This is a genomic window from Streptomyces sp. NBC_01497, assembly GCF_036250695.1.
Taxonomy (GTDB): domain Bacteria; phylum Actinomycetota; class Actinomycetes; order Streptomycetales; family Streptomycetaceae; genus Streptomyces.
Map to the genome: position 1 here is coordinate 1839136 of NZ_CP109427.1, position 922746 is coordinate 2761881.

Here is a 922746-nt window from a genome sequence, read left to right on the forward strand (position 1 = left end):
GGTCTCCCTCGGCGCGCTCTTCCTCGCCAACCCGGACCTGCCGGCCCGCATCCAGGCCGGGGGCCCGTACACCGCGGCCGACGAGGACACGTTCTACGGCGGCGACCACCGCGGCTACACGGACTACCCGCACCTGACGAACTGAGCCGCACCTCCGCACCGGTCGTGACCGCCCGGTCGTCCCCGCCGGTCGTCACCGACTGGTCGTCCCCGCCGGTCCCGTCCGGCCGGCGGGGACGCGGCGCTCACCCGCGGTGACGGCCACTGCTACGCTTCCGCAGCAGGTCGGCGCCCGTCGGCACGATACGTAACACCCCTAAAAACAGGGGCAGTTGAAGCGGTGGGAGCACACATGCTGGTCGCTGGGCTCATCCTTGCCATGGTCGCAGGAGTGATCCACGTCTACATATTCGTCCTGGAATCCCTGCGGTGGACGGACCCGCGCACCCGCGCGGTCTTCGGCACCACCGAGGAACAAGCCGACATGAACCGGCAACTGGCCTTCAACCAGGGCTTCTACAACCTGTTCCTGGCCGTCGGCGCCGTCCTCGGTGCGATCCTGGTGTTCGCCGGCCGGGGCACCGCGGGAGAGACACTGACGACGACCGCCACGGCCAGCATGGTCCTCGCGGGCCTGGTCCTGCTGCTGAGTGACCGCACGAAACTCCGCGCGGCCCTGGTCCAGGTTCTCGCGCCGGCCCTGTCCCTCGTCGCGCTCCTGCTGGCCGCAGTGGTGTGAGCCGCGACGGGCGCCTGGAGAGTCGGGAGGCCAGGCTTCGTCAGGCGGTGGAGCTGCGCGATCGGGGGGAACTCGACCGTTCGTGCGCCCTGACGCGTGAGATCGCGCAGCGGATCATCGACTGCCGGTTTCCGATCCGCGCATCCGCCGCGGAGTTCGTCGCCGACTGATCTCCACACGAAGCGCTGTGACCGCGGGGGCTCTCGGCCTCCGTGTGTCAGGCGCGTTCCCGCGTGGGCCGATCGCGCCTCATCGCATCCGAGGGCGAGCCGAGTGGGCTCCGGAGCAGGTCCGACGATCCACTGCTCAGCTCTCCAGGACCCCACACCGTGGAGCCGGCGGCCATGCCGCCACGGCTCCCCCGTGGTCGTGCCGGCATGGCCCGGGCGACCGTGTCGCGGCCGCGCCAGGAGGACAGTAGAGGAGGGCCGCAGGGCTGTGCGAGGTGCACCTCGCACAGCGGAGGGGCCCGCCGGTTTCGTCCCGCACAGCGGCGGCCGCCGAGGCGCCGGATCGGACGGGTTCCACCGTGCTGATGCGGTGCCGGCCCGGCCTCTGACCGGCCTCGGACCGTGCTCGGTCCGGCGGCGGGCCGGTTTCAGACCTCGCCGAGCGCCTTCAGCGCGAGCCACAGCTCGTACGTGTCACTCGGAGCGTGCAGCAGCGACCGCCCCATCAGCTCCTCCGCGCGCACGAGGCGCTTGCGCAGACCGGGAGGCGAGATGCCGAGCGCGGCCGCCGCCTCGGACAGCCGGGTGTCCGCCCGCAGCCAGGCGCACACCGTGTCCACCCCGGCCGGGCCGAGCGGAGCGAGGCGGGCCCGCGCCCAGGTCTGGGCCGCGGGGGTGGCGAGCAGTGCGGGCAGGTCGGTGGGGCATCCCGCGGTCGGCGGTGTGTGCGGGGAACGCAGCCGCAGGGCCAGCCACACCGCCGACTGCTGGGCGACGCAGGTCAGGAGGTCGAAGCCCAGGAGGTGTTCGACGAGCCGCAGCCGGGCCGTCAGTGTGTTGCGGTGGATCTTCAGGTGCCGGCCGGCGCCGGTACCGAAGGTCAGCCAGGACGCCAGTGTGCCGAGCAGTTCGTCGGCGCCGGGATCGGAGCGGCGGGCCGGTTCGTAGGCCAGACAGGGCCCGAGCAGGTCCGTGGCCCAGCGCGCCCCTTCCGAGCCCAGCAGCGGTGCGAGACCGTCCTGCCGGTTGAAGCGCGACCATCGCCCCGGCGCTCCCCTGGCCACGGCCAGCGCGTGGAACGCCTGCTCGTAACCCGACGCCGTGTCCCGCAGGGCCACGTCGGCACTGGCCCCGATGCGGCACTCCGGCATCTCCTCCAGCACGTCCTGTTCCCACCGGTGGGCCTCCGCCGGTATCAGCGCGATGAGGTGCCGGGAACGCACCGGGCACGGCACTATCCACGCCGCGCCCTCCGCGACCCGCTCCAGCCGCGCCGCCGCCGCGGACCGGTCCCGTACGGACGATTCGACCACGCACACCCTGAGGAGACCCGGCAGCCGGTCCCCCATCGCCCCGGCGACCCGGTGTGCCAGGGTCACACTGCCGCCGACCAGCAGGTGCAGCACCGCTTCCCGCCCCTGGGCCCGCGCCTGGTCCATCCGGTACCGGGCCCGGGTGTACTCCTCGGAGCGCAGCGACAGCTCCAGCAGCCGCGCGGCGTCCGTGAGGAGTGTGCCGTAGCGGTCGTCGCCGCCGCCTTCCAGCGTCAAGTACGGATCGCGTCCCAGGGCGGCCATGTGCACGGTCCGGCCGTGCTCACCGCCGGTCACACCGGACGGCGCCCCGCGCCGGTGCAGTTCCGCCACCGCGAGGACCACGGCGCGCGCGGGACGGCTGGGAGCCGCCGCGAGAACCGATCCGGCGCCCGAGATCAGCGCGGCCGCACCGCCGGTCCGCCGGGCCAGCCACTCCAGCACGGCCCCCACCGCGCCCGGTCCGTTGACCAGGCGTACCAACGCGAGCGCGTCCTCGGCCCGCGCCGCCCCCGATCGGGGCTCCTCAGCCATGTCCCGGCCTCGCCGCGCGTCGTTCATGCACGACACCGTAGTCAGTCCCGCACAGGGACCGGGGTCGCCGAGGCCGGCCCCGGGACGGTTCCGCAGGCGCGTATCCGGTACTTCGGGGATACGCTGACACCGGACGGAACGTGCGGTATGCGTGGTTCGTCGCGCCGGAACGGGCGGAGGCGGCCCTGGAGGGTGTGTCAGCCGGGCGGCTGCTGTCCTTTCGGCCGGTGCGCGCCGTCCGTCGTCGAGCCGTGCCGCGCGGCACGGCGATTCGTCAGCTCAGGACCAGCCGGCCGCCTTAGGTACGTCCCGCCTCATGCTCCCGGGAGCGGGACGCGACGTACGCGGACACACCTCCGCATGCGACGCGCCCTCACCCCTCGTTCCCGCGCCGCCCCTTGCCGCGCCGCCGCACTCGCCCCCGGTACCCGTCCCCCGTGATCCTCGAAGGAGAAACGCCATGAGCGCAGCGACCACCCCGTCCGGCGGACCGACCGTCGTCCTCGTCCACGGCGCGTTCGCCGATGCCGGAAGCTGGGCGCCCGTCGTGGAACGCCTGCTGACGGCGGGAGTGTCCGTACGCGCCGTCGTCAATCCACTGCGCGGCCTCGCCGCCGACGCCGCCTACGTGGCCGGCGTGATCGACCAGACGCCCGGTCCCGTACTGGCCGTAGGACACTCGTACGGCGGCGCGGTCATCACCAACGCCGTCCCCATGACCAAGAACGTGGTCGGCCTCGTCTACGTCGCCGCCTTCGCCCCGGACGAGGGCGAGACCCTCGGCGACATCGTGGGCGGTTCGAAGATCAGCGAACTGACACCCGCACTCCAGGAACTGAAGTACCCGACGGGGCAGGGCACGGAGACCGCCACCGAACTCCTCATCGACCCCGCCAAGTTCCTTCAGGTCTTCACCGCGGATCTGCCCCAGCTCCAGTCGGACGTCCTGGCACGATCCCAACGGCCCATCGCCGCAGCCGCGTTCGGCGAGAAGAGCGGCCCCGCCGCGTGGAAGTCCCTGCCCGCGTGGGCCGCCGTCGGCACCGGTGACAAGGCCATCGGCAGCGACGCCGTCCACGCCATGGCCCAGCGCGCCGGCGCCGACATCAGCGAGATCGACGGCTCGCACGTCATCATGCTGTCCCAGCCGGACGCCGTCACCGAGGTGATCCAGCGGGCCCTGAGCAGCGTGGGCTGACACCGGGACCGTATCCAGGCCGAGGACGGCGGCGGCCCGCGCGGACCAGGACGGCTCCGCGCGGGTCTCCGGGCGGACGCGGCGCCTCAGCGGCGCGGTCCGCCGCCCTTCACCGCGTCGACGAACGACGACCACCGGCCCACGGCAAACACGAGAACGGGACCCCGCGGGTCCTTGCTGTCCCGCACGGGGACAACGGCGGCGAAGTCGTCGCGGACCTCGACGCAGGCTCCCCCGTCCTGGTTGCTGTAACTGCTCTTGCGCCAAGTCGCGACGCTCAGACCGACGGATCGCACGGCGCTTCCTCCAACATGCGCAGGATGAACTTCCGCGACTCGGCCGGGGGCAGCGCCATGTCGCGCACTGCATCGTACGTGAGCTGCAAGCGCTCAACCGGTCCGGTTTCTTCGCTGAGTTCACCTCGGTAGCCGTTTTCGACGTACGCCACCGTGCGGGCATCGGCAGGCGGAGATACCACATGTCGGCGCTCGCCAGGCCATGCAACCCCGCGCTGAACGGCAGGACATGCACGGTGACTCCGTCCCGCTCCGCCGCCTCCCCCAGGTACTCCAACTGCCGCCGCCACTCCCCCGCGTCCCGCAGCGGCGTCCGCAGCACGGCCTCCGACAGGATCGTGCGGAACGGTGGCGCGTCCTCCCCCGCCAGCAGTTCACGGCGTCCCATCCGCGCCTCGACCTGCTGTTCCAGTTCCGCGCCCCCGAGCCCGCCTGCCGTCAGGATCTCCCGCACGTACCCGGGTGTCTGCAGGAGGCCGGGCAGGACACTCACCGCGAAGTGCCACAGGCTCGTCGCCTCGGCTCCAGCGTCATGTACCGCCGGTACCGCTCGCGGAACTGGGTCTTGTCACTGACCGCCAGCTCCCACAGGGCCAGCAGCAGCCCCGGGGGGCCGTAGTGGTGGTCGAGGGCCTCGACCACCTCGGGGCCGCCCAGCGTCTCGCCCTTCTCCAGCTTGCCGAACAGCGACCAGTCCCAGCCGAGCCGCTCGCCGAGCTGGCGCAGGCTCTCGCCGCGTCCCGCTCGCAGCGAGCGCAGTTCCTCGGCGAACCGTGCGCGCGGTTCCCTGCTACGGCCGGTGACCATGCGTCTCGTCGGCATCGTGCGGTCCTCCGTGGAAGGTGTGGATCGTTCCGTGCCCGCCGGGAGCACCGCGCGCCGTCAGTGGCCTCCGCTCCCCCGCGCGTTCACGCCCGTAACGAAGTCCTTACGCACGGTAGTTCAGAACAAGCCGATCCGTGGGCGAATCGGGGCACGTCATACCGAAGGCGGGTTATTCGTCCCCTGCGGCGCGGGCCCTGCCCCGGACGGAGCCCCGAGGACCCCGGCGGGCAGCCGCCCGGTGCGGGCCCTCGATAGCCTGGTCGGGTTCTTCTCCGTCGCTGTCCGGCAGTCGGTGCTCCGGCGGTCCGTGCTCCGGCGGCACAGGCTTCACGCAAGGAGCACCGCATTGGACGTCCACGCATCGCTGACCGACGCGGTCGGCAACACTCCGCTGGTGCGGCTCAACCGCGTCACCGGCGGCGCGCTCGCGCCCGTCTACGTGAAGTTGGAGTACGTCAACCCCGGCGGGAGCGTGAAGGACCGCATCGCGCTGTCGATGGTCGAAGCCGCCGAGAAGGCGGGACTGCTGCTGCCCGGCGGGACCATCGTCGAAGGCACCTCGGGCAACACGGGTGTCGGCCTCGCCATGGTCGCGGCGCAGCGCGGCTACGGGTGCGTGTTCACGATCCCGGAGAAGAGCAGCGCGGAGAAGGTGGCGGTACTGCGCGCGTACGGGGCCGAAGTCATCGTCTGCCCCAGCGACGTGCCGCGCGAGGATCCCCGCCACGTCCGTTCCGTGGCCGCCCGCGTCGCCGCCGAGACTCCGGGCGGCTGGCTGGCCAACCAGTACGACAACCCGGACAATCCGCGGGCGCACTACCGCACGACCGGACCCGAGATCTGGCGGCAGACCGACGGGCGGATCAGCCACCTGGTGTCGGGCATCGGCACCGGCGGCACCATCACCGGGACCGGTGAATACCTCAAGGAAGTCAGTGGCGGCCGGGTGACGGTCGTCGGCGCCGATCCTGAGGCCTCCGTGTACTCGGGCGGCGACGGAGGCCCGTACGCGGTGGAGAGCATCGGCCACGCCCGTCACCCGCTGACGCTGCAGGACACCTGGCCGACGTCGTACCACCCCGAGGTCGTCGACCGGTTCGAGCGGAACAGTGACCGCGACTCCCTGCTGACCGCCCGGCGCCTGGCCCGCGAGGAGGGGCTGCTGGTCGGCGGCTCGGCCGGCACCGCGGTGGCCGCCGCGGTGCGGGTGGCGGCCGGACTCGGGCCGGACGACCTCGTCGTCGTCCTGCTCCCCGATTCCGGCCGCAACTATCTCTCCAAGGTCTTCGACGACGACTGGATGCGCCAACTCGGCCTGCCGGTCGACGAGGACTCCCCGCGAAGCGGCCACGCCGAGGGCCTCCCGGCCAAGGTCCCCGACGAACCGTCCCGGGAGGCGGGAGGCCGGGCGTGAGCCGTGAGGCGCGGCGTGTGCTGTGAAGCCGGGCGTGCGCCGTGAAGCGCTCCGGCGCACACCGCCGGGAGCCTGCGAACCGCGTGCGGCCGGTGTATCGGCGTCCAGGCGTATCGACGCCCCGGCTACGGGGATCCCGGCCAGGCTGCCATCAGCTGCCCCTTTCCGCTTCCGTGTGCGGCTCAGGGTCCGGCGGGGACGGTGTGCACTCCTGGGTTCGTGACGTGCCGCGTGTCATCGGTGCTCGTTCAGGCGCGCGCGCAGCAGGTTGGGGTCGGTGGCCGTGGTGTAGGCGGCGCTGAACACGTACATGTCGTCGCCGTGCAGAGCGATGGAGGTGGGGTTCTGGAGTCCGTCGGCGGCGTCCAGCAGGGTGGTGCTGGTGCCGTCGGGGTCGATGCGCACCACCTGGTTGGGGCCGTTGAGCGCGGCCAGGACCTGGTCGCCGCGGCCGGTGAAGGTGAAGTCGTCGATGCCGACCAGGCCTGATGCCTTGACCTGCGGGGCTCCCGCACGGTTGCCGGAGCGGATCGGGATCCGCAGGAGTGTGCCCCGGTCCAGATTGGTCACCCACAGCGCACCGTCGTGCACTTTCGCGCCGTTGACTCCGAGGGAGCCGGTCGAGGCGAGTTCGCCGGCGGTGGACCACGCGGTGGGTGTGCCGCCGGTGGTGGGGACGGTCCACACCGTGCCGAGTACCGAGTCGGTGATGTAGAGCTGTCCGCTGTGCTCGTCGAGGGCCAGGCCGTTGGGCAGGCCCTCGGCCGGCAGCGCGGCGATACGTCGCGGGGCCTGCCCGGGGCTCAGCCGCCACAGCCCGGTCAGGTCGGCCGTGCCGGTCGCGTACAGCACGTAGACCGTGCCGTCCGGGGCGCGGACGATGCCGGTCGTCAGGGCGAACCCGAGGACGGGCGTGTGGACTCCGGCGTCGGCGGGTGCGGGCAGGGTCGCCAGGACGCGGGTCGCGCCCCGGGGGGTGATCCGGGCGATCTGGTGGGCGGCGGCGAAGGTGACGTCTGCCGCGCCGTCGGGCAGCAGGGCGACGTTCTCCGGCATCTGCCCGGCGTACAGGTCGAAGTGGTCGACGATCCGCACATCGGACGGCGCTCCGCCGGACACCGGTGTCGCACCGGCCGGTGCGACACCGGTGAGAAGGGCCGCGGCCACGAGGACGGCCGACGCGGTGGTCATGATGCTTCGCTTGGACATGGTTCCTTCTCTGGTTTCGGGCATGGGGCAGCCGCGACGCGGTGCCGTGGTCGAGGGGGCTGCTTCCGGGGGCGGTCGGTACTGCCGGCCGGAGCGCGGGAGAGACAGGGCGCTGCACGGGACGGGGGCGCCGCCGCCGACAGGCACGCGGCGGGGACGCCGTCGGTCGAAGGAGGGCTCGGGTCAGTGGGTGGTACGGGGACGGGCGGGGGCGGGCGGCCGGGTCACTTCGCGCGGCGTGACGGCGTGGGCGAGCAGGGTCAGGGCCGCCGCGGAGGGGGAACCGGGGGAGGCCGTGGCCACCACCAGGGCCGGACTGTCGCCCCCCGGGCTCTGCAGCGTCTGCTGGGTGAGTGTCAGTGTCCCCACGAGGGGGTGACGCATCTCGTAGTCGGCGGTGTCGCAGGCCATGATCCGGTGGTCGGCCCACATCGTCGCGAACTCCGGGCTGCGCATGGTCAGTTCACCGATCAGCCCGGCCAGCCGAGGATCGTCGGGGTACCGGCCGGCGGTCAGCCGCAGGTTGCCCACCACGGCCCTGGCCTTCGCGGGCCAGTCGGCGTAGAGGTCGCGGGTGTGGGCGTCGAGGAACACCAGTCTGGCCATGTTGGGCCGGCTGCCCGGGTCGTCGGGATCACGGGGATCGAGGTGTCCCGCGAACAGGGCGTGCCCCTGACGGTTCCAGGCCAGGACATCGCTGCGGCGGCCCATGACGATGACGGGGGTGCCGTCCATCGCCGCCAGCAGGGCGCTGATCGCCGGGGTGACGCGTTCGGTCCGCGTCCGGCCCGCGGGCGTCCTCCGTCGCGGTGCACGCGCCAGGGCGTGCAGATGGGCACGCTCGGACTCGTCCAGTCGCAGGGCGCCGGCTATGGCGTCGAGTACCTCGGGGGAGGCGTTGTGCGCCTGGCCCTGCTCCAGGCGGGTGTAGTAGGGCGCGCTGATGCCCGCGAGTATCGCGAGCTCCTCGCGCCGCAGCCCCGGCACGCGGCGCCGCTCACCGTACGTCCGCAACCCGACGTCCTCGGGCAGCAGCCGACTGCGGCGTGCCTGGAGGAAGTCGGCGAGTTGCCCCTGCTTGTTCATGCAACCGAGTATGCGCATCCTGGGCGGTCCGTACCTCACCCTGCTGGGGTACGGCTCCGCGGGACCGGCCCACCCGGCCCCGGCCCCCTTCTCCCTCCCCGGCCCGGGCCCCGGGAACGAGCCGGTGGCCCCTTCCTCTTCCTCTTCCCCTTCGCGCCATCGCCCCTCTCACGTCCGCCGGAGGATGCCGCAGGCGAGCGCGACGAGTGCCGCGCCCCGGTGATGGCGATCAGGCGCTCGAACAGGCCACCCGAAACGACCTGTTGGGCCAGCCCGCCCCGCCACGGTGAGGCCGAGATTCAGCATCGCCCTCCAGCGCGCCGGCCATGCCGATGTCTGCCGGCCGGGCGTTCGCCGGCAAACGGCCGCCAGGACAAGTCTCCGACAGTCGCGAAATTGGTGCGGCCGACGCGCTCAACGCCGATACCCTCACGGGTCGTTGTCCGCCGCGACCCCGAAGTGCCGCCCCGTTCACGCTCATCGGCGCTCGTAGCGCTCGATGTCCTCCCTGAACTCGGTCAGGGCCTGATCGGTGAGCGTGGGCCGGGTGTCGGCGACGGCGACGAGGTAGTCCTCCGTGGTCGCCGGGGCGCCCTGCCGGTCGACGACCTCGCGTTCGAACGCGGCGTGGGAGCCCTTGCGGGCGGCGGACTCGATGTCGGCCGGTGTGAACATCTCGCTCGCCTCCACGAGCCGGCCCAGCGCGACGCCGTCGGCGGTGGGTCCGAGGTAGCGCCGCCAGATCGCCGCACGCGCGGCCGGGTCGGGCGGTCCGACCGGGATGACGTAGTCGAACCGACCGGGACGCAGGAACGCCGGGTCGAGGGAGCGTACGGAGTTGGTGGCGCAGATCAGCAGGCGCCCGTCGTGGTCGCGGAAGCCGGGGATCAGCTTCAGCAGTTCGTTGGTGACCCCGTGCCCGGGGTCGACGGCCCTGCCGGAGCGTTTGCCCGCGATCTCCTCGACCTCGTCGATGAACAGCAGGATGGTCTGCAGCTCGGCCAGGTCGACGAAGGTGTCGCGGAGCGACGTGGCCAGGCCGCCCGGGGCGTCGGCGGCCAGCCGCGACGGGAAGAGTTCCACGAAGGGCCATTCCAGCCGGGAGGCGACGGCCTTGGCGAAGCTGGTCTTGCCGGTGCCCGGAGGGCCGAAGAGGATGACCGACTTCGGCGGCCTGACACCGTACCGGTCGGCCAGTTCGGGTTCGGCCAGGGGCAGCACGACCCGCCGCTCGATGGCCTGCTTCTCGCGTGTCATGCCGGCGAGCGCCTCCCACAGTCCCTGCGGAAGCACCCGGCCGCCGAGCTCGGCGAGCAGACCCGCGTCGCTCGCGCCGAGATGCTCGACCTTCTCGTGGAGGATCAGCCCGGAGCGTGCGCTGTAGCCGGAGTTCTCCAGCGCCGCGGCGCCGGTCGCTCCCGGAGCCAGCAGCGCGCTGATCCGGCGCACCCCGCGCACGCGCAGACGGCGCTCCAGTTCGGCGATCAGCGCACTGCCGATGCCGCGCTGCCGCCAGGCCCCGTCGAGCGCCACCAGCGTGACCCAGGCCCGGTCGCCCTGCTCCTGGGCCACGGCCATACCGACGACGGCGTCGCCCACCACCGCGACCACGGCCGGAGCCCCGGCCCGCGCCGCGGCCATCACCTCGGACACGGGGAACACGGGGAGCGAGTCGTCCGCCCGCCGGTCCTTGTCCCATATCTGGATGGCGCCGTCGAGGTCGTCGTCACGGAAGTCCCGCAGTCTCCAGGTCGGCATCGCAGCCCCCTCGCGCGCAGGTCACACCTGACCCGGACCATTCTCCGCGCGGATCGGACACCCGTCGAACGCGCCACGGACCGCCGCCGCGCCGGTGCGGCGCCGCGCTCGGGCCCTCACCCCGTGCGCTCACCGGCGGGGCGGCGACGCAGGCCCGCGTCCTGGAGCGCCGGGGGCACGTAGGCCTGGTCGAGCACCCCGACGTCGGTACCGGGCGGGACGATCTCGTCGATCCGGTCGAGGATCTCGTCGGTGAGGGTGATGTCGACACCCGCGAGCAGGTCGTCGAGGTGGCTCATCGTGCGGGGCCCCACGATCGCGCTGGTCACGCCGGGGTGGGCGGTCGCGAAGGCCATCGCGAGGTGGGTCATCGGCAGGCCTGCCTCCTCGGCGAGCGGAACGAGCCGTTCGACGGTGTCGAGCCGGTGCTCGTCGCTCAGGTGCCGGATGAGGCCGGCGCGGCGCAGGTCGCTCTCCTGCCCTCTGCGGACCCGGCCGGTGAGGAGCCCCTGGCCGAGGGGGCCCCAGACCAGGGTGCCCATCCCGTAGCGTTGCGCGACCGGCAGCACCTCGCGTTCGATGCCTCGGTTGAGCAGCGAGTAGGGCGGCTGCTCGGTGCGGAAGCGTTCAAGACCGCGCCGTTCCGCGACCCACTGGGCTTCGACGATGTCGGAGGCGGGCAGCGCGGAGGTACCGATCGCGCGGGCCTTGCCGCCGCGGATCAGGTCCGAGAGCGCGGAGAGCGTCTCCTCGATGTCCGTGGTGGGATCCGGCCGGTGGATCTGGAGGAGGTCGACGTGGTCGGTCCCCAGGCGGCGCAACGAGTTCTCGACCGCGGTCATGATCCAGCGCCGCGAGGCGCCCTGCTGGTTGGGATCCTCGCCCGTCGGCCGGCCCACCTTGGTCGCGAGGACCACACCGTCACGACGCCCCTTGAGCGCCTTGCCCACGATTTCCTCGGAGTCGCCGTAGGCGTCGGCGGTGTCGATGAGGTTGATCCCCGCGTCCAGCGCCTTGTGGATGATGCGGACCGAGTCCTCGTGGTCGGGGTTTCCGATGGATGTGGCGAACATCAATGCGCCGAGGGCGTACGGGCTGACCTTGATGCCGGTCCGGCCGAGGGTGCGGTACCGCATGGCGTTCCTGCCTTTCTTCGTGGGTCGAAGCGGGTCGTGCGCAGGGCTCGGGACGTTCAGGCTTCCCGGGCGCGGCTGTCGGGCCGTCGCGGCACGCGTGGCATACGGGATGTCTCCCGCTCGCCGTCCGCTCCGGGCGCGGTCACGGTCCGGGCGCACGGTCCGGCCGCCCGGTCCGGGTCAGCGGTCCGGCCGTACGGTCCGGCCGTACGGTCCGGGTCAGCGGTCCAGCGGTCCCGTCGCGCCTGGTGGTGCAGGCCCGTCGGTGCTGCCGACCCGGCGGTCGGCCCGACGGATCCAGCGTGCCGCGGGCCGGGCCCGGGCGGGAGAGACGTCGTTATCCGGGGACCGGCGCTCCCTGGCTGCGGCGGGCGTCGCACGGCATGGTGGAGGGGTGGACAGATCCGAGCTGGCCGACTTCCTGCGCCGCTGCCGCACCCGCCTCGCCCCCGCCACCGTGGGGCTGCCGCGCGGCGCGCGGCGCCGTACTCCGGGGCTGCGGCGCGAAGAGGTGGCGCAGCTGGCGGGCATGTCCACCGACCACTACACGCGGCTGGAGCAGGCCAGGGGCTCGCACCCGTCCCGGCAGATGCTCGCCGCCATGGCGCGGGCGCTGCGGCTGAGCGGCGACGAGCGGGACCACCTCTTCCATCTGGCGGGCGAGGCGCCGCCGCAGGACCGGCCTTCCACGGAGCACGTACGGCCCGGCCTCCTGCTCGTACTGGACCGGCTGACCGACACGCCCGCCCAGGTCGTGAGCGTGCGGGGCGACATCCTCGCGCAGAATGCGATGGCCAGGGCACTGTCCGGCGACGCGTCGGCCCGGCCCGAGGCCGACCGCAACATCATCTGGCGTTACTTCACCGACCCGGCCGCCCGGGAGCTCTTTCCCGCCGAGGACCGCGACCACGGCGCCCGCGCCGCCGTCGCGCATCTGCGCGCCGTGCTCGCGAGCCGCCCGGACGACGTACGGCTGGCCCGGCTCGTCCGCGGGCTCCGCGCCGGGAGCGGTGAGTTCGCGGCACTGTGGGAGGCGCACCACGTCGCGGTGCGCCGCGCCGACGTCAAGCGCTTCCAGCACCCGGTCGTGGGTCTCCTGGAGCTGGACTGCGAGGCGCTGCTGAGCCCCGAGCACGATCAGCGCCTGATCGTGTACACCGCCCGGCCCGGAAGCGAGTCCCACGAACGGCTGGCGCTGCTGCGCGTGGTGGGCCTGCAGGACCTGACCCTCGGCTGACCGGGTACGCGGGGTGCGCCGGGAACGCCGGGTACGCCGGGTGCGCCGCCGTTCGTGGCACCGTCCCTTCGGTGACCGCGGTCGGCCGTGGAGCCGGTCGGTCACCGCACGGCGCGCCCGGTGGCCGCCCGACGCCGGGCGGTCCGGGTCCGGGGACGCGGCAGCCACGAACAGGCCGCGGCGGGGCCACGGCCCCCGGGCGGTCCGCTCCCCTGCTCGCGGGGGGAGTCCTTACGTGGGAAAACCGGGTGACCGGGGTAAACGGTGTCAGAGCACCACGGTGAAGGGTGCCGGAACACCACGCCGGACGACCGGGCCGGCCCGGCTCCGCCGGCCGCCGCGGCACCCTGCGACACCGGACGACGAGAAGGGATCCCTCATGCCCCGCGCCGCACTGTTCGACGTCGATGGGACGTTGATCGACAGCAACCACCTGCACGTCGTCACCTGGTGGGAAGCGCTCCGCCAGGGCGGCCACTCGGTGCGGATGGCCGACATCCACCGGGCCATCGGGCTCGGCTCCGAGGATCTGCTGGCGCACCTGCTGGGCGACGACCGGGACAGCGCCCAGGACACCACCGTCAGCGCGGCGCACAAGACGCTGTACGCGACCTACTTCGAGCGCCTCCACGCTTTCGACGGCGCCGCCGACCTGCTGCGGACGCTGGCGGAACGGGAGTGGCGGGTGGTGCTCGCCACCTCGGCGGGCGGCGAGGAACTGTCGGCGATGCGCCGGGCCCTCGACGCCGACGACGCCCTCACGGCCGAGGCGCGCGCGGACCAGGTGGACGCGGGCAAACCGGCGCCGGACCCGGTCGAGGAGGCCCTCCGGCAGGCGGGCGCCGACGCGAAGGACGCGGTCTTCGTCGGTGACTCCGTGTGGGACATGGAGGCAGCGTCGAGGGCGGGCGTACGAGCCGTCGCGGTCCTGTCCGGCGGAGTCCCCCGCGCCGCGCTGGAGGCGGCGGGGGCGGGAGCGGTGTACAGCAGCGTGGCGGAACTTCTCTCCGACCTGGACACCGGCCCTTTCAGCGCGGTGTGAGGCCCGGCCCTTTCAGCGCGGCGTGAGGCCCGGCTCCTTCGGCGCGGTGTGAGGCCCGGCTCCTTCGAACGCAGCGAACCGAGGGCACCGGCGGAGGGGGGCCCCGGGCCGTTTTGACGCGGTCACGTGCCTACGCGGTGGCGTATCGGCGGGGCGCGTACGGGCAGACAGTCACCTACCGGCGCGGCGGCACACCGGGCCGCGCGTACGCGCGTCCGCGCCCCCGGGTGGCGAACGGGACACGCCGAGGCCGCGGTTCAGGGCGGAACCGCCGGTGAACGCGACACCGCCTCGCCCCGCCCGCCCCTGACGGGCGTCCGGGGGAAGCGGGCCGCCACGAGGACGAGGGCAGGACCGGGGGGCGCCTCAGCCGTCAGCGGCCCGTGCCACGTCGGACCGTACGCTCAGCACCTGGTCGGCGCCGGTGATCCGGAGCAGACGGAGCAAGGACGCGGAGGGGGCGGCGATCCGCAGATCCGTCCCCTGGGCGGTGTTCAGCAGCAGGTTGAGGGCGCTGGAGTCAGCGAACGTGATGCCGCTCGCGTCCAGGATCGTCACGGGATGCTCCGCGACCGCCGCCTCCAGCGCGTCTCTCAAGGGCGCGAGGGTGTCGAGATCGAGGTCACCGCGGACTCCGATCACCCAAGCCCCCGGCACGGCGTACTGCTCGCCCAGCACCTGCGTGACCGCGGCCGGGCGTTCGTCTTTGTCAGGGGTGATGGACACAGTGGAGAGCCTATCTCCGTGGGGGTCGTGACGTCAGCCGCCGGTGGCCATCGGCGACCGGAACGGCGAAGACGGCACTGTGCGGGCAGGAAAGGGCGGGCACCCGGGGGAAGTTCAGGTGCCCATGGGCGTTTCAGGTGTCGACGAGGAAGCCGGTACCCCGGAGTCCGACGAACCGACAGGCCCGGCGTTCCGGGCTCGGCGCGACAGGAAGCCCGGTGTTCCGGGTCCGACGAAGCGGGAGGGGCGAGGGCGGTGAAGCGGACCGGGACCCCCGGCGCACCACGAAGACCCGGCACCCCGGATGGAGAGGGCGGATCTCCGCGAGAACGGCAGCGGGCCCGGTCCCGCTTCCCGCCCTCCTCCGCGGCTCCGCGGCACTCCTCCGCCGCCGCGACGACCCACGCCGACGGGGCCGGGGGCGACATCGTCGCACTCCGGCCCGTCGGGGGTCGTCCTGCCTACCAGCGGTACCAACGGCCCCGCTTTCCACCGGAAGCGGCGGGCCGGATCACGAAGCCGAGCACCCACACCACCAAAACGATGATCGCGATCCACCACAACGCCTGAACAGCGAAACCGGCACCGCCAAGTATGAGCACGAGCAGAAGAACGAGAAGCAGGGGAACCATAGTTATCAACCTCCGACGAGCCGTGTGCCCCCACCCCGGCCCCCCACACTCCGCGTGACCACCTTGATGAACACGTATCTCACACGGGATACGGGAGATGGCCACGCCCACAGCCGGGTGAACATATCGGGGATGGCGAGTGACGAAGGGCCGTCCTCCCCGCGGGGCCGCCCGCGCACCGGCCACCGACACGGACGCCGCGACCCGTAGGCGGAGCACCGCGCGTTCGTGGACGGCATGGCGGGCGGGGAGGGCCTGCACGGAGGGAGCGGAGCGCGTGGTTCGGGAGTGCGGTGCCGAACCCGCACACGGCTCCGGCCCAGGGCGCGCCCGCGTAGGGTGCGAGCCGCCCGGCGTCCTGGCCTCCGGCCCCGGAGTCACTGAACGTACCGGCCGACGACGGGCCCTCGGCTCGGCCTCGTGCCTGCGCCTGCGCGTTATGGCACCTGACGTCGGGTTCGGACTCGGAGGCCGCTCAGCCCTGGCGCCCCTCCCGTTCGCGCGCGACCCGCAAGGCGTCGACCATGTCGCGCAGGTCCCCCGTCACGGCGTCGGTGTACGCCTCCGGTGTAGCCGCCGCGCCCGAGGGCAGGGGGCGCACGTAGTCGCGGACGACCATGAGCATCGCCGCCATGTGGTCGGTGTCGTTCCTCGCCAGGCGGCCCGCGCGCGCGTTCCCGTCCAGGTAGGCCGCGAGGTTGATGATCGCGTCGAGCGCGTCCTGCTCGGCGACCACATGGCGCGGGCCGCCCGCGGCGGGCACTCTCTGGTGCCCGTATTCGGCGAGCAACCCCTGCATCACCTGGTACAGACGGCTACCTGCCGTCGACTCCTCATTCTGCATGAACCAACCCTAAAGGGACGGGCACCGGGAGTGGTGCCGCCACACGGCGGCCCGGCCTCCCCGGGCCGCGCCCAGCACACCGACCGACCGCGCGGGAGATCGCCCGGCCCCGGGAAGGCGGACTCCCGCCGATGGCGGTACGACGCCTCGCGAGCGCAGCGGCGGAGCCGCCGAACGGGCCCCGGCCACCCACCGGCCCCTCGACGAGAACGGGAGCCCACGCCTGCGCGACCGCCGTCGCACCACCACGCCCGGCACCACGTCGCGGCGGCCACCCCATCGCCCCGGATTCACGGCACCGGCACCGGCACCGGCACCGGCACCGGGATGATGACTCCCGCCTCCGTCGATACCTGACGTTGTGTCACTTCTGCGGCGGCCCCGAGTGCCCCGCACGCCCCGCCACCACCACACCGGCGCCCTGCCATCCCCCCTCCGCTTACGCGAGCGGGGACGAAACGAGCGCGTAACACAAGGGGTGTTGACAGGCCGTCCGCGCCATCGGCTAATTGATCAGCCGCACCGGATGGTGCGGATCCGTTTGGTACCGGCCCTGCCAAGGGCCGCCCGGTCATGATGGGTGAATCGTGCCGCTCTCCAGACATATACGAAGAATCTCCCGGCCGTTGCGCGGACTCGCGTACGGCGCGACAGCAATCGGCGTCCTGTCCCTCGGCGTTGTCGGCGCCCAGAGCCCGGCGCAGGCCGCGCCGGTCCCGGCGATCTCCGCCACAACACCGGCCGCCACGACGGCAGCCGCCTCGACACCGGCCGGCGCGGGGTCCGAACTGGTCCCCCTGTGCGGTTCGCCTGCCAAGGGCCACGCCACCTGTTACGCCATGCGCACACCGGGCGAACCGGCGGCCATGAGGCTGAGCGCGGCGCAGGTTCCGGCCGGCCTCGGCCCGACGGACATCCAGAGCGCCTACCAACTGCCCCCGAACGGCGGGGCGGGAACCACCATCGCGATCGTGGACGCCTACGACGACCCCGACGTGGAAGCCGACCTGGCCGTCTACCGCGATCAGTACGGACTGCCGGCGTGCACCACCGCGAACGGCTGCTTCACCAAGGTCGACCAGCGCGGCGGGACGGGTTATCCGCAGGCGAGCGACTCCTGGGCCGGGGAGATCGCCCTCGACCTCGACATGGTCTCCGCGGCCGCGCCCGCGGCCCACATCCTGCTGGTGGAAGCGGACAACGACGACCTGGGCAACCTGGCCGCCTCGGTCGACGAGGCCGTCGCGCTCGGCGCGAAGTACGTGTCGAACTCCTACGGCAGGCCGGGCGACCTGCCGACGGACCTGGCCACGTACGGCTCGTCCTACGACCACCCCGGTGTCGCCGTGGTCGCGGCCAGCGGCGACGACAACTACGGGGTGTCCTTCCCCTCGACGCTCCCGACGGTGACGGCCGTCGGCGGCACCAACCTGGTGGCCGACCCGGGCAGCGCCCGGGGCTGGTCGGAGACCGTCTGGTCGAGGGCTCCCTACGGTCCGGGTTCGGGTTGCGCCGAGAACCAGGCCAAGCCGGCCTTCCAGAAGGACACCGGATGCGCGGGGCGCAGCGTGGCGGACGTCGCCGCGGTCGCTGACAACGTTGCCATCTATCTGAGCTACGGCTCGCAGGGCAAGGGCTGGCAGACGTACGGCGGAACGAGCGTGGCCACGCCCCTGATCGCCTCGGTCTACGCGCTGGCCGGACCGCCCCGCCCCGGCACCGACCCCAACGCCTACCCGTACGCCACGGGCGGCGCGGGCCTCAACGACATCACCTCCGGGTCCAACGGCACGTGCTCCGTGGCCTACCTGTGCACCGCAGGACCCGGCTACGACGGCCCGACCGGCCTCGGCACCCCCGCAGGGCTCGCCGCGTTCAGGAGCGGACCGCACGGCACGCTGTCCGGCACCGTGAAGGACGCGTCCACCGGCAAGCCGGTCGCCCACGCGGTCGTCGGCTCGGGGCTCAACGTCGCCACGACCGGCCCCGACGGCTCCTACACCCTGGATCTGCCCGCCGGTACCGTCACGGACCTGACCGTGCGGGCCTTCGGCTACACCACCACATCGCCTCTGACCGTCACTCTCGCGGACGGCCAGTCCCTCAGCCAGGACTTCCGTCCCTCCCCCGTCCCCCGTGAACGCGTCAGCGGCACCGTCCGCGACGGATCAGGGCACGGCTGGCCCCTGTACGCCAAGATCTCCGTCGCCGGATCGCCCGAAGCCCCGGTCTGGACGGACCCGGTGACCGGCGCGTACACCCTCTCCCTGCCCGAGAACGCCACGTACTCCCTGTCGGTCGCCGCCTCCCTGCCCGGCTACGACACCCTGCTCCGCGACGTCGACGTGGCCAAGAAGCCCGTGACCGCGAAGCTGGCACTGACCGCCGACCCCGACGCGGCGAGCGCCGTCGGCTACCGGCTGAACCTGGCCGACCGCGCCGAGACGTTCGACTCCACCACGAGCGCCCCCTCGGGGTGGAGCGTGGTGAGCGCCCCCGGCACCAGCAACGGCTGGGAGTTCGACGACCCGATCGGGCGCGGCAACGTTACCGGCGGGCAGGGCTCGTTCGCCGTCGTGGAGAGCGACCAGGGGCCCTTCGGACCGCACCAGGACAGTCAACTGGTCAGCCCCGCCTACGACCTGTCGACCCAGCAGTCCGCCGAGCTCACCTTCGAGACGGCCTACACCGAGAACCCGAACCAGCAGCACATGACCGTGGACGCGACCACGGACGGGGGCTCCACCTGGCAGACGGTCTGGAACGGCCCGAGGACCAGCGACAGTGTGCAGAACCTGACAGTGCACGTCCCGTTGCGGCAGTACGCCGGGCAGAAGGCCGTCCAGCTGCGCTTCCACTTCGTCGCGGACTGGGGTTACTACTGGTCGCTCGACGACGTGCACGTCCAGTCCCGCACCCTCACGCCCCTCCCCGGCGGCCTGGCCGTCGGCGTCGCCCGGAACCTGAAGAACCTCTCCGGCGTGGCCGGTGCGTCCATCGCCGACACGAAGAACCCGGCCACCACCGCCACCACGGTCGCCACCCCTGACGACCCCGCGCTTCCGGACGGCTTCTACACCCTCTTCCTGGCCAAACCGGGCATTCACACACTGAGCGCCACCCTGCCCGGATACACCGCCCTGAAGAACCTCACGGTGGTACTCCCCGACCAGGTCCGACGAGTGGACTTCCTCCTCATCCCCCACTGATCACCCTCCTGGCCCTTCCTCCGCGCAAGCCGTCCGGCCCTCATCCACCCGCGCCTGCGGGGAGCCTGAGCGGTCATCCGGTCGTCGAGCGGAACGCGAAGGCGGCTGTGCCCGTGGCCCCGTCCACGGGCACAGCCCCCGGGGGCCGCGCCCCCACGGGCCGCCGCTCAGGCAGTCCCCCTCCCACCATCCCCCGCACGGCGCGGATACCGGCTGCCGTCGTGGGGCGACCCCCTCCCGGCGGGCGCGATCCGTGACCGCCAAGCCTCCGATGAATGACCGGGGATCGGCCAGGCCTCCGATGATTGTCCGGCCATCGCCAAGGGCCTGACCACGTGAGACCGGAGGCATCCATCAGCGGGCTCCTGCTTCTTCCGTGAGACCCCTTGACCGCCGCCTCATCCACTGCCAGTCTGTGCGCGATTCATCGGAGGTCTTGAGTCTCCCTGGGCGGTAGACATGGGCCGACAGTTCCGGGAGCGGTCATGAAGTTGATGGCATCAACGTGCAGAGTGTTCGTAACCCTTCTCGTGCTCGCCCTGGCCGGCGCGGGCTCGTTGCTCTGGGGGGCGCCTTCCGCGCAGGCGGCGGCGCCATCGGTGCTGTGGTCGGCGCCCGACGGCCACGGCTCGGCGTGCACGTCGAGGGTTCCGTGCTCACTGACCTCGGCACAGGCCGCGGTGCGAAAGCTGGAGAGCCGGGACCGCCCGACGGACATCACCGTCGAACTCCGGGACGGCGCCTATCGGTTGAGCAGGACGTGGACGTTCGGAGCGGCCGACTCCGGCCGTTCCGGTCACCCCGTGGTGTGGCAGGCGGCGCCCGGCGCGCACCCGGTGATCTCCGGTGGCACCCGGGTGACCGGCTGGTCCCGTGGCAGCGACGGGGTGTGGTCGGCGAGCGTCCCGCGTGGCAGCGCCAGCCGGCAGCTCTACGTCGACGGCGCGGAGGCCCCCGTCGCGCAGGCCTCTCCGGCGGACCTGCACTTCGCGGGCGGCTGGACGGGTACGGCCACCGGCTACGACCTGGCGAAGGACGCCACGGCGCGCGCCTGGTTCGCCCGTCTCACGCCCGCGCAGCTCGCCGGGGTCGAGTTCGACTACCTCGCGGGCAACGGGGCGTGGACCGACTCCAAGTGCCGGGTCGCGAGCATGTCCGGCAGCCGGCTGATCATGGCTCAGCCCTGCTGGACCGATGTCACCGACGCCGCGCCCTTCAATGACGGCACGGGTGGGTTGCCGTCCATGTCCACCTCGCAGATGCCCTCGACGATCCAGTACGCCCGCAGTCTCCTCTCGCCGGGACAGTGGTTCCTGGACAGCGCGAAGAACACGCTGTACTACGCGCCCGTCAGCGGGCAGCGGATCACGGACCTGGACGTCGAACTGCCCCGGCTGGAAACGCTGGTGCAGGGCGCCGGGAGTCTGACCAGGCCGCTGCACGACCTCACGTTCGCCGGGCTCCGGTTCTCGTACGCCACCTGGAACGGCCCCTCCTCCGCAGCGGGGTTCGCCGACGTGCAGAGCAACCTGCACCGCACCGGCGCGAACAACCAGGGCCTGTGCACCTTCTCCACGCCGGCCGGCAGCTGCCCGTGGGGCGCACTCACCGAGCCGCTCGCCAACGTCGCGTTCACGGCGTCCGACCACGTCACGCTGACCGGCAACCGGTTCGTCGACCTCGGCGGTGCGGGGCTGAGCTTCGCCTACGGCGGCTCGTACAACCGCGTCGAGGGCAACGAGTTCACGCAGATCGCGTCGACCGCGATCTTCCTGGGCTGCACCTACGACCCGACACCCACCACCACGTCCGCGTCGGTGATCAAGGCGGGCTGCACCCCCGATCCGAAGGCGGTCGCCTCGGACCGGGTCGGGAACAACGAGATCCTCGACCACACCACGGTGGCGGACAACGTGATCCACACGGTGGGCACGGACTACCGCTCGGCCTGTGGCATCACACTGCTGTTCTCCCAGCACACGACGATCACGCACAACAACCTCTACGACCTGCCGTACACCGGTATCACGGCGGGAGTCATCGAGGGGCACGTCGACGACGCCGACCATCCGCAGAACTCGACCAACATCAACGCCGCCAACACGATCAGCGACAACCTGATCCACGACGTCATGCAGGTGCTCGACGACGGCGGCGCCATCTACATGGAGGGCCACCAGGCCCCGTACGTCCACCAGGCTGACGGAAGCATCGACGCGGCGGCGACCCTCGCGGGCGGCCTGCGGGTCACGGGCAACGTCGTGTACAACGACGGCTCCCGGTTCAACGCCTTCTATGACGACGCCGGTTCGGAATGGATCAAGATCAGCGGCAACGCCGAGTTCCACCCGCTCGACTCGCTCGGTGCGCAGGGCGGCTGCTCGGCCACCGGCCACTTCTGGGTGAGTGGCAACTACTTCTCCGACGACGCCGGCAGCTACATCTGCAACGCGCCCGTCGACTCGAACGTCAGCGACAACACGAAGGTCCCCGCCTCCCCCGGCCCCGGGGACATCCCCGACGCGGTGCTGGCCCGGGCCGGCGTCAGGGCCGCCCACCGGTTGCCGGCCAACGGAGCGCTTCCCGAGGCGAGTTACATCTCCGCGCCCACACCGCTCGCCACCGGATCCACGATCGACCAGGTACTGGTCGCCGGGGCGAACCTCTCGGCAAGCACCCCGGTGTACTTCGGCGACCGGCGCGCGACCCGGCTGCGGCTGCTCTCCTCCGGTTTCCTGACCGCACAGGTCCCGGCCGGCGCCGATGGGACCGATGTCACCGTCGGCACCTACGTGCCCCGGCCCCTCGTCACCGCTCCCGGCAACGGCGCCACCGGCCTGCCGGACACCTACCCGGTGCGCGGAACCGGGGTGGCCGGTGACACCGTCACGGTCACCGACGGCACGGGCGGTGCCGGCTGCACGGCGGCCACCGGCAGCGACGGCACCTGGACCTGCACGCTGTCCAGTTCATCCGCCGGCCAGCACACACTGACAGCCACGCAGTCCGACAGGAGCGGCGCCACCTCGAAGCCGTCGGCAGGCGTCACGGTCTACGTCGGAACACCGCCGGCCACGGCACGCCTCGACGACACCGACGCGTCAATCACGTACAGCGGCTGGGACTCCTCGGGAGGCCGTGGTTACGGCGACTACAACGACGACATCCACTACACGCAGAACGACGGCAGCAGCCTGTCCTGCACCTTCATCGGCACCGGCGTCACGGTGTTCGGCGAGCAGTACACCGACCAGGGCGACATCAGTGTGTCCCTCGACGGCGGAGCTCCCACGGTGGTCAGCACCGTGCCCGCCGACGGCACCCGGCACACCGACGCCCCCGTCTTCACCGCCCCGCCGCTCACACCGGGAGTCCACACGATCGTGGTGACCAAGGTGTCGGGCCAGTACGCCACGTTCGACGGCCTCGGGATCGACAACACGGCTCCCCAGCGCTCGTAGGGCCACGCCCCGTCCCGGCAGGCGGGGCCCGGACCAGCACAGCGGTCCGGGCCCCCGCCTGTTCTGCGGACCGGTCCCGGGAGGCCCGCGAAGGGGACATTTTTCTGGACTTGCAGGTCCAAAAACTCCGCCGCATGCTGGGCCGCACGTCCAGCTCGGAAGGGTTTCCCATGGCACTCGACCACTACTACCTGCTCGGCCGGTCCGGTCTGCGCGTCAGCCGCCTGGCCCTGGGCACGATGAACTTCGGCACCGGAGGATTCCACGCCGGATACGGCAAGACGCAGGACGAGGCCCGCCCCATCTTCCGCCGCTACCTCGACGAGGGCGGCAACTTCATCGACACCGCCGACTTCTACACCGCGGGCGAGAGCGAGACCATCCTCGGCCGCCTCATCGCCGAGGCGAAGGTGCGGGAGCGGGTGGTGCTCACCACGAAATTCACCAACAGTGTCGACCCCGGCGACCCGAACGCGGGGGGCAACGGCCGCAAGCACATGATCAGAGCCCTCGACGCGTCCCTGCGGCGGCTGGGCACCGACTACGTCGACCTCTTCCTGCTGCACACGTGGGACCGGCTCACCCCGGTGGAGGAGGTCATGCGAACCTTCGACGACCTCGTCAAGGCGGGCAAGATCCGTTACGCGGGCCTCTCCGACGTGCCCAGCTGGTACGCCGCGCAGGCCCAGACCTTCGCGGCGGCCCACGCCCTCGCGCCGGTGATCAACCTGCAGTTGCCGTACTCCCTCACCGAGCGGGCGATCGAGACCGAGCACGTCCCGATGGCCCAGAACCTGGGCCCCGGCATCACCGCGTGGAGCCCCCTGAACAGCGGGTTCCTCACCGGGAAGTACCGCCACGACGGGCGGGGCCTGACCGGTACGGGCCGGCTCACCGGCGCGGGGGCGCCCCCGCTGTCCTGGACGGACCGGCAGTGGCAGGTACTGGGGCCCCTCGAAAAGGCGGCGGGCGAACTGGGCGTGACGATGGCCCAGGTCGCGATCAACTGGGTCGCCACCCGGCCCGGCATCGCCTCGGCGATCCTCGGCGCGAGCAGTGCCGACCAGCTCGGGGCCGGTATGGCCGCGCTCGATTTCGAACTGCCCCCGGAAGTACGGGCTTCCCTCGACGCGGCGAGCGAGCTGCCTCCCGAGTCGGTGTACCGGATGTTCACCCCCGCGTACCAGAGCTGGCTCGTCAACACCGGTGCCAAGGTCGGCGACAAACCGGCCGGCTACCACCCCGGCGTGCGCAACTGGGTCCCGGAGCCCGCCGAGTAGCACGGGAACCCGACAGCAGGGCGGCGCGTGGGGTCACCACCGCTTCGGTGAGCGCCACTTGGCGCCGTCACGGCCCACCCGAGGGGTGGTACGGCGTTCCCCGCCCGCTCGGGGCGGGGCGAACGGGAGCGGGGCCGGCGGGCCGAGCGGCCCGGTCGAACAGGAGCCGGGCCGACGGGGCGAGCCCAAAAAAATCCCGGTCCTCGCGACCGTCCCCGGGGTACCCTCCGCCGGTGACCGACGACGACGGGTACTTCGGAGAACGGGTGGCGGGGCGGTACGACGAGTCCTCGGGTGCGGAGTTCCAGCCGGAGGTCATCGAGCGGACGGTGGACGTCCTGGCGGAGTTCGCCGGCGGCGGGCGGGCGCTGGAGCTGGGGATCGGTACGGGACGCATCGCGCTGCCCCTCGCACGCCGGGGCGTGCCGGTCCACGGCATCGACCTGTCCCGCGCGATGGTCGCCCGTATGCGCGCGCACGAGGGGAGTGCGGGGATCGGTGTGTCGATCGGCGACTTCGCGACCACGACGGTGGACACGGAGCGGGAGGGGCCCTTCTCCGTCGCCTATCTGGTCTTCAACACCATCATGAACCTGACCCGTCAGGAAGCGCAGGTCGCCTGCTTCCGCAACGTCGCCCGGCACCTGGCTCCCGGCGGCGTCTTCGTCATCGAGGTGATGGTTCCGGAGCTGCGCAGGATTCCGGCCGGGCAGAACATCGTCCCGTTCCTGACGGGTCCGAACGGGTGGGCCTACACCGTCTACGACACGGTCACCCAGGACGCGACCTGCCACTACATCGACATCGCACCGGACGGCCGCGGTACGGCGCACGCGACCCCGTTCCGCTACGTCTGGCCGTCCGAACTCGACCTGATGGCGCAGCTCGCGGGCCTGCGCCTGCGCCATCGCTGGGGCGGCTGGGCGCGCGAGCCGTTCACCCAGGACAGCGTGCGGCACGTCTCCGTCTGGGAGAAGCCGACCGGCTGACGGCACACGGAACGCGGACCGGAGCACCGCAGGGCGGCGGCCCGGCGGCCGGAGCCGACTCCCGTACGACGCGGCCCAGCGGCCCAAGCCGACTCCCGTACGACGCGGCCCGGCGGCCCAAGCCGTTCTCCCGTACCGCGAACGGCCTCTTCAGCGGGCTGCGGCGCGGACCTCGGCGAGACGCAGGCCGGCGGCCGAGGAGGGGAAGCGGTCCAGCATCGCGCGAATCCCGGTGGCGTCGGTGTTGGCGCCGAACAGTTCGGCGCCGGGCTGCATACGGACGCCCTCGGCGAGCGGTCCTGCGACGACCGGGTCGAAGCCGAGGGCGTCGACGAGGGCCGCGACCGACGCGATGTCGGCCTCGCCGTCCCCCGCGAGCGCGATCGCCTTGCGCCCGGGGGTGCCTGCCGGGCGGGCCCCCTCCTCCAGGTCGTGGTAACCCATGTGGTTGAACGCCTTGACGACGCGCGAGCGCGGCAGGGAGGCCCGCACGATCTCGCTGGAGGACGTACGCGGATCGGTGAGGTCGTCCCGGATCCCGTCGACCTCCCACCAGTAGTTCATGGCGTCGATCACCAGCTTGCCGCCCAGGGCCGCCACGGGCAGGGACCGGTACCTGCCGAGCGGCAGGGCCAGCACGACGACGTCGGCCCGTTCCGCCGCCTCGGCCGCGGTGACCGCGACGGCCCCGGGCGTCACGACCTCCACGATGAGTTCGATCTTCGAGGGGCTGCCGGAACCGGCGATCAGGACGTCATGGCCCGCCGCGACGGCGAGCCGGGCGAGTACGGTGCCGACCTTGCCCGCGCCGAGGATGCCGAGGGTGGCCATGGCTCAGCCCGCCAGGATGTCGCGGACCATCGGCGCCACCTTCGCGCCGAACAGCTCGACGGCCCGCATCCGGGCCGACCGCGGCTGGGCTCCGGCGCTGTAGATCATGTCGAAGCGACCGACACCGAGCGTCCTGACCGCATCGGCGATCTTGCGGGCGACGGTCTCCGGTGCCCCGATGTACATGGAGCCGCCCTCCACCTCGGTGTCGAACTCCTCGCGGCGCAGGGGCGGCCAGCCGCGCAGCGCGCCGATCCGGTCCCGCATGACCTTGTAGGGCGCGTAGAACAGTTCCTTGGCCTCCTCGTCGGTGTCCGCGACGAACCCGGGCGAGTGCATCCCGACGGGGTGCGCGAGCGTGCCGAACTGCTCGGAGGCCCGTCGGTAGAGGTCGATGTACGGCAGGAAGCGCGCGGGAGAGCCGCCGATGATCGCGAGCATGAGGGGCAGCCCGTGACGTGCGGTGCGCACGACCGACTGCGGGGAGCCGCCGACGCCGACCCAGGTGTCCAGGCGGCCGGACTCGGTCTTCGGGAACACGTCGGCGTCCTCCAGCGCGGCGCGGGTGGTGCCGCTCCAGGTGACCGGCTTCTCGTCGAGCAGCCGCACGAAGAGGTCGAGCTTCTCCTCGAACAGGACGTCGTAGTCGCTCATGTCATAGCCGAACAGCGGGAAGGACTCGGTGAACGAGCCCCGGCCGAGGATCGTCTGGGCGCGGCCGCCGGAGAGCGCGTCCACGGTCGCGAACCGCTGGAAGACGCGGACGGGGTCGTCGGAGCTGAGTACGGTGACACCGGATGCGAGCTTGATGCGCGAGGTTTTGGCGGCTATCGCGGCCAGGACCGTCTCCGGCGCGGAGATCGAGTACTCGGGGCGGTGGTGCTCACCGAGTGCGATGACATCGACACCGAGCTCGTCGGCGAGCACCGCCTCGTCGACGACCTGCCGGATCGCAGCGGCGTGGGATACGGGGCGCCCGGATTCCTCCGGGACGTCGCCGAAGGTGTCGAGGCCGAGTACGAGGTCGGTCATGGGTACTGCCCTCCTCCAGTGATTGACGTGTCAAGTATTACTCCATATAATTGAGACGTCAACCATGGGAGGCGCAGGTCATGACCGGGTCACGGAAACTGCCCACGCGCGAGGAACTGCGCATCTGGCGGGACTTCATCGAAACCACCGACGCACTGCGCACCACGCTCACATCCCGGCTGAACGGCGACACCGGCCTCTCCCAGGGGGACTACGCCGTGCTCCTCGCGCTGAGTGAGGCGCAGGACACGAGGCTCCGCTCCTCCGAGCTGGCGACGGCGATCCGCTGGGAGCGCAGCCGCCTCTCCCACCACCTCGGCCGCATGGAACGCCGGGGCCTGATCCGCCGCGAGGAATGCGTCACCGACAACAGGGGCGCGCACATCGTCCTGGAGCCCAGCGGCGCGGAGGCCTTCCGGGCGGCCACCTACCCGCATCTCCGCGCCATCCGCGAGCTCTTCATCGACGCCCTCACCCCGGACCAGCTGACCGCCGCCGGCGACATCGCCGCCGCCCTGCGCGACCACCTCGGCCTGCCCCGTCCCGCGGGCCCCGCGAGCGGGTCCGGCGAGGACCGCGACTGAGGAAGGCCGCGGCCGGACGGACGTCCCGGGGCGTAGCTCGGTGTCGTTCCGTGCAGCTCGGTGTCGTTCGGTGTCGTTCGGCACAGCTCCGCGTGGTCCGGTGTCGTTCGGCGTAGGAGGCATGCGTCGCGGCGTACACGGCGGGCAGCACCCCGCCGGCGCCTCCCCCGGCCCGGTGGCCCGTGACCCGTGGGGCGTACCCGTTCCTGGTACCGGTGGTCCCAGGACGACGGGGCCACTGGTTGACACCGCAGCTCCCGGCCACCATGGAGGAAACGGCGTGGCGCGACACCCGACGCGCACGAGCGGAACACACACGGTCCGCGTCGTCGGCGTTCCCGCGGCTCCGCGGCTCCGCACCCGTCGCGCGGCTCGCGAGAGCCCCGCGGCCGGCTGCCCCGGGCGCGCTCGGCTCTGCGAACCGGGCCGGGAAGCGACGGAGCGCGGAACACGCGGACACGCCGCGTGCCGGATGGACCAGCGCCGAGCCGTCGTCGCCCCGCTCCCTGGCGGAGCCGGACGACCGGCCGGCTGTCGAAAGGAACACACCCCATGAGCAAGCTCGCACTCGTCACCGGCGCCACCTCGGGAATCGGCAGGGCGTTCGCCGAGCGCCTCGCGGCCGACGGCTACGACCTGGTGCTCGTCGGCCGCCGGGAGGAGCGGCTGACGGAGTTCGCCGCCGCCCACCCCGGTGTCACAGTCCGCGGCGTCACGGCCGACCTCGCCACCGACGAGGGCATCGACGCCGTCGCCGGCATCTGCGCGAGTGAGCCGCTGGACCTCCTGGTGAACAACGCCGGTGTCGCCCACTACATGCCGCTCGACGAACTCCCGGCCGCCAAGGCCCGCGAGCTGGTCACGGTGAAAGTCCTCGCTCCCACCCTGATCACGCGGGCCGCGGTCGCGGGGATGCGGCAGCGCGAGCGGGGCGCCATCATCAACGTGGCCGGCATGATCGCGTTCAGCGGACCCGCTCCGCACTCCCAGCTGCCCCGCCGCGCCGTCTACGCGGGCAGCCTGGCCCATCTCGTCGCCATGTCGCAGACCCTCAGCGCCGAACTCGAAGGCACCGGCGTCCAGGTCGAGGTCCTGTGCCCCGGGGTGGTCGCCACCGAGTTCCACGAGCGCCAGGGCCTCGACATGAGCGTCGTGCCCCGTATGACCGCCGAGGACGTGGTCACCGCCGGTCTGCGGGGACTGGAGCTCGGCGAGGTCGTCTGCGCCCCGGGGGTGGAGGACGCCGCCCTCCTCGACGCGGTCTTCCGGGCGGACCTCGCGGCGTTCGGCGGCCAGAGCACCGAACTCGCCACCCGCTACCAGGCCGGCTGACCCCGCTCACCGGGGTCGCGAGGTCCGGGGCTGCGAGGTCCCGGGGTCGCGAGGTCCCGGGGTCGCGAGGTCCCGGAGCTGCGAGGTCCCGGGGTCGCGAGGTCCCGGGAGCTGCGGAGGCTCGGGGGCTCCGAGGTCCCGGTGATGCGGAGGCTCGGCCCGCACGGAGGGTCGGGGGCCCGGAGAGTCGGGGGCCCGGAGGGTCGGGTTACCGGGTGGCCCGGAGAGCGCTCCCCTCCCCCGCGCTTGGTGACGGACCATCAAACGCGTTCAGAAGTCGGACAGTTGGCCCGTCCGGTACGGACATCCCTCGCCATGCCCTCCTCGTTCCGCCCCCCGGCCCGGCCGCTCCCCTGATCGGGCCGCCCGCGTCGGTCGTCAGGCGCCCATGCCGCGCAGGGTCTGCTGAAGGCCGGAGCCGATACGGTCCATCGTCGCCGTGTAGGCCTCCGGCATGTCGACGTCGAGCCGGTCCGCGAGGACGAAGACCCACCACAGACATTCGGCCAGTTTGTGTCGCAGCTCGGCGGCCACGTCACCGTCGATGCCCCAGGTGCGCTCGGCGGCGAGCACCAGGCGCCCGACGTAGGCGGCATCGTTGGTGAAGCCGAGCGCGAGCTCCGGCAGGGTCCATGTCCTGCCGAGGACGCGCTGTTCGATCTGCTCGTACTGGGCTCGGACCTTCAACGCCCTGTCGTCGGCCTCGGCAAGTCCGGCCTTGTCATCGCGGTCCGGTGTCTCGTTCATCTACGTCCTCTCATACGGTCGCGCCGCTCTCCAAGACACTGGAGGCGTCTGCGGGCTGTCTCGGTCCTGGCCCGGCTCGTGGTGTCGGGAGCGTCGGCCGGCGGCTGATGTTCATCGGGCAGTGTCTTCACCGACCGGGAACGGGGGCTCGGCGGTGTGGTGGAGCGCCACGCTTCCCGTGCTCCGCGTCAGGGTGTGTCCGGGGCGGCCAGGTCGAAGTCCGCCCGGTCCGATTCCCTCCCGTTGATCTGCAGGGAGATCGCATGCCGACCGGGGTGGTAGCGGCGTGTCGTGAGCAACCGGAACGAGTGCTCACGCGTCACCTGGATCACTTCGTCCGGCCCCAGGGTGCGGGTGGTGAGTTTGAAGGTCTTGCCGGTCCGGCCGCCGTTGGCCTTGCGGTGGTGCACGATGTAGTCGATCGCGAGCCGCGCCGGCTGATCACCCGTGTTGCGGATCGAGGCGCTGAAGCGGACGCTGCCGCCGATCACGACGGTGTCCCTCTCCAGCCGGGGCCCGTCGACCTCCAGCGCGGCGGGGGCGAATCCGAGCAGTTCCAGGGCACCGGGGTGGCCGCGCTTGACGAGCGTGCGCAGCCCCTGCCGTACCAGGCGCTCGGTGGTGGCGTCGGGAGTCCCCAGCCAGCGGCGGGCCGTGCCGATCACGAGGTCCGGTTGGTCGCGGCTGAGGTCGTTGAGGTGGTTGGCGACGGAGCGCCGTACGTACTCGCTCTCGTCCCGGTAGAGGGCGTCCAGGATGGGGACGGTCCCTTCGGGACGAGCCAGGATGTCCGGCACCCGGACCGCCCACGGAAGGTAGGGGCGGGTGCCTTCGGAGGCGAGTCTGCGCACATGGGCGTCGGCTGATCCGGTCCAGTCGCCGGCGATGACACCGAGGGCCCGGTCGAGATCGTGCCGCAGCAGCGTCCTGATGGCGAACTCCGAGGACAGCCGGCCGGTGAGGCTCGCGAGCAGCTTCATCGCGTCGTCGAATGAGGCACCGTCGGCCTCCTGGACGGCCCGGGTGGCCAGGGCGCTGGTCACCGGCCAGATGAGCCATCCGGTGAAATCCGGGGCGCCGTCGCGGGCGATGCGTACGGTCCGTGCCAGGGCCGCGTAGTCGCCCGGAAGATCGGCCAGCAGCGCGTCGCGCAACAGGTCGGCGCGCTCCCGCAGCGACAACGCGTCGAGATGTCCGGGCGCCGCGCGCAGCGCGGTGAGGTCGGCGTCCGGAGCGGCGGACCGAATGGCGCGCGTGAGGCTCTGGACGGTGTGCTGACCGATGAGTTCGTCGGCGAACGGCATGTTGGGTCCTCCGTCACACGAGGTGCTGCAGGGCGGTGGTGAGCTGCCAGTCCACGCTGTCGTGGTCGATCGTGGCGTGGACGGGCGAGTCCGCCATTTCGCCGGTGATGCCCGCCGCGCCGGCGCGGGCGTGCTGCGGGCTGTCGTAGGCGACGATGTCCACGACGCGGCCGTCGTCGGTCTCGACGATGCGCCGCCACAGGAACCCTGGCTGCCGCTTGAGGTAGGCGTTGATATCGGTGTTCGCCTCGACGAAGTCCTGGGCCGTGCGGCCCGGGGCGGGGCGGAGGGTGGTGATTTCCAGTGTCTCGGCCATGGTGTGTTCCGTTCCTTGAGGCGTGGTGTGCGTTCACGTCGCCCTGCGCGGGTCCAGCCCCATGCGGGGCCCGGGTGCGAAGGGGCGGGTGCCGGTGGCTTACGGGAGGTGGGACTCCGGGAGGGGCCGCCGTCCGACGGGCAGGTCCCGGCGGGTACGAGCGACGGTGTGTCCCGCGCTCGTGTCTGCGCGTACGTCCTGCGCGTACGAGCTGCCCCGCCGGTCGGGAGCGAGGGGGTTCGGTGTGACTCAGCGGACGAAGGCGCTGGCGGCGAGGCCGTTGATGCTGGTGTCACCCTGCTGGAAGCCGATCATGGACTCGATCATGCTGTGGGGATCGCGCCGAAGGCCAGGAGGCTCAGACGCAGACCGGAACGGCCGAGGGTGCGGTACGAGGTGAGAGACATGAGGTTCCTTCTCGAAGATGCGCGGGGGTGTGAACACCAGACTCGCTGACGGGGTGCCGAAGAGGGAGGCCGTGTCAGGGGTGTGGCGCACCCAGGCAGGCTCCCTCGTACCCGGCCCGGTGTGCCGCACCCAGGCAGGCGGCCTCGCACCCGGCCCGGTGTGCCGCACCCAGGCAGGCGGCCTCGCACCCGGCCCGGTGTGCCGCACCCAGGCAGGCGGCCTCGCACCCGGCCCGGTGTGCCGCACCCGGCCGGAGGTCCCCACCCCGGCGAGCCCGCCGGCTTTCGGCCGGAACCGCTTCACCTCACCGGAGCCTTCGCAGCGTGCGAACCGCGGACGGACCCGGACGAACGTCCGGCCTACGGCATCCGGCTGTCCGCCTACAGGTCCTTGATCCGCGAGTCGCCGACGGCGAGGGCCGGTTCGGGTCCGTAGCCGGAGGAGGGCGACTGGAATCCCGCGCTGAAGGAGCCGGCCAGTACGCGGCGCGCGATCTCCACGGACGACAGCTGCGTGAACCGGTAGCCGGTCGGTGTGTCGATCAGGGCGCGGGCCACACTGCCGTTCCGGCCGGTGACCTCGGCGACCACCTTGCTGCGTCCCACCTCCCGCTCCCGGGCGGTGGGCTCGTCCGGCAGCGTGGAGAGGTCCAGTCCCCGTAGACCAGTAGACGGGGGGTTGCGGCCATGATGCGCTCCCATGAGAAGGCGAGAATCGAGGGGGAAGGGCCCGTCCGGAGCGGCGAAACGCCCGGTGGTTCGTGCCTCGTACTGATGCTAGGAGCAGATCCGGACAGCTACGGTCCTGGTCTCTCACCGCCCGGCGCTGTCACCCGTTCGGACGTGACCGCTGCTCGTCGGGGCCCGGTCGAGGTGCCTGGTTGTCGCGGTACAGGGCATCCATACGGGCCAGCAGCGCCTCGCGGACCGAGTCGGGCGTGAGGACCTCCAGCGGGGTGCGCAGGGTGAGGAGGTAACCGGCGAGCTGGTCGGGGTCGGAGCCACCGATGGTGATGATCGTCGCGCTCGGTCCGTCGGATTCGTGTGTGGCGACGATGGGCGCCACCAGCCGCCGGGCGTCGTCGTAGGACAGCGGAAGCCGGACGCGGGCGAAGAACGGGTACCCGGCACGGGTGATGGTGTCGGACACCATCCGCGCGGCATCCGGGGCATCGGACAGGTCGGCGACTTCCCCGGTCGAGCGGACGTCGAGCACCCTGTCAGCACGAAACGTCCGCCAGGCCCGGCGCTCGACGTCACGGGCCACGAAGTACCAGTGGACGCCGGTGTGAACCAGCCGGTGCGGATCGACACACCGAACGGTCGTGACACCGTGCATGTCGCGGTAGGTCAGTGTGGTGCGTTCGGAGGCCCGGCAGACGGAGGCGAGCAGCAACAGCACATCGGCGGACACCTGAGGGGTCTCGCAGCGCGGAGTGTGTTCGACGGTGTCGTCCAGGCCCGCCAGGGTCCTCGCCATCCGGGCCGGCAGGATCTGCCGCAGTTTCAACAGGGCCGACAGCGCCGCCGGGTCCGCGCCGAGCGCCGCGCCGTGTGCGGCCTCCCGCAGCGCCACCGCCACGGCGAACACCTCGTCGTCGTCCAGGTTCAGCGGCGGCATGCGGTTGCCCGCGCCGAAACGGTAACCGCCGCCCGGTCCCGGTATCGACTCCACGCCGTAACCCAGCTCACGCAGCCGGTCGATGTCCCGGCGCACCGTGCGCTCGGTGACCTCCAGGTGCCGTGCCAGCTCCGCGTTGGACCAGGTGGGCCGCGACGACAGCAGGGACACCAGCCGCAGGAGCCGGGCGGATGTGGCGATCACGAAGCGGACCCGGCCGGGCGGCACCGGCGGCGGCGTCCCGCCGGGATCCCGGCCGCCGCACCACCGTGGCATCTCGCCGTCACCGCTTCCGTGGACGTCGAGACATGAGCGCGCTCCGCTCGGCCTTCCATGTCCGCTTGCCTCCCCTTCCCCTGCCCCCGCGCGTCCTGCGAAGGCCGGGAGCTCTCGCACGAGGCCGTTGATTCCCGGGAAGCCGGGAGGCCGGCCCGCCGTGTGTTCGCGGCGCGGACGCCGAGGCGCGCACCGTTGCCGATCAGCCGTCTCCCGAGGCCGTGGAGGACGGTGGGATCTCCCTTGGTCCGGGCGTCGTCCACCGTAACCCACTGCATGAGCCGAGTGTTGCCCTGCCGCACGAGGCAGACCGTGTACCGGTTCGTCATGACGACATGGCGCGCGTGGTCGTGCCGGCCCGCGGCGATCGCTTCCAGGTGCGCCTCGTCACCGTCGAGGCGCAGGCGCGGGTGGCTCACGGAAGGGGCCGTGTCCCGTCGGCTGAGTGAGTCCGACAAGGCCCCGACGATCGTCATCCGGTCCGAGCAGCCCGCCGTACGCCCGGGGCCACGAACCCGCAACGTTGCGCGATGATGCGCAACTTGGCCTGTTATCAAGCAACTCCGCGCTCTTGACATGGCCGTACGTGCTCGATTTACTCCAGTCACGTCGCCGAACACCGGACGACGCAGAGGTACGCCTAGCCGGTACAAGGCCCTGTGCCTGAGCCCGGACTGAGTCGCCAGGATCACTGTCGGTGTCCGAGGCGGGGCCGTACCCCCCACCATGTGGAGCTCGTTGATGAGACTGAACTCCGTTCGTCACCGTGCAACTCTGGGCCTTGCCGCGGTCGGCGCGGCCGCCCTCGCGGCTTCCCTCCTCACACCGGGTGTCGCCCTGGCAGCATCGAGCGGCGTTACCCTTCCCCCCGTCCACGCCGGGTTCGACTACCAGATCGGCGGGGCGTACACACCGCCGGCCGGGGTCGACGTGGTCAGCCGTGACCACACCGACGCGCCGGCGGCCGGCAAGTACACCATCTGTTACGTGAACGCCTTCCAGGCCCAGCCGGGATCCGAGGACGACTGGGGCTCGGACCTGCTGCTGCACGACGCGCAGGGCGATGTCGTCTACGACGACAGCTGGGGCGAGGCACTCCTCGACGTGAGCACCGCCGCCAAGCAGAAGGCCGTGGCGGCGAAGGTCGACGCCTGGATCGACGACTGCGCGAGCAAAGGTTTCAACGCCGTCGAGCCCGACAACTTCGACAGCTACACCCGCTCGGGCAAGCTGCTGACGAAGGGCGAGGCGCAGGCCTACATCAAGCTGCTCTCGGCGCACGCCCACGAGAAGGGCCTGGCCATCGCGCAGAAGAACACCTCGGCGCTCTCCGTCAACCGAGCGGCCAACGGCCTCGACTTCGCCATCGCCGAGGAATGCGGGACCTACGACGAGTGCAACGACTACACCGACTACTTCGGTGACAACGTCATCGTGATCGAGTACACCGCCAAGGGTCTGAAGAAGGCCTGTTCCGGCTGGGGCGACGAGCTGAGCGTCGTACGCCGCGACCTGGACGTCTCTCCCATCGGCAGCAAGGGCTACGTCCGCCAGACCTGCTGAGCGGGTACCGGGTCCGGGCGCCCGCGCGGCCCCGGACCCGGTGAGGCGCCGTTGCCGCGGCGCGCAGGGCCTCCGTCGCTGTCACCGGTACGGCGACGAAGGCCGCGGCCTGGCCCAGTGCCGGAGCCCGGACCATCCACGGAGCCCGGACCATCGACGGAGCCACGCGTCCTGGTGGTCGCGTGAGGATTCGCCGAGCCGGTCGTCACCCGCGCGCTCACGCGGGGAGGCCGGCCCTGTCGCGTCCCTCCCGGCAATCGTCGCCAACGGCAGGACGAGGCAGGAGCGGTGGAGGCCTCGCCGTGGACCGTGTGTGCCGCGTACCTCGCCGCGCGCCTCGCCGGCCCGCGCACCTGCCGATGTACGCCCCGCGAGCCGCCCGCGGGATCGCCGGGGGACGAAGACGTTCGGTCCGGTGATCAGTCACCGTCGGCCCGGACCCACGTGCCCCAGGGACCACAGCACACATTCCGCCGCGGCGACCACCGTCCGCACGCACTCGCCGCCCTCCCCCGGCCGCGTCGCAGCGGCCGTCCTCACCCGGAACGCCTCGTCGCCCGGAGGCGCCATGAGCGCGACGATGCAGGTCTATCGCGGCGAAGGACTCACACCGCCCCATACACGCAGAAGTTGACGAAGACGCCGTCGATCCGGCTGATCACCGCTCGACCGGTGTTCACGCGCCGTTGGTGTCCACTCGCTTCGATGAGCGGGCTGCACCACCCGTCCCCGCCTGCGTATGTCCCTGTGAGGAGCTTCCATGGCCCCCGATCCGATCACCCCGGCGCCCGAGTCCGAGCCCGGCGACAGACCCGAGACGACGAGCGGCACCACCCGCCGCCGGTTCATCCAGGGCACGGGGGCCGCCGCCGGAACGCTGGCGCTCGGCGCGACCGCCGCCACAACCGCAGGTGCGGGCAGCGCGTACGCCGCTTCGAGGCCGCGCTACGCCCTGCCGAAGGGCTTCAAGGGCAACATCTCCGACCTGAAGCACGTCGTGATCCTCATGCAGGAGAACCGTTCCCTCGACCACTACTTCGGTACGTTCCCCGGTGTGCGCGGCTTCGATGACAAGCAGGCGCTGCGGTTCCAGGACGGCACCACCGTCTTCCAGCAGAAGGACAGCGACGGGAACCTCGTCACCCCGCAGGTCGATGACGGCGCCTGGGGCAACGACCACGGGGCCTGGGGCGACGTCGAGCACCGCACGTGGGACCAGTGGGTCCAGCACAACGGCGCCAGCTGCATGAACCACCACAGCGACGCCTACATGGGCTTCTACCACTCGGTCGCCGCGCAGTACACCGTCGCCGACCAGAACTTCTGCTCGGAGTTCGGGCCGACGGACCCGAACCGCAAGTACCTGTGGAGCGGTACGGCCAACACCGAGACGGGCAACACGGACGAGTCCAACTACTCCCGTCCCTGGATCACGGTGGCCGAGCAGCTCCAGCAGGCCGGCATCGACTGGCGGCTCTACTCCGACAACAGCGGCAACGGGCGCCAGGGGTACGTCAGCAGCTGGATCGGCGACTACGGCGACAACGAACTCAAGTACTTCAAGGGCTTCGAGCCCGAGGGGCTGGGCGCCGACGACCCGAAGCTGCGGCCCGGCACCGGGCTGATCTGGCGTGGCAACGCCGCGTACTACTCCGGCACGACCACGCCCAACAACGACTCCGACGCGAACCTCGACGCGGTCCTCAAGAACTTCCACGACTCCTGCCAGCCCGGCGCGGAGCACCCGCTGCCGCCGGTCTCCTGGATCGTCGCGCCGTACGGCTGGTCCGAACACCCCAGCGCGGACACCCTGCACGGCGAGCGCTACGTCAAGAAGGTGCTCGACAGCCTGCAGAGCAACCCCGACATCTGGAACCACACCCTGTTCATCCTCAACTACGACGAGAACGACGGAAAGTTCGACCACGTGCTGCCGCCGTGGCCCGAGCAGGGCACCGCGCGCGAGTACCTCGGCGACTACCCGCTCGGCTTCGGCCCGCGGGTACCGATGCTGCTGGTCTCGCCGTGGACCCGCGGTGGCTACGTCGCCTCGGAGGTCTTCGACCACACCTCGACGATCACGTTCCTCGAGAACTGGGCGGCCCACCTCGGCAAGCCGTTCCACTGCCCCAACATCAGCGAGTGGCGGCGCTCGATCGCCGGCGACCTGACCAGCGCGCTCGACTTCAGCCGCCCGCAGACGGGGCCGGCCACCTTCCCGGACCCGGCCGCCGAGCAGCCGGTGTCGATCTCCGCCGGCCACATGAAGCCGCGTCCGCTGAGCTTCCACCCGCACGCGACGATCTCGGAGGACCGCGCGTCAGGGAAGGTCACCGCCCGGATGACCCTGGCCGGCGGCCCGAAGGACAAGGCCCTGTGCTTCCAGGTCTTCCCCGACGCGCACCAGCCGTTCTCCAGCACGCCGTTCACCGTCACCGCCCACAAGGCGCGCGAGTACACCTGGGACACCAGGACCACTGACGGCGCGTACGCGTTCTCGATCTACTCCAACGACGGCTTCGTCCGCTCCTTCGCGGGCCGGATCACGCCCTCCGGGAAGAAGGATGGCGGCCTCCCGCGCGTGACGGTCGACCTGCTCAAGGACAAGGGCAGCCGGCACGAGGCCGAGGTGAAGCTCACCCTGCACAACAACGGCACGAAGCCGGTGCACTACACGCTCACCGCCCACGACTACCTCGGCCGCACCCAGAAGGTCACGGTCGCCCACGGCAAGTCGAAGGTCGTCACCTGGCCGACCCAGGACGGCTACTACGACATCGTCGTCACCGCCGACACCGACACCACCTGGACGCAGCGCTACGCAGGCCGGATCGCCGGCACCGAGAAGGACTGACCGGCCGGGACATCCCTGACGGTGGCGGCCGGCGGGCCGCCACCGGCAGGGGGTCCGCTACCTCGACACCGAGAGCCCCTGGATCACCTCGCCGATCCGGGGGCTGCCGTCGCTCTCAACGCCGTAGGTGCGAGGCGCACGATCCAAGACGAGTACCGTCGGCGACCGATCGGGCACCGTCGCCGGTGGGCGCGCGAGGCCCCCGACCGACCTGCTGCCATCCGTCGACAACCCGCCGGAACTCCACCAAATCCTGACGCGCACGCTCCAGGACGCATCCACCCTGGACCGTCGCCAGGATCAGCGACGCCATGAGCCCGGAATCCGTCGCGGGCCGCAGCTCGCGCGCGCACGCCCAGAGCCGGTTCCGCGGCCAAGCACTCACGGAGCCAGTGAAGTGGTCCGACATGGACCCACACAGGGCGCCGCCGGCGACGACCTCGTAATCCTGCGATCTCCCCCCGGCGGCAGCCCGCAGCCGCGAGCGAGCGCGCTCCCGTTCGGGACCGGCGCAGACGCGCGCGAGTGGAGCCATCCCCCGCCAGGACCTCCTCCGCCAGGACCTCCTCCGTCCGGGCATGCTCCACCGGGCATGCTCCGTCCGGGCGCGGAGCTGGTCACCCAGGTACGTCATGCCCGCGACGGCCGGCTCCGCCGTGCCGGAGAAGTACGGCGGCCCCGGCAGCCCGGGCCGTGGCCGGCGCTGTCCGAAGCGACGGACCAGCGCCCTCTGCCCGACGGCACCCGGGGACCGGCTCGACAGGACGTGACAGGTGTCACGCCACACCGCGGGCGCGACACGCCACCCGAATGGCCGAGGAAGTGTGCGCCGGGAAGTTAGTGTGGCGCAGCCATACGCGGGCGAGCGGACCACCGCCGCCCCGGACGGTGTGCTCCGTTGCCGCAGGCCGGGGTGCGTCCGTTCGTCCCGCGAATCCGGTCCTTCCGGACGCGCGCGCACCGGCACCGATCCCGGCCGCACGGAAGGTCCTTCCTGGCGGCCCCCTGACGGCACGAGGCTTCACGTGAAGATAGGCAACTGGCGGGCGGCAGCGTCCGCCGCGGCGGCGATGACAGCCATGCTCATGGCCGCGGGCTGCGGCGCCGAGAGCGGCTCCTCCGGCACGGGCGATCACACGATCGTCATCGGCATGTCGGACGACGTTCTCGCGACCGACCCCGCCTCCGGGTACGACCCCGGCTCCTGGATGCTGTTCAACAACGTCTTCCAGTCGCTCATGAGCTTCCCCAAGGGCGGCGCGACCCCCACCCCCGAGGCCGCGAAGACCTGCGGGTTCCAGGGCGGGAGCACCACGTACAAGTGCACACTGCGCGACGGGCTGAAATTCAGCAACGGGGACGCGCTGACCTCGGCGGACGTGAAGTTCTCCTTCGACCGTGCGATCCGCATCGACGATGCGGCAGGGCCCAGCCCCCTGCTGTCCACCATCGAGAACATCGACACGCCGGACGCGCGGACCGTGGTCTTCCACCTCAAGGTGTCGGATGCCACGTTCCCCAGCAAGATCGCCTCCGGCGCGGGCTCGATCGTGGATCACCGGGTCTATCCGGCCGACAAGCTGCTCACCACGGGCAAGGCAGTGGGCTCGGGGCCGTACGCGCTCTCCTCATTCGACGCGAAGACGCAGGCCGTCTTCGCGGTCAACAAGGCGTACCGCGGCACGGCCCAGGTGAAGAACGCGGGCGTCACCCTCCGCTTCTTCAAGGGGGATCAGAAGGCACTCGGCTCGGCACTGCAGAAAGGTTCCGTCGACGTGGCGTACCGGGGTCTGACGGCCGGCGCCATCGCCGGACTGCAGAACTCGGACATGGCCGACGACGAAGGCGTCAACGTGGTCGAGGGCACCAGCGCCGAGGTGCAGCACCTCGTCTTCAACATGGACGACCCGGTGGTGGGCAAGCTCGCCGTCCGCCAGGCCATCGCCTACCTGGTGGACCGCGACGCCCTGGTCAGCAAGGTCTACCAGTCCACCGCGACACCGCTGTACTCGATCATCCCGGCGGGCATCACCGGCCACAACACCGCCTTCTTCGACATGTACGGCGGCAGGCCCTCGCTGGACAAGGCCCGCCACGCCCTGCGCTCCGCGGGCATCACCGGCAAGGTGCCCCTGACCCTGTGGTCCACACCGGTGCGCTACGGTCCGGCCACCGACGCGGAGTTCAACGCCATCGCCCAACAGCTCAACGCCGGCGGACTGTTCGACGCGACCGTCAAATCCGCGCCGTTCGACCAGTACGAGAAGGGCATCGCGGCGGGGAAGTACCCCGTCTACGTCAAGGGCTGGGTGCCGGACTACCCGGACCCCGACAACTTCACCCAGCCCTTCTTCGGCAAAGGCAACGTCCTGGGCAACGGTTACCGGAACAACGACATCACCGGCCGCATCCTCCCCGCCACCGAGGCGCAGACGAACCGCGAGCTGACCGACAAGGACTTCGGCGAGCTCCAGGACGAAGTGGCCCAGCAACTGCCGATCCTGCCCCTGTGGCAGGGCAAGCAGTACGCGATCGCCTACCAGAACGTGCGGGGCCTGGAGTGGACGCTCGACCCGTCGACCGTCTTCCGGTTCTGGGAGATCAGCAAGGGCGCCTGACACCGCGTTCCCGTCGCCGCCCCGCCAGGCCCCCGCAGTAACCCGTCGGCGCAAGCGCCCCGGGCCCGGAAGGATCACGCGTCCTGGCCGGATGACACTGCCCGGGGCGGCCTGGTGAAGACACACTTCCGTATCGAGGTGAACGGGGATCGGCCACCCGCCTCGGCGAGAGAGCAGAGCTCTCCCACCGAGGCGACAGCACACCGTTCGGGTCGACGGCACTCCCCTGTTCCTCCGTGGCGTGTGTTCTTCCGTGGCGTGGAGCGGGGAGATCCCACGTGATGAGGATCGGCACGGGATCCCCCCGTGATGAGGGTCGGTGTGGTGACCGGTGCAGGGCGCCCGCGGCGGACGCCCGCGGTGGGCGCGTCACGAGGAGGGGCGCTCCACCCGTGTCGATGTCGCGGCTTGCTTCCCCGTCTCCGGCCACGACGACGGCCGGACCCGCGCCGGTCGGCCGGCAACCGGCGTCCTGACGCAGAGGTCAGGCCTGGATGCTCTCCAGGTCCTCAAGGAGACTCGGGTGCTTCGGCTCCCATCCGAGCGCCTGCCGGGTGTGCACGCTGGACGAGGGCTGGTCGGTCTCGAAGATCGGGCCGAGAGGGCCGTAGGTCTCCGACGGCACCGGCTGGACGGGCACGCCCAACCGCCGGCCGATGACCTCGGCGATGGCACGCACCGTGTCCCCCTCGTCGGCCACGGCGTGCCAGGAACTGCCGGCCGGGGCCTGCTCCAGGGCGAGCCGGATGAGGACGGCCGCGTCGCGTGCGTGGACGGCCGGCCACCGCTGGGTGCCATCGCCCGGGTAGCCGGACACTCCGCTCCGGCGTGCGATGTCGGTCAGCAGGCCGGCGAATCCGCCCGTGCCCTCGTTGTGGACCGTACGCGGCAGGCGTACGGCCGTGCTGCGGACCCCGCGCGAGGCCAGCTCCAGGACCGCGGTGACGGCGCGGCCTCGGCCCCCCACCGGCCCCTCGGTCCACACCGGATCGGCCTCGGTGGAGGCGCGGCCCGGCGCGTTCGGCGTACCCGAGACGGTGACGAAGGGGCGGTCACTGCCGACGAGTTCCTCACCGAGGGCGGCGAGGGCGGCGGTCTCCTCGGCGACCGCCCGCGCGAGGGCTTCGGGGCTGCTGAAGTCGTTGGCGAAGGCCAGGTGGATCACACCGTCGCTCTGAGCGGCGCCTGCGCGAAGGACATCCAGGTCGGCGAGGCCTCCCCGGAGCGGCTCGGCGCCGGCCGCCTCAGCGACCCGTGCGGACGCCTCGGAGCGGGCGAGCGCGAGGACGGTGTGGCCGCTGCCGAGCAGTTCGGCGACGACGGCGGACCCGATCAGACCGGTCCCGCCGGTGACGAAAACGCGCATGGAACTCTCCTGTAAGTGATGAGACTCTTGTCCCATCACTCTAGCAGGCGACGGGACAAGAGTCCCATCACGTAGGATGAGCCCATGAGCCGGTGGGAACCAGGGGCGCGCGAACGCCTTGTCGTGGCTGCCGTCGACCTGTTCACCGAGCAGGGGTACGACGCCACCACGGTCACGCAGATCGCCGAACGCGCCGGCGTCACCAAAAGCACGTTCTTCCGGCACTTCCCCGACAAGCGCGAACTGCTCGTCGCCGGACAGGAGACGCTGAGCCGGCTGCTGGCCGAGGGGATCGCCGAGGCGCCCGACGACGTCAGCCCGCTCGAAGCGGTCGCCGCCGGACTTGAGCGCGCCGCGAGCGCGATGGGCACCATGAACCGCGACCTCGCCCCTCGCCTGAAGGCGGCCGTCGCCGCCAGTGGCGAACTGCAAGCGCGCGACGCGCTCAAGACCGTCAGCCTCGCGGCGGCGATGACCACCGCACTCGTCGCCCGTGGCATCCCCGATCCGACCGCGGCCCTCGCCGGCGAACTGGGCGTCCTCGCCTTCAAACGGGGCTTCGCCCAATGGTCCGAGGCGGACGAGGACGCCAGGAACGAGCCCGCCCGGTATTTCCTGACGGCTCTGGACGAGTTGCGTACGGCGAGCGCGACGCTGGGCTGACCGGACACGCCCCACGCGCTCATCGGCTGCCTGCCGCCAGGCCGGCTCCCATCCGGGCTGCCGATCCCTGGATGCCCGGACTCGGTCTCACGTAGGGCGCCGGAGGCACACCACTGCGCCCCGGTCCCGCGCTCCTCGCTCATCGGGTGCGGCGGGAGGGACCCGTCCTATCGTCGGGCGCGCGTAAAGCGGGCCTTCGTCTTTGATCGAGCGTCGCGGATCGAGCGTCTTTGATCGAGCCCCCTGCCGACAGCGCTCCTGATCGCTACGCCCGGGAGGCGGCCGAGGGCGTGCCGTCGCCGACGGCGAGTCCGTCGAGGAGCAGGGTGATCAGACGCGAAGCGAGGTCACGGTCATGCTCGTGGCCGCTGATCAGAGTGATCCCGCCGAGCGCCATGAGGACGTCGTTCACCGACGCGTCCTTGCGCAGCCGCCCGGCGGCGATACCCGCCTGGAGCAGGGTCGTGACCGCCTGGGCCAGGGCGTCACGGCTGTGCAGGCGAAGCCCTTCGCGGGTGGCCAGGATGGCGGGCAGCGCGTCCGCCATGCCCTGCTTGGTGAGCATGTAGTCGACGAACGCCTCCATCCACTCGCGCAGCGCGGCCGTCGGGGCCAGGTCCTGGAGCAGCCGCCGCGCCGACGCGCACAGACGGTCGGTCTCGTTGCGGTAGGTGGCCTCGATGAGGTCCTCGCGGGTCGGAAAGCGGCGGTAGAGGGTGGCGATGCCCACCCCCGCCTCGGCGGCGATCGCCTTCAGCGTGGTGTCGGCTCCTTCCGTCGCGAAGACACGCGCGGCGACTTCGAGCAGCCGTTCATGGTTCGCCTTCGCGTCGGCACGCAGCGAGCGCGGCATCGCCCCTCCTTGCAAACGGATTCGGCTCCGTTTATAGTCCGAGGTAAGCGGACCCGACTCCGCTTACCGTATGCAGTGTAGTCGAACGCTTCGTGAAGTCCCCTCCGGGCAGCGGAGCCGGCAGCGAGGAGAAGATCATGGGCGAGCGTGTCACCACACCGTTCGGGGCCGAGTCGACCGCCACGGAGGTCGCGGCGGGCATCGACCTCACCGGCCGTCGCGCGATCGTGACCGGCGGCGCGGGAGGACTCGGGCGGGAGACCGCGCGGGTACTCGCCTCGGCGGGAGCCGAGGTGACCATCGCGGCCCGCACACCGGCGGCGGGAAACGCGGCGGCCCGGGAGATCGCCGAGGAAACCGGCCGTACCCGTGTCTACGCCGGACAGCTGGACCTCGCGGACCCGTCGTCCGTCGCCTCGTTCGTGGCGGGGTGGTCGGGGCCGCTGGACATCCTCGTCGACAACGCGGGGATCATGGCCACGCCCGAACGGCACACTCCGTCAGGCCGGGAGCTGCAGTTCGCGACGAACCACCTCGGCCACTTCGCGCTCACCGCGGGCCTCCACGGCGCGCTGACCGCCGCCGGAAGCGCCCGGGTGGTGGTCGTCAGCTCGGTCGGGCACGTCAACGGCCCGGTCCGCTTCGAGGATCCCGACTTCGCCAAGGACCCCTACGACCCGTGGCTGGCATACGCACAGTCCAAGACGGCCAACATCCTGTTCGCCGTGGAGGCGGCCAAGCGGTGGGCAGCCGACGGCATCGCCGTGAACGCGCTGAACCCCGGCCGCATCTGGGGAACCGGCCTCGGCCGCCACATGGACGCGCCGCCCGCCTCGTTCGACCCGTCGGGCACGTCCGGTGTGTCGGAGAAGACCGTCGCCCAGGGCGCGGCGACCTCCGTCCTCCTCGCGGCGTCGCCGCTGGTCGAGGGCGTCACCGGCACCTACTTCGAGGACTGCCAGGAAGCGGCCGCCTTCACGCCGGGAGTGCGCCGCGGGGTCGCCGACTACGCCGTCGACCCCGACAACGCCCGCCGGCTGTGGGATCTGTCGGTCGAGCTGACCGGTGTGGGCCGCTGACCGCGCGCGTCGCCGCACACGCCCCGTACAGACGAGGTACGGATCCCTGCAGGGAGAGAGGACATGACCAGGGACAGCGCCCCGGAATTCGCGGGCGCTGCGATCCTTCGTCCCCGACCGCCCGCAAGGCCGAGCACCCCCTCGGCCGCATCGCACAGGCGATGTCGGATCCGGGTCGGATCCGACATCGCCAGTGAGATTCGCGGCTCGCCATGGGGCTCCTTGTGTGTTGCACACCTGCCGGGCGGCCCCGGCAAAGTCGCTGCAAGTAATTCGACTTGCCGGGCCGTGTGACTGGTCCGGAAGCGGCTTTAGATGACCAGAACTCGGCGCCCGCGCGTGTGACCGGTGCGGCTGTCGATGTGGGCCGCCGCGGCTTCGGCGAGCGTGTACGACTTCTCGATCGGGATGTGGAACTTGCCCTGCGAGATGAGGTCGGCGGCTTCAGCGAGCGCGGCCGGCATGCTCCCGGCCGCACCGGAGAATCGGACACCGAGCTCCTGCGCAGCGAGATCGGCGATGGAGATCACCTTCTGTGGGTCCCCGGTCAGCTCGATGAGCTCGCGGATTACGCCCGAGCCGGCCAGGTCGAGGGCCGCGTCGACACGGCCGAGCTGCCGCACCCGCTCGACCCAGCCCTTGTCGTACGTCGTGGCGAGGGCCCCCAGGCTGCGCAGGTAGTCCTGGTTCGCGGCCCCGGCCGTACCGATGACCGTGATGCCGCGGTCGCGGGCGATCTGCAGCACCGCCGATCCGACTCCGCCGGCCGCGCCGCTTACCAGGAGCGTCTGCCCAGGCCGCACCCCGACCTCGCGGAGGATGCGCAGCGCGGTCTCGACCACGGAGGGGTAGCCGGCTGCCTCTTCAAACGAAAGCCCCTCGGGCATGTGGGCCCAGGCCGACAGCACGGCGAACTCGGCATATGTACTTGCCCCTTCGCCGAAGACGTGGTCGCCGACCGCGATCCCTTCGACGTCCTCGCCGACCTCGTCCACCACCCCGGCGGCGTCCAGTCCGACCCCGGAGGGCAGCTCGATCGGATGAGCCCCCAGGACCTGGCCTTCGCGGACCCTCCAGTCAACGGGGTTCACGCCCGCCGCCCGCACGGCGATCCGTATCTGGCCGAGGCCCGCGTGGGGCTCCTCGGCATCGATGAGTTGCAGAACGTCCGGACCGCCGAACTCGGCGAAGCTCACTTTCTTCATGCGGCCGACCATAACACTAACAGTTAGCGTTTAGTAACGGTTCCTATTTTAGATCTGGTAGTGTAACGGTATGACCGTGCCGACGACCGGACGCCGTGAGCGCAAGAAGGCCGCGACCCGCCAGAAAATCGCTGACACCGCCCTGCGGCTCTTCCTGGAACGTGGGTACGACGCGGTGGGTATCCGGGACGTGGCCTCCGAGGCCGACGTGGCCGTCACCACGCTCTTCTCCCACTTCGCCTCGAAAGAGGCCCTGGTGTTCGAGCGGGACGACGATTTCGAGCAGCGCGTCACGCAGGCAGTCACCGATCGGGCACAGCACGAGTCGCTCATCCCTGCATTGCGCCGCGAGATCCATGCCCTGGTGCGCCATTGCACGGCCAACGGCGCCGCCCCGATCTGGCGCCTGATCGACGAGTCGCCCGCCCTGCGGGAGTACGAGGAATCGATGCGGCTGCGCCACGCGGAGTCGTTGGCAACGGCGCTCGTCGCCGCCCCCGGCGTGCAGCAGAGCACGACGGCCTGCCGCACGATCGCGAGGTTCGTGATCGATGCCTATTCAGTGGCGCGTGAAGCGGTCGACCCACAGGCCGCGGTGGACGAGATCTTCCACATGATCGAGGCAGCCTGGAAGGTCACCTGCCCGTCCGCGAGCGGTCGCCAGGGACCCGACGGGTCGCGGCTGCGGGCCTGAGAAGGCGTCGCTTACCGCGGCGACGCACGAGGTTGGCGTCGCCACGGTAAGCGACGATGATCTGCTCGAACTCGTTGTTGGCCTATGGCGCTGTGGTGACTGCAAGGACCGCCGAAGAAACGACACGAAGTTGAGACTCCGACGTCCGACACCACGTGAGATCACGGAAGAAGCTGCAGGCTACGAGGGCGCTCTCCGGCACCGGTCGCGGAACCCTACAATCTCGTCGACCTGGGGGCAACGCACTTAGCTCACTTCAGGGAGTCGAGGATCTCCGCGTCGCTGTCCAAAAGCTCGGCCAGGACGTCATCGACCTTCAGCTCGGCACGGTTCTGGGCGTCGCGGATTGCCTCGATGGCGAGCTCCTGCTTGCTGCGGTGCTCGCGACGAGCACGCTCGGTGAGCTTGGCGTCAAGGTCGTCAGGGAGTCGGAGTGTCATCGCCATGCATTGACGATACCGAACTGGTATCCAGGTCGCGTGGTGATACCCACGACCCAGGGCCCGGCTACGATTCCGCCCCCGCCTCGTCGTCTCCGTGGCAGAACCACACCACTCGGCGCCGTTCATCGACTGGGAGACGCCAAGCTGAGGCCCAAGGCCTTCGGCCGCCGGAACCCCATGCCCTGCGGCAATGTCCCGCACGATCAAGCCCGAGCGGTTCTTCGCAGCGAGGCCCAGCCGAAGAGAGGTGCCTCGGGACCGTCCGGGCTCCCAAGCCCCGAAGTGCGTCACGCGACTCGGCCTGGGACGCTCGCGTGCCGCGCGTCCACACCACGCGTGACGGCCCGCGGTTGCCGGACCGACGTCCGCACCGCCGCCAGACCACCGCAGCTGCCGCTCCGACAGCGACGGTGCCGGCGACTCGGCTCGCCCCGTCGGCCGGCTCATCGCCGCGCCGCCAGGACGTCTCCCTCCTCCACCTGAACCCGCCGACCACCTGCGGGAGGGTCTGCGTCACCCCTCGCCTTTCTTCACTTTGTACAGTTCGAGATCATTGTTCACGAACAGCTGCACATAGCCGCAGTTCCAACAGATCAGCCCGGTCGCGGACTCGTTCGCCCAGCTGAAGTTCATGAGCTCCATGCCGCTGCTGTTGAGTTTCACCTCACGGTCCCGGAACAGATCGCCCTGACAGAAAGTGCACTTGACCCATATTTTCCCCACAGCCGCACGTACAGGCTTCGCCACGCCCTCACCCTTCCCAGCAGCAACCGGAGTTGCGCAACCGACTCGCACACACCGCGCTGTATCAGCCTAGTCAGGCCCCTGAACCGGGCACGGGAGGGGCCACGGACCGCCCCTACTACCGCGTCATCCCACCGACCACCGGGCGGTCGGCGTCGCCGAGGACACCCACCCAGCACGCAGCGCGTCGGTCACCGGGGCAACGATACGAACCCCTCCACGACTTGCCCGCTGGAGAGGCCCGCCCACTCTCGCTCCCCCTGTACTCGATGGCGCCCGGTGGACGCCCTCCTCGGGGCGGCGCCCACACCGGTTCCCGTGCGGGGCTTCGGCGTTCAGGGGTCCGGCCCGGCTTGAGGTGGCCCGTGCGGTGGGGAGGCGGAGGTCAGGAGCTCTTCGCATCGCTGCGGCACAACTCCTGGTCCACAAGCCGGATCATGGCCTGTTGAGTGTCCCCGTCACCGTCACCGGTGACGAGCAGCACGACGGACCGGCTCGCGTCCGGGGTGACACCGACCCACGTTTGATAGCCGGACAGTCCACCCGGATGAGTGAAGTAGCTGCCGCCGCAGGACAGCGGGAACTTACCCAGCCCGAGTCCGTAGTCCGCGCCCAGCTCCGGCGCGGGCACCGTGGTCGTCATCTCGTCGAATTGCGCCGGAGCCAGCAGACGGCCGCCGATCAGTGCGGTGTAGAACCGGTTCATGTCGTGTGCGGTGCTGATGATCGATCCTGAGGCGTCGGCCGCACTCGGGTTGAACTCCGTGACGTCGATGGTGGCGTCCGTGTCGAACGCGGTGTAGCCGTGGGCGTGCGGACCCGGGATGAACGGGAAACTGCTGGGCGTCATGGTGTCCGCGAGATCCAGCGGGCGAATGATCCGGGTCCTCACCTCCTGTGCCCAACTCCGGCCGGTCGCCTTCTTGATGAGCATCCCGAGGAGGATGTAGTTCGTGTCGGAGTACGAGAAGGTACCTGGGGCGGCGGGGGCGGGGTGCCGCATCGCCAGCCCCACCAATTCCTCCGGCGTGTAGGTGCGCAACCGCTCGGCGCGGTAGCCGGCGGCAGTGTGCAACGCGGGGATGTCACCCTCGACCTCAGGGATACCGCCGGTGTGCTGCAGCAACTGACGGACGGTGATCGCCCTGCCGTCGTGGCCGTCACCCCGCACCACTCCGGGCAGCCAGTGCTCCACGGTGTCGTCGAGGGATATCCGTCCCTCACCCACGAGTTGCAGCACGACCGTGGCGGTGAAGGTCTTGGTGGCGCTGCCGATCCGGAACCTGCCGTCCCACGGTACGGGCTTCCCGGTGCCCAGTTCGGCCGTCCCTGCGCGCGCGTCGTGACGTGCGTGCGGTGTCCCCACTTCAGCGAGCACCCCGACCGTCCCGGTGTCATGAATCGCGTTCACTTCCCGCTGGAGAGGGTCGACCAGTCGCGGTCCCGCCGTCGCGGACCTTCCTGAAGCCTCGGTGTCGGGCGTTGCTGTCGCCGTCCCAGCCAGTGCGGCTGTGACAAGCGCGGCCAACACGGTGGGAGCGAACAGACCACGTCGAAGCCTTCCAGACATGTCCACGAATATTCCCCGATCCATGTGCCTCGGTTGAGCGTTCAGGACCATGGCGGGGCGGCGGACGAGGGGCTTTCGGCAGCCAGGAGCGATGGTCGGCGTCCATCACATCACCGGAAGAGAGGGCAGCCCATCCGGCTTTCCCCCCGGACGAACCGATGGCCACCCTCACGGCGGCACCTGTGGCCAACACCCCCACGTGCACTCGGGTTTTATCGGCTGGCCCAGGGCCCGAAGCAAGCGTCTTCCGAGCGTCAAGAACTCCGGACGAGTCCTGGGAAGCATTACCGGTGTGAGCGCCTCCCTCACGATGTCCTGGGCCTGGCAGCCTTCACGAGCCGATCCGGGGCTCGACCCGCTCCACGGAACGAGACAGGTCGACAAACCCACTCGGAACCAAGAATTCGCAGGTCACGCACCCTTCTCAGTAGGCACCAGAATCGCCACGCATTCCACGTGCGAAGTCATCAGGAAGGGGTCGAGAAACCCGCAGCATCACAACACCCGCTTGGTCTCACGCTCCGTTCCGGGCCCCCAGCGGCAGAAGGAACCGGCTGGGCTCCCCGTTCCACAAGATGGTGAGCGCGTCCCTTGCCCTCGTCGCAGCGACGAACAGCAGTGAGCGCGCCCGTTGCAGTTCACGCCTGTGGCGCAGTTTGTCGGTGCGTTCCCAGGTATCCACGGCCGAGCGGGGAACCAGGCCCTCGGAGACGCTCGCGATGATCATGCGGTGATACTCCAGGCCCTTGAAGCGGTACATGGTGCCGATTGCGACGAACGACCCGTACACCGCCTTGAGGCTGTCCACTTCGAGCAGGAAGCGGGCCCTGCTGTCCTCGTCCAGCACCGACGGCTTGATCACCTTCACCGCGACGAGCTGCCCTGCCGGTGACTCTCCGAGGTAGACCTGCCCCATGCCCCCCGCACCGAGTCGGCACACGAGCGTGTAGACGCCGATGCTGACCGGATCGTCGTCCCTCAATGGCTCCACGGCTTGCGGGCCCCCTGTGCGGCAATGATCTCTCGGTAACTCGCGCCTCGGCCCCCACCGGGGGCCTTCCCGCCCGGCACACGCACCGCGAGTGTACCGAGGCCGAGAACCACGGGCGCTCCGGTCAGACCGTCTCCCTCGCATCCCAGCGAGCCTTGAACCACTGCAGTGTCTCCAGCAGGGCCACCCGGTTCTGTTCGTCCTCCAGCACGGAGAGCCGGAATCCGGGCCGCAGTTCGAGTTTCCCCTGCGGCAGGGACACTCCTTCCAACTCGTTCATTCTGTCAAGTAGTTCAGCCCGCAAGCGACGCTCCACGAAGGGCTCACGCTTCGCGAGGTGCTGGAAGACGACCTCCCCCGTGCCACCGCGTCCGCTGCCCGGGTAGAGCACGATGGGCCAGATACCGGACCCCGGGCCGCCCGTGTTCCCGAGCATCAGGAAGACGCTGGTCATGACGCTGCCTGCGCCATGGCCGACCCAGCCCCCGAGTTCCTCCCAGCCGGAGAGCGTCTCACGGACGGCCTTCACGGTCGCAGGTGTGTCGTCCGCCGCGAGCTGACGGAGGAACCTCTCGGCGCGCGTCTCCAGGTCCGGTCGTTCCGTGTTCTCCCAAGCGGACTGCTCCGTGGCGCGCTCACCGTCCTGCTGATCCTCGGCATCCGCCATGAGCAGCGCCAGGTCGCCGCTGGTGAGTCGCTGGTCCGGGTCCGCCGCGCCGGTGGCGATGAAGCGGATACCATCGGCGGCCAGCCGGGCGCGTACCTCACCGCGATCCTCGCCGGTCCATCGGAATCCGTCGGCCACCCTCCCATCGGCGTTCAGAACCCTGTAGGCATTGGCCACTCCGTCGGTCTTCGCCAGGTGTGTGCCCACGGCCTGAGGTCCGGAACCGACGAAGGACGCCATTTCTCCGTACGACGTCCAGGTGCCGTGGGGCAGTGCGGCGAGCACCTGATGGGCTCGACTCCAGTCGCGGCTGCGCTCGGCACGTCCCGCACCACCGACGGGGGCCGGCCAGAGCCGGATGGCGCGATCCGCGAGATCGTCGGCCCGAGCGAGGATCTCCGGGCGCCCCCAGCGTTCCGTCTGGGCGATGCGTCGGTTCATCTCCAGGTGGCTGCCCTGGAGCAGCCCCTGCTTCCGCTCGAAGGGATGGTTGGACAACTCAGCGTTCACGCTCGTCAGGGTCAGGTTGCCGAGTGTGTGCTTAAGGCCGGAGTGCAGGTCCTCCGCAGTTTCCCCCGCAGCCACGTCACCTTCCAGCATCGCCCTCCACTCGTCACCGGGCGACTGCGGCATCACATGCTCGATCGTCAACTGCGCCGTGCCGAAGTCCACCGGCTCCGGATGCTCATAACTCTCCTCCAGACGCTGAAGAATGAGTCTGCGCTGGTTCGGCCGACCGCACTGGTAGAACGGCGCGGCGCGGACCTGCTCACGCAGCTCCTCGTCACCAGGCCAGTGCCGGTTGTCGGCGGACAACAGTTGTCGCAGACCGTCAGCAGCCGGCACATCGTGTGGAAGCTGGGCCGGCACGGCTTGGAAGATCCGGTTGAGGTTGTTCGTCGCCACCCGGCAGAGCATCCTGCGCACCAGGAAGCTCTCGATGTACGACAAGGCGCACGCGGTCTCCTCATCGTCCAGTTCGCCCCTCGCCCGCCGGTCGAGCAACAGCATCACCGCCGGATACGTCACCACGGCCTGCCAGTCGTGCAGCCGGCGCAGATGGCCACGTACGGCGGGAACGCTCTCCTCGTCAGGGTGGATCACCTTGCGGAAGTACGTGCTGCGCCGGTGCAGTTCCTTGACGTAGTCCTCGATGTCCGCCTCGGTCGGCGCCCCGCCGGATGCACCGCCCTCGAAATGTCTCTGCTGGGCGGTGTACAAGTCCTGCCTGCGGACCCGATCGTCTCCGTCGAGCACCAACTGCAGCCACATCAGTTGTTCGAGCTCGTCGTTGGCCAGGCTGTCCTGCAAGGGGAGCCAGTACGTCTCGTAGACCCGCTCACCGCGCGTCGGCAGGCGCATGAACAGGTAATTGCGCAGTAGATCCGCCTGGCTGAGTTTGAGCCCGGTGTTGTTGAGGGATTCGAAGATGCGATGCACGTTGTCACCGCGCTCGGCGGTCACCACGACCAAGGTGAGCCGCGAGGTGATCGCCTGCTCGATGCGCAGAACGTCCGGCGCGCTCGCCGATCCTCCCGCCTCGACCAGTTTGCGATTGAAGAAACTGTATGCCGAGGCGACCCTGTCCCCCGCCGCTTGGTCGGGTACGACGCAGCGGATTCGGGCGGCGAACTGTCCCCTGTCAGCCTGGGTCGGCAGCAGCCGGAGGTAATCTCCGCCGTTCTTGCGCTTGTTGATGAGGTACTCCTCACCGATACGCTCGGCCTCGTCCGGCATGTCTTCAGCGATGTGGTCTCGAATGGCCGCCAGCGCGAGAGACAGGGTGGTCAGCCGCTGCTGCCCGTCGACCACGAGCCAGCGGGGAAACGTCGCCTCGTTCTGCGGCGAAGGTGCGAGCACGACCGAACCCAGGAAGTGCGTGCTCGCCGACGCATCGGAATCCAGCAGATCAGCCTGTTCCAGGATATCGTCCCACAGTTGGGCCAACTGCCGGTCCGTCCAGGAGTACGTCCGCTGATAGAGCGGGATCTGGAACTGCTGGGTCCGGCCCTGCATCAGATCGGCGAACACGGTCTCTTTGGCCTGCACTAATACTCCCCCCGCGGAAGCCCTCCGGGCCCGGAACGGCCCTTGCGCGACTGATCACGATAGGGCCTCCCCCAGGCTGCCGCCCACCCTTCAGTCGCACCCGAAGTGCCAGAAGAAAATAAGCCGTCCTCGCACGCCTTCCGACACCGGATCTTTCGGTAGCTACCTGATCCTCATTCGAATACCCATGCAAGAGGCGTTACTTGCCATCGACGGCCACGCTGCCGACCGAGTCGGTCCACTCAGCAGGATCCGTCCCAGTTTTCTACGCCCAGAAGGCGTACAGGATGCCCCCATGTTGAACCCGGCCGCAGCCGGACTCGGCAACACCCCCCACCCACGCCGAACGGGAGGTCTCGCGGGGCGGTATCGAAGCGCCCATGCGCACTTGCATGCGCCCGCACCCGCGTTCGTACCGTACCGAGCTATGTCAGCATCTGCGGAAGAGGTACTCGACCGGCTCAGCAGCAAGGTCCCCGTCCACGTCAACTCCACCGCCACCCTGGTCTCGGACATGGCCAAGGCGGCCACGGCCAGCGATCGACGGCGCGCTCGGAAACAGACCGACAGAGAGCCGAGTCCCCGCAAGCGCGGACTCGGCCCCTTCGAGAGCGACGACCGGCGGGACCTCGTCGCCGCCCCCTGGGATCTGCTGGGCGTCTTCGCTCGGGCGACCACCCTCGCCCGTCAGGGACGCGGCCGAGGATTGGCGGAACACTGGCAGGGACTGAAGTACTGCCAGGCCCTGGGCACCAGTGCGAGCGGCCACCTGGCCCTCACCGACGAAGGCCAGAGTCCGGAACTCTCCTACCGAGCCATGCAGGCACGGGAATTGGGACGGGCATTCGGACTCGCCGTCGCGGAACGTACCGTGCGCAACCGCTACCCCACTCACATGGTCTCCGTCCTGGACGCGGAGGCGTTACTCCTGGCCGGCTTCGCCCGCTCCGGCCCACGGCCGTCCCTGGGCGCTCGACCACGACCCGACTTCTTCATCGAGGCCTGGCGGCCGGGTGAGCCGTCCCACGTCTTCGTGGTGACCGTCAACGGCAACCACCAGATCGCCAAGCAGCGCACCGCAAAGGCCGACCGCTCGTCGTTCAAACAGCTCGCCAGAGGCAGCGAACGTGCCGAGGCCTTCCACCTCGTGGACTGGAACACCACGCCCAGCCTCCTGATGGCGACCGAGCTGCTCGCGGGGGACGGCATCACCGTCCACGCCCTGCAGGGGCCGGGTGACGGGCTGATACCCACACGCTCGGCCGAAGGCCGCGGCAGCGCCGACGCCGTACTGTCCGAGCGGAACCTCACGTACGCCGGGGCGGTGGCGGTACCCGCCTCCGAAGGCCGGAGGGAACGGATCCAGGACGGGTTCCTCATCCCACGCAAAGACCTGGGCTGGTACGGCCGGCTCCTCGTCCGCACGGGAGCAGCTGGCCAGCTCGCGTTCGCCGGAGCGGGCACCGAGATCGCCCAGTACCTGACCGACAAACAGGGCCACAAGCATTACCAGCAGCAGATGTTCGCCGGCTCCTCCACGGTCCGGGACGCCTCACACAAGATCGGTTCGACGACGTACGTCGGCACCGATCAGGTGTTCCGCCTCAACCGGACGCGTGTCGAGGCGTTCTCCGGAATCACCGAGGACCTGTACGAACTCCTGGTCAGGGGGCGGGTCGAGGAGTGCCGCGTCCGGATGTACGACCAGCGCGACAGCTACTCGTCCAGCACCACCGCTCCCCGGTGGGGCCCGGTGTCCTTCCGCGACGACGGCTCCGTGATGGCACTGCGCGTCCTGTAGGAGAAGGACTCACAGATGCCTCCCGCCGGGGAGGCTCGACGAGCAGTCACCTCGAAACGGGTGCGCCTTGCCCTCAAGCTCACCTGGCACCCCAGCAGAACGAACGCCAAGCGAGCGTCAAGACCCCTCAGACAGCGTCATTTCGACATTGAGATGCCGCCGCGCCGTCTGCAACGTGCGGTCTGCACACCGGAAAACATCAGGTCAGCGACCCTTTGCGGCAGGCTCAAGGATCGCCACGCACTCCACGTGGTGCGTCATCGGAAAGATGTCAGCCTGGACGAGTCACGAAAAAGAACAGGTCAGAGGCGGTTTATCCGCCCGTTGTCGCGAGTGCGGGAGCTCCGAGCGTCAAACGAGTGTCACGACCAACAATCCATCCTTGCGCTTCGCGGCAGATGAGGCCCGGCCGCCGCGTCCAACCCGTCTGCACGAGCTCGCTGCCGAGCATTCCGGACGCAGCCTCATGCCCCGCGCCACTGCTGCGATGGACACAATAGGGCATGCCAGCCAGCCCATGGCACCCTCCACGCAGAGCTGACTGTCGGGCGAGGTCGCTGTCGACCTCGCGCTGTACCGGAAGAAGTTCCGGCGTCTGCTGGAATCGCTGAAGCGGGCACCGGGGCCACCCACGGCGGTCCGTCCTCGCGGACGGCCGGCGAGGACGTCGCTCGTGGGCGTGCGCGGCGGAGGCGCGGGCGTGCCGGAAGGCGAGGACGGTCCGGATCGCGGTCACGGAGAACGGGGCCCGGCGAGGCGGGGCCCGTCCCGCGACCGCGTCACGGACCGGCCTGTGCGGCGGATCGCGTCGAGACGGGTACGCCGCGGGGTTCCTACGAGAAGCTGACGTGGTCGAGGTCGACGGAGACGAGAAGCGGTTCCTCGTTGACACTGCCATCGGGGTTGGCGGAGTGGACCCGGCGCCGCGTCGGAACCATGATGCCGTCGAACTCCCGGTACTCGGAGGGGTAGTGGGCGGCTGGCCCGCCCTTGATGATCTCGGCTTCGTAGTCGTGCCGGCGCAGCAGCCCGTCGTCCCCGATGTAGAGGACCTGCTCGGCGTTGTGCGTGTGGATCGACTCGGGGAAGGTCACCTTGAGCCGCTCCCAGGTCTCGCCGTTCTCCTTCCAGGGACCCAGCTCCTCGGTGGTGAAGCCCTCGGTGGTGAAGGAGAAGGGTGCGGTGAGGTACGTCCACATGGCGTAGCCGGCGAAATACGCCAGCTGAAGACGGTCCCAGTGGGTTTCCAGTGTGTGTGCGGAGAACGAGTCACGCGGGTGGTGCCGTTCCTCGATGACGTTGCCCTCCGCGTCGGTGATGGCGATGTGGTCGCCGCTGAAGTCTGAACGGGTACCCGGTGTGCCGACCGGGGAGTGGCTCGTGTGCTGCCGATGCAGGTCGACGGTCACGGTCACGTCGCTGAGGGTGTCGGGCTGACCCTTGAGGGCCCAGGTGATTCCCCCGTTGAGCAGGTGCGCTCGCACGGTGGAGAGTTCGTTCCACCGCGCCAGTCCGCCGTGTGCCGCGACCGTCCGGTCGATAAGGGACGTCATGATGTGTTTCCTCGGTTCTTGTGATGTCGCACGTGTGCGGAGGTGGAGGGCGCCCGGCCGGGCGCCGTTGCGAAGCGGGGCGCGGCGTGAGCATCGGCAAACCAGGGGCGTCCTGTTCCTGCCGATCCGCTACCGGGGCCACCGTCCGCCGGAGAGCAAACCGGACGCCGACTGCCGGATGCCGATCGGCGACCGCCTGACGATGAACGCCGGCCCCGGGCAGCGGTGGAGATGACCGGCCGGTCCGCCGCGTACACCGGGCGGCCGGGGCGGCCCCGCATGTCAGCCGCGGAGGAAGTCGAGTGCTTGCTGAACGAAGAGGCCGTGGTACTGGAAGATGCCGCCGTGGCCGGAGTTCGGGTAGACGGAAAGCCGGGCGTTGGGCAGCAGCCGAGCGAGGTGCAGGGTGCCGGTGGTCGGCCACATCGTGTCGTGGTCACCGTTGACCACGAGGACGGGCTGTTCCACGGTCGCCAGCGCGGACGGCGACGTTCCCTGTTCCCACGTGGTGAGCGCGGTCAGCTGGGCACCGACGGCCTCGTCGGAGATCGGCGCGTCGCGGTCCTCCGTGCGCGCCTCCAGGCGCGCGAGGAAGGCGTCCGCGGCTTCCTGGCCGGCGGGGGTCGGTTCGAAGAACAGGAAATGCTTGGGGTGCATGCCCTCGGCCGTCGCCTTCTGTATCGCGGCCTGGAGCACCGCGCCGGTGGCGGCGGGCCCCTGGTCGCCGGCGGGTGTGGTCGCGGCCAGGATCATGCGCCGGACCAGGCCCGGATGCTGCTGGGCGATCACCTGGGCCACGATTCCTCCCAGGGAGTAACCGAGCAGGTCGACGGTGTCGAGGCGCAGGGCTGCGAGAAACGCCACGGCATCCTCGGCCATGGCTTCGAAGTTGTCGGGCGCGGTGCCGCCGGAACCCCCGATGCCGCGCAGATCGACCAGGATGACGCGCCGCTCGGCCGCCAGCCCGTCGACGACGGCGGGGTCCCAGTCGTCCAGGACCGCGGTGACGTGGTGCAGGAGTACCAGGGGGACACCCCCGGGCGTGCCCACTTCCCGGTAGGCGAACGGCACCCCTGAGACGTCCACGGTCTTGGTGACGGCGCTTGTTGCAGACATGGTTTGACTCTTCTCTCGCGCTTCTCGCCTGTGGCGATGTCCGACGCTCATAGAATAACAGTCGTTATGTAACGAGCGCTACTCTATAAGGTGGGGAAGGAACGGGAAGCGCCGACGAAGGGATCTGGGATGCGGTACTCCAAGGGGCACAAGGAGAAGGCCAAGGCCGCGATCCTGACGGAGGCCTCTCGCTCACTGAAGGAGAACGGCTTCCACGGCGTCGGGGTCGACGCGCTGGCCTCCGCCGCCAAGGTCACCTCGGGGGCCCTCTACTCGAACTTCGCCAACAAGGAGGCACTGTTCGAAGAGGTCGTCTCCACGCAGCTCGGTCTCGAGTTCGCCGGTCTCGCTGACACCGAGCCGACGGAGCGCCGGCGCCTGCTCGGCGAGATACTCCGTCTTTACCTCAGCGACCTGCACCGCAAGGACCCTGCCAACGGATGCGTGATGCCCTCGCTCAGCTCCGACGTGGCGCGGTCGGGCGACTCGGTCCGTGACGCGTACCGGCGCCAGGTGTCGGATCTGGTCGCGGTCCTGGCCCCGGCGTTGCCGGGCGCGCCGCACGAGCAGGAGGCCGCGGCCTGGTCCCTGGTCGCCTCGATCGTGGGTGCGATCACCGTCGCGCGCGCACTGCCGGCGGGCGCTCCCGCACAGGCGGTTCTCGACGCCACGCTGGAGACGGCCATGCGGACGATCGCGGAGGAGCGCTGATACCTCCCTCGAACCGGCGTCGGTGCCGGGGTCCGGCGCAGGCTGGGAGCGGCGCCGCGGCGGCCCCCCGGACGCGGAAGGGTGCTCCCCCGCCTGTCGGATGCGTCCGATTCCGCCGTCCTCGTGAGTCCGCGGTCCGCGGCCCTGCGGAAGGGCCCCTGGCCGGCCCGGCGGGAATCACCTCGGCGCGTGAACGCCCGCCACGGGTACGGCCCGTCGGCCGCCGACGCCGCTCTGCCGTAGGTCGATCCGTCTGTTGACATGCCGCCGTTTCCGCCGTCCCACGAGAATCGAGGCCCGACCGCGCCGTCGCCGGAAGAGTCCGCAGAGCGGGACGCTGTGCGCTGACTCTGTTTCCTGCGGTGGCGTGCGCGGTATCGATTGACTTTTCTAAGTCGACCGGTCATATTGAACCGGGAAAAGACGCGGTACGCAAGCGAGTTGACCAGCGGAGCGCCTGTCACGCTCCTGTGCTGGGGTCCGGCCCTGCGAACCCGCCCCGGGCGGGCCGCCGATCGGTTCGCCGGCGCGGCCGTGTCGTCCGGACGAGAGCAATGGATGGAAATGACAAGGATCTTGATCGCGGCCACCCCGCTACGGGGACACGCCATGCCGCTGCTGCGGATAGCGGCGGATCTCGGCAGCAGGGGTCACGACGTCGTCGTGGTCACCGGGTCGCTGTTCCGCGAGAGCGTTGAGAACTCGGGACTCCGGTTCGTCGGCCTCCCCGGCATCGCGAACTACGACGTGGAGCGGCAGCAGCAGGTCATGGAGGGGCGAGCCCACATCGCGCCGGGGCCCGCACAGCTCGACTACGACTTCACGCACGCCTTCTACGAGCCGATTCCCGAACAGCACGCGACACTGCAGAGCGTCCTGGCGGAAGCGCCCGACGAACCGACGACGGTGATCACCGATCAGTCGTTCATGGGGCAGTGGCCCGTGCTGCTCGGCGCCGCGGGAATCGTGCCCGCGGCGACCATCGTGATCGGTGTGGTGCCGCTGCCGATGAACAGCGTCGACACGGCCCCCTTCGGTCTGGGGCTGCCGCCCGACGCGACAGAGGAGGGCCGCGCACGCAACAAGGCGCAGAACGCCATGGTCGAGGAGATGTTCTCCGGCTCGACGGGCTTCCTGCGCGCGACGCTGGAGGGCCTGGGGGCCACGGAGTCCATCGGGTTCCCGATGGACGGGATCGTGAAGCTGCCCGATCGCTACCTGCAGTTGTCGGTCGGCGGCGTCGAATACCCCAGGAGTGACGCTCCCGGGGGGCTCAGGTTCGTCGGCTCGCTGCCCGCGGAGACGGCGGGGAGCCGCTCCCTGCCGGACTGGTGGGACGAGGTACTGACCGCTGACCGGGTCGTCGTCGTCACCCAGGGGACCCTCGCCAACCGGGACCTGAGCCTCCTGATCGAACCCGCGCTGCGCGCCCTGGCGGACCTCGACGCCCTCGTCGTCGTCACGACCGGGCGCGACGACGACGAGGGCGTACCGAGGGATGTTCCCGCGAACGCCCGCATCGCGTCGTTCATCCCCTACGACGCCTTGCTCCCGCACGCGGACGTGCTGGTCACCAACGGCGGGTACGGCGGCTCGCTCCAGGCCCTCGGCCACGGTGTGCCGCTGGTCATCGCCGGGGCCACCGAGGACAAGGTCGAGGTGGCGGCGCGTCTGGCCTGGACGGGCGCCGCCGTCAACCTCGCCACCGAAACCCCGGGGCAGGGGGAGATCGCGGCGGCTGTGCTGAAGGTGCTGGACGACGTGGCCTTCCGCGAGCACGCGGGCAGGTTGCGGGAGGAGAGCCTGCGCCACGACGCGTTCGAGGAAGTGGCACGAACGGTCGAGGAACTCAACGCGTCCCGTCGGGGCGACCGCGCCCGGTAGTCCGGGACGCCTCACGTGGGGGGCGAAGGGGCGCCGCGGTCGACTTCTCGACGAAGCGGCGCTGGTTGCCCGAGTCGTCCCGGGCGAGTTGTGGCCGGCGGGTACGGGACACGCGGCACCGGCCTGCCAGCCTGCCCGGCCTGCGCCGGACAGCCGTGCCGCACGAGGGCACCGGGCGGCCCGCCGCACCGGCGGGAGCAGGCCCCGTTCCTGCCCGCGCCTTGCCGCCCACGGCCCTCGCGCGGGGCCGGAGCGCCGGTGGGCACCGGCCGGATGCTGCTCCACGGCTTCTCCGGCGGCGGCCAGTTCGTACACCGCTTCGCCTACCTCCACCCGGACCGCCTCGCCGCCGTCTCCATAGGCGCCCCCGGCCGGGTCACCCGGATCAGCGACGACATCCCCTGGTGGCTCGGCACCGCCGACCTCGTCGAGCGCTTCGGCACCCCGCTCGACCTGCCCGAACTCCGGGACACCCAGGTACTGATGGTGGTCGGCGCCAACGATGTGGAGACCTGGGAGATCGCCGAGCCCGGCCTCGACGCCGGCGGCGAGACCCGGGTGGACCGCCTCACCGCGCTGCACGACAACTTCACCCGGCACGGTATCGGCGCCCGCCTGGAAATCGTGCCCGGCGTCGCCCACAACGGGATCGCTGTGATGCCCGTCGTCCAGCGATTCTTCTCCGACGTCCTGCACGGCACCCGCACCTGACGGCGACCCCCGCACCCCGGTCCGGGCGCGCCTCGGCCGCCGACGGCGCCCGGTCCGGTCGCACCCGGGGTGCGCGGTGTCCAGTCAGGGCGTCGCGGCGCCTGACGTACCGGATGACGCCGACTTCCGCGGGCCCCGGGCCCGCGGTTGTCCGCTGCACGAACTTCCCGGATCGGGCGGGCCCGTGCGAGAGCGAGGCATCACGTGCACGAACTGCTCCCGACCTGCGCCTCGGCCTCTTTCAGCCTCCGCCGGACAGCGGGGTGAGAGGTGATTGTGTCGGAGGCCGGCCACTGATGGCGAGCCCGAGGCCGGCCTTCAGCAAGCCGAGACCCTCGGCAACCTACAGGTCACGAAGAGTGCGCCCCGCCGACGGGGCGCGCCCGAAACACACGTGTCACCAGCAGAGAAGAACCTGCTTGCACCCCGCTCGTGCGCCTCAGCAAGGCGGCCTGGTGAGGCAGAATTTCAAGCGATCTTGCGCCGCAGACCATGACGTCACATATCTCGACCAGCACTCCAATGTTGCCTGACGCCCCATCAGAACGAGCGTCAAATGAAGGTCACGATGCCTCGGAGAGCGTCATTCCAGCGTCAAGATATCGCCTGTAACGCGCATGGCGCACACCACGCGCACCCGCTAAAGCCACAGGTCAGCGGCCCTTTGCGACAGGTTCAAGGATCGCGACGCACTCCACATGGTGCGTCATCGGGAACAGGTCGAAGACCCGGAGCATGCGGGGCTTGTAGCCGCCCTCCTTGAAGTACGCCAGGTCGCGGGCGAGGGCCGCCGGGTCGCAGGCGACGTACGCGATGCGGCGTGCGCCGAGTGTGACGAGGTGGGCCACCGTCTTGCGGCCGGCGCCCGCGCGGGGCGGGTCGAGGACGATCAGGTTCGTCTCCGTGATGCGCGTGCGCGGGAGGACCTGGTCGACCTTGCCGTGTTCGATGCGCACGCGCGGCATCTCGCGCAGGTTGTGCACCGCGTCCTCGGCCGCGCGCTTGCCCGACTCGATGCCGAGGACGGCGCCGGTGTCGCCGACTCGTTCGGCGATGGCGCCCGCGAAGAGGCCGACACCGCAGTAGAGGTCGAGCGCCGTGTCGCCCTTGCGGGGCAGCAGGCCCTGCATCACCGCGTCCACCAGCATCTGCGGGGCCTCCGGGTGGACCTGCCAGAAGCCGCCCGCGCCGACCCGGTAGGTACGGCCGTCGGCCCGCTCGCGGACGAAGTCGCGGCCGTGCACCCGGTGCACTCCCCCGTCGTGCTCCTCGACGCGCAGCACCGAGACGGGCTTGTCCAGTTCGACGAGCGGGAGCCTCCCGCCGGGGCGGGGGGTCAGGACGACCTGGCGGTCGGCGGAGCCCGTCGCGGCGATCGCCTCGACGGTCGCGATACCGGGCCATTCACGGCGTTCCACGCCGAGTTCGTCGACGCCCGGCGCGGCGATCATGCAGTGGTCCACGGGTTCGACGTCGTGGGACCTGTGCTTGCGCAGGCCCGCGCGGCCGTCGTCGTCGATCGCGTACTGCAGGCGGGTGCGCCAGGCGGGCACCTCGCCCTGGGGCAGTTTGTCGCCGGGGGCGGGCATGACGGTGCCGTCCCAGCCCGCCTGTTCCGGTGTGAGACCGGCGAGGCGCTGCAGCTGCTCCGTGACGACCTCGCCCTTGAAGCGGCGCTGGGCGCCGGGCTTCGCGTGCTGCCAGTCGCAGCCGCCGCACCGGCCGGGCCCCGCGTAGGGGCACGGCGCCTCGACGCGGTCCTTGGACGCCTGAAGGATCTTCACGGCGTCGGCACGCAGGAAGCGTGCGTCCGCGTCGCCCTCGGTGATCCGCGCGACGATCCGCTCGCCGGGCAGCGCGTGCCGTACGAACAGCACCCTGCCTTCCTCGGTCCTGGCGACGCAGTGGCCGCCGTGTGCCACCGGGCCCACCTCGACCTCGTACTCGTCCCCGACGGGTGAGGAGGCGTTCGTCTCGGTTGGCATGAGGGGGTGACTCCAGGGGGTCGGGGAGGGGTGCGGGGCCGGGAGACATACGCGGCAGCGGTCCAGCTTACGTCCCACCGCACCCGGTCCTGTCCCACCCTTCACGCCCACCGCCCGCTGGTCGGATCCCAGCGCCCCCTGGCCGGTCGGATCCCACCGCTCATGTCCCCGCGCCCTTGAGGTCGGGTGCTACCCGCCGTCCTCCGATCGGTCCCGACGTTCGGTCGCGACGTTCGGTCCCGACGTTCGGTCCCGACGTTCGGTCCCGACGTTCGGTCCCGACGTTCGGTCCCGACGTTCGGTCGCGACGATTCAGGGGTCCGGGACGGGGTCACGCGACCGGGACGGGGCCACGCGGCTGTGGGGACACACGACTGTGGAACACGGGGTCCGGGGAGGCGGGGTTATGCGTTCCGTCGGCATTTCTGATTCCCATGTGGTGCGTTTTCGCGATTCTCGCGATTCCGGCGATGCCGTTTCGAGGAGCCCGGGGTTTCCCGTCCGCCCAGGGGGTTTCCGCATTCCGGATTCGGCATTCCCGGCGGCTCGGGGAGCCGTGGCGGCATTGCGGGGCAGAGGTTACGCCGGGCGCTTACGGCCGCTCGCGCACGTGTAGCCTGGGTCCCGGCCCGGCCTGGGGCCAGACCGCCGATGACGTGCATCAGCCGTCCGACCAGGCACGATCTCCGAGGCTTCGGTCCTGCCACCCCGGCGATCGGGGCCCCCTGCCTCTGGTAAGGTAGACTACCTTGGCAAAACTTTTGGTGCCTGGCTCGTAATCGGCTGTTCGCACCCCCTACCAACACGTGGAGAAAATTCCCATGTCTCAGCGTTGCGACTTTTGCGACAAGGCGCCCATCTTCGGCAGGGCCGTTTCGCGTCTCGGTCGCCAGGCCATCAAGCGCCGCGTGAAGGGCCGCAGCCCCCGTCGCTTCAACCCGAACATCCAGTCGGTGCGCACGGTGATCAACGGCACCCCGAAGAAGCTCAACGTCTGCACCTCCTGCCTGAAGGCCGGCAAGGCCACGCGCGCCGTGAGTGCCTGACGACTTGACGCGCCGGATGGTCCGCGAGGTCGGTTCGAGCGTTCACCGCAGATTTTCACCCGGCACCACCGCGCTTGCTCCCCCTGGGAATTGACCGAGGGGGAGTTTCGCTTTTCCGGCACCGGTGTTCGCAGTGTTCGCGTCTGCTCTGTTCGCGTTCTGGCGCACGCGGTGTTCGCGTCCGCGCCGTTCGCGTCCCGGCCCACGCTTTTCGGCACCTGCTCCGGTGAGTTGCCCGCGTTCGCGGCGCCGCTCGATGACGGTCCGGGCACCGCTGCCGGGGCATCCCCCGGGGCAACGGGATGAGGGGCGGTGGTGGGGAACGGGACGATTCCCGTTCCCCACCACCGCCCCTCTCGCGTGCACGGCTCCACGGCGTCCGTCCCCGGAACCGGAACCCGAACCGGAACCTCGATCCGGGACGGCCGGGGCGGCCGGGGCGCTCAGCCCTTGGTGCTGGTGGTGTTCGTGCTGTTCGAGTTGCCGCTGCCGGTCGTGTCCTTGCGGCGTACGTCGACGGGCCCCCGGCGCACCGAGCCTGGCGCACTCCACTCCGCGCGCTTGCGCGCCCGGCGCTTGGCCAGCTCGGACGATTCCAGCTGGTAGGGCACGGACGTGACCATCACGCCCGGCATGTACAGCAGCCGGCCCTTGAGGCGCAGCGCGCTCTGGTTGTGCAGCAGGTGCTCGTACCAGTGGCCCACGACGTACTCGGGGATGAAGATGCTGATCACGTCGCGCGGGCTCTCCGTGCGCAGCGACCGCACGTACTCGATGATCGGCCGGGTGATCTCGCGGTACGGGGAGTCGAGGATCTTCAGCGGCACGTTGATGTTGCGCCGCTCCCACTCCTCGCGGAGTGCCTTCGTCTCGGCCGCGTCGACGCTGATGCTGAGCGCCTCCAGCGTGCCGGTGCGCATCAGCTTCGCGTAGCCGAGGGCCCGCAGGGTGGGCCGGTGCACCTTGGAGACGAGCACGATGGAGTGCACGCGCGACGGCTTCACCGTGTCGTCGGACGGGCCGTCCGGCGCGGACAGCTCCTCGGCGATGCGGTCGTAGTGCTTCCTGATCGCCGTCATCGTGCCGTAGAAGATGACCATGCCGAGGACCGCGACCCAGGCACCGTGGGTGAACTTGGTGGCGAGGACGACGATCAGGACGACGCCCGTCAGGAACGCGCCGAAGGCGTTGATGGCGCGTGAGCGCATCATGCGGCGCCGCTTGGCGAGGTCGCGCTCCGTGCGCAGGTGGCGGTTCCAGTGCCGGACCATGCCGGTCTGGCTGAGCGTGAAGGACACGAACACACCGACGATGTACAGCTGGATCAGGCGCGTCGAGTCCGCTCCGTAGATCACCACGAGCAGGGCGGCGGCCCCGGCCAGCAGGACGATGCCGTTGGAGAAGGCGAGACGGTCACCGCGGGTGTGCAGCTGGCGGGGCAGGTAGCGGTCCTGCGCCAGGATCGAGCCGAGCAGCGGGAAGCCGTTGTACGCGGTGTTCGCCGCGAGGAACAGCACCAGCGCGGTCGCCGCGGCCAGCACCACGAAGAGGAAGGTGCCCTCGCCGAAGACGGCCGAGGCGACCTGTGTGATGACGGGGTCGACGACGAAGCTGCCGCCGACCGGATGGCCGTTGGGGCGCAGCAGGTCGACCGCCGGGTTGTCCGCCATGCGCACCTTGGTGGTCACGGCGAGGGCCATGATCCCGCAGAACATGACGACGGCCAGGCCGCCCATGAGGGCCAGCGTGCTGGCGGCGTTCTTGCTCTTGGGCTTGCGGAACGCGGGGACGCCGTTGCTGATCGCCTCGACGCCGGTGAGCGCGGCGCAGCCGGAGGAGAACGCCCGCAGCAGCAGGAACAGCAGCGCGAACCCGGCGAGCCCCGCGTGCTCCGGCTTGATGTGCAGGTCGGAGGTCGGCGCGTGCATGGTGTCGCCGAGGGCGAGTCCCTTGAAGGCGCCCCAGGCGATCATGATGAAGACGCCGCCGACGAAGACATACGTGGGGATCGCGAAGAGTTTTCCGGACTCACGTACTCCGCGCAGGTTCATCAGGGTCAGGACGACTATGACGGCGACCGCGCAGATCACCTTGTGCTGCACGACGAACGGGATCGCGGATCCCAGGTTCTCGACGCCGGAGGAGATGGAGACCGCGACGGTCATCACGTAGTCGACCAGCAGGGCGCTGGCGACGGTGAGACCGGCCTTCGGGCCCAGGTTGGTGGTGGCGACCTCGTAGTCGCCGCCGCCGCTCGGGTACGCGTGCACGTTCTGCCGGTACGAGGCGACGACGGTGAACATGAGGACCGCGACGGCGATCGTGATCCAGATGGAGAAGTGGTACGCCGACACACCCGCCACCGAGAGCACGATCAGTACCTCGCCAGGCGCGTACGCCACGGAGGACAGCGGGTCGGAGGCGAACACGGGCAGCGCGATGCGCTTGGGGAGCAGGGTCTCCCCGAGCTTGTCGCTGCGGAGCGCCTGCCCGATCAAGATCCGTTTGGGCACGTCGGTCAGTTTGGACACGGGGAGGATGGTATGCGTTCGAACAGCTGAGTGTGCAGCCAGCACCCAAAATCTTCAGTTTCCCTGCTCACACCGCCTGCGAGGGGGACTCCTCACGGTCCCTGTACGCCCTCTTGTCGCACTTTTGTCGCGTCCTCGACGCCGCGTTCGCCGCAGCCGCCCTCGTCCCGGTGTCCCGGGGGCCCAGTCGCACCACCACCACCCCGCAGGGGGACCGCGAACGCTTCCGCCCGATCGAAGGGGCGGCCCTCGCGCGGCAGGCGGACGAACGTCCCACGGTACGGGGATGGCGGCAGCGCGGGGGATGCCGCATAAGCTCGTGCCGCTGGGTCGCCACGCACGGCGGCCCCTAGGTGCCCGGCACGTCGACAAGGATGAGTGAACAGGTGTTTTCGCGGATCGATGCGATCGGTGCGGCAACCAGGAGCGCGGGGTACCTCACGTGCACATCGTGATCATGGGATGCGGGCGGGTGGGCGCCGCGCTCGCGCAGACCCTGGAGGAGCAGGGCCACTCGGTCGCCGTCGTCGACCAGGACCCGACCGCGTTCCGCAGGCTCGGTGCCGGGTTCGGGGGACGCCGGGTCAACGGCGTCGGCTTCGACCAGGACACGCTGCGCGAGGCGGGTATCGAGGAGGCCGGGGCGTTCGCCGCGGTCAGCAGTGGGGACAACTCCAACATCATCGCGGCCCGGGTGGCGCGTGAGAACTTCGGCATCGAGAACGTCGCGGCCCGCATCTACGACCCGCGCCGCGCCGAGGTCTACCAGCGCCTCGGCATCCCCACGGTGGCGACGGTCCGCTGGACGGCGGACCAGATGCTCCGGCGGCTGCTGCCCTCGGGCGCGGAACCGCTGTGGCGGGACCCGAGCGGCGGCGTGCAGCTCGCCGAGGTGCATACGCCGGAGACCTGGATCGGTCAGCGGGTCAGCAGGATGCAGGAGGAGACCGGTGTACGGGTCGCCTTCCTGACGCGCCTCGGTGAGGCGATGCTGCCCTCGGCGGACACGGTCCTGCAGGAGGGCGACCTCGTCCACGTGATGATGCGTACGGACGAGGTGGAGCAGGTCGAGACGGCGTTCGCCGCGGGCCCGGACGGAGGGCATAACTGATGCGCGTCGCGATTGCCGGAGCGGGCGCGGTGGGGCGGTCCATCGCGGGCGAGCTGCTGGAGAACGGCCACGAGGTCCTCCTCGTCGACAAGGCGCCGACCGCGATCTCGGTCGAGCGGGTGCCGATGGCGGAGTGGCTCCTCGCCGACGCGTGCGAGATCACGTCGCTGGACGAGGCCGCGTTGCAGCGGTGCAACGTGGTCATCGCCGCGACGGGTGACGACAAGGTCAACCTCGTGGTGTCGCTGCTCGCGAAGACGGAGTACGGCGTGCCGCGCGTGGTGGCCCGGGTGAACAACCCGAAGAACGAGTGGCTGTTCAGCGAGGCGTGGGGGGTGGATGTGGCGGTCTCCACGCCGCGTCTGATGTCCGCGCTGGTGGAGGAGGCGGTGAGCGTGGGCGACCTGGTGCGCCTGCTGCGCTTCAGCCACGGCGATGCCAACCTGGTGGAGCTGACGCTCCCGCCCGAGTCGGCCATCTCGGGAACGCAGGTGGGCGATGTGACCTGGCCCGAGGACACGTCGCTGGTCACGATCATCCGGGGGACGCGTGTGCTCACGCCGAGCCCGGAGGAGACGCTGGAGGCCGGGGACGAGCTGCTGTTCGTCGCGGCACAGGCGCGTGAGGAACAGCTGGAGGAGCTGCTCTCGGTCGAACGGCCGTCCTGAGCGGTCCCATCCGGTCCGAGGCGCCACCGCTCGGCCTCGGCCCGCCGCCGGTCGGGCCCGCGTCACCACCGCTCGGCCTCGGCCGTCACCGGTCGGCGTGAGCCGTCACCGGCCCCGTGTCGGCACCGGTCCCGCAACGTCACGGGACCGCGTCGTCACGGGACCGCGTCGTCACGGGACCGTGGGTGCGGGCTCACCGGGCGGCGTGAGCGATCACCGCGCGCGGGGGGGACTCCCGACACCGGCAGCACCTTCCGGCCCCGGCCGGCCCGCACCGCGCGGGCCGGCCGGGGCCGGCCCGTTTCATCCGCCCCGGTCCCGGGCGGGGCCGTCGCACCCTCCCACGTCCGGGAACGGACCCGCGGGCACCCGTGCGAGGTCGGTGCGCGCAGCGGGCGGCATCGGGGGCGCCACGGCCGGTCATACCGGGGGCGCGCGACCGGACCCGCCGTTCCGGAGCCCGTGACGCCCCTCACGACCCCTGCCGGCCGCGGAACGCCCCGGCCCGGACGTACACACCCACCGGGGGTGCCACAAGGCTGCCTGGCCGACCCGATCCGTCGCCCTCGGGGCGCCCGTCGGTCTTCCGCGTAGATCGCCCGCCCCGCCCCGGGGGGCCTGGTGCGGAGCACCCGGAAACGGCGGAACGCCCCCGCCGTTACGGGCGGGGGCGTTCCTGAGCTCTCCTGGCCGCCGGCTGCTCCCTGGGGCCCGTCGGGCCGTACGGGGCGGGGCCGTGGAGGCGGCGGGGCCTACGCGCCTCTGCGGTGGCGCGCTGAGCCGCCCTTGGGGGCCGCCGCGGACCCGGTGGCCTCCGCTGTCCTCGCCGCGTCGGGCGACCGGTCCGCCGGCGACGTGGCCGCCACCGGTGTCGCGGAGCCGGACGTCCCCTCCTGGCGTGCCTTCTCGGCGGCCTCGGCCGCCTCCATCTCGGCGACCACGTCGATCGGCGCGGGCGCCTTCGCGAGGAAGACCCACGTCAGCCAGACCGCGAGCAGGAACGGCGGGATCTTCAGCGCCACCAGGACCCAGCCGAGCTGCGTCGCGTCCCCCCACACGTAGAGCGGGAAGAGGATCGCGCACTTGGCGAGGAGGATGAGGCCCCAGGCCCAGCTGGACTTGGTGTAGGCCTTCTTGCGGCCCGGGTTCCTCGTCCGCCAGGAGAGGTTCTCCTTGAAGATCGGCCCGAGGATGACGCCGATCAGCGGGACGCGTGCGAGCGTCGTGATGATGTAGGCGAGTGCGAGGCCGAGCGTGTAGAGCAGGCCCGGCAGGTAGAAGCCCTTGGCGTTGCCGGTGAACATCGCGAAGGCCACACCGAAGGCCACGCCGAAGACCCCGCTGAAGGCGTGCTTCATCGTGTCGCGGCGCACCAGGCGCACGGCGAGGAGCAGCAGCGACACCGCGAGCGCGGCGATCGCGGACGTCTTCAGGCTCTGGTTGATGGTGTAGATCGTGACGAACAGCAGGCCCGGCAGGACGGTCTCGACCATCCCCCGTACCCCGCCGAACGCCTCGAAGAGCGCGGCTTCGGTGACCGCCCTCGCGTCGTCGGAGGAACCACTCGCAGAGGGCTCTGCCGACTCCGCGGGCTTGTCCAGTGACGTCACGGACTACTCCTGTCCGAGCGGTCGCAGCTCGTATCGGGGATTGAACAGGACCCGGCGGCCGTGGCTCATCGAGATCCGGCCGTACGCGGTCATCCTGCGTCCGGGCTCGATGCCCACGATGGAGCGCCGGCCGAGCCACACCACGTCCAGCAGGGCGGTGCCGTCGAACAGCTCCGCCTCCAGGGCGGGTACGCCGGCCCGGGGCCGCAGGGTGACCGTCCGCAAGGTACCAGTGACGCGCGCCATCTGGCGGTCGTCACATTCGGCGATGCGGGTGCAGCCGGACGCCTGTGCGTCCTCCCGCAGCTCCTCGGACTCCAGATCCTCCTGGGAGCTGGAGAGCCGGTCGAGCATCCGGCGGAAACGGCCGGTGGCCTTCTCAGCACTCATACGTAGAGCGTACCGGGGCCCACCCGCCGCCGTTTCCGTCCGGATCCCGGCCGGCTCCCTTCCGGATCACCGTTCGAAGCGGTAGCCCATGCCGGGTTCGGTGACGAAGTGCCGGGGGTGCGAGGGGTTCTGCTCCAGCTTGCGCCGCAGCTGTGCCATGTAGACGCGGAGGTAGTTCGTCTCCGTGCCGTACGACGGGCCCCAGACCTCCTGGAGCAGCTGCTTCTGGCTGACCAGGCGGCCCGTGTTGCGGACGAGGACCTCCAGCAGGTGCCACTCGGTCGGCGTGAGCCGCACGTCGCGCCCGTCCCGGTTGACCTTCTTCGCCGCCAGGTCGACGGTGAAGCCCTCGGTCTCGACGACCGCGACCCCGTCGTCGCCCTCCGCGCCGACCGGTTCTGCGCGCCGCACCGCGGCGCGCAGCCTGGCCAGCAGCTCGTCCATGCCGAACGGCTTGGTGACGTAGTCGTCGGCGCCCGCGTCCAGCGCCTCGACCTTCTCGTCGGAGGTGTGGCGGGCGGACAGCACCAGGATCGGTACGCGGGTCCAGCCGCGCAGCCCCTTGATCACCTCGACGCCGTCCATGTCCGGCAGGCCGAGGTCGAGGACCACCACGTCGGGGTGGCGGGCCGCGGCCAGCTCCAGCGCGGACGCGCCGTCGGCCGCCGCCTCCACCTCGTACTTGCGGGCTCTCAGATTGATCACCAGGGCCCGGACGATCTGCGGCTCGTCGTCCACCACGAGCACCCTCACGGGGGTGCGGGGGTCCCCCCCGGTCGGATGCTGCATGCCTGCCTGCCTTTCCTGTTGCCGGATCACGAGATGATCTCGGCGGGAAGTTCGGGGCGCACCGGCGTGACGCCGGCCGCCGCCTTGAGGGTGAGCACCATGGTCATGCCACCGCCGGGGGTGTCCTCGGCGGCGAGCGTGCCGCCCATGGCCTCGACGAAGCCGCGGGCCACGGCGAGGCCGAGGCCGACGCCCGCGCCGCGCGGGGCGTCGCCGTGGCGCTGGAAGGGCTCGAAGATCCGCTCCTTGGCGTCGTCGGGCACGCCGGGGCCGCGGTCCGCGACCCGTACCTCCACGCGGTCGCCGATGGCGCTCGCGTGGACGGCGACGGGCCGGTCGTCGGGGCTGTACTTGACGGCGTTCTCGACGATGTTGGCGACGGCGCGTTCCAGCAGGCCCGCGTCGACGGCGACCATCGGCAGCGTCTCGGGGATGTCGAGGTCGACGCTCTCCTCGGGCACCCCGACGAGCGAGATGGGGACGACCTCGTCGAGGTCGATCACCCGGATCATCGGGGTGACCGTGCCGGTCTGGAGGCGGGTGATGTCGAGCAGGTTGCCCACGAGGTGGTCGAGCCGGTCGGCTCCGTCCTCGATGCCTTCCAGCAGCGCGGCCTCGTCCTCCTCGGACCACTCGACGTCCTGCGAGCGCAGCGAGGTGACGGCGGCCTTGATGCCGGCGAGCGGGGTGCGCAGGTCATGGCTGACGGCCGCGAGCAGCGCGGTGCGGATCCGGTTGCCCTCGGCCAGCTCCCGGGCCTGGGAGGCCTCGCCGATCAGGCGCTGCCGGTCCAGGACGACGGCGGCCTGGGCGGCGAACGCGGCGAGGACACGGCGGTCCTCGGCGGGCAGGACCCGGCCGGAGAGGGCGAGCGCCATGTGGTCGCCGACGGGCATGTCGACGTCGGCGTCCTCGGGGCGCAGACACGGCTCGGGGCCCACGCTGCCGGCACAGGTCCACGGGTCGACGTCGCTCTTGCGTTCCAGCAGGGCGACCGACTCCATCGCGAACGTCTCGCGTACGCGTTCCAGCAGGGCGTCCAGGGTCGTCTCGCCGCGCAGGACGCTGCCCGCGAGGAACGAGAGGATCTCGGACTCGGCCCGGAGTCTCGCGGCCTGGTGAGTGCGGCGCGCGGCCTGGTCGACCACCGATGCGACGCTCACCGCGACCGCGAAGAAGACCACGAGCGCGACGACGTTCTTCGGCTCGGCGATGTCGAGCGTGTGCGTCGGGGGCGTGTAGTAGAAGTTCAGCAGCAGAGAGCTGAGGGCCGCCGAGGCGAGCGCGGGCAGCAGGCCGCCGAACAGCGCCGCGAGCACCGTCAGGAAGAGGAACAGCAGGACGTCGTTGGACAGGCCCAGCGGGTCGGACAGCGACGACAGCAGCAGCGTCAGCAGGACCGGCGCGACGACGGCGAGCAGCCAGCCCCAGATGATCCGCGAGCGGCCGAGCCGGGCACCGCGCGCCACGGGCAGCCCGCGGCCCTTGGCGACGCGGTCGTGGGTGACGATGTGCACGTCGAGGTCGGGCCCCGACTCGCGGGCGACGGTCGCGCCGACGCCCGGGCCGAAGACGTACTGCCAGGTCTTGCGGCGGCTGGAGCCGAGCACCACCTGGGTGGCGTTGACGCCGCGGGCGAATTCCAGCAGTGCCGAGGGGATGTCGTCGCCTATGACGTGGTGGAACGTGCCGCCGAGGTCTTCCAGCAGGGTCCGCTGGACCGCGAGTTCCTTGGGTGAGGGGGCGGTGAGGCCGTCGCTGCGCGCGATGTAGACGCCGAGGATCTCGCTGCCCGAGCCCTTGGCCGCCATCCGGGCCGCGCGGCGGATGAGCGTACGTCCCTCGGGGCCGCCGGTCAGGCCGACGACGATGCGCTCCCTGGCCTGCCAGGTGGAGCGGATGTTGTGCTCGCCGCGGTACTGCTGGAGGTACTCGTCGACCCGGTCGGCCACCCACAGCAGCGCGAGTTCGCGCAGCGCGGTCAGGTTGCCGGGCCGGAAGTAGTTCGAGAGCGCGGCATCCATCTTGTCGGGCTTGTAGATATTGCCGTGCGCCATGCGGCGCCGCAGCGCCTGGGGCGACATGTCGACGAGCTCGATCTGGTCGGCCCGTCTGACGACCTCGTCGGGCACGGTCTCGCGCTGGCGCACGCCGGTGATGGTCTCCACGACGTCGCCGAGGGACTCCAGGTGCTGGATGTTGACCGTGGAGACGACGTTGATGCCGGCCTGGAGCAGTTCCTCGACGTCCTGCCAGCGCTTGGTGTTGCGCGAGCCCGGCACATTGGTGTGCGGCAGTTCGTCCACCAGGGCGACGGTGGGGTTGCGCTGCAGTACGGCGTCGACGTCCATCTCGGTGAAGACGGTCCCGCGGTACTCGATCTCTTTGCGGCGGACCTCCTCCAGGCCGCGCAGCATGACCTCCGTACGGGGCCTGTCGTGGTGTTCCACGAAGGCCACCACGACGTCGGTGCCACGCTCCACCCGACGGTGGGCCTCGGAGAGCATGGCGTACGTCTTGCCGACGCCCGGAGCCGATCCGAGGTAGATCCGAAGCTTTCCGCGTCCCATGGCTCCATTGTCTTCCCGCGAATGTGCCGCTGCGTCCGACACGTCGGCTGTGTCGACGCTACAGCGCCTGACCATGACAAAAGGGGCCCGAAGGGGAGGCGCGCAGGCGTCTTGACGCGATTCTGACGGCGGGGCCACACGGTCAGCGCACCGCCGTGACCTGCCCGTCGTCGAGTTCGAGCACGCGGTCGGCCAGGCCGAGGAGCTGAGCGTCATGGGTGGCGACGAGCGCGGTGACGCCTTCGGCCACGACCACGGCACGCAGTAGCTCCATGACGGCGAGACCGGTCTCCGCGTCGAGCTGGCCCGTGGGCTCGTCGGCAATCAGCAGGGCCGGCCGGTTGGCCAGGGCGCGGGCGATGGAGACCCGCTGCTGCTGGCCGCCGGAGAGCTCGCCGGGACGCTGCGCCGCGTGCTCGGCGAGGCCCACCAGGTCCAGCAGGAGCCGTACCCGCTCCTCACGCTCGCGGGAGTCGGTCCTGCGCAGCCGCATCGGGACGCCCACGTTCTCGGCGGCGCTGAGGATGGGGATCAGGCCGAAGGCCTGGAAGACGAAGCCGATCCGGTCCCGGCGCAGCGCGAGCAGACCGTCGTCACCGAGCGTGGACAGGTCGGTGCCGTCGACGGTGACGGTGCCCCGGTCGGGGGTGTCGAGGCCGGCGACGAGGTTGAGCAGGGTGGTCTTGCCGGAGCCCGAGCGGCCCTTGAGTGCGACGAGCTCGCCGCGCGGGACGCTCAGGGAGACGCCGCGCAGGGCGTGCACGGCCGCGGCGCCGGTCCCGTAGGAGCGGTGCAGGCCCTCGACCCGCACCATGGGCTCGCCCGCCGGGCGACGCGCGGTGGTGGTGGCCGGCGCGGTGCCGGTGGTCTCGTTCTCGTCCATGGGTCCCCCGTGTCCGGTCCGCGGGGCCGGCGGTGCCGTACCCCGACCGCCTGCCGCGCCACGCCGTGCGGTGCCGTTCACCGTCCGTGAGCGGGCGGGCCGGGTGCGATACGCCCGTACCCCCGTCGTGCCGTATGGATGACGGCGAGCGGTACGTACCGCGCGGTCCGTTACCTGCGGCGCGCGGCTCTCCCGTACCGTGTCCCGGCCTCCCCCGCACGCCACCGCGGTGGCGGCGAAGGCGTCAGCATGGCGGACGACCGGCCGCACGGACACAGCCGCGGTGGCCCCGTTCCCTGTGCGGGACGGGACCACCGCGGCGCGTGGTGCTTTCGGGACCTCAGCCCTTGTGCGTGGCGACGAGGTCCTTCACGGCGATGTTGAGCTGCAGGACGTTGACCCTCGGGTCGCCCACGAAGCCGAGGATGCGGCCCTTGGAGTGGTCGTCCACGATCTTCTGGACCTGCGCGACCGTCAGGTTGTTGATCTTCGCGACCCGGTGGACCTGGAGGTTCGCGTAGGCCGGCGAGATGTCCGGGTCGAGGCCCGAGCCCGAGGACGTGACCGCGTCGGCGGGCACCTGGGAGGGCCTGACGGTGTACCCGGGCACGGTGTTGTCCTTGACCACGGCGGCCTTGCGGTCCTTCACCGCCGAGATCAGGTCCTTGTTGTTGCCCGCCAGGTTGGAGGCGCCGGAGACCAGCAGGTTGTACTGCGGGTTGAACCCGTTGGCCCGGTTGGAGCCGAGTCCCGCGGAGGGACGCGGCTGGAAGAAGTGCAGGTCCGGATCCGGGGTCTCCTGCCCCTTCTTCAGAGGCAGGTTGTAGCTCTGCCCGATGGAGGTGGAGCCCACGACCTTGCCGTGATCCTTGATCTCGGAGCCGTTGGCCTTGCCCGGGAACGCGGCCTGCGCGACCCCGGTGACGACCAGTGGGTAGATCACTCCGGTGACGATGCTCAGGACGAGCAGGGCGCGGAGCCCTGCCCAGAGCAACCGGAGGGTGGTGCCTGCGGAGGTATTGGTGTGAGGCATGGGGATCACCGGACGCCGGGGATAGTGGAGAGGATCAGGTCGATGATCTTGATGCCGATGAACGGCGAGATCAGTCCGCCGAGACCGTAGATCAGCAGGTTCCTGCGGAGCATCTTGTCGGCGCTCTGCGGCCGGTAGCGCACACCCTTCAGGGAGAGCGGCACCAGCGCGATGATGATCAGCGCGTTGAAGATGACGGCGGACATGATCGCGGACTGCGGCGAGTCGAGCCGCATGATGTTGAGCTTGTCGAGGCCCGGGTAGGCCACGGCGAACATCGCGGGCAGGATCGCGAAGTACTTCGCGACGTCGTTGGCGATCGAGAAGGTCGTCAGGGCGCCGCGGGTGATGAGCAGCTGCTTGCCGATCTCGACGATCTCGATGAGCTTCGTCGGGTTGGAGTCCAGGTCCACCATGTTCCCGGCCTCTTTGGCGGCCGAGGTACCGGTGTTCATGGCCACGCCGACGTCCGCCTGGGCGAGGGCCGGCGCGTCGTTCGTGCCGTCGCCCGTCATGGCGACGAGCTTTCCGCCGCTCTGCTCGCGCCTGATCAGCGCCATCTTGTCCTCAGGCGTCGCCTCGGCGAGGAAGTCGTCCACGCCGGACTCGTCCGCGATCGCCTTGGCGGTCAGCGGGTTGTCGCCCGTGATCATGACGGTCTTGATGCCCATGCGCCGCAGTTCGTCGAACCGCTCGCGCATGCCCTCCTTCACCACGTCCTTGAGGTGGATGACGCCGAGCACCCGTGCTCCGTGCGCGTCCGCCTCGGCGACCAGCAGCGGAGTGCCGCCGGCCTCGGAGATACGGTCCGTGACGACCTGGGCGTCCTCGGCGACGGAGCCGCCGTTGTCGCGGACCCACGCGAGGACCGAACCCGTGGCGCCCTTGCGGACCTTGCGGACGGCGCCGTCCTCCGTGATGTCGACACCGGACATACGGGTCTGCGCGGTGAACTCGATCCACTCCGCGCCCGTCAGCTCGCCCTGGGTGCGCTCGCGCAGCCCGTACCGCTCCTTGGCGAGGACGACGACGGAGCGCCCCTCGGGGGTCTCGTCGGCGAGCGAGGACAGCTGCGCCGCGTTGGCCAGCGCTTCCTCGCCCACGCCCTGTACGGGCACCAGCTCGGACGCCTGGCGGTTGCCGAGCGTGATGGTGCCGGTCTTGTCGAGCAGCAGGGTCGAGACGTCGCCGGCGGCCTCGACGGCACGTCCGGACATCGCGAGGACGTTGCGCTGCACGAGCCGGTCCATGCCGGCGATGCCGATCGCGGAGAGCAGCGCACCGATGGTGGTCGGGATCAGACAGACCAGGAGCGCGATCAGCACGATGCTGGTCTGCGAGTCGCCCGCGAAGGACGCGAACGGCTGGAGGGTGACGACCGCGATCAGGAAGACGATCGTGAGGGACGCGAGAAGGATGTTCAGCGCGATCTCGTTGGGTGTCTTCTGGCGTGCGGCACCCTCGACCAGCTTGATCATCCGATCGATGAAGGTCTCGCCCGGCATCGTGGTGATCTTGATGACGACACGGTCGGAGAGGACCTTCGTACCGCCGGTGACCGCGCTGCGGTCGCCGCCGGACTCGCGGATCACGGGGGCGGACTCGCCGGTGATGGCCGACTCGTCGACGGACGCCACACCCTCGACGACGTCGCCGTCGCCGGGGATGACATCTCCCGCTTCGCAGACCACCAGGTCCCCGATGCGCAGGTCGGTGCCGGGGACGTGTTCCTCCGTGGTGCCGGTCAGCCGGCGCGCGACGGTGTCGGTCTTGGCCTTGCGCAGGGTGTCGGCCTGCGCCTTGCCGCGCCCCTCGGCGACGGCCTCGGCCAGGTTGGCGAAGATCGTCGTCAGCCACAGCCAGGCCGCGACCGCCCAGCCGAACCAGTCGCCGGGCGTCTTGAAGGCGTAGATCGTGGTCAGCAGGGACCCGATCTCCACCACGAACATGACGGGCGACTTGATCATCAGCCGCGGGTCGAGCTTCCTGCACGCCTCGGGGAATGACTTCAGGAGTGCGGAGGGGTCGAAGAGCCCCGTTCCCACCCGCCCGCTGTCCGGGCCGTGCCCCGAGGGCACGTCCGAGTGCGGGGCACGGGTCGGAGTCGATGTGGACATGGAGTCCTCTTGCTTCATACGTGAAGGGGTCATGACGAGAGCCCCTCGGCGATGGGACCGAGCGCCAGCGCCGGGAAGTACGTCAGACCGGTGACGAGTATGGTCGTGCCGACCAGGAGGGTCGCGAACAGCGGCTTGTGGGTACGCAGGGTCCCCACCGTCTCCGGGACGGGTTTCTGCTCGGCGAGCGATCCGGCGAGCGCGAGGACGAACACCATGGGCACGAAGCGCCCGAGGATCACCGCGAGGCCGATCGTCGTGTTGTACCAGTCGGTGTTCGCGTTGAGGCCCGCGAAGGCGGAGCCGTTGTTGTTGGCGCCCGAGGTGAAGGCGTACAGGATCTCCGAGAACCCGTGTGCGTGGGAGCCCGAGACCGCCGTGGACGCCGTGTTGAGGATCGAGTTCGGTGGGGTCGCGAGCGCCACGGACAGGGCCGTGAAGATCAGCACCAGCGTCGGCGTGATCAGGATGTAGATCGCCGCGAACTTCATCTCGCGGGAACCGATCTTCTTGCCCAGGTACTCGGGCGTGCGTCCGACCATCAGTCCGGCCACGAAGACGGCGATGATCGCGAGGACCAGCATGCCGTAGAGGCCGGATCCGACGCCGCCCGGCGCGACTTCGCCGAGCATCATCCCCAGCATGGTCAGGCCGCCGCCGAAGCCGGTGAGCGACGAGTGGAACGCGTCGACCGCACCGGTCGAGGTGAGCGTCGTGGTCGTCGCGAACAGCGAGGACCCGCCGACGCCGAACCGCGTCTCCTTGCCCTCCAGCGCGCCGCCTGCGATGTTGAACGCCGGGCCGCCGTGGTGGAACTCCGTCCACATCATCAGGGCGGTGAAGCCGATCCAGATGGTGGCCATCGCGGCGAGGATCGCGTACCCCTGCTTGACCGATCCGACCATCGTTCCGAAGGTGCGGGTCAGGGCGAAGGGGATGATCAGAATCAGGAAGATCTCCAGCAGGTTCGAGAGCCCGTTGGGGTTCTCGAAGGGGTGCGCGGAGTTGGCGTTGAAGTAGCCGCCGCCATTGGTGCCGAGTTCCTTGATGGCCTCCTGGGAGGCGACGGCGCCGCCGTTCCACTGCTGCGATCCGCCCATGAGCTGGCCGACCTCGTGGATGCCGGCGAAGTTCTGGATGACGCCCAGGGCGACCAGCAGGATCGCGCCGATGACGGCGATGGGCAGCAGGATGCGGATCGTGCCGCGCACCAGGTCGGACCAGAAGTTGCCCAATTCACCGCTGCGCGAGCGGGCGAAGCCCCGGACCAGCGCGATGGCCACGGCCATGCCGACCGCGGCCGAGACGAAGTTCTGGACCGCGAGGCCGCCCGTCTGGACGACGTGACCCATGGTCTGCTCGCCGGAGTAGGACTGCCAGTTGGTGTTGGTGACGAACGACGCGGCGGTGTTGAAGGACTGGGCGGGGCTGACGGCCGCGAAGTTCAGGGAGCCCGGAAGGACTCCCTGCATGCGCTGCATCAGGTACAGGAACAACACGCTGACCAGTGAGAAGGCCAGCACTGCGCGCAGGTACGCGGGCCAGCGCATCTCGGTGTCGGGATTGGCGCCGACACACTTGTAGAGCCACTTCTCGACTCTCAGGTGCTTCTTCGACGTGTAGACGCGTGCCATGTAGTCGCCGAGCGGCCGGTAGACCAGCGCGAGCACCACGATCATGGCGAGCAGCTGGAGCACGGCGGAGGGTACGGGGCCCATGCTCAGAACCTCTCCGGGAAGACGAGCGCTGCTACCAGGTAGACCAGCAGGACGACGGCTACGACGAGCCCGATGATGTTCTCGACGCTCACAGCTTCGTCACCGCCTTCGCGATGAGGGCCACCAGCGCGAAGGTCGCGAGCGTGGTGAGAACGAAGGCCACGTCGGCCATCGTGTGCTCCTAGATGAGAGGTGGGGGTGGAAAATTCTGACTTACTGAGGAAACCCCCTGATTTGGCAACCTCGACGCACGTTGACGGGTCCCTTACGGCCGGTGCGGCGCCCTTTACGGAGTCCATATGCCCACAGCCGTGACCAGCGCAAATAGCGGCGGGCCGCACTCCTTCCAATGGAGTACGGCCCGCCGCCAGACGATGCTTCAATATGTGATTGTCATTCCGCGCTCAGCGCGCGAACGATGCTGTATCAGGGCGTGTTCAGCGCACCTCGGTGATCTCGGGACCACGCTGGAGCTGTCCCATGCCGCCGGAGAAACGAGAGCCTTCCTGCTCCTCCTGCTGCACACCCTCGGGAACCATCTGCGCGTCGTTCGGCAGCTTCAGCACGATCGGGTCGCGCGGTGCCATCGGCCCCTCGCCCCGCACGATCACGGTGTCCCTGAAGACCTGCTCCAAGAGGCCCGCCGTCTCCGGCTGGACCGCGCCCTGCCCGGAGATCACACCGCGCAGGAACCAGCGCGGCCCGTCGACACCCACGAAGCGCACCAGCTGGACCCCGCCCGTACCGTCCGGGAGCTGTACCGGCACCTGGGCCCGCAGCTCCCAGCCCAGGGGACCCTCGACCTCGTCGATGATGCCGCCCTGCTGGGTGATCCCGGTGGCGATCTCCTCGCGGACCTCGCCCCAGATGCCCTCCTTCTTCGGAGCGGCGAACGCCTGGAGCTGTACGGCGCTGTCGCGCAGCACGACGGTCGCGGCGACGATCGCGTCCCCCGCCACCTCGACCCGCAGCTCCATGCCCTCCACGCCGGGGACGAACATCCCGCCGAGATCGACCCTGCCGTCGTCCGGCTTGGAGAGCTCGGTACTGTCCCAGGGTCCGTCCGGCCGGGGCGCCGGAGGAAGATTCACCCTGCGGGCACCGCCCGCCGCGTCCGCCTCGTCCGCCGTCCCGTCTTCGTCGGCGTCAGTGCCGTCGAGGAGCGTCTCGTCCTCGCCCGCTGCGTCCGTCGCGTCCTCTGCGGAACCATTCTTCTTGCGACGTCCGAACACGTCACTGTCCTTCCCGGTCGGATACGACCGAAGCGTATCGATTCCCACCCTGTGCACCGTCCGTGGCGGCATGACCACCGGTGGACCCGAAGCCCCCCTCGGCCCGCGCTGATCCGGGAAGCTCCGCCACCTCGTGGAAGCGGACCTTCTCGACCTGCTGGACAACCAGTTGGGCAATCCGGTCGAACCGCTCGAACCGCACGCTCTCGCGCGGGTCCAGATTGACCACGATCACCTTGATCTCTCCACGGTACCCGGCATCCACCGTGCCGGGGGCATTCACGAGAGCCACTCCGCACCGCGCTGCCAGGCCGGAACGGGGGTGCACGAAGGCCGCGTACCCGTCCGGCAGGGCGATCGACACCCCGCTCGGCAGCACCGCGCGCTCACCGGGCGCCAGCTCGGCGGCCACGGTGGTCACCAGGTCCGCGCCCGCGTCGCCGGGGTGCCCGTACGCCGGGATCGGCACCTCGGGATCGACACGGCGGATGAGGACGTCGACGGGGGGTCTCAGTGGGGTGTGGCTCACATGCGCAGACCTTACCCGCGCGGCAGCGCCCATAGGTCCCCATGTCAAGCTAGCCCCCATGGAGCCCTCCGCCCTGCGCTACGAAGAACGTCTCACCGCCCCCAAGTCGTGGTGGCTCATCGCCGCCATGTTCGGTGTCTGCGGGGCACTGATCCTGCTGCCGCTCGGCCCGATCCCCATGCTCGTGGGCCTCGTGGGCGCCGGAGCGATCGCGATGGGCGTCGTCAGTTCGTACGGCTCCGTGCGCATCCGCGTCGTGGGCGACTCGCTGGTGGCGGGCGACGCCAAGATCCCGCTGGCGGCCCTCGGGCAGCCCGAGGTGCTCGACCCGGAGGAGACCCGGGCCTGGCGGCTGCACAAGGCGGACCCGCGGGCGTTCATGCTGCTGCGCAGCTACGTGCTCACGGCGGTACGGGTGGAGATCACCGATCCCACCGACCCGACGCCCTACGCCTATCTCTCCACGCGCGACCCGCACGCCCTGGCCGAGGCACTGCAGGGCGCCCGCGCTCTCTGAGCCGGGCGGCCGCGGTCCGGCGGAAGCCGACTGACCGCACCGTGCCCGGGGCACGACGGGCAGCGACGCGCGCGGACCGTCAGTGACCCAGTTCCTTGGGCAGCTCGGGCGGCAGCTCCCCGGGGCGCTCGATCGGCGGGAGCGCCGGCAGGTCCTCCCAGGCGACCTGCATCCTGCGCAGGTCCTTGCGGACGTGCGCCGCGACGTGCTTGGTGTCCCGGCGGTTCATCATGGCGCCGACGGCGGCGCCGATCATGAACGGGACGAGGTTCGGCAGGCTCCGCACCGTGCGCTTCATGATCTGCTGGCGCAGTTCGCGCTTCATGGTGCTGCTGAGGGCGCCGTTGAACGACGCCGGCTTCGTGACGTCCACCCCGCGCTCCTCGGTCCAGGAGCCCACGTAGGCGAGTCCGCGCTCCCGCAGACCGCCGGGCGGGCGGCATCCGTAGACCTCGTGCAGCTCGGCGATGAGCTTGATCTCGATGGCGGCCACGGCGGTGATCTCGGCGGCCAGCTCGGCCGGGAGGGCCGGCGGGACCGGCAGCATCGCGGCGGCCCCCACGCCGGCGCCGACGGTCGCACTGGTCGCAGCGGCCCCCGCCACCAGCTTGTCGGCGAGTTCCTCGGGACCGAGCCCGGGGAACTGCGCGCGCAGCGTCGCGAGGTCCCGGACGGGGATACGCGGCGCGATGTCGATGATGCGGTCGGCGACGAAGCCGAGGCCGGCCTTCGCGCCCGCCCCGCCCTTGCGTACCCCTCTCTTGACGGCGTCGAAGCGGCCCCTGGTCGGGGGAGGCTGCTCCGCTGCGTCCGGCGCGGCCGGGAGCGAGGCCGTGAGGCCTCGCCCGTCCTCGTGTGCGCCGCCCGGGGTCAAGGAGGCGGCGGGACCCTCACCGGAGCCCCTCGGGGCGTCCTGAGCCGGATCTGTGCCGCCCTGGCGGGCCGCCGGTGAAGCCGTGTCGGGCCTCGGCCGGAAGCGCCGTTTCCAGGAGGGAGAGTCGCCTGCCACAGCTGGACCTCAGTCGCAGTCGCGGCAGATCGGCTGACCGTTCTTCTCCCTGGCCAGCTGTGAGCGGTGGTGCACGAGGAAGCAGCTCATGCAGGTGAACTCGTCGGCCTGACGAGGCAGGACGCGGACCGAGAGCTCCTCGTTGGAGAGGTCGGCTCCGGGCAGCTCCAGCCCTTCCGCCTGCTCGAACTCGTCCACGTCGACCGCGGAGGTCGACTTGTCGTTACGACGCGCCTTGAGTTCTTCCAGGCTGTCCTGGTCGACGTCGTCGTCTGTCTTGCGTGGGGTGTCGTAGTCGGTAGCCATCTCGTTGCTCTCCCCCTGTGGGTGTCTGTGGTGTCTTCAGCGCACGTAACGCATGAGAGGCCGGTCTTGTGCCCGACCTGAGGCGGAGATTTTGCCTCACATCAAGGTCTGTTACTCAATCGACACCCAACTGCACTGCTCACGAATGATCGGCTTCGGGTGGCGAGGGGGACCGTACACGGTCCTGAGGTAGTGCGACGCAGGCACCACCCCGTGTACTTCCCGTGATCACACCCCCCGGAAACCCGGACGTTACCGGCCTTCTGGCAGGCGTTCGCTCACAGAACGTAGGTGAACGCGAAAACATTCCTGTGATCGGTCGCACATACGACCGATCATGCGTCATGCCCAAAATTCCGCGCAAAGCGAACAAACTCGGGACCCCTGCGACGACAGGGACACGGGCTCACATGGGGAACGTGACACGCATCACGAGACCGCCCCCCTCGCGCGGTTCGGCCGCGATACGCCCGCCGTGCGCCCTTGCGACCGAGCGCGCGATGGAAAGTCCCAGCCCCACGCCCTTGTCGCTGCCCGTGCGCTCGGTCCGCAACCGACGGAATGGTTCGAACAAATTATCGATTTCGTACGCGGGCACGACCGGCCCGGTGTTGGCGACCTCAAGGACCGCCTGATCCTGCTGGACATCCGTACGAACCTCGACCCAGCCGTCGTGCGCGACGTTGTAGCGGACGGCGTTCTGTACGAGGTTCAGCGCGATCCGCTCCAGCAGCACACCATTGCCCTGAACGACGGCGGAAACACCCTGTGTGCGCACCTCCACGCCCTTCTGCTCCGCCTCGGCGGCCGACTGGTCGACGGCGCGCGCGGCGACCTCGGCCAGATCGACCGGTTTTCGCTCCACGAGCTGGTTCTCACTGCGGGCGAGCAACAGCAGGCCCTCCACCAGCTGCTCGCTGCGCTCGTTGGTGGACAGCAGCGTCCTGCCGAGCTGCTGCAGCTCCATCGGCGCCCCCGGGTCGGAGAGGTGCACCTCCAGCAGCGTCCTGTTGATCGCCAGCGGCGTGCGCAGTTCGTGCGACGCGTTGGCCACGAACCGCTGCTGCGAGGAGAACGCGCGCTCCAGGCGCTCCAGCATCTCGTCGAAGGTGTCGGCCAGCTCCTTGAACTCGTCGTCCGGGCCGTCCAGCTCGATCCGGCGCGAGAGGTCCGTACCGACGACCCGGCGCGCGGTCCTCGTGATGCGGCCGAGCGGCGACAGCACCCGGCCGGCCATCGCGTAACCGAAGGCGAACGCGATGATCGTCAGACCGACCAGCGCGAACAGCGAGCGGGTCAGCAGGTCGTCGAGCGCCTGGGCGCGCTCGTGGTTCACGCACTGGTTCATCGCGCTGTTGAACTGGTCCGCGGTCGTCTTCCCGCTGAAGTCGCACACGGTGCTGGAGATCGAGCCATAGACGATCTTGAACGGCAGCTCGCTGCCCACGTGCAGGGCCTGCGCCGCGAGCAGATAGATGATCGACAGCAGCAGGATGCCCGCGATCAGGAACATCCCGCCGTACAGCAGCGTCAGACGTATCCGGATCGTGGGGCGCAGCCAGGGCACGACCTGTTCCGCGGGCCACCGCGGGTCCCAGGTGGGCTTCGGCGGCGCCTCGGGGGGCGTCGGGTGGGAGGCCACGGCGTCAGATCCGGTAGCCGGAGCCGGGCACGGTGACGATCACCGGGGGCTCACCGAGCTTGCGGCGCAGTGTCATCACCGTGACCCTCACCACGTTGGTGAACGGATCGGTGTTCTCGTCCCACGCCTTCTCCAGGAGCTGCTCGGCGGAGACCACGGCGCCCTCGCTGCGCATCAGCACTTCGAGGACGGCGAACTCCTTCGGCGCGAGCTGGATCTCGTTGCCGTCGCGGAAGACCTCGCGCCGGTTGGGGTCGAGCTTGATCCCCGAGCGCTCCAGGACCGGCGGCAGCGGCACCGTCGTACGGCGGCCGAGCGCGCGGACCCTGGCGGTCAGCTCAGTGAAGGCGAACGGCTTCGGCAGGTAGTCGTCGGCGCCCAGTTCGAGCCCCTCGACGCGGTCGCTGACGTCACCGGCCGCCGTGAGCATCAGCACCCTGGTCGGCATGCCGAGCTCCACGATCCTGCGGCAGACGTCGTCACCGTGCACCAGGGGCAGGTCGCGGTCGAGAACGACCACGTCGTAGTCGTTCACGCCGATGCGTTCGAGGGCCGCGGCCCCGTCGTACACGACGTCGACCGCCATGGCCTCCCGGCGAAGTCCGGTCGCCACCGCATCGGCGAGCAGCTGCTCGTCCTCGACGACGAGTACGCGCACGTCTGTGGTCCTTCCCTAGAGACCCGCGCCCGTGCCGGGGCAGGTGTCACCGCGCTTCTTGCGCCCCCATCCTGCCCTTTTCCCGCGTAAACCGGCGGTAAGACGCAGGGGCGCGACCAGCGGCGGGGGCGGAGCGGGAGGACGGCGGGCCGCCCCGGGGGCGGAAGGCGGCGGCTGCGGCTCGCCCCCGCCGGGTCGGGCCCCGCCGGGACCGGAGCCGCCGCCCGGACGATGGCAGCCGGCGGGAAGATGAAGCGGAGGCGTCGAAGAGCCGACCGGAAGACGGACTCCAGGACGGTGCGCAAGGGGCGGAAGATCCGCGGGAATACGCGCGATAGAGAGAGAAGTTGAGGTTTCCTGCGCGCTCGGCTTGGGGAAGAGCCCTTCACACCCGAGATCACACCCGAGCGCGGCTGTTCCTTCCGCGTTCTGTTTTCCAGTAGGCAGAGGGTTCGTGATCACTTGCCGTCGGCACTCCCGTGCCACCCGACGACCACGTCGGCACACCCCCGTGCCACTGACCCACGACGAGGGGGCGTAATGGACGCATTCACCGCAGGGCTGCTCCAGCGCATAAGGACCACGGAAACCGAGATGACCAAGGCCCGCCAAGAGGGCGACGACTTCCTCGCCGATGTCGAGCAGGAGGAGCTGGATGATCTGCGCCGGCTCGCCGCGGAACACGGTGTGGAGGTGAGCACGGCGGGCGTGTGAGCGCGTGCCGTGAACCGGCGCCGTCCGCGGACGGCAGTGCCGGCGAAGCAGTGATCGCGAAGGGCCCCGCTGCCGGGTAGGCGGTGGGGCCCTTCGCCGTGCGAGCGGCGGGTGCGCGCGGCGGTGCGGACCGTGGCCGGCGTCCCGCCGTCAGTCGTGCCAGGCGCCGTACTCCTCCAGCAGGCTCTGCAGCGGTCCGAAGACGCCGGGCGAGGCGGCCACGGTCAGACCGTCGTGCGGCGGCTGTCCCGGCCTGCCACCGGTCAGCGCGCCCGCCTCACGGGCGATCAGCTCGCCCGCCGCGTAGTCCCAGGGATGCAGACCCCGCTCGTAGTAGCCGTCCAGCCGGCCGGCCGCGACGTCGCACAGGTCGATGGCGGCCGAGCCGCCGCGCCGGATGTCGCGCAGTTGCGGGATAAGCCGCTGCGCGACGCCGGCCTGGTGCGTGCGCACGGACGAGACGTAGTTGAAGCCGGTCGACACCAGCGCCTGGTCCAGGGGCGGTGAGGGGCGCACGGCCAGGCGCCGCTCCCCCAGCCACGCGCCGTCACCGCGTACCGCCCGGTAGGTCTCCGCGCGCATCGGCGCCTCGACGACGCCGACGAGCGTCTCGCCGTCCCGCTGGACCGCGACGGACACGGCCCAGGTGGGCAGGCCGTACAGGTAGTTGACGGTCCCGTCGAGCGGATCGATCACCCAGCGGATGCCGGAGCTCCCCTCGCTGCTGGCCCCCTCCTCGCCAAGAAGCCCGTCGTCCGGGCGGTGGCGCGCGAGGAAGTCGGTGATCAGTTTCTCCGCGGCGATGTCCATCTCCGTCACCACGTCGATGGGACTCGACTTGGTGGCGGCGACAGCGAGGTCGTCCGGCCTGCCGTCGCGCAGCAGTGCCCCCGCCCGGCCCGCCGCCTCCAGGGCGAGTTCGAGCAGGCGCGCGGTCAGCTCGGGGTCGGGGTCGGCGGTCAGGCGGGATGCGTCACTCACTGGGGGCTCCTTCGGACGTCAGGCGTAGGGGCTGTCGGCGCCGGCCGCCGCGGGTCGCGGCGCACGGGCCGGGCAGCAGCCGACCGGGCACAGGTCGTGGCTCGCGCCGAGCGCGCCGAGGGCGCAGCGCTCGCGCGGCTCGCCGCGTTCGGTCGCCGCCCGCTCCAGGACGAGCTCCCTTACGGCGGCGGCGAAGCGCGGGTCCGCTCCGACGGTGGGCGAGCGGCGCACCGGCAGACCGAGTTCCGCCGCCTTGGCGGTGGCCTCGGTGTCGAGGTCGTAGAGGACTTCCATGTGGTCGGAGACGAACCCGATGGGCACCATCACGACGGCGGGCACCTTCTCGCCGTGCAGGGTCTCCAGGTGGTCGCAGATGTCGGGTTCGAGCCAGGGGGTGCCCGGGGCGCCGCTGCGCGACTGGTAGACGAGCTGCCAGGGGTGCTCGGTGCCGGTCTCCTCGCGCACGGCGTCGGCGACCAGGCGGGCCACGTCGAGGTGCTGGGCGACGTACGCGCCCCCGTAACCGTGGCCCGACTCGGGTCCCGAGGTGTCGGCCGCGCCGGTCGGGATGGAGTGCGTGGTGAAGGCGAGATGCGCCCCCGCCCGTACCTCCTGCGGCAGGTCGGCGAGCGAGGCGAGGACGCCGTCGACCATCGGCCTTACGAAGCCGGGGTGGTTGAAGTAGTGCCGCAGCTTGTCGACGCGCGGCACCGGAAGGCCTTCCGCCGCCAGGGCGGCGAGCGCCTCGGCGAGGTTCTCCCGGTACTGGCGGCAGCCGGAGTACGAGGCGTACGCGCTGGTCGCGAGGACGGCGATACGGCGGTGGCCGTCGGCGACCATGGCGCGCAGCGTGTCGGTCAGGTACGGCTCCCAGTTCCGGTTGCCCCAGTGGACCGGCAGGTCGACGCCGTGTTCGGCGAAATCCGCGCGCAGGGCGGCGAGCAGGTCGCGGTTCTGCTCGTTGATCGGGCTGACCCCGCCGAAGAGGTAGTAGTGCTGCCCCACCTCCTTGAGGCGCTCGCGCGGGATGCCGCGTCCGCGCGTCACGTTCTCCAGGAACGGAAGGACATCGTCCGGCCCTTCGGGGCCACCGAAGGACAGCAGGAGAAGGGCGTCGTAGGGAGATGTGGCTGGCTGATCGGGCATGGTCCGATCCTCCCATCGCACACATATTCCGTGACAACCGGCACCGCGGAACTCGTAACCTGTACGGGCGCATTTGATTCCTTACCACCGCGCCGTGGATTCCCCACCCGAGCAGCGCCGGAGCGTGCCTTGGCCAGTCCCTATCGTGAGATCTTCACCGCTTCCGGTGCCTGGAAGTTCAGCGCGGCCGGACTGCTCGGCAGGATGCCGCTGTCGATGACGGGGATCGGTGTCGTGACCATGGTCTCGCAGCTGACGGGGCGCTACCGGCTCGCGGGCGCGCTGTCCGCGACGATGGCCGTCTCCGTGGCCGTGCTCGGCCCCCAGGTCTCCCGTCTCGTCGACCGCCACGGGCAGCGGCGGACGATGGGACCCGCCACCCTGATCTCGGCAGCCGCCCTCGCCGGGCTGCTGGTCTGCGTCCAGCAGGGCGCCCCCGACTGGACGCTGTTCGTCTTCGCGGCGGGCGTGGGCACCGTGCCGAGCGTCGGCGCGATGGTCCGCTCCCGCTGGGCGGCGCTGCTGCGGGACGGGACGAGCCGGCTGCACGCGGCGTACGCGTGGGAGTCCGTCGTCGACGAGGTCTGCTTCATCATCGGGCCGATCGTCTCCATCGGCCTGTCGACGGCCTGGTTCCCCGAGGCCGGTCCCCTGGTCGCCGGGGTCCTCCTGATCGCCGGGGTCGCCTGGCTGAGCGCGCAGCGCTCGACGGAACCCGTTCCGCATCCGCCCGAGGAGCACACCGGGCGCTCGGCGCTGCGCTCGAGGGGGCTCCAGGTGCTGGTGGCGACGTTCACCGCGACGGGCGCCATCTTCGGCGCCGTCGACGTGGTCACGGTGGCTTTCGCGGACGAACTCGGCCACAAGGCCGGGGCGAGCCTGGTCCTCGCGGTGTACGCGCTCGGCTCGTGCCTCGCGGGCGCGGCGTTCGGCCTGCTGAGGCCCTCGGGGCCGGTGGCGCGGCGCTGGGTCGTGGGTGTCGTCGCGATGGCCGTGAGTATGATCCCCCTCCAACTGGCCGGGAGCCTGCCGTTCCTGGCCGTGGCGCTGTTCGTCGCGGGGCTCACGGTGGCACCCACCATGGTGTCGACGATGGGACTCGTCGAGGCGCACGTACCACGCAGCGCGCTGACCGAGGGCATGACCTGGACCAGTACCGGGCTCGCCGTCGGCGTCGCACTCGGCTCGTCGGCCGCGGGATGGGTGGTCGACGCGGCGGGGGCTCGGGCGGGGTACGCGGTGGCCGGTGTGGCGGGGGCGGTCGCGGCCGTGGTGGCGTTGCTCGGCCACCGCCGGCTGAGCAGGCCGGCCACCGTGTCCTGGCGGAAAGGGCGTGCCGATGGAGTCCCGCGAAGTCCCCACGAACAGCACGAGCAGCACGAACAGGCCGGCGGCGGGGAGCAGCCCGGCGGCGAGGGCCAGGAAGGGCAGGAGGCCGCGCGCCCCGTGGCGTGAGTCCGGCGGGCCGGCACCCTGGCGCAACTGGGCCGGCAACGTCACGGCGCGCCCCGCCCGCAGCGTCGCCCCCGGCGGGGCCAAGGAACTGGCGGATGTCGTGCGCCGGGCCGCCGAGGACGGGCTGCGGGTGAAGGCCGTCGGTACGGGCCACTCCTTCACGGCCGCCGCGGCCACCGACGGGGTGCTGATACGTCCGGACCGGATGACGGGCGTCCTGGCGCTGGACCGTGCCGCCGGTACGGTCACGGTCGCGGCGGGCACTCCGCTGCGGGAGCTGAACGCGGCGCTCACCCGCGCGGGGCTCTCGCTCACGAACATGGGCGACATCATGGCCCAGACGGCCGCGGGCGCGGTCTCCACGGGCACGCACGGCACGGGCCGTTCGTCGGCGTCGGTCGCCGCGCAGATCACGGCGCTCGAACTGGTCACGGCGGACGGCTCGGCGCTGCGCTGTTCCGCGCGGGAGAACGCGGACGTCTTCGCTGCGGCCCGGGTGGGGCTCGGCGCCCTCGGCGTGCTGACGTCGATCACGTTCGCCGTGGAGCCGGTCTTCCTGCTGACGGCCCGTGAGGAGCCGATGCCGCTCGCGCGGGTGCTCGCCGAGTTCGAGGAGCACGTCACGGCGAACGAGCACTTCGAGTTCTACTGGTTCCCCCACACCGGCAACTGCAACACCAAGCGCAACAACCGCACCGCGGGCCCCGCCGCCCCGCCCGGCGTGCTGCGCGGCTGGCTGGACGACGAACTGCTGTCCAACGGCGCCTTCAAGGTCGCGTGTTCCGTGGGCCGCGCCGCCCCGATGGCCATCCCCGCGATCGCCCGGGTGTCGAGCCGCGCGCTGACCGCCCGTACGTACACGGACATCCCCTACAAGGTGTTCACCTCACCGCGCCGCGTGCGCTTCGTGGAGATGGAGTACGCGCTGCCGAGGCCGGCCGCGCCGGACGCGCTGCGCGAGGTGAAGGCCATGGTGGACCGCTCACCGCTGCGGGTGAGCTTCCCCGTGGAGGTACGCACGGCACCGGCGGACGACATCGCCCTGTCCACCGCGTCGGGCCGGGACAGCGCGTACATCGCGGTGCACCTGTACCGGGGCACGCCGCACCAGGCGTACTTCGGCGCCGTGGAACGGATCATGGTGGCGCACGGCGGGCGGCCGCACTGGGGGAAGATCCACTCCCGGGACGCCGAGTACCTGGCGGGGGTGTACCCGCGCTTCGGGGAGTTCACGGCGCTGCGCGACCGGCTGGACCCGGAGCGGGTGTTCGCCAACGACTACCTGCGGCGCGTGCTCGGCGACTGAGGGGCCCCTGAGACGCGGCTGAGGGAGGGGCGGGAGGACACGGCACAGTCGGCCGCTCTCGTCGCCAGGTGACCGCATTCGCCTGATGTGCGCCCGGCGCCGTCAGCGGGGCGGGGCGCGTAGCCCGACGCACCGCGTCCCGCCCCCGGCGCCCCGGAAACGAGGCAGGGAGCGGGAGGCGCGGGAGCGCGCGGCTCAGTCGACGGGGCACGGGAGCGCGCGGGGTCCCCGGCCCGGCTGCTCAGCCGGCGGCCGGAGCGTTCGCGCCGCCGGTCGCGGCGTCCGGGTCCGACTGCCCGTCCCCGCTCACGCCGGAACCGGCGGACGTGGACGGCGTGGGGGTCGGCGCCGAGGGGGTCTGGCCGCTGTCCGGGGGCGAGGAGCTGGAGGGCGTCGGGTCGCCCGAGGGGGTGTGCCCGCCGTTTCCCGGGCTCTGCCCGTCCCCTTGTCCGCTCCCCTGCCCCCGGCCGTCGCCCGCGCCGGGCGAGGTGCTCGGGCCGGCCCCGCCACTCGTACCGGTCGAACCGTCCTGGCGCCCGCCACCGCTGTTCCCCGTGGAGGGTTGCGCCGGGGACGGTGAGTGCCGCGTACCCGAGCCGCCACCCACGACGGAACCGATGGTCGTGCGGGCGTTGCCGGTGAGGTCGTGGCCCGCGGCCAGCTCGAACCCGGTGATGCAGATCATCGCCACGAGGAAGACGACCACCGCGCCGAGCACCGGGCGCTTCCAGCCCCGCCGCTTGGTGCGGTGCGTGGTGGCCTCGCCGTAGTCGCCGTCGAGCACGTCCAGGGTGTCGGGCAGGCCCCGGCCGGCTGCCGGAGCCGGGCGTCCGTCCGCTGCCAGGACCTGACGGCCCCTCGGACGTGCCTGGTCGGCCGCGTCCCGCAGGTGCTCCCCGGTGCGCCGGAAGAGGTAGTGGAAGACCGATCCGCCGCAGGTCGCGATCACGCTGACCACACCCGCGCCGATGATCGTGCCGTACACGTCGAGCTGGGAGGCCCCGACGGCCGCGGCGATCGCCGCGACGGCGCTGCCGGCGACCTGGGGGACGCTCAGGTCGAGCCGTCTCCCCTTCTGTTCGGTGCCCTCATTCGTACCGCTGTCATAGCGTTTCGCACCGCTGTCCAGCTTCTGATCCATCTCCAGCCCCTGCTTGACGACTGCCCCAGCTTGCACCAGATAGGGACAGATGAGCGAAGCGAGAAGTTCCGATACGGCGGATTGTGTGAAGGGCAACACCGGGGCAGGAGGACACGGCAGGCTTGACCCCACGCGCCCCAGGCAACTCCGGCGGCGCGTCACTCCACCCCGGTGGCCCCGAATGGAGTACTGTTGCGAGCCCTGGAACCGGACTTCCTCACGGGCGCCCGGGACCTTCGGAAGGGGGCCGCACGTGGCACTCGATCCGGCGGGGCCGGTGCACCGCACGGACGCCTGCTGCACAGAGTGACCGGGTACGTCACTCTGCGTCGCAAATAGGTAACCGTGCCATAACGGCGATCCAGGGCCCCTGCCCGACACGCCGGGCAACACGGCAAGGTTGTGGCAGGCTGCACCCGGGCAGGCCACACTCGACTAGCGGAAGCAGCGACGCACGTGACGTCGGCAGGCACCACCCGGGAGGTTCCCATGCCCGAACTGCGTGTCGTGGCCGTCTCCAACGACGGCACACGACTGGTGCTCAAGGCTGCCGACAGCACGGAATACACGCTTCCCATCGACGAGCGGCTGCGTGCCGCCGTCCGCAACGACCGTGCGCGTCTCGGCCAGATCGAGATCGAGGTGGAGAGCCACCTCCGCCCCCGTGATATCCAGGCCCGCATAAGAGCGGGTGCCTCGGCCGAAGAGGTCGCCCAGCTCGGGGGCATCCCCGTCGACCGGGTGCGCCGCTTCGAGGGACCCGTGCTCGCGGAGCGCGCCTTCATGGCGGAGCGGGCGCGGAAGACCCCCGTACGGCGCCCCGGCGAGAACGCCGGCCCGCCGCTCGGTGAGGCGGTGCAGGAGCGGCTGCTGCTGCGCGGCGCCGAGAAGGACACCGTGCAGTGGGACTCGTGGCGGCGTGACGACGGCACCTGGGAGGTGCTGCTCGTCTACCGGGTCGCGGGCGAGGCGCACTCCGCGAGCTGGACGTACGACCCGCCGCGGCGGCTCGTGCAGGCCGTCGACGAAGAGGCGCGCGCGCTGATCGGCGACACCGACGACACGGTGATGGCCCAGGAGCCGAGCTTCCCCTTCGTGCCGCGCATCGCACGGCTGCCCAGGGAGCGGCAGGAGCGGACGATGGACCGCGCCTTCGACCGGCTTCCCGAACGCCCCGCGCTGAGCGACGAGCCGGACGAGGAGGCGCAGGAGCGTGACCGCGAGCGCGACCGCGACTCGCTGACGAGCCTGCTGGAGGCGGTACCGAGCTTCCGCGGCGACCTGGTCGTCCCCGACAGGACCGGCCCCTCCGAACCCGATCCCACCGAGGCGGTCGAGGACGCGTCGGAGGCCGAGGAGCCCGTCGCGCCCGCGGCCTCGGCTGGTTCCGCGTACGCGGACGTGCTGATGCCCCGGGCCGTGGCCGGTCACCGGGAGCGCCTGACCGGGACGACGGACCGTCAGGCCGAGGCGGACGGTGTACGGCCCGGTCGCCGGGCCGCGGTGCCGAGCTGGGACGAGATCGTCTTCGGCACGCGCCGCAAGAAGAAGGAATAGGGCGGGCCGTCCCGGGAGGACGGTGACAGTGAGGGGTCCGTCGGCGCGTCCGTGCCGACGGACCCCTCACTGCTGTCCTGTCACTGCTGTCCTGGAAGCCGCATTCCGAGAATCCCGGGTCCCGGATCCCCGGTCCCGGGTGTCGATGCCGATCCCGGGTCCCCGATCGCTGATCGGGGATCGGGGAGCGGCGGGTGCCCGCGGCGCAGGCGTGTGACGGGTGCCGAGTGCCGGCTGCCGGGCTCGGGGTTACGGGTGGGGCCGCGCGCCCGTCGCCACCGGGCGGGACTCGTCCTGCGTCCACTCCGACCAGGAACCCGCGTAGAGGGCCGCCGGCACGCCCGCGAGTTCCAGCGCGAGCACCTGGTGTGCCGCCGAGACGCCCGAGCCGCAGTACACGCCCACCTCCGCGGCGTCCGCGGTGCCCAGTGAGGCGAAGCGCGCGGCCAGTTCGGCGGCCGGACGGAACGTGCCGTCCGCGCTCACGTTCTGCGCCGTGGGCGCCGAGACGGCGCCCGGGATGTGTCCGCCGACCCGGTCGACGGGCTCCACCTCGCCCCGGTAGCGCTCCGCGGCGCGTGCGTCCAGCAGCAGGCCCTCGCGGGCGAGCGCGGCGGCGCCGTCCGCGTCCAGCAGCGCCAGCGCGCCGGGTTCGGGCTGGAAGTCGCCCTCGGCGGGGGTGGCCGCGGCGGTGCTGAGCGGACGCTCCCCCCATGCCGCGAGGCCGCCGTCCAGTACGCGCACGTCCGGGTGGCCGGTCCAGCGCAGCAGCCACCACGCCCGGGCCGCCGCCCAGCCCTGGCCGCCGTCGTAGATGACGACGGGCGTGTCCGCGCGCACTCCGGCGCGGCGCATGACGGCGCCGAACTCACCGACGTCCGGGAGGGGATGGCGGCCGCGCTCCCCGGGCGCTCCCGCGAGTTCGCGGTCGAGGTCCACGAAGACCGCACCGGGCAGGTGGCCTGCCGCGTGGGCCGCGCGTCCGTCGAAGGGGGGTGCGCCCACCGCCGTGCTCAACTGCCAGCGGACGTCGAGCAGGACGGGCGGGCGCTCCCCCGCCAGTTCGTCACTCAGGTCGGACGCGGTGATGATGGCTGTCATAGGGCCATCATCACGTACGCGCCCTCGCCGGGCCGAGAGCTCAGGCCGTCCTGAGCGGACGCAGCGCCGCCTCGTGGCGCACCAGCTCGTCGAACATCGCCTTCGCGGCGCCCTCGATGTGCTCGTTGGGCGTGAAGACGGACTCGTCGTCCAGGAACTGCTGGACGAAGGCGATCGCGAGGCCTTCGAGGAGCGGCGTCATCTTGAGCGTGGTGAGGACCTGCTTGATCATCTGCGCGGCGCGGACGCCGCCCGCGGCGCCGCCGTAGCTGGCGAGGCCGACGGGCTTGTGGAGCCATTCGCGGTGCAGGAAGTCGAGCGCGTTCTTCAGCTCGGCGTTGAAGCCGTAGTTGTACTCGGGCATGACGAACACGAAGGCGTCGCAGGCATCGACGCGCGCGCTCCAGTCACGGGTGTGCTGGTGGGTGTACTGCCCGAGCCGCGGGTGGCTGGGCTCGTCCATGAACGGCAGTGCGACCTCGGCGAGGTCGATCAGGTCGACCTCGTCGAAGCCCGCGTGCTTGCGGGCTTCCTTGTCCACCCACTGGGCCACGGGCAGGCCGACCCTTCCCGGACGGGTGCTCGCGATGATGATTCCCAGCTTCGGCATGCGTGCTCCTCGGATGCGTGCGCGGTGGATGGCACGGCCACCCGCCACACGTCGCGGACGGTTGTTTCGACTCTACTTGTTGCGAGTTCAACTAGAGTACGCATCCGCGATCATCACCGGAAGCCCGCTCGCCGGAAAGCCCGCTCAGCCGGACGTGACGGGCAACACGTCGGGCGACAGCGCCCCCGCGTTCGCGGTCGCGGCCGTCATGCGGCGGCTGTGGTGGCGCCTGCACAGCACCTCGTAGCCGACGTCGCCGCCCGGGCGGTCCACGTCGCCCACGACGACCTGCGCGCCCTCGACCACCATCACGCCGTCCACCGTGCGCGCGTTGTGCGTGGCGCGGGCGCCGCACCAGCAGAGCGCCTCCACTTGGAGCGCCTCCACCCGGTCCGCGAGCTCGATCAGCCGCTGGGAGCCGGGGAACAGCTTGGTACGGAAGTCCGTGGTGATGCCGAACGCGTAGACGTCCAGCTCCAGATCGTCCACGATCCGGGCCAACTGGTCGATCTGCTCGGGCAGCAGGAACTGCGCCTCGTCCACGATGACGTAGTCGACCCGGCCGCCCTTCGTGATCACGTCGACGACGTGCGCGTACACGTCCATGCCACCGACGGCCTCCACCGCGTCCGTCACCAGGCCGAGCCGGGAGGAGAGTTTCCCCTCCCCCGCCCGGTCGTCACGCGTGAAGATCACGCCCTGCAGCCCGCGCGCGGAGCGGTTGTGGCCGATCTGGAGAGCCAGCGTGCTCTTTCCGCAGTCCATCGTTCCGGAGAAGAACACCAACTCGGGCATGGGAGGACAGAAGCCTTTCGGGATCGGGCAACGGGCGTACGGGTGCCGGACGGACGCGCCGGGGGCCCGGCGCGCGGACCTACGAGCGTACTTCGAGGAGGGGGACCAGCTGTTCGACAGGGGTCATCGAGCCGTGCATGCCGACCATGGCCGACTCGCGCGGCTCGCGCTCGGAGGCCGTCACCACGACGTCATCGCGCGCCGCGGCGACGACGTCACCGATCCGCCCGTACGTCCGCTCCTCGACGGCGCCGGCCGGGCCGAACCAGCCGGCGGCGATCGCCTCGTCCCTGCTCGCGACCCAGAACTGCTCGCCCAGCACGTCACGCCAGACGGCGAGCACGTCGGCGGCCGCGCCCGGCACCGCGTAGACGTGGCGTGCCCGGCCCTCGCCGCCGAGCAGCGCGACACCCGCGCGCAGCGCCCAGTCCTCGTCGAAGTCGATACGCGACTCCTCGTCGAACGGGATGTCGATCATGCCGTGGTCGGCGGTGACATACAGCGCGGAGCGCGGCGGCAGGTTCTCGGCGAGGCGGCGCGCGAGCTGGTCGACGTACATCACCTGGCCGCGCCAGGCGTCGGAGTCGATGCCGAACCGGTGGCCCTTGCTGTCGACCTCGCTGTAGTACGTGTAGACGAGCGACCGGTCGCCTGCCGCGAGTTGCTCCGCGGCGAGGTCCACCCGGTCCTCGCCCGCGAGCTTCCCGCGGAACGTGCCGCCGCTCAGCGCGACCTGGGTGAGCGGTGTGGACTCGAACGCCGGGGACGACACCTGGGCGGTGTGCACCCCCGCCGCGTGCGCCGCCTCGAAGACGGTGGGGTGGGGCTGCCACACGCGCGGCTGCGTCCACGGCTTCCAGCGCAGCTGGTTCATCAGCGCACCCGTCGCCGGATCGCGCACCGTGTAGCCGAGCAGGCCGTGCGCGCCGGGGACCGTGCCCGTACCGACGGAGGCGAGGGAGGTCGCCGTGGTGGACGGGAAACCCGCGGTGAGGGGGCGGCCCGTGCCGCCGAGCGAGGTGCCGAGCAGCGAGGCGAGGAACGGTGCCTCGTCGGGGTGGGCCTTGATCTGCTCCCAGCCGAGGCCGTCGATCAGGAAGACGCAGTTGCGGTCGGCGGGGGTCAGTTCCCCGATGGCCGCGGTGAAACCGGGGACGCCCTGGCCCGCGACGAGGGTGGGCAGCAGGTCGGCCAGCGAGGCCGACCCGTAGGCGGGCAGCGGGGCGGTGGCGGGGTCCAGCGGCGCGGGCTCACCGAGACCGGTGGCCCCGGGCCATTCGATGCCGTCGGTCATGCGCGGCCGGTCGCCGGGTTCGCCGTGGCCTCGGACAGCGCCTGCGCGAAGGCCAGGGTCTCCTTGACGGCGTCGATGCCGTCACCCGCCTCGCTGACCCGCAGGCTCAGGTCGTCGGCCGTGGAGTTGCCCGTGTAGCCGTGGTCGGCCTCGCAGTTGGGGTCGCCGCAGGCCGCGGGCTCCAGGTCGATCCGGGAGACGGCGCCCCAGCCGATGGTGAGGACGACCTCGCGGGGCGTGGTGCCGGGTTTGTACGACTCCGGGTTGGCGACGACCCGGCTGACGACGACCGACGAGATCCGGTCGCGCTTCACGGACTCGGTCGACGTCGTGGCGTACGGCGTCGGGGAATCCGAGTCGGCGGCCTGCTCGTCGGTGTGGCTGACGATGAAGCGGTGCTCGGTCAGCACGAGGACGGTGACATGGCGGCGCACCTCGTTGGAGTCGAACGTGGTCTCCTGGTGCACCAGGTACGACGCGATCCGCTCGCCGCCGACGGCGGCCTCCACCGCCTCGGCCACGAGGGCGGGGTAGTAGCCGCTGCGCTCGATCGCCGTGCGCAGCCCCTGGGTCGTCGTGCCGGTCTTCGCCATGGGCCCCATCCTACGGGGGCTGCAGTGGCACCGGAGCACCCAGCGCAGGGGGCCGGAGATCAGCCGGAGCCGTGCCCGGGGCGGTCCCCGCCCGGTCCACCGGGTCCGGGCCGCCTCAGTACTCCGGCAGCCGCCGGGGGCCCAGGTCGCCCAGCGCGGGCGGCGGCGCGAGGCGCACGTGCGCGTCCAGGACGGTCAGCCCGCGGGTCCCCACGACGACGGGATCGAGGGTGAGCGCGACGATCTCCGGGTGGTCGTCCACGAGACGGGAGACCCGCAGCAGGAGTTCCGCGAGCGCGTCCGTGTCGACCGGGTCGGCGCCGCGCCAGCCGAACAGCAGCGGGGCGGTCCTGATGGACCGGATCAGCTCCGCCACGTCCCGGTCGCTCGCCGGGACGAGCCGGTGCCCGAGATCGCCGAGGAGTTCGGACGGCACGCCCGCGAGACCGAACGACAGGACGGCCCCGGCGGCCGGGTCGAGAGTGGCGCGTACGACGGTGTCGACACCGCGCGGCGCCATCGCCTGGACGACCGGGCGCAGTTCCGCAGGACCGCCGAGCGAGGCGGTCAGCTCCCGGTACGCGGTGCGCAGCTGCGCCTCGTCGCCGAGGCCGAGCCGCACGCCGCCGAGGTCGGCGCGGTGCCGCAGATGGGGCGCCGTCGTCTTGAGGACGACGGGGTAGCCGACGTCGCGGGCCGCCCGCACCGCCTCGTCGGGGCCGGGCGCGGCCCGGGTGCCGAGGACATGGATGCCGTAGTGGCCGAGCAGGGCCCTGGCGTCGCGGTCGGGCAGCGCGGTGGCGCCCGGCTCGTCCGCCGCGCCGAGAACGCGCCGGACGAGGGTGCCGGCCGCGGCCTGGTCGATGTCGTCGTACTCGGGCACCCGCCCGGGCTCGGCGGACTCCCGGCGCCAGCGTGCGTACTCGACGGCGACGGCGAGCGCGCGCACGGCCCGCTCGGCGGCGGGATAGGCGGGGATACGGCCGGCGGGGGGCCGCGGCCCGCCCGGTTCGGCGTCGGCGTCGGTCGTGCCGGAGGTGTCGGTCGTGCCGGACGGGCCGGACGTGGCGGACGTGCCGGAGGTGGCGGGCGGGCCGGCGTCGGAGCCGGCGGTGCCCGCAGCAGGGCTGGTCGTGGCCGCGTCGGGACCGGTCGTGCCGGGGCCGGGACCCACCGCTGGCGCGGGGTCCTGGGGGAACGAGGGCGCGGACGCCGCGGGCAGCGGGAGCTGGACCTGTGGGGCCGTGCTCGTCGCCGCCGAGAGGGCCTCCGCCAGGCCGCCGATCTCCACGTACACCACCGCGACGGGCTTCGCCGGGGAGGTGGCCGCCGCCTCCCGCAGCGCGGCGGCCAGCGCCCCGGCCGCCGTCGGGACGTCCGTGCCGACGCGCGGGATCGCCGTGACGACGACCGCGTCGCACGCCGGATCGTGCAGCGCTCTCGCGAGCGCGCCGCGGAAGTCCCCCGCAGTCGCCGATGTCGTGAGGTCCTGCGGGGCCAGCGGACGCAGCCCCTCCGTCAGGCAGGCGTCGTACGTGAGCAGGCCCAGCGACTCGGAGTTGCCGACGATCGCGACGCGCGGGCCCGCGGGCAGGGGCTGGTCCGCGAGGAGGAGGCCCGCGTCCACGAGTTCCGTCACGGTGTCCGCGCGCAGCACCCCGGCCTGGCGCAGGAGGGCCGAGACCGTGGCGTCCGGGATGCGGGTCTCCGGGACCGCGTGGCCCTGCGGCATCGCGCCGCTGTGCCTCGCGCCCTTGACGACGACGACGGGTTTGGCGGCGGCCGTACGGCGTGCGAGACGGGTGAACTTGCGCGGATTGCCGATGGATTCGAGGTACATGAGGACCACGTCCGTGTCCGGGTCCTCGTAGCCGAACTGGAGGAAGTCGTTGCCCGAGACGTCCGCGCGGTTGCCCGCCGAGATGAACGACGACAGGCCCGCGCCCCGCCGGTGCAGACCGGAGAGCAGCGCGATCCCGATCGCACCGGACTGGGTGAACAGCCCGATGCGCCCCCGCGCGGGCGGCGTCGGCGCGAGGGAGGCGTTCAGCCGTACCGCGTCGGCCGTGTTGACGATGCCGAACGCGTTCGGGCCGATGATCCGCATGCCGTACGTGCGGGCCCGGCGGACGAGTTCCCGCTGCCGCGCCCTGCCCTCGGCCCCGCTCTCCGCGTAGCCGGCCGACAGGACGACCAGGCCCTGCACGCCGTGCTCGCCGCAGTCGTCGACGACCTCGGGGACCCGCTCGGCGGGTACGGCGACGACCGCGAGGTCGACGGGCTCCGCGAGTTCGGTGACCGACCGCGCGGCCGGTACCCCGTCGATCTCGCTGAGGCCGGGCGGGAAGGCCTCGTTCACCGCGTACGTACGTCCCCGGTAGCCGCCGGAGAGCAGGTTGCGCAGGACGCTCCGGCCGACGCCGCCCGGCTCGCGCCCGGCCCCGACGACGGCGACCGAGCCCGGGGCGAGCAGCCGCTGCACCGAGCGCGCCTCCGCGCGCTGTTCGCGGCCCCGCTGGACCGCCAGGGACCGCTCGGTGGGCTCCAGGTCCAGGGTCAGGCGCACCGCGCCGTCCTCGAAGCTGCGGCGCTGGGTGAACCCGGCATCCATGAAGACCTTGATCATCTTGCCGTTCTGCGGCAGCACCTCCGCGGCGAAGCGCCTGATCCCCCGCTCGCGCGCGACGGCCGCGATGTGTTCGAGGAGCGCGGACGCCACGCCCCGCCCCTGGTGCGTGTCCTGCACCAGGAACGCCACCTCCGCCTCCTCGGCCCCGGGACCGGCCGCCACGCGGCCGTCGGGGCCTATGCGGTCGTAGCGCACGGTCGCGATGATCTCGCCGCCCACGGTCATGGCGAGGCCGACCCGGTCGACGTAGTCATGGTGGGTGAAGCGGTGGACGTCCTTGTCGGAGAGCCGGGGGTACGGCGCGAAGAAGCGGTAGTACTTCGACTGGTCCGAGACGTGCTCGTAGAAACTGACGAGCCGGTCCGCGTCATCCGGTGTCATGGGCCTGACCCTGGCGGTGCCACCGTCACGCAGCACGACGTCTGCTTCCCAGTGGTCCGGGTAGGCGTGGGCGGACGGCGTCTCCATGACGAAAGCCTACGGCGGGGCACGCCGGTCGGGCCCGTCGGCAGGTGCGATACTGGTCTAGACAACCTCTGTCAGATCCGAAGGGCAACACCATGGCTGAGCGCCGTGTCAACGTCGGTTGGGCCGAGGGCTTGCACGCCCGCCCCGCCTCCATCTTCGTCCGCGCCGCGACCGCCTCCGGCGTACCGGTGACCATCGCGAAGGCCGACGGCTCGCCCGTCAACGCCGCGTCGATGCTCGCGGTGCTGGGCCTGGGCGCCCAGGGCGGCGAGGAGATCGTGCTCACGTCGGACGCCGAGGGCGCCGACGTCGCGCTCGACCGCCTCGCGAAGCTGGTCGCCGAGGGGCTCGACGAGCTGCCCGAGACCGTCTGAAGAACGCGCTGCCCCTGCGGGCGGCGATCCGGGCCCGGCGCGTGTGCGCCGGGCCCGGATTTTTTTCCGCCTCCTACCGAGCAGGCCGAGGGCCTGCCGAAGAGGCCGGGTCCTGCCGAGGACGCCAGTACGCGGGCCCTCTCAGCCCTCCAGCCCTCTCAGCCCTTGACGACCGAGACCGGGCCGATGCCGAGCGCCTCCACCTGCTCCCTGATCAGCGCGCCGTCGCCGACGAGCACCGTGACCAGGCGGTCCACCGGGAACGCCGCCAGAACCGCCGCCGTCGCCTCGACGGTGCCGGTCTCGGCCAGCCGCGCGTACATCTGCGCCTGGAAGTCGTCCGGCAGGTGCTGCTCGACCTGGTCGGCGAGGGTGCCCGCGACGGACGCGGCGGTCTCGTACTTGAGCGGTGCGACACCGACGAGGTTCTGCACGGCGACATCGCGCTCCGCGTCCGTCAGGCCGTCGGCCGCGAGCGTACGGAGCACCTTCCACAGGTCGTCCAGCGCGGGGCCGGTCGACTCGGTGTCGACGGAACCGCTGATGGCGAGCAGCGAAGCGCCCGAGCCGTCAGCGGCGGAGCGCAGCACCTGGCCGAAGGCGCGCACGCCGTAGGTGTAGCCCTTCTCCTCGCGCAGTACCCGGTCGAGCCGGGAGGTGAGCGTGCCGCCGAGGCAGTACGTGCCGAGGACCTGCGCGGGCCACACCCGGTCGTGCCGGTCGGGGCCGACCCGGCCGATCAGCAGCTGGGTCTGCACGGCGCCGGGGCGGTCCACGATCACCACACGGCCCGTGTCGTCCGCCGTGACCGCGGGGACGGGACGCGGGGTGCCCTCGTTACCCGTCCAGGCGCCCAGCGTCTCCGCGAGTACCTGGTCCACGTCGACGCCGGTGAGGTCGCCGACGATGACGGCGGTGGCCGTCGCGGGCCGCACGTGCGCGGCGTAGAAGGCGCGGACGCCCGCCGCGTCGATGCGGGCGACCGTCTCCTCGGTGCCCTGCCGCGGGCGGGACATGCGCAGCGACGCAGGGAAGAGCTCCTTGGAAAGCTGCTTGGCCGCGCGCCGGCCCGGGTTCGCGGTCTCGTGCGGGATCTCGTCGAGCCGGTTGCGGACGAGCCGCTCGACCTCGCTCTCGGCGAAGGCGGGCGCCCGCAGCGCGTCGGCCACCAGGCCGAGGGCCTTCGGCAGGCGCCGTACGGGCACCTCAAGGGAGACCCGTACGCCCGGGTGGTCGGCGTGCGCGTCGAGGGTGGCGCCGCAGCGTTCCAGCTCGGCCGCGAAGTCCTCGGCACTGAGCTTGTCGGTGCCTTCGGACAGGGCGCGCGCCATGATCGTGGCGACGCCGTCCAGGCCCTCGGGCTCCGCGTCGAGCGGCGCGTCGAGGCACACCTCGACGGCGACGACCTGCTGGCCCGGGCGGTGGCAGCGCAGCACGGTCAGGCCGTTGGGCAGCGCGCCGCGCCCGGGCGCCGGGAAGGCCCAGGGCCTGGCCTCGCCCGCCGCCGGACGCGGGTGGAGGTCCATGGTCACGGTGGTATCGGTCACTTGGCCGCCCCTTCCTGCTCGTCGTTGTGCGCGGCGTCCTCGCCGCCGCCGTCCGCGGCGTCCTCGGCCGGCAGCGGCTCGTACACCAGGACGGCCCGGTTGTCGGGCCGCAGGCGGGCCGCGGCCACGGCCTTGACCTCCTCGGCGGTGATGTCCAGGACGCGCTGCACGGCGGTGAGCGCGAGCTGCGGGTCACCGAACAGGACCGCGTACCGGCACAGTTCGTCCGCCCGGTCGGCGACGGTGCCGAGCCGGTCCAGCCATTCGCGCTCCAGCTGGGCCTGCGCGCGCTCCATCTCCTCGTCCGTCGGGCCCTCTTCGGCCAGGCGGGCGAGCTCCTCGTCGACGGCGGCCTCGATCTGCGGGATCTCCACCCCGGCGGACGTCTTGACGTCGAGCCAGCCGAGTGAGGGCGCACCGGCGAGGCGCAGCAGGCCGAAGCCCGCGGCGACGGCCGTGCGGTCCCGGCGCACCAGGCGGTTGTGGAGGCGGGACGACTCGCCGCTGCCGAGCACCGTCAGCGCCAGGTCGGCCGCGTCGGCCTCCCGGGTGCCGTCCTCGGGCAGCCGGTAGGCGGCCATCAACGCGCGCGCGGGGACCTCTTCCTTGATCTCCTCGCGCAGTTCCTTGCCGATGACGTCCGGCAGCGAGCCGTCACGCGGCGGCTGCTTGCCCTCGTGGGACGGGATCGAGCCGAAGTACTTCTCGATCCAGGCGAGTGTCTGCTCCGGGTCGATGTCGCCGACGACGGACAGGACCGCGTTGTTGGGCGCGTAGTTGGTACGGAAGAACGCGCGCGCGTCCTCCAGCGTCGCCGCGTCCAGGTCGGCCATGGAGCCGATGGGCGTGTGGTGGTACGGGTGGCCCTCCGGGTACATGAGCGCCGTGAGGCGCTCGAACGCGGTGCCGTAGGGCACGTTGTCGTACCGCTGGCGGCGCTCGTTCTTGACGACGTCGCGCTGGTTCTCCATCGACTCCTCGTCGAGCGCGGCCAGCAGCGAACCCATGCGGTCGGCCTCCAGCCAGAGCGCGAGCTCCAGCTGGTGCGTGGGCATCGTCTCGAAGTAGTTGGTGCGCTCGAAGCTGGTCGTGCCGTTGAGGGAGCCGCCGGCGCCCTGCACCAGTTCGAAGTGGCCGTTGCCCTTCACCTGCGCCGAGCCCTGGAACATCAGGTGCTCGAAGAGGTGGGCGAGTCCCGTACGGCCCTTGACTTCGTGGCGGGAGCCGACGTCGTACCACAGGCAGACCGCGGCGACCGGCGTCAGGTGGTCCTCGGAGAGCACGACGCGCAGACCGTTGTCCAGGCGGTGCTCCGTCGCTGTCAGGCCGCCTGAACCGGCCTGCTCGGTGGCCGTGTGACCCTTGGGCATGTACGTCCCTTCGCTCGCGATGACGGGTGTTGCTGCCAGCCTGCCACTGTATGCAAGCGCGCATGCGGCCGCCCGGGGTCCCCGGGACTCGCGACGCGCGCCGTACGGGCCGGCGACGTCGTCGCCACCACGGTCCGCGGCGGCGCATACCGGGCAGCACAGGGGTCGCCGGGGGCCCTGCGGAGGCCTCCGCGAGGACGCCCGGTGGGGCCCGCGCGACCCTCGACTCACGGGTCGATTCCGGTGTTGTCGGTGGCGCGGTCCACAATGGTCGCTGTCAGCCCCAGAAGTTGTCGTCGTACCCGGCGCGCGCGTCGTCGTACGCGCCGCACTTTCTCTGTGAAGGAGCCGCAGCAGCGATGGCCCGCCGCAGCACGAAGACCCCGCCGCCCGATGACTTCGAGGAGCGCATCCTCGATATCGACGTGGTCGATGAAATGCAGGCCTCCTACCTCGAATACGCGTATTCGGTGATCTACTCGCGCGCCCTGCCGGACGCGCGGGACGGCATGAAGCCGGTGCACCGCCGCATCGTGTACCAGATGAACGAGATGAACCTGCGCCCCGACCGCGGCTACGTGAAGTGCGCCCGCGTCGTCGGCGAGGTCATGGGCAAGCTGCACCCGCACGGCGACTCGTCGATCTACGACGCCCTGGTGCGCATGGCCCAGCCCTTCTCGATGCGGCTCCCCCTCGTCGACGGGCACGGCAACTTCGGCTCGCTGGGCAACGACGACCCGCCCGCCGCGATGCGGTACACCGAGTGCCGGATGGCCGACGCCACGTCGCTGATGACGGAGTCGATCGACGAGGACACCGTCGACTTCGAACCCAACTACGACGGCCAGGAGCGCGAGCCCGTCACCCTGCCGGCCGCCTACCCGAACCTGCTGGTCAACGGCGCGTCCGGGATCGCGGTCGGCATGGCGACGAACATGCCGCCGCACAACCTGGGCGAAGTCGTGGCGGCCGCGCGCCACCTCATCAAGCACCCGGCCGCCGACCTGGAAACGCTGATGCGCTTCGTGCCGGGCCCCGACCTGCCGACGGGCGGGCGGATCGTGGGCCTGTCCGGCGTGCACGACGCGTACGCGACGGGCCGGGGTACGTTCAAGATCAGGGCCACCGTCACCGTGGAGGACGTGACCCCCCGCCGCAAGGGCCTGATCGTCACGGAACTGCCGTTCGCCGTCGGCCCCGAGAAGGTCATCGCCAAGATCAAGGACCTGGTCTCCGCGAAGAAGCTCCAGGGCATCGCGGACGTCAAGGACCTCACGGACCGCGCGCACGGGCTGCGGCTCGTCATCGAGGTCAAGAACGGCTTCGTGCCGGAGGCCCTGCTCGAACAGCTCTACAAGCTGACGCCGATGGAGGAGTCCTTCGGCATCAACAACGTCGCCCTGGTCGACGGGCAGCCGCTGACGCTGGGTCTGAAGGAACTGCTGGAGGTCTACCTCGACCACCGCTTCTCGGTGGTACGCAGGCGCAGCGAGTTCCGTCGCACGAAGCGGCGCGACCGGCTGCACCTGGTCGAGGGCCTGCTGGTGGCGCTGCTCGACATCGACGAGGTCATCCGGCTGATCCGCCTCAGCGACAACTCCGCCCAGGCGAAGCAGCGCCTGATGGAGCACTTCTCGCTGTCCGAGATCCAGACGCAGTACATCCTCGACACCCCGCTGCGCCGCCTCACCCGCTTCGACCGGATCGAGCTGGAGAGCGAGCGGGACCGGCTCACCACGGAGATCGACGAGCTGAGCGTCATCCTGGATTCCGACACGGAACTGCGGAAGGTCGTCGGGGCGGAGCTGGCCGCGGTGGCGAAGAAGTTCGGCACCCCGCGCCGCACGGTCCTGATCGAGGGCGGCGCGTCGGTCGCGGCGGTGCCGGTGCCCCTCCAGGTCGCCGACGACCCCTGCCGGGTGCTGCTCTCGTCCACGGCTCTGCTCGCCCGCACGGCGAGCGATGAACCGCTGCCCGCCGGGGGCGGCAAGCGCGTCAAGCACGACGTGATCGTGTCGGCGGTGCCCGCGACGGCGCGTGGCGAGATCGGCGCGGTGACCTCGACGGGCCGGCTGCTGCGGGTCGCGGTGGTCGACCTGCCGCAGCTGCCCCGGACGCCGGCGGCGCCGAACCTGTCGGGAGGGGCGCCGATCGCCGAGTTCCTGGCGCTGGAGGGCGACGAGACGGTCGTCTGCCTGACGACGCTGGACGAGTCCTCCCCGGGGCTCGCCCTCGGCACGCTGCAGGGCGTGGTGAAACGCGTGGTGCCCGACTACCCCTCCAACAAGGGCGAGTTGGAGGTGATCACGCTGAAGGAGGGCGATCGCGTCGTGGGCGCCGCCGAACTGCGCACGGGCGAGGAGGATCTCGTCTTCATCACCTCGGACGCCCAGTTGCTGCGCTATCCGGCCGCGCAGGTACGGCCGCAGGGCCGGGCGGCGGGCGGCGTGGCCGGCGTCAAGCTGACCGAGGGCGCGGAGGTCCTGTCGTTCTCGGCGGTGGATCCTTCCGTGGACGGTGTGGTGTTCACGGTCGCGGGCTCGCACGGCACCCTGGACGACTCCGCGCGCACGGCGAAGCTGACCCCGTTCGACCAGTACCCGCGCAAGGGCCGGGCGACCGGCGGGGTGCGCTGCCAGCGGTTCCTGAAGGGTGAGGACACCCTCGTGCTGGCCTGGGCGGGCGCGGCCCCGGTACGTGCGGCGAAGGCCGACGGATCCGCGGCGGCGCTGCCGGCCCCCGACCCCCGTCGCGACGGTTCGGGCACGCCGCTGACCCACGAGATCACCGTGCTGGCGGGCCCGGCGCACTGATCAGGACGGGCAGTGCCTCACCCCGCGGGAGCGGGACGAGGCACTGCCCGGGACCGTGCGAAGGGCCCGGCACGGGGCGGGCAGCGGCCGGGCCCTTCGAGCGCGTCCCCATGAGGCCGCGCGGTGTGGTGCCGGTGCCGCGTCGGACCCACGTGGCCGCGGGTCCAACGGTGAGTCGATGGCTCCGCCCACCTGTTCAGGGACCAGCCGGACATCGACGAGATCATCGACTTCATTGCCGCCTCGGGCGTTGATGACGGCTGTGACCATGGCTCCCTCTTCCCCGGCAAGCCTCGTCGCCTGGCCGACGCGGAGTTCCCGCCATCGCGACGACCACATTGATGCAATGCACAATTCCATGCACACATGCATGTATCTGCAGCCTGCAGATACACGCGCTAGGCTGGAACGGTGACCACCACCGACGCCTCCACGCCGCAGGGCCGGGCCCTGCTGGACGCCGTCGGCGCGGCCTTCGCCCGGCTGAGGCGGCGCACCATGCAGGCTCCGGTCGACCCCCCGGTGGGACCCAAGGACCTCAAGCGCAACCTGGTCCTCAACATCGTCGACGAGGCGGCCGAGGCGGGCAGGGAGATGACGGTCGGCGGCCTCGCCGAACACCTCCTGGTGGACCCGTCGGTGGCCAGCCGCATGGTGAGCGACTGCATCTCCCACGGCTATCTCGTCCGTGCGGCCTCGCAGCAGGACGGCCGCCGCACCGTGCTCCGGCTCACCGAGGACGGCACCTCCCTCCTCACCACCTTCCGCCACCAGCAGCGGCAGGCCTTCGAGTACATCACCCGCGACTGGCCCGAGGCCGAGCGACTCGAATTCGCCCGCCTTCTCCTCAAGTACGCGGACTCCACCGCCCAGTTGCCTGCGCCGGGCGAGGCCAACAGCCCGCTCACGCCGGCCACCTGAGGCGCCGCGCGAGCCCGCCTGCCCTGCGCACACCGGGGAGGCCGGCTCCCCGTGAGCCCGGCGCCGCAGGGCCGGCGCACCCTACGTCCTCACGCATGGGACCTCTCGCACGCGACCAGCCAATCGGCCGGCGGCCGGCAGGCCGGGACGGGAATCCCGGCGATGATCGCCTGCAGGGGGGTAACCCCACCGAGCGCACTCGCCTCAGCCGCACCCAGGACACGCGTGCCAGCCGGATTCTGTGATCACCCCAGGAACCGAAGGATGGACATCACCGTCTCCACCGCACTCGTAGTCCAAAGGATCAGCCATGTCCCGCACCACTCCCAACCGCCGGTCCGTGAACCGGGTCCTGTCGGCCCTCGCCCTGCTGGCCGTGACCGCCGGCGCCGTCACGGCCTGCGGCGACCACGACTCCGCCTCCACGCACACGAGCGCGTCGTCGGTCACCTCGTCCGCGTCGCCGGGGGCCGACAAGGCGGGCGCAACGAGCCTGCACATGATCGACAACGGCGGTCACCGGCTGGCCTTCCACGTCACGCAGGGCCACGGATCCACGATCGTCCTGGACTCGGGCGGCGGCAACGACTCCTCCTACTGGAAGGACCTCGTCCCCAAGCTCCACGCGGCCACCGGTGCCACCGTCATCACCTACGACCGGGCCGGACTCGGCAAGAGCGACGTGGTGCCCGGTCCGTGGAAGGTCGAGAGCGCCGTCAGTGACCTCAAGGCGGGGCTCCAGCAGTTGGGCGCCACCAGGAACGTGACCCTGGTGTCCCACTCGCAGGCGGGCGAGATCGCGACCTACTTCGCCGAGCAGAACCCGAAGACGCTCTCCGGCGCGGTCCTCGTCGACGCCAACCTGCCCCCGCTCTTCACGGACGAGGAGACCGCCCGCCTCCTGGCTTTCGACCAGCCCGAGGTCGACGCGGCGAAGAAGGACCCGGACACGCCGCAGAACCGTCAGCTCATCTCCACCGCTGAGAGCTTCGCCGCGACGAGCAAGGCCTACTACAAGGCCACGTGGCCCGACTCGGTCCCGGCGACGGTCATCGTCTCGGAGAAGACCCCGTTCGACGGCTCCCCCGCCGACGCCCAGCACTGGCGGGACGCCGCCTCCTCGTTCGTCAAGGACGGGCCGCACCGAACGCTCGTCACCGCCGAGGGCAGCTCCCACGAGGTCCCGAAGGACCGCCCCGCCCTCGTGCTCAGGGAGATCGAAAGCATGGTCGCCGCGCACCACTGACCCCACCCCTCAGACGAGGTCCTCCGCGGCCGCCGGGAGCGCGGGGGTTTCGTACGCGGCCCGGCGCCGCCGCGCGGCAGCGCCGGGCCGCGTTCGGCCCGCGGTCCCCCGGGCCGTCACACCGCCGGGACCGGCTGGGGCGGGGCCTCGCCCACATAGCGCGCCCCGGGCCGGATGATCTTCGGGTCGGCCGCCTGCTCCAGGATGTTGGCGCTCCAGCCGACCACCCTGGCGACGGCGAACGTCGGCGTGAACATGGTCCGGGGCAGGCCGCACCGCTCCATCACGACGCCCGCGTAGAACTCGACGTTCGTATGCAGTTCGCGGCCGGGCTTGAGTTCCGCGAGAATCGCCTCGACCCGCTCCTCGACCCGTACGGCGAAGTCGACGAGCGGGCCGCCGAACTTCTGCGCGATCTCGCGCAGCATGCGCGAACGCGGGTCCTCGGTGCGGTAGACGGCATGCCCGAAGCCCATGATCCGACCGCCCGCCAGGACCTGTTCCCTGATCCAGGGGTCGATCCGGTCGGCGGTGCCGATGGCATCGAGGGTGTCGAGCGCCCGGGCCGGGGCGCCGCCGTGCAGCGGACCCGAGAACGCTCCGACGCCGCCGACCAGGCAGGCCGCCAGGTCGGCCCCGGTCGACGCGATCACCCGGGCGGTGAAGGTCGAGGGGTTGAAGCCGTGGTCGACCGTGGCCACCAGGTACTGCTCGATCGCCCGTGCGTGCTCCGGCTCGGGCTGCGAACCGGTCAGCATCCAGAGGTAGTTGGCAGCGTGCCCGAGATCGTCACGCGGTGCGAGGGGCTCCTGGCCCCGCCCGATGCGGTGCAGGGCCGTCAGGATGGTCGGGACGACCGCGCAGGCGGCGAGCGCGTCCTCGGTGCGGCGCGCGGGATCGGTGTCGTACAGCGGGCGCAGGCCGGTGGCGGAGCCGTACAGCGACAGGGCGGTACGCAGCCCGGCCAGTGGTCCGACGGCGGCGGACGCCCGCGCGATCGCCGGCAGTGCGTCGGCGACCTCGTCCGGCAGGTGTCGCAGCACCGCGACGCGCGCGGCGAAGGCGGCGGACTGCTCCGCGTCGGGCAGCGCCCCGTGGAACATCAGGTGCCAGACGTCCTCGAAGCTCCGGGTGTGCGCGAGCTCGATGGCGGAGTACTGGCGGTAGTGGTAGAAACCCTCGGTCCCGCGCACGTCTCCGAGCGCGGTCTCGGTGACGACGACGCCGGCCAGTCCTCTCGGCACCTCGACGGCCCCCTGCTGCGGCCTGGTGTTCGACATGTTCTCTCCTCCTCGACTTGATACGACTGTCCATGGTTGAGAAATCGCTGTCAATATTGATTGAATCAATGTGAATGGCCCTGTGTACGGTGCTCCCATGACGGACTCGACGGGCGACGGCCAGGCAGCCGGGGAGGCGCGGCTGACCACGCGCGAAGCCGCACGGCGGCTCGGAGTGAAACCGGAGACCGTGTACGCGTACGTCAGCCGCGGCCAGCTCGGCAGCAGGCGCGACCCGGCGGGCCGCGGCAGCACGTTCGACCCCAAGGAGGTCGACGCGCTGGTGCGCAGAGCGCGCAGGGAACCCCCCGCCGGCAGCGACGCGACGCAGCGCATCAGCACGGGCATCACGCTGATCGAGGCGGACCGCTACTGGTTCCGGGGCGTGGACGCGGTAGAGCTGGCGCGGAGTTACCCGTACGAGGAGGTCGCGGACTGGCTCTGGACGGGCACACGCCGCCCGGGGCTGCGGTTCACGGCGCCGGCCGAGTCGCTGGCGGCCGCGCGCCGCGCGGTCGGCGCGCTTCCCGGGCACAGTGGCAGCACGGACCGGCTGCGGGTCGCGGCGATCGCCGCCGCGGTGGCCGATCCGCTCCGCTTCGACCTGTCGCGCGAGGCCGTGCTCGGGACGGCGCGCGCGCTGATCCCGACGCTGGTGGACGCGCTGCCCGTGGCAGTCGGACCGGGGGCCGGCCGCACAGCCGGCTGTCACGATGCGGGCGCCGACGGCGTGGCCGCCGGTAGCGGAAGCCGCGGCGAGGACGGCTCCGGCGCGGACACCGGTTCGCGCGCGGACGACGGCATCGCCGCGCGGCTGTGGGCCCGGCTGACGCCCCGGCCGCCGGGCGCTGCCGCGCTGCGCGCCCTCGACCTGGCGCTGTCGCTGCTGATCGACCACGACCTGGCCGCCTCGACCCTGGCGGTCCGGGTCGCCGCCTCGGCGCGCGCGCATCCCTACGCGGTGGTCTCGGCGGGGCTCGGCGCGATGGACGGCCCCCTGCACGGGGCGGCGAGCGGCCTCGCTCACCGCATGCTCACGGACGTGCTGGAGCGGGGCAGCGCGGCGGCGGTCGTCTCGGACCACCTGCGCGCGGGGCGGGGGGTTCCGGGGCTCGGCCATCGCCTGTACCCGCGTCAGGACCCGCGGGCCGCAGCGCTGTTCGCCGCGCTCGACGAGGTGCCCGACGCGGCGCCGGCCCTGGCCGCGGCGCGCGGAGTGACGGCGACCACGGCCCGCCATGCCGCGTCGCACGCCAATGTGGACCTGGCGCTCGCCGCGCTGACGGTGGCGAGCGGGATGCGACCGGACGCGGGCGAGACGGTGTTCGCGGTGGCCCGCACGGCGGGGTGGATCGCGCACGCGCTGGAGGAGTACGAGGAACCGCCGCTCCGGATGCGGCCGAGCGGCCGCTACGACGGGCCGCGCCCGCCGAGGCCGTTGCCGTAGGACGTCCCTTTCGGGGGCGGGGCCGTGTCACCTGGCGGTCGGCGTCCGGCCCGCCGCCCCGGCCGGTGTCGCCTTGTCAGGAGGCGCGACCAGGGGCGGGACGACGGGAGTTCGTGGGGACGGAGGAGCTGGGGGGCCTCGGGCCCCGGGTGGCGCGAGTGCCCGGAGGCGCGGTGCCGTCCTGTGCGGGGCCGGCCGGCCCCGACCGTTGCGCTAGCCGCGCCGGAGCCGGGCCCGGACCCGGTCCGCCACGCGGCCGGCGCCGACCCGGTCCGCCGCGCGGCCGGGGCTGAGGGGTGGGTCAGACGCTCAGCCACACCGCCGTGTCGCCCGGCAGCAGCCCGTCGTCCGTGAGCGGCCCGCTGGCGAGCAGCAGCGCGGTGTGCGCGGGCAGCGCGGCGGGCGCCCCGGACAGGTTGACCACGCAGCGCAGCCCCTCAGGGCGTTCGAAGGCCAGCACCCCGGAGGCCGCGTCGAGCCAGGTCAGCCCGGCCGCGCGGAAACCTCCTCCGGCGCGCCGCAGCGCGAGCCCCGCCCGGTAGAGGGAGAGCATCGAGTCCGGATCGGCGGCCTGGGTGTCCGCGGCGTACGCGCTCCACGAGGCGGGCTGCGCCAGCCACGGTTCGACCGTCGAACCGAACCCCGCGTACGGCGCGTCGGCCACCCAGGGCAGCGGTACGCGGCAGCCGTCACGCCCCGGGTCGATGCCGCCGGAGCGGCTGTGCATCGGGTCCTGGATGCGGTCGCGCGGGATCTCCACCTCGGGCAGGCCGAGTTCCTCGCCCTGGTAGATGTAGACGGATCCGGGCAGGGCCAGCGTGAGCAGCGCGGCGGCCCGGGCCCTGCGGGTACCGAGCGCCACGTCGGTCGGGGTGCCGAAGCGTTTGCGCTCGAAGGCGAAGCCGGTGTCGTCTGCCCGCCCGTACCGGGTGACCGTACGGGTCACGTCGTGGTTGCACAGCACCCAGGTCGCGGGCGCGCCGACCGGCGCGTGCTCGGCGAGGGTCTCGTCGATCGAGGTGCGCAGCTTCCCCGCGTCCCAGGGGCAGGCGAGGAAACTGAGGTTGAAGGCGGTGTGCAGTTCGTCGGGGCGCAGGTAGCGCACGAACCGTTCGGTGTCGGGCAGCCAGACCTCGCCGACGAAGATGCCGTCGTACTCGTCGGCGATCGCCCGCCAGGAGCGGTAGATGTCGTGCAGGTCGTCACGGTCGACGTACGGGTGCGGGCCAGAGCCTGGCGTGAAGTCCGGCAGGGCCGGGTCCTTGGCGGGCAGCACCGCGGAGTCGATCCGCACCCCCGCGACGCCCCGGTCGAACCAGAAGCGCAGCACGTCCTCGTGTTCCGTGCGCACGGCGGGGTGGTCCCAGTTCAGGTCGGGCTGCTCGGGCGCGAACAGGTGGAGGTACCACTCGCCGTCGTCGAGCCGGGTCCAGGGCGTGCCGCCGAACTCGCCGATCCAGTCGTTGGGCGGGATCTCCCCGCTCTCGCCGCGGCCCTTCCTGAAGTGGAACAGCTCGCGCTCGGGGCTGCCGGGCCCGGCGGCGACGGCCGCCCGGAACCAGGCGTGCTGGTCCGAGACATGGTTGGGCACGATGTCGACGATCGTACGGATGCCCAGGTCACGGGCCTCCCCGATCAGCTTCTCGGCCTCGGCGAGGGTGCCGAACTGCGGGTCGATCGTGCGGTAGTCCGCGACGTCGTAGCCACCGTCGGCGAGAGGCGACAGGTACCAGGGGGTGAACCAGAGCGCGTCGATGCCCAGTTCGACCAGGTACGGCAGCCTGGCGCGGACGCCGGCGAGGTCGCCGGTCCCGTCGCCGTCGCCGTCGGCGAAGCTGCGCACGTAGACCTGGTAGATCGCGGCGTCGCGCCACCAGTTCCGATCGGCGGGCTCCTGAGGGCTGCCTTTCATGGGGTGTTCCTTTCGGGCGTGTGCGGGGCCCTCACGGCGGTGCCGTCCGTGACGAGGCGGGGGTGGTTCGGTGGCTGCGCACCGCCGCCCCACAGCGGGGACGTCGTCAGGCGGCGGCGGTGCGCAGGTCGTACGGCCGGACCGGCGCGCCGGCCCGGCCCGTCGGGTGGCGGGGCGGCGCCGCTGCCTGCGGTGACGGGGCTCCCCTCACAACGGTCGGTGGCGCTCGGGGTCTTCGAGGCAGGGCGGAGCTGTCTCACGGTGCGCGGCCTTCGGCTCGGAAGGTGAGGGAGGTGGGGGTGGCGGAGCCCCCGGTGCCGTGGTGTCCCCTGCCCCGGGCCGGTCCCCGGGGGGCGGGTCCGGCCCGGTGGTCCGGGGGGCGGGCGGTCCGGTGGCGGGGGCCGCCCCGTGGTGCTGGGTTGGTCCTTCGGGGCGGGTGTCCGTGGTGCGCGGGCGTCGTACGCGGTGCTCCCGGTGCAGGGCCGCCCCTGGCCCGGTGCGGAGCCGTTCCCCGCCTGCGCGCTACCCCTTCGTACTGCCTGCGCTGATCCCGGAGATGATGTGGCGTTGGAAGACCAGGAACATGACGACCATCGGCACACTCGCCATGACCATCGCACCGATGAGGTCCGACTGCGGCACGTCCTGCGAGAGCTGGACGAGCGCCACGCTGATGGGCTGGTTGTCGGGCGCGGCGGAGAACACCATCAGCGGCCACAGGAAGTCCTGCCAGACGGCGACGAGCGCGAAGATCGACACGACGCCGAGCACGGGCCGGGACATCGGCAGCAGGATCGACCAGAGCTGGCGCAGCTTGCCGGCGCCGTCGATCTCGGCGGCCTCCAGCACGTCGCGCGGTATCTGGTCGAAGAACCGCTTCAGCAGGTACAGGTTGAACGCGTTCGCCACGGCCGGCAGCCAGATGCCGGCCGGGGTGTTGAGCAGACTGGTGTGGATGAACGGCAGGTCGGCGGCCGTCAGGTACTTCGGGATGACGAGCGCCTGGGCCGGCACCATGAGCGTGGCGAGGATGGCGCCCAGGATGACCTTGCCGAACACCGGCTTCAGCTTGGACAGGGCGTACGCCGCGGCCGTGCAGAAGACGAGCTGGAGGATCCAGGCGCCGGCCGCCTGCACCACCGTGTTCCACAGGTGGTCGGGCAGCTGCATCAGGTTCCACGCGTCGCCGTAGTTGGAGAAGTGCCATGTCTCCGGCGCGAGCGTGGGCGGGTTGCGGTTGAGTTCGTCCGGCGACTTCAGCGCGCCGGTGATCATCCAGTACACCGGGAACAGGAACGCGAGCGCGAACAGGAAGAGGACGACGCCGAAGACGACCCAGTAGGTGGTCTTGCCCTTCCGGCTCGCGAGCGCGAGCGGGGAGACCAGCGTACGGACTCCCTGTCCCTCGTCCTTGCGCTTGCCGGGCCTGCGCGGCGACGCCGGCGGTGTCTGCCGCGGGGGCGGCGCGATCGTGGTGGTCATGGCGGCGGCTCCTCTCAGTCGTCGGTGCGGGTCAGGCGCAGGTAGAGGGCGGAGAAGAGGCCGAGCAGCACCAGCAGCATCACGCTGAGGGCGCACGCCCCGCCGAAGTTGTTGTACGAGAAGGCGTACTTGTAGATCAGGTACAGCACGGTGACCGTGGAGTCCTGCGGCCCGCCGCCGGTGATCACGTACGGCTCGGTGAAGACCTGCATCGTCGCGATGATCTGCAGCAGCATGAGCATCAGCATGATGAAGCGGGTCTGCGGGATCGTGACGTGCCGGATGCGCTGGAGGATGTTCGCGCCGTCCAGTTCCGCCGCCTCGTACAGCTCGCCGGGGATGCCCTGGAGGGCGGCGAGGTAGATGAGGACGGTGCCGCCCATGTTCGCCCAGGTCGAGACCAGGACGATGGAGACCAGCGCGGTGGAGGTGCCGTTCGTCCAGTTCGAGGTCGGCAGGTGCAGGAAGCGCAGCGCCTCGTTGGCGAGGCCGGCGCCCGGATCGTAGAACCACTTCCACAGCAGGGCGCTGACCACCGGCGGAATCATCACCGGCAGGTACACCACGATCCGGAAGAACGACTTGGCGTGCCGCATCTCGTTCAGTACGAGCGCGGTGACGAACGGCACGAGGAAGCCGATCAGCAGGGCGATCAGCGTGAAGTAGAACGTGTTGCGCCACGCCGCCGCGAACTCCGGGTCCTGGAAGACCTGGGTGAAGTTCCTGGTGCCGACCCACTGGGGCGAGGACCCGGGAATGTACTTCTGGAACGAGATGATCACCGCGCGGATCGCCGGGTACCACGAGAACAGCGCGAAGCAGATCAGGCCGCCGATCAGGAACGCGTAGGCGCGCACCTGGTCAGTCAGCTTGCGGCGGAAGGGCCTGTGGGGGGTCCCGGGACGGCCCGCAGGGCGCGCCCCCTCGACGAGGGGACGCGCCGCGGCGGACCGGGCGGGAGCCTGGACGGTCTTCATGGGACGTCAGCCCTGCTGCGCCAGCACGGAGTCGATCTTCGTCTGCGCGTCCTTCAGGAGCGAGTCGATGTCCGCGTTCTTGTTGGTGAGGACCGCGGAGACCGTCGAGTCCAGGACCGAGTAGATCTGCTGCGCGTTGGGCGGCTCGATCATCGGCGTCAGCTTCGGGTTGCCGTCGGCGAAGGCCTGGTAGTTGGCGACCGGGATGTTCGCGTACTGCTTCTTCAGCGCCAGGTTCTTCTGGTCGTAGCTGCCGCCCTGCGTCCACAGCCGCGGCTCCGGCAGGCCGACCGGGGACTTCTGCTCGCTCAGGTACTGCCAGTTGCTCAGGCCCTTGCCCGGGGTGTTGGTCTCCAGGCCGAGGAACTTCAGGCCCGCCTTGATCTGCGCGGGGGTGTCGTTCTTGTTGAACATGTAGCCGTCGCCGCCGGCCAGCGTGGCCTTGCCGCCGGGCATCGGGGCGAGCGCCATGTTCTTGTAGTCGCCGCCGTACTGCTTCGCGATGGTCGGGACGTTGTCCGGCGCGGAGACGTACATGCCGAGCTTGCCGGCGCCCATCATCTGCTGCACGTCGTTGAGGATGAGCAGCTGCTTCGAGCCCATCGAGTTGTCGGTCCAGCGCATGTCGTGCAGGTTCTGCAGCACGGCCTTGCCCTCGGGGGTGTCCACGGTCGCCTTCTTGCCGGACGCGTCGACGGCCTGTCCGCCCTGCGAGTACAGCTCGGCGACGAAGTGCCAGCCGCCCTGGTTCTGCGCGCTGTAGTCGGCGTATCCCACGGTGCCGTTGCCGAGTGCCGCGATCTTCTTCGCGTCCGCGCGGACCTCGTCCCAGGTGGTCGGCGGTGTGTTCGGGTCGAGGCCGGCCTTCTTGAACAGCGTCGGGTTGTAGAGCAGGCCCATCGTGTAGTTGGTCCTCGGCACGCCGTAGACCTTGCCGTCCACCGTGTACATCGCCCGCAGCTTCGGGTCGATGTCGTTCCAGCCCGGCATGTCCTTCACGTAACTCGAGATGTCCGCGGCCTGGTTGATGCCGACCACGTGCTTGACGTCGGTGAAGTACGTGTAGAAGACGTTCTCCATCTGGCCGCCGGCGAGCTTGGCGTCGAAGGTCTTCGGGTCCTCGCACGGGAAGGTGTCGTGCGCCGTGAGGTTGATCTTCGGGTTCTGCTTCCCGAACGTCGTGATGTCGTTCTGGAAGCTCGTGCGGTCGACCTTGTTGGACTTGGGCGGCATGCAGTTGATGGTGATGGCCGTCTTGCCGTCCGCGGTGGTCGCGCCATCGCCCTTGCTGCTGGAGCAGGCGGCCACGGCGGTGAGGGCCATCGCGGCGGCTATGGCGGAGGTGCACGTACGGCGGAACCCGGGACTTCTCATCGGTGGGACCCCTCTAGGGCAGGAGCGTGGGAACCCGCACAGCTGCTCGCTGTGTGGCGGCGCTCACTCAACCACTAACTACGGATGTCCGCAATATGTCGCCCCTATTTCGCAAATATCTGACAGCACGCTGCATCGCAAGGGTGCGCCGGTGCCAAGGGCTGTCGTCCGCCGGGAGGTTGGGGGCGGTGCGGGGGCAGCACCCGTTCCGCTTGTCGTGCAAGCGGTTGCGGTCCTTGCGGTGTACGCCGGATGCCTCAGGGACGTACGGCGGACCGCACGGCGGCACCTACGGTCGCGGTACGCGCGGCGGGAGCGGCCGGCGCGGGACCGGCGGCCGGGCCGTACGACCGGCGCGCCCTCCCGCGCCGACACCGCGCGTACCGGCATGAGGCGCGTACGGGTACGCCGATCCGCCGCGCGCACCGTACGTCGGGCGGGCGGCCGCCCAACTGCCGTGCGGTCAGGCGCGGGAGGGGCCGACGGCCGTGGCGGGCCGGTGGACCGGCGCGTACGGGGCCCGGGGGGCGACAGAGTACGCGTGCGCGCACATGCCGGACCGGCCCCGGGCGGGCAACGCGCACCGTCGACGAGGCCGCGTCCGGCGGGGAGTTCGCGGCGCGCGTGCGGGAGCCGCCGCCGGGCCCGGCAACACGCGGCCGGGCCCGGTGGGTTCGGCGCCCGGGGGGGGGAGTTCGCGGCGCGCGTGCGGGAGCCGCCGCCGGGCCCGGCAACACGCGGCCGGGCCCGGTGGGTTCGGCGCCCGGGGGGCGGGGCCGGTGGGCCCGGCGGTCCGGGCAGGGCGTCCGGGGGCGTCGGAAGCCGCGGTTCCCCGCGGCCGGGCTCAGCCCCTGGGCGCCTGCGCCGTGGAGCTGCGGACGACCAGCTCCGGCTCGAACAGCAGCTCCCCCGGCGGCACGGAGCCGCCCTGGATCTGCGCCGAGAGCATCTCCACGGCGGCCCGGCCCATCGCCTCGATGGGCTGGCGCACGGTCGTCAGCGGCGGCTCCATGCAGTTCATGAACGCGCTGTCGTCGAAGCCGACGACGGACACCTCGCCCGGCACCGCCAGGCCGCGCCTGCGAGCCGCCCGCACGGCGCCCAGCGCCATCGGGTCGCTCGCGCAGATGTACGCCGTCACCCCGCGGTCCAGCAGCCGCGACGTGGCCGCCTGGCCGCCCTCCAGCGAGAACATCGTGCGCTCCACGTACTCCTCGGGCAGTTCGGCGCCCGTGGCCTTGGCGGTGGCCCTCGCGGCCTGGAGTTTGCGGCGCGAGGGGACGTGGTCCTCGGGACCGAGCACGAGGCCGATGCGCTCGTGGCCGAGCGAGGCGAGGTGGCGCCAGGCCTGCTCGACGGCGACCGCGTCGTCGCAGGAGATGCACGGGAAGTCGAGGTTCTCTATGGGGGCGTTGATCAGCACGACCGGGATCTTGCGCTCGGCCAGCAGCCGGTAGTGGTCGTGCGGTGCGTCGGCCTGCGCGAACAGCCCACCGGCGAAGACCACTCCGGAGACCTGCTGCTGGAGCAGCAGTTCCACGTAGTCCGCCTCGGAGACGCCGCCCTTGGTCTGGGTGCACAGCACCGGGGTGAGGCCCTGCTGGGCGAGCGCGCCGCCGATCACCTCGGCGAAGGCCGGGAAGATGGGGTTCTGCAGCTCGGGCAGGACCAGACCGACGAGCCTCGCCCGCTCTCCGCGCAGCTGCGTGGGGCGCTCGTAGCCCAGGACGTCCAGCGCGGTCAGCACGGACTGCCGGGTGGCCTCGGAGACTCCCGGCTTGCCGTTGAGGACCCGGCTGACCGTGGCCTCGCTGACTCCAACCTTCTTGGCCACCTGAGCAAGTCGTCGCGTCATGCCTGCAAGACTATCGCAAGGCATGCAAGCTTCTTTCTCGCAGGTGTAAAAGCTGCGACAAGCAGATGCCGGCCGGATGATCCGGCCGGCATCGCTGACAGCACATCCCCTCTCGCGCCCCCGCAACCCCGCCGGAGCCCTGTTCCGGGTCCTGCCGGGGGACGGCCGGTGCGCCGTCGGGAGGCTGCGGTCGGGGTGGTGCCGGCGCGCCCGTGGGAGCGCCGGCACCGTTCCTCGTCGCGCCGTTCTCAGGGGTTGATGGTGATCTTCATGGTGCTGGTGGTGTTCCGTACGTCCTGGAAGTTGTTGCTCAGTTTCAGACCGTTGAACGTGACCTCGCCGACCGCGGGACCCTGCCCCGCCTCCGGCAGTTCGTTGGCCCACAGCGCCCAGCCGGACTTGGCGTCGAACGCGTCGCCGCTCTTCTGCGCCCCGCTGATCGACACGTCGGTGAAGACCGTGTCCTTGATCGGGTTGAGCGCCTGGCCGCCCACGTAGTCGGTCTGGAACATGATCCCGCCGTAGGTGGGATCGGTGATGTCCAGATCGCTCACGCGGATGCCCTGGAACGGGTCGGTCGCGGAGTACACCCACACCGCGCCGAACACCTGCGCTCCCCAGAAGTGCCCGCCGTCACGGGCCAGCGAGATCCCCTTGACCACCGTCTGCGGGCTGGCCCCGAACCCCGGGAAGGGGTAGCCGAAGTCGAGCGAGCTGAGGGTGAGGCCCGAGTAGGTGAGCGTGTCCGCGACGGTGATGTTCTGCAGGGTGTTGCCCTGCCCGCCGTAGACGGCCAGGCCCGCCGCACGCCACGGCAGCTTCGCCGTGAGGTTCTGGAACGTGTTGCCGGTCAGAGCTGAGGAGTTGTGGTCCTCGGCGGCGAACAGCGCGAAGCTGTCGTCGCCCGTGGTGCGCGCCTCGTCATTGCTGACCAGGTTGTTCTGGCTGCCGTTGGTGAGGTTGATGCCGTCGGCGAAGGTGTCCCGGATCCGCATGTCCGTGGCCTTCAGGCCCGTGACGTGCGTGCCCCAGATCGCGCACACCATGTGCTCGATCCAGACGTCGTCGATGGTGACGTCGGAGACGTCCGTGAGGTCGAACTCCTTGCCCGGTCCGTCGATGCGGGAGGTGTAGTTGCCGAAGGCCGCGAAGCCGGAGAACGTGGAGCCGTTCGCCGTCGACTGCACACTGAAGCCGATGTCGGTGTTCTCCTGCGTCGAGGGCGCGAGGAACCGGGTGAACCAGGGGCCCGCGCCGACGACCTTGATCGCCTTGCCCGAGACCTGGAACTTGCCCGTGGTCTGGTAGTCGCCGGCCGGCAGGTAGACGCCGACGAGCTTGCCCGTGCTGTCGTTGCGGACCTTGTCGAGCGCGTCCTGGACGTTCTGCTGCGTGAATCCCACGGGAGTCACGTAGGAGGCCGGGTCGGGGTTCGCGACCTGCGCGACCTGCTCCAGGTCGACGAAGTCGATCGCGTACTGCGACGTGTTGGCCGCGTCCTTCTGCAGGCGGATCGTGCTGCCCGCCGGTACGGTCGTGCCGAGCTGGACGTTCGCCTCGTCGTAGAGGTGGCGGGGGGCACCGGAGCCCGGCGAGTTGCCCGGGCCGGTCTCCGCGCCGTACAGCCACGCGTACTTGGAGTTGAGGTCGATGGGCTTGAGGAGCTTGCCGTCGACATAGATGTCCAGGGAGGCGTCGGTGCCGCCGCCGCCCGCGGAGTCCGGGATCGAGAACCGTGTCACCAGCGAGTCGGTGGCCGCGCGGGTGGTGAACTCGACGTAGTTGCCGGTGCTGTTGAGGGTGACGGCCTTGCGGCCCGATGCCTCGCCCGCGAGGTCGCCGATGGTCCGGTTCGGGCCGACGACCTTCGCACCCCCGCCGAGGACGCCGTCCTCCGCCTCGTAGGTGTCGTACGGCATGTTGGCGCCGCGGCCCACGAAGAACGACTGCGTGGAGGTGTTGTTGCCCTGCTTGACCGGCAGTTCGTTGGTGTCGTTCGCGAGGACGACCTTCTCGGTGTACGAGCCGTCCACCGCGGTCCACGTGCCGAGGCTGACCGGCGACGAGGTGGCGCCCGGCGCGAGCGCGCCGCTGAAGGAGCCGGTGAGCGTCTTGACCGTGGCACCCGAGTCGTTCAGGAGCGTCAGGGTCACCGCGTGCGAGCCGGCGGCCGCGGCGACCGTGCCCTGGTTCTTCACCGCCACCGAGAAGGAGACGGTGTCACCGGCCGACGGAGCGGACGGTGAGGTGGCGACACTCGCGGCGACCAGGTCCGAGCTGGCGACCGGCTTGACCACGAGGGACGACGACGCCGTGAAGGTGTTGTTGGTCTCGTTGGACTCGACGACCTTGTTGTCGGGGTCGGCGACGGCGCTGAGCTGGTACGTACCGGCGTTCTGGGCGCCGATGGACGCGGTGACCGTGGCCTGCGCGCCCGCGGCGAGCGCGCCGACGTTGGCCGTGCCGGCCTTGGAGCCGCCCAGGTTGAACTGGACGGTGCTCGCGGGCGCGGCGAGCGCTCCCGCGTTCTTCACGGTCGCCGAGAGGGTGACCGGGTCGGACTCGACCGGTGCGGCGGGCGACGCCGAGACGGCCGTGACCTGGAGGTCCGGGTTGGGCGCCGGGGTGCCGAGGACCTGGAACTCCGCGACCTGGCCGCCGGGGGCGCCGGTGTTGGAGGTGAACTTCAGCTGGATGTCCGCGACGCGCGCGGAGACCGGGATGGTCACCGTGTTGCCGCTCGACGGGTTGAAGGCGTAGTCCTTGGCGGCCACCAGGCTGGTGAAGCCCGTCGCGTTCTGCTCACGCCCGAGCACCTGGATGTTCTGCGTGCGCGCACCCCACGAGGAGTCGGGGTTGAGCTTGACGACGACGTTCTGGGTGTCGGCGTTGGCGCCCAGCTGCACGGTGAGGGTGCTCGGGTAACTGCCGCCCGCGCTCTCCCAGTAGGTGCTGGTGCTGTCGTCGTTGGCGTTCGTCGCCACGAAGGTGAACGTGGACGACGAGCCCGTGATCGGCTTGCCGACGGCGAGGTTCGCGGCCGAGGTGGACGAGCCGTTGCGGGTGACGCTGTTGCTGTTGCCCGAGACGTTGCCCGCCGCGTCCTTCGCCCGCACGTAGTACGTGACGGTGCCGCTGCCCGCGCTCGTGTCGGTGTACGTGGTGACGGTGCCCGCCACGCTCCCGAGCAGCGCGCCGCCGCGGTAGATGTCGTAGCCCGTCACGGCCGTGTTGTCCGTGGACGCGGTCCACGTGAGCTTGACCTGCCCGCTCGCGGGCTCGGTGTAGGCGAGGCCGCCGGGCGCCGTGGGCGCCTGGGTGTCTCCTGTGTCGCCGGTACGCGTCACGGAGTTGCTGTTGCCGGAGACGTTGCCCGCCGCGTCCTTCGCCCGCACGTAGTAGGTGAGCGTGGCACTGGTGGGCTGGCTCTCGGTGAACGAGGTCACATTGCCCGCGACGCTGCTGACCAGCTGGTTGTTGCGGTAGATGTCGTAGCCGGTGACAGCCGTGTCGTCGGTGGACGCCTTCCAGGCCAGCTGGATCTGCCCGGTGGAGGGCTGGCTGAGCGTGAGGCCCGAGGGCGCGGTGGGTGCCTGGGTGTCACCGGTGGCGGGGCCGTAGATCTCGAACTCGGAGACCTGCCCCGCGGGCCAGGCCGTGTTGGCCGTGAAGGCGGCCCGGACGTAGCGGGTGGTCGTGGAGTTGAACGTGATCGTCACGGTGTTGCCGGACGAGGGGCTGAACGCGTACGACTTCGACGCCGCGATGTCCGAGAAGCTCGACCCGTTGGCCGACCCCTGGATCTGCAGGGTCTGGTTGCGGGCGGGCCAGTCTGCCGGCAGCTTCAGCACGACGCTGTTGACGGCGACGGAGGAGCCGAGGTCGGCCTGGATCCACTGCGGGAAGGCGTTGTTCGTGCTCTCCCAGTAGCTTGCCTGGTTGCCGTCGTTCGCGTTGCCGGCCGGGTAGACGTCGTTGAAACCGCTCGCCGTCATCGTTTTGCCGAGGGCGAGGTTCTGAGTGGCGGCCGCCGCTGCCGCGTGCACCTGCAGCTCCGACAACTGGGCCTTCTTGCCTGCCGAGTTGGCGGTGATGTCGGCGCGTATCCAGCGCTCCTTCGTGGCGGGGAAGGAGATGGTCACCGTGTTGTCCGCGCCGGGGCTGAAGGTGTACGTGGCCGACGTCTTGAGGGTCTCGAAGCCGCTGCCGTTCTCGCTGCCCTGGATCGACAGTGTCTGCTTGCGCGCCTTCCAGTCCGCGGGCAGTTTCAGGGTGACCTTGTCGACGCGCTTGAGCGACCCGAGGTCCTTCTGCACCGACTGGTCGCCCGTGCCGGAGCCCTGCCAGTAGGTGGACTGGTCGCCATCGGTGGCCTTGGCCGCGGCCCGGCTCGCGGCGACCGCCGCGGCTGTCTTGGCGGCGCCGGCCGAGGGCCCGTCGGCCGCCGCGGCGAGCGACGGCCAGCCGATCATCAGGAGGCTGGTGGTGGTGACGACGGCGAGTGTCCGCCGTCTCCGACGTTGCGATCTCATGGATCTCCGATCCTCGGCCTCGCGCGGGGCGGCGAGGCGCGGCTCTGGGCGCATACCGGACTGCGGCATGCTTTTCTGCACTGCCGAACGGAGTCTTTTGCGTAGTGCGGTCAGAGAGTTGCAGAGAAATGCCATGTCGTCTACGTCTTGGACAGAACCAACTTGTCATGCACCCCGCGCGGTCCGGAGGCCATATGCGCACAGCAACGGGTCTCCGATCCTCCGTCAGTGACGATTTACCGAACGCAAGCGCCCAGAAAACCACGCAAGTTTTTTGCGCTGCCCGGCAGACAATCTGGAGATCTCCGATCGCCCCAGGAGCCCCCACAACAACGCCGGCCCGTTACCGCGCAGCATGGCGACGGTGAACGGGCCGGCGTAAGTCGTTGACGGACACGACGCAACAGGCGTCAGACGGCTCCCGCCCCCGTGAGGGAACGGACCTCGGTCTCCGCGTACGCGGCCGGGTCCGCGGGCTCCGAGGAGAACAGCGTTCCCAGCCAGCCCGCGAGGAACCCGCACGGAATCGACACAAGGCCCGGGTTCTGCAGCGGGAAGACATGGAAGTCGACACCGGGGAACATCGCGTCGGAGCTGCCGGAGACGACAGGTGAGAAGACCACGAGCAGGACGGCGGGGACCAGCCCCCCGTACACCGACCAGACCGCGCCCCGCGTCGTGAAGGACCGCCAGAACAGGGAGTACAGCAGGACGGGCAGGTTCGCCGACGCGGACACCGCGAACGCGAGCCCCACCAGGAACGCCACGTTGAGATCCTGCGCCAGCAGGCTCAGGCCGATGGCGACGGCCCCGATCCCGGCGGCGGAGAACCGCGCCACCGTCACCTCGCTCCAGGGTGTGGCGCCCCGCCCCGTGCTGTCCTGTGCGGTGCCGTCCTGATCTGGCGCACTCCGGTCCGGCGCGTCTCGATCCAGCGCACTCCGGTCCGGCGCGTCTCGATCCAGCGCACTCCGGTCCGGCGCGTCGCCGTCCGATGTCTCCCGATCCGACGTGTCCGGAACCGACGCCTCCTGGCCGGATCCGTCCGGTGCGCTCGCGCGCCGGCCGGGCCGCCGCTGCTCCGGGACCCGTCTCTTCGGGAGCCCTCGCTTGCGCACGCGCGGCCTGCGCGACGCGTACAGGTCGTGTGCGACCGAGGCCGACGACGCCAGCGTGACACCGGCCACCACGGCCAGGATCGTCGCGAAGGCCACGGCGGCCACCACCGCGAACAGCACCGTGCCGCCCGTGGACCCCGCTCCCCCGCCGAGGTTCAGCGCCAGCAGCGGTACGGCCGTGTTGCCCGCGGCGTTGGACGTGCGCACCGCGTCCGAGCCGACCAGCGCGGCCGCCCCGAACCCCAGCACGATCGTCATCAGGTAGAAACTGCCGATCAGGCCGATGGACCAGACGACGGACCGCCGTGCGGCGCGAGCCGTCGGCACCGTGTAGAACCGCGACAGGATGTGCGGCAGTCCGGCCGTGCCGAGGACCAGCGCGAGTCCGAGGCTGATGAAGTCGAACCGGGCCGCCCAGTCACCGCCGTACGCCCGTCCCGGGCCGAGGAACTCCTTGCCGTAGTCGCTGTGCGCGGCGGCCTGGACCAGCAGGGTGTTCACGTTCCCGTGGAAACGCAGCAGGACCAGCACCGTCAGCGCGACCGCCCCCGCCATCAGGAGCACGGCCTTGACGATCTGGATCCAGGTGGTCGCCCGCATCCCGCCGAGCGTCACGTAAACGACCATCAGGGCGCCCACGCCGATCACCGTCCAGGCCCGCGCCGCCGTTCCCGAGCCGCCGAGCAGCAGCGAGACCAGGCTGCCCGCCCCGACCATCTGCGCCACCAGGTAGAGCACCGACACCGTCACCGACGCCGTACCGGACGCGACCCTGACCGGCCGCTCGCGCATCCGCGCGGCGACGACGTCCGCCAGGGTGAACCGCCCGACGTTGCGCACCAGTTCGGCGACCAGGAGCAGCACGACCAGCCAGGCGACCAGGAAGCCGACGGAGTACAGCATCCCGTCGTAGCCGAACAGCGCGATCACGCCGGAGATGCCCAGGAAGGACGCGGCGGACATGTAGTCGCCGGCGATCGCGAACCCGTTCTCCATCGGGGAGAACAGCCGCCCGCCCGCGTAGAACTCCTCCGCCGAACCGTGCCTGTTGCGGCTCACCCAGGTCGTGATGGCGAGCGTGACCACGATGAAGGCGCTGAACAGCACGAGCGCCAGGGTCTGGTGGTCACTCCTCACGACGCTCTCCCTCTGCTCGCGGCCTGGCCGACGCCCCGGTCGAGCACGGTCCAGCGCAGTTCGAGCGCGGCCCGGTCCCGGTTCAGCCGGGCATGCCGTACGTACGCCCAGGTCAGCACGAACGTGGTCAGGAACTGGGCGAGCCCCGCGATCATCGCGACGTTCACGGCCCCCGCCACCGGGTGCGCCATGACCCCCGGCGCGAGCGTCGCCGCCAGCACGTAGGCCAGGTACCAGGAGAGGAAGGCGACGGTGGCGGGCACGACGAAGCCGCGGTAACGGCCCCTCACCTCCAGGAAGGCGGCGCTGCGCTGCACCTCCTGGTAGATGTCCGCGGCGGTGTACGCGTGCGGCGCGTCCCGAGCTTCCTGCTCCCGCGCGGCACGCGGCGCCGCCGCCCGCGGGGTTCCGCTCTCGCCCCAGGCCCCGCCCCACGCACCGGCCGCACCGGCCGTGTAGTCCGCTTGATCCGCGTGATCCGCTTCGTACGGCGGGGTATCGAGCCGCATCACGGCGGCCTCGAGCCCTTGCTGCTTGTCCACCCGTCGAATCTCCTTGTCAGACGGCCGATCCGGCCGTCCGGCAAGCATGTCGGGAACCCGGGACCGACATGCCCGGTCCGGGGCGGCTTCACCCCATCAGGTGACGGATGTCCCGGGAGGCTCGATCAGTCCCCGTTGATACGCGTAACGGACGGCCTGCGCGCGGTCGCGCACGCCCGTCTTCGCGAAGAGGTTGTTGATGTGCGTCTTCACCGTGGCGGCACCGATGTGCAGCCGGCCGGAGATCTCCTTGTTGGACAGTCCCTCGGCGACCAGGGCGAGCACCTCGGCCTCCCGCGCGGTCAGCCCGTCCGGCAGTTGCACGGGCGGCGAGGCCACGGGCGGCGCCGTGAAACGCTCCAGCAGCCTGCGCTGCACGGCCGGAGCGAGCCCCGCCTGCCCCGCGAGCACGTCCTCCACCGCCCGGACGATCTCCTCGCCCTGCGCGTCCTTGGTCAGATAACCGCGCGCGCCCGCCTGGAGCGCGGCGAACAGCGACTCGTCGTCCGCGTACGTGGTGAGCACGACCACCTGGGTCCCCGGGTGGTCCCTGCGGATCCGCCGGGTCGCCTCGACGCCGTCGCAGCGGGGCATCCTGAGGTCCATCAGGACCACGTCCGGGGCGAGTTCGCCGACGAGGGCGACGGCCTCCTCGCCGTCCCTGGCCGCCCCGACCACCTCGATACCCGACAGCAGGCCGAGCAGCATCACGATGCCCTCGCGCACCACCGCCTGGTCGTCCGCGACGACCACCCGCGCGGGCCCGCCGCCCGCCCGCGCCCCCGTCACGCCGGCACCCGCAGCCGCACGCTGTACCCCTTCCCCTCGGCCCCGTCCGGGCCCGCGTCCAGCGTGCCGCCGAGCAACTCGGCGCGTTCACGCATGCCGAGAAGACCGTAGCCGGATCCCGAGGAGGCGAGTTCCGCGGGCACGGCTCCGTCGCCGCCGGAATCCCGGACGCACAGGATCAGTTCGCCGGGGCCGTACGTGAGGTCGATGCGCACCCGGGCCCCGGGCGCGTGCTTGCGCACGTTCGTCAGGGCCTCCTGGGCGACCCTGCGCACGGTCTGCGAAGCCTGCGCGGGGACCGCGCGCGGCGTGCCCGCCACGTCGATCTCCGCCCCGTCGCACGCCGCGACCTCCCGGAGGTAGTCCCCCAGCGGCGCCATGTCGCCGCGCAGCGCCGACAGCGCCTGCCGGGTCTCCGAGAGGCCGTCGCGCGCCATGGACCGCGCGGCCACGACCCGCTCCAGGATCTGGTCCCGGAAGGGCCCCGGCTCCTCCTGCTCGATGCGCAGCCGCGCCGCTTCCAGGTGGACCAGCTGGGCGGAGAGGCTGTGCGCGAGGACGTCGTGGATGTCGCGCGCGATCCTGGCCCGCTCGCCGAGCGCCGCCGACTCGGCCTCGGCCGCGCGGGCCGCCCGCTCCTGCACCTTGAGCCGGTGGCGGGACTCCGCGTCGAGCCGGAGCACGAATCCGGCGAGCCCCGTGCCGAGGAGGGTGATGGCCGTCGCCAGCCAGGTCTCGTGGGTGACCACGGTGTAGCCGCCGAGCGCGACGACCGCGACCGGCACCCCCGCCGCCAGCGGCAGCCGCTGCACGCTGACGATCGCGCAGCCGAAGGAGAGCGACGCCACCGCCACGGAGAAACCCTGCCACTGCGCGAGGGCCGCGCCGACGAGCAGCAGGGTCGCGCACGCCAGCGAGACGACGAGCGCGTGCAGCCGGGTGGCGCGGTTGAAGGCCCAGATCAGCAGGGCGCACACCACGACGGCGCCCGCCGCCCCGAGGGCCTCGGCCCAGCCGTCGGTGTGGTGGTCGGCGAACACGGAGTAGATCAGGGCGGCCGGTACCACCGATCGCAGGAGCAGGCGCAGGGCCCGTCCCTGTCCGCCCCGACCGCCGGCGCCGCCCAGCACCCGCAGGGAGGGCCCGCCGAGGCGGACCTCGGTCGGCTCCCCCGCGGGCCAGGTCGTCCACGATCCCGGGATCACCCGCGGTCCTTCCCCGCTCGGCCGGCCACAGCGACACCGTACGGCGCGGCCGTGCCCGGCGACAGCACGCCCGCGCGGTGCGCCAGCAGAACGGCGCGCAGCGCGAACGAGACACCGAGTGCGATCAGCAGCGCCCCGTACGACTGGTGGACGCCCGCCAGCGCGCCGGCTCCCATGATGCCGAGCCGGGCGGCAAGTCCGGCCAGCCAGACCCCCGCGGTGCCCTTCGTGCCGCGGGACCAGGCGCTGCCGTCGGAGTCGGTCCACACCCGGCTGGTCAGGGCCCAGCCGACGCCCATGAGCACGCCCACCACCAGTTCGGCGACCAGCAGTGCGGTGGAGACGCCCGCGTGGTGCGCGTCGATGACGTGCCCCTGCCCCAGGCCCAGGCTCACCATGACCACCGGCATGACCAGTTGGCGGCGGTTGCCGCCCCCGATCCGCTGGGGTCTGGTCTGCCGCGCGACCATCAGCGCGATCACGGCGACGACTACCAGGGCGTACAGCAGCTCACTCATGGCGGGACCTCCGGCGACGACACACGGTTCGATGTCCCCAAGGTACGGAGAAGCCCCAGGTCAGCGGATCAGCGCCAGGGTGGAACACAGGTGGAGGCCGGGTCTCCACCCAGGGGTGGAGACCCGGCCTCCCGCAGCGCGCGCCGAACGCCGGGAACCGGCCGCCGGGCGGGCTCAGGTGTCGATGCGGGAGCGGTCCAGCGTGGCCGCCGAGCTGCTGATGAACTCCTTGCGCGGCGCGACCTCGTTGCCCATCAGCAGGTCGAAGACCTGCTCCGACGCCTCCAGGTCGCTGATGTTGATGCGCCGCAGCGTGCGGTGGCGCGGGTCCATCGTCGTCTCCGCCAGCTGGTCCGCGTCCATCTCGCCGAGACCCTTGTAGCGCTGGATCGAGTCCTTGTAGCGGACACCCTGTCGCTGGAACTCCAGCAGCGTCTGGCGCAGCTCCCCGTCCGAGTACGTGTACACGTAGCGGTCCTGGCCCTTCTTGGGCTGGACCAGCTCGACCCGGTGCAGCGGCGGCACGGCCGCGAAGACCCGGCCGGCCTCCACCATCGGGCGCATGTACCGCTGGAACAGCGTCAGCAGCAGGCACCGGATGTGCGCGCCGTCGACATCGGCGTCCACCAACAGGACGATCTTGCCGTAACGCGCCGCGTCGATGTCGAAGGTCCGGCCGGACCCCGCCCCTATGACCTGGATGATCGCGCCGCACTCGACGTTCTTCAGCATGTCGGAGACGGACGACTTCTGGACGTTGAGGATCTTGCCCCGGATCGGCAGCAGCGCCTGGAACTCACTGTTGCGGGCGAGCTTCGCCGTACCGAGGGCCGAGTCCCCCTCGACGATGAACAGCTCGCTGCGCTCGACGGCGTCGCTGCGGCAGTCGGCCAGCTTGGCGGGCAGCGAGGACGACTCCAGCGCCGTCTTCCTGCGCTGGGCCTCCTTGTGCTGGCGGGCCGCGATGCGGGTGCGGGCCGCCGCCACCACCTTGTCCAGGACGGCGCGGGCCTGCGCCTTGGCGTCGCGCTTGGTGGAGGTCAGGAACTCCTTGAGCTCCTTCGCGACGACGCCCGCGACGATCCTGTTGGCCGCCGAGGTGCCGAGCACCTCCTTGGTCTGGCCCTCGAACTGCGGCTCCGCGAGGCGGACCGTGACGACCGCGGTCATGCCCTCCAGGGCGTCGTCCTTGACGACGTCGTCCTCGGCCACACGCAGCAGCTTGCTGGAGCGCAGCACCTCGTTGACCGTCTTGGCGATGGAGCGTTCGAACCCGCTGACGTGGGTGCCGCCCTTCGGGGTGGCGATGATGTTGACGAAGGACTTGAGGTTCGTCTCGTAGCCCGTGCCCCAGCGCAGGGCGATGTCGACGCCCAGCTCCCTGGTGACTTCCGTCGGCGTCATGTGGCCGCGGTCGTCGAGGACGGGGACGGTCTCCTTGAAGGTGCCCTGACCGGTGAGCCGGAGGACGTCGCACACGGCCTTGTCCTGCGCCAGGTACTCGCAGAACTCGCTGATCCCGCCGTCGTAGCGGAACGTCTCGACGCTCGGGCGGCCGGCCTGCGCGTCGCCTGCGCTGCCGTCCGGGAAACGCTGGTCCTTGACCACGATCGTCAGGCCGGGCACCAGGAAGGCGGTCTGCCGGGCTCGCTGGTACAGGGTCTCCAGGGAGAGCTTGGCGTCCTTGAGGAAGATCTGCCGGTCCGCCCAGTAGCGCACCCGGGTGCCCGTACGGGTCTTCGGCACGCGCTTGCCCTTGAGCAGCCCGCTCGCGGGATCGAACGGCGCGTCGGGCCCCTGCTCGGTGAAGATGCCGGGGACGCCGCGGCGGAAGCTGACGGCGTGCGTGGCACCGTTGCGGTCGACCTCGACGTCCAGCCGCGCGGAGAGCGCGTTCACGACGGAGGCGCCGACACCGTGCAGGCCGCCGGAGGCCGCGTACGAGCCACCGCCGAACTTTCCGCCCGCGTGCAGCTTGGTCATGACGACCTCGATGCCCGACAGGCCCGTCTTCGGCTCGACGTCGACCGGGATGCCCCGGCCGTTGTCCTTGACCTCGACCGAGGAGTCCTCGTGGAGGATGACCTCGATGTGGTCGCAGTACCCGCCCAGGGCCTCATCGACGGAGTTGTCGATGATCTCCCAGAGGCAGTGCATGAGGCCTCTGCTGTCGGTGGACCCGATGTACATACCGGGTCGCTTCCGCACCGCCTCCAGACCTTCGAGAACGAGCAAATGCCGCGCGGTGTAGTTGGAACCGTCACGGTCCGCTGTCAGCAGCGCGGTGGACGGCACGGACGTATCGGCGGTCACTCGGTTCGCTCCTCGCTGAATTTGAGATATGGCCCCGTGGGGTAAAGGCCCGGCCCCTGTCATCGGTCAGAGGGTACAGAGGCCTGGTAGAGCCGTTGTCACGCCACCCTCGTCCCGCGCCATGCTAGTGCACGTTCGTATACATGTTCGAAGGTTCGCCGCGGTGCCTCTCAGCTCACGTTCCCTTCCAGGCATGAACCATTTAGGCTCCGGGCACGTCCTCATCAACAACCGGCAAGCCGGCCGGGAGGACGAAGACCAGCACCACCCACCGACATCGATGCGAAATCCGTAAAGCTCAGCAATACGGCTCATTCGCCGCCAACCGTCAGCACTCCAGCACTTCGGAAGAATTTTTTCGAGGAATGGCCGCGAGCGGGAACGTTTTCGGACTGGTTGGATGTTGACCCTGGTACGACAGCTCGTCGAGCTAGAGAAGAGGCGACGTGACTACTGTTCTGACCCCCGCGAGCCCCCTGACGGCGGGCGACCGCTGTGACCGATGCGGCGCCCAGGCCTACCTGCGCGTCCTGCTGAGCAGTGGCGGTGAGCTGCTCTTCTGTGCCCACCACGGGCGCAAGTTCGAGCCGGAACTCAAGAAGATCGCCGCGGAAATACAGGATGAGACCGACCGACTCACGGCGGTTCCTGCCGTGGCCGGTGACGAGGAGCACTGACGCCTCGCATCACACGACGAGCCGAGGGCCGCGCAAGCGGTCGACGGGCGGCCGCCACCGCTTCACGCGATGGCGGCCGCCCGTTCTCATCAGAGCCCGGCTCCCGGGGCCGCAGCGGGCCGCCCAGACCCCCTGAGGGGCCCCGAGGGAGTCCCGCCGGGACTCCGGGAAGTCAGCGGCCGATCGCCCCGGCCACCGGCGGCAGGTCCGACGTGACCCGGGCGTAGACGCCTGGCGCGTCGGCAAGCCCGCAGCCGCTTCCCCACGAGACCAGGCCGATCAGCAGCCCCTGCGCGACCAGTGGGCCGCCGCTGTCGCCCTGGCAGGCGTCATGGCCGCCCTGCGCGTCACCCGCGCAGAGCATCGAGGACGACGCGTAGCGGGCGCCCGAGCCACCCGGGTAGGCCTTCTCGCACTGCGCGTCCGACAGGACCGTCACGGGCGACGAGCGCAGCGACGAGGCGTAGTCGCCCTGACCCGTGGTGTCACCCCACCCCAGCACCTGTGCCTCGCTGCCCGGCGCGGCCGCCGCGTCGCCCGGTGACGCGGGCCTGATGGCCGAGGCAGCCGGCAGCGGCGTCCGCAGCGTGAGAACCGCGATGTCGTTCTCGTTGCTGCTCGCGTGGTACGCCGGGTCCACCGCGTACGACGCCACAGCGACCGACCGACCGCCGGTCCCGGTGAGCCGGTCCCGCCCGGCGATCACCGTCAGGTCCCCGACGTTGTCCGGTCCCTGGCCGAGCACGTCGGCGCTCATGCAGTGGGCGGCCGTGAGCACCCTCGTGGGGCCGACCAGCACACCCCCGCAGAACTGCCCCGCGCGGCCACCGCCGAAGCGGTCGGGGCTCGCCACCGCCACCACCCACGGGTGGTCCGCCGTGGAGGCGGGACGGCCGCCCACGACGACGCTGTCGGCCCCCGCCGGCGAGGCGGAGGCGAGTGGCAGCAGCGCTGTCGCGGTCAGGGCCGCGAGCCCCGCGTACACCGCCCGGGAAGCCCTCCGGGCCCCGGCGCGGCGCGCGGCGTGGTCGGCTCTGACAAGGGGGCGACGCATAGGTTCTCCTGACTCTCCGTGGAAAAGTGATCCACCCGGAGTCATCCAACCTGTCCGCGGGCCCCCATGCGAAACGCAGCGGGCCCGGAACCCCTCGAAAGGGGAACCGGGCCCTGCCTGGTACGCCGTGCGGCCCTACGGCCGCCGCCGCCTAGTCCAGGTAGTCGCGGAGCACCTGGGAACGCGACGGATGCCGCAGCTTCGACATCGTCTTCGACTCGATCTGGCGGATGCGCTCACGGGTCACCCCGTACACCTTGCCGATCTCGTCCAGCGTCTTCGGCTGACCGTCGGTGAGACCGAAACGCATGGAGACCACGCCGGCCTCACGCTCGGAGAGCGTATCGAGCACCGAGTGCAACTGCTCCTGCAGGAGCGTGAAGCTCACCGCGTCGGCCGGTACGACCGCCTCGGAGTCCTCGATCAGGTCGCCGAACTCGCTGTCGCCGTCCTCACCGAGCGGAGTGTGCAGCGAAATGGGCTCGCGGCCGTACTTCTGGACCTCGATGACCTTCTCAGGGGTCATGTCGAGTTCCTTGGCCAGCTCCTCCGGGGTGGGCTCACGGCCCAGGTCCTGGAGCATCTGGCGCTGCACACGCGCGAGCTTGTTGATGACCTCGACCATGTGCACCGGGATGCGGATGGTGCGGGCCTGGTCGGCCATCGCGCGGGTGATGGCCTGCCTGATCCACCAGGTGGCATACGTGGAGAACTTGTAGCCCTTGGTGTAGTCGAACTTCTCGACCGCGCGGATCAGACCCAGGTTGCCTTCCTGGATCAGGTCGAGGAAGAGCATGCCGCGGCCGGTGTAGCGCTTGGCCAGCGAGACCACCAGGCGGAGGTTGGCCTCCAGCAGGTGGTTCTTGGCGCGGCGCCCGTCCTCGGCGATGATCTCCAGCTCGCGCTTGAGCTTCGGCGCGAGCTTGTCGGCACTGGCGAGCTTGTCCTCGGCGAAGAGACCCGCCTCGATGCGCTTGGCGAGCTCGACCTCCTGCTCGGCGTTGAGGAGGGGGACCTTGCCGATCTGCTTGAGGTAGTCCTTGACCGGGTCGGCGGTGGCACCCGCGACCGCGACCTGCTGCGCCGGCGCGTCGTCCTCGTCGTCGTCCGAGAGTACGAAGCCCTTGGCCTCGCCCTCGGTCTCCTCCTCCTCGGCCTTGCCCGCGGGAGCGTCCTCGGCCGAGTCCTCGGTCTCGCCGAGTTCGTCCGCGTCCTTCTTGGAGGCGGACTTCTTGGCCACCGTCTTCTTGGCGGTGGCCTTCTTCGCCGTGGCCTTCTTGGCGGTGGCCTTCTTCGGGGCTGCCGCCTTCTTCGCGGGGGCGGCGGCCTCGTCGGCCGATGCCTCCACGACCTCGGCGGCGGACGGCGCGGCCGAGGCCGCGATCGTCTTGACCGGCGCGGGCTTGGCCGCGACGGGCTTCGGGGCGACGGTTCGCTTGACCGGACTCTTCGCAGCGACGCTCTTACGGGTGCGCTTCGGCGACTCCGCGGCACTGACCATCAGCGTCACACCCTCTTCCTCGAGGATCTGATTGAGGCTGCGCAGAACATTCTTCCACTGGGTTGGCGGAATCTGGTCGGCGTCGAAGGCCCGACGCACGTCATCGCCGGCGATCTGTCCATCAGCCTTACCCCGCTCGATGAGCGCCATCACAGACTCGGACTCGGCGATCTCCGGCGGGAGCGTACGGGATGTGCTGGCCGACACGAACAACCTCTCGGAACGATGGGAAGGGCTTCCGGCCCCGCCCGACAACGGACCGGAGCCGACGACCGACGGCTGGGGATGTCACCGACGGCGCGGGCTTGAGCCAGGAGAGAAGTACAGCGCCACCGTCGGTGGACGTATTCCTCTCTCGGCTGTCACCTCTTAGGTCATCGCACTGCCTCGGGGAGTGTTACGCCCAATCCGCGTGGCCCGAGTCACACCGCATATGCGACATATACGCCAGAGTGCTCCATAGCGCCCTACTTCTGCGCCGCCGGACCTCGCCCCGGCCCGGCGACACGCCACACACGGATGCTCCCCGACCAGGGCGTACCCCCCGGAATCAGTGCTCGCGCGGGGCGGGCACGACGCGCTCCACGTCCGGGTGGACCGTGAGCAGTTGGCGCATCGCGGACTCGGCCATCGCGGCGTCGCCCGCGCCGAGCGCCTCGGCGATCCGGGCGTGGTGCACGAGGGCACCCTCGGTGGGGCGCTCACAGCCGGTGACCGGACCGCCGGACACCTGGAGCGCGGCCCCGACGATGCCGGACAGGTGCTCCAGCATGCGGTTGCCCGCGAGCTGGATCAGCAGCGAGTGGAACTCGGCGTCGGCGCGCGCGAAGGTGATCGCGTCACTCTGCGCCAGAGCGTGGCCCATGATCTCGACCATGTCCACGAGGCGGGCCTGGGCGTCCTCACGGCCGTGTCCCGCGGCGAGGCGCGCGGCCAGCGGCTCGATCGTCCAGCGCAGCTCGGTCAGCTCGCGGCGCTGGTCGTCGCGCTGCGGACCGAAGGCACGCCATTCGATGATGTCGGGGTCCAGCAGGTTCCAGTCGCTCACGGGACGGACCCGGGTGCCGACGTTGGGCCGGGCGCTGACCAGGCCCTTGGCCTCCAGCACGCGCAGGGACTCGCGCACGACGGTGCGGGAGACCTCGAAGCGCTGGCCGATTTCCTCGGGGACGAGCGGCCGGTCCGCGCCCAGGTCGCCGGAGACGATCATCTGCCCGAGCTGCTGGACGAGTTGACCGTGCAGCCCGCGGCCGCGACTGCCCGCGGGGCGCCGGCCCGCACGGGCGAGATCCACATCGGGGCCCTCCCAGACGGGGGCGGCCGACCGGTCGGCGCCGGCCGCCTGGGAGAACGGGTAGCGGTCGAGGTCACCCGGTCCCGTCAGGCCGGAATCGGCGGAACGGGCGGAGGTCATCATGGTGTGCGCAAGGGTACTCACGCATCCTTTGTCGGCGTTGCTCCGACCGCCCTTGAGGGCTTTGGTGAAAAGCACACGAAAGGGTGATCAGCGCTCACGCCTCCATTGACGGACCGTGACTCTTACGCCCGAAAAGGTCGTTTAGTCGGCCGAGTTATGGCCACGGCGATCAAAGAGTCACCACTACCGATCACCAACGCGTCTTGCGACGAAGCCCTGTGAACACGAACGCGCAGAACAAGGCCGTCAGGGAGAGCGCGAGAGCGGTCGCCTCGGGCCGGGCGACGAGCCGGAGGAGCGCGAGGAGCCAGCTGTCCGTCTCGTGCGGCCTCCCCAGCCAGGACAGTTGGCGCAGCCGGTCCGCAAGTCCCCCGAACGGCAGGCCCGACGGCCCGGCCAGGGCCTTCCTGACCAGGGGCACGACCAGCACCGGCACGGCGACCACCGACGTGACACCGGCGGCGGTGACCCGGAAGACGCCGGCGCCGAGCAGCCCCGCCCACGCGCAGCCGACGGCAAGGCCCGACCAGCCCGCGCACAGCGCCGGCCAGTTGTGCGGGACGGGCACGAAGGCCGCCCCGTAGGCCAGCCGCAGCGCGCCGGCGTCGGCAGCCGCGGCGAGCAGGGCGAGCAGGACGGCCACCGCCCCGGTCACCATGAGCTTGGCGAACAGCAGCCCGAGGCGGCGCGGCACGGTGCCGCGCGCGGCGGCCAGAGCGGGATGACGGAACTCGTCCCCGTACGAGAGCGCGCCGATGAGTCCCGCCCCCATCGCGGCGGGCGGCAGCGGGAGCAGCGCGGGCCACGCGGCGAGCAGACCGGACAGCGCGGTGGTGCCGGTACGGGCCAGCGGCAGCGCCACGGCGAGCGAGACGAGCAGCGCGGCCGCGGCGATCAGCGGCGCGGTCCTGACACCGAACATCCGCCGCAGCTCGTAGCGGAGAGGGCGCAGCGGGCCCCGGACCGGGCGCACCTCAAGCGCGGGCGGCAGCGCGCTGGTGCGGCGCGCCGCCTGTGCCGGCAGCGGCACCAGGACGGACTCGCCGCTCTCGCCCGGCGGGTGGCCCTCGTCGCTCTGCCGGGCGGCGGGCACCGGCCCGCTGTCGCCGATCTCGTCCGCGAGCTGGTGCACGAGCACCCCGTGCCGGAAGGCGGTCTCGCCGATCTCCGGGCAGCTGCTGCCGTAGACGGTGAGCCTGCTGCCTTCAGCCACCACCTCCACGGAGCGCTGCCCGGCGCGCGCCTCCTTGCTCAGCGCGTCGGCGAGGCGTGCGGCGTGCGGAGTCCTGATCGCGACGCGCGGGCGCAGCCGGGTGCCGGAGAAGGAGGCCGCGTCCTGGTCCGCGACGAGGCGGCCCGCGTCGATGGTGACGATCCGGTCGGCGGCGCGGGCCGCCTCCTTGGGGTCGTCGGTGGTGTACAGGACCGTGCCCCCCTGGTGGGCGTGGGCGTGCAGCAGGCCGTGCAGCCAGCTCGTCTCGCGCGGGGACAGGCCCGCCGACGGCGCGTCGAGCAGCAGGGTGTGCGGGTCGCCCAGCAGGGCGGCGGCGATACCCAGCCGGCGGTCCATGCCGAGGGAGAGGTTGCCGAGGTGCTCGTCGCGCAGGGCCCCGAGCCCGACGACGTCGAGGAGTTCGTCGGCGCGCGAGGCGGGCACGCCGGCTGCGGCGCACAGCATGCGCAGCTGCCCCTTGGCGGTACGGCCGGGATGGCCCGGCACGTCACCGAGGAGGACGCCCACCTCACGCGCGGGGTGGGCGATCCGGTGCAGCGGCCTGCCTCTGAAGTAGGCGACGCCACGGCCGTGTTCGAGGCCGAGGATGAGGCGCAGGGTCGTGGTCTTGCCCGCGCCGGCGGCGCCGAGCAGCGCCGTGACCGAGCCGGGTCTCGCCTCGAAGGTGAGATCGTCCACGGCGGCCGGCTGGTCGCGACGGGGGGTGCTGGTCAGTCCGATGGCCTGGAGCATCGTTCATCTCTCGCAGGGGGTGAGACCGCTCCGCGGCAGAGCGAGTACCCCAGCAAGATAACGCTATATGTCCAATTTGCAACGGAAGGTGAAGTGTGCTGTGTCCGGCGGGATCCCTCGGCCCGACGCCACGTCAGATCTCCGGACGCAGCATGGGCGGGTTGAGCACGGTCGCGCCCCCGGCCCTGAACAGCTGCGCGGGCCGTCCCCCCTGACGGGTCGTCGTACCGCCGGACGGGACCAGGAACCCGGGCGTGCCGGTGACCTTGCGGTGGAAGTTGCGCGGGTCGAGCGCCACCCCCCAGACCGCCTCGTAGACCCGTCGCAGCTCGCCGACGGTGAACTCCGGCGGGCAGAACGCGGTGGCGAGCGACGAGTACTCGATCTTCGAGCGGGCGCGCTCCACCCCGTCGGCGAGGATACGCGCGTGGTCGAAGGCGAGCGGTACGGGCGCCTCACGGTCCCGTCCCGAGCCGCCCTCACCGCCGAACAGGTCCTCGCCCAGCAGGTCGCCCACCGGCGCCCAGCGCGCGCCGTTGGCGTCGCCGCCCGCGCGAGGAGCCGGCAGGTCGGGCGCGAGCGCCAGGTGCGCGACGCTGACGACCCGCATCCGGGGATCGCGGCCCGGGTCGCCGTACGTCGCGAGCTGTTCCAGGTGCGCCGCGCGCGCCGGCCCCGGCGAGCGCGCGTCCTGCACGCACAGGCCGGTCTCCTCGGCCAGCTCGCGCGCGGCGGCCTCGGCCAGGTTCTCGTCACCCTTCACGAAGCCACCGGGCAGTGCCCAGCGACCCTGGAAGGGCGGCTCGCCGCGACGGACGGCCAGCGCGCACAGCGCGTGCCCGCGCACGGTGAGCACGACCAGGTCGACGGTGACAGCGAACGGGAGAAAAGCCGACGGGTCGTAGGGCGACATGCCGGTGATCATAGTCGTCTGCCTGACGATAAACACTCCTCGCGCGGACATGATCCCGCCGGTCCCGCCGGACCCGGACGTCGGTGCCGCTGACGGTCCGATCGGCCTTCCGCCCCTGTCACGAGCCGAGTTGGAGACCGCTCGCGGCCTCCTCCACCACGCCGAGCCCGAGACGGCCGACACGCACCGAGAACGGCTCACCCGCCACCCGCAGACCCGAGAGGCGGACCGCGCCCAGGGGCGCGTCGTGCAACGGGTGCAGCGCGACCAGTCCGCCGGGCACGTCCGGGCCGATCCCCGCCAGCGCCGCGACCACGTGGACACCGGCCGCCGCCGCCACCGCCGCGGGCCGGCACGCGGCCGGGTGCGGCACCGGCGCCCCGCCCGCCGAGCGCTGCCGTCCCGCATACATCTCCGGCAGCCGGTAACCGAACGATTCGGCGGCGTCCAGCAGCCCCCGCAGCAGCATCGCTGCCTCCTTCTCGTGTCCCGCGGCGGCAAGACCCGAGATCGCCACCGCCGTCTCGTGCACCCGGACGGCTCCGGCGCGGTGACCGAACGGGTTGTGGCCCGGCTCCCTGCCGCCGAGGCCGCGCAGCCCCCATCCGGAGTCGAGAGCCGGACTCGTCAGCACCTTCGCCACCCGTGCGGACCGGCCCGGGTCCAGCAGACCGGGTGCCTGCCCGCCGCGGGCCGCGAGTCCCGTGTCCAGGAGGTGCGCCAGGTCGGCGCTCGGCCAGGGCAGCGGGCGTCCGTCGGCGGTCCGCGCCGCGGCGGGCCGTCCGCCGGACGGGTCGTCGATCCAGAACGTCCGCAGGAACCTCCGGCGCAGGCCGTCGGCCGCCTGCCGCAGCTCGTCCGCCCCCGGTCTGCCGCACGCCGCCAGCAGGTCCGCTCCCAGCAGCGCGGCCCGATGGGCGTGGGCCTGGGTGGACGCGCGGCGTGGTCCGTCTGGCCCCGGCTCGCCGAGCGGTTCGCCGTCGCCGAGGGCGCTCCGCAGCCAGCGCAGACACCGCTCGGCGGCCGGCAGGAGCTCGTCGAGATCCCGCTCGGGCAGTCCCCACAGCCGGGCCTCGGCGAGGACCACGGGAAAGGCGAGCGTCGCCTCGATGCCGGTGCAGCTCGGCGGCAGGTGGGGTCCCGCGTCCCGCAGCGGTCCCGGGATCCGGCCCAGGTCCTCTCCCTCCTCACGGATCTGGCCCCTGGCGAGGGCCCGCAGCGTCGCCGCGGCGAGTTCCGTGCCGAGCGGCAGCGCCATCCGTACCGCCCACAGGGCCTCGGCGGCCGGAGGGCCGCAGCGCCAGGGGACGCCCGCCGCCGGATAGACGTCACCCGGCCCGCCGGGGCCGCGCTGGAGCAGTGCCCTGAGATCGGCGAGACTCGCGGCGAACAGGCGCCCCACCCGGGGGTCGTCGCCCTCCGCCACGGCCGGCGCGAGCATGCCGCCCACGGCCCGGCCGGTGGCCCGCACCGGCCGGCCCGACCGGATCCGCAGCTCGATCGTCCGGGACCCGCCGGACGGGACCTCCAGCGACCAGCGCAACAGGCCGGGCGCCGCCAGTGCCTCCTGGGGCGGGGGCTCGGCGGTCACCACGGCACTGCTGCCGTCGGCGGCGGCCCACCGCAGGCCCCCGCCGTGCACCGTCGCCGGCAGTTCGGGTCCGGCGCGGCCCGCGGCGATCGCCGCGAGGTCGCACAGGTCCGATCCGAAGGCGATCTCCACGGGGAAGCGCCGCGGCCCCGGCGCCGCGCTGTGCACGGTGATCCGCTCGGTGCCGTCGGCGTCCCGCAGCCGTTCGACGCTGAGTTCGGGGTCGGGTCCGGTGTCCGCCGCCGTGCGGACCACGGACAGGAAGTGCGCCAGGCCGGCGTTGACCAGGCGGCCCTGGAGCGCGACCGGCTCACGGTCCGCGACGCGCAGCCGGCAGCGCGAGAGCACCCGGCGTCCGGCCTGGTAGTACCCCTCGATACCGGATCCGGTGAGTTGGCCGTGGTCGGCGCTGATGGCGAGGTGGGGCAGCGCGACACAGAGCAGCAGCCCGTGCAGCGGGGGCGGGCCGCCCGTGAGCGCGCCGCGCGGAGGGCTGGTGGGTGCGGGAGGTGCGGTGAGGGCCATGGGTGGTCTGGTGCGCCTTCTGTGCACCGGGCCGCGTGGAGGCGGCGCGGTTCGTACGACTCCGACGTCTCTGTGAACGCCCGCGGCGCCGCGGTGGTCACGGCCCTCACCCCTCGCTCGTACGGTCGCGCCGGACCCCGCGCGGGCGGGCACGCCGCTTCGCCGCGCCGCCGCCCGGCCGCTCGACCGTCCCGGGCCGGACGTCCTTCCTGCCCGGCGGCCGCGGCAGGCGGGCCCGCGTGCCGCGCGGTGAGGCGCTTGGGACCGTGCCTGTCTCGGGGGCGCTCGCCCCACCGGGCACAGGCGTCTCCCGGGTCCCGCCGGCCGGGTCCCCCGCGTGCGGGTCCATGTCATCGAAGCAGGAGCGCACGGCGCTCGTGTCGAGGCCACGGTTGTACGCCTCGTGCAGGAGCCTGGCGAGCCGGCAGTGCGGATCGACGGTCAGCGCGCGCGAGACGGCCACCCGCGCCCCCGGCTCGTCACCCATCGCCCAGGCGAACCAGGCCGCGAGGACCAGCGGTGCCGCCGCGTACTCGACGTGGATGCCGGCGCACCGGCGGGCCAGTGCGCGCCACAGCCGCAGCGCCGCGCCCGACTCCCGCTCGTCCGTCCAGGCCGCGGCCCGGTCCCGGGTCTCCCGGTCCTGGAGGCCGAGGACCAGCGCGGCGACCTCCTCGTCGAGCAGGAGCGTGTCGTCCAGGGCGTCGGCCGCGGCCTCCGTCGCGGCGGTCATGGGAGCCGGCCCCTGCGCCGCGTCGAGGCGGCGCATCAGATCCCGGGCGAGGCTCAGCGTCCGTCCGGCGACAGCCGCCCTGCCGCCGCCGAGGATCTCCGGCACGATCGTGCCGCCCGCCGCGTCGAAGGCCCGCGCCTGGCCGGCGGGGCCGGTGCCGTCCCCCGGCTGGATACGGCTCTCCATCTCCCTGAGCGAACCGCGCACCCGCAGGCCCGCGTACGCGGCGGCGGCCGCCATCACCGAGGTGCCCGGCAGTACCGTCTCCCTGCCCTGGGCCGGGCAGCAGCGCTCGTCGGGGCAGCAGTAGGACCAGAAGCGGCCTCCGGAGACGCAGAGCGCTTCGAGAACCGGCAGGTCGTGCGCGCCGCAGGCGGTGCGGAGCAGTTGGGCGAAGGGGCGCAGCCGCTCCATGACCTCGCGTCCGCTCTCGCCGTCCTTCTCGTCGGGGTCCTGCCAGAGGAACACGAGGATCCCGTCGGGCCTGGTGCCGCGCCGCTCCGCGGCCTCCAGCGCGTACTCGGCGAGGAGGTCGGCGACCGGTCCCCACTCCTCGGTGGCGGGCGGGATGCCGAGCCTGAGCCGGCCGCCGAAGCGGGCGCGCTCGCCGTGCAGCGTGACGAGGACGACGGAGTCGGTGGGCGTGAAGCCCAGCAGGTACGGGAGCGCGTCGACGAGCTCCGCGGGGCCGCGGAGCGTGATCGGCTGCTCGTCGCAGGGGCCTGTCGTGTCGTGGTGGTTGCTCATGGCACGACCGTCCCGCGGCGGCGCCTCCCGGCGCGACCCCTGTGGATAACTTTGTCCACAGCTCTGATCAGGTCATATGAAGGAATGCGCGGTTCATCCACAGCTCCGGGCGACCCGGTCGCCCCTCGTGGGCCGGATGCTGTTGCATGGGCGTATGACGAACGCAGACCGAGCGGGCCTGAGGGCCGAAGCCGATGCCGTACTCGCCCGGCTGGTCGGCGACCCGACGGGCGCCGCCCGGCTGCGCGAGGACCAGTGGACCGCGATCGAGGCCCTCGTCGAGGACAAGCGCCGGGCCCTGGTCGTGCAGCGCACGGGATGGGGCAAGTCCGCGGTGTACTTCGTGGCGACCTCCCTGCTGCGCGCACGCGGCGCGGGCCCCACGGTGATCGTCTCGCCGCTGCTCGCGCTGATGCGCAACCAGGTCGAGGCCGCGGCGCGGGCGGGGATCTCCGCGCGGACGATCAATTCGTCCAACCCCGAGGAGTGGGCCGAGGTCAGGCGGGAGGTCGCGGAGGGCGCGGTCGACGTCCTGCTCGTGAGCCCCGAGCGGCTGAACAACCCCGACTTCCGCGATCAGGTGCTGCCCGCGCTCTCGGCGGCGACCGGGCTGCTCGTGGTCGACGAGGCGCACTGCATCTCCGACTGGGGCCACGACTTCCGCCCCGACTACCGCAGGCTGCGCACGATGCTGGCCGAGCTGCCGGCCGGGGTGCCGGTCCTGGCGACGACCGCGACGGCCAACGCCCGGGTGACGGCGGACGTCGCCGAGCAACTGGGTACGGGCGGCGGGACCGGCACCCTGGTGCTGCGCGGACCGCTCGACCGGGAGAGCCTCAGCCTGCATGTGCTGCGGCTGCCCGACGCGGCGCACCGGCTCGCCTGGCTCGCCGACCACCTCGACGCGCTGCCGGGCTCCGGCATCATCTACACGCTCACGGTGGCGGCGGCCGAGGAGGTCGCCGCCTATCTGCGCCAGTGCGGTCACCCGGTCGCCTCGTACACCGGCCGCACGGAGAACGCGGAGCGCCAGCAGGCGGAGGACGACCTGCTCGCGAACCGCGTGAAGGCGCTGGTCGCCACGTCCGCGCTCGGCATGGGTTTCGACAAGCCCGACCTCGGGTTCGTGGTGCACCTGGGATCGCCTTCCTCCCCCATCGCCTACTACCAGCAGGTGGGCCGCGCCGGACGCGGTGTCGACCACGCCGAGGTGCTGCTGCTCCCGGGCAAGGAGGACGAAGCGATCTGGCAGTACTTCGCCTCCGTCGCCTTCCCGCCCGAGGAACTCGTGCGCCGCACGCTCGGCGTGCTGGCGGAGGCCGGCCGGCCGCTGTCGCTGCCCGCGCTCGAACCGTTGGTGGAACTGCGCAGGACCCGCCTGGAGACCATGCTCAAGGTCCTCGACGTGGACGGCGCGGTGCACCGGGTCAAGGGCGGCTGGACGGCGACGGGCCGGCCCTGGGAGTACGACACGGAGCGGTACGCGTGGGTGGCCCGCCAGCGCGCCGCCGAACAGCAGGCCATGCGGGACTACGCGACGACGGACGGCTGCCGGATGGAGTTCCTGCGCCGCCAGCTCGACGACGAGGAGGCGGCGCGTTGCGGCCGGTGCGACAACTGCGCGGGGGCCCGCTTCGACGACAAGGTCGCGCCCGCGGCGCTGGACGCGGCGCGCGGCGAACTGGGCAGGCCCGGCGTCGAGGTGGAGCCCCGCCGCATGTGGCCGACGGGGCTCGCGACCGTGGGCGTACAGCTCAAAGGCCGTATCGCGCAGGACGAACAACCGTTCACCGGCCGTGCGCTGGGGCGCCTCTCGGACATCGGCTGGGGCAACCGGCTGCGCCCGCTGCTCGCGCCCGGCGCACCGGACGGTGAGGTCCCGCGCGATGTGCTGGACGCGGTGGTGACCGTCCTCGCCGACTGGGCGAAGGGGCCGGGCGGCTGGGCCTCGGGCGCGCAGGACGCGCCCCGGCGGCCCGCCGGTGTGGTGGCGATGGCCTCACGCGGGCGTCCGCTCCTGGTCGGCTCGCTCGCCGCCGGGATCGCCGGGATCGGCCGGATGCCGCTGCTCGGCTCGGTGGCGTACGCGCGGGACGGCGAGGAAGGCCCCGACGGCCCGCCCGGGCCGCTCTCCCGGACCAACGGCGCGCAGCGCGTGCGGGGGCTGCACGGGGCGCTGGTTGTCCCTCAGGAGCTCTCGGCCGCCCTCGCGGGGGCCGAGGGGCCCGTCCTGCTGGTGGACGACATGGCGGAGAGCGGCTGGACGCTCACGGTGGCCTCCCGGCTGCTGCGGTCGGCGGGCGCGCGCGGGGTGTTCCCTCTGGTGCTGGCCGTCCAGGCGTGACGTCGCCCGTGCTCTGCGCCGCCGCCTATCACCCGGGGCGACGAATATGGCACCCATAGAGGAACATTCCGGTCAGCGAACCCAATTGCTCGTTGCCGCATCACGGCGGGGAAGCGAGAATCGGTAGTGCCTCCGCGTCTTCCCACTCGTGTCCCGAGTGGCTCTTTGCGGTGCGCCTCCTACTGGACCATGCCCGCCGCGTGGGCGCGTTTGCGAAGGGAGAATCGTGACCTTCGGATTCGCTTCGTCCGCAGCCGCTCCGATCACCACGGGCGCGGGAGGGTCCAGCAGCCTGGGCCGGATCCTCGAACCCTCCGAGTGGGCCGCTGCCGGCATTCCGTTGCTGCGCAGTCCCCGCGAGATCGTCGGCGGACTGCACAGCAGGCACGGCCCGGTACCGGGCACGGCCGTGGTGGCGGTGCTGGATCCGGAGGAACGCCTCGTGGCCAGCGCCTCGTTCGCGCGCCGCGCCACGCACGCGGACGGCTGGGAGTTCCGCAACGCCCTCCTCGCGCACCTGCGCCGCGTCATCCCGCACGACCTGCGGAGGCGTACGCCCGTACGTACCGCCGTCCTGCTCTACTGCCGCGACGGCGACGATCGGTGGACGGAGGAGGACGGGGCGTGGATGTGGGGCCTGCGGGACGCCTGCACGCTGCACGGCCTGCGCTGCGGCGCGTACATCACGCTGACGGGCTCCGGCTGGCAGGTACTCGGCGAGGGCCGGGGCGGCCGCCGGCCCGACTCCCGGTCGGCCCCCATGGATCTGGCGTCCTCGGCGGAGCAGGACACCGCGCCGACACGCTCCGGCGGCGGCGCGGTCGCCGCGCTCAGCCGTACGGCGGCGCGCTGAGCGCCGCCCGCTGAACACCCGGCATCCGCCGGCCGTGGTGACGCGGGCGCGGCGGCGCGGTCCGTGTGCCGCCGTCGTACGGACGACCCGGCCGCCGGCCCTGTCCGGGGCCGGCCGACCGGGTCACCCGCGGCTCAGACGCCCGCGCCGAGGACCGCGTTGATCCGCTGCGGGTCACCGCACACGATGAGCAGCGCCGAGGCGCGCTCGCGTGCCACGGGGAGCACCCGCGCGGTGTCTTCTTCCGCTCCGTTGGCGGCGACGACGACCACGGGACGGGACTTCGCCCGCTCCACGGCGGCGCCGTCGGCGAAGAACACGTCCTCCCCGGCGTCCTGCTGCGCCCAGTACGACGCTTCGCCGAAGGACAGTTCGTGCGTCGCCCACGGGTGCTGCTCACCGGTGGTGAGCAGCAGGACGTCACCGGGCGCGCGGCCCGAGTCGAGCAGCGCGTCGACCGCCTCTTCGGCGGCGGCGAGTGCTCCGTCCCGCGCGGCGGGGACGACCTGGATCTTGGGTGCTGTGGCGGCCGCGTTCCGCGCGGGCGCCTTCGGCTGACCTGCGGGCCCGTGCGAGCGCTGCGCCGGCGGCGCGGCAGGCCTCGCGGGACCCGGGCCCGGACGTCCGGGCCTCGGAGTGGCCGCCGTTCGCGGCCCGGGGACGGGACGCGGACCGGGTACGGGACGAGGGTTCGGCGCGGTGTGGCCTGCGGCCGGGGTCGCGCTGGGACCCTGGGCTCTCTCGTGAATCTGAGGCTCCTCGGGGGTGAGAGGCATGACTGGATGTCTATCAAACGCCGACCTGGAGAGCGTCGGCGGGTGGGCACATTTGTGCCTATGTCTCCGGCTGTACCCATGTCTGTGGCCGTAAGGCACACGAAAACGGGAGGCTTTGTCGGAAGTTTCAGAAATCGAGACCGAGTTGGACCCCGTCCTCGCTTGCGGCCGTATCCGCCCGGATGCGGGTCTTCTTCAGATGGCGCCACCGGGGCAGCGCGTCGAGGTAGGACCAGGACACCCTGTGGTGGGGTGTCGGCCCCCATTCCTCCAGCGCGGCCCTGTGCACCGGCGAGGGGTAACCGGCGTTGGCGTCGAAGGCGAACGGCGTGTACTCGGCGGCCGTGGCCCCGAGTTCGGCCATCATCGCGTCCCTGCGGACCTTGGCGAGCACGGACGCGGCCGCCACGGACACACAGGACTGGTCGCCCTTGATGACCGTGCGGACGCGCCAGGGCCCACCCAAGTAGTTGTGGTTGCCGTCGAGTATCACCGCGTCCGGGACGAGCGGCAGCCCCTCCAGGGCGCGTACGGCCGCGAGCCGGAGGGCCTCCGTCATCCCGAGGTCGTCGATCTCCTCGGGCGACGCGTGTCCGAGCGCGTGGCAGGTGACCCACTCGTCGAGTACGACGGCGAGTTCACCGCGGCGCTTGGGCGTCAGGAGCTTGGAGTCGGTGAGTCCGAGCGGCGGCCTGCGGAGCCCGGTGACGGCGGCACACACCGTGACGGGCCCCGCCCACGCGCCACGGCCGACCTCGTCGATACCCGCTACGGTCTTCGCGCCCGTGGTGGCGCGGAGCGAGCGCTCGACGGTGTGCGTGGGTGCTTCGTACGGCATGGCGCCAGCAAGCGTACGCCGCGCGGTCCGACCACGACAGCCGGGGTCCCGATACCCGTCTCGTCGCGGCGCCCGAGGGGCGGGCCGACGGGTGGCGCCGGCGCCCCGAAGTGGCCTACGCGCGGCGCCGGTCGGGCACGTGGGCCGCTCGGAGGGGACCGCCCGGAGGGCGTCACGGGCGGACCGCCCGGACAGCAGCGCGGGCAGGCGCGGGCACGCGGCCGCGGACGGCACGCGGGCGGGCGCGTACGAGTCGCGTTCGGCACCGCGGGAGGGCGCCGACAGCGCGGGGCGGCAGGGCACCGGCGCGGAGGCCGGCTCCCGCGGAGGACGGGGCCTCAGTCCGCCGTCAGCCACTCCGGCAGCGGTTCCGTCCGAGCGGTCCACTCCTTCGGCGGGGCGCCGGAGCGCGAGGACGCGACGACTCCGCCGAAGATCGCGCAGGTCGTGTCGACGTCTCCGCCCGCCCGCGCGGTCGTCCAGAACCCGCCCTCGAAGTCGCCGAGGGCGCGCGCCGCCGACCACAGCGCGAACGGCACGGTGTCGTGGGCGCTGGTGCGCCGGCCGCAGCCGAGTACGGCGGCGACCGTGCCGGGGTCGTCGTAGTCGAGCATGTCGCGCGCCCTGCGCAGCCCCGCGCCGACCGCGCTGCGTGGAACCAGCGCGATGACAGCGTCGAGGAGTTCCGCCGGGGCGGGCGGCCTCGCCGGATCGGCTGCCAGCGCGGCGGCCGCGGCCACCGCCATCGCTCCGGCGACGGCCTCCCGGTGCTGGTGGGTGGTGTACGCGGAGATCTCCGCCTGGTGGGTGGCCTGCTCGGGGTCGTCCGCGTACCAGGCGCCGAGCGGGGCGATCCGCATGGCGGCGCCGTTGCCCCAGGAGCCCTGCCCGTCGAACAGTCCGGCCGCCAGCTCCCGCCAGTCACCGCCCTCCCGGATCAGGCGCAGCATGCGGTTCACGGCGGGGCCGTAACCCCGGTCGAAATCGTGGTGCTCGGCGAAGGAGTGCGCGAGGGCGTCCTGGTCGATGCGGCCGTGTGCGGCGAGCACGGCCAGGACGGAGGCTGCCATCTCGGTGTCGTCCGTCCACTGCCAGGTCCCGGGCGGGGTGTCGCCCGTCCTCAGCAGCGGATAGTTCTCGGGCACGAAGAACTGGGAACCGAGGGCGTCTCCCACGGACAGGCCCCGAAGGGACCTCAGCGCGCGGGCGTGGCGGATCCCGGGGGCGGTGGGTGCGCCGGGCCGGGTCGTCGGCGGTGGTGTAGGACGGGGGCGGGGGTCAGTGGAATCAGCGGTCATCGCCCTGCCAATCTAACGGGCCGCACCGACAGTCGCCGGTCCGCGGCGCCCCGCGCTCCCCGCTCCCGGCGCCTGGGCGGGACCGGCACCGCGGCACGGGCCCACGCGGCGCGGCAGATACATCCGGCACACACGGCACCACCGGCGCACGCGTCATGGCTGATACACGCTTCACAGTCCGACACACGCGCCATGGCCTGCACACGCTCCTCAGCCCGGCACACCCGTACCAGCTGGCACACGCTCCTCAGCCCGGCACACCCGTACCAGCTGACACACGCTCCTCACCCGGCACGCGCGGCATGCCCGGCACGCGCGCGGCATGCCCGGTACGCACGGCACGCCCGGTACACGCCCCTCACCCGGCGGGCGCGGCACACGCGGTACGCCCGGTACACGCTCCTCACCCGGCACACGCGGTGCACGCGGTGCACGCGGCTCCGGGCAGAGCGCGGCGGCGCGCTCGCGCGGCAGGCGTGGGGCAGGTCGCCTACATGGGGCAGGTCGCCTGCGGGGCCGCGCCGGGAGCCACTTCGCGGGGAGGGTCAGGCGACGTCGTACCGTTCCGGTTCGCGCCACTTGGCGAACGGCTGGTCCAGCGCGTACTTGCCGTCCTCCCCGAGCACCAGGGTCCTGGTCTCGGCGTTGTCCGGGTTCGCCAGCGCCTCGAACTCCGCGACCGACCAGTGGAACCAGCGCATGCAGAACAGCCGCATCGTCAGGCCGTGCGTGACGATCAGCACGTTCGGCGGGGAGTCGGGTTCCTCGAACCCCCGGTGCAGGCTTTCGAGGAACGCTCCGACCCGGTCGTACACATCGGCGCCCGACTCTCCCTGCGCGAAGCGGTAGAAGAAGTGCCCGTAGGTGTCCCGGAACGTCTTCTGGCGCCGCACGTCCTCCCGCTTCTGCCAGTTCCCCCAGTCCTGCTCGCGCAGTCTGGGCTCCTCCCTGACCCGGACCAGGTCCGAGTCGAGCCCGAAGGCCCGCAGGGTCTGATGGGTGCGCCGGTAGGGGGACACGTAGACGCTGACGCGCTCACGCCCGAACTCGGCACGCAGCCGTTTGCCCGTCTCCTCGGCCTGGGACTCTCCGCGCTCGGTCAGCCCCAGGGCGTGGTCGGGGACGCGCTCGTACACCGAGTCGTCGGCGTTGCCGTCCGACTCGCCGTGCCGGACGAGGACGATACGTCTGGGTTTTGCCATGTCATCGACCCTAAGGGCGCCGAATGGCTCTTGCCGCGCCGCCCCTGCCGCGTGCCCCGGGGCCTGCCCCTGCCTCTGCACCCGCACCCGCACCCGCACTGTCCCCGCATGCGCCCGTCCCGCTCCGCTCCCGCGGCGCGTCACCCGGCCCTTCGGACCCGGGGCTCACACCGTCCAGGACGGTTCGAGATCGACGATGTCCCCCGCCAGCGCCGCGACGTCGGTGGCCGTCTGTGCGCGCAGGGTCAGCCGCTCCACCCGTTCGACGCGGTACTTGCCGTGCTCGGCGGCCGACTGCCACATCGACAGCACCAGGAACTCGTTGCCGGGGGCGTCACCGAACAGGCCGCGGATCATTCCCGGGGAGCCCGCCATGGCGGGGTTCCACACCTTCTCCTGCATGAGCGCGAAGTGCTCGACGCGCTCCTCGTGCACCCTGCTGTGCGCGATGCGCACGACGTCCGCGTCGGTGAAGCGCGGCTCGAAGCCGGTCTTCACGTCGAAGCGGTGATCGAACAGTTTGACCTGACCGTCCTTGAACGTGCCCGACTGTGTGGAGGCGAGCCGGTCGTGGGAGCGTGCCATGAACGAGTCGTAGAACGCGCGGCTCTCCCAGAACGCGAACACGTGGGCCACACCGGGACGTATCCTGCTCCATCCCCCGCCCTGCCCCCGGAACCCCGGCTCACCGAGCAACCCCGCCCACTTCCGCTGCCCGCGTTCGAATCCTCGACGGTCGACCACAGTGCAGTGAGTCCACTTGACCAGCACCGCGCCATCGTACGGCCCAGGACGTGGCGCCGGTCACGATCCGGGCCTCATGGCCCGTTGTCGGTGGTGCGGTCTAGCCTTGTCGCCGAGGGTCGGACATCGGCAGAGCCGACCCCTTCACGGGGAGGGGACACCGGTGCCAAGCGCCAACAAGGGGCTGTCGAAAGTCGAGGTCATGCTGAAGTGGGACCCCAGCCCGATGGGGGCGCCCGACCACGATCTCGACCTGATCGCCGGCACGTTCACCGCGGACGCCCCCCACGGCCCGCCCGCGTATCTGGTCCACTTCGACAGCCGCTCGCCCGATGGCACGATCACGCTGAACCGCGACAGCAGGACGGGCCAGGGACTGGGCACCGACGAGGAGATGACCCTCGAACTGGACCGGCTCGGCGACGCGTACACCCGCGTCCTCGTCGGCGTCGCGATCCAGCAGGGTGAAGGCGAACTGACGTTCGGCGCCATAGCGCAACCGCACGCGCGGGTCGTCGAGGACCGGGACGAGCTGGGGCAATACGACTTCTCCGAGGTGTCCGGGGCGACGGCGACGACGCTCGCCGAGTTCTTCAGGGAACCGCGCGGGGTGTGGCAGTTCCGGCGCTACGTGCACGGTTTCGAGCAGGTCGACGCGCAGACCTTCGGGCAGCGGATGGGCGAGGCCTGACCGCACCTGCCGCATCCCGACCGGCCCGACAGCCCTGGCGTGCACGGCGGGTGGCGCTCCGCGCCACCGCTGCCGCCCGCGTCCCCGCGCGGCAGCGGTGGGTCGAAGGGCCGGCCGGCGCCGCCTGCGGGCCACCACGCGACGCACGGCCGAGGGCGGCCCTCGCGTCAGTTGCCTCCGGACGACGCACCGGATCCGGCCGTCGGCGCCTCGCGCCCGGCCGCTCCGGGCGTTTTCCGCCGTTCCCTCACGAGGAGTTCGACGCCGTCGAGGATGCGGGCGAGCCCGAAGTCGAGCGCCTGACTCTGTGAGCCGTGCCGGGCCGCCGACGCAAACGCCTCGGTGAGCGCGGGGAATTGCTCCTGGCGGTCGGCCAGCAGCGGAGCGATCCCGGCAGCCATGGCTTCCTCGGTGCCGGCGTCGGGCGTGGCGGCGCCCTGCTGCGCGATGGCCCGTACGTGCCCGACGAGTGTCACCGCCACGTCCAGCTTCTCGCCGCCGTCGAGCCCGCAGTCCGCGAGCGCCGCCACGGCCCACTCCATCCAGCCGAGTTCGTGCGGGCCCACCGGCCGGGCGCCGACCGCCGCGTCCACCGCCCAGGGATGCCGGGCGAACCGCTCGTACAACCGGCGTGCCCACGCGTCGAGCCGGGGCCGCCATGCGCCGTCCGCCGGGTCCGGCTCCGGCGGCGCCCCGATGGCCGCCTCGATCATGAGCGCGACAAGTTCCTCCTTGCCGGGCACATACCGGTAGAGGGCCATCTTCGTGACGCCGAGGTCGGCGGCGGCCCGCTGCATCGTCAGGGAGGTGAGCCCGTCGGCGTCGGCGATTCCCACGCCCGAGCGCGCGATGGCGTCGAGTGTCAGCGTCGGGCGCGGCCCGCGCCGGCCGGTGGCCCCGGCCGTCCCCCAGAGCAGTGCGAGGGCCGCGGACCGGTGCTCACCGTCCGTACCGCCGGTCTTCGCCATGTCCGCTTCCGTCCGCTCGTCCAGGGCACTTGCCCCCCCCATAAAACTGCGTCTACCGTACACCGTGTCCAACGGACACAGTTTTGGTGCGCGGCTCGCACCTCCGACAGGAGGCTCCCCATGACCGGACCATCCACCCGCGGGACATCCACCCGCACGCCCCCGCTGCGCGGCCGGCACGTCCTGATCTCCGGCGCGGGCATCGCCGGGCCGGCCCTCGCCCACTGGCTCCTGCACCATGGTGCGGACGTCACCGTGGTCGAGACGGCCACCGCCCTGCGCGGCGGCGGCTTCGCCGTCGACTTCCGCGGGCCCGCGCACCTCGGTGTGCTGGAGCGGATGGGCGTCCTGGACGAACTGCGCGCCCTGCAGACGCACGGCGGCGCGATGCGCTGCGTGGACGCCCGGGGCCGTGAGATCTTCACCCTCCCCGCCGAGTTCGCGGGCGGCGAGATCGAGGTGCTCCGCCGCGACCTGTCCCGCGTCCTGTACGAACGCGGCGCGGAGCGCGCCTCGTACATCTTCGGGGACACCGTCACCGATCTGAACGAGACGGCGGACGGGGTGCGCGCCGACTTCGCCCGGTCCCCGTCGCGCACGTTCGACCTGGTGGTCGGCGCCGACGGACTGCACTCACGGGTACGGAGCATCGTCTTCGGCGAGGAAGGCCGGTTCGTACGCCATCTCGGTCACTTCCTCGCGGGCTGGGACCTCCCCAACGACGCGGGATGGACCAGCACGGCCGAGCAGTTCAACGTTCCCGGCCGAATGGCCTCCGGCGCGGCAGACGCGCGCGATCAGGGCCGGGCCGGCGCGTTCCTCGTCTTCACGGGCCCGCCCTCCCTCCACGACTGGCACGACACGGAGGCCCACAAAGCGCTGGTCAAGCAGGCGTTCGACGGCCTGCCGTGGCGCGTCCCGCAGCTGTTGTCGACGCTGGACGGCGCACCGGAGCTGTACTTCGACTCGATCAGCCGCGTCACGGTGCCCCACTGGACCTCGGGCCGCGTCGCCCTCCTCGGCGACGCGGCATGGGGCGTCACGCTCGGCGGCATGGGGGTCGGTACGGGCCTCGTCGGCGCGTACGTACTGGCCGGAGAGCTGGCGGCCGCACGCGGCGACCACCGCGTCGCGCTGCCGGCGTACGAGGAGCGCCTGCGGCGCTACGCGGCGCGCTGGCAACGGGGCGCCAACCCCGGGGAGTTCCTCGCCCCGTCCACCGCGACCCGCCTGCGCGTGCGGAACGCGATGTTCCGCACGTCCGTGGTCAGACGGCTGCTGCTGGCCGGCACGTCGTCCCTGGCCGCGAACATCGACCTGCCGTCCTACGGCAGCTGAAGGCGGCGCCCCCCGCGTCCCCACGAGCGTCGGGGCGGCCCCCGCCGAGCGCGCCCGCGACGTCACCGCGAACGGCACCCCCGTCAGTCAAGACGGCCGCTCGCCAGCCACAGGCTCACCTCGTGCGGGCGGCCGCGCTGGAACATCAGCGGGATCCGGCGTCCCCGTGCGGAGATCTCGCGGGCGAGGGTCGTGACCTCGGAACGCCAGCCACGCTCCGCCAGCCACGCGGCGGGCGGCCGTCCGGGACCCGCCTGGAAGAAGCTCAGCACGTAGTCGGCGACCGCCTCCTCCACCGCACCCCGCGCACCCGTGTCCTGAAGGCGCGGGGCGCTCTCGTAGTACTCGAGCGCGATGCGGCTGCCGGGACCGCTCAGGCGCGTCAGCCGGTCGAGCAGCGCGTCGCAGGCGTCCGGTGCGACGTACATGAACAGGCCCTCCACCAGCCACATGGTGGGCAGCCCCGGGACGAACCCGGCCCGTGTCAGGGCCTGATGCCAGGGCCCGCGCAGATCCGCGGGGACGGCTTCGCGCCGGACCGTCGAGGTGAGGTCCGTACCGGCCAGCACGCGCTCCTTGAAGCGGAGCACCGGCTCGGTGTCGACCTCGAACAGCGTGGTGTCGTCGGGCAGCCCGAGACGGTAGGCCCGGGCGTCGAACCCCGCGGCCAGGATCACCACCTGGCGGACCCCCGCGTCCGCCGCCGCGGTGACCACCTCGTCGTAGTACCGCGTGCGCACGCCGAGGAAGGTGGACAGCATGTACCACATCTCGGACAGTTCACCCGCGCCCTCGTCGGGGCCGGTGGGCAGTGCCGCCCCACCGTCCGCGTGGTTCGCGTGACCGACCGCCTTCACCAGGGCGGTGGCGAGCGGATCGTCGAACAGCGCGTCCGCACGGCCTGATTCGACGGCCCGCATGTGGGCCGTCATCAGGCCGGTCCAACTCACGCCCGCCGGCAGCTCCGCGGCGCCGCCGTCCTCGGGCCCGTCCGCGCGCACGGGTTCCTGCCGCATGACCGTCTCCTGTCCCTCTGTGGCGCTCCGTGGTCCCGCCACCTGTTGAAGACACGGAAGGCCCTGGGCAAACGTTCGACGTCGCGCGCGGCGACGTGGGTCTCCGGGGGACGCCGAACGCCGAAGAGGGTGCCGGCCTGTGGCCGGCACCCTCTCCCCTCAACGGATCAGTGTCCTTTGCACCCGGTGCTCACGGGGTGCGGGGGACGCGTCCTCGCCCAGGTCAGCTGCAACCGCTCGTCGAACCGCAGCCCTCGCAGATGTAGCACGAGCCCGCCCGCTGCATCTTCGTGCCGCAGGAGAAGCAGAGCGGCGCGTCCGCGCTGATGCCCAGCTGCATCTCGACCAGTTCCGCGGAGGTGTGGGCCTCCTGCGGCGCCGGGGCGGCGGCAGCCGCCGGAGCCGGAGCCGGGGTGGCGACGGCCTTGAGGGCCGTCTCCGTCCGCGGCGGCGCCGACTGGGCCAGCAGCTCCACGTCGAGCTCGTCCTCGTCGGAAGGCTCGTACGAGCCGGTGTCGAGGTGGCGCTGACGCTCCTCGGCCGAGTGGATGCCGAGCGCCGAACGGGTCTCGAAGGGCAGGAAGTCCAGCGCCAGACGGCGGAAGATGTAGTCAACGATGGACTGCGCCATCCGCACGTCGGGGTCGTCCGTCATGCCGGCCGGCTCGAAGCGCATGTTGGTGAACTTCGAGACGTACGTCTCCAGCGGCACGCCGTACTGGAGGCCGACGGAGACCGCGATCGAGAAGGCGTCCATCATGCCGGCCAGGGTCGAGCCCTGCTTCGACATCTTGAGGAAGACCTCGCCGAGGCCGTCGTCCGGGTACGAGTTCGCCGTCATGTAGCCCTCGGCGCCGCCGACGGTGAAGGACGTCGTCAGTCCGGGACGTCCCTTCGGCAGGCGCTTGCGGACCGGGCGGTACTCGATGACCTTCTCGACCGCTCCGCGGAGGGTCTCCTCGGTCTTCGCCGTGACGGCCTTCTTCTCGTCGTCCTTCTTCTTGGCGGAGAGAGGCTGGCCGACCTTGCAGTTGTCGCGGTAGATCGCGAGGGCCTTGATGCCCATCTTCCACGCCTCGAAGTAGATCTCCTCGACCTCTTCGACGGTGGCGGACTCGGGCATGTTGACCGTCTTCGACAGCGCGCCGGAGATCCACGGCTGGATGGCCGCCATCATGCGGACGTGGCCCATCGCGGAGATGGAGCGCTCGCCCATGGCGCAGTCGAAGACCTCGTAGTGCTCGGGGCGCAGGCCCGGGGCGTCGATCACATTGCCGTGCTCGGCGATGTAGGCGACGACCGCCTCGATCTGCTCCTCCTGGTAGCCGAGGCGGCGCAGCGCCTGCGGCACCGTGCCGTTGACGATCTGCATCGAGCCGCCGCCGACGAGCTTCTTGAACTTGACCAGCGCGAGGTCCGGTTCGAGGCCCGTGGTGTCGCAGGACATCGCGAGACCGATGGTGCCGGTGGGGGCGATGACGGAGGCCTGCGCGTTGCGGAAGCCGTTCTTCTCGCCGAGGCGCTGCACGTCCTGCCAGGCTTCCGTCGCGGCGGCCCAGATCGGCGTGTCGAGGTCGTCGACGCGGACGGCCTTGGCGTTCTCGTCGGCGTGCTGCTTCATGACCCGCTGGTGCGCGGAGGCGTTGCGGGCGTAGCCGTCGTACTGGCCGACGATGGCGGCCAGTTCGGCGGAGCGCCGGTAGGCGGTGCCCGTCATGAGCGAGCTCACGGCGCCGGCGAGGGCGCGGCCGCCGTCGGAGTCGTACGCGTGGCCCGTCGCCATCAGCATGGCGCCGAGGTTGGCGTAGCCGATGCCCAGCTGGCGGAAGGCGCGGGTGTTCTCGCCGATCTTCTGCGTGGGGAAGTCCGCGAAGCAGATCGAGATGTCCATCGCGGTGATGACCAGCTCGACGACCTTGGCGAAGCGCTCGACCTCGAAGGACTGGTTGCCCTTGCCGTCGTCCTTGAGGAACTTCATGAGGTTCAGCGAGGCGAGGTTGCAGGACGTGTTGTCCAGGTGCATGTACTCGCTGCACGGGTTCGAGCCGTTGATCCGGCCGGACTCGGGGCAGGTGTGCCAGTGGTTGATCGTGTCGTCGTACTGGATGCCGGGGTCGGCGCAGGCCCAGGCGGCCTCCGCCATCTTCCGGAACAGCGACTTCGCGTCGACCTCTTCGATGACCTCGCCGGTCATGCGCGCCTTGAGGCCGAACTTCCCGCCGGCCTCCACCGCCTTCATGAACTCGTCGTTGACCCGGACGGAGTTGTTCGCGTTCTGGTACTGGACGGACGCGATGTCGTCGCCGCCCAGGTCCATGTCGAAGCCCGCGTCACGCAGGGCGCGGATCTTCTCCTCCTCGGTGACCTTGGTCTTGATGAAGTCCTCGATGTCGGGGTGGTCGACGTCCAGGATGACCATCTTCGCCGCGCGCCGGGTGGCGCCGCCGGACTTGATGGTGCCCGCGGAGGCGTCGGCACCGCGCATGAAGGAGACCGGACCCGAGGCGTTGCCGCCCGAGGACAGGAGTTCCTTGGAGGAGCGGATGCGGGAGAGGTTCAGGCCGGCGCCCGAGCCGCCCTTGAAGATCATCCCCTCTTCCTTGTACCAGTCGAGGATCGAGTCCATGGAGTCGTCCACGGACAGGATGAAGCAGGCGGAGACCTGCTGCGGCTGAGGCGTGCCGACGTTGAACCAGACCGGCGAGTTGAAGCTGAAGATCTGGTGCAGCAGCGCGTACGCGAGCTCGTGCTCGAAGATCTCCGCGTCCGCCGGGGAGGCGAAGTAGTGGAAGTCCTCGCCGGCCTTGCGGTACGTCTTCACGATCCGGTCGATGAGCTGCTTGAGACCGGTCTCACGCTGCGGGGTGCCGAGGGCGCCGCGGAAGTACTTGCTGGTGACGATGTTGACCGCGTTCAGCGACCAGAAGTCGGGGTACTCGACGCCGCGCTGCTCGAAGTTCACCGACCCGTCGCGCCAGTTGGTCATGACGACGTCGCGCCGCTCCCAGGCCACCTCGTCGTACGGGTGCACGCCGGGCGTGGTGTGGACGCGCTCGACCCGGAGTCCCTTGCCGGCCTTGGGCCCCTTTGACCGGGAACTCCGCGCCTGGCCACTCGTCGTCTCTGTCATGCCGCCTCCCATATACGTACAAAAACACTCGCAAGCGCCGTGCTGTTCCACGGTCGCAGGCATATGCGTGACACCTCGGGCGCGATGCTCCGCGCCCGGGGCGAGTCTGGTGACCGCCGGGGTCCGCCGGGCCGTGGCCCTGCCGGATCAGCCGACGGTGGTGGCGGGCTCGGGGGTACCGGATCCCCCGCCGCCCGCGCCGTCCTCCTGGTCGGCGGGCGGCCGTTCCCGGAGTTCCCCGATGGCCGCCTCGAAGTCCTCAAGCGAGTCGAACGCCCGGTACACGGACGCGAACCGCAGGTAGGCGACGAGGTCGAGCTCCCGCAGCGGTCCGAGTATGGCGAGACCCACGTCGTGAGTGGTCAGCTCGGCACTCCCGGTGGCCCGCAACTGCTCCTCGACCCGCTGGCCGAGCTGAGCGAGCGCGTCCTCGGTGACCGGACGCCCCTGGCATGCCTTGCGCACGCCGGTGATGACCTTGGTGCGGCTGAAAGGTTCCGTCACGCCGCTCCGCTTGATCACCATCAGTGACGCGGTCTCCACCGTCGTGAACCTGCGGGAACACTCGGGGCACTGCCGTCGGCGCCGGATGGCCGTTCCGTCGTCGGTCGTACGGCTGTCGACGACACGACTGTCGGCGTGCCTGCAGAAGGGACAGTGCATGGCTTTCGACTCCTCCCTCACTGCACGGCTGAATAGCTTCACAACGGCCGGTGAGCGACCCCCGAGAAGCTGCTCCCAGCATAGCCGCACCACAATCCCTGGGCGACAGCGACTACCCAACCACTACATGTAGGGCTTGGGGCGGACTTTACGTTCTCGCGCGTGTCGCGCCTCGCGGGCGCCGGCGGCCGCGCGGCGGTCACAGGTCGGCCCCGAGATTACGTGACGGGTGCGGCGGGCGGGACGCCGGGTGGCCCCGCCCGGATGCACATCCGCACACATCCCGCACGCCGTGGCGGAAGCCGTCACGAAACGCGGGAGATCACCGCCCGTCGGAGAGCGCCTCGGGCAGGGACGGTACGGTGAGTCACGCGGAGCGACCCCGCCCGCCCGCGCCCCAACGCAGCGCGCGCCCCGTCGGCGCACCGGCCGCGCTCCACCGGCGCACCGTCCACGCCGCGCCGGGACAAGCCGGTCCGCTCAGGCGCGCGCACTGCGCGCCCGGTCGCTCACGGAGCGTGCGCATACACCCAAGCGCGGGGTCCGCGACTCGAACTTGGGACTTTTTCACTCGAACGTGTGTTTGGCGCAACCTTTCGAAAGCCATTACCGTTGTGCAGCAGGGAGAACACACCTGAGAGGGGCCGATGTGACCACGACCGCCGACAGCGCCGCCATCACCGCGCAGGACCATTCCGCGCGCCGATTCGAGCCCGTGCACACCGTGACGGAACCCGTCACCACGGACCAGGAGGGCCTCGCCAAGCCCGCCCGGTCCCTGCCCGGCCGACCTCCCGGAATCCGGGCCGACAGCACAGGACTCACGGACCGTCAGCGCCGGGTCATCGAAGTCATCCGCGACTCCGTGCAGCGCAGGGGATACCCGCCCTCGATGCGCGAGATCGGTCAGGCGGTCGGCCTGTCGAGCACCTCGTCCGTCGCGCACCAGCTGATGGCGTTGGAGCGCAAGGGATTCCTCCGTCGCGACCCGCACCGGCCTCGCGCCTACGAGGTCCGCGGCTCCGACCAGCCCACCACCCAGCAGACGGACACCACGGGCAAGCCCGCCGCGTCCTACGTCCCCCTCGTCGGCCGGATCGCGGCCGGCGGCCCGATCCTGGCGGAGGAATCCGTCGAGGACGTGTTCCCCCTCCCCCGCCAGCTGGTGGGTGACGGCGAGCTGTTCGTACTCAAGGTCGTGGGCGACTCGATGATCGAGGCCGCGATCTGTGACGGCGACTGGGTGACGGTGCGACGCCAGCCGGTCGCGGAGAACGGCGACATCGTGGCCGCGATGCTGGACGGCGAGGCCACCGTGAAGCGCTTCCGCCGCGAGGACGGCCATGTGTGGCTGCTGCCGCACAATGCCGCCTACCAGCCGATCCCCGGTGACGAAGCGACCATCCTCGGCAAGGTCGTGGCGGTCCTGCGCCGCGTCTGACGGCGGGCCGCCCACGACCGGCACTCACCGATCACTGGTCCTGCCTCGTCTGCCTCCCTGCTCCTGGCGAGGCGAGTCGGCTTGCTGCGGCCGCATCCGGCCCGGCACAGGCCGGGCCCGGACCCCCGGTCCCTCTCCCTGGCGTGACCGCCCTCGTGCGGCCGCGTGGCGTCACTGCGTACGGCCCCGAGTCGCCTCCGCGCCCCGAGCACGGCGGCGGCTCGGGGCCGTACGGCGTCCGCCCGCCCATCGGCCGCCCCGGGGCCGGACCAGACCGGCCCGTGCGGGCCGGCCCGCGCTCTCCCCCGCTCTACTTCCCCTCCGCCTTCGCCGCCGCGTCGATCGCGGAGAGCGACTTGCGCACCTGATGACGGTCGGTCGTGTACCAGAAGTCGGGGAGCGAGGACCGGAGGTAGCTGCCGTAGCGGGCCGTGGCCAGCCTCGGGTCCAGGACCGCCACCACGCCCTTGTCCCCCGTCGCCCGGACCAGACGTCCGGCGCCCTGCGCCATCAGCAGCGCCGCATGGGTGGCCGCCACCGCCATGAAGCCGTTCCCGCCGCCCTCCTCGACCGCCTTCTGTCGGGCGCTCATCAGCGGATCGTCGGGGCGAGGGAACGGAATCCTGTCCATCACCACCAGTTGCGAACTCGGCCCCGGCACGTCCACGCCCTGCCACAGCGACAGCGTGCCGAACAGGCACGTGCGGGGGTCGGCCGCGAAGCCCTTGATCAGTTCGCCGAGCGTCTCCTCGCCCTGGAGCAGGATCGGCACGTCCAGCCGGCCGCGCAGTTCCTCGGCCGCGCCCTGGGCCGCCCGCATCGACGAGAACAGCCCCAGGGTGCGCCCGCCGGCCGCCTCCACCAGTTCGGCCAGCTCGTCCAGCATGTCGGTGCGTGACCCCTCGCGGCCCGGCGTGTTCAGGTGCCGCGCCACGTAGAGAATGCCCTGCTTGGGGTAGTCGAACGGCGAGCCGACGTCGACGCCCTTCCACTGCGGCACCTCGTCGCCGCCCGTGCCCTCGGGCGAAAGCCCCAGCGACGCGCCCACGCCGTTGAAGTCGCCGCCCAGCTTCAGCGTGGCCGAGGTCAGCGTCACCGAGCGGTCCCCGAACAGCTTCTCCCGCAGCAGGCCCGACACCGACAGCGGCGCCACGCGCAGCGACGCGCCGAAGCGGTCGTGCCGCTCGTACCAGACGACGTCCCATTCCGAGCCGTTCGCGATGCGCTCCGCGACACCGTGCACGGACTCGACGGACGCCATGGCCTGCTTGCGGACGACGTCCTCGTCCTGGACGGACTTGTCGCGGGTGTTGCCGAGCGCCGTGATCACCGTGCGGGCCGCGTCCCGCAGCGCCATCAGCGCGTAGGCCAGGTCCTCCGGGACCTCCTCCAGGCGGCCGGGCAGTACCAGCTCCATCAGCCGCTCGAAGGTCTCCGCCGCCGTCTGCAGGGAGTCCGCCGCCTTCTCGTCCACCAGCTTGGCGGCGCGCCGCACCGCGCGGTTGACCTGGCCCGGGGTGAGCTCGCCCGTCGCCACCCCGGTCACCCGCGAGACCAGCTCGTGCGCCTCGTCGACGATCAGCACCTCGTGCTGCGGCAGGACGGGCGCGCCCTCGATTGCGTCGATGGCGAGCAGGGCGTGATTGGTCACCACCACATCGGCCAGTTTGGCCCGCTCGCGGGCCAGTTCGGCGAAGCACTCCTGGCCGTACGCGCACTTCGACGCGCCCAGGCACTCCCGCGACGACACCGACACCTGCGCCCACGCGCGGTCCGAGACGCCCGGGGTCAGACCGTCGCGGTCCCCGGTCTCCGTATCGTCCGCCCAGTCGCGCAGGCGCAGCAGGTCCTGCCCGAGCTTGCTGGTGGGGGCCGCCGCCTCGAACTGGTCGAACAGCCCGTCCTCCTCGTCCTGCGGCATGCCCTCGTGGAGCCGGTGCAGGCAGAGGTAGTTGCTGCGGCCCTTGAGCATGGCGAACTCCGGCCGGCGGCGCAGCAGCGGATGCAGCGCGTCGACCGTGCGCGGCAGGTCGCGCTCCACGAGCTGCCGCTGGAGGGCGAGCGTCGCCGTCGCCACCACCACCCGCTCACCGTGAGCCAGCGCGGGCACGAGATAGCCGAGCGACTTCCCGGTGCCGGTGCCGGCCTGGACCAGCAGATGGGACGGGGTGTCGATGGCTTCTGCCACGGCCGCGGCCATGGTGGCCTGGCCTGGCCTCTCCACACCGCCGACGGCGGCGACGGCGGCATTGAGGAGATCGGGGAGTGATGGCTTCGTCATAGCGCGACCACCCTACGACCCGCCACTGACAGCGACCGCCACTCCCGGTCGCCTCACCCGATCCGGGGGCCGGGGCCCCGGGCCGGGGGCGGCGCCCCGGGCCCGGGCGGGACGCTCCCCGCAGCGGTCGGTCCCGGGCCCCCGGCGGTCGGTGGACGCCACATCCGGGTCCTCATGGCCGAGGGGAGACGCGGGACCCGAGCGGGTTGGGTACCGTGCCGTGCACGGCGGCGTGCGGCCGCTCCGCCCGGTCGCGGTACCCGTCGAGGTGGAGGCGGTTGCGGTTGAGGCAGAGCCGCTGGATGCGCGGGGTCAGCAGGTCGAAGACCTCGAAGCGGTCCTTGAGTTCGGGGAAGCGCGCGTGGTGGTGCAGGATCTCCGCCCGGACGAGGGACCAGAACTCCGTCTCGGGAATGCCGAGTTGCTCTTCGCACAGGGGCGCGAGGTAGCGGAACACGCCCACGAACAGCCCAGAGTGGATGAACTGCGTGAGGAAGCCCGGGTCCTCGGTCAGCAGGATGTCCCGGACGTCCGGCGGCATCGACGCCTGCTCGGGCAGCGGGACGGAGCTGACGTTCACGTCGTCCACGAAGTCCTTGATCGCGAGACGTGTCGGCACGTCCCGCCCGTCGAAGACGACGATCGCGTTCTCGCCGTGCGGTGAGAACACCGTCCCGTAGCGGTAGAGGAAGTGCAGCAGCGGCGGCAGCAGCGCGTGGAACAGGTGGCGCAGCCACTCCTCGGGCGCGAGTCCCGAACGTTCGGCGAGCTCCGCCGTCAGGGCCCGGCCCTCGGGGTCGGTGTGCAGCAGCGCGGCGAGCGTGCGGGCACGCTCGCCGGGGGCGAGGCTCGTCAGCAGCGGCTGCCGCCAGATCGCGCCGAGCAACTCCTTGTACTGGTAGGGCGCCTCGGGGAGCCGGTCGTACAGCGGGTGCTCGACGGTCACCGAGGCGACCTCGCCCTGAAGGATCACGCGTGTCTCGTCGCGCAGGAACGGGTCGTTGTCGCGCAGGGACAGGACCCAGGCCGTCACGGCGGGCGCGGCGAGTGTGCGCCGGGTCGGCAGGCCCCGCCACACCAGGGTGTTGAGGATCGACAGCGGCAGTTTCACGGTGTGCCGCTCGGGCCGGTCGATGTTGAGGAACGTGCGGATCGACTGCTGCGGCAGGCGCAGGTCACCGTCCGTGGGCAAGGGCACGATGGCCCCCTCGGCGATCGCCGGCGCGTACAACTGAACCAGGACCTCGTCCCACTGCCAGGGGTGCACCGGCAGGTAGAGGTATCCGGCGGGGTCGAGACCGCGCTCTCTGAGCACCGCGTCGAACGCCGCGCGGACGGGTCCGTCCAGTTCGACGCCGTACAGCTGGTCGGGGCGGCTGAGGCCGCCCGTCCCGCGGTAGGCGGCGAGCCGGGTCGAGACGGCTATCCACGGCAGCGCGGCGGGGGTCCTGGCCTCGGGGGCCCAGCGGGCGGTGTCCGTCGCGGAGAAGCCGACGCGCCCCTTGTTGAGGACGATCCAGGGGTGGCCGGTCTGATGCCCCTCCAGTTCCGCGTACCCGAGATCGGCGAGGTGCGCGGCGGAGGCGGCGGTGTGGTCGAGTGCGGCGTCCGCGGCGACGGTGGTGGTCAGTTCGCGTATGAGGTGGCCGAGGGTGTCGCCGTCGATGCCGATGAGGCGGTGCGAGAGCATCAGGAACCGCAGCGGGTCGGTGAACGGCCGCTCGCCGTCGTCCTCGCGTCTGCTGAGGGACTCCGGGTCCACCCGCCAGCTGCCGTACGCGCCGCGGCGGGCGCGGAAGGTGAGAGGCCGGCCGTCGTCCAGGGTGAGCGTGTAGCGCCCGGGCTCGCGGTCGTCGGCCAGCGGTTCGACGATCTCCTCGTAGGCGAACTCGCCGAGGAGTTTGGCGAGGAGCCGGCGGCACGCCGCCGACCAGCGCTCCGGAGTGAGTTCGGGTGGCGCGTACAGCGCGGATGGCGGGTGGCGCGGTGCGGCCGGCGCCGCGGCGTCGCTGCGGTCATGCACGGGGAACGTCGACACGGGGACTCCTCGGAGCGGAAGCGGTGGGACCGGGCGGTGGTTCACCTACGACTGTTCGGATGCGGCGGGTCACTCACGGTAGTTCACAGGGTGCGGGAGGTGCCCTCGTGGCGGGACGGCGGCGGTTCGGTCAGAGACGGCCGCGCAACGCGCGGTCGCGGATCATGAGGGCGGCTCGTTTGTCGGGCAGGTCGACCTCCGCGGCGAAACGGAAACCTCCGCTCAGAAATGCTGACACGGACGGGGTGTTCCGCAGGTCGGGTTCGGCAAGTACGCGCGTACACCGGGGCCGATGGTCGAGAATGTGGTCCGAGACTGCCCTCAGGAGGGCCGAGCCCACGCCTCTGCCCCGGTCGCCCGCGCCGCCCACCAGAAGATGGACGCCCGTGTCGTGGGGGCGTGCGGGATAGTGGCGGGCGAGCGGGTCGAGGTCGGCCCGATAGATCTCGAAGTAGCTCATCGGGGTGCCGTCGAGGACGCCCAGAGCGGGCATGCTCCGCCCGTCGCCGCCGAGTTGGTGCTCCAGGTGGGCGGCGGTGAGCGATTCGGGGCCAGCGAGTTCCCAGAAGGCCGCCACTGCCGGATCGTTCATCCACCGGGCGATCAGTGCGAGATCGCGGTCCGGACGTACGGGCACGAGCTGGAAGACGCCGATGGCCGAGGAGACCGGTCCCCAGCCGGCGAGGTCGTCGAGGAGCGCCGCGTCGAAACGGGGGCCGGTGGAGCGGCGGCCGCGGGAGGGGCCGGGCCCGCCGGAGAGGGCCGGCCGGCCGGGGTCGCGCGGGCCCGGCGGTGCGGGGACGGACGGGGCGGCCCGCCCGGCCGCCGGGTCGGCGAGCCGGTCGGAGCCGCACGCGGTGGCCTGGTCGGCGGCCGGCACCGCGGGCTCCTCCCCGCCGATCAGCGCCATGAGTTCGGCGGGCAGTCGCAGGTCGACGGTGTCGGCGGCCGCTCGCGCGTCGGCGGCCCGCGCGTCTACGGCCCGCCGTTCGGCGGCCGTCGCCCCCTCGGCCGTCCCCTCCGCTGTCCGTGACCGGCCGACGCGTGGCCCGTCGGCCGCTTGCACGCCGCCGTCCGCCCGCGTCTCGGCGTCCGCGCTCCCCTCGGGGCTCATGGCAGCGCTCTCCTCTCGACGGGTGCCGGGCGGCCGGATGCCGCCCGACGGTGTGTCGCGGTGCCGCCCGGTCGGGGTCAGCTCCGCAGCGGGTTCGCGATGGTGACGTACACGGACTGCGTGTCGACCGGACCGACGAGTTCGTCCAGCCCGTGCAGCCGGGTGAGCAGGTTGGCCTTGCAGCGCAGGGTCGGGGCCGCCAGCAGCTGCCCGGGCAGTGGTGAGCCGAGGGCGGCCGCCCCCGTGAGGAAACGGCGGAACGCGGCCAGCAGGACGCTCTCGTCCGCCAGCCTTTGGGAGCCGAACGCGCCGATCAGGCCGAGGACGTTGTTGATGCCGAGGTAGTACGCGAACCGCTCGTCGGTGACGTCGTCCGAGACGAAGGTGTCAGACTCCTCGCCGATGCCGGGCAGGCGGCGTTCGAGCGCGTCTCGGTGGGACGCACGGAAGTAGTAGCCCTGGTTGTCGCGGTAGCGCCCGCCGATGGGCCAGCCGTCGGCGTCCAGGTGGACCAGCGTGTTCTGCTGGTGCGCCTCCAGCGCGATGCCGGCCTGCCCGTCGAGCCACAGCACCGGGCGGACCACCTGCTCCAGGTAGCGCAGGAACCACTCGGCGCAGACCGCGAGGCGCGGCCGGCCGGTCCTGGCGACGAGGCGCGCGACGATCTCCGCGAGCCGCGAGGACGTTCCCGCGCGGCCCGGGTAGGGGCGCGGCGCGGTCAGCCCGGCCACACACGCGGCGTCGTCGGCCGGCCCGAACGGGTTGTGCCGCATGATCACGTCCAGGCCGGGCACCGGGTCGCCGTCCTCGGTGTCGACTGCGAGCCAGGCCGGGTCGCGGACGATGTCGAAGCCGGGGTGCGCGGCCCGCCACTGGCGGCCGAGGCCGGTGCGCAGCAGCCGGTGCACCTCGACGCCCCGGCGCAGTTCCTTGCGGAGGTTCTCCCGGCGGGAGTTGGTGATGCGCACGCCGAGCGAGAGCTTCAGCATGGCGGGGGCGCCCGGCCGGTGCACCGTGCGGATGGAGGACGTGGGATGCCAGGGCCCACCATGGGCGCCGAGGTCGTGCACGAGGCCGGCGTCGAGGAGGCGCAGGTAGGCCGGGCGGTGCGTCATGTCCCGTGCCTGCCAGGGGTGCAGTGGCAGCGGAACCGTACCCTCCGGCAGGGGTACGTCACCGAGCAGCCGCGTGGCGAGCTGTTCGGCGGACACCGGACGGCCCTGTTCGGTCCAGGCGGACTCGCCGGCGAGCACGGAACGGTCGACGGCGATCCAGTGCAGCGGAAAGGCTCCGTGCACCTCGGGCGAGTACAGCAGCGCTTCGGCCTCGGAGAGTCCCTGCCTGCTCTTGGGTGTCGGGTGCAGGGGGTGGCCGAGCACCAGGGACTGCTCGGCCACGAGGAACAGGTCCGCGCCCTGCGGCGGCTCGGGGCGCTCTCGCCGGTGGGCGAGGAAGACGGCCGTGTGGTGGGCGGAGTCGGCGACCCGGGCGACGAGGTCGCCGCCCTGGTGGCGGCCGGACTCCCGGCCGAGGAGCGCGGCCATCGTGACGGCGTCGACCGGGGGCGCCTCGTGCGGGGCGCCGTCGAGGAAGGCGGGCCCGAAGCGGTGCCAGCCGGTCGGGGACCAGTACCGGACGGGCACGGAGAGAGCGGCACCGCTCATCGGCAGCCGCAGCCGCAGGACGTCGCCGTCCGGGGCGGCGAGATCGTTCTCCCTGGCCCAGCACCGCAGCAGGTTCTCCACGGTGGCCGCGTCGGCGGCGCGGTGGGGGTCGGGGTGGTCCAGGTGGTCGGGGTGGGCGCCGGGGGCGGTCCTGGCGGGGTGACCGCCGCGGTCCCCGTCCGGCTCCCGGCCGCCGGGGCGGACCGCGTCCCCCGTGCGGCCGGCGGAGTCGGTGGTGTCGGTGGTGTCGGTGGTGTCGGTGGTGTCGGTGGTGTCGGTGGTGTCGGTGCGGGAGGCGTTCCCGTTCCGCACGGTGCGGTCGGCGTGCACCGTGTGGCCGGCGCCCGTGGCGTGACCGCCGGGGTCGGGGATCGTCGCGAGCGAGGGGTGGTCCAGGCGCGGGCCGGGCCCCCCGGGGACGGGGTGGCCGGTGCGGTGCGTGGTCGCGGTGCCCGGCAGGGCGCCCCGCGCGGGCCGCTCGGCACCGGACTGCTGGCGGGGCACCGTGGGGGGCTCGGCGGTGCCGGGTGGGGGGGCCGGCAGGTCGGGTGCGGGAGTGGGGTTCACGGCTCTTCCTTTGCGGATCCGGGGTCCGGGGTCACTGCGACCGTCCTGCGGACGTGCGCGCGAGGGCGGCCCGCTCGGCGGACGCCAAGGCGTCGGCAAACCGGTCGAGTACGGCCTCGGCCTGTTCGTCGGTGAGGGTGAGCGGTGGCAGCAGGCGGACGACCGCGCCGTCGCGGCCACCGAGCTCGACGATGAGCCCGCGGTCGAGGCAGGCCTGCCGCACGGCCCGGGCGAGCTCCGGGTCGGCGAGGGCCGGTCCGCCGCCGGTTTCCGCCTCGGGATCGACGATCTCCAAGCCGATCATCAGACCGCGGCCGCGTACGTCCCCGATGCAGGGATGTTCCGCCGCCAGGCCCTGGAGGCGGCCGATGATCCGCGCGCCGAGGACCGCGGACCGCTCCGCGAGACCGTTCTCCCGGACGTACGCGAGTGTCGCCGCGCCCGCGGCCATCGCGAGCTGATTGCCGCGGAACGTGCCGGCATGGGCGCCCGGGCGCCACAGGTCGAGGTCCTCGTGATACACGATCACGGCGAGCGGGAGCGAGCCTCCGATGGCCTTGGAGAGCACCATCACGTCGGGGACGATGCCACTGTGCTGCACGGCCCAGAACGTACCCGTCCTGCCGACGCCTGTCTGCACCTCGTCGGCGATCAGCGGGATGGAGCGCTCCGCGGTGATCTCCCGCATCCGGCGCAGCCACGTGTCCGGGGCGGGCAGCACACCGCCCTCGCCCTGGACCGGCTCCACGATCATCCCGGCGGGCTGCGGCACCCCGCTCTTGGGGTCGTCCAGCAGACTCTGCGTCAGGCGGGCGGACAGCTCCGCCCCGTGCTCACCGCCGATGCCGAACGGGCAGCGGTAGTCCTGCGGGTAGGGCAGGCGGGTCACCCGGACGTCCCGCGCCCCGCCGGACACGGCAACCGCGCCCTCGGTCATGCCGTGGTAGGCGCCGGTGAAGGCGAGCATGCCCTGCCGTCCCGTCGCCGTCCGTACGAGTTTCAGCGCGGCCTCGACGGCGTCGGTGCCCGCCGGTCCGCAGAACTGGATCCGGGCGTGCTCCGCCAGCCCGGCCGGCAGCGTGGAGAACAGCTCGGTGACGAAGGCGTCCTTGACGGGGGTGGCGATGTCCAGGATGTGCAGCGGGGCCTCCGAGTCGAGGACCTTCCTGATCGCCGCCAGCACGACGGGGTGGTTGTGCCCCAGGGCGAGCGTGCCCGCGCCGGAGAGGCAGTCCAGGTAGCGGCGCCCGTCGGCGCCCTCGATGGTCAGGCCGCGGGCCCGCACGGGCACGATCGGCAGCGACCTGGCGTAGGTACGGGCCGCCGATTCGCGCTGCGACTGACGGCGGAGGATGTCTTCATGGGCAACGGTCTCCGCCACCGGCGGGATGTTGGTCGGCTCGGTCACGGCCATGTCCTTCGGTCCTCCGGCTGTCACAGTTGCGTCGCACGTCCGTACGCGGCTCGACCGCCGGGCCCCCGGCAGTGAACGCTGGCCGTGTCCCCTTCTGGTACCAACGACGCCGGGAGCGGGGGATCACGGGTGCCGCGAAGATCCTTGGCCGCCGTGCCCGGACCGAACCATGGACCTGCCGTGCGCCGTGTGTCATGGCAACGGCATAGTGGGGCCGTTCCGCCGTCATGTTCCGCATGCCGGCGGGCAGTTCCACGTACCCGTGCACGTCACCGCGTGTCCACGCGTACCTCTCGTCCCGCCCGACCGTTCCAGGGGGAACCCACATGCGACCGATCGCTCCGATGTCCGTCCCACGCCCGGCGGGCGTCAGGCGCGGGGTGCGCGTGCTGGCGGCCACGGCCGCCGCCGCGACCCTCGCGCTGACCGCGACGGCCTGCGGGCCGAGCGACGACGGCGCCTCCGCGGCCGCGTCCTCGGCGTCCGCTTCCCCGGCCGCGGCCGACCCGAAGATCACCATCCCGGACGACCTCAAGGACAAGCTCAAGCAGCACGGCATCGACCTGGACAAGTGGAAGCACGGCGAGTGGAAGAACTGGGACCGGGACCAGTGGCTGCGCCAGGCGCAGGACTTCGTCAACCCGATCATCCAGGGGCTGTGGAACCCGGACCGGATGCGCAAGGCCGAGCAGCCCGCGGAAGCACCGGTCCAGGCGCACGACATCTCGGGTGACCAGGGCGTCACCGACCCCGAACCCGCGCCGGTGCAGGCGCGGGAGGCGGCGACCCCGTACGCGAGCAGCGTGCCGGTCGAGGGCAAGTTGTTCTTCGACGGGCCGCAGGGCTCGATGGTCTGCTCGGCCACGGTGGTGACGGACCCGGCGCACCCCGGTAAGTCCGACATGGTCTGGACGGCGGGCCACTGCGTGCACGCGGGCAAGAGCGGCGGCTGGTACCGCAACATCGCCTTCGTCCCGTCGTACAACGACAAGGGCCTGCCGACGGCCCAGTTGAAGGGGGCGGGCGAGAAGGACCTGGCCCCGTACGGCGTCTGGTGGGCCGACTGGGCCGAGACGTCCTCGCAGTGGATCGCCGAGGGCTCGGAGACCGGCGGACACGGCTCGCCCTACGACTTCGCGGTGCTGCACGTGACACCGGAGAAGGGCGGGAGCGGCAAGTCGCTGCAGGAGACGGTGGGTGCGGCCATGCCCGTGGACTTCAACGCGCCCGCCGTCCCGGACATCACGACGATCACGGCCAACGGCTACCCGGCGGCGCCGCCGTACGACGGCCAGAAGCTGTACCAGTGCGCGGGCAGGCCGGGACGGCTCTCGCTGACCGCGTCGGAGCCGACGGAGTACCGCGTCGGCTGCAGCATGACCGGCGGCGCCTCGGGCGGCGGCTGGTTCGCGACGGGTGACGACGGGAAGCCCGCGCTGGTGTCGAACACGTCGATCGGCCCGGTGACGGCGGGCTGGCTGGCGGGGCCGCACCTCGGCAAGGACGCCCAGGGCATCTACGACGGCGTCAGCAAGAAGTTCGCCTCGCAGTAGCACGGCGGTCCGTGGGTGGCGGTCCCGCCGGCGGTCCGCGCGGGCCCCCCGGCCCGCCGCCCAACGGGCCGCGCGGCGATCCGGGCGCGCGGGAAGCGGGCGCCACCACGAGAAGCAGGGCCCGTGCTCCCGGGATTCCGGGGGCACGGGCCCTGCCCGTGTCTCACGCGCCTCGTGTCAGTGCGCCGCTGCCGGCGTGTACGGCGCGAGCGCCGCCGCCAGTTCCTCGTGCACCCGTGCCTTGAGCTGCGTGCCCTCCGGGGTGTGCTCCTCGGACAGCACCTCGCCCTCCGCGTGCACCCGGGAGACCAGCGCGCCCAGCGTGTAGGGGACGAGCACCTCGACCTCGGCCTCGGGCCGCGGCAGCTCGGCGTCGATCAGGGCCAGCAGCTCCGCGATGCCCTCGCCGGTACGCGCCGACACGACGATCGCGTTGCGCTCGGCGCCCAGCAGCCGCTGGAGCACCAACGGGTCCGCCGCGTCGGCCTTGTTGACGACGACGATCTCGCGTACGTCCTTCGCGCCGACGTCGTGCACGACCTCGCGCACGGCGGCGAGCTGCTCCTCGGGCACCGGGTGCGAACCGTCCACCACGTGCAGGATCAGGTCGGCCTCGCCGACCTCCTCCATCGTGGAGCGGAACGCCTCCACCAGGTGGTGCGGCAGGTGCCGGACGAAGCCCACGGTGTCCGCGAGGGTGTACAGGCGCCCGCCGGGCGTCTCGGCCCGCCGCACCGTCGGGTCCAGCGTGGCGAACAGCGCGTTCTCCACCAGGACACCGGCGCCCGTGAGGCGGTTGAGCAGGGACGACTTGCCCGCGTTGGTGTAACCGGCGATGGCGACGGACGGCACCCGGTGGCGCTTGCGCTCCTGGCGCTTGATCTCGCGGCCGGTCTTCATCTCCGCGATCTCCCGGCGCATCTTCGCCATCTTCTCGCGGATCCTGCGCCGGTCCGTCTCGATCTTGGTCTCACCGGGACCGCGGGTGGCCATGCCGCCACTGCCGCCGCCACCCATCTGCCGGGACAGCGACTGGCCCCAGCCGCGCAGCCTCGGCAGCATGTACTGCATCTGCGCGAGTGCGACCTGTGCCTTGCCCTCACGGGACTTGGCGTGCTGGGCGAAGATGTCGAGAATCAGTGCCGTGCGGTCGACGACCTTCACCTTGACGACGTCCTCAAGGTGGATCAGCTGGCCGGGGCTCAGCTCACCGTCGCACACCACCGTGTCGGCGCCGCTGTCGAGGACGATGTCCCGCAGCTCCCTGGCCTTGCCGGAGCCGATGTACGTGGCGGGGTCGGGCTTGTCGCGCCGCTGCACCACGCCGTCCAGGACGAGCGCGCCCGCGGTCTCCGCGAGGGCGGCGAGCTCCGCGAGGGAGTTCTCCGCGTCGGCCAGCGTGCCGGACGTCCAGACGCCGACCAGCACCACACGCTCCAGGCGAAGCTGCCGGTACTCGACCTCGGTGACGTCCTCCAGCTCGGTGGACAGGCCCACCACGCGCCGGAGCGCGGCCCGGTCCGACCGGTCGAACTGGTCGCCGTCGCGGTCCTGGTCGATCTCGCGGCTCCGGGCGACGTCCTCCTCCATCAGGGCATCGGCCCGGAGGCTGTCGGTACGGGGATCCGCCGGACGGCCCGCCGCGGAGTTGTTCGCGTCCCAGGAGGAGGAGGAAGAGGAGGTCATTGGGTCCTTACGTCGTCGGGATGCCGAAAATCACGGCGTCGAACAGGTCAACGCCGGGCCTGAGGGATTGATTCCCCCCCGACCGGCGATGTCGACACGTCGATGGTGACATGGCGCACGTCCGCCGTCACGCGGGTTTCACACACCGCCACCGGCCGTCATCGCGCCGTACCCGTCCGGTGCGGCCGGACCGGCGAACGCGCCCGGCAGCAGCCTCTTCACCCCCTGCTGCCCGGGCCGGGCCGTGTGCGCCTGCGGCGCGGCCCCGTGCTGCTCGGGCTTCGCGCCGGTGTGCGCGGGGGCCGCGGGCCGCCAGTCGGGGTGCCCGGGCATGGGGGGCGTCTTCGCCCCGTACAGCCAGCCCTCGAAGAAGCCGGTCAGGTCGCGGCCGGCGTCGTGCGAGGCCAGCGCGACGAAGTCGGCGGTGGAGGCCGACGCGTCGCGGTGGTCGCTGACCCAGTCGCGTTCGATGCGGGAGAACGTGTCGGCACCCACCTCCTGGCGCAGCGCGTACAGCACCAGCGCGCTCCCGTCGTAGACGACCGGCCGGAAGATGCTGATGGGCTGACCCGCGACGGGCGCCTTGGGCCTGGCGGGCGGGCCGCCGGCGGCGCGCCAGTCGTCCGACTCGGCGTACGCCTCGCGCATGCGGCTCTCGAAGGTGGGCCCGCCGTGCTCCTCCGCGTACGTGCCCTCGTACCAGGTGGCGTGCCCCTCGTTGAGCCAGACGTCGGACCAGCGGTGCGGGGAGACGCTGTCGCCGAACCACTGGTGCGACAGCTCGTGCACGAGCACCGAGTCGACGTACCACTCCGGGTAGCCGCCGCCGATGAACATGTTCCGCTCAAACAGCGACAGTGTCTGCGTCTCCAGTTCGAAGCCGGTGTCGGCGCCCGCGATGAGCACGCCGTAGTCCTCGAAGGGGTAGCGCCCGACGCGCTGCTCCATCCACTGGATCATGCCGGGCGTCTTGGCGAGCCACGGTTCGAGCCGTGCCTTGTCGGCAGCCGGCACGACGTCCCGCACGGGCAGGCCGTGCGGGCCCGTGCGGTGGATGACCGCGGAGGTGCCGATGGAGACCTGCGCGAGTTCGGTGGCCATGGGGTGGCTGGTGCGGTACGTCCAGGTGGTGTCCGCGCCGTCGGCCGTCCTCGCGACCTCGTCACCGTTCGCGACGACCGTGAGCTTCTTGGGCGCCGAGACGTGGAACGTGAAGAACGCCTTGTCGTCGGGGTGATCGTCACAGGGGAAGACGCGGTGCGCGGCGTTGGCCTGATTGGCCATCACCAGGCCGTCCGTGGTCCTGACCCAGCCGCCCGCGCCGGCGGCCCCGCCGGTCTCGCTGGTGTGACGGACGGTGACCCGCAGCGGATCGCCGGGCGCCACGGGCTCGGACGGGGTGACGACGAGGTCCTCACCGGCGGTGGCGAAAGCGGCAGGCCTGCCGTTGACGCGCACCGAGCGGACGGTCCCGTGGGTGAAGTCGAGATTGAAGCGGTCGAGGCGGTCCGTCGCCGTGGCGTCGATGGTGGTGACCGCGTCCAGTGACCTGGCGCTGTCGCCGGTGTAGGTGAGGCCGATGTCGTACGCGCGGACGTCGTACCCCGGGTTGCCGAGGTACGGGAAGAGACGGTCGCCGATGCCGAGCGGCCCGGGCGCGGGCAGCACCGCGGCGACGAGGGAGGCCGACGCGGCGGCGAGCAGCACGGCGCGCAGCCGGCGGGAGGTGAGGAGCATCCCTCACCGCTACCAGGGCGCACGCGGCCCGTGGGGGCGGCGCGCGACCCTCTCAGCCGAAAGGGGTCAGTCGCGGGCCGTACGTGGACGCCAGGCGGCCGGCCGGGCGCCGGGCCTCACGCTTCGGCGGGCTGCGTGGCGCGGCTCACGTCGTAGACACCGGGCACGTCCCGCATGGCGCGCATCAGGCCCGGCAGCAGCGCCGCGTCGGCGAGTTGGACGGTGTACGTGTGCCGGACGCGCTGCCTGCTGGGCGGCTCGACGGTGGCCGAGATGATGGCGGCGCCCGCGGTGGACATCGCGTCGGTCAGATCGGCCATCAGCCGGGGGCGGCCGAACGATTCGGCGCGCAGCGTCACTTGGCACTCGGCGGTGTCACCGGCGGCCCAGCTGACGGCCACCGGTGAGCGGGTGGTCATCCTCGCGACGGCGGGACACCCGGTGCGGTGGACGGTGACGGTACCGCCCCGCACCTGGAAGGCGGTGATCTCGTCGGGCGGTACGGGCGTACAGCAGCCCGCGAGCCGTACGGGCGCGTCCGGCAGTTCGCTGACGACGCCGACGGCGCCGCGCGGGCCCGCGGAGAGGACGGCGGGCGGCCGGGGCGAGGCATCGGGCAGGGCCGCCTCGTCGGGGTGGGCCGCGAGCCAGCCGGTGATCGCGATGCGCGCGGCGGGCGTGCGGGCGTGCTCCAGCCACTCGGGCGACGGGCCCGACGCCGCGTCGTGGGCGAGCAGGATCTGTACGGTGTCGCCGTCCTTGAGGACCGTGCCCAGCGCGACGAGGCGGCCGCCGACGCGGGCGCCGAGACATCGGTGCGCCGCCTCGCCGTACTGCGCGTACGCGGCGTCGACGCAGGTCGCCCCCGCCGGCAGGCCGAGCATGCCGCCCTCGGCGCGGAAGACGGTGATCTCGCGGTCCTGCGCGAGGTCGGCGCGGAGCGTCTTCCAGAACGTGTCGGAGTCCGGCGCGGACTGCTGCCACTCCAGCAGCCGGGAGAGCCAGCCGGGCCGCGTGGGGTCGATACGCTCGCCGTCCGGGCCCTCCGCCGCCGTGTCGCCCGCGGCCGGCCCCGGTGCGTACGGGTTGCCCAGCGCGACGACGCCCGCCTCCGCGACCTTGTGCATCTGGTGCGTACGGATCAGCACCTCGGCGACGGCGCCGTCGGGGCCGACGACGGCGGTGTGCAGTGACTGGTACAGGTTGAACTTGGGCGCGGCGACGAAGTCCTTGAACTCGGAGATCACCGGCGTGAAGCACGTATGGAGCTCGCCGAGGACCGCGTAGCAGTCGGCGTCCTCGGAGACGAGGACGAGCAGCCGGCCGAAGTCCGTACCGCGCAGCTCACCGCGTTTGAGGCGCGATCGGTACACCGAGACCAGGTGGCGCGGCCTGACCAGCACCTCGCCGGAGATGCCGGCCTCGCGCAGCACCCGGCGCATGTCCTGGGCGGTCGCGGCGAGCGCGTCGCCGGCGGAGGCGTTCTCGGAGATCAGGGTGCGGGTGCGGGCCGCGTCCTCCCGGTCGAGGATGGCGAAGACCAGGTCCTCCAGCTCGGACTTGATGGCCTGCACGCCGAGGCGTTCAGCGAGGGGGACGAGGACGTCCCGGGTGACCTTGGCGATCCGCTCCTGCTTCTCGGGGCGCATCACGCCGAGCGTGCGCATGTTGTGGAGCCGGTCGGCGAGTTTGATCGACATGACCCGGACGTCGTTACCGGTGGCGACGAGCATCTTCCGGAACGTCTCGGGCTCGGCTGCGGCGCCGTAGTCGACCTTCTCCAGCTTGGTCACGCCGTCGACGAGATAGCGGACCTCCTCGCCGAACTCGCTGCCGACCTGGTCGAGCGTGACATCCGTGTCCTCGACCGTGTCGTGCAGGACGGCGGCGGTCAGGGTGGTGGTCTCCGCGCCCAGCTCCGCGAGGATCAGCGTGACGGCGAGCGGATGGGTGATGTACGGCTCACCGCTCTTGCGGTACTGGCCGCGGTGCGACGCCTCGGCGAGCACGTACGCGCGGTGCAGGACCGACAGGTCGGCGTCCGGGAAATGCGCCCGGTGCGCCTCCGCGACATGTCCTATGGCATCGGGCAGCCGATCGCGCGACGCGGGGCCGAGCAGAGCGGCCCTGCCCAGCCTGCGGAGGTCGATACGGGGCAGGCCGCGCCTGCGGCCATGGACACCAGGGCTGGTGGCCTCTGCACTCATGGGCACCTCCGGGCAGGATCGACCGGCGGTTCGAGGGACAGGGTCACGCCCTCCGGGCCGGTGCTTGATGCTATCGAGCCCACCACGTGGACCAGACCTGCACTCGTTCAGCGTGAAACGGATCACCCGTTCAAGCGAACGTCTGCATGTCTCAACCGAAGGCCGATTCGAGCCATTCCGGGGCGATGTGCCCTTCGGCGACGATGACGGCGGGGCCCGTCATCTCGATCTCGCCGTCGGGGTGCTCCGTGATCACGAGCCGGCCGCCGGGCAGGTCCACCGTGTACGTGACGGGCCTGCCGGTCACGGCCGGGTCCACGCCGTCCCTGCGCGCCGTCGCGACGGCCACGGCGCACGCGCCGGTACCGCACGACCGGGTCTCGCCCGAACCGCGCTCGTGGACCCGCATCGCGACATGGCCCGGGGCCCTGTCGACGACGAACTCGACGTTGACCCCGTCGGGGTAGACGCCCGCCGGGGTGTACTCGGGTGTGGTGAGCAGGTCTCCCGCGTGCGTCAGCTCCTCGACGAAGGCGATCGCGTGCGGGTTACCCATGTTGACGTTGTACGCGGGCCAGCTGCGGGCGCCCACGGCGACCTCCACGCGGTCGTCCGGGAGGGCGGCGCGCCCCATGCGGACCGTGACGTCTCCGTCCTTGGCGAGGTGGACCTGCTTGACCCCGCCACGGGTGGCGACCGCGAGATCGCCCGCCCCGACGTGCCCGGCGCGCTGGAGGCAGCGGGCGAAGACGCGCACGCCGTTGCCGCACATCTCCGCGACGGAACCGTCGGCGTTGCGGTAGTCCATGAACCATTCGGCCTCGCCGGCCATCGCGCGCGCCTCGGGGTGGGCCGCGGAGCGCACCATGTGCAGCACGCCGTCCGCCCCGACACCCGCCCTGCGGTCGCAGAGCGCGGCCACGAGCCCCGGAGGCAGGTCGAGCGCGTTGTCCGGGTCCGGCAGGATCACGAAGTCGTTCTCCGTGCCGTGTCCCTTGAGGAACGCCAGGGGCGTGGTCGCTGTGGTGGTCACGCGTCCCATCGTAGAAGCCACCGGCGACATGCGGCGACGGCGCCCACGGAGCGGACGCTCCGAGAGGAGCCGTAGCTCAGGGAGGAGCCGTAGCTCAGCGCAACCGCGCCACGCGCCACACGGCGAGTGCCACGACGATCGCGGCGACCGCCACGTAGAGCGCCACGAAGCGCCGGTCGGCGCGTTCGCCGGACGCCTTGGACGGCAGGCCCGGCCAGGTGTAGCCGACCTTGCGGGCGGCCGTCATGCCCCAGCCCGCGGCGCAGCAGCCCAGGAGGAGGCCCAGCATGGCCGTCACGGAACCGCCGTCGCCCGTACCGAAGGCGAGCGGGAACGCGAACATCAGGGACCCGACACCGGCCAGTATCACGATGGGCGCGATCTGCCAGATGCGGAACTTGCCCTGCGGTCTGAGCTCCACCTCGACCTCGGTGACCTGCTCGGCCGCCGGGTCCTGCTCGTCCGGGCCGTCGGAGGTGAGGCCGTCGGAGGTGAGAGCGCCCGGGACCGCCGCGCCGTCCGACGGGCCGGGGCCCGCGAGGCCGCCGGGCACGGGACCGTCCTGGACCAGACCGTCCGCGTCGACCGCGACGTGCGGCGACACGCCGGCCGGCGGCGGTGTGCGCGGCGGAGCCGGGAGGACCGCAGGCGGTGGCCCGTCGTCGTCGGAGACTTCGGGCACGTCCCGCGTCGCCGACTGGGGATCGCGAGGGCCGGCTTCCATCGCCACGCGCCCTCCCAACTCGGACTCCACGGGTGGATCGATGCTCGATGATGGCACGCCGTCAGTCGCCGAAATGACGGCCGGGGCGTCCCGATGCCATCACGTGATCAGGCTGTTATAGCCCCGCTTTAGGGTTATGCAGGTCAGACGCCTGTTGCCGGTCGGCCAGTCAGCGAGAGGTCAGCAATAGCCGCAGGTCAGCGCCGGATTGACCGGCCGCGACCAGCCCGAAGGAGAAGCCCTGTCGAACAAGCTTGCGCGGGGTATGGGGAGCTTCTTCAAGACCTGCGAGTGTCGCCGGCCGTCGAGGTGCCCGCACCTCCATACGATCCGCTTCCGCAACAGCCGGGGGAAGCAGGCCGAGGAGTTCGGCTACTCCAACCAGTACAGTGCGATCGACCGTTTGATCGAGCTATATACGGCTCGCAAGACCACCCCGAAGACCATCGCCGAGCAGCAGGAGACCCTCGGCGAGATGATCTTCGAGGAGTACGCGAAGGCGTGGTTCGCCCGCAAGCGCGGCCTCACCGGCAGCACGAAAGCCGCGACCGAGTCCCGGCTGCGCACCCACTCCTACCCGGAGATCGGGTCGCGGAAGATGCACACCTTCGACAGCTTCGTGGTTGAACGTTTCATCACCGCCAAGCCCGCCCGAGTACCGCCCAGGCCCCACCGTGATCCGCACCAAGGAACAGGTCGGCCTCCTGCGCACGGCCCGCTCGACCTCGCAGGCGCAGTCCTCGACTCCGCCCATGTACGCGGAGGTACGCGCCGACAAGGCTTCCACCAGTAGAAGCCCTGGGACTTTCCTGGGACTTTGCTCCGCATCAGTCAGCGAGACGTTGAAAGACAGGAAAAGGACTTTGCACTGGTCAGCGCCTCACAGGGCTGCAACGACGCAGGTCAGCCGGGCGGGTGGCCACTTCTTCTACTGTGCGAGGTGATCGAAGGATCCGGACTATCCCGCGCCGGCCTACTGTGGGGGAAGTTCGAAGCGCAGCAGGGCCCCGGCCTGGTGCGTGCGAAGTTCTGTCTCCGGCTCGATGTGCCGTACCTCGGCGCCGTCGTCGATGACGGTCTCGGTCAGTTCGTTGATGATGTCGGGGACCTCGCGCAGCGGCTCCCCGCAGAGCGGGCAGGTCTTTCCCGAGCGCGCAAGCAGCCCGTCCCGGTCGCAGACGACGCCTGGGGCAACCGCCTCCTCGTCCACCGCCAGCGTCCGGATCGCGGCCAGCGAGGCCGCCCACAGCGTCTCGTCGAGCGCGACGGCGGAGGGCTGCCGGGCCGCCCTGGCTTCGAGGATCTCGCCGACGAGCTGTCGCTGCTCCTGGTGTGCGTGGTCGGAGACGAGCTCCTGCACCTTCTGCTTGATGTCCGCAGGCGTGGCGGTCTCACGGTCGACGGTGAAGCTGCCGATGAGCCGGTCCCGCAGTTCACGCGGGAGGAATTCGATGAAGACCGGTACCTCATAAGAGTGGCCGCCGACGACGAGCAGGTCGAAGCGCCCGGTCCCGAACAGCTGCTTCAGCTCGCCGATGAGCCGCCGGTAGTGCCGTTTGCTGAGCTCGTCGGCCTTGTTGCGGACCCGGTCCTCGGCGAGCCCCGCGGCGTAGTTGGGCTTGCGCAGCGTACGGTCGCGGATCTTCTCCAGCTCCCGGGCCTCGTCGAGGTAGTGCTCCCAGACCTGACCGGTCCCCTTGTCCACGATGACCGCGCAGGTGCGGTAGTACTCGTCGAGCACGCCCAGCATCGGACGGACGTACGGATCTGCGTCCACCACGATGCGTTCACGGACGCTTCGCGGCAGCCACACCTGCTCGTAGACGCCGTTGCCGCTACAGGAGAAGACGGCGACAGCGCCCGGTCGGTGGGGCTCCTCTTCGAGCGATTTCCCGATCTTCGCGATGTCGTCGCGGAGCGAGAGCCGCGCGGCGTGCTCAAGTGAGCGATCCTCCGCGAGGGGCCGGATGCGGTCCAGCAGGCTCGCCACCCGGGTCAGGAACGCGCGGCGCCCCGTCCTGTCCGGTTCCGCGGGGATGTAGAGCGAGACCAACGGAAGTCCGTTCCCGTCCAGCCGGAGAATTCGATCGACCTGGTCTTGCGTGATCATCACTGCTCCTCGCGCTCCGTGAGCCTCGCTCCGCCCCGTTCCAGGTAACGCGGTGGACGCAGGAGCAGCAACCGCAGCGTGACCCAGTTCAGCCACTCCGGGCTGCCCGCAGGTGGACCCACCGCGTTCCCGTCCGGAACTTGAAGGCGATCGCATCACCTCACGGTGATCCCGCCAGGGCCACCTCTCTTCGGCGTCCGGTCCGGAAGTAACGGCTCGATCCGCGCCCACTGGGCGTCAGTCAGCGACATGCCCAGATCAACGTCCCACTGATCCAAACGAAACCGCCCAGCCAGCCAGGACCTCGATGGTGCGGTCGACCAGTCCACGCCCGGGCGTGGACTGGTCGACGAAGGCGCCCCGCTCTCACCCGAGTTGGGCGGCTTCATCGCGAGCGCCGGCCGGTCCATGTCTCCTGGCCGACCAGGTCGAGGTCCATTGCAGCTTGGTATCGCTGAGAGATGCCGACCGGGCCGCAGCCCCATAGCCCACTCCGGTGACGGGGGCCCGGCATGGCCAAGGCCTACCCGCTTCACGGCATCGCCCAAGAGCTTCCCGTAGCACCAGCAAAACGGCCCGGCAACGTAGCGCGGGGATTGCCGGTTAGCCACACCGGCAATCCCAGGGACCGTTGATAGTCCACCGCCACCATCCACCCGCACGTCGGACGGCCACCATCGACACGACCACTGAACGAGTGCCAGGCACCCGCTGACGGCTGGCTACGGTGCCTCAAACGATCAGGCTGCCACGTAGCTCGCCCGGAAGAGACTCTGCGCACGATCCACGTCTCCCGGCGTGCGGATCTGCACCTCCAAATCACCCGTCCCGCGATGGCCGAGACCGGACACGTCCCGGGTGAACCCAGGAACGAGGTCTACAAGCCGCGGGTCGACCTTCAGGTAGACCAGGAGCTTGGAGCTTGCTCCGCTGGGGCGGACAGACGGCAGGCGAAGTTCCGCAGCCCCCGGTACGCGCGGCACTGCTTACGCTCGACGCGGTTCACGCCGTTCCCGAGCCCCAGCAGTGCCTCGTCGACCGCGCCCGCCAGCAGCGCCATCGACGCACCCTGAACGTCGCTCGCCGCTCGGGCAACCGCCTGGCGCCGCGCCCGGCGGACCACCTGTATGCCGCCGCTCACGGACGCCACGGTCTCGAGCCCGAGCAGGTCGCGGCCGAAGAGTCGGTGGCGGACAAGGTCGATCGACCGCCGGTGCTCGCGCACGGCATGCACGTCGTAGCGCGTGAAGCCGCCGGCGATACAGATCACGCGCGGGCTGCTCCACAGCACCTGGGACGCCGCCGTCGCGTCACGTGATCAGGCTGTGACCGCCCGTTCGATCAATGCCAGGGCGTGGTCCCGGAGCTTGCCTGTCGACCCCTCGGTCCCATCGAGCCAGTGCACGCGCGAATCCCTGCGGAACCAGGAGTCCTGGCGGCGCGCGAAACGCTTCGTGGCCCGTACGGTCTCCCCGCGCGCATCGTCCTCGGTGCACGCGCCGGCGAGTGCGGACAGCACCTGCTGGTAGCCCAGGGCACGGGAGGCCGTACGGCCGTCCCGCAGACCGCGCTCCTCAAGTGCCCGCACCTCGTCAACGAGCCCCGCTTCCCACATCCGGTCGACGCGGAGCGCGATGCGCGCGTCGAGTTCGGGACGGGGCACGTCGACCCCGATCTGCACGGTGTCGTACACGGCGTCGTGGCCCGGGAGGTTCGCGGTGAAGGGCTGCCCGGTGATCTTGATCACCTCCAGCGCCCGCACGATGCGGCGGCCGTTGCTCGGCAGGATCGCCTCGGCGGCGCGGGGGTCGGCGGCGGCGAGACGAGCGTGCAGCACGCCGGAGCCGCGCAGCGTCAGTTCGGCCTCCAGTCGCGCGCGGACCTCCGGGTCCGTGCCCGGGAAGTCGAGGGCGTCGATCACGCCGCGTACGTACAGGCCTGAGCCGCCCACCAGGACGGGGACGCGGCCCGCGGCCAGCAGGCGGTCGATCTCGGCGCGTGCGAGCCGCTGGTACTCGGCGACGCTCGCGGCCTCGGTGATGTCCCAGATGTCCAGGAGGTGGTGGGGGACGCCCGCGCGCTCCTCCTCGGCCAGTTTGGCGGTACCGATGTCCATGCCCCGATAGAGCTGCATGGAGTCGGCGTTCACGACCTCACCGCCGAGCTGGCGGGCGAGATGAACGCCGAGATCCGACTTGCCCGCCGCGGTGGGACCGACGACGGCGATGACCCGGGGGGCGGGAGCTGCGCTTGTCACGGCTCCAGTCTCCCAAACGCGCCGGGCGGGTCCCGACCGGATGGGCCTTGTGCGCGACGCACGCCCGCGCCGTACCCTTTGCTCAGGTATGGATCGATTCTTCGATTCTTCGATTCCTCGGGACGGAAGGTGCCGTATGGGCTTCAAGGATTCGCTGAAGGCCAGGCTGTCGCCGGCGCGGGACAAGGTGTCCGATCTGGCGGCGCAGCACGGCGACCGGATCGGTCAGGGCCTGGACAAGGCCGCGCGCACCGTCGACCAGCGGACCGGCGGCAAGTACAGCGATCGCATCGACGCGGGCACGGACAAGGCGAAGGGCGCCATCGACCGCATGTCCCAGCGGGGCGACAGCGACGGCGACGGGCCGGACGGCGTGCCGCACCCGGACGAGACGCGCTAGATCCGCGCTTCACGCACCCGCTTCACGCACCCGCTCCGTCGGCTTCGGGCACCGGCGCGGGACGCGCCCAGAGAGGCGCTCTACGACCAGGCCGCCACGAAGTAGCCGACGCCGTAGGGCGCCTCTTCGTACAGCAGCCGTCCCGTGAGTGAGGCGCCCCCGGCGGCGCCCGCGAGGACCTGCCAGGGCGCGCGTCCGGCGACGAGCAACTCGCGGGCGAGAGCGGCGTCGAGGGCGGCCAGCGCGGCGGTGTCGGCCGCGCCGAGCGCCGTCGCGACGGACGCGTCGAAGCCCTCCGCCCGCTCGTCCAGGTAGCCGGGCGCCTTGAGCGTGCGGCAGGAGCTGCCGTCCCCCATCACCAGGAGCGCCACGCGCGGTGCGGCGGCCGCGATCTCGTGCCCGGCGGCGAGGCAGGCGTCCGGGTCCTCGCCGTCGGCGACGGCGAGCGCCGTGGGGGCGGACTGCGCCCAGCCGACCCGATCCAGCAGCCAGGCCGCGACGGCCAGGGATTCCGGCAGCGCGCCGCGGGACGCCCCACGCGGGTCGTCCGCGCGGTCCGTGCCACGGCCCGGCGTGGGCAGCGCCACGTCGAGGGGCACACCGAAACCACGGAAACCGCCCCTGGCGCCCGCGGGGTAGCCGCCCGCCTGGACGGTACCCGCGGGGCCGACCACGACGAGCCGGTCCGCCCGCGCCGCGGCCAGCACGGCGAGCGCGTCCCAGGCGGCCGTGCGGGCGGCGTCCAGCTCGGGGGCGGCCCCCGCGGCGACCTCGGGCACGAGCAGCGGCGGGCAGGGGCATACGGCAGCGGCGACCAGCATGCTGCGACCCTAACCCCCGGCGATCACGCCGGGGGTGAGACCGCCACCGGCCGCCCCGTCGCGGGCGGCACGCCGCGGCCGTACGCGGCGCACGTGCACCGGGCCGGCGTCCGGTCCCGGGATCGCGGTGGTCCCGGGAGCAGGGCGACCCCGGGATCGCGGTGGTCCCGGGGGCCGGAGCGGTTCTGAGGTCAGACCGCGGCGCAGCCGTCCGCCACCGGGAGCGGAGCCGGGACCCCGATGGTCGGCAGCCCGAGCATGACGCCCGTGGGCTCCGTCTCCCGCGTCGTGCGGCGCTGCCAGGCGTCCCCTGACGCCGTCCGCCGTACCGCGCTCGTCGGCCCCTCGGCGAGCAGGTGGTGCGGGGCCGCGTAGGTGATGTCCACGGTGACCATGTCACCCGGACGCACGTCCTGACCGGGCTTGGTGAAGTGGACGAGGCGGTTGTCGGCGGCGCGGCCGGAGAGCCGGTGGGTGGCGTCGTCCTTGCGGCCCTCGCCCTCGGCGACCATGACCTCAAGGGTGCGGCCGACCTGCTTCTTGTTCTCCTGCCAGGAGATCTCCTCCTGGAGAGCGACAAGACGCTCGTAGCGCTCCTGGACGGTCCGCTTGGGGATCTGCCCGTCCATGTCCGCCGCAGGGGTGCCAGGGCGCTTGGAGTACTGGAAGGTGAACGCCTGCGCGAACCGGGCCTCGCGCACCACGTGCATCGTCTGCTCGAAGTCCTCCTCGGTCTCGCCGGGGAAACCCACGATGATGTCGGTGGAGATGGCGGCGTGCGGGATGGCTGCCCGCACCTTCTCGATGATGCCGAGGTAGCGGTCCTGCCGGTACGAGCGGCGCATCGCGCGCAGGACGGTGTCCGAACCCGACTGCAGCGGCATGTGCAGCTGCGGCATCACGTTCGGCGTCTCGGCCATCGCGGCGATCACGTCGTCGGTGAAGTCCCGCGGGTGGGGCGAGGTGAACCGGACGCGCTCCAGGCCCTCGATCGTGCCGCAGGCGCGCAGCAGCTTGGAGAAGGCCTGCCGGTCGCCGATGTCGGAACCGTACGCGTTGACGTTCTGCCCGAGCAGGGTGATCTCCGAGACGCCCTCGCCGACCAGCGCCTCGATCTCCGCGAGGATGTCACCGGGCCTGCGGTCCTTCTCCTTGCCGCGCAGCGCGGGCACGATGCAGAAGGTGCAGGTGTTGTTGCAGCCGACCGAGATCGACACCCACGCGGCATACGCCGACTCGCGGCGGGTGGGCAGCGTGGAGGGAAAGGCCTCCAGCGACTCGGCGATCTCGATCTGCGCCTCCTCCTGGACGCGGGCGCGTTCCAGCAGGACCGGCAGTTTGCCGATGTTGTGCGTGCCGAAGACGACGTCCACCCAGGGCGCCCGCTTCACGATGGTGTCGCGGTCCTTCTGCGCGAGACACCCGCCCACCGCGATCTGCATGCCGGGCCGCCGGGTCTTGGCGGGGGCGAGACGACCGAGGTTGCCGTACAGCTTGTTGTCGGCGTTCTCCCGTACGGCGCAGGTGTTGAAGACGACGACGTCCGCCTCCTCCTCGCCCTCGGGAGCGCGGACATAGCCGGCGTCCTCCAGCAGTCCCGAGAGCCGTTCCGAGTCGTGGACGTTCATCTGGCACCCGTAGGTGCGGATCGCATAGCTTCGGTTGGCGCCCACGGTCTGGACCGGCTCACTGCTGCTCATGCGAACAAGGGTAGGCCGTGCGGGTGGCTGCCCAAGCCGGGGCAGCCACCGGCGGCCGGCGAGGCCCGGCCGCGAAGCCGGCTGCCGACCGCGGGCGGCGGGGCCGTCACGGCGGGGCTGGGGGGACGCAGACCGGTCGGGCGATGAGCCACAGGCGGCCGATCCGGCCTAGCATGACCGATATGCGGGTTATGTTCAGCGGGGTCTCCCTGTACGGCCACACGCTGCCACTCCTTCCGCTGGCGCGCGCCTTCCACCGCCGAGGGGACGACGTCGTACTGGCGCTTCCTGCTTCGTTCATGCCGGTCTTCTCGGCGGAGCCGTTCCGGATGTTCGCGGCGGGCGCGGACACGGCCACGGTGGTCGCGGAGGTGCATCGCCTCTGCGGTGTCGACCTGCTCACCGCGCCGACGCCCGAGGCCGAGATCGAGGCGCTGGCCGGCACCAGGGTCGACATGTCGGTGACCGACCTGCTGGCCGCGGCCACGCAGTGGTGGCCCGAGCTGATCGTGCACGACCCGTACGACTACGCGGCGCCGCTGATCGCCGCCGAACTCGGCGTACCCACCGTGGTCGTCACCCTCGGTCCCGGCGTCTCCCCCACCTTCGAGCGGGCAGCCGCCCGGAAGGTGGCCCCCCGCTACCGTGCGCGCGGGCTGACGCCCGGGCCGCCGGCCCACGTGCTCGACGTGTGCCCCCCCGGCCTGTCCGGCGGCGAGGGCGCCGCACCGTCCGCCGGGCGCCTGCCGATGCGGCCCGAGCCGCATCACGCGCCCGACGGCGCCGCGACCCGGGCCCTGAGCTGGCCGTCGGGCTCCCCCCGGGTGCTGGTGACCTTCGGCACGGCCTACTCCGGCGTCCCCGTGGTCGGTCCCGTGGTCCGTGCGCTCGCCGGTACGGGCGCGGCCGTGCGCGTCACGGTCGGCCAGGACGGTCCCAGCGACGGCTTCGCGACCGCCCCTGGTCCCGTGGCGTACGAGCCGTTCGCGCCGCTCGTGGACCTGCTGGACGGCGCCGACCTGGTCGTGGCGCACGGCGGGGCGGGCACCGTGCTGGGCACCCTGTCCGAGGCGCTCCCGATGGTGCTCCTGCCGCAGGGCGCCGACCAGTTCACGCACACGGAACGCGCGGCCGGTGCGGGTGCCGCGATCGGACTCACAGGCGGGGCCGCCACGGCCGAGGCCACGGTGGCTGCCGTGGCGGAACTCGTGGCGGAGCCCTCCTACCGCCGTGCGGCGCGGACGGTCGCCGCCGAGATCGCCGCGATGCCGTCACCGGACGAGGTGGCCGCGACGCTGGCCGGCCCGTCCTGACGGCGAACCACCAGGCTGCCGCACCCATGCGAGGACGGCCCCGGTGCACGGCCGGGCCCGGGGCGGCCCGACCGCGTGAACCGCAGGGCTCTTCCCGGACACGACGGCCCCAGCGACGACGGCGTGCAACGGCCCGTTCGCGCCCTGGTCCGAGGTGGGCCGCTGCTGGAAGGATCAGCGCATGCCCTGCGCCGAATCCCGCCGAAGCCGACGCCGCGCCGCGTCAGCAGTGGCCGTGTTCACCGTGGTGGCGGCGCTGCTGGTGTGCCGGGTGGCACCGCGGAGCGACCCGTCGCCGCACGGCTCCGCCGTCTTCAGTACCGGCGTCCCCTCGGGCGTTTACCACAAGTACGGCGACCTGCTGGAGGAGTACCTGCGCCGGGACCTGCCGGACGTGCGGGTGGAACTGGTCCCTAGCGAGGGTTCGGGGCAGAACCTGGAGCGGGTGGCGTCCGGCACGGCGCAGTTCACCTTCGCGACGGCGGACGTGGTCGCCGCGTACCAGCGTGAGCACCCCGCCGGCCGGCAGCGGCTGCGGGCCTGCGCCCGGCTCTACGACGACTACGTGCAACTGGTCGTCCCCCGCGGCTCACCGGTGCGCTCCGCGGCCGGACTGCGAGGGCTGCGGGTGGGCGTCGGGCAGCGGGGTTCCGGCGTACGGCTCGTCGCCGACCGGCTGCTGCGCGCGGCGGGGCTCGACCCGGCAGGGGACCTCACCGAAGTCCTCCACGGCATCGACCGGATGCCGGGCGAGCTGGAGTCGGGCCGCCTCGACGCGTTCTTCTGGACGGGCGGCCTGCCCACCGCGGCCGTGCGGGCGCTCGCGGAGCGCTTCCCGGTACGCCTGGTGCCGCTGCAGCCGGAACTCGTCGGACGGCTGCACGCGGCGACGGGTACCGACGGGAGCCACTACCGCTCGGCGGGCATACCCGCCGACGCGTACGGGAGCCCCGGGGGCCCGGATGTGGTGCCGACCGTGGCGGTGGCGAACCTGCTGGTCACGACGGACCGTGTCGACGCGGCCCTGACGAAGGGGTTCACCAGGGCCGTGATCGACAGCAGGGACAGGATCGGCCGCGAGGTCCACCCGGCGCAGCTGGTCGACCTGCGGACCGCGATCTACACCGACCCGCTGCCGCTGCACGAGGGGGCACTCCGCTACTACCGCTCCGCGAAGCCATGACGCGGCGAGGCGGTGACGCCGTGACGCCGTGAGGCCAGAGATCCGGAATGGCTCGTGCGCTCGCGCCGGGCGGAACCGGGAGGCGGCGCCGGGCGGAAAGCCCCCGACCGTTCGGCCCGGTCCTGGCGGGCTCAGCGGGGCGGTGCGGACCGGGGCAGGGTGAGGGTGGCCCGCAGCCCCCTGCGTTCCCCGCGCGCATGGGTGAGGGTGCCGCCCCATCCGGCGACCAGGGCGCGCGCGATCGACAGGCCGAGACCGGAGCCCGCGACGTTCTGGTGGTGGCCGCTGCGCCAGAACCGGTCCCCGATCCTGGTCAGCTCCTCGTCGGTGAGCCCGGGGCCGCCGTCCTCCACCACGATGGTCGACGTGTCGCCCGACGACCCGGCGCTGACCACCACCGATTCCCCCGACGGAGTGAACTTCAGCGCATTGTCGATGACGGCGTCCAGGGCGCTGGACAGTGCGACCGGATCCACCCACGCGGTGACCGCCGCGCCCCGCCAGTCCAGCCGTACCCCCCGCTCGGCGGCGAGCGCCGTCCACGCGCCGACGCGCTCCCCGGCGAGGGCGCCGACATCGGTCAGGATCGCCTCGGCCCGCGCGTGTTCGGCGAGCGCCAGGTCGAGCAGGCCGTCCAGTACGGTGCCGAGCCGCATGCCCTCGGTCCGTACGGACGCGATCTCCTCGTTCTCGCGCGGGAGTTCCAGCGCGAGGAGTTCGATCCGCAGCAGCAGCGCGGACAGCGGGTTGCGCAACTGGTGCGAGGCATCGGCGACGAAGGCCCGCTGCTGCTCCAGCACCTGCTCGACGTTGTCGGCCATCTCGTTGAACGAGCGGGCCAGGCGGCGCAGTTCGGGCGGCCCGCCGGCCGCGGCCACCCGTGCCTTCATCCGCCCGGTGGCAATGGCGTGCGTGGCCGCGTCCAGGACCCGTACGGGCAGCAGTACCCAGCCGGCGAGACGGGCCGCGGCACCTATCGCGACCAGCATCGCCACGGACTCGCCCGCCGCGATCAGCAGCCAGCCGCGCAGCACTCGGGAACGCAGCCGGCCGGTGGGCGAGTCGGTGACGACGACGGCGACGACGTCACCGTCCCGGACGACCGGCGAGGCGACGAAGAGCCTGCGGTCCTGCCAGGGCCAGACCTGCTCGGGGTCCTCGCTGCGACGGCCGAGCAGCGCCTCGCGGAAAGCGGCGCGCCCTTCCCCCGCCGCGGGCAGCCCCCATGCGGCCGGTGCCTTCGCCACGGCGGCGCCGTCGCGCAGGAAGACGCCGGCCCTGATCTCGTAGACCTCGTAGGAGCGGGCGAGTTCGGCGGCCAGGGTGGCGCGGCGCTCCCCGCGGCCGGTGGCGGAGCCCGTGTCGTCCGTGACGAACTGGGCCAGCGCCGCCATCCGTGCGGTGTCGTCGATGCGGTCGACGACCAGGCGCTGTTGCTGGGCGGCGGCCCGGCTCAGGGCCAGCGGGAAACCCAGAGCGAGCAGCACGGCCGCCATCAGGACCATCAGCAGCGGCAGCAACCGGGAGCGCACGCGAGGTCCCGTACCCGAGGTCTCAGGCGGTCTGCGGGGCGGCGGGCACGGCGAGCCGGTAGCCCACCCCGCGTACGGTCTCGATCAGCTCCGGCATGCCGAGTTTCTGCCGCAGCGACGCGACATGCACTTCGAGCGTGCGGCCCGTGCCCTCCCAACTGGTCCGCCACACCTCGCTGATGATCTGCTCGCGACGGAAGACGACACCCGGCCGCCGGCCGAGCAGCGCCAGCAGGTCGAACTCCTTGCGGGTGAGCGGGACCGGGGTGCCGTCGACGGTGACGCGGCGGGCCGGCGGTTCCAGGGTGACGCGGCCGAGCGTCTGGGTCCGGGCGGTGGCGGGAGCGTCCGCCGCGGGCGTCTCTCCCGCGCGCCGGAGCGGTACGCGACGGCTGACGGCGTGGATGCGGGCCAGCAGTTCACCGATGTCGTAGGGCTTGACGACGTAGTCGTCGGCACCCAGGTTCAGGCCGTGGATGCGCGAGCGCACGTCGGCCCGCGCGGTCACGATGATCACCGGGGTGGTGGTGACCTTCCTGATCCGGTCGCAGACCCGGAAGCCGTCCTGGTCGGGCAGGCCCAGATCGAGCAGCACCACCCCGAACGCGGCCCGGCCGCCGCCGGGAGCGGGCAGCAGGGCCCGCAGCGCCTCTTCGCCCGAGCGCGCGTGCACGCTCTCGAAGCCGTGCCTGGCGAGCACCGCGCGCAGTGCCGCGGCCACGTGGTCGTCGTCCTCCACGAGCAGCAGTTTCACCGGCCCCCCTCTCCCCGTCGGGCCCCTGGCATCGAGTCGATGATGTCCCCGCCGTCACCCAGGATGCCGGTCCCGTGCCTTTCCGTTACCCACCCGGTACGCCGTCCACCGCTGTCACCGGAAGTGGTGAGCGGCATCGGTTCGGTGCCGCCGGACCGTGATGCTCAAGCTTCGCTCAGATGTACTGACGCCGGTGGGAGCGGCTGCCTATGTTCCCTGACAAGCCCACGAGGACGGAGCGCCATCGATGGACGACATGTCCGTGACCGAAGGGCCGGGGGACGCGGTGCGTGGCGGCGACGACCTGGTCGTACTGAGCCGTGTCGACAAGCACTTCGGCGCGCTGCACGTGCTCCGCGACATCGACCTGACCGTCGCGCGCGGCGAGGTCGTCGTCGTGATCGGACCCTCGGGTTCGGGGAAGTCCACACTGTGCCGGACGATCAACCGGCTGGAGACGGTCGACTCGGGCACCATCACCGTCGACGGCCGCCCCCTCCCCCAGGAGGGCAGGGAACTGGCGCGGCTCCGCGCCGACGTGGGCATGGTGTTCCAGTCGTTCAACCTCTTCTCGCACAGGACCGTGCTGGAGAACGTGACCCTGGGGCTGACGAAGGTCCGCAAGCTCGCCAGGTCCACCGCCGAGGAGAAGGCGCGCGTCCTGCTCGACCGGGTCGGCGTCGGCTCGCAGGCCGGCAAGTACCCGGCACAGCTCTCCGGCGGCCAGCAGCAGCGCGTCGCGATCGCCCGCGCCCTCGCGATGGACCCGAAAGTCATGCTCTTCGACGAGCCGACCTCGGCACTCGACCCCGAGATGATCAACGAAGTACTCGAAGTCATGCGGCAGTTGGCGAGGGACGGCATGACCATGATCGTCGTCACCCACGAGATGGGCTTCGCCCGCTCCGCGGCGAACAGGGTCGTCTTCATGGCGGACGGCCGGATCGTCGAAGAGGCCTCCCCCGAGGCGTTCTTCAGCGCTCCGCGCAGCGACCGGGCCAAGGACTTCCTGTCGAAGATCCTGCACCACTGACCGACCCCCGCCCCGCCGGCCCCGGCGTCCGACCGGCCCCGACGCCGGGCGGCGCGCGAAGCCCGAGGCACATCCGGCGAACCGTTCGACGCACCCGAGGGAAGTCCAGGCATGAAGCTCCACAAGGCAAGCGCGGCCACGGCCGCGGCTCTCGTCCTGACTCTGGCCGCCACCGCGTGCGGCAACGGCGACGACGACGCGGACGCGAGCGGCGACGGCGGCAGGATCACCGTCGGCATCAAGTTCGACCAGCCGGGGCTCGGCCTCAAGAGGCCGGACGGCAGCTTCACCGGCTTCGACGTCGACGTCGCCAGGTACGTCGCCGGACAACTCGGTTACGACGCCGGGGACATCGAATGGAAGCAGACCCCGAGCGCCGAGCGCGAGACGATGATCTCAAGCGGCGACGTGACGTTCGTCGTGGCCAGTTACTCGATCACCGGCGAGCGCGAGCGGAAGGTCGACTTCGCCGGTCCCTACCTCCTCGCCCACCAGGACCTGCTGGTGCGCTCCGACGACAGCTCCATCTCCAGCGCCGGGGACCTCGACTCCAAGAAGCTCTGCTCCGTGACGGGTTCCACCTCGGCGCAGAACATCAAGGCCAAGCTGGCGCCGAAGGCCGACCTGCAGGTCTTCGGCGGGTACTCGGAGTGCCTGACCGGCCTGGAGAACAAGGCCGTCGACGCCCTCACCACGGACGACTCCATCCTCGCCGGATACGCCGCCCAGAAGGAGCACCGGGGCAAGTTCAAGCTCGCGGGCCTGCGACTCAGCGACGAGAACTACGGCATCGGCCTCAAGAAGGGCGACACCGGACTCAAGGACAAGATCAATGCGGCGTTGAGGAAGATGGTGTCCGACGGCTCCTGGCAGAAGGCCGTCACCGCCAACTTCGGCCCCGCCCGGTACAAGAACGAGCCCGCTCCGGCCATCGCGGGCTGAAGCGGGGGCCGGTGGCGGGGCACCTGACGCGCCGCGCCGCCGACCGGCGGCCACCGCCCCGGCCCCCGGCCCCCGCTTCACGGAGCGCCGCACCTCGTCCGTACTTCTCCCCCCACCGTCCCCTTTTCGCATTCGGCTTTCGGCTTTCGGCTTTCGGCTTTCGGCTTTCGGCTTTCGGCTTTCGGCTTTCGGCTTTCGGCTTTCGGCTTTCGGCTTTTGGCTTTGGCTTTGGCTTTGGCTTTGGCTTTGGCTTCTGGCTTCACTTCTGCGACAACGGCCCACCCTTCACGGGAGAGCACGGGGGCATCGTGTTCGACTTCCTCCATTCCGACTACGACCTGCTCGGCGCCTTCCAGGTGACCGTGCGGCTCACCCTCTGCTCGGCGGCGGGCTCCCTGCTCTGGGGCACCCTGCTGGCCGGGATGCGGGTCGGCCCGGTGCCGCTGATGCGGGGCTTCGCCACCGCGTACGTGAACATCGTGCGCAACACTCCGCTGACCCTGCTCGTCGTGGCCTGCTCGCTCGGGCTCAACCAGACGCTCCAGATCACCTTGGGCGGCCGGGACTTCGCCCAGATCGGGTTCCGCCTCGCCGTCCTCGGACTCGTCGCGTACACGGGTACGTTCGTGTGCGAGGCGGTGCGCTCCGGCATCAACACGGTGCCCGTCGGACAGGCGGAGGCAGCGCGGGCGCTCGGCTTCGGCTTCTTCCAGGTGCTCGTCCTGGTCGTGCTGCCGCAGGCGTTCCGCTCCGTCGTCGCGCCCCTCGCGAGCGTGCTCATCGCGCTGACCAAGAACACCACGGTGGCGGCGGCGATCAGCGTCGCGGAGGCGGCGGCCCTGATGAAGGAGATGGTCGAGAACGAGAGCGACGCGCTGTTCGCCGTGTTCGCCGTGTTCGCGTTCGGGTTCGTGGTGCTGACGCTGCCGGTCGGGCTGCTGCTCGGCTGGGTCGGCCGACGGGTGGCGGTGAAGCGATGAGCGGCGGCTCGGTCCTCTACGACACGCCGGGCGTTCGCGCGAGGCGGCGCAACCTGCTGTACACGGTGGTGTTCCTGGCCGCCCTCGCGCTCACCGCCTGGTGGGTGCTCGCGGCGATGGCCGACAAGCGGCAGCTGACCGCGGCGAAGTGGAGCCCCTTCGTCACGGACTCCCAGGTCTGGACGACGTACCTGCTGCCGGGGCTCGGCGGGACGCTGCTCGCGGCGGCGCTCGCGATCGTCGTGGCGCTGCCGGTCGGCGCGCTCCTCGGCCTCGGCCGGCTGTCCGACCACGCCTGGGTGCGGGTGCCCGCCGGGGTGGTGGTGGAGTTCTTCCGCGCCATCCCGGTGCTGCTGCTGATGGTCTTCGCCGCGCAGTTGTACGTCGAGTTCAGCGATGTCCCGTCCGACGCCAGGCCGCTGTACGCGGTGGTGACCGGTCTCGTCCTCTACAACGCGTCCGTGATGGCCGAGATCGTGCGGGCCGGCATCCTGTCGCTGCCGCGCGGGCAGACCGACGCGGCGAAGGCCGTCGGGATGCGCAAGGGCCGGATCATGACGGCCGTACTGCTGCCGCAGGCGGTGACGGCGATGCTGCCCGTGCTCGTCAGCCAGCTCGTGGTCATCGTCAAGGACACCGCGCTGGGCGGCGCGGTCCTCGCCCTGTCCGAGCTGCTCGCGCAGAGCAGGACGATCACGGCCAACTACGGGGCGAACACCATCGCCACGTTCACGGTCATCGCCGTTCTGTACATCATCATCAATTCCTGCCTGGCGGGCTTCGCCGGATGGCTGGAACGCCGCTCCCGCGGAACGCGGCGCTCCGGCGCCGTCGTCCCCGGCGCCCGGTCCGCCCCGGACCTCGGGGCGGTGCGCGCGGCCCGCACCGCGAAGGACGAGCGCCGGGACGCCTGAGAGAGAAGTGACGGGGAATCACTTCAGGGTCTGGCCGAGGGTGTACGCGCCGCCCCGGCCGTCGCTTGACGCGGGAACCCCCAGTCGGTTGCATACGTTCTGTGATCACGCACCGGGCGCCAGCCGCCACCGACCGCACGTCCGTACCGGACCGAAGGGCGGCTCCGTGGACCCGGTGATCGTCGTCGGAGCGGGCCCCGTGGGGCTCACGCTCGCGCTGGCTCTCGCGGCCGCGGAGGTCCCCTCCGTCGTGCTCGACGAGAGCGACGGCGAGGACCCCCGGCGCGCGGCGCGGACGGTGGTGCTCCGCCCGGACACCGCGGCGCTGACGGCACGCCTCGGCTGTACCACCCTCGGTGACGAGGGGGCCCGGTGGGACGGCTGGCGACTGATGCGGCGCAAGCAGCCGGTGCGAGCCCTGCCGCTCGGCGTCGAGGGCTTCCCCTCCCCCGTGCACATCGCGCAGCACGCGCTCACCCGGGGGCTGCGCGAAGCGATCGCCAAGACCTCCCTCGTAAAGATCGTCACGAAGAGCCGCCTCGACTCGCTGGAGCAGGACCGTACGGGTGTCACGGCCCACACCCGAGGCCCCGGCACCTCCTACTGGCGGGGCAGCTACCTGGTGGGCTGCGACGGGGCACGGTCGACGGTCCGCAAACTGCTCGCCGTACGCTTCCCCGGGCGCACGGCGGTCGAGCGGTACGCGGTCGCCGCGCTGCGCGCGGAGCTGCCGTGGCCCCGCGAGGCCGTGCTGCACCGGCAGCCGCCCTGGCGCACCGGCGGCGACGAGATCTCGGCCCGTCCGCTGCCCGAGGGGGCCTGGCGACTCGACTGGCTGCTGCCCGCGCGGGGGGACCTCGTCACGCCCGACGCCCTGCTGGCCCGGGTACGGGAGGCCCTCGCGGGCTGGTGCGGCGAGACCCCGCCGTACGAGCTGCTCGACACCGGCGTGTACACGCTCCACCACCGGCTTGCGCAGCGGTGGCGGGTGGACCGCGCCTTCCTGGCCGGCGAGGCGGCACACCTGATGGGCGCCGTCGGCACGCAGGGCCTCGACGAGGGCGTCAGGGACGCCGACAACCTGGCCTGGAAGCTGGCGCTCGCCTGGCACCACGGCGCGACGAAGACCCTTCTCGACAGCTATCAGGCGGAGCGGCGCACGGCGGTCGCGGCCCGGCTGCGCGCGGCGGACCAGTCGCTGCCGATACTGCGCGGCGGAGGAGGTCTGCGCGGGTTGCTGCCCGGCTCGGGCAGCGGACGCGACACCCTGCTCGCGGACGGGCACCTGGGCCAGGGCCCGCTGGGTGCGCCCCCCTCCTACCCGAACTCGCCGCTCGGGGCGCCGCTCGGCGAAGGGTGGGCGGCGGTCGGCACCGCGGTGGGCGCTCCCGTCACGGATGTGCGGGTGACGACCCCGGACGGCACCGCGAGCAGACTGCGCGACCGGCTGGGCCGGGGGCGGCTGCTCGTCCTGCTGGTGGCGCCCGGCACGGCGGTGTGGGACCGGCGGCACTGGATGAAGGCGGGCGTGATGCCGCGCCTCGTCTCGGCCGTCGACGGCCTGCCGGCGGACGCCGAGCTGCTGGTGACGGAGGCGTACCCCGGCGCCTCGGCCCACAACGTCCTGCTCGTACGGCCCGACGGGCACCTCGCGGCGGCGTTCGGCGGCGTCCGGCCGGCGGAGCTGCGCGCCGCGGCGGACGCGCTGCGCGGCGGGGTGCCCTCGGACACACGCGCGAGCGCGGAGGGCCGCACCGCTCCCATCAATTGACCGGAAGGGACGCTCGTGGTCTACTCCGGAACGTGACTGACACCTGTGTGCGCCTGTGGCGGAGGGTCCATATGGACCTGCTCCGCTATGCGGGCTGCGTGTGTCGCCCGTCCTGCTGATTCGCCTTTCTTCCTCTCGCGCGCACCGAGCCGCGGACCCCTGCCCCGATGTGCGGCCCCGGGTCACGGCCCTCGCGCGTATCCGCGAACATCACCAGGACGGCGCCATGTCTGTTTCCGCTTCCCCTGCCTCACCTGCTTCCTCCCTCTCCGATTCCGTCCCCGCCTCCGCCTCCGCCTCCCCGGACGCGGCAGCTGCCGCGCCCTCGGCGGGCCCGTCGCCCGCGGAGCTCCTCGCCTTCGTCCGCACGACGGCGGCGGACCACGAACTCGTCGCCTCCCTGCCGCTCGACCCGGAGGGACGCACCTGGATCCGCCTCGACGGCCCCGCGGGCAGCGAGGCGTGGCTCATCGGCTGGCCGCCCGGTACGGGCACCGGCTGGCACGACCACGGCGGCTCCCACGGTGCGCTCGCCACCGCGGCGGGCGCGCTGACGGAGGACTCGCTCGCCGCGCGGCTGCCCACCGAGGGCTGGAAGACGCTGGAACTGGCCGAGGGCGTGGACCGGCACCGGGTGCTGGACACGGGTGACGCCCGCGCGTTCGGCGAACACCATGTGCACGAGGTACGCAACGAGTCGGACGGGGCGCACGCCGTGTCGGTGCACGCGTACTACCCGCCGCTTCCCCTGATGCGCCGTTACAGCAGGACGGGCTCCGTACTGCGGCTCGAAGAGGTCGAACGTCCCGAGGAGTGGCAGTGAGCGAATCCGGCACATCCCCCGCGCCTCGGTACACCGAAGCCCCCGGGCCGCCCGGGGCCGGGCACCCGGCGTCCGTCGAGGACGTCCTGGAGCGGGCCCGGTCCGGTCTCGACCGGATCGGCCCCGACGAAGCACGTCGCGCGGTACGGGAGGACGCCGCACTGCTGGTCGACATCCGCTACGAGCGGCAGCGCGAACGCGACGGGCTGATCCCGGGCGCCCTGCAGATCGAACGCAACGAGCTGGAGTGGCGCCTCGACCCCCAGGGCAGCCACAGGATCCCGGAGGCGACGGACCACGACCGCCTGATCGTGGTGTTCTGCAACGAGGGGTACGCGTCGTCCCTGGCCGCCGCCTCGCTCCAGCAGTTGGGCCTGCACCGCGCGACGGACCTGGAGGGCGGCTTCCAGGCCTGGCGCGAGGCGGGCTTTCCCGTCACACCCTGACTCATGGCTCATGGCCTGCGACCCGGGCAGGCGCGGGCCGTCGTGGGGCCGCCGTCCCCTCACCGTGACCCGAGACCAATGACCGCGGCGACAGCGACCCGGCCGACGCTGCCTGACTGACGCCGCGCGCGGCCGGGGCGCTGCGGCAGCCGGACAGGCGGGGCCGGTACGCGGTACGCGGGGCGGGTACGCGGTAGAGGCTCCGGGACTCCGCGAAGAGGCCCTCAGGCGGTTGACGTCGGAGGCCGCCGCGCTTCGCGTCGTACAGGTTCGTGCGCAGGCAGGGGCCGGAGCGGCATCGCGGCAGGGTGCCACGCAGATCGGCCCGCCGGGCGGGACCACCGCGTGGACCGGCCCCGCTATTTCCCGGGCAGCGGGCATATCGCGGTTGCCCGCACCACGTTCTCGTTCGTCATCGTCCGCGCGGCCCACGCGCGGGCATGGCTCCCCGCGATCGCCTCACCCGCACGGCCACACGGTCCGGCGTCAGGTGTCCGGTGTCCGGCACGCGGACGCGTCGGCCTCCTCCGGAACGGCCCTGGCCCGTCCTCAATCCGGGCTCCGGCCGACCGCCTCATACCCCCTGGCCGCCCGGCTCGCGGCTTTCCGCGCCGGCCACCGCTCCACGCCGGCCCGCGCCCCCGGCCCTGGGCGGACGTTCCGGCCCCGGGCGGCGCACAACGGCCCCGGCTGCTCGTGGCGATCTCTGGCCGGTCCCCCACCGGCCCCGGGCGATCCGTCGCGGTCCCGTGCCGTGCCATGCCATGCATAACAGTCCCGATCGGTCAGTCCGGGAACGTCTCGTCGAGACCCTCGGTGTCCTCCCCCTCCTCCTCCAGCGCCTGGCGCACCACTCGCAGCGCCAGTCCCTGGCCGTACCCCTTGCGCGCCAGCATGCCGACCAGGCGGCGCAGCCGGCGGTCGCGGTCCAGGCCGCGCGTCGAGCGGAGTTTCGAGGTGACCAGCCTGCGCGCCGTGGCCTCCTCGCGCTCCTCATCGACCTGCCCGACCGCCTCGTCGATGACCGTGGACTCGACACCCTTCGTCCGCAGTTCGCGGGCGAGAGCGCGGCGCGCCAGACCACGGCCGTGGTGGCGGGACTCCACCCAGGCACCCGCGAACGCCGCGTCGTCGATCAGTCCCACGTCCTCGAAGCGGGAGAGCACCTCTTCCGCGACCTCGTCGGGGATCTCCCGTTTCCGCAGGGCATCCGCCAACTGCTTGCGGGTCCGCGGCATGCCGGTGAGCTGGCGCAGGCAGATCGCCCGTGCCCGCTCGGCCGGGTCCTGGGGTGGCAGCTCCTGCCCGGCCCTCGACGGGTCGGAGCCGCCACCCGGCCGTGCTGTCCGTCCCCGCCTCCCGGCCCGGCGCCCGGCGCCGGCACGGGAAGGCTCCTCCTCGGGCACGGGCGGGTCAGCTCTTGGCCGCCGCGGCCTTGGCCGTCTTGGCCTTGCCCGCGGACACCGCCGACGCCGTGGACGCCGTCGCGGTGGCGGGCACCGCCTTGGCCGCGTCCGCCGCCGGGGCCGCGCCGTCCGCCGGGGTCTCGGCGGCGGGCTTCTCCTCGGGCCGGACACCGACGCCCAGCTTTTCGAGGATCTTCTTCTCGATCTCGTTCGCCAGGTCGGGGTTGTCCTTCAGGAAGTTGCGCGCGTTCTCCTTGCCCTGGCCGAGCTGGTCGCCCTCGTACGTGTACCAGGCGCCCGCCTTGCGCACGAAGCCGTTCTCCACGCCCATGTCGATCAGACCGCCCTCGCGGCTGATGCCGTGCCCGTAGAGGATGTCGAACTCGGCCTGCTTGAACGGAGGCGCGACCTTGTTCTTGACGACCTTGACGCGTGTCCGGTTGCCGACGGCGTCCGTGCCGTCCTTCAGCGTCTCGATGCGCCGGATGTCGAGGCGGACCGACGCGTAGAACTTGAGCGCGCGGCCACCCGTCGTGGTCTCCGGCGAGCCGAACATCACGCCGATCTTCTCGCGGAGCTGGTTGATGAAGATCGCCGTCGTCTTGGACTGGTTGAGCGCGCTGGTGATCTTCCGCAGCGCCTGGCTCATCAACCGGGCCTGGAGGCCGACGTGCGAGTCACCCATCTCGCCCTCGATCTCCGCGCGCGGCACGAGCGCGGCGACGGAGTCGATGACGATCAGGTCGAGCGCGCCGGAGCGGACCAGCATGTCCACGATTTCCAGCGCCTGCTCACCGTTGTCCGGCTGCGAGAGGAGCAAATTGTCGATGTCGACGCCGAGTTTCTTGGCGTACTCGGGATCGAGGGCGTGCTCCGCATCCACGAAGGCCACCGCTCCGCCCGCCCGCTGTGCGTTCGCCACGGCATGCAGCGTGAGGGTCGTCTTTCCGGAGGACTCCGGGCCGTACACCTCGACCACACGGCCACGGGGCAGCCCGCCGACGCCCAGCGCGACGTCGAGCGCGGTCGAGCCGGTGGGGATGACCTCGATCGGTTCGTTGGGCCGCTCGCCCAGGCGCATCACCGCACCCTTGCCGAACTGCCGCTCAATTTGTGCGAGTGCGGCGTCCAGCGCCTTCTCGCGGTCCGTACCTGCCATGGGTTCCACCCGATTTGCTTGAGTCGATCGCTTCACGTCAACGACGCTATCCCCTGCCACTGACAATGGGTCCCGACGACCGGTAGTGCCTGTGGCGCCCGCACTCCCATAAGAATGGATGTTCGATTTTGATGTCAAGCGCACCACGCGGCACCTCCGGCACCTGGACCCTCGGCGGCAGCCTGCCCGTTCCACGCCTCGGCTTCGGCGCGATGCAACTGCCGGGGCGATGGGGCGGCACCGCCCGCGATCCTGAGGAGTCGGCGGTCGTGGCCCGCCGCGCCGTCGAACTCGGCGCCCTCCACATCGACACCGCGGCCTTCTACTTCACGGGTGGTGTCCGCGCGAACGACATCCTGCGCCGCGCCCTGCACCCGTACGCGGACGGGGTCTGCCTCGCCACCAAGGTCGGTCCGATCCGCAACGCGGACGGCGAGATGACCGGCGAGGCGGAACCGGGCCAGTTGCGCGCCGCCGTGCGGCAGAACCTCAAGGACCTCGGTCTCGACGTCCTGGACCTCGTGTACCTGCGGGTGGGCCGGCTCAGCGGCTCCACCGGCGTCCCACTCGGCGACCGTTTCGCCGCGCTCGCCGAACTGCGCGAGGAGGGCCTGATCCGGCACCTCGGCGTCAGCAACGTGACGGAAGCCCAACTGGCGGAGGCACGCGCCATCGCACCGGTGGCCGCCGTGCAGAACCGTTACGGGGTGCTCGACCGGCACGACGACGCGCTGGTCGACACCTGCGCGGCGGCGGGGATCGCGTTCATGCCGTTCTTCGCGCTCGGCGGGGCGGGCGGTTCCCTCGCCAGTGACGCCCTCCGCAAGGTCGCCGAACGCCACGGCGCGAGTGCGCACCAGGTGGCACTCGCCTGGGGCCTGGCACGCTCGCCCTCGATCGTGCAGATCCCGGGCACCGCCTCGCTCGCGCACCTGGAGGAGAACATGGCCGCCGCCGAACTCGTCCTGAGCGACGAGGACATGGCGATGCTGGCCGCCTGAGCGCCCGAAGCAGGTGGTGGTGCCGGGTCTCCGGCCGGACCCGGCACCACCACCTGCCGCGGCGCCGCCCGGAGGTGGCGCACCGCGACGGACCCGGACCTCGATCTGCCCCGGCCGGACCGGGGCCGGACCGGGGCAAGGCCGATCAGCCCCGGCCCCGCCCGTTGTGCCCAGGTCAGCCCGGCCGGCCAGGTCAGGTCCGGCCCGGTCGACCAGGTCAGATCCCACCCGGCCGGCCAGGTCAGGTCCGACCCGGTCGGCCCGCTCCGCTCAGAAGACGCGGATCGCGGTCTCCGCCGGGTCCTGGAGCAGGCCCTCGATCTCGTCGTCCAGCCGTACCAGCGTGATCGAGCAACCCGCCATGTCGAGCGAGGTGCAGTACTCGCCGACGTACGAACGGCCGACCTCGATGCCCCGGTCCGCGAGCTGCCGGTGGGCCAGCCCGTAGACCAGATACAACTCGCCGATCGGTGTACCGCCGAGGCCGTTGACCATCAGCGCGACCCGGTCGCCCGACGCGAACGGCAGATCGTCGGCGACCGCCGTCACGAGTTCCGTGACCATCTCGTTCGCGGACCGCAGCTTCTCTCGCCGCCTGCCCGGCTCGCCGTGGATGCCGACGCCCATCTCGATCTCGTCGTCGGGCAGTTCGAACAGGGGCGCCCCCTTCGCCGGCGGGGTGCAGGCGGTCAGCGCCATGCCCATGGTGCGGGTGACGGAGTTGACCTTCTCGCCGATCCGGTACGCCTCGTCCAGGTCCGCGCCGCGCTCGGCCGCCGCACCGCACGCCTTCATCACGAAGAAGTTGCCCGCGACACCCCGGCGGCCGACCGTGTAGGTCGAGTCCTGGACGGACACGTCGTCGTCGATGAACAGGGTGCGCACGGCGACGCCGTCGGCCTCGGACAGCTCCTGCGCCATCTCGAAGGCCATCCGGTCACCCGTGTAGTTGTTGACCAGCAGCAGCACACCCTTCGGTGAAGCCACCAGCTTGACCGTCTCGTACACGTAGTCGGTGGGCGGCGCGGAGAACACGTCACCGGGACACGCGGCGTCCAGCATGCCCTTGCCCACGGACATCACATGGGCGGGCTCGTGGCCGGACCCGGAGCCCTGGACCAGGGCCACCTTGTCGATGTCCGGCGCGTCCGACCGCATGATGAGGTTGAACTCGGGGACGTACCTGAGGCTGTCGGGGTTGGCGAGCGCCAGGCCCTCCAGCATCTCGGACACGTAGTCCTTGGGGTCGTTGACGAACTTCTTCATGCCGTCGCTCCTGGGTCTCGTCATCGAGGTGGGAGGTGAGTTCGTGGGGATGAGTGCGGGCGGCGCGGGTTCCTGGAAGGCGGAAGCCCGGGTGCCGCGGCCGGGGTCGGGGGAGGCGGGTTCACAGGCGTCCCGGCCATTCGTCGGCGACGCGCTCCGCCATGACGGCGACCGCCACCGCGCCCGCGTCCGGAGAGCCGATGCTGCGCTCCCCCGTGTAACTGGGCCTGCCCCGCATCGCCTGCATCGGGGTGGTGGCGTCGGCCGCGGTACGGGCGGCGAAAGCCGCGACCCGCGCCAGCTCGGCGGGGGTACGCGCGGGGTCGGCCACGCCGCTGTCCACCTGCTTCTCCAGTGCGTCGGTCATCGGGATCAACGCGTCGAGCAGCGTCTTGTCCCCGAGGTCGGACTTTCCGCGCGCCTTGATGCCCTCGATCGAGGCCCGGAGCATCGCCACCGCGTCGTGGTCGGTGAGGCATCCCATGCTGCCGCGCTCGATCACGGCAGAGGCGGCCCGTAGGAACGCTGTTCCCCACAGGGGCCCCGAAGTGCCGCCGACCCGCTTGGAGATGGTGAGCGCGACCTGCTTGAGGAACTGGGCGGGGGTGGAGCGGTCGAGCGTGTCCCAGTCGGCGAGGACGATCTCGAAGCCGCGCGCGAGCGAGTAGCCGAAGTCGCCGTCCCCGACGACCGCGTCGAGGTCACAGAAGTACCGCTCGTTGTCGACAGCGGTACGGGCGACGGTCTGGACGACATATTCGAGATCACTGACAGTGGGCGACATGTCTCTTTGTCTCCTGAAGTCGGTCCCCGGCCTCGGCGCGCTGCGCGCGGCCGGCTCGTGAACGGTCCGCGGGCCGCGGGCCGCTGACGTGGGCCGGCGGGTGTGCGCCGGCCCACGCCGTCAGCTCCGGCCGCGTACGGCCCCCTTCCCCAGCAGCCCCGCCAGGTCCGCGAGCCGCACGTACGGCTCGGGGCGCAGGCCGAGCGGGTCGGCCACCACCTCCGTCAGCGTCTCGTCGGGCGGCGGGTCGCCCAGCGAGGAGACGACGAGCGAGGCGCCCGTGAAATCCTCCTCGGCCGTATAGGCACTGGTCGTGACGGCACAGCCGAGTCCTGCCGCGAGCGCGGCCAGCATGCCGTTCCTGCTGTCCTCGACCACCACGGCGTCGGCACCATCGAGGCCGAGGCGCGCCACGGTCAGCTCGTAGATGTCGGGCGCGGGCTTCTTGTGCGCGACGACGTCCCCGGCGAAGACCGCGAAGCGCGGCGCGAGCGCGTGGCCGACCGCGACATCCAGCACGCTGCGCACGGACCGCTCGGCCGAGGTGGAGGCGACAGCGAGGGCCCACCCGGCGTCGGCGGCCTCCTCAGCGATCCGCCGGACCCCGGGCCGCGGCGGGACCGCGCCGCTCGCGATGATGCCCGTGTAGATCTCGGTCTTGCGCCGGTGCCACTTCGCGACCTCGGCGTCGAGCGCGGCAGGGTCGTCCGGCAGTCCCGTCCCGGCCAGGAACTCGGGGGTCAGCAACGTCTTCATGCGCTCCTTGCCGCCGCCGACCTTCACCAGCTGCGCGTACTCGGCGTCGCTCCAGCGCACCGGCAGTCCGAACTCCGCGAACGTCTCGTTGAAGGCGGGCAGATGGCCGTCACGCTCCGTGTCGGCCAGGACGCCGTCGCAGTCGAAGATGAGGGCGGGCACGGCACTCACCCGGCCTTCCCGGCGGCGACAGGGGCCCGCCCCTCGCTGCCGAACAGCGTCATCAGCGATCCGGCCAGGTCGACGACGTCGCCGCGTACGGCGCGGAACAGCGACGGCGGGTCCCACTTCCCGCGTTCGGCCGCCTCTTTGAGGAAGGCGAGGTTCGCCTGCATGTACGTCTCCTTGAGCGCGGTGGAGATGTTGACCTTGGCGCATCCCCGGGAGATCAGCTCGCGGAACTGCTCGTCCGACATACCGCTGCCACCGTGCAGGGCGATGGGCAGCGGATAGGCCGCGACGATGTCGGAGACCCGGTCGAAGTCGAGCACGGGTGCCCGCTTGTAGTGGCCGTGGGCGTTGCCGATCGCGGGCGCGAAGACATCGACGCCGGTGGTGCGCAGGAAGTCCAGGGCGACGGCCAGGTCCTGCCGCGCGGCCTCGGTGTCGCTGCCGACACCGTCCTCGACCCCGGTGATGGACTCGATCTCCCCCTCCACGCCCGCGCCGTGGCGCCGGGCCTCCGCGACCACCTCGACGGTCTGTCGCTTGTTCTCCTCGACGGGCAGGTGGGACGCGTCGAACAGGACGGAGTTCCAGCCGACGCGCAGGCACTCCGAGATCACCTCGCGCTCGGGGCAGTGGTCGAGGTGGAGGGTGACGGGCACCTCGATGCCCGCGGTCATCGCCGTCCACATCGCGTACAGCACGTCGCTTCCGATGGATTTCACGGTCTTCACGGACGTCTGCACGATGAGGGGCGACGCCTTGTCCACGGCGGCCCCGAGCACGGCCTCCAGGGTCAGGTCGTTGACGATGTTGATCGCCGGGACGCCGTAACGCTTGTCGAAGGCGTCGGACAGGATGTCGGTCAGCGGTACGACGGGCACGGCACACTCCAGGGTTCTTCCCCCGCGTCACACGGAGGAGCGAGATCACCTGACCCTTCGACCGTAGGCGCGTCCGCCGCGCGGGGCGGGCGGGAATCTCCCCATCTGTGAGTAGGGAAACCCCGCACACGGCGCCCTCGTACGCACCGGCCGCCCGCACGGAAGCGGCCTCGCGCGGGACTCCCCCGGACGCACGGACCGCCCGCCACGGGCCGTGCGCGGACCGTTTCACCCCCGCCCGGGGACCCGGCCAAGCCGTCGCAGGCGCAGGGTCCCGGGCGACCGGCGGCGGTCGGCTGCCCGTCGGCCCTCCTCGTCAGCGCCTGGCCGCCCGCGGGCTCAGCGCTGGGCGGCCCGGTGCGCGAGGGCCGTGCGATTGGGGGCGCCGGTCTTGCGCAGCACAGCGCCGACATGCTTCTCGACGGTCTTCACGGCGATCCCGAGCACCGACGCGATCTTCTTGTCCGGCAGGCCCTGTTCCACCAGCGCGCGGACCTCGCGCTCGCGGTCGGTGAGCGCCTCGGGTCTCGGCCTGTCCCGGTCGGCGAACCCGCGCAGCACCCGCTCGCTCAGCAGGGCGTCCCCGCGGGTCGCCGCGAGGACCGCGCGCACCACGGCGGGCCCGTCCAGATCGGAACCCACACAGCCGCTCGCGCCCGCGTACACGGCCTCCTGGAGCAGTTCGTCGCCGAGGTCGTCCGTCATCACGAGCACGGCCGTCGCGGGACTCGCGGCGCGTACGTACGAGGTGAGGCGGGCACCGTCGAGGCCCGGCATCCTGAGTTCGAGGACCACCACGTCGGGCTCCAGGACCCGCACCGCGTCCACGACCTCACGGGCGTCCCCGACCTCGCCGACCACCTGGACCTCGGGCTCCGCGCCGCCCAGCAGCCGCACGAGGCCGGCCCGGACGACGGGCCGCCGGTCCACGACCAGGACCCGGCACGCCGTCACGGCGCTGCCGCCGGATCCCGCGCCCTCGCGGACGTACGGAATCCGCAGTCGGATGCGGGTGCCCCAGCCGGGCGTGGACTCGATCTGCAGCTCGGCGCCGAGCCGGCGCGCGCGGGTGACGATCCCCGTCAGCCCGAGGCCCGCCCGCCGTACGGAGCTGTCGTGCGGGTCGAAGCCGCGCCCGTCGTCCTCCACGACGACGGACAGTTCGTCGTCCCCGTACATCACGCCGACCCGGACATGAGAGGCGGCCGCGTGCGCGACGACGTTGGTCAGAGCCTCCTGCACCAGGCGCAGCGCGGCGGCACCTAGGTCGGCGTCGAGCGCCCTGCGCTCCCCGGTGACGACGAGGTCCGTCCGTACGGCGGCCGTGGAGCGGACCCAGTCGAGTTCCACGGCGAGCGCGTCGTCCAGGGAGGGCAGCTCCAGCAGCGAGGGCCCCAGTCCGAGGACCGTGCGCCGCGTCTCGACCAGCGCGGTACGGGCCGCGGCCCGGGCGGCCTCCAGCCGGCCGGCGGGATCCTGGATCTCCGCCGCGTCCATATGGGTGATGATCGAACCGAGAGCGCGGGCGACGGTGTCGTGCACGTCCCGGACCACCCGCTCCCGTTCCGCCCCGACGGCGAGCCGCCTGGCGCGCTCCTCGGCTTCCCGGTGCAGGCGCGCGTTGGTGATGGCGATGGCGGCGTGCCGGGCGAACAGGCCGAGGAGTTCGACGTCCTCACCGGTGAAACGTGTCGTCGGATCCGTACTGAAGACGACGCACACACCGATGATGTCGCCGCGCCACTCGATGGGCACGGCGAGCGTCGCGTGCAGCCGCTCCCGGTCGGCCGGGTCGACGTGGCCGCCGCGGACCTCGCTGTAACTGTCGAAGAGGCACGGTCCCCGACGGGTGACGACCGCGCCCGTGGCGCCTTCCGCGAGCGGGAACACGCGGCCTTCCTGGCAGCCGACGCCGAGGTCCGCCTCCTTGCGGTACGTACCCGCGCGCTCGTCGACGGTACTGATGGAACCGGCGCCCGCCCCCAGCAGCGCGACGGCCCGGCGCAGGATCCGGTGCAGCAGCGGCTGCAGCGCGAACTGCCCCGCGAGGTCCTCGACGGCGCCGCTCAACGCGTCGAGCTGCGCGTCCGTACTGATACGCCCGACGCGGGCGCTCCGGACGGGCTCGCCCGTGAGCCCGTCGACAGATCCCATGGGATCAGCGTAATCGCGGGTGGCGTGGGGCGCCCCGGCTGCGATGAGACCAGCGGTGTGGATGCGGCGCCCCGCACCCGGGGGGAGACTGCCAGCACGGAAGGCTCTACGGGCACCCTGCCCGGAGGAGGCAGCCATGGCGAGGCCAGGAAGCCTCATACCGGCCCTGATACCGGCACTCGCGCTGGGAGGTGCCTGGTGGTGGGCGGTGGCGCGGCTGCTGTTCGCGCCGGAGCACACGGGAACCGTGGAGAAGGTGGTCGTGGCGGGCGGCTGGGGGCTGAGCCTGCTACCCGTGCATGTGGCGTCCAGGGCGGCGCTCGCGGCGGAGGCAGCGGAGCGCGCGGCGCGCAGGAGGAAGAAGGCGCACGGCTCGGGGCCGGTGCCGGGCGACGAGGAGACGGGCCCCTTCTGACCAAGGCCCCCGCGGCACGCCACGCCCTCACCCGAACGGCCGAAGGCCGTACCGGAACGTGCCGGTACGGCCTTGATGAGGACAGCCTCGGCGGGTCGGTCCGCCCCTTCTCTGTACGGCCTGGTCCCGTCCCGGCCTCGATCCGCCCCGCCTCGTACAGTGCGGCCTCGTACTGCGCGGCCTCGATCCGTCCGTCCCGGCCTCGACAGGACACGATCGACCACTTCGGCCCCGGCCCGTCGGGCCCCGGTCCGTACGACACCGGTCCGTACGGCACCGATCCCCGCGCCACCGTCCGGGCGCTCACGACCCCGGGCGGTCGTGGTGCGCGACCTCGCAAGGGGCGTTGCCCGGGAAGCGGCGCTCCTCAGCCCGCGTCGGGCGCCGCGAGCACGGCTTTGCGGTGGCTGAACGTCTCCATCGAGTAGGGGCCGTGATAGCTGCCCATGCCGCTCTCACCGACGCCGCCGAACGGCAGGTCGGGCACGGTCAGATGGGAGACGGGGATCCCGAACGTGACAGCGCCCGAGGACGTTTCGGCCAGCAGCCGCTCCCGCGTCGTCGCGGACCCGGTGAAGGCGTACAGCGCGAGCGGCTTGTCACGGCCGACGATGAACTCGATGGCCGCGTCGAGGTCTTCGACCTCCAGGATCGGCAGGATCGGCCCGAAGATCTCCTCGCGCATGACCGGGGAGTTGGGGGACACCCCGCTCAGCACGGTCGGTGCGATGTAGCGCGCGGCGCGGTCGCGTCCGCCGCCGGTGACGACCGTTCCGGAATCCAGCAGGCCACTGAGCCGGTCGAAGTGCCGCTCGTTGACGATCCGTCCGTACCGCGGCGATGCCGCCGGGTCCTGTCCGAAGACGGCGGTGATCTTCTCGGCGAGCGCCTTCGCCAGGCCGCTCGCGGTGGACGGGTCGGTGAGGACGTAGTCCGGGGCGACGCACGTCTGCCCCGCGTTCAGGAACTTCGTGCCGACGAGGCGGGCCGCCACCTCGGCGACGTCGGCGTCCCGGTCCACGAACACCGGTGACTTGCCGCCGAGTTCGAGCGTGACCGGGGTCAGGTGCTCGGCCGCGGCGCGCATGACGATCCGGCCGACGCCGCCGTTGCCGGTGTAGAAGATGTGGTCGAAACGCTGCTCCAGCAGTGCCGTGGTCTCCGGTATCCCGCCCTCCACGACGGCGACCGCTTCGGGGTCGAGGTGCAGCGGCAGGAGCCGGGCCAGCAGCGCGGAGGTGGCCGGAGCCAGTTCGCTGGGCTTGGCGACGACGCAGTTGCCGGACGCCAGCGCGCCGACCATCGGTGCGAGCAGCAGCTGCGCCGGGTAGTTCCACGGACCGATGACGAGGACCACGCCCAGCGGTTCGAGCACACTCCACGCCCGCGCCCCGGCGAGGTGTTCCGGGACGGGTGCGGCCGTGGGCCGTATCCAGCCGTCCAGGTGGTCGAGGGTGTGGTCGATCTCACGGACGGTGAAGAGGACCTCGGTGCGCACGGCCTCGGTCTCGTTCTTGCCGAGGTCCGCGTTGAGCGCGGCCGCGAACTCGCTCTCGTGCTCGGTGAGCAGGGTGCGCAGAGCGGTCAACTGCCGGACCCGCCAGTCCTTGTCCTTCGTGCGGCCGGTACGGAACGTCGCGCGCAGCCGTGCGACGGTGTCGGTGGCGAGGTCGGGCACGATGTCGCACATCCTTCGGGTGGTTTGAGCACTTCTGACACGATGGGCAACGGATTCGGTGGGGTCGCCTCATCCTGCCGAGGCGGGCGAGCCATGTCACACGCGCGGCAGCGTGTCACCCGTCGGGCGCGGTCCTCCCGGCCCGCCAGGGCGTCGCCCGACCCTCTCATCCGGTGCCCGCCCACCACCAGGTCCAGCCCGCCCGTGACGAAGGACACCCCGCCGGCCCGATGTCCTCGCGCGCCCGCCGCACCGGCGGCGGCTCGGGCCGCGGAGTCGCTCAGACGCTGCCGCCGCCCGCTGCCCGGTCCCGGACGCTGTCCGCGCCGGTGCTCCCGCCCTGGCCCCGGCCCGGCGTCGAAGCCCGGTCCCGGCCGCCCGCGGCCTGCTCGGGGACGGGGGCGGCCCTCGCCTGACGCCGGTTCCGGCCCCTGGCCGGGTCCTGGTCGCGGCGTGGAGAGCGCATCCGGCCCACCACCCGGCGCAGCAGTGGACGACTCCGGGCCGCACCGCCGCGACCGTCTCCTCCCTCGACGTCACCGGAGTCCACGGCGTCAGCCGCGTCCCCGGCGTCACGAGGGTCACCGCCGTCACCGCCGTCACCGCCCCGGGACCGGGCGGCGGGGGCCAGCGGATCGTCGAGGACGTCGTAGCGCCGCACGTAGGCGCCCAGGAAGGCCTGCAGCGTGGCGACGGCCGGGATCGCGATGATCGCTCCCACGGCCCCCAGCAGCGCCGATCCGGCGATCACGGAGCCGAACGCCAGCGCCGGATGGATGTCCACGGTCTTCGAGGTGAGCTTCGGCTGGAGCACGTAGTTCTCGAACTGCTGGTAGACGACCACGAACGCGAGCACCCACATCGCGTACCAGGGGTTCACGGTGAAGGCCACCAGCATCGGCAGCGCGCCCGCCAGGTACGTGCCGATCGTCGGTACGAACTGCGAGATCAGCCCCACCCACACACCCAGCACCGGCGCGTAGGGGATGCCGAGGATCTGGAGCAGGACGTAGTGCGCCACGCCGGAGACCAGCGCCATCAGACCGCGCGAGTAGAGGTAGCCGCCGGTCTTGCCGACCGCGATCTCCCAGGCCCGCAGCACCTCGGCCTGCCGGGCGGGCGGCAGTACGGAGCACAGGGCGCGGCGCAGCCGGGGGCCGTCGGCGGCGAAGTAGAACGAGAAGAGCAGGATCGTCAGCAGCCGGAACAGCCCGCCCAGCACGGTGGTGGAGACGTCGAGCACGCCGCTCGCGCTGTTCTGCACGTACCGCTGGAGCCAGTCCGAGTGCAGCAGGCTGTCCTGGATCTGGAGCCGGGACAAGCTGGTGTGGAAATGGCCGTTGGCCCAGCTGATGACGGAGTCGAGGTACTGCGGGAAGTCGTCGATCATCTGCGTGATCTGGCCCGCGAGCATCGATCCCAGCATCACCACGAAGCCGACGCTGAAGGCGACCACCCCCAGGAAGACCAGGAACGTCGCGAGTCCGCGCCGCATCCCGCGTGCCGCCATCCTGCTCACGGCGGGCTCCACGGCGAGGGCCAGGAAGAAGGCGATCAGGACGTTGATCAGCAGCCCCACCAGCTGGTGGAAGGCCCAGCTGCCGAGCTGGAAGCAGGCGTAGATCCCGAGCACCAGCACGACCGCCCGCGGCAGCCAGCCCGGCATGCGGACACGGCCCGACGGCGGTGCCGTGGGCGGCGGGGCGGGCGGAGGCGGTGGGGTGGCCGCGGTGTCCGCGGTGTCGTCTGTCGGTGCCACGGAGCCAGTCTCACCTACCGGCGGAGTGAATCCCGCACGCGCTGATCATGCGACGCCCTCCCGGCGTCCCTCCGCACCCCGCCCTCATCGGCCACCGGCCCGCGCCACGGCGCCCGGCGCCCCCCGGCATGGTGCGGGCGAGGGCCCTTCACCGGTTCTCGGCCGGAACCCCCATCGCGTCGCACACCGCGCGCCAGACGTCCTTGGCGTCCCAGCCCGCGGCCAGGGCCTCGTGCACCGTACGGCCGCCGAGCTGTGTCATCACGTGGTCGTGCGCGAAGGAATCGGCGTACGCCGGCCCGAAGTGCTCGGCCATACGCTCCCAGAAAATCGTCAACCGCATGCGGCCCAGTATCCCGCCGGCGGGCGGGGCGCCGTCCGTGCGGGGCGATCAGCCGCCGAGCGCCCTTACCCCCGCCGTGACCACCACCGCCGCCGCGACCACCAGCAGGAACGGTGCGCGGAACACGAGTGCCAGCGCCGCGGCGGCGATCCCGGCGGCCCGCGCGTCGAGCACGAGCCCCCCGTTCGTGCTGAACGTCTGCTGGGCGGTGAGCGCGGCCAGCAGCGCCACGGGCACCAGTGCGGCGAACCGCCGCACCAGCGGGCGTTCCAGCATCCCCGCGGGCACCAGCAGCCCCAGCAGTTTGACGAGGTAGCAGCCGACGGCCGTCACCGCGATGGCGATCCAGACGGTCACGCGTCGTCTCCTTCACGGCCGCCGGACGGGCCCGCGCCCGGATCGGACGGCGCGGCTTCCTCACCGGCGCCCGCCTCTGACCGCGCGCTTTCCCCGCCCGCGCCCGCGCCCGCGTCGGGCCGGGCGGCTTCCTCATCCGCGCCCGCGCCGGACGGTGCCCCCTCCCCCGCCGCGCGCGCGTCCCGGCGACGCCTCTCGACCCACAGGGCGGCGGGCGCGGCGAGCGCCGCCGCGAGCACCGGTACGCCCGCCGGGAGGACGGGCAGCAGCCCGAGCCCCAGCAGCACCGCGCCTCCCGCCACGGCCTGTTCCGTACGGCTGCGCAGCATCGGCGCGAGCAGCGCGAGGAAGACGGCGGGCCCGGCCGCGTCCAGCCCCCACGCGTCCGTGTCGCCCAGAGCCCGCGCGCCGAGCGCGCCGACCAGCGTGGTGAGGTTCCACAGCACGTACAGGCTCACGCCCGTGACCGTGAACCCGAGCCGGGCGCCCCGCCGGTCCTTCTGGGCCAGCGAGACGGCGGTCGTCTCGTCGATGACCCAGTGCGCCGCGAACGGCCGCACCGCGTGCGGCAGCCGCAGCAACTGCGAGAGGCGCAGCCCGTAGAACGTGTTCCGCGTGCCGAGGAAGAACGCCCCGGCGGCCGCCGTGAACGGCCCGCCGCCCGCCGCCAGCGCCCCGACCAGCGCGAACTGTGAGGCGCCTGTGAAGACCAGCAGGCTCAGCGTGCAGGTCTGCCACAGGGACAGACCCGCGCCGGCCGAGGTGACGCCGAAGGCGAAGCCGGACAGGCCCACCGCCACGCCGACGGCGAGCGAGTCCCGTACGACGGCCGCGTCCGGCCGGCCGCCGGCATCCGCGCGGGCGGCGCCGGCCGCGCCCCGGTCGGGCGGGGGGCCCGGGAAGGAATCCGTTGACCGCTCCCGGTCGGGCTCCGGCGAGGTCGTACGCGCTGCTCGGTCCACAGCCGCACGCTAAGGGGGCGGCCCGCCCGGAGTCTTGTACGTTCTTGCGGATGTCATCCGTTCGCTCCTGTACGCGCCGGGCGGCACCCCCACGATGCGGCTGAAGTGGCGGTTCAGGTGGGGCTGGTCCGAGAAGCCCACCTCGGCGGCGGCCCGCGCGGGCGTGTGTCCCGCCGCGAGGAGCTCCTTCGCTACGTGTACGCGCCTGTCGGTGAGCCAGGCGTGCGGCGGAAGTCCGTACGCCTCCTTGAAGGCGCGCAGCAGCGCGAACGGGCCGGTACCGACCTCCTCGGCGAGCAAGCGCAGTGAGGGCGGGTCCGCCATCCGCTCCAGCAGTACGGCCCGCGCGCGTGCGGCGGCCGACGCGCCCGCCCCGCGCACGGTCCGCTGGGGCAGCGGCCCCCCGTTCAGCCGCATCAGCCGGGTCACGAGGGTCCGCAGCAGGGTGTCGGCGGCGAGCGCGTTGTCCTCGTCCGCGGCGCGCAGCACCTCGTGCACCAGACGTGCGGTGTACGCGTCGTCGAGGACGGGCGAGACGAACCCGGGTGTGCCGCGCAGGCGCGTGGTCTCGGCCGCGATCGAGGCGACGATGTCCGCCGCCGGGTACAGCGCCCCGTACCGCCAGCCCTGCGGCTCCTTCGCGAAACCGGTGTGCGGGGTGTCCGGATTGATCAGCGCGAGGCCGCCGGGGCCCGCGTACCGGTCGCTGCCGCCGTGGCGGAAACCCTCGATGCCGTGCGAGATCGCCGCGATGACATAGCCCTCGTGGGTGTGCCGGAGGAAGGTCTTGCGCACGTAGCGGGCCCGCAGCAGGTCGACGCCCGGCAGGCCCGGGTACAGCCAGTGCCGCGCCTGCTCCGCGGCCCCTGTCCGCCCGGCTGTCTCGCCCGCTGCCGAGGCCCCACGGGCGCCTGTGCCGAGTCCGCCGGCCCGCCCCTCACCACCGTCAGCCGCGCTCCCCATCCCGCCATTCTGCGACGTTGTCAGTGCCCGGGTGCAGGATGGGTGACATGGCAGGCAGCTCACTCGACTCGTTCTCACCCGCGACCCGCAGCTGGTTCTCGGGTGCCTTTCCCGCGCCCACACCGGCGCAGGAGGGCGCGTGGCGTGCGATCGGCGAGGGGGCGGATGTGCTGGTCGTCGCGCCGACGGGCTCGGGCAAGACGCTGGCGGCGTTCCTCGCCGCCCTGGACCGGCTGGCGTCCGTGCCGCCGCCCGCCGAGGCGAAGAAGCGCTGCCGCGTGCTGTACGTGTCGCCGCTGAAGGCGCTGGCGGTGGATGTGGAACGCAACCTGCGCAGCCCCCTCACGGGCATCCGGCAGGAGTCGGTGCGCCTCGGGCTGCCCGAGCCGGAGGTGCGGGTCGGCATCCGCTCGGGCGACACACCGGCGGCCGACCGGCGGTCGTTCGCGATCCGGCCGCCGGACATCATGATCACCACCCCGGAGTCGCTGTTCCTGATGCTGACGTCGTCCGCGCGGGACGCGCTCGCGGGGGTCGAGACGGTGATCCTGGACGAGGTGCACGCGGTGGCGGGCACCAAGCGGGGCGCGCACCTCGCGCTGTCCCTGGAGCGGCTCGACGAGCTGCTGCCGCGGCCCGCCCGCCGGATCGGCCTGTCGGCGACGGTCCGCCCGGTGGAGGAGGTGGCGCGCTTCCTCTCGCCGCAGCGCCGGGTGGAGATCGTCCAGCCGCCGTCGGGCAAGCAGTTCGACCTGTCGGTGGTCGTGCCGGTGGAGGACCTCGCCGAGCTCGGCGGCTCCCCGGCGAGCGACAGCGGGGGCTCGGGTGGCGGAGCGGCCGGCGGCGAGAAGCCGTCGATCTGGCCGCATGTCGAGGAACGCATCGCCGACCTCGTGCAGGCCCACAGATCGACGATCGTCTTCGCGAACTCGCGCCGCCTAGCGGAGCGCCTGTGCAACCGGCTGAACGAGATCGCCTACGAGCGCGCCACGGGCGAGGCGCTGCCCGCCGACCACTCCCCCGCCGAGGTGATGGCGCAGGCCGGGGCCGCGCAGGGAGCCCCGCCGCTGCTGGCGCGGGCCCACCACGGCTCGGTCTCCAAGGAGCAGCGCGCCCAGGTCGAGGAGGATCTCAAGGCGGGCCGCCTGCCGGCCGTCGTCGCGACCTCCAGCCTGGAGCTGGGCATCGACATGGGCTCGGTCGACCTGGTCATCCAGGTGGAGTCCCCGCCGTCGGTCGCTTCCGGCCTGCAGCGGGTGGGGCGCGCGGGCCACCAGGTCGGCGCGATCTCGACGGGCATCGTCTTCCCGAAGTACCGGGGCGACCTGGTGCAGGCCGCCGTCGTGACGGAGCGGATGCGGGACGGTTCGATCGAGGCGCTGCGCGTGCCCGCGAACCCGCTGGACGTGCTGGCACAGCAACTCGTCGCGATGGTCGCGCTGGACACCCGGCAGGCCGACGACCTGCTGGAGACGGTGCGCAGGGCCGCGCCGTTCGCGGCGCTGCCCGAATCGGCGTTCACGGGCGTGCTCGACATGCTGGCGGGACGCTATCCGTCGGACGCCTTCGCGGAGCTGCGGCCCCGCGTGGTGTGGGACCGCGTCGCGGGCACGGTGACGGGACGTCCGGGCGCGCAGCGCCTCGCCGTCACCTCGGGCGGCACGATCCCCGACCGGGGCCTTTTCGGCGTCTTCCTCGCTGGTGCCGACCCCAAGAAGGGCGGCGGCCGGGTCGGCGAGCTGGACGAGGAGATGGTCTACGAGTCGCGCGTGGGCGATGTCTTCACGCTCGGTACGACGTCCTGGCGGATCGAGGACATCACTCGCGACCGGGTCCTGGTCACGCCCGCGCCCGGCACGCCGGGGCGGCTGCCGTTCTGGAAGGGCGACCAGTTGGGCCGGCCACTGGAACTGGGGCGCGCGGTCGGCGCGTTCCTGCGCGAGGTGGGCGCCCTGTCCGAGGAGGACGCCCGGCTGCGGCTGATGGCGGCGGGCCTCGACACCTGGGCCGCCGACAACATCCTGTCGTACCTGGACGAGCAGCGCAGGGCCTGCGGCCACGTCCCGGACGACCGGACGATCGTGGTGGAACGCTTCCGCGACGAGCTGGGGGACTGGCGCGTGGTGGTCCACTCGCCGTTCGGCGCGCAGGTGCACGCGCCGTGGGCGCTGGCCCTGGGCGCCCGGCTCGCCGAGCGGTACGGCATGGACGCCCAGGTGATGCACGCGGACGACGGGATCGTGCTGCGCCTGCCCGACGCGGACCTCATGGGCTTCGACCTGCTGGACGAGGACGCCTCGACCTCGGAGGCCACCTATGACGGCGAGCAGGCCCCGGTCGGCGCGGGCGATGTCGCCTTCGACGCGGCCGAGGTGAGCGGCGTCGTCACGGAGCAGGTCGGCGGTTCCGCCCTGTTCGCCGCCCGCTTCCGTGAGTGCGCGGCGCGCGCGCTGCTGCTGCCGCGCCGTAGCCCCGGCCGGCGCACGCCGCTGTGGCAGCAGCGGCAGCGGGCCGCCCAACTGCTCCAGGTGGCCAGCGAGTTCGGGTCCTTCCCGATCGTCCTGGAGGCCGTCAGGGAATGCCTCCAGGACGTGTTCGACGTGCCGGGCCTCAGGGAGCTGATGGGTGACATCGAGTCACGCAGGGTCCGGCTCGTCGAGGTGACGACGACGGAGCCGTCGCCGTTCGCGCGTTCCCTGCTGTTCGGCTATGTCGCGCAGTTCCTGTACGAGGGCGATTCGCCGCTGGCGGAGCGCCGGGCCGCCGCCCTGTCCCTGGATTCCCGGCTGCTCGCCGAACTCCTCGGCCAGGCGGAGCTGCGCGAACTGCTCGATCCCGAGGTACTGGCAGAGCTGGAGCGGGAGCTGCAGTGGCTGACCGAAGACCGGCGTATCAAGGACGTCGAGGGCGTGGCGGACCTGCTGCGGGTGCTCGGGCCGCTGACGGACGCGGAGCTCGCGGAGCGCGGCGCCGAGCCCGGCTGGGCCGGGGAACTGGCCGCGGCCCGGCGCGCGATCAGGGTGCGGATCGGCGGCGGGGACCACTGGGCGGCGATCGAGGACGCGGGGCGGCTGCGGGACGCCCTGGGCACGGCGCTGCCTGTCGGGGTGCCCGAGGCGTTCATGGAGCCCGTGAAGGACCCGCTCGGCGACCTCCTCGCGCGCTATGCCCGTACGCACGGCCCGTTCACGTCGGCATCGGCTGCCGCGCGCTTCGGCCTCGGCAGCGCCGTGACCGACGGCACCCTGCACCGGCTCGCGGCCGCGGGCCGCGTGGTGGAGGGCGAGTTCCACCCCGAGGGCATCGGCCAGGAGTGGTGCGACGCGACGGTGCTGCGCAGGCTGCGGCGGCGCTCGCTGGCGGCGCTGCGCGAGGAGCTGGAACCGGTCGCGCCGACGGCGCTGGCGTCGTTCCTGCCGCAGTGGCAGCACCTGGGCGCACACCGGCTGCGTGGCATCGACGGCCTCGCGCGGGCGGTGGAGCAGCTCCAGGGCGCGGCCGTGCCGGCGTCCGCGCTGGAGCGCCTCGTCCTGCCCTCCCGGGTCGCCGGCTACACACCGGCCCTGCTGGATGAGCTGACGACCACGGGCGAGGTGGTGTGGGCCGGTGCGGGCGCCCTGCCCGGCAAGGACGGCTGGGTCTCCCTCTACCTCGCGGACCACGCGCCGGTGCTGCTGCCGCCACCGCACCCGCTGGAGCTGACCGCGCTGCACGAGTCGGTGCTGACCGCGCTGAGCGGCGGCTACGGCCTGTTCTTCCGGCAGATCGCCGAGCAGGTGCGCGCCACCACCCATCCCGACGCCACCGACCCCCAACTCGCCGACTCGGTATGGGATCTCGCGTGGTCGGGACGGCTGACCAACGACACGGCGGCGCCGCTGCGGTCCTTCCTCGGCTCGGGTCGTACGGCGGGCTCCACGGCCCACCGCGCCCGCAGGTCCGTCCCGCGCGGCCGCTACGGGACCCTCACGGCCGCCGGGCGGCCCGCCTCGCGCACAGGGCCACCGACGGTCAGCGGCCGCTGGTCGGTCCTGCCGGAGCGGGAAGCCGACGCCACGCACCGGGCCCACGCGCTGGCCCGCGCGCTGCTCGACCGGCACGGCGTGGTGACGCGCGGCGCCGTCGCGGCCGAGGGAGTGCAGGGCGGCTTCTCCGCCGTGTACCGGGTGCTGTCGGCGTTCGAGGACAGCGGACAGGCGCGCCGCGGCTACGTCGTCGAGGGCCTGGGCGCCGCGCAGTTCGCCATGGACGGCGCCGTGGACCGGCTGCGCGCGGCGGCCACGGCCCGGGAGCGCGCCGAGTCCTCGCCGGATCCGCACGCGGTGCTGCTGGCCGCGGCCGACCCGGCCAACGCCTACGGTGCCGCTCTGCCCTGGCCCGAGCCGCCGGAGGGCGCGAGCCACAAGCCGGGCCGCAAGGCGGGCTCCCTCGTCGTGCTGGTCGACGGGGAACTGACGCTCTACATGGAGCGCGGGGGCAAGACGCTGCTGTCCTGGGCGACGGACCCGGACGATCCTTCTCTGCGCGCGGCGGCGGGGGCGCTCGCGTCCGCCGCCGCCGCGGGTTCGCTCGGCACGCTCACCGTGGAGCGTGCGAACGGCGTCGCCGCGCTCACGTCCCCTCTCGGCCGGGCGCTGGAGGCTGCCGGTTTCCACGCGACGCCGCGCGGCCTGCGGCTGAGGTCGTGAGGCCGTGCCCGAGGGAGACACGGTGTGGCGTGCGGCCCGGGCCCTGCACACGGCGCTGGCGGGCGGTGTGCTGGTCCGCTGCGACCTGCGGGTGCCCCGCTTCGCCACGTCGGACCTGAGTGGCCGCGCGGTGCTCGACGTCACACCGCACGGCAAGCACCTCCTGACGCGCGTCGAGGGCGGCCTCACCCTCCACTCCCACCTGGGGATGGAGGGCGCCTGGAAGGTGTACGGGACGGACCGGCGCTGGGGCGGCGGTCCGCCGCACGAGATCCGCGCGGTCCTCGGCACGGGCTCCGCCACGGCGGTCGGCTACCGGCTGAAGGTGCTGGAGCTGATCCGTACGGCCCAGGAGGAGCGGGTCGTCGGCCATCTGGGACCTGACCTGCTCGGCCCCGACTGGGACGCGGCGACCGCGTTGAGCAATCTCCTGGCCGATCCGGCCCGCCCGGTCGGCGAGGCCCTGCTCGACCAGCGCAATCTCGCGGGGGTCGGCAACATCTTCAAGTCCGAGGCGTGCTTCGTGGCGCGGGCGAACCCGTGGACCCCCGTCGGGGAGGTGCGCGAGCCGGAGCGCCTGGTGGACGCGGCGAAGCGCCTTCTGGAGCTGAACAAGAGGCTGTCGAGCGGCAGCCGGCGCCTGCACGTCTCGGGCCGGCGGAACCTCCCGTGCCCCCGCTGCCGGACCCTGATCCGCAAGGCCCCCCAGCAGGACCGCCCCACGTACTGGTGCCCTCGCTGCCAGCCGTCCCCCACGCCCTGACCGGCGGATATCGCGCCAGGGACGGGCCCAGGGACCGGCGGAGGCGGGCCCCCGCGGGTCCGCGCCCGCAGGGCCGGAAAGCCCGGGACCGAACGGACCCCCGGCCGGCACCGCTGTGGGGTGCCGGCCGGGGGTCCGTTTCGAACCAGCGAACTCGCTCAGGCGGCGACTACGTCGACCGCCTCGCTCGGTGCCTTGATGGTCACCCGTTCCGTCGGCACCTTCGGCACCGACTTCACGGCGATGGAACCCAGCATCGGACGTACTGGTGCGGGCACAGGCCCATCGGCAGCAGCCGACGCAGCCAGCTCCGCCAACGACAGTTCGTCGCTCACTTCCCGCATGAGCTCGGACATCCGTACGTCAAGCGCGTCGCAGATGGCGGAGAGCAGTTCGGAGGATGCCTCCTTCTGCCCCCGCTCCACCTCGGAGAGATAGCCGAGTGAGACTCGGGCGGACGAGGAGACTTCGCGCAGAGTACGGCCCTGGCGTTGGCGCTGCCGACGCAGCACGTCACCCAGCAGGCGACGGAGCAGAATCATCGGTGGCTCCCTCCTCGGACCGCGTAGCCGCATCCTTCACGCCCCACCGTACCGCCTCGTGACGCGGCCGTGCGGGGAGCGATGTCGTGTTCACTCAGGGCTGCAAACATCAAGTCCCCCCGTTCTGTTCCGTATCCTGTGCCCGCTCATTTCCCGGGAGTTCGCCCAGCAGCAGTGCGAGCGCGGACAGAACGCTCTCCATACGGATGTCCGCGCGGCCGCCGTTCAATCGCAGCGGGCGCACTTCGTCCTCACCATCCGGTCCGGAAACCGCCACATAGACCGTCCCCACGGGGTGACCGTCCTGTGGATCGGGCCCCGCGACCCCGGTGGTCGCGACGCCCCAGTCGGCGCCGAGCACCCGGCGCGCACCGGCGGCCATGGACCGCGCCACATCCGGATCGACGGCGCCGCGTTCCGCCAGCAGTGCCGCCTCGACGCCGAGGACGTCCCGCTTCAGCTCGGTGGCGTACGCCGTCACGGACCCGCGGAAGACCCGCGAGGCGCCGGGCACCGAGGTCACGGCCGCGGCCACCAGACCGCCCGTGAGGGACTCGGCGACGGCCAGCGTCGCGCCGAGCCCGGTCAGCCGCTCCACGACGGCCCGGGCGGCCGTCTCCGGTCCCGGTGCGGCCCCGGGCACCACGCTCACCGCCCCGTCTCCGGCGAACCCTGCGCGGACGCCGCCGCGGCGCGCTCCGCCGCCAGCCCCTGGCGCCGCAGCACCAGGGCCTGGCGCACGTAGTCGAGCCCCGTCAGCACGGTCAGGACGACGGCGACCGCCATCACCCAGAACCGGAAGGTGGCCCACCAGCCCACCAGCGCCAGCACGTACATGCCGACCGCCGTGCCCTGCGCGAGCGTCTTCAGCTTCCCACCGCGGCTCGCCGCGATCACGCCGTGCCGGATCACCCAGAACCGCATCAGGGTGATCCCGAGTTCCCGCACCAGGATCACCGCCGTCACCCACCACGGCAGGTCCCCCAGCGCCGACAGGCACAGCAGCGCGGCCCCCATGATCGCCTTGTCGGCGATCGGGTCCGCGATCTTCCCGAAGTCGGTGACGAGGTTGTACGTACGGGCCAGATGCCCGTCGAAGATGTCCGTGATCATGGCGACGGCGAAGGCGGCCCACGCCCAGGCGCGCCACACGGGGTCGTACCCGCCGTTCTGCAGCATCAGGGCGACGAAGGCGGGGACGAGCAGCAGGCGGGCCATGGTCAGCAGGTTCGCCACGTTCCACAGACTCGCCTGGCCGACGGCCCTGGCCCCCAGCTTCCCGGCGGGCGCCGGCTTCGCGCCTGCACCGCCCGTCGTGGACGCGGGGACTCCCGTCATCTGGCGGCCTCCTCGGCGACGGTCCGAAGAAGGTCCTCCGGACTGGTGCTCAGGTGCTCCGCGATCAGGTCGACGCCCTCGCTGCCGGTCACCTTCGCCTCGACCATACGACCGGGGCGCAGATCCGCGCCCGAGGTGAGGACCACCTGGCCGTCGGTCTCGGGCGCCTGGTGCGCGGCACGGCCCACGGCGACGGCGCCGTCGACGCCCGTGTCGGACACGTCGGTCGACTCCACGAGGACCTCCAGCGTCTCGCCGTGCCGGTCCTGCGCCCGCTGGGACGTCAGTTCCTCGGCGAGCCGGGAGAGATGGGCCAGACGCTCCGCCACGACGTCCTCGTCCAGCTTGTTGTCGTACCCGGCGGCCTCCGTACCGTCCTCGTCGGAGTAGCCGAACACGCCGATGGCGTCGAGCCGCGCCTCGGTGAGGAAGCGCTCCAGCTCGGCGAAGTCGGCCTCGCTCTCGCCGGGGAAACCGACGATGAAGTTCGACCGGACGCCGGCCTGGGGCGCCTTGCCGCGGATGGTCTCCAGCAGGCCGAGGAAGCGCTCGGTGTCGCCGAAGCGCCGCATCGCGCGCAGCACGCCGGGGGCGGAGTGCTGGAACGAGAGGTCGAAGTACGGCGCGATCTTCGGTGTGGAGGCGAGGACGTCGATGAGTCCAGGCCGCATCTCGGCGGGCTGCAGGTAGCTGACCCGGATGCGCTCGATGCCGTCGACAGCGGCCAGTTCGGGCAGCAGCGTCTCCAGCAGCCGGATGTCCCCGAGGTCCTTGCCGTAGGAGGTGTTGTTCTCGGAGACCAGCATCACTTCCTTGACGCCCTGCTCGGCCAGCCAGCGCGTCTCGCCGAGCACGTCGCTCGGACGGCGGGAGATGAAGGAGCCGCGGAAGGACGGGATGGCGCAGAACGAGCAGCGCCGGTCGCAGCCCGAGGCGAGCTTCACCGACGCCACAGGGCTGGTGTCGAGCCGGCGGCGCAGCGGCGCGCGCGGACCCGACGCGGGGGCGATCCCCTCGGGCAGGTCGGCGGGCGCCGGCACGGCGTCGCCGTGGCCCGGCAGCGCGACATCGGCCGCGGCCTGCCGCTCCACGGGGCTCAGCGGCAGCAGCTTGCGCCGGTCGCGGGGGGTGTGCGAGGCGTGGACGCCCCCGGAGAGGATCGTCTGGAGGCGGTCGGAGATGTCGGCGTAGTCGTCGAAGCCGAGCACTCCGTCGGCTTCGGGAAGGGCCTCGGCGAGTTCCTTGCCGTAGCGCTCGGCCATGCAGCCGACGGCGACCACGGCCTGGGTTCTTCCCTGATCCTTCAGATCGTTTGCTTCGAGGAGGGCGTCGACGGAGTCCTTCTTGGCGGCTTCGACGAAGCCACAGGTGTTGACGACGGCCACATCGGCCTCGGAGGCGTCCTGGACGAGCTCCCAGCCGTCCGCCGCCAGGCGGCCTGCGAGCTCCTCCGAGTCCACCTCGTTACGGGCGCAGCCAAGCGTGACGAGAGCGACGGTACGGCGTTCAGGCATGGGCTCAAGACTACTTTGTCCCGGCGCGGCCCAGCTCGCGCAGGGTCCAGACGGTCCCAGGACCCTGCGCGGAGTTCCTGGTCAGCCGATGGAGGGGTCACCCTGCGTGTACGACAGGCGCTCCACCTGACCTGGCTTGAATTCGTCGTCGACCTTCTTGCCGTTGACGTAGAGCTCTATGGCTCCGGCGTTGCCGAGGATGAGGTCGACCCGCTTGTCGTCCTGGAACGTCTTCGACTGGCCCTTGGTGAGGACCCCGTCGAACAGCAGCTTCCCGTTGTGCGCCTTGGCCGAGATCCAGCTCTTGTCGTCGACCGCGGAGAGCTTCACCGTCACCTTGTCGTGCGGTGCCGCGGCGATGGCGCTGTCCGAGGGGCCGGGCCTCGGCTGGGTGCCCTTGGTCGCGGGGGCGTGCGTGCCGGAGGAGGAGGCGGACGGCGTGGAGCCCTCGCTCTCCTTGACCGCGGTGCCCTTGGCCGTGTCGCCGGAGTCGCCACCGCTGTGGACCACGGTGAAGGCGACGAAGCCCGCGACCGCGACGATCGCGGCGACCATCGCGCCCGTCCAGTTCGGCCGGCGCCGCTCCGGCCGGATGCGCTCCGCCTCGAACAGGGGTGTGGCGGGGCTCGCCGTGGGCTCGGGCCGCCCGCCGTGTTCCGCGTCGAACCGGTCCACGAGCGGCTCGGGATCGAGCCCGACCTCCCGCGCGATCATGCGCAGGTGCCCGCGGGCGTACACGTCGCCGCCGGAGCGGCTGAAGTCGTCGTCCTCGATCGAGCGGACGATGGGCACGCGCACGCGGGTGGCGTCGCTGACCTCGTCGACCGTCAGACCGGCCGCGATCCGTGCCTGCCTCAGGGCTCGGCCGATCGACATACGGTCCTCAGGTGCGGGATTCGAAGAATTCGGGTCTTCTTCTGGTGAATTGCCGTCAGATGAGTTGCCGATGGACACGGGTGGGCCTTTCGAGCGTGTAGCCACCTGCTGGACGTTCAGTCTAGAGGCGGTACGAAAGGGTGGGGCAAGCGGAAGGACTCACTTTGTACGCCATCGGTACGGGCCGCCGGCGTGCGCGGGAGCGCTGTGCTGTGCCTCTCTGCCCACCTTGACGTACAGGTGTCCAAAAGGGTTGCCCCGCCACTGGTCTCTACGAAGACTCCCCCCGGATGACCGACAGCACACCGTCGAGTTCGTCGGCCTTCACCAGGACGTCCCGGGCCTTGGAGCCCTCGCTCGGCCCCACGATGGCGCGCGACTCCATCAGGTCCATCAGCCGGCCGGCCTTCGCGAAGCCGACGCGCAGCTTGCGCTGGAGCATGGACGTCGAGCCGAACTGCGTCGAGACGACCAGCTCGGCCGCCTGGCACAGCAGATCGAGGTCGTCGCCGATGTCCTCGTCGACCTCCTTCTTGCGCTGGGTGCCGACGACGACGTCCTCCCGGAAGACGGGCGCCATCTGGTCCTTGCAGTGCTGGACGACGGCGGAGATCTCCTCCTCGGTGACGAAGGCGCCCTGGAGCCGGGTCGGCTTGTTCGCGCCCATGGGCAGGAACAGGCCGTCTCCCTTGCCGATCAGCTTCTCGGCGCCCGGCTGGTCGAGGATGACCCGGCTGTCGGCGAGCGAGGAGGTGGCGAACGCGAGCCGCGAGGGCACGTTCGCCTTGATCAGGCCGGTGACGACGTCCACGGACGGCCGCTGGGTGGCGAGCACCAGGTGGATGCCGGCCGCGCGCGCCAGCTGGGTGATGCGGACGATGGAGTCCTCGACGTCCCGGGGCGCGACCATCATCAGGTCCGCCAGCTCGTCCACGATCACCAGCAGGTACGGGTAGGGCTGGAGTTCCCGCTCGCTGCCCTCGGGCAGCTTGACCTTGCCCTCGCGTACCGCGTGGTTGAAGTCGTCGATGTGCCGGAACCCGAACGCGGCGAGATCGTCGTAGCGCAGGTCCATCTCGCGGACCACCCACTGGAGCGCCTCCGCGGCCCGCTTGGGGTTCGTGATGATCGGGGTGATCAGGTGCGGGATGCCCTCGTACGCGGTGAGCTCGACGCGCTTGGGGTCGACGAGGACCAGCCGGACCTCCTCCGGCGTGGCCCGCATCATCACCGAGGTGATCAGGCAGTTGATGCAGGAGGACTTGCCGGAACCGGTGGCGCCCGCGACCAGCACGTGCGGCATCTTCGCCAGGCTGTGCATGACGTAGCCGCCCTCGACGTCCTTGCCGAAGGCCACCAGCATCGGGTCGTTGTCGTCGTCCCCGGCGAGCCGGAGCACGTCACCGAGGTTGACCATCTCCCGGTCCGTGTTGGGGATCTCGATGCCGACAGCGGACTTGCCGGGGATCGGCGAGATGATCCGCACGTCCGGGCTGGCCACGGCGTACGCGATGTTCTTGGCGAGCGCGGTGATGCGTTCGACCTTGACGGCGGTGCCGAGCGCGACCTCGTAGCGGGTCACCGTCGGGCCGCGGGTGAAGCCGGTGACGGCGGCGTCCACCTTGAACTCGGTGAAGACGGTGGTCAGCGAGTGGGCGATGGCGTCGTTGGCGGCGGTACGCGACTTGCCGGGGCCGCCGCGCGCCAGCAGGTCTATCGACGGCAGCGAGTAGGTGATGTCACCGGCGAGCTGGAGTTGTTCCGCACGCGCGGGCAGCCCTTTGGCGCGTTCCGGCGCGGGCTTGGTGAGGTCGGCGAACGTGCCGGGCGCTCGCGTCGCCGCCTCGTCCTGAGGCGTGTTGCGGCTCCCCGCCGTGCCTCGCGCGGTCGGTACGGGCGCGGACCGGTCGGCGGCCGGGGCCCCGGTGGCGCCGGACCCGTCCTCGTCCGCCGCGCCGTCCTCGCCGGGCCCGGGGCGGCGCACGCCGCCTGTGACCCCCTGGGTGAGGTCGGCGACGACCGGGGAGGGCGGCATGCCGTTCAGGACGGCCCCGTCGAGAGCCGCCGCGGCGGCGGCCGCCACGTCCACCGGGTCCATGTGACGGCCGAACCGCGGTTCCGAGGACGGCCTGCGGGCCCTCCTGTCGCGCCGTGCGAGCGCGTCCGCCTCGGCCTTGTCGTGGTCGAACACCGCATCGGAGCCGTGCCGGGAGGAACGGCCCGGGCGGACCGTCCCCGCGGCGGGCGCGTCGCGCCACCGCTCGTCGTAGCGTCCGCCGTCCTCGGCCTCGGCCGCGAACTCGGCTTCCTCCTCCTCGGTGGGTGCGATGATGCGCAACCGGATCCCGAGGAGCCGCAGGCGCTGCGGGATCGCGTTGACCGGGGTCGCCGTGACGACGAGCAGGCCGAAGATCGTCAGCAGCAGGAGCACGGGGACGGCGAGCGCCTCGCCCATCGCGAAGATCAGCGGCTCCGAGACCGACCAGCCGATCAGCCCGCCCGCGTCCCGCATGGCCTGCGTGCCCGCGTCCCGGCCCGGGGCGCCGCACGCGATGTGGACGAGCCCGAGCACCCCGAGCACGAGCGCCGACAGTCCGATGACGATGCGTCCGTTGGCGTCCGGCCTCTGCGGATACAGGATGAGCCGTACGGCGATCGCGCCGAGCAGTATCGGTACGAGCAGATCGAGCCGGCCGAAGGCGCCCGTGATGAGCATGGTGACCAGGTCACCGACCGGACCCTGGAGGTTCGACCAGGTGCCGGCGGCGATGATGAGGGCCAGCGCGAGCAGGAGCAGCCCGACGCCGTCCTTGCGGTGGGCCGGGTCGAGGCCCTTGGCGCCCCGCCCTATGCCGCGCATCGCGCCCCCGACGCTGTGCGCCGCGCCGAGCCACACGGCCCGCGTCATGCGGTAGACGCCGCCGGTGGGCGAGGGCGCGGGCCTGGGTACCGGCCTGACGGCCTTCTTCGCGGTCGCCTTCTTGGCAGGGGCACTCCTCGCGGGCGTCTTCCTCGCGGGAGCGGACTTCTGCACAGGCTTCTTGGCCGGCGGGGCCGCTGCCTTCTTCGCCGCTGGGGTCGTACGGCCGGCGCGCGGCTTCGCGGTGCCCGTCGCTCCTTGAGAACCCTTGCCGGACGTACGTGAGGCCATGGTGGTGAGGTTACCGGTGCGCGGCGCCGGGGACACGTGTGACCGCTGCTTCACCCGTTCGTGTCGGCGCCGGGCACGGCAGGGGCTGAACGCCCGTCAAGGCCGCCCGGCGCCCGGTCCGTCGGGGCGCGATGACACGGCGGCACGGCCGGACCGGGGCTCGAAGCCGCGGCGGCCGGGTCAGAGTTGCGGAGGGAAGACCGGGCCCACGCCCGCGGTGCCGGGACCCAGCGCGTCCAGCGCCCGCCGCAGCGCCGTGAGTTTGCGCTCCAGGTGGGCGGCCGTGGCGACGGCCGACGCGTCCGCCGCGTCGTCGTCGAGCTGCTTGGACAGCGCCTCCGCCTGCTCCTCGACTGCCGCGAGCCGCGCGGACAGTTCCGCCAGCAGACCGGCCGGCTCCTTGGCCTCCCCGGCGCCCGCGAGCTGCAGCCGCAGGAGCTCCGCCTGCTCCTTGAGCTGACAGTTCTTCATGTACAGCTCGACGAAGACCGACACCTTCGCCCGCAGTACCCAGGGGTCGAACGGCTTGGAGATGTAGTCGACGGCACCCGCCGCGTACCCGCGGAACGTGTGGTGGGGGCCGTGGTTGATGGCCGTGAGGAAGATGATCGGGATGTCCCGGGTGCGCTCGCGGCGCTTGATGTGCGCCGCCGTCTCGAACCCGTCCATCCCCGGCATCTGGACATCCAGCAGAATGACCGCGAAATCATCCGTCAGAAGCGCCTTGAGTGCTTCCTCCCCTGACGATGCCCGCACCAGCGTCTGATCGAGCGCGGAGAGGATCGCCTCCAGCGCGAGCAGATTCTCCGGCCGGTCATCGACCAGGAGGATCTTGGCCTTCTGCACCATGGCCGCCCGCCCTCCTCGCCCCGGCGCCGGCTGCCCCCCTGCCGCGGCGCCCGGTCCGCGACCGTGCTCCCCGCCAGGCGGCGTCAGCCGCGCGCCGTCCGTCCTTGTGCCGGTCATGGTAGCCGCACCCCGCCCATCGCCACACCCTGTCACCGCGATGTCACGGCGCACGAACGGATAACGCGGCCGGGGCTCGGAACGTTCCCGGCACCTTTGTCACACACACGGTCCCACACCTCCCGTACCACGGCCGGGGGCGCCCCCCGCGGGGCCCTCTCGGCCGTGCGGGGCGCTCAGCCCTTCCGCATGTAGTCCGCCATCATCAGCAGCAGCTGGTCGGAGTCGACGGGCTTGGTGACGTAGTCGGACGCACCCGACTCGATGGCCTTCTCCCGGTCCCCCTTCATCGCCTTCGCGGTCAGGGCGATGATGGGCAGACCGGCGAACTGCGGCATCCTGCGGATCGCCGTCGTCGTCTCGTAACCGTCCATCTCCGGCATCATGATGTCCATCAGGACCACGGTGACGTCGTCGTGCTGCTCCAGGACCTCGATGCCCTCCCGGCCGTTCTCCGCGTACAGCACGGTGAGGCCGTGCGCCTCCAGAACGCTGGTCAGCGCGAAGACGTTGCGCACGTCGTCGTCGACGATCAGCACCTTCTCGGCGCTGAAGGAGACCGTACGGCGCGGTGCGGCGCTCTCCCCCGCCTCGGCGTCGGCGGCCGGCTCCTCCAGCGAGACCACGGCGGGCACATGCCCCGGCCGCCGCGGCGCCCGCTCGGCCCGCGCCGCACCCGTGGCGACCGCCTGGGCCTCCTGGTGCTGCGTCCCGCCCGCGGGCAGCTCGGGCAGCCGCTCGGACGACTCGATCCCGGCAGGCGCCTCCACGGCGCCCGTACGGCCCTCGGAGGCGAGGCGCGGCGCCGCGTCGCGATTCGTGCGCGCCGCCTGCGAGTAGCCCTGCGGGGGCAGTTCGCCCGCGTTGAGCGGCAGGTACAGGGTGAACGTGGAACCCCGGCCCGGCTCGCTCGCCGCGTGGATCTCACCGCCGAGCAGACGGGCGATCTCCCGGCTGATCGACAGGCCCAGTCCCGTTCCGCCGTACTTGCGGCTGGTGGTGCCGTCGGCCTGCTTGAACGCCTCGAAGATCACCCGCATCTTGCTCGCGGCGATCCCGATACCGGTGTCCGTGACGGAGAAGGCGATCAGATCGCCGTCGGCCTCGCGCAGCGAGCCCGCCTCCAGCAACTGCTCCCTGATCGCGATCGGAACGTCCGCGCGGGCCGGACGGATCACCAGCTCGACGGCTCCCGTGTCGGTGAACTTCACCGCGTTCGACAGGAGGTTGCGCAGCACCTGCAGCAGCCGCTGCTCGTCCGTGTGCAGCGTCGCGGGCAGCTCCGGCGACACCCGTACGGAGAAGTCGAGTCCCTTCTCCGCCGTCAGCGGCCGGAAGGTGGCCTCCACGTAGTCGACGAGCTGCACCAGCGCGATCCGGGTCGGGCTGACGTCCATCTTGCCCGCCTCGACCTTCGACAGGTCGAGGATGTCGTTGATGAGCTGGAGCAGGTCGGACCCCGCGCCGTGGATGGTCTCCGCGAACTCGACCTGCTTGGGCGACAGGTTCGACTCGGCGTTGTCCGCGAGCAGCTTCGCCAGGATCAGCAGCGAGTTGAGCGGGGTGCGCAGCTCGTGCGACATGTTCGCGAGGAACTCCGACTTGTAGCGCATCGAGACCGCGAGCTGCTCCGCCCGCTCCTCCAGCACCTGCCGCGCGTCCTCGATCGCGGTGTTCTTGAACTCGATGTCGCGGTTCTGCCGGGCCAGCAGCTCGGCCTTCTCCTCCAGCTCGGCGTTGGACGCCTGGAGCGCCTTCTGCCGGTTCTCCAGCTCCGCGGAACGCTCCCGCAGCTGCTCCGTCAGCTCCTGCGACTGCTTCAGCAGCACCTCCGTCTTGGAGTTGACGCTGATGGTGTTGACGCTCGTCGCGATCATCTCGGCGATCTGCTTGAGGAAGTCCCGCTGGATCTGCGTGAACGGCTGGAACGAGGCCAGCTCGATGACGCCCAGCACCTTCCCGTCGAACAGCACCGGCAGCACGATCACATGCGCCGGCGACGCCTCACCGAGTCCCGAGGAGATCTTCAGGTAGCCCGGCGGGACATTGACCTGGATGGTGCGCTTCTCCTCGGCCGCCGTACCGATCAGTCCCTGCCCCGGCCGGAACGACGTCGGCATCGAACCCGCCGAGTAGCCGTAACTCCCGCGCAGGCACAGCTCGAAGCTGCTGTCGCCGCCGAGGTCCGCCCCCGCGCCCGTCTGCATGGCGAGGAAGAACGCGCCGTGCTGGGCGGAGACCACGGGCGTCAGCTCGCTCATGATCAGCGAGGCCACGTCGGCCAGGTCGCGGCGGCCCTGCATGAGGCCCGAGATGCGCGCGAGGTTGCCCTTGAGCCAGTCCTGCTCCTCGTTGGCGATCGTGGTGTCCCGCAGGTTGGCGATCATCGTGTTGATGTAGTCCTGGAGATCCTTGATCTCGCCCGCCGCGTCCACGTCGATCTTCACACCGAGGTCGCCTCGGGTCACCGCGGTGGCCACGTTGGAGATCGCGCGCACCTGGCCGGTGAGGTTCCCGGCCATCTCGTTCACGGACTCGGTCAGATCGCGCCAGGTGCCGTCCACGGCCCGTACCCGGGCCTGGCCGCCGAGGATGCCCTCCGTACCCACCTCACGGGCCACGCGCGTGACCTCGTCCGCGAAGTTCGACAGCTGGTCGACCATCGTGTTGACGGTGTTCTTCAGCTCCTGGATCTCACCGCGCGCGTCGATGTCGATCTTCCGCGTCAGGTCGCCCTTCGCGATGGCCGTGGTGACCGTCGCGATCTGACGCACCTGACCGGTCAGGTTCGACGCCATCAGGTTCACCGAGTCGGTGAGGTCCTTCCACGTGCCGGAGACGCCCGGCACGCGCGCCTGGCCGCCCAGTTCGCCCTCCGTACCGACCTGCCGGGCGACCCGTGTCACCTCGTCGGCGAACGACGACAGGGTCGTCACCATCGTGTTGACGGTGTCGGCGAGCTCGGCCACCTCGCCACGCGCCTCGACCGTCACCTTCTTCGTCAGGTCGCCGTGCGCGACCGCGGACGACACCCGCGAGATGTTGCGGACCTGACTGGTCAGGTTGTTCGCCATCGTGTTGACGTTGTCGCTGAGGTCCTTCCAGATGCCGACGACGCCGCGCACCCGCGCCTGGCCGCCGAGAATGCCCTCCGTACCCACCTCACGCGCCACGCGCGTGACCTCGTCGGCGAAGTTCGACAGCTGGTCGACCATCGTGTTGACGGTGGTGACCAGGTCGAGGATCTCGCCCTTCGCGTCCACCGTGATCTTCTTCGACAGGTCGCCCATGGCGACCGCGGTGGTGACCTCCGCGATGTTGCGGACCTGCGACGTCAGGTTGTTCGCCATGAAGTTGACGGACTGCGTCAGGTCCTTCCACGTGCCGGCGACGCCCTTGACCTCGGCCTGTCCGCCCAGCATGCCCTCGGTGCCCACCTCGCGGGCCACGCGGGTGACCTCGTCGGCGAAGCTGGAGAGCTGGTCGACCATCGTGTTCAGCGTCGACTTCAGTTCCAGGATCTCGCCCTTGGCGTCCACGCTGATCTTCTGCGACAGGTCACCGCGCGCGACGGCCGTGGCGACCTGGGCGATCGAACGGACCTGGTCCGTCAGATTGCCCGCCATGCCGTTGACGGAATCCGTCAGGTCCCGCCAGACACCGGCGACGCCCGGTACCTGCGCCTGGCCGCCCAGCCTGCCGTCCGTGCCCACCTCGCGGGCCACACGGGTCACCTGGTCGGCGAAGGCGGAGAGCTGGTCGACCATCGTGTTGATGGTGTTCTTCAGTTCGAGGATCTCGCCCTTGGCGTCGACGTCGACCTTCTTGGAGAGGTCGCCGCGCGCCACCGCTGTCGTCACCTGGGCGATCTGCCGGACCTGGTTCGTCAGGTTCCCGGCCATGAAGTTGACGGAGTCCGTCAGCTCCTTCCACGTACCCGACACACCCGGCACGCGCGCCTGACCGCCGAGGCGGCCCTCCGAACCGACGTCCCGCGACATCCGCGTCACCTGGTCCGCGAAGCTGGACAGCTGCGCCACCATCGTGTTGACGGTGTTCTTCAGCTCCAGCATCTCGCCGGCGACCTCGACCTGGACCTTCTGCGACAGGTCGCCGTTGGCCACCGCCGTGGTCACCTGCGCGATGTCGCGCACCTGGCCGGTGAGGTTGCGGAAGGCGTTGTTCACCGAATCGGTGAGGTCCTTCCACGTGCCGGCCGCACCGGGCACATGCGCCTGGCCGCCCAGCCGTCCCTCCACGCCGACCTCGCGGGCGACACGGGTCACCTCCGAGCCGAACGACTGGAGCTGCTCCACCATCGTGTTGACGGTGTTCTTCAGCTCCAGCATCTCGCCGGCGACTTCCACTTCGACCTTCTGCGACAGGTCGCCGTTGGCCACCGCGGTCGTCACCTGCGCGATGTCGCGCACCTGCGTGGTCAGGTTCCTGAAGACCGTGTTGACGGAGTCCGTCAGGTCCTTCCACGTACCGGCCGCGCCCGGCACCTGCGCCTGGCCGCCCAGCAGCCCCTCGGCGCCGACCTCGCTCGCCACGCGTGTGACCTCGTCCGCGAACGTCCGCAGCGTCTCGGTCATCTGGTTGATCGTGTCCGCGAGCCGCGCGACCTCGCCGCGCGCGCTGACCGTCACCTTCCGCGACAGGTCGCCGTTGGCGACCGCCGTCGTGACCGAGGCGATCCCCCGCACCTGGCTCGTCAGGTTCGTCGCCATCGTGTTGACGGAATCGGTGAGGTCCTTCCAGACGCCCGCGACCCCGGCGACCTCGGCCTGTCCGCCCAGCTCGCCCTCCGTACCGACCTCACGCGCCACGCGCGTCACCTCGGAGGAGAACGACGACAGCTGGTCCACCATCGTGTTCACGGTGTTCTTCAGCTGCAGCATCTCGCCGGCCACGTGCACCGTGACCTTGCGCGACAGGTCGCCCTTCGCGACGGCCGTCGTCACCAGCGCGATGTCGCGCACCTGCGCCGTCAGCCGGTACGCCATGGTGTTGACGGAGTCGGTCAGGTCCTTCCAGGACCCGGCCATGCCCCGTACCTTCGCCTGGCCGCCGAGCTTGCCCTCGGTACCGACCTCCAGCGCCACGCGCGTCACCTCGTCGGTGAACGCGGACAACTGGTCGACGAGGTTGTTGACCGTACGGGCGACCTTCAGGAACTCGCCCCGCAGCGGCCTCTCGGCAACGGCGCCCTGGGCGCCGCCCTCCCCGGGCGACCGCAGATCCATCCGCTGCGCCAGGTCGCCCTCGGCGACGGCGGAGAGCACGCGGCCCACCTCGGAGACCGGCCGCGCCAGATCGTCCACGAGGGCGTTCGCCGCGTCGATCGCGCTGGCCCAGGAACCCTCGCAGGTGCCCGTCTCCAGGCGTTCCGTGAGCTTCCCCTCCCGGCCCACGACCCTGCGTACCCGCGCGACCTCACCCGTCAGGTGCAGGTGCCGGTCGGCGACCTCGTTGAAGACGGCGGCGATCTCCGCCATCGTGTCGTCGCCGGCCACGGTCAGGCGTTTGCGGAAATTGCCGTCCCGCATCGCGACGAGGCCCGTGAGCAGTCTGTTCAGGGCCGCCGAGTCCACCTCGGTCGTCCCGCCGCTCCGGGACCGTCCGCCTTTCGCGCGCGATCGATCGCCGCGCGCTGCCACGCCAGACTCCACCGCGTGTCCTTCCCAGGGGGGTCGACCGTACTGTCCGGTCTTTCACCGGAAGCCTGCCCAGTGTTTCACCATGCTCGAACCAGGCGATAACAGTTCGGCAGCTTCCTACAGCCTCGCATCCCCTCCCCGAAGGACGGAATCAGAGGCGACCGGCATCCACCGGGACAGCGAAGGTAAGTAACCTGGCACACGGCTGTCCACCCGTCCCGGTCGCCCGGCAAGGGGCGGTGTGACTGACGTACTACACCGGGCACCGGGAGGGGCGGGGCCGTTTCATGGCGGAGCCGGGCGTGGAAACGCTTACGAGGAGTTCTGTGATCACCGCGCGGGCGGCTGCCACCTTCGACCCCGAGGGGCGGTCCGTCGCTGCGGCCCGGGCCTTCGTCCGCGACACCCTCCAGGGCTGGGGCTGCGCCGAAATCGTCGACGACGCGGTCGTCCTGACCAGCGAACTCGTGACCAACGCCGTCGTCCACGCGGGCACCGCCGCCGACGTGCGCTGCCTGCGCGGCGAGGACGGCGTACGGGTCGAGGTCGCGGACCGCTACCCCGAACGCGAGGTGCCCCTCCAGGCCACCGGCCCCTCGTTCGGCAACCTCGACAGCGAACACGGCAGAGGGCTGCTGCTGTGCGCCGCCCTCGCCTCCCGCTGGGGCGTCGAATACACCCCCTCCTACAAGCAGGTCTGGTTCCAGCTCGACATGCCCGAGCGGCCCATCGGCACCCGGTCCGCGGGACCGGCCCTGCCGACGGCTCTGCTGCCGGTCGCCGAGGACGCCCGGGTACGGGTCGCGGTGATCCAGGTCGACCAGGCCGCCTCCGTGGCCGCCTGGAACGAGGACGCCACCGCCCTCTTCGGCTACCCGGCGGAACAGACCGTGGGCAAGCCCATCACCGACTTCGCCGCCTGGCCGCACACGCCCGGTATCAGCATGGGGGTCGTCGAGGCCCTGCAGCTCTCCCGCTGGGAGGGCAGCTACGGCATCCGCGACGCCGACGGCAGAGTCGTCCCCGTGTACGCCTCCCACCTGCGCGTACGGGACACGCACGGGGAACCGTCCACGGTGTGCCTGCTCGTGCGGGACACCGAGCGCGCGGTGATCCAGACCCCGGCGCGCCCCTCCAACAAGGACAACGGCGAGAACCGGAGCGCCGACCCCTTCGAGGTCTTCATCGGCTCCCCCGCCCCCGACGACCTCGACGGCCTCCTCCAGCGCACCGTCGAACGCTCGCGCGACATGCTCGACGCGGACGCCGCCTTCCTCCTCCTCGCGACCGACGACGAGACGGAACTGGAGGTGCGGGCCACCACCGGCCTGCCGTCCGCCCGCCAGCGCTTCGCCCGGGTCCCCGTCGAGGCCGGCACCGGCCGCTACGGGTCCGCCCGGCTGCCCGCCGTCCACGACGACCTCGGCGCGGTGCCCGGCGCCGTACCGCTCCTCGCGGGCACCGGAATGCGCTCCGTCGTCACCGTTCCCCTCAAGGTGGAGGGCCGCCTCACGGGCTCCCTCGGGGTCGCCGCCGAGGCCCCCGGCCGCTACTCCAACGAGCAGGCGCTGCGTCTGCAGTTCGCGGCGGACCGGATCGCGCTCGCCGTGGAGTCCGCCCGCCTCGGCGAACTGGAACGGCTGCGGCGCGGCTCCCTGTCCTTCCTGGTGGAGGCCTCCGACCTGCTCGCGGGGACACTGGACCGCGACCAGACCCTCGCACTGATGGCGCAGATGACCGTCCCCACCCTCGCCACCTGGTGCGCGGTCTACACCATCGCCGACCAGTCCTCCGAGCCCGAACTGTCCTTCGTCCTGCACGAGGACGAGGAGCGTATCGACGGGCTCAAGGCGCTGCTCTCCAAGATCGACCCGCCGGAACCGGTACCCACCCCGGGCGCCAGGATCTGGACCGCCCCCGCCGACGCCGCGCACCAGTCCGCGCTGCGGTCCTCGATGCGGGAGCGGACCAGCGGCTCCACCACGCCCGGCTCCGGGGTGGGCCCTTCACTGGCGACGGCGGCGGCTGTCGGCGGCGAGACCGTCGTCCTGCCGCTGGTGGCGCGCAACCGGGTCATCGGCATGCTCACCCTCGGCAAGCCGTCGGACGACCACTTCCGCCAGGAGATCCTCGAACTCGCGGAGGACCTGTCCCGCAGGGCGGCCCTCGCCCTCGACAACGCACGCCTGTACTCGGAGCGCACGGCGATCAGTCAGTCGCTCCAGCGCAGCCTCCTGCCGCCGGAACTGCCCGTGATCCCCGGCGTCGAGGTGGAGGTCATCTACCGTGCGGCCGGCGAGGGAAACGAGGTGGGCGGCGACTTCTACGACCTCTTCCCCATCAGCGACGGCACCTACGGTTTCGCCATCGGCGACGTGTGCGGTACGGGCCCGGAGGCAGCGGCCGTCACGGGCCTCGCCCGGCACGCGCTGCGCCTCCTCGCCCGCGAGGGCCTCGGTGGCCCCGCGGTGCTGGAGCGGCTCAACGCGGCCATCCTCGACGAAGGCCCCCGCAGCCGTTTCCTCACCCTCCTGTACGGCGAACTGCGTCCCCAGGACGACGGCAGCGCCCGGCTGACGATGGTGTGCGCCGGGCACCCGCTGCCGCTGCGCCTGCGCCAGGACGGGTCCGTCGAGGCGGCGGCCGAACCTCAGACGCTGCTGGGCGTGATGGACGACCTCGACCTGTACGAGCAGACCGTCACCCTCGACCCCGGCGACGTCCTGCTCTGCGTCACCGACGGCGTCACGGAGCGCCGCGAGGGCACCCGCATGCTGGGCGACGACGGCCTGGCCGAAGTGCTCGCCACCTGCACGGGGCTGACGGCCGGGGCGGTCGCCGCGCGCATCCTGCGCGCGGTGGAGCGCTTCGCGGCGGCGCCCGCGTCGGACGACATGGCGATCGTCGCCCTGCGCGTCCCCGAGCCGCACGCCTGATCCCACGAAGCAGCCCCCGCGCACCGCTCACGCGCCGCCGGACGGGTCAGGCGCTCCGGGCACCGTCGTACGCCTCGCGGGCGTCGAGGACGGCCGGAACGCTGCTCTCGGCCCACCGGGCCAGCGCCCACACCTGCTCGGCCGCGTGCCGCCCCAGGTCGGTCAGCGAGTAGTCGACGCGCGGCGGGATGACGGGCTTGGCGTCCCGGTGGACGAAACCGTCCCGCTCCAGGGTCTGCAACGTCTGCGCGAGCATCTTCTCGCTGACGCCGCCGACCTCCCGCCGCAGCTCGCTGAACCGGTACGAGCGCTCCAGCAGCGCCGACAGCGCCAGCACGCCCCAGCGGCTCGTCACATGCTCCAGCACGAGACGCGAAGGGCAGCCCGCCTGGTTCACGTTCGGCTGCGAACCCCCCGACTCCGGTGTCATGCCCGCGATGAAACGGACGAACTCGGACTGCTCACTTACGCTCATGTCTGTACCTTACTCCAAAGTGGGTACTTACCCGAGAGCATGTACCCCTCCTACGGTGGGACACATGGCGGTGCCTCGCGGGGCCGCCGGACATGGCCAGCGTTCCCGAACGGAGAGAAGTACTCGATGAGCATCGTGATCACCGGAGCAACAGGACAGCTCGGGCGTCTGGTCGTCGCCGACCTGCTGGCCGCCGGGGTGCCGGCGGACGGCATCACGGCGGTGTCCCGTACGAAGGAGAAGGCCGAGGACCTCGCGGCGGCGGGCGTGCGGGTGCACCTCGCCGACTATGACGACCCGGCCTCCTTCGCGGACGCCTTCCGCGCCGGCGACCGGGTCCTGCTGATCTCCGGTACGGACATGGGCCGGCGCACGGCACAGCACGCGGTTGTGATCGACGCGGCGAAGGCCGCGGGCGTCGCCCAGCTCGCCTACGTGGGGGCCTTCGGCGGGCCCGGGGCCGACTTCCTGCTGGCGGCGGAGCACCGGGAGACGGAGCAGCTCATCCTGGACTCGAAGCTGCCGTACACGTTCCTGCGCAACAACTGGTACACCGACGCTCCGGCGTACACCGCGGACCTCCAGGGGATCCTGGAGCGGGGCGAGTTCGTCAGCAGCACGACACCCGGCGCGCGGATCGCCACGGCGCCGCGCACGGACTACGCGCAGGCAGCGGCGCGCGTCCTGCGCGAGGACGGCCACCTGGGGAAGGCGTACGAGCTGAGCGGCGACACGGCCTGGACGTTCGACGCGTTCGCCGACGAGGTGTCACGGCAGTCCGGACGCCGGGTCGTTCACCGCCCGGTCGCCCCCGACGAGCACCAGGCCGTCCTCACGGGAGCGGGACTCCCCGAGGGCTTGGCAACCCTCCTGGTGGACGTGGACGCGGCGATCAGCCGTGGCCTGCTCGCCGGTACACCCGGCGACCTCTCGCGACTGCTCGGCCGGCCGACTAAGCCGCTCGCGGACTCGATCCGCGAGACGCTCGCCGCGCTGAACGCGAAGTGACCAGCTAGGAGACGCGGCACAAACAATGAAGGCCCCCGCCAGTGGCGGGGGCCTTCATTCATCCGGAGCCCCAATACGGAATCGAACCGTAGACCTTCTCCTTACCATGGAGACGCTCTACCGACTGAGCTATTGGGGCGCAGCGACAAGCAGAAGCATACCCGAACGCGGGCGGCGACAGAACCATCGAGTGGGCTCCTCAGGGCCTGCCCGGAGGAGCCGGCACCCGGCCGGCGACGGGACGCGGACGGGACGTGGACGCGAAAGAAGCTCCCGGAGCTGCTCCCGAAACAGGTTCGGGAAAGGCATGCGGGAAAAGGGTTCGGGAACGCGAAAAGGGCCCGCACCATGTGCGGGCCCTTCCCTAACTAAAAATTGTTCGGCAGCGACCTACTCTCCCACAGGGTCCCCCCTGCAGTACCATCGGCGCGGTAAGGCTTAGCTTCCGGGTTCGGAATGTAACCGGGCGTTTCCCCTACGCTATAACCACCGAAACACTATGAAACAATCAACACAACCGGAATAAACACAGCTGTTCGTGGTTTCAGAACCAACACAGTGGACGCGAGCATCTATGGACAAGCCCTCGGCCTATTAGTACCGGTCAACTCCACCAGTCACCTGGCTTCCATCTCCGGCCTATCAACCCAGTCGTCTACTGGGAGCCTTACCCCATCAAGTGGGTGGGAGTCCTCATCTCGAAGCAGGCTTCCCGCTTAGATGCTTTCAGCGGTTATCCCTCCCGAACGTAGCCAACCAGCCATGCCCTTGGCAGGACAACTGGCACACCAGAGGTTCGTCCGTCCCGGTCCTCTCGTACTAGGGACAGCCCTTCTCAAGACTCCTGCGCGCGCAGCGGATAGGGACCGAACTGTCTCACGACGTTCTAAACCCAGCTCGCGTACCGCTTTAATGGGCGAACAGCCCAACCCTTGGGACCGACTCCAGCCCCAGGATGCGACGAGCCGACATCGAGGTGCCAAACCATCCCGTCGATATGGACTCTTGGGGAAGATCAGCCTGTTATCCCCGGGGTACCTTTTATCCGTTGAGCGACGGCGCTTCCACAAGCCACCGCCGGATCACTAGTCCCGACTTTCGTCCCTGCTCGACCCGTCAGTCTCACAGTCAAGCTCCCTTGTGCACTTACACTCACCACCTGATTACCAACCAGGCTGAGGGAACCTTTGGGCGCCTCCGTTACCCTTTGGGAGGCAACCGCCCCAGTTAAACTACCCATCAGACACTGTCCCTGATCCGGATCACGGACCCAGGTTAGACATCCAGCACGACCAGAGTGGTATTTCAACAATGACTCCACCTGAACTGGCGTCCAAGCTTCACAGTCTCCCACCTATCCTACACAAGCCGAACCGAACACCAATATCAAACTATAGTAAAGGTCCCGGGGTCTTTCCGTCCTGCTGCGCGAAACGAGCATCTTTACTCGTACTGCAATTTCACCGGGCCTATGGTCGAGACAGTCGAGAAGTCGTTACGCCATTCGTGCAGGTCGGAACTTACCCGACAAGGAATTTCGCTACCTTAGGATGGTTATAGTTACCACCGCCGTTTACTGGCGCTTAAGTTCTCAGCTTCGCCACACCGAAATGTGACTAACCGGTCCCCTTAACGTTCCAGCACCGGGCAGGCGTCAGTCCGTATACATCGCCTTACGGCTTCGCACGGACCTGTGTTTTTAGTAAACAGTCGCTTCTCGCTGGTCTCTGCGGCCACCCCCAGCTCACTGTGCAAGACAGATCACCAAGAATGGCCCCCCTTCTCCCGAAGTTACGGGGGCATTTTGCCGAGTTCCTTAACCATAGTTCACCCGAACGCCTCGGTATTCTCTACCAGACCACCTGAGTCGGTTTAGGGTACGGGCCGCCATAAAACTCGCTAGAGGCTTTTCTCGACAGCATAGGATCATCCACTTCACCACAATCGGCTCGGCATCAGGTCTCAGACACATGCATGGCGGATTTACCTACCACACGTCCTACACCCTTACCCCGGGACAACCACCGCCCGGGATGGACTACCTTCCTGCGTCACCCCATCACTTACCTACTACCACCTTGGACCGGCGGCTCCACCACTCCCCTCAACTCCGAAGAGATCAGGGCGGCTTCACGGCCTTAGCATCAGAGGATTCGATACTGGACGCTCTACAGCGGGTACCGGAATATCAACCGGTTATCCATCGACTACGCCTGTCGGCCTCGCCTTAGGTCCCGACTTACCCTGGGCAGATCAGCTTGACCCAGGAACCCTTAGTCAATCGGCGCACACGTTTCTCACGTGTGAATCGCTACTCATGCCTGCATTCTCACTCGTGAACCGTCCACCACTGCCTTCCGGCGCGGCTTCACCCGGCACACGACGCTCCCCTACCCAACCCAGCACCCGTTGGGGCTATACGCTGGATTGACACGACTTCGGCGGTACGCTTGAGCCCCGCTACATTGTCGGCGCGGAATCACTAGACCAGTGAGCTATTACGCACTCTTTCAAGGGTGGCTGCTTCTAAGCCAACCTCCTGGTTGTCTCTGCGACTCCACATCCTTTCCCACTTAGCGCACGCTTAGGGGCCTTAGTCGATGCTCTGGGCTGTTTCCCTCTCGACCATGGAGCTTATCCCCCACAGTCTCACTGCCGTGCTCTCACTTACCGGCATTCGGAGTTTGGCTAAGGTCAGTAACCCGGTAAGGCCCATCGCCTATCCAGTGCTCTACCTCCGGTAAGAAACACACGACGCTGCACCTAAATGCATTTCGGGGAGAACCAGCTATCACGGAGTTTGATTGGCCTTTCACCCCTAACCACAGGTCATCCCCCAGGTTTTCAACCCTGGTGGGTTCGGTCCTCCACGACCTCTTACAGCCGCTTCAACCTGCCCATGGCTAGATCACTCCGCTTCGGGTCTTGAGCGCGCTACTAAATCGCCCTATTCGGACTCGCTTTCGCTACGGCTCCCCCACACGGGTTAACCTCGCAACACACCGCAAACTCGCAGGCTCATTCTTCAAAAGGCACGCAGTCACGACATGCAAGCAAGCTTGCATGCGACGCTCCCACGGCTTGTAGGCACACGGTTTCAGGTACTATTTCACTCCGCTCCCGCGGTACTTTTCACCATTCCCTCACGGTACTATCCGCTATCGGTCACCAGGGAATATTTAGGCTTAGCGGGTGGTCCCGCCAGATTCACACAGGATTTCTCGAGGCCCGTGCTACTTGGGAAATAAACAAACGAGCCGTACAGATTTCAGCTACGGGGGTCTTACCCTCTACGCCGGGCCTTTCGCATGCCCTTCGCCTATCCATACGGTTTCTGACTCGCCTCACTGCCGGCAGACAATGAAAGTCCACTCCCACGACCCCGCCCACGCAACCCCTGCCGGGTATCACACGTGAACGGTTTAGCCTGATCCAGTTTCGCTCGCCGCTACTCCCGGAATCACTATTGTTTTCTCTTCCTGAGGGTACTGAGATGTTTCACTTCCCCTCGTTCCCTCCACACACCCTATGAGTTCAGGTGCGGGTGACAGCCCATGACGACTGCCGGGTTTCCCCATTCGGACACCCCCGGATCAAAGCTCGGTTGACAGCTCCCCGGGGCCTATCGCGGCCTCCCACGTCCTTCATCGGTTCCTGGTACCAAGGCATCCACCGTGCGCCCTTAAAAACTTGGCCACAGATGCTCGCGTCCACTGTGCAGTTCTCAAACAACGACCAGCCACCCATCACCCCACCCAAACAGGCGAGTTCACTGGGGCCGGCAACCCGAAGACACCAAGCTTTCGCCCATGCCCTCAGACACCCAACAGCGTGCCCGACACATCCCGTCCACCCCTGCATTCCACGCCCCGAAGGACAGTACTAGCAGCAATGATCCGTGATCTGCCGAATAGTCAACGTTCCACCCTTGAGCAACCGGCACCAGACATTCGCTGATGAACCGGCCTCTGACCGGACCCCGAAGGACCCGGTAAGAAATGCTCCTTAGAAAGGAGGTGATCCAGCCGCACCTTCCGGTACGGCTACCTTGTTACGACTTCGTCCCAATCGCCAGTCCCACCTTCGACAGCTCCCTCCACAAGGGTTAGGCCACCGGCTTCGGGTGTTACCGACTTTCGTGACGTGACGGGCGGTGTGTACAAGGCCCGGGAACGTATTCACCGCAGCAATGCTGATCTGCGATTACTAGCGACTCCGACTTCATGGGGTCGAGTTGCAGACCCCAATCCGAACTGAGACCGGCTTTTTGAGATTCGCTCCACCTCGCGGTATCGCAGCTCATTGTACCGGCCATTGTAGCACGTGTGCAGCCCAAGACATAAGGGGCATGATGACTTGACGTCGTCCCCACCTTCCTCCGAGTTGACCCCGGCGGTCTCCCGTGAGTCCCCAGCACCACAAGGGCCTGCTGGCAACACGGGACAAGGGTTGCGCTCGTTGCGGGACTTAACCCAACATCTCACGACACGAGCTGACGACAGCCATGCACCACCTGTACACCGACCACAAGGGGGGCACCATCTCTGATGCTTTCCGGTGTATGTCAAGCCTTGGTAAGGTTCTTCGCGTTGCGTCGAATTAAGCCACATGCTCCGCCGCTTGTGCGGGCCCCCGTCAATTCCTTTGAGTTTTAGCCTTGCGGCCGTACTCCCCAGGCGGGGAACTTAATGCGTTAGCTGCGGCGCGGACCACGTGGAATGTGACCCACACCTAGTTCCCAACGTTTACGGCGTGGACTACCAGGGTATCTAATCCTGTTCGCTCCCCACGCTTTCGCTCCTCAGCGTCAGTAATGGCCCAGAGATCCGCCTTCGCCACCGGTGTTCCTCCTGATATCTGCGCATTTCACCGCTACACCAGGAATTCCGATCTCCCCTACCACACTCTAGTCTGCCCGTATCGAATGCAGACCCGGGGTTAAGCCCCGGGCTTTCACATCCGACGTGACAAACCGCCTACGAGCTCTTTACGCCCAATAATTCCGGACAACGCTTGCGCCCTACGTATTACCGCGGCTGCTGGCACGTAGTTAGCCGGCGCTTCTTCTGCAGGTACCGTCACTTTCGCTTCTTCCCTGCTGAAAGAGGTTTACAACCCGAAGGCCGTCATCCCTCACGCGGCGTCGCTGCATCAGGCTTTCGCCCATTGTGCAATATTCCCCACTGCTGCCTCCCGTAGGAGTCTGGGCCGTGTCTCAGTCCCAGTGTGGCCGGTCGCCCTCTCAGGCCGGCTACCCGTCGTCGCCTTGGTAGGCCATTACCCCACCAACTAGCTGATAGGCCGCGGGCTCATCCTGCACCGCCGGAGCTTTCCACGCACATCCCATGCAGGAGTGCGTCAATATCCGGTATTAGACCCCGTTTCCAGGGCTTGTCCCAGAGTGCAGGGCAGATTGCCCACGTGTTACTCACCCGTTCGCCACTAATCCACCCCGAAAGGCTTCATCGTTCGACTTGCATGTGTTAAGCACGCCGCCAGCGTTCGTCCTGAGCCAGGATCAAACTCTCCGTGAATGCTTTCCCCGTAAACGGGGTGACACCACTCGGAGCGGAACCACAGGAAGGAATAATCCCTGCGGTTCACAGCGTCCTCGCTGTGTTGTGTTACTTCAAAGGAACCTCGTCCACCGGAACCATCCGAAGATTCGGATCGCCCGGCATAATGGACGGGGTATCAACATATCTGGCGTTGACTTTTAGCACGCTGTTGAGTTCTCAAGGAACGGACGCTTCCTTTGGATTCCCTTCCGGGGCTCCTCCGGGCTTTCCCTCCGGTGTTTCTTGCCTTTCGGCTTGCCCCGACTTTATCAGAAGATTTCGGGGCCGTTTCCCACCTTCCCGCAGCGTCCGCAAGTACGTTTGTACTCGCTGCTGCGTTCCGGTGGAGACTGAAACGTACTGGAGCGGGGGGCCTCGATGCAAATCGAGGCCCCCCGCTCCAGGAAACTGCCGACGGGTCGTCAGACCTCAACCACCACGGGCAGGATCATCGGGCGCCTGCGGTAGGTGTCCGAGACCCACTTGCCCACCGTGCGGCGGATGAGCTGCTGGATCTGGTGCGGGTCGGAGACGCCGTCCTGGGCGGATCTGGCGATCGCCTCGTCCACCTTCGGCAGGACGGCCGCGAAAGCGGCGTCGTCGATGCCGGAGCCGCGCGCCTGGAAGTGCGGGCCCCCGACGACCTTGCCGGTCGTGGAGTCGACCACCACGAACACCGACACGATGCCCTCGTCGCCGAGGATGCGCCGGTCCTTGAGGGACGACTCGTCCACGTCACCGACCGAGAGGCCGTCCACGTAGACGTAGCCGGCCTGCACCTTGCCGGTGATCTTCGCCTTGCCGCCGATCAGGTCGACCACCACACCGTCCTCCGCGATGACGATGCGGTCCTTGGGGACCCCCGTCAGCGCGCCCAGTTCGGCGTTGGCACGCAGATGCCGCCACTCGCCGTGGACCGGCATGAGGTTCTTCGGCCGGCAGATGTTGTAGAAGTACAGCAGCTCGCCGGCCGAGGCGTGGCCCGATACGTGGACCTTCGCGTTGCCCTTGTGGATGACGTTCGCGCCCCACCGGGTCAGGCCGTTGATGACGCGGTAGACCGCGTTCTCGTTGCCCGGGATGAGGGACGACGCGAGGATCACGGTGTCGCCCTGGACGATCCGGATCTGGTGGTCGCGGTTGGCCATCCGGGACAGGGCCGCCATGGGCTCGCCCTGAGAACCCGTACAGACGAGCACGACCTCGTGGTCCGGCAGGTCGTCCAGCGTCTTCACGTCCACCACGAGCCCCGGAGGCACCCGCAGGTAGCCGAGGTCCCGGGCGATTCCCATGTTGCGGACCATGGAGCGGCCGACGAAGGCGACCCGGCGGCCGTACTCGTGCGCCGTGTCCAGGATCTGCTGGATCCGGTGGACGTGGCTGGCGAAACTCGCCACGATGATGCGCTTGTTGGCGTTGGCGAAGACCTGCCGCAGCACCCCGGAGATGTCCCGCTCGGGCGGGACGAAGCCGGGGACCTCCGCGTTGGTGGAGTCCGCCAGCAGCAGGTCGATGCCCTCCTCGCCGAGCTTGGCGAAGGTGCGCAGGTCGGTGAGCCGGCCGTCCAGCGGCAGCTGGTCCATCTTGAAGTCACCGGTGTGCACGACCATGCCCGCGGGCGTGCGGATGGCGACGGCGAGCGCGTCGGGGATGGAGTGGTTCACCGCGATGAACTGGCAGTCGAACGGGCCGATGCGCTCGCGGTGCCCTTCCGCCACCTCCAGGGTGTACGGACGGATCCGGTGCTCCTGCAGCTTGGCCTCGATGAGGGCCAGGGTCAGCTTGGAGCCGATGAGCGGGATGTCGGGCTTCAGCCGCAGCAGGTACGGCACACCGCCGATGTGGTCCTCGTGGCCGTGCGTGAGAACGACACCCTCGATGTCGTTCAGCCGCTCCTTCAGGATCGTGAAGTCGGGCAGGATCAGGTCGACGCCGGGCTGCTCCTCCTCGGGGAAGAGCACGCCGCAGTCGACGATGAGCAGGCGGCCGCCGTACTCGAAGACCGTCATGTTGCGGCCGATCTCGCCGAGGCCACCGAGCGGGGTGACGCGGAGGCCGCCCTTGGGCAGCTTCGGCGGGGCGGCGAGTTCGGGATGCGGATGACTCAAAAGACTCTCCTCACCACACGCGCCACGTGCCGCTGAGGCACGTGGCGCGCATGACATTCGTGCACTTGCAGTTGTCGTGTTCCGGGAATCGGTTCCCGGTCATCTGTCGTCGTCTCGTCTTCAGCTATTCAATTGTGAAGTCTGTTGTCAGAGCTGTACCCCGCCGGCGGTGAGGTCGTGCTTGAGCTGGGCGGTCTCCTGCTCGGTGAGTCCGACCAGCGGAAGACGCAGCGGACCGCCCGGGAGGTTGCGCAGGGTCAGCGCGGCCTTGGTGGTGATGACGCCCTGCGTGCGGAACATGCCGATGAAGACCGGCAGCAGTTTCTGGTGGATCTCGGCCGCCTTCTGCACGTCGCCGTGGCTGAACGCCTCGACGAGCTCCCGCAGCTCGGGGGTGGCGACGTGTCCGACGACGGACACGAAACCGACGGCGCCGACGGACAGGAGCGGCAGGTTGAGCATGTCGTCGCCGGAGTACCAGGCGAGGCCCGATTCCGCGATGGCGAGACTGGCGCGGCCCAGGTCGCCCTTGGCGTCCTTGTTGGCGACGATCCGCGGGTGGCGGCCGAGCCGGATCATGGTCTCGGTGTCGATCGGGACGCCGCTGCGGCCCGGGATGTCGTAGAGCATCACCGGGAGGTCGGTGGCGTCCGCGATCGCCGTGAAGTGCTGGAGGAGACCCTCCTGGGGCGGCTTGCTGTAGTACGGCGTCACGGCGAGCAGCCCGTGGGCGCCGGCCCGCTCCGCGGTGCGCGCCAGTTCCAGGCTGTGCCGCGTGTCGTTGGTGCCGACGCCGGCCACGACGTGGGCGCGGTCCCCGACCGCTTCCACCACGGCCCGTACCAGCTGCTCTTTCTCCGCGTCCGTGGTGGTCGGGGACTCACCGGTGGTGCCGTTGAGTACCAGGCCGTCGTTCCCCGCGTCCACCAGGTGGGTGGCGAGCCGCTGGGCACCGTCGACGTCGAGCGTGCCGTCCGCCATGAAGGGCGTGACCATGGCGGTGAGGACCCTGCCGAAGGGGGTCTCGGGAGTAGAGGTCGGAGCCATGGGTAACACGCTACTCGCTGCTCAGCCCGCGGTGTGGCCTCGGGGCACCGGACAAGAGGAGCCCGGCACTGCCTGCTCGGGGGTTCAAGCAGTGCCGGGTCCGTTTGATCAGCCTAGATGAACTTCTCGAAATGCCGCAATACGGACACCTCGGTCGGTGGACCGTACATCTGTGCCCCGGAGGTGCTTTCGGGCCCTTCGGTGGACCCCCGCGCGACGACTGCGTCGCAGGTCAGGGAGCTACCCGGCCGTTGCCGTTGAAGGCCGCGTGCGTGAGGGGCATAAGCCCTCGCCAGTGCTCCTCCATCCGCTCACCGACCATCTCGATCTCCCGCTGGGGGAAGGAGGGGACCGTGGCGCTCTCGTGCTGCGTGCGCAGTCCGAGGAAGTGCATCAGCGAGCGGGCGTTGCACGTCGCGTACATCGACGAGAACAGGCCCACGGGCAGGGTCGCCCGCGCCACCTCGCGCGCGACGCCGGCCGCCAGCATCTCCTGGTACGCGGCGTAGGAGTGCCGGTAGGACTCCTCCATGGCCGCGGTGACCGTCGCGTGCTGTTCGGGGGTGCCGTGCACGAACTCGTACTTCCCCGGCCGGCCCTGCTGGACGAGCTTGCGGTCCTCGCCGGGGACGTAGAAGACGGGCAGCAGCTCGCGATACCTGCCGGACTCCTCGTTGTACGACCATCCGACCCTGTGACGCATGAACTCGCGGAAGACGAAGATCGGGGCGCTGACGAAGAAGGTCATCGAGTTGTGTTCGAACGGGCTGCCGTGGCGGTCCCGCATCAAGTAGTTGATCAGGCCCTTCGAGCGCTCCGGGTCCTTGGACAGCTCCTCCAGGGACTGCTCGCCTGCCGTGGAGACGCGGGCGGCCCACAGGACGTCGGAGTCGGACGCGCTGTGCTTCACCAACTCGACGGCGACATCGCTGCGAAATCTTGGCTCCGGCCCGGCCTTGTCGGTGCTCACCTGCGGGTCCTTCCGGTTCTCTTCGTGTGCCGGGCCCACTGTAGAGGCCCACAGGAGCGGCTTCGTCACCTGGTCGTTCCGCGGTCTTTTCGGGAAGTCCCGGGAATCCGGGCACCCGATCGGTTTGTTTCGCGTCTCAGTGAACAGCAGGGCTGCTGACCGAAGGCAGCCCAGCAACAGGAGGAGACCGCCCCATGTTCCGCCGACGCGAAGGCGTACCTTTCACCTTCCTCGCAGAGGCCGACCGTTTCCGCGACAACGTCGAGCGTCCGCCGAAGCGACGGCCGGCGCGGGGCGAGGTCGCGGGCCGGGCGCTGATCGGGCTGGTCATCGCGGCGGCGTTCGCGGGATCGCTGCTGTTCGGGATGCCCGCGCTCCAGTCCAACCCGACACTGCACCAGGTGCAGCAGTCGGAGGCGTCGCAGCACCACTGAGCCGTGGCCGCGTCCGTCCGGCCCCCTCGGGTGGTCCGGGCGGCCGCGGGATCGGTAGCCTCACCGGGCACAGCAATCGAGCGTGCTTGTGAGTGAGGATCAGTCGTGCCCTTGTCCTTCCTGACGGCCGATCGTGCGTTCGACGCGGACGCCACCGCGTTGCCGTACGACGACCACGATCATTGGCGGCGCCCCTACCGGCCGGGCCCCTGGCGGGTCGGCCTTGCCGCGGTTCTTCTGCTGCTTTCCTCGTTCATCCTGTTCGCAACCGTGATCACCGCGCTCGCCGCGGGCGGTTCGGGCGCCGTGGCGTGTGCCGTGGTCTCCCTCGTGGTGATAGCGGTGGCCCTGCGGATGCTGCGGATGGGGACCTGGGTGAGCAGGCACGGCGTGCGTCGCGTCAGCCTGGTGCGCACCTCCACGGTGGCCTGGGAGCAGGCCTCGGCCGTGCGTACGGTGCAGCAGCCGGTGCGCTGGCTCGGTCTGCCGCGCACGGTGCAGGGCCAGGCCCTGGTGGTCGTACGGCACCGGGGTGAGCAGGTGCCGCTGATGACGACGCACAGCGCGGACTTCCTGTCGAGCGGTGACGCGTTCGACCGGGCCTCCGACGCCGTGGAGGCGTGGGGCGCGGAGTACCGGCGCGCCCGCTGAGGAGACACACCGACCACCGAGGGCCCGTGAGGGGTGCCGGGTGTCAGGCGCGGACGGGTCTGCCGTCGCGGAGCGCTATGGCACGCTGCATCGCCTTGCGGGCCCTTGGTGTGTCCCGGGCGTCGCGGTAGGCGACCGCGAGCCGGAACCAGCAGCGCCAGTCGTCGGGGGTCTCCTCCGTCTCGACGCGGCGGCGTTCGAAGACCGCGTCCGCGGACGCGCGGTCGATGCGTCCGCCCGCGCCGCGGACGAGCTCGTCGACGGGCAGGCCGCCCTCGGCGTCCAGTTCGGCGGCGAGCCGGTTGGCGCGGGTGACGAAGCGGGTGTTCTGCCAGAGGAACCAGGCCCCGATGAACGGCAGGATCAGGACGGCGACGCCGAAGACGACGGTGACCGGGGTGCCGGCCTGGATGAGCCAGACGCCCCGGGTGCCGGCGAGGAAGAAGTAGAAGACGAGGACGACGGCGCCGACGACGTAGGTGATCTTTGCGCTCATGGCTCTGTTGGTCCGGTCCGCTCAGGCGAGGTCGAGGAAGTGTTCCAGGCCGACGGTGAGCCCCGGGGCCCCGACGACGCGCCGGACACCGAGCAGGATGCCGGGCATGAAGCTGCTGTGATGCAGCGAGTCGTGCCGGATGGTGAGGGTCTCGCCCTCGGCGCCGAGGATGACCTCCTGGTGCGCCAGGAGGCCGCGCAGGCGTACGGAGTGGACGCGTACGCCGTCGACGTCGGCGCCGCGTGCTCCTTCCAGGGCGGTCCTGGTGGCGTCCGGCTGGTCGCCGAGGCCCGCGGCGGCGCGGGCCCCGGCGACGAGCTGGGCGGTCCTGGTGGCTGTGCCGGAGGGGGCGTCTGCCTTGTTCGGGTGGTGCAGTTCCACGATCTCGACGGACTCGAACATCCGGGCCGCCAGCTCGGAGAACTTCATGGTGAGCACGGCGCCGATGGAGAAGTTCGGTGCGATGAGCACACCGGTCGTGGGCGAGGCGGCAAGCGACGTGCCGAGTTCGGCGAGGCGCTCCTCGGTCCAGCCCGTGGTCCCGACGACGGCGTGGATGCCATGCCGTACGCAGAAGTCGAGGTTGCCCATCACCGAGGCGGGTGTGGTCAGTTCGACCGCGACCTGGGCGCCGGACTCGACGAGCGTCTCCAGCTTGTCGCCCCGGCCGACGGTCGCGACCAGTTCCATGTCGTCGGCGGCCTCGACGGCCCGTACCGCCTCGGAACCGATACGGCCCTTGGCGCCGAGTACGGCCACACGCAGCTTGCTCATCGCTGAAGTTCTTCCTTCTCGGATCGTGGTGGTGCGGGTCAGGAGACCGCTTCGTCCAGGCGGGCCGCGTCCTTGTCGCCGAGCGGTCCGATGACCGCGAGCGAGGGGCGCCGGCCCAGTAGATCGCGGGCCACTTCGCGGACGTCGTCCGGGGTGACCGCGGCGATCCTGGCGAGGAGGTCGTCCGTGGAGAGGTGGTCGCCCCAGCACAGTTCGCTCTTGCCGACCCGGTTCATGAGGGCGCCGGTGTCCTCCAGGCCCAGCACGGTGGCGCCCGAGAGCTGCCCGATGGCGCGGGCGAGCTCGTCGTCGTCGAGTCCGCCGGCGGCGGCCCGGTCGAGCTCGTCGCGGCAGATCTTCAGCACGTCCCCGACCTGGCCGGGGCGGCAGCCCGCGTAGACGCCGAAGAGGCCGCAGTCCGCGAAGCCCGAGGTGTACGAGTAGACGCTGTACGCCAGGCCGCGCTTCTCCCGTACCTCCTGGAACAGGCGTGAGCTCATGCCACCGCCCAGGGCCGTGTTGAGGACACCGAGCGCCCAGCGGCGCTCGTCGGTACGGGCGAGACCCGGCATCCCGAGGACGACATGGGCCTGCTCGGTGGAGCGGTCGAGGACCTCGACCTTCCCGGCGGTGCGCAGGGCGCGCACGCCCGCGCGCGGGGCGACGGGGACCGCGTCGGTGCGGGTGAGCGCGCCGGCTTTCTCGAAGGCCGCCCGCACCTGCCGTACGAGAGCGGCGTGGTCGACATTGCCCGCGGCGGCGACGATCAGGTGCCGGGGGTCGTAGTGCTTCTTGTAGTAGCGCGTGATGCGCTCGCGGTCGAGGGCCTCGACGGTCTCGACCGTGCCGAGGACGGGCCGGCCCAGCGGCGAGTCGCCGAACATGGTCTGCGCGAACAGGTCGTGCACGATGTCGCCGGGGTCGTCGTCGGTCATCGCGATCTCTTCGAGGATGACCCCGCGCTCCGCCTCGACGTCCGCCTCCTCGATGAGGGAGCCGGTCAGCATGTCGCAGACGATGTCGACGGCGAGCGGCAGATCGGTGTCGAGGACGCGCGCGTAGTAGCAGGTGTACTCCTTCGCCGTGAAGGCGTTCATCTCGCCGCCGACCGCGTCGATGGCGGAGGAGATGTCGAGGGCACTACGTCGCCCGGTGCCCTTGAAGAGGAGGTGTTCCAGGTAGTGGGTGGCGCCGCCGAGCGCCGGGGTCTCGTCACGGGAGCCGGCCTGGACCCAGATGCCGAAGGTCGCGGAGCGGACCGAGGGAAGGGTCTCGGTGACGACGCGGAGGCCGCCGGGCAGGGTGGTGCGGCGGACGGTGCCGACGCCGTTCACGCCCTTGACGAGGGTGCGGGTACGGGCGACGGCCCGCGCCTCCGAAGAGGTGCGGGCCGTCGCCTTGAAGCCGGGGGACGTCACTTGGCGTCTGCGTCCTTCGCGTCGCTCTCGTCAGCGCCCTTGCTGTCGCTCTCCCCGTCGATGACGGGGATGAGGGACAGCTTGCCGCGCTGGTCGATCTCGGCGATCTCGACCTGGACCTTGTGGCCCACGCCGAGGACGTCCTCGACGTTCTCCACGCGCTTGCCGCCGGCGAGCTTGCGGATCTGCGAGATGTGCAGCAGGCCGTCCTTGCCGGGCATCAGGGAGACGAACGCGCCGAACGTGGTCGTCTTGACGACCGTGCCCAGGTAGCGCTCGCCGACCTCCGGCATGGTCGGGTTGGCGATGCCGTTGATCGTGGTGCGGGCGGCCTCGGCGGAGGGCCCGTCGACGGCACCGATGTAGATGGTGCCGTCGTCCTCGATCGTGATGTCGGCGCCGGTGTCCTCCTGGATCTGGTTGATCATCTTGCCCTTGGGGCCGATGACCTCACCGATCTTGTCCACCGGGATCTTGACGGTGATGATGCGCGGCGCGTTCGGGGACATCTCGTCGGGGACGTCGATGGCCTCGTTCATCACGTCGAGGATGTGCAGACGGGCGTCACGGGCCTGCTTCAGCGCCGCGCCGAGCACCGAGGCGGGGATGCCGTTGAGCTTGGTGTCGAGCTGGAGCGCCGTGACGAACGTCTTGGTGCCGGCGACCTTGAAGTCCATGTCGCCGAACGCGTCCTCCGCACCGAGGATGTCGGTGAGGGTGACGTAGTGGGTCTCGCCCTCGATCTCCTGCGAGATCAGGCCCATGGCGATACCGGCGACGGGGGCCTTGAGGGGCACACCGGCGTTCAGCAGCGACATGGTTGAGGCGCAGACCGAGCCCATCGACGTGGAGCCGTTGGAGCCGAGCGCCTCGGAGACCTGGCGGATCGCGTAGGGGAACTCCTCGCGCGACGGCAGGACCGGCAGCAGGGCGCGCTCGGCGAGCGCGCCGTGGCCGATCTCGCGGCGCTTCGGGGAGCCGACGCGGCCCGTCTCGCCGGTGGAGTACGGCGGGAAGTTGTAGTTGTGCATGTAGCGCCTGCGCGTCACCGGGGAGAGGGTGTCGAGCTGCTGCTCCATGCGCAGCATGTTCAGCGTGGTGACACCCAGGATCTGGGTCTCGCCGCGCTCGAACAGGGCGGAGCCGTGCACGCGCGGGATGGCCTCGACCTCGGCGGCCAGGGTGCGGATGTCGGTGACACCGCGGCCGTCGATGCGGACCTTGTCCTTGATGACGCGCTGGCGGACCAGCGTCTTCGTCAGGGAGCGGTACGCGGCGGAGATCTCCTTCTCGCGGCCTTCGAACTGCGGGAGCAGCTTCTCGGCGGCGAGACCCTTGACGCGGTCGAGCTCGGCCTCGCGGTCCTGCTTGCCCGCGATGGTGAGCGCCTGGGAGAGCTCGTCCTGGACAGCGGCGGTGAGCGCCTCCAGGACGTCGTCCTGGTAGTCGAGGAAGATCGGGAACTCACCGGTCGGCTTGGCGGCCTTGGCGGCGAGGTCGGCCTGGGCGCGGCAGAGGACCTTGATGAACGGCTTCGCCGCTTCGAGACCGGCGGCGACGACCTCCTCCGTGGGGGCCTCCGCGCCGTCCTTCACCAGCTGGATCGTCTTGTCGGTGGCCTCGGCCTCGACCATCATGATCGCGACGTCGCCGTCCTCCAGGACACGGCCGGCGACGACCATGTCGAAGACGGCGTCCTCCAGCTCCGTGTGCGTGGGGAAGGCGACCCACTGGCCCTTGATCAGGGCGACACGGGTGCCGCCGATCGGACCGGAGAAGGGCAGGCCCGCCAGCTGCGTGGAGCAGGAGGCGGCGTTGATCGCGACCACGTCGTAGAGGTGGTCGGGGTTGAGCGCCATGATCGTCTCGACGACCTGGATCTCGTTGCGCAGGCCCTTCTTGAAGGACGGGCGCAGCGGCCGGTCGATCAGGCGGCAGGTGAGGATGGCGTCCTCGGAGGGGCGGCCCTCCCTGCGGAAGAAGGAGCCGGGGATCTTGCCGGCCGCGTACATGCGCTCCTCGACGTCCACCGTGAGGGGGAAGAAGTCGAGTTGGTCCTTGGGCTTCTTCGAAGCGGTGGTCGCCGACAGCACCATGGTGTCGTCGTCCAGGTACGCCACGGCGGAACCGGCGGCCTGCCTGGCCAGCCGGCCCGTCTCGAAGCGGATGGTGCGGGTGCCGAAGGTGCCATTGTCGATGACGGCCTCGGCGTAGTGGGTCTCGTTCTCCACCAGCGTCTTCTCCTCGTCTTCGTCCGCCGCCCGTGTGGCGGTGGACGCTGCGGAGGGGCGCCCTTTGGTGCTTGCCGGTCTTCGATCGAAGCACCCGGTGCGCACGCGCCGCCGGGTTTCGCCCCTGAGGGCTCGGCCGTGGCGCGGGTGCGTCTTCCGGATGCCACTACCGAGGACCGGCGGCGGCGGAGGGCGCTCCTCCTCGCTTACTTCTTCTGTGCTTGCTTCTTCTGTGCTTACTTCTTCTGTGCTCTTCGGTACCGCTTGTGCGTGGTACTCGTCAGCCAGAGTACTGAGCCCCGGCACGTGATGGCATTCCGGCCGGGCCGTGCATACGGCGAAGGGAGCGGTTCCCGGTGTGGGAACCGCTCCCTTCGCACCGTGTTACTTGGCGCCCGCGGCGCCGCGGCGGATGCCGAGACGGTCGACCAGCGTACGGAAACGCTGGATGTCCTTCTTGGCGAGGTACTGCAGCAGGCGGCGGCGCTGGCCCACCAGGATCAGCAGACCACGACGGGAGTGGTGGTCGTGCTTGTGGGTCTTGAGGTGCTCGGTCAGGTCCGAGATGCGGCGGGACAGGAGGGCGACCTGGACCTCGGGGGATCCGGTGTCACCTTCCTTGGTGCCGAACTCGTCCATGATCTGCTTCTTGGTGGTGGTGTCGAGCGACACTCGTACTCCTCGTGGTCTTCATGGGCCGCCGAGCGCCCCGGGTCGTATTCTCCGGGGGACTTCCATGACTCGGGTGGCTGCCCGCTCGTCCTGTGTCCCTCGCGTACGGGTCTGCGGCGGTGCCGCACCGTGGCGGTGGGTGGACGGACGGGTACCGGTCAGACTACCAGCCGGTTCGGGCCGCCCCGACCAGGGCCCGGAACGCTCCGGGCGGGCCGGGCCCAGCGGTCAGCTGGTGAGGGCGCGGGCCCTGGCGAAGACGTCGAGGACGGCCAGGCACAGCGGTACGAGCGACAGCAGGACGGCACCCTCGGCGAGGTCGAGGAGGCGGCCCCAGAACGGTGAGAGCCCCTTGCGCGGGATGATCAGCCCGATTGCGGTGAGCAGGGCGGCACCGACGGCGACGCTCGCGGCGAGCCAGACGGTGCGCAGGTCGAGCGGGCCGTGGTCGCCGTGGCGCAGGAGTTCGCCGACGGGGCCGGCGGGCGGGTTGAGGCAGAGGCCGAGGACGAGCAGGGCCACGGCCGCGAGGCCGGCGACGAGCGCGCAGGTGACCTGTGAGGTGTAGCGGAAGAGGCGGGCGCGCAGCAGCATCGCGAGGCCGGAGGTGAGGGCCAGCAGCTGGCCGTACAGGTTGTCGGAGAAGCCGAGGACCGCCGCGGCGGCGACGACGACGGCGGCGCACCCGCCGACCAGGCCGAGCAGCATCTCGTGGCCGCGGCGGGCCTGGGCCGCGATGCGTTCGGTGTCGACGGGCTCCGCGACGGTCGCCGGATCGGGCTCGACCGTGTCGAAGCCGCCGTTGGCGCCGCGGGGCGTCGCGTAGCCGATGGGCAGCCGGGCGAAGCGGGCGGAGAGGCCGGGCAGGAAGGCGACGAGTCCGACGGCGACCGGCGCGCAGACCGCGGCGGTCTCGCGGGCGGACGCCCCGGTGAGGATCTCGCCGAACGTGGCGAGGGTGCCGACCGCCGCGAGGAAGGTGGCGGCGACGAAGGGCGCGTCCCCGCTCGGGGTGAGCGCGACGAGCGTGACGGACGCGACGAGCACGGTGACGCAGCCCAGCAGGAACTGCAGGCGTCCCGGTCCCTGGCCCGCGTCGGGGGCGAGGATGCCGGAGCCCCCGATGAGCAGCAGCGGGAGGGCGCCGAGGCCCAGGGCGACGGCCGCGGCGCGGTCCGCGTAGACCCTGGCCCGTACGCCGGACAGCGCGGTCAGCAGGACGCCGGCGCCGCCCGCGATGATGCCGGGCAGGCTGTGCATGTCGTGGCGGACGGGGTCGGCGAACCAGAGGACGAACCCGAGGAGTACGAGCAGCAGGCCGCCGCCGACGAGGCCCGCGCCGCGCATCAGGTCGTCGCTCCACAGGTGCCGGTCGCGGCGCACGGCCGCGGCGACGGCGTCGGACACGTCGTCGAAGACCGCCGGCGGCAGTGACTGTGCGAACGGCCGCAGGGCCAGCACCTCGCCGTCGAGGACCTGTTGGCCCGCGAGGGTGCGCGCGCCGTCGAGGACGGTGCCGTCGCGCCGTACGAGGTGGTAGCCGGTCGGTGCACCCACGGGCTGGGTCTGGCCCGTCAGCCGCAGGATCTCCGGATAGATGTCGGCGACCGCGATGTCCTCGGGGAGTGCCACGTCGATCCGGCTGTCCGGTGCCACCACCGTGACGCGACAGAACCCCGTCGCCGCGCTCGTACTCACGTGTTCCGACCCCCTGAATCCGCCCGTTCCCGTGCCGGTCGCCGCGCCGGTCCCGCGGGTGTCGTCCCGTTCGCCGGTTCGCGGTTGCGCACGGTGCGCGCGCCACCCTACCGGGCGTCGCAACCACCGGCTGCCAGTAGGATCGCGCTGCTGCAAGTGAGCCGCCGCCACGGGGGCGCCGGTACGGAACCATCCGCCCGTATTGAGGAATTGGTGCGCCGGTGAGCCAGATCGTCGTCAAACGACCACCGCGGTCCCTTCCGCCGGAAGTGCCCACGGAACCACTGACCCTTGAGGCACCTCCGGAGCTTCCGCGGGGGCAGCAGGAGGGCATGCTGATGCAGGTCCTGCCGGTCCTCGGCATGGGCTCGTCGGTGGTGTTCTTCTTCTCCCCGCAGGCCGCTCCGTTCATGCGCATCATGGGTGTGCTGATGCTGGTGTCGACGGTCGGCATGGTGATCGCGCAGATCTTCCGCTTCCGCCGCGGCACGCAGGGGCAGATGTCCGATGTGCGGCGGGACTACCTCAAGTACCTCTCCCAGTCCCGGCGTACGGTCCGCAGGACCGCGCGCTCCCAGCGCGACGCGCAGTTGTTCCTGCACCCGGCGCCCGAACAGCTGTGGACCGTGGTCGCGGAGGGCTCCCGGCTGTGGGAACGGCGCGTGGGAGACGCGGACTTCGGCCAGGCGCGGATCGGGCTGGGAGCGCAGCAGCTCGCCACACCGCTGGTCGCGCCGGACACCGCGCCGGTGGACGAGCTGGAGCCGCTGACGGCCGGTGCGATGCAGCGTTTCCTCGCGGTGCACGGTTCGCTGGACGCACTGCCGATGGCGGTGTCGATGCGGGCGTTCTACCACGTGACGGTGTCGGGTGATCCGGAGTCCGCGCAGTCGGCGGCGCGTGCGCTGGTGGCACAGCTGGTGACACTGCACTCGCCGGAGGACCTGATGGTCGCGGTGGTGGCGGCGCCGCAGGCGGTGCCGCGGTGGGACTGGACCAAGTGGCTGCCGCACACGCAGGTGCCGGGGCAGCTCGACGGTGCCGGTACGAAGCGGTTGTTCGGTGACGACCTGGGCGAGATCGAGCAGTTGCTGCGCTCGCGCCTCGACGGGCGGCCCCGGTTCGGCCGGGACACCCAGCCGGTGCTGGACCAGCCGCATGTGGTGGTCGTCCTCGACGGTGGGATGGTGCCGCCCGACTCGCTGTTCGCGGCGGCCGAGGGTGTGCAGGGCGTGACCATCGTCGAGGTGGTGCACGGCGACCTGGACGAGATGCGCGGCGGTCTGTCCGTCGTCGTCCAACCGGGGCGGCTGCGGCTGGAGTCGGGTGGCGGCATGGCGTACGAGGGGCTGCCTGACGGCATCTCGCTGCCGGCGGCCGAGGCGCTGGCACGGCAGCTGGCGCCGATGCGCACGGGCGGCGGCGACGAGGACGAACCGCTGCTGGCGAACCTCGACTTCACGGACCTGCTGAAACTGGGCGACGCGGGCGCCGTCGACGTCGCCCGCACCTGGCGTCCCCGCTCGATCGCGGAGCGGCTGCGCGTGCCGATCGGAGTGGGCGAGGACGGCCAGCCGGTGATGCTCGACCTCAAGGAGGCCGCGCAGGAGGGCATGGGCCCGCACGGGCTGTGCGTGGGCGCGACGGGCTCGGGCAAGTCGGAGCTGCTGCGCACCCTGGTGCTCGGGCTCGCGGTGACGCACTCGTCGGAGACCCTCAACTTCGTGCTCGCCGACTTCAAGGGCGGTGCGACGTTCGCGGGCATGTCGCAGATGCCGCACGTGGCGGCCGTCATCACCAACCTGGCGGACGACCTGACCCTCGTGGACCGCATGGGTGACGCGATCCGCGGCGAGTTGCAGCGGCGGCAGGAGCTGCTGCGCTCGGCGGGCAACTACGCGAACATGCACGACTACGAGAAGGCGCGGGCGGCGGGCGCCGCGCTGGAACCCCTGGCGTCCCTGGTGCTCGTCATCGACGAGTTCTCCGAACTCCTCACGGCGAAGCCCGACTTCATCGACATGTTCATCCAGATCGGCCGGATCGGCCGTTCCCTGGGCGTGCACCTGCTGCTCGCGTCGCAGCGTCTGGAGGAGGGCAAGCTGCGCGGACTCGACACGTACCTCTCCTACCGGGTGGGCCTGCGGACGTTCTCCGCGGCCGAGTCGCGCACGGCGCTCGGTGTGCCGGACGCGTACCACCTGCCGGCGGTGCCGGGCTCCGGGTATCTGAAGTTCGGTACGGACGTCATGACGCGCTTCAAGGCCGCCTACGTCTCGGGCACCTACCGCACGGCCGGGCCGGACGTGGCCGTGGGGCAGCTGCCGCTCGACCGGCGGCCCACGCTGTTCACGGCGGTACCGGTCCCCGTGGTGTACGCGGGCCCGGCGCGGGCGCCCGAGCGTTCCGAGCGGGACGACGCGCTCGCGGACACCGTCCTCGACGTGATCGTGCGCCGCCTCGACGGGCAGGGCGTACCGGCGCACCAGGTGTGGCTGCCGCCGCTCGACCAGGCGCCGACCCTCGACTACCTGCTGCCGGGCATCGCGCCCACCGAGCAGCGCGGCCTGACGGCGGTCGACTACACGCGTCCCGGCGGGCTCACCGTGCCGCTCGGCCTGATCGACAAGCCCTTCGAGCAGCGGCGGGAGGTGCTGTACCGGGACTTCTCCGGCGCGGCCGGCCACATGCTGGTGGTGGGCGGCCCGCAGTCCGGCAAGTCCACCCTGATGCGGACGCTGGTGGCGTCCTTCGCGCTCACCCACACACCGGAGGAAGTGCAGTTCTACGGGCTCGACTTCGGTGGTGGCGGCCTCTCGTCGCTGGCCGACCTGCCGCATGTCGGCGGGATCGCCTCACGGCTCGACCCCGAACGGGTGCGGCGCACCGTGGCCGAGGTGCTCGGTGTGCTCAACCGGCGCGAGGAGATGTTCCGTTCGCAGGGCGTCGACTCGATCGGCACCTACCGGCGCAGGCGGGCGGCGGGCGACTTCCGGAGCGAGAGCTGGGGCGACGTCTTCCTCGTCATCGACGGGTGGGGCGGCTTCAAGAACGAGTACGACATGCTGGAGCCGGTGATCGCGGACATCGCGGCACGCGGGCTCGGGTACGGCGTGCACATCGTGATCACGGCGGCCCGGTACATGGAGGTCCGCTCGGCGCTGAAGGACCAGATGCTGGGCCGTCTCGAACTGCGCCTCGGTGACGTGATGGACTCGGAGTTCGACCGCAAGGTCGCGGCGAACGTGCCGCCGGGCGTACCGGGCCGTGGCCAGGTCCCGCAGAAGCTGCACTTCATGAGCGCACTGCCGCGGATGGACGGGGTGAGCAGTGCCGCGGACCTCTCGGAGGGCACGGAGGCGTTCGTCGCGTCCGTACGCGGCCACTGGAGCGGCCCGAAGGCACCGCCGGTGCGACTGCTGCCGCGCAAGCTGCCGGCCGAACAGCTCCCGAAGGGCTTCGAGTTCCCGCAGCAGGGCATCGCGATCGGCATCGACGAGACCAATCTGGAGCCGGTGTTCGTCGACTTCGAGACCGACCCGTTCTTCGTCGTCTTCGGTGAGAGCGAGTCGGGCAAGACGGCGCTGCTGCGGCTCATGGCGAAGCAGATCGCGGAGCGCTACACACCGGAGCAGGCACGGATCGTGGTGGGCGACTACCGGCGCTCCCTGCTGGAGGCGGTGCCGGAGAGCCACCTGCTGGAGTACGCGCCGATGGCGTCCGCGATGGACGTGCACATGGACGCGATCGCCACGGTGATGGGCAAGCGCGCGCCGAAGCCCGACATCACACCGCAGCAACTGCGGGACCGCAGCTGGTGGTCGGGCCCGCAGCTGTTCGTGATCGTCGACGACTACGAGCTGGTGGCGGCGGGTTCCAGCAACCCGATGACCCGCCTCGTCGACAACCTTCCCTTCGCGCGGGACGTCGGTGTGCGGTTCATCATCGCGCGCAACGCGGCGGGCGCGTCCCGCTCCAGCTTCGAGCCGTTCATGCAGCGGGTGAAGGAACTCGGCGCGCAGGGGCTGGTGTTGTCGGGCGACCCGGGCGAGGGCGACATCCTCGGCCATGTCAGGGCGCGCCGGATGCCGCCGGGGCGGGGCACGTTCGTCTCCCGCAGGCGGGGCACGCCCCTGGTGCAGGCAGGCTGGCTGCCGGACCGGTGAGCGCGTCCGGGACCGGTGGGGCCGGCGCCCGCTGCCGGCCGCCGGCCCGGACCGTCGCGGCCTGCGGCATTCGGCCGCGGGACCGTTCACCCCGCCAGTAGGCTGGTTCCCGCACCGCAGTGAAGACACCGCCGGGAGGAACGACGCCGATGGCCGACGCAGTGGACAAGCAACGCGTCAAGGAGGAGCTCTACGCCCTGGACATCTCCGGGGCCGAGTGGCTCGGAGCACCCGGCACGGAGGGCGACGAGGAGCGCGTCGAGATCGCGTACCTGCCCGAGGGCGCGGTGGCGATGCGGTCGTCGAAGGACCACACGACCGTGCTCAGGTACACCAAGGCGGAGTGGGACGCGTTCGTACTCGGCGCGCGCGACGGGGAGTTCGACCTCGACGCGCAGCAGCCGCCGGCCGCCGGGGCCGAGGCCTAGCCCGCCGGCACACGGCCCGCGGCACACGGCGCGCGCCGGCCGCGACGTCGCAGCGGAAGGGGGGTGCCCACCACCTGGTGGGCACCCCCCTTCCGGATGCTGTGGCGAGGGTCCCGGCCGGTCCCCGCGGGGCCCGGCGGGACCTGCCGGTCAGCCCATGGACATGCGGAACCGGGCCGCGTTGCCGCGGTCCGTGTCCTGGTAGCCCACGACGGCCGCGTCGAGCAGGGAGGCGATCCGGGCCAGGTCCTGGTTCATGCCGTCCATCTGCGCGGTCAGGTCGGCCTGCCGGTCGTGGTAGGCGTCCTTCGCCTGGCCGTCCCAGTTCTCGGCGACGCGCTTCACGCGGCCCATCAGGTCGGTGAGTTCGCTCGTGAGCTCACTGGCCGTGCGACGGACGTCGCTCGCGGCCGTGGTGACGGTGTCGTAGTTGACTGCTGTGGTCATGTCTCGCTCCTCGATGCCGGGTACCGCGGCAAAGTGATGGTCCGGACGGTGCGCGGTGGGGATTGCGACGGGCCGGGCAGGCTCAGGCCATGCCCAGGATCGCGCTCTGCCCCGACACCGTGTCGTCCATCTGCCGGAACGTCTTGATGCGCTCCTGCTCTTCGTTGGTGAAGCCGTGAGCGCTCATCCGCATGATCTGCTCAAGCTCGATGAGGTCGACGCGCATCGCGCGCAGCCGCGCGTTGAGGTCCTTCTGCGCGGTGTCGTACGCCTGGCTCGCCGCGCCCTTCCAGCCGCCCTGGATCCGGTCGATGACCGCGTTCAGCGAGGTGATGCGACGCTGGAGCTCATCGTGGAAGTTCTGGATGCGACCGGCCAGATCGGTCTGGTCGTCCGCGGTTACGTTCAGGTCCTGCGACATCCTGCCCTCTTCTCCCTGGTCCGACTGCGTGCCACTACGGGCGGGAAAGTGCTCGGTGCCGCCCCCGTTGCCGGGGCCGCGCACGCACGGCCCCACAGCAACTCTAGCCATTCGCCACGGGTGTTCCAACCGGAAAGCGCACGACCGGTACACGCTCGCTACACGCGGCCCCGGCCCCCGCCCGCACGGCCCGCGGCCTTCTTGCGGCTGTCGCGCAGGATGACGGCGGTGCCGCCGACGACGGCGACGAGCACCACCCCGATACCCAGGGTGTACGTCGCGTAGCGGCGGCCGCGCTCCTCGGGCGTCTCCGACAGCGTGAGCCGCGCGGGCTGCGGCGCCGGGGGCTTCGGGGGCCCGGGGTCGGGGCGCGGCGACTCGACCGGCGCGCCGTCGCCGCTGACCGCGGCGACCGGATCGACGACACCCCAACCGACGAAGTCGTCGTGGCCGTTGACGCTGCGTTCCGCGGTCTGCTCGATCTGGGCGACGACCTCCTGGGCCGTCCATTTCGGATGCTCGCCGCGCAGCAGCGCCGCCACACCGGCGACGTACGGGGCGGAGAAGCTGGTCCCGTTGTCGAGGCACTGGCCGTTGCCCGGCACGGTGGAGACGATGTCCACACCGGGCGCGGCGACCCCGACGAACCCACCGGGCTGCGAGAAGGCGGCACGCTCGTTGTCCCGGTCGGACGCGGCGACCGCGAGCACCCCGGGGAACGCCGCCGGGTAGGTGTCGCGTGCCTGTCCGTCCGTGCCGTCGTTGCCCGCCGAGGCGACCACCACGACCTGGTGGTCGAGGGCGAACCGGACGGCCTGGGCGAGCTTGGAGTCCGGGCCGAGGGGTTCCGCCGTGTCCTGCGAGATGTTGATGACGCCCGCGTGCTGCCCGACGGCGTACCGGATGGCCTGGGCCATGGTGTCCGACTTGCCGCTGTTCTTCTCGTCGTTCTGCCGGATCGGGATGATCGTCGCCTCGGGCGCGAGGCCCACGAAGCCGGTGCCGGAGCGCGGCCGGGCCGCGATGATCCCGGCCACCTTGGTGCCGTGGCCGACGGTGTCCGTGGTGCCGCGGGTCTTGCCGAGGTAGTCCTTCCCCGCCTTGGCGTCCACCGCGCTCTTGAGCTGCGGGTTCGCGGTGTCGACGCCAGTGTCTATGACAGCGACGCGCACCCCCTTGCCCCGGGTGGTCTTCCACAGCTCGTCGAGCAGGAGCCGCTGCAGCGGCCAGGGCGTGCCCGCGATCTGCTTCTTCATCGGGAAGGTGCACTCGCCGCTGCCGTCCAGCGCGGTGGCCGCCGCGGGAGCCGCCGGGCGCGGCGCGGCCGACGCGGCGGGCGGCAGCGCGGCGAGCGCCGCGAGGGCGGCGGCCGAGGCCAGGAGCGCCGCTCTGGTCAGCCGCAGGGGGTGCGGGTGCGTCGTCGGCCGGTGCGTCATCGGCTGTCCCCTCACGAACCCTGCGGCTGGCGCGCGCTGTTGGTGTCGAGTCGGGGACCCTTCGACAGGAACCCCGACCAGGCCAGCGGCACCGGGACCGGGGTCACCTTCTCGTAGCCCAGCCGTATCTGCGCCTGACTCGGCTGCGGACGGCCGTCCTGGGTCTTCTGGTCGTCGCCCGCGCCGATGTCGGAACGCTGGGAGTCGCTGTCACCGTTGCTCTGCACCGCGTACCTGAGGCCGGTGTCGGTGACGAGGAACATCGAGCCGCCCGCCTTCGACTGGCTGCCCTGCGTCTCGTTGTAGAGCAGGCCGCTGCCCGGTGTCACATAGGTGCTGGTGCCGCCGTCGTCGGTGATCTGCGCGGGGTACGAGGTGCCCGCCCACGTCGACAGGGTGGTGCTGCCCGAGCTGCCGGTCGCGCGCAGGACACTGCACACGGTGTCGCGGGCGCCGGTGCCCCGCACCGCGTTGACCTGCCGTGCCCGCTCCTTGGGCCAGTGGTTCTCCTCGCCGAAGAACGTGGACTCGGGGCTGATGGATCCGAGGTCCACGCTCGTCGTCTCGCCGTGCATGGCGAGGGGGTGGCTGCCCGGGGAGTTGACGAGGAGCCAGGCGGTGAAGTCGCTGACAGGTGCGACCTTGCCGGGCAGGACGACGTACTGCTGCGGTCCCGCGCCGGTCTGAGCGCTGAGTACCATGCCGACCCGGTCCTGCTGGGGTGTCAGGCCACCGCCCAGGTGCGCGTCGGAGCCGACCGTGCCCGGGAGCACCGGGAAGTCGACGGGCGTCCCGGTGTGCAGGGTGGCGAGCCAGTCGTCCGTGACGGGCTCCGGATCGCGGTTCGCGCCGATGAGCGCCCGGGTGAGGTCGTCGTCCTGCTGCCCCTTCAGCGGGTACTTGGTGCCGTCGGCGGCGACGAGGTAACGGGAGCCGTCCTGCCCCTTCACGTAGAGGGCCTGCCCGCCGGTCAGCCGGTCCGGGCCCTCGGTGCGGTGGAAGTCGCGCTGCGCGAGGACGAAGGCGGCCTTCTGCACGCTGCCGCTGCTGCCGGGCTGCTCGCACACGGCCCACCGCTTGGGCGCGCCCGCCTCGCTGTCGCTGGGCAGCCGGTCCGGGGCGTACGGGATGCCGAGCATCGCGCCCCGCGGCGGCTTGCCCGCGTCGAGGATCTTGTCGTCGACCTGGATGACGGAGAACTGGTCGGGAGCCAGCAGCAGCCGGGCCGAGGCCAGGTTGAGCACGGGGTGGAGCAGCGTCTGCTTGCTCTTGCCCGTGCCGGTGCTCAGCACCACGTACCGGGTCGTCGACTGCTTGCCGACGATGACGCTGGCGTCCGCCTTGTCCCAGCCCTTGGGCGCGGTCGGCTTGAACATGCCGAGCGCGCCGAACCCGGCGAGGACGAGCGCCCCCATGACCAGGCTCGGCAGCACCGCGCGCATGGGCCGGGGCGCGCCCTCCTCGGTCCCCGTGGGCGAGGGTTGCAGGAATGAGGCCACTGTGCGCTTCTTCGCGAAGGTGTACGCGTTGAGCTCGTCCCGCCGTGATGCCATGAGTCCCCATCGGTGAAAGAAGTCACGGTACGGCCCCCGTGGCGGAGCGGCCGGCGCGTGTCCCCCGTGCCCCGCCCGGTGTCGGACCGGCCCCCGATAGTACCCAGTTGCGGCAACCCGTCCGTAGGGGGCGGCGTCGGTGGGGACGCCTCGTGTGCGCCCGGGCCCGTCGCGTCGGTCCGTAACGGCCCGCGCGCGGGGGGACGGTCCGCGCCAGGGCCCCTACGATGCCTGTTGGCCGGTGACGGCGCCGGGCCCGATAGGGTGATCCGGCCGTCAAGGCCCGGCCGCAGCAGGCCGATCGGGACGATTCGGGGGATTCACCATCATGGCTTCCGCAACACAGTTGCCGCCTGCCACGGCGGCGCTGCCCGCTCCGCCCGCTCCCGCGCCCACGCGGCCCGCCGCGCGGCCCGGACACTTCGGCCCGCTGCGGATGCAGCAGATCGTCCTGTTCGAACTGGCCGCCGCCGTCATGCTGGTGGGCTGGGTCATCAGCACTCTGATGCTGCTGCCTGCCGGTGTGGTCGCGGCGCTCCTGGTGCTGCTCGCGGTGGTGCGCAGGCACCGCCGGTCACTGCCCGAGTGGCTGAGCACGGCCATGGCCCTGCGTGCCCGTACCCGCAGGGCGGCGTCGCTGACCATCCCGCAGGACACGGAGCCGGGCCTCGCGCCCGCCGTGGAGTGCGATCCGGCCCTGCGCACCTGCTCGTTCAGCGACCGGGACCGGCGACCCGTCGGGATGATCGGCGACGGGACGTTCCTGACGGCCGTGGTGCAGATCGAGTCGGACGGTACGGCGCTGCGCGCGGGCCGCGGGGTGCGCCCGCTGCCGATCACGCTGCTGCGTGACGTACTGGACTTCGACGGGATCCGGCTGGAGTCGGCGCAGGTCGTGCAGCACACGCAGCCGGCGCCCGCGCCGCACCTGCCGCAGCAGTCGATGGCCGCCCGCAACTACGGGCCGCTCCAGGCGCAGACGGGCTCGCCGGCCCTGCGGATCACCTGGATCGCGCTGAAGCTCGACCCGGAACTGTGCCCGGAGGCGGTGGCCGCGCGCGGCGGCGGCCTGGTGGGCGCCCAGAAGTGCGTGGTGCGCGCGGCGGACCAACTGGCGAGCCGACTGGCGGGCGCCGGGTTCCTGGCGACGGTGCTGACGGAGGAGGAACTGACGGCCGCCGTCGCCACCTCGACCTGTGCGAGCCCGCTGGCCATCGCCCAGGCGGGCAGGTCCGGTGCCCAGAGCAGGCGCACCGAGGAGACATCCCGTACCTGGCGCTGCGACGACCGCAGGCACACGACGTACTGGGTCGGCCGCTGGCCCGAGATCGGCGAGGGCGGTGCGTCCATGCCGCATCTGGTGGCGCTGCTGACCTCCGTGCCCGCGCTCGCCACGACGTTCAGTCTCTGCCTGGGCCGCGGCGAACGCCAGGGCGTCACGCTCACGGGCCATGTTCGCATCACCGGTCGCAGCGACGAGGAACTGGTGGCCGCGCGGCACGAACTGGAACGCACGGCACGCGGCGTGCGCACCTCACTGGTGCGACTCGACCGGGAACAGGTCCCCGGCATGCTCGCCACGCTTCCGCTGGGAGGTACGCGCTGATGTCCGTACCCACTCCGCCCGCGAACCCGGGGCAGCCGGGGCCGTACGCCGGGCAGCCGGGAGCGACCGGCCCGTACAAGTCCGTGGCCGGGTCGGCCCAGGCACCGGCCGACCCGCCGCGGCAGCCGGAGGTGCTGGGGCGCCCGGTCCCGCCCGCCGGCGCCCAGGGAACGCAGCCGGTGCCGCAGGCCGGGGTGCCGGGCCAGTACGCGTCGGCCGCCCGGGGCCGGCCGGCCCGGACGGGTGCCGGCCGCTCCCGCGCCGGCGCGCGGGCCGCGACAGGCGGCAGGCCGCGGACCGGCTTCGGGCTGATCGGACCGCGCAGGGAGCGCCACGCGCTCTCACTCGACCAGCTTCAGTCGCTCGCGCTGCCCGTCGGTGACGACGGCGTGGTCATCGGCATCGACGCGAACGGCTCACCGGCGGTCCTCGGCATCAACCGGGCGACGCCGTACGACGTGACACTCATCGGCGGCCTGTGGACGGCTCAGGTACTGGCCCTGCGGGCCGCCGCCACCGGTGCCCGGGTCGCCGTGGAGACGGGCCGCACCCAGGTGTGGACCGCGCTCGCGCAGGCGGCGGGCGGCGGCCAGCCGTGCATCACGCTGCACGACGTGGGGCGGATCCCGCCACAGGGCGCCTCGGCGGGCAGCCCCGTCGTCGTCGTGCGGGACTGCGGTATGCGGCCCCCGCGCGGCCGTGTCGTCTCGGGGCCCTGGCAGTCGGTCATCACCCTGCTGCCGTACCTGAGTCCGGTCGCGCCGCGCCTGATGCGAAGGTCGGGGCTCGTCGGGGTGCAGCGGGTGTCGCCGGACGAGGGCGCCCGGATCAGCCGGATCATGGGGCTGCCGCAGGCGGAGACGACGGCGCTGACGACACTGGCCGACGGGGTCACGCTCTGGTGCACCGAGCGGGACCGGCAGTTCGTGATGACGCAGGCGACGGACGCGGAGACCGGACTGCTGGGCACGGCCCGCCGGATGGACTGACGGCCGGGGCCGGGCCGCTGACGGCCGGGGGCCGGGCCACCGCCGCGTGGACTGACGGCTCAAGGACGCGGCCGTTCTGTGTCCGGATCGCTGGGCCGCTGTGGCGGTCTGCCGTTGTCGCGCTGTCGCGCGAGCTCGCCGGAACACCCCTCCATCGAGGGACCGGCCCAGCCGGCTACCTCCCTGTCCCGGAGCCCGGCTCGGTCCGTGTGCCTTTTCTGTGGAGCCTTTTCTGTGGAACTCTCCCGCGCGAAATGTCCCGTGCGGGGCTTCTGTCTGCCCGTCCGGGCCCTGATCGAAGCGACCGATATACGGATTTGACCCCCTCCCGTTCTCACCCGCCGCAGCAGGGTGTCCACTTGGGCGCACACCGTGACGTAACGGGTCGGGGGTCGGGCGGAGGACTGCCCTGCCACATGTGGGCCCACGAAGATTAGGGTGGGTGGGGGCGCGACGGGATCCTGCGGGCAGGCCGGTCGCGCCACCGGGGGGGGAGAGCCGGGCGAACCGGACACAGGCCAGGACATCCGTCGCCCCGACCCATGACGGCACAAGGGTGCTCGACCACACCAGGAGGCAAAGTGAACGGCGATCGGGACGAGTTCCGCGGCGGCTGGAGCGTGCCGCCCGCGGACGATCAGTCCGACGCGGAGCCCGAGCTGACGGGTGAGTTCACCATCGACTACACCCCGCCGGCCTGGTACACGCAGAGTGCGTCGGGGGACGCGCCGGGCGGTGGCGCGCCCGCGCCCGTCGCCGGGCCGGGTACCGCCCCGGGTGCCGACCCCACTCCCCCGCCGCCGTCCGGCACGCCGGTCGCCGTGCCGGGGCTGCCGGCGGGAAGCGGCTTCGAGCCGGGCGGCGCAGCGCCGCTGCCCGCCGACTGGTCGGCCGCGCCCGGTCCTGAGCACCCCGGTGCCGCCCCCGCGCCGGCGGCGCCCCCTGCCGCACCGCCCGCCGCACCTCCCGGTACGCCTGCCCAGGGCGTGCCGGCACCGTTCGGCGGCGGAGAGGTGGAGAGCGGCGCCACCATGCGCTTCTCCCCTGCCGCGTTGAAGCGGGAACTGGCCGAGCAGCAGGCCGCGACGGACGGTTCACCGGCCGACGGCGACGCGGCCGGCCCCGCCGCGCCGGCGAACGGAACCGGCGAGCAGGCCGTCCCCCACAGCCCCGGCGGCTCCGACCACCCCGAGGGCCCCGCTCCTGACGCGGCGGCGGACGGCCCGGCGGCGACGGCCGGCTCCGGCGGCGACTCCGGCCCGGGAACGGGCTCCGGTGAGCCCTTCGCGCCCGCCACACCCGTCACGGGCGTGGGCACGGACGCCGGCTCCGGACAGATCCCGACGGCTCCGGACGCGGGCGCCGCGCCCGGCGTACCCGCCGAACCGTACGCCCAGGGACCGGGAACCCAGGCCGCGCCCGCCGACGAGCCTCGTGACACCCCACCCGCCGCGTACCCGGTCGCGCCGCCCGCCGATCCGTGGGCCCCTCGGCCCGCCGCACCCCCGGCCACGCAGGGCGGCGCCCTGCCGCCGCTGCCGCCCGCCTTCCAGCCCGCCGCACCGGCCGCCGCTCCCGCGTGGCCCGCGGGCCCGTCGGCACCGGAGGGTCCCGGTCAGCCGCCCGTACCGGCCGCCCCGCAGGCACCCGCCCCGCAGGCGCCGTGGCAGCCACCGCAGGGCGGCGGGTACGGGTACCCCGTGCCGGGCGCTCCCGCGAACGTGCCCCAGCAGCCGGGCGGTTACGGCTTCCCGCAGCCGACCGGACCCGGGGGTCCCCCGGCGCCCGGCGGGTACGGCTTCCCCCAGCCAGGACAGCCCGGCGCACCGGGCATGCCGGGGGCGCCCGTACCGCCGCCACCGGCCGTCCAGCAGGCCGGGCCCCAGCAGCCGGCCGCCCAGCCGATGCCGCCCCAGCAGCAGCCGGGGTACCCGCAGGGCGCCGGCGCGCAGGGGCCGCCGCCGGCCGACCCGCGCGCCGGGGCCGGCTGGCCGTCGCCCGTGGCACACGACCACCGGGAGCGTTCGGTGCCGGGCGCGCCGCTCGGGTACACGGCTGCCGTCGAGTTGTCGTCCGACCGGCTGCTGCGCAACAGCAAGCAGAAGCCCAAGAGCAACCGCAACCCGGCGGCGTCCCGGTTCAAGCTCGGCGGCAAGGCCTCCGAGGCCGACCGGATGCGCAAGCTCGAACTGATCAGGACGCCCGTCCTGTCCTGCTACCGGATCGCCGTCATCAGCCTCAAGGGCGGTGTGGGCAAGACGACGACCACCACCGCGCTCGGCTCCACCCTGGCCACCGAGCGGCAGGACAAGATCCTGGCGATCGACGCCAACCCCGACGCCGGCACCCTCGGCCGCCGGGTGCGGCGTGAGACGGGGGCCACGATCCGCGACCTGGTCCAGGCGATCCCGTACCTGAACAGCTACATGGACATCCGGCGGTTCACCTCGCAGGCCCCCTCCGGCCTGGAGATCATCGCCAACGACGTGGACCCGGCCGTCTCCACCACCTTCAACGACGAGGACTACCGGCGGGCGATCGACGTCCTGGGCAAGCAGTACCCGATCATCCTCACGGACTCGGGCACGGGCCTGCTGTACAGCGCGATGCGCGGGGTGCTCGACCTCGCCGACCAGTTGATCATCGTCTCCACGCCGTCCGTCGACGGCGCCAGCAGCGCGTCCACGACGCTCGACTGGCTGTCCGCGCACGGGTACGCGGATCTGGTGCAGCGCTCTCTCACGGTGATCTCCGGAGTGCGCGAGACCGGCAAGATGATCAAGGTCGAGGACATCGTGCAGCACTTCGAGACGCGCTGCCGGGGCGTCGTCGTCGTCCCGTTCGACGAACACCTCGCGGCGGGCGCCGAAGTGGACCTCGACATGATGCGCCCGAAGACACGCGAGGCGTACTTCAACCTCTCGGCTCTCGTCGCGGAGGACTTCCTGCGCGCCCAGCAGCAGCAGGGGCTCTGGATGGCGGAGGGCAACAACCCGCCGCCGCAACTGGCGCCGCCGCTGCCTGGCCAGGTCGCGCCCGGCCAGCCGATGCCCGGTCAGCAGCAGGCACCGGGCGGGACGTACGCCCCGGGAGCCGGCGCTCCGCCGCAGTACGGCGGGCCGCAGCAGGCACCGGGGCAGTTCCCGCCGGGCGGCCACGCGCCGGGCCAGGTCTCGGCGTACGGCGCCCCGTACGGGCAGGTGCCCTACGGCTATCCCCCGCAGCCCCAGCCCCAGCCCCAGCAGGGCGCTCCGGTCCAGCAGCCCGGCTGGGGACCGCCGCCGGGGTTCCCGGCGCAGCAGGGCGCACCGGCCGGGCCCCCGCCGGCGGGGCAGGAGGGCGGGCCCGCGCAGCCGGGCGGGCCCGACCAGGACGGCACCGTACCGCCGCCCGGATGGCCCGCTCAGCAGCCCCCGCAGCCGCCCGCCCGCTAGCCGCCCGACCCGCCGGAGCCGTCAGGAACCAAGGGCCCGCACCGTCTTCACGGTGCGGGCCCTCGGCGTGTTCCCACCGACCCACCGGCCGCACCGCGTCACCGGTCGTTGACGTTGCGTCATCACGCTGATACACCTCCCCTCACCGACCGACGGGGCCGAGCGCCCCGCCGCACTCCTGCTGCCCCCACACCGAGCGAGTGATGACGCGAGGTCACCGGCCATGGCTCGACCTGTTCTCCCGCACCGCGCGCGGCCGGCCCTGCCGCGCCCGCGGACCCGTGTGCCGACGGCCGCCCTGCTCGCCGCCACACTCGTGACGGCCGCGGGGGTCCTCGCGTACGGCCCGCTCCCCTCGAGGCCGCAGCGTGCCCACGCGGCCGAGATCGCGGGGCACCGGGGCGCCGCGTCCGGTGGGCAGGCGCCGCGGGGCGGCAAGAAGGTCCTGACCGTCGCGGTCCGGCAGAGCGTCGACTCGCTGAGCCCGTTCCTCGCGCAGTCGCTCGTGTCGAGCACCATCCACCGGCTGGCGTACGAGTACCTGACGAACTACGACCCGAAGGACGGGCACGCCGTTCCGGGCTTCGCCACCGCCTGGAAGTCGTCCCCTGACAAGCTCACCTGGACGTACACAATCCGGCGGAACTCGATGTGGTCGGACGGTGTCCGGGCCACGGCCGAGGACGCGGCGTGGACCTTCCGCAAGATGATGACCGACCCCGACGCGGCGACGGCCAACGGCAGCTTCACCGCCGGGTTCGCGAAGGTCACCGCGCCCGATCCGACGACCCTGGTCGTCCGGCTGAAGGAGCCGCAGGCGAACATGACGGCGCTGGACGTGCCGATCGTGCCGGAGCACGTCTGGGACAAGGTCAAGGACTTCGCGGCCTTCAACAACGACACGACGTTCCCCATCGTCGGCAACGGGCCGTTCGTCGTGACGGACTACAAGGTCGACCAGTACGTGAAGCTCAAGCCGAACAGGACGTTCTGGCGGGGCGCGCCGAAGTTCGACGAGCTGGACCTGAAGTACTACAAGGACGGCGACGCCGCCGTGGCCGCGCTCCGCAAGGGTGAGGTCTCGTTCGTCTCCAATCTGACCCCGGCGCAGACCTCGGCCCTCGAACACGCCAAGGACATCAAGGTCAACGACGCGCCGGGGAACCGTTTCTACGCCCTCGCCACCAACCCCGGCGCGCGCGCCAGGAACGGACAAAGGCTCGGCGACGGCAACCCGGCGCTGCTCGACCCGGCCGTGCGCAGGGCGCTGTTCGCGTCCGTGGACACGGGACGGCTTGTGAGGAGCGTGTTCGAGGGCCACGCCGCCGCCGGCAGCGGCTACCTGCCACCGCGCTTCGGCTCGTACTTCTGGCAGCCGTCGGCGCGGCAGCGCGTCGCCTACGACCCGGCGCGGGCCGCGGCGGACCTGGAGCGGGCCGGGTACAGGACCGACCGCCACGGGCGGCGGCTCGGCAAGGACGGCCGGCCGCTGGACTTCCGCATCCTGTGCCACGCCACCGACCCCAACGACAAGGCCGTCAGCCAGTACCTCCAGGAGTGGTGGGCGAAACTCGGGATCGGGCTGAAGGTCGAGTGCCTGGACAACGTCGGGGACCCGTGGCTGGCCGGCGACTACGACCTCGCGTTCGACGGCTGGTCCGTCAGTCCCGACCCGGACTACGTGCTGTCCATCCACACCTGTGGCGCGCTGCCCGCGACGCGGAACGCGAGCGGCGCCACCGACGACTTCATCTGTGACAGGTCCTACGACCGGCTGTACGCGCGCCAGTCCACCGAGTACGACCCGGCGGCACGGGCGACGCTGGTCAAGCGGATGGAGTCGCGGCTCTACGACACCGGATACATGAACGTGATGGCCTATCCGAACGCCATGGAGGCGTACAGGACCGACCAGATCGCGTCGATCGAGACGATGCCTTCGAAGGCGGGCAACATCTGGGGCCAGGACGGCTACTGGAGCTGGTGGTCCGCGGCGCCCGCCGCCGGTGCGGGCAGGACCGGCGGCTCCTCCGTGTCCCGCGACGTGGCCCTCGGCCTCGCGGCCGCCGCACTGGTGGCGGCGGGCCTCGTCGTGCTGTACGTGCTGCGCCGCCGGGCGACCGCCGACGATCGGGAGTAGCGATGACCGCAGCGAGCACTCCGCAGTCCGTGCCCGGCGACGGCGACCCCCCGGTGCCGCTGTCCCCGCCCCTCGCCCCCGGCGTCCCGCGCGGTGGCCGGAGGGCCGCCGTCACCGGCTACCTGCGGTACGTCGCGGGCCGGGCGGCCGGGGCCGCCGTCTCGCTGTTCGCCGTCCTCGTCACGAGCTTCTTCCTCTTCCGCGTGCTGTCCCGCGACCCGGTCAGGGCGATGACGCACGGCGCGCCGATGAGCGCCGAGCAGCAGCGGACGCTGCGCCGGCAGTTCGGTCTCGACCTGCCGCTGTGGCGCCAGTTCACCGGCTACTGCGGCTCGGCGCTCAGGGGCGACCTCGGGACCTCGTACCAGTTCCACGCGCCCGTCGGGGAGCTGATCCGGCAGAAGCTGCCCGCGACGCTGCTGCTGACCGGCACGGCGGTGGTGCTGTACTCGGCACTCGGGCTGTGGCTCGGGACGCGCGCCGCCTGGCGCAGCGGCCGGCGTGCCGACCGGGTGAACACGGGTGTCGCGCTGACGCTCTGGTCGGTGCCGTCGTTCTGGCTGGGGCTGCTGCTGATCATCGTGTTCGGGGTGGGGCTCGGGCCGGTGCCGGGGCTGTTCCCGACCGGCGGAATGTCCTCGGGCGACACCGCGGGCCTCGCGTACGTGCTGGACGTGGCGCACCACATGGTGCTGCCGGTGGTGACCCTCGTGGCCGTGGGATACGCGCAGACGCTGCTGGTGATGCGGTCCTCGCTGCTCGACGAGATGGGCGGCGACTACCTGACGACGGCGCGCGCGAAGGGCCTGCGGGACGCGGTCGTGCGGCGGCGGCACGCGGTGCCCAACGCGCTGCTGCCGACGGTCACGATGGTCTTCATCAACCTGGGGTTCGTGGCGGCCGGTTCGATCCTGACGGAGACGGTGTTCTCCTGGCCGGGCCTCGGCCAGTTGTTCTACCAGGCGCTGAGCGTGCCCGACCTGCCGCTCGTGCAGGGCCTGTTCGTGGTGTTCGCGGGGGCGATGATCCTGATGAACCTGCTCGCCGACCTGATCTATCCGCTGCTCGATCCCCGGGTGGGCCGATGACTCTCGCCGACGCCGAAGCGCGGGAACCCGCGGAGCTGCCGCCGCCGCGCACCCGGTCCGCCGCCGCGCTCGCGCGGCAGCGGCGGCGCGCCGCCCTCGCACGTTTCTGGCACGGCTACCGGGCGCACCGCGCCGGACTGTGCGGGCTGATCGCCCTGACGGTGATCGGGCTGGTCGCGGTGGCCGCCCCGCTGCTCGTCGGTGACCACGTGCGCAGCGTGACGGCGGCCACCGGTGCGCCGCTCGCCGCGCCGAGCGGGCGCTATCCGCTCGGCACCGACCAGTTCGGCCGCTCCCTGCTGGGCCTGCTGGTGTGGGGCACCCGGGTGTCCCTGACCGTCGGGCTGCTCGCCGCCGCGCTGTCCGTGGCGATCGGGACCCTCGTCGGCGTGACGTCCGGGCACTTCGGCGGTGCGCTCGCGACGGTCGTCATGCGGATCACGGACTGGTTCCTGGTGATGCCGACGCTGGTCCTCGCGATCGTGCTGGCGACGGTGATGTCCCGCTCGGTGTGGACGGTCATCATCGCGATCGGGGTGACGAGCTGGCCCACGACGGCCAGGCTGGTGCGCGCGCAGACCATCGCCGTCGAGTCCCGCCCGTACATCGAGCGGGCCAGGGCCCTCGGCGGCGGCCACCGGCACGTGATGACCCGGCACGTCCTGCCGAACGTCATGCCGCTGGTGCTCGCGCAGACCACGCTCGGCATCTCCACCGCCATCCTCACCGAGGCCACGCTCGCCTTCCTCGGCCTCGGCGACCCGACCGTCGTCTCCTGGGGCGGGATGCTCCAGGACGCACGGGAAGCGGGGGCCGTGTCGTCCGGCCACTGGTGGTACCTGGCGCCGCCGGGCATCGCGATCGCCCTGGTGGCGCTCGCGTTCACGCTGTGCGGGCGCGCCGTCGAGGCCGTACTGAACCCGAGGCTGGGAGCGGGCCGATGAGCACCACGCAGGTGGTCCCCGACGCGGCGGGCAGCGGCACGGGACCGCTGCTGGAGGTCGAGAACCTCTCGGTCGCCTACGGTACGGGCGCCACGGCCGTGCCCGCCGTACGAGGCGTCGACCTGACGCTGGCGGTCGGCGGCACGCTCGGCCTCGCGGGCGAGTCCGGGTGCGGCAAGTCGACGCTGGCGCTGGCGCTGCTGCGGCTGCTGCCGCCCGGGGCACGGCTGTCCGGGCGGGTCCTGCTGGAGGGCGAGGACGTGCTCGCCATGCGGTGGGGCCGGCTGCGCGCGGTGCGGTGGGCGGGCGCGTCGATCGTGTTCCAGGGCGCGATGCACTCGCTGAACGCCGTCCACCGCATCGGTGACCAGATCGCGGAGCCGCTGCTCGTGCACCGGCGGGCCACCCCGGGCGCCGCCCGGCACCGGGCCGGTGCGCTGCTGGAGCAGGTCGGCCTGCCACCGGCGCGGGCGAGCGCCTATCCGCACGAACTCTCCGGCGGCCAGCGCCAGCGGGTGATGATCGCGATGGCGCTGGCCTGCGAGCCGCGCCTCGTCGTCGCGGACGAGCCGACGACGGCGCTCGACGTGATGATCCAGGCGCAGATCCTGCGGCTGATCGAGGGCCTGGTCGCGGACCAGGGCATCGGCCTGCTGATGATCAGCCACGACCTGGCCGTCCTCGCGGAGACCTGCGAGCGGCTGGCGGTGATGTACGCGGGCCGCATCGTGGAGGAGGGCCCCGCGCGCGCCGTGTACGACGCGGCGGCGCACCCCTACGGGCGCGCGCTGTCCTCGGCGTTCCCGCGCGTCGGCGACCCGGCGTCGCGCCGCGCGCCGCGCGGTCTGCCGGGCGATCCGCCGGACCCCGCCGCGCTGCCCTCCGGCTGCGCGTTCCATCCGCGCTGCCCGGTGGCGCTGCCCGCCTGCGCGCACGACGACCAGCCGCTGCGGCCCGCCGGCGAGGGCCGCCTGGCCGCCTGCGTACGAGTGGGAGAGTGAGCGATGGCCACGGCACCGGTGATGAAGGAAGCGCCCCGGACACGGGCGCTGCTGTCCGCGGACGCGCTCTCGGTCACCTTCCCCGGCCGGCGCGGGGGCCCGCCCGCGCGGGCCGTCGACGGCGTCGACCTGGACATCGGGGCCGGCGAGATCGTGGCGCTCGTCGGCGAGTCGGGCTGCGGCAAGACCACGCTCGCGCGCGCTCTGCTGGGCCTCGTCCCCCCGACAGCGGGCCGCGTGGTCTTCGCCGGGGAACCGCTCGGTTACGGGGCGCGCGCCCTCAAGGCGTACCGCAAGCGGGTGCAGTTGGTCCTCCAGGACCCGAGCGGCTCCCTCAACCCCCGCCACACCGTGTACGACGCGGTGGCGGAGGGACTGCGGATCCACGGGTGCGCCGGGGACGAGCGTGCTGCGGTGGCGCAGGCCCTGGCGCGGGCCGGGCTCCGGCCACCGGAACGCTTCTTCCTGCGCTACCCCCACGAACTGTCCGGCGGCCAGCGCCAGCGCGTGGTCATCGCGGGCGCGCTGGTGCTGCGGCCCGAACTCCTCGTCGCGGACGAGCCCGTGGCCTCCCTCGACGCGTCCGTACGCGGCGAGATCCTGGCGCTGCTGCTGACACTGCGGGCCGAACTGGGCCTGTCCGCGCTGGTGGTGACGCACGACCTGGGCCTCGCCTGGAACATCGCCGACCGGGTCGCGGTGATGTACCTGGGCCGCGTCGTGGAGAACGGCCCGGTCGAGGACGTACTGTCGGCGCCGCGCCACCCCTACACGCGGGCGCTCCTGTCGGTCCTGCCGGAGTCCCCGGCCGAACCGGTCGTCCTGACGGGCGAGCCACCGGACCCGACCCGGGTCCCCGGCGGCTGCCGCTTCCACGCCCGCTGCCAGATCCTCGCGTCGGGCGAAGCGGCCCGCGCGGGCGTTGCAGACGCCTGCCGGACGCGAGACCTGCCGACCCTGCCGGGCACGGGGGCGCATGCGGCGGCCTGCCACTGGAGTCCGTAGGCACCCGGGACCTCTTGGCCACGGATTCACCGGGGTGGCCGGCTTCTCCCCCGGACCTGCGTCCGTGGCCTACGGATGGTCCAGGGCGCGGCGGGCCGAGATCTCGGCGGGCGGTACCCGCACGAACGCCGCCGCCAGCAGCAGACCCAGGAACCATGCGAGGAGCGGCGCGAGGAACGGCATGAGCAGCAGGGCCGGGAGCCGGCCGGCCATGGCCCGGCCGGGAGCTGCGCCCTGCGCCGCGGCGGAGCGCGTACGAGCCCCCGCGGCGGCGGGCGGCGCGGCCAGCGCCTCGCGCACCTGCCGGCGCGCCCTGGTCCAGCCCCATACCCCGCCCACCAGGCACAGCGCGCAGTACGCGATGTCGAGAACGGCGCGCAAGGCGCCGGGCACAGGGGACACCAGGTGGAAGAAGCCATAGACGACGAGTGCGAAGACGGCTCCGATGACGACGATCGAGAAGAAGCTGACGGCAACGCGTCGCAGCCAGTACCCGAAGCCCCGCCGGTACCAGGTGGTACCGACCACCGGCAGCCTCGCCGGCGTGGGCGCCTCAGAAGAGACCCGAGAAACCATTCCATGCCTTCTTCGCAGCGTGGCCGACGTCCTTGGCGAGATTCACGTCGGATTGCCAGGACTTCGATCCGGCGTCGCCCAGCCCGTGCAGGACGCCGCCGACCACACCGTGGTCGTGGATGTCCTCGCTCCAGTGCTCGTGCAGGGCAGAGTCGATGTAGTTGGTCGCGCCGATGACCACCGCGCCGCCGACGCCCGCGACGACACCGATCGGCACGGTGATCTCGGAGGTCGCCGCGAGCGCGACGCCCCCGGCCACCGCCGCCGTGCCGACGGCCAGGCCACCCAGCGACGCTCCCTCGTCCACGACCACGGAGTGCGTCCAGGACCAGCCCTTGTCGTGGTCGTCCTTGGCCTCCAGCAGTCCGACCGCGCCGGCTGCCGCGATGTCCACGAGCGGCACCTCCTTCAGGAAGTCGGGGAGTTTCTCGACCCCCTCCCCTGCCTTCAGCACTTTTGCCGCGTCGACGACCTTCGTGTTGAGCGCGTGGTCGTAGGGGAGGGCCGAACTGCCGTGCTCGCCGCGGGCGATGTCCGTCTCCAGGCCGTCGAGCTTCGCGAGGGCGTCCCGGTAGGCGCCCTTCGCGGGCAGGTCCTTGGGGAGGGCCTTCCCCGCCTTCTGGTAAGCCTTGCGTTCGACGCGCAGCGCCTTCTTCGCCTGATCGGCCTCGTGCTTCGCGTCGTCGAGTTTCGTGGCGGCGTCGTGACCCTTGACCCTCGTGCGTTCCGAGTCGTAGGCGTACAGCGCGCGCAGGTAGTCCGCGATGGTGAGGTCCTCGCCCTGCGTGGCGGAGTGCCCCCCGTCCGCGCCGGTCGCCTCGCCGTACAGCGTCGTCAGGGCATCCGCGGCGTCGAGGCGGGCCTGCTGGGCCTCGTGCAGCGCGGTCGCGCGGACCCCGGCGTAGTCGTCGAGCGCCTTGATGGCCTTCGACTCCTCGGGGTTCGGCGGGTTGTTGGTCATCAGCTCGCCGGGAGCACCGGCGGGGCCCATCGGGACTCCCGCCTGTACGGCGACGTCCTCGGCGTTCTGCAGGCCCGTCTCGGCCGTGGAGAGCCGGGTCGACAGGTCCGTGAGCACCTTGCCGACGGCGCCGACGAGTTCGGCGAGCGCGCCGGCCGCCATGGAGTCCGCCGTCCACGCCTCGCGGAACGACTCGGCCGCCTCGCCCTGCCACCCCGCGTCGTCCACCAGCTTGTCGGCCTGGCCGCCGAGGGGTTTCACCACGCCTTCAAGCGACTTCTTGGCGCCCGTGTACGCGGTCCCCATGGCGCCGAGGCCCGCTATGTCGCCGCCCACCCAGCTGTCGCTCACGTCGTCAGGTCCTCGAAGACGCCGTGCACGTCGACGTCGTGGCGGTGGTAGGAGTCGCGGGCGTACGCCAACTTGTCGCCGTGGTCCGCGATACGGTCCGTCAGCTTGTCGTGCAGGCCCGCGATCAGGTCGGACATGGCCTTGATCGTGCTGTCGAGGCCGCTGTCGCCCGAGCCCGCCACGGTGGGCTTCACCGACTGGTGCAGAGCGCCGTACGCCGTGGCCTGCTTATGGAACGTGCCGGCCATGGCATCGAGGTCGCCGAGCACGACCTGGTAGTCAGGATGCGCCATCTAGTCCTGTTCCTCTCCCCCGTAGGTGTCGATCAGGTCCTGTGCACGCCAGGTGCGGGCCTCGGCACGAACGGCCGGGTCCAGGCGCAGCGCAGGAAGTCCCGCGTCCCGCATGGCCTCCGCGTACGGGCCGAGAGTGACCGCGATCCACGGCTGGGCGTCGCCGAGCGCCGCCACGAGCCCCGCCAAGGTGGTGAAGGCGACCGGGACCGGCGGTCCGGCGGCGCATGCGAGCAACTCGAAGTCGACGACCGGCGGGCCGTCCCGTCCGGGACGCGGGTGCGCGGGCACGAACACGCGGGTGGCGTACGGCGGAACACCCTCCCGGGCACGGTCCGGTGCGTCGGTGAGGGCGACATCGAGGATGCGCGACGCCGCGCGCTCCGGCACAGCCGGCTGGGACACGGCGCCTCCCCCTCGTTGGCTTGTCCGGGACTCACCGTAGAGGGGTCGGCTGGAGGCCAGAAGAGGCCACAGGGGCCGAAAACTGATGAATCAGGCGGCCGCGCCACCATCCGTGCCAAGACTTGCCCGGTGGATGGCGGGCCATTTACCAGCCAATGACCCGTCAATGACCGAAAACGCGGGCGGCACGGACGCATCGGGAGCGCGCCCGCCGGCTTCCCGGCCCGGCGTGGCGCACGGCCGCGGAACGGGCGGAGTCAGCCCCGCGTGCCCCCGTGCTCCGCGTCGTACGCCGCGATCAGGGCGCTGCAGCGCTTGACGTCGCCCCCCATCGCTTCGAGGAGCGCCTCGATCGACTCGAACTTCTCCTGGCCCCGGACGTACGCGAGGAAGTCGACCGCGACGTGCAGCCCGTACAGGTCGAGGCCGACCCGGTCGATGGCGTACGCCTCGACGGTCCGGTCCACGCCCTCGAACTGCGGGTTGGTGCCCACGGAGATCGCCGCGGGCATCCGCTCGCCGGACGCGGTCAGCCAGCCCGCGTACACCCCGTCCGCGGGGATCGCGGAGTGCGGCAGCGTCGCGACGTTGGCCGTCGGGTAGCCCAGCTCCCGGCCGCGCTGTGCGCCGCGCACCACCACGCCCTCGACTCGGTGCGGCCGGCCCAGGATCTCGCCCGCGCCCCGGACGTCGCCCTCGGCGACCAGGCCCCGGGTCAGGGTGGAGGAGAAGGGGCGTCCGCCGCCGGCCTCGCCGGTCACCCGCAGGTCGATGACGTCGACTTCGTAGTCGTAGGTGGCGCCGTGCTCGGCGAGCACGTCCACGTTCCCCGCGGCGCGGTGGCCGAAGCGGAAGTTCGGCCCCTCGACGACCGCGCGGGCGTGGAGCTTGTCGACCAGGACCTTGACGATGAAGTCCGCCGGGGACAGTTTCGAGAACTCCAGGGTGAACGGCAGGATCAGCACCGCGTCCACACCGAGATCCGCCATCAGTTCCGCGCGGCGGTGCTGCGGGGCGAGCAGCGGCGGGTGGCTGCCGGGCCGGACCACTTCGCTCGGGTGCGGGTCGAAGGTCACGACGACGGACGGCACACCCAGCTCGCGGGCCCGCTCGACGGCCCGGCCGATGATCAGCTGGTGGCCGCGGTGCACGCCGTCGTAGGAGCCGATGGTGACGACGCTGCGCCCCCAGTCCTGGGGGATGTCCTCCAAGCCACGCCAGCGCTGCACTGAGACCGCTCCTCGCCCGAAACTGTGTCTGGTCTTCTTTTGACTAAGCAACCCCAAGACTGCCATGTCCCGGTCCAGGGGGCCGAACGCGCCCCCGAGTGCTCTCGTCATCACTCCACGCGCCCCCGCCGAGCGGGTGAGAAACCCGCGCCCGGCGGACAGATCTCCCCCCGGGGGGGAGAAGTCGTGCGGCGGGCAGGCGTGCCTGCCCGCCCACGGCATCCGGCACGCCGGAGCGCGGCCCCGGCACGGGACGCGCCTCGCCGGGCCGGGCCCGGTCTTCCTCGTCAGCCGAAGACGGCGAGGCTCTTGGCCTTGCCCTTCTGCTCCTCCACGAGCGCCAGGAAGCGCCCGTCGGGGCCGAACACGGCGACCGGTGACGCCGCGTAGGCCGGCATGTCCAGGCGGACGCCGTTCAGCAGCAGCTCGGCGCGCCGCTGGTCGACCTCCCAGCGGGCGAACGCGGACCCTGCCGCCTCCGCCACCGGCATCACGGTCAGCTCCTGCTGGAGCTGGTCGAGCGTCTTCGCCCCGTCGATGCCGTACGGGCCGACCCTCGTCCTGCGCAGGGCCGTCAGGTGCCCTCCGACGCCGAGCCCGTCACCGAGGTCGCGCGCGAGCGCCCTGATGTAGGTGCCGGACGAGCAGACGACGGAGACGACCAGGTCGAGAACGGGCGTGCCGTCCTCGGCGACCGCCGCGCGCACGTCGTAGACCTGGAAGGAGGACACCGTCACCGGGCGCGCCGGGATCTCGAACTCCTCCCCGCCGCGGACGCGGGCGTAGGACCGCTTCCCGTCGATCTTGATGGCGCTGACCTTCGACGGGACCTGCATGATCGCGCCGGTCAGCCGCGCCACCCCCGCGTCGACCGCTTCCCTGCGGACGGCCGAGGCGTCGGCGGACGAGATGATCTCGCCCTCGGCGTCGTCCGTGACGGTGGCCTGGCCGAGCCTGATCGTGCCGAGGTACTCCTTCTCGGTCAGCGCGAGGTGGCCGAGGAGCTTGGTGGCCCGCTCCACGCCGAGGACGAGGACGCCCGTGGCCATGGGGTCGAGGGTGCCGGCGTGGCCGACGCGGCGGGTCCTCGCGATCCCGCGCATCTTGGCGACGACGTCGTGCGAGGTGAAGCCCGACGGCTTGTCGACGATGACAAGGCCGTCGGGCGTCCGGTTCTGCTGTGTCATTCGGCGGCGGCACCGCCCGCCGCGTCACCGTCGGAGCCGCGCGCGGGGGCGTCGGGCCCCTGGGCCGCGTCGTTCTCGCCGGCCGCGTCGTCGGCCTCGTCCTCTTCGCCGGGCTTGCGGTACGGGTCGGCCTCACCGGCGTACGTCTTGCCGGTCGACACCTCCCGGACCTCGGCGTCCAACGCACGTGCCTTGTCGAGCAGGCCCTCGATGGCGCGGGCGTTGTCCGGCAGGGCGTCCGGCACGAAGGCCAGCGTCGGGGTGAACCTGACACCGGTCTGGCGGCCCACCTCGGAGCGCAGGACTCCCTTGGCGCTCTCCAGGGCCGCGGCCGAGGCCGCCCGCTCCTCGTCGTCGCCGTAGACCGTGTAGAAGACCGTGGCCTCCCGCAGGTCGCCGGTCACCCGGGCGTCCGTGATGGTCACGAAGCCGAGCCGCGGGTCCTTGATACGCCGGTCCAGGGTCTCCGCGACCACGACCTGGATGCGATCGGCCAGCTTGCGGGCCCGCGCGTTGTCGGTCACCGGTGGTCACTCTCTTCTTCTCGGTTGAACGGTGTCTTGGGGGTGGGGCGCGCCCTGCCCCCTGTGTCCGGCTCCCCCGGGCCGGACGGCAGGTGCCGCGGACGGCGCGATCGCTCGCCGCGCTCAGTCGTCGTCACCGTGCAGCCGCCGCCGCACGGACAGCAACTCCACCTCCGGGTGGCCCGCCACCATGCGTTCGCAGCGGTCCAGTACGTCCGTGAGATGGGCCCAGTCCCCCGAGACGACCGCCAGACCGATCTCGGCCCTGCGGTGGAGGTTCTGGACGCCCGTCTCCGCGACGCTCACCGCGAACTTGCGGTGCAGCTCCGCGACGATCGGACGGACGACGGAGCGTTTCTCCTTCAACGACCGTACGTCGCCGAGCAGGAGGTCGAAGGACAGTGTCCCCACATACATGCGCGTCCGGATGTCCCGCCGGTCCGGGTTCGTCAGTGCCTTGTCGCCGTGCCGTCCACCGTGTCGAGTGTCGCCTCGACCGCCGTGTCCGGGCAAGGACAGGAGGATCACGTGAACCGTACACGCAGCGGCCGGGGCCGCTCGACGGATATTTCGTCCGCCGGACGGCCCCGGACTTTCAACGCTGCGGGAACCTCGCGTCAGCCGCGGGGCTTCTCGCGCATCTCGTACGTGGCAACGACGTCGTCGATCTTGATGTCGTTGAAGTTTCCGAGGTTGATACCACCCTCGAAGCCTTCGCGGATCTCGGTGACGTCGTCCTTGAAGCGGCGCAGACCCTCGATGTTGAGGTTCTCCGCGATGACCTTGCCGTCGCGGATGACCCTCGCCTTGGTGTTGCGCCTGACCTCGCCGGACCGGATGAGGACACCGGCGATGTTGCCCAGCTTGGACGAGCGGAAGATCTCGCGGATCTCCGCCGTACCGAGCTCGACCTCTTCGTACTCCGGCTTGAGCATGCCCTTGAGGGCGGACTCGATCTCCTCGATCGCCTGGTAGATGACCGAGTAGTACCGGACATCCACACCTTCGCGCTCGGCCATCTGCGCGGCACGCCCTGCGGCGCGCACGTTGAAGCCGATCACGATGGCGTCCGAGCCCATCGCCAGGGAGATGTCGGACTCCGTGACCGCACCGACGCCGCGGTGCAGGACCCGGATGTCGACCTCTTCGCCGACGTCGAGCTGGAGCAGCGAGGACTCGAGAGCCTCGACCGAACCGGACGCGTCGCCCTTGATGATGAGGTTGAGTTCCTGCACGAGGCCGGCCTTGAGCGCCTCGTCCAGGTTCTCCAGGGAGAACCGGACACCCCTGCGGGCGAAGTTCGCGTTCCGCTCGCGGGCCGCGCGCTTCTCGGCGATCTGGCGTGCCGTGCGGTCCTCGTCGACAACCAGGAAGTTGTCGCCGGCACCCGGCACGTTGGTCAGACCGAGCACCAGGACCGGTGTCGACGGGGGCGCCTCTTCGACGTTGTTGCCGTTGTCGTCGAGCATCGCCCGGACCCGGCCGTACGCGTCACCGGCGACCATCGTGTCGCCGACGCGCAGCGTGCCGCGCTGGACGAGCACGGTGGCGACGGCGCCGCGGCCACGGTCGAGGTGGGCCTCGATCGCGATGCCCTGCGCGTCCTGCTCCGGGTTGGCCCGCAGGTCGAGCGAGGCGTCCGCGGTCAGGACCACGGCCTCCAGCAGGCTGTCGATGTTCAGACCCTGCTTGGCGGAGATGTCGACGAACATGGTGTCGCCGCCGTACTCCTCGGCCACCAGACCGAACTCGGTGAGCTGACCGCGCACCTTCGTCGGGTCGGCGCCTTCGACGTCGATCTTGTTGACCGCGACCACGATCGGCACCTCGGCCGCCTTGGCGTGGTTCAGCGCCTCGATCGTCTGAGGCATCACACCGTCGTTGGCCGCGACCACCAGGATCGCGATGTCGGTGGACTTCGCACCACGGGCACGCATGGCGGTGAACGCCTCGTGGCCCGGGGTGTCGATGAAGGTGATCTTGCGCTCTTCACCGTTGACGTCCGTCGTGACCTGGTACGCGCCGATGTGCTGCGTGATACCGCCGGCCTCGCCCGCGACCACGTTGGTCTTGCGGATCGTGTCCAGCAGCCGGGTCTTGCCGTGGTCGACGTGACCCATGACGGTGACCACCGGCGGACGGGAGACCAGCGACTCGTCGTCGCCCTCGTCCTCGCCGAACTCGATGTCGAAGGACTCGAGAAGCTCTCGGTCCTCCTCCTCCGGGCTGACGATCTCCAGCACGTAGTTCATCTCGTCGGCGAGCAGCTGCAGCGTCTCGTCGGAGACCGACTGGGTCGCCGTGACCATCTCGCCGAGGTTCATCATCACCGCGACGAGCGACGCCGGGTTGGCGTTGATCTTCTCGGCGAAGTCGGTGAGGGACGCACCGCGCGACAGGCGGACACTCTGCCCGTTGCCGCGAGGCAGCATCACACCGCCGACCGACGGGGCCTGCATGGCCTCGTACTCCTGGCGCCTCTGCCGCTTCGACTTGCGGCCACGACGCGCGGGACCGCCGGGGCGGCCGAACGCGCCCTGTGTGCCACCGCGGCCACCGGGGCCACCGGGACGGCCACCGAAGCCGGGACGGCCACCGCCGCCACCGAAGCCGCCGCCACCCGGACGACCGGGAGCGCCGCCGCCACCGCCGGGGCGACCGGCGAAGCCGCCGCCACCGCCGCCGGGACGACCCGCGAAGCCGGGACGACCGCCGCCGCCACCGCCGCCACCGGGGCGACCGCCGCCACCGGGACCACGGCCACCGCCGGGGCCACCGCCAGGACCGCCGCCGGGACGCGGACCCGCGGCCGGGCGCTGCGGCATCATGCCGGGGTTCGGACGGTTACCGCCGGGGCCGCCGCCGGGGCGGGGCGCCTGCGGACGGGGCATGCCACCGGGTGAGGGCCTGCCGCCCTGGCCACCGGGGGCCTGGGGACGGGCGCCGCCACCCTGGCCCGCGCCCTGCGGACGGGGCCCACCGGGGGCACCGGCACCGCCGGGACGCGGCGCGCCACCGGGACGGGGCGCCTGCGGGCGCGCCATGCCGGTGGAACCGCCGGAGGTGAACGGGTTGTTGCCGGGACGCGGGCCCGCGGGACGGGCACCCGGACGGGCACCGCCCTGACCGGGACGCGCACCGCCGGCGGGGCGTCCGCCCTGACGCTGGTCGCGGTCGCCGCCACCCTGTCGCTGCTCCCCCTGCCCGCCGGGGCGGGTGGAGGGACGCGGACTCGGGGCGCCGGGCCGGGGGCCCGCCGCGGGTGGCGTCGGAGGCGCCGTGAACTCGGGCGCCGCCGGTGCGGCCGGTGCCGGCTTGGGACCCGGACGCGGACCGGGCGCCGGGGGGCGCGGGGTCTGGCTCGGGGCCGCGGGGCCGGCAGCCGCCGCGGGGGTGCTGCTCTCGGGGGTGCTGCTCTCGGGGGTCTCGGCGACAGCCGGCTTGGGAGCCGGGACGCCGGGCTTCGGGGCAGCGGGACGTGCAGCCTGCGCCGGGGACGGCGCGGCGGGCTTTCCGGGCGCGGCCTTACGGGGCGCGCCGGGCTTGGCGGCGGACTTGCCGTTGCCATTGCCGGACGGGCCCTGCAGCGCGTCGGTCAGCTTGCGTACAACGGGCGCCTCGATCGTCGACGACGCCGAACGGACGAATTCACCGAGTTCCTGGAGCTTGGCCATGACGACCTTGCTCTCCACACCGAACTCCTTGGCGAGTTCGTATACCCGGACCTTAGCCACTTCGCTCCTCTGAGGTCCGGGTTACCGCCGGACCGTCGCTACTTCATGGGCGTACTCATCGCGTACTCATCGAGTGCTCATCGCAATCTCGACCTACTTCCGACTCGCGAGGTACCTGAACCGCACGGGGTTCCGTGCCGTACTTCTTTCTTTCCTACAGTGCCGTCCGCGCAGTGATCGCATCGACGGTTCCACGCAGTCGCGCGGTGTCGAGCGGTCCCTGGACCCGGAAGGCCCGCGGAAAGGCCCGGCGGCGAACCGCCAGATCAAGACAGTCCACAGCGGGATGCACGTAGGCACCCCGGCCGGGCAGCGTACCGCTTCGATCGGGGACGCAATGTCCCGCGTTCACCACGATGCGCAGCAGATCGTCCTTGGCGGCTCGTTCCCGGCACCCCACGCAGGTTCGCTCGGGGCAGGCTCGGGCGTTCGTCCGGCCAGACGCAGTCAAGTCTACCTCCCCACACCGATCACATCTCTACGGGGCAAGATTCCGGACGGCCACCAGTCGTGGTCGGCCGAAAGCGGTCAGTCCCGGTCGGCGATCTCGTGCGAGGAACCCCGGCCGGATACCTCGTCGGCCCGCCCGGAGTCCGCCGGAGCGCCCTCCGGCTGCTCGGTGTCCGGCCGGATGTCGATGCGCCAGCCGGTGAGGCGCGCGGCGAGCCGGGCGTTCTGCCCTTCCTTGCCGATCGCCAGCGACAGCTGGTAGTCCGGGACGGTCACCCGCGCGCTGCGGGCGGCGAGGTCGACGATCTCCACCTTGCTCACCCGCGCGGGTGAGAGGGCGTTCGCCACCATGTCGCCCGGGTCCTCCGACCAGTCCACGATGTCGATCTTCTCGCCGTGCAGTTCGGCCATCACGTTCCGCACGCGCGTACCCATCGGGCCGATGCAGGCGCCCTTCGCGTTCAGACCGGAACGCATCGACCGGACGGCGATCTTGGACCGGTGGCCCGCCTCCCGGGCGATCGCGGTGATCTCGACGGAACCGTCGGCGATCTCCGGGACCTCCAGGGCGAACAGCTTCTTCACCAGGTTCGGGTGGGTACGGGACAGTGTGACGGACGGGCCGCGCACGCCCTTCGCGACGCGCACCACGTACGTGCGCAGGCGCAGACCGTGGGTGTACTCCTCGTCGGGGACCTGCTCCTGCACCGGCAGGATGGCCTCCAGCTTGTCGTCGAGCCGGACGAGCACGTTCTTCGGGTCCTTGCCCTGCTGGACCATGCCCGCGACGACATCTCCCTCGCGGCGCGCGTACTCGCCGAAGGTCACGTCGTTCTCCGCGTCCTTCAGACGCTGCTGGATGACCTGGCGCGCGGTGGTCGCCGCGATCCGGCCGAAGTTCGACGGGGTGTCGTCGAACTCCTTGGGCTCCTGCCCTTCCTCCAGGTCAGCCGGGTCCTCCGTCGCCCACACCGTCACATGGCCGGTGTCACGGCTGAGCTCGGCACGCGCGTGCCGGCTGCTTCCCTCGGTGCGGTGGTACGCGATGAGGAGGGCCGACTCGATCGCCTCGACCAGCAGCTCGAAGGGGATCTCCTTCTCATGTGCCAAGCCCTTCAGGAGCTTCACATCGATGTCCACGGCTACGCCTCCTCTGTGCTCTTGTCCTTGCGGTTGAACTCGACTTCCACGCGCGCCTTCGCGATCTGCGCGAATTCGAGGCGGCGGGCGGTGGCCTTGCGGCCCTTCACGCCCGGCACCTCGACGTCGAGTCCTTCGTCGTCCACCGAGAGGATGCGGGCCACCAGCTCGTCACCCTCGTGAAGCTTGATTCTGGCGAGCCTGCCGACGGCGCGCGCATAGTGGCGGCGCTCGGCCAGCGGTCGCTCGGCACCGGGCGAGGTCACTTCGAGCTGGTACTGCTCGTCGCCCATCACGTCGGTCTCGTCGAGCCCCGTGGAGATGGCGCGGGTCAGCTCGGCGACGGTGTCCAGGTCCACGCCGTCCTCCGCGTCGACGACGACCCGCAGCACGCGGTAACGGCCCGCCTTCGCGAGTTCGACGTCCTCCAGGTCGAGGCCCTCCGCGCCGACGAGCGGTTCCAGCAAACCGCGCAGCCTGTCGCTCTGGGTGGTACTCATCCGGGTGACTCCTCGGCCGCGTGTGCTGTTGTCGTACGTCCTCCGGCCGCAACAGTGCCGGACGTGTCCGTCCCAAAGGGTATCCGGTCCGCAAGGGTGTTGCTGCCCACCGGCCCGGCAGCGCGGGTACGCTCGCCTGCGAAGATCACCCAGCGCTGCCCGGACGGCCGGCCGCGGCGGTACGTCGGCATGGCCGTGGAGGTAGCCATGGAGGCACACGCGCGTACGGGCGCGACACGCAGAGGTGCCCTCAGGGGCGCCGGGGCGGCCACGACGGCGGTACTCCTGGCGGGCTGCACCTCGTCGCAGCCGGCGGGACCGACCGCGGCGCAGCGGCGGGGCCAGGTGTCGGCGGCCCAGGCCGCGGCCCTGCGCACCCGCACGGCGGCGACCAGCAGGTCGCTGCTGGAACGCTACGACGCGGTCATCGCCCGCCACCCGTCCGAGGGGCCCCGGCTCGCGCCGCTGCGCGCCGCGGTGGCCGCGCACGTGAAGGCACTGGCGCCCGCCGGGGGCGCCCCCGCGTCGCCGCGGGCATCGGCCCCCGCCTCCGGCGACCCCGCGGGCGCGGCGGGCGGCCGGCCGGTCACCGTCCCCGCGGACCCGGTGGCGGCGGTGGGGACCCTCGCCACCGCGGAACGGCAGGCGGGCCGGGACCAGACGGCCGCGCTCATGGACGCGCCGCCCGAACTCGCCAGGCTGCTGGCCTCGGTCGCCGCCGCGAACGCCGTCCACCTGTACCTGCTGTCGCGAGGAGCCGGCTCATGAACCGTGGGAGCAGCGGGGACAAGGACCTGGTGGCCGCCACCCAGGCAGCGCTCGGCGCGGAGCACGCGGCCGTGTACGGCTACGGCGTCGTGGGCGGCCGGATCACCGCCGCCCGGCGCGCGGAGGCGAACGCGGCGTACACGGCGCACCGGGCCAGGCGGGACACGCTCCAGCGTGCGCTGCGCGACCTGGGCGCGCGTCCGCAGGCCGCCGCGGCGGCGTACGCGCTGCCCTTCCCGGTGACCGGGGCCGCGTCCGCGCTGCGGCTCGCCGCACAGCTGGAGGACAAGGTCGCCGATGTGTACTCGGACCTCGTCCGCGCAGGTCAGGGATCTGTACGGGCCGACGCGGCGGACGCGCTGCGCGAGGCGGCCGTGCGGGCGGCCCGGTGGCGGAACTCCGGCGTAGCCTTTCCTGGGCTCGCCGAGCGGGCCTGAACCCGATCGGCGTGCACCGGAAGGACTTCAGGGACGTATGGCTTTCGAACCGCCTCGGCGGCTGGTGAGCGCGCTCACCGAGAGGTACGGCGCGCCCGGGGCGGACGCCTGGCTGGGGCGGCTGCCCGCGCTCGCCGCCGAGGCGGTGGCCCGGCGGGGCCTCGACGTGGAACGCGTGGTGGCGCCGGGCGGGCGGGACAGCCTGGTGCTGCTCGTGCGGCGTCCCGGCGCGGAGCCGGCCACGCTGAAGATCGCGCCGCCGTTCGCGGGGCCCGGCGCGGAACGCGGTGCCCTCGCCCACTGGAAGGGCTGGGGCGCCGCTCTCACCTATGACACGGACGGCACACCCGACGACGGCTCGGTGCTGCTGGAACGGCTGCGCCCCGAGGTGTCCCTGCGCTCCCTGCCCGACGCGAAGGCGCTGCTGGAGGGCGCGGACACGATCCGCAAGCTCTGGGTGGAGCCACCGGCCGGGCACGGCTTCGAGACCGTCGCGGAGCGCACGCTGCGCGAGGCGGCGCCGATGCGCGACGCGGGCGCGCCCGACGTGCTCGTCGACGCGGCGCTGGAGGCCCGGGCGGCCATGACGGCCTCCGCGAGCGAGTCGCTGCTGCTGCACGGCGCGTTCCGGCAGGGCAAGGTACTGGCGGGCGAACGCGCGCCGTGGCTGGCCGTGGGCCCCGAACCGGTCGTGGGCGAGCGCGCCTTCGACCTGGCCCGGCTGGCCCGCGACCGGGTCGAGGACCTGATCGCCTCCGAGTCGGGGGCGTCGACCGCGCGGCGGCGCGTGAACCGCCTGGCGGACTCGCTGGACGTGGACCGGGAGCGGCTGCGCGCGTGGACGCTGTACCGCGCGGTCGAGTCGGCGACCCGCGCGCTGCGCGCGGACCGGGACGCGGCGGCGGAAGTACTGCTGGAGTACGCGAGCTGGCTGTAGGGGCCCGCCGGGGCGGCGAGCGGCGGTCAAGGACCGCCCTCACCGGGCCGGGTACCGGACGCGCGGCGGGTGCGGCGGGGCCCGGCGGCCTCACCGCACCCGCCGGGGCTCACACCGTCAGGGCCGCGACGGCGTCCGCGAGCGGGAGTTCCTCGCGCTTGCCCGTACGGCGGTCCTTGAGTTCCACCACGCCCTCCCCGGCGCGGCGGCCCGCGACCAGGATCGACGGGACACCGATCAGCTCGGCGTCCGTGAACTTCACCCCGGGCGAGACACCCGGGCGCTCGTCGACCAGGACCCGCAGGCCCTTCGCCGCGAGCTGTTCGGCGGCTTCGAGGGCCAGTTCGGTCTGGGCGGCCTTGCCCGCGGCGACGATGTGGACGTCGGCGGGGGCGATCTCACGCGGCCAGCACAGGCCCTGCGCGTCCGCCGTCTGCTCGGCGATCGCGGCGACGACCCGCGAGATGCCGAGACCGTACGAACCCATGGTGACGCGGGCCGGCTTGCCGTCCTTGCCCAGGACGTCGAGCTGGAAGACGTCCGCGTACTTGCGGCCCAGCTGGAAGATGTGGCCGACCTCGATGGCGCGGTCGAGCTTCAGACCCGTACCGCACGCGGGGCACGGGTCGCCCTCCTGGACCACGACGACGTCGAGGTAGTCGTCGACCTCGAAGTCCCGGCCCGTGACGACGTCACGCGCGTGCGTGTCGGGCTTGTTGGCGCCCGTGACCCACGCCGTGCCCGGCGCGATCCGCGGGTCGGCGATGTAGCGGACCTTCAGGCCCTGCGGGCCCACATAGCCGCGGACCAGGTCGGGCCTGTCCTCGAAGTCCTCCGCCGTGACCAGCTCGACCTCGGCGGGCGCCAGGTGCTCGCCCAGCTTGCCGAGGTCGACCTCGCGGTTGCCGGGCACGCCCACCGCGACGATCTCGCCGTCGACCTTGACCAGCAGGTTCTTCAGCGTCGCGGAGGCGGGCACGCCGAGGTGCGCGGCGAGCGCCTCGATGGTCGGGGTGTCCGGGGTGTCCAGCTCCACGAGGGGGCCCGGCGCCTGCGCCGCCTGCACGGCCGCGGTGAACCGGACCGCCTCCGTGTTGGCCGCGAAGTCGCAGGCCGGACAGTCGGCGAAGGTGTCCTCACCGGCCGCCGCGGGCGCCAGGAACTCCTCCGACGCCGAGCCGCCCATCGCGCCGGACACCGCGGAGACGATCCGGAAGTCGACCCCGAGCCGCGCGAAGATCGCCCGGTAGGCCTCGCGGTGCAGGGCGTACGACTCGGCGAGGCCCTCGTCCGTCGTGTCGAAGGAGTACGAGTCCTTCATCAGGAACTCGCGCCCGCGCAGCACGCCCGAGCGGGGCCTCGCCTCGTCGCGGTACTTGGTCTGGATCTGGTAGAGGATCACCGGCAGGTCCTTGTAGGACGTGCACTGGTCCTTGACGACCTGGGTGAAGATCTCCTCGTGCGTCGGCGCGAGGAGGTACTCGGCGCCCTTGCGGTCCTTGAGCCGGAACAGCAGGTCGCCGTACTCGTCGTAGCGCCCGCTCGCCTCGTACGCGTCCTTCGGCAGCAGCGCGGGCAGGAGCACCTCCTGCGCGCCGAACGCGTCCATCTCCTCGCGGACCACGCGCGCCACGTTGTCCAGGACCCTCTTGCCGAGCGGCAGCCAGGTCCAGATCCCGGCCGCGCTGCGGCGCACGAAGCCGGCGCGCACCAGGAGCTTGTGGCTGAGGGTCTCGGCGTCCGCCGGTTCCTCGCGCAGTGTCTTGGCCATCAGACGGGACATGCGCTGGACCTGGGACCGGGACATGAGGGGCACTCCTGCGTTGCGTCGGTTGCGTGCGGCGGCGGGGCCGGGCATCTGGCAGGAGGGTAACCGGGGGCCGCCGCCCGGCGTTAATCCGTTTCCGGGGCCCGGACGGGGCGGCGGCGCAGCGGCAGGGGCGCCCCCATCACCGCGTACGGGCGCGGCGCGCCGGGGAAGTGGACCTGGCGCGCGAGGTCCTGGTAGCCCAGCGAGCGGTACAGGCGGCGGGCGGGGCTCTCGACGTCGATCGCGGAGAGGATGGAGCGGGGCTGGGGCGCCCCGTCGGTGATCGTGGTGATCAGTTCCCGGCCGACACCGCGGGCCTGGAAGGACGGGTGCACATGCAGTTCCGTGATGACGAACGTGTCGTCGAGCCAGCCGTCGAGGTCCTCACGGCGCAGGTACGGCTCGACCACGGTGGACCACCAGTGCGCGCGGTCGTTGGGCATCCCGTACACGAATCCGACCAGCCGGCCCTCGGGGGTGGTGGCGCCGAACGAGCGGCAGCCCGGGTACATCAGGTGGCGCAGCACGATGTGGTGCCGCACCCCGATCTCCTCCTGGCTGAGCCCGAAGGCGAGGGCCTGGACGGCCAGCGCGTCGTCGACGCGCGCGACCAGGTCGAGCGGACCCACCTGTACGTCCGGGGTCCGGGAGGCGTTCGCGGGGGTGATCGGCATGTGCCGAAACCTACCGTCAGAACAGGACGCTCATGAAGGCGCCCACCTCACGGAATCCGACGCGGCGGTAGGCGGCCCTGGCGGGGATGTTGAAGTCGTTGACGTAGAGGCTGACGACGGGTGAGACGTCGGCGAGCGCGTACCGTACGACGGCCGCCATGCCCGCTTCGGAGAGCCCCCGGCCCCGGTGGGCGGGGTCGACCCAGACGCCCTGGATCTGGCACGCCTGGGGGGTGGCGGCGCCGATCTCCGCCTTGAAGATCACCCGGCCGTCCTCGACGCGCGCGAAGGCCCGTCCCGAGCCGACGAGTTCGGCCACACGCGCCTGGTAGAGCAGGCCGCCGTCACCGGCCAGCGGGGAGACGCCGACCTCCTCGGTGAACATGGCCACGCAGGCCGGCATGAGGGTGTCTATCTCGTCCTTGCGGATCCTGCGTACGTACGGGTCGGGGGCGACCTCGGGCGAGAGGCGCTCGGTGCGCATCAGCGGCTGGTTCGCGCGGACCTCCCGGGCGGGGCCCCAGCTCGGTTCGAGCAACCGCCACAGCCGGGCGGTGGATACCGCGGGGCCGACGATCGAGGAGCACCGCCGGCCGGCCCTGCGGGCGCGGTCGGCGAAGGCGCGCACGGCATCGGGGGTGGCGCATATCGGCACGAGGTTCGCGCCCGAGTAGCACAGCGAGCGCAGCCGCCCGTCCGCGTACCAGCCCCACATCTCGCCGCCGAGACGCCAGGGGTCGAGCCCCGCGACCTGGACGCGCGAGGTGACGAACGCGTTCTCGACGGGGTCGCTCTCCAGGAGCGCGAGGGCTTCCGGGAGGTCGCTGGGTTCGAGGACCCGGGTGGTGGTCTGCGTCAACACGTGGGGGCCTCACCGTACGGTCTGCTTGTCTGGGCACTGTACCTGGCGGCCTCGGCGCACGCCTCCCTCAGCTGCCCGCCGGGGAAGGGGCGGGCCCGGGACCGGCGGGTACGGCCGCTCCCAGGGCGGCAGACGGGTACGGCGCGGGCGCGGGGACGGACGGGCCCGGACAGCGGCGAGTCCCGTGACCTCCCCCGTCGGAAGGGGTCACGGGACTCGCGGGGAACGCGGGGCGCCGGGCGCGCGGGCCCGGTCGCCGGGGCCGGCCGGGTGGGGCCCGGCCGCCTGGGTCAGCTGACGGAGACCTCGGGCTCGCCGGAGGCGATGCCGTCCTTCTCCATCTGCTCGGCCATCTTCAGGGCCTCCTCGATCAGCGTCTCCACGATCTTGGACTCGGGCACGGTCTTGATGACCTCGCCCTTGACGAAGATCTGGCCCTTGCCGTTGCCGGAGGCGACACCGAGGTCGGCCTCGCGGGCCTCGCCCGGACCGTTGACGACGCAGCCCATGACGGCGACGCGCAGCGGCACCTCCATGCCTTCGAGGCCGGCGGTCACCTGGTCGGCGAGCTTGTACACGTCGACCTGGGCGCGGCCGCAGGACGGGCAGGACACGATCTCCAGGCGGCGCTGGCGCAGGCCGAGCGACTCCAGGATCTGCTGGCCGACCTTGACCTCCTCGACCGGCGGGGCGGACAGGGAGACCCGGATGGTGTCGCCGATGCCCTCGCTGAGCAGGGCGCCGAACGCGACGGCGGACTTGATGGTGCCCTGGAAGGCGGGACCCGCCTCCGTCACGCCGAGGTGCAGCGGGTAGTCGCACTGCTGCGCCAGCAGCCGGTAGGCGTTGACCATGATGACCGGGTCGTTGTGCTTGACCGAGATCTTGATGTCCCGGAAGTCGTGCTCCTCGAAGAGGGACGCCTCCCACAGCGCGGACTCGACGAGCGCCTCGGGCGTCGCCTTGCCGTACTTCTCCAGCAGCCGCTTGTCGAGGGAGCCCGCGTTGACGCCGATGCGGATCGGGGTGCCGCTGTCCTTCGCGGCCTTCGCGATCTCCCGCACCTTGTCGTCGAACTGCTTGATGTTGCCCGGGTTGACCCGGACCGCGGCGCAGCCGGCGTCGATCGCGGCGAAGACGTACTTGGGCTGGAAGTGGATGTCGGCGATGACCGGGATCTGGGACTTCTTCGCGATGGTGGAGAGGGCGTCCGCGTCGTCCTGTGTCGGGCACGCGACCCGGACGATCTGGCAGCCTGACGCCGTCAGCTCCGCGATCTGCTGGAGAGTGGCCCCGATGTCCGAGGTGCGTGTGGTGGTCATCGACTGGACGGACACCGGCGCGTCGCCACCGACCGCCACGGAACCGACGTGGATCTGACGGCTGACCCTGCGGTCGGCGAGCTTGGCAGGAACGGACGGCATTCCGAGAGAAATCGCAGTCATCTGCTGTGCAACCCCAAGTGTGGACCTGGTCCCGAGATCGGCGGGCTCCAGCACCTGAGATTACGCCACCGCGGAACGGCCGGTCACATCAGCGGTGAGTGTCCACCCGAAAGTAAGCAGCCGGACATCCAAGATGTCCGGCTGCCGTCACGCGGGGCTGTCGGCCCCTGGCGGGGCCGTCGGATCAGGTGATCTTGACGGGGTTGACCACGTCGGCGATCAGGACGAGGGCGGTGAAGCAGACGAAGAGACCGGCCACCACGTACGCCACCGGCATGAGCTTCGCCACGTCGAACGGGCCCGGATCCGGGCGGGAGAAGACGCGTGCGATGTTGCGCCGCAGGGCCTCCCACAGGGCCCCCGCGATGTGCCCGCCGTCCAGCGGGAGCAGCGGGACCATGTTGAACAGGAACAGGGAGAGGTTGAACCCGGCGAGCAGGAACAGCATCATCGCGAGCTGGCTCTCGGCCGGCACGTGCAGCGTCATCACCTCGCCGCCGATGCGGGCGGCTCCGACGACGCCCACGGGCGAGTCCGCGTCGCGCTGCTTGCCCTCGAAGGCGGCGCCCCAGAGGCCGGGGATCTTGCTCGGGAGGTCGACGAGCCGGTCCACGCTGTCGCCGATCATGCCGCCCATCCGGTTCACGGACTGGCCGAACGTCAGCGGGACGATCTTCGTCTGGGCGGCGAAGCCGAGGTATCCGGCGGCCTGGTACTTGCCCGGGACGACGTCTCCGTTGGAGTCCTTCGTGGCCACTATGTTCTTCAGCAGGTTCGCGTGGAGCACCTGCTGGTGGCCGTCCCGCTCGATCGTGAGGGTGGCGGGGCCGATGGTCCGGCGGATCTTGTTCGAGAGGGTGTTCCAGTCGTCGACCTTCTGCCCGTCGAAGGCGAGGATCTTGTCGCCCTTGCGCAGTCCGGCCGCCGTGGCGGGCGAGACCGGGTCGCCCGGACGGCAGGTCTGGCGCTTGTCGCTCTGAGAGATGACGCACTTCTGCACGCCGCCGACATCGGTGGTCTGGGTCTGGAAGCCGTAGCTCATCGCGACGCCGAAGAAGATCACCGCGGCGAGGACGAGGTTCATGAACGGCCCGGCGAACATGACGATCACGCGCTTCCACGGCTTGCGCGTGTAGAAGAGGCGGTCCTCGTCGCCCTCCTCCATCTCCTCGAACGCGGCCGAGCGGGCGTCCTCGATCATGCTGCGCCAGGGCGAGGTGGAGCGGGACTCGATCCGCCCGTCGGCACCGGGGGGGAACATCCCGATCATGCGGATGTAGCCGCCCATCGGGATGGCCTTGAAGCCGTACTCCGTGTCACCCCGCTTCCGCGAGAAGATCGTCGGACCGAAGCCGACCATGTACTGCGGAACGCGGATGCCGAACATCTTCGCGGTCGACAGGTGGCCGAACTCGTGGAACGCGATGGAGAACAGCAGGCCGAAGGCGAAGATCACAATGCCGATGACCGTCAGAAGAATCGTCATGCGTGAGCCTCCGCTGTGGCCTTCCGTACGAGTTCCGTGGCCCGGGCGCGGGCCCAGGTCTCTGCTTCGAGGACGTCCGGGACGGTCAGCCGGGTTCCCCCGCCGGGCCGGCCGTGTTCGCCGACGACCTCGGTGACGGTGTCCATGATGCCGTTGAACGGGAGCCGGCCGGCCAGGAACGCGTCGACGCACTCCTCGTTCGCCGCGTTGAACACCGCGGGGGCCGTGCCGCCGAGCGCTCCCACGTGGCGCGCGAGGGCCACGGACGGGAACGCCTCGGTGTCCAGCGGGAAGAACTCCCACGTCGACGCCTTCGTCCAGTCGAAGGCCGGGGCCGCGTCCGGTACGCGCTGCGGCCAGCCCAGGCCGATCGCGATCGGGCCGCGCATGTCGGGCGGGGTGGCCTGGGCGAGCGTCGAGCCGTCCGTGAACTCCACCATCGAGTGCACGTACGACTGCGGGTGGACGACGACCTCGATGCGCTCGAACGGGATGTCGTACAGCAGGTGCGCCTCGATCACCTCCAGCCCCTTGTTGACGAGGGTCGCGGAGTTGATCGTGATCACCGGGCCCATGGCCCAGGTGGGGTGGGCGAGCGCGTCCTGCGGTGTGACACCGGCGAGTTCGGCCCGCGTACGGCCGCGGAAGGGGCCCCCCGACGCGGTCACGACGAGCTTGCGGACATCGGCCCTGGTGCCGGCCGCCACCGCCTGGAAGAGGGCCGCGTGCTCCGAGTCGACGGGGATGATCTGGCCGGGCTTGGCGAGCGCCTTGACCAGCGGGCCGCCGACGATGAGCGACTCCTTGTTGGCGAGCGCGAGGGTGCGGCCCGCCTCCAGCGCGGCGAGGGTCGGCGCGAGGGCGATGGACCCGGTGATGCCGTTGAGGACCGTGTGGCACTCGGACGCGGCGAGATCGGTGGCCGCGTCCGGGCCCGCGAGGATCTCGGGCAGCGGCTCCCCGGGCCCGTACTCGGCCCGCAGCGCCTCCTTCAGCGCCGGTACGGCGTCCTCCCGCGCGACGGCGACCGCGGCGACCCGCAGCAGGCGCGCCTGCTCCGCCAGCAGGGCCACCCGGCCGCCCGCGGCGGACAGCGCGGTGACGCGGAAGCGGTCGGGGTTGCGCAGGACCAGGTCGATGGCCTGCGTGCCGATGGATCCCGTGGAGCCGAGGACGACGAGGTCCCGGCGGCCTTCGGCCGGATCGAAGGCGATGTGGGGATCCGCGAGAGGGGCTGCACTGTCGCTCATGGGACCCATTCTTGCCCCATCCGCCGCGGGCGCTGACAACGGAGGGGCGGGCGCCACCCGATCCGTGGGGCGCGCGGGGCCCCCTCCCGCGCCGTCGCCCGTGGTCCGGGGGGTGTTCAGTACGGTGTGCGGACGCCGAGGCACCCGCGCAGACGCGCCATGTCGTGGCGGTCGCGGTCCGTCGGTTCGTACCCCTGGTGGAAGTACACCTGCTGCTCGGCCGAGACACACGGCACGGCCCTGCCCGCGACGGTGCCCGAGGTGAAGCACGACGCCGGGTAGTGGAACGGCGCGCCGGGGTCGAAGGACGACTGCCGCGCGGAGCCGTCGGACGCGAAACGCAGCGGGTGAAGGTCCAGTTCCCGGCCGTCGGGACGGGCCAGGACGAACCGTACGGGCCGCGCGTCGAGGCTCTCCACGTAACCGGCGGCCCGGAGCGCGGCCACCAGGGCCGGTTCGTGTTCGGCGCGGTGGCACAGGTCGACGTCGCGGTGCGGGCGCGTCTGCTCGCCGACGAGAGCGTCGATGCCCCAGCCGCCGGCGAGCCAGACGTCGGCGGCTGCCTCCCGCGCGAGCGCGAGGACCGCCAGGACGTCCCCGGCCGCCATCACGCGCGCACCGCCGTGCCCGCCGCAGACATCCGTCACGCGCGCGTCCGCCCGGCGCCTGATCCGCACATCACGACATCACGCGCGCGTCCGCGCCGCCGGAGACGTCCCTCACGCGTGCGTCCGTGTACCGCCAAAGACGTCCGTGCCCGCCGGCGGTACAGCGGCCCACGTGTCACGCAGCGCGCCGAACGCCTCGTGGAAGCCCGGGAACGTCTTGCGCACACAGCCCGGGTCGTCGTAGGTCATGCCGGGGGCGCGCAGTGCGGTGACGGCGAACGACATGACGATGCGGTGGTCGCCGTGCGTCTCGATCCCGGTGGCACGCGGGGTGCCGGGCCGGATCTCGATCCAGTCGGGCCCGGTCCGGACGCCGACGCCGAGGGCGCGCAGGTTCTGCGCGCAGGCATCCAGGCGGTCGCACTCCTTGACCCGCGTGTTCGCGACGTCCTCGATCCTGACCGGCCCGTCGGCGTACGGGGCGAGCGCGGCGAGCGTCGGCATCGTGTCCGAGATGTCCCGCATGTTGACGGTCAGTCCGCGCAGCCGCTCCGGGCCGCGCACGGTGATGGCGTCGTCGGTCCTGACCACCTCCGCGCCCATCCGCTCCAGGACGTCGACGAACGCGGTGTCGCCCTGGAGCGCGTGGCGCCCGAGCCCGGGGACCGTGACCTCGCGGCCCGGGGTCAGGGCCGCGGCGGCGAAGAAGTAGCTCGCGGTGGAGGCGTCGGGTTCGATCACGTAGTCCGTGGCCCGGTAGCCGCCCGGCGGGACGCTGAAGCGGCTGCCCTCGCGCGCCACCTCGACGCCGAAGCGGCGCATCATCGCGAGGGTGATCTCGACGTAGGGGGCGGAGACGAGGCGCGTCACGTCGATGGTCAGCCCCTCCTCCGTGAGCGGGCCGAGCATCAGCAGCGCGGTCAGGTACTGCGAGGACTCGCCCGCGTCGAGGACGAGATGCCCGCCCTTGATGCCGTGCGCGTCGATGCGCAGCGGGTGGTGCCCCTCGCCCTCACCGTGCGTCAGGTCGACCCCGAGCTCGCGCAGGGCCCGGGTCAGCGGGCCGAGCGGGCGGCGGCGCATCTGCGCGGAGGCGTCGAAGCGGTACGAGCCGGCCGGGGCGGCCGCGACGAGCGCCGGCAGGAACCGCGCGGTGGTCGCGCCGTCCCTGCAGTAGATGTCCGCGTCGGCCGCGCCGGGGCCCTCGGGCCGGCCCGTGATCCGCCAGGACCGGTCCCCGTCCTCCCGTGCCACCTCGTAACCGAGGCGCGAGAGCCCCTCGACGAATCCCTCGGAGTCGTCGGAGCGCAGGGGCCGGCGCAGCACCGTCTCGCCCCGCGCGGCGGCGGCGAGGAAGAGGGCGCGGGCGGTGACGGACTTGGATCCGGGGATTTCGATGACGGTCACGCGCCCATTATTCCGTGTGCGCCCGACGGCCCGGGTGGGGGCCGCCAGGACGGCCGGGGCGGCTGCGGGCCCGGCCCTCCGGTGCGCCGGGCCCGCAGCGACCCCGGTGAGTCCGCGCCTCAGTCGATGGTGCGGTGGACGTCCTCCTTCATGCTCGGGCCCGGTGTGGCGTCGGCGATCCAGGGGCCCTCACCGCTCGGGTCCACGATGCCCGCCTCCAGCCAGGCGTACGTGCCCGACATCACGCCGGCCACGACCGTGCCGTCCAGTTCGTCCGTGTTCGACCAGAGGCGGTTGAACAGCTCCTCCACCCGCAGCCGCGCCTGCCGGCAGAAGGCGTCGGCCAGTTGGTACGCCTCGCGGCCGTTCGCGTCGCCCGACCGCAGGAGCTCCGCCCGCACGCACACGGCGCTCATCGCGAACAGTTCCGCGCCGATGTCCACGATCCGGCCGAGGAAGCCCTGCTTCTTCTCCATGCGGCCCTGCCAGCGCGACATCGCGTAGAACGTCGACCTCGCCAGCCGGCGCGACGCGCGCTCCACGTAGCGCAGGTGGTGCGCCAGGTCGGGGTGGCCGGCCGGGCGGAACGCGGCGTACGCGCCGGGCAGCGCACCGGGGCCCGCGAGGAGCTTCGGCAGCCAGCGCGCGTAGAAGACACCCGCCCGCGCGCCCGCCCTGGCCCTGTCCTGGAGCGGGGCGTCCGGGTCGATGATGTCCCCGGCCACCGACAGGTGGGCGTCGACGGCCTCCCGCGCGATCAGCAGGTGCATGATCTCCGTCGATCCCTCGAAGATCCGGTTGATGCGCAGATCGCGCAGCATCTGCTCGGCCGGTACGGGCTTCTCCCCGCGCGCCGCGAGGGAGTCCGCCGTCTCGAAGCCGCGTCCGCCCCTGATCTGCACGAGCTCGTCGGCGATCCGCCATGCCATCTCGGAGCCGTACAGCTTGGCGAGCGCCGCCTCGATGCGGATGTCGTTGCGATCCTCGTCGGCCAGCTGCGACGACAGGTCGACCACGGCCTCCAGCGCGAAGGCGGTGGCCGCGATGAACGCGATCTTCGAGCCGACCGCCTCGTGCCGGGCGACGGGCCGTCCCCACTGCTCCCGCTCCGCCGACCACTCGCGGGCGATCTTCAGGCACCACTTGCCGGCGCCCACGCACATCGCGGGCAGCGAGAGCCGGCCCGTGTTGAGCGTGGTCAGGGCGATCTTCAGGCCCGCTCCCTCGGGACCGATCCGGTTCGCGGCCGGAACGCGCACCCGGTGGAAGCGGGTCACGCCGTTCTCCAGGCCGCGCAGCCCCATGAACGCGTTGCGGTTCTCCACCGTGATGCCCGGCGAATCCGCCTCGACGACGAAGGCGGAGATGCCGCCACCCCGGCCCGCGTCGTCCCGGGGCACCCGGGCCATCACCACGAGCAGGTCCGCGACGACGCCGTTCGTGGTCCAGAGCTTCACCCCGTCCAGGACGTACGAGTCGCCGTCGCGCACCGCCGACATGGCGAGCCGCGCCGGGTCCGAGCCGACATCGGGCTCGGTGAGCAGGAACGCCGAGATGGCGCTCCGCGCGAGACGCGGCAGGAAGGCCTGCTTCTGCTCCTCGGTCCCGAAGAGTTTCAGGGGCTGCGGTACGCCGATCGACTGATGGGCGGACAGCAGCGCGCCGACGGCGGGCGACGCGGTGCCCAGCAGCGCGAGGGCCCTGTTGTAGTACAGCTGGGTGAGGCCGAGACCGCCGTACGCGCGGTCGATCTTCATGCCGAGCGTGCCGAGGTCGGCAAGTCCCCGCACCACCTCGTCGGGAATGCGCGCCTCCCGTTCGATGAGCGCGCCGTCGATCCGCTCCTCGCAGAACACGCGCAGCTTCGCGAGGAACGCCTCGCCACGGGCCGTGTCCTCGTCGGCCGGCAGCGGGTGCGGGTGGATCAGGTCCAGCCGGAAGCGGCCGAGGAAGAGCTCCTTGGCGAAGCTGGGCTTGTGCCAGTCCGGCTGCCGGGCGTCCTCGGCGACCCGGCGCGCCTCCCGCTCCGAGACCTTCGGGCCGCCCCGCGTGCCCTGCGGGGAGGCCGAGCCGGCCGCTGAGACCGCCGAGGCGGGCACGGAAGACCCCGGTGAGCCGGAAGGGCCCCCGGCGCCGGAACCGCCCGGGGAACCCGGGGGGGTGGGAGAAGCGGGGGGTGCGGACACGACGACATCACCTCGCCACGGATCCGGCGGAGCCGGAGGGGACCGGCACGGGCCGGAGGGGCACGGCGAACCCGTGCCCCTCCTGATGTCTCTACCGGATCCGCGGGTCGCCCACCACGCGCGCCCGCGCGCTCCGCGCCGCCCGCCGGGGCCCTACAGCGCCAGGCCGGTCAATACCATGACCCGCTCGTACGTGTAGTCGTCCATCGCGTAGCGCACGCCCTCACGTCCGACACCCGACATCTTGGCGCCGCCGTACGGCATCTGGTCCGCGCGGTACGAGGGGACGTCGCCGATGATCACGCCGCCGACCTCCAGCGTCCGGTGCGCGCGGAACGCGGCCTGCACGTCGTGCGTGAAGACGCCCGCCTGGAGCCCGTACTTCGACGCGTTCACCGCGGCGAAGGCGGCCTCCTCGCCCTCCACCCTGCGCAGGGTGAGGACGGGGCCGAAGACCTCCTCGCACGCGAGCGTCGCGTCGTCGGGCACGTCGGCGAGGACGGTGGGCGCGAACGTGGCGCCGTCCCGCTTGCCGCCCGTGAGCAGCCGCGCGCCGCCGCGTACGGCCTCCTCCGTCCACCTCTCCACCCGCTGGGCGGCCTCCTCGCTGATCAGCGGGCCGACGTCGGTGGCGTCATCGGACGGGTCCCCGGTGACCTGTGCCTCCACGGCGGCGACGACCTTCTCGGCCAGCCGGTCGTAGACGGCCGCGTCAGCGATGACGCGCTGCACCGAGATGCAGGACTGGCCGCCCTGGTAGTTGGAGAACGCCGCGATGCGGGTCGCGGCCTGGTCGAGGTCCGCCTCGGAGGCGTAGTCGCCGAGGACCACGGCCGCGCCGTTGCCGCCGAGTTCGAGCGTGCAGTGCTTGCGGGGCACCGAATCCATGATCGAGTAGCCGACCTTGTCGGAGCCCGTGAAGGAGATCACCGGCAGCCGCTCGTCCCGCACGAGGGCGGGCATCCGGTCGTTCGGCACCGTCAGGACCGACCAGGAGCCGGCCGGCAGGTCGGTCTCGGCGAGCAGCTCGCCGATCACCAGAGCGGACAGCGGGGTCGCGGGGGCGGGCTTGAGGATGATCGGCACACCCGCGGCGAGAGCCGGGGCGACCTTGTGCGCGCAGAGGTTCAGCGGGAAGTTGAACGGCGCGATGCCGAGGACGACGCCCTTCGGGAAGCGGCGGGTCAGCGCGAGCCGGCCGGTGCCGCCCGCGTCGGTGTCCAGGCGCTGGGCCTCGCCGGCGTTGAAGCGCCGGGCCTCCTCGGAGGCGAGCCGGAAGACGGACACGGCGCGGCCGACCTCACCGCGCGCCCACTTCATGGGCTTGCCGTTCTCGTCGCAGATGAGTCGGGCGATCTCCTCGGACCGCTCGCCGAGCCGACGGGAGACGTGGTCGAGGGCGGCGGCGCGTACGTGCGCCGGGGTGGCGGCGAACTCGTCGAGGACCGCGTGCGCGGCGGCGACAGCTTCCTCGATCTGCGCGTCGGTCGGCACCGAGACCGTACCGACGAGGCGTCCGTCCCAGGGCGAGGTGACGTCGAGGGCGGACTCGCCGGTGGCCCGGCGGCCCGCGAGCCAGAAGGCGTGAGTGGAGGTCGACATGGGTCCCGGCCCTTCCGAGTGGCGGATACGGCGAACGAACTGGCGCCGGCGCGCCACCGGCGCGAAACGGCGGCGGACACCGGCAGGGTGACCTGGCGGTGGGCGGCAACGAACGCCCAGACCACACCGTAGGCCCGACGGGCGGGCCGGTCGCTTGGCCGTGGCGTACTGGTGGGGGCGCGGGTTTCTACGGTTTGGCACTGGCGGGTGCGGGCCTCACGCCCGGCGGGCAGCGGCCTCGCGCCGGGCGGGCAGCGGCCTCACGCGGGGCGGGCAGCGGCCTCACGCGGGGCGGGCAGCGGCCTCACGCGGGGTGGGCGGGGGACGGAACTGCCGCCGGGGCGCTCCACCTGCGGGTCGTGGCCCCCTCCGCCGCCCCCTCCTTGCTCCCTCGGCCCTCGGCCCCGTGCCTCACCGCGGCCGCGAGGCGCCAGGGATGCCGAGGCGCCCGGACGCCGGGGCATCGGGGGCGTGGCCGCATCCGGGCTTCAGCCCGACGACGACGGGCCGGGGCGGGGGGCCGTCACCGCCGGCGCGACATGCAGGGCGTCGAGGGCGTCGCGCAGGGTCGACGGGTCGTACGGTGCGTCAGGCAGCGCCCCGCCACCGAGGCCCGCGCCCGTGCGCAGGCCGTCCAGGAACAGGGCGAGGAACCGCCGCCACGACCCGGGCCGCGCCGTCTGGGCGGCCGGGACCGCGCGGCCGAGCACGGCCAGGGCGAACAGGACGTCCGCCACCGACACATCAGCGCGTAAGACCCCGTCCTCGCGGCAGCGCGCGAGCAGGAGTCCGATCGTCTCCGCGTTGTGCTCGTGGAGCCTTTCCAGGGTGGGCACGTGCGCCAGGCGCGTGGTCATGAGATCCGTGACGCCCCGGTCGACCGCGAGCCCCGCGAAGACGTGCTCCAGATATCCGGTGAGCCCCGCCATCGGGTCCCGGGCGGCGCGCGCCGACTCGCCCGCCGCCATCGTGGCGCCGAGGCCCTCCTGGAAGACCGCCTCGATCAGGGCCGCCCGGTCGGGGAAGCGGCGGTAGAGCGTCGCGTTCCCGACCCCGGCCCGGCGCGCGATGACGTCGAGGGGCGCCTCGACACCCACTTCCGCGTACACCTCCCGAGCGGCGGCCAGTACCCGTTCCCTGCTGCGCTGCGCGTCCTGTCTCACGCCCGCACCGTATCTCAACCGTGGAGCACTCCCCGCTTCTGCTAGCGTGGAGCCACGATACGGGGAGCACTCCCCGGATCGCTTGTGCCGACCCATCCGTCCTGTGCCGACCCACCCCTACGGAGGCACCCGTGCACCCCAGCACCCATCCACGGGCCGATGACCCCGCACAGCTCGTGGACATGATCGAGGACCCCGCCGGCTTCGTCGCCGATCCGCATGCCCGCTACGCGCACCTGCGCGCGGGCGGCGCCGTGCGGCACGTACGGCTTCCGGACGGCGCGACCGCCTGGCTCGTCCTCGGGCACGGCCTCGTACGCGCCGCCCTCACCGACCCGAACCTGCGCAACGACGTCCGCGCCTCCGCGACCCGGCAGGACGACGGGGGCTTCGCCGTCGGCCGCAACATGCTGCAGGCCGACCCGCCCGACCACACCCGGCTGCGCCGCCTGGTGGCGCGCGCCTTCACCGGACGCCGGGTGGCCGCGCTGCGGCCCCGCGTGGAGGAGATCACGGACGCGCTGCTCGACGCGATGGTCCCGCGCGGCCGCGCCGATCTGGTCGACGCACTCGCCTTCCCGCTGCCCGTGACCGTCATCTGCGAACTCCTGGGCGTGCCCGGCGCCGACCGCGACACCTTCCGGCGCTGGTCGAGCGAGGTCGTCGCCGCGACCGACCCCGTCGCCGCGACCGCCGCGCAGCGGGACATGACGCGGTACCTGGCGGAGCTGATCGCCGTCCGGCGCGCCGACCCCACCGCTGACGACCTGCTCGCGGCGCTCACCCGGACGTCCGGTGACGGCCACGGCGAGGGCGAGGAGGCCCTGTCGTCCGAGGAACTGATCGGGATGGCCTTCCTGTTGCTGGTCGCGGGGCACGAGACGACCGCGAACCTCATCTCCTCCGCCGTCCACCTGCTGCTGCGCCACCCCGACCAGCTCGCGGCGCTGCGCGCCGACCCCTCACTCCTCGGCGCGACGGTCGAGGAGAGCCTGCGCCACGAACCGCCCGCCCTGGCCACTAGCCTGCGCTACGCGGCGTACGACGTCGAACTCGGCGATGTCACCGTCCCGGCCGGCGACACCGTGATCGTGTCGCTCGCGTCCGCCAACCGCGACCCCGCCGCCTTCACCGACCCGGACCGCTTCGACATCCGCCGCGACCCGGCCGAACTACGGCGCCACCTGGCCTTCGGCCACGGCATCCACCACTGCCTCGGCGCGCCCCTGGCGCGGCTGGAGGCGCCACTCGCGCTGCGGGCCCTGCTGGAACGCTGCCCGGACCTCGCGCTGGATCCGGCGGCGGGTCCACCGGTCTGGCGGCCGAGCCTGCTGCACGGGCTGGTGACGCTGCCGGTCCGCTGGTGAGGGACGGGCCGGGACATCGTGCCCCGCCTCTCCGCCGACCACCCGGCCGCACCTGCCCGTCCGTCCGTACCTGCCCGTAGGTACCTGCCCGCCCGTGTGTGCGCGCCCGCCTGTCGCTGTCTGTCCGGAGGCCCGTGACCTGAGGCCTCTGCCCGCCTGCCTGCCGCGCGGATGCGACAGGCAGGGGCGGCCGGCGCCCCGGCGGCCGGTCGGCGATCACCCCCGCGGCGCGGGCGTGGCCCCCGATGCCGGAGAGGAGAGGCCGGCCGTGGTCTTCAGGGCGAGCCACAGCTCCATCCGCACGTCCGGATCGTCCAGCGAACGCCCGAGGATTTCCTCCACCCGGCGCATCCGGTAGCGCAGCGTGTGGCGGTGCACGCCCAGATCGGCCGCGGCCGCGTCCCACTGGCCGTGCCGGGACAGCCAGGCACGCAGCGAGTCGACCAGATCGCCCCGGCCCTTCGCGTCGTGCTCGCGCAGCGCCCGCAGCATGCCGTCGGCGAAGGCCCGTACCGCGTCGTCGGCGAGCAGCGGCAGCAGCGAGCCGTCCGCGAGGTCCTCGTGCTCGACCAGGGCGCGGCCACGGCGCCGCGCCACCGAGAGCGCCTGCTCCGCCTGCTTGTACGCCGTGCCCGTCGCGATCGGTCCCGCCGGCGCGGACAGGCCGGTGACCACACCCGCCTCCTTCGCCTGGCGGTCCGCGTATCCGGCGCACAGGGCGGCGGCGGCACCACCGTCGACGGCGATGACCACGAGGCGCCCCTCGCCGTCGGGCACGACCAGCACCGGTTCGCCCGCACGGGTCGCGGCCGTCTCCAGGGCTTCCGCCAGCAGATCGAGAGGAGAGTCCCCCGACGGTTCCCCGGAGGTGTCCTCGGCCTCGGCGATCAGCAGCCGGAACGGCGCGTCGAGCAGCGCCCCGTACAGGTCGCCCGCGACCGTACGGGCGTGCTCGGACTGGCCTGACAGCAGCATCCGCAGGACCGCCGCGCCGAGCCGCTGCTCCGCCGCGCGCAGCGAACGGCTCCGCTCGGTGGTCAGCGTCAGGAGGGCGATCGCCGAGTGCACGGCGTAGCGTGCCGCCGTGCCCGGCGCCCCCGCCGTCCCCACGGCCAGCACGCCACCGGCCCGGCGCCCGCTGCCGAGGGTCTGCAGTTCCACCCGGTCGTCGACGCCCCCGCCCTCCACGTCGGGGCCGCCGACGACGGAACTGGTGTGCGGGCGGCGCTGCGCGAGCCGGGCGGCGGCCTCGCCGAGACGCGCGGCGCGCCGGGCGGCCCAGGGAGGCTCGGCGGCGATGACGCTCCCGGACGGGTCGTACAGCGCGGCCCACCCGTCGACATGCGCGGCGAGGCGGGCGAGCAGTTCCCCCGGGCCTTCGGCGAGCGCGGCGCGCGTCAGGTCGCGCTGGGCCTCGAAGCCGTCGGTGACAGCGCGGTACTGGTCCGCCGCGATGGCCTCCGAGACGGCCTTGCCGATGGCGATGAACGGGGTCCTGCGCGGCACTTCCAGCAGCGGAAGTCCCTCGGATCGTGCCGCTTCCACCAGGGCGTCCGGCACGTCGTCGTAATGGACGCCGATCGCGAACCCGATGCCGGCGATGCCCGCGCCGACGAGCCGCCGCACGTAGCGGCGCATCGCGTCGGGGTCCGCGGCGTCCAGATTGGTGGCCGTGACGAGCAGCAGCTCGCCGCCCTCCATGTAGGGGACGGGATCCACCAGCTCACTGGCATGGACCCAGCGCACGGGCAGGTCGAGCCGGTCCTCCCCGGCGCGCACGGTGAGCTTGAGCGCCGAGTGCTGGACGAGCGAGGCGAGCGTGGGCGGCATGCCCCGAATGCTACGGCCTGTACGAAGGCACTCGCCCGTTTGGGCCGAGATGTATGAACGAACCCCGGCCCGATGAACCGGCCGCCACTACGGCGAGGCCCTGGCATGCCGTACGCAGGAGCACCGGTCGCCAAGAGCACCGGTCCGACCGGGCCCACAGTTCGGGTCCGGCCCCCGGCCCGCCGCCGGGATCCTCGCCCGGTGACGGACGGGCCGATCGGGGGCGGGACTGCTCCACGCGGGGGTTCGGACGGGCTCCCCCGGGCGGACGCGCTCCCGGCAGCGGGGGTGAAACGGTGGACCGGACGGATCAGGCGTTCCCGGAGGCGCACAACGCTCCCGCCGGGCGGACCAGACAGGTCAAGGACGGACACGCGCTCCCGATGAGGGGGTCAGTCGGACTCGCGGGCGCCGGCTGCTCCCCCGACGGCCGGGATCCGCAGCACCGCGCCCAGCGCCAGCAGCAGCAGCCCGCACAGCGCGCCGCTCGCCACGACGTCCAGCGGCCAGTGGTAGCCGCGCAGCACCAGCCCGGACGCGGTCGCGACCGTGAGCAGCGCGGCGGCGGGCACCGTCACCCGGCGGTCCACGTACGGCAGCAGGACGAGTGCCGCCGTCCCGTACGCGACCATCGCCGTGGCGGTGTGGCCCGAGGGGTAGTAGCCGGTGGCGTCCGTGAGCGGCCCAGGACGGTCCGTCCAGATCTTGAGCGGGACGACCAGGGCGGGCACCACCGCCATCGTCAGGGCGCCCGCGAGGACGCGGGCGCGGGCGCCGCGCCACAGGGCCCAGGCCAGGGCCACGGCGAGGACCGGCAGCGCCACGGGCATGGAGCCCAGGTCGGTGAGGGTTTCGGTGAGCGCCCTCGGGCCGTGTCCCACGACGGCGCGGTCCAGGCGTTCGTCGGCCCGCAGCAGCGCTCCGCCCGCAAGGACCTGCCAGGTGATCAGCGCGAACGCCACGGCACAGAGGGCGGCGGCGGCGATCCGCAGCCGGGTCGCGGTGACGCCGCTCGACGCCGGCGGAAAGGGAGACGGCCGTCCCGGAACAGGGGGGGTGGTTCCGGGAGGGCCGTCAGGACCGGGCCGGTGCGCGCTCCGGGGGGGTTGGAGCGGGCTGCCGTCCGATCGGTGAGGAGAACCGGGACCCAGGGCCCCGGAAGCGCGCCCGAAGGCACGCCCGGAACGGGACTGGGGATGCCCCGGACCGGATTCGCCCGCCGTTTCCCGCGGGCGGGGAGTTTCTCTCATCTGCGAAAACACTACGCCGCCCCCGTCACGCACGACACCCGCCACCCCATCCCGCCATCGCCCCCGCACACCTTCTTCACAGCGGTCCAAGGCGGCCCCGGAAGCAGCCGGGAAGCGGCCGTCGAGTTCACCTTCGCCGGCCGGCGGGCTGCCCCGGAGGGCCGGGACCCGACGATGACGGCCGGGCCCGGCCGTGCGGCGCCGCCCGGGACCGGGCCCGGTCCCGGGCGGCGCCTCAGAGCGCGGCGAACGCCTGCTCGATGATGTCCAGGCCCTCACCGAGGAGGTCCTCACCGATGACGAGCGGGGGCAGGAAGCGCAGCACGTTGCCGTACGTGCCGCAGGTGAGCACCAGCAGGCCCTCCTGGTGGCACGCCTTGGCGAGGGCGCCCGCCACCTCGGGGGCGGGCTCCTTGGTCGCGCGGTCCTTGACCAGTTCGATGGCGATCATCCCGCCGCGGCCGCGGACGTCGCCGATCACGTCGTACTTCTCGCTCATGGCCGTGAGACGGCCCTTCATGATCTCCTCGATGCGCCGGGCCCTCGCCGGGAGGTCGAGTTCCCGCATCGTCTCGATCGCGCCGAGCGCGGCGGCACAGGCGACCGGGTTTCCGCCGTACGTGCCACCGAGGCCGCTGGCGTGCGCGGCGTCCATGATCTCGGCGCGGCCGGTGACGGCGGCCAGCGGCAGGCCACCCGCGATGCCCTTGGCGGTGGTGATCAGGTCGGGCACGATGCCCTCGTCCTCACACGCGAACCAGGCGCCGGTGCGGCAGAAGCCGGACTGGATCTCGTCCGCGACGAACACGATCCCGTTGTCCTTCGCGAACCGCGCGAGCGCGGGCAGGAAGCCGGGGGCCGGCTCGATGAAGCCGCCCTCGCCGAGTACCGGCTCGATGATGATCGCCGCGACGTTCTGCGCGCCGATCTGCTTGCTGATCTGGTCGATGGCCTGGGCGGAGGCCTCGGGCCCGCAGTTCTCGGGACCGGTCGGCCAGCGGTAGGGGTAGGCCATCGGGACCCGGTAGACCTCGGGCGCGAACGGGCCGAAGCCGTTCTTGTACGGCATGTTCTTCGCGGTCAGGGCCATCGTGAGGTTCGTACGGCCGTGGTAGGCGTGGTCGAAGACGACGACGGCCTGCCGCTTGGTGTACGAGCGGGCGATCTTCACCGCGTTCTCGACGGCCTCGGCGCCCGAGTTGAACAGGGCGGACTTCTTGGCGTGGTCCCCGGGCGTGAGCGCTGCCAGCTCCTCGCAGACCGCCACGTACTCCTCGTAGGGAGTGACCATGAAACAGGTGTGGGTGAAGTCCGCGAGCTGGGCGGAGGCGCGGCGCACGACGGCCTCGGCACTGGATCCGACGGTCGTCACGGCGATGCCCGAGCCGAAGTCGATCAGCCGGTTGCCGTCGACATCCTCAAGGATGCCGCCGCCCGCGCGCTCGGCGAACACGGGCATGGTGGAGCCCACGCCCGCCGCAACCGTGGCGGTGCGCCGGGCCTGCAACTCCAGCGACTTCGGCCCCGGGATGGCGGTGACGAGTCGGCGCTCCTGCGGGATGGCGGTCATGGGGGCTCCTGTGGGTCTGTCCCGACGCTGCGTGGTGCTGGTCCGGGGTTCGTGAGCAGATCCGGCGTTCCGTGTGCTGTCTCGCAGGCTAGGGGCGCGGGGAGCCGGTGGGCATGCTCCGTTCGGTAGTGCTCCGCGCGTGTCGTTGTCCGTCGCGTCCATGGCGGCCGAGTGCGGCGGTGCCGCGCGTCCAAGGCGACCGGGAGCGGGCCGGGCCGGGCCGCGCCGGGCCGCGCCGCGCCCGGAACCGGAAGGGGCCGGGCGGCCGGGCGGCGCCGGGTCCCGGACGGTCCTCCGGGGCCGCCTCGACGCGAGCCCGGGCCGTGCTCATCGGGGCGCCGGAGACACCCCCGGACGCGGTGAACGGTGAACTACCCGTGCGAGGGCACTACATTGACGGATGCACAGAGCGGTCCTGGCTGGTCAGGGGGCAGGGTGAGTATGGATTCCGACGGCACGCACGACCCACGGGGCACACGCGCCACACCCGTGCCGCATCCCGCCGCGCCTCCCCCACCCCTCCCGTCCGGACCGCCACCCGCCCTGACCAGCCCTCCTCCGGCCGGGTACGGGCCCGCCGCCCCCTCCCCCGCGGGGCCCGCCGACCCGTACGGCAAGCCCGCCGTCCCGCCCGCTCCGGGATACGCCCCGACCACGGGGCCGACCCTGCGCGACTGGCTCCACACGCCACGGCGCACGGACGGGCCCGGGACGTGGACGTACGGGCACCGGCCGCGACCGGCGGTGGAGCCGGAACTGACGCCGGTGCGGCAGCTGGCGGTGGGGGCGGCCATCTCACTCCTGGCCGGCGTGCTGCTCTGGTCGCTGTTGTGGAACCGCTATCTGGGGGGATTCTGGGTGTGGCCGCTGGCCGCGCTCACACCCGACTCATGGTTCTCGGACAAGTCGTCGAGCACAGCCGAACTGCTGGCGTACCTGTACTACGCGCTCGTGATCGCCATCCTCGTGGTGGTCTTCGGCCGCCTGGGCCGCTGGCCCGAGTTGCTGCGCCGGGTCTTCGGCGGCCGGCCCGCGCCGCGCGGCGAGGAGGCGCCCGCCGAGACGGCGCCCGCGCCCGAGGCGGATCCCGCCGAGTGGCCGGAGCTGCGTGCCGCCGGGCAGGGGGAGATCGCCGGGCGGCTCGCCGCCGAGGTGCGCGAGGGCCGGATGAACGACGTCGACTTCACCCGGATCAGCCGGGCGTGGAGTTCCGTGCGTGTCGATCCGCGCCGCCTCGCGGCGTTCGCGCAGACCGTGCGGCAGGACGGCGCGGCGGCCTGTGTCCATCCCTCGGGCGGCCGGGATCTGCCCATAAGGGCGGCCCGGCACGACCTGCTGGCCCGTCAGGTGCGGCTCGGCACCGTGCAGGACGGCGAGCGCAACCCGTACGGCAGGCGCGGCACGGGGCTCGCGCTGGATCCGGGGCTGCTCGGCACCTCGCTGCTGGCGGTGGGGCCGCCGGGCGCCGGCAAGACGCGGGCCCTGGTGCGCCCGGTGGTCGAGTCGCTGGCGCTCCAGGCGCTGGCCGGGCAGGCGGCGGTCGTCGCGGTGTGCGCGGCGGGGACGCAGCTCGGTCCTGACGAGGCGTACGACGTCGTGGTGCGGATCGGCGATCCGCAGTCGGTCTACGACCTCGACCTGTACGGCGGGAGCGGCGATCCGGACGAGGCCGCGGCGGTGCTCGCGGAGGGCCTGGTCGGCGATCTGGCCGACACGGACAGCAGGCGGGCGGCGACGGCACTCGCGCAGCTCCTCGGACCGTTCCGGGCCGCGCACGGCCGTCTGCCGACGGTGCCGGAACTGCGCGAGCTCCTCGACGGGACGCCCGAGGCGCTCGAAGCGCTGCGCGGCGCCCTCGATGCGGGCGGCCACCGGTCCATGCGCCGCGAACTCGACGCGCGTGAACGCCAGGCGTCGGCGCCCGGCGACCCCGGCCGGGCGCTCGCGGACCGGGTCGCGCTGCTCGACCGGCCCGCGTTCGCGGAGTTCTTCGACACGACGGGCAGGACGCGCCCGTTCTCCCTGCGGACGCTGGAGCATCCGCTGCGGGTCCGCATCGACCTGCCGGAGCGTGGCCACGGCGAGGCGTCGCGGGTGCTCGCGCGGCTGCTGCTCGCGCAGTTCACGGCGAACGCGGCGGTCCGCACGGACCACTCGCTGTTCGCCTGCCTGGTCCTGGACGACGCCACGCGCACGCTCACCGCGGAGACGCTGCGCGGGGTGCAGCGGCTGCGGTCGGTGAACGCGGGCGCCGTGCTGACGCTGCGGACCCTGGACGACGTGCCGGAGTCCCTGCACGCGGGGCTGCTCGGCGCGGTGGGCTGCCGGATGGCGTTCGCCGGGATCACGACGTGGGACGGCAAGCGGTTCGCCGAGGCCTGGGGCACGGAGTGGGTGGAGAGCAAGGTGGTCACGCAGCGCACGGTCTTCGCCGACCAGCCGCTGACCCGCGCCATCCACTCGTTCCGGAAGCTGGTCACCGGGAAGGCCGTGACGACCGACGCGGTGACCGTGCGTCAGGTCGAGCGCGAGCGCTGGTCGGCGTCGGACCTCGCGCACACCGTGCCCGCCGGGCACGCGGTGCTCTCCCTGCGCACGGTCGCGGGCGACCACGCGCCGCCGCTGCTGGTGGACCTGCGGGGCTGAGCCCGGCACGGTTCGGACGGCTCGCGACGGGCCGCCGGGGGACCTGCGGGCCGCACACCGACAGCTGATGGCCCGGCGAACGGGTGGGCCCGGGGAACCGGGCCCGGTGGGCCCCGCAGGCCCGGCGGAGGGCGGCTGACCGCCCTCCGCCGTACTCCCCGCGAGTGACCGGAGCGGTCAGCCGAAGTACGAGTCGAAGGTGCCGGCGAACGTGTTCCCCCCGAACACGTCCCAGTTCACCGACCACGCCATCAGTCCACGCAGGTCAGGCCGGCTGGCGCTGGGCGTGTAGCTGCCGCAGTCCGTCTTCTTCGTCAGGCAGTTCAGGGTCTGGGTGACGGCCGTCGGATCGATGTAGCCGCCGCCCGCGTTCACCGAGGCGGGCAGGCCGATCGCCACCTGGTCGGGCCGCAGGGACGGGAACATCCGTGACGTGTCGCCCGCCACCGGGAACCCGGTGAGCAGCATGTCCGTCATCGCGATCGGGAAGTCGGCGCCGCCCATGGTGTGGTACTGGTTGTCGAGCCCCATGATCGGGCCGGAGTTGTACTCCTGGACCGTGAGCAGCGTGAGGTCGTCGCGGAGCGCGTAGATCACCGGCAGGTACGCGCCGGCGCGCGGGTCCTGTGCGCCGGAGGCGCCGGGCCCGTAGAACTGGTAGCCCAGCTGGACGAAGAACGTCTCCGGCGCCATCGTCAGGGTGAATCCGCTGCCGTACGTGGCCTTCAGTGTCTTCAGCGCCGAGATCAGGTTGACGATCGCCGGGGTGGTGGGGGCCCGGAAGTCCGAGTCGCCCGGGTCCAGGGAGAGCGAGTCGTTCTCGAAGTCGATGTCGACGCCGTCGAGTCCGTAGGTGTCGATGATGTCCGAGACGGACGCGACGAAGGCGTCCCGGGCGGCGGTGGTGGTGAGCTGCACTTTTCCGTTGGCGCCGCCGATCGAGACGAGCACCTTCTTGCCCTGTGCCTGCTTCGCCTTGACGGCCGCTTTGAAGGCGTCGGCGGATTCGACGTTCGGGCATTCGGTGGTGGGGCAGAGGCTGAAGTCGATCTGTCCCGAAGTGGGTGAGGTGGGTTCGGCGAAGGCCAGGTCGATGACGTCCCACGAGTCGGGGACGTCCCCGAGCGGGATGTAGCCGGAGCCGTTGGCGAAGCTGGCGTGCACGTAGCCGACGAGCGCGTGCGCCGGCAGCGCCGCCGACGCGGCTGTCGCGGCGGGGGTCGCGGCCGGAGCCGCGTTCGCCGTCTGCGACGCCGCCATCAGGCCGCCCGTCGTGAGCACGGCGGTGGCGAACGCCGCCACGAGGCGGGTGTAGGGGGAGCGTCGCTTGCTGGGTTCCACGGGTGCCTCCGGTGGGGGGAGTCGAGGAGGGGCGAGGAGAAGGGGTGGGGGGAAGACGTGGGGAAACGGGCGGGGTGGGCCTGGGCGGGGAGGGGGCAGTACGCAGTGCGCCCCGCACGGGCACGGGCCCCTGGGGTCACGTCTCCGTGCACATGCCATCCATGACACGGTCCCGACAAGATGGTCCAGACCAATCTCCTTGTCAAGACTCCCCGTTCGTCCAGTCCTCTCCCCCGCGCTCCCCGTCGGCGGACCCCGGCCGCGCGCACCCGCCGCCGGGCGGCCTGCCCCCCGCCGCCTCCACCAGGCCCGCCACGGCCTCGTGCATCGCCAGTTCCAGCACGGCCGGGTCGGTCAGCACCCCCGAGCCGTCCGGGGCCACCAGCCACCGCATGCCCACCGCGCGCCGCCCCGGGTAGGGCACGACGATCCAGGTGCCGCGCCCCGCGCCGCGCACGCCCGTGCCGAGCCAGCGGGCGACCGTGCCCGGCGGCACGAAGAAACCCGTCCGCTCCTCCCCTGAGTCGGCGAGCACCGGTCCCGGGCGCTCCACCAGCCCGCTCAGCACGTCGAGCGTGGGCCTGCCGAGTGCGGCCGGCAGGATCAGCACGTCCCACCGGCGTCCGGCCGGCAGCAGTGCCACCCCCGCCGGGTTGCGCTCCCACTCCCACCGGCATGTCTGCGGGTCGGGCGCCGCCGCCGCGAGCCACTCCACCGCGCTCCGCGCCCCCGAGGTCCCGCCCGAGTCAGCCATCCGCACCGTCTCCCCTTCGTGCTCGGTACAGGCGCCGCGCGTACGCGGCACCGGACATCGCGTCCCCAGGGGAGAGCGCCGTCCGGCCGGGTTATGACGCGGGTTCGGCCGCGGATGACGGACGATCATGGTGATCTGGATCACGTCACCACGCACGGGTCGGCGGGGTCGACGGACCGACGCCGCCTGCGGGCGCACGGGCCCGGGCGGTGGGGCGGGCCCGGCAGGACCGGCACCCGTACCGGCACCCGCACCGCACCCGCTCAGCTGTCGAAGCCCAGGCCGAGCCGGTCCATGGCGCGCAGCCACAGGTTGCGCCGGCCCCCGGCCGCGTCGGCCCGCGCCAGCGACCACTTCGTCAGGCCGATCCCGGCCCAGGCCACCGGCTCCGGCGGGAACGGCAGGGGCTTGCGCCGCACCATCTCCAGCTCCGTGCGCTCACTGGACTGGCCGGACAACAGGTCGAGCATGACGTCGGCACCGAACCGGGTCGCCCCGACGCCCAGCCCGGTGAAGCCCGCCGCGTAGGTGACGCGGCCCTCGTGCGCGGTGCCGTAGAAGGCCGCGAACCGCGTGCAGGTGTCGATGGCGCCGCCCCAGGCGTGGCTGAAGCGGACGTCTTCGAGCTGCGGGAAGCAGCGGAAGAAGTGCGTGGCGAGCTTGAGGTACGTCGCGGGGCGCTGGTCCCGGTCCGCGTCGAGCCGCCCGCCGAAGGGGTAGATGGCGTCGTAACCGCCCCACAGGACACGGTTGTCGGCGGTGAGGCGGAAGTAGTGGAACTGGTTGGCGCTGTCGCCGAGGCCCTGCCGGTTCGTCCAGCCGACCGAGGCCAGCTGGGCGGCGGTCAGCGGCTCGGTCGTCAGCGCGTAGTCGTAGACGGGGACGGTGTACGGGCGTACGCGCCGCAGCAGGGAGGGGAAGACGTTGGTGCCGAGGGCGACCTGCCGGGCGAGGATCCGGCCCTGCGGGGTGCGCACGGCCATGCCCGGGCCGGACCGGGTGAGCGTGCGGCCGGGCGTGTTCTCGTAGACACGGACGCCGAGGCCGAGGCAGGCCCGCTTGAGGCCCCAGGCCAGCGCGGCCGGGTTGACGAGGGCGACGCCCTCCCGGTCGAGGAGGCCGCCGAGGAAGGTGGGCGAATCGACCTCGGCGCGTACGGCGTCCTGGTCGAGTACCTCAAGACCCGTGAGGCCCGCCCGCTCGGCCTCCTCCTTGAGTGCGGACAGCTCGGCGAGCTGATGGGGTGCGGTGGCGACGTCGATCTCACCGGTGCGTTCGAAGGCGCAGTCGATGCCGTAGCGCTCGACGGCGTCGCCGATCGCGTCGAGGTTGCGTGCGCCGAGTTCCTCCAGGGCGCGCAGTTCGCCGGGCCAGCGGGCCAGGCCGTTGGGCAGGCCGTGGGTGAGGGAGGCGGCGCAGAAGCCGCCGTTGCGGCCGGAGGCGGCCCAGGCCACCTCCCGGCCCTCGATGACGACGACGTCGCGCCCCGGGTCGCGTTCCTTGGCGTTCAGCGCGGTCCACAGGCCGCTGTAACCGCCGCCGACGACGAGCAGGTCGCAGCGTTCCTCGCCGGTGAGGGCGGGCAGCGCGGCAGGCCTGCCCGGGTCGTCGAGCCAGTACGGGGCGGGCCGCACGTGCGCGAGGGACGACGAGGCGAGGGCGGTGGCCGCGCGTGCGGCCGGGACGGTGTCCATGGCTCCTGGGGCCATGACTAACAACTCCTTCGGGCCCCGCTGGACGGGGCCCAGCTGTGCGGGCTGCGGGCATCCGGCCCCGTGGTCAGGACGCGGCCGCGGCCTTGGACCGCCGGTTGCTGACGGCCTGGCCCGCGACGACGACCGTTACGGCAATGACGAACATCGCCGTGCCGATGACATTGATCTGCACCGGCGTGCCGCGCTGCGCCGATCCCCAGACGAACATGGGGAAGGTCACCGTGGAGCCGGCGTTGAAGTTGGTGATGATGAAGTCGTCGAACGACAGCGCGAACGACAGCAGCGCTCCCGCGACGATCCCGGGTGCAGCGATCGGCAGTGTGACGCGCACGAAGGTCGCCGCGGGTCCCGCGTACAGGTCGCGCGCCGCCTCCTCCAGCCGCGGGTCCATGGACATGACGCGTGCCTTCACGGCGACGACGACGAAGCTCAGGCAGAACATGATGTGGGCGATGAGGATCGTCCAGAAGCCGAGCTGTGCGCCGAGGTTGAGGAAGAGGGTGAGCAGCGACGCGGCCATGACGACCTCGGGCATGGCCATCGGCAGGAAGATCAGCGAGTTCACCGGGCCGCGGCCGTGGAAGCGGTAGCGGACCAGCGCGAAGGCGATCATGGTGCCGAGGACGGTGGCGCCGATCGTCGCGTAGACGGCGATCTGCAGGGACAGCCCCAGCGAGCTGCACAGCCCCGCGGCCCCGCACGGCGACTTCCACGCGTCGAGCGAGAAGTGGTTCCACGTGTAGTTGAAGCGGCCGGTGGGCTTGTTGAAGGAGAACACCATCACGACGACGTTCGGCAGGATCAGGTAGGCGAGCGTGATCAGGCCGGCGATCACCACCAGGTGCTGCCGTATCCAGCGCAGTGCCCTCGGAGTCGGGTTCATCAGAGCAGTTCCTCCGTCCCTGCCCGGCGGATGTAGTAGCTGACCACGAACAGCACGACCGCCATGAGGATGAACGACAGCGCGGCCGCGGCCGGATAGTCGAGCACGGTGAGGAACTGCGACTGGATGACGCTGCCGATCATCTTCGTGTCGGCGGACCCGAGCAGCTGCGCGTTGACGTAGTCGCCGCTGGACGGGATGAACGTGAGCAGGGTGCCGGAGACGACGCCGGGCAGCGACATCGGGAAGGTCACCTTGCGGAAGGTGGTCCAGGGGGTGGCGTACAGGTCGCCCGCGGCCTCGTGCAGCCGCTGGTCGATCCGCTCCAGCGAGGTGTAGAGCGGCAGGATCATGAAGGGCAGGAAGTTGTAGGTGAGCCCGGTGACGACGGCGAGCGGGGTGGCGAGGACCCGGTCGCCGCTGGTCCAGCCCAGCGCGTTCGTCAGGTCCAGGATGTGCGCCGAGTTGAGGAAGCCGACGACCGGCCCCCCGTCGGCGAGGATCGTCTTCCAGGCCAGCGTGCGGATCAGGAAGCTGGTGAAGAACGGCGCGATGACGAGGACCAGCAGGACGTTGCGGTAGCGCCCGGCCCGGAAGGCGATGAGGTACGCGAGCGGGTAGCCGACGACCAGGCACAGCAGCGTGGCGACGGCCGCGTACAGCAGCGAGCGCAGGAACTGCGGGTAGTACTGCTGGAGCACGTCCCAGTACGTCTGCACGTGCCAGGTGACCTGGAAGCCGCTCTCCAGCGACCCGGTCTGCACGGACGTGGACGCCTGGTAGATCAGCGGGACGACGAAGAAGATGATCAGCCAGAGGATGCCGGGCAGCAGCAGCCAGTACGGGACGAGCCGCTTGCGGCGCGGCACCCGGCGCGCCTTCGGTTCCCCGGTGACGGGTGCGGCGGCGGGCGGCGCGGTGGCGGCCGTCATGACGCCTCCCCCTCGCCGGCGGAGATGTCCTGGTCCGCGCCGAGCCCGAAGGTGTGTCCCGGGTTCCAGTGCAGGACCACCTCGGCGCCGGGCACGAGGCGGCCGTCGCGCTCGATGTTCTGTGCGTACACGGCCAGTTCGGGGCAGGCGGGGCTGTCGACGACGTACTGGGTGGAGACGCCGATGAAGCTGGTGCCGACGATCCGGCCGACGACCCGGTTGCGGCCCGGGGGGACGGTGCCCGCGTCGTCGGCGTGGGTGAGGGTGATCTTCTCGGGGCGTATGCCGACGAGGACCTTTCCCCCGTTCGCCGTGGGGGCCGTGCACCGGGCGGCGGGCAGGGTGAGTTCGCACCCGCCGCTGCCGGAGACGGTGAGGTTCTCGCCGTCGGTGCGGAGGATCTCCGTCTCGATGAGGTTGGAGGTGCCGAGGAAGTTCGCGACGAACGTCGTACGCGGGTTCTCGTAGAGATCGCCGGGGCTGCCGAGCTGTTCCACGCGGCCCGCGTTCATCACCGCGATGGTGTCGGCCATCGTCATGGCCTCCTCCTGGTCGTGGGTGACGTGGATGAAGGTGACGCCCACCTCCGTCTGGATGCGCTTGAGTTCGAGCTGCATCTGGCGGCGCAGTTTGAGGTCGAGCGCGCCGAGCGGCTCGTCGAGGAGGAGCACCTGAGGGCGGTTGATCAGGGCGCGGGCGACCGCGACGCGCTGCTGCTGGCCGCCGGAGAGCTGTTGCGGCTTGCGGCGCGCGTAGTCGCCGAGCTGGACGAGGTCGAGCATCTCGCCGACCTGCCTCCCCACGGACCTGATACCGCGGCGGCGCAGTCCGAAGGCGACGTTCTCGAAGATGTCGAGGTGCGGGAAGAGCGCGTAGCTCTGGAAGACGGTGTTCACGGGCCTCTTGTGCGGAGGCAGATCGGTGACGTCCTCCTCGCCGAGGAAGACGGTGCCGGTGGTCGGGTCCTCCAGGCCGGCGATCATCCGCAGGGTGGTGGTCTTCCCGCAGCCGGACGCGCCGAGCAGCGCGAAGAACGTCCCCTGGGGCACGGTGAGATCGAGCGGCTGGACGGCTTGGAACGAGCCGTACTTCTTGCTGATCCCGGCGAGGCGGACGTCGCCGCCGGCCGGGCCGGTGGATGCGGTCTCTGTCATCGGTAGCAGTCCCGGAAGCTAGAGGGGTGTGACGGGGCGCGGGGCGGTGGCCCTCCCGCGGTGGCGGTCGGGCGGCCTTCGCGCGGCGGCGGGGCCGGGGCGGGTGTCCCCGCGCGGCGGCGGGGGCGTCGTGGGCCCGCGCCGGGCGGGTCAGGCGCCGATGAGCAGGGAGAACTTCTGCTCCAGGGCGGTGTCCTCCTTGTTGCTCAGTGAGCGGAAGGAGTGCGAGGCGGCCTGCATCTTCTCGTCGGGGATGATCAGCACGTTGTTCGCCGCGTCCTTGTCCAGCTTGGCGAGTTCGGGCTTCACGTGGTCGCAGGGGCACACGTAGTTGATGTACGCGGCGAGCTTGGCCGCGGCGGGCGGCTCGTAGTAGTAGTCCATCAGCCGCTCGGCGTTGGCCCGGTGCCTGGAGCGCGCGGGCACCATCATGTTGTCGCTGGAGATCATGTAACCGGCTTCGGGGATGGCGTACTTGATGTCCGGGTTCTCCGACTGGAGCTGGACGATGTCGCCGGCCCAGGCGACGCAGGCCGCGATGTCGCCCTTGTCGAGGTCCGAGGTGTAGTCGTTGCCCGCGAAGCGGCGGATCTGGTGGGAGTCCACGCCCTTTTGCAGCCGGGCCACCGCGGCGTCGTAGTCGTCCGTGGTGAAGGTCTCCGGCGCCTTGCCCATGTCGAGCAGCGTCATGCCGATGGTGTCGCGCATCTCGGTGAGGAAGGCCACCCGGCCCTTCAGCTTCGGGTCGTCGAGGAGCTGCGAGACGGAGTCGACCTTCCGGCCGCCGGTGGCCTTGCTGTTGTACGCGATGACGGTGGGGATGCCCGCCCACGGGTAGGAGTGGGCGCGGCCCGGGTCCCAGTCGGGGGTGCGGAACTGGCCGATGAGGTTCGCGTACGCGTGCGGCATCAGGGACGCGTCGAGGGTCTGTGCCCAGCCGAGGCCGATGATGCGGCCGACGAGCCAGTCGGTGAGCACGATGATGTCACGGCCGATGTCCTGCCCCGCGGCGAGTTGCGGCTGGATCTTGCCGAAGAACTCGTTGTTGTCGTTGATGTCGGTGTTGTACGTGACCTTGATGCCGGTGCGCCGGGTGAACGCCTCCAGCGTCGGGAAGTGCTTCCCGTCGTCGGTGACGTCCATGTACTCGGTCCAGTTGGAGAAGACGACCTTCTTCTCCGCTGCCGAGTAGTCGGGGTCGCCGCCGCCCTTGGTGTCCTTCTTGGCGGCCGGGATGCCACAGCCGGTGAGGGCCGCGAAACCGCCGAAGGTCAGCGCGCCGACGCCGCCCGCGCGCAGCAGGGAGCGACGGGTGAGAGCGCCCCTGCCGGTGGTGAGGTGCCGCTGTATCGCCGCGAGCTGGACGGCTGAGAGGCCCTCCGGTTCGTCGTGTGCCATGGGCTTCGCCCTCTCGGGTATGTGTGTCACGTCCGGTCCCCGAAGATCGTGCGGTGCCAGTCCTTGCGTGCCACCGCGGTGTTGTCGTACATGACGTGTTTGACCTGGGTGTACTCCTCGAAGGAGTACATCGACATGTCCTTGCCGTAGCCGCTTCGCCCATAGCCGCCGTGGGGCATCTCGCTGATGATCGGGATGTGGTCGTTGACCCAGACGCAGCCGGCCTTGATCTCCCGGGTGGCGCGGCCGGTGCGGTAGACGTCGCGGCTCCAGGCGGAGGCGGCGAGGCCGTAGGGGGTGTCGTTGGCCAGCGCGATGCCCTCGTCGTCGGTGTCGAAGGGCACGGCGACGAGGACGGGGCCGAAGATCTCGCTCTGGACGGCCTCGCTGTCCTGCGCGGCGTCGGCGATCAGCGTGGGCCGGTAGTACGCGCCGCCGGCGAGCGCGCCGCCGGGGGCCTCGCCCCCGGTGACGACCCGGGCGTACGCGCGGGCGCGGTCGACGAAGCCGGCGACCCGGTCGCGCTGGGCGTGCGAGACGAGCGGACCGAGGTCGGTGCCGTCGGCGAACGGGTCCCCGGGGCGCACGGTCTCCATCAGGTCGGCGACCGCGGCGACGAAGGCCTCGTACAGGGGGCGCTGGACGTAGGCGCGGGTGGCGGCGGTGCAGTCCTGGCCCGTGTTGATGAGGGCGCCCGCGACGGCGCCGTGCACGGCGGCCTCCAGGTCGGCGTCGTCGAAGACGACGAACGGCGCTTTGCCGCCGAGTTCGAGGTGGAGGCGGGTGACGGTGGCGGTCGCGATCTCGGCGACGCGGGTACCGACGGCGGTGGAGCCGGTGAAGGACGTCATGGCCACGTCGGGGTGGCCGACGAGGTGCTCGCCCGCGTCCCGGCCCGCACCGCAGACGATGTTGATCACACCGTCGGGGATCCCCGCCTGCTGGGCGGCCTCCGCGAACATCAGCGAGGTGAGGGGGGTGATCTCGGCGGGCTTGAGCACGACGGTGTTGCCCGCGGCGATCGCGGGGAGGATCTTCCACGCGGCCATCTGGAGCGGGTAGTTCCAGGGCGCGATGGAGCCGACGACGCCGATGGGCTCCCTGCGTACGTACGAGGTGTGATCGGCGCTGTACTCGCCGGCCGAGGTGCCCTGCAGGTGGCGTGCGGCGCCCGCGAAGAAGGCGGCGTTGTCGATCGTGCCCGGCACGTCGAAGCCGGCGGACAGTTTCAGCGGCTTGCCGCACTGGAGGGACTCGGCCTGCGCGAAGTCGTCCGCCTGCGCCGCGAGTACGGTGGCGAGGCGGTGCAGCGCGTCGGACCGCTCGCCCGGGGTGGCCCCCGACCAGCCGGGGTAGGCGGCGAGGGCGGCGGCGACCGCGTCGTCCACGTCGTTCGTCGAGGCGAGTTCGTAGCGGAACACCGTCTCGCCCGTGGCCGGATCCACCACGTCCTGCGTCCGCCCCGAGGTGCCGGGCACGAGACGCCCGTCGATGAACTGCGCTCCGTCCGCGAAGCGCTTCTCTGCCTGGAAGCGGTCACTCATGACGTTCTCCGTTGTCCCAGCTGCAATTGAGTGACGATCCTGGCAGAGCATCGCCTATGCAACAAGGGATTCCGTTGTTTCCATTTGGTTACGCAACGGAATCGGTCGACCACGGTCGCTCCAGGTCAGCCGGGCCACCCGGGGTGCCGGCGCCCTGCGGCAGACTCCTCCGCATGGAGCAGAGCATGAGTGCCACAGCGGAACTCGTCGAACGCGCGCGGCGCGGCGATCGTGTGAGGTACCTGCGCTTCTGGGGCCACACGCCGCGCCCCGACGGGGAACTCTCGGCGAGCTGCCTCAGCCAGTGGTGGCCCTCGCCGTTCTCGGTCGACGGCGTCGCCTACGCCACGGCCGAACACTGGATGATGGCGGGCAAGGCACGCCTCTTCGGCGACGCGGAGGCCGAACGCGCCGTCCTCGGAGCGGGGCATCCGTCGGCCGCCAAGAAGGCGGGGCGGCTGGTGCGCGGCTTCGACGAGGAGGTGTGGCGGCGGGAACGCCTCCCGCTGGTGGTCGAGGGCAGTGTGCACAAATTCGGCCAGGACCCGGCGCTGCGGGCCTTCCTGCTGGCGACGGGTGAGCGCGTCCTGGTGGAGGCGAGCCCGGTGGACCGCGTCTGGGGCATCGGTCTGGCCGCGGACGACGAGCGCGCCGGGGACCCGGCCCGGTGGCGCGGCGAGAACCTGCTGGGCTTCGCGCTGATGGCGGCCCGCGCCCGGCTGGCACAAGGCTGAGCATCCCCGCCGGGCTCGCGCGAGGGCGGCCCGGCGGACATCTCAGCGGATGAGCGCCGCGTGCCGCCCGGCGGGTGCGGGCGGGACGCGCGGGACGCGTGCGGGCGGGACGCGCGGGTGCGCGGCGCCCGCGACGCCGGACGCGTGCGGGCGGGACACCCGCCCGCCCGGCGCGCGCACACGACGCGCGCCGGCGCTCCGCGCCTCAGTGCCCGATCACGAGCGAGGTGGCGAAGGGGTCGCCGTCGTCGAAGGGCGTGTCCTTGGACTCGTGCACACCGACGATGATCGCGACGATGATGGCCGCCATCACCAGCAGCCCGAGCACCGCCCCGATCCAGCCGAGGATCAGTCCGGCGGTGGCGGCACCGCGGTTGGTCGCCTCGCCGTTGTCCGCCTTGCGGCGTCCCTTCACGGCGAAGACGATCGCCAGGATGCCCGTGATCAGGCCGACGATGCCGTACATGCAGAAGCCGACCACGGAGACGATGCCCAGCACCATCGCGGCGGTGCCCATGCCGTTGGACGGCATGCCCTGCCCGGTCCAGCCGCTTCCCGCGTACGGCGCGGACGCGCCCGGATACTGCGGATAGCCGTAGCCCGGGGCACCCGCGTACGGAGTGGCTCCCGTGGCGGGGCCGCCGGTGGGCGGCGGCGGCGCGGACGCGGACCCCGGGTAACCGTAGGGTCCCGGCGCGGGCGGCGGCGGAGGCACGGCCCCCGGCGTCTCGCCGTTCGGCATGCCGATGACCGTAGGCTGCTCGTGCACGGAGCCGCCGGCCGGAGGGACACCCGGTCCGCCCTGCTGCGGCAACCCGGCCGGCTTGTCCAGCGACGGCCGTTGCTCCGGCGGCGCCCACGGATCCCGTGGCTGTCCGCCACCCTGCTGCGGTCCGTTCTGGTCTGACATCGTGCTCCCCCATCGTCGGATCAGACATGCTACGGCCTCGCCGGGCGTGGCGGCCTCGCCGGGTTCGGGGGTCCTGCCCGGCTTACGATGATCCGTCGACGCGGGAAAGAGGCCGTTCACCGCTCCGGCCCGCCCGTGCCGCTTCGCTGGAGGAGCCATGACCGATCTGCACCCGTTCATCGCGGGGCTGCCCAAGGCCGAACTGCATGTGCACCATGTCGGATCGGCCTCGCCGCGCATCGTCGCCGAGCTGGCAGGCCGGCACGCCGATTCCAAGGTGCCGACCGACCCCGAGGCCCTCGCCGACTACTTCACGTTCACCGACTTCGCGCACTTCATCGAGGTGTACCTGTCGGTGGTCGACCTGATCCGCACGCCGGAGGACATCCGGCTGCTGACCTTCGAGATCGCGCGGGACATGGCCCGGCAGAACATCCGCTACGCGGAGCTGACGGTCACTCCGTTCAGCTCGACGCGGCGCGGCATTCCCGAGGTCGGGTTCATGGAAGCCATAGAGGACGCCCGCAGGGCCGCCGAGTCCGAACTCGGCGTCGTCCTGCGGTGGATCTTCGACATTCCGGGTGAGGCGGGTCTCGCGGCCGCCGAGGAGACCACGCACCTGGCGCTGGACCTGCGCCCCGAGGGACTGATCGGCTTCGGCCTCGGCGGCCCGGAGATCGGTGTACCGCGCCCGCAGTTCAAGCCGTACTTCGACCGGGCGATCGCGGCGGGGCTGCACTCCCTGCCGCACGCGGGTGAGACCACGGGTCCGCAGACCGTGTGGGACGCGCTGACGGATCTGCGCGCCGAGCGGATCGGGCACGGCACCAGTTCCGTCGGGGACCCGAAGCTGCTCGGCCATCTGGCGGAGCACCGCATCGCCCTGGAGGTGTGCCCCACGTCCAACATCGCGACCCGCGCCGTGGCGACGCTCGACGAGCACCCCCTCGGACAACTGGTCCGGGCGGGGGTGCTCGTGACGATCAACAGCGACGACCCGCCGATGTTCGGCACCGACCTCAACCAGGAGTACGGGGTCGCCGCCAGGCTGCTCGATCTCGACGAGCGGGGCGTCGCCGCGCTCGCGAAGAACGCCGTGGAGGCGTCCTTCCTCGAACCTGCGGGCAAGCAGCGCATCGCCGGGGAGATCGACACGTACACCGACGCCTGGCTGGCCCGGTGAGCCGGCGGCCCGTCGTCGCGGTGGCGCACCGCGGCGACCCGTACCGGCTGCGCGAGAACACCCTCGCCTCGATCCGCTCCGGCGCGGCCCGCGGCGCTGGCGCCGTAGAGACCGACGTCCGGCTGACCGGCGACGGGGTCCCCGTCCTGCTGCACGACTCGACCCTGGAGCGGCTGTGGGGCCACCCCCGCCGCCTCGCCGACGTGACGGCCGCGGAGGTCGCCGAGCTGACCGGTGGCGGCGTGCCGACACTGCGGGAGGCCCTGCTCGGGACGGACTGCCGGCTCCAGCTCGACCTGCCCGGCGCGACCCCCGCGGCCGTGCGCACGATGGCGGGTGTGGTGCGGGACTGCGGTGCGAGCGAGCGCGTGTACTGGACGGGCGCGCCGTCGACGATGCTCGCGGTGCGCGCCGCTGAGCCCGGCGCCGAGATCGCGATGACCTGGAAGACGGTGGTGCCGCCGCTGCCCTCGCTGCTGGCGGCGGTGCGTCCCCGCTGGGTCAACTACCGCTTCGCGCTGGCCACGCCGGAGGTGATCGCCCGCGGTCACCGGGACGGCGTGCTGGTGTCGGCGTGGACGGTCGACACGGGCCGCACCATGCGACGGCTCGTGCGCTCGGGCATCGACGCGCTGACCACCAACAGGATCGACGTACTGGTGCGGTTGCTGGCAGGGTGATGTGAGGACGGGCGGCGCGGGAGGAGCGGACGTGGGCGACGACGGGGCACGCGGGGACCGAGAGGACGGCGCACCCTGCGGCGTGATCGCCGGGGGCATCGCCCGGAGCGCGCGCGTCAGCGAGCGCGAGGTGGCGCGCGCCGGCCGGGCGTTCCCCGGACGCGTCGTGCCGCACCTGACGGGCACGGACGGGGTGCGCCGGTTCCCGGGCCTCGGTGCGGGACTGCCCGCCGCCGGCCGCACCCACGACGTCGCGCGGCGCGTCGCGCCGGACGCGGGGATCGTCTGTGCCGGCCACGACCCGACGGTGCTTGCCGACGCCCGGGCGCTGCCGGCCGGTTCACCGGCCGGGCACCCGGAGTGCCTCCACGCGGACGCCCGGGAGCCGGACGCGATCCGCTCCCGCCTCGGCAGGACGCTCGGCCTGCGGCGCCCTGCCGCCGGGATGACGCCGGGCGTCCTCACGCCCGTGCCGGACGCGGGGGCCGCCCGCCCACGCGTACGCCGCTTCGTCGACGCGGTGGCGCCCGGCAGCCCCCTGGTGCGCACGCATCCGACGCCGGAGCTGGGCGGGGGCACCGGCCAGGAGGCGATGGCCTTCTCACCCGAGCACGCGACGCCTCCCGTCACGGCACGCACGGGCGCCGGGATCGCGTCGTCCGCCGACGGCATCGACCTCCCGGCCCCGGGCGTCGTCCCGGGCGCCCGCCGGCGGCCGGACCGGGACCCGGGCGCCGAGGGCGCGCGGTACGGCCTGGCCGCCCGGACGCCGTAGGGCGGGTCCGCGCGACATGGGCACAGGGGGGTGGCGCGGGCTCGGTGCGCGCGGGCGATCATGGTCGCGCGGCGCGAGCGGGTGGGTGGTGGACGCCGGGATCACGCTGGTGGTGCAGGCCGCCGAGACGATTCCGTTCGTGGTACCGCGGGGGGCGGGGCTGCCGCCCGCCACCTGGACCGCGTACGGGATGACGGCGCTGACGGTGGCACCGCTGCTGTGGCGCCGGCGGGCCCCCGTCACGGTCCTGCTCGCGGTGTACGCGGCCCAGGCGCTGTACCTGCTCGCGCCGGACGGTCCGGGGCAGGTGATGCCGTACAACGCGCTGACCGCGCTCTACACGGTGGCGGTGCTCTCGCCGGCCCGGCGCCGGGTGGGCGCGCTGGTGTTCTCGTTCGTGCTGGTCCTCCCCGCCACCGCGCTCAACACCGGCCAGGCCAAGGAGTTGCTTGTCTCGCTCTTCCTGGTGGGCGCCGCGTACGGGCTCGGCAGACTCACCCGGGTACGGCAGGAGTACACCCGCGCGGTCGAGGACCGCGCGGCGCAGTTGGAGCGCCTGGCGCGGATCGAGGCCGAGCAGGCGGTGGCCGGTGAACGGGCCCGAATCGCGAGGGAGATGCACGACGTGCTGTCCCACGCGGTGAGCCTGATGGTGGTGCAGGCGGAGGCGGGGCCGGTCGCCCTGCGGACCGCGCCCGAGCGGGCGCTCGCCGCGTTCGACGCGATCTCCGAGACGGGCAGGGACGCGATGGTCCAGCTGCGCGGCATGCTCGGGCTGTTGCGGGCGGAGTCCGGCAGCGGTGCGCGGCCCGTCCCCCGCTCGCCCCGGCCCGGACTGGCGGACCTGCCGGAGCTGGTCGGCCGGGTCGCCGCGGGCGGCCTGGCGGTGTCGTACACGACGACGGGGGTCGCACGGCCGGTACCGCCCTCGGTCGGCGCCACGGTGCACCGCGTGGTCCAGGAGGCCCTGACGAACGTGGTCCGCCATGCGGACGCGCACACCGCGCGGGTGGTACTCGCCTACGGGACCGACACGCTGGAGATCACCGTGGTGGACGACGGCCGCGGTACGGGCGACGGCGGTGCGGTGAGCGGTGGGCTCGGCCTGCTCGGGGTGCGTGAGCGCGCGGCCGCGCTCGGAGGCAGCACGTACGCCGGGCACGGCCCCGGCGGCCAGGGGTTCCGGGTCGCCGTGGAGCTGCCGCTGCCCACCCCGCGTGAGGGGTCCCTCCGATGACCGTCACCGTGGTGGTCGCCGACGACCAGGAGCTGGTGCGCAGCGGTTTCGGGATGATCCTGGACGCCGAGACCGACATCGAGGTGGTGGCGGAGGCCGCGGACGGCGCGGAGGCGGTGACCGCCGTGCGCCGGCACGGCGCGCAGATCGCGCTGCTGGACGTGCGGATGCCGGGCATGGACGGCATCGAGGCGTGCCGCGCGATCACGGCCGCGCCGGGGTGCCGGGTCGTCATGCTCACCACCTTCGACACGGACGAGTACGTGTACGCGGCGCTTCGCGCGGGCGCGAGCGGCTTCCTGCTCAAGGATGTACGGCGGGAGGACCTGGTGCACGCGGTACGCGTGGTTGCTGCCGGGGACTCGCTGCTGGCGCCGTCCGTGGCGAGGCGGCTGGTACAGGAGTACGCGAGCCGTCCGGTGCGGCGGCCGGTGGCTGAGGCGGCGCGGCTCGCTGCCCTGACCGCTCGGGAGCGGGAGACGCTGCTGCACCTGGCCCGGGGGCGTTCCAATGCGGAGATCGCCGCCGCCCTGACGCTGAGCGAGCACACCGTGAAGACCCATGTGGGCAACGTGCTGGCCAAGTTGGGGCTGCGGGACCGGATCCAGGCGGTGATCTGCGCGTACGAGACGGGACTCGTGGTGGTCGGCGGAGCGCCGGAGCCGCCCGGGACACCGGACGGCTGAGTGCTGGGCGCGAGCCCGGCGAGAGGCGCACGAGGGCAGCCCCGGGGCTGCGCGTGCCGCGTGAGCGGCGCCTGCCCGCCCGAGGAGTTGGCAGCGCCCGCCCCGCGCGGCGCCTTCCGGGTGGAGCCGGTCGTCCCCAGGGATGAGGGCGCGAGGGCAACTCGCCCGCACGGGTGAGGCACGTCAGGCGCGAAGTCCGCCCGCTCCGGCGATCCGCCGTAGCGCCCGGCCGCGCAGGATTGCGGCACCGGCGCACGCATCGGCGAGCGTCCTGCCACGTCCTCGGAGGTTTCTTCATGGCAAGAGCCCTGTCAGCGCACGCCCGCACCGCTCTCGCCGTGGCGTGCGCTCTCGCGGCCGTGACCACGTCGGCGGCCCCGGCGGCGCTCGCCGCCCCGGCCCCGGTCGCGGCTGCCGCGTCCTGCCCGGCCCCCGGCGGGGGTGGTCCCGGCGCGCCGGACGCCGCCGCGCTGCGGGCCGCGCTCGCCGCGCTGCCCGACGCCGGGACGACCGACGCGCTCGTGCGGGTCGGGGGCGGTGGCGGGCTCTGGCACGGCAGCGCGGGCGTGCACGATCTGCGGACGAACACGCCCGCCGACCCGAACGCGCGCTTTCGCGCCGGCTCGGTGACCAAGGTGTTCACGGCCGCCGTCGTGCTGCAACTCGCCGCCCAGGGGCGGGTGCGCCTGGACGCGCCCGTACGCGGCTACCTGCCGTCGCTGATCCCGGCCCGGTACGGCGGTGTGACGGTGCGCGAACTGCTGAACCACACGAGCGGCATTCCCGCGGCCGATGCGCCGGGAAGCACCGTCGAGGAGGCGTACGCCCATCGCTTCGACCGCTTCACACCGCAGGGCATGGTCGCGCAAGCGACCGGGGAGGAGCCGGAGTTCGCGCCCGGCACCGCCCAGCACTACCTGAACATCAACTACACCGTGCTCGGACTGCTGGTGGAACACGTCACCGGCCGCCCTTACGCGAGCGAGGTCACACGCCGGATCCTGCGGCCGTTGCACCTGGACCGGACCTACTTCCCCGGCACCGGGACCGGGATCCGCGGCCCGCACAACCACGGCTACCAGGCGTTCCCGGCTCCGGGCGGCACCACCGAGCTGCGCGACGTGACGGTGTGGGGCCAGACGGAGGGATACGCGGCAGGAGATCTGATCTCCTCCACCGCCGATCTGGAGACCTTCATGGACGCGCTGTTCCGCGGGCAGGTGGTTCCCCGTCCGCAGCTCGCGGAGATGTTCACCCTCCCCGGCCCGTCCGTGCTCACGTACGGATCCGGCGCACCAGCAGCGTACAGCGCGGGCCTGTCGGAGATCGACCTCGGCGGCCGCGCGGTCTGGGGCAAGTCCGGCAGCCGGTACGGCTACACGACGGTGATCGGTGCGACATGCGACCTGTCACGCACCCTCGTGGCGAGTGTCGGTGCCACCGACGCGAAGGGTGACGATCTCAACGCCACGGAGGAGGAGCTGATGGTCGCGGCCTTCGGTGCGCCGTCGGCGTAGAGCGGCCGACTCCGCACCGGCGGAGCCCGCCGGGCGCCTGTTGGCGGCCGTCCACTGCCTGCGGCACGGCACACGGGGCAGCGCGGCGCCGGTGATCGTGTGTGACGGAGGACGGCCGGCGCGAACTTTTTTGGCGGCGCGCCACACACTCCTCGTCGCCCCGGGCCGACAGGAGCCACCTGGGCCGCCACCGCCCGCGCCGGACGGCGGCCCAGCGGTGGGAGTGGTTCCGATGGGCAGGTCAGCGGCCCGGCGCGGCGGCCACACGCGGGAGAGACCGTGGCCGGAAGTGCTTCGTGGGAGCGATCCGCTCCCACTGACACCCCGCAGGACACATCAGTCCCTATCGGTCTACTTCAGGCGCCCGTACCGGTGTTCACTGCACGTCACGTGCAACATCTGAACTTTCTTCCTCATTTAGGGTGTGGCTAGTATCGAAATCGCCAGACCTCCCAACGGTTTTGACCGGTTGTGCAACCGGCCTCACACAAGGAGCGAGTCCTGCGCAGGCGAGCTTCACGGCGGTCCGACACGACGAGGTTGTCGCTGCGGGCGGCCCTTCTCATCCTGGCGGTCGTGCCCGGCGTCGCCCTCGCCGCCCTGTGGGCGGTCACCAGCGGCCAGACGTTCCTCGACTACCAACGGCAGGCCGCTCAGGTCGAGTTGACACAGAAGGCCGGGCAGCCCTCCAACATCGTGTACTACGACCTGCAGGCGGAGCGCGAGCTCAGCGCACAGGCGCTCGCGCGGGGCGGCGGCGACACAGCCGCGCTGCGCGCGCAGCGGACCCGTACCGACAAGGCCGTCGCGACCTTCGAGTCGCTCTCCGGGGCCACCATCGCGGCGGCGCCGGCCGACGAGCGCGCGTCCGTCGCGAAGGAGCGCGAGGCCCTGGCCCAACTGCCCTCCCAGCGGACCCTGGTGGACCAGGGCGTCGCCGAGGACCAGACGTCCGTGTACCGCTACTACACGAACCTGATCACCGTCGACCTGCAGTTGCTCACCTCGCTCGGCCACGTCGACAACGGCACGGTCACCACCGCGTCGCAGCCCCTCGTGGACATGTTCTGGGCCAAGGAGATGATCTCGCGCTCCGATGCCCTGCTGGCCCGCGGCTGGCCCAAGCGCGGCCTGTCGCCCGACAGTGTCCGCCAGCTCCGCGACTCTCTCTCCCAGGAGTCGTTCGAGTACGACGTGAAGGTGCTGCCCTACCTGCCGGGCGGTGAGCGAGACGACTGGGACGCGCTGATGGAGAGCCCCGCCTGGCAGGACAAGTCGGCGGTCGAGCAGAACGTGCTCGCCCCCGCCGCCATCGGCTCCGACGGTCTCGTGCCGCTCACGGCGGACGGGCAGTCCTGGCAGCGGTCGATGGACACGCTCACACCGGTGATCGAGCGGTTGATGGAGCAGCGCACCGCCGGCGTGGTCGCGACCGGCAAGGACACGGTGCGCTCGCTGCTCTGGAAGATGGTGCTCACCTCGGCGATCGGTCTGGCCGCCGTGGTCGCGGTCGCCGTCACCAGCTGGCGCCTGGCCCGGTCACTGCGCCGCCGCATCGGCTCGCTGCAGGAGCGGGCGGAGGAGCTGGAGCGCGTGCTGCCGGACGTCGTGGAGCGCCTCGCACAGGGCGAGCTGATCGACGTGGACGCTGAGGCCGGCTCCATCGAAGCGGAAGCGGGAGTCCGGGGCGGCGACGAACTGGCCCGCCTCGGAAGGGCGTTGAACCTCGCCAGGGCCAGCGCGCTGGGAGCCGCCGTGCGCCAGGCCGAGCAGCACCGCGGCTTCGAGCGGCTGCTCCAGCGCATCGCCCGCCGCACCCAGCGGCTGATCGGACAGCAGCTGAAGAAACTGGACGAGCTGGAGCGCCGGTACGACGACCCCGAGGTGCTGGAGGGGCTGTTCGATCTGGACCACCTCACCGCGCGGCTACGGCGCTACGAGGAGAACCTCGTGATCATGTCGGGCGGTTCGCCGCACCGGCGCTGGCGCAAGCCCGTGCCGCTGCTGGACGTGCTGCGCTCGGCCCAGGGCGAGGTGCGCGACTACCGCCGGGTGACCCTCGATCCGGAGAGCGGCGCCTGGCTGTCCGAGCGCGGCGTGGGGCCCGTCGGCCACGTCCTCGCCGAACTGATCGAGAACGCCCTCGCGTTCTCCCGGCCGCCTACCCCCGTCGACGTGCGGGCGGCGCGGGTGGGCCGGGGCATCGCGATCGAGGTGGAGGACCGCGGGCTCGGCATGGACGAGGCCCAACTGGCCGAGGCCAACGCGCTGATGACGGCTCCGCCGCGGATGGACGTGCTGGCGAACGGCGAGGACGTCCGCCTCGGCCTGCGGGTGGTCGCGCGCCTCGCGGACCAGTACGGGCTGCGGGTGGAGTTCCGCCCGTCCGCCTTCGGCGGTACGCGTGTCGTGCTGTTCGTGCCGGAGACCCTGACGGCCGCCGCTCCTCCGCGCGCCGTCGCGGCGGGCGCGCCGCTGCCCGACCACGATCCCTCCGACCCGCTGCCGCCGGAGGTCGGCGACCTGCCGCAGCGGATCGCGGGCCGCGCGCTCGCGGGTGCCACGGCGGAGCCCGGGTACGTGCCGTCGACGCCCTACGCCGTCGCGCCCCGTGGCCCCGAGGCCGGCGCCGGTCCTGCGGGCCACGGCCGGCACGCCGGGCCGTCCCGGGCCGCGACGACGACCGGCGGCCCCGCCGAGGGCCCCGGCGCCCGGTTCCGGGACCCGGCCGGCCCTGCGCCGGACCCTGGCTCACAGGAGACCGGCTCCCGCGAGAGTCACGAACGGCCACAGCCCGGTCACCTCTCCGCGGCCCACCGCGCCCCCGGCCGGCCCGCGCCCACGTCCGCGCCGCCCCGGCCCGCGGGCGCCGTGCCGGGTCCTTTCGGCATGACCCCGGACGACGCGCCCCTGCCGCGCCGGGTCCGACAGGCCAGCCTGGTGGACGAGTTGCGCGGCGACCCCGCGGCACCGGTCGCCGCACCCCGGCGGCCGAGCTGGGACGAGAACCCGCTGCTGCGGCCGGTCCCACGGCGTGCCGGCGCGGCCATCGGCGCCTTCCAGCGGCAGTCGCGCGCCGCCCGTGCGCACGACGGCACCACCGGCCCCGGCCCCGTCACCGGCGCGGGCGACCCCCGTGGCACCACCCCGGCTCCCCCGGAGCCGGCGGCACCCCCCTTCCCTCCGAGAGACAACACGGGAGAAGAACGGCCATGACGCGAACCACCGCCACGTATCAGGATCTCGACTGGCTCCTCGACTCACTCGTGGACTCCGTGGCCGGGACCAGGAACGCGGTCCTCCTGTCCGACGACGGCCTGGTGATGAGCCACTCCCGTACCGTCGAGCGCGCCGACGCCGAACGGCTCGCCGCCATCTGCACCGGTCAGCAGAGTCTCGCCCGGGGGGTGGGACAGCTCTTCGACGGCGGCGGTGTGCACCAGGTGCTCGTGGAACTGGCGGACCTGTGGCTGTTCATCATCTCCGCCGGCGAGGGCACCCACCTCGCGGTGGTCGCCTCGCAGGAGGTGGACGCCGAGGTGATGTCGCTGGCCATGCACGAGCTGGTGCAGCAGGTCGGCCAGAAGCTCAGTGCCCGGGCGCGCGGCGAGTTCGACGCGTTCGGCGCGGGGCCCGGCACGGGGGACGTGCACCGGGCGTGAGCCAGTACGCATACGACGCGGGGGACAGCGAGGGGCACACGGACGCCTACGGCGACGGGGACGGGTTCCCCGACGAGGACGATGACGGCGCGGGCACGATGGTCCGCCCGTACACCATCACCCGGGGCCGCACCGCCCCTGAGCGGGACGATCTCACCCTGATCACGGTGCTGACCACCGCGATCGACCCGCGCGAGCTGCCGGGCGCGCCTGCCAGGCCCGCCCGGCTCCAGCCCGAGCACCGGCTGATCCTGCAGCGGTGCCGGCACGCCACGGCGCTGGCCGAGGTGTCCGCCGCGCTCGATCTGCCGGTCTCGGTGACCAAGATCCTGGCCGGGGACCTGCTGGCCCAGGGACTGTTGTTCGCCCGCGCGCCGCTGACGGTGGCGCGGGCGTCGGGGGGCGCGGATCTCGGCCTGCTGGCCGCCGTGCGCGACGGACTTCGGAGACTCTGAGGACGATGACCACCAGTCAGGCGGCGCCCGCCGCCGTGAAGATACTGATCGCCGGCGGGTTCGGCGTCGGCAAGACCACCATGGTCGGCTCGGTGAGCGAGATCGAGCCGCTGCGCACCGAGGAGTACCTGACCCGCGCCAGTGTCGGCGTGGACGACCTGTCGGGCGTCGACCGCAAGGAGACGACGACGGTCGCGCTGGACTTCGGACGGATCACGGTCAGCCCCGAGCTGGTGGTGTACCTGTTCGGCACGCCGGGCCAGGAACGCTTCTGGTTCATGTGGAACGACCTCGTCAACGGCGCGCTCGGGGGGGTGGTGATCGCCGACACCCGGCGGCTCGACATGAGTTTCGCGTCCATCGACTTCTTCGAGAGCCGGGACATCCCGTTCGTGGTGGCGATCAACTGCTTCCACGGGCACAACACGCGGCCCCCCGAGGAGATCCGGGCGGCGCTCGACCTCGACCCGCGGATCCCGCTGCTCGTGGGCGACGTGCGGCAGCGGACGTTCAGCAGGGACGTGCTGCTGGCCCTGGTCGACGAACTGATCGAGGCGGCCGCGCCGGTCGGCTGACCGCGCCGGCGGCGGCCCGCGTCCCGCGTCCCGCGTGTGAACGGCCGGGGCTCCGGCCCGGCGGCACGCCCGCGCGTCCCGGAACCCGGCGAGGGAATCGGCCGCCTCCTCCGAGGCCCCCCAGCGTGCGCCACAGGGGGCCGGGCCCGGAGTCCCGCGCACCACCGGGGCGAGGGAGCCCAGCGCCCTCGGGTGGCGGTGTCGTCGCACCGCGAGAACTCCACCGGGCGGTGCGAGCATGCCCGCATGAAGCGTGAACCCCGACAGAAGCGGCATACTTCGCATTCCTTGCGGTTGGGTGCGCTCCTCACTCTCACGGGCGGGTTCCTGGACGGCTTCACCTACGTGGGCCACGGAGGCGTCTTCGCCAACGCGCAGAGCGGCAACATCGTGCTCCTCGGAGTGTTCGGCGCCGAGCGGCACTGGCGCGCCGCCATCGCCCACGTGCCGCCGCTGGTCGCGTTCGTCCTCGGCATCCTCGTGGCCGAGTCGCTGATGCATCCGCGCCGGGGCCGAGCGGTCCGCCGGCCCGACCGCGTGGCCATCATCGCCGAGATCGCCGTACTGCTGGTGGTGGGCGCGCTGCCGCAGGCCACCGTCAGCCTGGTCGTCGTCCTGCTGGTGGCGTTCGCCGCCGCCGTCCAGAACTCCACCTTCGACACCCTGCGCGACTGGACGTTCAACAGCACGATGGCCACCGGGAACGTCCGCACCGCTACGCGCGCGGCGTACCGGTCCAGGATTCTGCGAGAGCACGGCGCCGGCCGGCAGGCCCGGTCCTTCACCACCATCTGTCTCGCGTTCCTGTGCGGAGCGGCGTCGGGAGGTCTGGTCACGAGCTGGTGGGGCAATCACGCGGCCTGGGTGGCCGCGGGTCTGCTCTCGCTGGGCCTGCTGCTCTTCGTGGTCGACGAGGCCGGAGAGCGCGGAACGCGGCACCGGCCCTGACTCCCGGTCCCCCCGGCCGGCCCGTCGAGGCCATGGGCCTGGTTTCGGCCGCCCGGCCCGCGCGGTGAGGAGACGGCCGGGTCGTGAGAAGGAGATAGTCACGGGGACGGGGAGGCCCGTCAGGCCGAGGCGGAGGAGCGAGCATGCCCGATACCGAGCCCGAACTGCCCGAGCCGGGCCGCTCCCCTCTCGCGGCGGGCGCCTCCACGGGCCCCCGGCACGGCCGCACTCCGCCCGCGCCGAACAAGTGGTGGACGCTGACCACCGTGTGCCTCGGTACGTTCATGCTCCTGCTGGACATCACCATCGTGAACGTCGCGCTGCCCGACATCCAGCGGTCGCTGCACGCCAGCTTCTCCGACCTGCAGTGGGTCGTCGACGCCTACTCCCTCACGCTGGCCGCGCTGCTGCTCACCGCGGGCAGTCTCGCGGACATGTACGGCCGCAAGAGGCTCTACGTGGTCGGCCTGTCGGTCTTCAGTCTCGCCTCGCTGCTCTGCGGCCTCGCCGGCAGCGCGCTGATGCTGCAACTGTCGCGGGGCCTGCAGGGAATCGGCGGCTCCATCATGTTCTCGGTCTCGCTGGCTCTGCTGGCGGACGCGTTCCGCGGCAAGGACCGGGGGATCGCCTTCGGCGTCTGGGGCACGATCACCGGACTGGCGGTGGCCGTCGGACCGCTGCTCGGCGGTGTGCTCACCACGGGCCTGTCCTGGGAGTGGATCTTCTACGTCAACCTGCCCATCGGCGTGGCCGCCGTCGCGATCACCCTGCTGAAGGTCGCCGACTCCCGTCATCCGGCGGCACGCCACCCCGACTGGCCGGGCTTCGTCCTCTTCACAGCCGCCCTGTCGAGCCTGGTGTACGCGCTGATCCAGTCGAGCCACGATTCGTTCTCCGACCCCGTCGTCATCGGCTGCCTGGCCGGGGCGGTCGCGCTGATTCCCGTCTTCGTGGTGGTCGAGCTGCGAACCCGGCAGGCCATGTTCGACCTGTCGCTCTTCCGGAAGCCGACCTTCACCGGGGGGCTGGTGGCGGCGTTCGCTCTCAGCGCCTCGATCCTTTCGCTGCTGCTCTACCTCGTGCTCTATCTCCAGGACGTGCTCGGGTTCAGCGCTCTGGGCGCGGGCGTGCGGCTGTTGCTGATCTCCGCCGGCCTCCTGGTGATGTCGACCGTGTCGGGACGGCTCTCCGCAAGGATGCCGGTGCGGTTCCTGATCGGACCCGGTCTGCTGCTGACCGGCGGCGGCCTGCTGTGGATGCGCGGTCTGAACGCCTCCAGCGAATGGACCCATCTGATTCCGGGGCTCATCATGTCCGGCGCCGGCCTCGGCCTGGTCAACCCGCCGTTGGCGTCGACGGCCGTCGGCGTCGTACAGCCGCCGCAAGCCGGCATGGCCTCGGGCATCAACTCGACATTCCGCCAGATCGGCATCGCCACCGGCATCGCCCTGCTCGGCACCCTGTTCTCCGGCAGGGTCAAGGCCTATGTCACCGACCACATCGGCGCCGTCCCGGGCCTGGCCGGCCGTGGCCCGCAGATCTCCACCGCCGTCGAGTCAGGTACGGTCACCCGGACTCTCGGATCTCTCCCGGCCGAGGCCCGCGCGCCCGTCAGGCATCTGACCGCGGCAGCCTTCACCTCGGGCCTGAATGAGATCTTCCTCGTCGGCGCGATCGTCGCCCTCGCCGCCGGCGTGGTCTCCTTCGCCACGATCCGCACCAAGGACTTCGCCCAGCCATCCCCGTGAGGCCACGCGGGACTTCGTCCCCCGAGGCGGCGGGGGCGGTACGGCCGCGGGGGCCCTCGCGCGGCCGGCGTCGTCGCGAACCCGGCGCCCGGCGCACGCGGACTCCGGGGATCCGAAGGCTCCGTGACCCGCCTCGACCGCTCTGCCGCAGCTCCGGCCCGCCGCCTCCGGCGGCCCGGGGCCGGCGCGCTCTCCCGCGCCAGCCCCGGGGTTCGCTCCCGGGAGTCAGTCCTCGATCGCCGTCATCACGTGCTTGATGCGGGTGTAGTCGTCGAAGCCGTACGACGACAGGTCCTTGCCGTAACCCGACTTCTTGAACCCGCCGTGCGGCATCTCCGCGACCAGCGCGATGTGCGTGTTGATCCAGACGCAGCCGAAGTCGAGGGCCCTGGACAGACGCATGGCGCGCGCGTGATCCTTGGTCCACACGGACGAGGCGAGCGCGTACTCGACGTCGTTCGCGTACGCGAGAGCCTGGGCCTCGTCGGTGAAGGGCTGGACGGTGATGACCGGGCCGAACACCTCGTTCTGGATGATCTCGTCGTCCTGCCGCAGCCCGGAGACGACGGTCGGCGCGTAGAAGTACCCCTTGTCGCCGACGCGTTCACCACCGGTCTCGACCTTGGCGTGGGCGGGCAGCCGCTCGATGAACCCGCTGACGCGCTCCAGCTGGGCGGCGTTGTTGAGCGGACCGTAGAGCACGTCGTCGTCGTCCGCCGCACCGGTCTTCGTCCCGGCGGCGGCGCGGGCGAGTTCGGCCACGAATTCGTCGTGGATGGACTCGTGCACGAGGACGCGGGTGGCGGCCGTGCAGTCCTGCCCGGCGTTGAAGTAGCCGGCGACGGAGATGGTCTCGACGGCCTTGGCGATGTCGACGTCCTCGAAGACGATGACGGGCGCCTTGCCGCCGAGCTCCAGGTGGACGCGCTTGACGTCCTTCGCGGCGGATCCCGCCACCTCCATGCCGGCGCGGACGGACCCGGTGATGGAGGCCATCGCGGGCGTCGGGTGCTCGACCATGGCGCGGCCGGTGTCGCGGTCGCCGCAGACGACGTTGAAGACGCCCTTCGGCGCGATGGATCCGATGATCTCGGCCATCAGGACCGTGGAGGCCGGGGTCGTGTCGGACGGCTTGAGGACCACGGTGTTGCCCGCGGCGAGCGCCGGGGCGAACTTCCACACGCCCATCATCATCGGGTAGTTCCACGGGGCGACCTGCGCGCAGACGCCGACGGGCTCGCGCCGTACGAAGGAGGTGAGGCCGTCCATGTACTCGCCGGCGGAGCGGCCGTCCAGCATCCGCGCGGCGCCCGCGAAGAAGCGGATCTGGTCGACCATCGGCGGGATTTCCTCGGTGCGCGTCAGGCCGAGGGGCTTGCCGGTGTTCTCCGACTCGACGGCGATCAGCTCCTCCGCCCGCTCCTCGAAGGCGTCGGCGATCTTCAGCAGCACCTTCTGCCGTTCGGCCGGCGTGGTGTCACGCCACGCGGGGAACGCGGCGGCGGCGGCCTTCATGGCCGCGTCGACGTCGGCGGCGCGGGACAGCGGCGCCGTGGCGTAGACCTCTCCGGTGGCGGGGTTCACCACATCGGTGGTGCGGCCGTCGCCGGCGTCCCGGAACTCCCCGTTGATGTAGTTGCGCAGACGGCGCGGCTCGGTGGTCACTGCCACCCCTCCTGTTGGTCGGATGTCCGATGTGTGAGACACCCACCCTAGTCAGTCGCTCGACGCTTTCGACAGGCCCGACGCCCCGTAACTTCGGATTCGGTTTATTTCGGGTCCCAGAACAACGAATTTCATCGATAGAGGGTTGCGTGACCGACGAGGAGCAAGGCAGAGTGAGGAATGTGGTCAGTCGCAGCGCAGAGTTCAGGAACGGGAACGCCTCCGCCCATGGGATCGACACCGTCTCCCTCGCCATCATCGAGCAGCTCCAGGAGGACGGGCGGCGCCCGTACTCGGCGATCGGGAAGGCCGTCGGGCTCTCCGAGGCCGCCGTGCGCCAGCGCGTGCAGAAACTGCTCGACCAGGGCGTGATGCAGATCGTCGCCGTCACCGACCCCCTCACCGTGGGGTTCCGGCGGCAGGCGATGGTCGGGGTGAACGTCGACGGCGACCTCGACGCCGTCGCGGAAGCGCTGACCGCGATGTCCGAGTGCGAGTACGTGGTGGTGACCGCGGGCTCCTTCGACCTCATGGTCGAGATCGTCTGCGAGGACGACGACCACCTGCTCGAAGTGATCACCAAACGGATCCGCACGCTCCCCGGCGTGCGCTCCACCGAGAGCTTCGTCTACCTCAAGCTGAAGAAGCAGACCTACATGTGGGGAACCCGATAGCCGTGAGCAAGGACCTCTCCAAGACCGCGTACGACCACTTGTGGATGCACTTCACCCGCATGTCGTCCTACGAGAACGCGCCCGTGCCCACCATCGTGCGGGGCGAGGGCACCTACATCTACGACGACGCCGGCAAGCGCTACCTGGACGGCCTGTCGGGCCTGTTCGTGGTCAACGCGGGTCACGGCCGCCACGAGCTGGCGGAGGCCGCGTACAAGCAGGGCCAGGAGCTGGGCTTCTTCCCCGTGTGGTCGTACGCGCACCCGAAGGCGGTCGAACTCGCGGAGCGGCTCGCGCACCACGCGCCGGGCGACCTGAACAAGGTGTTCTTCACGACGGGCGGCGGCGAGGCCGTCGAGACGGCGTGGAAGCTCGCGAAGCAGTACTTCAAACTGACCGGCAAGCCGACCAAGTACAAGGTCATCTCGCGCGCGGTCGCCTACCACGGCACACCCCAGGGCGCCCTGTCCATCACCGGTCTGCCGGCCCTGAAGGCGCCCTTCGAGCCCCTGGTGCCGGGCGCGCGCAAGGTCCCCAACACCAACATCTACCGTGCGCCGATCCACGGCGACGACCCGGAGGCCTTCGGGCGCTGGGCCGCCGACCAGATCGAGCAGGAGATCCTCTTCGAGGGCGCGGAGACCGTGGCCGCGGTGTTCCTGGAGCCGGTGCAGAACGCGGGCGGCTGCTTCCCGCCGCCCCCCGGCTACTTCCAGCGGGTGCGCGAGATCTGCGACCAGTACGACGTGCTGCTCGTGTCCGACGAGGTGATCTGCGCGTTCGGCCGGCTCGGCACCATGTTCGCGTGCGACAAGTTCGACTACGTGCCGGACATGATCACCTGCGCCAAGGGCATGACGTCCGGCTACTCGCCGATCGGCGCGTGCGTCGTCTCCGACCGGCTCGCGGAGCCGTTCTACCAGGGCGACAACACCTTCCTGCACGGCTACACGTTCGGCGGACACCCGGTCTCCGCCGCGGTGGGCCTCGCCAACCTCGACATCTTCGAGCGCGAGGGCCTCAACCAGCACGTGCTGGACAACGAGTCCGCGTTCTTCGAGACGCTGAAGAAGCTCCACGACCTGCCGATCGTCGGCGACGTCCGCGGCAACGGCTTCTTCTACGGCATCGAACTGGTCAAGGACAAGGCCACCAAGGAGACGTTCACCGACGAGGAGACCGAGCGGGTCCTGTACGGGTTCCTCTCGCCGGCGCTCTACGACAACGGCCTGTACTGCCGGGCCGACGACCGCGGCGACCCGGTGGTCCAGCTGGCGCCGCCGCTGATCTCCGACCAGTCGACGTTCGACGAGATCGAGCGGATCCTGCGCTCCGTCCTGACGGAGGCCTGGACGAAGCTCTGATCCCGCGGGCCCGAAGGGGCGAGCCGCCGCCCGGGTGCCCCTTGTGGCCCCCCGCCACCCCCGTTCGGGTGACACAGGGGCACCCGTGCCGCGTACTGTCCCCCGCCCCCGGCCCCGCTGCCTACCGTGCCTGGTGACGATCTGCTCCGAAGTCCCTTCCCGTACCGGGACGGACCGTCCGATCAGAACCGAGGTGTACGCGATGGTGGCCCCGCCCGACAACGACGTCCTTGCGGCGCGTTCCCTGCACTGCTCCCTGGGGGGCTTCCCCGCGCTGACCGGGGTGTCGCTCGGTGTCCGCGCGGGGCACATCCTCGCCGTGTGCGGACCGCGCGGCAGCGGCAAGACCACGCTGCTGCGCTGCCTGTCGGGGCAGCTGGTGCCGCAGGAGGGCGAGGTCTTCTTCGACGGCCAGGAGATCCACACGCTCGGCGCCGCCCGGCGCGAGCGGCTGCGCAGCGACAGTTTCGGCTGGGTGGGCCCGACGCCCTCCCTCGTCCCCGAACTCAACGGGTGGGAGAACGCGGCCCTGCCCCTGCTGCTGCGCGGCAGCTCCCACCGGGCCGCGAAGGCCACCGCGCTGGAGTGGATGGAGCGGCTCGACGTCGCGGACTGCGCCCGCAGCAAGCCGGCCGCGCTGCCGCAGGACCGCCGCCAGCGCATCGCGGTGGCGCGCGCGCTGGCCACTGCCCCAGCGGTGCTGTTCGCGGACGAGCCGACCGCCGCACTGCACGCGAGTGACCGCGTGCATGTCCTGCGGACGCTGACGACGGCGGCACGTTCGCACCAGATCACCGTCGTCCTGACCGGAGCCGACGACCAGGTGACGGCGCTCGCCGACGACACGGTCCGGCTGGTCGACGGCCGCCGGGCGGACGCGCCGACCGACCCCGAGGCGGAGGGGCAAGAGGCGTGCTCGCTCTCCGTCTAGCGCGCGGTTCGCGCCCGCTGGTCCAGCTCCGCCGTCTGCTGGTGGCCGCCGCTTCGGCGGGCGTCGGCCTGCTGTTGCTGTGCACGCTGATGTGGGCGGTCGGACACCCCCAGGGCGCGGTGCTGCGCCTCGTGTGGTGCGTCATCCCGGCCGCCGCGGCCGTGCAGCTCGCGGTGGCGGTGGCCCGTACGGACCCGGGCACGACGCCCCGCCCCGGGCTCTCCGCCATCGGGCTCGGGCCCGTGCGGCTGACCGCGTACGGCGCCGCGACGACCGCGGTGGCCTCCTTCGCGGGTTCGCTGGTGGCGCTGCTGCTGTTCTGGCACCTGCGGGGCGACGGGCCGCGGCTGCCGTTCGCCGGCGCGGCGCGCGACCTGCTCGCCGCGGACCGGCCGCTGCCGGTCGGCGCGGTGGTGCTGCTACTGGCCGCCGTTCCGGTGCTGGCGTCGGCCGCCGCCGCGTTCGCGCTGCGGCCCGCCGCCCGGGCCCGCCACGCGGAGGGCGCGGGGACGCGGCCCGCTCCGGTCTCACTGCCGTGGGGCGTGGCCCTGACGGCCGCGGGCCTCGCCGTCGAGACGTACGCCGGCCGGGGCGGTGGCGCCGCGCTTCCGCTGCCCGGCCACTTCGACGGCAGCCCCGCCGGAGTGCTCGTCGGCTGGTCATTGACCGCCGTCGGTCTCGCGCTCGTCGGCCCCGGCGTCAGCCACGTGTGCGGCTGGCTGCTCCAGGCGGCGCGGCCCGGGGCCGTACGGCTGCTGGCGGGCCGGGCACTGATGACGCAGGCCGCGCGGCTCGGCCGGCCGCTCGGTGTGCTGTGCGCCGTGGTGTCCGGCACGTTCGCCGCCGCCGCCCTCCACGGTCCCGGCGACCAGCGCCCGTACGGCGCCCTGACGGGACTCGGCGCCGGCGTGGTCATCGGCTGCGCGGTGGCAACCCTGCTCACCGCCGCCCTTGAGGCGGTCCAGGCCCGCCAGGAGACCTCCGCGTCCCTGCTCGCCGCGGGCGCCCCCGCGGCGGTCCTGCGCACGGCCGCCGGGGTGCGTGTCCTCGTCCTCGCGGCGGCCTTCGCCCCGCTGACCTGGCTCGTCGCCGAGCTGGCCGCGGCGCCCCTGGGCCGCTGACCCCGCCGGCGGGCGGACCTTCCCCGGCCGCCGGGAGAAACATCGCGGCGGCGGGAACCGGCTGCCACGGCATGCGTCCTTCCTAACAGAGGCCACGAACCCGCCCATGGCGCGGGGCCGTTGAGCCCGTCGCCCCGAGAGCCGTCGGCGCATCCGAAGGAGCGGCCCGGGGCACGAAGAGAATCTGGGGGGATTCTTCATGTATCGCACCATCCATGCCCGCCGACCGCTCGCTCTCGCGGGGGCGGCCCTGCTGGTGGCCCTGGGCGCGGTGATCACCGCGCCGGCCGCCTCGGCCGCGCCGGCGGCCGACGACACCACCCTGACGGTGAACGGCCCCGCCGCGGTGGGGTTCGCCGGTGCGCCGGTCGAGTTCACGGAGACGATCGGCAACACCGGCGCCACAGCTCAGAAGTACGGTCTCGCCCTCGACGCGATCGCCGGCGACGGTGTCCCGTCGAACGGCCTGCTGGTGGACTACCGCGGCGATGACGGGTCCTGGAAGCGGGCCCCTCTGGACTACGCGGACGGCGAGTTCTCGGGCCTGCTGCCGCTCGACATCCCGGTGGCCCCGGCCGCCGCCCGGACGGTCCACCTGAGGATCGGCCTGCCGATGGGCGAGCCGCACCACGGGGACAGCAACGGCGGTACGGACGCGATCCGGCTCACCTCGTCCGTGACGGCCCTCGACGGCTCCTGGGTCGCGAAGGTCCGCGACACCCGGACCATCGCGGTCGAGTCGCCCTCGGAGCACCTGGCCGGTGTGCCCGAAACGGTGGTGGCCGGCGGGAAGCCCGCCCGGTTCAGCGCCGTCCTCACCAACGGGACCCCGTCCCGCTACGAGAACCTCGGGCATGTCCTGTTCACCGGCCGGCACACCACGGTGCGGGTCCTGCGCGACGGCGTCTGGACCACCCTGCCCGGGATCCCCCTGGGCACCGCCGACCCCGACGAGGTCGGTCACTACCTCGCCCCGGCGAACTCGTCCCTCGCCGCGGGGGCGACGACCACGACACCGGTGCGGGTCTCATGGGACTCCTCGGCGCCGCTCGGCAGCGCGACGCTGCGCACCTGCGTGTACGTCAACGAGGCCACGCCGTTCCACGGGACGACGATGTGCGGGTCGCCCACGACGGTGACGGTCCTTCGCGCCGGGACGGGAACGACGAAGCCGTCGCCGTCGTCCTCGGCCTCGGCACCGGGCTCCTCGGCGACCCCGTCCACCGGGCCGTCGGCGACGTCCGGGGGCAGCGGCTCCCCGAGCCCGTCCGCCGACGCCTCCGCTTCCGGGCCGGTCCCCGGCACCTCCCCCTCGCCCACGCCGTCCGCCACCGTGCCGCTCGGAGCCGACGCGCGGCTGGCGAGCACCGGCAGCAACGGGAAGGCCACGCTCGCGGCCTGTGCGGGCGCGGCACTGCTGCTGCTCGGCGGGGGCGCCCTGACCGTCCTCACCCGCCGCGGCAGGCGGCACCGCGCCTGACCTCCCGGTCCGCCCCGGCCGCCGGAAGGCAAGGACGCGGCCGGGGCGGACCCGCGCCCCGCACTACGATGGCGCGGTGCCGATACCGCAGCAGAGACATGAACCGGGTGAGCGCAGCGAGCACGGGCTTCCGGCGGACCGGGAGATCGAGACGCTGGAGGAGTTCGACCTCAGGGCGGCGGGGGGTGCGCTGGGCGGATACCGGGTGCAGTCCGTCGATCTGACGGACCGTACGCGGCAGTTGCTCGACCTGGACACCGCGGGCTCCGTCTTCCTCGGCTGTCCGATGCAACCCGAGGCCCTGGCGAAGGTGCGCGCGGACGGCGCGATGGTCTTCCCGCCGGTGCCGAACCTGCCGTTCGACCCGTACCGCGGACTGCTGTACACCCCCGACCAGCTCTTCGAGGGGCTGTCCGGCGAGGGGTACGAGGTGACGCCCGACGCCCGCGCGTACGCCTGGTTCCAGCGCACCAAGGACGACGGCGACATCCTCGCCTCGACGCTGCGTGCCGTGCACGACGACGCGGTCTCCGACGCCCTCGACGAATTCCTCTCCGGGGCGCGGGTGGTGGGGGTGATGGGCGGCCACGCGATGGAGCGCGGCACCGCCGCGTACGCGGGCGCGGCCCGCCTCGGCAGGACGCTGGCACGGGCCGGGCTGACCGTCGCGACGGGTGGCGGCCCCGGCGCGATGGAGGCGGCGAACCTCGGCGCGTACCTCTCGCCGTTCGACGACGAGGCGCTGGGAGAGGCGCTGGAGCTGCTCGGCGCGACGCCGTCGTTCCGGCCGTCCGTCACCGACTGGGCCCGCGCCGCCTTCGCGATCAGGACGCGCCGGCCGGACGGCGGACGTTCCGTGGGGATCCCGACCTGGTTCTACGGGCACGAGCCGCCGAACCCGTTCGCGAGCCACATCGCGAAGTACTTCGCCAACGCGCTGCGCGAGGACGGGCTGCTGGCCCGGTGCACCGCCGGAGTCGTGTTCCTGCCGGGCGCGGCCGGCACCGTGCAGGAGATCTTCGACGCGGCGACGCCCAACTACTACGGGTCGCGCGGCGAGCCCGCCCCGATGGTCCTGGTCGACCGGGAGCACTGGACGACGGACCTGCCGGCCTGGCCCCTGCTCCGCGCGCTCGCCGAGGGGCGGGCCATGCAGGACCGGATCGCGCTCGTCGACACGGTGGACGAGGCGCCTGCGGCGCTGGCCGCGCTCACGCGGCGGGCGGCCGGCGTCTGATGGCCGGGGCGGGGGGCAGCGGCGCGGAGGGTGCCGGATCCGGGGACGTCCGGTCCCGGGACGCCGGGTCCGGGGATGCCGGTCAGCGAGCCGGCGGGCCCCGAAGGCCCGGGGGCCTCGGATCCCCGGATGTCGGGACGGCACGGCTGGTCCTGCACCCGCTGACGGTGGACGAGGCCGAACGGGTCGTCGCGGGCGAGCCGGGACCCGGTGACCGCTGGGCGCCCGGCTACCCGGACGCGTTCGACGTCAAGGGCGTCAGCTCGTACCTCGCGACGTGCTCGATCAGCGGGGATCCGACGCCGTTCGGCACGTACGAGATCCGGCGCGGGAGCGACGGGTACGCGATAGGCGGCCTCGGCTTCAACGGCCCGCCGGACGCCGAGGACACCGTGACGGTCGGCTACAGCGTCATCGCGTCCGAGCACGGCAACGGCTACGCCACCGAGGCGCTGCGCGGGCTTCTCGCCCACCTGCGGGCGCTGGGCGTGCGCGGTGTGAAGGGCGACACCGACCACGGCAACCTCGCGTCGCAGCGGGTGATGGCGGCGGCCGGGATGCGGCAGGTCGGCGAGGACGACCGGCTCCGGTACTACGCGCTGCGGTTCTGACGCCCCGCCGAGCCGGAGCTCCCGTTCTCCGGGGAGGCCGGGAAGGGCGGGGTCTCCGCGGCGGGACCGGGGCCCCGGGTGGCTCCGGTCCCCGTGTGGCTGCCACCGGGCGTGCCCGGCCCGCCCGCGTCCGCCGGGCGCCGGGGGCCGCGTCCCGTCTGCGACGGGTCCGCGCTGTCGAAGGGATCCGGCAGCACCAGCACATCGCCGAAGACGAAGGTGACACCGACCGTGTCGCCCTCGCGCGGCGCGTCGGTCAGCGCGCATTCGGCGTCCAGCGGCTGCGCCCCGTCCGCGGGCCGCAGCCGCACGGTGACGCGGCTGCCCCGGAACGTCCGGGCCTCGACCACGCAGCGCAGGCCGTCCGCCCCGCCGGGGCCCTCGCCCGGCGCCGTCAGGCGCAGTCCCGCGGGCCGTACCAGCACGGTCCGCGCGCCCTGCGGCGAGCCGGGCACCACGGGCAGGGCGCCCCAGGGGGTGTCGGCGGTCGTGCCGCGGACGTTCGCCGCCGCGATGTTGTCGAAGCCGAGGAAGCGCGCCACGAACGCCGACGCCGGACGCTGCCACACCTCCAGCGGTGTGCCGCTCTGCGCGACGCGCCCCTCGCCCATCACCACGACCCGGTCGGCGAGCGCGAACGCCTCGCCCTGGTCGTGTGTGACGGCGAGCACCGTGGTCCCCAACCGGTTGAACAGGCCGCGCAGTTCGACGACCAGCCGCTCGCGCAGGCCACGGTCGAGCTGGCCCAGCGGCTCGTCCAGCATCAGCAGCCGGGGGCGGGGCGCGAGTGCCCTGGCGAGCGCGACCCGCTGCTGCTCCCCGCCGGACAGCGTGGCGACGGCCCGTCCGCCCGCGCCCGGCAGCCCCACCAGTTCGAGCAACTCCTCGACGCGTTCGTGCTGTTCGGCGCGCGAGACGCCGCGCATCCGCAGGCCGAAGGCGACGTTGCCCGCCACGTCGCGCTGCGGGAACAGCTGGTGGTCCTGGAACATCAGGCCGACGCCCCTGCGGTGCACCGGCACCCGGGCCTGGTCCGCGCCCTCCAGCAGCACCCGCCCGCTGTCCGGCGCCTGGAGACCCGCGACCACCCGCAGCATCGTGGACTTGCCGCTGCCGCTGGGCCCGAGGACGCTGACGATCTCGTGCTCGGCGACGTCGAGCCGTACGGCGTCGAGTGCGGCACGCGCCCCGAACCGCACGCTCACGTCCTGAAGGGTCAGCAGCGCCATCAGAACTCTCCCGAGCGGTCGGTGCGGATGCGTTCGAGCAGCAGCAGCGAGGCGGCGCACACGATCATCAGGACCGTGGACAGCGCCATCGCCTCGCCGTAGGTCAGGTCGCCGGGGCGGGCGAGGAGCCGCGCGACGGCGACCGGCAGGGTCGGGTTGTCGGGCCGCGCGATGAAGACGGTGGCCCCGAACTCGCCGAGCGAGACCGCGAACGCGAACCCGGCCGCGACCAGCAGCGCCCGCCCCACCAGCGGCAGGTCCACCTCGCGGAAGGCACGCAGCGGGGAGGCGCCCAGCACCGCGGCGGCCTCCCGCAGCCTGATGTCGACCGCCCGCAGCACCGGCAGCATCGTCCGGACGACGAACGGCACGCCGACGAGCGCCTGGGCGAGCGGCACCAGGATCCAGGAGCTGCGCAGGTCCAGCGGGGGCTTGTCGAGGCTGATCAGGAAACCGAAGCCGACGGTGACGGCGGAGACCCCGAGCGGCAGCATCAGCAGCGCGTCGAAGCCCCGCACGAGCCGTCCGGCCCTGCGGGTCAGGGCCGCGGCGGCGAGGCCGCCGATCACCAGCGCGATCGCCGTGGCGACCGCCGCGTACCGCAGCGAGTTCCCGACGGATTCCAGCGGCGGCACCAGGAAGGTGCCGCTCGCGTCGAGCGCGGTCAGCGCCCGGTAGTACGAGAGACCGAATCCGCCCGGTGTGGCGAACGACCGCTCGACGAGTACCCCGAGCGGCAGCAGGAGCAGCAGGGCGATGCTGAGGAGAACGCCGGACAGCAGCGCCCACTGCCCCGCCCCGCGCGGCCCTCGGGCCGTGGTGGCCGCGTCGACGAGGCGCAGTGCGCTCTCCCTGCGGCGAACGGTCCAGGCGTGGACACCGAGCACCGCGCCGACCGCGACGAACTGGACCAGCGTGAGGATCGCGGCGGTCGGCAGCTGCAACAGCTGCGCGGTCTGCCGGTAGATCTCCACCTCCAGGGTGGAGAAACCGGGACCGCCGAGGACCTGGATGACGCCGAAGGAGGTGAAGGTGAAGAGGAACACCATGAGCGCGGCGGCGGCGACGGCGGGTCCGAGCGCCGGCAGGGTCACCTTGCGCCAGGCGGCGAACCGGCCGGCGCCGAGCACCCGGGCGGCCTCCTCCTGACGGGGGTCCAGCTGCGACCACAGGCCCCCGACGGTCCGTACCACGACGGCGTAGTTGAAGAAGACGTGTGCGAGCAGGATCGCCCAGACCGTCGTGTCGAGCCTGACGCCCCACAGCTGGTCGAGCAGTCCGCCACGGCCGAGCAGAGCCAGGAACGCGGTGCCCGCGACGACGGTCGGCAGCACGAACGGCACGGTCACGACCGCCCGCAGCACCTGCTTGCCGGGGAAGGAGAACCGGGCGAAGACGTACGCGCCGGGCAGCGCGACCAGCAGGGTGAGCCCCGTCGAGGCGAGGGCCTGCCACAGCGTGAACCACAGCACGTGCAGGATGTCCGCCCGGCCCAGCACCCGGGTGACCGCGCCGAACTGCCAGCCGTCCGCCGTCTTCAGGCCGCGCCCCACGATGGAGATGACGGGGTAGGCGAAGAAGACCGCGAAGAAGGCGAACGGCACGGCCATCAGCGCGAGTCTGGTCGCCCCGGGACGCAGCGCGCGACGCCTTCCGACGGGCGCGGGCCGCGACGTCCCCGGCCCGGCGCCCGCGGGCTCCCCCGGCCGGCCGGGCGCGAGCGTCACGTCACTTCACCACGAGCGAGGACCACGTCTGGATCCACTGATCGCGGTGCGCGGCGATCCGGGACGGGCTCATGGTCTCGCCGTTCGTGATCTTCGCCCCGAACTTCGTGAAGACGGCGGGCTCCTTGGCGCCCTTGACCACCGGGTCGACGAACATCTGGAGCGGCATGTCCTCCTGGAACCGCTTGCTGATCATGAAGTTGATCAGTGCCTTGCCGCCCGCGGTGTTCTTCGCGCCGTCGAGGAGGCCCGCGAACTCGATCTGCCGGAAGCAGGTGCCGGTCGCGACACCGGTCGGCGCCTGCGCCGGGGTCCTGGGCTGCGGCTTGGCGTACAGCACTTCGGACGGCGGGCTGGAGGCGTACGAGACGACGAGCGGCCGGGTCGCCTTGGCCTTCTTGCCGCCGGCCGAGCCGGAGAAGTCCTGGTCGTAGGCCTGCTCCCAGCTGTCGACCACCTGGACGCCGTTGGCCTGGAGCTTCTTCCAGTAGCCCTGCCAGCCGGAGTCGCCGTACTTCGCGACGGTGCCGAGGAGGAAGCCGAGGCCGGGCGAGGACGTCGCGACGTTCTCGGTGACCAGCAGGTTCTTGTACTGCGGCTTGACCAGGTCGGCGAAGGTGCTCGGGGGCGCCAGCTCGTGGTCGGTGAAGTACTTCCGGTCGTAGTTGACGCAGAGGTAGCCGCTGTCGATGGGCGTGACGCGGTGCTTGGTCCCGTCCAGCCGGGTGCTGGGGTCGACCTGGCCGAGGCCCTTCGCGGTGTACGGGGTGAACAGCCCGTTGTCGAGAGCGCGGCTGAGGAGGGTGTTGTCGACGCCGAAGAAGACGTCGCCCTGCGGGTCGCCCTTGGTGAGGATGGCCTTGTTGACGGCCTCACCGGCGTCGCCGCTCTTGAGGACCTTGACCGTGTAGCCGGTCTCCTCGGTGAACTGCTTCAGCACGGCGGGCGAGGCGGCGAACGAGTCGTGGCTGACGAGCGTGACCGTCTTGGACCCCGACGCGCCGGAGTCCCCGCCGCTGCCGGCACCCGCCTGCTTGCCGCCCGAGCCGCAGGCGGCGAGGGCGGTGACACCGAGCGCGGCGGCAAGTGCCGCCGAGACGAGCTTCTTGGTGCTGGGCACTTCTCATTCCTCCTGGGACATCCAGTCCAGGAAGAGACGCGGCCCTGCCCCGGTCCACCGGGGAACGGGAACCGGGGCAGGGCGCAACAGCTTGAGTAACGACCGGACTTCCTACCCAGAATGACCTGGGCGAGGTTCAGAGGGTCTGCGGCCTGAGCCTGGGAACGAGGCGTTCCCGGGCCGTCGCCGCACTCTCAGCGCTGTGGCGCTCCCCTGTCGGGTGGTGCGTATCGGTTGTATGCGAGGCGTTTCGCACCCAGGGTACACAGGAGCTGTCAGGCATCCGCGCGGGCGCCCGGTGGACCCGGCCGGGGCGGGGGCGGGCCGCGCCGTCAGCGCTCGGACGCCGCCAGCTGCCCGCACGCCCCGTCGATCTCCTGACCGCGCGTGTCGCGCACGGTCACCGGCACGCCGTGCGCCGCGATCGCGTCCACGAACGCCTTCTCGTCCTCGGGACGGGAGGCCGTCCACTTGGAGCCGGGTGTCGGGTTCAACGGGATGAGGTTGACGTGCACGCGCTTGTTCTTGAGCAGGCGGCCCAGCCGGTCGCCCCGCCACGCCTGATCGTTGATGTCACGGATCAGCGCGTACTCGATGGAGACCCGGCGGCCGGACTTCTCGGAGTACTCCCAGGCGGCGTCCAGCACCTCCCGCACCTTCCAGCGCGTGTTCACCGGTACGAGCGTGTCGCGCAGTTCGTCGTCCGGCGCGTGCAACGAGACGGCGAGGCGGCACTTGAACCCCTCGTCCGCGAAGCGCAGCATCGCCGGGACCAGACCGACCGTCGAGACGGTGATCCCGCGCTGGGAGAGGCCGAGGCCGTCCGGCTCGGGGTCGGTGAGCCTGCGGATCGACCCGACGACCCGGTTGTAGTTGGCGAGCGGCTCCCCCATCCCCATGAAGACGATGTTGGACAGCCGCGCGGGACCGCCCGGCACCTCGCCGTCGCGCAGGGCGCGCATGCCGTCCACGATCTGGTGCACGATCTCGGCGGTCGAGAGGTTGCGGTCCAGACCGTTCTGACCGGTGGCGCAGAACGGGCAGTTCATGCCGCAGCCCGCCTGCGAGGAGATGCACATGGTGACCCGGTCCGGGTAGCGCATGAGCACGGACTCGACCAGCGTGCCGTCGTGCAGCCGCCAGAGCGTCTTGCGCGTCGTGTCGTCGTCGCACGAGATGTGCCGTACGACGGACATCAGGTCCGGCAGGAGCGCGTCGGCGAGCCGCTGCCGCGAGCCGGCCGGGATGTCCGTCCACTGCGCCGGTTCGTGCGCGTACCGCGCGAAGTAGTGCTGGGACAGCTGCTTGGCGCGGAAGGGCTTCTCCCCCGCGGCCGCGACCGCTTCACGGCGCTCGGCCGGCGTGAGGTCCGCGAGGTGCCGCGGCGGACGCTTCACGCCCTTGGGCGCGGCGAACGTCAGTTCTCCCGGCTTCGGCGCGGCCATCAGCGACAACTCCTCGGTACGACGGTGGTGGGGCGGGTCCCGTCCCCGCGGAGCACACCGCCCAGGGCGGGGGCCGCTACCGCCGCGGGCGGTCTCACGGCGCGCTCTCGCGCGGCGCGTGCTGCGCGACGCGGGCGCCGGAGCGGGACACAAAGGGGTCCACCGCGACACGCGGCGGACCCCTTCAGCGTACCTGCTTCGCCGGAGACCGATTCCGGCCGGCGACCGGACCCGCCACCGGCGGCCAGGATCCCGCTCGGACCAGGCGATCCTGCTCGGGCCGGGCCATCCCGCCCGGACCCCGGGCCATCCCGCCCGGAACGGGCCGGACGCCGGCCGTCAGTGCGAACCGACGAAGATCACCATCAGCAGCCACACGACGGGCGCCGTGGGGAGCAGGGAGTCCAGGCGGTCCATGATGCCGCCGTGGCCAGGCAGCAGGGTCCCCATATCCTTGATCCCGAGGTCCCGCTTGATCATCGACTCGCCGAGGTCGCCGAGCGTCGCGCTGACCGCGGCGCCGAGCCCCAGCAGCAGGCCCTGCCACCACGCCCCGTCGTCGATCAGGAACTGCATGCACAGCGCGCCGGCCACCATCGCGAAGGCGATCGCACCGGCCAGGCCCTCGCGGGTCTTGCCGGGGCTGATGCGCGGCGCCAGCTTGTGCGTACCGAACCGCCAGCCGACCGCGTACGCACCCGTGTCGCTGATGACGGTCAGGATGATGAACGTGAGCACGCGCCAGGGACCGTCGTGCGCCGTCAGCAGCAGCGCGACGAACGTGGCGAGGAATGGAACGTAGAACACCGCGAACACGCCCGCGGTGACATCCCGCAGGTAGCCGTCGGGCGGCTGCGCCATCCGCGAGACCAGCACGGCGAGCGCGGTCAGCGCCATCGCGATCCAGGCGCCCTCCGGGCCCCACACGTACCCCGCGACGACCATCATCGCGCCGCCCACGGCGAGCGGGACGATCGGCGCCTTGATGCCCTTCTTCTCGCCGAGCCTGCTCGTCAGTTCCCACAGACCGACCACGACGGCCGCCGCGATCACCCCGACGAACACGGCCTTGACGATGAACAGCGAGGCGACGACCACGGCGCCGAGGCCGACCCCTACCCCTATCGCGGCGCGCAGGTCACGGCCCGCACGCTTCTTCTGCGGAGGCTGGTCGGGCGACGGGTCGGACGCCTGGTGCGAGGGCATGGGCTCCTGCTGCGTCTCGTCACGGAACAGGGGTCCGGCCAGGGGGCGTCCCGCCTCCCGGCCGACGGCTTCGTCCCGCGGGGGCGGGTAGCCCCCGGGCGACGGGGCGGGGCCAGTCCCGGGGTCCCCGGACACCGGGGCACCCGGCACGAAGGCACCGGGCGCGGCGCTTCCCCGCTCGGAGCCCCCCTGCGGGAGGCTGCCGGGCGGGGGCCCGCCCGGCAGAGGACCGCCGGACCACTGGCCGCCGGACCACGGACCGCCGGTCACGGGTCCTTCGGATACGGGGCCGTCGGGCACGATGGGCATGGGCCGAGTCTGCTGGGCCTCGGGCTCATCGTGGGCGGGACCCGCCGGGCGGGCCCCCTGGTAGGACGGACCCCCGTAGCCGGCGGCCGGCGGGATACCGCGGGAAAAGTCGTTCATCAGACCTCAAGCAGCTCGGATTCCTTGTGCTTGAGCAGCTCGTCGACCTGCGCGACGTACTTCGTCGTGGTGTCGTCGAGCTCCTTCTCCGCCCGCCTGCCCTCGTCCTCACCGACGTCGCCGTCCTTGACCAGCTTGTCGATGGTCTCCTTGGCCTTGCGGCGCACCGCGCGGATCGAGATCTTGGAGTCCTCGGCCTTGGTCTTGGCGACCTTGATGAACTGGCGGCGCCGCTCCTCGGTCAGCTCGGGGAACACCACCCGGATGATGCTGCCGTCGTTGCTCGGGTTGACGCCCAGGTCCGAGTCGCGGATGGCCTGCTCGATGTTGCGCAGGGCGCTCTTGTCGAACGGGGTCACCACGGCCATCCGTGCCTCGGGCACGGAGAACGAGGCGAGCTGGTTGATCGGTGTCATGGCGCCGTAGTAGTCGGCGACGATCTTGTTGAACATCGCCGGGTGGGCGCGTCCGGTGCGGATCGCTGCGAAGTCGTCCTTCGCGACCAGGACGGCCTTCTCCATTTTTTCCTCGGCTTCGAGGAGGGTCTCTTCGATCACCACTTGCTCCTGCGTGTTGTGAGTGCGGTGTGCCACCGGTGGTGCGGTCCCCACGGGTCCGGCGGTACCTGCGTCGCGTCTTTCCTGCACGGTGTCCGACCGGCAGGGCTTTGTCCATACGGTGCTGGGCTGCGTCCGCGGGAGGCTGAGCTCCTACGGGCCGTGTCCCTGCGAAGACGGGGCCGCGCGGACGTCAGCCCCTGCTGCCCTGGTCGCTCACGAGAGTGCCGATCTTCTCACCCTTGACCGCGCGCGCGATATTGCCCTCGGCCAGCAGCTCGAAGACCAGGATCGGCAGTTTGTTGTCCTGGCACAGGGTGATGGCGGTCAGGTCGGCGACGCGCAGGTCGCGGGAGATGACCTCGCTGAACCCGAGCGCGTCGAACTTGACGGCTCCCGGGTTGGTCTTGGGGTCGGAGTCGTAGACGCCGTCGACGCCGTTCTTGCCCATGAGCAGGGCTTCCGCGTGGATCTCCAGGGCCCGCTGGGCCGCCGTGGTGTCGGTGGAGAAGTACGGCATGCCCATGCCCGCACCGAAGATGACGACGCGGCCCTTCTCCAGGTGGCGCACCGCGCGCAGCGGGATGTACGGCTCCGCGACCTGACCCATGGTGATCGCGGTCTGTACGCGGGTCTCGACGCCCTCCTTCTCCAGGAAGTCCTGGAGGGCCAGGCAGTTCATGACCGTGCCGAGCATGCCCATGTAATCGGAGCGCGCCCGGTCCATGCCGCGCTGCTGGAGCTCCGCGCCACGGAAGAAGTTGCCGCCGCCGATGACGAGCGCGATCTGGGCGCCGTCCCGGACGACGGCCGCGATCTCGCGGGCGATGGCGTGCACGATGTCGGGGTCGACGCCGAGCGCTCCCCCTCCGGCGAAGGCCTCACCGGACAGCTTCAGCATGAAACGCCGGGGCCTCGGGCCGTCGGCGGTGCGGTCGTCGGGGGAATGGTCGGCGTCCACGCCGTTGCTCATGGGGTTCTCCTCGTACACATACGACGAAGGCCATTGCCGGTGGGTCGGGTGTCGTCCCTGGCGGCAATGGCCTCCTCGTCGGATCTGCGATCATCCGGCACGTACGCGGCCGACGACTGCATCAGACCCTAGCGGGGTCCGCCGTCCTCCGTGTACGACTGCGTCGGCGCACTCGCGCCGACGTCGCGGTCAGGCGCCGACGCGAATGCGCGCGAAGCGCTTCAGCGTGACACCGGCCTCGTCCAGGACCTTCTTGACTGACTTCTTGTTGTCCTTCGCGAACGGCTGGTCGAGGAGGGTGACCTCCTTGAAGAAACCGTTGACCCGGCCTTCGACGATCTTCGGCAGGGCGGCCTCGGGCTTGCCCTCCTCGCGCGAGGTGGCCTCGGCGACGCGGCGCTCGTTCTCCACGATGTCGGCCGGGACGTCCTCACGGGTGAGGTACTTCGGCGAGAACGCGGCGATGTGCTGCGCGACGTCCTTCGCGATCTCGGCGTTCTCCTTGTCCAGCTCGACCAGGACGCCGACCTGCGGCGGAAGGTCGGGCATGGTGCGGTGCATGTAGGTGGCCACGAAGCCACCGTCCGCGGGGAACTGCGCGAAGCGGTCGAGGACGATCTTCTCGCCGAGGTTGGCGTTGGCCTCGTCGACGTACGCCTGGACGGTCTTGCCCGGCTCGATCTCGGAGGCGAGCAGCGCCTCGACGCCGGCGGGCGACGTCTTCGCGACGTGCTCGGCGAGCGCGGCGGCCACGGCCTGGAACTTCTCGCCCTTGGCGACGAAGTCCGTCTCGCACTTCAGCTCCAGCAGCACACCGGAGGTGTGGTCCTCGGCGATGAGGGAGACCACGGCGCCGTTCTCAGCGTTGCGGCCCTCGCGCTTCGCGACGCCCTTCTGGCCCTTGACGCGGAGCAGCTCGACCGCGGCTTCCACGTTGCCGTCGGCCTCGTCGAGCGCCTTCTTGCAGTCCATCATGCCGGCACCGGTGAGCTCACGGAGCTTCTTGACCTCGGCGGCGGTGTAGTTCGCCATCTCTGTAGTTTCTCTCTTAAGAAGTCGAAGATCTACGGCTGGACGGCGGGGGCCAAGGGCCCCCGCCGTCTTTCCGAACCGTGAGGTCAGGCCTGCTCGGCGGCGTCCGCGGCGGCGGCCGGAGCCTCTTCGGCGGGGGCCTCAGCGGCAGCCTCGGCCTCGGCGGCGGCCGGGGCCTCCTCCGTCTGCTCGGCGTCGGCGACCTTGGCCGTCTCGGCGGAGGTCTGGACCTCGGCCTCAGCGTCAGCGTCGGCGTCAGCCGGCTTCTCGGCGCCCTCGGCGTCGTCCTTCTTCTCCAGCAGGTCCCGCTCCCACTCGGCGAGCGGCTCGCCGGCGGCCTTCTCGCCCGGCTTCTGGTCGCCGGCCGCGACGCCGGAACGGGAGATGAGGCCCTCGGCGACGGCGTCGGCGATCACGCGGGTGAGCAGGGTGACGGAGCGGATCGCGTCGTCGTTGCCCGGGATCTTGTAGTCGACCTCGTCGGGGTCGCAGTTGGTGTCGAGGATCGCGACGACCGGGATGTGGAGCTTGCGCGCCTCACCGACGGCGATGTGCTCCTTCTTGGTGTCGACGATCCAGACGGCGCTCGGCACCTTCTGCATTTCGCGGATACCGCCGAGGGTCTTCTCCAGCTTGGTCTTCTCACGCGAGAGGACCAGGAGCTCCTTCTTCGTGAGGCCGGAGGCGGCCACGTCGTCGAAGTCGATCTGCTCCAGCTCCTTGAGGCGCTGGAGGCGCTTGTAGACCGTGGAGAAGTTGGTCAGCATGCCGCCGAGCCAGCGCTGGTTGACGTAGGGCATGCCCACGCGCGTCGCCTGCTCGGCGATCGCTTCCTGCGCCTGCTTCTTGGTGCCGACGAACATCACGGAACCGCCGTGCGCGACGGTCTCCTTGACGAACTCGTAGGCGCGGTCGATGTACGACAGCGACTGGAGCAGGTCGATGATGTAGATGCCGTTGCGCTCCGTGAAGATGAAGCGCTTCATCTTCGGGTTCCAACGACGGGTCTGGTGACCGAAGTGGACGCCGCTTTCCAGCAGCTCCCGCATCGTGACGACGGCCATGGCCGTACTCCTAGATACTCGGTTTTCGCGGCCGTCGGACGGCGGTCGCGCCTGACGCCCTGCGCGCCGTGCCACAAAGGACCGAGAGGCGCTGACGCCGGTAGGTGAACGCCGGCGTCGGGGCGTGCGAAGTCGACCCGGTGACCCGGGCCGCACAAGAAGTGTACGGGACCTTCGGACCCCCAGGTGACGGCGTTGTCCACAACCGCCGTCTTGTCCACAGATGCCGTTCATGATCCCCACGGCGGAGTGCCGGAAGGGAAGAGTTGGCGCATGATCACTGCGCCTCTTCCGCTGGTCGTCGCGGTACTCCTGGCCACCGGCGCCCCGACCGCCACCGCCGCGCCGCCGCCCCCGGTCGCCTCCGTTCCCGGGCCGCCTCCGGCCGCCTCCACGTTCCCACCGCGGGCCGCTTCCGTCCTCCTCCCGGCTCCGGCCGGCCCCGGGCCGGGCCGCCGGCCGCCGCCGGCCGCCGCCGCGCTCCCGGCCCCGGCCGATACCGCTGCCGTTCCCGGGCCGGCGGCCGGCGACGCGCGGGCCTGGCCGGTGGGCACCCGGCCCCGGGTCGTCCGGGGATGGCTGCCGCCCTCGTCGGCGTACGGGCCCGGGCACCGGGGCGTGGACCTCGCGGCGCGGGCCGGTGACCCGGTGCGTGCCGCGGCCGCGGGCCGGGTGTCCTTCGCGGGCCGGGTCGCGGGACGCGGGGTGCTGTCGATCGCCCTGTCCGGCACCGGTGCGCCGCCCCTGCGCATCACCTACGAACCGGTGGTGCCGCTGATGAGGAAGGGGGACCTGGTGCGGGCGGGGCAGCCGGTGGGGCGCCTCGCCGCGGGGCCCTTCCACTGTGCCGCCGACTGTCTGCACTGGGGGCTGCTGCGCGGGACCGTCTACCTCGATCCGCTCTCGCTGCTTCCGCCGGACCTGCTGCGTCCCGGGCCCTCGCGCCTCCTGCCGCTGTGGGGCGCGGCGGCGTCGTCACCGGATCCCGCGCACACCTGGGACGGGGTGGCGCCGGCGCACGTGCCGACGGGGCCCGCCGGCACCTGGGCCCGGGTGGCGCCGGCCCCGGCTCCGACGGCCCGCGAAGACCCGGGGCGCGGCCTGCGTACGAGCCGGTCCTGACGGAGCCCGCGAAGACCCGGAGCCCGGCGGATCCCCGGAGTCAGGGCCGCCCGGCGACGCCCCCGAGCGCCATGGCCACAGCGGCCTCCGCGATCTCGCCGGGCTGCTCGGCCGCCCCGAGTTCGATACGGCGGACTGCCGCGTCCACCACACCCTGAAGGAGCATCGCGGCCAGCCGGGGGCTGCGGTGGCCCAGGTCGCCGAGCGCGGCGACGACCATGGCGACGAGCCCGCCGTGGGAGGCGCGGATCTTCTCGCGGGCGCCGTCGTCCAGCTCGCTGGCGGAGATCGCCACGACGGCGCGGTGACGCCGGTCGCCGACCAGCGCGAGCTGCGTGCGGACGTACGCCTCGATCCTGGCCTCGGGGGTCGCCGCGGCGGCCATGGCGGCGGCCACCTCGGCCGCCCACACCGGGAAGTCGACGGTGCACAGCTCCTCGACGACGGCGGCGCGGGAGCGGAAGTACTCGTAGACGGACGAGCGGGCGAGACCCGTGCGCTCGGCGAGAGCGGGGAAGGTCAGGGCCTCGGTGCCGCCTTCCGACAGCAGGGTGCGCGCGGCGTCGAGCAGGGCGTCGCGCTGCATGGTCCGGTGCTCGGCCACGGAGGCCGCTCGAATCCTGGGCACGGGACCACTCTACAAATCCGCCAATTTGGCCCGCAGCTGCAGGACCGACTTCGTGTGGATCTGGCTGACTCTGCTCTCCGTGACGCCGAGGACATTACCGATCTCCGCGAGTGTCAGGCCCTCGTAGTAGTAGAGCGTGACGACGGTCTTCTCCCGGTCGGGCAGCGTGTTGATGGCGCGGGCGAGCAGGCGGCGCTGCTCGCGGTCCTCGGCCACCTCGACGGGGTCGTCGGCCGCCGTGTCCTCCAGGGTGTCCATGAGGCTGAGCCGGTCACCCTCGCCGCCGACGTGCAGCAGCTCCTCCAGGGCGACGACATTGGCGAGGGACAACTGGCTGAAAACCGCGTGCAGTTCGTCGACCCCGATGCCCATCTCGGCGGCGACCTCGCTCTCCGAGGGGGTACGCCGGAGCTTCGCCTCCAGGGTCGCGTACGCGCGCTCGGCGGCACGGGCCTTCTGCCGGACGGAGCGGGGGATCCAGTCCAGCGCGCGCAGTTCGTCGATCATCGCCCCCCGGATGCGGGTGATGGCGTACGTCTCGAACTTGATGGACCGCGTGATGTCGAACTTCTCGATGGCGTCGATCAGGCCGAACACCCCGGAGGAGACGAAGTCGGCCTGCTCCACGTTGGGCGGCAGGCCCACGCTGACGCGGCCGGCGACGTACTTCACCAGGGGCGAGTAGTGCAGGATCAACTGCTCGCGCAGCCGCCCGTCGCCCGTCGCCTTGTAGGACCGCCACAACTCGTCGAGCGACGAGGGCGCCGGCGGTCGGTCGGCGCTCCGGGCCTCGGGGGGTGTCGACCTGGCCGCGGTGCGGTCGGACCCGGAGGTGTGCTGGGGCATGCGGTGCCTTGAGCCGTTCTGCCGTGACGTGGGGATATGGGGTGAGCGTAGCGTGACCAGCCGGTCGCGGTGCGCGCATGCGTGGGGGGACGGCGCGGCCGGGACCGGTACGGCGGTCAGCGGGATATGGAGGTCATCCGCCTCACCCTGTCACCCGAATGCCCCAGGTCAAGCACCGCCTCGCGCGGGTCCGCCGCCGCCCCGGCGTGGCGCGGCGGGACGCCATGTGTCGCTGTGTCGTTCGACAAACCCGAGCGAGTGAAGCTCGACCAGCCGGGCGAGTGCCGCGTCCACCGTGGTCCCCGCATCGCGCGCCACCTCGGCCAGCCGGTCCGTGCCGCCCGCGGGCAGTGCCTCAAGGACCCGCGCGCACTCCGGCCCAAGCAGGTCCCGGGGCAGCACCGGTCCGCTTTTGACCGGGGCGAGTTCACCGATGCCTCCGACCAGTTCGATCACCTCCTCCGCGTCCGTGACCAGCACGCCTTCGGTGCGCAGCAGTTCGTGCACCCCGGCCGAGAGGCCGCTCGTGACCGGCCCGGGCACCCCCATCGTGAGGCGTCCTAGCCGCAGCGCCCAGCGGGCCGTGGAAAGGGAGCCACTGCGGTACGCGGCCTCGACCACGACGGTGCCCCGGCTGAGCGCGGCGATCACGCGGTTGCGCAGCACGAACCTGCTGCGGGTCGGATGGCTTGCCGGCGGTAATTCCCCGACGACGAGACCCTGTTCGGCGATGCGTGCGATCAACTCGGCGTGACCGCGCGGATAGGCCGTGTCCACTCCGCAGGCGAGTACGGCGGCCGTGGCGCCGCCCGCGGCGAGCGCGCCCCGGTGCGCCGCCGCGTCCACGCCGAAGGCGCCGCCCGAGATCACCACCCAGCCGCTGCCGGCGAGCCCGCCCGCGAGCGAGGCGGCCATGTGGGCGCCGTAGGGCGTGCAGGCCCGTGCGCCGACCACGGCGACCGAACGCAGCGCCCAGAGGCGCAGATCCGCCGCGCCCCGCACCCACAGCCCGATCGGCGCGGCGGCGCCCAGGTCGCCGAGCTGACTCGGCCACTCCGCGTCGCCGGGGCAGAGGAACCGCGCGCCGACGGCGGCGGCCGCGGCCAGGTCGCGTTCGGGATCGGCCGCAGCCGCCCGCGCCCGGCAGGCGTCGAGCCCCGGGGGACCGACACCGGTCAGGCACGCCGCGGCCTCGGAGGCCTCGCCCGTCAGCAACTCCAGCAGCCGGGACGCACCGAACCTGGCCAGCCATCCGCCGCCCCTCTCGTCACCTGGTTCGATCACACGGGTCAGGGCCGCCCGCGCGCGCCGCTCCGCGGGCGGCGTCCCGGCCGTCACGGTGCGACCACCGGAGCCGCAGCGCCGCGGGGCACCCCGGTGCGCAGTTCGAGGGCGAGCGCCACGTCGGGCTCACCGGGCCGGTCGCGGCCGGCGAGATCCGCGACGGTCCACGCCACTCTGAGGACCCGGTCGAGGCCCCGCGCGGTGAGCATGCCCCGCTCCAGGTCGCGCTCCGCCACAGCGAGCGCGCCGGGTCCGACCGGCCAGCGGGTGCGCAGTTCGTGGCCCGGCACCTGGCTGTTGAGCTGCCAGGGCATGCCCTCGTACCGCTCGGCCGCCCGCTTTCTGGCCTCGCGGACCCGGGCGGCGACCGTCGCCGTCGACTCGCCCCGCTCGCCGTGGCCCAGCAGGTCGGCCCGCTGGACGGGCCGCACCTCGACACGCAGGTCCACCCGGTCGAGCAGGGGCCCGGACAGGCGTGCCTGGTAGCGGCGTACGACCGAGGGCGGACACTCGCAGCCGGGGCCGGGACCGCTGCGCCTGCCGCACGGGCAGGGGTTGGCGGCCAGCACCATGAGGAACCGGGCGGGCAGCCGGACGACCCCGGCGCTGCGCGCCACCACCACGTGCCCCGACTCCAGGGGCTGGCGCAGCGCGTCGAGGGCCCGCCCGGAGAACTCGGGCGCCTCGTCGAGGAACAGCACCCCGCGGTGGGCGAGGGAGACGGCGCCCGGTCTCGGCAGGCCGTTGCCACCGCCGACGAGCGCCTGCATGGTCGCCGAGTGGTGCGGGGCGCAGTAGGGCGCAGTCCGCACCAGCGGTTCACCGGGCGGCAGGATGCCCGCGACCGAGTGCACCGCGGTGACCTCAAGGGACTCCCGTCCGGTCAGGGGTGGCAGGACTCCGGACAGCCGCTCGGCCAGCATCGTCTTGCCGGCGCCCGGCGGGCCGGACAGCAGCAGGTGGTGGCCCCCGGCCGCGGCGACCTCCAGTGCGGTGCGGGCGACGGTCTGGCCGGCGACGTCCGCGAGGTCCGCTCCGCGTTCACCGCCGGCCGGGCCGGGCGCGATGCCCGTACCGACTCCGGCCCCGGGCACGACGAGGCCCGAGAGCATGGCGTCGGGACGGCCCACCGCGTCCTCGCGCGGCACGTCCGGCACCGGTTCACCGGCCAGCACCGCGATCAGCTGGGCGAGACTGCGCACGCCCAGCACGGAGACCCCGGGCACCAGGGCGGCCTCCCCCGCGGTCTGCTCCGGGACGACCACCTGCCGGTAGCCCGCCTCCGCCGCGGCGAGCACCGCGGGCAGCACACCGCGCACCGGTCTGACGCGGCCGTCCAGCCCCAGTTCCCCGATCAGTACGAGGTCGGCGATCAAGCGCGGGTCGATGCGCTCGGCCGCCCCGAGCACCGAGGCGGCCACCGCGAGATCGAATCCACTGCCGCTCTTCGGGACGAAGGCCGGGCTGAGGCTCACCGTGAGTTTCTTCTGCGGCCACGGCACACCGGCGTTGACCACCGCGGCCCGGACCCGGTCCTTGCTCTCCATCAGGCTCTTGTCGGGCAGTCCGACCAGGGTGAAGGCCGCGACACCGGGTTCCAGGTCCGCCTGGACCTCGACCACCACGCCCTCGACACCGATCAGCGCCACGGAGCACGCCCGTGCGAACGCCATTCAGGCCACCCCCCGCACGTGCTCGACCTCGGGGGCGCCACGCCCCGGCAGCACCACTCCGACCAGGTCGATGCGGACGCCGCCGGGCGGTGGCCCGTCGAATCGCTCGATCCAGCAGGCCGCCAGCCGTCTCAGCCGGTCCGCCTTGACCGGCGTGATCGCCGCCATCGGATGCTGGAAGCCGCCGGCCCTGCGGGTCTTCACCTCGCAGACCACCAGCACATCGGCGTCCATCGCCACGATGTCGATCTCGCCGGTCCTGCCGCAGCGCCAGTTCCGCGCGAGCACGGTCATGCCCGCCCCGACCAGCAGCCGTGCGGCCAGTCCCTCTCCGTACCGTCCCAGTGCCCCCGTCGCGTTCATGTGCGACATCACCTCCGCCACCGACGATGACGCATCCCGCCGAGGCGAGTGGATCTTGGTGTTGGAACGGTGGACAACTATGCGGTTGTGGATAAACCGGTCACTCGTCCGGATGAGTTCACCCGGCGGGAAGCTCCAGGTCGTCGTTCTTGTTCAGCTCTTCGACGTTCACATCCTTGAACGTCAGGACGCGTACCTGCTTGACGAACCTGGCCGGCCTGTACATGTCCCAGACCCAGGCATCCGCCATCGTGACCTCGAAGAAGACCTCACCCTGAACCGAGTGCACCTGCATCTCGTAGTCATTGGTGAGGTAGAAACGACGTTCGGTCTCAATCACGTATTTGAACAGGCCGACGACATCTCGATACTCCCGGTAGAGCTTCAGCTCCATCTCGGTCTCGTACTTCTCGAGGTCCTCGGCGCTCATGGCATCCCCTTCAGCCGTTCGTCCCCCCATTGTGCTCCGGCACCGGGCGCCGCTAGGCGATTTCGGTATCGAGCATCACCGGCGTACCGGGGGGACCCTCGTCGAGCAGCGTACGCAGCAGCCCGGCGAGCCTGGTCGGGTACACCGTCTCACGCGTCGCCTCCAGTTCCGCGCAGGTCCACCAGCGCAGCCCCGAGACACTGCGCCGTTCCAGCTCGGTGAGGCCGGCCGGGTCGGTAGCGGTCTGCGCCGTACGCCCGAGGAAGTACCACTCGTCCTGGTCCCAGCGCCGGCCGTCGAAGGGGAAGGAGCATGTCCGGCGCCACAGCACCGGACCCAGGTCCAGCTGTGTGATCCCCGTCTCCTCCGCGAGTTCGCGGAGCACTGCCTGTTCGCGGGTCTCGTCGCCCTCCAGGCCCCCACCCGGCGTGAACCACCAGGTCTTCGCCGGATCGTCGGGCTCGTGCCCGTGCATCAGGAGGATCCGCTCGTCGGAGTCGAGCAGGATCACCCGCGCCACCCGGCGCGGCTCAGCGGACACCGGCCCGCTCCCCCGCGGGAGTGGGCGCCGGCCGGGCCCGGCCCCGCCGGTTGAGCAGCGGGCCGAGGGCGGCCCCCAGGAAGATCAGGACGGCTCCCGCGACCACGGCGACCGCCATCAGCCGCAGCGGCCCGCCGGAGGAGATCCCGCCGGGGAGCGCGGCGAACGTCTTCGGGCGGCCGATGAGGTGCGCGGGCGGCCAGGCGATCGCGTCGACCCTGCCCTTCACGTCGGAGCGCGGCACCGAGCCCTGCTCCTTGTCCTGAAGGTGGACACGGGAGTCGAGCGAGTTGGCCCGCTCGTCACCGAGCATGAACAGTTCGCCGACGGGGACGTCGGCGGAGAAGTTCGCCCCTGCGGCGCGGCCCCCGCCGAGGGCCTTGTCGGTGTACGGCTCATCGAGCGGCACGCCGTTCACGCTCAGCCTGCCCTGCTTGTCGCAGCACCTGACGGCGTCGCCGCCCACGGCGACGACCCGCTTGACGAGCGGCAGGTCCCCCCACTCGCTGTCCTTGAAGACGACCACGTCGCCCCGGCGGACGTCGTCGCCGGATATGCGCTGGGCGAGGACCTTGTCACCGGCCACGATCGTGGGGGTCATCGACCCGGTGGGCACGGTGTACGGCTGGTACTCGACGGCCGCCCAGGCGAACCCCCCGAGGAAGAGCACACAGCCGACGGCCACGACCAGCCCCGACAGTGTGCTGCCGAGGCGGCCGTGGCCGCCCTTCGTCCGTCCTGCGCTGCTCATCCCGGCACGCCCCCGCTCGGAGTGTGGTCCCGGCCCTCGGGTATCCGGGACGCACCCTACCCGGCGGTACGGGAGCCGGTAAGCCGCTTCCTGCGCCACAGGACCAGCGGTACGGCTCCCGCGAGACCGGCTGCGGCGGGGGCCGTCGAGGCCGCCGCCGCACTGAGTCCTGACTGGTCAAAGGTGCTGGGAACGCCGAGGAAGTGCCAGCGGTCGACCGGCCAGGCGACGACGAACGCACGCCCGACGACGTCCTTTGTGGAGACGGTGCCGTTTCCGGGGAGGTTCTGGTGGTAGCGGGAGTCACTGGAGTCCTGGCGGTGGTCGCCCATCACCCAGATACGGCCCTTGGGGACCTTGATCGGGCCGAACGGCAGGTCGTCGCAAGGGGTGTTGCCGGGGTAGATGTAGTTCTTCTCCTCCAGCGCGTGGCCGTTGACCATGACCTTCCCCCCCTTCTTGCAGGACACGGTGTCCCCGCCGACGGCGATGACCCGCTTGATCAGGTCCTTCTCCTCGGCGGAGGGCATCAGGCCGATGAAGCTGAGGCCCTTTTGCACCACGTTCTGCTGGGGGGTCGGCTCGCCGTCCAGCCAGCCGCCGGGGTCGTGGAAGACGACGACCTCGCCCCGCTGCGGCTCCGAGCCGAACCACGGAGTCAGCTTGTCCACGAGCACCCGGTCGCCCCGCTGCAGGGTGTCCTGCATGGAGTCCGAAGGGATCGAGAACGCCTGGACGAGGAATGTCTTGATCACCAGGGCGAGCGCGAGAGCGATGATGATCAGCAGGGGCAGCTCCTTCCAGAAGGAACGCTGCTGACCCGGCTGCCGCTGCCTGCGCGACCTGCCGCCCCTGTGGGTGGGTGTCTCCTCGTCGTCCATCACTTCACCAGGCACTCCATCGGTCACGGCTTCGGGCGACTCGGCGAGCTGCTCGCGGCCCTCCTCGGGTCCTTCGTGTCCGGACCGTGCGCCGACCGCCACATCCCCCACATCCACTCCTTCACCTTGTGCGAATTCGTCGGGTGCGAATTCACTGCGTGTGATCTCGCTGCGGCGAGTTCACTCCGTGCGGGCGCCTGCCCCACGGCCGGGACAGAACCACCACTCCCATAACGAGCGGAAGTTCCGCAGGGGTCGGGGGCGCCGGCAATCCGTTCCGGTCCCGACGGGCCACAGTAGGCGACCCGGGCGTAGCGGACGCGTGAACATCCCCTGGGTCCGGGACCGACCGGAAGGTCGCTGGTTCCCTCAGCCTGCTCCAGTCGCCGACGGGCCAGGCGATCACCACGGCGCGGCCCACGACGTCGGAAAGGGGCACTGTGCCCTGGAATTCCTCGTCCATGTGGAAGCGGGAGTCGGCGGAAAGACCCCGATGGTCGCCGAGGAAAAACAGCCGTCCCTCGGGCACTTTCACATCGAACGAGATCGTCGACGGCGCGTTGCCGGGGTACAGGTAGGGTTCGTCAAGGGCTTTTCCGTTGACGGTGACTTTGCCATTCTTGTCACAACATTTGACGGTGTCACCGCCGACCCCGATCACCCTCTTGATGAGGTCGCGGTCGTTCGCGGACGGCAGCAGCCCGATGAAGGTCAGCCCGCGCTTGAGCTGCTTGACTCCGGCGGGTGAGGTGTCGGGGGCCTGTTTCTCCCCCGCCAGCCAGTCGCTCGGGTCCTTGAAGACGACGACGTCACCACGGCTCGGCTCCGACCCGAACCACGGGGTCAGCTTGTCGACGAGGACGCGGTCACCGATCCGGATCGTGTTCTCCATCGACCCCGAGGGGATCACGAACGCCTGGACGAGGAACGTCTTCAGGACGAGCGCGATCACCACGGCGACCACGATCAGGAGTGGTATCTCCGTGACCGCGGAGCGGCGTCTGCGGCGCTTGACGCGGCGGGCGAGTCTGCGACGGTCCGCCCGACCCGGCAGGTTCGGCGCGAGGGCGCCGGCGGGCCCCGCCTGGGCGGTGTGGCCGCCCGGCCGCCCCCGCCTACCCATGGGAGCCACCCGCGGCCGGTACACGCCCGAAGGCCGTCGCACCGCCGCGTACGGACGCCCAGTGGCCGATCGGCCAGCCGATCCACCGCGCCCGGCCGAGCACCTTGGAGACGGGCACCATGCCGCCCCCGGGGTCGCCGAGGTGGTCGCGGGAGTCGCGCGAATCGGCGCGGTGGTCCCCGAGGACGAAGAGCGTCCCGTCGGGCACGACGATGTCGAAGGGAACGCTGGAGGGCGCGTCACCGTGGCGTACGTACGGCTCCGTCACCGCCACCCCGTTCACCTTGATCCTTCCGCCCTTCGTGCAGCACACCACGCGGTCTCCCCCCACGCCCACGACGCGCTTGACGTAGTCCGTGTCCGAGGGGCCGGCGAGCCCGAGGGCGGCGGCCGTGTCCCGCACCAGCGAGACCACGGGACCGGGGCCCGCGGGCTCCTGGACGAAGGAGCCCGTGCCGTCGAACACGACGACGTCGCCCCGCCGGGGTGCCGAACCGAAGCGGTACGCCAGCTTGTCGACGAGGACCCGGTCACCGACGCGCAGTGTGGGCTCCATCGAACCGCTCGGGATCAGGAACGGCTGCATCACGAAATGGCTGACCAGCAAGGCGAAGACCACGCAGAGGACGAGGAGGGCGAGCACCCCGCGCCAGGAGAGGAGCCACCACGCCCCTTCGGTGTCCTCCGGGAGGGCGGACACGGCCTCCGGCCCCGCGGACGCGCCGTTCCGCGAGCCGCCGGCGCCGGGGCCCGGAGGGTCCTCGGAACGTACGGAGCGCGGCCCCTCATCCCCGTCCCGCTGAGGGGAGGGTGAGGGGCCGCGCTCGGTGTCGTACGCGTCGCTGTCCATCGGGCCCTGAGCTTATCGGGCCCTACTGTGGACCCCGCCGTCAGTTGTCGCGCTTCTCCTTGATCTTCGCGGCCTTGCCGCGCAGTTCACGGAGGTAGTACAGCTTCGCGCGGCGGACGTCGCCGCGGCTGACGAGCTCGATCTTCTCGAAGATCGGGCTGTGCACCGGGAAGGTCCGCTCGACGCCGACCGAGAAGGACACCTTGCGGACCGTGAAGGTCTCGCGGACGCCCGAACCCTGGCGACGGATGACGACGCCCTTGAACTGCTGGATACGGGAGCGGTTGCCCTCGATGACACGGACGTGGACGTTGACCGTGTCACCCGGGCGGAAGGCGGGGAGGTCGGTCCGCAGCGATGCGGAGTCGACGGTGTCGAGCAGGCTGGACATGAAGTTCTGCTTCCTCGCCGATGCCACAGGTCATCAGCGGAATGTCGTAAGGCGGTTGCTTGAGGTGTGCCGTTCGCGTCGGACGGGCGTCGTTCCCCCTGTGGCAGGGGCGCGCGCCGGACGTACGGCAGCGGCCTATTGTTCCACGTCGGGCGGCCTGCGCCAAAATCGCCCACCCGGTTCCGGCGCCCAGCCGAGGATGGACAGCGTTTCGCGGTCCTTCTTGTCGAAGGACGCGGGGTCACAGCGCTCGATCATGTCGGGGCGGTGCGCGGCGGTCCTGGCCAGGGCGTCGTCCCTGCGCCGGCGTGCGACCTTCCCATGGTGGCCGCTCAGCAGCACGTCCGGCACGCCCCGGCCGCGCCACTCGGGCGGCTTGGTGAAGACGGGGCCCTCCAGCAGGTCGGCCATGGCCCCCGGGGCGAACGAGTCGTCGCGGTGCGACTCGGCGTTGCCGAGGACGCCGGGCAACAGCCGCGCGACGGCCTCGGTGATCACGAGGACCGCCGCTTCCCCGCCGGCCAGTACGTAGTCGCCGATGGACACCTCGTGGACCGGCATCCGCGTCGCGTACTCGTCGACGATCCGGCCGTCGATGCCCTCGTACCGGGCCGGGGTGAAGATCAGCCAGGGGCGCTCGGACAGTTCGACGGCGAGCTTCTGGGTGAAGGGCCGTCCGCTCGGCGTCGGCACCACCAGCACGGGATCATGGGCGCCGGCCTCGTAGCCGCGCGCCAGGACGTCGTCGAGGGCGTCGCCCCACGGCTGGGTCTTCATGACCATGCCGGGACCGCCGCCGTACGGGGTGTCGTCGACGGTGTTGTGGCGGTCGTACGCCCACCGCCGCAGATCGTGCACGTCGACGGAGAGCAGGCCGCTCGCACGCGCCTTGCCGACGAGCGAGACGTGCAGCGGATCGAGGTACTCGGGGAAGATCGTGACGACGTCGAGCCTCATCGGGTGCCGTCCTCGCGGCCCACGTCGCGACCTGCGGAGTCCGTACCGGTCCGCGCCGTGCCGGGATCACCCTCGGTGGCCGCCGCGGCGTCACCCGCAGCGTCCGTCGCGTCCTCTACGGGGGCGATCAGGCCCGGCGGCGGGTCGATGACGGCCCGCTGCTCCTCCAGATCGATCTCGGTGACGATCTCCTCGACGAACGGGATCATGACCTCGCTGCCGTCGGGGCGCTCCACGATGAACAGGTCCTGCGAGGGCAGGTGGGAGATCTCCGTGATGCGACCCACCTCGGTGCCGTCGGTGAGGACGACGTCCAGGTCCATCAGCTGGTGGTCGTAGAACTCGTCCGGATCCTCCGGCAGTTCCTCGGGGTCGACCTCGGCGATCAGCAGGATGTTGCGCAGCGCCTCGGCGCCGCCACGGTCGGCGACTCCTTCGAAGCGCAGCAGGAGCCGTCCGCTGTGCACCCGGCCCGTCGCGATGGTCAGCGGGCCCGCCGCCGCAGGATCGGTGGTGAGGACCGCGCCGGGGCCGAGCCTGACCTCGGGTTCGTCCGTCCTGACGTCGACGGTGACCTCGCCCCGCACTCCGTGCGCGCGGCCGATCCGGGCAACTACCAACTGCACTGCGTGTACCTCTCCTGATGAAACGAAACGGGCCGGGGAGGACTCTGCCTCCCCGGCCCGTGCCGGTGTTCCACTGCGTCAGCGAACCTGGTCCACGTCGACGAGGTCGACGCGGATACCACGGCCGCCGATCGCACCCACGACGGTGCGCAGGGCGCGGGCGGTACGGCCGTTACGGCCGATCACCTTGCCGAGGTCGTCCGGGTGCACCCGGACTTCGAGTACACGACCGCGTCGCAGATCGCGCGACGCGACACGTACCTCGTCCGGATTGTCGACGATGCCCTTCACGAGGTGCTCGAGAGCCTCCTCGAGCATGATCAGGCCTCGGTCGACTCGACGGCGGCCGAGGGCTCGGCCTCGTCGGCCTTCTTCTCGGCCTTCTTCGCCTTCTGGGTGATCGCCTCACCCTTGGGCTCGTCACCGGCTTCCTTGGCGGCGGCCTCGAAGAGTCCACTGCGGTCGGCCTTCGGCTCCGGCTGCTTCAGCGGCTCGGGGGCGGGCAGGCCCTTGTGCGCCTGCCAGTCACCGGTCAGCTTCAGGATGGCGAGAACCGGCTCGGTCGGCTGAGCGCCGACGGAGAGCCAGTACTGCGCGCGCTCCGCGTTGACCTGGATGCGCGAGGGGTTCTCGATCGGGTGGTACAGGCCGATCTCCTCGATGGCCCGGCCGTCACGGCGGGTACGGGAGTCGGCGACGACGATGCGGTAGTGAGGCGCACGGATCTTGCCCAGACGCTTCAGCTTGATCTTGACTGCCACGGGAGTGGTGTCTCCTGGTCTTGACGTGGTTGGGCACAACGGGATGCCACGTGGGGTTGTGGTACCCGATCTGTCCGATGGACGCGTCAGCCGTAGGAGAGAGGGGTCCTGTTCGACTGTCGAGTACAGCCATTCATTGTGCCACACGTACGGAGCACATCCGCACGCGCGGCCCGCCCCCCGGACCCACGCACCACCGGTCCCCTTTTCCGGCGGGTACGGCGGGCACGGCAGGCCATCGCGGCGGGTGCGGCAGGCGTCACAGCAGGATACGGCGGGCGTCATTCGGCCGCCGCGCTCTCAGCTCGCGGCCGCCACCGCTTCCTGCGCTTCCTGCTCCGGGATGCGGAACGGCTTGCCGCAGCCGCCGCAGACGATGGGAGCCTGCGCGAGGACCGACGGCACGACGCGGACGTTGCGCCCGCAGTCGCAGACCGCCTTCACGCGCACGCCGCCGCCTGAGGAGCCGTGCCGGGCGGCGGGCCCCCGGAAACTTCGCTTGGTGTCGGCGGCCGTGGCGACCGTGTGCGCCTTCAGGGCGCGCTGCAGTCTCTCCATGGTCGGGCGGTAGCGCCGCTTCGCCTCGGGACTGAGGGCGACCAGCGAGAAGCCGCTGCTCGCATGCGGCTCGTCGGGATGGTCCAGGCCCATCTCCTCAGCGATGGCGAGGAAGCGCCGGTTGTGGTAGCGGCCGGCGCGGGAGGTGTCACGCACTCCTCGGGCGGCGGCGATACCGTGGACCGCTTCGTGAAGCAGCCGTTCGAAGGAGAGCTCGGCGCCGCAGGCGGACGAGGACTCTCCGATCAGGGACTCTGGCGCGGCGAGATCCGGCAGCTCAGGGTGGTACCGCTGAATATCGGCCCACGCCTGTGCCAGCTCTGCGGCGAGAACAGGTGGTGTCGTGCTCACGTCGTGTACAACGAGCAGAATCGCCGCCGGGTTCCATTACGGGGCATCCCAATTAATTTGCCCGTACCCGTCAGTTGCGGTTGATGCACGCTGACGAGGGCAGGTGCGCCGAACTGTGGATAACTCTCACAGCTCACACCAAGGTGGTACGTAGCGAATCGTACGCAGCCGCGCGTAGTCGATCTACGCACCACCTCGGCCGCAGGCCTCTGACCTCAGTAAGCGCGGGCGATGAGGGCGATCGTGCCCGGCGTGTCGTCGGACTGCGGGACCGATCCGTCCTCCCCGACCAGGCACCGCACCGTCACACCCTGCTCGGCCAGCTTGGCCTCGCCCTCCACACCCAGATCGGCCCACGGGATGCGGGCCCAGCCGGTCGCGGAGGCCTCGACGGCCTCCTCGATCGTCGCCACGTCCACCGTGCGCGCCTCACGGCGCTCCCGGGATTCGCGCAGCAGTTGCGCCTGGTCCTCCTCAAGGAGGCCGGGCAGCAGCCCCGGCAGCGCGTCCAGGGCGACGGGCTCCTTGCCGCCGGGGATCCTGCGGGCCAGCATCGCCGTGCCGGCCGCGACGTCGCGCGGGCCGATCTCGACCCGCACGGGGACGCCCTTGAGCTCCCAGTCGACGGCACGGCGGCCGAACGGGGTGTCGGTGCGGTCGTCGACCTGCACCCGGACACCGGCCTCCTTGAGGCGCGCGGCGAGCTGCCTCGCGGCACTCAGGACGGCCCCGTCCTCCTTGATCGCGAGGACGACGACCTGGACGGGCGCGAGCCGGGGCGGTACCCGCAGGCCGTTGTCGTCGCCGTGCGACATGATCAGCCCGCCGACCATGCGGGTGGAGGCGCCCCAGGACGTCTGCCAGACCAGCTCCTGGGTGCCTTCCTTGGAGAGGTACTGCGTGTTGAAGGCGCGCGCGAAGTTCTGCCCGAGCTCGTGGCTCGTACCCAACTGGAGGGCCTTGCCGTCGCCCATCATGCCTTCCAGCGTCAGGGTGTTGACGGCACCGGCGAAGCGCTCGCGCCGGGTCTTGCGGCCGAGTACGACGTCGATGGCGAGCAGGTCGGACATGAACTCGCCGTAGACCTCACGGTGGATGCGCTCCGCGAAGGCGCGGGCGTCCTCGTAGGTCGCGTGCGCGGTGTGCCCCTCCTGCCAGAGGAACTCGGTGGTGCGCAGGAAGACCCGGGGCCGCATCTCCCAGCGGACCACGTTGGCCCACTGGTTGATCAGCAGGGGCAGGTCCCGGTAGCTCTGCACCCATTTGGAGAAGTACTCGTTGATGATCGTCTCGGAGGTCGGCCGGACGACCACCGGCTCCTCCAGCTCCTTGCCACCGGCGTGGGTGACGACGGCGAGCTCCGGGGCGAAGCCCTCGACGTGCTCCGCCTCCCGGGTCAGATAGGACTGCGGGATGAAGAGCGGGAAGTACGCGTTGGAAACGCCCGCTTCCTTGATGCGGGCGTCCATCTCGGACTGCATCCGCTCCCACAGACCGTACCCGTACGGCCTAATCACCATCGTGCCGCGCACGGGGCCGTTGTCGGCCAGCTCGGCCTTGTTGATCAGATCCTGGTACCAGCGGGGAAAGTCGTCCGCCCGCGGCGTGAGTACGGGTGCTTTTGCCATGGCGGGCATCGTACGGCGGGGGCACGGCGAACCAGGAATCGGCCCGGCACGGGCCCGACGTCCGCGGCGAACGCCCGCGACACGAACAGTTTACGTGTCCCCCACTGGACGCCGCGGCGGATGCGCAGTTCCCTGGCATACGGGGGATGTGGGTGCGCACGCACACGGAGGGTGACCCGGCAGGGCACTACCGACCTTTCGGCGGATTGGGGCGCAATTCATGACAAGGACGCTCGTCGATGACCACAGGCTGCACCGGAACACGGCCGGGGCGACGGCCCCCGCGACGCCGAGCACGGCGGACGTGAGCCCGCGCGCCCGGGACTGGGCCGAGATCCAGGAACGGATGCTGGTGCCACTGTACGAAGCGGTCTACGAGCGGCTCGAAGTACGTGACGGGACCAGGCTGCTCGCCCTGGGCTGCGGCTCGGGGCTCTCGCTGCTGATGGCGGCCACGCTCGGCGCGGAGGTCACCGGCGTGGACTTCGACCGGGACCTGCTGGCACTCGCGGACGAACGGCTGCACGCGGGCGCCGTGCCCGCGCGGCGCCCTGCCGCGGCGGCGCCCGGACGACTGCTGCGGCCGGAGCGCATCGCGGACGCCTCGGAGCCCGGTCGCGCGCCGTTCGACGTCATCACCTCCTTTCCCCCGGTGGGGTCGGTGGCCGGGGACACCAGGAGTCCGGCGCCCGCGCTGCGCCGGGCGGTGCCGCTGGCCCGGCAGGGCGCGCCCGTCGTGCTGGCCGGCTGGGGGCCGCCGGAGCGGTGCGCCGCGGCCGGGGTGCTGGGGGTGGCAGGGCGGCTGACGGACCGGCTGCGCAAGGGCACGTGGCGGCCCGCCCACCGGGACGACCTGGAGGACGTGGCAGCGCGTGCCGGCCTGCGGCCCGACGGCTCCGGGAGGGTGTCCTGCCCGTTCGGCTACGCGGACCTGGCGAGCGCGGTGCGCGGCATGCTCTCGACCGGCGTGTTCGACGGAGCGGTCCGGGCCACCGACAGGCGCCAGGTGGAGAAGGAGATGGCGGAGGCGCTCCATCCGCACGTGCGCAAGGACGGCACGGTGTGGATGCCGAACGTCTTCCGGTACCTGATCGCCCGCGTGCCGTGAACCGCGGGCGCCCGATGACCGGACGCGCTTGCGGATGCTCCCCCGGCCCGGTGCCACCCGGATCACGCCGGCGGGTACCGCGTGCGGCGCGATGGCGAGTGGTCGGGCTCGCGTGCCCGTCCGAGATGTCGCGGCCGGACCAGGCTCGTGGCGGCCGGCTCCGGCGAGCATGGGGTGACCGGCCCCGGCTCGCGCCGGTCGTGGCCGGCTCCGCCCCGGCCGGTGGCGACCGGGCCCATCTCGCGGATGCCCGAAGCGGAGGCCACGGGTGGTGGCGCTGAGCCCGCAACCGCTCAGGCGGCCGCTGGAGCGGGCACCCCCCAACCACTTTCTCGGCTGCCCTGTCGCAGGTCGATCCGGTGGCCCGTGGCGGCCGGTCAGCGGTGAGCCGCCAGCCGAGCGGAGCGGCGGGCGGGACTCCACCGATGAGCACGCGAGGTCGTCGAACATTCCCTCGAAAGAGTCCTTGTCAGTATCCGGGATTCTGGTTACTGTCTCCGTGTGACCGGACTTGACGAGCGTTTCCTGACGCGCAACGGCCTCGCGGCGCGACAGCTCGCGGTTCTCCTGCTGAACCACGAGCCGGACACGCGGCTGCCCCGCGTGCGGGACTTCGCCGAGGAACTCGGCGTGGGAAACGGCACCGTCCAGGCCGCGTTGCAGCTGCTGGAACACGCCGGGGCGATAGAGACGACGGCGCGCGGCCACCTGGGCACGTTCCTCGTCCGCTCCGACCGGTCCATACTCTGGCGCCTGTCCGGGCTCGGCACTCTGCTCGCCGCCATGCCACTGCCGTACTCCCGGCGCTACGAGGGACTCGCGACGGGGCTGCGCCGCGCCTTCGAGGCGGCGGGCGCACCCTTCGCGATCACGTTCATGCGGGGCGCGGGGGCGCGGACGACGGCGCTGCTCGACGGGAAGGTCGACCTGGTGGTGCTCTCCCGCTTCGCCGCCGACCGGCTGATCGAGGAGCACGCCGTGGAACTGGTGGCGGATCTGGGGCCCGCCACCTACGTCGGGGCGCACGGACTGCTGGTGCGCCATGGACTGGACGTCGACATGTCGGGGCTCAGAGTCGCGGTCGACTACGCGTCGGAGGATCAGCGCATGCTGGCGGAGCGCGTCTTCGCCGACCGTGCCGACATCACCTGGGTCGAGGCGTCGTACATGCAGCTGGGTGAGGTCTTCCAGCACGACATGGCCGACGCCACGGTCTGGAGTCTGGACGAGGCGCCCGGTCGGCTCGGGCCCGGCGTCGATGTCCTCCCGCTCGGTGACGAGGTCACACGCGATCTCGCGCTGCGCAATTCGAGTGCGGCGATCATCGGAAGGACGGACGGAGCCAAGGCCCTCGCGGCCGTGCGTGACGCGCTGGACTTCCCGACGATCGCCCACTGTCAGAACGAGGTGCTCCAGGGCAAGCGCACGCCCTGGTACTGACGTGGAGCGGGGCCCCCCGCGCATACTCGTTGCGGAGAAGGCCCCACTGCGAGCTCAAAATACAAAATACGGGTTACTGAACATTCAGAAACGCTCAGTAACCGGTGCGGCGACCGCGACCCGTGGAAGCGCCGAAGCGACCCGAAGGAGGAGGAACGCCATGGACGACCAACTCGCCCTCCGCATCCAGCTGTTCCGCGAGAGCGGCCAGGTGCGTCCGGAGGTCGCCGCCTTCGTCACGGAGGAACTGACGGCCCTGGCCGACGGGGGCGACACCGTCACGGAGGACACGGCGGGCATGCTCACCAGCCATCTGATGATGGCCCTGACCCGCCTGCTGGACGGCGAGCCCATCGCCGCCTTCCCCACGGACGAACAGGTGACGGCCGAGCTCGACGGCCATCCGGACGCTGTGGCACGGGCCCGCGAGGTCTCCGGCCGCGCCGAACGCGCGCTGGGCGCGGCCCTGCCCGACTCGGAGATCAACTTCCTGGCCCTGCACCTGGCCGTCCTCGCCCAGCACTCCCCCGCCTGACCCGCTCCCGCGGTCCCCCGCCCCACCCGAGCAGCCGACCCAGCAGCTCGCGCGAGAAGAGAAGGAACCAGTCATGACGAAGATCCTCACCGGCGGCGTCGGCAAGACCGAGGTCGCGAAGACCGTCTCCGACCTCGGCATCGAAGGCGTCACCGTCACGGTCTCCAACGACATGGACGCGGCGATGAAGCTGCGCGCCCGTCAGGCCGACTACTACCTGGGCACCTGCCACACCGGCGCGGGCGCCTCCCTCGGCGTGCTGCTCGGCCTCGTCGGAGCGGCCAAGTGCCACACGTTCGGCCGCTCCGTGCCGACCGAGGAGAAGATCACCGCGCTGCTCGCCGAAGGCAAGACCGTCTTCGGCTTCGCGATCGACCAGATCGACGTCATCGCCCCCCTCATGGCACGCGCCATCGCGGCGCGGGGCTGACCGCCGGAAACCCGACAGGGCACGAAGGAGTGACCCCGTGAGCACAGTGCTCGCAGCGAGCGCCCAGCTGGACTTCTCGCTGACCCAGAAACTGACCGTCATCGTGCTGGCCGCGCTCACCGCGCTCATCTCGCACATGGCACTGGCCGTCTTCAACGACGGCACCCGCCCCTTCATGCTGGAGTTCATCCAGGGGCGCGCCACGCGCGCGGCGACCGCGGCGGTCGCGTTCGGGCTCTCGGCCGGCTTCATCTTCGGCCTGGGCGCACCGATGGCGCTGTCGTCCGGGGTGCTCAATCCGTGGTTGCTGTTCCTGCCCACCGACATCCTCGGCATCCTCGCCATCCGCAAGTGGATGGCGGTGCTGCTCGGCGGTGGCTGGGGCGCGATCGTGGTCTTCGGCCTCAACGGCGCCAACAACGTGGCGCACAAACTGCCCGTGGACTTCCTGACGGCCATGCAGCAGATGTCCACGCCCATCCTGTTCCTGTTCACGCTGTTCCCGGTGATCGCGGTGGCCAAGCAGTTCGGCCGGGCGCGGGGCGGCATCACGGCCGTCGTGGAACTGGCCTTCGTGATCATGACGATGAAGCTCTGGCCGAGCGTCTTCGCGGGTTCCCTCGCGATGGCCGCCGGTGTGCTGATGCTCATCGGGTTCGCCGTGCGCAAGGACCTCCTCCAGCGCAAGGCCGACCGCGCGGAGGCGGCCGAGGCGGCCGAGGCGGCAGCGGCAGCCGCGCCGGAGCCCCCCGTGGGCGGCATCGGCGGGAGCGGGGGCGGGAGCGGCGGCGCCGTCCTGACCCGCACCGACGGCGGGGGCGCCGTGGCCACCAGCACGGCCACGGAGGAGGAAGCGGATCTCGAAGACCCGATGGCCTCCCTGTTCAGCGCGAGCGCGACCAGGCTCCGCAGGCACCTGCCGCTGTTCATGCTGCTGGGCGCCGGCGTCTGCATGATCGCGCAGATGCACATATTCGGCGGTGGCGAGGCGACGAGCTTCCTGATCGCCAAGGGGCACGTCGGCGAGGCGGCGCAGGTCGACTTCTACCGCGTCTTCGGCTTCATCCCGCTGATCGCGACCACCGCGCTGGCCTCCGGCACGTACGGCATCGCGGGCCTGACGCTCGTGTACCCGATCGGGTACCTGATGCCGAACCCGATCCTGGCGGCCGTCGCCGGCGCCTTGGTCCTCGCCCTGGAGATCCTCGGCCTGTCGTCCATCGGCAAGGTCCTCGGCAGGCTCCCGAGCGTCCGGGACTCCTCGGAGCACCTGCGCAGCGCCATCACGGACACCCTGCAACTGGCCATCCTGTTCGGCTCGCTGCTCGCGGCGAACGTGATGGGCGGCGGGCTCGGCATCCTCGTCGTCGGCGGGCTCTACCTCATCAACGAGGCGATGGGCCGGCCCGTGGTGCGGATGGCGGCGGCCCCCGCGGCGGTGATCGTCGGCGGGATCCTCCTCAACGTCCTGTACTGGCTCGACCTGTTCACCCCTGTGAAGGGCTGAGGGCCGCTCCCCGGCCCGGAAAGGCACCCGCACCATGCAACACCACCTGCGTACCGTCACCGGGCCGCTGTCCGTGTCGGAGGTACGGGGCCCGGTGCTCGCCCACGAGCACCTGGTCCTGGACCTCGACCGCGCGGGCGACGGGGCGGCCGTCCTCGACCCGGAGGCGCACGCGCCCGCCGTGGCCGGGGAACTCTCCGCCCTGCGCGACGAGTTCGGCCTCTCCGCCGTCGTCGAGCTGACGTGCCGCGGCATGGGACGCGATGCACGCGCCCTGGCCCGGCTGTCGGCCGGGACCGATGTCGCGGTCGTCGCGGCCACCGGCTGGTACTACGAGCCGTTCCACCCCGCCGAAGTCGGCGACAGCGACACCGGCCGCCTCACGGAGACCCTCCTTGAGGAGATCGAGGCGGGCATCGGCACGACGGGCGTCCGGCCCGGCGTCATCGGTGAGATCGGCAGCCATGGGGACCTGCCGAGCCCGGCGGAGACACGGGTGCTGATCGCGTCCGCCCGCGCCGCGTGCGCGGGCGGGCTGTCACTGGCGACCCACGCCCAGCTGGGCCGGGGCGGCCTCGCCCAGCTGGACATCCTCACCGGGGCGGGCCTGGCGCCGCACCGGATCTCCGTCGGTCACCAGGACCTGCTGGACGATCCGGCGGTCCATCGCGCGCTGGCCGCCGAGGGCGCGTACGTCGCCTTCGACACCGTCGGGAAGGCGAGCTACCAGAGCGACGGGACGCGGCTGCGGCTGCTGCTCGACCTGCTCGACGCGGGCCACGCGGACCGGGCGCTGCTGAGCTGCGACATCTCCCGCCACGGCTACCTGGCGGCCGAGGGCGGACAGGGCTACGGACACCTGTTCCGGTCCTTCCTGCCCAAGGCGCGCGCGGCGGGTGTCGACGACGACCTCGTGGACCTCATCACGCGCCGCAATCCCCTGCGCTTCCTCACCGGCGCAGATGTCGAGGAGATCTGACATGCCGCACGGCACACCCCCCACACCCCCCACCTCCACCGCATCCACCGCCGGCACGGCCGGCGCGCGGCCGTCCGGGGCCACGCTCCCCGAGACCCATCCCCTGCCCACCGTGCCGCTGGAGGACGCCGTCCGCGCGCAGTACCGGCTGCTGGAGTGCACGGCGGCACACTTCGAGGGCCCGCAGCTGTTCGCCGCGGACACCGGCGTCGTACCGGGCCTCGGCAGGCCCCGTACGACCGCCGGGGTGGAAGCGGTCCTCGCCGACTTCCTGGGCGCCGAGGACGCCGCGCTCGTCCAGGGCGCCGGCACCGGTGCCATCCGGGCCGCGCTCCAGGCCGGCGTCTCCGCGGGCGAACCGCTGCTCATCCACCGGGCGCCCGTGTACCGCACGACCGCCGTCACACTGCGCGGCCTCGGCGTGGAAAGCGTCGAGGTCGACTTCAACGACACCGCCGCCCTCGAATCGGCTCTCGGCACCGGCCGGTTCCGGTGGGCCTACGTACAGCACAGCAGGCAGCGCCTCACCGACGCCTACGATCCCGCGGTCGTGCTGGCCGCCTGCGCCGCCGCCGGGGTGCGCACGGTCGTGGACGACAACTACGCGGTGCTGCGCGTCCCGGCCTCGGGAGTCGAACTGGGCGCCGACGCCTCCTGCTTCTCCCTGTTCAAGCTGCACGGTCCGGAGGGTGTGGGTGCCGTCGTGGGCTCCCGCGACCTGGTCGAGCGGGTCCGCGCGGACAACTACTCGGGTGGCGGCCAGGTCCAGGGTCACCAGGCGCTCGACGCGCTGCGCGCGCTGACCCACGTGCCCGTCATGTGGGCGCTGCAGTCGCGGGTGGGCGCCGAGATCGCCGAACGGCTGGCCGCCGGGGAGGTCCCGGGCGTCGCCGACGTACGCCTGGCGAACGTCCAGGACCGCTGCCTGATCGTCCTGCTCGACGAGCCCGTGGCGCGGGAACTCCCCGCCGTCGCCGCCCGGTACGGCGCGGCTCCCTACCCGGTGGGATCCAACTCCCGTTACGAGATCGCGCCGCTCTTCTACCGCATGTCCGGCTCGTCCCTCGACGACGCACCCGAACTCGCCGACCGGGCCGTACGGATCAACCCGATGAGGGCCGGCGCGGACCTCGTGATCGAGATCCTGCGCCGCTCCCTGCACGACCTGAAGGGCTGACCGTGTTCCTCGACACCGTCCTCACCCGTAATCCCTCCCTCGTCGACACCGCCGCGGCGCTCCACCGCTCGGGCGTCATTCCGCCCGACACGTATGTACTGGACGCCGACGCCGTCGAGGCGAACGCCGCGCTGCTCGCCACCGAGGCCGAGCGCCTCGGGCTCACGCTCTGGTTCGTCGTCAAGCAACTGGGCCGCAACCCCGAGTTGATCCGTGCGATCTCCCGGCACATCCCGGACTTCGCCGCGATCGATCCCATCGAGGCCCGGCTGCTGCACGCCACGGGCGCCCGCGCCGGCAACCTCGGCCACCTGGTGCAGATCCCGCCGCGCGACCTGCCGGAGATGCTCGCCTGGCGCCCCGAGGCCGTCACGGTCTTCGACCTCGCCAACGCCCGCGCCGTCTCGGCCGCCGCGACGGAGCTCGGCCTGGTGCAGGACGTCCTCGTACGGCTCGAAGGCGCGCCCGGTTCCGTCTATCCCGGTCAGGAGGGCGGGGTGCCCCTGGAGCAGCTCGACGAGTTCGCCGCGCGGGCCGAGCGGCTTCCCGGCATCCGGATCGCGGGGATCACCGCGTTCCCGTGTGTGCTGTGCGACCCGGTCAGCGGCCTGCCCGCCCCGACCCCCACGTTCGAACTGGCCCTCAAGGCCAAGGACCTGCTCGCCTCACGGGGCCATGGGGACATGAAGCTGAGCGCACCGAGCGCCACCTCCATGGCGTCGCTGCCGCTCCTCGCCGAACTGGGTGCCACGCACGGCGAACCCGGCCACTCCCTGACCGGCACCACCCCGCTGCACGCCGTCGATCCGCACCAGCCGGAACAGCCGGCGTACGTGTACGTCACCGAGGTGGCGCACACCCTCGCGGACGGGCGCCCCGCCCTGCACGGTGGCGGGTTCTACGCGCGCGCCGGGATCCGCGAGGCGCTGCTGCCCACGAGCGGCGTCCGGCTGGCGGTGCATCCCTCACCTGCCGAGAACATCGACTACTACCGGCTGCTCGACGCGCCCGGGCGGGCCGACGACGCACGCGTCGGCGACACCGCCGTACTCGCCTTCCGCACCCAGATCTTCGTCACCCGCTCGACGGTCGCCGTCGTCTCCGGCCTGTCCACCGGCTCGCCCCGGCTCAGCGGCCTGTACGACGCACTCGGCCGGGCGCTGTAGCCGGGAAGGAGCACACACCATGAGCAGGACCGTCATCGTCGTCCTCGACGGATTCGGCGTCGGCGCCATGCCCGACGCCGGCGCCCTGCGGCCCGGCGACATCACCGCCGACACCTGCGGGCACGTCCTGGACGGGTGCCACGAGCTGATGGGGCGCCCGCTGCGGCTGCCCGGCCTCGGGGCACTCGGTCTGGGCGTCGTCCATCCGCACCGGGACATGGCGCCCGCGACGCCGCTGCCGGTATCGGTGGGCAGGGCGGCCCTCGGGTATCCGGGCGCGGACACGTTCGCGGGCCATCAGACCATGATGGGCGCGGACTTCAGCCGCGTCACGGTGGCCCGGCTCGGTGACCACCTGCCCGAGGTGACAGGCGCCCTGAAGGCGGCAGGGCACACGGTGTCGCTGCTCGGCGGCAGGCCGCTGCTGATCGTCGACGACGCCGTACTGGTCCACGACAACCTGGAGGCCGACCCCGGCATCAACTGGAACGCGTCGGCCCGCCTGGAGGACCTGCCCTTCGAGGGTGTCCTCGCGATCGCCCGTACGGTACGCACGGTCGCGCCGGTCGCCCGCGTGATCGCGGTCGGTGGGCACGCGGACGGCCCGCTGGCCGGGTTCGTACGTGACGGCGACGGCGGCACGATCGGTCTGGACACACCTGCCACCGGCTTCTACCGCAACGGCGGCCTGGAAGTGCGGCATCTGGGCGCGGACATCGACCACACCCGGCAGTTGCCGGACCTCGCGGCGCGCTCCGGCGTCCCCGTGACCCTGATCGGCAAGGCCGCCGACGTCCTCGCCTGCGAGGCGGCGGAGCGGCGCCCCGCCGTCGCGACGGCCGAGGTCGTCGCCCACACCCTGGACGCCGTGCGGGGCGCGGGCGCGGATGCCCTCGTGGTGGCCAATGTCCAGGAGACGGACCTCGCGGGGCACCAGCAGGACACCGAGCGGTACGGGCGGGTGCTGGAGGAGGCGGACGCCGGCCTGTTCGAGCTGATCGGTCTGCTGGACACCCCGGGCGACCTGCTGATCGTCACCGGCGACCATGGCAACGACCCCACCATCGGGCACGCGTACCACACCCGGGAGTTCGTTCCCGTGCTGATCCATCGGCCCGGGGCGGGCGGCACGGAGATACGGCCGGACGCCCCGACCCTCGCCGACGTCGGCGCCATCGCCGCGGCTTCCCTCGGCCTGGACACCCGGACACTGGCGAACGGCTCGGCCACCCGCTGACGCGGTGCGGTGCGGGGCGTGCCCGGGGCCCGGCCCCGCGCCGCCCAGCTCTGCGGCCTGCCCTACGGCGCCTCGGCGCCTCTCCCGGGAGTCCCGTCGGCGAAGGAGGCCGGAACCCCTGGACGCACGAACGGGGGGCACCTGCCGGACGGTGTGCGTCCGGCAGGTGCCCCCCGCTGTGGATCCCGAACCGGTCAGCCCATGAACTTCTTGAACTCATCGGGCAGTTCGAACGGCTTGCTCGGCTCCGGCTCCTGCGTCGCCGTCCCGTCGAGGGCCGCCTGCTCCCTGCGGGCGAGCGCGGCTTGCTCGTCGGCCTTGCGCTTCATCGGGTTGCCCGAACGCTGCTTGCCCTTGGCCGACTTCTGCTTCTTCTTCTGCCTGCCGGGGCCGCCGCCCATGCCCGGCATGCCGGGCATCCCCGGCATGCCGCCGCCCTGCGCCATCCGCGACATCATCTTCCGGGCTTCGAAGAACCGCTCCACCAGGTTCTTCACCGCGCCGACCTCGACACCGGAACCACGGGCGATACGGGCGCGGCGCGAACCGTTGATGATCGTGGGCTCGGCGCGCTCGCCCGGCGTCATCGACTTGATGATCGCGGCCGTGCGGTCGACGTCCCGCTCGTCGAGGTTGTTGATCTGCTCCTTCATCTGCCCCATGCCCGGCAGCATCCCGAGCAGCTTGGACAGCGAGCCCATCTTCCTGACCTGCTCCATCTGGGACAGGAAGTCGTCGAGCGTGAACTCCTTCGGGCCCTTCGCCAGTTTCGCGGCCATCTTCTCGGCCTCGTCCTGGCTGAAGGTCTGTTCGGCCTTCTCGATGAGGCTGAGCAGGTCACCCATGTCGAGGATGCGGGAGGCCATGCGGTCCGGGTGGAACGCGTCGAACTCGTCCAGCTTCTCGCCGTTGGAGGCGAACATGATCTGCTTGCCGGTCACATGCGCGATGGACAGCGCGGCACCACCGCGCGCGTCACCGTCGAGCTTGGAGAGCACGACACCGTCGAAACCGACGCCGTCGCGGAACGCCTCCGCGGTGTTGACCGCGTCCTGGCCGATCATCGCGTCGACGACGTAGAGGACCTCGTCGGGCGAGACGGCGTCGCGGATGTCCGCGGCCTGCCGCATCAGCTCCTGGTCGATGCCCAGGCGGCCGGCCGTGTCCACGATCACCACGTCGTGGACCTTGTCCCGCGCGTACGTGATCGAGTCCTTGGCGACCTTGACCGGGTCGCCCACACCGTTGCCCGGCTCCGGGGCGTAGACGGCGACGCCGGCGCGGCCGGCCACGACGGACAGCTGGGTGACCGCGTTGGGCCGTTGGAGGTCGGCCGCCACGAGCAGCGGCGAGTGACCCTGCTTCTGCAGCCACAGACCGAGCTTGCCCGCCAGGGTGGTCTTGCCCGCGCCCTGGAGGCCCGCCAGCATGATCACGGTCGGTGCCTGCTTCGCGAAGCGCAGGCGCCGGGTCTCGCCGCCGAGGATGCCGACGAGTTCCTCGTTGACGATCTTGACGACCTGCTGCGCCGGGTTCAGCGCGCGGGAGACCTCCTCACCCGCGGCCCGCTCTTTGATCTGGCTGATGAAGGCCCGGACGACGGGCAGCGCCACGTCGGCTTCGAGCAGGGCGATACGGATCTCGCGTGCCGTGGCGTCGATGTCCTCCGGGCTGAGGCGCCCTTTGCCCCGGAGGCTCTTGAAGGTGGCTGCGAGGCGGTCGGAGAGAGTGTCGAACACGGTGGTCGCGAATCCTCGGCTAGGGGGCGGACGTACGGGCTGCCCTCCAGGGTATCCGGACCGGCGGACATCCCGGCCCCTGCCCGCCGCAATCCCCGCCCGGGCCCGCGACCGGCGCCCCGGACCGGCCCCGCGACCCGCCCCGCGACCGGCGCCGTGACCGGTCGCCGGCCGTTCAGGCGGATGACGCGGGACGCCCCAGGTCCTGGCAGAGTTCGCGCACCCTCCCGCTCCACTCGGTGGGCCGCAGCGTGGTGCGCTCAAGCCGTACGACGGTGCGGTGGCCGTGGGCATAGGTGAGGGACGCGTCCTCGGAGCAGACGCGGAAACCGTAGGTGAGGGAGGTGCGGCCGAGGCGTTCCACCCACGCGTGCACGCCGTAGGTGCCGGGCCTGCCGATCGGCAGGTCGAAGCCGACCAGGAGTTCCTTGGCGACGTTGTAACCGTCGTCCAGCAGTTCCCAGTCGCGGGAGAAGGCGACCTCGCGGCGCTGCCAGTACGCGACCCAGGCGCGCTCCGCGAGCACGGCGTAGTGGCTGTTGTGCAGCATGCCGAAGCCGTCGAGATCGTCGAAGTGGACGGTCTGGGGTTCGAGGAAGCCGTAGTCGGCTGTGGTCACGGACACGGGGCCCTCCGCTCGGACGACTGCGCTGCCGCCATCCAAACAGCGATGTCCTGGGCCCGCACGGCGAGCGCGGCCGCAGGCGCCCCCGGGCCGGACGTCCGGCGAGCGCACGGCCCCTCAGCGACGGGCGGGCACGCATCACACCGGCCCTCGGCAGGGGGCGACACGCATCACACCGGCACCTCGGCGGTGGGCGGGCACAGATCGCGCCCGCCCATGCGGTACGACCCGTCCACTGCCCCGGCGGGACGGGAACACCCCAGCCTTCCGCCCGTCAGTTCCCGCTCAGATCGTCCTCAGTTCCCGCTCAGCGCGTCCTCCACGCGCTTGGCGACCATCGCCGCGTCCTCGGCCGTCAGCGGGGCACCGTCCGGCCGTGTCACATAGACCGTGTCCACGGCGTTCGCGCCGAGCGTGGAGACGTGCGCGCTGCGGACCCGTACGTCCGCCGTCTCCAGGGCTCGCCCGATCCGGTGCAGCAGGCCGGGGGCGTCCTGGGCGCGCACCTCGATCACGGTGGCCTCGCGGGACGCGGCCCCCGCGACCGTCACACGCGGCGGCGGCGCCGGGGCACCGCGCCGCCGGGGGTAGGCCGCGTCACGCTCCGCGAGCCGGGCGGCGATGTCGAGCGTGCCGTCCAGGACGCGTACGAGGTCGGCGCGGAGCCTGGCCTCCTCGGGAAGCGCTCCGTAGGCGGCGGCGACGCGCCAGCTCAGCAGCAGGACGTCGGCGGTGGCGCCGGAGCCGCCCATGCCGGTCGGCAGTTCCACCGCCCGCAGATCGGCGGCGCGGACCGTGAGGCGGTGCAGGGCGAGCACGCCCGCGGCGGCGGGCAGTACACCGGGCCGGTCGGGCAGGGCGATGTGCAGTTCCACGCCGACCGGCTCGGGCGGGCGGGGCTCACCGGGGGTGCCGGACGTCTCCGCCGCTTCGGCCTCCGGCGGCCGTTCGGCGCGCAGCGCGAGGACGGGGCCGCCGGTGCGCAGCGCCTCGACGGCGAGCCGCTCCTGCTGGGCGCTGGGCGCGCCGGGACCGGGCCGTTCCACGGGTTCACCCGCGAGGGCCGCGTCGACCCGCACCACGAGATCAGCCACCAGTGCCGCCCGCCACGCCGACCAGGCCGCGGGTCCGGTGGCGAGCGCGTCGGCCTCGGTCAGCGCGTGCAGGATCTCCAGCGTGGCCCGCCCGCGTACGTGCCGGGCGACGGCCGCGACGGTGGCCGGGTCGTCCAGGTCGCGCCGGGTGGCGGTGTCGATCAGCAGCAGGTGGTGGCGGACGACCGTGGCGACGACGCGGGTGTCCTCCGCGTCGAAGCCGATGCGGGCGGCGACGTCCCGTGCGATGGTCTCGCCCACCACGGAGTGGTCGCCCGGCCAGCCCTTGCCGAGGTCGTGCAGGAGGGCGCAGACGAGCAGCAGGTCGGGGCGGGAGACGCGGCGGGTCAGCGAGGCGGCCCGTACGGCGGTCTCGACGAGGTGCCGGTCGACGGTCCAGGTGTGGACCGGGTTGCGCTGGGGCCGGCAGTGCACGCGCTCCCAGTCGGGCAGCAGGCGGCCGATGATGCCTTCCGCCTCCAGGGCCTCCCACACCGCGACGGTGGGTTCGCCCGCGCCCAGCAGCGTGACCAGTTCCTCGCGGGCCTCGGCGGGCCAGGGCACGGGCAGTGGCGGCGCGGCGGCGGCGAGGCGGCGTACGGCGTGCAGGGAGATCGGCAGCCCGGCCTGGGCCGCGGCCGCGGCGGCACGCAGCGGCAGCACGGCGTCCCGCTCGGGGCGCGCGGTACGGGCGAGGACGGCCTCGCCCTCCTGTTCCACGACGCCGTCCGCGAGGGGGACGCGCTCGGCGGCGGGTTTCTGGCCGACACCGAGCATCGTGCGCAGCCGGGGCCGCGCGGCCCGCGCGCGCAGGACGCGGTTCACCTCGCGCCAGGTGACATCGGAGGCGTACGAGATGGTGCGGGCGGCCTCGTACACCTGGCGCAGCAGGGCGTCGGCGTCGGGCAGGTGGAGCGCCTCGGCGACGGAGTCCTGTTCCTGGAGCGCGAGCCGGTCGGTGGCGCGCCCGGTGGTGAGGTGGAGGGTGTCGCGGATGTCGAGGAGCCGGGTGCGGGCCTCGGTGAGCCCCTCGCGCGGGGCGTCGGCGAGCCAGGACGCGGCGACGGCGCGCAGGGCGGTCGCGTCGCGCAGGCCGCCGCGGGACTCCTTGAGGTCGCCCTCCAGGAGAAACTGGAGCTCGCCGTGGCGCTCGCCGCGCTCCCGGCAGAGTTCGGCCAGTTCCGGCAGGCGTTTGACGGCGTTGTTGCGCCAGTCGGCGAGGACGGTGGTGCGCACCTTGGTGAGCAGGCCGGCGTCGCCCGCGACCGGGCGCGCGTCGAGCAGCCCGAGGTGGACCTTGAGGTCCTCGGCTGCCGCCTTGCGCACCTCGGCGGGCGTGCGTACGGAGTGGTCGAGGGCGACGCCGAGGTCCCACACGGGATACCAGAGGCGCTCGGCGAGCGTCGCCAGGGCGCCGGAGGGTGCGCCGTCGTGCAGGAGGAGCAGGTCGAGGTCGCTGCGCGGGGAGAGTTCCCCGCGCCCGTAGCCGCCGACGGCGACGAGGACGGCGCCGCGCACACCCGTCTCCGCGACGGCCGCGTCGAACAGGCGGTGGAGCCAGTCGTCGGTGAGGGCGGCGAGCGCCTCGCGACGCGGCCGGCCCGGCCGCGCCTCATCCTGGAGGAGGCGCAGCCGGGCCGCCGCGTAGCTGGTGTCCGCCGGGGTCGAGGCCGGATCCTCAGAGGGCATCGGGACCGCGTTCGCCGGTGCGCACCCGTACCGCGGACTCGACGGGTACGGTCCAGACCTTGCCGTCGCCGATCTTGCCCGTGCGGGCGGCCTTCACGACGATGTCCACGATCTCCTCGGCGTCGCCGTCCTCGACCAGGACCTCGATGCGGACCTTGGGGACCAGGTCGACCGTGTACTCGGCACCGCGGTAGACCTCGGTGTGGCCGCGCTGGCGACCGTATCCGCTGGCCTCGGTGACGGTGAGGCCCTGGACACCGAACGACTGCAGGGCTTCCTTGATCTCGTCCAGCCGGTACGGCTTCACGACGGCGGTGATGAGCTTCATGCGTCCACCTTCGAGTTCTTCGCCGTCCCGGCGTTGTGGTCTCCCGGCACGCTACTACGGTTCACCGCGGCTCCACCGACCGCGGTGAAGTCGTAGGCGGACTCGGCGTGCTGGGTCATGTCGAGGCCCGTGATCTCGTCCTCATCGCTGGCCCGGAACCCGATCGTCTTGTCGACGAGCTTCGCGAGCAGCCAGGAGACGACGAAGGAGTACGCCATGACCGAGAAGGCCCCGGCGGCCTGCTTGCCGAGCTGCGTGAGGCCTCCGACGCCACCGGTGGCGAGGACTCCGACGAGCAGGGTCCCGATGACACCGCCGACGAGGTGGACACCGACGACGTCGAGCGAGTCGTCGTAGCCGAGCTTGAACTTGAGGCTGACGGCCCACGAGCAGATCGCCCCGGCGACGACGCCGATGAGCAGGGCTCCCCAGGCGTTCACCGCGGCGCCGGAGGGGGTGATGGCGACGAGGCCCGCGACGGCGCCCGAGGCGGCACCGAGGGTGGTGAACGCGCCGTGCTTGATGCGTTCGTAGGCGAGCCAGCCGATCATCGCGGCAGCGGTGGCGATCTGGGTGTTGAAGGCCATGTTGGCGGCGGTCCCGTTGGCGGCGAGCGCGGATCCGGCGTTGAAGCCGAACCAGCCGAACCACAGGAGCGCGGCGCCGATGACGACGAGCGGCAGGCTGTGCGGCCGCATCGGGTCCTTCTTGAAGCCGATGCGCTTGCCGACCACGAGAACGGCCGCGAGTCCGCCGATACCGGCGTTGATATGGACCGCGGTACCACCGGCGAAGTCGATCACGCCGAGCTTGAACAGCCAGCCGCCGGACTGCCAGACCCAGTGGGCGATAGGGAAGTAGACGAGCGTCACCCACAGGGCGATGAAAAGGGTCCAGGCGCTGAACTTCACGCGGTCCGCCAGGGCGCCGCTCATCAGCGCCGGCGTCAGGACGGCGAACATCAGCTGGAAGAAGGCGAAGGCGAGCACGGGGATGCCGCCCTTGCCGGTCAGCGTCTCCGGGTTGATGCCGTTCATACCGAGGTGGTCGAAATTGCCGATGAGCCCGGCGCCGCCGAGGTCGTCACCGAAGGCGAGCGTGTATCCGTAGAAGACCCACAGCACGCTGACCACGGCCAGCGAGATGACGGACATCATCAGCATGTTGAGGGCGCTCTTCACCCGCACCATGCCGCCGTAGAAAAACGCCAGTCCTGGCGCCATCAGCATGACGAGCGCGGCACTGATCAATACGAACGCGGTATCTGCACCGTTCAAGGCCGGCGTCCCCTCCGTCGGTCGGATCGGCCCTATCCGACATTTGGTATGGGCCGACTGTGTTGAGGAGATTCGCTCAGGGCCGTTTCCGTCGTACGTGTGCGGTGTTTCCAGGCGGTGACGAAGATGAGCCACGTGTTACAGCGAAGTGAATCACCGCCGCGTACGGGTGAACGTGTCACTCGGGAGGGTGATCGGGGAGGAGAACCGGCCGCGGTGTCACCCTGCTGTCCTGTCGGCGGGGGAGCCATGTCGGGCGGTAGGGGTCAAGCACCGCGGCCGGCGTTTCAGACCGCTTCCGCGCGTTCCGGGAAGCGGGGGCCGAGCAGCTCGCCGAGCGCCACGACCTCGGGGACGTCCTCGAAGTCCCGTACGGCGATGTCGACGGTCTTGCGCAGCCGGGTGTTGACGCGCTCGGAGCGGATGGAGCGGGCGACCTCCAGCGCCGCTCTGGCGGGCGCCGCCATCTGTTCGGGCTCGCGCTTGAGGAGGTGGACGCTGGCGAGGCCGATGAGGTTCAGCGCGTACGAGCGCTGGTGGTCCTCGTCCTTCTCGAACAGCTCCACGGCGCGTTCCATGACGGGCTCGGCGAGGGAGGCGTAGGTGGGGCTGCGTCCCGCGACGTAGGCGAGGTCGCGGAACGAGTGCGCGTTCTCCGCGTGCAGCTCCGCCTCGGTGAAGAAGCGGATCCAGTCGGGATCGGGCTCGCCGTGCTCGCCGACGTCGGCGAACGAGTCCTCCGCCATCCGTACGGCCCGCTTGCACTTGCTCGGCTGGCCCATGCCGGCGTAGGCGCGCGCCTCCATCGCGTGCAGCATGGCCTGGGTGCGGGCGGTGGCGCAGTCGCGGCTGCCGTACTGGGCGAGGTGGACGAGTTCGAGGGCGTCGTCCGGGCGGCCGAGGTGGATCATCTGCCGGCTCATCGAGGACAGGATGTACGAGCCGAGCGCGCGGTCACCGGCTTCCTTGGCGGCGTGCAGCGCGAGTACGAAGTACTTCTGCGCGTTGGGCTGGAGGCCGACGTCGTAGCTCATCCAGCCGGCCAGCTCGGCCAGTTCGGCGGCGCAGGTGAACAGGCGTCGCGAGGCCGCCTGGGGCAGCGACTCCTGGAGCAGGTCGGTGACCTCGTGCAACTGCCCGACGACGGCCTTGCGGCGCAGCCCGCCGCCGCACTGCGCGTCCCACAGGCGGAACATGGCGGTGGTCGACTCCAGCAGTTCGAGCTCGGGGTCCGACAGGCGCGGGGTGCGCCGCGCAGCGGGCTGCTCCTCGACGGGCGCGGGTGCCTCGCCGCCTCCCGGCGTCGGTACGAGCCATCGCTGCATGGGCTCGACGAGCGCGGGCCCCGCGGACAGCGCGAGGGACGAGCCGAGGAACCCCCGGCGCCCGAGCATCAGGTCGCTGCGCGAGAACTCGCTGAGCAGGGCGACGGTCTGCGGGCCGGCCCAGGGCAGGTCGACCCCGGCCGCCGAGGGCGACTGGTGCGCGCTGCGCAGCCCGAGGTCTTCCACGGCGACGACGGACCCGAACCGCTCGGAGAACAGCTCGGACATGATCCGCGGGATGGGCTCGCGTGGCTGCTCGCCGTCGAGCCACCGCCGCACGCGGGAGGTGTCGGTGCTGACGTGGTGGGCGCCCATCTGGCGCGCCCTGCGGTTGACCTGCCGGGCGAGTTCGCCCTTCGACCAGCCGCTGCGCGCGAACCAGGAACCGAGCAGTTCGTTCGGGCGCTTGCCCGTGCTCGCCTCGTCCGCTCCACTGCCGCTCACCCGGAACGCCCCCATCCGCTCGATCCTTCGCACGAGCCGCTGCAAGGATGCCGTGCCCCGAGGCGTACCGTCCGAAGATTCACTCTTCGAACAGTCGCCCGATGTGCCTCCGGCATACCCACGAGAACAGCCCTTCTCCCCGGCTCGTGCACCGAAAGTAATCCTACGATCACCCCTCCAGCTAGGGGATTCCACAAACGCCACCATTCGCCACCCCTTCGAATGAACTCGCCGCGGGACAGACACGATTCACTTGACAGGCGGCGGTCAAGGGCGCGCCGAGTGAGGTACGCCGGGGCGCGCGGCTCGACCCGCACCACCCTCATTGCCTCCACAAGCCCTCGCCGACGCCCCGCTGACGACGGAGTGTCACGGGCAGACTGCGAGTCGTAACCACCGGCGCGCTCGACCCGTTGGAGGGGGCATGGGCTTCACCATCGGCGGTATCCGGGACATCCGGGAACTGCGGTCGGCTTCGCGCCGCCGCGGTCGTGCCACGGACTGCACCGCGGTCGCCGAGTACACAGGACTGTGGGGCTGGGACGTGCTGGCCGGCGCCCGCTCCTCCGCCACCGGCGTCTGCTCGTGCGGGGATCCGTGCTGCGCGCGGCCGGGCGCGCATCCTCTCGACTTCTTCCCGGGCGTACGGGCGGGCGCCACCCTCGACGAGGCGACCCGCGCCTGGTCCGAGGTGCCGGGCGCCGCGGTCCTGCTGCCTGTGGGCCGGCGCTTCGACGTGATCGACGTGCCGCTCGGCGCGGGCGTGCACGCGCTGGCCCGGCTGGAGCGGATGGGGCTGCCGCGCGGTCCGGTGCTCGCGACGCCCACGGGGCGCGCGTACTTCTTCGTGGCGCCGGGCGCCGCCGCGGAGCTGCCGGCGCTGCTCTACCGCATGGGCTGGGACGACGCGGACCTCGACCTGGCGGGCATGGGAGAGGGGTCCCACGTGGTGGCGCCGCCGTCCCCGATGGGGACGTTCGGGCCCGCGCGGTGGCTGCGGCCGCCGTCGCCGGACGCCGCGACGGCCCCGCCGGCCCGGCTACTGCTGGGGACGCTCGCCTACATCTGCCACCGGGTGGGCCGCGTACGCCCGCGCCGGGGGGCGTAGCGCCCGGCCCTCGGACCCCCGGCCTGCCGCGGGCCCCCGGACACGGCGAGCGCACGGCGACGCGATGGCGGCCGGCGCACCCCCGGGCGGACGGACGCGCGAAGGGCAGGTGACCTCGCGGGTCACCCGCCCTTTCTCGTCGCGTCGGCGGCCACCACCCGGGCGCCGGGGACGTCAGTCGCCGATCAGCGCGTCCACGAACGCGGCGGGTTCGAACGGCGCCAGGTCGTCGGCACCCTCGCCGAGACCCACCAGTTTGACCGGGACGCCCAGCTCGCGCTGGACGGCCACCACGATGCCGCCCTTCGCCGTGCCATCCAGCTTGGTCAGCACGATGCCCGTGATGTCCACCACCTCGGCGAAGACACGCGCCTGCACCAGGCCGTTCTGTCCGGTCGTGGCGTCGAGCACGAGCAGCACCTCGTCCAGCGGACCGTGCTTCTCGACGACCCGCTTCACCTTGCCCAGCTCGTCCATCAGGCCGGTCTTGGTGTGCAGGCGGCCCGCCGTGTCGATGAGGACGACGTCCGCACCCTCGGCGATGCCCTCCTTGACGGCGTCGAACGCGACCGACGCGGGGTCGCCGCCCTCGGGGCCGCGTACGGTGCGGGCGCCGACGCGCTCGCCCCAGGTCTGGAGCTGGTCGGCGGCGGCGGCACGGAAGGTGTCGGCCGCGCCGAGCACGACCGAGCGGCCGTCGGCGACGAGGACCCGGGCCAGCTTGCCGGTCGTGGTGGTCTTGCCGGTGCCGTTGACGCCCACGACCATCACCACGCCGGGCGTGTCGAGGCCGCTCTCGGTCTTCACCTCACGGTCGAGGTCGGGGCCGAGGAGCGTGATCAGCTCCTCCCGCAGCAGGGTGCGCAGCTCCTCGGGGCTGCGGGTACCGAGAACACGGACACGCTCACGCAACCGCTCCACCAACTCCTGCGTCGGCTTCACGCCGACGTCGGCGGTGAGCAGTGTGTCCTCGATCTCCTCCCAGGTGTCCTCGTCGAGGTACTCGCGCGACAGGAGCGTGAGCAGCCCCTTGCCGAGGGAGTTCTGCGAGCGGGCGAGGCGCGCGCGCAGGCGCACGAGGCGGCCTGCGGTCGGCTCGGGCACCTCCAGCGGGGGCGCGGGCGCGAGCCCGACGACCGGGTCCTCGACGGCGACGGGTGTCTCGGCGGCCGTCGCCCCGTCGGGGAGACCGACCTCCTCGATGGTGCGGCGGCCTTCGTCCCGCGAGGTCTCGGCCTCGTCGCCGACGTGGGGCTCGGACGGTGGGGCGGTGATGGTGGGCGACGAGGGCGGGGGCGGCGGCAGCTTCTTCTGCCTGCGGGTCTTTCCGACCACGAGCCCGCCGAGGCCGCCGATGACGACCACCGCGATGACTACAACAAGGATGACGAGTTCCATAACGCTCCCCAGTATCGGCCACGACCGTGTACGGCCCGGCACAGCCGCTCCCGGCCGGTGAGAGGGTCGCGGGAGGATCATTCAGCATGTAAAGCGATAATTTGTACCTTTTATTGACCTCTTCGGATGTCTGCTGCCCTTCGGAAGGCGCGGTGGAGACACGTGGCCTCGAACCGGTGCCGGACGGCGAACGTACCGGACATGTCCGTGCTCTCCTTCCCATCTGGGCCGGCGCCACCATCACGGTGCTGCTCGTCACTGCCAGCGCGCGGCTCGTCGTCCCCGACAGGCCCGGCATCCGGCAGATCCTCACCGTCGCGGTCCGCGCGTCAGAGGTCTCGTCCGGCATCGTCGGCCTGATCCCCCTCGCGGGCAAGCGAGGCGGCGCCCCCGGTACGGCGCTGTCCCAAAACGTGTCCGGGCAGCGCGGCGACCCGCTGCCCGGATCGCTGATCCGGGTGGCGCGCCACGGCGGGGAGACGGCCAACGCCGTGACCGTCGCTCACCCGGTGCTCACGGTGCTGCGCCTGGTGGCAGGTGCGCACCGCGGAGTCGTACGCCACACCGTGGCCCTGACCGCGTTCGTCCGCGCGAGCGGTCTCGCGCTTCACCCGGCGGCCCCGGGCCCCCGGGCCCCCGGGGGCCGCGGCGGCGGACGGGTCGCGGCGGTCGCAGGGGGTCAGCGGAGCCGCTGGCTGATCACCTTCGACACGCCGTCGCCCTGCATGGACACGCCGTACAGTGCGTCCGCGACCTCCATCGTGCGCTTCTGGTGCGTGATCACGATCAGCTGTGAGCTCTCCTGGAGCTCCTGCATGATCCGGATCAGCCGCTGCAGGTTGGTGTCGTCGAGGGCCGCCTCCACCTCGTCCATCACGTAGAACGGGCTCGGGCGCGCCTTGAAGATCGACACCAGTAGCGCCACCGCCGTCAGCGACCGCTCCCCGCCGGACAGCAGCGACAGCCGCTTGACCTTCTTGCCCGGGGGCCGTGCCTCCACGTCGACGCCGGTGGTCAGCATGTTCTCCGGGTCCGTCAGCAGCAGCCTGCCCTCGCCGCCGGGGAAGAGCCGGGAGAAGACGCCCTCGAACTCGCGGGCCGTGTCCCGGTACGCCTCGGTGAACACCTGCTCGACGCGCTCGTCGACCTCCTTGACCACCTGGAGCAGGTCGAGCCTGGTCTTCTTCAGATCCTCCAGCTGCTCGGACAGGAAGTTGTGCCGCTCCTCCAGCGCCGCGAACTCCTCCAGCGCCAGCGGGTTGACCTTGCCGAGCTGCTGGTAGGCCCGCTCGGCCGCCCTCAGCCGCTTCTCCTGCTCACCGCGCACGAACGCCTTCGGGCTGTTGCGGGGGTGCCCTGGGTCCTGCGGCAGCGTCTCCCCCTCCGCGGGCGGCGACGGCGGTACGAGCTGGTCCGGGCCGTAGTCGGCGACCAGTCCGGCCGGCTCGACGCCCAGCTCCTCCAGCGCCTTGGTCTCCAACTGCTCGATCCGCATCCGCTTCTCGGCGCCCAGCACCTCGCCGCGGTGCACCGAGTCGGTGAGCTTGTCCAGCTCCCCCTTGAGGTCCCGGCCCCGGTTGCGCTCCTCGGCGAGCTCCCGTTCCCGTTCCGCTTTCGCGGCCTCGGCGGCCACCCGCTCCTGGTCCGCCCGCACGACGGACACCTCGACGTGTGCGAGCAGTTGCCGTGCGCCCCCCGCGACCGCCCCGGCCACGGCGGCCTCGTGGCGCAGCCGTGCGCGCCGCTGCTCGGCGCGGTCCCGTGCCTCGCGCTCGGCGCGCGCGCCGCGGTCCAGCGCGTCGGCGCGCCCCGCGAGCGCCTTCACGCGCTCCTCGTGGGTACGGACCTGGAGGCGCGCTTCCATCTCGGTCTGCCGTGCGTTGGCGCCGTCCGCGGCGAGCCGGTCCCGTACGCCGCTGTCCGGCTCGTCGTCCGCTCCCTCGGCGGACTCGGCCGCCGCCTCCTCGGCGACGAGCAGCCGTTCCGCGAGCTCCTCGGCATCGGCACTCGCGCGCTCCAGCGCCTCGGTGGCCTTGGCCACGGCGGAGGCCGCGCGTTCCGCCTCACCGGCCGCGCCGCGCGCCTGCCCCGCGAGGCGGCCCAACTGGCCGGACACCGAGGACTTCTCCCGGTCGGCGGCGCGCCGCCGCTCGGCGAGCTCCTCGACCCGCACGGCACGGGCCGCCCTGACGTCGGCCGCCTCGTGCTGCGCCCGCGCCAGTTCCTCGCAGCGCACCGCGAGTTCGGCCAGTTCGGCGGCGGCCTCGTCGACGGACGCCTGCACCTCGATGAGGCTCGGCGCGCCCGCGGACCCGCCGTGCGCGAAGTGCGCGCCGAGCACGTCGCCCTCCGCGGTGACGGCGGTCAGCTCGGGCCGGGCCCGTACGACGTCCTCGGCCTCCTCCAGCGTGCCGACGGCGACCATGCCGCCCACCAGCCGGCCCACCGCCGCGACCAGCCCCGGGGGGCCGCTCACCAGTTCCGTGACGCGGAGGGGTTCCCGTACGGCCACCTCGCCCCTGGGAGCGGTGCCCGCCCCCGCGGTGACGTACCGTCCGGCGCCCTCCCCGTCCGCGGGAGCGGGCAGCGCGGCGCGGCCGGTATCACCGGGCCGGGGCTCCTCGGCCGGCGCGGCGCCGAAGTGGCTCCGGTCCGCGTCAGCCGCACGCGAGGTGCCGGGCTCCGCCGCGCCGGGCCGCGCGCCGGCGCCCTGCGGGGGCGGAGCGGCCTGTGCCGGCAGACCGGGTGCGGCCGGGTCCTGGCCGGCGGGCGCGGCGGCGGCCTGTGCGGGCAGCGCCGAAGCGGCGGACGGGCGCGGCGGCTCCTGCCGGCCGGGCCCGGCGGCCTGCCCGCCGGGCCCGGTCAGCAGCAGCGTGGCCCGTCCCGCGTCCTCGTCCCGCAGCAGGCGGATCGCCCGCGCCGCGGTCGTCGTGTCCGTCACCGCGAGCGCGTCCGCCGCCACCCCGAGGGCGGCGGCGACCTGGACCTCGTGACCGGCGGCGAGGTTAAGGAGTTCCGCGGCGGGACCCAGCAGCCCGGTGAGGCTCTCGCGGGCCGCGAGCAGCGCGCCCGAGCCGTCCTTCCTGCGCAGCCCCAGGGCGAGGGCGTCGTGGCGGGCGGCGACGGCGGCCCGGCTGCGCTCGGCCGCGGTGGCGGCCTCACGCGCCGCACCGAGCGCGGCCTCCGCGTCGGCCAGTGCGCGGCGCGCGGCCTCGTGCTCCTCGCCCAGCTCGTCCCCTTCGGCGTCGAGGCCGTCCACCTCGGCCTTGAGCTGTTCGTATTCCTCCTGCGCCGTGACGGCCCGCTGCCGGGCCTCGTCGCGGCTGGCGGCGAGCCGGTCGATCTCGGCCTGCGCCGACGCCGCCCGGCCACGAGCCGCGGTGACCTGCCCGTGCAGCCGGGCGAGCTGCTCCCTGCGGTCGGCGACCGCGCGGGCCGCGTCCTTGAGCCGGCGTTCCTCGGCGGCGAGTTCGCGCTCCAGGTCCGCGCGGTGGGACGCGGTGTCGTCGAGGGCCCGTTCCGCCGCCTCCAGCGCGGCCTCCAGCTCGGCCTCCTGTTCACGGATCCGGGCGGCCTCGCGTTCCATGTCCTCGGGGTCGCGGCCGCGACGCTCGTCGGTGGGCGCCTGGGTCGCGCTGATGACGCGCGCGTCGGCGAGGGAGACGGTGCCGCGGACCCGCTCCGCGAACTGCGACAGCTCGTACCAGGTGCCCTGCGCCCGCGTCAGGCGCGGCGCGAGGCGCCGTACCTCGTCCTCCAGGTCGGCCTCGCGGGTGAGTGCCGTCTTCAGCCGTGACTCGGCGTCCTCCTTGCGGCGCTTCAACTCGGCCTCGTCCGCGACCTCGGTGCGCAGCGCCGCCCTGAGCACGACGAGGTCGTCGGCGAGCAGCCGCAGGCGGGCGTCGCGGAGGTCGGCCTGGATGACGGCGGCGCGCCGGGCGACGGCGGCCTGCCGGCCGAGGGGTTTGAGCTGGCGGCGCAGCTCGTCCGTGAGGTCCTGGATGCGCGCGAGGTTCGCCTGCATCGCGTCCAGCTTCCGCAGCGCCTTCTCCTTGCGCTTGCGGTGCTTCAGGACGCCGGCGGCCTCCTCGATGAACGCCCTGCGGCCCATCGGGTCCGCGTGCAGGACGGAGTCGAGCTGGCCCTGCCCGACGATGACGTGCATCTCCCGGCCGATTCCGGAGTCGGAAAGCAGATCCTGGATGTCGAGCAGGCGGCACGTGTCGCCGTTGATCTGGTATTCGCTGCTGCCGCCGCGGAACATGATCCGCGTAAGGGTGACCTCGGCGTATTCGATGGGCAGCGCGCCGTCGGAGTTGTCAATGGTCAACGAGACCTCGGCGCGGCCGAGGGGCGGTCTGCCGGTGGTCCCGGCGAAGATGACGTCTTCCATCTTGCCGCCACGCAGCGACTTGGCGCCCTGTTCGCCCATGACCCAGGAGAGCGCGTCCACGACATTGGACTTTCCGGAACCGTTCGGTCCCACGACACAGGTGATGCCCGGTTCGAAACGCAGCGTCGTGGCGGACGCGAACGACTTGAACCCGCGCAATGTCATGGCCTTGAGGTGCACGCCGCCGGACTCTACCCGTACGACTCGTCCCCCGGCGGTTTCACCACTGAACGTGCAGGGCACATCAGACGTTAAGAAAGAGCCCGGGGAGGATGGAAGACGAGGGCGCGGCGGGGGACTTGACGGTTACGGGCGCAGGACCGGCCTGGGGGAGACGGAGAAAAAGAAAGAAGGGACGCCGGAGCGTCCCTTGCATATCTTTGCCGGCGAGAATGATCTCACCTGTCCATGGCCCTGACGGGCCGATGATCAGGTGAGCGCAGGCTCCTGGGAAACATCAATGTCGATGCCGTCGAGCAACGACTCTCCAGGGTGCTGGGCGGCGGCAGCGCTGAGCGCGTCGTTCTCGGTCTGGATCCGTACGAGCTCGGATTCCAGATCCTGGACGCGCTGCTGAAGCCGTCGCATCTCGGCGAGGAGTCGCGGGTCGGAGCCGCCGACATAACCGAGAAGCGCCTTTGCCATGATGGATGGTCCTCCACAATGAGTGACCGACCGATTGCGGTGTGGGTCGTGGTTTCGTGAGAGAAAAACGCGCCCTCGTGCCCGGCAGAGAGGGTGCCATCTCTGCGGTTCTCGCTGCCGAACAGTTGGTGTGCGCGGGGATTCCAGAGTCTCACCAAAAAGTTTGACGGTCAACACGATCACCGTCCGTACGGGCATGCCGCCCGGCGGCCCGGCGCCCGTGTCGCTCCGGCGCGGCCTGCTCCCCCGGCGCTCCCGCGCGGGCGGCCCTCGCCGAGGCGGCAGCGTGGCATGCGCGGGAGCCGATGGGCAACAGCCTGGTCATCACGGTCGTACGGGCGGGCGCGGCGCTCCCGGAGCACGGCCGCGAGCCGGCCCGTACGTGGGTCCGCCGCGCCCCGTCATCTGATGGCGAAGGTCTCGTAACCGCCGCGCGGGGTGTCCCAGATCTCAGTGACGCCGTCGACACGACCGGGCGTGTCGTCGGACCGCAGCCAGTCGAGCAGCCGGTGGCAATTCTCACGCGCCCCTTCCGCCACAACCTGCACACGGCCGTCGTCGAGATTGAGCGCGAAGCCGGTGAGCCCGCCGATCTCCAGGGCGTTCGCCCTGGTGAACCAGCGGAACCCCACTCCCTGTACTCGGCCGCGCACCCACGCGGTGAGTCGTACGTGTTCGTCCATGCACGCAAGCTAACGGTCCAATTCCTCTCAGTCCTCACCCGCCCCACACGTCATGGCGTACAGTCCCCTCGCGATGAGCCTCACTCGTTCGGGTGAGTCTCCTTGATGTCCGAGCCGTGATGATCCGAGGCGCTTCGGTGCGCGTCCGCGTCACATCGCCAGGACGTACCCAAGACGACGAGGAGGACCCCGGATGGGACGCCATGGACGCTCCGCCGGCCGGCCCGCCCCCGTATCCGAGCCGGGCGCCACGAGCGGCCGGCACGCGGGAGGCGAGCGCCGCAAGCGGCGCGTGGCCGCCCCCGTACGGACAGGGCTGCTGGGTGCCTCCGCCGCGATGGCGGTCGGAGCCGTGGCTGTCGCGTCGGGGCTGATACCCGGCGGCGGCCACTATGACGTCGGCGCGAGCGCGTCCGGCGGCGAGCAGGTGCAGACGGACGGCGGCACGACCGACCTGCGGCAGCAGGGGGGCGACAGCGCGTCGCCGACCGGTTCGCCCGCCGGCTCCGCCACGGCGTCCCCCTCGCCCGTCACCCCGAAGGCGTCGCACAGCCCGTCGGCCAAGCCCTCGAAGGCACCGGCCTCCTCCAAGAGCGCGAAGACACCCGCCGCGCCGCAGAAGAAGGCCACGACCGCGACCAAGGCCCCGACGGCCAAGGCACCGGCACCGCCCGCGACCACCGACCATGTCGTCAAGGCACCCTCGACCCCTTCGCCGACTGGTTCCGCCGCCGCGCAGATCCTCACCCTGGTCAACCAGGAACGGTCGAAGGCGGGGTGCAGTCCGCTGAAGGACGACTCCTCCCTCGACTCGCTGGCACAGAACTTCAGCGACGAGATGGCCGCCCGTGACTTCTTCGACCACACGGACCCGGACGGCAAGACGCCGTGGGACCGTGCGGACGCGGCGGGCGTACAGAACCTGGGCGGCGAGAACATAGCCCGCGGGCAGGCCGATCCCCAGGCGGTGATGGACGCCTGGATGAACTCGGAGGGCCACCGCGCCAACATCCTGAACTGCGACTACACCCGTCTGGGCGTCGGCGTGCACTACGGCACGGGCGGCCCTTGGTGGACGCAGGACTTCGGCTTCTGACCTTCGGCGGGCGCCTACGCTTCTGACCTCGGCCGGGACTGCGGCTTCTCTGCGGCGGGCACTGCGGCTTCCGGCCTTCGGTCGTATGGTTCCCGCGCCGGGAATCCGGCGGACCGGAAACGCCCGGGGCGTCAGGCCTCCGGGGCGAGGAGTCGCCGGCCGGGGAACCGGCCCGGCTCACGGACCGTCGGGGAGGCAAACCACCGGGCCGCTGCCCCGGATCCACGGGCGGGACGCCGTCGCGGTCCGCGCCTTTGGAGGTGCGGCCGGCTCAGAGCGTCGTGCGGGGCGGGCGCTGGCAGTGCGGGCAGAAGTAGCTCGACCTGTTCATCCAGGGCCTGCGCCGGATCGGCGTGCCGCACCGGCGGCAGGGCTCGTCCTCGCGTCCGTAGGCGTCGAGCGAGCGGTCGAAGTATCCCGACTCGCCGTTCACATTGACGTAGAGGCTGTCGAAGCTGGTGCCGCCGACGTCGAGCGCCTCGTTCATCACGCCCCGTACGTGTCCGAGCAGCTCGGCCACCCGGGGCCGGGTGAGGCCCGCCGTCGGACGCTCGTAGTGGAGTTTGCTGCGCCAGAGCGCCTCGTCGGCGTAGATGTTGCCGACGCCGCTGATCAGCGACTGGTCGAGCAGGGCGCGCTTGACGGTCGTGCGCTTCGCGCGAAGGGCCACCGGGAAGGCGTCGTCGTCGAACGCGGGGTCCAGCGGGTCGCGCGCGATGTGCGCGATAACGTCGGGCAGCCCGTCCGGGGTGTTGTCGTGGAGCGACAGGCCCCCGAAGGTGCGCTGGTCGACGAAGCGCAGTTCCGTACCGAGGTCGTCCGCGAACCGCAGCCGGATCCGCAGGTGCTTCTCGTCGGGCGTGTCCTCTGGCTGCACCAGCAGCTGACCGCTCATGCCCAGGTGGCCGAGGACGGAGAACCCGGGATCGTCGAGCGGCAGCCACAGGTATTTGCCCCTGCGGCGGGCCGGCCCGAAGGTGCGGCCCCTCAGGCGGGCGGCGAAGTCCTCGCCGCCCGCGAGGTGGCGCCGTACGGCGCGGGGATGCAGCACGACGGCCTCGTCGACCGTCCTGCCGCTCACCCAGCGCTCGAGTCCGCGCCGTACGACTTCTACCTCGGGCAGTTCGGGCACGTCACTCCTGGGGAGCGGCGTCACCCGCGGCGGCCCGCTCGTCCGCGGCGGCCCTGATGCCCCGCCATGCGGACTCGGCGGCCTGTTGCTCCGCCTCTTTCTTGCTGCGGCCGGTGCCGGTGCCGTACGAGACACCACCGACGCGGGCGGCAGCAGTGAAGGTCTTCTCGTGGTCGGGGCCCTTTTCCGTGACGAGGTACTCGGGCACGCCGAGACTCTCCGCCGCGGTGAGCTCCTGGAGACTGGTCTTCCAGTCGAGTCCCGCACCGAGGTTCGAGGACTTCTCGATCAGCGGGTCGAACAGGCGATGCACCAGTTCGGAGGCCGCGTCGAGACCCTGGTCGAGATAGACCGCGCCGATGACCGCTTCGAGGGTGTCGGCAAGGATGGACGCCTTGTCGCGTCCGCCCGTGCCTTCCTCGCCCCGGCCGAGCCGGATGAAGGCGCCCAGGTCGAGACCGCGGCTCACCTCGGCGAGCGCACGCGCGTTCACCACGGCGGCGCGCAGCTTGGCGAGCTGGCCCTCGGGCAGGTCGGGATGGATGCGGTACAGCGTGTCCGTGACCACGAGCCCGAGCACCGAGTCGCCGAGGAACTCCAGCCGCTCGTTGGTCGGCAGTCCGCCGTTCTCGTACGCGAAGGAACGGTGCGTCAGCGCACGCACCAGAAGGGCGGACTCAAGGTGATACCCGAGCCGCCCTTCCAGAAGCGTGTGGGACGAGGCTGCGTGGACGGTGTCTGTCTGCTTCTTTGCGTTCTTGTCCGCGGACAGTTCAGACATGGAGCCTCTCACCAGCCGCTCAGACCTCGATGACCTGGCGCTTGTTGTAGGTGCCGCAGCTGGGGCACGCGATGTGCTGCAGCTTCGGCTCCTGGCAGCGCTCGCACGACACCAGGTTGGGGGCCACAGCCTTCCACTGCGACCGGCGGTGGCGCGTGTTGCTGCGCGACATCTTCCGCTTCGGAACAGCCACAGCTACTTCTCCTGCTTCTCGTCGGCGGCGCCGGGCGCGGCACCGTCTGTGTGTTCGATGGAGTCCTTCTCGCCGTCCTTGACGGTTTCGGCGAGTCCTTGCAGTGCCGCCCACCGGGGGTCGACGGCATCGTGGTGGTGCCCGGGCTCGTCCGCCAGCCTGACCCCGCACTCGGGGCACAGACCCGCACAGTCCTCCGTGCACAACGGCTGCATCGGCAGTGCGAGCACCACCGCGTCACGCAGCACCGGTTCGAGGTCGAACAGGCCGTCCTCGATGAAAAGCCTGTCGTCGTCCTCCGGGCCTCCCTCGGCGTCGTCGCCGGGCTCCGCCTTGGAGCGGCCCCTGTCGTCGGCGTCGTGGTAGGAGAACAGCTCCTGGATGTCCGCTTCCACCTTGCGGGTCAGCGGCTCCAGACACCTTACGCACTCCCCCGCGGCCGTGGCACGGGCGGTACCGGAGACCAGTACGCCCTCCAGGACCGATTCGAGCCGCAGCTTCAGCTCGACGGGGTCACCCTCGGGCACCTCGATGACCTCGGCGACGCCGAAGTCCTTCGGTGCGGGCACCGACCGGGTCAGTCGCTTGAGCGTGCCGGGTCGCCGCCCCAGCTCGTGCGTGTCGAACACGAGGGGGTTGCGGTGGTCGAGGCGCGCGTTCAGAACCGTCCCTGCTTTCAGCTGATGCGGTGGCCGGGTTGCCCACCGAGGAGGCTGCCGCTGAAGCCCATGAGCCGGGCGGGCAGCCGAGATCGCGACACGTGTACGCGACCGAAGGACCAGGATACCGGTAGCACGGCACAGGACCCAATCCGGCCCCGCGCCCATGGTCAGTGGCCCTCTTCGTACCGCCGCAGGGCCTCCAGGTCGATCATGCTCGTGTCGAAGAAGCTGGTCTCGTCGAGTGACGCGCCCTGCTGCTGCTCCTCCTGCGCCGGGTGCTGCGGCTGCTGCCAGCCGTAGCCCTGCGCGGCGTCCTGGCCGTACGCGTCGGGGTGCTGGACCTGCTGCGCCTGCTGGGCGGGGTCGTAGCCGCCCTGCTGGTAGGCATACGGGTCCTGCTGCTGATATCCGTACGCGTCGTGCTGTGGGTATCCGCCGCCGTAGCCCTGGTCCGCGGGGTAGCCCTGGGCGTTGACCGGGTAGCCCTCGGTGCCGCCCATGCCGTCGGCACCCGTCATGCCGTTCATGCCGTCCGCTGCGGCCATGCCCGTCATGTCGTAGGAGCCGGTCTCATACCCGGCCGACGCGTAGCCGGCGTCCTGGTAGGGCTCCCCCGCCTGCGCGGGGATCATCGGGCCGCTCTCTGCGGCCATCGGCTCGGGGGCCATCGGCTCCGGGGAGGCGGCCGCGGCGGCGGGCCGCTCGCGGGCGGGCGGGCGGGACTCCGCGAGGTCGGCGAGGAAGTCGGAGTCGCTGATGAGGCCCTGGCCGCCGGCCGCGTCCTGGGCGGCCATGTGCGCGCCGAGGTCGTCCGTGGCGATGCGCCCGAGCAGCTTCTGCCGGCCCCGGCCGACGGCCTCCAGGGTCTTGGACAGGACGGCCTCGAAGGCACCGAGCTTGGCGTCGACGTAGTCGTCCGCGCGGCGGATCAGGGTGCTCGGGTCCGCGCTGTACTCGGGGGCGTCCGGGTCGTCGTCGTACCCGTCCGTGCCCTCGGCGGAGTCGCCGGGCGCGCGGCCCAGCAGCTTCTCCCGGCCCCGGTCGACCGACCCGATCGTCTTGGTGAGGACGACCTCGAAGTTGGCGAGCTTGGAGTCGACGTAGTCGTCGGCCTCCGCGCGGATCTCCTCCGCGTCCCTCTGGGCGTCGGAGAGGATCCGGTCCGCCTCGTCCTGCGAGCGGCGGGCGACGACCGTCTCGGAGATCAGCGACGACCGCTCGCTGTGTGCCTCCTGGATGATCCGGTCGGCCTCCTGGCGGGCCTGCGCGGCGAGTTGCTCATGGCCGCCGATCACCTCCTCGGCCTGCGCCAGCGAGCCGGGCAGGGCGGCACGCACCTCTTCCAGCATCGCGAGCAGTTCGGCGCGGTTCACCACACAGGACGCCGACATGGGCATGGACCTGGCGTTCCCCACAGCGTCGACGATCTCGTCGAGCTTCTTCTGCACGTCCACCGTGTGCTCGCCTTTTCTCAGCCGGATTAGGAGACGGACGCAACGACTGTACGGCCCGCCGGACGGTGCCGGACACCGGGTGAGCGCCCTTGCGGCGCCGGGCTTTCGGCGCGCACCGCCTCAGCGCTCGGAGATCCGCTGGACGAGCGCCTCGTGCACGACCGGCGGCAGCAGGTGGGAGACGTCTCCGCCCCAGGTCGCGACCTCTTTGACCAGTGACGACGACAGGAAGCTGTACGTCGGGTTGGTGGGGACGAACAGCGTCTCCACCCCGGACAGCCCGTTGTTCATCTGCGCCATCTGCAGTTCGTAGTCGAAGTCGCTGACGGCGCGCAGGCCCTTCACGATGGCCGGGATGTCGCGCTGCTTGCAGAAGTCGACCAGCAGGCCGTGGAAGGACTCGACCTCGATGTTGCCGAACTCGGCCGTCGCGCGCCGGATCAGGTCGATCCGCTCGTCGACCGTGAACAGGCCCTTCTTGGACATGTTGATCATCACGGCGACGTGGACGACGTCGTACAGCTTGGACGCGCGGGCGATGATGTCGAGGTGTCCGTTGGTGATCGGATCGAAGGATCCTGGACAGACGGCGCGGCGCAATGGGGTCTCCTCGCTCTCCGGCGTGGTCATGACGCGGCTGTTGCGGGTGTCGGGTCGGCTGCCGGTGTGGCCGCCCTGCCGTGCCACAGGGTGCCCTCGCCGTATCGGCGTGAGCGCAGCGGTTCGAACCCGTCGGGCCAGCCGAACGTGCCGCCTCGTGTGCTGCGTTCAACGGTGACGACGGCGTCGTCGGCAAGCCAGCCCTGGTGGCGGAGTGTGAGCAGGATCTCGCGGAGATCGTCGTCGGTGACGGCGTACGGCGGATCGAGGAACACGAGGTCGTACGGGTCGCCGGGGGCGGCCTCGCGGACGATCTGCTCGGCCTTGCCGGTACGGACGTCCGCGCCGGGCAAGCCCACCGCGCGGGCGTTCTCCCGCACTGTACGGGCCGCTCTGCCGTCCGCCTCGACCAGCAGGGCGTGCGCGGCGCCGCGGGAGAGCGCTTCGAGTCCGACGGCCCCCGAGCCCGCGTACAGGTCGGCGACGCGGATGCCCGCGAACGTGCCGAGCAGCGACTCCCAGCTGGAGAAGAGGCCCTCGCGCGCCCGGTCGGAGGTGGGCCGGGTGCCGTTGCCCGGCGGCACGGCCAGCCGGCGTCCGCCGGCGGCACCGCCGATCACGCGGGTCATGGGTGTCGTGTCCTCGGTTCGTCAAAAGGGCGTGCGGGTCGCCTCCACGATATGGCGTGCCGCTGCCGGGGGCAGCGCTGACCCCGCTCCGCGTGCTCGCGCCGTACGGGCGCCCACCGCGCGAAGGCCGCTGGTCCGCCGTGCGCGGCGACCGCGGCGACGGATGTCCGCCGCGTCCGGCGTCCGGAGCCCCCGGAGGTTTCGGCGCACGGCCGCGCCTCGGTACGTCGCAGGCGCGCCTCGGTACGTCGCGGGCGCGCCCGGCCGGGGCCGCCCCGCGGGCCGCCGCCCACGTGCGGGCGCCGCTCACCCCTTGTCGAGGTAGCGCTCCCGTTCCGCGTCGAGGAGGGCGTCGAGCGCCGTACGCAGCTCCGGGTAGCCGGTCAGCCCGGGGTCCTTCGTGACGACCGCGACGGCTTCCTCCCGGGCCGCCGCGATGACCTCCTCGTCCTCGATGACGGCGAGCATCCGCAGGCTGGAGCGGACGCCGGACTGGGCCTGCCCGAGGACATCGCCCTCGCGGCGCTGTTCGAGGTCGATCCGGGAGAGCTCGAACCCGTCGAGGGTGGCGGCGACGGCGCCGAGCCGGGCGCGGGCCGGGCTCGCCTCCGGCGCCTCCGTGACCAGCAGGCACAGACCGGGTGCCGAGCCGCGCCCGACGCGGCCGCGCAGCTGGTGCAGCTGGGAGACGCCGAACCGGTCCGCGTCCATGATCACCATGGCGGTCGCGTTGGGCACGTTGACGCCGACCTCGATGACGGTGGTCGCGACCAGGACGTCGGTCTCACCGGCCGCGAACCGGCGCATCACCGCGTCCTTGTCGTCGGGCGCCATCCTGCCGTGCAGGACCTCGACACGCAGCCCGGCCAGCGGACCCGCCACCAGCTTCGCCGCGACGTCGACCACGGCGAGGGCCGGGCGCTTCTCGCCGTCCTCCGCCGCCTGCTTCTTCTTGGCGTCCTCCTCGTCGCCGATGCGCGGGCAGACCACGTACGCCTGGTGGCCCCCGGCGACCTCCTCGCGCACCCGGTCCCAGGCGCGCGCGAGGAAGTGCGGCTTGTCCTGGGCGGGTACCACGTGGCTCGCGATCGGGGACCGGCCCGCCGGGAGCTGGTCGAGCACGGAGGTCTCCAGGTCGCCGAAGACCGTCATGGCGACCGTACGGGGGATGGGGGTGGCGGTCATGACCAGCAGGTGCGGCGGCTGTTTGCCCTTGGAGCGCAGGGCGTCGCGCTGCTCGACGCCGAAGCGGTGCTGTTCGTCGACCACGACCAGGCCCAGGTCGTGGAACTGGACCTTGTCCTCGATCAGCGCGTGGGTGCCGATGACGATCCCCGCCTCGCCGGTGACGAGGTCGAGGAGCGCCTGCCTGCGTGCGGCAGCGCCCATCGAGCCGGTGAGGAGCACGACCTTGGTGGCCGACTCGGCGGCGCCCAGGGTCCCGCCCGCGGCCAGGTCGCCCAGCATCTCGGTGATGGAGCGGTGGTGCTGCTGGGCGAGCACCTCGGTGGGCGCGAGCATCGCCGCCTGGCCGCCCGCGTCCACGACGGCGAGCATCGCGCGCAGGGCCACCAGCGTCTTGCCCGAGCCGACCTCGCCCTGGAGCAGCCGGTGCATGGGGTGTTCGGTGCCCAGCTCGGCGAAGATCTCGCCGGTGACCTTCTCCTGCCCCTCGGTGAGGGTGAAGGGCAGGCGCGCGTCGAACGCGTCGAGCAGGCCGCCCGCCACCGGCCGCCGGGCCACGGCGGGCAGCTGCCGGTCGGCCAGCCGCCGCCGCGCGAGCGCCACTTGGAGGACGAACGCCTCGTCCCACTTGAGCCGCTCGCGGGCGTCCTCGATGTCCGCCTTGGTCTCGGGCCTGTGCACCTTGTGCAGCGCCTCGGGCAGCGGGGAGAAGCCCCGGCCCTCGCGCAGCGCCGCGGGGAGCGGGTCGACGGCCTCGGCCGCGCGCGGCAGGACGAGGTCGACGGCCTTGGCGATCTTCCAGGACTCCAGGCCCTTGCAGGCCGGGTAGATCGGAATGAGCCTGCCCGCGAAGGCGTCCACGGCTTCCGTGTCGTCCTCATCGGGGAGGGCGCCGCCGTCCTCCCCGGTCCCCGCGTCGTCAAAGGTGTCGCCCGCCGGACCGAGCGTCACGTACGTCGGATGCGCGAGCTGGAGCTTGTGGTTGAAGACGGAGACCTTGCCGGCGAACATGGCGCGGCTGCCCGGCGGCAGGTCCTTGTGGGGTTTGTGGATGCCCCGGCCGAAGAAGACCAGTTGCAGCCGGCCGCTGCCGTCGGTGAGGTTGATCTCCAGACGCTGGCCCCGGCCGCCGTTGAAGCGCAGCACGCGGGCGTCGGCGACCTGGGCGACCACTGTGACGTCCTCGTCGAGCGGGAGGTCGGCGAGGCGGGTGAGCCGGCCGCGCTCCTCGTAGCGACGGGGGTAGTGGTGCAGCAGGTCGCCCACGGTGTGCAGGCCGAGGCTCTCGGCCATCACCTTCGCGGTGGGCTGACCGAGTGTCTTCTTGAGGGGTTCGTCAAGCGCGGACACGTGGTCCATTCCACACCACGCCTCTGACATCGGCGTCATTCGACGCCGATGAGCAGCGGCGCCGTCCTGCCGCCGCCCCGGTGCACGACGGTGTCGACGGCAAGGTGACCGCCGCGGACATGGGCTTCGAGGAGTTCGGCGAGGGCGCCGGGGACGTCGTCGCCGAGGACGAGCGTGACGAGTTCGCCGCCCGCCGCGAGCATGCGGTCCAGGACGGCCGTGGCGGTGGCCGCGAGGTCGGCGCCGATCACGGCGATGTCCCCGTCGATCAGACCGAGCACGTCCCCGGCCTGGCAGATGCCCGCCGTGGTCCAGGCCATGCGTTCGGCCACGGCGAGTTCCCCGTAGCGGGTGGCGCCCGCCGCCGAGGTCATCGCGACGACGTCCTCGTCGAAGCGGCGCTCCGGCTGGTGCACGGCGAGCGCGGCGATGCCCTGGACGGCGGCGCGGGTCGGGATCAGCGCGACCCGGACGCCCTCGGCACGTGCCTGCGCGGCGGCCGCGGCTGCGGTGTGGCGCAGCCCGGCGTCGTTGGGCAGCAGGACGATCTCACGTGCGTGCGCGCGCCGGATCGCCTCGACGAGTTCACCGCTGGCGGGCGGCTCCCCGGCGTGCACGAGGAGCGTGGTGGCGCCCGCCTGCTCGCAGAGTCCCGCGAGCCCCTCGCCGGGTACGACGGCGACGACGGCCCGCTGCGCCGGTTCCCCGGCCCCGCCGGGCGGCGGGGCTCCCCCGGCCCCCGTGACCTGCCCGGTCCCATCCCAGGACGCGGGCGGATGCGGGGTGAGGTGGCTGACGCGGATCCGGTACGGGCGGCCCGCCTCGATCCCGGCCTCCACGACGGCGCCCGCGTCGTCGGTGTGCACGTGGACCTTCCACAGTCCGCCGCCGCCCCCGACGACCAGGCAGTCGCCGAGCGCGTCCAGGCGGCTTCGCAGCCGCCCCAGGGCGTCGTCGTCCGCCTCCAGCAGGTAGATCACCTCGAAGGCAGGGCTCCGGCCTTCACCAGGCCCGGGCGGGCAGGCGGCGTCCTCCCCCGCCTGCTGGGCCGGGCGCGGACGGGCGGGCGAAGCGGGGGGCGCCTGTCCGGTGACGGTCTCCATCAGGGCGCCGAGGACCGCGACCAGCCCGAGGCCGCCCGCGTCGACCACGCCGGCGCTGCCGAGGGCGGCGAGCTGGCCGGGGGTCGCGTCGAGCGCGGCGCGGGCCCCTTCGTACGCCGCCCGGGCCACGGCACCGGTGTCCGGGGCCGCGGTGGCGGCACGCGCGGAGGCGGCCGCGGCGTCCGCGACGGTGAGGATCGTTCCCTCGACCGGGTGGACGACGGCTTCCCTGGCCGACACGGCGGCCCGGGTGAGAGCGCGGGTGAGATGTCCGGCCGCGACGCCCGGGCCGCTCCCCCCGGGCGCTGCCGTGTCCGTGCCGCCGTCGGCGAGCACCTCGGCCATGCCGCGCAGGAGTTGGGCGAGGATCGTGCCGGAGTTGCCCCGGGCGCCGATCAGGGCGCCGTGCGCCATGGCCCGTACGGCGTCCTCGGGCGCGGGTTCCCCGTCGCCGGTGCCGTGCGCCGCGAAGACCGCCTCCACCGCCCGCGCCGCGGACTCGGCCGTCAGGTAGAGGTTCGTCCCGGTGTCGCCGTCCGCCACGGGATAGACGTTGATCGCGTCGATCTCCTCGCGGTTCCTGCCGAGCGCGTCGAGCGCCCGTGCGCACCAGGTCCGCACCGCTGCGGCGTCGAGGGTGTGCGGCACCTGCTGGTCCTCCTTGCGCGAACCGCCGGCGGAAGGCCCGCGCGGCGGCCTGACGGGCCTGCTCCCCGCACAGTAGTCCGCGGCGGTGGGCGGGTCCTGGCCGGTCCTGCCCGGGCCGGGAGCCCACCCGCCGGTCCCGGACGACCGGGCGGACGCGCCGGGAACGGCCACCCGGACCCGCATGGTGGGCGGGGGCCGGCCGGCCGTGGCGCCGGCGGCCCTCCCCTCCGGCGCGTGCGCGTGGCCGACGGCCCGGCCCTCAGCCGCGTGCGGGTGGTCGGCGGCCCGGCGGCCCTCTACCGCGTGCGCCAGCCGTGGTCGACGGGGCCGATGCCCCCGCCGAGCGCGAATCCGTGGCGGACGGCGCCGGTCACGTAGTCCTTGGCGGCCCGCACGGCCGTGACGACGTCCGCTCCGGAGGCCAGGCCCGCGGCGATCGCGGAGGCGAGCGTGCAGCCGGTGCCGTGCGTGTGCCGGTTGTCGAGGCGCGGCGCGCGCAGCCAGTGCTCCTCGGTGCCGTCGGTGAGCAGGTCCACGGCGTCACCGGGCAGGTGGCCGCCCTTGATCAGCGCCCAGCGGGGGCCGAGCGCGAGCACCGCCTCCGCGGCCCGTCGCAGGTCGTCCTCGCCGGCGACCCGCACGCCGGTCAGCGCGGCCACCTCGTCCAGGTTCGGGGTGGCGACCGTCGCGGTGGGCAGGAGCGCGGTCCGCACGGCGTCGAGCGCGGAGGGGGCGAGGAGCGCGTCGCCGTGCTTGGAGATGCCGACGGGGTCCACGACCACCGGCGCCTCGGTGCCCGCGAGGAGTTCGGCGACGGCGGTGACGATCGCGGCGGAGGACAGCATCCCGGTCTTCACGGCCTGGACGCCGATGTCGTCGACGACGCTGCGGTACTGGGCCCGTACGGCCTCCACGGGCAGGTCCCACGCGCCCTGCACGCCCAGCGAGTTCTGCGCGGTGACCGCCGTGACGACGCTCATGCCGTGCACCCCGAGGGCGAGCATGGTCTTCAGATCGGCCTGGATGCCCGCGCCGCCGCCGGAGTCGGAACCGGCGACGGTCAGGACACGGGGCGGCGGGACGGTTGCGGCTGCTCGGCCTGGGACGCTCATGGCACCCGACCCTACGTTTGCGTGTCGTTGAAGTGGTCCCAGCCCCCCTTGCCGGTCCAGGGGGCGCCGTCGACCGTCACCTGCGGCCGCCCGGCCGGGCCGCGCACCTCGCCGATCACCTTCCACCGCGCGGGCAGCTTCACCTCGGGCGGGAAGGTCGCGACGATCGCGTGGTCCTCGCCGCCGGTGAGGACCCACTGCAGGGGGTCGATGCCGACGGCCTGGCCGATGTCGTTCATCTGCGAGGGGATGTCGACGCGTCCGGAGCCCAGGTCGATCCGGACGTTGCTGCCCTGGGCGATGTGCCCGAGGTCGGCGACGAGTCCGTCGCTGACGTCGGTCATGGCGGTGGCTCCGAGCCCGGCCGCCGCGGGGCCCGCGTGGTACGGCGGTTCCGGCCTGCGGTGCGCCTCGACGAAGGCGCGCGGCGAACGAAAGCCCCGGGAGAGCACCGCGAGCCCCGCGGCCGACCAGCCCAGCCAGCCGGTGTACGCGACGATGTCGCCGGGCCGTGCACCGGACCGCGTGACGGGTTCGTGGCCCCGCAGGTCGCCGAGCGCGGTGATGGCGATGGTGATGGAGTCCCCGCGTACGACGTCGCCGCCGACCACGGCCGCGCCCGCGACCTGGCACTCGTCGCGAATGCCGTCCATGAGTTCCGTGGGCCAGGTGACGGGGAGTTCCGCGGGCACCACGAGGCCGAGCAGCAGGGCCGTGGGCACCGCGCCCATGGCCGCGATGTCGGCGAGGTTCTGCGCGGCGGACTTGCGGCCCACGTCGTAAGCCGTCGACCAGTCCCGGCGGAAGTGCCGTCCTTCGAGCAGCAGATCCGTACTGGCCACGACCCTGCCGTCGGGCGCGGCCACGACCGCGGCGTCGTCGCCGGGTCCGAGCCGGACCGCCGGGGTGGTGGTGAGCCGGGAGGTGAGCTTGTCGATCAGCCCGAACTCCCCGAGCTCCCCCACGGTTCCCTTCACCGGGTGTCCCTTCTGTCTGTGTGCGAGGTCCGATGGTGCGTGGCCCGGTGGTGTGGGAACGGGCCGTGCGCGCTGCGTTGGTGCGCGGTCGTCCCCCGCGCGGTGAACGGGCCCCGGGCGCCGCCGCACGGGCCGGCAGCGCCAACAGGCCAGGTCCGCCGGACGGACGCGGGACGCACCGGGTCTCCCCCCGGTGAGGGACGACGCGATACCGTGGCGTCCCTTCTCCCCTGGGACATGATCCTCATGGCCGCCCTGGAGGTTCCGTGGTACAGGCGTACATCCTCATTCAGACCGACGTGGGCAGAGCGACGGCCGTCGCCGAGACCGTCTCCGCTCTCGACGGCGTGATACAGGCCGAGGACGTCACCGGCCCCTACGACGTGATCGTGCGCGCGCAGGCGGACACGGTCGACGAACTGGGCCGCATGGTGGTCGCAAGGATCCAGCGGGTGGACGGCATCACCCGTACCCTGACCTGTCCGGTCGTGCATCTGTAGCCCCGTCTACGCTTGGCCGGTGACACCTTTCCGCCGAAGGCGCCCCGGGCGCAGGCTACCGGGCTCCCTGTTCGTGTCGTTGCCCGCCGTCGCCGTGCTGTGCGTCGCGGGCTGTTCCGGCTCGGGCTCCGCGCCCCGCGCGGCGGTGCCCGAGCCGCCGCGGGACCAGGTGCGGGTGTGCGAGGCGCTGCACAAGCAGCTGCCGGCGAAGGTCGGCGGGCAGAGCAGGCGCGACCCGGAACCGAGTTCGCAGCTCACGGCGGGATGGGGTACGGGGGACGCGTCGATCGTGCTGCGCTGCGGGATCCCGCGGCCGAAGGAGATGAGCGATCCCCGGTCCGAGGCCGTGGACGCGGACGGCGTGAACTGGCTGGTGCAGCAGTCCTCGTCGGGCCAGACGTTCACGACCACCTACCGCAGCGCGTACGTCCAGGTCACCATGGGCGCGAAGTTCGCCCAGGACGGCACTCCGATCGCCCTGTTCGCGGGGGCCGTGAAGAAGACGGACCCGTCGACGCTGTAGCCGTACGGGCCCCGGGCGACGACGGCGGACCGCGTCGGCGGTGGGGGCCGGCATCGGTGGCCGCCCCGCCCCGACGTGGGGCGCGGGCGCGGAATCCGGCATCGGCATCGGCAGGACGCACGAGCGCACGGCACCGGGAACGGGGGTGCGCCCCGGCCGGATGACCGGGGCGCACCGCCGTTGACCTGTTCCCCGCCGTCACCCGTCACCCGGCGGGTGATGTCACCCGTTCCGCTCGGTCAGCGCAGGCCGGTCGACCGGCGCAGCGCGGCGCGGATCAGCAGGTCCACGAGTTCCGCGTAGCCGACGCCGGTCTCCTGCCACATGCGCGGGAACATCGAGATGGGCGTGAAGCCGGGCATGGTGTTGATCTCGTTGATGACGAACTCGCCGTCATCGGTGAGGAAGAAGTCCGCCCGGACCAGGCCCTCGCACGACGCGGCCTCGAAGGCCTCCACCGCGAGCCGCCGCACCTCGGCGGTCTGCTCCTCGGTGAGCGGCGCGGGCACGATCCCCGGCGCCGCGTCGATGTACTTCGCCTCGAAGTCGTAGAAGTCGTGCGCCGTGACGGGCGGGATCTCGGCCGGCAGGCTCGCCCGCGGCCCGTCCTCGAACTCCAGCACACCGCACTCGATCTCGCGGCCCGACAGCAGCGCCTCCACCAGCACCTTGGGGTCGTGGCGGCGGGCCTCGGCCAGTGCCTCGTCCAGGTCCTCGAACCCGTCGACCTTGCTGATGCCGACCGACGAGCCGCCGCGTGCGGGCTTCACGAACAGCGGCCAGCCGTGCTCGGCGGCGAACCCGACGATCCGCAGGCGCGCCGCGGCCTCGTCACGGTCCCACTCGCGGGGCCTGATCACCAGGTACGGGCCGACGCGCAGCCCGAACGAGGTGAACACCCGCTTCATGTACTCCTTGTCCTGGCCGACCGCCGAGGCGAGCACGCCCGCTCCGACGTACGGCACGCCCGCGAGCTCCAGCAGTCCCTGCAGGGTGCCGTCCTCGCCGTAGGGGCCGTGCAGCATCGGGAAGACGACGTCGACGTCGCCCAGCGCCTTGGGCACGGAGCCGGGCTCGCTGTAGACGACCTCGCGGTTGCCCGGCGCCACGGAGAGCACCACGTCGCCCTCCGTGGACTCGGCGATCTGCTCGACGCTCGGCAGGGCGCGGTCCGCGATGGCCATCCGCCCGGGATCGTCGGCGGTCAGTGCCCAGCGGCCGTCGGTGGTGATGCCGATGGGCAGGACGTCGTAGGCGTCACGGTCGATGGCCGCGAGCACCGCTCCCGCGGTGACGACGGAGATGCCGTGCTCGGAGCTGCGGCCCCCGAACACGACGGCGACGCGCGGCTTGCGGGGCGGCCGCTCAGGGCTCTGGGAGGGGTTCAGGCTGCTCATATCGCGATGAGGGTACTCGCACATCCCCCGCAGGTCAGCGGCCGAGGGCCGGTTCGGCGCGCCCCGGGCCCCGGCGGCCGGCCGGCGCTACTCACAGCCGTTCGGACTTGGCGCTGCGTGACATGAGGTCCTTCAGCGCGACGAGCGGGGCCTTGCCGTTGTGGACGATGTCCACGATGGTCTCGGTGATCGGCATCTCCACGCCGTGGCGGCGCGCGAGATCGAGCACGGACTCGCAGGACTTGACGCCCTCGACGGTCTGGCTGGTGACCGCGATGGTCTCCTCCAGCGTCATGCCCCGCCCGAGGTTGATGCCGAAGGCGTGGTTGCGCCCCGAGGCGCAGGAGGCGATGAGGTCGCCCATGCCCGCGAGCCCGGAGAAGGTGTGCGGGTCGGCTCCCATCGCGAGGCCGAGCCTGCTGGTCTCGGCCAGCCCCCTCGTCATCAGGGACGCCTTGGTGTTGTCGCCGAGTGCCATGCCGTCCGCGATGCCCACAGCGAGGCCGATGACGTTCTTGACCGCGCCGCCGAGTTCGCAGCCGACGACGTCGGTGTTGGTGTACGGGCGGTAGTACGCGGTGTGGCAGGCGGCCTGGAGACGGCGGGCGACCGACTCGTCCACACAGGCGACGACGGCGGCGGCGGGAGCGCGGGCGGCGATCTCCGGGGCGAGGTTGGGGCCCGTGACGACCGCGACCCGCTCGGCGGGTGCCTGCGCGACCTCCCCGATGACCTCGCTCATCCGCTTGGCGGTGCCGAGTTCGACGCCCTTCATCAGCGACACGAGGACGGTGTCGGCGGGCAGGACGGGCGCCCATGCGGCCAGGTTGACGCGCAGCGTCTGCGAGGGGACGCACAGCACCGTGAACTCGGCGTCGCGGGCGGCCTCGGCCGGGTCGCAGGTGGCGCGCACCCCGGCGGGCAGTTCGATGCCCGGTAGGTATTCCGGGTTCGTACGGGTGGTGTTGATGGTCTCGGCGATGTCCGCGCGGCGGGCGCAGAGCGTCACCTCGCACCCCGCGTCGGCGAGGATCATGGCGAATGCCGTGCCCCACGAACCTGTTCCGAAGACGGCGACCCTCGTCACGATGTTCCCTTGTCCTCTTCCATGTCCGCCGGGGCGCAGTCGTGCGCTGCCGCCGGTGCGGACTCGCGTCGCTCCAGCGCCCGTGCTCTGCGCGGATCGTACGGCACCTCGGGGGCCGGCTCGCCGCGCAACTGGACGAGCAGTTCGGTGATCGCGGCCATGATGACCTCGGTGACCTCGCGCAGCAGGTCCTGCGTCATCGTCCGGCCGTAGAACCGCGACAGGTCGACGGGTTCCCCGACGAGGACGCGGTGGGTCTTGCGCGGGAAGAGCGACGCCTTCTTGGAGTAGGGCGGCAGCAGTTCGTTGGCACCCCACTGGGCGATGGGGACGACGGGGCACTTGGTCTGCAACGCGACGCGCGCGGCGCCCGTGCGGGCGGTCATCGGCCACTGGTCGGGGTCGCGGGTGAGGGTGCCCTCGGGGTAGAACGCCACGCACTCGCCCCGCTCGACGGCGTCTATGGCGGCCCGGAACGCGCCGCGCGCGTCGGTGGTGTCGCGGTAGACCGGGATCTGCCCGCTGCCGCGCATGACCGCCCCGACGAAACCGTCCGTGAACAGGGAACTCTTGGCGAGGAATCTCGGCACGCGTCCGGTGTTGTACTGGAAATGGCCGTAGGCAAAGGGATCGAGATGCGAATTGTGGTTCACGACGGTGATGAATCCGCCGTCCGCCGGAATGTTCTCGGCACCTTGCCAGTCCCGCTTGAAGAGAAGGACGAGCGGCGGTTTCGCCAGCACTGCGGCAAGGTGATACCAGAAGCCGACTTTTCGGCGGGACACTCGGACACCTTCCTGATGGCCTGCCCGGCGCGACGCCCGGCTGATGGGGGTCAAGTGTCGCCCCGAGCCCCTGGTCTGTCGAGCACACCGTACGCCCGCGCCGCCGGGGTACGGCCGTGGGCGACGGCTCGGCCGCGTCACAATGAAAGGCAGCCGCACGAGGACGGGGAGCCCGCCACGAACACCGATCCGACGACCGGATGGTCCCTGGTCGTCCCGTTGAAACCGTTGCGTCGGGCGAAGAGCAGGCTCGGTCCTGCGGCCGACGCCGCGCAGCGCGGGCGGCTGGCACTGGCGTTCGCGCAGGACACGGTGGCCGCCGTGCTCGCCACCGAGGGCGTGCGGGATGTGGTGGTTGTCACGGACGATCCGGCTGCGTCGGCAGCGCTGTCCGCGCTGGGCGCCCGCGTCGTCGCGGACTCCCCCGCCGCCGGGCTCAACGCGGCGCTGGCGCACGGCGCGCGGGCGGCCCGCTCGCGGCGCCCCGCCGCACCGGTCGCGGCACTGAACGCGGATCTTCCGTCGCTGCGCCCCGCGGAACTGGCCCGGGTGCTGCGCCATGCGGCCGCTTTCCCCCGCGCCTTCCTGACGGACGCGGCCGGAATCGGCACGACGTTGCTGGCGGCGGCGCCGGGCAGGGAACTGCGCCCCGGGTTCGGCGGCGCTTCCCGGTCGCGGCACGCGGCGGGCGGCGCGGTGGAAATCCCGCTGTCCGGCGTCGATTCCGTACGACAGGACGTGGACACCGCGTCCGACCTGCGAACGGCGGCCGCCCTGGGGCTCGGCCCGCACACGGCGCGCGTGTACGCGGCGCTCCCGCCGCTCATGTCGCCCTAGCGGCGGGACCCGCGGGCACGGACGCCAGGACGGCGCGGCGGTACGGCGGTACGCACGGGCGCGGACGCCAGGGCGGTGCGGGCGGCGGGACGACGCGTGCCGCGGGACGGCGGGCGGGATCCGGGGCGCCCGGTTACGCTGCGGGCATGCAGGCGACCGCGTACACGTATGTCCCCGAGACCCGAACCGGCAGTGTGCTGCTCGACGACGGCACGCCGGTCGAGTTCGCCGCGGACGCCTTCGACGCGGGCGGCCTGCGGCTGCTGCGGCCGGGACAGCGGGTGCGCATCGAGACGCGGGGTGAGGGCTCCGCCCTGCGGATCACCCTCGTGACGCTCGGGACCTTCTGACCCCTCCGGCGGTTCCGGCAGTTCGCCCGCCGGGCGCCGCGGACCGGCCCCGGACGCGCCGCGGGCCGGTCTCCCCGAGGGGAGCCCGGCCCGGCGTGGACGCGGCCTGTGCCGCTTGCTGGGTCTTGCCTGTGCTGCTTACTTGGTCCTGGAGGCGGCCTTCTTCGCGGTGGTGCGCGAGGCGGCCTTGCGCGCGGGCGCCTTCTTGGCGGGGGCGGTCTTCTTCGCCGTGCCCGTCGCCTTCTTGGCCGTCGCCTTCTTCGCGGTCGCCGTGGTCTTCTTGGCCGTCGACTTCTTGGCCGCGGTGGTCTTCTTCGCCGTGGTCTTCTTCGCCGCGGTCTTCGCGGTCGCCGCCTTCTTCGCGGTGGCCTTCTTGGCGGCGGCCTTGGCCGTCGTGCGGGTGGAAGCACCGCCGGAGAGGCTGCCCTTGGGCGCCTTCTTCACGGCGACCTCGCCGCCCTTGGGCAGCTTCTTCGAGCCGCTGACGAGGTCCTTGAAGCCCTGGCCGGCGCGGAAGCGCGGCACCGAGGTCTTCTTGACCCGGACCCGCTCACCCGTCTGCGGGTTACGGGCGTACCGGGCCGGCCGGTCGACCTTCTCGAACGAGCCGAAGCCGGTGACCGAGACACGGTCGCCGCCCACCGTCGCGCGGACGATCGCGTCGAGTACCGCGTCGACCGCCTCCGCGGCCTGCAGGCGACCGCCGAGCTTGTCCGCAATCGCTTCTACGAGCTGAGCCTTGTTCACGTCTTCCCCTTCGGAGACATTGCCAGAACGAATGTGTTCAAGCCTTTTCGCACGTTAGGCAGATATATACCGCAAATCAAACACGAAACGGGCTAATCACCCTAGTGCCGCAACGAAGTCGACCCGGCGGCCTTCCACCGGTCAGTCCTCTTCCGGAAAACGACCCTCGTCGAGATCCGTCAGGAGACGGTCAAGGCGCCTTGCCGCATCCGGGAGATCGTGCTTCGCCGCAGCCGTGATGACCAGCAGCTTCCGTGTGAGCGCCATGCGTACGCCCTCCGCGGCTTGCAGTTCACGCACTCTTGTGTGCGCTTCTTTCAGTTGTCCGGCGACCGACTCGTAGAGCCCGAGTTGGCTGTCGCGTTCCATGCACCGATTGTGCCATCTGGGGCGAGTTGTCGCCCAACGGGGGCTCAACATGCAACTGCACCCCCTGCCGGGGGGCAGGGGGTGCAGTAGGGGAAAACCGCTGATCAGAGGCTGTTCAGGCGGCAATTGTGCGGGGCTTGAAGGCCGGTCGCGAGGCCTCGTAAGCCGCGATGTCGGACTCGTTCGCCAGGGTGATACCGATGTCGTCGAGGCCGTTCAGCAGACGCCAGCGGGAGTTCTCGTCAAGGTCGAAATCAGCCGTCAGTTGCTCGGTGCCCCCCGTCGTGGCGCGCACCTGGCGGAGCTCCAGGTCGACGGTGACCTCCGCGGTGGGGTCGCTCTCCACCAGCGTCTGGATCCGCTCCACCACGTCCTGGTCGAGGACCACCGTGAGCAGGCCGTTCTTCAGTGAGTTGCCACGGAAGATGTCGGCGAAACGCGAGGAGATCACGGCCTTGAAGCCGTAGTTCTGCAGGGCCCAGGCCGCGTGCTCGCGGGAGGAGCCGGTACCGAAGTCCGGGCCGGCCACCAGGACCGTCGCACCCTGGTACTTCTCCTGGTTGAGCACGAACGACGGGTCCTTGCGCCAGGACTCGAAGAGGCCGTCCTCGTAGCCGTCGCGCGTGACCTTCTTGAGCCAGTGGGCGGGGATGATCTGGTCCGTGTCGACGTTGCTGCGGCGCAGCGGGACGGCACGGCCGGTGTGGACGGTGAAGGCTTCCATGGTTATCGGGCTCCAGCGGGCGTGCGGTCGTCGGCGTCGGACAGGTCGGCCGGTGAGGCCAGATGGCCCAGTACCGCGGTCGCGGCGGCCACCTGCGGGGAGACCAGGTGGGTGCGGCCGCCCTTGCCCTGCCTGCCCTCGAAGTTGCGGTTGGAGGTGGACGCGGAGCGCTCGCCGGGCGCGAGTTGGTCCGGGTTCATGCCGAGGCACATCGAGCAGCCCGCGTGCCGCCATTCGGCGCCGGAGCCGGTGAACACCTTGTCCAGCCCCTCCTCGACGGCCTGGAGCGCCACCCGGACGGATCCGGGCACGACCAGCATCCGTACGCCGTCGGCGACTTTGCGGCCGTCCAGCACGGCGGCGGCCGAGCGCAGGTCCTCGATGCGGCCGTTGGTGCACGAACCTACGAAAACGGTGTCCACCTTGATGTCGCGCAGCGCCTGCCCGGCGCTCAACCCCATGTACTCCAGGGCCTTTTCGGCGGCGTACCGCTGCGAAGCGTCCTCGTACGAAGCAGGATCGGGGACCCGCTCGGACAGCGGCGCGCCCTGGGCCGGGTTGGTGCCCCAGGTGACGAACGGGGCAAGGTCGGCCGCGTCGAGGAAGACCTCGGCGTCGAAGACCGCGTCGTCGTCCGTGCGCAGCGTCTTCCAGTACGCGACGGCGTCGTCCCAGTCCCCGCCCTCGGGTGCGTGGGCGCGGCCCTTGAGGTAGGCGAAGGTCGTCTCGTCGGGGGCGATCATGCCCGCGCGGGCACCGGCCTCGATGGACATGTTGCAGATGGTCATCCGGGACTCCATCGAGAGCTTCTCGATGGCGCTGCCGCGGTATTCGAGGATGTAGCCCTGGCCGCCGCCGGTGCCGATCTTCGCGATGACGGCGAGGATCAGGTCCTTGGCGGTGACGTCGGCGGGCAGTTCGCCCTCGACGGTGATGGCCATGGTCTTCGGCCGGGCCATCGGGAGCGTCTGGGTGGCCAGGACGTGCTCGACCTGGCTGGTGCCGATGCCGAACGCGAGCGCGCCGAAGGCTCCGTGGGTGGAGGTGTGCGAGTCGCCGCACACGACCGTGGTGCCGGGCTGGGTCAGGCCCAGCTGCGGGCCCACCACGTGGACGACACCCTGCTCGACGTCGCCCAGCGGGTGCAGGCGCACACCGAACTCGGCGCAGTTGTTGCGCAGGGTCTCCAGCTGCAGCCGGGAGACCGGGTCGGCGATGGGCTTGTCGATGTCGAGGGTGGGGGTGTTGTGGTCCTCGGTGGCGATGGTGAGATCGAGCCGCCTGACCTTCCTGCCGTTCAGCCGGAGCCCGTCGAACGCCTGCGGGCTGGTGACCTCGTGCAGCAGGTGCAGATCGATGAAGAGAAGGTCGGGCTCGCCCTCCGCGCGCCGGACGACATGGTCGTCCCAGACCTTCTCCGCGAGTGTCCTACCCATCGCTTTCCCTCCGACCGGCGCCTTCGCCGGCGCTTCTCTGTGACATGTGGGCCGCGTCCGTTCCCCACCCACCGGACGGCGGCTGCGGGCCCATGGTCCGCGAGTCCCCGTCCGTACAGATTGGCAAGTTCGCCGGGAAAAGGAACTTGCGTTTCACAGAGTGAGACGCGAGTATCGTTGCATGGACAATTCTAGTGGTGTGGGCGTTCTCGACAAGGCCGCTCTCGTCTTGGGCGCCCTGGAGTCCGGCCCGGCCACCCTGGCCGGGCTGGTCGCGGCGACGGGGCTCGCACGGCCGACGGCCCACCGGCTCGCCGTGGCCCTGGAGCACCACCGGATGGTGGCCCGGGACATGCAGGGCCGGTTCATCCTCGGCCCGCGCCTCGCGGAGCTCGCGGCGGCGGCCGGTGAGGACAGGCTGCTGGCGACGGCCGGGCCGGTCCTCACCCACCTGCGGGACGTGACGGGCGAGAGCGCGCAGCTCTACCGCAGACAAGGGGACATGCGTATCTGCGTGGCGGCGGCGGAGCGGCTCTCGGGCCTGCGGGACACCGTGCCGGTCGGTTCGACACTGACGATGAAGGCGGGCTCCTCCGCGCAGATCCTGATGGCCTGGGAGGAGCCGGAGCGACTGCACCGGGGCCTGCAGGGCGCGCGGTTCACCGCCACGGCCCTCTCGGGCGTACGGCGCAGGGGCTGGGCCCAGTCGATCGGCGAGCGCGAGCCGGGCGTCGCCTCGGTGTCCGCCCCGGTGCGCGGGCCCTCGAACCGCGTGGTGGCGGCGGTGTCCGTGTCCGGTCCGATCGAGCGGCTGAGCCGGCACCCGGGCCGGATGCACGCGCAGGCCGTGATCGACGCGGCGGGACGGCTGTCGGAGGCGCTGCGCAGGAACGCGTAGCGCGCCGGCGTCCGCCGACGGCCCGACGGAGTGCCGCGGCGAGCGCCCCTGCGGCCTTTCCACGGTGCGAGGACCGTGCGCGTTCGCGCACACGACAAAGGCCCCCTCCGCGAAGGAGAGGGCCTCGGTCTGTCTTCTTGTACCCCCGACCGGATTCGAACCGGCGCTACTGCCGTGAGAGGGCAGCGTGCTAGGCCGCTACACAACGGGGGCCTGATCTTGCAAAGCTGGGCTACCAGGACTCGAACCTAGACTAAATGAACCAGAATCACTCGTGCTGCCAATTACACCATAGCCCATGGGTATGACCAGTAGCCCCGACCGGATTCGAACCGGCGCTACCGCCTTGAGAGGGCGGCGTGCTAGGCCGCTACACAACGGGGCCCCAGCGACCTCCGCACAGCGAAGATCCGTACCCCCGACCGGATTCGAACCGGCGCTACTGCCGTGAGAGGGCAGCGTGCTAGGCCGCTACACAACGGGGGCGTTGCAGAGAACATCTGCGCTGGGCTACCAGGACTCGAACCTAGACTAACTGAACCAGAATCAGTCGTGCTGCCAATTACACCATAGCCCACCAAAACGCAACCCCCTACTGGGGGCTTGTTCGGTTTGCGCTTCCGGAGGGCTTGTTTCCCTTGGGCGGCGCAGGAGGAACATTACCCGATGGCGGACACCGCTCCAAAACGAGTTCCCCCGCGCAGCAGGGCGGGCAGCGACCCGAGACCGGTGATCCGCAGCAGCTCAGGACGGCCGCCCGCGCCGTCCCGGTCGAGCCATACGGCGCCCAGCCCGGCCGCCACGGCGCCCGCCGCGTCGATGTCCGGCTCGTTGCCCACGTGGACCACCTCTTCGGGCGGCAGCCGCAGGGCGTCGCACGCGGCGAGGAAGGCCGCGGGATCGGGCTTGTGGACGCCGATGTCGGCCGCGCACACGACGGCTTCGAACCGGCCGCGAACGCCGAGTGTCCGCAGCTTGTGATCCTGGTGACGCAGAGCCGCGTTCGACAGGATCGCGTGGCGGAAGTCCCCGGCCAACTCGTCCAGCACCGCGAGGACATCAGGGGACAGTCGCCAGGACGCCCGGTAGTGGGCCCGGTAGCCGGCGAACCACGCCTCGGCCTCGGCGTCGCTCAGCGCGGCACCGAGGAAGGCGCGGACGCGTTCCCTGCGCTGCTCGTCGAAGTCGATCTCGCCCGCCGCGAACCGGGCCCAGTGCAGCCGTGTGCTCTCCCGCCACCGCTCCAGCGCCCCGGCGGCTGGCAGCCGCTCGGCCGCCAGGTGCAGTGCCAGCCCCGCGCCCTCCGCGCCCGCGTGGTCGAACAGGGTGTCGTCCAGGTCCCAGAGCACCGCGCGGATCGGCATGCCCTCAGCGTAGGACGGCCGGCGTCCGGCCGCAGGCAGTCGCCCGTCCCGGCCCAACGTCCGCCGCCGGCGCCCGCGCTGGGGCCCGACGGCGACGAGGCGGGGCCGGCGCCCGATCGGATCGGTCGCCGGCCCCGCCTCGCATCCGCGCGCGGGGGCCCGCCGTTACGCGGTCGCCAGCTTCGCCAGGGCCGCGTCGACGCGGGCCAGGGTGCGCTCGCGGCCCAGGACCTCCAGTGACTCGAACAGCGGCAGGCCCACCGTGCGGCCCGTCACCGCGACGCGCAGCGGGGCCTGCGCCTTGCCGAGCTTGAGGCCGTGCTCCTCGCCCGCGGCGAGCAGCGCCTCCTTCAGCGGCTCGGCGGCCCACCGCGCGTCGGCGAGCTTCGCGCGCGTCGTCGTCAGCAGCGCGAGCGGGTCGCCCTTCATCGCCTTCGTCCAGGACGCCTCGTCCCACACCGGCTCGTCCAGGAAGAGGAAGTCGACGTTGGCCGTGATGTCCGACAGCACCGTGACGCGGGTCTGCGCCAGCGGCGCCAGGGCGTCGAAGGCGGCCTGGTCGAACTGCTCCGGCCGCCAGGGCGCGTGCGGGGCCGTGAGCCAGGGCGCGCACGCCTGCGTGAACGTCTTCACGTCGAGCTGACGGATGTGGTCGGCGTTGATCGCCTCGGCCTTCTTCAGGTCGAAGCGGGCCGGGTTGGCGTTGACCGCGCCGATCTCGAACGCCGCCACCATCTCGTCCATCGAGAAGATGTCCTGGTCGGCGGCGAACGACCAGCCCAGCAGGGACAGGTAGTTGAGCAGCCCGTCCGGAAGGAAACCGCGCTCACGGTAGAGGTTGAGCGATGCCTGCGGGTCGCGCTTGGACAGCTTCTTGTTGCCCTCGCCCATCACGTACGGGAGGTGGCCGAAGGCCGGCACGCCCTTGGCGAGGCCGAGCTCCATGAGCGCCCTGTACAGGGCGATCTGGCGCGGGGTGGAGGACAGCAGATCCTCGCCGCGCAGCACGTGGGTGATCTCCATCAGCGCGTCGTCGACGGGGTTGACCAGCGTGTACAGCGGGGCGCCGTTGGCGCGCACGATGCCGTAGTCCGGGACGTTGTCCGGGCTGAAGGTCAGCTCGCCGCGCACCAGGTCGATGAAGGTGACCGGCTCGTCGGGCATCCGGAAGCGGACGATGGGCCGGCGGCCCTCGGCCTCGTACGCGGCGACCTGCTCGGCGCTGAGGTCGCGGCAGTGGCCGTCGTACCCGGAGGGGCGGCCGGCCGCGCGCGCGGCCTCGCGGCGCGCGTCCAGCTCCTCCGTGGAGCAGTAGCAGTGGTACGCGTGGCCGCCGGCGAGGAGCCGCTCGGCGACGTCGCGGTAGATGTCCATGCGCTGCGACTGGCGGTACGGCGCGTGCGGGCCGCCGACCTCGGGGCCCTCGTCCCAGTCGAGGCCGAGCCAGCGCATCGCGTCGAGCAGCTGCCCGTAGGACTCCTCGGAGTCGCGCGCGGCATCCGTGTCCTCGATACGAAAGACCAGGCTGCCCCCGTTGTGCCGGGCGAAGGCCCAGTTGAACAGGGCGGTGCGGACCAGGCCCACGTGGGGGTTACCGGTCGGCGAGGGACAAAAACGTACGCGGACGGAGCCGTTAGCCACGCTTGATCACCTTGTTGGTGAGAGTGCCGATGCCTTCGATGGTGACGGCGACCTCGTCGCCGACGGAGAGCGGGCCGACGCCCGCGGGGGTGCCGGTGAGGATGACGTCGCCGGGCACCAGGGTCATGGCCTCGCTGATGTGGACGACCAGGTCCTCCACGGTGCGGATCATCTCGCTGGTGCGGCCGAGCTGCCGCTGCTCACCGTTGACCGTGCACTGCACGGTCAGGTCGGAGGGGTCGAGCTCCGTCTCCACCCAGGGGCCGAGCGGACACGAGGTGTCGAAGCCCTTGGCGCGGGCCCACTGCTTCTCGGACTTCTGCAGATCGCGGGCGGTGACGTCGTTGGCGCAGGTGTAGCCGTAGATGACGTCCTTGACGCGCTCGCGGGGCACCTCGCGGCAGAGCGTGCCGATGACCACGGCGAGTTCCGCCTCGTAGTGGACGTCATCGGAGAAGTGCGGATAGACGATCGGGTCGCCCGAGCCGATGACGGAGGTGCTGGGCTTGAAGAAGGTCATCGCCGCTTCGGGGACCTCGTTGCCCAGTTCCGCCGCGTGCTCCGCGTAGTTGCGGCCCACGGCCACGACCTTGCTGGGGAGCACCGGCGGCAGGAGGCGTACCTCGCTCAGGCGGACCTTCTTGCCACTGAGCTGGGCCCCGCTGTAGGGGACGCCCTTGATGATGTCGAGGAGCAGGCCGGCCGGGTCGCCGCCTCCCGCGTCCTCGACCGCGCCGAAGGCGACGTTGCCGTCGATGGAGAACCTGGCGATGCGCACGGTTTGCTGTCGCCCCTCACTTCACTCGCGGACCTGGTCAGGAATGTTCAGGAATCTGAACCACCAGGCTAGCGCGGTGCGGGGAGGCGGGTGCGTACCCCGGGGTGCGGCGGGCGCGCACCGCCGCGCCGCGGGCTACTCGGCGGGGGTGGCCTGCGCGGGGACGGGCGCCGTCATCAGCTGGGTGCGCCGGGGGTTGGCCGTGCGGTTCGGCACCGTGAGGGCGTACTCGGGCGCCTCCGCGGTCACGAGGTGTGTGGCGTCCGCGAGATGGGCCAGCGTGGTGCGCTTCGGGTTCGCGGTCTTCCGGAAGATCATCGTCGTCTTCATGAGGGTCTTCTGCGTCCTTGTCTCTCGCGGGGCGAGCGGGGCCGTCCGGGTCGGGGGGGGTGGTGGGATGACGTGCGACGGAGCACGAGAACCGTCTCCCGACCCATCCCTGTAAAGCGTCAGGCTAAACATCCGATTCCCGCCAAACGGACGCCCCCTCACCTTTGTTGCTGTGATTTTGCTCACCGATTGACAGACATTCGACGCAAAACTTCACCTCACAGGCCGCCATGAAAACGGTCATCTCACATCAGACAGCAGCATTCCGCTGCCGATCATGAAGACTGGGACACGTTCCAGCCCTTCACAGATGGTCCGTAATCAACCGGTTTCACCGTGATCACGTTCAACGATTCGTGACCTGGCCGTTACGCCGTGTCATACAGGTCACGGCGCTCCCGTCAGACCTTGTTGGAGATCCGGCACTGTGCTGGAATCACCCCCACCGCCGCGAGTTCCCACCCCGGCGCACACGGGCGCGTCGGAGCGTCGCGTGTGCGGAGGACGGGGAACGGCGCCGGTGACTCACGACCATCACTGGGGGGCGTCTCGCACCCCCACGACGCCGACACCGTCCTGCCGCAAGCGGTGGGACGCCTGGTCCAGAGGTTGCGACGCTAGTGCAGGGACGTTCTCAGAGGGATAGCAGTGCCGCGGCGGAGCCGGAGCCCCGCGGCGGGACCGAACGCGGCTCCTCGGCCCAGCACACCCAGAACCAGAACAGGGCGGCCAAGGCCCCGTCGGGCGAGGGCGGCCGCGTCGCGCGCCCCGGGGGCGCGAACGAACCCCCTTCGTCCGCGCCGCGGCCGACGCCCACACAGGACGCCGGGTCCCGAATAGCCCTGCGCAACTGGCGTATCAGCACCCGCCTGGTCTCCCTGCTCGCGCTGCCCGTGGTCGCCGCCACCACCCTGGGCGCCCTGCGGATCGACGACTCGATCAACGACATCCGCCAGCTCGACCACATGCAGCTGCTCACGGAGATGACCAAGGAGGCGACCAACCTCGCCGCCCAGCTCCAGGCCGAACGCGACCAGGAGGCCGGCCCGCTCAGCCACGGCGTGCCGTCCAGCGACCTGAGCATCAAGCAGCTGCGCACCCAGACCGACCGGGCCAGCAGGTCGTTCCTCGACGCGACCAACTCGATCGGCAACACCGACAGCGGCGACGACACCCTCAACAGCATCCGCGCCAACGTCAACCAGATCGCCACCCAGGTCCAGCAGATCAGCGACCTGCGCAGCGGCGCCTACGCGACGTCCGGCTCCTCCTCGCTGACCGTCGACTCCTACGACCAGCTGGTCACGTCCCTGCTGAGCCTGTCCCAGGACATGGCACAGGCCACGAACAACCCGGACATGATCAAGCGGACCCGCGCGCTCGCCGCGTTCTCGTCCGCCAAGGAGTACGCCTCCATCCAGCGCGCGATCATCGCCGCGGCGCTGCCCGCCGACCCGAAGAAGCACGTCGGAATCCTCACCAACTCCGACCGCCTCTACGGCAACGCGGCCTCCAAGAAGGAGGCGAACGAGCTCACCACGTTCCGCTCCCTCTACGAGTCGATGGGCGGCAACGCCGAGGAGCTGATGGCGCCCCTGGAGGGCCAGGGCAGCCCCGAGATCCAGGCGGCCGACGACTACGAGAACCGTGTCCTCGGCGGCCCCGACGGCCTCGCGAACCAGCCCAACCGCAGCTACGAGGACTGGATCGACCAGGCCTCGGTGCGCATCAACACGATGAAGACCATCGAGTCCACACTGCTGGGCCAGATGGAGACCAAGGCGACGCAGCTGCGCGAGCAGTCGCAGCGTGACGCCATCATCAACGGTGCGCTGATCCTGCTCGTCCTCGGTGTCTCGCTGGTCGGCGCGTTCATCGTCGCCCGGTCCATGATCCGCTCGCTGCGCAGGCTCCAGGACACGGCGACCAAGGTCGCCCAGGACCGCCTGCCCGAACTGGTCAAGCAGCTCACCGAGACCGACCCGCAGGACGTCGACACGTCCGTCGAGTCCGTCGGTGTCCACTCCCGGGACGAGATCGGCCAGGTGGCCGCGGCCTTCGACAACGTGCACCGCGAGGCCGTCCGGCTCGCCGCCGAGCAGGCCCTCCTGCGGGGCAACGTCAACGCGATGTTCACGAACCTCTCGCGCCGCAGCCAGGGCCTCATCCAGCGCCAGCTCTCGCTCATCTCCGAACTGGAGTCCCGCGAGGCCGACCCGGACCAGTTGTCCTCGCTGTTCAAGCTCGACCACCTCGCGACCCGCATGCGCCGCAACGGCGAGAACCTGCTGGTCCTCGCCGGTGAGGAGCCGGGCCGCCGCTGGACCCGCCCCGTGCCGCTGGTCGACGTGCTGCGCGCCGCCGCGTCCGAGGTGGAGCAGTACGAGCGCATCGAACTGGCGGCCGTGCCCGCGACCGAGGTCGCGGGACGCGTCGTCAACGACCTCGTCCACCTGCTCGCCGAGCTGCTGGAGAACGCGACGTCGTTCTCCTCCCCGCAGACCAAGGTCCGCGTCACCGGTCACGCGCTGCCCGACGGGCGCGTCCTGGTGGAGATCCACGACACCGGTATCGGCCTGTCCCCCGAGGACCTGGCCGCGATCAACGAGCGGCTGGCCTCGCCGCCGACCGTGGACGTCTCCGTCTCGCGCCGCATGGGCCTGTTCGTGGTCGGCCGGCTGTCCCTGAGGCACGGCATCCGCATCCAGCTGCGGCCCTCCGACTCGGGCGGTACGACGGCACTCGTCATGCTGCCCGTCGACGTCGCGCAGGGCGGCAAGAAGGCTCCTGGCAAGCCCGGCGCCGCCACCCAGGCCCCGAACGTCCCCGCCGCCCGTCTCACGACCGGGCCCGGAGCGGCCCCGTCCGGCGGCGGCAGCAGGCCCGGTCTCGGCGCGGGCACCGGTGGTGGGCTCGCGGGCCTCGGCGCCGGTGGCAACCGGCTGGGCGCGGGTACGGGCAAGGGTTCAGGCGCGGGCGCCCCGCGCGGTCAGGTCGGCGCCGGCGCGAGCCCGCGTGCGGCGCTGCCCGCACGGGACGCGACGCAGCAGGGCGGGCCGAACGGCGCGCCCCGCAACGGCTCCTCGCAGGACTCCGGCGCCCAGGACCGGGGCGCGGGCTCGGCCAGCCTCTTCGCGCAGAACGCGTTCGGTTCGGGCCAGCCCGGGCAGGGCGCGGCTCCCGGGAACCGGCCGGGCCAGGGCGCGGGCTACGACCAGGGCCCCGCCACCGCGCAGATGCCGGCCATCGGCGGCGGCGCGAGCCGCCCCGAGCCCGCCGGGTTCGACCGCGGCCAGGGCGGCCAGGGCGGCCCCGCGCCGCAGAACGGTCTGAACCGACGCGACCGGGCCCTGCCCGTGCGCGACGACGTCTTCGGCTCCGGCGCGCCCCGCGCGGCGGCGCCCCAGGCCGGCCCCGCCGATCAGGATGCCCGCAACGGTTTCAGCGGCCAGGCACAGAACGCCTTCGCCCCGCAGGGCGAGCGCCCTGGCACCTCCGGCGGCCCCGGCGACCGGCAGCTGCCGCCGCCCGGAGCCCCGCGTGCCGAACTTCCCGGCGGTTCCCGCGCCAACGCGGGCAGCAACCGGCAGAAGCAGATGCCGCTGCGCCCCTCGCTCGACGCGCCGCGCGGCCACGAGGAGCCGGACGCGAACCGGTTCGCCCGGCCGGCCGCCGGACGCCCGGCGCCCCGCCAGGACGACCGGCAGGGTCCCGGCTCCACCTCCGAGTTCGCCCGGCCCGACTTCGGCGCCCCGCGCCAGGACCGGGGCGCGCCGCCCAGGGAGCCCGTACGCGGTCCCCAGGCGGGGGCGCAGGGCCGGCAGGGACCCCAGCAGGGCCCTCAGGACCCCGCGGCCACCGGCCAGTTCGCCCGCCAGGACCCGAACGCGCCGCGCCCGCAGTACGACACGCGCGGCGGATACGCCCCGCAGCAGCAGGGCTACGACCCGGGCGGCCAGGGCAACGCGAACGCGTACGGCCAGGGACGGCAGCAGGCCCACGACACCAGGCAGCACCCGGTCAACGACCCGAACGCGCGTTCCCCGTATGACACGGGGCAGCACCCGGTCCACGACCCCTCCCGGAACCCGGCGTACGGCAACGACGCCGCGTACGGCGGTCAGGCGCCCGCGCCGGCCGGCTACGACGCGGCGCCCGCCGGCTACGACACCGGTCAGCAGCAGGTCCCCGGCCACCAGCAGAACCAGCAGAGCCAGCAGCAGGGTTACCAGGCACAGCAGCAGGGCTACCAGGCGCAGTACAACCGGCAGGGCGGCGTGCCGCAGCAGCCGCAGGAACGGCGCCCGCAGCACCCGGAGGCGCTGCCGCCGGCGCCCGGTCCCGGCGACGGCCGCACCCCGCTGTACGACACGCTGGAGACGAACTGGTTCCGCGGCGCGGGCCAGAACGGCGACAACGGGGCAGGCCAGAACACCGGCCACCCGGACGCCCAGGCACGGGGCGAGGCCCCGCGGCAGGACGCGGGGTACGGCGGCGAGCAGCGGCACGAGCCGCGGCGGCAGCCGGACGGCGCCCGCCCGGCGATGCCGCGGCGCGACCCCGGCAGCGGCCTGCGCGGCGAACCGGCCGCGGACGATCCCCTGTTCGGCCCTGCCCCCACGCAGAGCGGCGCGAACGGCGGGGCCCCGGCCCCGACCGGTCCCGCGCCGAACTCGGCGTGGCGGGCATCGCCGAACGACGAACTGGTGCGGCAGGCCGAGCGGGTCAGGAAGCCCGCGGCCGGCGGCATCACCACCTCGGGCCTGCCCCGCCGGGTCCCGCGCGCCAATCTGGTGCCGGGGACCGCGCAGGAGCAGAGCACACAGACCGGCCCGCAGGTGTCCCGTGCACCCGCGGACGTCCGGGGCCGGCTGACCAACCTCCGCCGGGGAATCCAGCAGGGCCGAAGCGCCGGCGCCGGTGGTACCAACGGCGGCGGTTTCGACTTCGGCCCCTCTCACCAGCAGGAGCGTCCGTGAGTCCGATGAGTCAGGCTGCACAGAACCTGAACTGGTTGATCACGAACTTCGTGGACAACACCCCTGGGGTGTCCCACACGGTCGTGGTCTCCGCCGATGGGCTGCTGCTGGCCATGTCGGAAGGTTTCCCACGGGACCGGGCCGACCAGCTCGCCGCCGTGGCGTCCGGGTTGACCTCGCTGACCGCGGGCGCCTCCCGGATCTTCGAAGGCGGCCCGGTCAACCAGACCGTGGTGGAGATGGAACGCGGTTTCCTCTTCCTGATGTCCGTCTCCGACGGATCCTCGCTGGCCGTGCTCGCCCACCCCGAGTGCGACATCGGCCTCGTCGGATACGAGATGGCGCTCCTCGTCGACCGGGCGGGCACGGTCCTCACGCCGGACCTGCGCGCCGAGCTCCAGGGAAGCCTGTTGCACTGAGCCTCCCGCAGGAACCGCCCCACCTCACCAACCGTCAGGCCGCCGAGCCGTCCCCCCACCGGCCACAGAGACGGCACGCAGACACCTTGCTGTCACGCCCGGAGGATTCATGACCCCGCCCACCGCCTCTCACGATCCGTACGGCGCCTCGGTGGACGCCAGTTACGGACCTGAGGGTGACCAGCCGCTGGTACGTCCGTATGCGATGACCGGCGGCCGCACCAGGCCCCGGTACCAACTCGCCATCGAAGCGCTGGTCAGCACCACGGCGGACCCCGCCCACCTCGCCACTCTGCTCCCCGAGCACCAGCGGATCTGCCACCTGTGCCGTGAGGTCAAGTCGGTCGCCGAGGTGTCCGCGCTGCTCAGCATGCCGCTCGGCGTGGCGCGCATCCTGGTGGCGGACCTGGCCGAGGCGGGCATGGTCGCCATCCACCAGCCGGGCAACGGCGAAGCCGGCGGCGCCCCCGACGTGACACTGCTCGAAAGGGTGCTCAGTGGACTTCGCAAGCTCTAGTGAGGCGGCGACCGCCCGTTCGACCACCAGCGCGAAGATCGTGGTGGCGGGCGGATTCGGCGTGGGCAAAACCACGTTCGTCGGCGCCGTCTCAGAGATCAACCCGCTGCGTACCGAAGCCGTCATGACCAGCGCCTCCGCCGGCATCGACGACCTCACCCACACCGGAGACAAGACCACCACCACCGTGGCCATGGACTTCGGACGCATCACCCTCGACCAGGACCTCATCCTCTACCTCTTCGGCACCCCCGGCCAGGACCGCTTCTGGTTCATGTGGGACGACCTCGTACGCGGCGCCATCGGCGCCATCGTCCTCGTCGACACCCGCCGCCTCGCCGACTGCTTCCCCGCCGTCGACTACTTCGAAAACTCAGGACTCCCCTTCGTCATCGCCCTCAACGGCTTCGACGGCCACCAGCCCTACACCCCCGAAGAAGTACGCGAAGCACTCCAGATCGGCCCCGACGCGCCGATCATCACCACCGACGCCCGCCACCGCGCCGACGCCAAGAGCGGCCTGATCACCCTCGTCGAACACGCCCTCATGGCACGACTCAAATAGTCTTCTGCCTACGGCAGTTGCTGTACGTGGCGACAGTGGTGGGCTGTGTCTTCGGACACGGCCCGCCTCTGTGTTCATAACGTTTCGACAGAGAATTCACGGTGTTCGGCCACGCGTTGCGGTCGCCCGGCTCCCCTGCGCTCACCTGCGTTCGGCCTTTTGGCGGCACTCGTCCCTTACGCCCGCTTTATCTGAGGCCTGGATCACTCGGAATGGCTGATTCCCGCTGTTTGGAACACAGCCGTGACACATGCTGGAATTCGACGGCTCCCGAGTGGTTGCGTTACGGCCCCGAAACGAAACACGGCACAGCGCAGGTGCCGTCGCCGAGAGGTTGTTGGTCGAGTGAGGCGAAGCAGGACGAGCTCCGCTAAGGAGGCACGGGGCGACGCCGCCCCGGCGCCGCGCGCGGCGGTGCCGTCGCGCACCGCCGCCCCGGCGACCGGCAGTTCCAGCCGCTTCGCGCCACGCAACTGGCGTGTTCCGACGCGGCTGAACGCGATCCTCCTGCTACCGGTGCTCGTCGGCCTCGTGATGGGCGGCTTCCAGGTCAAGGGGTCCATCGACACCTGGCGCGAGGCGCAGGACGCCGAGCGCACGGCCCGCGTGGTGGGGGCCGCCTCGAACTACAGCCAGGCCCTGCTCAACGAGCGCGACCTGTCCGCGCAGCCGCTGCTGACCGGTCATCGCGACGACCCGGTCGTCACCCGCACCAGGGCCGCGACCGACCAGGCGAAGAAGCGGTTCGACGCCGCGGTCACGGACATGCCGCACGAGGCACGCCTGGAGCGCCGCCTGAGCCTGTTCCGCAGCGTGGAGCCCCGGCTCGCCCAGCTGCGCGAGGCCGCGTACACCGACACGATCGAGACACCCGACAAGAGCGACGGCCACGGCGGACCCGTGGCGACGCAGGAGGGCTACGTCCAGGTCCAGCACTCCCTGATGGAGTTCTCCAACGAACTCGGCCTCGGGACCGGCAACATCACCAGCTACGGCCGCACGCTGTACGCGATCCAGCTGGCCAAGGCCGCCGAGTCGCTCCAGCGCTCGATCGGCATGGAACTGCTCGTCCGCCCCAACGAGAAGCCGGACGTCAGGCCCGGGCAGCTGGTCGCCCTCAACTCGTACGCCTACCTGGAGGGCATCTCCGTCGAGGAGTACGAGTCCGGCGGCACGGCGGCCGACACGACCCGCCTGACCGACGTGATGAAGAAGGTCGCGTCCGAGGACCCGCCGAAGGGCTCCTCGCCCGCCGACGTCACTCCCCCGACGAGCGCCGGCGGCTCCGTGCTCGACGGCATGGTCGCGGCGATCGGCTCCGGGAAGAGCCCCAAGGACCTCGCGGCCAAGGGCATCACCCCGACGACCTGGATGGCGGCCTCCACCGCCAAGTTCGACGGCTACACCACGATCGAGAACGGCCTGGTCGGCAAGGCGGTGACCGACGCGGGCGACATCGCCTCCCACGCCCGGCGCACGGCCGTCCTCAACGGCGCCGGGGTACTGCTCGCGCTGCTCCTCGCGTTCGTCATCGCCGCGCTCATGGCGCGGCAGATGAGCCGCGCGATGCGGACGCTGCGCACGGCCGCCTTCGGCATCGCCGAGCAGCGGCTGCCGATGATGGTCGACCAGCTCTCGCGCACCGGAGCGAACGCGCACCCGGACCAGATGGCGACGCGCGTCGCCGCCATCCCGATCGACTCGCGCGACGAGATCGGCGAGGTCGCCCGCGCCTTCGACCAGGTGCACCGGGAAGCGGTGCGGCTCGCCGCCGAGCAGGCGATGCTGCGCGGAAACGTCAATGCCATCTTCACGAACCTCTCCCGGCGCAACCAGTCGCTGATCGAGGGACAGCTCACGCTGATCACCGAGCTGGAGAACCACGAGGGCGAGCCCGAGCAGCTGGAAAGCCTGTTCAAGCTCGATCACCTCGCGACCCGGATGCGCCGCAACGGCGAGAACCTGCTGGTCCTCGCCGGCGAGGAGCCCGGCCGCCGGTGGAACCAGCCGGTGCCGCTGGTCGACGTGCTGCGCGCCGCCGCCTCCGAGGTCGAGTCGTACGACCGGATCGAGCTCGCGGGCGTCCCCGAGACCGAGATACACGGGCAGTCCGTGACCGACCTGGTGCACCTGCTCGCCGAGTTGCTGGAGAACGCGACGACGTTCTCCTCGCCGCAGACGAAGGTGCGGGTGACCGCGACCCGGCTGCCGGACAGCCGGCTGATGATCGAGATCCACGACAAGGGCATCGGCCTGACCGCGGAGAACTTCGCGGACATCAACCACAAGCTGGCGAACCCGCCGACCGTGGACGTCGCCGTGTCGCAGCGCATGGGCCTGTTCGTGGTCGGCCGCCTCGCCGACCGGCACGGCATACGCGTGCAGCTGCGTCCCTCGGGCGAACAGGCGGGCACCACCTCACTGGTGATGCTGCCGGACGCGATCACCCACGGCGGCGGCGGCGAGAGTGCGGCGCCCGAGCAGGGGTTCACCGTCTCCGGGATCATCCCGGAGCAGCCCGCGGCCCTGACCCGCGGCCCCGTGTACGGCGGGTCCGCGGCCCTGACCGCCGCGGAGCTCGGCTTCGACGACTCGCGCTACGACCAGGGCGCCGCGCCGGGGGCCCGCACGCTCGACCCGGTCAACCGCACGCTGATGCGTGAGGAGCGGCGCGCGGCCCTGGAGGCGAGGCCTGAGCCGCCCGCCGCGCTCGCACCGGGCTCCCTGGGCGCGACGGCCGGAGCGGGAACCCCCGACGGCCCGGCGCCTTTCCAGGAACAGCAGTTCGGGGCGTACGGGCAGCAGCAGGGCTACGCACCGGAGTCGTACGGCGGGCAGCAGCAGACATCGGACCCGTACGGCGGGCAGCAGCAGGCACCGGACCCGTACGGCGACGGCAGGCCCTACGGCGACCCGCACGACCAGGGGCAACAGGGGTACGCGCAGCCGCAGCAGGGCGCGGCCTACGGCGACTACGTGCAGGGGGCCGCCTATCCGGCGGCCGACGCCTACAGCGCACCGCAGACGTACGAGACGCCGGGCGGCTACCCGTCCCAGGAGACGTACGAGACCCAGGATCCCTACCGGGGCACCGACTCCTACGGCGCCCCCGCCGGATACGACGACCAGCCCGGCACCGCGCGTCCACAAGGACTCCACGAAAGCGGCACCGCGCTCGGCGCGCCGGGCGCCGACGGCTTCGACACCGGCTCCCAGCAGGGCGAGTGGGCGAACTCCGGTACGTACCAGCAGGCCTACCCGGTCGCACCGGAGCAGGACCAGAACACCGCTTCCGACACGGACGGCGGTGACGACGGGCACGCCGGCTCCGAGCGTTCGGGTCCCGGCCCCTCCCCCAGCGCCAGCCACACGCTCACCGACGCGGGCCTGCCGCGCCGGGGGGCGGCCAAGCCGCGGCAGGGATGGGCGGCCACCACCCAGGACCACGACACCGCCGCCGCGGGACAGTCCCCGCAGGCGGCGTCCGATGGGCACAATGGACCCGGTGAGGCGGACGGCTCCGAGGAACCGCGCTCGACGAACGACGAGCGCTTTCGCCGGGCCGGCAAGCTGCGCGATCCGAAGGCAGGCGGGGTCACCTCGTCGGGGCTGCCGAAGCGGGTACCGAAGGCCAACCTGGTCGAGGGTTCCGCGGAGCAGGCCCCGAAGGACGGTCCGCAGGTCTCCCGGGCGCCCGAGGACGTACGCGGCAGGCTCAGCAACCTGCGCAGCGGCGTCCAGCGCGGCCGCGCGGGAGCGGACACGAACAGACCCGGCCCCGGCCCGGGCAGTACCTACAACCAGGAGCGTTAGTGTGAGCCCGATGAGCCAGGCGGCGCAGAATCTCAACTGGTTGATCACCAATTTCGTGGACAACACCCCCGGGGTGTCCCACACGGTGGTGGTCTCAGCCGACGGACTCCTGCTGGCCATGTCCGACGGCTTCCCGCGCGACCGTGCCGATCAGCTCGCCGCCGTGGCGTCCGGGCTGACGTCGCTGACCGCGGGCGCCTCCCGGATCTTCGAAGGCGGCGCCGTCAACCAGACAGTTGTGGAGATGGAGCGCGGTTTCCTCTTCATCATGTCCGTCTCCGACGGTTCGTCACTTGCCGTACTGGCCCACCCCGAGGCGGACATCGGGCTGGTCGGATACGAGATGGCACTTCTCGTCGACCGCGCGGGCACGGTTCTTACACCGGACCTCCGCGCCGAACTCCAAGGAAGTCTTCTCAACTGACAGACAGTGCGCTCCCCGCCACCGCACCATTAAAGTGCGGTGGCGCGGCTCCGCAGCGATGCGGGACCGGCAGCCGGCAGTCGGAGGAGGAAAAGTGGCGACACCCCCAGACGGGTACCCCCATGAGGGGACCCGGCGTTACCCCGATGCACCGGGCCCGCAGCACTCCGGGCCCGGCGCTGCGGCGGCGGGTGGCTATCCCGACGGCGGCTCGTACCAGGGCGCACATCCGGGCAGCGCGCGGCACGGCGCCCCACAGCAGGGCGGACCCCGGCACGGTGGACCGTACCCGGGGCCCTACCCGGGCGTGCACCCGAGCGGTGCGCAGCCCGGTGGCACGTACCAGGGCGGGCCCGGCGGGCCCTACCCGGGCGGCCAGGGAGGCCGTCAGGGCGGGCCTTCGGGCCCCCAGGGCGGCCGGAACGACCCCTACCAGGGCGTTCAGCAACCGCAGGGGCCCTTCGAGCGCCCCCGCATCCAGCCGATCGCTCCCCGGCGGGCTCCCGAGCCCACCAGGGAGCCCATGGGGCCGCACAACCCCTTGGTGCGTCCGTATGCCATGACGGGTGGCCGCACCAGGCCCCGTTACCAGCTCGCCATGGAGGCGCTGGTCAGCACCACGGCAGAACTCTCCTCTCTGCACGGGCAGTTGCCCGAGCACCAGCGGATCTGCCGGCTCTGCATCGAGGTCAAGTCGGTCGCCGAGATTTCGGCGCTGCTCTCGATTCCCCTCGGCGTCACCCGGATTCTCGTAGCCGACCTGGCGGAGGCCGGACTTGTCGCCATCCATCAGCCCGGCGGGGACGAGTCCGCCGGCGGTCAACCAGATGTGACACTGCTCGAAAGGGTGCTCAGTGGACTTCGCAAGCTCTAGCGGCGCAGCGACCGCCCGCTCAACCACCAGCGCGAAGATCGTGGTGGCGGGCGGATTCGGCGTGGGCAAAACCACGTTCGTCGGCGCCGTCTCAGAGATCAACCCGCTGCGTACCGAAGCCGTCATGACCAGCGCCTCCGCCGGCATCGACGACCTCACCCACACCGGAGACAAGACCACCACCACCGTGGCCATGGACTTCGGACGCATCACCCTCGACCAGGACCTCATCCTCTACCTCTTCGGCACCCCCGGCCAGGACCGCTTCTGGTTCATGTGGGACGACCTCGTACGCGGCGCCATCGGCGCCATCGTCCTCGTCGACACCCGCCGCCTCGCCGACTGCTTCCCCGCCGTCGACTACTTCGAAAACTCAGGACTCCCCTTCGTCATCGCCCTCAACGGCTTCGACGGCCACCAGCCCTACACCCCCGAAGAAGTACGCGAAGCACTCCAGATCGGCCCCGACACCCCCATCATCACCACCGACGCCCGCCACCGCGCCGACGCCAAGAGCGGCCTGATCACCCTCGTCGAACACGCCCTCATGGCACGACTGCGCTGATGCCGTGAGGTGAGCAACGCGAAAGGGCCCCGCACTCCGAGGAGTACGGGGCCCTTCGCGTGGGTGAAGCGCCGGCGCTCGCGGGGTTCGCGAGCGCCGGGCGGTTCAGCCCTGCCAGCTGTGCGGGGCGCGGAAGCCCGGGGTGCGCTCCAGGCGGCGCCAGCCGGCGACCGAGCGGCCCCGGCCGGCCGGGACGGCCGTGTCGGTGGCCGAGGCGCGGGCGATGAGCACCGCGGTGATCGCGGCGAGTTCCTCGGCGTCGGCCTGGCCCTTCTCGACGCGCAGCAGGGAGGCGGAGGTTATGTCGTTCATGGGTACCTGTCTCCGTGAGTCGGTCGCGGGCGTCACTGCGGGGGGTTGCCGTGCTTGCGCGACGGCAGGTCCGCGTGCTTGGTGCGCAGCATCGCGAGGGCGCTCACCAGGACCTCGCGAGTCTCCGCGGGGTCGATGACGTCGTCGACGAGGCCGCGCTCGGCCGCGTAGTACGGGTGCATGAGTTCGGCCTTGTACTCCTTGACCATGCGCGAGCGCATGACCTCGGGGTCCTCGGCGTCGGCGATCTGGCGCCGGAAGATCACGTTCGCCGCGCCCTCCGCGCCCATCACGGCGATCTCGTTGGTGGGCCAGGCATAGGTGAGGTCGGCGCCGATGGACTGCGAGTCCATGACGATGTACGCGCCGCCGTACGCCTTGCGCAGGATGACCGAGATGCGCGGCACGGTCGCGTTGCAGTACGCGTACAGCAGCTTGGCGCCGTGCCGGATGATGCCGCCGTGCTCCTGGTCGACGCCGGGCAGGAAGCCCGGTACGTCGAGGAGGGTGATGATCGGGATGTTGAAGGCGTCACACATCTGGACGAATCGCGCGGCCTTCTCGGAGGCCTCGATGTCCAGCACGCCGGCCAGGGACTGGGGCTGGTTGGCGACGATGCCGACGACCTGCCCTCCCATCCGTCCCAGCGCGCAGATGATGTTGGTGGCCCAGCGCTCGTGGACCTCCAGGAAGTCGCCGTCGTCGACGAGCTCCTCGATCACCTTGCGCATGTCGTACGGGCGGTTGCCGTCGACGGGCACCAGGTCGAGGAGGGTGTCGGAGTGCCGGTCCGCCGGGTCGTCGGTGTCGGCGGCCGGTGGGTTCTCGCGGTTGTTCTGCGGGAGCAGCGACAGGAGGTAGCGCACCTCCGTGATGCAGGTCTCCTCGTCGTCGTACGCGAAGTGGCAGACGCCGGAGGTCTCCGCGTGGACGTCCGCGCCGCCCAGGCCGTTCTGGGTGATCGACTCACCGGTGACGGCCTTGACCACGTCGGGGCCGGTGATGAACATCTGCGAGGTCTCGCGGACCATGAACACGAAGTCGGTGAGGGCCGGGCTGTAGGCGGCGCCGCCCGCGCACGGGCCGAGCATCACGCTGATCTGCGGGATGACACCGGAGGCGCGGGTGTTGCGCTGGAAGATGCCGCCGTACCCGGCGAGCGCGGAGACGCCCTCCTGGATGCGGGCGCCGGCGCCGTCGTTCAGCGACACCAGGGGCGCGCCGGCCGAGATGGCCATGTCCATGATCTTGTGGATCTTGGTGGCGTGGGCCTCGCCGAGCGCGCCGCCGAAGATCCGGAAGTCGTGGGCGTAGACGAAGACCGTACGGCCCTCGACGGTGCCCCAGCCGGTGATGACACCGTCCGTGTACGGCTTCTTCTCCTCCAGCCCGAACCCGGTCGCCCGGTGCCGGCGCAACTGCTCGACCTCCCGGAACGATCCCTCGTCGAGCAGCAGTGCGATGCGCTCGCGCGCCGTCAGCTTGCCCTTGGCGTGCTGCGCCTCGGTCGCCCGGTCGCTGGGGCCTCGGCGGGCTCGCTCGCGCAGAGCCCGCAGTTCCTCGACGCGCCCCCTGGCATCGGCGGGCTCGCCAGAGATCTCCTCCACTACGGTCATGTACCAACCCTACGAATAGCGCCGCATTGCGCGCGCCGTGGATTCCTCACAGTCTCGCCCGCCGTTTCCTGGTGGAGCCGGACAGAACAGAGACCCGCAGGTAGCGACCGGACAGCGGGGTGCCCCCTCCCGTTGTGGAGTCTCGATAGTCACGGTGCGCTTTCACCCGTTCGGCCTATGTGGTTGAAATTTGAACTAGCACGCCCTACAGTGGCGCTATCGGGTCGTTGAACTTCGAACGAGATCGGCGACCGTGAGCTCGTCCCCCCTTATCCAAGGAGCCCGTCATGGCCCTCTTCGGCCGCAAGAACAGCACAGACACCGCCGCCACCGCCGCCGTCCCGGCCCAGGGCGCGGTCGACCCCGCCCTCGCGGCGCTCAGCGGTGAATACGTCCTCGACGCCGCGCACACCGAGATCGGCTTCACCGTCCGCCACGCCATGGTCACCAACATCCGCGGGCACTTCGGCGAGCACGAGGGCAGCCTGGTCATCGACGGCGTCAACCCGGCGAACTCCACCGCCCTCATCGAGGTCGCCATGGCCTCCGTCGACACCGGCGCCCCGGACCGCGACGGCCACCTGCGCGCCGGCGACTTCTTCGACGTCGAGACGTTCCCGAAGATGACCTTCCGCTCCACCCACGCCGAGGAGCGCGGCGGCGACTCCTACCGCATCACCGGTGACCTCACGATCAAGGGCGTCACCAAGCCCCTCAGCATCGACCTGGAGTTCAACGGCTCCGCCACCGACCCGTTCGGCAACCAGCGCATCGGGTTCGAGGGCACGGCCGAGCTGCTCCGCTCCGACTGGGGCCTGACCTACAACGCCGCCCTGGAGACCGGTGGCGTGCTGGTCGGCGACAAGATCAAGCTCGTCTTCGACATCTCCGCCATCAAGCAGGCCCCCGCCGCCTGATCCCGGGCGATGACGCAGGAGCGCGAGCGGCACGAGGGCGGTGCCGCCGGACGGGTGCGCACCCCGGGGATCCCCTGGGGCGGGCACCCGTCCGCCGTTCTCGAACGGCCCAATGTCCTGTTCCAGCCCGGCAGGAAGGTCAGTTCTGCTGCGTCGCCCTCGAACTCACCCGCTGATCAAGATGGTGCGAGGCGGGTCCGGCGGCCCGCTACTTCAGGATCTCAAGCATCCGGTTGCAGAGCAGCGCCGCCGAGGCAGGGTTCTGTCCGGTCACCAGGTTGCGGTCCTCGACCATGTATGGCTTCCAGGCCGGGCCGCGGCTGAAGTTGACCCCTACCCTTTCCTGAATGTCGGTCTCGAGCAGCCATGGGGCCCTGGAGCGCAGTCCCGCACCCTCCTCCTCGTTGAGGAAGCATGTGATGTCGAAGCCCTTGAACGGCGACTCGCCGTGGATCCTGGCGGCCAGCATTGATGCGGGGCCGTGGCACACGATGAACAGCGGATTGCCCGAGGTCAACTGCGCGGTCGGCAACCGCCCCACGTCGGCGTCGAACTAGAATCGAACCTAAGTTCGATCTGCCGCCCGACGTGCCTCACCTTCAGACTGCAGCGACAACTGCACACCTGGCTGGGCCAGGCCGAGCCTTGGCCGCCTCCGCGCAGGCGGGACAGCAGCGGCGCGAGCGGGAGGCCGACGCGAAACGCCCGCCCGTCGGCGACTGGATCATCAGCAGTCAGCGGCTGACGCCCGGCTTCCCGGCGTGGCCGCGCACCGGGGACTGCTGGGACATCAAGCCGGGCATGAAGGCCATCCTCGCGCGAGCAGGCCGTGGAGGCGCTGAGCCACGATGTGGCACGGTCGTGTCCGGCGTGCCGGCCGGAGCGGGAGCTGGGGATGCTGGAGTGAGCGGCCAGGTAGATCCTGGTGGCATGGCTCCGATCGTCGTGCATCCGCCCTCCACCACCGCCGGTGGCCGGCGGGTCACTGTGCGCGGCGAGAGCCTCGGGCTGGCGCACTCGGACCACGACCTCGTCGTGTTCCTGATGGGCGCCGGGCTACCGGACGCCGAGGAGGTGCTCGACAACCCGACATGGGTCGAATGGCGGGGCGGGCAGGCCCACGAATACACAGGCCCGTGACCTGGCCCCGGCCCTGGCCCCCGCCCGAGCCCGCGCTCACCACCCCCGTCGACACCCCGCCCGGCCCGCGCGCTTCGCGGCTGAGCCGAAATGGGACGGCTACCGGGCCCTCCTCCACCGCACCGAGGCGGGCGTCGTCATCCGCTCGCGCCGCGGCACCGACCTGGTGCCGGGCTTCCCTGGCATCGCGGACCCCGCCCGCTCTGCTGCTGCCACCTGGTACAGCGCTCTGCGGCGAACCGATCGTGGGAAGGCGAGCGGACGTCCCGCTCCCGCGCCAGCTCCCGGGACCGGGACCGACGCCGGTAATAAAGAGGCGGTACGCGGTCACGGGGCGAAACGCCGCTCCGGCTCAGAAGCCGCCGCCGTCTCCCCCGCCACCGCCGAAGCCCCCGTCTCCCCCGCCGAAGCCGCCGCCGTCCCCGAAGCCGCCACCGCCGAAGTCGCCGGGATCGTAGTCGGCGCCGGAGGTGTCACCGCCCACGTCGCCGCCGGCCGCCGGGTCCGCCGCGTACGCCGGGCCGGTCAGCGCCGAGCCGAGGAGCGTGCCGAACAGCAGGCCGGGCAGCAGGCCCCCGCCGAAGTAGCCGCCCGCCCAGGGCCCGTACACCGGCCCCGCCTCCCAGTAGGGCCGCCGCCCGTAGACCGTGTCGACGTTGCGCGCGTCCGGCTCCTCGCCGTTGTCGATCCGCGCCGCGTCGGCCGCGCAGACCGGCACCGCACGGGGCACCCCGCCCTGCGGGGTCCACTCCTCGTCCCGTACGGAAGGACCGTGCCGCGGATCGAAGAAACAGGGCGGGCGCCGCTGGGGCAGGGCCTCGCCCCGCCTGCGTGCCGCGAGTGACGCGAGCGCGAACCGGCCGTCCTCCAGCGCGGAGGTGACCGGGCGCACGTCCTCGGGGTGCTTCGCCGCCGCCATCCGAGCCTTCGCGCTCTCGTACGCGTCGAGCCCGTCCGCGTAGTCCTTGCGCATGGCCTCGTCCGCCCCCGCTTCGCCGGGATGGAAGTCCAGCCTGTCGAGTTCCTCGCCGAAGGCCGTGATGTCCTCGTCCACGACGACCCGCAGCCGTTCCAGCGCCTCCCGCTCCTGGCTCGCGCGCCGGTTGCGGTTGCGCCGGGCCACCGTGTAGACGCCCGCCGTACCCACGACGGCCGCGGCGCCGAAGACCAGGAGCGCGGTTCCCGAACCGGGGCCGCCGGCGGAGTTGCCGTGCCAGGAGGCTGGGGCGTGGCCGTGCAACTGCGGGAGCGCCTGGTCGACGAAGGAGTTGAGCTGGGTGTTCGTGGACAGCGGACCGCCCGCCTTCACGGACGCCGTCAGGTTGGCGACGGCCTGCCGGGACAGGACGGAGGCGTCCGCGCCCGCGTTGAAGCCGGCTCCCAGCCGGATCGCGTACAGGCCGGTGATGCCGGTGTCGGTCCGTACGCTGCGCAGCACGCTGTTCGGCGGGAAGTCCGCGCTGCTCGGCAGGACCGCGACGAACAGCGGCTTGTCGGCCTTTTTGATCTTCTCCGCGATCGCGTTGGCCTGGGCGCCCGAGAGCTGGTTCGTCGCCCGCGGGTCGACGTAGACGGGTCCGCCCTTGAGGGCGGAGGCCACGGTGTCGGGACCGGTGGCCGCCTCGGGATGGGTCCCGGTGCCGGTGGCCCCTTCGGTTGCGGGCGCGACGACGAACGCCGCGGCGGAACCGGCCAGCAGTGCCCCGGCGATGGTGGTTGAGCGCCTGTGCCCCATACGGTCACTTTACGCCTTTTGTACCTATCTGTTGCCCGAGTGGATGATCACGCGCGGGGCCCCGCCGGGCCTCCGCGGGAGCGGCCCGCCAGGTGCGCCGCGGCATGCCGCCCCCGCGTCAGCGCGGCCTGCGTACGGCCACGGGGCGCCCGGGCGGTGGCGTGGGGGTGCGGCGCGTCCCCTCGGCCGATGAGGCCCCCGAGGCACGCCCGTGCGGTGCGGCCCCGTGCGGGCGTCCGCTCGGGGCGATGGGGCGGCACGAGGCACGCCCGTGCGGTACGGCCCGTGCGGGCGTCCGCTCGGGGCGATGGGGCGGCACGAGGCACGCCCGTGCGGTACGGCCCGTGCGGCAGCTCCGGGCCCCCGGCACCGGAGCCCGCCGCGTCGGGCCCCTCCCCGATGACGAGGCGTCAGGGCGCCGAGCGGCGCACCACGAGGTCCGTCGGCAGGACCACGGGGTCGCCCGGCGCACGGGTGCCGCCGAGGTGTTCGAGGAGCATCCGGGCGGCGGTCTCCCCCAGCAGCCGGGCCGGCTGGCGGACGGTGGTGAGCGGGGGCTCGGTGTGCCGGGCCATCGGCAGGTCGTCGAAGCCGATCACCGCGATGTCGTCGGGCACGCTACGGCCCGCGGCGCGCAGGGCCCGCAGCGCGCCCGCGGCGCTGAGGTCGTTGTGGGCGAACACGGAGTCGAAGGACGTGCCCGCCGCGATGTGGTGCTCCACCGCCCGGCGCCCCGCCCGCTCGGTGAAGTCGCCCGGCGCCACGAGGTGCTCGGGCAGGACCTCGGCGAAGCCGCGCAACCGGTCCCGCACGCACGGGAAGTGCTCGGGTCCCGCGACGACGAGGGGCCGGGTGCGCCCGCCCGCCCTCAGGTGGCGCGCGGCGGACGCGGCGCCCTCGTGATTGGTCGTCACGACGGAGGGGAACGCCGGGTGCCGGCCCCGGTCGTCGATCAGCACGACCGGCAGACCGCCCCGGTGCATGGCGGCGATCGTGTCGAGGGTGTTCTCCGGCTCGACGACGAGGAGTCCGTCGAAGGCGCGGGCCGACACCTGGGCCGCGAACCGCTCGACCGACTCGGTGCCCCGGTTGCAGGTGTAGAGGAGCAGGCCGTACCCGGCCGCCTCGACGGTGTCCACGACGCCTTGGAGCACCTCGGCGATCCAGGACCAGGTGAGCGAGGGGACCAGCATGCCGACCGTGCGACTGGTGCCGCGGGCGAGGCCGACGGCGCCCGAACTCGGGACGTAACCGAGCCGGCCGATGACCGCGCGGACCCGGGCGGCCGTCGCCGCGTCGACTTCACTTCTGGTATTGATGACGCGCGAAACGGTCGTCTTGCTCACCCCGGCCTGGCGTGCGACGTCCGCGATCGTCACACGCATGCTGACCTCCCGCTTCGCGCGCCATCGACGCGTGCTGCCGGTACCGCGACCGGTTCCGGAACCGGTACCGGCGCCTGTGCGTGAGTCAACCGCCCACCGGACGGGCCGTCAACACTTCACGCGGACATTGGTCCGCACCTTTGTTACAGAGCACGGGTCCCGCAGGTCAGCCCCGAAGAGGCCGCCGTCCGCCTTCAGTTCCTGAAAGCGGAACCTCTTGACGGATCTCCGGAGGCGCAGTTCACTCTCGCCGCACCCTGAATCGCTCCCCCACCTCAGTGTCGAGAAGGGCAGCCCCACCATGCAGAGATCCACTGGCACCGGCCGCCGGCTGGCGAGTGTCGCGCTCGCCGGGGCGCTGGCCACCGCCGGCCTCACCGGTCTCGCCGCCGCTCCGGCCCAGGCCGCGAACGAGCAGGTGAACATCACGCTCACCAGCACCGACGACGCCGGCGGGCGTCATGTGACCCGAGGCCTCCAGCAGCAGACCCCCGTCGCCTTCCAGTCCGGGACGGGAGGCAGCGGCACCAACATCACTGTCGACGAGAACACCAGGTACCAGAAGTTCACCGGCGCGGGCGCGTCCTTCACGGACACCGCCGCGTACCTGATGAACAGCAGCGGGGCGCTGTCGCAGGCGACCCGCACCGATGTGATGAACAAGCTGTTCTCGCCGACCGCCGGCATCGGCGTCAGCTTCCTGCGCAACCCGATGGGCGCCTCGGACCTGGCCCGCAACAGCTACACGTACGACGACGGGGCGGCGGATCCGAGCCTCGCCCGGTTCTCGCTGGCGCACGACCAGAGCGACGTGATCCCGCTGACGAAGCAGGCGAAGCAGCTCAACCCGGCACTGACGGTGATGGCCTCGCCGTGGACCGCGCCGCCGTGGATGAAGGACAACAACAGCTACAACCAGGGCTGGCTCCAGTCCCAGTACTACGCCGTGTACGCCCAGTACTTCGTGAAGTACATCCAGGGCTACCAGGCCGCCGGGATACCCGTCGACTACGTCTCGGAGCAGAACGAGCCGACGGTCGGTGCCGACTACCCGGGCATGAACTGGAACGGCGCCGGGCTCGCGTTCTTCGCCAAGAACAACCTGCTGCCCGCGCTCCAGAACGCCGGGCTGAAGACCAAGGTCCTGGCGCTGGACTGGAACCCCGACTCCTACCAGTCGTTCGCCGCGCCCAGCGTGGACGACGCCGCGATCCGCAACCACCCGAACTTCGGCGGCATCGCGTACCACGGCTACACGGGCCACATCGACGTGCAGTCGACGATCCACAACCAGTACCCGGACACGCCGGTGTTCGACACCGAGCACTCGGGCGGCACGTGGATCGCCAACCAGCAGAACGAGGACATGAACAACCTCGTCGACTACTTCCGCAACTGGGGCCAGAGCTGGGTGAAGTGGTCACTCGCCGTGGACCAGGGCATGGGCCCGCACAACGGCGGCTGCGGCACCTGCACCGGTCTGGTCACCGTCCACGACGACGGCAGCGGGAAGGTCGACTACACCGTCGAGTACTACACGATGGGCCAGGTCACCAAGTTCGTGAAGCCGGGCGCGACCCGGATCGACTCGACCTCCTCCACCACCCTGCCGAACGTGGCGTTCGTCAACCCGGACGGGTCCAAGGCGCTCGTCGCGTACAACGGTTCCGGCTCGGCGCAGCAGATGCGGGTCAACTGGGGTGGCGAGAACTTCAGTTACTCCGTCCCGGCGAACACCTCCGCCACCTTCACCTGGTCGGGCGCCCAGGCGGGCGGTCCCTCCTCGCAGACGGGCACCCTCCGGGGCCTCGCCGGCAAGTGCCTGGACGTGGCGGGGGCAAGCAGCGCCAACGGCACCGCCGTGGACCTGTACGACTGCAACGGCACCGCCGCCCAGCAGTGGTCGGTGGGCTCCGACGGGAGCGTCAAGGCGCTCGGCAAGTGCCTCGACGTCAACGCCGCGTCGACGGCGAACGGGGCCAAGGTGCAGCTCTACGACTGCAACGGCACGGGGGCCCAGCAGTGGCGGGTCGAGGCGGCGGGTGACCTGGTCAACACCGCGTCGAACAAATGCCTCGACGTCACCGGCCAGTCCTCGGCCAACAGCACCCCGGTCCAGCTGTGGACCTGCACCGGTACGGCCAACCAGAAGTGGACGCTGCAGTGACACCGCCGGCCGGGAACTGCCGCGACTGAGGCGCGACCCGGCCGCGGGGGCCGGGGCCGGGTCGCGCGGACGCCTTACCGCTCCGCCGGTTCGACCCCGGCACGCAGCAGTCCGTAGGTGTACGCGTCGGTGAGGGCGTGCCACGACGCGGCGATGACGTTCTCCCCGACGCCGACCGTCGAGAACTCCGTGCCCCCGTCGGAGGTGGTGATCAGGACGCGGGTGGTGGACTCGGTGCCGTGCCTCCCCTCCAGGATGCGGACCTTGTAGTCCACCAGCTGGAAGGAGGCGAGCTGCGGGTAGATGCGCTCAAGGCCCACCCGCATCGCCAGGTCCAGCGCGTTGACGGGGCCGTTGCCCTCGGCGGTCGCGACGATCCGCTCCCCCTTGGCCCACAGCTTCACGGTGGCCTCGTTGGCGTGGCTGCCGTCGGGGCGGTCCTCGACGATGGCCCGCCAGGACTCGGTGCGGAAGTAGCTCAGCGGGTGCCCGCCGACCTCCTCGCGCAGCATCAGCTCGAAGGACGCGTCGGCGGCCTCGTAGGTGTAGCCGTTGAGTTCACGCTCCTTGACCCGGGCGACGACACGGCCGACCAGGTCACGGTCGCCGCTCAGGTCGAAGCCGAGCTCCCTGCCCTTGAGTTCGACGGACGCGCGGCCCGCCATGTCGGAGACCAGCATGCGCATGGTGTTGCCGACGACCTCGGGGTCGATGTGCTGGTACAGGTCCGGGTCGACCTTGATCGCCGATGCGTGCAGGCCGCCCTTGTGGGCGAAGGCGGAGACGCCGACGTAGGGCTGGTGGGTGGACGGCGCGAGGTTGACGACCTCCGCGATCGCGTGGGAGATCCGGGTCATCTCCGCCAGCGCGCCCGCCGGCAGGACACGCCGGTCGTACTTGAGCTCCAGCGCGGCCGCCACCGGGAAGAGGTTGCAGTTGCCGACCCGCTCCCCGTACCCGTTGGCCGTGCACTGCACGTGGGTCGCGCCGGCGTCCACCGCGGCGAACGTGTTCGCGACCGCGCAGCCCGAGTCGTCCTGCGCGTGGATGCCGAGGCGTGCCCCGGTGGCGGCGAGCACGTCCGAGACCACCGCGTGCACCTGGGCCGGCAACATCCCGCCGTTGGTGTCGCACAGCACGACCACGTCCGCGCCGGCGTCCGTCGCGGCCCGCACCACCGACAGGGCGTACTGCGGATTGGCCCGGTACCCGTCGAAGAAGTGCTCGCAGTCCACGAACACGCGCCGCCCCTGCTCCCGCAGGTAGGAGACGGTGTCGCGGACCATCTCCAGGTTCTCCTCCAGGGTCGTGCGCAGTGCCAGCTCCACATGCCGGTCGTGGGACTTCGCGACCAGGGTGACCACCGGCGCGCCCGAGTCCAGCAGGCCTTTGACCTGCGGATCGCTCGACGCCTGCCCGCCGGCCTTCCGCGTGGAACCGAACGCCACCAGCTGCGCGTGCCGGAAGTCGATCTCCTCCCGGGCCCTGGCGAAGAACTCCGTGTCCCGCGGGTTCGCGCCCGGCCATCCGCCCTCGATGAACCCCACCCCGAACTCGTCCAGGTAGCGGGCGATGGCCAGCTTGTCCGCCACCGTGAGGTTGATGCCCTCACGCTGCGCACCGTCGCGCAACGTCGTGTCGAAGACGTGAAAACGGTCGTCGGGTGCGGTGGAGTGCGTGGTCATGCGAGTTGCTCCTGTCAGGAAGGCGCGGAGGCCGCCGGGAAAACGAAAAGACCCCTCGCGGATGCGAGAGGTCTGCGCGCGGGTCGTGGCACGAGTGCCGCCGCGTACGTCAGGGGTACGGGACGGTCACTGTGGACCGGCGCGCCTGCTGCCGATAATCATGGCGAACGAGAGCACGTACAGAGTTTCGCACGGCTTCCCGCTCCTGAACGGCGTGTCTCACGATGCGGGCGCCCGGAGGGTCTGGACGAGGAATTCCCGCACGTGGGCGAGGGCCTCGTCGCGTCCGGTGCCGGGCAGCCCGACCACCACATGGATGCTCAGGCCGTCCAGCACGGCCCGCAGCCGGGTCGCGTACCGGTCCGGGTCGACGGGCCGGAACTCACCGCGCGAGACGCCCTCGGCCAGCAGCGCCACCAGGTCGCGGTGCCAGGCGCCCTCGATGGCGGCCTGCCGGTCGCGGGTGTCCTCCGGTGCGTTCTGCGAGCCGTTCCAGACCTCCAGCCAGAGCGTCCAGTGCGGGTCGCGATGGCCGTCCGGCAGGTAGAGGGCGACATAGCCGTCCAGCCGGTGGACAGCGCTCTCGCGCCGGGAGAGCAGGGCGCTGCGCTCCGCCCCGAGCCGTCCCTCGCCCCACTCCAGGGTGCGCAGCAGCAGCTCGTCCTTCGTGCGGAAGTAGTAGAGGAGGTGTCCGCTGCTCATGCCGACCTCGCGGCCGAGGCCTGCCATCGTGAGGGCGTCGAGGCCGTGCTCGGCGATGGTGTCCAGGGCGGCGGCGAGCACGTCCTCGCGCGGCGGGGCGGCGTTGCGGCGGCGCGGGGAGGCGGTCATGCGTACGTTGTACCCGATGCGCGGGGGCGCCCCGGGCTCAGGCCGCCGGTTGCTGCTGGGTCACGCGGTGGACTCCGCCGCCCTCGGCGAAGAGGGTGCGCGCGTCCACCCGGACGACCTCCCGCTAGGGAAAGAGGCGGCGGAAGAGCGCCGCCGTCCTCGCGTCGCGGGGATCGTCGAAGGCGCACAGCACCACTGCCCCCGTTGCCCAGGTAGTGGTTGATGTACGAGTGGCCGACCCACTCGCCGCCCCGGCACAGCACGGTAGGCGCGGACACCTCGACCATGGTGAGCGGCCGCCGCGCGCGTCGGTGGCGGCCCGCACCAGCGCCGCGTTCCCGGCGCACGGCCCGTGGCCGGGATGGGCGGGGTCTGACTGGTTCCGGGCGCGGCGAAGGCGGCGACGATATCGACATGTCCCCGGTGGACGCGCAGAACGCGATGGCGACCTTCGTCCTGCGGCTCACCGCGGTCGGCATGTCCTGGCCGGTGATCACCCTGATCGCGCACCGCGGGACGGGCGGCAGGTACGACCCCGACGCCCTCCATGTCTTCAACCGCCGCGGCCGGGGCGGCGTCCGCTGGTACCGCGACGGTGGGGACCCGCGCGCCGCGGTGTCCTGGGCGGTGGGCGCCGCGGTCGGCGTCTGCGCAGTGCCGACGCCGTACCAGGGACCGCTGCTGCCCTGACGGGCGGCAGCGACTGCTCGCTCATCCTCTCGGGGCTCGTCGCCGGCGGAATCCGCCCCGCGCCGACCCGTACGGCCCCGGTGCCCGCCGCCCCCGCCGGGGACCCGGCCTGAACACCCGGGACCCGAGCGGACGGGAGCCGGGGCGCGCCCGTCCGCGCCCCGGCTCCCGTCCGGTGCTCACACCACCGGGTGCAGCCAGCCGTGGACGTCCTCGGCGGCACCCGTCTGGATGTCGAGAAGGGCCTTGCGCAGCCGCATGGTGACCTCGCCAGGCGCCGGGACCGTCCAGTTGCCGGCCTTGGAGTGGACCTGGCCGACCGGGGTGATCACGGCGGCCGTGCCGCAGCCGAAGACCTCGGTCAGCGAGCCGTCGGCGGAGGCCTCGCGCCAGTCCTCGACGGAAATACGTTCCTCCGCGACCTCGTGGCCGAGGTCGGCGGCGATCGTCAGGAGGGAGTCGCGGACGATACCGGCGAGCAGGGAGCCGGAGAACGCGGGGGTGACGACCCTGTCCCCGTAGACGAAGAAGAGGTTGTTCGTCCCCATCTCCTCGATCCACTTGCGTTCGACGCCGTCCAGCCACACGACCTGGTCGCAGCCGTGCGCGGTGGCCTCGGCCTGCGCGAGCAGCGAGGACGCGTAGTTGCCGCCCGCCTTGGCCTCGCCGGTCCCGCCGGGGGCCGCGCGGACGTAGTCGTCCGAGATCCACACCGAGACGGGCTTCACGCCACCGCTGAAGTACGCGCCGGCCGGTGAGGCGATGACGATGAAGAGGAACTCGTTGGCGGGGTGCACGCCCACGCCGACCTCGGTCGCGAACATGAAGGGCCGCAGGTAGAGGCTCTCCTCACCGCTCCCGGGGACCCAGGCGACGTCCTGCCTGACGAGGGCGTCGCACGCCTCGATGAACAGCTCCTCCGGCAGCTCCGGCATCGCCATGCGGCGGGCGGAACGCTGGAAGCGGCGGGCGTTGGCCTCGGGACGGAACGTGGCGACGGAACCGTCGGCGGCGCGGTACGCCTTGAGCCCCTCGAAGATCGTCTGCGCGTAGTGCAGCGTCATGTTGGCGGGGTCGAGGGAGAGCGGCGCGTACGGCACGAGCTGGGCGTCGTGCCAGCCGCGGCCCTCGGTCCAGCTGATCGTCACCATGTGGTCGGTGAAGTAGCGGCCGAAGCCGGGGTTGGCCAGGATGCGCTCGCGGTCGGCGGCGGGAACCAGGTTCGACGAGGGCTTGAGCTCGATCGTGGGCGTGGTCATGAGTAATCGTCCTTCACCGGTTGTCTGTGTCGGACCGCGTCACACCCCTGGCTGCCTACTAGGACGTCCGAGCATCTCCCGTGAACAGCGGTCGCAGCACGATTATCCCGCCTGCGGGGCACTGGTCGAGAGCATGGGGAGGGTGAGTACGGCCACTGGTGGATGGTGCGCCCGGTGGCGGCATGCGAAAGCCGCCGGGCTCTGTGCACCCGGCGGCTTTCGTGAGAGGTCCGTCGGGTCAGCCCGCTACTCGTACCGCGAGGGCGTCGCCGATCTCGTCGGTCGTGCGGGGGGCGCCGCTCCGCTCCGCCAGATCGGCCGTGACGGCCTCCTCGATCCTGGCGGCCTCGGCGTCGAGCCCGAGGTGGCGCAGCAGCAGCGCGACCGAGAGGACGGTCGCCGTGGGGTCGGCCTTGCCCTGTCCCGCGATGTCCGGCGCGGAGCCGTGGACCGGCTCGAACATGGACGGGAAGGTGCGGTCCGGGTTGATGTTCGCGGACGCGGCGAGGCCGATACCGCCGCTGATGGCGGCGGCGAGGTCGGTCAGGATGTCACCGAAGAGGTTGTCGGTGACGATGACGTCGAAGCGCTCGGGCTGCGTGACGAAGAAGATCGTCGCGGCGTCGACGTGCAGGTAGTCCGTGGTGACCTCGGGGTACTCCTGGCCCACCCGGTCGAAGATGTTCTTCCACAGGTGGCCGGCGTAGACGAGGACGTTGTTCTTGTGGACCAGCGTCAGCTTCTTGCGGGGGCGCGCCTTGGCCCGCTCGTACGCGTCGCGCACGACGCGCTCGACACCGTAGGCGGTGTTGAGGCTGACCTCGGTTGCCACCTCGGCGGGGGTGCCGGTGCGCAGCGAGCCGCCGTTGCCCGTATAGGGACCCTCGGTGCCCTCGCGCACGACGACGAAGTCGATGTCGGGGCTGCCGGCGAGCGGTGTGGCGGTGTTCGGGAAGAGGCGCGACGGGCGCAGGTTCACATAGTGGTCGAACGCGAAACGCAGCGTGAGCAGCAGCCCGCGCTCCAGGACGCCGGACGGCACGGACGGGTCGCCGATCGCGCCGAGGAGGATGGCGTCGTGGCCCTTGAGCGCGTCGAGCTCCGCGTCGGGGAGGGTCTCCCCGGTGCGGTGCCAGCGGCCGGCGCCGAGGTCGTACTCCTTGGTCTCCAGCTTCACATCCTGCGGGAGGACGGCCTTGAGGACCTTGAGGCCCTGGGCCACGACTTCCTTGCCGATGCCATCACCGGGGATCACTGCGAGATCGATGCTGCGAGACATGGCCGCAGCCTATCCCTCGTCCCAGAGGATGACATCGGCAGTCCACATCGCGGACGAAGCCGAGGTCGTCCGGGGTCAGTGACCGGTGGAGCCGCCGTTGTCACGGCGGTCGAGGGCGCGCTGAAGGGCGTCCGCCGCGTTCTTGCGGTCGGACTCGCCGGTGCGGGGAGTGTGTCGGACACGGATGCGACGGACGGTCGTCTCTGCCATGGGAATCGACTCCTTCTGCCAGCTGGAGCCGTACTGCGACGGGGCGCGGCACGGCACACGGGGAGATGCCGGATCAGGGGCGGGGGACACGCCCGCAGGGGTGGCCTGCCTCGGGGCGTCCGCGTCCGCCGTTCGCTCGATGGAGCGGCACGTTCGGCACTCACCACGCTAAGGGAGGCCACCCGCGCTGTCTGCATCATTACTCGGACTTCCTACTATCTGAGACGGACAGCACTCCGGCGGGTGAACCCGGCGCGCGCACGGCCGCGGGCGCGCGCCGTTTCGGGCCGCTGCCCGGGGGCAGCCGGGGGCGTGGGAGGGGTGGCCATGAACGTGAGGACAGCACGGCTCGGCGGCGGACGGCGGCACAGCGTCGGCCGGGCCAAGGCACAGCGTGCGGCGGACAGTTCCGCCATGGAGGTGGCCGCCCGCTGGGGATTCAGCGCCTGCGGCGTGATCTACCTGCTGATCGGTCTGCTCGCGCTGCGCATCGCCTACGACGGCGGACACGGGGGGCAGCAGGCCGACCGCGGTGGCGCGCTCGCGGAACTCGCGGGCAACCCGCTCGGGAAGGCGCTCCTGTGGGCGGTGGGCGCCGGGCTCGCCGGCATGGCGGCGTGGCGGCTGTCCGAGGCCGTCGTCGGCGCGGCGGTGCCCGACGGCCGTACGGCACGCATCCGGGCGCTCTCGGCGGTCCGCTGCGTCTTCTACGGGTCCGCCGCGTACTCCGTCCTCGCGTTCGCCCTCGGTGACCGGGGCAGCGGCAGCGGCGCGAGCGACCAGCAGTCCCGCGACGTGACGGCCCGCGTGATGGCACTGCCCGGCGGGCGGTGGATCGTGGCCGTCGCGGGCGCCGCCGTGGTGGTGGCGGGCGTCTGGATGGGCGTGCTCGCGGTGCTGCGCCGCTTCCACAACCAGCTCAGGCTCGCGCGGATGTCGCGGGCGGCCCGGACGTACATCGATGTGACCGGCGTGGCCGGCGGGGCGGCCCGCGGCCTGATCGTGGCGGCGGCCGGCGCCTTCGCGCTCGATGCCGCGCTCACCTACGACCCGGACCGCGCCAAGGGGTTCGACGACACGCTGCGCTCCTTCGCGGGGGCGCCGGCCGGGACCTGGCTGCTGGGCGCGGTGGCACTGGGGCTGGCCCTGTTCGGCCTGTACTGCTTCGGCATGGCGCGCTGGCACAAGGTGTCGTGACGGGGCCGCACGCCTCCCGCCCGTGACCGGCCCCCACGCGTCACCCGCCTGACGGGTCCGCCCGCGTCCCGCTGTGCCCTCACGGCTGCGCCGCACCGGGTCCCCGTACGGGCCGGGACCCGCACCGAACCGCCTTCGCCCCGCGCCGGAGGGGAGGGCGCGGGGCGAAGGCGGTCACACGGGTCGGCGGGTCGGCGCTCAACCCATGTGCGGGTAGCCGTACTCGGTCGGCGCGACCAGCGCCTCCTTGATGGCGCGGGTCTGCGTCCAGCGCATCAGGTTCTGCGGGGCGCCGGCCTTGTCGTTGGTGCCGGAGGCGCGCGCGCCGCCGAACGGCTGCTGGCCGACGACCGCACCGGTGGACTTGTCGTTGATGTAGAAGTTGCCCGCGGCGTACCGCAGCTTCTCCATCGCCGCCGCCGTCGCCGCACGGTCCTTGGAGATGAACGCGCCGGTGAGGGCGTAGTCCGCGACGCACTCCATCTGGTCGAGCATGGCGTCGTAGTCGGCGTCGTCGTAGACGTGCACGGCGAGGATCGGGCCGAAGTACTCGGCGGTGAAGACCTCGTTGGCCGGGTCGGTGCACGCGATGACCGTCGGGCGCACGAAGTAGCCGACCGAGTCGTCGTACGTGCCGCCCGCGACGATGGTGCAGGACGGGTCGGCCGCGGCGCGGTCGATGGCGGCCTTGTTCTTCGCGAACGCGCGGTCGTCGATCACGGCGCCGATGAAGTTCGAGAAGTCGGTGACGTCACCCATCGGGATGCCGTCGATCTCGGCCGCGAAGTCCTCCTTGAAGCCGTCGTTCCAGATCGACGCGGGGATGTACGCACGCGAGGTGGCCGAGCACTTCTGGCCCTGGTACTCGAAGGCACCGCGGGTCAGCGCGGTCTTCAGGACGGCGCGGTCGGCGCTCGGGTGCGCGACGACGAAGTCCTTGCCGCCGGTCTCACCGACGATGCGCGGGTACGTCCGGTACTTCTCGATGTTGGTGCCGACCGTCTTCCACAGGTGCCGGAAGGTGTTGGTCGAGCCGGTGAAGTGGATACCGGCGAGGTCGCGGTGGGTCAGCGCGATGTCGGAGACGGCGATGCCGTCGCCCGTCACCAGGTTGATGACGCCCTTCGGCAGGCCGGCCTCCTCCAGCAGCTCCATCAGGAGCACGGCGGCGAACGTCTGCGTCGGGGACGGCTTCCACAGGACCACGTTGCCCATCAGCGCGGGCGCGGTCGGCAGGTTGGCCGCGATCGCCGAGAAGTTGAACGGCGTGATCGCGTAGACGAAGCCCTCAAGCGGACGGTGGTCGAGACGGTTCCACACGCCGGGCGAGTTCGCGGGCGGCTGCTCGGCGAGCAGGTCACGGGCGTAGCTGACGTTGAAGCGCCAGAAGTCGATCAGCTCGCAGGGCGCGTCGATCTCGGCCTGCTGGGCGGTCTTGCCCTGGCCGAGCATGGTCGCGGCGGCGATCGTCTCGCGCCAGGGACCCGACAGCAGTTCGGCGGCGCGCAGGATGATCGCGGCGCGGTCGTCGAAGGACATGGCACGCCACGCGGGCGCGGCGGCGAGGGCCGCGTCGACGGCGTCCTGGGCGTCCTCGCGGGTGGCGCCCGCGAACGTGCCGAGCACGGCCTTGTGGCGGTGCGGCTGCACGACGTCGACGCGCTCGCCGCCGCCCATGCGCTTGACGCCGCCGATGGTCATCGGCAGGTCGCGCGGGTGCTCGGCGAGCTCCTTGAGCTTCTTCTCCAGCCGGGCGCGCTCGGGCGAGCCGGGCGCGTAACCGAGTACCGGCTCGTTCACCGGGGCGGGGACCTTGGTCACGGCGTCCATGTCAGCCGTCACTCCAATCGGGTGGTGTCGGGATGGTGTCGTCCGGAGCGGGCGGGGGCCGGGCCGGTCAGCCGCGACCCGCCAGCGAGCGCAGGAAGAAGGCGAGGTTGGCGGGGCGCTCCGCGAGACGCCGCATGAAGTAGCCGTACCAGTCGGTGCCGTACGCCACGTACACCCGCATGCGGTGTCCCTCGGCGGCCAGCCGGTGCTGCTCGGCGGAGCGGATCCCGAACAGCATCTGGAACTCGTAGTCGGTGAGCTTGCGGCCCGCCCGCTGCGCGAGTTCCTGCGCGATGGCGATGATGCGCGGGTCGTGCGAGCCGACCATCGGGTACCCGTCACCCTCCATGAGGATGCGCAGGCAGCGCACGTACGCCTTGTCGACCTCGGCCTTGTCCTGGTGGGCGACGGAGGCGGGCTCCTTGTAGGCGCCCTTCACCAGGCGGACCCGGCTGCCGGCGGCGGCGAGGGTGCGGCAGTCGTCCTCGGTGCGGAAGAGGTACGACTGAACCACGGCGCCCGTGCGGGGGAAGCGCTCGCGCAGCGCGGAGTGGATCGCGAGCGTCGAGTCGATGGTCGTGTGGTCCTCGGCGTCGAGGGTGACCGTCGTGCCGATGGCGTTCGCGGCCTCGACGATGGCCGTGACGTTCTTCAGCGCGATGTCGTGACCGCCGTCGAGGGCCTGTCCCATGCAGGACAGCTTCACGGACATCTCGGCGCGCTCGCCGAGCTGGAGCGGGCCGAGGACCTCGATCAGGCGCAGGTAGGCGTCGCGCGAGCGGGTCGCCTCGGCCGGGTCGGTGACGTCCTCGCCGAGCACGTCCAGGGTCACTTCGAGGCCCTGGCCCGCCATCTCCTCGATGGCCGGGGTGGTCGCCTCGATCGACTCGCCCGCGATGAAGCGTTTGACGACCGGCTTGGTCAGGGGCGCGGCCGAAATGGTGCGGCGCAGGGCGTCGCTCCGCGACGCGGCGAGAATCACGGGACCCAGCACGGGCACCTCCATGAGAGATCGAGCGGGCCGCGGGACTCCCCGGCCACTTCGCACGCTATGGAGCGGTCCGATCCTCTGCCATCGACACCTGTCACGCATCCGTGGCCCGGATCTCAGACATCTGTCTGAAGCGGTGCGAGAATAGGCGGATGAAGGGCGACTACCAGGAGCTGGTCGACGAGATCTCCGCGCTCGTCGGAGTGCCCGCGACACTGGAGAACCGGGACTTCGGGCTGATCGCCTTCGGAGCCCACGACAGCGACGACGACCTGGTGATGGACCCGGTCAGGACCCGCTCGATCCTCACCCGCAAGTCCTCGCCGTGGGTGCGGGCCTGGTTCGAGGGGTTCGGCATCACCCGCGCGACGGGTCCCGTCCGCATCCCTGCCTCGCCCGACGCGGGCGTCTTCCGCGGACGGATCTGCCTGCCGGTACGCCATCGGGGGATGGCACTCGGCTACGTGTGGCTGCTGGACGACTCCGAGAGCGGCCCCGCGCCCGCCCGGCTGGCGGCGGCCATGGAGGTGACGGCCCGGATCGGCGACCTCCTCGCGGAGGACGTGAAGGCGGACGCCGACCTGGCGCGGGAACTGCGCGCGGTCCTCACCGCCGAGCACGGCTGGGAACGCGACATGGCGCTCGCCGCGCTGCGCACGGCGCTCGGCCCGAGCGCGGACGGCCTGCACGTCGTCCTCGCCGTCGCGCCCTGGCCGGGCGAGGAGCCGCCGGTGCGGGCCGTACCGGGCACCGCCGCGCTGTGCACGCTGTCCTTCCCCGCCCGCTACGCCAGGCCGGCGGGCGTGCCGGCGCCCGAGGCGGAGCCCGTCCGCAGGACGCCCGCGCTGGCGCTGCTCGTACGGCTGCGGTCGGCGGACGGCCTGCCGGGGGTGCTCACGGCGGTCGGCCGGCTGCGCGCGGCGGCGGACGCGCCGGGCGGCGCGGAGACCACGGCGGGCGCCGCGGCCCCCCGGCGAGGTCTCACCGAGCTCCCGGAGGCCTGGCACGAGGCCGTCGGCGCCGCCCGCGCCGCCGTGGCCCGGCCGGAGCTCGGCCCGGTCGCCGAGTGGACCGCGATCGGACCGTACCGCCTGCTCACCCGCCTGCCGGCGGGCCCCGATCCGGCGGTGGCCCCGCTGCTCGGCCCGGCCCACACGGACCTGGCGCGCACGGCGGAGTCGTTCCTCGACCACGCGGGCCAGGCGGGCCGCACGGCGGCAGCCCTCGGCATCCACCGGCAGACGCTCTACTACCGCCTCTCCCGCATCGAACACCTCACGGGCCTCGACCTGACCCGGGGCGAGGACCGGCTGCTGCTGCACATGGCGCTCAAGTCGGCGCGGCTGTAGCGGACGGCCGGACGCAGTCCGCTGCCGGAGGTCCGCCGGGCGGACCGCGGCTGGCGGCTGTGGCGACGGACCGTAGGGGTCTTCCGCACGCGTCATACTCGGCATGTCTTCACACAGGGGCGGGGAGGGTGCGGTGGTGTCGTCAGGGGCGCGGCGTCGGAGGGTGACGATCCACGACGTCGCCCGGTCGGCGGGGGTGTCGCGGCAGACCGTGTCCCGGGCGCTCAACGACAAGGGCGAGATCCAGGACTCGACGAAGCAGCGGGTCCTGGACGCGGCGCGGGAACTCGGTTACCAGCCCAGCCGGTTCGCGCGCGGACTGGTGCGCCAGGACACCGTCACCATCGGGCTCGTCATCCCCGACCTGCTGAACCCGTTCTTCACCGAGGTCGCGGCGGCGGCGCTGGCGGCGGCGGGCGAGCGCGGCTGGCACGTGGTCGTGCACGACACGTCCGACAGCCCGGAGAAGGAACGCGCCACGCTGCGGGTGATCGGCTCCCAGGTCGACGCGGTGATCGGGTACTTCAGCAGCCCGGAGGACGAGATCGACCGGGGCACGCGCGGGGTGCCGGTGGTCCTCGTGGGCCGCGAGCACCACGCGCCCCGGTTCGGCTCGATCCGCATCGACGGCGCGGACGGCATCGGCGAGGCGGTCGCGCACCTGGCCGCGCGCGGCCACCGCCGCATCGGCATGCTCGACCACCAGGGACGGCCCGAACCCTCGGACCGCTGCGCGTGGTTCGCGGCCGCGGCGGCGGCGCACGGCGTGGACGCCGACGCGGTGACCGGCGCGCACCAGTCGGTGGCGGGCGGGGAGGCGGCGCTGCCCCGGCTGCTCGCCGCGCACCCGGACATCACCGCGGTCCTGACCTTCAACGACGTCATCGCGGTCGGCGCGCTGCGGGCGGCCCGTCGGCTCGGCAGGCGGGTGCCGCAGGAGCTCGCGGTGATCGGCTTCGACGGGCTGCCCCTCGGCGACCTGGTCGAACCCGCGCTCACGACGGTGTCGCTGGACATCGGGCAGCTCGGCGCGCTGGCGGTGGCGGAGGCGGCGCGGCTGCTCGCGGGCCCCGGCGAGTCGGCGGCCGGCGCGAGCCTGGTGGTGCGCGGATCGCTCCTGGTACGCGGCTCCGCCTGACGCCCGGCCGTCCGCGGCACGGCCCGGCGGTCCCGTCGTCCCCGGCGGTCCCGTCATCCCGGCGCTCCGTCGGGCCCGTCACCCCCGGCGGTCCCGTCGTACCCGGCGCCGCGCCCACCCCTGGCCGCCCTGGCGCCGCGTCACCCTCGTCGTAGCGAGGGCCGAGCCGCCCCGGCAACCCCAACTGCCCCACCGGCGCGGTTCCGTCGTCCCCGGCGGTCCCGTCATCCCGGCGCCCCGTCATCCCCGGCGGCCCCCTCGCACCCGGCGCCGCGCCCACCCCTGACCCTGGCGCCGCGCCGCCCTCGTCGTAGCGAGGGCCGAGCCGCCCCGGCAACCCCAACTGCCCCACCGGGGCGGTTCCGTCGCATGTCTTGACACCCGCCGGAGCCCCCACGCACACTTCCGGGCATTCCCGTGAACGTTCACGTGAGCGCTCATGAGGCTTCCGGAAGGTTCCCGATGACGCTGACTCGACGAAAGCTTCTGACCGGCGCGGCGGCGCTCGGCACCCTCGCCCCGTTCGCCACCGCGTGCGCAAGCCCCGTCACGGCCAACCCCGGCCGCCTGACGCTCTGGTACACCTCCAACGGACTGTCCGAGACCAACCTCGGACGCGCCGTCAAACGCTTCGCGGCCGACCGGCTCGTCACCTCGCAGGTGAGCGGCGACCTGAAGCAGCGGCTGCTCGCCGCCCTCGCGGGCCGGGCGTACCTGCCCGACATCACGATGATGGGCGACAACATCTCGACGTACTACACGTCCGACCGCGACAGCTTCGTCGACCTCAACACGCTGGGCGCCCGCGAGCTGGCGAAGGACTACCTGCCGTGGAAGTGGCAGTCGGGGGCCACGCCCGACGGGCGCTTCCAGATGGGCGTGCCCATCGACGTGGGCCCCGCCGCGCTCTACTACCGCCACGACCTGTTCGCGAAGGCGGGCCTCGCCAGCGAGCCGGACGATGTCGCCGCCGCCGTCTCCACCTGGGAGAAGTACTTCGACTTCGGCGTCAGGCTCCAGCGCGCGCTGCCCGGCGGTTTCCTGATCACCGACACCAAGACGGTCTTCACGTACTCCCTCGCGCAGGAGTCGACGAAGTACTTCGACCGGGACAACCACTACCTGGACGACCAGTCAGGAGTGCGCAGGGCCTGGGACCGGGCGCTGGAGGCGTACCGGAGGCGGCTGACGGCGGGGTACGCGGGTTCGGGCAACAGCAACGGCCAGTCGGTCGACGAGCACGCGGCCTGGAACAGCGGCAAGGAGCTGAGCCTGGTCGGCGCGTCCTGGCGCACCGGCGAGATGAAGCAGGCGGCACCGGGCACGAAGGGCAAGTGGCGGGTGTGCAGGCCGCCCGGCGGGGCGGGCAACCAGGGCGGCTCGTACCTCGCGGTGACGAAGTACTGCCCGCGCCCCGAGGCCGCGTTCGAGGTGATCCGCTGGCTCCAGTCGCCCGCGAACCAGCCGCAGAACTATCTCGACGTGGGCCTCTTCCCCTCCGCCCCCGCCGCGTTCACCGACCCGCGGCTGCTGAAGCCCGACCCGTTCTTCGGCGGCCAGGTGACCATGGACGTCTTCGGGGAGATCGCCCGTGAGGTGAAGTATGCCTACTTCAGCCCCTGGGACATCACGATCAGCGACACCTACACGGACGAACTGACCAACGTCGAACTCGGCGGCAAGGACCCGGACCAGGCGTGGCACGACGCGCGCACCACGATCGAGCGCCTGCTGCGCAGGCAGGGGGTTCTGTCATGACCGCGATACCCGAAGCCGGCGTCCCGTCCCCCGCCCCCGCTCCGGCGCCCGCGGCGCCACTGAGTCCGCCGGGCCCGCCGCGCCGGCGGTGGCGGTACCTGCCGATGTACCTCGCGATCGCGCCGTTCTTCGTGCTGTTCGCGGTCTTCGGCCTCTATCCGGTGCTGTATTCGCTGTTCCTGTCCTTCCAGCGGTGGGACGGCGTCGGCCCGATGAAGTTCGTCGGCCTGGAGAACTTCCGGTTCCTCGTCACGGACAGCACGTTCTGGGAGTCGATCGGCAACACGCTCATCATCTGGGCGATGTCGACGGTCCCGATGATCCTGCTCGCGCTGCTGATCGCCGTGGGCCTCAACTCGTCGGTCCGCCTGCGGGGTGTGCTGCGGGTCGCGTACTTCCTGCCGAACGTGACGTCGATCGTGGCGATGTCGCTGGTCTTCGGGTCCATCTTCAGCGGCGAGTTCGGCGTACTGAACTGGTTCCTCGGCCTGTTCGGGATCGGGCACGTGCAGTGGCTGGCCGACCCGTGGGCGATCCGCGCCGCCATCGCCCTGATGATCATCTGGCGGTGGACCGGCTACAACGCGATCATCTTCCTGGCCGGTCTCCAGGCACTGCCGAAGGACGTGTTCGAGGCGGCACGCGTCGACGGCGCGAGCGCGGCGCAGACCTTCTTCCGGGTGACGGTCCCGCTGCTGCGGCCCGTCCTGCTGTTCTCCGTGGTGATGTCGGCGATCGGCGGCATGCAGATCTTCACCGAGTCGCAGGTGCTGCTCGGCAACCGCGGCGGCACGGACGGCGCGGGGCTGACCATGGTCCTCTACTTCTACAACACGGCCTTCGCGGGCAACGACTTCGGCTACGGAGCCGCCATCGCCTGGGGCCTCTTCATCGTCGTCGTCCTCTTCTCCATCCTCAACTGGCGTCTCGTGATGCGTCCCGAGCGCGGCCAGGTCCTCTCGGCGCCGGCGGTCACGGAACAGGTGCCGGGCGAGGCCACCACCATGACGGGAGCGGGCCGATGAGCGGCGCACGCGGACGGATCCTCACCTGCGGGGCGCTGATCGTGGGCGCGCTGATCACCGTCTTCCCGTACTACTGGCTGACCGTGATGGCGTCGAACACGACGGCCGACATCTACGCGAGCCCGCCGAAGCTGTTCTTCGGCGACCAGCTGTTCCACAACATCGGCCAGGTCTTCTCGAAGATCGATTTCTTCGGCTCGCTGATGAACACGCTGATCGTCGCGGTCGTCTCGACCGTGCTCGTGCTGTTCTTCGACTCGCTGGCGGCCTTCACCTTCGCCAAGTACGACTTCCCCGGCAGCAAGGCCCTCTTCGGCGTGCTGCTGGCGACGTTCGTGGTACCCACGCAGCTCGCCGCGATCCCGCAGTTCATCATCATGGCGCACCTGGGCTGGGTCGGTGATCTGAAGGCGCTGATCATCCCCGCCGCGGCCAACGCGTTCGGCATCTTCTGGATGCGTCAGTACGCGCGGGGCGCCGTGCCCGACGAGCTGATCGAGGCGGCCCGGGTCGACGGGTGCGGTTTCTTCCGTACGTATCTGACGGTCGGCCTGCCGGTGCTCCGCCCCGCGCTCGCCTTCCTCGGCATCTTCACCTTCGTCAACGTCTGGAACGACTTCCTCTGGCCGCTCGTGGTGATGATCGACTCGAACCACGTGACGCTCCAGGTGGCGTTGGCGCAGCTCAACGGCGCCTACGTGACGGACTACAGCGTCGTCATGGCGGGCACGCTGGTCGCGATCGTGCCGCTGATCATCGTCTTCCTCTTCGGCGCCCGCCATTTCATCGGCAACATCGCGGCGGGCGCGGTCAAGGGCTGAACCGGCCCCGTACCACCGGTCAGGACTGAAAGGAATCCATGTCCTCCTGCGAGTCGTCGTCCCTCCCGTCGTTCCCGTACATCGAGGACCCGGCCCCGGGGCGCGGAGCCCTGCCGCCGCGCGCCGCGTTCACCTCCGACGCGCCGTCGCTGAGCCTCACCGGGACGTGGCGTTTCCGGCTCTCCCCGTCGCCCGCGACGGCGCCCGAGGGCGTGGAACTCGACGACTTCGACGACTCCGACGGCGCGGGCTGGTGCGACCTGCCCGTTCCCGCGCACTGGCAGCTGCACGGCCACGGCGCCCCGGCGTACACGAACATCGACTACCCCTTCCCCGTCGACCCTCCCCGGGTGCCGTCCGACAATCCGACGGGGGACTACCGGCTGGTGTTCGACCTGCCCGAGGAGTGGCCCGGCGGCCCCGCCGTGCTGCGGTTCGACGGCGTCGACTCGTGCGCTCTCGTGCGGCTGAACGGCACCGAACTGGGCGTGACCCGGGGCAGCAGGCTGCCCACGGAGTTCGAGGCGGGCGCGCTGCTGCGGCCGCACGGCAACGTGCTGTCCGTACGGGTGCACCAGTGGTCCTCCGGCTCCTACCTGGAGGACCAGGACATGTGGTGGCTGTCCGGCCTGTTCCGGCCGGTCACCCTGATCGCCCGGCCGGCGGGAGGCGTCCGCGACCTCTTCGTCCACGCGGGTTTCGACCACATCACCGGGCACGGCGAGCTGACCGTGACGGCCGAGGGCCCCGGTGTGCGCGTCGACGTGCCGGAGCTGTCCATCACGGGCCTGCCCGCCGGGGAGAGCGTCGTGGTCCCCGGCGTGGAGCCGTGGAGCGCGGAGAGCCCCCGGCTCTACGCGGGCGAGGCGTACACGGACACGGAGCGCGTACCGCTGCGGATCGGCTTTCGCACGGTGGCGATCGAGGACGGCGTGCTGAAGGTCAACGGACGGCGGATCGTCTTCCGGGGCGTCAACCGGCACGAGTTCCACCCGGAGCACGGCCGCGCGGTGCCGCGCGAGAGCGCCGTCGCCGACATCGAGCTGATGAAGCGCCACCACGTCAACGCGGTGCGCACCAGCCACTATCCGCCGGACCCGGAGTTCCTCGACCTGTGCGACCGCTACGGCCTGTGGGTCCTGGACGAGTGCGACCTGGAGACCCACGGCTTCGAGCGGCTGGACTGGGCGGGCAACCCGAGCGACGACGAGCGGTGGGCCGAGGCGTACCTGGACCGGATGCGGCGCACGGTCGAACGGGACAAGAACCACCCGTCGGTCGTGATGTGGTCGCTGGGCAACGAGTCGCACACCGGCGCCAACCTGGCCCGCATGGCGCGGTGGACCCATGAGCGGGACCCGTCGCGGCCGGTGCACTACGAGGGTGACTACGCGTGCGCCTACACGGACGTGTACAGCAGGATGTACGCGTCGCACGAGGAGGTCGACACGATCGGCCGGGGTTCCGCAGCCGAGCTCGACAACCCGCGCCACCGTGAACTGCCCTTCATCCTGTGCGAGTTCGTGCACGCGATGGGCAACGGCGCGGGCGGCCTGCTGGAGTACCGGGAGCTGTTCGAGCGCCATCCGCGCTGCCAGGGCGGATTCCTGTGGGAGTGGATCGACCACGGCATCGCCCGCCGGGACGCGGCGGGGCGGCCGTACTTCGCCTACGGCGGCGACTTCGGCGAGGACATCCACGACGGCACCTTCGTGATCGACGGCGCGGTCCTGCCCGACCGGACGCCGTCGCCCGCGCTCACCGAGTTCGCGAAGGTCTTCGAGCCGGTACGGATCACCGGCACGGCGGCCGAGGGGACGCTGACGGTGACGAACCTCCACGACACGGTCGGCCTCGACGGCCTTCTCTTCTCCTGGACGCTCCAGGAGGAGGGCCTCCCGGTGGCGGCGGGCCCGCTGGACGTGCCGCCCACCGCGCCGGGCGCGAGCACGCGCGTGCCGTTCCCGGATCTGCCGGCCCCGTCCGGGGAGAGCTGGCTGACCGTACGGGCGGTGCTCGCGGCGGACACGCTCTGGGCGCGGGCGGGCCACGAGGTGGCGTGGGGCCAGGTCAGGATCACCCCACCGGCACCGGCCCGCACTGCCGTCCCGGTCGCCCCGGCCTCCCCCGAAGCCCGGGGGACTGCCCCGGCGCTGCCCGCCGACCGGCGACCGGTACTCGGTCCTGCCCGCTTCGACGCCGCGACCGGCCGGCTGACGGAACTGGGCGGCCATCCGATCGAGGGCCCCCGGCTCGACCTGTGGCGCGCGCCGACCGACAACGACCTCGGCTCCGACGACCCGGAGGCGGCCCGCTGGCGCGCGGCCGGACTGCACCGCGCGCACCACCGGGTCGCGTCGGTCGAGCGGACCGGCCACGGCGAGTCGGCCACGCTCGTCGTACGCACCCGGGTGGCACCGCCCGCGCGGGGCTTCGGCATGCTCGCGGACTACCACTGGAGCGTGCACGACGGCCGGCTGCGGCTGCGCCTTGAGGTCGAACCCGACGGCACCTGGCCCTGCACCCTGCCCCGGCTCGGCCTGCGCATGGCGGTGCCGGGCGCCTTCGGGACGGCGCAGTGGTTCGGCGGCGGCCCCGGCGAGGCGTACGCCGACAGCAGGCAGGCGGCCCGTATCGGCCGCCACCGCGTGGACGTCGACGCCCTGGCGACCCCGTACGTCCACCCGCAGGAGAACGGCAACCGGGTGGACGCGCGCCGGCTGACCCTGAGCGCCCCCGACGGAACGGGCCTGCTCGTGGAGGGCGAGCCGGTCTTCGACTTCACGGCCCGGCGCTGGACGACGGAGCAACTGGACGCGGCGGCGCACACCACGGACCTGGTGCCCGGCGACCTGATCCATCTCAACCTGGATCTGGCGCAGCACGGCCTCGGCTCGGCGGCCTGCGGCCCGGGCGTGCTCCCCCGCTACCGGCTGTACGCGCGCCGGGCGACGTTCGCGCTGACGTTCAGCACGCTCGGCGGGCCGGCACGCTGACCGGCGGGCCCGCCCGCGCGGGTCCTGCTCCCGGCCGGGCGGCCCGTTCGGGCGAACGGGGGCCGAAAATGACGTGCCATGGGCGGGCGGGCCCGCTACCTTCCCGCGCATGCATGCCTCGTTGTCCGCACCCTGCGGCAACCCCCTCCGCGAACGCGCCCCCCGCCCCCGCGGGTCGGCGGCCGCCCGCATTCCGGTGCCGGCGCCCGGCCGACGGGGCGGGCACCCCGGCCGCGCCGGTGGCCCGCCCGACGACGCCCCGCTCATCCCGCACACCCCGCGCATCCCTCGCACCCCGCACGTCCCATTCCGCAGCCAGGAGCGCCGATGACCACCGAACGCGACGCCCTGTGCGCCTTTCTGGACAAGCAGCGGGCCGCCCTGACCGGGAGGCTCGACGGCCTCACGGACGCCCAGGCAGGCTCCACCCCGACCGCGAGTTCCCTCTCGCTGCTCGGTCTGCTCAAGCACGCGGGCATCTGGGAACGCCGCTGGTTCCAGGTCGCGGTGGAGGGCACGGTCTTCCCCGGCGAGTGGCCCGACACCGCCAAATCCGACTCCAACGACGAGGACTTCGTCCTGGACGCGAGCGACACCGTCGAGCGCTGGCGCACGTATCACGCCGCACAGGTCGCGCAGTCGCGCCGCATCGCGACGACCCGCTCCCTGGACGCTCCCTGTGCCTGGCCCCCGGCCGAGGACCGCACCCTGCGCTGGGTCCTGCTGCACATGATCGAGGAAACGGCCCGCCACGCGGGCCACGCCGACATCATCCGCGAGACCCTGGACGGTACGAGGGGGGTGTGAGCGCCCCGCGGCGGGCGCGCCGGCGCCCCGGTCGCGCGGGTGAGCGGAGGCGGGTCCTCCGGGGTGCCGCGGGTGGTGGCATAGCCTTCCTGACCATGAGCACTGACGCAGCAGAGGTATGGCTTCCGTACGCCGCCGACGAGATAGCGGGACTCCCCGACGGCCTCACCTACCGGTTCTGGGACGGCGGTCCGGACTTCCCCGGGGACCCCGGCGACTGTGCCTTCTACGTCGTCCCGTACCTGAAGGGGCCGGAGGTCGCCGTGCGGCCGCTGGCCGGGATGCGGTCGCTGCGGGTGGTGCAGACACTGTCGGCCGGTGTCGACCACGTGGCACCGGGGCTCGGTTCGCTCCCGTCCGGGGTGCGGCTGTGCAACGCGAAGGGTGTGCACGAGGCGAGCACCGCCGAACTCGCGCTCGCACTGACCCTCGCGTCGCTGCGGGACATCCCCGGCTTCGTCCGCGCGCAGGAGCGCGAGGAGTGGCTGGCGGGGTTCTACCCGGCCCTCGCGGACCGGTCCGTGCTGATCGTGGGGTACGGGTCGATCGGCTCCGCCATCGAGGACCGGCTCGCGGCCTTCGAGTGCGCGCGGGTGGTGCGCGTCGCGCGCTCGGCGCGGGAGGGTGCGCGCGGCGCGATCCACGCGCTCTCGGATCTGCCCGCACTGCTCCCCGACGCCGATGTGGTGATCCTGTCCACTCCGCTGACGGACGGGACCCGGGGTCTCGTCGACGCCGGCTTCCTGTCCCGGATGAAGGACGGCGCCCTGCTCGTCAACGTCGCGCGGGGCGCGGTCGTCGACACGAAGGCCCTGCTCGCGGAGGTGGGAACCGGTCGGATCACGGCGGCACTCGACGTCACGGACCCGGAGCCGCTGCCGGCCGGGCACCCGCTCTGGCACGCGCCCGGCGTCCTCGTCAGTCCCCATGTCGGGGGCTCCACTTCCGCGTTCGAACCCCGTGCCAAAAGGCTCCTCTCGACACAACTGACCCGGTTCGCCGGGGGTGAAGAGCTCCAGAACGTGGTAATGACCACAGAGTGAGCCGTCACGGAGTGCCCCTCCGTGACCACGCTTCGCAGCCGTCGGCACCGGTGGCGCCGTAACACCCCAGCTCGTCACGGAGAGTAGAGAGACTATGTCCCTGAGTGACGACTCTGGTGTATCGTCCCGATCTGGGGGCTGCGTCGCGTGTGGGCGGCGTCGGGGAGCGACCAGAATCCGAGGGGGGCGACGGGCGATGCACGGCCGATGGACCGACGAGAGCGACCAACCGAGAGTGAAACGTCCCGGAGTGGGCCGATGAGCGCCGGGGGGATCCTCCTCGACCGCCGCCGGACCTCCGGCTCCCACGCCGGGCTCCTCGGGCAACTCCTGCTCGCCCTCGTCTGCGGTGCCTATGCGACGGGGGCCGCGATGGGCTGGGGATCACACGAAGTCGCCATGTTCATGGGCGATTTCGGCCTGAGCTTCGCGGCACTGATCGCGGCGGTCTCCTGCTTCCTCTACGCGCGCGGGCGGGGCCGGCGCTTCCGGCCCGCCTGGCTGCTGTTCTCGCTGTCGTCCTTCATGGCGGCGGGCGGCAACGCCGTCTGGGGGTGGTACGAGGTGGTGCTGCGCGAGCCCGTGCCCGCGCCGTCCCTCGCCGACCTGTTCTTCCTCTGCTTCGCGCCCCCCGCCATCGTCGGCCTCCTGGTCCTCGCCAAGCGCCCGGTCACCAGGTCGGGTTGGGTCTGCCTCGGGCTCGACGCCTGGCTGATCGGCGGCTCGCTGCTGACCCTGTCCTGGAGCCTCGCGCTCGCCCACACGGCTCGTGTCGACGGTCCGAGCGTGGCCCAGTCGGCGCTCGCACTGGCCTATCCCCTGCTCGACATCGTGCTGGTGAGCATGGTGCTCGCGCTGCATTTCCGGCACACGGCGAGTCGCACGGCGGTCAACACAGCGATCAGCGCGCTCGCCCTGACCGTGCTGTGCGACGGGCTGTTCACGTCGCCGCTGCTGCGCGCCGACTACCACTCGGGCCAGCTCCTCGACGCCGGCTGGTTCGCCGGTTCACTCCTCCTCGCGTACGCGCCCTGGGGCGTGCGGCACCTGCCGGACGCGCCCCCGCGCCGCGTGCCGCGCAAGCGGCGAGGCCTCGCCCGTGCCATCGGCGCGCTCGCGCCGTACCTGGCCGCCGCGGTCTGCACGCTGGGCATCCTCTACACCGCGGTCGAGGGCCACCAGGTCGACCACGTCGTGATCCTCACCGGCTGCACGGTGGTGCTCGCCCTCGTCGTGCGGCAGGCCATCATGCTCGTCGACCATGTGGCGCTCACCCAGGAACTGGCCCAGAAGGAGAACCACTTCCGCTCCCTGGTCCAGGGGTCGAGCGACGTGATCATGATCGCGGCACCCTCCGGGGTGCTGCGGTACGTGAGCCCCGCGGCGTCCGGCGTCTACGGACGGGGCGCACAGGATCTGGAGGGCGAGGAGCTCGCCTCCCTGATCCACCCCGCGGACCTCGGGAAGGTCGTCCACGAGGTGCGCAGGTTCCTCGCGGCCCCGCCCGCGCGAGAACCCAGCGCACGGGTCGAATACCGCTTCCGGTCGGGCAGCGGGGACTGGCTCAATGTGGAGTCGACGGTCAACCGACACGAGGACGGGCTGATCTTCAACAGCCGTGACGTCACGGAACGCGTGCGCCTCCAGGCCCAGTTGCAGCACAACGCCGAGCACGACCCGCTCACGGACCTGCCCAACCGGGCGCTGTTCACCGCCCGGGTGGGGCGGACCCTGTCCGGACGGCGGGCCGGCGACGCGGGCACGGCCGTCCTCTTCATCGACCTCGACGGCTTCAAGGGCGTCAACGACCGCCTCGGCCACCAGGTCGGGGACGAGCTGCTGATCCGCGCGGCCCGGCGCCTGCAGGCCTCCGTGCGCGCGGGCGACACGGCGGCGCGGCTCGGGGGCGACGAGTTCGCCGCCCTCATCATCGGCGGCGACGGCGACGGCGCAGCCGCGCAGGACGTCTCCCGGCAGGAGGGGGACGAGCGCCAGGACCGGGCCGGGCGACAGAGCCGGGAGGACCGGGAGCGCATCGTCCAGGAGATCGCGGACCGGCTGCGCCTCACGCTCTCGCAGCCGTACCGCATCGAGGGACACGAGGTCCGGGTGGCGGCGTCGATCGGTGTCGCCTTCGCCGAGCCGGGCTCCGACCCGGCCGACCTGATGCGCAACGCCGACCTCGCCATGTACCGCGCCAAGGCGGCGGGCAAGAACCGCGTCGAGCTCTACGTACCCCAATTGCGCTCCGACGCCGTCCGCAACGCCGAGCTGACGGGGCGCGTCCGCACCGCCCTGCACGACGGCGAGTTCACCCTGCTCCACCAGCCTGTGGTGAATCTCACGACGGGCCGGGTCTCGGGGGTGACCGCGCAGCCGCGCTGGCGGGCCCCGCACGGGCTGCTGTTCACCCCGGCGGAGTTCCTGCGGATCGCCGACGACCACGATCACGACAAGGCCGCCGAGTTCGGGCAGCGGCTTCTTGAGGACGCCGTGGAGCGGGCCGCCGAGCGCGCCCGCTCGACCGGCCTGCGCTCGCCCGTCGTCGTACGGCTGCCCGCCCGGCGCCTGCTGGAGCGGCCGCCCCGGCTCGACTCGGTCGAAGCCCTGCTGGCCCGGCACCGGCTCCCGTCCGGCTCCCTGATGATCGAACTCTCGGACGCCGACCACGGTGTCGACCCGGACGAGCTGGAACAGAGACTGCGGGCGCTGCGCCGGCTCGGCGTGCGGATCGCTCTCGACGGCTTCGGCAGCGGCTTCTCCGCCATCAACGCCTTACGCAGACTGCCGCTCGACGTGCTGAAGCTGGACCGGGGCCTGGTGGAGGGCCTCGCCGAGTCCCCCAGGCTCCACCGGATCACCGCGGGACTGCTGCGCATCGCACGCGACCTCGGCATGTACTCCGTGGCGGACGGCGTGGACCGGCCCGACCAGGTTCTCGCCCTGCGGGCGCTGGGCTGCACACACGGCCAGGGGGCCGCCTTCTCGGGGCCGCTGGACGAGCACCGGCTGCGCCGGGTGCTGGACCGGGGCGACTACCCGCTGCCGCAGGACACCGGAGCTCCCGGTTGCACCGCCGTGAGCCGGCCGGGCGTGCCCGTGGCGTCACGCCCGGCCGGTGCGCCCGGCGTGGGCGCCCCCGTCGGCGTCACGGGCCCCCTCGGTGCCCCGGCGGCAGCCGCAATGCCCTCGGCCGCTCCCCCGTCGGCCGTCGCTTCCCCCACCGTCCTCGGTCCGGTCGGCGTCGTGGAACTGCCCGGCACCACGGGCGGGCCCGGTGCCCTGGGAGTCCCCTCGGGGTCCCCCGGCGCGTCCGGGGCCGTGGGACTGTCCCGGGCCTTGGGGCCCACCGGCGCCCTGGGCCTCCCGGAGACGGCCGGTACTCCCGGCCCAGGAGGCCCTTCCGGCGGCGTCGGGGTGTGCGGGCCAAGTCTTCCCGGTGCGGCGGCCCGTGGCCTGCTGACGGGCTCCCTGTCGGCGCTGTGGACGCGTCCGCTGCCGGGTGACCGCCTCCCGCTACCGTCGTCCCGCTCGAATGGTGAGACGCCAGTCCCACCTACTTGACACGTGCAGCGCGCCGGGGGGAGGGTCTGTGCCATGCGCACCCGAATTCTCGTACTTGGACAGCGCGTCGGCTGAAGCGAAGCCCCCAACCGGCTCCGTGGAAACTCACCGACGCGCTCCCCTCGCTTGCCTTACGGCACGGGGGGTTTTTTGTTGCACCGACGCCCTCAGCACCCTCGAAAACACCTCGCACCACCCAAGCCCTGAGAAGAGAAGCCGATGACCGAGCAGGCCACCGGGGCCCACCATCCGCAGCCGCGGGCCCGTAGCGGCGGAGCGCCTTCCGCCACCGTCGAACACGTCACGGGCGCGCAGGCCCTGATCCGCTCGCTGGAGGAGGTGGGCGCCGACACCGTCTTCGGTATCCCCGGCGGAGCGATCCTCCCGGCGTACGACCCGATGATGGACTCCACCCGTGTGCGACACGTTCTCGTCCGCCACGAGCAGGGCGCGGGCCACGCGGCCGTCGGATACGCGCAGGCCACCGGCAAGGTCGGGGTGTGCATGGCGACCTCGGGTCCCGGCGCCACCAACCTGGTGACCCCGATCGCGGACGCGCACATGGACTCGGTGCCGATCGTCGCGATCACCGGCCAGGTGGCCTCGAAGGCCATTGGTACGGACGCCTTCCAGGAGGCGGACATCGTCGGCATCACGATGCCGATCACGAAGCACAACTTCCTGGTGCGCGACGCGAAGGACATCCCCCGGACCATCGCGGAGGCATTCCACATCGCGGGCACGGGCCGGCCGGGTCCCGTGCTCGTCGACATCCCGAAGGACGCGTTGCAGGCGCAGACGACGTTCTCCTGGCCGCCGGTGATGGACCTGCCCGGCTACCGGCCCGTCACGAAGCCGCACGCGAAGCAGATCCGCGAGGCCGCGCGACTGATCGCCCAGGCGAAGCGCCCGGTGCTCTACGTGGGCGGCGGCGTCATGAAGTCCGGCGCCACGGCGGAGCTCAAGGTCCTCGCTGAGCTGACGAAGGCGCCGGTCACCACGACCCTGACGGCTCTCGGCTCCTTTCCGGACAGCCACCCGCAGCATGTGGGCATGCCGGGCATGCACGGCGCGGTCACGGCCGTCACCGCCCTGCAGAAGGCCGACCTGATCGTCGCGCTCGGCGCCCGGTTCGACGACCGCGTCACCGGCAAGCTGGACAGCTTCGCTCCGTACGCGAAGATCGTGCACGCCGACATCGACCCGGCGGAGATCGGCAAGAACCGCGAGGCCGACGTGCCGATCGTCGGGGACGCCCGTGAGGTGCTGGCGGACCTGGTGCAGGCGGTGCAGGCGGAGCACACGGCCGGCACCCTCGGTGAGGCGGCGAGCACCGGCTATCAGGCGTGGTGGAAGGACCTGGACCGCTGGCGGCAGACGTACCCGCTCGGCTACGACCAGCCGGCGGACGGTTCGCTCTCGCCGCAGCAGGTCATCCAGCGCATCGGTCAGCTGGCGCCCGAGGGCACGGTGTACGCGGCGGGCGTGGGCCAGCACCAGATGTGGGCCGCGCACTTCATCGACCACGAGGGCCCGGCGACCTGGCTCAACTCGGGCGGCGCGGGGACGATGGGCTACGCGGTGCCGGCCGCCATGGGCGCCAAGGCCGGCCGCCCGGACCGCACGGTCTGGGCGATCGACGGCGACGGCTGCTTCCAGATGACCAACCAGGAACTGACCACCTGCGCGCTCAACAACATCCCGATCAAGGTCGCCATCATCAACAACGGCGTCCTCGGAATGATCCACCAGTGGCAGAACCTCTTCTACAACCAGCGCTACTCGCACTCCAACCTGCGTGACACGGGTGACGGCGCGAGCGCCCCGAACAGCGGCACCCGCGTCCCCGACTTCGTGAAGCTGGCGGAGGCGATGGGCTGTGCGGCGATGCGCTGCGAGTCCCCGGACGACCTGGACGCGGTGATCGCCGAGGCCAACTCCATCAACGACCGTCCCGTGGTGATCGACTTCATCGTCCACGAGGACGCGATGGTGTGGCCCATGGTCGCCGCCGGCACGTCGAACGACGAGATCATGGCCGCCCTCGGGGTCCGTCCCGACTTCGGTGACGCCTCCGACGACTGATCCGACCGACCCGACAGCCACGACCGAGAGACCCTGAGAGACTCCCATGTCCACCAAGCACACGCTCTCCGTCCTGGTCGAGAACACGCCCGGCATCCTCGCGAGGATCGCCGCGCTGTTCTCCCGCCGGGGCTTCAACATCGACTCGCTCGCGGTCGGTGTCACCGAACATCCCGACATCTCCCGCATCACGATCGTGGTGAATGTCGAGGACCTGCCGCTGGAGCAGGTGACGAAACAGCTCAACAAGCTGGTGAACGTCCTGAAGATCGTCGAACTCGAGCAGGGCGCTGCGATCCAGCGCGAGCTCGTGCTGGTGAAAGTCCGGGCCGACAACGAGACCCGCAGCCAGATCGTCGAGATCGTCCAGCTGTTCCGCGCCAAGACCGTGGACGTCTCACCGGAGGCCGTCACCATCGAGGCCACCGGCTCCAGCGAGAAGCTGGGCGCCATGCTCAAGATGCTCGAACAGTACGGAATCAAGGAGCTCGTGCAGTCCGGCACGATCGCCATAGGGCGGGGCGCCCGGTCCATCACGGACCGCAGCCTGCGCGCTCTGGAGCGCACCGCCTGAGCGTCGCGGGGCGCGACGCTCGCCCTGCCGGACCGCATCGCGAGACCGGCAGTCCATGACCGGCACCCCCGCCGTACGGTGGGACGCAGCACCAGCACCGCTGTCAACAAGGAGAAGAACCCGTGGCCGAGCTGTTCTACGACGACGACGCCGACCTGTCCATCATCCAGAACCGCAAGGTCGCGGTCATCGGCTACGGCAGCCAGGGCCACGCCCACGCGCTGTCGCTGCGCGACTCCGGTGTGGATGTGCGAGTCGGCCTGCACGAGGGCTCCAAGTCCAAGGCGAAGGCCGAGGAGCAGGGCCTGCGCGTGGTGACCCCCGCCGAGGCGTCCGCCGAGGCCGACGTCATCATGATCCTCGTTCCGGACCCGATCCAGGCCCAGGTCTACGAGGAGTCCATCAAGGACAACCTCAAGGACGGCGACGCGATCTTCTTCGGTCACGGCCTGAACATCCGCTACGACTTCATCAAGCCGCCGGCGAACGTCGACGTCTGCATGGTCGCACCGAAGGGCCCGGGCCACCTGGTGCGCCGCCAGTACGAGGAGGGCCGCGGCGTTCCGTGCATCGTGGCCGTCGAGCAGGACGCCACGGGCAAGGGCCTGGAGCTGGCGCTCGCGTACGCCAAGGGCATCGGCGGCACCCGGGCGGGCGTCATCAAGACGACGTTCACCGAGGAGACCGAGACCGACCTGTTCGGCGAGCAGGCCGTCCTGTGCGGTGGCACGTCGGCACTGGTCAAGGCGGGCTTCGAGACGCTGGTCGAGGCCGGCTACCAGCCGGAGATCGCGTACTTCGAGTGCCTGCACGAGCTGAAGCTCATCGTGGACCTCATGTACGAGGGCGGCCTGGAGAAGATGCGCTGGTCGGTCTCGGAGACCGCCGAGTGGGGCGACTACGTGTCGGGTCCGCGCATCATCAACGACCAGACCAAGGCCGAGATGAAGAAGATCCTGGGCGAGATCCAGGACGGTTCGTTCGCCAAGACCTGGATGGACGAGTACCACGGCGGTCTGAAGAAGTACAACGAGTACAAGAAGGCCGACGCCGACAGCCTGCTCGCGTCCACGGGCGCCGAGCTGCGCAAGCTCATGAGCTGGGTGGACGACCCCGAGGCGTGAGCCCCGGCTCCGGGGACGGGCCCGCCGTACCGCCGCGTGCGGTGCGGCGGGCCCGTGCCCGTGCGGCGACCCGGTCGCCGTACCGTGCGGGAAGTATGCACGTATGAGTGATCCTGGCGCTCGGGTGGGATGACCCCCCGGCAACAGCACTAGACTCTGAACACACGCGTCGGGCCCACAGCGTCGTGCGTCTTTCACGCGGACGAGGGCGTGCCGTCATGATCCGGGAAGGTCATGGCGCGCGAATACGCCCCCAGTACCCCTCCACCGCATGCGGCCGTGGGACGGCCGTCCGCAATGGGACTTGTGAGGACACACGTGAGCGGTAAACCGGTCGTACTCATCGCTGAAGAGCTGTCACCCGCCACCGTCGACGCGCTCGGGCCGGACTTCGAGATCCGGCACTGCAACGGCGCCGACCGCGCGGAGTTGCTGCCCGCGATCGCCGACGTCGACGCGATCCTGATCCGCTCGGCCACCAAGGTCGACGCCGAGGCGGTGGCCGCCGCCAAGAAGTTGAAGGTCGTCGCCAGGGCCGGCGTCGGTCTCGACAACGTGGACGTGCCGGCCGCCACCAAGGCGGGCGTCATGGTCGTCAACGCGCCGACGTCGAACATCATCACCGCCGCCGAGCTCGCCTGCGGTCTGCTGATCTCCAGTGCGCGCAACATCTCGCAGGCCAACGGCGCCCTGAAGAAGGGCGAGTGGAAGCGCTCCAAGTACACGGGCGTCGAGCTGAGCGAGAAGGTGCTCGGTGTCGTCGGTCTCGGCCGCATCGGGGTACTGGTGGCGCAGCGGATGTCGGCGTTCGGTATGAAGATCGTCGCGTACGACCCCTACGTGCAGCCCGCGCGCGCCGCCCAGATGGGCGTGAAGCTCGTGACGCTGGACGAACTGCTGGAGGCCGCCGACTTCATCACGGTGCACCTGCCGAAGACACCGGAGACCCTCGGCCTGATCGGCGACGAGGCCCTGCACAAGGTCAAGCCGACCGTCCGCATCGTCAACGCCGCGCGCGGCGGGATCGTGGACGAGGAGGCGCTGGCGTCGGCCCTCAAGGAGGGCCGGGTCGCGGGCGCGGGCCTCGACGTGTACACGAAGGAACCCTGCACGGACTCCCCGCTGTTCGAGTTCGACCAGGTCGTGGCGACGCCGCACCTCGGTGCCTCGACCGACGAGGCCCAGGAGAAGGCGGGCATCTCGGTGGCGAAGTCCGTACGCCTGGCGCTGGCCGGTGAGTTGGTGCCGGACGCGGTCAACGTGCAGGGCGGTGTGATCGCCGAGGACGTGCGCCCCGGGCTGCCGCTGGCCGAGAAGCTCGGCCGGATCTTCACCGCGCTGGCGGGCGAGGTCGCGGCCCGCCTCGATGTCGAGGTGTACGGCGAGATCACCCAGCACGATGTGAAGGTGCTCGAACTCTCCGCGCTGAAGGGCGTGTTCGAGGACGTCGTCGCAGAGACGGTCAGCTATGTCAACGCCCCGCTGTTCGCGCAGGAGCGCGGCGTCGAGGTACGGCTGACGACGTCGAGCGAGTCGCCGAACCACCGCAATGTGGTGACGGTGCGCGGCACGCTGACCGGTGGCGAGGAGGTCGCGGTCTCCGGCACCCTCGCGGGACCGAAGCACCTGCTGAAGGTCGTCGCGATCGGCGACTACGACGTGGACGTCGCGCTCACCGACCACATGGTGGTGCTGCGCTACGAGGACCGCCCCGGAGTCGTCGGCACGGTCGGCCGGATCCTCGGCGAGGCGGGGCTCAACATCGCGGGCATGCAGGTGTCGCGCGCCGAGGAGGGCGGCGAGGCGCTCGTCGTGCTGACGGTGGACGACAACGTGCCGCAGCCGGTGCTCACCGAGATCTCGGCGGAGATCGGCGCGACGTCGGCCCGTTCGGTCAACCTGACGGACTGACCCGCACCGCACCCGCACCGCACGTCCGAGGGGCCCGGCCAAGCCGGGCCCCTCCGGCGTTCCCACCTCGGCGCGGAACGAGCCCGTCCGCACCCTCCCGTAGGACGGGTGGGACCTGTCGCCCCGGCAGCGATCATGATGATGTTGACTGGGAGCCTCCCCGGCGGGGGAGGTGAGGAGGGGTTCTCGCAGGTGGAGCGCAGGACGATCGGCGCGGGCGTGCTCGGTGCGGGCGCGGTCGGGCTCGGATGCATGCCGATGAGCTGGGCGTACAGCCGCTCCCAGCGGCGGGGCGACCTGTCTGAGCGCACGGTGCACGCGGCGCTCGACGCCGGGGTCAACCTGCTGGACACGGCGGACATGTACGGGCCCTTCATCAATGAGCTGCTGGTGGGCCGGGCACTGGCCGGCCGGCGGGCGGACGCGTTCGTCTCGACCAAGTGCGGGCTGCTCGTCGGGGACCAGCACCTGGTGGCCGATGGACGCCCCGAGTACGTGCGGCGGGCGTGCGACGCGTCGTTGCGGCGGCTGCGCACCGATGTGATCGACCTGTACCAACTGCACCGCGCCGACCCGGAGATACCCGTGGAGGAGACCTGGGGCGCGATGGCCGAGCTGGTGACGGCGGGCAAGGTGCGGGCCCTCGGGATGTGCGCGGTGGGACTGCGGGACGGCCCCCGCCGGGGGCCCTCGGGCCGGCTCGGGCAGCCGGACAGGGGTGCGCCCTACGCGGCGGCGATACGGCAATTGGCGCGGATGCAGCAGGTGTTCCCGGTGAGCGCGGTGCAGGCGGAGCTGTCGGTGTGGGCGCCCGAGGCCGAGGAGTTGCTGTTGCCGTGGTGCGCGGAGCGCGGCGTCGGGTTCCTCGCGGCGATGCCGCTGGGCAGCGGGTTCCTGACCGGGACCCTGACGCCGGGACAGGGCTTCGAGGAGGACGACGTCCGCGCGCGGCACCCGCGCTTCACGGCGGAGATGATGGCCGCGAACCAGCCGCTGGTCGCGGGCGTGCGGCGGGTCGCGGAGCGGCACGGGGCGACACCCGCCCAGGCGGCGCTCGCCTGGGTGCTGGGGCGGGGCCGCCAGGTGGTGGCCGTACCCGGCACGAAGCGCGCGGCCTGGGCGGTGGAGAACGCGGCGGCGGCGGACCTGCGGCTCACGGAAGCGGACCTGGCCGACATCGCGGCGCTGCCACCGGCCCGGGCGTCCTGGGACTGAGGGCGCTGGGCGGCGGCGCTGGGCGGCGGCGCCCGGCGCGGGCCCGGGCACGGGCCGGCTGCTCCGCGTCCCCGCGCGGGCGGATCCGTCCTGCTGCCTACGCGTACCGCCTCAGCGTTCCGCGTCAGGCCGTCCGCGTCAGGCCGTTCGCGTCAGGCCGTCCGTGTCAGGCCGTTCGCGTCGGGCCGTTCGCGTCAGGCCGTTCGCGTCAGGCCGTTCGCGTCAGCGTGGCCGGCTCTTCGCGTGCGTCGCCTGCGGACGGGAAGGGTTGTGGGACACAGTGGTGGCGGGCAGGCGGCGCCTGGGCCGCCACCGCCAGCCGCCGGAAGGGATGGGCAAGCCGTGCGACGTACCGCAGTGCCGACGGCCGCAGCCGTCGTCGCGTTCCTCGTGCTCACCGGGTGCAGCGGATCGGGCGGGGGCCCTGGCGCGGGGCCCGGTGGCCGCGTCACCCCGCCGGGTAGCGCGTCGTCCCCGGCCGGTGCGGCCTCCGCGCCGCCCGCCGCGTCCCCGAGCGTCCCGCCCGCGAAGGGTTCCGTGCAGGTCGTCTCCACGCTCACCGAGAACCTGAAGTCGCCCTGGGGGCTCGCCGCGCTTCCCGGCGGCGACCTGCTGGTGTCCTCGCGGGACGAGGGAACGATCACCCGGATCGACGTTCACACCGGGGCCAAGACCGAACTGGGCACGGTCTCCGGGGTCTCCCCGGCCGGCGAGGGCGGGCTGCTCGGCATCGCGCTGTCGCCGACCTTCACCACGGACCACCTGATCTACGCGTACTTCACCACGCAGTCCGACAACCGCATCGCGCGGATGACCTACGACCCCGCGAAGCCGGCCGGGCAGCAGCTCGGCGCGCCCGACACGATCCTGCGGGGCATCCCCAAGGGGTTCATCCACAACGGCGGGCGGATCGCGTTCGGCCCGGACAAGATGCTGTACGCGGGCACCGGCGAATCGGGGGACAGCGCGAAGTCGCAGGACAAGGCGTCGCTCGGCGGCAAGATCCTGCGCATGACGCCGGACGGCGCGCCCGCCCCCGGCAATCCCTTCAAGGGTTCCGTCGTGTACGACCTCGGCCACCGCAACGTGCAGGGCCTCGCCTGGGACGGGGCCGGGCGGCTGTGGGCCTCGGAGTTCGGGCAGGACACCTGGGACGAACTGAACCTGATCCAGCCCGGCAGGAACTACGGCTGGCCCACGGTGGAGGGCAAGGGCCACAAGGCGGGGTTCACGGACCCACTGGAGCAGTGGCGCACGGACGAGGCGTCGCCGAGCGGCATCGCCTACGTCGACGGCTCGATCTGGATGGCCGCGCTGCGCGGCGAGCGACTGTGGCGCATCCCGCTCGACGGCCGGGAATCCGCAGGGGCACCCCAGTCGTTCCTGAAGGGGAAGTACGGCCGCCTGCGCACGGTGCTCTCGGCGGGCGGCGACACGTTGTGGCTGGTCACCAGCAACACCGACACGCGCGGCAAGCCGAAGCGGGGCGACGACAGGATCCTCCTGCTCCGGGTGCGCTGAGCGCAGAGCAGAAGGCGGGCGGCCGTGTTCAACATGATCGAGGACCTCTTCGCACCGGGCCGGAAGCACACGGCGGAGGAGCAGAAGCGGCTGGAGATGAGCCGGGTCGACGTCGACGGTTCCGATCCGGGCCGGGGCCCGATAGACCTGGCGTCGGGCAAGGTGACGATCCGCGTCGGGCAGGCCGAGGCCGGCCAGGAAACCGGGGAGACGGCCGAGGGCGGAGCCGACCCCGACGAGGGGACGGCGGCCCGCGAGGCATCGGCGGCTCCCGAGACCGCGAAGGACCCGGCCGGGCGGGCCGAGCCGGAGTCCTGAGCGGGGCAGCGGCAGTGGCGGGGCGAAGAGGAGCGCACTCGCTCCCCGCGCCCGGTGCCGTGGCCCGCCGGCTGGTCGGCCGCGCCCGCGAACAGCGTCGGCGACCACGGGTGTCGCGCCCTGGGCCGCGTATCGAAAGTGGGGCTGTAGCCGACTGCCGAACCCGGATGGGCGCCCGGAGGCGCCTATCCGGGAGGTGTCAGAGTTGGCGGAAGTAGACAGTGAGTGGGAGGGGTGTGCATCCGAGCGCCTCGTAGAGAGCTCGGGCCGGAGCGTGGAACTGGTCTCCTCCGGTGCCGATCTCGACGACCCCGGCACCGAGGGCCCGCATCTCTGCGAAGGCGTGCTCGCATAGGGCACGGCCCACGTGGTGTCGCCGGTGCTGGGCAGAGACGGCGAGGATCGTGATCTCACCCTTCTTGTGAACCGGGGCGACGCTCCATGCGATGTAGCCCGCGATGGTGCCGTCAGCTTCGGCGACGGCGACGTACCTGTGCTGTTCGGGGGCGTGGAGCTCGGCGACCTGTTTGCGGTAGTCGTTGCGCCAGTTGCCGTGCTGAACGGCGAAGACGGCCTCGCCCATCAGAGGGCGGAAGGAGTCCTCGTAGAACGGCCGGAACGTGTTGATGGTCAGTTCGGTGAGTGATGTCAGGTGCTGCTGGGTGAACGCGCGGATGAGCATGGAAGTGCACCTCTCAGGCTGAGGGCTTGATACCCGGGTGGAACAAGGGCATCGGTCGGCCTGCTCCCGGCCACAGGACTGGCGGTGAGCAGGGCCCTCAGCGACGTGTACGAGAGGCGGGAAAACACTCCATGGTCCGCAGCGTAGTGCCCGGCACGCATGTCGAATACTTCGATTACAGCCACTCGTTGATGACAGCGACGAGAACGGTCGCTTCGGAGCGGACGGCGAGCTTGTCGTATCGCGTGGCGACAGCTCGGTGTCTCTTGAGTCGGTTGATCCCGCACTCGACCGCATGACGCTCGCGGTAGTCGATCGAGTCGAAATGCGGTTGGTCGGCCACCGCGGGAGCCGAGCTTTCGGCGGTTGCGGGCCTGGTCGGCCTTGTCGGGGATGGTGCAGCGAATTCCGCGGCGGCGCAGATAAGCACGGTTCCTGCGGGAGGCCACGCCTTGTCCGCACGAACCCGATGGGGACGGACGCGTGGCCGGCCAGGCCCGATGCGGGGCACGCGGACCTTCCCCAGTACGGATTCGAACTGTGGAGAGTCGCCGCGCTGCCCGGCCGTGATCACGATCGACATTGGCTTTTGGCCCTGCTCGACGGCCAGGTGCAGCTGGGTGGTGAACCCGCCGCGTGAACGTCCGAGTCCGTGATCTCCGGGCTCGGTGAACACACCGCCCGGCGGCTCCTTCTGCAGGTCACCCTGCTTGCGGGCCCCGGCCGCATGCTGATGGGCTCGACAGACCGTGGAGTCGACACTCAGGTCCCACGTGATCGCACCCTGCGCGTGGTCACGGATGGTTGGACCTGCCGAGCTGTCATGGCCTCAGCGTTCAGGTCCACGCCCGGCAGCAACAGGAACGGCACTCGTACACATCCCCCTGTATCAGTTCACGCTCTGGACATAATCTGTCACCATCCGTGACGATCAGTGAGTTGAACGGGACACGGGACACGGAAGGCGAGACGGCGATGGCGGCGACTGCGGCGGACCAGGCCGGCGGCACGGCAGCGGGCTGCGAACCCGAACTGTCCGACAGCCTCAAGACGTTCGGCGCTGTACTGAAGGCGCTGCGGGAGTCGGCAGGGCTCACCCAGGAGGAATTCGCGCCCCGGGTCCAGTACTCGGCGGCCTACGTCGCGAAGATCGAGCAGGGCAGGCGCTTCCCGCCGGAGAGCCTTCCGGAACGCGCGGAGGAGGCACTCGGACCGGTCGCCGCCAAGGTCCTGGCGGCGGCGGGAAGGAGCCTGCGCAGGAAGGCGGGGCTGGCCTCGTGGTTCGTGCAATGGGCGGGGATCGAAGAGGACGCGATCACGCTGTACGCGTACGAGTGCCGTGGGATTCCGGGGCTGTTGCAGCCGGAGGGATACATTCGGGCCGTTTTCGAGCGGAACTTGCCACCGCTCAGTCACACGCAGATCGAACAGCAGATGTCCGCGCGACTCGAACGACAGACTCTGTTGGTCGCACATCCGAACACCGCGTTCAGCTTCGTCGTAGAACAGGCGTTACTGGAACGCCAGTTGGGAGGGGTCTCGGTGACACGCGAGCTCATCGGCCACCTGCTCGACATCGGCAGCCGCACCAACGTCGAGATCCAGGTCATGCCGCTTCTGCAAGAGGACCACGCCGGGTTCGAAGGAGAGATGTACCTGGCCGAGAGCCCCGACAACAGGTGGTTCGGTTATACCGAGGGGCATCGGTCGAGCGCCCTGATCACGGTGCCGAGCGATGTGAGCGCGCTCCTTCAGCGCTATGGCAAGCTGCGTTCCCAGGCCCTTGATTGCCGGGCTACGGTGAGCTTGCTGGAACAGATGAGAGGAGCGCTGTGAGCCCCACTGCAAACCTGAGCTGGATCAAGAGCAGCCATAGCGGAGGCGAGGGCGACAACTGCGTCGAAGTCGCCCTCGAAGCCGAAGCCGTCCACGTCCGCGACTCCAAGGACACCGGCCGCCGCCCGTTCACCGTGACACCCGACGCGTGGTCGGCCTTCACCACGTACGCGTCCGCATCCTGACCTCGTGATCCACGGCCCCGCACGGCGACTGTTCCTGCGGGGCCGTCAGGCGAACAGGCCCAGTCGGTGGGCCCTCGCCGCTGCCTCCGTACGCCCGGAGACGCCCAGTTTCGCGAGGATGTTGGAGACGTGCACGCTCGCCGTCTTCGGTGAGATGTACAGCTCCTCGGCGATCCTGCGGTTGCTCAGCCCCTCCGTGACCAGCCGCAGTACCTCCTGCTCGCGCGGGGTCAGGCCCAGGGTCTTGGACGGGCCGCCGTCCGCGCGGGCGGCGGAGTCGCCCAGGGTGACGCGGGCCCGTCCGGCCAGCAGTTCCACGTCCTCGGCGAGCGGGCGGGCCCCCAGCGACGTCGCCGTCGCGTGCGCCGCCGTCAGCAGTGCGGCGACCTCCGCGCGGTCGCCGTGCGCCGCCAACAGGGCTCCCGCCTGGCGCAGTCGGGAAAGGGCCAGCTCGTAGGGCCGGTCCACGGCCTCGAAGGCGGCGCTCGCACGAGCCCACAGCTCGGGTGCCGCCGCCCCGGCGGCCCGTGCGCGTTCTGCCTCCAGCATCAGGGCGTACGCCTGCCAGACCGGTACGAACGTCGGCATGCGGCGCGCGTGTTCCACGATGGCGTCCAGGATCGCGGCCCGGCCCTCATCGGCGTCGGGCCTGCCGCGGTGGTCGGCCTCGATGGCGGCGGCCGTGACGAGCAGCGGCAGCGCGTACCGCTGGGTGCCGAGCCCGAAGCCGCCCGCGGCGACCTGTTCGAACTCGGCGCGCGCCGCGGCGAGTCTGCCCTGCCGGCCGGCGACGTACATCGCGAGCCGGGCGGGCTGGATGAAGTGCTGCGGCTGCGGGTCGTGGCTGCCGAACGCGGCACGAGCACGTGCGATCTGGTCCCGGGCTTCGCCGAGGTCGCCACTGACGAGGGCCAGTTCGGCCCGGGTCGTCGCGAACATGCCCCTCACTTTCGCCGTGCCGCGTTCCTCGTCGACGGCGTCGAGGGCGGCCCGTGCCTCGTCCCACCGGCCCAGCGAGAACAGTGAGCGGGCCATGTTGGCGCGTGTCCACGCCTCCTGGTGGGCGAGTCCGAGGGAGCGGGTCGCGGCGATGCCCGCCTCCGCCGCGGCCACCGCCTCCGCGGACCGGCCGACGCTCTCCAGTGTGGACGGCAGGTTGGTGCTGACGCGGCCGGTCAGCTCGACGGCGCCGAGCGCCTCGGCGCGCTCCCGCACCTCGTACATCTCGGTGAGCCCTTCCTCCACGCCGCCCGCGTCGGCTACGAGCCAGCCGCGTGTGAGGCGGGCCTGGAGTTCGGTGTAGGTGGCGCCGACAAGGCGTGCGTACGCGACGGCCCGCTCGGCGGCGGCCAGCGCCTCGGGGCCAGGCCGGTGCAGGGCGCCCCAGGTCGCGGCCCTGCTGTGCACCTCCGCGTGCACGGCGGACGGCGGCAGGCCGCGGGTCAGCTGCTGGGCGAGCCCCAGCTCGTGCCGGCCGTCACCGCGGTCGAGGTCCTGCATCAGGTTCGAGCGCTGCACCCAGAACCACGCGGCGCGCAGCGTGTCCTCGCCCTCCTCCTCGTCAAGGGCGCGCAGGGCCTTCTTCGCGATGGCCAGGGCGCGTTCACGGTCGCCGCTGAACTTGGCCGCTACGACGAGCTCCGCGAGGAGGTCGATGTGGGACAGCGCCGCGCGGCGGCCCGGGGCGGCGTCGGCCGCGGCGGCGCACGGCGGGTAGACGTCGACGCGGTCGACGGGCCGCAGCGCCGCGCGCACCTCGTCCGGCGCCTCGTCCCAGAGTTCCAGGGCGCGTTCCAGGAGCCGCAGTTGCTCGGCGTGCGCGGAGCGGCGGCGCGCCTCGACGGCCGCGTCGAGGACGGCGGGCAGCGCCTTGGCCGGGTCGTGCGCGCTGTACCAGTAGCTGGCGAGGCGCGTGGTGCGCTCGTCGGCCCGTACGAGCGAGCTCTCGGCTTCCAGCGCGGTCGCGTACCTGCGGTTGAGCCGGGACCGCTCGCCCGGCAGCAGGTCGTCACTGACGGCTTCGCGGACCAGCGAGTGGCGGAAGCGGTAACCGTCCCCGTCGCTGGTGGGCAGCAGGATGTTCGCTCCGACGGCCTGCCGCAGGGCCTCGATCAGGTCGTCCTCCGGCAGGCCCGCGACGGCGCGCAGCAGCGGGTACTCGACGGTGGTGCCGCCCTCGGCGACGATCCGGGTGAGGCGCTGCGCGTCCTCGGGCAGCCGCTCGACGCGCACGAGCAGGATGTCGCGGAGCGAGTCCGTGAGGCCGCCCGCGCAGCCGCAGTCGAGGGAGCAGGACAGTTCCTCGACGAAGAACGCGTTGCCGTCGGAGCGCTGGAAGATCCGCTCCACGAGGGCGGGCTCCGGCTCCTGGGCGCGGATGCCGGTGAGCTGGCGGTGCACCTCGGCGCGGGTGAAGCGGTCCAGTTCGAGGCGGCGTACGGAGCGCAGCCTGTCGAGTTCGGCGAGGAGCGGGCGCAGCGGGTGGCGCCGGTGGACGTCGTCGGAGCGGTAGGTCGCGATGACGAGGAGGCGGCCCCGGCGCAGTGCGCGGAACAGGTAGGCGAGCAGATGGCGGGTGGAGGCGTCCGCCCAGTGCAGGTCCTCCAGGATCAGCACGACCGTACGCTGCGCGGCGACCCGTTCCAGCAGCCGTGCGGTCAGCTCGAACAGCCGGGCCGTGCTGTTCTGTTCGAGCGCGTCGGGCCGAGGCTGGCCGAGTTCGGGCAGGATGCGGGCGAGTTCGTCCTCCTGGCCCGCAGCCGCCGCCGCGAGTTCGGCGGGCAGCCGGCGGCGCAGGGAGCGCAGAGCCGTGGAGAAGGGCGCGAAGGGCAGGCCCTCGGCGCCGATCTCCACGCATCCGCCGATGACGACGACCGCGTCCCGGGCGCAGGCCGCGTCGGCCAGTTCCTCCACGAGGCGGGTCTTGCCGACCCCGGCCTCGCCCCCGATCAGGACGGCCCCCGGTTCGCCGGCGGCCGCGGCGGCCAGGGCCTGGTCGAGGACCGCCATCTCGTGTGCCCTGCCGACGAATACCGGGCTGACCGATCTGCTCTCCACACGGGCGAGCATCGCACAGGCGTCCGGTTCGGGGGCGGGGATTTCGGGTGGTGCGGAGGCGGGCCGAGGGCCGGCGGCGTTCACGCCGCGTGGTCGAACAGGTGCTGGAGCGGCCTCACCCGCCCGCCGGAGCTGTGGCCCGCGCTGCGGGCCGCCTCCTTGCGCGCCCTGCGCACCTGCCGGGCGAGACGCTCGGCGCCGCCGGCCCGGACCAGGTCGGCGTGGCGGATCTTGTGCATGTCGAGCTCGAACATCGGGGGCTCCTCAAGGGTGAAGGTCTTCGGCTTCTGCCGATGCCTCAACCCTCGTCCCCCAGGCAGCCCCGCCGCATCGGGTGACTGCCGCATCATGACGGCCGGCCGGGGGCCTTAGACGGGGAGCCGGAGCCCGGTCACGTCTAAGGCCCCCGGCCGGATGCGCGCACGGGGGGAGAGAACCGCCTCAGGCCCTGCCTAGGAGGCGGGCGGAGCGGCCGGTGTGGCCGGGGTCGCGGGGGCGCTGGGCAGGGACGCGAACAGGTCGAAGTACATGCCGATCGAGACCACCACGCCGACGGCGCCGAGGACGAGCGCGGCCACCGCGACGGGCTTCGCCCAGGCGGCGCTCGGTACGGTGGTCGCGCGCCGCAGGGCGAACAGGACGATCACCGCGAGGATCGCGGCGACCAGGGCGACCGCGCCGTTGATCGCGGCGGTCGTGTGCCAGCCGTCCCCGTACAGTTCGGCGATCTGCTGCTTCGCCGTCGCCGTCTGGCTGGTGTGCAGCTGGCCGACGAGGGTCTCGCGCTCGGCGCCGACGCGTCCTGTCCAGGTGCCGGTGAGGGAGATGACGCCGAGTGCCGCCGCGACCACGGCGGCCGCGCCCACGGCCACACCGGTCGAGGTACGCGGGGGTGTCACGTCGTCGGGGTCGTCCGCGTCGTCGAACGCGTCGCTGTCGTCCTGCGCGGCGTCGGCGGGCCCGTCCGGCTCCTGGGCTGCCGCCGTCTGCTCCTTCTCCTCGGCGTCGTTACCGGTGGCGGCGTCCGGTTCTGTCGTTGTGGTGCTGGGGGTCGGGTTCATATCACGCACGCTAGGGGTCCCTCCTGAGAGGTTCCTTAATCTCACCGGTGTCGTCAGGCCCCTTGCGCACCGCACGCCTCACCGTCACTTCGCTGAGCGACGGCATGGCCACGGTCGGTGGCGAAAGTGGCCGGACGGGACGGGAGGGTGCGCCCCACGGGGCGTACGGGACCCGCCGGTGAGAGGTCCGGAAAAAGGGCGAGGGGACGAGGCGCGGGCCCCGGAGGACACGTGGTGTCCTCCGGGGCCCGCGGATGTCACCTGGGTACCGGAGCGGGAGAGGTCCCGCCCGCGGGGGTCAGGCCGGCAGGTGCCACTGCTGGTTGGCGCCGCCGAAGCACTGCCAGATCTGGAGCCTGGTCAGGTTCGCCGAGGTGTTGTCGGTGGCGTCGAGGCACTTGCCCGAGCCCTGGTTGACGAGCGTGCCGCCGGTGCCCGCCGCCCACTTCTGCGCGGCGGTGCCGTTGCAGTCGTAGAGCTGGACCTTGGAGCCGTCCGCCGTACCGGCCGACGTCACGTCCATGCACTTGCCGAGGGCGCGCACGGTGCCGTCCGAACCGACCGTCCACTGCTGGGCGTTGGAGCCGTTGCAGTCGTAGAGCTGGACGGCCGTGCCGTTGGCGCTGCTCGCCGCGTTGACGTCCACGCACTTGCCGCCGAGGCCGGTGATCTGGCCGGTGGCGCCGCCGGTGGGCGGCGGGGTCGTACCGCCGCCGCCGTTGATGGCGTTGAAGATGCCGCTGAACTGGTTGGCGCTCTGCGAGACGCCGCTGCAGTTGTTGGACGGGTCGTTGGTGCTGCCGCCGCACTGGCGGTCCCGGCCGAGCGCCCAGAAGGACAGCTCCTGGATGCCGTTGGTCTTCGCGAAGTTGAGGAGGGCGGTCGCGTTGGCGGTGGTGAAGGTCTCCGACGCGCTGTCGTTCTTGCCCAGCATCGGGGTGTTGCCCTCCATCGCCCACAGCTGTGCGGAGGACTTGTCGGTCCAGATCGAACCGAGCTGGCCGTGCAGGGCGTTGGCTGCGTCGATGGCGGCCTGGCCCATGTCGGAGACCGCGCGCCCGTAGTCCATCGTCATGGGGTTGACGAGGCTGACGTTCACGCCCTGCGCCTTGGCGTCGCGGAGCAGGTTCATCTGGTCGCCCGGCAGGCCCGAGGTGTCCGTGCCGAGGGTGTACTGGACCTGGAGGTTCTTGCCGGCGGCGGCGTACTCCTGCTGGAGTTGCGCGAGCGCCTGGTCGCGGCGGGTGTTGGCCGCGCTGTTCGCCTCCTGGCCGGACTCGATGTCGAAGTCGACGCGGGTGAGGTTGAGCGCGTCGATGACCTTCTTGTACTGGGCCTTCACGGCGGAGACGGAGCCGCAGGCGACCGCTTCCTCCGTGCCGGAGGCACCGCCGAAGGAGACCATCACGTCGCCGCCCGCCGCGCGTACGGCGTTCACGGCGGAGGTCCAGGACCCGTCGGTGACGTCGGTGGTGCCGTTGAACTTGGCGTTGCAGCCGCCCGCGTCGATGACGAAGGCGAGGGTGAAGTACTTCGTCCCGTTGGCGTTGAGGGCGCTGGTCATCGCCGAGGCCGAGTTCCAGGTCTCGGCGTACGGCGCCGAGAAGTGGGCCGGGAAGCCGGGGCCGGGGTTGGCCGCGGCGTTGGCGGCGCCGCCCGAAGCCATGACAGCGGTGCCGGCCATGGCCAGTACGGCCGGGGCGACGGCCAGCGATCTCTTGAGGGTTCGCAGCACGGAGACACTCCTGTCATGCGCGCTTCAAGCGCGGGTGGGGGTAGGCACAGGCGAGTGCTGAACAGGGGAGGGAAAGCACATGGTCATATGGCGGAACGATGCTCCACCACATGAACGGAATGTTGCTGAGAGCAGTAAAGGACTAGACCTGGACCGGGGTCAATCCCCTGGATTCAAGAGACGAAGGAAAAACCCGGGCGGCCCGATGACACGTCGTCACCCTCCGACGACAGCCAGCGCGCCCCACAGCGCGACGGTCGCGACGAGCAGCGTCGCCGGGACGGTGATCAGGCCGAGCCGCGTGAAGTGGCCGAGCGTCGGCTCGGCGCCGTGCTCGTGCAGGATGCGCCGCCACAGCAGGGTCGCGAGCGAGCCCACGTACGTCAGGTTCGGTCCGAGGTTCACGCCGATCAGGGCGGCGAGCACCGGGCCGGGACCCGCCGGGGCCACCACCGGCAACAGGGCGAGGACCGCCGGCAGGTTGTTGATCACGTTCGCCAGGACGGCGGCGATACCCGCCACCGCCAGCAGCGCGCCGAGCGACGAGCCACCCGGCAGGATCGCGCCGATCCCGCTGCCGAGCCCGTTGTCGACGACCGCCTTCACCACGACGCCCAGGGCGAGGACGAACAGGCAGAACAGCGGGGACGCCGACATGACGATCCCCAGCGGCGTGATGCGCGCGGGCCCGCCGCCCGCCGCCGGGGCCGTCCCGCCGACGGCCCGGTCCGTGTCGCCGGCCCCGTCCTTCGTGTCACCGGCCTCATCCGTACGGGGTGCGACCGGGCCCGTGCCGGACGCCGTGTCACCGCCCGCCGTGTCCCCGCCCGCCGCGGGCATGCGCCCTCCGCGGGCCAGTGCCCGTACGGCGAGGACCAGCGCGCCCCCCAGCGCCGCCCACACCGGCTGCAGTCCGATCAGGGAGGTGGCCGCGAACCCCACGAGGGTCAGCAGGAGCACGACCGTGGTGAACAGCGGCAGCGGCCGGCGCTCCGCCGCGCGCGGCGGGTGCCCGCCCGCCGCCAGGTCGGCCGCGAACCAGCGGCGGAAGACCACGTACTCGGCGGCGATCGCCGCGAGCCAGGGCAGCACCATGAGGGTGGCGAACCGGGTGAAGGACAGCCCGCTCGCGGACAGCGCGAGCAGATTGGTCAGGTTGGAGACCGGCAGCAGCAGCGAGGCCGAGTTGGCCAGGTGCGCCGAGGCGTACACGTGCGGTCTGGCCCGGGCCCCCACCCGCGCGGTCGTCGCGAAGACGACCGGGGTCAGCAGAACGACCGTGGCGTCCAGGCTCAGGACCGCCGTCGTCAGCGCCGCCACCACGAAGACGCCGCCCAGCAGCCGGCCGGGACGCCCCCCGCACAACCGGGCCACCAGATCCCCCGCGGCCTCGAACAGGCCGTCGGCGGCGCACAGTTCGGAGAGAACCAGCACGGCCGCGAGGAACGCCACCACGGGCAGCAACTCACGGATCTGGTGCCACGCCTCCCCCGGCGACACGGCGCCGAGCGCGATCAGCAGCCCCGCCGCGGGGACGGCGGCCACAGCCTCCGGCAGCTTCGCCGGCCGGATCACGGCGAACGCCAGCACACCGAGCAGCAGCGCGACGGAGACGATCTCGGCGGTGACGGTGTTCAGCGCGGGCTCCAGGGACGGCGGGGACGGCGGCGGCCGGCCCGCGGCGGGCACGTGTGGCACAGCGAGGGGCGGCGCACCACCACGTGGTGCGCCGCCCCCAGGAACGCGTGCGGCTGAGCCCCGTCACCGGAGGCCGGCCGTGCGGAATGCCTCGGCCGTTCGAGTCGCCCGCGGCCGAGCCGCGTACGACGAAGGCGCGTGGGCGCCCCCGGAACCCGGGGCCCGGCCGGAGCCGGACCCCGGGTTCCCGTCAGGCCTCGACGCCCAGCTTCTCCAGAATCAGTTCGCGCGCACGGCCCGCGTCGGCCTGCCCGCGGGTCGCCTTCATGACGGCGCCGACGAGCGCGCCGACGGCGGCCGTCTTGCCGCCCCTGATCTTCTCGACGACGCCCGCGTTGCCCGCGATGGCCTCGTCCACGGCGGCGCCGAGCGCGCCGTCGTCGGATACCACCTTCAGGCCGCGCTTCTCGACGACCGTGTCCGGGTCGCCGTCACCGGCGAGTACGCCGTCGATGACCTGCCGGGCCAGCTTGTCGTTGAGGTCGCCCGCCGCGACGAGCTCGGCCACCCTCGCGACCTGCCGCGGGGTGATCGGCAGCTCGTCGATCGCGCGGCCGGTCTCGTTGGCGTTGCGCGCCAGCTCGCCCATCCACCACTTGCGTGCCTGGTCTGCGGGTGCCCCGGCGTCGATCGTCGCGACGATCGGGCCGATGGCGCCCGCGTTCAGGATGGACTGCATGTCGTGCTCGGACACGCCCCACTCCTCACGGAGCCGGTTGCGCCGTACGCGCGGCAGCTCCGGCAGCGACGAGCGGATCTCCTCGACCCACTCGCGGGCGGGGGCCACCGGCACCAGGTCCGGCTCGGGGAAGTACCGGTAGTCCTCGGCCTCCTCCTTGATCCGGCCGGAGGTGGTGGAGCCGTCCTCCTCGTGGAAGTGGCGGGTCTCCTGGAGGATCGTGCCGCCGGACGAGAGCACCGCGGCGTGCCGCTGGATCTCGAACCGGGCGGCGCGCTCGACACTGCGCAGCGAGTTGACGTTCTTCGTCTCGGATCGCGTGCCGAACTTCTCCCGGCCGTACGGGCGCAGCGACAGGTTCACGTCGCAGCGCATCTGGCCCATCTCCATGCGGGCATCGGAGACGCCGAGCGCCTTGATGAGCTCGCGCAGCTCCGCCACGTAGGCGCGCGCGACCTCGGGGGCCCGCGCGCCCGCGCCCTCGATGGGCTTCGTGACGATCTCGATCAGCGGGATGCCGGCCCGGTTGTAGTCCAGCAGCGAGTGCGACGCGCCGTGGATACGGCCCGTCGCGCCGCCGATGTGCGTGGACTTGCCGGTGTCCTCCTCCATGTGGGCGCGCTCGATCTGGACACGGAAGATCTCCCCGTCCTCCAGCTGGACGTCCAGATAGCCGTTGAAGGCGATCGGCTCGTCGTACTGCGAGGTCTGGAAGTTCTTCGGCATGTCCGGATAGAAGTAGTTCTTCCGGGCGAAGCGGCACCACTCGGCGATGTCGCAGTTCAGCGCGAGGCCGATCCGGATCGCCGACTCCACACCGACCGCGTTGACCACGGGCAGCGCCCCGGGCAGGCCGAGGCAGGTGGGGCAGGTCTGCGAGTTGGCGGGCGCGCCCAGCTCGGTGGAACAGCCACAGAACATCTTGGTCCTGGTGCCGAGCTCGACATGGACCTCAAGGCCCATGACGGGGTCGTACGAGGCCAGGGCGTCCTCGTACGACATCAGGTCAATGACGGTCACGGTGCAACATTCCCTCTCAGCCGAACAGGACGTCGTCGTCGCCCAGGCGCTTCAGCTCGCGGTACAGGATCGCGAGACCGGTGACGATGGTCACCGCGGTGACCGCGGCGTCGACCATGCGGAGCTTGTCGTTCTCGGCGCGGGCACGCTTGATCTGCTTGGCCACACTGACCGCGCCGAACGCGGTGGTGGCCATCGACAGGTACGTCCCCTGCTTGGACTTCTTGAAGCCCTTGGCCTTGCTGACTGCGTTGCTCATAGCGACGGTGCCTCCTCGATCAGCTGATGACCCCACTTTTCCACGAAGGCGGCCTCAACAGCGGCACCGACCTGGTACAGCCGATCGTCCTTCATGGCGGGGGCGATGATCTGCAGGCCGACCGGCAGGCCGTCCTCGGGGGCGAGACCGCACGGGAGCGACATCGCCGCGTTGCCCGCCAGGTTGGCGGGGATGGTGCACAGGTCCGCCAGGTACATCGCCATGGGGTCGTCGGCACGCTCGCCGATCGGGAACGCGGTGGTCGGGGTGGTCGGTGAGATCAGGACGTCGACCTCGCCGAAGGCCGCCTCGAAGTCGCGGGTGATCAGCGTCCGCACCTTCTGCGCCGAACCGTAGTACGCGTCGTAGTAGCCGGAGCTCAGCGCGTACGTGCCCAGCATGATGCGGCGCTTGACCTCGTCGCCGAAACCCGCCTCGCGGCTGAGCGCGGTGACGTCCTCGGCGGAGTGCGAGCCGTCGTCGCCGACGCGCAGGCCGTAGCGCATCGCGTCGAAGCGGGCCAGGTTGGAGGAGCACTCGGACGGCGCGATCAGGTAGTACGCCGACAGGGCGAGGTCGAAGGACGGGCAGTCCACCTCGACGACCTCGGCGCCCAGAGCGCGCAGCACCTCGACGGCCTCGTCGAAGCGCTGCAGCACACCCGCCTGGTAGCCCTCACCACGGAACTGCTTGACGATGCCGACGCGCATCCCCGTGACCGAGCCGTTGCGCGCCGCCTCGACCACCGGCGGGACCGGCACGTCGACGGACGTCGAGTCGAGCGGATCGTGCCCGGCCATGACCTCGTGCAGCAGGGCCGCGTCGAGGACCGTACGGGCGCACGGGCCGCCCTGGTCGAGGGAGGAGGAGAAGGCGACCATGCCGTACCGGGAGACCCCGCCGTACGTCGGCTTGACGCCGACCGTGCCGGTCACGGCCGCGGGCTGGCGGATCGAGCCGCCCGTGTCGGTACCGATGGCGAGCGGCGCCTGGAACGAGGCGATCGCGGCGGACGAGCCGCCACCGGAGCCGCCCGGGATGCGGGTGAGGTCCCACGGGTTGCCGGTCGGGCCGTACGCGCTGTTCTCGGTGGAGGACCCCATGGCGAACTCGTCCATGTTGGTCTTGCCGAGGATGACGACGCCGGCGGCCTTGAGGCGCTTGGTGACGGTCGCGTCGTACGGCGGGATCCAGCCTTCGAGGATCTTCGAGCCGACCGTGGTCGGCACGCCCTGCGTGGTGAAGATGTCCTTCAGCGCGAGAGGCACGCCCGCCAGCGGGCCGAGCTCCTCACCCGCCGCGCGCTTCGCGTCGACGGCGGCGGCCTGCGCGAGCGCGCCCTCGCGGTCGACGTGGAGGAACGCGTGGACCTTCTCGTCGACGGCGTCGATGCGCGCGAGGTGCGCCCGGGTGACCTCGACGGCCGTCAGCTCGCCCGAGGCGATCTTCGCGGCCGTCTCGGCCGCGGTCAGCCTGATGATGGCGGTGCTTTCGGTGGTACCGGTGGTACCGGTGTTGTCGGTCATGGAAGTCAGTCCTCCCCGAGGATCTGCGGCACCTTGAAACGCTGCTGCTCCTGGGCCGGAGCGCCGGACAGGGCCTGCTCCGGGGTGAGCGAGGGGCGGACCTCGTCCTGCCGCATGACATTGGTCAGCGGCAGCGGATGCGATGTCGGCGGTACGTCCTGGTCGGCGACCTCCGAGACGCGGGCGACCGCGCCGATGATGTCGTCGAGCTGTCCGGCGAAGTGATCGAGCTCTTCGTCCTTCAGCTCCAGGCGCGCCAGCCGGGCGAGGTGGGCGACCTCCTCGCGCGTGATGCCAGGCATGCAACGATCCTCAGGGTGAGTGATGGGTTTGCTTACGTGTTGCGTGTGAAGACCCGGCCAATCCTATGGCGCGGGCAAGGGTGCCCGCGAAGCCGTTCTCCCTTCGGCCCCCGAGGGGGCCCCGTTACGACCACCGGCCGGGCGCCGTGGCGGCTCGCCGCGAGGGACCGTACTGGCACACGGCGGCCCACCGGGCCCGCTGCGCGCGGGCACCCCGGGCACCGGCCCCAGGGGGATCCGGGCAGCGCCGCCGGAGCGGGCAGCCCGCGTTCCGTCCCCGGCGGGTCCGGCCGAAGCGGCCACTTCCGGCGGTCGCCGATGGCAGGCTGACCCGCATGAGGATCTCCTTCGCCGTGGTGGACGTGTTCGCGACGAAACCGCTGACGGGCAACCCGCTGGCGCTCGTCCCCGACGCCGACGGCCTGCCGGACGACGTGATGCGCGCGATCGCCCGGGAGTTCAACCAGTCCGAGACGACCTTCCTGCTCCGGCCCGCGCTGCCCGGGGCCCGGTACCGGCTGCGCTCGTTCACCCCCACGGGCGAGGAGGTGGGCGGCGCGGGCCACAACGCGCTGGGCGCCTGGCTGTGGCTGGCGGAGAGCGGGGCGGTCGGCCCGGGGGCGTACACGCAGGAGATCGGCGGCCGGGCCCTTTCCGTACAGGTGGACGAGGGGCCCGACGGGACGGCGCTGGTGTCCATGGCGCAGGCCGCGCCCCGCTTCGGCGCCACGGTCACCGACCCGGCCGAGCTCGCGGCGGCCCTCGGCCTCGCTCAGGCGGAGCTGGAGGGCGGCCCCGCGCAGGTCGTCGACACGGGCGCGGGCCATCTGATGGTGCCGGTGCGCGACCGTGCCGCCGTCGACCGCGCGCAGCCGGAGGCGCGGCGGCTGACGGCGGCGCTGCGCGCCGTCGGCGGCGAGGGCTGCTACGTCTTCAGCGTGGAGGACGCACCGGACGGCGCGGCGGCCTACACCCGCTTCTTCAACCCGATGATGGGCATCAGGGAGGACCCGGCGACCGGCACGGCGGCCGGACCGCTGGCGGCCCTCCTCGTCGACCGTGAACTCTCGCCCGCGGGCACACTCCACATCGAACAGGGCCACGCCCTGCACCGGCCGAGCCGCCTGACGGTGACGGTGACCGGGACGGAGGTCACCCTGACGGGGACGGGCCTGACGGTCGCGGAGGGCACGCTGCGAGTGTAGGCCGTCCGGGGCGGTCCCGTGGCACGCGACAGGTGCGGAGCGGCCGCCGGAGATCCGGGACGGAGATCCGGGACGGGGAATCGCACGCCGAGGGACGCTGCGGCCTCCCGGCCCGCGGCGGTCCGGTCACCGCCCCGGGGCCTCCCGGGGCCGGGGCCGGCCGGTGCTGTCGGTGCTGTCGGTGCTGTCGGTGCTGTCGGTGCTGTCGGTGCGAGACGTACGGCCGGTGCTGCCGGTGCTGCCGGTGCTGCCGGTGCTGCCGGTGCTGCCGGTCACGGTCCGTCCACCCGGTGAGCCGTAGGACCGGTGCTGCCGGTCACGGGCCGGACGCCCAGTGCGAGCCGTACGACCGGGGCGCGCGGTGTGACCGGTACTCCTGGTGGGTCTGGTGGGTCTGGTGGGTCTGGTGGGTCTGGTGGGTCTGGTGCGGGCCGTGCCCCAGTGCTGCCGCCGGGACAGGCGTGACCCAGGCGACCCTCGCAGCCCGTGCGGCCCGTGCGTGCGGTGCCACCAGCTGCCGCCGGGACTGGTGCGAGCCAGCCGACCCTCGCAGCCCGTGCGACCCGTACGACCTGCGCGACCTGCGCGACCTGCGCGACCGCAGAACGGTTACTGCACCGCGTGACCCGGCTCGCCCCCGCGCGTCGGAGCGGCCAGCTCCGCCGGGCGCTGCCAGCCCCGCTCACCGCGGGCCCGCAGCCACGCGGTCGTCTCGTGCGGCGGCATCGCGGCCGCCACCAGCCAGCCCTGGACCGCGTCGCAGCCGAGGTCGCGCAGACGCTCCCAGGTCTCGTCGTCCTCGACACCCTCCGCCACGACCACCAGACCCAGCGAGTGCGCCAGGTCGACCGTGCAGCGGACGATCTCGGCGTCCTCGGCGTCGACCGCCAGCTTCGCGACGAACGAGCGGTCGATCTTCAGCTCGCTCACCGGCAGCCGGCGCAGGTGCACGAGCGAGGAGTAGCCCGTGCCGAAGTCGTCGAGGGACATCTTCACGCCGTGCGCGGTCAGCCCGGCCAGCGTGTCGGCGGCCCGCTGCGGGTCCTCAAGGAGCACGTGCTCCGTGATCTCCAACTGGAGCGCGCCCGGCGGGACACCGTGCCGGGCCAGGCGCGCGGCGACGGCGCCCGCGAAGCCGGGCGTGTGCACGTCGCGCGGCGAGACGTTGACCGCCACCGGCACCATCAGGCCCTGGGCCCGCCAGCGTGCGACCTGAGCGAGGGCCGTCTCCAGCACGTACTCCGTCAGGTGCGGCATCAGCCCTGACGACTCGGCGATGGCGATGAACTCGTCCGGCGGGACCTGTCCACGCTCCGGGTGCCGCCAGCGCACCAGCGCCTCCAGGCCCGCGACCCGGCCGTCGAAGCGGACCTTCGGCTGGTAGTGCAGTTCGACCTCGCCCGCGTCGAGCGCGCGTCTCAGGTCGCCCAGCAGGCCGAGGCGGTCCGGCGTGTTCGAGTCGCGCTTGGACTCGTAGACCTCGACGCCCGTACGGTCCCGCTTCGCCTGGTACATCGCCACATCGGCGCGCCGCAGCAGCCCTTCGGCGTCGAGGGCGTGCTCCGGGAAGACGGCGACGCCGGCACTGGCCTCCAGCACGAGCGTCAGGCCGTCCAGGTTGAGCGGTGAGGACAGTTCCGCGACCAGGTGCCGTGCGACCCGCTGCGCGCTCGTCGTGGAGTCGCACGTCGGCAGCAGCACCGCGAACTCGTCGCCGCCGAGCCGCGCCGCCTCGGCGCCGCGCGGCAGCGCCACCCGGAGCCGGTCGGCGATCTGGAGGAGCAGGCGGTCCCCCGCGAGGTGCCCGAGGGTGTCGTTGACGGACCGGAACCTGTCGAGGTCGATGAGGAGCAGCGCCGAGCGCGCGTTCGCTGCCCCCGCCTGCTCCAGCGCTGTCCAGGTGCGCTCAAGGAGCCACTGACGGTTCGGCAGCCCGGTCAGTGGGTCCTTCAACTGCTCCTCGGCGCGCGCCCGCGCGATCCACAGGGTGGAGTCCAGGGCGATCAGCGGGATGCAGAACAGCGGGAGCAGCACCGGCCGGGACTCGGCGACCACGCAGATCAGCGGCGCGATGCCGAGCAGCGCGACCGCGACGAGGCCCTGCCGTGTCAGCGCCGTACGGTCCAGGGCGGGCAGTCCGCTGCCGCGCGGCGCGAACACCGCCCACAGCAGCACCCGCGCGATCGCGAGGTAGACGGCCGCCGCGAGGACGATCGACGGGACGCTCGCGAGTCCCCACTGGAGCGGCTGCCAGGGCCGGCCCACGGTCGGCACGACGCCGAAGGCGGCGAGCACGAGCGCGGCGGCACCGATGCCGAGGATGTCGGACGCGCCGTGCAGGACGCTGTTGCGCCAGCGGTGCCTGCGGGCGACGCCGACGACCATGACGACGGCCACGCTGACGAGACCGGCCGCCACCCATCCGAACAGCAGCAGGGCGGCGAGGGTGAGCGCGGCGCCGGAGCCCGTGCCGCCGAACCAGCGGTCCCTGCCCAGCGCGACGAGATGCCCGACGATCACGCCCGTGAGCGCGGCGAGCGACCAGCCCGCCGTGCCGCCGGGGAAGAGGGCCTGGCCGTCCCGTACGGCGGCGAGCACACCGGACAGCAGCACGACCGCGGCCGCGGCCACCACGAGTCCGGGCAGCCTGGCAACCAGGTTGACCACGCCCGCGAACCCCGCGATTCCGCGCGGGGATGAAACCAGGGCGGCGCTCTCGGTCGGTTTCATTCCCGTCCCTCTCACAGCCGGCTGAGCCGATGCACGCGATGGCACGTTGTCATGCCCTCACGACCGGCTTGACTCCACGCGGCCGTGCACGACAGGCGCACCCCCCAACAGTAGGCCGCTGAACGCCCCAACGGGCAGCGCTCGGTGGCTGTTGCCCGAATGCGACCTGCCAGTCCCTATCGAGCGGTTATGCGACGAACGGGTGAGCTTTGCCCGGGCCTTGGGTGCCGTCCCGGTGGAGCGGGGGCGGCATCCGGGTGGCGTCCCGCCGCTCCCGGCCGGCTCCGTCCCGCGCGGACATGGGGGTTCCGGGCCGGCACCGCGCCGCCCTCCGGCATATCCGCCCGCGGTGACGTCACGGCGCCTCAGGACGCCGTGCCGCGCGGGGTCCCGGAGCGGGGCCGTGCCCGGCCCCGCTCCCTTCCTGCTTCCCCACCGGCGGTCTTCCCGGCCCGGCGACGCCTCCCGACTCCCCCGCCTCTCCCTGTCCCAGGGGCCTGACGCCGCCGGTGGTTTCCTACTCCGCCCCGGTGCCTTCGTCCCCGCCCGCGGGCCCGGGCGCATCTCCTGACGGCTCGTCGGAAGGACGGGCGGACGGCTCACCGGACGGGAGCGCCGCCTGCCGCGCCGCGTCGGGACCCTGGTCGAGCAGGACCGTCAGGCCCGCCTCGTCCAGGACGGGGACCTTCACCTGGACGGCCTTGTCGTACTTGGAGCCCGGGTTCTCACCGACGACCACGAACGACGTCTTCTTCGAGACGGACCCCGTCACCTTGGCACCCCGGGTCTGGAGCGCCTCCTTCGCCGCGTCCCGCGTGTAGTGCTCCAGCGTGCCCGTGACGACGACCGTGAGCCCTTCGAGAGGCCGGGGCCCCTCGTCCTCGCCCCCGGACTCCTCTTCCATCCGGACACCCGCGGCACGCCACTTGCGCAGGATCTCGCGGTGCCAGTCCTCCTCGAACCAGAGCTTGAGCGACGCCGCGATCGTCGGCCCGACGCCCTCGACCGCCGCCAGTTCCTCCTCCGTCGCCTGCTCGATCCGCTCGACCGAGCGGAACTCGCGGGCGAGCGCCTCCGCCGCGACCGGACCCACATGACGGATCGACAGCCCGGCGAGGACGCGCGCGAGCGGACGCTCCTTGGCCGCCGCGATGTGCTCCAGCATGGCCACCGCGTTCTTGCGCGGCTTGCCCTCCTGGTTGGCGAAGACCGTGGCGATCTTCTCCTCACCGCTGTCCGGGTCGCGCTTGGGCAGCCCGCTGTCCTGGTCGAGGACGTACGCCTTGATGGGCAGCAGCTGCTCCATCGTCAGGTCGAACAGGTCCCCCTCGTCACGCAGCGGGGGCGACGCGGGCTCCAGCGGCTTGGTCAGCGCCGCCGCCGCCACGTAGCCGAAGTTCTCGATGTCGAGGCACTTGCGGCCGGCGAGGTAGAACAGCCGCTCCCGCAACTGCGCGGGGCACGCGCGCGCGTTGGGGCAGCGGAGGTCGATGTCGCCCTCCTTCATCGGCTTGAGCGGCGTGTCGCACTCGGGGCACCGCGCCGGCATCACGAACTCCCGCGCGTCGGCCGGGCGCAGGTCCGCGACGGGGCCGAGGATCTCGGGGATCACGTCCCCGGCCTTGCGCAGCACGACGGTGTCCCCGATGAGGACGCCCTTCGCCTTCACCACGTCCTGGTTGTGGAGCGTGGCGAACTCGACCTCCGAGCCGGCGACCGTCACCGGCTCGACGACCGCGTACGGCGTGACGCGGCCCGTGCGCCCCACGCCGACGCGGATGTCCACCAGCTTGGTGTTGACCTCCTCCGGCGCGTACTTCCACGCGATCGCCCAGCGCGGCGCCCGCGAGGTCGATCCCAGCCGGCCCTGGAGCGGGATCTCGTCGAGCTTGACGACGACGCCGTCGATCTCGTGCGCCACGGAGTGCCGGTGCTCGCCGTAGTACGCGATGAACTCCCGCACCCCGTCGAGCGAATCGACCACGCGGTTGTGCTCGCCGGTGGGCAGCCCCCACTCGCTCAGCAGCTCGTACGCCTCGGACAGGCGCGCGATGTCCAGTCCCTCGCGGGCGCCGAGACCGTGCACCACCATGTGCAGCGGGAGCGTCGCCGTGACCTTCGGGTCCTTCTGGCGCAGCGAACCCGACGCCGAGTTGCGGGGGTTCGCGTACGGCTTCTCGCCGGCCTCCACCCGCCGGGCGTTGAGCTCCTGGAACGCCTCCATCGGGAAGTAGACCTCGCCCCTGATCTCCACCAGGGCCGGGATCCGGCCGCCCTTCAGGCGGTGCGGGATCTCCTCGATGGTGCGGATGTTGGGGGTGATGTCCTCGCCCGTACGGCCCGTGCCGCGGGTGGCGGCGCGGGTCAGTACCCCGTCCTCGTACGTCAGGTTGACCGCGAGGCCGTCGACCTTGAGCTCGCACAGGAAGTGGTAGTCGGTGGTGCCGACGTCCTTCGCGACCCGGTCGGCCCAGGCCGCGAGTTCGGCGTCGTCGAACGCGTTGTCCAAGGAGAGCATGCGCTCCCGGTGGGTGACCTCCGCCAGGCCCGTCTCGTACGGGACGGAGACCTTCTGCGTCGGAGAGTCGGGCGTGCGCAGTGCGGAGTACTCGTCCTCCAGCGCCTCCAGGGCGCGCAGCATCTCATCGAACTCGCGGTCCGTGACGACCGGTTGGTCCTTCACGTAGTACCGGAAGCGGTGTTCCTCGATCTCCTCGGAGAGCTGCTTGTGCCGCTCGCGCGCCTCCGCGGGCACCGAGGTGGTCTGTCCGGTCCCCCCGGGCCGTGCGTGGTGTTCGCCTGCCACCGTCTTGTCCTCCCGTGCCGTCACTCAGGGTTGTCCGCGAGAGATCTCGCCGCCCGGACGACATGGGCCAGCGCGTGACGGGCGTACGCGGGTGAAGCGCCCGCGAGCCCGCACGTCGGGGTGCACACCACGGACTCCGCCAGAAGTCCCGGATCCAGCCCCAGCCTGCGCCACAGCGTCCTGACACCCATGACGCTACCGGCAGGGTCCGACAATGCCGTGTCGGTGCCGGGCACGATTCCCGCGAGAAGCCGCGTCCCGCCCTCCACGGCCTCACCGATCGCGTCGTCGTCACGCTCGGTGAGCAGCGAGAAATCGAACGAGACGGCCTCGGCGCCCGCCCTGCGCAGCAGCGCGAACGGCACGTCAGGGGCGCACGAATGGACGACCGTACCGGCCGCGCCGGCCGCCGTGGCGCGCTCCAGCACCTGCCGCAGTGCGTCCTCGGCCACCTGGCGGTCGACGGCCGTGTGCGTGCGGTAGCCGCTGGCCGTGCTGACCCGGCCGAGCAGCACGGTGGTCAGCGACGGCTCGTCCAGCTGCAGGATCACGTCCGCGCCGGGCACCCGGCGCCGCACGTCCGCGATGTGCGCGCTCAGCCCCTCGGCCAGCGACTCGGCGAGGTAGCGGCAGGCGCCCTCGTCGCCGAGAAAGGCCTCCCCGCCCCGCCGTTCCAGCCCGGCGGCGAGGGTCCAGGGGCCGACGGCCTGGATCTTCAGCGTCCCCTCGTACCCCTGGGTGAACTCCTCCAGCGCGTCGAGGTCCTCGCCGAGCCAGGACGTGGCGCGCCGGGTGTCGCGGCCCGGCCGGTCGCTCACGCGCCAGCCGCTCGGCTCGACGTGCGCGTAGATCTCGGCCAGCAGGCCGATGGTCCGGCCCGTCATGTCGGCGCCCGGGCCGCGCGCGGGCAGTTCCGCGAGGAAGGGGAAGCCCTCGACGGTGCCCGCGATCCCCTTGGCCACACCCCGCGCGTCGCCGCCGGGCATGGACCCGACGCCGGTGGCCGCGCCCCAGCGCAGCGGCGCGGGGACCCCGGCCGCCGCGTCCGGCTCTCCCCCGCGCGGTGCGCTCACTGGCCCGGCCGTACGGTCATGTCGTCGATGCTCGCGTCGCGCGGCAGGTCGAGCACGGTCAGGATCGCGGTGGCCACCGACTCGGGATCGATCAGCCGCGAGCCGTCGTAGTCCTTGCCCTCCTGCTGGTGGACCTTCTCCTGCATGGGGCTGTCCGTCCGGCCGGGGTAGACGGTGGAGACCCGGACGCCGTTCGGCTTCTCCTCGCCGCGCAGGGCGTCCGCGAGGGCCTTGAGGCCGAACTTGGACGCGGCGTACGCGCTCCATCCGGGGCTGGCGTTCAGCCCGGAACCCGAGTTGACGAAGATCACCTGTCCCTTGCTGATCCGCAGCTGGGGGAGGACCAGCCGGGTCAGTTCGGCGGGCGCGAGGAGGTTCACGTCGAGCTGCGCGCGCCAGGTCTTCACGGAGATGTCCGCGACCGCTCCGAGGTCGACGACGCCCGCGACGTGCAGGACGGAGTCGAGCCGGTCGGGCAGGGACTGGTGGGACAGGGCCCAGGAGAGACGGTCGGGGTTCGCGAGATCGCCGACGACGGTACGGGCGCCGGGCAGCCCGGCCGCGATCTCCTTGGCCCGGGCGGCGTCGCGGGCGAGGAGGAGCAGGTCGTCGCCGCGCTCGTGCAGGCGGCGCGCGACGGCCGCGCCGATGCCGGAGCCGGCGCCGGTGATCAGGTGTGTTGCCATGCGGTCATGGTCGCACCACCGCGTCCGGTGACCGCACGCGCCCGCGCACCGGCGAGGGCCGGAGCCGGGGCAGACGCCGGAGCCGGAGCCGGAACCGGGGCCCACGCCGCCGGGTGGCCCGGCGGCTTCACTCGATGCCCATGGACTCCTCCAGGTAGGCCAGCGCGCCCACGCCGTCCTGCGCGAAGAACACGAGGTCCGTCAGCGGCACGGGGAGGAAGCCCTCCTCGTCCATCCGCTGGAACTGCCGCTTGAGGCCGTCGTAGAAGCCCTCCGTGTTCAGCAGCACCACCGGCTTGGTGTGCTTGCCGTGCTTCTTCAGCTCCAGGATCTCGGTGGCCTCGTCCAGCGTGCCGGTGCCGCCGACCATGACGACGACCGCGTCGGACTTCGCGAGAAGCAGCGCCTTGCGCTCGGCGAGGTCGCGCGCGACGACCATCTCGTCGGCCCCTTCGCGGGCGGAGGCGGCGAGGAACTCGACGGACACGCCGACGAGGCGGCCGCCGCTGTCCGCGACGCCGTCCGCGACGACCTTCATCAGCCCCCGGTCCGAGCCGCCCCACACCAGGGTGTGGCCACCCCGTCCGAGCAGCTCGGCGAATTCGCGCGCCGGGCGGGTGTAGCGCTCGTCGAGGTCGGCGGCGGAGAGGAAGACGCAGATATTCATGGGACAACGGTAGAGAGCGCGCGAACCGGTGCGGCGGCCGGGGAAGAACGACGGGCGGGCGCGACGCTGTACCGAAGAGGTACGCGTATCCCGAAGGGAATCACCGTCATGACCGCTGGACACACGATCACCGTCGAAGAGAGCACCCAGCATGTCCGGGTGGAGCGGGACGGGCAGGTCCTCGCGGACAGCCACAGCCCGCTGGCCCTGCACGAGACCGGCTGTCCCGTGCGCTACTACCTGCCGCCGCAGGACGTGCGGCTCGATCTGCTGACGCCCTCGGACACCACCACCCACTGCCCCTTCAAGGGCGACGCGTCCTACTGGTCGCTGCCGGACGCGCCGGACCTCGTCTGGGCGTACGAGGAGCCGAAGGCGGAGGTCGAGTCCATCAAGGGGCACTTCTGCTTCTACGACACGGAGGTCATCAGCGCCTGATCCGGACCGCGGGCGGGCAGCCGGGTAAAAAAACCGTCGCCCGGCGATGAGTTGTGCGCACTCTCCCGGTCTGCACCCCCATGGACAACGTGGGCAGGGCGGAGTCGGGGGACGGCACCGTGATCGCGTACCGGCGTGCGGGCAGCGGCCGGCCGGTGATCCTCGTGGGCGGCTCGTTCGGCACGGCGCGGACGTCGGCGCCGCTGGCGGGTCTGCTCGCGGCGGACTTCCGCGTCATCACCTACGACCGGCGCGGCAGGGGACACAGCGGCGACACCGCGCCCTACGCGGTGGAGCGGGAGATCGAGGACATCGCGGCCCTGCTCGCGGCGGCGGGCGGCAGCGCCTCGCTCTTCGGGGTCTCCTCGGGCGCCGCGCTCGTCCTGCGCGCCGCCGCGGCCGGCCTGCCGATCACGCAGATCGCGGTGTACGAGCCCCCCTACCGCGCCGATCCCGCCGAGGTCGCCGACCGCCCCGCGTACAGCCGCCGGCTGGCCGCCCTGCTGGCGGACGGCAGCAGGGCCGAGGCGATCGGGCAGGTCCTCACGGGCGTCGGGGTGACCGCGGCCGAGATCGAGGACCTGCGGCACACGGACGACTGGCCCTCGCTGCTGGCGCTCGCGCCGACCCTCGCGTACGACGACGCGCTGATCGGCACGGGCCTGGTCCCGGCGGACCGGCTCGCGGACATCCGTGTCCGGGCGATGGTCGTGGACGGCGGGGCGAGCCCGCCCGCGATGCGCGCGGGCGCCCGCGCCGTCGCGAACGCGCTGCCGCGGGGCCGCCACCGCACCCTGACGGGCCAGACCCACGCTGTGGCGCCCCACGTACTGGCCCCGGTGCTACGGGAGTTCTTCGCGGCCTGAGGCGTACGGGAGCGGCCTGCCGCCGCCCTCCGCGCCCGACCCGCGCTGCCCCGGCCTGCCATGGTCCACGGCCCAGGCGGACAGCACCGTCAGGGCCTCGTCCGACGCCGATCCGGGATCGGCGAGAAACGTGAACAGCGTCTGGTCACGGTCGCCCGGGAAGGTCAGCGCCTCGGTGTGCAGCGTGAGCTCACCGACGATCGGGTGCTGGAGGACCTTGGTGTCGTGACTCGACCGCACGACCTCTGCCCGGCCCACGGACGGCGGAAGAGGTCGCTCTCCCGGCCGGCCCCTGCCTCGCGCCGCCGCGCCCCTCACCCCGTGGCCAGCGCCCGCGCCTCGGCCTCCGCGGTGAACCCCTCCTCCAACGGCGGCTCGCCCCGCTCGCGGTCCCAGGCGAGGACATCGGCCGCCGTCTTCGCCAGCGGCGTGGCCGGCAGGCCCGCCGCCCGGGCCCGGGCCGGGCTGCGGCGCTGTGTGAACGTGTCCGCCCGTACGAGGGGGAAGGGCGACGGCGCCGACGACGGCGGGACCGGGACGATCTCCACCGTGCTGCCCGCCGTGCGCGCACACGTCCCGATGAGCCCCGCCAGCGTGGTCGGCTCCGCCGGGCCCACCGCGTGGAAGGCGCCGGCGCGGTCGTTGTGGAGGAGCCCGACCACCAGCCGTGCCAGATCGCGTACGTCGACGACCTGCACGGGCTGGGCCGGGTCGGCGGGCAGGGCCACCCGGCCGCCCGCGGCGGCGCGGCGCACCCAGTAGGGGAACGACCCGCTCGTGTCATGGGGGCCGACGACCTTGCCGGGACGGACCACGGTCGCCCGCCTGCCGTACCGGGCGCTCACGTCGTCCTCGCACGCGACCTTCAGCCGCCCGTACGTCTCGTTGTCCAGTACCTCCGTGTGCCGTACGGGCTCCTTGCGCGGGGTGTCCTCATCGCCTCCCGGGCCCGCGTACACGGCGTTGCTGGAGATGAAGAGATAGCGCCCGACCCCGTCGCCGAGCGCGTCCATCGCGCCGCCGACGTGCCGCGGGACGTAGCCGCTGACGTCGACGACCGCGTCCCAGGACCGGCCCCGGCCCGCGTGCTCCGCGCGCAGCGCCTCGTAGTCGTCGGTGTCACGGTCGCCGGTCAGCCGCCGCACGCCGGGGAAGAGTCCGGAGCCCGTCCGGCCGCGCCCGAACACGGTGACGTCGTCGCCCTGTTCCAGCGCGTCCGCCACGATCGCCCGTCCCACGAAGGCCGTTCCGCCCAGCACCAGTAGTCGCATGGGTCATGAGCCTAGGCGGGCCGGCGCCGTGCGGCCCGGTGCCCGCGGGTCACGCGGCCTGGAGGCCGAGCTGCCGGGTCGCCGCCTCGACGGTCTGGGAGAGCAGGACCGCGATGGTCATCGGGCCGACGCCGCCCGGCACGGGGGTGATCAGGCTCGCGCGCTCGCGGGCGCTCTCGAAGTCGACGTCACCGACGTTGCCCTCGTTGTAGCCCGCGTCGATCACCACGGCGCCCGGCTTGATGTCGGCGCCCTGGATGAAGCGGGCCCGGCCCACCGCGGCGATCAGGACGTCGGCGTCGCGGACGTGCGCGGCGAGGTCCTTCGTCCGCGAGTGGCAGTACGTGACGGTCGCGTCGCGGCCCAGCAGCAGCATGCCGGCGGGCTTGCCGAGGATGGCGCTGCGCCCGACGACCACGGCGTGCTTGCCCGCGAGGTCGACGTCGTACGCGTCCAGCAGCCGCATGATCCCGCCGGGGGTGCAGGACGCGAAGCCGGGCAGGCCGAAGCCCATCGCGGCGAACGAGTGCATGGTGACGCCGTCGACGTCCTTCGCGGGCGCGATCGCCTCGAAGGCGGCGCGCTCGTCGATGTGGTGGCCCATCGGGTGCTGAAGCAGGATGCCGTGGACCGAGGGGTCCTCGGAGAGCGCGCCGACGGTCTCGACGAGTTCCGCGGTGCCGACGCTCGCGGGCAGCGCCACGTGGCGCGACTCGACACCGGCCTTCGCGCAGCGGTTGCGCTTCATCTTGACGTAGGTGACGGACGCGGGGTCCTCACCGACGAGGACGGTGGCGAGGCAGGGCGCGGCGCCGGTCCTCGCGGTGATGTCCGCGGCCTTCGCGGCGGCCTCGGCGACGAGCGCCCGGGCGAGGCCGGTGCCGTCCATCAGGCGGGCGGTGCCCGTGGCGGGGGCCTGTCGGGCGGCGGACGCGGGGGCGGCAGGGGTGGTGTCGGTCATGGCGCTGCTCTCCTGGGGGCACGTACGGTCCGCGTCCCGGATGCGCGGACACGGTTTCGCCCAGGCGCACGGCATGCGCAGCTGCTGCTGCGGGCCGCTCCCCGGTGGTGATCCACCTCAGCGCCAGTCACGGCCCGCACCCAGCGTACGGGGTGGGCGCAGGGCCCGGCCCGCGGGATGCCGGGCGCCCGTCGCGGCCCCGGACCTGCGGGGCCTCGTGGGCCGCGCCGCACCCGGCCCCGCGTCGCGCCCGGCCCGCTTCGCCGTCATCGCCCCGCTCCCCCCTCATGCCTCCCAGGTCATGTCGAGCTGCCGCTCGAACGTCGCGTAGCCGGCGCGCGCGAACGCCCGCGCCATCGGGGTGTTCCCCACGTCCGTCGACGCCCTGACGCGCTCCGCTCCGGCGGCCGCGAGGACCCGGGTGCCCTCGCCGAGGACGTCCGTCACATACCCCGCGCCGCGGTGCGCCGGCAGGACGCCGAGGTACGCGATGATCGGGCCGTACGCGTTGCGCGCGGGCACCACGAAGCCCACCGGTTCCCCGTCGGGCAGTGTGGCGACGCGCCACCACGCCTGCGGGCTGCGGTAGCGCGCCAGTTCGCCGTCGTACTGTTCCTCGGCGCACCGGCGCGCGGTCATGGTGGACAGGTCGCTCCTGCTGTGGGCGTCCAGCGTGCCGTCCAGGACGCCGGTCATCAGGTCCACCAGCTCGCCGCGCGAGGCGACGTGACGAAAGCGCAGCCGCTTCGAGGGGCCCGGGACCGGGTCACCCGGCAGCCATTGCAGCCGCAGCCGCTCCACCAGCGGGCGTGCGCCCGTGCTCTGCAGCGCTTCGACACGGTCACCGAGCGCCCGGGACTCCTCGGGGATCTCACGCCAGTCGGGCGGGAGGAATCTGCAGTATCCGGGGCGCGGGCCCGTACCGGGGAACAGCCGGGCCATCGCTGCCCGCAGCAGCGCGGCGCCCACCGCGACGCGGTCCGCGGCGCCCGCGGCACCGGATCCGTCAGCACAGTGGGTCGCGTCGGAGGTGTCCGCACCGTCGGAGGTGTCGCCACGGTGCGGGCCACCGGGGCTTTCGAGGTCGAAGATGTCGAGGAGGAGCGACTCGGCGCCCTCCTGGCGCGCCCACCATCCCGCCCGCGCCACCACGCGGCCGTGCCGCAGCGCGATCCACAGCCACGGGAGCCGGCGCCGCCCGGCGTCCAGGTCCGCTTCGATCTCGTCGTTCAGCCCGTAGGGCAGGGAGCGGAAGAGGTCCAGCTCCGTCAGGTCGGCCAGTGGTCTTATCGTCACTCCGGACGAGTGGGGCAGGTCGGCCGAGTCAGGCACGTTTTCCCTTCGGACGGTGTCGGCCCCCGTTGTATCCGGCGGCCGTCCGGCGCCTCAACCCCTTTATGCGCGAACCCTTCCGCGTCCAAAGGTCCAATGGTACTACTGTCGACACCACGTCCTGAGGGTGACCGAAAGGAACCGGCAGTGCGGACCCGGCTCATGTGCGCCACAGGCGCCTTCTCCCTTCTCCTGGTCGCCGGCTGCGGTGCGGGCGCGGCCGACGGCGGAAGCATCGGCACCACCGCCGTCGTCTCCTCGCGCGCCCAGCGGGTGTACGACCGGATCCAGGCGCTTCCCCCGGCGAAACAGCGCGCCATGGCGGTTCAACTGGCTGACGAAGAAGGCTCGTTGGAGGTCTACACCTCGCTCACCGACGATGTCGCGGACGCCGTGACCAAGGCCTTCCAGAAGCAGTTCCCGCACGTGCGGATCTCGATGTTCCGCGGCAACTCGGAGACGATCCTCCAGCGCATCCTGCAGGAGTCGCAGGCGCGCAGGCTCGGCGCCGACGCCGTGGAATCGGACTTCCTCGAAATGTCGTCACTCGACAGCCAGCGGGCACTGGCCCAGTACACCGGCCCCGGCCAGGCGCGGGTCGCCGCCTCCAGCCGGTTCCCCGACTGGACCGCGGACCGGTTCAACGTGTTCCTGCCCGCCTGGAACACCGACCTCGTCAAGACGGCGGACGTGCCGCGCAGTTGGGAGGCGCTCGCCGACCCGGCGTACAAGGGGGAAATCACCCTCGAACCCACCGACAGCGACTGGTACGAGAACGTCACCCACTACTGGCTGACCCACGGCAAGAGCCAGGCCCAGGTGGACGTCCTGTGGAAGCACATCGTCGCCAACTCCCACGTCACCAAGGGCCACACCACGATCATGGCGCTGCTCGGCGCCGGTCAGACGCCGCTCGACTCGATGAACTACACGTACATCACCGAACAGGCCCGGCTGAAGGGCGCGCCGGTCGCCTACCGGCTGCCCGACGGCACGAACCCGCTGCCCGCCTTCCCCCGTCCCAACGGGGTGGGCATGCTGCGCGGCGCCGCGCACCCGGCCGCGGCCTGGCTGTTCTACGACTGGATGCTGGACGAGGGCCAGAAGATCCTGGTCGGTCTGCATCTCACACCGTCCACGGAGGTGCCGGGCGACACCAGCCTGCGGGGCATCCACCTGGCCCCCTTCGACGTGAAGGGACTCACCGACACCTCGACCGACTGGGACAAGAAGTACGACGAACAGCTGCGCGGCGTCACGTCCGCGAAGGGCGGCGGCTGATCCGGCCCGCGCCCGTCCGTACACCGGCCGGGGCGGGTCCGGACGGCATGTCCTGGCCCGAGCCGGCGCCGCCCGCCATGTGAGGTGACCCCGTGACCACCACGACGAGACCCACCGCTCCGCCACTGCCCTCCGTGCCCCGCGTGCGTCCGCTCGCCCGGCTGCGCGGCTGGTTCAACCCGCAGATCCTCGTCGTCGGCGGTGCGATGGTGGTCGTCGGCTACCTCGCCGTCGTGCCGTTGGGGTTCCTGCTGCACGACACGTTCATCGGCAGCCGCAGCGAGCTGTCGTTCCGCGCCTTCGAGCGGGCCTACGGGGCCGGGTCGCAGGCCGGCACGATGATGCTCAACTCCCTGGCGTTCGCCTTCGGTTCCGCCGCGTTCGCGCTCGTCGTCGGGGCCACGCTCGCGTATCTGCAGGTGCGTACGGACATTCCGTTCAAGGGGCTGCTGTTCGCCGCGTCCCTCGTACCGCTGATCGTGCCGGGCATCCTGTACGCGGCCGCCTGGATCTTCCTGGGCGACCCGTCCATCGGGCTCGTCAACACCCTCGTGTTCAAGCCGGTGTTCGGGGCGAGCCCGGTCAACGTCTATTCGCTGTGGGGCATGATCTGGGTGCAGGGCCTGCATCTGGCGCCGGTGGCCTTCCTGTTGATGGTGGCCGCCTTCCGGGGCATGGATCCCTCGCTGGAGGAGTCGGCCGCCATGTCCGGCGCGTCCCGCGTGACGATCCTGCGCCGGATCACCCTGCCCCTGCTGCGGCCCGCGCTGGTCTCGGCGGCGCTGCTGATGTTCGTCCAGTCACTGGAGAGCTTCGAGGTCCCGGGCCTGCTGGGGCTGCAGAACGGCATCTACGTGTTCACCTCCCGCATCTACTTCGTGCTGCGGGCGTTCCCCGTCGACTACGGCAGCGCGGGCGCGTACGCGGTGGGTCTGCTGGTCATCGCGGCGGCCGGGGTGCTGCTGTCGTCCTGGCTGCAGCGCCGGGGCGGCCACGCGACGGTCACCGGAAAGGCGTTCCGCCCCCAGCCCGTCGAACTGGGCCGCGCGCGGGGCTGGGTCGGTGCGGGCGTGGTGGTGTACTTCGTGGTCACCGTCGTCCTGCCGGTCGGTGTGCTGGTGTACGCCTCCCTGCTGACGTCGTACGCGCAGCCGTCGCTGAAGGCGCTGCGCGGCATGTCCCTGCACAACTACTCCGAGGTGCTGCGGCTGCCGATCGCGGCGACCGCGCTGAAGAACTCGGTGCTGCTCGGGGTGGGCGCGGCGACCATCGTGATGCTGCTCGCCGCGATCGTGTCCTGGGCCGTGGTGCGCACCCGCATCCCGGGCAGGCGTCTGCTGGACCTGCTCGCCTTCACCCCGATCGTCATCCCCGGGCTGGTGCTGGGCCTCGCGCTGTCCTTTGTCTACCTGCGGGTACCGCTGCCGATCTACGGCACGCTCGGCATCCTGCTCATCTCGTACTGCACCCGCTACCTGCCGTACGGGATGCGCTACGCGTCCTCCGCGATGACGCAGATGTCGAAGGAGCTGGAGGAGTCCGCGATGGTCTTCGGCGCCTCGTGGTGGCAGATGTTCCGGCGGATCCTGGTGCCGCTCGCGAGCAGCGGCCTCGTCGCCGGCTGGATCTACATCCTCGTGGTGTCCTTCCGGGAGCTGTCCAGCACGATCCTGCTCTACAGCCCGGGCACGGAGGTGCTGTCCGTGCTGATCTGGGAGCAGTTCGAGAACGGCCAGCTCACCACACTCGCCGCCGTCGGCGTGCTGATGGTGGCCCTGCTCGTCGCACTCGTCCTTCTCGCCTACCGGCTCGGCGCCCGTTTCGGCCTCCCGTCCGACTCCCCGCGCTAGAGCGGCCCGCTCCGGCCCCCGACCCGTCCCGACCTGCCCGCCCCGGCACAACAGCGTGAAGGACCTGACATGTTGACTGTGGACAACCTGGTGAAGAGTTACGGCGCGGCGCGCGGCAGGCGCGGGAGCGGCCCGGCCGAGGCCTCCGGCACCGGCCAGGCCGCCGACGGCAGCCGCGTGTTCGCGGTGGCCGGGGTGAGTTTCGAGGTGAAGGACGGCGAACTCTTCACCCTGCTGGGCCCGTCGGGCTGCGGGAAGACGACCACCCTGCGCTCGGTCGCGGGGCTCGAACGCCCGGACGGCGGCACGATCTCCCTGTCCGAGCGCGTGCTGTTCGACGCGGCCAAGGGCGTCGACGTACCCGCGAACCGGCGCGAGCTGGGCATGGTCTTCCAGTCGTACGCGATCTGGCCGCACATGAGCGTCGCGAAGAACGTGTCGTTCCCCCTCGACATCCTGCCGTCCTCCCGGCGCCCCGCGCGGGCCGAGATCGACCGCAGGGTGCGCCGGATGCTGGAGGTCACCGAACTCGGTGCGTTCGCGGACCGCAGCGCGACCAAGCTCTCCGGCGGCCAGCAGCAGCGCCTCGCGCTCGCCCGCGCGCTGGTGATCCAGCCGGAGGTGATGCTGCTCGACGAGCCGCTGTCGAACCTCGACGCGAAGCTGCGCGAATCCATGCGGTTCGAACTGAAGCGACTGCAGCGTGAGTTGGGGCTCACCGCCATCTATGTGACGCATGACCAGTCCGAGGCACTGGTGATGTCGAGCCGGATCGCCGTGATGAACGAGGGCCGCGTCGAGCAGATAGGCAAGCCGCGCGACATCTACACCGGCCCGGCGACCAGGTTCGTCGCCGAGTTCATCGGCACGTCCAACTTCCTGCCGGGCGTGGTGGCTTCGGTCGACGGCGACGAGGTCTCCGTGGACACGGCGGACGGCCGTCTGGTGTGCCGGGGCGCGGCCGGCCGGCCGGCGGTCGGTTCCGAGGTGCTGCTGTCGATCCGGCCCGAGGCCGTGTCGCTGGCCACCTCCCCGCAGCCGGACGCGGTCAACCGGTGGGCGGGCGAGGTCCTGGGCCGCGCCTTCATGGGCGACTGCGTCGACCATGTCGTGCGCGTCGGCGAGCTGGAGATCCGGATCCGGTCCAACCCGACCCAGTCCATCGAGCCGGGCACCCGGGTCCATCTGGCGGCGGACCCGGCGAAGGTCACGCTCGTACCGGCCGGCTGAGCCGCCGGGAGCCGGTCGCGGAGCCGGCCGGCTGAACCGTCGGGGGCCGGCTGGGGGCGTCAGCCCGCCGAGTTCGCCAGATCGCGGCGGCGCGTCGTCGCGATCGTCGCGGAACCCACCACGCGCGTGCCGTCGTACAGCACGATCGCCTGCCCCGGTGCGACACCGCGCACCGGCTCGGGGAAGCTCACCCGTAGCGTCCCGTCGGTGAGTTCGGCCGTCGCGGTGTTCTCGCCGCCGTGTGCCCGCAGCTGCGCCGTGTACGTGCCGGGGCCGGTGGGCGCGGCGCCGCACCAGCGCGGCCTGATCGCGGTGAGGGCCGTGACGTCGAGCGCGTCGACGGGACCCACCGTGACGGTGTTGTCGACCGGGGAGATGTCCAGCACGTAGCGCGGCTTGCCGTCGGCGGCGGGGTGGCCGATGCGCAGCCCCTTGCGCTGGCCGATCGTGAAGCCGAACGCGCCGTCGTGGGTGCCGACCTTCGCGCCCGCCTCGTCGACGATGTCGCCCTCGGCCGTACCGAGGCGCCGGGCCAGGAAGCCCTGGGTGTCGCCGTCGGCGATGAAGCAGATGTCGTGGCTGTCGGGCTTCTTCGCCACGGCGAGGCCGCGCCGCTCGGCCTCGGCCCGGATCTCGCCCTTGGTGGTGAGGGTGTCGCCGAGCGGGAACATCGCGTGCGCGAGCTGCCGCTCGTCCAGCACCCCGAGGACGTACGACTGGTCCTTGGCCATGTCGCTGGCACGGTGCAGCTCGCGGGTGCCGTCCTCGCGGGTGAGCACCGTCGCGTAGTGGCCCGTGCACACGGCGTCGAAGCCGAGCGCGAGCGCCTTGTCGAGCAGCGCCGCGAACTTGATCTTCTCGTTGCAGCGCAGGCACGGGTTGGGCGTGCGCCCCGCCTCGTACTCCGCGACGAAGTCCTCCACGACGTCCTCGCGGAACCGCTCGGCGAGATCCCACACGTAGAAGGGGATGCCGATGACGTCGGCGGCACGGCGGGCGTCGCGCGAGTCCTCGATGGTGCAGCACCCGCGCGCACCGGTACGGAAGGACTGCGGGTTGGCGGAGAGGGCCAGATGCACGCCGGTGACGTCGTGCCCCGCTTCGGCGGCACGGGCGGCGGCGACAGCGGAGTCGACACCGCCGGACATGGCGGCGAGGACACGGAGGGGGCGGCTCTGCGGGTTCTCAGTCATAGCCGTCCCAGGGTACGTGCCGCGGGGAACAGCGGTCGCGCGGATATGCGTTCCCTGGACATGGGACGGACGACACCCGCCGCCTGGGGCGGCAAGGGCGCGACTCCGGGGCGCCGCGCGGTGCTCATCGGGGGCGGTCTGGCGCTGCTGGGCGGTGCGATCGCGCTGGGCGAGGAGCTGTCACGCTCCGACGCCCCGCCGGACCCCCGCCCGCGCGGGCACGGTGCCGTCGACTTCGCGGACGCCCGCTGGATCGCGGCGTCCAGCGGGAACTACCGGGTGGCCGACCGCCCGGTGGACTTCCCGGTGGAGATGGTGGTCATCCATGTGACGCAGGCCGACTACGCGACGACGGTGCGCCTGTTCGAGGACCCGCGCCACGAGGCCGCCGCGCACTACGTGGTCCGCCAGAACGGTCAGGTCACCCAGATGATCCGGGAGCTCGACGTGGCCTTCCAGGCCGGGAACCGCTGGTACAACAACCACAGCGTCGGCATCGAGCACGAGGGGTTCGTGACCCGGCGCAAGGACTTCACGGACGCCATGTACGCGACGTCGGCGCGGCTCACGGCGGACATCTGCCGCCGGTACCGGATACCGGTGGACCGGCGGCACATCATCGGGCATGTGGAGGTGCCGGGCACGGACCACACGGACCCGGGCCGGTACTGGGACTGGCCGCGCTACATGGAACTCGTGGAGGCGGCCGGCGGGTCGGCGGCCCCGGCGCGCACCTGAGACGCCCCGCGGCACCGGCCGTGGTCCCGGGCACGCGGCGCGCGCCGCGTTCAGGCCGCCTCCGCGGCCCGCACCCGGCCCGTGCGCACGGCCTCCCGCAACGCCGCGTGGTCCTCCTCGGTGCGATCCGCGTACAGCTCGGCGAACTCCGCGACGGCCCGGTCGAAGACCTCCCCGCCGCCCAGATAGGCGGCGATCGCGATCCGGTCGCCGGAGCGGGCGTGCGCGCGGGCGAGCGTCGCCCCGCAGATCTCCCCGAAGGCGCGCAGCCCCCGCGGCTCCATCGAATCGGGCTGGGCGATGCCCTTCCAGTCGTGCAGCTGGCGCACGTAGAAGTCGCGGAGCACGCCGTCGAAGCCGGTGATCCGGTCCCAGCCGAGGAAGATGTCACCGACCGCCTGCATCAGCCGCTGGCCCGCCACGACCCGGTGGCCCTGGTTGTCGTAGCGGCTCTCGGCGGTGTGCTCTTCGAGGACCGACCGGTCCGCCTCCTTGGCCTGCAGGATCAGCGGATCGCGCTCGTCCCGGCCCAGCAGCAGGATCACCCAGCAGCGGGTACCGACGCTGCCGACCCCGACGACCTTGCGGGCCATGTCGACGACCCGGTACTGCCGCAGCAGGTGCCTGCGGTCGGTGGGCAGGCTGCGCGCATAGCCCGCGACCAGGGTCCGCAGCAGGTGCTCGATGCCGTCGCGCTCGGCGCCCCGCACGAAATCCGCGAGCGGCACGAGCAGTGGCGGGTCGGCGACGAAGCGGCGCTCGCCGTCGACGCGCTCCGTCAGCTTCTCGAACGCGGCGAGGTTGTCCCGGCCGCGCGCCTTCGACGCGGCGTGCGTGATCACTCCCGCGCCGGAAGGACCGAGCTTGTCGGCGGCCAGGGCCGCGATGTCCTCCACATCGCCGTGCGCGTACCAGACGTCGAGGTTGCCGAGCCCCGCGAAGTGCCGCAGGCGGTTGCGGTACGAACCGACGGCGGTGCGGACGACCGCCGCGCGTTCCCTCTCGCCGAAGCCGTTCTCGCGGCCCGCGATCACCAGACTGGCGGCGAGACGCTTGACGTCCCACTCCCAGGGTCCGGGCAGCGTCTCGTCGAAGTCGTTGATGTCGAAGACGAGACGGCGCTCGGGCGAGGCGAGCAGCCGGAAGTTCAGCAGGTGCGCGTCGCCGCACAGTTGCACGGCGAGGCCGGTGCTCGGCGTACGGGCGAGGTCCTCGGCCATGACGGCGGCGGCGCCCCGGTAGAAGCGGAACGGGGACTCGGTCATCCGCGCGTAGCGCAACGGCACGAGGTCCTGGGCCCGCGACGCGGACTGTGCCTCGATGAGAGCGACCGGGTCGGGGCGGCCCGCCGTGGGCCCGAGGGCGGCATGGCTGGAGCGGGGCACCCGCCGACGCGCCTCCCGGCCCAGCCGGGCACGCTCGTCCGGGGTCCGCGAAGCGACCCTCCCGGGGCTGTCGTCCACGAGTTTCACGGGTGTCTCCCGTCCGCAGGCGTGCCCCGAGACCGTCCTCCCATTGTCCTGCCGGTGACGATCGACGCATCCGGACACAGCGCGGCGGCGGCCGGCGCCTGTGGGCACGCGCGGCGGTGCCGGTCAGCTCAGTCCCGCTCCCCTGGCCCGCTCGACCGCCGGGCCGATGGCGCCGGCGACGGCGGCCACGTCTGCGCGGGTGGAGGTGTGGCCCAGCGAGAAGCGCAGCGTGCCGCGCGCCAGGTCGGGGTCGTGGCCGGTGGCGAGGACGACATGGCTGGGCTGCGCGATGCCTGCCGTGCAGGCGGAGCCGGTGGAGCACTCGATGCCCTGCGCGTCGAGCAGCAGGAGCAGGGAGTCGCCCTCGCAGCCGGGGAAGGAGAAGTGCGCGTTCGCGGGCAGCCGGAGCTCGGGGTCGCCGCCGAGCACCGCGTCCGGCACCGCCTTGCGTACGGCCTCGATCAGCTCGTCGCGCAGGGCGCCGATGTCCCGGGCGAAGGCCTCGCGCCGCTCGGCGGCGAGCCCCGCGGCGACGGCGAAGGACGCGATGGCGGGGACGTCGAGGGTGCCGGAGCGGACCTGGCGCTCCTGGCCGCCGCCGTGCAGCACCGGCACGGGGGTGTGGTCCCGGCCGAGCAGCAGGGCGCCGATGCCGTAGGGCCCGCCGATCTTGTGGGCGGAGACGGTCATCGCGGCGCAGCCGGACGCGCCGAAGTCGAGCGGGCTCTGGCCGAAGGCCTGCACCGCGTCGGAGTGCAGCGGGATGCCGTACTCGCTCGCAACCGCCGCGAGCTCCGGGACCGGCAGCAGCGTGCCGATCTCGTTGTTGGCCCACATGACGGTGACCAGGGCGACGTCGAGGGGGTCGCGCTCGATGGCCTCGCGCAGTGCCTCGGGGCTGACCCTGCCGTACCCGTCGACGGGCAGGTACTCGACGGTGGCGCCCTCGTGCTCGGCGAGCCAGTCGACGGTGTCGAGGACGGCATGGTGCTCGACGGGGCTGGAGAGCACCCGGGTCCTGGCGGGGTCGGCGGCGCGACGGGACCAGAACAGGCCCTTGACGGCGAGGTTGTCCGCCTCGGTGCCCCCGGAGGTGAAGACGATCTCGCTGGGCCGGGCGCCGAGGGCGGCGCCGAGGCTCTCCCGCGCCTCCTCGACCGTGCGCCGGGCCCGGCGGCCCGCCGCGTGCAGCGAGGAGGCGTTGCCGGTGAGGCCGAGCTGGGCGGTCATCGCCTCGATCGCCTCCGGCAGCATCGGAGTGGTCGCGGCGTGGTCGAGGTATGCCATGGTGCGCCTGATTCTACGAGCCGGGAAACGCTGCACGCGCATCGGTACCCAGTCAACCGGTGGCACACTCCGGTTCGTTCCTGCGGGTTCGCGGGTGCGTGCGCCCCGCGTCCCGGCGGGCCGCCCGCGCCCCGCGCCAGGGACCGCGGACGCCCCCGTACGCGGTGGTCAGTCCTGCGGGCGCGGGGCGCGGGCGAGCTGGCGGGACTGGGCCACCAGCCGGTCCGCGCTGTCCCACACCTCGGCGTCCTCCTCCAGGAAGCCGCCCGCGAGGTTGCGCGTGGCGAGAGTCACCCGCAGGGGTCCCGGAGCCGGCCTCGCCCGTACGTGCACGGTGAGCTCGACGGTGGGCGTCCAGCCGCTGATGCCGAGGTCGAAGGCGGCGGGCGGCAGCGCGTCCACCGCGAGCAGCAGGGAGAGCGGGTCCGGCTGCCGGGCGTCCGCGAGCGAGAACCAGCCGCGCAGTTCGCCCGCGCCCGTGGGCCTGCCGACCGCCCAGCCGCTCGTCGCCGGGTCCATGCGGACGTCGAGCCGCTTGAGCAGCGTCGAGTCCCCGAAGGCGTCGGTGGGCCCGTCGGAGCTGCCGAAGCACTCTTCCGGCGGCGGCATCGCGGGCGGCTTGGCGCTGGTGCGCACGTCGTCGGTGAGGGCGTCGAGATCCCCGTAGGTGGCGAGGACGCGGACCCGCTCGACCTCGCTGCCGTCGTCCGCGAACTGCACGAGCGCGGCCTGACCGGTGGAGACGGTCCGCCCGGTGCGCACGGTCTCGGTCCTGATCTCGGCGGGTCCGGGACGCGACGGCGTGAGGAAGTGGGCCGACACGGTGAACGGGTCGGGGTGTGGCAGCGCCCGGCCGAGGGCACGGCCGGCGACCGCGAGCACGTAACCGCCGTTGAGGGCGTGGAGGATGGACCAGCCCGGTGACAGCTCCGCCGCGAAAACGCCGGGCGAGCGCGGGGTGACAGCGGTGTCGCGGTCGAACTCGCTGTCCCCGGTGGATACCTGTGCCATGGGCCCTACGGTACCGCTTGCTACTGACCGGTCGCTTAGGCCGGTCCCCCTCCGGCCCCGGCCCCGGCGGGGGTCAGGGCTCCTCGGTCGCCTCCGACCTGCGGTGCCAGGCCCGGGGCGCCCGCCAGTGGTAGCGCATGGCGAGCAGCCGGACGAGGAAGGCGACCAGCGCCGCGAGCGTGCCCGTGAGCGCGTTGAACGCGCCGAAGTGGATGCACGCGACGGTCAGGCCCGCCCCGACGATGGCGGGGACCGCGTACAGGTCACGGTCCCAGCGCAGCAGCGAGGGCACCTCGTTGGCGAGGACGTCCCGCAGCACACCGCCACCCACGGCCGTCGCGGTGCCGAGCGCCACGGACGCGGTGAGCCCGAGCCCGTACTCGTACGCCTTGGTGGTGCCGGTCACGCAGAACAGCCCGAGACCCGCGGCGTCGAACACGTACACCCCGGACTGGATCCGTTCGACCTGCGGGTGCAGGAAGAAGACCAGTCCGGCCGCGATGAAGGGGGTCACGAAGTACCCGAGGTCGGTGAAGGCGGCGGGCGGGACCGCGCCGATCATCAGGTCGCGAAAGAGCCCCCCGCCCAGTGCCGTGACCTCTGCGAGGACCGCCATGCCGAAGACGTCGAAGTTCTTGCGGACAGCGAGCAGGGCGCCGGAGATCGCGAAGACGAAGATCCCGACGAGGTCGAGCACGTGCTGGACGGAGGGCCTGAACAGTTCGACTACCACCCGGCAATTCTGCCGGGTACCGCGAGGACCGCCCGCCGCCGCGTCACCGCGACGGCGGACAGCCCCGCGCTCACTCCTGCGAGGACTCGGGCTCGGCCTCGGGCTCGGCCTTGGGCTCAACCTTGGTCTTGGCCTCGGACTCAGCCTTCGGCGCGGCCTTGGACTCGGCCTTGGCTGCGGGCTCGGCCTTGGCTGCAGGCTCGGCCTTGGCTGCGGGCTCGGCCTCGACCTTCGCGGCCGGCTCGGACTCCGCCTTCGGCGCGGGCCCGGCCTCGGACCCGGCTACGGGCTCGACCTCGACCTTCGCCGCGGGCTCAGGCTTCGCCTTCGGCTCGGACGCGGGCTCGGGCGCGGACTTCTGCTCCGGCACGACCGGGATCTTCGCCGGGTCCGTGAGCAGCTTCACCGCGTCCTGCGGCTGCTGGTCGGGGGCGTTCTCCGGGTGGTGGCAGGCCGTACGGTGACCGGGCGCGAGCTCGATCAGCGGCGGCTCCAAGGTGCGGCACACCTCGGTCGCCTTCCAGCACCGCGTGTGGAAGCGGCAGCCGCTCGGCGGTGAGATCGGCGAAGGCACGTCGCCCTTGAGCAGGATGCGGTCGCTCTTGGCGCCGCGCCGCTTCGGGTCCGGCACTGGCACGGCCGACAGCAGCGCCTTGGTGTACGGGTGCATCGGCGAGGAGTAGAGCGCGTCGCGGTCGGCGATCTCCACGATCTTGCCGAGGTACATCACGGCGATGCGGTCGGAGACGTGCCGGATCACCGACAGGTCGTGCGCGATGATCACGTACGTGAGCCCGAGCTCGTCCTGGAGGTCGTCCAGCAGGTTCACGACCTGCGCCTGGATCGACACGTCGAGCGCCGAGACCGGCTCGTCCGCGACGACCAGCTTCGGCTTGAGTGCGAGCGCGCGGGCGATCCCGATGCGCTGGCGCTGGCCGCCGGAGAACTCGTGCGGATACCGGTTGAAGTGCTCGGGGTTGAGCCCGACCAGCTCCAGCAGCCGCTGGACCTCCTTCTTCACGCCTCCCTCGGGCGTGACGCCCTGGAGCCGGAAGGGGGTGGCCACGATGCCGCCGACGGTGTGGCGCGGGTTCAGCGAGCCGTACGGGTCCTGGAAGATCATCTGCACGTCGCGGCGCATCGGCCGCATCTGCCCCGCGGACAGGTGCGTGATGTCGCGGCCCTCGAACTCGACCTTTCCGCCGGTCGGTTCGAGCAGCCGGGTGACCAGCCGGCCCATGGTCGACTTGCCGCAGCCGGACTCGCCGACCACGCCCAGCGTCTCGCCCGGACGCACGTCGAAGGAGAGCCCGTCGACCGCCTGGACAGCGCCGACCTTGCGCTTCAGCAGACCCTTGGTGATCGGGAAGTGCTTGGCCAGGTCGGTGACCCGCAGCAGCGGCTCGGGTGAGGAGCCCGGCGCCGCGGCGGCCGGCTCCGCGTTCGTTGCCTGCTTCGTCGGTTCACTCACAGCTTCGGCGCAATCTCTTCGATCCAGATCTTCTCGCGCTGCTCGGGTGTCATGTGGCACGCGGAGAAGTGGTCGCCGCCGGCCGCCATGAGCTCCGGCCGCTCGGTGCGGGTGATGTTGTCCTTCGGTATGTCGGCGTACGGGCAGCGGGGATGGAAGGCGCAGCCGGACGGGACGTTGATCAGGCTGGGCGGCGATCCCTTGACCGGCACGAGCCGGTCGGTCTGCTCGCGGTCGATGCGCGGCATCGACCCCAGCAGGCCCCACGTGTAGGGGTGCTGGGGACTCTCGAAGACCTTTTCCGACGTGCCGCGCTCGATGCACCGGCCCGCGTACATCACGAGCAGCCGGTCCGCGATCTCGGCGACGACGCCGAGGTCGTGGGTGATGATGACGACCGCGGACCCGAACTCCTTCTGCAGGTCGCGGATCAGGTCGAGGATCTGCGCCTGGACGGTCACGTCCAGGGCGGTCGTCGGCTCGTCCGCGATGAGCAGCTGCGGGTTGTTGACCAGCGCCATCGCGATCATGGCGCGCTGGCGCATACCGCCGGAGAACTGGTGCGGGTAGTCGCTGAAACGCCGGGCCGGCTCGGGGATGCCGACCCGGTCGAGCATCTCGATCGCCCGCTTCTTCGCGGCCTTCTTGTCGACGTTGTTGTGGACGCGGTACGCCTCCACGATCTGCGCGCCGACCGAGTAGTACGGGTGCAGCGCGGAGAGCGGGTCCTGGAAGATCATGGCCATCTTCTGGCCGCGCAGTTCCCGCACGCGCTGCTTGTCGGCAGCGATCAGCTCCTCCCCGTCGAGCCAGATCTCACCGGAGATCCGGGCCCGGTCGGAGGTGTGCAGCCCCATGATGCCGAGGGAGGTGACGGACTTCCCGGAGCCGGACTCGCCGACGATGCCGAGGGTCTCGCCGGCCTTGAGGTCGAAGCTCACACCGTCGACGGACTTCACGAGGCCGTCGTCGGTGTCGAAGTGGATCTTCAGGTCGCGTACCGAGAGGAACTCCGACTCCCCGGTGGCCGCCACGGCTGGGGCCTTCTCGGCCGTCTGGGCGGCGTCCTTGTGCGTGTCGCTCATGAGAGCCTCACCCGGGGGTCGATCGCGGCGTACACGAGGTCCACCAGCAGATTGCAGACAACGATGAAGAAGGCGGTCAGCAGGGTCACGCCCATGACGATCGGCAGGTCGTTGCCGGTGACGCCCTGGATGGCGTACGCCCCGAGTCCCTGGAAGGAGAACACCGACTCGGTGATGACGGCGCCGCCGAGCAGCAGCGCGAAGTCCATGCCGAAGATGGTGATGAGCGGGGTGAGCGCGGAACGCAGGCCGTGTCTGATGACGACCTTCCGCTCCACCAGGCCCTTGGCGCGCGCGGTCCTGATGTAGTCCTCACTCATGGTCTCCAGCATCCCGGCTCGGGTGAGCCGCGCGTAGAGAGCCGAGTAGAGGAACGCCAGGGAGACCCACGGCAGGATCAGGTTCCAGGCCCACTCACCGGGGTTCTGCGTGAACGGCACGTAGTGCACGTTCCATATCTGGAGCCAGTTGAAGCTGAACAGCGCCAGCAGCACCAGACCGGTGAAGAACATCGGCAGCGAGACACCCATGAGCGAGATGCCCATGGCGAGGCGGTCCCAGATCGAGCCGCGCTTGAGCGCGGACAGGATGCCGGTCGCGACGCCGGTGACCAGCCAGATGACCGCGGCACCGATCGCCAGGGAGAAGGTGATCGGGGCGCGCTGCTCAATCTGCGGCCACACGGCCGTGTGGGTCTTGAAGGAGTATCCGAAGCAGGGCGCGGAGCAGTGCGCCGCGTCGGGACCGAACTTGTAGTCGGCACCGGCCACGAGGCCCTTGATGAAGTGCCAGTACTGCTCGTAGATCGGCTCGTCGAGCCCCAGGTTCTTGATGACGGCCTTGATGACCGAGGGGTCGGGGCTCTTGCCGACGTACTGGGCGGCCATCGACTGGATGGTCTGCCCGGCAGCACGGGGAAGGAGATAGAAGATCGCGAAGGTGACTGCGCTGACCACCAGCAGCAGCAATACCGCGGCGAAGACGCGTCGGATGATGTACGCAGCCACAGCCGTGCGGCGTCGGACCGGCCGGACCGGGTGGGGCCCGGCCGGGCCGACGCCTTCACCTGCCTTTCAGGGAAAGCTTCGGAGCCTCCGGGGAGCGGTGACTCCCCGGAGGGGACTCCTACTTGGTCGAGGTCAGGGTCGTGTAGTCGTACATACCGAGGTACGCGGCGGTCACCTGGACGTTCGCCGCCGACGTCGGACGGTAGAGGAGGTTCTTCTTGTAGAAGAGCGGGACGATCGAGCCCTGCTTCATGATCATCTGGTCGATCTTGCCCCACTCGGCGTTACGCGCGGTGTTGTCGACCGTCGCGATGGCCTTGTCGAACTCGGCGTTGATCGCCGGGTCGTTGAGCTCTTCGAGGTTCGTGCCGCCGGAGGGCTTGATGGCCCGGCCGTCGGAGATCTGGTCGAGGTAGCCGTAGCCGGTCGGCCAGTCGGCACCCCACGCCATCATCATCATTCCGGCGTTGTTCTTGTGGACCCAGTCCGGGACACCGGCGAAGTCCGTGAAGTACTTGCCGCTGGGGAAGGTCTTGATGTTGGCCGTGATACCGACCTTCTTCAGCGACTCCTGCAGCTGGGTCGCGGCCTGGACCTCGTCGGGACGGTCGGAGCGCGCGGTCAGCGTGGTGGAGAAGCCGTTCGGCTTGCCGCACTTGGCCAGGTACTGCTTGGCCTTGGCGACGTCACCCTTGTTGCCGGCGCTCGGGTACAGGTCGAACTTGTTGTACCCGGCGACGGTCGGCGGGATGACGGTCGTGGCCGGAACACCCTTGACCGAGCCACCGACGGCGTCGACCATGCCGGCCTTGTCGGTCGCGTACTGCACGGCGATGCGGCAGTTGACGTTGTCGAACGGCTTGACCTTGTTGTCCAGCGCCAGGAACTGCTCGGCGCCGGCGTACGGGTTGTCCGTCTGCGCCTTCTCCTTGGGGTTGACCAGGAGCTTGGGCTGGGTCTTCGAGGCGACGCCGGTGCCCTGGATGTCGACGGTGGTGTCGTCGTTGATCAGGTGCTCGTCGATCGTCGTCTGGTTGACGTTGTACTTGAGGACGATCTTGTCCGGCTGGGCCTTGCGGATCGGGTCGCTCTTCGGGTCCCACTCGGGGTTTCGCACGAAGGTCGCGCCCGTGCTCTCGTTGAAGGACGAGAACTTGTAGGGGCCGGACGACTGGATCGCCTGCTGGTACGAGGCGCCCTTGTCGAGCTTCTGCTCCACCGGCGCGGTCTGCGAGAACGTCGCCAGGTAGTTCATGTCGGCGAACGGCTTGCTCAGGTGGAAGACGATCGTCGAGGCGTCGGGCGTCTCGATCGACTTCAGGCCGTCGGGCGACTTGTCCTTGTAGGGACCCTTGTAGCCGCCGTCGGCGTCGAGGTACGTCTTGAAGTACGTCGGGCCGTTGGACAGGGCCTCGGGCGCGAAGTTGCTGCGCTCGATGGCGTACTTGACGTCCTTCGACGTGATCTCCGTGCCGTCCTGGAACTTCACACCCTTGCGGATGTGGTATGTCCAGGTCTTGGCGTCGGCGCTGCCGGTGCCGGGGCCCGTCGCGAGGTCGGGCACGACCTGCAGGTTGGCCTTGCCCGGGACGGGCTTGAAGGTCATGAGCGTACGCGCGTAGAGGCGGGAGAAGTTCTGCACCCAGCCGTAGTACGTGTTGCCCGGGTCGAGCGAGTCGGGGGCGTTGGAGATCTCCGCCGTCACCGTCCCGCCCTTCTTGGACGTCGGGTTGGCCACGCCGTTGATCGCCGCGTCGGCCTTGCCGGTACCACCGCTGTTGCTGTTGTCGCTGGAGCCGCCGCCCCCGCAGGCCGAGGCGCCCAGTCCCAGCGCCAGCAGCGCTGAGATGGTCGCGACCGTCTTTCTCTTGTTCATCGTGAGGAGTTCCCCCCCAGTAGTCCGGTGCGGCACGGCCGCTCTTACTTGCCACGGGGGTCGAGTGCGTCGCGCAGCCCGTCCCCCAGCAGATTGAAGGCCAGAACGGTGATGAAGATCGCTACACCGGGGATGACCATGAACATCGGGTCGACCTGGTACAGGTCGGTGGCCTGGTTCAGCATGCCGCCCCAGGAGGACTGCGGCGGTTCGATGCCGACGCCCAGGTAGCTGAGGGATGCCTCGAACAGGATGTTGGTGGGGATGAGCAGGGTCGCGTAGACCAGGATCGGCGCCACCAGGTTGGGCAGCAGCTCCCTGAACAGGATGAACGCGCCTCTGGCACCCAGCGATCGGGCCGCCTCGACGAACTCGCGCTCCCTCAGCGACAGCGTCTGCGCCCGCACGATGCGTCCCATGTACGGCCAGTTGAAGAATCCGATCACGAAGATCAGCACGGCGATCCTGAGGGTCAGACCGCTCAGCCCGAACGCCTTGCCCTGCAGCGTGGCGGAGATGGAGATCGCGAACAGCAGCAGCGGGAAGGCCAGGAACGTGTCCATGACCCGGCTGATGGTGGAGTCCACCCAGCCGCCGTAGAAGCCGGCGACGACACCCATGATCACGCCGATCACCACGGACAGCAGCGTCGCGCCGCCCGCGACCAGCAGCGACACCCAGGAGCCGTCGAGGACCCGGGCCAGGATGTCACGGCCCGTCTGCGGCTCGACGCCGAGCGGGTGGTGCCAGCTGATGCCGCCGAAGCCGCCCTTCGGTGCGAGCAGCACCGGGTCGACCAGGCTCTGGTGGAAGGCGTCGGGGTCGAGGCCGAACACGGACTGGATCGGCTTCGACAGGATGGCGACGAGGACCAGGAGCACCACGATGACACCGCCGGCCATCGCGACCTTGTCCCGCTTGAGGCGGGTCCACGCGATGCGGCCGAGTGAACGCCCCTCGATCTGCTTGCTCCCGGCGCCCGCGAGCACCGCCTCCGGCTGCACGCTCGCAGCAGACTTGGTGGTCTCTATTGGTGCCGTCATTGCGCTGGGGACCCCTCTTCTCGGCCGATGGTGTCCGGCCACGACCGCCGCCATGGCGGAACTACGCCGCTGTGGCGGCCGATTCACTGATCAGCTTCTGATCATCATGATGCATGTGGCCCGTTGCGGTTTCCGGAGCGGGGACCGGTCCGGGCAGCGCGAGGAACGCTCCCGCAGGTTCGGGGCGCTGTGGTCCTTGGACCCTGTGCTGGTGGGAGTCTTCTGCGAGTCCTGGATCACCCGCCAGACCTGACGGGGAATGGTTGCCCAACCGTGATGCATCGCGCAGGGTTCCGTTATGCGGACGCTGGGTACTGCTCAGCGGATCTTTGGGACATCCCCGCCCAGGTCAACAGCGGTGCGGCGCACGGGCGAAGAGGCCCGGACAAACGTCCCTGCGGGGCCGGTCAGTAACGGTGTGCGGGGGGCGGGTAACCGTAGCCGCCGGCGGGAGCCGCGCCCACGTGCGCCTCGCGGTCGTAGAACGCGCGGGTGTTGGCGCGCAGCCACATCGTGACCGGGTCGTGGTCGTCGGACATCGCCACCGTCGAGACCGGCAGTCCCTCGGGCACTACGCTCACCGACTGGCGCATCATCGTCCGCACGGACTCGACCGCCGCCGCTCCCGTCTCGTAGAGATCGAGGCCGACGGCGAGGTACGGGGTGCCGAGCGCGGGCTGCACCCACGCGCGGCGCAGCGATCTGACAGCCGGCGTGCGGTGCGCGTTCTGCGTGAGCAGCGCGTAGAACTGCGGGATCTGCAAGGTCGGTTCGGTGATCCTGAGCGGCCCCGCGGGCATCCGGTCCAGACCAGTGGCGATCCTGCGCAGGTCGGGCCAGGGAATCCCGAGGCCACCGCCGGGGGCGTGCGGGTTGAGCCAGATGCCCCAGCCGTCGGGGTAGAGCGAGCGGGCGATGTCCCGGCCCTGGACGACCTCGTGGGACCGGTTCCAGCCGCTGGCCGCGAGTTCCTGCGCCGAGGTCACGCAGGGCGCGTAACCGTGGCCGTCCACCTGCATGTTGCCGTACTGCGCGGAGGGCGAACCCGGTCCGCCCTGCCACAGCAGCATCCAGACGCTGCCCGCCGTCTCGTCGGCGAGAGCGCGCAGCAGCGCCTCGTAGGCGTCGTAACGGCCCGGTGTCACCTGGCGCAGCATCTGCTCGATGTGCCCGGCCTCCGCGGTGCCTGGCGCGCTCACTTCGCTCCCCGCCCCTCTACCCTCGCCATCAGACCTGCTCCCCCGGGCACGCGGTCCCGGCGCCCCCGTCATCAAACCAGCTTAGGCGGCACCACTGACACAGGCTTGACGGCGGGGCGTGGCGTCAGGCCTGCCCGCGCTGGTAGAAGGGGCGGACCCGGCCGAGCATCCAGTCGGCGACCGGATCGTTCTGCGCCAGGTCCAGCAGCAGCAGGTTGACCTGCCAGGGGACCTCCACGCGGCCGAGTGCCCGGCCCAGCGCGTCGAGGGCCCCGTTGCCGTCCGCGGGCTCCCAGGGCACCAGTTGGACTCCGACGAACAACTGGTACGCGCCCGCCTCGACGGACGCGAGCGCCCGGCGGGCGGTGGCGACCACCCCGGACGCCTCGAACTCGGCGGCGGCCGCGGTCAGGAAGTCCAGCGGCTCGTCCTGCCAGTCCGGCTCGAACAGCCGGACCCTGCCGCCGGCCTCCGGCCCGTCCAGCACGGTGCGTCCCGTACGGCAGAGTTCCGCGACGGCCACGGGCGGCAGCGGCATGCCCACCACGCCCCCGGGGTTGACCACGATGCCCAACTGCGGTGGCAGACCCCGGGCGAGGTCGCGGGCGGGCGCGACGGTGAACGACATGTGGCTGCCGACGCACCGCAGGAACTGCTCCTCCGAGCTGAAGACCGGGACGTAGGCCCCGCCCCCTATCTCGACCGTCGGCAGGTCGAGCCCCTGACTGTCCGGGCCGCCGCCCTCCGGCAACGGCACCCAGACCTCACTGCGGCCGAGTACCTCGACGAGCCGGGCGCCCGCCGTTTCGCTGCCGAGCGAGGCGGCGAGCACCTCTTCGAGTTCGTTGCCCGGCCATGCCGTGTCCACTGTGCTCAGTCCTCCGCCTTGCCCCTACTGGTCCGGGGCAGCACCTTAACGGCCCTGCTCGCCCGTGGGGTGCCCGGTGGGTGGGCCGTCGGCGAACACGATGGCTCCGAGGGTGCCCACCGCCTCCCGGTCCAGGAGCACGGCGGACCGGCAGCCCGGCAGCCGGCCCGACCCGACGTCCGCGAGGAGCCGCGCCACCGCCCTGCGGTGGCGGGCGAAGGCGTACCGGGAGACGGCCCTGCCCCGGGCCCGCTGGCCCGCGCGGGCGACCTCCGGCGGCACGTCGATGAGGACGAGGTGCAGCGCACGCCCGCGCCCGCGCGCCTCGCGGGCCAGCCACCGGCGCACCCAGGTCTGGGTGCCGCAGTCATGGACGACGACGCTGCGCCCGGAGCGCAGCAGCCGCCACAGGCCGGCGTAGTGCGCGAGGCGCACGACGGGCCGGTAGAGGGCGTACGGGAGCAGGGGCAGCCGGCGGGCCCACCGCTCGCGTGCGTCCTGGGAGTCGACGCCGCCGCCGGTGGCCCGGCGGATCAGGGTCGACTTGCCGCTGCCGGGCAGCCCCGAGATCACGACGAGGTCCCCGGTCGCGAAGACGAGCCCGCCGGACGGCGTCCCGGAGCGCCCCCGTAAGTCCCGGACATGGAACGCGTCCCGGACCGGCCGCGGTTCCTGGACGGGGGACCGGTCCCGGACGCCGGACGCCCGGCGTCCTGGCGGCGGTCCCGCCGGGGGGCCGGTCCTCGGGCCGGGGAGCGCGTGGGGCGGGGCCGAGCCCCCCGGCGAGGCGATGGCGTTCCGCGCTGCCCCGCGCTCGGACCTCCCCGCTTCGTCCGGTGCGCCCCTGCCCGTGCCGGGACCGCCGCCCCGTTCATCCCCGCCGGCCGGGCGCCGCGGCCCTTCCCCGGGCTCCCCCGCCCGGCCGTCCTCATCAGTGACCGCCCGGGCCTCCCGATCCCCGCCTGCCGCCCGGCCCTCCTGATACGCCGGCCGGCCCCCGTCCCGCTCCCGCGCCGGCTCGGGTTCCGGCGCCGCGCCCCTGCCCCGTTCCGCCGCCGTCTGGTCCCGCACCGTCATGGCCGCCGCCCCCTGTCACGGTCATCCGCTGTCCCGTCCCGCGGGCACGCCGTGCCCGCGTCCGCAGTCGGTAAAGAAATGGTAATGGCGGCCGAGGTTCCCGTGACAGGGCGCGCATGCGATGATGGCCGCGCCAACTCCATACCGGCCGTTTGAATCCGCGCGGGAGAGTTCCGGACACCTCGGGTGCACCGGACGCCGAAGGAGCAAGTTCCTCCCTTGAATCTCTCAGGCACCGATACCGCGTGGGCGAGGCAGATCTGAAAAGCGGGCCGCCACGCGCGCCCCCACCCAAGGTGCAAATCATGGCCCGTGACTGGGCGGTCATGATGAACCTCTCAGGTTCCGATGACAGATGGGGAGGACCGTCCTCGCCCTTCATCCCTGGGAGCCACCGATGAGCCCGTCACCCCGCCGCACCGCGCTCGACGCCGTGCACCGCGCGCTGGGCGCGACCATGACCGACTTCGCGGGCTGGGACATGCCGCTGCGCTACGGCAGTGAGCGCGAGGAGCACAACGCCGTGCGCACCTCCGCCGGGCTGTTCGACCTCTCCCACATGGGCGAGATCACGCTGACCGGTGCCGGTGCCGCCGCCGCGCTGGACTACGCGCTCGTCGGCAACATCGGCGCGCTGGCCGTGGGCCGCGCCCGCTACACGATGATCTGCCGCGAGGACGGCGGGATCCTCGACGACCTGATCGTCTACCGCCTCGGCGACGAGCACTTCATGGTCGTGGCGAACGCGTCGAACGCCCAGGTCGTGCTGGACGAGCTGAGCGCGCGCGCGGACGGCTTCGACACCGTCGTGCGCGACGACCGCGAGGCGTACGCGCTGCTGGCCGTACAGGGCCCGCGCTCGGCCGCGATCCTGAAGAGTCTGACCGACGCGGACCTCGACGGCCTCAAGTACTACGCGGGCCTGCCCGGCACCGTGGCCGGCGTGAACGCCCTGATCGCGCGTACGGGCTACACCGGCGAGGACGGCTTCGAGCTGTTCGTGGCGCCCGCGCACGCCGAGGGGCTGTGGCAGGCGCTGACCGGGGCGGGCCGGGAGGCCGGCCTCATCCCGTGCGGCCTGTCCTGCCGGGACACGCTGCGCCTTGAGGCGGGCATGCCGCTGTACGGCAACGAGCTGTCCACCGCTCTGACCCCGTACGACGCGGGCCTCGGCCGGGTCGTCAAGTTCGAGAAGGAAGGCGACTTCGTCGGCCGGATGGCGCTGGCCACGGCGGCGGAGCTGGCCGCGGTGAAGGCGCCCCGCAAGCTGGTCGGCCTGATCGCGCGGGGCCGCAGGGTGCCGCGCGCGGGCTACCAGGTCGTCGCCGGGGACGCGGTCGTGGGCGAGGTCACCTCGGGCGCCCCCTCCCCCACCCTGGGCAAGCCGATCGCCATGGCGTACGTGGACACCGCGCACGCGGAGCCCGGCGCCGAGGGCGTCGGGGTCGACATCCGCGGCAACCACGAGCCGTTCGACGTCGTGGCCCTGCCGTTCTACAAGCGCGAGAAGTGATACTCCGTTTCCCACCAGGGCCGCCGCGCACCGCGGCGTTCGTCCACCACCCCACCGGGCCCGTTTCGGCTGCCCGTCCGCGTACAGGAGAATTCAGGACATGAGCAACCCCCAGCAGCTCCGCTACAGCAAGGAGCACGAGTGGCTGACGGCCGTCGAGGACGGCGTGTCGACGGTCGGCATCACGGAGTTCGCGGCGAACGCCCTCGGCGACGTCGTCTACGTCCAGCTCCCCGAGGTCGGGGACACGGTGAGCGCGGGCGAGACCTGCGGCGAGCTGGAGTCCACCAAGTCGGTCAGTGATCTCTACGCGCCGGTCACCGGCGAGGTCACGGCGGTCAACCAGGACGTGGCGGACGACCCGTCACTGGTCAACACGGCGCCCTTCGAGGGCGGCTGGCTCTTCAAGGTCCGCGTCTCCGAGGAGCCCGGGGACCTGCTCTCGGCCGACGAGTACACCGAGTTCGCCGGCAACTGACGCCACTGACGGTAATCGACACCAGGGACTGATCCGCTTTGTCTTCGCTCCTGAACACCCCGCTGCACGAGCTCGACCCGGACGTCGCCGCCGCCGTCGACGCGGAGCTGCACCGCCAGCAGTCGACGCTGGAGATGATCGCCTCGGAGAACTTCGCCCCGGTCGCCGTGATGGAGGCGCAGGGCTCCGTCCTCACCAACAAGTACGCCGAGGGCTACCCGGGCCGCCGTTACTACGGCGGCTGCGAGCACGTCGACGTGATCGAGCAGATCGCCATCGACCGGGTGAAGGCGCTGTTCGGCGCGGAGCACGCGAACGTGCAGCCGCACTCGGGTGCCCAGGCCAACGCGGCGGCGATGTTCGCGCTGCTGAAGCCCGGTGACACGATCATGGGGCTGAACCTCGCGCACGGCGGGCACCTCACCCACGGCATGAAGATCAACTTCTCCGGCAAGCTGTACAACGTGGTGCCCTACCACGTCGACGGCGAGAGCGGTCAGGTCGACATGGCCGAGGTGGAGCGCCTGGCGAAGGAGACCCGCCCGCAGCTGATCGTCGCGGGCTGGTCGGCGTACCCCCGCCAGCTGGACTTCGCCGCGTTCCGGCGGATCGCCGACGAGGTCGGCGCGTACCTGATGGTCGACATGGCGCACTTCGCCGGGCTGGTCGCCGCGGGGCTGCACCCGAACCCCGTGCCGCACGCGCACGTGGTGACGACGACCACCCACAAGACCCTCGGCGGCCCGCGCGGCGGCGTGATCCTCTCGACGGCCGAGCTGGCGAAGAAGATCAACTCCGCGGTCTTCCCCGGCCAGCAGGGCGGGCCGCTGGAGCACGTCATCGCGGGCAAGGCGGTCGCGTTCAAGATCGCCGCGACGGACGAGTTCAAGGAGCGCCAGCAGCGCACGCTGGACGGCGCGCGCATCCTCGCCGAGCGCCTGGGCCGCCCGGACGCCGTCGAGGCGGGCGTCTCGGTCCTGTCCGGTGGTACGGACGTCCACCTGGTCCTCGTCGACCTGCGTGACTCCGCCCTGGACGGGCAGCAGGCAGAGGACCGGCTGCACGAGGTCGGCATCACCGTGAACCGCAACGCGGTGCCGAACGACCCCCGCCCCCCGATGGTCACCTCCGGCCTGCGGATCGGCACCCCGGCGCTCGCCACCCGCGGCTTCACCACCGAGGACTTCACCGAAGTGGCGGATGTCATCGCCGAGGCGCTGAAGCCGTCCTTCGACGGTGCGGCCCTGGGCGCGCGGGTGGCGGCACTGGCCGCGAAGCACCCGCTGTACCCGACGCTGTAGCCGTCGGTCACCGCGGGAGCGCAATTCTGGCATCGGCGGGGCATCGCGGCACACTGGAGTGTGGTGCGCGGTGCCCCGCCGTGCGCCGCGGCACGTCTCGGCCCCGCACCGCCCCACCGGTCGGCGCGGCCCTACCTGGCGGACAACGGAGTCCGCCGACCAGCAAGGAGTTCCACGTGGCCATCTCGGTCTTCGACCTGTTCTCGATCGGCATCGGCCCGTCCAGCTCGCACACGGTCGGCCCGATGCGCGCTGCCCGCATGTTCGCCCGCCGCCTGAAGAACGAGGGGCTGCTCGTCCATGTGGCCTCGGTGCACGCCGAGCTGTACGGGTCCCTCGGCGCCACGGGGCACGGGCACGGCACGCCGAAGGCGGTCCTGCTCGGGCTGGAGGGCAACTCGCCGCGCACGGTCGACGTGGAGCACGCGGACGAGCAGGCGGAACGTATCTCCACAGGCGGCAGGCTGAACCTGCTCGGTGTGCACGAGATCGCGTTCGACGCCGCCAAGGACCTGGTGCTGCACCGTCGCAAGCGGCTCCCCTACCACGCGAACGGCATGAAGGTCACCGCGTACGACACGGCGGGCGAGACCCTGCTGGAGAAGACGTACTACTCGGTCGGTGGCGGCTTCGTCGTGGACGAGGAAGCCGTGGGCGAGGACCGCATCAAGCTGGACGACACCGTCCTCAAGCACCCCTTCCGCACCGGCGACGAGTTGCTGCGCCTCTCCCGCGAGACGGGCCTGTCCATCTCCGCGCTGATGCTGCAAAACGAGCTCGCCTGGCGCACCGAGGACGAGATCAGGGCCGGGCTGCTGGAGATCTGGCAGGTCATGCAGGCGTGCGTCAGCCGGGGCATGACCCGCGAGGGCAACCTGCCCGGCGGCCTGAAGGTACGGCGGCGGGCCGCGAACTCGGCGCGCCAGCTGCGCGCCGAGGGCGACGCGCAGACCCACGCGATGGAGTGGATCACCCTCTACGCGATGGCCGTGAACGAGGAGAACGCCGCCGGCGGCCGGGTCGTCACCGCCCCGACGAACGGCGCCGCCGGGATCATCCCCGCGGTCCTGCACTACTACATGAACTTCTGCTCCCACGGCGCCACGCCCCAGGAGCGCGACGACGACGTGGTCCGCTTCCTGCTGGCCGCCGGCGCGATCGGCATGCTCTTCAAGGAGAACGCGTCGATCTCCGGTGCCGAGGTCGGCTGCCAGGGCGAGGTCGGCTCGGCCTGCTCGATGGCGGCGGGCGCCCTCGCCGAGGTGCTGGGCGGCAGCGCCGAGCAGGTCGAGAACGCGGCGGAGATCGGCATGGAGCACAACCTCGGCCTGACCTGCGACCCGGTCGGCGGCCTGGTCCAGATCCCGTGCATCGAACGCAACGGCATGGCCGCGGTGAAGGCGGTGACCGCGGCGAAGATGGCGCTGCGCGGCGACGGCAGCCACAAGGTCTCCCTCGACAAGGTCATCAAGACGATGCGGGACACCGGCCGGGACATGTCGGTCAAGTACAAGGAGACGGCGCGGGGCGGGCTCGCGGTGAACATCATCGAGTGCTGAGGGGGCCTGACCAGCTCGTTCCTGGTGGGTTCAGCGTGTGGGGCCTTCCCTGCTTACGCGTCAGAACGTCCCTGGAATCTCCCTGAGACCGACGTAGATGCCCCTGTGTGTCCCTGCATGTCTCGCTCTCGGGGGCTGGCCGACGGCCGGGGAACCCGCACCCTTGCCGCACTCTCAGGGTGTGGCGTGCAGTCGGTGCACGGGACTACCTGCTTGGTCACGAGCTCGCCCGCCTAAACGAGCACGATCACTCGCCAGAGTTCTGGAGCCTGGTCGGACGCGCTATGCCCGACTAAGTGCGCTGGGGAACAGCTAGATCTGCTGACGACCAACCGCTGCTTCCGAAGTCAGTGGACTCCGCGCAGTAGCTTGCTCGTCGGTGGGATGGCCGGGACCAGGGTTCCTTGGCTGGCCGCAAAGGCACTATGGTGCCTCGGGAAAGATCAGCTTGGGGGAGGCGCCGGTGCTGCCGCACCAGATGCAATATGCGCAGAGCAAGTTTCGATCGCTGATCGAGGGCAGCTCCGGCAACGAGTTCGAGAAGCTCTTCCACCGGGTCATGGAGCTCCGGCACGAGGACTACGTGCCGATCCGTACCGCAGGCTCCATCGGAGACCTGGGCGGTGATGGTCTGCGGACGGTGGGGCGACGTCTCTACGCTTGCTACGCGCCGGAGACCTTCAATGTTTCCGAGGTGCGCGGAAAGTTCCGCGGTGACGTGGAAAGTGCCATCATCCAGCGCCCCGAGCAGTTCGACATCTTTGTCTTCGTCCACAATGACCAGCGGGGAGGCATCCACCCGGTCGTATCGGGACTGCTCATGGAGGCGGGCAAGGACCATCCACGTATAACGTTCCACCAGATGGGCCCTCAGAAGATCTGGAACGAGGCGATGTTCCTCGACCGCTTGAGGATGGAATACCTGCTCGGCGAGGCGATCCCCGTCGAGCTGGTCGCATACAGGATAGGTATGGCCGAAATCGAGCCGCTCCTCAAGCACTTAGCGGATAAGCGCCAGCACCATGCGTCAGCGGGCGAAATACCGCTGCCCACCACCTACAAAGTCGATTACAACGAGCTGTCTTCCCAGGCACGTCAGGTCCTGCAGGCCGGCCGGCCATACGGCTACCTGGTCGAGCAGTACTACAGAGACGGCCTGGATCTAAGGGAGCGGGACGAGGTCGCGGACAGCTTCCGCGCCTACTACCGCCGAATGCGCAATGAGCACGGCGATGACGCGGATGAGATTCTATGGCAAATGCAGCGTTACGTACTGGGGCAGGAAGCTGCACGCTGGGAACGCGAAGAGGCAGCGAAGGCCGTTCTCGCTTACTTTTTCGACGAATGTGACATCTTCGAAGTACCGCCACCTGGGTGGCAGCCGTCCGTCGACGTGGAAGGAGGAGCAGGGTGATCACCCCAACCAAGGGAATCTCCCCTGACCGCGCGCTCCTCGCCGTCGGTGCCCAGATCGCCGTGCAGCTGGACCGCCCGCTTACGGTCAGCCAGACCTGGGCTCGACTACGCGAGTGGCGCCGCGAGAACGGTCATCCAGCTCCGCTCTCCTTCGGGTGGTTCGTCCTTGCATTGGACGTCCTGCACGCGCTCGGCATCGTCGATCTGAACAACGAACTGCTCACCAGGGGGACCGCCCATGCTGCGCCAACTGCGCGCTGATGATGAGCGGTTCAAGACGGTCACGTTCCAGTCCGGCTTGAACTTGCTGGTGGCGGAGACCACCGATGTCTCTCGTTCCACCGACAGCCGCAACGGCTCCGGCAAGTCCAGCATGATCGAACTGCTGCACTTTCTGCTCGGAGGCCGCCCCGACAACAAACACCTTGTCGCGCGTGAGGAACTGCGCAGGACTACCTTCACGCTCAGCCTGGACTGGCCCGAACTCCGGCAAGAGTTGAGAGTCAGCCGGAGCGGCGGAGACGCCAAGACGGTGACGCTCGATCCTGCGGTAGCCCGTCGGCCCGGCCCCACTGGGTTGTCCAGGATCGCCGAGCCGCCGAGTCTGTGGGAGGTAGCCGAGCCAGAGACACTGCCGGTCACGGTTGCCGGCCCCCAAAAAGTTCACTTCACCGAGTGGCAGGCACTCATCGAGGAGAATCTCTTTGGACTGACTGGAGACCACCCAGGGGTCAGTGGCCGCGCTCTGCTCTCATTCCTCATCCGCCGCGTAGGTGACCACGGGTTCAACGAGGCGGTGCGGAGTTTCGCCCGGCAGCCGGAGGGACAGGCGGCTCCCAACCTCGCCTACCTGCTAGGTCTTGATTCGTCCCTTGCTGCCCGTTACCAAGCTATCGCTGTCAAGAAGAATGCCCGTGACCAGCTAAAAAAGGCAGTCAACGATCCCGTATGGGGCCGTGTGGTTGGCAAGGCCGCGGATCTGCGCGGTGAGATTGCCGTGCAGAGTTCGAAGATCGAGGAACTGCGGCGACAGATCGCGGCATTTCGTGTCGTCCCCCAGTACGAGGCACTCAAGGAGCAAGCGGACAAGCTGACCCGCCGCATCCAGGACCTGAGTACCCAAGACATCATCGACCGCCGCAACCTTGACCATCTCGAACGCTCTGTGGAAGAGGCAGTCGACCCAGAGGTCCGTTATTTGGAGCAGGTCTATGACGAATTGGGCGTTACCCTGCCTCAGCAGGCGCTACGGCGATTCGATGATGTACGCGCCTTCCATGCGGCCGTGGTCCGAAACCGGCGCATATATCTCAAGGAAGAGATTGCTGAGACTCGTCAACGCCTCGATGCCCGCAAAGCTGAACGGGCGCGGCTCGATGACGAGCAGAGCAGAATCCTCAAGGACCTGAACGACGGTGGCGCATTGGAGGCACTCACCACCCTTCAGAAGGTTCTGGCGCAGGAAGAAGCGACCCTGGGCGCGCTTCAGCATCGGCTTGAGGCAGCTCAGGCCGTCGAGGAGAGTAGCCGAGAGATTGAGGCGTCCCGCCTCGAACTGACGCGTGAAGTCGATACGGACCTGCAGGAACGGCAAGAGCAGATCACTCAGGCCACGGTCTTGTTCAATGAGCTGGCTGGCCGACTCTACGGAAGCGACAGGCCTGCTTACCTTTCGGTCGAGGCCGGGCGGAACACTTTGAAGATCACGCCCAAGATCAGCAGCGACGTGAGTCAGGGCATCAACAAGATGTCGATCTTCTGCTTCGACCTCACCATGGCGGTCATTGCCCACCGAGAAGGACGTGCACCTGATTTTCTGGTGCATGACAGTCACATCTTCGATGGGGTCGATGACCGCCAGCTAACTCGGGCGCTCGAGATCGCGGTGGACGTCACGGCGGCGGAAGGCATGCAGTACGTCGTCACAATCAATGAGGATGATCTCGGCAAGGCGCGCAATCTTGGTTTCAACCCAGCTCCTTACCTCATTGAACCGTTGCTCACCGATTCCTACGAGGGCGGAGGGCTTTTCGGGTTCCGGTTCGAACGGTAGATGACTCGAAGAGTGCCCCTCTGCCCGAAGCTCGCCGCCACCACTCGTGAGAATCAGCCAGGCCGCCCAGGAGTAATGTTTCCGTGGACAAAGGCTAAGGGCTGTCCCGTAACTGCTGGTCGCAGATGAGATGATCTTGTCGTGGCTGGTGTGATCACGGCGTCGGAGCCGTCCTGGATAGCCCCGTTCACCGGGCTCAGCCCGTGCCTGTTCGGGAAGCTGGTGACCGTTCTGCGGCGTGAGGGTGCGGACGCGGTCCGCAGGGGCCGGCCGTGGAGCCTGCCGCTGGAGGACCGTGCACTGCTGGTCGCGGCCAGTTGGCGCACGAACCTGACCATGCGCCAACTGGCCCCGCTGTTCGGGGGTGTCCAAGTCCGCAGCAGATCGGATCATCGATCATCTCGGGCCGATGCTCGCCCTGCAGCCGCGCAAGAGGTTTGCGAGGGACGCGGTGCTCATCGTGGCGGCGGCGCCATCGCCCAGCGGATGGTTCCCACCACCGCGTGACCCGCCAGGCGCACGCCTGTCTCCTCGACCAGCGGGAGGTACGGCAGGAGCAGCGGGAGCCGTGCCCGGGCCGGCAGCAGGGAGACCGCGCTCGCGGCGAGGGCCGCGTACGGCGGGCGGGCCGCGAGCGGCAGCGGCGGGTTCAGCAGCAGGAAGCGTGCTGCTTCCCGGGCCTGGCGGGTGCCGTGCAGTTCGGGCCCGTACGCGGCGAGCCGGTCGGCCAGTTCCGCCTGGTCGCGCGGCGGGTCGACGGCGCCGAGGGCGGTCGCGACGCGGGCCGCCTCGGCGACGTAGGTGTCATAGCCGTCCTCCGTCAGCGGCTGGGCCCCGTACCGGCGGTGCGCGCGCAGGAAGCTGTCCACCTCGGCGATGTGCACCCAGGTCAGCAGGTGCGGGTCGGCCGCGTGGTACGCCTCGCCCGCGTCGGTGCGCCCCCGTATCCGTTCGTGGACCGCGCGCACCCGCTCGACGGCCTCCTCGGCGTCCCGCGCCGTGCCGAAGGTGGTCACCGCGAGGAAGGTGCTGGTGCGCTGGAGGCGGCCCCACGGATCGCCCTTGTAGCCGGAGTGCGCCGCGACGGCGGCCATGGCCAGCGGATGCAGTGACTGCAGGAGCAGGGCCCGCAGCCCTCCCACGAACATCGACGCGTCGCCGTGCACGGTCCTGATGGCACTGCCCGGGGGGAACCAGCGTTCACCGGGGGCGTCGTGGATACGGGCGCGGGCCGCGCCTCCCCCGGGGCCCGCGACCCGCTCGAACAACGCGCCGCCGAGCCGGGTCCGGGCGCCCGCCAGGGAGGGTGCGGACCATTCCATGACTCCATTGTCCGCCTGCCCGGCAGCAAGCGCGGCGGTCCGGCACCGCCCGTGCGCCCACCTGGCCGGCCCCCCGCCTCGCCTCGCGCAGTCGCGGGGAACGGGGCACGTGGGACCGCTCAGGGACTCGCGGTCTTGCGGACCCTCGCCAGCAGCGGCGGGGAGTGGTATCCGGTCGAGGCACCGGACATCCATCCCTGGAGATCGGGCGCGACCGCCCGGGCCCCGCCGAGCGTCCACAGCACGAGCAGCAACGCGCCGGAGATCACGGTGAACAGCAGGATGATCAGCACGCTGAGGTGGAACCCGTCGGTCAGCGTGTGCCGGGTCATCGTGAGGTGCAGCAGCACGGGGCCGACCAGGAAGGCCGCCTCCGAGCGGAGCAGTTCGACCAGGGCGAAGGTCGGGCCCAGCTGGAGCGCCGAGACCGAGAAACCGGCCAGGAACAGTCCGGGGGCGACGCCCGCCCCGGCGCCGTAGCCGAGGAAGAGCGCGGCGACGGCGATGAGCGGGGACGCGTTCGACGGGGTGACCGCCAGCAGCAGGCCGGCACCCACCGCGACGCTGACGATGCCGGAGAGCGCCAGGTAGGGCGTGCCCCAGGTCGTCACGATGCGGCGGAACATCGCGGCGGAGATGATGATCCCGAGGAGCTGGGGAGCGATGAGCAGTCCGGTGTGAACCGGCGTGAAGTGCGAGACCTCCTGCAGGTACACCTCGATCAGTTCCAGCAGCGTGGTGAAGGACGCGCCGACGACCATGGCGTTGAGTGTTCCGGTGACCGGCAGCGTGTTGCTGATCGGGCGCATCGGCATCAGCGCTTCGGCCTTGCGGTACTGACCCGCCACCAGAAGGCCGCCGCACACCAGGCCCGCCACGACGAGGCCGATGAAGACCGGCGAGGTGAAGCCGCCGCGCGAGAGCCACGCGACACCGAAGAACGGCAGCGCCGTCGTGCCGGCCGCGAGCGGGATCGCCAGCCAGTCGAAGGCCGCACGCTTGTTCGGTGGCTCGTTCCTCTCGAACGTCATGGCGCCGACGGTCAGGCCGACCGCCGCGAGCACCGCGACGGAGATGTAGAGCAGTCGCCAGCCGCTGTACGTGCCGACGAGACCGCCGACCACCGGGCCGAGGGTCACCATGCCGAACAGGCCGAGGCTGATGACGGCGGCGGTGGTCGGGATCCGGTCCACGCCGTGGGTGACGACGAGCGGCGGCAGGGCGGCCACCAGCAGCATGCCGGTGAACAGGCCCTGGAGGATGGCCCCGGCCATGAACTGGCCGACCGCCTGCGCGCTCAGCGCGAGGACCGAGCTCAGCACGAAGCCGATCTCGCAGACGATGTAGACGTGCCGGCCGGGGATCCGCTGGATGAGGTCGGCGGAGGCGACCGCGCCGAACGCGTAGGCGGCGTTCGCCATGCCCGCGGCCACCTGGAGCTCGAAGCGGGTGGCGCCCAGTTCGCGCATGAGCACCGGCTGGAACAGCGAGAGGGCCGTGGTGAGGACGAGGAAGGGGCTCAGCGCGAGCAGGGCGAGGGTGACGGCGCCGGGATAGCTGCCCGCCAGCGGAAGACCGCGGCGGACAGGAGGCGTCGTGAGATGGGAAGGAATGGCCGCCTCCGGGGGCACGAGGTGGACGGCGGCGCATCCATCCCCCGGCATGCGTGAGGGGGCCGATCGCTGCGGCCGGATGCGGCGCCCGGTCTTGCGACTCCTGTCCGTTATGTCCAGGTCGCGACCTCAGCGTACGGTCCGTCCCGCCCGGCTCCCTCATGACGCGCCGCCCGGGACGCGGGCGGCACGGCGGTGGCAGCCGGGAAAGGGCGTCCACGCGGCGCCCCGCACCGCGGTCTCAGGCGTCGGTGACGCGCAGGGCGCGGGCGCCCCCGGGGCTGCCGTGCGTCGCGAAGGACAGCAGGCGCTCGCCCTCCTCGGCGAGCCCGGCCCGCTCCCGCCGCGTCACCGGCGCGAACAGGCGCACCTCCAGGGTGGTGCCGGTGCGGTCCGCGGCGAGCCGCCACGCCCCCCGGACGAAGCCCCCCACGAGGACCGTCCCGGGAATCACCCCGTTCTTCGTCGCGATGGCCCTCCGGTGCGCGTCGCTGATGATCCTGGTGCGGTCCGCGTGGGCCAGGATCGCGTTGTCGTACGGGGCCAGGAGGCGTACCGGCGCGGGGACGTCGGGGCCCGGGCGCGGGGCGCCGGGCAGGTCGAGGAGTTCGTTGCCCGCCTCGTCGCGCAGGGCCACCAGCCGGGGCCGCAGCCGTTCGGCCACCGCGCGCAGCCGGGTCACTCCGGACCAGGTCTGGATGTCCTTCACCGTGGCGGGCCCGAACGCCGCGAGGTAGCGCAGGACCAGTGCCTCGGGGTCGGGGACGGAGTCGAGAGGTCCCCCGAGCCAGTCCTCGGCCGTGGCGTACGTGGTCCCCCCGCTGCGCCCCCACAGTCCCCGTGGCGGGATCTGGACGAGAGGCAGCAGCGTGCGGGCGACGGTCGCCAGAGCGGCGGCGGGGCTTTGGGGCCACCGGTCGCGCAGCAGCTCGCCCAGTTCGGCGGCCGTACGGGGCCGCTCGGCCAGCGCGCCGCGCGCCTCGGCCACGAGTTCGGCGCGGTCCACGCCGGGCAGGTCCCTGCCGTGGACGTCCTCCGCGAACCGTTCGAGGAAGGGCTGCACCCAGGGCCGCAGCGCCCGGCAGTCCTGCGCGCCGACCAGGTGGACCGTGCCGCGCATGAGCGTGATGCGCACGGCGCGCCGGTCGCCGAGCGGGCCGGACAGCTGCTCGGGGGTGAAGTCCACGAGCCGTCCCCACAGGCCGTAGTACGGCGGGGTCGGGGCCTGCGCCTGGAGGCCCACCAGGCGCCCCACCGCGTCGAGGGCGCTCATGGCGTGCCGCTCCAGCAGCAGCTGCCGGGCGAGGAAGGCGCGGTTGAGAGCCGTGCGTCCGATCAGCGGCGGGGAGGGTGCGGGGGCGGAGGGGCGGGCGGGCATGGGACTCCTCGTCGCGAGATGCTCCTGCCCCGCGCCGGGCGCCGCGCAGGAGCATGATGGAGGGATGAAGACCATGCAGCGCACGCTGGGGGCCGGACGCCGGCTGGGTCAGCAGGCCGCCGAGTCCTCGTTCGAGAATCCGGCGATCCTCGGGGTCGTCATTCTCGCTGGGCTGACCATTCTGTGGGTGATTCTCGGCAATGTGTACGGGATCGTGAGCTCGCTCGTCGCGATGGCCCTCACGATGCTGATCGCGGTGCGCTACACCCGGCGCTGACCTCCCGGGGCCCACCCGACCGGCCGGGGAGGACGCACGACGGTCCGCCCCGCCACCGGGCCGCCCCACCACGCCACGGGCGTTCCCACCTGCGGGGGTCCCCCTCCCCCCGGCACGTCCACGCCCCGGGCCCGCACGGCCCCACACGGGACGCCCAACGGTTCCGCGCCGTCCCACGCCGGGGACCCGCAAGCACCAGCCCGCTCCCTGATGCCTGCCCGCTCCTTGAGGCCGGGCCGATCAGCCCGGCTGCCCCTTGACGCAGGCCCGCCCCTTGACGCAGGCCCGCTCCTTCGCCCCGGCCCCTCCTTGACCCCGGCCCGCTCCCTGAACGCCGGGCCGCTCGCCACCGCGTCGAGCCACGGCCGTCCGGGCAGCGCCCCGCTCCCCTCACCACAGCCATTCGGGTGACGCCCCGCCACCACCGTCCGCCCGTCCGGCGTGCGGGAGCGGCCCCCTGGGCGCGAAGTTCATCGATCCGTCGCACAGCGCGGTCTTCCGTTTACGGGTCTACGCGCGCAGAGTATCCCCCACACCTCGCGCCACCGTGCGTACCGCACGCCCGCGCGTACCGCACCGCCGTACGTCCCTCAGGTCTCATCTCCCCCGCCCCACACGGAGGTTGACGGATGTTCCGATCCCGCAGAGTCCGACTGGCGGCAGCCGCCGCGGCGGCGTCGCTCGGCATGGTCGCCGCGGGCGCCCTCGCCACCGCGCAGGCCGCCCCCGCACCCGATGGGGCGGTGGCCGCACCGCGTGCGGCCGCCGCCTCGCACCGCGTCCTGTTCGACAACACCGAGGCCGAGACGGCGGGCAACGCCGACTGGGTCATCTCCACCAGCCAGCCCGATCCGCTCGGCGAGGACGCGTCGCCCTCCGGCGAGAAGGACTGGACCGGCGCCCTGTCCTCGTGGGGTGTCGCCCTCCAGAAGACGGGCGCCTACTCGCTCGACACCCTGCCGTCCGGCAGTTCCATCACCTACGGCGGGTCGGGCGCGCTCGACCTGAAGAACTTCGACACGTTCGTGCTGCCGGAGCCGAACATCCAGTTCACCGCCGCCGAGAAAAGCGCGATCATGAAGTTCGTGCAGAACGGCGGCGGGCTCTTCCTGATCTCCGACCACACCGGCAGCGACCGCAACAACGACGGCTACGACTCCCCGAAGGTCATCAACGACCTGCTGACGAACAACGGGGTCGACAACACCGACCCCTTCGGGTTCTCCGTCGACTCCGTCGACATCAGCTCCGGCACCCCGCGCGCGATCAGCGACAGCTCGAACCCGGTACTGAACGGCTCCTTCGGCAAGGTCACCGGCTCCACCATCGCGGACGGCACCACGTTCACGCTGAAGCCGGGCGACAACCCGAACGTCAAGGGCCTCGTGTGGAAGTCCGGCGCGAACACCTCCGGCACCACCGGCGCCTTCTTCGTCACCAGCACCTTCGGCAGCGGCCGGGTGGCGATCTGGGGTGACAGCTCACCGATCGACGACGGTACGGGCCACCCGGGCGACACCCTGTACGACGGCTGGAACGACACCGGAGGCACCAACGCGGCCCTCGCCCTCAACGCCACCGCCTGGCTCGCCGGCGACGGCACGACGGGCGGCGGCGGCACGACGCCTCCCGGCGGGGGCGGCGGGAGCTGCGACGCCGGCCAGCTGCTGGCCAACCCGGGCTTCGAGTCCGGCAGCACCGGGTGGACCGCGTCCGACAAGGTGATCTCGTCCAGCTCCGGCGAGGCGGCGCACTCCGGCTCGTACAAGGCCTGGCTCGACGGGTACGGGACGGCGACCACGAACACGCTCTCCCAGAGCGTCTCCCTTCCCGCGGGCTGCTCGGCGACGCTCTCCTACTGGCTGCACATCGACACGGCCGAGACCGGGTCGACCGCGTTCGACACCCTGAAGGTGCAGGTCCTCAGCGCGTCGGGGACGGTGCTCGGGACGGTCGGCAGCTGGTCCAACGCGAACGCGGCAAGTGGCTACCAGCAGCGCACGGCGGACCTGAGTGCGTACGCGGGCCAGAACGTCACGCTGCGTTTCACCGGGACGGAGGGCTCCAAGCTCCAGACGTCGTTCGTGGTCGACGACACGGCGCTCACCGTCGGCTGAGCGGGCGGCACGTCGTGCGGGCACCCCGGGGCAACCGTCCCGGGGTGCCCGCACGACGTAGGAGTCCGCATCCGCCCGGTCCGAAGCGTTACGGTGTGGAACGGTACGTTCCGCATTGTTCCTCGGCGGCACCCGGCGGTTTCGAGACGGCCGGGACCGTGGGCGGGCCGAGCGGAACGGGAGGCGGGGTCCTTGAAGCAGGGCCCCCGCCCCGGACGACCCGAGAAGCTCCGAGCAGCCCTGAGAAGCCCCGAGAAGGAGGACGCCCCGTGCCGATGCCGACGGACGCGCCTCCGGACCTGCCCGGTGTCCTCGGGGACATCGCGCCCATCCTCGACCACTGGGGCTACCTGGCGGTCGGCGGTCTGCTGTTTTTGGAGGACTTCGGGATCCCGGTCCCCGGAGAGACGATCCTGATCGCCTCCGCGGTCTACGCGGGAGCGGGCCGGCTCAACATGGTCACGGTCGTGGTGATCGCCATCGTCGCCGCCGTGCTCGGGGACAACGTCGGCTACGTGATCGGCCGCTTCGGCGGGCACCGGCTCGTCGACCGGTACGGGAAGTACGTCCTGCTCCCGCGGGAGCGCGTGCGCAAGGCGGAGAACTTCTTCCTGCGGCACGGCGCGAAGATCGTCACCATCGCCCGCTTCGTGGACGGCCTGCGCCAGGCCAACGGGATCATCGCCGGGATGACGCTGATGCCCTGGCCGCGCTTCCTGCTGTTCAACGCGCTCGGCGCGGGTTTGTGGGTGGGCACCTGGGCCACGGTGGGCTACTTCGCCGGCCACCACCTCGACACGCTCTACCCCCAGATCCAGCGCTACGAACTGGCCCTGGCGGCGCTGGCCATCGCGACGGTCCTCCTGATGATCCTGCGCCACCTGCGCCGACGACGGCGCACCCGCCGCCAGGAGGCGGAACGGGCGCGCGACGAGGACGCCGGGGACCAGGACGGACCCTCGGACGCCCGGGAAGCCGACGAGCGCGGCCGCTGAAATCCGCTTCCGCCCGCGCCGGGCGCCGTGTGAGGGTGGCCCGATAACGGGTCGGACGACGGGAACAGCGGGAGGCAACGAGGCCCTGCTGCTCGGCGGCCGCGCCGGGGTGGGCAAGACGTCCGTGGCGCGGGAGGTGTCCGCGCTGCTGCGCGCCTCGGGTGTGCCGCACGCGGTGATCGAGGGTGACTGCCTGTGCGAGGTGCATCCGGCCCCGGAGGGCGATCCGCACCGCTCGCTCCTGACGGAACGCAACCTGAGCGCCCTGTGGGGCAACGCGGCGGCGCTGGGGCACCGGCGGCTGGTCTACACGAACACCGTGAGCGTGCTGGAGGCGGAGGCCGCGATGTTCCGGCGCGCGATGGGCGACGGCGTCCGGCTCGTACGGGTGCTGCTGACGGCCTCGGACCGGACGGCGGGGGCACGCCTGCGCGGCCGGGAGAGAGGATCGGAACTGGCGGCCGAGGTGGCGAACAGCGCGCGCACGGCGCGACTGCTGGCGGCGCGGGCACCCGCGGACGCGGTCCGCGTGGCGACGGACGGCAGGTCCCTCGGGGAGATCGCCCGGGAGGTGCTCACCGCGACCGGGTGGGGCGCTGGGCCCCACCCGGAGTGACACGTACGGCGCCCGGCTCCGGGCGGGAGGGTCAGGCGACGGCGGTGGGCGTCGCGCCCGCGCCGCTCGTCTTCAGCCAGTCCGACCACGAAACGTTGTAGTCGGCGTACCCGTTGTCGCCGGGGGCCTTGCCGCGCGGCGAGCCGGTGATGGTGACCGGGTCGCCGGCCTTCACGTAGTTGAAGAACCACTTCGCGTCGGCCAGCGAGAGGTGCACGCAGCCGTGCGAACCGTAGCTGTGGCCGGGGTAGGGGTCGCCGTCCGAGTAGTGGATGTACGTGCCGGACGTCGTGAGGTGCACATCCCACGGCAGCGACTCGTCGTAGTAGTCCGGCGCGCCCTTCGTGCAGCTGATGTGGACGCTGCACGACGTCATGTGGACCGTCTTGGCCTTGTCGATCACGGCCATCGTGCCGTCCCAGGAGGGCCACTGCGGGCTGCCCGCGTCGATCGGCAGCGTACGCACGGTCGTGCCGTTCTTGGTGACGGTCATCGTGTGGCCCGGCACCGAGACCTTGGCCTCGACGTCGTCGCCGATCGTGAAGGAGTGCGTGTAGTCGTGCACGCCGACGCGGCCGTTGCCGTTCTTCACGCCCGTCATGTCCGCGTTGATGCTGACCTTCGTGCCGCTGGGCCAGTAGTTCTCCGGGCGGAAGTCCGCGCGGGTGTCATTGAACCAGTGCCATGCGCCCGTGACGGGCTTCGAGGTCGTCACCTTCAGGTGCTTCTCGACGTCCGCGCGCGCGGACGTCGCCACCGGGTTGGAGAAGACGATCGAGATGGGCTGCGCGACGCCGACCGTGCCACCGTGCGGGGTGATCGTGTCGAGCAGCATCGCCGGCGCGGCCGGCTTCGACGGACTCGGCTTCGCGTCCGGCTTCGCGTCCGCGCTGCCGGTGGACTGCGCCTTGTTGTCCGAGCCTCCCGAGGCGTCGGCGGAGGAGCTGCCCCCGCACGCGCTCACCCCCACCAGCAGCGCGGTGGCCACCAGCGCCATCCCGAAACCCCGCTTGCGATGGCCTATGCCCACGCCCACGCCCATACCTCAGCTCCCGCTCGCACCACTCGCGTTGTCGTAAGTCCGACATCTGTATGGACGTGGCCCGGGACCTGGCAGTTCCCACGCGAGGGCAAAGCGCGGACAAAGCCCCGCCCGGTGGGTGGGCGGGGAGCGGACGATGTGCTAACGCCGTTCGAGGGCCAGCCAGTGCGGGTCCGGAACGACCGTCAGGACCGCGGAGACCAGGACGACACCGAGCAGGACGGCGAGCTGCGCGTACACCGCGGAGCCCGCCCCGGCCTCGCCGCGCAGCCGGCGGCGGGCGCCGAGGGCGCACGCGCCCGCCGCCCCGACGAGCACCAGCTTCAAGAGCAACACCCGTCCGTACGCGCTGGTGAGCGCCACCTCGAAGGGCAGCTTGCGCAGCACGCAGAGCGTGCCCGTCGCGGCGAGCGCGGCGATCAGCCACCCGGTGTGGCGGCTCTGCCGGGCGAGGACGGCCCTCGTGTACGGGCGGTCGCCTCGGGCGGACCACAGGAGGCGCACCCCGTACAGCAGGCCGCCGGACCACAGTGCCGCGGCGGTGAGGTGGACGGCGGTGAGCGCGGAGCCGGCGAACGGGCTGAACTGTTCGGGGTGCGCGCGGACGGCCTCGGCGCAGACCACCGCGGCCAGCGGGGCCGGAGCCCAGCCCCGCCTGGACAGGGCCGCGCATCCCGCGGCGAGCAGGAAACCGGCCGTCATGACGAGCAGGAGCCGCCCGTCCGCGGTGCCGTATACGGCGGCGAGGTCCATGCCGCTGACCGCGCTCAGCAGGACGAGTTGCCCCGCCGAGGCGCCGGCCCCGGCAAGCGAGGCGACGGCGGCGAGGGCACGGGGTGCGGGGCGGTCGCGGCCCGCCACCCGGGCGGCCGGGACCGGGCCGGCACCGGCCGGCGCGTCCGGGTCCTGCGCGGGGTCCCCGCTCACCGGTGCCTTCGCCGCGGCGCGCGCGACGCGTGTGCCGGTGAACTCCCCGAGGTGCACGGCGAGCGCCGCGAAGACCACGGCGTGCAGCAGGGTGGTGGTCCCGGCCGCGGGGAGGGGCAGTTCGCCCGTTCCGTGGGTGGCGGCGGCGACGCCGAGCAGTGCGATCAGGACGCAGCCGGTCGTGCCGACGGCGACGCGTCCCGCCGTACGGGCGGGGCCGCGGCGCGCGTCGGGCAGGTCCGCCGCCTGTGCTGGGGGTCCCGGGAAGCTCACCGGAGCATCATCTCCGCGCCCCCGGGGGCCCGCAGCGCGAGCGGTGCGTCCGGCGTATCCCCGTGGGGCGCTCCCGCCGCGGGGGTGTTCCCCGCGGCGGGACCGGCGCCGGACGCCGCCCGCAGGGTCAGCGCTCGCCGCGGGAGGCGATGAACTCCTCGAAGCTGAGCAGCCCGTCGCCGTTGGAGTCGTGGGCGTTGATGACCGTCTGGGCGATGGACTCGGTGACGTGGTGGTCGCCGAGCTGCGCCATCAGGCTCTTGTACTCCGCCGCTGTGATGAATCCGTCGCCGTTCTTGTCGAACCGGTCGAACGCCTCGCGCGACTCGTCGATGTCCGCCACTGCTTCAGCCCCATTTCACGTCGGGTCGTTGACGGGCAAAGATTATCGGCTCGCCGTCACCCGTACGGCGGTGCGCCGCCCGTGGGGGCCGACAACCCTGCCGACGGGCGGGCTCAGCGGTCCTGGAGGCGCATCTCGAACCAGGTGTTCTTGCCGCGCGGCAGCAGGTCCACGCCCCAGCGGTCGGCCAGCTTGTCCACGAGGAAGAGTCCCCGGCCGCTGACGTCCATCGCCTGAACGGGCATCAGGCAGGGCAGGCCCCGGGACGGGTCGCGCACCTCGATCCTGATCCAGCCCCTGCGGCGGAGCATCCGCAGGCCGAAGACGCGTGCCCCCGTGTGCCGGACGGCGTTGCCGACGAGTTCGGAGACGAGGAGCACCGCGTGTTCCGTGAGGTCCGGGGAGAGCGTCCACTGGCGCAGCACGACCGCGTAGGTGATGCGGCGGGCGACCGCCGCGGACTCCGGGAGGGACGCGAGGCGCACCTCCGCCTCCGTCGGGTTGCCGTACAACTCAAGCGCTTGGAGCGCCTGGCCGTCCTCGACGGCCAGCGTCCGCCGCACGGTGGCCGCACCGCCAAGCCGCCGCGACTGCTCCACATCCTCCAGGCCCGCCATGCCCTCCATCATGGCCGTCCGGAAGGCCTCGCGGGGGCGTTCCAGAGGATTCCACCCCCGGAACGAGAGATTCCGTGCAATTGCATCGGCATATGCCAAAGGCAGAACGTCACCCTTGAGAGCCCATCTGACCTGCTTATACGGCTGGATTTTGCGTGATGAGCGGCGTGATTCGACGCCCATCCTTAAGTTCCGTTTAAGGCGGCGGGCGGGCTGACGCGGCCCCGGCGCACAGGACTGCGGAAGACCGCACCGGGGTCACAAGGGGTCTACGCCGGAGCATGCGCCGGGCGCACGCGGGGGCCCGCACGGCGCCCCTTGCGGACACCGGTGCGGACCCCCGCGCACCGCCGTCAGAGGAACTGCGCCTTGCCCGGACCGTCCTCCACGAACGAGCGCATGCCGCGCTCGCGGTCCTCGGTGGCGAACAGGCCCGCGAACCACGTACGTTCGATCGCCAGACCCGACTCGATGTCCGTCTCAAGACCCGCGTCCACGGCCTCCTTCGCCGCACGCAGGGCGAGCGCCGGGCCCTTCGCGAGGCGCTCCGCCCACTTCTGCGCCTCGGTGTAGACGCTCCCGGCGGGCACCACCCGGTCGACCAGGCCGATGGCGAGCGCCTCGTCGGCCTTGACCTGACGCCCCGTGAAGATGAGGTCCTTCGCCTTCGAGGGGCCGACGAGCCGCGCGAGGCGCTGGGTGCCGCCGGCGCCGGGGATGAGGCCGAGCAGGATCTCGGGCTGGCCGAGCTTCGCGTTGTCGGCGGCGATGCGGTAGTCGGCACAGAGGGTCAGCTCGCAGCCGCCGCCCAGCGCGTAGCCGGTGATGGCGGCGACGACGGGCTTGGGGATGCGGGCCACGGCGGTGAACGACTCCTGGAGCGCGCGGGAGCGTACGACCATCGCCGCGTGGTCCATGGCGCGCATCTCCTTGATGTCGGCGCCGGCCGCGAAGACCTTGTCGCCGCCGTAAAGGATCACCGCGCGCACGTCGTCGCGGTCCCCCGCCTCCTGGGCGAGGTCGCGGAGCCGGTCCTGCACCGAGACGTCGAGGGCGTTCATCGGGGGGCGGTCGAGCCGGATCGTACCGACGCCGCCGGAGACTTCGAGGGATACCGTTGCCATACGAGGCAGGTTAACGTCCGCTAACGACGAAGGACCCGGTGCGCCCGGTCACAGCGCTCCGGGTCCGCGGCGGGACCGGGTCCGTCCACCGCGCCGCCAGCGGCGGCGACGCGGGCGGGCCGCCCCCCGCGGGGGGCGGCCCCTCAGCTCACTTGGTCCAGTCGGCCCAGGACATGTTCCAGCCGTTGAGGCCGTTGTCGGGCGCGACGGTCTGGTCGTGCGAGTTCTTCACGATCACCACGTCGCCGATGAGCGAGCTGTTGTAGAACCACGACGCCGGGGTGCCGTTGTCGCCGCCGCCGCGCTGGTCGTGCAGGCCGACACAGCCATGGCTGGTGTTCTGCGAGCCGAAGATGCCCGTGGACGCCCAGTAGTTCCCGTGGATGAAGGTGCCCGACTGGGTGAGCCGCATGGCGTGCGGCACGTCCGGGATGTCGTACTCGCCGCCGAGGCCGACGGTCTGACTGTCCATCCGGGTCACCGGGTCCTTCTCACTGATGACCATCTGTCCCTCCCACGTGGTGTGGCCGGGGCCGCCCGCGGTGATGGGGATCTTCCGGATCTGCTTGCCGTCGCGCACGACCTTCATCGTGTGCTTGTCCGCGTCGACCGTGGAGACCTGGCTGCGGCCGACGGTGAACTTCACCGTCTTGGCCTGCGTTCCGTACACGCCGGGCCGTCCCTCGACACCGTCCAGGTCCAGCTTGACGGTGACCTTGGTACCCGGCGCCCAGTAGTGCTCGGGCCGCAGGTCGAGACGGTCGTTGCCGAACCAGTGGCCCTTGACCGGCACCGCCGGGTCGGTCGTCACCGTCACCGCCTTCTCCACGGCGTCGGGGTCGGTGATGCCGCGGGTGAAGGTGAGTGAGATCGGCATGCCGACACCGACGGTGGAGTTGTCCTCCGGCGTGTAGTAACCGATGAAGGTGTTCTTCGGGACGAGCGTCGAGAACGTGGTGTCCTTGGCGGACACCCGTCCCTTGGCGTCCTTCGCCGTGACGTGGACCTTGTACTTGGTGGAGGCCGCGAGGTGCTGCAGCGGCTGCCAGCTCGTCCCGTCGGCGGACATCCTGCCGTCCACGGCCGCGCCCTGGTCGTCCTGCACGCTGACGGCCGTCAGCTTGCCCTGGGTGACACCGACCTGCAACGCGCCCGTCGTGGCGACCGACTTGGCGCCGTCGTCGGGGGTGACCTTGACGACCGCCTCCGACACGTCGTCGGCGACCTTGGCCGCGCTCTTGTGGGTCCCGGCCTTGCCGTCGTCGGTGCTCTTGCCGCCGGCCGCGCCGCTGCCCCCGCCGCAGGCGGCGACCGCGAACAGCAGCGCGCCCAGGACGAGGGCCGACAGCCCGGTTCTGCGTACGGCGCGCGGACGCGCACCGTGCCCCGCCGGTTCGCCGGTTCGCAGGTCCGGCGATACAGGTGGCTGGTTCACGTCGGTTTTCTCCCCTCGCACGGCCTGGCCCCGCCACGGCCCGCACTCCTGCGCGTATCGAGTGCACGCGCATGGCGATAGATAATCACACCGAATACGGTGTGACGTTCACCCGAGTGTCACCGTTCCGTCTCAACCGGCCGCCATTCGGCTCAACCCCCCGACGAGGAGCTATGCCCCCCGCTCAGGTCGCCGAACCTTGCTGCCACGCGGACCAGTTCATGTTCCAGCCACTGAGCCCGTTGTCGGGCCGGACCGTACGGTCGTCGCTGTGCACGACCTCCACGACATCACCGATGAGGGTGCGGTCGAAGAACCAGCCGGCCGGGGTCGACGAGCTGCCCCCCTTCACGTCCCGCAGGCCGACACAGCCGTGGCTGGTGTTGCGCGACCCGAAGGTGTCGGACGACGCCCAGTAGTTGCCGTGCAGGAAGGTGCCCGAGGTCGTCAGGCGGAGCGCGTGCGGTACGTCCTTGATGTCGTACTCGCCGCCGAAGCCGACCGTGGAGCCGTTCATGCGGGTCACGTCGTACATCTCGGAGACGACCATCTTGCCGTTGTACGTGGTGCGGCTCGGGGCGCCGGCGGTGATCGGCAGGGTGGCGAGGAGGCGGCCGCCGTCACCCCGTACCCGCATGGTGTGCGAGGCCGCGTCCACGGTGGAGACCTGCGAGCGGCCCACGGTGAAGGTGACCGTCTTGTGCTGGATGCCGTAGACGCCGGGCGCCGCCTGGACGTCCCTGAGGCCCATGCCGACCGTGACCCGGGTGCCGGGCCGCCAGTACGCGCGCGGCCGGAAGTCGAGCCGCCGGTCGCCGAACCAGTGGCCCACGACCCGCACCGCCGGCTCCGCGCTGAGGGTGATGGCGCGCTGCACGGCCGCGCGGTCCTTGATCGGCCGGTTGAAGTTGACGGAGACGATCATTCCGGTGCCGACGGTGGCGCGGTTCTCCGGCGTGAAGTACCCGATGAAGCGGTGTGCGGGGACGACCGTGGTGAAGGTGGTGTGCCGGGCCGCGCGGCGGCCGTCGTCGTCGCGGGTGAGCACGTCGACGCCGTACTTGGCGGCGAGCGCGGGACGCGCGCCGGGCTCGGGCGTCCAGGTCTTCCCGTCGGCGGAGATCCGGCCGGGCAGGTCGACGGGGTCGGCCGCCTCGATCTGCCGTACGGCGACCCGCTCCAGCCGGCCCTGCGGGACGGTGACGCTGACGCGGTCGCCCGGGCCGACGGCTTTCGCTCCGTCGAGCGGGGTGACCCGGATGGAATCGGCGGAGGCCGCGCCGGGCGATCCGTCCTTGCCGGACATGTCGGTGGGGCCGCCGTCGCACCCCGCGGCGCCGGCGAGGAGTGCGGCCGAGGCGAGGGCCAGGGCGGCGGCGCGGGCTCCGGCCCGCTGCAGTAGCTGTCTCACGTCCCGCCCAACGACGGCGGGAGCCTTCCGGAAACGTCGGAGGACGTACCGTGACCCGGCTGAACGTGATGCCGGGGCCCCGGCAGGGAAGAACACGGGGGAAGACCGCGCGGCGTGCGTACGGCCCGGCGCCGCGCGGGGGGGCCGCGAGGGCCGATGAGCCGCGGGAGGCCGGCAGGTGGCAAGCGCAGCGGAGCAGGAGGAGTTGAGGGACCCGGCGAACGGGCCGGTGCGGGAGAGTACCCGTCCGTGGGCGCCCCCGGCCGGGGCTACCGCACCCGTGGGGAGTCACCCTCCGCAGCGGTACGGCGACGCGGAGTCGGTACTGCCGGGCACTCCGGAGCCGCTAGGCGCCCGGTTCCTGACCGGTCCCGGCGGTGCCGCGGGTACCAACTTCGCACTCTGGGCGGGCGGCGCCGAGGCCGTGGAGGTCTGCCTCTTCGAGGACGGCGCCGACCTCGACGGCGGTGGCGGCGGTGACCGGGGCGGCGCCCGCGAGCGGGAGACCAGGTACCGGCTGCCGGAGCAGACGCACGGCGTCTGGCACGGCTTCCTGCCGGGCATCGCACCGGGGCAGCGCTACGGCTACCGGGTGCACGGCAGGTGGGACCCGTGGACCGGCGCGCGGTGGAACCCGGCGAAGCTGCTGCTCGACCCCTACGCGCGGGCCGTCGACGGTGACTTCCGGCTGCCGCCCGAGGTGTACGGGCATGTGCGGGACTGGCCGCAGCAGCAGGTCGCCGACACCGTGCGCGACGAGCGCGACTCGGCGCCCCACGTGCCGAAGGGCGTCGTCGTGGCGGACGCCACGCCCAAGGAGAGGGCCACGGCCGGCCGGCGGCCGGGGACGCCCTGGGCCGACACGGTGATCTACGAACTGCACGTCAAGGGCTTCACCCGGCGCCATCCCGCGATCCCCGAGGAGCTGCGCGGCACGTACGCGGGCCTCGCGCACCCGGCCGCCGTCGAGCACCTGCGGACGCTCGGCGTGACGGCGGTGGAGCTGCTGCCGGTGCACCAGTACGCGCACGAGGACCACCTGTTGCGGCGGGGCCTGACGAACTACTGGGGCTACAACTCGGTCGGCTTCTTCGCGCCGCACGCCGGGTACGCGGCGGGCGCGACGCGGGGCGAGCAGGTCGGCGAGTTCCGGCGGATGGTGACGGACCTGCACGCGGCGGGCATCGAGGTGATACTCGACGTCGTCTACAACCACACGGCGGAGGGCGGCGAACTCGGCCCGACGCTGTCCCTGCGCGGGGTCGACAACCGCGGCTACTACCGGCTGCGTCAGGACGCCCGCAGGTACGAGGACTTCACCGGCTGCGGCAACACCCTGCAAGTGGTGCAGCCGCACGCGCTGCGGCTGATCACCGACTCACTGCGGTACTGGGTCACCGAGATGGGCGTCGACGGGTTCCGCTTCGACCTGGCCGCGACGCTCGCCCGCTCCGCGCCGGGCGACGTGGACATGCTGGCGCCCTTCCTCACGACGATCGCGCAGGATCCGGTGCTGCGCGGGGTCAAACTGATCGCGGAGCCGTGGGACGTGGGCCCTGGCGGCTACCAGGCGGGTGCGTTCCCCCCGCCGTGGTCCGAGTGGAACGACCGCTACCGCGACGCCGTACGGGACTTCTGGCGCGGCGCCGCCCCGGACGTGCGGGGCCTCGGCTACCGGATGTCGGGCTCCAGCGACCTGTACGACTGGGGCGGGCGGCGGCCGTACGCGTCGGTCAACTTCGTCACCGCGCACGACGGGTTCACGCTGCGCGACCTCGTCTCCTACGAGAGCAAGCACAACGAGGCGAACGGCGAGGGCAACAGGGACGGCACGGATGACAACCGCGCCTGGAACGGCGGGGCGGAGGGCCCCGGTGAGGACCCGGAGGTGGCGGCCCTGCGCCGTCGCAGGCTGCGGGGCATGGTGGCGACGCTGCTGCTCTCGGCGGGCGTGCCGATGCTGGTCGCGGGCGACGAGATGGGCCGTACGCAGGGCGGCAACAACAACGCGTACTGCCAGGACAACGAGATCAGCTGGATCGACTGGTCCCTGCTCGACGACCCGGGCTGGGCCGCGCTGCACCGCCTCACCGCGCGGCTGTTGCGGCTGCGCGCCGGCCATCCGGTACTGCGGCGCCGGACGTTCTTCTCCGGGCGGCCCCGCGCGGCGGGCGGGCTGCGCGACCTGGCGTGGTTCACGCCCCGGGGCGAGGAGATGACGGAGGACGACTGGTACGCTCCCGCCGGCACGCTGGTGTTCTTCCTGTCCGGCGACGACATTCCCGGCTCGGGTGAGGGGGGCGGGCCCGTCGTGGACGACAGTTTCCTCGCGGTCCTGCACGCGGGTCACGAGCCAGGGGACGTCCTGCTGCCGGGAGCGCCGTGGGCCCCGGCGTACGAACTGGTCCTGGACACCTCCCGCGAGGACCAGGAGAGCGAACCCGGTACGCGGTACGCGGGCGGCACGACCCTCGCGGTCCCGCCGCGCTCGGTCCTGCTCCTGCGGGCCGTCCGCCCGGACGCCGCCCCCGGCGGCGGCGGGCAGGCGGTGGCCTGAGCGCCCGGGGGCGGGTGGGGGCCCGGCCCGCGGGCGGGGGCGGGCCGGTCAGGCGCCGAGGATGTGCCGGTCGTAGGCGACGGCCACCGCGGCCGCCCGGTCCTTGACGCCGAGTTTGGCGTACAGGTGGGTGAGGTGCGTCTTCACGGTGGCCTCGCTGATGAAGAGTTCCCGGGCGATCTCCCGGTTCGACGTGCCCTTGGCGACCAGCTCCAGCACCTCGCGTTCGCGGGCCGAGAGGTCCTCCGTGTCCCGTCCGCCCGGGGAGAGGGGAGCCCGGACGCGGGAGATGAGCCGGGAGGCGACGGCGGGAGAGAGGACCGTGCGGCCCCGCGCCGCCGCCCGAACCGCCGTGAAGAGTTCCTCGCGCGGCGCGTCCTTGAGCAGGTAGCCCGTCGCGCCCGCCTCGATCGCGGGCAGCGTGTCGGAGTCGGTGTCGTACGTGGTGAGCACCAGGACCTTCGAACGGGCGCCCCTGCGGCCGAGTTCGGCGATCGCGTCGACTCCCCCGCCACCCGGCATCCGCAGGTCCATCAGGACGACGTCCGGGTCGAGGCGCAGCGCGAGCTCCACGCCCTGGACACCGTCCGACGCCTCGCCGAGGACCCGGAAGCCCGGCGACGACTCGAACATCCCGCGCAGTCCGTCACGGACGACGGGATGGTCGTCGACGAGCAGCAGCGTCACGGTCTCTTCCGCGTGTTCAGCGTGTTCACTCATGGGTGACCAACGGTACGCGAGCGGAGATGGCCGTACCCCCGCCCTTCTCCGACTCCACGCTCAGCGATCCCGCGATCCGCTCCACCCGCGTGCGCATGCCCGCGAGACCGAACCCGCCGCTGCCGGTGCGCCGCGGCACGCCGAGCGCCTCGAAACCCGCGCCGTCGTCACGCACGTCGAGGGACACCTCGTCCCCCATGTACGACAGCGTGACGCCGACCCGGTCCGCGCCCGCGTGCCGGCCCGCGTTGGCGAGGGCCTCCTGCGCGACCCGCAGGAGCGTCGCCGCGATCTCGCCGTGCAGGTGCTCCTCGGTGCCGGTGACGGTGAACCGCGCGGTGACCCCCGTACGGTCGGACCAGGCGGCCACCGTCTTCTTCAGGGCCTGGGGCAGGGCGTCGTGCTCCAGGTCCAGCGGGCTGAGGTTCTGCACGGAGCGGCGCGCCTCCCCGAGGCTGTGGCGGGCGAGCGAAGCCGCCCGGTCCAGGTGCTCGCGGGCCAGCCGCTCGTCAGCGGTGCCGGTGACGACCTGGAGCTGGGTGATGATGCCGGTCAGTCCCTGCGCGATGGTGTCGTGGATCTCGGCGGCGAGCCGGCGCCGTTCGTCGGCGACGCCCGCCTCGCGGGCCTGCACGAGGAGCTGGGCGTGCAGCGCCGCGTTCTCCTCCAGGGCCTGTTCCAGGCGGGCGTTGGCGGTCTCCAGCTGCAGGATCGTGTCCGTTCTCTCCCGGGCCTTGGCGACCTCCCGCTCTCCCAGGTTGGAGAAGAACGCCGCCATGCCGCTGTTCACCACGATCAGCGCGCCGAACAGGATCCACACGGTGGTGGAGCGGGGCGGCAGCCCGGACGACTGCGACCCGGCGATCGTCACCGCGTTGACGAGGAGGCCCGCCCTGGCCGTCCGCCGGGGCAGCATGCGGCTGACGGCGAGGTACCCGGCGTACGCGTAGATCGCGTACAGCGGGTTGAGCCAGGTCAGCACGAACGCGATCGCCGTACGCAGCCAGTAGTGGGCCTGCTCGGCCGCCGATCCGGGTACCGGGACCCGCCCCGGCCGGCACCACCACAGTTCGCACACCAGCGCCACGGGCACGACACCCGCCGCCACGTACAGGTCCGTACGGCTCATGAGGGCGGAGGCGACCGCCGCCGAGACGACGCTCGCGAGCCCGAAGAGGGTCAGCGGGCCCCACCGGAAGATCCGGTCCCAGTGTTCTTCGACGGCGACGGCGTGGCCCTGCATGCGGCCAGTCTCTCCCGCGGCGGTCCGGCCCGGCCAGCCCCCGGCGCGCAGGGGACAGGGCGCCCCGGCGGGCCGGGCGGACGCGGGTGCGGTCACTGCCACCGGAAGAAGCGGACCGCGCCCGAGGTCAGCAGCACCGTCCACAGTGCCGTCACCCCGAGGTGGACGAGGCCGGGGAAGCCGCCGCGCGCGGCCTGGTCGAGGGCCTGTGAGGCGGCGCCCAGCGGGGTGTACTCGACGATGGTGCGCAGCAGGTGCGGCATGGTCTGCACGGGCAGCCAGACGCCGGCCGTGAACATGGAGGGGAAGAGGACGACTGCGCTGAGAGCCTGCGCCATCTTCTCGTTGCGGGCGATCGCGCTCATCAGCAGGCCGAGTGACATGGCACTGGCCGCGGCGAGCACCAGCGCGAGGACGTATCCGCCGGGTTGCCGCGGCAGGTCGACGGAGAACGCGATGCGGCCGACCGCCATCACGAGTACCGCCGAGACCAGCGCGCCCGCGCCCAGCAGCACCAGTTGCGAGACGAGCAGGGCCGACGGGCGTACGGGGGTGGTCGACATGCGGCGCAGGATGCCGCGTTCGCGGTAGCCGGTGAGGATCGGCGGCATGGCCTGCAACCCGGCCATGACCAGCGCGAGCAGCACGGCGACCGGCACGTACAGGTCGATGACGCGGCGCCCGCCCAGAGAGGCGCTCGCCTCCCGGAAGCCGGGGACGAGGCCGAGGATCACCAGCAGGACCGTGGGGAACAGCAGCACCGACAGGGCGACGGAGGGCTCACGCAGATAGAGGAGCCGGGCCTCGGTGCGCAGGACGGCGACGACCGGGGAAGGACGTCCGGCGGCGGGAGCGGTCGCGGGCGGCGTGGCGGTGGCGGACATGGTCAGACCCTCTCTTCAGGCGCGTGCGGGGCGTTCTCTACGCGCGCCCCGGGCGGGGTCGCGGTACCGAGGGGCGTGGCGGACGCGGGCCCGTCGGGGGTGGCGGGTGCGGGCCCGTCCGGGGTGGCGGGCGCGGTCGCAAGGGCCGTGGCCGTCGTGCTCGCGGACCCGCCCTCGCCCGCGGTGAGATCGAGGAACGCGTCGTCGAGCGACGCCTCGGTGACCCGGAGCTGGCGGGCCGTGACACGGCGGCGCGCCAGCAGGGTGATGACGGCGTTGACCGTCTCGTCGCTGCCGTTGATCACCACCCGGCCGCCCCGCGTGCTGACGGACGCGACCTCGGGCAGCGCGCCCAGCTCCCCCTCGTCCAGCGGCTGCGAGGGCGTGAAGGAGATGACCGTCGACGCGCTGGAGCGGGCGATCAGCCCGGAGGGGGTGTCCAGTGCGGCGACCCGGCCCCGGTCGATGACCGCGACGCGGTCGCACAGCCGCTGGGCCTCCTCCATGAAGTGCGTCACCAGCAGGACGGTCACCCCCGAGTCCCTGATCTCCTCGATCAGCTGCCACGTGTCGCGGCGCGCCCGCGGGTCGAGGCCGGTGGTCAGCTCGTCGAGCACCACGACGCGCGGCCCCCCGATCAGCGCCAGCGCGATGAACAGGCGCTGCTTCTGGCCGCCCGACAGCTTCCCGAAGCGGGTGGTGAGATTGGCGTCGAGGCCGAGCCTGGACGCGAGCGGCCGCCAGTCGGCGGGGCGCGGGTAGAACGCCGCGTACAGCTCCAGTGCCTCCTGGACGGTGAGCTTGGGCTGCACCTGGCTCTCCTGGAGCTGTGCGCCCAGCAGCCGGGTGACCTGTTCGTGGTCGCGTACGGGGTCGAGGCCCGCGACCCGGACCGAGCCGTCGTCGGGGACGCGCAGCCCCTCGACGCATTCGACGGTGGTGGTCTTGCCCGCGCCGTTCGGCCCGAGGATCCCGAAGATCTCCCCCTCCTCCACGGCGAAGGACACTCCGTCGACGACGGGCTTGCCGCCGTACGACTTCCGCAGATCGCGCACTTCGATGATGGCCATGGCCCAAACGATCCCGGCGCCGGCCGTTCTGCGGTATCGGCCGGCCCGCTCGAACCGCATCCGCCGATCGGCTGATGCCGGACGCCGGAAGGACGACCCGCGCCGGCCCGGAGGACGGCCCCCGGGCCGCCGCTCGGACGGTTCCGGGCCCGCGCCCGGCCTGGTCCCCGCCCCGCCGGCGACCCGGCCTGTCCGTCGGCGTGTTCACGCCACACCCGCAGCGTGCCTCGGAAAACCACGTGAGCGTTGTCAGTGCCTGCCCGTAGTCTCGGCCGGATGTCTGAGAACCCGGGAGCCACCGCACAGCGGTCGGCCGTGAGAGCACTGCTGCGGCTGTGGCCGTACGTCACACCGGTACGTGGCCGGATGGGCGGTGCCGCGGTGATCGCGATAGTGGCGTCCTGTCTCGGCCTGGTCTTCCCGCTGGTGCTGAAGTGGATGGTGGACGGCCCGGTCAAGGACGGGGACACCGGCGGCATCTGGCGCGGCGCGCTGTACCTGCTGCTGCTGGGCGTCGCCGAGGCCGGGCTGTTCGGCCTGCGCAGATGGCTGGTGGCCCGCCCGCTCGCCGGCGTGGAGGCGGCGATGCGCGCCGATCTCTACCGCCACCTCCAGCGGCTCCCCGTCGCCTTCCACGACCGGTGGGCTTCGGGCCAGTTGCTGTCGCGGGGGACGACGGACCTGATGCTGCTGCGTCAGTTCCTCCAGTTCCCGCTGACGTTCCTGCTGGTCAACGGCGTGACGATCCTCGTCGGCTGTCTGATTCTGCTGGCCCAGGACTGGACGCTGGGGCTGGTGCTGCTGATCCCCGTCGTGCCGCTGATGATCCTGTGCTCGCTCTTCGAGAGGCGGTACGCGCTGGTGGCCCGGCGCGCGCAGGACCAGGTCGGCGACCTGACGACGATCGTCGAGGAGGGCGTCCTCGGTATCCGGATCGTGAAGGGGTTCGGGCGCCACCGCAGCCAGGCCCTGGCCTTCGCCGCGCTGGCCGGGAAGGTCCGCCGCACCGAACTGGAGAAGGGCCGCCTGCTCGCGGGCCTCTGGGCCCTCATCACGACCATCCCCGAACTGGCGATCGCCGCGGCACTCGTCCTCGGTACGGTGCAGGTCGCGGACGACGGCCTGTCGGCGGGCACGCTCGTCGCGTTCCTCTCGACGGCCCTGGCGCTGCGCTGGCCCGTCGAGTCGATCGGCTTCATGCTCGCGATGAGCCAGGAAGCGGCGACCGCGGCGGAGCGGTTCTTCGAGCCGATGGACGCGGCGGAGGAGACCGACACGCCCTACGCCGGAACCGGGACGGCGGAGCCCGGGGACCCGGAGGCCGCCCGGGACGTACGGGCCGGGGCCGGGACACCGTCCGCCCTCGGCGCGAGCGGCGGGCTGCGCTTCGAGGGCGTGTCCTTCCACTACCCCGACGCGCCGCCGGACGCGGAGCCCGTACTGGCCAAGATCGACCTGCATGTGCGGCGGGGCGAGACGATGGCGCTCGTGGGCGCGACCGGGTCGGGCAAGACGACACTGACCGCGCTGGTACCGCGCCTGCACGAGGCCACGTCGGGCCGCATCACGCTGGACGACGAGGACATCGCGCTGATGCCGCGCGAGCGGCTGCGGCGCCTGGTGTCGGTGGCGTTCGAGGAGCCGACCCTGTTCTCCGCGAGCGCGGGGGACAACGTGCTGATGGGCGCGGGCGACACGGCGCGCGACGGCGACCTGGAGCGCGCCCTGGAGATCGCGCAGGCCGGCTTCGTGCGGGCCCTTCCGCACGGCACGGACACCCAGGTCGGCGAACAGGGCCTGAGCCTGTCCGGCGGTCAGCGGCAGCGGCTCGCGCTGGCCCGCGCGGTGGTCGGGCGACCGCGCTTCCTCGTACTCGACGACCCGCTGTCGGCGCTGGACGTGCATACGGAGGCCCTGGTGGAGGCCGCGCTGCGGCGCGTCCTGCGCGGGACGACGGCACTGGTGGTGGCGCACCGCCCGTCGACCGTCCTGCTGGCCGACCGGGTCGCGCTGATCTCGTCCGGCCGCGTGGTGGCGGTCGGCACCCATCAGGAACTGCTGCGGGACAACGAGGAGTACGCCTGGCTGATGGCGGGCGAGGGCCATGGGCCTGGCGAGCGTGCCCGCCCGGCGCTCCCGCAGGACGGCGCGGACGCCGCGCGCGATCGCGGAACGGAAGAAGGCCCACCCGCTGATGACGGGCCGGCGGAAACTCCCGTGGGCGCTCGCGTCACGGCGGGCGGAACCGCGCTCGACGGCGCGGAGCCGGGCCGCGACACGCGGGACGGCACGGTGCTCACGGCGCCGGGCGCCGTCGGGCGGCGGACGCACCGGGGCGGCGGCGCCGGGCGCGAGGACAGGACGCACGAGGAGATCCGGGGCGACGAGGAGGGCGTTCGATGACCACGTCGACCACCACGGGGCCGGCCCCCGGCGGCGCGGGGGGCGGCCCCTCGGGGGCCGCGGCCGAGGACGCGGCCGTCGTCGCCGCCGCGTCGGGCCCGGAGAACGACCCGTTCGACCGGGACGCGCTGCCCGCGCCGCGCGGCGCGACCCGCGCGCTGCTGGGCTCACTGCTGCGCCCGCTGCGCGGCGGCGTCGTCGTGACCGTCGTGATGCTGCTGCTCCAGCAGGCCGCCGCGCAGGCGGGCCCGCTGCTCGTCGCGTACGCCCTCGACCACGCGGTGCCCGCGCTGCGGCACGGCTCGCACGGGCCGCTGGTCGCGGTGGGGGCCGGCTACGGGCTGAGCGCGCTGCTCTCCGGCTTCTTCCAGCACGCGTTCATCCAGACCTCGACCCGGGTCAGCCAGGCCGTGCTGTTCGACCTGCGCGGGCGGATCTTCCGGCACGCGCAGGTCCTCAGCGTCGACTTCCACGAGCGCTACACCTCGGGCCGGCTCATCTCGCGGTCGACCACGGACGTGGAGTCGCTGCGCGAACTGCTCAACGAGGGGCTCCAGGAACTCGTCGCCGTCGTGCTGTCGTTCCTCTACATCGGGGCGACCCTGCTCTACCTCGACTTCGGCATGGGGTCCGTTGCCGTCCTGTCGTTCGTACCGCTCTACATGATGGTGCGGGTCTACCAGCGGCGCGCGGGAAGGGTGTTCGGCCGCCGGTCCACCGCGATCGCCGCGGTCATCGTGAAGTTCGCCGAGACACTCAACGGCATCCGCCCGGTGCGTGCCTTCCGCCGCGAGCGTGCCAACGACGCCGAACTCGCGGAGCTGAACGGGCACCACGAGCGCAGCAACGGCGACTCCATGCTCGAAATGGCGCGGTACGTCATCGGTTCACGGCTCATCGCGAACACCGCGGTGGCGGGCATGGTGCTGTGGGGCGCGTTCCGGGTCGCCGACGGCACGCTGGAGCTCGGCGTGCTGGCCGCCGCAGTGCTCTATCTGCGGCGGCTGTACGACCCGATCGACCGGCTCGGGATGTTCCTCAACGCCTACCAGTCCGCGGTGGCCTCGCTGGAGAAGATCGCGGGGCTGCTCGCGCAGGAGCCGGGCGTGATGGACGCCGCCGAGCCGCGCCCGCTGCCGCCGCGCACCACCGGCCTGCCCGGCCGCGAGGTGGTCTTCGACGACGTCCGCTTCGCGTACCGGACCGGCGGCGAGGTACTGCCCGCGTTCGCCCTGACGATCGCGGCGGGCCAGACCGTGGCGGTCGTGGGGTCGACGGGCGCGGGGAAGTCGACGCTCGCGAAGCTGCTCGCCCGCTTCTACGATCCGACGTCGGGCAGGGTCCTGCTGGACGGGGTCGACCTGCGCGACCTGGACACTCCGGAGCTGCGGCGCGGCGTGGTGATGGTGACCCAGGAGGCCTTCCTGTTCTCGGGGACGGTCGCGGAGAACATCGCGATCGGCAGCCCGGACGCGTCCCGCGAGGAGATCGAGGCGGCGGCCCGGGCGATCGGGGCGCACGAGTTCATCGCGGGTCTGCCCGACGGCTACGACACCGATGTGCGCAAGCGCGGCGGACGCATCTCGGCGGGGCAGCGGCAGTTGGTGGCCTTCGCGCGCGCCCTGCTCGCGGATCCGGCGGTGCTGATCCTGGACGAGGCGACGAGTTCACTGGACATCCCGGGCGAACGGGCGGTGCAGCACGCGATGGACACGGTGCTGCGCGGGCGGACGGCGGTGGTGATCGCCCACCGGCTCTCCACGGTGGAGATCGCGGACCGGGTGCTCGTGATGGAACAGGGACGGATCGTCGAGGACGGGGCACCGGCCGAACTGATCGCGGGCGCGGGCAGGTTCGCGGGTCTGCACCGGGCGTGGCGGGAGAGCCTGGCCTGACGGGGCCGGCCGGCCGGCGGATCCGCGGCCCGGGCACGCGCCCTCGCGCCCGCGTCCCCCTGGCCGTCCGGTCCGGCCGCGTCGTCCGGCCGCGTCGTCCGGCCGCGTCGTCCGGCCGCGTCTCCCGACCGCCGCCTCAGACGCCCGGCGCGGCTTCGGCCCGTCTGCGTTGCGGCGCCTGCCCGCGTCCGGTGTGGCCGGATCGCTTCGGTGGCACAGGAATGTGTGCGGTGCGCCGGCGACCCGCCGCGCGGGCACCGTAAAGGGGCCGCTACGTCCCGGTTGGACACCGTTTCCCTGACCGTCATGTACATGACGTAACACCGTCGCAACACCGGCCGCTCCTGTGCCGACAGCCTCGCGGCGGGCGCTTTCCGGTCAATGAATTGACGCGCTCCTGACAACAACATCGCTCTCCTGCGAGTCTTCCTGCGTTCGGCAGACGCTCCGCAAGCACGTGCACATACCGGGCGCCGACCCCGTGCCCGGTACCCCCCTCGCACAAGGAGACAGCGTGAGATCCACGCCCAAACGCCGCGCCGTGACAACCGGTGCCGCCGTCGCCGCAGCCGCCCTGCTGGCCGTCAGCGTCCAGGCCGGCACCGCATCCGCCGGTGGCGAGAGCGCACAGGGCGCGGCACCCGCCGCGCTCGTCGCGGCGGGCTCGGACGCCAGGCCCGGCGCCCTGCCCCGCGAGCTGAGCCCCTCGCTGCGCGCCCAGTTGATAGCCCAGGCCGACGCCGGCACCACGGCACAGGCCAAGAAGCTCGACCTCGGCGCCCAGGAGAAGCTCGTCGTCAAGGACGTCACCCAGGACGTCGACGGCACCACGCACACCCGCTACGAGCGCACCTACCAGGGGCTGCCCGTCCTCGGCGGCGACATGGTCGTCGCGACCTCACCGTCCGGGGCCACGACGTCCGTCGTCGCGTCCTCGAAGGCGTCCCTCGCGGGCGTCGGCACGACCGCCGCCGTGGCGCCCGCGACCGCGAGCAAGCAGGCGCTGACCGCCGCCGCCTCGGCCGGTTCGTCCAGGACCGCTCCGGACACCGCGCCGCGCAAGGTCGTGTGGATGGCCGAGGGCGCCCCGGTGCTCGCCTACGAGACGGTCGTCGGCGGGTTCCAGGAGGACGGCACCCCCAACCAGCTGCACGTCGTCACCGACGCCTCCACGGGAAGCAAGATCTTCCAGTGGCAGGGCATCGAGACCGGTGTCGGCAACACCGAGTACAGCGGCCAGGTGACCGTCAACTCCGTCAAGTCCGGCTCGACGTACCAGCTGACGGACACCCCGCGCGGCGGCCACAACACGTACAACCTCAACCGCGCCACCAGCGGGAAGGGCACCCTGTTCGCCGGCCCCGACGACGTGTGGGGCAACGGCGTGGGCTCCAACACGGAGACCCCCGCCGCGGACGCCGCCTACGGTGCCGGGCTGACCTGGGACTACTACAAGAACGTGCACGGCCGCACCGGCATCAAGGGCAACGGCGTGGCCGCGTACTCCCGCGTCCACTACAGCAGCGGCTACGTGAACGCGTTCTGGGACGACTCCTGCTTCTGCATGACGTACGGCGACGGCGCGGGCAACAAGGCGCCGCTCACGGCGATCGACGTGGCCGGGCACGAGATGTCCCACGGCGTCACCGCCGCCACCGCGGGCCTGGTGTACTCCGGCGAGTCCGGCGGCCTCAACGAGGCCACCTCGGACATCTTCGGCACGGCCGTCGAGTGGTACGCGAACAACGCCACGGACCCAGGCGACTACCTGATCGGCGAGAAGATCAACATCAACGGCGACGGCACCCCGCTGCGCTACATGGACCAGCCGAGCAAGGACGGCGGCTCCGCCGACAACTGGTCCTCCAGCGTCGGCCGGCTCGACGTGCACTACTCGTCCGGTGTCGCCAACCACTTCTTCTACCTCCTGTCCGAGGGCAGCGGCGCCAAGACGGTCAACGGCGTCAAGTACAACTCGCCGACCGGTGACGGCAAGCCCGTGACCGGCATCGGCCGCGCGAAGGCCGAGCAGATCTGGTTCCGCGCGCTGAGCACCAAGTTCACGAGCAACACCAACTACGCGTCGGCGCGCACGGGCACCCTCGCCGCCGCAGCCGACCTGTACGGCAGTGGTTCCGCCGAGTACAACGCGGTGGCGAACGCCTGGGCGGCCGTGAAGGTGGGCGCCCGCCCGTAACCACCGGCGGCGCGGCACCGGAGCCGACCGGGTCCACCCGACCCGGTCGGCTCTGCCGTGCCGGACGCTCCCCTTACCCTGGAGGCGGTCCGTGTCCCGCCCCCTCTTCCTCCTGGAGTCCGCCCGTGCGTTCGTGGCGACGTTGTCTGGATCACGCGGGGGTGCGCTCCCCCCGGCTGCGCGCGGACTACACCGCCGCCGCGCGGTACCTGCGCCGCAGGGAACCCGCCCTCTACGGCGTGGTCCGCCTGCAGGCGCCGGCCGGCTTCCTGCCGCATGCCCTGACCGGCGCCTCCATGCTCGGCTTCACCGACGACGTGTGCGACAAGGGCACTCCCGAGGACCGGGTACGCCAGCTCGACGCCTGGACCGCCCACGTCACGCGGGCCCTGGACACCGGCGACTCGCACCATCCGCTGCTGCGGGCCTTCGCGCACTCGGCCGAGGAGGCCGGCCTGCCGCGCCACTGGTTCGACACCTATCTGACCGGCACCCGGATCGACCTGGAGTTCCCCGGGTTCGCCGACGAGGCCGCCTACCAGCACTACATCGACACCCTGACCTGGCCCGGCATCATGCTGAGCACCGGCCTGACCCCGCACCTCGTGCCCGACGAGGAGTTCGCCACCTCCTGCCGGCTCGTCGCCGACGCCTGCCAGCGCACCGACCTGCTCACCGACCTCACCGAGGATGTGGCCGAGGGCAGGTTCGCGCTCCCGCGAAGCGACCTCGACCACTACGGCGTGACCCACGAGGACCTGGTCCGGGGCCGCCCCACGGCCGAGGTCCGGGCCCTGGTGCTCGCCACCGCGGACAAGGCCCGTGCGACGCTGCTGGAGGCGGGGCGCGTCGTCGGTGAGGTCCCCGTCGAGTACCGCCCGCTCGTCCGTGTCCTGCTCGGTCTCTACCACCACCGCCTCGACGTGATCGGCGCGATGGGCGCCGACGTCGTGCGCCGCCCGGTCCGGGACAACCCGGCGGACTGCCTGCGGCTGGTCGCGGACGCCCGCCGGGAGCCGCTGTCCCTGGCCCTGTCCGCGTGACCCCCGGCGGCTGCGCGGTGTGACGCCGCGCGGCGGGACGCGTGACACCGCACCTCGCACGACGGCTCCCACCGCGGCCCGCAACGGCCGGCGGCCCGCCGCCCGGACCGTATGCGTACGATCCGGGCCACGGGGCCGCCTTTCGCCACTGCTGACTGCTGTGCTGACTACTTACTGCCGACTGCCGACTGTCCAGGCCTAGTTGGGGTTCTTCGCGTTCGTGAGGGTCTCCCAGGCGACGAACAGGTCGTTCGACCCGGCGGGCCGCTGCCGCTCGGTCAGTGCCTGGGTGTTGGTCATCGCGACGCCCTTGCGGGTGTTCAGCGCGTTGAAGCCGACCTCGGTGATCGGACCGAGGCCGAGGGTCAGGTTCTTGCCCGGGCACAGGGTGGAGGGCTTGGACGCGGCCCCCGTCTCGAACTTCGACTGGAAGCCGAGAGCCTGCCGCAGCCGCTCGCCGACCTGCGGGTACAAATCCTGTCCCTGGATGCGCGCGGTCTCGTAGACGTGGCCGATGTTCGAGATGCCGTAGCCGGTGTGGGTGAAATCGCGGCAGGTCTCCTGCGTGACCCCCGCCATGGAGGCGTCGAACGTCGACTGGCCCTGCCAGTAGCTGACGATCTTGTCGCGGGTGTCGAGGTTCTGGCTCGGTACCGTCTTCGGCAGGCTGCCGTCCGTGGGCAGGTAGACGTAGGCGGCCGTGCGGGTCAGGTACTTGGAGATGGCCGTGTCGTAGTCCGTCTTGTCGTCGAGGTAGACGGAGATGCTCACCGCCGCCTCCATCATCGTCAGCTCCCAGTTCCCGTTGGAGTTGGAGCCCTTGATGAGGGTCGGCATGTAGACGTTGCGCAGCATCGTGTCGAAGCGGCCCTCGTTCGGCCAGTTCCCGTACACGTGCTTGATGATCTCCGCGGCCTTCGGCCAGGAGGCGCCCGCCCAGCCGGTCTGCAGCGGGGCGTTGGAGTTGGTGTGCTGCTGGATGGTGGCCGACCAGGCGTCCATGAGCTGGATCGACTTCTGCGCATACCGGTCGTCGCGGGTGATGTACCAGGCGAGGGCGTCGGTGTACGCGGCGATCGCGTCCTGACGCTCGTCGGTACAGCCGTTGTTGGGGTTGGAGTACGAGCCGCACTCGACGTTGGCCCGGGGCGCGGGCGTCCGGTTCAGGTCGGCGTACTTGCTGGAGATCATCTGGTTGTAGGCGGACTTCCAGGGCTCCGTGCCGGCCTGGACCTTGCCCCGCACGAAGTCGAGCTGTGCGGTGCTCAGGTTCACGCCCGGGTGGACGAAGGCGGCCGGCGCGGCGGCCACCGCCGGGGCGGCGGCGGGGTGCGCGGCGGGCCCTGCGGCCGACGCGGGCGCCATGCAGAGGGCCGCGGTGATGCCGGCGAGTGCGGTACCGAGCCCGATGAGGCGCGTGGTCTTTCCGGTGCGCATGTGGGGGATGCCTTCCGGTGCGGGGGATGCCTCAACTCCGCCCGGCATCCCGTTCAGTTGTTCATCAACGTGAACGCCGGGTGAAGTTGTGAACGTATTGACAGGGAAGGTAGAGCCGTCGCACAGCGCGCGTCAAGGTCCGTACCTTTACTGGTTCGTTGGGGATTCCGGGCACCCCGGGTACTCCGACGCACCCCGGGCACGCGAGGCGCCCCGGAACCGGTTCGGTTCCGGGGCGCCCGGGTGCCTCGTGGGGCCGGTGGCCGGATCGGCTACCGCATCAGCACGCCCGCGTGCGTGCCCGCCGCCTCGGTGGGCAGCGTGACCAGGCCAAGGTCCGCGCCGCCGGCCAGCAGCGGGTGCGACGGCAGCACGCGCACCGTGTAACCGAAGGGGCCCGTACGCTCCAGGGCCAGCGGCCCCTCGTAGACCCAGCGGCCCTCCGCGTCCGGCCCGCCGGACGGCTTGAGCGGGAACGTCCGCGCGTCCGCGATCGCGTCGTCGGAGCCGACCCGGCCCGCCACGGCCTGCACCTCGACATCGTCGGGCCGCAGCTCACCGAGAGCCACGCCGACCCGCAGACTGAGCGTGGCGCCCAGCTCCGCCGTGGCCGGGGCGACACCCGCGGACACGGTCTCGACGTGCTCCACGGAGACGTACGGCCAGAGCGTACGGACCCGGTACTTCCAGGCCGCCAGTTCGGCCGCCGCCTTGGTGTCGAGGGCCCGGTGGGCCCGCGCGGCGGGCGCGTACAACCGCTCCACGTACTCGCGCACCATCCGGCCCGCGACCACCTTCGGTCCCAGCGTCACCAGCGTGCGGCGGACCATCTCGATCCACCGGCCGGGCATGGCCTCGCCGCCTGCCACGGCGTCCGCGGGCCGGTCCCTGTCGTAGAAGCGCGGCGCGATCCGGTTCTCGATCAGCTCGTAGAGGGCGCCCGCCTCCAGCTCGTCGCGCCGGTTCTCGTCGATGGCCGCCGAGCCGTCCGCCGTGGGGATGGCCCACCCGAAGTCCGGCTCGTACCACTCGTCCCACCAGCCGTCCAGGACGGACAGGTTGAGACAGCCGTTGAGCGCCGCCTTCATCCCGCTGGTGCCGCACGCCTCCAACGGGCGCAGCGGGTTGTTCAGCCACACGTCACAGCCGGGGTAGAGGTTCTGCGCCATGCCCATGCCGTAGTCCGGCAGGAACACGATCCGGTGCCGCACCCGGGGATCGTCCGCGAAGCGCACGAGCTCCTGGATGAGCCGCTTGCCGCCGTCGTCCGCCGGGTGGGCCTTGCCCGCCACCACGATCTGCACCGGGCGCTCCGGGTCGAGGAGCATCCTGGTCAGCCGCTCGGGGTCACGGAGCATCAGCGTGAGCCGCTTGTACGAGGGCACGCGGCGGGCGAAGCCGATGGTCAGCACGTCCGGGTCGAGGACCCCGTCGATCCAGCCCAACTCGGCCGCCGCCGCGCCGCGCTGGCGCCAGGAGGCACGCAGCCGCTCCCGCACCTCGTCGACCAGCCTGGCGCGCAGGGTCCTGCGCACCTCCCAGATGTCCGCGTCCGCGATGCCGGCCACCGCCTCCCAGCGGCCCCGGCCGCCGACGCTGAGCGCCTGCTCCGCACGGGCCTCGCCGATCTGGCGGGCGCCGAGCGCGGCGACCTCGGGAGCGACCCAGGTCGGCGCGTGCACCCCGTTGGTGACCGAGGTGATCGGCACCTCGTCGGCGTCGAATCCCGGCCACAGCCCGGCGAACATCTGCCGGCTGACCGCCCCGTGCAGGAGGGACACCCCGTTGGCGCGCCCGGCGAGCCGAAGACCCATCACGGCCATGTTGAACAGGTTGGGGTCGCCGCCCTGGTAGGTCTCCAGGCCGAGGCCGAGCACCCGCTCGACGTCGACGCCCGGCAGTTCCCCGTCGGCCCCGAAGTGGTGGGCGACGAGCGCGCGGTCGAAGCGGTCGATGCCCGCGGGAACCGGTGTGTGCGTGGTGAAGACCGTGCCGGCCCTGACCGCTTCGAGCGCCGCCTCGAAGCCGGCGCCGTCGGGGTCCTCGGCCGTCAGTTCCCGGATCCGCTCCAGGCCGAGGAAGCCGGCGTGGCCCTCGTTGGTGTGGAAGACCTCGGGCACGGGATGGCCGGTGAGCCGGCAGTACGCGCGCACCGCCCGCACGCCGCCGATGCCGAGGAGCATCTCCTGCAGCAGCCGGTGCTCGCTGCCGCCGCCGTAGAGCCGGTCGGTGACCTCGCGTTCGCCGGGGCCGTTCTCCTCGACGTCCGAGTCGAGCATCAGCAGCGGCACCCTGCCCACCTGCGCCTGCCAGATCCGCGCGCGCAGCGCCCGGCCGCCGGGCAACGCCAGCTCGACCTGGGCCGGCGTGCCGTCCTCCTCGCGCAGCTGGGTCAGCGGCAGCTCGTGCGGGTCGAGGACCGGGTAGGTCTCCTGCTGCCAGCCGTCCCTGGACAGGGACTGGCGGAAGTAGCCGTGCCGGTAGAGCAGCCCCACCCCGATCAGCGGGACGCCCAGGTCACTCGCGGACTTGAGGTGGTCCCCGGCGAGGATGCCGAGGCCGCCGGAGTACTGCGGCAGGGCGGCGGTGATGCCGAACTCGGGTGAGAAGTACGCGACGGCGGCCGGCAGGTCGCCTCCCCCGTCGCCGTCCGCCGCGGGGGGGGTGTCCGCGTCGGCGTCCGGGCCGTCGAGTCCGGCGTCCCGCCGCTGGTACCAGCGGTCGCCGTGCAGATAGGCGTCCAGGTCCGCCGCGACCGCGGTCAGTCTGTCCACGAAGGCCCGGTCGGCGGCCAGCTCGGCCAGCCGTGTCGCGGACACGGCGCCGAGCAGCCTGACCGGGTCGCGGCCGGCGGCCTCCCAGCCCTCCGGGTCGACGGCCTCGAACAGTTCGCGGGTCCCCGTATGCCAGGACCAGCGCAGGTTGCGGGCCAGATCGCTCAGCGGGCCGAGGGGCTCGGGAAGCACCGGACGGACGGTGAACCGACGGATTGCCTTCACGTGCTCCACCTTCGCAAGGGACGTACGTATCGGAGGGGACGCACCGCACCGGGCGTCCCGCCGTGGTGAGACGTTAGCCGGACCCTGCCCCCGACAACCACGGCGCATTCGCGCGCGTCGCGGCGGTTTCCGCGCCGTACCTCCGGCGTACCGGGTCCGGACCTGTTCCGTTGGGCCGGTGCGTATGCCCGCCGGGGCAGAGTGTGCGGCGCGTGCCGAGGCGGACTCGCGCGCGGCGGCCGCCCGGTGGAGGATTGGGTGACCGCAGCGGTGCGAGGAGTCAACACACCGCCGGATTGACAAGCCCTCCCGCATGGAAGGCTCCCCCGTACGCACGGTCCTGGAGTGCCGTTCGGGTGAACGCGGGGAGGAAAGGCCTTGCTCGCATACTGTTCGCAGTCGATCAAGCAGCTACAAAGAACAGCAAAACGCGTACAAAATCTTTATCGCTCCCCCGTTGCCCGTATGGCACTCCGCCTGCCGTGCTCGCTGCGTGCTGGTCCACAGCACCGCCCGACCCGTACGACGTGTCCTGCTCGCCACGCCCGCCCAGCCCTCAGGTGATTCGGTGAAACTGATCGGTCGCATCCCCGTCCTGGACGTATCTCCCCTCGTCGACGGCGGCAGACGCCCCGCGAAGGCGGTGAGCGGTGAGACCTTCCAGGTCACCGCGACCGTCTTTCGCGAGGGTCATGACGCCGTCGCCGCCAATGTCGTGCTCACCGACCCGGCGGGCCGTCCAGGGCCCTTCACGCCCATGCGCGAACTCGCGCCCGGTACGGACCGCTGGGGCGCGGAGGTCACCCCGACGGAGGAGGGCGCCTGGACGTACACCGTCGAGGCGTGGAGCGATCCCGTCACCACGTGGCGGCACACGGCCGGCATCAAGATCCCGGCCGGACTCGACACCGAACTCGTCCTCGCGGAAGGCGCCGCCCTGCACGAGCGCGCCGCCGAGGGCGTACCGAAACGGGAGGGCCGCGAGTCGGTGCTCGCCGCCGTGGACGGGCTCCGCGACACCACCCGGCCGGCCGCCGCCCGGCTGGCGGCGGCGCTGACCCCGGAGGTGGACGAGGCGCTGGCGCGGCATCCGCTGCGGGACCTGGTCTCGCAGTCGAAGCCGCTGCCGCTGCGGGTGGAGCGCCGGCGGGCGCTGTTCGGGTCCTGGTACGAGATGTTCCCGCGCTCCGAGGGCGCGGTCGTCAAGCCCGGCGAGCCGCCGGTGAGCGGAACGTTCGCGACGGCGGCCGAACGGCTGCCCGCGATCGCCGCGATGGGCTTCGACGTGGTGTACCTGCCGCCGATCCACCCCATCGGATCGACGTTTCGCAAGGGCCCCAACAACACGCTCTCCGCGGGGCCCGAGGACGTCGGCGTGCCGTGGGCGATCGGCTCGGCCGACGGCGGCCACGACGCGGTCCATCCGGACCTCGGCACGATCGAGGACTTCGACCGGTTCGTCGAGACGGCGCGCGACCTGCGCATGGAGATCGCCCTCGACTTCGCCCTCCAGTGCTCCCCCGACCACCCGTGGGTCGCGAAGAAGCCCGACTGGTTCCACCACCGTCCCGACGGCTCGATCGCCTACGCGGAGAACCCGCCGAAGAAGTACCAGGACATCTACCCCATCGCGTTCGACGCGGACATGCGGGGACTCGTCAGGGAAACCGTGCGGATCCTGCGGTACTGGATGGAACACGGGGTACGCGTCTTCAGGGTCGACAACCCGCATACCAAGCCCGTGGTCTTCTGGGAGAAGGTGATCCGCACCGTCAACCGCACCGATCCGGATGTGATCTTCCTCGCCGAGGCGTTCACCCGCCCCGCGATGATGCGCACACTGGCCGCAGTCGGTTTCCAGCAGTCGTACAGCTACTTCACCTGGCGTACCTCCAAGCAGGAACTCACCGAGTACCTCACCGAACTCTCGGGGGATTCCGCGGCGTACATGCGCCCGAATTTCTTCGTCAACACGCCGGACATCCTGCACGCGTACCTTCAGGAGGGCGGGCGGCCCGCGTTCGAGACGCGCGCGGTGCTCGCCGCCACGATGTCCCCCTCCTGGGGCGTGTACGCGGGGTTCGAACTGTGCGAGGGCACTCCTGCGCGTGAGGGCAGTGAGGAGTACATGGACTCCGAGAAGTACCAGCTCAGGCCCAGGGACTGGGAAGCGGCAGAGCGTGAGGGCCGCACGATCGCACCACTGATCACCACGCTGAACCGGCTCAGGCGGCGGCATCCCGCGCTCCAGCAACTGCGGGACATCCACTTCCACGACGCCGACAACGACTCCGTCCTGGCGTTCAGCAAGCGGGCGGGTTCGAACATCGTTCTGGTGGTCGTCAACCTCGACCCGCACCACACCCAGGAAGCGACGGTCTCGTTGGACATGCCACGGCTCGGCCTCGCATGGCACGAGACCGTCCCGGTGCGCGACGAGCTCACCGGCGACACCTATCACTGGGGCAGGGCCAACTATGTGCGCCTGGAGCCGGGCGTCACGCCCGCGCACATCGTCGTCCTGCGACCGTCCCCGCCGATCGGAGGGTCACCCACATCATGATCGTCAACGAACCCGTCCACGACACCTTCGAGGACACTCCCGCGAAGGACCTCAACCCCGACTGGTTCAAACGCGCCGTCTTCTACGAGGTCCTGGTGCGCTCGTTCCAGGACAGCAACGGCGATGGCATCGGTGACCTCAAAGGCCTCACCGCCAAACTCGACTACCTGCAATGGCTCGGCGTGGACTGCCTCTGGCTGCCGCCGTTCTTCAAGTCCCCGCTGCGCGACGGCGGGTACGACGTGTCCGACTACACGGCCGTGCTCCCGGAGTTCGGCGACCTCGCCGACTTCGTCGAGTTCGTCGACGCCGCCCACCACCGCGGCATGCGCGTGATCATCGACGTGGTCATGAACCACACCAGCGACCAGCACCCCTGGTTCCAGGAGTCGCGCGCCAACCCCGACGGCCCGTACGGCGATTACTACATGTGGGCCGACGACGACAAACAGTTCGCCGACGCCCGCATCATCTTCGTCGACACCGAGGCGTCCAACTGGACCTTCGACCCGGTGCGCAAGCAGTACTACTGGCACCGCTTCTTCTCGCACCAGCCGGACCTCAACTACGAGAACCCGACCGTGCAGGAGGAGATGATCTCCGCCCTGCGGTTCTGGCTCGACCTCGGCATCGACGGTTTCCGCCTCGACGCCGTGCCGTACCTGTACGCGGAGGAGGGCACCAACTGCGAGAACCTGCCGCAGTCGCACTCCTTCCTCAAGCGGGTGCGCGCGGAGATCGACGCACACTACCCGGACACCGTGCTGCTCGCCGAGGCCAACCAGTGGCCGGAGGACGTGGTCGACTACTTCGGCGACTACGAGAAGGGCGGCGACGAATGCCACATGGCGTTCCACTTCCCGGTGATGCCCCGCATCTTCATGGCGGTGCGCCGCGAGTCGCGCTACCCGGTCTCCGAGATCCTGGCGAAGACGCCCGCCATCCCGAGCGGCTGCCAGTGGGGGATCTTCCTGCGCAACCATGACGAGCTCACCCTCGAAATGGTCACGGACGAAGAACGCGACTACATGTACGCGGAGTACGCCAAGGACCCGCGGATGCGCGCGAACATCGGCATCCGCCGCCGCCTGGCGCCGCTGCTGGACAACGACCGCAACCAGATCGAACTGTTCACCGCGCTGCTGCTGTCGCTGCCCGGTTCGCCGATCCTCTACTACGGCGACGAGATCGGCATGGGCGACAACATCTGGCTGGGCGACCGCGACGCGGTCAGAACGCCGATGCAGTGGACGCCCGACCGCAACGCGGGCTTCTCCTCCAGCGACCCGGGCCGGCTCTACCTGCCGACGATCATGGACCCCGTCTACGGCTACCAGGTCACCAACGTCGAGGCGGCCATGGCGTCGCCGTCGTCGCTGCTGCACTGGACCCGCCGGATGATCGAGATCCGCAAGCAGAACCCGGCGTTCGGCGTCGGCACGTACACCGAACTGCCGTCGTCCAACCCCGCGGTGCTGGCCTTCCTGCGGGAGGCGCCGTCGCCGGAGGGCAACGGCGACGACCTGGTGCTGTGCGTGCACAACTTCTCGCGGTTCGCCCAGCCCACCGAACTGGACCTGCAGGAGTACAGCGGCAGACACCCCGTCGAGCTGATCGGCGGGGTGCGCTTCCCGGCCATCGGCGAGTGGCCGTACCTGCTCACCCTGGCGGGCCACGGCTTCTACTGGTTCCGGCTGCGCAAGGACGCGACGCCCGTACCGCTGCCCTCGGGTCCCTCGCTCGGCGAGGGGGTCGGCGCGGCACCCGGCACCAAACCCGTTCCCGGAAGCCCGGAATCGGGTCCGGTCCCGGGGCCGGCGTCCGACGGTGCCGCGGGCGGTGCCCCCGCCGCCTCGCGGACGGCGCCGGCACCGGGCGGGACGCCCGACCCCGGTCAGCCACGTCCCTGAGGGGCCGGGGAACGAACGGAGCGGCACGCCGGCGCACGCCCGGCCGGCGGCGCCCGTGCGGGGCGGTTTCCACCGCCCCGCACGGGGCACTCTCACCGACGGCCGGTTCATGGGGCGCGGGCCTCGTGCGCGACCTCAGGTACGGGCCCCGACTCCGTACGGATCATCCTCACCCGACACATCCCGTACAGCCGGACAGCAATCGCCGCAATCCGGGACACTCTGCGCATCCTGTGGTGTACCCGGGGAAAGGACGCGCTGCCATGCCGAAGGCTGCATCCACCCGGAGTACCGCACGCCCGGCCGCCGTCCGGGGCCAGGCCCCGTCCGCCGCCGCGACGGCGATGGTCGACTCGCTCGCCCCGCTGCTCGCGACATGGCTGCCGCATCAGCGCTGGTTCGCCGGCAAAGGGCGCAGCCTCACGGCGCTCGTACCCGTCGCGGTCACCGAGCTGCTGCCCCCCGTACCGTCCGGCGGCGAGGGCCCCGGCCTGCTCCACCTGCTGCTGCGGGTCGAGCAGCAGGACCCCCAGCAGCCCCCGGCCGCACCGGCCGGCCCCGGCGACTGCTACCAACTGCTCCTCGGCGTACGGACATCGCTGCCGCCGCACCTCGCGTCGTCCCTCGTCGGCCGGGTGGAGCAGGGGCCGCTCGCGGGCCGTACGGTCTACGACGCGCTGCACGACCCGTACCTCGCCGGCGTCCTCATGGACCGGCTGCGCAGTGTGGACACCGTCGGACCGCTGCGGTTCGGCCGCGCGGGCCGCATCCCCGCCGGGCTCGCGCCCCGGCTGCTCGACGCCGAGCAGTCCAACACGTCCCTGGTCTACGGGGAGGCGTACATCCTCAAGATCCTGCGGCGGGTGGTCCCCGGCCCCCACCCGGACCTGGAACTCCCGCTGGCGCTCGCCGCCGAGGGGTGCGAGCGGGTGCCCGCACCGGTGGCCTGGTTCGAGGCCGCCGACCCGGCGGGCAGCGGCGAGCAGCTGACACTCGGCGTCCTCCAGCCCTACCTGCGCGGCTCCGCGGACGGCTGGCAGCTGGCGCTCTCCGCGCTCGCCGGCGGACATGACTTCCTGCCCGAGGCCCGCGAACTCGGCAGGGCCACCGCTCAGGTGCACCTGGCGTTGGCCTCCGCACTGCCGACGGTGGCGCTCGACAGCGCCCGCAGCGCCCAGCTCGCCGAGGCGATGAGCCGCCGGCTCGACACCGCGGCGCAGGCCGTGCCGGCGCTGCTGCCGTACGCGCCGGGTCTGCGGGCCGCGTTCGAGGCCCTCGGTGGTCCGGGCGCCGTGGCGAACGGCCGCCCCGCCCAGCGGGTCCACGGCGACCTGCATCTCGGTCAGACGCTGCGCAGCCCGGACGGCACCTGGTCCGTCATCGACTTCGAGGGCGAGCCGGCCAGACCCCTCGCCGAGCGCCGAAGGCCCCAGCCGCCGGTGCGCGATGTCGCCGGGATGCTCCGGTCCTTCGACTACGCGGCGCGCTCCCACCAGCCGTGGCGCGCCGACTGGGCGGCACGCTGCCGGGACGCGTACTGCGACGGGTACGCGCAGGCGGCGGGCACCGACCCGCGCTCCGAGCCGGAACTCCTGCGCGCCTACGAGACGGACAAGGCGGTGTACGAGGTGCTGTACGAGGCGCGGCACCGGCCCGACTGGCTGCCGGTTCCGATGGCCGCGATCGAACGTCTGGCGGCGCAGCGGTGAGCGGACGAGGCGGCCCGTGACCTGCGGGGCGGCCCGCACTCGGCACGCCGCCCCCGTTCCCCGCGATCGGCCCCGCTTCGACCGTCTCCCCCGCGATCGCGGGCCTGCGCGCTCCGGCTCCCCCGGCCCCGGACCACCGCCCCGAACCACCGGCGGCGCCGCCCCGGACGGTGGATCACCCCGGCCCCACTCCCCCGCACCCCGGGTGGGAACGGCCACGCTCCCACCGGGTCCGGTCCACCGCGACCGGACCGGGCGGGGCCCGGCCACCGGCCGTATCACCGCTCCCCCGGCCCACTCGCGCCACGGCCACCCGTCCAGCAGACTCGTACCACGCCGTCCCCCGCAGTCCTTACGACAAGCCCCGCCCACGCTCTGTCCGACGCTCGCCGAGGAGGCAGCACCGTGACCGCCCGTCCGCCGTCCGACACCCCGTCGGAGCCAGAAGTCTCCGCCCGATTCCGTCCCGCCAAGGCATCCGGTTCCGTACCGGTCGGCAAACCCGGCAAGCAGCCGCCCCGCAAACCGGTGCCCGCGCGCCGGGGCCCGGCCGGCGACGCCGCCGGGCCGTCAGGGGCGGCCGGCGGCGCGTCGAACGGTGCCACGGGTACGCCCCACGCTCCGGCCCTCGACGACGGCGACCGGGGGCGCCTGCTGCGCGGTGAACACCACGACCCGCACGGGCTGCTGGGCGCCCACCCGCTGAGCGGCGGCGGTGTGCTCGTCCGTGCGCTGCGCCCTTACGCGCTCGCGGTCACCGTCGTCACGGACGGGTTGACGGCCGAGCTGAACGACGACGGCGACGGGCTGTTCTCCGGTGTGCTGCCGCTCACCGCGGTGCCCGCGTACACGCTCCGCGTGCGCTACAGCGGCCCCGCCGCCGGCGACGGCACGGCCGAGGACGTGGTCGAGGTACAGGACCCGTACCGCTTCCTGCCCTCGCTCGGCGACCTGGACCTCCACCTGATCGCGGAGGGACGGCACGAGCAGCTGTGGAAGGCGCTCGGCTCGACGGTCATGGAGCACGAGGGCGTGACGGGCACCCGCTTCACGGTGTGGGCTCCGAACGCCCGGGGCGTCCGCGTGTCCGGCGCGTTCAACTACTGGGACGGGACGGCGCTGCCCATGCGTTCGCTGGGCTCCAGCGGCGTGTGGGAGCTGTTCGTGCCGGAGGCCGGCGAGGGCGACGTCTACAAGTACGACATCTGCACGCCGGAGGGCCACCACTCGCTGCGCGCCGACCCGATGGCGCGGCGGACCGAGGTGCCGCCCGCGACGGCGTCGATCGTGACGGTGTCGACGTACGCGTGGCGCGACGAGGAGTGGCTGGCCCGCCGGGGCGAACGGCCGGCGCACACCGCGCCTTTCTCCGTCTACGAGCTCCACCTGGCGTCCTGGCGTCCCGGACTCAGCTACCGCCAGCTCGCGGAGCAGTTGCCCGCGTATGTGACGGAGCTCGGCTTCACGCACGTGGAGCTGATGCCGGTCGCCGAGCACCCCTTCGGCGGGTCCTGGGGCTACCAGGTCACCGGCTTCTACGCGCCGACGTCGCGGATGGGCACGCCCGACGACTTCAGGTTCCTCGTGGACGCCCTGCACCGGGCGGGCATCGGGGTGCTCGTCGACTGGGTGCCCGCGCACTTCCCGAAGGACGAGTGGGCACTCGCCCACTTCGACGGCCGTCCGCTGTACGAACCCGGTGACACGACCAAGGCCGAACACCCGGACTGGGGCACGCTGACCTTCGACTACGGCCGCACCGAGGTCCGCAACTTCCTGGTCGCGAACGCCGTGTACTGGTGCGAGGAGTTCCACATCGACGGACTTCGGGTCGACGCGGTCGCCTCGATGCTCTACCTCGACTACTCCCGCGAGGCCGGGCAGTGGACGCCCAACGAGTACGGCGGGCGCGAGAACCTGGACGCGGTGCGCTTCCTGCAGGAGATGAACGCGACGGTCTACCGGCGCTGCCCCGGCGTGGTCACGATCGCCGAGGAGTCCACCGCCTGGGACGGGGTCACCCGCGCCACGCACCACACGGGCCCCGGCGGCTTCGGCGGCCTCGGCTTCGGACTCAAGTGGAACATGGGCTGGATGCACGACTCCCTGCAGTACATGGCCAAGGAGCCGGTGCACCGCAGGTACCACCACGACGAGATGACGTTCTCGATGGTGTACGCGTACAGCGAGAACTACGTCCTGCCGATCTCGCACGACGAGGTGGTGCACGGAAAGGGCGCCCTGGTGTCGAAGATGCCGGGCGACTGGTGGCAGCAGCGCGCCAACCACCGGGCGTACCTCGGCTTCATGTGGGCCCATCCCGGCAAGCAACTGCTGTTCATGGGGCAGGAGTTCGCGCAGGGCGCCGAGTGGTCCGAGAGCCACGGGCCCGACTGGTGGCTGGTCGACCCGTCCTACCCGGCGGCGGACGACCACCGGGGCGTACGCGACCTGGTGGCGGAGCTGAACGCGGTCTACCGGGACACCCCGGCGCTGTGGGAACGCGACACCGAACCCGAGGGGTTCGCCTGGGTCGACGGAGGCGCGGCGGAGGACAACGTGTTCGCCTTCCTGCGCTACGACCGGTCGGGCGCGCCGCTGCTCGCGGTGTCCAACTTCGCACCGGTCGTGCGCGAGGGCTACCGGCTCGGAGTGCCGGACGCGTACGAGGGCTGGACGGAGGTGCTCAACACCGACGCCGGCCGCTACGGCGGCAGCGATGTACGCACCGTCGAGGTGCTGAAGCCCGAGCCGGTGCCGTCGCACGGGCGCGAGGCGAGTGTGTGCCCGACGCTGCCGCCGCTGTCGACCGTGTGGTTCCGGCCGGTGTGACACCCGCCCGCACGGGGCCCTCAGCGGGAGCCGGCCCAGCTCTCGGCGCGGGCGGCGGTCCTCGGCGCGGGTGACCGGGGGATCCTCGGCGGCGGGCCGGCATCCGGTGCGACGTGACAGTTCTCGGCCGGTGGCCCCTGGTTCTCGCGGGGGCCACCGGCCGTCGACGTGGTGAGCGCCGCTGCGCGGAGCCGCCGGCGCTGCGACGCTCAGCTCAGGGCCGCTGCCAGCCGGTCGGCGATCTCCGCGGGCGAGGGCATGGACGCGATCTGGTCGGCCGCTTTGCGGGCGTTGTCCGCGTACACCGGGTCCGCGAGCACCTCGGCGGCGGCGCGGGCGACAGCCTCGGGGGTGGCTTCCTGCGGCGGTACGGCGACACCGGTGCGGGACGCGGCGACCCCGGCCGCCTGCAGGAACTGGTCGGCGCCCTGCGGGACGACGACGAGCGGCAGGCCGCGCGAGAGCGCCGCCAGGGTGGTGCCCGCGCCACCGTGCGTGAGGACGAGGTCGACACCGTCCAGCAGCTGGGCGAGAGGGGTGAACCCCACGAAGTCGATCCGCTCGTCGTCGATGTCGTAGTCGTCGGCGGACGCGGTCAGCCCGAGCGTGACCCGCAGGTCGATGTCGGCCCCGGACACCGCGGTCAGGATCGGGCCGAGGACCTGGGGCTCGGCGAAGTACGTGCCGAACGTGACGAGCACGCGGGCCCTGCCGCCCGGCGCCTTCACGCCCGTGGGGGACGCCGCCGGGGCGCCGGGGCCCTGGTGCGGCTCGGGCCGCAGCGCGAGCCGGCCCTGCGGGGCGGTCCAGCCGGGCGCCTGGATCAGGTCGGGGCAGGGGTCGAGGTACCAGCGGGCGGGGTTCATGGCAAGGCCCCGGTCGCTGAAGCGGCTCGCCGCGACGGCGGCCAGGCCGTCGGTGAACTCGGCGGGGATCGCGGGCCCGAAGGCGAGTGTCGCGAACGGGACGTCGAGCGCGGCGGCGGCGAGCGGGCCGACGAAGTCGCACGCCTCCGCGACGATCAGGTCGGGGGCGAAGCCGCGGGCCGCGGCGAGCGCGTCGTCGGCGGTGAGGTCGACGCGCGTGCCCGCGAAGAACTCCGCGACGGCCGCGGGGGTCGGGTCCGCGGCGGCGTTGACGCCCGTCCTGCGGGCGGTCTCGGCGAAGAGCACGTCGACCGACGGGCCGACGCCGAGCAGGTCGATGCCCTCGGGGGCCAGGACGGGCGCGAAGGCGTCGGACGTCATGACCGCGACCGCGTCGCCGCGGTCCCGGAAGGCACGGGCGAGCGGCAGCTGCGGGAGCAGGTGCCCGTGTGCGGGCGTGCTGGAGAAGAGTATGCGCATATTGACTAGAGTACGACTACATCGAATTATGCTGTCCCCGACACCCCGAGGACGGCGTAGGAAACCTGGTCCGCCAGCCATTCCTCGGCGTGGCGCCAGCTCCATTCGAGGCTGCGCAGCCGGCGCCACGAGCCGGGTCCCGTGTAGTACTCCAGGACCCGTGTGGCGTCCGCGCGGGTCATGCCGTCGCGCAGCAGACCCAGTTCGGCGAGGCGCGCCGAGACCAGGTCGAACCGTTCGCGCTGCAGGTTCTCCGCGCGGCCGACCGCAGCGGTGATGTGCGGATCGGCCGACGCGTTGTCGTACAGCACGGCCATGGTGCGGGCGTGGCGCCGGACGATCTCGCCCGCGCCGGCGACGGTGAGTGCGACGATCTCGGGGCCGCTGGTGGCCGAGCGCACGGCTGAGGTCGTCCGGATGATGGTCTCGTCCCCCGCCGCGCGCTCCATCAGGGCGACCACCAGGGACGGCTTGCTGCCGAAGGCCGCGTAGACAGTGCCCTGGGCGACGTCGGCGACCTCCGCGACGCGGGTGATGCTCACCCGCGCGTAGCCGTGCTCGGCGAACAGGGCCTCCGCCGCGTCCAGGATGGAGTTCCTGGTGGTGGCGGCGGACCGCTCGCGAACCGTGGAGCGATAAGGGCGACGTGTCATGGTTCCACTGTAGAAGCACCCTCCCCGCCCGATCGGCTGAGCGGGTTGTGCATTGACCGCAGTGCGGCTGCGGTCAATGCGGCCGGATCCCGGTCACCGCCCGGCCCGGGCCCACCGGGCCCTGACCGGCGCCGCCCGGGTGCGGTTGCCGCGTCCGAGGGGGCGCGGAAGCCGCTGAGGTGCGCCTTCCCAGCGGCGACGATCATGTACGCTCCCGCCGCGATCTCCTGGCCGGCAAGGCCTCGCCGGCCCGTCCCGGCCCCGCACACGTCGAAGCGAGGTCCCCGGCTACGACGTCGGCCGGTGATCCGCGTTGCGGACGATACCGAGCCACTGGGTCGGCCGCGTCAGCGCCACGTACAGGTCGTTGACACCGCGCGAGGAGCGGTCGAGCACGGCATCCGGGTCGACGACGATCACCCGGTCGAACTCCAGGCCCTTCGCCTGCCGGGGGGTGAGCAGCACCGTCGGACGGGTCAGGTCGGGGCTCTCACCGTGCGACGCGTCGGGAAGCCCGGCGGACAGGCCGGGCAGCAGTGCGGGGGGCGCGATCACCGCGAGCCGGCCGCCGTCGGCCGGTTCGCCGCGCCGCTCGCCGGCCAGGCCGGCGGTGGCCGTGACCAACTCCTCGGCGGGCACACTGCGCACGAGCGGCGCGACGCCGGTGGAGCGCACCGAGCGCGGCGGCACGAACTCCGGCTCCACCGAACGGCGCAGGTCCGCCGCGACCTCCATGATCTCCGCCGGTGTGCGGTAGTTGACGCCGAGCCGCTCCAGCGTCCAACGGTCGCCGACGTGCGGGCGCAGGATCTGCTCCCACGAGTCGCAGCCGGCCGGGTCGCCCGTCTGCGCCGGGTCGCCGAGCAGCGTCATCGACCGGCTGGGGCAGCGCCGCATCAGCAACCGCCAGGCCATCGCCGAGAGTTCCTGTGCCTCGTCCACGACGATGTGCCCGAAGGCCCAGGTACGGTCGGCGGCGGCGCGCTCGGCGGCGCTGCGCGTGTCGATCTCCTCGTGCCGCTCGGCGAAGCGCTCCGCGTCGATGATGTCGTGCGCGGCGAGGACCTCGGACTCCTCGTCCTCGAACTCGTACGTCTTGGAGCCGACGGACACGTCCAGCACGCCCTGCGCGTAGGCGACCTGCTCCTGCCGGGCGGCCTCCTGCGTCGCGCGCGTCGCGCTGTCGTCCGCGCCGAGCAGTTCCGCGGCCTCGTCCAGCAGGGGCACGTCCGCCGGCGTCCAGGGGCCCTCACCGCGCCGTACGAGCGCCTGCTCGTGCTCGGGCAGTTGCAGCGGGTCCGCGAGGAAGTCGCCGACCAGCCGCTGCGCGGTGAGGTCGGGCCAGAGTTCGTCGATCGCCGCGTGCACGGCGCGGCTGGTGGCGATCTCCTTGCCCAGCTGCGCGATGTCGTCAGGACCGAGCAGGTTGGGCCCGCCGTACGGGTCGCCGCCGATGCGCTCGGCGAGCTGCCCGGTCAGTGCGTCGATGACGCGGAACGCGAAGTGGGGGCGGGCGAGGTTGTGCGGGAGACCGGTGGCGCGGGCCGCGGCCCGCGCGTCCTCCGCGGTGGCGCGGTCCAGGGGGAGGGCCCCGTGGTCCTCGTGGTGGATCTCGGTGACGCGTTCGGGCACCGTCTGCCGGTCCCGTACGACGCGGGCGAGCACGTCGGCCATGGCCGCGGCGCCCTTGACCGCCGCGGCGGCCGGGCTGTCGGTGCCGGTGGCCACGACCCCGGGGAAGAGTTCGCCGGTCGTGGCCAGCAGGACGCCGGTCTCGCCGAGGGACGGCAGCACCTCGCCGATGTAGCCGAGGAACGCGGGGTTGGGCCCGACGATCAGCACGGCGCGGCGGGCGAGCTGCTCGCGGTGCGCGTACAGCAGATAGGCGGCGCGGTGCAGGGCGACCGCCGTCTTGCCGGTCCCCGGACCGCCCTCGACGACGAGCACGCCGTGGTGCGGGGCCCGGATGATGCGGTCCTGCTCGGCCTGGATCGTCTGCACGATGTCGGTCATGCGGCCGGTGCGTGCCGTGTTCAGCGCGGCGAGCAGCACCTCGTCCGCGTCGCGGTTCTCGTAACCGGTCCGGGTGGCGTCGCCGAGATCCATGATCTCGTCATGCAGATCGGTGACCGTGCGACCCTGCGTGGTGAGATGCCGGCGGCGGCGCAGTTCCATCGGGGAAAAGCCGGTCGCGAGATAAAAGGGCCGGGCGACAGGGGCGCGCCAGTCGATGAGGAGCGGGGTCCGCTCCGCGTCGTCCTCGCGCATTCCGATGCGGCCGATGTGGTGGGTCTCGCCGTTACGGAAATCGATTCGGCCGAAACAGAGCCCGGTCTCCACGGCATTCAACTGGGAGAGCCGCGCGGTTTCCTCCAGGACGTGCACGTCCCGCTCCAGTTTGGCCTGCCGACCGGTCCCCACCTGGGTGACGGACCGCCGAACCGAGCCTTCCGCACGGTCCCTGAGAGCATCGAGGCGCGCATACAGGCCCGAGATGAATTGTTGCTCGTTCTGCAATGCGTCGGTTGACAATTCGGCCCCTGCCCTAGTATGCTGCGTTCATTGAGCTCACCGCGCTCACTTCTCACACTCTCCGCCATCACGGAATCGCCGGGATAATTCCCGCCGCGTTGAAGCATGCGTGAGCACGGAAACCCCCAATATACGCAGAGAAACACCCCGTCCGTCAATTGACGAACGGGGTGTTTGTCCTTTTCGTGTCGTGTCCCGGCCGAGAACGGCCGACGCGATCGCCCGGGCGGCCCGGTGCCGGGCCACCCACGTCGCGCGCGGGGCGGGGCGCGAGCGACGGCCTCAGACGCCGAGCGGCCCGACGACGTCGTCGAGCTCCTGGAGCAGCCGCCGCTTGGGCCGGGCCCCCACCATCGACTTCACCGGCTCGCCGTCACGGAAGACCATCAGCGTCGGCATCGACAGCACGGCGTACTTCGCGGCGGTCGCCGGGTTGGCGTCCACGTCGATCTGCACGACCCTCAGCCGGTCCGCCTCCTGACGCGCGACGGCGCCGAGCACGGGGGCTAGTTGCCGGCACGGACCGCACCAGTCGGCTGTGAACTCCACGAGTACGGGCAGGCCGGGCGCGCGCACGACGGCCTCGAAATCAGCGTCGGTGACGGTGGCCACGCCTTCGATCTCGGTCATCTGCTGTCCTTCGGGTGATGGGTGGGGCGCTGAGGGCGGTGGTGCGTGAGGGCCTCGGAGAGTTCGCAGCGGGGCTCGGGAGCGTCCGAGGCGTACGGCTGGTGCGGGTGGTTCGGCTCGTGCGGGTGGTTCGGCTGGTACGGCGGTGCAGGCGTGAGCGGTGCCCGCGCCGCCCGCACCCCATCCGGACCGGGTCCCCCGGGCCCGGGGGATGTCGCAGGTCCCGGGGATGTCGCGGGCTCGGAAGGGGGAGCCGGCGACCGGGTGCGGCCACCTGCATGTGCGTCCTCCGCCCTGGCCAGGTGTGCCGCGACCTCGTCCCGCACGGAGGCCAGCTGATCGATCAGGACATCGAGCTCGGTCAGCTTTCGCCGGTAGACGGCGAGCGAACCCGCACACGCGTCGCCCGAGGGGTGTCCCGCACGCAGGCACTCCACGAACGGCCGGGTCTCCTCCAGGTCGAACCCGAAGTCCTGCAGCGTCCGGATCTGCTGGAGCAGCCGCAGGTCGGCCTCGTCATAGGTGCGGTGGCCGTTGACCATCCGGCGTGCGGGCAGCAGCCCGCGGGACTCGTAGTACCGCAGGGCCCGGGTGGTCGTCCCCGCCCGCTCCGCCAGTTCACCGATGCGCATACCCACGAACGTACGTCTTGACGTCGACGTCAAGGCAAGCCCTGGCACTCCGCCGGGTCCGCGGCAGCGGTGGACCAGGGCCGCGGTCCCGGCGCGGGCCCGGGCCGTGCCCGGTCGCCGACGGGCCGCGGGGCCGCGGACGACGGTGCGGCAGTCGGCGTCCGTGGGCGCCGGCACCTGACCGGCCCGAGCGGTTGCGCGTCCGCTCGGGCCGGTCGGTTCCAGGGCCGGTTGGGGGTGGGGGATCAGACCCCGGCCCTGGTCTGGGGCGCGGTGTCGTCACCGTGCCGGTCCGGTACGTCCTGGGACCCGCCGTCCTCGGGAGGACCACCGTCGACGGGGGGCTCGCCACCCTTCGGCAGGGCGCCGCCCACGGTGTTGCCGCTCTCGTCCATCAGTGTCGTCTCGTCGAACGGGACGCGGCCGGCGAGCACTTCGTCGAGGCGGCCCCGGTCGAGTTCCTTCGTCCAGTTGCCGACGAGGACGGTGGCGACCGCGTTGCCCGCGAAGTTCGTCAGGGCGCGGGCCTCACTCATGAAGCGGTCGATGCCGACGATCAGGCCCACGCCGTCCAGCAGTTCGGGCCGGTGCGACTGCAGGCCCCCCGCGAGGGTCGCGAGACCCGCGCCGGTGACGCCCGCGGCGCCCTTCGACGCGACGACCATGAAGACGAGCAGCGAGATCTGCTGGCCGATCGAGAGCGGCTTGTCCATCGCGTTGGCGATGAAGATGGACGCCATCGTCAGATAGATGGCGGTGCCGTCGAGGTTGAACGAGTAGCCCGTCGGCACGGTGATGCCCGCGACGGACTTGCTGACGCCGAGGTGTTCCATCTTCGCGATGAGCCGCGGCAGCGCCGACTCCGACGAGGACGTCGAGAGGATCAGCAGGAACTCCCGGGCCAGGTACTTCAGCAGCAGGAAGATGTTGACCCGGGCGAACAGCCGCAGCACCAGGCCGAGGATGACGAAGACGAAGACAGCGCACGTCACATAGAAGCCGATCATGATGACGGCGAGCGACTTGAGCGCGTCGACCCCGGTCTCGCCGACCACCGCCGCCATCGCCCCGAACGCTCCCACCGGAGCGACCCACATGATCATGGCGAGAATGCGGAACACCAGCCGCTGAAGGTGCTCGATACCGCGCAGGACCGGCTCGCCCGCCGGGCCCATCGCCTGCAGCGCGAAGCCGGCGAGCAGGGCGATCAGCAGGGCCTGGAGCGTGGAGCCCTCGGTGAAGGCCGAGACCAGCGTAGTGGGGATGATGCTGAGCAGGAAGTCGGGCAGCGAGTCGCTGGTGCCCTTGGCCTGCGCCAGGCCCGACTGGCGTACGGACTCGGTGAGGTGCAGGCCCTGGCCCGGCTCCAGGATGTTGCCGACGACCAGGCCGATGGCGAGGGCGACGGTCGACATCACCAGGAAGTAGCCGATGGCGAGGCCGCCGACCGCGCCGACCTTGGCGGCCTTGCGCACCGAGCCGATGCCCAGCACGATCGTGCAGAAGATGACCGGCGCGATCATCATCGTGATCAGATCGACGAAGCCGGTGCCGATGGGCTTGAGCTGGACGGCGGTGCCGGGGGCGACGAAGCCCACCAGGATGCCCAGCAGCACGGCAACCACCACGGCGATGTACAGGAAGTGGGTTCGGTCCCGCCTCGCGGCCACGTGTCCTCCTTGACTCGGGGTCCCGGTGACTATCCACCGCGCTGTGACCCCGGTCACCCTTCTGTTCATTTCGTTCATACGATTTCCAGCCAGGGGTTGTGGATATCGCCACGCCTCTCCGGCGGCGGGACGGGGACACTGGCGCCATGTCCTTCTTCCACGCGGCGCGGAAGCCGCGCAGTCTGGCCGGCCAGCTCTTCGCGATGCAGGCCGTGCTCGTGGCGGTGATCGTCGCGTGGTGTGCGGTGTTCGCGTACGTCAACGACCGTGCGCAGGCGCGGGGTACGGCGACGCGCGAGGTGCTGATCGCCGCGCGCTCGGTGGCGGACGCGCCCTCGGTACGGGCCGCGATCCGCACCGCCGACCCCACGGCGGAGCTCCAGCCGTACGCCGAGCGGGTCCGGCGCGACACGCGGGTCGACTTCGTCACGATCATGGACACGCACGGCATCCGCTGGACGCATCCCGACCCGAAGCAGATAGGCATGCGGTTCCTGGGCACGACGGCGCCGGCCCTGCGCGGGAAGACCTTCACCGAGACCTACACGGGCACACTCGGTCCCTCGACGCGCGCCGTCACCCCGATCAGGGAGGGCGGCCGCATCGTCGGCCTGGTCAGTGTGGGGATCACGGTGGAGCGCATATCCACACAGGTGACGCGGCAGCTGCGGGTGCTGTCGATGGTGGCGGGCGCGGCGCTGGTGCTCGGCGCGCTCGGCACGTACGTGATCAACGCCCGTCTGCGCCGCCACACGCACGGCCTGGACGCGCGAGGTCTGAGCCGGATGTACGACTACCACCAGGCCGCGCTGCACGCGGTGCACGAGGGGCTGCTGATGCTGGACGGAAGGCGCCGGATCGCGCTGATCAACGACGGCGGACGCGAGTTGCTGGGGCTCGACGCGTCAGCGGTGGGCCGGCCGGTGGCGGACCTCGGGCTGCCGCCGCCGCTCACCGGGGCGCTGCTGGCCTCCGAGCCACGGGTCGACGAGGTGCACCTGACCGAGGAGCGGGTCGTGGTGGTCAACACCCGGCCCGTGGTGGGCGGGGAGCGCAGCGGCACGGTGGTCACCCTGCGCGATCACACCGAGCTGCAGACGCTGTCGGGTGAGCTGGACTCGGAGCGGGGGTTCACCCAGGCGCTGCGTTCGCAGGCGCACGAGGCGGCGAACCGGCTGCACACGGTGGTCTCGCTGATCGAGCTCGGCCGGGTCGACCAGGCGGTCGAGTTCGCGACCTCCGAGCTGGAGTTGGCGCAGGCCCTCACGGACCAGGTGGTGGGTGCGGTGGGTGAGCCGGTGCTGGCGGCGCTGCTCCTCGGCAAGGCCGCGCAGGCCAACGAGCGCGGTGTGGAACTGGTGCTGGCACCGGACAGCCGGATGGACGACGGTGTGCTGCCGCCGACGCTGTCGACGCGCGACCTCGTGACGATCCTCGGCAACCTCGTCGACAACGCCGTGGAGGCGGCGGGAGCGGGCGGTGGCGGACTCGCGCGGGACACGGGCGGCGGACCCGCCCGGGTGACCGTGACGGCCCGCGTCGAGGAAGCGGCCGGCGCGGACGCCGGGGACGGACGGGGCGACGGGCCCCGTTCCGCGGCTGAGTTGCTGCTGCGGGTGCGCGACACGGGACCGGGTGTCGCCGAGGAGCGGATGGAGGAGGTGTTCCGGCGGGGCTGGTCGACCAACGGGCCGGGCCGCGGGCTCGGGCTCGCGCTCGTACGGCAGGCGGTGCACCGGGCGCGCGGGAGCGTGGAGGTGTCCCAAGGGGACGACGGCGGCGCCGAGTTCACCGTACGGCTGCCCCTGACGGCGGCCGGTCCCGCCACCGGCGCCGACGAGTGCGGGCCGGGGCGCCTGCTCGGGCACGGCGCGTCGGCGGGGGCCTCGTGAGCGGGCAGGAGTCCGCGTCCGGGGCGGAACGGATACGGGTGCTCATCGTCGAGGACGACACGGTGGCCGCCGACGCGCACGAGGTGTACGTGGGGCGCGTGCCGGGGTTCACGGTGGTCGGCGTCGCACACACACGCGCCGAGGCGGTCCGGGTGCTGGAACGCCGGGCGGTGGATCTGATCCTGCTCGACCTGTACCTGCCGGACGGTCACGGCCTGCAGTTGCTGCGGGCGATGCGCGCGGGCGGCCACCACGCGGATGTCGTCGCGGTGACGTCGGCGCGGGACCTGGCGCTCGTGCGGGAAGGGGTGTCGCTGGGCGTGGTGCAGTACGTGCTGAAGCCGTTCGCCTTCGCGACGCTGCGCGACCGGCTCGTACGGTACGCGGAGTTCCGGGCGGCGGCCGGGGAGGCGAGCGGGCAGGACGAGGTGGACCGCGCGCTCGGGGCGCTGCGCGCGCCGGAGCCCGCCGCCCTGCCCAAGGGACTCAGCGCGCCGACGCTGCGGGCGGTGACCCACGCGCTGCGCGGGTCGGGCGCGGGGCTCACCGCGGCCGAACTGGCCGTCGAGGTGGGCATCTCGCGCATCACGGCCCGGCGGTACCTGGAACACCTGGTCGGCGACCGCCGGGCTGAGCGCAGCCCCCGGTACGGCCAGGTCGGCCGCCCTGAACTGCAGTACCGCTGGGTCGCGGCACGGCACTGAACGGGCCGCGCACACCGGCGGCACGGGCTGGGCGCCCGCACACCGGGCACGGCCGGGGCCGGGGCCGGGCGTCGCCCGCACGGGCCCGCACCGGGCGCGGACGGGCCCCGCGCCCGCCCGTCCAGGAGGTGGGGCCAGGAGGCGGGGGGCCGGGGTGCCGGGCCGGTCAGAAGACCGACTCGGCCTCGACCATGCGGCTCTCGGGGACGGTCTTCAGCTGCGTGACGGCCTCGGCGAGCGGAACCATCTCGATCGACGTGCCGCGCAGTGCGGTCATCCTGCCGAATTCGCCGCGGTGCGCGGCCTCGACGGCGTGCCAGCCGAAGCGGGTGGCGAGGACGCGGTCATAGGCGGTGGGGGTGCCCCCGCGCTGGACGTGGCCGAGGATGACCGGCTTGGCCTCGGTGCCGAGGCGGTGTTCGAGCTCCGCGGCGAGGCGGTTGCCGATGCCGAGGAAGCGCTCATGGCCGAACTGGTCGATCTCGCCGCGGCGGTAGTCCATGCTGCCGGCGGCGGGGTGGGCGCCTTCGGCGACGCAGATCACGGCGAACTTCTTGCCGCGCTCGAAGCGTTCCCGCACCATCTTGACCAGCTTGTCGACCTCGAAGGGACGCTCGGGCAGGCAGATCCCGTGCGCGCCGCCCGCCATGCCGGACTCCAGCGCGATCCATCCGGCGTGCCGGCCCATGACCTCGACGACCATCACCCGCTGATGCGACTCCGCGGTGGTCTTGAGGCGGTCTATGGCCTCGGTCGCGACCCCGACGGCGGTGTCGAAACCGAAGGTGCGGTCCGTGGAGTGGATGTCGTTGTCGATGGTCTTCGGCACGCCGACGACGGGCATGCCGGCGTCCGACAGCAGCCTGGCCGCGGTGAGAGTGCCCTCGCCGCCGATCGGGATGAGGACGTCGATGCCGTAGCGGGTGGCGATTTCCTGGCAGTTCTCCGCGGCCTCGCGCAGACGGTCGCGTTCGAGCCGGGCCGAGCCGAGGATGGTGCCGCCGCGGGCGAGGATGCCGCTGACGGCGTTGAGGTCGAGCGGCCGGTAGTGACCGTCGAGCAGGCCCTTGAAGCCGTCCTCGAAGCCGATGACCTCGTCCCCGTGCTCGGCCATCGCGCGGTGCACGACCGACCGGATCACGGCGTTCAGCCCCGGGCAGTCGCCGCCCGCTGTGAGAATTCCGATACGCATGGTCGCTGTCGTCTCCTGCTCCTGCTGCGGTGCGGCCAGGGCGGTGGCCGTGTCGGCCTGGGCATGGCCGTGTACCGATCCTGCCACGGGCGATCCGCGGCTCGCGCACCCGTCCGTGCGGGCGTGCGGAGGCGCCGGCGGCGCGCGCCGCCCCGGCAGGCGCCGTCCGGGGCGCGGCGCGGCCCCGCCCTCCGGGGGGCGCGAGCACCCCCCGTCACCGGTCCGACCTGCCCTTCCACCCGTCCCGGAGCGCTGCGCCCAGGCTCGCGGGTTAGTGTCAAGGGGGCATGCCCGCCCCGGCACGCCCGTCGCCGCCGGACCCGAGCGGGGCCCGGCACAGGACGCGGCGGAACCGGACTCCGCAAGCGGACAGGGACTGTTCTCCGCGCCGTTCCCGTAAGGACGTGCGGGGCAGGTCGCCGTGCAGCACGGTGGCGGCCCCCAGCCGGATCCGGCGGGCGGGGCCCGGCCCGGATCACCCGAGGGGTGGGACATGCGCGGGAACGCCTCCTGCGGGCGCGCCCCCGGCTGCATGGTGGTGCCGTGCCGGGGCACCGGGACCGACTGGACGGGACGAGGGGAGCGCGCGTGACACGCGGCGTGTATGTGACCGGGATCGACCACGGGGACGGCCGGCAGGTGGTCGAACTGGGGGTCATGGAGCTGCTGACCCGGCAGGTCGACCGGGTGGGGGTGTTCCGTCCACTGGTGCACGACCGCCCCGACCGGATGTTCGACCTGCTGCGGTCGCGCTACCGGCTCTCCCAGAACCCGGACACGGTCTACGGCCTGGACTACGAGAGCGCCTCCGCGCTGCAGGCGGAGCGGGGCACGGACGAGCTGGTGTCCCAGCTGGTCGAGGGCTTCCACCGGGTGGCCCGCGACTACGACGTGGTGCTGGTCCTGGGTACGGACTTCGCGGCCACGCAGCTGCCTGACGAACTGGCGCTGAACGCGCGTCTGGCCAACGAGTTCGGCGCCTCCGTGATCACGGTGGTCGGCGGCAAGGACCAGCACGCCGAGTCGGTGCGCGCGGAGGCGCGCAACGCGTTCCGGGCGTACGAGGCGCTCGGCTGCGACGTGATGACCCTCGTGGTGAACCGGGTCGCGGCCGAGGACCGCGGGGACATCGCCGAGGGCCTTCGCACGCAGCTTCCCGTGCCCTGCTACGTCCTGCCCGACGACGCGGCGCTGGCCGCGCCGACCGTCGCGCAGGTCACCCGGGCCCTCGGCGGCACGGTGCTGCTGGGCGACGACGCGGGGCTCGCCCGCGACGCGCTCGATTTCGTCTTCGGCGGCGCGATGCTGCCGAACCTGCTGGGCGCGCTGACGCCCGGCTGCGTGGTGATCACTCCGGGGGACCGCGCGGACATCGTGGTGGGCGCGCTCGCCGCGCACTCCGCCGGTACGCCGCCGATCGCGGGTCTCGTCCTGACCCTGGACGAACGGCCGGCCGAACCGATCCTGCGGCTCGCCGAGCGCCTCGCGCCGGGCACCCCGGTGATCTCCGTGACCGAGGGGTCCTTCCCGACGGCGGCCCAGCTGTTCACCCTGGAGGGCAAGCTGAACGCGGCGACGCCCCGCAAGGCGGAGACGGCGCTCGGCCTGTTCGAGCGGCACGTGGACACGGCCGACCTCATCGAGCGGCTGTCGGTGGAGCGGGGCACGCGGGTCACTCCGATGATGTTCGAGCACGACCTGCTGGAGCAGGCGCGCTCACTGCGCCGCCGGGTGGTGCTGCCGGAGGGCTCGGAGGAGCGGGTGCTGCGCGCCGCGGAGGTGCTGCTGCGGCGGGACGTGTGCGACCTGACGCTGCTCGGTGACCCGGACGCGATCCTCAAGAAGGCGGCGGACCTCGGCGCGGACCTGGGCGCCGCGCAGCTGATCGACCCGGCCACCTCGGACCTGCGGGAGCGGTTCGCGGAGCGGTACGCGCAGCTGCGGGCGCACAAGGGCATCACGGTGGAGCTGGCGTACGACGTCGTGGCGGACGTGAACTATTTCGGCACGCTGATGGTGGAAGCAGGCCTCGCGCACGGCATGGTGTCGGGTTCCGTGCACTCCACGGCGGCCACCATCCGGCCGGCCTTCGAGATCATCAAGACCCGGCCGGGCGCCTCGATCGTCTCGTCGGTGTTCTTCATGTGCCTGGCCGACCGGGTCCTCGTGTACGGGGACTGCGCGGTGAACCCGGACCCGGACGCGGAGCAGCTCGCGGACATCGCCGTGCAGGCGTCGGCGACGGCCGCCCGCTTCGGGGTGGACCCGCGGATCGCGATGCTGTCGTACTCGACGGGCACGTCCGGTTCCGGCGCGGATGTCGACAAGGTGCGGGAGGCGACGCGGCTGGTGCGCGAGGCGCACCCGGAGCTGCGGATCGAGGGGCCGATCCAGTACGACGCGGCCGTCGAGCCGACCGTGGCCGCGACGAAGCTGCCGGATTCGCGGGTGGCGGGCCGGGCGTCGGTGCTGATCTTCCCGGACCTCAACACGGGCAACAACACCTACAAGGCGGTCCAGCGCTCGGCGGGCGCGGTCGCCGTCGGCCCGGTGCTCCAGGGCCTGCGCAAGCCGGTGAACGACCTCTCGCGCGGCGCGCTGGTCCAGGACATCGTCAACACCGTCGCGATCACCGCCATCCAGGCACAGGCAGCGCAGGAGGAAGAAACCGCATGAGCGACCCGGGCACCCCCGTTCGCGTTCTGGTCCTCAACTCCGGTTCGTCGTCGGTGAAGTACCAGTTGCTCGACATGGCCGCGGGCGAGCGCCTCGCGTCCGGCCTGGTGGAGCGGATCGGCGAGCGCTCCTCGCGCCTCGTGCACACCCCCCTCACGGCCGGGGGCGAGCGGCGGGAGCGCACGGAGCGGTTCGCCGATCACGGGGCGGCGCTGCGCGCCCTCTCCGCGGAGCTGGAGCGGGACGGTCTCGGCCTGGCCTCCCCCGAGCTGGCCGCCATCGGCCACCGGGTGGTGCACGGCGGTCCCCGCTTCACCGAGCCGACCCTGATCGACGACGACGTGCTGGCGGAGATCGAGAAGCTCGTGCCGCTCGCGCCGCTGCACAACCCGGCCAATGTGACGGGCATCCGCAGGGCGCGCGAACTGCGACCCGACCTGCCGCAGGTGGCCGTGTTCGACACCGCCTTCCACACGTCGATGCCGGAGCACGCGTTCCGTTACGCCATCGACACGGCGACCGCGGACGCGCACCTGGTGCGCCGCTACGGCTTCCACGGCACCTCGCACGCGTACGTGTCGCGGCGTGCGGCCCAGCTGCTGGGCAGGCCCTACGAGGACACCAACGTGATCGTCCTGCACCTGGGCAACGGCGCGTCGGTGTCGGCGGTCGCGGGCGGCCGGTGCCTGGACACGTCGATGGGCCTGACGCCGCTGGAGGGGCTGGTGATGGGTACCCGCTCCGGTGACATCGATCCCGCCGTGGTCTTCCACCTGTCGCGGGTGGCGGGGATGTCCGTTGACGAGATCGATGAACTTCTGAACAAGAAAAGCGGACTTGTCGGTCTCTGCGGGGACAACGACATGCGGGAGATCCGGCGCAGGATCGAGGCGGGCGACCGGGCCGCGGAACTCGCATTCGCGATCTACGTGCACCGCTTGCGGAAATACATCGGCGCGTACACCGCGGTGCTCGGCCGGGTGGACGCGGTGGTGTTCACGGCGGGGGTGGGTGAGAACGCCGCGGAGGTGCGGGAAGCTGCCGTCGCAGGTCTCGAAGGGTTCGGCCTCGCGGTGGACGCCGCGCGCAACGCCGTGCGCTCCGACGAGCCCCGGCTCGTCTCGCCGGACGGGTCGCGGGTCGCGGTCGCCGTGGTGCCGACCGACGAGGAACGGGAGATCGCACGGCAGACGTTCGCGCTCGCCACCCGTGAGGACGGTCCGGAATAAGGGACACGCCTGAGCGGGGTTCCGCCCATTTGTATTTATCACCAGGCGGAATATTCCGCCAGGAAACAAACCGATAGGATCAGCCTCATGCGCCGTTCCAAAATCGTCTGCACACTGGGCCCCGCCGTTGATTCGTACGAGCAGCTGAAGGCTCTCATCGAGGCCGGTATGAGTGTGGCCCGCCTGAACATGAGCCACGGAAGCCACGAGGAGCACCAGGGCCGTTACGACCGCGTCCGTCAGGCGGCGGCCGACACCGGCCGCGCTGTGGGCGTGATGGTCGACCTCCAAGGCCCCAAGATCCGCCTGGAGACCTTCGCCGAGGGCCCCGTCGAGCTGGTGCGCGGTGACGAGTTCACCATCACCACCGAGGACGTGCCGGGTGACAAGTCCATCTGCGGCACCACGTACAAGGGCCTGCCGGGCGACGTCGCCGCGGGCGACCCGATCCTGATCAACGACGGCAACGTCGAGCTCCGGGTCGTCGAGGTGACCGGGTCCCGTGTCAGGACGATGGTCGTCGAGGGCGGTGTCATCTCGGACCACAAGGGCATCAACCTGCCCGGCGCCGCGGTCAACGTGCCCGCGCTGTCCGAGAAGGACATCGACGACCTGCGGTTCGGCCTGCGGATGGGCTGCGACATGGTCGCGCTGTCCTTCGTGCGCGACGCGCAGGACGTGGTGGACGTCCACAAGGTGATGGACGAGGTCGGCCGGCGGGTCCCCGTCATCGCCAAGGTGGAGAAGCCGCAGGCCGTGGCGAACATGGAGGCCGTCGTCGCGGCGTTCGACAGTGTGATGGTGGCCCGTGGCGACCTCGCCGTCGAGTACCCGCTCGAAAAGGTCCCGATGGTGCAGAAGCGGCTCATCGAGCTGTGCCGTCGCAACGCCAAGCCGGTGATCGTGGCGACCCAGATGATGGAGTCGATGATCACCAACTCCCGCCCGACGCGCGCCGAGGCGTCCGACGTGGCCAACGCGATCCTGGACGGCGCGGACGCGGTCATGCTGTCGGCCGAGTCGTCGGTCGGCGCGTACCCGATCGAGACGGTCAAGACGATGTCGAAGATCGTCTCCGCCGCCGACAAGGAACTGCTCTCCAAGGGGCTGGAGCCGCTGGTCGAGGGCCGCAAGCCGCGCACGCAGGGCGGTTCGGTCGCCCGCGCGGCCTGCGAGATCGCGGACTTCCTCGACGGCAAGGCGCTCGTGGCGTTCACGCAGTCCGGTGACACGGCGCGCCGGCTGTCCCGCTACCGCACCGTTCAGCCGATCCTGGCCTTCACCACCGACGAGTCCACGCGCAACCAGCTCGCGCTGAGCTGGGGCGTCGAGTCCTTCGTCGTGCCGTGGGTGAGCACCACGGACGAGATGGTCGAGCTGGTCGACACCGAGCTCTCCAAGCTCCAGCGCTTCGGTGACGGCGACGCGATGGTCATCACCGCCGGCTCGCCTCCCGGGGTCCCCGGCACCACCAACATGGTCCGGGTCCACCACCTGGGCGGCGCACAGGGCTGAGCGCCCGGCACCACCGACGGGCCGCGCCCCGCTCTTGGTACCCACCGGGTACGGGCGGGGCGCGGCCCGTCGTCGCAGTCCCGCCCGGGCGGGACCGCGTCTCACAGGGCCCCTCTCGTACGGAAGCTCTCGTACGGAAGGTCACGTGCGGAAGCTCTCGTACGGCCCCTCTCGTACGGAAGGTCACGCACGCCCCTCCCGTACGGAAGGTCACGTGCGGCCCGCACCCGCGCGGCCGGCCCGGGCCGGGGCCCCGTCCGCGTGGGGCTCCCGGTCCGGCTCACGCGCCGCCGCTCAGAGGTCGGCGAGGAACGGGACGATGTTCTCCGCGGCGGCGATCTCCGCCGTCAGCGGGTGGTCCTCGCGCACCAGCGGCAGTGCCTGCCGCGCGCGCCGCAGCGCCTCGGCCACCGGGGTGTCCGGCAGCTCGACCGCCCGCAGCGACAGGGCCCGCACCACGCCGACCAGTTCGCAGGCGAGCACCGTGCGGTACGCGCTGACCGCCTCGGCGGTGCTGTGCGCGGCCTGGGAGGCGAAGCTCGCATGGTCCTCCAGGCCCCGGGAGATGATCGCCGTGCCCAGGGTCACGGGTGACGCCGCGTGCCGCAGCCGGCTGAGCGCGTCATGCGAGACGTACTCCAGGATCATGATCCCGGAGCTGCCCGCGGGACCGTCGGCGAGGAACGGGGCGAGGCCCGTCAGATCGGGCTCCACCAGGTCGCTGAGCCGGGCGCTGGACAGCTCGGCGACGTGGTGCAGCGCGGCGCGCAGCCGGTCGAGGCCGAGCGCCAGGTGCGAGGTCGCGAAGTGTCCGTGGTGGTAGACGCGTCCGGACTCGGCGTCGATGAAGGGGTTCTCCGCCGCCGCGTTGATGTCGATCTCCAGGATCCCCTTGAGGGCTTCCGCGGCCTCCAGCGCGGGTCCCTGCACCTGGGGAAAGGCCCGCAGCCCGAACGGGTCCTGCAGCCGGGCGCCGTCCGCGGGCTCCTCCTCGCCCCACAGGAGCCGCCGCATCTCCGCCGCGCAGTGCACGGAGCCGGGGTGCGGCCGCTGGGCGTGCACCCGGGTCGCGAAGGCCTCGGGCGAGCCGTCGAGCGCGATGTAGGAGAGCGCGGCCACCACGTGGCTGGCGCGCAGCAGCCGGCTCAGGTCGGACCAGGCGAGCACGGAAGTGGCCAGGGTGGCGGCGTTGCTGGAGATGAAGGCCAGCGCGTCGCCCGGGCTGATCGGCACCGGGTCGAGCGAGCCGGATCCCCAGGGCCGCTCGCCCGCGAGGGTGAGCGCGATCTCGGCGAGCGCGCCGAGATCGCCGGTGCCGATGGAGCCGCGTGAGTGCGGCGCGGGGATGGCGCCGACACGCAGCGCGGCGGCGAGCGCCTCAAGGAGCCTCGGGTGGACACCGCTGCCGCCGGCGGCGAGCTGGTTGAGGCGGATGACCAGCGTGGCCCGTACGGTGTCCTCCGGGGAACGCGGGCCGGAGGTGCCCGCGTGGCTGCGCAGCAGACGGAGTCCGTGCTGGTCGACGGCTTCGGGGTCGACGACCTCGTGGCGGTTGGCGCCGACTCCTGTGGTTCTCCCGTAGACCGCTCGCTTCGCCTCGCTGTCCCGTGCCACCCGGTACGCCTGGAGCGCGCGTTCCAGCGCTTTTCCGTCGAGGCTGACCGACGCTCCGCGCCGGGCGACACGGACGACGTCGTCGCACCGCAGCCCTCGTCCGTCGACGCGGATGTGGCTGGAGCTCATCCCGTTCACCTCCTTGACAACTATTCATTCATGAATGAGGCTCCATGAAACTTCTTATTCAGGATCTTGGCAAGAGGGTGGGCCGAGTGGCCTCCCGCGCGGATGGGACCACGTGGAACGATGCCTGATCACGACCTGACGACGCAGGCCACGAAGCCGGCCGGGGTTTCCTTCGACGACGCGCCCCTCAACAGATTCCATCTGAAGATCACCGCGCTGACGTTCGGGGCCAACTTCTCCGACGGCTACCAGCTCGGCGTCATCGGGATCGCGCTGACCCTGATCACCCCGCGGATGCATCTCGGCTCGGTGTGGGAGGGCCTGCTCGGCGCCTCGGCGCTCATCGGCATCTTCGTGGGAAGCATCACCCTCGGCTGGCTCGCCGACCGGATCGGCCGCCAGCAGCTGTACATGCTGAACTTCCTGCTGATCACGCTCGCCTCGATCGCCCAGTTCTGGGTCCAGGGCCCGGGCCTGCTGTTCGGCCTGCGCATCCTGATCGGCATCGGGATCGGCGCGGACTACGCGATCGGCCCGACGCTCGTGGCGGAGTTCTGCCCGCGCCGCCACCGGGGTTTCCTGCTCGCGTCGCTGACCGCCATGTGGACGGTCGGCTACATCTGCTCGTACTTCTTCGGCAACTGGCTGGTGGGGTTCGGCGGGGACAGCTGGCGGTGGCTGCTGGCCAGCAGCGCGCTGCCGGCGCTGATCGTACTGCTGCTGCGGATCGGCACCCCCGAGTCGCCGCGCTGGCTGGTCAGCAAGGGGCGGCTCGACCAGGCGCGGGCCGTCGTCGCGAAGTACATCGGCGAGAACGTCGACTTCGAGTCGATCGTGACCCCGGTGCGGGAGGGTGCCGCGCGGGGCGGCGCCGGCGACGCCTCGTACCGGCGGCTGTTCGGCGCGGACCAGTGGCGCAAGACCGCGTTCGGCATCCTCTACTACAACTGCCAGGTCATCCCCTACTTCGCGATCTACACCTTCCTGCCCGTCGTCATGGCGAAGTTCCACCTCAAGGAGGGCTTCCTCGGCGACGGGCTGCTCAACGTCTTCCTGCTGCTCGGCAGCATCGCGGGACTGTGGTTCACCGCGCGCTTCTCACGTCGCGGCTTCGTGATCGGCTCGTTCATCGTGATGGCCCTGGCGCTCGGCCCCCTGGGTGTGTGGCCGGGCGGGCCGACGCTCGTGCTGTTCGTGCTGTTCCTGCTCTTCACGTTCACCATGTCGGCCGCCTCCAATCTGGACCAGGTCTATCCGCCGGAGCTGTTCTCCACCGCGCTGCGCAGTTCCGGCGTCGGCCTGCTCAACGGGGTCAGCAGGATCGGCTCGGCCGCGGGTACGTTCCTGCTCCCGATGAGCATCGACCACCTGGGCTTCTCGTTCTCGATGACGGCGCTGGCGGCGTTCCTGGTCGCGGGCGCTGTCGTCTCCTTCGTGTGGGCGCCGGAGACCTCGGACGTCGTCCTGGAATGACGGCGGAGGTCGTCCCGCCGGAGTGACGGCGCAGGCGGACCCGGGGCGGAGGGTTGCCGCCCGCACCCGGTAGCGCCGTCAGGCCTCCCCGACCACCGCGCGCGCGGACACCGCCGACAGGTCGAGTGCGTCCGCGGCCGTCGCGTTGCGTCGTCCGTAGCGGAACTGCCACATCAGCAGCGGCCCGGCGACGGCGAGCACCAGCACGCCCGACATCCGCCACCCCAGGGTGTCGAACGCCGTCGCGGACAGCAGGGACGCGACGACGGACACGGCGCCGGTAGCGCCCTCCACGGCTGCCTGGAGGCGGGAGCCCCGGCCGGTCGCGTAACTGCGCACCAGGAACGCGGTCCCTGCGAGGTACGTGAAGTTCCAGCCGACGCCCGCACAGACCATCGCGCCCATCATGGCCGCGGCGCTGTCGCCCGACGCGCCCGCGAACCCGCCGAGCAGGGTGATCCCGATGCCCGTGAGGGCGGTGTGCCAGGGACCGATGCGGCGCATCAGCTCACCGCTGATCAGCGCCGGGGCGAACATCCCGACCAGGTGCCACTGGATCAGCGCCGCGCCCGTCGCCGACGAGTGGTGGGCGTGTGCGTTGGCGAGCGGGCCTATCGCCATGACGAGGGTCATCAGCGCGCCCGACAGGGGCAGCAGGACCAGCGCCGCCACGAAGTTCGGGTTGCCCCGGCTCTCGGTGAAGGTGGCCGGTGCCTGTGCGCCGCCTCCCCCGCCGGCACCTGCCGGCGGGGGCACCGGGCGGGGCTCGCGGGAGACCGTGAGGGCGAGCGGGACCGCGGCCAGCCCCAGCACCGCGACCAGCGCGTACGACCCGGCGAACTCCACCGGGAAGGCGCGGGAGGCGGCGAGCGCCGCGAACGGTCCGAGGAAGGCCGCTATGAGTCCGCCGTACATGACGATCGACAGCGAGCGCTCCTTGCGGCCGTCCGGTGCGAGGTCGGCGGCCAGGTAGCGGATGTAGCCGCCGGTGGAGCGGTACGCGCCGAGCAGGGACGTGGCGACGCACAGCAGCCAGAACGCGTGCGCGTACACGGCCGTCATCGCCAGCAGTCCGCCCGCCACGGCGCAGCCGCCGCCCATCGCCATCACCGCGCGGTAGCCGTAACGGGCCGTCAGCAGGCCCGCCGCGACGGAGGCCAGCAGGCCGAAACCGGTGATCAGGGTGAGCGGCAGGGTGGCCAGCAGCGGGGTGGGCGCAAGACGGAGCCCGGCGAGGGAGGTGAGGGTCAGGTCGACGCTGACCGCCCCGTAGTAGATCGTCTGCGACCCGACCAGCCGGGTCAGGTCGGCGGCCGTGCGCGGGGGCCGGGAGGACATACGGGTGCTCTCCTCGAACGGAGCGGAGTGGACGTGCTCCACCCTTGCCGAGCAGAGCCGCTCCCACGAGTGGCGGCAATGCCATCATTCGCTAGCATTCCGCCATGACCACCGCGCCCGTGCCGCCCCACCGCATCGCCGTCCTGCTGCTCGATCCCGTGCTGCCGCTGGACGCGGGGATACCCCTGCAGGTGTTCGGGCGGGCGACACTGCCCGAGTACGAGGTGACCACCGCGTCGCACGGCGGCCGGCCGGTCCGCGCGGCGGGCGGCCTGACGATCACGCCCGGCCGCGACCTCACCGCGCTCCGGGACGCCGACACCGTGATGGTGCCGGGCTACGCGCGTGCCGACGCCCCGCTCGATCCCGCGGTACTCGGGGCGCTGCGCGCGGCCCACGCCCGCGGCGCCCGCATGGTCTCGATCTGCAGCGGGGCGTTCGCCCTCGCCCAGGCGGGCGTCCTCGACGGCCTGCGGGCCACCACACACTGGGCGAGGTGCGCGAAACTCGCGGAGGCCTACCCGCGGGTGACGGTCGACCCGGACGTGCTCTACGTGGACGAGGGCCGCGTCCTCACCTCGGCCGGCGTGGCCGCGGGCATCGACCTGTGCCTGCACATCCTGCGCCGCGACCACGGCTCGGTCCTCGCGAACACCATGGCGCGGTCCATCGTCGCGGCGCCCCGACGGGAGGGCGAGCAGCGGCAGTTCATCGAGTACGCGGACGCGCCGTGCGGCGAGGACGCGCTGTCGGCGACCCGCGCGTGGATGCTCTCGGTGCTGCACGAGCCGCTGACGGTGGCCGGGATGGCGGAGCACGCCCGCATGTCGGAGCGCGGCTTCACCCGCCACTTCACGGCACAGGCGGGGCTGCCCCCGCTGCGCTGGCTGCAGGCCCAACGCGTCGAATACGCCAAGCAGTTGCTGGAGTCGACGGACCTGCCGGTGGATGAGGTCGCGGCGCGCTCGGGGCTCGGCTCCCCCGCGAACTTCCGCGTCCACTTCAAACGGGCCACGCATGTGGCGCCGCTGGCGTACCGGAAGTCGTTCGGCACGGCGGTGTGAGCCGGGGCTCCGGCGCGGGACGAAGAAGCGCGGCCTGCGACATGCCGTTGGCCCGCACCCCGGGCGGGGTGCGGGCCAACGGCACAGCAAGGACAGGACGGTCCTAGCCTATGAAGCTGTGCAGGCCCTTCATGCTCAGCGTGCCGCCGAACTGGCCCGCCTGGTCGACCGTGGCGTTCGTGAAGAACACCTTGGAGATCTGGATGGGCGGCGGGAAGTCCGGGGTGAAGGTGATCGGCAGAAGACCGAACATGCTGCCCGACAGCTTCTCCGTGTACATCGTCACGGGGCCGTCGATGGTCGACGTGCTGCCGGGCGCGGTCTTGATCTGCGTGTGGGTCACGATGTTGCCGTGGGCGTCCCGGTTGTCGACCGTCTGGTGGAGATCACCGATGTCGATCGAGTCCGCCGTGAACTTCATGACCCGCTTGGTCCCCGCCTGCGTCTTGATGTCCACGAGCCCCCGGTAGCACAGGCCGTTGAGGCCCAGCTTGCTGCTGGACAGATGCCAGGGGTCGTTGGCCATCGACGGCGCGTCCGCGTCCTCGGTGGGGGGCTTGAGGATCGGGATCAGGTTGTCGCACGGCCCGTCGTCACACGAACCGCCGTCAGCCTTGGTCTCGTCCCCCTGGGAAGCGCCAGGGACGTCGCTGAAGGGAACGCCCCTCTTCGTCAGCAGGTCCTTGATGGCGTCCGTCTTGGTCTGCGCCGTCCCCGCCTTGGCCTTGGACAGCCCGCCCACGGTTCCCTTGACGGCCTTGCCGGACGTGGAGGTGGACGTACCGCTGTCCTTGCCGTCGCCGCTCCCGCCCTTCGCCCCGTCGTCACCCTTCGAGGTACCGCCCAGGACCGAGCCGAGGGACGGTGTGCCCTTCGAGGACGAGTCCGTCGTGGAACCCGGCTTCGCGGTGGTACCCGACGTCGATGTGGAAGCCGCGCTCGGGGTCGAGCTGGGCGTCGGCGTGTCCGAAGGCGTGGGCGTGGACGAGGACTTGTCGTGCCCGCCCAGCAGGCCGCCCACCACGGAGCCGAGCCCGCCGAGCAGACCGCCGCCGCCCTGGCCGCCGCCCTGCGCGGGGGCGGAGGACTGCGTCGGGTCGGGCGTGTGCGTCCCGGAGGGCGTGGCCGAAGGCGTCGAGGACGGCTTCGGCCCGGTGGAACCGCCGCCCGGCTTCGTACCGTCGTCACTCTTGCCGCCCCCGGAGTCCGCGCCCGCACTCGTGCTCGCGGACGGGTCCGGCTTCGCGGACGGGGAAGACGACGGCGACGGCGAGTCCGACGCGCTGGGCTCGTCGGACCGGCTCACGCACGGGTTGTCGGCCTTGTTGGTGTTGTCGTCCGCCAGCGCGAGCCGCGGTGTGAGGCCCATCCCGACGAAGACGGCCGTCGGCATGGCCGCGAATATCATCGCCTTGCCCGCCGGCATCTGGAACTTCGTCAGGAGCGACTTCCGGGGCGCGGCGTGCCGCCGTGCGGCATGCCGTGGACCCGTGGCTCTCCTGAACTCCTCGGCCGCGGCCGTCGTGGCCGCCGCCTGCGTACCGTCATCCCGCACTGTGCCTCCCGCCCTTGGCATTGGCCGTGCTCGTGTGCGTCGCGGTGTTCTGGTCCACCCCCGGGTGGGAGCCCAGGAACAAGGAGCCGGGGCCGGTCGTGCCGGCACCGCTCCAGTGGTCCGTCCCGGAGGGCTCCTCGGTGGGGGTGTCCCGCTCCTCGGCCCTGCCCGGTGCCCAGGACACCGACAGGCAGCCGCCGACGAGGGCGAGGACGAAGCCGACGACGAACCCGCCCAGGTTGGAGACGGGGATGGAGACCAGGGCGAGCAGGATGGCGGCGATGCCGGCGAACACCCGCACGATGGAGTGGAACCACATCGTCATACCGAGCGTGAACAGCAGGACGCCGATGATCAGTGAGCCGGCACCCGCCGTCGTCGCCAGGGCGAGGGTGAGATTGCCGACGTGGAGATGGGCGTACGGAAAGTAAGCGATCGGCAGTCCGCTGAGAAGCGTCAACAGCCCTGCCCAGAAAGGCCTCTTACCGCGCCAGGCGCGGAACCTCAGCCTCCAGTACCTGAACCCGCCGTCGCGCTCCGGGGTCACGAGGGTGTCCGCGGTCTCGGCGCTCATGGAAAACAGCTCCCTGGAACCGGCATTGCCTTGACGGAATGCCATGAGATGAAGGGGGTGGCGGACGGGGCGCGCGGCCTGCGCGGGACGGATGTCCCACGTTCCGCTCGCCCCGTCCGTCGGCGGGTGCCTAGTAGCACCCCTTGTCACCCGCGGCCAGGGCCATGTGCAGCCCGCTCAGGTTGAACGTGCCGGCCGTGGTGGCCCAGGCCCGCTGCTGCACACCCGTCAGGACCGCGCGGTCCGCGTCCTGGGCGAACGAGCCGGCGTCGACCTTGTCCTTGTCGCCCGGCGCGATGCCCGCGTGCGAACCGTCACTCGTCGACCCGGCCGACTGGCCGATGTTGATGTTGGTGAAGGTCGCGTTGGTGCTGTCCAGGTCGTCCAGGTCGATGTACAGGTTGGTCGCCTGGACATCCGTGCCCTTGTCACCGGCGGTCAGCGTCATGGTGACGTCGCCGAACCCCGGGATCGGTGCGACCACCGACTGGCAGAGGTCCGTGATGGACGCCGACTTGAACCCGTTGACCGCGACGGGGTGGGCGGCCTTCTTGCCGTCCTTGCCCTCGACGCCGTAGTCGACCGCGGCGTACTGGGTGAAGCCCGTACCGTCGAGCTTCTCGGCCTTGACCTTGAAGTCCTGCCCCGAGACGCTGAAGGACGCGGCGAGCGCCCCCTGCGACAGGGCGACACCGATCGCGGCCGTAGCGGCCACGCTCGGCACCAAGACCACCGCGAAGCGCTTCCATCTGGTCCCACCACGTACTGGGGACTCCATGTATTTCCTCCTTCTCGGACGTACATCACCATGCGGACGTGGGGACCGTCATGGGATGGGGAGAAGTGCTACGTCCTCGGAAGGAGAGCGCCCGCCGTGCCGTGCGCGAGCCGCGCCCGGTCCACCGGTCGATCACCCCCGAGCGACAACCACCGGCCGCGCTGTCGCACGGCCTTCGGACAGGCCCCGCCGGTTGGGCGGGTTCCCCCCTGTCCGGGGGAATCGGCGTCCACGGGCCCGCCGACCCGCTCGGTGGGGACCCAAAGACCTAGGGGACACGACTGGTTCGCCGTGCCGGTGCGTTTTCGGACCGAGCGTCGACGATGCTGGTCCATTCGGGGCGACGGCACAAGGGGTCTCGTTACCAGCCAGTAACGGACGGATAACCGCACGGCGACCGAGCGGCATCATCCGGCCACACTCGGTGTCAATACCCACCGGTACGACTGGCGGGAATCATGGTCAAAAAGGGACAGACAGGAAAGCTCGGTTTACTGCGAGTAACAGCGGCTGTATAGGTCAAGTCTTGATAAAGATCAGCCACCGTCGTCGCCTTGTCGCCAAATCCGCACCAGCAAAGCGGAGGCGGACCCTCCGGCGGCACCAAATCGGCACATCCGCCTCACGAGTCCGCCAAGTACGCTCTCGTCACATGCGTCACGGGCGCCGCAGTCGTAAACCGCCTGTGTCCTGACCCCACGGTCAGGACACCGGGAGAACCGGCAGCGGATCAGAACAGCACCCGCGCGAGTGCGGTGCGCGCGGCGCTCACCCGCGGGTCGTCCGCCCCGATGACCTCGAAGAGTTCGAGCAGTCGCAGCCGCGCCTTCTCCCGGTCGTCACCCACCGATCCCCGCACCGTCTCGACGAGGCGCGCGAACGCGTCCTCCACGTGCCCCCCGGCCAGGTCCAGGTCGGCGACGGCCAGTTGCGCGTCGACGTCCCCGGGCTTGCCGGCCGCGTCCTGCCGCACCTGCTGGGGGTCCAGCGCGCCCACCCGGTTCAGCAGTTCCGCCTGCGCGAGGCCGAGCTTGGCCTCGGTGTTGGCCGGGTCGTCGGACAGCACGTTGCGGTACGCCTGGACGGCTCCCGCGAAGTCGCCCGCGTCGAGCGCACCGACGGCCGCCTCCAGGAGCGCGTCGTACGGGCCGGGGGGTGCCACGGGCACCTCGTCCGGCTCCGGCTCGGCGGCGTCGGCGTCCACCGGGATCCCGGTGAGCCCGAAGCGCTCCTCACCGACCTGGATGAGCTGGTCGAGCGTCTGCCGGATCTGCTCCTCGGGGGCGGCCCCCTGGAACAGCGGCAGCGCCTGGCCGGCGACCACCGCGAAGACGGCGGGGATCCCCTGGATGCCGAACTGCTGCATCAGCATCTGGTTGGCGTCGACGTCGATCTTGGCCAGAACGAACCGGCCGTTGTACTCACGCGTCAGGCGTTCGAGGAGGGGGCTGAGCTGCTTGCACGGCTCGCACCACTCGGCCCAGAAGTCGATGACGACGGGCACCTCGGCGGAGCGCTGGAGGACGTCCCGCTCGAAGCCCGCCTCGTCGACGTCGATCACGAGGGCGGACGGGGAGACGGCAGGGGTGCCGCCGTTGCGGGCGGCCTCGGCGCGGGCCTGCTCCGCCTTGGTCTTGGCCTCGCCGGCCGCCTTCACCGCGGCGAGGTCGACGACGCCGCTCATGGACATGTTCCTAGGCTGCATGAGTACATCCTCCCCCTTCCGCACCCGGCTGCGAAACTTCCCGGGTTCCGCCCCGGGCCGCGGGCGGGACGCCCCCACGGCGCCCCGCCCGCCCTGCTGTGGCGCCTGGTCCCCACCGGGCGCCGGATGGCTGTCACTCAGGTCCTCGGAAGGGCCTTTCGCTACGACTCGTAGCGTAACTGTCCCGGAGGGGCCGCGGGGCGGATCATCACATGACCTGGCTCACAACGACCGGCCGGTAGGGTCGGCCCATGTCTACCCGTACCGGCCCCGAAGGTATGCACCAGGGACGCACCGGCCGCCCCCGCAGCCCCGGGGCCGACGCGGCCATCCTGGCGGCGACCCGGCAGGCACTCGTCGAGGTCGGCTGGTCGAAGCTGACGATGGGGGACGTCGCGACCCGCGCGGGCGTGGCCAAGACGACGCTCTACCGGCGCTGGCCCGGCCGCAACGAGCTGGTCGTGGACGCGGTCGCCGTCCTCTTCGACGAACTCGAACTCCCGGACCTCGGCACCCTGTCGGCGGACGTCGAGTCCGTCGTCCGGCAGTTCGGCGCACTGCTCGACCGGCCCGAGGCGAAGACCGCGCTGATGGCCGTCGTCGCCGAGGCCACCCGTGACGCGGCACTGCGGCAGCGGATCCGCACGGCGATCGTGGACCGGCAAAAGCGCCTCGTGGTGGCAGGCCGGCGGCGCGCCGAGGAGCGCGGGGAGCTCCCGCCCCCGCCCGACACCGAGACGGCGGCGCGGGACACCGACCTGATCTTCGACGTCGTGGCGGGCGCGGTGGTGCACCGCACCCTGGTCAGCGCGGAGCCGGTGGACGCCGACTGGGCGCACCGCCTCGCCCAGCTGGTCCTCGCGGGTCTCACGGCCCAGCGGACCCCCGGCCACGGGGTGTGACGCCACCGGCGCCACCCCTCGCCGGGCGCGGCACCCGCCGCACAGGAGGCCCGGCGCCGCGTTGCCGGGCGCCCGCGGGTGCGGCGGCCCCGGAGCCCGGCGCGGCGCACGCACGACGGCGGGGCCGCTCCCTGCCGGGAAACGGCCCCACGTCGTACTCCACGTCGTACCCGGCCTCCACCACCCGACGTCTCGCGGCGGCGGTGGGCGGTCCTCAGAAGCCCGGCGGCTCCGTGTACGTGCCCCACTCGTCGCGCAGGACACCGCAGATCTCGCCGAGGGTGGCCTCCGCGCGCACCGCCTCCAGCATCGACGGGATCATGTTCGAGCCGTCGCGGGCGGCGGACAGCATGGCGCCGAGGGCGGCGGTGACCTCGCCGTCGTCCCGCGCGGCCTTGCGCTCGGCCAGCGCACTGACCTGGTCCCGCTCGACCTCGTGGCTGACCCGCAGGATCTCCAGATCGCCGGTCACCGAGCCGTGGTGGACGTTGACGCCGACGACCCGCTTGTCGCCCTTCTCCAGCGCGCGCTGGTACTGGAAGGCCGATTCGGCGATCTCGCCGGTGAACCAGCCGTCCTCGATGCCGCGCAGGATGCCGGAGGTGATGGGCCCCACGGGGTGCTGCCCGTCCGGGTGGGCGCGCCGCCCGCGCTCGGTGATCTGCTCGAAGATCTTCTCGGCGTCCGCCTCGATCCGGTCGGTCAGCTGTTCCACGAACCAGGAGCCGCCCAGCGGGTCGGCGACGTTCGCCACCCCGGTCTCCTCCATCAGCACCTGCTGCGTGCGCAGCGCGATCTCCGCGGCCTGCTCGCTGGGCAGTGCCAGGGTCTCGTCGAGGGCGTTGGTGTGCAGCGAGTTGGTGCCGCCGAGTACGGCCGCGAGCGCCTCGACCGCGGTGCGGACGACGTTGTTGTACGGCTGCTGCGCGGTGAGCGAGACGCCCGCGGTCTGGGTGTGGAACCGCAGCCACTGCGCCTTGTCGGTCTTCGCCCCGTAGACGTCCCGCAGCCAGCGGGCCCAGATGCGGCGGGCCGCGCGGAACTTGGCGATCTCCTCGAAGAAGTCGACGTGCGCGTCGAAGAAGAACGACAGGCCCGGCGCGAAGACGTCCACGTCGAGGCCGCGGGCGACGCCCAGTTCCACGTAACCGAACCCGTCGGCGAGCGTGTAGGCGAGCTCCTGCGCGGCCGTCGCCCCCGCCTCGCGGATGTGGTATCCGGAGACCGACAGCGGCTTGTACGCGGGGATCGCGCTCGCGCAGTGCTCCATCAGGTCCCCGATGAGGCGCAGGTGCGGCTCCGGCTGGAAGAGCCACTCCTTCTGGGCGATGTACTCCTTGAAGATGTCCGTCTGGAGCGTCCCGTTCAGTACGCCCGGGTCGACGCCCTGGCGCTCCGCCGCGACGAGGTACATGCAGAACACGGGGACGGCCGGGCCGCTGATCGTCATCGACGTCGTCACGTCGCCGAGCGGGATGCCGTCGAACAGGACCTCCATGTCGGCGGCCGAGTCGATCGCGACGCCGCAGTGGCCGACCTCGCCGAGCGAGCGGTCGTCGTCCGAGTCGCGGCCCATCAGGGTCGGCATGTCGAAGGCCACCGAGAGGCCGCCGCCGCCGTTGGCGAGGATGGTCTTGTACCGCTCGTTGGTCTGGCGCGCGTTGCCGAAGCCGGCGAACTGGCGGATGGTCCAGGTACGGCCCCGGTAGCCGGTCGGGTACAGGCCCCGGGTAAAGGGGTACTCACCGGGCCAGCCGATGCGCTCGAAGCCGTCGTAGGTGTCGCCGGGCCGGGGCCCGTACACCGGCTCCACGTCGTCACCGGAGAGTGTGGAGAAGTCCGCTTCACGCTTGCGGGCCTTGTCGTACCGGGCCTGCCAGCGGCTGCGGCCCTCGTCGATCGCGTCAGCGTCCATACCCTTGAATTTACTAGGACGTCCAAGTAAATGTCGATGGAGAACCGCTACGGATGGGACACGAACCCGCCCGGGCGGCCTGGCACCGGGGCGGACGGCGGCCCGGCAGGACCGGTCCGGGGCGGCCCGGCACGGCGTACGCGCGGTCCGGGAGCGCGCGTACGCGCGCCCGGACCGGGGGTGCGGCCGGACGCCGCCGTCAGACCTTCGCGGTGACAGGGACGGGCGTGACGACCTTGGCCTGGAGCTCACGGGAGACCCGGCGCTCGACGAAGAAGGCGGCCGTGGGGATCGTCCCGGCTAGCAGCACCCAGAGCTGGCGCATGACCGGGTACTTGGCCTTGGAACCCAGATCGAACGCGAAGACCAGGTAGACGATGTAGAGCCAGCCGTGTGCGATACCCACGATCTCCACGAAGCTCGCCGCTCCGTTGATGTCGAGCACGTACTTGGCGATGACACCGAGGGTGAGCAGGATGAGCAGTACGCCGGTGACGTACGCCATCACCCGGTAACGGGTCAGCACGCTTCGTTTCATGCCGGAGAGCGTAGTGGCACCAACCGGGCGATCTTCGCGCGGGTCACCCCTCGCCGGGCCCCTCTCACCACTCCTCGCCGCCGCGCCCCGGCGGCCTGCGCTCCTCGAAGTCCTCGGCCGCCAGCCTCAGCGGGCGCAGCATCGCGAAGATCTCGGCGCACTCCTCCGCGTCGTACACGCCGAGCCCGAAGTCCATGGCCATCAGGTCGCGGGTGGCGGCCTCCACCACCTCGCGCCCCTGGTCGGTGATGGACGCGAGGGTGCCCCGGCCGTCGTTGGGGTTCGGGCGTTTGTCGACGAAGCCCGCGCGCACCAGCCGGTCCACGGTGTTGGTCACCGAGGTGGGGTGGACCATCAGGCGCTCACCGATCTTGGACATCGGCAGCTCGCCCGCCTTGGAGAAGGTGAGCAGGACCAGCGCCTCGTAGCGCGCGAACGTCAGCCCGTGGGGTCTGACCACCGAATCGACCTCGGACAGGAGGATCTGCTGCGCCCGCATGATGGAGGTGATGGCGACCATGGAGGGGACGGGCCCCCAGCGCTGCTGCCACAGATCGTCCGCGCGGGCGATGGGGTCGAAGGGGAGACTCAACGGCTTCGGCACAACCCCGACCCTACCGAGCGATGATATGCCCAGCCCCGGCCGGTCTTCCCGGGCCGCTCCCCCGCCGTCCGCGGGGCCGCTCCCCCGCCGTCCGCGGGGCCGCGCGCCCGCCGTCCGCGGGGCCGCGCGCCCGCCCGCGCCGGGCACCGCTCACCGCCTCGTACGGGCGCCGCGCGGGCCCACGCCGGACGGGCGGGGCCGGGAGCCGCTCAGGCCGTGGCGCCACCCTCGCGCAGGTGCCGCTCGACGGTCTCCACCTTGGCGCTCAGGCCGTCCGTGACGCCCTGGCGGATGTCGGCCTTGAGGACGAGGGAGACGCGCGAGGACCGTGCCTCGACGGCGGCGACCGCCCGCTTGACCACGTCCATCACCTCGTCCCACTCCCCCTCGATCGAGGTGAACATGGCATCCGTACGGTTCGGCAGGCCGGACTCGCGGACCACGCGGACCGCGTCGGCGACGTACTCCCCGACGTCCTCGCCGACACCGAGCGGCGAGACGGAGAAGGCGACGATCATGCGTTCACCGTGCCCTCGCGACGGGCCCTGGCGGCGATGACCATGTCCTCGGAGGCGCGCTTGAGCTTGCGCTCCGCGAAGAAACCGCCGGTGGGCAGGACGGAGAGGATGAAGTAGAACGCGGCCGTGGGCAGCTGCCAGCGCGCGCACCGCCAGGCGTCCAGCCAGAACAGCACGTAGAGGATGAACAGGATCCCGTGGATCATCCCCATGGCGGGCACGGCGTTGAAGTCCGTGGTGCGCTTGAGCACCGAGCAGACGAGCAACAGCAGGAAGGACACCGCCTCGGGCGCGGAGACGAGGCGTAGTCGGTGGAGTGCGGATCCGGCTCTGATGTCCACGGGTGCTTCGCTTTCGGTCGGGGTGTCGTTTGTGAACGCGCGCACAAACCGGGTCCATTGTGGCAGCCGTGGTCATGCGGTCCGTGTCAGGGGCGCCCCGCGGGCCCTGCCGGGGCGGTCCGCGCCGGGCCGGACCGGAGAGGTGCTGTTCGCGGGGGCGCCGGGCCCGATACCTTCGTTCCGTGGCTCAGTTCCGACTCCAGGGAAGCAAGATGCTCGCGGTCGACATGGCCGGCGACGCGGTGAAGGCGAAGAACGGTTCGATGGTCGCCTACGACGGCCAGATGTCCTTCAAGAAGATGTCCGGCGGCGGTGAGGGCCTGCGCGGGATGGTCACGCGCAGAATCACCGGCGAGGCGATGACGGTGATGGAGGTGCGCGGTCAGGGCACGTGCTTCTTCGCGGACCGGGCGAGTGAGATCAACCTCGTCACGCTCCACGGCGACAAGCTCTACGTGGAGGCGTCCAACCTGCTGTGCACCGACGCGGGCCTGCGCACCGGCACCTCGTTCACCGGGCTGCGCGGCGCGGCCGGCGGCAACGGCCTGTTCACGACGACGGTCGAGGGCACGGGCCAGGCGGCGATCATGTCGGACGGGCCGGCCGTGGTGCTGCGGGTCAGCCCCCAGTACCCGCTGTCCGTCGACCCCGGCGCGTACATCGCCCACCAGGGCGCCCTGCGGCAGAACTTCCAGTCCGGGGTCTCGTTCCGCACCTTCATGGGCGAGGGCTCGGGCGAGTCGTTCCAGATCAGGTTCGAGGGCGAAGGACTCGTCTACGTACAGCCCAGTGAACGGAACACGATCGGGGGTGACATCTAGGCCATGCCGTTCCGAGAGATCAACGACAAGCTGGTGGAGGCGACACTCCGCCCGGGGCAGCGGATGTTCAGTCAGCGCGGCGCGATGGTCGCCTACCGCGGGGACGTCAGCTTCACGCCGAACATCGGGGGTGGTCAGGGCGGGGTGATGTCCATGATCGGCCGCCGCGTCGCGAACGAGGCGACACCGCTGATGACGGTCGAGGGCGACGGCACCGTGCTGTTCGGCCACGGGGGGCACCACATCCAGGTGATCAACCTGAGCGGGGACACGCTGTACGTGGAGGCCGACCGGCTGCTCGCCTTCGACGGCGCCCTGGAACAGGGCACGATGTTCATGGGCTCGCAGGGCGGGGTGATGGGCATGGTGCGCGGACAGGTCAGCGGCCAGGGCCTGTTCACCACCACCCTCAGGGGCCACGGCGCGGTCGCGGTCATGGCGCACGGCGGGGTGGTCGAACTGCCGATCACGCCGGGCCGCACGGTGCACGTCGACCCGCAGGCGTACGTGGCGCACCACGGCGACGTACGCAACAAGCTGTCGGCCGCCCTCGGCTGGCGCGAGATGGTGGGCCGCGGCTCGGGCGAGGCGTTCCAGCTGGAGCTGAGCGGCAACGGTGCGGTGTTCGTCCAGGCGTCGGAGGAGAAGCTGTGACCGGGCCCGTGGTCCTCGACCCCTTGACGCTGCCGAGCGACGACAACGTCAACAAGTACATGTTCTGCGTCGAACTGCGCGGCGACCAGTGGCTCCTGCAGAAGGGGAAGATGGTCGCCTACTACGGCCAGATCTCCTTCGACGGCGTCGGCCACGGCCGCTTCGAGGGCCTGCTGCGCACGAGCTTCCACTCGCCGCTGCACGTGGCGGACTGGGTGGTGGCGCAGGGCAGCGGCAAGATGCTCCTCGCCGACCGGGCCTTCGATGTGAACTCGTACGACCTGGAGGAAGGGAACCTGACCATCCGGTCGGGCAATCTGCTGGCCTACCAGCCCTCGCTCGCGTTGAAGCAGTCGATCGTGCCGGGGTTCCTGACGCTCATCGGCACGGGCAAGTTCGTGGCGGTGTCGAACGGTCCCGTGGTGTTCATGGAGCCGCCGCTGCGGGTGGACCCGCAGGCGCTGGTCGGCTGGGCCGACTGCCCCTCCCCCTGCCACCACTACGACTTCGGCTACATGCGGGGGATCCTCGGGGGTGTCCGGGCCATGACAGGCATCGGGGGCGCGTCCGGCGAGGAGCATCAGTTCGAGTTCGTCGGGGCAGGTACTGTACTGGTCCAGTCCACCGAGGTCCTGATGGCGGAGCGGCCGACGGGCACCGTGCCCGGCGAGGCGGGGATTCCCGGCGGCGGCCAGCAGGGCGGCGGTCCTGCGGGCGGGGCGGCGGGGCTGCCCCGGCTCGGCGGACAGCTCGGTGACCTGCAACGACGCTTCGGCCTCTGACGGCGCTCGCGGGACGGGGCGGCGTGCGGGGCGGACGCGGCGGCCATCCTTCGTACAAAATTCAACTTCTTAGGTAGAATGTCGCCATGGAGACCGAGACACAGACCGCCCCCCAGGAGACCGACGGCCCCTGGCTGACCGAGGCGGAACAGTGCGCCTGGCGTACACACCTGGATGTCAACCGGTTGCTGACGTACCAGATGGAGAAGGACCTCCAGCCGTTCGGCCTGACCATGAACGACTACGAGATCCTGGTGAACCTCTCCGAGGCGGAGGAGCGAAGACTGCGCATGACCGATCTGGCCGCGGCCACGCTCCAGTCCAAGAGCCGCCTCTCCCACCAGGTCACCCGGATGGAGAGCGCGGGCCTCGTCAAGCGGGAGCACTGCGAGTCCGACCGGCGCGGACTGTTCGCGGTCCTCACGGACCAGGGGATGGAGACCATGCGCAAGGTCGCCCCGCACCATGTCGCGTCCGTGCGCAGGCACTTCATCGACATGCTGGCACCGGAGCAGCTGACGCAGCTGCGGGCCTCGCTCACGCCCGTCGCCGACCAGCTGCGCAAGCGGCGCGGCAAGAACTGAGCGGCGGCCCGCCCCCGCCCGTGCCGCACGGCACCGGAGCGGGAGGCGAAGTGCCCTCCCCCCGGCGGGTCCTGGTCGTCGGCAGCACCGGTGCGGGCAAGTCGACCATGGCCCGGGCTCTGTCCCAGGCACTGGGACTGCCGTATCACGAGATGGACGCGCTGTATTTCGGCGGTCCCGGCTGGCGGGTGAACGAGAACTTCGCCGAGGACGTCGCGCGGATCGCGGGCGGCACCGGCTGGATCATCGACTCGATCGGCTACCCGGCGGTCAGGGACGTGCTGTGGGACAAGGCCGACACGATCGTCTGGCTGGACTACCCGCGCCGCGTGATCATGCCGAGGGTGCTGCGCCGCTCCCTGCGCAGGTCACTGCTGCGGGAACGGATCTTCGGCGGGAACCGGGAGGCCTGGGCCGACTGGCTGACGCGTGACCACCCCGCCTGGTCCGCGTGGAGGGGCCACGCGGAGCGCCGCGCGGAGATCACCCGCCGCACCCGCGCGGAGCATTTCGCACCCCTGCGAGTGGTGCGCCTGAGCGCTCCCGCCCACGCGGCGGCTTGGCTGCGCGCGCCGCACTGAAGCCCTGCCGCCCATGAGGCGCTGAAACCCGCTGCCCCGACGACGGGGCGCCCGTCCGCGCACCCGCTCGTGGGCGCCGCCTCTTCGGGGGCTACCGGCCGGGGGTGCCCGTGACGCCCGCGACCAGCTCGTCCGCCGCCGTGTACGGGTCCAGCTCACCGGCGGCCACCCGGCCCGCCAGGGCCTCCAGACGCGTGTCACCCCGCAGGTCCGCGATGCGCTCGCGCAGCGACGTGACGGCGATGGTCTCCACCTCGTGCGCGGCCCGCCGGGTCCGGCGCGCGGACAGCGCCCCGTGCTCCTCCATCCAGGCGCGGTGCTTCTCCAGCGCCTCGACGACCTCGTCGATCCCCTCCCCGCGCGCGGCGACCGTCTTGACGATCGGGGGCCGCCAGTCACCCGCCGCACGGGACTCACCGAGGCCGAGCATGTGGTTCAGCTCGCGGGCCGTCGCGTCGGCGCCGTCCCGGTCGGCCTTGTTGACCACGTACACGTCCCCGATCTCCAGGATCCCGGCCTTGGCCGCCTGGATCCCGTCGCCCATGCCGGGTGCCAGCAGCACCACCGAGGTGTCGGCCTGCGAGGCGATCTCGACCTCGGACTGGCCGACCCCGACCGTCTCGACCAGGATCACCTCGCACCCGGCCGCGTCCAGCACCCGGATCGCCTGCGGCGCGGCCCAGGCGAGCCCCCCGAGATGCCCGCGTGTGGCCATCGAGCGGATGTAGACACCCGGGTCCGACGCGTGCTCCGACATGCGGACGCGGTCGCCGAGCAGGGCGCCGCCGGAGAACGGCGACGACGGGTCGACCGCCAGCACCCCGACCCGCCGGCCCGCCTTGCGGTACGCCGTGACGAGCGCGGACGTCGACGTGGACTTGCCGACGCCGGGCGAGCCCGTCAGCCCCACCACGTACGCGCGGCCGGTCAGCGGTGCGAGCGCCGCCATCACCTCACGCAACTGCGGTGACGCCCCTTCGACCAGGGAGATCAGCCGCGCCACGGCGCGTGGCCTGCCCGCCCGCGCCTGCTCCACGAGCTCGGAGACGTCCATCACAGCCCTGATCCTCCCGTGCACCGGCCGGTCCTCGGCACCGGCCGATGGCCGCTGCCCGCTCCGGCTGCTTCGCCGTCCGCCTGCTTGCTTGTCGGTCCTTGCCACCGGCCGCTCACCGGCCGCCGCCCACCGGGCCCCCGGGGGCCCGAGCGGCCGCTGTCCACTGCCCCGGGCTCCCGACTGCGGCCGACCGTGACGCTACTTGGCCACGCGCACGATCAACGCGTCGCCCTGCCCGCCGCCACCGCACAGCGCCGCCGCGCCCACCCCGCCGCCGCGCCGCTTGAGCTCCAGCGCGAGGTGGAGCACGAGGCGCGCGCCCGACATCCCGATCGGGTGGCCGAGGGCGATTGCGCCGCCGTTGACGTTCACCAGGTCGGGGGACACGCCCAGGTCCTTCATGGACTGCACGGCGACCGCGGCGAACGCCTCGTTGATCTCGATGAGATCGAGGTCGCCGACGGTCAGCCCCTCCTTGGCGAGGGCCTGCTCGATCGCGTGGGACGGCTGGGACTGCAGCGAGTTGTCGGGGCCCGCGACATTGCCGTGGGCGCCGATCTCCGCCAGCCAGTCGAGCCCGAGCTCCTCGGCCTTGGCCTTGCTCATGACGACGACGGCCGCCGCGCCGTCGGAGATCTGCGAGGCCGTGCCCGCCGTGATGGTGCCGTCCGGGGAGAACGCCGGGCGCAGCTTGGCGAGGCCCTCGGCGGTGGTGTCCGGGCGGATGCCCTCGTCCGCGGCGAACAGGATCGGCTCGCCCCTGCGCTGCGGGACCTCCACCGGCACGATCTCCGCCTCGAACACGCCGTTCTTCTGCGCGGCCGCCGCCCGCTGGTGCGAGCGCGCGCCGAACTCGTCCTGCGGGGCCCGCTCGATGCCCAGGCGGGTGTTGTGCTTCTCCGTCGAGGCGCCCATGGCGATGTCCTCGTACGCGTCGGTGAGGCCGTCGTGCGCCATGGAGTCGAGGACTTCGAGCGATCCGTACTTGTAGCCCTCGCGGGACTTCGGCAGCAGGTGCGGCGCGTTCGTCATGGACTCCTGGCCGCCCGCGACGACGATGTCGAACTCACCGGCGCGAATCAGCTGGTCGGCCAGGGCGATCGCGTCGAGGCCGGAGAGGCAGACCTTGTTGATCGTCAGGGCCGGGACCGTCATCGGGATGCCGGCCTTGACCGCCGCCTGCCGGGCGGGCAGCTGGCCCGCGCCCGCCTGGAGCACCTGCCCCATGATCACGTACTCCACCTGCCCGGCGCCGACGCCGGCCCGCTCCAGCGCGGCCTTGATGGCGAAGCCCCCGAGGTCGGCGCCGGAGAACGACTTGAGCGAGCCGAGGAGGCGGCCCATGGGCGTGCGCGCGCCCGCGAGGATCACTGACGTGGTGGTGTGCGAACCGGACATGAGCGGGGACCCCTTTGCATGCGACGGTGCGTGCGGCGTGCCGGACGCGGTGCGGCCGGCCGCATCGGTCTCGGCAGGTGAACGCCGTGAACGACGGTTAACTTCCAATGTACCGGCGGGTAGGGACATCGGTCATCGGCCGGTCCGTGTGACGGCGCGCACGTTGCGTGACGGCCCGCTGCGCGCTGGACTGGGTCCCATGCTGACGCGTATCGATCACATCGGAATCGCCTGTCACGACCTTGACACAACTGTCGAGTTCTACCGGTCGACCTACGGGTTCGAGGTCTTCCACGAGGAAGTCAACGAGGAGCAGGGCGTGCGCGAGGCGATGCTGCGCGTCAACGGCACGTCGGACGGCGGCTCCTCCTGCCTCCAACTGCTCGAACCGGTCCGGGAGGACTCGGCCGTCGGCAAGTGGCTGGCCAAGAACGGGGAGGGCGTGCACCACATCGCGTTCGGGACCCCCGACGTCGACGGCGACTCCGAGGCCATCAGGGACAAGGGCGTCCGCGTCCTGTACGACGAGCCGAGGACGGGCACGATGGGGTCACGTATCACCTTTCTTCACCCGAAGGACTGCCACGGAGTCCTCACAGAACTGGTCACCTCCCTCCCGCAGGACTGACCCCGGGCATCCCGGGCCCGGTAGAGTGGGCCGCTCCGGGCCGGGGCCGGGCCGGGGCGGCGCCCCCACTGATGATCTGACACCATTCCCCCGGGGGGCCGTTCACCTTGAACGGTGCTCGCTCAGCAGAGTTGCGACCAGGGGACGGATGGGACCGCGCAGTGCGGGGCTACGAACGCCAGGAGAGCCACCGGGCTGACGACCAGCTCTCGCGGATCGAAGCCGAGATGGACCGGCTGCGGACCGCGCGGGAGAAGGCCGTCCAGCACGCCGAGGACCTCGGTTACCAGGTCGAGGTGTTGCGCGCGAAGCTCCACGAAGCGCGCCGCAACCTCGCCATGAGGCCCTCCTCCTATGACGGTGGCGATCTGGGCTACCAGGCGGAACAGATGCTCCGCAACGCCCAGATCCAGGCCGACCAGCTGCGCTCGGACGCCGAGCGCGAGCTGCGGGACGCGCGCGCCCAGACGCAGCGCATCCTCCAGGAGCACGCCGAGCACCAGGCGCGCCTGCAGGCGGAACTGCACGCCGAGGCCGTTCAGCGCCGCCAGCGCCTCGACCAGGAGCTCGCGGAGCGCCGGCAGACCGTCGAGTCCCACGTCAACGAGAACGTCGCGTGGGCCGAGCAGCTGCGTGCCCGTACGGAGTCGCAGGCCCGCCGCCTGATGGAGGAGTCCCGCAGCGAGGCGGAGCGCTCCCTGTCCGCCGCGCGCGCCGAGGCCGCCCGGGTCGCGGACGAGGCCCGCCAGCGCCTTACCGCCGACGCGGAGTCGGCGCGCGCCGAGGCCGAGGCGCTGCTGCTGCGCGCCCGCAGGGACGCGGAGCGCCTGCTGAACGCGGCGTCCAACCAGGCCCAGGAGGCCACGAGCCACGCGGAAGCGCTGCGCACGAGCACCGCCGCGGAATCCGACCAGGCACGCCAGCAGGCCGCGGAGCTCGGGCGCACCGCCGAGCAGCGGATGCAGGCGGCCGAGGAGCGGATGCGGGAGGCCCGCACCGAGGCCGACAAGATCGTCTCGGAGTCCAAGGAGGCCGCGGTCAAGCGGCTCGCGGGCGCCGAGTCGCAGAACGAACAGCGCACCCGCACCGCGAAGGCGGAGATCGCCCGGCTCGTCGGCGAGGCCACCGAGGAGGCCGAGGCCGCGAAGGCGGAGGCCGAGCAGGTCCTCGCGGACGCGCGCGCCGAGGCGGACAAGCTCGTCGCGGAGGCCGCCGACAAGGCGCGGTCCGCCGCGGCCGAGGACACGGCCGCCCAGCTCGCGAAGGCCGCCAGGACCGCGGACGAGGTGCTCACGAAGGCGTCGGACGACGCCCAGGGCACCCGGCGCAAGGCGGTCGAGGAGGCTGAGCGCGTCCGCCGCGAGGCGGAGGCCGAGGCGGACCGGCTGCGCGCGGAGGCCGCGGAACAGGCCGACCAGCTCAAGGGCGCCGCGAAGGACGACACCAAGGAGTACCGCGCCAAGACCGTCGAACTCCAGGAGGAGGCACGACGGCTGCGCGGCGAGGCCGAGCAGCTGCGTTCCGAGGCGGTCGCCGAGGGCGAGCAGATCCGGGGCGAGGCCCGCAGGGAGGCCGTCCAGCAGATCGAGGAGGCCGCCAAGTCGGCCGAGGAGCTGCTGACGAAGGCCCGCGCGGACGCCGACGAGCTGCGCTCCGGCGCCACCGCCGAGAGCGAGCGGGTGCGCACCGAGGCCATCGAACGCGCCACATCGCTGCGCCGGCAGGCCGAGGAGACCCTGGAGCGCACCCGTACCGAGGCCGAACGGCTGCTCGCCGAGGGCGAGGAGCAGGCCGAAGCGACACGGAGCGCCGCCGAGGAGGCCGCAGGCCGGCTGCGTGACGAGACCGAACGCGCCGTCGAGACGCGCAAGTCGGAGGCGGCCGCCGAGCTGACGAGGCTCCAGAGCGAGGCCGAACAGCGCCTGGAGTCCGCCGAGTCGGCGCTGACCGAGGCGCGGGCGGAGAGCGGGCGGCTGCGTCGCGAGGCCGCCGAGGAGACGGAGCGGCTGCGCGCGGAGAACGCGGAGCGCATCAAGTCGCTGCGGGAGCAGGCCGAGCAGGAGGCCGGGCGGCTGCGCGACGAGGCGGCGGGGGACGCGTCGGCCTACCGCGCCGAGGCGGAGAACGCGGCCGTCCGCATGCGTACCGAGGCCGTGACGGAGGCCGAGCGGCTCAAGACCGAGGCGCAGGAGAGCGCGGACCGCATCAGGCGCGAGGCCGCGGCCGCCGCCGAACGGGTGGGCACCGAGGCCGCGGAGGCGCTGTCCGCCGCGCAGGAGGAGGCCCTCAGGCGGCGCCGCGAGGCCGAGGAGCTGCTGGAGTCGGCGCGCTCCGAGGCCGACCAGGAGCGCGAGCTCGCCCGGGAGCAGAGCGAGGAGTTGCTCGCCGCCGCCCGCAAGCGGGTGGAGGACGCGCAGGCGGAGGCGCAGCGACTGGCCGAGGAGGCCGACCGCGGCGCGAGCGAGACCGTCTCGGCGGCCGAGCAGACCGCCCGGGAGGTCCGCGAGTCGGTCGCGGGCCTGCACGACCAGGCGGAGCAGGAGATCGCCGGGCTGCGTTCGGCGGCCGAGCACGCGGCGGAGCGCACGCGCGCCGAGGCGCAGGAGGAGTCGGAGCGCGTACGCGCCGACGCCTACGCCGAGCGGGAACGGGCCGGCGAGGACGCGAACCGGATCCGTACCCGGGCCCAGGGCGAGTCCGACGCGGCGCAGGCGCTCGCGGAGCAGACCGTCAACGAGGCGGCGGCGGAATCGGACCGGCTGCGCACCGAGGCGACCGTGCACGCCCAGCGGCTGCGGACCGAGGCGTCCGACGCCCGCGCGGCGGCCGAGCAGGACGCGTCGAGGACGCGCGCCGAGGCGCGTGACGACGCGAACCGCATGCGGTCCGAGGCGGCGACGCAGGCTGACCGGCTCGTCACGGAGGCCACCGCCGAGACGGAGCGCATGCGCGCCGGGGCTGCCGAGACGGTCGGCTCCGCACAGCAGGCAGCCGAGCGGATGCGCGCCGAGGCCGAGCAGGTACGCGCCGAGGCCCACGCGGAGGCCGAGCGGCTGCGGAGCGAGGCGCAGCAGGAGGCCGACCGGCTCCTCGACGAGGCGCGCACGAGCGCGGCCAAGCGCCGCTCCGACGCGGCCGAGCAGGCCGACCAGTTGATGAACAAGGCCCAGGAGGAGGCGCTGCGCGTCGCCACCGAGGCCGAGGCCAACGCGGACCTGATGGTCGGCGCCGCCCGCAAGGAGGCCGAGCGGGTCACGGCGGAGGCCACCATCGAGGGCAACACGAGGGTGGAGCGGGCCCGCGCCGACGCGGACGAACTGCTGGTCGGGGCGCGCGGGGACGCCGCGGCGCTGCGGGAGCGCGCCGAGGAGGCGCGTGCCCGGGTCGACGCCGAGATCGAGGAGCTGCACGAGCGGGCGAGGAGAGAAACCTCCGAGCAGCTGAAGACGGTCGGTGAGCGGGTGGATACTCTGATGAAGGCGGCGAGCGAGCAGCGCGCCGAGGCCGACCACAAGGCCAAGGAGCTGCTGGCCGAAGCCAATTCGGAGGCGAGCAAGGTCAGGATCGCCGCGGTGAAGAAGGCCGAGGGTCTGCTCAAGGAAGCCGAGCAGAAGAAGGCCGGACTCGTCCGGGAGGCCGAGCAGCTGCGCGCCGAAGCCGACCGGGACGCCGAGCGGATGGTCTCGGAGGGCAAGCGCGAGCTCGACATCCTGGCGCGCAGACACTCCGACATCCAGGCCGAGATCTCCCGGGTGCAGGACGTGCTGGAAGCGCTGTCGTTCGAGGCCCCGGGCGCCTCCGGCAAGGACGGCCCCGTCAAGGCGGGGGCGTCCGCGGGGACAACGCGTTCGAACGGTAAGCCGTCGGACGGCTAGTCAGGACTGAACCACTCGAAAGGCTGGTCATTCTGCATATCAAAGCTGCATCGACGCGTTGACACGCCGTAAGCACCCCTAGGATTCCCTCTATCACCTCACCGCTCTCTTTCGACAGGAACCCCATGAGCGACACTTCCTCTCCCTTCGGCTTCGAGCTCGTGCGGCGTGGTTACGACCGCGGTCAGGTGGACGACCGCATTACCAAACTCGTCGCCGACCGGGACAGCGCGCTGTCCCGGATCACCGCTCTGGAAAAGCGCATCGAGGAGCTCCACCTCGAAACGCAGAACGCCCAGGCACAGGCCACCGACGCCGAGCCGTCGTACGCCGGTCTCGGCGCCCGGGTCGAGAAGATCCTCCGCCTCGCCGAGGAAGAGGCCAAGGACCTGCGAGAAGAGGCCCGCAGGGCCGCCGAGCAGCACCGCGAGCTCGCCGAGTCGGCGGCTCAGCAGGTGCGCAACGACGCCGAGGCGTTCGCCGCCGAGCGCAAGTCGAAGGCGGAGGACGAGGGCTCCCGTATCGTCGACAAGGCGAAGAGCGACGCCTCCACGCTGCGCAACGACGCCACGAAGGACGCACAGTCCAAGCGTGACGAGGCCGACGCGCTGTTCGAGGAGACCCGCGCCAAGGCCGCCCAGGCGGCCGCGGACTTCGAGACGAACCTCGCCAAGCGCCGCGAGCAGTCGGAGCGCGACCTGGCATCGCGTCAGGCGAAGGCGGAGAAGCGCCTGGCGGAGATCGAGCACCGCGCCGAGCAGCTGCGCCTGGAGGCCGAGAAGCTGCGCACGGACGCGGAGCGCAGGGCGCGCCAGACGGTGGAGACGGCCCAGCGCCAGTCCGAGGACATCGTCGCCGACGCGAACGCGAAGGCCGACCGGATCCGCAGCGACTCCGAGCGCGAGCTGGCGGCCCTCACCAACCGCCGCGACTCCATCAACGCGCAGCTGACCAACGTCCGCGAGATGCTGGCGTCGCTGACGGGTGCCGCGGTCGCCGCCGCCGGTTCCCCGGCCGACGACGAGCCGATCTCCCGCGGGGTGCCGGCGCAGCAGACGCGCTGACGGCCCGGAGAACCGGACGAGTCCGTTCGGTAACGGTTGTGTCAGCCCCCCGCCACTCAGGTGGCGGGGGGCTTTGCGCGCGCCTAGGTTGGGCCACATGATCGAGGTCGAGGGGCTCACCAAACGCTACGGCCGCAAACTGGCGGTCGATCATCTTTCGTTCCAGGTAAGGCCGGGCGTGGTGACCGGTTTTCTGGGGCCCAACGGCGCGGGCAAGTCGACCACCATGCGGATGATGCTGGACCTCGACAACCCGACCAGCGGCTCGGTCCGTATCGACGGCAGGAAGTACCACGAGCTGACCGACCCGCTGAAGCACATCGGGGCGTTGCTCGAAGCGAAGGCGATGCACGGCGGCCGCACCGCGTACAACAACCTGCTGTGTCTCGCGCAGAGCAACCGCATCCCGCGCCGGCGGGTCGACGAGGTCCTCGACATGGTCGGGCTGACGGCGGTCGCCAAGCGCAAGTCGAAGGGCTTCTCGCTCGGCATGGGCCAGCGGCTCGGTATCGCGTCGGCCCTGCTCGGCAACCCCGAGATCCTGATGTTCGACGAACCCGTCAACGGCCTGGACCCGGAGGGCATCCACTGGATCCGCACGCTGATGAAGGCTCTGGCCGCCGAGGGCCGCACGATCTTCGTGTCGAGTCACCTGATGAGTGAGATGGCGCTGACCGCGGACCACCTCATCGTGATCGGTCAGGGCCGGCTGCTGGCGAACACGTCGATGGCCGACTTCATCCACCAGAACTCGCGCAGTTTCGCCCGCGTCCGCACTCCTCAGCCGGAGCAGCTGCGGGACGCGCTGCGCGAGGCGGGGATCGCGGCGGCCGAGGTGGACGGCGGGGCGTTCGAGGTCGACGGGGCGGAGACCGAGGCGCTCGGCGAGCTGGCGGCCACGCACCGGATCACGCTGCACGAACTGAGCGCCCAGCGGGCCTCCCTGGAGGAGGCGTTCATGCAGATGACGGCGGATTCGGTGGAGTACCACGCCCACGCGGGCCCCGGCGAGAGGATTGCCCCGGGGCAGGTCCAGGCCGGGCAGGTCCCGCCGGACCGGGTTCCCGCCGGTCAGGCGGCGCCGGGAGGGGTTCCCGCCGGCCAGGCCCCCGGGGCCGGGCAGGGCCGGGGACCTGGTGAGGGCACCCAGCCCCCCGCGGAGCCCGGGACCTGGGGACAGGACTGGGACCAGAGCCGAGACCAGCGCAACAAGGGAGTCTGAACGATGTCTTCGGTACCGGCCGTCCTGGAGTCCGAGTGGACCAAGATCCGCACGGTCTCCTCCACCACGTGGACACTCGTTCTGGCCTTCGTCGTGACCGCCGGCTTCGGCGCCGTGGCGACCACGCTGGTCAACCCGGGGGACCACTTCGACCCGACGTTCATCAGTTTCTCCGGCATGACGCTCGGCCAGTTGGCCATGGTCGTGTTCGGGGTGCTCGTCGTCGGCTCCGAGTACAGCTCGGGCATGATCCGCACGTCGCTCGCGGCGGTCCCGCGCCGCGCCACCTTCCTCTTCGGCAAGATCGGCGTGGCGGGCCTGCTCGCGCTGGTGGTCGGCCTCATCACCGGCTTCGTCACGTTCTTCCTCGGCCAGGCACTGCTGGGTGACGACGGGACGACCCTCGGGGCGCCGAACGTGCTGCGCGCCGTGGTCGGCAGCGGTCTGTACATGTGCCTGATCGCGGTCTTCTCGATGGGCGTCACGACCATGCTGCGCAGCTCGATGCTGTCGCTCGGGATCCTGATGCCGTTCTTCTTCCTGGTCTCGAACATCCTCTCGGTGGTGCCGAAGGCCAAGGACGTCGCGCGGTACTTCCCCGACCAGGCCGGCTCCAAGATCCTCCAGGTGGTGCCGGACGCCGCGGGCGGCAACGACGCACCGTACGGGCCCTGGGCCGGGTTCGCGATCATGGCGCTCTGGGTCGTCGCCGCGCTCGTCGGCGGTTACCTGGTGCTGCGCAAGCGCGACGCGTGAGCGGGGTTCGCCGGGCGGGGGCCCGCCCGGCGCCCGGACCCCGCGGACCGGGCTCCGCCGCCGGCCGCCTGCCGGGCCGCGCCCGGTGCGGTGGTGAGGTCCGGCGGTGAGGTCCGGCCGCGACCTCCCGTACCCACCCTTGGCCTCTGCCTTCGCGGTGCGGATATCCTCTCTGTTCCAAGGCCCCGCCCGCCGATGAGGCAGGGACCCGACCCGTCGATGGGGCTGGAGATGATCGAGGCAGTCCACCTGACCAAGCGCTTCGGTGCCAAGACCGCGGTGGACGATCTGTCGTTCCAGGTACGCCCCGGCCATGTCACCGGGTTCCTCGGTCCCAACGGCTCCGGCAAGTCCACGACCATGCGCATGATCGTGGGACTCGACCGGCCGACCAGCGGTGTCGTCACCGTGGGCGGGCAGCCCTTCCGGCAGACGCCGAACGCGCCCCGCGAGCTCGGGGCGCTGCTCGACGCCAAGTCCGTGCACGGCGGCCGGAGCGCCCGCAGCCATCTCCTCGCGCTCGCCCAGCTCTCCGGCATCCCCGCCTCGCGCGTCGAGGAGGTGCTCGGCGTCGTCGGGCTGCGGGACGTGGCCGGCAAGCGGTCCAAGGGGTTCTCGCTGGGCATGGGGCAGCGGCTCGGCATCGCCGCCGCGCTGCTCGGCGACCCGGAGGTGCTGCTGTTCGACGAGCCCGTCAACGGTCTCGACCCGGAGGGCATCTACTGGGTCCGCACGCTGATGAGACGGCTGGCGTCCGAGGGCCGCACCGTCCTCGTCTCGTCGCACCTGATGAGCGAGATGGCCGTCACCGCGGACCATCTGATCGTGATCGGCCGGGGCCGGCTGCTCGCCGACATGAGCGTCCGCGAGTTCATCTCGCGCAACTCGTCCGGCTTCGCGCGGGTACGGGTCGCCGACGACGACCACGGGCAGCGGGAGCGGCTCGCCGCCGTGCTCGGCGACGCGGGCGGCGGGACGCTGTCCGAGCCGGACGGGGCGCTGCGGGTGACGGGGCTGCCGCTCCCCCGGGTCAGCGACCTCGCGCACAAGGCCGACATCCGGCTGTGGGAGCTCTCCCCGCACCACGCCTCGCTGGAGGAGGCCTACATGCGGATGACGCAGGCCACGGTCGACTACCGCTCCACGGACGACGAGCTGGCCGGCTTCGAGCAGGAGGAGCCCGGCTACGAGCCACCCGCCGTGCCCGACGTGCCGCAGCAGGGCTGGTACGTGCCGCCCGCGGAGGACCCCCGGTTCGCGCACCACCGGGATCCGCGGTTCCGCCACGACCAGGATCCGGCGCCCGGCGACGTTCGCGACGACTCCGGCTCCGGCCGCACCACGGACTCCGCCCCCGCCCCGGACAAGGACGCACGATGACCGCCCCGTACCCGAGCGGCGCCGCAGGACAGGACCTCGACCCCAGTACTGGGCGCGGCGGCTATGTGTCGCCGATCCCGGTGCGCAGGGCCCACCTGGGAGACGCCGTCGTCGCCGAGTGGACCAAGATCCGGACGGTGCGGTCCACGGTGTGGACGCTCGGCGGCCTGATCGTGCTGGTCCTCGGTACCGGGCTGCTGATCGCGTGGGGCGTGACCGCGACATCGGTGGGCGGCACCCGGAGCCCCGGCACGGCGCTGTCCTTCGGGTTCTTCGGCGTGCTTCCCGGCACGATGTGCGTGATCACGCTCGGAGTGCTGACGTTCTCCAGCGAGTTCAGCACCGGGCTGATCCGTGCGACGCTGACCGCCTGTCCGAGCCGGGCGCGGGTGCTGACCGCGAAGGCCACGGTGTACTTCTCGCTGGTCTTCACGCTGATGCTGGGGCTCACCCTGATCACGTCCGTGCTCCAGGTGGTGATCCTCGACACGGCGAGCCCGACGGGCGCCCAGTGGGTCTCCGCGACGCTCGGAGTGAGCCTGTACATGGCGTTGCTGGGCGTCCTGTCGCAGGCGCTCGGCGCGCTGGTCAAGCACGCGGTTGGTGCCATCACGGCGATGCTGGGCGTGCTGCTGCTGCCGCTGGTCCTCTCGCTGTTCCTGATCACACCCCTGGAGAAGGTGAGCAGTGCGCTGCTGACGTACTCGATCCCGAGCCAGCTGGCGTCCTTCTACCCGAGCCTCGGCGGGATCGCGTCGGGCCCGGCGCCCACCGGCTGGGTCTCGCTGTGGATCCTGCTCGGTGTGACGGCGGTGGCGATGGGCGGCGCGTACGCGACGCTGGAGCGGCGCGACGCCTGACACGTACCGCCCGGGGTGCGCGGTCATCGGGGCCGGCCGCGCCGCGAGCGGCCCGGGGGCGCGCCGGCCTTCGCCGTCTCAGTACCGCGGGGCGTTGCGGGAGCGCTGGACGCGGGCCCCGCGCCGGTCCTTCGCGTTCCAGCACGCCTGGTGCCAGTGGCGCCTGTCCTCCACACCGCCGTACTCGGGCCAGGCCACGACGTGCGGCGCATGCGAGGGGATCTCCTGGTCGCAGCCGGGGCAGCGGTAGCGCTTGCCCGCCGCGCTCGCGCCCGCCACGTGCCGCACCGACCACTCCTCGCCCTGCCAGGACTCGGTGCGCTGGAAGCCGCCGTATCGCGCGCCGGGATCGCCGACGTCCTGGCCGGTCGCTTTCTCGCCGCCTCGGGGGCGGTTGCGGCGCGGGGACATGACACACCTCACGGGGCAGACGGCAGGGCTGCCTTCCAGCGTAAGGCCCGCGTGGCCGGGGGCCCTACGGGCGCATGCCCGGTCGGCGGCCGGAATCCGCCACGCGCAAGGGGCAATTACCGGACAATCGCAAGATCTTGGTCCGTAGCCGTGCCTTTGGCACGTGTCAGGCGTTACTGCCGGAGAGGGGAGTCGCGTCGGCCGCGAGGAGGCAGAAGGCGATGCGTGTGCGGAATGCGACGCGTACGAGGACACGTCTGGGGACATTCGTGCTGGCAGCACAGTTCCCGGGACAGGGCCAGGGCGAGGCGCTGCACCGCGCGGTGCGCACCGCGCAGGCCGTGGAGAGCGCCGGGCTCGACGAGGTGTGGCTGGCCGAGCACCACTTCGTGCCGTACGGGGTGTGCCCGTCGGCGGTGACCCTGGCCGGGCTGCTGCTCGGAAGGACCCGGCGCATCCGGGTGGGCACCGCGATCAGTGTGTTGCCGAACACCCATCCGGTGACACTCGGCGAGCAGACCGCGCTGCTGCACATACTCTCCGACGGCCGGTTCTCCCTCGGCGTGGGCCGGGGCGGGCCCTGGGTCGATCTGGAGGTGTTCGGGGCGGGACTCGCGGCCTTCGAACGGGACTTCCCCGAATCGCTCGACCTGCTGCTGCGATGGCTGCGGGAACCGCGCGTCGACGCGCTCGGGCCGCGGTACACGTTCCGCGAGGTGCCCGTGGTGCCCCGTCCCGACGAACTGCTGGACGTGCCGGGCCCCGAGGTCGTCGTGGCCTGCACCTCTCCGAGGACCGTACGGCTGGCGGGCGAGCGCGGCCTGCCGATGCTGCTCGGGATGCACGCGGACGACGAGGAGAAGGCCGCGATGGTCGCCCTGTGGCGCACGCACGCACTGGCGGCCGGCCACGACCCGCAGGGAGCCCATGTGTCGGTGGGGGTCGCCCAGGTCGCGGACGACCGCGCCGAGGCCGCGGAGGCGCTGATCAAGGCCATGCCGGGCTGGCTGCGGCAGGGACTGGGCGCGCACGTCACCGTGGACGGCAGGGCCCGCTCGATGCGGGACCCGGTGGACTACACCGAGCGGCTGTGCTCCCTGCATCCGGTCGGGCCGCCGCGGCTCGCCGTCGACCGGCTGGCGGCGACGTCGGAGCGTACGGGCATCACGCGCTTCGCGCTCCTCGTGGAGGGGTCGGGGGACCTGGCCTCGACGGAGGAGAACGTACGACGGCTGGGCGCCGAAGTCCTGCCGCATCTGGCGTAGCGCACTCGGGGTGGCCGAATGTCGCGGGTGAGCGCCGGCGTGTGCGCCCGGCGCGGGCCGGAGCGAGCGCGCCGGCGGGTGCTACGCCACGCCCCGAGGGCACGGACGCCGCCGTTCCGCACCGATCACCCCCGTCGGTGCGGAACGGCGGCGGCGCGGCGGCGATCCCGTCAGCAGTCCCGGAGTTCGGGCGACTGGTTGAGCAGCTGGGCCCGCACGGACGTGAAGCGCGTGAGGCGCGCGTCGGACGCCTCGTCGAGCGGGAACACGGCCACACGGTGGCAGTTCTGGAAGGCGAGACGCACTCCGAAGTGGCGCTGGAGCGCCCCCCGTATGGCATCGCTGGCGAGCGCGCGCAGCAGCTGACCACGGGCGTACTCGTCCGGCGGCGGCGTCTGGTTGTCGGCGAACGGGCCGCCGTCGACCTTCAGCTGGGCCACCAGGGAACTGATCATCTCCCACGCGTAGGGCAGGGAGGTCCGGACGCAGTCGACGAAGTCGGCTTCGTCGACCTCGCCTCGCTCGGCCTGCTCCAAGAGCGCCGGTGAGACGTCGAGCGACATGGGGTTCTCCTCTCGCGACCCCGCGACCGGGGTCTTACGGGCAGGGAAGGGGGAGGGGTGGCGACGCAGCGTGCACGCGCGACAACCTCCTGCTTACACGTTAGGCGTGCGGCCAGAAGGGCACCAGGCAGATGGGAGCACAACCGGCCACAACCGAACGGGGCTTGTGGGGCGAATCGCGTACTGCGACGCCTGTCGAGTAGCGTTGCCGACCATGCGTCTCGTCATCGCCCGCTGCTCCGTGGACTACGCGGGCAGGCTCACCGCTCATCTGCCCTCCGCACCCCGTCTCATCCTGGTCAAGGCGGACGGCAGTGTGTCGATCCATGCCGACGACCGTGCGTACAAGCCTCTCAACTGGATGTCACCGCCCTGCACCCTCAAGGAGGGGGACGGCACGTGGACCGTCGTCAACAAAGCGGGCGAGAAACTGATCATCACCATGGAAGAGGTCCTGCACGACTCGTCGCACGAGCTGGGCGTGGACCCCGGCCTGATCAAGGACGGCGTGGAGGCACACCTCCAGGAACTGCTCGCCGACCGCATCGAGACCCTGGGCCAGGGCTACAGCCTCATCCGCCGCGAGTACCCCACGGCGATCGGCCCGGTGGACATCCTGTGCCGTGACTCCGACGGCGGCACGGTCGCGGTGGAGATCAAGCGGCGCGGCGAGATCGACGGTGTCGAGCAGTTGACGCGCTACCTCGATCTGCTGAACCGCGATCCCCATCTGGCTCCCGTCAAGGGCGTGTTCGCGGCCCAGGAGATCAAGCCGCAGGCCCGCGTCCTGGCGACGGACCGCGGGATCGGCTGCGTGGTGCTCGACTACAACGCGCTGCGCGGCATCGAGGACGACAAACTGCGGCTGTTCTGACGGCGCCCGATCACGGGACCCGGCGTACGATCCGGAGCCGTGAACGCGTCCCCTGCGGCTGCTCCCGGCGGTGACGCCGGCCCTCCCGCGACCGTCCCGGCCGGCCCGGACCGCGCGGGACGGCCGGCCCGCCCCCCGTTGAGCCGGAACGCCGTCGTGGACGCCGCGCTCGGCGTGATCGACGACGAGGGCCTCGACGGGCTGACCATGCGGAAGGTCGGCGACCGCCTGTCGGCCGGCCCGAGTGCTCTCTACGCCCATGTGGAGAGCAAGGAGCAGTTGGTCCGGCTGGCCCTCGACCGCCCGCTGGCCGGGCTGCGGCTGCCCGCGGTGGATCCGGAGAACTGGGTCGCTCGGACGAGGGAGTTCGCTCGCTCGCTCCATGCGCTGCTCCGCAGCCACCCGGCCCTGGTGGCCGCGCCGTTCGGCGACACACCGCCGGGCCCCGGCGCGGCCGCGGTGTGTCGGTGGCTGCCGGCGGTCCTGACGGCGGGCGGACTGCTCCCGGACGCCGCCTCCCACGCGGCCGGGCTGCTGCTGGGACACATCGGCGCGACGGCCCTTCCGGCCGCGACGGATGCCCTGGAGCGGCAGAGGGACCATGCCGGTCGTTCCGGCCGCGGGCGCGGGGACCGGCGTCCACCGGGTCCGTACATCGCGCGTTACGGCGGCCTCGCCGACCTGACCGGACCGCCGCCTGAGGCTTCGCCCGAGGAGCGGTTCGAGTTCGGCCTGGACGTCCTGCTCAGCGGCCTGACGGCCCTCGCCGCCCGGCGGCACAGCTCTCCGCGCCTCTGACACGCGGACCCTGCCCACGCCTTCGCCACGCGGCGTCCCGCCACCGGTCCGGTACCGGGGCCGGCCGACGGGCGGGCGACTGGCGACCGGGGCAGCGACAGCTACAGGCGCCGGCCCTCCGCCTCAGAAGGACGGCTTCGTCCGGAAGACCGGCCATCCGATCATGGTGCACCAGTGGGAAGAGTCGCCGGTGTGGTGCCGATTGACCGGATAGAACTCCCGAATGGGCCCGGCTGTCGACAGCGCATGGCGCGTCACATAATCGGCGAGAGTTCCGTAAGCGCGATCGATCCCCTGCACCGGCCCCTTGTGGAGAATGACCGCCAATTCCGCCGAAGGCAGGTCGATCAGCTGGATCCGGCCCGCGGTGGGTGGGGAACCTTCCACCGGAAGGTAGACCGTGGCCATCCCGTGTCCCTCACGGAACAGGGAATCCGCGTACATTCCCCCTGCTTCACCGGCGAGCGGGACGCTTTGCGCGGAAAGAGTCGCGTACAGCTCGCCAAGGGCTCCGTTGTACCACGCACCGAACTCCTCGGCGTCGACCTCCTTGGCGATGGCCGCCGCCCGCATCTCCGGGATGTGGCGATGTTCGACGGGGAATTCCGACTTCGGGTGCTCGAGCAGGTCGCGGAGGGACGCGGCAGCCGCCCTCGTACGCTCCAGCTCCCCCTCCAGCCGGAGCAGATGCCGGGCGATCAGGTCACTACGCTCCGCGACGTCCTCCGCACGCAGGATGCTCCGGATGTCCTCCAAGGGCATGTCGAGGGCGCGGAGCCTCCGGATGACCTGCGCCGATGGAATCTGCGCGAGGTCGTACCTGCGGTAGCCGGACCTGAAGTCGATCTCGGCCGGTTCGAGCAGCCCTTCCTGGTGGTAGTGCCGCAGCGCCTTCACGCTCAGGTGCGTGGCGCGGGCAAAGTCACCGATGGACAGGGTCGTGTTCACGCGACAAGTGTGAACCCTTCCCCAGCGGGAGAGTCAAGCCAGGACTGATCCCTTGACCCTCCCGCACGGTCACGGAGGACGGTCGAGGTGCTCGACCGGACGAACAGAAAGAGAGAATTCCGTGGCCACATCCATCGAACTCGTCGGCGTTGTCGCCGATCATGTCCGCGCCGTCAACTCGTTCGACGTGGACGCGATCGTCGGCACTTTCGCCGAGGACGCCTACGTGAATGACAACCACCGCGAGATACGAGGTGTCGAAGCGATCCGCCGCTGGGTGGAGAAGGAGATGGTGGACGACAGCGTCACCGTCGAACCCGTCGAGGTGCTCGATCACCACGGCGACACGATCGTCCGCGGCCGTTACGACGGAACGTACGACAAGACCGGCCTCCCGGACGAACTCGTGATGAGCAACTACTTCTCGGTGCGGGAGGGGAAGATCATCTCGCTGGTGGTCATCCGCAACCAGCCCTCCCCGTACGACGAGGCCGGAGCGTGAGCCACCGGCTCGACGCCGAGGTCGGCGCGGCCCTGGCCCGGGTGGCCGCCGCCGGCCCCGCGCCGGTCGTGGCGCGGGGCGACTGGAGGGCACTGCGTGAGAGCGGCAACGCGGGCCAGCGGTACATGTCGACTCTGACGCCGGCGGTCTCGGGAGTCTCCCGGACCGGCCACTGGGCCGAGGCGCCGGACGGGGCCCGGATGGAACTGCGGTGGTATCGCCGCGGCGACGAGGCCCCGGGGTCCGCCGTGGTCTACGCGCACGGGGGCGGCATGGTCCTGGGCAGCCTCGACAGTTACGACAGGTTGCTCGACTGGTACGTGGCCCGCAGCGGGGTGCCGTTCCTCTCGGTCGGCTACCGCCTGGCCCCGGAGTCGGGCGGTACAGCCCTTGCCGAGGACGTCTGCGCGGCCCTGTCGTGGCTGCGCGCGCACGCCGGCGAGCTCGGCGTCGACCCCGGTCGCATCGCCGTCATGGGGGACAGCGGCGGGGGCGCACCCGCCGCCGGCGCGGCCATCCTGGCCAGGGACCGCGGGATTCCGCTGGCCCGGCAGATCCTCGTGTACGCGATGCTCGACGATCGCAACACCGACGCGGATCCCGCGCTGGCGCCGTACGCGACGTGGACCTACGACAACAACTGGACGGCCTGGAGTGCCGTGCTGGGGGAAGCCCGCGGCACGGCGGCCGTGTCGCCGATCGCGGCACCCGCCCGGCTCGAAGAGGCATCGGGCCTGGCGCCTGCCTATGTCGAGGTCGGGGACCTCGACATATTCCGCGACGAGAACATGGCTTTCGCGGCCACGCTCGCCTCGGCCGGAGTTCCTGTGGAACTCCACGTCCATCCCGGCGTACCGCACGGATTCGATCGCCTCGCACCCGACGCGGATGTCTCACGTCGCGCGTTCGCCGACCGCCTGCGTGTCATGGCGCAGCTGTAGAACGCACGTTGACGGTGACGACCCGTCAACTCCGCCGTCCGTGACCCTCCGCACGGAGGCCCGTCGGCCGGAAGCGGCACGCCTCGGCGCGCCGGCCGGCCGACGGGCCTCCGTGCGCGTCGGTGTCAGCTCGTCGGCTGCGACACCGTGACGGAGGCGGACTGCGCCGACCCGGAGCCGTCACCCGAGGGCGTCGGGGACGTGGGGCTGTCGGGTGAACTCGGCGGGCTCGTCGGGTCGTCCGGCGACGACGGCGGCGGGGACGTGGGGCTGCCGGGCGAGCTCGGCGGGCTCGTCGGGTCGTCCGGCGACGACGGCGGCGGGGAGGTGGGGCCGCCGGGCGAGCCGCCGGAGCCGGTACCGCCCGGCGAGGACGGTGCCTGGCCGCCCGAGTGGGACGGCGAGCCCGGCCCGTGTCCGGCCTGCCCGCTGTCCGACGGTCCCTGCGGTGTGCCGCCGGAGGGCGATCCCGCGCCGGGCGACGACGGCGCCCCGGAAACGCCCGACGATCCGGACGCCGAAGGCGCCGGCGCCCCGGCCGCGGAGCCGCGGCCCGCGGGCGCGTGCGTCCCCGCCGAGCTCGATCCGCCCGCGGGTTCCTGGGGCGGCAGGGCATCGCCGTCGCCGTCGCTCCGCTCGGTCGCGGTGTGGTCGGTGCCCTGGGAGCCGTTGCCGGAGGTGAGCCCGAGGCCCACCACCGTACCCATCACGGCGGCGAGCACGGCTCCCGCGCCGGCGGCGACCACGTTGCGCCGCGCGCCGCCGAGCAGGCGCCGGCCGGTGGCCGCGCGAGCGGGTACCTGCGTGATCCGCACCGGCTGCTGCCGCAGCGGCGGCTCGGCCGACCGGGACGGCAGCGCCGCCACGATGGGCGTCGGCTGGGTCACGGGTGCTCCCGCGGGCTGCGGTGGCGGCGCGATCGCCGCGACGGGCGTCACCCCCCTCTCCAGGTCGGACACCAGGGCCAGCGCCCGTCGGCCGGCCACCGTGCCGCTGCGGTCGGCGACGACGCCCCGCATCCCGATGGACGCCTCCAGCTCGGCCCGCGCCCGGTCCAGGTTGCCGGCGCAGAGCGCGAGCACGCCCAACTCGTGGTGGAAATAAGCTTCTTCGGCGACCTCTCCGGCCGCGCGTGCCGCGGACTGCCCGGCCCTGAGTGCCTTCTCCCAGGCGCTCCACCGCAGCCCGGCGAGCAGCGCCGGTGCGGCGCTGCGCGCCAGGCGCAGGGCCGTGTCGGCGGCCTCGGGCAACAGCGGGCCCATCGAGGCGAGGACGGCGTCCGCCTCCGCGGTGATCCGCTGCGGCGTGACCGAGGGGTGGCCGGTCCACCAGGTGTAGTGCTCGGCGGCGCTGCGGGCGTCGCGCACCGCGTCGTCGGCGTACCCCGCGGCGCGCAGCTGGGTCAGGACGCCGGGGGCCAGGCGGTAGCGCGCGCCGACCGGGCTGAGCAGCGCACAGCTCATCAACTCCCCGAGGGCGGCGTCCGCGTGGGTGTCGCCGACCAGCGCGGGCAGGTGCGCCTGGTGCGGCACCTCGCCGCCGAGCGCGACCGCGAACCGCAGGGTCGCCCGCGCCGATTCGCTCAGCCGCGAGGCGAGCAGGGCGGCGGGGGCCGCTCCCTCGCCGAGGGTCGGCAGGGGGATGTCGTACGTGCCCTCCGTGCCGGGGGCCCCGTCGAAGGCCGGGTCGAACGCGGTCTCCGCGGTCGTCCCCGTGGCGGTCGGCCCCGAGGGCTTGGCGAACGCCTCGAACTCGTCGAACACCTGCGGGTCGCGGCGGAGCTGGTCGCGCTGCCGCAGCAGCGCACCCGCCTGGACGAAGCGCAGCGGCAGGCCCTCGGACTCGAACCAGAGGTCGCCCGCCCAGTTCCGCTCCACCTCGCTCAGCGGCCGTCCGGCGGCCCGCTCCAGGAGTTCCAGCGAGGCGGCCCTGCCGAGTCCCGCGAGCAGGACGTCCACGACGGCGGCGCCGGGCGACGGCGCGGACACCTCGGGGGAGACGGCGAAGAGGAAGGCGCACTCGGGGGTGGCGGACAGCAGGTCGTCCAGCGCCTCACCGCCGAGTTCCAGGTCGTCCACGACGACGACGGCGCCCACCTCCGCGACGCGGGCGCGCAGTTCGGCCCGGTCGGGGCGGTGTTCCCCCTCGCTGTGGAAGACCACGGTGTACAGGTCGTGGAGCAGCTCGGTCGCGGTGCGGCGGTAGCCGTTCAGACGTATGAGTCCGTCGGGTGCGAGGGTCCCGCAGCGCGCGGCGACGGCGTCGAGGAGCGCGGTGCGGCCGGATCCCGGCACGCCCAGCAGCCGGGCGGAGCGGCCCTGGCCCAGCAGCTCGACGAGCTGGTCGTGTTCGGCCTCGCGCTCCAGCAGGGGCAGCGCGGGGGCAGCGGGTCCCGGCGGTACGGAAGGACGCCCGGCGCGCTGGAGCGCGGCGCGCTCGCGGGGGCCTCGGCGCTCGGGGCGGCCCGGGCGGCGGCCCGGTGTGCAGGGCTCGATCTCACTGCCGTCCACGGGGTTGACGGTGATGAGGAGGTCACCGGACACCAGTTCGGTGGTGCGGACGGGCGCACCACCGGCGCCGCCGCCCGCAGGGGACGCCAGCGCGGGCGTGATCGCCTCACGCCGTTGCGGCCTGCGCTCCGGGAAACCGGGGCGCCGGTCCTCGTCGCGTCCGTGCTCCTCGGGTCCCGCGCTCATCGGGTCCATCGGCAAATCCCCCAGATAGTGGCGTGCGGGGCCGAACCATAGACCCCCGCACTGTATCCAGGAACTCCGGGGCCGCCGGAGGCAGGTGGGGTACGAGCGGGGAGCCGGCCCCTGGCCGCGGGGAGAGCGCAGCTCAGAGCCTTACCGGGGGTGACGCCACGGCGGTCCGGCCGCCGGCGGGGTGCGGGGACCACGCGACGCGGGCCGGCACAGCCCCTCCCCGCGAAGGGGGAGGCGGCCGGACAGCGGCGCCCGGCAGGCCGTGGGCCGGCCGGGGCCGGCCACCACCCGGCGCACCGTCAGACGCGGGGCAGCGACTCCGCCGCGATCCCGCCCTCGATGGCGAGGATGCGGTGCAGGCGGGTGGCCACGAGCAGGCGCTGCATCTGCGGCGGTACGCCCCGGAGCACGAGTCTGCGGCCGCACCGCCCGGCGCGCCGGTGGACGCCCATGATGACGCCCAGTCCGGTGGCGTCCCAGGAGTCCAGCTCGGTCAGGTCCAGCACGAGGTCGCCGACTCCGTCGTCCACGGCCGCGTGCAGAACCGTACGGGCGTCCGCCGCGCTGCGAACGTCGAGGCGGCCCCCGACGACCAGCTCGGCGTGGTCGCCCCTGATGTGCATATGCGCTCCCCGAGAGTGCGGTACCGCTGTGTCCTGACAGCGTCTGCGTCGTGCGTCAAAACGGTCGTGCCGTACGCGCCGGTGCCGGCGGATTGCCGACGCAACAACTGACGGCCCGAAGGGGCGAGCGGTTGTTGCCCGTAAGCGAACCGATATCGGACGCGGCCACTTCTCACCCCATCAGGTGAGAGCCGTTGGTCCTCGGCGGTTCCGTGCGGAAATCAGTGCTTGTAGAACCCCTGCCCGCTCTTGCGGCCGATGTCACCCGCGTCCACCATCCGGCGCATCAACTCGGGCGGCGCGAACTTCTCGTCCTGCGACTCGGTGTAGATGTTGCCGGTGGCGTGCAGCAGGATGTCGACGCCGGTCAGGTCAGCCGTCGCGAGCGGGCCCATGGCATGCCCGAAGCCGAGCTTGCACGCGAGGTCGATGTCCTCGGCGGTGGCGACGCCCGACTCGTAGAGCTTGACCGCCTCCACCACGAGCGCGGAGATCAGCCGGGTCGTGACGAAGCCCGCCACGTCACGGTTGACGACCACACAGGTCTTGCCGACGGACTCGGCGAACTCCCGCGCGGTGGCGAGGGTCTCGTCGCTGGTCTTGTAGCCGCGCACCAGTTCGCACAGCTGCATCATCGGCACGGGCGAGAAGAAGTGGGCGCCGACGACGCGTTCGGGGTGCTCGGTCGCCGCCGCGATCTTGGTGATGGGGATCGCGGAGGTGTTGGACGCGAGCACGGTCTCCGGGCTCGTGATCTTGTCGAGGGCGCGGAAGATCTCGTGCTTCACGTCGAGCTGTTCGAAGACGGCCTCGACGACGAGGTCCGCGTCGGCGACGGCGTCGAGGTCGGTGGTCGTCGTGATGCGGCCGAGCGCCGCCTCCGCGTCCGCCGCCTCCAGCTTGCCCTTGGCGGTGAACCGCTCGTACGAGGCCTTGATGGTGTCGGTTCCGCGCGTCAGCGCCGCGTCGGTGACATCCCGCAGCACGACCTCCCAGCCGGCCTGGGCGGAGACCTGTGCGATGCCGGACCCCATGAGTCCGGCGCCGATGACGGCGAGCTTCCTGGCCACGACACACCTCTCGGTTCTCTTGGCGAGCAGCCGGGCCTGTGGCGGCGCGCGGCTCTTTAACGCGCCCTTACGAACGCGGCGCTTAGCGGAGGTTAGCGGTCTGGGGCGGCCATGTGGCGGCGGAGAGACACGCGTCACGTCTCAGATGACGGACATCACACCGGGACTCCGGCCGGCCCCGGGCCGGGCGGCGCGGACCCGCGTAGGTGAGGGCGGTCCCACCCCGGATGTCCTCGATGTCGTCCAGCAGGACCAGCGCGTCGCGCGAAACGGCTCCCGGCGTACGGGTCTTCACCCTTCCGCCGCAGCCGGACGTCCTCAGGGTGCCCTGTGGCCCGGCCAACTGACCGTCCACCAGCGGCGGCGGAGGGCAGCGGCGGAACGGCAGCTCACTCTCCGAGGCGCCGGTCTCCTCGCGCCGGGAGCGCTCGATGCGGCGACGGCCTCCCACCGGACGGACCGGAGCGGCGCGTGCGTCGTGCTGCCCCGCCCACGACCGGCGGGAACGGCCGTCCCCGTGGGCGCCCCCGCCCACGATCCGCGGGAAACGGCTGTCGCCCTCGACCGGGCCCTCCCAGGGGCGAGCCCCGCCCCGGCCTCGACGTACTCCCCCACGGCACGGCCGCGCGACGCGGCCCGCCCGCGTGCCGGCCGCGCACGAACGGGAAGAAGCCCGCCACCACGCACCCCCGGACCCGCACCCCCGGCCCGCACTCTCCCGCCCGGGTCCCGGGTCGCCGCACGGCGTCGTGGCCCCCGACCACACCACCGCCCCGGCGGTGACGGGCGCCCGCGTGCGGTGCGCCGCCCGAGCGCGCGCGGCGGGCGGATGCCTACCCTGGGCACATGGTCAATCTGACGCGCATCTACACCCGCACCGGCGACAAGGGCACCACCGCGCTCGGCGACATGAGCCGTGCGCCCAAGACCGATCCGCGCATCGGTGCCTACGCCGACGCCAACGAGGCCAACGCCGCCATCGGCACGGCGATCGCGCTCGGGCACCTGCCCGAGGACGTGGTGAAGGTACTGGTCCGGGTGCAGAACGACCTGTTCGACGTCGGCGCCGACCTGTCCACCCCCGTCGTGGCCGACCCCGAGTACCCGCCGCTGCGCGTCGAGCAGGGCTACGTCGACAAGCTGGAGGCGGACTGCGACCACTACCTGGAGGGCCTGGACAAGCTGCGCAGCTTCATCCTCCCGGGCGGCACACCCGGCGCCGCCCTGCTGCACCAGGCGTGCACGGTCGTCCGGCGTGCGGAACGCTCGACCTGGGCCGCGTTCGAGGTGCACGGCGAGACGATGAATCCGCTCGCGGCGACATACCTGAACCGGCTGTCCGACCTCCTCTTCATCCTCGCGCGGGTGGCGAACAAGCAGGTCGGCGACGTGCTGTGGGTGCCGGGCGGCGAGCGCTGACGACGTGGGGAGTCCCAAGTAAGGCCATGGGAAGGGGAGTTGGCGCCGGAGCCCGGACACGGCGGCCGGGCGGAGGGGGCGCCACCCCCGCGCCGACTTTGGTCTGGACCTATTGACGAGTGGTCCAGACCTCCTTACTCTCACCGGACACGCCGAGGCTCCACGCGGCGACGCACCGTGCACGGACCCACCCCGAACTGTCCGGTACGCATTCCTAGGAGCACCCCTTGATGCTTCTCCGTTCCCTTCCTTCGTTCCCTCCGCGGTTCAGATCCCGCGCAGCCGGCGCGCTCACCGCGCTGCTCCTGCCGCTCGCGGCCCTGGTGGGGCTCGCGGCCCCCGCACACGCGGCCACCTCCGCCACCGCCACCTTCACCAAGACCCAGGACTGGGGCACCGGCTTCGGCGGCCAGTGGACGGTGAAGAACACCGGCACCACCGCCCTGTCGTCGTGGACCGTCGAATGGGACTTCCCCACCGGCACCGCCGTCACCTCCGCGTGGGACGCCGACGTCACCAACTCCGGCAACCACTGGACCGGGAAGAACAAGAGCTACAACGGGACGCTGGCACCGGGCGCCTCCATCAGCTTCGGCTTCAACGGCAGCGGCCCCGGCTCCCCCAGCGGCTGCAAGCTCAACGGCGCGTCCTGCGACGGCGGCCCGTCGGCCCCCGGCGACAACCCGCCGTCCGCCCCCGGCACGCCCACGGCCTCGGGCGTCACGAACACCTCGGTGAACCTCAGCTGGACCGCCGCGAGTGACGACCACGGCGTCACGAACTACGACGTCCTGCGCAACGGCGCCAAGGTCGCGACCGTCACCGGCACGACGTACACGGACAGCGCACTGAGCGCGGGCACCGACTACTCGTACACCGTGCAGGCACGGGACACCGCGGGCCAGATGGGCCCGGTCAGCGGCTCCACGGCGGTGCACACCACCGGCGGCTCCACCGACCCGGGCAACCCCGGCACCTCCGGCAAGGTCAAGCTCGGCTACCTCACCGACTGGGGCACCTACGAGCGCAACTACCAGGTCAAGAACCTGGTGACGTCCGGCTCCGCCGCCAAGATCAACACCATAAACTACGCGTTCGGCAACGTCACCGGCGGCAAGTGCGCCATCGGCGACGCGTACGCGGACTACCAGAAGACCTTCACCGCCGACACCAGCGTCGACGGTACCGCCGACACCTGGGACCAGCCGGTCGCCGGCAACATCAACCAGCTGCGCGAGCTGAAGAAGAAGTACCCGAACCTCAAGATCCTGTGGTCGTTCGGCGGCTGGACCTGGTCCGGCGGCTTCGGCCAGGCCGCGCAGAACCCCGCGGCCTTCGCGCAGTCCTGCTACGACCTGGTCAAGGACCCCCGCTGGGCCGACGTCTTCGACGGCATCGACATCGACTGGGAGTACCCCAACGCGTGCGGCCTGTCCTGTGACAGCAGCGGCCCGGCGGCCCTGAAGAACCTGACCCAGGCGCTGCGCGCCAAGTTCGGCAGCAGCGCGCTCGTCACCGCGGCCACCACGGCCGACGCCTCCCCCGACGGAAAGATCACGAAGACCGACTACGCGGGGGCCGCGCAGTACCTCGACTGGTACAACGTGATGACGTACGACTTCTTCGGCGGCTTCAGCCCACAGGGCCCGACAGCCCCGCACTCGCCGCTGACGTCGTACCCGGGCATCCCCACCGCGGGATTCGACTCGGCGGACGCGATCGCCGCGTTCAGGGCGCAGGGCGTCCCCGCGAACAAGCTGCTGCTCGGCATCGGCTTCTACGGCCGCGGCTGGACGGGCGTCACCCAGGACGCCCCCGGCGGCACCGCCACGGGGCCCGCCCCCGGCACCTACGAGCAGGGCATCGAGGACTACAAGGTCCTCAAGACCACCTGCCCGGCGACCGGGACCGTCGCCGGCACCGCGTACGCCCACTGCGGCACCAACTGGTGGAGCTACGACACACCCGCGACGATCGGCTCCAAGATGTCCTGGGCGAAGCAGCAGGGCCTGGGAGGAGCGTTCTTCTGGGAGTTCAGCGGCGACACGTCCAACGGTGAGCTGGTGACGGCGCTGTCCAACGGCCTCGGCTGACGGATCCGCGACGCCATCGGGACGAGGGGGCGGCACCCGGCGGGGTGCCGCCCCCCTCGTCGTTCGAGAAGCGTCGACCGGGCGCCTATCAGGCCACATTCTCCCCCACTCTCCGAGCGGGGGACCCTCCCCCAGACTCCGTCCGGGGGGACCCCCACCCAGAGGGACGCCTATCAGGCCACATTCACCCTCTGGCCCGGTGGGGCTGCTTCCAGCCAGGCCAGGAAGCCTGTCAGGGCGTCGTCGCTCATGGCCAGCTCCAGCTGGACGCCCCGGTGCCGGCACGCCAGCACGACCGCGTCGGACAGCAGGGCCATCTCCTCCTCGCCCTCGGGGGCGCGGCGGGCCACCACCTCGATCGCGGACCGTTCCAGTGAACGGCGCGGGCGCGGTGCGTAGGAGAAGACCCGGAACCAGTTGATCTGGTCACCGTTGTACCGGGCCACCCCGTACACCCAGCCCTTGCCTGACGGGTCGGGCTGCTCGGGCAGGTCCCAGCGCAGGCTGCAGTCGAACGTCCCGCCGGAGCGCTGGATCAGGCGCCGGCGCAGGCCGAACACGAAGAGACCCAACGCAACCAGGACGACGACCAGTGCCGCGACAAGCAGCGAGAGGGTCATCTGTACCGACCTCCTCGCCTCAACCGGTCACGCACCTGAACTGCCCGTTCGTCCACCGCATCGCCTCAGCCGCGGCCCGTTCCGGAAGGTTCCGGAACGGGCCGCGGCTGAGGGGTAAAGCAGTCGCGCGGCCTCTACTTCGCCGCCACCGCACGCATCCGGACGTCGGCGCGCCGCTCGGCGGCGTCGTCGTCGTCCGACTTCGCGCGGGCCAGCGCGCGCTCGGCGCGCTGGGGGTCGATCTCGTCCGCGAGCTCGGCGACTTCGGCGAGCAGCGAAAGCTTGTTGTCGGCGAACGACAGGAATCCGCCGTGCACCGCGGCGACGACCGTGCCGCCGTCACTCGTACGAATGGTCACCGGGCCCGACTCCAGCACACCGAGGACCGGCTGGTGGCCGGCCATGATGCCGATGTCGCCGGAGCTGGTGCGCGCGACGACCAGGTGGGCCTCGCCGGACCACACGTTACGGTCGGCTGCGACCAGCTCGACGTGCAGATCAGCCAAGGGTGGCTCCTCGGGTCAGCACCCGGCGGTTCCTCCGGGTGTCGATGTCAATTCTATGGGGTGCTCGGGAGCGCGGGGGGAGCGGGGCGGCCGAGTTGACCGGCCGCCCCTGACCCACCACGCGTTCCCGTGGCCCGGAGCGTCAGGAGACGCCGAGCTCCTTCGCGTTCTTCTTCAGGTCCTCGATACCGCCGCACATGAAGAATGCCTGCTCGGGGAAGTGGTCGTAGTCGCCGTCGCAGATCGCGTTGAACGCGGCGATCGACTCGTCGAGCGGGACGTCCGAGCCGTCGACGCCGGTGAACTGCTTGGCGACGTGCGTGTTCTGCGACAGGAAGCGCTCGACACGGCGGGCACGGTAGACCGTGAGCTTGTCGTCCTCGCCCAGCTCGTCCATACCGAGGATCGCGATGATGTCCTGGAGGTCCTTGTACTTCTGCAGGATCGCCTTGACGCGGCTGGCCGTGTCGTAGTGCTCCTGCGCGATGTAGCGCGGGTCCAGGATGCGGGACGTCGAGTCCAGCGGGTCCACCGCCGGGTAGATGCCCTTCTCCGAGATCGGCCGGGACAGCGTCGTCGTCGCGTCGAGGTGCGCGAACGTCGTCGCCGGGGCCGGGTCGGTGAGGTCGTCGGCCGGCACGTAGATCGCCTGCATCGAGGTGATCGAGTGACCGCGCGTCGAGGTGATGCGCTCCTGGAGGAGGCCCATCTCGTCCGCCAGGTTCGGCTGGTAACCCACCGCGGAGGGCATCCGGCCGAGCAGGGTGGAGACCTCGGAACCGGCCTGCGTGAACCGGAAGATGTTGTCGATGAAGAACAGCACGTCCTGGCCCTGCACATCGCGGAAGTACTCCGCCATGGTCAGACCGGCCAGGGCGACCCGCAGACGCGTGCCCGGCGGCTCGTCCATCTGACCGAAGACCAGTGCGGTCTTGTCGATGACGCCGGACTCCGTCATCTCCTCGATGAGGTCGTTGCCCTCACGGGTACGCTCACCGACGCCCGCGAACACCGACACACCGTCGTGGTTGTTGGCGACGCGGTAGATCATCTCCTGGATGAGCACCGTCTTGCCCACGCCGGCGCCGCCGAACAGGCCGATCTTGCCGCCCTTGACGTACGGGGTCAGCAGGTCGATGACCTTGATGCCGGTCTCGAACATCTCGGTCTTCGACTCGAGCTGGTCGAAGTTCGGCGCCTTGCGGTGGATGGGCCAGCGCTCGGTGATCTGCGCCTCGGCGGTCGGGTCGTTCAGCACCTCGCCGAGCGTGTTGAACACCCGGCCCTTGGTGACGTCGCCGACGGGCACCGTGATGCCGGAGCCGGTGTTGGTCACCGGGGACTGGCGGACCAGACCGTCGGTGGGCTGCATGGAGATGGCGCGGACGACGCCGTCACCCAGGTGCTGGGCGACTTCGAGCGTCAGCGTCTTGCGCTTGCCCGCCTCGGCCGGGTCGTCGACCTCGACCGTCAGAGCGTTGTAGATCTCCGGCATCGCGTCGACGGGGAACTCCACGTCGACGACCGGGCCGATGACCCGGGCGACGCGGCCCGTGGTGGTCGGTGCCTCAGCTGTGGTCGTCATTACTTGTCACTCCCCGCGTTCGCGTCGGCCAGGGCACTGGAGCCACCGACGATCTCGCTGATTTCCTGGGTGATTTCGGCCTGTCGGGCCGCGTTGGCAAGCCGTCCGAGCGATTTGATCAGCTCGCCGGCGTTGTCGGTCGCCGCCTTCATCGCGCGGCGGGTGGCCGCGTGCTTGGAGGCGGCGGCCTGGAGGAGCGCGTTGTAGATGCGGCTCTCCACATAGCGCGGCAGCAGGGCGTCCAGGACGCCCTCGGCCGACGGCTCGAACTCGAACAGCGGCAGCGCCTCGGGCTTCCCGACCGCCTCGGCCGACGGGTCCTGGTCAAGCCGCAGCGGCAGCAGCCGGTTCGCTACCGGGGTCTGCGTCAGCATGGACTCGAACTCGGTGAACACGATGTGGAGTTCGTCCACACCGCCCTCGGCCGTGTCCAGCTGCACCGCCGCGATCAGCGGGGCCGCGACCGCCTTGGCGTCCGCGTAGGTGGGGTTGTCGGTGAAACCGCTCCACGACTCCTCGACCTTGCGCTCGCGGAAGCCGTAGTACGCGACACCCTTGCGGCCGACGATGTAGGCGTCGACCTCCTTGCCCTCACCGCGGAGCTGCTCGGTGAGCCGCTCCGCCGCCTTGATGACGTTGGCGGAGTAGCCGCCGGCCAGACCGCGGTCGCTGGTGACGAGCAGCAGCGCGGCACGGGTCGGCGACGCCGCTTCCGTCGTCAGCGCGTGTTTGGTGTTCGACCCGGTCGCCACCGCCGTGACGGCGCGCGTCAGCTCCGTCGCGTACGGCGATGAGGCCGTCACCTGGCGCTGAGCCTTGATGATCCGCGAGGCCGCGATCATCTCCATCGCCTTGGTGATCTTCTTGGTCGCGGTGACGGATTTGATGCGACGCTTGTAGACCCGGAGCTGCGCTCCCATGAGTCAGGTCCCTTCCGTCGTCACTTGGCCGCGTCGGCCGGGGAGTCGTCGAGCAGCTTGCCGTCCGACGTCTCGAACTGGCGCTTGAAGCTGTCGACGGCGTCACCGATGGCGGTGATGGTGTCGTCGGACATCTTGGCGCCCTCGGCGATGCTGGTGAGCAGTTCCTTGCGCTCGCGGCGCAGGTGCTCGTGCAGCTCCGCCTCGAAGCGGCGGATGTCCTCGACGGGGACGGTGTCCAGCTTGCCGTTGGTGCCGGCCCAGATGGAGACGACCTGCTCCTCGACGGGCATCGGACGGTACTGGGCCTGCTTGAGCAGCTCGACCATCCGCTTGCCGCGCTCCATCTGCTGCTTGGAGGCCGCGTCCAGGTCGGAGCCGAAGGACGCGAACGCCTCCAGCTCGCGGTACTGGGCGAGGTCCACACGCAGACGGCCGGAGACCTGGCGCATCGCCTTGTGCTGGGCGGAACCACCGACGCGGGAGACCGAGATACCGACGTTCAGCGCGGGCCGCTGGCCCGCGTTGAACAGGTCGGACTCCAGGAAGCACTGGCCGTCGGTGATGGAGATGACGTTGGTCGGGATGAACGCCGAGACGTCGTTCGCCTTCGTCTCGACGATCGGCAGACCGGTCATCGAGCCCGCGCCCATGTCGTCGGAGAGCTTCGCGCAGCGCTCCAGCAGACGGGAGTGCAGGTAGAAGACGTCACCCGGGTAGGCCTCGCGGCCCGGCGGGCGGCGCAGCAGCAGCGACACGGCGCGGTAGGCGTCGGCCTGCTTCGAGAGGTCGTCGAAGATGATCAGGACGTGCTTGCCCTGGTACATCCAGTGCTGGCCGATGGCCGAGCCGGTGTACGGGGCGAGGTACTTGAAGCCGGCCGGGTCGGACGCGGGAGAGGCCACGATCGTCGTGTACTCCAGCGCGCCGGCCTCCTCCAGGGCGCCGCGCACGGACGCGATGGTGGAGCCCTTCTGGCCGATGGCGACGTAGATGCAGCGGACCTGCTTCTTCGCGTCGCCGGAGCGCCAGTTGTCACGCTGGTTGATGATCGTGTCGACCGCGAGGGCCGTCTTGCCGGTGCCGCGGTCACCGATGATCAGCTGACGCTGGCCACGGCCGATCGGCACCATCGAGTCGACGGCCTTGTAGCCGGTCTGCATCGGCTCGTGCACCGACTTGCGGACCATGACGCCGGGAGCCTGCAGCTCCAGCGCGCGCCGTCCCTCGGTCTCGATCTCGCCGAGGCCGTCGATCGGGGCGCCGAGCGGGTCGACGACGCGACCCAGGTAGCCGTCGCCGACCGCCACGGAGAGAACCTCTCCGGTACGGGTGACGGGCTGGCCTTCCTCGATGCCGTCGAACTCGCCGAGGACGATCGCGCCGATCTCGCGCTCCTCGAGGTTCAGGGCGAGACCGAGGGTGCCGTCCTCGAACTTCAGCAGCTCGTTCGCCATGGCGGAGGGCAGACCCTCCACCCGGGCGATGCCGTCGCCGGCCACGCTGACCGTACCGACCTCCTCGCGCGAGGCCGCGTCCGGCTGGTACGACTGGACAAAGTTCTCCAGCGCGTCCCGGATCTCCTCCGGCCGGATCGTGAGCTCCGCCATCTGGGTTCCCTGCTCTCCTTGTTGGGCCCGAAGTTTCTTTGGGGTCTGGGGGCGACCCCCAGGAATCTTCCGCAGTTGCTGCACGGCCCAACCGGGCCGCTGTCGTGCTGTGTCCTGCTGTGTCCTGCTGTGTTCTGCTGCCGGCGGCTCACCGCCGCCGGCTGTGTACCGTCAGCGACTGCCGAGCTGCCGGTTCACCTCGTCGAGGCGCTCCTGGATCGTGCCGTCGATGATCTCGTCACCGACACGCACCGAGATCCCGCCGAGGACCTCGGGGTCCACGTCCAGATTCAGGTGCGTCTGCCGGCCGTAGATCCTGGCCAGCACGGCGCCGAGCCGTTCCTGCTGCGCGTCCGTGAGCGGGACCGCAGAGGTGACCACGGCGACCATCCGGTCACGGCGTGCTGCCGCGAGCCCGGAGAGGGACCTGAGTCCGTCTTCCAGGCTACGGCCACGGGGCCGGGACACGAGACGGATGACCAGACGCTCGGTGACGGCGTCGGCGCGAGAGCCGAGGAGCCGGGTCAGGAGCGCGGCCTTGGCGGAGGCCGGCGCCGCCTTGTCGGTGAGCGCGGCCCGCAGGCCGGTGTCGGACTCGACGATGCGGCCGAAGCGGAACAGCTCGTCCTCGACGTCGTCCAGGTGACCCGCACGCTGGGCCGCGGTGAGATCCGCGGTGGCGGCGAGCTCCTCCAGGGCGTCGACGAGGTCACGCGACTGCGACCAGCGCGACCGGACCATGCCGGAGACAAGGTCGACCGCACTGCCCTGGACCTGGCCGTTCAGCAGCCGGCCCACGAGTGCGGCCTTGGCCTCCTCGCTCTGGACCGGGTCGGTCAGCACGCGGCGCAGCGACGTTTCACGGTCGAGCAGCGCGGTGACGGACGCCAGGTCCTCGGCGAGGCTCGCCGCGTCGACCGACGCGTTGTCGGTCAGTGCGTCGAGGCGCTCACGTGCGGCGGACAGCGCTTCACGGCTGGCGCCGTTCATCGCGTGGCCTCCGCGTTCGCCGCGTTGTTCTCCAGCTGGTCGAGGAACCGGTCGATGGTGCGGCTCTGCCGGGCGTGGTCCTCAAGGGACTCGCCGACGAGCTTGCCGGCCAGTACGGTGGCGAGCTTGCCCACGTCCTGGCGCAGCGCGACCGCGGCGGCCTTGCGGTCCGCCTCGATCTGGGTGTGACCGGCGGCGACGATCTCCTCGCGCTGCCGCTGACCCTCTTCCCGCATCTGCTGGATGATCGTGGCACCCTGCTCGGTCGCCTCCTGGCGGAGACGCGCGGCCTCGTGCCTGGCCTCGGCGAGCTGGGCCTTGTACTGGTCAAGGGTCTGGTTGGCCTCGGCCTGTGCCTCGGCCGCACGCTCCAGGCCGCCCTCGATCGCGTCGTGCCGCTCCTCCAGCGTCTTCTGGATGTTCGGCAGGAGCTTCTTACCGAGGAAACCGAAGACGATCAGGAAACAGAGGATGCCGACGACAAGTTCCGTCGTGTCCGGAATGAGGGGGTTCTGCGCCCCCTCAGCGGCCAGGAAGGTCATCATGTCTGAACCTTTCGTCGGTTCGGCTACTTGCCGAAGATGAAGGGGGCGACCAGACCGAGAAGGGCCAGCACCTCACAGAGGGCGAAGCCCAGGAACATGTTGGTCCGGATGATCGGCATGGCTTCGGGCTGACGGGCCATGGCCTCGATGGAGTGACCGAAGACCACACCGATACCGACACCGGGGCCGATGGCGGCGAGACCGTACGCGACGGCGCCCAGGCTGCCCGTGACGTTGCTGGCGGCGAGATTGACAAGCTCGGCAGACATCTTCCTGTCTTCCTTAAGTGATGTGGGTCCACCGGGAGGCTTCCCGGCGGAAGTCGGGTGGGAGGAACAGCAGTTGATCGCGGAGGTCAGTGACCCTCTTCGATCGCTCCGCTGATGTAGATCGAGGTCAGCAGAGTGAAGATATAGGCCTGGAGGAACTGGATCAGCACCTCGAAGGCCGTCATGCCCGCTGCCAGGATGAAGGATCCGGCTGCCACCGCCGACATGATCGACGGCGTGAGCAGGTACCAACTGGCGATGCTGAATACGAGGATCAGCATGTGCCCGGCGAACATGTTGGCCCACAGTCGTACCGCGAGCGTGAACGGGCGGGTGATGACGTTCTGGATGAACTCCAGCAGCACGATCAGCGGGATGAGCGGCTTGGGCAGCCCCTCGATCCACACGAGGTTCTTCACACCGCCCTTGAAGCCGTGCTTCTTGAACGTCAGGAAGATGTACGTGATCCACACGCAGGCCGCGAGCACGACGGGGTAGGCGAACCGCGACGCGGACGGGAACTGTGCCAGTGGGATCACCGACATGATGTTCATGATCCAGACGAAGAAGAAGATCGACGCCAGGAAGGGCACGTACTTGGCACCCTCCTTGCCGATCACTTCTCGGGCGATGCTGCGCGCGATGAAGTTGTAGCCGATCTCGCCGATCAGCTGCAGCTTGCCGGGGACCAACTTCGGCTTGCGGAAGGCGAGCCAGAAGAAACCGACCACGATCACCATGCAGATGACCGCCAGGAGCATCGGCTTGGTGAAGCTCACGCCGCCAATCGTGAGAAAGGGCTTGAAGTCGAACGCGTCAAGGCCCGGCGCAGGGAAGCCACAACCCGTGAAGAGGTGGCATCCGCTCTCAGCGAGCAGCGTGTGGGCACTCACCCGTGACTCCTTCGTCGTGATGCATGAGAAACGGCAACCTTGTGTGTGAGCGCGGCTGGTGGAGCCGCGGTTCGGCACGGGGAATGTGGTGTGGCGGTGCCGCCGCGATCCACTGGAAGTATCGGTCGAGGACCGGACAGTCCCGAAGCCTCGCGGTCGCCACAGCCGTCAGCCCCGTCAACTCGGGGATGCCGCAGGCCGTCTGGAGTATGTTCCGTTCCGCCCGTGGGCAGGGAGCGGCCTCCGCGGCCGGAAGCGATTTTGGACGATAGCAGATCGCGATCTGGCCTCTTCACGCCACCCTTACGCCGCATCGTAGGACTTCGCCTTCGACGCGCGCCCGGCCCCCTTGTCGGCACCGGACTTGGCGGCGAACGTCGCATCGGGGTCGACGTAGAGCATCTTCGCGGTGAGGCTCTGCTTGACCTGCCCGCCGACCCAGGACAGCGCCGTCACCAGCAGTGTCAGGGCGAACGCGCGCGCGTTGAACAGCGTTGTGTTCTGGAAGACGATGATGAAGACGCCGATGAGCAGGATCTGCACCGCGTAGACCAGGAGTCCCGCCGTCATGGCCACCTGCGGGTTGTCCCGGGTCAGGCGCATGAGTGCGGCGGTGCCGAGGCCGAAGAAGACGGCGACGACGGCAAACGCCACAAGTCCGCCGATCAGGCCCTTCTCACCGGCGACGATGGCGCTCACAACGGTGGCTACAACTCCCACGGGGGCGGCGATGATCGCCGAACCCCGGAGAATCCGGGCGTCGTTGGACTGCATGAGGACAGCTCCAGCGGGACTTGGGGGTGGGTGTGCAGACGGTGGAGGACGCGACTCGTCGACTCTCCGACGTCGAACAGAGGTTAGCTCCCCGGCACTACCGCGCCTCGGGTGCACCCCGGCCGAAGGGCCTGTCCTGCCAAGGCCTTTCGGTGTCCCTCACCTGGTAGTGAACGGTATCACAAACTATTTGATGAGGTCTTTACCTCTTCAGTGTGCTGACCGTCACACGTGAGGGTGAGTCCGCTCGCGTGTGCAAGACACGACAGCTACCGGTGTGCTAATGCCCCGTGATTTCCGAATTTACCTGATCTGTACTTGTAGAAGTCAACGAGTTGATTCAGCTTTACCGCGATCGGTGAAGCGCGACCGGGCACCCAGCGCGGTCGCGCCGTTGACGCCCGCCGGCACCGCGGGCGGTTCGCCCTCCACCGCGCCGCCCGTCCCCGCGTCCGCGAAGACCGCGCCGGCCGGGGCCCCTTCGGGCCCGGCGTCACCCTGAGCACCCGGCTCGTCGCCGTCCGCCGCGAACCGTCGCGACCGGCGCCGGTAGCGGGGCGGTACGAACGACTGCGCCCAGCGCGGGACGCGGGGTTTGAACCGCGGCAGCAGCAGGAGCACCAGGCCGACCGCGCTCAGCCCGACCAGCATCGGCAGGACCCAGTTCGAGCCCTGCGTGGAGTACATGACCGAGTAGAGGACGACGCCGAACGCGATCAGCGCGGACCAGAAGTACATGATCAGCACCGCGCGGGTCTTGGAGTGCCCGATGTCCAGCAGCCGGTGGTGCAGGTGGCCCCGGTCCGCGGCGAACGGCGACTGCCCGTTCCAGGCACGGCGCACCACGGCGAGCAGCAGGTCGGCGAGCGGGATGGCGATGATCGTCAGCGGCAGCAGCAGGGGAATGAACACCGGCAGCGCGGCGTGGGTCGCACTGCGGGTGCCGCCCTCGAACAGCTTCAGGGTGTCGGGGTCGACCTGACCGGTCACCGAGATCGGGCCGGCGGCCAGGACGAGCCCGATGAGCATCGAGCCCGAGTCACCCATGAAGATCCGCGCGGGGCTCATGTTGTGCGGCAGGAAGCCGAGGCACATGCCCATGAGGATCGCGGCGAACAGCGTCGCAGGGGCCGCGGCCTCGATGCCGTAGCCGTACCAGAGGTGGTAGGCGTGCAGGAAGAACGCGGCGGCGGCGATGCACACCACGCCGGCGGCGAGGCCGTCGAGGCCGTCGACGAAGTTCACCGCGTTGATGGTGATCACCACGACGGCCACGGTGAGCAGTGTGGACTGCCACTGGGTCAGCGAGACGGTGCCGACCCCGGGGACCGGCAGCCACAGGATCGTCAGGCCCTGCATGACCATGACGCCGGCGGCGATCATCTGGCCGCCCAGTTTGATCAGCGCGTCGATCTCGAACTTGTCGTCGAGGACACCGATCAGCCAGATCAGGGCGGCACCGGAGAGCAGCGCCCGCGGCTCGTTGGACTGCGCGAAGACCCCGTTGAGGTTGTGGAGGTTGTCGGCGACCAGCAGTCCCGCACACAGGCCGATGAACATCGCCACGCCACCGAGCCGCGGTGTGGGCTCGCGGTGCACGTCGCGGGAGCGGATCGCAGTCATCGCGCCGACCGCGACGGCGAATTTCCGCACCGGGCCGGTCAGCAGATAGGTCACCGCAGCCGTCACACAGAGCGTCAGCAGATAATCACGCACGGGCTGCCCCACAGGAATCGCTGGCCATATCAGCCCCACACCCTAGCCCTCGCCGCGCCCGGCGCCGGAAACCGCGTCGCTTCGGGGTCACCACACAGCCAAGGACATCCCGTCGGTGGCGATGGTTGCACAGGTGCCCGGGAGGCGGGGATCCATGCCGGCCCCCGGGGCCGCCGCGCCCAGGAGCGCGGGAGGTTACGCAGTATAGGGCGGGAAGCGCCCGGTGAGATCGCGAACGTCCGCACGCACCGCCCGGACCTGCCGGTCGTCGCCCGTCAGGGCCCTGCCCACGAGCCCGGCGATGCCGCGCATCTCCCCCTCCCCCATGCCCTGGGTGGTGACGGCGGCCGTACCGAGGCGAAGGCCTCGTCCCAGCCCGGGCGCGAGTCCGCAGGTCTCCAGGACCATCCCGGCCGCGGCCAGCCGGCCCCGCGCGGCCCTGCCGTCCATCCCGAGCGGTGCGGGGTCCGCGCTGACGAGGTGGGTATCGGTACCGCCCGTGGTGATGTCCAGGCCCTCGGCCGCGAGGGCGCTCGCGAGGACGCGCGCGTTCGCGACGACCCGGTGGGCGTACGCGGCGAAGGCGGGCGTGGCCGCCTCGCCGAACGCGACGGCCTTCGCCGCGATCACGTGCATCTGCGCGCCGCCCTGGCTGAACGGGAACACCGCGCGGTCGACCCGTTCGGCCAGTTCCCCGCCGCACAGGATCATCCCGCCGCGCGGGCCCCGCAGCACCTTGTGCGTGGTGGCGCAGACGAGGTCCGCGTACGGCACCGGGTTCGGCGCGGCACCGCCCGCGACGAGGCCCATCGGGTGGGCCTCGTCGGCGATCAGGTACGCGCCGACGTCGTCGGCGATCTCCCGGAACGCGGCGTGGTCCATGTGCCGGGGAGAGGCGATGGAACCGCACACGATCGCCTTGGGCCGGTGGGTACGGGCGAGTGTGCGCACCTGCGCGTAGTCGACGAGGCCCGTGCCGGGATCGACGCCGTAGGCGACGAAGTCGAACCAGCGGCCGGAGAAGTTCACCGGGGCGCCGTGCGTGAGGTGTCCCCCGTAGGGCAGGCCCAGCGCCAGCACGGTGTCGCCGGGCCGCAGCAGGGCCGCGTACGCCGCCAGCACGGCGGAGGAACCTGAGTGCGGCTGCACATTGGCGTGCGCCGCCCCGAACAGGCCGCTCGCGCGGTCGATCGCGATCCGCTCGGCCGCGTCGGCCATCTCGCAGCCGCCGTGGTGGCGGGCGCCCGGGTAGCCCTCCGCGTACTTGTTGGCGAGCGGCGAGGAGAGCGCGGCGAGCACGGCCGCGGACGTGAAGTTCTCGGCCGCGCTCAGCTGCAGGCTGTCGGCCTGCCGGCGCGCCTCACCGAGAAGGACGTCGGCGAGTTCGGGGTCCTGGTGCCTCAGCACATCGACGGGTGGGGTGCCCGACGAGTGCACGGATGGAATGACCGACATGCGGTGCTCCGGTGGACTGTGTAGGGGTATGTACACCCTAGGCCGCCAAGTCGGCCCCCGCGCGGGGGCGGGGCGGCCGCGGTGGACGCCGTGCGCCGCCCTGGACGTCCGCGCACGGGCCGCGGCCGGCGGGGCCCGTCCGGGAAGTCCGGGGAGGGCCCCCGGGGGGCCTGACGGGGCCGCAGCGGCCGCTGCGGTGTCCCGGTGGCGGCCGGTGCGAGCGGGTCGGCGCGAGGGAGCGTACGAGGCCGGGGCGCACGGCGAGCGCGCGGGGACGGCGGGGTTACGGCGCGGCGGCAGCCGACGGCGTGCGTGATTCGGGCGGGCACGGGTGCGGGAGACATCGCAGGACGACGACCGGGGCACCGGCCCGCGGCGCGGTCGTGGGAGAGCCCTGGGCCCTCCGGGTCACAGGGTGGCCGGCACGCCCGTCAGGGCGGTGACCACCGGGTCGAGCGCCTGGTTGATCTCGTCGCCGATTGAGCGGAACAGCGTGATCGGCGCGCCGTACGGGTCGTAGACCTCGTCCGCCTCGGCGGTCGGCGCGAGCAGCCAGCCGCGCAGTGCGGCGGCCGCCCGGACCAGGGCCCGGGCCCTCTCCACGACGCCCTCGTCCAGCGGGTCGGGCAGGGTGGCCGGGTCTATGGCCCGTACGAGCCGGGTGAACTCCTTCAGCGTGAACGTGCGCAGCCCGGCCGAGTGGCCCATCGAGATGACCTGGGCACGGTGGTCGCGTGTGGCCGTCAGGACCAGATCGGCCCTGATGACATGTTCGTCGAGCAGTTCCCGCCCGACGAAGCCGGAGGCGTCCGCGCCGAAGTCGGCGAGGACGGCCTCCGCGTTGGCCTCCATGGGGGCACCCTCGTGCCCCCAGGTGCCCGCGCTCTCCACGATCAGCCCGTCGGCGAGCTGCTCCCCGAGGCGCACGCTCAGGGCATGCCGGTTCAGCCGCTCGGTGATCGGCGAGCGGCAGACGTTGCCGGTGCTGACGTGGAGGATGCGGAACGTCTGCTCGCCCCGCTGTGCGGTGTCCGCTATGCCACGCCCCTGCGGGGTGGTCAATTGGCCACCTCGAGGTCGGGTACCACCTTGCGCAGTTCCTCGGCGCCGAGCGCGCCCGCGCGCAGCAGCACCGGAACCTTGCCGGTGACGTCCACGATGGACGAGGGCACGATCCCGGGGGTCGGGCCGCCGTCGAGGTAGACGGAGACGGAGTCACCCAGCATGTTCTGTGCGGCGTCGCAGTCCTCGGGCGCCGGGTGCCCCGTGAGGTTGGCGCTGGACACCGCCATCGGGCCGACCTCGGTCAACAGCTCGATGGCGACCGGGTGCAGCGGCATGCGCACGGCGACGGTGCCCCGGGTCTCCCCGAGGTCCCACTGCAGCGACGGCTGGTGCTTGGCGACGAGCGTGAGCGCGCCGGGCCAGAACGCGTCGACGAGCTCCCACGCCTGCTCGGAGAAGTCCGTGACGAGGCCGTGCAGGGTGTTGGGCGAGCCGATCAGCACGGGGCTGGGCATGGCACGGCCGCGGCCCTTGGCGCCGAGCAGGTCGCCGACGGCCTCGGCGGCGAACGCGTCGGCGCCGATCCCGTACACGGTGTCGGTGGGCAGCACGACCAGTTCGCCACGCCGCACGGCGGACGCGGCCTCCCGCAGACCGGTGGTGCGGTCGGTAGCGTCGTTGGTGTCGTAACGCCGTGCCATGGTCACAGGCTCCTTCTTCTCACGGGCTCGGTTCGCCGCGCGGCCGGCGGGCGGGGCGGGCGGAGCCGTCCTGCCGAACGGACCGCCCGGCGTCGCGGGGCGCTCCTCGGGGGCGCGGGCACATTCTGCCCCCCGCCCGTCACGGCAGTGCCTTGCGGGCTGTCGCGAAGCGGGGACGGTTGTTGAGATCCGGGTGGTCCGCCGCGTCCGCCCAGCCGGACTCCTCGCTGAAGATCCACGGGACCTGGCCGCCCTGGGTGTCGGCGTGCTCGATCACGACGAGGCCGCCCGGCCGCAGCAGCCGGTGCGCGGTGCGTTCGATACCGCGGATCGTGTCGAGGCCGTCCTCGCCGGAGAACAGGGCCATCTCGGGGTCGTGGTCGCGGGCCTCGGGCGCCACGTACTCCCACTCGGTGAGGGGGATGTACGGCGGGTTGGAGATGACCAGGTCGACCTGGCCGTCCAGCTCGGGGAGCGCGCCGAACGCGTCGCCCGCGTGCACGGTGACGCGGGATTCCGCCGCGTTCCTGCGAGTCCACACGAGCGCGTCCTCGGACAGTTCGACGGCGTGCACCGTGGAGCGCGGCACTTCCTGGGCGATGGCGAGCGCGATCGCGCCGGAGCCCGCGCACAGGTCCACGACGACCGGCTCGACGACGTCCATCGCGCGCACGGCGTCTATCGCCCAGCCGACGACGGACTCCGTCTCGGGACGCGGTACGAAGACACCCGGCCCCACCTGGAGTTCGAGGTAGCGGAAGAAGACGCGGCCGGTGATGTGCTGGAGCGGTTCACGGGCCTCGCGGCGGGCGATGGTCTCCCAGTAGCGGGCGTCGAAGTCGCCGTCCTGGACCGTGTGCAGCTCGCCGCGCTTGACCGCGTGCACGTACGCGGCGAGTTCCTCCGCGTCGAAGCGCGGTGAGGGGACGCCGGCGTCGGCGAGCCGACGGGTCGCCTGGGCGACCTCCGCGAGCAGCAGGCTGCGCGGCGCGGGTCCGCGGCGGCCGCCCCGAGGGTCGCCGCTCTCCCCGGCCGACCCGCCGTGTGGTGCCTGCACGCTGGTTCCTCCGGACTGCGTCAAAGGGTTGCTGGGCTGGGCGCCGTCGATGGCCATGAGCCCGGTACGGCAGCGTTTCCGCGTTACTGCGCGGCGGCGAGTTTCGCGGCCGAGTCGGCGTCCACACAGGCCTGGATCACGGCATCGAGATCACCGTCGAGCACCTGGTCCAAGTTGTACGCCTTGAAGCCGACGCGGTGGTCCGAAATGCGGTTCTCGGGGAAGTTGTACGTCCGGATCTTCTCCGAGCGGTCCACGGTGCGCACCTGGCTGCGCCGGGCGTCCGCCGCCTTCGACTCGGCCTCCTCCTGGGCCGCGGCCAGCAGCCGCGAGCGCAGGATGCGCAGGGCCTGCTCCTTGTTCTGGAGCTGGCTCTTCTCGTTCTGGCAGGAGGCGACGACACCGGTCGGCAGGTGCGTGATGCGGACCGCGGAGTCGGTCGTGTTGACGGACTGCCCGCCGGGGCCCGAGGAGCGGTAGACGTCGATGCGCAGGTCGTTCGGGTTGACCTCGACGTCGATCTCCTCGGCCTCGGGCGTCACGAGGACTCCGGCGGCCGAGGTGTGGATACGGCCCTGGGACTCGGTCGCGGGCACGCGCTGCACGCGGTGCACGCCGCCCTCGTACTTCAGCCGGGCCCAGACACCCTGCCCGGGCTCCGTGGCACCGTTGCCGCCCTTGGTCTTCACCGCGACCTGGACGTCCTTGTAGCCGCCGAGCTCGGAGTCGGTGGAGTCGATGATCTCGGCCTTCCAGCCGACGCGCTCCGCGTAGCGCAGGTACATGCGCAGCAGGTCGCCCGCGAACAGCGCCGACTCGTCGCCGCCCGCGCCGGCCTTGACCTCCAGGATGACGTCCTTGTCGTCGCTGGGGTCACGGGGCACGAGCAGCAGCCGCAAGCGCTCGGTGAGCTCGGCGCGGCGCCGCTCCAGGTCCTTGACCTCCGCGGCGAACTCGGGGTCCTCGGCGGCGAACTCGCGGGCCGTCCCGATGTCGTCCCCGGTGCGCTTCCAGGACTGGTACGCGCCGATGATCGGCGTCAGTTCGGCATACCGCTTGCCGAGCCTGCGCGCGTTGGCCTGGTCGCTGTGGACCGACGGGTCGGCCAGCTTCTTCTCCAGGTCGGCATGCTCGCCGACCAGGTCCTCGACCGCCTCGAACATCGGGGGCTCCTGGGGTGGTGAAAGGTGCTTCGGGAGTAGCGGGTACCGCGTGGAGCGGGCAACGCAGGGGGGCGCCCGACGGCGCGGGCCCACTGGCCCGCCTGGGACGCCAAAGCGCCGGCCTCGACGCCCCTGAGCGGGGCGCCGGGGGCCGGCGCGTGGTGCTCGCTACTTCTTGGCTGCCGCGGCCTTGCCGGCCGTCGCGCCCTTGCCGAAGCGGGCCTCGAAGCGGGCCACACGGCCACCGGTGTCGAGGATCTTCTGCTTGCCCGTGTAGAACGGGTGGCACTCGGAGCACAGGTCGGCACGGATGGTGCCGGAGTCAATGGTGCTCCGGGTCGTGAACGACGCGCCACAGGTGCAGCTGACCTGCGTCTCGACGTACTTGGGGTGAATCTCGTTCTTCACGGGTGTCTCCTAGATCGCGGAGGGTACCGGGTCGCACGGGCGGATTGCTCGTACGTGAACCGGGACCGACGGACCAGTCTGCCAGCACTGGCCGCATCTCCCAAAACCGGAGCCCCGGCCGTCTTGTTCCCGCTGCCGCCCCGGGCTTGTGGCCGCCGTCCGCCCGACGCTCCCCGCCGGCCGACGCCCGTCACCTCCGGGCCGCCGGCCGCCTCGCGCACGCGGGCCTGTGCGCCCGCGCGGGCCCGCTGCCGCGCGCCGCCGGGGGGTGCACGGCGGGACGCGTCAGTGGGCGCTCTTGATGACGCCGTTGGCATCGCCGGTGGTGTCGCCCGCCGAGCCCTTCGTGGCGGAGCGGGGGATCGGGCGGTCCTGGCGCAGCGCGTTCCAGACCGTGCGGGCCCCGGGCTCCAGCGGTACGACGCGGTTCGGGTCGGAGGGGTCGTACTTCACCGGCAGCGTGATCATTGTCACGTCCTGCGACGACAGGTTCTGCAGGCTCCCGGTGAAGCCGATCAGCTTGTCGACGCTGTCGAGCTGGGAGTCCGGCGTGATGGATTTCGTAGCGGTGTCGGCAAGGTCGAACAGCTTCTTCGGGTCGCTGAAGACGCCGACCCCCCTCACCTGGTGGATCAGCGCCTTGATGAACGCCTGCTGGAGCTGGATGCGGCCGAGGTCGCTGCCGTCGCCGACCGCGTGCCGGGTACGGACCAGGCCGAGTGCCTGTTCCCCGTCGAGGGTGTGCGTGCCGGGGGCCAGGTTGAGATGGCTGTCCTTGTCGTGGATGGCCTTGGTGGTGGTCACCTTCACGCCGCCGAGCTGGTTGATGAGCTTCTTGAACCCGGTGAAGTCGACCTCGATGTAGTGGTCCATCCGGATGCCGGTCATCCGCTCGACGGTCTTCACCGCGCAGGCGGGCCCGCCGACCTCGTAGGCGCTGTTGAACATGGCCGACGGGGCGGCCGGGGCCGTGCGGCCCTTCTTGCCGGCGCACGCGGGGCGCGCGACGAGGGTGTCGCGCGGTATGGAGACGACGCTCGCCTTCTTGTGGCCCTTGAAGACGTGCACGACCATCGCGGTGTCGGAGCGGGCGCCGGTACTCCTGCCGTACTCCGCGTTCGAGCCGGCGCGGGAGTCCGAGCCGAGCACGAGGATGTCCTCGGAGCCGTTGTCGACGTTCGCGGGACGGTGGGAGCCCAGCTGCGCGTTGATGTCGACACCGCTGAGGTTGCCGTTCAGCCGCGCGTACACGTACCCCAGACCGGCCAGGATGACGGCGACCAGCACGGCGACAGTCCAGATGACGCCCCTTACCGTGCGGCGACGGCTGCTCCGGTCGGCGGTCATGGTCTCCCTCGGCTTTCGGCCCGGTTCTGCTACCCCTTGCCGCGGCGCTCAGGCAACGCACCCCTCTTGTGCTCTTGTGCCGCGCCGGTGCCCGGCGTCGGCTTCTCGACGGTGAGGCTCTCAAAAGGGTTGCACGAAGGTGCCCCCCCGCGCTTCCCGAGCGCGAGGGGGCACCGTCGTCACCTACCGTGCGACCAGGACCGTCAGTCGTTGCCGTTGCCCGGCATCGGCGTGGTCTTCTGGATCTGGAGCAGGAACTCCGCGTTGGACTTCGTCTGCTTCATCTTGTCCAGCAGGAGCTCGATGGCCTGCTGCTGGTCCAGGGCGTGCAGCACCCTGCGGAGCTTCCAGACGATGCCCAGCTCGTCCGGGCTGAGCAGGATCTCCTCCTTGCGGGTGCTGGACGCGTCGACGTCCACCGCGGGGAAGATGCGCTTGTCCGAGAGCTTGCGGTCGAGGCGGAGCTCCATGTTGCCGGTGCCCTTGAACTCCTCGAAGATGACCTCGTCCATCCGGGAGCCGGTCTCGACCAGCGCGGTCGCGAGGATCGTCAGCGAGCCGCCGTCCTCGATGTTGCGCGCGGCACCGAAGAAGCGCTTCGGCGGGTAGAGCGCCGTCGAGTCGACACCACCGGACAGGATGCGGCCGGAGGCGGGCGCCGCCAGGTTGTACGCGCGGCCCAGACGGGTGATGGAGTCCAGCAGCACGACGACGTCGTGCCCGAGCTCCACGAGGCGCTTGGCGCGCTCGATGGCGAGCTCCGCGACCGTGGTGTGGTCCTCGGCCGGACGGTCGAAGGTCGAGGAGATGACCTCGCCCTTGACCGACCGCTGCATGTCGGTGACCTCTTCAGGCCGCTCGTCGACGAGGACGACCATCAGGTGGCACTCGGGGCTGTTGACCGTGATCGCGTTGGCGATGGCCTGCAGGATCATCGTCTTGCCGGTCTTCGGCGGGGCGACGATCAGGCCTCGCTGGCCCTTGCCGATCGGGGCGACGAGGTCGATGATCCGCGTCGTCAGCACGCCCGGGTCGGTCTCCAGACGGAGCCTGTCCTGCGGGTAGAGCGGCGTCAGCTTCTGGAACTCGGCGCGGCCGCGGCCGCTCTCGGGCGCCATGCCGTTGACCGAGTCGAGGCGCACGAGCGCGTTGAACTTCTCGCGGCGCTCGCCCTCCTTGGGCTGGCGCACGGCGCCGGTGACGTGGTCACCCTTGCGCAGGCCGTTCTTACGGACCTGGGCGAGCGAGACGTAGACGTCGTTCGGGCCCGGCAGGTAGCCGGAGGTCCGGATGAAGGCGTAGTTGTCGAGGATGTCGAGGATGCCCGCGACCGGGATCAGCACATCGTCGTCGGCGACCTGCGGCTCGGGGCCGAAGTCCTCGCGGCCACGGCGCCCGCGGCGGTCGCGGTAGCGACCGCGCCGGCCACGGCGGCCGGTGCCGTCGTCGTCGAAGTCGTCCTGGGGGCCGCCGCCGCCCTGCGGGCCGCGGTCTCCCTGCGGGCCGCGGTCGCCGCGCTCCCCGCGGTCACGGTCGCGGTCCCTGTCACGGTCCCTGCGGCCCTGCTGGGCGCCGCCCTGCTGGTCGCCGTCCGTCTTGCCGCGGCGCTCACGCTGGCGGTCCCTGCGGTCGCCGCGGTCCTGCTGGCCGTCGCGGCCCTGACCGTCGCGGCCCTGACCGTCCCCGCGCTGGCCGCGCTCCTGGCCGCCCTGGCCGTCGCCGCGCTGGCCGCGCTCCTGGCGGTCGGCACGGCCCTGGCCGTCGCGGCCACCCTGCTGGGCGCGGTCCTGGCGGCCCTGGCCGCCGTCACGCTTGCCGTCGGTCTCGGGCGTCGCCGTCGCGGCCTCCGCCTGCGGCTCGGCCTTGGTGTCCGTGCCCTGCTCGGGGGCGCCCGCGGGGGCCGTGGCGCGGCGCCTGCGGCGCTCGCCGGTGGCCGGCTCGTCGTTGGCGGGCTGACCCGGGATGTCGATCTGCTGCTGCGCCGCGTCGGCGGCGGCCTCAGCCTTCGCCTCACCCGTGCGCGCGCGGGACGTGCTGCGACGCTTGGGCTTGGTCTCCGCGCCCGCAGCCTCGTCGGACGACTTGGCCGCCGGCGCACCGCCGCCGGCTTGCGCCTCCTTGATGACCTCGATCAGCTGGCTCTTGCGCATCCGCGCGGTGCCCCTGATGCCGAGGCCGGACGCGACCTGCTGCAGCTCGGCCAGGACCATGCCGTCGAGGCCGGTGCCGGAGCGGCGGCGCCGTGCGGTGGTGCCGGAGGCAGCACCTGCGGCGGGCGCGTTCGTGTCGACGTTGTCGTCGGCAGTCACGCCCATCAGATCGGTGGTGTCGCTCACGAAGGGTCCTTCCCTGGAGCGGACGTCGGCCTTCTGGCTCGGCGACCGGTTGTGCTGTCCGGCTGCGGCCCTTGCTTGTGGACCGTGCCGGGGCGGTGGTTCCGCCGGATGCGGCGGAGAAACATGCGTACGTGCGCTGGGTCCCGGCCCCGAAGCCCCTGCTCGGCCCACTACGGGGATGAGCGCGGGAAGCCGTGCCGGTTCCGGTGCGTGCTCAAAACTGCTCAGGCAGGCTGCTCAGGCAGTTGAGGAGGCTCCCGGAAGAAGGGTGGTCCCGAAGCGGGACGCAAAGCACCGGGCCACGAAGACTCCGGATGCGGTATTGAGGTTAACACTACCGGCTCCAACAAACATTCCCCCTCTCGCACACCGGCAATCGCGATTCGAGATTTCGTCGATTCCCCGGCACTCCCTTATGAACCCAGCGGCAGAACGCTCGTGCCCGCGGCGTCGAGGGACAGCCGGTTCGCGGCCCACCCCTCGCCCGCCAGCCGTGCGACCTTGTCGGCCGCACCGTCCTCGACCAGCGCGATGACCGTGGGTCCCGCGCCGGAGATCATGGCCGGTACGCCGTCCCCGCGAAGCCTGTTGACGAGGGCGACACTCCCCGGCATGGCCGGCTGCCGGTACTCCTGGTGGATGCGGTCCTCCGTGGCGGGCAGCAGCAGTTCGGGCCGCCGGGTCAACGCCTCGACCAGCAGCGCCGCGCGGCCCGCGTTGACCGCGGCGTCGATGTGCGGGACGGTCCGCGGCAGCAGGCCCCGCGCGGTCTCCGTCAGTACGGCCTCCTCCGGTACGAAGACCACCGGGACGACGGACGACGCGGGGTCCATCCGGATGGCGCGCGCCGCGCCGTTCTCCGTCCACGCCAGGGTGAACCCGCCGAGCAGGCAGGCCGCCACGTTGTCGGGATGTCCCTCGATCTCGGTGGCCACCTCCAGCAGCGCGCTGTCGTCGAGCCGGGTGTCGCCGCCTATGGTCACCGCGCGGGCGGCGACGATGCCCGCGCAGATGGCGGCGGACGAGGAGCCGAGGCCGCGGCCGTGCGGAATGCGGTTGGCGCACACGACCTCAAGTCCCCTGGGCTGGCCGCCCAGCAGGTCGAAGGCGGTGCGCAGCGCGCGTACCAACAGGTGGTTCTCGTCGCGTGGCAGCGACCGCGCGCCCTCGCCGGCGATGTCGATGTGCAGTCCCGCGTCGGCGACGCGGACGACGACGTCGTCGTAGAGCCCCAGCGACAGGCCGAAGGCGTCGAAGCCGGGGCCGAGGTTGGCGCTGGTGGCGGGGGTGCGCACCCGTACGGCGGCGGCGCGGAAGGCGGGACCGGCCATCGCTCTGACGACTCTCCTTGTGCCTGCGTGGGGATCGGCTTGGTGCTCTCGTGCGGTGTTCACGGGAGGCTGCCCACACGGGACGGTCGCCGCGGCGCGCGGCAACACCGCGGCAGGTGCGGCGGGGTGGGTGCCCACACCCTATCGAAGGATGGAAGCGCCGCGACATAGGGCGCACAGGAGGCGCACGATGCGTGTCGCGGGAGGCGCCGTGCGCCGCGGCCCTGCGGGCGGCGTTCGCGCCGCCGCTCGCAGGGCCGATGCCGTCAGGCCAGGCCGAGTTGGTTCGCTGCGGCCGCGGCGTCGACGGGGACGGTGACGGGCTGCGGAGCCCCCTGGACGGCCCAGTCGGGGTCCTTGAGGCCGTTGCCCGTGACCGTGCAGACGATGCGCTGGCCGCGGTCGACCTTGCCCTCCTCGGCGGCCTTGAGCAGGCCGGCGACGGAGGCGGCGGACGCGGGCTCCACGAAGACGCCCTCCTGCGCGGCCAGCAGCCGGTACGCGCGCAGGATCTGGCGGTCGGTCACCTCGTCGATGAAGCCGCCGGACTCGTCGCGCGCGTTCAGTGCGAACTGCCAGGACGCGGGGTTGCCGATGCGGATCGCGGTGGCGACCGTGTGCGGCTCCTTCACGATCTCGCCGCGTACGATCGGCGCGGAGCCGGACGCCTGGAAGCCCCACATGCGGGGGGTGCGGGCGGCCGGGCCGTCGGCGGCGTACTCGCGGTACCCCTTCCAGTACGCCGTGATGTTGCCGGCGTTCCCGACGGGCAGTACGTGGATGTCGGGGGCGTCGCCGAGCGCGTCCACGATTTCGAAGGCTGCGGTCTTCTGGCCTTCGATCCTGACCGGATTGACCGAATTGACCAGCGACACCGGGTAGTTGTCCGCGAGGGAGCGGGCCAGGGTGAGGCAGTCGTCGAAGTTCCCGTCGACCTGCAGGATGCGCGCGCCGTGGACGAGGGCCTGGCCCATCTTGCCCAGCGCGATCTTGCCCTGCGGTACGAGGACGGCGCAGACCATCCCCGCGCGCACGGCGTAGGCGGCGGCCGACGCGGAGGTGTTGCCGGTGGAGGCGCAGATGACGGCCTGCGCGCCCTCGGCCTTCGCCCGGGTGATGGCCATGGTCATGCCCCGGTCCTTGAAGGACCCGGTGGGGTTCGCGCCCTCGACCTTGAGGTGCACCTCGCAGCCCGTGCGCTCGGAGAGCACCTGCGCGGGGACGAGCGGCGTGCCGCCCTCCCTGAGCGTGACGATCTCGGTCGTGGGCTCGACCGGAAGCCGGTCGCGGTATTCCTCGATGACGCCGCGCCACTGGTGGGTGCCCTGTGCGGGGCCGCGGTCGACTGCGATGGTCATGGGTCCCTACTCCCCTTCAACACGCATGATGCTGGCGACACCGCGCACGGTGTCGAGTCCGCGCAGCGCCTCGACGGTGCCCGAGAGGGCCGCGTCGGGGGCGCGGTGCGTGACCACGACGAGCGATGCCTCGCCGTCCTTGCCCTTCTGACGGACGGTATCGATGGAAACACCGTGTTCGGCGAAGACCATGGCCACTTGGGCGAGTACACCCGGTTTGTCAGCGACGTCGAGGCTGATGTGATAGCGCGTCACGACATCGCCCATGGGGCTCACCGGCAGCCGGGTGTACGCGGATTCGCCGGGGCCCTTCGCCTCGGCGAGCCGGTTGCGGCACACGGCGACGAGGTCGCCGAGGACGGCGGACGCGGTGGGTGAACCGCCCGCGCCGGGGCCGTAGAACATCAGCTGCCCCGCGGCCTCGGCTTCGACGAAGACCGCGTTGTAGGCCTCGCGCACGGAGGCGAGGGGGTGGCTGAGGGGGATCATCGCCGGGTGGACGCGGGCGGTGACGGACTTGCCGTCGGCGGCCCGCTCGCAGATCGCGAGGAGTTTGACCGTGCAGCCCATGCGTTTGGCGGAGGCCAGGTCCGCCGAGGTGACCTCGGTGATGCCCTCGCGGTGCACGTCGTCGAGGCGTACGCGGGTGTGGAAGGCGATGCCCGCGAGGATGGACGCCTTCGCGGCCGCGTCGAAGCCCTCGACGTCGGCGGTGGGGTCGGCTTCCGCGTAGCCGAGCGCGGTGGCCTCGTCGAGCGCCTCGGAGTAGCCGGCGCCCGCGGAGTCCATCCGGTCGAGGATGAAGTTCGTGGTGCCGTTGACGATGCCGAGGACGCGGTTGACGTGGTCGCCCGCGAGGGACTCGCGCAGCGGGCGGATCAGCGGGATGGCGCCCGCCACGGCCGCCTCGAAGTAGAGGTCGCGCTCGTGCCGCTCGGCCGCCTCGTACAGCGTGGTGCCGTCCTCGGCGAGCAGTGCCTTGTTGGCGGAGACGACGGACGCGCCGTGCTCGAAGGCGGTGGTGATCAGTGTCCTGGCGGGTTCGATGCCGCCGATGACCTCGATGACCACGTCGATGTCGCCGCGCTTGACCAGGGCGGTCGCGTCGGTGGTGACGAGGGCCGGGTCGACGCCGTCGCGGACCTTGCCGGGCCGGCGGACGGCGATCCCGGCGAGTTCGATCGGCGCGCCGATCCTGGCCGCGAGGTCGTCCGCGTGCGTCGTCATGATGCGGGCCACCTCTGTGCCGACCACGCCACAGCCCAGCAGCGCCACCTTCAGCGGACGCGTACGCATCATCCGACTACGCCTTTCGTCGAGCCCCGCGGTCATGAGCGGGGATGTTGACCAGTCTCACGCAAGGGAAGGAGGTTTCCTGCCGCCGTCCAGAATCCGAGATGTTTATCTCGTCAGCCCACGTCCAGACGGAGAAGATCTTCTTCCGTCTCCCGTCGGACGATCACCCGCGCCTCGCCGTCGCGCACGGCGACGACCGGCGGCTTCAGGGCGTGGTTGTAGTTGCTGGCGAGCGAACGGCAGTACGCGCCGGTCGCCGGGATCGCGACGAGGTCGCCCGGCGCGAGGTCGGCGGGCAGGTACGCGTCCCGTACGAGGATGTCGCCGCTCTCGCAGTGCTTGCCGACGACGCGGACGAGCATCGGCTCCGCGTCGGAGCTGCGGGAGACGAGCGCGACGCTGTACTCGGCGTCGTACAGGGCGGTACGGATGTTGTCCGACATGCCGCCGTCGACGCTGACGTACGTGCGCAGGCCTTCGAGCGGCTTGACCGTGCCGACCTCGTAGAGCGTGAACGCGGTGGGGCCCACGATGGCGCGGCCCGGCTCGACGGAGATGCGCGGGGTGGCGAGCCCGGTGGCCTCGCACTCGTGGCTGACGATCTCGGCCAGGCGCTTGGCGACCTCGTGCGGCTCGCGCGGGTCGTCCGCCGACGTGTAGGCGATGCCGAGGCCGCCGCCGAGGTCGATCTCCGGGAGTTCCACGCCGTGCTCATCGCGGATGCGGCCGAGGAGTTCCACGACGCGGCGGGCGGAGACCTCGAAGCCGGCCATGTCGAAGATCTGCGATCCGATGTGGGAGTGCACACCGGTCAGTTCCAGGCTGTCGAGGCCGAGGATGCGGCGGACCGCCTCCTCCGCCTGCCCGCCGGCGAGGGCGAGTCCGAACTTCTGGTCCTCGTGGGCGGTGGCGATGAACTCGTGGGTGTGCGCCTCCACCCCGACGGTGATCCTGACCTGCACCTTCTGCCGGACACCCAGGCGGCGGGCGATGTGCGCGACCCGCGCGATCTCCTGGAAGGAGTCGACGACGATCCGGCCCACCCCGGCCTCGACGGCCCGCTCGATCTCGTCGGGTGTCTTGTTGTTGCCGTGGTAGCCGATCCGCCCGGCGGGCATGCCCGCGCTCAGCGCGGTCGTCAGCTCGCCCGCGGAGCACACGTCGAGGTGCAGGCCCTCCTCGGCGAGCCAGCGGACGATGGCCTTCGACAGGAACGCCTTGCCCGCGTAGTAGACGTCGGCGCCGGGTCCGAAGGCGTCCTTCCAGGCGCGGCAGCGGGCCCGGAAGTCGGCCTCGTCCATGATGTAGGCGGGGGTGCCGAACTCCTCGGCGAGGCGGGTCACGGCGAGGTCCTGGACGGTGACGACGCCGTCGGCGCCCCGGCGGACGCTCTGCGCCCACACCTTCTCGTCGAGCGCGTCGAGGTCCCCGGGTACGGCGTCGGACGCCTGCGCTGAGGTGGCGGACTGGGCGGAAGCGGTCATGGCTGGTGTGCTCTTTCAGAGATGTGCGGGTGCGTCGATGCCGAGCAGGGTCAGGCCGCCGGCCAGCACCGTCCCGGCGGCTTCGGCGAGCGCGAGCCGGGTGCGGTGGGCGGCGACGGGTTTCTCGTCACCGATGGGCAGCGGGGGGCACTCCGTGAGGAAGCGCAGGGTGTTCTCCGCTGTCGCTTCGAGGTGCCGCGCGAGCCGGTCGGGCGCGCGGTGATGGCCGGAGGCCGCGAGCACGCGGGGGTGGTCCGCGAGAACGTCCAGCAGCGTACGGGCCGGCTCGTCGCCGAGCCCGTCCGGGGTCGCGCCGTGGCCGGTGGGGCCGGGGGCGAGCGGGGCACGGGCGGCGCCGGCCGCCGCCGGGACGTCGGGGGCGCCCAGGGCGTCGGCGAGGGTGTCCGGGACGACGGGGGTGAGGTCGAAGGCGCGGGCCTCGCGCAGCGCGGCGCGGGCGCGCGCGTGCGCGTAACGGACGGTGAACAGCGGATTCGTCTCCCGCTGCGCCAGCAGTGCGGCCGCGTCGGTCCGCGGCCGGTCGTGCGCGGCGGGCCGCAACAGGGCCCAGCGCGCGGCGTCCGTGCCGAGCGCGCCCGGGTCGTACGCCGGTGGTGCCGGGGTGACCCGTACGGTCTCGGTACCGCCCGGCGTGGCGAAGGCGTCGGCGCCCTGGGTGCGCAGCAGGCGCACCACGGCCTCGGTCCAGGCCACGGCGCGCGCCTCGGTGGCGGGGGCGAAGACGACGGTGCGGCCCACGAGGGCGTCGCCGTGACCGTATCGGTCGCCTTCGGTGAGGACGCGCGCGAGTGCGGCGCTCCCGGCCGGGGCCGCGAGCGTGAAGTTGAGGAATCCGGGGCCCGTGATGTCGACACGGCCGATCGCGGGGGCGCCCAGGAGCCGTGCCCGGAGCACCTCGGCGACCTCGCGCGGCGCACGGCGGGCCTCGGCGGCCAGGCGCAGCGCCGCGTTCGTCGTCCAGTCGCCGGTGCCGCCGGGGCGCGGCCGCTCGACACGGACACTCTCCGGGATCGTCACGCTGAGCTCACCGTCGCGCACCGCGCGGCACACGGCGTGCCGTACGGTGCGGGAGAGTTCAGCCGGGGTCACGGGACAAGCGTATGGGAGGACCGGGTGGGTCCCGCCAGCCGGTTTCCCCTCCGCTCCCCCGCCGCCCGCCCCCGCCGGGCCGGTCGACGCCACCGCGGGGCCGGCCCTCCCGCCTTCGTCTCCCCCGCGTGCGAGCGGCGCCGCGCCATCGCCCGACCTGCGGCCGAGGCACGCGCGGCGCCGGCGTGCCGCCCGGGACACGGAGGTACGGCCCCTCGACGCCTCCCGCACGCGCGGTCCGGGGCCCCGGGCCCGTCGGGAGCGCGCCGTCCGGCCGTCGGACCGCGGGCACCCCGCCCACGGGGCCCGGCTCCCCGTACGCGCGAGGGCGTTCCGGGCCGTTTGCGCCGCTTCCGCACCGGCGGGAGCATGGAGGGGGCGGTCCCCGCGGCGACCTCGCGTGCACGCCTCGTTCGAGGATGCCGGGACGCCGGCGGACAACGCTCGATGCGGGCTGCCCGGACCGCGCGTGCGCCGGGCCGGGCCCGCCCCCGATGGAGGTCGTCATGGACGGCACGACGCTCGAAGAAATGAGGACCGGGCTGCGTGGCCCCGTCACCGGTCCCGACGATCCGGACTACGCGCGCCAACGCGCGGTGCACAACGCGATGATCGACCGCCGGCCGGCGGCGATCCTGCGGTGCTCGGACGCCGGGGACGTCAAGGACGCGATCCGCTTCGTCCGCGAGCACGGGCTGCGGACCACGGTCCGTGGAGGCGGCCACAGCGGCGCGGGCCTGAGCGTGGCGGACGACGCCGTCGTCCTCGACCTCGCCCCGATGCGCTTCGCCCAGGTGGACCCGGCGAAGCGGACGGCCACGGTGGGGGGCGGCAGCCTGCTGGGCGACCTCGACCACGCGACCCACGCCTTCGGCCTCGCCACCCCTGCGGGCATCCAGTCGACGACGGGCGTCGGGGGCCTCACCCTCGGTGGCGGCCACGGACACCTCACCCGGAAATACGGCCTGACGTCCGACAACCTGCTGGAGGCGGACGTCGTGCTCGCGGACGGCAGCTTCGTCACGGCGAACGAGCGTGAGCACCCCGACCTGTTCTGGGCCCTGCGGGGCGGCGGCGGGAACTTCGGCGTCGCCACGTCCTTCACGTTCCGCCTGCATCCCGTGGACACGGTGGGGGTGGCCATGACGCTGTGGCCCATCGAGCGGACACCTGACGTCCTGCGGTGGTACCGCGAGTTCCTGCCCCGGGCCGCGGAGGACCTGAGCGGCTTCTTCGCGGTGCTCCGCGTGCCGCCGGCGCCCCCGTTCCCCGAGGAGATCCACGGCCGCAGGATGTGCGGTGTCATCTGGTGCTGGACGGGGGACCTCGGCGACCTCGACGACGCCGTCGGCGCCGTGCGCGAAGCGGGCACGCCGGCCTTCCACTTCACGACGCCCATGCCGTACCCCGCGCTGCAAAGCATGTTCGACCCCCTGCTGGCGCCCGGGATGCAGTGGTACTGGCGCGGCGCCTTCTTCGACCGGATCACGGACGAGGCCATCGATGTCCACCAGCGGTACGGAAACGACATCCCGACGCCCCTGTCGACGATGCACCTGTATCCCGTGGACGGCGCGGCACACCGCCCGGGGCCCGACGCGACCGCCTGGCCCTACCGGGATGCGACGTGGTCGTGCGTGGTGGCGGGCATCGACCCCGATCCGGCCAACGCCGACGTCCTCAAGCGGTGGTGCGTGGAGTACTGGAACGCGCTGCGGCCGAGTTCCATGGGCGGCGGATACGTCAACTTCATGGGCGCCGGCGAGGGCCAGGACCATGTCAGGGCCAACTACCGCGACCACTACGCGAGGCTGGCCGCCGTCAAGGACGAGTACGACCCGGACGACGTGTTCCACGCGACGGTCGTGCCCGGGCGGAGCGAGGGGCGGGGGCCGCGGGCCTAGCGCGGATTCCGGGGCGCTCTTTCACCGGCGGGAGCGGCTCACCGGCGGGAGCCGATCGCTCTCCGGCGGGGGCGACCGCCGGGCGTCGTGTGCGGGCCGTGGGCCGGGACTCCGGGGTGCCGGGGCAGGCGGAGTGCGGTTTTCGGGCGTGGTGTCTCAGCCGCGGGCGCCGGGAGCGGACTGCGCGCCGCCGCGTATGCCCGTACGCCGGTCCGCGCGGGCCAGCCGCCGTACGAGACGGACCAGTTCGGCGGGCTCGAAGGGCTTCGCGAGGAAGGCGTCGGCGGCGGCCCCGCGGACGGAGCCTGCCTCGTGCTGGATGCCCGCGCTGATGATCGCGAGCGGCACATCGCGGGTACGGGGGTCGGCGCGCAGGACGGCGGCCGTCCGCAGGCCGTCGAGGCGCGGCATCACGACATCGAGTGTGACGACGTCGGGTGCGACCTCGTGCACGACCTCCAGGCATTCGACGCCGTCGGCCGCGGTCACGACCTCGAAACCCTCCAGTTCGAGATTGACCCTGATCAGCTGCCGGATGACTCGGTTGTCGTCGACAACGAGCACCCGACCCGACTCGCCTGACACAGCTAGAGAGTAGGACGGACTCCGCTTCGGCGTCCGGGCTTTGCCGGTTTCCGGCGGCGGCCGACGCCCGGGGCGGAACCCGGCACGCACTACACCATGGGACCAACTGAACATGACAGCGCGCTAGTTGGACCGACCCACGCGAACCACCCGAACTTCCCGATCCGCCAGGGGCACCGGGGCCGCCGGAGCTCCGGCGGCGGGCGGGGAGGGGCAGCGCCCGGACCGGCGAGCGGCACGGGAGTCCCGCGCCGTCCGCCGGTCCCGGCGACCGCTCACCGGGACCGGCGGCGCAGGCCCGCGTCGGACAGGGACGGCGGGGTGTAACCGACGTCCCGCTGCGACAGGTTGGTGCCGGGCGGCACGATCTCGTCGATCCGGTCCAGGACGTCCTGACCGAGCCGGATCCTGTCCGCGCCGAGCTGCGTCTCCAGCTGTTCCATCGTGCGCGGCCCGATGATCGCCGAGGTGATCGCGGGGTGTTCGAGGACGAACGCGAGGGCGAGCCTGACCAGCGACATCCCCGCCTCGTCCGCGAGCTGCGCGAGCGCGTCGGCGGCGGCCAGTTTGGCCGCGTTCTCCGCCGCGCCGATGTCGAAGCGCACGCCCTGGTCGGCACGGCTCGATGACGGCTGCTCCGCGCCCTTGCGGTAGCGGCCGGAGAGCCAGCCGCCCGCGAGCGGACTCCACGGGATGACGGCCATGCCGTACTGCTGCGCGACCGGCAGCATCTCCCGCTCGATGCCGCGCACGAGCAGCGAGTACGGCGGCTGCTCGGAAACCACGCGTTCGCGACCCCGCCGTTCGGCCGTCCACTGCGCCTGGACGATCTCCGAGGGCTGGTAGGTGGAGGTGCCGATGTAGCGGATCTTGCCCTGCCGGACCAGGTCGGAGAGGGCGCCGAGCGTCTCGTCGATGTCGGTCCCCGGCTCCGGCCGGTGCACCTGGTAGAGGTCGATCCAGTCGGTGCCGAGGCGACGGAGGCTGTTCTCCACCTCCTGGAAGATCCATCGGCGGCTGTTGCCCCGGTGGTTGATCCCGTCGTCCATGTCGCCGTGGAACTTGGTGGCGAGGACGACGTCGTCGCGCCGCCCGCCGGCGAGGGCCTTGCCGACGATCGTCTCCGACTCGCCCCGCGAGTACACGTCGGCCGTGTCGATGAAATTGATGCCCGAGTCGAGGGCGCGGTGGATGATCCGAATGCTGTCGTCGTGGTCCGGGTTCCCCCGGGAACCGAACATCATCGTGCCCAGGCACAGCGGGCTGACCTGGACGCCTGTGCGTCCGAACGGGCGGTACTCCGTCATCGTGCGCTCACTGTCGTCGACGAAATGGATGCCTGCGCCCCCAACCTATGCCCGGTGATCGACACCGGCGCCGGCGCCTGCCCGGGGCCGGCCCCCACCCGGGACCCGATGCGCCCGGCCGCCCGTATGGCGAACAAAGATCCCAGGATGTGGGCCGCCGGTGCACCGGCACCCGTCGGGGCTCCGTCCGCGCCCGGCGGACGCGGGTCCGCAAGGATCGTGCGGATCCCGGAGGTTGACGTGCTCACCTCGCGGTGGCCACGCGATGTGCCGGCCCCGGCGGAGTCCGTGCACGAGCCGCTCGCATCATGGACACCGTTTCTCACGCCGCCCGCACCGGCGAGCCGTCCGGACAGAGCGTCGGGGAAGGAGAAGGCTGATCCCCCCGCGTATCCGCCGGCGCTCCGCCGCGGCTCCCCCTCGGAGGAAGGTCTTGAGGAACGTCACCATGGAGCGGTCACCCCACACCCCGGTCGCGTCGAGTGCCCTGTCCGGGGCGCCCTGCTGGGTGAGCCTGATGACCCACGAGCTCGGCGCGGCCCAGGACTTCTACAGCCAGGTGCTCGGCTGGCGGTTCCGCACCTCTCCGCTCGGCAGGGAGTTCGGCGTCGCGCTTGCCGAGAACGGCTCGCCGGTCGCGGGCATCGGCGCGCTCGCGAGCAACCTGCGGGCCGGGGTCGCCTGGATCCCGTACTTCGCCGTCGCGGACGCCGACGCCACCGCGTCCCGGATCAGGGAGCGCAGCGCGACCGTCGCAGTGGGGCCGCTGGCGATGACGACGGGGCGCGCGGCACTGGCCGCCGATCCGCAGGGCGCGATCTTCGGGTTCTGGGCCGGGATGACGATGGAGGGCTGGTCCGTCGGGCTCGGCGACGCGCCCGCCACCCTGCGGCTGCGGACCCGGGACGCGTTCGCCGCCGCGATCTTCTACGCGGAGGTGCTGGGCTGGGCGGCCACCCCCGACGCGGGCTGCGACGTGCGGTACGAGGAGGACCACGTCCGCGTGACGGAGGGCGGGCGGACGGTGGCGGAACTGTACGGCGGCGCGCTGGAGTCGCCACCGGACCCCCGGGTACGGCCCCGCTGGGAGGTGCATTTCCGGGTGGAGGACATCACGGCGGTGATCCGGGCCGCGACGGCGGCGGGTGGATCGGTGGCCACGTCGCCGGCGCCTGATCCGGCGCACGGCACGGCGGTGACGGCGACGTTGCGGGATCCTGACGGCGGGCTGTTCACCGTGACGACGGGCTGACGAGGCCGCCGCGAGGGCTGCGGACCGGCGCACGGCCACCCGCGCGCTCATTCGACCGCGTCCGTCAGCAGGACCGCGGCCCTGGGCCGTTCACGGTGCCGGGACGCGTCACGGTCGCGCCCGGGCCGCACGGCGCTGTGGCAGCCGTCGATGGGGCCACGCCGGGTGGCACGCCGTCTCGCCGACGCCGCACCGGCGATCACGCCGTCTCGGGGATGTCGAGCATGCGCGCGAGGCGCCGCCTGGCATGCCGCACGTGCGATCGTACGGTGGACAGCTCGATGCCGAGGTACGCGGCGACGTCCTCGTCCGGTGCCCGCAGCACGTAGCGCAGGACCACCACGTCGTACTGCCGCTCGGGCAGCGCGGCGATCGCCCCGTACAGCCCGATCCCGCCCTCCAGCACCGTGAACGCGTCCCGCGTCTCGTACAGCAGCAGCCCGCGGAGCGCGGCCCGGAAGGCCGCCGTGCCGGCGATCACCGGCTCCCTTTCGTGCCGGTCCAGCCAGCCGGCCACCTCCTGCCTGAGCAGGGCCCAGGCGTGGCCCGAGACGGACGGCTGCTCCCGCACGTGCGCCCAGTCGGCCGCGAGCCGGGCGCGGGTCGCGTCCACGATCACTCCCGCGGCCCGGGCACCGCCGGCCTGGGTGTGCGCGTAACGCAGCCAGAGGCGGTGGTGATGGGCGTCGAAGACGCGGAAACTGATGGCTGCGCGCCCCCCGCGTAAGACTGTTGACGGCATGTCCGGTTCCACGGGCGTCGTCCCTTTCTCCGGTGGCAGCGGCGCCGCTCCCCCACGCCGGGCACCGCTGCCGGATACGTACGCTCCGGCTACCCGCGACGGGCTGAGGAATGAAAGGTCGTACGGAACGCACCCGCCTTATGGCTGAGAGTCGTCGTCCGGCTACAGAGGCCGACTGATTCCGGACAGACGACCGTACGCCCGGCGAAGCCACGACCCGGCGAACCGGCCGACCCGCGAATCACCGACCGGCCAACTACCGTGCCCGGCGTGGCTTGGCACGGCGGGATGCGGGGTGCGGGGTGCGGGCCAGGAATCGTCCGAGCACGGTATCCAACACCCCCTTCGCCGCCGGGCGTTGGCGTCCGCTCCTCCACCGCACGAACATCCGACGCCCGCGTCGACGTCCGGTTTTTGTCAGATACTTGACAAGGTCTAGACCTTCCCTTTCAATCCAAGCGAACCTCCCGTGCACTTTTCCGCAACCCGCCGCCACGTCCGCACCGCCGCACCGTGTCCCGCACGGCGCGGCGCCCGCGGCACCACGCGTTCCCGGAGTGAAGGAAGAAGGACCCGGACATGCTGAGGCAACCCCCACGAGGTCTCCTGCTCGTCAGATCCGTCGCCGCGTTCGCGGTCGCGGCGCTCCTGTCCGTCCTGTTCACCGTGCCCGCCTCCGCCGCCGACCCGGTGGGCCAGATCACCGGCCTGGGCGGCAAGTGCGTCGACGTCGCCGCGGCAAGCAACGCCAACGGCACCGCCGTCCAGCTCTACGACTGCAACGGAACCGCCGCGCAGCAGTGGACGGTCGCGGGCGACGGCACGGTCCGCGCACTCGGCAAGTGCCTTGACGTCGTCGACGCCGGCACCGGCGACGGAGCCCTGGTCCAGCTGTGGGACTGCACGGGCGCACCGAACCAGAAGTGGTCCGTCAACAGCGCGCAGGACATCGTCAGCCTGAGCGCCGGCAAGTGCCTCGACGTGAAGGACCGTTCCACGGCGAACGGCACCCGCCTGCAGATCTGGACCTGTTCGGGCCAGTCGAACCAGAAGTGGAACGCGGCCGGCACCAACGGCGGTGGCGGCGGGACCCCGAGCGGATTCGTCGTCAGCGAGAACCAGTTCAACCAGATGTTCCCGAACCGGAACGGCTTCTACACCTACCAGGGCCTGGTCAACGCCCTCGGCGCGTACCCGGGCTTCACCCGCACCGGCAGCGACACGACGCAGAAGCAGGAGGCCGCCGCCTTCCTCGCCAACGTCGCACACGAGACGGGCAACCTCCAGTACGTCGTCGAGCAGAACACCGCGAACTACCCGCACTACTGCGACACGAGCCAGCCCTACGGCTGCCCCGCCGGCCAGTCCGCGTATTACGGCCGCGGCCCGATCCAGCTCAGCTGGAACTTCAACTACAAGGCGGCGGGCGACGCGCTCGGCATCGACCTGCTGGACAACCCGAACCTGGTGCAGCAGGACGCGGCGATCGCCTGGAAGACCGGCCTCTGGTACTGGGACACGCAGACCGGCCCCGGCACGATGACGCCGCACGACGCGATGGTCAACGGCCGCGGCTTCGGCGAGACGATCCGCTCCATCAACGGCTCCATCGAGTGCAACGGCGGCAACCCGGCGCAGGTGCAGAGCCGCGTCGACAACTACCAGCGCTTCGTCGGCATCCTGGGCGTCCCCGCGGGCGGCAACCTCAGCTGCTGACCACCCCAGGACCGGCGCACCGCAGCGCGCCGCGCGACGAGGCGGCCCCCGGACCACGTTCCGGGGCCGCCTCCCGTCGTGACGTCGGGGCGTCGCATCGCCGGGCCGTGGGCCGGTAAGGCCGCAGGGCGGCAGGGCCGTCCGGCCGGTTACTCGGGACCCGGCCGCCGCCCCACCGCCAGCAGGTGCGAACTGGCCGCGAGCAGCTCCGGATACGGCTCCGCCATCCGCGCGGCGGCGAGCGCGGAATCGAACAGGTCGGTACCGGTGACCGGTTGACCCGTGTGCTGCTCCACCGCCTTCAGCAGCGACCACGCCGGCCCCTCGACCCCGAAGACCTGGGTCTCCTCGAACCCGGCGGCCCGGACCTCGTCCGCCAACTCCTCGCCGCGGTGGAAGTAGGCCGCGGTGAAGCCGCGCTTCCCGTCGTGCCGGGCCGTGGCCAGGATGGCACCCACCGAATTCCGCAGCCGCTCCTGGTCGAGGTGCGCGAACGCGGTGTGCTCGAAAAGCGACGCGTACCGGTTGATCCCGGCGGCGGCGACGAGCCCACCGGGCCGCACCACCCGGTACGCCTCGGCGAGCGCGCGGTGCCGGTCCGCCGCGTCGAGGAGGTGGTACAGCGGCCCGAGCACGAGGACCACGTCGTAGGAGGCGTCCTCGGCCGTCAACCGGCGGGCATCGCCCAGCTCGACCGTGCAGCCGAACTGTCCGGCCGCCTCCACGTGCCGGGCGATCGGGTCCACCAGGTGAACGTCGTACCCGTCCTCCACCAGCCACCGCGCGTGCGCCCCGGGCCCGCCCCCGACATCCAGCACGCGCGCCGGCGCCCGCGGCAGGTACCGCCGCAGCAACTCCTGGGTGCGCAGCAGCTCCAACCGCCCGTCGGCCGACCCGATCAGCCGGTCGGCCTCGTCGATGGTCCGTGCGTAGAACTCGGTGATCTCCGGGGCCAGCTCGGGCATAGACATGGCAGCATTCTTGTCGTTCCCGCACCTCTTCCGTGGCTCACGCGGCCGGTGGGCACTCCCGGTTGACGTACGTGGCGAGTTCTTCGTGGGTGGCGTACCAGACGTTGTGCGTGCCGATGTGATCCAGGAGTTCGCGCAGGACCGCGAAGCGGGAGCGGTGGCCGATGACGTGGGGGTGCATCGTCAGCTGGAAGACGCCACCCTCCTCCACCGCCAGGTCGAACTCGTCGCGCCACAGGGACAGGACACCGCGCGGCGGGGTGTAGGGGCGGGAGCCCGTGTAGCGGTCCATCGTGAAGTACGGGGCGTCGTCGCGGATCCATTCGACCGGGATCTCCACCATGCCGGTGGGTTCGCCGTGGTCGAGGATCTCGTACGGTTCGTCGTCCGCCATCAGCGACGAGTCGTACAGCAGTCCCAACTCGCGTGAGATCGCCAGGGTGTTGTCCGAGAAGTCCCAGGAGGGCGTCCTGATGCCGACGGGGCGCCGGCCGGTCAGGGACTCCAGGGTGTCGGCGGCCCGGAAGGCCAGTTCGCGCTCGTCGGCCGCCGCGAGCTGCATGTTCCGCTCGTGGATCCAGCCGTGCAGCGCCACCTCGTGGCCCGCGTCGACGTACGCCCGTACCTCTTCGGGGTGGAGCAGCGCGGAGACGGCGGGCATGAAGAAGGTGGCCGGGATCGACCGGTCGCGCAGCAGCCGCAGGATGCGGGGCACGCCCGCGCGGGCGCCGTACTCACCCTGCGAGAGCTTGCCCGGCTGCGTCTCGTCGTTCCTGAGCGGGATCGTCTCGTGGTCGGAGTCGAAGGAGAGCGCGACGGCGACGCGCGCGCCGCCCGGCCAGCGCGCGGGGCGCAGCGGGCGGCCCGCCCGTACCGCGCCGACGTGGCCCCGCCAGGTCGACTCTTCCCACTGCCAGGGTTCCTGACCGTTCCCGCCGGCGCCGCCGGCCCCCTCGGTCGTCTCCGTGCCGCTCATCGCCGCTGACCACCCCTTCCGCTCCCGCTCACCCCCGGCCCCGCGATTCTGGCACGTGGCCCTCGGGCCGCCGGAGGGCGGACTCGCGCTCCCCCGCCACGGGACGGGGAGGTGAGGAACGCGGAAGGCGTCGAGGCGGGACCCGGGGCTCCCCTGGTCGGGCGCTAGAGTGCGCGAAGTCTGACATAACGGCCAAGAACACACATGACACCGCTCCGTCCGACTCCCCCCACGCACCCCACGCACCCCACGCACCCCACGCACCCCACGCACCCCACGCAACGAGGCGTCCCATGAACCTGAGCATCCGCAACCAGCTTCCCGGCACCGTCTCCACGGTGACCCACGGCGAGGTGATGGCCGTCGTGAAACTGCGTCTCGACGGCGGCCGGACCTTGACGGCGGCCGTCACGCGGGAGGCGGTACGTGACCTCGGGATCGAGCCGGGATCCGCCGTACGCGCGCTGATCAAGTCGACCGAGGTGTCCCTGGCGACCGGAGTCGTCACGGGCCTGTCGATCCGCAACCAGCTCCCGGGCACGGTCACCGAAGTGGCAGTCGGGGGCGCCATGGCGAGCGTGAAGGCGGCCGTCGAGGGCACCGTGCTGACCTCGGCCATCACCCGTGACGCCGTGGCGGACCTGGAGCTCGGCGCGGGCAGCAGTGTGGTCGCGCTGATCAAGTCGACGGAGATCTCACTGGCCGTCGCCTGACCCGGCCTGCCCCGGCAGGGCAGCGGGCGCGAGCGCGAGCGCCGGAGAAGGCAACGGCCCGGGGAGCAGCGCGGCCACCCTGGACCACGCCATCACCCGTACGGACGTGACCGCGCTGACGTACCGCGCCCCGCAGTGGTCCGAGGGCACGACGAGCTGCGTGCCCTCGGACTCCAGGGCCCGGCCGTCCATGTCGGTCGCCAGCAGCATCGGCACGTCACCGAAGTCGGCGTCGATCTCCGCCCAGGACAGCACGGTGTGATGCCCGTCACCGCCGTTGACGCCGAGCAGGAGGCCCGCGCGCGCCTTGCGCCCCGGCGCCCCGAAGGCGGGGCCCGCGTCGGCGACGACCTCCCGGAGCAGCGGGCCGGCGAAGGAGTGCCGCCGCGGGCCCTCTTTGAGGCAGTGGAAGACGACCTCGGCTCGCCGCTGCCGCCAGCGCGATCTCAGGTCCCCCACGGTCAGCCTGACTGGGCGTGCCACCTCGCCGGTGAGGGTGAAGGAGGCGGTGAGGAGTCGGCTCATGGTTCCCCCTCGGGAGGTCCGCACGTGCGGACCGGGACGGGGTCGTCCGCTCGGTCCTACCGGGTGATGCCCGTCGGCGCGGTCGGAGAACCTCAAAAGCCACCCGAAATGCGATTCCGTCCCGTCGTATGCGAGGTGGGAAGGCGAGTTCTGGCCGCAGGCGCGGCAGCCATGCCTCCTGGCCACCGCAGGGCATCGCTGCGCGCACCGCCCGGGGGCGCGCCCGCGCGCGCTCCGCGCCGCACCCTCGCGGGCACCCGCGCCTCCACGCGCCCCCTCTCGTGGTCATATGAACGCCAGTTCCGCGATATGGTTGTGTGAGGCAAGCACTTGCATGACGCATGCAGTTGCATGACACAGCCACGGGAGGGCAGGGCATGAGCGGCGTGCCCCCGCAGCAGGGGTCAGAATCGATGTGCGCACCATCGGGCGAACCCGCGTTCGCCGATCCCACCTCGCAGTTGGCCGAAGGCATGGAGCGGCTGATGCACCTGTTCCTCAAAGCCCGTCAGCACATGCTCGACAAGGCCCGCAGGGATGTCGACTGGTCGACGTTCCTTCTGATGAGCGCCGTGGTGACCCAGGGACCGCTGCGCGTGAAGGAACTCGCCGAGCAGGTGCAGTCCGATCCGTCCACGGTGAGCAGGCACGTCGCCCAACTCGTACGGGACGGGTTCCTGGAACGCCACGCGGACGCCGTCGACGGCCGTGCCAGCCTGCTGACCGCCACCGCGAAGGCGCGGGAGGCGGTCGACGAACGCAAGCAGCGCAGGAACCTGCACTACGAGCAGATGCTGCTCGCCTGGGAGGACGGGGAACGCGGCCAGCTCGCCGCGCTGGTCTCCCGCTTCACCGACGACTTCCTCGCCTACAAGACCACGCTCGCCGATACGGACTGGACCGTCCGTCCGGCGACTCGAAAGGAAACCACGCAATGACGTCCACCGCCGACGCCGCGTCGGCCAACGTCGGCCCGGGCAGCTCCGAGGAGCCGAGACCGACCGGTTACACCCACCGCCAGATCATGGTGATCCTCTCCGGTCTGCTGCTGGGCATGTTCCTGGCCGCGCTGGACCAGACCGTCGTCTCCACGGCGATCTACAAGATCGGCGAGAGCCTGCACGGCCTCACCGCCCAGGCCTGGGTCACCACCGCGTTCCTCATCACCTCGACGATCGCGACGCCGCTGTACGGCAAGCTGTCCGACCAGTACGGCCGCAAGCCGTTCTTCATGTTCGCGATATCCGTCTTCGTGCTCGGCTCGATGCTGTGCACGCTGTCGACGTCGATGTACATGCTCGCCGCGTTCCGTGCCTTCCAGGGCATCGGCGCCGGTGGTCTGTTCTCCCTGGCTCTCGCGATCATCGGCGACATCATCCCGCCGCGTGAGCGCGCCAAGTACCAGGGCTACTTCATGGCCGTCTTCGGTACGTCCAGCGTGCTGGGCCCGGTCATCGGCGGCGCGCTCGCCGGTGCGGGCACGGTCGCGGGCATCGACGGCTGGCGCTGGATCTTCCTCATCAACGTCCCGATCGGCGCCGCCGCTCTCATCGTCGTCGCGAAGGTCCTCCACCTCGACCACGTCCGCCGCGACCACAAGATCGACTACCAGGGCGCGACCTCCCTGGTGATCGCGCTGGTGCCGCTGCTGGTCGTCGCCGAGCAGGGCAGGGAGTGGGGCTGGGGCTCCGGCCGCTCGCTCGCCGGATACATCATCGGCGCCATCGGCATCGTGCTGTTCCTGCTGGCCGAGCGCCGCGCGGGCGACGACGCCCTGCTGCCGATGCGGCTGTTCAAGAACCGCATGTTCGCCGTCGGTACGGCGCAGTCGTTCATCATCGGTATCGGCATGTTCGGCGGCATCACCCTGCTGCCGCTCTACCTCCAGCTGGTCAAGGGCAACTCGCCCACCAAGGCCGGTCTGCTGACGCTCCCGCTCGTCCTCGGCATCATGCTGCTGTCGCTGGTCTCCGGCCAGGTCACGTCCCGGACCGGCAAGTACAAGATCTTCCCGATCATCGGCTGCGTGCTGCTGGTCGTCGGCATGCTGCTCCTGTGGCGCATGACGGCCGACAGCGGTCTGGTCTACATCGACTTCGCGATGTTCATCGTCGGCGCGGGTCTCGGCCTGAACATGCAGACGATCGTGCTGGCCATGCAGAACGCGGTACCGCCGCGCGACATCGGTGTGGCGACCTCGTCCACGACGTTCTTCCGGCAGATGGGCGGCACCGTCGGTGTCGCGGTGTTCCTCTCGATCGTGTACTCGATCGTGGTCGGCAAGATCTCGGACGCGTTCACCTCGGCGCAGCACACGCCCGCCTTCCAGAAGGCAGCGCAGGCCCACCCGGACCAGCTGAAGCAGCTGACGCACGCCAACACCGGCGCGCTGAACGACACGTCCTTCCTCGCCAAGCTGGACCCGGCGCTCGCGCACCCGTTCAAGGTCGGCTTCACCGGCGCCATCTCGGTGGCCTTCCTGGTCGGCGCGGCGGTACTGGTCGTCGCGTTCCTCCTGTCCCTGCTGATCAAGGAGGTCCCGCTCCGCACGACGGCGGCGGCGTTCTCCAAGGACGAGGAGAGCAAGCCGGCCGCCACGGCGTAAGGCAGCTCCTCGCCGCGGTGCGCGACGCCGTCGCGCACCGCACAGCGGCGCACCGCACAGCGGCGCACCGCATGAACCGGCCGGGCCCACGCCGATGGGGCCCGGCCGGTCGGCGTTCGCGGCGCGGGAGAGCCCCGTTCGCGGCCTCGGCCGTCCGCGTTCGTGACGCGGGCGGTCCGCGCTCGTCGCCTCAACGCTCCCCTTGACGCGGGCGGTCCGCGTCAACGGCCCGGGCGCCGGCGGCGGCCGGCGGCCCCACAAAACGCGTGCGGTGCGGCGCCGGGGCGTGGTTGGCTACGCCGATGCGCGCCCACGACACGCCCCCTTCCGGGCCCCGCCCCGGCTCCCCGGCCGTGCCCCTGCTGGTACGCCCCAGGACCGGCGCCGATCTCGACGCCTGTGCCGACGTGCTGGCCGCGGTCCACGCCCACAGCTCGTACCCCGCGAACTGGCCCGCCGATCCGGCCGGGTGGCTGTCCCCGCCGGCCCTCGAAGCGGCCTGGGTGGCGGTGAGCGGCGCGGACGGGGGCGACGGTGCCGTCATCGGGCACGTGGTGCTGTGCCGGGCCACACCCGACGACCTCGCCGCGCACCTGTGGAGCGAGCGGACCGGGACGGACCCGTCCGCCACCGCGGTCGTCAGCCGCCTCTTCGTCTCCCCCGCCGCCCGCGGCCGGGGCGCCGGGGCGCGGCTGCTGGCGGCGGCGGTGGACGCGGCGCGCGCGGCGGGGCGCCACCCGGTGCTGGACGTGCTCGCCTCGGACACGTCGGCGCGCGCCCTGTACGAACGGCTCGGCTGGCGCCCGCTCGGCACGGCCGGTCAGGAGTGGGGACCGGGCCAGGTGGTGACCCTCCACTGCTACGCCGCGGGCTGAGGCGGCTCCGTACGCGCGGTGCCGTACGCGCCCTCGGCACGCGATGTGTCCTTAGGGCCCCCCGGTCGGCCCCGCGCCCCCCGGGCCCCGCGGTGGTGCGCCGGTGTCGTCCCCGCCGCCGGTCACCTCACCCGGGTCCGCCGCGTGGGTGCGGAGCCAGTCGAGGATGAGCTCCAGGCGGTGCAGCCGGTGCTCGGGCCGGCCCGAGGTCGCGAAGCCGTGGGACGCGTTCGGGTAGCGGGCGAGGACGACCTCGTGGCCCCGGCGGCGCAGCGCGGCGTAGAACTGCTCGGACTGCTCGATGGGGCAGCGCTGGTCGCTCTCGCCGTGGATCAGCAGCAGCGGGGTCGTCACGGCCGCCGCGTGCGCGAGCGGTGACCGCTCCCACAGCCACGCCGCGCCCGCCGGGTCGTAGAGGTCCGCGCCGCCGAACTCGTGGCGGTTGACGGTGAAGCCGTTGTCGGACGTGCCGTACTTGGAGATCAGGTTGGAGACGGACCGCTCCGAGACGGCGGCCCGGAAGCGGCTCGTCCGGGTCAGGGTCCAGTTGGTGAGGTAGCCGCCGTAGCTGCCGCCGGTGAGGTAGAGCCGGTCCGGAGCGGCGAGGCCCGCGTCCACGGCCAGGTCCGCGAACGCCATGAGGTCGTCGAGGTCGCCGCGCCCCCAGCCGTCGACGCTGAGCGCGCGGAAGGAGGTGCCCCGGCCCGCGCCGCCGCGTACTTCCGGCAGCAGCACGTGGAAGCCCGCGGCCACGTAGGCCTGCGTCTCCAGGTCGAAGGCGTTCCCGTAGGTCATGTGCGGTCCGCCGTGGACGCGCAGCAGGACGTCGCCCCGCCCCGCGCCCGCTCGCGCGTGGGGCGAGCGGTACAGCGCGGCCCGCACGGTGAGCCCGTCGGCCGACGTGGCCGTGACGTTCTCGGGGGCGACCGGCCGGGCCTCGGCCGTCCAGGCGGTGTTGAACGCCGAGACACGGCGGCCCGCCAGGTACAGCTCGACCGGTTCCGTCGCCGACTCCAGGCACATCGCGGTGGTGCCGTCCGCCGCCACCGCGAAGTCCGCCACCGACCGGCCCCGCGGGCTGATACGGCGTGCCGCGTCGTCCCCCGTACCGCCCTCGTACAGCGCGACCTCGCCACCGACCGTCGCGGCGAAGAGGATCCGCTCCCCCGCCGTCGCCAGCAGCCGGGGCGAGCCGAGGGCGCGGGAGTCGGCGAGCAGCGCGCGCTCGCACTCCAGGTCCTGGTCCGGGAAGATCCGGCTGCCCTCGTCCGCCCACCACAGGCGCGGCGGGTCCACGCTCTGTCCCGGTACGCCGCTGGCCACCGCGACCGGCCGGCCGGAGGCCGTCACGGCGAGGGCATGCACCTGCGACGCGCACCGCCACACCCGTACGTCCTCGCCGCTCGCCAGGTCGAGGTGGCGCACCTCGCCGCCGGGGTGTGCCGTGTCGCTGTGGCGCGGGTGGGCCGCGTAGAACAGGCCGCCCCGGCCGTCCGGCGCCGGGCAGCCGAGCCGGAGCTCCGTGCCGCCGTCGCGGACGCGGCGCGCCTCGCAGGCGGTGCCGGCGGGGCCGGGCCGCAGGACCCACAGCGTGTCGACGGGTTCGACGGGCCCCGGCGCGCCGTCGCTCTTGTAGCGCAGCCAGTCCACCACGCGCGGTGCGGACGCGGAGGTGCCGTCCGGGCGTCGCGCGTACCGCACGAGCAGCCGTTCGGCGTCCAGCCAGAGGTGTTCGGCCGGGCGGCCCTCGGGCGCGCCGTCCAGCGCCGCGGGCACGCCTCCCCCGGCCGCCACGAGCCATAGGCGGGACGCCCCGTCGCGGTCGCTGGTGAAGGCGACACGGCTCCCGTCGGGCGAGATCGCCGGCGCGGCGTCGGTCCAGGAGCCCTCGTCGTGGGTCAGCGGGCGCGGCACGCCCGCCGGCTCGGCGGTACCGAAGCGCCAGAGCCTGGCGCGGTAGCGGGCCAGGGACGGCTCGACGCTCTGTACGGAGGCCACCGCCCACGTGCCGTCGGGTGCCAGGTCCGGAGCTCCGGCCAGGGCGAGGGCGGCCAGGTCGCCGGGCACGATGCCGCAGCGGCGGGCCGTCGACCCGCTCGGGGCCGTTCCCCCGCTCCCGGCCGGTCCGCTCCGCGCACCCACGCTCTCGGCCGGTCCGCCGCTCACCGCCGCGCCCCCGCTCCGGTAGCCGCCTCGAACTCGGCTTTCGCCTGGGCGAGTCGGTCCGGATCGGTGAACAGCGCGGTGAGCACGGCCGCCAGCATCGCACCGCCGTCCAGCACCGCCGCGTCCGCCTCGGGGCCCGCCGCGCCCGCCGCGAAGTCCCTTGTGTGCAGGGCGACTCCGGGCACGGCACACACGTAGGGATGCAGCGCGGGCATGCGCTGGCTGACGTTGCCCATGTCGGTCGAGCCCGCCGCCCCCGACCAGCCTGTGCCGTGCGGGATCGGCCGGCCGAGCGCGGCGAACGCCTCCGCCGCCAGGGCGGCGAGCACCGGGTTCGCCAGCACCGGGTCGTACGCGGGCGCCACTTCGGCGAACTCGTACGTCGTGCCGGTGGCGATCGCGGCGCCGCGCACGCAGTCCCGTACGGCCTCCAGCAGCCGGCCGCGCAGGTATCCGCTGTCCAGGGAGCGTACGAACAGCTCGACCCGGGAGCGTTCCGGAATGATGTTGATGGACTGCCCGCCTTCCGCGACCCTCGCGTGGATGCGGGCGTCCGGGGTGATCTGCTGGCGCAGCAGGCCGATCGCGACGAGGAGAAGGGTCGCCGCGTCGAGCGCGTTCCTGCCGCCTTCGGGGGCGGCCGAGGCGTGCGAGGCGCGGCCGGTGAAGACCGCTTCGAGGGAGAGCCGGCCGAGGTTGGTGCGCGAGACCGCGTCGTACCCGGCGGCGTGGGTCATGACGGCGGCGTCCACGCCGTCGAGGACGCCCGCTTCGATGAGCCGCACCTTGCCGCCGCCGCCTTCCTCGCCGGGGCTGCCGATCACCAGCAGCCGCCCGGGGGCGCCCTGTTCGGCGAGGAGGGCGGCCGTGGCCAGGGCGGCCCCGACGCCCGCCGCAGCGATGACGTTGTGTCCGCAGCCGTGGCCGAGGCCGGGCAGCGCGTCGTACTCGCAGAACACGGCGAGCGTCGGGCCGCCGCCGGGAGCGCCGAACTCGCGGGTGGCTCGGAAGGCGGTGGGCAGGCCGCCGACGCCGGCCTCGACCGAGAACCCGTGGGCGTCGAGCGCGGCGCGCAGCCGGGCGGAGGCCGCGTGCTCCTCGAAGCGCGTCTCGGGTTCGGCGTGCACGGCGTGGCTCAGGGCCAGCAGTTCGCAGCGCAGTTCCTCGGTGCGGGCGCGCGCCGCGACGGCGAGCGGTCCCGCCCCCGTCGCGGTGGCACCCGTGCCGGCGTCCGCGGCCGTGCGCGGACCGGGGCTCGCGGTGCCGCTCATGCCGCGGCCTCCGCCGTCTCGGCGTAGTGGCAGGCGGCGGTCCTGCCCGAGTCGCCCACGGGCCGCAGCACCGGCTCCTCGGTCCTGCACAGGTCCGTCGCGAGCGGGCAGCGCGTCGAGAACACGCATCCCCGGGGCCGCTCCAGCGGGCTCGGCAGGTCACCCGCCGCGACCACGGCGCGCCGCTCAGCGCCGCGCCGGGCCCGCGGCCGGGGTACGGCGGCCAGCAGCAGCTGGGTGTACGGGTGGCGCGGGTCGGCGAACAGCGTGGCCGTGGGCCCCTGTTCGACGATCCGGCCCAGGTACATGACGGCCGTCTCATGGGCGAGGTGGCGCACCAGCGCGAGGTCGTGGCTGATGAACAGGTAGGCGAGGCCGAGTTCCCGCTGCAGCCTGCTGAGCAGGTTGATCACCTGCGCCTGCACCGACACGTCGAGCGCGGACACCGCCTCGTCGCACACCACGAACTTCGGGTCGAGCGCCAGGGCGCGGGCGATGGCGACGCGCTGGCGCTGACCACCGGAGAGCTCGTGCGGGTGGCGCTCGGCGTAGGCGGAGCCGAGCCCCACCAGGTCGAGCAGTTCGGCGACGGGCCGCGCCCCGCCGGGCCCGCCCAGCGGGACGCCGTGCACCCTCGCCGGCTCGGAGAGGATGCGCTCGACGCTCATGCGGCCGTTGAGCGAGTCGTACGGGTCCTGGAACACCGGCTGGATGTCCCGGCGCAGCAGCCGGAGTTCCTTCGTGCCCAGCCGGTTCACGTCCCGGCCCCCGACGGCGACGGTGCCCTCGCTGGGCCGCTCCAGGGCGAGCAGCAGCCGCCCCGTGGTGGACTTGCCGCAGCCGGACTCGCCGACCACCGCGACGATGCGGCCCGCGCCCACGGTGAGGTCGACCCGGTCCACGGCGGTCAGGGAGCGCCGCCCCGCACGGGTGCGGACGGTGTACCGCTTGGTCAGTCCGCGCGCTGTGACGAGCGGTTCGGCCGGGTTCGCGGCGGGGGCCGTGCCGGGGCCGGCGCCCGTGGGTCGCACCGTCATGCTGTGCCCTCCTCGTACGGGGTGGTGGGGGCGTCGGGGCGGGCCGCCCCGGTGGGTCGCACGCCCGGGGCAGGGCCGGTGCCGGGAGCCGCGTCGGTGTGGTCCGGGTACCAGCAGGCCGCGGCGGAACCGCCCGGTGTCACCTCGCTCAGCGGGGGACGCTCGGCGCACCGGTCGCGGGCCTTCGGGCAGCGGTCGCGGAACGGGCAACCGGCGGAGCGCTGCCCGAGCGGCGGCACCCGGCCGGGGATCGTGGGCAGTTCGCCGGCATGGGGTGCGTCCGGGTCCGGCACGGACGCCAACAGGGCTCCGGTGTACGGGTGGTGGGGACGCTCCAGCACCTCGTCGAGCGGCCCGGCCTCGACCACGCTGCCCGCGTACATGACGACGACACGGTCCGCGATCTCCGCGACCACGCCCATGTCGTGCGTGATGAACAGCACCGCCGCGTCCCGTGTGGACTCCCGCAGCAGCGCCAGGACCTGCGCCTGCACGGTGACGTCGAGGGCGGTGGTGGGTTCGTCCGCGACGACGAGGTCGGGTGACCCGGCGAGGGCGATCGCGATCATCACGCGCTGCCGCAGGCCGCCGGAGAGCTGGTGCGGGTGGCTGCGGGCGCGGGTCTCCGCGTCCGGTACGCCCACGGAGGTCAGGAGTTCCACGGCGCGGGCGCGCCGGGCCGCCCTGCGGTGGGTGCCGTGGATCGCCATGACCTCCTCGATCTGGGCGCCCACGGACATCAGCGGGTTCAGGGCGGTCGCCGCGTCCTGGAAGATCATGCTGACCTTGGCGCCACGCAGCCGGCGCCACTGCCGCTCGCCCCTGCCGACGAGTTGGTGGCCGTCGAGGACGGCGGAACCGGTGACGGTGGCGCCCTCGGGCAGCAGTCCGCTCAGGGCGAGGGCGCTCAGTGTCTTGCCGCAACCGGACTCGCCGACGACGGCGACCGTCTCGCCCCGGCGCGCGGTCAGGGTCAGTCCGTCCACGGCGTCGAGGCCCGGCCCGAAGGAGACCCGCAGGTCACTCACGTCGAGGACGGTCTCCCCCACGCGTTCCCGTACTGCCGCGGTGTGCGGTGTCGTCGTCACAGCGGCCATCCCAGGGTGTCGGTGGGGACGTCGAGCACACCGGCGGCGCCTTGGGCCGTGTCCCGGTGGTGGGCGGCGAGGTCGCCCGCCGTACCGATCCAGAGGTCCCCGAAGTCCTGTGCGTCGCGCAGGAGTTGCCGTAGCCACAGGGCGCGGGCCGGACGGCCGGACTGCCAGGGGTGCATGGTCAGGTTCACCAGGGTGCCGGCCTCGCGGGCCCCGGCCAGCTCCGCGTGCCACGCGTCGTACAGGTCGCCGGCGCCGTAGGGCGGGCGGGACTCGCCGCCGGTGTAGCGGTAGTACACGGCGTCGTCGGTGGCCCAGTCGACGGGTATCTCGACGAGGTCCCCGATGCGGTACGGCCGGTCGTCGCCCATCACGGAGCTGTCGTAGGTGAGCCCGAGGCCTGCCAGGACCTCGAACCCCTCGGGCGACATGCGGAAGCTGGGCGAGCGGTAGCCGGCCGGCCGCACGCCGCTGATCTCCGCGAGGAGGTCCGAGGCGCGGGTGAGGGTGTCGCGCAGTTCGCCCGCGCCGAGGTCGGCGGGCGGCTCGTGGCACCAGCCGTGCAGGGCCAGTTCGTGTCCGGCCGCGTGGATCTCGGCGACGGAGGAGCGGTAGGTGGCCGCGATCCAGCCGGGGACGAAGAACGTGGCGCGGACGCCCGTACGGTCCAGTGTGTCGAGGATGTGGTGCACGCCCCGGCGCGGCCCGTAGCGGCGCTGCTCCAGCTCGGCGACGTCGCCGGGCGGGTCGTCCCTGCGCCGCCACAGCAGCGGGGACTCGCCGTCGAAGTCGAACGTCACGCACAGGCCCGCGCGGTGGCCGTCGGGCCAGGGGTAGGTGTCGCTCATCGGCCGTCCTCCTCGGTACGTGCCAGGGGCGGCGGTGTGTAGTCGCCCGCCGTCCGCCCGCCGTCCACGGCGACGGTCGTGCCGGTCACGAACGACGCGTCGTCGGAGGCCAGCCAGAGCACCGCGGCGGGCGCGTCGTACGGGCCGGAGGTGCGGCCGAGCGGGATCCTGTTCCGCATCGCCCGGATGTGGTCCTCGGTCAGGGCGCTGACCTCGCTGCCGGGTGCGAACCCCGGCTGGACGGTGTTGATCCGGATGCCGTGCCGCGCGACTTCGAGCGCCATCGACCGGGTCAGCGTCTCCACGGCGGCCTTGCTCGCCGCGTACACGGAACCGCCCGCGCCGGGGCGTACGGCGGCCCCCGAGGAGATGTTGACGATGCGGCCGGGCACCCCGGCCTCGATCATCGCGGCGATGGCGCGCCGCGACAGCTCGAAGGGGGCGACGACGTTGACGTCGAGGATGCGCCGCACGTCCTCCGGGCCGGTGGTGGCGAGCGGGGTGCGCGGGTACAGCCCGGCGTTGTTGACCAGCACGTCCGGTGCCCGCCAGGTGTCCGCGACGGCGTCGCCGAGGGTACGCAGCCCGTCCGGGTCGGCCAGGTCCGCCACGGCGCCGCGGGCGCCGAGGCGTTCGGCGAGCGCGGCGAGGGGTTCCGCGCGGGCGTCGCTGAGCAGCAGGTCGGCACCCGCGGCGGCGAACGCCTCGGCGATCCACGTACCGAAGATGCCGGCGGCGCCCGTCACCACCACTCGGGTGCCGGTGAATTCGTCCCGGTAGTCGCGCACGGTCATGCCTCCTGTGAAGTGCCGGACGGCGCCGCGCCGTCGGAGGGCTCCCCGGCGGTGCCGGCGGGAGTGGCCGCGTCGCCGCGGCCCGCGCGCAGCCAGCCCGGTGCGCGGCCGCCGCGGCCCGGGCCGCGGCGCTTGAACGGCCGCTTGGGCACACTGCGCTTGGGGTCGAGCCGGTCGCGCACGGTGTCGCCGAGCAGGTTCACCGCGAGGACGAGGCCGAACAGCGCGAGGCCGGGGAAGGTGACGAGCCACCAGGCGGTGGCCACATAGCTCTGCCCGTCGGAGAGCATCGAGCCCCAGGACGCGGTCGGCGGCTGCACCCCGAGGCCGATGAACGACAGCGACGCCTCGAAGACGACCATCAGGCCGAGTTCCAGTGTCGCGACCACCACGGCCAGCGGCAGCACCTCGGGCAGCACGTGCCGGGTGACGATCCACCGGCCGGGCGCGCCGATCGCCACCGCACCCCGTACGAAGCCCCGTTCGCGGGTCTCCAGCACGCTCGCGTAGGCGATGCGGGTGTAGCGGGGCCAGCGCACCAGCGCGAGGCAGATCACCACGTTGACCAGACTCGGGCCGAGGACGGCCACCACGAGGATCGCGAGGAGGAAGAACGGCACCGACAGCGCGATGTCGGCGACCCGCATCACGAGCACACCGACCCAGCCCCGGTACCAGCCCGCGAGCACACCGACGAGCACACCGAACGCGCCGGACACCAGGACGGTGGCCGCCGCGACGGCGATCGACACCCGGGAGCCGTAGAAGGCCCGGCTGAGGACGTCGCGGCCGAGCGCGTCGGTCCCGAACAGATGGAAGTGGCCGTGGACGGTGGTGAACGGCTCGCTCAGCCGGGCCACCAGATCCGCGTGGTTCGGGTCGTACGGGGAGATCAGCGGCGCGCACAGCGCCACCAGTACGTACAGGACCACCACGGCGGCGGGGAGCAGGCCGCGCCGCCGCCCCGGCCGTGCGCGGGGACCGCTGACCGGTACCGGTACGGCGGGTGCCGCTCCGGTGCCGGGCCTGGTCGTCGTCGCCTCGCTCATGCCCCGGCTGCCTTTCCGACTGTGCTGATGCGCGGGTCGAGGAACGCGTACGCGATGTCCGTGAGCAGGTTGACCACGATGTAGACGAGCGCCGCGAGGATCACGATGGCCTGGACGAGGGGGAAGTCCCGGCCGTCCACGGACTGCACGGTGAGCTGGCCGAGCCCCGGCCAGGCGAAGATCAGCTCGGTCACCACGGACCCGCCCAGCAGGTTCGCGACCTCCAGCGCGAGGACCGTGAGGATCGGCACGGACACGTTGCGCGCGAGGTGGCGCACCACGAGCCGGCCGGTGCCCGCGCCCTTGGACCGGGCGGTGCGGACGTAGTCGCGGCCGAGTTGCTCCAGCACCGCGCCGCGGGTGATGCGGGCGACGGTGGCCGCGGACAGCGAGGCCAGGGTCACGGCGGGCAGGATCAGCGAGGTGAGGCCGCCGTAGCCGGTGGACGGCAGGATCCGGAAGGTGACGGAGAACAGCAGGATCAGCAGGATGCCCGTCCAGAAGGCCGGCATGGCCTGTCCGATGAGCACCACCGGCATCAGGGCGCGCTCCGGCCAGCGGCCCCGGTTCAGGGCCATCACCATCCCGGCGCCCACGCCGAACACCACCGAGAGGACCAGCGCCGCGAGCGCCAGGTCGACGGTGTACGGCACGCGCTGCGTGATGAGTGTGAGGGCGGGCTCGTGCTGCACGTAGGAGTAGCCGAGGTCGCCGTGCAGCAGTCCGTCAAGGTAGCTCAGGTACTGGTGCCACACCGACACGTCGAGCCCCAACTGCCGTCGCAGCCGGGCGATGTCGGCCTGGGTGGCGCCCTGCGGCGCCAGCAGCTGGGCCGGGTCGCCGGACAGCCGCAGGGCGAAGAAGACGGCGGTGGTCACGCCCCACAGGGCGATCAGTGCCTGGCCGAGACGGGTACCGAGGTAGCCGGCGGCGGTGGTGAGTGTGCCACGGTTCATGACGCGAACCTCATGTCCGCCACGTAGAAGCTCTGTTGGGCGTCGGGGTGCCAGATGAGCCGTTTGTTGGCGCCGTAGATGGAGTAGATCTGGAACAGTCCGATGCCGGGCAGGTCCTTGTCGAGGATGGCGTACGCCTGCGCGTAGAGCCGGTCGCGCGCCGCCGGGTCGATGGTCTGCCGGGCCCGGTCGACCAGGGCGTCGAAGGAGGTGTTGTGGTACGAGCTCCACACCGTGCCGGTGCGGAAGAGCGGGTAGGCGACACCGTCCGCGTCGAGGCAGGAGCAGGACCACTGGCCGAAGCGGATGGACCCCCAGTCGTGCGAGGGGCCCTGCACCTTCTTCAGGTAGGTGGCCTGGTCGGTGTTGTCGATGGACACCTTCAGCCCGGCGTCCTCGATGTTCGCCTGGATGACTTGCACGATCTGCGGGTCGTACGTGGGTGACGTCGCCATCACCACGGTCTTGCCCTCGGCGCCGGCCTCCTTGACGAGCCTGCGCGCCTGCGCGGGGTCGTACGCGTAGGGGTGCAGCTGCTTCGGGTAGCCGACCGCGAGCGGCGTGAGGACACTGTCCACGCGCTTGCCGTAGCCCTGCTCCAGCGCGCCGATCAGCGACCTGTAGTCGATGGCGAGACTGATGGCCTTGCGCACCCGGGGATCGTCGGTGGGTCCCCCCTTGAGCGTGTTGAAGGCGAGGTAGCTGACCCGCTCGGTGGGTGCGGAGCGGACGTCGAGGTTGCTGGCGCTCTTCATCTGGATGGCCGTGTCCGGTGTCATCGAGTCCGCGATGTCGGCCTTGCCGGAGGTGAGGTCCGCGACCCGGCTGGCCGGGGACGGCACGGCGCGGAACGTGACCTGCCGGATGGGCGGTTCATGGCCCCAGTAGGACTCGTTGCGCTTCAGCACGACCTGCGAGCCGGGGATCGCGGAGACGAAGGCGTAAGGGCCGGAGCCCATCGGCCGCAGGTTGAACTGCGCGTTGCCGACCTTCTTGACGTACGCCTCGGGCACGACGGAGAGCGTGGTGAGGTAGGTGAGCAGCGTCGGTGACGGGTACTTGGTCCTGATGGTGAGCGTGTCGCCGTGGCCCGAAGCGGAGGCGATGGCGGAGAAGTTGGCGTTCTGCTGACTGCCGAGCTTCGGGTCGAGGATGCGCTCGATGCTGAACGCGGCGTCGGCGGCCGTCAGCGGGCTGCCGTCACTGAAGCGCACACCGTCGCGGAGGGTGAACACCCAAGTAGTGGGGGTGGCTTGGCGCCAGCGGGTGGCGAGCCACGGGACGGGCTTGTTGGTCTTCGCGTCGCGGTGCAGCAGCTGGTCGAAGATGTTGCGGTACACCGAGTAGGAGTCGGTGTCGTACTGGAGCCCCGGGTCGAGGCTCGCCGGGTAACTGGCCAGGTCCGCCGTGAGGCGGGCGGACCCGGGCGCCGACCCGCCGGTGGTGGTGGGCAGTGCGCAGGCGGTGAGCGTCGCCGCGAGGAGCGTCGCGAGTGCGCCGGAGGTCACCGCCCGGGGCGCCCGGAGCCCCCGAAGTACGGCACGTATTCGGGGAGTCCGGGGAATCCGAGGAGGACGCAAGGTTCGTCTCCTGCCGGGAAATGCCGGGGGCCGCCGCCGGGAGGGCGGTCAGCCGGCCGACGGGAAGGGGATACGGGAATCGACGGCGAGCGTCGGGACGTCGACCGTGACGGTCTCCGGGTACTTGATGCCGGCGCCGGTGTTGAGGATGACCGTGCGGTCGCCCTCGCGCAGCCAGCCGGACGCGCGCAGCTGCTTGGCCGCCGCCATGCAGGCAGCACCCTCGGGGCAGATGAACGCGCCCTCGCGGCGGGCGAGTTCGGCCTGCTCGGCGAGGAGTTCGGCGTCGCTCACGGCGATCGCCGTGCCCTCGGTCCTGCGTACCGCGTCCAGGACGAGGAAGTCGCCGAGCGCCTTGGGCACGGTGATGCCGAACGCCACGGTGTGCGCGTCGGGGAACGCCACACTCTCGTCCTTGCCCGCCTTGTACGCCTCGACGATGGGCGCGCAGCCCTCCGCCTGTACGGCCACGAGCCGGGGCAGGTCACCCTTGAGCCAGCCCAGTTCGCGCATCTCCAGCAGGGCCTTGTAGATGCCGATGAGGCCGACCCCGCCGCCCGCCGGGTAGAGGATCACGTCGGGCGCGCGCCAGCCGAGCTGCTCGACGATCTCGTAGCCCATGGTCTTCTTGCCTTCGAGCCGGTAGGGCTCCTTCAGCGTGGAGACCTCCTGGTAGCCCGTGCGTTCGGCGACGGCACCGGCCACGAGCTTGCCCGCGTCACCGATGAGCCCGTCCACGAGGTACAGCTCGGCCCCGGACACCACACACTCGGCGCGCGTGATGGACGGCGCGTCGACGGGCATGGCGATCAGGCTCTTCATCTCGGCGCGCGCGGCGTACACGGCCCAGGCGGCGCCCGCGTTGCCGTTGGTGGGCATCGCGACACCGGTCACACCGAGCTCCTTGGCCCGGGACACACCGACGGCCGCGCCGCGCGCCTTGAAGGTGCCGGTGGGGATCAGGCCCTCGTCCTTCATCAGCAGGCCCGGGACGCCGATGGCGGCGCCGTACGACGGGAGGGGCAGCAGCGGGGTCATGCCCTCGCCGAGCGAGACGACGTTCGTCTCGTTCCGCACGGGCAGCACCTCGTGGTAGCGCCAGAGGGTGGCGGGGCGGCTCGCGATGTCGGCCGGGGTGACGCTCGCCGCGACCCGTTCGAGGTCGTAGCGCGCCAGCAGCGGGACACCGGCGTCACTCACCCCCTGGACCTGGTCGGCGTCATAGCGCTTGCCGGTCTTCGAGCAGTCGAGGTGGCTGAGGGCGGAGTACGGCATGGGTCTCCTCGTAAGGGCGGGCAGGAGTGGTTTGGATTTTGGATCCAAGTTTGCGGCCCGTCAAGGGTCTGTCTCATCCCTTGTCATGTCCCTCTGAGACTTAACAGCGCGTTCACACAACGCGGAAAACACCCGATTCGGGGCACAGGGCGGACACGGGCCAGGTCGGGCGCGGGTGCCGCGCCACCCGCGCCCGGTACGGCGCGCGCGGTACGGCGGGCACCCTACGACGGCCCGGTACGACGCGCGCGGTACGACGGCCCGGTCGAACCGGCACGTACGACGGGTCCGGGCCTGCGGGTGCGGTACGACGGGCCGGGCCCGCGGGTGCCGGATGACCGGGCGTGGTTCAGTGCGCCGGGCGGTACGGGGTCGGCGAGCCGTGCGCGACGACGCCGCCGAACGCCTCCGCCGCCCTGCGGACGTGCTCCCGTGAGAGCCGCTCGGCGAGCGGGGCGTCCCCGGCGGCGAGCGCCGCCATGATCGCGGCGTGCTCGTCCAGCGCCTCCGGGATGCGGCCCGGGACCTTGGACGACGAGCCGGAGGCGAACCGCAGCTGCCCGCCCAGGTTGTCGAGGATCCGCGCGAGGCGGTCGTTGCCCGACGCGTGCCAGATGGCGCGGTGGAACGCGACGTCCACCGCGCTGTACCCCTCGCCCGCGTGCTCGTCGAGCAGCCGCCGCTGCTCCTCGTACAGCGGCCGCAGGGTGCGGCGCACGAACTCCTCGGCGTCCGGCGCCCCGGCGGCGTTGCGCGCGGCGACTCCGTCGAGCGCCTCGCGCAGCTCGTAGATCTCCCGCATGTCCGCGACCGCGACCTCGGGCACGAAGTAGCCGCGGTGCGGCACCGCGACGAGGAATCCGTCGCGCTCAAGGCCGGCGAGCGCGGACTTGATGGGCGTGGGCGACAGGGCGAGCCGTTCGGACAGCAGCCGCACCACCACCTTCGCGCCCGGCGCCAGTTCACCGTCCACGAGCATCTGGCGGATCTCGCGGTACGCCTGTTCCTTGTAGGTCTGCCGCTCGATCGCCATAGGACCGCATGATGGCATCCGGCACGCGCCGTGACCAGCGGGTCCCAGGCCCCGGGCGGCCGACGCGGGCTTCCCGGGCGGAGCGCGCGGGGTTCGCGCGGGTTCCGTTTCCCGCCCGGCTCAGAGTGCCGCGACCCGCACCCCCGCGTACGCGACCGTCGCCACCAGCACCCAGGACGCGAGGCCCAGCACCAGCGAGCGGCGGCCCGTGCGGACGAGGGCCGGGACATGGATGCCGGTGCCCAGGCCGAAGAGAGCGGCCACCAGGAGCGCCGACTGGACCGACTTCGCGACCGCAAGGACGCTTTCGGGCAGCAGGCCCGTGCTGGTCAGCGCGATGGCCGCGAGGAAACCCGCGACGAACAGCGGCACAGGCGGCGGCATCCGGCGTTCGGCCGGCGAACCGGCCGGCGGCCCGGAGCCGTGACGGCGGCGCCGCGCCGACAGGCCGACCGAGGCGACCAGCGGCGCCAGCAGCACCACCCGCGTCAGCTTCACCACGACGGCCGTCGTCAGCGCGCCCGGCACGCGCTGCGCGGTCGCCACCGTCTGCCCGACGTCGTGGACGCTCGCGCCCACCCAGGACCCGAAGTCCGCGACGTCCAGGCCGAGCGGCCCGCGCAGGGCGGGCAGGACGACGATGGCGAGGGTCCCGCAGAGGGTGACGAGCGCGACCGCCACTCCGGTGTCCTCGTCGTCGCCGCCCGCGACGGGCTCCATCGCGGCCACGGCGGACGCACCGCAGATGGAGAAGCCCGTGGCGACGAGCAGCCCGCGCGCGGGCGACACCCCGAGCAGCCGGGCCAGCAGTTGGGTGCCGACGAAGGTGACGGCGACCGTCAGCGCGACCACGGCGAGCCCCCGCGCGCCGAGCCGCGCCAGCTCCGGCAGCGAGAGCTGGAGCCCGAGCAGGACCACGGCCCACCGCAGGATCCGTTTCCCGGCGAGCCGGGTGCCCGCGTGCAGCACCGGCCGGTGCAGCCCCAGGTTCGTCACGAGCGCGCCGAGCAGCACGGCCACGATGGACGGGTTGAGCCCCGGCACCCAGTGCGCCACCGCGTACGCGACGACGGTGGCGAGGGCCGCCGCGGCGATGCCCGGCCCCCAGCGCGGACGCGACCACCGCCGCGGACGGCGCTCCACCGAAGCGGCGCGCTCACGTCCGGGTGCGTGGCCCTGCCCGGGTGGGTGGCCCTGCCCGGGACGCCGGTCCGGTTCGGGACCGGGGGCGCGTCCGGCGTCGTGGTCCAGATCGGGACCGGGGGCACGTCCGGCGTCATGGCCCGGTTCGGGGCCGTGACCTCCTCGCCCACTGCGGTGGCCTCCCAGGGGGCGGACCAGGGAATTCTTCACCCCTCCACCGTGCGCGGCGCCCGCCCGGCGGAGTAGTCTGCAATTGCTTGTGGCAGCAACAAGCAGACCTTGTCACAGGAGAGATCCCCGCGCGACGAGAAGACCGACGGAAAGACCCGCCCATGCTCAGCACGCACGTCCCCGACCTCCCCGACCTCCAGATGCTGGCGGCCGTGGCCGCGACCGGCAGCCTGCGGCTCGCCGCGGGCGAACTCGGCGTCTCGCAGCAGGCACTCTCGCAGCGGGTACGGGCGCTGGAGGGACGGGTCGGCTTCGCCCTGCTGAGCCGGGGTCCGCGCGGTTCCCACCTCACGGCCGCAGGCCGGCTCGTGGAGCAGTGGGCGACGCGCGTACTCGACGCGGCGGCCGAACTCGACGCGGGGATCACCGCGTTGCGCACCGACCGCGCGAGCCACCTGAAGGTCGCGGCCTCCCTCACGGTCGCGGGCCACCTGCTGCCGCGCTGGCTGGTCGCGCTGCGGGACCAGCAGCGCCTGACGGGTACCTCCGCGACGAACATCGAACTGGAGGCCACCAACAGCGTCGCCGTCGCCGAAGCGGTGGAACACGGCACAGCCGATGTCGGCTTCGTCGAGGGCCCCCGCGCCCCCCTCGGGCTGCGCTCCCGCACGGTCGCGCGCGACGAACTGCTGGTCGTCGTCGATCCCGGGCACCCGTGGGCCCGCCGTACGTCCCCGATCACCGCGTCCGAACTCGCCGCGACGCCGCTCGTCACGCGCGAGGCCGGGTCGGGCACCCGCGAGGCGCTCGCGGCGGCGCTCGACGCGGCCCTCCCCGACAGTCCCCAGGCGGAGCCCGCGCTCGAACTGACCGGCACGGCGTCGGTGAAGTCGGCGATCGTCGCGGGCGCGGGGCCCGGCGCCCTGTCCTCGCTCGCCGTGGCGGACGACCTCACCCTCGGCCGGCTGCACGCCGTACCGGTCGCGGGGGTGAACCTGGTCCGCGACCTGCGGGCCGTCTGGGCGGGCGGCCCGCAGCCGCCCCAGGGCCCGGTCCGTGACCTGATCGCGCTGGCGTCGCGAACCCGGTAGACGCCGGGCGGGCGCACGCGCCGGGCGGCGACCAGCCGCCCCTGACACCCTCAACTCCGCCCGTCCACGGGCCAGTCGGCCGCTCTTTGACGGTGTCACCCCGGAAGGCGCCCACCCCGTACCGGCGTGCTCCCCCGAGGGCCGCGCCCCGCTGCGGTACGGTCGCCGCCGCGGCCCGTAGCGGCGCCCCTCCCCCCATTCCCGGGCGCCCCGACTTCAGGAGGCGCCCGCATGGTGCTCAGGACGACGGACGAGGAGCGGGGCCCGAACGAGGGCGGCGCCGAAGAGGGAGCGCCACCACGGCGGTTGCGGGCCTCGGCACTGCGGCCATGGAACGTGCTCGCCATCGCCATCTCCGCCATCTCGCCCACCACCTCCGTCTTCCTCGTCTACGGCTCCGGCCTCGGCTCGGCGGGTACCGGCGTGGTGTGGGCGTTCGTCATCGGCGCCGTCATCGCCCTCGCGATGTCGCTGTGTTACGCGGAGACCGGCTCGGTGTTCCCGTCGGCCGGCGGCGCGTACACCATCGTGCGGCGGGCGCTGGGGCCTGTGTCCGGGGGCGTCGCCGGGGTGCTGTTCCTGCTTCTCGCACTGGTGTCGACGGCGTCGATCCTCGTGTCGTCGGCGACGTACCTCTCGTCGCTGGTGCCCGGCGGGCTGCCCGTCGGCTGGGTGGCGCTCGGCATGATGGTGCTGGTCACCGCCCTGTCACTGGGGAAGATCGCGCCGGCGAGCTGGGTCGCGGGCGCGATGCTCGTCCTGGAGCTGGCGGTGGTGCTGGTGTTCACCGGCTTCGCCTTCGCCCACGCGTCGGGACAGAACGCGCCGTTCACCGCGCCCGCCGTGGCCGTGCACGACGGGAGCGCCGGCGGGGTGGTGACCGGTGTCGGCGCGGCGGGCCTCCTGGCCGCCGTGGTCCCCGCCCTCTTCGCGTTCAACGGCTACGACTGGCCGCTCTACTTCGCCGAGGAGTCACGCGGTCCCCGGCGCGCGCTGCCCCGGGCCGTGGTCGTCGCGGCGCTGGTGGCCGTAGTGGTCGAGGTGGCGGCCGTGATCGCCGCCACGTACGCGGTGCACGACCTCGGCACCACCGCGGCGGACGCCTCACCCCTGTCCCTGATCGCCCATCAGGTGATGGGTCCGACCGGCGCCACGATCCTGCTGTCGGGCGTGGTGATCGCGATGTTCGACACCGGCCTCGCCGCCAACCTGGGCTATGCCCGCGTCTACTACGCGGCCGCCCGCGACGGCATGCTCCCCGGCCCCCTGAGCCGTTTCTTCGGCCGGGTGTCGGCCGGTTCGCGTGTCCCGGTGGCGGCCATCGCCTTCCTGTTCGTCGGCAACGGCCTGTTGTGCGTGTTCAGTTCGCTGAACGATCTGATCACCTTCACCGGCGTGGTGATCGTCACCGTCTACCTGCTGGTCGCGGTGTCCGCCCTGGTGTGCCGGGTGCGCGACCGGTCCCTGCCCCGTGCCTTCCGCATGCCGCTGTGGCCCCTGCCGCCGCTGCTCGCGATCGCGGGCGTCGTCGTGGCCCTCACCCAACAGCACCCGCGCGACCTGGAGATCGCCCTGAGCGTGGCGCTCGCCGCGCTCATCGCGTACACCCTGTGCCGGCGCCGCCTGCCGGGCCGGCTGGACGAACTGCCGCACCCGGAGGCCCCGGACGCCTCAGGCGCCGCGCCCGAGGTGCGCGCCTGACCGGGCTTCTCCCCGAATCCGTCACGCATCCCGGTCACGGGCGGTGCGATGGTGTCACGTCGGCGTACCGCCGGGCACCGCCGCACCGCTCACCGGCCGTTCCACATGGCGTGGTTGGCCTGCTTCGCGGCGGTGTAGTTGCCGTGTGCCGTGCCGACGATGGCGTGCAACGCCTTGAGCGCCGCGTGCAGTTCGGCGGACTGCTTGGTCCAGTCGGCGTACGTCGTCTCGAAGGCGCCCCGCGTCTCGCCCCGCCATTTCTCCGCGAGCGACGTGACCACGCCGTCGAGCGCCGTGAGGTGGCGGTCGAGGTCGGTGGCGATCGCGTTGAGTTCGGTCTGGGCGTCCAGCAGGGTGGTGAACGTGACGCGCATCCTGCCGCTCTGCATGGCGGCTCCCCTCGTCGCGCGGTGGCACAGATCTACCGAGGATGCCACGAGGGCTCCCGCCGCGGCGGCCGCGAAACCATCCTTGGGGTGGAACAGACCCTTCCTTGGACGCGATATGACCCGCCCCGGGTTTGCCGGGGCGCCGCGCACGGCCGCCTCGTCCCCGTATCCGGCCGGCTTCGTCGTGCGCCTCGGCTCGCACCCGTACGCGCGGGGCGTCTTGACACCTCGTCCGGGCAGGGCGAGTCTGGATTTATTCAGCTCTCGATGAATAATGACCGTCGAAAACCTGGACGGACGCCCGATCGGACGGAGGCGGTCCACATGGCCGGCAGCACGCGATGCGTCGTCGTAGGGGGCGGCCCCGCCGGCATGGTGCTCGGCCTGCTGCTCGCGCGCGGCGGGGTCGACGTCACCGTCCTGGAGAAGCACGCGGACTTCCTGCGTGATTTCCGCGGCGACACGGTTCACCCGTCGACCCTCACGCTGCTGGACGAACTGGGCCTCGGGGGCTGGTTCGAGGCACTGCCCCACAGCAGGGTCGACCGCGTCGAGCTACCCGGAACAGGCGGCCGCACGACGACCCTTGCCGACCTGTCCCGCCTGAACATCGCCCACCCCTACATCGCCATGGCGCCGCAGTGGGATCTCCTCGACCTGCTCGCGGAGGCGGCCGCCCGCGAGCCGTCCTTCCACCTCGCGATGCGCCACGAGGTGACGGGCCTCCTGCGCGAGCGCGACCGGATCGCCGGAGTCAACTACCGGACGCCGGACGGTGCCGAGGGGACGCTGCACGCCGACCTCGTGGTCGCGGCGGACGGCCGCCGGTCGGCGACGAGGCGCTCGGCGGGACTGCGCCCGGCCACCTTCCCCGTCCCGTTCGACGCGTGGTGGTTCCGGCTGCCGCGTCCCGCCCACGAGGACAGCGTCGGCCTGGTGCCCCGGATGGCGTCCCGCCGCTTCGCGGTGCTCATCCCCCGCGTCGGCTCCTACCAGATCGCGTACCTCACACCCAAGGGCGAGGATCTGAGGGAGCTCGGCATCGAGGCGTTCCGGCGGGACGTCGCCCGCCTGTGTCCCTCGCTCGGCGACCGGGTCGACCAGCTCGCCTCGATGGACGACGTCTCGTTCCTGGACGTCCGGATGGACCGGCTGCACCGCTGGCACACCGACGGCCTGCTCTGCGTCGGCGACGCGGCGCACGCCATGTCACCGGTGGGCGGCGTCGGCATCAATCTCGCCGTGCAGGACGCCGTCGCCGCGGCGGCCCTGCTCGCTTCTCCGCTGCTGCGCGGCCGGGTGACGCGGGCGGAGCTGGCCACGGTGCGCGCGCGGCGGCTGGCGCCGGTCGCGGCGGCCCAGTCCGTACAACGCGCCATGCACCGAACGCTCATCGGCCCGGTGATGGCCGGCCGGCGAAGCGCCCCGCCCGCTGCCGTGACCGGCCTCCTGGACCGCTTCCCCGCGCTGACCGTCGCCTCTGCCCACGTGCTGGGGGTGGGGCTCAGGCCGGAACACGCACCCGCCTTCGCGCGCCGGGCGCCGCTCCCGCCCCGGCAGGCCCGTCCGGCGCGGGACCGGGCCGCGGGGCCCGCGCAGCGCCAGGCCTGACGCGCGGGACGTCAGTCGGTTGTGGCGGCCGCGCCCGCCGGAGCCGCACCCGAGGCCGCCGACGCCCCGCCGTCCGTCACGATGTCGAGCGTGACAGGGGTGCCCTTCTCGATCGTGCGGCTCACGGTGCACTCCCGCTCCACCGCCGTACGGATCGCGGCCGCGACCCGCTCGCGCGCGGCCTCGTCGAGCGCCGAAAGGTCCACATCGAGCCCGACGTGCAGAGCGTCGTACTCGTGACTGCCGGGACGCCGGTCGTTGCTCACGCTCGCCAGGAAGCGCGCGTCCTCGCCGGAACGGCGTACCACCAGCTCCTCGACCGTCACCGCCGCGCAGCCCGCCGCCGCGAGCTGCAGCAGCTCGCCCGGGGTGAACGAACCCTCGCCGCCGACCCGTCCGATCGTCACCACCGCGCCGCGCGCGTTGCGTGCGGTGAACTCGTGCGATCCGGTCCGCTCGATCTCCAGCTCAGCCATGACTGTCCCGAACTCTTTTCTTTTCCCCGCCGTCGCCGTCCCGTCGTCGGTCGGAACCGGCCCGAGGGCCCTTTTGTTCCCGCCGGACACCTCCGGCGGCGACCCACTCCCCCGCCGCCCCGCGCACGCCACGGCATCCCCCGACCCGGCCGGACCGGCCCCGGCCGCCCAGGCGTCCCCTGACCACCGCCGCCACGCGTCCCGGTACGGTGCTTCTCAACGCACCTCTCACTCCTTATGGCATATCCACCATTTCGTACCCTCCTCGACACCGTCCCGGAATGAACGCGAGGCGGGCACGCGTTGCCGCTTGACCCGGAGTGTGTGTACGCACCACCGTTCGCGGACCGGCCACCGCGCACGCTCCGTACGTCCCCGACCTGGAGCACCGCCATGCCACCCGAGGCCCCGACCCATCTCCGACGGACCCTGTCGGTGAAGGACCTGATCGTCTACGGTCTGCTGTTCATCGGCCCGACCGCGCCCATCGGCGTGTTCGGCGTGCTGGACGCCAAGAGCGGCGGGGCGACCGCGCTCGTGTTCGTCGTCGCCACCGTCGCCATGGGCTTCACCGCCTGGTCGTACGCCCGCATGTCGGCGGCCGTGCCGAGAGCGGGTTCGGTCTCCGCGTACGCGACGGCGGGCCTCGGCCGCTGGCCCGGGTTCTTCGCCGGATGGATGGCGAGCCTCGACTACCTGTTCATCCCCGCGGTGGCGGCCCTGTTCACGGGCATCGCGACGCACTCGCTGGTGTCCGGCATCCCGACATGGCTGGCGACCGGCGTGGCCATCATCGTGTTCACCGCCCTGAATCTCGCCGGGGTCGGCATCGCCGCGCGCGTGGGCATGATCATGTTGATCATCGAGGTCGTGGTGCTGGCCATGTTCATCGTCGGCGCGATCGTCGTCCTCGTGCACGACGGCCCCAGCAGGGGCTGGCTGACGCCCTTGAGCAGTACCTCGAACCTCGCGATCGGCGGGGTGCTGGGGGCGGTGTCCGTCGCTGTCCTGTCCTTCCTCGGCTTCGACGCGATCGCCAGCTTCGCCGAGGAGAGCACCGGCGACTCCCGGGGGGTCGGCCGGGCCGTGCTGTTCTGCCTGGCGCTCGCGGGACTGCTGTTCGTGGCGCAGACCTACCTCGCGGACCTGATCAGCAACGTGAGCCCGGAGCACCTGGCCGCGCACCCGGCGGAGCAGGGCTCGGCCTTCTACTCGATCATCCGCGCCGCGATCGGCGGCTGGTTCGACACGACGGTCAGCGCCGTCAAGGCGGTCGGCCCGATCTTCTCCGCGCTGGTCGCGCAGGCCGCCGCGAGCCGCCTGATGTACGGGATGGCCCGCCAGGGGCACCTGCCCTCCTGGCTCGGCCGCCTCAACCCCCGCACGCAGACGCCGCGCCCCGCGATCCTGCTGTCGGCCGGCGCGACCCTGGCCCTCTCCGTCTGGGCCGCGAACCAGCCCGACGGACTGGACACGCTCTCGTCCATGGTGACGGTGGGCGCGCTGGTGGCCTTCGCCCTGCTGCACGTGTCGGTGTTCGGCTACTTCGTGGTGCGCCCCGAGAGCCGGGCGCAGTCGACGGGCGCACGGGTCGCGGCGGTGGTCGTGCCCGTCCTGGGCGTGGCGATCATCATCGCGCTGCTCGTCGAGGCGAGCCATCTGGCGCTGATCGTCGGCGCGTGCTGGCTCGCGCTGGGCATCGTGGTCGCGATCGCCCGCTACGCGACCGGCCACCGCGGTGACGACGGCACATCGGCGGACCCGACGAGGACGGGGGACGCCCGGACGCCCTGACCGGGCGCGGCCCGCACACCTGCGGCACCCACGGGGGACGGGACCGCCCGGGCCGGCGGCTTCGGCGGCCCGGGCGGTCCCGTCCCGGTGTCAGGCGAAGGCGCAGGACCTGCGAGGTCCACGCCGGGCCTTCACCGTCACACCGTCACCGGAAGGACCGGTGCGGCGACGGCAGGACGACGTGCGACGGCGCCCGCCAGGTGCCCGACGGCGCCGGCAGGCCCGCCAGTGCTCCGGCACCGCCCACGACGGGCAGGGTGATCCCGCTCGCCGCGAGGTCCACGGTCACCGACGCCCCGGTGGCCTTGTCCCCCTGTACGTCGCCGTCCGTGCCGATGAGCACGACGGCGAGCCGGTGGCCGGCCTTGAAGCGGTAGTCCTGCGGAAGGGTGTCCCAGCTGACCGAGTAGTACGCGCCGGGCCGCAGCGCGCTCGGGTGGCTGAGCGAGTTCCGGTTCTGGGCGTCGAGGTAGCCGCGGGCGACGACGTTGACGTCCGAGGTCACCGTGTCGGTGGCGACCTGCTTGTAGCAGGCGTCGTCGACGGCGGTGCTCGCGCCGTGGCAGTCCTCGGTGGTGAGCGTCTTCACACCCTCACCGTTGCCCAGGTAGTTCACCCGGGTGTCCGTTCCGTAGTCCACGAGGAGCGCGCCGAGGTTCGCGGTGGGCTTGTCGAGCTTGACCCGCAGACTGACCTTCGGCGTACCCGAGACCCGCACGTCGTGGGTGAGCGGCGCCGTGGCGTAGGCGAGACGGTACGGCGCGGACGTCGCCGGGTCGCTCACAACGGTGGACTCGGACTGCTCCGTGTCGGCGTACGTGCCGGTGCCCGAGGAGGCCTTCAGGCCGAGGGAGCCGTCCTTCTGCGGGCGCAGCGTGACGGGGGCGGCGCCCGGCGCGGGCCAGTCGGCCTGCGTGGTCCACTGGTCGGGACCGGTCTCCACATCGGCGCGGGGCTGCTTCATGATGTCGTTGGGTATCTTCCAGAGCCAGTGGTCGAACCACTGGTGCAGGGTGTCCACCCAGGCGTCGCGCCGGTAGTCGAACGGGTCGACGTGCCCGTACTGCGACAGCCACACCTTTCGCGGCACGCCCTGCTTCGCGAGCGCGGACCACCAGGTGGAGAACTGGCTCGGCTTGACGTTCAGGTCGTTGAGGCCCTGGGTCGCGAAGACCGCCGCGTGCACCTTGCGCACGTCGGCGACGGAGCCGGTGCGGTAGTTCCGTTCGTTCCAGAAGGCGTTGTAGTTCCCGGTCGCGTCGTCCTGCCCGGCGGCCAGTTGCTTCTGCACGGCCGCGCACTTGGCGGGCGGATCCGTGTCGACGGTGTCGGCCAGGCCGTCCTCCTCACCACGGCTGAGCAGGGTGCCGTTCGTGCGGCTGTAGTCGTACCAGGAGCTGATGCCCGAGATCGGGACGATCGTTTCCAGCCCCTTGACGCCGGTCGCGGCGACGGCGTTGGCCAGGGTGCCGTCGTACGACTTGCCGATCATGCCGGTCCGGCCGTTGGTCCAGTCGGCGCCGACCTGCTTGCCCTGGGCGTCGAAGGCCTTGGCCCGGCCGTTCAGCCAGTCCACGACGGCCTTGCCGCCGAGGACGTCGGAGGCGCCGCCGGAGGTCGGGCAGCCCTGCGACTTGGTGGTGCCGTCCATGTCGACTTCCAGCACGGCGTACCCGCGCGGCACGAAGTAGTTGTCGTAGTAAAGGGGGAACTTGGCGGGGTCGCCCTGCGCGTCGTAGGTCTTGCGCTCGGACTCGTTGCCCCGCCCGAGATTGTCGTAGTAAGGGCTCTCGTCCATGATGACCGGGACCTTGAAGCGGGGACCGCTCTCCCGGGGCCGGATGATGTCGACCCGGATGAGGTCCTTCTTGCCGTCGCCGTCGGAGTCCACGCTCGACTGCACGTTGACGTACTCGCGGATGGCGTCCTGGTAGGAGAAGACGGGCTGCGTCCCGTCGGCGGTGACCTTGATGGAAGGTTTCTGCGCCGCGTGGGCGGCGGGCATGCCCGCCGCCGCGAGCGCTGCCGTGAGGGCGAGGGACGCGAGTCCTCTTCGCCGGAGTGATTTCCGCACGCACTACCTCCTGAGGTTGGCGCGCGCACTCTCCCGCAGCCACCGCCACGCTCACAAGACACATTCGCGCCAGCTGTGACAGCGCTGTGGGCGACGGTTGCCGCGAGCCCCTCCGGCATCCTGGTCCCCCCGGCGTACGAGCCCCCGCAGGACGTCGCTGTCGCCCCGCGAAGCGGGGACGCGTCGGGGGGCGGCACGGTCGCGGGCGCCCTGGCCGGGGGAGGCACGGTCGCGGGGGCAGGCCCGCTCGCGGGAGGCGGCCCGTTCGCGGGAGAGGACCCGCCGGCCGGGGCGGCACGGTCGCGGGGGGACCCGCTGGCCGTGGAGCGGCGGCCCGATCGCGGAGTGGCCGGGGGGCGGCCCGGTCGCGGCCTCTCGACCCCCTGTCACTCCGCCGTGACGGTGACCCGCAGCGTGTTCGCCCGCACCTCCGGCGACACCGCCTCGCGCAGCGCGTCACCCGCGCTCGCGTACTTGTCGCGGTACGCGGCGTCGACCCGCGTGTTCACATCGGCGTCGTCGAGGGGCGCGAGCGTCACCGCGTAGCGGCTGTCCCCGTCGAGGAACGCGGCCCGGCCCCCGGCACGCCGGACGCGGGCGTACCACTGGGACCGCTCGCCGAATCCGTTGCGCACGTACGGGACGCCGTCGACGACCACCGCCCAGATCCTGGTCACGACCTCCCTGCCGTCGGGCAGCCCGGTGACGATGTGCACGGTGTCCGTGCCCGCGAGGTAGTCGACCGCACCCACAGGACCTCCTCCAGGTCGCACCCCGGAACCGGGCGCGATACGTGTCGCGGCGCGAGCGCCACCGCCGGGTCGGACCCCGAACGCTGCCACACCCGCCGCTCGCGGCCCCCTCCCGCCACACCCCCGCCCGGGTCCCGCCCGGGTTCCACCTGGGTTGCGTCTGGCTTCCACCTGGGTCCCGCCACGCTCAGGGCCCGAGGAACGGCCCGGGCGGCGATTCGCACGGCACGCGACCGTATCGCCCGGCGAAAGCGGGCATCGCCGAGCTCGGAGGTGTAAGCAGGGAGGATGCCCTTCCGGTATTACTTCACCGCCTCGCCGGACGCGGAGCAGGCCGACGGGATGATGCTGATCATCGCGCCCCTGGTACTGATCGTGGCGATCCCGGTCGCCGACTACTTCCTGCCGGGGAACGTGCACATCGCGCCGCTGCTGACGGTGGCGCCCACCTTCACGGCTGCCTTCGCCGGCCCCCGCACCACTGCCGCCGTCGCCGGGCTGGCCGTGGTGGCGCAGATCGTGGCCGGGCTCGAACGGCACTCGCTCAGCTCGGAACAGGTCATCCTCGAACTGTCGGCCCTGGTGCTGGTGTCCGTACTCCTCGTCATCTTCTGCTACCTGCGCGAACGGCACCAGGACCAGCTGAGACGGGTCCGGCTCATCTCCGACCGCGCGCAGTCCGCCGTACTGCGCCCCCTGCCCACGGACGCGGGGCCCCTGCGCATCGCCACGGAGTACCGGCCCGCCGAGTCCGACACCCGTATCGGCGGAGACCTCTTCGCGCTGGCCCGCACCGCGAGCTCGACCCGCCTGCTCATCGGGGACGTACGCGGCAAGGGGCTGGACTCGATCTCCGACACGACCATCATGCTGGGCGCCTTCCGGGCGGCCGCGCACCGGCAGGCGTCACTGCCCGAGCTGGTCACGTACCTGGAGGGCAGCGTGCGCTGGGGGCTCGCCGAGATGGCGGACATGGAAGCCGACGTCGGCGAACGCTTCGTGACGGCGGCCGTGCTCGACATCCCGGACAAGGAACCCGTCCTCCACCTCGTGACCTGTGGCCATCCGCCGCCGATCCTGCTGTCCGACGGCCGGGCGACCCCTCTGGTGGTCCAGCGGCCCGCGCCGCCGCTGGGCCTCGCAGGGCTCCTCGGGGGCCTCGCGGACACCCCGTACGTCATGCAGACCTTCCCCTTCGCGCCCGGCGATCAGCTGCTCCTGTACACGGACGGGGTCTCGGAGGCGCGCGACGCCGAGGGGGTCTTCTACCCGCTGCCCGAGCGTGCCGCCACGGCGGACCGCGTATCGGTCTGGTCCGCGGGCGGCCCGCGCGCCCTCCTCGACCACCTCACGCAGGACCTGCTGGAGTACGCGCAGGGCCGCATCGACGATGACATGGCGATGATCGCGGTGTCCCGGACGACGGCGCCCACCGCACCGCCCGACGAAGCGCCCGCGAAGCCACCTGCCGAACCGCCCCCCGGGTGAGCCGCGGGCCGCCCCCGCCCGTACCCTCACCACCACACCTCACGTCCCGGCTCGTGGACGTCCCCGACGCACCGGCTCCGGCGACAGGCCGGGCCGTTTCCGGCCACGTTCCGGCGCGAACAGGGTGAGAGGCGGCTCGCGTTGGGCTGGTCATGCCGCACCGCCGCCGTGCGTCGCCTCACCCGGATCGCCCGTGGCCCGGGTGAACGAGTCGTCGGCGCGCCATCGCCGCACCCACACGTGCCGGTCCATCTCGTACTGGTCGCGGTGGTTGTCGCACAGAAAGACACCAGGGTGTTCCGCGATCTCCCAGCCCCCCTCCCCCGGACAGTCGTCCCGGTAGCACTCCCGATCGTGCGTCTCCCCCATGCACTCGACGGTCCGCCGGGTGCCGACCGCCTGACAGGTGGCGCTCGGGGCGCACGGGCGCGTGGCCTGGGCTCATCGCCGTACTCGTGCCCAGGACCCGCGCGACGGGTGACGCCGGGACACCGTGACTCCCGCCGCGGAGGTGATGAGGTGGACCGGATAGCGGGATCGGGGCGTGTGACGCACACGCCCCTCACACGCGGCGCCGGTGAGATCGGTGCGCAGCGCCCGGTGCGCAGCACTCGGAACTCGCTGCTCGCTGCATGGTCGAGGTCCGCAAGACGGGCGCCTGGGCGGGCAGTTCGGCCGCGTCGTACTCTGACTTCGGCTTAGGGAAGACGGGGGGAGCCGATGTCAGCACGGGCGAGGGCTCACAGTACGGGCAGACCACCGAGCAAGGGCAGCACCGGCCGGCAGTCGCCGGGCAGGACGCGGTTCATCGGCATACTGCTGATCCTGCTGTCCCTGATATCCGTGGTGGCTTGCTGCCTCACGTTCGCCCTGTGGTTGCCCAACGACAGGGACCACTACGACGACTACCGGGCGGCCCGGGCATGCCCCGCTCACCCGACGGCGCGGGTACGGAAGAACTGCCTGAGCACCTGGCATTTCGCCGTCGTCAAGACGGCCACGGAGAACGCCGGCAAAACCCGCCGCCACGAGGTGACCCTCAAGGGCGAGGGCTCCTGGCGGGGAGTCGTGGACTTCGAGGACACGGGGCCGCTCTTCAAGCGACTGAAGCCGGGCGAGCAGGTCACCGCCACCGTCTGGCGCCGCGACATCGTCGTGCTCAGCAGGGGCGGCGTCCGCCAGGACACCAGCGACGCGCCCCGGGACGCGCTCCCGATCTATGCCGCGCTGGGCACGCTCGCCGGGCTCGTCGCGGTTCAGGCCTGCGTGTACGGAGTGATCCGCCTCGCCCGGCCGCGTTCGTACCGGCTTTTCGCCTGGTTCCCGTACGGCGGGTGGATGATCGCCGTCATTCTCCTCAGCTGCCTCGTGGCGGGAATCACGGCGATGTCGACGGGTATCCCCTGGTGGATCGTGCCTCCCGCCGTACCCGTGATGGCAGGGCTCGTGGTGTGGGGGCTCGGGCTGCTGCTCCCCCTCAGGCGGCGCAGGCCCACAACTTGAGCGCGACGGACCGCGAGGCTCACACCGGATGGTGCGCGGCGCGGGCCGAAGCCGGGAGGGGAGCTCAGCCCAGCGCTTCGATGAGGGAGACAAACGCGTAGCGGCTCCCCTGTCCGTGCCCAACAGGCAGGCGGCCCAGCCCCGATCGCGAGGGCCGCACACACGTCGCCCCAGCCGGCCGCACTCTCATCCTGGATCAGGTCGGCCGGCGCGCGCAACGAACAACACGTTCAGAAACTCGAAGTGCGCCTGGTCCACGGCTTGCTGCTTCGTCGCGTGCCATGTGTCCGTCAGGACTTCCCAGTCGGCGAAGCAGGAGAACAAGTAGAAGCCGGAAGCTCCGCTGTATCGGGCGATCGCCAGGTGTGAGACAGCCGGACCACAAGAACCGGGGCACAAGCTGGAGACTTCATCGTCTCTCGGCCAAGCGTCATCGGTGGTCGGGTTGCTGCGCGCACCTGCCATGTCGTGTTGCGTTGCGCCAGTGGACAGCAGCCCCAGGCGTTGCGTCCGGTTCAGTCTCTACGCATGTGCCACCTCGTTGCCGACCCTTACGGTATGGGGGCTGCCAGAGAACAACCGCGTCGGCTGGGCCCTGGGCAATCGCGTTGCCCGGACTGCGGCCTGTTGAAGGATCAAGTGGCTACGCTCGATCACGACTGGGTTTTGTTAGAGCCGCAGATGAGACCGCTTGCACACACCGTGCCGGTTGAGTACCGGTGGATCGAACTGTCGGATGGCCGGGTAACGATCTACGGCGTGTGCCCTCCCGATACCTCTCAGCGGTGCCGCATCGCGCACCGTCTGGTCTGCTCGGCACGAATACTCCCGGACCTTTGGCCGTGGCTGACGGCGCTACGAGCGGAGAACGCGCGGCAAGCGGAGCGACAGGAGCAGCCGCAACCGCCACGCCCGCAGGGGGAATGGCGCGACGTCGGGTAGGAGCCAATACAGAAGCGACGGACCGACTGCATTGATGCTCCGGATTCTCATTCCCGAACCGTCCACGATGCAGGGCCTGCGACGACTGCTCACGTCGCCCGGCCGCCCGTACATACGCGAAGACCCCGCACTCAGCGAGATCGCTGGTGGCGGGGTCTTTGGGCACCTCGTACAAGGTGCCCCCGGCAGGATTCGAACCTGCGCACACGGCTCCGGAGGCCGATGCTCTATCCCCTGAGCTACGGGGGCGCTGCCGCCCCTCGGGGCGACGTCAGGAACCTTACCAGCTTCCGGGGGTCGGTCGTGAACTGGTATTTCGCGCTCAGGCGGAGGCGCGCTTGCCTCGCTTGCCGGGGGTGCGTTTGCGGGGTTTCGGGCGGTCCTTGAGGTGGGTGACCTCGGCGCCTTCGTCGCCTGCCGCCGCTTGGGCCGCGCGCACGCTGTTCTCCAGGGCGGCCATCAGGTCGATGACCTTGCCGCCGTCCTCGTCGGGGCGGGCGGGTGCGGGGGCCGGCGCGCCTTGTGCCTTGGCCCTGACGAGTTCTTCGACGGCTTCGCGGTAGTCGTCGTGCAGGCTCTCCAGGTCGATGTCGCCGAGGGTGTTCATCAGGGCGTCGGCCAGGTCGAGTTCGGCGTCGCGGACGGTCACATCGGCTTCGGGGGCCACGCCGTCCGCCGCGCGGATCTCGTCCGGCCAGAGCAGGCCGTGCATGGCGATGACGTCGTCGACGACGCGCAGCATGCCGAGCCGCTCGCGGCCCCTGAGGGCGAACTTCGCGACGGCGGCCTTCTCGCTGCGCTTCAGCGCCTCGCGGAGCAGGGTGTAGGGCTTGGCGGCCGGTGCGCCGTTGGCCTGGAGGTAGTACGCCGTCTCCATCTGGAGCGGGTCGATGGTGTCCGCCGTCACGAACGCGACGATCTCGATCGTCTTCGCCGTGTGCAGCGGCAGCGCCTCCAGGTCCTCGTCGGTGATCGGGACGAGTGCGCCGTCCGCGTCCTCGTACGCCTTGCCGATCTCCGCCGTCGTCACTTCCTGGTCGTCGATCTCGCACACCTTGCGGTAGCGGATGCGCCCGCCGTCCTCCAGATGGATCTGGCGGAAGGAGACCCCGTGGTTCTCCGTCGCGTTCATCAGCTTGATCGGGATGCTGACCAGTCCGAAGGAGATGGCGCCGTTCCATATCGATCGCACAGTTCATCCCTTTCGCGAGCTATGAGCGGCATGCATGGGATTCTTATTTTATGACGCCTATCACCGAAGTGGAGGGGCGGCGGCTCACGCTCAGCAACCTGGACAAGGTGCTGTACCCCGCCACCGGCACCACCAAGGGTGAGCTCCTGCATCACTACGCCCGTACCGCGGCGCCGCTGCTCGCCCATCTCGCGGGCCGCCCCGTCTCTTTCCTGCGCTATCCGGACGGCGCGCAGGGCCAGGCGTTCTTCACCAAGAATCCCCCGCCGGGTACGCCGGACTGGGTGAAATCGGTGGAGGTCCCGCGCTCCGCCCGACGCGGGGAGGACCGGGGCCGGCAGGTCGTCGTGGACGGGCTCGCGTCGCTGATGTGGGCGGCGAACCTGGTCGTGGAGTTCCACACGCCGCAGTGGCTCGCCGTGGCCCCCGCCGTCGCCGACCGCCTGGTGTTCGACCTCGACCCCGGCGCCCCGGCCACGGTCGGCGACTGCTGCCGTGTCGCGCTGTGGCTGCGCGAACGCCTGACGGGCGACGGACTCGACGCGTACGCCAAGACCTCCGGTGCCAAGGGACTGCATCTGCTGATCGCCGTCGCGCCGACGCCGTCCGCCGATGTCTCCGCGTATGCGAAGAAGCTCGCGCGCGAGGCCGAGGGGGCGCTGCCGTCGCTCGTCGTGCATCGCATGCGGCGCGACCTGCGGCCCGGCAAGGTGTTCGTCGACCACAGCCAGAACAGCGCCGCGAAGACCACCGCGACCCCCTACACGGTTCGCGCCCGCACCGAACCCACCGTCTCCGCGCCCGTGACCTGGGACGAGGTCGCCGCCTGCGCCGAGGGGGGCGCGCCGCTGCGGTTCGTCCTCGACGACATGCCGGGGCGCCTGGAGGCGTACGGGGATCTGATGGCGCCGCTGTTCGGGCAGGGGCATCCGCCGCTGCCGGGCCGGCCTCCGGACGCGGGCGCCGCGAGGTAGGGGCGGGACTCGTGGGTCCGTTTCCTCGCCACGCGCGTAGTCACGCGCGTATCCACGTTTTCCTGTTCCGCGCGGTGGCGTACACCGACTCCACGTCGGCCGGTTTCAGTACGCCGCCGAGCCGCCCGAGCGCCGGCAACGCGTCGTCCCTGAGGATGCGTACGTCCAGGGCGCCCGGCGACGTCGACAGCGTCTCCAGCCGCGACGCTCCGGTGACGACCAGGGCGGGCGCGACCGTGAGAGCGAGGGCCAGCGAGGCTCCCTCCGCCGCGCGGCGCGCCCAGCGCAGATGCGGTACGGGCGCCGAGCGGCCCAGGCGGACCATGGGATCCGCGATGCGCACACGCTGCTTGCGCGCGGCGAGTGTCCGCACGGCGAGCACTCCGGCGGGCCCGATCGCCAGGTGGTCGATGAACGCGGCACCCGGCAGCGGCACCGCGTGCAGCACCCGCCAGCCCGCGCCTTCCAGCGCGTCCAGCGCCTCCCCCACCAGGCGCTGCGCGGTCAGCGCCTCCTGGCGTCCGTCGCGCCGCAGGAGCCGCGCCGGCGCGGAGGCGGGTACGGCGTCGAGGTCCGCGTACAGGGCCTCGCCCGGGCGGTTCGGGGCGAGGTCGTCGTCGGGGTGCAGGCAGAGCCGGTCGAGCTCGGCGGCTGTCGGCACGGGCGGCGGCCCGACCGTCACCTCACCCGTCACATAGGGCGCGAGGACCACCATCACCTCGTCCTCGCGATCGGCTCGGACCAGGCTGATCCTGTCCGCGTCCCGGTCGTACCAGGCGACGCTGGTGCCGTCGGCAAGCGTGACGTAGAGCCGTTCGTGGCCTTGGTGCTGCGCCGGTGCGACGCGGAGACGGGCCATCACACATCACCCCCCGACCATGGGACCAGCAGGTGGGCCACCCGTGCAACCAGAACGCCGGGGTACGCGCTCCTTCCGCGATTCGCCCCCATGCTTCTTGCGTCTGTGTGATACGGCACACTTCTGCCGAGGGCGCCGACGGTGCCCCGCTCCGAAGGAGTCACAGCAGTGATCATTCTGTTCGGCACCAGAACGTACCTGTACCAGCTGGCGATCCTCACGCTCGTCTGCGGGCGGTGCGGCAACCCCGCCTCGCACACGCTGCGCAAGCGCGTCATGAAGTTCACGCTGTTCTTCATCCCGCTGTTCCCGATATCGACGAAGCACGCGACGCAGTGCAGCTTCTGCGGTGCCGAACAGCAGGTGCCGAAGCAGCAGGCCGAGGGCCTGCTCGCCACGATCGCCCAGGACGCCGGCACGGCAGTTCCCGCGGGGCAGCCCGGAGCGGCGGCCCCCGCGCAGCGGACGGGCCACGGGCAGCAGGGCGGTCCTTACGGTCAGCAGGGCGGCGGCGCGCCCGCGCCCCAGCAGCGGAACCCCTACCAGAACTGACGCGGGCCACGGGCAGCGAGCGCGGGATCCGGGGGCCCTGGGGCCGGGGCGCCGGGGTGGCGGCCGAGCGGACGGCCCGAGCGGAGGGCAGGGGCCCGGGCCCGGGGCGGGACGGGGCTTCGCGGGTCCCGCGCCGGAGCCGCCGGTCCCGCGCCGGAGCCGCTGGTCCCGGCCGGTCCAGGGCATCCCACCGTCACCGAACGCCCTGTGTGATGTTTTGCGGACTCTCCGTGGCGAACCTAGGCTGAATCGGGCGAGCCCGTTGTCGGATTCACCGGCTCCTCGCCCCTCAGGCCACCAGGAGTAACGATGCCCCTGCGTTCCCTCGGCTTCCGCGCCACCACCCTCGCCGCCATCACGCTCACCGCGGCCGCGGTCCTGACCACCGTCCCCGCGGCCGCCGACGGGTCTCCCGCGGACCACACCACGCAGGGCCCGCAGACCCAGCACGTCCAGCCGGTGCCGGTGACTTCGGCGGCCTCGCACGAGCAGGCGGCAGTCAAACCCCCGGCGCGCGGGTACAAGGGCCGCGTCATCGCCAGGGGCGGCCTGTACCTGCGCGACAAGCCCACCCGCAGCAGCCGGGTCATCGGCTTCGCGCGGTACGGCACCGTCGTGCACATCTTCTGCAAGACGCGCGGCGACAACGTGGCGGGCGACAACCGCTGGTACCTGCTCACCGACGGCACCTGGGCCTGGGGCTCCGCGAGGTACATCGAGAACATCGGGGCCGCACCGCGCTGGTGCTGACGCGCCGACACCTGAGGCCACCGCACGGGCCGGACGGGCACCGCGCCGCAACTGCCGCCCTCCGTCCCGCACGGGGCGGACCGCGCCGCGGAGCCCGTACCGCGTCGACATGCCTTACATCATGACATAAACAGACATAAGGCATGTCTACTTGCTACGTTGCCTGCCATGTCCGCACCGACGCAGCCCGCCCCTGCCCCGCCCCGCGCCGCGACCGGCCGGGGCATCGAGCTGCTGCTCCTCCTGTGCGCCGTCCTGATCTCGGTGTTCGGGTACGCGGCGGTGGGCCTCGGCAGGGACGGGGCCGTTCCGCCCGACGTCACCGGGTACGCGGTGGGACTCAGCGTGCTGTCGCTGCTCGCGCATCTGGCGGTACGGTTCCGCGCGCGTTACGGCGATCCCCTGCTGCTGCCCATCGCCGTCCTCCTCAACGGCCTCGGTCTCGTCCTCATCTACCGCCTCGACCTGGAGACGCCGGGCGATCGCGCGGCCCCGACACAGCTCGTCTGGTCGGCGCTGGGCATCGCGCTGTTCGTGGTGGTCGTCCTGACCCTGCGGGACCACCGGGTGCTCCAGCGGTACGCGTACGTCTCCGTCGTCGGCGCGCTGGTCCTGATGGTGGTGCCGGTCCTCTTTCCCTCCGTCAACGGCGCCAAGATCTGGATCCGGGTCGGGGACCTCTCGATCCAGCCCGGTGAGTTCGCGAAGGTGCTGCTCGCGCTGTTCTTCGCCGCGTACCTCGCCTCCAACCACCGGGCCCTCGCCTCCACCGGCCGCCGGATCTGGCGGTTCCAGCTGCCGAGCGGCCGAGTCCTCGGGCCGCTGGTCACGGTCTGGCTGCTGAGCGTCGTCGTCCTCGTGTTCGAGCGCGACCTGGGGACGTCGCTGCTGTTCTTCGGCGTGTTCGTGATCCTCCTGTACGTCGCGACGGGCCGGACCGGCTGGATCGCGGTGGGTCTGGTCCTCGCCGGCGCCGGTGCGTACGCGGTGGGATCCTTCGAACCCCATGTGCACAGCCGGGTGGAGGACTGGCTGCACCCGTTCGCCTCGATCGACGCGGGGATCGGGCCGAGCCAACTGGCCCAGTCGCTTTTCGCGTTCGCCGCGGGCGGCATCACCGGGACGGGTCTCGGGCTCGGCCATTCGATCCTCATCGGTTTCGCCGCGAAGTCGGACTTCATCCTGGCCACGGCGGGCGAGGAGCTGGGGCTGCTCGGCCTGACCGCGATCTTCCTGCTGTACGCGCTGATCGTCGCGCGGGGCTTCGGGTCCGGCATCGTCCTGCGCGATCCGTTCGGGCGGCTGCTCGCGGTGGGCCTCGCGTCGCTGCTCGCGCTCCAGGTGTTCGTGATCGCGGGCGGGGTGATGGGGCTGATCCCGCTGACAGGCATGGCCATGCCGTTCCTCGCGCAGGGCGGCTCCTCCGTCGTCACCAACTGGGTGATCGTGGCTCTGCTCCTGCGGATCAGCGACTCGGCCCGCAGACCGCGCCCCGCCGACGCCGGGGGCGATCCCGCCACCGCCGACGACGATCCGTCACCCCGTACCCCGCTCCTGCGGCTGGCGCTGACGGAGCGGACCCCCGATGTGCGGGGCCCCGCACCGGATCCGGTACCCGCACCGGCCGCCGAGCGACCCGCGATCGCGCCCGCTTCCGCCCCGCCGCACCAGCCCCCTCCGGCCCCCGCGCCCGTGCCCGCGAGCGCCCCTGCCACGAAGCGGCCCGCGCCCGCGACGGCCACGGCGTCCGCGTCGGGCCGTAGCCCCGGGGCGGCCCCCGCCGGGAAACCCCTCCTCGGGCCCGCCTCGCCCGTGACCGGGTTCCGGCGTGTCACCCGGCCCTGGTGGCGCGGCCGTTACGCCGTCGGGTGGCCCGCTCCGGGACATGGGGTGCCCCGTGACGCCGATCCGGCGCCGGAGGGAGGCCGGTGACCCGCCAGATCCGGCACGCCGCCGTCTTCTGCCTGCTGCTCCTGGTCGCGTTGCTGGCCAACGCCGTACGGGTGCAGGGCGTCCAGGCCGGGCAACTCGACAAGCACCCGGGGAACGGCCGGCCCACGGTCGCGCGCTTCGGCCAGCCGCGGGGCGACATCCTCGTCGGCGCGTCCGCCATCACCGGTTCGCGGGACACCCGTCAGCGGCTGCGCTACGAACGCGTCTATCCGCAGGGCCCGTTGTACGCACCCGTCACCGGCTACCTGTCCCAGACCTACGGCTCGACGGACCTGGAGAACGCCGAGGACGGTGTCCTCTCCGGCGCCGACCCGCGGCTGGCCGGTTCCCTGCTGGACGGCGGCGCCTCCCACGACCAGGGCCGTGGCGGCCGGGTCGTCACGACCCTCAAGCAGTCGATGCAGCGCGCCGCGTACGCGGGGCTCGCCGGGCGGCGCGGCGCCGTGGTGGCCGTCGAGCCGTCGAGCGGGCGCATCCTCGCGCTCGTCAGCAGCCCCTCGTACGACCCGGGGGTGCTGTCCGGTACGGGCACCGGGGTCAAGGACGCCTGGACCCGACTGAACAGCGCCGCGACGCAGCCCATGCTCAACCGCGCGCTGCGGCAGAGCTATCCGCCGGGGTCCACGTTCAAGATCGTGACGGCGGCGGCCGCCCTGCAGGCGGGCGTCGTCAAGGACGTCGAGGCCCCCACGAGGATCGCGTCCCCCTACCGGCTGCCCGGCACCCGCACGGACCTGCCCAACGAGGCGGCGGGGTGCGGGAACGCGTCGCTGGAGTACGCGATCACCTGGTCCTGCAACACGGTGATGGCGGGACTCGGGGTGAAGGTGGGGCTCACGGGGATGCTCGACACGGTGGAGAAGTTCGGCTTCAACGACAGGGACCTCCGCGTACCGTCGCCGGTCGAGAAGTCCAACTTCGACCGGCACATGAGCCCGGACGAGCTGGCGCTCTCGTCGATCGGGCAGTTCGACACGACGGCGACGCCGCTCCAGATGGCCATGGTCTCGGCGGCGGTCGCGAACGGCGGTGTCCTCAGGTACCCGCACCTCGTGGACCGTACGACCACCCCCGGCGGTGGGACCCTCTCGCGCGCGCCGGACCGTACGTACGCACGCGTCATGAGCCCGGCGACGGCACGCAGGCTGCGGCACATGATGATCGACGTGGTGCGGTCCGGCACGGGCGGCAGGGCGGCCATCGACGACGTGAGCGTGGGCGGCAAGACGGGGACGGCCCAGCACGGCGTGGACAACGCGGGCCTGCCGTACGCCTGGTTCATCGCCTGGGCGCGGGCCGAGGACGCCGCGTCGCCCGCGGTCGCGGTGGCGGTCGTGGTGGAGGACGCGGAGGCGGACCGGGCCGACATCACCGGGGGCGGGGTGGCGGCTCCCATCGCGAGATCGGTGATGGAAGCGGCGCTGAGGGACACGGGACGGTAGGAGGTCCTCGTCCAGCGGCGTTGTCAGTGGGGCCCGCTACTGTTTTTTCGAGCGGCGGGAGCGAGCCGACGCGGGTCGCGCACGCCCTCGGGTGGGGGTCCCCGATTTCGGGTCGGTGATTTCGGGTGGTCGGTCATTTCTGCCGTCTGTTTCTGATCCCGGGTTCCAGGGGGAGTTCTGATGCGGCTGTGAACGGGGCGTGCGGGCCGAGGTGACGAGACGGCGGAAGTGACGGCAGGGGGGACGGACCCGGAGGACGAACGGCGCGGGGGCGACGGGGCGACGGGGGCGACGGGGGCGACGGGGGCGACGGCATGGTGACGCGGGCCGTGGTGGTCGGACGGGTCGAGGGGGCGTTGCGGCGGATCAGGCGGCTCGATCCGAAGTTCCGTGCCTTCACCGAGGTGTGGGAGGACGACGCGAGGGAGCGCGCACGGGCGGTCGACACCGCGCTTGCGCTGGCGGGGCTGCCGTTCGCCGTGAAGGGACCGTCCGGGATCCGCTCGTACGCGGCGGTGCGGCTGATCGAGGCGGGCGCGGTGCCGGTGGGGGCGACCGCGGTGCCGGGAGGGGGCACGCACTGGGGGACCTGGGGGCTCGGCAGGTACGGCCCGACCGTGAACCCGTATCGCGCGGACCGCACGCCGGGCGGCTCGTCGGCGGGTTCCGCGGTGGCGGTCGCGACCGGGATGGTCCCGCTGGCCACGGGGAGCGACGGGGCCGGGTCGGTGCGGATCCCGGCGGCGTGGTGCGGGGTGTTGGGGCTGAAGACCACCAACGGCCTGCTGCCGTCGCCTGATCGGACAGGGCTCGCGTCGGCGGGCGTTCTGACGAGGAGGGTGGCGCTCGCGGAGGCGTATCTCCGCTGTGTGCTGGACGGGGTGGCAGGGTGGGGCGGAAGGGGCGAGGAGAGCCGAGGCACCGGGCCCTGGAGGCCGGTGGATGCCGTGTACGCGCCGGATCTGGGGTTCGCGGACGTGGACCCGGGGGTGGCGGCCGTGGCTCGGGCGGGGGCCGGGCGGCTGGTGGCGGCGGGCGTCGTCCGTCGGCGACGGGGGCGGTTCGGCGGTGAGCGGGCGGACTTCACGCTGCTCGATCCGCGCGAGGCCTGGTTCGCGATCCGCGGCGGCGAGGCGGCCCCGGGTGCCGGACCGGACGGTGCGGGTGCTCTCGCTCAGGAGATACGGGCGGAGAACGACCGTCGGTTGGACCGGCTGTTCGCCCGGACCCCGCTGCTGCTCACCCCCGTCACGCCCAACGTGCCGCACGGCCACGAGGGGCCGGGCGCACGGTACTCGACGGCGCTGACGTGGGCGTTCAATGTGAGCGGCCATCCGGCCATGAGCATCCCCGTGGGGTGGACGAAGGACGGTTGCCCCGTGGGGCTGCACCTCGTGGCGGACCGGGGCCGGGAGGCCCTGCTCCTCGACGTGGCGCGGGCGGCGGAGCGCGGCGGGGTGACGCGCCTGCGCCGGTCACGGGCCGACGACGGTGGACGGCCCCCTCTCCCTCCGTCGGCGGCCGGGTGAGGACGGGAGACGCGGTCCTCACGCGGGACCACGACGCCCGTCCGGCATGGTCACCTCCTCCCGGTGCGCCGCAGCGCGGCCACTCCGCCGCGGCCCCCGTGCGGCAGTCGGAGCCCGGTGGCCGGGTCGAAGCCCGCCCGGTCGAAGCGAACCGTCCCGGCCGGAGCCGGGCTGTGCTGTCGGAGCCCGCTGTCCCGGCGAGGTCTCGCGCGGCCGTCGGTGTTTCGCGGGTCCGGTCGAAGCCCCGCGGCCCGGCCCGGTCAGGCGGGGGAAAGCGGCTCGCGGCGGCGGCGCCAGTCGGCGGGTGCGCCGGTGATGCCCGTACGGGCGCCGACGATGCCGCCGGTGATCGCGCAGGTCGTGTCGACGTCGCCGAGCGCCTCGGCGGTCGCCCACAGCGCGGACTGCAGGTCGTCGTGGTGCCGGGCCGCCGTCCACACCGCGAAGGGCACGGTGTCGTCGGCCCGTATCCCGCTGCCGTTGCCCAGTGCGGCGGCGGCGTGGACGGGTTCGGCCGAGAAGGGGATGGCGGCGGCTCGCGCGAGCCCCTCGCGCACGGCACCGCCGGGGGTCGCGTCGACGACGGCGTCGAGACTCAGCTCACCCCGGGCGGACAGCGCGGCGGCCACCGCCACCGCCACCGCGCCGGCCACGCCCTGCGGGTGGGCGTGGGTCACCCGCGCGGAGAGGGCCGCCTCCCGCGCCGTACGGTCGAGGTCGGCGGCGAACCAGGCGCCGAGCGGGGCGACGCGCATGGCCGCTCCGTTGCCGAGGCTGCCGCCGTCGAAGAGGTCCGGTGCGAGCCGCCGCCACGACGCGGGGTCGGCGAGGAGCTCGGGGAGCAGGACATGCATGCCGTAGCCGTAGCCGCGGCCGGAGTGGGCGTCGTAGGCGAGGCCGAAGCAGGCGGCGAGGCGGTCCTGGTCGACGGTTCCGCGTTCGATGAGTACCTGGTGCACGGCGAGGGCGAGGGCGGTGTCGTCCGTCCAGAGCCATTCGGGTTCCTCGGGCGGTCTTCGGTCCTTGATCTGGGCGCGGGCCTGCTCCGGTTCGCGGAAGCGGGAGAACCACCGCTCGCCGAAGGCGTCACCCATGGCGAGTCCTTCGAGGCTGCGGCGGGCGGCCTCGGGACCACCGGTGGGGGAGATCGCAGTCATACGACCATCCTGACGCGCCGGGGCCGGAAGACACCCCACGTTTCCGGCCCGATCCATCGCTTTCCGGCCATCCCCGGTCCCCGGCGGCGGGCCTACGCGCGCCGGGGGCGGCGCAGGGGGCGCGTTGAAGGCGCACTACGGGGGCGCGCGGAGCGGGAGTTCGACCCGGTTCCGCTTGCTAGACAAGAAGTCAACAACCGGCCCGCGAGGGATTGACGCCTCTGCTGACAAGCAGTCTCATAGGGGGTGACCGCCGGTAACTCGGCCCCCGACCGCCCGAGGAGGCTCGCACCATGACGACCGCGCCCGCTCGCACCAGCCGTGAATCGCTGATGAACGACCCCGTGCTCCAGGACGCGTTGGGGCCGCTCAAGGACCGCGAACAGACAGCGAAACGGCTGCTGGAGTCCTCGGCCAAGCACTCGTTCGACCCCGACACGGAGCTCGACTGGGACGCGCCGATCGAGGAAGGCAAGTGGTTCTGGCCGCCGGAACTCGTCTCCCTCTACGACACGCCGATGTGGCGGCGCATGTCGGAGGAGCAGCGGATGGACCTCGCCCGTCACGAGGCCGCCGCGCTGGCGTCGCTCGGCATCTGGTTCGAGATCATCCTGATGCAGCTCCTGGTACGGCACATCTACGACAAGTCCGTGGTCAGCGACCATGTGCGGTACGCCCTGACCGAGATAGCGGACGAGTGCCGGCACTCGAAGATGTTCGCGCGCCTGATCAAGAAGGGTGGCGCGCCCGCGTATCCGGTGCCGCGCGTCTACCACAACATGGCACGGGTGCTGAAGACGGCCTCCACCACGCCGGGTTCGTTCGCGGCGACACTGCTCGGCGAGGAGATCCTCGACTGGATGCAGCGCCTCACCTTCCCCGACGAGCGGGTGCAGACGCTCGTGCGGGGCGTCACGCGCATCCATGTCATCGAGGAATCGCGTCATGTGCGCTATGCCCGTGAGGAGTTGCGCCGCCAGATGGTGACGGCGCCGCGCTGGGAACGTCAGTTCACCCGGCTGACGAGCGGCCACTCCGCACGCGTGTTCTCGGTCTGCTTCGTCAACCCGCAGGTCTACGAGAACGTGGGCCTCGACCGCCGCGAGGCGCTCGTCCAGGTCAAGGCCAGTGGGCACCGGCGTGAGGTCATGCAGTCCGGAGCGCGCAAACTCACCGATTTCCTCGACGACATCGGCGTGCTGAACGGTCCGGGGCGTGCGCTGTGGCGCAGTTCGGGTCTCCTCGCCTGAACGCGTCGCGCGGCAGCTGTGGTTACCCTGCGGGTATGACCGCTGCGACGCCCGCACCGCCTCCCGCGTACCGTCGGCTCAGCGTGGAGCAGCGCCGCTCTCAACTCCTCGAAGCCGCCCTCACGTTGTTCGCGCACCGGGCGCCCGAGGAAGTGACGCCGGAGGACGTGGCGGCGGCGGCCGGGGTGTCCAGGCCGCTCGTGTACCGCTACTTCCCCGGCGGCAAGCAGCAGTTGTACGAGGCCGCGGTGCGTTCCTCGGCCGACCAGCTGGAACGTTGCTTCATCGAGCCGCCCACCGGCCCGCCCACGGAACGGGTGCAGCGCGTCCTGGACCGCTACCTCGCCTTCGTGGACGAGCACGGCACGGGTTTCAGCGCCCTGCTGCGCGGCGGCGGTGTCTGCGAGACGTCGCGTACGACGGCGATCGTCGACGAGGTGCGCCGCACCGCGGCCGAGGAGATACTCCGGCACCTGGGCGCGGTGCGGCCGGGCCCGCGGCTGCGGATGCTGGTGCGCACCTGGATCGCGGTGGTCGAGTCCGCCTCGCTGACGTGGCTGGACGAGGGCAAGCTGCCGGACGCGGTCGAACTGCGCGACTGGCTGGTCGACCATCTGGTCGCACTGCTGGCGACGACGGCCACGCGGGACGCGGAGACCGCCGAGGCGGTCGCCTCGATGGCCGCGGCCGAGAAGACGGACGGCGCGGTCGCGACGCTGGCCCGCAGGCTGGCCCCGCTGGTGGAGTCGATGCGGCCCGGGTGAGACTGGGCGCGTGAGAAGCGAGGACACGCTGTTCGTCGGCGGGCCGCTGGACGGGCGTGTGCTGCCCGTCCTGACGGGCCTGACCGGCCAGCCGCCGAAGTGGTACGACGTCCCGGTGCCCAACGAGTCGGGGGCGCCGCCCACGGTGTACGCGTACCGCCGGGCGCCCGCCGGTTACAGCCGGCGGCTGGGGATCCAGCGCGGCTGGAAGTACGAGTTCGCCCCGGAGGGGCACGTGGCGGACGGTCCGCGCTGGCCGTGGACGCGCCGACCGCGCCCGGAGAGCTGAGCCGCCCGGGAGCCTTCCAGAAGGCCGTCCCGGTGCGGCGGAGCACGGCACGGCAGGCCCGCTCCGGCACGGCAGGCCCCGGTACGCCCCCGCCCCGGTACGCCCCGGCCCGTGCGGAGGCGGCGCCGGGCGGCGCCCTTGCCTGGCGTCCTGTGCGGGTTCGCCGCGCGAGTCGAGGGCCGCGGGCGGCGTCGGTGTCGCCCGGGCCGACCGCGTTCGCCGTTGCGGATCAGGGTCTGCGACCGGGGGTTCGCCGGCGCGGTGCGGGGGCCCGTGGGCCCGGGCTCGCCGGTGAGTCCGGTGGGAGGCCCGCGGTGGCGCCGGGTGGGGGGTCGGCCTCCCCGCACGAGTGAAATTTCGCCGCCATTGCGACGACTCGTCAGGTAATCGCATGGTGTGGCGTTCATCATTCCGCCGAGCGCCGGACCTGTCCGCACCCGATCCGTCCCCCACCCACCGCACCGCACGCCCCCACCCGCCCCCGGCGCGCTCACCACCGGAGGTGAAAGGCATGTCACGTCTGCGAGCCGCCTGCACCACGGCGATGGCGACCGCCGCGGTCACCGTACTGGCCGCCGTCCCCAGCAGCGCCGCCCCCGAGCCCGGCGGGGTGGCAGCACTGCTCACCCAGCTCAAGACCCTCTACCAGCAGGCCGAGGCGGCCGGCGAGGCGTACAACACCACCGAGCAGGCGCTCCTGGTGCAACGGGCCAAGACCGCGCGGGCGGGTGGCGGGCTCGCCGAGGCACGCGCCGCGCTGGAGCGCAGCCGCAGCGCGGCCGGTGCCCTCGCCCGCGCGCAGTACCGGGGCACCCCCGAACTCTCCGGCTACCTCCAGCTCCTCCTCTCCGACGACCCCGAACGCGCCGTCGAGCAGCAGCACATGCTCGCGCGCGCCGCCCGCGGCACGCTCGCGACCGAGGGCCGGCTCGCGGTCGGCAAGCAGCGGGCGGACGCCGCTGCCGCCGCCTCCGGCGCCGCGCTCGCCACGCAGCAGCGGCTCACCGCGTTGAAGAGGCAGCAGCGCGACACCGCCGAGTCCAAGCTCCGGCAGGTCGAGTCGCTGCTCGCCGCGCTTCCCGCGGACCGGCTCGCCCAGCTCGCCGCACTCGACCGCAGCGGGACCGAGCAGGCGCAGCAGAACCTGGTGGACTCCGGTGCGCTCGGTCCCCAGGGCCGCGCGGCCCGCCCCGCGCTCCCCACCGCCGCCGGGGCCGCGGCCCTGCGCTACGCCGTGGAGCAGATCGGCAAGCCGTACGCGTGGGGCGCGGCCGGGCCCACCGCCTACGACGGCTCGGGGCTGGCCTCGGGGGCCTGGGCGCACGCCGGCGTGCCGGTGCCGCGTACGAGCGAGGAGCAGTGGCGCACGCTCCCCCGGGTGCCGCTCGACCGGCTGCGCCCCGGGGACCTCGTCGTGTACTTCCCGAGGGCCACGCACGTGGCGGTCTATCTCGGGAACGGCAAGGTGGTCCAGGTCCCGCGCCCGGGTGCGCGCGTCAAGGTGTCACCGATCGCCGCCAACCCGCTGCTCGGAGCCGTGCGGCCGGACCCGACGGGTGTCGCGCTCAGCCCGTCCGCGTACCGGCCCCCCGTCCTGCCGGCGGGCGCCGAGGACGGGCCGGACACCGTCAGTGACACCGCCGCTCCGCCGGTCTGACGGGCGGACCGTCAGGGACCCGCGAGCGCCGCTGCGCCCCGCCACCGGGGCGCAGAGGCGCAGAGGCGCAGAGGCGCTCGGAGCCGCCCGAACAGAACCCGGTCACGCGGGCGCGGCCCCCGCGGCCCCCGGCGCCGCCGCTGTCTCTGCCGCCGCTGCCGCCTCGGTGAGGTACGCGTCCGTCTTCGCCGGGTCGTAGAAGTAGTTCTCGAAGTCCGACGGGTCGTCGAAGCCGTTCGCGATCCGGTTCGCCACGGCGGGCAGCCCGCCGGCCGCGCCGAGGAGCCTGCGCACATGCTCCGGCGGCGGGCCGAGGAGCGCGTTGGTCCACTTCGTGACGTGCCGCGCCTGCTGCCAGTACGTCTCGAACGTGGCGCGCATCCACTCCTCGTCGAACGGCTCCTCGCCCCGGGCCAGGATCGCGTCCAGATAGGCGGCCGCGCACTTGGCCGCCGAGTTGGAGCCCTGACCCGTCACCGGGTCGTTGGCGACGACCACGTCGGCCACGCCGAGCGCCAGCCCGCCGCCCGGCAGGGCCGCCACCGGCTTGCGTACGGTCGGCACGAAGCGGCCGGCCAGCACGGCTCCCGCGTCGGTCAGTTCGACGTTCGTGGCACGCGCGTACTCCCAGGGCGTGAACTCCTCCATCAGCCGCAGCGTCAGCGCGAGATGGCCGCCCGGGTCCCCGGCCCCCTGGAACGCGTCCAGCGGACCGCCCGGCAGGCCCTCCCAGAACAGGATGTCCGCGCGCCCGCCGACCGTCAGGACCGGGATGACGAACAGTTCCCCCACACCGGGCACGAGATTGCAGCGCACGGCGTCCACGCCCGGGTGTTCGGGACGCGGCGCGAGACCGTGCACGTACGCGACGGCGAGAGCCCGCTGCGGTGAGGTGAACGTCGAACGGGCCGGGTCGCGCCCGAACATCGAGACGAGTTCGCCCTTGCCCGCCGAGACGAGGACGAGGTCGTAGCTGTCGGCGAAGTAGTCGAGGTCGGAGACAGCGCAGCCGTGTATGACCAACTGGCCGCCGCGCTGCGCGAACATCTCCGTCCAGCCGGCCATCTTGACGCGCTGGTCCACGGACTGCGCGTGGTGCTCCAGCTTCCCGAGCCAGTCGACGGCGCGGCTGTGGTCGGGTGCCGCGACCGACACGCCGAGCCCTTCCAGCCTGGGCGTCTGCGACTCCCACACGCCGAGGCCGAGGTCGCGCTCGTGCTGCAGTGCGGTGTGGAACATGACCTGGGTGGACATCACCCGGCCGTTCCTGATCTCGTCGGGCGTCCTGTTGGACATCAGCGTGACCGCGTAGCCGTGCGCCTGCAGGCCCAGGGCCAGGTGGAGCCCGGACTGTCCCGCGCCGACGATGAGCACTTTCCGCATGCAGGGCTCCCCCCGTGTCCTCGCGTACGCCGATCCGTACGTTCCTTGCGTCCGGCGAACGGACCGCGGGTCGGACCGCGGACCGCCCGGGCGCACGGCCGTGACCCGGCAGCGGCACGCGAGTTCGCGGGGAAGACCCCGTACGGAACCCGCGCCGGTCCGGGTTCCGGCACCCGGAGCCGTACGCCGGCACCGGCCCTAGGGCCCCCTATGTGCCCGCGACGAGCGCGTGCCGTACGAGGGTCATGAGCGACTCCACGGCCGACACCCGCTGGCGCGCGTCCATGACCAGCAGGGGCACGTTGTCCGCGACGGACAGCGCGTTCCTGACGGCCGACGGGTCGAACGCCTCGGCTCCCTCGAAGTGATTCACCGCGACGATATAGGGCAGACCGCAGGTCTCGAAATAGTCGAGCGCGGGAAAGCAGTCGTCGATACGGCGCACGTCCACGAGGACTACGGCGCCGATCGCGCCCCGCACGATGTCGTCCCACATGAACCAGAAACGCTGCTGGCCCGGTGTACCGAAGAGGTAGAGCACCAGGTCGTTGTCGAGGGTGATGCGGCCGTAGTCCATGGCGACGGTCGTCGTGACCTTGTTCGGTACGGCCGTGAGGTCGTCCGTGGCCGCGCTCGCCGCCGTCATCAGCGATTCCGTGCGCAGCGGCGGGATCTCGGACACCGCCCCGACGAACGTCGTCTTGCCGACGCCGAACCCACCCGCGATCACTATCTTCGTGGCGACGGGCGCCCGGGTCCGATCGAGCTGCCAGGCCTTCAGGCTCTCCTCCGGCTCGGAGACGGCCATGACCTCGACGGCCGCGTCCGCACCCGAGTCGGTGCCCGCGGCACTCGCGGCTCTCTCCTCGGCGACGGCCCCGGTCCCGGCGGCGGCCCCCTTACCGGCGGCGGCGTTGCCCTCGGCGGCAGCCTTGCCCTCGGCGACCGCGGTGTCGTCAGAGACGGCGGAGTCCACTCAATACCCTTTCCAGCAGTGCATGGTCCGGCTGTTCGGTGCCGTGCCCGGTCCCGTAAACCCTGATCTTTCCCTGATCCGCGAGGTCGCTCAGCAGCACCCTCACCACACCGAGCGGCATCTTCAACAGCGCCGCCACCTCCGCGACCGTCCGCATCCGGCGGCACAGTTCGACGATCGCGCGCATCTCCGGCATCACCCGCGACGAGCCGCGGCGCGGCAGCTCCTTGCGCTCTTCCGGCGCCTCCAGGGCCGCCACGAACGTCTCGACCTGCAGGACGTGTTCGGCCCGTGTCCGGCCACCGGTGAGCGAGTACGGGCGCACACGTGACGCGCGGCGGCCTGAGCCCCGTACCGGCAGACCTGGCGCCGCGCCGCGCCGGCGCCGCCCCCCACCGGGGGCGGGACCCGCGGGTTCCGGCGCCCTCTCTAACGGCACCAGCTCGTCGGGGGCCTCCGCGCCGACCGACCACGCGTGGGTCCCGATTCCGTACGTGCCGGTCCGGTCAGCGCCGGACCCGCCCCAGCCGTTCCCGTCCGTGACGGCCCCCTCCGCGACGGTACCGTCCGTGGCCGTTTCGTCCGGCAGTTGACCGCGCCGGGCGTACGACCGGGTCACCGGCCGCTCCCCAGGTCGATCGTGCCGCCGCTCACCGCGCCGCCCTCCAGCGACCGGCGCAGTTCGCCCCTCAGCTCGGGGGTGAGGACGTGTCCGGCCCGGCCCACGAACAGCGCCATGTGGTAGGCGACCACGCTCATGTCGCAGTCGGGCGTGGCATGGACGCCGAGGAGGGACCCGTCGCTGATCGCCATGACGAACAGGCTGCCGTCCTCCATCGCGACCATGGTCTGTTTGACCGGGCCGCCCTCCATCAGCTTGGCCGCGCCGATGGTGAGACTGCCGATGCCGGAGACCACGGTGGCGAGGTCGGCGCTCGAACCGCGCGGGCCCGCCCGGCGCCCGGTGGGCTCGGGCGCGGTGGCCGCCTCCGTGCGCTCCGGGTCTGAGGAGAGCAGCAGGAGCCCGTCGGACGACACGACGGCGACGGACAGTACGCCTGGTACCTCCTCCACGAGGTTGTTCAACAACCAGTGCAGGTTGCGCGCCTCGCTGCTCAGTCCGAACGTGCCCGTCGCCGTCACCTGTGTGCCTCCTCGACTGTCTCCCCCGCCGCTTCGGTGTGTCGCTGTGACGCTGGGTGTTGCTGGGTTTCCCGGTGTTGCTGATCGTTCTGGTGTCGCTCAGCGTGCTGCTGCGGGGTGTTCTCGTCCTGCTGACCGTGCTGGTGCCGCTGGTCCTGGTGCCGCTGATCGTGGGTGCCGTCCGGGTGCGGACCGGCAGGACCGGCCGGGTCCTGCGCCTGCCCGTACGCCTGCTGCCCGTAACCCTGGGGGATCCCGGGCACGGACCCCGACGGCCCGAACGGCGAACGATCGAACGGTGACTGCCCGAACGACGCCTGCCGGTAAGGCTGTTGCCCGTAGGGCGACTCATTCTGCGACTGCCCGACCGACTGGCCGTCAGGCTGCCCCTCCGGCACCGCCCGCGCTCCCGCACTCCCGCGGATCTCCTCCTCGGCGTCGTGCCGGCCCGCCTTCGCTCCCTGGTGGAAGCCGCCGAGTCTACGACGCAACTCCTCCGGGTCCACAACGCGCTTGCGCACCAGAGGGGCGCCCGCCGTCCTGACCTCCTTGGGTACCCGCTTGGGCAGCCCGCGGCCGGCCGGCGCGGGCGGGCCCGGCAGGCGCATGGTGAAGGTGTCCGAGTCGAGGTCCCCGGTCTCGTCACCGGCCGCCCGCTCGTGGGAGTCCGGCCCGATGGCGTACGGGTCGGAAGCGGACGCGGCGGACCGGGGCCGCCGCGGTTCCGGCAGCCGGGCCCCGGGCACCCGGGGCGCTCCGGCACCCGCGGGCTGCGCGGCTCCGACGCTGCCCGGCAGCGCGTCGCCGGCCTCAGGAGCCAGGTCGCCTCCCGCATGCGCCGGGATGATGGTCCCCGCGCGCTCTGCCGCCCGTACGGACGCCTCGGCCGCGGCGATCAGCGGATCGTGCGGACCGGCCGCACCGGGGCGTACCGGCAGCACATGGGAGTTGGCCTCGGCGACCGAGCCCGGCAGGGTCATCCCGGACCCGCCGGCCGGACCGGTTCCCACCTCACTCACGGCGGGCGGCTCCGACGGCATCAGCTGCTGCGGCACTATCACGACGGCTGTGACACCACCGTCCTGCTGCTGCCTGCGCAGCTCGACCCGTACGCCGTGGCGGGCCGCCAGCAGCGCGATCACCCGCAGGCCGAGGCCCTCGGTCGGATTCCCGCCGCGCCCGTCGGCCGCGGCCGGGTCGGCCGTGGTGGCGGCCAGACGTCCGTTGAGCGCCTCCAGCCGGTCGTCCGCGACCCCGATGCCCTGGTCCACGACGGAGAGCATCACCTCACCGGTCTCCAGGAGCCAGCCCGACAGTTCGACCGAGGCGTCCGGGGGCGAGAACGACGCCGCGTTCTCCAGGAGTTCCGCCACGAGGTGGCTGAGGTCGTCCGCCGCGTACCCGGCGACCTGGGCGTGGGGCGGGAGGGTCTGGATGGTGATGCGTTCGTACCGTTCGATCTCGCTCACGGCGGCGCGGAGCACGTCCACCAGCGGGACGGGACCGGCGTGCGCGTGGCTCTGCTCGTGCTCGGCGAGAACGAGCAGGTTCTCGCTGTGCCGGCGCATGACCGTGGCCATGTGGTCGAGCTTGTAGAGCGTGGCGAGGCGCTCGGGGTCCTGCTCGCTCTCCTCCAGCGATTCAATGACACCGAGTTGACGCTCGACCAGGCCCAGGTTGCGCAGCGAGAGGTTGACGAAGGTGTGGCGGACGCTGTGGCGCATCCGCCGCAGGTCTCCCGCGACCTCGTCGATCTGCGCCTGGAGCGCGGCCCGCTCCTCGGCGGTGAGGGCGGAGACGGCGGCGGCCTCGGCGGCCCGCACCCGGGCCTCGGCCGCGTCCCCGGGGTCCCCGGCGGCCCGGCCTCCCCCGACGCCTTCATCGTCCGTGGCGGGCGGGAGCGCCGCGCCGGTCGTGGCGTGGGCGGCGGGCGACAGCGTCGAGATGCCCGAGCCCGAGGCGGTGGCCCCCGTGGCGACGGCCGCACCGGTGCCGCCCGGCGCCGTCGCGGCCCGGCCGGTCAGGGCGAGCACGGTGGAGTGCAGCGCGTTGAGAGACCGTACGACGTCCGCGAACTCGTCGTTGCGGCCCGTGAAGCGCACGGGCTCCGCCGTGGCGGGCGCGTCGGCGACCCTGGCCGCGCCCCGCCGCACGGCCGCGAGCGGCCTGGTGAGGGTCCGGGCCACCGATGTCGAGACGGCGACAACGACCAGCAGGCACCCGGCGGCCAGCGCGGCACGCAGCTCCAGGTCCCGCACGGCGTCGTCGCGGTCCTTGCCGAAGCCCTTCAGCCCTTCGGCGGCGAGTGCGGACTCCGCGCCGCGCATCTGGTCGATCCTGGCGGTGAGCGCGGTGTTGAGCTTGTCCGGATCGGTGTCGAGATCCGCGCTCGACAGCTGCGGGCCGGCGGTGAGCTTGCCCAGGGAGTCCTCGGCCGACTTCACGTCGGGGCCGGTGACGGTGTCCATGAACGAGGTGCGCTCCGCGGCGTCCGCCGCGGCGTCGAAGTCGTCGAGCGCGGCGAGTTCCCGTACCCGGGCCAGCTGGGCGGCGGCGCTGAGCGCGTCCCGGGCCCTGCCGTCGGCCGTCGCCGAGTCCGAGCCTTCCATGGGCAGCCCGGTCAGGGGGTTGATCGTGGGCTTGTCGGCCGGAACGCTGAGGGCGCCCAGCAGCAGGCCGCGGGTGGCCGACGCCTGGTCGACGGCGCGGTCGAGGGCGGCGTCGGCGCGCGCGCCGGGCGCCGCGCTCGCGGGCGCGCGGTCGGCGAGCTGCTCGGTGAGGCGGTGCAGCGAGGTGATGACCTGGGAGTACGAGGTGTACGCGGCGATCGCGGAGCCCTTGCCCGTCAGGGCGGTGCGGCGGATCGCCGGGATCTCACCGATGTCCTTGAGGGGCGTGGAGAAGGACGCGGGGACCGAGGATCCGGCGAGGGCCGCGTGGATCTCGGTGATCTGCTGGTCCACCCGGTCCCCGGCGGCCTGGAGGCTGTCGTCGTCCCCGGCCTTGCCGTTCCCGTCCCTCTTGGTGCCCTTGGCCGGGCGGCCCGCGGCGACGAAGACGACGGCCTGGTCGCGCTCGTCGGCCAGGGAGCGGGAAAGGGAGACGGCCTGCCGCCCGAGCCGGGCGAGGGTGAGGGAGCGCTGCGCGTCGTCGAGCTGCGCCGAGGCGTGCAGGAGGGCGGGGGTCCCCGCGGCGATCACGACGATGCCGGAGACCAGGACGCCGGCGACGAGCCGGGTGCGCACCCGCTTGGGGCGCCCCATCGGAGTGCCGCTGCGCACACCGCCGTTCCCCCGAGGCCGCTTCTTCTGCACCGGTGCTCGCATTCTCGACTCGTCCGCCCATGAAGCAGAGGTGACGGCGGGTCACGACGAGCCACCCCCAGCCCCTGGCACGGCTTCCGACCATTCCAGTGCTCTCAGGAGGAAGACGCACATCGGCCGACCCGCCACCTGAACGAGTGAACATCACGAAGGAGTTGACCATCAACTTCGCTTGACAGGTCGGGGGAGCGTTCCCGGTGGGTCGAATGGACCTCGGGGCCACGCTTTGGAAAGATGCCCGCCCGCATCGCACGGTGCGTGGTCCGAGTGATCACTTTTCAGCCGCACGGCCGTCGCACGCGGTGGAACGCGGACACAGGGGCCCGGTGTGCGGGGAACGTGAACACATGATGAGCCGCATCCCTCGCTCCCCCACGCCCCCTTCCCCGTCCCTCCACTCCGGCACACTGGGACCCATGCGCTTCGAACTCGCGACAACACCCGGAACGGCCGGACGGCCCAACGAGGACTGGACTTCGGCGATCACGCCCGCGGCGGGCGAGGGCGGCGCGCTGGTCCTCCTCGACGGAGTCACACCGCCGGCCGGGGACGACGGTTGTGTGCACGGTGTTCCCTGGTTCACCGCGCGGCTGGGGGGCGCACTGGCCGAACTGTGCGGTTCACGGCGCGACATGACCCTGGAAGAGATCCTCGCCGCCGCGATCACCGCGACAGCCGGCAAACATCGTGACACTTGTGACCTTTCTCACGTACGTACCCCCCAGGCGACCGTGGTCCTCGCCCGGTGGGGGTCCGGGCCCGACGGCACCGTCGAACACCTGGTCCTGTCGGACTCGACGCTCCTGGTGGAGAGCCAGGACGGGGAGGTACGGGCCCTCGTCGACGACCGGCTGGACCGCGTCCCGGCGGAGGTCAAGCGCTCCGTGGCGTCGACGGACGCGCTGCGGAACGCGGAAGGCGGATTCTTCACCGCCGCGGCCGACCCGTCGGCGGCATCGAAAGCGGTGACGGGAAGCATCCCCCTCGCGGAGGTACGGTCCCTGCTGGCGCTCACGGACGGGGCGGCACGCTGGGTCGAGATGTTCGGCGAGGGCGACTGGGCCCAGTGCCTGTCCCTGGTCCGCAAGAGCGGGACGCGCGAGCTGATCGACCGGGTACGGGCGCTTGAGGACGGCGCGCAGCACATACGCGGCAAGAGGCACGACGACGCGACGGCGGCCTTCGCGGAACTCTGACGGGGCGGCCCGGCCGGCCGTCGGGACTCCGGCCCCCGGCATAGCGCGCACCGCTCGGAGCAACCTCGGCCCCGGCCCGCACGCACCGCTCGGAGGGACTCCGGCCCCCGTCCGCACGCGTCACCCACCGGAATTCCGGACCCCGCCCCGCACGCACCGATCGGCGGGATTCCAGGCCCGGCCCCCGCGCACCGGCCGGCGGGCACCGTGGCGGCCGCCAGTGACTGCCGGTGACCGCCACGGGGTCGTCGACCGCCACACCGCCTCACGCGCCTCCCTGATCGACCGCCACACCGCCTCACGCGCCGGTCCCTGATCGACCGCCACGCTCACCCGTACGGGACGTTTGCGGCGCGGCTCCTCACCCGGGCGTACGAGAGGTCCCGTCACTCGTTCGAGCTACCCGTTCCCGCGGTCGCGGGCCGGGACACCGGCAAGGTCCCGGCACCCGTCCCTACGGCGCTCCCGGCGCCCGCCCACCGGGCCGTGTCAGCTCGCGAAGCGGGCGTTGAGCTGGTGCAGGAGACGGGCCAGCCCAGCGATCTCGTTGCGGTCCCAGTCGGCGAGTTTCTGCACGTAGCGGCCCCTGCGGGCATCCCGTACGCGCCGGAAGCGGTCCAGTCCCTCGTCCGTGATGCGGACCAGGGACGCGCGGCCGTCGGCGGGGTCCGGCTCGCGCGCGATGAGTCCGATCTCCTGGAGGGTCCGCAACTGTCGGCTCATGGTCGCCTTGCCGACCCCGAAATAGACGGACAGCTCCGTCGCCCGCTGCTGTCCGGTCTCTTCGAGACGGACCAGCAGCCCGTACGCGGAGGGTTCGAGGTCGGGATGCACCTCGCGGGCCATCTCGCCCGAATTCGCCCTGGCCCGGCGGAGGAAGACCGCGAGTTCGCGCTCCAGATCGAGGAATTCGGAGGTCACCGCTTCGCCGTCCGTCACCGCGGCGTCCTTCTCCGTACCGCTACCGTGCACGTCAGCAGCCATTGCGCGCTTTCCCGCTCCTGAGGTTTCCCAAAGCTACGGCCATTGCCGCACCTCTCCGTATTTTCGCAGGTTTAGTCCATCAGCAGCAGCGTGGCGTCCTGCCACCGACGGGCCGCATACGTAGCGTTTCACGGTGCCGTGTCCATTTTGACGACTTGTCGATACGGCGCGAGACCCCCCACAACGCTTTTCGGAGGCACGCAATGCCCGTGCAGAGACCCGGAACGAGCAGCAGCCGCCGCACCCTGTACGCGGCGTCGGCGGCTCTCCTGGCCACCTTCGCCCTCCCCCTGACCCTCCCCGGCGTCGCCAGCGCCGACGTCTCCCCCGTGCCGCACCACGCCGGCGCCGCCGCGCCCGCGGGCACGGCTCCCGTGCGCGGCACCGCCTACATGGGCATGGGTGTCCTCGCCCATGACGGACAGGGCCGCAGGCCCGTCAACCGGCGCAGCGCCGCCATCGCCCAGACGGAGGGCGTCGACGTCTCCAGCCACCAGGGCGAGGTGAACTGGCCCTCGCTCTACAGCACCGGCGTGAAGTGGGCCTACGTCAAGGCGACCGAAGGCAACTACTACCGGAGCACCACGTTCAACCAGCAGTACACCGGCTCGTACAAGGCGGGCATGATCCGCGGCTCGTACCACTTCGCCGCCCCGGACGTCTCCAGCGGCGCCAACCAGGCCGGCTACTTCGCCGACCACGGAGGTGCCTGGTCCAAGGACGGCAAGACCCTGCCGGGCGTCCTGGACATCGAGTGGAACCCGTACGGGGCGTCCTGCTACGGCCTATCGACGTCCGCGATGGTCTCGTGGATCAAGGACTTCGTGAAGACGTACAAGTCCCGCACGGGCCGCGACGCGGTGATCTACACGGCCACCAGCTGGTGGAAGGAGTGCACCGGCGACTACGCGGGCTTCGCGAAGACCAACCCGCTCTGGGTCGCCCGCTACAACACCTCGCCCGGCGTCCTGCCGAAGGGCTGGGGCTTCCAGACGATCTGGCAGTACACGTCGACGGGTCCGGCGGTCGGCGACCGCGACAAGTTCAACGGCGCCCTGGACCGCCTCAAGGCCCTGGCCAACGGCTGACCCGACGCCGACCGGACGCACCGCGCGACGCCCGGCGCGTCCCGAACCCCCGGCGGCCCCGCCCGGACCTCCTCCGGCCGGGCCGCCGGGGCGCCGCCATGCCTCGGGACGGCCCAGTCGCCGGGTCTCGCGGGGGCGTCCGCGCCGACGGCCTCCCCGTCAGGCCAGGGGGACGTCCGCGCTGACGGGCGCCACCCCCGGCGTGTCGGCGGCTCGCGAGCGAGGCGGGGCCGACGCGACCTCGAACGTCAGCCACACGGTCTTGCCTACCCGGTGCGGGATGACTCCGAAGCCGTCGGCCACGGCTCGCGCGAGCCAGAGTCCACGCCCCGAGCACAGGTCCCCGCTCGGCGGGTGGACCAGGGGGAGGCCGCCCCCGCTGTCGCGAACCTCCAAACGCACCAAGTCGCCGTCGCGCGCGAGTCGCACGCAGAACTGCCGACCGGCAGGGACCCCGTGCGCCACAGCGTTCGCGGCGAGCTCGGAGACTCCGAGGCGCAGATCGTCCACTCGCTCCTCGATCTCCCAGAGGGTGAGCGTCCCCACTGCGAAGTCGCGCGCCTCCGGAACCGATCGTCGTGCCCGCGAAAAGAGCCGTTGCCGTGACAAGGGCACGGAACATCACCACCTTGCTCATGACCACCAGGTGCCGCGAACGTACCGCCTTTCGCGAAAAGCAGCAAGGTTGACGAGGCTTCCCACACCGTCACTTAACGTGTAGGCAGGACCCGGCAGGGATCAGCGGCTCTGGAGGGCGGCATGGCGGACAGGGAGTGGATCAGCAGCTCGGCGGCGTACCTGGCGCCACCGAAGGACCCAGGACGCGAGGCCTGGAGCGCCGAACTCGAGCGCCGGGGGCGCAGAGGCAGCCAACGGATCGTCCAGGCGGGCGAGGTCCCGTCCCCGGCCGAAGCGGCAGCTCTGCTGGGTCTCGCTGTCGGCGAGAGCGTCGTGGTGCGCAGACGCGTCATGTTCGTGGAGGAACGGCCGTGCGAGCTGACGGACACGTATTACCCGGTGCGCATCGCACGTGGCACGGGCCTCGCCTCCACCGCGAAGATCCGGGGTGGCGCCGTCCGGCTCCTGGCCGAACTGGGACACACGGGCGTCCGTGTGGTCGAGGACGTGACCGCGAGGCTGCCGACCGACAAGGAGCAGAACACCCTTCTTCTGACACCGGACCAACCGGTCCTTACCATCGCCCGCGTCACCTTCGACGACGAGGGCGCCCCGGTTCAAGCGGACCTCATGACCATGCCCGCCCATCTGCAACGCCTGCGCTACGAGACCCGGATTGGATGAACTGACCGTGCCCCGGACTGAGGAGGGCCTCCTCGACCGCCGCTCATTGCACGAGCGCATCGCGGCCGATCTGCGCGACGAGATCATGACCGGCGATCTGGCACCAGGCGCCAAGCTGCCCTCCACAGCCCAGCTCAAGGAGCGGTTCTCCGCCTCGAACGCGACCATCCAGAAGGCACTTCAGCTGCTCAAGGACGAACACCTCGTCGTGGGCCGGGCAGGTGCGGCCGTGACCGTCCGGGAGCATCAGCAGCAGACGGTCCGGCCCGAGGCCTCCATGATCCCTGGCCCGGGGGACGGACCGTACCCCTGGCTGCCCGGGATCCGCTCCGCGGGCGCGGCCAAAAGCAGGCTTCTGGACGTCGGTGAGACCGTGCCGCCCGCGGACGTGGCCGCCGTACTGCGTCTGGCCGGTGAAGCCCTGGCGCTGCGGCGGAGCCAGGTGCTGACGGTCGACGGCGAGCCGGTCGAACTCGTTCACTCGTACTACCCGCCGGACCTGGCCCGCGGCACTCCGCTCGCGGAACGGCGGCGCATCAAGGGTGGGACGCCGGCCCTCCTGGCGGACCTCGGCCACCGGGTCCTCCGGTGTGTGGATCTCGTTTCCGCCCGGGTACCGACGCAGGAGCAGTATGAGAACCTGCGCCTGCCCGGTGATCTTCCCGTCCTGCGGACGCTCCGGGTGGCGTACGCCGCCTGTCCCGAGGGCGAGCGGCCCGTGGAGGCCACCGTGATGGCCAAGGCCGGGCACCTCTACCAGCTGCGGTACGAGTTCCACCCCGAGCATCCCGTCACCCCGCAGGCGCCGCCCCCGGCCTGAGCGCCGCCCCCGGGGCCGCCACGCGCGCCACCGCCCGGAAGCGGGGCTTCCGGGCGGTGGGGGCTTGCTGTTCTCGCGGGGCGCCGGTCAGGCCGCGGCCGAGACCGGGAGCTCCGCCGGGGACAGGGCGATCTCCAGGACCTGGCGGACGTCCGTTACCGGGTGGACCTCCAGCTTCTCCAGGACCTCGGCGGGCACGTCGTCCAGGTCGGCCTCGTTCCGCTTCGGGATCACGACCGTCGTGACGCCCGCGCGGTGCGCGGCCAGCAGCTTCTGCTTCAGGCCGCCGATGGGCAGGACCCGGCCGGTCAGGGAGACCTCGCCGGTCATCGCGACGTCGTTGCGGACCTGGCGGCCGCTGAGCAGCGACGCGAGGGCCGTCGTCATCGTGATGCCCGCGCTGGGGCCGTCCTTCGGGACCGCTCCGGCCGGGAAGTGGATGTGCACACCCCGGTCCTTCAGGTCACCGACCGGCAGTTCGAACTCCGCACCGTGCGAGCGCAGGTACGAGAGGGCGATCTGCGCCGACTCCTTCATCACGTCACCGAGCTGACCGGTCAGGGTCAGCCCCGCGCCACCGGTCTCCGGGTCCGCCAGCGACGCCTCCACGAAGAGGACGTCACCTCCGGCTCCGGTGACCGCGAGGCCCGTCGCCACGCCGGGTACCGCGGTGCGGCGCTCGGCCGGGTCCGTCGCGGACTCGGGCACGTGGTGCGGCCTGCCGATCAGCTTGCGCAGGTGGTCGGCGCCCAGTGCGAACGGCAGCTCGCGCTCACCGAGTTCGTGCTGCGCCGCGACCTTGCGCAGCAGCCGCGCGATGGCCCGCTCCAGGTTCCGCACGCCCGCCTCGCGGGTGTACTCCCCTGCCAGCTTGCGCAGCGCGTCGTCGCCGATGGAGACCTCGCCGGTCTCCAGACCCGCGCGCTCCAGCTGCCGGGGCAGCAGGTGGTCGCGGGCGATGACGACCTTCTCGTCCTCCGTGTAGCCGTCGAGCGTGACGAGCTCCATGCGGTCCAGCAGGGCCTCGGGGATGGCGTCGAGCACGTTGGCGGTGGCCAGGAAGACCACGTCGGAGAGGTCGAGTTCGACCTCCAGGTAGTGGTCGCGGAACGTGTGGTTCTGTGCGGGGTCGAGGACCTCCAGCAGGGCCGCGGCCGGGTCGCCCCGGAAGTCGGAGCCGACCTTGTCGATCTCGTCCAGCAGGACCACCGGGTTCATGGACCCGGCCTCCTTGATGGCGCGGACGATACGGCCGGGCAGCGCGCCGACGTACGTACGCCGGTGGCCCCGGATCTCCGCCTCGTCCCGCACGCCGCCGAGCGCGACGCGGACGAACTTCCGGCCCATCGCGTGCGCGACGGACTCGCCGAGGGACGTCTTGCCGACCCCGGGCGGACCCACGAGGGCCAGCACGGCGCCGCCGCGGCGGCCTCCGACGACGCCGAGCCCCCGGTCGTCGCGGCGTTTGCGCACCGCCAGGTACTCGGTGATGCGTTCCTTCACGTCCTCAAGGCCCGCGTGCTCCTCGTCGAGGATCCGCTGGGCGCCCTGGATGTCGTAGGCGTCCTCGGTGCGCTCGCTCCACGGCAGTTCGAGGACGGTGTCGAGCCAGGTGCGGATCCAGGAGCCCTCGGGGCTCTGGTCGCTGGACCGCTCCAGCTTCTCGACCTCCTTGAGGGCCGCCTCCCGGACCTTCTCCGGCAGGTCGGCGGCCTCGACACGCGAGCGGTAGTCGTCGGACTCGTCGTCCTCGCCACCGCCGTCGAGATCGCGCAGTTCCTTGCGTACGGCCTCCAGCTGGCGCCGCAGCAGGAACTCGCGCTGCTGCTTGTCGACGCCTTCCTGGACATCCTTCGCGATGGACTCGGCGACGTCCTGCTCGGCCAGGTGCTCCCGCAGCTGCTGCGTGGCGAGCTTCAGCCGGGCGACCGGCTCGGCCGTCTCCAGCAGTTCCACCTTCTGGGCGGTGGACAGGAAGGGCGAGTAACCGGAGTTGTCGGCGAGGGCGGACACGTCGTCGATCTGCTGGACGCGGTCCACCACCTGCCAGGCGCCACGCTTCTTCAGCCAGTCGGTGGCGAGCGCCTTGTACTCCTTCACGAGTTCCGTCACGGAACCGGGCAGCGGCTCGGGCACCTCCTCGTCGATGCTGATGCCCTCGACCCACAGGGCCGCGCCGGGACCACTCGTACCGGCCCCGATCTGCACCCGTCCGCGTCCGCGGATCAGGGCACCGGGGTCCCCGTCGGAGAGCCGGCCCACCTGCTCGACCGTACCGAGCACGCCGGTCGCCGCGTACGAACCGTCGATCCGCGGCACGAGCAGCACCCGCGGCTTTCCGGCACCGTCACCGTCCGCACGCGCGGCGGCCTGTGCGGCCTCGACGGCAGCCCGGGCTTCGGCGTCGGACAGGTCCAGAGGTACCACCATGCCGGGGAGCACGACCTCGTCGTCGAGCGGCAGCACGGGAAGCGTGAGTGGTGTGGAAATAACAGCCATGATCTCCCCTTCGGCAATCAAGTTGAGCTATGCAGGCTCAATGCTTATGAGTGCCCGGATGTTCCCGGTGGTGCCGGGTGTTCGCCGTGGGCGATCATCCCTCCCCGGCCCCCGGCTCCCCCGAGCGCCGCGGCTCCGTCCCCACCTGCGGTTTCGCGGCCGCTTCACCAGCACCCGCGCACGCCCCTGCGAACCTGCCCGGCGGACAGCCGGTGAGTCGGGAACGCCGGGTGGGGTCCGCGCATTCCGGACGGAACGCCTCCACGCACGGGCCGGGGCACCGTCGACGGCGCCCCGGCCCGCAAGCTCAGGGCGCCTCGGTGCCCGCGCCGCAGGCCCCGGGCGCCTCCCACTCCACCTCGACGGCGGCCGTCAGCGTCTCCACCGCGTCCTCCCAGGGCAGAATCCGGGGCTCGGTCCGCCGCCGCCATCTGTTGGCGGCGAACCGCACACCCGCGACGCCCCTCCACCACCGCCGCGCGGGGTGGGGTGGACGGCCCATGGCGCCGCGCGTGAGCGGCCCGGCGCCGCGGGGCGGGGGCGTGCGCGGCGGTTGCGGGGGCATACGTCGGGGGCATACGGGTGCCGCGGGGCGCCGCACGTGCGGCGCGCCCCCCGCCGGGCCGGCCGGCGCCCGGTGCGCTGCCAGGATGGGGCGTGCCGCGGCGGACCGTGCCCGTCATGACGTCCGGTGGCGCGCGGTACGGGTGCGCCGGGCGACGACCCACGAGAGACAGAGAGACAGGAGTGCCGACGTGCCCGATCCGGCCGCTGCCCAGGGCAGCGCAGCAGGACCGCCCGTCACGCTGGACCGGCGGGAGGGGCCCTACGGCGAGATCGTGCTGCGGCGGCGGCCCGTCGAGGGGGACGGCGCGGACGTTCTGGAGATCATCGCCAACGGCACCTTCCTGATGGACACCTCGGACGGGCGCTCCGAGCGGCTCCTCGTCGACGCCGCGTTCCGCGCGCTGCCCGAGGAGCGGCAGAGCATGCTGCCGTCGGTGCTGATCGGCGGTCTCGGCGTCGGCTTCTCCCTCGCGCACGCGGTCGCCGACCCCCGGTGGGGCCGGATCACGGTGGTCGAACGGGAGCAGGCCATCATCGACTGGCACCACGAGGGGCCGCTCGCGCGGATCTCGAAGGCCGCGCTGATCGATCCGAGAACTGTGATTCTGCACACCGATCTTCTGGACTATGTACGTACCACCTCCGACAGGTATGACGCACTGTGTCTGGACATCGACAACGGGCCGGACCGACCGGTCACCGAGAGCAACGAAATCCTCTACGCAGAGGAAGGACTTGCCGCCTGCCAGGCCCTGTTGAACCCCTCGGGGGTACTTGCCGTCTGGTCCGCGCAACCCTCTCCGACCTTTGCCGATGCATTGCGGAATGCCGGATTCACTGGGGTAACGCATGAAGAGGCAGGGGTTGCCCGGGGAGAGCCCGACGTCGTCCATCTCGCTGTTCGCACTGCGTAGCCGAAAGGCCGCCCGTACCTCTACGCTGCTCCACGAAATACAGGATTCGACGATCTACGACACCCCCCAGGCAGTAAACCGACGTAGATCGGCGGATCGAGGGCATACGGAGCGCGGAAGAACGCGTACCAGGGGCGGGCGATGGAGCAGACACATACCAGCCACAACGGAGTGGCGGCCACGCCGGGCGCCCAGCGTCGGGTCCTCGTCGTCGAGGACGACGCCACGATCGTCGACGCCATCGCGGCCCGCTTGCGGGCCGAGGGCTTCCTCGTCCAGACGGCTGTCGACGGCCCCGCCGCGGTGGACGCGGCGGAGGCGTGGCAGCCGGATCTGATGGTGCTCGACGTGATGCTGCCGGGGTTCGACGGGCTGGAGGTGTGCCGGCGTGTGCAGGCACAGCGACCGGTTCCCGTCCTGATGCTGACGGCACGCGACGACGAGACGGACATGCTCGTCGGGCTCGGCGTCGGCGCGGACGACTACATGACGAAGCCGTTCTCCATGCGGGAACTGGCGGCGCGCGTGCATGTGCTGCTGCGGCGGGTGGAGCGGGCCGCGCTGGCGGCCGTGACTCCGCGCAGCGGCATTCTCAGGCTGGGCGAACTGGAGGTCGACCACGCCCAGCGCCGGGTGCGGGTGCGCGGTGACGACGTGCACCTGACGCCGACGGAGTTCGATCTGCTGGTGTGCCTGGCGAACACGCCGCGGGCGGTCCTCTCGCGCGAGCAGCTGCTCGCCGAGGTGTGGGACTGGGCCGACGCGTCGGGCACGAGGACGGTCGACAGTCACATCAAGGCGCTGCGCCGCAAGATCGGCGCGGAGCGGATCCGCACGGTCCACGGCGTCGGGTACGCCCTGGAGACCCCGGCGCCATGAACCTGGCGGGCCGGCCGGGGGACGGCGGCGGACGGAGCGTGGAGCGAGTGGGAAAGGGCCGGGCCGGCCCGCGCCGGGGTGACCGGTACGGCGTCCGGCCCTTCTCGATCAAGGCGAAGCTCGGCACTCTGGTCGTGGTCTCGGTCTTCATCACGACCGGGCTGCTGATGGTGGCGCTGCGGACCAAGACCGAGCTGCGGTTCATCACGGTCTTCTCGGTGATCGCGACCCTGCTGATCACGCAGTTCGTGGCGCACGGCCTGACCGCTCCGCTGGACGAGATGAACACGGTCGCCAAGGGCATCTCCCACGGCGAGTACACCCGCCGGGTCAGCGGGGCGGACCGGCGCGACGAGCTGGGCGACCTGGCCTCGACGATCAACCGCATGGCGGACGATCTTGAGGACGTGGACCGGCACAGGAAAGAGCTGGTCGCGAACGTCTCGCACGAGCTGCGCACGCCGATCGCCGCGTTGCGGGCCGTCCTGGAGAACGTCGTGGACGGCGTCTCCGCGGCGGATCCGGAGACGATGCGCACGGCACTGAGCCAGACGGAGCGGCTCGGCCGCCTGGTGGAGACGCTGCTCGACCTGTCGCGCATCGACAACGGCGTCGTCCCGCTGAAGGCCACCCGTTTCGAGGTGTGGCCGTATCTGTCGGGTGTCCTCAAGGAGGCGAACCTCGCCGCCGCGCAGCGCGGCCTCAGCAGCGGTTCGGGGCTGCACACGAGGACCGACGTCCATCTGCACCTGGACGTCTCGCCGCCGGAGCTGACGGCGTACGCGGACGCGGAGCGCCTGCACCAGGTCGTGGCGAATCTCATCGACAACGCGGTCAAGCACAGCCCGCCGCACGGCCGGGTGACCGTCCGGGCGCGGCGGGGCACCGCGCCGGAGTCGCTGCATCTGGAGGTCCAGGACGAGGGCCCGGGGATCCCGGAAGAGGAGCGCAGCAGGGTCTTCGAGCGCTTCAACCGCGGCCGGATCACGTCCGGCGGCAGCCAGGGCGGCGGGAACGACGGCGGCACGGGGCTCGGGCTCGCGATCGCCCGCTGGGCCGTGGATCTCCACGGCGGCCGGATAGGTGTGGCCGAATCGGCCCGTGGCTGCCGCATACGGGTCACCCTTCCGGGAGTGCCGCGGCAGCGGGATTGACGGCTCGCGTCCATCGGGGTGACAGGGGCGGAGACGGTCCTGTCACCCCGATGCGCCGGAATGAACCCGAAAAATACCGGATGGCGTGGTTGGCGTATGCCGCCACCTGGGTACTACCAGTTCAGGACCGGTACATCGGCGACCGGAGCGGCCAGGGCCACGACACCTCTGGTTGTTCGGGAAGCCGTACGACCGTGGCCTGGCAAAACACGTTAGATTCCCGCCAAATCGCGCGCCGAAACACCTCCTGAGATGTGACGTGCGCGACGATGACCCGTCCGGCCTGCATCTGGCAGCCCGGTAGGCGTAGCCTTGATTTCCGCTGTCCATCACCTTGTGAAGCGGAAGAGGGCGGTTCACGCCGTGTCGTCTCAGTCCACCAGTAACGCGAGCATCTCGACCGATGGCCAAGACGGGCAGGGTCAAAACCCTGCCGCCGCCTTCGGCCCCAATGAGTGGCTTGTCGACGAGATCTACCAGCAGTACCTCCAGGACCCGAACTCCGTCGACCGTGCCTGGTGGGACTTCTTCGCCGACTACAAGCCGGGTGGCACCGGCTCGGCGGACAAGACCACGCAGACCGCAGCCGCGGACACCGCGGCTCCCGCGCAGCCGGCACCCGCTCCCGCGCAGCCGTCGGCGCCGGCTCCGGCCGCGCCCGCCGCCGCGCAGGCCCCGTCGCCCGCGCCGTCGGCACCCGCACAGGCCGCTCCCGCGCAGGCTCCGGCGGCTCCCGCCGCACCGCAGGCCCAGACGCCGCCTCCCGCGCCGTCAGCGCCCGTGCAGGCACCGGCCGCCCCCGCGCAGCCGGCCTCGGCCGCGAAGCCGGCCGCCAAGGCCGCTCCGAAGGCCGCACCGGCCGACGAGGCGGAGACCGGCCCGGAGTACGTGACGCTGCGTGGCCCGTCGGCCGCCGTCGCGAAGAACATGGCGGCCTCGCTCGAACTGCCCACGGCGACGTCCGTGCGCGCGGTTCCGGTGAAGCTGCTGTTCGACAACCGCATCGTCATCAACAACCACCTCAAGCGCGCCCGCGGCGGGAAGATCTCTTTCACGCACCTCATCGGGTACGCGATGGTGCAGGCCATCAAGGCCATGCCGTCGATGAACCACTCGTTCGTCCAGAAGGACGGCAAGCCGACCCTGGTCAAGCCGGCGCACGTGAACCTCGGCCTCGCCATCGACCTGGTGAAGCCGAACGGCGACCGTCAGCTCGTCGTCGCCGGCATCAAGAAGGCCGAGACGCTCGGTTTCTTCGAGTTCTGGCAGGCGTACGAGGACATCGTCAGGCGCGCCCGCAACGGCAAGCTCACGATGGACGACTTCACGGGCGTCACGGTCTCGCTGACGAACCCGGGCGGTATCGGCACGGTCCACTCCGTGCCTCGCCTGATGCCCGGCCAGAGCGTCATCCTCGGCGTCGGTGCCATGGAGTACCCGGCCGAGTTCCAGGGCACGTCCCAGGACACCCTGAACCAGCTGGGCATCTCGAAGGTCATGACGCTGACCTCGACGTACGACCACCGGGTCATCCAGGGTGCGGCGTCCGGCGAGTTCCTGCGGATCGTCAACCAGCTGCTGCTGGGCGAGAACGGCTTCTACGACGAGATCTTCGAGTCGCTGCGGATCCCGTACGAGCCGGTCCGCTGGATGAAGGACATCGACGCGTCGCACGACGACGACGTCACGAAGGCCGCGCGCGTCTTCGAGCTGATCCACTCCTACCGGGTGCGCGGCCACGTCATGGCCGACACCGACCCGCTGGAGTACCGCCAGCGCAAGCACCCCGACCTCGACGTCACCGAGCACGGCCTCACCCTGTGGGACCTGGAGCGGGACTTCGCCGTCGGCGGCTTCGCGGGCAAGTCCACCATGACGCTGCGCGACATCCTGGGCGTCCTGCGCGACTCGTACTGCCGCACCATCGGCATCGAGTACATGCACATCCAGGACCCGAAGCAGCGCAAGTGGCTGCAGGACCGGGTGGAGCGCCCGCACTCGAACCCCGAGCGCGAGGAGCAGCTGCGGATCCTGCGCCGGCTGAACGCCGCCGAGGCGTTCGAGACGTTCCTTCAGACGAAGTACGTCGGCCAGAAGCGCTTCTCGCTGGAGGGCGGCGAGTCCGTCATCCCGCTGCTGGACGCGGTGCTGGACGCGGCGGCCGAGTCGCGTCTCGACGAGGTCGTCGTCGGCATGTCGCACCGTGGCCGGCTCAACGTGCTGGCGAACATCGTCGGCAAGTCGTACGCGCAGATCTTCCGCGAGTTCGAGGGCAACCTCGACCCGAAGTCGATGCACGGCTCCGGCGACGTGAAGTACCACCTGGGCGCCGAGGGCACGTTCACGGGCCTGGACGGCGAGCAGATCAAGGTGTCGCTGGCGGCGAACCCCTCGCACCTGGAGACCGTCGACCCGGTCATCGAGGGCATCGCCCGCGCCAAGCAGGACATCATCAACAAGGCGGGCACGGACTTCACGGTCCTGCCGGTGGCCCTGCACGGCGACGCGGCCTTCGCGGGCCAGGGCGTCGTCGCGGAGACGCTGAACATGTCGCAGCTGCGCGGCTACCGCACCGGCGGCACCGTGCACATCGTCATCAACAACCAGGTCGGCTTCACCGCCGCCCCGGAGGCGTCCCGCTCGTCGATGTACGCGACGGACGTGGCCCGCATGATCGAGGCGCCGATCATCCACGTGAACGGTGACGACCCGGAGGCCGTGGTCCGCGTCGCGCGGCTGGCCTTCGAGTTCCGTCAGGCGTTCAACAAGGACATCGTCATCGACATGATCTGCTACCGCCGCCGCGGTCACAACGAGGGCGACAACCCGCAGTTCACGAACCCGCAGATGTACAACCTGATCGACAACAAGCGCTCGGTGCGCAAGCTGTACACCGAGTCGCTGATCGGCCGGGGCGACATCACGCTGGAGGAGGCCGAGCAGGCGCTCCAGGACTTCCAGGGACAGCTGGAGAAGGTCTTCGCGGAGGTCCGCGAGGCCACCTCGCAGCCGTCCGAGGCGGTCGTCCCGGGCGCGCAGGCCGAGTTCCCGGTGAGCGTCACGACCGGGGTCTCCCAGGAGGTCGTCAAGCGGATCGCCGAGTCGCAGGTCAACATCCCCGACGGGATCCACGTCCACCCGCGGCTCATGCCGCAGCTCCAGCGCCGCGCGGCCTCCGTCGACGACGGCACGATCGACTGGGGCACCGGCGAGACGCTGGCCATCGGCTCGCTGCTGATGGAGGGCACCCCGGTCCGCCTGGCGGGCCAGGACACCCGCCGCGGCACGTTCGGCCAGCGCCACGCGGTCCTCGTCGACCAGCAGTCCGGCGAGGAGTACACGCCGCTGCAGTACCTGACGGAGGAGCAGGCCCGCTACAACGTCTACGACTCCCTGCTCAGCGAGTACGCGGCGATGGGCTTCGAGTACGGCTACTCGCTGGCCCGCCCGGACGCGCTGGTCATGTGGGAGGCGCAGTTCGGTGACTTCGCCAACGGCGCGCAGTCCATCGTGGACGAGTACATCTCGGCCGCCGAGCAGAAGTGGGGCCAGACGTCCGGCGTCACCCTGCTGCTGCCGCACGGCTACGAGGGCCAGGGCCCGGACCACTCGTCGGCCCGCATCGAGCGGTTCATGGCGCTCTGCGCGCAGGGCAACATGACCGTTGCCGTGCCGACGCTGCCGTCGAACTACTTCCACCTGCTGCGCTGGCAGGTGCACAACCCGCACCACAAGCCGCTGATCGTCTTCACCCCGAAGTCGATGCTCCGGCTCAAGGCGGCGCAGTCGAAGGCCGAGGAGTTCACCACCGGCGGCTTCCGCCCGGTGATCGGCGACGACAGCGTCGATCCCGCACAGGTCCGCAAGGTCGTCTTCACGGCCGGCAAGGTCTACTACGACCTCGACGCCGGGCGGAAGAAGCGCGGCGTGACGGACACCGCGATCATCCGCCTGGAGCGGCTGTACCCGCTGCCGGGTGCGGAGCTGCAGGCCGAGATCGCGAAGTTCCCGAACGCGGAGAAGTACCTGTGGGCGCAGGAGGAGCCGGCGAACCAGGGTGCCTGGCCGTTCGTCGCGCTCAACCTGATCGACCACCTGGACCTGGCCGTCGGCGCGGACGTCCCGCACGACGAGCGCCTGCGCCGCATCTCGCGCCCGCACTCGTCGTCCCCGGCGGTGGGTTCGAAGAAGCGTCACGAGCAGGAGCAGGAACAGCTGGTCAGCGAGGTCTTCGACGCCTGACGGCGAAGACCCGTCCGCTCGGTGAAGGAAGGGCCCCGGTTCCGCGACACTCTCGCGGAACCGGGGCCCTTCCCGTACGGCGGCGCGCTCGCCGGACGCCGCGGACGGGCCGGGCACTCCGGCCGTCAGATGATCTGCGGCTCGAAGTCCCAGTACGGCCTCGTCCGCGCCCGCGCCGACATCGTGTGCGGGTGCTGCGGCCCCAGCGTCGAGGTCAGGTCCTCCAGCGCCTCCGTCTCGGCCTTGTCGGCCGCCTGCCGGTCGCCGAGCGTCCGCAGGTCCGCCGCCATGGCGATGCGGGCGGAGAGAGTCATCGGGTGCGTACGGCCCAGCACCTCGGCCGCCCGCGCGGCGGTGTCCGCGTTCAGCGCGGCCGCCGACTCCACATCGCCGCGCAGGGTGCGCATCTCGGAGGCGTTGATGGCGCAGCCCAGCGTCCACGGGTGGTCGGGGCCCACCGCGGCCCGCATCCCGGCGAGTGCCTGCTCGGCCAGTTCGTACGCCTGCTCGCGCTCGCCGACCGCCCGCATGATGAGCGCCTGGTTGGACCTGGCGCCCATCGGGAACGGGTGCGCCGGTCCGAGCAGCAGGGTGTAGCCCTCGACGACGCGTTCGCTTATTTCCCTGGCCTGGTCGATGTCCCCGTGTTCGCGGGCGAAGCAGCTCTGTCCTGCCGCGAAGCGCAGGGTGTCGGGGTCGCCCTCGCCGAGGACGCGCTCGCTGCGTTCGAGGACGCCGGTGAACAGTTCGGCGGCCTCACGGCGCCGCCCGATGCGGTAGAGCGCGAGTGCCAGGCTGTGCTCCGCGTTCAGCGTCTGCGGGTTGTCGGGCCCGAGGATGCTGCGGTGCACCCGCACGCTCTGCGTCTGGAGCGACTCGGCCTCGTTGTAGCGGCCCAGCAGGCGCTGGTCGGTCGAGACGTGCACTTCGGAGAAGAGCGACCAGCGGTGGCGGGGCCGCAGCAGGCGCCGCCGCTCGATCAGGGTTTTCATGTCCAGCTCAAGGGCTTCCTCGTACCGGCCCAGCAGCCGCAGCGAGACGGCCACGTTGTTCTGCGCGTTCAGGGTGCGCGCGTCCTGCTCGCCCAGCAGTTCCCGGTAGGCGTCGAGGACCCACCCCGAGATGGTGCGCGCCTCGTCGTAGCGGCCGAGGCCGCGCAGGTCGGCGGCGAGTCCGCTGGCGGCCCGCAGATGGGTGAGGTCCCTGGCGCCGTGGGCCTCCCTGAGGTGGTTGACCGCGGTGCGCTCGATGGCCTCCGTGTGCGCGTAGTCGCCCACGGCGCGCAGCAGGTTGGCGTAGTGGTGGGTGAGGTCCCAGATGCGCGGGTGGGTCTCCCCCAGCTGCTCCTTCCACGCCTTCATGGCGCGGGTACCGAGCGTCAGACCTGCCTGGTACTCACCCGAGTTCAGCATGTACTGCAGGCAGTTGAGCACCAGGGTGTGCATGGCCGGGCTGGTGCTCTGCAGGACGTCCGCCCACTTGAGGTGGGGCGTGATCTCCGCGTACTCCGGCCACATCCGGGAGTCCGTCGGCTGGCCGGGGTCGGCGGCGGCGAGGGCGCGGCGCACGACCTCGATGAGCTCCTCGTACTCCTCCTCGGGCATGTCCTGGCGGATGATCTGGTGCACCAGCCGGTGCATGTAGAGGGTGTCGCCCGGCACCGTGCCGACAGCCTCCGGCATGGTCTCGTGGATCTCCCGGTCACCGACGCCGACCGCTCGTACGACCGCGTACTGGCGGAGCTTGTTGATGGCGGTGGCCCAGCTGACGGAGTTGCTCACCAGTCCCCGCAGGCTTTCCGGCAGCTCGGCGGCCGGCAGGTCGCGCACCAGGCGCACGGGGATGGAGCCGGGCGCGAAGAACGCGCACAGCCGCAGCAGCGAGACGGCCTCTGGAACGGTCTCCCTGAGCCTGTTGAGCAGTATCGACCAACTGGTCCTGAAGGGCGTCGGGAAGTCGCGCGAGACCCGGACGACGTCCTCGTCGATGCCCTCCTGCTCCAGCAGCGCGATGTACTCGTCCACCGACATGTCGGAGTCGTTGAGCCAGCCCGCTGTCTGGTCGAGCAGCAGCGGCAGGTCCTCCAGTGCCTCGGCGAGCCGGTCGGCCTCGCGCGCGCTCAGGCGCGGGGCGCGGCGCAGGACGAACGCCACCGACTCGTCGCGGTTGTACTCGGGCACCTCGATCAGGAGGCTGTTGTGCTGCGCCCAGTCAGGGTTGCGAGCCGTGATGAGCACATCGCCCGGGCCGTCGGGCACCAGGTCCCAGACCGCGTCGGGGTCGTCCGCGCCGTCGAACACGATCAGCCACCGGCCGTACGGGTCGCCCCTGCGCAGCGCGATGTGGGTCGCGCGGAGCCGCTCGCCGTAGTCGACACCCGTCGACAGGCCGAGTTCCGGGGCGAGTTGGGCGAGCCGCTGGCGGCACACCGCCCGCTTGTCGGCGGCGGCCCACCACACCACGTCGTACTCGCCGCCGAAGCGGTACACGTACTCGGCGGCGAGCTGTGTCTTTCCCACGCCCGACATGCCGTGCAGCGTCACGACGCGGGCGCCTTCCTCGGCGTCGCGAAGGGCGTGGTAGGTGTCGTTGAGCAGCCGCTCCCGTCCGGTGAAGCGAGTGTTCCGGCGGGGCACACCGCCCCACACGTCGGACGGGTCGTTGGGGAAGCGGGGCCCCTTGCGGGTGCCGGCGGGGAGCGGGTCGGCGGGCAGGCCGAGCCTCGTCAGGACACGCCGCTCGGCCTCCTGCTCACCGACCGCGGTGAGGTCCGCGGCGGCGAACACCGACGTGGCGGGCGGCAGCGCGTCGGTGGTGACGGAGACCCCGGCGAACCGGCCGGGGTCGGCACCGACCACCTCGGTCAGGGCGCTGTTCCACTCGGCGTGCGTACGCGGCCCCATCTGGAAGTACCAGGTGCTGAGGATGACGAGGACGGGTCCCGGCGCGAGGGTCAGGGCGCGCAGCGAGTCGACGAGCGGAGTACCCCCCTGGGGGTCCCACCGCTGGTACGAGACCGTGTGTCCGCGGCGCTCCAGCCGGTCTCCTATCCAGGCCGCCCACACACGGTTGTATCCGGCGAAGCTGATCGTCACGGTCAGCGGCCCGGACGCGGCAACCCTCTTACGTGTTCCGGGCATTCAACCGTCTCCCCTGCGTCGTGATGGGCGCGCCTGACATGCCGTCGAGCTTAGGCCCTGCCGGGACCCCGCGATTCGATCCTGACGGTGTGGAATCGGACCGGGAAGCGAACCACGTGGATGGGCGGCAAGATTCATGCGTCCGGTCGCTTCTCCGCCTCCCCGCGCACCTCTGCGGGCGTGTCCGCGACGCTCTCGCGTGCGGTCCGGGGCCGCACGGCGGTGTGCCGTCGCTGGCGCCACAGGGTGTGCGCCGTGCTGACGTAGGCGCGGGCCCGTGCCGCGTGCCCGGGAGGCGGCGGCTCCTTCGCGAGCCGGTCGTACGTGGCCGTCATCTCGCCCACCAGGACCCGGCCTTGCGTGGTCAGGGTGTCCGCGGTCGTGAGGACCGGCAGGACCGCCCCCACCTGTTCGGCGCAGCGCGCGTGCTCCGCCCACGCCAGGTCGCGCTCCGCCGTGCTGTGCGCGGTCAGAGCGTAGCGATGCCAGTAGTCCGCGAGCGCGAGGTGCGAGTAGGCACCCTGGAGGAGCCCGTCGAAGGGGCGCGGATCAGTGCGCCAGGGCGCGAAGTACGCTTCGGCCGGACCCGCCTCGTGCAACCGGACGAGGGTGCTCAACGCGGACAGTTTGGTGTGCTGCAGTTCGTGGACGAGCGTGGCCGCGAAGTAGGCGGGCGTGGCGGGGCGGCTGCTGAGGACGGCGCCGAACGCCTCGCGCCGGGTGCCGCTGCAGTGGGACGCGCTCTCCCCCGCCGGGCCCTGCCCCGGCGGCGGCGCCAGCGGCACGAGGCAGCGCAGCAGCAGGGCCGCCTCGGCCGTGCGGTGCGCGCCGCCGACCCGCAGGACGGGCTCCGTGCCCGCCCATGACGCCGCCCAGGCGGCCCGGCTGGCTGGGTCGAGCCGCGTGACGGCGCCGAGGCCGTGCCGTTCGAGGCCGCTTCCCGCGGTGCGGTACGGGTCGAGGTCGTCCAGGAGCACGGGGGCGGCACCGGGCACCAGGGCGGGCAGGGTGCCCAGCGGCAGCCAGCGCGGGTCGTCGGAGCGGGTGGACGCGGCACTGGCGCCGGCCCGGCGTGCCGCGTTCGTGTCCCTTCGGTGCTGCCGGTCCGGCGGCGCGGGGACCGGGTGGACCACGACGGGCGGTGCCGCCGCTCCCTGGCTCAGGGTCAGGACACCGTCGGCCAGGCGGAGGTCCACCCGGGCGCCCGGGTGGGTGCGCAGTGCGCCGATAGTGGGCAGGGCGAGCAGGTCGCCGTACGCGGTGAGCCGGGCGGTGAAGGCGAGTCCGGCGTGGACGGCCGCCGCGGCGGCGATCGCGCCGAAGTGGCCGAGGTCGGCGGCGAGCTCCCCGGCCGCGCCGGCCCCGCGCTCCCCGTCGCCGGCATGCTCACGGCCGGTGCCGGTGCCGGTGCGGTCGCCCGCGCCGCCGCCGGCCGCGGCGAGCCCGTACAGGCAGCGCTGCGACCAGGGGCCGATCAGCGGATGCAGCAGGACGGTCCGTACGGCATCCCGGTCGGCGCGCTCGGCCGCCTCCAGCAGCGACCAGTCGGCACGCAGCCGGTCGAGCGCGCCGGGCGGGCCGAGGGCCGCGGGCAGCGCCGCCGCGGCGTCGAGCACCGCCCGCAGGCGCACGAGTCGGCGCGCGTGCTGGTCGCGGACCAGCAGCCCGATGGCGTCGCCACCCTCGGTACGGCCGAGTTCGCGCAACAGCGTCTCGGACACGGCGGGGGCCGGGGCGGCGGCTGTGGAGGTGGCGTTCACGGGGGACCTCACGTGCCGCTCCCGACGGTGACGGCCGCGAGCCGCGCCGCGATGTGCCGGATCAGCCGGTCGAGGTCGGCGCAGTAGACGGATGGATGCCCGAAGCCGCCGCCCGCACGGTAGCGGTGGGCGTAGTGGCCACCCCCGCAGACGGCGAGCAGCGGACAGGCACGGCAGGCGGGCGCGAGCGCGGCGGCGCCGGCCTGCCGCGCGAGAACGGCCGGGTGGCCCAGGGCGTCGTCGAAGGTGTGCCGGAAGACGTCGAGGCCCGTCCCCGCGGCGCCGTCGTAGGCGGACTTGAGCGAGTCGACCTGCTCGATGGCGCCGTCCGTCTCCACGACGATCGCGCCCAGCGGGTCGAGTCCCAGGGACTCGGTGGCGCCGGGCAGGCCGAACAGCAGGCCGATGCACTCCTGGAACAACCGGACGCGCACCTCGCGCCGTCCCGCGTCCCACCACCGGTCGAAGACGGCGCAGAGCCAGTCGCCGTACGGGGTGCGGCGCGGGGTGCCGGGCGCTCCCGCCGGGTCGCCTCCCGGGATGCCGGGCGGCGGGACACTCCAGTTGCCGTGCGGCAGCAGCAGGTCGAGCGCGGGCGGGTCGAGAGCGAGCAGCGACTCGTACACCGCGACCGGGTCCGTGCTCGGGTCCACGACCGTCAGGACACCCGCGTACGCCTGGGGCGCCCGTTCGGCGAGCAGCCGGGCGCCGCGGGTCGCGGCGGCCCAGGAGGGCCTTCCCGCGTGGTCCACGCGGGCCGCGTTGTGCTCGGGCAGGCCGCCGTCGAGGCTGATGCCGACCCTGATGCCGTGGCGCGCGAGGGTGTCGGTCCCGGCGGCGTCCAGCAGGGTGGCGTTGGTCTGCACGGCCGCGTCCACCCAGCAGCCGTCCGGCACCCGTTCCCGTACGAGGTCGGCGAAGGCCCCGAGCCGGTCCGCCCCGGCGAGCAGCGGCTCCCCGCCGTGCAGGACGAGCGAGAGGGCCGGCAGGGCGTGGGTGCGCGCGTGCTCCGCGATGCGGGCGGCCGTGCGGTCCAGGACGTCGTCGCCCGCGCGGGCGGGACGGGCGCGCCAGGAGTGGTCGGGGCCCGCGTACAGGTAGCAGTAGCGGCACGCGAGGTTGCACCGCCCGTGCACCTTGACGATGAACTGCGCGAAGGGGACGCGCACGCCGGCGCCCAACGGCGTCCCTCTGCGAGGCACGGACGAACCCCCGATGCTCTGCGTCTCACGGACCTGTGGGTCCCGTCGCTGCGGTGCGGGCCGGCCCGGGAACGGAACGGGGACCCCGAGACGGGATATGTCTGCGACGGGCGGGCTCGAACCGTGTCCGGACGATGTTGTCCGGTTCCCGAGCAGCGCGGTCCGGATTCGTGCGGGTGCCCGGGGCAGGCATGGGCACGAGGCACATGCCCGCGGTGGCCACCCGTCCGTTCCGCACCGCGCCGCCGCGGAGCCCGCGCCCCCGGAGCCGTCAGAACGGCGAGTTGCTGAAGCCCCAGAGCATCTCCCGCGGGCGCTCGGCTCGCTCGCGCAGTTCGGTGACCATCTCCGCGAGGACGGGGTGGTCGAGCGTGCGCAGGGTCTCCAGGTCGACCTCGCAGAGGTCGGGCAGCGGCGGCAGTGGGACACCCGGCGCCTCGCCGTCCCCTCGTGCTCCGTCCGTGTCCGTGGGGGCGTGCGGGTCCGTGGGGTGGCCGGCGTCGGTGCGGCCGCCGGTGTCAGGGCTCAGCGGATCGGTCATCGTCTCTCCCCGTGGTCGCCGTGCGTGTGTCGCGGTGCGTGCTCCACCTGCCCGTGCGGCACTCGCCTTTGAGCCCGTTCGCGGTCTTCCGGTCGTGCCGTGCTCGTTCGTGCCGTGCCGTGCTGTGCTCGTTCGTCCCGTGCTGTGCCGTGCCGTGCTGTGCTCGTTCGTACCGTGCTGTGCCGTGCCGTGCTGTTGTGCCGTGCGGTGCCCGTACGGTGCCCCCGCTGCGCCGTGCCCGTTCGCGCGCTACCCGTCCGCGTCGCGATCCGTCGCGGCCCCGCCCGGCCCGTCGCGGTGCTCGTTCGTGCCGTGCCTTGTGGGTACCCGTACGGACGCCCGGTCAACACACCTGACAATCAGTCGCATTCGATCGGGGCGCGGCCAACTGCCTTCATTTTCGATCAATTGCGACTGCTTCCCCCGAGGGCGCTCAACTCTCCAGCTCCGCCAGCCGTTCCAGCGTCTCCTGGGCCTCCTCGCCACCGCCGCCGGGCAGTTTGCGCCACTGCTCGCGGGCGGCCCGGTAGGCGTCCCGGGCCGCCCGCGGACGGGCAGCCTCCGCATACGTCCTGCCGCGTCCGTGGTGGGCGCGCGCCTGGAGGGCCACGGCCTCCTCCGACCTGGCGGTCAGGGCGGGCGTCGCGTCACCCGCTCCCTCCTGCGCCCGGCGTGCGGCCTCCGCCGCGTCGCGAAACGCCTCCGCCGCCTCGTCGAGACGGGTCGGCCGGTGCAGCACCCGGTGTGCGTCGAAGCGAGCGTCGCCCAGGTCGAGCCAGCAGCGCGCCTGCGTCAGCGGGTCGCGCGCCTCGCGCGCCGCCAGCCCGAACAGGTACTCCGCCTCCCGCAGGTCGACCCGGTCCTCGGCGATCCGGTGCCGGATCATCAGCGCCCGCCCGAGCATCAGCAGCCGGTCGGCCTGGAACGGGTCGTCCGGGGCCGTCTCCGCCCGGCAGTCACGCAGCACCTGGACCGCCTTGTGCACCTGCCCGGAGCCGTCCGGCAGGCTCGCGCGCCGCAGCAGTGCGCTCCCCCACTCGGCGAGCACGTCCGCGTGCGCGGCGGTGTCACGCGGCACGCCCCGGGTGGCGAGCTCGAACGATCTGATGGCTTCGTGGAGTTCGGCGGGATCACCGGCGGGCCCGGCGCCCGCCCCCGTCTCGTACCTGGCGAGTCTGAGACGCCCCTCCCTGAGTCTGAGCTGCGCGCTGAGCCGTTCGTCGCGGACGATCCCGAGCGCGCGGCCGACGAGGGTGAGGCCGTCGTCCAGGCCGTCGCCGGACGCCAGCAGGGCGTCCGCGAGGTCGAGTACGGTCCCCGCCTGCGTGCCGCCGGTCTGGCGCCCGGCGTTCTGCTCGCCGAGCGCGGTGCGCAGCGACCTGGCCGCCTGCTTCGCGTACAGCTGCGCCTGTTCGCCGTCCTCGGTGGCACCGGACAGCCGCAGCAGCATCCGCCCGAGGGCCAGCGGCAGGGCCGCGGGGCGGCTGCGCTGGTCGGGCCAGGCATCGGAGAACGCCTCCAGCGTGCCGACGGCGTTCTGCAGGAGGGCGCTGTCGTGGCCGAGCCGCCACTCGCTCTCCAGGGCGCGCACCCGCTCCAGGGTCAGCCGCAGCGCGTCAGCCGGGGCCATGCCGGGGGCCGCGCAGGCGGCCGTGTACTCCCGGTCGGCCCGCTGCAGCAGTTGGAGGGCCCCGCGTTCGTCACCGCGCCGGAGCCGGTCGTCGGCCGCCGCGTGCAGGATCCCGGCGAGCACCGCGCGCCCGCGTACGCCCCCGGAGTGGTCGATCGCCCACCGGGCGGCCTCCTCGGCCTCCTCCAGGAGGGCCGCACCGCCCTGGACCTGCCAGAGCCTCAGCAGGGACGTCGCGAGGGTGGTACGGACCTCGGTACGTCCCTCCTCCCCCTCGGCCTCCTCGCCATGGTCCCCGGCGTCCGCCCGGTCGTCGTTGGCCACCGCCCCACGCAGCAGCTGTACGGCGTCGATGAGGTGCTGCATCATGCCGTCGGCCTCGTAGTCGCGCACGAGGGACCAGGCCGAGCGCACGGCGTCCGGCGGCCGGTGGACCTCGCCCCAGGCCGGGGGCTCGGGCGGCGCCATGAACTGCTCCAGCACATGCGCCGCGACCTCCGCGAACGGGTGCGGCACCGCGGATCTGGCACGCCGCGCCTCCTCCGGGTCCTCCGCCCCGTCGGGGAAGACCGGCGCGGCCGTGCCCGCGTGGTGCGGGACCGGCCAGTCGATGCCGGAGCGCCCCCGGTCGAGCTGGGCCGCGGCGACGGCGGGGAAGTTCCAGCTGCCCTTGCCGAAGTGCCGCTCGATGTAGTCCGAGCAGTGCTTCAGGACCAGCATGGCCTCCTCGCGGGTGAGCGGGGCCAGCAGTTCGTCCTGCACACCGGGCTCGAACGCGTACCAGGGGCCGCCCTCGGCCGGTGCGTCCCGGTCGAGCCGCATCAGGCCGCCGAGCAGCACCTCGGCCAGTTCCGCCGGGCCGGAGTCGGGCAGCATCGTGCGCTGCACGAGCTGCATCACCGGCATCCACAGCGGCGCGGCCGCCAGGTACCCGGCGAGCCGGCCCGCGTCCCGCGACGCCGCCGAGCGGAACCTGCGCACCACCTGCGCCGCCTGCAGGGGCCGGCCGCCGCGCGGTACGGGTGTGGCGGCCTGGTCGGGGCGCACCCAGCCGACCGCGCCGTCCGTGTGTCCCGCGCCCGCGCCCGACAGCAGCCCCGCCCAGGCACCGAGCGACGCGGCGACCGGCGGCAGGACGGGCACGGCGACGGCGCCCGCCGCGTGCGCCGGCGCACTCCGGCCGACCAGCCGCAGCGCGGTGGAGCCCGTACCCTCGCCGCGCGCGAGTACCCCGTACGTCACGGGCAGGCCCGTACGGCCCCACAGCCGTTGCGGCAGGGGCTGGAGCACGGCGACAGGGGCCTGCCCCGAAAGCCGGTGGAGCAGCCGGTGGGCCTGGCCGCTGTACCAGAGGGGCCCCGCGCAGTCGCTGAGGAGGACGGTGATCCGGCTGCCGGTGGGATCGCTCAGCCGCTCGGCCGGGCCGAGGGCCGCCGCGCGCGGATCGAGGCTGGTGGAGACGGCGGGCTCGCCGTCCGGGCCCTTGTGGAGATAGCGCACCCGCACATCGCGGAAGGCTCCCAAATGGCTGAATATGTCTTCCAGTTCGATGACCAGCCGCTGCCATACGAGCATCGAGGAGGACACGTCCATCACCAGTTGGAGGTCGACCTCCGCCCGGGTGGACGCGCGGTACACCGGTACGACGAGACCGCCGGCACGGGCGCTGAGGTCGGCCGTAGCGGCCTCGTCGAGTGTCGTCTCCACGGGCGCGGCCGATCGCCGGTAGCGCTGCAACGGGCGCAGGGCGCGCTGGAGTTCGAGCGTGCCGGGCAGCGCGCTCGCCACGGGCACACCGAGCGGCAGCAGCGCGCCGGCGCCGGTCGCCGGGCCGCCGCCCGCGCCGCGTCCCGAGCGGTACGTGCCCGCTTCCGCCACGGTGGCGCGCGAGCCGTCCCCGGCGGCCGGGCGGGGCGCGCCGAGGGCGACCCGGGGGTCGGCCGCGGGGCGGCCGGGGTTCTGGGGGGTGCCGTTCACGGGCGCAGTGTTCCCGCCGTCGGTGGAGCCTGTCACGTCGTCCACGCGCTTTTCGCCCGGGCGTGTGTCTCCGGCGCGCGGCCGGCCCGCCCCGGTGGCGCCAGGGAGATGTCCGGCGAGCCAGAGCGCGTCGCAGACCTGGCGCGCGTCCGGGTCCAGACCGGCCTGGCGCAGCCGCGCGACGAACCCGGGCAGTGCCCCGCGGCCCCCGCCCCCGACCGGGCGGCGCTGGTCCTCCTGCCGCTCGCCCGGGCCGTCGGCGGGTGTGCCGTGGTCGGTGCCGCCGGCCTCGGCCGGTACGCCGGACATCAGCGCGTCACCTCGGCCGGTCGAGGCGCTGGATCAGCAGGTCGGCCAGGCGCTCGCGGCTCTGCGGGGCCGCTATCCCCGTGAGGTACACGGCGTTGAGCAGCTGGTCGGTGGCGATCTGCTGGCGCTGGGAGCGCTCGAAGAACTGCGAGATCAGATCGCTGCCCGCACGTGCCGCGTCCTCGCCCAGATGCGCGGTGACGAAGGTGGAGAGCCGCTGGTGGTCGGGGCGGCCGAGCTCCAGGTGGATGCACCGGCGCAGCAGGGGGGCGGGGAAGTCCCGCTCGCCGTTGCTGGTCAGGACGACGAACGGGAAGGCGCGGCACTGCACCCGGCCGCCCTTGACGGCGACCTTCGTACCGTCGTGGGTGAGGACCTGCGCCTCGCCGCCCGGCAGCCGGTCGGCGATGCGCTCCAGTTCGGGGATGGCGAATTCGCCCTCCTCCAGCACGTTCAGCAGGTCGTTGGGCAGGTCGATGTCGCTCTTGTCGAGCTCGTCGATGAGCAGGACGCGCGGGGTGTCCGAGGGCAGCAGTGCCGTGCCGAGCGGGCCGAGCCGGATGTAGCTGCCGATGTCGGCGGTCGGGTCCGTGCCGGGCGCCGCGAGGTGGGAGGCGACCTGGACGTCCTGGAGCCGGGCGATCGCGTCGTAGTGGTAGAGGCCGTCGACCAGGCGGGTCCTGCTGACGATGGGCCAGCGCAGGACGCGGCCGAGACCGAGTTCGGCGGCCACGGAGTGCGCCAGGGTGCTCTTGCCCGCGCCGGGGCTGCCCGTGACGAGCAGCGGGCGCCGCAGGTACAGCGCCGCGTTGATCATTTCGAGTTCCTCGGCGCCGGGCCGGTGCAGCTCCGCCCGGTGCCGGTGCACGCCGAGGCGACGGTCGGCGGACTCGTCGCCGTCCGTCTCGTGCGAGGCCGCGTCGTGTCCCGTGAAGTCCCGCCAGGGCGGGGGCGGCGGCAGCCGGGTGATGCCCTCGTGCGGTTCGCCCGCGCCGCGGTAGATGAGCCACTCGCTGGTTTCGCTCATAGCGTGTTCCTCGTGGTCGTCGTCGCTGGGCCGTCCGGTCTCGGGTGACACAGGGCGCGGTGCGCGGCGGACCCCCCGCCCCGTGCGACGGGCCGGCTCCCGTCCGGCCCGCTCACGGCGCGTTCAGGAGCAGGCCGGGGCCGGGCAGCGGGTGACGTGGATCGTCGTACAGCAGCGCCACCCGGTCCGACCAGTACGTCTCGGTCCGCTTGTCCCAGACGCCCTTGCGCAACTCATGGATTTTACCCGGCAACTGACTGGCCGTGCGGGCTTCCGTCAGTACGCGCGCCGCCCTGCGGTGGACGTCGGCGCAGAGCGTCTCGGGGCCCGTACCCGGCGAGCGGCGCAGCAGGAGCACCCGGTACCCGGTCCTGGCGAGCCGGCCGAAGCCCTCGGCGGTCTCCCCGTCCGGCCGCTGCGCGTAGTGGCACAGGAGGGGCACCGTCTCGTGCGCGAGGGAACGCAGCCGCTCCTCCCCCTCGACGGGTACCCAGTCGCCGTCCTGGCAGTCGACGTCCTCCGCCCGCATGCCCACCGTGTGCAGGTGGTCCCACCTGGCCTGTTCCTCCGCCGCGGCGTCGGACGGCTCGGGGTCCAGGCAGCGCACCACCACGGGCCGCTGCACGCCCAGCGGCAGCCCACCGGGGACCAGGCTCCACCGCTCCACGTCGAGCCCCAACTCGGCCTGCGCCAGCGCGACCTGGAGCACCGCGGGCTCGTCCGGCTCGTCGCACTGCCGGAACGCCTCGCTGAGGGGCCCGGCCAGCGAGCCGGTCAAATCCTCCAGCGGGGTTCCCGTGCCGTCGCCTATGGCGTCGACCTCGCCGTTGAAGTGGGCGACACCCACGCGCCAGTCGTAGCTGTCGCGCTCCCAGCCGCGCGGCTCCAGCTCCAGCAGGACGCCGGCGCGCTCGCCGGGCCTCGGCCGCTCCCCGTACGCGGGGACTGTACGGCGCTGCTCGCGGTCGGTGCGCTCGCGGCTCTCGGCCCACAGCTGGCGCAGTTCGCCGCGGAAGGAACGGGTCAGCCGGTCCCTGGCGAGTTCGCGCACCCACTGCCACAGCTCCTGCTCGGCCTGCGGGGTGTCCGCGGTGACGTAGGGGCGTTCGGCGGCGACGGCGCTCATGCAGTAGCGCAGCACCAGTTCGAGGTCGGCCGGGCCGCCGTGCGTCTCGCGCAGTTCGCCGAGGCCGTCGCGCCAGCTGCGCGGCGCGGGGACGGGCTGGGCACCGCGCCCGCCGCGCCGCCCCTCGGCCCGGGCGATCAGGTCCAGCAGGGCCGCCGTGCTGACGGGCGGCGGCAGTTCGGCGAGCCTGCCGAGCAGTTCGGCGCGCTGGGCGGGGCCGAGCACGCGTCCCGCGCTCTTCTCCAGCCGGGTCTGCACGTCGGTCCAGCTCTCCTCGGGGCCCGGGTGGTGGTGGCGGTCGCGGTGATAGCGGTCGTGCGCGTGGCAGACCGCCTGGTACGTGTCGTGGGCCTCGTCCCGCAGCAGGCCGGCCGGGCCGGGAAGCGTCCGCAGCGCCTCGATCCCGACGGCGGTTCCGCCGCTCGCGCCGACCGTGCGCGACTTGATCACCCCGACGACCTGGCCGCGCCGCGGATCGATGACGGGGCCGCCCGACATGCCCTCCGTCAGCATCCCGTCTCCGAGCTGGATCTGCGAGCCGACCGAACCCGAGTCGTGCCCGCGGGCGCTGACGACGAGTTCGAGTCCCCCGTCCACCTCGGCCCAGCCGGCCCAGACGACCCTGCCGCCGTCGAGGCGTCTGGCCACGCGCTCCGCCAGGTGGACGCAGGGGTGCTCGGTGGGGCTGTCCAGGCGGATCAGCGCCAGGTCGGGTGAGGGCACGCGGACGCCGCGGGCCGGGAGCGCGGTCAGCCCCTCGGGCAGGACCGCCGCGAGGGTGCCCCCCACCGCTGTGACGCCCTCGCCGCCGGGGGCCGCGAACACCACGTCCACCTGGCACACCTCCCCCTGCCTCTCGCCCATCAGACCGACGTGGGCGCACGTCAGGACCCAGTTGGGAGCGACGAAGAACCCGCTGCCCAGAAAGGATCCCGGCCCGTGGGGGTCATACCCGTGGGTGGGCCGATGGATGCGCACGGTCGCGGCCGCAACGAGGCTCGCGAGGGCGGCGAGGGGTTCGTCCGGCGCGTAGAACGCGCCGTCCCCGTCGTCGTACGTCACGCCCCGCTCCCCGCGCCGGGCGCACCGCCGCCGGGATGCGCCGCCGCGCCGGGTCCCGCTCCGGCGGGCGGAGGCGCTTGGGGTGGTACGGGGGCGGTCGCCGGCGCGGCGGGGGGCGCGGGCGGTTCGGTGAGGTCGGGCGGTGAGCCGTGCCAGCCGAGGGTGACGGTGATGCCGCCCTTGGCCTCGCCGTCCGCGATCAGGCCGACCACCTTGCCGGGTTTCGCGGTCAGTTCGATCGAGAACTCCACGGTGACCTCGTCGGGCCGTACCGCGCGCAGCGGTCCGGCCAGCGACCGGGCCACGCTCCCCACCAGTTCCTTGAGGTCCTCGACGCGCGCCGCCACCTGCTGCCCCGCGCCGACGTCCGAGAACCGCAGCTCGCCCGAGGGCTGCTCCAGCATCTCGGCCCCCGAGATCCTGGCCCATACGGGCGTCCCGTCGGGCATTTCCACAAGCGTGACGCGACCACCGGTGTCCACCACGACATCCCCCGTTCCTGACGCCCCGTCCGTGCCGACCCCGAGGCCCGCAGGGTAGCGGCAGTGGATACGGGGACGCGAGATCACACGGGCCGCCATCCGGGGGGACGCCGGGGAGCGGCGTCCGGTTCTGGGCCCCGACCTGGGGGATCTAGGCTGACGAGCATGTACTTCACCGATCGGGGCATCGAGGAGCTCGCCTCCCGCAGGGGCGAGGAAGAAGTCACCTTCGAATGGCTGGCCGAGCAACTGCGGGTGTTCGTCGACCTCAACCCCGACTTCGAGGTGCCGGTGGAACGTCTCGCGACCTGGCTGGCCCGGCTGGACGACGAGGACGACGAGTGACGCGTCGGTACGTGTGACGGCAGACCAGGAGGCGACGGGAGCGGCCGAGGCGGCCGGACGCCCCTGACGGCCCTGGCCGGGCACGTCGGCCGGGTGCACTCGCGATACGGCCGGGGCACTCGCGATTGACTTCCCACATCCACGATATATCGTGTTCTCCAAGAGACGCGATATGTTGTGTTGCGTCGTGCCACGCCGCGTTCCGCCGTGCCGGGTTCTCTTCCTGAAGAGTGCCCGCCCCGCCGGGCGCTCCGAACGGATACGGGGGTCATCGATGTCACAGTCGACCTGGAGGGTGGCGGAGCCACGCCAGTTCACCTTCGACGATCCGGTCGGCGCGCTGAGCGTCCGCATCGAGGGCGGCGCGGTCAACGTCGTCGGCACCGACCCCGCCACCCTCGCCGCGCGGGGCGGCACCCGCCTGGAGATCACCGAGGTCGAGGGTCCGCCGCTGATCGTCACTCGCGACGGGGACACCCTCACCGTCGGCTACGAGGACCTGTCGTGGCAGAGCTTCCTCGGCTGGTTCGACCACAAGCGGCACCGGCGCAGCGCCGTCGTCTCCCTCGCCGTGCCGTCGTCCGCCTCCGTGGAGGTCGGCTTCGTGGGCGCGGCCGCCGTGATCTCCGGCGTGCGGGGGCGTACGGAGGTGAGGAGCGTCACCGGCGACGCGACCCTGGTCGGGCTGGCCGGCGCAGTGCTCGCCGAGACGGTCTCCGGCACCATCGAGGCGCAGGCCGTCACCGGCGCGCTGCGGTTCCACTCGGTGTCGGGCGACCTCACGGTGGTCGAGGGCGCGGGCTCCTCCGTACGGGCCGACTCGGTCAGCGGGAACGTGGTGCTGGACCTCGACCCGGCGGGCGCCCCGACGGACATCCGGCTGGGCACCGTCTCCGGTGACGTGGCGATCCGGCTGCCGCACCCCGCGGACACCGAGGTGGTGGCGAACACGGCGAGCGGCCGGGTCAGCAGCGCCTTCGAGGACCTGCGGGTGACCGGCACGTGGGGCGCGAAGAAGATCACCGGCACGCTCGGCTCCGGCAACGGGACCCTGCGCGCCGCCACGGTCTCCGGCTCGATCGCGCTGCTGCGCCGGCCCCCCTCCGAGGACGCCTCGGACGCCGCACCCGCCCACAGCAAGGAGCTCTGACATGCCGCCCGTCTTCGCCCACGGCCGCCTGCGCCTGTACCTGCTGAAGCTCCTCGACGAGGCACCGCGCCACGGGTACGAGGTGATCAGACTGCTGGAGGAGCGCTTCCAGGGCCTGTACGCGCCCTCGGCCGGCACCGTCTACCCGCGCCTGGCGAAGCTGGAGTCCGAAGGGCTCGTCACGCACGCCACCGAGGGCGGCCGCAAGGTCTACTCGATCACGGACGCGGGCCGCGCCGAGCTGGCGGGCCGCAGCGGCGAGCTGGCCGAACTGGAGCTGGAGATCCGCGAGTCGGTCTCCGAACTGGCGGCGGAGATCCGCGAGGACGTGCGGGGCGCGGCGGGCCGGCTGCGCAACGAGATGCGCGCGGCGACGAAGGCCTCGCGTGACGACGCGCCGCCTCCCGGGGCGGACGCCGGCGGCGCCGGACCGGGCGCCGAGCAGGAGGCGTGGCGCACGACGCGCGAGGAGATGCGGCGCGCGAAGCAGGAGTGGAAGGAACAGGCGCGCCGGGCGAAGGACGAGTCGCGCAGGGCACGCGAGGAGGCCCAGCGGGCCCGCCGGCAGGCGAAGGAGGCGCAGGAGTTCGCGCGCGACGAGGTCCTGCGGGTGGCCCGGCAGGTACAGGACCAGGTGCAGGTGCACTTCGCACGGGGCGACTGGCCCACGGGCGTACGGGAGGGCCTGTCGGAGCTCGCCGGCCAGTTGGGCGGCCTCGCGAAGGGCGGCTGGCCCTCGCACGGCGTCCCGCACGAGCCGGCGGACCGGCACGACCCGGCGGACGAGGCGACCGGCCCCGCCGGCACCGGCCCGTCGCACCGGCCGCGAGCGGCGGCGGACACGGCCACGGACAGCGCCCCCGAGTGGGCCGCCGACACCCCGTCGACGGACAACCCGGAGCGCGACCTGGAACGCCTGCTCGACCGCTTCCGCGACGACGTGCGCGACGCGGCCCGCGACCAGGGTGTGACGGCGCCCCAGCTCGGCGAGATCCGCCGCCACCTCTCCACGGCGGCGGCCCATGTCACCGCGCTCCTGCACACCGGCGGCAGGCAGGAGCCGGGCGCCTGACGGGCTCGCACCCACCACCGGAGCCGCGACCCCGGGGGCTGGTCGGGGGCGGTAGGCCGCGCGTCGGGAGCGAGACGTCGATCGTCCGGTACGCGGGCATGCGGGCATGCGGGCATGCGATGACGCAGGTACGCGGGCATGCGGCCACGACATCGTCGGGCCGGGCGGTCCAGGCCGGGCTGGTGGAGACGCGCGGCCGGGACCGGGGCCCGTGACGCGGCGTAAGGGACCGGTGCCCAGCGGCCGGCGCGCCGGCCCCGCTGTCCGGGAGCCGGGAGCCGAAGGTCCGGCGCCCGGCGGCAGCGGTGTCACTCCCCCGGGACCTCACTCCCCGGGAACGTAGTCCCGTACGGCGGCGGCCACGCGCGCCACGGCGACCTCGTCGGGCGCTACCCAGTCCTGGAAGTACCGGTCCAGTACCCGGTCGGCGAAGTCCTCCGCGTACCGCGCCGGTACACCCGTCGACTCCAGGAACCAGGCCAGCGGGTGCCCACAGGAGTGCACCCAGGTGTCGGCGGACCCGGCCCTCGCGCGCTCCGCGACCTTCGCCACCAGGGGTGCGACGCCCCGCTCGCGGCAGCGTCTGACCTCCTCGTCGTCGGCGCCGTCGGGAGGCGCGAACCCGGCGTAGAGGCCGGCCAGTTCCTCCAGCCAGTCACGCCACTGGAGCAGTCCGGCGGTGTACCGCCGCACCTGGCCGTCCAGGTCCGTGCCGGCCGGCGGGAGGTCCCGCAGGATGGCCCCCTGGTCCTCGCTGTCCCCCTCGCCCTCCGCCTCGGCGGGCCACCACGCTGCCCAGTGCCCGTAGCGCTCGACGACCGCGCGGGGGAAGGCGTCGGGGTCCGCCTCCGCGCCCTGCTCCGCCTCGGCCTCGGAGACCGCGAGGTACATCGCCCGCACCTCGTCGGGCGCGGCCTCCCGGTCGAAGGGGTGCCGGGCGGGATCCATCCGGGACCAGTAGGGCTCGTGAAGAAAGCGGTCGGGCATGGTGCTCCGTTCGTCTCGTTCTCTCGTCCCGTTCCCCCGCGCCGCGGGCGCGGCCCACCTGTCAGGCCGCTCCGGCCGCCGCCCGGCGTTCGGCCAGGGCCTGCTGCAGGGCCCCGTGGGTCGCGCCGTGGTCGGCCAGCACTTCGGCCGCGACCCCCGGACGGGCCGTCAGCGCCAGCAGGATGTACACGTCGGGGATGGTCCTGTCCTTGTGGGCCAGGGCGATCCGCAGGGACCGTTCGAGGACCGACTTCGCCTCACGGGAGAACGCGCGGTGGCCGCTTCGCCACCGCTTCGACGTCACGTCGCCCTGGAGCACGCCCTCCCCGTGCGCCGCCTCGACGCGGCCGACGATCTCCGCCACGTCGATGCCGAGGCCGGCGAGGGCCTCGGCGTCCGCGCGAGTCAGGCCCGCGCGCCGGTGCGCCTCGCCCAGTCCGCGTTCGACCGACGCGCGCCGGGCGGTGACGCCGAGGACGGCGAGGAGGTCCGCGGCGCCCGTACCGCGCTGATCCAGCAGGGCGAGCAGCAGGTGTTCCTCGGTCACCGTGTCCGCCGACCGGAGCGCCGCGTGCCGCGTCGCCTCCGCCACCACGCGGCGCGCGTCCGGGGTGAAGCGTTCGAACATCACTGCCTCCCGTGCTTCTTGTGTGCCGCCTGGCGGCTCACGCCCAGTTCGTCCGCGATCTCCTGCCACGACCAGCCCTGGCCACGGGCTCCGCGCACCTGTACGGCTTCCAGTTGTTCGAGCAGCCGCCGCAGCGCGGCGACGGCCCGCAGTCCGATCCGTGGGTCCCGGTCACCCGCTCGGGCGGCCAGGTCTGTCGCCTCCGTCATGTCTGTCAATGTACGTTGACAGAACGCGGCCGTCAACCAACATTGACAGGCGGGGAGTGCGGGCGACCACCCGCGTCGGACGGCCGCCGCGCATACGGGCGCCGCGCGGGCCGCCTTCACGTCAGACCGTCACATCGTCACATCGTCAGGACGATCTTCCCGAACAGGTTCCCGGCCTCCATCCGCTCGAACGCCTCGCGCGCCCGGCCCACCGGCAGGATGTCGTCGATCACCGGCCGGACGCCGGCCGTCGCACAGAACGACAGCAGGTCCTCCAGTTCGTCACGCGAGCCCATGGTCGAGCCGACGACCTTGAGTTCGAGGAAGAAGATCCGGGTCAGCTCCGCGTTCGCCGGCCGGTCGCCGCTCGTCGCGCCGGAGATCACCACCGTGCCGCCGGGCCGGAGCGACTTGACGGAGTGCGACCAGGTGGCGGCGCCCACCGTCTCGATCACCGCGTCGACCCGCTGCGGCAGCCGCGCGCCCGGCTCGAAGGCCTCCACCGCGCCCAGTTCGACGGCCCGCCGCCGCTTCGCCGCGTCCCGGCTCGTCGCGTACACCCGCAGCCCGGCCGCGCTGCCGAGTACCACGCACGCGGTGGCGACGCCGCCGCCCGCACCCTGCACGAGCACCGAATCCCCGGGCCGTACCCCAGCGTTGGTGAACAGCATCCGGTACGCGGTGAGCCACGCGGTCGGCAGGCAGGCCGCCTGTTCGAAGCTGAGCTCCTTCGGTTTCGGCACCACGTTCCAGGTCGGTACGGTGACCCGTTCCGCGAACGTCCCGTCGTAGACCTCGGTGAGTATCGACCGGCGTTCCTTCGGCCCGACGCCGTGGCCGCTCTCGCCGATGACGGAGTGGACGACGACCTCGTTGCCGTCCTCGTCGACGCCCGCGGCGTCGCAGCCGAGGATCATCGGCAGGCGGTCGGCCGGCAGGCCCACACCGCGCAACGACCACAGGTCGTGGTGGTTGAGCGACGCGGCCTTCACGGTGACGGTGCTCCAGCCGGGCCGCGCCGCGGGCTCCGGACGCTCACCCAGCTCAAGGCCGTTGAGGGGCTGATCCTTGTCGATGCGTGCTGCGTAGACGGCGAACATGCCACGACGATAGGCGCGCTCCCGCGCGGCGGGGAACACACCGCCGATGTGACACACACCCCGCACCCGGGCGGCCCCGGGGCCAGCGTCGTCGGCCCGGTCACCCGGGCACGTTCCGCCCCCCTGACTCCGATCCGCCGCACCCCGCCGAGGCGTCCGAACGCGCACGGGGACCCGCCGGCCGCGTCACGTCGCACCCCCGCACTCCCGCACCCTGCCCGGTTGCCCCCGATTTCCTTACCTGACTAAGGTCAGAGAATGGAACCGGAGCAGGTGGAACGGGTACGGCGCTTCAACCGGACGGTCGCCGAACGCGTGGGAGTGCTGCACGACCACTATCTGGGCGGTGCCCGCCCCTACGGGCAGGCCCGGCTGCTCTGGGAGATCGGAGACGGCGGCACGCACGATGTGCGCGGCGTGCGCGACCGGCTCGACCTCGATTCCGGCTATGTGAGCCGGCTCCTGCGGGCGCTCGAACGCGACGGCCTCGTCACCGTCGCTGCCCACCCCCGCGACCGCAGGGTGCGCACCGTGCGGCTGACCGCGGCCGGGCAGCGGGAGCGAGCTCTCCTCGACGACCGCAGCGACGCACTCGCCGCGTCGCTCCTCGCTCCGCTCGACGCCCGGAAGCGCGAGAGGCTGACCTCGGCCATGGCCGAGGTCGAGCGCCTGCTGACCGCCTCGGTGGTCTCCCTGACCGCCCGGGACCCCGGCCACCCGGACGCCGTGCACTGCCTGCGCTCCTACGCCGCCGAACTGGGGGAACTCTTCGAGGGCGGCTTCGATCCCGCACGCAGCCTCCTGCCCGACCCCGGGGAACTGCGCCCACCCGGCGGCCTGTTCCTCGTCGCCACACTGCACGGCGAGCCGGTGGGCTGCGGTGGGATCAAGCTGCCGGCCGGAGCGCCCGCGGAGATCAAGCGACTGTGGGTCTCCCCCCACGTGCGGGGGCTCGGCCTGGCCCGGCGCCTGCTGTCGGAACTGGAGGAACGCGCCGCGCTGCACGGCAGCCGGCGGGTCCGGCTCGACACCAACAGAGCCCTCGAAGCAGCCACCCGCCTCTACCGCGAGAGCGGCTACCGCGAGGTCACAGCCTTCAACGCCGAGCCCTACGCCGACCACTGGTTCGAGAAGCGGTTGGCCCCGGGGACACCGTAGGGACGACGGGCCTGCCGGCCCGGCGGCTCCGCCCGGCCGGGGTCCGCGACCTCGCGCCCGCCGGGAGCGGGCGCGAGGTCGCGGACAACCCCTAGCGGCGCGCCACGCCGTCCAGCCGGGCGGCGGCGGCCACCGCGGCCGTCACCGCGGGGGCCACCCGCTCGTCGAACGGGGACGGGATCACGAAGTCGGCGGCCAGGTCGTCGCCGACGACGGCGGCCAGCGCCTCGGCCGCGGCGATCTTCATGCCCTCGGTGATCCGGGACGCCCGCACCTGGAGCGCTCCGGCGAAGATGCCGGGGAAGGCCAGCACGTTGTTGATCTGGTTCGGGAAGTCGCTGCGCCCGGTCGCGACGACCGCCGCGTACCGGTGGGCGACATCCGGGTGCACCTCCGGGTCCGGGTTCGCCATGGCGAAGACGAACGCGTCCTGCGCCATCGAGGCGACGGCCGCCTCGGGCACCGTCCCGCCGGACACGCCGATGAACACGTCGGCGCCCTTGAGCGCGGACTCCAGCGAACCGGACAGGCCCGCCTTGTTCGTCAGTCCGGCGATCTCCCGCTTGACGTCCGTCAGGTCGTCTCGGTCGGTGCTGACGACGCCCTTGCGGTCCGTGACGGCCACGTCGCCGATCCCCGCCGCCAGCAGGAACTTGGCGATCGCGACGCCGGCCGCGCCGGCGCCCGAGATGACCGCGCGCAGGTCGCCGAGCTCGCGTCCGGTGAGCTTCGCGGCGTTGCGCAGCGCGGCGAGCGTGACGACGGCCGTGCCGTGCTGGTCGTCGTGGAAGACCGGGATGTCCAGCCGCTCCTGGAGCTTGCGCTCGATCTCGAAGCAGCGGGGTGCCGCGATGTCCTCCAGATTCACCCCGCCGAACGACGGGGCCAGGCGCACGACCGTCTCGACGATCTCGTCCGCGTCGGTGGTGGCGAGCGCGATCGGCACCGCGTCGACGCCGCCGAACTGCTTGAACAGGATGGCCTTGCCCTCCATGACGGGGAGCGAGGCCTCCGGGCCGATGTCGCCGAGTCCCAGCACCGCCGTACCGTCAGTCACGACCGCGACGACCTGGGACTTCCAGGTGTAGTCGTGCACCAGCTCGGGATTCTCGGCGATCGCCGTGCACACGCGCGCAACCCCGGGGGTGTACGCGAGGGAGAGTTCGTCCCGGTCCCGCACCGGGACCGTGGCCTGCACGGCCAGCTTGCCGCCCCGGTGCAGGGCGAAGACGGGATCGAAGGGCTCGTCGGATTCGGTGTCCGTCTCCGCGTCACTGCGCGGGTTGACGATCTCCGCTGCCATCTGATGTGTCCCCTTTGGGTTGTTCGTTCGAGGGTGTGCCGGGAGTCCGCCCCTGGTCGAGGGGTGGTTCGACGCGCCGCACGCGCGTCCTCAAGTCCCGGTGGGGGAAAAGTCATTCATACCCGACGGGTGGCGTCGCCACGCGCGCCTGACCACGGCGTGGGCAGCCGGAGATTCTCCGGCCGGCAGGAGGCGTCCCGGAAGGGAGCCCCGCCGCGCGAGGCGGGCGGGTGTCGGTTCGGGGGTGACCCGTTATCCGATTTTGACATGCCCGGCGGCCTGTAGCCGCCTGTCCAAATGGCAGGATGCCGTAATCACACACGGTCGCGACACCCGAAGACGCGTGCACGTCCACCTGGCAGCCACCCCTTTGCCGTCCCAACACGGTGACCCATCTCGGAGGACCCGAACATGAGTACCACCCCTCGCACCATCGCCGTGAGGTCCCGGGTCGCCGCTGTCGGCGCGCTCGCGGTCGCGGGCGCCCTCGTCCTGACCGGCTGCGGCGACCAGACGAAGAAGGACAGCGGGAGCAGCGGTGCCGCCAGCACGAGCGCCGCGCCCTCCCTGCACGACAAGCTGCCGCAGCAGATCAAGGACCAGGGCGTTCTCAAGGTCGGATCCGACATCGCGTACGCACCGGTCGAATTCACCGACAAGTCGGGCAAGACGGCGGGCATGGACCCGGACATCGGCGCGGCCATCGGCAAGCAGCTCGGCGTGAGGGTGGAGTTCGAGAACGGCACCTTCGACTCGCTGGTGACCGGCCTGCGCGCCAAGCGCTACGACATGATCATGTCGGCGATGACGGACACCAAGGACCGGCAGAACGGCGTCGAGGACGGCAAGAAGGTCGGCGCCGGCGTCGACTTCGTCGACTACTACAGCGCGGGCGTCTCGATCTACACGCAGAAGGGCAAGACCCAGGGCATCAGCGGCTGGAACGACCTCTGCGGCAAGACCATCGTGGTGGAGCGCGGCACCGTCTCCGAGGACCTCTCCAAGTCCGAGGCGAAGAAGTGCCCGGCCGGCAAGAAGGTCAAGATCGAGTCGTTCGACACCGACCAGCAGGCGCAGGTCCGCCTCAAGAGCGGTGGCGCGGACGCCGGTTCGTCGGACTCCCCGATCGCCGCCTACGCGGTGAAGACCTCCGGCGGCGGCAACGACTTCCAGCTGGTCGGCAAGACCGTCGAGGCGGCGCCGTACGGCATCGCGGTGACGAAGGGCGACACCCAGCTGACCCAGGCGCTCCAGCAGGCCCTGGACGCGATCATCAAGAACGGCGAATACCAGAAGATCCTCCAGAAGTGGGGTGCCGACAGCGGCGCCGTCACCTCGGCGGCGATCAACGCCGGCAGCTGACCCGCGGTGGACGGGCGCCCCGCCCGCTCCGCGTCCCCGGCCACCCCGGGGGCGGGGGCGTACGCGCCGGGGCGCCGCGGACCGAGGGGGGACCGAGGGCCGAGAGGACCGAGAGGCAGAGAAGACCTGTGAGTGTCGACATCAACAACAAGGCGGAACCCGCCGACGCCGTGCCCGCACCACCGGAGGCCATCCGCGCCATCCCGGTGAAGCACTACGGGCGGTACGTCTCCGGCGTGATCGCCGTCGCCGTACTCGTCCTGATCATCTACGCCTTCTCGCAGGGCAAGGTGAACTGGGGTGCGATCCCCGACTTCTTCTTCGACTCGCGCGTGCTCGGCGGCGTCGGCAAGACCCTGCTCCTGACGGTGCTCGCGATGGTGATGGGCGTCGTGCTCGGCGTCATCCTCTCCGTGATGCGCCTGTCGAAGAACCCGGTGACCTCGGCCATCTCGTGGTTCTACATCTGGTTCTTCCGGGGTACGCCGGTCTACGTGCAACTGCTGGTCTGGTTCAACCTGGGCCTGGTCTTCGAGTACATCAACCTCGGACCGATCTACAAGGACTACTGGTCGTCGTTCATGACGCCGTTCCTGACGGCCCTGCTCGGCCTCGGCCTCAACGAGGCCGCGTACATGGCGGAGATCTGCCGCGCCGGTCTGCTCTCGGTGGACGAGGGCCAGACGGAGGCGTCCCAGGCGCTCGGCATGAGCCACGGCAAGACCCTGCGGCGGATCGTCATCCCGCAGGCGATGCGGGTGATCGTGCCGCCTACGGGCAACGAGGTCATCAACATGCTGAAGACGACCTCGCTGGTCTCCGCGGTGCAGTACTCGGAGCTGCTGCGGGTCGCGCAGGACATCGGGCAGACCTCGGGCGCCGCGGCGGAGATGCTGTTCCTGGCGGCGGCCTGGTACCTGATCCTGACGACGGTCTTCAGCGTCGGCCAGTTCTACCTGGAGCGGTACTACGCGCGCGGGTCGAGCCGGGCGCTGCCGCCGACGCCCTGGCAGAAGGTCAGGGCGAACATGCTCTCGCTGAGCAACCGTGCCGGAGGAGGTGCCGCATGACCGCGATGGTGAGGGCCCAGGGCGTGCACAAGTCCTTCGGCGCCGTGGAGGTGCTCAAGGGCATCGACCTGGAGGTCGCGCCGCAGGAGGTGTTCTGCCTGGTCGGTCCGTCCGGCTCGGGCAAGTCGACGTTCCTGCGCTGCATCAACCACCTGGAGAAGATCAACGCCGGCCGGCTGTACGTCGACGGCGAGCTGGTCGGCTACCGGCAGCACGGCGACAAGCTGTACGAGCTGCGCGACAGCGAGGTGGCACTCAAGCGCCGCGACATCGGCATGGTGTTCCAGCGCTTCAACCTGTTCCCCCACATGACGGCCATCGAGAACGTCATGGAGGCGCCCGTCCGGGTCAGGCGGCAGAGCAGGGCCACGGCCCGCGCGAACGCCGTGCGGCTGCTGGACCGGGTCGGTCTGTCCGACAAGTCGGACAACTACCCGTCGCAGCTGTCCGGCGGCCAGCAGCAGCGCGTCGCGATCGCCCGCGCGCTGGCCATGGAGCCGAAGCTGATGCTGTTCGACGAGCCGACGTCGGCGCTCGACCCGGAGCTCGTGGGCGATGTCCTGGACGTGATGCGCGACCTGGCGTCCGACGGCATGACGATGATCGTCGTCACCCACGAGATGGGCTTCGCCCGCGAGGTCGGGGACGCGCTGGTGTTCATGGACGACGGCGTGGTCGTGGAGTCGGGCCACCCGCGGGAGGTCCTGACGAAGCCGCGGCACGAACGCACGAAGGCGTTCCTGTCCAAGGTTCTGTGAGGCGGCCCTGACGCGCACGAGGGGTACGGGTACGGCGCACACCGCCGTCCGCGTACCCCTCGCCGCGCTCATGTGCCGCCGTGCGTCACTTGAGCGCGAGGACGACCGTGTCCGCCGGGGAGGCCCACACCGCGCGCGCCTCGCCGAATCCGGCCGCGCGCAGCGCCGCCACGTGCCACTGGAGCGGGGGCGTCCCGCCGTCGGCGTGGCTGCCGTAGATCCGGAACCGTTCGGCGGTCGCCTCCGCGAGCGCCGGGTCGGCGGCCGCGGTCTCCCACCAGGCGGCCCAGTCGAGGGCGCCGTCCTTCTTCTCCCGGTCCATCCGGGCGTGCCGGTGGGCGCGCTCCGCCGCGTCGATGCGGGGGGTGTCCTCGTGAGCCATGTGGTCCGCGTTGGCGAAGACGCCGCCCTCGCGGGTGAGACCGGCGATCCGCCCGTACAGCTCGGCGAGCGGTTCGGCGTGCAGCCAGTGCAGGGCGGTCGCGGTGAGCACCGCGTCGTACTCGGTGTACGGCAGCGCGCTCGTCCAGTCGGGGTCCGTGAGGTCGGCGGCGACGAACGAGACCCGCGCGTCGCCCGCGAAGGTGCCGCGCGCGATGGCCAGCAGCGCGGGGTCGAGGTCGACGCCCGTACTGGTGGCCCCGGGGAACCTCTCCAGCAGCCGGGCGGTGATGCTTCCGGTGCCGCAGGCGAGGTCCAGCACGCGCGGCGCGGACCCGGTCAGGGCTTCGACCATGTCGAGCATGACCCGGAAGCGGTCCTCCCGGTCGGGCATGAACCACTCCTGCTGGCGGTCCCAGCTCCGCTGCCAGGCCCGCCAGTCGGTACCGCTTCCCGTTTCCCGTACTTCCAGCATGGAAACCCTCCACCTCGCACCGACGCATGTAATAGTCTGTTCGGGGAAACACCTATTACTCCCCGACGTGCAGAACCCTAGACCGCCGCCGTAAGGACTACAAGTGGATCTGGCCTCTTACTCGGACTACGCGGTGCGCCTCGTCAACACCGAGGAGCCTTTGCGTGGCACCGACACGCTCACCTCGGTCGAGGCCGTACGGACCCTGTTCGGCACGGCGTCCCAGGTGGCGCGCAGGGCCACGGACGCGGACGTCACCCGCCTGCGGTCCGTACGGGCGCGGCTGCGCGCCGTCTTCACGGCGGCCGACGAGAGCGACGAGACGCTGGCCGTGGACCTGCTCAACGCGCTGCTGCTGGACTTCCCCGTCAGCCCCAAGGTGTCCGGGCACGACACCCTCAACGACGAGGGCCGGCCCGACTGGCACATGCACCTCGCGGAGCACACGTCGAACGCCACCGCCGCCTACGCGGCGACGGCCGCGATGGGCCTCGCCTTCCATCTCACCGGGTACGGCGTCGACCGGCTCGGCCTGTGCGAGGCGGCGCCCTGCCGCAACGCCTACCTCGACACGTCGACCAACCGCTCCCGCCGCTACTGCTCCGACCGGTGCGCCACCCGGGCCAACGTGGCGGCCTACCGGGCCCGCAAGCGCCTGGAGACGGAGCGGTCCGCGAGCACCGGACGCAGTGCCGAGGCCAGCCAGGAGACGGTGGCGCCGATCGAACGGTGAGCCTCGCCGCGCGGCCGGTAGCGGCCGAGGACCCGGGCCAGCAGCAGTTCGTCGGGCACCGTGCCGAACAGCCGGCTGTCGCCCTCGGCGGCGGGGTTGTCCCCGAGCACCCACCAGCCGCCGTCACGCCGTTCGACCAGTCGCTTGACGATGAGCAGATCCTGCTGGAGCGGATGCTTCAGCACGGCCACATCACCGGTCTTCACCGGCGCCTTGTACTGAACGAGGAGCTGGTCGCCGTGTTTGAGCGTCGGATACATGGACGGACCCGTCACCTCGGCGATGCCCAGCGGCACCCTCGCCTCCCGTGGGTCACGCCCCTGTTGCGTCATCCGGCACCTCCCGCTCACTCCTGCGCTCCGTCATCGGTCCGATTCTGATGCCGGACTTTTGTCCTAAGCCCCAGGGGGCACTCGCGAAATCGGGCTTCTTACAGAGTAATGTCGCACCAGAGAAGACGATCACGAGGAAGGACAGCTCATGCTCTCCCGCCTGTTTGCCCCCAAGGTGAAGGTCAGCGCCCACTGCGACCTCCCCTGCGGCGTCTACGACCCCGCTCAGGCCCGTATCGAGGCGGAGTCCGTCAAGGCCGTCCAGGAGAAGATGGCCGGCAACGACGACGCCCACTTCCAGGCGCGCGCCACGGTCATCAAGGAGCAGCGCGCCGAGCTCGCCAAGCACCACGTCTCGGTGCTGTGGAGCGACTACTTCAAGCCGCCGCACTTCGAGAAGTACCCGGAGCTGCACCAGCTCGTCAACGACACCCTCAAGGCCCTCTCGGCCGCCAAGGGCTCCAAGGACCCGGCCACCGGCCAGAAGGCCCTGGACTACATCGCCCAGATCGACAAGATCTTCTGGGAGACCAAGAAGGCGTGATCTTCGATCATGCCGCTTGACCTGCGATTCGCATCGGTCGCCTGGTCTTTTCTCCGCACCCGGCCCGCAGGCCGCCGTACACGGCGCGCCACAGCGGTCCGGGTGCGGCGTTTTCCGGCGGGCGCGTGGCGGGCACAGGCCCGCACCCGCCCGGTCGCGCCGCCCCCGCGAGTGCGTGCGGACACCCCGCCGGGGCCGCCCGGGGTTCACGCGCGGGTCGCCGGACCGTCCCGCGTCGTCCTCATGTCGGCACGTGCCACCCGAAAGTGCCGGAAAGTATGGCGCAACACCTCGCGCGGGCGTTCGAGGCTGACATAGGGTCACATTCCATGACGGCCATGCCGCACGCGGCGATCGACAGCACCAGACCGCGCACCGCCGGGGTGTACGACTACCTCCTCGGCGGCCACGAGCACTACCGCGCCGACCGCGAGATCGGCGACCGGCTGCCGCCGCTCACCCGCGAAGGGGCCCGGCACAACCGGGAGTTCATGCACCGCGCCAGTGGCTGGCTGGCCCGCCAGGGGGTCGACCAGTTCCTGGACATCGGGACGGGCTTTCCGGCCGAGCCGAACCTCCACCAGGTGGTCCAGGGCGTCAATCCGGCCGCCCGCGTGCTCTACACCGACAACAACCGGATCATCCTGCGGTACGCCGAGGCGCTGCTCGTGAGCCACCCGGACGGCGCGACGGACTACCTGCAGGCCGATCTGCGCGATCCCGCCGCCATCCTCGAACACGCCCGCGCCACCCTGGACTTCACCCGCCCCGTCGCCCTGTCCGTCATCGGGCTGCTGCACTTCCTGCCGGACGACGCCGACCCGCACGCGCTGGTCGCCGCCCTGGTGGCCGGACTGCCGCCGGGCAGCTTCCTGACCCTGACGCACGCCGCGTCGGACCTGTACATGGAGAGCGCGCGGGCCGTCGTTGCGGCGTACGCGAGCGGCGGCGTCCACCTGACGCCCCGCGACCGGGCGTCGTGCGCGCGGTTCTTCGACGGCCTGCGGATCGTGGAGCCCGGCCTCGTCACCGTGTCCCAGTGGTACCGCGACGAGCCGGGCCCGGCGGCCGCGGACATCGGCCTGTACGCGGGCGTGGCCCGCCTGGCATGACGCGGGCGTCCACCGAGCGCGGGCTCCCGCCTCGCCCGTGTGTCCGGTGCGCCCGCACATCCGCCGCAGTCGACCATCCGGGCGGCGTGCGCGCCCCCGCGTGCGAGCGCCCGCAGGCGGTTCAGCCCTGCAGCGTGGGCCGGACGACCACCTCGTTGACATCCACCGCCGGCGGCTGTCCCACCGCGTACACGATCGCGTCGGCGATGGCCTCCGCGGGGATCGCGATCTCCATCCCGGCCCGCACCGCCTCGCGCGCGGCCGGCTGGCTGCTGCCCTCGGCCAGATCGGTGCGGGTGAAGCCGGGGCTGACGACGGTGACCCGCACCTCGCGGCTCTCCTGGCGCAGCCCTTCGGAGATCGCCCGTACGGCGAACTTGGTGGCGCTGTAGACGGCGGCCGTCGGGTCCACCCGCAGGCCGGAGACGGACGCGACGGTGACGATGTGCCCGTGGCCCTGTTCCCGCATCAGCGGCAGCACCGCGGCGATGCCGTGCAGGACACCGCGGACATTGACGTCGATCATCCGGTCCCACTCGTCGACCAGCAGGGCGTCGAGTGGCCCCAGGGCCATCAGACCGGCGTTGTTGACGAGCACGTCGACGCGGCCATGGCGGTCACGGGCCGCGTCGACGAAGGCCCGCATGCTCGCGGGATCGGTCACGTCGAGGGGGTGGTGGTCGGCCGTGCCGCCGTCCGCCACGATGCTCTCGGCCACGGCGGCGATCCGCTCGGTGCGGCGGGCACCGAGGACCACCCGGTGACCGGCCGCCGCGAGACGGCGGGCGGTGGCCTCGCCGATGCCGCCGCTCGCGCCGGTGACGAGGGCGACCAGGGACGGGACGGTGTACGGGGAGCCGGTGGTGTTCATTGCCTGCCTTCACGGTGGTGCGGGAGGTGCGGGTGGTGCGGGAGGTGCGCGTGCCGAAGTCGCGTGCCCGCACCCGCGGGGGCGGCTACGGGCCCACTGCGCGCGGTCGATGCCCGGTGCGCGACGGGCGCCCCGCGACGGATGCCGCGGCCGGTCCGCCCGTGGTCGCGCTTCTGATCCTGCGCCCGTCGCCCACCGCGTGCCAGGACGTGTCTTCCTGGGTGCGGCGCTCCTGGGACCGGTGGCCCGCGGAGCCGCGGACGTACGCTGTGACGATGGACGGCAGCACACTGGGCGAATTCCTGCGCGCGCGACGCTCCCGCGTCGGGCCCGGCGACGTCGGCCTGCCGGTGTCCGGCGCGCGCCGGGTGGCGGGGCTGCGGCGTGAGGAGGTCGCGGTGCTCGCCGGGGTGAGCGCCGACTACTACACGCGGCTCGAACAGGGACGGGAGCGCAGCCCTTCGGGTCAGGTCGTGGACGCCATCGCGGACGCGCTGCGGCTGGGGACGGACGCCCGCTGGCACGCGTACCGGCTCGCGGGGCTGCTGCCGAGGCCGCAGCCGGCGGCGCCCCGGGACCTGGCCGGCCCGCATACGGCGGCTCAGGGCGCGGCGGCTCCGGTTCCGGCGCGGACGGCCGCTCCCGGTGTACGGGCCGAGGCCGGGGAGCCGGTCGACCCCGCGCTGCTCCAGCTGATGGACGGATTCCCCACCGCCGCCGCGTACATCATCAACAGCCGGCTCGACCTGCTCGCCTGGAACGCCCCCGCGGCGGCCCTCTGCGCGCCCCTGACCATCGGCCGCAACATGCTCCACGCCCTCTTCCACGACCCGGCCACCCGCTCCCTGTACGTCGACTGGCACGACGTCGTGAGCGACTCGGTCGCGGTGCTGCGGCTGGCGGCGGGGCAGGCGCCCGGCGATCGGGCACTGGCCGCACTCGTCGCCGAACTGCTCGACGACAGCCCGGAGTTCGCGCAACTGTGGGAGCAGCACAAGGTGGCGCGCCTGGGCACGAGGACCAAGAGGTTCGAGCATCCCGTGGCGGGCCGGTTCTCCCTCACCTACCAGGCGTTCGACGTGCAGAGCACTCCCGGACAGCACCTCCTGGTGGGTACCGCGCGGCCGGGCACCCCCGACGCGGCGGCGGTGGCCCGCCTGACGGCCGGCGCGACGCCCCCGGACACCGCGCCGCCGGCCGGTACCGACGCCCCGCGCCCCGCCGACCCGATCGGCACACGCGGCAGGCCCGATCCCGTGCGCTGAGGACCGGACCCGGCAGGGGTGGCGGCCGTCCTCACCGGTCGCCGGCCGCCTGTCACCGGCAGCCCGTCACCGTCCGCCGACGCAGGTGGCAGGACGTACCCCGGCCCTCAGTCCCGTGCCGCGAGTCCCGCTCGCCGACCTCCGCGCAGCGGCCCGTCCCCGGTGCGCGGGCGGGCGCGGTGACATAGGCGAACCCCACCCGCACCACGAGCGCCACACCGAGCGCGGGCAGCGCGCCCGGCGGCACCACACCCCAGCCCGCCAGCGCCGCGTACAGGGCGAGCACGGGCAGCAGCGGCCCGGCCCGGAGTACGGCGGCCCGCCACCGCTCCCGGCGGCTCACGCGTCCGCCCCCGCCGCGCGGGCGCGGTCGAGATAGCCGGCGAGGGCGCGGTAGGCCTCGGCGGGAGCGCCGGGATCCCCGGACAGGGCGGCCGGGTCCGCCCGCCAGGCGGCGCGTACCCCGGCGCCGATGGCCGGGTCGCCCCCGCTGAACAGCGCACTCAGCTCGTCCATGCGGGCCACGATCCGGCGCACGCGTGCGTCCGCCGGAGTGACCCCGTCCCTGCGCAGCCGCTCCGCCCGCCGGTACAGCTCGGGCCACTCGATCTCCAGCAGGTAGTGCGCGGCCGGTCCGAGCGCCTGCGCACGGTCCCGCAGCACGTCGAGCTGACCGGGATCCAGCCGGCCGCTCAAGGCCCGCTCGCCCTCGCGCCCCGCGCCGCGCACGGCGGCGAGCGCGTCGAACAGCGCCCCGGGCGACGGCCCGTCCGCCGTGTCCAGCTCGGCCGCCAGCCGGACGAGCCGGCCACGCAGCAGTTCCAGTTCGGCCAGGGACGCCTCGACGTGCGCGAGATGGTCGCCCACCAGCCGTACGGGATCGACACCGCGGTCCAGGCACAGGGCGACGGTGTCGAGTCCGAGGCCGAGGCCCCGCAGCGCCAGCACCTGGTAGAGCCGGGCGACATCGTCCCCGGTGTACTCCCGGTGGCCGCCCGCGGTGCGGCGGGAGGGGCTGAGCAGCCCGATGCTGTCCCAGTGGTGCAGCGTACGGACGGTGAGTCCGCAGGCCTCGGCCAGCGGACCCACCTTCCACGTGGGTGAGGGTGTCGTCATACGTCCACGGTGCATCCTCACGCCACGTCGGGTTCAAGCCCCCGGCGCGACGGGGTCCTCCGGCGCCTCCGCCACCGCGGTGATCTCCACCAGCTGCCCGGGCAGTCCGAGGCAGGCGACGCCGAGCAGCGTCGACGTGTGCGGCCCGAGGCTGAGCCCGCTGCCGAGCACGACCTCCCACACCCGTCCCAGGTCGTCCGGCCGCGCCGACACGACGTACACACTGGTCGTCACGACGTCGGCGGGCCCGCAGCCCGCGGCGCCGAGCGCCGCCTCCATGTTGACGAGGACCTGCCGCGTCTGCGCCGCGAAGTCCCCCTCCCCCACGAGTCGCCCCTGCGCGTCGAGCGGCATGGCGCCCGCCAGGAACACCAGCCGGCGCCCGCCCCCGACGACGGCGGTGTGGGCGTATCCGGGCGGCGGGAACAGCCCGGGTACGACGGTGCGGTGCGCCACGGCGCCCCCTCTCGTGAAGGTCCGGACGGAGGGCTGCCCGGAGCCGAACCCGGGTCATCGTGGAGGGTTCCGTCAGCCGTGCGCCACGGGTTTTCCGCACAGTCACCCCGACGTGACACCCCGGGGCGGGTGGGCTTGGTACTTTGCGCCATGGACATCAGTTCCTTCTCCGCCCGCCGGGTCGGCGGACAGGTCGTCGGGGACTTCCGGCTGCGTCTCACCGTCGGAGTGGGGCGCGCCCGGGAGGTGGCCGGGTGGGCCCGGCAGTGGGGGTTCGACGTCGAGGGCGGTGTGCTCGACCGGGGGCGCACGCCGGGACGGCCGACCGTGGTGCGGGAGAGCGCCGGGGATCTTCCCGGGCAGCACGCCATCGCGGCGCAGTGGGCGCAGCGGCTCGCCGCGGACGGCTTCCGGGTCGTGCGGACCCGCATCGAGGCGGCACCGTGGAACGACGGCGTGCCGCAGACGGACGACGAGGCCGCCACCTCACCGCCCCGCTGGTTCGCGCAGCGGGTGACCGTGCGGCTGCCCATCCCGTACGACACCCGGCGGCTCTCCGCCGTGGCGGGCCGGCACTCGGCGCGCCTTTCACGTCAGGCGCGGACGATCCCCACGCGGGGCGCGCAGGACCGGGTGCTGGTGCAGTGCGTGCGGGAGGTGGGCCGTCAGAGCGCCCGGCTACGGCTGGAGGGGCTGCTCGGCGGGCTGGCCGATGCCGGGCTGCGCGCGATGGACGTCGAAGAGGCGTACGTGGTCTACGACGACGGCCCCTCCGGTCTCCTGTGATCCCGGTGCGGGCGCGTCGGCCGGGCTCCGAGGGCGTCGCGAGGCGCCGTTCACGGACACGACGGCCTTTTCCGGGGCGTTCCTGGGCCTTTTCCCGGCCGAGGGCCACGACTCAGCCCGTAGCGGGGCGTAGGGACGACTCACCGCGTTCCGGGATCTTTTCCGCGGGCCACGGGCCACGGGCCACGGCCTCGGCACGTGACGGGGCGTAAGGACGACTCGCACCTCGCGCGCCCGTCGGGTGGCCGGCCGCGGGAAGCCCGTGTCCCACACCCGACGGGAGTGGGACGGGCGCGTCACGCGTCCTCGTCATGACGGTGCGTCAGAACACGTCAGCAGTGTGCCCTCGGGAGTGGGCCGTCAGGCACCCACCAGGGAGCGGTCGGCCAGTTCGGTGTCCGCCGGGAGCTGGTGCCCGATGCGGACGAGGGCCTCCTCGAAGCCGCCTCCCGCGATGCCCGACGCATAGGACGTACCGCCCCAGTGCAGTGTGAGTGACAGCTCCGGTCCCTTGTCACCGAGCGTCAGAAGACAGCTCAGAGTGGCCTGTTGGGGATTTCCCGAAGCCAGGACACGCAAGGGCATGTCCCACTCCATGACGCACGCGGCGAGATCCGGTCCGCCGCCCACCGGCCCCAGGGTCGCGAAATCCGCACCCTGGTACGCGACTCCCCGTACCTCGGTGCGCACGTGCCCACCGCCGGAGAGAAAAGTGATCGCTTCCGCGCCTTGGCGGTCCCTGTACCAACCCGCCCATGTGTCGCTCGACTCCGCTGTCATGGCGCGGACTGTAGCGGCAATGGATCTTCCCCGGCCGGTCGGGGCACCGATCGACGCGGCGGCGGCACCGCCGGCGGGCCGAAGCCGCCCACCGGGACCGGCGGACGCCGGGTCCCGGACGGCCCGGGGACGGTGGCCGCAGGGCGGGTCCCCGGGCGGTCGGCCGGGCGGTCGCGAGGACACCGGCACCGGGAACACACCGCATCGTGGCCCCGCAACGAGCCGCTCCCGAAACCGGTGTGGGCCACTTCACGCGGCCGGCGAGCCGGTCAACAGCCCTGCGGGCGGCGGCTGTACGGGCTGACACCGCCGCCCGGGCGGCACCGCCGCCCTGTCACCTCCGGCCCGCGCGGGTGTGCCGGGGGACCGCCGGAGGGGCACCCGCCGTCGGCGGAGCCCATCCTCGGAGCCGATGCCTCACGGGGTGGGGCCACCGTCAACAGCACTTCCGAGGAGTCACGTTGGGGCCGGGCCCGCGCCGGGAGGGGCCTCAGAGCGTGCGGCGTGTGACGAACTCGGCGAGGGCGAGCAGGTCGCCCGCCGCGGACAGGTCCGGTACGGCGGTGGACAGTTCGTGCACCGCGCGTGCCATCCGGTCGGCGGCCTGGATCTGGGCCCATTCGCGCCCGCCCGCGCGCTCGACCGCCGACGTGGCCCGGCGGACCGCGTCCGCGTCCATCGGGTGCCGGTACAGCTCGGCCAGTTCCTCGGCCGCCTCGGTACCGGAGGCGAGGGCGGCGACGACGGGGAGGGACTTCTTGTGGGCCGCGAGGTCCGCGCCGGCCGGCTTCCCGGTGCGCTCGGGGTCCCCCCAGATCCCGATCAGGTCGTCGATCAGCTGGAAGGCGAGTCCGGCCTCCCGGCCGAACGCGTCGAGCGCCGCCACCGCGCCGTCGTCCGCGCCCGCGTACAGGGCACCGAGGGCGCAGGAACTGCCCAGCAGCGCACCGGTCTTGGCGGTCGCCATCGCCAGCACCTCGTCCACCGTGACCGCGTCGGGCGCGCGGTCCTCGAAGGCACAGTCGGTCTGCTGGCCCGCGCACAGTTCGATCACGCAGTCCGAGAGGCGGGCAACGGCGGCGGCGGACGCCGGGTGCCGGTCCTGGGCGAGCAGCCTGGCCGCGAGGGACATCATCGCGTCGCCGGTGATGATCGCGTCGGGAACGCCGAAGACCGCCCAGGCGGTGGGCCGGTGGCGGCGGGTCGGGTCCTCGTCGATGACGTCGTCGTGGAGCAGGGTGAAGTTGTGGGTGAGCTCCACCGCCACGGCGGGGCACACCGCGCCGAGCGGATCGGCGCCGAGCGCGCGGGTGGCGGCGAGGACGAGGGCGGGCCTGATGACCTTGCCGCCGCCTCCTCGGGCGGGTCTGCCGTGCTCGTCCTCCCAGCCGAAGTGGTACCGGGCGACACGACGTATCGGTTCGGGCAACGACGCGACGGCGGAACGCAGTTCGGGGCCGACCACGTCGCGGGCCCGCTCCAGGAGCGCCACCGCCTCGTGGCCGCCCGTCGCCGCGTCCTGGCTGGTCATGGTCATGGGTGCTGCTTTCCTTGTGCGTGCGCGCAGGCGGCGCCACGGGCGCTGAGGACGGAGCCGGGGCGGGGCCCGGGTGGGCCCTGCCGGAGAAAGCCCGCAGGGGTCGGCCGGACCGGAGGATGCCGGGGCCGGTGGGCCACACCGGAGGATGCTGGGGCCGGTGGGCCACACTGGGGAATGACGCGGCGAGTGGGCCGTACCGGACGGCCGCGGTGCGCCGGGGCGGGCCGGCCGCAGGGCTCCTGCGAAGCAGCCGGCCCGCCCCGTGACGGTCGCCTCACCGCCAGCGGCTGACCTCCACGTTCTCCAGGACGCCGAGCGCGTCCGGCACGAGGACGGCCGCCGAGTAGTAGGCCGTGACGAGGTACGAGATGATCGCCTGCTCGTCGATGCCCATGAAGCGCACCGACAGGCTCGGCTCGATCTCGTCCGGGATACCGGCCTGCTGGAGGCCGATGACGCCTTGTTCCTGCTCACCGGTACGCATGCAGATGATCGAGGTCGTCCGCGCGTCCGAGATCGGGATCTTGTTCGACGGGAAGATCGGCACACCGCGCCAGGCGGGCACGTGGTGGCCCGCGACCTCCACGCTCTCCGGCACGAGCCCGCGCCGGTTGCACTCGCGGCCGAACGCGGCGATCGCCTTCGGGTGGGCGAGGAACAGCTTCGATCCGCGCCTGCGGGAGAGCAGTTCGTCCATGTCGTCCGGGCTGGGCACCCCGTCGTGCGGCTGGAGCCGCTGCTCGTAGTCGCAGTTGTGCAGCAGCCCGAACTCGCGGTTGTTGACCAGCTCGAACTCCTGGCGCTCGCGCAGCGCCTCGACCGTCAGCCGCAACTGCTGCTCGGTCTGGTTCATCGGCTGGTTGTACAGGTCGGCGACGCGGCTGTGGACCTTCAGGACGGTCTGCGCGACGCTCAGTTCGTACTCGCGGGGCGCGCCCTCGTAGTCCACGAAGGTGTGCGGCACGACGGCCTCGCCGACGTGGCCGGCCGACAGGTCGATCTCGGCCTCGCCGTACTTGTTGGTCCGCTGGTGCGGCAGCGCGACCTGTGCCCGCAGGTGTGCGCCCAGGGAGTCGGCCCGCTCGGCGAGGTTCAGCACATCACGGCGGGTGAGCACCAGTGCCGTGCAGGTGGTGGCGGCGCGCGCCGTCCACTCCCACGTGGCGTCCCCGTCGAGAAGGGCGTGGTCACCGAAGTAGGCGCCGTCGGCGAGGACTTCGAGGACGGCCTCTTCCCCGTACGGCCCCTGCCCCATCTTCTCGACTCGGCCGTGCGCGAGCAGGAACACCCGGTCCGCGGACTCGCCCTGGGTGACCAGGGCCTCGCCCGCCTGGAACTCGTGCTGCTCGCACCGGTTGGCCAGCTCTGTGAGAGCCTCCTCGTCCTCGTAGTGGCGCAGCGCGGGCAGCTCGCCCAGCTCCGCCGGGATGACCGAGACCCGGTCCCCGGTCTGGACGAAGGTGATCCGCCCGTCCCCCACCGAGTAGCTCAGCCTGCGGTTCACCCGGTAGGCACCGCCCTGCACCTGCACCCACGGCAGCATCCGCAGGAGCCACCGGGAGGTGATCTCCTGCATCTGCGGGACCGACTTGGTGGTGGTCGCCAGGTTCCGCGCGGCGGCCGTACCCAGACTCTGCTGGGGCTGCGACTGCTCCGTACGGACCTCATCAGCAACCGACATGAAGACTCCCCTTCGATCATGTACCGACCTGCGGGGCAAAGCGTTTCAGCACGGTGGGTGGTCGCACCACTACACAAAAGAGTGGGAGTGAACCGTGCGCCAGGCGGGAAGCACGGGGCGCACCGGCTCCCCGGCGCCCTCCCGCCCGGCCGGGTGCGGCACCGCCCTCAAGGGCCCGTGCGCGAGTCCCGGCCGAGGCCCCGGGCCCGGTCCGCCGCCGCGGCACCGGGCCCGCGGCGCACAATGCGGGGTGTGACACCGACCGACGGGTCCGCCCCCGGCCCCCTCCCGCAAGCGCTGCGCCCCCGCCTGCCCTCCCCCCTCCAGCCCCTGGCGGACAGACACTTCGCCGCATCTGGCGTACGTCTTCTACTCAAGCGCGACGACCTGATCCACCCCGAAGTACCGGGCAACAAGTGGCGCAAGCTCGCACCGAACCTGTCCGCGGCCCGTGCGGCGGGCGCGGACACCCTGGTGACGTTCGGTGGCGCGCACTCCAACCACCTGCGCGCCACCGCCGCCGCGGGCCGTCTGCTCGGCCTCGCCACGGTCGGCGTCGTCCGCGGTGACGAACTGGCGCACCGGCCGCTGAACCCGTCGCTCGCCCGCTGCGCCGCGGACGGGATGCGGCTGCGCTTCGTGGACCGTGCGGCCTACCGGCGCAAGGCCGAGCCGGACGTGCTGGCCGCCCTCGTGGAGGAGGCCCTCGCGGGCTCGGGACGCGCGCCCGGCTCGGCGTACGTGATCCCGGAGGGCGGCAGCAACGCGGCCGCCGTGCGCGGCTGCGCGGGCCTCGGCGAGGAGTTGCGGGGCGCGGCCGACGTGGTCGCGGTCGCCTGCGGCACGGGCGGCACGCTCGCGGGACTCGCCGCGGGTCTCGGCCCGGACCAGCGGGCGCTCGGCATCGCCGTCCTGCGGGGCGGCTTCCTCAGTGCGGAGGTGGCCGGGCTCCAGCGCGCCGCGTTCGGCGGACCGTTGGGGGACTGGTGCGTGGACGACCGCTTCCACGGCGGCGGCTTCGCGCGCACCGGCCCGGAGCTGGCCGCGTTCGCCGACGGCTTCGAGCGCGAGCACGGGCTGCGGCCCGAGGGCGTCTACGTCGCCAAGATGCTGTACGGGCTGACCGCCATGGCGGCGGCGGGCGAGTTCGCGCCGGGCACCTCCGTCGCGGCCGTGATCACGGGGCCGCCCGACCCGGCGCCGTGATCACGGCGCCCCGGGCCGGGCGGCGCGGGGCGGGCCTCAGTCCGCGCCTCCCTCCCGGTAGGCCGCCGCCTCCTCCAGGTCCAGCCGGCGCAGCAGGGTCCGCATCATCTCGTCGTCGATGCTGCGCTGGTCGCGGAGTTCGACGAAGACCGACCGCTCGATCTCGATGACGGTGCGGGACAGCCGGGTGTACGTGGCGTCGGCCGACTCGCCCGTCGCCTCGTTGACACCTCCGAGGCGCTCCCAGACGGAGTTCCTGCGCCGCTCCAGGACCGTACGCAGCCGGTCGGCGAGGGGCTGGGGCAGCGCGTTGCGCTCGTCGGCCAGCAACTCGTTCAGGCGCTGCTCCGCGGCCCGCGACGCCTCGCTCTGGGCCTGCGCCTCGGCGAGGGTCTCCGCCTGCACGTCGCGTGGGGGCAGGCGCAGCAGGCGGATCAGCGGCGGCAGTGTGAGGCCCTGGATCACGAGCGTGCCGATCACGGTGGTGAAGGTCAGGAACAGCACCAGGTTGCGGCCGGGGAACGGGCTGCCGTCGTGCACCCGCAGCGGGATGGAGAACGCGATCGCCATCGAGACCACGCCGCGCATCCCCGCCCACCCGACGATCACCGGCGCCCGCCAGTCGGTGTCGGGTTCACGGCGTCTGATGCGCTCGGACAGCAGGCGCGGCAGGAACGTCGCCGGATAGACCCAGACGAACCGCGCGAGGACGACGGCGGCGAAGACCCCAGTCGCGTACAGGCACGCCTCGCCGACGCCGTACTGTCCGAGCCCGCGCAGGACGAACGGCACCTGGAGCCCGATCAGCGCGAACACCGCCGACTCCAGGACGAAGGCGACCATCTTCCAGACCGCGTGCTCCTGCAGCCGGGTCGCGAAGTCGACCTGGGTGTTGTGGTGTCCGAGGTACAGCGCGACGACGACGACCGCGAGGACACCCGAGGCGCCGAACTGTTCGGCCAGGGCGTAGGCGACGAACGGGATGAGCAGCGACAGCGTGTTCTGGAGCAGCGCCTCGCGCAGGTGGGTGCGCAGCCAGTGCAGCGGCACCATCAGCACCAGACCGACGAGGACGCCGCCTCCGGACGCGAGCAGGAACTCCCGCATCCCGCCGCCCCAGCTGGCCCCGGTGCCGACCGCCGCGCCGAGGGCCACCTTGTAGGCGGTGATCGCCGTCGCGTCGTTGACCAGCGACTCCCCCTGCAGGATCGTGGTGATCCGGTGCGGGAGCCCCAGCTTGCGGGCGATCGCGGTGGCCGCGACCGCGTCCGGCGGCGCCACCACCGCGCCGAGCACCAGCGCGGCGGTCAGGGGCAGGTCGGGGACGAGCAGGTAGGCCAGGTACCCGACGGCGAGGGTCGCGAACAGGACGTACCCGACGGACAGCAGTGCGACGGGGCGGGCGTTGGCGCGCAGGTCGAGGTACGAGGCGTCGACGGCGGACGTGTACAGCAGCGGGGGCAGGACGAGCGGCAGAACGACCTGCGGGTGCAGCGTGTAGTCCGGCACCCCCGGCAGATACGCGGCGATCAGGCCCGCGGCCACCAGCAGCAGCGGCGCCGGCACCGAGGTCCTGCGTGCCGCCCCCGCGATCGCCGCGCTCCCGGCCACGAGCGCGACCAGCGGCAATACGTCCATCCCGACTCCTCAACACCCGTCGTAACCTGGCCATCATGAGTGAGTGCACCCACGTCAGGGAACTGCCGCGCCCCGAGCCCGCCCCGCTGACCGAGACCTGCCAGGACTGCCTGAGGGCGGGCAGTCACCCGGTTCAGCTGCGGATGTGTCTGGTGTGCGGTCTCGTCGCGTGCTGCGACTCCTCCCCGCACCAGCACGCGACCCGGCACTTCAAGGAGACGGGGCACGCGGTGATGCGGTCCTTCGAGCCCGGTGAGAGGTGGAGGTGGTGCTATGCCGACGTGTCGGTCGTCTGACGGCGCGCCCCCCGCGCGATCCCCCCGGGCGTGCGGGCACGCCCCCTCGGCGACCGTACGTGATCACCGGGCCGCCGCCGCGCCCGGCCCCGGGCCCGCGCCCCGGTCCCGACCCGCGACGATCCCCGGGTCCTGGCGTGGTTCGACAGGGTGCGGGGTGGGTACGTCAACGCTCCGCCGGACGTTCCGATTTGGGCCCCGCGCACCCCTGGCCACTTTCCGTGCTCAAGGACCTACCATGAGTGACACCGGTCGGGCGGGGGTCCTGCGACAGGGCACTATGGGGCGCGGTAGCGTCGCCAGTCCAGACCGGCGCGTACGACCCACGTACCGCGTGGCCCCTGGCGCCCATGGCGTCACGGGGCCCCGAAAAGCTTGTGCCACCTTGGAGGTGAGGGTGTCCCAGATCGCAGGCGAGCCCGGGACCCAGGACTTCGTGGAAGTCCGGTTGCCCGCTGCGGGTGCCTATCTGTCCGTGCTGCGTACGGCCACGGCCGGCCTCGCGGCGCGGTTGGACTTCACCCTCGACGAGATCGAGGACCTTCGCATCGCGGTGGACGAGGCGTGCGCGATCCTGCTCCAGCAGGCCGTGCCCGGCTCCGTCCTCAGTTGCGTCTTCCGGCTGATCGACGACTCCCTCGAAGTGACCGTCGCGGCGCCCACCACCGACGGGCGCGCTCCCGAGCGCGACACCTTCGCCTGGACGGTGCTGTCGGCACTCGCCGGCAAGGTCGACTCCTCGGTGGCGGACGACCGTACGGTCTCCATCAGCCTGTACAAACAGCGCGGCGCGGGACCAGGCCCGGCGTGAGCGACGGGGAGGGGCCGGTGCGTGACGAGGGACGCGTCGTCGGGGACGACGCGGGGGAACACGCGGCGCGGCCCGGCGAGCGGCAGCGCCCCACCGGGCGGTCCGCGCCCGTGGGCATACCGGAGCAGCAGGCCCGTCCCCATCCCGAGGACGGGTCCGACGGCCAGGAGGCCACGGGGGAGCAGGCGCGGGCGGAGCGGGCGGCCGGGATGAGCGAGAAGCAGGGCGAGGACGAGCAGCGCGACGAGAGGACCGAGCGGGCCGGGGAGGTCTCCGCCCCCGAAGCGGCCGTGGCCGCCGAGGCGGCGGCGCATCTGGAGCGCGCGCGGCACACCGTCGACACCCATGACCGCGGGGGCGCGCGGGCCCTGTTCATCGAGCTGCGCGCCCTGCCCGACGGTTCGGCGGAGCGTGCCGACCTGCGCAACCGGCTCGTCCGGATGCACCTGCCGCTGGTGGAGCATCTGGCGCGGCGGTTCCGCAACCGCGGCGAACCGCTCGACGACCTGACGCAGGTCGCGACGATCGGCCTGATCAAGTCGGTGGACCGCTTCGACCCCGACCGTGGCGTCGAGTTCTCCACGTACGCGACGCCCACCGTGGTGGGCGAGATCAAGCGACACTTCCGGGACAAGGGCTGGGCGGTGCGGGTGCCGCGCCGTCTGCAGGAGCTGCGCCTGTCGCTGACGACGGCGACGGCGGAGCTGTCGCAGCAGCACGGCCGCTCCCCCACCGTTCACGAGCTCGCCGAGCGGCTGGGGATCTCCGAGGAGGAGGTCCTGGAGGGCCTGGAGTCGGCGAACGCCTACTCGACGCTGTCGCTCGACGTCCCCGACACGGACGACGAGTCCCCGGCGGTGGCGGACACCCTCGGCGCCGAGGACGAGGCGCTGGAGGGGGTCGAGTACCGGGAGTCGCTGAAGCCGCTGCTGGAGGACCTCCCGCCGCGCGAGAAGCGGATTTTGCTGCTCCGGTTCTTCGGGAACATGACGCAGTCGCAGATCGCGCAGGAGGTCGGCATCTCCCAGATGCACGTCTCGCGCCTGCTGGCGCGGACCCTGGCGCAGTTGCGGGAACGCCTGCTCGTCGAGGAGTGACGCGGCGGGTACCGGAACAACCAGGAACGGCGCGGCCCTCGGAAGAGGGCCGCGCCGTCCGTGTACCACGCCGTCCGTGTACCGCGCCACGTGATCCGGCTGTCCTGGACCCCGCCGCAGGGTCGTGGTGCCGCTCGTACGGCTGCGCCGCGTGATCGCCGCGCTGTCCGCGGAGCGGGCACGGCCGGAAGCCGGGATCAGCCCTGTTCGCTCGTGCCCGGCGGGCGGATGCCGAGGGCCTGCGTCGTCGCCGCGTTGACCAGGAGGACGAGGCCCGCGATCGCGACCGCCGCGACCGCGATGCCCGCGGGGACGAGCGAGCCGCCCGAGCTCATCAGGGCGTACGCCACCGGCAGGGCGATGATGTGGGTGATCATGGCGGGACCGCGGCTCCAGCCGCGCCGGCCGAGCAGGCCCCGGGCCGCGGCCAGTGGCAGGATCCCGATGGCGATCACCGTCGCGCCGAGCGCCTCGGCCTGCCCCGGGTCGTCCGGTTTGCCGGTCAGCCCGGCCACCAGCAGGTAGACGCCGGCGGCGAAGAGGGCCAGCGCCTCCAGCCCGGTCAGGGCCGCCGCCGCGGTCAGCCGGGGCGGACGGGGGCCCCGGGTGTCGGGGCCGGCGGGGGACGTACCTTCGCTGCTGCTCACCCGTGCAGCGTAGCCGCCGCCTCCGGGCCGGACTCCGCCCCCGCCGCGCCCGGCCGGTAATGTGCGAAGCATGCGCGCACTTCTCGTGGTCAACCCGGCGGCCACCACCACCAGTGCCCGCACCCGTGACGTCCTCATCCACGCGCTCGCCAGCGAGATGAAGCTGGAGGCCGTGACGACCGAGTACCGCGGGCACGCGCGCGATCTGGGCCGCAGAGCAGCCGAGTCCGACGACATCGAGCTGGTGGTCGCCCTCGGTGGCGACGGGACGGTCAACGAGGTGGTGAACGGGCTGCTGCACGCCGGCCCCGATCCCACCCGGCTGCCCCGGCTCGCGGTGGTCCCCGGCGGTTCCACCAATGTCTTCGCCCGCGCTCTGGGTCTGCCCAACGACGCGGTCGAGGCGACGGGCGCCATTCTGGACGCGCTGCGTGACGGAAGCGAACGCACCGTGGGTCTCGGTCTGGCGTCCGGCACCGCGGGCACCGCGGGCACCGACGACGAGGCCGTACCGTCCCGGTGGTTCACGTTCTGTGCGGGCTTCGGTTTTGTCGGCGGCGTGGTGGGGCGGGTCGAACAGGCGCGTGAGCGCGGGAAACGCTCCACGCACGCCCTCTATCTGCGCCAGGTCGTACGGCAGTTCCTCGGCGATCCGCACCGTGGACACGGAACCCTCACACTCGAACGGCCGGGCGAGGATCCGGTCAACGGCCTTGTTCTGTCGATGGTCTGCAACACCGCTCCCTGGACCTATCTGGGCAGCCGCGGTGTGTACGGGGTGCCGGGTTCGTCCTTCGACAGTGCCCTCGACGTGCTCGGACTCACCAAACTGTCGCTGCCCGCGGCCACCCGTTACGCGACGCAACTGCTCGGATCCACCCCGGACAAGGGCCTTCACGGGAAGCACGCGGTCACGTTGCACGACCTCACGGACTTCACCTTGCATTCGAAGGTCCCACTGCCCCTTCAGATGGACGGCGACCATCTGGGACTGCGTACGAGCGTGACGTTCACAGGCGTACGCCGTGCACTGCGTGTGATTGTGTGAGTGAAACCCCCCGGATACCTTTCACTCGAACGTTTAGGCTGGAGTCCACCCCATCGATGTACGGCTGTGACCTAGTCGACACCGAGGAATCCAAAAAAAGTTTCCGGAAGGGGTTGTATCCGCCGCCGAGGTTTGCGAATCTCTACATGGCGATCGGGACGGCTCCAGTAACACCAGCCTCCCTGAGAACCAGAACCCCTCCTCGAACCAGGACCGCACCGGTATTCACCGGTGCTTTTGGCCCTTCACTTGTCGAGGGATTCGTGAAAGCGTTCACATTCACAAGCAATTTGCACGTCAAACCAAGAGAGGTAGCAGCCATGGACTGGCGTCACAACGCCGTTTGCCGCGAGGAAGACCCCGAGCTGTTCTTCCCCATCGGCAACACCGGTCCCGCGCTGCTGCAGATCGAGGAAGCCAAGGCCGTCTGCCGTCGCTGCCCCGTCATGGAGCAGTGCCTGCAGTGGGCGCTCGAGTCCGGTCAGGACTCCGGCGTCTGGGGTGGCCTCAGCGAGGACGAGCGCCGCGCGATGAAGCGCCGTGCCGCTCGCAACCGGGCGCGCAACGCGAGCGCCTGAAGCCCCCTGACACGAGCCTGAGGCCGGCGGAGCGTACACCGCGTACGCACACATCTCCGCCCCCGAAAAGCAGCGCGCAGTACCCCCCGATGCGCAACTCATCGTGAGCTTCGAGCAGAGCCCCGGACCGATTCACCGGTCCGGGGCCTTTTGCTGTGCGTCACCGGGACAACCGGCGGGCCGGGACGCCCCATCGGCTCACTCCGGCGACTCGACCGGTATGTCGAGCACCACCTGGGTACCGCCCTCGGGCGCCCGCAGCATGTCGAAACTGCCGCCCAACTCCCCTTCGACCAGGGTCCGTACGATCTGCAGGCCGAGGTTTCCCGCCCGTTTGGGATCGAAACCCGCAGGCAGGCCCCGTCCGTCGTCCTGAACGGTGATCAGCAGCCGCCCCTCGGACCGCTCCCCCTGCCGGGCACCGCCGCGTCCCGCGCCGGCCGGGCCTTCACCGCGCAGGGCGGTGACCTCGACCCTGCCCTGCTCCCCCGGACCGAACGCGTGCTCAAGCGCGTTCTGGAGCACCTCGGTCAGCACCATGGCCAGCGGAGTGGCGACATCCGCGTCGAGAATGCCGAACCTTCCCGACCTTCGGCAGCGCACCGCCGGGGACAGTTCGCCCACCATGGCGAGGACGCGGTCGGCGATCTCGTCGAACTCGACCCGTTCGTCCAGATTCTGGGACAGCGTCTCATGCACGATGGCGATCGAACCGACGCGCCGTACGGCCTCGTTGAGCGCCTCCCTGCCGTGCGCGGAGTCGATCCGCCGCGCCTGCAGCCTCAGCAGGGCCGCCACCGTCTGGAGGTTGTTCTTCACCCGGTGGTGGATCTCCCGGATCGTGGCGTCCTTGGTCATCAATTCGCGCTCGCGCCGCCGGAGTTCCGTCACGTCCCGCAGCAGCACCAGGGAGCCGATCCGGTCGCCCTTGGGCTTGAGCGGGATGGCGCGCAGCTGGATCACGCCGACGCCGCTCTCCACCTCGGTCTGCCGGGGCGCGTAGCCGCTGGCGAGCTTGACCAGCGCCTCGTCCACCGGGCCGCGCGCGGGCGCGAGTTCGTCGGTGGTCTGCCCGAGATGCTGTCCCACCAGGTCGGACGCGAGTCCCAACCGGTGGTACGCGGAGAGCGCGTTCGGGCTCGCGTACTGAACGATGCCGTCGGCGTCCAGCCGGATCAGGCCGTCGCCGACGCGCGGCGAGGCGTCCATGTCGGTCTGCTCGCCGGGGAAGGGAAACGATCCGGCAGCGATCATCTGCGCGAGGTCGGACGCGGACTGCAGATAGGTCAGCTCCAGCCGGCTCGGCGTGCGCACGGTCAGCAGGTTGGTGTTGCGCGCGATCACACCGAGTACCCGGCCGTCCCGGCGCACCGGGATCGACTCGACCCGTACGGGCACCTCCTCACGCCACTCGGGGTCGCCCTCGCGCACGATCCTGCCCCCGTCCAGGGCAGCGTCGAGGAGCGGCCTGCGGCCCCTCGGGACCAGGTGGCCGACCATGTCGTCCTGGTAGGAGGTGGGGCCGGTGTTGGGGCGCATCTGGGCGACGGAGACGTAGCGCGAGCCGTCGCGGGTGGGAATCCACAGCACCAGGTCGGCGAAGGACAGGTCGGACAGCAGCTGCCACTCGGAGACGAGGAGATGCAGCCATTCGAGGTCCGACTCGTCGAGGGCGGCATGCTGCCGTACGAGATCGTTCATGGAGGGCACACAGCGAGCGTACCCGCGGGCCGCGGCGCCGAGCGGGACCCTCAGCCCGCCTGGCACCGCAGCCCGGAGCCACTACGGCCGACGGTGTGCGGTCCACCGGCCGTTTCCGGCGCCGGCGCAGTCAGGGCAGAGAGCGCCGGTCGCCGCCTACCGCCCTTCTGTGCGGTGAAGGACGGTCGCTTTGCCATTCCATTGTGGACTAGACCATTCTTCGGTGTCCAGGGCTCCGTACGCCGTGGCCGAAAGCGCTTCCCTGGCCGAAGCGTCCGGGAGCGGACCGGTGGGAGGGGCCCGGTGGGGAGCGGCCCGGCGGGGAGCGGCCGAGCGGGGAGCGGCCGGCTCAGCTGGTCTCGGTGACCTTCGCCAGCGCGCGGGGGGCGTCCGGGTCCTGGCCGCGCGCGATCGTCACCTCGTACGCGAGGAGCTGGAGCGGCAGGATCTCCAGGACCGGCTGGACCTCCTCCGCGATGCCCTCCGTCGGCAGGACGAACCCGGCACAGGCGCCGTCGACCGCTGCGGCGGTACCGACGGCGAACAGGTCGGCGCCCCGGCCGCGCAGCCGCTCCAGGACCGGCCGCAGGACGTCCCCGCCCCGGCCGTCGGGCACGACGGCGATCACCGGGGAGATGTTGTCGACCATGGCCAGCGGCCCGTGCAGGAGGTCCGCGCCGGAGTACGCCAGCGCGGGGATGTAGCTCGTCTCCATGAGCTTGAGCGCGGCCTCCTTGGCGGTGGGGTAGCCGTAGCCGCGGGAGGTGATGACCATCCGCTCGGCGAAGCGGTAGCGGGCGGCGAGGTCGCGCACCTCCCCCTGGCGGGCGAGGATCCGCTCGGCGCGGTCGGGCAGGGCGGCCGCGGCGGCGCCGTCACCGCCCGCGAGACCCTCCACGAAGAGATAGAGGGCCAGCAGGGTCGCCGTGTACGTCTTGGTCGCGGGGAGGGCCTTCTCGGGGCCCGCGAGGACGTCGATGTGGAACTCGCAGACGGCGGCCAGCGGCGAGTCGGGACTGTTGGTGACGGCGAGCGTGACGGCGCCGGCCTCACGGGCCGCGCGGGCCGAGGCCACGAGGTCCGGCGAGCCGCCGGACTGGCTGACCGTGATCACCAGGACGTCGGTCAGGTCGGGCTGCGCGCCGTAGGCGGTGATGGTGGACATGGAGGCGAGTCCGCAGGGCATGCCGCGCCTGATCTCCAGCAGGTACTTGGCGTACAGCGCGGCGTGGTCCGACGTGCCGCGCGCCGACAGCAGCACGAACCGGGGCCGCCGGGCGGCGATCTCCCGCGCGGTCCGCCGGATGGGTCCGGCGCCCTCGGCCAGGATCCGGCGCAGCACTCGGGGCTGCTCCGCCATCTCGCCGGCCATGATCACACCGGGCTGCTCGCTCTGCGACATCTGCCTGCCTCCACGGTGTCCGTCCCGCTCGCTCACGCGTGCGCGGCCGGCGACACGCGTCGCCGCGGGTCCCCGGCGCGCGGGTACGCGCGTTCCTCCGCTGTTCTCCCAGTCGACCACGCACGGAAGCGGACCCGCCATCCGGCGGCGGGGTCCGGTCTGCTAAATTGGTCTATACCACATGTCGGACGCGGGCTCGACCGCTACGGGGATGGGCAGGAAAAGCGTGGAAGTCGTCATCGTCCAGGATGCCGCCGCCGGCGGCGAGACCGTCGCTCAGAGCATCGCGCAGCTGCTGCGCGCCAAGCCGGACGCCCTGCTCGGGGTCGCCACCGGCTCGACGCCGGGCCCCGTCTACCGGGCGCTGACCGCGAAGGTGAAGGCGGGCGAGGTCGACGTGTCCGCCGCCCGCATAGCGCAGCTCGACGAGTACGTCGGCCTGCCTGCCGGCCACCCGGAGTCGTACCGCGCCGTGCTCCTGCGCGAGGTCGTGGCGCCGCTCGGGCTCGGCGAGGCGTCCTTCACGGGCCCCGACGGCAGCGCCGAGGACGTCCAGGCCGCCTGCGTCGCCTACGACCGCGCGCTGTCCGCCGCGGGCGGGGTCGACCTGCAGCTGCTGGGCATCGGCACGGACGGGCACATCGGCTTCAACGAGCCGTGCTCCTCGCTCGCCTCGCGTACCCGGATCAAGACGCTGACCGAGCAGACCCGGATCGACAACGCCCGCTTCTTCGACGGTGACATCGAGCAGGTCCCGCGCCACGTCATCACCCAGGGCATCGGCACGATCCTGGAGGCGCGCCACCTGGTGCTGCTCGCCACCGGGGAGAACAAGGCCGACGCGGTCGCGCTCGCCGTCGAGGGCCCGGTCGCCTCGGTGGTGCCGGCCTCGGCGCTCCAGCTGCACCCGCACGCCACCGTCGTCGTGGACGAGGCCGCGGCCTCCAAGCTGAAGCTCGCGGACTACTTCCGCGCGACGTACGCGTCGAAGCCCGCGTGGCAGGGCCTCTAGAGCCCGCGGGCCTCGCGCGAACCCGCGCCGCTCACGCTCCTCCCCCACAGGAGGAGACACGCCGCGCCCCGGGCGCGGCATGACGGTGCCGGGCCGCCCCACAAGGGCCGCCCGGCACCGTCGCGCTGTCCGCCGGAGCTCAGTGCGCCTGCCCGGCGATCACCTCCGCGGCCGCCCGCGCGCACACGCGGGCCGCGCCGTGCGTGGCGATGTGCACGGCGCCCCGGGGCGGGGCCACGTTCAGGCCCATCTCGACCACGGTGGTGCCGGGCCGCGCCGCGACGAGTTCGTCCAGCGCACGGGCCGCCCAGGGGTGGCGGTGCGCGTCCCGTACGGCGACGACCAGCGGCCGCTGGGCCGCCGCGCCGAGTACGACGGCCTTCTTGTACGTGTCCTCGGTGTACATCGCCGTACCGGTGCCAGGGAGCAGCTCCGCGAGCTCCGGGCCGACGCCCCAGGGGGTCTGCGTGCCGACCGCGATGTTGGCCTCCCCGCCGAGGACCGCGACGAACGCGGGCCCCTTCAGCGGGGTGACCGTGCCCGTGACCCGCACCGCGCGGCGCGCGGCGAGCAGACCGACCGGATCGCCCGTCGCGCCGGCCCCGGCCGCCGCGTCCTTGGCGGTCCTGGCCCGCAGCGTCCACTCGGCGAGCGCCCGCACCCGGGCCGCCGCGTCGGCCAGCCGCTCCTCGGGCAGTTCCCCGCTGCGTACGGCCGCCACCAGCGCGTCGCGCAGCCGCAGCACGGTTCCCTCGTCGAAGGGGCCGCCACCGACGCAGATGGCGTCGGCGCCCGCCGCGATCGCGAGGGCGGTGCCGTGCTCGGTGCCGTACGTCGCGGCGATGGCCTGCATGTCCATGCCGTCCGTGATGATCAGGCCGTCGAAGCCCAGTTCGTCACGGAGCAGCCCGGTCAGGATGCGTCCGCTGAGGGTGGCCGGACGGTCGGGATCGAGGGCCGGGGAGATGATGTGCGCGCTCATCACGGCCTTCGCGCCCGCAGCGACGGCGGCCCGGAACGGCAGCAGGTCGCGGGCGTTGAGCGTGTCGAGGCCCACGTCGATGCGGGGCAGCGAGTGGTGGGAGTCGACGGCGGTGTCGCCGTGCCCCGGGAAGTGCTTGGCCGACGCCGCGACCCCGGCGCTCTGCAGGCCCTCGACGTACGCGGCCGCGTGCCGGGCCACGAGCTCCGGGTCGGCGCCGAAGGAGCGCACGCCGATGACCGGGTTGTCGGGGTTGGAGTTGACGTCCACGGAGGGCGCCCAGTCCAGGTCGATGCCGCACGCGGTGAGCGCCCGCCCGAGTTCGGCGGCGACGTCGCGGGTCAGCGCCGTGTCGTCCACGGTGCCGAGCGCGTAGTTGCCGGGCACGGACGAGCCCTGGCCGACCTCGATCCGGGTGACGTCGCCGCCCTCCTCGTCCACCGCGACGAGCAGGCCAGGATGGTCCGCGCGCAGCCGGGCGGTAAGCCGGGCGAGCTGCGCGGCCGACTCGACGTTGCGCCCGAACAGGGCGACGGACGCGAGGCCTTCGTCGAGGCGGCGCAGTACCCAGTCGGGCACGTCCCATCCGGCGAAGCCCGGCTGGAGCACGGCGAGCGCGTCGCGCTCCAGGGTGCCGGCGGCGGTGACGCCGGTGGCCGCGGCGGTCATCCCTTCACCGCCCCCGCGGTCAGGCCGCTGCCGGCGCGCCGCTGCATGAAGAGAAAGACGACCACGACGGGCACGGTGAAGAGGCTGGCGGCGGCCATCGTGGCGCCCCAGTCGTCACCGAAGTTGGTCTGGAACTGGGTGAGCCAGAGGGTCAGCGTCTGGCCGCTGTCCTTGTTCAGGATCAGCACGAGCGCGTACTCGTTCCAGGCCGTGATGTAGCCGAACAGCGAGGTGGCCATCAGGCCGGGCGCGAGCAGCGGCAGGACCACCCGGACGAACGCCTGGAAGCGGGTGCAGCCGTCGACGAGGGCGGCCTCCTCCAGCTCCTTCGGCACGGCGGCGATGAACCCGCGCAGCGTCCAGACGGTGAAGGGCAGGACCATCATCATGTAGAAGAGGGTCAGCGGCAGCAGGCTGTTGAGCGCGTCGGAGTCGCGGACGATCAGGTAGACGGAGATCGTGAGGACCTCCCAGGGCGCCATCTGCGCGACCATGATCAGCAGGATGAACGCCTTGCGGCCCTTGAAGCGCATGCGCGCGACCGCGAACGCCGAGAGCGTCGCGACGATCAGGGAGAGCAGTACGGCGCCGATCGTCACGGTGAAGCTGTTGCGCACGAACGTCCAGAAGCCCGGCGCGTGCACGGCCCTGGTGAAGTGGCTGAACGTGCCGTGCACCGGGAAGAGGACCGGCGTCGAGGAGACGATGTCCAGGTCCGGCTTGAAGGCCGTCGTCACCATCCAGTAGATGGGGAAGATGAAGAAGACGAAGAGGACGACGGCGATGACGTTGGGCCAGAGCCGGCCGGCCAGGGAGCGCCTCACAGCTCGTCCTCCTCTTTCAGGATGACGCGGAAGTAGTAGGACATCAGGGCCACCAGGATGACGATGGTGAGCATGGAGATGGCGGCACCGGTGCCGAAGTGCTGGTTGCCGAAGCCCTCGACGTACGCGTAGACCGGCAGCGTCTCGGTGAGTCCCTCGGGACCGCCCGCGTTGAGCGCGTAGACCTGGGTGAACGCCTTGAAGACCCAGATGATCTCCAGGAACGTGGTGCTCAGGAAGAACGGCTTGAGCATCGGGAACACCACTTGCCAGAAGGTGCGCCAGGCGCTCGCGCCGTCCATCCTGGCCGCCTCGAAGATCTCCGCGGAGACGGTCGTCAGCCCGGCGAAGAGGTTGAGCGCCACGAAGGGGATGGAACCCCAGACGATCATCAGGGTGATCACGGCGAACGTGGAGAGCTGGTGACTGAACCAGTTGTAGCCGTGCATGGAGTGCCAACCGATGCCGTTCAGGCCCCAGTTGACGACACCGTTCTGGGTGTCGAACAGCCACTGGTAGACCGTGGTGCCCGCGACCTGCGGCATCGCCCAGGCGAAGACGAGGCCGAGGGAGAGAAGCAGCCGCATCCGCTTGCCGAGCCGGTTGAGCAGGAGCCCGATGAGCGTGCCGGCCACCATGATGAGGACGACGTTGGCGGCGGTGAACGCGACCGAACGGCCCGCCGTGTGCCAGAACTCGGAACTCGTCAGCTGGTCGGTGTAGTTGCCGAAGCCGTTCCACACCGTGGTGTGCTGGATGAGCTGGAACGGTTCGAGCGTCTGGAAGGAGATGATCAGGTTGCGGAGAAGCGGGTAGCCGAGCAGCAGCGCCGTGGCGACGAGCGTCGGCAGCAGGAGCAGGTACGGCACGAAGTGCGCGCCGCGCCCCGTACCCGACGGGCGGACGGGTCTGCCGGGAGCCGTGCTCCCCGCGGTGAGTGCGGTGCCGGCCTCGGGCGGGGTCACCGCCGGATCGGGCCCCCTGGTCTTGGTGCCTCTGTACTGCGCGGCCATGCTTCTCGCTTCCTCGTACCGTCCGCTGCGAACGCGTCAGCCCGCCGCCGTCCGCCCGCCGCGCTCCGCGGGGAGGCGGGGCGCGCGGCGGGCGGAGGGACGTTCGGGCCTGCTACTTCTGGCTGAGCCGCTTGTCCATCTCGGTGTCGGCCTTCTGCGCGGCGGCCGACGGGGACTGCCCCTGGAGCACGCCGGTCATGAAGAGCGTCGTGATCGGGTTGGGGGCGTTCTCGACGCTTCCCCACGCCGGGATCAGCGGCGTCGTACCGCCGTTGGCCGCGGCCGCGGCGGAGACGGTGCCGAACTCGTTGCCCGCCAGGTTGGTGTTGAGCGCCGACTTGTTCGGGACGACGCCACCCTCCTTCGCGAGCGCGCCCTCGAACTGGTCGGACATGGCCAGCTTGAGGAAGTTCAGCGCACCCTTGGGGTTCTTGGTCCCCTGCGAGATGGCGAGGTTGGAACCGCCGAGGAAGACCGCGGCGGTCTTGTCGGCCGTCTTGCCCGGTACCGGGAAGTAGCCGATCTGGTCCTTCAGCGCCGGGTTCTTGGCGAGGGCGCCCGCGCCCTCCCAGCCGAGGCCGATGAACGCGCCGACGTCGCCCTTGGCGAAGACGTCGGACTGCTGGGGCGTCGCCTCGTCCTTGTCCTTGGGCGCCGTGCCGAAGGAGTTGAGCTTCTTGTACAGGTTGATGGCCTGCGCCGCCTGCGGCGTGTCCAGGTTGGCCTTGTAGGTGTCGCCGTCCTTCTTGACGAGGTCGGCGCCCGAGTCGAGCAGCAGACCGTCGAAGGCGTACCAGTCCTGGCCGGGCAGGTACAGCGCGTCCTTGGTGCCCTTGGCCTTGATCTTGGTGAGGTCCGCGAAGAGCTCGTCCTGCGTCTTGGGCGTGGCGGTGATGCCCGCGCCCGCCCAGATCTTCTTGTTGTAGATCACGACGCGGCTGGCCGCGTACCACGGCACGGCGATCTGCTTGCCGTCGAAGACCGCGGACTTGGCCATCGCGGGCAGCCAGTCGGAGGCGCCGAGCGCCGCCTTGTCGCTGTCCAGCGCCTTCAGGCCGCCGGTCTGGGCGTAGTACGGGGTCTGCGTGTTACCGACCTCGATGACGTCCGGCGGAGTGGACTCCGACAGCGCGGTGGTCAGCTTCTGCTGGATGCCGTCCCACGGCTGTACCGCGATCTTGACCTTCTTGCCGGGGTACTTCTTCTCGTACGCCGCGGTGATCTGCTTCGTCCAGTTGGGAGGGTTGGAACCACTCATCAACCACACCGTGATGGTATTTCCGGCGTCCCCACCACTCGCCTTGCTGTCGCTGCCGCCGGAGCCGCCGCACGCGGCGACACCGATCATGATCCCCGCGACACCGATCGCCCCTATGAGCTTCCGCTTCACGTCACCCTCCTCAGGGAATCCCGCTACCCCCCGCCCACCGCGAAGACTGACGACACGTGCTGCCCGGGCCGGGACGTGGTCTTTAATGGTTTAGACCAGTACGGGGAGCTTGGCCTAGACCTTTAGGGGTGTCAAGGGTGTATAAGAAGGGCTGTCGTGTCCGTTATCGGACCGACACCTGAGGGAGCGCGGGCCAACTCCCGACCACGGAGCCGTGTCCCAGCACCGCGCCGTGCCACCATGTGAGCCGCGACAGACGGAGGAGCCGGTGACGGCAGGAGCACAGGAGCCGGGAAGGCAGGTCATGGCGGACGGGGGAACCGGCACCACAGGGACCGAGAGTAGCGGCGCCGCCGTCACCCGCACCGCCCGGGTACCAAAGTATTACCGCCTGAAGAGGCATCTGCTGGACATGACACGGACGATGCCGCCCGGCACGCCCGTACCGCCGGAGCGCACACTCGCCGCCGAGTTCGACACCTCCCGCACCACGGTGCGCCAGGCACTGCAGGAGCTGGTGGTCGAGGGCCGGCTCGAACGCATCCAGGGCAAGGGCACATTCGTCGCGAAACCCAAGGTCTCGCAGGCCCTGCAACTCACCTCGTACACCGAGGACATGCGCGCGCAGGGCCTCGAACCCACCTCGCAGCTCCTGGACATCGGCTACGTGACGGCCGACGAGAACCTCGCCGGACTGCTGGAGATCACCACCGGCGGCCGGGTGCTGCGCATCGAACGCCTGCGCCTCGCGAGCGGCGAGCCGATGGCGATCGAGACCACGCACCTGTCCGCGAAGAGGTTCCCGGCGCTGCGCCGCTCACTGGTCAAGTACACCTCTCTGTACACGGCGTTGGCCGAGGTCTACGGGGTGCGCCTGGACCGGGCCGAGGAGACGATCGAGACCTCGCTGGCCACTCCGCGCGAGGCGGGTCTGCTGGGCACCGACGTCGGCCTGCCGATGCTGATGCTCTCGCGTCATTCGGTGGACCAGCGGGGCGAGGCAGTGGAGTGGGTGCGGTCGGTCTACCGGGGCGACCGCTACAAGTTCGTTGCCACGCTCGAACGACCGGCCGGCTGAGGGGCCGCCGCGGCCGGCTCTGAAAGAGACCGCCGAACCGGACCCCCGGCGGGCCACGCCGGGGTTGTCCGATGATCCGCTGGTCGACTCGCGGGTGACCGTTGCCGTTCCGATACCCGGACGGGGGGTGACGCGACGCTTGTCCCGCGATTGGATGGCCCCCGCAGTACCAGCTGATCAAGCAAGGGGGACGGCAGCCCATGACCGAAGTTCCGCAGGAGCCCGACACCCCGGCGGGCGGCGAACGGCCCCCGACCGTGACGCCGTTGCGCGTCGTCATCGGCGTGTGCCTGGTGATCCCGTTCGTCGCCATGCTCTGGGTGGGTTCCTACGCTCGGGTCGACCCGACGTTCATCGGGATCCCGTTCTTCTACTGGTACCAGCTGATGTGGGTGCTCATCACCACCGCACTGACGATGACCGCCTACAAGCTCTGGCAGCACGACCAGCGTTCCCGCGCGGCCTCCCGCGCCGGGCGTGAAGGAGGTGCCGCACGATGAACGGCGGTGTCAACGGCGTCGCTCTCGGCGTCTTCATCTTCTTCTTCCTCGCCGTGACCGTCCTGGGCTTCCTCGCGGCACGCTGGCGCAAGGCGTCCAACGAGAACAGCCTGGAGGAATGGGGCCTGGGCGGCCGGTCGTTCGGCACCTGGGTGACCTGGTTCCTGCTCGGCGGCGACCTCTACACGGCGTACACGTTCGTCGCGGTACCCGCGGCGATCTACGCCGCCGGCGCGTCGGGCTTCTTCGCCGTCCCGTACACGATCCTCGTGTACCCGCTGATCTTCACGTTCCTGCCGCGCCTGTGGTCGGTCTCGCACCGGCACGGGTACGTCACGCCGTCGGACTTCGTCCGCGGCCGGTTCGGCTCGAAGGGCCTCTCGCTCGCGATCGCCGTCACCGGCATCCTCGCGACCATGCCGTACATCGCGCTCCAGCTCGTGGGCATCCAGGCCGTCCTGGACGTGATGGGCATCGGCGGTGGCGCGGACACCAACTGGTTCGTCAAGGACCTGCCGCTGTTCATCGCCTTCCTCGTGCTCGCCGCGTACACGTACGTGTCCGGGCTGCGGGCCCCGGCGCTGATCGCGTTCGTCAAGGACAGCCTGATCTACATCGTCATCCTGGTCGCGATCATCTACATCCCGATCAAGCTCGGCGGCTTCGACGACATCTTCGCCAAGGCCGCGCACGCCTTCTCGCAGGTGAACCCGGCCACCGGGAAGCCGAAGGGCGCCCTCGCGCCGGCGGCCACCGGGCAGTGGGGTTACGCGACGCTGGCTCTGGGCTCGGCGCTCGCCCTGTTCATGTATCCGCACTCCATCACGGCGACCCTCTCCAGCCGCAGCCGTGAGGTGATCCGGCGCAACACGACCATGCTGCCGCTGTACTCGCTGATGCTGGGCCTGCTGGCGATCCTCGGCTTCATGGCGATCGCGGCCGGGGTGAAGGTGACGAACGGGCAGCTGGCGATCCCGACCCTGTTCGCGCAGATGTTCCCGAGCTGGTTCGCGGGCGTGGCGTTCGCGGCGATCGGCATCGGCGCGCTGGTACCGGCGGCGATCATGTCGATCGCGGCGGCGAACCTGTTCACGCGCAACATCTACCGCGACTTCATCAAGCCCGACGCGACACCCGCCCAGGAGACCCGCGTCTCCAAGCTGGTCTCCCTGCTGGTGAAGGTCGGCGCGCTGGTCTTCGTGCTGGGCATGGACCAGACCGTGGCGATCAACTTCCAGCTGCTGGGCGGTATCTGGATCCTCCAGACCATGCCGGCGATCGTCAGTGGCCTGTTCACCCGCTGGTTCCACCGCTGGGCGCTGCTCGTCGGCTGGGCGGCGGGCATGGTGTACGGCACGCTCGCCGCCTACGGGGTGGCGAGCCCGACGCAGAAGCACTTCGGCGGCTCGTCCGCGGAGATCCCCGGCATCGGGCAGATCGGCTACATCGGCATGACCGCGTTCGTGCTGAACGTCGTGGTCGCGGTCGTCCTGACGTTCGTCTTCAGGGCGTTCAAGGCGCCGGAGGGCATGGACGAGACGACGGCGAGCGACTACGTGGCCGACGCCGGCGACAAGGACGTCGTGGTGGAGCTGCCGCCCGCGCCGGTGAACTGACCCCGTACGCGAGGCTCGTAGCGGTACGTACGGCGGCGGGCCGCCGGTCCCCCCTCACCGGGGAACCGGCGGCCCGCCGTTTCGCGCCCGGGGCGGGCCTCACGCCCTCGTGTCGGCCGGGCCCGGACGGGGCTCGTGCGGTTGCGTGCTCTGCCCCGGTACGGCGGCCCGCCCGGCCGGTGCGGCATGGGCGTGGGCCGGTGCGGCCGGTGCGGCGGCCTGCGCCGTGGGGACGGCCGGGTCGGCGGTGTCGGACGCCACGACGACGATCTCGTCCTCCGCGCTCCAGGAACGCCGTTCGCCCTTGTGCGGGTTGAGCCGGACCCCGTGGTCCGGCGCCATCGCCCGCCGGTCGTGACGGCGGTAGCCGATGGCGCACTCGCCCCGGTCGCGCGCGGCGGCCACGACGGTGGCGAAGGTGGCCTCCCGGCCCGGGCGGACGTAGGCCCCCGCCCCCCGCAGGCAGACCGTGCTGCCCTCGGCGGAGAACAACTCGTCGAACACCGGCGCCAGATGCCGGTTCTGCGCGATCTGCGCCATCAGCAGTCCGGTCAGCTGCCCGCTGACGATGACGTCCGAGCCGGGATTGACCGGCGCCAGCGGCCGGTTGCGGTCGTCGGTGAGTTCGGTGACCACGCCCAGCTCGCGCCCGGTGCGCTCCTCCAGCAGCCGCAGGGCCAGCAGCGTGACCAGCGTCCAGTCGTCGGGACGCTCCGGCCCTTCACCAGGATCGGGACCGAGGACCACCAGGCCGTCGTACGGGGCGAGGTCGAGCCCGAGGAGGGTTTCGGGCCGCGACAGCGCGGCCGAGTGGAACCGCACGCACAGCTGGCCGGCCGCCGCGTCCCCCGGCTCCGAGGCCGGCTCCGACGCGGGCCCCACCTCCGAGGCCGGCTCCGACGCGGGCGCCGGGGCCGGCCGCGACGGCGGGGCCGTGTCCGGTCCGCCGTGCGCGCCCGCCCCCGGTTCCGGCGCCCGTTCCGGCCCGGGCCCCGGTGCCGGCTCCCTCGGGCCCGGTACGGCCTGGTCCGTGATCACGTCGAGCACGGAACCGGGCCGGGCCGTGCGCCGCAACTGGCCGACGACCAGGGGCGCCCGCCGGTTCCAGCCCAGCAGCAGCAGGCGCGCGGCGGCCTCCGAGCTCGGCGGGCCCGAGGTGATCGCCGAGCGGTCGACGAGGTGCCGGCAGTCCGCCACCGGCGTCGTGTCGTCGTCCTGGGCGAGGACGATCAGGCTGCTGCCCGGCGCGACGACCGTGTCGGCGGGCGGATTCAGCAGCGTTCGTCCCTGGGGCGTGCGCAGGCCGAGTACGCACGACTCCGCGTGGGCGAGCAGGGTCGCGCCGAAGGGACGGCCGTGGAAGCCGGTCGCATCGGCGAGGTGGAACTCGTCGCCGGCGAAGTCGAGCAGGTCGCGCAGGACGAGGGAGAGGCCGGGGCGCCCGGCGCACTGGGCGATCAGCCGGGCCGTGACCGTGTCGCTCTGGAGGACCGTGCCGCGCGGGCCCGCCGCAAGCCGGGCCGGAGCGCGGTAGCGGTCGTCCCGCACCATCGCCAGCACCGGCGGCCCGACTGATCCGTCCGACACACCAGGCCCGCCCGGCCCGCCCGATCCGACCGGCCCGCCCGGCCCGCCCGATCCGACCGGCCCGCCTGGCCCGACCGGCCCGTCGGCGAGAACGGCTCGCAGGGCGAGCAGGATCCGCAGCACCTCCGCGTCGGCGGTCGCCTCCCCGGACGGCAGGACGAGCACCGTGCGCGCGGTGCGGGGGCTCACCACCGCGAGGACGGCCGGATCGCTCGCGGGCCCGCTGCGGCAGATGATCCGGGTACGCCGGCCGGGTCGGGTCCTCGCCGCGAGCGCACGCTCCATCTCGGTCTTGTCCCGGTCGGCGAGCACGACGATGGCGGAGGGCCGGTGCGCGGCCTGCGCGGCCACCAACTCACCCACCACCGTCGCCACCTGGTCCGACCAGCCCAGCACGACGACGTGGCCCTGTTCGAGGACGGTGGACCGGCCACGGCTCAACTCCGCCATCCGCTCGGTCAGTCCCGTGGTGATCACGCCGACGAGGGTGGACACGCACAGCAGGGCGACCGTGCCGAGCAGAGCCGCCAGCACCATGCCCAGCGGCGTGTCCGGCACCGTGCCCAGGCGCAGCGTCTCCGCGCTGGTCCGCCACGCGGCCGTCAGCCGGCCCGGCAGCGACCGCGGCGAAGTGGGGTCCGTCCACACCAGTACGGCGCTGACCGGGAGCACGAAGACCAGGCAGGTGATCACCAGCCAGCCCATCAGGGTGCCGGTGCTGCGCGCCAGCGTGCGGTCGAACCGGTAACGCGCCCGGTCGCGTAACGCGGACGTCCGCGACCCCTTCGGTCTTCCCACTCCCACCCCGCCCTTTGTGCCCTGCGCCGCGCTCCAGGCGGGTACGGCACCGCCCCGCCCACCACCGCACAGTGCCGCCCGCCGCACCGGAACACGCCGTATTCGAAGGCTGGTTCACCCTTTCGGGGAGGCGCACCGGCCAGGCGTACCGAGTGCGCCGGAGCGGACCGGCTCGCGGCTCGGGGAGCTCCGCGCCGCCCGGCGCGGGCCGGCTCGCGTGGATGCGGCTCCGCGCCGCCGGCACCGGACCGCCCCGGCCTCCCGCGTCTCTTCGCCGCCGCCCACCCGGGCCCGCTGTCACACCCCTCCCGCACACTGGACGGCATGGACTTCACGATCAGGCGGGCGGAGCCGGGCGAGTACGCGCGCATCGGCGCGATGACGGTGGACGTGTACATCGGGGAGGGCCTGGTGGCGCCGGACAATCCCTACGGAGAGCAGTTGCGGTCCGTGGAGATACGGGCGCGGGAGGCGGAGGTGCTGGTCGCGGCGGACCCCGACGGCACCCTGCTCGGCGCGGTGACGTACGCGGGGGACGGCGGCCCCTGGGCCGAGGTCGCGCGGGCCGACGAGGCGGAGTTCCGGATGCTGGTCGTCGCGGCGGCGGCCCGCCGGCGCGGGGTTGGCGAGGCGCTGGTGCGCGCCTGCCTGACGCGAGCGCGCGAGGCGGGCCACCGGGGGGTCGCGCTGTCCACGGAGGCCCGCATGACCTCGGCGCACCGGATCTACGAGCGGCTCGGGTTCCTCCGGGATCCCTCGCGCGACTGGTCGCCGCGCCCGGGAGTGGACCTGCTGGTCTACGCGTTGGCGTTCTCCTAGACCGGTCCCCGGGACGCGAGCCTGCCGTATCGGGCGCGTGCGTCGCGGACCCGAACGGGCCGCCGGCGGGCCCCGGCGCGCGGGGCGCCCGGAGCGCGTCGGCCGGGCCCGGCCCCTCAGGACACGGCCAGGGGCCCCAGCCGGGTCTGCGCGAGATCCAGCCACCGCTCGACGTCGGCGGGGCCGTGGTGCCGGACGGCCCAGTCGGCGAGGCGCAGGCTCATGTGGGCCCACAGGGGCAGCAGGACTGCGGGAGGCAGCGCGTCGAGCACGGCGTCCAGGCGCTCCACCACGCCCGGTTCGCACTGCAGTCCTTCGAGTCCGAAGCGCAGGGTGACGAGGTCGAGCCGCCGGTCCCCCCGCCCGGCGCCGTCCCAGTCGACCACTCCGCTCAGCGAGCCGTCGGGGGCGGCGAGCATGTTGCCCGGATGGAAGTCGAAGTGCACGGCGTCGTCCGGGGGTCCGGGGCCCGCGGCGACGGCACGTACCCGCCGCTCCAGCGCGGCCGTTCGCCGGCTGTGCTCGCGCAGGGGCCCGTGCAGACAGAAGCCGGGGCCGTCGTCCTGGAGGTGGAGGCCGACCCGCGGGATGTCCGGGCGGCCGGCCAGCCGGCCCGCCATCGACTCGCTGAGTGCGAGCGCCCGGTCGAGGGCGGTACGGGTGAACCGCCGCACGGCACGGCCGGGCAGCACCTCCTGGACGATCACCGCGGCGTTACCGGTCCGGGCCGCCAATTCGGTTGCGGGGCACGGGAATCCGTCGCCGCGCAGCAGTTCGCAGACGGCGAGCGGTCCGGCGCGCAGAGCGGCCACGGAGGTGTCCGGCCGCCAGGTGAGCACGGACCGGTGACCGTCCTGCCACCGCACGTACGCGGCCCCGACCTCCCCGCCGCCGCAGGGCCCCTCGACCGTCAGCCGGACCCCGGTTGCGGCATACACACCCTCGGCCGCACGCGCCGCGTCCAGGGGCCGCACCCGCCGCGCGGAGCCCACCCGCTCCCCCGTGTCCGGTCCTCCGGCGGCTCGTTCCCGGGCGTCATCCGCACCGCGAGGCAGCGCTCGGGACGCGCCGGGCCCGGGGTCGCGAGCGGTCACGGGAAGCACCTCCTCCGGCTCCGAACGATATCCCAGCGGGCCGACGGCACGGCACGCGAACCGCCACGCGACACAACATCTAGTGGTCGTTGCGCGCTGCGCCCCCAGATGTATGCTCATGCCGCTGCCGCCGCAGGGGAATCCGGTGTGACTCCGGAACTGTCCCGCAACGGTGTACGCGGCGTGCCCCGGCACGCCCGCACAAGTCCGAGTACCTGACGGCAGCCGCCCCGGCGCGGTGCCGGGGCCGCCAAGGACGTCCGGGTCTCGTGGAGCGGGCCGGTGGACGCGGTGGTGCCCTGCCCTGCCCGGGCCGGTGCCCCCGTCGCCGCGCCCTGCCTCGCCTGGCCCGCCCAGCGAGGAGAGCTCTCAGCGTGACCATCGCACCCGCGGAACCCGTCTCAGCGCGACTGCTGAGGATCCTCGGCGACCTCAGCGCCGACCTGCCCGATGTCGAGCCCGGGCGGGTGGCCGCCGCCGCGCTGCGCGGCCGCAGCGCCCGCGCCGACTCGGCCGAACTGCGGGGCCTCGCGACCGAGGCCGCCGCCGGGCTGATCCCCGAGGACCCGGCGTACGGCCGCCTCGCGGCCCGGCTGCTGGCGCGCGCCGTGACGGAGGAAGCGGCGGGCGAGGGCGCCGTGTCGTTCTCGGCGTCGATCGCGGTCGGCCTGCGCGAGGGGCTGATCGGGGACCGTACCGCCGCGTTCGTCGCCGCCCACCGGGTGGCGCTGGACGCGTTGGTGGACCCGGACGCGGACGACGGTTTCGAGTACTTCGGCCTGCGGACCGTGTACACGCGCTACGTGCTGCGCCATCCGACGACGCGCCGGGTGATCGAGACGCCCCAGCACTTCCTGCTGCGGGTGGCGGCCGGGCTCGCCCGGGACACCTCCGAGGCGGCGCTCGCCGAAGTCGCGGAGCTGTACCGGCTGATGTCGCGCCGGGAGTACCTGCCGTCCTCCCCCACGCTGTTCAACTCCGGCACCAGCCACCCGCAGATGTCGTCGTGCTACCTGCTGGACTCGCCGCTGGACGAACTGGACTCGATCTACACCCGATACCACCAGGTGGCCCGGCTCTCGAAGCACTCCGGCGGCATCGGGCTGCCGTTCTCGCGGGTGCGGGCGCGTGGTTCGCTGATCCGGGGCACCAACGGGCTGTCGAACGGCATCGTCCCGTTCCTGCGGACCCTGGACGCCTCCGTCGCCGCCGTGAACCAGGGCGGCCGGCGCAAGGGCGCCGCCGCCGTCTACCTGGAGACGTGGCACGCCGACATCGAGGAGTTCCTCGAACTGCGGGACAACACCGGTGAGGAGGCCCGCCGCACCCACAACCTGAACCTGGCGCACTGGATCCCGGACGCGTTCATGCGCCGGGTCGCCGCCGACGAGGACTGGTCGCTGTTCTCGCCGTCCGACGTGCCGGAGCTGACCGACCTGTGGGGCGATGCCTTCGACGCGGCGTACCTGGCCGCCGAGCAGGCCGGTCTCGCCCGCAAGTCGCTGCCCGCGCGGGAGTTGTACGGCCGGATGATGCGCACCCTCGCGCAGACCGGCAACGGCTGGCTGACCTTCAAGGACACCGCGAACCGCACCGCCAACCAGACGGCGGAGCCGGGCCGGGTCATCCACTCCTCGAACCTGTGCACCGAGATCCTCGAAGTCACGGACGACTCCGAGACCGCCGTGTGCAACCTCGGCTCGGTCAACCTGGGCGCGTTCGTCGCGAGCGGCCCTTACGCCGGGGTGGACACGGCCCTGGACTGGGTGCGTCTCGACGCGGCCGTCCGCGTCGCCGTGCGCTTCCTCGACCGCGTCGTTGACCGGAACTTCTACCCGACCGAGGAGGCCGGGCGGTCCAACTCCCGCTGGCGGCCGGTCGCCCTGGGCGTGATGGGCCTGCAGGACGTGTTCTTCACCCTGCGGCTGCCGTTCGACTCGGACCCGGCCCGGGAACTGTCGACCCGGATCGCGGAGCGGATCATGCTCACCGCGTACGAGATGTCCTGCGACCTCGCCGCGGCGGACGGTCCGTTGCCCGCCTGGCGGGAGACCCGCGCGGCGCGCGGTGTGCTGCACCCGGACCACTACGCCACCACGCACCACTGGCCCGAGCGGTGGCAGGCGCTGCGTGCCCGCGTCGCGACGACCGGGATGCGCAACGCGCTGCTGCTCGCGATCGCCCCGACCGCGACCATCGCGTCGATCGCGGGCGCCTACGAGTGCATCGAGCCGCAAGTCTCCAACCTGTTCAAGCGCGAGACGCTGTCGGGCGAGTTCCTCCAGGTCAACCCGTACCTGGTGGCCGATCTCAAACGGCTAGGGCTGTGGAGTGCGGCGACCCGGCAGGAACTGCGCGACGCCAACGGCTCGGTGGCGGGCGTCCAGGGGGTGCCCGCCGGACTGCGGGCGCTGTACCGCACGGCGTGGGAGCTGCCGCAGCGGGCGCTGATCGACCTGGCGGCGGCCCGTACGCCCTACCTCGACCAGGCCCAGTCGCTGAACCTGTTCCTGGAGACACCGACCATCGGCAAACTCAGCTCGATGTACGCGTACGCCTGGCGGCAGGGCCTGAAGACGACCTACTACCTACGCTCGCGCCCGGCGACCCGCATCGCGGGCGCGGCCACGGCCCGCGCCACCACCGCTTCCGTACCGCCGCAGACGGCCCCCGGCCCGGTTCCCGCGCTCGCGCCCGTCGCCGATCAGGACGCCGTCGCCTGCTCCCTCGAAAACCCCGAATCCTGCGAGGCATGCCAGTGAATCCCCCCGCCACACCCGCCACCACCGCCACGGGCCCGGCCGGCCCCGCCGGATCGCCGGCGGCCCCGCGCAGGGGCAACCTCCTCGATCCCGGGTTCGAGCTGACCCTGCGGCCGATGCGCTACCCCGACTTCTACGACCGCTACCGCGACGCGATCAAGAACACATGGACCGTGGAGGAGGTCGACCTGCACTCCGACGTGGCCGACCTGGCGAAGCTCTCCCCCGCCGAGCAGCACATGATCGGCCGCCTCGTCGCGTTCTTCGCCACGGGCGACTCGATCGTCTCCAACAACCTCGTGCTGACCCTCTACAAGCACATCAACTCGCCCGAGGCGCGCCTGTACCTGTCCCGGCAGCTGTTCGAGGAGGCGGTGCACGTGCAGTTCTACCTGACGCTGCTGGACACGTACCTGCCCGATCCGCAGGACCGTACGGCGGCCTTCGCCGCGGTCGAGAACATCCCCTCCATCCGCGAGAAGGCGCGGTTCTGCTTCGAGTGGATGGACGCGGTGGAGAAGCTGGACCGGCTGGAGAGCAGGGCCGACCGCCGTCGCTTCCTGCTGAACCTGATCTGCTTCGCCGCGTGCATCGAGGGCCTCTTCTTCTACGGGGCCTTCGCGTACGTCTACTGGTTCCGCAGCCGCGGTCTCCTGCACGGCCTGGCGACCGGCACCAACTGGGTCTTCCGCGACGAGACGATGCACATGAGCTTCGCCTTCGACGTCGTCGACACCGTCCGCGCCCAGGAGCCGGACCTCTTCGACGACGAACTCCAGGAGCAGGTGACCGCCATGCTGCGGGCGGCCGTCGAGGCCGAGCTGCAGTTCGGTCGCGACCTGTGCGGCGAGGGCCTGCCGGGCATGAACACCGACTCGATGCGGCAGTACCTGGAGTGTGTCGCCGACCAGCGCCTTGAGCGGCTGGGCTTCGCGCCGGTGTACGGCTCCGAGAACCCGTTCTCCTTCATGGAGCTCCAGGGCGTCCAGGAGCTGACGAACTTCTTCGAGCGCCGTCCGTCGGCGTACCAGGTCGCGGTGGAGGGTTCGGTCGACCTCGACGAGGATTTCTGACCGTCCGTTCCGAACGGGTCGACCGAACGTCACTGATGAGAGCCGGTCCGCCTGGGCGGGGCGGTGGGAGCCGGGCCGCCCGGGCGGCCCGGCTGCCGTCACGCGGCCGCTCCCGTGCCGCCAATACCCTTTCCAATTCCCGTCCATGGAGCGGCAAAGTTCTGCCAGCACGGCTGTTCGAGGCCGCCGGGTCCGGCTACGTTCTGGCCGTCCCGCCGAGTCGCCACCCAGCGGCACGGCAGGACGACTGAATTGGCATGTCCATGACGCATATGGACCGGTCTCCCGACGGTTCGCGCTACGCGCGTCACGAGCCTGCCCTTCAGAGCGCCGAGAACCCTCATTTCCGGCTGTGGCACCGCGGCCCCACCCGGGCCTCGCGGTACCGGCCTCGAATCGATGGAGGCGACACCCCCATGCGTTCCCAGCGCCCGATACCCTCAGGCAGACCCGCCCGGAGCCTGCGAAGACTCCTCACCAGGGCCCTTCCGGCCCTCGCCCTCGGCCTCGCCGGCTTCGCGGCGGCCCCGGCCGCCGGCGCGCAGCCCGCACCGGCTCCCCAGGTCTCCCAGGTTTCCCAGACCACCCAGAACGCCAGGGCCCTGACCGACCCCGCCCGGCAGGCGGTGCACGCGACCGGCACGCCCGGCCAGAAGGTCGCGACCGAGCACCTGTGCGCGGAGGCCACCCGGCCCGGCACGATGTCCTGCTTCGCGCAGCGCAGGACCGACATCGCCCAGAAGCTCGCCGCCGCGGTCTCCCCGAACGCGGTGTCCGGCCTGAGCCCGGCCAACCTGCACAGCGCCTACAACCTGCCCTCGACCGGTGGCTCCGGTCTGACCGTCGCCCTCGTCGACGCGTACAACGACCCCAACGCCGCCTCCGACCTGGCGACGTACCGCTCGCAGTTCGGCCTGTCCGCCTGCACGGTCGCCAACGGCTGCTTCAAGCAGGTCAGCCAGACCGGTTCGACCACCTCGCTGCCGACGAACGACAGCGGCTGGGCCGGCGAGGAAGCGCTCGACATCGACATGGTCAGCGCGATCTGCCCGAACTGCAAGATCATTCTGGTCGAGGCCAACTCGCCGACCGACGCCAACCTCGGCGCGGCGGAGAACGAAGCGGTCGCGCTCGGCGCGAAGTTCGTCTCCAACAGCTGGGGCGGCGACGAGTCCTCCTCGCAGACCGGCGAGGACACCTCGTACTTCAAGCACCCGGGCGTCGCGATCACCGTCTCCTCGGGTGACGAGGCCTACGGTGCCGAGTACCCGGCCACGTCCCAGTACGTGACCGCCGTCGGGGGCACCGCGCTGACCACCTCGTCCAGCACCCGCGGCTGGAGCGAGTCGGTCTGGAAGACCAACAGCACCGAGGGCACCGGCTCCGGCTGCTCCGCGTACGACGCGAAGCCCACCTGGCAGACCGACACCGGCTGCTCGCGGCGTATGGAGTCCGACGTCTCCGCGGTCGCCGACCCCGCCACCGGCGTGGCGGTCTACGACACCTACGGCGGCTCCGGCTGGGCGGTCTACGGCGGCACCAGTGCCTCGTCCCCGATCATCGCCGGTGTCTACGCGCTGGCCGGCACCCCCGGCTCCGCCGACTACCCGGCGAAGTACCCGTACACCCACACGTCGAACCTGAACGACGTGACGAGCGGCAACAACGGCTCCTGCTCCCCCTCGTACTTCTGCACCGCGGGCAGCGGCTACGACGGCCCGACCGGCTGGGGCACCCCCAACGGCACGGCCGCCTTCACCGCCGGCACGAGCACCGGCGGCACCGTGAGCGTCACCAGCCCCGGCAACCAGTCCACGACGACGGGCAGTTCGGTGAGCCTGCAGATCGCGGCCAGCGACAGCACGGGCGCGGCCCTCACCTACAGCGCGACCGGCCTGCCGACCGGACTGTCGGTCAACGCCTCGACCGGACTGATCTCCGGCACGGCGAGCACCGCGGGCACCTACGCCGTCACCGTCACCGCGAAGGACAGCACGGGCGCCTCCGGTTCGGCCTCGTTCACCTGGACCGTGAGCACCTCCGGCGGCGGCTGCACCTCGGCGCAGCTGCTCGCGAACCCGGGCTTCGAGTCGGGCAACACCTCGTGGACCGCGTCGAGCGGCGTCATCACGACCGACTCCGGTGAGGCGGCGCACGCCGGCTCCTACAAGGCCTGGCTGGACGGCTACGGCGCCACGCACACCGACACGGTGTCCCAGTCGGTGAGAATCCCCGCGGGCTGCACGGCCAAGTTCACCTTCTACCTGCACGTCGACACGTCGGAGACCAGCACCAGCACGGCCTACGACAAGCTCACCGTCACCGCCGGCTCCAGCACGCTGGCGACCTACTCCAACCTCAACAAGGCCACGGGTTACACGCAGAAGACCTTTGACCTGTCCTCCTTCGCCGGTTCCACCGTCACGCTGAAGTTCAGCGGCGTCGAGGACTCCTCGCTGCAGACCAGCTTCGTCGTGGACGACACCGCCCTGACGACCGGCTGAGCCAGGAGGGGGCCCCGGCCGCAGCGGCGGCCGGGGCCCCCTCACGCGTCACGCGGGCCCGATGGATCCTGATCCACCGGTGGCACGTCCCACCCGCAAGGAGGCCACCCCCATGCGTCGAACGACCTGCGCCAGGACCATCGCCCTCACGGCTCTGACCCTGCTCCTCGCGGGCTGTGGAACACCGGGCGGAAGTGAGGCGGGCAGCAGCGGCACCGCATCACCGTCGTCCCCGGGACCGCCCGCGTCATCGCCCCTGCCTTCACCGCCCTCTTCGTCGTCACCGCCCCCTTCGCCGTCACCGTCGTCCGCGCCCCCGACACCGCCACCGTCCTCGTCCCCGCCCGGCCGGGGCTGCGCGACGGCGCAGCGGGAACTCGGGGCGGCCGACACCGGTCATACCTTCTGCCTGGCGGCCGGGGACACGATCCGCGTCTTGCTGGACGGCACCACTCCCAGGCCCTGGCAGCCCGTCACGCGTGACGGCAGCGGCCTGGAGCCGACCAGCGGCGGCATCGTCCACCGGGCGGGGGACGCGTCCGCCGCCTACCGGGCCGTGTCGGCCGGGACGGTCCGGCTGACCTCGTCCCGCCCGTTGTGCCCGCACGAGCCGGGCCGGATCTCCTGCGGGGGACTTCAGGAGTGGACCGTCACGGTGGTCGTGACGAGGGCCTGAGTCCGCGGTGGCCGCCCGGCGTCCTGACGGGCGGCGGCCCTGAGCTGACGGTCCACCCGCCGCTCGTGGGCGAGTCCGAACAGGGACGGGAGCGCCACGAGCACGAAGATCCCGAGGTCGATGAGGATGCCGAGGAAGTTGTCCACAGTTGCGTTCATGAACACCAGTGTTCCGCCGCTGACTCCTTACCGTCAGTGGCAGAACTGCCGTGCACCATCGCATTACTGCCATCGTCGTGCACACTGGTGGGCATGCTGAACAACGTGGCCGCCGTCCTGCTCGACGGCGTGCACCCCTTCGAACTCGGCGTCGTGTGCGAGGTGTTCGGCCTCGACCGCAGCGACGAGGGGCTTCCCGTCTACGAGTTCGCGGTGGCGTCAGCCGAGGGCCCGACACTCTCCACCCACTGCGGCTTCACCATCGGGAACCTGCACGGCCTCGACCGGCTCGACGCCGCTGACCTGATCTGCGTGCCCGCGGGCAACGACTACACGCGCCGCACGTTCCCGCCGCAGCTGCTGGACGCGCTGCGCCGGGCCGTGGACCGGGGCGCCTGGGTCCTGAGCGTCTGCACGGGCGTCTTCGCCCTCGGCGCGGCGGGCCTGCTCGACGGCCGCCGCTGCTCGGTGCACTGGCGGCAGGCGGACGAGCTGCGACTGGCCCACCCGCGCGCCGACGTCCAGCCGGACGTGCTCTACGTGGCGGACGGCCCGGTCATCACCTCGGCGGGCACCGCCGCGGGCATCGACGCCTGTCTCGAACTCGTCCGCCTCGAACACGGGCCCAAGGTGGCCAACGCCATCGCCCGCCGCATGGTGGTCCCGCCCCATCGCGACGGCGGCCAGGCGCAGTTCATCGAGCGGCCGGTGCCGAGGAACAGTTGCGACACGGTCGGCGGGGTGCTGGCGTGGATGGAGCGCCATCTGGACCGGGAGATCACCGTCGAGCAGCTGGCGGAGCGGGCGCACATGGCGCCGCGCACCTTCGCCCGTCGCTTCCAGCAGGAGACGGGCACCACGCCGTACCGCTGGCTGCTGCGCCAACGGGTGCTGCTGGCACAGGAGTTGCTGGAGGGTACGGAAGAGACGGTGGACGCGGTGGCGGGCCGGGCCGGCTTCGGCAACGCGGCGACACTGCGCCACCACTTCCTGCGGACCCTGAGCACGACCCCGCACGCCTACCGGCGCACGTTCCGCGGCGCGGACGCGCCGGACGGCACCCGGCCCGTCGCCGGCCGAACGCCCCAACGGGCCTGAGCGCCGGACCGGTTGCCCGGCGTTCACCCCGGGCGCCGGCCGGCCGCGTCAGTCGTTGGCGACGGTCTCGTAGCGCGGGGTGCCCTCGGCCATCTGCTTCAGGGCGTCCTTGCGGTCACGCTTGGAGAGGCGGTCGATGTACAGGTACCCGTACAGATGGTCCGTCTCGTGCTGGAGGCAGCGCGCGAAGTAGCCGGTGCCGCGCACCGCGATGTCGTTGCCCCGCAGGTCCTGTCCGCGCACCTCCGCGTAGTCGGTGCGGGCCAGCTCCGCGTACGCGGTCGGCACGGACAGGCAGCCCTCGTTGGAGTCGTCCAGCCGGCGCTGTTCCGGGTCCAGGTCGACCAGCACCGGGTTGCAGACGGCGCCCACGTGGCGCACACCGTCGTCGTCCTGGCAGTCGTAGACGAAGACCTTGTAGTCCACGCCGATCTGGTTGGCGGCGAGGCCGACGCCCTCGGCGGTCCGCTGGCTCGCGAACATGTCGTCGACCAGCTGGGCCAGCTCAGCGTCGAACGCGGTGACCGTACGGCACTCACGGTGGAGCATCGGGTGCCCCACGACGGTGATCGGGCGGGACGTGCCGCGCTCCCGGTGCGCGCTCTCGCGCTCCTCGGCGTCCACCGTGTCCACGACGAACCCGTCCTCGTCCGTCGCGAGGACGCCCTCGCCGATCCGCTGGTCCGTCTCCTGCTGCGTCATGTCCGCAGTTGCCTTCCTGGGTACCGTTGTGCCGCTTGGCGCACCGCGCCCGGGCCCGCGCGGGGCCGCGCGATGTGCCCGTACAGCCTAAGGGCAGGTCCGAGGGGACGGCGCCCGCCGAGGACACCACGGGCCCCGGAAGGTCCCTGAAGCCGGGCCACCGCGGCCTCGGCCGTCCGGGCCCGACCAGGTCAGCAGACCTCTTCGAGGTCGCGCCACTCGCGGCTGTCGGGGCTGTCCGCCACCCAGCCGTCGAGCAGACCGCGCACCAGCCCCTGGGGCGCGGCGATGCCGCACTCGCGCTCGGGCGTCCACAGCTCCCCGGGCGTGCGGTGCCCGAGCGGACCGGGGTGGCCCGGCTCACTGTGATCGTGCGGGTCGAGGTACTCGCCCTCGCCCTCGGCGCTCGGCATCCGGCTCTCCGAGCACGTACGGCACAGCAGCCGCACCGACGACGACCAGTCCTCGGCGGCGAACCCGGCGTCCGCGGCGAGCTGCTCCAGCGCGTCCCGGTCCTCCTCGGCCGCCGCCTCCAGCAGCACCACCCAGGTCGGCACGGGCGACGGGGCCCACAGCTCGATCTCGTCGAACACCGGATACACGTGCGGCGATCCGTCCGAGGAGCCGGCTGTGGTGCGCTCCCCGTTCGGCACCCCGTCGTGCAGGACGACCTCGCCCCAGCGCCTGCCGGACGACGGCAGCGGGATCGACAGCACCTCGATACGCGCCGGATCGAGCCTGCGGCCCCACACGACCTCGGCCTCGCCCTCCGGGGAGAGCCGCACCGCCGCACTGCCGAGGTCCATGCCCTCCGGCTCCTCGGCCGCCTCCGCGCTGTGCGGGCTGCCCGGCACGTTCAGGCCGTACGCCTGCCAGGCGCGGCGCGCCAGCGGCCAGTCCTGCAGGGCGGTGGCGGAGATGCCGACGTTCCACCAGTCGGGGGCCCCGGCCTCCTTGTCCAGCAGCGCCACGGCCCGCAGTCCCGCCGCGCGCGCCTGGTCCCAGTCGTGCCGGAACTTGTGCAGCAACGCCAGGTTGAACCAGGACTCCGACAGCCACGGCTCCATGTCGGCCGCGCGGGTCAGCAGCGCGCCCGCGTCGTCGTACCGGCCGTCACCGATCAGCGTGAACGCGCGGTCGGTGGCCTGCCGCCACGAGGCGGAGGGCCGATGCCGTACCTTCCCGAAGATCCTCACGATTCCCGCCTGCCGGTCGCTCGGGTCATTACCCCAGGACACTGTCTTCTTCGCATCCAACCATGCCGGATGCGTGCTCTCTACTCACGGGCTACCCAGCCGGAGCCCCGGTAAGACCGCCTCGTGCGAGGACACGTGCGAGGGATTCCACCACGTCGGGGTGGTAGTCACGCGCCGTGCCCAGCCGCAGACGCTCCAGTGCGTACAGCGGCCCGCTCGGGCAGCGGTTGTCACCTGCCAGGTCGTCGTACGCGTTGACGGCGCGGACGATCCGGGCGGGCAGCGGCTGCTCACCGTACGGATCGGCCTGCCGCTCGACGACGACGGCCACCGCGGGCGCCACGCCGGTCTGCCGCACGACAGCCCCGCCGAGCAGGGCGATCCGCCGCTGCTCGGCCGCGGGCAGCGACGCGGTCGCCCCCTCGGGCACCGGGTCGACCAGCGACAGCTGGCCGATATCGTGCATCAGCGCCGCGTACTCCAGAACGGTCAGCTCGCGTCCCGACAGGCCGAGGTCCCGCCCGACGGCGCAGCTGAGCTCGGCGACCCGGCGGGCGTGGCCCTGCCGGGTGTAGCCGGCTATCTCGGTCGCGCGCGCCAGCGAGGCGATCGTCTGCCGGTAGGTGGTGCGGATGGCCGCGTACCGGCGGAAGGAGAGCTGGGTGAGCAGCAGCGGCACACAGAACACCGGCAGCGCCCACAGCCCGGCCACGGCCACCCCGAGCGCTATCACGACCCCCGTGGCGCAGACCGCCGGCGCGATGCCGACCAGTGAGCGCAGCTCCTCGCGGAGCAGCGGCCCGAAGGGGTCGGTGCTCCGGGCCCGGCGCAGGACGGCGGAGAGCACGGCGTCGCACAGGGCGGTCAGCACGAGCAGCAGCAGGAGCAGGGCCACGTAGGAGGACCCGCCGAGGACGTACCAGGGCTGGAAGCAGGCCGCCGCGAACCCGACCGTGAGGGCGCGGCGGGCGAGGTGGTCGAGGGAGAGCCCGTGCGGGGCGCCCCCGGCGAGGGTGGCGGCGAACGTCACGGCGACCGTCTGCAGCACGCCGTGCCCGGCGAGGCGCCCCGCGCTCTCCCCGAGCAGCGCGTACGCGAGGGCGCCCGCAGCGCCGAGCGGCGCGGACTCCCGCTCGCCGGGGCCCGCGCCCCACCGTGCGGCCTCCCCCACGGCGATGAAGAGGCCGAAGGCCAGGGCGTTGCGCGGATCCGCCATCCCGTGCCACAGGGTCCCGGCCAGGGCCAGGGCGACGAGGACACCGGCCGGCGCGCGCACCGTGTAAAGCGCCCCGCGCCGGGCCCTCACGGCCGCGCCCCCGCGCGAACGGCGGCCGCGGCCGGGACGCGCCGACCAGGCCGCCCGCCCCGCTCCCCGCGCGCCCCGGCCCCGCTCCCGGGGGCCTTCCGCCCGGTCTCCGCGCCCGCGGCGTGCGCCGTCCGCCCGCCATGTCCCGCCGTCCCCCCGTCTCACGCCGGCCCCCCGCCGCGTCCGGCAGGGGCTGCGGCGGGCCCGGTCCCGGCACCGGAATCCTCACCGGAAGCGGGCCCTTCCACGGTGTGCGCGCCGGGGCCCGGCACCGTCGTGGCCGCCGTCGTGCCCACCGCACCCGCGCCCCGGCCACCCGGCCGCCCGACGCCCGGCGCGGTACGAGCGGAAGCCGGAGCGCCCGCCCCCGTCTCGTCCGCCGTGACCGTCGTCTCCCAGCCGTGCCGCGCCAGCGCCCGTACCAGCGCCCCGACCATCGCCGGGTCGAACTGCGTGCCCGCGCACCGCCGCAGCTCCGCGACGGCCGTCCCCACCGGCCGGGCCCTGCGGTACGAGCGGGTCGACGTCATCGCGTCGAACGCGTCGGCCACCGCGACCACCCGCGCGAACTCGGGGATCTCGTCGCCGCACAGCCCGTGCGGGTAGCCGGTGCCGTCCAGGCGCTCGTGGTGGTGCAGGATCGCGGACCGCGCCTGCCCGAGGAACCCGATGCCGCGCACGATCTCGTGCCCGTACTCGGGGTGCAGCTCGATGACCCGGCGCTCCTGCTCGGTGAGCGGCCCGTCCTTGCGCAGCACCCGCGTCGGCACGCCCAGCTTGCCCACGTCGTGCAGGATCCCGGCGAAGCGGAGCGCCTCCAGCCGGTCCCGGTCCATGCCGAGTTCCGCCGCGATCATCGCGGAGGCCCGCCCCACCCGCTCGCTGTGGCCGCGCGTGTACTTGTCCTTGATGTCGACGGCCTGTACGAGAGCCCTGATCGTGGCCTGGTGCGCGGCCCGCTCGCGGTGGTACTGCGCGAAGACCCAGCAGGAGACGGACATGGGCAGCAGCACGAACAGCGACGACAGCGGCCCGTAGGGGCCCCGCCACAGGACCGCCATCATCAGGCCGGCCAGTGCGTGCACGCCGTGCGCGGCCAGGGAACGCGGCAGCAGCCCGTGCCAGGCGGCGCGCAGCGGCACCCGCTCCGCCGTGGCGAGGATGCCCGCGTCGAGTGCGGCGAGGACCAGGCAGAAGGCGAGCGCGGCGACACCGGCGGGCAGCAGGACGTACGGGAAGTCGGGAGTGGTCAGCCCGTAGCCCCCGCCGCCGAGCGCGACGGGGCCGCCGAAGGCCGTCTGGGCGCGGGCGGCGGCCCAGGTCGCCACCGCCAGCTGCGCGGCGCGCCACAGGCGCCGCGTCGCGTACGGGCGCCGCTCGACCCGCCCGAGCAGCGCGCCCGGCACGGCCACCAGCGCGGCGGCGGCGGGCGGCAGCAGGAACGCCGCCGCCAGCAGTACGGGGAAGAACGATCCGGCGGCGACCGGCGCCGTGGCGTCCGGGGAGCCGCCCGCGGTCCGCAACCGGAGAAGGAGGCGCGTGGGGACCGGCGTCTCGCACAGGGCATAAAGAAGGGCGAGCGGGATCACCGCTCGCCAGGGTGTTCCGGCCCCGAGGGCGCCGGGCAGCACGCAGACGCCCGCCAGCAGCGCCGTGCCCAGCACATACGCGCGCGCCGCGCCCGGAATGGCCTTCACGGCGTCCCCCGCCCCCTCGTCGTCCCCACCCGCCGTCCGGACTCGACCGGAGGTGCGAGCATCCGGGACCGAACAACGGGCCAGGCTAGTGACGTGGCGGGGGCGCCGTGGGCCGATGCGCCCGATTAGCACCTTCGGGTGACAAGGGCCCCGGTTCGCCTGCGCGCGGCCGTTCGAGAGCTGTACGTGGTGTACGTCGGCGCGGTACCCCGCACGGTCGCCGGCCGACCGTGGCGGAGGGCGCTATTCCGCGGTGGCGCGGTGGGAGTCGGCGTCGGTGGAGAGCTCGACGTCCGGCGGGGTCTGGCCCGACCTGATCAGCTGGATCCGGCCCATGACCTTGTCGCGCAGGTCCGAGGGGACGTCGTCGTGGCCGCAGCAGCGCTTCACGAGCTTCTTGACGGCCTGCTCCAGGCCGTACTTCTCCAGGCAGGGGGAGCACTCCTCGAAGTGCACCTCCAGCTTGTGCCCCTCGCCGGCGGGCATCTCGTGGTCGAGGAACTCGTAGAGGTGGTCGAGTACCTCGGCGCAATCCGTCTCATGCGGCTCTCCGCAGCTCATGAGTCCGCGCCTTTCCCGTTGTCGGACGACTTACCGGCAGCACCCGCCGGGACGAGCCCCCGGTCACGGGCGTAGTCCTCCAGCATTCCGCGCAGCTGGCGGCGGCCACGGTGGAGCCTGGACATCACCGTACCGATGGGTGTTCCCATGATGTCCGCGATCTCCTTGTAGGCAAAGCCCTCGACATCGGCGAGATACACCGCGATGCGGAACTCCTCCGGGATCGCCTGGAGGGCCGTCTTGACGTCCGAGTCGGGCAGCCGGTCGAGCGCCTCGGCCTCGGCGGAGCGAAGGCCGGTGGACGAGTGCGACTCAGCTCTCGCCAGCTGCCAGTCCTCGATCTCCTCAGCGGCACTGCGCTGGGGCTCGCGCTGCTTCTTGCGGTACGAGTTGATGAACGTGTTCGTGAGGATGCGGTACATCCACGCCTTGAGGTTGGTGCCCTCGCGGAACTGGTGGAAGGAGCCGTACGCCTTGGCGTACGTTTCCTGCACGAGGTCCTCCGCGTCCGCCGGGTTGCGCGTCATGCGCAGGGCGGCCGAGTACATCTGGTCGAGGTAGCCCAGGGCGTCGCGCTCGAAGCGGGCGCTGCGCTCGGCAGCGGTCTCTTCGATGTGTCCGTCGTCCGTCGTCCCTGCTTCAGTCCCAGTGACCGGACCCACCTCCTCCAATGCGGTCGCGGAGCCGAACCCGACCCCACTCGCATCGGAGAATAGTCGACCATCGTGCTTCGAGGTCTGCTGGTCCGGCGTGGCGGCACCCAGCACTCGGCTGCTCGCCCCGGCGGACATCACCGCCCAGTCCATGCCGTTCGCACCGGGGCGCGCGGCATCGGAGCGGCTGGGACACATGATGGAACCCATGAGGCGGGACTCCCTCTTCCTGCTCGGTTCACCGGCCGACCGTACCGGTGCCTCTCACAACAGCAGTCACTCAGCGGGCATTCCCCAGTCCCGCGAGCCACGTGGCGACCCCTTCGGTGAGGGTCCGCAGGGCGTCGTCCTGGGTCAGGGGCGCCCGTTTCGGGACCGCGAAGCCGTGGTCGCCGTACGCGATCTCCAGCAGCTCGAAGTCGCCCTCGGGATACTCGGCGGGCTTGCCGAAAGGGTCGGCGCCGCCCTGCACCACCAGGGTGGGCAGGTCGGTGGAGAACAGTTCCTCGTCCCGTGACTTCTCCGGCCGGCCCGGCGGGTGCAGCGGGAAACTGAGCGCGAGCACCGCGTGGGCGCCGAGCCCGGCACCCGTACGGCAGGCGACGCGCGCGCCCGCGCTGCGGCCACCCGCGACGAGGGGCAGCCCCCGGGCCCGCTCGACGAGCGTCGGCCACAGGGCGCGCCAGGCGGTGTCCAGCGTCCTGGGCGCGGGCGCCACCTTCTTGCCCGCGACACGCCAGGGCTGCTCGACGAGGGCCACGGTGAACCCGTCGAGCGGCAGCGCGGCGGCGAGCGCGCTCAGGTCCCGCGCCTCGATGCCGCCGCCCGCGCCGTGGCCGAGCGTCAGGACGAGCCGGGGGTCGTGCGACGGGCACCAGGTGATTCTGGCGGGTCCCGCGGGGGTGTCGACGGTGATGCGTTCGACGGGGGCGGTGGTACGGCTGCTCATGCGCCCCATGGTGCCTCGCAGGCGCCCGTGGCGGCGTCCGCGCCCGCGTGCACGCGCCCGCGGGCGCGCGCTCGTACCGCCCGGACGGGGAGCGGGCGGGGGAACACGGCCACTGGCCGCGGCCACGGCGGCTCAGAAGAGGGTGGTCTCCTCCGGTGCCTCCAGCTCCTCGACCAGCTCGGGACCGTTGTTGCGGACGTCGGAGACGGCCGCCCTGACGGGGTACGCGCGCATCAGCCCCGCCGGCGGCGGTGCCAGCAGCGGCCGCAGCTCGTCCACGTCGGTCCTGGCCGGGTCGAGCCACGCGTCCCACCGGTCGGGGGTCAGCATCAGCGGCATCCTCGGGTGGATGTCGGACAGCGAGCGCGGCCCCTGCTCCGGGGCGGCGGCCAGCGGCGCGGTCTCCGCCTCCGTCGTGATCACCGTGCAGGTGACCCACCAGGCGCGCGGATGGTCCCCCGGCAGGGTCGTGTCACGCCAGAACTCGTAGAGGCCGGCGAGCGCCATGACCGACCCGTCGGCGGGGGTGACGAAGTAGGGCTGCTTGCGGGGGCGCTTCTTCTTCCCCTTCTCCTCCAGCTGCCGCTCGTCGGCGCCGGTCATCCACTCGTAGTAGCCGTCCGCGGGCAGGATGCAGCGCCGGGCCCCGAAGGGCCGCCGGTACGAGGACTTCTCGTGGACGGTCTCGGCGCGCGCGTTGATCAGGCGGGCACCGCCGTCGGGCGTCTTCGACCAGGAGGGGACGAGACCCCACTTCAGCGTGCGCAGCTGGCGCACCGCTCCGGCGCCCGGGTCGTCCTTGGGGACGCGCTCCAGGATCGCCCGTACCTCCTTGGTCGGCGCCACGTTCCAGTCGGGCGCGAAGCTCTCCTCGGGGTCCCACCGCTCGACCCCGAACACGCTCCGCAGCTCCTCGGGCGCCCTGCTCGCCGCGTACCGGCCGCACATGTCCGTCCACCACCCCTCAGGCCTGCTGCCGCAACGCTAGGTCATCGCCGGGGCGGGAGCCAAAGCCCCGCCCCGGGCGTTGCCGGGAGGCCCTGGCACACTGCCAGCTCACCCACCCCGCCCGGACAGGAGCGCGCCATGGACGATCTGTGGGACAGGATCTTCGGGACCCAGCCGGGGCCCGACATCTGGCTGGTGGTGGCGACGGGGGTGCTGGCGCTGCTCTGCGTGACACCGCGCGGGCTCTGGCGTGTCACCCGCAACGCGGTGACGATCGCGCACGAGGGCGGCCACGGACTCGTCGCGCTGGTCATGGGCCGCAAGCTGGACGGCATCCGGCTGCACTCGGACACCTCGGGCCTGACCGTGAGCCGGGGCAAGCCGACCGGCCTCGGCATGATCCTCACGGCCGCCGCGGGTTACACGGCACCGCCGCTGCTGGGCCTCGGCGGCGCCTGGCTGCTGGCGGCGCACCACATCACGCTCCTGCTGTGGTCGGCGACGGTCCTGCTGGTCGCGATGCTGGTGATGATCCGCAACGCGTACGGGGTACTGACGGTGCTCGTCGCGGGAGCCGCGTTCGTCCTGGTCTCCTGGCTGACCGGGCCGGCGGTGCAGGCGGCGTTCACCTACACGGTCGTCTGGTTCCTGCTGCTGGGCGGTATACGTCCGGCCTTCGAGCTGCAGGCCAAGCGGCGCGCGGGCGGGGCGGGCGACTCGGACGCGGACCAGCTGGGGCGCCTGACCGGGGTGGGTGCGGGCCTCTGGTTCTTCCTCTTCCACGTGGTGTCCCTGTGCTGCCTGATCGGCGGCGGGCGCTGGCTGCTCGGCCTGTGAGGGGCCCCGGCACCTGCCCACGGCAGCAGGGCGGGCCCGACCGGGCCGCCCCAAACGCGCACCCTGCGCTACCACGGCCGGATTACGCCCCTGTTTCGGCGTTTTTGGCAGGAATCCCCCTTCGGGCGCAGCCACTAAAGTGAAGGCCATGACCGACAGTCCCGCGCAGCCCGCCCTCTGGCCCGCCCCCCATGCGACGGGGCCCGTCGAAGCGACGGTCACCGTGCCCGGTTCCAAGTCGGTCACCAACCGGGCGCTGGTGCTCGCCGCCCTGGCCGCCGAGCCCGGGTGGCTGCGCCGCCCGCTCAGGTCGCGCGACACCCTGCTGATGGCCGACGCGCTGCGGGCCATGGGCGTGGGCATCGAGGAGACGGTCTCGTCGTCCTCGCAGTCCTCACGCGGCATGGGCGACACCGGCGAGGCCGCCACCACCGGCGAGGCGTGGCGGATCATCCCGGCCGGCCTGCACGGCCCGGCGGACGTCCACGTCGGCAACGCGGGCACCGTGATGCGGTTCCTGCCGCCGGTGGCGGCCCTCGCGGACGGCCCGGTGAGCTTCGACGGCGACCCCCGGTCCTACGAGCGGCCCCTCGGCGTCGTCATCCAGGCGCTGCGGGCGCTGGGCGCGCGGATCGACGACCACAACCGGGGCTCACTGCCGCTGACCGTGCACGGCTGCGGCGTACTCGACGGCGGGCGGGTGGAGATCGACGCCTCCGCCTCGTCCCAGTTCGTCTCGGCACTGCTGCTGTCCGCGCCCCGCTTCAACCAGGGCGTGGAGGTACGGCACGTCGGCGGCGCCCTCCCGTCGCTGCCGCACATCCGGATGACGGTCGACATGCTGCGTGCCGTGGGCGCGCGGGTCGACGAGCCGGAGACCGGCGGGGAGCCGGACGTCTGGCGGGTGCGCAGCGGGGCCCTGCTCGGCCGGGACCTGACGGTCGAGCCCGACCTGTCCAACGCGCAGCCGTTCCTGGCCGCGGCGCTGATCACCGGCGGCCGGGTGACCGTCCCCGACTGGCCCACCAACACCACGCAGCCGGGCGACGCGCTGCGGTCGATCTTCACCCGGATGGGCGGATCCTGCGGCATCGTGTCCACGCACGAGGGCACCGCGCTCACCTTCGCCGGCTCGGGGCGCGTGCACGGCATCGACGCCGACCTCAGCGCGGTCGGCGAGCTCGCCCCCGGCATCGCCGCCGTGGCCGCGCTCGCGGACTCCCCGTCCACACTGCGCGGGGTGGCGCACCTGCGGATGCACGAGACGGACCGGCTGGCCGCGCTGACCAAGGAGATCAACGAGCTGGGCGGTGACGTCACCGAGACGCCCGACGGCCTGGTCATCCGGCCGCGCCCGCTGCACGGCGGCGTCTTCCACACGTACGACGACCACCGGATGGCGACGGCGGGCTCGGTCCTCGGCCTCGCCGTTCCCGGCATCGAGATCGAGAACGTGGCGACGACGGCGAAGACCCTCCCCGACTTCCCCCGCATGTGGACCGAGATGCTGGCGGGCGCCGCAGCGGTCGCGGGGGTCTGACGCGATGCGCCGCTACGGCAAGAACCCCGACGAGGACGACATCCGCACCCGCCCGAACCCGAAGGGCAGCCGACCGCGTACGAACATCAGGCCGAAGCACGAGGACGCGTCCGAGGGCATGGTGCTGACCGTGGACCGGGGCCGGCTGACCTGCCTGGTCGGCGAGCGGGTCGTGATGGCGATGAAGGCCAGGGAGCTGGGCCGCAAGGCCGCGGTCGTGGGTGACCGGGTGAGTATCGTCGGCGACCTGACCGGCGCGAAGGACACGCTCGCGCGGATCGTGCGGATCGCGCCGCGCACCTCGCTGCTGCGGCGCACGGCGGACGACGACGACCCCTACGAGCGGGTGATCGTCGCCAACGCCGACCAACTCGCGATCGTGACGGCCCTCGCGGACCCGGAGCCGCGCCCCCGGCTGATCGACCGGGCGCTGGTGGCCGCGTACGACGGCGGGCTCGAACCACTGCTCGTCCTGACCAAGTCGGACCTCGCGTCGGCGGAGCCGCTGCTGGAGACGTACCGCCCGCTCGGCGTGCGCTACGTCGTCACCCGACACGACGAGCTGGCGGGCGGCGCGGACGCCGAGCGGGTACGGGAACTGCTCAAGGACCGGACGACGGCGTTCGTCGGGCACTCCGGCGTCGGCAAGACCACACTCGTCAACTCGCTGGTGGCGGACGACAGGCAGCGGATCACGGGGCTGGTCAACTCGGTCACGGGACGCGGCAGGCACACGACGGTCTCCGCCCTCGCGCTGCCGCTCGCGAAGGCAGACGGCTGGGTCGTCGACACGCCCGGCATCCGGTCGTTCGGGCTGGCGCACATCGACCCGTCGCGCGTGATCCTCGCCTTCCCCGACCTCGTGCCGGGCACGGAGGGCTGCCCGCGCGCGTGCAGCCACGACGAGCCGGAGTGCGCGCTGGACGCGTGGGTGGCCGAGGGCCACGCGGACCCGGCCCGGCTCTACTCACTGCGCAGGCTCCTCGCCACGCGGGAGCGGCACGAGGGCGACTGACCCCGCCCGGCGCGCGCCGGTGCCCGGCGCCTGACGCCCCGACAGAACACGGGTCCGCGCGAAAAGTTTGCCTCCCCCCGGCGCTGGTAAGTGCATAATCGCACCAAGCGAGACGAAGCAGTCACCGACCCGGGAGGCTATCGACGATGGCGTGGCTGCTGGTCGTGGTCGCGGGACTGCTGGAAACGGGCTTCGCCGTCTGCCTGAAGCTGTCGCACGGCTTCACCCGGCTGTGGCCGACGATCGCCTTCGCGAGCTTCGCCCTCGGCAGTTTCGGCCTGCTGACGCTGGCGCTGAAGAAGCTGGACGTGGGCCCCGCGTACGCCGTGTGGACGGGCATCGGCGCGGCCGGCACGACGATCTACGGCATGGTCTTCCTCGGCGACGTGGTCTCCACGCTGAAGCTCGTGTCGATCACGTTCGTCATCGTCGGCGTCATCGGCCTGCAGCTCTCCGGCTCCGCCCACTGACGTGGGGCGGGCCCGGCGCCCTGGGCCCCCGGTACTGTGACGGGCATGTCCGACTACCACGATGATCTCCGCCTGGCCCACGTCCTGGCCGACACCGCCGACGCCGCGACGATGAACCGGTTCAAGGCCCTCGATCTGAAGGTCGAGACGAAACCCGACATGACGCCGGTGAGTGAGGCGGACAAGGCCGCCGAGGAGCTGATCCGGGGCAGCCTCCAGCGGGCCCGGCCACGGGACGCGGTCCACGGTGAGGAGTTCGGCGTGCACGGCACGGGCCCGCGCCGCTGGGTCGTCGACCCGATCGACGGGACGAAGAACTACGTGCGCGGCGTTCCGGTGTGGGCCACGCTGATCTCGCTGATGGTCGTGGGTGAGGGCGGCTACGAGCCGGTCGTGGGCGTCGTGTCCGCGCCGGCGCTCGGCCGGCGCTGGTGGGCCGAACTCGGCGGGGGCGCGCACACCGGCCGCAGCCTCTCGTCGGCCACCCGGCTGCGGGTCTCGGACGTGTCGGGCCTGGGCGACGCGTCGTTCGCGTACTCCTCGCTCAGCGGCTGGGAGGAGCAGGGCCGCCTCGACGGCTTCCTGAACCTGACCCGGGCCTGCTGGCGCACGCGCGGCTACGGCGACTTCTGGCAGTACATGATGGTCGCGGAGGGCGCAGTGGACATGTGCGCCGAACCCGAGCTGTCCCTCTGGGACATGGCCGCGCCGTCGATCGTCGTCCAGGAGGCGGGCGGGCGGTTCACCGGGCTCGACGGCAGGAGGGGCCCGCACAGCGGCAACGCGGCGGCGTCCAACGGCGTCCTGCACGACACCCTGCTCGACTACCTCAACGAGCGCTACTGAGAAACCCGTCCGGCCCCCGCGGGAGGCCGGGCCGCACAACGGCTCCGGAGGCACGGCCCCGGACGCCACGGCCCCGGACGCACGAGGAGGCCGGACCCCGCTCGGGGTCCGGCCTCCTCCGCTTCCGGCGAGCGGGGTCAGCCGCGGAGGGCCTGGACCGCGGACTCCAGCCGCTTGCCGAAGTCACCGTCGGCCTGACGGAAGTTGTCCACCGCGCGCTCGGCGATGTCGGCGCGCGACACCTTCGCGATGAACTGCGCGAGGTTGTCGACGAGACGGCCCTTCTCGTCCTCCGTCAGCTGCCGGTAGAGGTTGCCCGCCTGCACGAAGTCGTTGTCCTCGGCGTGCGAGGGCGCCTCGTGGTGACCGGTGGAGCCGCTGACCGGGGTCGGCTGCCACAGCGGACGGTCGCTCTGGAACGGGCCGCCGAAGCTGTTCGGCTCGTAGTTCTTCGTGCCGTTGTGACGGCCGTCGTACAGGTAGCCGTCACGGCTGTTCGTCCGCGCCTCGGTGGCATGCGGGCGGTTGACCGGCAGGTGGTCGGCGTTGATGCCGACGCGGTAGCGGTGGGCGTCGCCGTAGGCGAACAGCCGGCCCTGGAGCATCTTGTCCGGGGAGGGGCCGATGCCGGGCACGAAGTGCGCCGGGCTGAAGATCGACTGCTCGACCTCGGCGAAGATGTTCTCCGGGTTGCGGTTGAGCTCCAGCCTGCCGATCTCGATCGGCGGGTAGTCCGCGTGCGGCCAGACCTTGGTCAGGTCGAACGGGTTGAAGCGGTACGTCGCGGCGTCCGCCTCCGGCATGATCTGCACCTGCACGGTCCAGGACGGGAACTCGCCGCGCTCGATGGCCTCGCGCAGGTCGCGCTGGTGGCTGTCGGGGTCGACGCCGGAGAGGCGGTTGGCCTCGTCCGTGGTGAGGTTCTTGATCCCCTGGTCGGTCTTGAAGTGGTACTTGACCCAGAAGACCTCGCCGGCCTCGTTGTTCCACTGGTAGGTGTGCGAGCCGTAGCCGTTCATGTGGCGCAGCGTCGCGGGGATGCCGCGGTCGCCGAACAGCCAGGTCACCTGGTGCGTGGACTCGGGCGACAGACCCCAGAAGTCCCAGACGTTGTCCGCCTCCTGCGAGCCCGTGTACGGGTCGCGCTTCTGGGTGTGGATGAAGTCGGGGAACTTGATGGCGTCCTTGATGAAGAACACCGGGGTGTTGTTGCCGACGAGGTCGTAGTTGCCGTCCTCGGTGTAGAACTTCAGCGCGAAGCCGCGGGGGTCGCGCACCGCGTCCGCCGAGCCGAGGTTGCCCGCGACGGTGGAGAAGCGCAGGAACGTCTCGGTCTGCTTGCCGACCTCGGACAGGAACCTCGCACGCGTCCACTGCGAGACGTCGCGGGTGAGCGTGAAGGTGCCGTACGCGCCGGCGCCACGGGCGTGGACGATGCGCTCCGGGATGCGCTCGCGGTTGAAGTGGGCCAGCTTCTCCAGCAGAGCCTGGTCCTGGATGAGCATGGGCCCGCCGGCGCCCGCGGTCTCACTGTTCTGATTGTCGGCGACCGGAGCACCGGCCTCCGTGGTCAGCGGTCCCTGCGTCACGTACGCCTCCTGCGAAGTTCTGTCCCTTGGCGTTTGCCGATCCTGATCCTACAATGGACATTGTCTAAGTCAAGTGAACATCCAAAGTCATACACGTCACGGGACCGTCCGTCCCCCCACTGTTAGGCTGACCCCATGAGTGACCTGTTGGAACGGCTGCGCGAACGCGGTTGGCGCATGACGGCGCAGCGCCGCGTGGTGGCCGAGGTCCTCGACGGGGAGCACATCCACCTGACCGCCGACGAGGTGCACGCGCGTGCCGTCGACAGGCTGCCGGAGATCTCGCGGGCGACGGTGTACAACACGCTCGGCGAGATGGTCTCGCTCGGCGAGGTCATAGAAGTGACCACCGACCGCCGGGCCAAGCGGTACGACCCGAACGCGCACCGCCCGCACCAGCACCTGGTCTGCGCCCGCTGCGGGACCATCCGCGACGTGCACACCTCGGGCGACCCGCTGAGCCAGCTGCCGGCGGGCGAGCGCTTCGGCTTCACCGTCTCCGACGTCGAGGTCACGTTCCGGGGCCTGTGCCCCGCGTGCTCGGCCACGGCCGCCTGACCTTCCGGCTGCGCGCGAGGGTCCGGTCGCTTCGGCGCCCGGTCCCGTCGTCCCGACACCTGCCGGCCGCGCGTCCCCGCGATCACCGTGGCGGAGGCCGCATCGCCAACGCGGCGGCAACGCGGGGGCATCAACGCGCCGAAGGCCCGGATCTCCAGGAGATCCGGGCCTTCGGACTATCAGTAGCGGGGACAGGATTTGAACCTGCGACCTCTGGGTTATGAGCCCAGCGAGCTACCGAGCTGCTCCACCCCGCGTCGATGAACTGAACATTACGTGACAGTCACCGGATGGGCAAATCCCTTACCGAGCGCCCCTGACCAGCGGCTCCGCCGGGACGGCTCAGGCCGTCAACTCCTGCTGCAGAGCGTCCAGAAGCTTCGCCGCGCGCTCCGCGACCTCGGCCGGACCGAGCTCCACCGCGCGGGCGCACCAGCGCTGCCCCTCGGCCAGCTCGCCGCCGCGCGCCGCGAGCAGTGCGAGCCGCAGCGCCGCCCTGCCGTGCCCGGCCCGCGCGGCACGCGTCCACCACAGCACCGCCTCCGGCTCGCTGCCCTCCCGTACGAGCAGCAGCCCCAGGTTGAACGCGCCGCTGCGGCTGCCCGCCTCGGCGGACCGCCGGTACCAGCCGGCCGCGCCCTCGGTGTCGCCGCGGCGGGCCGCCAGCATGCCCGCGCGGACCTGGGCGCGTACGTGCCCCTGCTCGGCGGCGCGCTCGTACCACAGCTCGCACTCGGTCTTCTCGGTGCGCAGCTGCGACTCGCCCAGGGCGGGGGGCGATGCGGGCGGCCTGCGGGCGTCGAGCAGCATGGCGAGGCGGTACGCGGCCTCGACGCTGCCACCCCCCGCCGAGCAGCGCAGATGCCGCTCCGCGGTGCGCTCGTCGCCGTCCCTGAGGCAGGCGATCGCGACTTGCAGCGCGGCCTCGGTGTGGCCGGCCGAGGCGGCCCGCTCGTACCACCGAAGGGCCGAGACGTCGTCGTCGCGACTGGCGTACAGGATGCCGAGGTTGAAGGCGGCGTCGACGCTGCCCGCCTCGGCCGCTTTGGAGAACCACGGCTCCGCGCCGCCCGCGTCGCCGGCCTGGAGCAGCAGCACGGCGAGCGCGTTGGCCGCCTCGCGGTGGCCCGCGTAGGCGGCGCGCCGGTACCACTGCTCGGCCTGCGCGTCGCGGTCCTGCGCGGCGCACAGCAGCGCGAGGTTGTAGGCGCCGTTGACGTCGCCCGCGTCCATGGCCGTGCGGTACCACCGCTCGGCGGACTGCTGCTCGCCGCGCGCCGCGTGCAGCGCGCCCAGCGCGTTGGCCGCGGTGCCGTCGCCGTCCTGGGCGGCGCGCAGCCACCACACGGCGGCGGACTCCTCGTCGCCCGCGTCGCGCAGCAGGAAGGCGAGGGCGCTCGCGGCCTTCGCCTCACCGTCCTTGGCGGAGCTGAGGTACCAGCGTCCGGCCTCCTTGAGTTCGCCGCGGCGCTCCAGGATCGCGCCGAGGTGCAGCGCGGCGCGCCGGTGGCCGCGCGCGGCGGCCTGCCGGTACCAGTGCACGGCGTCCTCGATCAGCGCGGGGCCCGCCGGGTCGCCGGCCGGGCGGGCGCGCTCCCGGGCACGCCGCTCCAGGGTGAGGGCGAGACGGTACGAGGCCTCGCGGTGGCCGAGTTCGGCCGCGGCCCGCAGCCAGCGTTCCGCGCCGACGTCGCTGCGGTGTTCGAGGAGATCGGCGAGGGCGTACGCGCCGGACGCGTGGCCCTGCTCGGCGGACTGACGCAGCCAGTACTCGGCACCGGGCTCGTCGCCCCGCTCACGGAAGTACGTGCCGAGGGAGTGCGCGGCGGCGGCTGAACCCGCGACGGCGGCGACCCGCCACCAGCCGGCGGCCTCGTCGCCGTAGCCGCGCTGGTGGAGCAGGACGCCGAGGTTGTTCGCGGCGGCGCGGTCGCCCTCCGCGGTGGCGGAGCGCAGAGGGGGCTCGGCGCCGTCGAGGTCGCCACGGCGCAGCAGGAGCGCGCCGAGCGCGCTCGCTGCCGCTGTGTCACCCGCTTGTGCCGCGGCCCGATGACGTGTTTCCGCCTCGGCCTCGGTCTGCTCGACCTGGTCCATGACCTCCGTGGGCTCCATGGGTCCGGCCGACTCCGTGGGGACGGCCGAGCCGAGCGTACCGATGCCGGACCCGACATCGGTACGCCTCCGCGCAAACCGCCCTGTCTCCAACAGAGTTGTCCTATCCCCCATAAAACCCATCGTCGCATTACCTGTTACCCGCGCACACTCGGTATATCGCGGCCCACAAGGTCACTTCAGCGTTTTGTCGACATGCCCTGGGAGTGATAAGTCAAACACGGTAGGGGCGTTCGCGCACGGACCACTACACACTTCGCACAAACACGTGCCGAGGGCCCGGGTGATCCTTTCGGATCACCCGGGCCCTCGGACTTTCAGTAGCGGGGACAGGATTTGAACCTGCGACCTCTGGGTTATGAGCCCAGCGAGCTACCGAGCTGCTCCACCCCGCGCCGTTGTGTGATCAACTCTAGCACGGTTCGGAGTGTCCCCTGCTCAGTGCGGGGACGAACGGTCAGCCGGAGCCCCCACTGCTCGCGCCCGACGTCGCCTTGCCCGACCCGGACTCCGCCGCGGCGGCCCGGCCGAGGGCGTCCTGCAGTGCCTGCTGCGCCGCGCCGTAGGCCTGCCAGTCGGTGGAGGGCTTCTTGTTCAGCGCCGCCTGGCCCTGGTCGTACGCCTTCTGCGCGTCCTCGATGGCCTGCTGCAGCACGGGGTTGTCCCCGGTGGCCGGCGGCTTGGTCTGGTTCCGGCCCGGTGGCTTCGTGGTCGACGGCGGCTCCGCCCCGGCGACCCCGAACACCGCGTTGAGCGCCTTGGACAGCGAGTCCTCGAAGACCGGCTTGCCCCCGGCGTACGACGCGGCGACCTTCTTCAGCAGGGGATAGTTCTGACTGCCACCCCTGGTGTAGACGGGCTCCACGTACAGGAAGCCGTTGTCGAGCGGCACCGTCAGCATGTTGCCGTACTCGAGGTCCGAGTCGGTTCCCTTGATGTCGCGCACGAACCCGGCCACGTCGTCACCGCCGTTGAGCTCGCTCTGCATCTGCTGCGGGCCCTGCACGTTGTTGCCGGTGACTCTGAGGACCCTGATCGAGCCGTAGTCGGGACTGGTCGCGTCCGCGTCGACGGACATGAACGCGCCCAGGTTCGGCCGGCCGCTCGGCGTCAGCGTGCTCGTCAGGGAGAACGTCTGCTTCGTCGACCCCGGCATCTTCAGGCTGAGGTAGTACGGCGGAACCGCGCTGCCCGCGCGGGTCGTCGGGTCGTCCGGCACCTGCCACGCGTCGCTGCCGCTGTAGAACTGGGCCGCGTCGGTGACGTGGTAGCGCGTCAGCAGCTCCCGCTGGACCTTGAACAGGTCCTGCGGATAGCGCATGTGCGCCTCCAGGTCGGCCGGAATGTCCTTCTTCGGCTCGACCGTGCCGGGAAACGCCTTCATCCACGTCTTGAGGACGGGGTCCTTGGTGTCCCACTGGTAGAGCGTGACCTTGCCGGTGTACGCGTCGACGGTGGCCTTCACCGAGTTGCGGATGTAGTTGACCTGGTTCTGCTGGGCCACCACCGCACGGGAGTTGCTGGTGAGGGAGTCGGTCGTGGTGTCCCCGAGCGTGGTGCGCGAGGAGTACGGGTACGCGTCCGTCGTGGTGTAGGCGTCCACGATCCACTGGATGTGGCCGTCGACCACGGCGGGATAGGCGTCGCCGTCCAGCGTCAGCCAGGGCGCGACGGCCTCCACGCGCTCCTTCGGCGTCCGGTTGTAGAGGATCCGGGAACCCTTGCCGATGGCGCCGGAGTAGAGCATCTGCGGCTCGCTGAACGCCACCGCGTACGCGGCCCGGTTCAGCGGGCCGGCAAGCGAGACGCCGCTCTTGCCCTGGTAGCTGGTGGTCTTCTCGCCGTTCGCCTCGTAGTCCAGTTCCTTCTGCGGGCCGCCGACGATCGAGTACTGCGTCGTCTTCTCGCCGTAGTAGATCCGCTGCTGGTACTGGCCGAGCTGACCCGTGGTGGGCAGCCCGGACTCGGTGAAGTCGGGCGAGCCGATCGTGCCCTGCGCCGCGTCGGTGACGGTGCCGGTGCCCTTGGCCGCGATCATCCCGAAACCGTGGGTGTACGTGAAGTGGTCGTTGATCCAGTTGTGCTTGGGGATGCCGGCGATGTTCAGCTCGCGCAGGCCCACGATGGTGTCCTGCAGCAGGCCCGTCGAGGGGTCCTTGTACCGGTCGACGTTGAGCGTCGCCGGGAACTGGTAGTACTTGCGCGACTGCTGGACCTGCTGGAAGGCCGGCGAGACCACGTTCGGGTCGACGAGCCGGTAACTCGCGGCCGAGTCGGCCGCCTTGCGCTGCTCGGCATCCGACGCCGAGCCGCCCTTGCCCGAGTAGTCCGTCACCTTCGCCGAGTCGATGCCGTACGCGGTGCGCGTGGCGTCGATGTTCTTCTTGATGTACGGCGCCTCCTTGGCTTGCTCGTTCGGCTGGACCGTGAACTTCTGCACGATCGCCGGGTAGAGGCCGCCGATGAGGATCGCGGAGAGCACCATCAGGCCGAGGCCGATGACGGGCAGCTGCCAGGTACGGCGCCAGAGCGTGGCGAAGAACAGGACCGCGCAGATGACCGCGATGCAGAACAGGATCGTCTTCGCGGGGAGGTACGCGTTCGCGTCGACGTACCGCAGGCCCGTCCAGTTGCCGGTCGCCTTGAGGTCGCTGGACTTGACGGCGAGCGCGTAGCGGTCGAGCCAGTACGCCACCGCCTTGAGCGAGACGAACAGACCGATGAGCACGGACAGATGCCCGGTCGCCGCCGTGGTGGCCCGGGCGCCGGGACTCGTCACCCGCAGCCCGCCGTACAGGTAGTGCGTGAGGGCGGCGGCGACCACGCTCAGCACCGTCGCGGCGAAGCCGAAGCCCAGCAGGAACCGGTACCAGGGCAGGTCGAACGCGTAGAACGACACGTCCAGATGGAACTGCGGGTCCTTCTGGCCGAACGGCACGCCGTTGACCCACAGCAGCCACGTGCGCCACTCACCGGAGGCGGAGGCACCCGCGATCAGCCCGACCAGGGCCGTGATCGCGGACAGCACCCACTTCTTGTACGGCGCGATCCCCATGCGGTAGCGGTCCAGGCTCTGCTGCTCCATCGACATCGCGCTCAGCGGCGGCCGCAGCCGGTGCGCGAGCCAGATGTTGAAGCCGACCGCCGCCGCCATGACGGCGCCGAAGACCGCGAACAGACCGAGCTTGGTCCACAGGGTCGTGGTGAACACCGACGCGTAGTCGACCGAGCGGTACCAGAGCCAGTCGGTCCAGAACCCGGAGAACATCACGAACGCCATGGCGAGCACGGCCAGCAGTCCGAGGGCCATCAGCAGGCCGCGCACCCGCCCTGACGGCCGGCCCGTCCTCGTCCGTGGCCCGGTCGGGCCTCCGCCGCGGTCCGGCATCTGGAAAGCCAACGTGCGCACCTCGAAAAATCCGGGGACAGACCCCCGTGGGAATCGGGGGAAAGGTCATGGGTCGGTCAGCTGGGACGTACCTGCGGGCCTTACGGGCGGGACCTGTTCATCAGGCCAGGCGATCGTAGGACCCCTCCATGCAACTTACCGAGGCTTTACCTAGTTCCCGCCGGGGGGTGCGGAGGAGGCAGGATATTGGTCATGTCGAACGTTTCCCCCTCAGGGACCCCGATGGCCGCGACCCCGCTCACGCGGGCCGTGCTCGAGATCGACGAGTACGCGGCGGGCCTCGGCTGGGACCAGCCCGCCCGTCTCTTCGCACTCGTGGACAGCGAGCGCATGCGCGCGGACGAACCCGAGCTCGCGAACCAGCTGGGTCTTGACGACGGCGACGAAGTCGCCCCCCTCACCCCCGTCGAGCAGGACGAGATCCCTGCCGGCACCGCCCTTGACGAATTCCTCGCCACCATCGCGTGGCCCGACGCGGTCGCGGGCTGTGCCCTCACCGTGGAAAGGCTGATGCTGCCGCCCTCCGCCGAGGCCGCCCTGCCCGAAGGGCTGGACGAGGCCGCACTCGGCGACTGGGTCGCCCGCCACCCCGACCGCCAGGAGGTGCGCATGACGGTGGCCGTGCTGCGCGACGGAACCCGCGAGTCGGCACTGCGGCTGCGCGAGAAGGACGCCGCATCGGAGGTGCTCACCGGTTCCGGCCTCGTACCGGGACTCGCGGAGGCACTGTCGGCCACCTTCGCCTCATAGGCGGTGGCCGCTCTCCCGCGGGCGGTGGCCTCCGACTCGTAAGGAGGACGGGGGCCGCGGCGCGCGGCGTGCCCCGGCCCGCCCGCCGCGGTCCGGGTGCGGGCCCTTGCCCGGGCCCGCGAAGGGCGGCCCGTCCGGTGCGTACAGGACACGGTCAGCTTGCCGAGCAGCTCGGCAGGCCGGCCGTGTCACCGTTGCGGATCTTGTCCAGCGAGGCCTTCGCGTCCGAGATGTTCTTGACCTTGACGAGCGTCAGGCCGCTCGGGGTGTCGTCGGCCGCGGCGGCGCAGTTGTCCGCCGGCGTCAGGAAGTACCGGGCTCCCGCGGCCCGCGCGCCCACCAGCTTCATGGCGATGCCGCCGATGGGACCCACCGTGCCGCTGTCGTCGATCGTGCCCGTACCGGCGATGAACTTGCCGCCGGTCAGCGAACCGGGCGTCAGCTTGTCGACGAGCCCGAGGGAGAACATCAGGCCCGCGCTCGGGCCGCCGACGTCCGCCAGCTTGATGTCCATGGTGAACGGGAACGTGTGGTCGGTCCCGGCCGCGATGCCGACGATGGCGCGCGATGCGCCCTCGTCGTGCGAGGTGGCGGTCTTCACCACGATCCGCCGGCTGGCCGTGGGCTCCTTGTCCGCCTTCTTCGCGGCGGCCGCGTCCTCGGCCGGCACCACGGTGAAGGTGACGTCCTGGCCCGCCTTGTGCTTCGTGACGAGCTTCGCCACCTGGTCCTGACGCGTGACCTTCGTACCGTCCACGGCCAGGATCAGATCCCCGGCGTGCAGCTTGCCCTCAGCCGGACTGCCCTTCAGGACGCTCGCGACGTCGACGTGCGCGACCACCGGGATGTGCAGCACCTTGAGCGCGGCGACCTTGGCGCTCTCCTGGGACTGGCTGAACTCCTCGGCGTTCTCCTGCGTGGACTGCTGCTCGGTCTGCCCCTCGGGATACAGCGTGTCGTGCGGGACGACGACCTCGTCGTGGGCGAGCCACCCGTAGACAGCCTCAGCGATGTTGAGGTGCGTGTCGGCGCTCGTGACGCGGACCGTGACCATGTTCAGGTTGCCGGTCGTGGGATACGTCTTGCGGCCCGAGATCTGCAGGACCGGCTTGCCACCCGGATTCGACAGTGTGTTCGTCGTCGGGCCCGGGCTCATCTCGGAGTACGGGACCTTCGTGAGGACGCCGACGCAGAGCAGCGCGATCAGGACCAGGGTGGACGCGAGCATCGTCACGGTACGGCGTGGCATGGAACGACAGTACGGGAAACGTCTGTGAGCGCACCGTCCGGGCGGAGGCTACTCGGCGGGATCGCGCTCCATGGCGTCCCGGAAGCGGGCGTAGCCGTTGAGCTCGGCCATATCACCCACCGTGTGGTCCTTGGAAACCCAGCTTCCCCATATCGCGGCGCCGATGGCGGCGACGACAGGGATCAGCAACCAGGTGAGCACGGCCATCGCGATCTCCCGTCCCAGTCAGCAGATTTGATCTACAGATTTACGTTCTGCAGAGCTAACGCTGCTGGGGGTGGACCGGTTACGCAAATCGGACAGTATGCCCCGGGTGGACTACGTCACCGCCCCGACACGCCCGGAGGTCACCCCGATCGAGGGGGCCGAAGGGCCCAGTCACCCGCCTGACGCCCGTGGCCACGAACCGGCGAGCCCCGGCCCGACCGCCACCCCTCAACGAAGGGGCTACGCCCCCCACCCGCCCACCCGTCACCCGACCGCCACCCCTCATCGAGGGGCTACGCCCCCACCCGCCCACCCGTCACCCGACCGCCACCCCTCATCGAGGGGCTACGCCCCCACCCATTCTTCGGTGCCGTCGCTGAAGTTCTGGTGTTTCCAGATGGGGACCTCGTGCTTGAGGTCGTCGATGAACCTGCGGCACGCCGCGAACGCCTCCGCGCGGTGCGGGCAGGACACGGCGACGATCACCGCGAGATCCCCGATGCCCAGCTCCCCCACACGGTGGACGGCGGCGAGACCGCGCACCGGGAAGTCGGCCGCCACCTTCTCTGCGACGCGCCGCAGCTCGGCCTCGGCCGTGGGGTGGCACGAGTAGCCGAGGGCGTCGACGTCGGCGCCGCCGTCGTGGTCACGGACCGTGCCGACGAACAGGGCCGTCCCGCCCGCGGCGGCGTCCCCCACCGCGGCGAAGACCTCGTCGAGGCTCAGCGGTGTGTCGCGGATCGCCAGTAGCCGGATCGGGTCGTCACCCGGCCGCTCGCCGGGGTGGTCCTTCCGGTCCTGTGTGGTTGCCATGTCCTCCATCGTGCCGTACGCCCACGGCACGCGTCATCGGCGGCTACAGCCTGCGACGGGCCTTGCGCACCCTGCGGACGACCGCCGCGGTGCCGAGGAGTGCCACGGTCGCGCCCGCGGCTCCCGCCGCCGTGGCGTCCTTGCGGCCGAGCCTGCGGCCGGCCACGGTGTGCCGGCCCTCGACCTCTTCGAGCAGCGCCGCGAGCACCTGTTCGTTCGTCCACCGGGGGCGCCAGCCGGCGTCGTGCAGGGCGCTCACGCTGACCACCCAGGGGTACATCGTGTACGCGAGGTCCCCGGCCGGTGACGGGGTCAGGCCGATGCGGTGCAGCCTGGCGGCGGCACCGAGGGCGACGGTGGAGGGCAGCTCCATGCGGCGGATGCCGCTCAGCTCCTCCACCTGCTCCTGTTCGAGCCAGCCGTCGCAGCCGACGGCGAACTCGCCCTCGACCCGGCCGAGCGCCGCGTACTCCAGCGCGCTGACCAGGTCCTCGACGTGGCAGAACTGCCAGGTCGGACGGGACCCGGCGACGACGAGGAGGCGCGGCGACTCGAAGTAGCGGGTCAGTGCGGTGTCCGTGCCACCGACCAGGACGGCGGGCCGGACGACGGTGACGTTGAGGCCGGGGTGGGCGCGCGGCGCCCGGCGGCCCAGCCGTTCGATCTCCAGCAGGTCGCCGACACCGGTGGCCTCGGCGGTCGCGCGCAGCTCCGCGTCCTCGGAGAGCGGAACGTCGTTGTCGGGCAGCGCGCCGTAGACCATGGCGGACGTGCACAGCACCACGCGGTGCACGCCGGCGGCGGCTGCGGCGGTGAGCACGGTCTGCGCTCCGCGCACGTTGTAGGCGCTGCGGGCGGCGGGGTCGCTCTCCAGGTCGAGGTCGAGGGCGAGGTGCACCACGACGTCGGCGCCGCGCAGCCGGTCGGCGATGGCCGGGTCGCGGACGTCGAGGATGTGCCAGGTGGCGTCCTGGACCTCGCCCCGGCGCTCGTCGATCGCGATGACCTGCTTGATCTCCTGCGATGCGGCGAGCCTGCGGGTCAGCAGGTCACCGACCCCGGTGGCGGCGCCGGTGACGGCGACGACGGGGCCGCGGGACCTGCTCGGGGTTGCGTGGTTTCGCGTAGCGCGAACCTGTGGCTCTGGGGAACTCACCGGGCGTCTCCAGCGGTTGTGTTCAGTACGTACGTGAATGACGCGTACGTACCAGGTGACGTTCATCCTGCCGCAGACCGTCAGGAGGTGTGAGTTCGGCCCGGAAGCCGTCCGGGTGTCGATTCCGGACGTCGGGACGCATCGAATGCGTGCTCGGGGGAAGGCACCTCCGACGCCGTGCCCCGAGAGCGCGGTGAAGCATAGGCTGGATGGTGCAGGGCAGCCGCCACCGGCAGGAGCCGGTGGCCTTACGAGCCGAGGAAACCCGTGAGTGACACCCCATTCGGATTCGGCCTTCCGCCGGAGGAGCCGGAGGACGGCGACGGCAAGAAGAAGGATCCTGCCGAAGGCGGTCAGGGTTCTGGCGGCCAGGGCGGTCCAGGCAACCCCTTCGGTTTCGGCGGTTTCGGACTGCCGGGCGGGAGCGGTGGCGACAACCCGTTCGCGGCGATGTTCGGCTCTTTGAGCCCGAACGACCTGGGGCAGGCGTTCCAGCAGCTGGGGCAGATGCTGAGCTTCGAGGGCGGCCCGGTCAACTGGGACATGGCGAAGCAGATCGCCCGGCAGACCGTTGCCCAGGGCACCCAGGACGGTACGAAGGACGCGAGCGTGACCGCGTCCGACCGTTCGGCGGTGGGTGAGGCGGTGCGCCTGGCGGACCTCTGGCTCGACGGGGTGACGTCCCTGCCCTCGGGCGCCAACACGGCGGTGGCGTGGAGCCGCGCCGAGTGGGTCGAGGCGACGCTCCCTGCCTGGCAGCAACTGGTCGACCCGGTCGCCGAGCGGGTCGGCGCGGCGATGGGCGACGTGCTGCCCCCCGAGATGCAGAACGTGGCGGGCCCGCTGATCGGCGTGATGCGCTCCATGGGCGGCGCCATGTTCGGCCAGCAGCTGGGCCAGGCCGTCGGCGTGCTCGCCGGCGAGGTCGTCGGCTCCACCGACATCGGCCTCCCCCTCGGCCCTGTCGGCAAGGCGGCGCTGCTGCCGCTGAACATCGAGGCGTTCGGCAAGGACCTCGGGCTGCCGCAGGACGAGGTGAGGCTGTACCTGGCGCTGCGCGAGGCGGCGCACCAGCGCCTGTTCACGCACGTGCCGTGGCTGCGGTCGCACATCTTCGGTGCCGTCGAGGGCTACGCGCGCGGCATCAAGGTCGACACGTCGAAGCTGGAGGACGTGGTCGGGCAGTTCGACCCGACGCACCCCGAGGAGCTTCAGGAAGCACTCCAGCAGGGCATGTTCCAGCCGGAGGACACCGCCGAGCAGAAGGCGGCACTGGCCCGCCTGGAGACGGCGCTCGCGCTGGTCGAGGGCTGGGTGGACGCGGTGGTCCACGAGGCCGCGAAGTCCAGGCTGACCGGGGCGGACGCGCTCCGCGAGACGCTGCGCAGGCGGCGCGCCTCCGGCGGCCCCGCCGAGCAGACCTTCGCCACGCTGATCGGTCTCCAGCTGCGCCCGCGCAGGCTGCGGGACGCCTCACGGCTGTGGGCGTCGCTGACGGACGCGCGGGGCGTGGACGGGCGGGACAACCTGTGGGAGCACCCGGACATGCTGCCGACGGCGTCCGACCTGGACGACCCGGACGGCTTCGTGCACCGCGAGCAGATCGACTTCTCCGAGCTGGACGCGATGCTCGGTGAGGCGGCCGGCGGCGGTCCGAAGGACGGCGGCTCCGGCGCTTCGGACAGCGCCGCGTCCGGCTCCGGCACTCACGGCACTCCCGGCACCGGCAAGGCCGAACCGGGCGCGGCGGACGCCGGGGATGCCAAGGGTTCCGGGACTTCTGAAGGCTCCGAGGACTCCGAGGACTCCGAGGACTCCGGCGACGAGGGCCCCGAGGGCTCGAAGGGCCCCGAGGACAAGGGCGGCGACAGCGGCGGCAAGGACGACACCGACCAGTGAGCCTGTACGACGACGCCGTTCTCGTACTCAAGGAGTACGGGAACGGACCACGGGGCGCCGGGCTCGCCGACGCCGGACAGGACGACACACAGCACACCGGGGCGGAGCAGGCAGCGCTGCGCCGGGATTATCTGGACCACCTCTCGGCCCACCCCGACGGGATGAGGAAGGCCTGCGGGGCCGGCCATCTGACGGCGAGTGCGCTCGTCGTCGACCCCGTCGGCGAGCGGGTCCTGCTGACGCTGCACCGCAAGCTGAACATGTGGCTCCAGATGGGCGGGCACTGCGAGCCGCAGGACGCGTCACTTCAGGACGCGGCGCTGCGGGAAGCCCACGAGGAGTCGGGCATCACGGGCCTGACCCTGCTGGCCGGCGGCCCGGTACGGCTGGACCGGCATCCGATCCCGCCGCCCTGCCACTGCCACTTCGACGTGCAGTACGCGGCCCTCGCACCCGCGGGCGCGCGCGAGACGATCAGTGACGAGTCGCTCGACCTGCGCTGGTTCGGCTACGACGAGGTTGCGGACGTGGCCGACGGGTCCGTCCTGCGCCTGCTGGCCGCGACCCGGTCGCGCCTGGGGTAGCAGGCGACGCCCTGGACGCGCCCGGGGCACCGCCCACCCGGCAGCGGCCCCGCCCGGTGGGCGGTGCCCCGCCGTGCCTCAGTCGATCCGTACGACGTGTTTGCCGCGCACACCGCCCGCCTCAAGGGCCCGGTGCGCGGCGGCGATGTCCGCGAGCGGATGGACCGTGTCGACGACCTCGCGCAGCGCCCCCTCCTCCACGTACCGGCCCAGCCGGGCGAGGAGGTCGTGGTGGGGGTCGCCGCTGAAGAAGCGCACCCTGCGCGATCCGTACGCGGTGGATCCGAGCAGGTAGGCCAGGCTGGGCAGCGGGCGGTCGATGTCGAAGGCGATGGCGACCATGCGCCCGCCGGGGGCGAGCAGGGCCCGGTAGGCGCGGTGCTCGGTGCCGACCGTGTCGAGGACGACGTCGAAGGCGCCGAGGTCGTGCGGACCCGATGTGGTGTAGCTGAGGGCCTCGTGGGCGCCGAGGCCGCGCACGAAGTCGAGGTTCTTCGGGCCGGCGAGGGCGGTGACGCGGGCGCCGAGGGCCGCGCCGAGCTGGACGGCGACGCTGCCGACACCGCCGGCCCCGCCGCGTACGAGGAGGCGCTCGCCCGGCCGCAGCCGTGCCTTGTCCACCAGTGCCGTGATCACCGTCGTGCCGCCCGCGAGCAGCGATACGGCCTGAGCGTCCGTGAGGCCCTCGGGGGTGAGGGCGAGCCGGCCGGGGCGGACCGTGACGTACTCGGCCGCGGCACCGAACCGGCCGCGCGGCAGCAGCCCCCACACGCGCAGGCCCTCGCGCGGCCCCCGGACCTGCGCGCCGCTCCCGGCGACCTCTCCCGCGAAGTCGAGTCCGACACGTTTCGGAAAGGCGCGCCCGGTGACGATCTTCAGCCGGCCGGCCCGCCCCGCGAGTTCGCCGCCGTTGACGCTGGTGGCGCGGACGCGGACCAGCACCTCGCCCGGGCCGGGGACGGGCACCGGCGCCGTGCCCTCGTAGAGCACCTCGGGCGGTCCGTAGCTGTCGTAGAGAGCCGCGCGCATGTCGTTCACGTACGTTGTCCCGTCTGGTGCGGAGGGTGCGGAGGGTGCGGAAGGAGCGGATCGGGCCGCCACTTGCCGGACAGGGCTCCGGCACGGTAAGTGGTGGAGGGCTTCCACTTGGTCCCACCGAGGCTAACCCGGTATACGGACGACCCCTTCCACTTACGCCGAAGTGAGAGACATGCCTGATCAGCCGTATCAGAACGCCCCGGACGCGACGCTGCGCGCCGACGCCCGGCACAACCGTGAGCGGATCCTCAGGGCCGCCCGCGAGGCGTACGCGGCGCACGGGATCGACGTGCCGCTCACCGCGATCGCCCGCCGGGCGGGCGTCGGCGTCGCCACGCTCTACCGGAGGTTCCCGACGCGCGCGTCCCTCGTGACCGAGGCGTTCTCCGAGCAGCTTGCCGTGTGCACCGGCGCGCTGGACGCGGCGCTCGACGACCCCGATCCGTGGCGCGGGTTCTGTTCGCTGATCGAGGCGGTGTGCGCGATGCAGGCCTGCGACCGCGGTTTCACCGAGGCGTTCCTCGCGCAGTTCGCCGAGGACACCCTCTACGAACGGGAGATCGGGCGGGCGGAGGAGGGCCTCGCGGAGCTCGTACGGCGGGCCAAGGAGACCGGCCGGCTGCGCGCCGACTTCGCGATCTCCGACATCACGCTCCTGCTGCTGGCCAACAACGGTGTGACGGGTGCGCCGCGTGAGGTCTCCGAGGCGGCGTCCCGGCGCCTGGCGGGGTATCTCCTCCAGGCCTTCCGCTCGGAGGGCGCCCGCCCGCTGCCCCCGCCCGCGCCGCTGGCGCTCGGGCAGCACGTGTCACGGCCCTGACAGCCGGCGCCCCGGGCGCCGGAGAGGACCCGGCACGTGAGGAGAGAGGGGAGAGAACCGATGGCCGCTCCCCTCCCTCCCCTCCCCACGGCCGGCTGCCCGGTCAGCTCCAGGCGTTGCCCCGGTTCTGGCCGTGCGCGCCGTGCTGGCCCATGCCGAACTGCGCGGCCATGCCCGCACCGATCTCCGCGCCCTGCGGCGGCATCATCTCGCTGGGCTGCACCAGGGCGAACCCCTGGCCGAGGAAACTCAGTTCCCAGCCCTCACCGGTGCTGCCGCGCCGACGCCGTACCGGCGAGGAGTACGTCTGGGCCTGCATCTGCACCCGCAGCGACGACGACCAGGCGACGATCGCGTCGGCGTCCGCGCTGACGTACGTGTCAGGGGTGACCCGCATCATCAGCGGCTGGCCCGACGTCATCAGGGCCACCTTGCCCGTGCCGGTGATGATCAACTGGTACTTGCCGGTGCCCGAGATGCCGTACTGGCTGTCCACCGCCACCACCTCGTGGTGCAGGGTCGAGTCCATCGCCAGCACATACGCGCTGTCGACGGTCAGCCCGTCCCGGTCCACGTCCACGACATGGACGTACTGCGCGAGGTTCGCCAGATAGACGGTGCCCTGCCCGGACACGCGCATCAGGTCGAGACCCTCGCCCGTGTGCGCCCGCGCACGGCGCTGACCGGAACTGCGGTACTCGCCGTCGAACTCCATCAGCCCCTGGTAGGCGACCATGGCGCCCTTGCGGGCCAGGACGTCGTCCTGCCCGGTGAGCGCGACACGCAGCAACTGGCCGTTCTGGAGCGCGTACCGGTCCTGCGTCTGTACTTCCGTGTAGGCGAAAAGCGGGCTCTGCATGGTGGTGTCTCTCCCCCCTCAGCCGCGGATGCGCAGGCGGTCGGTGCTGTCCTCGCTGGGCTGGACGACGACGATCCCCTGACCGGAGAACGCCATCTGGTACGCCTCGCCGCTGCCGCGCCCGATCAGCGCACCCGCCTTGAAGCTGCGCTTGCCCTTGACCTTCAGGTTCGGTGACCAGGCCACGAGGGCGTCGGGGTCGACGTACGTCTCGTCCTCGCCGCGCCCGCAGTCGACCACGACCGGAGTGCCGCGCGAGGTCAGCGCGACCCAGCCGGTACCGGAGATCCCCACGTTCCACAGGCCCTGGCCGGTGAACTTCGCGAGCCCCTTGACCCGTTCGACACCCCACTGCAGGTGGGCGTCGAAGGCGAGGACGTTGGTGCCGTTGACGGAGATCGCGTCGTTGTCGAGGTTGACCACCACGACGTGCGCGCCGTAGTCGGCGAGGTAGAGCAGGCCGTCGCCGGTGCACTTCATGATCGGCGTGCCCTCGCCGGTGACCCAGTGCTCCGCGATGTGCCGCACGGACGGCGGGTTGGGCTCGTACTGGATGAAGCCCTCGTAGGCGACCATCGAGCCGGTGCGCGCGTAAAGGTCGTGTCCGGTCGCCATGGCCACCTTCAGCATGGTGTGGCCGTGGTTCTCCATCCGGGCCGCGACCGGGGTCGGCGCGTAGCCCGCGAGCTGTTGTTCCGTCATGCCGGGCTCCCTCTAGACCTCGTACGGCTGGACGACGATGAAGTTCCCCGGAGCGCCGCGGAACTGGAGGTTCACGGTCTCCCCGCTGTGCCCGGGATACGCGTTGCGGCGCAGCCTGACCTGGCTGGACAGGATCACCTGCGAGGCCGCCGACCAGGCGACCACAGCGTTGCAGTCGGCGAAGGTCGTGGGCGTGACCGGGAGGACGACGGGCGTGCCGTGCGTCTTGACGACGACGGTGCCGGTGCCCTGGAACAGCATGGTGAACAGGGCGCCGCCCGGGATGCCATGGCCCTCGATGCGGCGCACCTCGTACTGGAGGGACTCGTCGAAGGCGAGCACGTTCTCGGCGGACACGCAGATGCCGTCGCCCTGCAGTTCGACCGGGTGCAGGTGGGCGTTGTTCTCGGCGAGGAAGACCTGGCCACGGCCCGTGCAGCGCATCAGCTGCATCTCCTGGCCGGTCGCGTTGCCCACGACGCGGCCCGCGAAACCGGCGCCCTTGTAGCCGAAGTCGACCTTGCCCTGGTACATGACCATGCTGCCCTGCCGGGCCAGCACGGGCGCGCCGCCGTCCATCGTGAGGTCCACGCGCATCAGATGGCCGTTCTGCGCGGTCCACCGCCGGCCGGTGGGGGTCTCCTTGTACGGGTTGAGCGCGGCGTGCAGGCCGGCTCCGCCGGGGGGCGCACCACCCGGCACGAAGCCCTGGACCCCGGCGGGCGGACCACCGAAAGCACCCCCGCCCGGGGCCTGCTGGGAGAACGGATTGCCCATGGCCGCCGGCGGCTGCCCGAACGGCGGCTGACCCGGCGCGGGTTGACCGTACGGAGCCTGACCGGGTGCGGGCTGACCGTACGGAGCCTGACCCGAAGCGGGCTGGCCGTACTGAGCCTGACCCGGCGCGGGCTGGCCGGGTGCGGTGGGCCCGCCGAAGCCCGAGGATGCGGGCGGCGCTGCGGGAGCCGGTGGCTGTGCGGGCGGCGCCTGCCCCGGCACCTGGCCGTAGGGAGGCGGCGCGGTGTCCGGCATCGGCGTGATCAGCGTGGGCGTGGCGTACACCGGCAGCGGTGCCTGGGGGGCGGCCGGTGTTCCCGGGGCGGCGGGGCCCGGGGGCGCGCCGAACCCGGGGGCCGGGGCCGCGACGGCCGGACCGGCGCCCGGCGGCGGCGCGAAGCCCGGCGCCTGACCGGCGGCGGCCGGCGGGGCGTCCTGTGCCTGCTCCTCCGCGACCTCACCGCCGAAGTTCTTGAGCAGCGCGTCCAGCCCGCCGTCGAAGCCCTGTCCGACCGCGGCGAACCGCCACACGTCCTTGCGGTAGAAGTCCCCGAGCATCACGGCGCGTTCCGTGGAGAACTCGGCGCCGGTGAAGGAGTACCTGACGACCTCCTCGCCACCCGCGACGACCCGGATCCAGCCGGGACCGACCCCCGACATCTGCCCCGCGCCGTCCAGCGTGGCCGTGAAGGAGAGCTTGTGGACGGAGGCCGGGACGCGGTCGAGCGTCACCCGGAACGACTCGGTGTCACCCGCCTGCGCACCGAGCAGCTGCACCGACTCCTCGGGGGACTTCGGCTGGTTGAAGAAGATGAAGTAACGATCGTCCGAGAGGCGCTCGTCGGCGTCGAGGCCGAAGCAGCTGATGTCGAACGTCAGGCCGGGACCCGCGATCTGCACGCCGACGTACAGGTCCGTCCCCGGCGTGAGATCACTGACCTTGGCCTTGTGGCCGCGCTGGAATTCCCTGGGCATGCGTAACGACCGTCCCCCATCCCGAAACCTGCGTGCGTCGCGTCAGGCTAACGGCTGTGCCGGGCGGTGCGGCAGTCCGGTACACGTTCGGTACAGGATCGGCAAAACCGGACGCGCGGGCGCCAACTCCCCCGCTCACTCCCCGTCGTCGGCCGGCGGATGCGGCAACCGCTCGGCGGCCACGACCCCTTCGAGATAGCCGCGGGCGCGCTCCGTGCGCGGATACGCCTCCAGCAGCTCCCAGAACCGGGGGCCGTGGCCCGGCACCAGCAGGTGTGCGAGCTCGTGCAGGAGTACGTAGTCGACGACGTACTCCGGCATCCCGCGCAGCCGGTGCGAGAGGCGGATGCTGCCCTCCGCCGGGGTGCACGATCCCCAGCGGGTGTTCTGGTTGGTGACCCAGCGGACCGAGGCGGGACGCGCCCGGCCCTCGAAATAGCGGTCCGAGAGGTGGGCCGCCCGGGTGGTCAGCTCCTCGTCGCCGAGCTGTCGCTTGCTCTCCTGGGTGGCGAGCTTGTCGAGCATCACCGTCACCCAGCGCCGCTCCTCGGCCTTCGACATCCGGGCCGGGATGAGGACGATCGTCCGCTCGCCCTCCCGGTACGCGGACACCGTCCGCCTGCGCCGGGTGCTCCTGCGCACTTCGACGGCACCGGGCGCCGCGGGGGCGCCGGTGACGAGATCGGGGACCGCGGCGCCGGAGGACGCGGCGGCTTCGCGCGGGGCGCGGTCCTGGTCGGGCCGGGGGTCGGCGGGCACGCCTCGACGTTACCCGTTGCCGGGCCCCGCCGGGCCGCGCCGGTCGGTGATATGAGCCATTGGTACGACCGATACCTCGGCCTGTGGACAACTTCCGGCGCGGTGTCGCGGGGACGGGCACTGTGGTGACGGAGGCGGGCGGCGGTCACCGCGGGACACGGGGCGCGGCGGGGCCGATGTGCACGGCGGGTCGGGGCCCGCGGCCCCACGGGAACAGAGGCGCGGCACGGGAGGGGAAAGGACCGCGCGGGAACGGATGTGGACGTAGGACGGGCCGGAGAGCAGGACACCGGGAGACGGGGGATGTGTGATGCGACCGATGGTGAAGCCCGCGTTGCGGCGGGCCTGGCGCGGACGGCGGACGGTGCAGTTCGGGGTGACACCCGCGCACGCGGTGCGCATGGGCCCCATGGACACGGCGACGGGCGGTTTCCTCGAACTGCTCGACGGGTCGCGGACCCTGCCGGTACTGCGGGCCGAGGCCCGCGCGATGGGGCTGCCCGAGGAGTGGGCGCAGGAGGTGGTGCGGCGGCTGGCGGCGGCCGGGGTGGTGGACGACCCCGGCGCCGGCGGCGAGGCGTTCGACGCGTTGCGGCGGACACCGGGCGCGCTGGAGCGCCTGCGGCCGGATCTGGCGTCGTTGTCGGTGGTGCACCAGGCGCCGGGCGAAGGGGCCGCCCGGCTGGCGGCACGCCGGGCGGGCCGGGTCCGGGTGCGGGGCGCGGGCCGGGTCGGTGCCGCGGTGGCGGCGGCGCTCGCGGCGGCGGGCGTCGGCTGCGTCGAGGTGCAGGACGGCGGCTCGGTGGAGGCCTCGGACGTGGCGCCGGGCGGGCTTCCCGCGTCGGCCGTGGGCGAGCGCAGGGCTGCGGCGGCGGCCCGGCTGGTGCGGGTCTGCGCGCCGGGCGCCGCCCCACGCGGCGCGCCGGACCGGGCGCGGGACGCGCCGATCTCGCTGATCGTGGTGGCGCCCCGGGACGCCCTGGCGGCCTACCGTCCGGAGCCGGCCGTGACCGAGCCGTGGGTCGCCGCCGGCGTCCCCCATCTGTTCGCCGGGGTGATCGAAGCCACAGGGTTCGTGGGACCGCTGGTCCTGCCGGGCGGCACGGCCTGCGCGGGCTGCCTCCTGCTGGCGGGAGCGGAAGCCGACCCGGACGCGCCCGCCATGCTCGCGCAGTGGCGCTCGGGGCGGGGCGCACGGCCGGTCACGGCATGCGACGGCCCACTCGCCGCCCTGGTGGCAGGGCTGACGGCGGCACATGCTCTGGCGTTTCTCGACGGGGAACTGCCCACGAGCACCGGCACCCGCTGGGAGGTCTCGCTGCCGCTGCTGGACTGGCGGTCGACAACAACAGCGCCCCATTCGGGCTGCCGCTGCGGCGCCGCGGGAAGGACAGAGGGGGTCCGCACGGCCACGTCGGGGGCCGGGCGCGACACAATGGCGGTGTAGCCCGCCGCACCACGGCAAGGCTGTCCGTACCAGGAGGGGCGTAATGTCTGATCTTCCCCGGAAGGCGGTCACCCGCACTGCCAAGCTGGCCGCGCTGCCGATCGGTTTCGCGGGCAGGGCGACCTGGGGTCTGGGCAGGCGGATCGGCGGGAAGTCCGCCGACATCGTCACCAAGGAGCTCCAGCAGCGGACGGCCGACCAGCTGTTCAAGGTGCTGGGTGAGCTCAAGGGCGGAGCCATGAAGTTCGGGCAGCTGCTGTCCGTCTTCGAGTCGGCGCTGCCCGAGGAGGTCGCGGGCCCCTACCGGGCGGCGCTGACGAAGCTCCAGGACGCGGCGCCCCCGATGCCGACGCAGACGGTGCACGGTGTCCTCGCCGACCAGCTCGGCGAAAACTGGCGCGAGCTGTTCCTGGAGTTCGAGGACAAGCCGTCGGCCGCGGCGTCGATCGGCCAGGTGCACCGGGCGCTGTGGCACGACGGGCGCGAGGTCGCGGTCAAGGTGCAGTATCCGGGCGCCGGTGAGGCGCTGCTCTCGGACCTGACCCAGCTGAGCCGGTTCGTCAGGCTGCTCGGACCGCTGATCCCCGGCATGGACATGAAGCCGCTGGTCGCCGAGATGCGTGACCGGGTCTCCGAGGAACTGGACTACGCGCTGGAGGCGGAGGCGCAGCGCGAGCACGCGCGTGAGTTCGCCGACGACCCGGACGTGGTCGTGCCGGACGTGGTGCACCAGGCCGACCAGGTCCTCGTCACGGAGTGGATGGACGGGACACCGCTCGCCGAGATCATCTCGTCGGGCACGCAGGAGCAGCGGGACCGGGCGGGCCAGCTGCTGGCGCGGTTCCTGTTCTCCGGACCGATGCGCACGGGCCTGCTGCACGCCGACCCGCACCCGGGCAATTTCCGCCTGCTGCCGCCCCGTGAGAGTGCTCCGGGCGGGCCCGGGGACGACGCCGCGGACGGCGACACCGGTGGGAGCGGCGAGCTGCGCCTCGGCGTCCTCGACTTCGGGACGGTGGACCGGCTGCCCGGCGGGCTGCCGGAGATCATCGGTGACGCCCTGCGCATGACGATCGACGGCGAGTCCGACGCCGTGTACGAGATGCTGCGCGCCGAGGGATTCGTCAAGGAGACCATCGATCTCGAACCGGAGGCGGTGCTCGACTACCTGCTGCCGATCATCGAGCCGGCCGGGGTGGACGAGTTCACCTTCACCCGCGCCTGGATGCGCAACCAGGCGGGGCGGATCGCCGATCCGCGCTCCCCCGCGCACCAGCTGGGCCGGCAGCTGAACCTCCCGCCGTCGTACCTGCTGATCCACCGCGTCACGCTGAGCACCATCGGCGTGCTGTGCCAACTGGGTGCCACGGTGCGGCTGCGGGACGAGCTGGAGGACTGGCTGCCCGGCTTCTACGTCGAGTGGGTCTACGAGGACGAAGAGGCGGAGAGCGAAGGCGAGCCCGGGGCCGAGGCAGAGCCCGGGGCCGACGAGCAGGACAGGACGCGCGGCGCGGGCGGCGCCGGGGACGACGAAGCGGGTGCCGGTCCCGAAGGACCCGCACCCGCTGTCGGCGACTGAGCGGTGGTGCGGCGCGGCGGACGGCGGTCCGTTACTGCATGACCGCCATGGCCAGGGCGCGGCGGGCGCGCATCGACACGCGCTCGGCGCGCCGCTGCATGCGCCGCGCCACCAGCACGTGCGCCGCCTGACGGCTCGCGGCGGCGTCGCGCAGTCTCTCGTCCATATGCGCGCGAGCCAGGGCTTCTGGGATGAGTTGCATCTCGCGGGTCCTGTTCTGACGCGCCTCGTGCGCGCCCTTCGTGTTGAAAGCGATCGTGGTGGAGCCGTGGGGCTCACTGGGGGAAGAGGTCATCGGAGCCTGCTTCTTGGGATCGTGCGTGAGGGGACGGTCGATCGTTCCGCGTGCGTTCATGCCGCGACCGGGTTCTTGCGCGGACGGCCACGCGGCCGCTTGCGGGCCACGACGACGCCCTGGACGAAGAGTTCGCCACCCCAGACACCCCACGGCTCGCGCCGCTCCTTGGCACCGGCGAGGCAGGCCTCGACCAGCGGGCAGGTACGGCAGAGCGACTTGGCGTACTCGACGTCGGCCGGCGACTCCGCGAAGAAGACCTCCGGGTCGTAGGCGCGGCAGGGAACGGGCGAACCGAGGTTCTCGATCGCCTCGTCGAGGGCGGTGAGCTGGGTGAGCGGGATCAAGGCGGAGTCCTCCGTGAGGCCGGGCGGCGGGATCGTTTCGGAAGGCGGTACGGACGGGGCGTGCGCTTCGAGTTGCACGGGGTTTCTTCCTCGTCTTATTCGGTCCGGCCGGTCGGTCGGACAGCGTCTGGTACCGGGTGTTCGTGCCCGAGGCCCCTTCGCTCCGCCCGTCCCTGTCGGGACAAACAGAAGGGCCGCGGATCCCGGGTGGGGTTCCGCGGCCCTGAAGGCGCCTGCCTGATTGCCGATCAGGCTGGAGGACTCCAGGGTTCAGGCCCACGGAAGGCCCACATTTCGTGGTGGTGCGTCGTCTGCTGCTTCGTCTGTGCTCCGGCACTGGCCGCCGCCGCGAAGGCATAGGCCTTCACCTCTGCCTGCGCCACTACTCCTGCTGCCAGTGCCCCGGTCGGTCGCTGATTGCCGCCGCGCTCGCGCACGGGGAGCAGGGACAGATCCAGGCCGGACAGGGAGACGGGCCGCATCCCAAAGACGCCGGACACACCGGTGCCGTTGAGAATCGGGGTCGAGAAGCCGACTGAGGGAGCACAGGCGAAGACATGACCGGCCAGTTTTCCGGTGCTGATGACGTTGCTGGTCTTGGTGGTCACGGGGAATCGCCTCCTCTCGGCGTCTCGGGATCCGGCCGGGGCCGGTTCCTCACGTATGCGGACAGTGTCGTTGTGTGGCGACGCGCTCGGCCGGTCGAGAGCCGAGCATGTCAAGTACAGCACGGGAAGTCGGCCTCGGAGAAGACCGCCGTTCCTGTGGTTAGAACCTATGGGGATTCGCCTGGCGGGCGCAAACTATTTTCGCGACGAGTTTGCATCAACTCACCCCCGCGCCGCCGGAGCGGTCCTCACCTGCGCAGATGGCCAGAACGTCAGGGCCGAAGCGGGTGAGTTTGCGGCGCACGACACCCGAGATCCCCGAGAGCGCCCGCTCGTCGGACGGCACGGTCTCGGCGATGGCGATCAGCGTCTTGTCGGTGAAGACGCAGTACGCGGGCTGGCCGAGATCACGTGCCTGCACCTCGCGCCAGGCGTGCAGGCGCTCGTACAGGCCCTCGTCCATGTCGGAGGGGCAGTCCTCGCAGCGCATCAGCTTCATCTCGCCCGCCTCCGTCAGCGTCCTCCCGCAGACGCGGCACCGGGCGGGCCTACGCTCGCGCCGGCGCCGCACCGGCTCCTCGCCGGCCGCGCGCGCCGTGGCCGTGCCGAGCTCCACCGAGCCCGCCGCCCCGGCTGCCGCCGTCCAGGTGGCGCGGCCCCCGCCCGGCCGCAGGCCCTGCAGGAAACGGGTCGCCTTGCGGGACGCCCGCCCGCCGGGCGCGCGGGAGAGCGACCAGGACAGTGAGAGATGGACCCGTGCGCGGGTCACCCCGACGTACAGCAGCCGGCGCTCCTCCTCGATCTGGGCGTCCGTCTTGGCGTACGTGATCGGCATGGTGCCCTCGGAGAGGCCCACCAGGAACACCGCGTCCCATTCGAGGCCCTTCGCCGCGTGCAGCGACGCGAGCGTGACGCCCTGGACCGTGGGCGCGTGCTGCGCCGCCGCGCGCTCGTCCAGCTCCGCGACCAGGTCGGCGAGCGTGGCCCCTGGGCGGGCGCCCGCGAAGTCCTCCGCGAGCCTGACCAGCGCGGCCAGCGACTCCCACCGGTCACGGACCGGACCCGAGCCGGCCGGCGGCTGGTCCGTCCAGCCCTTCGCGGACAGCACGGCACGGACCTGGGAGGGCAGTTCGACCATCCCGTCGAGCAGGGCGTCGTTGCCGCCGAAGCGGGCGGCGCCACGCAGCGCGGCTCCTGCCTCGCGCACCTCCTGCCGCTCGAAGAAGCGTTCGGCCCCCCGCAGCTGGTACGGCACGCCCGCGTCCGCGAGGGCCCCTTCGTAAAGGGCCGACTGGGCGTTGATGCGGAACAGGACGGCGATCTCGCCGGCCGGGACGCCCGCCGCGATCAGCTCACGGATGCGCCGGGCCGTGCCCTCCGCCTCGGCCGGCTCATCCCCGTACTCCGTGTAGGCGGGCTCCGGTCCCTTCTCGCGCTGCGAGACGAGTTCCAGCCGGTGCTCGGCGGCGCGTCCGCGCGCCTGGGAGAGCAGTCCGTTGGCGAGGTGGACGACCTGCGGGGTGGAGCGGTAGTCGCGGACGAGTTTGACGACCGTCGCGTTCGGATGGCGGGTGCGGAAGTTGATCAGGTGGTCGGGGGTGGCGCCGGTGAACGAGTAGATCGTCTGACTGGCGTCGCCGACCACGCAGAGCGTCTCGCGGTCGCCCACCCACAGTTCGAGCAGCCGCTGCTGGAGCGGGCTCACGTCCTGGTACTCGTCCACCACGAAGTGCTGGTACTGGCTGCGGACCTGGTCGGCGATGTCGTGCCGGTCCTGGAGGATGGCGACCGTGAGCAGCAGCACGTCCTCGAAGTCGATCACCGACCGGTCGCGTTTGAGCTGCTCGTACATCGCGTAGATCTGGCCCGTCTCGGCCGCGTCGCGCGCGCTCTCGCGGTCCGATTTCGCGATGACGGCCACGTAGTCCGCCGGGACGGTCTGGGTGACCTTCGCCCACTCGATCTCTCCGGTGACCTCCCGCAGTTCGTTGCGGTCGAGGCGTAGGCGGCAGCGGGCGGCGGCCTCGGCGACGAGCTGCGCCTTGCGGTCGACGATCCGGGGCAGCTCGCCGCCGACGGCCTTCGGCCAGAAGAACTGCAGCTGGCGCAGGGCCGCCGAGTGGAACGTCCGCGCCTGCACGCCGCCGGCGCCGAGCTGCCGCAGCCGGCCGCGCATCTCGCCCGCCGCCCGGTTGGTGAAGGTGACGGCGAGGACGCTCGCGGGCTGGAGTATCCCGGCGCGCACCCCGTAGGCGACGCGGTGGGTGATGGCGCGGGTCTTGCCCGTACCGGCTCCGGCGAGCACGCACACGGGTCCCTGGAAGGCCGTCGCGACGGCGCGCTGCTCGGGGTCGAGACCTGCGAGCACGGCGTCCGCGTCGAGCGGCGGAAGGGGTGAGGAGTGCGTTGCTGCTGTCACCCCGCCATGCTGCCAGGTCGGGTGAGGCGGCTGCGGGCGAGTGTCCACAGGCGGGGTGTGATGGTCGTACCGGTTACGGCCGCCATGAGCCTCGCGTCACACCGCCGGACGTGAAAGGCAAGCGGAGGCGCCCTACGGGAATGGTGGACAGACGTTGTACGTTCCAAGGATGCGCCGCGCCGGAGCCCCTGCCGGGCGGGCAGAAGACAGAGGAGCGCGAGGGACATGTCGGGCAATGTGACGATGTACAGCACCACGTGGTGTGGCTATTGCCGTCGGCTCAAGAGCCAGATGGACCGCGAGGGGATCGCGTACACCGAGATCAACATCGAGCAGGACCCGGCGTCCGCCGCGTTCGTGGAGAAGGCCAACGGAGGCAACCAGACGGTGCCGACCGTACTTTTCGCGGACGGCTCCACGCTGACGAACCCGTCGCTCGCGCAGGTCAAGCAGAAGATCGCCGCCTGATCCGACGGCGGCGCGGGGACGCGGGCGACCGCGGCGAAGGTACCCCCGACCGACAGGGCCGAGCCCGCGGGACGTGAGCGCCTGGCGCTCCGGAGAGCAGGGCTCGGTCCGTGCGGCCATGGGTCCCTGCCCGTACCGCCCGGGCTCCGCGGCCGGGTGGGCGCGTGCCCGGCGGCGGGCGGGGTTCAGCGTGAAGGCCCCGGAGCGTTCGCACGCTCCGGGGCCTTCACCTTGTTCCACTTGTTCTTGTCCCGCGCGAGGCCTCGCCTTCACCTTGTTCCGGCGCGGGGTCTCGCCTTCGCGTCGTTCCGGCGCGGGCCTTCACCTCAGCCGTGCCCCTGGGTGGCCCCGGCCGATGCGGCCGGGGCCCCGGTTCACGCGGCCGGGCCGGGCTCCGGCAGGGGCTTGGGGATCGGCTTGCCGTACCAGAGCTCGATGAGCCGGGCGGCGATCGAGATGCCCATCGGCGGCAGGATCTCGCCGCTCTCGATGGCCGTCCGCAGGTCCTCGCGGGAGAACCAGCGCGCCTCCTCGATCTCCTCGCCGTCCACGTTGATCTCCGAGCCCGTGGCCTGCGCCATGAAGCCGAGCATCAGGCTCGACGGGAAGGGCCACGGCTGGCTCGCCACGTACTCGACGTCGCCGATGACGATGCCGGCCTCCTCCCACACCTCGCGGGCGACGGCCTTCTCGATGGACTCGCCGGGCTCCACGAACCCGGCGAGCGTCGAGAAGCGGCCCTTCGGCCAGTGCACCTGGCGGCCGAGCAGCGCGCGGTCCTCCGCGTCGGTGACCAGCATGATCACTGCCGGGTCGGTACGCGGGTAGTGCTCGGCGCCGCAGGCGGGGCAGCGGCGGATGTGGCCCGCCGCCGCGATCATGGTGCGCTCACCGCAGCGCGAGCAGAAGCGGTGCAGCCGCTGCCAGTTCTCCAGCGCCACCGCGTGCGCCATCAGGCCCGCGTCGCGCGCCGACAGGAGCATGCCCGCCTCGCGCAGGCCCGCTGCCCGCGCGGACTGGTCGAGGCGGCCGGGGAGGGAGTCCTTCTGCAGCGCGAAGTAGCGGACGCCCTCCTCGTCGGTGCCGAGGAAGTAGCGGTGCGTCTCCGTGAGCGGCGCCTCGAAGGTGGGGGTCATCACCAGCTCGGTGCGGCCGTCGGGGGTGTCGTCGACCAGCGCCTGTCCGCCGGAGACGACGAAGACACGGGTCGTGGGGTGGCTCCAGGCGGCGGCGAGCCACGCCTCGTCGAGGCGGTGGTGGGCGGCGCGGTCGATGCCGCTGTCCGCGGTGAGTCCGATAGGGCGGTGTGCGGCGTCGTCACGGCTGGTGCTGCTGGTGGACACGGGTACTTCCAACTCCCCCTGAAGGTGCGGGCGGCTTCTCTGGGTGGTGGCGGACGGACGAGGGCGGGCCGGGCCCCGGCCCCGGCAGGGACCGGCGTGGGCCGTCAGCGGCCGCCCGCCGCGCCGTGTGACCGGCCGTGGGCCGCGCGGTGGGACGGGGGGTGAGTGCGGACGGCGCTGTCCGGGGTCTCGCTCATGATGTCGAGCCTAACCGGCCCGGCCGCGAACCCCTCCCGGCGGTTGGCCGGGGCCGCGCTCCCCCCGCGCGCCCCGCCGGTGCTCCCCGCGAGCCCCCGGCCCGGGCCGGGGGCTCCCGCCGGGCCCGGCCTCCCCGGTCATCAGGCGCTCCAGCGCCGCGCGGTCCAGCAGCCCCTCGGGCCGTACGGTCTCGCCGCTGCGCACGTACACGAACGCGGCGCTCACGGCGCTGAGCGGCAGCCCGTGCCGCTCGGCCCAGGCAAGGCGGTAGACGGCGAGCTGCAGCGGATCGGCCTCGCGGTCCCTGCCGGTCTTCCAGTCGACGATCTCGTACGTCCAGGGGTACGGGGCGCCCTCCCCCGCGGGCTCCCGGTACACCGCGTCGATCCGGCCGCGGACGACGCGGCCGGCGAGGGTCAGCTGGAACGGCGCCTCCACCCGGTACGGCGTGCGCCGCGCGTACACGGAACGCTCGAACGCGGCCTTGAGCGCCGCCAGGTCACGCTCGTCGGCGATGCCGGGATCGTCGTCGTCGGCGCCGGGCAGTTCGTCGGGGCCGAGCATGGGCAGCGGAAGCGCCTCGAACCGCGACTCGACCCAGGCGTGGAACCGGGTGCCCCTGCGCGCTGCGGGCTTCGGCGGACGCGGCATGGGCCGGGCCAGCTCCCGTGCGTACGCGTCGGGGTCGGCGGCGAGCCGCAGCAGCTCCGAGGCGGAGAGGGCAGCGGGCACGACGACGTCCCGCACCGCCGCGCGGGCGCGGGTGAGTTCCCCGGCGAGGGCGTCGAGGTCGCGGTCCCAGGAGGCGAGCGTGCGCAGTTCCTCCGGGGCGGGGCCGCGTCCGGTCCGGGGTGCGGGGACGGCCCCGGCGGCGCCCGGGGAGCGCCGCTCCTGCCGGGCGTCATGGACGTGAGAAGCCTCACGCGCGTCTTCGGCGTCCGGGACCTCTTCGGCGTCCGGGCCCCTGCCGGGGTCCTCGGCCGACCGGTCGCCCGCGCCTGACCCCCCGATCTCCGGCGGAACCTCGCCCTCCGGCGGCGGTCCGCTCCCGTGGAGCGGGTCCTCCTCAGGCGGGGGGTTCTCCTCGGGTGGGGCACCGTCCTCGGGCGGAGCCCCGCCCTCCGGCAGGAACGCGTCCTCCGGCGGCGGCGCGCTCTCGTAGAGGGAGTCGTCCTCGGGCGGGGGCTCGTCCTCCTGCGGCCACAGGTCGAACGGGACGGACTCCGCCGTCGGTCCCACCCGGCGCGGCGGACCGGGCGGGGCCGAGGGCAGGGGCACCGCCGCGTGCGTCAGGGCGTCCAGGTGCGCGCGTACCGTGCGGGCCGCGTCGCGGCGGCGGCGCAGCGCGTCCTCGTCCAGCGGCAGCGGCCACGGCGTCGGGGCGCCCGCCTGCGCCCGCAGCGCCGGGTTCTCCGCGTCCGGCCCGGGCTCCTCCGCCCACGCCTCGATCTCCCCGTACCCGGCGGCGCAGTGGTCGTACAGCGCCCGCAGGAAGGCGGACGGGCCCCGGTGCCGCTTCTGGTCGGGGCCCCACCAGTGGCCGGAGCCGAGGAGGAGGGTGCGCGGGCGGGTGAACGTCACATAACCGAGGCGCAGTTCCTCCGTCTCCTGGTGGTCGCGCAGGGCCTCTTTGAAGGCCTTCATGTCGCGCGCCGTCCATCCTCCGATGACGGGCAGCGTCTCCGCGTCGCCCCGCAGGACGCCGGGCACGACCTTCGCCTGGGACGTCCACGCCTCGCGCGCCTTCGTGCTCGGGAACTGACCCGTGACGAGACCCGGCACCGCGACGACGTCCCACTCCAGGCCCTTCGCCTTGTGCGCGGTGAGCACCTTGACGGTGTTCTCGCCGCCGGGCAGCGCGTTGTCGAGGCCCTTCTCGTACTGCACCGCGGTCCGCAGGAAGCCGAGGAAGGCCAGCAGTCCCGCCTCGCCGTCGAGCGCGGCGAACGACGCCGCCATGTCGAGGAAGTTGCCGAGCGTCTCGCGGCGGCGAGCCGCCAGCGCGTGCGGCGACGCGGCCAGTTCGACCTCCAGGCCGGTGGTTGCGAGCACCCGGTGCAGCACGTCCATGAGCGGGTCCGCGAGCGATCTGCGCAGCTCGCGCAGCTCCTGGGCGAGGCGCGCGAAGCGCACGCGCGCGGCCGACGAGAACGGCAGGCCGTCGTCCGGCGGGCCCGCCCCGTCGAGGAACGTGTCGAGCGCGTCCGCGAGCGAGACGACCTCAGCCGGGTCCGTGCCCTCCACCGCGGCGGCCAGCCGCGCGTCCGCATGGTCGTCGGCGCCGCCGGATTCCCCACCGGCGGCCGACGTACGTACGAGGAGCCGCGCCCGCCGCCCGAGCAGCGCCAGGTCGCGCGGGCCGATACGCCAGCGCGGGCCGGTCAGCAGGCGTACGAGGGAGGCGTTGGCGCCCGGATCCTGCAGCACCTCGCACACGGCGACCAGGTCGGCCACCTCCGGCAGGTGGACCAGCCCCGACAGCCCGACGACCTCCACCGGCACGTCGCGCGCCACCAGCGCTCCCTGGATCGTGGCGAAGTCGCCTGCCGTACGACACAGGACGGCGATCTCCCCGGGTGCCGTGCCCGTCCGCACGAGGTGCGCGACCGAGTCGGCGAGCCACTCGATCTCCTCCGCGTGGGTGGCGAGCAGGGCGCAGCGGACGCCGCCGTCACGCTCGGCGCCGGGGGCCGGGCGCAGCGCCTCGACGCCCGCGTGCATCGCGCGCAGCGGCTCCGCGAGGCGGTTGGCGAGGTCGAGGAGCCGGCCGCCGCTGCGGCGGTTCTCGCTCAGCGAGAAGCGGGTGGCGGGCGTGCCGTCCCCGTACGGGAAGTGCGCGGGGAAGTCGTCCAGGTTGGCGACGGACGCGCCGCGCCAGCCGTAGATCGCCTGGCAGGGGTCGCCGACCGCGGTCACGGCGTGCCCGGTGCCGCCGCCGAACAGCCCGGCGAGCAGGCGCCGCTGGGCGACGGAGGTGTCCTGGTACTCGTCGAGCAGGACGACCCGGAACTCCTCCCGCAGTATCCGGCCCACCTCGGGGCGGGTGAGGGCGAGTTCCGCGGACAGGGCGATCTGGTCGCCGAAGTCGAACAGGTCCCGGGCGCGCTTGGCCCGGCGGTAGTGGCCGACGAGGCCGGTCAGTTCGCGGCGGGCGGCGGCGGCCTCGGGAACCTTGCGCAGGTCGGCGTTGGTGAGGCGGGCGGCGCCGAGAGTGGCGAGCAGCCGGGCGTCGTACGCGTCCAGCTCCTCCGGCCGCACCAGGTGCTCGGACAGTTCCGCGTCCAGCGCGAGCAAGTCGCTGACCAGGGCGGGGAGCGTCTTGGTGAGCATGGGGTACGGGCCCGGCGCATCCCGCAGGACCCGGGCGGCGAGCTGGAAGCGGGTGGCGTCGGCGAGCAGCCGGGAGGACGGTTCGAGTCCGATGCGCAGGCCGTGGTCGGTGAGGAGCTGCCCGGCGAAGGCGTGGTACGTGGAGATACGGGGTTCCCCGGCCGGGGCGTCGGGGTCGCTCACGTCGGGGTCGAGGACGCCCGCGCGAACGAGCGCGGCCCGCACCCGCTCGGCCAGCTCGCCCGCCGCCTTGTTGGTGAAGGTGAGCCCGAGAACCTGCTCGGGCGCCACCTGCCCGGTGCCGACCAGCCAGACCACCCGCGCCGCCATGACGGTCGTCTTGCCGGAGCCCGCGCCCGCCACGATCACCTGCGGGGCGGGCGGTGCGGTGACGCACGCCATCTGCTCCGGGGTGAAGGGGATGCCGAGGAGCTGCTTGAGCTGCTCGGGGTCGGTGATGCGCGCGGCCATCCAGGAAGGCTAACCGCCGCCACCGACAGCCCGCCCGGACCGCCGGCCGGGCGGTACGGGACCGCGGGCCGGGCGGTACAGGACCGCGGGCCGTGACGGGCGCGGTCAGATACGTCGCGGTCAGGTGCGTCGGAGGATCCGGGGCGTCGGAGGATCCGGGCGGGTTCGGGGCGGATGCGGGGCGGGGGCCGGCCGCCTCACTCCACCACCTGGTGCCCCTGCGGCTGGGCGCTGCACGACGCCCGGAACGCGCAGTGCCCGCAGTGCGTGCCGGGGGTGGGGCCGAACCGCTCGTCGAGGACGCGGCCCGCCGCCTCGGCCAGCAGGCTCGCGGCCCAGTCGCCGGACAGCGGTTCCTGCGACTGGATCTTCGGCAGCGCGTCGCCGCCTTCCCGCTGCGGCGCGGGCTGCCGGAGCTGGACGAGTTCCGCGCCGCCCGCCTCGGGGCGGCGCCCCTCGAACGCGCCGTCCACCGCGCCCTCGCCGACGGCGAGCTGGTACACCGCGAGCTGTGCGTGGTGGGCCACCTCGTCCTTGGTGGGGGCCTGCTTGCCCGTCTTGAAGTCGACGACGTACGCACGCCCTTCCGCGTCCTGTTCGACGCGGTCCATGGAGCCGCGGACGCGGACCTCGTACTCCCCCGCACCGAGGGTCACGTCGAACTCGTGCTCCGTGGCGGCCACCCGCCGGTCCCCGCGGTCGCTCATGTGCCACCGCAGGAAGCGTTCGAGCGCGGAGCGGGCCTGGTCCTTCTCCTGCCGCGACTTCCACGGCGCGTCGAAGGCCAGACCGTCCCATACGGTGTCCAGCCGCTCCATCAGAACGGCCAGGTCGGCGGGCGTACGTCCGGACGCGACCTCGTCCGCGAGGACGTGCAGCACGTTGCCGAAGCCCTGGGCGGTGGTGGCGGGGGCGTCCGCCTTGACCTCGCGTCCGAGGAACCACTGGAGCGCGCAGGTGTTCACCAGCTGGTCCAGCGCACTGCCGGAGAGCGCGACGGGCTGCGTGCGCTCCCGCAGCGGGACGGCGCTGAGCGTCGGCTCGTACAGGCCCCACCAGCTGTTCGGGTGCGCCGCCGGGACGAGCGGGGTGCCCTCCTCGTCCGTGAGCGCGGCCAGGCGCGCGAGCCGGCGCGCGGCCTGGTCCCTGAGCCCCGGGCTCGCGTCCGGGTCGACGGTCGTCGCCCGCAGCTCCGCGACGAGCGGGGCGACGGCCAGCGGCCTGCGGGGCCGGGACGTCGTGTCGCGGGGCTCGACGCCCAGTTCGGTGACGAAACGGGAGGGCTGATCGCCGTCGTCCGCCGCGGACTTGACGGCGGTGACGACGAGCCGGTCGCGGGCCCGGGTGGCCGCCACGTAGAACAGCCTGCGCTCCTCGGTGAGCAGGGCCCCCGGCGTGAGCGGTTCCGCGAGACCGTCGCGGCCGATGCGGTCCGCCTCCAGCAGCGAGCCGCGGCGGCGCAGGTCGGGCCAGAGGCCGTCCTGCACGCCGGCGACGACCACCAGGCGCCACTCCAGTCCCTTCGAGCGGTGGGCCGTCATCAGGCGTACGGCATCGGGCCGGACGGCCCGCCGGCCGAGGGTGTCGGCGGCGATGTCCTGGGCGTCCAGCTCCTCCAGGAAGTTGAGTGCGCCGCGCCCGCCGGTGCGCTCCTCGGCGCGGGCGGCGGTGTCGAACAGCGCGCAGACCGCGTCGAGGTCGCGGTCCGCGTTGCGGCCCGCGGGGCCGCCCCGCAGCGCGGACCGCTCCAGCCTGCCGGGCCAGGGCGTGCCGTCCCACAGGATCCACAGCGCCTCCTCGGCGGTGCCGCCGCCCCGGAGGAGCTCACGCGTCCCGCGCAGCAGTTCGCCGAGACGCTGCGCGCCGCGCGCGTAGGCGGGGTCGTGGGTGACGAGCCGTTCGGGTTCGGCCAGCGCGCGGGCGAGCAGGACGTCGGACGGCGGGGGCAGGCGCTCGCCCGCGAGGCGCTCGTCGTCGCGCAGGGCACGGCCGAGCCGCCGCAGGTCCGCCGTGTCCATGCCGCCGAGGGGCGAGGTCAGCAGCGCGAGGGCGACATCGGTCGACAGCGCGTCCTCCCCGCCGGCCGCGCCGTCCGCAAGGTCCGCACCGGGCGCCCAGGACCCGCCGGTCGCCCAGGACTCATCAGTTGCCCCGGACTCACCGGCCCCCTCGGTCCCTCCGGCCGCCTGAGGCCCGCCCGGCGCCTTCGACCCTCCGGCCGACGCCTCCGACCCTCCGGCCGACGCCTCCGACCCTCCGGCCGGCGTCTCCGTCCCTCCGGCCGCCCCGGACGTCCCGGGCCCCGAGTCCGGCACGCCCGAGGCTTCCGCCCCCTTCGAGCCCGGTGCGTCGCCCGCCACGCGGCCCGGCTCGCCCGGCCCGCGCAGGGCGCCCGTCGCCGCCGCGCGCAGTGCCATAAGCAGCGGGGCCACCGCGGGCTCGTGCCGCAGCGGTACGTCGTCCCCGTCGGTCTCCAGCGGTACGCCCGCCGATGTCAGGGCCCGGCGGAGCGAGGGGATCGTGCGGCCGCCCGCCCGGACCAGTACCGCCATGTCGCTCCAGGGCATCCCGTCCTCCAGGTGCGCCCTGCGCAGGATGTCCGCGATGTTGTCGAGCTCGGTCGAGGGGGTCGGGTAGGTGTACACCTCGACCCTGCCGCCGTCCCGCACGGGCTCCGGCTCGCGGTGCGCCCGTACCGCCTGCTGGGGCAGGCGCGGCAGCGGCATCCGGCGGGCCACCTCGCGGGTCGCGGCCAGCAGGCGCGCGCCGGAGCGGCGGGTACGGGTGAGCACCGCCACCGGCGCCGGCGTGCCGTCACGGCGCGGGAAGACCTGCGGGAAGTCGAGGATGCCGTTGACGTCCGCACCGCGGAACGCGTAGATCGACTGGTCGGGGTCGCCGAAGGCGACGAGCGTCGCCCCACCGCTGGCCAGGGCCCGCAGGAGCCGGACCTGTGCCGGGTCGGTGTCCTGGTACTCGTCGACGAACACCGCGTCGTAGGACGCGGCGAGCCGCGCTCCGGTCCCCGGCCGCTCCGCGAGCAGCGCGGCCCGGTGCACGAGTTCCGCGTAGTCCAGTACGCCCTGGAGGTCCAGCACGTCCAGGTATTCGGCGAGGAACGCCGCCGCGGCCCCCCAGTCGGGGCGGCCGGTGCGCGCCGCGAACGCGGCGAGCGCGTCCGGGCCGAGGCCGAGTTCACGGCTGCGCGCCAGGACCGCCCGCACCTCGTCGGCGAATCCGCGTGTCGTCAGGCACGCCCGCAGGTCGCCCGGCCAGTGCACCCGGGAGCGTCCCTCGCGCGCGAGGCCGATCTGGCCAGCGAGCAGGTCGCGTACGGCGACGTCCTGCTCGGGCCCCGACAGCAGCCGCAGGGGCTCGGTGAACAGTTCCGCGTCCTGGTGGGCGCGGACCAGCGCGTAGCAGAACGAGTGGAAGGTCGTCGCCTGCGGGGCGAGGACTCCGCCGAGCCGTCCGGTCATCCGGTCCCGCAGTTCCACGGCGGCCTTGCGGCTGAAGGTGAGCACCAGGATCCGTGCGGGGTCGGTCCCCCGGGCGACCCGCTCGGCGACCGACTCGACGAGCGTCGTGGTCTTGCCCGTGCCGGGTCCGGCCAGTACCAGCAGCGGACCCGCGCCGTGGTCAACCACCGCCCGCTGTGCCGCGTCCAGCTCAGGGGGGATGGCCGGGACCGGGGCGCTGCGCACCAGCCGGTACGTGCCGGTGCCCCGCTGCCGCGCCCCCTGGTGCGGGGCACGGCCGGTGCTGGTGGAGGAGGAACTCACGTGGATCGCCGGTCCTGGAAGGTGCGGGAAATTACGGGAAAGTGCCGGGAGTCGCCGGGAGGCGGCGGCAGGGGCCGCACGGCTGGGCGGTACGGGAAGCACCGAGGGTGCAAGCCCGGGGCGGCGGGATCACGACACGACGGCGGGACGGGTGGGGTGGGCGGTGTGACGAACGTGACGGGCCGGCTGCCCGGCCGCCGGACGGCCGGAGGCCGTTCGGCAGACGCTACGCGCTCACCCGCGCGAGGCGCGGGCCGCCGTACGGAACCGACGAGGTACCCCAGGTGCCCCCACCACGCACCACGATGGCGGAAACTGTCATATGTGAGACCGATCGCCCGTGCGCTCCGCGGCCTGCCCGTCGCTGTCGCCCCCCGTGCCGCCGCCGTCCCACCTGGCCCGCTTCATGTCGAGGCGCGGCAGGTGCCCGTCGGCGGCGCGCGACGCCTCGCGCAGGGGCGTGCCCTCCGCGCGGTAGGCGTCGAGGGCCCGCAGCTCGTGCCCCTGCAGCAGCACTCCGTCGGAACGCACCACCCGCCACCAGGGCACGCCGCCGCCGTACAGCGCCATGACGCGGCCCACCTGGCGGGGGCCGCTCTCGCCGAGCCACTCGGCGACGTCGCCGTACGTCATCACTCTGCCCGGCGGAATCAGCTCCGTGACGTCGAGCACCCGCTCCGCGTACTCCGGCAGCTCACCGGCGTCCGGCGACCCGCCGGTCGTCGGCTCCCCGCTCGGACCGTGTGCACCGTCACCGTCCCGCTCACCTTGCTGGCGCCTCATCCGTCCCATCCTGCCTCACGGCACCGACAGGGACCCGAGACGGGGACACTCCACGCATACAAGGACAAAGAGATCATCTTCGCTCCGACCCCGTCCGCGCAACGCCCTTTGTTGCCCCCGTCAGCGGGTCTCACGTGCCACCATCGTGCGGGCGGTGACTGGTGATACAAGATCGAGAAGACACGGACGCGACGGAGGAGCAGGCCGGACGGTCTGCGACGGCCGGGGGCCACTCCGGCGCTGACGCGCGCCATGACCCGGACCCGGTCCGGCTCACCAAGGCCGGGTCCGACGAGGCCGGGGACTCCGGCTCGGACACCGGGGATGAGGGCGCCGGGGGCGGGGCCTCGAGCACGGGCGGCTCCGACGGCGGCAACCACGGCACGGGCAGCTCACGTACCGGCAGCTCACGTACGGGCAGCTCCGACACCGGCGACCCGGGCGCGGGCGACTCGGGCCCCCGTACGGGCGCCGCCGACGCCGACATCACCGAAGGCACCGGCACCGACGACCCCGAGATCGTGCGCGCCGAGACGGAACCCGCCTGCGACGAGGACGGCGTCCCGCACACCGACCGCGTCTCGGGCGACGAGCCGCTGCTGGCCGCCCGGGTGCACCGCCCCTCGGACCTGCTGCGCCTCCTCGTGGGCCTGCTCGCGATCGCGGTGATCCTGTTCCTCGCGGCGTTCGCCCACGGCACCACGTCGGGCCTCGAACACGACATCAGCAGGGGTACGGGCCAGGCGCCCGACCTGCTCGCGAAGTTCGCGGGCCTGCTGTCCAGCATCGCCGTGCTGCTCGTCCCCGTGGCCTTCGCGATCGAGCGGCTCATCAAACGCGACGGCCTGCGGATCGCGGACGGTGTGCTCGCGGCCGTGCTCGCGCACGGCGTCACCCTTGCCGCGGACCTGTGGGTGGCGCGGGCCGCCCCGCACGCGCTGCAGGACGCGCTGACGCTGCCACAGGTCGGCAGCGGCGCCACGGACCCCGTGCACGGGTATCTCGCGCCCGTGATCGCGTACATGACGGCCGTGGGGATGGCCCGCAGACCGCGCTGGCGGGTGGTGCTGTGGGCGGTCCTGCTGCTCGACGCGTTCGCCATGCTGGTCGCCGGTTACACCACACCGTTCTCGATCCTGCTGACCGTGATGATCGGCTGGACCGTCGCGTACGGCACGCTCTACGCGGTCGGCTCGCCGAACGTGCGACCCACCGGGCAGACCCTGATGGCGGGGCTGCGCCGGGTCGGTTTCCGCCCCGTCAGCGCGATGCGCGCGGAGGAGCCCGTCACCGAAGCCACCGAGGCGGGCGACCGGGGGCGGCGCTACTTCGTCTCGCTGGAGGACGGCCCGCCGCTGGACGTCACGGTCGTCGACCGGGAACAGCAGGCTCAGGGCTTCTTCTACCGGGTGTGGCGCCGGCTGACGCTGCGCTCCATCACCTCGCGCCGGTCGATCCCCTCGCTGCGGCAGGCGCTGGAACAGGAGGCGCTGCTGGCGTACGCGGCGATCGCCGCGGGCGCGCGCGCCCCGAAACTCATCGCCACCTCGGAGCTCGGCCCCGACGCCGTCATGCTGGTATACGAGCACCTCGGCGGCCGCACGCTCGACACGCTGTCGAACGGCGAGATCACCGACGAGCTGATGCGCGGCGCCTGGGAGCAGGTGCGCCACCTGCAGTCGCGGCGCATCGCGCACCGCAGCCTGACCGGCGACGCGCTGCTGGTGGACCGGGCCGGCGGGGTCATCCTCACCGAGCTGCGGGGCGGGGAGATCGCCGCGGGCGACGTCGTCCTGCGCATGGACACCGCGCAACTGCTCACCACGATCGGTCTGCGGGTGGGCGCGGAACGCTCGGTGGCGGCGGCGGTGGAGGTGCTCGGGCCGGACGCGGTCGCCGACTCCCTGCCGCTGCTCCAGCCGATCGCGCTGAGCCGTTCCTCCCGCGCGACCCTGCGCAAGCTCGCGAGGGAGCGGGCCCAGCGGGAGCGCGAGGCCGTCCTTGAGGCGTCCGCCGCGAACAAGAGGGCGCGGGTCGCGGAGACCGCGGCCACCGAGGGCGAGGACAAGAAGGCGGCCCGCAAGTCGCTGCGGCTGGAGAAGCAGGCCGAGAAGCGGGCCATAGACGACGCCCTCGACGAGGCGCGCGAGGAGGACCTGCTCTCGCAGATCCGCAGGCAGGTGCTGTTGATCCGGCCGCAGGCGCCGGTCGAGCCGGTCCGTCTGGAGCGGATCAGGCCGCGCACCCTGATCGGGTTCATCGCGGGCGCGATCGCCGCGTACTTCCTGCTCTCACAGCTCACACAGCTCGACTTCAGCATGGTGGTCAGCCAGGCGCACTGGGGCTGGGTGGCGGCGGCGGCGGCGTTCTCCGCGGTGTCGTACGTGGCGGCCGCGATGAGCCTGCTGGGCTTCGTACCGGAGCGGGTCTCGTTCCGGCGGACGGTGTCCGCGCAGGTCGCGGGGTCGTTCGTGAAGATCGTCGCGCCGGCCGCGGTCGGCGGTGTCGCGCTGAACACGCGTTTCCTGCAGCGGTCCGGCGTACGCCCGGGGCTCGCGGTGGCGAGCGTGGGCGCGTCGCAGCTGTTCGGGCTCGGCGCGCACATCGTCCTGCTGGCGGCCTTCGGCTATCTGACGGGCACGGAGAAGACGACATCGCTCACGCCGTCCAGGACAGTGATCGCGGGCCTGCTGACGGTCGCGGTGCTGGTGCTGGTGGTGACGGCGATCCCGTTCCTGCGCAAGTGGGTCGTGACGCGGCTGCGGTCGCTGTTCGCGGGGGTCGTGCCGCGCATGCTGGACGTGCTGCAGCAGCCCATGAAGCTGGTGACGGGGATCGGCGGGCAGCTGCTGCTGACGGGCCTGTTCGTGATGTGTCTCGACGCGTCGATCCGTGCCTTCGACGACGGCAGCCAGCAGCTGAGCTACGCGAGCATCGCGGTGGTCTTCCTCGCGGGCAACGCGATCGGCTCGGCCGCGCCGACACCGGGCGGTGTGGGTGCCATCGACGGCGCGCTGACGCTGGGACTGCTGGCGGTGGGTCTGCCCAAGGAGGTGGCGGCCCCGGCCGTGCTGCTGTTCCGTCTGATGACGCTGTGGCTGCCGGTGCTGCCGGGCTGGATCTGCTTCAGCCAACTCACCCGCAGAGGCGCGTTGTAACCGGTCGTCACCGTCGCCCGGTCCGCCGGGCGACGGCCCGGCCCGGTCTCCCGCCCGGCGGACCGGGCGTCACTCGTTCGTGGCATGCGCACCGGGCGTCACCCGTTCGTGGCCGCGCCGCGCCAGGACCGTCCGCCGCCACCCGCTTGGACCGTGGCCACGGGCGGGTGCCCGGACCCGGCACGAGCATGGGGGCATGCGCAGATCCCTGGTCGCCGCCGTGTCCGCTCTCGCCCTCGTCGCCCCCGTCGCCGGGTGTTCCGATACCGGGGCCGGCAGCTCCGGAGCCTCCTCGACGGGCTCCGCCGCGACCTCCCCCGCACCCCACGACCTCGGCTCGCAGAAGCTCGACTGGCGGGCGTGCGGCACACCCAGCGTGGCGCAGGGCGGCGGCCCCTCCCCCTCGCCACTGCCCGGCGGGGTGACCTGGCAGTGCACCACCATGGCCGTACCGCTCGACTACGCGCACCCCTCGGCGGGCACGATCCGCCTCGCGCTCATCCGCGCCAAGGCCGCCGACCAGAAGCACCGCATCGGCTCGCTCGTCTTCAACTTCGGCGGGCCCGGCGGCTCCGGAGTCACCGGCCTGCCGTCCTTCGCCAAGGACTACGAGAAGCTGCGCGCCCGCTACGACCTCGTCAGTTTCGACCCGCGCGGCGTCGGCGACAGCGACCCGGTGGAATGCGAGAACAACCAGCAACTCGACGCGTTCTACGCGCAGGACGCCACCCCCGACACGGCCGCCGAGCAGAAGACGTACGCCGCGAGCATCGCCCGGTACTCCGCCGCCTGCGAGCACCGCTCCTCCCGGCAGCTGCCGCACGTCGGCACCACCGAGGCGGCCCGCGACATGGACCTGATGCGGCAGGTGCTCGGCGACAAGAAGCTCTCCTACTTCGGCATCTCGTACGGGACCGAACTCGGCGGCGTCTACGCGCACCTCTTCCCCACCCGCGTCGGCCGGGCGGTCTTCGACGGCGTGGTCGACCCGACGCAGAACTCCCAGCAGGGGGCCCTCGGCCAGGCGAAGGGCTTCCAGCTCGCCCTGGACAACTTCGCGAAGAACTGCGTCGCGCGCGGCGACGCGTGCAAGCTGCCCGGCTCCACGCCGAAGGAGGTGGAGGCCTTCATCGTCAAGCTCCTCCACAGCCTCGACACCCGTCCGATCATGGGCATCGGGGTCCGCAAGCTCACCGCGACCGAGGGCACCAACGGCGTCGTGGAGGCCCTGTACTCCAAGGACTTCTGGCCGCTGCTGGAACAGGGCCTCGACGAGGCGCACGGCGGCAACGGCGCTCTCCTGCTCGCCTTGTCCGACTCTCTCAACGGCCGCGACGAACACGGCCGTTACAGCAACACGCAGGCCGCCAACGCCGCCGTCAACTGCCTCGACTCCACGCAGCGTTTCACCGTGGCGCAGACCCGGCAGAGCCTGCCGGAGTTCCGCAAGGCGTCGCCCGTCTTCGGCGACCTCCTCGGCTGGGGCATGCTCAGCTGCACCAAGTGGCCGGTGGCCGGCCGCTGGACGCACCCCGACGTGAGCGCGCCCGGCGCGGGCCCCATCCTCGTCGTCGGCAACACGGGCGACCCCGCCACTCCCTACGAGGGCGCCAAGGCGATGGAGAAGGCACTCGGCAAGGGCGTCGCGGTCGAGTTGACGTTCAAGGGCCAGGGCCACGGCGCCTACGACAGCGGCAACGCGTGCGTGCAGCGCACCGTCAACAGCTACTTCCTCGACGGCACGGTGCCGAAGCCCGGCACGGTCTGCCGCTGACCCGGCGGGAACCGTCCCCACGGCCCGCCCCCTGACCCGCGGGGACGGCGGCCCCGGCCGCCGGTCCGGCGCGACGGCGGAGCGCGGCCCCGCCCCCCGAGGCGGCGGGGACAGCGGGACGGCGGGACGGCGGTCGGTCCACGACCCGCCCCGAACCCCGGAACACGTGGGAACGGGAACGCCGTGGGAACGGGAACGCGTGAGGGGCCGGTCCGCGCTCTCGCGTGGACCGGCCCCTCACGGTGGCCTCGGGCTTCCCGGCGGGCCGGGACACCGGGGTCTAGTAGATCGGCTTGCTCGGCTCGATCTGGTTCACCCAGCCGATGACGCCCCCGCCGACGTGCACCGCGTCGGAGAAGCCCGCGGACTTCAGCACCGCCAGCACCTCCGCACTGCGGACGCCCGTCTTGCAGTGCAGGACGATCTTCTTGTCCTGCGGCAGGGTCTCCAGCGCGTCGCCCATCAGGAACCGGTCCTTGGGGATCAGCTTCGCGCCGGGGATGGAGACGATCTCGTACTCGTTCGGCTCGCGGACATCGATGATCTCGATGTTCTCGTCGTCGTCGATCCACTCCTTGAGCTGCTTGGGAGTGATCGTCGAACCGGCCGCCGCCTCCTGGGCCTCCTCCGACACGACGCCGCAGAACGCCTCGTAGTCGATGAGTTCCGTGACGGTCGGGTTCTCGCCGCACACCGCGCAGTCGGGGTCTTTGCGGACCTTGACCTGGCGGTACTGCATCTCCAGGGCGTCGTAGATCATCAGACGGCCGAGGAGCGGCTCGCCGATGCCCGCGAGGAGCTTGATGGCCTCGTTGACCTGGATGGACCCGATGGACGCGCAGAGCACGCCCAGCACGCCGCCCTCGGCGCACGACGGGACCATGCCCGGCGGGGGCGGCTCGGGGTAGAGGCACCGGTAGCACGGGCCGTGCTCGGACCAGAAGACACTCGCCTGGCCGTCGAACCGGTAGATCGAACCCCAGATGTACGGCTTGTTCAGCAGTACACAGGCGTCGTTGACCAGGTAACGGGTGGCGAAATTATCCGTTCCGTCCACGATCAGGTCGTACTGGGCGAAGATGTCCATCACGTTCTCGGCTTCGAGCCGTTCCTCGTGAAGGACCACGTTCACGTACGGGTTGATGCCGGTGACCGTGTCCTTGGCGGACTCCGCCTTGGACCGGCCGATGTCGGCCTGACTGTGGATGATCTGGCGCTGGAGGTTCGACTCGTCGACCTCGTCGAACTCCACGATGCCGAGCGTGCCGACACCGGCTGCCGCCAGGTACATCAGCGCCGGGGAACCGAGTCCACCGGCGCCCACGATCAGTACCTTCGCGTTCTTCAGCCGCTTCTGCCCGTCCATACCCACGTCGGGGATGATCAGGTGACGGGAGTACCTGCGGACCTCGTCAACGGTGAGCCCTTCGGCGGGCTCGACCAAGGGGGGCAACGACACAGGGACCTCTACAGGGGTAGGTCATTAACTGACTTGTTCTCCCTGCAACAGTGCCATGGCCTTTCTCATTCCGAGATACCCGGTCCGACGAGCGAGACGATCTCGTCCCAGTACCCGGGCAGCGCCGCGAAGGGGGCGCTCGCGCCGCCCGGGTCCGACCGGTCCGTGAAGAAGATCGTGCCCGCGCCCTGCCAGCGCGCGACACGCATCGCCTCGTCCAGGTGGGAGCGCGGCACACCGTGCACCAAGTGGACGAAGTGGTCGGGGGAATAGCCCGCCGTCCACGGGGCTGCCTGGGACCAGCGGTACTCGCTCCACGCGCCGGAGTACGTCACCAACTGGTCGGCGGCCTCGGCGTACCCGGCGTACGGGTGGGCGCCGTGCCCGAGGACGAGATGGCCCCCGTCGAGCACCGCCTCCAGGGTCGCGGTGACCCTTCTCACCCCGGGCAGCTCGCTGCGCTCGCAGGGTGCCCGGTCCAGGTAGAAACCGCCCACGCGGTACCAGTCGACGTACCGCTGGGCGTCGCAGACCAGGTCACCGAAGTCGTACGCGCCGCGCTTGAGGTCCAGGTGGCCGAGCACCCGCACGCCCGCGTTGGTCAGGCGGCCGGCCGCCTGGAGGCAGTGCGGGTCGGGCCGGGCGCCCGGCCCGTCCGCCACGTTGAGCACGGCCCAGTGCAGCGGTGTGCCGGGCCGGGTCAGTTCGGCCCACTCGACGGGCGCGAGCAGCGGGTGCGCGTATCCCGGCACGCCGAAACCGGTGCGATCCGCCCCCGTGCCCGTGCGTCGCCGCCCGGCGGTGGTCAGATGCGACATGCCGCCTCCATCCAGATGTCCGCCAGTGACTCCTCCAGACCGATCCTCGGGCGCCAGCCGAGCCGGTCGCGCGCCGTGCGGACGTCGGCCTGCTGCCAGGGCCCGCACCCGTCGGGGTACGGGAACGGGCCGACGCCCAGGTGCTCCACGGCGGGCTCCCCGCGCGGGGCGCCGATCGGGCCGTGCACATGGGGGCGCCCCGCGCCCGGCGGGGGCGCGTCCAGTTCGTTCAGCGCGCCCGCGTATCCGGCGACCCTGGCCAGGACGGCGGCGGCGTCCCTGAGCTTGACGGCCCTGCCCGTACCGATGTTGACGATGCCCTGGGCGGCGGACAGCGATGCGGCGTGCACGGCGCGCGCGACGTCCCGCACATCCACGAAGTCGCGCTGCACCCCGAGCCCCGCGAGCTTGAGCTCCGGGTCGCCGGCCTGCATGGCGCGGCGCATCGCCTCGGCGAGCCGGCCGAGCGGCGAGCCCGCGGGCGTACCGGGGCCGACCGGGGAGAACACCCGCAGCACGACGGCGTCGAGGCCGGAGCCCAGCACCAGCTCCGTGGCCGAGAGCTTGCTGACCCCGTACGGGCCGCCGGGGCGCGGCATCGCGTCCTCGGCCGTGGACGAGCCGGGCTGCGAGGGCCCGTACTCGGAGGCGCAGCCGATCTGGACGAGCCGCGCACCGCAGCCGCTGCGGCGGAGCGCCTCGCACACGGTCGCGACGGAGACGGTGTTGTGGCGGATCAGGTCGCGTGCCCCGCCACGGGTCGAGCCCGCGCAGTTGACGACGACACCGGGATGCACCGCGTCCATGAAACGGGTGAGCGCTCCGGGACTGCCGCTCGCGAGGTCGAACCGCACGTCGGCGTCGTCCCCCCGGCCGAGCGCGGTCAGGTGCACCGCGGGGTCGGCGAGCAGGCGGTCGGCGACGAAGCGGCCGAGGAAACCGTTGGCACCGAGCAGCAGGACCCTCATCGCGCCGCCCCTCTGCGTCGGGCGGCCCGGTGGACCTGGTGTCGGGAGTGCGGGGTCATGACGGGTCGTCTCCTTGAGAGTGCGGACTCGGGCGGCGCCGCGGGGTGGCGGTGCCAGGGACTGCCGTCCGGGCCGGCCCGCCCCGCGTGTGGTGCGGCACGGGCCGGCCCGGACGGAGCCGGGTCGTGGGTGAAGCCGGGTCAGGGATGAGGCCGGGTCGTGGGTCTGCGGGTATGGAGGGGTACGGGACGGCGGGGAACCGGGGCGCGGAATCTCGGGCGGACAGGGATCGGGGTCATGGGGACCGGGGCGGTGGGCCGGCGCCGGGCGGCGCGGCCTCAGGGGTGCGCGGAAGCCCTGACGAGGGTCACCGCCGCGTGGCGCAGCTCCCGGTGGCGGTGCGGGAGGAGCCTCACGGGGTCGGCGGTGCCGCGCCGGACGGGGACGCGGGGGACCCCGCCGGGGAAGCCGGAGCCCAGGGTGGCGCTGCCGCCCCCGGCTCCGGTGCGGTCCCGCGGCGTGGGCGCCGTGCGGGCCCCGGTACGGCTCTCCCCGTCGTCGTTGTCGTTCTCGCCGTCGCCGTCGCCGTCGCCGTCGCCGGGGGCAGTGTCCCCGTCACGGTCCGCGTCGCTGTCCGCGTCACTGTCGCCGTCTCCCCAGCCGACGTCGGAGCCGGTACCGGCCCTGGCACCGCCGCGGCGGCCCCCGCCGTGCTCCGGCGGGTCCAGGAGGCCGGTGGGTGTGTCCGGGGGTCCCGCCGGTATATCCAGGTATGCGACCGCGTCCAGGTGCTCCGCGCTGTCCGTGCACGGTCCCGCGTAAGGGGCCGCGCCAGTACGCGGCCGGATGTACGGGGTCTTGTCGGCGTGCGGGGCCGTGTCGGCGTGCGGGGCCGTGTCGGCGTGCGGGGCCGTGTCGGCGTGCGGGGTCCTGTCGCCGTACGAAGTCTTGTCGGCGTGCGGGGGCGTGTCGCCGTGTCCTGCCGCACCGGGGGCGGTGTGCGGGCCGTACGCCCCGGTGGTTCCGCGGACGGCGGAGGTGTCGCGTGCCATGGTGGTGCCTCCGTCAGACATCGCGGCCTCCCGCACCCACCGCCGCGCCCGCGCCGACCGGCTCGCGGGCGGGATCGCCGCTGTCGCCGTCCTCGGCGTCGTACCGGTCGGCGGAGAGGGGGCGCGAAGCGCGCTCCAACTCGGCGGCGAAGGCGGGCAGATCGGACGCGGTCCCGTCCCGCACGCCCCGGCGCGCGCCGGGGGCGCGGCAGGCGGACTCCAGGACGCGCACCACCGTCTCGGACCGCAGGGTCCGGTACAGCCCTGCGCGCCGCTCGGCATCTGTGACGAGAGCGCCGACTTCTTCGCCGTGGGCCTCTACGGGCCGGCGCAACTCGCCGGGGCAGGCCGCGGTGCGCACCCGGGGCGGCAGGACGACGAGGCACTGCCGCCGACGGGGGCCCCGGCTGAGCGCGTGGATGTCGAACCCGTGGTCCGCGAGCCCGCTGACGAGCCGCTCGCACCAGAGCCCGGACTCACCGGTCGCGTACGGATGGCCACCATCCGTGAGCAGTCCGATCCGCACGAACGCACCCCCGTTCCTCCCCGTGGGAGGCCGCCGTCGGTCCGGCGACCCGCTGCGGCACGACCGTATGCGGATACGAAGGGGGCACGATGGACGGTTGTCCATCGCGCCACCGGAAGGGGTGAATGCTCGTAACTTTCCTGGGCCGGGCGCGTTCACGCCCGTCCGGGGCGCACGGCGGCGGTCCGCGCCCCGGCCGCGCGGCGGACTCCCCCAGCGCCTGACTGAGCGTCAACCCTTCGGGTACACCCAGGGATTGGCTCGGCACTTGATGCCGTTGATGTCCAGGGACTTCGTCTGCTGCTGCATCACGGGCGCGAGCGCGCCGGGCGTCGCGCAGGCCACATGGTCGTGGCCGAGGCGGTGGCCGACCTCGTGGTTGATGAGCATCTGGCGGTACGCGTGCATCGCGTCGGGCCCGTACGTCGCCGCGCCCCGCGCCCACCGGTACGCGTTGATCATGACCCGCTGGGTGGCGGCCGAGTCGCAGGAGACGAGCTCCTCGCTGGTGTCGAGGCCGGACTTGGCACACCAGAGGTCGGTGGTGCCCGGGCTCGCCAGGGTGATCACGAAATCGGGCGTGCCGGTGGAGATCCGCTCGAAGGTCATCGCGCCGTGGTGGGCCCAGCTGCGGTCGTCGTTGAGGGTCTTCTGCACGGCGTCGGCGAACAGAGCGCCGTCCAGGGGGAGTCCGGCCTCGATGTCGACGCGGTAGCGGTAGCGGTGCCCGGTGCCGGGTGCCGCGGCGGAGCCCGGCACGGTGCTGAAGCGGCCGGAGCCCTTCAGGCGGGACGAGAGCGGGAAGCGCTCCGCCATCAACTGGTCGTACGTGGGCGCCGGGGCCTTCACGGTCCGCACGCGGGTGCTCGCGGCGGGGGCCGGGTGGCCCGCGCCGTCACGCGCCGCGCCGCCCGCGGCCCGCGCGGCGACGGCCCGGTTCTCGTGGTCGTGCACGAGTTGACCGGCGACGACGACGGCGAGGACGGTGGTGACGGCCGCCGCGGCGACCCCGCCGAACGTGCGTCCCCTGCCTCCGCGCCGCGCGTCATCGGGCGGCGCGGGCACGGCCGGCTCCCCGGACGGCAGTGCCGTACGGTCCGCGGGCCCGGGCCGTGCGCCGCGACCCGGCACCGCGCCCCGGGCTGGTCCGCCGGGGGCGTCCGACGACTCGAAGGCGTCGAGGTATTCGGGCCGGGGACCCGGCACCCGCGAGGCCGCCGCCCCCGCGGTGCGCCACCTCGCGGCGGGCCCGGGCCGGCCGGCCGCGCCCGGCGCTCCACTCGCGGTGCCGACCGTGCCGGAGCCGGCCACCGGGCCGCCGACCCAGTCTCCGTAGCGCTGCCGCCCGGACGGTCCGGACGGTGGCCGGGGGGTGGGTTCGGGGTGTTCGGGATGTCCGCCACGCACCTGGGGCACGCCCCGCGCCGGGGTGCCCGGCTCGCCGCGCCCGGCACCGTCGGCCGCGCGGCCGTGGTCCTCGCCGGGGCGTCTGCGGCGTCCGGCGCCGGGAACGGCCGGTCCCGCGCCGGTGCCGTCGGCCTCGCGCCGCCCGCTCCCGCGCGGCTCGGCGCCGGCGGGCCGCTCGCCCTCGGGCGCGGGACCGGCGGGGCCCCTGCGGCTGTGTCGTCCCACTCCCCGGATCAGCTCCCGTCGTTGTCGGCGATGAGGTCCCTCGCCGCTGCCGCCACCTCGCGGGGGAACTCCATCATGGCCACGTGGCCCGCCTCGGGCAGTGTCAGCAGGCGCGAGCCGCGAAAGGCCCTGGACGCCTTGCGTGCCATGCGGAACGCGATGAGCTGGTCCCGGCCGCCGTAGACGAGCAGCGTCGGCGCGAGGACCCGCTCGGCCTGTCGCCACAGTCCGTACTGGCCGCCCAGGGTGTACGCGTTGACGATACCGCGCGCGGAGCAGGTCATCGCATCCCAGAAATAGGGCAGTTGGAGCCTGCGTTCGGTTTCGGCGACCGCGGCTCCCAGTTCTTCCTCGCTCACCGACGCGGGATTTCCGTAACAGAGCGCGAGCACACCGCGCGTGCGCTCCTCCGCGGTCCAGTCCCTGCTGAGGCGCGCGAACAGCGGTGTCACACCGGGCAGCGCCATCAGCGCGGTGGGCAGCGCGCCGCGCTGCACCCGGATCTCGGGCATGGCAGGCGAGATCAGGGTGAGGGTCCGTACGAGATCGGGGCGCGCGGCGGCGACCCGGGTGGCGACGGAGCCGCCCAGCGAGTTGGCGAACAGGTGCACGGGTCCGCGACCGCGCGCGTCCAGCAGCCTGATGACGGCCCGCGCGTGCCCGGTGACCGAGTAGTTGCCGTCGTCGGGCGGCGGCGAGTCACCGAAGCCGGGCAGGTCGAGGGCCTCGCCGTCGACGACGTCCGCGAGCAGCGGCATCAGCGCCGACCAGTTCTGCGAGGAGCCGCCGAGCCCGTGCACGTACAGCGCCGGGGGCAGCCCGGTCCGGGAGCCGGGGCGGGCGCGCACGGTCAGGGAGAGCCCGGGCAGCGCCACCGAGCGCAGCTCCTCCCCCTCCACCACGCGGACGGGAGCGACCCGCGGAGCCGCGGCGACAGCGACGGATTCCGGTAGCTCGGTCGAAGACATGCCCGCAATGTTACGAGAGAGTCACGCCGGGGATCGTGTGGCGGCGGTCACAAGCCGCGTGGCGTGGCGCCGGGGGGACTTCTAGGCTCGGAAGCGGGGCAGCCGGGAAGGCGGAGCCCCCGGGAGCACGCAGGACCCCACGGGCGCGTCCGGGGCCGCAGGACCGGGCCGCGGCACGGGCGCCCGCGCTGTGGCGTGAGCGCGGCGCGGCGCGGGGATCCGGGCGTGAGAGACCCGATACGGGAAGGTCACACATGTCGGTCGCCACTGGCCCCCAGGACCCAGAAGATCCGGACACCTTCGCGCGGGACCCGCGCGGGGACGAGCTCTCCCCCGAGACGCCGGAGGCCGACGCCGCCGAGCAGCGGGCGGACCTGCGCCCGGCCGACGGCGACGAGGACGCCTCACCGGGCTCGGACGCCGAGGCCGATGAGGCGGACCGGGCGGAGCAGGCGCGTCCGGCAGACGGCGACGAGGACGACGACTACCGCTGAAGGCCGCGGACCCGTTCGTGAATTTCTGCGCCCTCACCGCGCGCCGGAGGGTTACTCAAAAGTACGATGGCCAGTCGGGGCCGGAGCGCACCCGGCCGCCTGCGGACCACGTAGGCGGGCCCGGCGGGCGCAGAGACGATTGGGAGGCGGCGTGACAGCCATGGAGCAGACGGAGGCGGCACGCCCGCGCGGGACGCGGCTTCCGCGCCGCGCCCGGCGCAACCAGCTGCTCGGCGCGGCTCAGGAAGTCTTCGTGGCCCAGGGGTACCACGCGGCCGCGATGGACGACATCGCCGAGCGCGCCGGGGTCAGCAAGCCGGTGCTCTACCAGCACTTCCCGGGCAAGCTGGAGCTGTATCTGGCGCTTCTCGACCAGCACTGCGAGGCGCTTTTGCAGGCCGTCCGTACGGCGCTCGCGTCGACCACGGACAACAAACTGCGCGTCGAGGCGACGATGGACGCGTACTTCGCCTACGTCGAGGACGAGGGCGGCGCGTTCCGGCTGGTCTTCGAGTCGGACCTGACCAACGAGAGCGCCGTGCGCGAGCGGGTGGACCGGGTGGCCATGCAGTGCGCCGAGGCCATCTCCGACGTGATCGCCGAGGACACCGGCCTGTCCAGGGACGAGTCGATGCTGCTCGCCACGGGCCTCGGCGGGGTGTCGCAGGTGGTGGCGCGCTACTGGCTCTCCAGCGCGTCCCCGGTGCCGCGCGAGCGCGCGGTCTCCCTGCTGACGTCCCTCGCCTGGCGGGGCATCGCGGGCTTCCCGCTCCACGAGCAGCACTGAGCGGGGGCCGGGAGCCCCGCCGGGGTTTCGGACCTGCCGCAGCGTGTTCGCTGCGGGCGTTGCCGTACGGCGTCTTCCCCGCCGTCCACGCGGGCTAATGTGTGCTGCGTACCGCGCGGCTGGCCGCGCAACGCACTGACCGTTCGGAGGGACATGCCGTGGAGGTCAAGATCGGCGTACAGCACGCGCCCCGGGAGATCGTTCTGGAGAGCGGGCTCTCCGCCGAGGACGTCGAGCGTTCCGTGGCGGACGCGCTGACCGGCAAGGCGCAGCTGCTCAGCCTCACGGACGAGAAGGGCCGCACGGTCCTCGTACCGGCGGACCGGCTGGCCTACGTGGAGATCGGCGAGCCGACGACGCGGCGGGTCGGCTTCGGCCCGCTCTAGGTCGTCTGCGCTTCTCGCTCACAGGAACGGTCCGGCAGGGGTCTCCCCGCCGGGCCGTTCCCGCGTTCTGTCACCTGATGGCGGGGTTACTCCTCACGGAAGGGTTGTGTTCCGTGCACGCCGGGTAATGACGGGCTGGACGCGTCGGTCACTCGCCCGGCGCGCCGCCCGGAAGCCGCGAGGTGATCACCGTGATCCTGGAGATTCTCGGTTCTGCCCTGCTCGGTCTCGGCCTGTCCACGGCCGCTGCCCTGCTGTTGTCGCGCCGTCTGCCCGCCCGCCGACTGGTCCTGCTCATGGGCGGTCCTGGCGCGCTGTTCGGCGCCTATGTGACGCATGAGGCCCTCGGCCCCGGTCATGTGCTGATAACGCTGCTGGGCGCGGCGGGTGTGTCCGCCGTCATGATCTCGCTGCTGCTGCGCCCGACGTCGGCGGTGACGGCCGCCGCCCCGGTGCGCCGGGCCGTTCCGTAGCGAGCGGGCCCCCGACCCTGACACGCCCCCGCCCCACGGCGGTGTGTCCGTGGGGCGGGGCGGCGTTCGGTGCGTCGGTCGTTCGGTGGGCCGGGTGTGCGCGCGTCAGGGGGTGTGTGTCACGCGGCGAGACCCAGGGCCGCCATGCGCTTGGTGTGCGCCTCGGTGATGCGGGAGAACATCCGGCCGACCTCGGCGAGGTCGAAACCGTCGGCGACGCCGCCCACCAGCATCGTGGACAGCGCGTCCCGGTCCGCCACCACCCGCTGGGCCTGGGACAGCGCCTCACCCATGAGGCGGCGCGCCCACAGCGCGAGCCGGCCGCCGAGCCTCGGGTCGGCCTCGATCGCGGCGCGCACCTTCTCGACGGCGAAGTTGCCGTGGCCGGTGTCGTCCAGCACCGCGAGGACCAGGGCGCGGGTGTCGGTGTCGAGCCGCGCGGCGACCTCGCGGTAGAAGTCGCTGGCGATCGAGTCCCCGACATAGGCCTTGACCAGGCCCTCCAGCCAGTCCGACGGCGCGGTCTGGCGGTGGAACTCGTCGAGCGCCTTGGCGAAGGGCTCCATGGCCTCGGTGGGTGTCATGTCGATCGCGCTGAGCCGCTCGTTGAGCCGCTCGAAGTGGTGGAACTCGGCGGACGCCATGCGGGCGAGCGCGGCCTTGTCGGCCAGGGTGGGAGCGAGTTTCGCGTCCTCGGCGAGCCGCTCGAAGGCCGCGAGTTCGCCGTAGGCGAGGGCGCCGAGGAGATCCACCACCGCCGCCCGGTACTGGGGCTGCGCGGACGCCGTGGCCCAGTCCTGTCCGGCGATCCCGGTGTTCTCGCTGTCTGCGTCCGCCACGGCAAACCTTCCGATTCCTGTACTCGTCCCAACCCGCGTAACCGCACAATAGTCCGCGCCGGAGCGGGCCAGGAGCCCCTCTCGCGGCCCCGTACGGTCGGCCGGTGAACTTCGGCCGACACATGTGCACGAATCCGGGGTACAGTGGTAATGCGCCTGCCGAGTATTCGGCGGGCCATCACAGTGTTTGGCCGAGGGTCGACACGGATGACGGGCGCCCTCACGGCGCGTGACATCCGGGACGCCGTCGGACAGACCCCCTGAGGATGCCCGGTCGGTGGCCCGATCGGCTCCGCCCTGACCGCCCTCATCGCGGTCCGTGCGCACGGAAGCACACGAACCCATGCATGAGGGGCCCCCTGAGCGGTACGAGCGCTTGAGCGACGGCAGGGGTCCCGCGCCCATCCGGTCAATCCACGGCCGGCCGAGCCGACCGGCGCGGACCTGTTGCGCGGTAGGACCCCCAGCGTTCGCCTCGCACCGCACCTCACGGAAGAGGCAGCACCCTGACTACCACGTTCCGCGATCTCGGAATCCTTCCCGAGACGGCCGAGGCTCTTGAAGCCGTCGGCATCGTGACCCCGTTTCCCATCCAGGAGATGACGCTCCCGGTCGCCCTCTCGGGCACCGACGTCATCGGCCAGGCCAAGACCGGCACGGGCAAGACCCTCGGTTTCGGTCTGCCGCTGCTGGAGCGCGTGACCGTACCCGCAGACGTCGAGGCTGGCCGGGCCACGCCCGAACAGCTGACGACCTCGCCGCAGGCCCTGGTCGTCGTCCCCACCCGCGAGCTGTGCACGCAGGTGACGAACGACCTGCTGACCGCCGGCAAGGTCCGCAATGTGCGGGTCCTCGCGATCTACGGCGGCCGGGCCTACGAACCGCAGGTCGAGGCCCTCAAGAAGGGTGTCGATGTGATCGTCGGCACCCCGGGCCGTCTGCTCGACCTGGCGGGCCAGCGCAAGCTGGACCTGTCGGACGTGCGGGCGCTCGTCCTCGACGAGGCCGACGAGATGCTCGACCTGGGCTTCCTGCCCGACGTCGAGAAGATCATGCAGTTCCTCCCGGCCCGCCGCCAGACCATGCTGTTCTCGGCGACCATGCCGGGCGCGGTGATCGGCCTGGCCCGCCGTTACATGACGCAGCCGACCCACATCAGCGCCACGTCGCCCGACGACGCCGGCGCGACGGTCGCCGCCACGACGCAGCGCGTCTACCGCGCCCACTCGATGGACAAGCCGGAGATGGTCTCCCGCATCCTGCAGGCCGAGGGCCGCGGGCTCGCGATGATCTTCTGTCGCACGAAGCGCACCGCGGCCGACATCGCCGACCAGCTGATGCAGCGCGGTTTCGCCGCGGGCGCGGTCCACGGCGACCTCGGCCAGGGCGCGCGCGAGCAGGCGCTGCGCGCGTTCCGCAACGGCAAGGTCGACGTGCTGGTGTGCACCGACGTCGCCGCGCGCGGCATCGACGTCGAGGGCGTCACGCACGTCATCAACTACCAGTCCCCCGAGGACGAGAAGACCTATCTGCACCGCATCGGCCGTACCGGCCGCGCGGGCGCGACAGGCACGGCGGTCACGCTCGTCGACTGGGACGACATCCCGCGCTGGCAGCTCATCGACAAGGCGCTGAACCTGGGCTTCCCGGCCCCGCCGGAGACGTACTCCACCTCCCCGCACCTGTTCGAGGAGCTGGACATCCCCGCGGGGACGAAGGGCATCCTGCCGCGCGCCGATCGCACGCGTGCGGGGCTCTCGGCCGAGCAGGTCGAGGACCTGGGCGAGACCGGCGGTCGCGGCCGTCGCGGTGCCGCCCCGGCCGCGACCGTGGTGGAGGAGCGCCCGGCCCGTACGCGTACGCCCCGCCAGCGGCGCCGTACGCGCGGCGGGCTGACGTCCGACGACGCGTCGGCGCAGGTGGCCACGGACACGGCCGAGGGTTCGACGGCTCCGGCCGTCGAGGACGCCACCGAGGAGCGTGCCCCGCGCCGTAGGCGCCGTACGCGCTCCGCTGCCACGGCCACGGCCGAGGCGGCCGTGCCGGCACCCGCCGAGGCGCCCGACGCGGTGGAGGCCGACGACGCCGCCGCGAAGCCGCGGCGCCGCCGGACGCGCCCCGTCAAGCAGGCCGCGGACGCCACGGCGGCTCCCGAGGCGAAGGCGAAGGCCGTTTCGGCCAAGGCGTCCACCGTCACGGAGCCCGCACAGGCACCGGCCGGTGAGGCCGAGGCCAAGCCGCGCCGCCGCCGTTCCCGCGCGACGAAGACGGCCCAGCCGGAGGCGTGATCCGCGGCTTTGGCGGCGCGGACACCCGCTGTGGCCCGGAACCCCGGTGGTTCCGGGCCACAGCCCTGTCCGGACCACCACCGCGTACGCTTCCGCCGCCCACCGGCCGGGAGCCGACGCGCCGCCGCGCCGACACCGTTAGCCTCATGGCATGAGCCGCCCTCTCAGCTTCGTACCGCCCGCCTGCGCCCGTGCCCGTGCCCTCGCCACCTCGCGCGGCGACTTCGCGGCGATCGAGGCGCTGCCCGCGGGCGAGCCGCTCGGCACCGCCCTGCTGCTGCCCGGGTTCACCGGCAGCAAGGAGGACTTCAACTCCCTGCTCCAGCCGCTCTCCGCCGCCGGGTACCGGGTCGTGGCCGTGGACGGGCGGGGCCAGTACGAATCGGCTCCGCCGCCGGCGCCCGAGGGCTACTCACAGGCCGAACTGGCGGCCGACGTGCTCGCGCAGGCCGACGCATTGGGCGTGCCGGTGCACCTGCTGGGGCACTCCTTCGGCGGGCACGTCGCCCGCGCGGCGGTGCTGCGGGACGCGCGCCCCTTTCGTACGTTCACGATGATGTCGTCCGGCCCGGCCGAGATCTCCCAGGGCGAGCGGGAGCGGGCGAAGCTGCTGATCGACGCGCTCGCCGTGATGAGCATGCAGCAGGTGTGGGAGGCCATGTCGGACATGGCGCCGATGGAGGAGACCCCGGTCGACGGGGCGGACCTGCACCGGCGCTGGATGTCCACGGACCCGGCACAGCTGGTGGCCGCGGCGGGCCTCCTGGTGGCGGAGCCCGACCGGGTGGACGAACTCGCCGCGCTGCGCGCCGTCCTGCCGGTTCATGTGGTGTCGGGCGACGAGGACGGGATCTGGCCGCCGGTGCTGCTGGACGACATGGCGCGGCGGCTCGGCGCGCGCCGCACGGTCGTACCGGACGCCGGGCACTCGCCGAACACGGACCGGCCGGCCGAGACCGCGGCGGCGCTGGCCTCGTTCTGGCGGGACCACCCGTAGGCGGGCGCGGTCACGGCCGACGGCCGGACCCGACGCCCGCACTCAGTACTGCGACTGCAGGTGGTTCCAGAACCCGTCGCGCAGCGCCCTGCGCAGGACGGAGTGCCCGCGCAGTGAGCGCTGCAGCATTTTCTCGGCCTCGATCAGGAGGTCCTGGTCGACGTTGCCCGGAAGGTAGGGGAGGCCGGGCAGCAGTTCGGCCATCGCCGCACGGCCCCGGTCGACCAGCCAGGTCGCGGCGATCTGGGCGCCGATGAAGCGGACCTCGTCGCGGCTCGGCGGCGGCTCCCCCTCGTGCTCCCAGGTCGTGACGGCCTTGCGGGTCACGAACGGCTTGCAGAAGTCGAGATCGAATGTGCGCTGGCTGTCGACCTCCCAGAGCAGCGGCTCCGCCTGGTTGCGCCCGTCGGCGGCCTCGATGCCCCACAGGTGCACGCGCGCGCCGTAGCCCTGTGCGGCCTCCACCGCCGAGACGAGGTCCTCGTCGCCGCCGACGAGGGCGGCGTCGCTGATGGCGCGGTGCCGGGCGAGCGATTCGAGGTCCGTACGGATCAGTGAATCGACGCCCTTCTGCTGGTTGTTGGCGTTGAGGTTGCCGAGGCGGACCTTGACGTCGGGGAGTTCGGCGATGGTCTGCTGTTCCGGCGTGTGGATGCGGCGCCTCGCACCGTCGTACCAGTACACGCGCAGCAGCCTGCTGTCGGCGAAGATGACCCGCGCCTTGTCGATGAACGCGTCGATGAGGCCCTCGGCGTCGAGGTCGAAGGAGCGCCGGTCCTCGGTGCCCGCCACCAGCAATCCGCCCGACGCGTAGACGTAACCCGCGTCGACGAAGATGGCATGGGTCGACGGTGTCTTCGCGACCTCGGCGAGCATGCGGGTCAGCAGCTCGTTGGTCGTCGTGAGACGGCGGGCGAGGTCGGCGGCGAAGGCGCCGTCGCCGGGTGAGGTGCCGAACCCCTCGGGGTCGTGCACGGATCCGGTACCCGCCTGTGACTCGCTTGCCTCGCTCATACCCGGTTCATTCTCCGTGGGCCGCGCCGTACCGACCAGTAGTTAGCTGTCCGAAAGATTTCTTTAGCGTAGGGAATGTTTGCACAGCGTAAGCCGTTGATCTCGATGTATCGATCGACACTTTCGCTGTCATCAATAGTTCTCCAGCAGGAGGATCAGACGAAGGGAGAAGCCTTGCGCTTCGAGATCACGCGACTCGACGACGTCAACGGCAGCGCCGTGGACAGTACCGTCGTTGACGCAGCCTCCGTCAACCGGATCGTGCAGCAGGCCGCAGCGATGGGCCAGCGCATCTACATCCGGCCGGCCGAGGCGACGGCCTCGTAACTCTCTTATCCAGCCCCTTTACCGTGCCACCGAATCATACGGTTCGGACCACGCAGAACCGCGCCCCCCGGGACTCCGGAGGGCGCGGTTCTGCGTTCGCGGACCTGTCCGGGCCCGGGCCGCCGGGCGGACGGGCCCCGGCTCACCGTCCGCGCCCCGCACGACGGGCGCCGCACGACGGGCGCCGGATGCCGGGCCAGGAGCAGTCACGCGCCCTTCACGACCTGGGTGACGCCGTTGATGATCTGCTGCACGGCGATCGCCGACAGCATCATCCCGGCGAGGCGGGTCACGAGGACGACACCGCCGTCCTTGATCACGCGGATGATCAGCAGGGAGTACCGCAGGACCAGCCAGAGCACGACGTGCATCGCCGCGATCGCCGCCCATACGGACACCTGCGCGGTGGCGGTGTGCGCGTGCTGCACGGCGAGGATCACCGAGACGATCGCGCCGGGCCCGGCGAGCAGGGGCATGCCGAGGGGGACGAGGGCGGCGTTGACGTCCTTGGTCTGCTTGGGCTCCTCGGTCTTGCCGGTGAGCAGGTCGAGCGCGATCAGGAGCAGCAGCAGACCGCCGGAGATCATCAGGGCGGGCACGGTGATGTGCAGGTAGTCCAGGATCTGGCGGCCGAGGAGCCCGAAGACCGCGATGACGCAGAACGCGACGAGGACCGCCTGCCACGCCATGGCGCGCTGCACCTTGGCGGCGCGGCCGGAGGTCAGCGCCAGGAAGATCGGCGTGATCCCCGGCGGGTCCATGATGACGAAGAGGGTGAGGAAGAGGGAGCCGAACACGGCGAAGTCGAACACGGCAGGGCCTTGCGTTTGCGGTGGATCGGGGGACGTGGGCGCGCGCGTGCGGACACGGGCGCGGCGCACCGGAGCGGGCCGGGTGGCCGGGCAGCGGTCAGGGATGAACGGGAGCGGGACCGGGCACGGAGGGCACCGTGGCCGCGCCGCGACGGCGCGGACGCGCCGCTGCGCTGGGAGACGCGCGGATGCGCTAGGCGGGAACGGGACCGCCCGTACCGGGGACGGGGAAGGCGCCGGTGGCGCGCCGGACGATCTCGGCGTACACCTCGGGGTCCGTGGTGTTCGCGCCGAGCGCGATCTCCTTGCGGCTGCCGTGGTAGTCGCTCGACCCGGTGACCAGCAGCCCCAGGTCGCCCGCGAGGGAGCGCAGGGCGTCCCGGGTCGCGGGGTCGTGGTCCATGTGGTCCACCTCGATGCCGTCGAGCCCGGCGGCGGCGAGGCGCCCGATGACGTCCTCGGGGACGGTCCTGCCGCGCTTCACCGCGGCCGGGTGCGCGAAGACGGTGACGCCCCCGGCCTCCTTGACGAGCCGGATGGCCTCGAAGGGGTCACTCTCGTGCTTCTCCGCGTACGCCCGTCCGCCGTCGGCCAGCCAGTCGGCGGTGAACGCGTCCGACACACTCGGCACGACGCCCAGTTCGACGAGTGCGGAGGCGATGTGGGGACGGCCCACGGAGGCGTCGCCCACGATCCGGGCGACCTGCTCCCAGGTGATGGGGACGCCGAGGTCCCGCAGCTTGCCGATCATGGCCCGGGCGCGCGGCACCCGGTCGTCGCGCACGAGTTCGCGCTCGGCGAGCAGCGCCGGCTCGGCCGGATCGAAGAGGTAGGCGAGCATGTGCATGCCCACGCCGTCGATCCGGCAGGACAGCTCGGCGCCGGTGACGAGGGTGAGCCCGGCGGGCAGGGCGGCCAGTGCCCCGGCATGCCCGCGCGTGCTGTCGTGGTCGGTGAGCGCGACGACGTCGAGCCCGGCCGCCGCGGCGTTGCGCACCAGTTCGGCGGGGGTGTCGGTACCGTCGGACGCCGAGGAGTGGGTGTGCAGGTCGATACGCACGGGACGTCTCCTTGGCGGGCTGGTACGGACGGTGACAACCCGTCCAGCCTAACGGTCCCGGTCCGCTTCCCTGCCCCCACCCGTGACCGGGACGGCGGCCGGGGCCGCGCGGGAGCGCTCCCGCGCCGTCAGGACAGGAGCCGGGGCGACAGCGCGCCGCACGGCAGCAGGTCGACCTCGGCGCCCGCGTCGCGCAGGTCGGTCAGGACCAGTTCGTCGTACATCAGCAGCCCCGACTCCTGCGGCCACAGCACCGCCCAGAGCCAGAGTCCGAGCGCCTCCCCGGCGAAGACGATCCGGTCGTCGGGCGTTCCGGAGACGTGCCAGAGGGGGGTGGGCCGGCCGGCGGCGAGGAGTTTCGCACGCGGGGGCTCCTCCACGCGCAGCTGCGGGCCGGGGTCGGGGCCCGTGACACCCGCGTACCTGGCGCCGAGTCCGACGCCCAGTTCCTCGGCGACGAGCAGCAGCTCGCCGGGGCCGCCCAGGGGACCTGGACCGGTGCACGCGACGGCGGTGGCACGGCCGCCGCTGCGATCGTCGCCCGCGTAGGACACGCCGGTGAACAGCCAGCCGACGGGGAGGGGCCACGGCATCCAGACGGGGACCTCGGCCCGGTTCACGACGACGCCCAGCGCCTCGACGCTGGGCGGGACGACAGGCTGCAACGGGTACACGGCACCGTGCGCGTCGCACTGCCAGGAGTCGGCGAAGAGACCTGGCGCCCTGACGCGTCCACCACACTTCGGGCAACTGGGTTGGCCCCTCATATGCGCCAACGGTCCTCTCCGGCCGACCTCGCGTCAAGGCGATCACCGGACTCCGAGGGGGCCGCGAGCCTCTCAGTCAAGTGGTACGGCCCCGCGCAGTGGGTCACGCAGGTCGCTACCGTGCGACAACCAGCGCTCCTGGAGCTCCTGTGCGCCCCTCGCGCGCTTCCACGCCGCCTCATGAGCGGTCATGGGCAGCAGCGGCAGGAACCGCACCGGGTCCATGGGTTCCGGCAGTTCCAGATCCGCCACCAGTCCCCCGCTCTCCGCCACCAGGACGGAGCTGAACGGCGCCCCGGGCCAGAGCGGCCCTCCGACGTCGAGCGACGCGCCCGGCGCCACCACCACGCCCTCCACTTGCGGGGACGCGGCCAGCACGGCCAGCGGGCGCAGCACCTCGTCCGTGGGCGCGAGCCCGGCGCGTACGGAGAGCAGCAGCTCGGCACGCGGGCCGTGGACCGTGTCCGCGACCATCAACGTGCTGTCGCTCATCGGCGCGGCCGACATGCCGAGCGTCGCGTAGCGGACGACGCCGCTCGCGGGGTCGAAGAACCGGAGCACCTCGACACGGTCCGCGCCCACGAAGGTGACGGACGCGCGCGCGTCCGGTTCGCCGAGTGCGTCACGCAATCGGCCCTCTACCAGCGGGAGAATTTCTGCCACCCGGCGAGCATAGATCGCGTAAGGATGGGGCATGACGCAAGATTGACCTGGTCCCAGCTGTTAGGCTGAGGCGCCGGTCGGGGCAGCAGGCAGAAGCCTTGCTCTCCAGTCCCGACACGCACATACGTCATCCCCTACGGGGGACAGACCGGAGGAGGTGGGGCTGCGGTGGATCGAAGTCACCCGGCCAGTACCAGCCGCTCTCCGTACGGCTTCACAGCGTTGTGAGCTGAGCCTCGCCCCTTTGACCGGGCAACGTCGCAGGACGACACGGAACCACCGCTCCGGTCAATCGCTCCCTGGCCTTCCGTCCGGCGGATGAGCACATCATCCCAGCTTGTGTTTTTCACCTGTCGGTAGCGCACTCCGTCCTGGCGATCCTCCCCGGTGCCGCCCGCTTTGCGGACGTAAAAGTCCCGTAAAAGCCACGCCCCCATTCCGGGCTGTTCCACGTCTCGCCTGACGGTCTCTGTCGTGAAGGAGCCTGCCATGTCGATGATCCGTGACCTCCGCGCAGCTGTCCGCCCGTCGTTCCGCAAGAACGCCGGGACCTTCCGCTCGTACGACTCGCCGTACGACCCGACGCGCGACGCCTCGACCTCGACCGCGGTCGTGGACTGCGGCGTCTACCGTGAGGGCCGCCGCGTCGGCTCCGAGAGCTGCCGCACGCCGCACGAGGCGATGCTGCGCGTCCGCGAGGAGGGCGGCTTCGCCTGGATCGGCCTGCACGAGCCGACCGAGGAGGAGTTCGCCGGCATCGCGGCCGAGTTCGGCCTCCACCCGCTGGCCGTGGAGGACGCCGTGCACGCGCACCAGCGTCCGAAGCTGGAGCCGTACGACGACACCCTGTTCACGGTGTTCAAGACGATCCACTACGTCGACCACGTCGAGCTCACGGCGACCAGCGAGGTCGTGGAGACCGGCGAGGTCATGTGCTTCACCGGGCGGGACTTCGTCATCACCGTGAGGCACGGCGCGAAGGGCTCCCTGCGCAATCTCCGCCACCGGCTGGAGGAGGACCCCGAGCAGCTGGCGCACGGCCCGTCCGCCGTCCTGCACGCGATCGCCGACCACGTCGTGGACGGTTACATGGCGGTCGCCGACTCGATGCAGGACGACGTCGACGAGGTCGAGATCGACGTGTTCTCGGAGCCCGTCAAGGGACAGAAGGCCGGACAGCGCAGCCCCGACGCCCAGCGGATCTACCAACTCAAGCGCGAAGTACTGGAGTTCAAGCGTGCCGTGTCGCCGCTGCTGCGGCCGATGCAGATGCTGAGCGAGCGCCCGATGCGGCTGGTCGAGCCCGCGATCCAGAAGTACTTCCGCGACGTCGCCGACCACCTCGTCCGCGTGCAGGAGCAGGTCGTCGGCTTCGACGAACTCCTCAACTCGATCCTCCAGGCGAACCTCGCGCAGGCGACGGTCGCGCAGAACGAGGACATGCGCAAGATCACGTCCTGGGCGGCGATCATCGCCGTACCGACCGCCGTCTGCGGCATCTACGGCATGAACTTCGACCACATGCCGGAACTGCACTGGAAGTACGGCTACCCGTTGGTGCTCGGCGCGATCGGCGCGATCTGCCTGGTCATCCACCGGACCCTGAAGAAGAACGGCTGGCTGTGACGGAGCCGGGCGCACCGGACTCGGCGGGGGCCGCAACCGTGGCCGTAGGCTGCGGTGCATGACGCAGCAGTCTCCCGCGGTCCGCTCCCTGGTGGAGGAGGCCACGAAGAAGTCCGGCCTGATCTGGGTACGGGGCACCGGCCGGGCACAGCCCCTGTGGCACGTGTGGCTGGACGGCGCCGCGTACGTGGTGGGCGGCGGCCCCGACGAGCAGCCCCTGCCGCCCGGGCTCACCGACGGGGCGCGCGTCGAGGTGAGCGTGCCGAGCAAGGACAAGCGCGGCAGGGTCGTCTCGTGGACCGCCGAGGTCGGCGAACTCGCGCCGGGCGGCGAGCCGTGGACGGCCGCCGTCGCGGAGCTGAAGGGCAAGCGCCTGAACGCGCCGGACGGCGAGGCCGCGCCGGAGCGCTGGCGCCGCGAGTGCCGTGTACTGCGCCTGACGGTGCGCGAGGCGACCACGGACCTGCCGGACACCTCGTCGGCGGCGCGCCCCGCGCCCACGCGGGCGACGACCCGGGGACCGCTGCCCGCGCCGCTCGGCCTCCGGCGCCGCCGCAAGGCCGCACGCGAGGACCGGCGCGGAGGCACGCGCGAGGCCTGAACCGGCCCGGCGTACCGGTCGGCGTGCTCAGGACGCGGCGCATACCGGTCGGTGCCTGCTCAGGACTGGGCGCGAACCGGTCGAGGCGTACTCCGGACGCGGCGCGACCCGGTCGGGGCGTGCTCAGGACGCGGCCCGAACCGGTCGGGCTCGCTTTAATGACGCGGCGCGTACCGGTCGGCGCGCGGGCGCGGGCCCGGCAGTCGTCGCCTGTCGCCGCAGGGGCTCCCGTCAGGTGCGCGGGATCGTGCTGCCGTAGTCGACCATCTCGTTCTCGGCGGGCGCCTTCAGCGGGAAGTCCTCTCCCCAGTCCTTGAGCGTCAGCGTGCCCGCGCCGCCCGCGCGGGCCAGCCGCAGGGGATATGGGGTGCCCTGGAGCGAGACGTCGAGCGTGCCGCCCTTCGCGTCGTCGCCGCCCTTGACCTCGATCGTCCGCACACCGCTCAGGGTGGGCCGGTCGCCCTTGACCGGTTCGCCGCCGAGCGTGAGGAGGCCGTCGAGGAGGGCGCGCATGTCGGTGAAGCCCCGCAGCTGCTGGTACGCGGGATCGTCGGCGGGGACCTTCACGTACTTGTCACCCAGCTTGTCGGCGACCTCGCCGCCCGAGGCCCCGGACGCCGCTGTCCCGGAGGCGCCGGGGGCCGCGCTCGCGCCGCCCGCCGCCTGGTCCCAGAAGTCCGGTGAGCCCTTGAGGAACAGCGAGTCACCCACACGCAGCAGTGTGAACGTCGTCGTGTGCGCCGTGACGGACCCGGCGCCGCCGTCCTTCTTCAGTCGCATGTCGAGCTTGTACGTCTGGCCCCGCGTCACGAGCGCGCCGGTGACCCGTACCGCCGTGGCGCCGTCCACCGCGGTCCGCGCCTTCTGCTCGATCGCGCTCGCCCGCAGCTTTCCGACGCCGTTCGTCCCCTCGTCGGGGTCCGCGCACCCCGACAGCGCCACCGCCAGGCCCGCGCAGAGCGCGACGGTGGCCTGGACTCGGCGGACGGGCCGGCGGACAAGACGGGTCACGGACACACAAAACCTTTCGTACGGGACGAGCCGCAGCGGGTCGCGACCCCTCGCACGGCAGGTCCCGGGCAGGCGCGGGCGGCGGCAGACGGCAGCGTACCCGCGTCCGCCGGAGCACGCCGGGCGCCTACGGGCTAGCCTGATCCCGACCGGAGCGATGTGATCGAGGAGGCGCGCGAGATGGCTGGAGGCGCCCCCAGGATCTTTGTGTCCCACCTGTCCGGCGTGCCCGTGTTCGACCCCCAGGGCGACCCGGTCGGGCGGCTGCGGGACCTCGTGGCCATGCTGCGGGTCGGGAACCGGCCGCCCCGCCTCGTCGGGCTCGTCGTCGAGGTGGCCAGCAGGCGGCGGATCTTCCTGCCGATGACGCGCGTCACGGACATCACCTCGGGTCAGATCATCACCACCGGGGTCCTGAACGTCCGCCGCTTCGAGCAGCGCCCCACGGAGCGCCTGGTCTTCGGCGAGATGCTCGACCGGCGGGTGCGGATGGTCCAGGACGGTTCCGAGGTGACCGTCCTGGACGTGGCGGTGCAGCAACTGCCCGCCCGGCGCGACTGGGAGGTCGCGAAGGTCTTCGTACGGGGCGGCAAGCGCGGCGGCGCGCTGCGGCGCCGCAAGGACGCGTTCACCGCCGACTGGTCGGACGTGACCGGCTTCTCGCTGGAGGAGCACGGCCAGGGCGCGGAGAACCTCGTCGCCACGTTCGAGACGCTCCGGCCCGTCGAACTCGCCAACGTCCTGCACAACCTGACGGCGAAACGGCGCTCGGAGGTCGCGGCCGCCCTCGACGACGACCGGCTCGCCGACGTGCTGGAGGAGTTGCCGGACGACGACCAGGTGGAGATCCTCGGCAAGCTGGAGGACGAGCGGGCCGCGGACGTCCTGGAGGCGATGGACCCGGACGACGCCGCCGACCTGCTCTCCGAACTGCCGGAGGACGACAAGGAACGCCTCCTGGAGCTGATGCAGCCGCACGACGCGGCGGACGTGCGGCGGCTGCTGGCGTACGAGGAGCGCACCGCGGGGGGCCTGATGACGACGGAGCCGATCGTGCTGCGGCCGGACGCGACGGTCGCGGACGCGCTGGCCCGCGTACGGGTGCGGGACCTCTCCCCCGCGCTGGCCGCGCAGGTCTACGTCTGCCGGCCGCCGGAGGACACCCCCACGGGCAAGTACCTGGGCACGATCCACTTCCAGCGGCTGCTGCGCGAGCCGCCGTTCACGATGGTCGGCGCGGTCGTCGACAGCGACCTGCCGCCGCTCGCCCCCGACACCCCGCTGCCCGCGGTGACCAGCCACCTCGCCGCGTACAACATGGTCTCGGCGGCCGTCGTGGACGCGAGCGGGTCGCTGCTCGGCGCGGTGACCGTGGACGACGTGCTCGACCACCTGCTGCCGGACGACTGGCGGGAGACCGGCTTCCACGGCCTGGAGGGGGACGCCGCGCGTGACGAGTGACAGGCGCGGGGACGGCGCAGGACCGTTCCCGCACGGCGCCACGGCCCTGCGCCGCGAGAGCGGCCGGGGCGGCCGCCGCGGGCGGGGCCACGGGCACGGCGGCGAGCGGCGCGAAGGCGACGGGCGCCGGCGCGTACGGCTCGACCAGCCGCGCGAGCAGCGGCGCAGGCTGCTGCCCGAGTGGGACCCGGAAGCCTTCGGACGGCTCTCGGAACGGGTGGCGCGCTTCCTCGGGACGGGCCGCTTCATCGTCTGGATGACGCTGATCATCATCCTGTGGGTGGTGTGGAACATCGCCGCGCCCAGGAGTGTGCGGTTCGACGAGTACCCGTTCATCTTCCTCACGCTGGCACTGTCGCTCCAGGCGTCCTACGCGGCGCCGCTGATCCTGCTCGCCCAGAACCGGCAGGACGACCGCGACCGGGTCACGCAGGAGCAGGAGCGCAAACAGAACGAGCGCTCCATCGCGGACACGGAGTACCTGACGCGGGAGATCGCGGCGCTGCGCATCGGCCTCGGCGAGGTCGCGACCAGGGACTGGATCAGGTCGGAGCTGGAGGACCTGGTCCGGGAGCTGGACGAGCGCCGCGACGGCCATCACCCGCCCGGCGGCGACACGCCGCGCGCCGGGGAGGCGCGCGGGGGCGGAGCGTCGCGCGACGCGTAGGCCGGCGTACCGCCGGGGCGGTTCCGCTGCCCGCGCCGCCGGAGAACTCGGCAGCGGGGACGCGGCCCGCCACGCGCGGTGCCGTCCGGGCCTCACGGGAGCGTTCGACGGGCGGGCCGTGACCGCCGTCGTGACACCCGTCTCTCCGGAGCTCCGTACTTTCCGGGCGGGCCCCGGGGCGCCGTACCATCTCGGTATGGCTACCGACACGTACGGAACCACCGTCCCCGCGGAAGACGCGGTGCGCGACGCGCTCTCGACGGTGAACGATCCCGAGATCCACCGGCCGATCACCGAGCTCGGCATGGTCAAATCGGTGGAGATCGCGGACGACGGCGCGGTGGCCGTGACGGTGTACCTGACGGTCTCCGGCTGCCCGCTCAGGGACACCATCACCAACGGTGTCACCGAGGCGGTCTCGGCGGTCGCCGGTGTGACGTCGGTGTCGGTCACGCTGGACGTGATGAGCGACGAGCAGCGCCGCGAACTGGCGGCGTCGCTGCGCGGCGGACAGGCCGAGCGCGAGGTGCCGTTCGCCAAGCCCGGTTCGCTGACCCGCGTGTACGCGGTGGCCTCCGGCAAGGGCGGCGTCGGCAAGTCGTCGGTGACGGTGAACCTGGCGGCGGCGATGGCCGCCGACGGCCTCAAGGTGGGCGTCGTCGACGCGGACATCTACGGGCACAGCGTGCCGCGCATGCTCGGAGTGGACGGGCGCCCCACCCAGGTCGAGAACATGATCATGCCGCCGTCCGCGCACGGCGTGAAGGTCATCTCCATCGGGATGTTCACGCCCGGCAACGCGCCGGTGGTGTGGCGCGGGCCGATGCTGCACCGCGCGCTCCAGCAGTTCCTCGCGGACGTGTACTGGGGCGACCTGGACGTGCTGCTGCTCGACCTGCCGCCCGGCACGGGCGACATCGCGATCTCGGTGGCGCAGCTCGTGCCGAACGCGGAGATCCTCGTCGTGACGACGCCTCAGCAGGCGGCGGCCGAGGTCGCGGAGCGGGCGGGTTCCATCGCCGTGCAGACGCACCAGAAGATCGTGGGCGTCGTGGAGAACATGTCGGGCCTGCCCTGCCCGCACTGCGGCGAGATGCTCGACGTCTTCGGCACGGGCGGCGGCAAGCTCGTCGCGGAGGGCCTGACCCGGACGACCGGCGCGGAGGTGCCGGTGCTGGGCTCCATCCCGATCGACGTACGGCTGCGCGAGGGCGGCGACGACGGCCGCCCGGTGGTACTGAGCGCCCCGGACTCCGAAGCGGGCAAGGCCCTGCGCGGGATCGCCGACCGGCTGGGCGAGCGCAAGCGCGGCCTGTCGGGCCTGTCCCTGGGCATCACCCCGCGCAACAAGTTCTGACCGGCCCCGCGTACGGCGAAGGGGCGCGTCCCCGCCGGCACCTGCCGGCGGGGACGCGCCCCTTCGCCCCATGTCAGCCCTGGTACGTCCTGAGATCCTCGATGCGCGCGAACCCGAGGCCGTACGCGCTCATGCCGCGCCCGTACGCGCCCAGGTGGACCCCGTCCGCCGAACCCGCCAGCACCCAGCCGTACTCCGACTCGCGGTAGCGGAAGGCGGTGGCGACGCCGTCCACCGGGAGGGCCAGCGCGGACCACTCGGGGCTCTCCAGGTCGTCCGCCAGGTCGAACGCCGTCTCCGTCTGCTGGCTCAGCCAGTCGTCGCGCAACGCGTGGTCCAGCTGGCCCGGCCAGGTGCACGAGAGCAGCCCAGAACCCGCGAGCCAGGCCGCTGAGGACGCCGTCGTCGCGTCCAGTTCGCCCGTGCCGTCACCGCTGTGCCGCGCCGGGTTCGCCGCGACCGTGATGACCACGACGAAACGCCGCGGGTCCTCACCGTCGCCGTCGCCGCCCTCGGAGGCCGCCGAGGGGACCGACATGCTCTCCGGCCTGATCGTCGGTTCCGAGCCGTGCCGCACCGCGCCGTGCTGCACGGTGCCGTCCGCCGCGGCCACCGCCTGCATCAGGTGGCGCGGGCCCGTGTAGGCCGCGTCCAGCCCGTACCAGGGGAAGGTGGCCTTCAGGTAGCCGTCGACCGGTCTCGACGGTTCCACCGTGCCCCGTCTCTCAGGCTTTTCGCCCTTTTCGGAAACCTCGTCGGTCGCCGCCTGACTGGTCGTCTCCATCGGTCCGGCCCGCCTCCTCGATCTGCCCAGGGTCCGGGGAAACACCTGCCGGACAGATGGAGGATAGCCATCCCGTCACCGCGGGGCGGGACAGGCAGTGCTCAGGTGGCGTCCGCGTCGAACGGCGGGTGGTCGTCACCGTCCGACTCGGGTGCCTTTTTGAGCAGGTCGGGGGTGGTGGAGCCGCCGCCCGATCCGTTGGCGGAGGCGATCGGCGCGACGGCCGTGTCGCGGCCGTGCACGGCGTCCGCGACCTCGGCCATCTCCTTCTTGAGGTCGCTCCCCTCGCCGAAGTCCTTCTTCAGGTCGGCGACGTCGGAGATCTCCTTGCGCAGGTCGAGGCTGCTGCGGATCTCCTTGAAGTCGTCGTTCTCCAGGAACTGCTTGCGCACGAAGGTCTTCGGGTTGAGGTCCTCGAAGTCGAAGTCCTTGAACTCGGGGCCGAGCTCCGAGCGGATGTCCTGCTTCGCGTTGTCGGAGAACTCACGGACCTTACGGATGAACCGCGCGGCGTCCTGGATCACCTTCGGCAGCTTCTCCGGACCGAACACGATCACGGCGAGGATCACCAGGGCGAGGATCTCCAGTGGACCAATGTCGTTGAACACCTAGCAGCTCCTTGTGCTCTCCGTGCCGGCGGGACGGGCAGGGGGTCCGTCCTGGTCCGCGGTGGGGTCAAGGTCCGGGCCGTTACACGGTACCCGCACCCCGTGTCCCGGCGGTACCTCCCCGGCCCCTCACATCCCCTCGGCAGAGCCGAGAGTCAGCCTGGCCGTCCGGGCGGTGCCCGCACGGCGAACGGTGAGTGTCAGCCGGTCGCCCGGCCGGTGCGCGCGGATCTTCACGATCAGTTCCTGGTCGCTGTGCACCGCCTCGCCGTCCACCGCCGTGATGAGGTCGCCCGACCTGATACCGGCCCGGGCTGCGGGGCCGCCCGCCTCCACCGCGGGGCCGCCGTCCGCCGCCTTGGCGCCGACCCGGGCGCCGTCGCCCTGGTAGCCGGTGTCGAGCGTGACCCCGATCACGGGGTGGGTGGCCTTCCCGGTGCTGATGAGTTCCTCGGCGACCCGTTTGGCCTGGTTGACGGGGATCGCGAAGCCGAGGCCGATGGAGCCGGCCTGGGCGCCGTCGCCCGAGGTGCCGCTGTCGGCGGCCCGTATCGCGCTGTTGATGCCGATGACCCGGGCATGCGCGTCGACGAGGGGGCCGCCGGAGTTGCCCGGGTTGATCGGGGCGTCGGTCTGGAGCGCGTCCACATAACTGACGTCGCCCGCGGCGCTGCTCTCGCCCCCCGCCGTGATGGGCCGGTCCTTGGCGCTGATGATGCCGGAGGTGACCGTGTTCGAGAGGTCGAAGGGCGCCCCGATGGCCACCACCGGATCACCGACGCGGACGTTGTCGGAGTTCCCGAGCTCCAGCGGTTTCAGTCCCGTGATCCCCTTCACCTGGACGACGGCGAGGTCGTATCCGCCGTCCTTGCCGACGAGCTTCGCGTCGGCCGTCCTGCCGTTGCCGAAGGTGACCGATATCTCCCCGCCGCTGCCCGCGAGCGCCACCACATGGTTGTTCGTCAGGATGTGGCCCTGCCGGTCGAGTACGAAGCCGGTGCCCGTGCCCGCCTCGTCCTTGCCGCTGACGTGCAGGGTGACGACGCCGGGCAGGGCGCTCGCGGCGATGCCCGCGACACTCGTGGGAGCGCGGCCCGCGTCGTTGCGCGCCTCCTGCGGCAGCACCGTGTCCGCGTCGCCGTCCCGGTGCTCCAGATACGCGCCGACCGCGCCCCCGAGGACGCCGGTGACCAGCGCGAACAGCAGTGCGGCCGACAAGCCGCGCAGTCGCCGGGGCCGGGCGGGGTACGCGGCGCCGTCCGCCGGCAGGTCCGCTCCCGCGTCCGGTGTGCTCCACGGGTCGTGACGCTGCCACGCGGCGCCGCCCGGCATCCCGCTGTCCCGCGCCGGCAACGGCCCCTGTCGCGCGGCCTCCTGGGGCCGCCCGTACGGGTCGGAGGACGGCCAGGGGCCCGGATCACCGGGCAGACCGGTGTACGCGTCGGGAACCGGCTGGGGGTACCGGTCGGGAGACGGCCGGGGGTACGGGTCGGCGGTGCGGGGGGCTGCCGCCGCCGGGGTCGCGTACGGCTGCGGGCCCTGGTGCCCCGGTTGCGCGGGATCACTCCGCGGTGCCCGCGGCCGGCCGGGAGCGGCGTCGAGGGGGATGTCGTACGCCGGGGAGCCGGGTGCGGGGGACTCGTACGCCGGAGAGCCGGGTGCCGCGGAGTCGTACATCGGGGAGCCGGTTGCCGTGACGTCCCCTGCCGGTGGGGCCACCGGCAGCTGGACCGGGGGCGCGGGCGCCCAGGGACCCGGGCCGCCGTAGGGAGGCGTGCTGTACGGGTCGGGGTCGTGCAGCGGTCGGGTGAATCCGGGTGCGCCGGTCTCCCGTTCGTGAGGACCGGCGGACTCCGGCGAGGGAGCGGCGACCGGGCCGCCGGCGGGTATGGGTGGCGCGTCAGCGCGAGGCACGGACCCCTGGCCGCCCGCCGGTCCGGCCTGCGGTGTGCCCGGTCCGGGCTCCGGAGCGGCCGGCCGCGGGAGCCCCGACGACTCCTCGCGGGGCGCGGGCCGGTCCGTCGCGGGGCGGCTCCACCAGGACCTTCCGGATCTGGCCGTCTTCCCGTCGTCCATGTCTCCCCCGCATCCCCGCAACCAGCGTCACGCGCCCGCCGTGGGCACCCCTGGCGAGGATTCAACCAGGTTCCGGCCGCGTACGGTCAGCGGGTTCGGGACAGTGGGCTGGGCGCCGCGAGCAGCTCGGGACGCGGTGCCCCCGAGGAGGCACCGGAGGGGGTGGGCTCCAGGGCCCGCCGGTTTCCGGACGCCGTGGCGAGCGGCCCGGCGCCCGGGTTCGTCCCCGTCGCGCCTGCCGGGCCCGCGGCGCTCGCCGAGACATCGGGCCGTGCGCTGTTGACCGCGTCCGCCGGGAAGGCGGGCGCTCCGAACGCGAGGGTCGGGAACGACGGCGAGGCGAAGGACGGCGAGGCGAACGAGCGCGCGGACAGCGCGGACAGCGCCGCCCGGGCGGAGGGTGTCGACACCACCGGGAGGTTTCGCGACTGGAGCGTGCCGGGAGCAGCCACGACCCTGGCCGGTGAGCCGGACTGGGGCAGCATGCCGCCGCCGAAGCCGTTCCTGCGGCCCGCCTCGGCCGTCGTGGACGCGCCCGCGGCGCGCAGCGGCACGACGTTGTTGCGGGCGGGCGAGTCCTGCGAGCCACCGAGCGGCAGGGCGCCGCCGAGTGCCATGGCGGCGAGAGAGACCGCGCTGGCCGCGGCGAACGCGAACCGCTTGCCGCGCCACGGCGAGGTGCGCTCCGCCTCCGGCCGGCCCGCGCGATGGACCGGGAAGACGGAGGCGCCGTGGGCGCCCGCGTAGCCGAAGGCGTCCATGAGCCCGCCCCCGGTGTCCGGCGCGTCGAACACGCCGTGGCCGAAGGGTTCGTGCCCCGGGGTGCGGTGGCCGAAGGGACCCGGCCGGTCGTCGTCGTCGCCCCGCGGCTTCGAACCGCCCGCGGGCAGGCTCTGGAGCCGGGCGAGGAATCCCTCGGACGGGGGCGGGGGCGCCACCTCGGCGAAGAACGCCTTCAACTGCCGCTGGCAGTCCGCCTCGGTCTTGCACCGGGCGCAGGTCGCCAGGTGCGCGAGGACACGCTCGCGCTCGTCGTGGTCCAGCTCTCCGTCCACCAGGGCGGCGAGCCGGTCCCCCAGGTGGTGCTCCGAGGGTGTGGGGCTGGTCGAACTCACGCCGTCCCGCCCTCCCCGGCCACGCTGACACCCGCGACGCCCACGACCGCGCGGTGCTCGGCGGCGCGTGCCTCGGGGGAACGGTGCTGGAGTGCCTTGCGCAGGTGCGAGCGGCCCCGGTGGATCCTGCTGCGCACGGTGCCGAGCTTGACCCCGAGCGTGGCCGCGATCTCCTCGTACGACAGTCCTTCGATGTCACAGAGCACCACGGCGGCGCGGAACTCGGGTGCGAGCGTGTCGAGCGCCTGCTGCACGTCCGCGTCGAAGTGGGTGTCGTGGAAGGCCTGCTGCGGCGAGGGCTCGCGGCTGGCGAGGCGCTCGGCCGCGTCGTCGCCGAGCGCGTCGAAGCGGATGCGCTGCTTGCGGCGGACCATGTCGAGGAAGAGGTTCGTCGTGATGCGGTGGAGCCAGCCCTCGAAGGTGCCCGGCGTGTACGTGGACAGCGAGCGGAACACGCGGACGAAGACCTCTTGTGTCAGGTCCTCCGCGTCGTGCTGGTTGCCCGTGAGACGGTAGGCCAGTCGGTAGACGCGTCCGCTGTGCGTACTGACGATCTCCTCCCAGGTGGGAGGCGTCCACGCAGGCGACTCCGCATCGGAGGCGAAGGTCGCGGTGACAACGGAGTCGGTGGAGCGGGAACGGTCAGCAGTGTCGGTCACGGATTTCGGCTCACCTGCCGACCCGAGGAGGCACCGGAGCGTCTCCCTGAGATCCACAGTCGCGGCCGCACCTCCCCTGTCGGCTCTGGTGGTGTCCAGTAGAGCCCCTACCATAGCCACCTCGCCCGTTAGCTCCGGATAAGAATCTTTACGCGAATTTGGGAGCCTCGCTCACCACGGCTCTCCGACGTCGCACGCGGTGGCCGCCCACTCCGCCACCCTGCTTACCCCCGCTTAACGTCCGGTCCCATCAGCGGGTTCCCGACCCCAGCGGATACAGTCACGGTTGCGCCGACACCGGGGGACAAGGAGAGGGTCATTACCGCCAACCGGCAGACGAGCTGGGCGTTCGCCGACGCCTTTGTCGCCGAGGACGAGGCACTTCGCTGGGCCCGCGAGCGGGCCAGGGAAAGTGGACTCCGCCCGGTGTCACCAGGCACCGGCTCCGCGCTGGGGCTGCTCGCCGCCACGGTGGACGCGAAGGCCGTCGCCGAGATCGGTACCGGCACCGGTGTCTCCGGCATCCACCTGCTGCGGGGCATGCGCCCTGACGGCGTGCTGACCACGGTCGACGTCGATCCGGAGCGGCAGCAGTTCGCCCGGCAGGCGTTCCGCGCCGCGGGCTTCACCGGCAACCGTGCCCGCTTCATCCCGGGGCCCGCGCTGGACGTGCTGCCGAGGCTCGCGGACGGCGGTTACGACATCGTCTTCTGCGACGGTGACCGGCTGGAGTGCCTGGACTACCTGGATGAATCGTTGCGCCTGCTGAGGCCCGGGGGCCTCGTCTGCTTCGAGGGGGTCTTCGCGAACGGCCGTACGGTCGATTCGGCGGTGCAGCCCACCGAGGTGCTCAGACTGCGGGAGCTGCTGCGCACGGTCAGGGAGAGCGAGGAACTGCTGTCGTCGCTGCTGCCGGTGGGCGACGGGCTGCTGTGCGCGGTGCGCCGGGGGCCTGCCGCCGGCGCGTGAGGGACGCGGGAGGCCGTCGAACCAAACGACCCGTACCCGTGCGACCCGTGCGGCACCCCGCGGAGCGCGCGCCCTGCGGTGCCGTGGGCCCGGTGTTCACCACGGCGCGCGTCGCGGGACCCGGTCAGCACACTGCCCCGGTACGGACGGTGGTCGTCCGTACCGGGGCAGCGGCGGTGTCTCTCAAGGGTGACCTTCCACCGATGGCCCCGCACCGAGGGCCCCTGGTGGGGAAAGCGTCGAGCGCCCCGCTCAGCCGACGACCTTCTTCAGCGCGTCGCCGAGTGCGTCCGCTTCGTCCGGCGTCAGCTCGACCACGAGCCGACCGCCGCCTTCGAGCGGAACACGCATGACGATGCCCCGCCCCTCCTTGGTCACCTCGAGCGGGCCGTCGCCCGTCCGCGGCTTCATGGCCGCCATGCTCGTTCCCCTTCCTGAAACCAGCTCGTAGCAGCCGGCGGCCCCATGGCAGGCGCTGCGTCACCGGCATCGAACACATTGCTTCTTGCGCATTATCCCGCATCTCACGACCCGATGACCAACATCGGACGGCATCGCTTACGCAACGCGCTCACGCAAAACGGCCCATTTCGGCGATCCGCCTGCGATACTTCGCCGCCACCGCACACTTCCGCCGTTCCTCCGTCCGTCATGCTGGTGCGCGCACAACCCGCGCGGAGACGAGAAACCAGCAAGCGACCCCGGAGGGACCCGATCATGGCGGACACCGTGCTGTACGAGGTGGGCGACGGCCTGGCGACGATCACCATCAACCGGCCCGAGGCGATGAACGCCATGGACGTGGCCACCAAGGTGGCGCTGCGGGACGCCCTGCGCGACGCCGGGGAGGACACCGCCGTACGGGCCGTCCTGCTGACCGCGACCGGCGACCGGGCCTTCTGCGTGGGCCAGGACCTCAAGGAGCACACCGCACTGCTCGCCCAGGACCGCGACAGCGGCACCACCGCGACCATGAGCACGGTGCGGGAGCACTACAACCCCATCACCCACGCCATCACGACCATGCCCAAGCCCGTGGTGGCGGGGGTGAACGGGGTGGCCGCGGGGGCCGGCATGGGCTTCGCTCTCGCGTCGGACTACCGGATCGTCGCGGACACCGCCAGCTTCAACACGTCCTTCACCGGGGTGGCGCTGACCGCGGACTCGGGCCTGTCCTGGACGCTGCCGCGCATGATCGGCCAGGGCCGCGCCGCCGACCTGCTGCTGTTCCCGCGCACCGTGAAGGCGCAGGAGGCGTACGAACTGGGGCTGGTGAACCGGCTCGTCCCGGCCGCCGACCTGGCCCGGGAGGCCGCGGCGGTGGCGCGCGCGCTGGCCGCTGGCCCGACGGTGGCGTACGCGGCCGTCAAGGAGTCGCTGGCCTTCGCCTGCGAGCACTCGCTGGACGAGGCGCTGGCGAAGGAGGACGAACTCCAGACCAGGGCGGGCTCCTCCGAGGACCACACGATCGCGGTCGAGGCCTTCCTGGCGAAGCGGAAGCCGCAGTACCTGGGCCGCTGACGCCCGCCGGCGCCACCGCCGCCCCTGCGGGCCCCCACGGACTCCCGGGGGTGCCGCAGGGCCGCCCGGGCCCGGCAGTGGGCCCCGGGGGCCACCGTGCGGGTGTGGCCCGCGCCCGGACGGTCCTACCGGGCGGCGGTGACGTCCGCGAAGGCGCACTGCGCCAGGTGGTCGTTGACCAGCCCGCACGCCTGCATCGTCGCGTACGCCGTGGTGGGTCCCACGAACCGGATGCCGCGCTTCTTGAGGGCCTTGGACAGGGCCGTCGACTCGTCGGTGACGGCGGGGACGTCGGCCGTGCTGCGCGGCAGCGGGCGCTTCGCCGGGTCCGGCGCGTACGACCAGATGAGGTCGGTCAGTTCGCCGGGGGCCCACTCGGCGAGCACCTTCGCGTTGGCCATCGTGGCGTCGACCTTGGAGCGGTTGCGGATGATGCCGGGGTCGGCGAGCAGCCGCTCCCGGTCCTTCTCCGCGAACCGCGCCACCTCGGCGATCCGGAAGTGCGCGAAGGCGGTGCGGAAGGTCTCGCGCCTGCGCAGGATCGTGATCCAGGACAGACCGGACTGGAAGGCCTCCAGGCTGAGCCGCTCGAACAGCGCGTCGTCGCCGCGCACGGGGCGGCCCCACTCGGTGTCGTGGTACGCGACGTAGTCGTCGGTGGACAGCCCCCAGGGGCAGCGGGCCAGGCCGTCGGAGCCCACGACCGCGGAACCGTCGCTCATCGCCCGCCCTCGCCGTCCGCGAACCCGCTGCCGCCCTGCTCGGCGGGGCCGCCGGACGCCAGGTAGGTCCGCGGGTCCCAGCCCTGCTCGGCGGGGCCGCCGGGCGCGGGACAGGTCCGCGGCTCCCAGCCCTGCTCCTGGTAGGGCTGCTGGTACTGCCGGCGCCCGGCTCCGGCGCCCGCGCGGGCACCCGCGAGAGCGGACTCCAGCTCGGCGATCCGGGCGTCCCGCTCCGCGAGCTCGGCGCCGAGCCTGCCGAGCACGTCGTCGACCTCCGCCATCCGGTACCCCCGCACGGCCACCGGGAGACGCATCGCGTCGATGTCGGCGGAGCCGACCGGGCGGGTCTGCGGCAGCGGGTCGACGAGGCGCTGGGGCTCCGCCTCCGGCAGAACGGCGCGGTCACCGCCGCCCAGGACGGCCATCGTGACGGCGGCCACCACCACGACCATCGCGATGAGCAAGAACCAGAACACGTGCCTCTCCCCGGTGCCGAAGCCGAACTGTGTCGCACCGATCGTGCCATGAGCCACTGACACCGGTGACGCGACCGGCCCCGTAAGGTCGGTGGCCGGGGCCGGAGGACGGCCCCGGCCGGGCCGGGGCACAACCGGGGCCCCGGCGGGCGAGAGGAACGGTACGAGGGATGAGCGGCGGGACTCTGCGGCTTGGGCGGCGGGAATTCGGCGAACACGAACCGGTGGTCATGGCGATCGTGAACCGCACGCCCGACTCGTTCTACGACCAGGGCGCGACCTTCCAGGACAGGCCCGCCCTGGACCGGGTGGCGCGGGCCGTGGACGAGGGCGCGGGGATCGTCGACATCGGCGGGGTCAAGGCCGGCCCCGGCGAGGAGGTCACCGTCCCGGAGGAGATCCGCCGCACGGTGGGCTTCGTCGCGGCGGTACGCGCCCGCCACCCCGATGTGGTCATCAGTGTGGACACCTGGCGCCACGAGGTCGCGGAAGCGGTGTGCGCCGAGGGCGCGGACCTGCTGAACGACGCGTGGGGCGGTGTGGACCCCGAACTCGCCGAGGTGGCCGCGCGCCACGACGTGGGCCTGGTGTGCACGCACGCGGGCGGGGCGGAGCCGCGCACCCGGCCGCACCGGGTCACGTACGACGACGTCATGGCGGATGTCCTGCGCGTCACCGTGGGGCTCGCGGAGCGCGCCCGCGACCTGGGGGTACGGCGGGACGCCATCCTGATCGACCCCGGCCACGACTTCGGCAAGAGCACCCGGCACTCACTGGAGGCGACGCGCAGGCTGCCGGAGATGGCCGGGACGGGCTGGCCGGTGCTGGTGTCGCTGTCGAACAAGGACTTCGTGGGCGAGACGCTCGACCGCCCGGTCAAGGAGCGGCTGATCGGCACGCTGGCCACGACGGCGGTGTCGGCATGGCTGGGCGCGCGGGTGTACCGGGTGCACGAGGTGGCGGAGACCCGCCAGGTGCTGGACATGGTGGCGTCCATCGCGGGCCACCGCCCCCCGGCCGTGGCCCGCCGCGGCCTCGCCTGACCCGAGGACGCGTCGCGGCCCGACTCCGGCCACCGGGGGCACGGCGGCCGTCGTGGCGCGGGGCCGCGGCACGGCGGCGGAGCCCGGCCGCCGCCCGGCTGCCGGGTCCGCGGAACGTGGTGCCGGTTGCGGAGCGGCGTGCCGCCGGGAGTCGCGGAACGTGCCGTCGCCTCGCGACGAACGCCGTCCGGAAAAAACGTCCGGAAACCGCCGGAGGCGTGCGGGCCGCCCCGGAACGTACGACGCCCCAGGTCCCTCGGGGGGCTCCTGGGGCGATCCGGCGCGCGGCGGGCGGTGTCAGGAGGCCGGGGAGGCCTCAGACGCGGTCCGTGCCCGCTTCCTTGCTGACCAGCGCCACCGCTTCCTCCACGTCGTCCGTGACGTGGAACAGCAGCAGGTCCTTCTCGGCGGCCTTGCCCTGCGCGACCACCGTGTTGCGCAGCCAGTCCACGAGGCCGCCCCAGTACTCCGTGCCGAACAGCACGATCGGGAACCGCGTCACCTTGCGGGTCTGGACCAGCGTGAGCGCCTCGAACAGCTCGTCCATGGTGCCGAGGCCGCCCGGCAGCACCACGAAGCCCTGCGCGTACTTCACGAACATCGTCTTGCGGACGAAGAAGTACCGGAAATTGATGCCCATGTCGACGTAGGGGTTGAGCCCCTGCTCGAAGGGCAGCTCGATGCCGAGGCCCACGGACACGCCGCCGGCCTCCTTCGCGCCGCGGTTCGCGGCCTCCATCGCGCCGGGGCCGCCGCCCGTGATCACGGCGAATCCGGCCCGGACGAGCGCCTTGCCGATGCGCACGCCCGCGTCGTAGTCCGGGGAGTCGACCGGTGTGCGGGCCGAGCCGAACACACTGATCGCGCTCGGCAGTTCCGCGAGGGCCCCGAAGCCCTCTACGAACTCCGACTGGATGCGCATGACCCGCCACGGGTCGGTGTGCACCCACTGGGAGTCGCCTCCCGTGTCGAGCAGCCGCTGGTCGGTGGTACCGGCCTGCACCTGGCCGCCGCGCCGGATCACCGGCCCGAGCCGCTGCTCGTCCGGCCGTCTCGATCCCTCGGGATCGCCCATGAGCCGCTCCTCACTCGTCCTGATCTGTCCTGTTCTGGTGATGATCCTCGAAATGCCTGGTTCCTCGTCTCGCATGCGTGCTCGACGCGCCCGGGCGCGTACCTGAGCGGGTTCTGCGTCCGCCACCCGTTGGTGTCGGTCTTTTCCTGTTCTTCCCTGTTTCCCCGCCAGCCTAGAGGTAGGGACATGACGAACGGAGAAATTCCGGCCGTCGGTACGGCGCAGGTCAGAGGCAGTGGGCCGGTCAGGCCGTGAGCCAGCGCCGCAGCCGTTCCTCGCAGTGCGCGATGCGCTCGACCGCGACCCGCTCGTCGACCTTGTGCGCGAGCAGCGCGTCACCGGGTCCGTAGTTCACCGCGGGCACGCCGAGCTCGCCGAACCGGGACACGTCGGTCCAGCCGAACTTGGGCTGCGGTGTGCCACCCACGGCCGCCATGAACGCGGCGGCGGCCGGGTGCGAGAGGCCGGGCAGCGCCGCTCCCGAGTGGTCGGTCACGGTGAACGTGTCGACGCCGCAGTCCGCGAAGACCTCGCGTACGTGGGCGACCGCCTCGTCGGGGCCTCGGTCGGGGGCGTAGCGGTAATTGACCGTGACGGTGCAGGCGTCGGGGATCACGTTGTTCGCGACGCCGCCCTCGATGCGTACCGCGTTGAGGCCTTCGTGGTACTCCAGCCCGTCGATGACCGGCTTGCGCGGCTCGTACGACGCGAGGCGGGCCAGCACGGGTGCGGCGGCGTGGATCGCGTTGGACCCCATCCAGCTGCGCCCCGAGTGGGCCCGCTCCCCCGCCGTGCGCAGCTCGACCCGCAGGGTGCCCTGGCAGCCGCCCTCGACCTGCGCGTCGGAGGGCTCGAGCAGGACGGCGAAGTCCCCGGCCAGCCAGTCGGGGTGCGCGTCCGCGACGTGTCCGAGGCCGTTGAGGTGGGCAGCGACCTCTTCGTTGTCGTAGAAGACGAAGGTCAGGTCGCGGTTGGGGGCCGGCACGGTCGCCGCGAGCCGCAGCTGTACGGCCACTCCTGACTTCATGTCAGTGGTGCCGCACCCCCACAGCACACCGTCCTCGTCGAGCCGGGACGGCACGTTGTCCGCGATCGGGACGGTGTCCAGGTGCCCCGCGAGCACCACGCGCTCCGCGCGCCCCAGGTGGGTGCGGGCGACGACGTTGTTGCCGTGCCGGTCGACGGTGAGGTGCGGGAGCGTGCGCAGCGCCTGCTCGACGGCGTCGGCGAGGGGACCCTCGCTGCCGCTGACGGAGGGGAGGTCGACGAGGCGGGCGGTGAGCGTGGCGGCGTCGAGCGTGAGGTCGAGCTTGTCGGACATGCACGTGACACTAACGCTCCCCCGGGCGCGGCCCGAAGTCCGCCGGCGGCCCTTTTCCCCGGTCTTCGCGCTGGTCCCGCGCCTGGACCGGGGAGCGGGGGCAACCTCCGTCCACAGGCGGGATGATGAGGTCCCGCACTCCAGTACCGTAAGCGCGTGTCCGAGACCGTCACGCGATCCCGTCGCGGCCGCCTCCTGCGTTTCGCGGCTGCCTTTCTCGTGCTGCTCGCCGTCGCCTCCTACGTCGGTGTGCAGTATCTGACCGGTGGGGCCGGGGGCCCCGTCAAGTGCACCGTCCGTGCGTCCGGGTCCGGGAGCGGAGGTGCGCGGGCGGACGGCGGGGACGACGGCTCCTTCGAACTGACGCCCGAGCAGGCGTCCAACGCGGCCACGATCTCGGCGGTCGGCATCAGCCGCGGCATGCCGGAGCGGGCCGTCACGATCGCGCTCGCGACGGCCCTCCAGGAGTCCGAGCTGCGCAACCTGCGGACCGGGGACCGGGATTCGGTCGGCCTGTTCCAGCAGCGACCGTCGGCGGGCTGGGGCACCTCGGCGCACATCCTCGACCCGGTGTACGCGTCGACGCAGTTCTACAAGCATCTGGCGAAGATCCCCGGCTATTCGCGGCTGCCGCTGACGGTCGCCGCGCAGGAGGTCCAGCACAGCGGCTTCCCGCAGGCGTACGCGAAGCACGAGCCGGACGCGACGCTGCTGGCGGCCGCGTTCACGGGGCTCGCGCCCGCCGTGCTGACCTGCCCCGCGCCCTTCGACCACGCCCCGGGCGATCCGGGGAAGGTGCGTACGGCGCTGGTGCGGGCGTTCGGCCCGAAGGTGCTGCCGGCCGCCACGGCGTCCACCGCCGGGCAGGACAGCGCCCGGCGCCGCACCGCGCCGCCGGCCGCCTCCGGCACGGCGGAGCTGTCGGCCTCCGGGGTGAGCGGCGCGGGCACGGCGGCGGCAGCGGCTCCCGTCGTCTCCGTACCGGTGCGGGCGACGCCCGGGGGCGGCACGCACGGCGAGATGGCGAGCACCACCACTCAGCAGCGCGGCTGGGAGCTGGCGCACTGGGCGGTTGCGCGGGCCGGGGCGCTGCACATCGACCGGGTGGCGTACGGGGGCCGGGTGTGGAGCGCGGCGGATGCCGGCGCGGGGTGGCAGCGGCTGGCGGGGAAGTCCGGTGAGTCGGACAAGTCGGCCACATCCGAGGTCAGGATCACCCTCGCGCAGTAGTTCGGCGCGTCCCCCGCACGGTGGGGGTAGGGCAGGTTCACGCGGCACATTCCCGAAGATCGTCCGACTGTCGGTTCATGACCCCGATCCGCTTGCGGCGCCTGCGGAGTGACGGTTCGCCCGCCCGGGCCGACCGTCGCCGTTTGCCCGGTTTCGCCCGAGACCGACAATACGACGCATTGCCAATTCTTTACGTCGGTGCTCCGCAACCTCGGCCGCCCCTCAGGGAGTTGTCACGGCGTCCGACCGACGCCCGACACGAACGCCCCGAGCCGACCGGCCCGGGCCCGGGCGCCGATCATCCCGTCGAAGGAGCATCATGTCCCTCCCCCTGACCCGCCGCATCGCCCGCGCCGCGCTGCTCGTCGCCGCGGGCGCGGCAGCCCCCGCCGTCGCCGCCGGTGCCGCAAACGCCGCGTCGCTGCCGCAGGCCACCGACCTGGGAGCGGTCAGCTCGCTCGACGGTTCCAACGTCGGCAACACCGTCGACCAGGGCGCCCGCGCCGCCACCTCCATGGCGGGCACCACCGGCGCGCACGTCGTCGGCACGGCCATCCCGACAGCCGGCAAGACCGTGGGCTCCACGGGCAAGACCGTCGCGCCCGCCGCGCAGAAGGTCGCGGGCGACACCGCGGGCAGCACCGGCACCGTCCTCGGTGACACCGCCAAGGACAACCAGCTGCCGGGCCTGCCCTTCGGCGGCTGAGCGGCCGAAGCGAAGGGGCCCGGAGCGTTGGACGCTCCGGGCCCCTTCGCAGCTACGGTCCTCCCGGCGGGCGCCGGGGCCGGTCCGGCCGGCTCAGCCGCCGAGGCGCTTGACCGCCGACTCGATCCGCTCGTCGGTGGCCGTCAGCGCCACCCGCACGTGGCGGGCCCCGGCCTCGCCGTAGAAGTCACCCGGCGCCGCGAGGATGCCGCGCTCGGCGAGGTGGCCGACGGTGTCCCAGCAGTTCTCGTCCCGCGTCGACCAGAGGTAGAGCCCGGCGTCGCTGAGCTCGACGCGGAAGCCGTCGGCCTCCAGCGCGGCGCGCAGCGGAGCGCGCCGGGCCGCGTACCGCGCCCGCTGCTCCGCGACGTGCGTGTCGTCGCCGAGCGCGGCGACGGTGGCCGCCTGGATGGGCGAAGGCACCATCATCCCGCCGTGCTTGCGCACCTGGAGCAGCTCACCGAGCACGTTCTCGTCGCCGACCAGGAAGGCGGCGCGGTACCCCGCGAGGTTCGAGCGCTTGGACAGCGAGTGCACCGCGACGAGCCCCTCGTGCGAGCCGCCGCAGACGTCGGGGTGCAGCACCGAGACGGGCTCGGGGCCCTCCCAGCCGAGCTCCAGGTAGCACTCGTCGCTGAAGATCAGCACGCCGTGCTCACGCGCCCAGGCGACGATCCGGGTCAGCTCGTCCTGGGGGATGACCGCGCCGGTCGGGTTGGACGGGGAGTTGAGCCACAGCAGCTTCAGGCCCTCGGGGTCCAGCAGCGTCGGGTCGTCGTACGGGGCGAGGCCGGCACCCGCGAGGCGCGCGCCCACCTCGTACGTCGGGTAGGCGAGGCGCGGGTAGCCGACACGGTCGCCCGGGCCGAGCGCGAGCTGCGCGGGCGCCCAGGCGACGAGTTCCTTGGAGCCGACCACCGGCAGGACGCCCCGGTGGGTGAGGCCGCGCGCGCCGAGCCTGCGCTCCGCCCAGCCGGTGAGCGCGTCGCGCAACGCCGTCGTACCCCAGACCGTCGGATAGCCGGGCGAGTCGGCCGCGTCGGCGAGCGCACGCCTGACGAGCGCGGGGACCGGGTCGACCGGCGTGCCGACGGACAGGTCCACGATCCCGTCCGGGTGGGCGCGGGCGGTCTCGTCGTACGGCTTCAGCTTGTCCCAGGGAAAGACCGGCAGGGACTGCGACAGTGCGGGCACGGTGCTCACTTACTCTCTCGTACGGGTCCGCCCGGCGTCGCCTCACGCGGCGGACACGAACACGTCGGTCCCGCACGGCGACGACCGTGCGGGACCGCAGACGCGAAGGTCAGCCGTTCTGCGGCGGCAGCGCGGCGACGAAGGGGTGGTCCCGCTCGATCAGACCGAGCTTCGAGGCGCCACCGGGGGAGCCGAGCTCGTCGAAGAACTCCACATTCGCCTTGTAGTAGTCCTTCCACTCCTCCGGGGTGTCGTCCTCGTAGAAGATGGCCTCGACCGGGCAGACCGGCTCACAGGCACCGCAGTCGACGCATTCGTCCGGGTGGATGTACAAGGACCGGGAGCCCTCGTAGATGCAGTCGACCGGGCACTCCTCGATGCACGCCTTGTCCTTCACGTCGACACAAGGCTGCGCGATGACGTAGGTCACGCTGTCGTTCCTCCTCCATAGGGCGCGGCGGGCCGATCTGCGGCTCCGTCCACGGGCGCGCGAAAGCGCGGCGTCGTCGATGCCCGCATCTAGTATCTCCGTTCCTGGGCACGATCCGAACAGGAGGGGCTCGCAGAGCAGTGGAAATCACCGGCGGAGGACGCCTTGAAGTCCGAATCAGCCCCTCTGATGTGGGCAAACGGGTATCAGTCAGACGACTGACCGGTGCGCCGGGCGGGGCCGGAAAGTTCACCGACACGGTGGGTGTTCTCACATCGTGGAACGACGGCGTGATGCTCATCACGCGCCGCTCGGGCGAGACGGTGGTGATCGAGGAGTCCTCGCTGGTGGCCGGGAAGGTCGTGCCGGACGCCCCCGCCCGGCGCCGGGGCCCGGCGGCGACGCGCGCCGAGCTGATCGGCGTCGTGGCGCGCGCCTGGCAGCCCGTGGAGTCGGAGTCCCTCGGCGACTGGCGGCTGCGCGCCGCGGGCGGGTTCACCCGGCGGGCCAACTCCGTCCTGCCGGCCGGCGACCCCGGCGTGTCGCTCGCCGCCGCGCTGGAGCGCGTGAGCGCGTGGTACGCGGCGCGCGAACTGCCCCCGTACGTCCAGCTGGAGACGGAGTCCCCGGACGGTCAGGCACGGCTGGGCGAGGAGCTGGTGGCGCTCGGCTGGCGGCCGGAGGCGGCCGCCGAGGTGTGGACGGGCGCGCTCGCACCGGTCGGCGACCTGGACGCGGACGTGACGCGGGTGCGGCTGGAACGCGATGTGGACGAGCAGTGGCTGAGCCGGTACCACCGCTCGGGCGGGGCCGTCGGGCCGCACCTGCTGCGGGTGCTGCGGAGCGGCCCTTCGACCTGGTTCGCCACGGTCCCGGACGACGGCGCCGCCGGGGGCGAAGGCCCCGCGGCGATCGGGCGGTGCGTCGTCGACGGGCGCTGGGCGGGGTTCATGGCGGTGGAGGTCGCGCCCGGGCACCGGCGCAAGGGCCTCGCGCGCGCCGTGATGGCCGCGCTCGCGCGCCGGTCGCTGGACGAGGGCGCGTCGGCCGCCTGGCTCCAGGTCGAGGACGACAACACGGCCGCCCGGGCGTTGTACACGGCCATGGGGTTCACGCCGCACCACGGCTACCGGTACTTCCGGCCGGCCTAGGGACGGCTCGCGCGCAGGGACCAGGGACGCTCGCGCGCAGGGACCGAGGAACCGGAAGGACCGTGGGACCGGTGGGGAAACCGTACGAGAAGGACGAGCGGCGCGGCAGGTTCGGTGCGGAGGCGCGCGCGGACCGGCCCGACCTGGCCTTGCTGTGCCTGCTGATCGGCGCCGAGGCCGATCCGGCGATGGGCGAGGCGCAGGTGGACGCGGCGCAGGCCGAGCTGGACCGGCTCGCCGGGCTGCTGCCGTTCGGCCCGCGCGACGCGGTGGACTGGGCGCGGGCGGTCGGGGACCTCCTCGGCGCGCGCTGCGGCTTCCACGGCGTGGCGGCCGACTACGGCAGGCTGGAGTCGTCGCTCTTGCCGGAGGTGCTCAGGCGCGGGCGGGGCCTGCCGATCCTGCTCTCGGTGGTGTGGACGGAGGTGGCGCGGCGGGCGGGCGCCCCGGTGTACGGGGTGGCGCTGCCGGGCCACTTCGTGGTCGGGTTCGGCGCGCCGGAGCAGCAGGTGCTGGCCGACCCGTTCGCCGGGGGCGCGCTGCTGTCACGGGCCGACGCGGGCGCGCTGGTCGCCGGCACGGCGGGGGAGCCGCTGCGGCCGGAGATGCTGCGACCCGCGGACCCGCTGGACGTGGTCGCGCGCGTCCTGGGCAACATCCGCGCCTGGGCGGCCGGACGGCCGGAGCGCGGTGACGTGGCGCTGTGGGCGCTGGAGCTGTCGATGCTGCTGCCCGCACGCCCGGCGCGGCTGCGCTACGAGCACGGGCGGCTGCTGGTGGAGCGCGGGGACTTCCTGCGGGGCGCGGCGGAGCTGGAGGAGTACGCGGACGTGGTGGCCGTCGTCGAGCCCGCGACGGCGCGCGCGATCCGCCACCGGGCGCGCGCCGCCCGCGCGATGCTCAACTGACCGCCGCGCCGCGCCCCCTGGGGGGTGCGGCGCGGCGTGTCCGTCCCGGAACGCCCCCCGCGCGGTCCGAGACATCCGTCAGCCTTCTACGCGCCGGACCCCGGGTCCATTCGTAGAATTGCGTATCGACAGGCGGGAACCACAGGTACCGGCCGGCAGGGAAGCCGACAGGAAACGCGGAGGGGCATGGCGGACAGCCTCACGGCGCGCGACGACGCGCGGCTGCTCGACCTGGCCGCCGAGGTGCTGGGCAGCGACGACCCGGACACCCTCTGGAGGCGGGCGGGCCAGGAGATCATGACCGCGCTGCCCGGTACGGCCGTGCTGTGCAAGGACGACGAGTGGACCGCGGCCTCGGGCCGGGTCTTCGCCTGGCCGGTGCAGCGGTTGCCGACGGCAGATCAGCTGGCGTGCATCCGGACCGGTTACCCGTTCGCCGGCGAGGGGCGGACGATCCCGGACGACCGGCCGCTGCCGGCGAGCGGCGTCGCGGGGGACGGCCCGTGGCGCGACAGCGAGACGTACGAGGTGACGCGGGCGCTGTTCGGTACGCGGGACGTGATCGGTCTCCGGCTCGACGACGGCTCGCCCGGCCCGGTGCGGGGCCTGCTGGTGCACTGCACCGGCCGGGGCGGGACGCCCCGGGAGCGCGCGTACCTGACCAGGATGCAGCCGCTGCTGCGCGGCATGGACCGGCACGCCTGCCTGCTGCGGCGCTGCGCGACGGCGCCCGCGGTCCGGGCGGGCGCGGACGAGTACCGGCTGACGGCGCGGGAGACGACCGTGCTGGTGCTGCTCGCGGAGGCTCTGCCCGCCACGGCGATCGGCCGGCGGCTGCGGATCTCGGTGCGAACGGTGCACAAGCATGTGGAGAACATCTACCGCAAGCTCCACACGCGCGACCGGCTGGAGACCGTGCTGCGTGCCCAGGCGGCCGGGCTGCTGCCGGCCCCCGGCGCGCCACGCTAGGGGACGGACGGAGCGGTTCCGGGACGCTGTCCCGGCGCGGGCGGACGACGGGCGCCGCTCGGGTCCGGCCCGCGGGTGGCCGATCCGAAGACGGCCGGCCCGAGGCGAACGGCATGACGCTCGATCACGCGGTCGACGTCTGGGAGCGGGTGCTGCCCTCATCCGGGCGTATCTGACGCGCGGTACGGCGCGAACAGCCGCCGAGAAAGTGCGTTTGGCATCTATATGGGGTGTATTGGGGTCCAAGAGATCTTGGGCCTGAAGAGGAGGCACTCCATGCGTGGAGCCACACACGCCAAGTGGGCCGCCTGCGCGGTCGCCGTCGCCCTCACGGCAACGGCCTGCGGCGGGGGAGGCAGCAGCGGCGGCGGAGGTGGCAGCGGCGCGAACGGGGTCGTCAGCGCGTCCTGGGGCGATCCGCAGAACCCGCTGGAGCCGGCGAACACCAACGAGGTCCAGGGTGGCAAGGTCCTCGACATGGTCTTCCGGGGGCTCAAGCGCTACGACCCGAAGACGGCGAAGGCGCAGAACTGGCTGGCCCAGTCGATCACCACCAAGGACTCCAGGAACTTCGCGGTCACCGTGAAGAACGGCTGGACCTTCTCCAACGGCGAGAAGGTCACCGCGAAGTCGTTCGTCAATGCCTGGAACTACGGCGCCTACCTGAAGAACAACCAGGTCAACGCGTCCTTCTTCCAGTACATCGACGGATACGACCAGGTGCACCCCACCACCGGGCAGCCCACGGCGAAGACGATGTCCGGGCTGAAGGTCACCGGCCCCCAGACCTTCACGGTGCGCCTCTCGCAGAAGTTCTCCACCTGGCCCGACACCCTCGGCTACGCGGCCTTCTCGCCGCTGCCCGCCGTCTTCTTCTCGAACCACGCGGGGTGGCTCTCCAAGCCCGTCGGCAACGGCCCGTACACGATCAGCAAGTACACCAAGGGCTCGGAGATGCAGCTGCGGGCCTGGAAGACGTACCCCGGCCCGGACAAGGCGAAGAACGGCGGCGTCGACCTGAAGGTCTACACCGACAACAACACCGCCTACACCGACCTGACGGCCGGCAACCTGGACCTGGTGGACGACATCCCGGCGGCCCAGCTCAAGAACGTTCAGGCGGACCTCGGCGGCCGGTACATCAACACCCCCGCCGGCATCATCCAGACGCTCGCCTTCCCGTTCTACGACAAGCGGTGGAACGGCAAGAACTCCGCGGCACTGCGCACCGGGCTCTCGATGGCCATCAACCGGGCCCAGATCACCAAGACCATCTTCAACAACACCCGGACCCCCGCCACGGACTGGACCTCGCCGGTGCTCGGCACGGCGGGCGGTTTCCAGAGCGGGCTGTGCGGCAAGTCCTGCCAGTTCGACCCGGCGCAGGCGCGCAAGCTCATCCAGCAGGGCGGCGGGATCCCGGGCGGCCGGATGACGATCACGTACAACGCCGACACCGGCTCCCACAAGGAGTGGGTGGACGCCACCTGCAACAGCATCAACAACGTGCTGCACAACGACAAGGCCTGCGTCGGCGCCCCGGTCGGCACGTTCGCGGACTTCCGCAGCCAGATCACGCAGCACAAGCTGACCGGGCCGTTCCGTGCCGGCTGGCAGATGGACTACCCGCTCATCCAGGACTTCCTGCAGCCGCTGTACTTCACGAACGCCTCCTCGAACGACGGCAAGTTCTCCAGCCCGCAGTTCGACAAGCTGGTCAACCAGGCCAACGCGGAGACCGACAGGACGAAGGCCGTACAGCTGTTCCAGCAGGCGGAGGGCGTCGTGCGCGACCAGATGGCTGCCATCCCGCTCTGGTACCAGAACGGCAGCGCCGGCTTCTCCGACCGTGTCACCAACGTCGCGCTGAACCCGTTCAGCGTCCCGGTCTACGGCGACATCAAGGTCAAGTGACGGCGCCTCGTCGCACCCGGCCCGGCGCGGTCCTGCGCGCCGGGCCTCCCGTACCGGCGGCCCGGGCGGACCCGCGGGCCCGTGAGGCGGCGGCCCACCGGTCCGCGCACGTGCCCGCACCCCGAACACCCGACGACCCGCGGAGGCCGGCATGGGACGTTATGTGATCCGGCGGCTGCTCCAGATGATCCCCGTGTTCATCGGCACCACGCTGCTGATCTTCGTCATGGTCAACGTCATGGGCGACCCGATCCAGGGCCTGTGCGGCGACAAGGCGTGCGACCCCGCGACGGCGGCCCAGCTGCGCAGCGAGTTCGGCCTCGACAAGCCCCTGTGGCAGCAGTACCTGACCTACATGGGCCATCTGTTCGAAGGCAACTTCGGCACGGCCTTCAACGGACAGCCGGTCATCGACCTGATGGGCGACGCGTTCCCCGTCACCATCCGGCTGACGATCATCGCGATCATCTTCGAGATCATCATCGGCATCGTGCTCGGCGTGCTGACGGGCCTGCGCCGGGGCAGCCCGGCCGACACGACGGTCCTGCTGCTCACGCTCGTGGTGATCTCCGTACCGACCTTCGTCACCGGCCTCGTCGCGCAGCTGCTGTTCGGCGTGAAGTGGAACCTGATCCAGCCCTCGGTCTCCCCCTCCGCGCCGTTCGACGAGCTGATCGTGCCGGGCCTGGTGCTCGCGTCGGTCTCCCTCGCGTACGTCACCCGGCTCACCCGCTCCTCCATCGCGGAGAACCGGCGCTCCGACTACGTGCGCACCGCCACCGCCAAGGGCCTGCCGCGCCACCGGGTGATCGTGCGCCACCTGCTGCGCAACTCGCTGATCCCGGTGGTCACCTTCATCGGTACGGACATCGGCGGCCTGATGGGCGGCGCGATCGTCACGGAGCGGATCTTCAACATCCACGGCGTCGGCTTCCAGCTCTACCAGGGCATCCTGCGGCAGAACTCGCAGACCGTCGTCGGCTTCGTGACGGTGCTGGTGCTGGTCTTCCTGGTCGCCAACCTGCTGGTCGACCTTCTGTACGCCGTTCTCGACCCGAGGATCCGGTATGCCTGAACAACACCCGGGAAACGCGGGCGACGGTGCCATCGCACCCACCGGCGGCGGCGGTGCGATGGACATCGCGACGGAGGGCGCGGGCTCCGGCAACGTACCCGGCGCGCCGGAGGGCGGCGGCGCATCCGGCGAGGCACGCAGCCTCTGGTCGGACGCGTGGCACGACCTGCGCCGCAACCCGGTCTTCATCATCTCGGCGCTGGTGATCCTGTTCCTGATCTTCATCTCGATCTGGCCGCAGGCGATCGCGTCCGGCAATCCGCTGTCCTGCGACCTCGCGAAGTCGCAGGACGGCCCGGAGCCGGGACACCCGTTCGGCTTCAACGGCCAGGGCTGCGACGTCTACACGCGCACGGTCTACGGGGCGCGTGCCTCGGTCACCGTGGGCGTGCTGGCCACCCTGGGCGTGGCGATCGTCGGCACGGTGCTCGGCGGCCTCGCCGGGTTCTACGGCGGGACGGGCGACGCGCTGCTGTCCCGGCTCACCGACATCTTCTTCGGCATCCCGGTGGTGCTCGGCGGCCTGGTGCTGCTGTCCGTCATCACCAACACGACGGTCTGGCCGGTGATCGGCTTCATCGTGCTGCTGGGCTGGCCGCAGCTCTCCCGCATCGCGCGCGGCTCCGTCATCACCATCAAGCAGAACGACTTCGTGCAGGCGGCGCGGGCGCTCGGCGCGTCCAACTCGCGGATGCTGCTGCGGCACATCATGCCGAACGCGATCGCGCCGGTCATCGTCGTCGCGACCATCGCGCTCGGTACGTACATCTCGCTGGAGGCGACGCTCTCCTACCTGGGTGTCGGGCTGAAGCCGCCCACCGTGTCGTGGGGCATCGACATCTCCTCCGCGTCGCCGTACATCCGCAACGCGCCGCACATGCTGCTCTACCCGGCGGGCGCCCTCGCGATCACGGTGCTCGCGTTCATCATGCTGGGCGACGCGGTACGCGACGCCCTCGACCCCAAGCTGCGCTGAGGAGCCCGGCATGCTGCTCGAAGTGCGCGACCTGCACGTGGAGTTCCACACCCGCGAGGGCGTCGCGAAGGCCGTCAACGGTGTCAGTTACGCGGTGGACGCGGGCGAGACGCTCGCAGTGCTCGGCGAGTCAGGTTCCGGCAAGTCCGTCACCGCGCAGGCGATCATGGGCATCCTCGACGTCCCGCCCGGCCGGATCTCCGGCGGCGAGGTCCTCTTCAAGGGCCGCGACCTGCTGAAGCTGAAGGAGGACCAGCGGCGCAAGGTGCGCGGGGCCGAGATGGCGATGATCTTCCAGGACGCGCTGTCGTCGCTCAACCCGGTGCTCACCGTGGGCCAGCAGCTGGGCGAGATGTTCGTGGTGCACCGGGGGATGTCCCGCAAGAACGCGCGCGCGAAGGCCGTCGAGCTGATGGACCGGGTCCGTATCCCGGCCGCCCAGGAGCGGGTCGGGCAGTACCCGCACCAGTTCTCCGGCGGTATGCGCCAGCGCATCATGATCGCCATGGCGCTGGCGCTCGAACCGTCGCTGATCATCGCCGACGAGCCGACGACCGCCCTGGACGTCACCGTGCAGGCGCAGGTGATGGACCTGCTTGCGGAGCTCCAGCGGGAGCTCCACATGGGCCTGATCCTGATCACCCACGACCTCGGGGTGGTCGCGGACGTCGCCGACAAGATCGCCGTGATGTACGCGGGCCGCATCGTGGAGACGGCTCCCGTGCACGACATCTACAAGGCGCCCGCCCACCCGTACACGCGCGGTCTGCTCGACTCGATCCCCCGGCTCGACCAGAAGGGCCAGGACCTCTACGCGATCAAGGGCCTGCCGCCGAACCTGCTGAACATCCCGCCCGGTTGCGCCTTCCACCCGCGCTGCCCGCGCGCGCGGGACGTGTGCACCACGGACGAGCCACCGCTGTACGAGGTGAGCGCGACGCGGCACAGCGCCTGCCACTTCTGGAGGGAGACGCTCGATGACGTCGAGAACTGAGGCCGCGTCGGGGGCGGCGACGGTGCTGGAGGTACGCGACCTCGTCAAGCACTACCCGCTGACGCAGGGTGTCCTCTTCCGGCGGCAGGTCGGCGCGGTGAAGGCCGTCGACGGCGTCTCGTTCGACCTGGCGGCCGGCGAGACGCTCGGCATCGTGGGCGAGTCCGGCTGCGGCAAGTCGACCGTCGCGAAGATGCTCGTGCACCTGGAGGAGCCGACGTCGGGCCGGATCACGTTCAAGGGCGAGGACATCACCAAACTCTCCGCCAAGTCGATGAAGACCGTCCGGCGCAACATCCAGATGGTCTTCCAGGACCCGTACACCTCGCTGAATCCGCGCATGACGGTCGGCGACATCATCGGCGAACCGTACGAGATCCACCCGGAGGTCGCCCCCAAGGGCAGCAGGCGCCGCAAGGTGCAGGACCTGCTGGACGTGGTGGGGCTCAACCCCGAGTACATCAACCGCTATCCGCACCAGTTCTCCGGCGGGCAGCGCCAGCGCATCGGCATCGCGCGGGGGCTCGCGCTCCAGCCCGAGGTGATCGTCGCGGACGAGCCGGTCTCCGCCCTGGACGTGTCGGTGCAGGCGCAGGTCATCAACCTGATGGACCGGCTGCAGAGCGAGTTCGACCTGAGTTACGTCTTCATCGCGCACGACCTGTCGATCGTGCGGCACATCTCGGACCGGATCGCGGTGATGTACCTCGGCAAGATCGTCGAGACCGGCAGGGACACCGAGATCTACGACCATCCCACGCACCCGTACACGCAGGCGCTGCTGTCGGCGGTGCCGCTGCCGGACCCGACGGGGCGTGAGCACCGGGAGCGGATCCTGCTCCAGGGAGACGTGCCCTCCCCGGCGAACCCGCCGTCCGGCTGCCACTTCCGTACGCGCTGCTGGAAGGCCCAGGAGATCTGCGCCCAGCAGGAGCCGCCGCTCGCCGTGCCTGCCTGGTTCCGCGAGGGGGGCGGGCCGACGGCGCACCCGTCGGCCTGTCACTTCGCCGAGGAGAAGCGCATCGTGCCGTCGCTCACGAAGCCGCAGGACAGGACAGGCCGCCGGCCCGGGACCGGGCCGCGACCGGGGACCGGGCCCGGAGCCGGCGGGCCCCCCGGGGACGACAGCGGCGGCCCCGGGGACCCGGCCGGCGGCTGACCACCCGCCGGCGGCGGTTCAGGACAGGCCGAGGGACCGCTTGAGGAAGTCGAGCTGGAGGAGCAGCAGGTTCTCCGCGATCTGCTCCTGGGGCGTCATGTGCGTCGCGCCCGTCAGCGGCAGCACCTCGTGCGGCCGGCCCGCCTCCAGCAGCGCCGTGGACAGCCGCAGCGAGTGCGCCACCACCACGTTGTCGTCCGCCAGCCCATGGATGATCATCATCGGCCTGGCGGGCTCGGCCGGCAGCGACAGGCCGGCGTCGGTGATCAGCGAGTTGCGCGCGTACACCTCGGGGTTCTCGGCCGGGTCGCCGAGGTAGCGCTCCTGGTAGTGCGTGTCGTACAGCCGCAGGTCCGTGACGGGCGCGCCGACGACCGCCGCGTGGAAGACGTCCGGCCTGCGCAGCACGGCGAGCGCCGCGAGGAAGCCGCCGCCGGACCAGCCCCGGATGGCGACCCTCGCGAGGTCGAGGGGGAACGTCGCGGCCAGCGCGTGGAGTGCGTCGACCTGGTCCTGAAGGATCACGGCCGCCATCTCGTCCTTGATCGACTTCTCCCACTC

General features: G+C 72.1%; 754 protein-coding genes, 9 tRNA genes, 3 rRNA genes, 18 pseudogenes and 4 riboswitches (2 of these 788 cut by a window edge). Of the genes and pseudogenes, 305 read left to right on the forward strand and 479 right to left on the reverse strand.

Annotated features, from left to right (window positions below; genetic code table 11):
* The 3 genes from OG310_RS07820 to OG310_RS07830 form a co-directional block, all read left to right on the forward strand.
* Positions 1 to 145: the 3' portion of an alkene reductase gene (locus OG310_RS07820; protein WP_329455152.1), read on the forward strand. 926 nt of this gene lie to the left of the window's left edge; only the last 145 of its 1071 coding nucleotides appear in the window; its start codon lies beyond the left edge, outside the window; its stop codon occupies positions 143 to 145.
* Between the two features lie 207 nt (positions 146 to 352).
* Complete coding sequence (locus OG310_RS07825; protein ID WP_329455153.1) at positions 353 to 739, forward strand: DUF1304 domain-containing protein; 387 nt, start codon at positions 353 to 355, stop codon at positions 737 to 739.
* Positions 740 to 786: 47 nt separating this feature from the next.
* Positions 787 to 909, forward strand: coding sequence for a hypothetical protein (locus tag OG310_RS07830; protein WP_329455154.1), 123 nt, complete (start codon positions 787 to 789; stop codon positions 907 to 909).
* 428 nt (positions 910 to 1337) lie between these two features.
* Here the strand turns inward: OG310_RS07830 and OG310_RS07835 are convergent, their stop codons facing one another.
* Positions 1338 to 2783, reverse strand: coding sequence for a helix-turn-helix domain-containing protein (locus OG310_RS07835; RefSeq protein ID WP_329455155.1), 1446 nt, complete (start codon positions 2781 to 2783; stop codon positions 1338 to 1340).
* Between the two features lie 433 nt (positions 2784 to 3216).
* Here OG310_RS07835 and OG310_RS07840 point away from each other — a divergent pair, with 433 nt between their 5' ends.
* Positions 3217 to 3954, forward strand: coding sequence for an alpha/beta fold hydrolase (locus tag OG310_RS07840; RefSeq protein ID WP_329455156.1), 738 nt, complete (start codon positions 3217 to 3219; stop codon positions 3952 to 3954).
* 86 nt (positions 3955 to 4040) lie between these two features.
* On the opposite strand, the gene OG310_RS07845 is transcribed toward OG310_RS07840, so the two are convergent.
* Both OG310_RS07845 and OG310_RS07850 read right to left on the reverse strand, forming a co-directional pair.
* Positions 4041 to 4250 (reverse strand): DUF397 domain-containing protein, encoded by a 210-nt coding sequence (locus OG310_RS07845; protein ID WP_329455157.1) that lies wholly within the window; start codon positions 4248 to 4250, stop codon positions 4041 to 4043.
* Positions 4232 to 5072, reverse strand: a pseudogene (locus OG310_RS07850) (helix-turn-helix domain-containing protein). Before OG310_RS07850 ends, OG310_RS07845 begins: the two are co-directional and overlap by 19 nt.
* Before the next feature lie 349 nt (positions 5073 to 5421).
* Between OG310_RS07850 and OG310_RS07855 the strand changes: the two are divergent.
* Positions 5422 to 6489, forward strand: a complete 1068-nt coding sequence (locus OG310_RS07855) for a PLP-dependent cysteine synthase family protein (RefSeq protein ID WP_443078573.1) — start codon at positions 5422 to 5424, stop codon at positions 6487 to 6489.
* Between the two features lie 234 nt (positions 6490 to 6723).
* On the opposite strand, the gene OG310_RS07860 is transcribed toward OG310_RS07855, so the two are convergent.
* The 4 genes and pseudogenes from OG310_RS07860 to OG310_RS07875 form a co-directional block, all read right to left on the reverse strand.
* Positions 6724 to 7698, reverse strand: coding sequence for a hypothetical protein (locus tag OG310_RS07860; RefSeq protein WP_329455158.1), 975 nt, complete (start codon positions 7696 to 7698; stop codon positions 6724 to 6726).
* A gap of 183 nt (positions 7699 to 7881) precedes the next feature.
* Positions 7882 to 8784, reverse strand: a complete 903-nt coding sequence (locus OG310_RS07865; protein WP_329455159.1) for a helix-turn-helix domain-containing protein — start codon at positions 8782 to 8784, stop codon at positions 7882 to 7884.
* A 477-nt stretch (positions 8785 to 9261) separates the two neighbouring features.
* Positions 9262 to 10545, reverse strand: a pseudogene (locus tag OG310_RS07870) (ATP-binding protein); the annotation flags it as partial.
* 113 nt (positions 10546 to 10658) lie between these two features.
* Positions 10659 to 11678 carry an aldo/keto reductase gene (locus OG310_RS07875; protein WP_329455160.1) on the reverse strand — a complete coding sequence of 340 codons (1020 nt, stop codon included), beginning with the start codon at positions 11676 to 11678 and terminating at the stop codon, positions 10659 to 10661.
* A gap of 394 nt (positions 11679 to 12072) precedes the next feature.
* On the opposite strand from OG310_RS07875, the gene OG310_RS07880 reads away from it, so the two are divergent.
* The gene (locus OG310_RS07880) at positions 12073 to 12915 is read left to right on the forward strand and encodes a helix-turn-helix transcriptional regulator (protein ID WP_329455161.1); all 843 of its coding nucleotides are present in this window, start codon (positions 12073 to 12075) and stop codon (positions 12913 to 12915) included.
* Positions 12916 to 13294: 379 nt separating this feature from the next.
* Complete coding sequence (locus OG310_RS07885; RefSeq protein WP_329455162.1) at positions 13295 to 13957, forward strand: HAD family hydrolase; 663 nt, start codon at positions 13295 to 13297, stop codon at positions 13955 to 13957.
* 366 nt (positions 13958 to 14323) lie between these two features.
* Here the strand turns inward: OG310_RS07885 and OG310_RS07890 are convergent, their stop codons facing one another.
* The 3 genes from OG310_RS07890 to OG310_RS07900 form a co-directional block, all read right to left on the reverse strand.
* Positions 14324 to 14683, reverse strand: a complete 360-nt coding sequence (locus OG310_RS07890; RefSeq protein ID WP_329455163.1) for an STAS domain-containing protein — start codon at positions 14681 to 14683, stop codon at positions 14324 to 14326.
* Positions 14684 to 15144: 461 nt separating this feature from the next.
* Positions 15145 to 15315, reverse strand: a complete 171-nt coding sequence (locus OG310_RS07895) for a hydrophobic protein (RefSeq protein ID WP_329455164.1) — start codon at positions 15313 to 15315, stop codon at positions 15145 to 15147.
* 475 nt (positions 15316 to 15790) lie between these two features.
* A complete protein-coding gene (locus OG310_RS07900) occupies positions 15791 to 16159 on the reverse strand; it encodes a hypothetical protein (protein WP_329455165.1) in 369 nt (122 codons plus the stop codon).
* A 626-nt stretch (positions 16160 to 16785) separates the two neighbouring features.
* Between OG310_RS07900 and OG310_RS07905 the strand changes: the two genes are divergently transcribed.
* The 4 genes from OG310_RS07905 (at position 16786) to OG310_RS07920 (ending at position 25098) form a co-directional block, all read left to right on the forward strand.
* Positions 16786 to 19368 carry a carboxypeptidase regulatory-like domain-containing protein gene (locus tag OG310_RS07905; protein ID WP_329455166.1) on the forward strand — a complete coding sequence of 861 codons (2583 nt, stop codon included), beginning with the start codon at positions 16786 to 16788 and terminating at the stop codon, positions 19366 to 19368.
* A 512-nt stretch (positions 19369 to 19880) separates the two neighbouring features.
* Positions 19881 to 22829 carry an Ig-like domain-containing protein gene (locus OG310_RS07910; RefSeq protein ID WP_329455167.1) on the forward strand — a complete coding sequence of 983 codons (2949 nt, stop codon included), beginning with the start codon at positions 19881 to 19883 and terminating at the stop codon, positions 22827 to 22829.
* A gap of 170 nt (positions 22830 to 22999) precedes the next feature.
* On the forward strand, positions 23000 to 24109 hold the full coding sequence (locus OG310_RS07915; protein ID WP_329455168.1) for an aldo/keto reductase: 1110 nt from the start codon (positions 23000 to 23002) through the stop codon (positions 24107 to 24109).
* Positions 24110 to 24342: 233 nt separating this feature from the next.
* The gene (locus tag OG310_RS07920) at positions 24343 to 25098 is read left to right on the forward strand and encodes a class I SAM-dependent DNA methyltransferase (protein WP_329455169.1); all 756 of its coding nucleotides are present in this window, start codon (positions 24343 to 24345) and stop codon (positions 25096 to 25098) included.
* 150 nt (positions 25099 to 25248) lie between these two features.
* Here OG310_RS07920 and OG310_RS07925 read toward each other — a convergent pair whose 3' ends face one another.
* Together OG310_RS07925 and OG310_RS07930 are read right to left on the reverse strand one after the other, a co-directional pair.
* Positions 25249 to 25929, reverse strand: a complete 681-nt coding sequence (locus OG310_RS07925) for an NADPH-dependent F420 reductase (protein WP_329455170.1) — start codon at positions 25927 to 25929, stop codon at positions 25249 to 25251.
* 3 nt (positions 25930 to 25932) lie between these two features.
* The gene (locus OG310_RS07930; RefSeq protein ID WP_329455171.1) at positions 25933 to 26961 is read right to left on the reverse strand and encodes an LLM class flavin-dependent oxidoreductase; all 1029 of its coding nucleotides are present in this window, start codon (positions 26959 to 26961) and stop codon (positions 25933 to 25935) included.
* An 80-nt stretch (positions 26962 to 27041) separates the two neighbouring features.
* Here OG310_RS07930 and OG310_RS07935 point away from each other — a divergent pair, with 80 nt between their 5' ends.
* Complete coding sequence (locus tag OG310_RS07935) at positions 27042 to 27545, forward strand: MarR family winged helix-turn-helix transcriptional regulator (RefSeq protein WP_329455172.1); 504 nt, start codon at positions 27042 to 27044, stop codon at positions 27543 to 27545.
* A 552-nt stretch (positions 27546 to 28097) separates the two neighbouring features.
* The gene (locus OG310_RS07940; RefSeq protein ID WP_329455173.1) at positions 28098 to 28877 is read left to right on the forward strand and encodes an SDR family NAD(P)-dependent oxidoreductase; all 780 of its coding nucleotides are present in this window, start codon (positions 28098 to 28100) and stop codon (positions 28875 to 28877) included.
* 378 nt (positions 28878 to 29255) lie between these two features.
* Here the strand turns inward: OG310_RS07940 and OG310_RS07945 are convergent, their stop codons facing one another.
* The 5 genes from OG310_RS07945 to OG310_RS07965 form a co-directional block, all read right to left on the reverse strand.
* On the reverse strand, positions 29256 to 29624 hold the full coding sequence (locus OG310_RS07945; RefSeq protein ID WP_329455174.1) for a hypothetical protein: 369 nt from the start codon (positions 29622 to 29624) through the stop codon (positions 29256 to 29258).
* 188 nt (positions 29625 to 29812) lie between these two features.
* Positions 29813 to 30928, reverse strand: coding sequence for a DNA alkylation repair protein (locus OG310_RS07950; protein WP_329455175.1), 1116 nt, complete (start codon positions 30926 to 30928; stop codon positions 29813 to 29815).
* Positions 30929 to 30941: 13 nt separating this feature from the next.
* On the reverse strand, positions 30942 to 31244 hold the full coding sequence (locus tag OG310_RS07955) for a hypothetical protein (RefSeq protein WP_329455176.1): 303 nt from the start codon (positions 31242 to 31244) through the stop codon (positions 30942 to 30944).
* Between the two features lie 788 nt (positions 31245 to 32032).
* Positions 32033 to 32257, reverse strand: coding sequence for a hypothetical protein (locus OG310_RS07960; protein ID WP_329455177.1), 225 nt, complete (start codon positions 32255 to 32257; stop codon positions 32033 to 32035).
* 223 nt (positions 32258 to 32480) lie between these two features.
* Positions 32481 to 33476: a helix-turn-helix transcriptional regulator gene (locus OG310_RS07965; protein ID WP_329455178.1), complete on the reverse strand. Its 996-nt coding sequence runs from the start codon at positions 33474 to 33476 to the stop codon at positions 32481 to 32483.
* An 813-nt stretch (positions 33477 to 34289) separates the two neighbouring features.
* Here OG310_RS07965 and OG310_RS07970 point away from each other — a divergent pair.
* The 3 genes from OG310_RS07970 (at position 34290) to OG310_RS07980 (ending at position 40583) form a co-directional block, all read left to right on the forward strand.
* Entirely contained in the window at positions 34290 to 35111 is an 822-nt protein-coding gene (locus OG310_RS07970; protein ID WP_329455179.1) for an endo alpha-1,4 polygalactosaminidase, read from the forward strand.
* Positions 35112 to 35871: 760 nt separating this feature from the next.
* Complete coding sequence (locus OG310_RS07975) at positions 35872 to 37965, forward strand: alkaline phosphatase family protein (protein ID WP_329455180.1); 2094 nt, start codon at positions 35872 to 35874, stop codon at positions 37963 to 37965.
* Positions 37966 to 39050: 1085 nt separating this feature from the next.
* Complete coding sequence (locus OG310_RS07980; RefSeq protein WP_443078831.1) at positions 39051 to 40583, forward strand: ABC transporter substrate-binding protein; 1533 nt, start codon at positions 39051 to 39053, stop codon at positions 40581 to 40583.
* A gap of 484 nt (positions 40584 to 41067) precedes the next feature.
* Here OG310_RS07980 and OG310_RS07985 read toward each other — a convergent pair whose 3' ends face one another.
* Complete coding sequence (locus tag OG310_RS07985; protein ID WP_329455181.1) at positions 41068 to 41949, reverse strand: SDR family oxidoreductase; 882 nt, start codon at positions 41947 to 41949, stop codon at positions 41068 to 41070.
* An 84-nt stretch (positions 41950 to 42033) separates the two neighbouring features.
* Between OG310_RS07985 and OG310_RS07990 the strand changes: the two genes are divergently transcribed.
* Positions 42034 to 42612, forward strand: a complete 579-nt coding sequence (locus OG310_RS07990) for a TetR/AcrR family transcriptional regulator (RefSeq protein ID WP_329455182.1) — start codon at positions 42034 to 42036, stop codon at positions 42610 to 42612.
* A gap of 265 nt (positions 42613 to 42877) precedes the next feature.
* On the opposite strand, the gene OG310_RS07995 is transcribed toward OG310_RS07990, so the two are convergent.
* Positions 42878 to 43465, reverse strand: a complete 588-nt coding sequence (locus tag OG310_RS07995) for a TetR/AcrR family transcriptional regulator (RefSeq protein WP_329455183.1) — start codon at positions 43463 to 43465, stop codon at positions 42878 to 42880.
* A gap of 137 nt (positions 43466 to 43602) precedes the next feature.
* On the opposite strand from OG310_RS07995, the gene OG310_RS08000 reads away from it, so the two are divergent.
* Positions 43603 to 44544, forward strand: coding sequence for an SDR family NAD(P)-dependent oxidoreductase (locus OG310_RS08000; RefSeq protein ID WP_329455184.1), 942 nt, complete (start codon positions 43603 to 43605; stop codon positions 44542 to 44544).
* Positions 44545 to 44855: 311 nt separating this feature from the next.
* On the opposite strand, the gene OG310_RS08005 is transcribed toward OG310_RS08000, so the two are convergent.
* Positions 44856 to 45749, reverse strand: a complete 894-nt coding sequence (locus tag OG310_RS08005; RefSeq protein WP_329460070.1) for an NADP-dependent oxidoreductase — start codon at positions 45747 to 45749, stop codon at positions 44856 to 44858.
* Positions 45750 to 45819: 70 nt separating this feature from the next.
* Here OG310_RS08005 and OG310_RS08010 point away from each other — a divergent pair, with 70 nt between their 5' ends.
* A complete protein-coding gene (locus tag OG310_RS08010) occupies positions 45820 to 46443 on the forward strand; it encodes a TetR/AcrR family transcriptional regulator (protein ID WP_329455185.1) in 624 nt (207 codons plus the stop codon).
* A 251-nt stretch (positions 46444 to 46694) separates the two neighbouring features.
* Here the strand turns inward: OG310_RS08010 and OG310_RS08015 are convergent, their stop codons facing one another.
* The 5 genes and pseudogenes from OG310_RS08015 to OG310_RS08035 form a co-directional block, all read right to left on the reverse strand.
* Positions 46695 to 46889 (reverse strand): ribbon-helix-helix protein, CopG family, encoded by a 195-nt coding sequence (locus OG310_RS08015; RefSeq protein WP_329455186.1) that lies wholly within the window; start codon positions 46887 to 46889, stop codon positions 46695 to 46697.
* Between the two features lie 510 nt (positions 46890 to 47399).
* Positions 47400 to 47633 (reverse strand): hypothetical protein, encoded by a 234-nt coding sequence (locus OG310_RS08020; protein ID WP_329455187.1) that lies wholly within the window; start codon positions 47631 to 47633, stop codon positions 47400 to 47402.
* Positions 47634 to 48015: 382 nt separating this feature from the next.
* A complete protein-coding gene (locus OG310_RS08025; RefSeq protein ID WP_329455188.1) occupies positions 48016 to 49041 on the reverse strand; it encodes a serine hydrolase domain-containing protein in 1026 nt (341 codons plus the stop codon).
* 673 nt (positions 49042 to 49714) lie between these two features.
* Positions 49715 to 49975, reverse strand: a pseudogene (locus tag OG310_RS38525) (3'-5' exonuclease); the annotation flags it as partial.
* Positions 49976 to 50315: 340 nt separating this feature from the next.
* Entirely contained in the window at positions 50316 to 52889 is a 2574-nt protein-coding gene (locus OG310_RS08035) for a GmrSD restriction endonuclease domain-containing protein (protein ID WP_329455190.1), read from the reverse strand.
* A gap of 445 nt (positions 52890 to 53334) precedes the next feature.
* On the opposite strand from OG310_RS08035, the gene OG310_RS08040 reads away from it, so the two are divergent.
* Positions 53335 to 54708, forward strand: coding sequence for a hypothetical protein (locus OG310_RS08040; RefSeq protein WP_329455191.1), 1374 nt, complete (start codon positions 53335 to 53337; stop codon positions 54706 to 54708).
* A gap of 833 nt (positions 54709 to 55541) precedes the next feature.
* On the opposite strand, the gene OG310_RS08045 is transcribed toward OG310_RS08040, so the two are convergent.
* A complete protein-coding gene (locus OG310_RS08045; RefSeq protein ID WP_329455192.1) occupies positions 55542 to 56261 on the reverse strand; it encodes a hypothetical protein in 720 nt (239 codons plus the stop codon).
* Between the two features lie 282 nt (positions 56262 to 56543).
* Positions 56544 to 57377 carry an alpha/beta fold hydrolase gene (locus OG310_RS08050; RefSeq protein WP_329455193.1) on the reverse strand — a complete coding sequence of 278 codons (834 nt, stop codon included), beginning with the start codon at positions 57375 to 57377 and terminating at the stop codon, positions 56544 to 56546.
* Positions 57378 to 57506: 129 nt separating this feature from the next.
* Here OG310_RS08050 and OG310_RS08055 point away from each other — a divergent pair, with 129 nt between their 5' ends.
* The 3 genes from OG310_RS08055 to OG310_RS08065 all read left to right on the forward strand — a co-directional run bounded on the left by OG310_RS08055 (position 57507) and on the right by OG310_RS08065 (position 60683).
* On the forward strand, positions 57507 to 58088 hold the full coding sequence (locus OG310_RS08055) for a TetR/AcrR family transcriptional regulator (RefSeq protein ID WP_329455194.1): 582 nt from the start codon (positions 57507 to 57509) through the stop codon (positions 58086 to 58088).
* 564 nt (positions 58089 to 58652) lie between these two features.
* The gene (locus OG310_RS08060; RefSeq protein ID WP_329455195.1) at positions 58653 to 59972 is read left to right on the forward strand and encodes a glycosyltransferase; all 1320 of its coding nucleotides are present in this window, start codon (positions 58653 to 58655) and stop codon (positions 59970 to 59972) included.
* A gap of 258 nt (positions 59973 to 60230) precedes the next feature.
* Entirely contained in the window at positions 60231 to 60683 is a 453-nt protein-coding gene (locus OG310_RS08065) for a hypothetical protein (protein WP_329455196.1), read from the forward strand.
* 653 nt (positions 60684 to 61336) lie between these two features.
* Here OG310_RS08065 and OG310_RS08070 read toward each other — a convergent pair.
* A complete protein-coding gene (locus tag OG310_RS08070; RefSeq protein WP_329455197.1) occupies positions 61337 to 62668 on the reverse strand; it encodes a class I SAM-dependent RNA methyltransferase in 1332 nt (443 codons plus the stop codon).
* Between the two features lie 821 nt (positions 62669 to 63489).
* On the opposite strand from OG310_RS08070, the gene rpmB reads away from it, so the two are divergent.
* Positions 63490 to 63714 (forward strand): 50S ribosomal protein L28, encoded by a 225-nt coding sequence (gene rpmB, locus OG310_RS08075; RefSeq protein WP_329455198.1) that lies wholly within the window; start codon positions 63490 to 63492, stop codon positions 63712 to 63714.
* A gap of 443 nt (positions 63715 to 64157) precedes the next feature.
* Here rpmB and OG310_RS08080 read toward each other — a convergent pair whose 3' ends face one another.
* Positions 64158 to 66245 carry an APC family permease gene (locus tag OG310_RS08080; protein WP_329455199.1) on the reverse strand — a complete coding sequence of 696 codons (2088 nt, stop codon included), beginning with the start codon at positions 66243 to 66245 and terminating at the stop codon, positions 64158 to 64160.
* A 442-nt stretch (positions 66246 to 66687) separates the two neighbouring features.
* Here OG310_RS08080 and OG310_RS08085 point away from each other — a divergent pair, with 442 nt between their 5' ends.
* Both OG310_RS08085 and OG310_RS08090 read left to right on the forward strand, forming a co-directional pair.
* Positions 66688 to 67356, forward strand: a complete 669-nt coding sequence (locus OG310_RS08085; protein WP_329455200.1) for a potassium channel family protein — start codon at positions 66688 to 66690, stop codon at positions 67354 to 67356.
* Entirely contained in the window at positions 67356 to 68024 is a 669-nt protein-coding gene (locus OG310_RS08090; RefSeq protein ID WP_329455201.1) for a potassium channel family protein, read from the forward strand. The genes OG310_RS08085 and OG310_RS08090 overlap by 1 nt, the downstream gene beginning before the upstream one ends.
* Positions 68025 to 68776: 752 nt before the next feature.
* Here OG310_RS08090 and OG310_RS08095 read toward each other — a convergent pair.
* From OG310_RS08095 to dut, 11 genes are all read right to left on the reverse strand, one after another.
* Complete coding sequence (locus tag OG310_RS08095; protein ID WP_329455202.1) at positions 68777 to 69634, reverse strand: DUF3159 domain-containing protein; 858 nt, start codon at positions 69632 to 69634, stop codon at positions 68777 to 68779.
* 3 nt (positions 69635 to 69637) lie between these two features.
* Positions 69638 to 70024 (reverse strand): OB-fold nucleic acid binding domain-containing protein, encoded by a 387-nt coding sequence (locus tag OG310_RS08100; RefSeq protein WP_329455203.1) that lies wholly within the window; start codon positions 70022 to 70024, stop codon positions 69638 to 69640.
* Positions 70025 to 70090: 66 nt separating this feature from the next.
* Positions 70091 to 70813, reverse strand: coding sequence for a response regulator (locus OG310_RS08105; RefSeq protein ID WP_329455204.1), 723 nt, complete (start codon positions 70811 to 70813; stop codon positions 70091 to 70093).
* A gap of 26 nt (positions 70814 to 70839) precedes the next feature.
* Positions 70840 to 73383: a sensor histidine kinase gene (locus tag OG310_RS08110; RefSeq protein WP_329455205.1), complete on the reverse strand. Its 2544-nt coding sequence runs from the start codon at positions 73381 to 73383 to the stop codon at positions 70840 to 70842.
* A gap of 142 nt (positions 73384 to 73525) precedes the next feature.
* Positions 73526 to 74266 (reverse strand): ABC transporter ATP-binding protein, encoded by a 741-nt coding sequence (locus OG310_RS08115; protein ID WP_443078576.1) that lies wholly within the window; start codon positions 74264 to 74266, stop codon positions 73526 to 73528.
* 340 nt (positions 74267 to 74606) lie between these two features.
* Positions 74607 to 75299, reverse strand: a complete 693-nt coding sequence (locus OG310_RS08120) for a potassium-transporting ATPase subunit C (RefSeq protein ID WP_329455206.1) — start codon at positions 75297 to 75299, stop codon at positions 74607 to 74609.
* Positions 75300 to 75304: 5 nt separating this feature from the next.
* The gene (gene kdpB, locus OG310_RS08125; protein ID WP_329455207.1) at positions 75305 to 77416 is read right to left on the reverse strand and encodes a potassium-transporting ATPase subunit KdpB; all 2112 of its coding nucleotides are present in this window, start codon (positions 77414 to 77416) and stop codon (positions 75305 to 75307) included.
* A gap of 29 nt (positions 77417 to 77445) precedes the next feature.
* On the reverse strand, positions 77446 to 79134 hold the full coding sequence (gene kdpA, locus OG310_RS08130; protein WP_329455208.1) for a potassium-transporting ATPase subunit KdpA: 1689 nt from the start codon (positions 79132 to 79134) through the stop codon (positions 77446 to 77448).
* A 2-nt stretch (positions 79135 to 79136) separates the two neighbouring features.
* On the reverse strand, positions 79137 to 79226 hold the full coding sequence (gene kdpF, locus OG310_RS08135; protein WP_329455209.1) for a K(+)-transporting ATPase subunit F: 90 nt from the start codon (positions 79224 to 79226) through the stop codon (positions 79137 to 79139).
* 345 nt (positions 79227 to 79571) lie between these two features.
* Positions 79572 to 80366, reverse strand: coding sequence for a DUF3710 domain-containing protein (locus OG310_RS08140; protein WP_329455210.1), 795 nt, complete (start codon positions 80364 to 80366; stop codon positions 79572 to 79574).
* Position 80367: 1 nt separating this feature from the next.
* Positions 80368 to 80880 carry a dUTP diphosphatase gene (dut, locus tag OG310_RS08145; RefSeq protein ID WP_329460072.1) on the reverse strand — a complete coding sequence of 171 codons (513 nt, stop codon included), beginning with the start codon at positions 80878 to 80880 and terminating at the stop codon, positions 80368 to 80370.
* 73 nt (positions 80881 to 80953) lie between these two features.
* On the opposite strand from dut, the gene OG310_RS08150 reads away from it, so the two are divergent.
* On the forward strand, positions 80954 to 81412 hold the full coding sequence (locus OG310_RS08150) for a DUF3093 domain-containing protein (RefSeq protein ID WP_329455211.1): 459 nt from the start codon (positions 80954 to 80956) through the stop codon (positions 81410 to 81412).
* A 79-nt stretch (positions 81413 to 81491) separates the two neighbouring features.
* Here OG310_RS08150 and OG310_RS08155 read toward each other — a convergent pair whose 3' ends face one another.
* From OG310_RS08155 to OG310_RS08170, 4 genes are all read right to left on the reverse strand, one after another.
* A complete protein-coding gene (locus OG310_RS08155; protein ID WP_443078577.1) occupies positions 81492 to 82421 on the reverse strand; it encodes a hypothetical protein in 930 nt (309 codons plus the stop codon).
* Positions 82422 to 82430: 9 nt separating this feature from the next.
* Positions 82431 to 82727, reverse strand: a complete 297-nt coding sequence (locus tag OG310_RS08160; protein ID WP_030350183.1) for a DUF4193 domain-containing protein — start codon at positions 82725 to 82727, stop codon at positions 82431 to 82433.
* 406 nt (positions 82728 to 83133) lie between these two features.
* Positions 83134 to 84369, reverse strand: coding sequence for a sensor histidine kinase (locus tag OG310_RS08165; RefSeq protein ID WP_329455213.1), 1236 nt, complete (start codon positions 84367 to 84369; stop codon positions 83134 to 83136).
* 4 nt (positions 84370 to 84373) lie between these two features.
* Entirely contained in the window at positions 84374 to 85027 is a 654-nt protein-coding gene (locus OG310_RS08170) for a response regulator transcription factor (protein WP_329455214.1), read from the reverse strand.
* Positions 85028 to 85567: 540 nt separating this feature from the next.
* Here OG310_RS08170 and OG310_RS08175 point away from each other — a divergent pair.
* Positions 85568 to 85741, forward strand: a complete 174-nt coding sequence (locus tag OG310_RS08175) for a hypothetical protein (RefSeq protein ID WP_329455215.1) — start codon at positions 85568 to 85570, stop codon at positions 85739 to 85741.
* A gap of 150 nt (positions 85742 to 85891) precedes the next feature.
* Here OG310_RS08175 and OG310_RS08180 read toward each other — a convergent pair whose 3' ends face one another.
* Together OG310_RS08180 and OG310_RS08185 are read right to left on the reverse strand one after the other, a co-directional pair.
* Entirely contained in the window at positions 85892 to 86704 is an 813-nt protein-coding gene (locus tag OG310_RS08180) for an inositol monophosphatase family protein (RefSeq protein WP_329460073.1), read from the reverse strand.
* Between the two features lie 36 nt (positions 86705 to 86740).
* A complete protein-coding gene (locus OG310_RS08185) occupies positions 86741 to 87868 on the reverse strand; it encodes a ferrochelatase (protein WP_329455216.1) in 1128 nt (375 codons plus the stop codon).
* A gap of 129 nt (positions 87869 to 87997) precedes the next feature.
* On the opposite strand from OG310_RS08185, the gene OG310_RS08190 reads away from it, so the two are divergent.
* Positions 87998 to 89323 carry an MFS transporter gene (locus OG310_RS08190; protein WP_329455217.1) on the forward strand — a complete coding sequence of 442 codons (1326 nt, stop codon included), beginning with the start codon at positions 87998 to 88000 and terminating at the stop codon, positions 89321 to 89323.
* Positions 89208 to 90629, forward strand: coding sequence for a D-arabinono-1,4-lactone oxidase (locus OG310_RS08195; protein ID WP_329455218.1), 1422 nt, complete (start codon positions 89208 to 89210; stop codon positions 90627 to 90629). The genes OG310_RS08190 and OG310_RS08195 overlap by 116 nt, the downstream gene beginning before the upstream one ends.
* 241 nt (positions 90630 to 90870) lie before the next feature.
* On the opposite strand, the gene OG310_RS08200 is transcribed toward OG310_RS08195, so the two are convergent.
* On the reverse strand, positions 90871 to 91770 hold the full coding sequence (locus OG310_RS08200) for a hypothetical protein (RefSeq protein WP_329455219.1): 900 nt from the start codon (positions 91768 to 91770) through the stop codon (positions 90871 to 90873).
* A 456-nt stretch (positions 91771 to 92226) separates the two neighbouring features.
* Between OG310_RS08200 and sepH the strand changes: the two genes are divergently transcribed.
* A complete protein-coding gene (sepH, locus tag OG310_RS08205) occupies positions 92227 to 93327 on the forward strand; it encodes a septation protein SepH (RefSeq protein ID WP_329455220.1) in 1101 nt (366 codons plus the stop codon).
* A gap of 249 nt (positions 93328 to 93576) precedes the next feature.
* Here the strand turns inward: sepH and OG310_RS08210 are convergent, their stop codons facing one another.
* The 6 genes from OG310_RS08210 to OG310_RS08235 form a co-directional block, all read right to left on the reverse strand.
* A complete protein-coding gene (locus tag OG310_RS08210) occupies positions 93577 to 94428 on the reverse strand; it encodes a sulfurtransferase (RefSeq protein ID WP_329455221.1) in 852 nt (283 codons plus the stop codon).
* Positions 94429 to 94468: 40 nt separating this feature from the next.
* Complete coding sequence (locus OG310_RS08215; protein WP_329455222.1) at positions 94469 to 95038, reverse strand: NADPH-dependent FMN reductase; 570 nt, start codon at positions 95036 to 95038, stop codon at positions 94469 to 94471.
* A 144-nt stretch (positions 95039 to 95182) separates the two neighbouring features.
* The gene (locus tag OG310_RS08220) at positions 95183 to 95833 is read right to left on the reverse strand and encodes a thymidine kinase (RefSeq protein ID WP_329455223.1); all 651 of its coding nucleotides are present in this window, start codon (positions 95831 to 95833) and stop codon (positions 95183 to 95185) included.
* 79 nt (positions 95834 to 95912) lie between these two features.
* Positions 95913 to 97127, reverse strand: coding sequence for an alkaline phosphatase family protein (locus OG310_RS08225; RefSeq protein ID WP_329455224.1), 1215 nt, complete (start codon positions 97125 to 97127; stop codon positions 95913 to 95915).
* The gene (locus OG310_RS08230) at positions 97124 to 97720 is read right to left on the reverse strand and encodes a DUF5998 family protein (RefSeq protein WP_329455225.1); all 597 of its coding nucleotides are present in this window, start codon (positions 97718 to 97720) and stop codon (positions 97124 to 97126) included. Before OG310_RS08230 ends, OG310_RS08225 begins: the two co-directional genes overlap by 4 nt.
* Positions 97721 to 97835: 115 nt before the next feature.
* On the reverse strand, positions 97836 to 100817 hold the full coding sequence (locus tag OG310_RS08235) for a bifunctional acetate--CoA ligase family protein/GNAT family N-acetyltransferase (RefSeq protein WP_329455226.1): 2982 nt from the start codon (positions 100815 to 100817) through the stop codon (positions 97836 to 97838).
* A gap of 92 nt (positions 100818 to 100909) precedes the next feature.
* Here OG310_RS08235 and OG310_RS08240 point away from each other — a divergent pair, with 92 nt between their 5' ends.
* Entirely contained in the window at positions 100910 to 101191 is a 282-nt protein-coding gene (locus tag OG310_RS08240) for an HPr family phosphocarrier protein (protein ID WP_329455227.1), read from the forward strand.
* Positions 101192 to 101349: 158 nt separating this feature from the next.
* On the opposite strand, the gene OG310_RS08245 is transcribed toward OG310_RS08240, so the two are convergent.
* Complete coding sequence (locus tag OG310_RS08245) at positions 101350 to 102717, reverse strand: M16 family metallopeptidase (RefSeq protein ID WP_329460074.1); 1368 nt, start codon at positions 102715 to 102717, stop codon at positions 101350 to 101352.
* Positions 102718 to 102734: 17 nt separating this feature from the next.
* The gene (locus OG310_RS08250) at positions 102735 to 104108 is read right to left on the reverse strand and encodes a M16 family metallopeptidase (RefSeq protein WP_329455228.1); all 1374 of its coding nucleotides are present in this window, start codon (positions 104106 to 104108) and stop codon (positions 102735 to 102737) included.
* Between the two features lie 359 nt (positions 104109 to 104467).
* Here OG310_RS08250 and OG310_RS08255 point away from each other — a divergent pair, with 359 nt between their 5' ends.
* The 3 genes from OG310_RS08255 (at position 104468) to OG310_RS08265 (ending at position 109088) form a co-directional block, all read left to right on the forward strand.
* Positions 104468 to 106921 (forward strand): DNA gyrase/topoisomerase IV subunit A, encoded by a 2454-nt coding sequence (locus OG310_RS08255; protein WP_329455229.1) that lies wholly within the window; start codon positions 104468 to 104470, stop codon positions 106919 to 106921.
* Positions 106922 to 107332: 411 nt separating this feature from the next.
* Positions 107333 to 107842, forward strand: a complete 510-nt coding sequence (locus OG310_RS08260; RefSeq protein ID WP_329455230.1) for a MarR family winged helix-turn-helix transcriptional regulator — start codon at positions 107333 to 107335, stop codon at positions 107840 to 107842.
* A 310-nt stretch (positions 107843 to 108152) separates the two neighbouring features.
* Positions 108153 to 109088 carry an alpha/beta fold hydrolase gene (locus OG310_RS08265; RefSeq protein ID WP_329455231.1) on the forward strand — a complete coding sequence of 312 codons (936 nt, stop codon included), beginning with the start codon at positions 108153 to 108155 and terminating at the stop codon, positions 109086 to 109088.
* 116 nt (positions 109089 to 109204) lie between these two features.
* Here OG310_RS08265 and OG310_RS08270 read toward each other — a convergent pair whose 3' ends face one another.
* Positions 109205 to 110368, reverse strand: coding sequence for a citrate synthase/methylcitrate synthase (locus OG310_RS08270; protein WP_329455232.1), 1164 nt, complete (start codon positions 110366 to 110368; stop codon positions 109205 to 109207).
* Between the two features lie 97 nt (positions 110369 to 110465).
* On the opposite strand from OG310_RS08270, the gene OG310_RS08275 reads away from it, so the two are divergent.
* The gene (locus OG310_RS08275; protein ID WP_329455233.1) at positions 110466 to 111815 is read left to right on the forward strand and encodes a citrate synthase; all 1350 of its coding nucleotides are present in this window, start codon (positions 110466 to 110468) and stop codon (positions 111813 to 111815) included.
* Between the two features lie 301 nt (positions 111816 to 112116).
* On the opposite strand, the gene OG310_RS08280 is transcribed toward OG310_RS08275, so the two are convergent.
* The 12 genes from OG310_RS08280 to OG310_RS08335 form a co-directional block, all read right to left on the reverse strand.
* Positions 112117 to 113727: a glycoside hydrolase family 13 protein gene (locus OG310_RS08280; protein ID WP_329455234.1), complete on the reverse strand. Its 1611-nt coding sequence runs from the start codon at positions 113725 to 113727 to the stop codon at positions 112117 to 112119.
* A 522-nt stretch (positions 113728 to 114249) separates the two neighbouring features.
* Positions 114250 to 115209, reverse strand: coding sequence for a carbohydrate ABC transporter permease (locus OG310_RS08285; RefSeq protein WP_329455235.1), 960 nt, complete (start codon positions 115207 to 115209; stop codon positions 114250 to 114252).
* Between the two features lie 14 nt (positions 115210 to 115223).
* Positions 115224 to 116186: a carbohydrate ABC transporter permease gene (locus OG310_RS08290; RefSeq protein WP_329455236.1), complete on the reverse strand. Its 963-nt coding sequence runs from the start codon at positions 116184 to 116186 to the stop codon at positions 115224 to 115226.
* Positions 116187 to 116192: 6 nt separating this feature from the next.
* Positions 116193 to 117560: an extracellular solute-binding protein gene (locus OG310_RS08295; RefSeq protein WP_329455237.1), complete on the reverse strand. Its 1368-nt coding sequence runs from the start codon at positions 117558 to 117560 to the stop codon at positions 116193 to 116195.
* A gap of 844 nt (positions 117561 to 118404) precedes the next feature.
* Positions 118405 to 119415 (reverse strand): LacI family DNA-binding transcriptional regulator, encoded by a 1011-nt coding sequence (locus OG310_RS08300; RefSeq protein WP_329455238.1) that lies wholly within the window; start codon positions 119413 to 119415, stop codon positions 118405 to 118407.
* A gap of 248 nt (positions 119416 to 119663) precedes the next feature.
* Positions 119664 to 123947 carry a galactose-binding domain-containing protein gene (locus OG310_RS08305; protein ID WP_329455239.1) on the reverse strand — a complete coding sequence of 1428 codons (4284 nt, stop codon included), beginning with the start codon at positions 123945 to 123947 and terminating at the stop codon, positions 119664 to 119666.
* Positions 123948 to 124357: 410 nt separating this feature from the next.
* Positions 124358 to 126202, reverse strand: a complete 1845-nt coding sequence (locus tag OG310_RS08310) for a sodium:solute symporter family transporter (protein ID WP_329455240.1) — start codon at positions 126200 to 126202, stop codon at positions 124358 to 124360.
* Complete coding sequence (locus OG310_RS08315) at positions 126199 to 126744, reverse strand: DUF485 domain-containing protein (RefSeq protein ID WP_329455241.1); 546 nt, start codon at positions 126742 to 126744, stop codon at positions 126199 to 126201. The genes OG310_RS08310 and OG310_RS08315 overlap by 4 nt, the downstream gene beginning before the upstream one ends.
* Before the next feature lie 96 nt (positions 126745 to 126840).
* Positions 126841 to 127533, reverse strand: a complete 693-nt coding sequence (locus tag OG310_RS08320; RefSeq protein ID WP_443078578.1) for a response regulator — start codon at positions 127531 to 127533, stop codon at positions 126841 to 126843.
* Positions 127530 to 128738: a sensor histidine kinase gene (locus OG310_RS08325; protein WP_443078579.1), complete on the reverse strand. Its 1209-nt coding sequence runs from the start codon at positions 128736 to 128738 to the stop codon at positions 127530 to 127532. Before OG310_RS08325 ends, OG310_RS08320 begins: the two co-directional genes overlap by 4 nt.
* Complete coding sequence (locus OG310_RS08330; protein WP_329455242.1) at positions 128735 to 129256, reverse strand: DUF1453 domain-containing protein; 522 nt, start codon at positions 129254 to 129256, stop codon at positions 128735 to 128737. The genes OG310_RS08325 and OG310_RS08330 overlap by 4 nt, the downstream gene beginning before the upstream one ends.
* A 174-nt stretch (positions 129257 to 129430) precedes the next feature.
* Positions 129431 to 131569 carry a DNA gyrase/topoisomerase IV subunit B gene (locus OG310_RS08335; protein WP_329455243.1) on the reverse strand — a complete coding sequence of 713 codons (2139 nt, stop codon included), beginning with the start codon at positions 131567 to 131569 and terminating at the stop codon, positions 129431 to 129433.
* A gap of 446 nt (positions 131570 to 132015) precedes the next feature.
* Between OG310_RS08335 and OG310_RS08340 the strand changes: the two genes are divergently transcribed.
* The gene (locus OG310_RS08340; RefSeq protein WP_329455244.1) at positions 132016 to 132246 is read left to right on the forward strand and encodes a DUF7455 domain-containing protein; all 231 of its coding nucleotides are present in this window, start codon (positions 132016 to 132018) and stop codon (positions 132244 to 132246) included.
* Between the two features lie 172 nt (positions 132247 to 132418).
* On the opposite strand, the gene OG310_RS08345 is transcribed toward OG310_RS08340, so the two are convergent.
* From OG310_RS08345 to OG310_RS08375, 7 genes are all read right to left on the reverse strand, one after another.
* Positions 132419 to 133300: a serine protease gene (locus OG310_RS08345; protein ID WP_329455245.1), complete on the reverse strand. Its 882-nt coding sequence runs from the start codon at positions 133298 to 133300 to the stop codon at positions 132419 to 132421.
* Positions 133301 to 133451: 151 nt separating this feature from the next.
* Positions 133452 to 135008 (reverse strand): RNA polymerase sigma factor, encoded by a 1557-nt coding sequence (locus tag OG310_RS08350; RefSeq protein ID WP_329455246.1) that lies wholly within the window; start codon positions 135006 to 135008, stop codon positions 133452 to 133454.
* A gap of 343 nt (positions 135009 to 135351) precedes the next feature.
* Complete coding sequence (locus OG310_RS08355; protein ID WP_329455247.1) at positions 135352 to 136293, reverse strand: FadR/GntR family transcriptional regulator; 942 nt, start codon at positions 136291 to 136293, stop codon at positions 135352 to 135354.
* Positions 136294 to 136408: 115 nt separating this feature from the next.
* Positions 136409 to 138184, reverse strand: coding sequence for an ABC transporter ATP-binding protein (locus tag OG310_RS08360; protein WP_329455248.1), 1776 nt, complete (start codon positions 138182 to 138184; stop codon positions 136409 to 136411).
* Between the two features lie 133 nt (positions 138185 to 138317).
* Positions 138318 to 139097 (reverse strand): NUDIX hydrolase, encoded by a 780-nt coding sequence (locus tag OG310_RS08365; RefSeq protein ID WP_329455249.1) that lies wholly within the window; start codon positions 139095 to 139097, stop codon positions 138318 to 138320.
* 118 nt (positions 139098 to 139215) lie between these two features.
* Positions 139216 to 141213, reverse strand: coding sequence for a glycogen debranching N-terminal domain-containing protein (locus OG310_RS08370; RefSeq protein WP_329455250.1), 1998 nt, complete (start codon positions 141211 to 141213; stop codon positions 139216 to 139218).
* Between the two features lie 106 nt (positions 141214 to 141319).
* On the reverse strand, positions 141320 to 142693 hold the full coding sequence (locus tag OG310_RS08375) for a DUF4192 domain-containing protein (RefSeq protein ID WP_329455251.1): 1374 nt from the start codon (positions 142691 to 142693) through the stop codon (positions 141320 to 141322).
* A 154-nt stretch (positions 142694 to 142847) separates the two neighbouring features.
* Here OG310_RS08375 and OG310_RS08380 point away from each other — a divergent pair, with 154 nt between their 5' ends.
* Together OG310_RS08380 and OG310_RS08385 are read left to right on the forward strand one after the other, a co-directional pair.
* A complete protein-coding gene (locus tag OG310_RS08380; RefSeq protein ID WP_329455252.1) occupies positions 142848 to 145037 on the forward strand; it encodes a RecQ family ATP-dependent DNA helicase in 2190 nt (729 codons plus the stop codon).
* A gap of 226 nt (positions 145038 to 145263) precedes the next feature.
* Complete coding sequence (locus OG310_RS08385; protein WP_329455253.1) at positions 145264 to 145890, forward strand: hypothetical protein; 627 nt, start codon at positions 145264 to 145266, stop codon at positions 145888 to 145890.
* Between the two features lie 134 nt (positions 145891 to 146024).
* Here the strand turns inward: OG310_RS08385 and OG310_RS08390 are convergent, their stop codons facing one another.
* The 5 genes from OG310_RS08390 to OG310_RS08410 all read right to left on the reverse strand — a co-directional run bounded on the left by OG310_RS08390 (position 146025) and on the right by OG310_RS08410 (position 150775).
* Positions 146025 to 146666, reverse strand: coding sequence for a hypothetical protein (locus OG310_RS08390; RefSeq protein WP_329455254.1), 642 nt, complete (start codon positions 146664 to 146666; stop codon positions 146025 to 146027).
* Between the two features lie 127 nt (positions 146667 to 146793).
* Positions 146794 to 147504, reverse strand: a complete 711-nt coding sequence (locus OG310_RS08395; RefSeq protein WP_329455255.1) for a ribonuclease HII — start codon at positions 147502 to 147504, stop codon at positions 146794 to 146796.
* A gap of 338 nt (positions 147505 to 147842) precedes the next feature.
* Positions 147843 to 148721 (reverse strand): ADP-ribosylglycohydrolase family protein, encoded by an 879-nt coding sequence (locus OG310_RS08400; RefSeq protein ID WP_329460077.1) that lies wholly within the window; start codon positions 148719 to 148721, stop codon positions 147843 to 147845.
* Positions 148722 to 149347: 626 nt separating this feature from the next.
* A complete protein-coding gene (locus OG310_RS08405) occupies positions 149348 to 150004 on the reverse strand; it encodes a histidine phosphatase family protein (RefSeq protein WP_329455256.1) in 657 nt (218 codons plus the stop codon).
* Between the two features lie 165 nt (positions 150005 to 150169).
* The gene (locus OG310_RS08410; protein WP_329455257.1) at positions 150170 to 150775 is read right to left on the reverse strand and encodes a YdbC family protein; all 606 of its coding nucleotides are present in this window, start codon (positions 150773 to 150775) and stop codon (positions 150170 to 150172) included.
* Positions 150776 to 150911: 136 nt separating this feature from the next.
* Here OG310_RS08410 and OG310_RS08415 point away from each other — a divergent pair, with 136 nt between their 5' ends.
* Entirely contained in the window at positions 150912 to 151439 is a 528-nt protein-coding gene (locus OG310_RS08415) for a TerD family protein (RefSeq protein WP_443078580.1), read from the forward strand.
* Positions 151440 to 151606: 167 nt separating this feature from the next.
* Here OG310_RS08415 and OG310_RS08420 read toward each other — a convergent pair whose 3' ends face one another.
* Entirely contained in the window at positions 151607 to 152407 is an 801-nt protein-coding gene (locus OG310_RS08420; protein ID WP_329455259.1) for a TetR/AcrR family transcriptional regulator, read from the reverse strand.
* Between the two features lie 120 nt (positions 152408 to 152527).
* Here OG310_RS08420 and OG310_RS08425 point away from each other — a divergent pair, with 120 nt between their 5' ends.
* Complete coding sequence (locus OG310_RS08425; protein ID WP_329455260.1) at positions 152528 to 153745, forward strand: FAD-dependent monooxygenase; 1218 nt, start codon at positions 152528 to 152530, stop codon at positions 153743 to 153745.
* Positions 153746 to 153828: 83 nt separating this feature from the next.
* On the opposite strand, the gene OG310_RS08430 is transcribed toward OG310_RS08425, so the two are convergent.
* From OG310_RS08430 to nrdR, 3 genes are all read right to left on the reverse strand, one after another.
* Positions 153829 to 154761 (reverse strand): SAM-dependent methyltransferase, encoded by a 933-nt coding sequence (locus OG310_RS08430; RefSeq protein ID WP_329455261.1) that lies wholly within the window; start codon positions 154759 to 154761, stop codon positions 153829 to 153831.
* A gap of 223 nt (positions 154762 to 154984) precedes the next feature.
* Positions 154985 to 157891 (reverse strand): vitamin B12-dependent ribonucleotide reductase, encoded by a 2907-nt coding sequence (locus OG310_RS08435; RefSeq protein WP_329455262.1) that lies wholly within the window; start codon positions 157889 to 157891, stop codon positions 154985 to 154987.
* Between the two features lie 147 nt (positions 157892 to 158038).
* Positions 158039 to 158554, reverse strand: a complete 516-nt coding sequence (gene nrdR, locus OG310_RS08440) for a transcriptional regulator NrdR (protein ID WP_329455263.1) — start codon at positions 158552 to 158554, stop codon at positions 158039 to 158041.
* Positions 158555 to 159203: 649 nt separating this feature from the next.
* On the opposite strand from nrdR, the gene lexA reads away from it, so the two are divergent.
* Positions 159204 to 159995 carry a transcriptional repressor LexA gene (lexA, locus tag OG310_RS08445; protein WP_329455264.1) on the forward strand — a complete coding sequence of 264 codons (792 nt, stop codon included), beginning with the start codon at positions 159204 to 159206 and terminating at the stop codon, positions 159993 to 159995.
* A gap of 310 nt (positions 159996 to 160305) precedes the next feature.
* Here lexA and OG310_RS08450 read toward each other — a convergent pair whose 3' ends face one another.
* The 5 genes from OG310_RS08450 to OG310_RS08470 all read right to left on the reverse strand — a co-directional run bounded on the left by OG310_RS08450 (position 160306) and on the right by OG310_RS08470 (position 169073).
* Positions 160306 to 162276 carry an ATP-dependent DNA helicase gene (locus tag OG310_RS08450; protein ID WP_329455265.1) on the reverse strand — a complete coding sequence of 657 codons (1971 nt, stop codon included), beginning with the start codon at positions 162274 to 162276 and terminating at the stop codon, positions 160306 to 160308.
* 172 nt (positions 162277 to 162448) lie between these two features.
* The gene (locus OG310_RS08455) at positions 162449 to 164314 is read right to left on the reverse strand and encodes an IucA/IucC family protein (RefSeq protein ID WP_443078581.1); all 1866 of its coding nucleotides are present in this window, start codon (positions 164312 to 164314) and stop codon (positions 162449 to 162451) included.
* Between the two features lie 130 nt (positions 164315 to 164444).
* Complete coding sequence (locus tag OG310_RS08460) at positions 164445 to 165428, reverse strand: GNAT family N-acetyltransferase (RefSeq protein ID WP_443078582.1); 984 nt, start codon at positions 165426 to 165428, stop codon at positions 164445 to 164447.
* A gap of 77 nt (positions 165429 to 165505) precedes the next feature.
* Complete coding sequence (locus OG310_RS08465) at positions 165506 to 167659, reverse strand: IucA/IucC family protein (RefSeq protein ID WP_329455266.1); 2154 nt, start codon at positions 167657 to 167659, stop codon at positions 165506 to 165508.
* 31 nt (positions 167660 to 167690) lie between these two features.
* The gene (locus OG310_RS08470; protein ID WP_329455267.1) at positions 167691 to 169073 is read right to left on the reverse strand and encodes a diaminobutyrate--2-oxoglutarate transaminase family protein; all 1383 of its coding nucleotides are present in this window, start codon (positions 169071 to 169073) and stop codon (positions 167691 to 167693) included.
* 326 nt (positions 169074 to 169399) lie between these two features.
* Between OG310_RS08470 and OG310_RS08475 the strand changes: the two genes are divergently transcribed.
* Positions 169400 to 170626: a trypsin-like serine peptidase gene (locus OG310_RS08475; protein ID WP_443078583.1), complete on the forward strand. Its 1227-nt coding sequence runs from the start codon at positions 169400 to 169402 to the stop codon at positions 170624 to 170626.
* Between the two features lie 177 nt (positions 170627 to 170803).
* Here OG310_RS08475 and hflX read toward each other — a convergent pair whose 3' ends face one another.
* From hflX to OG310_RS08500, 5 genes are all read right to left on the reverse strand, one after another.
* Positions 170804 to 172312, reverse strand: a complete 1509-nt coding sequence (gene hflX / locus OG310_RS08480; RefSeq protein WP_329455269.1) for a GTPase HflX — start codon at positions 172310 to 172312, stop codon at positions 170804 to 170806.
* Positions 172313 to 172450: 138 nt separating this feature from the next.
* Positions 172451 to 174049, reverse strand: a complete 1599-nt coding sequence (locus tag OG310_RS08485; protein ID WP_329455270.1) for a M1 family metallopeptidase — start codon at positions 174047 to 174049, stop codon at positions 172451 to 172453.
* Between the two features lie 116 nt (positions 174050 to 174165).
* Positions 174166 to 176256: a RelA/SpoT family protein gene (locus OG310_RS08490; RefSeq protein ID WP_329455271.1), complete on the reverse strand. Its 2091-nt coding sequence runs from the start codon at positions 176254 to 176256 to the stop codon at positions 174166 to 174168.
* Between the two features lie 151 nt (positions 176257 to 176407).
* Positions 176408 to 177289 (reverse strand): diaminopimelate epimerase, encoded by an 882-nt coding sequence (gene dapF / locus OG310_RS08495; RefSeq protein WP_329455272.1) that lies wholly within the window; start codon positions 177287 to 177289, stop codon positions 176408 to 176410.
* A gap of 94 nt (positions 177290 to 177383) precedes the next feature.
* Positions 177384 to 178013 carry a hypothetical protein gene (locus OG310_RS08500; RefSeq protein ID WP_443078833.1) on the reverse strand — a complete coding sequence of 210 codons (630 nt, stop codon included), beginning with the start codon at positions 178011 to 178013 and terminating at the stop codon, positions 177384 to 177386.
* 265 nt (positions 178014 to 178278) lie between these two features.
* Between OG310_RS08500 and OG310_RS08505 the strand changes: the two genes are divergently transcribed.
* A complete protein-coding gene (locus tag OG310_RS08505; protein ID WP_329455273.1) occupies positions 178279 to 178806 on the forward strand; it encodes a hypothetical protein in 528 nt (175 codons plus the stop codon).
* A 180-nt stretch (positions 178807 to 178986) separates the two neighbouring features.
* Here OG310_RS08505 and OG310_RS08510 read toward each other — a convergent pair whose 3' ends face one another.
* The 4 genes and pseudogenes from OG310_RS08510 to miaA all read right to left on the reverse strand — a co-directional run bounded on the left by OG310_RS08510 (position 178987) and on the right by miaA (position 182380).
* Positions 178987 to 180123 carry a baeRF10 domain-containing protein gene (locus OG310_RS08510; RefSeq protein ID WP_329455274.1) on the reverse strand — a complete coding sequence of 379 codons (1137 nt, stop codon included), beginning with the start codon at positions 180121 to 180123 and terminating at the stop codon, positions 178987 to 178989.
* The gene (locus OG310_RS08515; protein WP_329455275.1) at positions 180123 to 180245 is read right to left on the reverse strand and encodes a hypothetical protein; all 123 of its coding nucleotides are present in this window, start codon (positions 180243 to 180245) and stop codon (positions 180123 to 180125) included. The genes OG310_RS08510 and OG310_RS08515 overlap by 1 nt, the downstream gene beginning before the upstream one ends.
* A 618-nt stretch (positions 180246 to 180863) precedes the next feature.
* Positions 180864 to 181429 (reverse strand): annotated as a pseudogene (locus OG310_RS08520) (DUF5655 domain-containing protein); the annotation flags it as partial.
* A 12-nt stretch (positions 181430 to 181441) separates the two neighbouring features.
* Entirely contained in the window at positions 181442 to 182380 is a 939-nt protein-coding gene (miaA, locus tag OG310_RS08525) for a tRNA (adenosine(37)-N6)-dimethylallyltransferase MiaA (RefSeq protein WP_329455276.1), read from the reverse strand.
* A 136-nt stretch (positions 182381 to 182516) separates the two neighbouring features.
* Here miaA and OG310_RS08530 point away from each other — a divergent pair, with 136 nt between their 5' ends.
* Complete coding sequence (locus OG310_RS08530) at positions 182517 to 182780, forward strand: antitoxin (protein ID WP_329455277.1); 264 nt, start codon at positions 182517 to 182519, stop codon at positions 182778 to 182780.
* An 80-nt stretch (positions 182781 to 182860) separates the two neighbouring features.
* Here the strand turns inward: OG310_RS08530 and OG310_RS08535 are convergent, their stop codons facing one another.
* Both OG310_RS08535 and miaB read right to left on the reverse strand, forming a co-directional pair.
* Complete coding sequence (locus tag OG310_RS08535) at positions 182861 to 183601, reverse strand: hypothetical protein (protein WP_329455278.1); 741 nt, start codon at positions 183599 to 183601, stop codon at positions 182861 to 182863.
* A 191-nt stretch (positions 183602 to 183792) separates the two neighbouring features.
* A complete protein-coding gene (miaB, locus tag OG310_RS08540; protein ID WP_329455279.1) occupies positions 183793 to 185301 on the reverse strand; it encodes a tRNA (N6-isopentenyl adenosine(37)-C2)-methylthiotransferase MiaB in 1509 nt (502 codons plus the stop codon).
* 182 nt (positions 185302 to 185483) lie between these two features.
* Between miaB and OG310_RS08545 the strand changes: the two genes are divergently transcribed.
* Both OG310_RS08545 and OG310_RS08550 read left to right on the forward strand, forming a co-directional pair.
* Entirely contained in the window at positions 185484 to 186614 is a 1131-nt protein-coding gene (locus tag OG310_RS08545; RefSeq protein WP_329455280.1) for a glycosyltransferase, read from the forward strand.
* A 181-nt stretch (positions 186615 to 186795) separates the two neighbouring features.
* Positions 186796 to 187797 (forward strand): TAXI family TRAP transporter solute-binding subunit, encoded by a 1002-nt coding sequence (locus OG310_RS08550; protein ID WP_329455281.1) that lies wholly within the window; start codon positions 186796 to 186798, stop codon positions 187795 to 187797.
* Between the two features lie 131 nt (positions 187798 to 187928).
* On the opposite strand, the gene OG310_RS08555 is transcribed toward OG310_RS08550, so the two are convergent.
* Both OG310_RS08555 and OG310_RS08560 read right to left on the reverse strand, forming a co-directional pair.
* Positions 187929 to 189329, reverse strand: a complete 1401-nt coding sequence (locus tag OG310_RS08555; protein WP_329455282.1) for a sensor histidine kinase — start codon at positions 189327 to 189329, stop codon at positions 187929 to 187931.
* Positions 189330 to 189351: 22 nt separating this feature from the next.
* Entirely contained in the window at positions 189352 to 190083 is a 732-nt protein-coding gene (locus tag OG310_RS08560) for a response regulator transcription factor (protein WP_329455283.1), read from the reverse strand.
* Between the two features lie 247 nt (positions 190084 to 190330).
* Between OG310_RS08560 and OG310_RS08565 the strand changes: the two genes are divergently transcribed.
* The 8 genes from OG310_RS08565 (at position 190331) to OG310_RS08600 (ending at position 196992) form a co-directional block, all read left to right on the forward strand.
* A complete protein-coding gene (locus OG310_RS08565; RefSeq protein ID WP_329455284.1) occupies positions 190331 to 191116 on the forward strand; it encodes an amino acid ABC transporter ATP-binding protein in 786 nt (261 codons plus the stop codon).
* Positions 191117 to 191227: 111 nt separating this feature from the next.
* Positions 191228 to 192058, forward strand: coding sequence for a glutamate ABC transporter substrate-binding protein (locus OG310_RS08570; protein ID WP_329455285.1), 831 nt, complete (start codon positions 191228 to 191230; stop codon positions 192056 to 192058).
* A 308-nt stretch (positions 192059 to 192366) separates the two neighbouring features.
* Positions 192367 to 193038: an amino acid ABC transporter permease gene (locus OG310_RS08575; RefSeq protein WP_329455286.1), complete on the forward strand. Its 672-nt coding sequence runs from the start codon at positions 192367 to 192369 to the stop codon at positions 193036 to 193038.
* Positions 193035 to 193952 carry an amino acid ABC transporter permease gene (locus OG310_RS08580; protein ID WP_329455287.1) on the forward strand — a complete coding sequence of 306 codons (918 nt, stop codon included), beginning with the start codon at positions 193035 to 193037 and terminating at the stop codon, positions 193950 to 193952. The genes OG310_RS08575 and OG310_RS08580 overlap by 4 nt, the downstream gene beginning before the upstream one ends.
* 166 nt (positions 193953 to 194118) lie before the next feature.
* Positions 194119 to 195723 carry an FAD-dependent monooxygenase gene (locus tag OG310_RS08585; RefSeq protein WP_329455288.1) on the forward strand — a complete coding sequence of 535 codons (1605 nt, stop codon included), beginning with the start codon at positions 194119 to 194121 and terminating at the stop codon, positions 195721 to 195723.
* Positions 195724 to 195770: 47 nt separating this feature from the next.
* Positions 195771 to 195842, forward strand: coding sequence for a putative leader peptide (locus tag OG310_RS08590; protein WP_310851512.1), 72 nt, complete (start codon positions 195771 to 195773; stop codon positions 195840 to 195842).
* A gap of 107 nt (positions 195843 to 195949) precedes the next feature.
* The gene (locus OG310_RS08595; RefSeq protein WP_329455289.1) at positions 195950 to 196546 is read left to right on the forward strand and encodes a cysteine dioxygenase; all 597 of its coding nucleotides are present in this window, start codon (positions 195950 to 195952) and stop codon (positions 196544 to 196546) included.
* An 86-nt stretch (positions 196547 to 196632) separates the two neighbouring features.
* A complete protein-coding gene (locus tag OG310_RS08600; protein ID WP_329460081.1) occupies positions 196633 to 196992 on the forward strand; it encodes a rhodanese-like domain-containing protein in 360 nt (119 codons plus the stop codon).
* Positions 196993 to 197777: 785 nt separating this feature from the next.
* On the opposite strand, the gene recX is transcribed toward OG310_RS08600, so the two are convergent.
* Both recX and recA read right to left on the reverse strand, forming a co-directional pair.
* Positions 197778 to 198398 (reverse strand): recombination regulator RecX, encoded by a 621-nt coding sequence (gene recX, locus OG310_RS08605; protein WP_329455290.1) that lies wholly within the window; start codon positions 198396 to 198398, stop codon positions 197778 to 197780.
* Between the two features lie 7 nt (positions 198399 to 198405).
* Positions 198406 to 199557, reverse strand: a complete 1152-nt coding sequence (gene recA, locus OG310_RS08610) for a recombinase RecA (protein ID WP_329455291.1) — start codon at positions 199555 to 199557, stop codon at positions 198406 to 198408.
* A gap of 131 nt (positions 199558 to 199688) precedes the next feature.
* On the opposite strand from recA, the gene OG310_RS08615 reads away from it, so the two are divergent.
* Positions 199689 to 200558: an oxidoreductase gene (locus OG310_RS08615; RefSeq protein WP_329455292.1), complete on the forward strand. Its 870-nt coding sequence runs from the start codon at positions 199689 to 199691 to the stop codon at positions 200556 to 200558.
* A gap of 270 nt (positions 200559 to 200828) precedes the next feature.
* Here OG310_RS08615 and dhaK read toward each other — a convergent pair whose 3' ends face one another.
* The 5 genes from dhaK to OG310_RS08640 form a co-directional block, all read right to left on the reverse strand.
* A complete protein-coding gene (gene dhaK, locus OG310_RS08620; protein WP_329455293.1) occupies positions 200829 to 201824 on the reverse strand; it encodes a dihydroxyacetone kinase subunit DhaK in 996 nt (331 codons plus the stop codon).
* Between the two features lie 121 nt (positions 201825 to 201945).
* A complete protein-coding gene (dhaL, locus tag OG310_RS08625; RefSeq protein WP_329455294.1) occupies positions 201946 to 202608 on the reverse strand; it encodes a dihydroxyacetone kinase subunit DhaL in 663 nt (220 codons plus the stop codon).
* Positions 202609 to 202728: 120 nt separating this feature from the next.
* A complete protein-coding gene (locus OG310_RS08630) occupies positions 202729 to 203535 on the reverse strand; it encodes an HAD-IA family hydrolase (RefSeq protein ID WP_329455295.1) in 807 nt (268 codons plus the stop codon).
* On the reverse strand, positions 203532 to 204413 hold the full coding sequence (locus OG310_RS08635; protein ID WP_329455296.1) for a class II fructose-bisphosphate aldolase: 882 nt from the start codon (positions 204411 to 204413) through the stop codon (positions 203532 to 203534). Before OG310_RS08635 ends, OG310_RS08630 begins: the two co-directional genes overlap by 4 nt.
* Before the next feature lie 339 nt (positions 204414 to 204752).
* Positions 204753 to 206567, reverse strand: coding sequence for a response regulator (locus OG310_RS08640; RefSeq protein ID WP_329455297.1), 1815 nt, complete (start codon positions 206565 to 206567; stop codon positions 204753 to 204755).
* Positions 206568 to 206703: 136 nt separating this feature from the next.
* Here OG310_RS08640 and OG310_RS08645 point away from each other — a divergent pair, with 136 nt between their 5' ends.
* Positions 206704 to 206982 (forward strand): hypothetical protein, encoded by a 279-nt coding sequence (locus OG310_RS08645; RefSeq protein ID WP_329455298.1) that lies wholly within the window; start codon positions 206704 to 206706, stop codon positions 206980 to 206982.
* Positions 206983 to 207349: 367 nt separating this feature from the next.
* Here OG310_RS08645 and OG310_RS08650 read toward each other — a convergent pair whose 3' ends face one another.
* From OG310_RS08650 to OG310_RS08675, 6 genes are all read right to left on the reverse strand, one after another.
* Complete coding sequence (locus OG310_RS08650; RefSeq protein ID WP_443078584.1) at positions 207350 to 208672, reverse strand: aldehyde dehydrogenase family protein; 1323 nt, start codon at positions 208670 to 208672, stop codon at positions 207350 to 207352.
* Positions 208673 to 208940: 268 nt separating this feature from the next.
* Positions 208941 to 210326 (reverse strand): AI-2E family transporter, encoded by a 1386-nt coding sequence (locus OG310_RS08655; protein ID WP_329460082.1) that lies wholly within the window; start codon positions 210324 to 210326, stop codon positions 208941 to 208943.
* A gap of 241 nt (positions 210327 to 210567) precedes the next feature.
* The gene (locus OG310_RS08660) at positions 210568 to 210762 is read right to left on the reverse strand and encodes a DUF3046 domain-containing protein (protein WP_329455300.1); all 195 of its coding nucleotides are present in this window, start codon (positions 210760 to 210762) and stop codon (positions 210568 to 210570) included.
* A gap of 48 nt (positions 210763 to 210810) precedes the next feature.
* On the reverse strand, positions 210811 to 211119 hold the full coding sequence (locus OG310_RS08665) for an AzlD domain-containing protein (protein WP_329455301.1): 309 nt from the start codon (positions 211117 to 211119) through the stop codon (positions 210811 to 210813).
* The gene (locus tag OG310_RS08670) at positions 211116 to 212081 is read right to left on the reverse strand and encodes an AzlC family ABC transporter permease (protein WP_329455302.1); all 966 of its coding nucleotides are present in this window, start codon (positions 212079 to 212081) and stop codon (positions 211116 to 211118) included. The genes OG310_RS08665 and OG310_RS08670 overlap by 4 nt, the downstream gene beginning before the upstream one ends.
* A gap of 9 nt (positions 212082 to 212090) precedes the next feature.
* Entirely contained in the window at positions 212091 to 213044 is a 954-nt protein-coding gene (locus OG310_RS08675; RefSeq protein ID WP_329455303.1) for an AraC family transcriptional regulator, read from the reverse strand.
* Positions 213045 to 213091: 47 nt separating this feature from the next.
* Between OG310_RS08675 and OG310_RS08680 the strand changes: the two genes are divergently transcribed.
* Together OG310_RS08680 and OG310_RS08685 are read left to right on the forward strand one after the other, a co-directional pair.
* Positions 213092 to 217732 (forward strand): ATP-dependent helicase, encoded by a 4641-nt coding sequence (locus tag OG310_RS08680; RefSeq protein ID WP_329455304.1) that lies wholly within the window; start codon positions 213092 to 213094, stop codon positions 217730 to 217732.
* A gap of 4 nt (positions 217733 to 217736) precedes the next feature.
* Positions 217737 to 218495, forward strand: a complete 759-nt coding sequence (locus OG310_RS08685; protein WP_329455305.1) for an Fpg/Nei family DNA glycosylase — start codon at positions 217737 to 217739, stop codon at positions 218493 to 218495.
* 158 nt (positions 218496 to 218653) lie between these two features.
* Here the strand turns inward: OG310_RS08685 and OG310_RS08690 are convergent, their stop codons facing one another.
* The 8 genes from OG310_RS08690 to OG310_RS08725 all read right to left on the reverse strand — a co-directional run bounded on the left by OG310_RS08690 (position 218654) and on the right by OG310_RS08725 (position 232554).
* Positions 218654 to 219037 carry a helix-turn-helix domain-containing protein gene (locus OG310_RS08690; RefSeq protein ID WP_329455306.1) on the reverse strand — a complete coding sequence of 128 codons (384 nt, stop codon included), beginning with the start codon at positions 219035 to 219037 and terminating at the stop codon, positions 218654 to 218656.
* Positions 219038 to 219146: 109 nt separating this feature from the next.
* Entirely contained in the window at positions 219147 to 219635 is a 489-nt protein-coding gene (locus OG310_RS08695; RefSeq protein ID WP_329460083.1) for a CinA family protein, read from the reverse strand.
* Between the two features lie 50 nt (positions 219636 to 219685).
* Entirely contained in the window at positions 219686 to 220375 is a 690-nt protein-coding gene (gene pgsA / locus OG310_RS08700) for a CDP-diacylglycerol--glycerol-3-phosphate 3-phosphatidyltransferase (RefSeq protein WP_329455307.1), read from the reverse strand.
* Positions 220372 to 221889: a 30S ribosomal protein S12 methylthiotransferase RimO gene (gene rimO, locus OG310_RS08705; RefSeq protein ID WP_329455308.1), complete on the reverse strand. Its 1518-nt coding sequence runs from the start codon at positions 221887 to 221889 to the stop codon at positions 220372 to 220374. The genes pgsA and rimO overlap by 4 nt, the downstream gene beginning before the upstream one ends.
* 81 nt (positions 221890 to 221970) lie before the next feature.
* Entirely contained in the window at positions 221971 to 222870 is a 900-nt protein-coding gene (locus OG310_RS08710) for a helix-turn-helix domain-containing protein (RefSeq protein ID WP_443078585.1), read from the reverse strand.
* A gap of 166 nt (positions 222871 to 223036) precedes the next feature.
* Positions 223037 to 225916, reverse strand: a complete 2880-nt coding sequence (locus tag OG310_RS08715; protein ID WP_329455310.1) for a DNA translocase FtsK — start codon at positions 225914 to 225916, stop codon at positions 223037 to 223039.
* Between the two features lie 180 nt (positions 225917 to 226096).
* A complete protein-coding gene (locus OG310_RS08720) occupies positions 226097 to 226765 on the reverse strand; it encodes a response regulator (RefSeq protein ID WP_329455311.1) in 669 nt (222 codons plus the stop codon).
* 293 nt (positions 226766 to 227058) lie between these two features.
* Positions 227059 to 232554 (reverse strand): HAMP domain-containing protein, encoded by a 5496-nt coding sequence (locus tag OG310_RS08725; RefSeq protein ID WP_443078586.1) that lies wholly within the window; start codon positions 232552 to 232554, stop codon positions 227059 to 227061.
* Between the two features lie 275 nt (positions 232555 to 232829).
* On the opposite strand from OG310_RS08725, the gene OG310_RS08730 reads away from it, so the two are divergent.
* On the forward strand, positions 232830 to 235478 hold the full coding sequence (locus OG310_RS08730) for a SpoIIE family protein phosphatase (RefSeq protein WP_329455313.1): 2649 nt from the start codon (positions 232830 to 232832) through the stop codon (positions 235476 to 235478).
* Positions 235479 to 235524: 46 nt separating this feature from the next.
* Here OG310_RS08730 and OG310_RS08735 read toward each other — a convergent pair whose 3' ends face one another.
* Positions 235525 to 235908 (reverse strand): winged helix-turn-helix transcriptional regulator, encoded by a 384-nt coding sequence (locus tag OG310_RS08735; RefSeq protein WP_329460084.1) that lies wholly within the window; start codon positions 235906 to 235908, stop codon positions 235525 to 235527.
* 171 nt (positions 235909 to 236079) lie between these two features.
* Here OG310_RS08735 and OG310_RS08740 point away from each other — a divergent pair, with 171 nt between their 5' ends.
* Complete coding sequence (locus OG310_RS08740; RefSeq protein ID WP_329455314.1) at positions 236080 to 236961, forward strand: SDR family oxidoreductase; 882 nt, start codon at positions 236080 to 236082, stop codon at positions 236959 to 236961.
* 66 nt (positions 236962 to 237027) lie between these two features.
* Here OG310_RS08740 and OG310_RS08745 read toward each other — a convergent pair.
* From OG310_RS08745 to thyX, 7 genes are all read right to left on the reverse strand, one after another.
* Positions 237028 to 237100: transfer RNA gene (locus OG310_RS08745), tRNA-Thr, on the reverse strand.
* 238 nt (positions 237101 to 237338) lie between these two features.
* A 5S ribosomal RNA gene (rrf, locus tag OG310_RS08750) occupies positions 237339 to 237455 on the reverse strand.
* Between the two features lie 80 nt (positions 237456 to 237535).
* A 23S ribosomal RNA gene (locus OG310_RS08755) occupies positions 237536 to 240657 on the reverse strand.
* A gap of 313 nt (positions 240658 to 240970) precedes the next feature.
* Positions 240971 to 242495: ribosomal RNA gene (locus OG310_RS08760) — 16S ribosomal RNA — on the reverse strand.
* The 16S, 23S and 5S rRNA genes sit together here with 1 tRNA gene alongside, the layout of an rRNA operon.
* Before the next feature lie 446 nt (positions 242496 to 242941).
* On the reverse strand, positions 242942 to 244627 hold the full coding sequence (locus OG310_RS08765) for a ribonuclease J (RefSeq protein WP_329455315.1): 1686 nt from the start codon (positions 244625 to 244627) through the stop codon (positions 242942 to 242944).
* 147 nt (positions 244628 to 244774) lie between these two features.
* Positions 244775 to 245674, reverse strand: a complete 900-nt coding sequence (dapA, locus tag OG310_RS08770) for a 4-hydroxy-tetrahydrodipicolinate synthase (protein WP_329455316.1) — start codon at positions 245672 to 245674, stop codon at positions 244775 to 244777.
* 232 nt (positions 245675 to 245906) lie between these two features.
* A complete protein-coding gene (gene thyX / locus OG310_RS08775; protein WP_329455317.1) occupies positions 245907 to 246644 on the reverse strand; it encodes an FAD-dependent thymidylate synthase in 738 nt (245 codons plus the stop codon).
* Between the two features lie 194 nt (positions 246645 to 246838).
* Between thyX and OG310_RS08780 the strand changes: the two genes are divergently transcribed.
* Together OG310_RS08780 and OG310_RS08785 are read left to right on the forward strand one after the other, a co-directional pair.
* A complete protein-coding gene (locus tag OG310_RS08780; protein ID WP_329455318.1) occupies positions 246839 to 247078 on the forward strand; it encodes a hypothetical protein in 240 nt (79 codons plus the stop codon).
* Between the two features lie 105 nt (positions 247079 to 247183).
* Positions 247184 to 247729, forward strand: coding sequence for a hypothetical protein (locus OG310_RS08785; protein WP_329455319.1), 546 nt, complete (start codon positions 247184 to 247186; stop codon positions 247727 to 247729).
* Between the two features lie 43 nt (positions 247730 to 247772).
* Here OG310_RS08785 and OG310_RS08790 read toward each other — a convergent pair whose 3' ends face one another.
* From OG310_RS08790 to eccD, 6 genes are all read right to left on the reverse strand, one after another.
* The gene (locus tag OG310_RS08790) at positions 247773 to 248225 is read right to left on the reverse strand and encodes a tetratricopeptide repeat protein (RefSeq protein ID WP_329455320.1); all 453 of its coding nucleotides are present in this window, start codon (positions 248223 to 248225) and stop codon (positions 247773 to 247775) included.
* A gap of 21 nt (positions 248226 to 248246) precedes the next feature.
* Positions 248247 to 248999, reverse strand: coding sequence for a 4-hydroxy-tetrahydrodipicolinate reductase (gene dapB, locus OG310_RS08795; RefSeq protein WP_329455321.1), 753 nt, complete (start codon positions 248997 to 248999; stop codon positions 248247 to 248249).
* 38 nt (positions 249000 to 249037) lie between these two features.
* Positions 249038 to 250417 (reverse strand): M16 family metallopeptidase, encoded by a 1380-nt coding sequence (locus tag OG310_RS08800; protein ID WP_329455322.1) that lies wholly within the window; start codon positions 250415 to 250417, stop codon positions 249038 to 249040.
* A complete protein-coding gene (locus OG310_RS08805) occupies positions 250414 to 252648 on the reverse strand; it encodes a polyribonucleotide nucleotidyltransferase (RefSeq protein WP_329455323.1) in 2235 nt (744 codons plus the stop codon). The genes OG310_RS08800 and OG310_RS08805 overlap by 4 nt, the downstream gene beginning before the upstream one ends.
* A 384-nt stretch (positions 252649 to 253032) precedes the next feature.
* Complete coding sequence (rpsO, locus tag OG310_RS08810; protein ID WP_329455324.1) at positions 253033 to 253320, reverse strand: 30S ribosomal protein S15; 288 nt, start codon at positions 253318 to 253320, stop codon at positions 253033 to 253035.
* 228 nt (positions 253321 to 253548) lie between these two features.
* Positions 253549 to 255018, reverse strand: coding sequence for a type VII secretion integral membrane protein EccD (gene eccD / locus OG310_RS08815; protein WP_329455325.1), 1470 nt, complete (start codon positions 255016 to 255018; stop codon positions 253549 to 253551).
* Between the two features lie 221 nt (positions 255019 to 255239).
* On the opposite strand from eccD, the gene eccCa reads away from it, so the two are divergent.
* Positions 255240 to 259184 carry a type VII secretion protein EccCa gene (gene eccCa / locus OG310_RS08820; RefSeq protein ID WP_329455326.1) on the forward strand — a complete coding sequence of 1315 codons (3945 nt, stop codon included), beginning with the start codon at positions 255240 to 255242 and terminating at the stop codon, positions 259182 to 259184.
* A 149-nt stretch (positions 259185 to 259333) separates the two neighbouring features.
* Complete coding sequence (locus OG310_RS08825; RefSeq protein WP_329455327.1) at positions 259334 to 259612, forward strand: DUF397 domain-containing protein; 279 nt, start codon at positions 259334 to 259336, stop codon at positions 259610 to 259612.
* 150 nt (positions 259613 to 259762) lie between these two features.
* Here OG310_RS08825 and OG310_RS08830 read toward each other — a convergent pair whose 3' ends face one another.
* The 4 genes from OG310_RS08830 to eccB all read right to left on the reverse strand — a co-directional run bounded on the left by OG310_RS08830 (position 259763) and on the right by eccB (position 263469).
* Positions 259763 to 260059 (reverse strand): WXG100 family type VII secretion target, encoded by a 297-nt coding sequence (locus OG310_RS08830; RefSeq protein ID WP_329455328.1) that lies wholly within the window; start codon positions 260057 to 260059, stop codon positions 259763 to 259765.
* An 82-nt stretch (positions 260060 to 260141) separates the two neighbouring features.
* The gene (locus OG310_RS08835) at positions 260142 to 260480 is read right to left on the reverse strand and encodes a WXG100 family type VII secretion target (protein ID WP_329455329.1); all 339 of its coding nucleotides are present in this window, start codon (positions 260478 to 260480) and stop codon (positions 260142 to 260144) included.
* Between the two features lie 158 nt (positions 260481 to 260638).
* On the reverse strand, positions 260639 to 261916 hold the full coding sequence (gene mycP, locus OG310_RS08840; RefSeq protein ID WP_329455330.1) for a type VII secretion-associated serine protease mycosin: 1278 nt from the start codon (positions 261914 to 261916) through the stop codon (positions 260639 to 260641).
* Positions 261917 to 261927: 11 nt separating this feature from the next.
* Entirely contained in the window at positions 261928 to 263469 is a 1542-nt protein-coding gene (gene eccB / locus OG310_RS08845; protein ID WP_329455331.1) for a type VII secretion protein EccB, read from the reverse strand.
* Positions 263470 to 263797: 328 nt separating this feature from the next.
* On the opposite strand from eccB, the gene eccE reads away from it, so the two are divergent.
* From eccE to OG310_RS08885, 8 genes are all read left to right on the forward strand, one after another.
* Positions 263798 to 265075, forward strand: coding sequence for a type VII secretion protein EccE (eccE, locus tag OG310_RS08850; RefSeq protein ID WP_329455332.1), 1278 nt, complete (start codon positions 263798 to 263800; stop codon positions 265073 to 265075).
* A gap of 308 nt (positions 265076 to 265383) precedes the next feature.
* On the forward strand, positions 265384 to 266064 hold the full coding sequence (locus tag OG310_RS08855) for a hypothetical protein (RefSeq protein WP_329460085.1): 681 nt from the start codon (positions 265384 to 265386) through the stop codon (positions 266062 to 266064).
* A 581-nt stretch (positions 266065 to 266645) separates the two neighbouring features.
* Positions 266646 to 269498: an SCO5717 family growth-regulating ATPase gene (locus tag OG310_RS08860; protein ID WP_329455333.1), complete on the forward strand. Its 2853-nt coding sequence runs from the start codon at positions 266646 to 266648 to the stop codon at positions 269496 to 269498.
* Positions 269499 to 269721: 223 nt separating this feature from the next.
* Entirely contained in the window at positions 269722 to 271638 is a 1917-nt protein-coding gene (locus OG310_RS08865) for an ABC transporter substrate-binding protein (RefSeq protein WP_329455334.1), read from the forward strand.
* Positions 271639 to 271640: 2 nt separating this feature from the next.
* Positions 271641 to 272726, forward strand: a complete 1086-nt coding sequence (locus tag OG310_RS08870) for an ABC transporter permease (protein ID WP_329455335.1) — start codon at positions 271641 to 271643, stop codon at positions 272724 to 272726.
* A complete protein-coding gene (locus tag OG310_RS08875) occupies positions 272723 to 273670 on the forward strand; it encodes an ABC transporter permease (RefSeq protein WP_329455336.1) in 948 nt (315 codons plus the stop codon). The genes OG310_RS08870 and OG310_RS08875 overlap by 4 nt, the downstream gene beginning before the upstream one ends.
* Positions 273667 to 274671, forward strand: a complete 1005-nt coding sequence (locus tag OG310_RS08880; RefSeq protein WP_329455337.1) for an ABC transporter ATP-binding protein — start codon at positions 273667 to 273669, stop codon at positions 274669 to 274671. The genes OG310_RS08875 and OG310_RS08880 overlap by 4 nt, the downstream gene beginning before the upstream one ends.
* A 3-nt stretch (positions 274672 to 274674) precedes the next feature.
* Complete coding sequence (locus OG310_RS08885) at positions 274675 to 275676, forward strand: ABC transporter ATP-binding protein (protein ID WP_329455338.1); 1002 nt, start codon at positions 274675 to 274677, stop codon at positions 275674 to 275676.
* A 69-nt stretch (positions 275677 to 275745) separates the two neighbouring features.
* Here the strand turns inward: OG310_RS08885 and OG310_RS08890 are convergent, their stop codons facing one another.
* From OG310_RS08890 to rimP, 12 genes are all read right to left on the reverse strand, one after another.
* Positions 275746 to 276204 (reverse strand): hypothetical protein, encoded by a 459-nt coding sequence (locus OG310_RS08890; RefSeq protein WP_329455339.1) that lies wholly within the window; start codon positions 276202 to 276204, stop codon positions 275746 to 275748.
* A 25-nt stretch (positions 276205 to 276229) separates the two neighbouring features.
* Entirely contained in the window at positions 276230 to 277564 is a 1335-nt protein-coding gene (locus OG310_RS08895; protein WP_329455340.1) for a WXG100 family type VII secretion target, read from the reverse strand.
* Complete coding sequence (locus tag OG310_RS08900; protein WP_329455341.1) at positions 277561 to 277857, reverse strand: DUF6317 family protein; 297 nt, start codon at positions 277855 to 277857, stop codon at positions 277561 to 277563. Before OG310_RS08900 ends, OG310_RS08895 begins: the two co-directional genes overlap by 4 nt.
* Positions 277858 to 278262, reverse strand: a complete 405-nt coding sequence (locus OG310_RS08905) for an SAV_915 family protein (protein WP_329455342.1) — start codon at positions 278260 to 278262, stop codon at positions 277858 to 277860.
* 257 nt (positions 278263 to 278519) lie between these two features.
* On the reverse strand, positions 278520 to 279491 hold the full coding sequence (locus OG310_RS08910) for a bifunctional riboflavin kinase/FAD synthetase (protein WP_329455343.1): 972 nt from the start codon (positions 279489 to 279491) through the stop codon (positions 278520 to 278522).
* Positions 279492 to 279778: 287 nt separating this feature from the next.
* Positions 279779 to 280678, reverse strand: coding sequence for a tRNA pseudouridine(55) synthase TruB (truB, locus tag OG310_RS08915; protein WP_329455344.1), 900 nt, complete (start codon positions 280676 to 280678; stop codon positions 279779 to 279781).
* Positions 280675 to 281202, reverse strand: a complete 528-nt coding sequence (gene rbfA, locus OG310_RS08920; RefSeq protein WP_329455345.1) for a 30S ribosome-binding factor RbfA — start codon at positions 281200 to 281202, stop codon at positions 280675 to 280677. Before rbfA ends, truB begins: the two co-directional genes overlap by 4 nt.
* A 123-nt stretch (positions 281203 to 281325) precedes the next feature.
* Complete coding sequence (locus tag OG310_RS08925) at positions 281326 to 281619, reverse strand: DUF503 domain-containing protein (RefSeq protein WP_329455346.1); 294 nt, start codon at positions 281617 to 281619, stop codon at positions 281326 to 281328.
* Positions 281620 to 281819: 200 nt separating this feature from the next.
* Positions 281820 to 284936: a translation initiation factor IF-2 gene (gene infB / locus OG310_RS08930; RefSeq protein ID WP_329455347.1), complete on the reverse strand. Its 3117-nt coding sequence runs from the start codon at positions 284934 to 284936 to the stop codon at positions 281820 to 281822.
* A 154-nt stretch (positions 284937 to 285090) separates the two neighbouring features.
* On the reverse strand, positions 285091 to 285387 hold the full coding sequence (locus tag OG310_RS08935) for a YlxR family protein (protein ID WP_329455348.1): 297 nt from the start codon (positions 285385 to 285387) through the stop codon (positions 285091 to 285093).
* Positions 285388 to 285464: 77 nt separating this feature from the next.
* Positions 285465 to 286526: a transcription termination factor NusA gene (gene nusA / locus OG310_RS08940; protein ID WP_329455349.1), complete on the reverse strand. Its 1062-nt coding sequence runs from the start codon at positions 286524 to 286526 to the stop codon at positions 285465 to 285467.
* Positions 286527 to 286528: 2 nt separating this feature from the next.
* A complete protein-coding gene (gene rimP / locus OG310_RS08945; RefSeq protein ID WP_329455350.1) occupies positions 286529 to 287026 on the reverse strand; it encodes a ribosome maturation factor RimP in 498 nt (165 codons plus the stop codon).
* A 207-nt stretch (positions 287027 to 287233) separates the two neighbouring features.
* On the opposite strand from rimP, the gene OG310_RS08950 reads away from it, so the two are divergent.
* The 3 genes from OG310_RS08950 to OG310_RS08960 are packed head-to-tail and all read left to right on the forward strand — an operon-like array spanning position 287234 to position 289168.
* Entirely contained in the window at positions 287234 to 287794 is a 561-nt protein-coding gene (locus OG310_RS08950) for a hypothetical protein (protein WP_329455351.1), read from the forward strand.
* Positions 287791 to 288231 (forward strand): ferritin-like domain-containing protein, encoded by a 441-nt coding sequence (locus OG310_RS08955; protein WP_329455352.1) that lies wholly within the window; start codon positions 287791 to 287793, stop codon positions 288229 to 288231. Before OG310_RS08950 ends, OG310_RS08955 begins: the two co-directional genes overlap by 4 nt.
* Positions 288232 to 288268: 37 nt before the next feature.
* Positions 288269 to 289168, forward strand: a complete 900-nt coding sequence (locus OG310_RS08960) for an aminoglycoside phosphotransferase family protein (RefSeq protein WP_329455353.1) — start codon at positions 288269 to 288271, stop codon at positions 289166 to 289168.
* Positions 289169 to 289277: 109 nt separating this feature from the next.
* On the opposite strand, the gene OG310_RS08965 is transcribed toward OG310_RS08960, so the two are convergent.
* From OG310_RS08965 to OG310_RS09015, 11 genes are all read right to left on the reverse strand, one after another.
* On the reverse strand, positions 289278 to 290975 hold the full coding sequence (locus OG310_RS08965; RefSeq protein ID WP_329455354.1) for a proline--tRNA ligase: 1698 nt from the start codon (positions 290973 to 290975) through the stop codon (positions 289278 to 289280).
* Positions 290976 to 291061: 86 nt separating this feature from the next.
* A complete protein-coding gene (locus OG310_RS08970; RefSeq protein ID WP_329455355.1) occupies positions 291062 to 291652 on the reverse strand; it encodes a GNAT family N-acetyltransferase in 591 nt (196 codons plus the stop codon).
* Between the two features lie 16 nt (positions 291653 to 291668).
* Positions 291669 to 292514: a GNAT family N-acetyltransferase gene (locus OG310_RS08975; protein ID WP_329455356.1), complete on the reverse strand. Its 846-nt coding sequence runs from the start codon at positions 292512 to 292514 to the stop codon at positions 291669 to 291671.
* Between the two features lie 290 nt (positions 292515 to 292804).
* Positions 292805 to 293959 carry a flavodoxin-dependent (E)-4-hydroxy-3-methylbut-2-enyl-diphosphate synthase gene (gene ispG / locus OG310_RS08980; protein ID WP_329455357.1) on the reverse strand — a complete coding sequence of 385 codons (1155 nt, stop codon included), beginning with the start codon at positions 293957 to 293959 and terminating at the stop codon, positions 292805 to 292807.
* A 184-nt stretch (positions 293960 to 294143) separates the two neighbouring features.
* Entirely contained in the window at positions 294144 to 295445 is a 1302-nt protein-coding gene (locus tag OG310_RS08985) for a M50 family metallopeptidase (RefSeq protein ID WP_329455358.1), read from the reverse strand.
* The gene (gene dxr, locus OG310_RS08990) at positions 295442 to 296695 is read right to left on the reverse strand and encodes a 1-deoxy-D-xylulose-5-phosphate reductoisomerase (protein ID WP_329455359.1); all 1254 of its coding nucleotides are present in this window, start codon (positions 296693 to 296695) and stop codon (positions 295442 to 295444) included. Before dxr ends, OG310_RS08985 begins: the two co-directional genes overlap by 4 nt.
* 116 nt (positions 296696 to 296811) lie before the next feature.
* Complete coding sequence (locus tag OG310_RS08995; RefSeq protein WP_329460086.1) at positions 296812 to 297303, reverse strand: nucleotidyltransferase domain-containing protein; 492 nt, start codon at positions 297301 to 297303, stop codon at positions 296812 to 296814.
* Between the two features lie 111 nt (positions 297304 to 297414).
* Positions 297415 to 298710, reverse strand: coding sequence for a 3-phosphoshikimate 1-carboxyvinyltransferase (gene aroA / locus OG310_RS09000; RefSeq protein ID WP_329455360.1), 1296 nt, complete (start codon positions 298708 to 298710; stop codon positions 297415 to 297417).
* 119 nt (positions 298711 to 298829) lie between these two features.
* Complete coding sequence (locus OG310_RS09005) at positions 298830 to 300809, reverse strand: acyl-CoA dehydrogenase family protein (RefSeq protein WP_329455361.1); 1980 nt, start codon at positions 300807 to 300809, stop codon at positions 298830 to 298832.
* Positions 300810 to 301049: 240 nt separating this feature from the next.
* Entirely contained in the window at positions 301050 to 302498 is a 1449-nt protein-coding gene (locus OG310_RS09010; protein ID WP_329455362.1) for an aldehyde dehydrogenase family protein, read from the reverse strand.
* Between the two features lie 488 nt (positions 302499 to 302986).
* Positions 302987 to 303661: a TetR/AcrR family transcriptional regulator gene (locus tag OG310_RS09015; protein ID WP_329455363.1), complete on the reverse strand. Its 675-nt coding sequence runs from the start codon at positions 303659 to 303661 to the stop codon at positions 302987 to 302989.
* Positions 303662 to 303792: 131 nt separating this feature from the next.
* Between OG310_RS09015 and OG310_RS09020 the strand changes: the two genes are divergently transcribed.
* Positions 303793 to 305028 carry a cytochrome P450 family protein gene (locus OG310_RS09020; RefSeq protein ID WP_329455364.1) on the forward strand — a complete coding sequence of 412 codons (1236 nt, stop codon included), beginning with the start codon at positions 303793 to 303795 and terminating at the stop codon, positions 305026 to 305028.
* Between the two features lie 216 nt (positions 305029 to 305244).
* Here OG310_RS09020 and OG310_RS09025 read toward each other — a convergent pair whose 3' ends face one another.
* From OG310_RS09025 to gabT, 3 genes are all read right to left on the reverse strand, one after another.
* A complete protein-coding gene (locus OG310_RS09025) occupies positions 305245 to 306858 on the reverse strand; it encodes a PucR family transcriptional regulator (protein WP_329455365.1) in 1614 nt (537 codons plus the stop codon).
* Between the two features lie 392 nt (positions 306859 to 307250).
* Positions 307251 to 307820 (reverse strand): phosphatase PAP2 family protein, encoded by a 570-nt coding sequence (locus OG310_RS09030; RefSeq protein ID WP_329455366.1) that lies wholly within the window; start codon positions 307818 to 307820, stop codon positions 307251 to 307253.
* 523 nt (positions 307821 to 308343) lie between these two features.
* Entirely contained in the window at positions 308344 to 309678 is a 1335-nt protein-coding gene (gene gabT, locus OG310_RS09035; protein ID WP_329455367.1) for a 4-aminobutyrate--2-oxoglutarate transaminase, read from the reverse strand.
* A gap of 441 nt (positions 309679 to 310119) precedes the next feature.
* Here gabT and OG310_RS09040 point away from each other — a divergent pair, with 441 nt between their 5' ends.
* Complete coding sequence (locus OG310_RS09040) at positions 310120 to 312324, forward strand: ATP-binding protein (RefSeq protein ID WP_329460087.1); 2205 nt, start codon at positions 310120 to 310122, stop codon at positions 312322 to 312324.
* A 177-nt stretch (positions 312325 to 312501) separates the two neighbouring features.
* Here the strand turns inward: OG310_RS09040 and OG310_RS09045 are convergent.
* From OG310_RS09045 to OG310_RS09080, 8 genes and pseudogenes are all read right to left on the reverse strand, one after another.
* Positions 312502 to 313524 (reverse strand): annotated as a pseudogene (locus OG310_RS09045) (chitinase); the annotation flags it as partial.
* A 343-nt stretch (positions 313525 to 313867) separates the two neighbouring features.
* Entirely contained in the window at positions 313868 to 314419 is a 552-nt protein-coding gene (locus OG310_RS09050; RefSeq protein WP_329455368.1) for a hypothetical protein, read from the reverse strand.
* Positions 314420 to 314682: 263 nt separating this feature from the next.
* Positions 314683 to 316128 carry an NAD(P)/FAD-dependent oxidoreductase gene (locus OG310_RS09055; protein WP_329455369.1) on the reverse strand — a complete coding sequence of 482 codons (1446 nt, stop codon included), beginning with the start codon at positions 316126 to 316128 and terminating at the stop codon, positions 314683 to 314685.
* A gap of 70 nt (positions 316129 to 316198) precedes the next feature.
* Complete coding sequence (locus tag OG310_RS09060) at positions 316199 to 317017, reverse strand: ABC transporter permease (protein WP_329455370.1); 819 nt, start codon at positions 317015 to 317017, stop codon at positions 316199 to 316201.
* A complete protein-coding gene (locus OG310_RS09065) occupies positions 317017 to 317949 on the reverse strand; it encodes an ABC transporter permease (RefSeq protein ID WP_329455371.1) in 933 nt (310 codons plus the stop codon). The genes OG310_RS09060 and OG310_RS09065 overlap by 1 nt, the downstream gene beginning before the upstream one ends.
* The gene (locus tag OG310_RS09070) at positions 317946 to 319103 is read right to left on the reverse strand and encodes an ABC transporter ATP-binding protein (protein WP_329455372.1); all 1158 of its coding nucleotides are present in this window, start codon (positions 319101 to 319103) and stop codon (positions 317946 to 317948) included. Before OG310_RS09070 ends, OG310_RS09065 begins: the two co-directional genes overlap by 4 nt.
* A 150-nt stretch (positions 319104 to 319253) precedes the next feature.
* A complete protein-coding gene (locus OG310_RS09075) occupies positions 319254 to 320501 on the reverse strand; it encodes a polyamine ABC transporter substrate-binding protein (protein WP_329455373.1) in 1248 nt (415 codons plus the stop codon).
* Positions 320502 to 320527: 26 nt separating this feature from the next.
* Entirely contained in the window at positions 320528 to 322045 is a 1518-nt protein-coding gene (locus OG310_RS09080; RefSeq protein ID WP_329455374.1) for a gamma-aminobutyraldehyde dehydrogenase, read from the reverse strand.
* Positions 322046 to 322230: 185 nt separating this feature from the next.
* Between OG310_RS09080 and OG310_RS09085 the strand changes: the two genes are divergently transcribed.
* Complete coding sequence (locus tag OG310_RS09085; protein WP_329455375.1) at positions 322231 to 322779, forward strand: NADAR family protein; 549 nt, start codon at positions 322231 to 322233, stop codon at positions 322777 to 322779.
* A gap of 205 nt (positions 322780 to 322984) precedes the next feature.
* Here OG310_RS09085 and OG310_RS09090 read toward each other — a convergent pair whose 3' ends face one another.
* Entirely contained in the window at positions 322985 to 323521 is a 537-nt protein-coding gene (locus OG310_RS09090; RefSeq protein ID WP_329455376.1) for a DUF4190 domain-containing protein, read from the reverse strand.
* Positions 323522 to 323846: 325 nt separating this feature from the next.
* On the opposite strand from OG310_RS09090, the gene OG310_RS09095 reads away from it, so the two are divergent.
* The 12 genes from OG310_RS09095 to OG310_RS09150 all read left to right on the forward strand — a co-directional run bounded on the left by OG310_RS09095 (position 323847) and on the right by OG310_RS09150 (position 337155).
* Complete coding sequence (locus OG310_RS09095) at positions 323847 to 324872, forward strand: adenosine deaminase (RefSeq protein ID WP_329455377.1); 1026 nt, start codon at positions 323847 to 323849, stop codon at positions 324870 to 324872.
* Complete coding sequence (locus OG310_RS09100; protein ID WP_443078834.1) at positions 324857 to 325552, forward strand: glycerophosphodiester phosphodiesterase; 696 nt, start codon at positions 324857 to 324859, stop codon at positions 325550 to 325552. The genes OG310_RS09095 and OG310_RS09100 overlap by 16 nt, the downstream gene beginning before the upstream one ends.
* A 31-nt stretch (positions 325553 to 325583) precedes the next feature.
* Positions 325584 to 326327 carry an SAM-dependent methyltransferase gene (locus OG310_RS09105; protein WP_329455379.1) on the forward strand — a complete coding sequence of 248 codons (744 nt, stop codon included), beginning with the start codon at positions 325584 to 325586 and terminating at the stop codon, positions 326325 to 326327.
* 16 nt (positions 326328 to 326343) lie between these two features.
* Complete coding sequence (locus tag OG310_RS09110; RefSeq protein WP_443078588.1) at positions 326344 to 327564, forward strand: sensor histidine kinase; 1221 nt, start codon at positions 326344 to 326346, stop codon at positions 327562 to 327564.
* The gene (locus tag OG310_RS09115; RefSeq protein ID WP_329455381.1) at positions 327561 to 328250 is read left to right on the forward strand and encodes a response regulator transcription factor; all 690 of its coding nucleotides are present in this window, start codon (positions 327561 to 327563) and stop codon (positions 328248 to 328250) included. Before OG310_RS09110 ends, OG310_RS09115 begins: the two co-directional genes overlap by 4 nt.
* A gap of 296 nt (positions 328251 to 328546) precedes the next feature.
* Positions 328547 to 329767, forward strand: coding sequence for a serine hydrolase domain-containing protein (locus tag OG310_RS09120; RefSeq protein ID WP_329455382.1), 1221 nt, complete (start codon positions 328547 to 328549; stop codon positions 329765 to 329767).
* 576 nt (positions 329768 to 330343) lie between these two features.
* Complete coding sequence (locus OG310_RS09125; protein WP_329455383.1) at positions 330344 to 332983, forward strand: nitrate- and nitrite sensing domain-containing protein; 2640 nt, start codon at positions 330344 to 330346, stop codon at positions 332981 to 332983.
* The gene (locus OG310_RS09130; RefSeq protein WP_329455384.1) at positions 332980 to 333429 is read left to right on the forward strand and encodes a roadblock/LC7 domain-containing protein; all 450 of its coding nucleotides are present in this window, start codon (positions 332980 to 332982) and stop codon (positions 333427 to 333429) included. The genes OG310_RS09125 and OG310_RS09130 overlap by 4 nt, the downstream gene beginning before the upstream one ends.
* Positions 333426 to 333884: a DUF742 domain-containing protein gene (locus tag OG310_RS09135; RefSeq protein ID WP_443078589.1), complete on the forward strand. Its 459-nt coding sequence runs from the start codon at positions 333426 to 333428 to the stop codon at positions 333882 to 333884. Before OG310_RS09130 ends, OG310_RS09135 begins: the two co-directional genes overlap by 4 nt.
* Before the next feature lie 5 nt (positions 333885 to 333889).
* On the forward strand, positions 333890 to 334459 hold the full coding sequence (locus OG310_RS09140) for a GTP-binding protein (protein ID WP_329455385.1): 570 nt from the start codon (positions 333890 to 333892) through the stop codon (positions 334457 to 334459).
* Positions 334460 to 334705: 246 nt separating this feature from the next.
* Positions 334706 to 335407 (forward strand): YoaK family protein, encoded by a 702-nt coding sequence (locus OG310_RS09145; RefSeq protein ID WP_329455386.1) that lies wholly within the window; start codon positions 334706 to 334708, stop codon positions 335405 to 335407.
* A gap of 143 nt (positions 335408 to 335550) precedes the next feature.
* Complete coding sequence (locus OG310_RS09150) at positions 335551 to 337155, forward strand: MFS transporter (RefSeq protein ID WP_329455387.1); 1605 nt, start codon at positions 335551 to 335553, stop codon at positions 337153 to 337155.
* A gap of 225 nt (positions 337156 to 337380) precedes the next feature.
* Here the strand turns inward: OG310_RS09150 and OG310_RS09155 are convergent, their stop codons facing one another.
* Positions 337381 to 338820: a gamma-aminobutyraldehyde dehydrogenase gene (locus OG310_RS09155; protein ID WP_329455388.1), complete on the reverse strand. Its 1440-nt coding sequence runs from the start codon at positions 338818 to 338820 to the stop codon at positions 337381 to 337383.
* A gap of 182 nt (positions 338821 to 339002) precedes the next feature.
* Here OG310_RS09155 and OG310_RS09160 point away from each other — a divergent pair, with 182 nt between their 5' ends.
* From OG310_RS09160 to OG310_RS09190, 7 genes are all read left to right on the forward strand, one after another.
* Complete coding sequence (locus OG310_RS09160; protein WP_329455389.1) at positions 339003 to 339494, forward strand: Lrp/AsnC family transcriptional regulator; 492 nt, start codon at positions 339003 to 339005, stop codon at positions 339492 to 339494.
* Positions 339479 to 340858 (forward strand): aspartate aminotransferase family protein, encoded by a 1380-nt coding sequence (locus tag OG310_RS09165; protein ID WP_329455390.1) that lies wholly within the window; start codon positions 339479 to 339481, stop codon positions 340856 to 340858. The genes OG310_RS09160 and OG310_RS09165 overlap by 16 nt, the downstream gene beginning before the upstream one ends.
* Before the next feature lie 202 nt (positions 340859 to 341060).
* On the forward strand, positions 341061 to 341789 hold the full coding sequence (locus tag OG310_RS09170; RefSeq protein ID WP_329455391.1) for an ABC transporter ATP-binding protein: 729 nt from the start codon (positions 341061 to 341063) through the stop codon (positions 341787 to 341789).
* Positions 341771 to 342910, forward strand: a complete 1140-nt coding sequence (locus tag OG310_RS09175) for a hypothetical protein (RefSeq protein ID WP_329455392.1) — start codon at positions 341771 to 341773, stop codon at positions 342908 to 342910. Before OG310_RS09170 ends, OG310_RS09175 begins: the two co-directional genes overlap by 19 nt.
* Positions 342911 to 343109: 199 nt before the next feature.
* Entirely contained in the window at positions 343110 to 344390 is a 1281-nt protein-coding gene (locus OG310_RS09180) for a hypothetical protein (protein WP_329455393.1), read from the forward strand.
* Positions 344391 to 344466: 76 nt separating this feature from the next.
* On the forward strand, positions 344467 to 345627 hold the full coding sequence (locus OG310_RS09185) for an LOG family protein (RefSeq protein WP_443078590.1): 1161 nt from the start codon (positions 344467 to 344469) through the stop codon (positions 345625 to 345627).
* A gap of 167 nt (positions 345628 to 345794) precedes the next feature.
* Entirely contained in the window at positions 345795 to 346238 is a 444-nt protein-coding gene (locus OG310_RS09190; protein ID WP_329455394.1) for a GNAT family N-acetyltransferase, read from the forward strand.
* 191 nt (positions 346239 to 346429) lie between these two features.
* On the opposite strand, the pseudogene OG310_RS09195 reads toward OG310_RS09190, so the two are convergent.
* From OG310_RS09195 to rpsB, 9 genes and pseudogenes are all read right to left on the reverse strand, one after another.
* Positions 346430 to 347467: pseudogene (locus OG310_RS09195) on the reverse strand (ABC transporter ATP-binding protein); the annotation flags it as partial.
* Positions 347467 to 349077, reverse strand: coding sequence for an ABC transporter permease (locus OG310_RS09200; RefSeq protein WP_329455395.1), 1611 nt, complete (start codon positions 349075 to 349077; stop codon positions 347467 to 347469). The pseudogene OG310_RS09195 and the gene OG310_RS09200, both read right to left, overlap by 1 nt.
* A 118-nt stretch (positions 349078 to 349195) precedes the next feature.
* Complete coding sequence (locus OG310_RS09205; protein WP_329455396.1) at positions 349196 to 350314, reverse strand: thiamine ABC transporter substrate-binding protein; 1119 nt, start codon at positions 350312 to 350314, stop codon at positions 349196 to 349198.
* Positions 350315 to 350646: 332 nt separating this feature from the next.
* Complete coding sequence (rlmN, locus tag OG310_RS09210; protein WP_329455397.1) at positions 350647 to 351759, reverse strand: 23S rRNA (adenine(2503)-C(2))-methyltransferase RlmN; 1113 nt, start codon at positions 351757 to 351759, stop codon at positions 350647 to 350649.
* Positions 351760 to 352098: 339 nt separating this feature from the next.
* Positions 352099 to 353391 (reverse strand): phosphatidate cytidylyltransferase, encoded by a 1293-nt coding sequence (locus OG310_RS09215; RefSeq protein WP_329455398.1) that lies wholly within the window; start codon positions 353389 to 353391, stop codon positions 352099 to 352101.
* Positions 353391 to 353948 carry a ribosome recycling factor gene (gene frr, locus OG310_RS09220; RefSeq protein WP_329455399.1) on the reverse strand — a complete coding sequence of 186 codons (558 nt, stop codon included), beginning with the start codon at positions 353946 to 353948 and terminating at the stop codon, positions 353391 to 353393. The genes OG310_RS09215 and frr overlap by 1 nt, the downstream gene beginning before the upstream one ends.
* Positions 353949 to 354141: 193 nt before the next feature.
* Positions 354142 to 354921: a UMP kinase gene (pyrH, locus tag OG310_RS09225; protein WP_329455400.1), complete on the reverse strand. Its 780-nt coding sequence runs from the start codon at positions 354919 to 354921 to the stop codon at positions 354142 to 354144.
* A 189-nt stretch (positions 354922 to 355110) separates the two neighbouring features.
* Positions 355111 to 355953 (reverse strand): translation elongation factor Ts, encoded by an 843-nt coding sequence (tsf, locus tag OG310_RS09230; protein ID WP_329455401.1) that lies wholly within the window; start codon positions 355951 to 355953, stop codon positions 355111 to 355113.
* An 86-nt stretch (positions 355954 to 356039) separates the two neighbouring features.
* Positions 356040 to 357017 (reverse strand): 30S ribosomal protein S2, encoded by a 978-nt coding sequence (gene rpsB / locus OG310_RS09235; RefSeq protein WP_329455402.1) that lies wholly within the window; start codon positions 357015 to 357017, stop codon positions 356040 to 356042.
* A 273-nt stretch (positions 357018 to 357290) separates the two neighbouring features.
* Between rpsB and OG310_RS09240 the strand changes: the two genes are divergently transcribed.
* Positions 357291 to 358139 (forward strand): M23 family metallopeptidase, encoded by an 849-nt coding sequence (locus OG310_RS09240; RefSeq protein WP_329455403.1) that lies wholly within the window; start codon positions 357291 to 357293, stop codon positions 358137 to 358139.
* A gap of 40 nt (positions 358140 to 358179) precedes the next feature.
* On the opposite strand, the gene OG310_RS09245 is transcribed toward OG310_RS09240, so the two are convergent.
* The 18 genes and pseudogenes from OG310_RS09245 to proS all read right to left on the reverse strand — a co-directional run bounded on the left by OG310_RS09245 (position 358180) and on the right by proS (position 372781).
* Complete coding sequence (locus tag OG310_RS09245; protein WP_329460090.1) at positions 358180 to 358743, reverse strand: TetR/AcrR family transcriptional regulator; 564 nt, start codon at positions 358741 to 358743, stop codon at positions 358180 to 358182.
* 33 nt (positions 358744 to 358776) lie between these two features.
* On the reverse strand, positions 358777 to 359613 hold the full coding sequence (gene whiG, locus OG310_RS09250) for an RNA polymerase sigma factor WhiG (protein WP_329455404.1): 837 nt from the start codon (positions 359611 to 359613) through the stop codon (positions 358777 to 358779).
* Positions 359614 to 359781: 168 nt separating this feature from the next.
* The gene (gene dprA, locus OG310_RS09255) at positions 359782 to 360951 is read right to left on the reverse strand and encodes a DNA-processing protein DprA (RefSeq protein ID WP_329455405.1); all 1170 of its coding nucleotides are present in this window, start codon (positions 360949 to 360951) and stop codon (positions 359782 to 359784) included.
* Positions 360948 to 362570, reverse strand: coding sequence for a YifB family Mg chelatase-like AAA ATPase (locus OG310_RS09260; protein WP_329455406.1), 1623 nt, complete (start codon positions 362568 to 362570; stop codon positions 360948 to 360950). The genes dprA and OG310_RS09260 overlap by 4 nt, the downstream gene beginning before the upstream one ends.
* On the reverse strand, positions 362571 to 362933 hold the full coding sequence (locus OG310_RS09265) for a YraN family protein (RefSeq protein ID WP_329455407.1): 363 nt from the start codon (positions 362931 to 362933) through the stop codon (positions 362571 to 362573).
* Between the two features lie 118 nt (positions 362934 to 363051).
* Positions 363052 to 363363, reverse strand: coding sequence for a DUF2469 domain-containing protein (locus OG310_RS09270; RefSeq protein WP_329455408.1), 312 nt, complete (start codon positions 363361 to 363363; stop codon positions 363052 to 363054).
* A 52-nt stretch (positions 363364 to 363415) separates the two neighbouring features.
* On the reverse strand, positions 363416 to 363904 hold the full coding sequence (locus tag OG310_RS09275) for an NUDIX hydrolase (RefSeq protein WP_329455409.1): 489 nt from the start codon (positions 363902 to 363904) through the stop codon (positions 363416 to 363418).
* Positions 363894 to 364655 carry a signal peptidase I gene (gene lepB, locus OG310_RS09280; protein WP_329455410.1) on the reverse strand — a complete coding sequence of 254 codons (762 nt, stop codon included), beginning with the start codon at positions 364653 to 364655 and terminating at the stop codon, positions 363894 to 363896. Before lepB (OG310_RS09280) ends, OG310_RS09275 begins: the two co-directional genes overlap by 11 nt.
* A gap of 56 nt (positions 364656 to 364711) precedes the next feature.
* Entirely contained in the window at positions 364712 to 365638 is a 927-nt protein-coding gene (gene lepB, locus OG310_RS09285) for a signal peptidase I (RefSeq protein WP_329460091.1), read from the reverse strand.
* Positions 365541 to 366659: pseudogene (gene lepB, locus OG310_RS09290) on the reverse strand (signal peptidase I). Before lepB (OG310_RS09290) ends, lepB (OG310_RS09285) begins: the two are co-directional and overlap by 98 nt.
* A complete protein-coding gene (gene lepB / locus OG310_RS09295) occupies positions 366652 to 367509 on the reverse strand; it encodes a signal peptidase I (protein ID WP_329455411.1) in 858 nt (285 codons plus the stop codon). The pseudogene lepB (OG310_RS09290) and the gene lepB (OG310_RS09295) overlap by 8 nt, the downstream one beginning before the upstream one ends.
* A 40-nt stretch (positions 367510 to 367549) precedes the next feature.
* Positions 367550 to 367900, reverse strand: a complete 351-nt coding sequence (rplS, locus tag OG310_RS09300; RefSeq protein WP_225013609.1) for a 50S ribosomal protein L19 — start codon at positions 367898 to 367900, stop codon at positions 367550 to 367552.
* 135 nt (positions 367901 to 368035) lie between these two features.
* A complete protein-coding gene (trmD, locus tag OG310_RS09305; RefSeq protein WP_329455412.1) occupies positions 368036 to 368857 on the reverse strand; it encodes a tRNA (guanosine(37)-N1)-methyltransferase TrmD in 822 nt (273 codons plus the stop codon).
* Complete coding sequence (gene rimM / locus OG310_RS09310) at positions 368854 to 369483, reverse strand: ribosome maturation factor RimM (RefSeq protein ID WP_329455413.1); 630 nt, start codon at positions 369481 to 369483, stop codon at positions 368854 to 368856. Before rimM ends, trmD begins: the two co-directional genes overlap by 4 nt.
* A gap of 78 nt (positions 369484 to 369561) precedes the next feature.
* Positions 369562 to 369801 carry an RNA-binding protein gene (locus OG310_RS09315; RefSeq protein ID WP_235797159.1) on the reverse strand — a complete coding sequence of 80 codons (240 nt, stop codon included), beginning with the start codon at positions 369799 to 369801 and terminating at the stop codon, positions 369562 to 369564.
* A gap of 2 nt (positions 369802 to 369803) precedes the next feature.
* Positions 369804 to 370244, reverse strand: coding sequence for a 30S ribosomal protein S16 (gene rpsP, locus OG310_RS09320; RefSeq protein ID WP_329455414.1), 441 nt, complete (start codon positions 370242 to 370244; stop codon positions 369804 to 369806).
* A gap of 300 nt (positions 370245 to 370544) precedes the next feature.
* Complete coding sequence (locus OG310_RS09325; RefSeq protein ID WP_329455415.1) at positions 370545 to 371153, reverse strand: hypothetical protein; 609 nt, start codon at positions 371151 to 371153, stop codon at positions 370545 to 370547.
* A gap of 215 nt (positions 371154 to 371368) precedes the next feature.
* Entirely contained in the window at positions 371369 to 372781 is a 1413-nt protein-coding gene (gene proS / locus OG310_RS09330; protein WP_329455416.1) for a proline--tRNA ligase, read from the reverse strand.
* A gap of 220 nt (positions 372782 to 373001) precedes the next feature.
* Between proS and OG310_RS09335 the strand changes: the two genes are divergently transcribed.
* From OG310_RS09335 to OG310_RS09375, 9 genes are all read left to right on the forward strand, one after another.
* Positions 373002 to 373889, forward strand: coding sequence for a methyltransferase domain-containing protein (locus OG310_RS09335; protein ID WP_443078592.1), 888 nt, complete (start codon positions 373002 to 373004; stop codon positions 373887 to 373889).
* A 501-nt stretch (positions 373890 to 374390) separates the two neighbouring features.
* The gene (gene yhfZ, locus OG310_RS09340; RefSeq protein WP_329455417.1) at positions 374391 to 375329 is read left to right on the forward strand and encodes a GntR family transcriptional regulator YhfZ; all 939 of its coding nucleotides are present in this window, start codon (positions 374391 to 374393) and stop codon (positions 375327 to 375329) included.
* A gap of 160 nt (positions 375330 to 375489) precedes the next feature.
* Positions 375490 to 375864: a PRD domain-containing protein gene (locus OG310_RS09345; RefSeq protein WP_329455418.1), complete on the forward strand. Its 375-nt coding sequence runs from the start codon at positions 375490 to 375492 to the stop codon at positions 375862 to 375864.
* Positions 375865 to 375937: 73 nt separating this feature from the next.
* Positions 375938 to 376294, forward strand: coding sequence for a DUF2620 domain-containing protein (locus OG310_RS09350; RefSeq protein ID WP_329455419.1), 357 nt, complete (start codon positions 375938 to 375940; stop codon positions 376292 to 376294).
* Positions 376295 to 376331: 37 nt separating this feature from the next.
* Positions 376332 to 377801, forward strand: coding sequence for a YhfT family protein (locus OG310_RS09355; RefSeq protein ID WP_329455420.1), 1470 nt, complete (start codon positions 376332 to 376334; stop codon positions 377799 to 377801).
* Between the two features lie 34 nt (positions 377802 to 377835).
* On the forward strand, positions 377836 to 378780 hold the full coding sequence (locus tag OG310_RS09360) for a phosphotriesterase family protein (RefSeq protein WP_329455421.1): 945 nt from the start codon (positions 377836 to 377838) through the stop codon (positions 378778 to 378780).
* Position 378781: 1 nt separating this feature from the next.
* Entirely contained in the window at positions 378782 to 379957 is a 1176-nt protein-coding gene (locus OG310_RS09365; RefSeq protein WP_329455422.1) for an aminotransferase class V-fold PLP-dependent enzyme, read from the forward strand.
* Between the two features lie 2 nt (positions 379958 to 379959).
* Positions 379960 to 381123: an alanine racemase gene (locus tag OG310_RS09370; RefSeq protein WP_329455423.1), complete on the forward strand. Its 1164-nt coding sequence runs from the start codon at positions 379960 to 379962 to the stop codon at positions 381121 to 381123.
* 19 nt (positions 381124 to 381142) lie between these two features.
* Entirely contained in the window at positions 381143 to 382360 is a 1218-nt protein-coding gene (locus tag OG310_RS09375; RefSeq protein WP_329455424.1) for a phosphopentomutase, read from the forward strand.
* A gap of 194 nt (positions 382361 to 382554) precedes the next feature.
* Here OG310_RS09375 and ffh read toward each other — a convergent pair whose 3' ends face one another.
* From ffh to nsdA, 6 genes are all read right to left on the reverse strand, one after another.
* Positions 382555 to 384099, reverse strand: a complete 1545-nt coding sequence (gene ffh, locus OG310_RS09380; protein ID WP_329455425.1) for a signal recognition particle protein — start codon at positions 384097 to 384099, stop codon at positions 382555 to 382557.
* 175 nt (positions 384100 to 384274) lie between these two features.
* Complete coding sequence (locus OG310_RS09385) at positions 384275 to 384724, reverse strand: acyl-CoA thioesterase (RefSeq protein ID WP_329455426.1); 450 nt, start codon at positions 384722 to 384724, stop codon at positions 384275 to 384277.
* Positions 384725 to 385020: 296 nt separating this feature from the next.
* Positions 385021 to 387507: a [protein-PII] uridylyltransferase gene (locus OG310_RS09390; RefSeq protein ID WP_329455427.1), complete on the reverse strand. Its 2487-nt coding sequence runs from the start codon at positions 387505 to 387507 to the stop codon at positions 385021 to 385023.
* On the reverse strand, positions 387497 to 387835 hold the full coding sequence (locus tag OG310_RS09395) for a P-II family nitrogen regulator (RefSeq protein ID WP_329455428.1): 339 nt from the start codon (positions 387833 to 387835) through the stop codon (positions 387497 to 387499). Before OG310_RS09395 ends, OG310_RS09390 begins: the two co-directional genes overlap by 11 nt.
* Positions 387832 to 389112 (reverse strand): ammonium transporter, encoded by a 1281-nt coding sequence (locus OG310_RS09400; protein WP_329455429.1) that lies wholly within the window; start codon positions 389110 to 389112, stop codon positions 387832 to 387834. The genes OG310_RS09395 and OG310_RS09400 overlap by 4 nt, the downstream gene beginning before the upstream one ends.
* 287 nt (positions 389113 to 389399) lie before the next feature.
* Positions 389400 to 390881 carry a transcriptional repressor NsdA gene (gene nsdA / locus OG310_RS09405; protein WP_329460093.1) on the reverse strand — a complete coding sequence of 494 codons (1482 nt, stop codon included), beginning with the start codon at positions 390879 to 390881 and terminating at the stop codon, positions 389400 to 389402.
* A gap of 424 nt (positions 390882 to 391305) precedes the next feature.
* Between nsdA and OG310_RS09410 the strand changes: the two genes are divergently transcribed.
* Complete coding sequence (locus OG310_RS09410; RefSeq protein ID WP_329455430.1) at positions 391306 to 391989, forward strand: bifunctional DNA primase/polymerase; 684 nt, start codon at positions 391306 to 391308, stop codon at positions 391987 to 391989.
* 174 nt (positions 391990 to 392163) lie between these two features.
* On the opposite strand, the gene ftsY is transcribed toward OG310_RS09410, so the two are convergent.
* Positions 392164 to 393387, reverse strand: a complete 1224-nt coding sequence (gene ftsY, locus OG310_RS09415; protein WP_329455431.1) for a signal recognition particle-docking protein FtsY — start codon at positions 393385 to 393387, stop codon at positions 392164 to 392166.
* Positions 393388 to 393563: 176 nt separating this feature from the next.
* Between ftsY and OG310_RS09420 the strand changes: the two are divergent.
* Positions 393564 to 393926: pseudogene (locus tag OG310_RS09420) on the forward strand (cytosine permease); the annotation flags it as partial.
* A gap of 140 nt (positions 393927 to 394066) precedes the next feature.
* Here OG310_RS09420 and OG310_RS09425 read toward each other — a convergent pair.
* The 3 genes from OG310_RS09425 to OG310_RS09435 all read right to left on the reverse strand — a co-directional run bounded on the left by OG310_RS09425 (position 394067) and on the right by OG310_RS09435 (position 399108).
* Positions 394067 to 397960 carry an AAA family ATPase gene (locus OG310_RS09425; protein WP_329455432.1) on the reverse strand — a complete coding sequence of 1298 codons (3894 nt, stop codon included), beginning with the start codon at positions 397958 to 397960 and terminating at the stop codon, positions 394067 to 394069.
* 249 nt (positions 397961 to 398209) lie between these two features.
* Positions 398210 to 398425, reverse strand: a complete 216-nt coding sequence (locus tag OG310_RS09430) for a hypothetical protein (RefSeq protein ID WP_030910702.1) — start codon at positions 398423 to 398425, stop codon at positions 398210 to 398212.
* A gap of 401 nt (positions 398426 to 398826) precedes the next feature.
* Positions 398827 to 399108 carry an acylphosphatase gene (locus OG310_RS09435; RefSeq protein WP_329455433.1) on the reverse strand — a complete coding sequence of 94 codons (282 nt, stop codon included), beginning with the start codon at positions 399106 to 399108 and terminating at the stop codon, positions 398827 to 398829.
* A 193-nt stretch (positions 399109 to 399301) separates the two neighbouring features.
* On the opposite strand from OG310_RS09435, the gene OG310_RS09440 reads away from it, so the two are divergent.
* The gene (locus OG310_RS09440) at positions 399302 to 400204 is read left to right on the forward strand and encodes a CAP domain-containing protein (protein WP_329455434.1); all 903 of its coding nucleotides are present in this window, start codon (positions 399302 to 399304) and stop codon (positions 400202 to 400204) included.
* A 271-nt stretch (positions 400205 to 400475) separates the two neighbouring features.
* On the opposite strand, the gene mutM is transcribed toward OG310_RS09440, so the two are convergent.
* The 11 genes from mutM to OG310_RS09495 form a co-directional block, all read right to left on the reverse strand.
* The gene (gene mutM, locus OG310_RS09445; protein ID WP_329455435.1) at positions 400476 to 401336 is read right to left on the reverse strand and encodes a bifunctional DNA-formamidopyrimidine glycosylase/DNA-(apurinic or apyrimidinic site) lyase; all 861 of its coding nucleotides are present in this window, start codon (positions 401334 to 401336) and stop codon (positions 400476 to 400478) included.
* A 1-nt stretch (position 401337) separates the two neighbouring features.
* Entirely contained in the window at positions 401338 to 402117 is a 780-nt protein-coding gene (gene rnc, locus OG310_RS09450) for a ribonuclease III (RefSeq protein WP_329455436.1), read from the reverse strand.
* 19 nt (positions 402118 to 402136) lie between these two features.
* Positions 402137 to 402310: a 50S ribosomal protein L32 gene (rpmF, locus tag OG310_RS09455; RefSeq protein ID WP_235797399.1), complete on the reverse strand. Its 174-nt coding sequence runs from the start codon at positions 402308 to 402310 to the stop codon at positions 402137 to 402139.
* Positions 402311 to 402312: 2 nt separating this feature from the next.
* Entirely contained in the window at positions 402313 to 402972 is a 660-nt protein-coding gene (locus OG310_RS09460; RefSeq protein ID WP_329460094.1) for a YceD family protein, read from the reverse strand.
* 167 nt (positions 402973 to 403139) lie between these two features.
* Positions 403140 to 404426 carry a DivIVA domain-containing protein gene (locus OG310_RS09465; RefSeq protein ID WP_329455437.1) on the reverse strand — a complete coding sequence of 429 codons (1287 nt, stop codon included), beginning with the start codon at positions 404424 to 404426 and terminating at the stop codon, positions 403140 to 403142.
* 120 nt (positions 404427 to 404546) lie between these two features.
* A complete protein-coding gene (gene coaD / locus OG310_RS09470) occupies positions 404547 to 405026 on the reverse strand; it encodes a pantetheine-phosphate adenylyltransferase (RefSeq protein WP_329460095.1) in 480 nt (159 codons plus the stop codon).
* Positions 405027 to 405052: 26 nt separating this feature from the next.
* Positions 405053 to 405655 carry a 16S rRNA (guanine(966)-N(2))-methyltransferase RsmD gene (rsmD, locus tag OG310_RS09475; RefSeq protein ID WP_329455438.1) on the reverse strand — a complete coding sequence of 201 codons (603 nt, stop codon included), beginning with the start codon at positions 405653 to 405655 and terminating at the stop codon, positions 405053 to 405055.
* A 306-nt stretch (positions 405656 to 405961) separates the two neighbouring features.
* Positions 405962 to 408199 (reverse strand): ATP-dependent DNA helicase RecG, encoded by a 2238-nt coding sequence (gene recG / locus OG310_RS09480; protein WP_329455439.1) that lies wholly within the window; start codon positions 408197 to 408199, stop codon positions 405962 to 405964.
* Between the two features lie 26 nt (positions 408200 to 408225).
* On the reverse strand, positions 408226 to 409941 hold the full coding sequence (locus tag OG310_RS09485) for a DAK2 domain-containing protein (RefSeq protein ID WP_329455440.1): 1716 nt from the start codon (positions 409939 to 409941) through the stop codon (positions 408226 to 408228).
* A 296-nt stretch (positions 409942 to 410237) separates the two neighbouring features.
* Entirely contained in the window at positions 410238 to 411053 is an 816-nt protein-coding gene (gene thiD / locus OG310_RS09490; protein ID WP_329455441.1) for a bifunctional hydroxymethylpyrimidine kinase/phosphomethylpyrimidine kinase, read from the reverse strand.
* An 11-nt stretch (positions 411054 to 411064) separates the two neighbouring features.
* A complete protein-coding gene (locus OG310_RS09495) occupies positions 411065 to 412030 on the reverse strand; it encodes a thiamine-phosphate kinase (protein ID WP_329455442.1) in 966 nt (321 codons plus the stop codon).
* 266 nt (positions 412031 to 412296) lie between these two features.
* Between OG310_RS09495 and OG310_RS09500 the strand changes: the two genes are divergently transcribed.
* Both OG310_RS09500 and OG310_RS09505 read left to right on the forward strand, forming a co-directional pair.
* Positions 412297 to 412530 (forward strand): Lrp/AsnC family transcriptional regulator, encoded by a 234-nt coding sequence (locus OG310_RS09500; protein WP_329455443.1) that lies wholly within the window; start codon positions 412297 to 412299, stop codon positions 412528 to 412530.
* 19 nt (positions 412531 to 412549) lie between these two features.
* Positions 412550 to 413053 carry a DUF3515 domain-containing protein gene (locus OG310_RS09505; protein WP_329455444.1) on the forward strand — a complete coding sequence of 168 codons (504 nt, stop codon included), beginning with the start codon at positions 412550 to 412552 and terminating at the stop codon, positions 413051 to 413053.
* 239 nt (positions 413054 to 413292) lie between these two features.
* Here OG310_RS09505 and OG310_RS09510 read toward each other — a convergent pair whose 3' ends face one another.
* The 3 genes from OG310_RS09510 to OG310_RS09520 form a co-directional block, all read right to left on the reverse strand.
* Positions 413293 to 414450, reverse strand: a complete 1158-nt coding sequence (locus tag OG310_RS09510) for a D-alanine--D-alanine ligase family protein (RefSeq protein WP_329455445.1) — start codon at positions 414448 to 414450, stop codon at positions 413293 to 413295.
* 91 nt (positions 414451 to 414541) lie between these two features.
* Positions 414542 to 415537, reverse strand: a complete 996-nt coding sequence (locus OG310_RS09515; protein ID WP_329455446.1) for an NAD(P)H-dependent glycerol-3-phosphate dehydrogenase — start codon at positions 415535 to 415537, stop codon at positions 414542 to 414544.
* Positions 415534 to 416322 (reverse strand): lysophospholipid acyltransferase family protein, encoded by a 789-nt coding sequence (locus OG310_RS09520; protein WP_329455447.1) that lies wholly within the window; start codon positions 416320 to 416322, stop codon positions 415534 to 415536. Before OG310_RS09520 ends, OG310_RS09515 begins: the two co-directional genes overlap by 4 nt.
* A gap of 219 nt (positions 416323 to 416541) precedes the next feature.
* Here OG310_RS09520 and cofC point away from each other — a divergent pair, with 219 nt between their 5' ends.
* Both cofC and OG310_RS09530 read left to right on the forward strand, forming a co-directional pair.
* Positions 416542 to 417159 carry a 2-phospho-L-lactate guanylyltransferase gene (cofC, locus tag OG310_RS09525; protein WP_329455448.1) on the forward strand — a complete coding sequence of 206 codons (618 nt, stop codon included), beginning with the start codon at positions 416542 to 416544 and terminating at the stop codon, positions 417157 to 417159.
* Between the two features lie 146 nt (positions 417160 to 417305).
* Positions 417306 to 417509, forward strand: a complete 204-nt coding sequence (locus tag OG310_RS09530; protein WP_329455449.1) for a hypothetical protein — start codon at positions 417306 to 417308, stop codon at positions 417507 to 417509.
* Between the two features lie 138 nt (positions 417510 to 417647).
* Here OG310_RS09530 and OG310_RS09535 read toward each other — a convergent pair whose 3' ends face one another.
* The 4 genes from OG310_RS09535 to leuC form a co-directional block, all read right to left on the reverse strand.
* On the reverse strand, positions 417648 to 418256 hold the full coding sequence (locus tag OG310_RS09535; protein WP_329455450.1) for an HU family DNA-binding protein: 609 nt from the start codon (positions 418254 to 418256) through the stop codon (positions 417648 to 417650).
* A gap of 141 nt (positions 418257 to 418397) precedes the next feature.
* The gene (locus OG310_RS09540; protein ID WP_329455451.1) at positions 418398 to 418625 is read right to left on the reverse strand and encodes a hypothetical protein; all 228 of its coding nucleotides are present in this window, start codon (positions 418623 to 418625) and stop codon (positions 418398 to 418400) included.
* A 115-nt stretch (positions 418626 to 418740) separates the two neighbouring features.
* Positions 418741 to 419349 carry a 3-isopropylmalate dehydratase small subunit gene (gene leuD, locus OG310_RS09545; protein ID WP_329455452.1) on the reverse strand — a complete coding sequence of 203 codons (609 nt, stop codon included), beginning with the start codon at positions 419347 to 419349 and terminating at the stop codon, positions 418741 to 418743.
* A gap of 2 nt (positions 419350 to 419351) precedes the next feature.
* Positions 419352 to 420785 (reverse strand): 3-isopropylmalate dehydratase large subunit, encoded by a 1434-nt coding sequence (gene leuC, locus OG310_RS09550; protein ID WP_329455453.1) that lies wholly within the window; start codon positions 420783 to 420785, stop codon positions 419352 to 419354.
* Between the two features lie 181 nt (positions 420786 to 420966).
* Between leuC and ndgR the strand changes: the two genes are divergently transcribed.
* Positions 420967 to 421683, forward strand: coding sequence for an IclR family transcriptional regulator NdgR (ndgR, locus tag OG310_RS09555; RefSeq protein WP_329455454.1), 717 nt, complete (start codon positions 420967 to 420969; stop codon positions 421681 to 421683).
* Between the two features lie 140 nt (positions 421684 to 421823).
* On the opposite strand, the gene OG310_RS09560 is transcribed toward ndgR, so the two are convergent.
* From OG310_RS09560 to OG310_RS09600, 9 genes are all read right to left on the reverse strand, one after another.
* Positions 421824 to 421896, reverse strand: a tRNA-Glu gene (locus tag OG310_RS09560).
* Between the two features lie 14 nt (positions 421897 to 421910).
* Positions 421911 to 421982: transfer RNA gene (locus tag OG310_RS09565), tRNA-Gln, on the reverse strand.
* A 13-nt stretch (positions 421983 to 421995) separates the two neighbouring features.
* Positions 421996 to 422068: transfer RNA gene (locus tag OG310_RS09570), tRNA-Glu, on the reverse strand.
* 28 nt (positions 422069 to 422096) lie between these two features.
* Positions 422097 to 422169, reverse strand: a tRNA-Glu gene (locus OG310_RS09575).
* A gap of 19 nt (positions 422170 to 422188) precedes the next feature.
* Positions 422189 to 422260 (reverse strand) — tRNA-Gln (locus tag OG310_RS09580).
* 82 nt (positions 422261 to 422342) lie between these two features.
* Entirely contained in the window at positions 422343 to 423047 is a 705-nt protein-coding gene (locus tag OG310_RS09585) for an HAD family hydrolase (protein ID WP_329455455.1), read from the reverse strand.
* A gap of 165 nt (positions 423048 to 423212) precedes the next feature.
* A complete protein-coding gene (gene gltX, locus OG310_RS09590) occupies positions 423213 to 424688 on the reverse strand; it encodes a glutamate--tRNA ligase (RefSeq protein ID WP_329455456.1) in 1476 nt (491 codons plus the stop codon).
* Positions 424681 to 425466, reverse strand: coding sequence for a fumarylacetoacetate hydrolase family protein (locus tag OG310_RS09595; RefSeq protein WP_329455457.1), 786 nt, complete (start codon positions 425464 to 425466; stop codon positions 424681 to 424683). Before OG310_RS09595 ends, gltX begins: the two co-directional genes overlap by 8 nt.
* 135 nt (positions 425467 to 425601) lie before the next feature.
* Positions 425602 to 425796, reverse strand: a complete 195-nt coding sequence (locus tag OG310_RS09600; protein ID WP_329455458.1) for a hypothetical protein — start codon at positions 425794 to 425796, stop codon at positions 425602 to 425604.
* A 620-nt stretch (positions 425797 to 426416) separates the two neighbouring features.
* Between OG310_RS09600 and OG310_RS09605 the strand changes: the two genes are divergently transcribed.
* The 8 genes from OG310_RS09605 (at position 426417) to OG310_RS09640 (ending at position 437952) form a co-directional block, all read left to right on the forward strand.
* Entirely contained in the window at positions 426417 to 430775 is a 4359-nt protein-coding gene (locus OG310_RS09605; RefSeq protein WP_329455459.1) for a sensor histidine kinase, read from the forward strand.
* Between the two features lie 5 nt (positions 430776 to 430780).
* Complete coding sequence (locus OG310_RS09610; RefSeq protein ID WP_030351794.1) at positions 430781 to 431194, forward strand: roadblock/LC7 domain-containing protein; 414 nt, start codon at positions 430781 to 430783, stop codon at positions 431192 to 431194.
* Between the two features lie 109 nt (positions 431195 to 431303).
* Positions 431304 to 431711 carry a DUF742 domain-containing protein gene (locus OG310_RS09615; RefSeq protein WP_225012903.1) on the forward strand — a complete coding sequence of 136 codons (408 nt, stop codon included), beginning with the start codon at positions 431304 to 431306 and terminating at the stop codon, positions 431709 to 431711.
* On the forward strand, positions 431692 to 432276 hold the full coding sequence (locus OG310_RS09620; protein ID WP_329455460.1) for a GTP-binding protein: 585 nt from the start codon (positions 431692 to 431694) through the stop codon (positions 432274 to 432276). The genes OG310_RS09615 and OG310_RS09620 overlap by 20 nt, the downstream gene beginning before the upstream one ends.
* Before the next feature lie 345 nt (positions 432277 to 432621).
* Entirely contained in the window at positions 432622 to 436089 is a 3468-nt protein-coding gene (locus OG310_RS09625; RefSeq protein ID WP_329455461.1) for a sensor histidine kinase, read from the forward strand.
* A gap of 10 nt (positions 436090 to 436099) precedes the next feature.
* Positions 436100 to 436513 carry a roadblock/LC7 domain-containing protein gene (locus tag OG310_RS09630; protein WP_329460096.1) on the forward strand — a complete coding sequence of 138 codons (414 nt, stop codon included), beginning with the start codon at positions 436100 to 436102 and terminating at the stop codon, positions 436511 to 436513.
* 94 nt (positions 436514 to 436607) lie between these two features.
* Positions 436608 to 437387, forward strand: a complete 780-nt coding sequence (locus tag OG310_RS09635; RefSeq protein ID WP_329455462.1) for a DUF742 domain-containing protein — start codon at positions 436608 to 436610, stop codon at positions 437385 to 437387.
* The gene (locus OG310_RS09640; RefSeq protein WP_225012907.1) at positions 437368 to 437952 is read left to right on the forward strand and encodes a GTP-binding protein; all 585 of its coding nucleotides are present in this window, start codon (positions 437368 to 437370) and stop codon (positions 437950 to 437952) included. Before OG310_RS09635 ends, OG310_RS09640 begins: the two co-directional genes overlap by 20 nt.
* 105 nt (positions 437953 to 438057) lie before the next feature.
* Here the strand turns inward: OG310_RS09640 and OG310_RS09645 are convergent, their stop codons facing one another.
* Positions 438058 to 438264: an acyl-CoA carboxylase subunit epsilon gene (locus tag OG310_RS09645; protein WP_329455463.1), complete on the reverse strand. Its 207-nt coding sequence runs from the start codon at positions 438262 to 438264 to the stop codon at positions 438058 to 438060.
* A 32-nt stretch (positions 438265 to 438296) separates the two neighbouring features.
* Positions 438297 to 439880: an acyl-CoA carboxylase subunit beta gene (locus OG310_RS09650; protein WP_329455464.1), complete on the reverse strand. Its 1584-nt coding sequence runs from the start codon at positions 439878 to 439880 to the stop codon at positions 438297 to 438299.
* 287 nt (positions 439881 to 440167) lie between these two features.
* On the opposite strand from OG310_RS09650, the gene OG310_RS09655 reads away from it, so the two are divergent.
* Positions 440168 to 440797, forward strand: coding sequence for a YceI family protein (locus OG310_RS09655; RefSeq protein WP_329455465.1), 630 nt, complete (start codon positions 440168 to 440170; stop codon positions 440795 to 440797).
* Between the two features lie 208 nt (positions 440798 to 441005).
* Here the strand turns inward: OG310_RS09655 and OG310_RS09660 are convergent, their stop codons facing one another.
* On the reverse strand, positions 441006 to 441329 hold the full coding sequence (locus OG310_RS09660; protein ID WP_329455466.1) for a hypothetical protein: 324 nt from the start codon (positions 441327 to 441329) through the stop codon (positions 441006 to 441008).
* Between the two features lie 285 nt (positions 441330 to 441614).
* Here OG310_RS09660 and OG310_RS38530 point away from each other — a divergent pair.
* A pseudogene (locus OG310_RS38530) lies at positions 441615 to 441704 on the forward strand (DUF6233 domain-containing protein); the annotation flags it as partial.
* 23 nt (positions 441705 to 441727) lie between these two features.
* Positions 441728 to 441937, forward strand: a complete 210-nt coding sequence (locus OG310_RS09665; RefSeq protein WP_329455467.1) for a hypothetical protein — start codon at positions 441728 to 441730, stop codon at positions 441935 to 441937.
* A gap of 352 nt (positions 441938 to 442289) precedes the next feature.
* On the opposite strand, the gene OG310_RS09670 is transcribed toward OG310_RS09665, so the two are convergent.
* Positions 442290 to 443672: a hypothetical protein gene (locus OG310_RS09670; protein ID WP_329455468.1), complete on the reverse strand. Its 1383-nt coding sequence runs from the start codon at positions 443670 to 443672 to the stop codon at positions 442290 to 442292.
* Positions 443673 to 444082: 410 nt separating this feature from the next.
* The gene (locus tag OG310_RS09675; protein WP_329455469.1) at positions 444083 to 445057 is read right to left on the reverse strand and encodes a LacI family DNA-binding transcriptional regulator; all 975 of its coding nucleotides are present in this window, start codon (positions 445055 to 445057) and stop codon (positions 444083 to 444085) included.
* Between the two features lie 301 nt (positions 445058 to 445358).
* Between OG310_RS09675 and OG310_RS09680 the strand changes: the two genes are divergently transcribed.
* On the forward strand, positions 445359 to 447224 hold the full coding sequence (locus OG310_RS09680) for a ricin-type beta-trefoil lectin domain protein (RefSeq protein WP_329455470.1): 1866 nt from the start codon (positions 445359 to 445361) through the stop codon (positions 447222 to 447224).
* A gap of 74 nt (positions 447225 to 447298) precedes the next feature.
* Here OG310_RS09680 and cimA read toward each other — a convergent pair whose 3' ends face one another.
* From cimA to OG310_RS09695, 3 genes and pseudogenes are all read right to left on the reverse strand, one after another.
* The gene (gene cimA, locus OG310_RS09685; protein ID WP_329455471.1) at positions 447299 to 448909 is read right to left on the reverse strand and encodes a citramalate synthase; all 1611 of its coding nucleotides are present in this window, start codon (positions 448907 to 448909) and stop codon (positions 447299 to 447301) included.
* Positions 448910 to 449128: 219 nt separating this feature from the next.
* Positions 449129 to 449740 (reverse strand): TetR/AcrR family transcriptional regulator, encoded by a 612-nt coding sequence (locus OG310_RS09690; protein WP_329455472.1) that lies wholly within the window; start codon positions 449738 to 449740, stop codon positions 449129 to 449131.
* 37 nt (positions 449741 to 449777) lie between these two features.
* A pseudogene (locus tag OG310_RS09695) lies at positions 449778 to 450163 on the reverse strand (agmatine deiminase family protein); the annotation flags it as partial.
* Here OG310_RS09695 and OG310_RS09700 point away from each other — a divergent pair.
* Positions 450155 to 450430, forward strand: coding sequence for a cytosine permease (locus OG310_RS09700; protein WP_329460534.1), 276 nt, complete (start codon positions 450155 to 450157; stop codon positions 450428 to 450430). The pseudogene OG310_RS09695 and the gene OG310_RS09700 sit on opposite strands and share 9 nt — an antisense overlap.
* A gap of 179 nt (positions 450431 to 450609) precedes the next feature.
* Here the strand turns inward: OG310_RS09700 and OG310_RS09705 are convergent, their stop codons facing one another.
* The 3 genes from OG310_RS09705 to OG310_RS09715 all read right to left on the reverse strand — a co-directional run bounded on the left by OG310_RS09705 (position 450610) and on the right by OG310_RS09715 (position 453178).
* Positions 450610 to 451689 (reverse strand): branched-chain amino acid aminotransferase, encoded by a 1080-nt coding sequence (locus tag OG310_RS09705; protein ID WP_329455473.1) that lies wholly within the window; start codon positions 451687 to 451689, stop codon positions 450610 to 450612.
* 238 nt (positions 451690 to 451927) lie between these two features.
* Positions 451928 to 452968 (reverse strand): 3-isopropylmalate dehydrogenase, encoded by a 1041-nt coding sequence (locus OG310_RS09710; protein ID WP_329455474.1) that lies wholly within the window; start codon positions 452966 to 452968, stop codon positions 451928 to 451930.
* 75 nt (positions 452969 to 453043) lie between these two features.
* Positions 453044 to 453178 carry a hypothetical protein gene (locus tag OG310_RS09715; RefSeq protein WP_329455475.1) on the reverse strand — a complete coding sequence of 45 codons (135 nt, stop codon included), beginning with the start codon at positions 453176 to 453178 and terminating at the stop codon, positions 453044 to 453046.
* Positions 453179 to 453505: 327 nt separating this feature from the next.
* Here OG310_RS09715 and OG310_RS09720 point away from each other — a divergent pair, with 327 nt between their 5' ends.
* The gene (locus tag OG310_RS09720; RefSeq protein WP_329455476.1) at positions 453506 to 454375 is read left to right on the forward strand and encodes a DUF1206 domain-containing protein; all 870 of its coding nucleotides are present in this window, start codon (positions 453506 to 453508) and stop codon (positions 454373 to 454375) included.
* A gap of 198 nt (positions 454376 to 454573) precedes the next feature.
* Here OG310_RS09720 and pruA read toward each other — a convergent pair whose 3' ends face one another.
* Entirely contained in the window at positions 454574 to 456205 is a 1632-nt protein-coding gene (gene pruA / locus OG310_RS09725; protein WP_329455477.1) for an L-glutamate gamma-semialdehyde dehydrogenase, read from the reverse strand.
* Between the two features lie 67 nt (positions 456206 to 456272).
* A complete protein-coding gene (locus OG310_RS09730) occupies positions 456273 to 457199 on the reverse strand; it encodes a proline dehydrogenase family protein (RefSeq protein ID WP_329455478.1) in 927 nt (308 codons plus the stop codon).
* Positions 457200 to 457348: 149 nt separating this feature from the next.
* Between OG310_RS09730 and OG310_RS09735 the strand changes: the two genes are divergently transcribed.
* The 16 genes and pseudogenes from OG310_RS09735 to OG310_RS09810 all read left to right on the forward strand — a co-directional run bounded on the left by OG310_RS09735 (position 457349) and on the right by OG310_RS09810 (position 480445).
* Positions 457349 to 458545 carry a PucR family transcriptional regulator gene (locus OG310_RS09735; RefSeq protein ID WP_329455479.1) on the forward strand — a complete coding sequence of 399 codons (1197 nt, stop codon included), beginning with the start codon at positions 457349 to 457351 and terminating at the stop codon, positions 458543 to 458545.
* Positions 458546 to 458648: 103 nt separating this feature from the next.
* The gene (locus OG310_RS09740; protein WP_329455480.1) at positions 458649 to 459683 is read left to right on the forward strand and encodes a LacI family DNA-binding transcriptional regulator; all 1035 of its coding nucleotides are present in this window, start codon (positions 458649 to 458651) and stop codon (positions 459681 to 459683) included.
* 462 nt (positions 459684 to 460145) lie between these two features.
* Positions 460146 to 461441: an ABC transporter substrate-binding protein gene (locus OG310_RS09745; RefSeq protein ID WP_329455481.1), complete on the forward strand. Its 1296-nt coding sequence runs from the start codon at positions 460146 to 460148 to the stop codon at positions 461439 to 461441.
* Complete coding sequence (locus OG310_RS09750; protein WP_329455482.1) at positions 461438 to 462466, forward strand: carbohydrate ABC transporter permease; 1029 nt, start codon at positions 461438 to 461440, stop codon at positions 462464 to 462466. Before OG310_RS09745 ends, OG310_RS09750 begins: the two co-directional genes overlap by 4 nt.
* Positions 462463 to 463287, forward strand: coding sequence for a carbohydrate ABC transporter permease (locus OG310_RS09755; RefSeq protein WP_329455483.1), 825 nt, complete (start codon positions 462463 to 462465; stop codon positions 463285 to 463287). Before OG310_RS09750 ends, OG310_RS09755 begins: the two co-directional genes overlap by 4 nt.
* A 38-nt stretch (positions 463288 to 463325) precedes the next feature.
* Positions 463326 to 466283, forward strand: a complete 2958-nt coding sequence (locus OG310_RS09760) for a glycoside hydrolase family 2 TIM barrel-domain containing protein (RefSeq protein WP_329455484.1) — start codon at positions 463326 to 463328, stop codon at positions 466281 to 466283.
* A 327-nt stretch (positions 466284 to 466610) separates the two neighbouring features.
* On the forward strand, positions 466611 to 467090 hold the full coding sequence (locus OG310_RS09765; RefSeq protein WP_329455485.1) for a mycothiol transferase: 480 nt from the start codon (positions 466611 to 466613) through the stop codon (positions 467088 to 467090).
* Between the two features lie 95 nt (positions 467091 to 467185).
* Positions 467186 to 468133 carry a 2-hydroxyacid dehydrogenase gene (locus OG310_RS09770; protein WP_329455486.1) on the forward strand — a complete coding sequence of 316 codons (948 nt, stop codon included), beginning with the start codon at positions 467186 to 467188 and terminating at the stop codon, positions 468131 to 468133.
* Positions 468134 to 468391: 258 nt separating this feature from the next.
* Positions 468392 to 471199: pseudogene (locus OG310_RS09775) on the forward strand (putative bifunctional diguanylate cyclase/phosphodiesterase); the annotation flags it as partial.
* A 717-nt stretch (positions 471200 to 471916) separates the two neighbouring features.
* On the forward strand, positions 471917 to 473782 hold the full coding sequence (locus tag OG310_RS09780) for an acetolactate synthase large subunit (protein ID WP_329455488.1): 1866 nt from the start codon (positions 471917 to 471919) through the stop codon (positions 473780 to 473782).
* A gap of 46 nt (positions 473783 to 473828) precedes the next feature.
* Positions 473829 to 474356: an acetolactate synthase small subunit gene (ilvN, locus tag OG310_RS09785; protein WP_329455489.1), complete on the forward strand. Its 528-nt coding sequence runs from the start codon at positions 473829 to 473831 to the stop codon at positions 474354 to 474356.
* 122 nt (positions 474357 to 474478) lie between these two features.
* Entirely contained in the window at positions 474479 to 475480 is a 1002-nt protein-coding gene (gene ilvC / locus OG310_RS09790) for a ketol-acid reductoisomerase (protein ID WP_329455490.1), read from the forward strand.
* A gap of 318 nt (positions 475481 to 475798) precedes the next feature.
* The gene (serA, locus tag OG310_RS09795; RefSeq protein ID WP_329455491.1) at positions 475799 to 477391 is read left to right on the forward strand and encodes a phosphoglycerate dehydrogenase; all 1593 of its coding nucleotides are present in this window, start codon (positions 475799 to 475801) and stop codon (positions 477389 to 477391) included.
* 192 nt (positions 477392 to 477583) lie between these two features.
* Entirely contained in the window at positions 477584 to 478606 is a 1023-nt protein-coding gene (locus OG310_RS09800; RefSeq protein WP_329460097.1) for an aldo/keto reductase, read from the forward strand.
* Positions 478607 to 478948: 342 nt separating this feature from the next.
* Positions 478949 to 480127, forward strand: a complete 1179-nt coding sequence (locus OG310_RS09805) for a PQQ-dependent sugar dehydrogenase (RefSeq protein ID WP_329455492.1) — start codon at positions 478949 to 478951, stop codon at positions 480125 to 480127.
* 33 nt (positions 480128 to 480160) lie between these two features.
* Complete coding sequence (locus OG310_RS09810) at positions 480161 to 480445, forward strand: DUF6191 domain-containing protein (RefSeq protein ID WP_443078835.1); 285 nt, start codon at positions 480161 to 480163, stop codon at positions 480443 to 480445.
* Positions 480446 to 480644: 199 nt separating this feature from the next.
* On the opposite strand, the gene OG310_RS09815 is transcribed toward OG310_RS09810, so the two are convergent.
* Positions 480645 to 481127, reverse strand: coding sequence for a GNAT family N-acetyltransferase (locus tag OG310_RS09815; protein ID WP_329455494.1), 483 nt, complete (start codon positions 481125 to 481127; stop codon positions 480645 to 480647).
* Between the two features lie 175 nt (positions 481128 to 481302).
* Positions 481303 to 481929 carry an IS5 family transposase gene (locus tag OG310_RS09820; RefSeq protein ID WP_329460098.1) on the reverse strand — a complete coding sequence of 209 codons (627 nt, stop codon included), beginning with the start codon at positions 481927 to 481929 and terminating at the stop codon, positions 481303 to 481305.
* A gap of 173 nt (positions 481930 to 482102) precedes the next feature.
* On the opposite strand from OG310_RS09820, the gene OG310_RS09825 reads away from it, so the two are divergent.
* Both OG310_RS09825 and OG310_RS09830 read left to right on the forward strand, forming a co-directional pair.
* The gene (locus OG310_RS09825) at positions 482103 to 482963 is read left to right on the forward strand and encodes a helix-turn-helix domain-containing protein (protein ID WP_329460099.1); all 861 of its coding nucleotides are present in this window, start codon (positions 482103 to 482105) and stop codon (positions 482961 to 482963) included.
* On the forward strand, positions 482960 to 483148 hold the full coding sequence (locus OG310_RS09830; RefSeq protein ID WP_329455495.1) for a DUF397 domain-containing protein: 189 nt from the start codon (positions 482960 to 482962) through the stop codon (positions 483146 to 483148). The genes OG310_RS09825 and OG310_RS09830 overlap by 4 nt, the downstream gene beginning before the upstream one ends.
* A 45-nt stretch (positions 483149 to 483193) precedes the next feature.
* Here the strand turns inward: OG310_RS09830 and OG310_RS09835 are convergent, their stop codons facing one another.
* The 9 genes from OG310_RS09835 to gatC form a co-directional block, all read right to left on the reverse strand.
* On the reverse strand, positions 483194 to 486217 hold the full coding sequence (locus OG310_RS09835; RefSeq protein WP_329455496.1) for a helix-turn-helix transcriptional regulator: 3024 nt from the start codon (positions 486215 to 486217) through the stop codon (positions 483194 to 483196).
* Positions 486218 to 486285: 68 nt separating this feature from the next.
* Positions 486286 to 486459 (reverse strand): hypothetical protein, encoded by a 174-nt coding sequence (locus OG310_RS09840; protein WP_329455497.1) that lies wholly within the window; start codon positions 486457 to 486459, stop codon positions 486286 to 486288.
* 198 nt (positions 486460 to 486657) lie between these two features.
* Complete coding sequence (locus OG310_RS09845; protein ID WP_329455498.1) at positions 486658 to 487266, reverse strand: hypothetical protein; 609 nt, start codon at positions 487264 to 487266, stop codon at positions 486658 to 486660.
* A gap of 298 nt (positions 487267 to 487564) precedes the next feature.
* Positions 487565 to 489001, reverse strand: coding sequence for a ricin-type beta-trefoil lectin domain protein (locus tag OG310_RS09850; protein WP_329455499.1), 1437 nt, complete (start codon positions 488999 to 489001; stop codon positions 487565 to 487567).
* Positions 489002 to 489217: 216 nt separating this feature from the next.
* Positions 489218 to 490651: an SLC13 family permease gene (locus OG310_RS09855; RefSeq protein ID WP_329460100.1), complete on the reverse strand. Its 1434-nt coding sequence runs from the start codon at positions 490649 to 490651 to the stop codon at positions 489218 to 489220.
* Between the two features lie 238 nt (positions 490652 to 490889).
* Complete coding sequence (gene gatB, locus OG310_RS09860) at positions 490890 to 492380, reverse strand: Asp-tRNA(Asn)/Glu-tRNA(Gln) amidotransferase subunit GatB (RefSeq protein ID WP_329460101.1); 1491 nt, start codon at positions 492378 to 492380, stop codon at positions 490890 to 490892.
* A gap of 34 nt (positions 492381 to 492414) precedes the next feature.
* Complete coding sequence (locus tag OG310_RS09865) at positions 492415 to 492657, reverse strand: hypothetical protein (RefSeq protein WP_329455500.1); 243 nt, start codon at positions 492655 to 492657, stop codon at positions 492415 to 492417.
* Positions 492654 to 494183 (reverse strand): Asp-tRNA(Asn)/Glu-tRNA(Gln) amidotransferase subunit GatA, encoded by a 1530-nt coding sequence (gatA, locus tag OG310_RS09870; protein WP_329455501.1) that lies wholly within the window; start codon positions 494181 to 494183, stop codon positions 492654 to 492656. The genes OG310_RS09865 and gatA overlap by 4 nt, the downstream gene beginning before the upstream one ends.
* A gap of 5 nt (positions 494184 to 494188) precedes the next feature.
* Positions 494189 to 494485, reverse strand: a complete 297-nt coding sequence (gene gatC / locus OG310_RS09875; RefSeq protein WP_329455502.1) for an Asp-tRNA(Asn)/Glu-tRNA(Gln) amidotransferase subunit GatC — start codon at positions 494483 to 494485, stop codon at positions 494189 to 494191.
* Between the two features lie 335 nt (positions 494486 to 494820).
* On the opposite strand from gatC, the gene OG310_RS09880 reads away from it, so the two are divergent.
* Both OG310_RS09880 and OG310_RS09885 read left to right on the forward strand, forming a co-directional pair.
* The gene (locus OG310_RS09880; protein ID WP_329455503.1) at positions 494821 to 495690 is read left to right on the forward strand and encodes a PhzF family phenazine biosynthesis protein; all 870 of its coding nucleotides are present in this window, start codon (positions 494821 to 494823) and stop codon (positions 495688 to 495690) included.
* A gap of 163 nt (positions 495691 to 495853) precedes the next feature.
* Positions 495854 to 495991, forward strand: a complete 138-nt coding sequence (locus OG310_RS09885; RefSeq protein WP_329455504.1) for a hypothetical protein — start codon at positions 495854 to 495856, stop codon at positions 495989 to 495991.
* 308 nt (positions 495992 to 496299) lie between these two features.
* Here OG310_RS09885 and OG310_RS09890 read toward each other — a convergent pair whose 3' ends face one another.
* The 5 genes from OG310_RS09890 to OG310_RS09910 all read right to left on the reverse strand — a co-directional run bounded on the left by OG310_RS09890 (position 496300) and on the right by OG310_RS09910 (position 503652).
* The gene (locus tag OG310_RS09890) at positions 496300 to 498420 is read right to left on the reverse strand and encodes a putative bifunctional diguanylate cyclase/phosphodiesterase (RefSeq protein ID WP_329455505.1); all 2121 of its coding nucleotides are present in this window, start codon (positions 498418 to 498420) and stop codon (positions 496300 to 496302) included.
* Positions 498421 to 498937: 517 nt separating this feature from the next.
* Positions 498938 to 501226, reverse strand: a complete 2289-nt coding sequence (gene ligA, locus OG310_RS09895) for an NAD-dependent DNA ligase LigA (protein ID WP_329455506.1) — start codon at positions 501224 to 501226, stop codon at positions 498938 to 498940.
* 20 nt (positions 501227 to 501246) lie between these two features.
* Positions 501247 to 502212, reverse strand: coding sequence for a methionine synthase (locus OG310_RS09900; RefSeq protein WP_329460102.1), 966 nt, complete (start codon positions 502210 to 502212; stop codon positions 501247 to 501249).
* A gap of 83 nt (positions 502213 to 502295) precedes the next feature.
* On the reverse strand, positions 502296 to 502985 hold the full coding sequence (locus tag OG310_RS09905; protein WP_329455507.1) for an SDR family oxidoreductase: 690 nt from the start codon (positions 502983 to 502985) through the stop codon (positions 502296 to 502298).
* 127 nt (positions 502986 to 503112) lie between these two features.
* Positions 503113 to 503652 (reverse strand): TIGR00730 family Rossman fold protein, encoded by a 540-nt coding sequence (locus tag OG310_RS09910; RefSeq protein ID WP_329455508.1) that lies wholly within the window; start codon positions 503650 to 503652, stop codon positions 503113 to 503115.
* A 108-nt stretch (positions 503653 to 503760) separates the two neighbouring features.
* Between OG310_RS09910 and OG310_RS09915 the strand changes: the two genes are divergently transcribed.
* Entirely contained in the window at positions 503761 to 504090 is a 330-nt protein-coding gene (locus tag OG310_RS09915; RefSeq protein ID WP_329455509.1) for a DUF427 domain-containing protein, read from the forward strand.
* A 53-nt stretch (positions 504091 to 504143) separates the two neighbouring features.
* Positions 504144 to 504956, forward strand: a complete 813-nt coding sequence (locus OG310_RS09920) for an alpha/beta fold hydrolase (RefSeq protein ID WP_329455510.1) — start codon at positions 504144 to 504146, stop codon at positions 504954 to 504956.
* On the opposite strand, the gene OG310_RS09925 is transcribed toward OG310_RS09920, so the two are convergent.
* The 4 genes from OG310_RS09925 to OG310_RS09940 all read right to left on the reverse strand — a co-directional run bounded on the left by OG310_RS09925 (position 504933) and on the right by OG310_RS09940 (position 508520).
* Entirely contained in the window at positions 504933 to 505196 is a 264-nt protein-coding gene (locus OG310_RS09925) for an MmyB family transcriptional regulator (protein WP_329455511.1), read from the reverse strand. The genes OG310_RS09920 and OG310_RS09925 overlap by 24 nt on opposite strands.
* 74 nt (positions 505197 to 505270) lie before the next feature.
* Positions 505271 to 506227 (reverse strand): NAD-dependent epimerase/dehydratase family protein, encoded by a 957-nt coding sequence (locus tag OG310_RS09930; protein WP_329455512.1) that lies wholly within the window; start codon positions 506225 to 506227, stop codon positions 505271 to 505273.
* 49 nt (positions 506228 to 506276) lie between these two features.
* A complete protein-coding gene (locus OG310_RS09935; protein ID WP_329455513.1) occupies positions 506277 to 507188 on the reverse strand; it encodes a bifunctional 5,10-methylenetetrahydrofolate dehydrogenase/5,10-methenyltetrahydrofolate cyclohydrolase in 912 nt (303 codons plus the stop codon).
* 51 nt (positions 507189 to 507239) lie between these two features.
* Positions 507240 to 507329: riboswitch (ZMP/ZTP riboswitch) on the reverse strand.
* A 144-nt stretch (positions 507330 to 507473) separates the two neighbouring features.
* Positions 507474 to 508520 (reverse strand): GNAT family N-acetyltransferase, encoded by a 1047-nt coding sequence (locus OG310_RS09940; protein WP_329455514.1) that lies wholly within the window; start codon positions 508518 to 508520, stop codon positions 507474 to 507476.
* Between the two features lie 147 nt (positions 508521 to 508667).
* Between OG310_RS09940 and OG310_RS09945 the strand changes: the two genes are divergently transcribed.
* The 3 genes from OG310_RS09945 (at position 508668) to OG310_RS09955 (ending at position 512881) form a co-directional block, all read left to right on the forward strand.
* A complete protein-coding gene (locus OG310_RS09945; RefSeq protein ID WP_329455515.1) occupies positions 508668 to 509801 on the forward strand; it encodes an ABC transporter substrate-binding protein in 1134 nt (377 codons plus the stop codon).
* A gap of 92 nt (positions 509802 to 509893) precedes the next feature.
* On the forward strand, positions 509894 to 511651 hold the full coding sequence (locus tag OG310_RS09950; protein ID WP_329455516.1) for an ABC transporter permease: 1758 nt from the start codon (positions 509894 to 509896) through the stop codon (positions 511649 to 511651).
* 69 nt (positions 511652 to 511720) lie between these two features.
* Positions 511721 to 512881: an ABC transporter ATP-binding protein gene (locus OG310_RS09955; protein ID WP_329455517.1), complete on the forward strand. Its 1161-nt coding sequence runs from the start codon at positions 511721 to 511723 to the stop codon at positions 512879 to 512881.
* Between the two features lie 59 nt (positions 512882 to 512940).
* On the opposite strand, the gene mnmA is transcribed toward OG310_RS09955, so the two are convergent.
* Positions 512941 to 514074, reverse strand: a complete 1134-nt coding sequence (mnmA, locus tag OG310_RS09960) for a tRNA 2-thiouridine(34) synthase MnmA (protein WP_329455518.1) — start codon at positions 514072 to 514074, stop codon at positions 512941 to 512943.
* 60 nt (positions 514075 to 514134) lie between these two features.
* On the opposite strand from mnmA, the gene OG310_RS09965 reads away from it, so the two are divergent.
* On the forward strand, positions 514135 to 514812 hold the full coding sequence (locus tag OG310_RS09965; RefSeq protein WP_329455519.1) for an N-acetylmuramoyl-L-alanine amidase: 678 nt from the start codon (positions 514135 to 514137) through the stop codon (positions 514810 to 514812).
* A gap of 50 nt (positions 514813 to 514862) precedes the next feature.
* Here OG310_RS09965 and OG310_RS09970 read toward each other — a convergent pair whose 3' ends face one another.
* The 12 genes from OG310_RS09970 to OG310_RS10025 all read right to left on the reverse strand — a co-directional run bounded on the left by OG310_RS09970 (position 514863) and on the right by OG310_RS10025 (position 528656).
* Positions 514863 to 516284: a DUF2252 domain-containing protein gene (locus OG310_RS09970; RefSeq protein ID WP_329455520.1), complete on the reverse strand. Its 1422-nt coding sequence runs from the start codon at positions 516282 to 516284 to the stop codon at positions 514863 to 514865.
* A 123-nt stretch (positions 516285 to 516407) separates the two neighbouring features.
* Complete coding sequence (locus tag OG310_RS09975; protein ID WP_329455521.1) at positions 516408 to 517571, reverse strand: cysteine desulfurase family protein; 1164 nt, start codon at positions 517569 to 517571, stop codon at positions 516408 to 516410.
* Positions 517572 to 517739: 168 nt separating this feature from the next.
* Positions 517740 to 518582, reverse strand: coding sequence for a thioesterase family protein (locus OG310_RS09980; protein ID WP_329455522.1), 843 nt, complete (start codon positions 518580 to 518582; stop codon positions 517740 to 517742).
* 73 nt (positions 518583 to 518655) lie between these two features.
* Positions 518656 to 519315, reverse strand: coding sequence for a trimeric intracellular cation channel family protein (locus tag OG310_RS09985; protein WP_329455523.1), 660 nt, complete (start codon positions 519313 to 519315; stop codon positions 518656 to 518658).
* 70 nt (positions 519316 to 519385) lie between these two features.
* Positions 519386 to 520786 carry an ABC transporter ATP-binding protein gene (locus OG310_RS09990; protein ID WP_329455524.1) on the reverse strand — a complete coding sequence of 467 codons (1401 nt, stop codon included), beginning with the start codon at positions 520784 to 520786 and terminating at the stop codon, positions 519386 to 519388.
* The gene (locus OG310_RS09995) at positions 520783 to 521871 is read right to left on the reverse strand and encodes an ABC transporter ATP-binding protein (protein WP_329455525.1); all 1089 of its coding nucleotides are present in this window, start codon (positions 521869 to 521871) and stop codon (positions 520783 to 520785) included. Before OG310_RS09995 ends, OG310_RS09990 begins: the two co-directional genes overlap by 4 nt.
* The gene (locus tag OG310_RS10000; protein WP_329455526.1) at positions 521868 to 522878 is read right to left on the reverse strand and encodes an ABC transporter permease; all 1011 of its coding nucleotides are present in this window, start codon (positions 522876 to 522878) and stop codon (positions 521868 to 521870) included. The genes OG310_RS09995 and OG310_RS10000 overlap by 4 nt, the downstream gene beginning before the upstream one ends.
* A gap of 118 nt (positions 522879 to 522996) precedes the next feature.
* On the reverse strand, positions 522997 to 524754 hold the full coding sequence (locus OG310_RS10005) for an ABC transporter substrate-binding protein (RefSeq protein ID WP_329455527.1): 1758 nt from the start codon (positions 524752 to 524754) through the stop codon (positions 522997 to 522999).
* Between the two features lie 44 nt (positions 524755 to 524798).
* Positions 524799 to 525797 (reverse strand): ABC transporter permease, encoded by a 999-nt coding sequence (locus OG310_RS10010; RefSeq protein ID WP_329455528.1) that lies wholly within the window; start codon positions 525795 to 525797, stop codon positions 524799 to 524801.
* Positions 525798 to 526204: 407 nt separating this feature from the next.
* Complete coding sequence (locus OG310_RS10015) at positions 526205 to 526996, reverse strand: enhanced serine sensitivity protein SseB C-terminal domain-containing protein (protein WP_329455529.1); 792 nt, start codon at positions 526994 to 526996, stop codon at positions 526205 to 526207.
* 124 nt (positions 526997 to 527120) lie between these two features.
* The gene (locus OG310_RS10020) at positions 527121 to 527864 is read right to left on the reverse strand and encodes an enhanced serine sensitivity protein SseB (RefSeq protein WP_329455530.1); all 744 of its coding nucleotides are present in this window, start codon (positions 527862 to 527864) and stop codon (positions 527121 to 527123) included.
* 45 nt (positions 527865 to 527909) lie between these two features.
* Positions 527910 to 528656: an AAA family ATPase gene (locus OG310_RS10025; RefSeq protein WP_443078836.1), complete on the reverse strand. Its 747-nt coding sequence runs from the start codon at positions 528654 to 528656 to the stop codon at positions 527910 to 527912.
* Positions 528657 to 529094: 438 nt separating this feature from the next.
* Positions 529095 to 529195, forward strand: a riboswitch (glycine riboswitch).
* Positions 529196 to 529306: riboswitch (glycine riboswitch) on the forward strand.
* A 32-nt stretch (positions 529307 to 529338) separates the two neighbouring features.
* Between OG310_RS10025 and gcvT the strand changes: the two genes are divergently transcribed.
* The 9 genes and pseudogenes from gcvT to OG310_RS10065 all read left to right on the forward strand — a co-directional run.
* Complete coding sequence (gcvT, locus tag OG310_RS10030; protein ID WP_329455531.1) at positions 529339 to 530454, forward strand: glycine cleavage system aminomethyltransferase GcvT; 1116 nt, start codon at positions 529339 to 529341, stop codon at positions 530452 to 530454.
* Positions 530455 to 530554: 100 nt separating this feature from the next.
* Positions 530555 to 530932 (forward strand): glycine cleavage system protein GcvH, encoded by a 378-nt coding sequence (gcvH, locus tag OG310_RS10035; RefSeq protein ID WP_329455532.1) that lies wholly within the window; start codon positions 530555 to 530557, stop codon positions 530930 to 530932.
* Positions 530933 to 530970: 38 nt separating this feature from the next.
* Positions 530971 to 532233 carry a serine hydroxymethyltransferase gene (gene glyA / locus OG310_RS10040; protein ID WP_329455533.1) on the forward strand — a complete coding sequence of 421 codons (1263 nt, stop codon included), beginning with the start codon at positions 530971 to 530973 and terminating at the stop codon, positions 532231 to 532233.
* A 176-nt stretch (positions 532234 to 532409) separates the two neighbouring features.
* Positions 532410 to 533792: an L-serine ammonia-lyase gene (locus OG310_RS10045; RefSeq protein ID WP_329455534.1), complete on the forward strand. Its 1383-nt coding sequence runs from the start codon at positions 532410 to 532412 to the stop codon at positions 533790 to 533792.
* Between the two features lie 179 nt (positions 533793 to 533971).
* Entirely contained in the window at positions 533972 to 534088 is a 117-nt protein-coding gene (locus OG310_RS38535) for a YgjP-like metallopeptidase domain-containing protein (RefSeq protein WP_443078594.1), read from the forward strand.
* Positions 534089 to 534255: 167 nt separating this feature from the next.
* A complete protein-coding gene (locus OG310_RS10050) occupies positions 534256 to 535206 on the forward strand; it encodes an ABC-three component system protein (protein WP_329455535.1) in 951 nt (316 codons plus the stop codon).
* On the forward strand, positions 535203 to 535469 hold the full coding sequence (locus OG310_RS10055) for an ABC-three component system middle component 6 (protein WP_329455536.1): 267 nt from the start codon (positions 535203 to 535205) through the stop codon (positions 535467 to 535469). Before OG310_RS10050 ends, OG310_RS10055 begins: the two co-directional genes overlap by 4 nt.
* Positions 535447 to 537261 (forward strand): ABC-three component system protein, encoded by a 1815-nt coding sequence (locus OG310_RS10060; protein WP_329455537.1) that lies wholly within the window; start codon positions 535447 to 535449, stop codon positions 537259 to 537261. Before OG310_RS10055 ends, OG310_RS10060 begins: the two co-directional genes overlap by 23 nt.
* A 141-nt stretch (positions 537262 to 537402) precedes the next feature.
* Positions 537403 to 537769: pseudogene (locus tag OG310_RS10065) on the forward strand (helix-turn-helix domain-containing protein); the annotation flags it as partial.
* Here OG310_RS10065 and OG310_RS10070 read toward each other — a convergent pair.
* The 3 genes from OG310_RS10070 to OG310_RS10080 form a co-directional block, all read right to left on the reverse strand.
* A complete protein-coding gene (locus OG310_RS10070) occupies positions 537717 to 538583 on the reverse strand; it encodes an oxygenase MpaB family protein (protein ID WP_329455538.1) in 867 nt (288 codons plus the stop codon). The pseudogene OG310_RS10065 and the gene OG310_RS10070 sit on opposite strands and share 53 nt — an antisense overlap.
* Positions 538584 to 538702: 119 nt before the next feature.
* Positions 538703 to 540247, reverse strand: coding sequence for an MFS transporter (locus OG310_RS10075; protein WP_329455539.1), 1545 nt, complete (start codon positions 540245 to 540247; stop codon positions 538703 to 538705).
* A gap of 190 nt (positions 540248 to 540437) precedes the next feature.
* On the reverse strand, positions 540438 to 541574 hold the full coding sequence (locus OG310_RS10080) for a winged helix DNA-binding domain-containing protein (protein WP_329455540.1): 1137 nt from the start codon (positions 541572 to 541574) through the stop codon (positions 540438 to 540440).
* 64 nt (positions 541575 to 541638) lie between these two features.
* Here OG310_RS10080 and OG310_RS10085 point away from each other — a divergent pair, with 64 nt between their 5' ends.
* The 4 genes from OG310_RS10085 (at position 541639) to OG310_RS10100 (ending at position 545579) form a co-directional block, all read left to right on the forward strand.
* Entirely contained in the window at positions 541639 to 541851 is a 213-nt protein-coding gene (locus OG310_RS10085) for a hypothetical protein (RefSeq protein WP_329455541.1), read from the forward strand.
* A gap of 629 nt (positions 541852 to 542480) precedes the next feature.
* Complete coding sequence (locus OG310_RS10090; RefSeq protein WP_329455542.1) at positions 542481 to 543968, forward strand: hydrolase; 1488 nt, start codon at positions 542481 to 542483, stop codon at positions 543966 to 543968.
* 275 nt (positions 543969 to 544243) lie between these two features.
* Positions 544244 to 544963, forward strand: coding sequence for a DedA family protein (locus OG310_RS10095; RefSeq protein WP_329460103.1), 720 nt, complete (start codon positions 544244 to 544246; stop codon positions 544961 to 544963).
* 109 nt (positions 544964 to 545072) lie between these two features.
* Positions 545073 to 545579 carry a hypothetical protein gene (locus OG310_RS10100; protein ID WP_329455543.1) on the forward strand — a complete coding sequence of 169 codons (507 nt, stop codon included), beginning with the start codon at positions 545073 to 545075 and terminating at the stop codon, positions 545577 to 545579.
* Positions 545580 to 545610: 31 nt separating this feature from the next.
* Here OG310_RS10100 and OG310_RS10105 read toward each other — a convergent pair whose 3' ends face one another.
* The 7 genes from OG310_RS10105 to OG310_RS10135 all read right to left on the reverse strand — a co-directional run bounded on the left by OG310_RS10105 (position 545611) and on the right by OG310_RS10135 (position 552751).
* Positions 545611 to 546621, reverse strand: coding sequence for a L,D-transpeptidase (locus OG310_RS10105; protein ID WP_329455544.1), 1011 nt, complete (start codon positions 546619 to 546621; stop codon positions 545611 to 545613).
* Between the two features lie 141 nt (positions 546622 to 546762).
* Positions 546763 to 547821, reverse strand: a complete 1059-nt coding sequence (locus OG310_RS10110) for a CopD family protein (RefSeq protein WP_329455545.1) — start codon at positions 547819 to 547821, stop codon at positions 546763 to 546765.
* 127 nt (positions 547822 to 547948) lie between these two features.
* Positions 547949 to 548164 (reverse strand): EF-hand domain-containing protein, encoded by a 216-nt coding sequence (locus tag OG310_RS10115; protein WP_329455546.1) that lies wholly within the window; start codon positions 548162 to 548164, stop codon positions 547949 to 547951.
* A 113-nt stretch (positions 548165 to 548277) separates the two neighbouring features.
* The gene (locus tag OG310_RS10120) at positions 548278 to 548793 is read right to left on the reverse strand and encodes an ATP-binding protein (protein ID WP_329455547.1); all 516 of its coding nucleotides are present in this window, start codon (positions 548791 to 548793) and stop codon (positions 548278 to 548280) included.
* A 341-nt stretch (positions 548794 to 549134) separates the two neighbouring features.
* Positions 549135 to 549905 (reverse strand): enoyl-CoA hydratase/isomerase family protein, encoded by a 771-nt coding sequence (locus OG310_RS10125; protein WP_329455548.1) that lies wholly within the window; start codon positions 549903 to 549905, stop codon positions 549135 to 549137.
* Between the two features lie 148 nt (positions 549906 to 550053).
* Positions 550054 to 551340 (reverse strand): L,D-transpeptidase, encoded by a 1287-nt coding sequence (locus OG310_RS10130; RefSeq protein WP_443078595.1) that lies wholly within the window; start codon positions 551338 to 551340, stop codon positions 550054 to 550056.
* Between the two features lie 184 nt (positions 551341 to 551524).
* Entirely contained in the window at positions 551525 to 552751 is a 1227-nt protein-coding gene (locus tag OG310_RS10135) for a L,D-transpeptidase (RefSeq protein WP_329455549.1), read from the reverse strand.
* 178 nt (positions 552752 to 552929) lie between these two features.
* On the opposite strand from OG310_RS10135, the gene glgX reads away from it, so the two are divergent.
* Positions 552930 to 555308: a glycogen debranching protein GlgX gene (gene glgX, locus OG310_RS10140; RefSeq protein ID WP_443078596.1), complete on the forward strand. Its 2379-nt coding sequence runs from the start codon at positions 552930 to 552932 to the stop codon at positions 555306 to 555308.
* A 48-nt stretch (positions 555309 to 555356) separates the two neighbouring features.
* Here glgX and OG310_RS10145 read toward each other — a convergent pair whose 3' ends face one another.
* The 4 genes and pseudogenes from OG310_RS10145 to OG310_RS10160 form a co-directional block, all read right to left on the reverse strand.
* Positions 555357 to 556028 (reverse strand): response regulator transcription factor, encoded by a 672-nt coding sequence (locus OG310_RS10145; protein ID WP_329455550.1) that lies wholly within the window; start codon positions 556026 to 556028, stop codon positions 555357 to 555359.
* Complete coding sequence (locus tag OG310_RS10150; protein WP_329455551.1) at positions 556021 to 557271, reverse strand: sensor histidine kinase; 1251 nt, start codon at positions 557269 to 557271, stop codon at positions 556021 to 556023. Before OG310_RS10150 ends, OG310_RS10145 begins: the two co-directional genes overlap by 8 nt.
* A 92-nt stretch (positions 557272 to 557363) precedes the next feature.
* Positions 557364 to 558155, reverse strand: a complete 792-nt coding sequence (locus OG310_RS10155; RefSeq protein WP_329455552.1) for an ABC transporter permease — start codon at positions 558153 to 558155, stop codon at positions 557364 to 557366.
* 182 nt (positions 558156 to 558337) lie between these two features.
* A pseudogene (locus tag OG310_RS10160) lies at positions 558338 to 559225 on the reverse strand (ABC transporter ATP-binding protein); the annotation flags it as partial.
* A gap of 276 nt (positions 559226 to 559501) precedes the next feature.
* Here OG310_RS10160 and OG310_RS10165 point away from each other — a divergent pair.
* From OG310_RS10165 to OG310_RS10180, 4 genes are all read left to right on the forward strand, one after another.
* Positions 559502 to 561628 (forward strand): ABC transporter ATP-binding protein, encoded by a 2127-nt coding sequence (locus OG310_RS10165; RefSeq protein WP_329455553.1) that lies wholly within the window; start codon positions 559502 to 559504, stop codon positions 561626 to 561628.
* Entirely contained in the window at positions 561625 to 563523 is a 1899-nt protein-coding gene (locus OG310_RS10170) for an ABC transporter ATP-binding protein (protein WP_329455554.1), read from the forward strand. Before OG310_RS10165 ends, OG310_RS10170 begins: the two co-directional genes overlap by 4 nt.
* 514 nt (positions 563524 to 564037) lie before the next feature.
* Positions 564038 to 565720, forward strand: coding sequence for a M4 family metallopeptidase (locus tag OG310_RS10175; protein WP_329455555.1), 1683 nt, complete (start codon positions 564038 to 564040; stop codon positions 565718 to 565720).
* 161 nt (positions 565721 to 565881) lie between these two features.
* Positions 565882 to 566763: a squalene/phytoene synthase family protein gene (locus tag OG310_RS10180; protein WP_329455556.1), complete on the forward strand. Its 882-nt coding sequence runs from the start codon at positions 565882 to 565884 to the stop codon at positions 566761 to 566763.
* 198 nt (positions 566764 to 566961) lie between these two features.
* Here OG310_RS10180 and OG310_RS10185 read toward each other — a convergent pair whose 3' ends face one another.
* Both OG310_RS10185 and glgP read right to left on the reverse strand, forming a co-directional pair.
* Complete coding sequence (locus OG310_RS10185; RefSeq protein ID WP_329460106.1) at positions 566962 to 568128, reverse strand: alginate lyase family protein; 1167 nt, start codon at positions 568126 to 568128, stop codon at positions 566962 to 566964.
* 344 nt (positions 568129 to 568472) lie between these two features.
* Positions 568473 to 571199, reverse strand: a complete 2727-nt coding sequence (glgP, locus tag OG310_RS10190) for an alpha-glucan family phosphorylase (RefSeq protein ID WP_329455557.1) — start codon at positions 571197 to 571199, stop codon at positions 568473 to 568475.
* Positions 571200 to 571773: 574 nt separating this feature from the next.
* On the opposite strand from glgP, the gene OG310_RS10195 reads away from it, so the two are divergent.
* The 4 genes and pseudogenes from OG310_RS10195 (at position 571774) to glgB (ending at position 580213) form a co-directional block, all read left to right on the forward strand.
* The gene (locus OG310_RS10195; protein ID WP_329460107.1) at positions 571774 to 573762 is read left to right on the forward strand and encodes an alpha-1,4-glucan--maltose-1-phosphate maltosyltransferase; all 1989 of its coding nucleotides are present in this window, start codon (positions 571774 to 571776) and stop codon (positions 573760 to 573762) included.
* Positions 573759 to 575471, forward strand: a pseudogene (gene treS, locus OG310_RS10200) (maltose alpha-D-glucosyltransferase); the annotation flags it as partial. The gene OG310_RS10195 and the pseudogene treS, both read left to right, overlap by 4 nt.
* 464 nt (positions 575472 to 575935) lie before the next feature.
* Positions 575936 to 577381 (forward strand): maltokinase N-terminal cap-like domain-containing protein, encoded by a 1446-nt coding sequence (locus tag OG310_RS10205; RefSeq protein ID WP_443078597.1) that lies wholly within the window; start codon positions 575936 to 575938, stop codon positions 577379 to 577381.
* 405 nt (positions 577382 to 577786) lie between these two features.
* A complete protein-coding gene (gene glgB / locus OG310_RS10210) occupies positions 577787 to 580213 on the forward strand; it encodes a 1,4-alpha-glucan branching enzyme (RefSeq protein WP_329455558.1) in 2427 nt (808 codons plus the stop codon).
* Between the two features lie 209 nt (positions 580214 to 580422).
* Here the strand turns inward: glgB and OG310_RS10215 are convergent, their stop codons facing one another.
* The 6 genes and pseudogenes from OG310_RS10215 to OG310_RS10240 form a co-directional block, all read right to left on the reverse strand.
* Positions 580423 to 581559 (reverse strand): glycosyltransferase, encoded by a 1137-nt coding sequence (locus OG310_RS10215; RefSeq protein ID WP_329455559.1) that lies wholly within the window; start codon positions 581557 to 581559, stop codon positions 580423 to 580425.
* Positions 581560 to 581585: 26 nt separating this feature from the next.
* Positions 581586 to 582212, reverse strand: a complete 627-nt coding sequence (locus OG310_RS10220) for a TetR/AcrR family transcriptional regulator (RefSeq protein WP_329455560.1) — start codon at positions 582210 to 582212, stop codon at positions 581586 to 581588.
* Positions 582213 to 582500: 288 nt separating this feature from the next.
* Positions 582501 to 584729 (reverse strand): HelD family protein, encoded by a 2229-nt coding sequence (locus OG310_RS10225; RefSeq protein ID WP_329460109.1) that lies wholly within the window; start codon positions 584727 to 584729, stop codon positions 582501 to 582503.
* Between the two features lie 297 nt (positions 584730 to 585026).
* On the reverse strand, positions 585027 to 585374 hold the full coding sequence (gene trxA / locus OG310_RS10230) for a thioredoxin (RefSeq protein ID WP_329455561.1): 348 nt from the start codon (positions 585372 to 585374) through the stop codon (positions 585027 to 585029).
* 239 nt (positions 585375 to 585613) lie between these two features.
* A pseudogene (locus OG310_RS10235) lies at positions 585614 to 586006 on the reverse strand (MerR family transcriptional regulator); the annotation flags it as partial.
* 245 nt (positions 586007 to 586251) lie between these two features.
* Complete coding sequence (locus OG310_RS10240) at positions 586252 to 587745, reverse strand: cation:dicarboxylate symporter family transporter (RefSeq protein ID WP_443078598.1); 1494 nt, start codon at positions 587743 to 587745, stop codon at positions 586252 to 586254.
* Between the two features lie 77 nt (positions 587746 to 587822).
* On the opposite strand from OG310_RS10240, the gene OG310_RS10245 reads away from it, so the two are divergent.
* Entirely contained in the window at positions 587823 to 589568 is a 1746-nt protein-coding gene (locus OG310_RS10245; protein WP_329455563.1) for a sensor histidine kinase, read from the forward strand.
* Positions 589565 to 590272 carry a response regulator gene (locus tag OG310_RS10250; protein WP_329455564.1) on the forward strand — a complete coding sequence of 236 codons (708 nt, stop codon included), beginning with the start codon at positions 589565 to 589567 and terminating at the stop codon, positions 590270 to 590272. Before OG310_RS10245 ends, OG310_RS10250 begins: the two co-directional genes overlap by 4 nt.
* A 166-nt stretch (positions 590273 to 590438) precedes the next feature.
* Here the strand turns inward: OG310_RS10250 and OG310_RS10255 are convergent, their stop codons facing one another.
* Entirely contained in the window at positions 590439 to 591464 is a 1026-nt protein-coding gene (locus tag OG310_RS10255) for an ATP-dependent 6-phosphofructokinase (RefSeq protein ID WP_329460110.1), read from the reverse strand.
* A gap of 588 nt (positions 591465 to 592052) precedes the next feature.
* Here OG310_RS10255 and pta point away from each other — a divergent pair.
* The 3 genes from pta (at position 592053) to pyk (ending at position 596884) form a co-directional block, all read left to right on the forward strand.
* Positions 592053 to 594140, forward strand: coding sequence for a phosphate acetyltransferase (pta, locus tag OG310_RS10260; RefSeq protein ID WP_329455565.1), 2088 nt, complete (start codon positions 592053 to 592055; stop codon positions 594138 to 594140).
* Positions 594137 to 595369 carry an acetate kinase gene (locus OG310_RS10265; protein ID WP_329455566.1) on the forward strand — a complete coding sequence of 411 codons (1233 nt, stop codon included), beginning with the start codon at positions 594137 to 594139 and terminating at the stop codon, positions 595367 to 595369. Before pta ends, OG310_RS10265 begins: the two co-directional genes overlap by 4 nt.
* A gap of 87 nt (positions 595370 to 595456) precedes the next feature.
* Positions 595457 to 596884 carry a pyruvate kinase gene (gene pyk, locus OG310_RS10270; protein WP_329455567.1) on the forward strand — a complete coding sequence of 476 codons (1428 nt, stop codon included), beginning with the start codon at positions 595457 to 595459 and terminating at the stop codon, positions 596882 to 596884.
* Positions 596885 to 597178: 294 nt separating this feature from the next.
* On the opposite strand, the gene OG310_RS10275 is transcribed toward pyk, so the two are convergent.
* On the reverse strand, positions 597179 to 598627 hold the full coding sequence (locus OG310_RS10275) for an aromatic amino acid ammonia-lyase (protein ID WP_329455568.1): 1449 nt from the start codon (positions 598625 to 598627) through the stop codon (positions 597179 to 597181).
* Between the two features lie 120 nt (positions 598628 to 598747).
* Here OG310_RS10275 and OG310_RS10280 point away from each other — a divergent pair, with 120 nt between their 5' ends.
* A complete protein-coding gene (locus tag OG310_RS10280; RefSeq protein WP_329455569.1) occupies positions 598748 to 600100 on the forward strand; it encodes an MFS transporter in 1353 nt (450 codons plus the stop codon).
* A 78-nt stretch (positions 600101 to 600178) separates the two neighbouring features.
* Here OG310_RS10280 and OG310_RS10285 read toward each other — a convergent pair whose 3' ends face one another.
* The gene (locus tag OG310_RS10285) at positions 600179 to 601438 is read right to left on the reverse strand and encodes an MFS transporter (protein WP_329455570.1); all 1260 of its coding nucleotides are present in this window, start codon (positions 601436 to 601438) and stop codon (positions 600179 to 600181) included.
* Positions 601439 to 601542: 104 nt separating this feature from the next.
* On the opposite strand from OG310_RS10285, the gene OG310_RS10290 reads away from it, so the two are divergent.
* On the forward strand, positions 601543 to 602502 hold the full coding sequence (locus OG310_RS10290; protein WP_329455571.1) for a GlxA family transcriptional regulator: 960 nt from the start codon (positions 601543 to 601545) through the stop codon (positions 602500 to 602502).
* A 103-nt stretch (positions 602503 to 602605) separates the two neighbouring features.
* Here the strand turns inward: OG310_RS10290 and OG310_RS10295 are convergent, their stop codons facing one another.
* From OG310_RS10295 to OG310_RS10310, 4 genes are all read right to left on the reverse strand, one after another.
* Complete coding sequence (locus tag OG310_RS10295) at positions 602606 to 604057, reverse strand: hypothetical protein (RefSeq protein ID WP_329455572.1); 1452 nt, start codon at positions 604055 to 604057, stop codon at positions 602606 to 602608.
* A complete protein-coding gene (locus OG310_RS10300) occupies positions 604047 to 604631 on the reverse strand; it encodes a DUF6114 domain-containing protein (protein ID WP_329455573.1) in 585 nt (194 codons plus the stop codon). Before OG310_RS10300 ends, OG310_RS10295 begins: the two co-directional genes overlap by 11 nt.
* A 130-nt stretch (positions 604632 to 604761) precedes the next feature.
* Positions 604762 to 605409 (reverse strand): DUF6230 family protein, encoded by a 648-nt coding sequence (locus OG310_RS10305; protein WP_329455574.1) that lies wholly within the window; start codon positions 605407 to 605409, stop codon positions 604762 to 604764.
* A 730-nt stretch (positions 605410 to 606139) separates the two neighbouring features.
* The gene (locus OG310_RS10310; protein ID WP_329455575.1) at positions 606140 to 607114 is read right to left on the reverse strand and encodes a tetratricopeptide repeat protein; all 975 of its coding nucleotides are present in this window, start codon (positions 607112 to 607114) and stop codon (positions 606140 to 606142) included.
* A 251-nt stretch (positions 607115 to 607365) separates the two neighbouring features.
* Between OG310_RS10310 and OG310_RS10315 the strand changes: the two genes are divergently transcribed.
* Positions 607366 to 608016: a TetR/AcrR family transcriptional regulator gene (locus tag OG310_RS10315; RefSeq protein WP_329455576.1), complete on the forward strand. Its 651-nt coding sequence runs from the start codon at positions 607366 to 607368 to the stop codon at positions 608014 to 608016.
* A gap of 214 nt (positions 608017 to 608230) precedes the next feature.
* Here OG310_RS10315 and OG310_RS10320 read toward each other — a convergent pair whose 3' ends face one another.
* From OG310_RS10320 to OG310_RS10340, 5 genes are all read right to left on the reverse strand, one after another.
* Positions 608231 to 609931 (reverse strand): acyl-CoA mutase large subunit family protein, encoded by a 1701-nt coding sequence (locus tag OG310_RS10320; protein ID WP_329455577.1) that lies wholly within the window; start codon positions 609929 to 609931, stop codon positions 608231 to 608233.
* A gap of 199 nt (positions 609932 to 610130) precedes the next feature.
* Positions 610131 to 610469: a DUF3817 domain-containing protein gene (locus OG310_RS10325; RefSeq protein ID WP_329455578.1), complete on the reverse strand. Its 339-nt coding sequence runs from the start codon at positions 610467 to 610469 to the stop codon at positions 610131 to 610133.
* Between the two features lie 64 nt (positions 610470 to 610533).
* Positions 610534 to 611073, reverse strand: a complete 540-nt coding sequence (locus OG310_RS10330) for a MarR family winged helix-turn-helix transcriptional regulator (RefSeq protein WP_329455579.1) — start codon at positions 611071 to 611073, stop codon at positions 610534 to 610536.
* Positions 611074 to 611282: 209 nt separating this feature from the next.
* Complete coding sequence (locus OG310_RS10335; protein ID WP_329455580.1) at positions 611283 to 611591, reverse strand: MTH1187 family thiamine-binding protein; 309 nt, start codon at positions 611589 to 611591, stop codon at positions 611283 to 611285.
* Positions 611588 to 611932 carry a DUF3817 domain-containing protein gene (locus OG310_RS10340; RefSeq protein ID WP_329460111.1) on the reverse strand — a complete coding sequence of 115 codons (345 nt, stop codon included), beginning with the start codon at positions 611930 to 611932 and terminating at the stop codon, positions 611588 to 611590. The genes OG310_RS10335 and OG310_RS10340 overlap by 4 nt, the downstream gene beginning before the upstream one ends.
* Before the next feature lie 182 nt (positions 611933 to 612114).
* Between OG310_RS10340 and OG310_RS10345 the strand changes: the two genes are divergently transcribed.
* The 5 genes from OG310_RS10345 (at position 612115) to OG310_RS10365 (ending at position 615354) form a co-directional block, all read left to right on the forward strand.
* Positions 612115 to 612753, forward strand: a complete 639-nt coding sequence (locus OG310_RS10345) for an AIM24 family protein (RefSeq protein WP_329455581.1) — start codon at positions 612115 to 612117, stop codon at positions 612751 to 612753.
* A gap of 3 nt (positions 612754 to 612756) precedes the next feature.
* Positions 612757 to 613407, forward strand: coding sequence for an AIM24 family protein (locus OG310_RS10350; protein ID WP_329455582.1), 651 nt, complete (start codon positions 612757 to 612759; stop codon positions 613405 to 613407).
* Complete coding sequence (locus OG310_RS10355) at positions 613404 to 614189, forward strand: AIM24 family protein (protein ID WP_329455583.1); 786 nt, start codon at positions 613404 to 613406, stop codon at positions 614187 to 614189. The genes OG310_RS10350 and OG310_RS10355 overlap by 4 nt, the downstream gene beginning before the upstream one ends.
* Before the next feature lie 86 nt (positions 614190 to 614275).
* Positions 614276 to 614773 (forward strand): MarR family winged helix-turn-helix transcriptional regulator, encoded by a 498-nt coding sequence (locus OG310_RS10360; RefSeq protein ID WP_329455584.1) that lies wholly within the window; start codon positions 614276 to 614278, stop codon positions 614771 to 614773.
* A gap of 107 nt (positions 614774 to 614880) precedes the next feature.
* Positions 614881 to 615354 (forward strand): adenylate kinase, encoded by a 474-nt coding sequence (locus OG310_RS10365; RefSeq protein ID WP_329460112.1) that lies wholly within the window; start codon positions 614881 to 614883, stop codon positions 615352 to 615354.
* A 91-nt stretch (positions 615355 to 615445) separates the two neighbouring features.
* On the opposite strand, the gene meaB is transcribed toward OG310_RS10365, so the two are convergent.
* Positions 615446 to 616408, reverse strand: a complete 963-nt coding sequence (gene meaB, locus OG310_RS10370) for a methylmalonyl Co-A mutase-associated GTPase MeaB (RefSeq protein WP_329455585.1) — start codon at positions 616406 to 616408, stop codon at positions 615446 to 615448.
* Between the two features lie 201 nt (positions 616409 to 616609).
* Entirely contained in the window at positions 616610 to 617809 is a 1200-nt protein-coding gene (locus OG310_RS10375; protein WP_329455586.1) for an acetyl-CoA C-acetyltransferase, read from the reverse strand.
* Between the two features lie 199 nt (positions 617810 to 618008).
* On the opposite strand from OG310_RS10375, the gene mce reads away from it, so the two are divergent.
* The 7 genes from mce to OG310_RS10410 all read left to right on the forward strand — a co-directional run bounded on the left by mce (position 618009) and on the right by OG310_RS10410 (position 627594).
* The gene (gene mce / locus OG310_RS10380) at positions 618009 to 618437 is read left to right on the forward strand and encodes a methylmalonyl-CoA epimerase (RefSeq protein WP_329455587.1); all 429 of its coding nucleotides are present in this window, start codon (positions 618009 to 618011) and stop codon (positions 618435 to 618437) included.
* A 161-nt stretch (positions 618438 to 618598) separates the two neighbouring features.
* Entirely contained in the window at positions 618599 to 622312 is a 3714-nt protein-coding gene (scy, locus tag OG310_RS10385) for a polarized growth protein Scy (protein ID WP_329455588.1), read from the forward strand.
* A 125-nt stretch (positions 622313 to 622437) separates the two neighbouring features.
* The gene (locus OG310_RS10390; RefSeq protein WP_329455589.1) at positions 622438 to 623376 is read left to right on the forward strand and encodes a cellulose-binding protein; all 939 of its coding nucleotides are present in this window, start codon (positions 622438 to 622440) and stop codon (positions 623374 to 623376) included.
* 97 nt (positions 623377 to 623473) lie between these two features.
* Positions 623474 to 624598 (forward strand): ABC transporter ATP-binding protein, encoded by a 1125-nt coding sequence (locus OG310_RS10395; protein WP_329455590.1) that lies wholly within the window; start codon positions 623474 to 623476, stop codon positions 624596 to 624598.
* Positions 624599 to 624601: 3 nt separating this feature from the next.
* Positions 624602 to 625354 carry an ABC transporter permease subunit gene (locus tag OG310_RS10400; protein WP_329455591.1) on the forward strand — a complete coding sequence of 251 codons (753 nt, stop codon included), beginning with the start codon at positions 624602 to 624604 and terminating at the stop codon, positions 625352 to 625354.
* A 231-nt stretch (positions 625355 to 625585) separates the two neighbouring features.
* On the forward strand, positions 625586 to 626734 hold the full coding sequence (locus OG310_RS10405) for an ABC transporter ATP-binding protein (protein WP_329460113.1): 1149 nt from the start codon (positions 625586 to 625588) through the stop codon (positions 626732 to 626734).
* Positions 626731 to 627594 (forward strand): ABC transporter permease, encoded by an 864-nt coding sequence (locus tag OG310_RS10410; RefSeq protein ID WP_329455592.1) that lies wholly within the window; start codon positions 626731 to 626733, stop codon positions 627592 to 627594. The genes OG310_RS10405 and OG310_RS10410 overlap by 4 nt, the downstream gene beginning before the upstream one ends.
* A gap of 78 nt (positions 627595 to 627672) precedes the next feature.
* Here the strand turns inward: OG310_RS10410 and OG310_RS10415 are convergent, their stop codons facing one another.
* On the reverse strand, positions 627673 to 628005 hold the full coding sequence (locus OG310_RS10415) for an ATP/GTP-binding protein (RefSeq protein ID WP_329455593.1): 333 nt from the start codon (positions 628003 to 628005) through the stop codon (positions 627673 to 627675).
* A 221-nt stretch (positions 628006 to 628226) separates the two neighbouring features.
* Here OG310_RS10415 and OG310_RS10420 point away from each other — a divergent pair, with 221 nt between their 5' ends.
* Entirely contained in the window at positions 628227 to 629270 is a 1044-nt protein-coding gene (locus OG310_RS10420; protein ID WP_329455594.1) for an LLM class flavin-dependent oxidoreductase, read from the forward strand.
* 170 nt (positions 629271 to 629440) lie between these two features.
* Here the strand turns inward: OG310_RS10420 and OG310_RS10425 are convergent, their stop codons facing one another.
* On the reverse strand, positions 629441 to 629833 hold the full coding sequence (locus OG310_RS10425; protein WP_329455595.1) for an SCO5389 family protein: 393 nt from the start codon (positions 629831 to 629833) through the stop codon (positions 629441 to 629443).
* Positions 629834 to 630047: 214 nt separating this feature from the next.
* On the opposite strand from OG310_RS10425, the gene nucS reads away from it, so the two are divergent.
* Together nucS and OG310_RS10435 are read left to right on the forward strand one after the other, a co-directional pair.
* Positions 630048 to 630707, forward strand: coding sequence for an endonuclease NucS (gene nucS, locus OG310_RS10430; RefSeq protein ID WP_329455596.1), 660 nt, complete (start codon positions 630048 to 630050; stop codon positions 630705 to 630707).
* A gap of 39 nt (positions 630708 to 630746) precedes the next feature.
* A complete protein-coding gene (locus OG310_RS10435) occupies positions 630747 to 631505 on the forward strand; it encodes a TetR/AcrR family transcriptional regulator (protein WP_329455597.1) in 759 nt (252 codons plus the stop codon).
* 123 nt (positions 631506 to 631628) lie between these two features.
* On the opposite strand, the gene OG310_RS10440 is transcribed toward OG310_RS10435, so the two are convergent.
* Positions 631629 to 632453: a MerR family transcriptional regulator gene (locus OG310_RS10440; protein WP_329455598.1), complete on the reverse strand. Its 825-nt coding sequence runs from the start codon at positions 632451 to 632453 to the stop codon at positions 631629 to 631631.
* Positions 632454 to 632574: 121 nt separating this feature from the next.
* Between OG310_RS10440 and OG310_RS10445 the strand changes: the two genes are divergently transcribed.
* Complete coding sequence (locus OG310_RS10445; protein WP_329455599.1) at positions 632575 to 632955, forward strand: nuclear transport factor 2 family protein; 381 nt, start codon at positions 632575 to 632577, stop codon at positions 632953 to 632955.
* Positions 632952 to 633896, forward strand: coding sequence for an alpha/beta hydrolase (locus tag OG310_RS10450; protein ID WP_329455600.1), 945 nt, complete (start codon positions 632952 to 632954; stop codon positions 633894 to 633896). Before OG310_RS10445 ends, OG310_RS10450 begins: the two co-directional genes overlap by 4 nt.
* Before the next feature lie 125 nt (positions 633897 to 634021).
* On the opposite strand, the gene OG310_RS10455 is transcribed toward OG310_RS10450, so the two are convergent.
* The 3 genes from OG310_RS10455 to OG310_RS10465 form a co-directional block, all read right to left on the reverse strand.
* Positions 634022 to 636601 carry an ATP-binding protein gene (locus OG310_RS10455; RefSeq protein WP_329455601.1) on the reverse strand — a complete coding sequence of 860 codons (2580 nt, stop codon included), beginning with the start codon at positions 636599 to 636601 and terminating at the stop codon, positions 634022 to 634024.
* Between the two features lie 299 nt (positions 636602 to 636900).
* Positions 636901 to 637224, reverse strand: coding sequence for an STAS domain-containing protein (locus tag OG310_RS10460; RefSeq protein WP_235796275.1), 324 nt, complete (start codon positions 637222 to 637224; stop codon positions 636901 to 636903).
* 221 nt (positions 637225 to 637445) lie between these two features.
* Positions 637446 to 638294, reverse strand: coding sequence for a 3-hydroxyacyl-CoA dehydrogenase family protein (locus OG310_RS10465; protein ID WP_329455602.1), 849 nt, complete (start codon positions 638292 to 638294; stop codon positions 637446 to 637448).
* Positions 638295 to 639140: 846 nt separating this feature from the next.
* On the opposite strand from OG310_RS10465, the gene OG310_RS10470 reads away from it, so the two are divergent.
* Together OG310_RS10470 and OG310_RS10475 are read left to right on the forward strand one after the other, a co-directional pair.
* Complete coding sequence (locus OG310_RS10470; protein WP_329455603.1) at positions 639141 to 639713, forward strand: cob(I)yrinic acid a,c-diamide adenosyltransferase; 573 nt, start codon at positions 639141 to 639143, stop codon at positions 639711 to 639713.
* A gap of 230 nt (positions 639714 to 639943) precedes the next feature.
* Positions 639944 to 641806 (forward strand): glycoside hydrolase family 18 chitinase, encoded by a 1863-nt coding sequence (locus OG310_RS10475; protein WP_329455604.1) that lies wholly within the window; start codon positions 639944 to 639946, stop codon positions 641804 to 641806.
* 173 nt (positions 641807 to 641979) lie between these two features.
* On the opposite strand, the gene OG310_RS10480 is transcribed toward OG310_RS10475, so the two are convergent.
* From OG310_RS10480 to nrtL, 24 genes and pseudogenes are all read right to left on the reverse strand, one after another.
* Complete coding sequence (locus tag OG310_RS10480) at positions 641980 to 642426, reverse strand: DUF2550 domain-containing protein (RefSeq protein ID WP_329455605.1); 447 nt, start codon at positions 642424 to 642426, stop codon at positions 641980 to 641982.
* 134 nt (positions 642427 to 642560) lie between these two features.
* Positions 642561 to 642932 (reverse strand): F0F1 ATP synthase subunit epsilon, encoded by a 372-nt coding sequence (locus OG310_RS10485; RefSeq protein ID WP_329455606.1) that lies wholly within the window; start codon positions 642930 to 642932, stop codon positions 642561 to 642563.
* Between the two features lie 142 nt (positions 642933 to 643074).
* Positions 643075 to 644517: a F0F1 ATP synthase subunit beta gene (atpD, locus tag OG310_RS10490; RefSeq protein ID WP_329455607.1), complete on the reverse strand. Its 1443-nt coding sequence runs from the start codon at positions 644515 to 644517 to the stop codon at positions 643075 to 643077.
* A complete protein-coding gene (locus OG310_RS10495; RefSeq protein WP_329455608.1) occupies positions 644517 to 645437 on the reverse strand; it encodes a F0F1 ATP synthase subunit gamma in 921 nt (306 codons plus the stop codon). Before OG310_RS10495 ends, atpD begins: the two co-directional genes overlap by 1 nt.
* Before the next feature lie 20 nt (positions 645438 to 645457).
* Positions 645458 to 647047, reverse strand: coding sequence for a F0F1 ATP synthase subunit alpha (gene atpA, locus OG310_RS10500; protein ID WP_329455609.1), 1590 nt, complete (start codon positions 647045 to 647047; stop codon positions 645458 to 645460).
* 171 nt (positions 647048 to 647218) lie between these two features.
* Positions 647219 to 648037: a F0F1 ATP synthase subunit delta gene (locus tag OG310_RS10505; RefSeq protein ID WP_329455610.1), complete on the reverse strand. Its 819-nt coding sequence runs from the start codon at positions 648035 to 648037 to the stop codon at positions 647219 to 647221.
* A complete protein-coding gene (locus tag OG310_RS10510; RefSeq protein ID WP_329460114.1) occupies positions 648034 to 648579 on the reverse strand; it encodes a F0F1 ATP synthase subunit B in 546 nt (181 codons plus the stop codon). Before OG310_RS10510 ends, OG310_RS10505 begins: the two co-directional genes overlap by 4 nt.
* A gap of 26 nt (positions 648580 to 648605) precedes the next feature.
* The gene (atpE, locus tag OG310_RS10515) at positions 648606 to 648851 is read right to left on the reverse strand and encodes an ATP synthase F0 subunit C (protein WP_329455611.1); all 246 of its coding nucleotides are present in this window, start codon (positions 648849 to 648851) and stop codon (positions 648606 to 648608) included.
* A gap of 86 nt (positions 648852 to 648937) precedes the next feature.
* Positions 648938 to 649744, reverse strand: a complete 807-nt coding sequence (atpB, locus tag OG310_RS10520; protein ID WP_329455612.1) for a F0F1 ATP synthase subunit A — start codon at positions 649742 to 649744, stop codon at positions 648938 to 648940.
* 303 nt (positions 649745 to 650047) lie between these two features.
* Positions 650048 to 650518, reverse strand: a complete 471-nt coding sequence (locus OG310_RS10525) for a hypothetical protein (RefSeq protein WP_329455613.1) — start codon at positions 650516 to 650518, stop codon at positions 650048 to 650050.
* 327 nt (positions 650519 to 650845) lie between these two features.
* Positions 650846 to 652246, reverse strand: a complete 1401-nt coding sequence (locus OG310_RS10530; protein WP_329455614.1) for an MraY family glycosyltransferase — start codon at positions 652244 to 652246, stop codon at positions 650846 to 650848.
* Positions 652247 to 652429: 183 nt separating this feature from the next.
* Entirely contained in the window at positions 652430 to 653689 is a 1260-nt protein-coding gene (glyA, locus tag OG310_RS10535) for a serine hydroxymethyltransferase (RefSeq protein WP_329455615.1), read from the reverse strand.
* A 408-nt stretch (positions 653690 to 654097) separates the two neighbouring features.
* Positions 654098 to 654751 (reverse strand): arsenate reductase/protein-tyrosine-phosphatase family protein, encoded by a 654-nt coding sequence (locus OG310_RS10540; RefSeq protein ID WP_329455616.1) that lies wholly within the window; start codon positions 654749 to 654751, stop codon positions 654098 to 654100.
* Positions 654748 to 655395 carry an L-threonylcarbamoyladenylate synthase gene (locus OG310_RS10545; RefSeq protein ID WP_329455617.1) on the reverse strand — a complete coding sequence of 216 codons (648 nt, stop codon included), beginning with the start codon at positions 655393 to 655395 and terminating at the stop codon, positions 654748 to 654750. Before OG310_RS10545 ends, OG310_RS10540 begins: the two co-directional genes overlap by 4 nt.
* Positions 655396 to 655534: 139 nt before the next feature.
* The gene (prmC, locus tag OG310_RS10550) at positions 655535 to 656374 is read right to left on the reverse strand and encodes a peptide chain release factor N(5)-glutamine methyltransferase (RefSeq protein ID WP_329460115.1); all 840 of its coding nucleotides are present in this window, start codon (positions 656372 to 656374) and stop codon (positions 655535 to 655537) included.
* Between the two features lie 161 nt (positions 656375 to 656535).
* Positions 656536 to 657615, reverse strand: coding sequence for a peptide chain release factor 1 (prfA, locus tag OG310_RS10555; protein ID WP_329455618.1), 1080 nt, complete (start codon positions 657613 to 657615; stop codon positions 656536 to 656538).
* A 168-nt stretch (positions 657616 to 657783) separates the two neighbouring features.
* Positions 657784 to 658023 carry a 50S ribosomal protein L31 gene (gene rpmE, locus OG310_RS10560; protein ID WP_329455619.1) on the reverse strand — a complete coding sequence of 80 codons (240 nt, stop codon included), beginning with the start codon at positions 658021 to 658023 and terminating at the stop codon, positions 657784 to 657786.
* A gap of 285 nt (positions 658024 to 658308) precedes the next feature.
* On the reverse strand, positions 658309 to 659370 hold the full coding sequence (locus OG310_RS10565) for an LCP family protein (RefSeq protein WP_329455620.1): 1062 nt from the start codon (positions 659368 to 659370) through the stop codon (positions 658309 to 658311).
* Positions 659371 to 659573: 203 nt separating this feature from the next.
* Positions 659574 to 661706, reverse strand: coding sequence for a transcription termination factor Rho (gene rho, locus OG310_RS10570; RefSeq protein WP_329455621.1), 2133 nt, complete (start codon positions 661704 to 661706; stop codon positions 659574 to 659576).
* A 413-nt stretch (positions 661707 to 662119) separates the two neighbouring features.
* Positions 662120 to 663037, reverse strand: coding sequence for a homoserine kinase (gene thrB, locus OG310_RS10575; RefSeq protein WP_329455622.1), 918 nt, complete (start codon positions 663035 to 663037; stop codon positions 662120 to 662122).
* A gap of 266 nt (positions 663038 to 663303) precedes the next feature.
* The gene (gene thrC / locus OG310_RS10580) at positions 663304 to 664395 is read right to left on the reverse strand and encodes a threonine synthase (RefSeq protein WP_329455623.1); all 1092 of its coding nucleotides are present in this window, start codon (positions 664393 to 664395) and stop codon (positions 663304 to 663306) included.
* A gap of 6 nt (positions 664396 to 664401) precedes the next feature.
* The gene (locus OG310_RS10585) at positions 664402 to 665691 is read right to left on the reverse strand and encodes a homoserine dehydrogenase (RefSeq protein WP_329460116.1); all 1290 of its coding nucleotides are present in this window, start codon (positions 665689 to 665691) and stop codon (positions 664402 to 664404) included.
* A 113-nt stretch (positions 665692 to 665804) separates the two neighbouring features.
* Positions 665805 to 667130: pseudogene (lysA, locus tag OG310_RS10590) on the reverse strand (diaminopimelate decarboxylase); the annotation flags it as partial.
* Positions 667131 to 667190: 60 nt separating this feature from the next.
* Positions 667191 to 668285, reverse strand: a complete 1095-nt coding sequence (gene nrtL, locus OG310_RS10595; RefSeq protein ID WP_329455624.1) for an ArgS-related anticodon-binding protein NrtL — start codon at positions 668283 to 668285, stop codon at positions 667191 to 667193.
* A 506-nt stretch (positions 668286 to 668791) separates the two neighbouring features.
* Here nrtL and OG310_RS10600 point away from each other — a divergent pair.
* Positions 668792 to 670189 carry an FAD-binding oxidoreductase gene (locus OG310_RS10600; protein ID WP_329455625.1) on the forward strand — a complete coding sequence of 466 codons (1398 nt, stop codon included), beginning with the start codon at positions 668792 to 668794 and terminating at the stop codon, positions 670187 to 670189.
* A 156-nt stretch (positions 670190 to 670345) separates the two neighbouring features.
* Here OG310_RS10600 and OG310_RS10605 read toward each other — a convergent pair whose 3' ends face one another.
* On the reverse strand, positions 670346 to 670774 hold the full coding sequence (locus OG310_RS10605; protein WP_443078599.1) for a response regulator: 429 nt from the start codon (positions 670772 to 670774) through the stop codon (positions 670346 to 670348).
* Between the two features lie 275 nt (positions 670775 to 671049).
* A complete protein-coding gene (locus OG310_RS10610; protein ID WP_329455627.1) occupies positions 671050 to 672081 on the reverse strand; it encodes an aldo/keto reductase in 1032 nt (343 codons plus the stop codon).
* A 448-nt stretch (positions 672082 to 672529) separates the two neighbouring features.
* Between OG310_RS10610 and OG310_RS10615 the strand changes: the two genes are divergently transcribed.
* A complete protein-coding gene (locus OG310_RS10615) occupies positions 672530 to 673333 on the forward strand; it encodes a VOC family protein (RefSeq protein ID WP_329455629.1) in 804 nt (267 codons plus the stop codon).
* A 199-nt stretch (positions 673334 to 673532) separates the two neighbouring features.
* Here the strand turns inward: OG310_RS10615 and OG310_RS10620 are convergent, their stop codons facing one another.
* Positions 673533 to 674075, reverse strand: a complete 543-nt coding sequence (locus OG310_RS10620; protein WP_329455630.1) for an RNA polymerase sigma factor — start codon at positions 674073 to 674075, stop codon at positions 673533 to 673535.
* Positions 674076 to 674654: 579 nt separating this feature from the next.
* On the opposite strand from OG310_RS10620, the gene OG310_RS10625 reads away from it, so the two are divergent.
* Positions 674655 to 675791: a lectin gene (locus OG310_RS10625; protein ID WP_329455631.1), complete on the forward strand. Its 1137-nt coding sequence runs from the start codon at positions 674655 to 674657 to the stop codon at positions 675789 to 675791.
* A 149-nt stretch (positions 675792 to 675940) separates the two neighbouring features.
* On the opposite strand, the gene OG310_RS10630 is transcribed toward OG310_RS10625, so the two are convergent.
* Both OG310_RS10630 and OG310_RS10635 read right to left on the reverse strand, forming a co-directional pair.
* Positions 675941 to 676762, reverse strand: a complete 822-nt coding sequence (locus OG310_RS10630; RefSeq protein ID WP_329455632.1) for a class I SAM-dependent methyltransferase — start codon at positions 676760 to 676762, stop codon at positions 675941 to 675943.
* A 37-nt stretch (positions 676763 to 676799) separates the two neighbouring features.
* Positions 676800 to 677738: a polysaccharide deacetylase family protein gene (locus OG310_RS10635; protein WP_329455633.1), complete on the reverse strand. Its 939-nt coding sequence runs from the start codon at positions 677736 to 677738 to the stop codon at positions 676800 to 676802.
* 293 nt (positions 677739 to 678031) lie between these two features.
* Between OG310_RS10635 and OG310_RS10640 the strand changes: the two genes are divergently transcribed.
* Positions 678032 to 678451 (forward strand): TOBE domain-containing protein, encoded by a 420-nt coding sequence (locus OG310_RS10640; protein ID WP_329455634.1) that lies wholly within the window; start codon positions 678032 to 678034, stop codon positions 678449 to 678451.
* On the opposite strand, the gene OG310_RS10645 is transcribed toward OG310_RS10640, so the two are convergent.
* Complete coding sequence (locus OG310_RS10645) at positions 678434 to 678976, reverse strand: molybdopterin-dependent oxidoreductase (RefSeq protein WP_329455635.1); 543 nt, start codon at positions 678974 to 678976, stop codon at positions 678434 to 678436. The two genes, OG310_RS10640 and OG310_RS10645, sit on opposite strands and share 18 nt — an antisense overlap.
* Before the next feature lie 377 nt (positions 678977 to 679353).
* Between OG310_RS10645 and OG310_RS10650 the strand changes: the two genes are divergently transcribed.
* From OG310_RS10650 to OG310_RS10660, 3 genes are all read left to right on the forward strand, one after another.
* Positions 679354 to 679914: a MarR family winged helix-turn-helix transcriptional regulator gene (locus OG310_RS10650; protein ID WP_329455636.1), complete on the forward strand. Its 561-nt coding sequence runs from the start codon at positions 679354 to 679356 to the stop codon at positions 679912 to 679914.
* Positions 679911 to 681581, forward strand: coding sequence for an MDR family MFS transporter (locus OG310_RS10655; RefSeq protein WP_329455637.1), 1671 nt, complete (start codon positions 679911 to 679913; stop codon positions 681579 to 681581). Before OG310_RS10650 ends, OG310_RS10655 begins: the two co-directional genes overlap by 4 nt.
* A 302-nt stretch (positions 681582 to 681883) precedes the next feature.
* Positions 681884 to 682456 (forward strand): GNAT family N-acetyltransferase, encoded by a 573-nt coding sequence (locus OG310_RS10660; RefSeq protein WP_329455638.1) that lies wholly within the window; start codon positions 681884 to 681886, stop codon positions 682454 to 682456.
* A 51-nt stretch (positions 682457 to 682507) separates the two neighbouring features.
* Here the strand turns inward: OG310_RS10660 and OG310_RS10665 are convergent, their stop codons facing one another.
* The 12 genes from OG310_RS10665 to OG310_RS10720 form a co-directional block, all read right to left on the reverse strand.
* Positions 682508 to 684622 (reverse strand): S9 family peptidase, encoded by a 2115-nt coding sequence (locus OG310_RS10665; protein ID WP_329455639.1) that lies wholly within the window; start codon positions 684620 to 684622, stop codon positions 682508 to 682510.
* Positions 684619 to 685893, reverse strand: coding sequence for a M20 family metallopeptidase (locus OG310_RS10670; RefSeq protein ID WP_329455640.1), 1275 nt, complete (start codon positions 685891 to 685893; stop codon positions 684619 to 684621). Before OG310_RS10670 ends, OG310_RS10665 begins: the two co-directional genes overlap by 4 nt.
* Positions 685890 to 686930: an ABC transporter ATP-binding protein gene (locus tag OG310_RS10675; protein ID WP_329455641.1), complete on the reverse strand. Its 1041-nt coding sequence runs from the start codon at positions 686928 to 686930 to the stop codon at positions 685890 to 685892. Before OG310_RS10675 ends, OG310_RS10670 begins: the two co-directional genes overlap by 4 nt.
* Complete coding sequence (locus tag OG310_RS10680) at positions 686927 to 688018, reverse strand: ABC transporter ATP-binding protein (RefSeq protein ID WP_329455642.1); 1092 nt, start codon at positions 688016 to 688018, stop codon at positions 686927 to 686929. Before OG310_RS10680 ends, OG310_RS10675 begins: the two co-directional genes overlap by 4 nt.
* A complete protein-coding gene (locus OG310_RS10685) occupies positions 688015 to 688872 on the reverse strand; it encodes a polysaccharide deacetylase family protein (RefSeq protein WP_329455643.1) in 858 nt (285 codons plus the stop codon). Before OG310_RS10685 ends, OG310_RS10680 begins: the two co-directional genes overlap by 4 nt.
* Positions 688869 to 689666 carry an SDR family NAD(P)-dependent oxidoreductase gene (locus OG310_RS10690; RefSeq protein ID WP_329455644.1) on the reverse strand — a complete coding sequence of 266 codons (798 nt, stop codon included), beginning with the start codon at positions 689664 to 689666 and terminating at the stop codon, positions 688869 to 688871. Before OG310_RS10690 ends, OG310_RS10685 begins: the two co-directional genes overlap by 4 nt.
* The gene (locus OG310_RS10695) at positions 689663 to 690715 is read right to left on the reverse strand and encodes an ABC transporter permease (RefSeq protein WP_329455645.1); all 1053 of its coding nucleotides are present in this window, start codon (positions 690713 to 690715) and stop codon (positions 689663 to 689665) included. Before OG310_RS10695 ends, OG310_RS10690 begins: the two co-directional genes overlap by 4 nt.
* Positions 690712 to 691671: an ABC transporter permease gene (locus tag OG310_RS10700; protein ID WP_329455646.1), complete on the reverse strand. Its 960-nt coding sequence runs from the start codon at positions 691669 to 691671 to the stop codon at positions 690712 to 690714. The genes OG310_RS10695 and OG310_RS10700 overlap by 4 nt, the downstream gene beginning before the upstream one ends.
* The gene (locus OG310_RS10705; protein ID WP_329455647.1) at positions 691668 to 693179 is read right to left on the reverse strand and encodes an ABC transporter substrate-binding protein; all 1512 of its coding nucleotides are present in this window, start codon (positions 693177 to 693179) and stop codon (positions 691668 to 691670) included. Before OG310_RS10705 ends, OG310_RS10700 begins: the two co-directional genes overlap by 4 nt.
* A gap of 120 nt (positions 693180 to 693299) precedes the next feature.
* Positions 693300 to 694526 carry a threonine synthase gene (locus tag OG310_RS10710; protein WP_329455648.1) on the reverse strand — a complete coding sequence of 409 codons (1227 nt, stop codon included), beginning with the start codon at positions 694524 to 694526 and terminating at the stop codon, positions 693300 to 693302.
* 349 nt (positions 694527 to 694875) lie between these two features.
* Positions 694876 to 695559 carry a GntR family transcriptional regulator gene (locus OG310_RS10715; RefSeq protein ID WP_329455649.1) on the reverse strand — a complete coding sequence of 228 codons (684 nt, stop codon included), beginning with the start codon at positions 695557 to 695559 and terminating at the stop codon, positions 694876 to 694878.
* A 120-nt stretch (positions 695560 to 695679) separates the two neighbouring features.
* Entirely contained in the window at positions 695680 to 696912 is a 1233-nt protein-coding gene (locus OG310_RS10720; RefSeq protein ID WP_329455650.1) for a YeiH family protein, read from the reverse strand.
* Between the two features lie 122 nt (positions 696913 to 697034).
* Between OG310_RS10720 and OG310_RS10725 the strand changes: the two genes are divergently transcribed.
* Both OG310_RS10725 and OG310_RS10730 read left to right on the forward strand, forming a co-directional pair.
* Positions 697035 to 697964, forward strand: coding sequence for a LysR family transcriptional regulator (locus OG310_RS10725; RefSeq protein ID WP_329455651.1), 930 nt, complete (start codon positions 697035 to 697037; stop codon positions 697962 to 697964).
* A gap of 231 nt (positions 697965 to 698195) precedes the next feature.
* Complete coding sequence (locus OG310_RS10730) at positions 698196 to 699665, forward strand: APC family permease (RefSeq protein ID WP_329455652.1); 1470 nt, start codon at positions 698196 to 698198, stop codon at positions 699663 to 699665.
* Between the two features lie 89 nt (positions 699666 to 699754).
* Here the strand turns inward: OG310_RS10730 and OG310_RS10735 are convergent, their stop codons facing one another.
* Entirely contained in the window at positions 699755 to 700102 is a 348-nt protein-coding gene (locus tag OG310_RS10735) for a WXG100 family type VII secretion target (RefSeq protein ID WP_329455653.1), read from the reverse strand.
* Between the two features lie 276 nt (positions 700103 to 700378).
* On the opposite strand from OG310_RS10735, the gene OG310_RS10740 reads away from it, so the two are divergent.
* Complete coding sequence (locus OG310_RS10740) at positions 700379 to 701665, forward strand: FAD-dependent oxidoreductase (protein WP_329455654.1); 1287 nt, start codon at positions 700379 to 700381, stop codon at positions 701663 to 701665.
* A gap of 11 nt (positions 701666 to 701676) precedes the next feature.
* Here OG310_RS10740 and OG310_RS10745 read toward each other — a convergent pair whose 3' ends face one another.
* Positions 701677 to 702141 (reverse strand): OsmC family protein, encoded by a 465-nt coding sequence (locus tag OG310_RS10745; RefSeq protein WP_329455655.1) that lies wholly within the window; start codon positions 702139 to 702141, stop codon positions 701677 to 701679.
* A gap of 393 nt (positions 702142 to 702534) precedes the next feature.
* Between OG310_RS10745 and OG310_RS10750 the strand changes: the two genes are divergently transcribed.
* Positions 702535 to 703935 (forward strand): APC family permease, encoded by a 1401-nt coding sequence (locus OG310_RS10750; RefSeq protein WP_329455656.1) that lies wholly within the window; start codon positions 702535 to 702537, stop codon positions 703933 to 703935.
* Positions 703936 to 704080: 145 nt separating this feature from the next.
* On the opposite strand, the gene OG310_RS10755 is transcribed toward OG310_RS10750, so the two are convergent.
* Positions 704081 to 706009, reverse strand: a complete 1929-nt coding sequence (locus tag OG310_RS10755; protein WP_329455657.1) for a Xaa-Pro dipeptidyl-peptidase — start codon at positions 706007 to 706009, stop codon at positions 704081 to 704083.
* Between the two features lie 386 nt (positions 706010 to 706395).
* Positions 706396 to 706761 carry a DUF2255 family protein gene (locus OG310_RS10760; RefSeq protein ID WP_329455658.1) on the reverse strand — a complete coding sequence of 122 codons (366 nt, stop codon included), beginning with the start codon at positions 706759 to 706761 and terminating at the stop codon, positions 706396 to 706398.
* A gap of 288 nt (positions 706762 to 707049) precedes the next feature.
* Here OG310_RS10760 and OG310_RS10765 point away from each other — a divergent pair, with 288 nt between their 5' ends.
* Complete coding sequence (locus tag OG310_RS10765; protein WP_329455659.1) at positions 707050 to 708249, forward strand: PP2C family protein-serine/threonine phosphatase; 1200 nt, start codon at positions 707050 to 707052, stop codon at positions 708247 to 708249.
* Positions 708250 to 708399: 150 nt separating this feature from the next.
* Here OG310_RS10765 and OG310_RS10770 read toward each other — a convergent pair whose 3' ends face one another.
* Positions 708400 to 708618 (reverse strand): hypothetical protein, encoded by a 219-nt coding sequence (locus OG310_RS10770; protein WP_329455660.1) that lies wholly within the window; start codon positions 708616 to 708618, stop codon positions 708400 to 708402.
* A gap of 351 nt (positions 708619 to 708969) precedes the next feature.
* Here OG310_RS10770 and OG310_RS10775 point away from each other — a divergent pair, with 351 nt between their 5' ends.
* Positions 708970 to 709752, forward strand: coding sequence for a hypothetical protein (locus OG310_RS10775; protein WP_329455661.1), 783 nt, complete (start codon positions 708970 to 708972; stop codon positions 709750 to 709752).
* A gap of 558 nt (positions 709753 to 710310) precedes the next feature.
* The gene (locus OG310_RS10780) at positions 710311 to 710694 is read left to right on the forward strand and encodes a DUF6083 domain-containing protein (RefSeq protein ID WP_329455662.1); all 384 of its coding nucleotides are present in this window, start codon (positions 710311 to 710313) and stop codon (positions 710692 to 710694) included.
* A gap of 177 nt (positions 710695 to 710871) precedes the next feature.
* Here the strand turns inward: OG310_RS10780 and OG310_RS10785 are convergent.
* Positions 710872 to 710943: transfer RNA gene (locus OG310_RS10785), tRNA-Arg, on the reverse strand.
* Between the two features lie 79 nt (positions 710944 to 711022).
* Positions 711023 to 711886: pseudogene (ku, locus tag OG310_RS10790) on the reverse strand (non-homologous end joining protein Ku); the annotation flags it as partial.
* Positions 711887 to 711936: 50 nt separating this feature from the next.
* On the opposite strand from ku, the gene ligD reads away from it, so the two are divergent.
* Positions 711937 to 712860 (forward strand): non-homologous end-joining DNA ligase, encoded by a 924-nt coding sequence (gene ligD, locus OG310_RS10795; RefSeq protein ID WP_329455663.1) that lies wholly within the window; start codon positions 711937 to 711939, stop codon positions 712858 to 712860.
* 40 nt (positions 712861 to 712900) lie between these two features.
* On the opposite strand, the gene OG310_RS10800 is transcribed toward ligD, so the two are convergent.
* The gene (locus OG310_RS10800) at positions 712901 to 713719 is read right to left on the reverse strand and encodes a nuclease-related domain-containing protein (protein WP_329455664.1); all 819 of its coding nucleotides are present in this window, start codon (positions 713717 to 713719) and stop codon (positions 712901 to 712903) included.
* A gap of 171 nt (positions 713720 to 713890) precedes the next feature.
* On the opposite strand from OG310_RS10800, the gene OG310_RS10805 reads away from it, so the two are divergent.
* The 5 genes and pseudogenes from OG310_RS10805 (at position 713891) to OG310_RS10825 (ending at position 719945) form a co-directional block, all read left to right on the forward strand.
* Complete coding sequence (locus OG310_RS10805; protein ID WP_329460117.1) at positions 713891 to 714271, forward strand: zinc ribbon domain-containing protein; 381 nt, start codon at positions 713891 to 713893, stop codon at positions 714269 to 714271.
* Positions 714272 to 714580: 309 nt separating this feature from the next.
* A complete protein-coding gene (locus tag OG310_RS10810; RefSeq protein WP_329455665.1) occupies positions 714581 to 715021 on the forward strand; it encodes an SH3 domain-containing protein in 441 nt (146 codons plus the stop codon).
* A gap of 168 nt (positions 715022 to 715189) precedes the next feature.
* A pseudogene (locus OG310_RS10815) lies at positions 715190 to 716539 on the forward strand (FtsW/RodA/SpoVE family cell cycle protein); the annotation flags it as partial.
* Between the two features lie 410 nt (positions 716540 to 716949).
* A complete protein-coding gene (locus tag OG310_RS10820; protein WP_329455666.1) occupies positions 716950 to 718416 on the forward strand; it encodes a peptidoglycan D,D-transpeptidase FtsI family protein in 1467 nt (488 codons plus the stop codon).
* Positions 718417 to 718730: 314 nt separating this feature from the next.
* Complete coding sequence (locus tag OG310_RS10825; RefSeq protein ID WP_329455667.1) at positions 718731 to 719945, forward strand: amidase; 1215 nt, start codon at positions 718731 to 718733, stop codon at positions 719943 to 719945.
* A gap of 260 nt (positions 719946 to 720205) precedes the next feature.
* Here OG310_RS10825 and OG310_RS10830 read toward each other — a convergent pair whose 3' ends face one another.
* The gene (locus OG310_RS10830) at positions 720206 to 721102 is read right to left on the reverse strand and encodes an ADP-ribosylglycohydrolase family protein (protein ID WP_329455668.1); all 897 of its coding nucleotides are present in this window, start codon (positions 721100 to 721102) and stop codon (positions 720206 to 720208) included.
* Between the two features lie 293 nt (positions 721103 to 721395).
* Here OG310_RS10830 and OG310_RS10835 point away from each other — a divergent pair, with 293 nt between their 5' ends.
* The 4 genes from OG310_RS10835 to OG310_RS10850 all read left to right on the forward strand — a co-directional run bounded on the left by OG310_RS10835 (position 721396) and on the right by OG310_RS10850 (position 725062).
* Positions 721396 to 722352 (forward strand): AurF N-oxygenase family protein, encoded by a 957-nt coding sequence (locus tag OG310_RS10835; protein ID WP_329455669.1) that lies wholly within the window; start codon positions 721396 to 721398, stop codon positions 722350 to 722352.
* A gap of 35 nt (positions 722353 to 722387) precedes the next feature.
* A complete protein-coding gene (locus OG310_RS10840) occupies positions 722388 to 723116 on the forward strand; it encodes a TetR/AcrR family transcriptional regulator (protein ID WP_329455670.1) in 729 nt (242 codons plus the stop codon).
* A 10-nt stretch (positions 723117 to 723126) separates the two neighbouring features.
* A complete protein-coding gene (locus tag OG310_RS10845; RefSeq protein ID WP_329455671.1) occupies positions 723127 to 723405 on the forward strand; it encodes a hypothetical protein in 279 nt (92 codons plus the stop codon).
* A 511-nt stretch (positions 723406 to 723916) separates the two neighbouring features.
* A complete protein-coding gene (locus OG310_RS10850) occupies positions 723917 to 725062 on the forward strand; it encodes a C40 family peptidase (protein WP_329455672.1) in 1146 nt (381 codons plus the stop codon).
* A 102-nt stretch (positions 725063 to 725164) separates the two neighbouring features.
* On the opposite strand, the gene OG310_RS10855 is transcribed toward OG310_RS10850, so the two are convergent.
* The 5 genes from OG310_RS10855 to OG310_RS10875 all read right to left on the reverse strand — a co-directional run bounded on the left by OG310_RS10855 (position 725165) and on the right by OG310_RS10875 (position 731845).
* Positions 725165 to 726445: a styrene monooxygenase/indole monooxygenase family protein gene (locus OG310_RS10855; protein WP_329455673.1), complete on the reverse strand. Its 1281-nt coding sequence runs from the start codon at positions 726443 to 726445 to the stop codon at positions 725165 to 725167.
* 208 nt (positions 726446 to 726653) lie between these two features.
* Positions 726654 to 727253 carry a GTP-binding protein gene (locus tag OG310_RS10860; protein WP_329460118.1) on the reverse strand — a complete coding sequence of 200 codons (600 nt, stop codon included), beginning with the start codon at positions 727251 to 727253 and terminating at the stop codon, positions 726654 to 726656.
* Between the two features lie 148 nt (positions 727254 to 727401).
* Positions 727402 to 727782: a DUF742 domain-containing protein gene (locus OG310_RS10865; RefSeq protein ID WP_329460119.1), complete on the reverse strand. Its 381-nt coding sequence runs from the start codon at positions 727780 to 727782 to the stop codon at positions 727402 to 727404.
* A gap of 254 nt (positions 727783 to 728036) precedes the next feature.
* Positions 728037 to 728564, reverse strand: a complete 528-nt coding sequence (locus tag OG310_RS10870; RefSeq protein WP_329455674.1) for a roadblock/LC7 domain-containing protein — start codon at positions 728562 to 728564, stop codon at positions 728037 to 728039.
* Positions 728561 to 731845: a sensor histidine kinase gene (locus OG310_RS10875; RefSeq protein WP_329455675.1), complete on the reverse strand. Its 3285-nt coding sequence runs from the start codon at positions 731843 to 731845 to the stop codon at positions 728561 to 728563. The genes OG310_RS10870 and OG310_RS10875 overlap by 4 nt, the downstream gene beginning before the upstream one ends.
* A gap of 458 nt (positions 731846 to 732303) precedes the next feature.
* Between OG310_RS10875 and OG310_RS10880 the strand changes: the two genes are divergently transcribed.
* Positions 732304 to 733083: a hypothetical protein gene (locus OG310_RS10880; RefSeq protein ID WP_329455676.1), complete on the forward strand. Its 780-nt coding sequence runs from the start codon at positions 732304 to 732306 to the stop codon at positions 733081 to 733083.
* 489 nt (positions 733084 to 733572) lie between these two features.
* Here OG310_RS10880 and OG310_RS10885 read toward each other — a convergent pair whose 3' ends face one another.
* Positions 733573 to 734067: a MarR family winged helix-turn-helix transcriptional regulator gene (locus tag OG310_RS10885; protein ID WP_443078600.1), complete on the reverse strand. Its 495-nt coding sequence runs from the start codon at positions 734065 to 734067 to the stop codon at positions 733573 to 733575.
* 203 nt (positions 734068 to 734270) lie between these two features.
* Here OG310_RS10885 and OG310_RS10890 point away from each other — a divergent pair, with 203 nt between their 5' ends.
* The gene (locus tag OG310_RS10890) at positions 734271 to 735155 is read left to right on the forward strand and encodes a lysozyme (protein WP_329455677.1); all 885 of its coding nucleotides are present in this window, start codon (positions 734271 to 734273) and stop codon (positions 735153 to 735155) included.
* Between the two features lie 159 nt (positions 735156 to 735314).
* Here the strand turns inward: OG310_RS10890 and OG310_RS10895 are convergent, their stop codons facing one another.
* Positions 735315 to 735770, reverse strand: coding sequence for an ATP-binding protein (locus OG310_RS10895; protein ID WP_329455678.1), 456 nt, complete (start codon positions 735768 to 735770; stop codon positions 735315 to 735317).
* A gap of 144 nt (positions 735771 to 735914) precedes the next feature.
* Between OG310_RS10895 and OG310_RS10900 the strand changes: the two genes are divergently transcribed.
* Together OG310_RS10900 and OG310_RS10905 are read left to right on the forward strand one after the other, a co-directional pair.
* Complete coding sequence (locus tag OG310_RS10900; protein ID WP_329455679.1) at positions 735915 to 736457, forward strand: UTRA domain-containing protein; 543 nt, start codon at positions 735915 to 735917, stop codon at positions 736455 to 736457.
* Position 736458: 1 nt separating this feature from the next.
* On the forward strand, positions 736459 to 737277 hold the full coding sequence (locus OG310_RS10905; protein WP_329460121.1) for a GntR family transcriptional regulator: 819 nt from the start codon (positions 736459 to 736461) through the stop codon (positions 737275 to 737277).
* An 87-nt stretch (positions 737278 to 737364) separates the two neighbouring features.
* Here the strand turns inward: OG310_RS10905 and lon are convergent, their stop codons facing one another.
* Entirely contained in the window at positions 737365 to 739776 is a 2412-nt protein-coding gene (lon, locus tag OG310_RS10910; RefSeq protein WP_329455680.1) for an endopeptidase La, read from the reverse strand.
* Positions 739777 to 740083: 307 nt separating this feature from the next.
* Entirely contained in the window at positions 740084 to 740278 is a 195-nt protein-coding gene (locus OG310_RS10915; RefSeq protein WP_329455681.1) for a hypothetical protein, read from the reverse strand.
* A gap of 253 nt (positions 740279 to 740531) precedes the next feature.
* Here OG310_RS10915 and OG310_RS10920 point away from each other — a divergent pair, with 253 nt between their 5' ends.
* From OG310_RS10920 to OG310_RS10935, 4 genes are all read left to right on the forward strand, one after another.
* Complete coding sequence (locus OG310_RS10920) at positions 740532 to 741257, forward strand: spermidine synthase (protein ID WP_329455682.1); 726 nt, start codon at positions 740532 to 740534, stop codon at positions 741255 to 741257.
* A gap of 141 nt (positions 741258 to 741398) precedes the next feature.
* Positions 741399 to 742136: a response regulator transcription factor gene (locus OG310_RS10925; protein ID WP_329455683.1), complete on the forward strand. Its 738-nt coding sequence runs from the start codon at positions 741399 to 741401 to the stop codon at positions 742134 to 742136.
* Positions 742137 to 742174: 38 nt separating this feature from the next.
* Positions 742175 to 743290 carry a HAMP domain-containing sensor histidine kinase gene (locus OG310_RS10930; RefSeq protein ID WP_329455684.1) on the forward strand — a complete coding sequence of 372 codons (1116 nt, stop codon included), beginning with the start codon at positions 742175 to 742177 and terminating at the stop codon, positions 743288 to 743290.
* Between the two features lie 363 nt (positions 743291 to 743653).
* Positions 743654 to 747532 carry a multifunctional oxoglutarate decarboxylase/oxoglutarate dehydrogenase thiamine pyrophosphate-binding subunit/dihydrolipoyllysine-residue succinyltransferase subunit gene (locus OG310_RS10935; RefSeq protein WP_329455685.1) on the forward strand — a complete coding sequence of 1293 codons (3879 nt, stop codon included), beginning with the start codon at positions 743654 to 743656 and terminating at the stop codon, positions 747530 to 747532.
* Positions 747533 to 747657: 125 nt separating this feature from the next.
* Here the strand turns inward: OG310_RS10935 and fxsT are convergent, their stop codons facing one another.
* The 8 genes from fxsT to OG310_RS10975 form a co-directional block, all read right to left on the reverse strand.
* Positions 747658 to 750672, reverse strand: coding sequence for an FxSxx-COOH system tetratricopeptide repeat protein (fxsT, locus tag OG310_RS10940; protein WP_329455686.1), 3015 nt, complete (start codon positions 750670 to 750672; stop codon positions 747658 to 747660).
* A gap of 134 nt (positions 750673 to 750806) precedes the next feature.
* Positions 750807 to 752444, reverse strand: a complete 1638-nt coding sequence (locus tag OG310_RS10945; RefSeq protein ID WP_329455687.1) for an aKG-HExxH-type peptide beta-hydroxylase — start codon at positions 752442 to 752444, stop codon at positions 750807 to 750809.
* A complete protein-coding gene (locus tag OG310_RS10950) occupies positions 752441 to 753634 on the reverse strand; it encodes an FxsB family cyclophane-forming radical SAM/SPASM peptide maturase (RefSeq protein WP_329455688.1) in 1194 nt (397 codons plus the stop codon). The genes OG310_RS10945 and OG310_RS10950 overlap by 4 nt, the downstream gene beginning before the upstream one ends.
* A 271-nt stretch (positions 753635 to 753905) precedes the next feature.
* Positions 753906 to 754175 (reverse strand): FxSxx-COOH cyclophane-containing RiPP peptide, encoded by a 270-nt coding sequence (gene fxsA / locus OG310_RS38540; protein ID WP_443078602.1) that lies wholly within the window; start codon positions 754173 to 754175, stop codon positions 753906 to 753908.
* A 433-nt stretch (positions 754176 to 754608) separates the two neighbouring features.
* Positions 754609 to 758091 carry an SAV_2336 N-terminal domain-related protein gene (locus OG310_RS10960; RefSeq protein WP_329455689.1) on the reverse strand — a complete coding sequence of 1161 codons (3483 nt, stop codon included), beginning with the start codon at positions 758089 to 758091 and terminating at the stop codon, positions 754609 to 754611.
* A 7-nt stretch (positions 758092 to 758098) separates the two neighbouring features.
* Entirely contained in the window at positions 758099 to 759118 is a 1020-nt protein-coding gene (locus tag OG310_RS10965) for an AAA family ATPase (RefSeq protein WP_329455690.1), read from the reverse strand.
* Between the two features lie 112 nt (positions 759119 to 759230).
* Entirely contained in the window at positions 759231 to 761306 is a 2076-nt protein-coding gene (locus OG310_RS10970) for a VMAP-C domain-containing protein (RefSeq protein WP_329455691.1), read from the reverse strand.
* Positions 761303 to 761755 (reverse strand): CU044_2847 family protein, encoded by a 453-nt coding sequence (locus tag OG310_RS10975; RefSeq protein ID WP_329455692.1) that lies wholly within the window; start codon positions 761753 to 761755, stop codon positions 761303 to 761305. The genes OG310_RS10970 and OG310_RS10975 overlap by 4 nt, the downstream gene beginning before the upstream one ends.
* Positions 761756 to 761953: 198 nt before the next feature.
* Between OG310_RS10975 and OG310_RS10980 the strand changes: the two genes are divergently transcribed.
* From OG310_RS10980 to OG310_RS10990, 3 genes are all read left to right on the forward strand, one after another.
* Positions 761954 to 762133 (forward strand): DUF6104 family protein, encoded by a 180-nt coding sequence (locus OG310_RS10980; protein ID WP_329455693.1) that lies wholly within the window; start codon positions 761954 to 761956, stop codon positions 762131 to 762133.
* A gap of 274 nt (positions 762134 to 762407) precedes the next feature.
* Positions 762408 to 763283, forward strand: a complete 876-nt coding sequence (locus OG310_RS10985) for a DUF4097 family beta strand repeat-containing protein (protein WP_329455694.1) — start codon at positions 762408 to 762410, stop codon at positions 763281 to 763283.
* A gap of 1 nt (position 763284) precedes the next feature.
* Positions 763285 to 764355: a PadR family transcriptional regulator gene (locus OG310_RS10990; RefSeq protein WP_329455695.1), complete on the forward strand. Its 1071-nt coding sequence runs from the start codon at positions 763285 to 763287 to the stop codon at positions 764353 to 764355.
* A gap of 324 nt (positions 764356 to 764679) precedes the next feature.
* Here OG310_RS10990 and OG310_RS10995 read toward each other — a convergent pair whose 3' ends face one another.
* The 4 genes from OG310_RS10995 to OG310_RS11010 all read right to left on the reverse strand — a co-directional run bounded on the left by OG310_RS10995 (position 764680) and on the right by OG310_RS11010 (position 767279).
* Positions 764680 to 765342, reverse strand: coding sequence for a hypothetical protein (locus OG310_RS10995; protein WP_329455696.1), 663 nt, complete (start codon positions 765340 to 765342; stop codon positions 764680 to 764682).
* A 61-nt stretch (positions 765343 to 765403) separates the two neighbouring features.
* Positions 765404 to 765970 (reverse strand): Clp protease N-terminal domain-containing protein, encoded by a 567-nt coding sequence (locus OG310_RS11000; RefSeq protein ID WP_329455697.1) that lies wholly within the window; start codon positions 765968 to 765970, stop codon positions 765404 to 765406.
* Entirely contained in the window at positions 765970 to 766179 is a 210-nt protein-coding gene (locus OG310_RS11005; RefSeq protein ID WP_329455698.1) for an HTH domain-containing protein, read from the reverse strand. The genes OG310_RS11000 and OG310_RS11005 overlap by 1 nt, the downstream gene beginning before the upstream one ends.
* A 137-nt stretch (positions 766180 to 766316) precedes the next feature.
* Complete coding sequence (locus tag OG310_RS11010; RefSeq protein WP_329455699.1) at positions 766317 to 767279, reverse strand: zinc-binding dehydrogenase; 963 nt, start codon at positions 767277 to 767279, stop codon at positions 766317 to 766319.
* A 258-nt stretch (positions 767280 to 767537) separates the two neighbouring features.
* Here OG310_RS11010 and OG310_RS11015 point away from each other — a divergent pair, with 258 nt between their 5' ends.
* Entirely contained in the window at positions 767538 to 768437 is a 900-nt protein-coding gene (locus tag OG310_RS11015) for a bifunctional helix-turn-helix transcriptional regulator/GNAT family N-acetyltransferase (protein ID WP_329455700.1), read from the forward strand.
* Positions 768438 to 768528: 91 nt separating this feature from the next.
* On the opposite strand, the gene OG310_RS11020 is transcribed toward OG310_RS11015, so the two are convergent.
* Positions 768529 to 769740 (reverse strand): NAD(P)-dependent malic enzyme, encoded by a 1212-nt coding sequence (locus tag OG310_RS11020; RefSeq protein ID WP_329455701.1) that lies wholly within the window; start codon positions 769738 to 769740, stop codon positions 768529 to 768531.
* Positions 769741 to 770151: 411 nt separating this feature from the next.
* Here OG310_RS11020 and OG310_RS11025 point away from each other — a divergent pair, with 411 nt between their 5' ends.
* The 3 genes from OG310_RS11025 to OG310_RS11035 all read left to right on the forward strand — a co-directional run bounded on the left by OG310_RS11025 (position 770152) and on the right by OG310_RS11035 (position 772930).
* Positions 770152 to 771102, forward strand: coding sequence for an ABC transporter substrate-binding protein (locus OG310_RS11025; RefSeq protein WP_329455702.1), 951 nt, complete (start codon positions 770152 to 770154; stop codon positions 771100 to 771102).
* Positions 771103 to 771230: 128 nt separating this feature from the next.
* A complete protein-coding gene (locus OG310_RS11030) occupies positions 771231 to 772172 on the forward strand; it encodes an amino acid ABC transporter permease (RefSeq protein ID WP_329455703.1) in 942 nt (313 codons plus the stop codon).
* On the forward strand, positions 772169 to 772930 hold the full coding sequence (locus OG310_RS11035; protein ID WP_329455704.1) for an amino acid ABC transporter ATP-binding protein: 762 nt from the start codon (positions 772169 to 772171) through the stop codon (positions 772928 to 772930). The genes OG310_RS11030 and OG310_RS11035 overlap by 4 nt, the downstream gene beginning before the upstream one ends.
* An 85-nt stretch (positions 772931 to 773015) precedes the next feature.
* Here OG310_RS11035 and OG310_RS11040 read toward each other — a convergent pair whose 3' ends face one another.
* The gene (locus tag OG310_RS11040) at positions 773016 to 773786 is read right to left on the reverse strand and encodes a class I SAM-dependent methyltransferase (protein WP_329455705.1); all 771 of its coding nucleotides are present in this window, start codon (positions 773784 to 773786) and stop codon (positions 773016 to 773018) included.
* A gap of 103 nt (positions 773787 to 773889) precedes the next feature.
* Here OG310_RS11040 and OG310_RS11045 point away from each other — a divergent pair, with 103 nt between their 5' ends.
* Complete coding sequence (locus OG310_RS11045; protein WP_329455706.1) at positions 773890 to 774519, forward strand: CGNR zinc finger domain-containing protein; 630 nt, start codon at positions 773890 to 773892, stop codon at positions 774517 to 774519.
* Here the strand turns inward: OG310_RS11045 and sodX are convergent.
* Positions 774423 to 774851 carry a nickel-type superoxide dismutase maturation protease gene (gene sodX / locus OG310_RS11050; RefSeq protein WP_329455707.1) on the reverse strand — a complete coding sequence of 143 codons (429 nt, stop codon included), beginning with the start codon at positions 774849 to 774851 and terminating at the stop codon, positions 774423 to 774425. The two genes, OG310_RS11045 and sodX, sit on opposite strands and share 97 nt — an antisense overlap.
* A gap of 148 nt (positions 774852 to 774999) precedes the next feature.
* Here sodX and sodN point away from each other — a divergent pair, with 148 nt between their 5' ends.
* Together sodN and OG310_RS11060 are read left to right on the forward strand one after the other, a co-directional pair.
* Complete coding sequence (sodN, locus tag OG310_RS11055) at positions 775000 to 775395, forward strand: superoxide dismutase, Ni (RefSeq protein ID WP_235797362.1); 396 nt, start codon at positions 775000 to 775002, stop codon at positions 775393 to 775395.
* A gap of 329 nt (positions 775396 to 775724) precedes the next feature.
* A complete protein-coding gene (locus tag OG310_RS11060; protein WP_329455708.1) occupies positions 775725 to 776507 on the forward strand; it encodes an SAM-dependent methyltransferase in 783 nt (260 codons plus the stop codon).
* A gap of 121 nt (positions 776508 to 776628) precedes the next feature.
* On the opposite strand, the gene OG310_RS11065 is transcribed toward OG310_RS11060, so the two are convergent.
* A complete protein-coding gene (locus OG310_RS11065; protein ID WP_329455709.1) occupies positions 776629 to 777378 on the reverse strand; it encodes an SDR family oxidoreductase in 750 nt (249 codons plus the stop codon).
* A 275-nt stretch (positions 777379 to 777653) separates the two neighbouring features.
* Here OG310_RS11065 and OG310_RS11070 point away from each other — a divergent pair, with 275 nt between their 5' ends.
* A complete protein-coding gene (locus tag OG310_RS11070) occupies positions 777654 to 778643 on the forward strand; it encodes a helix-turn-helix transcriptional regulator (RefSeq protein ID WP_329455710.1) in 990 nt (329 codons plus the stop codon).
* A gap of 52 nt (positions 778644 to 778695) precedes the next feature.
* Here the strand turns inward: OG310_RS11070 and OG310_RS11075 are convergent, their stop codons facing one another.
* From OG310_RS11075 to OG310_RS11085, 3 genes are read right to left on the reverse strand one after another with little or no spacing between them, the layout of a single operon-like run.
* A complete protein-coding gene (locus OG310_RS11075; protein ID WP_329455711.1) occupies positions 778696 to 778986 on the reverse strand; it encodes a hypothetical protein in 291 nt (96 codons plus the stop codon).
* Complete coding sequence (locus OG310_RS11080) at positions 778983 to 779759, reverse strand: MerR family transcriptional regulator (RefSeq protein WP_329455712.1); 777 nt, start codon at positions 779757 to 779759, stop codon at positions 778983 to 778985. The genes OG310_RS11075 and OG310_RS11080 overlap by 4 nt, the downstream gene beginning before the upstream one ends.
* Positions 779760 to 779792: 33 nt before the next feature.
* Positions 779793 to 780215 carry a RidA family protein gene (locus tag OG310_RS11085; RefSeq protein WP_329455713.1) on the reverse strand — a complete coding sequence of 141 codons (423 nt, stop codon included), beginning with the start codon at positions 780213 to 780215 and terminating at the stop codon, positions 779793 to 779795.
* A gap of 150 nt (positions 780216 to 780365) precedes the next feature.
* Between OG310_RS11085 and OG310_RS11090 the strand changes: the two genes are divergently transcribed.
* Positions 780366 to 781001: a hypothetical protein gene (locus tag OG310_RS11090; protein ID WP_329455714.1), complete on the forward strand. Its 636-nt coding sequence runs from the start codon at positions 780366 to 780368 to the stop codon at positions 780999 to 781001.
* A 360-nt stretch (positions 781002 to 781361) separates the two neighbouring features.
* Here the strand turns inward: OG310_RS11090 and OG310_RS11095 are convergent, their stop codons facing one another.
* The 3 genes from OG310_RS11095 to OG310_RS11105 form a co-directional block, all read right to left on the reverse strand.
* Positions 781362 to 781781 carry a DUF6304 family protein gene (locus OG310_RS11095; protein WP_329455715.1) on the reverse strand — a complete coding sequence of 140 codons (420 nt, stop codon included), beginning with the start codon at positions 781779 to 781781 and terminating at the stop codon, positions 781362 to 781364.
* A gap of 490 nt (positions 781782 to 782271) precedes the next feature.
* On the reverse strand, positions 782272 to 783318 hold the full coding sequence (locus OG310_RS11100) for a family 2 encapsulin nanocompartment cargo protein polyprenyl transferase (protein ID WP_329455716.1): 1047 nt from the start codon (positions 783316 to 783318) through the stop codon (positions 782272 to 782274).
* Between the two features lie 277 nt (positions 783319 to 783595).
* The gene (locus OG310_RS11105) at positions 783596 to 785002 is read right to left on the reverse strand and encodes a family 2B encapsulin nanocompartment shell protein (RefSeq protein ID WP_329455717.1); all 1407 of its coding nucleotides are present in this window, start codon (positions 785000 to 785002) and stop codon (positions 783596 to 783598) included.
* 243 nt (positions 785003 to 785245) lie between these two features.
* Here OG310_RS11105 and OG310_RS11110 point away from each other — a divergent pair, with 243 nt between their 5' ends.
* Positions 785246 to 786208 (forward strand): 1-aminocyclopropane-1-carboxylate deaminase/D-cysteine desulfhydrase, encoded by a 963-nt coding sequence (locus tag OG310_RS11110; protein ID WP_329455718.1) that lies wholly within the window; start codon positions 785246 to 785248, stop codon positions 786206 to 786208.
* A 36-nt stretch (positions 786209 to 786244) separates the two neighbouring features.
* Here the strand turns inward: OG310_RS11110 and OG310_RS11115 are convergent, their stop codons facing one another.
* On the reverse strand, positions 786245 to 787846 hold the full coding sequence (locus OG310_RS11115) for a Na+/H+ antiporter (RefSeq protein WP_329455719.1): 1602 nt from the start codon (positions 787844 to 787846) through the stop codon (positions 786245 to 786247).
* 35 nt (positions 787847 to 787881) lie between these two features.
* On the opposite strand from OG310_RS11115, the gene OG310_RS11120 reads away from it, so the two are divergent.
* From OG310_RS11120 to OG310_RS11130, 3 genes are all read left to right on the forward strand, one after another.
* A complete protein-coding gene (locus tag OG310_RS11120; protein ID WP_329455720.1) occupies positions 787882 to 788142 on the forward strand; it encodes a UBP-type zinc finger domain-containing protein in 261 nt (86 codons plus the stop codon).
* A gap of 397 nt (positions 788143 to 788539) precedes the next feature.
* On the forward strand, positions 788540 to 788953 hold the full coding sequence (locus OG310_RS11125; RefSeq protein WP_225019954.1) for an anti-sigma regulatory factor: 414 nt from the start codon (positions 788540 to 788542) through the stop codon (positions 788951 to 788953).
* A complete protein-coding gene (locus tag OG310_RS11130; protein ID WP_443078603.1) occupies positions 788950 to 790050 on the forward strand; it encodes an RNA polymerase sigma factor SigF in 1101 nt (366 codons plus the stop codon). The genes OG310_RS11125 and OG310_RS11130 overlap by 4 nt, the downstream gene beginning before the upstream one ends.
* Positions 790051 to 790247: 197 nt before the next feature.
* Here the strand turns inward: OG310_RS11130 and OG310_RS11135 are convergent, their stop codons facing one another.
* A complete protein-coding gene (locus tag OG310_RS11135) occupies positions 790248 to 790697 on the reverse strand; it encodes a hypothetical protein (protein WP_329455721.1) in 450 nt (149 codons plus the stop codon).
* A 70-nt stretch (positions 790698 to 790767) separates the two neighbouring features.
* Between OG310_RS11135 and OG310_RS11140 the strand changes: the two genes are divergently transcribed.
* Both OG310_RS11140 and OG310_RS11145 read left to right on the forward strand, forming a co-directional pair.
* Positions 790768 to 791745 carry a diacylglycerol/lipid kinase family protein gene (locus OG310_RS11140; RefSeq protein WP_329455722.1) on the forward strand — a complete coding sequence of 326 codons (978 nt, stop codon included), beginning with the start codon at positions 790768 to 790770 and terminating at the stop codon, positions 791743 to 791745.
* A gap of 320 nt (positions 791746 to 792065) precedes the next feature.
* The gene (locus tag OG310_RS11145; protein ID WP_003953983.1) at positions 792066 to 792323 is read left to right on the forward strand and encodes a WhiB family transcriptional regulator; all 258 of its coding nucleotides are present in this window, start codon (positions 792066 to 792068) and stop codon (positions 792321 to 792323) included.
* Positions 792324 to 792521: 198 nt separating this feature from the next.
* Here the strand turns inward: OG310_RS11145 and OG310_RS11150 are convergent, their stop codons facing one another.
* Positions 792522 to 794024: a sensor histidine kinase gene (locus OG310_RS11150; protein ID WP_329460124.1), complete on the reverse strand. Its 1503-nt coding sequence runs from the start codon at positions 794022 to 794024 to the stop codon at positions 792522 to 792524.
* Positions 794025 to 794373: 349 nt separating this feature from the next.
* Entirely contained in the window at positions 794374 to 795426 is a 1053-nt protein-coding gene (locus tag OG310_RS11155) for an SIS domain-containing protein (protein WP_329455723.1), read from the reverse strand.
* A gap of 226 nt (positions 795427 to 795652) precedes the next feature.
* Here OG310_RS11155 and nagB point away from each other — a divergent pair, with 226 nt between their 5' ends.
* A complete protein-coding gene (gene nagB / locus OG310_RS11160) occupies positions 795653 to 796438 on the forward strand; it encodes a glucosamine-6-phosphate deaminase (RefSeq protein ID WP_329455724.1) in 786 nt (261 codons plus the stop codon).
* A gap of 139 nt (positions 796439 to 796577) precedes the next feature.
* On the opposite strand, the gene OG310_RS11165 is transcribed toward nagB, so the two are convergent.
* The 4 genes from OG310_RS11165 to OG310_RS11180 form a co-directional block, all read right to left on the reverse strand.
* Positions 796578 to 798089 (reverse strand): glycoside hydrolase family 3 protein, encoded by a 1512-nt coding sequence (locus OG310_RS11165; protein ID WP_329455725.1) that lies wholly within the window; start codon positions 798087 to 798089, stop codon positions 796578 to 796580.
* A complete protein-coding gene (locus OG310_RS11170) occupies positions 798086 to 798913 on the reverse strand; it encodes a carbohydrate ABC transporter permease (protein ID WP_329455726.1) in 828 nt (275 codons plus the stop codon). The genes OG310_RS11165 and OG310_RS11170 overlap by 4 nt, the downstream gene beginning before the upstream one ends.
* Complete coding sequence (locus OG310_RS11175; RefSeq protein WP_329455727.1) at positions 798910 to 799926, reverse strand: carbohydrate ABC transporter permease; 1017 nt, start codon at positions 799924 to 799926, stop codon at positions 798910 to 798912. Before OG310_RS11175 ends, OG310_RS11170 begins: the two co-directional genes overlap by 4 nt.
* Positions 799927 to 800038: 112 nt before the next feature.
* Positions 800039 to 801316 carry an extracellular solute-binding protein gene (locus OG310_RS11180; RefSeq protein ID WP_329455728.1) on the reverse strand — a complete coding sequence of 426 codons (1278 nt, stop codon included), beginning with the start codon at positions 801314 to 801316 and terminating at the stop codon, positions 800039 to 800041.
* Positions 801317 to 801620: 304 nt separating this feature from the next.
* On the opposite strand from OG310_RS11180, the gene OG310_RS11185 reads away from it, so the two are divergent.
* The 3 genes from OG310_RS11185 (at position 801621) to mctP (ending at position 804510) form a co-directional block, all read left to right on the forward strand.
* Positions 801621 to 802394 carry a GntR family transcriptional regulator gene (locus OG310_RS11185; protein WP_329460125.1) on the forward strand — a complete coding sequence of 258 codons (774 nt, stop codon included), beginning with the start codon at positions 801621 to 801623 and terminating at the stop codon, positions 802392 to 802394.
* 200 nt (positions 802395 to 802594) lie between these two features.
* Positions 802595 to 802894, forward strand: coding sequence for a DUF3311 domain-containing protein (locus tag OG310_RS11190; protein WP_329455729.1), 300 nt, complete (start codon positions 802595 to 802597; stop codon positions 802892 to 802894).
* Positions 802891 to 804510 (forward strand): monocarboxylate uptake permease MctP, encoded by a 1620-nt coding sequence (gene mctP / locus OG310_RS11195; protein ID WP_329455730.1) that lies wholly within the window; start codon positions 802891 to 802893, stop codon positions 804508 to 804510. The genes OG310_RS11190 and mctP overlap by 4 nt, the downstream gene beginning before the upstream one ends.
* A 99-nt stretch (positions 804511 to 804609) precedes the next feature.
* Here mctP and OG310_RS11200 read toward each other — a convergent pair whose 3' ends face one another.
* Positions 804610 to 806895, reverse strand: a complete 2286-nt coding sequence (locus tag OG310_RS11200; RefSeq protein ID WP_329455731.1) for a CASTOR/POLLUX-related putative ion channel — start codon at positions 806893 to 806895, stop codon at positions 804610 to 804612.
* A 324-nt stretch (positions 806896 to 807219) separates the two neighbouring features.
* Here OG310_RS11200 and OG310_RS11205 point away from each other — a divergent pair, with 324 nt between their 5' ends.
* Complete coding sequence (locus OG310_RS11205; RefSeq protein WP_329455732.1) at positions 807220 to 807714, forward strand: GNAT family N-acetyltransferase; 495 nt, start codon at positions 807220 to 807222, stop codon at positions 807712 to 807714.
* Positions 807715 to 807830: 116 nt separating this feature from the next.
* Here OG310_RS11205 and OG310_RS11210 read toward each other — a convergent pair whose 3' ends face one another.
* Positions 807831 to 808808, reverse strand: a complete 978-nt coding sequence (locus tag OG310_RS11210) for a phosphotransferase (protein WP_329455733.1) — start codon at positions 808806 to 808808, stop codon at positions 807831 to 807833.
* A gap of 111 nt (positions 808809 to 808919) precedes the next feature.
* A riboswitch (cobalamin riboswitch) is annotated at positions 808920 to 809045 on the forward strand.
* A gap of 137 nt (positions 809046 to 809182) precedes the next feature.
* Between OG310_RS11210 and OG310_RS11215 the strand changes: the two genes are divergently transcribed.
* The 4 genes from OG310_RS11215 (at position 809183) to OG310_RS11230 (ending at position 815823) form a co-directional block, all read left to right on the forward strand.
* Positions 809183 to 811570, forward strand: coding sequence for a ribonucleoside-diphosphate reductase subunit alpha (locus tag OG310_RS11215; RefSeq protein WP_329455734.1), 2388 nt, complete (start codon positions 809183 to 809185; stop codon positions 811568 to 811570).
* Positions 811571 to 811686: 116 nt separating this feature from the next.
* Positions 811687 to 812643 carry a ribonucleotide-diphosphate reductase subunit beta gene (locus OG310_RS11220; RefSeq protein WP_329460126.1) on the forward strand — a complete coding sequence of 319 codons (957 nt, stop codon included), beginning with the start codon at positions 811687 to 811689 and terminating at the stop codon, positions 812641 to 812643.
* A 416-nt stretch (positions 812644 to 813059) separates the two neighbouring features.
* Positions 813060 to 815147 carry a putative Ig domain-containing protein gene (locus OG310_RS11225; protein WP_329455735.1) on the forward strand — a complete coding sequence of 696 codons (2088 nt, stop codon included), beginning with the start codon at positions 813060 to 813062 and terminating at the stop codon, positions 815145 to 815147.
* Between the two features lie 112 nt (positions 815148 to 815259).
* A complete protein-coding gene (locus tag OG310_RS11230; protein ID WP_329455736.1) occupies positions 815260 to 815823 on the forward strand; it encodes a hypothetical protein in 564 nt (187 codons plus the stop codon).
* Here the strand turns inward: OG310_RS11230 and OG310_RS11235 are convergent.
* A complete protein-coding gene (locus OG310_RS11235) occupies positions 815784 to 815981 on the reverse strand; it encodes a hypothetical protein (protein ID WP_329455737.1) in 198 nt (65 codons plus the stop codon). The genes OG310_RS11230 and OG310_RS11235 overlap by 40 nt on opposite strands.
* A gap of 93 nt (positions 815982 to 816074) precedes the next feature.
* Between OG310_RS11235 and OG310_RS11240 the strand changes: the two genes are divergently transcribed.
* Positions 816075 to 817079 carry a GlxA family transcriptional regulator gene (locus OG310_RS11240; RefSeq protein WP_329455738.1) on the forward strand — a complete coding sequence of 335 codons (1005 nt, stop codon included), beginning with the start codon at positions 816075 to 816077 and terminating at the stop codon, positions 817077 to 817079.
* 48 nt (positions 817080 to 817127) lie between these two features.
* Here OG310_RS11240 and def read toward each other — a convergent pair whose 3' ends face one another.
* The 8 genes from def to OG310_RS11280 all read right to left on the reverse strand — a co-directional run bounded on the left by def (position 817128) and on the right by OG310_RS11280 (position 825091).
* The gene (gene def / locus OG310_RS11245; protein ID WP_329455739.1) at positions 817128 to 817781 is read right to left on the reverse strand and encodes a peptide deformylase; all 654 of its coding nucleotides are present in this window, start codon (positions 817779 to 817781) and stop codon (positions 817128 to 817130) included.
* 191 nt (positions 817782 to 817972) lie between these two features.
* Positions 817973 to 818977, reverse strand: coding sequence for a tetratricopeptide repeat protein (locus OG310_RS11250; RefSeq protein WP_329455740.1), 1005 nt, complete (start codon positions 818975 to 818977; stop codon positions 817973 to 817975).
* 91 nt (positions 818978 to 819068) lie between these two features.
* On the reverse strand, positions 819069 to 820253 hold the full coding sequence (locus OG310_RS11255; RefSeq protein WP_443078604.1) for an HD-GYP domain-containing protein: 1185 nt from the start codon (positions 820251 to 820253) through the stop codon (positions 819069 to 819071).
* Positions 820254 to 820444: 191 nt separating this feature from the next.
* A complete protein-coding gene (locus tag OG310_RS11260) occupies positions 820445 to 821980 on the reverse strand; it encodes an HD-GYP domain-containing protein (RefSeq protein WP_329455741.1) in 1536 nt (511 codons plus the stop codon).
* Between the two features lie 243 nt (positions 821981 to 822223).
* Positions 822224 to 822541: a mycothiol system anti-sigma-R factor gene (rsrA, locus tag OG310_RS11265; RefSeq protein ID WP_329455742.1), complete on the reverse strand. Its 318-nt coding sequence runs from the start codon at positions 822539 to 822541 to the stop codon at positions 822224 to 822226.
* Positions 822538 to 823203: a sigma-70 family RNA polymerase sigma factor gene (locus OG310_RS11270; RefSeq protein ID WP_329460128.1), complete on the reverse strand. Its 666-nt coding sequence runs from the start codon at positions 823201 to 823203 to the stop codon at positions 822538 to 822540. Before OG310_RS11270 ends, rsrA begins: the two co-directional genes overlap by 4 nt.
* 271 nt (positions 823204 to 823474) lie before the next feature.
* Positions 823475 to 824143: an alpha/beta hydrolase family protein gene (locus OG310_RS11275; RefSeq protein ID WP_329455743.1), complete on the reverse strand. Its 669-nt coding sequence runs from the start codon at positions 824141 to 824143 to the stop codon at positions 823475 to 823477.
* A gap of 132 nt (positions 824144 to 824275) precedes the next feature.
* On the reverse strand, positions 824276 to 825091 hold the full coding sequence (locus OG310_RS11280; protein WP_329455744.1) for an SOS response-associated peptidase: 816 nt from the start codon (positions 825089 to 825091) through the stop codon (positions 824276 to 824278).
* Between the two features lie 138 nt (positions 825092 to 825229).
* On the opposite strand from OG310_RS11280, the gene OG310_RS11285 reads away from it, so the two are divergent.
* From OG310_RS11285 to hisN, 5 genes are all read left to right on the forward strand, one after another.
* Positions 825230 to 825928, forward strand: a complete 699-nt coding sequence (locus tag OG310_RS11285; protein WP_329455745.1) for a M50 family metallopeptidase — start codon at positions 825230 to 825232, stop codon at positions 825926 to 825928.
* A 148-nt stretch (positions 825929 to 826076) separates the two neighbouring features.
* On the forward strand, positions 826077 to 827468 hold the full coding sequence (gene aroA, locus OG310_RS11290; protein WP_329455746.1) for a 3-phosphoshikimate 1-carboxyvinyltransferase: 1392 nt from the start codon (positions 826077 to 826079) through the stop codon (positions 827466 to 827468).
* Between the two features lie 4 nt (positions 827469 to 827472).
* The gene (gene rsgA / locus OG310_RS11295) at positions 827473 to 828483 is read left to right on the forward strand and encodes a ribosome small subunit-dependent GTPase A (RefSeq protein ID WP_329455747.1); all 1011 of its coding nucleotides are present in this window, start codon (positions 827473 to 827475) and stop codon (positions 828481 to 828483) included.
* A 146-nt stretch (positions 828484 to 828629) separates the two neighbouring features.
* Positions 828630 to 828953, forward strand: coding sequence for a DMT family transporter (locus tag OG310_RS11300; protein ID WP_329455748.1), 324 nt, complete (start codon positions 828630 to 828632; stop codon positions 828951 to 828953).
* A gap of 45 nt (positions 828954 to 828998) precedes the next feature.
* The gene (gene hisN / locus OG310_RS11305; RefSeq protein WP_329455749.1) at positions 828999 to 829799 is read left to right on the forward strand and encodes a histidinol-phosphatase; all 801 of its coding nucleotides are present in this window, start codon (positions 828999 to 829001) and stop codon (positions 829797 to 829799) included.
* 137 nt (positions 829800 to 829936) lie between these two features.
* Here hisN and OG310_RS11310 read toward each other — a convergent pair whose 3' ends face one another.
* Entirely contained in the window at positions 829937 to 831388 is a 1452-nt protein-coding gene (locus OG310_RS11310) for a catalase (RefSeq protein WP_329455750.1), read from the reverse strand.
* Positions 831389 to 831523: 135 nt separating this feature from the next.
* On the opposite strand from OG310_RS11310, the gene OG310_RS11315 reads away from it, so the two are divergent.
* Positions 831524 to 831946, forward strand: coding sequence for a Fur family transcriptional regulator (locus tag OG310_RS11315; protein WP_329455751.1), 423 nt, complete (start codon positions 831524 to 831526; stop codon positions 831944 to 831946).
* A 183-nt stretch (positions 831947 to 832129) separates the two neighbouring features.
* Here OG310_RS11315 and OG310_RS11320 read toward each other — a convergent pair.
* The 4 genes from OG310_RS11320 to OG310_RS11335 all read right to left on the reverse strand — a co-directional run bounded on the left by OG310_RS11320 (position 832130) and on the right by OG310_RS11335 (position 837446).
* Positions 832130 to 832203, reverse strand: a tRNA-Met gene (locus OG310_RS11320).
* 85 nt (positions 832204 to 832288) lie between these two features.
* Positions 832289 to 834058, reverse strand: a complete 1770-nt coding sequence (locus OG310_RS11325; RefSeq protein WP_443078605.1) for a sel1 repeat family protein — start codon at positions 834056 to 834058, stop codon at positions 832289 to 832291.
* 321 nt (positions 834059 to 834379) lie between these two features.
* Positions 834380 to 834453 (reverse strand) — tRNA-Met (locus OG310_RS11330).
* Between the two features lie 62 nt (positions 834454 to 834515).
* Positions 834516 to 837446, reverse strand: a complete 2931-nt coding sequence (locus OG310_RS11335) for a UPF0182 family membrane protein (RefSeq protein ID WP_329460129.1) — start codon at positions 837444 to 837446, stop codon at positions 834516 to 834518.
* 213 nt (positions 837447 to 837659) lie between these two features.
* Here OG310_RS11335 and OG310_RS11340 point away from each other — a divergent pair, with 213 nt between their 5' ends.
* Complete coding sequence (locus OG310_RS11340; protein ID WP_329455753.1) at positions 837660 to 838217, forward strand: PPA1309 family protein; 558 nt, start codon at positions 837660 to 837662, stop codon at positions 838215 to 838217.
* Between the two features lie 154 nt (positions 838218 to 838371).
* On the opposite strand, the gene OG310_RS11345 is transcribed toward OG310_RS11340, so the two are convergent.
* From OG310_RS11345 to OG310_RS11360, 4 genes are all read right to left on the reverse strand, one after another.
* On the reverse strand, positions 838372 to 839466 hold the full coding sequence (locus tag OG310_RS11345) for a YlbL family protein (protein ID WP_329455754.1): 1095 nt from the start codon (positions 839464 to 839466) through the stop codon (positions 838372 to 838374).
* 48 nt (positions 839467 to 839514) lie between these two features.
* Positions 839515 to 839673 (reverse strand): hypothetical protein, encoded by a 159-nt coding sequence (locus OG310_RS11350; protein ID WP_329455755.1) that lies wholly within the window; start codon positions 839671 to 839673, stop codon positions 839515 to 839517.
* Positions 839674 to 840018: 345 nt separating this feature from the next.
* Positions 840019 to 840495, reverse strand: coding sequence for a molybdenum cofactor biosynthesis protein MoaE (locus OG310_RS11355; RefSeq protein WP_443078606.1), 477 nt, complete (start codon positions 840493 to 840495; stop codon positions 840019 to 840021).
* A 34-nt stretch (positions 840496 to 840529) separates the two neighbouring features.
* The gene (locus tag OG310_RS11360; RefSeq protein WP_329455757.1) at positions 840530 to 841642 is read right to left on the reverse strand and encodes an SDR family oxidoreductase; all 1113 of its coding nucleotides are present in this window, start codon (positions 841640 to 841642) and stop codon (positions 840530 to 840532) included.
* A gap of 267 nt (positions 841643 to 841909) precedes the next feature.
* Here OG310_RS11360 and OG310_RS11365 point away from each other — a divergent pair, with 267 nt between their 5' ends.
* A complete protein-coding gene (locus OG310_RS11365; RefSeq protein WP_443078607.1) occupies positions 841910 to 843541 on the forward strand; it encodes a zinc-dependent metalloprotease in 1632 nt (543 codons plus the stop codon).
* Entirely contained in the window at positions 843538 to 844125 is a 588-nt protein-coding gene (locus OG310_RS11370; protein ID WP_329455758.1) for an NUDIX hydrolase, read from the forward strand. Before OG310_RS11365 ends, OG310_RS11370 begins: the two co-directional genes overlap by 4 nt.
* Positions 844126 to 844203: 78 nt before the next feature.
* On the opposite strand, the gene OG310_RS11375 is transcribed toward OG310_RS11370, so the two are convergent.
* On the reverse strand, positions 844204 to 845163 hold the full coding sequence (locus tag OG310_RS11375) for an NAD(P)-dependent alcohol dehydrogenase (protein ID WP_329455759.1): 960 nt from the start codon (positions 845161 to 845163) through the stop codon (positions 844204 to 844206).
* A 172-nt stretch (positions 845164 to 845335) separates the two neighbouring features.
* Here OG310_RS11375 and OG310_RS11380 point away from each other — a divergent pair, with 172 nt between their 5' ends.
* Positions 845336 to 845983 (forward strand): TetR/AcrR family transcriptional regulator, encoded by a 648-nt coding sequence (locus tag OG310_RS11380; protein ID WP_329455760.1) that lies wholly within the window; start codon positions 845336 to 845338, stop codon positions 845981 to 845983.
* A 103-nt stretch (positions 845984 to 846086) separates the two neighbouring features.
* Here the strand turns inward: OG310_RS11380 and OG310_RS11385 are convergent, their stop codons facing one another.
* From OG310_RS11385 to OG310_RS11400, 4 genes are all read right to left on the reverse strand, one after another.
* Positions 846087 to 846842: an AIM24 family protein gene (locus OG310_RS11385; RefSeq protein ID WP_329455761.1), complete on the reverse strand. Its 756-nt coding sequence runs from the start codon at positions 846840 to 846842 to the stop codon at positions 846087 to 846089.
* Between the two features lie 18 nt (positions 846843 to 846860).
* Complete coding sequence (locus tag OG310_RS11390) at positions 846861 to 847544, reverse strand: AIM24 family protein (protein ID WP_329455762.1); 684 nt, start codon at positions 847542 to 847544, stop codon at positions 846861 to 846863.
* A 12-nt stretch (positions 847545 to 847556) separates the two neighbouring features.
* The gene (locus OG310_RS11395) at positions 847557 to 849296 is read right to left on the reverse strand and encodes a TerD family protein (RefSeq protein WP_329455763.1); all 1740 of its coding nucleotides are present in this window, start codon (positions 849294 to 849296) and stop codon (positions 847557 to 847559) included.
* Positions 849297 to 849431: 135 nt separating this feature from the next.
* Positions 849432 to 850055, reverse strand: coding sequence for a M48 metallopeptidase family protein (locus OG310_RS11400; protein WP_443078608.1), 624 nt, complete (start codon positions 850053 to 850055; stop codon positions 849432 to 849434).
* Between the two features lie 310 nt (positions 850056 to 850365).
* On the opposite strand from OG310_RS11400, the gene OG310_RS11405 reads away from it, so the two are divergent.
* Positions 850366 to 851502, forward strand: a complete 1137-nt coding sequence (locus OG310_RS11405) for a ThiF family adenylyltransferase (RefSeq protein WP_329455764.1) — start codon at positions 850366 to 850368, stop codon at positions 851500 to 851502.
* A gap of 43 nt (positions 851503 to 851545) precedes the next feature.
* Entirely contained in the window at positions 851546 to 853081 is a 1536-nt protein-coding gene (locus OG310_RS11410) for an ABC1 kinase family protein (protein ID WP_329455765.1), read from the forward strand.
* Positions 853082 to 853112: 31 nt separating this feature from the next.
* Here the strand turns inward: OG310_RS11410 and OG310_RS11415 are convergent, their stop codons facing one another.
* The 4 genes from OG310_RS11415 to OG310_RS11430 form a co-directional block, all read right to left on the reverse strand.
* Positions 853113 to 853436 carry a hypothetical protein gene (locus OG310_RS11415; protein WP_329455766.1) on the reverse strand — a complete coding sequence of 108 codons (324 nt, stop codon included), beginning with the start codon at positions 853434 to 853436 and terminating at the stop codon, positions 853113 to 853115.
* On the reverse strand, positions 853433 to 853801 hold the full coding sequence (locus OG310_RS11420) for a WhiB family transcriptional regulator (RefSeq protein WP_329455767.1): 369 nt from the start codon (positions 853799 to 853801) through the stop codon (positions 853433 to 853435). Before OG310_RS11420 ends, OG310_RS11415 begins: the two co-directional genes overlap by 4 nt.
* A gap of 170 nt (positions 853802 to 853971) precedes the next feature.
* Complete coding sequence (locus tag OG310_RS11425; RefSeq protein ID WP_329455768.1) at positions 853972 to 854331, reverse strand: hypothetical protein; 360 nt, start codon at positions 854329 to 854331, stop codon at positions 853972 to 853974.
* A 217-nt stretch (positions 854332 to 854548) separates the two neighbouring features.
* Positions 854549 to 856750, reverse strand: a complete 2202-nt coding sequence (locus tag OG310_RS11430; protein ID WP_329455769.1) for an ATP-dependent DNA helicase UvrD2 — start codon at positions 856748 to 856750, stop codon at positions 854549 to 854551.
* A gap of 225 nt (positions 856751 to 856975) precedes the next feature.
* Between OG310_RS11430 and OG310_RS11435 the strand changes: the two genes are divergently transcribed.
* Positions 856976 to 857218 (forward strand): mycoredoxin, encoded by a 243-nt coding sequence (locus OG310_RS11435; protein WP_329455770.1) that lies wholly within the window; start codon positions 856976 to 856978, stop codon positions 857216 to 857218.
* Positions 857219 to 857592: 374 nt separating this feature from the next.
* On the opposite strand, the gene nudC is transcribed toward OG310_RS11435, so the two are convergent.
* From nudC to OG310_RS11455, 4 genes are all read right to left on the reverse strand, one after another.
* Positions 857593 to 858561, reverse strand: a complete 969-nt coding sequence (nudC, locus tag OG310_RS11440; RefSeq protein WP_329455771.1) for an NAD(+) diphosphatase — start codon at positions 858559 to 858561, stop codon at positions 857593 to 857595.
* Between the two features lie 207 nt (positions 858562 to 858768).
* A complete protein-coding gene (locus OG310_RS11445; protein WP_329455772.1) occupies positions 858769 to 862560 on the reverse strand; it encodes an ATP-dependent helicase in 3792 nt (1263 codons plus the stop codon).
* 197 nt (positions 862561 to 862757) lie between these two features.
* Positions 862758 to 866342, reverse strand: a complete 3585-nt coding sequence (locus OG310_RS11450) for a UvrD-helicase domain-containing protein (protein WP_329455773.1) — start codon at positions 866340 to 866342, stop codon at positions 862758 to 862760.
* Between the two features lie 318 nt (positions 866343 to 866660).
* Positions 866661 to 867125, reverse strand: coding sequence for an MGMT family protein (locus OG310_RS11455; protein WP_329455774.1), 465 nt, complete (start codon positions 867123 to 867125; stop codon positions 866661 to 866663).
* Positions 867126 to 867610: 485 nt separating this feature from the next.
* On the opposite strand from OG310_RS11455, the gene OG310_RS11460 reads away from it, so the two are divergent.
* The gene (locus tag OG310_RS11460; protein ID WP_443078837.1) at positions 867611 to 870283 is read left to right on the forward strand and encodes a lysylphosphatidylglycerol synthase domain-containing protein; all 2673 of its coding nucleotides are present in this window, start codon (positions 867611 to 867613) and stop codon (positions 870281 to 870283) included.
* Between the two features lie 196 nt (positions 870284 to 870479).
* Positions 870480 to 872057 carry an alpha/beta hydrolase gene (locus tag OG310_RS11465; RefSeq protein WP_329455776.1) on the forward strand — a complete coding sequence of 526 codons (1578 nt, stop codon included), beginning with the start codon at positions 870480 to 870482 and terminating at the stop codon, positions 872055 to 872057.
* A 280-nt stretch (positions 872058 to 872337) separates the two neighbouring features.
* On the opposite strand, the gene moeZ is transcribed toward OG310_RS11465, so the two are convergent.
* The 7 genes from moeZ to OG310_RS11500 form a co-directional block, all read right to left on the reverse strand.
* Entirely contained in the window at positions 872338 to 873516 is a 1179-nt protein-coding gene (gene moeZ / locus OG310_RS11470) for an adenylyltransferase/sulfurtransferase MoeZ (RefSeq protein ID WP_329455777.1), read from the reverse strand.
* A gap of 65 nt (positions 873517 to 873581) precedes the next feature.
* A complete protein-coding gene (locus OG310_RS11475) occupies positions 873582 to 874334 on the reverse strand; it encodes a spherulation-specific family 4 protein (protein ID WP_329455778.1) in 753 nt (250 codons plus the stop codon).
* Positions 874322 to 875302 carry an NAD-dependent epimerase/dehydratase family protein gene (locus OG310_RS11480; RefSeq protein ID WP_329455779.1) on the reverse strand — a complete coding sequence of 327 codons (981 nt, stop codon included), beginning with the start codon at positions 875300 to 875302 and terminating at the stop codon, positions 874322 to 874324. Before OG310_RS11480 ends, OG310_RS11475 begins: the two co-directional genes overlap by 13 nt.
* A 338-nt stretch (positions 875303 to 875640) precedes the next feature.
* Complete coding sequence (locus tag OG310_RS11485; protein WP_329455780.1) at positions 875641 to 876375, reverse strand: hypothetical protein; 735 nt, start codon at positions 876373 to 876375, stop codon at positions 875641 to 875643.
* Complete coding sequence (locus tag OG310_RS11490; RefSeq protein ID WP_329455781.1) at positions 876368 to 876880, reverse strand: DUF3492 domain-containing protein; 513 nt, start codon at positions 876878 to 876880, stop codon at positions 876368 to 876370. Before OG310_RS11490 ends, OG310_RS11485 begins: the two co-directional genes overlap by 8 nt.
* Before the next feature lie 231 nt (positions 876881 to 877111).
* A complete protein-coding gene (locus tag OG310_RS11495) occupies positions 877112 to 878512 on the reverse strand; it encodes a DUF3152 domain-containing protein (RefSeq protein ID WP_329455782.1) in 1401 nt (466 codons plus the stop codon).
* Between the two features lie 8 nt (positions 878513 to 878520).
* Complete coding sequence (locus OG310_RS11500; protein ID WP_329455783.1) at positions 878521 to 879480, reverse strand: alpha/beta fold hydrolase; 960 nt, start codon at positions 879478 to 879480, stop codon at positions 878521 to 878523.
* Between the two features lie 254 nt (positions 879481 to 879734).
* On the opposite strand from OG310_RS11500, the gene OG310_RS11505 reads away from it, so the two are divergent.
* The 4 genes from OG310_RS11505 to OG310_RS11520 all read left to right on the forward strand — a co-directional run bounded on the left by OG310_RS11505 (position 879735) and on the right by OG310_RS11520 (position 881620).
* Positions 879735 to 879974, forward strand: coding sequence for a hypothetical protein (locus OG310_RS11505; RefSeq protein ID WP_329455784.1), 240 nt, complete (start codon positions 879735 to 879737; stop codon positions 879972 to 879974).
* A 151-nt stretch (positions 879975 to 880125) separates the two neighbouring features.
* A complete protein-coding gene (locus tag OG310_RS11510) occupies positions 880126 to 880761 on the forward strand; it encodes a TetR/AcrR family transcriptional regulator (protein ID WP_329455785.1) in 636 nt (211 codons plus the stop codon).
* Positions 880762 to 880919: 158 nt separating this feature from the next.
* Entirely contained in the window at positions 880920 to 881147 is a 228-nt protein-coding gene (locus tag OG310_RS11515) for a DUF3107 domain-containing protein (RefSeq protein WP_329455786.1), read from the forward strand.
* Between the two features lie 191 nt (positions 881148 to 881338).
* The gene (locus tag OG310_RS11520) at positions 881339 to 881620 is read left to right on the forward strand and encodes a hypothetical protein (protein ID WP_329455787.1); all 282 of its coding nucleotides are present in this window, start codon (positions 881339 to 881341) and stop codon (positions 881618 to 881620) included.
* Between the two features lie 119 nt (positions 881621 to 881739).
* On the opposite strand, the gene OG310_RS11525 is transcribed toward OG310_RS11520, so the two are convergent.
* Positions 881740 to 882459: a ferritin-like fold-containing protein gene (locus tag OG310_RS11525; protein WP_329455788.1), complete on the reverse strand. Its 720-nt coding sequence runs from the start codon at positions 882457 to 882459 to the stop codon at positions 881740 to 881742.
* 575 nt (positions 882460 to 883034) lie between these two features.
* Here OG310_RS11525 and OG310_RS11530 point away from each other — a divergent pair.
* Entirely contained in the window at positions 883035 to 884747 is a 1713-nt protein-coding gene (locus OG310_RS11530) for a DEAD/DEAH box helicase (RefSeq protein ID WP_329455789.1), read from the forward strand.
* A gap of 151 nt (positions 884748 to 884898) precedes the next feature.
* The gene (locus tag OG310_RS11535; protein WP_329455790.1) at positions 884899 to 885744 is read left to right on the forward strand and encodes an alpha/beta fold hydrolase; all 846 of its coding nucleotides are present in this window, start codon (positions 884899 to 884901) and stop codon (positions 885742 to 885744) included.
* A 42-nt stretch (positions 885745 to 885786) separates the two neighbouring features.
* On the opposite strand, the gene OG310_RS11540 is transcribed toward OG310_RS11535, so the two are convergent.
* The gene (locus OG310_RS11540; protein WP_329460131.1) at positions 885787 to 886620 is read right to left on the reverse strand and encodes an NYN domain-containing protein; all 834 of its coding nucleotides are present in this window, start codon (positions 886618 to 886620) and stop codon (positions 885787 to 885789) included.
* Between the two features lie 312 nt (positions 886621 to 886932).
* Between OG310_RS11540 and OG310_RS11545 the strand changes: the two genes are divergently transcribed.
* Positions 886933 to 887085 carry a hypothetical protein gene (locus OG310_RS11545; protein WP_329455791.1) on the forward strand — a complete coding sequence of 51 codons (153 nt, stop codon included), beginning with the start codon at positions 886933 to 886935 and terminating at the stop codon, positions 887083 to 887085.
* A gap of 206 nt (positions 887086 to 887291) precedes the next feature.
* Here OG310_RS11545 and OG310_RS11550 read toward each other — a convergent pair whose 3' ends face one another.
* From OG310_RS11550 to OG310_RS11565, 4 genes are all read right to left on the reverse strand, one after another.
* Positions 887292 to 887897 (reverse strand): MarC family protein, encoded by a 606-nt coding sequence (locus tag OG310_RS11550; RefSeq protein ID WP_329455792.1) that lies wholly within the window; start codon positions 887895 to 887897, stop codon positions 887292 to 887294.
* A gap of 193 nt (positions 887898 to 888090) precedes the next feature.
* A complete protein-coding gene (locus OG310_RS11555) occupies positions 888091 to 888957 on the reverse strand; it encodes a PHP domain-containing protein (protein WP_329455793.1) in 867 nt (288 codons plus the stop codon).
* 128 nt (positions 888958 to 889085) lie between these two features.
* The gene (locus tag OG310_RS11560) at positions 889086 to 889724 is read right to left on the reverse strand and encodes a DUF6758 family protein (RefSeq protein WP_329455794.1); all 639 of its coding nucleotides are present in this window, start codon (positions 889722 to 889724) and stop codon (positions 889086 to 889088) included.
* Positions 889725 to 889796: 72 nt separating this feature from the next.
* Positions 889797 to 890387, reverse strand: a complete 591-nt coding sequence (locus OG310_RS11565) for a suppressor of fused domain protein (protein ID WP_329455795.1) — start codon at positions 890385 to 890387, stop codon at positions 889797 to 889799.
* Between the two features lie 489 nt (positions 890388 to 890876).
* On the opposite strand from OG310_RS11565, the gene OG310_RS11570 reads away from it, so the two are divergent.
* Both OG310_RS11570 and OG310_RS11575 read left to right on the forward strand, forming a co-directional pair.
* Positions 890877 to 892013 carry a magnesium and cobalt transport protein CorA gene (locus tag OG310_RS11570; RefSeq protein ID WP_329455796.1) on the forward strand — a complete coding sequence of 379 codons (1137 nt, stop codon included), beginning with the start codon at positions 890877 to 890879 and terminating at the stop codon, positions 892011 to 892013.
* Between the two features lie 58 nt (positions 892014 to 892071).
* On the forward strand, positions 892072 to 892614 hold the full coding sequence (locus OG310_RS11575; RefSeq protein WP_329455797.1) for a hypothetical protein: 543 nt from the start codon (positions 892072 to 892074) through the stop codon (positions 892612 to 892614).
* Between the two features lie 231 nt (positions 892615 to 892845).
* Here OG310_RS11575 and OG310_RS11580 read toward each other — a convergent pair whose 3' ends face one another.
* Positions 892846 to 893625: a hypothetical protein gene (locus tag OG310_RS11580; RefSeq protein WP_329455798.1), complete on the reverse strand. Its 780-nt coding sequence runs from the start codon at positions 893623 to 893625 to the stop codon at positions 892846 to 892848.
* 180 nt (positions 893626 to 893805) lie between these two features.
* Between OG310_RS11580 and OG310_RS11585 the strand changes: the two genes are divergently transcribed.
* From OG310_RS11585 to OG310_RS11595, 3 genes are all read left to right on the forward strand, one after another.
* Positions 893806 to 895086, forward strand: a complete 1281-nt coding sequence (locus tag OG310_RS11585) for a magnesium transporter MgtE N-terminal domain-containing protein (protein WP_329455799.1) — start codon at positions 893806 to 893808, stop codon at positions 895084 to 895086.
* Positions 895087 to 895132: 46 nt separating this feature from the next.
* Entirely contained in the window at positions 895133 to 895753 is a 621-nt protein-coding gene (locus OG310_RS11590) for a DUF1003 domain-containing protein (RefSeq protein ID WP_443078838.1), read from the forward strand.
* 196 nt (positions 895754 to 895949) lie between these two features.
* Positions 895950 to 897110 carry an Mrp/NBP35 family ATP-binding protein gene (locus OG310_RS11595; protein WP_329455801.1) on the forward strand — a complete coding sequence of 387 codons (1161 nt, stop codon included), beginning with the start codon at positions 895950 to 895952 and terminating at the stop codon, positions 897108 to 897110.
* A 73-nt stretch (positions 897111 to 897183) separates the two neighbouring features.
* Here OG310_RS11595 and OG310_RS11600 read toward each other — a convergent pair whose 3' ends face one another.
* From OG310_RS11600 to sigE, 5 genes are all read right to left on the reverse strand, one after another.
* Positions 897184 to 897894 carry a hypothetical protein gene (locus OG310_RS11600; RefSeq protein WP_329455802.1) on the reverse strand — a complete coding sequence of 237 codons (711 nt, stop codon included), beginning with the start codon at positions 897892 to 897894 and terminating at the stop codon, positions 897184 to 897186.
* Positions 897895 to 897995: 101 nt separating this feature from the next.
* Positions 897996 to 898502, reverse strand: a complete 507-nt coding sequence (locus OG310_RS11605; RefSeq protein ID WP_329455803.1) for a sec-independent translocase — start codon at positions 898500 to 898502, stop codon at positions 897996 to 897998.
* A 129-nt stretch (positions 898503 to 898631) separates the two neighbouring features.
* Entirely contained in the window at positions 898632 to 900179 is a 1548-nt protein-coding gene (locus OG310_RS11610) for a trypsin-like peptidase domain-containing protein (RefSeq protein ID WP_443078610.1), read from the reverse strand.
* A 485-nt stretch (positions 900180 to 900664) separates the two neighbouring features.
* Positions 900665 to 901693, reverse strand: coding sequence for an anti-sigma factor family protein (locus OG310_RS11615; RefSeq protein WP_329455805.1), 1029 nt, complete (start codon positions 901691 to 901693; stop codon positions 900665 to 900667).
* On the reverse strand, positions 901690 to 902466 hold the full coding sequence (gene sigE / locus OG310_RS11620; protein WP_329460132.1) for an RNA polymerase sigma factor SigE: 777 nt from the start codon (positions 902464 to 902466) through the stop codon (positions 901690 to 901692). Before sigE ends, OG310_RS11615 begins: the two co-directional genes overlap by 4 nt.
* A 135-nt stretch (positions 902467 to 902601) precedes the next feature.
* Between sigE and OG310_RS11625 the strand changes: the two genes are divergently transcribed.
* Positions 902602 to 903321 (forward strand): O-methyltransferase, encoded by a 720-nt coding sequence (locus OG310_RS11625; protein WP_443078839.1) that lies wholly within the window; start codon positions 902602 to 902604, stop codon positions 903319 to 903321.
* Positions 903322 to 903573: 252 nt separating this feature from the next.
* Here the strand turns inward: OG310_RS11625 and OG310_RS11630 are convergent, their stop codons facing one another.
* Entirely contained in the window at positions 903574 to 903741 is a 168-nt protein-coding gene (locus OG310_RS11630; protein WP_003966491.1) for a DUF3117 domain-containing protein, read from the reverse strand.
* Between the two features lie 297 nt (positions 903742 to 904038).
* On the opposite strand from OG310_RS11630, the gene OG310_RS11635 reads away from it, so the two are divergent.
* Positions 904039 to 904842: an enoyl-CoA hydratase/isomerase family protein gene (locus OG310_RS11635; protein ID WP_329455806.1), complete on the forward strand. Its 804-nt coding sequence runs from the start codon at positions 904039 to 904041 to the stop codon at positions 904840 to 904842.
* A 125-nt stretch (positions 904843 to 904967) separates the two neighbouring features.
* Here OG310_RS11635 and OG310_RS11640 read toward each other — a convergent pair whose 3' ends face one another.
* Together OG310_RS11640 and OG310_RS11645 are read right to left on the reverse strand one after the other, a co-directional pair.
* Positions 904968 to 905564 carry a DNA-3-methyladenine glycosylase I gene (locus OG310_RS11640; RefSeq protein WP_329455807.1) on the reverse strand — a complete coding sequence of 199 codons (597 nt, stop codon included), beginning with the start codon at positions 905562 to 905564 and terminating at the stop codon, positions 904968 to 904970.
* Positions 905561 to 906040 carry a DivIVA domain-containing protein gene (locus tag OG310_RS11645; protein ID WP_329455808.1) on the reverse strand — a complete coding sequence of 160 codons (480 nt, stop codon included), beginning with the start codon at positions 906038 to 906040 and terminating at the stop codon, positions 905561 to 905563. The genes OG310_RS11640 and OG310_RS11645 overlap by 4 nt, the downstream gene beginning before the upstream one ends.
* A gap of 170 nt (positions 906041 to 906210) precedes the next feature.
* On the opposite strand from OG310_RS11645, the gene folP reads away from it, so the two are divergent.
* Positions 906211 to 907083 (forward strand): dihydropteroate synthase, encoded by an 873-nt coding sequence (gene folP / locus OG310_RS11650; RefSeq protein WP_329455809.1) that lies wholly within the window; start codon positions 906211 to 906213, stop codon positions 907081 to 907083.
* Between the two features lie 316 nt (positions 907084 to 907399).
* On the opposite strand, the gene OG310_RS11655 is transcribed toward folP, so the two are convergent.
* A complete protein-coding gene (locus OG310_RS11655) occupies positions 907400 to 908158 on the reverse strand; it encodes a TIGR00730 family Rossman fold protein (protein ID WP_329455810.1) in 759 nt (252 codons plus the stop codon).
* A gap of 244 nt (positions 908159 to 908402) precedes the next feature.
* The gene (dapE, locus tag OG310_RS11660; RefSeq protein WP_329455811.1) at positions 908403 to 909479 is read right to left on the reverse strand and encodes a succinyl-diaminopimelate desuccinylase; all 1077 of its coding nucleotides are present in this window, start codon (positions 909477 to 909479) and stop codon (positions 908403 to 908405) included.
* A gap of 156 nt (positions 909480 to 909635) precedes the next feature.
* On the opposite strand from dapE, the gene OG310_RS11665 reads away from it, so the two are divergent.
* Positions 909636 to 910709: a hypothetical protein gene (locus OG310_RS11665; RefSeq protein WP_329455812.1), complete on the forward strand. Its 1074-nt coding sequence runs from the start codon at positions 909636 to 909638 to the stop codon at positions 910707 to 910709.
* A gap of 319 nt (positions 910710 to 911028) precedes the next feature.
* A complete protein-coding gene (locus tag OG310_RS11670) occupies positions 911029 to 911415 on the forward strand; it encodes an ATP-binding protein (RefSeq protein ID WP_329455813.1) in 387 nt (128 codons plus the stop codon).
* Positions 911416 to 911508: 93 nt separating this feature from the next.
* Here OG310_RS11670 and dapC read toward each other — a convergent pair whose 3' ends face one another.
* Together dapC and fdxA are read right to left on the reverse strand one after the other, a co-directional pair.
* Positions 911509 to 912618, reverse strand: coding sequence for a succinyldiaminopimelate transaminase (gene dapC / locus OG310_RS11675; RefSeq protein WP_443078611.1), 1110 nt, complete (start codon positions 912616 to 912618; stop codon positions 911509 to 911511).
* Between the two features lie 100 nt (positions 912619 to 912718).
* On the reverse strand, positions 912719 to 913039 hold the full coding sequence (gene fdxA / locus OG310_RS11680) for a ferredoxin (RefSeq protein ID WP_114622457.1): 321 nt from the start codon (positions 913037 to 913039) through the stop codon (positions 912719 to 912721).
* 140 nt (positions 913040 to 913179) lie between these two features.
* Here fdxA and OG310_RS11685 point away from each other — a divergent pair, with 140 nt between their 5' ends.
* The 8 genes from OG310_RS11685 to OG310_RS11720 all read left to right on the forward strand — a co-directional run bounded on the left by OG310_RS11685 (position 913180) and on the right by OG310_RS11720 (position 922185).
* On the forward strand, positions 913180 to 914190 hold the full coding sequence (locus tag OG310_RS11685) for a GNAT family N-acetyltransferase (RefSeq protein ID WP_329455814.1): 1011 nt from the start codon (positions 913180 to 913182) through the stop codon (positions 914188 to 914190).
* A 62-nt stretch (positions 914191 to 914252) separates the two neighbouring features.
* Positions 914253 to 915098: a transglutaminase-like domain-containing protein gene (locus OG310_RS11690; protein WP_329455815.1), complete on the forward strand. Its 846-nt coding sequence runs from the start codon at positions 914253 to 914255 to the stop codon at positions 915096 to 915098.
* A 186-nt stretch (positions 915099 to 915284) separates the two neighbouring features.
* Positions 915285 to 916067 carry a helix-turn-helix transcriptional regulator gene (locus OG310_RS11695; RefSeq protein WP_329455816.1) on the forward strand — a complete coding sequence of 261 codons (783 nt, stop codon included), beginning with the start codon at positions 915285 to 915287 and terminating at the stop codon, positions 916065 to 916067.
* A gap of 276 nt (positions 916068 to 916343) precedes the next feature.
* Entirely contained in the window at positions 916344 to 917981 is a 1638-nt protein-coding gene (locus tag OG310_RS11700; RefSeq protein WP_329455817.1) for a peptide ABC transporter substrate-binding protein, read from the forward strand.
* 151 nt (positions 917982 to 918132) lie between these two features.
* Entirely contained in the window at positions 918133 to 919056 is a 924-nt protein-coding gene (locus tag OG310_RS11705) for an ABC transporter permease (RefSeq protein WP_329455818.1), read from the forward strand.
* On the forward strand, positions 919049 to 920032 hold the full coding sequence (locus tag OG310_RS11710; protein WP_329455819.1) for an ABC transporter permease: 984 nt from the start codon (positions 919049 to 919051) through the stop codon (positions 920030 to 920032). The genes OG310_RS11705 and OG310_RS11710 overlap by 8 nt, the downstream gene beginning before the upstream one ends.
* Before the next feature lie 10 nt (positions 920033 to 920042).
* A complete protein-coding gene (locus OG310_RS11715) occupies positions 920043 to 921026 on the forward strand; it encodes an ABC transporter ATP-binding protein (protein ID WP_329455820.1) in 984 nt (327 codons plus the stop codon).
* Complete coding sequence (locus OG310_RS11720; protein WP_329455821.1) at positions 921010 to 922185, forward strand: ABC transporter ATP-binding protein; 1176 nt, start codon at positions 921010 to 921012, stop codon at positions 922183 to 922185. The genes OG310_RS11715 and OG310_RS11720 overlap by 17 nt, the downstream gene beginning before the upstream one ends.
* Positions 922186 to 922203: 18 nt before the next feature.
* Here the strand turns inward: OG310_RS11720 and OG310_RS11725 are convergent, their stop codons facing one another.
* Positions 922204 to 922746, reverse strand: the 3' portion of a protein-coding gene (locus OG310_RS11725; RefSeq protein WP_329455822.1) for a S9 family peptidase. Its footprint extends 1593 nt past the window's final position; 543 of the gene's 2136 nt are visible here — the last part of the coding sequence; the start codon falls outside the window, past its right edge — the gene reads right to left on this strand; it ends in the stop codon at positions 922204 to 922206.

Coding starts and splice junctions, on each gene's coding strand:
- OG310_RS07825 (WP_329455153.1), top strand. CDS start 353: ATGCTGGTCGCTGGGCTCATCCTTGCCATGGTCGCAGGAGTGATCCAC.
- OG310_RS07835 (WP_329455155.1), bottom strand. CDS start 2,783: ATGAACGACGCGCGGCGAGGCCGGGACATGGCTGAGGAGCCCCGATCG.
- OG310_RS07840 (WP_329455156.1), top strand. CDS start 3,217: ATGAGCGCAGCGACCACCCCGTCCGGCGGACCGACCGTCGTCCTCGTC.
- OG310_RS07860 (WP_329455158.1), bottom strand. CDS start 7,698: ATGTCCAAGCGAAGCATCATGACCACCGCGTCGGCCGTCCTCGTGGCC.
- OG310_RS07865 (WP_329455159.1), bottom strand. CDS start 8,784: ATGAACAAGCAGGGGCAACTCGCCGACTTCCTCCAGGCACGCCGCAGT.
- OG310_RS07875 (WP_329455160.1), bottom strand. CDS start 11,678: ATGCGGTACCGCACCCTCGGCCGGACCGGCATCAAGGTCAGCCCGTAC.
- OG310_RS07885 (WP_329455162.1), top strand. CDS start 13,295: ATGCCCCGCGCCGCACTGTTCGACGTCGATGGGACGTTGATCGACAGC.
- OG310_RS07895 (WP_329455164.1), bottom strand. CDS start 15,315: ATGGTTCCCCTGCTTCTCGTTCTTCTGCTCGTGCTCATACTTGGCGGT.
- OG310_RS07900 (WP_329455165.1), bottom strand. CDS start 16,159: ATGCAGAATGAGGAGTCGACGGCAGGTAGCCGTCTGTACCAGGTGATG.
- OG310_RS07915 (WP_329455168.1), top strand. CDS start 23,000: ATGGCACTCGACCACTACTACCTGCTCGGCCGGTCCGGTCTGCGCGTC.
- OG310_RS07925 (WP_329455170.1), bottom strand. CDS start 25,929: ATGGCCACCCTCGGCATCCTCGGCGCGGGCAAGGTCGGCACCGTACTC.
- OG310_RS07930 (WP_329455171.1), bottom strand. CDS start 26,961: ATGACCGACCTCGTACTCGGCCTCGACACCTTCGGCGACGTCCCGGAG.
- OG310_RS07935 (WP_329455172.1), top strand. CDS start 27,042: ATGACCGGGTCACGGAAACTGCCCACGCGCGAGGAACTGCGCATCTGG.
- OG310_RS07940 (WP_329455173.1), top strand. CDS start 28,098: ATGAGCAAGCTCGCACTCGTCACCGGCGCCACCTCGGGAATCGGCAGG.
- OG310_RS07945 (WP_329455174.1), bottom strand. CDS start 29,624: ATGAACGAGACACCGGACCGCGATGACAAGGCCGGACTTGCCGAGGCC.
- OG310_RS07950 (WP_329455175.1), bottom strand. CDS start 30,928: ATGCCGTTCGCCGACGAACTCATCGGTCAGCACACCGTCCAGAGCCTC.
- OG310_RS07955 (WP_329455176.1), bottom strand. CDS start 31,244: ATGGCCGAGACACTGGAAATCACCACCCTCCGCCCCGCCCCGGGCCGC.
- OG310_RS07970 (WP_329455179.1), top strand. CDS start 34,290: ATGAGACTGAACTCCGTTCGTCACCGTGCAACTCTGGGCCTTGCCGCG.
- OG310_RS07975 (WP_329455180.1), top strand. CDS start 35,872: ATGGCCCCCGATCCGATCACCCCGGCGCCCGAGTCCGAGCCCGGCGAC.
- OG310_RS07980 (WP_443078831.1), top strand. CDS start 39,051: ATGGCCGCGGGCTGCGGCGCCGAGAGCGGCTCCTCCGGCACGGGCGAT.
- OG310_RS07985 (WP_329455181.1), bottom strand. CDS start 41,949: ATGCGCGTTTTCGTCACCGGCGGGACCGGTCTGATCGGGTCCGCCGTC.
- OG310_RS07990 (WP_329455182.1), top strand. CDS start 42,034: ATGAGCCGGTGGGAACCAGGGGCGCGCGAACGCCTTGTCGTGGCTGCC.
- OG310_RS07995 (WP_329455183.1), bottom strand. CDS start 43,465: ATGCCGCGCTCGCTGCGTGCCGACGCGAAGGCGAACCATGAACGGCTG.
- OG310_RS08000 (WP_329455184.1), top strand. CDS start 43,603: ATGGGCGAGCGTGTCACCACACCGTTCGGGGCCGAGTCGACCGCCACG.
- OG310_RS08005 (WP_329460070.1), bottom strand. CDS start 45,749: ATGAAGAAAGTGAGCTTCGCCGAGTTCGGCGGTCCGGACGTTCTGCAA.
- OG310_RS08010 (WP_329455185.1), top strand. CDS start 45,820: ATGACCGTGCCGACGACCGGACGCCGTGAGCGCAAGAAGGCCGCGACC.
- OG310_RS08015 (WP_329455186.1), bottom strand. CDS start 46,889: ATGGCGATGACACTCCGACTCCCTGACGACCTTGACGCCAAGCTCACC.
- OG310_RS08040 (WP_329455191.1), top strand. CDS start 53,335: ATGTCAGCATCTGCGGAAGAGGTACTCGACCGGCTCAGCAGCAAGGTC.
- OG310_RS08045 (WP_329455192.1), bottom strand. CDS start 56,261: ATGACGTCCCTTATCGACCGGACGGTCGCGGCACACGGCGGACTGGCG.
- OG310_RS08050 (WP_329455193.1), bottom strand. CDS start 57,377: ATGTCTGCAACAAGCGCCGTCACCAAGACCGTGGACGTCTCAGGGGTG.
- OG310_RS08055 (WP_329455194.1), top strand. CDS start 57,507: ATGCGGTACTCCAAGGGGCACAAGGAGAAGGCCAAGGCCGCGATCCTG.
- OG310_RS08060 (WP_329455195.1), top strand. CDS start 58,653: ATGACAAGGATCTTGATCGCGGCCACCCCGCTACGGGGACACGCCATG.
- OG310_RS08070 (WP_329455197.1), bottom strand. CDS start 62,668: ATGCCAACCGAGACGAACGCCTCCTCACCCGTCGGGGACGAGTACGAG.
- rpmB (WP_329455198.1), top strand. CDS start 63,490: ATGTCTCAGCGTTGCGACTTTTGCGACAAGGCGCCCATCTTCGGCAGG.
- OG310_RS08090 (WP_329455201.1), top strand. CDS start 67,356: ATGCGCGTCGCGATTGCCGGAGCGGGCGCGGTGGGGCGGTCCATCGCG.
- OG310_RS08100 (WP_329455203.1), bottom strand. CDS start 70,024: ATGAGTGCTGAGAAGGCCACCGGCCGTTTCCGCCGGATGCTCGACCGG.
- OG310_RS08105 (WP_329455204.1), bottom strand. CDS start 70,813: ATGCAGCATCCGACCGGGGGGGACCCCCGCACCCCCGTGAGGGTGCTC.
- OG310_RS08110 (WP_329455205.1), bottom strand. CDS start 73,383: ATGGGACGCGGAAAGCTTCGGATCTACCTCGGATCGGCTCCGGGCGTC.
- OG310_RS08115 (WP_443078576.1), bottom strand. CDS start 74,266: ATGGACGAGAACGAGACCACCGGCACCGCGCCGGCCACCACCACCGCG.
- OG310_RS08120 (WP_329455206.1), bottom strand. CDS start 75,299: ATGCCTCACACCAATACCTCCGCAGGCACCACCCTCCGGTTGCTCTGG.
- kdpB (WP_329455207.1), bottom strand. CDS start 77,416: ATGTCCACATCGACTCCGACCCGTGCCCCGCACTCGGACGTGCCCTCG.
- kdpA (WP_329455208.1), bottom strand. CDS start 79,134: ATGGGCCCCGTACCCTCCGCCGTGCTCCAGCTGCTCGCCATGATCGTG.
- OG310_RS08150 (WP_329455211.1), top strand. CDS start 80,954: ATGGAGCCCTCCGCCCTGCGCTACGAAGAACGTCTCACCGCCCCCAAG.
- OG310_RS08160 (WP_030350183.1), bottom strand. CDS start 82,727: ATGGCTACCGACTACGACACCCCACGCAAGACAGACGACGACGTCGAC.
- OG310_RS08175 (WP_329455215.1), top strand. CDS start 85,568: ATGGACGCATTCACCGCAGGGCTGCTCCAGCGCATAAGGACCACGGAA.
- OG310_RS08185 (WP_329455216.1), bottom strand. CDS start 87,868: ATGCCCGATCAGCCAGCCACATCTCCCTACGACGCCCTTCTCCTGCTG.
- OG310_RS08195 (WP_329455218.1), top strand. CDS start 89,208: ATGGAGTCCCGCGAAGTCCCCACGAACAGCACGAGCAGCACGAACAGG.
- OG310_RS08200 (WP_329455219.1), bottom strand. CDS start 91,770: ATGGATCAGAAGCTGGACAGCGGTGCGAAACGCTATGACAGCGGTACG.
- OG310_RS08210 (WP_329455221.1), bottom strand. CDS start 94,428: ATGACAGCCATCATCACCGCGTCCGACCTGAGTGACGAACTGGCGGGG.
- OG310_RS08215 (WP_329455222.1), bottom strand. CDS start 95,038: ATGCCGAAGCTGGGAATCATCATCGCGAGCACCCGTCCGGGAAGGGTC.
- OG310_RS08220 (WP_329455223.1), bottom strand. CDS start 95,833: ATGCCCGAGTTGGTGTTCTTCTCCGGAACGATGGACTGCGGAAAGAGC.
- OG310_RS08225 (WP_329455224.1), bottom strand. CDS start 97,127: ATGACCGACGGCATCGAATGGCCCGGGGCCACCGGTCTCGGTGAGCCC.
- OG310_RS08230 (WP_329455225.1), bottom strand. CDS start 97,720: ATGGCGAAGACCGGCACGACGACCCAGGGGCTGCGCACGGCGATCGAG.
- OG310_RS08235 (WP_329455226.1), bottom strand. CDS start 100,817: ATGGAGACGCCGTCCGCCCACGCCTACCCGGACCACTGGGAAGCAGAC.
- OG310_RS08240 (WP_329455227.1), top strand. CDS start 100,910: ATGGCTGAGCGCCGTGTCAACGTCGGTTGGGCCGAGGGCTTGCACGCC.
- OG310_RS08245 (WP_329460074.1), bottom strand. CDS start 102,717: ATGGACCTCCACCCGCGTCCGGCGGCGGGCGAGGCCAGGCCCTGGGCC.
- OG310_RS08250 (WP_329455228.1), bottom strand. CDS start 104,108: ATGCCCAAGGGTCACACGGCCACCGAGCAGGCCGGTTCAGGCGGCCTG.
- OG310_RS08255 (WP_329455229.1), top strand. CDS start 104,468: ATGGCCCGCCGCAGCACGAAGACCCCGCCGCCCGATGACTTCGAGGAG.
- OG310_RS08265 (WP_329455231.1), top strand. CDS start 108,153: ATGTCCCGCACCACTCCCAACCGCCGGTCCGTGAACCGGGTCCTGTCG.
- OG310_RS08270 (WP_329455232.1), bottom strand. CDS start 110,368: ATGTCGAACACCAGGCCGCAGCAGGGGGCCGTCGAGGTGCCGAGAGGA.
- OG310_RS08275 (WP_329455233.1), top strand. CDS start 110,466: ATGACGGACTCGACGGGCGACGGCCAGGCAGCCGGGGAGGCGCGGCTG.
- OG310_RS08280 (WP_329455234.1), bottom strand. CDS start 113,727: ATGAAAGGCAGCCCTCAGGAGCCCGCCGATCGGAACTGGTGGCGCGAC.
- OG310_RS08285 (WP_329455235.1), bottom strand. CDS start 115,209: ATGACCACCACGATCGCGCCGCCCCCGCGGCAGACACCGCCGGCGTCG.
- OG310_RS08290 (WP_329455236.1), bottom strand. CDS start 116,186: ATGAAGACCGTCCAGGCTCCCGCCCGGTCCGCCGCGGCGCGTCCCCTC.
- OG310_RS08295 (WP_329455237.1), bottom strand. CDS start 117,560: ATGAGAAGTCCCGGGTTCCGCCGTACGTGCACCTCCGCCATAGCCGCC.
- OG310_RS08300 (WP_329455238.1), bottom strand. CDS start 119,415: ATGACGCGACGACTTGCTCAGGTGGCCAAGAAGGTTGGAGTCAGCGAG.
- OG310_RS08305 (WP_329455239.1), bottom strand. CDS start 123,947: ATGAGATCGCAACGTCGGAGACGGCGGACACTCGCCGTCGTCACCACC.
- OG310_RS08330 (WP_329455242.1), bottom strand. CDS start 129,256: ATGAGTGAGCTGCTGTACGCCCTGGTAGTCGTCGCCGTGATCGCGCTG.
- OG310_RS08345 (WP_329455245.1), bottom strand. CDS start 133,300: ATGCGTCGCCCCCTTGTCAGAGCCGACCACGCCGCGCGCCGCGCCGGG.
- OG310_RS08360 (WP_329455248.1), bottom strand. CDS start 138,184: ATGCTCCAGGCCATCGGACTGACCAGCACCCCCCGTCGCGACCAGCCG.
- OG310_RS08365 (WP_329455249.1), bottom strand. CDS start 139,097: ATGTCGCCCTACGACCCGTCGGCTTTTCTCCCGTTCGCTGTCACCGTC.
- OG310_RS08370 (WP_329455250.1), bottom strand. CDS start 141,213: ATGGCCCTCACCGCACCTCCCGCACCCACCAGCCCTCCGCGCGGCGCG.
- OG310_RS08375 (WP_329455251.1), bottom strand. CDS start 142,693: ATGAGCAACCACCACGACACGACAGGCCCCTGCGACGAGCAGCCGATC.
- OG310_RS08380 (WP_329455252.1), top strand. CDS start 142,848: ATGACGAACGCAGACCGAGCGGGCCTGAGGGCCGAAGCCGATGCCGTA.
- OG310_RS08390 (WP_329455254.1), bottom strand. CDS start 146,666: ATGCCTCTCACCCCCGAGGAGCCTCAGATTCACGAGAGAGCCCAGGGT.
- OG310_RS08395 (WP_329455255.1), bottom strand. CDS start 147,504: ATGCCGTACGAAGCACCCACGCACACCGTCGAGCGCTCGCTCCGCGCC.
- OG310_RS08405 (WP_329455256.1), bottom strand. CDS start 150,004: ATGGCAAAACCCAGACGTATCGTCCTCGTCCGGCACGGCGAGTCGGAC.
- OG310_RS08420 (WP_329455259.1), bottom strand. CDS start 152,407: ATGGCGAAGACCGGCGGTACGGACGGTGAGCACCGGTCCGCGGCCCTC.
- OG310_RS08425 (WP_329455260.1), top strand. CDS start 152,528: ATGACCGGACCATCCACCCGCGGGACATCCACCCGCACGCCCCCGCTG.
- OG310_RS08430 (WP_329455261.1), bottom strand. CDS start 154,761: ATGCGGCAGGAACCCGTGCGCGCGGACGGGCCCGAGGACGGCGGCGCC.
- OG310_RS08435 (WP_329455262.1), bottom strand. CDS start 157,891: ATGACAGAGACGACGAGTGGCCAGGCGCGGAGTTCCCGGTCAAAGGGG.
- nrdR (WP_329455263.1), bottom strand. CDS start 158,554: ATGCACTGTCCCTTCTGCAGGCACGCCGACAGTCGTGTCGTCGACAGC.
- OG310_RS08450 (WP_329455265.1), bottom strand. CDS start 162,276: ATGACGAAGCCATCACTCCCCGATCTCCTCAATGCCGCCGTCGCCGCC.
- OG310_RS08460 (WP_443078582.1), bottom strand. CDS start 165,428: ATGAGCCCCGAGGGGAGCGCGGACGCCGAGACGCGGGCGGACGGCGGC.
- OG310_RS08470 (WP_329455267.1), bottom strand. CDS start 169,073: ATGGCCGTGACCGAGCCGACCAACATCCCGCCGGTGGCGGAGACCGTT.
- OG310_RS08475 (WP_443078583.1), top strand. CDS start 169,400: ATGCGACCGATCGCTCCGATGTCCGTCCCACGCCCGGCGGGCGTCAGG.
- hflX (WP_329455269.1), bottom strand. CDS start 172,312: ATGACCTCCTCTTCCTCCTCCTCCTGGGACGCGAACAACTCCGCGGCG.
- OG310_RS08485 (WP_329455270.1), bottom strand. CDS start 174,049: ATGCTCCTCACCTCCCGCCGGCTGCGCGCCGTGCTGCTCGCCGCCGCG.
- OG310_RS08490 (WP_329455271.1), bottom strand. CDS start 176,256: ATGAGTGCAGAGGCCACCAGCCCTGGTGTCCATGGCCGCAGGCGCGGC.
- OG310_RS08500 (WP_443078833.1), bottom strand. CDS start 178,013: ATGGAAGCCGGCCCTCGCGATCCCCAGTCGGCGACGCGGGACGTGCCC.
- OG310_RS08505 (WP_329455273.1), top strand. CDS start 178,279: ATGGGGAGCTTCTTCAAGACCTGCGAGTGTCGCCGGCCGTCGAGGTGC.
- OG310_RS08510 (WP_329455274.1), bottom strand. CDS start 180,123: ATGATCACGCAAGACCAGGTCGATCGAATTCTCCGGCTGGACGGGAAC.
- OG310_RS08530 (WP_329455277.1), top strand. CDS start 182,517: ATGGGCTTCAAGGATTCGCTGAAGGCCAGGCTGTCGCCGGCGCGGGAC.
- OG310_RS08535 (WP_329455278.1), bottom strand. CDS start 183,601: ATGCTGGTCGCCGCTGCCGTATGCCCCTGCCCGCCGCTGCTCGTGCCC.
- miaB (WP_329455279.1), bottom strand. CDS start 185,301: ATGAGCAGCAGTGAGCCGGTCCAGACCGTGGGCGCCAACCGAAGCTAT.
- OG310_RS08545 (WP_329455280.1), top strand. CDS start 185,484: ATGCGGGTTATGTTCAGCGGGGTCTCCCTGTACGGCCACACGCTGCCA.
- OG310_RS08550 (WP_329455281.1), top strand. CDS start 186,796: ATGCCCTGCGCCGAATCCCGCCGAAGCCGACGCCGCGCCGCGTCAGCA.
- OG310_RS08565 (WP_329455284.1), top strand. CDS start 190,331: ATGGACGACATGTCCGTGACCGAAGGGCCGGGGGACGCGGTGCGTGGC.
- OG310_RS08570 (WP_329455285.1), top strand. CDS start 191,228: ATGAAGCTCCACAAGGCAAGCGCGGCCACGGCCGCGGCTCTCGTCCTG.
- OG310_RS08580 (WP_329455287.1), top strand. CDS start 193,035: ATGAGCGGCGGCTCGGTCCTCTACGACACGCCGGGCGTTCGCGCGAGG.
- OG310_RS08595 (WP_329455289.1), top strand. CDS start 195,950: ATGTCTGTTTCCGCTTCCCCTGCCTCACCTGCTTCCTCCCTCTCCGAT.
- recA (WP_329455291.1), bottom strand. CDS start 199,557: ATGGCAGGTACGGACCGCGAGAAGGCGCTGGACGCCGCACTCGCACAA.
- OG310_RS08615 (WP_329455292.1), top strand. CDS start 199,689: ATGTCAAGCGCACCACGCGGCACCTCCGGCACCTGGACCCTCGGCGGC.
- dhaK (WP_329455293.1), bottom strand. CDS start 201,824: ATGAAGAAGTTCGTCAACGACCCCAAGGACTACGTGTCCGAGATGCTG.
- dhaL (WP_329455294.1), bottom strand. CDS start 202,608: ATGTCGCCCACTGTCAGTGATCTCGAATATGTCGTCCAGACCGTCGCC.
- OG310_RS08640 (WP_329455297.1), bottom strand. CDS start 206,567: ATGGGATCTGTCGACGGGCTCACGGGCGAGCCCGTCCGGAGCGCCCGC.
- OG310_RS08645 (WP_329455298.1), top strand. CDS start 206,704: ATGGCGAGGCCAGGAAGCCTCATACCGGCCCTGATACCGGCACTCGCG.
- OG310_RS08650 (WP_443078584.1), bottom strand. CDS start 208,672: ATGTGCGACATCGTGCCCGACCTCGCCACCGACACCGTCGCACGGCTG.
- OG310_RS08655 (WP_329460082.1), bottom strand. CDS start 210,326: ATGCCGGGCTGGCTGCCGCGGGCGGTCGTGCTGGTGCTCGGGATCTAC.
- OG310_RS08660 (WP_329455300.1), bottom strand. CDS start 210,762: ATGCGGTTGACGATTTTCTGGGAGCGTATGGCCGAGCACTTCGGGCCG.
- OG310_RS08675 (WP_329455303.1), bottom strand. CDS start 213,044: ATGGGGAGCGCGGCTGACGGTGGTGAGGGGCGGGCCGGCGGACTCGGC.
- OG310_RS08680 (WP_329455304.1), top strand. CDS start 213,092: ATGGCAGGCAGCTCACTCGACTCGTTCTCACCCGCGACCCGCAGCTGG.
- OG310_RS08690 (WP_329455306.1), bottom strand. CDS start 219,037: ATGATTCTGCTCCGTCGCCTGCTGGGTGACGTGCTGCGTCGGCAGCGC.
- pgsA (WP_329455307.1), bottom strand. CDS start 220,375: ATGACGGGAGTCCCCGCGTCCACGACGGGCGGTGCAGGCGCGAAGCCG.
- rimO (WP_329455308.1), bottom strand. CDS start 221,889: ATGCCTGAACGCCGTACCGTCGCTCTCGTCACGCTTGGCTGCGCCCGT.
- OG310_RS08715 (WP_329455310.1), bottom strand. CDS start 225,916: ATGGCCTCACGTACGTCCGGCAAGGGTTCTCAAGGAGCGACGGGCACC.
- OG310_RS08720 (WP_329455311.1), bottom strand. CDS start 226,765: ATGGTGCAGAAGGCCAAGATCCTCCTGGTCGATGACCGGCCGGAGAAT.
- OG310_RS08730 (WP_329455313.1), top strand. CDS start 232,830: ATGGCGGAGCCGGGCGTGGAAACGCTTACGAGGAGTTCTGTGATCACC.
- OG310_RS08735 (WP_329460084.1), bottom strand. CDS start 235,908: ATGACACCGGAGTCGGGGGGTTCGCAGCCGAACGTGAACCAGGCGGGC.
- OG310_RS08740 (WP_329455314.1), top strand. CDS start 236,080: ATGAGCATCGTGATCACCGGAGCAACAGGACAGCTCGGGCGTCTGGTC.
- dapA (WP_329455316.1), bottom strand. CDS start 245,674: ATGGCTCCGACCTCTACTCCCGAGACCCCCTTCGGCAGGGTCCTCACC.
- OG310_RS08780 (WP_329455318.1), top strand. CDS start 246,839: ATGTTCCGCCGACGCGAAGGCGTACCTTTCACCTTCCTCGCAGAGGCC.
- OG310_RS08790 (WP_329455320.1), bottom strand. CDS start 248,225: ATGAGCGCAAAGATCACCTACGTCGTCGGCGCCGTCGTCCTCGTCTTC.
- dapB (WP_329455321.1), bottom strand. CDS start 248,999: ATGAGCAAGCTGCGTGTGGCCGTACTCGGCGCCAAGGGCCGTATCGGT.
- OG310_RS08825 (WP_329455327.1), top strand. CDS start 259,334: ATGGCCGACGCAGTGGACAAGCAACGCGTCAAGGAGGAGCTCTACGCC.
- OG310_RS08830 (WP_329455328.1), bottom strand. CDS start 260,059: ATGACCACAGCAGTCAACTACGACACCGTCACCACGGCCGCGAGCGAC.
- OG310_RS08835 (WP_329455329.1), bottom strand. CDS start 260,480: ATGTCGCAGGACCTGAACGTAACCGCGGACGACCAGACCGATCTGGCC.
- mycP (WP_329455330.1), bottom strand. CDS start 261,916: ATGACGCACCGGCCGACGACGCACCCGCACCCCCTGCGGCTGACCAGA.
- eccB (WP_329455331.1), bottom strand. CDS start 263,469: ATGGCATCACGGCGGGACGAGCTCAACGCGTACACCTTCGCGAAGAAG.
- eccE (WP_329455332.1), top strand. CDS start 263,798: ATGGCTTCCGCAACACAGTTGCCGCCTGCCACGGCGGCGCTGCCCGCT.
- OG310_RS08865 (WP_329455334.1), top strand. CDS start 269,722: ATGGCTCGACCTGTTCTCCCGCACCGCGCGCGGCCGGCCCTGCCGCGC.
- OG310_RS08870 (WP_329455335.1), top strand. CDS start 271,641: ATGACCGCAGCGAGCACTCCGCAGTCCGTGCCCGGCGACGGCGACCCC.
- OG310_RS08875 (WP_329455336.1), top strand. CDS start 272,723: ATGACTCTCGCCGACGCCGAAGCGCGGGAACCCGCGGAGCTGCCGCCG.
- OG310_RS08880 (WP_329455337.1), top strand. CDS start 273,667: ATGAGCACCACGCAGGTGGTCCCCGACGCGGCGGGCAGCGGCACGGGA.
- OG310_RS08885 (WP_329455338.1), top strand. CDS start 274,675: ATGGCCACGGCACCGGTGATGAAGGAAGCGCCCCGGACACGGGCGCTG.
- OG310_RS08900 (WP_329455341.1), bottom strand. CDS start 277,857: ATGGCGCATCCTGACTACCAGGTCGTGCTCGGCGACCTCGATGCCATG.
- truB (WP_329455344.1), bottom strand. CDS start 280,678: ATGACACAGCAGAACCGGACGCCCGACGGCCTTGTCATCGTCGACAAG.
- OG310_RS08925 (WP_329455346.1), bottom strand. CDS start 281,619: ATGTATGTGGGGACACTGTCCTTCGACCTCCTGCTCGGCGACGTACGG.
- rimP (WP_329455350.1), bottom strand. CDS start 287,026: ATGAGTACCACCCAGAGCGACAGGCTGCGCGGTTTGCTGGAACCGCTC.
- OG310_RS08950 (WP_329455351.1), top strand. CDS start 287,234: ATGGAGGCACACGCGCGTACGGGCGCGACACGCAGAGGTGCCCTCAGG.
- OG310_RS08955 (WP_329455352.1), top strand. CDS start 287,791: ATGAACCGTGGGAGCAGCGGGGACAAGGACCTGGTGGCCGCCACCCAG.
- OG310_RS08960 (WP_329455353.1), top strand. CDS start 288,269: ATGGCTTTCGAACCGCCTCGGCGGCTGGTGAGCGCGCTCACCGAGAGG.
- OG310_RS08965 (WP_329455354.1), bottom strand. CDS start 290,975: ATGTCCCGGTCCCAGGTCCAGCGCATGTCCCGTCTGATGGCCAAGACA.
- OG310_RS08970 (WP_329455355.1), bottom strand. CDS start 291,652: ATGCCGATCACCCCCGCGAACGCCTCCCGGACCCCGGACGTACAGGTG.
- ispG (WP_329455357.1), bottom strand. CDS start 293,959: ATGACTGCGATTTCTCTCGGAATGCCGTCCGTTCCTGCCAAGCTCGCC.
- OG310_RS08985 (WP_329455358.1), bottom strand. CDS start 295,445: ATGACGATTCTTCTGACGGTCATCGGCATTGTGATCTTCGCCTTCGGC.
- dxr (WP_329455359.1), bottom strand. CDS start 296,695: ATGAGCGACAGTGCAGCCCCTCTCGCGGATCCCCACATCGCCTTCGAT.
- OG310_RS08995 (WP_329460086.1), bottom strand. CDS start 297,303: ATGGCGGCCGGGGACGTCCTGGCGGTCCTCGCGCTCGCGCGGGAGGCA.
- OG310_RS09010 (WP_329455362.1), bottom strand. CDS start 302,498: ATGTCGACCTCCACTCACGCCTTCTGGCTCGCGGGCCGCCGGGCCACC.
- OG310_RS09025 (WP_329455365.1), bottom strand. CDS start 306,858: ATGCCGCCCACGCTCGCCTCGCTCGTCCAGCACTCGGCGCTCAAGCTC.
- gabT (WP_329455367.1), bottom strand. CDS start 309,678: ATGACCGCCATCCCGCAGGAGCGCCGACTCGTCACCGCCATCCCGGGG.
- OG310_RS09040 (WP_329460087.1), top strand. CDS start 310,120: ATGGATTCCGACGGCACGCACGACCCACGGGGCACACGCGCCACACCC.
- OG310_RS09050 (WP_329455368.1), bottom strand. CDS start 314,419: ATGGCTGACTCGGGCGGGACCTCGGGGGCGCGGAGCGCGGTGGAGTGG.
- OG310_RS09055 (WP_329455369.1), bottom strand. CDS start 316,128: ATGGCCCCAGGAGCCATGGACACCGTCCCGGCCGCACGCGCGGCCACC.
- OG310_RS09060 (WP_329455370.1), bottom strand. CDS start 317,017: ATGAACCCGACTCCGAGGGCACTGCGCTGGATACGGCAGCACCTGGTG.
- OG310_RS09065 (WP_329455371.1), bottom strand. CDS start 317,949: ATGACGGCCGCCACCGCGCCGCCCGCCGCCGCACCCGTCACCGGGGAA.
- OG310_RS09070 (WP_329455372.1), bottom strand. CDS start 319,103: ATGACAGAGACCGCATCCACCGGCCCGGCCGGCGGCGACGTCCGCCTC.
- OG310_RS09075 (WP_329455373.1), bottom strand. CDS start 320,501: ATGGCACACGACGAACCGGAGGGCCTCTCAGCCGTCCAGCTCGCGGCG.
- OG310_RS09080 (WP_329455374.1), bottom strand. CDS start 322,045: ATGAGTGACCGCTTCCAGGCAGAGAAGCGCTTCGCGGACGGAGCGCAG.
- OG310_RS09085 (WP_329455375.1), top strand. CDS start 322,231: ATGAGTGCCACAGCGGAACTCGTCGAACGCGCGCGGCGCGGCGATCGT.
- OG310_RS09090 (WP_329455376.1), bottom strand. CDS start 323,521: ATGCCGAACGGCGAGACGCCGGGGGCCGTGCCTCCGCCGCCGCCCGCG.
- OG310_RS09095 (WP_329455377.1), top strand. CDS start 323,847: ATGACCGATCTGCACCCGTTCATCGCGGGGCTGCCCAAGGCCGAACTG.
- OG310_RS09110 (WP_443078588.1), top strand. CDS start 326,344: ATGGGCACAGGGGGGTGGCGCGGGCTCGGTGCGCGCGGGCGATCATGG.
- OG310_RS09115 (WP_329455381.1), top strand. CDS start 327,561: ATGACCGTCACCGTGGTGGTCGCCGACGACCAGGAGCTGGTGCGCAGC.
- OG310_RS09120 (WP_329455382.1), top strand. CDS start 328,547: ATGGCAAGAGCCCTGTCAGCGCACGCCCGCACCGCTCTCGCCGTGGCG.
- OG310_RS09130 (WP_329455384.1), top strand. CDS start 332,980: ATGACGCGAACCACCGCCACGTATCAGGATCTCGACTGGCTCCTCGAC.
- OG310_RS09140 (WP_329455385.1), top strand. CDS start 333,890: ATGACCACCAGTCAGGCGGCGCCCGCCGCCGTGAAGATACTGATCGCC.
- OG310_RS09145 (WP_329455386.1), top strand. CDS start 334,706: ATGAAGCGTGAACCCCGACAGAAGCGGCATACTTCGCATTCCTTGCGG.
- OG310_RS09150 (WP_329455387.1), top strand. CDS start 335,551: ATGCCCGATACCGAGCCCGAACTGCCCGAGCCGGGCCGCTCCCCTCTC.
- OG310_RS09170 (WP_329455391.1), top strand. CDS start 341,061: ATGGTGGCCCCGCCCGACAACGACGTCCTTGCGGCGCGTTCCCTGCAC.
- OG310_RS09180 (WP_329455393.1), top strand. CDS start 343,110: ATGTATCGCACCATCCATGCCCGCCGACCGCTCGCTCTCGCGGGGGCG.
- OG310_RS09200 (WP_329455395.1), bottom strand. CDS start 349,077: ATGGCCGTGCCGTTCGCCTTCTTCGCGGTCTTCTTCGCCTACCCCGTC.
- rlmN (WP_329455397.1), bottom strand. CDS start 351,759: ATGGCCGCGCCGAAGCCGGGAGAACTGACGTTCGCCGCGCCCAAGGGC.
- OG310_RS09215 (WP_329455398.1), bottom strand. CDS start 353,391: ATGAACGACTTTTCCCGCGGTATCCCGCCGGCCGCCGGCTACGGGGGT.
- pyrH (WP_329455400.1), bottom strand. CDS start 354,921: ATGAGCAACGGCGTGGACGCCGACCATTCCCCCGACGACCGCACCGCC.
- tsf (WP_329455401.1), bottom strand. CDS start 355,953: ATGGCGAACTACACCGCCGCCGAGGTCAAGAAGCTCCGTGAGCTCACC.
- rpsB (WP_329455402.1), bottom strand. CDS start 357,017: ATGGCCGTCGTCACGATGCGGGAGCTGCTGGAAAGCGGCGTCCACTTC.
- OG310_RS09240 (WP_329455403.1), top strand. CDS start 357,291: ATGATCACTGCGCCTCTTCCGCTGGTCGTCGCGGTACTCCTGGCCACC.
- whiG (WP_329455404.1), bottom strand. CDS start 359,613: ATGCCCCAGCACACCTCCGGGTCCGACCGCACCGCGGCCAGGTCGACA.
- OG310_RS09260 (WP_329455406.1), bottom strand. CDS start 362,570: ATGGCGTTCGCACGGGCGTGCTCCGTGGCGCTGATCGGTGTCGAGGGC.
- OG310_RS09265 (WP_329455407.1), bottom strand. CDS start 362,933: ATGAACGCGACGGGGGCACTGGGACGGTACGGAGAGGGACTGGCCGCA.
- OG310_RS09270 (WP_329455408.1), bottom strand. CDS start 363,363: ATGAGCGCCGAGGACCTCGAGAAGTACGAGACCGAGATGGAGCTGAAG.
- lepB (WP_329455410.1), bottom strand. CDS start 364,655: ATGAGCAGCGCAGGACGGACGAAGGGCGGCCACGGCCGCCTCGGCAGC.
- lepB (WP_329455411.1), bottom strand. CDS start 367,509: ATGGACAGCGACGCGTACGACACCGAGCGCGGCCCCTCACCCTCCCCT.
- rplS (WP_225013609.1), bottom strand. CDS start 367,900: ATGTCCAGCCTGCTCGACACCGTCGACTCCGCATCGCTGCGGACCGAC.
- trmD (WP_329455412.1), bottom strand. CDS start 368,857: ATGAGGCTCGACGTCGTCACGATCTTCCCCGAGTACCTCGATCCGCTG.
- OG310_RS09315 (WP_235797159.1), bottom strand. CDS start 369,801: ATGCTCGAGGAGGCTCTCGAGCACCTCGTGAAGGGCATCGTCGACAAT.
- proS (WP_329455416.1), bottom strand. CDS start 372,781: ATGGCAAAAGCACCCGTACTCACGCCGCGGGCGGACGACTTTCCCCGC.
- OG310_RS09335 (WP_443078592.1), top strand. CDS start 373,002: ATGACAAGGACGCTCGTCGATGACCACAGGCTGCACCGGAACACGGCC.
- OG310_RS09345 (WP_329455418.1), top strand. CDS start 375,490: ATGGACGACCAACTCGCCCTCCGCATCCAGCTGTTCCGCGAGAGCGGC.
- OG310_RS09350 (WP_329455419.1), top strand. CDS start 375,938: ATGACGAAGATCCTCACCGGCGGCGTCGGCAAGACCGAGGTCGCGAAG.
- OG310_RS09360 (WP_329455421.1), top strand. CDS start 377,836: ATGCAACACCACCTGCGTACCGTCACCGGGCCGCTGTCCGTGTCGGAG.
- OG310_RS09365 (WP_329455422.1), top strand. CDS start 378,782: ATGCCGCACGGCACACCCCCCACACCCCCCACCTCCACCGCATCCACC.
- OG310_RS09375 (WP_329455424.1), top strand. CDS start 381,143: ATGAGCAGGACCGTCATCGTCGTCCTCGACGGATTCGGCGTCGGCGCC.
- OG310_RS09390 (WP_329455427.1), bottom strand. CDS start 387,507: ATGCCCTCTGAGGATCCGGCCTCGACCCCGGCGGACACCAGCTACGCG.
- OG310_RS09395 (WP_329455428.1), bottom strand. CDS start 387,835: ATGAAGCTCATCACCGCCGTCGTGAAGCCGTACCGGCTGGACGAGATC.
- OG310_RS09410 (WP_329455430.1), top strand. CDS start 391,306: ATGGGCTTCACCATCGGCGGTATCCGGGACATCCGGGAACTGCGGTCG.
- ftsY (WP_329455431.1), bottom strand. CDS start 393,387: ATGGAACTCGTCATCCTTGTTGTAGTCATCGCGGTGGTCGTCATCGGC.
- OG310_RS09430 (WP_030910702.1), bottom strand. CDS start 398,425: ATGGCAAAGGCGCTTCTCGGTTATGTCGGCGGCTCCGACCCGCGACTC.
- OG310_RS09435 (WP_329455433.1), bottom strand. CDS start 399,108: ATGGACGAACACGTACGACTCACCGCGTGGGTGCGCGGCCGAGTACAG.
- OG310_RS09440 (WP_329455434.1), top strand. CDS start 399,302: ATGGGACGCCATGGACGCTCCGCCGGCCGGCCCGCCCCCGTATCCGAG.
- rnc (WP_329455436.1), bottom strand. CDS start 402,117: ATGTCTGAACTGTCCGCGGACAAGAACGCAAAGAAGCAGACAGACACC.
- rsmD (WP_329455438.1), bottom strand. CDS start 405,655: ATGACCCGCGTGATCGGCGGTGCCGCCGGCGGACGCCGGCTGGCCGTG.
- recG (WP_329455439.1), bottom strand. CDS start 408,199: ATGGACCACGTGTCCGCGCTTGACGAACCCCTCAAGAAGACACTCGGT.
- thiD (WP_329455441.1), bottom strand. CDS start 411,053: ATGAGCGTCCCAGGCCGAGCAGCCGCAACCGTCCCGCCGCCCCGTGTC.
- OG310_RS09510 (WP_329455445.1), bottom strand. CDS start 414,450: ATGAGCAGCCTGAACCCCTCCCAGAGCCCTGAGCGGCCGCCCCGCAAG.
- OG310_RS09530 (WP_329455449.1), top strand. CDS start 417,306: ATGCAGGCGACCGCGTACACGTATGTCCCCGAGACCCGAACCGGCAGT.
- OG310_RS09540 (WP_329455451.1), bottom strand. CDS start 418,625: ATGGAACGCGACAGCCAACTCGGGCTCTACGAGTCGGTCGCCGGACAA.
- leuD (WP_329455452.1), bottom strand. CDS start 419,349: ATGGAAGCCTTCACCGTCCACACCGGCCGTGCCGTCCCGCTGCGCCGC.
- leuC (WP_329455453.1), bottom strand. CDS start 420,785: ATGGGTAGGACACTCGCGGAGAAGGTCTGGGACGACCATGTCGTCCGG.
- ndgR (WP_329455454.1), top strand. CDS start 420,967: ATGGACAATTCTAGTGGTGTGGGCGTTCTCGACAAGGCCGCTCTCGTC.
- OG310_RS09585 (WP_329455455.1), bottom strand. CDS start 423,047: ATGCCGATCCGCGCGGTGCTCTGGGACCTGGACGACACCCTGTTCGAC.
- OG310_RS09600 (WP_329455458.1), bottom strand. CDS start 425,796: ATGAAGACGACGATGATCTTCCGGAAGACCGCGAACCCGAAGCGCACC.
- OG310_RS09610 (WP_030351794.1), top strand. CDS start 430,781: ATGAGTCAGGCTGCACAGAACCTGAACTGGTTGATCACGAACTTCGTG.
- OG310_RS09615 (WP_225012903.1), top strand. CDS start 431,304: ATGACCCCGCCCACCGCCTCTCACGATCCGTACGGCGCCTCGGTGGAC.
- OG310_RS09630 (WP_329460096.1), top strand. CDS start 436,100: ATGAGCCAGGCGGCGCAGAATCTCAACTGGTTGATCACCAATTTCGTG.
- OG310_RS09645 (WP_329455463.1), bottom strand. CDS start 438,264: ATGAACGACATAACCTCCGCCTCCCTGCTGCGCGTCGAGAAGGGCCAG.
- OG310_RS09650 (WP_329455464.1), bottom strand. CDS start 439,880: ATGACCGTAGTGGAGGAGATCTCTGGCGAGCCCGCCGATGCCAGGGGG.
- OG310_RS09655 (WP_329455465.1), top strand. CDS start 440,168: ATGGCCCTCTTCGGCCGCAAGAACAGCACAGACACCGCCGCCACCGCC.
- OG310_RS09665 (WP_329455467.1), top strand. CDS start 441,728: ATGGCTCCGATCGTCGTGCATCCGCCCTCCACCACCGCCGGTGGCCGG.
- OG310_RS09670 (WP_329455468.1), bottom strand. CDS start 443,672: ATGGGGCACAGGCGCTCAACCACCATCGCCGGGGCACTGCTGGCCGGT.
- OG310_RS09675 (WP_329455469.1), bottom strand. CDS start 445,057: ATGCGTGTGACGATCGCGGACGTCGCACGCCAGGCCGGGGTGAGCAAG.
- OG310_RS09680 (WP_329455470.1), top strand. CDS start 445,359: ATGCAGAGATCCACTGGCACCGGCCGCCGGCTGGCGAGTGTCGCGCTC.
- cimA (WP_329455471.1), bottom strand. CDS start 448,909: ATGACCACGCACTCCACCGCACCCGACGACCGTTTTCACGTCTTCGAC.
- OG310_RS09690 (WP_329455472.1), bottom strand. CDS start 449,740: ATGACCGCCTCCCCGCGCCGCCGCAACGCCGCCCCGCCGCGCGAGGAC.
- OG310_RS09700 (WP_329460534.1), top strand. CDS start 450,155: ATGTCCCCGGTGGACGCGCAGAACGCGATGGCGACCTTCGTCCTGCGG.
- OG310_RS09705 (WP_329455473.1), bottom strand. CDS start 451,689: ATGACCACGCCCACGATCGAGCTCAAGCCCTCGTCGAACCTGGTTCCC.
- OG310_RS09710 (WP_329455474.1), bottom strand. CDS start 452,968: ATGTCTCGCAGCATCGATCTCGCAGTGATCCCCGGTGATGGCATCGGC.
- OG310_RS09715 (WP_329455475.1), bottom strand. CDS start 453,178: ATGGCAGAGACGACCGTCCGTCGCATCCGTGTCCGACACACTCCCCGC.
- OG310_RS09720 (WP_329455476.1), top strand. CDS start 453,506: ATGAACGTGAGGACAGCACGGCTCGGCGGCGGACGGCGGCACAGCGTC.
- pruA (WP_329455477.1), bottom strand. CDS start 456,205: ATGGACGCCGTGACCAAGGTCCCCGCCCCGGTGAACGAGCCGGTACTC.
- OG310_RS09735 (WP_329455479.1), top strand. CDS start 457,349: ATGAAGGGCGACTACCAGGAGCTGGTCGACGAGATCTCCGCGCTCGTC.
- OG310_RS09740 (WP_329455480.1), top strand. CDS start 458,649: ATGTCTTCACACAGGGGCGGGGAGGGTGCGGTGGTGTCGTCAGGGGCG.
- OG310_RS09745 (WP_329455481.1), top strand. CDS start 460,146: ATGACGCTGACTCGACGAAAGCTTCTGACCGGCGCGGCGGCGCTCGGC.
- OG310_RS09750 (WP_329455482.1), top strand. CDS start 461,438: ATGACCGCGATACCCGAAGCCGGCGTCCCGTCCCCCGCCCCCGCTCCG.
- OG310_RS09755 (WP_329455483.1), top strand. CDS start 462,463: ATGAGCGGCGCACGCGGACGGATCCTCACCTGCGGGGCGCTGATCGTG.
- OG310_RS09760 (WP_329455484.1), top strand. CDS start 463,326: ATGTCCTCCTGCGAGTCGTCGTCCCTCCCGTCGTTCCCGTACATCGAG.
- OG310_RS09765 (WP_329455485.1), top strand. CDS start 466,611: ATGACCACCGAACGCGACGCCCTGTGCGCCTTTCTGGACAAGCAGCGG.
- OG310_RS09770 (WP_329455486.1), top strand. CDS start 467,186: ATGAGCACTGACGCAGCAGAGGTATGGCTTCCGTACGCCGCCGACGAG.
- OG310_RS09780 (WP_329455488.1), top strand. CDS start 471,917: ATGACCGAGCAGGCCACCGGGGCCCACCATCCGCAGCCGCGGGCCCGT.
- ilvN (WP_329455489.1), top strand. CDS start 473,829: ATGTCCACCAAGCACACGCTCTCCGTCCTGGTCGAGAACACGCCCGGC.
- OG310_RS09810 (WP_443078835.1), top strand. CDS start 480,161: ATGATCGAGGACCTCTTCGCACCGGGCCGGAAGCACACGGCGGAGGAG.
- OG310_RS09815 (WP_329455494.1), bottom strand. CDS start 481,127: ATGCTCATCCGCGCGTTCACCCAGCAGCACCTGACATCACTCACCGAA.
- OG310_RS09825 (WP_329460099.1), top strand. CDS start 482,103: ATGGCGGCGACTGCGGCGGACCAGGCCGGCGGCACGGCAGCGGGCTGC.
- OG310_RS09835 (WP_329455496.1), bottom strand. CDS start 486,217: ATGCTCGCCCGTGTGGAGAGCAGATCGGTCAGCCCGGTATTCGTCGGC.
- OG310_RS09840 (WP_329455497.1), bottom strand. CDS start 486,459: ATGTTCGAGCTCGACATGCACAAGATCCGCCACGCCGACCTGGTCCGG.
- OG310_RS09845 (WP_329455498.1), bottom strand. CDS start 487,266: ATGAACCCGACCCCCAGCACCACAACGACAGAACCGGACGCCGCCACC.
- gatB (WP_329460101.1), bottom strand. CDS start 492,380: ATGTCGTACGAGGACGCCCTGGCCTCGTACGACCCCGTCATGGGCCTT.
- OG310_RS09865 (WP_329455500.1), bottom strand. CDS start 492,657: ATGAGCAACGCAGTCAGCAAGGCCAAGGGCTTCAAGAAGTCCAAGCAG.
- gatA (WP_329455501.1), bottom strand. CDS start 494,183: ATGACCGACAACACCGGTACCACCGGTACCACCGAAAGCACCGCCATC.
- gatC (WP_329455502.1), bottom strand. CDS start 494,485: ATGCCTGGCATCACGCGCGAGGAGGTCGCCCACCTCGCCCGGCTGGCG.
- OG310_RS09880 (WP_329455503.1), top strand. CDS start 494,821: ATGAGGATCTCCTTCGCCGTGGTGGACGTGTTCGCGACGAAACCGCTG.
- OG310_RS09890 (WP_329455505.1), bottom strand. CDS start 498,420: ATGAAACCGACCGAGAGCGCCGCCCTGGTTTCATCCCCGCGCGGAATC.
- OG310_RS09900 (WP_329460102.1), bottom strand. CDS start 502,212: ATGCCCGGCGGCGACGCGCGGGGTGTGGCCAAGGGGATCGCGGGCACC.
- OG310_RS09905 (WP_329455507.1), bottom strand. CDS start 502,985: ATGGCAACACACCTGATCACCGGCGCCGGCTCCGGCATCGGCGCGGCC.
- OG310_RS09910 (WP_329455508.1), bottom strand. CDS start 503,652: ATGAATATCTGCGTCTTCCTCTCCGCCGCCGACCTCGACGAGCGCTAC.
- OG310_RS09915 (WP_329455509.1), top strand. CDS start 503,761: ATGACCGCTGGACACACGATCACCGTCGAAGAGAGCACCCAGCATGTC.
- OG310_RS09930 (WP_329455512.1), bottom strand. CDS start 506,227: ATGCGACTACTGGTGCTGGGCGGAACGGCCTTCGTGGGACGGGCGATC.
- OG310_RS09935 (WP_329455513.1), bottom strand. CDS start 507,188: ATGACCGACACCACCCCTGCCGCCCCCGCGTCCGCCGCCCGACAGGCC.
- OG310_RS09955 (WP_329455517.1), top strand. CDS start 511,721: ATGTTGACTGTGGACAACCTGGTGAAGAGTTACGGCGCGGCGCGCGGC.
- mnmA (WP_329455518.1), bottom strand. CDS start 514,074: ATGACTGAGAACCCGCAGAGCCGCCCCCTCCGTGTCCTCGCCGCCATG.
- OG310_RS09965 (WP_329455519.1), top strand. CDS start 514,135: ATGGGACGGACGACACCCGCCGCCTGGGGCGGCAAGGGCGCGACTCCG.
- OG310_RS09975 (WP_329455521.1), bottom strand. CDS start 517,571: ATGGCATACCTCGACCACGCCGCGACCACTCCGATGCTGCCGGAGGCG.
- OG310_RS09980 (WP_329455522.1), bottom strand. CDS start 518,582: ATGGCACAGGTATCCACCGGGGACAGCGAGTTCGACCGCGACACCGCT.
- OG310_RS09995 (WP_329455525.1), bottom strand. CDS start 521,871: ATGAGCGACACGCACAAGGACGCCGCCCAGACGGCCGAGAAGGCCCCA.
- OG310_RS10005 (WP_329455527.1), bottom strand. CDS start 524,754: ATGAACAAGAGAAAGACGGTCGCGACCATCTCAGCGCTGCTGGCGCTG.
- OG310_RS10010 (WP_329455528.1), bottom strand. CDS start 525,797: ATGACGGCACCAATAGAGACCACCAAGTCTGCTGCGAGCGTGCAGCCG.
- gcvT (WP_329455531.1), top strand. CDS start 529,339: ATGAGCCCGTCACCCCGCCGCACCGCGCTCGACGCCGTGCACCGCGCG.
- gcvH (WP_329455532.1), top strand. CDS start 530,555: ATGAGCAACCCCCAGCAGCTCCGCTACAGCAAGGAGCACGAGTGGCTG.
- OG310_RS10060 (WP_329455537.1), top strand. CDS start 535,447: ATGCTGCGCCAACTGCGCGCTGATGATGAGCGGTTCAAGACGGTCACG.
- OG310_RS10070 (WP_329455538.1), bottom strand. CDS start 538,583: ATGGAATGGTCCGCACCCTCCCTGGCGGGCGCCCGGACCCGGCTCGGC.
- OG310_RS10075 (WP_329455539.1), bottom strand. CDS start 540,247: ATGCCGGGGGATGGATGCGCCGCCGTCCACCTCGTGCCCCCGGAGGCG.
- OG310_RS10080 (WP_329455540.1), bottom strand. CDS start 541,574: ATGCCCGCCCGCCCCTCCGCCCCCGCACCCTCCCCGCCGCTGATCGGA.
- OG310_RS10085 (WP_329455541.1), top strand. CDS start 541,639: ATGAAGACCATGCAGCGCACGCTGGGGGCCGGACGCCGGCTGGGTCAG.
- OG310_RS10090 (WP_329455542.1), top strand. CDS start 542,481: ATGTTCCGATCCCGCAGAGTCCGACTGGCGGCAGCCGCCGCGGCGGCG.
- OG310_RS10095 (WP_329460103.1), top strand. CDS start 544,244: ATGCCGACGGACGCGCCTCCGGACCTGCCCGGTGTCCTCGGGGACATC.
- OG310_RS10105 (WP_329455544.1), bottom strand. CDS start 546,621: ATGGGCGTGGGCGTGGGCATAGGCCATCGCAAGCGGGGTTTCGGGATG.
- OG310_RS10120 (WP_329455547.1), bottom strand. CDS start 548,793: ATGATGGAGGGCATGGCGGGCCTGGAGGATGTGGAGCAGTCGCGGCGG.
- OG310_RS10125 (WP_329455548.1), bottom strand. CDS start 549,905: ATGGCAACGGTATCCCTCGAAGTCTCCGGCGGCGTCGGTACGATCCGG.
- OG310_RS10145 (WP_329455550.1), bottom strand. CDS start 556,028: ATGAGTGAACACGCTGAACACGCGGAAGAGACCGTGACGCTGCTGCTC.
- OG310_RS10150 (WP_329455551.1), bottom strand. CDS start 557,271: ATGCAGGGCCACGCCGTCGCCGTCGAAGAACACTGGGACCGGATCTTC.
- OG310_RS10155 (WP_329455552.1), bottom strand. CDS start 558,155: ATGTCCGCCACCGCCACGCCGCCCGCGACCGCTCCCGCCGCCGGACGT.
- OG310_RS10165 (WP_329455553.1), top strand. CDS start 559,502: ATGTCTGAGAACCCGGGAGCCACCGCACAGCGGTCGGCCGTGAGAGCA.
- OG310_RS10170 (WP_329455554.1), top strand. CDS start 561,625: ATGACCACGTCGACCACCACGGGGCCGGCCCCCGGCGGCGCGGGGGGC.
- OG310_RS10185 (WP_329460106.1), bottom strand. CDS start 568,128: ATGGCGCCCGCGTCGGCCGCAGGGCCCGCCGCGCACCCCGCCGCCGCC.
- OG310_RS10205 (WP_443078597.1), top strand. CDS start 575,936: ATGCCGAAGGCTGCATCCACCCGGAGTACCGCACGCCCGGCCGCCGTC.
- OG310_RS10215 (WP_329455559.1), bottom strand. CDS start 581,559: ATGCGCATACTCTTCTCCAGCACGCCCGCACACGGGCACCTGCTCCCG.
- OG310_RS10220 (WP_329455560.1), bottom strand. CDS start 582,212: ATGACACGTCGCCCTTATCGCTCCACGGTTCGCGAGCGGTCCGCCGCC.
- trxA (WP_329455561.1), bottom strand. CDS start 585,374: ATGACCGAGATCGAAGGCGTGGCCACCGTCACCGACGCTGATTTCGAG.
- OG310_RS10240 (WP_443078598.1), bottom strand. CDS start 587,745: ATGAACAGAAGGGTGACCGGGGTCACAGCGCGGTGGATAGTCACCGGG.
- OG310_RS10245 (WP_329455563.1), top strand. CDS start 587,823: ATGTCCTTCTTCCACGCGGCGCGGAAGCCGCGCAGTCTGGCCGGCCAG.
- OG310_RS10255 (WP_329460110.1), bottom strand. CDS start 591,464: ATGCGTATCGGAATTCTCACAGCGGGCGGCGACTGCCCGGGGCTGAAC.
- OG310_RS10265 (WP_329455566.1), top strand. CDS start 594,137: ATGAGCGACCCGGGCACCCCCGTTCGCGTTCTGGTCCTCAACTCCGGT.
- pyk (WP_329455567.1), top strand. CDS start 595,457: ATGCGCCGTTCCAAAATCGTCTGCACACTGGGCCCCGCCGTTGATTCG.
- OG310_RS10275 (WP_329455568.1), bottom strand. CDS start 598,627: ATGAGCTCCAGCCACATCCGCGTCGACGGACGAGGGCTGCGGTGCGAC.
- OG310_RS10280 (WP_329455569.1), top strand. CDS start 598,748: ATGCCTGATCACGACCTGACGACGCAGGCCACGAAGCCGGCCGGGGTT.
- OG310_RS10285 (WP_329455570.1), bottom strand. CDS start 601,438: ATGTCCTCCCGGCCCCCGCGCACGGCCGCCGACCTGACCCGGCTGGTC.
- OG310_RS10290 (WP_329455571.1), top strand. CDS start 601,543: ATGACCACCGCGCCCGTGCCGCCCCACCGCATCGCCGTCCTGCTGCTC.
- OG310_RS10300 (WP_329455573.1), bottom strand. CDS start 604,631: ATGAGCGCCGAGACCGCGGACACCCTCGTGACCCCGGAGCGCGACGGC.
- OG310_RS10305 (WP_329455574.1), bottom strand. CDS start 605,409: ATGGAGTCCCCAGTACGTGGTGGGACCAGATGGAAGCGCTTCGCGGTG.
- OG310_RS10310 (WP_329455575.1), bottom strand. CDS start 607,114: ATGCAGCCTAGGAACATGTCCATGAGCGGCGTCGTCGACCTCGCCGCG.
- OG310_RS10315 (WP_329455576.1), top strand. CDS start 607,366: ATGTCTACCCGTACCGGCCCCGAAGGTATGCACCAGGGACGCACCGGC.
- OG310_RS10320 (WP_329455577.1), bottom strand. CDS start 609,931: ATGGACGCTGACGCGATCGACGAGGGCCGCAGCCGCTGGCAGGCCCGG.
- OG310_RS10325 (WP_329455578.1), bottom strand. CDS start 610,469: ATGAAACGAAGCGTGCTGACCCGTTACCGGGTGATGGCGTACGTCACC.
- OG310_RS10335 (WP_329455580.1), bottom strand. CDS start 611,591: ATGATCGTCGCCTTCTCCGTCTCGCCGCTCGGTGTCGGCGAGGACGTC.
- OG310_RS10350 (WP_329455582.1), top strand. CDS start 612,757: ATGCCGTTCCGAGAGATCAACGACAAGCTGGTGGAGGCGACACTCCGC.
- OG310_RS10360 (WP_329455584.1), top strand. CDS start 614,276: ATGGAGACCGAGACACAGACCGCCCCCCAGGAGACCGACGGCCCCTGG.
- OG310_RS10365 (WP_329460112.1), top strand. CDS start 614,881: ATGGCCCGGGCTCTGTCCCAGGCACTGGGACTGCCGTATCACGAGATG.
- meaB (WP_329455585.1), bottom strand. CDS start 616,408: ATGGACGTCTCCGAGCTCGTGGAGCAGGCGCGGGCGGGCAGGCCACGC.
- OG310_RS10375 (WP_329455586.1), bottom strand. CDS start 617,809: ATGTCCGGTTCGCACACCACCACGTCAGTGATCCTCGCGGGCGCGCGC.
- mce (WP_329455587.1), top strand. CDS start 618,009: ATGCTGACGCGTATCGATCACATCGGAATCGCCTGTCACGACCTTGAC.
- OG310_RS10390 (WP_329455589.1), top strand. CDS start 622,438: ATGAGCGACACTTCCTCTCCCTTCGGCTTCGAGCTCGTGCGGCGTGGT.
- OG310_RS10395 (WP_329455590.1), top strand. CDS start 623,474: ATGATCGAGGTCGAGGGGCTCACCAAACGCTACGGCCGCAAACTGGCG.
- OG310_RS10400 (WP_329455591.1), top strand. CDS start 624,602: ATGTCTTCGGTACCGGCCGTCCTGGAGTCCGAGTGGACCAAGATCCGC.
- OG310_RS10405 (WP_329460113.1), top strand. CDS start 625,586: ATGATCGAGGCAGTCCACCTGACCAAGCGCTTCGGTGCCAAGACCGCG.
- OG310_RS10410 (WP_329455592.1), top strand. CDS start 626,731: ATGACCGCCCCGTACCCGAGCGGCGCCGCAGGACAGGACCTCGACCCC.
- OG310_RS10415 (WP_329455593.1), bottom strand. CDS start 628,005: ATGTCCCCGCGCCGCAACCGCCCCCGAGGCGGCGAGAAAGCGACCGGC.
- OG310_RS10420 (WP_329455594.1), top strand. CDS start 628,227: ATGCGTGTGCGGAATGCGACGCGTACGAGGACACGTCTGGGGACATTC.
- OG310_RS10425 (WP_329455595.1), bottom strand. CDS start 629,833: ATGTCGCTCGACGTCTCACCGGCGCTCTTGGAGCAGGCCGAGCGAGGC.
- nucS (WP_329455596.1), top strand. CDS start 630,048: ATGCGTCTCGTCATCGCCCGCTGCTCCGTGGACTACGCGGGCAGGCTC.
- OG310_RS10455 (WP_329455601.1), bottom strand. CDS start 636,601: ATGGACCCGATGAGCGCGGGACCCGAGGAGCACGGACGCGACGAGGAC.
- OG310_RS10460 (WP_235796275.1), bottom strand. CDS start 637,224: ATGCACATCAGGGGCGACCACGCCGAGCTGGTCGTCGGGGGCCGCCTC.
- OG310_RS10470 (WP_329455603.1), top strand. CDS start 639,141: ATGGTCAATCTGACGCGCATCTACACCCGCACCGGCGACAAGGGCACC.
- OG310_RS10475 (WP_329455604.1), top strand. CDS start 639,944: ATGCTTCTCCGTTCCCTTCCTTCGTTCCCTCCGCGGTTCAGATCCCGC.
- OG310_RS10480 (WP_329455605.1), bottom strand. CDS start 642,426: ATGACCCTCTCGCTGCTTGTCGCGGCACTGGTCGTCGTCCTGGTTGCG.
- atpD (WP_329455607.1), bottom strand. CDS start 644,517: ATGACGACCACAGCTGAGGCACCGACCACCACGGGCCGCGTCGCCCGG.
- OG310_RS10495 (WP_329455608.1), bottom strand. CDS start 645,437: ATGGGAGCGCAGCTCCGGGTCTACAAGCGTCGCATCAAATCCGTCACC.
- atpA (WP_329455609.1), bottom strand. CDS start 647,047: ATGGCGGAGCTCACGATCCGGCCGGAGGAGATCCGGGACGCGCTGGAG.
- OG310_RS10505 (WP_329455610.1), bottom strand. CDS start 648,037: ATGAACGGCGCCAGCCGTGAAGCGCTGTCCGCCGCACGTGAGCGCCTC.
- OG310_RS10510 (WP_329460114.1), bottom strand. CDS start 648,579: ATGACCTTCCTGGCCGCTGAGGGGGCGCAGAACCCCCTCATTCCGGAC.
- atpE (WP_329455611.1), bottom strand. CDS start 648,851: ATGTCTGCCGAGCTTGTCAATCTCGCCGCCAGCAACGTCACGGGCAGC.
- OG310_RS10525 (WP_329455613.1), bottom strand. CDS start 650,518: ATGCAGTCCAACGACGCCCGGATTCTCCGGGGTTCGGCGATCATCGCC.
- glyA (WP_329455615.1), bottom strand. CDS start 653,689: ATGTCGGTCATTCCATCCGTGCACTCGTCGGGCACCCCACCCGTCGAT.
- OG310_RS10545 (WP_329455617.1), bottom strand. CDS start 655,395: ATGGCACGGCGTTACGACACCAACGACGCTACCGACCGCACCACCGGT.
- prfA (WP_329455618.1), bottom strand. CDS start 657,615: ATGTTCGAGGCGGTCGAGGACCTGGTCGGCGAGCATGCCGACCTGGAG.
- OG310_RS10565 (WP_329455620.1), bottom strand. CDS start 659,370: ATGACCGCCGACCGGAGCAGCCGTCGCCGCACGGTAAGGGGCGTCATC.
- thrB (WP_329455622.1), bottom strand. CDS start 663,037: ATGGCCGGTCCCGCCTTCCGCGCCGCCGCCGTACGGGTGCGCACCCCC.
- thrC (WP_329455623.1), bottom strand. CDS start 664,395: ATGACCATCGCAGTCGACCGCGGCCCCGCACAGGGCACCCACCAGTGG.
- OG310_RS10585 (WP_329460116.1), bottom strand. CDS start 665,691: ATGCGTACGCGTCCGCTGAAGGTGGCGCTGCTGGGCTGTGGCGTGGTC.
- OG310_RS10600 (WP_329455625.1), top strand. CDS start 668,792: ATGGACGGCACGACGCTCGAAGAAATGAGGACCGGGCTGCGTGGCCCC.
- OG310_RS10610 (WP_329455627.1), bottom strand. CDS start 672,081: ATGACGGAGTACCGCCCGTTCGGACGCACAGGCGTCCAGGTCAGCCCG.
- OG310_RS10615 (WP_329455629.1), top strand. CDS start 672,530: ATGGAGCGGTCACCCCACACCCCGGTCGCGTCGAGTGCCCTGTCCGGG.
- OG310_RS10620 (WP_329455630.1), bottom strand. CDS start 674,075: ATGCCGTCAACAGTCTTACGCGGGGGGCGCGCAGCCATCAGTTTCCGC.
- OG310_RS10625 (WP_329455631.1), top strand. CDS start 674,655: ATGCTGAGGCAACCCCCACGAGGTCTCCTGCTCGTCAGATCCGTCGCC.
- OG310_RS10630 (WP_329455632.1), bottom strand. CDS start 676,762: ATGTCTATGCCCGAGCTGGCCCCGGAGATCACCGAGTTCTACGCACGG.
- OG310_RS10635 (WP_329455633.1), bottom strand. CDS start 677,738: ATGAGCGGCACGGAGACGACCGAGGGGGCCGGCGGCGCCGGCGGGAAC.
- OG310_RS10640 (WP_329455634.1), top strand. CDS start 678,032: ATGAACCTGAGCATCCGCAACCAGCTTCCCGGCACCGTCTCCACGGTG.
- OG310_RS10645 (WP_329455635.1), bottom strand. CDS start 678,976: ATGAGCCGACTCCTCACCGCCTCCTTCACCCTCACCGGCGAGGTGGCA.
- OG310_RS10650 (WP_329455636.1), top strand. CDS start 679,354: ATGAGCGGCGTGCCCCCGCAGCAGGGGTCAGAATCGATGTGCGCACCA.
- OG310_RS10655 (WP_329455637.1), top strand. CDS start 679,911: ATGACGTCCACCGCCGACGCCGCGTCGGCCAACGTCGGCCCGGGCAGC.
- OG310_RS10660 (WP_329455638.1), top strand. CDS start 681,884: ATGCGCGCCCACGACACGCCCCCTTCCGGGCCCCGCCCCGGCTCCCCG.
- OG310_RS10670 (WP_329455640.1), bottom strand. CDS start 685,893: ATGAGCGGCACCGCGAGCCCCGGTCCGCGCACGGCCGCGGACGCCGGC.
- OG310_RS10675 (WP_329455641.1), bottom strand. CDS start 686,930: ATGACGGTGCGACCCACGGGCGCCGGCCCCGGCACGGCCCCCGCCGCG.
- OG310_RS10685 (WP_329455643.1), bottom strand. CDS start 688,872: ATGAGCGACACCTACCCCTGGCCCGACGGCCACCGCGCGGGCCTGTGC.
- OG310_RS10690 (WP_329455644.1), bottom strand. CDS start 689,666: ATGACCGTGCGCGACTACCGGGACGAATTCACCGGCACCCGAGTGGTG.
- OG310_RS10695 (WP_329455645.1), bottom strand. CDS start 690,715: ATGAGCGAGGCGACGACGACCAGGCCCGGCACCGGAGCGGCACCCGCC.
- OG310_RS10700 (WP_329455646.1), bottom strand. CDS start 691,671: ATGAACCGTGGCACACTCACCACCGCCGCCGGCTACCTCGGTACCCGT.
- OG310_RS10710 (WP_329455648.1), bottom strand. CDS start 694,526: ATGCCGTACTCCGCCCTCAGCCACCTCGACTGCTCGAAGACCGGCAAG.
- OG310_RS10715 (WP_329455649.1), bottom strand. CDS start 695,559: ATGGCGATCGAGCGGCAGACCTACAAGGAACAGGCGTACCGCGAGATC.
- OG310_RS10725 (WP_329455651.1), top strand. CDS start 697,035: ATGCTCAGCACGCACGTCCCCGACCTCCCCGACCTCCAGATGCTGGCG.
- OG310_RS10730 (WP_329455652.1), top strand. CDS start 698,196: ATGGTGCTCAGGACGACGGACGAGGAGCGGGGCCCGAACGAGGGCGGC.
- OG310_RS10740 (WP_329455654.1), top strand. CDS start 700,379: ATGGCCGGCAGCACGCGATGCGTCGTCGTAGGGGGCGGCCCCGCCGGC.
- OG310_RS10745 (WP_329455655.1), bottom strand. CDS start 702,141: ATGGCTGAGCTGGAGATCGAGCGGACCGGATCGCACGAGTTCACCGCA.
- OG310_RS10750 (WP_329455656.1), top strand. CDS start 702,535: ATGCCACCCGAGGCCCCGACCCATCTCCGACGGACCCTGTCGGTGAAG.
- OG310_RS10765 (WP_329455659.1), top strand. CDS start 707,050: ATGCCCTTCCGGTATTACTTCACCGCCTCGCCGGACGCGGAGCAGGCC.
- OG310_RS10770 (WP_329455660.1), bottom strand. CDS start 708,618: ATGGGGGAGACGCACGATCGGGAGTGCTACCGGGACGACTGTCCGGGG.
- OG310_RS10775 (WP_329455661.1), top strand. CDS start 708,970: ATGTCAGCACGGGCGAGGGCTCACAGTACGGGCAGACCACCGAGCAAG.
- OG310_RS10780 (WP_329455662.1), top strand. CDS start 710,311: ATGGGGGCTGCCAGAGAACAACCGCGTCGGCTGGGCCCTGGGCAATCG.
- ligD (WP_329455663.1), top strand. CDS start 711,937: ATGACGCCTATCACCGAAGTGGAGGGGCGGCGGCTCACGCTCAGCAAC.
- OG310_RS10800 (WP_329455664.1), bottom strand. CDS start 713,719: ATGGCCCGTCTCCGCGTCGCACCGGCGCAGCACCAAGGCCACGAACGG.
- OG310_RS10810 (WP_329455665.1), top strand. CDS start 714,581: ATGCCCCTGCGTTCCCTCGGCTTCCGCGCCACCACCCTCGCCGCCATC.
- OG310_RS10825 (WP_329455667.1), top strand. CDS start 718,731: ATGGTGACGCGGGCCGTGGTGGTCGGACGGGTCGAGGGGGCGTTGCGG.
- OG310_RS10830 (WP_329455668.1), bottom strand. CDS start 721,102: ATGACTGCGATCTCCCCCACCGGTGGTCCCGAGGCCGCCCGCCGCAGC.
- OG310_RS10835 (WP_329455669.1), top strand. CDS start 721,396: ATGACGACCGCGCCCGCTCGCACCAGCCGTGAATCGCTGATGAACGAC.
- OG310_RS10840 (WP_329455670.1), top strand. CDS start 722,388: ATGACCGCTGCGACGCCCGCACCGCCTCCCGCGTACCGTCGGCTCAGC.
- OG310_RS10850 (WP_329455672.1), top strand. CDS start 723,917: ATGTCACGTCTGCGAGCCGCCTGCACCACGGCGATGGCGACCGCCGCG.
- OG310_RS10855 (WP_329455673.1), bottom strand. CDS start 726,445: ATGCGGAAAGTGCTCATCGTCGGCGCGGGACAGTCCGGGCTCCACCTG.
- OG310_RS10860 (WP_329460118.1), bottom strand. CDS start 727,253: ATGGCCGTCTCCGAGCCGGAGGAGAGCCTGAAGGCCTGGCAGCTCGAT.
- OG310_RS10880 (WP_329455676.1), top strand. CDS start 732,304: ATGCGCTTCGAACTCGCGACAACACCCGGAACGGCCGGACGGCCCAAC.
- OG310_RS10885 (WP_443078600.1), bottom strand. CDS start 734,067: ATGGCTGCTGACGTGCACGGTAGCGGTACGGAGAAGGACGCCGCGGTG.
- OG310_RS10890 (WP_329455677.1), top strand. CDS start 734,271: ATGCCCGTGCAGAGACCCGGAACGAGCAGCAGCCGCCGCACCCTGTAC.
- OG310_RS10900 (WP_329455679.1), top strand. CDS start 735,915: ATGGCGGACAGGGAGTGGATCAGCAGCTCGGCGGCGTACCTGGCGCCA.
- lon (WP_329455680.1), bottom strand. CDS start 739,776: ATGGCTGTTATTTCCACACCACTCACGCTTCCCGTGCTGCCGCTCGAC.
- OG310_RS10915 (WP_329455681.1), bottom strand. CDS start 740,278: ATGGGCCGTCCACCCCACCCCGCGCGGCGGTGGTGGAGGGGCGTCGCG.
- OG310_RS10925 (WP_329455683.1), top strand. CDS start 741,399: ATGGAGCAGACACATACCAGCCACAACGGAGTGGCGGCCACGCCGGGC.
- fxsT (WP_329455686.1), bottom strand. CDS start 750,672: ATGCCCGGAACACGTAAGAGGGTTGCCGCGTCCGGGCCGCTGACCGTG.
- fxsA (WP_443078602.1), bottom strand. CDS start 754,175: ATGACCGATCCGCTGAGCCCTGACACCGGCGGCCGCACCGACGCCGGC.
- OG310_RS10960 (WP_329455689.1), bottom strand. CDS start 758,091: ATGTCCGGCGTACCGGCCGAGGCCGGCGGCACCGACCACGGCACACCC.
- OG310_RS10965 (WP_329455690.1), bottom strand. CDS start 759,118: ATGAGCGAAACCAGCGAGTGGCTCATCTACCGCGGCGCGGGCGAACCG.
- OG310_RS10975 (WP_329455692.1), bottom strand. CDS start 761,755: ATGCCCGACGGGACGCCCGTATGGGCCAGGATCTCGGGGGCCGAGATG.
- OG310_RS10980 (WP_329455693.1), top strand. CDS start 761,954: ATGTACTTCACCGATCGGGGCATCGAGGAGCTCGCCTCCCGCAGGGGC.
- OG310_RS10985 (WP_329455694.1), top strand. CDS start 762,408: ATGTCACAGTCGACCTGGAGGGTGGCGGAGCCACGCCAGTTCACCTTC.
- OG310_RS10990 (WP_329455695.1), top strand. CDS start 763,285: ATGCCGCCCGTCTTCGCCCACGGCCGCCTGCGCCTGTACCTGCTGAAG.
- OG310_RS10995 (WP_329455696.1), bottom strand. CDS start 765,342: ATGCCCGACCGCTTTCTTCACGAGCCCTACTGGTCCCGGATGGATCCC.
- OG310_RS11000 (WP_329455697.1), bottom strand. CDS start 765,970: ATGTTCGAACGCTTCACCCCGGACGCGCGCCGCGTGGTGGCGGAGGCG.
- OG310_RS11005 (WP_329455698.1), bottom strand. CDS start 766,179: ATGACGGAGGCGACAGACCTGGCCGCCCGAGCGGGTGACCGGGACCCA.
- OG310_RS11010 (WP_329455699.1), bottom strand. CDS start 767,279: ATGTTCGCCGTCTACGCAGCACGCATCGACAAGGATCAGCCCCTCAAC.
- OG310_RS11015 (WP_329455700.1), top strand. CDS start 767,538: ATGGAACCGGAGCAGGTGGAACGGGTACGGCGCTTCAACCGGACGGTC.
- OG310_RS11020 (WP_329455701.1), bottom strand. CDS start 769,740: ATGGCAGCGGAGATCGTCAACCCGCGCAGTGACGCGGAGACGGACACC.
- OG310_RS11025 (WP_329455702.1), top strand. CDS start 770,152: ATGAGTACCACCCCTCGCACCATCGCCGTGAGGTCCCGGGTCGCCGCT.
- OG310_RS11035 (WP_329455704.1), top strand. CDS start 772,169: ATGACCGCGATGGTGAGGGCCCAGGGCGTGCACAAGTCCTTCGGCGCC.
- OG310_RS11040 (WP_329455705.1), bottom strand. CDS start 773,786: ATGCTGGAAGTACGGGAAACGGGAAGCGGTACCGACTGGCGGGCCTGG.
- sodX (WP_329455707.1), bottom strand. CDS start 774,851: ATGACGCAACAGGGGCGTGACCCACGGGAGGCGAGGGTGCCGCTGGGC.
- sodN (WP_235797362.1), top strand. CDS start 775,000: ATGCTCTCCCGCCTGTTTGCCCCCAAGGTGAAGGTCAGCGCCCACTGC.
- OG310_RS11060 (WP_329455708.1), top strand. CDS start 775,725: ATGACGGCCATGCCGCACGCGGCGATCGACAGCACCAGACCGCGCACC.
- OG310_RS11065 (WP_329455709.1), bottom strand. CDS start 777,378: ATGAACACCACCGGCTCCCCGTACACCGTCCCGTCCCTGGTCGCCCTC.
- OG310_RS11070 (WP_329455710.1), top strand. CDS start 777,654: ATGGACGGCAGCACACTGGGCGAATTCCTGCGCGCGCGACGCTCCCGC.
- OG310_RS11080 (WP_329455712.1), bottom strand. CDS start 779,759: ATGACGACACCCTCACCCACGTGGAAGGTGGGTCCGCTGGCCGAGGCC.
- OG310_RS11090 (WP_329455714.1), top strand. CDS start 780,366: ATGGACATCAGTTCCTTCTCCGCCCGCCGGGTCGGCGGACAGGTCGTC.
- OG310_RS11095 (WP_329455715.1), bottom strand. CDS start 781,781: ATGACAGCGGAGTCGAGCGACACATGGGCGGGTTGGTACAGGGACCGC.
- OG310_RS11100 (WP_329455716.1), bottom strand. CDS start 783,318: ATGACCATGACCAGCCAGGACGCGGCGACGGGCGGCCACGAGGCGGTG.
- OG310_RS11105 (WP_329455717.1), bottom strand. CDS start 785,002: ATGTCGGTTGCTGATGAGGTCCGTACGGAGCAGTCGCAGCCCCAGCAG.
- OG310_RS11110 (WP_329455718.1), top strand. CDS start 785,246: ATGCGGGGTGTGACACCGACCGACGGGTCCGCCCCCGGCCCCCTCCCG.
- OG310_RS11115 (WP_329455719.1), bottom strand. CDS start 787,846: ATGGACGTATTGCCGCTGGTCGCGCTCGTGGCCGGGAGCGCGGCGATC.
- OG310_RS11120 (WP_329455720.1), top strand. CDS start 787,882: ATGAGTGAGTGCACCCACGTCAGGGAACTGCCGCGCCCCGAGCCCGCC.
- OG310_RS11140 (WP_329455722.1), top strand. CDS start 790,768: ATGCGCGCACTTCTCGTGGTCAACCCGGCGGCCACCACCACCAGTGCC.
- OG310_RS11145 (WP_003953983.1), top strand. CDS start 792,066: ATGGACTGGCGTCACAACGCCGTTTGCCGCGAGGAAGACCCCGAGCTG.
- OG310_RS11150 (WP_329460124.1), bottom strand. CDS start 794,024: ATGAACGATCTCGTACGGCAGCATGCCGCCCTCGACGAGTCGGACCTC.
- OG310_RS11155 (WP_329455723.1), bottom strand. CDS start 795,426: ATGTCGCAGAGCGAGCAGCCCGGTGTGATCATGGCCGGCGAGATGGCG.
- OG310_RS11165 (WP_329455725.1), bottom strand. CDS start 798,089: ATGACCGCCGCGGCCACCGGCGTCACCGCCGCCGGCACCCTGGAGCGC.
- OG310_RS11175 (WP_329455727.1), bottom strand. CDS start 799,926: ATGGCCGCGCAGTACAGAGGCACCAAGACCAGGGGGCCCGATCCGGCG.
- OG310_RS11185 (WP_329460125.1), top strand. CDS start 801,621: ATGGCGGACGGGGGAACCGGCACCACAGGGACCGAGAGTAGCGGCGCC.
- OG310_RS11190 (WP_329455729.1), top strand. CDS start 802,595: ATGACCGAAGTTCCGCAGGAGCCCGACACCCCGGCGGGCGGCGAACGG.
- mctP (WP_329455730.1), top strand. CDS start 802,891: ATGAACGGCGGTGTCAACGGCGTCGCTCTCGGCGTCTTCATCTTCTTC.
- OG310_RS11205 (WP_329455732.1), top strand. CDS start 807,220: ATGGACTTCACGATCAGGCGGGCGGAGCCGGGCGAGTACGCGCGCATC.
- OG310_RS11220 (WP_329460126.1), top strand. CDS start 811,687: ATGCGCTACCCCGACTTCTACGACCGCTACCGCGACGCGATCAAGAAC.
- OG310_RS11225 (WP_329455735.1), top strand. CDS start 813,060: ATGCGTTCCCAGCGCCCGATACCCTCAGGCAGACCCGCCCGGAGCCTG.
- OG310_RS11230 (WP_329455736.1), top strand. CDS start 815,260: ATGCGTCGAACGACCTGCGCCAGGACCATCGCCCTCACGGCTCTGACC.
- OG310_RS11235 (WP_329455737.1), bottom strand. CDS start 815,981: ATGAACGCAACTGTGGACAACTTCCTCGGCATCCTCATCGACCTCGGG.
- OG310_RS11240 (WP_329455738.1), top strand. CDS start 816,075: ATGCTGAACAACGTGGCCGCCGTCCTGCTCGACGGCGTGCACCCCTTC.
- def (WP_329455739.1), bottom strand. CDS start 817,781: ATGACGCAGCAGGAGACGGACCAGCGGATCGGCGAGGGCGTCCTCGCG.
- rsrA (WP_329455742.1), bottom strand. CDS start 822,541: ATGAGCTGCGGAGAGCCGCATGAGACGGATTGCGCCGAGGTACTCGAC.
- OG310_RS11275 (WP_329455743.1), bottom strand. CDS start 824,143: ATGAGCAGCCGTACCACCGCCCCCGTCGAACGCATCACCGTCGACACC.
- OG310_RS11280 (WP_329455744.1), bottom strand. CDS start 825,091: ATGTGCGGCCGGTACGCGGCGAGCAGGGCGCCCGAGGAGCTGCGGAGC.
- OG310_RS11285 (WP_329455745.1), top strand. CDS start 825,230: ATGGACGATCTGTGGGACAGGATCTTCGGGACCCAGCCGGGGCCCGAC.
- aroA (WP_329455746.1), top strand. CDS start 826,077: ATGACCGACAGTCCCGCGCAGCCCGCCCTCTGGCCCGCCCCCCATGCG.
- rsgA (WP_329455747.1), top strand. CDS start 827,473: ATGCGCCGCTACGGCAAGAACCCCGACGAGGACGACATCCGCACCCGC.
- OG310_RS11300 (WP_329455748.1), top strand. CDS start 828,630: ATGGCGTGGCTGCTGGTCGTGGTCGCGGGACTGCTGGAAACGGGCTTC.
- hisN (WP_329455749.1), top strand. CDS start 828,999: ATGTCCGACTACCACGATGATCTCCGCCTGGCCCACGTCCTGGCCGAC.
- OG310_RS11315 (WP_329455751.1), top strand. CDS start 831,524: ATGAGTGACCTGTTGGAACGGCTGCGCGAACGCGGTTGGCGCATGACG.
- OG310_RS11325 (WP_443078605.1), bottom strand. CDS start 834,058: ATGGAGCCCACGGAGGTCATGGACCAGGTCGAGCAGACCGAGGCCGAG.
- OG310_RS11335 (WP_329460129.1), bottom strand. CDS start 837,446: ATGCCGGACCGCGGCGGAGGCCCGACCGGGCCACGGACGAGGACGGGC.
- OG310_RS11340 (WP_329455753.1), top strand. CDS start 837,660: ATGTCGAACGTTTCCCCCTCAGGGACCCCGATGGCCGCGACCCCGCTC.
- OG310_RS11345 (WP_329455754.1), bottom strand. CDS start 839,466: ATGCCACGCCGTACCGTGACGATGCTCGCGTCCACCCTGGTCCTGATC.
- OG310_RS11350 (WP_329455755.1), bottom strand. CDS start 839,673: ATGGCCGTGCTCACCTGGTTGCTGATCCCTGTCGTCGCCGCCATCGGC.
- OG310_RS11355 (WP_443078606.1), bottom strand. CDS start 840,495: ATGGAGGACATGGCAACCACACAGGACCGGAAGGACCACCCCGGCGAG.
- OG310_RS11380 (WP_329455760.1), top strand. CDS start 845,336: ATGCCTGATCAGCCGTATCAGAACGCCCCGGACGCGACGCTGCGCGCC.
- OG310_RS11385 (WP_329455761.1), bottom strand. CDS start 846,842: ATGCAGAGCCCGCTTTTCGCCTACACGGAAGTACAGACGCAGGACCGG.
- OG310_RS11390 (WP_329455762.1), bottom strand. CDS start 847,544: ATGACGGAACAACAGCTCGCGGGCTACGCGCCGACCCCGGTCGCGGCC.
- OG310_RS11395 (WP_329455763.1), bottom strand. CDS start 849,296: ATGCCCAGGGAATTCCAGCGCGGCCACAAGGCCAAGGTCAGTGATCTC.
- OG310_RS11405 (WP_329455764.1), top strand. CDS start 850,366: ATGCGACCGATGGTGAAGCCCGCGTTGCGGCGGGCCTGGCGCGGACGG.
- OG310_RS11410 (WP_329455765.1), top strand. CDS start 851,546: ATGTCTGATCTTCCCCGGAAGGCGGTCACCCGCACTGCCAAGCTGGCC.
- OG310_RS11415 (WP_329455766.1), bottom strand. CDS start 853,436: ATGAACGCACGCGGAACGATCGACCGTCCCCTCACGCACGATCCCAAG.
- OG310_RS11435 (WP_329455770.1), top strand. CDS start 856,976: ATGTCGGGCAATGTGACGATGTACAGCACCACGTGGTGTGGCTATTGC.
- OG310_RS11445 (WP_329455772.1), bottom strand. CDS start 862,560: ATGGCCGCGCGCATCACCGACCCCGAGCAGCTCAAGCAGCTCCTCGGC.
- OG310_RS11455 (WP_329455774.1), bottom strand. CDS start 867,125: ATGAGGCGCCAGCAAGGTGAGCGGGACGGTGACGGTGCACACGGTCCG.
- OG310_RS11465 (WP_329455776.1), top strand. CDS start 870,480: ATGCGCAGATCCCTGGTCGCCGCCGTGTCCGCTCTCGCCCTCGTCGCC.
- OG310_RS11475 (WP_329455778.1), bottom strand. CDS start 874,334: ATGTCGCATCTGACCACCGCCGGGCGGCGACGCACGGGCACGGGGGCG.
- OG310_RS11480 (WP_329455779.1), bottom strand. CDS start 875,302: ATGAGGGTCCTGCTGCTCGGTGCCAACGGTTTCCTCGGCCGCTTCGTC.
- OG310_RS11485 (WP_329455780.1), bottom strand. CDS start 876,375: ATGTCTGACGGAGGCACCACCATGGCACGCGACACCTCCGCCGTCCGC.
- OG310_RS11500 (WP_329455783.1), bottom strand. CDS start 879,480: ATGTCTTCGACCGAGCTACCGGAATCCGTCGCTGTCGCCGCGGCTCCG.
- OG310_RS11505 (WP_329455784.1), top strand. CDS start 879,735: ATGTCGGTCGCCACTGGCCCCCAGGACCCAGAAGATCCGGACACCTTC.
- OG310_RS11535 (WP_329455790.1), top strand. CDS start 884,899: ATGAGCCGCCCTCTCAGCTTCGTACCGCCCGCCTGCGCCCGTGCCCGT.
- OG310_RS11540 (WP_329460131.1), bottom strand. CDS start 886,620: ATGCTCGCCGAGGTCGCGAAGACACCGTCGACCCATGCCATCTTCGTC.
- OG310_RS11560 (WP_329455794.1), bottom strand. CDS start 889,724: ATGAGGGGCCAACCCAGTTGCCCGAAGTGTGGTGGACGCGTCAGGGCG.
- OG310_RS11570 (WP_329455796.1), top strand. CDS start 890,877: ATGTCGATGATCCGTGACCTCCGCGCAGCTGTCCGCCCGTCGTTCCGC.
- OG310_RS11575 (WP_329455797.1), top strand. CDS start 892,072: ATGACGCAGCAGTCTCCCGCGGTCCGCTCCCTGGTGGAGGAGGCCACG.
- OG310_RS11585 (WP_329455799.1), top strand. CDS start 893,806: ATGGCTGGAGGCGCCCCCAGGATCTTTGTGTCCCACCTGTCCGGCGTG.
- OG310_RS11595 (WP_329455801.1), top strand. CDS start 895,950: ATGGCTACCGACACGTACGGAACCACCGTCCCCGCGGAAGACGCGGTG.
- OG310_RS11600 (WP_329455802.1), bottom strand. CDS start 897,894: ATGGAGACGACCAGTCAGGCGGCGACCGACGAGGTTTCCGAAAAGGGC.
- OG310_RS11610 (WP_443078610.1), bottom strand. CDS start 900,179: ATGTACGACTCCGCGGCACCCGGCTCTCCGGCGTACGAGTCCCCCGCA.
- sigE (WP_329460132.1), bottom strand. CDS start 902,466: ATGGTAGGGGCTCTACTGGACACCACCAGAGCCGACAGGGGAGGTGCG.
- OG310_RS11630 (WP_003966491.1), bottom strand. CDS start 903,741: ATGGCGGCCATGAAGCCGCGGACGGGCGACGGCCCGCTCGAGGTGACC.
- OG310_RS11635 (WP_329455806.1), top strand. CDS start 904,039: ATGGCGGACACCGTGCTGTACGAGGTGGGCGACGGCCTGGCGACGATC.
- OG310_RS11640 (WP_329455807.1), bottom strand. CDS start 905,564: ATGAGCGACGGTTCCGCGGTCGTGGGCTCCGACGGCCTGGCCCGCTGC.
- folP (WP_329455809.1), top strand. CDS start 906,211: ATGAGCGGCGGGACTCTGCGGCTTGGGCGGCGGGAATTCGGCGAACAC.
- OG310_RS11655 (WP_329455810.1), bottom strand. CDS start 908,158: ATGGGCGATCCCGAGGGATCGAGACGGCCGGACGAGCAGCGGCTCGGG.
- dapE (WP_329455811.1), bottom strand. CDS start 909,479: ATGTCCGACAAGCTCGACCTCACGCTCGACGCCGCCACGCTCACCGCC.
- OG310_RS11670 (WP_329455813.1), top strand. CDS start 911,029: ATGTCCCTCCCCCTGACCCGCCGCATCGCCCGCGCCGCGCTGCTCGTC.
- OG310_RS11695 (WP_329455816.1), top strand. CDS start 915,285: ATGGCGGACAGCCTCACGGCGCGCGACGACGCGCGGCTGCTCGACCTG.
- OG310_RS11700 (WP_329455817.1), top strand. CDS start 916,344: ATGCGTGGAGCCACACACGCCAAGTGGGCCGCCTGCGCGGTCGCCGTC.
- OG310_RS11705 (WP_329455818.1), top strand. CDS start 918,133: ATGGGACGTTATGTGATCCGGCGGCTGCTCCAGATGATCCCCGTGTTC.
- OG310_RS11710 (WP_329455819.1), top strand. CDS start 919,049: ATGCCTGAACAACACCCGGGAAACGCGGGCGACGGTGCCATCGCACCC.
- OG310_RS11715 (WP_329455820.1), top strand. CDS start 920,043: ATGCTGCTCGAAGTGCGCGACCTGCACGTGGAGTTCCACACCCGCGAG.
- OG310_RS11720 (WP_329455821.1), top strand. CDS start 921,010: ATGACGTCGAGAACTGAGGCCGCGTCGGGGGCGGCGACGGTGCTGGAG.